Genomic DNA, 922746 nt, shown 5'->3' on the forward strand with positions numbered 1-922746 from the left:
GCTGAAATGGGCCCACGTCTATGAGGAAGGCTCCAGCTACCACAAATGGGCGCTCTGGGCGGCCGAACAGATCAAGGAAAAGACCGATGGCCGCGTGACCATTTCGGTCTATCCCGCGTCTTCGCTCGGCAAGGAAGCGGAGATCAACGAAGGCCTGACGATCGGGTCCGTCGACATGATCTATACCGGCCCGAATTTCGCCGAGCGCGACTACGGCCCGATTGCGATTTCCGACTATCCCTTCATGCTGAAGAACTACGATCACTGGAAGGCTTACCGGGACAGCGATCTCTTTTCAGACCTCTCCGACGGTTACAAGGAAGCCACCGGCCACACGGTGGCGGCGATCACCTGGTACGGCTACCGCCATGTGACCTCGAAATTCCCGATCACCAAGCCGGAAGACATGAAGGGACTGAAGATCCGCGTGCCGGATTCACCGCTGATGGTGCTTTTCCCGAACGCGGTCGGCGCCAACCCGACCCCGATAGCTTTCTCTGAAGTGTATCTCGCCTTGCAGCAGGGCGTGGTCGACGCCCAGGAAAACCCGCTGCCGACGATCAAGTTCAAGAAGTTCTACGAGGTCCAGTCGAACATCAACCTGACCGGTCATATCGGCAATTCGCTGATCATCGTGGTCTCCGAGAACGCCATGGGGCAGATCGGCGACGATGCGGCCATCGTAGATGCGGTTCTGAAGGACGCAGCCGCACAGAATGCGGACGAGATCTACCAGTCCGAGCAGGATCTTGCGCAATGGTTCGTTGACCAGGGCATCCAGATCAACGAGGTGGACAAGGCCGCCTTCCAGGCAGCCGTTGCTCCCATCCTGACGGATGAAAGCAAGGTGCCCTACACCCAGGAACATTACGAGCGGATGCAGGCGCTCGCTCAATGACACAAAGCAGTGACGTGGCATCCGAAGCTCAGGAAACGGATGCCACCTCCTCGCAGCAAGGGCGCGCCGATGGCGCGCCCGACCTGCTCCGGTTCGATGACAAAAAGACGGATCTGTCGGCGATATCCTGGATCGATGCGCCCGGCATCCTGGTCTTCTGGCTGCTTGCCGTCGTCGTCTTCCTGCAGTTCTTCACCCGATACGTGCTGAACGATTCCCTTGCCTGGACCGAAGAGGTGGCGCGCTACCTCCTGATTCTGGTGTGCTTCCTGGGATCTATCACCGCGACACGGCGCGGCACGCATATCCTGCTGGAATTCCTGATGCGCATGGTCCCGCCCGGGCTCGCCAAGACGCTGATGGTGCTGTCGCAGACGATCACGCTCGGCTTCTTCGCCTCGATGACCTGGATCGGCATCGAACTGACCCAGAAGACCCGCCAGAAAATGATCTCGCTGCCTGTCCCCAAAGCCTGGATCTACACGATCTGCGTGATCGCTCTCGGCCTGATGGCATTCTATTCCGCTCTCTGGCTCTGGCGGCGCTTGCACCAGAGCCCTCAAGACCTCGTCCGCTCCCTGGACGATCACCTGCCCACCGATTGAAGAGTTTCCGCCGATGGCCGTCTTGTTGATGATCCTGCTCCTGTTTGCCCTGATGATCATCGGGGTACCGGTCGCAGCAGCCCTGGCACTCGCCTCGCTTGCCTTCGTGCTCGTGGAGGGTCTGCCGCCGATGATCGTGCTGGCCAACATGGTCAACGGCATCAATTCCTTTCCGCTGATCGCGGTTCCCTTCTTTATCCTGGCCGGCAACCTGATGAATTCGGCCGGCATCACGACCCGCATCTTCGCCTTCGCCCGCGCGGCGGTCGGCTGGATGCATGGCGGACTGGGTCATGTGAATGTCGGCGCCAGCGTCATCTTTGCCGGCATGTCCGGTGCCGCGGTGGCCGATGCCGGCGGTCTCGGCAACATCGAGATCAAGGCAATGCGCGACAGCGGCTACGATACCGATTTTGCCGTCGGCATTACTGCCGCGTCCTCGACCATCGGACCGATCATCCCCCCGTCCCTGCCGCTGGTAATCTACGGCGTCATCGCGGACGCCTCCATCGGGCAGCTGTTCATGGCGGGAATCATTCCCGGACTGATGATGGCGCTCGCACTGATGGCGATGGTCGCCTGGTATTCGCGCCGCCGGAACTACCCGCGCGATCTCGACTTCCGGCTTTCCCGATTGGGCCACACCTTTCTCGATGCTCTTCTGCCGCTCATGACACCGATGATCATAATCGGCGGTATCATGTTCGGTGTCTTCACACCGACGGAAGCAGCCATCGCCGCCGTTGCCTGGTGCATCTTTCTGGGCGCTGCAGTCTACCGGACGCTCGACTGGCGGAAGATCCTGAAAGTGTCCTTCGATACGGTCGAGATGACGGCAGCCATCATGCTGATCGTGGCGGCCTCGACAATCTTTGCCTGGATCCTGACGGCGAACCAGACCGCGCAGCACTTTTCCGAGCTGATGGTCACGCTGACCGACAACAAGGTTGCGCTGCTGCTGATCATTACCCTGATCGTCCTGGTGATCGGGCTCTTCATGGAGACCATCGCCGCAATCACGATCCTGACGCCGGTGCTGCTGCCGGTCGCGGTCGGGCTCGGCATCGACCCGGTCCACTTCGGCATCATCATGATCCTCAATCTGATGATCGGTCTGCTGACGCCGCCGGTCGGCATGGTTCTCTACGTATTGTCGAAAGTGGCGCAGGTCCCCTTCGAGCGCTGTGTCACGGCAACGGCACCGTTCCTTATCCCGCTAATTGCCGTGCTGCTGCTCCTGACTTTCGTACCCGCCTTGTCCATGTGGCTGCCGACACTGGTCTATCGCTGAGGGACAAACAGACCCGAGGTCAAAAGCCGGTTCACACCCTTATCCCGGTCGCTATGCTTGGTTATTTCCGCTAGGGAAACCTTTGAAGGCGAAGTGTGGGGATTTCAGAGATGTTGGACAGACCGGCTTATCTACTTGCGGTGCTTGCAACCGCGTTCTTGCCGTTGACAGGCGCTCAGGCCCAGACACCTTCGCCGCCGTTTCAGCCAGGACCGGACGAAGGTCTTTTCCTGATTGTCACCGACATCCATTTCGATCCGTTCAGCGTGCCCTCGATCGTGCCGGCGCTGGACCAGAGCGAAATTTCCGGCTGGCCCCAGATCTTCAAGGACTCGGGCGGTGGTATCGCGAGCTATGGCAGCGACAGCACCTACACGCTGATGACATCCGCGCTCGAGACGGCGGCGGCACAGGGCATGACCTATGACTACGTGCTCTACACCGGAGATTACCTCAGCCACAATTTCAATTCCGACTATGACGGCAATGCCGGGCCCAACCCGAAAGGCGTTACCTCGTTTGCCATCAAGACCACGCAATATGTTTCCTGGCTGCTCGGCGAAACTTTCGAGCACATCCCGGTCTATGGTGTGCTTGGCAACGAGGATTCCGCCTGCGGAGACTACCAGCTCGCGCCGGACAGTGCGTTTCTGGAAGGTGTCGGGGAGGAATGGGCAAAGCTGAGCCAGCAGCCGCAGGGGTTTGGCGCGTTTCACCACCAGGGGTTCTACAAGGTCACGCATCCGACCGTTCCGGACCAGGATATCATCGCGCTCAGCAACGTCTATTGGGCCAAGCGCTATTCGGACGCCTGCAACAGCGATGGCGGCGATCCTGGACGGGATGTGATGGCCTGGCTGGACAGCCAACTTTCCGAGACGCAGCAGGCCGGACGCAAGGCCCAGATCCTCATGCATGTTCCCCCGGGTGCCGATGCCTACGACACCGCAAAGCATGCCGGATCAGGATCTTGCGACAGCAACATCCATCTCTTCTGGCACGAGCACTATCTGAAAGACTTCCTCGCCCTGATGCATAAATATGCCGGAACGGTCGACTATACCTTCTCCGGACACACCCATATGGACGGCTTCACGATCATCGACGATGCTTCTGGAGCTCCTCTGATCGCCAATCAGATCACGGCATCCGTCAGCCCCGTCTTCGGTAACAACCCGGCATTCACGGTCTTTCTCTATGACCGAACCAACGGGACGGTGAAGGACTCAGCCACCTATTACCTGACGAACCTCGAAGGTGCAGCGTCGGGCGACACGCCGGACTGGCAGCTCGAATATGACTACCGAAGCACCTATGCCGTTCAGGACCTGTCCGCCGCCAGCCGCGCGTCGCTGGCGCAAACGTTGCAAAACGACGAACCCCTGCGCCAGCGCTTCAGCGATCTTTACGCCGTACAGTCGCCAAACAAGCAGATTGACGCCGCCAACTGGCAGGCCTTCACCTGCGCGCTCGATGCCGCCAGCCGTGACGAGTACAAGACCTGCTATTGCGGAAGCAACTGACCCGCCCTGTCATTGCCCTCATGCTGCCAGACGGCGGCCGTCGGGACCGAAGAGATGGGTCTTGTCGAGGTCGAGCGCGATGCCGACCTTGTCTCCCGATTTCAGCGGAAAATGACCGTGCTCGCGCACGAGCACCTGGCCAATGCCCGGAACGCTTGCATGTATGTTGGTGTCAGACCCAAGATGCTCCACCAGCTCCGCCGTGCCGGACATGTGGGCCGCTTCCGGAGCCACGATGTTCAGGTGCTCCGGCCGGACACCAAGTTCACTCGCAGCGGACTGGCCGTTCGAAAACCCGATCTGGAGCCTGGTTCCGTCTTTCAGGCTGATCGCCCCTTCCTTCTGCTCGATGCCGAGAATGTTCATTGTGGGTGAGCCGATGAACTGGGCGACGAACTTGTTGGCCGGGCGGTCGTAAAGTTCCAGCGGCGTTCCGACCTGCTGGATGTCGCCGGCATTCAGAACCACGATCCGGTCTGCCAGCGTCAGGGCTTCGATCTGATCGTGGGTGACATAGATCATAGTCGCCTTCAGCCGCTGGTGCAGGCGGGCGATTTCCAGCCGCATCTCGACGCGCAGGGCGGCGTCCAGGTTGGACAGCGGTTCGTCGAAGAGAAAGGCGCTCGGGTCGCGCACGATGGCGCGTCCCATGGCGACACGCTGGCGCTGCCCGCCGGAAAGCTGTTTGGGCAGGCGCGCCGTCAGATTGCCGAGGCCAAGGGTCTTTGCCGCTTCCTGAACCTTGCCGGTACGCTCCTCGTTCGGGGCTTTGCGGATTTCCAGCGAGAAGCCCATGTTGCGGGCGACATCCATATGCGGATAGAGCGCATAGGACTGGAACACCATGGCCATGTCCCGGTCGCGCGGGGGCACCTCGTTCATGCGCTTTCCATCGACGGTGAAGTCACCGCCGGAAATCGGCTCCAGCCCGGCGATCATGCGCAGAAGCGTGGACTTGCCGCAACCGGACGGGCCGACGAGCACGATGAATTCGCCGTCCTCGATGGTGAGGTTGATATCGCGCATGACTTCGACGGAGCCATAGGCCTTGGCGATGTTCCTGAGTTCGATACGTGCCATCTTTTAAAGCCCCCTACCCCTTGACGGCGCCAGAGGTGAGCCCCTGGACCAGATAGCGCTGGATGAAGATGAAGAAGAGACACGAGGGCACGAGCGCGAGCACGCCGGCTGCCATCATCTGCCCCCAGTCGACCGAGAATTTCGAGACGAAGGTCAGGAGCCCGACGGGGAAGGTCATCGTGTCGTTGGAATTGATCAGCATGAGCGCAAAGAGCAATTCGCTCCAGGCGGCGGTGAAGACGAAGCCGAGCGTCGCGCCGAGGCCCGGCAGCGTCAGCGGCAGAATGATCTTCCTGAGAGCCTCGAACCGCGTGCAGCCGTCGATCATGCCTGCCTCCTCCAGATCCTTCGGAATACCGTCGAAGAAGGACTGCATAAGGAAGGTGGCGAAGGGAATGTTGAAGGCTGTATAGACGATGATCAGGCTTGTCAGAGAGTTCAGCAGGCCCACGGCGGCGACGATCTTGTAGATCGGCGCGATGATCATCAGAAGCGGGAACATCTGGGTGATCAGCATCAGCGCCACGATCAGCCGCTTGCCGCGGAATGCGAAGCGGGAGAAGGCATACCCTGCCGCGGCCGCGATCGCCGTCGTGATTGCCGCCGTGCCGATGGAGACGATGACGCTGTTCTTGAAATAGGACAGGAAGTCGGTCGCGATCAGGACGGTCTCGAAGTTCTCGAACGTGAAGCTGCTCGGAAAGAGCGACGTTCCTTCGCTGAAAATCAGCTTGTCAGGGGTCACCGCGATCTTGGCCAGCCAATAGAGCGGGAAAAGCGCGAAGGCGACATAAAGACCGAGGGCGAGATATTTGCCGGTGACGGCCAGGGGCGAGCTTTTGCGCAGGGCACTCATGATGTCACCTCAGATCTTGACCAGCTTCCGGCGCAGCACCAGCAGTATCACTGCATAGATCAGCAGCAGACCGAGGAGCGCGACGGCGATTGCGGAGGCATAGCCGAAATCGAGTTTGCGGAAGGCGGTGGTGAAAATGTAGGTCGACAGGATCTGCGTCGAGTTGGCGGGACCGCCGCCGGTCATGACGAAGATGAGGTCGGCGAAATTCGCGATCCAGATCGTGCGCAGCATGACGGTGATGGCGATCATCGGCGCCAGGAACGGCAGCGTGATCTTGGTGAAAGTCTGCCAGGGCGTAGCGCCGTCGATCTCCGCGGCTTCATAGAGCTCGTGCGGGATGGACTGAAGCGCGGCCAGCAGCGTGATGGCGAAGAACGGGATGCCGAACCAGACATTGGCCGTGATAGGACCCCACATGGCAAGGTCAGGATCGCCAAGGATGTTGAAGGGTTCCGACAGGATTCCGAGCGCCGCGAGCCAGTGCGGCAGCGGGCCGATGGTCGGATTGAAGAGCCAGGCCCAGGTAAGCGCGGAGAGAAACGTCGGCACGGCCCAGGGCAGGAAAACCAGCGCCTGGACGATACGCTTGCCGTGAAACTGCGTGTTCAGCAGCATTGCAAGGCCAAGACCCAGGAAGAACTGGAAGAAAATTGACCCGAGCGTCCACCAGAACGTGTTGGTCAGCGCCAGCCAGAATTTCCGGTCCGACCACAGCGCCTCGAAATTTGCAAAGCCGACCCAGCCCGACTGAAACGGACGCAGCAGGTTGACCGACTGGAAGGCGTAGGAAACGCCGATCACCAGAGGCACCAGCATCACCAGGGCAATCAGCACGATTGCCGGGGTGAGGTAGAGATAGGGCTCCACCATATAACGGAAATAGAAGGTGGGCCGTGCCCGGGATTTTCTCCCGGGCACTGCGGTGTCGATGGCAGTCATTGTGCGGCTTTCCAGCGGCCATATTCTCCGGTCAGGAATTCGGCCCATTTGTCGGCCACCTCCTGGGCGGAGATTTCACCCAGAAGCGCTTCCTGGCTGGATTCCAGCGCGATGGAGTCCGCGAAGTAGCCGAACTGCTCCAGATAGGTCGGCATCACGGTCGGGACATACTGGTCGCCGTTCAGGGTGTCGAACCAGCCCTTGAACTGTTCGGTCTTGAAGAACGGATCCTGTTCCGCGCCTTCGTGGATCGGGATAACGCCGACGCGCTTGGCCCATTCCTTGTTGGCTTCCGGGCTGGAGAGATGCGCGATCAGCTTCCAGGATAGATCCTCGTTGCTGGTGGTGTCGAACATCGCCCACCCGGCAAAACCGATCGTCGGGAAGGCCTTGCCGGCCGGACCGACGGGCATCGGCACAACGGCAAAATCCGCTGCATCCATGCGCTCGGCAACCGCGATCAGAGCATCCGGATCCTGGTCGAGGAAGGCGCAGGTGCCGGAATAGAAACCGGCGACGATCTCGTTGAAGCCCCAGCTGACGGAGTCCTTCGGCGCGTAACCGTTCTGATACATGTCGATCAGGAACTGGATCCCCTCGACGGAGCCCGGCTGGTTGAGCGTGCTCTTGCCGTCCTCATCGAAGAAGGTGTTGCTGCCGTTCATGGTGGCGGCCATCATGATCCAACCGTTGAGGCCGCCCGGACCACCGCGCAGGCAGTAGCCGTATTTGCCGTCAAGCGCGGAGACCGCCTTTGAGGCTTCCATGAATTCGGCCATGGTGCCCGGAGGGCTGGCAACGCCTGCTTCCTCTAGCAGCTTCTTGTTGTAGAACATGGCGCGCAGATAGAAGCCGTAGGGGATCATCCTTGCGGTCTTGCCGTCGGTCTGGCGACCCATGTCCAGGGTTTTCTGGGTCAGCGTGCCGCCATTGTCCCAGCCGGCGATCTTGTCGTTGAGATCGACCAGCCTGTCCTTGTAGATGCCCGCCCAACGGTCTGGCATCTCGACGACGTCCGGGATGTCGCCGCCAGCCACCATGGTCGCCAGCTTTTCAAAAGCCTGGCCCCAGGGAAGAGAGACGATCTCGACTTCGGTACCCGGGTTGGCTGCCTCAAATGCATCGACCTGGCTTTGCAAAACTTCGGTGCGCTCCGGGCTGGTGATGACTTCCACCAGCTTCAGGGTCTCGGCGTTGGCGGCAGAGCCTGCCAGAAACGCCAATGCGCTAATTGCTCCTATCAATCCCCTCATGGTTCAACTCCGCTTCTTTCAGGTTTCGTTGGGAATGCGCCGTCTTATTTTTGGGCGCTTGCGCTGAGGGCCGTTTCAAAATCGGCCCAAAGATCGTTGGGGTCTTCCAACCCGAGGCTGAGGCGTACGATCCGGTCGGAGACGCCAAAGCGTTGCATGGAATTCTGTTCGCCCGCCTGGGCAAGACCGATCCGCGTCGGCAGCAGCAGGCTTTCAAATCCGCCCCAGCTGACGCCAAGACGGAAGAGCTTGAGGCTGTCCGCCAGGTGCGGAATGTCGACACCCTCCTTCAACTCGACGGAGAGCAATCCGGAGCGGCCGGTGAGACCCGGCACGACGTTGGGGCCCGGTGAGTTCACCGCCTGCACCAGCGGGTGGTTCCCCAGCCGGTCGACAAAGAGATTGGCCGTTGCCTGATGCTGGCGCATGCGGGGGCCGAGCGTGCGCAGGCCGCGCGTCAGCAGGAAGGCTTCGAATGGCGCCAGCTTGCCGCCGAGTAGCGGCAACGTCAGGTCGCGGATCTTGTTGATCAGCGCTTCCCTGGCAACAACGACACCGGCGACCGTGTCCGAATGACCCGAGAGATATTTCGACGCCGAATGCAGGACGATGTCGATGCCGAGCGTCAGCGGCCTTTGAAACAGCGGCGTTGCCCAGGAATTGTCGATGACAGTCAACACTCCGTGCCGCTTGGCATGCGCGGCAACGGTGACGAGATCCATGGTCTGGAAGACGACCGAATTCGGGCTTTCCAGATAGGCAAGCTTCACGCCCTTCAGGAGGTCCGGATCTGACTGGAATTCCTCGATGGAATGATAACTCACGCCGACACCGAAGGGCCTGAGCATACGCTCGAACAGCCGGTAGGCGTCCGGATAGACATGCTCGACACAGGCAATGCGGTCACCGGGTTTGACGAAAGCCAGCACGGTGGAGGAGATCGCGGCCATCCCGGAGGCAAAACCGACGGCGGCCTCGCCTGCTTCGGCCTGCGCCATCAGCTTTTCGAAGGCGGCGACCGTCGGGTTCTGAATCCGCGTATAGAGCGGATCGGAAGTTCGGCCGGCCATCCGGTCCTCGAAGGCCTGATAGCTGTCGAAGGTGAAGAGCGAGGTTTGCACGATGGGCGGAGCGACTGCGCCGCCGAACTCGGTGGACGCCGCGGCAAGCAGCGTTTCGATCGAATATCCACCCGGCACAGCGTCAGCCATTATGTTCCTCTGAAATCTTCTGGGTTTCGGCGCAGACCATGTCGATGATGCTCTCGGTCAGCTCCACCGCCCTTGCCTCGTCGCCGGCAATGATCGCGTCGGCGAGCGGACGGTGCAGCGGGATGGTCGCCTGGCCGAGATGAGCCTTGCCGAACGGCGTCTCGTAAATGTCGTGAAAGGCTTTCTGGATCTGTTCGATAAACTGCCGGAACAGCGGATTGCCCGTGGCTTCGTGGATTGCGTTGTGAAAGCGGTGGTCCGCCGGCCGCCAGTCTTCGCCGGCCTCATAAACCGCCATCAGTTCCGCCGCCCGCGCATTGATGACTTTGCGCTGTTCCGGCGTTGCAAGGCGGGTCGCGATCCGCACCGCCTCGATCTCGAGAGGCTTCCTGACCTGCTGCATGCGCAGCAGGCTGTCGGCCTCGTGCTTGATGGTCAGGGCCACGCGCAGAGTGTTTGTCGATATTTCCGCGATGAGCCGCGTGCCGGCGCCCTTGTTCCGGCTGACGACGCCCATGCTTTCCCAGGTTTTCAGGGTTTCGCGGATGGTCGATCGGCCAAATCCGAGGCGCCGCACCAGATCAAGCTCCGGCGGCAGGCGATCGCCCACTTTCAGCCCCTCCTCCTCGATCAGCGCAATCAGCGCCCGGGGTACGTCGCGCGGGGCTACCGCGCGTTCCGTACCGGTTGCGGGAGAAGTCTGGGTTGCGTTTTCCGGCATGGACCGACGTCGACCTTTGTTGTTAGCCATTTCACGATACCACTTTGTCTGACATTGTAAACACTTTGTCAGACATAATTCTCCGACAAAGTTTCTGAGGTGATAAATAGCTGGGTTTGCTGAAGGAATCTGAAAGGACAACGGCGAACATATCTTGCTCCGAGGGCTCTCACCTCTCCATCGTCATCCCGGACGAAGCGCAGCGAAGATCCGGGACCGGGGAGCCGAGGACCTCTGGAAGACATGCAGTGCCTACAACAGAATCAAGTGGCGCCCCGGTCCCGGCTCGCGCTTCGCTTGGCCGGGATGACGTCGGAGAGGAATAGCCTGCCACCAAAACAAAAAAGCCCGGCACAGGGTGCCGGGCATCAGGAATGCGCTGAAAATAATACTGCCGGTCAGCCGACCTGCGCGGTTGCCTCGATCTCGATCAAGGCCTCGTCCTCGATGAGGCCGGCGACGACCACGACGGACATGGCCGGGAAATGACGGCCCATCACCCGACGGTAGGCTTCGCCGACTTCCCTTTGGCGGGCGAGGTATTCGCGCTTGTCGGTGATGAACCAGGTCAGACGGGCAATGTCGGTGACCGCCCCGCCGGCGGCCTCGACGATGGCGACGATATTTGCCAGCGTCTGTTCCATCTGGCCGATGAAGTCATGGGTTTCAAAGACCTGGTCCTTGTTCCAGCCGATCTGGCCGCCGATATGGAGCGTCTTGCCCTCCGTCAGCATGCCGTTTGCGTAGCCTTTTGCGGGCGCCCAGCCGTCCGGTTGAATGGTTTTGACCGTCATTGATCCTGACTTTCCTTGATTTCCTGAAATCGATTTTTGACCTTTTCAGGCCATACCGCCGGTCTGCCGCCGGCGTTGACATTGACGAGGGTGAGCTCGGTCTCGAAACGGCGGTCCCCGGCACAGTCTGCCGTGATCGCGATGCCACAGCTCGTGCGCCCCACCCGTGTTATTGCAAGAGTGAGCGCCAATTGATCGCCGAGGCGGCTTGGTGCTTTGAACTGCGTCCGGATTTCCGCCGTTGGTATGGCGCCGTCCTTGTGGATTTCCTTGAAGGGCCAGCCCACCAACCGGTCGAAGAAGGTCTCGACGCAATCGTTCATCATCTCGAAATAGCGGGGATAGAAGACGATCCCCGCCGGGTCGCAATGCTTGAACAGGATGGGCTGCTCGAGGACAAACATCGATCAGACCCCGATATAACTTGCGGTGACGTCGTCGGTCAGGGCATCGATGCTTCCCGTCCACACCGACTTGCCGCGTTCCAGGATCGTCGCCCGGTCGCAGACCTGGCGCAGTTCCTTGATCGACTTGTCGATGACGAGGATAGCAAGCCCCGTTTCCGCCTTGAGCTGGCGGACGACAGCCCAGATTTCCTTACGGATCACCGGGGCAAGGCCTTCCGTCGCTTCATCCAGGATCAAAAGCTTCGGATTGGTCATCAGCGCCCGGCCGATGGCAAGCATCTGCTGTTCGCCGCCGGAGAGCGAGCCCGCCCGCTGGCCGCGCCGTTCGCCGAGCCGCGGAAACAGACCGATCACGCGTTCGAAGGTCCAGTCACCCCGGCGTGCGGCTGCGATGAGGTTTTCCTGCACGGTCAATGTGCCGAAACACCGGCGGCCCTCCGGCACGAGGCCAAGGCCCAGCCTTGCCGCCCTGTGGCTCGGCAGGCGGGTCAGATCCTGGCCGTTGAATGTCAGCGTTCCCTTGGCCGCCAGCATTCGGCAGATGCACTTGACGGTGGTCGACTTGCCCATGCCGTTGCGGCCGAGCAGCGCCAACACCTCGCCTTCGCCGATCTCAAGATCGACGCCGAAGAGCGCCTGGCTGGCCCCATAAGAGGCCGTGACATCGGAGAGCTTCAGTAGGTCGCTCATGCCTCGTCCCCCAGATAGGCTTCCTTGACGGCCGCATTTGCGCGGATCTCGTCGACCGTGCCGGTGGCGATGACTTCACCGTAAACCAGCACGCTGATGCGGTCGGCAAGCGAGAAGACAGCGTCCATGTCGTGCTCGACCAGGAGGATCGGCGCTTCGTGGCGCAGCTGATCCAGAAAACCGGTCAACAGCTTGGAGCCTTCCGCGCCCATGCCGGCCATCGGTTCGTCCATGACGAGGGCCTTGGGTTTCAACGTCAGCGCAACCGCGACCTCGAGCTGGCGGCGCTGGCCGTGGCTGAGTTCTGCCGTGCGCATGCGGGCCTGATCTTTCAGGCCGACCCGTTCCAGGGCCTCTTCGGCGGTTGCCCGCAGATCTGCGTCCTTGAGCACGCTGGAGAAAAACCGCCAGGGCTTGCCGCTGGCACCAAGCGCACCGAGCAGCACGTTCTGGAGGACCGTATCTTCCATGGTGAGCGCCGAAATCTGGAAGGTTCGTCCCAGCCCTGCACGAGCGCGGGCCCGGGTCGGCTGGTGTGTGACGTCCTCGCCCAGAAGGCGCACTGTTCCGGAATCGGGCCGCAGCGTGCCGCAGATCTGGCCGATCAGGGTCGATTTGCCCGCTCCGTTCGGGCCGATGATCGCGTGGATCTCGCCCGGCTTCAGATCGACGGAGATGTCCTGGCTGGCGCGCAGGGCACCGAAGCTTTTGGTGATGCCGCTCGTCTCGAGAACCGCGTCAGTCATGAACCGCCTCCCGTCCACAGACCATGCCGATGAGCCCACCCCTGCCGAAGAGCACGATGACGAGGAGCAGCAGGCCGAGATAGATGTGCCAGAACTCGCTGAGGCCACCCAGCCAGTGTTCCAGCGCCACGAAGACGAGCGCGCCGACCACCGGGCCGAAGAGGCGACCGACCCCGCCCAGAATGACGAAGATCATGATCTCGCCACTGAGCTGCCAGCTGAACATGGTCGGGCTGACAAAGCGGTTGAGATCGGCAAAGAGGGCCCCGGCGAGACCGGTGATGGCACCGGAGAGCACGAAGGCGATCAGCTTCACCCGGACCGGATCGAGCCCGACGGTTTCCACCCGGACCGGAACCTGCCGTGCCGCATTCAAGGCCAGACCGAAGGGAGACGCCGCCAGGCGCCAGGCAAAGGCGAGCACCAGGCAGAGCAGCACAAGGCAAATGCCATAGAACTGAATCGGATCCAGCGTGTTGAGACCCGGGAAGCCGTTGCGGACATAGATCGACAGCCCGTCCTCACCGCCATACTGCGCCCAGGAAATGGCGAAGAAGAAGAACATCTGGCCGAAGGCAAGCGTGATCATGATGAAATAGACGCCCGCGGTCCGGAGCGACAGGATGCCAATGACCAGCGCCGCCAGGGACGAGACCACCACCGCGACCAGCCAGATGACCGGCATGGACTTGGTGCCCTCGATCAGGATCGGCCACTCGGCGAGCGCCGTATAGGTCTGGGCATGATGGGCGAGGATTCCCATGGCATAGCCGCCGAGGCCGAAGAAGACGGCATGGCCAAGACTGACCAGCCCGCCGAGGCCGAGCGCGATGTTGAGGCCGACAGCGGCAATGGCGAAGACCGCCGCGCGCGTCATCAGCGTGATTGTAAAGGGTTCGTCCGTCATCACTGCCCAGAGCGGGATTGCGACGAAGAGCGCCAGTGTCAACGCGTTGATATAGCGTTCCCGGATCATGCGCGTGCTCCGAACAGTCCGGCAGGACGCAGGATCAGCACCGCAGCCATCAGGATGTAGATCGCCATGGAGGCGAGCGAGGAGCCGATCGATGTGGCCGTCGACGGATCGAGAAAGAGTTTCAAGAGCTCGGGCAGGAAGATGCCGCCAAGAGTGTCGGTTAGCCCGACCAGGATCGCACCGACGAGCGCGCCCTTGATGGAGCCGATGCCGCCGATGACGATGACGACGAAGGCAAGGATCAGGACGGGCTCACCCATGCCGACCTGCACCGACTGGATCGCACCGACAAGAGCACCTGCCAGGCCGGCGAGCGCCGCGCCGAGCGCAAAGACGATGGTGTAGAGCCGGGCAATGTCGATGCCGAGGGCGGCGATCATCTCGCGGTCGTTTTCGCCGGCCCGGATCTGTACGCCGAGGCGTGTCCGGGAAATCAGCATCCAGAGACCGAATGCCACCAGCAATCCGACGACGATCAGCGTCAGCCGGTAGAGCGGATAGGCAATCCCACCGGGCAAGGTCACCGGACCGGAGAGGAATTCGGGCACGTTCAGAAACAACGGAAAGGAACCGAAAATCCAGCGCGTTCCTTCCGAAAAGATCAGGATCAGGGCGAAGGTCGCCAGCACCTGGTCGAGATGGTCCTTGGTGTAGAGCCTGCGAATGACGACCAGTTCCACCAGCGCCCCGGCAATCGCCGCACCGGCAAGTGCCGCGACCAGACCGAGCATGAAGGACCCGGTTGCGGCCGCCACGGCAGCCGCGCAGAATGCCCCGATCATGTAGAGCGAACCATGGGCAAGGTTGATCAACCCCATGACGCCGAAGATCAGGGTCAGGCCGGCCGCCATCAGAAACAGCATGATGCCGAATTGCAGGCCGTTCAGAACCTGCTCTATGAGCAATATCAGTGACATGAGATCCCCGCCCCTTGCACCGGCCCGTCGAAACGGGCCAGTGCGAAAGTGCTTACCTTACATGTTGCACTCGGACCAGTAGGCATCGGCGTGGCTGGTCAGCGCCTTGCCGATGATCTTGTTGGTGTAGACGTCACCTTCCTTGATCACTTCACGGACATAGATGTCCTGGATCGGGTGGTGGTTCGGGCCGAACTTGAAGTTGCCTCTGGTCGACTTGAAATCGGCTTCTTCGAGGGCAGCGCGGAACGCATCTGCGTCCTTCACGTCCGCCTTTGCCATGGCGGACAGCAGCAGGTTGGCGGTGTCGAAGCCCTGGGACGCATAGAGCGACGGCAGGCGGCCATACTCGGCCTGGAAGCTTTCGACAAAGGCCTTGTTGACCGGATTGTCGATGTCCTTGCTCCACTGGCTGGTGTTCTTCACGCCCATGGCGGCGTCACCGACAGCCTGCAGGATACCCTGGTCGAAGGAGAAAGCCGGGCCGATCACCGGAAGGCCGACGCCGGAATCCTTGTACTGCTTCAGGAAGGAAATCCCCATACCGCCCGGCAGGAAGAAATAGACGCTGTCGGCGCCGGAAGCGCGGATCTGGGCAATTTCAGCCGCATAGTCGGTCTGGCCGAGCTTGGTGTAGATCTCGCCGGCAAGACCGCCCTGGTACATGCGCTTGTAGCCAGTGAGCGCATCCTGGCCCGCCGGATAGTTCGGCGCCAGCAGGAAACTGTTCTTCAGGCCTTCGAAATTGGCATAAGCACCGGCAGCTTCGTGCAGGTTGTCATTCTGCCAGGCGACGTTGAAGTAGTTCGGATGGCAGCCCTTGCCGGCAAGCGCGGACGGACCCGCATTCGGCGACAGATAGAACTTGCCCTGGGCGGTCGCGGCCGGAACGACGGCCATCGCCAGGTTCGACCAGATGATGCCGGTGAGCACATCGACCTTGTCGGACTGGATCATCTTGTCGGCGAGCTGGACGGCAATGTCCGGCTTCTGCTGGTCGTCCTCGATGACCACTTCCAGATCTTCGTTGCCGGCCTGCTTGACGGCAAGCATGAAGCCGTCGCGCACGTCGATGCCGAGACCGGCGCCACCGCCGGAAAGCGTCGTGATCATGCCGACCTTCACCGGATCGGCATTTGCGCCGGAGATGGTCAGCGCCAGTGCCGCTGCTGCGGCCAGTGTTACGAATTTCATATGCTGCTCCTCTTGGTCTAAGACCTGCTGTTCCCATTCGGTTTAGGTGTCTTTGCCGCCGTGCTTCCTTTGCCCGTCACGGTCGGCCAGGGCTTGTTATCGTTGTCCCGCGTGCCCCACGCGTGGTTCGTTTCAGGCGTCCGGTCGCAACCGGAAGCGCTGGATCTTGCCGGTTTCGGTTTTCGGCAATGCGTCGGTAAAAATGATCGAGCGCGGATACTTGTAGGGTGCGATCGTCGCTTTCACGTGATCTTTCAAGGCTTTGGAGAGGTCTTCGGAAGCTTCGCTTCCGGCGGCCACGACAACATGGGCCTGCACGATCGAGCCGCGATCCTCGTCCGGTACGCCGATGACCGCACATTCCTGCACGGCCGGATGTGCCAGCAGCGCAGCTTCCACCTCCGGACCCGCGATGTTGTAGCCGGCGGAGATGATCATGTCGTCGTTGCGGGCGGCAAAATGCAGATGCCCGTCCTCGCTCATGGAAAAACTGTCACCGGTGATGTTCCAGCCGTCCACGACATATTGTCCCTGGCGGTCGTCGGCGAGATAGCGGCAGCCGGTCGGGCCACGCACGGCCAGGCGGCCGACTTCACCCGGGGCAACGTCCTTGCCGTCCGGACCGAGGATCCGGATTTCGTAGCCGGTGACCGGCTTGCCGGTGCAGGCAGGCTTGTGATCGTCGAAGCGGTTGGAAATGAAGATGTGCAGCATTTCCGTCGCGCCAATGCCGTCCAGCATCGGCTTGCCGGTCTTTTCCATCCAGGCGTCATAGACCGGTGCCGGCAGGGTTTCACCAGCGGAGACGGCTGCGCGCAGAGACGAAAGATCCTTGCCCGCATCCATCGCCTGCAGCATCACCCGGTAGGCGGTCGGCGCGGTGAAGCAGACGGTCGCCTTATATTTCTCGATGATCTCGATCATGTTTGGCGGCGTCGCGCTTTCCAGTAGCGTTGCCGCAGCTCCGAAGCGCAGCGGGAAGATCGCCAGCCCACCGAGACCGAAGGTGAAGGCAAGCGGCGGCGAGCCGACAAAGACGTCGTCCGGCGTCACGCCGAGAACTTCCCGGGCATAGCCGTCGGCGATGATCAGCAGATCGCGGTGGAAATGCATCGTCGCCTTGGGCGTGCCGGTGGATCCGGAGGTGAAGCCCAGAAGGGCAACATCGTCGCGGCCGGTCGGCACGGCGTCGTAAAGCACGGACTTTTCCAGCGCCAGACGGTCAAGTTCGGCATCATGATTGGACGTGCCGTCGAAGCCGATGACCTTCTTCAGGAAAGACGAGCCCTTGGCGCAGGCGACCATTTCGTCCATCAGGCGCGTGTCGCAGAGGGCGAACTCGATCTCCGCCTTGTCGACGATCTTTGAGAGCTCCCCTGCCCGCAGCATCGGCATGGTGTTGACCACCACAGCCCCGGCCTTGGTGGCGGCGAGCCAGCAGGCGACCATCGCCGGATTGTTGGCGGAGCGGATCAGCACCCGGTTGCCCGGCTTGACTCCAAGATCTTCCGTCAGCGCATGGGCCAGGCGGTTGGTCCAGTCGGCGAGTTCCTTGTAGGTGCGGCGGCGGCCGTTGCCGATAAGCGCAGTGTGATCGCCGAAACCCTGCTCCACCATCCGGTCAGTCAGTTCGACCCCTGCATTGAGGCGCTCCGGATACTGGAAGCCGTCCAGCAGGAAATCCGGCCAGGTGCCCTCGGGCGGCAGGTTGTCCCGGGTGAAGGTGTCGACATGTGCGGAAGGACCAAGCATGATCAGTCTCCCTGAAATGCGCCAAGCGTCTGGCGCGCAATGATGATTTTCTGGACGTCCGAGGCGCCTTCATAGATTCGCAGTGCCCGGATCTCGCGGTAGAGCTTCTCGACTTCCGTACCGGATCGAACGCCGTCGCCGCCGTGAAGCTGCACTGCCTTGTCGATGACCTTCTGCGCCTGATCGGTGGCGAAGAGTTTTGCCATCGCAGCTTCCCGCGTCACCCGCGGTGCGCCTGAGTCCTTGGTCCAGGCGGCACGATAGATCAGCAGGGCCGCGGCATCGACATCAAGCGCCATATCGGCGATGTGCCCCTGCACCAGTTGCAGGTCGAAGAGTGGCGATCCCTGGATCTCCCGCGTCGTGACCCGCTTCAAGGCTTCATCGAGCGCACGCCGGGCAAAACCGAGGGCGGCGGCGGCAACAGTGGACCGGAAAATATCCAGGACCGACATGGCGATCCTGAAACCTGCGCCCGGCGTACCGATCATTTTCTTTTTTGGAATCCGGCAGCCGGTGAAGCGCAGGGTGGCCAGAGGATGGGGCGCAATGGTTTCCAGTCGTTCGGTCACCTCGAAACCGGGCAGATCCGGCGTCACGATGAAGGCGGAAAGACCCTTTGCGCCCGGCGCCTCGCCGGTCCGCGCAAAGAGCGTATAGAGATCGGCGATGCCGCCGTTGGAGATCCAGGTCTTCTCGCCGTCGAGCACGTAGGCGTCGCCGTCGTCGGTGGCAGTCATGGTCGAATTGGCGACATCCGAGCCCGACTGCGGCTCGGTCAGGGCAAAAGCGGAAATCGCCTTGCCGGAGCGGGTCTGCGGCAGCCACTCGGCCTTCTGCTCGTCGGTGCCGAAGAGCGAAATCGCACCAGTGCCAAGCCCCTGCATGGCAAAGGCGAAGTCGGCAAGGCCGTCATGGCGGGCAAGCGTTTCGCGGATGAGGCACAGGCTGCGCACGTCGAGCCTGCCGTCGGGAGCCCCGCTGTGCTGCAGGAAACCGGCTTTCCCGAGTGCCGTCACCAGCTCCCGGCAGGCCGCATCCGTGTCGGCATGATCGACATGCGCCAGATGAGCAGTGGCCCAGCTTTCCAGCTCGGCGGACAGCGCGCGGTGCCTGTCTTCAAAGAACGGCCAGTGCAGGAACGACGTATCCGACATCAATCCCCCTCGAAGACCGGCTTTTCTTTTTTGACGAAGGCCTCATAGGCCCGGCGGAAATCGTTGCCCTGCATGCAGATCGCCTGGGCCTGAGCCTCGGCCTCGATGGCCTGCTCCAGGCTCATCGACCATTCCTGGGCGAGCATCGTCTTGGTCATGGAATTGGCGAAGGTCGGTCCGGCGACGATACGTCCGGCCATCTCCATTGCGGCCGCGTCCAGCTCGTCTGCTGCAACGACCGCATTGAAGAAGCCCCAGGCATGGCCTTCGTCGGCCTTCATCGAGCGGCCGAGATAAAGCAGCTCCGCCGCCCGTCCCTGGCCGATGATGCGCGGCAGGATCGCGCAGGCGCCCATGTCGCAACCGGCCAGGCCGACGCGGTTGAAGAGAAAGGCCACCTTGGCGTCGGGTGCCGCGATGCGCAGGTCCGAGGCCATTGCCATGATGGCGCCGGCACCGGCACAGATGCCGTCGACAGCGGAAATGATCGGCTTGCCGCAATTGAGCATGGCTTTCACCAGGTCGCCGGTCATGCGGGTAAAGGCGAGCAGTTCCTTCATGTTCATCTTCGTCAGCGGACCAATGATGTCGTGCACATCGCCGCCGGAGGAGAAGTTGCCGCCATTCGGCAGGATCACCACGGCATGGACGTCGTCGGCATAGACGAGGTCGCGAAACCAGTCGCGGAGCTCGGCATAGCTTTCGAAGGTCAGCGGGTTCTTGCGTTCCGGCCGGTTGAGTGAAATGCGCGCTATGCCGCCGGCAATCTCACAATTGAAATGCGTGACGTCACTGCGCATGGTCACTCTCCTCTGGGTGCTGGCGTTTCAGGACCAGATCCAGGCGGCTGGAGAGCGCGGAGATATCCTCCGGAGCCCAACCGTCCAGAAGATCGTTGATCCAGTTCTCGTGATGATGGGCGAGGTCTTCAAAGGCGGTTTTGCCCTTTGGCGTCAGCCGCGCAAGCTGGGCGCGCCGGTCACCCGGAACGGCAACACGCACCGCGAGGCCTTCCTCGGCCAGCTTGTCGACGATGCCGGTGACATTGCCGTTGGAGACCTTCAGATAGGTGGAAAGATCCGACATCTTCAGCCCGTCCGGAAACCGCGCCAGAGCCGACATGACGTCGAAGCGCGGCAGCGTCGTGCCGTGGCCATCGCGGAGGTTCCGGCGGATCTCCGCCTCGATGCCGTTGACGGATTTCAGGAGCTTCAGCCAGAGGCGCAGCCGCGCCTTGGAGAGAGGTTCGGTTTTTAAGGCCGCTTCCGGCATCACAGCTCTCCTCCCGAAAGTGTCAGGGCATGTCCGTTGACGGAAATCGCACCCTCTGAACACAGGTAAAGCGCGGTTTCCGCGACTTCCACCACCTGGATGAAACGCCCCTGCGGATTGTCCGCTTTCAGGCTGTCGGCAGCCGCTTCCGGGCTCATGCCGGTTTTTTCAACGATGGTGTCGATGGACCGCAGCAGTAGCGGCGTCTCGACGAAACCCGGGCAGATGGCGTTGACGGTGATGCCCGTCTTTGCGAGTTCCCGGGCGAGCGAGCGCGTCAGACCGACCACCGCATGCTTGGCGGCGCAATAGGCACTGACATAGGGATAGCCGCGCAGGCCGGCCGTGGAGGCAATCGCGATCATTCGGCCCCAGCCCTGCTCCTTCATATCCGGCAGCGCTGCCTGCCAGACATTGAAAACACCAAAGAGATTGACGGCGAGCATCGCCTGCAAATCTTCGGGTGTTGTGCGCGCAAAAGGCTTGCTGCTGGCGGCGCCTGCATTGGCGACGACCACATCGACAGGACCCAGCGCGGCTTTCGCCGCAGCCATGGCGGCCTGGACTGCTGCAGTGTCGGTGACGTCACAGACCTGATAGGGCAGCTTCTGCTCCGAAAGGCTCGCCTCAGTGCGGCCGAAGATCGTGACCTTCGCACCCTTTTCGGCAAAGAGCTGCGCGCAGGCGGCACCGACGCCGCTGCCGCCGCCTGTCACGACGATATGACGGCCCGCGACACTCATACCTTCAGCATCTCCGCTTCGCGGTCGGCAAGGCGCCACGTCTGGTCGCGGCCGGCAAGATATGGCAGCGGCCAGTCGGTGGCATTGCGGTCGCCGATCTTGGCGGCCTCGTGCAGGGTCCAGTAGGGATCGGCCAGATGCGGACGGCCGACGGCGACGAGATCGGCGCGGCCTGCCATCAGGATCGAATTGGCGTGATCGGCTTCATAGATGTTGCCGACAGCCATGGTCGGCAGACCGCCCTCGTTGCGGATGCGGTCGGAGAACGGCGTCTGGAACATGCGGCCATAGACCGGCCGCGCCTTGGGCGTCGTCTGCCCGGCGGACACATCCACCAGATCGACCCCGGCCGCGCGGAATTGCTTGGCGATCTCGACCGCATCGTCCGGTGTGATGCCTTCCTCGCCCACCCAGTCGCAGGCGGAAATGCGCACGGACATTGGCTTGTGATCCGGCCAGACGGCGCGCATGGCTTTGAACACTTCCAGCGGCCAGCGCAGGCGGTTCTCCAGCGAGCCGCCATATTCGTCCGTGCGGATGTTGGAAACCGGCGAGATGAAGGAAGAAAGCAGATAGCCGTGGGCGGCGTGCAGCTCGATCATGTCGAAGCCAGCGCGTTCGGCCATCTCCGTCGAGGCAACGAATTCGGCCTTGATCCCGTCCATCTCGGCGCGGGTGATCTCGCGCGGCGCGGCATTGCCGTCCGACCACGGGATGGCGGAGGCAGAGACCAGATCCCAGTTGCCGTCATGGAGCGGCTTGTCCATTCCTTCCCAGCCGATCCGCGTCGACCCCTTGCGGCCCGAGTGGCCGATCTGGGCGCAGATCTTGGCGCTGGACTCTGCGTGGACAAAATCGGTCAGGCGTTTCCAGGCGGTTTCGTGTTCAGGCGCGTAAAGGCCCGGGCAACCCGGGGTGATGCGGCCTTCGGCGCTGACACAAGTCATCTCGATGAAAACCAGCCCCGCCCCGCCCTTGGCACGCTCGCCGTAGTGGATCAGGTGCCAGTCGGTCGGCGATCCGTCGACGGCCTTGTACTGGGCCATCGGCGAGACGACGATGCGGTTCTTCAGCTCCATCTCGCGCAATTTGAACGGCGTGAACATCGGCGCGCGCACAGGCGCATTTGGCGAGACGCCGGATTGGGTCATGAACCAGCGTTCGGCGGATTCCAGCCATTTCGGATCGCGCAGGCGCAGGTTTTCGTGGCTGATACGCTGGGAGCGGGTCAGCATGGAATAGTTGAACTGGACCGGATCGAGATGGAGGTAACGCTCCACATGCTCGAACCATTCCAGCGAGTTGCGCGCGGCCGACTGCAGACGAAGAACTTCCAGGCGCCGGTCTTCCTCGTAGCGTTTGAAGGCGGCCGCCATGTCCGGCTCGGTGTGGAGATATTCGGCCAGCGCAATGGCGGACTCGAAGGCGAGCTTGGTGCCGGAGCCGATGGAAAAATGCGCGGTCGCTGCAGCGTCGCCGAGCAGCACCACATTTTCATGGCTCCACTTCTCGCAGAGCACCCGCGGGAAGCGGATCCAGGCGGAGCCGCGGATATGCTTGGCATTGGTCATCAGCGCGTGACCGCCGAGGTGATCCTTGAAGATCTCCTCGCAGGTGCGGATGCTGTCATCCTGGCTCATTTCGCCGAAGCCGAAGGCATCGAAGGTTTCCTGCGTGCACTCGACGATGAAGGTCGCCGTCTCATCGTCGAACTGGTAGGCATGCGCCCACACCCAGCCGTGCTCGGTTTCCTCGAAGATGAAGGTGAAGGCGTCGGCGAATTTCTGGTGGGTACCCAGCCAGACGAACTGGCAGAGACGCCTGTCGATGTCAGGCTTGAACGTGTCCTGGTAAAGCGTGCGGGTCTTGGAATTGAGACCGTCGCTGGCGACCACAAGATCATAGGTCTTGCGGTAGTCCTCGGCGCTTTCCACCTCGGTTTCGAATTTCAGATTGATGCCGAGTTCGCGGGCCCGGTCCTGCAGCAGCAGCAGCAGCTTCATGCGGCCGATGCCGCAGAAGCCGTGGCCGGTTGAGACCAGGCGCTCGCCCCGCATATGCAGCGCGATATCGTCCCAGTAGGCAAAGTTCTCGCCGATGGCCTTGGCGCTGACCGGATCGTTGGCAGCAAGGTTCTGCAGGGTCTCGTCGGAGAGCACCACGCCCCAGCCGAACGTGTCGTCGGCCCGGTTGCGCTCGATGACGTCGATCTCGTGGGAAGGATTGCGCAGTTTCATCGAAATGGCGAAATAGAGACCGGCAGGCCCTCCGCCCAGACAAGCAATCCGCATGGAAACCTCCCTTGCTGCAGTCCCTTCAGCGAACCACAGCAGGAGAGATATTTCAAGCTTAAAATTTCAGGCTTGAAATATATGTCAGCGATGCTGACCGTTCCTTAAACTTGGTCGTCGATCCAATTCTTCATGTGTCTGAACTAGCTGCCTCAAAAGAAATTACAGAACCCGGCCGCAAGCCCCCAAAATGCGGTAGACAACACGAGGCCCAGGCTCATCAAACTCCGTGTAAACCTGACGAGTGCCGATGTAGCGGATTTCAACCAGGTAGCTCTCGCAACCGAAAAGCCTGCCGAAGAAACCTGGAAAGAAATAGCCTTCGAAGTTACCGGCTTTGACGCGGTACTCTTCCGACTGCAGATAATCGTCGAAAGTATAGAGAATTTTGCAGCAGTCCCGGCTGGACTTCACGAACTCCTTGACCTTTTCCCAACTTCGATCTTGACCGGTTGGTGGAATCTTGCCCGGCTGGAAGAAAACGGAACTGTAAGCGTCAAACACTGCAATCTCGTACAATTCAGTCTCTGAAAAGTAGCGTTTCTCGGAAAAACAAAAGCCGCTGTAGCTGAGAAACGCGATCAGGCTCACTGCGGCTAGGGCAGTCAACAGGATCATTTTCCCAATGTGTTTCATCAGCGCCCCCTCCGGACTGCACAATTTTGATACGACGTTGTGGCGTTAGAACAGCCGGATTAAGCTCTGGCGTCGTAGATTGTTTGCAGTTCTTTCGGAGAAATTTTGCAGCCAAGGGCATCACGTCGATGCGCAGGCGTTTGCGTAAGACAGCTCAAACCGCCGCTGTCGACTCCCGCACCACCACCTCACCGGCAATCGACTCGTCGGAAGCGACATCGCCTGCGAATATCCGTTCCACTGCGGATCCGGCCAATTGTTCGATTGGCTGCCTCAGCGTCGTCAGTCGCGGGACGACGAGCGAGGCCAGGGTAATATCATCGAAGCCGGTGACGGAAAGATCGGCCGGGACGGCAATCTTCAGGTCGCGGGCGCAGCGCAGGACGCCGATGGCCTGCTGGTCACTGGCGGCGGCGATGGCCGTTGGACGGGTGTCCAGCGCCGCGTTTAGAAGCGTGCGACCAATTTCCTCGCCGGAATCGTAGTCGAACTGGCCTTCGTGGACAGTCAAAGCGATGGGATCGGCCGGTGTAGAAAGCGCCTCGATGCGCGAAACAAAACCATCGCGCCGTTGGCGGGCTACTTCCATCGATTGCGGGCCGCCGATATAGGCGATGCGGCGATGTCCCAGTCCGACGAGGTGATCGGCGATTTTCGCCGACCCGTCGCCGTGATCGGTCGCGACGAGCGGATAGGGACCGAAGCGGCGGTCGAGGGAGACGATCGGCACGTCGGTCTTGTGGCGCTGGGTGCTGTCGGAGGTTGCGACGACAATGACACCGCAGACCGCCCGGTCTAACAGCGCCGCAATCTGGGTCTTCTCGGCCTCTTCATCGTCATGGGAATTCGCCAGCATCACCGAATGGCCGCGCTTGCCGGCTTCCATTTCGATGTTCTTGGCAAGCTGGGCGAAGAACGGGTTGGTGATGTCCGGCACCACCAGCCCGATGACGTCGATGGAGTTGGTTCTAAGTGCCCGGGCGGCAAGGTTCGGTTTGTAGTGCAGCTCTGCCATGGCCGCCAGCACCCGCTCCTTCAGCGGCTGCTTGACGGTTTCGTTCTTGGAGAGGACGCGCGAGACGGTCCCGACAGAGACACCTGCCTTGCGTGCGACGTCCTTGATGGTTGGCATGCTGCGCGTTTCTCCCCGTGGGCACGCTCTTCTTGAACCACTCCCCGCTGCTGCAATCAAGCGCTTGATTTCATTCAGGCGAAACGGGCTGTCCGCAGGTCTTCCAGCTCTTCCAGGCGCGGCAGCGAGGCTGCAGCTCCCTTGCGCGTGGTCGCCAGCGCCGCAGCCCGCATGGCAAACTCGATCGCCGCCTCGATGGATGCGCCGCCCGCAATACGCGCGGCAAAGGCCCCGTTGAAGCAATCGCCGGCAGCAACCGTATCGATCGTGTCGACCTTCGGTGCCGGAAGTGTCCCTCGGCTGTCACGAATGGACCAGGCAACACCCTGCTCTCCCATGGTGACGATGGCTCCGGAAAGGCCGAGACCCCGAAGGGCATTCGCCGCCTCAAGAGCTTCGGAGAGCGTGGCGGGCTCCGCACCAAGCAGGCCCCCGGCCTCGCCCGCATTCGGCGTCAGGACGTCAAAGGCGGTGAGGGCTTCCCGCGGCCACATGGGATCGGGCGCGGGTGCCGGGTCCATGACGACCAGAGCTCCGGCTTTCCGGGCCAGCCTTGCCGCTTCCCACGAGGCGGCAAGTCCGATCTCGTTCTGCAGCAGGACGACAGCGCTCGCCGCAATCACATTTTCATGCCGGGCGACATCGGCGGGTGAAAGTGCGCCATTGGCCCCGGAAGACAGACGGATCACGTTCTGCCCGTCCGGACCGACATCGATGAAAGCAAGGCCCGTCGAGGTGTCAGGCAATTCGGCGAGCAGAACACCGACCCCTTCCGACCGCAAGTCCCCGGCCGCCTTGCTGCCGAAGCCGTCCGAGCCGACTGCGCCGATGAAGTTGGCCTTGGCGCCGAGACGGGCCGCAGCAACCGCCTGGTTGGCGCCCTTGCCGCCAAGTGTGGTGATGGTTTCACGGACGGTAATGGTCTCGCCGATCTTCGGCCAGCGGTCGAGATAACTGGTGAGATCGATATTGATGCTGCCGACAATGGTAACGGACGTCAAAACGCAACTCCGCTGATGAGAATGATATTGGCGTAGGGCGTGACCTCGCCGGTGCGGATGATCGCCTTCGCCTTTCGGGTGCGCAGTTTGAAGTCGTCATGCGGCAGGCGGGACGCGGCAATGGTAAGACCCGTCTCCGCCGACCAGACATCCAGCTCGCTCTGCATCTGCATGGACAGATCTTCTGCGGCCTCGTCGGCCCAGATGGCGCCTTCAATGACGAGTTCGGCGCGCAGCGCTACCAGAACTTCGCGGAAGCTCGGGATACCTGCCGAGACGGCAAGATCGATCACCTTTACCCCGTCCGGCACCGGCAGGCCAGCATCGGCGACGACGACCTCGTCCATGTGGCCGAGCGAGGCGACGAGCGCACTCAAGTGGCGGTTTAGAAGAGCGGTGCGTTTCATTTGGCTGCGTACTTTGCGCGGTAGTAGTCGAGAACGACGGCGACGATGATGACGACCCCGGTAATCATCTGGCGCATGAAGTCGCTGAGGCCAATAAGGATGAGACCGTTGGCGAGCACACCGATGATGAAGGCGCCGAGCAGCGTGCCGATGACCGAGCCCCTACCCCCGCTGAGGCTTGTGCCGCCGATGATGACGGCTGCAATGGCATTGAGCTCAAAACCGATGCCGGCGATCGGGCTGGAGATGTTGAGGCGCGCCATATAGACCACCGCGGCGATCCCGGCCGTCAGGCCGCAGATGGTGAAGGCGGCGATCTTGTAGCGGGAGACCGAGTGTCCGGCGAGACGGACGGCTTCCTCGTTGTTGCCGATGCCGTAGATCAGGCGGCCGAAGACCGTGAAGTTGAGCACGAACCAGGCAACGAAAACCAGCAGCAGCGCCACCAAAAACACCACCGGCACGCCGTAGATCATGGCCGAGCCGAATTCCTCGAAGGCGTAAGGAAAGGAATAGATGGTCTGCGCTTCGGAGACCAGCAGGGCTGCGCCGCGGGCAATGTTCAGCATGCCGAGCGTGATTATGAAGGACGGCAGCGACCAATAGGCGCTGATCGCTCCGTTCAGGACCCCGCAGAGCACACCGGTGAGTGTTGCCGCGACCACGGCAAGTGCAATCGCCTCCGCCGGTCCGAAGCCGGGCAGCGTGATTGCCTTGCCGGCGACGACGGCGGCAAAGGCCATCACCGAGCCGACCGACAGATCGATCCCGCCGATCAGGATGACGAAGGTCATGCCGACGGCGAGCACCAGGTTGATGGTGATCTGCGTCAGGATGTTGGTGATGTTGTTCGGCGTCAGGAAATGCTCGGTGAAGAGCGAAAAGAAGACAATGAGCGCCAGCAGCGCCAGGCCGATGCCTGCATTGTGGAGCACCGTTCGGACGGAGAATTTCGGCGCAGGTGCGACCGTCTCGTTCAGGGTTTCGGATGTCATTGGGTGTTTTCTCCGGCGCTCGGCGTTTGCCCGTAGGCCAGTTTCAGGATGTTTTCTTCGGAGAAATCCGGGCGTTTCAATTCGCCCTGGATCTCGTGTTCGGCCAGCACCAGGATGCGGTCCGCCAATGTCATCAGCTCCGGCATTTCCGAGGAGACAACCAGCAGCGCGACGCCATCGCGGGCGAGGTCCTTCAGGATGGCGTAGATCTCCGCCTTGGCCCCGACATCGACGCCGCGGGTCGGCTCATCCAGGAGCAGCACTTTCGGGTTCCGAGCCAGCCATTTGGCGAGAACGACCTTTTGCTGGTTGCCGCCGGACAGGCTGGAAGCGGCATCGGACGTGCGGCCGTATTTGAGCTTCAGCTTTGCACCGGCCTCCCGCGCAAGCCGGGTCTCGGCGACGAGCTGCAGGAGCCCGGAGCGCGAGACGGCGCCGATATTGGCGAGCGAAACGTTGGCGGCAATCGGCATGTCGAGGATCAGGCCTTCGTCCTTGCGGTCCTCTGTGACAAATCCGATGCCCGAGGCAATCGCATCGCGCGGGCCCTTGAAACGGACCTCCGCGCCATCGCGATAGACCTTGCCGGAGCGGACCGGATCGATGCCGAAGATGCCGCGCAGGATTTCGGTGCGCCCTGCCCCGACCAAGCCGGCAATGCCGACAATTTCGCCGTAGCGCAGGTCAAGCGTGACGCCGTTGTTGCCCGGATTTGCCGAGGTGATAAGGTTTTCCAAGCGGAGTGCGCTGCCGCCGAAGGCATGTTCGTCCAGCGGATCGTCCAGCTCGGCGGCGAGCTTGCGCCCAACCATGCGCTGGACGACGCCTTCGGGCGTGGTTTCGCTGATCAGATCGGTGGCGATGGTCTTGCCGTTCCGGAAGACGGTCACCCGGTCGCAGATGGCAAAGACTTCATCGAGATGGTGGGAGACGAAGACCACCGTGACACCGTCCGCCTTGATGCCGGCGACAATATCGAAGAGGCGTTTGGTTTCGCGTTCGGTCAACGTCGCCGTCGGCTCGTCGAGGATGAGAATCCGGCTTTTTGACTGCAGCGCCCGGGCGATTTCGACAAGCTGGCGATGGGCGATGCCGAGCGAGCGCACCGGTGCGGTGACATCGATATCGCCAAGGCCGATGGCATCGAGCGCCTTTCGAGCGCGGCGGTTCATTTCCTTGCGGTCAAGCAGACCGAACCGGTTTTTCGGCAGGTGCTCGATGGAAATATTTTCGGCGATCGTCAGGTGGTCCAGAAGATTGAATTCCTGATGCACCACCTGGACACCATGATCCTTGGCATCATGCGGGCTGGACGGCCGGTAGGCTTCGCCCGCCAGCTCGATTGCGCCGGCATCATAGGGAAAAACACCGGACAGGATCTTGATCAACGTGGATTTGCCGGCACCGTTTTCGCCGACAAGGGCGTGAACCTCGCCTTCTTCCAGCGAAAAGCTGACCCCATCGAGGGCTTTCACGCCGCCAAAATGTTTCTTGAGACCTTCGACCGCGAGAAAGGGGCGGTCAATTGCAGCGGCGGGCGCTGCGGCAAGCGATGCGGCTGCCATAGTGCGTCCAGTCGTATCTGATGGAAAACAGCTCCCGCCCTGAAGCTGACCGGGCGGGAGCGTCCTTGAGACTGCTTACTTCGCAGTCACCAATTCGATCGGGGTCTTGACCCAGCCCTGCAGCTGTTCGCCGCTGGAGACCACATCAAGTGCAAGATCGATGGAGTTGGCGGCCATGTCGGTGCCGAACTGATCGACAGTTGCCAGCATGCGGCCGTCCGCAATCATCGGGCCGACGGCCGGGATGTTGTCGAAGCCGACGACTTCGATATCGGTGCGGCCTGCACTTTCCAGAGCCTTGACGACGCCGATGGCCATGGAGTCGTTTGCAGCCATCACACCCTGGATGTCCGGATGGGCGGTCAGCATGGTTGCGAAGACCTGGTTGGCTTCTTCGGTTTCCCAATGCGCCGTGCGGCTGTCGAGCAGGTCGAGCTTGTATTCGGCAACGCTGTCTTCAAAGCCGAGACGGCGCTGGGTCGCGTTGTCGGCGCCCGGGTTGCCCTCGATGATGACGACCTTGCCGCCCTCGCCCAGCTTCTTGCCGAGCGCGTCACCGGCAAGCTTAGCGCCGCCGCGGTTGTCCGGGCCGACAAAGGCCAGTTCAACGCCCTGCTGCTTCTTAGCTTCCTCGTCCAGAGAGACGTCGAAGTTCACCACGACGATGCCGGCTTCCATCGCCTTCTTCAGCGGGCGCACCATGGCGCGGCTGTCGGCCGGGGCGACGACGATGGCGTCGACACCCTGGGTGATGAAGTTTTCGACCGCATTGATCTGAGATTCAAAGTCGGTTTCGTTCTGCATACCGACGGCGAGCAGCTCATAGTCGCCGCGCTTCTTCTGGTGCTCTTCCGCACCGACCATCATGTTCTGAAAGAACTCGTTGGCCAGCGACTTCATGATCAGGCCGACGACCGGCTTGTCATCGGCAAGAGCGGTTCCACCAAGCAAAGCGAGGCCGGTCGCTGCCGCGGCAGCGATTTTCAATAACTTCATGATTTTCCTCCCAAAAAGGCTGCACCTCTCACGCCGCTTCAGGGGCGCTATCAGGCTGCACAATTGAAAGCACGGGTGATTTGCGACGTCAATATGAAACGTTTCATTTTTTTGAATGCATTCATTTCATACGAAAAAATGACGAGCGATTTCAGGGGTTTCCGCCTGAAATTAATTTGGAGAAAATGTGTTTTGGAGGGTCGTGGAACGGGGCACGAAAGTTCGAGCCCCTCCCCCACCGTCATCCCGGATCTTCGTGCAGCATGTGCTGCACTCGTCCGGAATGACGGCAAGGGGAGTTATCACACGTTGTTGCGATTCAGATACACCGCCCGCCGTCGACCTCCATTGCAACGCCCGTGACCATGCTGGCCTCGTCGGAGCAGAGGAAACAGGCGGCGTTGCCCATGTCTTCCGGGGTCGAGAAGCGTCCGATGGGGATTGTGGAGAGGAACTTGGCGCGCATTTCCGGCGTGTCTTCGCCCATGAAGCTTTTCAGGAGCGGGGTCTCGCCGGCGACCGGGCAGATGGCGTTGACGCGAACCCCCGACGGAGCGAGTTCAACGGCCATGGTCTTTGTGGCAGTGATCATCCAGCCCTTGGAGGCGTTGTACCAGTTAAGGCGTGGACGCGGGCTCAGACCAGCAGTCGAGGCAACGTTGAGGATCGCGCCTTTGCCCGCTTCGGTCATGCCCGGCACCAGATGTTTCGCCGTCAGGTAGACCGACTTGCAATTGACCGCGAGCACCCGGTCGAACTCCTCTTCCGTGACATCCTGCATCGGCTTCGGCAGATGGGTGATGCCCGCATTGTTGACGAGAATGTCGACCTTGCCGAGCAGCGACGAGGCAACGTCGGCCATATGCGCGACACTGTCATTGCTGGAGACGTCGGCCTGAATGGCGATGCCGCCCACTTCGGCCGCGATCTCCTCGGCAAGGGCCATGTTCAGGTCCGCGATCATCACTTTCGCGCCCTCACCTGCGAACTTGCGCACGATCCCGGCACCGAAGCCGGAAGCGCCGCCGGTGACAATTGCCGTTTTTCCTTCAAGTCTCATTCGAAGCTCCCGATCTTGTTTCCTGCCTCTCCATCGTCATCCCGGACAAGCGAAGCGCGAGCCGGGACCGGAGAGCCATACTCAAATCTGTTTATTCCTGGAGGGAGAGCATCTGGGCTCCCCGGCCCCGGATCTCCGCTACGCTGCGTCCGGGGTGACGACGGTTGGGTCTATCAGACCAAATCGGCGTCACGCATTCCTCAGCCGTGATAGGCCGCAACGGTCTTCAGCGTCGTGAAGCCGTAAAGCGCCTCGAAGCCCTTTTCCCTGCCGTGGCCGGATTTGCTCATGCCGCCAAAGGGCAGTTCGACGCCACCGCCGGCACCGTAATTGTTGATGAAGACCTGACCGGTGCGGATCTTCTTCGCCACCCGCATCTGGCGCGCACCGTCGCGACTCCAGATGCTGGCGACAAGGCCGTAATCCGTGCCGTTGGCGATGGAAACCGCCTCGTCCTCGTCGTCGAAGGGTATGATCACCTGAACCGGGCCGAAGATTTCGTCGCGGGCCAGAACGTGGGCCGGAGAGACGCCGGCAAAGAGCGTCGGCCGGACGTAGTTGCCGCCATCAGGTGCATCCTGCAGGACGCCTTCCGCCGCCTTTTCAAGATCGGCGCCCCGGTCCAGAAAGCTCGAGACGATGCCTTTCTGTTTTGCCGAGATCAGCGGACCGACATCGAGATCGGCGAGGGCCGGGCCCACCTTCAGCGCGCCGTAGCGGGCCGCCATCCTCTCCGTCACCTGATCGATCAGGGACCGATGCACCAGAATGCGGGATGAGGCTGAACAGGTCTGGCCGGCATTCTGGATGCCCGCATTGACCAGGAACGGCAGGGCAGCATCGAGATCGGCATCGTCGAAAACGAGCTGGGGCGACTTGCCGCCGAGTTCGAGCGTCACCGGCACCACATTCTTAGCCGCCGCCGTCTGCACCTGGACACCGGTCGCGACCGAGCCGGTGAAGCTGATGTGATGGACGCGCGGATGGGTGGTGAGTGCCGCCCCTGCTTCCGCGCCAAGCCCCGGAACCACGTTCAGCGCACCATCCGGCAATCCCGCCTCGCGGGCAAGATCGGCGAAGGCAAGCGCGGTCAGGCAGGCGTCCTCCGCCGGTTTCAGGACACAGGCGTTGCCTGTCGCCAGTGCCGCGCCGACGGAACGGCCGATGATCTGCATCGGGTAGTTCCAGGGCACGATGTGTCCGGTGACCCCATGCGGTTCGCGCAAGGTATAAACCGTATAGCCGTCAAGATACGGAATGGTCTCGCCGTGGAGTTTGTCGGCGGCACCGCCGTAGAATTCCAGATAGCGGGCGAGCGCGACGGCATCGGCCCTTGCCTGCTTCAAAGGCTTGCCGACATCGATGGCTTCGATCCGTGCCAGGTGATCGACCTTTTCCAGCACCAGCTCCCGCAGGCGGAACAGAAACCGACCCCGCTCAGCGGCTGTCGTTTTGCCCCACTCGCCTTTCATCGCCGCTTCAGCAGCCTCAACGGCGGCATCGATATCGGCGGCAGTGCCTCTGGCAATCGCACCGATGCGGTCGCCGGTGGAAGGATCGGTGAGCGGCAGTTCCTCCCCGCCGACTGGCGCCACCCACTTGCCGCCGATCAGGCATTTGGCCGGATCGAACCAGAGATCCAGGGTCTGGGTCATGAGCACCTCCCGCTCTTTGATTGCGTCAAGCCACCTCGGCCGGCAGAACGGGCGCGGCAGCGACAAGCTGTTGTGTGTAAGGATGTTGCGGATCGTCGAAGACGGTGCCCGTCGGGCCTTCCTCGACGATCTTGCCGGATTTCATCACCAGCACCCGGTCGGTGATCGAACGCACGACGCTGAGATCGTGGCTGATGAAGAGATAGGTCAGGCCGAAGCGGTCGCTTAGATCTGCCAGCAGATCGAGCACCTGCGCCCGGACTGAGACATCCAGCGCGGACACGGCCTCGTCCAGGATGATCAGGTCTGGCTTGATGATCAGTGCCCGGGCGATGGCAATGCGTTGGCGCTGGCCGCCGGAGAACTCGTGAATGTATTTGTCCGCATCACCGGCACTCAAGCCGACGCTTTCCAGAGCCTCCGCAATGGCTGCGGCCTTCGCGGCACCGGTTGGTGGCCTTTCCAGCAGATGGAACGGTTCTGTGATCAGCCGGTCCACCTTCCAGCGTGGATTGAAGCTGCCATAGGGATCCTGGAAAACCACCTGCATGCGCCGCCGCACGGCTGCATTGGCGTGGTGATGGGTAAAGACCGGCAGGCCGTCAAACAGGATCTCGCCGCCCTGGACCTCTTCAAGTCCAAGGATCGCCCGCGTCAATGTGGACTTGCCGCAGCCGGATTCGCCAACAAGACCGAGGCTCTCGCCCTTGCGGATTTCGAAGCTGACATGATCGACCGCCCGGAAGTGCGTCGGCTTGCCCCACCAGCCATGGGTGTGTCCGGCATAGTCCCGAACGACGTTCCGTACCTCCAGAAGGGGAACTTCGAGAGATTCCGCATCTCTTTCCGGAACATGGCTGGAGGCTGCCAGCAGGGCCCTGGAATAGGGATGCTGAAAGTTGCGGAAGAGGTCCTTCGCCGGCCCGCTTTCCACCACTTCACCCCTCCGCATGATCACCAGATCGTCGGCAAGGTCGGCCACAACGGCGAGATCGTGGCTGATCAGCATGAGCCCCATGCCGTCCTCGGCAACGAGCCGCTTCAAGAGGTCGAGGATCTGGGCCTGAGTGGTGACGTCGAGGGCTGTTGTCGGCTCATCCGCGATCAGAAGTTTCGGCTTCAGGGCGATTGCCATGGCGATCACGACGCGTTGGCGCTGGCCGCCGGAAAGTTCATGCGGATAGCGGCTGAGCGGAAAGCGTTCTTCGGGCAGTTCCGCCCGCCGCAGAGCGTCTGCCGCGCGGGTTCTTGCCTCTGCCTTCGAGACCCGCTCGTGGATCAGGATCGTCTCGGCCACCTGATCACCGATGGTCTTCAGCGGATTGAGCGCGGTCATGGGCTCCTGGAACACCATGCCGACTTCCCTGCCTCGCAGGCCGCAAAGCTCGGCTTCCGAAAGAGACAGGATGTCCTTGCCGGAAAGCGTGATCCGGCCTGAGCACCTGGCTCCGCCCGGCAGAAGCTGCAACACGGAAAAGGCTGTGATCGACTTCCCCGATCCGCTTTCGCCGATGACGCCGAGAATGCGGCCGGGCGCAACTACCATCGACACATCGTCCAGGATCGTTGCACCGTGAATGGCGAGATGCAGGTTCTCGATCTTCAGGAGGCTCATCTGCGTGCTCTCCTGAGTTTCGGATCGAGAATATCCCTGAGGCCGTCGCCGAGCAGATTGAGACCGAGCACGGTGAAAAGGATCGCAAGGCCCGGAAACAGAGCCAGACGGGGCGCGAGCGAAATCATTGTCTGGCTGTCGGCCAGCATCCGCCCCCAGCTGGCGACCGGCGGCTGCGCGCCAAGCCCGACATAACTGAGACCAGCCTCCGCCAGGATGCCGAGCGAGAACTGGATGGTGCCTTGGACGATCAGCAGATTGGCGACATTGGGCAGGATATGTTCCAACGAGATCCGCGCCGGTCCCTTGCCTGCAACCCGCGCCGCCAGGATGTACTCCCGGCTCCACAGCGATAGCGCCGCCCCGCGCGTCAGCCGGGCAAAGACCGGGATGTTGAAGATGCCGATGGCGATGATGGCGTTCAGAGCCGACGCGCCGAAGACGGCGGTGATCATCACCGCGATCAGAAGGCTGGGGAAGGCGAAGACCAGATCGTTGGCCCGCATGATGACTTCGTCAAGCAGCCCGCCCTTCCTTGCGGCCGCGGCGAGCCCCAGCGGCACTCCGGCAATCATGCCGATGCCGACGGCGACAAGTGCCACGGCAATCGAGGTGCGCGCACCTTCCATGATCATGCTGAGGATATCGCGGCCGAACTGATCCGTGCCGAAGGGATGCGCCCAGGTTGGCGGTTTCATCCGGTTCGCGATGTCGAGCACGGTGATGTCGTAGGGCACCCAGACAAGGCTGACCAGTGCGGCCAGGGTAAAGACCAGCGTCAGGACGGCACCGGGCAGCAGGGTGCGGCTGTGCAGGAAAGCGCTCATCAGCGACGCCTCCTGAGCCGTGGGTCGACCCAGGCATAAGCCATGTCGACCGCGAAATTCACCATGATCACCGCGAAGACCAGCAACATCACGACACTCTCGACCACGATCAGATCGCGCGCGCTGATCGACTGGAACACCAGACGGCCGAGGCCCGGCAGGAAGAAGACATTTTCGATGATGATGGCACCCGCCAGCAGGAAGGAGAACTGCAGGCCGAGGATCGTCAGCACCGGGATCAACGCGTTGCGTACGGCATGGCGCCAGAGCGCCTGGCTTTTCGTAAGGCCCTTGGCGCGGGCAGTACGGATGAAGTCCTCGCCCAAGGTGTCCAGCAGACTGGAGCGCATCACCCGTGTGAGGATGCTGGCCTGAGGCAGAGCAAGCGCAATGGCCGGCAGGGTAAGCGCCTTCATCGCAGCGAAAAAGCCCGCATCCCAGCCGGGAAACCCACCGGCGGAGAACCAGCGCAGCTGGATGGCAAAGACCAGCACCATCAGCATGGCAAACCAGAAATTCGGGATGGCGATGCCGAGCTGGGTGACACCCATGACGGAGGCATCGGCCGCCGTGCCGCGGCGCGCGGCCGCCCAGATCCCGGCGGGAAAGGCAATCAGTGTGCTCAAGGTGAGCGCGTAGAGCGCCAGCGGCAGCGAGACCCAGAGGCGATCCGCGATCATGCCGGCAACGGGGGTTCGATAGGTATAGGACGTACCGAAGTCACCGGTGAGCAACCCGCCGGCCCAGGAAAGATACCGTTCCAGAATGCTGCCGCCCAAGCCAAGTTCCTGGCGCAGGGCGGCGAGCGTGTCTTCCTGCGCGTTGAGGCCGAGCATATAGGCCGCGGGATCGCCCGGGACGACTTCCAGCGCCAGGAAGATCACCACGGACGCGGCCACGAGGCTCAGCCCCAGGGACAGCAGGCGTTTCAGGAAGTATTGCAGCATGACCGCGCTATTTGCCTGCCGGCAGTCCGGCGAAGGCGTGAAGGACGTGACGGGGTAAGTGTCCGCACACCGGCGCGGACACTCTTTTGCAGCGTATGGGTCAGTCTTCCCAGTAGACCGCCGTCAGATCCGTTGCCTGGGTCGGCTGGTTCTCCCAGAGCCCCTTGATCTTGGCATTGGCGACAGTCGGGAATGCGAGCTGGAACAGGTAGGAATTCACGTAATCCTTGGAGATCATCTCCTGGGCCTGTTTCAGGAGGCCGGACCGCTTTTCCGGATCATTTTCGGCGGTCAGGTCCGCGAACAGCTTCTGGAACTCGGGCTTGTCATACTGGAAGTAGTAGTCCGGGCGGGCATAGATGCCGATATCCATCGGCTCCGTATGGCTGACGATGGTGAGGCCAAAGTCCTTGCCCTTGAACACCTGCTCCAGCCACTGGGCCCATTCCAGATTGGTGATCTCGGTCTCGATGCCGATGGCCCGGAGCTGTGCCGCAATGATCTCTCCGCCCCTGCGGGCATAGGAGGGCGGCGGCAGTTTCAGCGTGGTGGTGAAACCGTCCGCGAAACCTGCTTCTGCCAGCAGCTTCTTGGAAAGTTCCGGGTCGTACTGGCTGTTGGCCGTCAGATCGACATAGTCCGGATTATGCGGCGCGAAATGGGTGCCGATCGGCGTGCCGTAGCCGAACATGGCCCCATCGATGATCGCCTGCCGGTCGATGGCGTGGGCGATTGCCTCGCGCACCTTGATGTTGTCGAGCGGCGGCAGCTTGTTGTTGGCGGCAAGGATGGTCTCGCCTTCGGTCGATCCGACCAGCACCTGGAAGCGCGGATCAGCTTCAAATTGCGGCAGGTTTTCCGGTGCCGGGAAGCCGACAAAGGCGTTGACGTCTTCCGCCATCACGGCCGCGAACGCCGCAGTCGGGTCGGAGATGAACTTGAAGGTGACCTTGTCGAGCTTGGCCGGTTCGCCCCAGTAGTCGGCGTTCTTCTCAAGATCGATCTTGTCGCCCTGGACCCAGTCGGTGAACTTGAAGGCACCGGTGCCGACCGGCTTTGTCTTGATGTCCGCGATGCTTTCCTGGGCGACGATGACCGCATCGCCCCACGCCATGTTGAAGAGAAAACTGCCGTTCGGCTCGGCCAGCGTGACCTTGACTGTCAGCGGATCGACGACCTCGACGGTCTGGATGCCGGCAAAGAGCGGCTTTTGGGCGTTCTGGCTGTCGTCGGCGCGGGCGCGGTTGAGGCTGAATTTGACGTCTTCGGCGTTCATCTCCGTGCCGTCGTGGAACTTGACGCCTTCATGGAGCTTGAACGTATAGGTCTTGCCGTCCTCGGAGATTTCCCAGCTCTCGGCGAGACCCGGAATGACAGAGCCATCCGGCCCGAAACGGGTGAGGCCTTCGAAGACATTGGAATAAAGGACGGAATCGATGGCACCGGCTGCGGCGCTGGTCGGGTCCAGATGCGGCGGTTCCAGCTGCATGGCAACGACGATGTCGCTCTTGGCATGGGCCAGACCCATGCTGGCTGCCAGCGCCAGCGCGCTGACGAGGCCCATTCCAACATTACGCAAACGCATGACTTCCCCCTTTTTCTAAAGGCTGCCCGCCCTCGCCGGTCAGAAGGTCGATCAGGGACCGTCCCATCACCTTCGCCGAGTCGAGCATGTCCTCCACTCCGACATATTCATCCGGTTTATGTGCCAGATCCAGAATGCCCGGGCCATAGGCGATGCAATTTTTCAGTTTGCCGATCCGGTCGATATGCTTCTGGTCGTAGGTGCCCGGGCTCACCACGTATTGCGCCTCGCGCCCCATCGTCTCCTCGATGGCCCTTGCAACCGTACGCACCACGGGCGCATCCTTTTCCGTCATGGTGGGCAACACCCGGTGCAGTTCACGAATGTCATAGCGGAACTTGTCGCGCCGGCCCTCGACCGTCTTCAGAACCTCAAAAATTTCCGCCTGGACCTCGTCGATGTCCTCTTCCAGCAGGAAGCGGCGGTCGATCACCATGCGGCAGCTGTCCGGCACGCATGGGCTGGGAAGGCCGGTGAAATCCGCATCGCCTTCCGATTGGCCGCCATGAATGGAATTGATGTTGAGCGTTGACTGGCGTGCACCTTCCGGCACAACAGGCATTTCTGTCCGCTTCTGAGCGAGCGCCGGGAACAGGCTCTGCTCCATCTCCTCGATCACCGCCCCCATGTGGCGGACAGCACAGTCGCCGAGGAAGGGCATCGAACCATGAGCGATCTCGCCGAAGGTTTCCACCTCCGCCCACCAGACGCCGCGATGGCCGAGACAGATCCTGTCCTTGTTGAGGGGTTCTGGAATGATGACATGCTGGACGCGGGACGGGCTGAAATAACCCTTGCCGGCAAGATAGGCGACCCCGCCATAGCCGCCGGACTCCTCGTCCGCCGTGCCGCTGATCTCGATGGCACCGGAAAAATCCGGGCAAACGGCAAGAAAGGCTTCCGCCGCGACAATGCTTGCGGCAAGACCACCCTTCATGTCGCAAGCGCCTCGGCCATAGATCTTGCCGTCCTCCAGCTCGCCGCCGAAGGGGTCCTTCGTCCAGCCGTGGCCGACGTCGACGACGTCTATATGGCTGTTGAAATGCACACATTCCCCGGGCCGGTCACCATCGCGGCGCGCAACGACGTTCCAGCGTGGGTACCTGTCGCTGTCCCCCGGCGTGCCATGGGCGCGGATCAGTTCGACGTCGAAGCCTGAGGCTGCCAGCCGCTTCTGCAGATAGTCGCAGATCTCGCGGTAGTTTTCGCCCGGTGGGTTGAGCGTCGGAATGCGCAGAAGATCCTGGGTCAACGCAATGAGATCATCACGCCGTGCGTCGATTTCCCTGACCAGATCGTCTGCAAGCGGCATCCCGGCAAAGCCTCCATTGGAAAAAGCGACGATAACTATGCTACCGTCCAACTACGGTGCCAATACCGTAGGAACACGGTGACATGGAAGATCTCGACCAGCTTGCCTTCGACAACGCCCCGATGGGCCTCGCCCTGACCGAGCACCGGGTCATCCGCACCTGCAATCAGACCTTTGCCGAGATGTTCGGATTCCGCAAAGACGAGCTGATCGGCCAGAGTTTTCGGCAGCTCTACGGCACGGACCAGGAATTCCACCAGATCCGTGACATCGGTCTGGAGCCCTTGCGCCGGTCCCTGCCCTATACGGATGAACGGCTGATGCGCCGGTCAGACGGCACACCGATCTGGTGCCGCTTCCGCGCCCGCACCCTGACACCGGAAACCCCGCTCGCCCGGATCGTGCTGAGCTTCGCCCTGATCGACAATGCCACCGCCGGCCCACAGCTCACGCCACGTGAACGCGAGGTTCTGCTCCTGCTGTCGCAAGGCAAGACCAGCAAGGAAATGGGCCGTATCCTCGGCATTTCGCCGCGCACGGTAGAGGATGTGCGCGCCCGGCTTCTCAAGAAATTCCAGGTGAAGAGCGTTGCCGTGCTGCTGGCCCGGCTCTCGGGCCAGTAGACAACGAAACCGGCATGATCCTGCAGCCACAAGGTACGCCTTTCATGGGCTCGCAGGTTACCATCCGCAGTGCTTCTCTGATCTCCGCCAGCTTCACTTGTTCGGTGCGAGACCATTGGGATTGAAAGCGTTTCCGAAGGGCGAAGGATTGGCCTTGATGGGAGCTTCCGCCGGCGTTCCGGTAGCTGGAGCCTGTTCCTGCTGCGAAGCTTCCATTTTCCGGCGCTGCTCCTCCAGGAGTTGCTCCTGACGCGCGCGCTTATCGTCGAGAATCTGCTGTTTGCAGACACCTGCGTCATGCTGCGTGCCCTGATAAATGGCGAAACCAGCGATCCCCAGTAGGATCAAAAGGACCGGGAGCGGATGGACGAGTATCCGCAGCACCGGATTGCCATAGACACGTGACCTCGCCGTCGTTCCGGTCCGCAGCACTTCCTTGCGGCGCATATGGGCTTCGTGCACCACGGCACCGATCAGCGTGATGCCGATGATGATCACCGCGAGCGCCGACAGGGACGGGTCCGTCCCATGCCGGACCTTGGAAGCAAGAGCCGTCGTGAAGGTGTTGCCGGACAGGATCGTGAAGACGGTGGTGTTGTAGTTCTCGAAGGACGCGAGGAAGGTCAGGAAGGCCGCCGAACCGATGGCTGGCCACAAGAACGGCAGCAGGATCTTGCGGAAGGCCTGCCCCGGTGTCGCTCCGAGATCGAGAGCGGCTTCCGTCAGGATCGGATCGAAACGCTGCAGTCTGGCGAGGAACACCAGCATCGCATAGGCGGATATGAAGGTTACCTGCCCGGCAAGCGTCAGGAACATGCCGTTATAGAAGATGGTGCCGTAATCCGCGCCGACCGCCCGTCCGAACGCGCCCCAGAAAACGATGGTCGAAATGCCGAGCACGACACCGGGAATGAGGATCGGCGTGATCAGCACCGTATAAAGCGCAGCGCGCAGCTTCGGGCCAAGTTCCGACAAGGCCAGTGCTCCGGCGAGGCCGATCGGAACCGCGATGACAACAACGCTGACGGCGATGACCAGGCTGTTGGCCAATCCGCTCATCAGCCGGTCATTGGCGAAGAGCACGCCGAACCACTCGGTCGTGAAGCACTCCCACGGAGCGATCCTCGGAAAGGACGAGGAATTGAAGGCCGTGATCACCATGATGATCAACGGTCCGAAGAGGAACGAGAAAAAGAGCAGGGAAAAACCCGCCGCGAAGAAGCCGCCGCCTGCGCCCCGGTTCATCGGCCGATCTCCCCGATGGACACCTTGAAGACCCGCATCAGCATCATGACGAAGGAAATGCAGACAATCAGGAGGATCACGGCATAGGCCGAACCGCGCTGCCAGTTGGCGCTTTCGTTGAACCACTGGTAGATCAGCTGGGTGAACCAGAGGTTCGAGGGCCCGCCCAGGATCTGCGGGGCAGCCAATGCGCCTGCCGTCAGCATGAAGACCATGGTCGCTCCGGACGCGATACCGGGTTTGGCAACCGGCAACACCACCCGCCAGTGGACGCGCCACCAGCTTGCGCCCATATCCCGCGCAGCTTCGATCTGGTTCCGGTCAAGCGCCTCGACCGCGTTGAAGATCGGAAACACCATCAGGAGAATGTAGGCGTAGGTGAGCCCGGAATAGAGCGCGACATCGGCCCTGATGAAGTCGATGGGCTGGTCCCAAAGCCCCATTGATGTACCGATGCCATTGATGAGCCCCGTCGCCCCGAAGAGCACACGGAAGGCAAAGGCACGCAGGATCTCGTTGACCCAGAAGGGGACGATCAGGCCGATGACCATCATCCGCGCAGCAACACCCGTTGCCGAATGAGCAAGGATAAAGGCTATCGGATAACACAGCAGGATATCGATGCAGGTCACGAAGATCGCGGCAAATAGCGTCTTGACCAGGATGCCAATATCGAGCGCATTGACCGTTCCGTCGTTACCCTGAAAAAAATAGGCGTAATTATCAAGCGTATAGACATCCTGTGGTCCGCCGACATCGGCGGCCGGCAGATTGAAGCGGAATGAATAGTCGAGCATTGCGATCTGTGGCAGCGTGATCAGGCAGATCACCCAGAAAAGAACGACAACGGCAACGAATGATGCGGCTCCGAGCCCGTGTTTGCCGGAAATCTGGCGGAAGACGTTTTGAAGGGTCTTCATGCCTACGCCCCCGCCAAAGCGCCATGGGGAAGGACGATCGCCTGCTCGGGTGTGAAGCCGACCGATACAGCCCCGCCCGAAAGGCGATCTTCAGCGCCGCCAAGATTGACCCGGGTGAGCCGCAATTGCACACCGTTCGCCTCAAGGAATACCTGACGCGAGTTGCCCTCGAACTCTTCCTTGACCCAGTTTGCCGAGAGCGTGTTCTGAGTTCCGCCGTCCAGGCTCAATTGCTCCGGTCTGACGAAGAGAATGCAGGTATCGCCCGATTTGTACTGGCGGCCTCCGGCTGCCCGCCCCTGCAGACGGCCAAGAAGCGTATCGACAGAAACCAATGCCTCCGTCTGCTCCACAACCTTGCCTTCGATGGCGTTCGTCTCGCCGACGAAGGAAGCAACAAAGGAAGTCTTGGGCCGGTTATAGATTGCCTCGGGCGGATCGACCTGCTCGATCACGCCGGAATTCATGACGGCCACTCGATCTGACATAGTCAGCGCCTCACCCTGGTCATGGGTGATGTAGATGAAGGTCAGCCCCACCCGCTGCTGGATCGCGCGCAATTCGGTGCGCATGTGATGGCGCAGCTTGAGATCGAGTGCGGAGAGCGGTTCGTCGAGCAGCAGGATATCGGGCTCGACCGCCAGCGCTCGGGCGATGGCAACACGCTGTCTCTGACCACCCGACAGCTCATGCACCTTTTTGTCACCGACACCGGGAAGCGCGATCATGTCGAGAAGTTCATCAGCCCGTTTGCGGCGGTCCTTGCGGCCGATCCCCCTGACTTCCAGCGGGAAGGCAATGTTGTCGGCCACGCTCATCAGCGGAAACAGGGCCAGGTTCTGGAAAATGAGCGCGGTCGGCCGCTTGTTTGGCCCAATGCCCTTCATGTCCTGACCGCCGATCAGGACGCGGCCTTCGGTTGGATCGGTAAATCCGGAAATACAGCGCAACAGGGTTGTCTTGCCGCAGCCGGATGGTCCGAGGAAGGAAAAGAACTCGCCGCCCTTGATGACGAGATGGGCATTGTCGACCGCGGTATAGGCCCCAAAACGAATGGAAACGTGATCCAGAACAATATCTCTTGTGGCCATGGAACTCTCAGAAGGGTGGCGGAAGCGGAAAAGACGAAGTCACAGGTTGCCGGGCGCAATGCGCCTGGCAACCTGCATCGTTCAAGCGGGAAAGGCTTACGCGGACAGGAACTTGTTGGTGAATTCGGTGCGTTTTTCAGAATACCAGGGAGCTTCTGCCGGCCAGGCATTCAGGTTGCCCAATGCTTCACCCGGATAGGCGTCGGCAAAGTTCTTGGCATAGACTTCACCGCCGAATTCCGCAGCGCCGACGACCGGAGAGTTGTAGCCATGGGTCTTGATGGCTTCGCCGGCGAGCTTCGCGTCGTAGGCCGTCTCGATGAAGGCATAGATCTGGTCGATGTTCTTGGCACCCGTCGGCATGGCAAGGCCATCGACCCAGGCCATTGCGCCTTCCTTCGGCGCCCGGTACATGACCGGTTCCCCGGCGGTCTTCAGGGCGAGCGGAGGACCATCCCAGGTTTGACCTACGATCACGCCCTCGTTCAGAAGTCCGTTCTTCTGGGTATCGGCATCGTTCCAAACCAGCTTGATGTTGGGCTTCTTGGATATCGCGATGTCGACGACCTTGGTCCAGACTTCATCCATCTTCTCGGGGCTTCCGTAAGCCGCCCACATGGAACCCGGAGCCAGTTCACCGCGCCCTTCCAGACCGAGCCCGAGGCCGAGCAGCATGGAATGCCCGCGGCCCATGGTCTTGCCCGCGTTGGCTTCGTCCCAGACATCGTAGTAGCTCGGGAATTCACCTGCGGGCGTGAAGGCGTCCGTCCGCCAGGCAATGCCCTCGGTCCCCCAGATATGCGGGAGCCAGAAAACGCCCTTGCCGTCGAAGGTCCAGTGGGTCTCGCCGAGCGCCATCGACGGATTGACCTTGTCGAGCGCCACCTTCGACATGTCGAAGGGCTGCAGCAAGCCAAGTTCCGCCCACAGAAGATTGCGGTTCACGGTCGGAGAGACGATGTCGAAACCTTCGCCGTTCGTCGCCTTTAGCTTGTTGATGATCTCCTCGTTGGAGCCGATGCCGGTAAAGTTGATCTTGATGCCGGTCTTGTCCGTGAAGCCGTTGACGAAGCTTTCCGGCAGATAATCCGACCACATCATGATGTTGATTTCACCGGACGAAGCCAGCACGCTTGAGCTGACGATCGCCGGCATCGACAGGCCCGCGCCGGCTGCAGCAGCCGTTTTCAGGAAATCGCGCCGCGATGCGGGCATTCCCTTTTTGAAACTATTCATGACTTCCCCTTCACTGTTGGTCCAACCAAACTGTTTCTCGCTCTGGCGCGTTACAGGCCGCATTTATTGGGAAAGGGTCGCAGTGCCCGTCGATCCTGTACCGCGTTGCAAGAAAGACTATTGCGGTGCAATATCCGGCCTTAGAGCCAGGGAATGAAAACTATGGAGCCAGAGATACTTCCGGGCTATGCGGCACCCGGAATTGGCTTCAGACTTGCGTTTGACGGCTGAGCGAAACCAGGGACATTCTTTCGGCACTGATGCTTGCGACCTATTTCGAAACGCCCTTTGATCCGGGAAGGCGATTGCAGCACCAGATCCAGGAACGGCTGATCGAGGCCATTCTGGACGGCGTCTGGCCTCTGCACGAGCCGCTGCCGGCAACTCGTGTCTTTTCAAGCGAAATCAAGGTTTCCCGCAACACGGTTGCCATCGTCTATGAAAGGCTGGTTGAGGACGGTTATCTGAAGTCCGTCAACCGCCGCGGGTACTTCATCAACGAGCGGCATATCCGGGAACAGCTCAACATCCGGGTCGACGATCACGCCAAGGATATTCTGCCCACTGCCGAACACCCCTTCGATCCGCAGGCGTTTCTGTCCTGCCGCTATTCCGAACAGGCAAACATTTCCAAGCCTGCCGATTGGCAAGCCTATCCCTACCCCTTCATCTACGGCCAGCTCTCGCCCGACAAGACCTCCGTCGCGCGCTGGCGCGACTGCGTCCGTCTTGCAGGAACCGCCCAGCATGCCCCGACCTGGATCGGAGACCTGGTCGACCGGGACGACCCGATGCTGGTGGACCAGATCATTCGCCGGATGCTGCCGCAGCGGGGGTTTCGCGCAGACCCTGACGAAATCCTGGTGACCGTCGGTGCGCAGAATGCCCTCTTCATGGTGGCGCAACTCTTCTGCCGGCCCGGTGTTAGGGCGGACATGGAAGAACCCGGTTATGTCGACACGCGCAACATCTTCCAGTCCTTCGGTTCAGAGCTCAAGTTTCATCCGGTCGATTCAAACGGCATGCGGGTCGGCGACACCTTGAAGGGTGCCAGGCTTGTTTATGTGACGCCCGGCCACCAGTCTCCGACCAATGTCACCATGTCGATGGAACGCCGCCTGCGGTTACTCGCTCTTGCCGAAACGCATGATTTCATCGTTTTGGAAGACGACTACGAACACGAGCTGAATTTCATCGGTGCCCAGAAGCCGTCGCTTCGCAGCTTCGACCGGACCGGCCGGGTCATACATGTCGCCAGCCTTTCCAAGGCCTTGTTCCCGGGATTGCGGCTCGGATTCATTGCGGCCGACAGGCGCATCATCCGGGAGCTCAGGGCGCTGCGGCGCTTGATGTACCGGCACCCTTCCGCGCTCGATCAGCGTGCTATGGCTATCTTCCTGTCGGAGGGGCACTACGATTCCCACATCCGCCGCCAGCGCAAGATCCTCTCCCAGAAGTGGAAGAAGATCTTCCGGCTGATCGAGACGCACCTGCCGACCTGCCGGGCAACAGTTACGACGGGCGGCTCCGGTGTCTGGCTTCGACTGCCGGAGAGTGTCCTGGCTGCCGATCTGCAAGCCATGGCAGCACGCAAGGGTCTGCTGATCGAATCCGGAGACGATCGCTACTTCTCGGCAAACAGCCCCCGCAATCGCATCCGACTCGGCTTCGGCGCTATTGCTGAAGAGAAACTCGAACCCGGCATCCGCCTGCTGGGGCAGCTTCTTGACATCTGCGAACGGGAAACAGCGCACCACATGTAAGATCGCCCGTCGATTGCAGCAAAATCAGAGTTCGGCGCTTCCGAGGACCTTCTGGAGAATGTCGACCATTTTCGACAGGTCGTCCTCAGACGTTATGAAGGCCGGGGCGAAGATGAGGGCATCACCGGTCGCCTTGACGTGGAGGCCTTCGTCGAATAGCAGCCGCTGCACCAGCGACCCTTTTTCACCAGGTGTCCTGCCCGGTGTCAGCTGGATGCCGGAAATCATGCCATGACCGCGCAGATCGAACACATGAGGCAGGTTTCGCAGGCTGAAAACGCCATCGAGAAACACTGAAGACAGGCTTGCTGCCCGCTCGAAGAGACCGTCGGCCTTGTAGATCCCGAGCGTTGCCAGTGCGGCAGCACAGGCGACCGGATGGGCCGAATAGGTATAACCGTGCATCAGCTCCGGCCGGTCCGCGGAAATGGACCCGATGACCGCTTTCTGGATCTCCGTTTTTACCGCGACCGCGCTCATGGGGATCGCGCCATTCGTGAGCGCCTTGGCCATGGTCATGACATCAGGTGTCACGCCGAACTCCTGCGCCGCAAATGCCGACCCTGTCCGCCCAAAACCCGTGATGACCTCGTCAAAGACAAGCAGGATGCCGTATTTGTCGGCAATCTCACGCAGTTTCTGAAGATACCCGACGGGAGGCACGATCGTGCCGATGGATCCGGCGATCGGTTCGACAAAGACTGCCGCAATCGTCTCGCCGCCATAGGTCCTGCAGATCTCTTCCAGATCTTCGGCGAGCCAGGCTCCGTCTTGCGGCTGCCCGCGCGTGAAGCGCTGATCCTCGTTCCAGGTGTGGCGCATGTGGACCACGTCGCAGGTGACACCGGAGAATTCGCGGCGGTTGTTCACCATGCCCGCGAGCGAGGTACCGCCCAGGTTGACACCGTGATAGGCCCAGGAACGGGAGACGAACCGGGTGCGCTGCGGCTCGCCCTTGGCCTTGTGGTAGGCAAGGCAGATCTTGATTGCCGAATCAACCGCTTCTGAGCCTGACGAGCCGAAGAAGATCCGGTCGAGTCCATCAGGCAGGAGCTCGCTCAGGGCCTCCGCGAGTTCGAAAGAGATCGGTGCGGCTCGTTGGAAATGCGGCGTATAATCCAGGACCTGGAGCTGCTTGTAGACGGCTTCTGCGATCTCCTTGCGCCCGTGACCGGCAGCACAGGTGAAGAGGCCCGAAGACCCGTCCAGAATTTCCCGGCCTTCTGGTGTCCAGTAACGCACGCCTTCCGCCCGCGCAAACATTTGCGGTTCCTTGTGGAAGAGACGGTTGTTCGTGAAGGGCAGCCAATGGTGATCCATGTTGATCGGCATCTGGGTCATGGCACGGGGTCCTTGAGCTCGAAACGGTTTCATCACTCCTAGGACCAGTCGCAAGGCAGACTTAGAGCCAGCGCTCACATTCATAGGAGCCAGGAACGCAGAACCCCGATTTTGACGTTGTGCCGCCGGTTCAGCCGCCTATGGTCCAGGCAAACTCTTGACCCCCTTCTTCGAAAGGCAAGCGCATGAGCGGCACACTCCTCATCACCGGGACAACTTCGGGCTTCGGCCAGGCAATGGCGCGGCTGTTTGTAAGGAATGGCTGGAAAGTCATCGGGACCGGCCGGCGCGCGGACCGGCTGGCGGGCCTCAAAACCGAACTCGGAGACGGCTTTCATCCCCTTGTCTTCGACATCATGGACGAAGCGGCGACCAGAGCTGCCCTTGCAAGCCTGCCCGAAGGTTTCCGGCAGATCGATATCCTCGTCAACAATGCCGGGCTCGCCCTTGGAACGGCCTCCGCTCCTGGAACGAACCTGTCGGACTGGAAGACCATGATCGACACCAACATCACCGGTCTCGTAACCATTACCGACCAGCTTTTGCCCAGGTTGATCGAGCGAAGAGGCATGATCGTCAACATCTCGTCGATTGCCGCGAACTGGCCATACCCGGGCGGCAATGTCTATGCCGGCACCAAGGCCTTCCTGCGCCAGTTTTCACTTGGCTTGCGGTCGGATCTTCATGGCAAGGGAGTGCGGGTGACGTCCATCGAGCCGGGTCTGTGCGAAAGCGAGTTCACACTTGTGCGTACAGGCGGCAATCAGGAAAGCTACGATGCGCTTTACGGCGGCGCAAACGCGATCCAGCCGGAGGACATCGCCAACACGGTCTACTGGGTCGCGACCCAGCCACCGCATATCAACGTCAATTCGCTGGAGGTCATGCCTGTCAGCCAGTCATGGGGTGGCTGGCAGATCGCCCGCGATGCTTAGGGAAAAGTCGACGGCCGAACGCTTGGCTGCGTCCGGCCGGTGCTTTCATAAGATTTTACAGATCAGGCCCTGGTCACCTTCTGCGTCTGGCTGCCGAGCTTGTCGATGCCAAGCGTCATGACTTCCCCGCCTTTCAGATAAATCGGCGGCTTGTGGCCCATGCCCACACCCGGAGGCGTGCCGGTGGAGACGACGTCGCCCGGCTGCAGGCTCATGAAGCGGCTGAGATAGGAGACCAGGAAGGGCACGCGGTAGACCATGGTCTTGGTGGAGCCGTTCTGACGGCGCACGCCGTCGACGTCCAGCCACATGCCGAGATCGTCGAAGTCACCGACCTCGTCCGGGGTCACAAGCCAGGGGCCGAGCGGACCGAAGGTGTCGCAGCCCTTGCCCTTGTCCCAGGTGCCGGCGCGCTCGATCTGGAATTCGCGTTCCGAGACGTCGTTGATGACGCAGAAGCCAGCGACATGGCTCATTGCGTCGGCTTCCTCGATATAGGCACCGCCCTTGCCGATCACGAGGCCGAGTTCGACCTCCCAGTCAGTCTTGTGAGAGCCGCGGGGGATCTTCACATCGTCGTCCGGGCCGATGATGGCGGAGGTCCACTTGTTGAAGACGACCGGCTCCGGCGGCACGTCGAGGCCGGATTCAGCGGCATGGTCGGCATAGTTGAGGCCGATACAGATGAACTTGCCGACATTGCCGACACAGGGGCCAAGGCGCAGGTCCCCCTGCGGCGTGCCGTCGACGACGGGCAACGTGCTGATGTCGATGCCCTGGAGGCGCTGGATGCTTTCCGGCAACAGGACGTTGCCCGCAATGTCCGGCACGACGGAAGACAGGTCGCGTACCCGGTTGTCGGCATCGAGAATGCCGGGCTTTTCCTGTCCCGGGGCGCCATATCTCAGCAATTTCATGAAGGATCGTCCTTGAAGGTTGGAACCCGGCCGTTTGGGGCGGCCGGGCATTGGTGTCCGGATCGGTCTGCTTTCAAGCCGGAGGGGATGAAAGCAGAAAGCCGACCGGGAGGAAAGGCTGACCGGCTTGCGATCAGTCGTAAAGCACAGCGGCGATCTTCGGATCGTCGATGTTGGACTTGTCGTACCAGTAGAAGCCGGTATCGATATTGGCGGGGACTTCCTTGCCCTGGGACGCATCGAGTGCGGCCTTGACGGTCTCGTAGCCGATGCCGACCGGGTTCTGGGTGATCGCTCCGGCCATGACGCCGCTGAGGATCGCATCCTTCTGGGCCTTGCCACTGTCATATCCGATGATGACGATGTCGGACTTGCCCATTTCGGTGACGCCGTTGACGACGCCGAGTGCAGACCCTTCATTGGCGCCGAAGACACCCTTCAGATCCGGATTGGCGGTCAGAATCGCCTTGGTGAGCTCTGTCGACTTCAGGTGGTCGCCGCCACCGTACTGGACGGTCACGACCTCGATGTCCGGATACTTGTCCTTGATCTGATTGGCGAAACCGTCGACGCGGTCGATACCGGTGCGGCTGGTCTGGTCATGGGCGACGATCGCCACCTTGCCGGCGCCGCCGATCAGTTCTGCCATCTTGTCGGCGGCAAGCGCTGCCGCGGCGACGTTATCGGTGGACGCGGTGGTCACCGGGATGTCGCTGTCGACGCCACTGTCGAAGGCGATGACCGGAATGCCCTTTTCCTGGGCCTGCTTCAACAGCGGAATAGCGGCCTGGCTGTCGAGCGCGGCAAAGCCGATGGCCGTCGGGTTCTTGGCGAGGGCGGCGGCCAGCATGTCGATCTGGCGGTCGACCATGGTCTCGTTGTCCGGACCTTCGAAGGTGATGGTGACCCCGAGTTCGGAGGCTGCCTGATCGGCCCCGGCCTTCACGGCCTGCCAGAACTGGTGCTGGAAGCCCTTGGAAACCAGCGGAATGTAGGTTTCCTGGGCAAAGGCAAAGTTTCCGGACAGCATCAGCGCGGCGGCGCTGGCGGCTCCGATGAGGGTACGTCTGTTCAGCATATTCCTCTCCTGTGGTTGATCGGACAGCATGTCCGGAAAGCGGGGCGTTGCGGCCCTCTTGTTGGTTGACGAGTTTCAGGCTTTGCGCCTGCGCACCATGTCCGCATAGACGGCCAGGATGATGATCGCGCCCGTGACCACCGTCTGCCATTCCTGGGCGACGGAGAGCACGCGCAAACCGTTGGTAAGCACTGCCATGATGAGGGCCCCGATCAGCGTGCCGAGCACCGTGCCGCGGCCGCCGGAGAGCGAGGTGCCGCCGATGACGACGGCGGCGATGGCTTCGAGTTCGTAGCCGAGGCCCAGCGCCGGCTGGGCGGAGTTGAGTCGCGAGGCGATGAGAATGCCGGCAATACCGCAGATGGCACCGGCGAGCGCATAGACCGACATCTTCCAAAAATCGGTGTTGACGCCGGAAAGCCGCACGGCCTCCTCGTTGGAGCCGAGCGCGAAGGTATAACGGCCAAGAACCGTGCGGCCGAGAATATAGGAGGCGGCGCCCGCGACGAGGAACAGGATCAACACGCCATTGGGGATCGGCAGGGCTGGAAAGATGTCGCCGATCAACGAACCGCGCGAGATCAGATCGAAACCCGGCGTATCGTTGAAATAGATCGGCCGGGTGCCGGAGATCACCAGCGACAGGCCTTTCAGGATCAGCATCATGCCGAGGGTGGCGATGAAGGGCGGGATCTTCATCTTGGCAATGAAGGTGCCCGAGCACAGGCCGCAAAAAGCGCCCGTTGCAATGGCGGCGATGACGCCAAGCGGCAGCGGCATGCCGAGATTGGTGAGGACTACGCCGGCGATCACCGCGCAAAAGGTCATGAGTGTGCCGACCGAAAGGTCGATCCCGCCGGTGATAATCACCAGCGTCGCGGCCACCGCCAGCACTCCGTTGACCGACGTCGCCTGCAGGATCGCGATCATGTTGGACGTCTGCATGAAATTTGGCGAGGCAATCGAGAAGCCGACCAGGAGCAGGATCAGGCTGGCGAAGGCGAGCAGCTTCTGATGCGCTCCGCCTTCTATGAGCCGGGCGGCAAGTGACGGCGAGGATGTCGTGTTCACGGCGGTCATTGGGTGTATCCCTCTGGCTGCATGGAAGGCGCCCGGAGCGTCGCCAGATGCATGATGTCTTCCTGGGTGGTGTCCTCGCCGCCCGGCAGGATGCCGGTGAGGCGGCCTTCGCACATGACGGCGATGCGGTGGCTGAGCCGCATGATTTCCGGCAGTTCGGAAGAGATGACGATGACCGCCCTGCCCTCCTTCGCCAGCGCCTTCAGCAGCTTGTAGATTTCCGACTTGGCACCGACATCGATGCCTCTGGTGGGCTCGTCGAAGATCAGGATGTCGCAATCCCGGTAGAGCCACTTGGCGATGACGACCTTCTGCTGATTGCCGCCGGACAAGAGCCGGACTTCCTGCCGGTCGGACGGCGTGCGGATTTCCAGTTTGCCGATATAGTCCTGCGCCGTCTTGCGCATCGCGTCTTCCCTCAGCACGCCGAAGCTGCCGGAGAAACGATCAAGGCTGGCAAGCGCGATATTGGTGCGCACGTCCATACCGGTGGCAAGGCCGAAGTGCTTACGGTCCTCGGAGAGATAGCCAATCCCTGCCTTCACCGCGTCGGAGGGCTTGGAAATAGAGCAGGGCTTGCCATGCACGCGGATCTCGCCGCTGTCACGCGGATCGGCGCCGAAGATCGCGCGGGCCACTTCCGTGCGCCCGGCGCCCATCAGCCCGGCAAAACCCAGGATCTCGCCTTTCTTTACAGAAAAACTGACATCGCGGATCTCGCGGCCGCGATTGAGACCCTTCACTTCCAGAACGGTTTCGTCCGCGGACAGGTCGGGAACCGAGACGGCCTCGTTGGTGACCTCGCGCCCGACCATCATTGAGATGATCTTCGCAACGGGCGTCTCGGCCGCGCCAACCGTGCCGACATAAGCCCCATCGCGCATCACCGTCACCCGGTCGGCGATCTGCTTCAGTTCGTCCATCTTGTGGCTGATATAGATGATGCCGACACCATCAGCCTTGAGGCGACGGATGATGGTGAAGAGTTCGGCGATCTCCGCATCGTTGAGGGCCGCCGTCGGTTCGTCCATGATCAGGATCTTGGAGCGGTAGGACAGCGCCTTGGCGATCTCGACCATCTGCTGGCGGGCGATGGTCAGCTCGCCGACAATTGTCTTCGGATTGAGGTTCAGGTTCATCGAGCGGAAGATTTCGACGGCCGCCGCATTCAGCGCCACCTCGTCCAGCCGGCCGAAGCGCAGGCGCGGCTCGCGGCCGATGAAGATGTTCTGGGCCACCGTCAGGTCGTTCATCAGGCTGAGTTCCTGGTGAATGATGCCGATGCCGAGATCCTGCGCCGCGCGCGGTCCGTGCAGCTCCACGGCCTGGCCATTGACCAGCAGTTCTCCTGCATCCTTGGGATAGATACCGGACAGGATCTTCATCAGGGTCGACTTGCCGGCGCCGTTTTCTCCCATGAGTGCGTGGACCTCGCCGCTGTCGAGCTCGAAGCTGACGGCTTTCAGGGCATGCACACCGGGGAAGCGTTTTTCGATCCCCGCCATCCTCACCAGTTGTGTCATCGCAGTCCTCCCAAACCGCAATGAAGACCTCACCTCAGATGGTGACGCCTCCATCGACCAGAAGCGCCTGACCGGAGACGAACCGGCTTTCGTCAGACAGCAGATAGACGACCATCGGTGTCATGTCGTCGACGGTTGCGAGCCGGCCCATGGGCTGGCGGGCAATGAAGTTCTTTTCCGCTTCCACCGGATCCGGTGCGGAGGCGATGCGGCCACGCAGCGACGGCGTATCGACAGTGCCGGGGCAAAGCGCATTGCAGCGGATGCCTTCGGCAACAAAATCGGCGGCCACACCCTTGGTGAGGCCGATCACGGCCGCCTTGGTCGTCCCATAGAGCGTGCGCACCGGAAAACCTTTGATAGAGGACGCCATGGACGCCATGTTGAGGATCGAAGCCCCGCCAGTTGCCTTGGCCCGTTCCCGCATGCCGGGCAGAAAGGCCTGGGTCATGCGGTACATGGAGGTGACGTTGAGATCGAAGCTGAAGGCCCAGTCGTCTTCGGAGATATCGAGAACCGTGCCGTGATGGACGAAGCCGGCACAGTTGAAAAGCCCGTCCAGCGGCGGCAGGCCGGCAGCCAGCGCATCGACCGCGCTCCGGTCGCGCACGTCCAGTTTCCGGGTCTCAATCCCGGGGCATTCTCCGGGAAGGGTTGCCAGGGTTTCCTCGTTGATATCTACGGCAAAGACCTTCGCGCCTTCGCGGGCACATGCAATTGCGCTTGCACGGCCGATGCCCTGTCCGGCCGCAGAAACCAGTATTGTCTTATCCTTCAAGCGCACTGAATTCCTCCCGAAAGTCCGCCGATTTTCCGATGCCTTTTTCGATCCTGCCGCGCGCGACTACATCACCGCACCGATCTGCCACGGCACGAATTCCACGCCGCCGAAACCGAGCTCCTCGCTTCGCGACTTTTCGCCGGAAGCGATCGCGATGATCCGCTCGAAGATCTCCTCGCCCTTGGCTTCCAGGCTGATATTTTCCGAAATCACGTCGCCGCAATTGATGTCCATGTCCTCGGACATGCGGCCATACATCTCGCTGTTGGTGGCGAGCTTGATGCAGGGGGTCGGCATGTAACCGGAAACGGAGCCACGGCCGGTGGTGAAGACGATGATGTTGGCGCCAGACGCGATCTGGCCCGTCACGGAGCAGGGATCGAAGCCGGGGCTGTCCATGAAGACGAAGCCCTTCTTGTCGATGGGTTCGCCAAACTTGTAGACATCGACCAGCGGTGCCGACCCACCCTTGGCGGCTGCGCCGAGGGACTTTTCCAGAATGGTCGTCAGCCCGCCGCGCTTGTTGCCGGGAGACGGGTTGTTGTCCATCTCGCCGCCGTTGCGGGCGGTGTAGTCCTCCCACCAGCGCACCCGCTCGATCAGCTTCTTGCCGACATCGACGGAGACCGCCCTGCGGGTCAAAAGGTGTTCCGCACCGTAGATCTCCGAGGTTTCCGACAGGATGGTGGTGCCGCCGTGACGAACAAGAAGATCGGAGGCAATACCGAGCGCCGGATTGGCGGTGATGCCGGAATAGCCGTCCGAACCGCCGCACTGCATGCCGACCGTGATCTCGGAAACCGGAACCGGCGTGCGCTCGGCCTTGTTTGCAAGCTCGGCCAGCTCACGCAATTCCTTGAGTCCCGCCTCGATTGTCCGGCGGGTGCCGCCCGTCTGCTGGATCGTCATATAGCGCAGGTCGCCGCCCGGGCGGATCTTTCGGTCGCCGATGAGATCGGCAATCTGCATGACCTCGCAGCCGAGGCCGATCAAAAGGATCGCGGCAAAATTCGGATGCTGGGCGTAACCGGAAAGCGTCCGGAAGAGGGTTGCATAGCCCTCGTCCTTGCCGGACATGCCGCAGCCGGTGCCGTGGACGATCGGAACGATGCCGTCGACATTCGGGTAGTCCTTGAGCAGACCTGACTTTTCGGCAGCTTCGGCGATGAAGCGCGCGACCGACCCGGAGCAATTCACGGACGTCAGGATGCCGATATAGTTGCGCGTGCCTGCCTTGCCGGTCGACCGGCGATACCCGAGGAAGGTGCGCTCTTCCGCAATCGGCTCCAGCGGGATGGACGCTTCGGCATACTGGAAGTCCTGGCTGTGATCGCCCATGCCGAGATTGTGGACATGGACATGCTCGCCCGGACGGATGTCGCCTTTCGCCTCGCCGATGATCTGGCCGTAGCGAATGACGTTCTCACCCTTGGCAATGGGCTTGCGGGCGATCTTGTGGCCACGTGCGATCGCTTCCGGCAAAGGCCCATCCACAAATGCCGCCGAGCTACCAGCAGCAATGTCCTGAAGTGCGATGACGACATTGTCATCCGCATTCAAAAGGATCGAATTTGCATGAGGCTGCAACAAGTCTTTCTCTCCCCGTTCCAGCTTCTTCGGTCCGGCAATATCGCTCGAACGGGAGCGAAAATTTGCCGATAACCTTTAGAAAACGAACGTCTTTTCCTAATTTCCCGCTCTCCGCGGACTTGTCCCCGTTCGCGCCGTTCTTTCTTCACGATTAGCTTGACAGAATAACTGTGTCAACTAACATGTTAGCATTCTAACCGAGATAGCCATGTCACTTAGCAGCGAACAAGACATCCTGGAATTTCCCCTTCCGGACATCGGCAAACTGTCCGGATCGCTGGCGCAGCGTGTCTACGAGGCACTGCGCTCGGCGATCCTGGCGATGGATCTGCCTCCTGGAACCCTTCTGAAGAAGCAGGTGATTTGCGAACAGCTTGGCGTCTCACGCTCACCGGTGACCGAGGCGATCACCCGTCTGGCGGCGGAAGGCCTGGTGGAGGTGGTTCCCCAGTCCGGCTCCCGGGTGACGCGCTTCTCCATGTCCGAAATCCGTGAAGGCGCGTTCCTGCGCGAGGCGATCGAACTGGCGGCGGTCGCCAAGGTCGCGGTGGAGCGCACCGAAGAGCAACTGGCCGAGCTGACCCGGAACCTCAGGCTTCAGGCACTTTGCCTTGAGGACCATGACGAGGCCGGCTTTTACCGGGAAGACGAGCGCCTGCACGAACTGATCCTTGCGTTCACCGGTTACCCCAGGCTTAACCAGCTTTCTGCAACCGGCTGGGTCCAGGTCAACCGGGCACGGCACCTGCTCCTGCCCATGCGTGGCCGGGCGATTGCCTCCTACGAAGAGCACCGGGCGATCGTTGAAGCGATCCGCGAAAAGGACCCGGAGAAGGCGCGCCGGGCCATGCAGGTCCACCTGAGTGAACTTGTAACCCGTCTGGAACCGCTCATCGAAAGCCGGCCTGACCTCTTCGAATAGCAACGCCCCATCGGCCGGGAAGACCGCGAAGAACGCGGCATGCCGGCAATGAATAAGTGGAGGACGCCTATGAACGCCCTGCCGACGCGGCTCCTGAACAACAGGACCGCGCGCAAGATTGAATTGACGGAGATGGGTTTCGGCGGCGCGCCGCTCGGCAATCTCTATCGCAAGGTTTCGGAAGAGGACGCCCAGGCAGCCCTCCAGGCAGCCTTCGACAATGGCATCCGCTATTTCGACACGGCCCCTCAATACGGCCTCGGCCGGTCCGAAATGCGCTTTGCCGAAGCGATCGAACGCTTCGGCCGAGACACCATCGAGCTTTCAACCAAGATCGGCCGGTTGCTGCTGGACTGCGAGCCGCATGAAGTGACACCGGAAGCCTTTGTCGACGTGCCGCAGAAGCGTATCGTCTTCGACTACAGCTATGATGGCGTCATGCGCAGCTATGAAGCCAGCCGCGAGCGGCTTCAGGTCGCCAACGCCGATATCCTCTTCGTCCACGATGTCTGCGCCTTCTCGCAAGGCTCGCAGGAAGCCAGTGACCTCAGGGTGCGTGAACTCTTCGACCTTGGCGGCTACAAGGCCCTGACCGAGCTGAAGCAATCAGGTGAAATCTCTGCCATCGGTGCCGGTGTCAACGAATGGCAGGTCTGCCAGAAGTTGCTGGGTCTTGCCGATTTCGACTGTTTCCTGCTCGCGGGCCGCTACACGCTGTTGGAACAGGATGCGTTGGAAAGTTTTCTGCCGCTCTGCGAAAAGCGGGATGTCGGCATCATTCTCGGCGGGCCATACAATTCCGGCATTCTGGCAACCGGAGCCGTTCCGGGCGCCAAGTACAATTACGCCGACGCGCCGCCCGACATCCTGGAACGGGTGCGCCAGATCGAGCTTGTCTGCCGAAGCCACTCGGTCCCGCTGATCGCCGCGGCGCTGCAATTCGTACTCGGCCATCCCTGCGTGAAGACAGTCATTCCCGGCGCGGTCAGCGCTGCGGAAGTAGAGGCCAATATAGCGCTTCTGAAGACCGACATCCCTGCCGCGTTCTGGTCGGACCTGCGCTCGGAGCGCCTGATCCGGGATGATGCCCCTCTGCCGAGCGAGACCAGCCATGCTGCGTAACCTGCCGCCGATCCTGAGCCCCGCCCTGCTCTATGCGCTGCGCGCCATGGGCCATGGCGACGAGATCGTCATCGCCGACGCCAATTTTCCGGCGGAAAGCTCCGGGCCGGAGTGTATCCGCCTCGACGGCATTTCGGCGACCGACACGCTGAGCGCCATCTTGAAGGTCATGCCGCTCGACACCTTCGTCGAGGCGCCCGCGCGAACCATGCAGGTCGTCGGCGAGCCGGATGCTATCCCGGAGATCGTCGCCGAATTCCAGACGATCATCGATGGCACCGCCGACAGGCCGGCGAAGATCGCGACGTTGGAGCGGCACGCCTTCTATGAGGCTGCGAGCAGTGCCTATGCGGTCGTCCAGACCGGCGAAACACGGCTTTACGGCAACATCATCCTGACCAAGGGCATCATAGAGTCATGATCGACGCGCATCAGCATTTCTGGGCGCTTGATCGTGGCGACTACGGCTGGCTGACGCCGGACTTCGGCCCGATCTACCGGGATTTCAGCCCCGCTGATCTGACACCGATGCTGGAGCGGTTCGGGATTGAAGGAACCATCCTGGTGCAAGCCGCCCCGACGGTTGCCGAAACCCGCTACATGCTGGAGCTTGCCAGCGAGAACAGCTTCATCAAGGGCGTCGTCGGCTGGGTCGATTTCGAAGCTGCAAAAGCTCCGGACCTGATCGCAGAACTGGCCGAAAACCCGAAGCTCGCCGGCCTCCGTCCGATGATCCAGGATATTGCCGATCCGGACTGGATGCTTCTGCCGAGCCTTGCACCAGCCTACGAGGCCCTGATCGCGCACGACCTTGTCTTTGACGCCCTCACCTTGCCGCAGCATCTCAAGAACCTGCTGCAGCTGGCCCAACGCCATCCGGACTTGCGCATCGTCGTCGACCATGGCTCCAAACCACGAATTGCGGCGGGCGAGATCTCTGGCTGGGCCGAGGAGATGCGGGCAATTGCCGAAAACACCTCTGCTCTCTGCAAGCTCTCGGGCCTCGTGACCGAGGCCGGGCAGGATTGGTCCATCGAGAATCTACGCCCCTATGTCGACCACCTTCTGGACATCTTCGGCCCTGATCGCCTGATCTGGGGCAGCGACTGGCCGGTCTGTACGCTGGCCTGTTCCTATGAAGACTGGGTCGGGATGACCGACGCGCTGCTGAAGGATCTCGGCGAGGCTGAGCGGCAGGCGGTGATGGGCGGAAATGCAGAGCGGGCTTATTTGCAGAAGCGCACCGGAACTTCAACCTCATCCAGCGGAAGCTCAACTCACATCTGAGTCACCCCGGACAAGCGAAGCGCAGATCCGGGGACTACTCTCGGTGCGCCTTGCTGAAGCGCAGATTTCGTCTTGGCAGACCGACACCCCTCAGCGTCTCTGGAAATGAGTAGGCCCCGGGTATCCCTTCGGTCGCCCGGGGTGACGCCCGTGTTTGACACCGATTTACAGACTGTGAAGTGGTACGGCCCTCCTAAACCCGCCGCCCCGGCGTTAGTCCGTTCACCTTCTCGATGATCGACGCCGCGTCGATGCCGAAGTGGTGGTAGAGGTCTTGAATAGTGCCGGTCTGGCCGAAATGTTCGACGCCGAGCGGGATCGTCTGGTGGCCGGCGACGCCGCCGAGCCAGGCGAGCGTGGCCGGGTGGCCGTCGATGACCGTGATCAGCTTGCAGTGACCGGGCAGATCGCCCAAAAGCTGCTCGATATGGGAGCGGGCGGCCTTGTTGCCGCGCGAGCGTGCCCGTTGCGCCGCCGTCCAGCCGGCATTGAGCCGGTCGGCGGAGGTCACCGCCAGTACGCCGACATCGCGCCGGTTGCCGGCAAGTTCCCCCGCGGCCTTGATGGCTTCAGGTGCCACGACGCCCTGATAGGCGATCACGACTTCGCAGTTCGGACCAGGCTTCCGGAGCCAATAGGCGCCGTCGATGGCGCCCTGACGGAAGGCATCGTCGGCACGTTTTACCGGCTGCTCGATCGGATTGGTCGAGAGGCGCAGGTAAACCGAGCCGCCCGTCTCGTCACGCAGCCAGGTGCGCTCGTCCGGATCGCCCTCGCCGTCGCGCTGCAGATAGTCGAAGGCCCATTCCATGATGACGGCGAGTTCGTCGGCGAAGGCGGGCTCAAAAGCCGCCAGCCCGTCCTGGCTCATGCCGATCAGCGGCGTACCGATGGACTGGTGTGCGCCGCCTTCCGGTGACAGTGTCACGCCGGACGGCGTGCCGACGATCATGAAGCGGGCATCCTGGTAGCAGGCATAGTTGAGCGCATCGAGACCACGGCAGACGAACGGGTCATAGACCGTGCCGATGGGGATCAGCCGCTCGCCGAAGAGGGAATGGGACAGGCCCGCTGCACCAAGCAGCAGGAAGAGGTTCATTTCCGCGATGCCGAGTTCGATGTGCTGGCCTTCCGGCGTGAACTCCCACTTGGCGGTTGACGGGATGCGGTGCTCGATAAAGGCATCGGCCATCGCCGTGCGCGCGAAGAGCTTGCGGCGGTTGACCCAGGGCCCGAGATTGGTCGTGCCGGTAACGTCCGGCGAGGTCGTCACGATGCGTTCGGCCAGCTTGCTGTCGCCCTTGGAGAGATCATCCAGGACCTTGCCAAAGGCCATCTGGGTGGAAATGTCCCGGTCGGAGCTCAGTTCGATGGCCGGAACCGCGATCTTGTCGTCCGAATAGCGGCGGCGACCTTTCGCAAAGAACGGAACATCGTTCAGGAAACGCTTCAGTAAAGCAACGTCCTTAACGGTCGCAAAAGGCTCCCATTCCTCGCCTTCCGCGACGCCCATGTGCTTCTGCCACTCGGCCATCTGGGCCTTGTTCATGAGACCGCCGTGATTGTCCTTGTGCCCGGCAATCGGCGTTCCCCAGCCCTTGATCGTATAGGCAAGGAAACAGGTCGGCTTGTCGTGATCGATCGCGGCAAAGGCGTCGGCCATGGTCTCGGTGCAGTTGCCGCCGAGATTTTCCATCAGATCCGCCAGTTCGTCGTCGGAGCGGCGGTCGATCAAGGCGGTGACGTCGCCCTGGTCGCCGAGGTCGTCCATCAGTCGTTTGCGCCAGACGGCACCACCCATGAAGGTGAGTGCGGAATAGTCCTGGTTGGAGCAATCGTCGATCCACTGGCGCAGCCTGTCGCCACCTGGCTCCGCAAAGGCGGCGCGCTGCAGGACACCGTATTTGACCCGCACGACCTGCCAGCCAAAGGCATCGAAGATCTTCTCGACCCGGTCGAACAGGCCTTCGCGCACGATGCCGTCGAGGGACTGGCGGTTGTAGTCGATGATCCACCAGCAATTCCGGAGATCGTTCTTCCAGCCCTCCTGCAGCGCCTCGTAAACGTTGCCCTCGTCCAGTTCCGCATCACCGACCAGCGCGATCATGCGGCCGAGCGGCTTGTCGACGGACCAGCTCTTGGCGGCAATATAATCCTGCACGATCGACGCGAAGGAGGTGATCGCCACGCCGAGGCCGACCGAGCCGGTGGAGAAGTCGACGTCATCGATATCCTTGGTGCGCGAGGGGTAGGACTGGACCCCGCCGTAACCCCGGAAGTTTTCCATCTTCTCGCGGGTCTGGTTGCCCATGAGGTACTGGATTGCGTGGAAGATCGGCGAGGCATGCGGCTTGACCGCGACCCGGTCTTCCGGCTTCAGCACCGAGAAGTAAAGCGCCGTCATGATCGACACCATGGAGGCGGAACTCGCCTGGTGCCCGCCGATCTTGATGCCGTCCACTTTCGGACGGATGTGATTTGCGTGGTGGATCATCCAGTGCGACAGCCACAGCAGCCGCTGCTCGATGGTCTTCAGGTGTTCGGTGCTCATTGAGGCATTCCCGTCTAGTCCGGTCTTTCCGTCAATCTAGCGTCGGCCAAGAACCGGTTTCTTGCTATTTCATAGCCACTTCGGCTAGATTTTGGCTGATTTCACCACCCGGAGAGAAGTTTTTGGCGATTTCCGACACACTCGACACGTTCGATGTCCAAATCCTGCGCGAATTGCGGAAGAATGGGCGGATTTCGATTCAGGACCTTTCCGAACGCATCGGTCTGAGCGCCACGCCGGCGGCCCGGCGCCTGCGCCATCTTGAAGAACGCGGCATCATCACCGGCTATTGCGCGCTGATCGACGAAGTGAAGCTCGGCTATGAGGTCTCGGTGTTTGTTTCCGTTCAGCTCGACAAGCAGATCGACATCACGCTGGACCAGTTCGAAGCGGCTATCCAGGCCTTCCCGGAAGTCGTCGATTGCTGGCTGATGACCGGCAACAGAGACTATCTGTTGCGCGTTGCGACCACCGGCCTTGCCGCCTTCGAGACGTTCCTGACCGGAAAGCTGACCAAGGTGCCGGGCGTCGCCAATATCGAGAGTTCCATTCCGCTGAGACGGGTGAAGTCCGGCGTGGCAAGGACGCCTTGAGCAACATTTCCGCCTCATCTCGCTCATCATGATCCACTCGCACCTCATCCTGAGGAGGGCCGTCGGCCCGTCTCGAAGGATGGGCCGCTTGCTCCGGAGTGCGCCGCCCATCCTTCGAGACGCGAGCAAGCTCGCTCCTCAGGATGAGGTCATGCGGAGGAGAGCGTGGTTGAACCTCAGGCCGCCACAGCCACCGGTTCCTGCGGCATGGCCTGGGCCATGTCTTCCAGGATATCGCCGAGGTCTTCCAGGCCTACGGAGAGGCGCACGAGGCCGTCGCTGATGCCGTGGGCGGCGCGTTCTTCTGCCGTGTAGGTGGAGTGGGTCATGGAGGCCGGATGCTGGATCAGTGTTTCGGCATCGCCGAGAGAGACCGCGCGCTGGATCATCTTCAGGCCGTTCATCATGGAAATGCCTGCCTCAAGCCCGCCCTTCAGTTCGAAGGCGATCATGCCGCCGGGCTGGCTCATCTGGCGGGTTGCCAGTTCATGCTGCTCGTAGCTTTCCAGGCCCGGGAAATAGACCTTCGAGACCGCCGGATGGGCTTCCAGCCATTCGGCGACCTTCTGCGCGGAGGCGCAGTGGCGGTCCATGCGTAGGGCCAGCGTCTTCAGCCCGCGCAGGATCAGCATCGCGCTGAAGGGGGCCATGACGGCGCCGGTCATGTCCTTCATGCCGACGAGACGGATCTCCTGGATCTGCTCGGCGCGGCCGACCACGAGACCGGCAACCACATCGCCATGGCCACCAAGGTATTTGGTCGCCGAATGGAGGACGATATCGGCGCCGAGTTCGACCGGACGAGTCAGGTAAGGCGTCGCATAGGTGTTGTCGACGACCACCGTGGCACCCGCTTCGTGAGCGATCTCGGAGATATGCCTGATGTCGACGAGACGCATGTTCGGGTTGGCCGGGGTCTCGAAATAGACGACGCGGGTCTTGTCGAAAATCACGCCGCGCAGGTTTTCCGGGTCGGTCATGTCGACATGGGTGATCTTGATGCCGAACTTCGTCAGGCCGTGGCGCATGAAGGCGAAGGTGCAGCCATAAAGCGTTTCGTCGACGATGATCTCGTCGCCGGGGGCAACCAGCGTCCACAGCGTCGCGGTGATCGCACCCATGCCGGAAGAAAGCGCCAGTCCGGCTTCGGCACCTTCCAGATCCGCGATGCGGCGCTCCAGAAGATCGAGCGTCGGGTTGGAGATGCGGCTGTAGATATGCCCTGCCCGCTCGCCGGCGAACATTTCACCGCCCGCTTCCGCAGTCTCGAAAACAAAGGTGGAGGTCAGATGCAGCGGCGGCGTCAGTGAGCCCTCATTTTCAAGCGGATTGTAAGCGAGGTGGATCGCACGGCTGGCAAAACCCTTATAGGCACTCATGGCTGTCTCCCTGAAGTCGGTATGAGCAATATGCCTGAAGTCTAGGGGTGATAGATTTCAAAATCTGTCAGTACTAGGCTTCACATTAGCAGATTCTGCCAATTGGAAGCAGCATGGACAAGAAAGACCGCCAGATCATCCGCGCCCTGCAGCGTGACGGCCGCATGACCAATCAGGACCTTGCCGAAGCGGTGAACCTCTCGCCGTCGCCGTGCCTCAGGCGGTTGCGCAATCTCGAAGCGTCAGGGGCGATCAAGGGCTTTTCAGTGGATGTGGATGCTGCCGCCTATGGCCTGCCCATCACCGTCTTCGTGCGCATCCGGCTGGAGCGGCATAACGAGGAGGACGTGCGCCGGTTCGAAAGGCAGGTGCAGACCATCGAGGAGATCCTCGAATGCCATGTTCTGACCGGTGCGATGGACTACCAGCTTCGCGTTGTCGTCTCAAATCTCGAAGCCTATGAGAACTTCATCCGCACGCGGATCCACCCGATCGGCGGGATCGCTTCGATCGACACCAGCTTCGTTTATGGAACCGTGAAGAAGACAGCCGTTTTCCCGCCACTCGACTGAGATCGAACGGCGGGAGCGCATGTGGTCGCTAGTCTTCCCTGTACCGTACCGGCGGCGATTTTTCCGGCAGCAGGCCGGCGCGGAAGCGCTGAAGAACCACCTGCAGCAGCAGGCCGACTATCAGCATGCGGATGAAGGAGCTGCGGGTCGCCCATTCCGGTGGCAGGCGGTTGGTGAAAATTTCCGTCACCGACCACAGCGTCCAGATGACCAGCGCTCCGAGGATCGCGCCTTTGTTGTTGCCGGACCCGCCTGCCATCAGCATTACCCAGGTGAGGAACGTCACCAGCAGCGGGTCGGTCGCCGTCGGTGACAGGAAGCGGAAATAGTGCGCCGAGAGCGCCCCGGCGATGCCCATGACGGCGCAGCCGATGACGAAGGTCTGGATGCGGAACCGCTCCACATTCTTGCCGACAGCCGCCGCCGAAGCTTCGTTGTCGCGAATTGCCCGCAGGCTCCGTCCCCAGGGACTGTCATGCAGGCGTGTCGCGGCGACATAAACCAGCAATACCACCAGCCAGACAAAGCCAAGGAAGACCACGTCGCTCATGCGGCCAGTCGTGAAATCCGCGAGCGGACGCGGCACGCGGGACATTCCCAGGCTGCCATTGGTGAGCCAGCTTTCGTTGACGACGACCAGCCGCAGGATCTCCGCGATGCCGATAGAAGCCATGGCCAGATAATCGCTCTTCAACCTGACGCAGATCCTGGCAACGGCCCAGCCCGCGAGCCCGGCGAGGATCGCCGCCCCGACAAGACCGAGGGGCACGGGCAGTGAGAAACCCCCGAGGTGTTTCGAAGACGCTGCCGTCGTCAGGATCGCCGAAGTATAGGCACCGACGGCGTAGAACCCTGCAATGCCCGCATTGAAGAGCCCGCCCATGCCCCACTGGATGTTGAGGGCAAGACAAAGGATCGCGTAGATCCCGCCGAGGATCAGAAGGCTGACGCCATAGAAAAAGAGGCCGGTCAGTTCCATCAGAGCAGCCTCCCCTTGAAGAGGCCCTGCGGGCGGAAGATCAGGAGACCGATCATGATGAGGAAGGCGACCGCCGTCTTGTAGGAGGGCGAAATCAGGCTCTCGTCACCAATCCAGTGATAGGAGGAGAGTTCTTCGGCCAGACCTATGATGAAGCCGCCGGCCATTGCCCCCATGGGCTTGCCGATACCGCCGAGAATGGCGGCGGCGAACATCGGCATCAGCAAGTTCCAGCCGAGATTGGGATGGGCACTTGTGTTGAGCGCCGCGAAGGTGCCGGCAATCGCCGCCAGCGCCGCACCAATGATCCAGGTCCAGCGCACGACCTTTGCCGTGTCGAGGCCCGAGACTTCTGCCAGTTCCGGATCGTCGGCAACCGCACGCATCGAGCGACCGGTGCGGGTCACGGTCAGGAAATAGTGCAGGAGCACCGCGATGATTGCCGTTGCGACCACCGCCTGAAGATGCAGGACGGAGACACGGAACGTGTCGAATAGAACCAGCGGCGGCTTGACGCCCGTCGAGAAGACCTGGTTTTCCGAGCCCCAGACAAGCTGGACGATCGAGCGGAACACCAGGGCGATGCCGAAGGAGGAGATCACGGTGTAGATCGTCGGCAATTCCCGGAGTGGTCTGTAAAACCAGCGGTCAACCGCCAGTGCCGCGAAGATTGTCAGTGCCATGCCGAAAGGGATCAACAGCAGCGGATTGATCGGGGTTGCCAAGGCAACGGCAAGGACGCCGTAAGTACCAAGCGTCATCAGATCGCCGTGAGCAAAGTGAGCAAAGCGCAAGATGCCGAAGATCATCGAGATGCCGACGGCACCGAGCGCATAGATGCTGCCGATGGCAAGCGCGGGAAACAGGTAGAAGTTGACGAACTCGGTCATGCCGCGCCTCCCAGAAAGAGGCGGCGGACGTCTTCATCGCCCAGGAGGTCCTTGCCGGTGCCGCTGGCATAATTGCGCCCGTTCACCAGGATGTGGCCGTGATCTGCAATCTGAAGCGCCTGACGGGCATTCTGTTCCACCATCAAGATCGTGATCCCGGTTTTGCGGATGTCGAGAAGCAGGTCGAAGATCCGCTCCAGATAGGCAGGCGACAGGCCCGCCGTCGGTTCGTCCAGAAGCACCAGTTTCGGCTCGCTCATCAGCGCCCGGCCCATGGCCACCATCTGCCGCTGACCGCCGGAAAGTTCGCCCGCCGGCTGCCTCAGCTTGTCCTTGAGGTCCGGAAAGAGACCGAGCACCCGCTCCCGTGTTGCCGCTTTATCCTTTGGTGGAGCTGCATAGGTTCCGACATCAAGGTTTTCGTCTACCGACATGGATGCAAAGACGTTTTTCGATTGAGGCACGGCCGAGACACCGAGCGGCACGAGGGCCGAGGTCTTGCAGCCGGTGAGTTCCTTTTCGCCCAATCGGATCGACCCGGCGGAGACCTTTGTGAGCGCGAAGATGGTCTTCAGGAGAGTCGACTTGCCGGCACCGTTCGGTCCGAGGATAACGGCGATCTCGCCCGGTTCAACGTTGAGCGAAACGTCCTCGATGATCGGCGGGCCGCCATAACCGGCGCTGACGCCCGTGACAGATAGTCTCTCGGTCATCGTTGCGCCTCGTATTTGCCGCCGCCGAAATAGGCTTCGATGACCCGCTCGTCGTTGCGCACCTCTTCGACCGAGCCTACGGTCAGGAGCGAGCCTTGCGCCATCACCAGCACGTGGTCGCAGAGCTTGGAGACGTAATCGAGATCATGCTCGATCAGGCAGAAGGTCAGCCCGCGTTCCCGGTTCAGCATCAGGATCTTGTCGGCCAGCTTGGAGAGGAGCGTGCGGTTGATGCCGGCGCCGATCTCGTCGAGAAGGATGATTTTCGGATTGCGCATCAACGCGCGGCCGAGTTCGACCAGCTTCTTCTGGCCGCCGGAGAGGTTGCCAGCCTTCTCGTCGATCACATGTTCCAGTTCCAGAAGCCGGATCGTTTCCCGTGCATGATCATAGATCGCCCTCTCCTCCGACTGGTAGTGGCCACGGCGGAAGATCACGTTGAAGACGTTCTCGCCCTCCGGCGCGGAGGCCGAGGCCATCAGGTTCTCAAGAACCGACAGGTGTGCGAATTCATGCGGGATCTGGAATGTGCGCGCGAGGCCGGCCCCGGCCCGCTGGTGGGGTTTGAGCGCCGTGATGTCCTTGCCGTCCAGCAGCACCCGGCCGGAGCCCGGCCGGATCGCACCGGCAATCACATTGAAGGCGGTTGTCTTGCCCGCACCATTTGGCCCGATCAGGCCGGTGATGCGGCCCGCGCCGATCTTGAAGCTTGCATGGTCAATGGCCCGCAAACCGCCAAAATCGACGCAGATGTTTTCCAGCTCAATCACGCTGTGCCGCTTCGTCTTATTCGACGATTGCGACTTGCTTGTAGCTGTCGCCGTCAACGACAAACTTGCCGATAAAACCGCCGACATCGCCGTTTTCATCGAATTCGGCAGCGCCGCCCGCGCCGTCATAATCGATGTCCTTGCCTTCCTTGATGAGGGCGACAGCCTTGGCCCATTCGCCCGGTCCGACCTTCTCGCCCGGTGCCGTTGCGACTTCCTTCAGGGCTGCGGCTACTTTCGCACGGTCGGTGGACCCGGCTTTTTCGATGGCGAGCAGCGCCAGGAAGGTGGCGTCGTAGGTCTGGTCGACAAAGGCCTTGTCTGCACCTTCGCCATACTCGGCATTGAAGGCGTCATGCAGGGTCTTCTGGGCCGGATTTTCGGCCGGGGACGTCGGCGAGGAGAAGAACGAGTCCTTCAGGGCGTCGGCGCCGACATTCTGGATCAGCAAGTCGTCGCGCAGGCCGTCCGTGCCGATGAACTTGGTGAAGAGGCCGCCTTCGATTGCCTGACGGACGATCTTGCCGCCGGAATCCCCGGCATAGGCGATGACGACGAGAGCTCCGGCATCGTCCTTGGCGAGGGTTGCCAGTTCAGAGCGATAGGAATCCTTCTTTTCTTCATGCTTGGCTTCGGTCACGATCTCGCCACCGGCCGCCTTGTAGGCTTCCATGAAGGTCTCGCCGATGCCGACACCGTAGTCGTTGTTCACATAGGTGACCGCAACCTTGTTGATGCCTTCGTCCAGCACCATCTTGGCGAGGATTTCGCCCTGATAGTTGTCGGAGGGCACGATGCGGAACACCAGGCCGTCATCCTCCAGATCGGTCATAGCGGGCGACGTTGCCGTCGGCGAGATCTGGGCAACACCGGCCGGAATGATTGCGGCCTCGGCAGCTGCAATCGTCGTGCCGGACATCAGCGAGCCCATGACGATCGGCACGTTTTCCACGTTGACCAGCTTCTGGGCGGCGTCGACCGCGCCCTGGGCGGTGCCGGTGGTGTCGCCATAGACGGCAACCGCATTGCCGCCGAGCAGGCCGCCCTGGGCATTCACCTGCTTGACCGCCAGATCGACCGCGTTCTGCAGCGGCGGAATGAAATTGGCGATCGGTCCGGTGATATCCATCAGGATGCCGATCTTGGTATCGTCCGCAAGGGCTGCGGAGCCGGCGCCGAACAGTGCTGCGGCGGCCACTAATGTCGTCAACTTCCTCATGCTGTCATCCCCTCTTTGCTTGACGTCTCAAGGTCTTGGGCAGCCCGCTCTTTCCTCCTCGGCAGGCTTTCAGGTATCAGTCGCCCAGAACCTCCGTTTCGAACCGGCCCGGCAGGCTGACTTCCAGCAGCTCCAGGTCGAAGGTTGCGCCCGTGTATCGTGTTCCCATGTTGGGCGGGATCACGAAGGCGTCTCCGGCAGACAGGCGGTAAGGATCTTTGCCTTCGCCCTCGAGGGTCATTTCGCCTGCCAGCACAAAGTTGAACAGAATATCGCAGTCGTGACGGCACCAGGGAGAGGCTTCCCCGGCCGGACGTGCAACCATAACAGATGCCACGCCCCTGGTGTTGTCACAGATGGTGGTGTCGCGTGCCTCGAATCCCGGAACGCGGAACGGCTTGAAGGCGCCGTCCTTTGCCAGGCTATGCACGAATTTCTGGCCTTGCCATTCCCGCTCCGGCCGTTCATGCGGTGTCGGCAAGGTCATCTCGTGGTCGATTTCGGTGATGTGCTCGGCCGGAACGCCGATCTCGATCACCTCGATGCCGTCGGCCGCATGCATCACCCGGTGTCGGATTTCCGGCGGCTGGATGAAACAGTCGCCTGCGTGCAGGCGGCGCATGCCGCCCTGGTCCTCGTAAAGCACATCCACCCAGCCGTGAACGCAGAAGATCAGCTGGAAGCCGACCTTGTGGAAGTGAACCATGTCCGGCACCGGCCCGTCCGGCACACGGATATGCGAGGCGATCATCGCCCCGCCGAGGCGCGAGGGCACCAGATCCCTATAGGACATGCCCGCGCGTCCGATCACCCAGGGCGCCTGGTCGGCAAGACGGCGGACGACGAAAGCGTGTTTGGTCTCTGGCATGACCAGCGGCGGGTTGAGCTCGTCGATTTCGACCCGGGTACCGCTCGGCGAAACGAGGATGCGTTCGCCTCCCGCAAATTCGTCCGGATTGTCGGTGAGGATGCGAAGGGTGCCCGGGCCTTCCGGAGCATCTTTTTCCACCCGCACCCGCAGGCCATGGCCGGAAAAGACGGCGACCTCCGGGCTGTCGGCCGGATAGATCATGTCGAGGCGCATCTTCAGCGATTTGGTGAAGAACGGCAGGTCCTTGGCAAGGTCCCTGGTCGGCAATCTGACTTCCGCGCGGGTCTCCGTCATGTCCTGTCCATCGCTCCCAATTTTGATGCCTCAGCCTGTTTGCGCCGAGGTCCTGTTGTTCTGGTTTTCGTCCGCCTCGTGGGCCGCGAGATACGCCGCCTCCCCTTCAAAGACGAACCGCAGAATGCGGTCGCTGGCGGCAACCGCGTCGCGGCGGCGGAAGGCTTCGAAAAGCTGGGTGTTGCCGGCGACGATCAGCGGATGGTTGGCGGGTTCGGCAAAAGTCATCATCCGCACCGCCTGGACCTGGGTCATGTACCGCTGCAGCGCCTTGCGCAGCGAGGCATTCGGCACGGCGGCGATCCAGTTGTTGCGGAAGATCTCGCAGGCCCGGTGCAGGCGCTCCGTGTCGCCGGCCGCCATCGCCTCGCGGGCGTCCTTCAGCGTGCCATCCAGCGCTTCCAGCTCTTCCGCAGACAGGCTCAAGGCCGCCATGGCAGCAGCCCGCGGCTCCAGCAACCGGCGAAGGTCGAAAATTTCCAGTATCTCGCGATGATCGAGACGCGGCAGCATGAAACCGCGTGTCGTCGGCTCCAGATAGCCCTCGTGGGCAAGGCGCATCAGCGCGTCCCGGGCCGGCATGCGGGAGACACCGAATTCGGCGGCAACGGCGGTATCCACCAGACGAACATCCTGGCCCAGCTCGCCCCGACGGATACGTCCCATCAAGAGGTCATGGATCTGGCTGCTGGTGCTTTGTACAGCGCTCGGCGAGGCGGATGATCTAACTGCCGTCACGGACACCCCTCCCCCAATCGCCAGGCGCACAACCCACGCAAACCGTATACGAAACTTTTCAGATAAATTCGGAAACCGGGTTCATTTGACCCTGTTTCAGGCATCTGAAAAGTGCTTTAAGCTTGAACTATCTCAAAAACTGTATACGAATATTCCCGTATCGGTCAATAGCGTGTTTGCCGCTGCAGAGATGTTTTCGCGCAGGCGCAAATGACGGCAGCAGAAGTGTTTCGGGGGAGCAGATGACGACCAGGGAAGACGGCTATTTCCTCTACCATTCGATCGGCCAGTATCCCGGCAAGGAAGCCGATCTAAGTTCGGCGATGGCGGAGCTGGCGGCCGTCTGGAGCGCCCCGAACGACCAACAATGGCCCTATCTACTGGGCAAGCGCGTCGAATTCATCGACCACTGGCGCGCAATCATCAGCGCCCCGGAAGGCACGGCCACCACCTGCGAGAACGTCACCCAGGGCGTCCACATGGTGATGACGTCGCTGCCGGAACATTTCCTGCGTGGCCGCAAGGTTCTGGTCGCCGCCGACTGCTTCCCGTCCAATCATTTCCTTCTGACAAAGCTGCAGGACCGGCTCGGCTTCGAGCTTGTGACCGTGCGTGCCCGCCAGGGCGCGAATTTCGTTGCCGACGAGGACATGATCGCCGAATGGGACCGGAGCGTCGCGCTCTGCCTGATCACCTGGGTCAGCTCAACCACATCACGCAAGGCGGATCTTGAAAGTCTCGTTGCCCATGGCCGCCAGATGGGGTCGCTGATCGGTGTCGACATCACCCAGGCCGCAGGCCTCCTGCCTTATTCGGTGACGGAACCCAATGTCGATTTTGCCGTCTCGACCAGCCTCAAATGGATGTGCGGCACGCCGGGTGCCGGAATTCTCCATGTCCACCCGGACCTGATCAGGGCGTGCCAGCCGGAACTGCGCGGCTGGTTCAGCCAGGACAATCCATTCAACTGGGACATCGACGCGTTCCAGTATGCCCCCGACATCCGCCGCTTCGACAACGGCACGCCGTCGATCATGCCGGCAGCCGCCTCCGTTCCGGCGCTGAAATGGCATGCGGAGGCCGACCGGCAGGCGATCCTCGACGGCAACCGCGCTCTCAGCAGAATTCTGATCGAAGGCGCCGACAATCTCGGCCTGAAGCTCTTGTCACCGCGCGACGAGAATGCGCGAGGCGGCAGCCTGATGTTCGGGCTCAGCTCTACAGATCAGGCCGGTCAGGTGCTGAACCATTTGAGAGAATGCAACATCTCCGCCGACACAAGAGGCGCCACCTTGCGCCTTTCCCCCGGCATTCAAACGACGGAGGATGCGACCTGGGAGACGGTCTCGGAACTGGGCAAGGCTCTGGCGGGATAAGCAGGGACGGAAGGTGTAGTTCGGGGCAAGCGGCCCATCCTTCGAGACGGCCTTTGGCCTCCTCAGGATGAGGGCGAGGTTGTTGCGATGCCGAAGCTCGCTACTCCCCCGACCTCATCCTGAGGAGGCGCGTAGCGCTGTCTCGAAGGATCGGCCACACACTCAGGTGCTGCTGACCTCTCACACAAAACTCTCGACCGTCTTCAACGCCCCGTCGAGATCATTTCCCTTCTCGTCCTTGAGCGCGGCCTCTCTGAGACGGGCCACCCACTCCGGCCCATCCTCTCGCCCTTCCACCAGCCGGGCTCCGGCCAGCACCTTGTCGAATTTCGACAGGCCGCGCGCATGGGTGTCGGAATATCCCTTGATCAGGCGGCGGCATTTCAGCACCTCGACGGCCATGTCGTAGCGGTCCGGCAGGTAGCCTGCGACCATCTTCAGCCAGGCGTCCAGATGCTCCTGCTCCATCTTGTGGCGCAGGGTTTTCCGGCGCCAGCCACGTAGGCCGCCAAGCACATAGAGCATCGCAAACCCGCGAAGACTGTCGGTGCGGATGCGGCGGCCGCGGTTGAACCAGCGGTCGATGCGCTTCATCCAGGCGGGATCGGCTTCCATCCTGCGGCCGAGCTTTTCCGGCAGCAGTCCGACGATTTCTTCCGCACGCGGGTGCAAATAGTCGGTGAGCTGCAGCAGCTTGCCGTCCCTGACCTGCATTTCCTCTTCGATGCGGTCAAAGCGCTGCGGCCGTGTCTTCAGATCGGCGACGCGGATGACATCGTCATAGGCCATGGCATTGGCGATGTATTTCGCCGCTTCGCGCGAGAGTTCGAACTCCTTGCCGGCGCTGTCCCTGGCGGTCAGCGTTTCCAAGCGGCCGAGATACTCCGCGCCATAGTCCGTGTCCTGGAAGTCGACGACCTTCCTGAGACCAGCAGATGCCATCTCGCGGACAGGTTCCGGCAACGCAGCAATCCGGGCTTCCAACGATGCATAGGCTTGCCGGCTCTTGTCCGGCCCTGCAGGTCCGACGACCTCCTGCCGCGCCGGTGACGAAGCCGCTGCCTTCGGCTTTTCGCCATGCTGCGCCAGGTCAAACCCGGCGGCAAAGGCCTTGAGGCTCGCCTCGACGCCCTTGCCGCTGGCGCGGATCGCCTCCTCAAAGGCTTCTCTCGCGAAGGGAAGCGCGTCTGACCCGGCCAGTCCGCCGAAGAGCGAGGCGGAAATAACTGAGCCTGCCTTCAGCGCGGCCGTATCCATATCCGCCAGCACCAGCTTCTGCGCGGCGAGTTCCGCGGCGGCCTTCACTTCCTCCGAAGAGGCCATGCCGTCGCCGGGCACAGTCTTTTCGGACACCGCCAGCATGCGGTGGGTCGAGGCGATCAGCGTCGTGCGGTCCGGTGTCACGAAGCCGCGCATGATCGCCCTGCCGGCCTCCATCAGCTCCGCCGCAATTAGGATATCCACATCGCCAGCGGAAGGCGCCAGCGAGAAGACCGGCGACGTGACGTCACCCGGGGCCATCTCCATGTAGTAGATGGTCGCGCCCGTGCGCTGCGCGACACCGGCAACGCTGGTTGCCTGGCAATGATAGCCTTCTGAGCGGGCAAGCGCTTCGATCCAGTTGGTGAGAACGCCGCCACCCTGACCGCCGACGGCGAGGACGGCGAGCTTGATGATGCCGGCGAGCGCGGGATCGGCGGGCTGCGCTTCGAGGGGCAAAGCCAGGGACATCAGACACCCTCCCCGGTGAATGTCAGGCGAGATCCCGTCCGACGCGTCTGCAGCCAGGAAATGACCTTCGTCCGTATCCCTGCGAGCCAGGTCTCGAAGCCCAACGGATTGTGCACTACCTTGGCCTCGTAGAAGGACGGGCAGAGGATCGCGGCATCGGCGACCTCGCCGCAATTGCCGCAGCCGACGCAGGACTGGTCGATATGGGCAACCGGATCGTCCCGCAGCGGATCGTCGAGTTTCTTGAGCGACAGCGACGGGCAGCCGGAGAGGCGGATGCAGGCATGATCGCCGGTGCAGACATCCTGATCGACGCCGAAACGCGGAATCTCGACCCGCTCGCCGCCGGCAATCGCCTTGTTGCGCTGGGGTTTTTCCCGGCGCTGACGGTTGAGCATGCATTCGGACGAGGCGACGATCACTTTCGGGCCGTCATAGTCCGTCGTCAGCGCCTCGCGGATGGTTGCCCGCATTTTCGTTACATCGTAGGTGCGGTCGATCTGCCGGATCCACTTGACCCCCGCCCCTTCCAGCGCCCGGGTGATCGGGTTGTTGGTCGACTTCGACTTGTTCGCCGCCCGGCTCGACGGGATGTCCTGACCGCCGGTCGCCGCCGAATAATAGTTGTCGACGATGATTGCGACGCTGTCGGACTTGTTGAAGACCATGTTGCCGATGGAGGAGCTTAGGCCGTTGTGCCAGAAGCCGCCGTCGCCAAGGATCGAGATCGCCCGCCGCTCGCCGCCGCCGTCAAAGGCCGCGTTCGAGGCGGGGCCGAGACCATAGCCCATGGTCGAGCCGCCGATCTCGAAGGGCGGCAGGCAGGCAAAGAGGTGGCAGCCGATGTCGCCGGTGATCTGGTGCTGGCCGATCTCCTGCTCCACCATTTTCAGCGAGGCGAAGATCGGACGTTCCGGACAGCCGGTGCAAAAGCCAGGCGGGCGGATGGGCACGGTCCTGGAGAGATCCGGCAATTCCGGCTTCGGCGCATTGGGTGCCAGCACCTTGCCGGGTAAAAGCTCCGGCGCGTATTGGCGGATGAAGGTGTCGAGGCCGTCGAGCATGATCTGGCCGGTATATTCCCCGGCGCGTGGAAAGACGCCCTTGCCTTCCAGCTTCGTGGTGCAGCCTTCCTTGTAGAGCATCGCGCCAAGCTGCTGCTCGATGAACTCGGGTTGCCCCTCCTCCACCATCAGCACAGCCTCCTTGCCGTCGCAGAAGTCAAGCAGTTCGGACTTCACCAGCGGATAGGTGACGTTGAGCACGTGCAGCGGCACGGAGGTGTTGCCGCTAATGTCAGCCAGACCCAGCCGCTGCAGGGCACGGATGACGCTGTTGTAGATGCCGCCAAGGCAGACGATGCCGACCTTGCCGTTCTTCGGACCGAAATGTTCGTTTAGGCCTCGCTCAAGGATGAACTTTTCGGCCGCCGGCCAGCGATTGTCTATCTTGTCGTGCTCGTGGGCATAGGACATCGGCGGCAGGACCACCCGCTTGAAGTCCCGCATCGGGTTGGAAAGCGCAGCCCGAACGGAGAGCGGCGGCGGAACGTTGTCCCGTGTCTCGAAGCGGCCGGTGACATGGCAGGAGCGAATACGGACCATCAGCATCACAGGCGTGTTGCTAGCCTCTGACAAGGCAAAGCCATCACCGACGGACTTGACGATGGAGGGCAGGTTCGGGCGTGGATCGAGCAACCAGAACTGGGACTTCATGGCAAAGGCGTAGGAGCGCTCCTGCATGATGGAGGAGCCTTCGCCGTAATCCTCGCCGACAATGACGAGCGCACCGCCATTAACACCGGACGAGGCCAGGTTTGCGAGCGCATCGGAAGCCACGTTGACGCCGACCGAGCCCTTGAAAGTGACGGCGCCGCGAATGGGATAATGCACGGAGGCGGCAAGCATGGCGGCGGCGGCGGCTTCCGAGGCATTGGCCTCGAAACGGATGCCGAGTTCGCCCATCAGGTCCTCGGCGTCGGCCAGAACATCCATCAGGTGGGAGATCGGCGCACCCTGATAGCCGCCGACATAGCCGACCCCGTTTTCCAGGAGGGCCTTGGTGATGGCGAGGATGCCCTCGCCCGTAAAGGTATCTCCCGCACCTTTGCGAAGATGCTCTACCTCAGCCTTGAACGACCTTTCGGCCATCGGCTCCTCCCTCCACAGTCAACTCAACTCATATCGGGTGCTTGCGCACGTTTTTTAGTATCGTCTGCAGCGTCGCGACGAAGGCGCGCTGCTCGGCATCGGAAATGCCGCGGAACATTTGCTTGTAGGCATCGGCCAGATGCGGCCAGAGCTGCTCGTGGGTCTCGCGGCCCTTCTGGGTGATGTGGATGCGGACCGCGCGGCTGTCGTCCTTGTCGGCAACGCGCCGCACCAGACCATCCCGCTCCAGCGCATCCAGAGCCCGGCTCAACGTCGAAACTTCCGTAATCGCGTAGACCGCCAGCTCACCGATCAGCAATCCGTCCATCACCGAGAGCACCGCAAGGGAACGCATCTTCGGGGTCGTCAGGCCGAGCTTCGCCATTTCTTCCCGGAGCGCCGCGTTGTAGCGGCCCATGATGCGGTTCATCAGGTAGGGCGGAAAATTCTCCAGTCCGATTTCACCAAGCCGCGGCGCGCGGAGCTGCTCCTCGATGACGTCCGTCCGATCCTCGTCTTTCATGCACCCATCCATTTCGCCAGATTGTAGCCGGACCCGCCGCCGAGCCCCGGACCCGGATGGGTCGACGCGCCGATCATGTGCAGGTTCCGGATTTGGGTGGCGCTATTAACGGAATGGGCAAAGGGGCGCCAGATGAAAAACTGATCGATGCTGCAGGACCCGCCATAGGGATCACCGCCGACCAGGTTGATATTGAGGTCGTTGAGATCCGCCGGCGAATAGGCCCGCCGGGCCAGCTTGATCTCATCGAAGTTGCGGATATAGCGCCTGAGGATCGCTTCCAGCCGGTCGGCGAAGGCCTCGCGAATGGCTTCGGTCCAGTCAGAATCAGCCTCGATCTCACCGGCAGCATCGCCCTTGATCCGCCGCGGCGCATCGGGGATCTGCAGCCACAGGATTGCCTTTCCTTCCGGAACGCGGGACGGGTCGAGCCGGTGCGGCTGGCCGACGCAGATTGTCGGGGTTTCCGGCAGCAGGCCGCGTTCGGCCTCGTTGGCGGATTTGGAAACGCTGTCGATACCGTCGGCGAGATGGATCAGCGCGACGTCTTCAAGGCCTTCGGCAATCCAGTCCGGATCGCCGTCGAGCGCATAGTGAAGCTGGAAGTTGCCGCGACCGTAGCGATATCTGCTTGCTGCTTCCGGCGCTTCTTCCTGCTTCAACAAACGAGTGTAGAGCTGTGTCGGGGTAACTGAAGCGATCACCGACTGCGCCTTTATGGTCTCGCCATCGGCCAGCTCGACGCCAACGGCCTTGCCGTCCTTCACCAGGATACGGGCAACATCGGCACTGGTGCGGAACTTGCCACCCTTTGCCTCGATCAGCTTCTGGAAGGCTTCCGGCACCGATCCTGAACCGCCCTTGGCCACCGGCGCGCCCGCAGCTTCAAGGGCAAAGGCGATCACGCGGCCCATCTGGCCAGAATATGTGCTTTCGGGTGTCAGGCCGGTATGCAGAACCCAGGGCGCCCAGAGCGCCTGCAGCTCCTCGCTCTGATAACTTGTCTCCAACCAACCCCCTGCCGGCTGCAGTGCGGTACCGATCCAGGCCTTCAGGCCACCAAGACCACGCTTCCACGCCTGTTGCGCCATCAGGCGCGCCATTTTCATGGACCAGAGCGGGCTGCCAAGCAGGGCGAAAAGGAATTCGGCGTCGGCTTCGATCCCGCCGACATCGTCGGCATGCTGCTCGCCGTCACCGGCGGCCAGCTCGTTGAAAGCCGCCACATTGGCGGCCCTGTCCATGGTCAGCCGAACCGCTTCCCCGCCAGGCCGGAGCACGGCGGTCGGATGCGGCGTGTGGCAGAACTCAAGTCCGTGACGGCCAAGATCTTCTGCCAGCTCCGCGTAGGCGGGTGAGGTCAGGAAGAGGACAAAGGTCGCCGCCATCACATCGTGCCGGAACCCCGGCAAGGTGATCTCTTCGGTGCGCATGCAGCCGCCGAGACGGTCAGAGCGTTCCAGAAGCAGCACCGGCTCGCCCTTGCGCGACAGCAGAGCTGCCGCGACGAGGGCGTTGATGCCGGAGCCGATGATCACATGCGGGGCGGCCATCCTTGCAAGCCTCAGGCCTTCGGGACCAGGGCGAGCGCGCGGATCGGACTGCCGGTGCCACGCTCGATCTTCAGCGGCGCAGCAATCAGGATCGCCCCCTTGGCCGGCAGCTTGTCGAGATTGGCAAGCGAGGCAAGGCCGAAGCAATTGTCCCGGTGCAGCAGGTTATGCGCCGGATAAGGCGGCTGCATGCCACCTGCCTGGCCAGCATCGGTGCCGATGCACTGGCTGCCCCAGCCGACGATCTTTTTCGACAGGAGATACTCGATCGCATCCGGGGTCGGTCCCGGACTGTGCGGGCCGGTTTCGTCGGCATTCAGGAACAGGGCCTCGTCATGGGCGCGCTTGTCCCAGTCAGTGCGCATCACCACCCACTCGCCCGCACCAATTGCGCCGTGCTTAGCTTCCCAGGCTTTGATGAGATCGGCGGTCAGCAGGAAATCCGGATTCGCTTCGGTTTCCTTGGAGCAGTCGATGACATTGACCGGCGCCACGAGGCGCTGAACATTGAGCGTATCGGTAAAGCCGTCGCTATAGTCCTTGCCGGTGATCCAGTGATGCGGCGCATCGAAATGGGTGCCGGAATGCTCCCCCAGTACCATCCAGTTCCAGGCAAAGAACGGTCCGTCGGCATCGTACTCGCTGATCTTGTGGATCTCGACCTTCGGCGTGTTCTTGGCAAAATCGGGCGGCAGCTGAATGATCGGCGTGTCGGGACCCAGAACGCCCGTGCAATCCACCACTTCCACATCCCCGGACAGGAGCATGGCTCCCAGCCCGCCGAGCGCGTTCTCTGCAGACATAATCGTTCCCTCTGTACGTGGTCGGCCTGTCGGCTCTTTATCACAAATCTATGCTAGACAGATTTATTTGTATTTGCAATTATCTTCTTCGTTTCGCGGAGGGGAATATCGTGACGGACACACTGGATGGCGTGATCATTGGCAGCGGGCATAACAGCCTTGCCTGCGCCGTCCATCTGGCCGCGAAAGGCTGGAAGATCGGTGTCTTCGAGCGTGCCTCCACGCCCGGAGGAGCGGTGAAAACCGGCGAATATACCCTGCCCGGCTACCGCCACGACTGGGCGGCGATGAACCTTTCCCTTTTTGCCGGCTCGCCGTTTTTCAAGGAATACGGAGAGCAACTCGGCACGCACGGACTAGGCCTTGCGCCTGCATCCGATTGTTTCTCCTCTGTTTTTCCAGACAACACCTGGCTCGGTGTGAGCAATGATCTGGAGACAACAGCCAGGAGGATTGAGAGCATCTCGCCGGAAGACGCCGCAACCTGGCGCGCTCTGACAGCCGATTTTCCGGGCCGGGCCGAAGTTCTCTTCAGCTTGCTGGGCAGTCCGGCGAAAAAACGTGCATTTGCACATATCTTGTTCAAGGAGTGGCGCCGCAGTGGCACGGGTGGACTGCTCGACCTTGGCCGGTTCCTGCTTGCCTCTCCGCGTGACTGGCTGAACGAGACATTCGTCTCGCCAAAGGTCCGCGCTCTCCTCGCCGCCTGGGGCATGCATCTGGATTTCGGGCCGGATATTTCCGGCGGTGCACTCTTCCCGTATCTGGAAGGCATGGCCAACCAGGCCTTCGGCATGGTGCTGGGCCAGGGCGGGGCTGAGACCATCGTCAAGGCAATGGTCTCGCTGATCGAAGCCCAGGGCGGATCGGTGACCTGCAACGCGGAGGTTACCCGCATCATCGTCGAGAACGGCCAGGCCCGGGGCATCGAACTCACCGATGGCCGGAAGGTCATGGCAAAGAAGGCCGTGATCGCCAATGTTGCGCCGCAGGCCCTTCTGAAACTGACCGGCGAGACCGGAAACACCCGCTACGAGCAGGGTCTCAGGAAATCCGCCCACGCGCCCGGTACGATGATGATCCATCTGGCGATGGACGCCCTGCCCGACTGGAATGCCGGCGAGGAGCTGAAAAACTTCGCCTATGTGCATCTGGCACCGGATCTCGACCAGATGGCCAGAACCTATGCGCAGGCGCAGGCCGGATTTCTGCCGGATGAGCCGGTGATCGTCTGCGGCCAGCCGACTGTCATCGATCCAAGCCGGGCACCGGAGGGCAAGCATGTGCTCTGGCTGCAGGTGCGCATGGCACCGGGCACCATCAAGGGCGATGCCGCCGGAAAGATCACGGCCACGGACTGGGCGCAAGCCGCGGAGCCTTTTGCCGAGCGTGCCCTCGACATTCTGGAGCGCTACGCGCCCGGCACGCGGCCGAAGATCCTTGCCCGCCACATCGTTTCGCCCGCCGACCTGGAGGCGGACAATCCCAATCTGGTCGGAGGAGACCAGATCTGCGGCAGTCATCACCTGACGCAGCACTTCCTGTTCAGGCCTGTTCTCGGCTTTGCCGACGGTTCAACTCCGGTGGGAAACCTCTTCCACACCGGGGCCGCCGTCTGGCCGGGAGCAGGCACCGGTGCCGGGCCCGGATATCTGCTCGCGCGAAAACTCGCCGGATAGCGACACAAGAACCGCACCGGTGCCAGAGAAACGGGGAACAGCAACCATGAGAGTATCAAGACGCACATTGCTTAAGAGTGCGGCCGCCAGCGGCCTGCTGGCCGCTGCCGGAACGCCAGCCTTTGCCAGCGAGATCGACGAACTGGTGATCGCCTATAACGTCAACTTGCCGAGCTGGGACCCGACGGTCGGCCCGTCTGCGGTGAACCCGACCATTCAGGGTATCTACCAGTCCGTCTTCGACATGTTCATTCATCAGGACCCGGATCTGAGCTTCCAGCCCGGCATCATCACCGCCTGGGGCTGGAACGACGACAAGAGCAAGGTCTGGATGGATGTGCGCGAAGGCGTCACTTGGCACAATGGCGATCCGCTGACGCCGGAAGACATTGTCTGGTCGCTGGAACGCGCCGGTAATGCGGACACCGGCAACCCGATCCAGTTCATCTGGGGCAAGATCGGCAACTTCCAGATCGACGGCAACAAAGTCACCGCCGACGTCAAGGAATACGAACCGACTATCTTCAAGTGGATGAGTTTCCTCACCGGCTATGTCATGCCGAAGAAATACTATGAGGAAGTCGGCGCGGAAGGTTTCGAGGCCAACCCCATCGGCACCGGTCCCTATATGGTCGAGAAGTTCGAGCGCAACGCCTTCGTGCGGCTGAAAGCCAACGAGAATTACTGGGGCGGCGTGCCGGACTTCAAGACGGTCACCATCAAGTTCGTCACCGACGCCTCCAGCCGCACCTTCGAGGTCATGTCCGGCAACGCCCATGTGACGCTGGAAATGCCCTATGAGGAATTCGACCGGTTGAAGGAGCAGGATGGCATCGTCGGCACAGCCGCGCCGATCTCGGACATCGGCATGATCTTCATCAACGATACCGATCCGATGCTGGACGCCAACGTGCGCAAGGCGATGGCCCATGCCATCGACAAGAAGACCATCATCGAGCGTCTGCTCTCCGGCTATGGCGTTGCCATCGACACGTTGCAGACACCCGACTACACCGCCTTCGATGCAGCGATCACCGTTCCTTACGATCCGGACAAGGCGAAGGAACTGCTGGCAGCCTCGGGCTTTGGGCCGGACAATCCGGTCCAGTTCAAGATCCAGACCACCCGCGGCTTCAAGCCCAAGGACTACGAGATCATCCAGGCCATCGTGGGTCTCTGGCGCAAGATTGGCATCGAGGCGGAGATCGAGGTCTACGAGATCGCCAAGCATTACGAGCTGCGCGCAGCCGATACCCTCGCTCCTGCAGCATTCTACAACTGGGGCAACGCCATCGGCGATCCGACCACGTCCACCGGCTTTGCCATGTTCGGCCCCTCGCCCCATTCCGTCTGGGACGGCGAGGACCTGATGCAGATGATCCTGCCGCTCTGGGGCGAGGCCGACGAGGAAAAACGCATCGCGGGCTGGAAGGATGTCGACCGGTTCATTGCCGACAACGCCCTTGTCATTCCGCTGATCCAGTACGTGCAGCCGATCCTGCACAGCGACAAGGTCAAGGTCGTGCCGCACGCCTCCGGCGCGCTGCTGCCCGCCCTGATGACCCGGTCGTAAGCCAGGATCCCGCCTACGCCGCAGCGCTCGTTCAAGCTGTTCCATGCTCCCGGAGCGCTGCGGCGGTTTTTTACCTTACACTGGCTGGTTGCGATGCCCTTCGTGCGTGCGTTGATAACGCGCCTCATAACGACATTCATCACGCTCTTCGGGGCGGCCGTCATCGTTTTCATCGTCATCCGCGTTGTGCCCGGCAACCCGATTGCCATGATGCTGCCGCCGGGGGCGACGGATGCCGACATCGACCGGCTGAAGACACTCTACGGCCTCGACAAGTCGATCCTTGAGCAATTCCTGATCTGGCTCGGGAACGTCGCCCAGGGCGATTTCGGCACATCGATCACCCTGCGCCAGCCGGTCTATGATCTGGTGATCGGACGGCTGCCGGCGACGCTGGAACTCTCGATCTTGGCGCTGCTGATTGCAGTGACCCTGGGCGGCGCGGCGGCGCTCACCGCAACGCTCTATCGTGGTTCCAAGGTCGAGGGGAGCATCGACGTTGCCGGCGGGATCGCGCTGTCGCTACCTGACTTTCTCTGGGGCCTGGCGCTGATCCTTCTCTTCGGCGTGCTGTGGCCGCTTTTTCATATATCCGGCCGCATCTCGCCCTCGCTCGGCTTCGATTTCTCCTCGAACTTCTTCCTCTTCGAGGCCATCGCCCGTCTGCGCTTCGACGTTGTCGGCGACCTGATGGGCCACATGCTGATGCCGGCGCTGGCGCTGGCAATCCCGCTTGCCGCCATCATCCTTCAGCTCCTCAAGCAATCCTTGAAGGAATGCATGCACGACGACTACATCACCCTTGCCCGCACCAAGGGCTACTCGGAAAGCTCGATCATACTGCGCGATGCCCTGCCGAACGCGATCCTGCCAACGCTGACGCTGATCGGCGTCCAGTTCACCTTCCTCATCGGCGGTACTGTCATCATCGAGAGGCTGTTTTCCTATGAGGGCCTCGGCAACATGGCGATCGACGCGGTCATCAACCGCGACCTGCCGCTGATCCAGGGCATCGTGCTGGTCTTCGCCCTGCTTTTTACCCTCGTCAATCTGGTGGTGGACATGACCTATGCAGCGCTGAACCCGAGGCTGCGCCATGCGTGACGCGAGAGGCCAGATCCGCCGCCTTCCCGGCCTGCGCCTGTGGCTCAGCGGTGGCTGGCTCACCCTTCTGGTGCTCAGCGCCGTCTTCGCTCCCTTGATCAGCCCGCACGACCCGCTGGCGCAGGACCTCTTCGCCGGCCGCCTGCCGCCCTTCTTCGAACAGGGCGCAGATCCGGTCTATCTGCTCGGCACGGACAGTCTTGGCCGGGATGTGCTCAGCCGCATGCTTTATGGGGGACAGCTTGCCCTCATCGTCGCTCTGGTCGCCGGAACGCTGACCTGCCTCATCGGTGCAAGCCTGGGCCTCATCGCCGGCTATTACCGGGGTTGGGCCGATCTGGTGATTTCCCGCTTCATCGACATCTGGATGGCCTTCCCGCCGGTACTCTTTGCAATCCTTCTGATCGCCGTCATCGGCACGGGCCTCACCTCCGTCATCGTTGCCATTGTCGTCATCGACTGGACCCGCTTTGCCCGTGTTGTTCGCGCCGAGGCGATGAGCCAGGGCGCCATGGACTATGTCGCCTCTGCGCAGGTTGCTGGGCGCAGCCGACTCGGTACGGCGCTGACAGAAATCCTTCCCAACGTGCTGCCGACCATCGTCGCCCTCATGACGCTGGAAATGGGGATCGCCGTGATCGTCGAGGCGATCCTCTCCTTCGTGAACCTTTCCATCTCCACCGACCAGCCGACCTGGGGCGGCATGATCGCGGAGGGACGCACGTCGATCTACCAGGCCTGGTGGGTGCTTGTGTTTCCACTCTTTGCCCTTTTCCTGACGGTCCTGAGCTTTTCGCAGCTCGGCGAAGGCCTGAAGGACCATTTCGATCCGGTGCTGCGATGAGTTTTCTGTCTGTACAGGACCTGAGCGTCGGCCTTTCAAACGGCATGCCACTGCTCCGACGCGTGTCGCTCGACGTTGCGGCCGGAGAGGTTCGCGCACTCGTCGGTGAAAGCGGTGCGGGCAAGAGCATGATCGGCAAGGCCGTGCTCGGCATCCTGCCGCGTGCCGCGAGGCTTACCGGCGGCTCCATCCTTCTCGACGGTGAAAACCTGGAAAGCCTGTCACCGAAGGCCCGCCGCCAGCGCATCGGAGCAAAGGTCGCACTGATCCCGCAGGATCCGCTGACCGCGCTCAATCCGTCCCGGCGTGTCGGTCCGCAGGTCACCGACAGGCTGGTCGATATCCTAGGCTGGAAAAGGGATGACGCGGAAAAACGGGCGCTGGAACTGCTTGAGGAAGTTCACATCCAGGCCCCGGACCGAGTGATGAAGGCCTATCCGCACGAGCTTTCCGGCGGCATGCGCCAGCGCATCCTGATTGCTTCGGCCTTTGCCGCCGAACCCAGGCTGATCATCGCCGACGAGCCGACGACTGCACTCGATGTCACCGTACAAAAGCAGATCCTGAAACTGATCCGCGACATGCAGCAACGTCACGGCACGGCACTGCTGTTCGTGACCCACGATCTCGGCGTCGTCTCCAAGATCGCCCAGACGCTCACCGTGCTCTATGCAGGCAAGGTGGTCGAGGCGTCTGATGTCCGCGCCTTCTTCGACCGCCCGGCGCATGCCTTTTCACGCGCGCTCCTGGCGGCGACACCCAAATACACCGATCCGGACGGCTCGCTAACACCGGTTCCCGAAAGCGTCATTGCCGCCGTCGAGGGCGAGGTCGCTGCCTTCGACAGCGAAATGACGGGAGCCGGCCGGAGATGAGAGGGATGATCTATGAACTGAAGGACCTGGTAGTCTCCTTCCCGGACATGTCCCGCAAACCGCTTTTCGGCGCCGCGCCAAGGATCGACGTGCTCAAGGGCCTTACCTTCGATATCCCGCGCGGCGAAGTCCTCGGCATCGTCGGAGGCTCGGGTTCCGGCAAATCGACCCTCGGACGTGCGCTTATCCGCTTGATCGAGCCGGACAGCGGCGCAATCCGCTTCGAGGGTACGGATATCTCGCACCTCACCGTAGACAACCTTCGTCCGATGCGCCGCCGTTTCCAAATGATCTTCCAGGACCCGATGTCCTCGCTCAATCCGCGCCGCCGGGTTGGTGGCATCATTGCGGGGCCGCTGCGTCTTCAGGGCATGGACAACATTCGCGGCCGCGTCGACGAGGCTCTCGACATGGTCGGCCTGCCCCGCTCCTTTGCCGGTCGCTACCCGCATGAACTCTCGGGCGGACAGCGCCAGCGGGTCGGGATCGCAAGGGCGATTGCGCTGAAGCCCGACTTCATCCTCGCCGACGAGATCGTCTCCGGGCTAGACGTTTCCTCCCAGGCCCAGGTGCTGAATCTGCTGGAAAGCCTGGTGAAGGACCTAGGGCTGACGCTTGCCTTCATCAGTCACGACCTTTCCGTCATCCGGCGCCTGTGCAGCCGTATCCTGGTGCTCTACAAGGGCGAGATCGTCGAGAACGCGGAAACCGCCGAGCTTTTTGCCAATCCGAAGTCGGACTACACAAGAACGCTGCTGGACGCGATCCCGTTGCCGGATCCCGATCAGGCTTGGTTCTAGATCAGCGGACAAGACTCGGGCGCTTCATCCATCAGACGACTGGGCCGGAACCGGCGCTGGCGTTGAAACGACGTCGAAAAACCGCCGAATTTCGCCAAGCATATAATCGTGGAAGGGGTTCCAGTGGATCCGCAGAATGTCGGCAGCCGGGACGTTGAGAACGGATTTTTCTCCCCGCAATATGACGGCACCGAGCTGCAACTTCGAGATTGCAGACTGCCGGATATCGCCGTAGAGCGGATCGCTCTCTTGAAACGGCAATGCGATATGGGACAGCGAAAAGATTTCGGACGGCCAGGCCTGGTCAAGAGGCGTTTCCACCGGCTCGTTTGATCCGGCAGCAAAGGATTGACGCACGACCGCGGGATTTCCGGTGCCGGCATTCGTTACCAGTTGGACCGCATAGGGACGGGTCTTGTCCGCCTTGAGCGGAACCAGGATGGGGCTCGGGTCGAAGGAGAAAAGCGGCGTATCCGCGATCGCCCGGTTGATGTCGAAGAGCACCAGCTCCGAACCGTTTCCGGGAAGCCGGTTGAAGAGGTTCGACACAAGGTTCTGTGGCAGGACGGTGGCGTCGACGACTGAAGAGAAGCCCTGGATCGGAGGCACTTCGTTCAACCGTCCAGAGTCTGCCACTTCGCCGAGTGCAATCTGGATCTGTTGCGTCAACTGATAGGTGACGTATCCCGCATTCACCGCGAAGGAGGAATATTTGTAAGGGTCGTATTCCGGCAGGACGGAATTCCAGGCAAGCTTTTGCAATCCCAGCACATGGCCAAGCCGGATCACCCACTCGGCATAGGCCGCCGCCGGCGTAATGCCGATCGCGGGCGAGAGGATGCTGACGGCCGCAACCTTGGGAAGCCGGCTGTCCTCAACCTGCCTCAGCGCATAGAGCACGGCCAGGGCCGCACCGTTGGAGTAACCGACGACATAGACCGGCCGGTCCGGTGCCATGCCGTGCAGGTGCCTTACGCCGAGTTCGGTCGCGGCAAACATGTCCTCCCAGGAAATATCGAGAAGCCCGGACGGCGCCGTGCCGTGCCCGGGCAACCGCAGCCCCAGAACGGTAAGACCGTCGGCATGCAGCGCCTCGCCGATCGATTTCAGGCTGTAGGGCGAATCCGACATGCCATGGAGCAGCAGCACGGAGGCACGGGCATCCTGGGCTTCGAACAGGAAACTCCTGTTCCAGTTCCGCTGCCACCCCGCCGGATCGGACACGCTGCCGGGCTGAAACCGGTTGATCTCGTCCCGCGTTCCCCAATCCGTCTGACGGATGACCTTCTCGTCGAGTTCCCGGAAGAGCCTGTCTTCCAGATCGAGATAGTCCTGAAAGCTCGAGACCCCGGAATTCGCCTTGAACTCCTCTTCCAGCAATGCCGTGTGCCAGACGGAAAGATCGGACTGGTTTGTGAGATAGATAATTCCGATGACGACAATCGCCAGTAAGGCACCAAATGCCATGACAAAGGACAACTTGAACAGGCGCCAGATACGGCGGATGGCACGAAAGACCTTCATGTGTTTCTTTTCTTCTCCAGCCCGGCATTCAACGTGCACTGTAGCAACGTTCACCGCCCAGGGGTGGAGAAGATTTCCGGCAACCACTCGAGATTCACGACTGAGCCGTATTTGCGTGAATGGCCGGTGGGGCGCCAGCAACCGAAGTTGCATTGTCGCGGCGTGGAGCGGCACCGGCGCGCGTTCGGTATTGGCTGAACAAAAACGCTGTTTCGATGAAAACAGCACTGCAATCCTGGCGCTCCCCGAAATCGGTTGCGCACCGGCCGGCTAGCGAAAATTTGCGGAAGTCGGAGAAGGGAAATGTTCGGAGAAATCATCGACTTCCCGCTAAATATTTTCAAATTATCGAATCTGCAAAATTAAAAAAAATTCCGACAGTTCACATTCAATTATTCCAAAATAGCACCATGAATATCGAACTCATCCCAAAATACCTGATCGGATAATTGAATAAACAGATATCCATTCGTTTTCTATTTTTGACTTCACTCCGTCATGATGGCGAAACTGCTTGCACTCCATCGCTCCGATTTCGCCTCAAGATCGGCAATGAGGGGGGATTTCCTGCAAGAGCCAGGCAACGAGATCGTCGATCTGCTGCGATTTGCGATAGCGGGGACGGACAATATGGAAATCGGCCGGTCCGCCAATTCTCTTTTGTGAAACCAGAACGAGCCGGCCATCCTTTAGGTCCCCCTCGATGAAGGCGAAATCGGCAAGAGCTATCCCTTGCCCCGCGATCGCTGCCTCGATCGCGTGCGCGGTTTGATTGAAGCTGACATTCTTGATCAGGCGGGTGGTGTTGCCGCTGGCAGCCTCTTCGATGAACCTCGGCCAGAAATTGTGCGTGTCATGCAGCAAAGGGTAGTCCTGCAGGTCTTCCGCCGTGGACGGCATATCGTTTGCGCCAAAAAGGGTCGGCGAGGCTACCGCCACTATCTCCTGCCTCAAAAGAAGTTTTCCTTCGAGGCCCTGGCCAAACGGCGGATTTGTATATCGAACGGCAATGTCCACACCGTCGGTGCTGAACCGGGCAAGGCGCTCCGCCGCCACGATATGAACTTCCAGGTCGGGCAGAGCCTCGGTCAGGCGCGAGAGGCGCGGTATCAGCCATTTGGAGGCAAAGGTCGGTGTTGTGCTGATTGTGACCTGCAACGCGGATGGCCGGAGCTCCTCCGTCGCGCTGGAAATCAACTCGAAGGCGCGCCGGATATCGGCGCTGTAGCGTCGACCTGGTCCCGTCAGGACTAGTCCCTTGGGGAGCCGTTCGAAAAGCTTGATGTCGAAATCGGCTTCGATCGCACGAACATGTTGTGCGACGGCACCTTGCGTGACGCCGAGTTCTTCTGCCGCCATCCGGAAATTCAGATGGCGCGCGGCGGCTTCGAATGCCTTCAGTCCATTGAGCGACGGCAAGGGTCGGTTCGACCTGGACATCCAGTAGTTTTTCTCCTGTCAAAGCGCAAATAAACTCACGCGCGGGAGTTTATTCCAAATGATAATAATCAGGGATCAATTGCTGCGATAGAGGGCAAGATGACTGTAGAAAAAATCGCTCTGATCACGGCCGGAGGTTCCGGCATGGGCGCTGCGATCGCACGGCGCCTGGCGACCGAAGGTTATCAGGTGGCCATCCTGTCTTCTTCCGGAAAAGGAGAGGCTCTTGCACGCGATCTTGGCGGTGTGGGTGTCACGGGATCGAATACCTCCAACAGCGACCTGAAGAGACTTGTCGATGCGGCCATGGACAGATGGGGCAGGATCGACGCGCTCGTGAACAGTGCGGGGCACGGCCCGCGCGCGCCGATCATCGAGTTGACCGACGAAAACTGGCAGGGCGGATTTGAGGTCTACTTCATGAACGTCATCCGTGCCGTTCGCCATGTGGCGCCAATCATGAAACAGCAAAACCGGGGCGCGATCGTCAACATCTCCACCGCCTGGGCGAGCGAACCTTCGGACATGTTCCCGACGTCTGCGGTTTTTCGTGCGGGACTTGCTGCCTATACGAAGCTCTTTGCCGACGACTTCGCCGCGTCCAATGTGCGGATGAACAACATTTTGCCCGGCTGGATCAACAGCCTGCCGGAATTGGAGGCACGGCGGCAAAGCGTACCGATGGCGCGCTACGGCACCGTCGATGAAGTCGCCGCGACCGCGTCCTTCCTGCTCTCGGAAGGCGCCGGCTATATCACGGGCCAGAACATCAGGGTCGATGGCGGCCTGATGCGGTCCATTTGAGGGAGCCGGATATGCGAGCTGTCGTTTTTGAACGTTTTGGCGCCTCTGATGTCCTTGATTGGCGCGAGATCGAGGATCCGTCCCTCGGTGATGGCGAGGTCCTCGTGCGCGTCCATGCCGCCGGCCTGAACTATGCGGACGTCTATCGTCGCCAGGGCAACTATCACATGGATGCGACGCCACCCTGGATACTTGGCTACGAGGGTGCGGGAGAAGTCGTCGAGACGCACGGTGCGTGCGACGGGTTCAAGGTCGGTGACCGCGTCGCATTTGCCGACAGCCCGCGCGCGAACGCGGAGCTGGTCGCCGTTCCGGCCGGCAAACTCATACGCCTTGCCGAAGAAGTCTCTTATGAAACTGCCGCCGCCATCCTCCTGCAGGGGCTCACCGCGCAATATCTGACGCGAGACAGTTATCAGGTCCGGAAGGGCGATATCGCGCTCGTCCATGCGGCCGCCGGCGGGGTCGGGCTCCTGCTGACGCAGATGCTTGTCCATGCTGGAGCAATCGTTGTCGGCCTTGCCTCAAGCGACCGCAAGGCCGAGGCCGCGCGCAGGAACGGTGCGAAAGTCGTTCTTTCGAACGAAGATGACTGGGCCGCAAAAATCAGGGCGGAATTCGGCAGGGGCGCGGATGTCGTTTACGAATCGACCGGTGTAACGCTACTGAAAAGCATGGAAACCCTTCGCATCGGTGGCAGCCTTGTCTTCTACGGCTTTGCCGGAGGAGAGCCTCCATCGATCGCACCGCGGATGCTGATGGACAAATCCATCACGGTGACCGGTGGCGATTTGTGGAACGTCCTCACCGGCCCGCAGGAACGCAGGATGCGGGCAGCCGAATTGCTGGCGCTTTGCTCACAGGGCATCGTCAGGCCCGTCGTCGCAGAAACGGTCCCGATGTCGGAAGCGGGAAGAGCTCATCAGATGCTGGAAGGCCGGGGCACGATCGGCAAGATCCTCCTCGTCCCGGATTCCCAGACCGGCTCCCGGAACGCTTGAAAGGCAAGTTGTTCAAAGCGAACAGTGCTCGAGATTGCGGCCGAGACCTCAGGCCTGGAATTCCCCGTAATGCGTTTCGAAATGCGCACGCATGGCGGCAAGGCCGTCGTCGAAGACCTTGCCTCGGCCGAAGCCGATGCGGAAATGGCCGCTCGGAATGCCGGTCAGTTCCGAGGCGTAGATCGAACCGGGCAACAGCAAAACGCCGCTCTCTTCCAGCAGCTTGCGGCAGAAGGCTTCGCATCCCTCCGGACCGGTGAAGCGCGGAAAGGCGACGCAGCCGCCCATCGGCCGGGCCCAGTCGACCAGGCCGGGGAAGCCGGCAAAAAGCTGTTCCAGCGCAACAACGTTCTTTGCCAGTAGCGCCCGGTTGCGGCCAAAGATCTGGTCCCGGGCCTTGAGTGCGATGAGCGCAAGAACCTCGGAGGGGCGTGAATTGCAGATCGAGAGATAGTGTTTGTAGCGCTCGACCTTCTGCAGCAAATCCCTGTTCTGCGAGGCGATCCAGCCGATACGCAGCCCCGGCAGTCCATAGGCCTTGGACATCACGTTCAGCGAAATTCCGCGCTCATAGATATCCGCGATCTGGGGCGCCCGATCGTCGGGGTCCAGCTCGATGCCGCGATATACCTCGTCGCTGAGAAACCAGATCCCGTGCGCACGGCATAGGGCAACCAGCGCATCGAGTTCCTCGCGCGACAGCAGCATACCGGTCGGATTGTGCGGGAAGTTCAAGGACAGAAGCCTGGTGTTCGGCCGGATGGCTGCACGGATGTCGTCAATATCGATCCGCCAACCGCCCTTCACATTGGCGGGACGCAGCCGAACGCCGGTGACTTCGCAGATCGAAAGCGGAACAGTCTCCGCACTCTGATAGTTGGGGGTCACAACGATGGCATGGGACTGCGCATCCAACAGCACCCTGACAACCGCATAGAGCCCCTCACCTGCCCCCGCGAGACAAAGGATGTTCTCTGCCGCCAGGCTTTCATAGGTCGCCGCGATCTCGGCCCGCAACGCCGGAGCGCCCCAGGTCTCGGTATAGCCGAGCCAGAGATTGTCATAGGCTTCCCGATCCTGAGGACTGGCCATCGCCAGCAGATCGGCGGCAGGCATGCTTTCAACATCGGATGCAGTCATGTGATGACGCGCCGTGAATTCCCATTCGGAAAAGAAGACTTCCAGGCCGAAATCACGCATCGGACGGGGCAAAGTCATGGGGACGGTCCTTCCTGTCACGCCGGATTGGCGGAATGTCTGGCCTGTTTGATGAGGTCGTAAATACTGGCGCGGGAAACGCCCAGGGCTTCGGCCACATAATCCGACGAACCGCGTGCCGAGAAGATGTCGGCTTCCTGCAGCCGCGTCACGATGATGAGGCGTTCAGGGCGGCGCAACTGATTGAAGCTGATCTTCAATTCGCGCAGGGTCGCGGAAATGATGGCGTTTGCGGTTTCGCGCCAGTCGTGCCGCAAGATTGCGGGCGTTTCGGCGGAGACGATTGCGGTGAGGTTCGAAAGCAGGTCACGTGCGGCTTCCAGCTCGGTCAGGCGCAAGTTGAGGCAGAGCAGCGCGAACGGCGCCCCCTCATCGTCTCGCAACAGGGCCGACACGGTGCGCAGGCGCGCCCCGTCCGAATTCGCCTTCAGATAGGGGCCGATTGTGTCGTCCGACGTCAGTTCGGATTCAAAGTTGGCGGTTTCGGTGAGGCTGTCATCGCCGGTCTTGCGGGGCGAAAACCCGTTTTCAATATACGCAATCCGCCCTTTGCGAAGGTCATGCAAAACCACTTCGACCTGCCCGGGAAGCAGGGCGGCAATCGCTCGGCAGATTGGAAAAAGTGTTTTCAAGTGAGGCATGACGGGGATCGCAGGCGTGATGATTTTCTACAAAATGTCCAGAAATGGATATTTTGTCAATATAAGGCCAATGACGAAGCGCCTTGCGCCGCGTGCACGGAAGGCTTCGACTGAATAGCCAACGAGGTTTTTTTGGCGAGACGGTCGCTGTTTCCGAGAGAAAGCGCGAGACAGGAACATCGGCCGCTGGTTATTGCAGCATCCGAACACTCCCGGTGCGGCCCTTCAGAAGCAGTGCTGGAGCGCGGCGCGGAGAGCGAAAAGTTCAATCGGCGCCTGCGCTTCAGCCAGCCCCAAGGATCCCCTGCATGACTACCACCACCCAGACGTAGCAAACGGCGAGGGAAAAGACGGTGACGGGCACGACAAGCCTTGTGAACTGCCAGAAATCGAAGGGTTTTGCCCCCAGCTTCTCGGCTTGCTGGACAACGATGACATTGCTCGCCGCACTGATGATAAACAGGTTACCCGCCAGCGTGCTCATGCCGGCAAGCAGCATCAGGGTCGGCGTGCTGTGTCCGGAAAGCAGGTTCAGGTAAATTTCCACGACCGGAACGTTTGAAAACAGCTGACTGGCGCCGAAGGCGACCGTGGTCGTGACGAGCGGCTCATCCAGGCGCTGCTGCCAGGAACCGAGCAGGTTCTGCAGCGCACCGGAAGCGAGGACCGCGCCCGTGACAACAAACATGGCCACGAAAAAAAGCAGCGTGTGCCAGTCCACTTCCCGGATGATGGAAAACCTGCGGCTTGAAAACAGGTAGGTGGGCAAGCAGCAGATGAGGCTGATGACGCCCAGGGGCAGGTCAAAATCCGGGTAGTCCGCCTGGAGCACACTGTCGCCGACGACCAGGACGACCAGCATGCCGGTTGCCAGGTAGGCCGGCCAGGTCACGGCCGACTTCGGTTCCGGCAATGTCAGTGCGGCTTGATCCGCGGGCACTTCCTTTTTCAGGCAATAGAGATACCAGGCATAGGCGAACGCCATCGACAGGGCTGTCGGCACGGCGAGCCAGTAGAGGAATGAGCCGATCGGATTGCTGAAGTGGCCGTCTGCGACAATCAGGATGTTCTGGGGGTTGCCGACCGGAGACATCATGCTGCCGACGGTCACCGCAGCGCAGAGCGCGATCAGCGGAACTGCGGGCCGGATGCCGAGCCTGAAAGCGATCGTCAGCGCAATCGGCGTGCCGATTGCCGCCGCGGCATCGTTTGTGAGCACCACTGAAACGCCGGCGACCAGAATGATGAACAAGGCCAGAGTTCGCCGCACGGAGGTCTCATCGTTGCAGATGACCGAACTCAACTTATGCGCGACCCCGCAGTCGTACATCGCATGCGAAATGGAAAAGACGCCGAACAGATAGGCGATCACATTCCAGTCGATCGCCTTCCAGGCATTTGCCGGTGAAATGTCGCCGGTCGCAAGAAGCACGACCGCTCCTGCGCCCATGATGTGCCAGATCCGCACCCTCTCAGGCAGCCACTGGCGGATCGAAATGAAGAAAAATATAGCGATTGCAACTGCAAGGGAAAACGTCACGAGCGAAACTGCCTACATAACCCAATGGTGACGTTTTCTAGAATATTTTTTGGAGGATGAGAATTAAAATTTTATCATGTTAGATTTCTTTACAATTTTCGGAAAATTAGCCTATTGAAACCTGCACCTTCCCCAATGTCATATGAAGATTTTAGTAATAAGATATTTGGGTACATTGGCAGGATATTTTCATGAATGCGAAAGTTCTAACATGAAACTAAACAAACCTCTAATCGGCGCCAATTTCTTTGCCGGGGACGTTGCCGGAGGTATCGGTCCTTATCTCGCCATTTATCTTCTGGCCATTCAGCATTGGTCGCCGGGGCAGATCGGGATTGCTTTGGCGCTCGGTTCGATCACCACCATGATTGCGCAAGCGCCCGCTGGCGGCATTATCGATGCCGTCAAGTGGAAACGGTCCCTCTTGATCGGATGTGCCTTTGCAATTGCAGCGAGTACTCTGAGTATCATCTTTTTCCGAGCGGACTTCGTGATCTACGCCGCGCAGATCGCGATCGGCCTGGCTTCGGCGTTTCTGGGGCCGTCCATAGCGGCACTGACGCTGGGTCTCGTCGGGCGCGACATGTTCACCAGGCAGACCAGTGCAAATCAGGCGTGGAACCACGCCGGCAACATGTTCGCGGCATCCATTGCGGCGCTCGTGGCGCTCACGATTTCGGAACTTGGTGTCTTCTGGCTCGTCGCCATGATGGCCATGGGAATGATCGTGTGCGTGCTTTTGATCCGCGAGAGCGACATCGATCACGAGGTCGCACGCGGGGGTGAGGAAGCCGATGACAGCGGCGAAAAGGAACCGGCGAGTTTCCTGAAGCTGTTCGAGGAACGTCGCCTGATAATCTTCGCTCTGTCGATCGTTCTCTTTCACTTTGCCAACGCATCGATGCTGCCACTGGTCAGCCAGAAACTGTCCCTCCACAGCGATGCCAGGCACGGGATCGCGTTTACGTCCGCCTGTGTGATTTCCGCGCAGCTCATCATGATCGCCATGGCGCTCTTTTGCGGCTGGAAAGCCGACACATGGGGGCGCAAGCCGCTTTTGCTGATCGCCTTCGCCGTCCTGCCGATCCGGGGCGCCTTGTTCGCAGTGTCCGACGATGCCTATTTCACCGTCGCCGTGCAGGCTCTGGACGGGGTCGCGAACGGAATTTTCGCGATGGTGTTTCTGCTCGTCGTCGCCGACATCACCAAAGGGACCGGCCGTTTCAACTTTGCGCAGGGAACGCTTGCAACCATCGTCGGCATCGGGGCTTCCGCGAGCAACATCGTTGCGGAAACGGTCGTCGGCGCAACCAGCTACACGTTCACCTTTCTCATGCTCGCCGGCATTGCGGCCCTCGGGCTCGTCATTTTCGCGCTGTTCATGGAAGAAACCGCTCCCCACACGCTTCGCAAACGGGCGATCGCCCGAGGTGAAGCCGCAAACCCCTGATGCGCCGGGCGCATGATCCTTTTGACAGTTTTCGAGTGCAGGACATCGTTATGGCTCAGCTCCCCACTGTTTCACCCGACTTCATGGCCACCTACGATCACGCGACGCCGAGCGGCCACCGGCATCCGGCCTGCAGGCTGAACCGCTTGGCCAACGTCGGCATCGATTGCCGGGCGGAGGTGAGCAGGGACATCGATCTCGATCTTCTGACCGACAGGACCTACACCTACCTTTGTGAAACGAGCGACGATGGCTGGCTGATCGGCGGCGGCGACAGCACCAAGTTGAAACGGCCGGATACCGCCCACGCGGAAATCTGGCGCTTCGGCCCGGACAATGAAGCCGATGGCGGAATAGCCTTTCAGACGGTCGACCGGGTCCTCCGGCAAATCCGGTTCGCACCGGTCAGACTAAAGCCGAGCCGGGTGAACCTCACCCCCTCCAACGAGCTCGAGCTCTTGTGCGAATACGATCCCCTCTCCGTTATCGGCCAGATTTTCGGGATTTGCAGCAAGGCCCTGGCTTGCCCCTGTGGCGATTACGGCAATCCGTTCCACATCACGCTCGTGCGGGGCGTGAAGTTCCGGTCTGACGATGCGCAAGGCGCCTATTTCGAGAAAATGGCCGCCGTTGTCGACCGGTGGCGGGCGGAATACCCGGACGGCGTCTTGTTCAACGATGGCGGTCTGGATCTGTTTGCGAACAGGGAGGAGATCCTTTCTCATTATTCGCCGGACCTGGATTTCGGCGTGCAGGTGGAGATCGAGCAACTGCTGGCGATGCGCGCGCAATGACAGAAGAGAATCCGGCCGTTATTCAGACAACTCATGATTATATTAAAAAATTTCACAAAATATTTGTACGAACAAATTGAATACAGGAACAAATTCATTAAATGAATGATATTTAAATATATTTTGAAAGAAATATTTAAATATACTTACTTTCAGAGTTTTGCCTGAGATGAAGAATCTGAGATTCCGTGGAAAGGGAGACGAAATGAGAAGAGAAACAGATAGTCTGGGTGAGGTCGATGTCCCTGAAGACAAATACTGGGGCGCGCAAACGCAGCGCTCGCTCGAACACTTTTCCATCGGCAACGACCTGATACCCATCGAGCAGATCCACGCTTACGGCATTTTGAAAAAGGCCGCGGCTTTGGTGAACACCGACCTCGGTCTGCTGCCAGCCGACAAACGGGATCTGATCGTCAAAGCGGCCGATGAAGTGGCGCAAGGCAAGCTCGATGCGCATTTCCCGCTCCATGTGTGGATGACCGGCAGCGGTACGCAGTCGAACATGAACGTGAACGAGGTGATTTCAAACCGCGCGATCGAAATTGCCGGCGGTGTCCTGGGATCCAAGGTTCCGATCCACCCCAACGATCATGTGAACATGTCCCAGTCGTCGAATGACAGTTTCCCGACGGCCATGCACATGGCAGCGGCGATCCAGACCCATTCCCGGCTTCTGCCGGGCGTGCGCCAGCTGCATGACAGCCTGAAGGCGAAGGCCGAGGCCTGGGACGGCATCATCAAGATCGGCCGCACGCACATGCAGGACGCCACGCCGTTGACCCTCGGCCAGGAGTTTTCCGGATATGTCGAAATGCTTGCGGCGGACATTGCCCGGATCGAATTCGCGCTGGAGGATGTCTACAAGCTTGCCCTGGGCGGAACGGCGGTCGGCACCGGAATCAACACCCACCCGGAATTTGCGGTGCGTTCCGCCGCAAAGATCGCCGAGCTGACCGGCCTTCCGTTTGCGACCGCACCCAACAAGTTCGCCGTCCAGGGAGCTCACGACGGGCTTGTGGCGCTTTCCGGCTCCTTCCGCTCGCTGGCTGTTTCCCTCTTCAAGATCGCCAACGACATCCGGCTGCTCTCCTGCGGTCCGCGCTGCGGGCTTTATGAACTCAAGATCCCGTCGAACGAGCCTGGCTCTTCGATCATGCCGGGCAAGGTCAATCCGACCCAGTGCGAGGCGCTGGCGATGATCTCGGCACAGGTGATGGGTAACGACGTTTCCGTCGGCATCGGCGGCGCCAGCGGCTACCTGGAAATGAACGTCTACAAGCCGCTCATGATCAACGCGATCCTTCAATCCGTGCGCATCATGGGCGACGGCTGCCGCAACTTCGCGCGGTTCCTGGTCGACGGAACGGAGCCCAACGAAAAGCAGATCAAGGGATATGTGGATCGATCGCTGATGCTCGTCACCGCGCTGAGCCCGATCATCGGCTACGACAAGGCAAGCCATGCCGCCCACCATGCCTTCGACAACGACATGACGCTGAAGGAGGCCTGCCTCGACCTTGGTTATGTCGATGCCGCCGAGTTCGACAAGGTTGTCGATCCCTCGAAAATGACCCACCCGTCTCTTTAATTTCAATTCAAGACAGGACCAGAGAAAATGGCGATTTCCACCAACGGCCTGACCGGCCTTGACCTTCTGCACGATCCCGAACTCAACAAGAACACCGCTTTTTCCGTTGAAGAGCGCGAGAAATACAAGCTGCTTGGCCTGTTGCCGGGGGTGGTGGAAACTATCGACCAGCAGGTTCAGCGGGTGATGATGCAGCTTGAGCACAAGCACTCCGATATCGATCGTTTCGTCTACCTGACGAACCTTCTGGATACCAACGAGACGCTGTTCTACCGCGTTGTCATGTCCGATCCGACCCGGTTCCTGCCGATCGTTTACGACCCGACCATCGGCGAGGCCTGCCTGAAATTCGGTCACATCTATCGCCGCAATCGCGGCATGTATATTTCCATCGCCCACAAGGGCCACGTGGACAAGATGCTCGCCAACTGGCCGGACACGGATGTGCGGTTCATCTGCGTTACCAACGGCGGCCGCATCCTGGGTCTCGGTGATATCGGCGCCAACGGCATGGGCATTCCCATCGGCAAGCTTCAGCTCTATACGGCCGCAGCCGGCGTGCCGCCGCAGCACCTTCTGCCGATGTTCCTGGATGCCGGGACCAACAACGAGCAGCTGCTGGAAGATCCGCTTTATCTCGGGATCCGGCAAAAACGGCCGGCCACAGAGGTGCTTTACCCGTTTGTCGACGAACTGGTCGACGCCATCCAGAAGCGGTACCCCAAGTGCTGCATCCATTTCGAAGACTGGACCGGCAGCGACGCGGTGCATCTGCTGGCCCGCTACCGGGACAAGTACCGCTGTTACAATGACGACATCCAGGGCACGGCGGGCATCGCCCTTGCCGGTATGATCAACGCCCTCAAGATCAAGCGCGGCTCGCTCAAGGACGAAAGGATCTTTTTCGCCGGCGCAGGCTCTGCCGGTATCGGCCTGGCAGACCTCATGGTCAGCGAAATGGTCGAGGAAGGCTTGAGCGAGGAAGAGGCGCGCGGCCGCATCTACATGTACGATGTGAACGGACTGCTGGAATCATCGCGTACCGACCTCTTCGACTTCCAGAAGAAATATGCGCACAAGCACGAGCCCGTGCGTGATCTGGCAGCCGCGATCCGCTCGGTGAAACCCACCACGCTTATCGGTGTCAGCACGGTTGGCGGCCTGTTTACGAAATCGGTGGTGGAGGCAATGGCCGAGATCAACGACCGGCCGGTCATCTTCGCCCTGTCCAACCCGACCGATCACGCCGAGTGCACCGCGGAACAGGCCTATGCCTGGACCAAAGGCAAGGTCATTTTCGCCGCCGGCGTCCAGTTCCCGCCGGTTCAATATGCCGGCGACACCTTTCTGCCCGGACAGGCGAACAACCTCTACATCTTCCCGGCAGTCGCCATGGCCATCTATGCCACGCAGGCAAAGCGGGTCACGGATCAGATGTTCATCGAGGCAGCCAAGGCCGTTGCCGACCAGGTGCCGCAGAAGATGCTGGAAAAAGGCGCCCTCTTCCCGCCGCAGGCGGACATCCTGGAAACCTCGGTCGCAACCGCGGCAAGGGTGGCCGCGCTGGTGTTTCAATCCGGTCTTGCCGAGGTCGACAAGCCTTCGGACATGACGCAGTTCATCCGCGATCATCTCTATACCGCCGACTATCAGGATCTCGACTGATGCATCCTTGCCCGGTACTTCACGCACGATCGCTGAAGTGCCGGGCCATTTGATCGACCTGCCAAAAAAATTGGGATTGTCACCCGAAACACCCTGAGCTTTTCCCGGTCAGATTGGTTCATTCTGCCGGAACCGGTTTGGTTCAAGGTCAAGGGAGTTGACGAAGCGCGTTCTGGCCGGTCAGAAGCTCGGGATCAAGGAAGTGGAGGATGGTATTTGGCTGATCAGCTTCATGAGCTATGATCTGGGATACATCGACCTGGAGCAGAGAACACTACAGACAATCGACAACCCGTTCGGCACGAGGTTGTAACCCATGTCTCCGGTACAAACTGTTACCTATGTCTCCGGATCGGACATAGGGGAAGGTGGCGGAGAGGAAGGGATTCGAACCCTCGAGACGGTTGCCCGTCTACTCCCTTAGCAGGGGAGCGCCTTCGACCACTCGGCCACCTCTCCGGTACAGCCCGTGTACGAACAAACGTCCCGCAGTTCAAGGCGTTTTTTTCTTGGGCTGATCGTTTTCCCCATCGGGCGGGACCGCCGCCGCAAGGCTCCCTGACGGGAACGGGACAGCAAACTTCCGACGAGACAGTTCAGGCATCGGTTCAGGTGAGCGTTCAACATGATCGAGGAAAACGGCGGCGTTGATCGTATCCCGGCCTACTACAGGCTGATGAACCTGGAATATCCGGTCGGCCAGCCAGGGAAATCGCCGCTGCTCCACAAATAAGCCGCACTCCTTTGCTGCGATGGGCTCTTCAAAGGATCAGGCAGCGGAGCAGTGTCATTTCCGGCTTCCTCCCCCCAGATGCCCAGACTTTCAGCCCCCTGCCCGCCAATGCCCTGCACCGGCTCGTGGCGGATCGCTTTGCATGGGTCTGTGCCTTCTGGCTGCATCTGGCGCTCTTTGCCGTTCTCAACAGCGCCGCCTTCTGGAAAACGATCCCGCCCTCGCCTCCGGAACCGATTTCCGTCGATATTTTGGAAGACCCTGTGCTGCCCGCCCCCTCCGCAGCGCCTGAGGCGTTGCCCGACGACCTCCCGGGCACGGGCCAGGCGGGCCTGGCCGCACCGGATGAGACGCCAATGCCAGGCAGCACCGGTTCTGAAGGTGGCTGGGTGACGGCGACCACGCTGCTGGCAGGCTCGGTTCTCAGCAATCCGGGGTCGGCGCAGGCACGCGCGGCGCTGGCGACGCTAACGGGCGAGGACAAAAGCGAGCAGCTTTGCGCGCTGGAGGCCATGGAGCAGGTGCGCAAGGACAGGCCGGGGTTCCGGCCGACACGGCTGGCACCGCATGCATTCAGGAATTCCCGCCGCAGGGGCGAACTCGTCGACGTGTCCGCAGGCGCCCTGCGGAGCGATGGGGTCTGGTATGAGATTGCCTACAGATGCCGGCTGAATACGGGCGGCACGGAGATAACGGCTTTTGAATATGCGCTCGGCGCAAAAATCGACCGGTCCCTCTGGGAGGATTACGGCCTGGCACCGGTTCATTGAAGATGTGTCAGACGCTCCACCCGGAAAGGGTGAAGGCGGGACACGGCAGATAACGGCTGCCGCGTCAGCTTTTCAGGATTGGCTGAGGTGCCGTTTGGCCGGCAGCCCTAAGCGTGCTCAATGCATCGACAGCCATTCACGGGCCGAGCGCTGTGCTTCGGCGATTTCGGCGGAAGTCATTTCGCCGGAGATTTCCTTGCGGTAACGGACGGCATCGCGGTTGCCCTTGAGCGCTGCAATGTTGAACCACTTGTGGGCGGTGACGAGATCCGCGACGCCGTGGCGGCCGCAGGCGCTGTCGAGACCCATCTGGAACAGGATGTCAGCGGTGGCGGGCCGTTCGCCCAGAGCGGCCATATCGGCCGAATGCATTTCAAAACGAGCCATTGAGCTCCCCTTTCGTCTACTGTTTAAGACTTTCCGAAGCGGCCCGGTTCATTCGAACCCCAAAGCCGCTCCGGCTCCCTACTTGTGGCGAGACGTCCCGCGATTTCTTCCCGGAACAACCTCACTTAAGAAACGTAAGCTTATCCGAAGCTTTCCCCGTCGTTTCTTGAGCTCTACTTCAGCAGCAGCAGTTAAAAGGCCCGTTAAGAGACAGGTTTAACGCAATGCGAACAAAATTTTAAATAAGTCTGAAATTCACTTCGCAGTAAGCATAGGGTTGAGATTCCGCCTTTAAAATCAGTCGCATTCTCCGAAAATTTGACAAGGCTCCTCAACCTTCCGTTCACCATGAATCCGATTGCCCGGCTAACAGGCTGATTTTTCTGCACTCTTGGGGATGTGAATTCTGCATGGGAAGTACAGAGGGATCGCGGACCACAAAAACACTCTACTTACGTAGGGACACGGCTTTTCCATGGCGGCAGAACAGGATACATTCCGTTTCCGTAAACGGAAGGCATTCCGCTTTGGGAGGAACATATGCTGAAATCCACACTGGCCACCGCACTGCTTGCGGCGGGTCTGATCTCCGCCTCGGCCACGATGTCCCTGGCAGGCGATGCCAAAGGTGACTGGGTGCGTCCCAACGGGGCATCCAAGATCCGCATCAGCAACTGCGGCAGCGCGCTTTGCGGCAAGCTGATCTGGCTGCGCGAACCGCGCAACGACACCAAAAACCCCGACGCCTCCAAACGCGACCGGCCGCTGCTTGGCGTTCAGATCGTGCAGGCTATGAAGCCGACGGGCAAGGAAGATCAGTGGAAGGGCTCTGTCTATAATGCCGAAGATGGCAAGACCTATACCGGCTTCATCGAACTGACTTCCGGCAACAAGCTGAAGCTGGAAGGCTGCGTGCTCGGCGGGCTCATCTGCAAGGGCGAGACCTGGTCGCGCGCGCAATAATCGGCAGAAAACTTGCGCAGCTTGCCAAATCCCACGATTTGGCCATCGCCCCGTCGCAATTGCTGGTCACAAGTGTGGCGCATCCAAAACCAGCAATGCGGCGGGGTTCCTGTGCGGTACGGTTCTCTTATCGGTTTCAAACGCTTCCGGCTTCAGCCCCTGTTGCGGCGTGGCCTTTGTGCAGGCCTTTTGACGGCCCTTGCGCCGGCACCGCTCTCCGGCGCGGCTGCCTCACCGGATGTCACCGGCAACTGGCTGACGCCTGCGGGTGCCGTGATCGAAATTGCCGCCTGCGGCAAGGAGCCCTGCGGCAGGATCGTCCGTTTTCCGCCGCCCAAGGGCTATACGATGCAGTCGACGCCCGACCTCAACAACAAGGATGAAACGAAGCGGAACCGCAAGGTCCTTGGCCTCAAGGTCATCTGGCGCATGGCGCCGCAGCCTGACGGATGGACCGCCCGCGTCTACGACCCGCGCCGCGGCTTTTCGGCGGACGCGACCCTACGGAAAACCAGTGCGCAGAGCCTGGAAGTCAGGGGCTGCGTGCGCGTGGTGTTCAATGTCTGCGAAACGGAAACCTGGCAGAAGATGAACTGAACAGGTAGCTCGTCACGGCACCAGAAACACGCACTGCGCGAGATTTGACTATTTCTCTCGTTAAACGTCTAATAATTCGACGTAGCAACGGGGGGAAACAATATGGCAAAGACATTCACAGCTCTGGCGGAAGGCGACAGCTGGTTCAACCTGCCGGACTTCCCGATCGGTCTGCCGATCGTCGGCGGCACCGATACCGACCTTGTCCGGGAGTTGCAGAAACGCGGCCACAGGATCGATAGCATTGCCCATTTCGGCGATACGCTGACGGATATCGCCTCGGCCAGCGACTATGTTACAGCCCTGGAAAACACCCATTATGACGCCTTCCTGCTATGCGGCAGCGGCAACGATCTACTGGGCGGGGGAGATATGTGGAAATATCTGCAGATCTACCACTTCGACTGGAGCGCCGAGAAACACGTCAAGCGCAGCTTTGAAATCAAGCTGCTGCAAATGGAGATGATCTATCAGGAAATCATCGAGCTCGCGCTGGAACGGTCAAGGAACAAGAAGCTCCGAATTGTCAGCCATGGCTACGACTACGCCATCCCGCAAAAGCGAGGATACTGGCTGGGCGAGCCCATGAAGCGTCAGGGTATTGTCAAGGCGAAGTTGCAACAGGAGATCGTCAGGATCATGATCGACGAACTCTATTCCATGCTCAACCGGTTGAGCCGACAATACAAAAAGAGCTTTACCTATGTCGACTTCCGCAAAACGGTCGGCAAGCGCTGGCATGACGAACTCCACCCGCGCAAAGCCGCCTTTTCCGATCTTGCAGAGAAGCTGGAAACCCGCGTGAAAAAGGTCCTCTAGGCAGAAAGCTGCCGGACGATGCGCGGCTATGCTGAAAGATCCTATTCGCAGCGTTCAGAGAAACATCTTCTTGTAGCCGAGATGGCTCTGCTCGAAACCGAGACGCTGGTAGAAGTGGTGCGAGCCTTCGCGTTCCTTGTTGGACGTCAGCTGGACCATGCAGGCACCGGCTTTCCGGGCCAGAGCCTCGGCATGGTCCATCATCAGCCGTCCAACGCCTGTGCCGCGCTGGTCGGCACGCACATGCACGCTTTCCAGTTCCACCCGCGGCCGGCCACGAAAGGCGAGGCCTTTCAGGACATGGATCTGATAGGTTCCGACGACCTCCCCCTCCGCATCGATCGCAACGTAGATATCGCATTCCGGGGCAGTCACAAGCTCATCGAAGGCAGACCGGTAATCCTGCCAGTTCTCGAACTCCCTGTCCTTGCGCGCGCTGGTCGCGCCCGCATTGATGATCGCGACGATTTCTCGCAGATGTTCGGGACGGGCTTTTTCGATGGTGATCTGTGGGGTCATGACATGGGCTCAATGAAAGGGAAACGGCGTCTATCCAGCAAGTCACCGGCAGACCGGCTCGTTCGGATCGATCTCGGCAACTCCCCACCAGGTGCTGCGCCAGCCCGGCGCTTTCCATAGGTGCGGCCAGGCCCCTTTCAGATAGACAGCCGACAGCGGGTCCGTTCCCTGCCAATAAGCGGATTTGCGGAAGCGCTCAGTGGCCGGCTCCTGAGGCTCACCGTCCCCCTCTTCCCAGATGAAGAAGCATTTTTCACGTGGGTCGGACGCTGCCGGAATGCTGCCGGTGACAATACGGGCCTCTGGAAAGAGGACGCGCAAGTTGCCGCCCGTGTAGCCGTCATCGGCAATCAGGGTGGCGTTTGCGGCGCCGAGGCCTGTCAACGGCGCCTGAAGACCGGCATAGGGTTTCATGTGCCTGCACTTGCCGCCGCACCAGAACTTGTCAGGAGCAAGGAGACCGGGCACCCGTGCGGTGAAGGCCACTGCGGAGAAAGCTAGGATCACCACCAATAGCCAGCGCCATTGCCGCTGAAAGTCGAAGCGTTCCAGATCGGCAAAGAGCCAGACCGGCAGCAGCAACAGAAGCGGGTGCATGTGCCGCTCCTTGACATAGGTGGCTCCCGTCAAGGCGATCATCAGCGCCGTCAGGCCGATCATGACAAGGACGACGCGCCCGCAAAGCCGCGCGATGTCGTTCACTGCCGGCTCCTGCGCTGTCATCCGGCCGAGATAACGCGGCCAGAAGAGGAGCAGAAGCACCGGCACAAGGGGAACGGAAAAACCGAGCAGGCCGAAGGCCAGCTTGCCGAGTCCCTCTCCGGCCCGCATGACATGAGAACTCTGCGCGGTGACCCCCATCGTGTCGGAGACGGAAGCAAGCAGCTTCATGCCTTCGCTTATGATCCAGTAGGCGTAGGGACTATAGACCAGGGCTGCCGCAAGCGGCACCAGGACCAGACCGGCAAGACGCAGGCGGCCCCGCCAGACCGGGTCGCTTGCAGCGGCGATCACCAGCGCCAGCGCAAACAGCGGATAGGAGTGTTTGCCGAGCAGCCCCGCCCCGGCGGCAAGCCCAAAAAGCACATAAAAGCCAAGCTTCCCGCTCTCCAGTGCTTTTAGGAAGAAAAAGGCGCTCATCGCGCAGGCAGTTGTCAGCACCACCGTGTGGGTGACGCCTTCATGCAGGTTCCAGCCGAACTGGTAGAAGAGCGAATAGGAGAAGGCGCAAAGCGCGGCGAGGCGCGGGTCGGCGATTGCCTTGCGGGCGATCAGGAACAGGAACAGGGCCGCAATTGAAATCAGCCCGTACTTGACGAAAAGCGCCGCCCAGATCGTCGGGCCGAACACCTGCTGCGCCGACCACAGCAGCCATTCATAGAGCGGCGGCTGGCGCAGCATGTAACCGGGCTCGAGGCTCTGAACCAGAATGTTCTCGAACATGTCGTCGGTGCCGAGCACCGGAGAGATCAGCGCACGCAGCAGCAGATGGGCAAGGCCCCAGAGCGCGACGATGGCCCAGACGCCGAAAGGCGTGGCATAAAGGGGAGCTGTCCCTGTTTCGGCGGTCCTGGTTCGAAGCATCATGGCAGGGGAATACAAGATTTTCGAACGCCTGTAACCTCGCATTTTCCCTGCAAAAACAAACGCACGGCCTTGGCCGTGCGTTCTTTGTCAACCCCCTGGGCGCAGCCTCAAAGAGCAGGCAACGGTGGCAACGGCGTCTTCAGCCATTTTTTCGACAGGCCATCGAGTTTGCCGTTCAGTTTCTTTTGCAGAACAAAGACGTTGACCCATTGCAGCAGATCGATGTTGCCGGTCTTCACACCGATGAAGGACGGCGAGTTGGCGATAATGAACTTGTTTTCCAGGCCGAAGTCCGGGTTCTCATTGGCAATGCCGAGCGCAACCATGTTACCGGTCACGATGACGTCGGCCTGGCCGGAGACATAGGCGGCAATGGTGGCGGCATTGTCGCCGAATCGGATGATTTCCGCATCCGCCGGTGCATCTTCTGTAATCGCGAGATCTTCAAGCGTGCCACCGGTGACGGCGATTTTCTTGCCGGCCAGGTCGGCGATGCCGGATACCGCGACGTCCGGCTTGGCGAACGCGCCAGAGAAGAACGGTGCATAGGCGTGAGAGAACCAGATGGACTTGGCTCTTTCCGGATTGGCACCGAGCGTTGCGATGACAAGGTCCGCCTTGTCGGTTTCCAGGAAAGGTATGCGCTGCTTGGACGTGACCGGCACGAGTTCCAGCTCGACCCCGAGATCTTCCGCAATCATCTTGGCGACATCGATGTCATAGCCTTCATATTCACCTTCGCTGCCCAATGACCCGAAGGGAGGGAAGTTTTCCGGTGTTGCGATCTTGATCTTGCCGGCAGCCAGGATGTCCTTCAGTTCCGCCGATGCGGGACTTGCCGCACTCAGCGCGACGGCCAGGGCGAGGCTTGCCAGCCCCAGGAATTTCTTCAGCATTGTTCGACCCTCCATAGGTTCTTGAAACGGCTTCTGTATTCAGGCGGCGGTTGCTTTGCCGACCCTGGACGATGCGGATCCCAGGCGCTTTTCGAGGCGCCTGGACCACACGGACAGCGGAAAACAGAGAGAGAAGTAGATCATCGCCATGATCGGATAGATGACGAAGGGCTGCGTGCCGGGCACGGGTGCATTTGCCCAGCGTTTGCCGACGGTCATCAGGTCGTGAAAGCCGATGATGTAGGCAAGCGAAGTGCCCTTGATGATCTGGACCATGAAGCCAACCGTGGGTGCGATCGCCAGGCGAAACGCCTGCGGCAACACGATCAGCAGCATGATCTGCGCAAAGGTCATCCCGAGCGCCTTGCCACCCTCGTGCTGACCGGCAGGAATGGCCGTCAGCGCGCCGCGCCAGACCTCGGCGAGGTAGGCGCTGGTATAGAGCGTCAAGGCAATGCCGGCCGCCCGCCACGGATCGACCTGGATCGAAAACAGATGCGGTATCCCGAGCCCGAGCAGAAACAGCAGCATGAGGAGAGGTACGGACTGGAACAGCCACGTATAGGCGGTGAAGATCCGTTTCAGCAACCGGAGCGGCGACACTCGCGCCGCCGTGACGCACATCCCTATGAGGCCGCCACCGACAAAGGCGATGAGCGACAGGTAGATCGTGTATTGCGTTGCTTCCAGGAGCTGAAACAGCACGATGCCGAACGGCTTGCCGAGCAGGCTGACCAGGATCTCCCTCATCGCGCCACCTTCCACCTGAACAACCTGTCGTGCAGCAGGGCCAGCAGGCTTTTGAACGCAAGCGACATGAGGAGGTAGATCACTGTCAGCGTGAAGAAGACCTCGAAGGACCGGAAGTTGCGGCTGTCGATATAAAGACCCGCCCAAGTGAGATCGGTGACACCGATCTCGGAGATGATGCCGGTGGTCAGAAACAGGAAGATGAACTGGCTGTTCAGCGACGGATACATGGCCGCCACTGCCTGCGGCAGGCATATCTTCACGAAACTCAGCCAGCGGGGGAGACCGAGCGCATCGGCCGCCTCCGACTGCCCTGCCCCCAGCGCAACAAGCCCGGCGCGCAAGATTTCGGCAAAATAGGCGGAGAAATTGATCGACAGCGCCAACAGGGCATGGGCCCAGAAAGGCCACTGGTAGCCGAGCAGAAGCGGTAGGCCGAAGGCGACGAAGAACATCTGCACAATCAGCGGGGTATTGCGGATGAACTCGACATAACCCGTCGCCAACTGCGCGAGGACCGGAACCCGGTAGTGACGTACCGCAGCCAGAAGCACAGCTAGTGCGAACCCCAGAAGACCACCACCGACGGTCAGGACGGCGCTGACCAGCGCGCCCTTTGCCAGAAGCCAAAGATATTCCGGATTCCGATAGATTTCGAAAAATCTAAGATTGGTCATTGCTGCCAACCAAAGACACCAGCCCTAGCCACATGAAAAATCTGCCCCCACACTTCGTACATCGCGAGAACAGCAAGGTCCGTGCCAATGGGTAATATCGGAGACATTTGCGATATAGCGAGGGACGCTATTTCTGCATCAAGCGTTATACGCAGGCACTTGCACGGTTATTGAGCAAATACTTGACCTGAATTCTTGCGTAACGTCAGCCGTCAATTGCCGGCCGTACCCCGCTCGAAGGCCTTTTGAGGCCCGTTGCGGCGCAAAGGCTTCGCGGCCGAGACAGCCCGAAGGTTCCAGATCTTGGAAAACGGCTAGTTGAGAAATTCCCAAGTGTCCGCGCCGTCGAAATGGCGCAGGCCGATGGCTTCGATGGTGCCGGGCTCTGCAAGGCGCAGGTTGACAGCCATACGGCCCGGGGCCTTGTCCGAAATGCTTGCCCAATGGGTGGTACAGCCGCAGGTCTTGCAGGTGTGGAAGGCAAGGCCCTTGTCACCCCAGGAATAGCTGAACGTTGCTTCCGGAGCCGCCTGAATTTCGATGTCTCCGGTTTCGCCATGGCCCCAGACGGTGCCGAGACGCCGGCAGATGGAGCAATTGCATTCCACCGCATGTCTGGGCTGTGTCTTCATTTCGTAAGACACAGCACCGCAATGGCAGGATCCGGTGATCGGCAGATCGACGGACATCGCACGCTCCTCGCCGGCCCGAGCTTACTCCAGGCCGATCTTCTGCTTCAGCATGTCGCTGACGGCCTGCGGGTTGGCCTTGCCCTGGGACTGTTTCATCACCTGGCCGACAAACCAGCCGAGCAGACCCGGCTTGGCAATCGCCTGCTGGACTTTGTCCGGGTTGGCGGCGATGATCTCGTCGACAATGGTCTCGATCGCGCCGAGATCGGTCACCTGCTTCATGCCGCGCTCTTCGACGATCTTTGCCGGGTCGCCGCCTTCGGACCAGACGATCTCGAAGAGGTCCTTGGCGATCTTGCCGGAGATGACGCCTTCCTTGATGAGGTCGACGATGCCGCCGAGCTGGGCTGCGGAGACCGGGCTTGTGGCCAGGTCCTTGCCTTCCTTGTTGAGGCGGCCGAAGAGCTCGTTGATCACCCAGTTGGCGGCAAGCTTTGCATCGCGGCCTTTGGCAACTTGCTCGAAGAAGTCGGCCGATGCCTTCTCGGCAACCAGGATATCGGCGTCATAGGCGGTCAGGCCATAAGCGCTGACGAAACGGTTCTTCTTGTCGTCCGGCAGTTCGGGCAGGTGCTGGGCCAGCTCGTCTACAAAGACTTGCGTGAATTCCAGCGGCAGAAGGTCCGGATCCGGGAAATAACGGTAGTCATGCGCTTCTTCCTTGGAGCGCATGGATCGGGTCTCGCCCTTGACGGCGTCGAAGAGACGGGTTTCCTGGTCGATCTTGCCGCCGTCTTCCAGGATCGCGACCTGACGGCGGGCCTCATATTCGATGGCCTGGCCGACGAAACGGATCGAGTTGACGTTCTTGATCTCGCAGCGGGTGCCGAAGTCTCCGCCCGGACGGCGCACGGAGACGTTGACGTCGGCGCGCATGGACCCCTGGTCCATGTTGCCGTCGCAGGTGCCGAGATAGCGCAGGATAATGCGCAGCTTGGTGAGATATGCCTTGGCTTCGTCGGCCGAGCGCAGATCCGGCTTCGAGACAATTTCCATCAGCGCGACGCCGGACCGGTTCAGGTCGACGAAGGACATGGTCGGGTGCTGGTCGTGCAGCGACTTGCCGGCATCCTGTTCCAGGTGCAGGCGCTCGACGCCGATCTCGACCTGCTCGTCCGGCATGTCGAGCAGGATCTTGCCCTCGCCGACGATCGGCTGCTTGAACTGGGAGATCTGGTAGCCCTGCGGCAGGTCCGGATAGAAGTAGTTCTTGCGGTCGAAGACGGATTTCAGGTTGATCGCCGCCTTCAGGCCAAGACCCGTGCGGATTGCCTGACGCACGCACTCCTCGTTGATGACGGGCAGCATGCCGGGCATGGCGGCGTCGACGAGGCTGACATTGTCGTTGGGGTCCCTGCCGAATTCCGTCGAGGCACCGGAAAAGAGCTTGGCTTCGGACGTGACCTGGGCATGGACTTCCATGCCGATCACGATTTCCCAATCGCCCGTCGCGCCCTTGATGAATTTCTTCGGATCGGGTGTGCGTACGTCGACAATCGTCATCTTCGTCAAAAATCCTGTTCGTCTGATGCCGCGCCCAAATAGACAGCAGGAAGGATTGCTGCGGCGCGAATATATAGCCGTTTGATGACCTAGTCGGGAATTGACGCGGCTGCAAGGTTTTCCTTACGCCGAGGCGATGCTTTCACACAGGCGCAGGTGTCCGAAACGGTGCCTGGCGGGACAATGGCAATTTGTGAAGCGTCACGACGGATACCTGCCGTCATCCCGGTCGCTGCGCAGCGGAAGGGCGGGAGCAAGGACTCCAGCACCGCGGCCTGTGATCCGTCCCGAATGACGGAGTTTCCTGGGCCTCCGCTTTCGCGGAGATGGCACTGTTCTTTGCGTCCAGGCTCCGTACCCTGCTTCAAAGACGCTTACTCTCGTGACAACTCACCCGGATGCCGGATGCTGGGCCTGGCCCGTGCGCATGATGAAGCCGATGAGGACGGCAACCGCCTGGTAGAGTTCGATCGGGATTTCCTGGTCGATCTCGATCTGGGAAAGCGCTTCGGCCATCATCGGATTGTGCTCGATCGGCACGCCTGCTTCGCGCGCCAGGCGTTCTATCTGCTCGGCAATGGAACCGGAGCCCTTGGCGGTGACGACAGGGGCACCCTCGTTTTCATATTGCAGGGCAACTGCGATCTTCTTGTCCGGCTTTTTCTGGTCAGCCATCATGCCCTCACGATTGCCGGTCGATCATCGCACCATAGCGGGCGGCGGTTCTTTGCGGCAGGCCGCGGATCAGGCGCAGGTCCTGAAGGTCCAGTCCGGCATCGGCAAAGGCCGCTTCCATGGTCTCGCGCTGCGCGGTCAAGGCATCGAACGTTTCCTTGCGGTCCACCCACAAGCTGGCGTAAGTGCCGCCGCCACGCAGGCTGATGGCCGCTTCCAGCGGCCCGGTTGCCGTGAGGTCCAGGGCGAAACGCAGCCGCCAGGAGGGCTCGTCCTCCTCCCCCTCTTCCTTGCCGTTGCCGTCGCGTCCGATCTGCATCTGCAGGACGGCGGTTTCCTGCCCGAGGGCGAGCGGCAGTTCCAGCACCAGATCCATCGGCCGGGAGGCCATGCGCGGCGCGTCCTCACCGCCATGCCGCGTGTTTGCAAGCTGGGTCAGCCGGATGCGGGCCAGGGCTGAATCCGTTTCTTTCAGCAGCGCCGTCAGGTTCTGCGGTGCAGCGCCCGCCCAATAGCCGCTGGCAGCCTGCTGCGCCTGACCCTGTGGCGAACCATGCAGGGAAGGTGCCGGCGGCTGTCCTGCCGGCCGCGCGATCTCGGACCGGGCCCCAAGCTGCTGAAGGAGCGTCTTGAAGGAGAGTAGCGCGGATTTCAGATCCGGCAGCCCTGCCGGGTATGCCGACGGCAAGGCAAGCTGTGCCTCACGGAACTGGCCGGAAAGCTGTACGGCCGTCTGCAGGCTGCTGCCCGTCATGGATTGCGATGTGTTGAGCCGGAGACCCAGGATCTGCTGCATCGCCCTGACCACCGGATCGGGCAGCGACACTGCACCCGACGACTGCGCGTTCATCAGCGAACCGATCTGCGCAAAGAGGCTGCCGAGACCTGTTTGCTGCTCGGCAAGCGGCTGGCGCAACTGCTCGGCGATCTGGCGGACCGGACTGGCGATACTTTGCGAGCCCGCGGCAGACGCCACCGGTGTTCCGGCCGTCGGGATACCGGCCGCTGAGTTACCCGCCGTCGCGGCACCGGCTGCATAGGGTGCTGCCGCTCCCGGTCGGCCGAAATAGGCAGTTTGGGATGTTGCCGGATTTCCCGGCCGTAGACCCTGCTCAGGGAAATTGACGGCTGCACCGGGTTGCGGAGAAGGAACTCCGGCTGCTGCGGTTCCGGCCGCCGTCGCGAAAGACGCAGTTGGAACAGCAGCTTGCCCCGACGAAGGCGGTGTGGCTGCGCTTCCAGGGTTGCCGGCAACCTGCGCCGCGGAACCAATTTGCCCCGGCGCGCCCGCCGGCACGGGCGGAACCTGGCCGGATGGACCAGCGAGGGCCTGTGACCCGGAGCCTGAATTGACGGCGGGCGGCGCAGGCGGCTGGCCCTGCGGCGCGGGGTTTGTTCCGGAGGGCGGCTGCGAAACCGCTCCGCCTCGGGAGCTGATCTGCGCGGGACCCTGGGCGGGAAACTGGGCGGGAATTTGGCCAAAAACCTGGGCGGACACCCCCGCCGGAAGGTCAGCCTGAGCGGGCACGCCTGCCGCAGGGACCACACTGGATGAAATTGGCGCCTGCACACCCGCCCGCATCCTCTCGCCGGCAGTGGCTGGAGTCTGGCCGCTCTGGGCAAGCTGCTGGGTCGCCTGAGCAGCAGCAGGCGCTTGTGGCGAGAATCCCTGACTTGCCCCCGGAGCCTGTCCCGTCCCTGCAGTCCCTTGCCCTGTCCCAGCAATCCCCTGCCCCGTCCCGCCTTGTCCGGCGGCATACAGCGCCGCGTTGCCGGGCGTAGTCGCTGTGGCAACAGTCGGCACGTTCGCAGTGGCAGCTCCGGCGACTTGAGGGACGGTCTGGCCCGCAATCTGGCCTAAAGCCGGAGGTGTTACCGGGGCCGGGGCGGTGGAGCCAGCCAAGGCAGGCGTTGAAGAGGTCGGTCCGGAAGGCAATGTAGCGGCTTGCGCGAGGCTGGTCGTTTGCAAACCGGAAGGTACGGAGGGCGTGGCAGGCGCTGAAGCGGTTGGCTGGCTTGGCGCCGGCTGAGCGGCAGTTTGCGGCGGGGACGCCGAGGCGGCAACCGGTGGCTGGGGTGAAACTCCGCCAGAAGGTGTGCCGCCTGCCGGAAGCTGATTTCCGGCACCCGAAGCCGGAAACTGGACACCTGAAGATGGGGCCCCAGGGGACGGGACGCCAGGAGACTGGACGCCAGGAGACGGGACGCCGGGAGATTGGGAACCAGAAGATTGAGCGCCGGGACTTGTTGCCGGAACACCATCGGCACTCACAGACAGCACCTGAACGAGATGGGCCAAAACCGGTGCGGGCCTTGCGACCGGCGTCTGGACCGCCGCAGGCTGGGATGTGACCGGTGCAGAACCGGATGGCTGTGGCGTGACGCCCGCAGATGTTGGGGACTGAGGTTGGCCCTGTGCCGAGGTCTGTGCCGGGGTCTGGGCCGGGGTCTGGGCCGGGGTCTGGGCCGGGGTTTGGGCCGGGGTCAGGGTTTGGGGTTGCGATTGGACGTTTGCCGGCGCTGAAGATTGCGGTGCGGCCAGATCTGCCACCTTGCCGGTGGTGATCAGGATTGCCGGCTGCTGCTTGCTGCCCGACACCGTCACTGTGACCTCAGCCCCTTCGGGCAAGGGAGCGGCCACGCGCAATTCCAGCCTGGTATCGGCCGTTGCAAGACGCACGACCCCGCCGGGCAGGTTCGCCTCGACCCGGGCCTTGAGTTCCGTCCCCGGCTCAAGTCCCTTGGTGACGGCACCATTGCCGGTCGCCTGCGGCAGCGGTGACGCGCTTACCGTTTCAACCATCGCACCGTCTCCGGGTTCTCGCCCTCCGGATCAGGCAAAGTCTTCCGGAGGAATGCGGAATCATAGGCCCGCAGTATGGCCGCTTTCTTAAGGCTTGCCCAGAGATGACCAGAGATGCCCAGAGTTACGCGTCGTTGCGCAGGCGCTTGACCGGGGTTGACCCTGATCAAGGCGTCTCCGGCCGGACTGGCGCAAGGTCAATTTCTGAACCAGTGCCGCCGACAACGGCGAGCCTCGATGAAGAAGGACCGGGCGGCAACCGCTGCACCCGCCCCGCCGGAAGGAGACCCGATGTGAACTGGATGGACCGCCTGAACGAGCGCGCCGAGCTCATGGGCAGAATGCTGGAAACAATCGGCGCCATGAAGACCATACCGACCGGGGCCTACACCGACGCCGCGATGCAAAGAGCCGCCCATCGCTGCATCAACTGCCGCGAAACAGACGCCTGCCATGCCTTTCTGGACAGCCATCCGGACGGCGCGGACAAGGCCTTGCCGAATTGCCCGAATGCGCTGTTGTTCAACAGCTGGCTGGAAAGCTGACGCAGGAGCTGGAGTGGCTTAACTGCTGCGTCGGCGGCGGTTGAACCAATAGGCTACCGCGGAAGCGGCAAGTCCGCCCGTGAAACGGAACGGAAACACGGCCAGGGCCCCGGCATCGTGCGCAAAGGGCTGCGGTACGGAAAGCGCGCCGATCGCCCCGTCCAGGATGAGTGTGAGTGTTGCGGCAGCAAAGCCCGCGATCCAGAGCTTTTGCGGGCGGTCCGCCCGCCAGCCGAGATACAGGCCGATCAGGATCGCAAAGGGATTGAGCAGGCCCGACAGGCCGAACAGGTCCAGCCAGGTTTCTGAAAGCATCGTCATGGGTCCCTCTTAACCGCAGCTGCACGAAATAGCGAGCCGCTTTCAGATTGGGTGAGCCAAAATCTCCGCGGCAATTTGCACCTTTCCTGCCATGGCCCAGGGCCACTATCGGCGACATCGCGGAAATATTGAGAAAAACAAATCTTGCCGAAAAACATGAAAAAAAATTCATGTAAGTATGTGTGGTTTTATTTCACCGCACCCTATGCTAACCTGACAGGTGAAAGTATTTGTTCACACTGGCCGTTTGCGGCTCTCATTGCGTCAGACACGTTTTAAAACTCATGAATATACTGAGGCCTATTGAAGAAGACGATCCGACCGTCGAAACTTTGCTGAAGACGGATCGCAGACTTGCGATTCTTTGCGGTCATTGCGGACGCTTCCGCTATATGAATTCTTCCAGGTTTTCAGCGCATCAGAAAGTATCCGACTTGAGCGACACCCTCACCTGCGCCTCCTGCGGTTCGAAAGACGTGAAAGCCGTTCCTGTTTCCCGCAACCCGGACAGCGGATACTGGCCAGCAGAATGCAGCTGACACCCGTCGGCAAGTAAAACTCGCTTCAAGGCCAAACGTCAGTCTTCGAAATTCGGCCGGTCGCCCAGGAGATAACGCGGTCCACGGCCCTTGCTGGCTGCCGCATCGCCCGCATTATAGAGCTGGCAGGATTTCATCGACAGGCAGCCACAGCCGATGCACGCGTCGAGTTTGTCGCGCAGCGCTGTCATGCGGGCAATGCGCTCGTCAAGATGGCTGCGAAATTCGCGGCTGATGCGCGTCCAGTCCGACTTCGTCGGCGCCCGCCCCTCCGGCAGACGTTTCAACTGGCCGGCAATCTCGGAAATGGAAAACCCGAATTCCTGCGCCACCAGCACGAAGGAGAGCCGGCGGATATCCGCCCGCAGGAACCGCCGCTGCCCGCCCGCATTGCGCGCCGGATGAACCAGCCCCTTGTCCTCGTAGAAGCGGATGGCGGAGACCGACAGGCCGGTACGGTCCGCCAGTTCGCCTATGGAGAGAAGATCGGTACCTTTCATAAGCTTCTCCAATTTTTTGCCTTTCTGCACTTGACCTCAACTTTACTTGAGGAATTATCTCCAGTGTCCAAGAAAGGTCAAACCCTGAAAGGACACGACATGAGCAGCGCTTTTCTGGAACATGTGAACGTTACCGTCAGTGACCCCGAGGCGACGGCAAAACGGCTTGAAGACTGGTTCGGCTGGACGGTACGCTGGAAGGGAGCAAGCCTCGGCGGCGGCACGACCTATCATATCGGCAATGAGACCAGCTATGTAGCCGCTTACGCGCCGCCGAAACAGACGACCAAAGTGCCGGGTGATAGCTACAGCCACCATGGCGGGCTCAACCATATCGCCGTCGTCGTCGACGATCTCGACGCCACCGAGGATCGCATCAAGGCAGGCGGATACAAGACCCACAATCACGGCGACTACGAACCCGGCCGCCGCTTCTACTTCGACGACGATGACGGCATCGAATTCGAGGTCGTCAGCTACGCCAAATGAGTTTGAAAAACGATGGGGACGGACTTCACCGTCCCTGCCGTTTTGCCCTGTTCCGGTCAGTGCCCGCTCAGCACCAGGGTCTTGATCGGGAAGAGAAGCGCTTGCAGTCTCAAGAGAATTGCATGCACCAGTCCGACAGTATCGACAACATGCAGGAAAACAAATTGTCCGGTGCCGAGCGGCTGCCCAGAAGATAGCCTGTCGTGATTGGAGGTATAGGCGTTGACGGTGCATACAGCACCCGGCGGCAAATCTCTTAACCCGTCCTTGTAGAGCGGCTCCAGAACTGTTGTGATCGTCCCAGGCTTGACCGTACGGATGGTGTCGAGCAACTGGCCGCTTGCGTTAATCTGTCCCGACGCTATCTGCGACTGGATGTCGGTTACGACAAGCGGAATTATCTTGAAGGGCAACGCGCCGCAGAATGCCTCGCCGACCATTCCTTCCCTCAGAACCTGCGCCTCGATCTGGCCGAAACCGGCTACGATCCGCTCACGCTGGGCATCTTTGGGTATAAGCACCCCCGCAGGCCGCATCAGCGGGTTCACAATGTCGCCGCGCCGCAGGATGAACTGGCTGACCGTGCCGTCGACGCCGGCATATATTGTCATCTTGTCCAATTCGACCTGTGCTTCGCTGAGCCGTGCTTCCGCACTTTTCAACTTTGCCGGCAAGGAGACATTGATCTTCGTGGTGACAAGCTCCCGGTTGGCTTCGGCAGCACGCAAGCCACCCTGAAGGGAGGCAACGACGTTCTGCAGTTTTTCGATGTCTCTTTGGCTGACAACGTTTGCATTGCGGTCAAAAAGTTCCTGACGCGTGTCCAGTTCGTCCTGGGCCTGTTTCAGCGCTGCCGTTGCCTGGGCGACCTGGGCGGTCGCGACAGCGAGTTCGCCCTGTGCCATGGCGAGTTCGCCGTTGATTTCCTCGATCTGCTGTTGTGCAGTCAGCACGTCGGCTTCCTGTGTCGTACTGTCCAGCTTGAAGATCGGATCGCCTTTCTTGACCTCGAACTCAAGTTCGAGCGGTATGTAGGTCTCAACCACACGCCCGGAACTTTCAGGCAGGATTGGTATCGTGCGGAACGTGGAGACCGCTGAAGCTGCAGTCGGATGGTAGTAGAAGATCAGGGTGATCAGCGACACCGTCAGCATCAGGCAGAGTACAATGCCGTAGCGCAGCTCGTACCAGACAGAAAAAAGCGTGATCTCGTAGCCGATCCGCTTGCCCTGGGCATAGCGGCGGTAAAGATAGTCGGGCAGCACAGTAAGAAGTGAGCAGAAAAGGAGCTCAAACATGTTGCGGCTCCTCCTTGTTCAGTTCCTGCCCCGATTGCTCGGGCGGGCTCTTGGCCGTCTCTTTCTGTGCCTTTCCGGCATGCGGTGAAGCGGCCAGGGTCTCCGGTTGGCTCACAGCACTTTCTTCCCGGTTTTCCACGTTCCCGCCATTACTCTCCGGTGCCCCGGAAGAACTGTCTCCCTTTCCGGACAGACGGTTCAGGGAATGAGCGATGGATTCGATTGGTGTCCGGAAATCCGGAAACTGAATGAAGGCAAGGATGAGCGCCGCTACCCAGAAGATGTTGTTGTGGGTGAGAAGCGCAAGCAGGCCGAGCACGGCCACCAGCTCGAAATGCACCCGCCCGTGCTTGTGGGCGAGCCGTTCAGGAATGGAATGCAGATGCAGGTAAAAAACACCTGCCAGGACCGCACCGACGATCAGTACGCCGATCATGACGGTCATGAGCCAGTCGCTGCCGTCGGCCGACGGCAGAAACGGCGGCAGGTGATGCGGCGCAAGCTGATGCGCTTGGTCGGCCATTGGTCTTCCCCTTGACGCAAGCAGGGCGCCACCGGTTGCGTGGCGCCGTCGCGTCACCTTAAAAGGGTTTCCGTTTCTTGCGTATGAAAAAGAGTGGCTGTGGAAGACTTTGGCACCGAGGGGGCCGCCATCGACGAGGACCATGTCTTCCCGCCTGCCGGACGACCGGCGGAGACGCCGAAAGAAGGCGCCTTCGCCTTGCACTGTTTACCGGGGCGCCATGCGGATGGCACCGTCGAGGCGGACGGTTTCGCCGTTCAGCATGTCGTTTTCACAGATTGCTTTGACCAACTGGGCATATTCTGTGGCGCGTCCGAGGCGGGAGGGGAACGGCACCTGCAGGCCGAGGGATTCCTGCACCTCCTGCGAGAGGCCGAGCAGCATCGGTGTTTCGAAGATGCCAGGGGCAATCGTCATGACGCGGATGCCTGACTTGGAGAGATCGCGGGCGACCGGCAGCGTCATGCCGGCGACACCGGCCTTGGACGCGGCATAGGCGACCTGACCGATCTGACCGTCAAATGCGGCAACCGATGCCGTGGAGACAATGACACCGCGTCCGCCATCGGCGGTCACCGGGTCGAGCGTCGCCATGCCGGTGGAGGCAATCGAAAGGCAGCGGAAGGAGCCGATCAGATTGACGGCGACCACCTTCTCGAACATGTCCATCGGATGCGGCTCGCCGCGCGAGGTCGTCTTCGCCACCGGTGCGATGCCCGCGCAGTTGACCAGGATGCGTTCCTGACCGTGCGCGGCGCGTGCCTTCGCAAAGCCTGCCTCGACGCTCTCCTGACCGGTCACGTCCACATCGGCAAAGACACCGCCGATTTCGGCCGCGACAGCCTCGCCCTGGTCGGCGTTCCGATCGAACAGGGTCACCTTGACGCCTTCGCCCGCCAGCATGCGAGCCGTGGCAGCGCCCAATCCGGATGCGCCGCCGGTCACGATGGCGGCAAGGGTTGAATCCAGTTTCACATCAGCCTCCAGAGATAGTAATTCATTGAAAACAATGAATTTAATCTTTCACATTGACGGGAAGGTCAACTTGAGCGGCAAAGTGACCGAGAATGACGTCCCGGTCAAGTCTTTCCGCATAGGCTTTAGGGGCAGAAAACCGGTTGAACTTTCAGGATTAGCGGGCGAGCACGATCAGGTCGAGCGGCTGTTTGACCCCGGCGACGGTGACGCCGGTGCGATCTTCGATCAGAGGCAGATCGAAGCCCTGCGTTCTTGCCAGTTCGAACGTCGCCTTGTCCGTCAGAGCCTTGGAATTCTGTGCCTTGTTGGCATCTTCCAGCTTCGCCGCCCGATTGACCGCATCGCCGATCACGGTGAATTCCAGCCGCCGCTTCGAGCCGATCACGCCGACGGTGACCGGACCGGCAGCGACCGCCGTTCCAATGGCAAGATGTCCCGGCCAGCCCGCCTGTGTGAAGCGCTGCTGTTCATTTGCGGCACAAGCGACGAGACGCTGAGCCGCCCGAAGGGCATCTGCTGCGTAGGTACCGGACGGGTACACGGCACCGAAGGTTGCCAGGATGCCGTCGCCGAGAAACTTGTCGACACGCCCGCCTTCTTCCGTGATCACGTCGACGGCCATATTCTGGTATTCAGCCAGCACCGCCAGCACGATTGCGGGCGGCAGCCCGGCCGAGGTCGAGGTAAAGGAACGGATATCCGCGTAAAGGATTGCCGCGTCCCGCAATCTGCCCTCACCGGCCTGGAGCTGGGAATCGGCATCCGTGATCGAAGCAGCGACTTCCGGCGCGAAGAAACGGCGCAGATCCGTGGCGGCGGCATGGTCGCGGGTTGCCTCGAACAGCATCGCCCGGCCCCGGTAAAGCGCGACGGACAGGATGATCGTCACCGACAGGATGACCATCGTCTTGTCGAGTTCAGCACCGATCAAAACGGTGTTCCCGGTCAGATATTCCACATAATTGCGGGTAATGCGCATGCGGTCCATGTCGGAAAGCACAGCATAGAAAACCAGCCCAAGCCATCCGGCAACCGCGACCAGTCCGGTCGTCAGCACGAAGCGCGGGTCAAAGCGCAGCGCCCTCAGGCCGATGAAAATGAAGACATACATCAGTGTCGGCGTCTTCAGATAGAAAGTCGGGTGCTGACCATATTGTATGTGGAACGAGAAGATCAGGCCGACCAGCAGTGCCATGTCGACGCCGATCGAGATAAGCAAGTACCACTGCGGCAGCTCGTGGCGGTAGGCCAGGACCAGGCGCAAAACGGTGAAGAGGAAATAGGCAGCCAGCGCAATCGGCACAAAATTAAAACCGGACGAGCCCTCGGCTCGCGGAGCAATGGCATAGAGCATTGAAAAGAACAGGACGAGCGCCAGTTGCACCCAGCTGATCAGCCGCTCCGAGGACGCTTCCCTTGCCCGGATTTCGCTGCGGACCCTATCGGGCAGTCCGGTTACGGGGGGACCGCCACGCAGAATGTAACGGAAGGTGTCCAGAAGGGAGATCATTGCGGAACCGGCTCTCATTGTTTGACCGGAGTGTCCACTGGCAGCGGCGCTTGCGCAAGCAGCCGCTCGCGAAAGTGACCTTTCGTGAACCTGTCCTTGCCGAAGGCTTCGAAACTCTGGAAACCAGATCAGAGGCCGCACAACCGGACCCGGTTGAGCGTCCAAAAGCTGATCGATCTTGAAGTGGTAGAGCATCTTAAGTGCGCTCTCCCGAACGCACGATGCTCTAGCCGCCGGCCCGCAAACGCGAATGCTCAACCTTTCGAACAAGATCGCTTTGGCGCCGGCAGTCGGTTTTAGAGAGCGACGCCTTGATCTGGTTACGGACCGTGTGGATGCTGACACCCCGCGCCAGCGCGATTTCCGCCGGCGTGTCACCGCCGGCAAGCTTCAGCGCCGTGGCGGCTTCGGCGGGGCTGAGACCGAATTCCTGCTGCAACTGATGCTGCAGGGACTGACCGGAGGGTTCCGGCCTGATTGCCAGAAGAACCGCGGAAAGCGGCCGGGTCATGAAGACACCGAACGGAGCCTTGTCGAGATCTGAAAGACGCATTCCGATCGACCGGCAGACCCACCCCTTGCCGTGGGAATCCCGCAGCCGCCAATTGCGGAAGATGTCGTGCTCGCCCAGGGACTGGAAACGGGTAAAGGCGGCAAATTCCGATTGAACGCGTTGAGAGCGGAATTCGAAGCGCTCCTCAAATCCGCAGCCGACAAGAGTGCCCTGCTGCAACAGGCCCTGGCCTTCGTCACTGGCATAATGGATCCTGAGGTCGCCATCGATCACGAAAACCGATGTTCCGCTGCCGAGAAGATGCTGGTCGGCCGCCCATTTTTCAAACGACAGGCCCGAGATCGTCCGGTTGATCTCCAACGACTGGCGGATGACCGGTGCCAGCTGGGCGCAGAGCCGAAGCCAGTCGGCTTCATATCTGTCGCGATCCCTGGCTCGCATGTTGCCGCCGATCAGAAACATCCGGTCGGCATCAAAGGCCAGCATGGACCCGCCGCCCGCGGTAATGTCCTCCATCGGCAACAGCAGATCGGCGTAGAAGCTGGTCTTCTTCAGGGTTTGAGGCGGGCAGAGCTGGTGCGTGGTAATGACATCGCCAATAGGGCATTGAGCAAAATTGGCGGCGAAGGGGTTCTTGTCGGCATAGGTCCCCTGATAGAGATCCAGGATCGCGGGCTCGTAACCTGAGGCGAAGGCAAGTGGAGCAGTACCGGTCAGCTTGTCGTAGCCGATCAGCTGCGTGCAGACCTGTGTACCAAGTGCCTGTCCCAGATCGTCGAGAAACGGCTGCCACAGCTGCGGGTCCATGGCCGCGGAAACCGCGAGATTGGAAAGTTGGATGTATTTTTCTGCGGAGACGGCCACATCTCTCCCCCGGAAAGCCTTTATATTTCTGCCTGTTACCGACTGTCGCCCGGCGACTTCGCCGATTGAATTGCCGCTACGTAGTCCATTTGGACCATGCACTTAATGTATACACCCTGTAAACAACTAATGATCGTATCCGGTGATCGCATGCAATGGTATTTCAAGTTGCGTGGGATTGCAGTCCGGTTGCAGCTATGGAATTCCCGCATTCCAGCAACAGGCGATCGATCTATTTTTAAAGGATAGTCTTTTGTAGGCGGCCGTTTTGGCCGCCTTTTTTTTAATTGAAGTCGACGGTTCGCCCGGATCAGGGCTTTAGGATCATGCCCTCGCTGGCAACCAGCGTTCCCGGATAGGCGTTTTGGGCAGCAAGACCGATTTCATCGAGCTCGTCATCGGAGCGGCGCGGGTCATGATGGAACAGGACCGGCGTCTTGACGTTGCTGACCCGCGCCAGCTGCACCGCCTTCTGCCAGGTGGAATGGCCCCAGCCCTTGTAGGTCTGGTACTCGTCGTCGGTGAACATGGCGTCATAGATCATGACATCGCAATTGCGGACGAAGTCCGGCAGGGCTGCATCGATTTCCGGATCGCCATGTTCATGGTCGGTGATGATGCAGATCGACTTTCCGCCGTATTCGAACCTGTAGCCGCACGCCCCGCCCGGATGGTTGAGCTTGGTTGTGCGGATGACCAGTCCGTCGGTTCTGGGAATATTCTCGCCTGCGGTGAACGACTTGAATTCGACCGCCTTCAGCGTCTTCGCCGCGACCGGAAAAATTGGCGGCGACATGATCCGGCTGACAATGTCGACCAGGCTGGTTTCGTCCTGGAAGTGACCTGCCCACGCGGTCACGGAAAAGCTCGGATCGTAGGCAGGCTTGAAAAAGGGCAGACCGCAGATGTGGTCGAGATGCGTGTGGGTGAAGAGCAGGTCGAAGGATTTCGTTCCGCAGCGGCAGATCTCCATGCCCAGGTTCCGGGCTCCCGATCCGCAATCGACCAGCACCAGTGCATCCCCGGCCCGGATCTCGAAGCAGGAAGTTTCGCCGCCATACCGGAGCGTACTCGATCCCGGCGTCGGGGTTGATCCTCTCACGCCCCAGCAACGAAGCGAAAATTCCTCAGCCACGTGTTACTCCCCAGAAACTGGCCCTATCCGCCGGAAGCGCCCCGGCGCGCATCGGCCAGGTCGCGGGTGGTCCGCTCCAGCCGCAACGCCAAAGTCCGCATCACCTCCAACGAGATATCCGGAAATTCCTTCAGAAGTTTCAAGAAATCGTCCTTCGAAACGGTCAGAACATCCATGTTGTTCGCGGCAACAAGCGTTGCGGTTCTTGGTACGTCGCACAGAATGGCGATTTCGCCAACAATTGAATTTTCCGAAACCTGCGCGACTTTTTTTTCGCCTTCCGGCGTATTCACGAGCACATCCGCATCACCCGACAGGATGATGAAAGCGCAATCCCCCTCCTCCCCCTGGGAGCAGAGACGTTCGCCGGACGGGTATTCGGTCCGGTCGCTGATGAAGGCCAGAAGCCGCAGCTTGGTCTCGTCGATACCGCGGAAAAGCGGGACCTTTCGAAGCGCTTCGACTTCGGTTTCCAGTGTCATGTTCTTCTCCCCCGATTGTCGCTGTTCCGGCTCGCCCGCTCCGGGCCGTTCATCTGCGATCCGCAGATCCGCCACCTGCCTGTCTTCATCGCCATGACCTCATCCTTTGTCCGCAAGCCGTCCCTGGTCGAAGACGAAACGCCGGTCGAATTCCGCTGCGATATCGGCATTGGACGTACCATATAGGAACGTCTTCCCGGACAGGATCTCCCGCAGGCCGTCCCGCAGTGTCTTGTCTTCATCCGTCGTGCCGGTGGCGATATCATCCAATATGGTGATTTTTGCGTTTTTCAGAAGCCCGCGCACCAGCGCGATCTTGCGGCGCTGACCTGCCGACAACCGGGACCCGGAGACGCCGACATGGTAGCCGAAGCCTGCGTAGATGATCGGTTTGCGCAGGCCCGTTTCCTCGACAATCGTGCGGATCACGTCGTCGATCCGCCGGCGGGCATCGCGCCGGTCGACCCTTGCGCGGCCGAACAACAGGTTGTCCTCGATCGTCAGCGGTGGCAGGTAGACATCCGGATCGAAGGCGGCAAAGCTGTCGCTCGTGCGAACCACCTCTTCGAGGAATCGCTTGCGGGCGGCGATGATGTCTTCCTTCAGCTCATCGCTCATCACACCGAGGCGATGGCGGGCGGGAACAAGCTTGAAGGCAAGTCCGGTCAGGCGCGACCGGTCCGCGTCGCTGAGCCCAGGACGTTGTTGTTCTGATTTCGCAACGCGCACGATCCGCTCGAAATCGGGGATCTCGTCCAGAGTGATGAAGGAATAGGTGCCGAGCAGGCCGCTGTCACCGGAGACGTTGGAGAACAGTTCCAGCATGGTCTCGGCGATCTTCAGTCCGATCTGCTGCAGTTTTTTATCGAAACCGGTCTCCGACAGGAACGTCTTCACCTCGGCCAGATCAGGCACCTGGTCCATGGTGATTTCCGGATCGGACGGCATCGCGAAGAAAAGATTTTCTGCCAGACTTGCGCTGGAGTTGAAGCGGTCCGGATGCCAGAGCTCCACCAGTCCGCCAAGCGATGATTCACTTGCGATCCTGTCCGCCAGAGCCTTGCGGACATTGAGGATCTTTTCCGCAAACCCATCGTCCATGGCCGGATCGAACCGGGATTGCAGACCGAGGCGATAAATGTCCTTGTCCAGTTGCACCACGTGCAGCAGGTCCAGCGCCTTGGCATCGAGCGCAGGCTCGCCATCGACATCCGCGGCCTTGAAGTCGTCCCACAGGGCTGCAAGGTCATAGGTGGGGTTGCGGGTTTCCTTGGCTTCGGAAAGGCGCCGCTTGTAATTCTTCAGCACCTCGCCTTCGCGAACGGGAGGCACAAGCGGCCTGTGCCGCAGACCGTAGTAGAGGTTGTCGCGGATCGTCCCGGTCCATACATGAACAGCCCCGCCGACATAGGCGATTTCGCGGCCTAGAGTGGAATCGGTCAGCTTGTCCAGGTCGTGATCGCCGATGCAGACCTTGCCGCCTACGGCCGACACCAGCCCCGCGGCCAGTTGAAGCACTTCCGAGCGTCCCGATCCGTCAGGCCCGATGATGGCACAGGCGCTGCCCGCCGGCACGGTCAAGCTCACATCGGCCACTTCCTGGCCTGCCGCACCACCTGAGAAGGTAACGTTCTCAAGCTTGAGGTCTCCCGAAAGCTCGACCTGGTCGTCCGACGTCAGCCGCTCGGTGTCGTAAATGTCCGGCGGATCGAAATTCTCGACAACTGTCTGGTACTTGACGCTGACATCTGCGGTCATCTGATAGAAAGACAGAAGCTCCTTCCACGGGCCCGCCAGATCCTTGTAGGCGGCAATCACCGCCAGAAGCGCACCGATGCTCAGGTTGCCCTGGATCACCAGGTAGCCGCCGATCAGATAGAAGAAGAACGGCGTCAGCTGGTTCATGAAGTTGTTGAGGAACTTGATCAGGAATTTCCGGTTGAAGATGTCGTACCGGATCTTGAAGTTCTCGTAGAGCCGGTCGGAAATATCCGCCGAATGCCAGGCCGCCGCATCGTTGGCGTGGATTTCGGCAACCCCCGTGATGCTCTCGCCCACCTTGTCGGCGATAACACGGATGTTGCGCACTCTCTGGCGCGACAGCAGCACCACCTTGCGCTGCAGAACCGGAATGACATAGCCCTGGATCGGATAGGAGCTGACGGCGGCAAGGCCCAGGAGCGGGTCCTGCATGAAGATGAAACCGAGCTGCACGACCAGCATGCCGCCCTGGTAGGCGGGCAGCGCGAAGGCTTCACCGATATAGCCGCCCACATCCTCCACCTCGGATGTGATCATCGGGATGATCTCGCCGGAACTGACTTTCCGGAAGTGCGGCAATCGGAAGCGCAGCACCCGCTGGAACAACTCGAAGCGCAACCGCCGCAGCATGCGCTCACCGAGGCGACCCTTGAAGACGTTGAGGTAGAATTTCAGGCCGTTGGAGACAACGACAAGAAACAGGAAGGTGAAACAGAGTAGAAACAGATAGGGCGTCTGATCGAAATCGAAGCCCATGATATTTCTGGGAAAATTGTCACCCTGGACCGCGTCGTTGACGATCAGCTTCGGCAGTTCCAGAAGCACATAGACCACCGGGTAGGTGAGCACAGTGACCAGGAGAATGAAAATCTGCTGCCGGGCGCTGTATTTCCAGATAAAACCAAAAAGGCTCTTTTCCATCAGCTCATCCAGACAGACATGGATCAAACATGTTCAAGCAGATCATATTTGGTATATTAGCCCCATGAGTTCGATGTGCCAGCCAGGATTAGCATTTGCCACAACCACTTAAAAGGGCGCTTAAAAAGGTCCGCAGACCGTTCCTTGTCAAAAGTCCCGTGTCAAGACATATCCGCGCGTGACAAAGACCAATATCTTGAGACATAAGCCTCGCGGGGCAGCTTTACAAATTTAGGGGCAGTATGAGTTCCAAGACGCCGAAGATCCTCATTTACAGCCATGATTCCTTCGGGCTTGGCCATTTGCGGCGCTGCAGGGCGATCGCCCAGTCCCTGGTTGGCGACTTCGACACGCTTTCCGTCCTGATCCTGTCTGGCTCGCCGATCATCGGCAGTTTCGAATTCCGCTCGCGCGTCGACTTCGTCCGTATCCCGGGCGTCATCAAGCTGCGCAACGGCGAATACACGCCCCTGTCACTGCACATAAATATCGACCAGACCCTCGCCATCCGCTCGTCGATCATCGAACACACCGCAAAGGTTTTCGACCCGGACATCTTCATCGTCGACAAGGAACCCCTGGGTTTGCGCGGCGAAGTTCTGCGCACGCTCGAGGCGCTGAAGGACACGGATACCCGGCTGGTGCTCGGCTTGCGCGATGTCATGGACGACCCGCAGGTGCTGAAGGAGGAATGGGAGCGCAAGCACGTCTATCCCGCGCTCAAGGACCTTTATGACGAGATCTGGATCTACGGACCGGGGGATATCTGCGATCCGCTGGAGGGCATCGACCTGCCCCGCTCCGTCCACGACAAGCTGCGCTACACCGGGTTCCTGCGCCGTGACATGCCGAAATCCGCACGCGACAACCCGGCACCCGCCCCCTTCGACGACGAGCCCTATATCCTGGTGACACCAGGCGGCGGCGGTGACGGCGTCGAAATGGTCGACTGGGTGATGCGCGCTTATGAAGCCCGCCAGCGGCCGCTCTTCCCCGCACTCATCGTGCTTGGCCCCTTCATGCCGGCCGCGGCGGCGGCCCAGTTCAGCGAACGGGCGGAACATCTGCGCGACGTCGAGATCATCCGTTTCACGCCGCAGATCGAACCCTATTTGGCGAACGCTACCGCGATTGTCGGCATGGGCGGCTACAACACCTTCTGCGAGATCCTCTCCTTCGACAAACCGACACTGATGGTGCCGCGTGTGATCCCGCGCCGTGAGCAGGCGATCCGAGCAGAACGGGCCGAACAGAGCGGCCTCCTGAAGGTTCTGCCGATCGACCGCTATCCGGATCCGGACCTTATGGCGACCGCCCTTTCCGAGTTGCCGGACATGGCGCCGCCCTCCTCCGCAGGCGTCGACAACCTGCTCGGTGGTCTCGAGGTCATCACCGCCCGGGTGGGCGAGATTTTCGACGAGCAACAGAACGCCAACAGGAAACTGGTCAATTTCTGAGCCGTGCAGATCAGCGGATGTTCGATTTGAGACGATGGGACATCCAACCGCTGACTGCTGCCCAAATGCTCCAGCCGCCAGCCCCCCAAATCACAAGAGCTGCTGATGTCCCGTATCGCCGTTGTGGTCAAAGGCTATCCACGCCTCTCCGAAACCTTTATCGCCCAGGAAATGCTGGGGTTGGAACGGCGGGGGATCGAGATCCTGATCGTTGCCCTTCGTAAGCCCTACGACCCCTATGTCCACGAGTTGCACCGGCAGATCTCTGCAGACGTCATGTACCTGCCTGAATATGTGAAGGACGATCCGGCGCGGGTCGCGCGGGCAAAACGCTGGGCTGAGAAACAGCCGGCCTTTTTTGCGGCAAAAGCGCTTTTCGATGCCGATTTTGCACAGCAGCCGACCGCCGACCGCCGTCGCCGGTGGGCACAGGGCTGTGTCTTCGCACACGAGCTGCCGGACGACGTGAAGTGGATCTACACCCACTACCTGCACACGCCCTGCTCCGCGTCGCGCTACGCGGCGCATCTTTCCGGCCGGCCATGGTCGTTCTCGGCCCATGCCAAGGACATCTGGACCAGCCCGGAGTGGGATCTCAGGACCAAGATCAACGATGCCGCCTGGGGCGTCACCTGCACAGCCGTCAACGTCGAGCATCTGAGAGGCCTCGCCGACACGCCTGAAAAGGTCGAACTGCTCTATCACGGGCTCGACTTTTCCGGGTTTCCGGAACCCTCTGACACACCTTCGACCCGTGACGGCAGCAGCGAGCCGGTGCGACTCGTCTCGGTTGGCCGCGCCGTTGAGAAGAAGGGCTATGACGATCTGCTTGTTGCGCTCTCCAAGCTTCCGGCAACGCTCAACTGGCATTTCACTCATGTCGGCGGCGGTGAATTGTCGGATGCCCTCAAGGCGCAGGCGGATGCGCTCGGTCTGTCGTCCCGGATTACCTGGCGCGGGGCGCAACCGCGCGAGGCGGTGATCGAAGCCTGCCGGATTTCGGACCTCTTTGTCCTGCCGTCGAAGCTCGCCAAATCCGGCGACCGGGACGGACTGCCGAATGTGCTGATGGAAGCCCAGTCCATGGGGCTCTGCTGCCTTTCCACCCGGGTTTCGGCGATCCCGGAGCTGATCCGGGACGGCGAGACCGGCGTTCTGGTTGCGCCGGGCGCAGCGGAGGATCTGGCCAGGGAACTGGTGCGCCTTATTGCGGCCCCTGACATCCGTCACCGTCTCGGCCTTGCGGCGGCAAAACGGGTGCGGAGCGACTTTTCGACAGACCCGGGCCTTGACCGGCTCGCCGAAAAGTTTCGTAAGGTGCTGTGACGCAGCCGATCCCAGGGAAATTCATGAGAATCGCTTTCACCGCCCCGATGAAACCGCTGGATCATCCGGTGCCTTCCGGCGACCGGACGATGGGACGGTTGATCGTGAAGGCGCTTGAGAGCCTTGGCCATGAGGTGACTATCGCCAGCACCTTTCGCGCCTGGCGCAAGGAGGGCAGCGATGCCCTCCAGGCCGGTGTGCGCGGCGAGGCACATGCCGAAGCGGACCGGATCGCGGCGGAATGGGACCAGAGCGGTTACCGGCCGGACCTGTTCCTGACCTATCACCTCTACCACAAGGCTCCAGACTGGATCGGCCCGGCGCTTGCCGACCGGTTCGACCTGCCCTACGCCATTGTCGAGGCGAGCCGCGCGCCGAAACGGCGGACAGGCGACTGGGCATTCGGCTTTGCCGCTGCAGACGCCGCCCTTGCCCGCGCCGATGCGGTTGCCGCGATCCACAATGCGGATGCCGAGTGCCTGGCCGCCGTGGTGCCGCACCGGTGCCTTTCCGTGCTGCTGCCGTTCCTGGATGCCGAGCCGTTCCTGAAAGCATCGCAAGATGCCAAGCCTCTTGCCGCGCCGCCTTTGAAACTGCTTGCCGTCGGCATGATGCGCGAGGGTGACAAACAGCGTTCCTTCGAGGTCCTTGCCGAGGCGCTGTCCCAAGTCCGCGACATGCCCTGGCACCTGACCCTGATCGGTGACGGGCCGGCACGTGCTCATGTCCTCGGCCTCTTCCCGCCTGAACGGATCACCTGGCTCGGCGCGCTTTCAGGCGAGGACCTGCCACAGCACTACGCCCGCCACGACCTTTTCGTCTGGCCGGCCATCCGCGAAGCCTTCGGGCTGGTGCTGCTGGAAGCCCAGGCGGCAGGTGTCGGCGTTGTCGCCGGCGACACGTTCGGTGTGCCCGACATTGTCCGCGACGGCGAGACCGGACTGCTGTCTGCGGAAGGCGATGCCGCCGCCCTGGCAGCGAACCTCAAGCTGGTGCTGCAGGAGCCCGCGCTTGCCGACCGCATGGGCAATGCCGCACGCCAGCATATCCTCGCGATCCATACGCTGCAGGCAGGCGCTGCACGGCTCGAGGCCCTTGCGGAGAAGGCGATCCGCAATCACCGTCGCCGCCGGGAGACACGAGACACATGACGCTCAAGGCCCTCATTCATGTGCAGCATCTGCTCGGTACCGGTCATGTCGTCCGGGCTGCGGCCATCGGCAAGGCGCTTGCGGCCGAGGGCGTGGAGGTGACGCTGGCCAGCGGCAACCGCATTCCGCCAACGCTGGACACCGGGCCTCTGAAGATTGTTGAACTCCCGGCCTGCAAAAGCCCGGATGCCACCTTCAAGCGACTTGTTACTTTAGACAATGAAGATATTGACGATAATTGGAAATCGGCCCGCGTTCAGAAATCGATTCAAGTGCTTGAAGCTGCGGACTACGACCTCCTCCTGACCGAAACCTATCCCTTCGGCCGGCGGCAGCTCGATTTCGAGATGACGCCGCTGCTGGAGGCTGCCAAGGCGCGTCCCAGACCGCCGCTGATCGGAACCTCCATCCGCGACATCCTCGTGCGCAAGAAGCAACTCTGGAAGGAGCGCTGGATGGCGGATCAGGCGCTGACATTCTATGACCGCATCCTGATCCATTCCGACCCGGATTTCATCCGCCTCGCCGACAGCTTCCCCTTTGCCGAGGAAGTCGACCACCTGGTACGCTACACCGGTTATGTCGGCGGCGGCGAGCGCCCGCCGGCCGAGGGCAGCGACGGCGAGGACGAGGTCATCATCTCCTGCGGCGGCGGCGCAGTTGCCGAAAGCCTACTTTCCGCAGCGCTGGAAGCAAAGCCGCTCTCCCGCCGGGCGGAAGATACGCCCTGGCGCATCCTGATCGGTCATGACATTTCCGACGATGCCTTTGCAATCTACCAAAGCAGCGCCTCCGAAGGTGTTATCGTAGAGCGGGCCCGGCGGGATTTTCCCGAGCTTTTGAAGCGCGCGCGTCTTTCCGTCAGCCAGGCGGGTTACAACACCGTGCTCGATATCCTGATGGCCGGCGTTCCGGCCGTCTTCGTGCCCTTCGCGCAGATCAACGAGACCGAGCAGACCCAGCGCGCCGAAGCACTGGCCAAACACGGCCGCGCAATCGTCACGCCGGAGGAAAACCTGACACCTGAGCGTCTGGCAGGCGCCATCGATGACGCCCTTGCCCTCCGCCGCAACAGGCATTCCGTCCGCCTTGGCGGAGCGGAGGAGAGCGCCCGCATTCTCCTGCAAGACCTGAAGGACCGGCAGGCATGACGTCCGACCTGCAGTACTTCCGGCAGGAACTGACCCATCATCTCGACTGGTTCGCGGAGCGCGGCCGCAAGGTGCGCTTCTGGTGGCGGGATGACGATGCCATCGAGCCGACACCCATTCTTGACCGGATGCTGGAGCTCGCAAACCGGCACGATGTGGACCTTGCCCTTGCTGTCATCCCGAAGGACGCGACGGAAGCGCTGGCAGAGCGGCTGAAAGAGGAGCCGCATGCGCTCGTCCTGCAGCATGGCTGGCAGCACAGAAACTTTCAGCGCAAGGATCTCGGCGAGAAAGCCGCCGAACTCGGTTCCCGCCGTGACCCAGAGGAGCTGATGGCACAGCTCACCGAAGGCCGCGACTTTCTGAAAGCCCTTTTCAACGACCAGTTCATTCCTGCGATGGTCCCGCCCTGGAACCGCATCAATCCCGGCATCTCCCGCCGCCTGCCCGGCATCGGCCTGTCCGGCCTTTCCACCTTCACCTGGCACAATTTCCCGCGCGCCCATCAGGTGCAGTCCCATGTCGATATCCTGAAGTGGAAGAAACAGGTCCGTTTCATCGGCTGGCGCAGCGCGCATCTGCGTTTCGACCTGCAGCTGACCCGGCGGCGCAACACCGGATCCGAACCCCTCGGCCTGCTGACGCATCACCTTGTGCATGACGAGGCGAGTTTCGAGTTTCTGGAAGAGTTTCTGGCGATCGCCGCCCATCACGAGGGGGCGGAATGGCCGGACGTGAAATCGCTATTCGCGGAATAAACGGACTGACTTCGGCATGTTTCGAGGACCCGGCATGAAAGATACGCTCTACCTTCTCGCCCCCGGCTTTGAAGACCCGGCCTATCCGGGCAAGACGTTCTACTGCTGGCACTGCGCGCTGATGGAAGGCGTGCTGGCCTCGTTCCCGGAGCTTGCCGCGAAACTCGATGTCCACCGCATTGCCTGGGCACGTCCGCGGCAGGAGGTCGTCGAACTTCTCGGGAAAGAAAACCAGAGCCTGCCGGTGCTGGTCCTGGCCGAGGGTGGCTTCATCAATGACAAGGACGCCATCCTGGCAGCGCTGACGGCGCGCCATGGCTTTCCACATCCGCATCCCTGAAGAGACACTCCCTACTCCGCCGCCTCAACCATCTCCGGTTTGAGCATTGCGCCGTATTGCCGGCGCAGGAGGGAGAGTTTCGGGTCGATATAGGTCTTGCAGAACGGCCGTTCGGGTCCGCTCGCATAATAGTTCTGGAAGCGTTCGTCGGAGGACCGGAATTTCGCCAGCGTCAGGACACTGGTGATCAGTGGCTCATCAAAGCTGTGCTGCAGCTGGCGCAGGATACGGCCGACCTTCACGCCGGTTCCCGCGTCATAGACATAGATCGCGCTGCGGTACTTGCCGCGCATCTTGTGGCGGGAGGTGCTGGAATGGGTCCTGAGGTGGATCTCGATCAGCGCTTCCAGCGGCAATGCCTCGGGATCGAAGGTGACGAGAACGGCTTCAGACCATGCATCCTCGGGCGGATCTGAGCGGATGAAGCCCTGGTCCACGTTCGATATGCCCGCAATTGCCTGAAAGACGGCTTCCGTACACCAGTGGCACCCGCCGCCCAGCCCGATCTTCACCCCGGCCTCCAACATCCTTCAAAGAGCTCCCAGTGTGCCGCCGCCTTCAGCGAAAGAAAAACGGCTTGGCGGAGATTCCCCCAGGGGAGAATCCCTTGCAACACACAAGGGCGTCAGAGAGTGGGCAGTGGTTCACGCGGGAGAATGCCGGGTTGGGAGGGTAAATTGAGGTCTCTAGCGAACGCCACCGGTATCCACCTCTCCTTCGTCATCCCGGACGCAGCGCAGCGGAGATCCGGGACCGGAGAGCCACTGCCGTTAGCGGAAATGGTTCACCAACTAATTGTGCTGTGGCTCACCGGTCCCGGCTCGCGCTGCGCTTGGCCGGGAAGACGATGGAGGGAATTGAGACCCTCTCCTTTCTACGCCGCCGCTTTCCTCTCGTATCCCTTCGGATCGGCAGCGAAGTCGATGGCCGCTTTGAGTACCTGCAGATCGCCGATCTGGTTGGCGAGGATCAGGATCAGCCTTGCATTCATGCGGCACGCTTCCTCGTCGCTCATGTGGCGCTGGCTGGAGACGAGATGCTCGTAAAAGCCATCCGGATCCGGCAGGTTGCGGGTCAGTTCGAGTGGCATCGCTCAAGCGCCTCCCATCGCGGTTTTCAAGGCGGCTTCCACCTTGTTGTCGTTGAAATAGCGCCAGCGGGCAGCGACATGCTGGTCCGGACGGATCAGGTAGACGGTCCCCGGCGCGCCGTCATAGCGCTCCGCCAGTTTGCCGCCGGCGTCCTGGAGGTCCTTGCCAACCCGAAGCACCCGTGCCTTCACGTTGCCACTTGCGACATCGTCAGCTACCTCGTCGCCAAAGACCAGCAAGGTGAAACCGTCGCCGATCTGGTTGAGAAACCAGGTGTCCGCGCCGTTCACCGTAACCGGGGCATCCGAACAGCAGCTACCCGGGGTCATGGAACCGGCAAAGCTCGACTCGTCTTCGGTGTTGAGTGGGCTCTCCGCATAGGGCGTCGGCGCTGACAGGCGTCCGGAATTGACAAGCGGCTTGGCGAAGTCCGACACTTCCGACAGCTCCAATACGGCATCGCGGAACCGGCGCGAGGCTTCGCTCTTCGGCGTTATGAAGTCTGTCGAACGGGTAGAGTTCAGCAGATTGTCGTCGGCCGCGAAAGCCCGCTCCGCGTGGTAGCTGTCGATCAGGCTTTCAGGCGCATCGCCGTCCAGAACCAGCTTCAGCTTCCAGCCGAGATTGTCGATGTCCTGGACGCCGGTATTGGCGCCGCGGGCGCCGAAAGGCGAGACCTGATGCGCGGCATCGCCGGCAAAGAGCACCCGCCCATAGCGGAACCTGTCGATCCGCCGGCAGGCGAACTGGTAGACCGAAGCCCATTCCAGCTCGAATTCCCTCTCCTCGCCCAGCATCGCCTTGACGCGCGGGATAATGTTTTCCGGCTTCTTCTCCTCTTCCGGATCGGCTTCCCAGCCGAGCTGGAAGTCAAGCCGCCAGACATCATCGCATTGCTTGTGCAGGAGGGTCGACTGGCCGCGATGGAAGGGCGGGTCGAACCAGAACCAGCGCTCTGTCGGAAAGTCCGCCTTTATGATGATGTCGGCGATCAGGAACCGGTCCTGGAAGAACTGGCCGGAGAAGCCGGCACCGACCATCCTGCGGGTATCGGAATTGGCACCGTCACAGGCCACCACCCAATCCGCCTCCATCTTGAAGACCCCGTCCGGCGTTTCCACGGTCAGCGTGGCAAAGTCCGCTCCTTGCGTGAGGTTCAGGAGCTTATGCTTCCAGCGCAGGTCGATGAGGTTCGATTTTGCCGCCTCGTCCACTATGTATTCCTCCAGATAATACTGCTGGAGGTTGATGAAGGCCGGGATCTTGTGACCGTCTTCGGGCAGGAGATCGAAGGTATAGGTGAGATCGTCGCGGAAGAAGACCTTGCCGATCTTCCACTTGATGCCCTTGTCGATCATGCGGGTGGCACAGTCGAGCCGGTCCCAGATTTCCAGCGGCCGTTTGGCATAACAGACGGCGCGCGAACCGACGGAAACCGTGTTGTTGTCGTCCAGAACGACAGTTGGAATGCCCCTTTGGGCGAAATCAAGAGCGGCCGTCAGGCCGATCGGTCCAGCGCCAATCACCACCACCGGATGCCGCCTGACTGTTCCCGTCCGCTGCTCTTCCGACTGCGTGTAGCTGAATTCCGGATATTGATAGGTTTGAAACATCGGCTTGTTCTCCTGCAGCCGTCAGGGCCGTTTCGATGGAGCGGCAATTGCCGCAATTGATGCATTCGTCGCGCTCACACATCGGCCAGCTCTTTGGCATGTAGCCATTCGGCATGTTTCGGGGCTTTCTTGGTCTTCGACCATTCCTCCAGCATCTGCCACTTGACCTCGTCGAGGCGGGCCAGCAGCCGGTCTTCTTCCGGATCCGGGCAGGCGAGTTCCACGCGGTGGCCGTTGGGGTCGAAGAAATAGATGGAATGGAAGATCGAATGGTCGGTAACGCCCAGCACTTCGACGCCGTTCTTTTCAAGATGCTCCTTGAATTCGATCAGCTCGTCCCGGTCCTTCACCTTGAATGCGATATGCTGCACCCAGCGCGGCGTGTTCGGGTCGAAGCCCATTTCCGGCTTGGTCGGCAGCTCGAAGAAGGCGAGCACGTTGCCGTTACCCGCATCCAGGAAGACGTGCATGTAGGGATCGGGATCGTGGGTGGAGGGCACATGGTCCTCGGCAATCGCCAGAACAAAATCCATGTTCAGCATCTTGCCGTACCATTCGACGGTTTCCTTGGCGTCCTTGCACCGGTAGGCGACGTGATGCATCTGCTCGATCTTCATGGGACCGCTCCTCCAAATTAGTTACATATGTAACTATATGAAGATTTTCCGGAACCGCCTTGATCTAGATCAAATAGTTACATTTGTAACCAATATGCTCTGAGCCTATCGGCCTTTCACCGTCATTCCGGATAAGTGAGACAAAGTCGAACGCCGATCCGGAATGACAGGTGCCGCGTAATTCGGGACCACCATACGTGTTTGAATTGACAGTGCACGGCCTGCGATCTCATATGGGCTCCCAGCCAGCGAGGAGCCCTCCATGTCCGGCCACGATCACGATCATTCCCACGATCACGACCATTCCGAGCTCAGCGATATCGAGCTGCGCGTGCGCGCCCTGGAAACGCTCCTGACCGAGAAGGGCTATATCGATCCGCCCGCTCTCGATGCCCTGATCGAGACCTATGAAACGAAGATCGGACCCAAAAACGGTGCCCGCGTTGTTGCCAAAGCCTGGGCCGATCCGGACTACCGCGCGCGCCTGAAAGAGGATGCGACGGCAGCGATTGCCGAATTCGGTTTCACCGGCCGCCAAGGTGAGCACATGGTGGCGGTAGAGAACACGGAGACCACCCACAACATGGTCGTCTGCACGCTCTGCTCCTGCTACCCTTGGACGGTGCTGGGCCTGCCGCCGGTCTGGTACAAATCCGCCCCCTACCGCTCCCGCGCCGTGCGCGACCCGCGCGGTATCCTGGCGGAATTCGGTGTGGCATTGCCGGAAGAAACGGAGATCCGTGTCTGGGACTCAACGGCGGAGGTCCGCTATCTGGTGATCCCGCAGCGTCCCGAGGGCACGGACGGCTGGGACGAAGAACAACTCGCCGAACTCGTCACCCGCAACAGCATGATCGGCACCGGCCTTGCGCTCGATCCGGCAAACCTGGACGACGCTGCATGAACGGGGCACAGGATCTCGGCGGCCAGATGGGTTTCGGCCCGATCGAGCTGGAAGACAACGAGCCGAATTTCCATGCCAGGTGGGAAGAGCGCGCCTTTGCCGTGACGCTGGCCATGGGCGCGACCGGTTCGTGGACGCTGGATGCCTCGCGCTTTGCCCGGGAGACGCTGCCCCCGGCTGTCTATCTGTCGTCGTCCTATTACGAGATCTGGACCAGGGGCCTGGAGAAACTCGTGGTCGAGAATGGCCTCGTCTCACCGGAAGAACTCAAGACAGGTAACAAGCTCGAAACATCAAAGCCGGTCAAACGTGTCCTGTCTGCCAATGCCGTCCCCGGCGTTCTGGCCAAGGGGGCACCGGTCGACCGGGAGATGCATCAGCCCGCCCGCTTCCGGGTCGGCGACAGGGTGCGCACCAGGCGCATGCATCCGGAGCACCACACCCGCCTGCCCCGCTATGCCCGCGATGCTGCCGGCACGATCGAGGCGATCCATGGCGTCCACGTCTTTCCGGACAGCAATGCCCATGGCAGCGGTGAACAGCCGGCCTGGCTCTACGGTGTCCTCTTCAAGGGCACGGATATCTGGGGGCCGGACAGCGATCCGAAACTGACGCTGCGCATCGATCTCTGGGAGCCCTATCTTGACCTTGCCTGATGCTGTCCGCGAGACGCCCCGCCTGCCGCTGGACCAAGACGGCGGCCCGGTTTTCGGCGCCCCCTGGGAGGCGCGGGTCTTCGCCATGACGCTGCAGGCCCATGAGGCTGGTGTCTTCTCGTGGAGCGAATGGGCGGAGACGCTTGGAGCTGAATTGGCAAAGGACGGAGACGGCAGCGGCGTGTCGGAAGGCTATTACGACCACTGGCTGGCGGCTTTCGAAAAGCTGCTTACCCAAAAAGGTGTCGCTGGCTCCCGCGAACTCGCCGGGCTGAAAACGGCCTGGGATGCGGCTGCAAAGGCAACGCCCCATGGCCAGCCCATCGAACTCTTCCGTCAAAGAGCCTAGGATGAAACTGAAAATCCCGCCGGTCGCCGTTTTTCTGATTGCAGCCGCTTTACTTTGGGCCGCGGTCTGGCTGCTGCCGGGCCTTCGCCTGTTCCTGCCGGGAAGAACGGTTCTGGCAATCCTTCTTGCGCTCGCCGGCCTCCTTCCGGGTGTCAAAGCCGTCATGGAATTTGCAGGAAGGAAAACCACGGTCAACCCGATGGCTCCGGAAACGGCCTCGGCACTGGTGACAAACGGCATCTATCGCATCAGCCGCAATCCGATGTATCTCGGCCTTTTGCTGCTATTGCTTGCCCTTGCCGTTTATTGGGGCACGCCTGTCGCCCTTCTCATCGTCCCGGGGTTTGTCTGGTACATGACCGAATTCCAGATCAAACCGGAAGAGACAAGCCTCAGAAAGCTCTTCGGGGCAGAGTACGAAGCCTATCTCGGCAAGGTTCGCCGCTGGATCTGACGCCACAGGGTCAATTTCCGAGATAAAGCCCGCTCCGTGCCTTGAATGCATCGGCGGCAAAGCGCAGGAAAGTGCTGATGCGGGCGACGTTCTTCAGGTCCGGGTGGGTCAGCACCCAGATGTCGAGATAGCGGTTTGGCTCGAAGCCGGGCACACGCATCAGGTCCGGGTCCGGATCTCCTAGAAAGCATGGCAGCCGGCCGATCCCCATCCCCGCCTTGACCGCCGCCATCATGGCAATCATGTCGTCGGTGACGAGGCTGACATAGGCGGCCGGATAACGGGCGCGGATTTCCTTCGGCACGCCCCTCCCCCACCATTTGAAGCTGACACAGGCAAGCGGCACGTTCTCGTCGCTCACGGCCATCACCTCGCGCGTGCGGCGCGCCATTTCCTTCGACATGTAAAAACAACGGTTCTGACCCGTGGCCAGACGGCCAAAAAGATTTTCGTCCGGTGTGTCCGTTACGCGAACGGCGATATCGGCCTCACGCCTGTGCAAGCTCAGCTTCTCGTTGGCGGCGATCATCTCCAGTTCGATGCGCGGATGCTGCTCGGCGAATTGCTGCATGATTTCGGCCACCTGCACCTGGAAGAGAAGTTGCGCGGCCGTTACCCTGAGAGGCCCTTCCAGCCCGGCGTCCCGTGCCGTGATGCGGGTGTCGAGGGCGAGCATCTCCTCTTCCATCCGCCGGGCAGCCTGCACCGCCTCCTCGCCGGCCGCCGTCGGCACAAATCCATCCGGCAACCTGTCGAACAGGCGCGCGCCCAGTTCCTCCTCGAACGCGGAGAGACGCCGCGACACCGTGGAATGGGTCACGCCGAGACTTCTGGCCGCCTTTGTGAGATTGCCCGCACTGGCGACGGCGAGCACGTACTTCAGATCGTCCCAACTTTGCATGGTGTGCATTTTTGCACATTTTGATTTCTGATTTGAAGAATTTTTCGCAATCAGATGCTGCGCTAGGGTTTTCACTTCTCAACAGAGGAGACCTGAGATGACCGTTCAAGCCCTTGCCATGATCACCGTCACCGACCGCGAAGCCCTCGGCGCCTACCGCGAGAAGGCCGCCGGCGCCCTCGCCCGCCACGGCGGCAGCGTCGTCGCCGCCGACCCGGAGCCGCTGGTTCTGGAAGCAGCCGGTGATGCGCCCGACGTCATTGCCCTGCTGTCCTTCCCGAATGCGGAGGCCGCCAAGGCCTGGCGGGAAGATCCGTATCTGACAGACGTCCATGCCCTCCGCAACAAGGGGGGCAAGTCAACGATTGTGGTGTTGCCGACTTAAGTGCGCGGCCACTATTCCAAAACCTCATCCTGAGGAGGACCGTCAAGTCCGTCTCGAAGGATGGGCCGCGAACTTCAGAGCAAGCGGCCCATCCTTCGAGACAGCGCTTCGCGCTTCCTCAGGATGAGGTCTGTGTTTGATGCGATCTTGTCAGGCGACCGGCTTCACCAGCCGCATACGCCAAGTGACGCCTTTCTTGTCCGAAACCAGCCGGTAGTCGTCGAGGACTTCCCACCTGGCCGCATCGTCGGTCGCTTCCCAGAGGCGGTTGATCAGCTTGTTGGCACCCGATTCCGGCCGTTTCGGCGAATACATGGAGAGCGCGATGACGCCGTCATCCTTCAGGAACGGCACATAGCGGGCAACGAGAGCTGCCGGATCTTCAGCAAAGTGCAGGACTTCGTTGAAGACGATCGCGGAGAAGCTTTCGCCCGCCTGCGGCTCGAACATGTGCATGTCGCTTGCGCGCAGGCTGGCGATAGCGGGATCGACGTTTGCGATCTGGAGCGAGGCCGGGGAAAGATCGATGCCGACGTAGCGCTTGATGCCCATGGGCTGCAGGCGCTCGTAGAGCAGGCCTTCGCCGCAGCCGATGTCGAGCACGTCTTCCATGGTATTCGTCAGGTTCAACCACATGCCGATGATGCCATAACGCCCGCTTTCGGGAAGCGAGCGCAGGAAGGCCCAGCGGCCGGCTTCATATTCCTCGTCCCAGCCTTCGGCGGTGGTGGCGTTTTTCGACATGGGTATCTTCCTGACGGCAAAGGCGGGCCTGAGGGGCCCGCCGGATCAATTAATTGGTCTCAGGGCACTCACTTATAGGGATCTGCCGCGTCGCGCAAACCGTCGCCGAGGAAATTGAACGCCAGCACCACGATGATGATCGGGATGACCGGCGCCATCAGCCAGGGATAGACGGTGACGACCGAGATATTCTGCGCCTCGTTCAGAAGTACGCCCCAGGAAACGGCGGGACGGCGCAGGCCGAGATTGAGGTAGGAAAGCGCGGTTTCGCCCAGGATCATCGACGGGATCGACAGGGTCGCCGAGGCGATGATGTGGCTGGTGAAGCCCGGCAGCAGGTGACGGGTGATCACGCGTCCGGGTTTGGCCCCCATAAGCACGGCCGCCTTGGCATATTCCTCTTCGCGCAGGGACAAGAGCTTGGAGCGCACGGCGCGGGCAAGCCCCGGCCAGTCGAGGAGGCCGAGGATGACGGTCAGGCCGAAATAGATCCAGACCGGGCTCCAGGTGACCGGCAAGGCGGCGGATAGCGCCATCCACAAAGGCAGCTCCGGCAGGGAGCGGATGATCTCGATCGCGCGCTGGATCATGCTGTCGAGCCAGCCGCCGAAATAGCCGGCGATGCCGCCAAAGAACAGCCCGAGGACAATGGATATGACAACGCCGATCAGACCGACGGTGAGCGACAGGCGAGCGCCGTAGACAAGGCCGGAGAACTGGTCGCGGCCAAGGCGGTCCGTTCCGAGCAGGAACATGGTTCCGCCCTCCGCCGGGCAGACCAGATGGAAGGTCGCATCCCATTGGCCCCAGAACTTGTATTTCGCCCCGCTGCAGAAAAAGCGCAGTTTCTGAACCTGTGCCGGATCGTCCTTGAACACCCATTGCAGGGTCTCCATGTCGATTTCCGAGGTCATGCCGTAGACGAAGGGGCCGACGAAAGAGCCCTCATGGAACAGGTGGACCGGTTGCGGCGGCGCATAGAGATGCAGGCTGTCGCGGCTGTTGGCGCCATAGGGCGCGATCACCTCGGCGAAAGGAACGCAGAGATAGAACAGGATCAGCACCACGCCGGACCAGACGGCAATCTTGTGGCGCTTGAACTTCCACCACATGATCTGCCACTGGGAGGCCTGATAGAAGCGCTCCTGTTCCGGCGTCATTTCCTCGGTGACAGCCGGGTTGAACGGCGTCGGATCGACGTAATGCTCGACCTCGCGTACCGGAGTGTTCTTCACGTCCATCGTCATGTCGACGCCCTCCCGCCGAGCCGGATTCGCGGATCGAGCACCGCCAGCAGAAGATCGGAGATCAGCATGCCGATGAGGGTCAGGACGGCGACGAAGAGCAGGATGAAGCCGGAAAGGAACTGGTCCTGGGACTGAAGCGCGGAGACCAGCACCGGCCCGACCGTCGGCAGGCTCATCACCACGGAAACGATCACCGAGCCGGAAACCAGCGACGGGATCAGATTGCCGATATCGGCGATGAAGGGGTTGATGGCCATGCGCAGCGGATATTTGACCAGAAGCTGGTTCTCTTTAAGACCCTTGGCCCGGCCGGTGGTGACATATTGCTTGTGAAGCTCGTCAAGCAGGTTGGCGCGCAGGCGCCGGATCATCCCCGCTGTGCCGGAGGTTCCGATAACGATGGTCGGCACGATCAGGTGGGCCAGCACCGACATCGCCTTGTCGAAGCTCCAGGGCTGGTCGATATATTGCGGGTCCATCAGACCGCCGACGGAAAGGCCGAACCAGCGGTTGAAGCAGTAAAGCAGGATCAGCGCGAGCAGGAAGTTGGGTGTAGCCAGGCCGATATAGCCGAGGAACGTGAAGCCGTAATCGCCCCAGGAATACTGCCGCGTCGCGGAATAGATCCCGATCGGAAACGAGACCACATAGACGAAGAGAATGGTGGCGAAGTTGAGCACGACCGTCAGCGGCAGCGTCGGCCCGATCACCTGTTCCACAGGCTTGTCGAATTCGAAGGACCAGCCCCAATTGCCCTGGATCAATCCGTCAAAGCCGTGAGGTCCGGGCCAGAGCCCGACCCAGATCAGGTACCGCTCGAAAAACGGCCGGTCGAGGGAAAATTCCTTGCGCAGGAATTCGAGCTTGGCGACAGAGGAACTCTCGCCGGAAGACTTCAATGCAGCAATCTGGTTGGAGATATAGTCGCCGGTGGGAAGTTCGATGATGAGAAAAGTCAAAAAGCTGATCACCAACAAGGTTGGGACCATCGTCAGTATCCGGCGTATAATATAATAAAGCACCTATTCCCCCTCGGCCCTGTCCATCCTGCAAAGCAGTCGCCAGCCCTTTGCACTTACGAAGACTTCCATCTCTTTTTTATGACGTTTTCAGCACAAGAGTCAGCCCGTCCGAAAATGGCAGCATCGAAATGACCACACGGTCATCTTCGTGTAAATGCTCGTTCAATGCCCGGATATCATCGACAGCCGGATCCTGCACTTCCGGATCCACCACGTCGCCCAGGCGCAAGATATTGTCAAACACCATAATGCCGCCAGTACTCAACAGCTTGAGCGCCAGCTCGTAGTAAGTGGTGTAGTTCTTCTTGTCGGCATCGACGAAGATCAGATCGAATGTGCCTGCCTCGCCCTTGGTCAGAAGCGCTTCCATTATGTCCACGGCCCGCCCGACCTTGAAGTCGATCTTGTCGCGCACTCCTGCCTCTTGCCAGTGCGCCTCCGCAAGGCTCTGCCAATCTTCACTCTTGTCGATGGCAATCAGCTTGCCATCATCAGGAAGGGCGGAGGCCATCCAAAGACTGCTGTAGCCTGTAAAAACGCCAAGCTCCATCACCTTGGAGGCATTGAGGGTTTTGATCAGGAAATGGAGAAGCTGCCCCTGTTCCTGAGGTACGCGCATACCGGCCTCTGGCAGGTTCTGCGTCCTCCGCCGGAGTTTTTTAAGCGGAGCGGATTCCCGGGTCCCATGCTGGCAGACATACTCGATCAGGTCCGAAGTCATCTCCAATCGATCAGCCATTATCCCTCCATCCAGGTCCCGGGCATCCTTTTCATGTGTTCTATAGGTTAGTTCGTCTTGTAGAATTCATCCATACGGTGAATTCCGAAATGTGCTCCGGGGTCCCAACCGTAGATCCCTTCAAGCGGCACATTTTCAAGACCCTTGACCACGACAGGCTGACGCACGCCCGAAACCAGGCCTATTCGGATCGTTTCGTCAGCATGGATCTGGAGCATTTCTTCCCAGATACCGGTACGCTCCTCAGGTGTTCTGGAGACCAGCCAGGCCTTGTAGAGTTCCATCAAGCGTTCTGCCGGGGCCCAGTCCGGTTTCTCGCCGCCCTCACCCTGCGTTTCGTAATAATCGCCCCATTTGTGCCACGACAAAGCGTCGCCACGGACCGGTGCAAGGTCCTCGGGCGGCATTTCAGAAGTAGGAATGCCATTCTCAATGCCCCACCAGACCGACATCACCAGGTCGCCGGTGATGGCCCGCTCACGCAGGTTGTCGCGCTGGCTCGGCTTGGCAAAAAGCTTGATACCCAGCTCTTTCCACATTTCTCCGACAAGCTCCAGGGCATCGTCCTGGACCTGTTCCTCGCCGGCAGTCTCCACGATGATTTCAAGAGGACGGCCATCCGGCATCAGGCGGATACCTTCGCCGTTGCGCTGTGTCAGACCGATTTCGTCCAGAAGAGCATTTGCCTGGTCCGGATCGAACTCGGCCCATTCAGTGGTGTAAGCGGCTTTGTAAAGCGGGCTTTGTGCCAGAACCGTATCATTGCCGGGAGTGCCGAGGCCAAAGAACAGAACCCGGTTTACCAGGTTGCGATCGATGCCCAGCGACAGGGCATGACGGAAGCGCGTGTCCCGCATCAGCTCGCGCCAGACCGGGTCCTTGACGGTGAGGTTCGGCAGGATCGAGATTTCCGAGCCCTTGGTGTTGGACCACAGCGCGGTCACATAGTCGTTGTCTTTCTCACCCTTCTTCAAGACGGTGATGTCGGCAAAAGACAGGTTCCTTGCCTGAAGATTGCTTTCGCCCGCCTGGGCCTTGGCCGGGATCAACTTGCCGTCGGCAACCGTCATGACGACATGATCGATATACGGCAGTTGCTGGCCCGCGCTGTCGACCCGGTGATAATAGGGATTGCGTTCCAATACGAAACGCAGATCGCTGTCGTCCCGCTTGCGGATCCAAGGCTGCAAGCTTGGCAGATCGACGTTCTGGGCGTCGTACATGTCGTCCTTCTTGGCGTGAAGCGGCGCCCAGCTGCGTGCCTTTACAGTCTCCGCCTGCTTGGCGATGAAGTCCGGCTCGCCGTATTTTTCATGGAACTGCTTCAGATAGTGCGCCGGCCGGTAGATGAAGGGCGGTCTGGACTTGGCAAGTTCAGGCAGGAAGAGCGGATTCGGATCCTCCCAGGTGAACCGCACCGTCGTCTCATCCAGCACTTCAAATTTCGGTCCCTTGCCATTCGACAACAGGAACGGCGGCAACCCCGAAGGCGTCAGAGCCTCATTGCTGACCACATCCTCGAAATAATAGCGGATGTCTTCCGAAGTGAAGGGCTTCCCGTCCGACCACTTGTGGCCCTTGCGGGTGTGCAGGGTGAAGATGCGGCCGTCTTCCACTTCGACATTGGCCAGAAGGTCCGGCACGAGTTCGAGCTTTTCGTTGTAGCCGACGAGGCGCGCATAGCCCCAGACATTGATCAGTCGGACGTCCTTCGCCCGGCCGATGAGCGTGTCGATGGTTCCGCCATGCTTGCCGGTTGTGCGGCCCTTGGCTTCCATGTCGACGACAAGCGGTTCCTCCGGCACCCGCTCGGCGACCGGTGGAAGTGACGGATCGAGGCCCGGTGTCTCCTTCAGCTCGAGCGCGGCCGCAGGGCCCGCGATCAAGGCTGCTGTCAGAAACAGACCGGCCCTAAACGTGTTCAGAAGTTTCATGCTGCAGTCCCCTCAAGCGCCCCGGCATTCTTCAGGCCAGGTGCGCAGACAAAGTGATCCGGTTCCATCTCCACCAGCGACGGTTCAACGCCGTCGGGCAGGCGGAAGGGATCCGGCCAGAGTTGCGGCTCCGATGCCCGGTTGGCATCGAGGGCGGCAAAGTCTAAAGGCGCCGACAGGTCGGGTTCCGGAACCGCGGACAGGAGCGCCTTCGTATAGGGGTGGAGCGGATTGCTCGTGACGGTGCGCGTCTCGCCAAGCTCAACGAGCCGTCCGCGGCACATCACGGCAATCCGGTCGGCCACGTAGTCGACCACAGCCAGGTTATGGCTGACAAAGAGATAGGTCAGGTTCAGGTCCCGCTTCAGGTCCTGAAGCAGGTTCAGGATCTGCGCCTGTACGGAGACATCCAGCGCCGAAGTCGGCTCGTCGCACAGGATGAATTCCGGATTGAGCGTGAGCGCCCTTGCAATACCGATACGCTGGCGCTGGCCACCGGAAAAGGAATGCGGGTAGCGGCGCAGGTAACGCGGGTCGAGACCGACCAGTGTCATCAGGTTGCGCGCTCGCTCCGCCCGCTCCTGCGGGGTGCCGATGCCGTGGACTTCCAACGGCTCCATCAGAGTGTCGTTTATGGTCATGCGCGGATTGAGCGAGGAAAACGGATCCTGAAAGATCAACTGGACGCGGCGGCGGTAGTCCATCAGGTCCGCGCCCTTCAGCGAAGCAATGTCCTCCAGCCCCTTGCCGCGGTTATAGAGAACCTTGCCGCCTTCCAGGTTCATAGCCCGCAGGACTGCCTTGGCGGCTGTCGTCTTGCCCGAGCCCGATTCACCGACAAGGCCGAGGCATTCGCCGCGGCGGATCGTCAGGTTGATGTCGTCGAGCGCGGTCATGGTCTTGACCCTGCCGCCCAGGAACGACCCCTTGCGGAGCGTGAAGCGCTTGGTGACGCTGCGCATTTCCACCAGCGGCTCGCCCGGCTTCACGTCGCAGTGCGGCCGGTTGGCGGTCAGGTCTTCGGAGCGCACCTTGATCGGACGGATCGGCACCAGCCGCTCGTTCCGGTCCATGTGGAAGCTCGGCACCGCGTTGAGCAGCGCTTTCAGGTAGTCGTGCTTCGGGTTGGAGAAGAGCTGCTGGGCGGTGCCTTTCTCCATGATCCGGCCATGATAAATCACGGCGATTTCATCGGCCATGTTGGCGACTACACCGAAATCGTGGGTGATCATCAGCACCGACATGCGAAGCTCGGCCTGAACTTCCCGGATCAGCTTCAGGATTTCCGCCTGAATGGTGACGTCCAGTGCCGTCGTCGGCTCGTCAGCAATCAAAAGCGCCGGCCGGCAGATCATCGCCATTGCAATCATCGCGCGCTGGCGCAGGCCACCGGAAAGTTCGAACGGATAGGTATCGAGGGCGCGCTCGGGGTCGGGGAACTGCACCAGGCTCAGCATGGTGCGGGTCAATTCTCTCGCTTCCGCCGCGGAGACGTTGCGGTGAAGCAGCGCCGCCTCGCCGATCTGGTCGCCGATCGTGTGCAGCGGCGACAGCGATGTCATCGGTTCCTGGAAAATGATGGCGACGCGGTTGCCGCGCAAATGGCGCATCTGCGGCCCCTTGCGCTCCAGCGTTGCGATGTCGACCGGTGGCTCGGCACCTGTCGGATCTGCCAGGATCACCTTGCCTGACGTGATCTGCGCAGCCTGGGGCAGCAGTCCCATGATGGTCTGGGATATGACCGTCTTGCCCGACCCGGATTCGCCCACCAGCGCGACCGTCCGGTTTTCGGGAACGACGAAAGACACGTCATCCACGGCGCGGGTCAGGCCTTCCGCCGTATTAAAATCAACCGTCAGTCCCTCGATCGAGAGAACATTCACCGCAAGCTTCCTCCCAGGCAAGGATTGTCTGACCGAGGCTTACTAAGCCCTCATTGCATTTCAAAGACAACCAAATTCGCCTGCCGATAGCAATGCAGGAATCGGGGCAGCAGAACTGTGATCTGCATCACACCGGGCCAGAAACGATTCCAGACACGATGCCAGACGACACAAGACACAACACAGCGGACCGCCTTGCTCCGGAAAGTGTGCCGGGCGCGCTTTACTCGGCGGCGGACACCGGCCGTTCCACTGCCGAGGCACTTGTTCCCTGCTCTGGAAACGGGTCGAGACAGTAGACTTCCATCAGGCCGCTGCGGCCGCGCAGGTGATGTGCCCCAACCGGGCGCTGGTGCTGTTCGCCCGGCAGGCGGGCAATGGTGTCGGCGCTGGCAAGGATCGTCACCTCCGGGCTATCCGGAACTTCCTTGCCGAGCGTCTGCAGGCGCTCGGCCGCGTTTACAGTGTCGCCGACAACCGTATAGTTCCAGCGGTCGAGCGCGCCGACATTGCCGACAACGGCCGGGCCGCTGTGAATGCCGATGCGCAGCTCCATCTGCGGGCGGCCCAGTGCCTTTGCCTGCAGATTGTTCTCGTGCAGGGCAGCGGCAATGCGCCGGGCTGTCCGGACCGCCGCTTCGGCATGGTCCGGCCGCGCATCCGGCGCGCCCCAGAATGCCAGCATGCCGTCGCCAAGGAACTTGTCGACGGTCCCGCCCTCACCTTCCACCGCTTCCACCAGGATGGCGAAATGATCGTTGAGCAGGCCCGCTGTCTCTTCCGCACTCATGTGCTCGGACAGGGCGGTGAAGCCGACAATATCGGTGAACAGAATCGTCAGCTCGGCTTCCCGTGCATCCGCCGCCGCACCGCCGCCCAGCCGCATCAGCTTGATGAAGAGCGAACGGGGCACATAGGTGTTCATAGCCTTGAGGCCTTCCACCATGGAGTTGAAGGCGAGCGCTACCTGGTCGATCTCGGCGACCCGGCTGCGTGGCAGCGGTTCTACCTCGTTCAACGACAATGTCCCGACGCGCTTGGATTGAACGGCGAGATAGCGCAACGGGCGCGCAACGCGCCGCCCCATCCAGAAGGCGATCAGAACCGAGACAACCAGTGCACCGAATCCGACGAACATTGAGCCAGCCAACCGGCGGACTTCCCGCGAGACCGTCGCGCTCTGGTAATACTGGCCGACGGTCCAGGGCCTGTCGCTGAAGCCATCCAGCTTGGCTTTCATCATGATGTATTCTTCGTCATTGGCATCGACAAAGGAGACCTCGATGCCAAGTTCGGCGGCCTTTTTGAATTCCTCCAGCTTCTCCTCGTCCACCATGGCAGCAAGGACCGGGTCGCCCACCGTCTGCCAGGAGGACGGCAGCTTATCGCGGATGCTGCCGCCGGTCTGGAGCCAGTCCGCATCTGAATGCAGGATCACCTGGTCGCCGTCGGCGATGATGAAGACCGTGTTGTCCGCGCCCTCATCCTGGGCAGAGACGATCTGCCCAAGCTCCTCCATCGAAGTGGCGGCCGTCAGAAAGCCGGTCATCACGCCCTTGTGGACGATCGGAACGGACACATTGGCGAAGAGACCGACTTCATGGCTGACAAGAGGGCCCCATTTTGGAGGGCTGTCGGGGGAGAGCTGTGGCAGGTCCTGGGCGTTCATGCCAGGTGGCGGCGCGTCGGTCTCGATGCGCCACAATTTGCCGTTGGGCGCGCGGTAGATGCCGAGGCGGCGTCCGTCGGGAGCGGTGACGGCAAGTGTGGTGATGTCGCGGTTGGACTGCAGCGCGATCGTCAGATCCTGCAGTGTGCGTTCCGGATCCGGAAAGCCGATCGTGCCATCGTCGAAATAGGGTTTCAGCCCGACAATGGCATTCTCGACCGACGCGAAATGCGTGCGCAACTGCGTTTCCAGCGACTGGGTGCTCAGGATCGTCTTGTCATTGAGCAGCGAGAAGGTGTTGCGGAAATTGGCCGAGACCGACAGGCCGAGCACGAGACCGATGGCGATCGCAACGAACGCGCCAAAACCCACCCCGACGATGGTCGTCAGGGACAGTTGGATGCGCCGGCGGCTGCGTGTCTTCTTTTCCATCGGGTTCAGACCAAAGAGTGGTGACTATGACGCATCTTACCGCCCTTGGAGGCCCCTCGTTGCGTTTCAGAAGCTTACCTGCCTGACGGTTTGCGTCAAATTAAGGCAAGCTTCCGATTTTCCACCGCCGATGCAACCGAGGCTCATCTCAGGCGGGTGTTTCCACATAGAGCCGCAACGCCAGCTCCTGCAGCAGGATGATGGTCTTGGCATCCGAGATTTCACCTGACCGGATCATGCGAAGCGCTTCCTTCAGCGGCACATGCAACACCTCGATGTCCTCGCCCTCATCCTCAGCACCGCCGCCTTCGGCGACCTGATCCTTCAGATGGTAGGTGCCGGTGAAGAATGCCAGATATTCGGTGACAGACCCCGGGCTCATCGTCACATCGAAGAGGTGGGTGAGTTCGGAAACCTGAAATCCGGTCTCCTCGATCAGCTCCGCCCGCATGCGGTCTTCAGGATGCGCGCCTTCCAGCAGGCCGGCCGGCGCTTCGATCAACATCGGCTCCCTGCCGCTGAACCATACCGGCAGGCGGAACTGCCGGGTGAGAAGGACACAGTCGGTTTCAGGATCGTGCAGCAGGCAGGTGGCGCCGTGGCCGCGGTCATAGACCTCGCGCGCCTGTTCCTGCCAGGTTCCATCCTTGCGTCGGTAGGCAATGTGGTGGCGCGTCAGCTTGCCCCAGCCGCCGGAAAGAACCGTGCTGTCGAGAATTTTCAGATAATCCGGTTCATTTCGGTCGGGTTCGCTCATCGCAATTATCCAGGTTCAGCCTTTCAGGCCGGGCGCAAGCCCGAGTTCGGACAGGATTTCCTCCGTGTGCTCGCCCAGCGCAGGCGCTGCCCGGTCGAGCACGAGGTCGCCATTGAGAAAACGGATAGGCGAGCGCACCGAAGAGACCATACCGCCATCAACACCGTTCGCGGGCAGATCGACCTTCAGACCCCGGTGTTTGACCTGGGTATCGTTGAAGACGTCTTCCACCGAGTTGATCGGCCCGGCCGGGACACCCTCGCCCTCCAGCGCGGCAAGGAGATCGTCCCGGGCGCGGGTCGCTGTTTCGGCCGCTAGGATCGGCACAAGGTCCGAGCGCGCGGAAACCCGGGCTGCATTGGTTGCGTAGCGTGGCTCGTCCGCCAGATGCGGCAAGCCAAGCACAGCGCAAAGCCGACGGAACTGGCCGTCATTGCCGACCGCGATGATCAGATGGCCATCCCTTGCCGGAAACACCTGGTAGGGCACGATGTTGGGATGGGCGTTGCCAAGGCGCTTCGGCGCCTTGCCGGAGATGAAGTAGTTCAGCGCCTGATTGGCAAGAACTGCGACCTGGGCATCGAGCAGCGCCATGTCGACCCGGTCGCCCTCGCCGGTTTCGTCCCGGCGGCGCAAGGCAGCCAGAATTCCGATGACACCATAGAGCCCGGTAAAGATATCGGCGAAGGCAACGCCGATCTTCTGCGGCGCCCCGTCCGGCTCGCCTGTCAGATCCATGATGCCGCCCATGCCCTGGATCATGAAGTCGTAGCCTGCCCGGTGCGCGTAGGGCCCGTCCTGACCAAATCCGGTGACCGAGCAATAAATCAGCTTCGGATTGACTGCTTTGAGGCTGTCATAGTCGAGCCCGTATTTGGCGAGGCCGCCGACCTTGAAATTCTCGATCAGGACATCGGCGCCGGCGACCAGCTTGCGGACCAGCTCCTGGCCTTCTTCGCTCCGGAAATCTGCGGTGATCGATCGTTTGCCACGGTTGCAGGAATGAAAATAGGCTGCATCCCGGTCGTTGCCGTCCCCGTCCTTGACGAAGGGCGGCCCCCAGCCACGCGTATCGTCTCCCTCAGGGCTCTCTACCTTGATGACGTCCGCACCGAGATCGGCCAGCGTCTGCCCGGTCCAGGGTCCGGCCAGAATGCGGGCGAGTTCGACAACTTTGATGCCTTTGAGCGGCGCGGTCATGGGAAGAGGTCCTGGAGGGTTAAGCGGTTGGGAGAGCGGTTCAGGCTTCGGCAATCTTGCGATAAATATGGTAGCGGCCCGGATGAATGCCGGCCGGCTTTTCAAGGGTTTCGAAGTTGGGCAGGTCCAGCTCAAGCGCACACAGGACGAAACCGCCGATTGCCATGCGTTTGTCGAGGGACGGAGCCAACCAGGAAGCGATGGCCAGATCGTTTGTGGGATCCGCGGAGCCGATATCGATATGGGCAAAAGAGGCCTTGGCCTTGATGCGTGGTCCGCAGAAGATCAGCGTGTCGCGAATGTTGCCGAGAATCATGTGCTCGGCATCAGGCGCACAGCTTGGGTGGCATTCCATCGCGAAATCGAAGACGAAAATTTCCTTGTTCGGATAAATCTCGCGCAGGTGATCGTAAGTCCTGCCGTTGCCAAGCCCGAGCTCAAGGACCGGCCCCTCGACTTCGTTGACCTGGTCAACCAGGAATTCCAGCAGAATTTTCTGCGAAGTCATACGGCGGATAAAACTGTCCAGACGGCTCATGAAAAAGGTCCCTGCAACTAACGACGCCTCTCACATAGACAATGCCCCGCCCGGCGTCAAAACCCCTTCTACAAGTTACCTGAAGACCCCTGCGCAAAGAGTGTACCAAACGCGGACTTTCGCCATAGTTCTGGTGTGCCCTCACCCTTTCGCCGGGCGGCTTGATTGGCAATCGAAGTCTTTGTGGAGTTGAAGGGTGAAAAACGGCACACACACCTATCGCAAAACGGCACCTTCCGTCCAAGTATTCTGGACTTGCCGATGACGCTCAACAATGATGATGGCATTCAAACGGCTAGCGAGATTAGACTGAAATTGATGCGCTCATTTTCCCTAAGGTCCGCGCTTATCGCAATTGCTGTAGCGTTAGCTGTCCCTGTTGCCGTTTTCGTCGCCGTTCTGATCAACCAGCTCAACACAAGCGATCAGGCGGCACTTGAGCGGCAGACCCATCGCGAGGTCAACGCGATATCCGCGACCGTCGCATTGATCCTCAACGACATGATGTCGACATTGGATCTGGTCGCTTCGGCTCCCGATCTGGAAACCGGCGAATTGAGGGAAGTTCACTACAGGACCAGCCTTATTCTGGCCGGTGCCGGCAAGTTCGTGATTGTCGTCGACGAAGACGGCCGGCAATTGTTGAACACGCGTGTTCCCTTTGAAGAAGCCAGCGGTACAACCTCCGACATGGATTCGTTCAGAACGGCGTTGGAGACAGGCCTGACTGTCGTTTCGAATGTCTTCTTTGGGAGGACCAGCGAAAAGTTTGTCTTCAATGTCGTCAAGCCGCTTCCTGTGTCGCAGGCAACCAACGCTCGCGGAGTGATCATAACGAAGAACGCCAGCGAAATTGACGAGGCGCTTGGATCTCAAGATATCCCTGAAGGTTGGAATGTCGCCGTCGTGGACGCGCAAGGTGTCATCGTCGCCGCTTTCGGCAATCCCGATCTTGTCCCCGGCTCCCCGCTCGGCGTCGTTTCCAAAATACCGAAAAACGAAATAAGTGGCGTCTTTCGAGACGAAGATTCCGGCGATTTGTTCGGCTTTGCAAAGGTCTCCACCAGCGGCTGGGCAGCCCTCAAATGGGGCCCGATGCAATCCGTGCGGCCATCCCTCCTGCAAAACTGGCTTTTCCTTCTGACAAGCGGCGCTGTGCTTCTTGCCCTCCTCATCGCGGTTTCCCTGTTCGTGGCGGAAGCACTGAGTTCAGCGATCTCCAAACTCGCGAACATGGCGGCACATGTCGGCAATGGTGAAGTCGTTTCGCCCTCCAGATCGCCCATCCGCGAAATTGATGCAGTCGCAATTGCCCTGTCGAATGCTTCGTTCGAACGCAGCGAAGCCGAACAGCGCACCAGGGTTGTCATGGGTGAACTGGCACACAGGACAAAGAACCTGATGGCCGTGCTTTTGTCGATGATCCGGCAGACCGCACGGCATCAGACAGACACGGAGGCAATGGCCACAGTTCTGGGCAACAGGGTCATGGCCCTCGGTGCCTCGCTTGACCTGCTCACACGCGACGCCGTCGGGCGGGTATCATTGCGCGAGTTAGTGTCGCGGCAGCTGGAGACCTTTTCCGTCGGGCTCGGGAATGTCGCGATAGAGGGCGACCCGATCGACATTTCGGGAGATTTTGCCCAGCAACTGGGGATGGCGCTCCACGAGATGGCAACAAACGCAACGAAGTACGGAGCTCTTTCGCGGCGAGAGGGGCGTATAAGCATTTCCTGGAACACCGAGCGGCCGGATGATGCGGAAACGGCAGTCCTTAAGCTGAACTGGAAAGAAACCGGTGGTCCTCCCGTTTCCCCTCCCCAATCGACCGGATTTGGACAAGTGATCCTGAAAGACCACATTCAATCCGTGACGAAGGGGACAGTTCAGGTCGACTATCATCCAACCGGATTTGAATGGACGCTCTGCGCTCCGCTATCGAGTGTCGTTCCCGATCAACCCAAGCCTTGAGCTGCGCATTTGCATAGAGTCCTGGGCAATCCAGACCTTATCTTTCAATGGCAACAAGGCTCCGATTCCCGGCCAGGACAGAGAAGTACCGATCACCGCTTGCCTATCCCGCAGATTGAAACCGAAACTGGACTTTGCCCTCCTGCCCGATCATGCTAACGCCTCGCAGACGAGCCCCGCAGTCGGTTTAACAGATCCAGGATATTGTTTAGATGCGTTCCGAAACGGCGCCGGCCATCCGGCTGGAAGACTATCAACCGCCCGCCTACCGCATCGACAAGGTTCATCTCAACGTCGATCTTCATCCTGTGGCAACAACGGTCACGGCATCTCTCTCCGTCTCCAGACAGGACGGCACCGCCGCCGGTGCACCGCTGGTCCTGGACGGCGACGAACTGACGCTGAGCGCCATCAGCCTGGACGGTACTCCGTTGGCCGATAACGCCTATTCGGCCGAGGCGGACCGGCTCGAAATTCATTCTCCGCCTGCGGCTCCCTTCGAACTGACGCTCGTCACGACGATAAATCCGGATGCCAATACAAAGCTCATGGGGCTCTACCGCTCGTCCGGCACCTATTGCACCCAGTGCGAGGCGGAAGGCTTCCGCCGCATCACCTATTTCCTCGACCGGCCGGACGTCCTCAGCGTCTATACGACCCGGCTGGAAGCCTCCAAGGCCGATTGCCCGGTGCTGCTGGCCAATGGCAATCCGCAGGAAACGGGCGACATAGCAGGCACGGACCGGCACTATGCCGTCTGGCACGATCCGCATCCCAAACCCGCCTATCTCTTTGCCCTGGTTGCAGGTGACCTTGCCGAAGTTGCCGACCGTTTCACGACCGCTTCCGGCAAGGAGGTCGCGCTCAACATCTATGTCGAACACGGCAAGGAGGCCCTCTGCGGCTGGGCAATGGATTCCCTCAAGCGCTCCATGCGCTGGGACGAGGAAGCCTTCGGCCGGGAATACGACCTTGATGTCTTCAACATCGTCGCCGTGTCGGACTTCAACATGGGCGCAATGGAGAACAAGGGCCTCAACATCTTCAACGACAAATATGTCCTTGCCGATCCGGAGACCGCAACCGATCAGGACTACGCCAATATCGAGGCCGTGATCGCGCATGAATATTTCCACAACTGGACCGGCAACCGCATCACCTGCCGCGACTGGTTCCAGCTGTGCCTGAAGGAAGGCCTGACTGTCTTCCGCGACCAGGAATTTTCCTCCGACATGCGCTCGCGCCCGGTCAAACGCATTGCCGATGTGCGGCTCTTGAAGTCGCACCAGTTTCCGGAAGATGCCGGCCCGCTTGCTCATCCGGTTCGGCCGCGCACCTATCATGAAATCAACAACTTCTACACGGCGACCGTTTACGAGAAGGGCGCCGAAGTCGTGCGCATGCTGAAGACCTTGCTCGGAGAGACAGACTTCCGGGCGGGTCTCGATCTCTATTTCGACCGTCACGACGGCGAAGCCACCACCATCGAAGCCTTTCTTGCCTGTTTCGAGGAAGCCGCCTCCACGGACCTGGCGCAGTTCTCGCGCTGGTACGAACAGGCAGGCACCCCGGTCGTGACCGTGGAAACAGAGCACGATGCGGACCGCAAGACTTTCACCCTCTCGCTCACCCAGGAAATTCCGCCGATCGCTGGCCAGAAGACCAGCCGGCCGGCGGTGATCCCGCTTCGTTTCGGCCTTCTGGGACCGAATGGCGAGGACATGAATGCCGGTTCTCCCGAAGGGGCAACCGTCAACGGCGATGTGATCGTTTTCGACAAGGCGCATCAGAAGGTGACCTTCCACGATGTCGCCTCAGCACCGGTGCTGTCGCTGCTGCGCGGGTTTTCAGCCCCAGTCCGGCTGAACCTGCCTCTGGCGGCGGATGATCTGCAGTTCCTGGCAGCCCAGGACACCGATCCCTTCAACCGTTGGCAAGCCGTACAAACGCTTGCCATGCAGGATCTCGTCCGGCTGGCGGGGCTCCATCGCGCCGGCGAAACCGGCACGCCGGGCAGTGAAGTCATTGCCGTCTTCGGCGCAGTTCTGCGCGACACCAGCCTGGACGAAGCCCTGAGGGCACAGGCCCTCACCCTGCCAAGCGAAGCCGATATTGCGCAGGAGATCGGCAAGGACGTCGATCCGGATGCGGTTCACACCGCCCGCCAGGTCCTTCGCGAGGCGATCGCCCGGCATCTGGGGGATGACTTGCTTTCCTTCGGTGGCAGCCTGACACCGCAGGGCGCCTTCTCGCCCGACGCGGAAAGTGCCGGAAAAAGAGCACTCGCCAACCGGGTCCTGCATTATTACGCCGCCTCCGGCGCAGCGAACGCTGCGGACGTCGTCTGGGACCGTTTCATCAGTGCCGACAACATGACAGACCGGCTCGCAGCATTGACGCTGCTTGTCCACGATCACCTGTCCCGCGAAGAAGACGCGCTTGAAGTCTACCGGAAGAAGCACTCCGAAAGTTCGCTCGCCATGGACAAGTGGTTCATGACCCAGGCGACCGCCCCGGGGGAAGCAACCCTCGACAAGGTCAAGTCGCTGCGGTCTCACCCGCTTTACGATGCCGGCAACCCGAACCGCGTGCGCGCGCTTCTGCAGTCCTTTGCGACCGGCAATCCAACCCAGTTCGCCCGGCTCGACGGTGCAGGTTTCGAACTGGTAGCCGAATCGGTCCTAGACATCGACAAGCGCAATCCGCAGGTCGCCTCCCGGCTTCTGACGAGTTTCCGCTCCTGGCGCGCACTTGACCCACAGAGATCTGCCCTTGCTGAATCTGCTCTCCTGAGGATTTCGTCATGCGAAAATCTGTCGAGAGACAGTCGGGACATCGTCGACAGAACCTTGCAATAGTCTGCAATACTGCAAAAGGTTAACGCAACTGCAGCAAAAGCCGGCTTCCATTAACCATTTTGTTCTTTCCGGGGTCTGGACAAAATCGGCCATTTTGATTCAAATGAAAGTGATTCGGGGCGAGCTCCGATGCGGCGGATTTTGAGGCACACTTCCTATGGCGCGAGCAATGGCTGGCGACGCATCTACGCGGCGCGGCGAGAAGGAGTCTGAACGGGAGACGGACGCAATCGCGACCGGCCTGCCCCTGCGCTCCGTACTCGGCACCATGCGCGACAGCCTCGCCCGCTCCGACAGCCTGATGCGGCGCATCATTCCCGGTCTCGCCATTGTCTTCATCATCATCCTGGCGCTCTTCCGGGCCGGTGAACTTGCCAATGACTATACCGAGACACAACAAAGCGCACAGACGACGCTGAGCCTGATGGCGACCGTGGTGGCGGGCGGCCTGGCGAGCGGGGAAGGCACGCTTTCCGAAACCGGCTTCAACACGACCCTGAAACGGCTTCTGGCCGACAGCCTGCCGGCAGGCGCGACCAGCCAGGGACGAATTTATGTGGTTACCGACCAGACGGGCACCATCGTTGCCTCCGCGCCAGTTCAGCCGGCCCTCGAAAGCCGGCCTATCAGCGACATTCTCGGCCCCTCCCAACCTCTGATGGTCTTCGGTGCGCGCGCCGGCGTCATGTCGATTGCGACCAATCTTGGCGGCAGCGCCGGCGAGCAGGACGTCATGGCCACCGTGCACCTTCTTGACGGCCGCCTCGGCATGGTCGCAGCGCTGCAGCCGGAAAGTGCCATTTACGGCCAATGGCGCCACGACCTTTCCGCCAATGTGACGCTGTTCGTCGGCACGTCCCTGGTGCTGCTGGCAGTCATCTACGGCTTCTTTGCCCAGGCAACCCGCGCGGAGGCCGCCGACGACATGTATGCGGCGACCCGGGCCCGTATCGACACCGCCCTCACCCACGGCCGCTGCGGTCTCTTCGACTGGGACCTGTCCCGAGGCCGCATGTTCTGGTCTTCCTCGCTCTATGAGCTGCTCGGACGCGAGCCGAAGGACGACATCCTGAGCTTTGCCGATGTCGCCGACATCACCCATCCGGACGATATCGACCTTCTGGGCCTTGCCGAACACCTTCTGGAAAGCGGCGAAAGCCTGGTCGACGAGACATTCCGTATGCGCCATGCGGACGGCAGCTGGATCTGGCTTCGGGCACGCGGCGAGATCCAGTCCGAGCCCGGCCGCGCCGAGCCGCACCTGATCGGCATCTGCATCGACATTACCGAGCAGCACGAACTGGCCGAACACAGCCGCATGGCGGACCTGCGCCTGCGCGACGCCATCGAGACCATTTCCGAGGCCTTCGTTCTCTGGAATGCGAAGAACGAGCTGGTCATCTGCAATTCGAACTACCAGGCCCTGCACAGCCTGCCGAATACGGTGGTGAAGCCCGGTACGCCCTACAAGGACGTCATGGCAGCAGCCTCCAACGCGGAAGTCGCACCGCAGCCTGTGTCCGTGCGCCAGCGCGGCGGTGCGCCCGACGGCTCCTACGAGGCCCAGCTGGAAGACGGCCGCTGGCTGCAGATCTCCGAGCGCCGCACCAAGGACGGCGGCTTCGTGTCTGTCGGCACCGACATCACCGCGCTGAAGAAGCACGAAGAAAAGCTGATGGAGTCGGAAAAGCGGCTCAAAAACACCGTCTCTGACCTGCAGAAGTCCCGCCAGACACTGGAAATCCAGGCGCGCCAGCTGGTGGAAATGGCCGACAAGTATCAGGAAGAGAAGACCAACGCGGAAGCGGCCAACAAGGCCAAGTCCGAATTCCTTGCCAATATCTCCCACGAACTCAGGACGCCGCTGAACGCGATCATCGGCTTCTCCGACATCATGACCCAGGAGATGTTCGGACCCGTCGGCACCGACCGCTATTCAGACTATTGCAAGGACATCTACTCCTCCGGCACCTATCTCCTCAACGTGATCAACGACATTCTCGACATGTCCAAGATCGAGGCCGGCCGCATGACGATCGAAACCGAAGCCGTCAGCGCAGCCGCCGTTGCCGCGGATGCCAGCCGCATCGTGACCGGGGCCGCCACGGAGAAGAACATCACGGTTACCGCCGACGTCGGCGACACGCTGATGGTTGAGGCCGACAAGCGCGCCCTGAAGCAGATCCTTCTCAACCTCCTTGCCAACGCGGTGAAGTTCACCCCCGACAACGGCACCGTGACCCTGAGGGCCCGCCCGCGCGGCGACAAGCTGCACTTCGAGGTGAGCGATACAGGCATCGGTATTTCCGAGCGCGACATCGAGCGCCTCGCCCAGCCCTTCGTCCAGGTGGAGAACCAGTTCACCAAGACCCACCAGGGTTCCGGCCTCGGCCTTGCCATCGCCCGCTCCCTGGTCGAACTGCACGGCGGCAAGCTCACTCTCCGCTCCGAGGTCAAGAAGGGCACGACCGTCAGCTTCACGCTTCCGCTGGCGGAAGAAGAGGCCACCAGGGCGAGCGCCTGACCCGATGGCACGGGGCAAGACCCAGAGCCGGATTCGGGTTATCTCATGAGAAACCGCTACGCTTTTTACGACAGATACCGGCCGGTCTTCTACGTCCTCATCCTGGGCATGGGCCTCTATTTCCTCTACCTCGGCCTTCAGGCCAGAAACGAAGCCCAGCTTCTGGCGAGCGAAGGGGCAACGACCAAGGGCGTCGTTCTTGCCAAGCGAACCGAATACCGGCGTTACAATCCGGACGGACTCGGGTCGACGCTGCACCTGTTGAGCTACCGGTATCAGGTTGATGGCATTGACTATGTCGACGAGTCAGGTGTGAAGCCCGAGCGGTATGCGGAAACCGGTCCGGGTGATGCGGTGGCCGTTCACTATGCCCGCGGCGCGCCCCAGATCTCGGAACTCACCAGGGGAAGTGTCGCCGCATTTTCGCAAGGCCTGTTCTTCTTTGGCTTCGGCGTTCTTGGGCTTGTCGTGCTGATGGTCGTTGTGGACCGCATCCGCGACCGGCTGAAGAAGGCCCGTCTCGACGCAGGCACAGGCCGCAGACGAGACCCGCGCTGAAGGGGTGCCAGGCCAAAACGAAGCCTCGGACCTTATTGGACGCCTCGGCAGAAACGGGCCACTCTCCAGGTCAGGGCTGTACCGCCTCGACCTCCCCTACCAGCCGCGCGAAGGCCGCCCGCACATTCACCTGCAATTCGGCCAACTCGGCTTCAAGACGGTCGAAGGTCGGGCTTCCGGACGCCTGGACCAATAGATCCAGCACACCGCGCGGGGCCTCCGCCGGAACGAACTTGCCGGAGAGCGCCAGCCGAAGAACCTGTGTCAGGCGGTGGTAGAGCCGCAGCGCCTCCAGCAACAGCTCCGCATCGCCCGCCGTCAGAAACTCCGCGTCGCGCAATTGTTCAAGCGCCTGTTCCGTCGCCTGGGCCAGAATGGCGGGGTTCTCCTCGGCATGCGCAAGTTGCAGGAACTGGGCCAGAAACTCGATATCCACCAACCCTCCGGCGATCTGCTTCAGATCCCAGATATCCTTGGTGCCCTTGTCCTTTTCGATACGGGCACGCATGGAGCGGACGTCGTCGGCAAGTTTCGCCTTGTCCCGCGGCTGGATCAACGTGCCGCTTATGCTGTCGAAGATCTTCTGCCTGTAGTCCTGTGAGGTCGATGCGATGACGCGGGCCCTGGTGAGCGCCATATGTTCCCAGGTCCAGGCTTCCTTCTTCTGGTAGGAGATGAAGCCGTCGAGATTGGTGGCGAGCGGGCCGGCATTGCCGGAAGGCCGCAGCCGGAAATCCACCTCGTAAAGTGAACCCTCGGCCGTCGGTGCGCTGAGCGCGGTTACCAGCCGCTGGGTCAGGCGGGTGTAATACTGGGTGATCGCCAGCGGCCGCTTGCCGTCAGACTGCTTGACGTCTTCCGGTGCCTCGTAGAGCAGGATGAGGTCCAAGTCGGAGGCCGCCGTCATTTCGCGCCCGCCGAGCTTGCCCATGGCAATCACCGCGACATTGCCGCCCGGCACTTCGCCATGCGTTTCCGCTACATGCACGATCACCTGCTTGAGGATGCGATCGACGACCACTTCCGCCAGCCTCGCCAGCGCAAAGCCGACCCGGTCGGCCGACAATGTGTCGGAGATCAGCCTGAGGCCGATCAGGAATTGCTGTTCCTGGGTGAAGATCCGCGCCCTGTCGAGCGCTTCCTCATAGAACCGCGCTTGTGCCAGCGTCCTGTCGAGGCCGGTGCGGAATTCTTCCACACTCGGCATCGCACCAAAAAAGGCGGGATCAAGGACCGCGTCGAGCACATGCACGCGCTTGGAGACGGTCTCGGCCATACGCGGCGCAGCGCCCATGGTGGTGGCCAGAAGCGTCAGCAGTTGCGGATTGGATCGCAGCAGCGAGAACAGTTGCACGCCTGCTGGCAGTTTCGCCATGAAGCTGTCGAAGGCGCGCAGGGCTGCATCCGCATTGTCGGTGGCTGCCAGCGCGCCGATCAAGGCCGGATGCATTTCCGTCAGGCGTTCGCGCGCCTTGGTAGAGCGGGTACAGGGATAACGGCCGAAATGCCAGGCCTTGACGATTGCCGCCGCCTCGTTCGGCTGCTTGAAGCCGAGCTGGGCCAGCGTTTCCAGCGTGCCCGGGTCGTGGTCGTCACCGGTGAAGACCAGATTGCCGAGATCGGAGGACAGTGCCGGTTCGTCCTCGAAGAGTTCCGCATAGTGATGCTGGACCTTGCGCAAATGGCCGAGGAGTTCTGCTTCGAACCCAGTCAGGCCGTCGAAGCCCATGAGCGTGGCGACGCGCTTCAGGCCTTCCGTGTCCTTCGGCAGAAGCTGCGTCTGTTCGTCGTTCAGCATCTGGATGCGGTGCTCGACGTCGCGCAGGAAGCGGTAGGCGGCAGCCATTTCGTCACGGGTGCGTGGCCGGATCCAGTCCGCTTCAACAAGTGCGTCGAGCATATCGAGGGTACGCCGGCCGCGCAGAGTCGGGTTGCGGCCACCGGCGATAAGCTGCTGGGTCTGGACGAAGAATTCCACCTCGCGGATGCCGCCACGGCCGAGTTTGACGTTGTGGCCGGCAACGGCAATCGCGCCATGGCCCTTGTGCATGTGGATTTGCCGTTTGATCGACTGGACGTCGGCAATGGCGGCAAAGTCGAGATACTTGCGCCAGATAAAGGGCACGATCTCGTGCAGGAAAGCTTCGCCTGCGGGAATGTCGCCGGCGCAGGGCCGCGCCTTGATGAGGGCGGCGCGTTCCCAGTTCTGGCCAAGGGATTCGTAATAGACCAGCGCCGCCGGCACTGACATGGCCAGCGGCGTCGCCCCCGGGTCCGGGCGCAGGCGCAGGTCAGTGCGGAAGACATAACCGTCCGCCGTCCGGTCCTGCATGATCTTGACGAGCCGCCGCGTCAGGCGGACGAATTCCACCGGGGCTTCGGCATTGCCCGCCATCGGTGCCTTTGCCGGGTCGTAGAGAACGATCAGGTCGATGTCGGAGGAATAGTTCAGCTCGTTGGCGCCGTGCTTGCCCATGGCGAGCACGATCAGGCCGCTGTCCTCTTCCGGCCGGTCCGGGTCGTGCGGGGCAAACTTGTTGAGCCGGGCAAGATCGCCAAGACAGAAGCGGATCGCCGCCGTCAGTGCCGCATCGGCAAAGCCCGCCAGGGCGCCGGTCACCCGGTTGAGGCCGATGGCGCCGGAGATATCGGCAAGACCAAGCGTCAAGGCCAGATCGTGTTTCAGCCGGCGCAGGGCACGCATGATGCCGGCTTCGTCCTCTGCCCTTGCTTCCCTGGCGTCGTTCAGCAGACGCTTGAGCCTTGTTTCCGGAGCTTCGTTCATAAGGGCAAGAAGGCGTGGCGGGTCGGCCAGCATCAGGTCGCGCAGATAGGGCGAGTTGCCGATGATGCCGGTGAGAAAGCCTTCCACATCGGGCTTCTTCGCCAGCAGGTCCTTCAGCCCGGCACCGGCCTCGGCATGACCCAGCAGATCCTTCAGGAACAGGTTGGCGTGGTCCGGATCCGATGTTACCGGCACAACCGCAATCCGGTCGGCGAGACGGCCCGCGCCGCCGTCCTGGTCAGTCCTTGTGTCCTGCCCGTCCGGATGTGCCGCCTTGTTCATGCCCGCTCCTGCTGTCGTCCGGTTTCACCGGCTTGAGATCGATCCGGGCACAGAGCCCGGGATCCTCATTCTTGAAGCGCAAGTCTCCGCCATGCAAGCGGGCAACTGCCTTGACGAGGCTCAATCCGAGGCCTGTTCCAGGCTCTGAACGGCTTTCCTCAAGGCGGACGAAGCGTTCCTTGACCCTGTCCCGGTCTTTCTCGGGAATACCCGGTCCGTTGTCGGCAACACTCAAAACGATCCGATCGCCTTGGATTTCTGCAAAAAGGCGGATCAACAGTTCACCGGTTTTGGGGCGGCCGTATTTGAGAGCGTTTTCGATGAGGTTCACGAGAACCTGGCTGATCAGATCGCGATTGCAATCCGCGGACAGTCCGTCCGGCACGGCCATCTCCAGCCGGCCGCCCTCGTCCTCGACCAGCGGTTCGTAAAGCTCGGCTACTTCCGCGACAAGTTTCTTCAGATCCGTCGGTTCCATCACAGAGGCCGGGCTCATCGATTCCACGCGGGCGATACGCAAAAGCGCATTGAAGATCCGGAGCAACTGGTCGGATTCGTCCAGGGTCGCTTGCAGGCTTTCCCGGTAACAGGCCTCCCCCTTGGCTTCACGCAAGGCGGTCTCGATCCGGGTCTGCAACCGTGTCAGCGGTGTCTTGAGGTCATGAGCGATATTGTCGGTGACGTCCTTCATCGACTGCATCAGCACCTCGATGCGGTCGAGCATGGCATTGAGGTTGACGGCCAGGCGATCGAATTCGTCGTCATTGCCGGCAACCGGCAAACGTCCGGAAAGGTCGCCCTGCATGATGGTACGGCTGGTGGCGGAGATCTCGTCGATGCGCCGCATCACCCGGCGGCTGACAAAGACCCAGGTTATCGCCGCCATGACGACAACGACGGCGAGCCACAGCCGCAGGGCATTGGCAAGCAGGTTGGAAAACAGCAGCTGATCGCCGAGGTCGCGGCCGACCAGCAGCCGGAAACCGCCGCGCAGCTCGAACGTGCGCACCATCGCCTGGCGTTCGACATCCTCACGGTCCTGGCCAATCCGCGTGTAACGGACCCGGCGCAGGCCGCCATCGGCCTCTTCCAGCACCGTCGTCGGCAGCCGGGCAATATTGCCGACAAGGGCATTGCCGGCAAAATCGACCAGAAGATAGAGGCTGGCATCGGGATGGCGGGACCGTTGGTCGATGGTTTCGACCAGGTCGCGTATGCCGCCGCGCACATAGACATCGGCAAGCGTCTTCATTTCCGCGTCGACGGACTGGACTACCTGTTCCGACATCAGGTTGTCGGTGTTGTCGGCGATATAGAACAGCATGACGCCGGACATCACCGTGAAGACGGCGATGTAGAGCAGCGACAGCTTGAACGCTGTTGTTCTCGTATACCTAGTGAGCCGCGTCACGGATCGTGTATCCGGCCCCGCGGATGGTGTGCAGCAGCGGGGTCTCGAAGCCCTTGTCGATCTTGCCGCGTAGGCGCGAGATATGGACGTCGATCACATTGGTCTGCGGATCGAAGTGATATTCCCAGACGTTTTCCAGCAGCATGGTGCGGGTAACCACCTGGCCGGCATTCTGCATCAGGTATTCCAGCAGGCGGAACTCGCGCGGCTGCAGGGGAATGTCCATCTCGCCGCGGCGGCAGGAATGGGCCATCCGGTCCAGCGTCAGGTCGCCGACCTTGTAGGTGGTCTCGACCTGGCTCGCGGACTTGGGACGTCTTGCAAGCGCTTCGACACGCGCCTGGAGCTCTGTAAAGGCATAGGGTTTGGGCAGGTAATCGTCGCCGCCGGCCTTCAGGCCCTTGACGCGGTCGTCGACCTGACCAAGTGCGGAGAGGATCAGCACCGGTGTGTGGTTGCCGTCGCGGCGCAGTTCCTGGACGAGCGAGAGCCCGTCCATCTTCGGCAGCATCCGGTCAACGATGAGAATGTCGTATTCCCTGTCCTGTGCCATTTCCAGGCCGACATGGCCGTCTGCAGCCTGATCGGCGGTATGACCGAGCTCGCTCAGCCCCTTGACGAGGTAGCTGGCGGCTTCGGGATCGTCTTCAATGACAAGAATCCTCAACATCTCACCCTTTTACCTTGAGTTGCGCTGAATGAAAATGGCTGGCGGCGGCGATGGATGTGAGGCGCCGCCGCCAGTCAGTCAGGGTTTGAGGCAAACCCCGTGGCCAATCCATTTCTTCTGGTGCGGATTGGCTTTGGCGAAGACCGGCCCGTCGGGGTTGGGGGCAGAGGGCAGGCCGGTCTCAGCCGCACAGGTTCCGGTTCGGGGCAGACCCGGATCCTGATCAGGCAAGGTTCATGGGCAGGGCCACGAACCTGGTGGTGTTGTTGCTTTCAACACGGAAGAGCACTGCCTTGCGGCCGTCCTTTTCCGCCTTTTCCAGCGCTTTCAGCACGTCGGCAGGGCTCGACACCTTCATTCCGGCGACTTCCAGAATGACGTCCCCCTGGGTGAGCCGCTTTTCGGCAGCCGGGCCGTCCGGATCGATCTCGGCGATGACAACGCCGTCGCCTTCCATGCCGGCCTCAGCCTTGGTGGTCAGAACCAGTCCGAGATCGTCGAGGCTGGTCTTGGTCTCATTCGCCTCGGGCTGGACGGCCGCAACCTTCTCCTGCTCCTGCAGGCGGCCGAGCGTGACGGTGATGTCCTTCTTCTCGCCGTCGCGCCAGACGGTCACATCCACCTTGGTGTCCGGCTCGTAGGCAGCGATGATCTTGGACAGTTCGCGCGGTCCCTTAACATCGGTGCCCTCGACAGCCAGGATGGTGTCGCCCGAGCGCAGGCCAGCCTTCTGAGCCGGGCTGTTTTCCTGCGCTTCCGCGACGATCGCGCCGCGGGCCTCCTCCAGGCCAAGGCTCTCCGCGATGTCATCGGTCACGTCCTGGATCTGAACGCCGAGCCAGCCGCGTACGACCGTGCCGTCGTTTTTCAGCTCCATGATGACATCCTGCGCGGTCGAGGCAGGGATGGCGAATGCAATGCCGACGTTGCCGCCGGAAGGCGAGAAGATCGCCGCGTTCACGCCGATGACTTCGCCATGCATGTTGAAGGCCGGACCACCCGAGTTGCCGCGGTTGACCGGGGCGTCGATCTGGATGAAGTCGTCATAGGGACCGGCGCCGATGTCGCGGCCGCGGGCCGAAATGATCCCGGCGGTGACCGAACCGCCAAGGCCGAACGGGTTGCCGATGGCCACGGTCCACTCTCCGACTTCCGGTGCCTCATCGGCAAAGTCGACGTAAGTGAACTTTTCGTCGCTCTCGACTTTCAGCAGGGCGAGATCCGTACGCTTGTCGGCGCCGATCAGCGTGGCGTTGTATTCCTTGCCGTCCCGGTCGATCACCGTGAATTCGGTGCCGTTGTCGATCACATGATGATTGGTGACGAGGTAACCGTCGTCGGAGATGAAGAAACCGGATCCCTGGGAGATGCCGTACTGGCGCGGTGCGCGGCGCTGGTCTTGCTGCTGGTCGCCACCCTGACCGCCGAAATCACGGAAGAAACGCTGGAACGGATGACCGTCCGGCAGTCCCTTGAAGAAATCCTGGAAGTTTTCGCCGTCGCCGCCGTTGAAGTTCATCATCCGCGGCTCTGCTGCCTGCTTGACCTGGACGCTCACTACGGCAGGGCTGACGGCCTGGACAACGTCGGAGAAGTCCAGCGGCGCCGCCGTGTTGACGCGAACCGCGTCCGCGAAGGCCAGCTGGCTCGGAATGGTGGTCTGCGCGGTCAGAAGACCGGCGGCACCAAGCGCCACGACACCTGCCAGCAATTTGGCACGGCGGGAGCGCAGGGGAGAAACTGACCGACTGTTTTGCATCTTATCTTCCTCTGTCGAATCTCGATCTGATAATCCTTTCGACCGCGCTTCGAAGGCGTGTGTCTCAGGTTCGAGGATGAAGATAAGAAATCCAATCTTACAGGCGCCTGTCGGCGGCATTACAGTTTGTTAAGGTTGGGGAAAAGGTTTGACGCTGCAAGATCGATGACAAGATCTCAAACAAATTATCTCAACTGTTTCCGCAGACTATCGTCAGTTCAGCCAATGCTTCTCATAAAAAATTTGAGCGTCAGGCGGCCTGTTGCCGCGCGGGAAAAACCTCCGGCACCGCTCCGGCCTGCCACGGTTGCCATTTCCGCATAACGGATTGAAACCGCTGCGAGGTCTCAAACGCCGTCAGCCAGGTCTTCAGCGCCTCCCAGCCTTCCGCATCGAACCAGTCGCGGCCGGCATTGGCGAACTGGCGCACGAATGGAAGGATCGCAAAATCGGCAAGCGATGCCCGGTTTCCCAGCAGCCAGGAGCTGCCGGCAAGGCGCCCATCCAGCTGCCACAGAAACTCCGACGCGAATGCTCTTTCGTCTTCCTTCACCGCATCGGCATAGCGCGTGTCGTATTTGTAGCGGTCGAGATGACGCTTGAAGGGACCGTCGCAGGTGCCGATCAGACCGAGCGCCGTTTGAAGGTCATCTGTCTCAGGTGTCAGCCAGCTTTCAGGGTCGCAGCGGCCAAGGGCCCACATCATGATGTCCAGGCTTTCATCCAGCACCGTCTCGCCGTCCTTCAGGCACGGCACGGTCGCAGAAGGCGAAGTTTTCAGAAATTCAGGCGCTTTCTCGCGCAGGACTATTTCCCGCAGCTCCACGGTCACGCCGCTGGAGGCGATCGCCAGACGCGCCCGGATCGCATAGGGGCACCGGCGGAAGGAATACAGGATGGGCTGCGAGGTCATCTGTCTCCCATGACGGATCGCGAAAGCTGCGTCAACACCTGCCAATATCCGGCTTCGTAACAAAACCATGGCGGTTTTTCACAGGTTATAAAGGAAATTTGGAGAGACTCCGACTGTTAGGGTAGTGACATGAGCGACTCGCTTCTAAAGCTTGCCAAAGACAGTTCCTCCGCCAAAAAACACGAGCTTGCCGAGCACGTGACGGGACTTCTTGTCGCCCGCGCCGACGATCCCGGATCCGAGGAAACCCACCTTCTGAACAATATGCTGGAGGGCGTTTACGACTCGCTGGAGCACGAAGCCAAGCGCAAGATGTCGGAACGGCTGGCGGATGTGCAGTCCATGTCGTCCAAGCTTGCCGCGGCAATGGCCAATGACGACCTGCCCGTCGCACAGGCGATTCTGGAACGCTCCAAATCGCTGCGGGAAGAAGACCTGCATAGGATCGCCCGCACCAAGGACCAGGCCTATCTCCTGGCGCTGGCCAAACGCGATCATGTCAGCAAGGATCTCAGCGGTCTCCTGATCAAGCGCGGCAACAGGGACGTCAAGCACGCCATTGCTTCCAACCTTGGTGCCGAGATCACCATGCCGGTGTTCGAAAGCCTGGTGAAGGATATGCCGAAGCAGCTGGGCGACCGTATCCGCCACCTGCGCAAAACGAACGAGGAACTGCTTGAAGACCTGTTCCGGGACGATGGCGAGATCGCCGCCGGTTCCGAACTGGTCCGCAAACCCTCAAAGATCAGCCCCAAGGCGTGGTTGATGGGCATCCGGCTCGGCAAGACCAACTTGAACAAGGCAATCTACCAGCTTTCGCATGAGCACAATCTTTTCGATGCAGTGGCTCTGCTGGCGTTCTTCTCCGGTCTGGACCTGAAATATGTCCATAACCTGATGGTTCGCTTCGATTCCACCGGTATTGCCACAGTCTGCCGGGCATGCGGCATCGGTGCGGCGGAGTTCCAGGCGGTTTGCAAGGAACGCTGCAAGCACCTGAAGTTTCCGGAAAGCACCGGAAGCAAGTGGCTGACCAACTATCATATGCTCGACGACACCGACGCCCGGCGGTTGCTGGCGCTGATGAAGATCAAGCTGAAGGCTGCCAAACACGAGCAGGCCGCCTGAGGGCATGCCTGATTAGACATCTCATCCTTCCTGTCACCTCGCCTTTGCGAACCGGCTTTTTCAGATGTTTCCCGCACCCTTGGCATTGAAAAGGCCGGTGCGGGAAATCCGTTTCCCCACCTTTGGAAAATTGAGTTTCAAAAACCACGTCACGCCGATAGAAATCGCCTAATGCTTGTGCAATTGCTCATTCCTTAGGCTGATCATGTCCTCAAAAGACAGACATTTCCTGCGAAGCGCACTCGTCCCGGCCTTGCCCTGGCCTAGGGTGCCTGAAGTGATGGTGGCCATGGCCGGCGGTGCGTCGGGAATTGCGGCCTGCGCGCTTGTGGTGTGGCTGATGTCGGTGAGCGGTGCGCTGCATCTATTCCTGATCGCCCCGCTTGGAGCGACGGCGGTGCTCGTCTTCGCCGTTCCCAACAGCCCCCTGGCACAGCCGTGGTCCGCCATCTTCGGCAACACAGTCGCCGCAGTCTGCGGTGTTGCTGCGGTCAGCTTTCTTCCTCCAGCGTTGGCATCTGTTGCTCCTGTCGCAGCCGTTGCACTCGCGTTCGCCGCGATGATGATTTGCCGGGCACTGCACCCGCCCGGCGGAGCCGTCGCTTTGCTGATCGGACTGACACCGGAGCTGACCACCGATGCTGGTGCCGTTTTGGTTTGTCTAAACACCGTGGTTCTCACATGTGTCCTGGTGCTCACCGGCCTCCTGTTTCATCGGTTTTCAGGAAGAAAATACCCGTTCAGGACCAGCCTCATGGAAAACGGCGCTCCTCCGTTGCAACGTCTCGGACTGAACGAAGGCAAACTGGCGGAAGTCCTGTCCAAGCTGCATCAATCCGCCAATCTGGGCGCGGTGGATCTCGCCCGGCTCGTTACTGCAGTCGAAGCCGAACTGATACGACCTCCCTATGACGGCATCTCTTGCGCCGACGCCGTGTCCGGAGATGGTATTACCGTCGCGCCGGATGCCCCGATCGGCGACGTTGCGCATGCGTTCGGGAAGACCGAGCTGACGGTATTGCCGGTGCTTTCGCAAGCGGGTCATCTTCTTGGCATGATCCGGCAAAAGGACCTGCTTCTCCTTCTCGCAAATGCAGGCCTCCAGGAGCTGCAGACTGCCAGGGTTACCGCCCGGGAGATCATGGAAGTTCCAGCGGCCATCTATGAAGGGAGCCTGCCGCTCGGCAAGGCCTTGCCACTCATGATCGGAAGCCGCCTTGAAATTGTTCCCATATGTGAAAATCGTAAATTCCTAGGGTTTCTGACGCGGACAGGTCTGATGGAAGCTCTGACCTTCTCCACCGCTGCCCTGGAGGCGGCCTGAAAGATCGCGAAACAGGAGAACCTAAATGGGCGACGAAGACGATCTTCCCGGCGACCCGGTCTGCCACGCCGACAGGATCGTTGCTGGCTTTACGGTCGATCCACAGACTTTTCGCGATGTCAGCACCTTCCGCAAGGCGGAGCGTGCGCGCCTTTACGCCAAACGAAAGAGCCTGACGAGCGGGGAACGGGCTCGGAAAACGGATACCCTTTCCGCGGCGTTGAAGCGGGTTCTGGAAGGCAAAGCCTTTCGCAGGATTGCCGTCTACTGGCCGATCCGGGGCGAACCGGACCTGCGGCCCTTGATGAGCGCGCTTTGTGAAAGCGGCAAGGACGTTCTGTTGCCAGTGGTCGAGACAAGACAGGCACCGCTGATCTTCCGCCCCTGGCATCCCGGCTGCAGCATGGTCCGTGGCGACTGGAACATCCCCGTCCCCGCGGGCGGCACCGCGCGGGTCCCCGACATCGTCATCGCCCCCTTGGTCGGGGTCGACACGGCGCTTTACCGGCTCGGAAACGGTGGCGGCTATTACGACCGCACGCTTGCCTCTCTTGCCGAAAAGCCGCTGGTGATCGGCGTGGGGTTCGCCTTCTGCCGTCTTCCGACAATCTTCCCGATGCCCTGGGATATCCCAATGGATCTGGTGGTCACGGACCTGGACTAGGCTGTTCGCCTGTATTTATTCTTGCTGAGGTGGCAATCCGTCAAGAATAGTCCTCTGCATTTCCTGAAAGCCACCCAGAGTTCTGGGGAACAGTTTTTACAACTGTCAGAAATACGAATACACACGCAGATTTATCCTTTTTTTATCCTGCGTTTTAGACAGTTGTAAACTGTCTCTGCGGTAGTTCTATTGCTACAAAAACGGACGGGAAAAGATGCTCAACGACCTTCTCAGTCTTGCCCAGGACAGCACACCGGAAAAACGCCACCAACTGGTGGAACATGTCACGACGCTATTTGTGCGCGGGGCCGACAGCTACCAGACGGAAGAGATCACTCTCTTCAATACTGTTCTGGAAAGCATGCTGCCCACCATGGAGCAGGACCAGAAGCAGGCGATCTCCGAGCAGCTTGCGCCGATCGACAGCACGTCCAACAAGATTGCCTACGAACTGGCGCGTGAGGAGATCGACATCGCCCGGCCGATGCTGACTTCGTCCAACGCACTCAACACCGAGGACATCCTTCGCCTCGCCAAGACCATGGGACAGGGGCACTTGCTGGCGATCTCCAAGCGCAAGCACCTGGAAGCCAATGTCACCGATGTCCTCTTGGAGCGCGGCGAAAGCCCGGTCAAGCAGTCGGTCGCAGCCAACGCCGGCGCCGAGTTCTCCGAATGGGGCTCCCGCCTGCTGATCAAGCTTGCCGAACGGGACGAAACCATTCGCGACGCCATGGTGGAACGCGCGGACATTACCGAGTCCGATTACGACAAACTGATCAGCCAGATGCCGGAGAGCCAGCAAGCCCGGATCCGGCAGCTGCGCGAACAGAACGAAAGCCTGATCGAAGACCTCTTCCACAAGGCGAGCAAGGTGGTTGCCAGTTCCAAGCTGGAGCGCAAGGCGACCCGCATCAATGCAAAGGCGACGCTCAAGGAAATCCGGGCAGGCCAGCGTTCGCTCGGCAAGGCGATCACCCAGCTGGCGCTTTCCAACAACCTCTTCGACATCTGCTTCCTGCTCTCCGAAATGGCCGGGCTGGAGCAGAAATACGTAACCAACGTCATGGTTCGTTACGATTCCACCGGCATTGCCGTTCTCTGCCGGGCCATGGGCGTGGACAATGCCGAGTACGCAGCGCTTTGCAAGGCTCGCGCGATGCACAACAAGCAGCCGCAATCGACGGCGGAGAACTGGGCGAACGACTATCAGTCTCTGTCCGATAGAGATGCCCGCCGCCTGCTTTCCTTCATGAAGATCCGCCTGCAGACGCTGGAAGGCGAGGCGGCTTAGGCCGCCGCCTCCACTTCCAGAGAACGTCGCGAAAATGTGGGTTCCGTTTTTTCGCAAAAAGACGTGCGTCAAAAAGGAGATAAAGCGGGTCACGTGAATTCAAATAAACGCGACACGCTTTGACAAGTCATTCCTGCGAGCCGACGTCCCTCGTTACGACCGCAGCCCCTGCCTCCAATGTCCGGTGGACCGGACATTTGTCCGCGATTTCAAGCATCCGCACCCTGGTGTCTGCGTCGAGGTCGCCTTCCAGCGTAATCAGACGCTCGAAGCGGTCAATTTTGCCGTCGCGTTCCCGCTGCCCATCGGTACAGTCCTCGCAATCGGCGGCGTGGACCTTGCCATGCAGGACCTTCGCTCCGATCCGGTCGACGGCCAGCCCCTTGCGGTCGGCGTACATGCGCAAGGTCATCACGGTGCAGGCACCGAGAGCGGCAGAGAGATAGCCGTAGGGCGACGGGCCGCTGTCGAGGCCACCCACATCCTCGGGCTCGTCGCCCAGCATGCGGTGCGCACCGCTCTGGACCATGACCTGGTATTTGCCTTGCCCCGTTTCGACCACCTCGACACCGTCCTTGACTTCGTCCGCATCGGCAGCCGCATCCATTTCCAGATATCGCTCCGCCCAGGCCGCGATGACCCGTGCCGCATAGGCCGCATCTTCGCCTTTCGACAGAAGATGGTCGGCGCTGTCGAGGGAGACGAAGCTTTTGGGGTGTTTGGCGGCGACGAAGATGCTGGTGGCGTTGTCGATGCCAACGGTCTCGTCCAGCGGCGCATGCATGACGAGAAGAGCCTTGCCGAGCCGGGCAACCCTGTCACGGACCGACTGAGCTTCAAGGTCCTCCAGAAACTCCCTGCGGATGGTGAAGGTCCGGCCGGCGAGATCAACCTCTCCCGCTCCTTTCTGCCGGATGGTTTCTTCGGCCGCCTTGAAATTGTGGATCACGTGATGGGCATCGGACGGTGCGCCGATCGTCACGACTGCCCGTGCTTCCGGGATATCGGCCGCGACGGAAAGGATCGCGGCCCCGCCGAGTGAATGGCCGATGAGCAATTGCGGCGCCTCGAACTTCTGCCGCAGGAAATCCGCGGCCTTCTTCAGGTCCTCCACGTTCGAGGAAAAGTCGGTAGAGGAAAAATCGCCGCCGCTGCCGCCGAGCCCGGTGAAATCAAAGCGCAGGACTGCAATGCCCTCCTTTGCCAGCGCTCCGGCAATATGGCGCGCCGCGGGAATGTCCTTGGAGCAGGTGAAACAATGGGCGAAGAGCGCGAAGGCCCGGATACGGCCGGCAGGCAGGTCGAGCCTGGCTGCCAGCCGGGCACCGTAAGCGCCGTCGAATTCCAGTTTCTGCGGGCGTTTCGTCATCTCTCCCCTCCTGCGGTTGGTCGCGCTTGAGGTAAGCATGGAACAGCCCCACGCAAATCACGCCTTGGTGTGAACACTGTGTAACCGGGCCAATTCCAGCGCCCCCCTGCGTTAATCTTGACGCAGCAAAACCTCAGGATCTGAGGATCTTCTTGGTCGAGTTCACCGCATTCGCAATCCGGGTGTAATGGACCTTGCGCTTCTGCGAGTTGCCGGCTGAGCGCAGAAGCTTCGTGGTGGTTTCCTGGATTGCCTGCGCCGCCTGGCCATTGGCCTTGCGCAAGGCGCTGCTGACCACCGCCTTGTAGGACCTGCCGCCCTTTTTCAGTTGTCCGGCCTTGGTGTCCTGGTTTTGCCGGACAATCCCGTTCAGCGTCCGGGACAGTCTGCGCAATTCGTTGGCGGCAGCGGCATAGTCGGGCCGGTTGCCAGCGGCACCTGCCGCCCGTGAATAGACCTGCCGCAGGCAATCGATCCTGTAAGCAGGGTTCAGGCTGTTACATTCTGCGGTCCCGCGCTGAAGCTGCAGGACGATGGCCTGGGTGAGGTCGTCTGCAAACGCGATTTGCTGTTCGATCGCATTCGTGCGCGGCGTTTGCAAGGTCCGGAAGGTATCCTCCGGAACCGGCAGTTCCATGAAGGGGTTGTCGCCCGGCAGAATTTCAAGAGCAGTGTTTCGTGCGGCCTGGCCCGGGTTGACCAAGCTCAGCACCATGGCAAGTGCCACGAAAGGAACTGCCGCCAGTCTTTGTGGAGACAGTGTTCTCCGGTTGTCCAATTTCCCGTTCATCTAGTCCCCCTAACCGGTCCATTTGTAGGATCCTGCCCAAACGGAACTATTCAACGGTTGCGGCCAAGGTTCAAGCCTCGGTTCCGGGTCAGAGGGTCTCCCTCTGACTGAGAAGCGCTTCCAGCCGTCGTTTTTCCTCGTCGGTCAAGGCCGGTTCCACTCTGGCCGCCCGCGCCGTCCTGCGATTGCGCAAGGCCAGAAAAATGCCGATCAGCCCACATATCAGCGCCACCGGACCCGCAGCCCAAAGCACGATCGTGTGCCAGGCGAAGCGCGGTTTCAAAAGCACGAATTCGCCATAGCGCGATACGAGGTAGTCGATGACGGCCTTGTCGCTGTCGCCGGCAACCAGCCGCTCACGCACGAGGACGCGCAGGTCCTTTGCCAGCGGGGCGTCGCTGTCGTCAATGGACTGGTTCTGGCAGACCATGCAGCGCAACTCGGCCGACAGCGCCCTGGCCCGGGCTTCCAGAACCGGGTCGTCCAGGATTTCGTCCGGGGCAACCGCATAGGCAGGCAACAGTCCGAGACCGAGGCAGAAGGCCACCACAAGGGAAAGGTGTCTGAGCATTGGCCTCACTCCGCCGGCACTGCTGAGGAGTGGCGCTTGCGTGCCGGCTTCGGAGCACCGACGCGCAGGCGCCGGTCGGCAATGGAGAACGCCGCCCCGATCGACATGATGACACAGCCGATCCAGATCAGCGTGATCATCGGCTTGTGATAGACGCGCACGTCGACCGCCCCGTCATCTCGGCCTTCGCCAAGCGACAGATAGAGCTGGGAAAATCCGCTGGTATGGATGGCGGCTTCGGTCGTCGGCATCTGCCGGGCGGTGTAAATCCGCTTGGTGGGTTCCAGTTCGGTCACCAGTGCACCGCCGCTGCGCACCGTGAAATGGCCGACATCCTCGGTGAAATTCGGTCCGCGACGCGGTGCAGCGCCGTCGAAGGTCACCTGGTAACCGGCCAGATCCACCGTATCACCCGGCTTCATGGTCATCACCCGCTCGTCCTGGAAGGCCGAGGCCGTGACGATGCCGAGCACCGTGACGCCGATGCCGAAATGAGCCAGGACCGTGCCCCACGCAGAGCCAGGAAGACCCGCGAGACGGGCGACGGCGCGCTTGGGCCCGACCTCGAAGAACTTCACCCGTGTCACGATCTCGGAAATCGAGCCGGCCATGACCCAGACGGCAAGGCCGACGCCGAGCGGTGCCAGGACCTTGTCCATGCCCCAGGCCCAGAAGGCGGCCAGTGTCATCAGGAGAGCCAGCCCGAAGGCGGCGTAGAGGCGCTGGCTGGCGGCCAGCAGGTCGCCCCGCTTCCAGGACAGCACGGGACCAAAGGGAATGGCGAGCAGCAAGGGCACCATCAGCGGGCCGAAGGTGAGATTGAAGAAGGGCGCCCCGACGGAGATCTTTTCACCGGTGACCGCGTCCAGAACGAGCGGATAGAGCGTGCCGACGAAGACAGCAGCGCAGGCAGCTGTCAGGAAAAGGTTGTTCAGCACCAACCCGCCTTCCCGGCTGATCGGTGCAAAAAGACCTCCCTGTTTCAGCATTGGTGCCCGCCAGGCATAAAGGGTCAGCGAGCCGCCGATGAAGAAACACAAGAGAACGAGGATGAAGACGCCGCGTGCCGGATCGGTGGCAAAGGCATGGACGGAGGTCAGTACGCCGGACCGCACCAGGAAGGTGCCGAGCAGCGACAGGGAGAAGGTGAAGATGGCGAGGAGAACCGTCCAGACTTTCAGCGCTTCCCGCTTTTCCATGACGATCGCGGAATGTAGCAACGCCGTGCCGGCGAGCCAGGGCATGAAGCTGGCGTTCTCCACCGGATCCCAGAACCACCAGCCGCCCCAGCCGAGCTCGTAATAGGCCCAGTAGGACCCCATGGCGATGCCGAGCGTGAGAAAGGCCCAGGCCAGCAGTGTCCACGGCCGGACCCAGCGGGCCCAGGCTGCATCCGTACGCCCGAGAATGAGCGCGGCGACGGCAAAGGAGAAGGTGATGGAGAAACCGACATAGCCGACATAGAGCAACGGCGGATGAATGGCGAGACCGATGTCCTGCAGGATCGGATTGAGGTCCGCGCCCTCAAGCGGCGGATTGCCGACCCGGGCAAAGGGATTGGAAGTGGCCAGCAGGAAAAGAACAAAGCCGGCCGTAACCCATGCCTGGACGGAAAGCGTGACCGCCTTCAGATCCTTCGGCAAATTGCCGCCGAAAAGACCGACCAGCGCGCCGAAAAACACCAGGATCAGCACCCAGAGCAGCATCGAGCCCTCGTGATTGCCCCAGACGCCCGTGATCTTGTAGATCAGCGGCTTGGCCGAGTGCGAGTTTTCGAGGACGTTCAACACCGAGAAATCGGAATTGAGATAGGCGCCGGTCAACACCGCGAAAGAGATCAGCACCAGCACGAACAGCATGACGGACACCGGCGCGGCGATTGCCATCAACCGGTCGTCGCGGGACAACGCGCCCCAGAGAGGCACCACGGACTGGACCAGCGTCAGCGCAAGGGCGAGCACCAGCGCGTAATGTCCGAATTCGACGACCATGTGCGTTCCTCTTCCTCAGACCGTTTATGGTCGTTTCTGACCATATTGGCCGTTGCTGGCCACTTCAGGCCTTGCGGCCGGTATCAGTTGGCGTTGCCTTCCTCGCCCTGCCAGTGGCCTTGCGCCTTCAGCGCGTCGGCCACTTCCTTGGGCATGTAGTTCTCGTCGTGCTTGGCCAGCACGCTGTCCGCGACAAAGACGCCATCGGCCCCCAGTACCCCTTCGGTCACCACGCCCTGCCCCTCGCGAAACAGGTCCGGCAGAATGCCCTTGTAGGTAACAGGTACCGAGTTGGCGGTGTCTGTCACGCTGAACGCCACCTCGGCGTTGTCGGAACGTACGACCGAGCCTTCCTCGACCAGTCCGCCGAGCCGGATCCGTTGACCGGGCGCAATCGTATTCTGCGTTATATCGCTCGGGCTCTGGAAGAAAACGATCTGGTCGTTCAAGGCGAAGAGGATCAGCCCCAACGCGACTGCCAGTACGGCTCCTGCCGATCCAATGAGTGTCAAACGTCTCTGCTTGCGTGTCATTTCCGTCCAATCCGAAAGTCAGCGGACCTGCTTGAATATCGATTGCAGGCCGGCATGCGTCTCAGTCAAGACCCTGATAGACCGAGCTTGCTGGCCGCGTCCTTGATCAGAGACAAGTCGTCGGGACTGTCGGCAAAGGCTGCTTCGGCCGCTGAAAGCGTCTTTTCGGCATCCAGCTTCTGTCCCAGCACCATATAGGCGCGGATCAGCCGGTTCCATTCCTGCGCGGAGCCCCCTTCCGAGGCGAGCCGCTCTGCAAGGCCCGTAACCATGGTCTGGATCATTGTCTGCCGGTCTTCAGAACTCATATCCTGGGCGGCGGCGACATCCTCGCTGGAGGGACCCGGCACCGGTGCAGGTGCATTTCCCTGAAGGGCTGCCAGCTGCTGTTGCGCGGCCCCGACCCAGGCTGCCGTCGGATCGGCGCCTTTCAGGAGTTCCTGCCAAGCCGCGATCGCGTCTGATTTTCGGCCTTCCTGGCCAAGCGCGATGGCGAGGAAAAACCGCGGTTTCACTGCGGCCGGCTCAAGCGTGACGGCCTGTTCGAAAGCCTGACGCGCATCTGCCGTTACAAGTCCCTGATTGGCGATGACCAGCGCCTCGCCCATATCGGTCAGCCAGTCCTGCCGGGCGCCAAGAATACGGATGGCATTGGCATAGGCCTTGGCCGAAGCCTCGGGCTGGCCGAGCGACAGGTAGACCGGTGCGATGACGGCCCAGCCTTCGCCATCCTGCGGATTGTCCGCCAGGTGACGCTCCACGCGCGCAACAAGGACGTCCACGGACTGTTGCTCGGCCGGCGCGCTGAGACGGGCCTGCAGGGGCTGGTCGGGATTTTCCGGCGATCCGAGCACCAGGTAATAGAGCGCGAAGGCGGCGACAGGCAGCACGAACAGCGCCAGGACCTGAACGATCTTCAGGCGCACGCCTTTCGGAGCCTCCGCAGCCTTTTCCGCGCCGCGGTCATGGGCCGCCAGAAGCCGCCGCGCCACTTCCGTGCGTGCAGCTTCGGCCGCATCCGCATCGATCAGACCACGCTCGAGTTCTTTGTCGATTGCAGTCAGCTGCTCACGATAAACCGCCTCGTCCGCCTTTTCGGTGGCCGTATCGGTGCCGTGTTTGCCGCGTGACAGAGGCACAAGCACCGTCAGGGCGGCTGCGCCCGTCAAAATGGCGATCAGAATCCAGAATATCATGGCGGCACTATAGAGCGCTCAATGCGGACAAATGCAAGGCGGCTTCGATGTGACCGGCGGTCGCGGCTGGAGGCTTGAGGCAGCTGACACATTTGCCGAACGCCGAAGCCAGGGCTCCGGACTTCGGCTTACCGCCTGCCGAGGGCGTTGGCGACGAGCTTGCGCTCCGGATTGGAGCCATTGCCGGGTTCGTCCTTGCCGGCTTTCGCATAGGCCGACTGACGGCTGCGTCGGAGCTGTGCCGCATAGTCCGTGCCGTAGTAGATTTCGGACAGCATGATCGCAACATCCGCGGCGGCGGCCTGCGCCTCCAGCTGCGCTCCCTTTGCCTTGCCGAGATCCGTGATGAGCGTGCGGGTCAGGATTTCAAGCGTCTGTTCGACCGCCTGGCGGGTGCGTTTGCCGATTTCGTTGACGGCGAAGGTCTCTGAAGCGTTGCGGGCCATGGTGACAACCCGGAGCGTTCTGACCGCGTCGTCAATGGCGGCCTGATCGATCAGCGGTTGGCCATTCTTGTCGATTTTTGGCACCTGCAGGGCGCGCCGGACACTGCCATGGGCACTGTTGAGCTCACGCGTTACCACGCTTGAGATGGTGCGCTTGGTTTCGGCCAGCTGCCTGTGCCACTTGCCGGTAACCGTCAGATCCATGTCGCGTTCAACACCGCGCACCAGATTGTGATACTCGGACAGGGCCTGAGAGAAGGCAACCGGATCCGGGTTATGGTTTCGGTGCTCCATCGCAAGGATCTGCAACCGCTCCGCTTCGCTCATGACGACGTCGACGAAGGGTGCGAACTGGGACTGTGCGATTGCTTTCGGATCGCCGTCGCCTGCAAGGCGGCCGGCGAAAGCGCACAAAGCCGAGGGCGCATCGGAGCGTTCAAGCAGTGCGGCAGCAATCACCGGCACGTGGTCGGGGAAACGCGCCGAGCATTTGTCGACAAGACGCAAGACGTCCGTGTCCTGTTTCAGCCGGTGCTCGTTGATGCGATCGGGTATGTTCTGAAGGAACGGCACAAGCCAGCGCTCGGCCGCGAAAATCTTCTGAATGTCCTTGAGTTCGGCAATGCCTCTGGCCCCGCCGAGTTCCACTGCCATGCGGCGGTGTTCCTTTTCGGAAACCTCGGCCCGGCGCAAGGTATCGCCGATCGCGTCCACTGCGCGCGAACGCAGCGCCTGAACGAGGGCATCCACCCGCTCGCCGCTCACCGTTGCGTTTCCGGCCTGCTCCAGCACGATCCGGACGTCGGCCGCCATCACGTCCCGGCCGAGCCATTTCCAGACCTGGTCCAGAATACCGCGGTAAATCCGGCCCTCCTGCCGGTTTGGCAGCGTCTCGTTGATGAGAAAATCATCCAGCGGGGTAAAGAACATGCGCTGGATCTGTCCGCGCCTTTGCGCACCACCCGGCATATCTGGCGTAACGGGCTGGGGTTTCCGGATCAGGGCAACTGCAGCGGCAAGGACAAGCTGGATATGCGGGTCGGCATCCTTCTGGACCTTCGCCCGTTCCAAATTGCGGACCAAAGCCTCAACCGCCTTCGGGCTCAGACTGCTCAGGTAGGTCTTGATTTTGGTTTCAAGCTGGTCCGGGTATGTCATTCACAGCGTCAACATCGTGATCCGATTCAACGCGATAGTAACGGCACAAGACTTAAGCAAGTGTTGAGAAAAAAAGCCGGAATCTTTTAGCTCCGGCAAAGACGTCTTTTAAAGGAAAAAGCCTTTGCGGACCAGCACGGCATCAGGAAGGTCAGCCGATGACCTGCCAGTCGCCCCGTTCGGTTTCGCAAGCTGTGCCCCTCGCCTGAAGGATCCGGCCCTGCAGAACCATCTCGTGGGTGAACTCGCGGCAACTGGTTTCGTTGACAACATAGACCGGCCCCGGCCGGACCTGGCCGCTGCGGCCAGTGCGTTCATTCTGCCAGGCCACCGAAACGCCGATACCGCGTGCCTTGAGCGCCCGCACCTGGGCATCTTCCGCGGCGCGCCGGTCGGACGGCTCCAGAGCATCACCGAACTCGTTGTTCACCAGGACGGAGATTGCAGTGTTCGCCTCGGTTCCCGCCACATTCGCGTTGGGGTCGCCAAAGAACGTTCCCCAACCACCAGCTTCCCTCGATCCGGACGACATCGAGCATCCGGCAAGTACGGAGGCCAGCACCGTGGTGAGGACAACGAAGGAGGCACCGCGCTGACGCATGCTTTAAAGCTCCTTGATCCGTGGCCGCCAATCGCCTCCGATTGATGGTCCCAGACAGATCGGTTCGAATGGCCTGAACATCCCGATTCGCTTGCGTTCTCCGCAGGATGCCCCAGTGGCGTGGATACCGGCGAGAACCGGCTGTGATTCACTGTTATTGTCAATTTGTGGCCGAACTTGGCCACAACCTGGACATTGTGCCCGTGATTTGCGTCACACTTTATCACAGTCCACTCAACTTCGATCTACCGATCGTTACGAAAACCCCCTGTTCCCTTTGTTATTCCTTGCGTAGCGCGGGAAGCGCGAGCCTTGCCTTCAGGCCTCCCAGGGCGGCGCGGTCCAGCTCGAAGGACCCGCCGTAAAGCGCTGCCAGATCGGCAACAATCGACAGTCCAAGCCCCGTGCCGGGTACGGTCTCGTCCAGGCGCTTGCCGCGTTTGACCGCCTCTGCGCGCTGTTCCGGCGTGAGGCCCGGCCCGTCGTCCTCGACCGTGATGACGAACATGTCCCGATTGGTTGCCGGATCGTCCAGCATTGCAACCTGGACCTGCACCTTTGACTTTGCCCATTTGCAGGCATTGTCGACGAGATTGCCGCTCATTTCCTCAAGATCCTGGCTTTCACCGCGGAACCGGAGGGAGCCGTCCTGACGGAAAGACAGCTCGACCCCCTTGTCCTGGTAGATCTTGCCCATTGCGCGGATCAGCCGGGCGAGCACCGGCTCCGTTTCGCAGGAAACACCGATTACCCGGCGCTGCGCCGCCATGCGCGCCCGCTCCAGGTGATGCTGGATCTGGGTCGACATGATAGCCGCCTGTTCCGACACCTTGTCCGCCAAGGGACCGCCCGAAGCGCGTGCCTCGTTGGAGATCACCGAAAGCGGCGTCTTCAGACCATGCGCGAGGTTGCCGACATGGGTGCGCGCCCGCTCGACAATTTCCTTGTTGGAGATGATGAGTGCATTCAGCTCGACCGCCAACGGTGCGATTTCCCGCGGCAGGGCCTCGTCGATCCGCTCCGCTTCGCCCTGGCGGACAGCCGACAGAGAAGCGCGCAGACGCGCAAGCGGGCGCAGGCCGATCCGCACCTGCAGGAAGATGGCCAGCGTCAGGCCGAGGCCGACGATGATCAGGGTCAGGGTGACCAGGCGGGCAAATTCGTAGATTTCCGCCCAGAAGCCCGCAGTCGCCGCCCCGACGGCGATGACGTAGTCCGTTCCCTCGATGGAGATCCGCTGCTGCAGCACACGGATTTCATCGCCCGTAGGCCCGACGATGAAACCGGCATTGGCGTCGTCCTTGCCAATTGGCGGCGTGTTCAAAGGATCACCGACGAGTGATTCCGACGCATAGAGGATCGACGGGTTGTCGGCACGGCGCACGGTCCAGTACCAGCCCGACAAAGGCAGCGAAAAGCGTGGATCGCCCCGGTAATTGGGTGCGGTGACGGTTGCCGCTGCACCAACGCCTGTTGAGGTGTCCAGCATACCGGCGATCAGCGCCTTGATATGGACCTCGAGCTGTGCGTCGAAGTCCCGTTCCCGGGCACTCTCATAGCGGCTGACAAGCACGATACCTGCAAGGGCGAGCGCGACCGTCGACCAGACCGCCGCAACGAGAATAAGCCTTGCAGCCAGCGAGCGCTGCTGTTGCTGCGCTGCTGCCGGGCGCTCCAGCCCGGCGTCCGCGTCACGCGTCACGCGCTTCACCCAGCCGGTAGCCTAGGCCGCGGATGGTCTCGATCATGTCGGCACCGATCTTCTTGCGCAGGCGGCCGACAAAGACTTCGACCGTGTTGGAATCGCGATCGAAATCCTGGTCGTAAAGGTGCTCGGTCAGTTCGGTACGGGAGATCACCTTGCCCTGATGGTGGAGAAGATAGGACAGGAGGCGGTATTCGTGCGAGGTCAGCTTGACGGCGCTACCGTCGACAGTCACCCGGCCGGAACGCAGGTCGAGGCGCACGGACCCGCAGGTCAGCTCGTTGGAAGCGTGTCCCGCGGCCCGGCGGACCAGGGCACGGACCCGCGCCAGCACCTCTTCCATGTGGAAAGGCTTGGCAACATAGTCGTCGGCGCCGGCATCGATACCCGCCACCTTGTCCGACCAGCGATCGCGCGCGGTCAGTATCAGCACCGGCATGGTACGCCCGTCCCGGCGCCAGTTTTCCAGTACGGAAAGTCCGTCCAGCGTCGGCAGGCCGAGGTCCAGCACCACTGCGTCATAGGGTTCGGTGTCGCCCAGGAAGTGACCGTCCTCGCCGTCGGTGGCACTGTCCACCACATATCCCGCCTCTTCCAGGGCGGTCACGAGCTGGCGGTTGAGGTCACTATCGTCTTCGACAACAAGGATGCGCATGAGATCTGACTTTTTTGAAATACTTGCAGGTTGAGGCGGCCCGGGAGCCGGGCCGCGGGAAACGCTTTAGCAGCTATCGGCTGGCATTGACTGTGACCGTGGTCACCTTGCCGTTTTTCAGCACCGACAGCACATAGACATAGCCCCCCCCCTGCTCGCACAGCTGCGCCTTGACGATCTCGCCACCGGCACTGCCGGCCACCGAACCGAGCGGCGCCGCCCTGCCGCTGGCAACAACCTGTTGCGCCTCTCCCTGGGAAAGGCAAGCGGCATGCGCCGGCAAGGTTGCGGCGAAGGTCAGGATCAAAAGGGCAAATATCTGTTTCACGTGTCCGATTCCGGTCTGCTCACGAGGTCATTGGCAAGGTGTAATCAATTTCACCTGAACGCAAGCTGAACCGGCCGTTTGGAATTCTTCAGACACGTGATCGTCCTGGTCAACCGACAGCGAACTCTTCGGATTGCAAATCGTCATACCGGCCCTTGAAATGCTCGAACACCTGCAGGGTTCGGCGGGCAATGCCCGTCCAGCCATAGACCCGGCGCGCAAAGCGGGCCCCTTCCACGGAGAGCGTGTCGCGCATCCAGGAATATTGCAGCGGCATGTTCAGCATGGCGGCGAATTCCTCCGGCCGCTTGGGGTCGGCGACCAGGGCATGACGGCCGAACTCGATCTGGTCGAAGAGGCCGCCGTGGATTGTCACCACCGTCGGAGTGCCACAGGCCATGGCTTCCACGGCCGTCATGCCGAAGGGCTCGTAGCGCGACGGCAAGGCGAAGATGCCGGGCGCCCGGTAGAAATCGGCGAGATCCTCGTCGGCAACATAGCCACGCCAGGAGATGTGGTCGGACACACCCAACCCTGCCGCGATTTCCTTCCACTGCGCCAGGAGCGCCCTGTCGCTCTCCGAATTGGCCCCTGCGGCCAGCACCAGCCGCGCCTCGGGCTGAAGCTTCAGAAGGTGCGGCAGAGCCTCGATCGCGAGATCGTAGCCTTTGTTTTCCGCGGCACGGCCGACGACATAAATATCCGTTTCCCGGAAATCGTGTTTCTGCCGGGCGGCGGCTACCTTGTTAGGTGTTGCCGGCATGAAACGACCCTCGTCGATCCCCGGCGGGATCATGGTGATGTGCTCGCGCGGGAGCTGGTATTGCTCGACGATCAGGTCCGTCTGCTGCTCGGTCGTGGCGATGACGTGATCGCAATTGCGGTAGAGGACAAATTCCCGCTGGATCCGCTCTTCGAAGCGGTAGCCGGACATTTCCTCTTCGTCCGCACCGACCATGTCGTGCTGCTTCCACCAGCCGAGCGAGTGCGGCGTGTGGATATGAGGGATCTGAAGTTCTTCGGCGATCTTCTGACCGGCGACACCTGCGTCCCAATAGTGGGAGTTGACGACGTCATAGCTGAGCTTGCGGTGGCGGATCATGGCGAGGGCATTGGTGACGAAATCGCCGTACCAGTCGTGCATGTCCTCCTTGCGGATAAATTCCTTGCCGCCAAAGGGCACGCGCACGACGCGCAGATTGTCGTTGATTATGTCTTCAGCGGGCTGGTCCTCGAACTGGCGCGTCATGACGTCGACCCTGTAGCCCAGCCGGGCAAAGCGCTTGGCCAGCTCCAAGACGAAGACCACCTGTCCGCCGGTATCCGGCTTGCCGAGTTCCGGCGATCCGGCGACATAGCCATGCAGCGAGATCATCAGGAGCGAGCCGATATTGTGTTTGTTCATGTTTCTTTTCCTTTGTGCGTCGGTCTCCATCTTCCCAGGTGATTGTCGGCTCAGTGTTTGCGGTCTGCCGTGTGTCCGGCAGTTTTCAAATCAGACGGCGGTATGCGGCAGCAGGCCCAGCACCGTCAGGCCTTCCAGAACACCGGCGGCATGATGCGCCGCCGCGTGGTAGGACTTTTCCTTCGGCATTGCCTCGACGAGTTCCCGTCTTGCATTGCCAACGGCAATCGCATGTCCGGCCGCTTCGAAGAAGGCCAGGTCGTTGCCGGAATCGCCCGCGGCGACGGTGCGTTCCAGCGGGATGCCGAGATGCTCCGCCAGATGGCGCATGGCTGCATCCTTTCCCGCTCCGGGTGCGAGGATGTCTAGATCACTCGCGCCGGAATAGATGTGGCGAAACGGAATATCAGCCCGCCGTAACGCGTCCAGTACCCTTTCTGCGTCGTGCCTCAACGGAACGGCGAAGCTCGCCTTGCCCCGTGTCTGGAACTGCTTCTCATGGGCAGTGTAACCGAGGTTTCCGACGATTTCGTGGACCTTCCCGCACGGCCAATCCAGGAACTGGCGCTGCCAGCTCTCCAGAAAATAACCGCCGAGGCGGATTTCGGTTCCCAGACCGGTGATGATCGCGTCCGGTTCGAAGTCCGGTGGAAAGTCGACTTGCAGCGTCCGGTCGACGCTGGCGGCCGGCCGGCTGGAGTTGAGCGCCAGCCGGATGCCATGCCCCTGGTCCTGCAACTGACGCCAGAGATGATCGAGGTCGGACCGGTTGCCGGTCAGGGTGTCGTCGATATCGCTGACGAGCAGCCACCTATCTCCGATGTCAGCTGTCGCGCTCACCGGATTTCCGTCTCGCCCTGCGGTGCCCGGTGGGTCGCCGTATAGACAGGCTCGGCCTTGTCCTCGGTCACTGGCCTGGTCAGGGTATCGATATGAAGGTCCTTGAGGCAGACCGCCGCGCTTTCGGTGTAAAAGCCGATGCCGCCGTCGGTAAAGCTGTCGTCCACGAGCGACAGCACCACGTAGCCGTCGATGGAGAACTCGATATACATGCCGTGTACAACGACCTCGATCTGCCAGGGACCGTGGTCGCTACCGCGGAAATGGGCTTCCTGCAGCGGGGCGTAGCGGAAAGCGTGCTCGAATTCCGGCGTTGGATTGGCCCCCCAGGCCCGGATCTGGGCAATGCCGTTGACGAGATCCAGCGACAGGTAATAGCCATCCCCCTCATCGTTCATGCGCAGCACCAGCCCGGTCTTGCCGAGCCCCTCCAGCATCAGTTGCGCCCTGAGCCTGAAATCTTCGTGCTGACCTGGCAGCAAAAAGGCTTCGTATCCGCTTTTGCAGGACAGATGCAGCCCGTCGGGCCGGTCGACTGCATTCGCATGTGGATTGCCGTAAAGAACCTTGCACTGATAGGAGGCGGTCACGACCTGCCTCTGGGTGACAAGATCGCCAAAGCCGGAGTTGGATTTCAGCTTCAGCCTGCCGGCCTTGTCCGTCACCATTTCCTTCGGGGGCGGCAGCAGCTTCTTGACGACCTCCCGGCCATAGACCGACTCGGTCTTGGAAAAGAAGTTGAACAGAAGCAGCCTGTCCCCCGCCTGGCAGATCCGGCCGGCATAGTTGCCGGTTGGCAGGATGACATTGTCGAAGAAGTTCTGATACGGCCCATCCAGAGTTTCCGCGTACCAGTAGTGGATCTTGATGTCCTCCCGGATGGAGCCGAGAAGATAGTAACGCCCGTCAAGCCGGAAGAGATTGGGCACCTCCACGTCATCGTAAAGGCCAGGCCGGTAGAGCGGTGCTTCGAAGACAAAATTATCGCGCGAAACCTCCCGCGCCAGCCCGACGCATCCACGCCGGATGACCGGACCTTCCTTGACACGGACTGAGCTCAGCAGCAGGCGTTCGCCGGTTTCGGGGTCGTGATAAAAGAACGGATCGCGGAAACTGACCCACTTCCGTCCTTCGTCAATAGAGCTTTCATAATGGGTCGGGGGCACTTCCAGCGGATAATCGCCATTGCCGCACCGCTCCCAGTGATAGAGATCCTTCGACCGCGCCAGGCCGACGCGTTGCACGCGGCCGTATTCGGAACGGGCGAGGCCTGTATAGAACATTCGCCATTCGCCGGGCCGGTCCGGATCGGGCGTCACATGCATGGTCCACAGCATGTCGTCGTCCCAGGCGCCGGGTTCACCGACAAACAGCGCATTTTTCACACGGCGCCAGGTCATGCCGTCCGGACTTACCGCGTGGGCAATGAAGTCGTGATTGGGCAGCACCAGATGGAACAGGTGATAGAGGCCGTCGTGGAAGACCACATCGACATCACCAATATCCGACCGCAGGAAGCCATGGGATGCATACATGCCCTAACCCTGCCCCAGATGTTTCAATGGGTTCAAGTGCCTGCGTCAAAAAAATTTGCAGTGCAACATACCTCTCGCCCCCTGTCCCCGCCTGTCACCGCGACCCGTAGGCAGGCACCGGCAACCGGAGAAAATGCGCCTGCGCATTCGCTTTGAGACGGCCAGAAAACCTTTTAAGATGCTGCATGCATCACCCGTGTTCCGCGCCCCTTCCTCGCCTCTGCCGCGCCCTGGCCGCGACGCGGGTGGCAACATGCCGGCTCCCGGGCGCGTTATTGCTTCTGGGCGGACTTGTGCTCCCCTCTTCGGCCCATGCCTGCTCCCTCTCGCTCGTTCTCGCCATGGATGGATCGGCCAGTGTCGATGCTCGCGAACACGCGCTGCAGCTGAATGGCCTTGCCGATGCCATCAGCGATCCGGAAACCGTTGCGGCGATCGAGGCGGTTGGCGGTATCTGGGTGACGAGCTTCGAATGGAGCGGCCGTCATCAGCAGCTGCTTCAACTTGGCTGGAGCTATCTTTATGACGGGCCCAGTGCAACAGCGGCCGCGGAAACGCTGCGCCGCGCGCCGCGCGGATTTACAGAGTTTCCGACCGCCCTCGGCTATGCGATGGCGTTTGCGGCCCAACAGATGGAACTGGCTCCCGAGAGCTGTTCGCGCCAGGTGATCGATGTCGCCGGAGACGGCATCAACAATGACGGATTCGGGCCGGAAACCGCCTACCGCGTCCATGATTTCAACGAAATCACTGTCAATGGCCTGGTCATATCCGGTCCAAGCGACATTCCGGAAAAATACTATCGCAGCCACGTTATCAGAGGTCCCGGTGCCTTTGTCGAAGTGGCGGCAAGCTATGACGACTATGCCGAAGCCATGAAGCGCAAACTGCTGCGCGAGATCTTCGGCAACGGCTACGCGGTTCTCAACTGACCATTCCTGGCCGAGTTCGTGGATAGACTGATTGACAGTGCCCTAGCGGCACTTTTCAACCCGGACCTGTTCCCACCTTGCAATTCAAGATTGCACCCCCAAATCAACCGCGAACCAACTTTCACCCAAGTCACCAAAGCCTTAAATCGCCAACCGATTTCCGCCACTGCGCCAGGAGTCCTTGTGAAGATCGGCCTCATATTGTCGTCAATTTCCGGCTACATGGCAGCCCTGGGCGTCATCGACAGGCCCCAGACACCGAAAAGACGGGACTACGTCATCGAGCATCTGCGCATTCCCGGCGGTGATGCCAGCGTTATCCTGGACGCGGAGCTGACATTGCCGAAAGGGTCGCGAAAGGTTCCGGCGATTGTGCTGATTTCGGGATCCGGACGGCAAAACAAGAACGAGGAACTGGCAGGGCACAAGCCCTTTCTGGTGCTTTCCGACTACCTGACACGCCGGGGCTACGGTGTTTTGAGGTTTGACGACCGGGGCCACGGCCAAAGCACGGGCGACTTTTCTACGGCCACCGCCAGAGATTTTGCCGCCGATGCCGCTGCTGCTCTCAGCTATCTGAAGTCGCATCCGCGTGTCAGCTCCGAGCGAACCGGTTACCTTGGACACTCTGAAGGCGGCTATATCGCACCTCTCGCTCAAACACGCGAACCAGCCGCTTTTCAGATCTACCTCGCAGGCCCCGCTCTGCCGCTGCTGCCTGATGTCATGACGACGCAAGTGGCCGATATTGCTCGAGCCGAGGGTGCGGATGCTGACGCAGTCCAGAACGAAATCAATCTGGTCAAAGACCTTACGGCAATCCTTCGGACGGCCACGTCCAGGAGCGAATTGCGGATCCCGCTCACACAGCTGTTCACCGGGGTTGGCGCCGACAAGTCAGCAATCAAGGCTAACCTGGCGATGTGGGCTACCCGTTGGGCGATGGATTACGCCAGTTACGACCCACGCCCCCCGTTGCAATCTCTGGATATTCCGGTTCTCGCCTTGTTCGGCGAAAAGGATCTGCAGGTTTCGGCCAGTCAGAACGCTCCGGTAATGAAAGAACTTCTGTCCCATCCGCAGTCCAGGACACTTGTTCTGCCGCAGCTCAATCATCTGTTTCAGCCGACTTGCACGGGTCGCGTCAGCGAGTATTTGCGCATCAAGACGACGATCGACCCGGCGGCGCTCGACGCAATCGGTGGCTGGTTGGATGAGGTGGCAAGTCCGGAGACAGATCCGGGCGCAAGTTCGCTATAGGGTTCGTGTCTGCCTGAAACAATTATGACAGACACGATCCCGTCCACCGGACAATATCAGCCGCCACGGCGCTGATAGCCCCCCTCCTCCATGGACCTGTAGAAATCCTTGAGCGTCTTGCCGGGTTCGGGCACGAACCTGTCCCCCTGCTCGCGGATTTCGCTGATCCTGTCGAGGCGGAACATGCGGAAATCCTGGCGCAGCTCGCACCAGGCGACAAGCGTCCAGACCTTGCCCCAGAACCAGAGGCCCAGCGGCCGGATCACGCGGCTGGTCGGCTCGCCCTTGCCGTCGCTATAGGCAATTGCAAGGCGTTTGCGCCCATCGGCTGCAGCCTCCAGAAAATCGATATGTGCCCGCACCTGCGGCGTCATTTCCGGCGCAAAGGCGTGGATCTCGACCTCGTTCTGCCGCACCCGCATTTTTTCGGGCATCACCGCGTCGATCTTGATCATCGCCTCTTCCGCCGCCCGCGCCATGGCTGCACCACCCCAGGCGCGGATGAGACGCGCACCGGCGAGAAGAGCAACGATTTCGTCCCGGGTGAACATGAGAGGTGGCAGCTCATAACCGTCGCGCATGATGTAGCCGACACCGGCCGCGCCCTCGATGGGAACGCCCGAAGCCTGCAGATCGGCCACGTCGCGATAGATGGTACGTTCGGAAACTTCCAGCCATTCGGACAACTGTCGTGCCCGGACGAGCCGGCCGCCGCGCAGATATTGCACGATCTGAAAAAGGCGGTCGGCACGTCTCATGAGAAAGGCTCCTTCCCGGTCGGCCAGTCTGTCGGCACCGTGCCGGGAAGATAACATTCCTTGCGTTCCCTTTCAGGCAGCAAACTTTCGCCCTGCTCCCGATCAGGAAGCGAACATGCCAATGGAGTTGCCGTCCGGATCAATGCCGTAGGCGAACCGGCCCGCCGGAATGGCGACAGGGTCCGACACGATTTCCCCGCCGGAAGCGGCAAAGCGCTCCATGGTTGCTTCCAGGTTGTCCGGGCAGGCCAGGTGGATTGTCGGCCCGGTTCCTTTCTGCGCAGGTTTGCCAGGGTAAAGGTGGCCGGCAACGCCGCCCTGTTCCTTTGTGGGGAAGATTGCAATGTGATTTGGTCCCATGTCGGTGACACGTCTAAGCTCCGTTTTGAAAACCTTGTTATAAAAGCTGATCGCCTTATCCAGGTCCGAGACGGGAATCTCCATCCAGACGTTGAAGTGATCGGGTGCAAAGGTCATGGAAAGTCTCCTGTAGCGCTGTGATGAGGATCACCTTATCAAACGGCTGCTGACAGCCTTCTGTCAGGAGGGACCGCCAAACCACATGACGCAAGGTCAAGTAATCGCCGGAAAAACGGGGAAATACTATTTTACGCCACGTCTCCGTCTGTCAGTTTGCCGGCGCACACCTGGCCGAGCTAGATTGGTCACAACGGGCGTCCGGTGAATTGCCCGGTCCCCGCATCACTTGGAGAGACGCATGAGCGGATCAACGGAGGTGATCTTCAAGGGCTGCCGCATTTTCTGCTTGTGCTGCGCCTTGCTGATTGCCGCCACCGGCAGTGCCCTGGCTCATTTTTCAGAAGACGCCCAGATCCGCACCATTCTGGTTGCGCAGGAAGACGGTGCTCTCATCGCCTATGTCCGCGTACCGGCACCGCTTGTCTTCTCCGATCTCATTCTGCGCTCTCAGGTTGACCAGGTGCCTCTGGTGTCGCCGTTTCTGCGTCTCGAACAAACTGCGACCGGCGAGCATTTCCGGATGGATGCGGCCGCGATCGCACAGGATCGTGCGGCTTTCGAAACCCGTCTGCGGGACGCATTGGTCTTCTCGCAGGCTGGCCTCGACCTGACGGCAACGCTCAGCACCTTCACAATTCATGAACGGGCACCGGACCAACGTTTCGACAGCGTCGAGGACGCGCTGGAAGCCCTTGCCGTGCCGGCAACCGAAACAGATCCGCTCTTCGGCCAGGCCGTTATCGATTACGCCGTTCGGCTGGAAAGCGACGACCCCTCCGGAGTTCTGAGCCTGCGCTCCGGCTATCCGCCGCTGCTGCCGGGCCCGGGTCTGACCATCGACAACCATCTGATCGACGCGCGTTGGTCTCCTCCCGTTGCCTCGACAGCGCCGGGGCAGCTTGAGGAACCGGCGGTCATGGACGGATCGAAACTCAGCACCTTCGTGCATTTCATGCACCAGGGTGTCCTTCATATCCTGGAAGGTCTCGACCATGTACTGCTCGTCGTCGCGCTGGCGCTCGGGGTCGGCGCCACGCGTAAACTGATCTATCTGGTGACCGCATTTACCCTTGGCCATTCGGTCACGCTGATCGCGACCTTCCTTGGCGCGACACCCTCCTGGCCCTGGTTCATCCCGGTGGTGGAAACAGTGATCGCTGCATCGGTTCTTTACGCCGCAATTGCAGCCCTTGTACGCAAGTCCGGGTCCGTCCTGGTTTTCACCGGGATCGGTCTGCTGCACGGGCTCGGTTTCTCCTTCGTGCTCGGCGACATTCTGGGCCGCAACGCACCGGATCTTGTTCCCGCGCTGCTGGCCTTCAACATCGGCATCGAACTCGGTCAACTCATCATACTGGCCGCTACGCTTTCCCTTGTGCTGATCTTGACCCGCCTCGCCCATCCGGCCCTAAGGCCGGTGCGAATCGGAGCCTTGACGGGCATCACGATCCTGTCAGCCTGGTGGGTGCTGGAACGTGTGCCCGGCGTCATTTCCTCAATCTGATCGCAATATCGGGACCCCGGTTCCCAGAAGAGGTTTCCGCAAAAACAGGCGAGGATGGTTGTAAAAATGCCGGGTTAAACCCCGTTAAGTGTACCAATTGACCTGTTCTTAATCTCAACCGGGCATCATCAAGGTCAATAACACTGGCAAACAGATGGCACGTCCCGGCAAAACGCCCACTTCCCGTCCAATATTAACTGGCACTCTTGCGGGCCTTGCGACGGTTGCCGTCATGCTGACGATAGCCTGGACCGGTGTTGCGCTTGACGGCCAGAAAGATCTGCACAAACAGACAGCCGGGCTCTTTCAGATCTGGCAGGATAATATCGAGCGCGGCAACAGACTGTATGGCGAGCTGGAAAAGATCCCTGACGCCGATTGCAGCGACGCGCATTTGAAAACCCTGAGCACGCTGGTTTTCAACGACAACCACATTACCAATATCTGGTTTTTCCCGGACGGCGGTACAAAAACTGCCTGCTCGGCCTCCTTTGGACGCTTCGATCCGGCCCATGATTTCGGCCCACCCGAAAAGGCGCAACTGTTCAAGGACGGTCGCGAGACCTGGTACCGGGTGCCGTTCAACCTGGCGGAAAATGTCGGCCGGGTTACAGTGATCAAAAAGGGCCGCTACGGAGTGTCCTTCTACCAGACCGGTAACCTTGCCTCTGCGGAGGAAGACCTCTTCTACGTTTCAAGCGCAAAGGAACCCTTCAAGGAGCTGTTCCACGCGACCGGCAATTCCGATCTTCTGGGCCTTTACAAGCGCAGTTTCGGTCCGGTCTTCGGCAATGTCTTTGCACAGGCCTGCGGCGCGGGCGAGACCAGGCTCTGTTATCTGACCATGATCCCTGCAACGCGCATCTTCCGGCAGAACATTATCCTGCTCGGCATCTTCACCCTGTTCAGCCTGGTGACCGGTGTGCTGGTGTTTCTGCGGGTCAACCGGATCATGCGCGAGCGCAACAGCCCCGAGGGTCGCGTGCGGCGGGCGATCCTGAACGGCGGCAAGGGGTTCGAGCCCTATTTCCAGCCGATCGTCACCCTTGCCACGATGAAATGTGAAGGCTGCGAAGTCCTTGCCCGGTTCGAGGATGCCCATGGCAAGCTCTTTCCCGACCAGTTCGTCAGCATCATCCAGGACCAGAACCTGACCTGGGAATTCACCGAAATCATCATCTCCAAGGCGCTGAAGGATCTGAGACCGCTTCTCGCCGGCCGGCCGGGCTTCAAGGTGTCCGTCAACTTCTTCCAGGCAGATCTGGAGGACGAGCAGCTGCAGTCGGTCATCCGTTCACCGGTCTTTGCAACGGCGACCAAGGCCGGCCTGTCCCTGTGCTGCGAGATCCTGGAAACCGGCATCCGCTCGGGCACGAGCATCGCCAAGGCCCTTGAATACCTGCGCGGCATCGGTTGTCAGATTGCCATCGACGATTTCGGCACGGGCTATTCGAACCTTGCCCAGGTCAAGGCCCTGAAGCCGGATCTCGTCAAGATCGACAAGATGTTCATCGATGACCTCGGCACCTCTACCGACAGTGCGCGTGGAGCCTTCGTCCAGGCAATTCTCGGCATTGCCTCAGCGCATGGCATGAAGGTCTGTGCCGAGGGCGTTGAAACGATGGAGCAGCTCGCCTCGCTCCGGAACCGCGACGTCGATTACGCGCAAGGGTATTTCTTCGCCAAGCCGATGCCGATCCGCGACTTTTCGCTCTATCTCCTTGAGCAGACGCTCAGATCCAACATGCCGGAAACAGGCCGGCTGGCTAGACTGACGCCTGCCGGCCTCTGAGAGCGCCGTGCCTTCCACCTGGCCATTGCCGGACGGTTGCCTTCCCTATCTTCAAAAAACTCCAGCGCAAACCGGTTGCGATTGATCTGTCTCAAGGCTCTTGAGACCGGTTGGCGGCACTTTGGGGGTCTCAAAAGGAGGCAAGAATGAGCCACGTGCCACACGAACTACACGAAGAATTTCCCGAAGCCGCCGAGGCGCTGCATGCGCTGAAGACCAATGATGCGCATTTTGCGCGCCTTGCGGACGAGTATCACACGATCAATCGCCAGGTGCACCGGATCGAAACCGACGTGGAGCCGGCCTCCGACGAAGTGCTGGAAAATTTCAAGAAACAGCGCCTTCACCTGAAGGACCAGATTGCCGCCCTCCTTGCGGCAGCCGCGAACGCCGAGTCCTGAGCCCCTCCTTTTCAGGCCCGGTGTTAGAGCCCGCGCCGTCCCCGTCCGACGGCGCGGGCCGCCAATTTCTTAAAGACTTTCCCGTCCAAGCCCTCACGGCAGATCGCGCCCAGGCCCCGTAGACTTGTTCCAGTCGGCGAATGAACGAACCAGCGTTTGAAAAAAAGGAGGCGCCGAAGCTCTAGCCGAGCCCGGCGCCAGTCTTGGGGGGAGGAACGACCCTCATCGTTCAATTACGATGTGGGGTGTCAGGGACCATCATACAAGCCAAGCCTGCGTGAGCCTTGCGTGAATACGCTGCCGGCTGGAGCTGCTTGCTTGACCTCACACCAGGGCTATTGTCTTCTGCTGTACGGTCAGATGAGGGAGACACCCATGTTATTTGCCCGCCTTTGCCTGATTGTTCCCTGCCTCGTGTCGACGGCCGCCTCTGCCGCGGACCATTGTGTGGATGTCCAGTCCAAGCAGGGTTGGCAGCAGCTGTCGCTGCCGCCGGGCCAGATCACGAATATCGGCTATTCCGGTGGCTGGAGCGTTATTGCCGGCATGTACAGGCCGGTTGGCCCGCGCGGATATTCGGGCCAGGAAGCGCAAAAACTCGGTCCGCTCTACGGCTACAAGTTCGACCAATCCTATGCGTTCGGCGAAATGCTGGTCCGCGACCAGGCCGGACGCATCGTTCCCTTTGCGGAATTCGCCGCCCTCGCCGTCAATGCCGGCGATCCGGCTGGCGTCTATGCGTTCCGCATCAACGACAAGGACGTGGCCCTTTGGGACAATGCGGGCGCGATCCGCGTCTGCGTCTCCATGCGGTGACATCGGGCGCGGCAGATCGTTGATTGCGCTTATATCGCCTGCTAGCGTCGCCCTTTACTGGCCTTTCACGCAATCAACGGACATCCTCCATGACAGACAGAACGGTTCTCATCACCGGAGCGGCCCGGGGTATAGGCCTGGCGACGGCAAAGCTCATGCTCGGGCAGGGCTGGCGGGTGGCCATGCTCGACCGCGACCGCGAGGAACTCACCAGGGCGTGCGAGGGCCTTGAGGGAGCCAGGCCGTTTTTCTGCGACGTCTCCATTGCCGAGGAAGTTGAGGCTACGCTTCCGGCCATCCTGAAGGAATTCGTCCGGCTGGATGCACTGGTGAACAATGCCGGCGTTGCCGAATTCGGGCCGATCGAAAAGACAGATTTCGCCATGTGGCGGCGGGTGATGGAAACCAATCTCGACGGCGTTTTCCTGATGTCCCAGGCAAGTGTACCGGCGTTGAAGGAGACCAGGGGCGCCATCGTCAACATTGCTTCGATCTCGGGCCTCCGAGCCTCGACGCTCCGTGTCGCCTATGGCACCTCCAAGGCGGCCGTGATCCAGCTGACCAAACAGCAGGCGGCGGAACTCGGCGAATACGGCATCCGCTCCAATTGCGTCTGCCCGGGCCCGGTGCGCACAAAGCTTGCCATGGCGGTCCACACACAGGACATCATCGACGCCTATCACGACGCCATTCCGCTCAACCGCTATGGCACGGAAAACGAAATCGCCGAGGTGATCGCATTCCTGTGCTCGGATCAGGCCAGCTACGTTACCGGCCAGGTGATTGCTTCGGACGGCGGCTTCGAGAGCACGGGCGTCGGCTTGCCGGCCTTGAGGAAGTAGTTCGCTCCACAACACCTCCCAACCTCATCCTAAGGAGCGAGCCTGCTCGCGTCTCAGGATGAGGCCGTATGTGTGGCGTCTCTTTTTGAGGGCTGCAAATATGGCCTCGTTCAAATAGTTACTTCCGGAACGCCCCTTCCGGGCGGTACTTGTCCATGACCGCATCCAGCTTGTCGTTGGTAATTGACGGATTGGCCTTTTGCAGGCAAGGCAGCAGAAGCGCCTTGTTGGCGCGCTGCTGGGCACCGGTCGGATATTTGCCGGGCTCCGGATTGACCGGATTGAAACACTCGACGAAAACCGCCTGACTAATTCCAAGATCGGAGGCAATCTTGTCCGTCGGACGATTCGGATCGTTGTCCGCAAGAGCCGGACTTGCGAAAAGCAAGGCAAGGGTGACGACAAGGGTTCGCATCTGAAAGACCTCCCGGTTCGGCCGTCGCCGAGGGACTTCAGTCGGCGGCGTCATGGTCTGATTGAAAGACTAGGCTTATTGGCCGGTCTGGATGTGACAATCGTCACACTTGTTCCGAATAAGCCTTATCTGCCAATAGATGAATTCACTACCGATCGGTCATAAAATGCGCCGCGACCTGCCGCCGATGAGGCCGGGTACGGTGCTCGAAGAGATAGATCCCCTGCCAGGTGCCAAGCACCATCCGCCCGCCAGAGACAGGGATCGACAGGGAGACAGGCAGGACCGAAGCCTTAATATGGGCAGGCATGTCGTCCGGGCCTTCCAGCGTGTGGACGAGATAACTCATAGCCGGATGATCGGCGGGAGGAACGAGGCGCTCGAAAAACGCCTGCAGATCGCGCTGAACGTCCGGGTCGGCGTTTTCCTGGACGAGAAGCGAGCAGGATGTGTGACGGACAAAAAGCGTCAGCAGGCCATCGCCGGCCCCCTCCTCTGTCAGCCAATGTGCGGCGCTTCCGGTGAATTCGTAAAGTCCCTGGCCTCGGGTCTGAAGTTCCAGGAGTGTCTGCATGGCAAGGTCGCTCCGGCTGCGAAAGGCTTGGCCGATGGCATAGGTCATCCGGACTGCGGTTGCAATTGCATCCCGGGGTCGCCATCTGAGGGAAGCCCGCCGCCCTCTTTTTCAGATCCCTCCGAGCCCCCATGACTGTTCCCCGGAAAAAGATCCTGATCGCCTCCCTCGGCACGCGCGGCGACGTGCAGCCCTATGTGGCTCTCGCAAGCGAGCTGGCTTCGCTGGGGGCAGAAGTGGTTGTCACTACAGGCGAAGGCTTCGACGACCTGATTGCCGATGCCGGTGCGAGACCCCGCTCCGTCCCGATCGATTTCCGCACATTGCTGCAACAGGAAGACATTCAGGCGGCGCTCTTCACCTTCAGGGGCAAGATCGCCGCCGCCCGCAAGAACCTCGACCTGCAGAAAAAAGTGGCCCTGCAGCTTTGGCACACCGGGCTGGAAGAGCGGCCGGACCTGATCCTGTTCAACCTGAAGGCAACGGTGGTAACCCTTGCCGCCCGGCGCCTCGACGTACCGGCATTGCCGACAGCTCTGCAGCCGGTAACGGCATCTACAGGCGATTTTCCTTTACCTCTCTTTGGCCTGCCGGATCTCGGCCGAACGCTCAACCGGGTAAGCTTTGCCGCCGGAAGGGCCCTGATGAATGCGGGCGTCGGCTCTCTTCACAAGGCTGTCAGGCAGGAAGCCGTTGCCGAAAACTCCGTTCGCGGCAGCCTGATCGACGGCCATATGCCGGATGGGTCCACTCCCTTGAGCCTGCAAGCCTTTTCACGCGCCCTGGTGCCGACACCCGCCGACTGGCCGGAAGAGACCTGGGCCTGCGGTTACTGGCTGACCGAGCCGGACCAGGATTACCGGCCACCGGACGAACTTGCAGGCTTCCTGGAAAATGGTCCCGCCCCGATCTATCTCGGCTTCGGCTCCATGCCGAGCCGGAACCCGCTGAGGCTGACGCAGACTGTCATTGAAGCCCTGCGGGAAACCGGCCAACGCGCAATCCTCGCCACGGGCTGGGGCGGGCTTGGCCAGAGAGATCTACCCGAGGAACTTGCCGGCCGTATCCACCTTCTGGACAAGGCGCCGCACAGCTGGCTCTTTCCAAGATGCGCCGCCATCGTCCATCACGGCGGCGCCGGCACAACTCATGAAGCGCTTCGCTGGGGCAAACCCTCCCTTGTCTGCCCCGTTTTTGGCGACCAGCCCTTCTGGGGTGCACGGGTACACCGGATCGGCGCAGGCCCGGCTCCGATCAAGCAGGGGTCCCTCACACCGAAGAAACTCGCCAGGGCGCTGAAGTGCCTCGAAGACCCGGTTTACCGGGTCGGCGCGAAACGGGCAGCGGACATCATCGCCGGCGAGCCGGGTGCCAGAGGCACCGCTGAACGCCTGATCCGCCTTCTGGATAGCTGAGCCTCGCTGAACGCCTGTCGCGGAAGACCGGCTGTTGACCCTTTCCTTTTTGGCGTCGGCCTGACACAACTAGAAGGTCAGCCAGATGAGGAGTCACCAGCCCGTGTTTCCCACCCGCTATAATGTTTTCGCTTTTTGCATTGTGCTCAGTGTCATCTTCTTCGTGGAGATGTTCCTGGTAAGCATCTATTTCTTCTGGCCGTTCCTGGTCTTTGCCATCCTGTCCGCAATCGGTTACCTGGACTTGCGTCAGACCAAACACGCGGTCCTGCGCAACTATCCATTGTCGGGCCATTTCCGCTTCATGTTCGAAGCTATCCGGCCGGAACTCAGGCAGTATTTCTTCGAAAGCAACCAGGACGGACGCCCCTTCTCCCGTGAGCGGCGCTCGATGGTGTACGACCGGGCAAAAAACATTGAGGATGTGCTGCCGTTTGGCACGGAACAGGACGTCTATGACGGGTCCTATTCCTGGGTGAACCACTCCATCTGTCCGAAACCCCACAACCGTGAAGATCTTCGCGTGACGATCGGGGGCCCGCACTGCAAGCAGCCCTACTCCGCCTCGATCTACAACATTTCGGCCATGAGCTTCGGTTCGCTGTCCGGTAATGCCATCCTGGCACTGAACAAGGGCGCGAAGGCGGGCAACTTCTATCATGACACCGGCGAGGGCAGCGTCTCACGCTATCACCGCCAGGGCGGCGGTGATCTTGTCTGGGAGCTTGGCAGCGGCTATTTCGGCTGCCGCGCGGACGACGGTACGTTCGATGAGGAAAAATTCGCCAGGCAGGCGGTCGAACCACAGATCAAGATGATCGAAATCAAGATGAGCCAGGGGGCTAAACCCGGCCATGGCGGCGTTCTTCCCGGTCCGAAGGTGACGGAAGAAATCGCCGAAGCGCGCGGCGTTCCCATCGGTGTCGATTGCATCTCTCCGGCCTCGCACTCGGCTTTTTCCACGCCCGTCGAGCTGCTGGATTTCATCGTCAAGCTGCGCGAACTCTCAGGTGGCAAGCCGGTCGGCTTCAAGCTCTGTATCGGCCATCGCTGGGAATTCATGGCCATCGTCAAGGCGATGCTGAAGACCGGCATCAAACCGGATTTCATCGTTGTCGACGGTGCGGAAGGCGGCACGGGTGCTGCCCCGGTTGAATTTGCCAACCGTCTGGGCACGCCGCTGCGCCAGGGTCTGACCTTCGTCCACAATTGCCTCGTCGGCACGGGCCTGCGCGACGACATCAAGATCGGCGCCAGCGGCAAGCTGATCAGTGCCTTCGATATTGCAGGTGCCCTGGCGCTCGGTGCCGACTGGGTCAACTCGGCCCGCGGCTTCATGTTCGCCGTCGGCTGCATCCAGTCCCAGAGCTGTCATACCAACCGCTGCCCGACGGGTGTCGCAACCCAGGATCCGCTTCGCCAAAAAGCCCTGGTGGTGCCGGACAAGGCCCAGCGCGTGACCAACTTCCACAACAACACGGTCAAATCGCTCGCCGAATTCACCGCGGCCGCCGGCCTCAACCATCCGCGTGAATTCAAGCCGGAGCATTTCTACCTGCACGAGGGCCTGCGCGAAATCCTGCCCGCCAGCGCCGCGCTCACCTGGCTGAAGGAAGGTGCATTGCTCGATCAGGTCCACGATATTCCAGGCTATTCCACCTATTGGAAGATGGCCGAAGCAGACAGTTTCCAGGCCATCAGGTCCGTGGAAGTGGCAAAGTCGCAGCACCACCACAGCCATCATTGAAAAAGCCCGGCGGTAACGCCGGGCTTTTCCCTGTTTCTCGATTGCGGCACTCAGCTCACGCCGGAGATTGCTTTTCCGGTCCCTTGCCGGCTTGCGTCTTTGCCTTCGGCACGTCGACTGCTGCGGCTTCCTTTGCCGGCTCGGCAGGGGCAGCCCCGTCAGTTTCCGCTTTGGGCGATGCCGCAGGCGCTTCGGCAAGACCTGCCGTCAGGCCGGCCAGTCCGGAGCCATCCAGTCCGACTTCCTTCATCATTGCATCCAGAAGCGGGGCCTGTGAGCGGTAGCGCAGGGCCGAGGAGACCATCTGGTCGGCGAGATTGCCGCCGCCAGTGCCGCCTGAACCGTTGGCCGCGCTGCCGGAGCCTGCGCCGGTCATGCCATCGACCTGGATGATCTTGATGCCGTCGATCTGTTCCAGAGGACGCACGCTTTCGGCAATGATCTGCGGCAGCTGTTCCAGAAGCCGGATGCGGATCTGCATGGCAATCTGTTCCGGCGAAAGGAGGTTGGCCGCCTCGTTGATCGCCCGCTTGCCGGCCGCTTCCACTTCGTAGAGCACCTTCTGCGCTTCGGCGCGCAGCTTGTCGGCCGCGGCAGAGCCTTCCGCCTCGATGCGCAGCTTGGCAGCTTCCGCTTCCGCGGCGATGCGGACAGCTTCCGCCTGGTCTGCAGCGGCGCGTTTCTGGGCTTCCGCGCCGACGGTGATGGCGACCGCGTCCATTTCCGCCGCCTTGCGGGCCTCGATCAGTTCGATCTGCTTGTCACGCTCCGCGATTTCCGTTTCACGGGCGGTCGTCACCTGTTCGGAGGTCCGGGCGGCAATTGCCCTGGCTTCGTCGGCCAGCGCCTCGGCTTCCGATTTCTCGCGCGACTTGGCGGCAACGGCGATGTCGCGGTCCTGTTCGGCAAGTTCGATCAGCTTCTGCTTCTCGACATTGGCGGCTTCGACGCTGCGTTCCTTGTTGATCTCGCGCTCGCGCACCTGCTGGTCCATGGCAATCTGGCGTTCAGTGACGACCTGACTGGACTCGATGTCCTTTTCCTTGACCTTCTGACGGGCAAGGATCTTGGCTTCCTCGGCCTCGCGCTCACGCTCTGCCTGCTGCTTGGCGATGAGGGAGGTCTGTTCGGCGCGCCGGATCTCGATTTCGCGCTGCTGCTCGAGCTTGGCGAATTCCTCGTCGCGGCTGATCTGCAGGCTTTCCTGCTGCGCTTCCAGGTTCTTGCGGCGGATCTGGACCTCGGTTTCCTGCTCGATGTCGTTCCGCTTCTTGCGGCGCTCCTCGATTTCCTGGGTGAGTTTGGTCAGACCTTCCGCGTCAAAGGCGTTTTCCGGGTTGAAATATTCCCGATTGGTCTGGTCGAGGCCCGTCAGCGAGACGGATTCCAGCTCCAGGCCGTTCTTCAAAATGTCTTCGGAGACAGCCGCCTGCACCTTTTGAACGAAGTTCACGCGCTGCTCGTGCAGTTCTTCCATGGCCATTTCGGCGGCTACCGCACGCAGGGCGTCGACAAACTTGCCTTCCACCAGTTCGCGCAAGGCTTCCGGCCGCATGGTGCGCTGACCGAGGGTCTGCGCCGCGTTGGCGATGGATTCGACGGTCGGCTGAACGCGGACATAGAACTCCGCCAGCACATCGACACGCATGCGATCCCTGGTGATCAACGCCTGTTCGTTGGAGCGGCGGACTTCCAGCCGCAGCGTGTTCATGTTGACGGGGATGATTTCGTGCAGGACCGGCAGAACCAGTGTGCCGCCATTCATGACGACGCGCTGACCGCCGAAGCCGGTACGGACGAAGGACACTTCCTTCGAGGAACGGCGGTAAAGCCGCGAAATGATCAAACCGACGGCAAGAAGGGCCACAAAGCCTATGCCGACAAGGATAAGAATACCAACGAGCTGGTCCATAACCATCTCCTCCTTTGATTAATCAATAAAATTTCTCAAACGGGCGCCGGATCAGCTTCCGGCGCCGGTCAATGTCGTGCTGGTGTTGCGAATTGCGGTGAAGCGGGATCCAGATTGACGGACGATGATGACGTCGCTCCCCTGTTCCAGCTCCTCGCCCTCCACATCCGGTTCCACCAGCAGGTAGTGGTTCTGTCCGGTCGGATCGCGCAGGCGTGCCTGGGCGGGCAACCCTATTCTGGCCGTGCCCTGAACGATCTTTGCCGGCTTGCCGACGAAGCTCTCCCGCGAGACGGCATCGCTTTCGTCCTTGGGCATGATCTTCGACAGGCCACGCGCGGTGACCCTGGTGAAGGGCAATGCTCCGGCAAAAGCACCTGCCGAAGCCAGGACACCAGGCAGCAGCCAACCGCTGATCCCCTGAACGAGGCTTTGCAGGACATAGCCCGCAAGGCCGAACCCGGTCAGAAAGATCACGAGGATGACCAGTGCCGGCACGCGGCCAAAACACAGCCAGCCGAGGATCTTGCCGAGAACGCCCTGCCCTGCCGCCGAAGGATCCGCACTGCTGCCGACCACGTCGAGATCGCTGTGCAGAGCCCCCGACACACCTGCATGGAAATCCGGCCCATCCACGTCCGGCAGGTCGGCATCCGGCAGATCGAATTCCGGAAGCAGGCTGTCGACCATGCTCGACAGCCCGACCCCCAACAGGGTACCGACGCCCTCGGCCAGCGCGATTGCGATCATCAGGCCGAGGGCGACCGCAAAGGGCGTGTTCTGATCTGCTAGAATGAAGTCAAGCATGTCAGCTGTCTTTCGATGCGGCCTTCAGGGCGGCGAGCCGTTCGGAAACGCGGTTCTTGCGCGCCAGATCTTCCAGCTCGGCCAGTTTGGTGGCATCGGCCTTGTCGGTAGCGACGCCCCCCGGCAGGCCGGTGGTGCTTTTCAGAACCCGGTCAAAGGCTTCCTCGGCCTTGCGGGTCTTGCCCTCGGCACTGTCCTTGTGCGCAGCGGCTCCAGCTGCGGCACTATCGGTCGAGGAAGTCTGCTGGGCTCGGCGGTAGCTGGAGAGTTCGGCTTCCATCTCGCGTTTCCGCGCCTGCAGGGCCTTGATATAACCCTCCAGTTCCTTTTCCTCGCGGCCGGCATCGGCCACGGCGGATTCCAGCACGGGGATCTGGACTTCCAGATCGAGCTGGCGGGCGATTGCCGCTTCGGCGAGGTCATCCCTGCCCTCCTTGACCGCAAGGGCGATCTGTTCGCCGAGCTCCTCGTGGCGCGACGTCGTCTCACCCAGGCGCGTATTGGCCAGATGCTTGTTGGCCAGGACGCCGGCAAGTTCGTCGCGCACCTGGTCGGTGGCACGGTCGACCTCGCGGATCGCTTCACCCATCACGGTTTCGGGCGAGGCATTTTCAATGGAATCCACCAGCTGATTGACGCCGCCGGAAACAAGACGCTTCACCCGTGCAACAAGACCCTCTGCCATCTTTCCAACCTTTCTGTGCTGGTCATCAAATCATTAAACCCGTTCCGGTGCCGAGGGGACCGAAAACTGCGCAACTGGCGCAGAACTTCCGGTTTCAGTCCCTGCAAGCGCCCAAAGCGGGCACAGTCCTGCTCGGGCCTGATCAGAGGCCCCTCTTTCAGGCGCCCGACTGGCGCTTCTGATCAAGCAGCCGGGCGATTTCCAAAATCGGCTCCAGGCGCTGGTCCATCAGGTCCGGATCGTAGGTCCGGCTCTGGCTCGTAAGCCCGAGATTGAAAATCTCCTCCACGAGTGCGAAGAGCTGCGCAGACAGGTCTGCCTCGAACCGCATCAGCTCTTCCGTCGCCTTACCGGTAGTCTTGCCGGAGGATTTTTCCGGTTCCTTATCCGGCGCCGGGGCAGCTGCAACGAGTTCCGCCACCATTTCCGGCAGTCGCTCATAAAGCTTGATGACAAAGTCGGACCGCGTGCCGGTTTCCCTTTGCATTTGTCTCAAACGCCGCTCCGCCGGCCGCGTCATCGAACGCAGCATATCCTCGCAAGTCGCGACGTCCTGCGTGCCTTCCTCGCGCTCCCGGGCAAGGCGCAGGATCTCCCGCATCTTGTCGCTCGGCGTGCGCGCGCCTTGTACTTCGTAACCCGCCAGAAACTCGAAATCGTCATCGCTGAGCCTGACGCTGATCGGAATGCTTTTGGCCATGGTGATGCCTGCCTGTCATCATCTGTATCGATATGTTTACATATGTGGACATTCGTTTTCGTTTGTCAATATTCTACAATCAAAAATCGTACACCCAGCAGACAGCACCTGGGCGTCCCGGCTTCTTCCGGTTAGCAATTCCAAATTATTTCAACTGGTTATTCCGATTGCCAGCCGAGAGGCCGCCCCGGAAGAAACCGGACCGAAGCATGTTTCGAAAACGGGATTTCCGGCGTCAGAAGCAGGTCAGCGTCCAGAATGGCTTCAGTTGTGACCGTCAGCCGAGACTGCCGGCGAGATCCATGGCGAAGTCGCCGGCCTCGTGCGAACGGATAAGCGCATGGCGGACCAGATCGTCGAAATGGCCCGCAAAGAGTTGCACATGGCGGGTGTTGGAAAAGGCCAGATACCGCTGACCGAGATAGAGCGCAGCCCATTTCTGGCCGAAGACGGTGAAGGGTGCCGAAAACCGGTCGGTGGCGCCGAAGAGATGCAGCCGCAGCGAGGGATAAAAGTCGCTGAGCGTTCGGCCCATCACCTCCAGCTGTTCCCGGCGCAGCTCGACCGGCAGGCCGGACCACAGGCCTTCGCCCCTCGCGAAACCTTCGAGCGCTTCCTTGGAAAGCGCGATTTCCATGTCCGATTCCGCGCGGCCCAACAGTGCCCGCTGATCCCGCGTCCCGGTGATCGCCTGGTCGGCGGTCCGAAGCGTCTCGCCGGCATATTCATAGGCAAGCACGGCTTCGGTCTTCAAAACGTCAGGCAGGTTGGCGGGGACATGCCGGATCTTGGCGCCGACCGCATCCCGGAACCAGGCCAGCAGGTGCTCGTCCACCGGATGGCGTTCGGTTTCGGCCACCTGGACGGCCTGATCGAGAATTTCCGCCGCAGCGCCACGATGGGTGGAGAGACCGAGCAGCCAGTCGGAGGAGACACTAAGCGCTGTTGCAATCGCTGCCAGGGCCTGACCGTTCGGCAGGCGCGGAGCGTCTTCCGACAGAAGCTGAGAGACTGTGGACCGGTCGAGACCTGCTCCACGCGCCAGATCGCTGCGGTTCATGTCACGGCTGCGCAGGGCATCCTGCAGCCGTTCGCGAAATAGTTCGGCACGGTCTCTCTTGTCCATGCGGGAGTATTGTCAGCCGTGTTTGGGAAAATCAACAGAAAGCCACAAACTTTAACCTCTCTACCGCCTGTTTCGAGGTGGTGAACACGGCAGATCAGACTGAATGCCGACTGTCCCATATAGAGGACAGACGGCTCCAAAACTCATTTGAGGTGTCGATGTCTTTGCGGATGTGACAAGATCGATTGTCACAAAATACCCGTCACCACGTAACCCGGCCAAGTTGATTGCCGGGCGCTTTCGAACCCGGGAGAAACGGTTCGGGCGCGGGAGATAGTCATGACGCAATCGCCAGCATCAGGCCGGTCGACCGAAGGAATGGTCGATTACAACGAGAACTCGCTTGCCCAGCGACAGAATGCCAGTCGGAACTCCGAGGTCATTGCGGATCTTGCGCGCCGGGTCAGGGCTCTGCCTGTCCCCCTGAACATCACGGATTACGGCTGCGGACCGGGGCAAAGCGCGATCGAGACCGTCCGGCCGGCGCTGGATGTCTGGGCGGACTGCGATCCCTCGCGCGAAGTGTCCGTCTGCCACGCCGACCAGCCTGGAAACGACTGGAACGCGCTGATGAAGCTGGTCTTCGGCAAGGAAGGCTATATGGACCGTCCACATCCGCCGTTGGTACGCACATCGGTCGGATCCTTCTACGAGCGGCTGGTTCCGCGCAGCTCGGTCACGCTTGCCACCTGTTTCGCCGCTTGCCACTGGCTCAACGGTCAGGTTCAAATCAACGCCCCGGAGACGCTCTGGTTCGCCGACCTGACCGGCGCCGCCCGACAGCAAATGCAGGCGCAGGCGGAACAGGACTGGAAACAATTTCTGCGCCTTCGCGCCGAAGAACTGAGGTCGGGAGGTTATCTCCTTGTCGCCAGCCTGGGCGCAGTGCCGGAGGCCGGAGAAATCAACGATACGGCCGCATCCGGACGCGGGATCTACCGTGCTTTGCAGGTGGTGACCGCCGGCATGGCCGCAGACGGTCTTCTGGACCGCCAGGTTGCCGACAGTTTCGTTTTCGGATTGTGGTTCATGACCGAGGACGAAGCCCGCCGCCCCATTGAAATGGATGAGGGCTTGAACAACGCCTATGACATCGACACGATCGAGGTATCGCCCCTCCTGGCTGACGGCGACCTGTTTGCTTGCTATGCGCATGACCCGAAGGAGTATGCGCGCAGATATACCGGCTATACCCGCGCCTTTTCCTGCACCACGCTGCGCGCCCACCTCTTTGGCCCTTCGGCCGGGCCAGCGCACAGTGCGGAGGATCTTGAAACGGAATTTTTCCGCCGGTTCGAAGCCCTATATGAGGCGGAAACCACGCGCTACGCCTTTGAGCAGTGGTTCCTGACGGTGATCCTGCGCCGCCGGTGAGATCCTATTCCGCCGCGCTCAGCGCCAGAAACCCGCCGGACTGACGCTCCCAGAGAGCGGCGTAAAGTCCGCCCCGGGTGAGCAGTTGCTGGTGGGTTCCCTCTTCCACGATACCGCCCGCATCCATCACGACCAGACGGTCCATGGCGGCAATGGTCGAAAGACGATGGGCAACGGCAAGTGTCGTGCGGCCTTCCATCATCCGGGCGAGATTCTGCTGGATTGCCAATTCCGCCTCGCTGTCGAGCGCGGAGGTCGCCTCGTCGAGGATCAGGATCGGAGCATCCTTCAAAAGCACGCGGGCGATTGAGACGCGCTGACGCTGGCCACCGGAAAGCTTGACGCCGCGGTCACCTACATGGGCATTCAGTCCCGTCCGCCCCTTGCTGTCTTTCAGCTCTTCGACAAAACCCAGCGCTTCGGCGGCCCTGGCGCTTTCCCGGATCTCGTCGTCGCTCGCTTCCGGCCTGCCGTAGCGGATGTTGTCCCGGATCGACCGGTTGAGCAGCGAGATGTCCTGCGTGACGACCCCGATGCGGCTGCGCAGCGAAGCCTGCGTCACCTCACGCACATCCTGTCCATCGATGGTGATGCTGCCCGCCGTGACATCGCGCAGACGCATCAACAGCGACACGGCGGTCGACTTGCCCGCGCCTGACAGGCCGACAAGTCCGACACGTTCTCCCGGAGCAATCGTCAGGTTGAAATCCTCCAGCACCGGTTTCCTGTCCTTGCCATAGGCAAAGGAAACGTTGTCGAAGCGGATTTCGCCCGCACTCACTTTCAGGTCTTTTGCCTCCGGCCGGTCGGTTATTTCCGGCCGGCTGGTCATGATCGGCATGGCATCGCGAATGGTGCCGAGCGTCGAGGTGATCGACTGGCCAACGCCGATAAAGCTGGAAGAGGCATTCGCGAGCGAGCGTGTCACCGTAAGCCCCGCGACGAAGTCGCCGATGGTGACCCAGCCCTGAACCATGCCCCAGAAGCCGATTGCCACCACGGCGAGGACAAGGAGAACATTCAGAAAATGGACGCCGGCATCGGTCAGGATGTAGGAGCGGTTCTCGCTGTGCCGCGTGTCGATGGTTTCGCCGATCACCTTGCGGATTGCGCCGGCTTCCGAATCCTCGGCGGCGAAAAGCTTCACCATCGCGATGTTGGAATAAACATCCGTCATCGCGCCCGTCGCCTTTGAATTGGCGGCCGCCACCTTGGCGGAGCGCTGCAGATAGGTCGGGATCGCCGCCCAGGCGACCAGGGAATTCGCCCCGATCCAGATGAAAACCGGAATGGCGAGTGGCCAGGACATGGCAAGCAGGAGCAGGAAGGAGCCGCCGAACTGGATCGCCAGATAAGGTATCGTCTCGATCGCCAGCATCATTTGCCGGTGCACAGACATGGTGACCTGGGCGATGCGGGTCGCGACCTGACCTGCGAACGTATCCTCGAAGAAGGCCAGGTCCTGGGATTCAACAGCCTTGTGCGCCTGCCAGCGCATGGCGGCCGGCAGCAGGATCCGCACCGTCTGCAGGGCAAAGGACTGGCGCAGCAGAAAGACCATCGGATCGACAAGGACGAAGAGCACGAAAAATGCCGCCAGGATCCAGCCGTTGCCGGAAAGGAAGGCCTGAGCGCCGCCGTCCGTGACGCCGTCGACCACATAAGCGATGGCCCAGATGCCCAACAGGCCGAGAAGGGCCGAGATCATCGCGAGAACCGAGACGATCACCAGCTGCCAGCGGAACATCTTGGCGAAATGCCAGACCAGGCGCAGCGGACCCTCGTCCGGAAGTGGTGTTACCGGGAAATCGAGCGGCTTGATATGGGTCTCAAAGGGATGGAAATAGCGCTCGACGATCCGTGCCAGCATCGGCTTGGCGATTGACAAGAAGGCACTCCTAAAATGCTGGGCTGTTCGCCGGTTCAGGCTCTTTGTTCAATCCTGTAGACGCAGCGCCGGCCGCCGGACAATTGGTGCTCGGTGCGTTCAACCGAGACATCGGGACCGAGCACATCCTTGAAGAGGTTGAGTTCGGACCGGCAAAAGCCCTGGCAGGCTGTCGCTGCGGCACAGATAGAGCAATGATTTTCGATCAGAAGATAGCCGTTTCCGTCTTTCGTGACATCGGCCATATAGCCTTCCCGGTTACGCAGGTCGGCCAGGACTTCCAGCTTTGCAGGCAGGTCCGCGACCTTGCCGACAGCCTCGGAATAGCTTTTGCGGCTTTGCGCCTCGCGATGGGCGATCAGCTTCTCCAGACCTTCGGCACCAAAGATATCTCCGAGGCCGTTCAACAGACCGAGCACGAGGTTGGAATGGTTGTCGGGAAACTGCTGGTGACCGACCGGCGTCAGGTCCCAGACTCGCTTCGGCCGCCCGACCGAGCCTTTCAGGTCTTCAAAGGCAACAAGATCATCTTGTAGCAACCCATCCAGGTGCTGACGAACAGCGACAGACGTCACATTGAGATCCCGGGCGAGGTCCGCGGCTGTCTGCGGGCCGGAGGATTTCAGGGCGTTCAGGAGACGGGTTCGGGTGCGATCTGCCATGTCTTCCTATATAGCGTAATTTTCGGATAAAAAAATAGTCTGCTTTCCTTATTAACCCTTCGTCCTCTCAGGGCTGACGACAAAACGGGTGTGGACGCTACGTAAATTTGTTAGGCTTCCTTGCGTATGCAAGCGAGCGTTTATCTTTGCGCGGCCTAGAGTAATATCGCAACAACTCGCGGAAACACGGCAAGACAGAGAACCAACTGCTGTATCAATTGGCTCTCACACAGGTATTCCGTCAGAACAGGAAGCCGGTAATTCGACGTAATGTTTTAAGAATTTCGCAATTCCTTACGCAGTCGACGCTCGGGAAAATCGCATCAATAACAATTCTTTATATTCTTTCCGTTAGAGGAATTGTCAACGGAGGTCAGAATGGAAAAAATCCGGGCGTTCCTGAGATGGATGATGATCGATCCGCGTCATCCTGAAATCGCACAGGCGCAGTATAATGAGGTAAAGACCCAGATCCCCTCCCTCTATGCCCTGCTGATGGTCAATGCCATCGCGGTTGCCTATACCCATTTCGACGTCGCCCCGACCTTTCTGACCGTCGGTGTCCTTGCCCCCATTCTGGTTGTCACCTCCCTGCGCCTGGTAACCTGGCTGCGGGCGCGCAACACGGTGCTGGGGCCGGAAGAAGCCATCCGCAAGATGCGGCAAACCGTGGTGCTCGGCAGCCTGGTCGCCGCGGTCTATATCGCCTGGTCGCTCAGCCTCGACGGCTATGGCGGGCCTGCAGAACGCGGTCATGTCGCGCTTTTCATCGCCATCACCGTCATCGGCTGCATCTTCTGCCTGATGCATCTGCCTCAGGCCGCGCTGCTGGTGATGGTCATCGTCACCGTCCCCTATCTCGTCCACTATCTGGGCCAGAAGCAGGATGTCTATATCGCGATCGCGCTCAACATCTTCCTGGTCTGCCTGGTGATCCTGCAGGTGCTTTTGAACGGCTACCGGGGTTTCAGCAAACTGATCGAGTCCCAGTCGGATCTGGCCGCCAAGCAGAAGGAAACGGAGCGGCTCAACGCGGAAAACGCCAAGCTTGCGCAGACCGACGCGCTGACGGATCTTCCCAACCGGCGCTATTTCTTCAACCGGCTCGAAGGCCTTATCGAAAAGCTTGAGGGCATGGAGGGGACCTTTGCCGTCGGGGTTGTCGACCTGGACCGGTTCAAGCCGATCAACGACACCTATGGCCATCAGCTGGGCGACCAGTTGCTCATGGAAGTCGGCAACCGGCTGAAGGCCATCACCGAGGACAATGTCGAGATCTGCCGCCTGGGCGGCGACGAGTTCGGCTTTCTTTTCCAGGGAAATCTCGAAGACGCCGCCGCCACCGGCCAGGCGATCTGCGAGCGCATCAGCGAACCCTACCGCATCGGCGATCTGCAGGTTTCCGTCGGCGCTTCCTGCGGCATCGCCTTTTATCCGGAAGCCGGCACGTCGGCACATGTACTGTTCGACCGGTCGGACTATGCCCTCTACAATTCCAAAACCGCTTCTCGTGGCCGGACGACGGTCTATTCCTCCGAGCACGAAGCGCGGATCCGGTCGGAACGGGCCATCGAAACAGCCCTGCAGAGCGCCAATTTCACCGACGAGATCGAAGTCTATTTCCAGCCGGTGGTCTCAGTGCCCGAACGGTTCGTTGTCGGTTTTGAGGGGCTTGCCCGCTGGGACAGCCCTGTCCTCGGCCGCATTCCACCCGACCAGTTCATTCCGATCGCCGAACGGTCCGGCCAGATCCACCGGCTGACGTTGTCGCTGTTCGACAAGGCGGTTAGCCAGATCAAGGCACTCCCCGGGAACCTGTGGCTCTCGTTCAACCTGTCGGCGCACGACATTACCTCAGCCGAAACGGTCGCCGCTCTTCTGGAGATCATCCGGCGGCAGGAATTCGATCCGCGCCTGATCACCTTCGAAATTACCGAAACCGCCGTGATCGGCAGCTATGAGGCGGCGGAGAGCTGTCTTCAGACCCTCCGAAACGCCGGTGCCAAACTGGCTCTCGACGATTTCGGCACCGGCTATTCCAGCCTCGGCTATCTGCACCGGCTGCCGATCGATTGCGTCAAGATCGACCGCAGCTTTGTCGCCGGCATAACCGATCCGCTCGCCGTCGGCGTGGTGTCCTCGATCACCAACCTGTGCCGGTCGATGCAGATGCAATGCGTCGTGGAAGGCGTCGAGGAGAGACACCAGCTCGAGCTTCTGGAAGCCATGCGCTGCCGTCTTGTCCAGGGATATCATTTCGCCGCGCCCCGGCGTTTCGCTGACATCCTCGCGGAAGCGAACTCCGGCGGCCTGGTTTCCGGCCTGCCGCTGGCAGGTACGGTCGCCGCAAGGAACGTCGAATTTTCCCGGGCCTGACACAGATGCCTTCAGACAAAAGCAGCTTCAAAGCCATTCGACCATGACCGGCGGAACCAAACGGCAGAAAGATATGCGCAAGGCCTTGCGGGCGCTGGCGCCGCGTGTGCCCTTTGCCGACGCGGAAGCCATCCTTGCTCTCGCCCTCGCCGGGCACCTGCGCCACCTGCCGCCTTCCATCGCGCTCTGGCAGGCGACCACCAGTCACGTCCGCCACACGCTCACCGACTACGACACGCTTCTCGACGAAGGTTATGACCGCGACGCCGCCCGGCATTTCGTTGCCGGCGAGATGAACGAGGTCCTTGCGGACTGGGGCTGCAATCGGGAGGTATCGGACGAGCCGGACGAATGAGCCGGTATCTCCAACCTTCCGGCCAGATCGGCCGACGCACAAAGTGAATCGGTTGAGCGTCCAAAAGCTGATCGATCTTGAAGTACCCTAGGACCGCCTGGCGATCAGATCGATTTCAACCAGCGCATCGACAGCCAGACCCGAAACGCCGACACAGGTCCGGCCCGGCAGCTTGCCGGTCTCGAAGAAAGTCCGGTAGGTCTGGTTCATAGCCTGGTAGTCGCGCTTGAACTCGGTCAGGTACACCCTCACGAATGTTACGTTCTCAAGACCCAGTCCAAGCCCGCCGAGTACCAGCTTCAGGTTTTCCATGACCCGAACCGTCTGCGCCTCGATCCCCTCCGGCAGCGGAGCATCGGGATCGTCCGGACAGGTCGGCATCTGACCGGTGATGAAGACCCAGCCGTCGCATTCGACGGCATGGGAGAACGGGGCGACGGGCTGCGGCGCAGCGTCTATCATGTGATGGATCGGCAGCATGAGACCTCCTGAGGGACGGGTTTATCCGCCTCTCAAGGTAACCGCTCAACCGCGCTCGTAAATCCACTGTTCGGGAATATGGGCCGTCACGGCCTCGCCGGCGCGGATGGTCCCGGGCTTTTCGACATAGCCAACAAGGCCGCGCAGGCGCTTGGCCTTTTGCGGGAACAGCAGATCGAGCCCCTGCCGGCCGGGATAGTGGGTCGCAATGCCCTCGCCGGCAAACCGGCAAGGCGCGTTGTCTCCGTCGACCCGGATGACGGTCCCGCCTTCGAAGACCAGCCTCGTGCGCGGCGGCACCTGCGTCAGTCGCGGCAGTCCGGACAGGGCAATGTTGCCGCCGATCCATTCCGGCCTCACTTCGTCCAGCTCCATCCTTGCGGCGATCAGGGCGAGTTCTTCCAGCGACAGGATCGAAATCTGCCGTTCGTTGCACATTTCCGTACCGCGCGGATACCAGGGCTCCCGGCCGCCCGACAGGCGCGTGAAGCCGCCGTGGCGATCGCCCGCAATGCCTTCAAAGCCCAACTCCAGCGCCTCAACCGGTTCGGTGCGGAAGTCGTCTGACGTAACGGTTGCAAACACCCCTTCGACCTTGCCCGGTACCTTGAATTTCGGCGTGATCCTGAGATCCTCCGGCAAGAGGGCTAACTGATCCATTGTGGGCTCCCGTGATTGTTCCTTGCGGCATTCTAGGTACTGCCGGCAGATGGAACCATCAAAACTCTCTTATGGCACTGATCGCTTTTCGCGATTGGTTCTCGCAACGACCTGCCGCACGTTGGCCTCCCGGCCACGAAACAGCGGTAACAGGTTCTAATACGAAGCGGCCTATACTATGATCCGGATCCAACCTCATTGTTGAAAGATATGACCCACGGACCCGACATCGCCCGTCGCCTCGCCTTTTTGACCGTTGTTTTATGCGGTCTGGGGAGCAGTGTGGCCGCGGCCCAGGCGCAAGAGGTGCTGCTTCTGCAGGACAATTCCTATCCACCCTACATGTCCATCTCCGGCGATCAACCGAGGGGCATTTACGCGGTGATTGTCGAGGAGGCCGGACGCCGGGCGGGTAGCGATCGATTGCGGCTCGAGGCAGTGCCCTGGACACGGGCGACGGTGCTGGTGGAAAACGGCAGGGCTCAGGGTCTCGTCGGCAGCTATTACAAGCCCGAGGACAGGCCCTGGATCCGGCACTGGTCAGAGCCGATCTTCAACGAGGAAGTCAGCGTTTTCTGCCGGGAAGGCGTTGCCAGCAAGGACTGGACCTATCCGGACGACTTTGAGGGGCTTCTCTTCGGCAACATTGCCGGCTACAGGGCACCCGGCCAGCGTTTCTTCGAACTGGTGGCGGAGGGCAAGATCAAGCTGGAAGAGGCCCAGACCAACGAGCAGAACCTCAGCAGACTGGTCCTTGGCCGGATCGACTGCTACGTGGTCGAGCGGCTGGCAACGGAAATGCTGATGCGGCAGAACAAATACGAGACGGTCGAGATCGTCGCGACCGCGTCCATGGAACCGGCCTATATCGGTTATTCCGACAAGTTCACAGGTCCCGAGGCCGATGCCTTCATCGACGCCATGGACGCTGCGATCCGCGAGATGAAATCGGATGGGACCATCGACCGGATCGTCGCTTCCTATACCGGCAGCTGAGCGCTTCTACTCCGCGTCCTCAGCGGAAAATGTCTGCCAGTATTCATCGGGAATTGCCCGCTGGCGCTCCGTCATCAGCGGATTGTCGATGTCGAAGGTCAGGCGGCCCGCCGGGTTGGCCCGATCGATGACGGTCCGGATCATCGGATGCTGGTAGAAGTGTTTCATGAAACTGCCGTTCTCATAGGCGCGCCGGAGTCCGGTCTCCAGAATATCGCCCAGCACCCGGTCATCCTTGCGGACGTAGAACATATAGTCGAAGCGGTAGCGCACCATCAGATGCGGGTCGACGACCAGATTGGGGTGCATTTGCTTCTGGATGCCTATCTCCACATAGGCCTCGTGAATGCCCCGGTTGAAACTGTTGATCCGCTCCTTGGCGAGCATTCGCCAGAGGGTGTCGTAGCTCGACGGCTGCACGTTGAAGCCCGCCGCCTCGAATATGCGTGTGTCCGGCCAGCCTGTGCCCGAACCGATCACCGCAAATTCCCTCAACTCGTCGAGCGTGCGGATGGCGGCAAGCTTGTCTTCGAACCCTTCCGTGGTGATGAAGACCCGCTGCCCAAGAAGGCCCCGTGTCAGGGGGACGTCGATCTGGCGGAAGCGCTCCTCGCGCTCCCTGGAAAAACCGCTGAGAAAAAGATTGAAGCTGGATTTGCCGTTTTCCAGCTCCAGGAAGGCGCGCTCCTGCGGCATGTCGAGCACTTCGACGACAAGATCGGTCTCGCAGCCGCAATTGGCGAGTGCCAGCTTGAGAACGGAAATCTCGTAGGCAAAGACCTCTTCGCCCGCTTCCAGGAGGCCCAGATGCACCTTGATCCTGTCTTCGGCCCACACCTGTGCCGAAGCTAAAACGATCAGCGCAAACCATGTCACTGCGAGCAGACGGCGCAACCGCATCTTCCCCCAGACCAGATATCCACTGATGAGAATACCAAAAGCCGATTGGTATTACGAGGAGACCGCGAAGTCGCTGCTGGAGCAGTAGTTTGCGTCGACCGACCGAGCCCCGGCCCCGCTGTGAAGCGGCGGAGCCGGTCGTTAGGCTCGCCTGGGCTATTGCAGCTTCACCGAACAGACCATCTGGGTGTGCTGGGAGTTAATCCAGCAATTGGCCGGCAGCGGACCGGTCGGGATCGGATAGTAGTAATAGACCGGCTGCTTGGCGGCGTTGGCCATTGCCGCGCCCGTCGCGACCCCTGCGGCATAGGCTGCACCCGGATGATAGTAGGGCGGGTACGGCGGATAATACGGGTGATAGGGCGGATGGTACGGGTGGACCGGGTGATGCCAAGCATAGCAGCGCGGATCCTGGGGCGAATGATAACAATAAGGTCCATAGGGCTCGAAGCCGACACCCCCGGCGGCCTGCGCATGGGGAGCGCGCGGACTGCGGTCGATGAAGAGGGCGACACCCTTGGCGCTTTCCGGCAGCTCACCGCGCAGCACCTTGATGCCATAGACGACAGAAGAGCCTTCCGTCTTGGCGGAGGTCAGCTCGACCAGCACCGGTGCCTTGCCGGTTTCGCTCAGCAGGCTGACAACCGCATTGGGTGGATCGCCCTTGAAGCCGTCGTTGCTGTCCCAATAGGTGACGAAATCCGCGTTGGAGATCTGGCCGCCGAGCCGGTAGGGCCGGTCGCTGAAGAAGAGCACGCCGGTATTGGCATCCGTCAGTGTCAGGCTGGAGCCGTCGTAGGCCATCTCACCGGCTTGCTGCACATAGTCATAGGCCGGTGGCGGTGCCGGATCGCCCTCGGCAGACTGCGTGTCCTGGGCTCTGGCTGCACCTGCAGCCATCGCGGCAAACAGGCCGGCCGCCAGCAAGCGGCCATGTGATGAAGTCAAAAAACGCATCGTCAGTTTCCTCCTCCCCCGGGTGAATCCATGCCGGGCAATCCCTCACGAAACCCTCGCACGGTTGCCAGTGGTCAAATGTGACATGGAACACAGATCTTCGCCCGAATTGCGCCGGGAGGAAGGCATCTGGATTAATTCGCCGTAAGGTCAGGCTGAAACCGCGGCATGCCCTGTAACGGGTGCTGCTGCCTTTGGGAGGAGATCTTCCTGACGCAGTCCGTCAAGACAGCGGATCACCTTTCTGGCGTGATAGAGCATCGCCACCCAGTCCGTCATGAGTTCTGGGCTTGCGGTTTCCACGTCCGGAACGGCCGCCATCCAGTCCTCGATCAGGCCCGGTACGGTTTGTTTCTCCTGGCCGGAAAGCACTGCATCGATTTCGTCTTCCACCCGCTTGTCCATGCGCGCCACGAGGCCTTGGAGTTCCGAAGCGGCAGGGTGCACCGCCACTTGCCCCGTTACCAGCGAGCGGGCCTGACGGTAGAGGACGACATAGTCGGCCAGGACGATCGCCAGGATATCGAGCCGGTTGGTGGCGCTGGAAAAACTCGACCAGGGAGCCTGTTCGGCGCGGTAGGCGGTTGCCGTTGCCACAAGGGCAGCCGCAGCGGTGCGGAGGCGAACATAGCCCTGGTTTTCTGCCCCGTCCTCGCCGGACGTCCCGGGCTCATCGTCTTCCTTGAGATAGTCTGCGCAAGCCTTAAGGTAGGTGCCCGTCAGTGAACGGATGCTGTTGCCGGTTCGTTTCGGAAAGAGCCCCCAGGCCACGCCAAGCCCGACAGCCGCGCCAAGCATCGTGTCGTAGAGACGAGCCCAGAGTTCGACGAGGGGCAGGTTTTCAAGCGTCTGCAATCCGACCACCACCAGGAAGCTGATGAAACCGGCAGCGACGGTGTAGTTGCGGTCCATGAAGACGATCACCACCGGAATGGTCAATGTCACGAGCACCAGCCGCACGTCCGGAGCGCCTGCCAGAAGCGGATCGACGGCCATCGCCACAAGAACGCCGGCTGCGGTACCAAGCGTGCGCTGGATGGTTTTCTGCACGGTTGTGCCGAGACTGTTGCAGAGGATGATGATTACCGTGAGCGTCACCCAATAGGCATGGCTGAGCTGCAGCGCGGCACCAAGGCCGTAGCCGATCGCCGCCGCTACGCCTGCCTGCAGGGCGAGCCGCCAGGAAAGGCGCTGCCACCACTGCGTTCTGCCTGCCGCGGCTGCGACAGCACCTGCCTCGGGAACCGGATCGCCTCTTTCTGCAAGGATCCAGAGCCGACGGAACGCCTGCGCGATGCGCAGGATATGGACCTGGTCGTCAATGGAAAGTTTGCCGCCCGGAACGGACCACCCGGTATCCGGAGACTTGCCGTCTGGCACCGCAGTTTTCGGCGCTTCTCCGGCCTCGATGCGGTACGCCAGGGCCTGGGTGGCCGCATCGTAGGACGGATCGGCCTGCAACTGGGCCCAGGCCTCTTCAGAAAGATGCGCCGAGGCGTCGCGCACGACTTCCAGTGCCAGTTCGATCATCGTCGCGGCTTCCGGCGACAGGCCCCTGACCGTTGCCCTTTCGCCCAGCAGGTCAGCGGAGACCTTCAGTTCCATGCGTAGATCGGCAAGATCCGCCAGCGCCTTGGCCGCTTCCTGGTGGGTGTCCAGAGCCCTTTGCGCCGCAAGCAACAAATAGGCGGACATTGCCTTGCGGTTGGCACTGTCGACGCGGAGATATGTGGCCTCCGTAGAAGGCCGCCACAAACCGATGCGGATGACGAAAGCGGCGCCGGCGCCCATCACCGCCATGGCGGGCAGCCACAGTCCCGGCGACACCGGCTGGCTGCCCATGACCACGAACAGCCATAGAATTGCGATCATCCGCCCTGCCCGCTGCCAGAAGCCGGTCAGGCCATCGAGCGCGAAACCCAAGGCGATGAAGGCAACCCACAGGGCCTGGAGCACCGGCGACACGGATTTCCCGGCCAACGTTCCCACAATTGCACCAAAACCGAAGAGCAGGACCACAATGCCGGCAAGGCGCAGGATGGACGAGATTTCCTGGCGTTTCGTGGAAACGGGAGTGAAGATCAGGCAATGCCCACCGGCCGCTGCCGAAAGCACCGACAGCTTGAAGGCCGAGACGCCAGGAACCAGGGCAGCAATGCCATTGCTGAGGGCGACGCAGGCAAGCACCGTCAGCATGAGATGAATGCCGCGCACGAACCGCAAGCCACCGGGATCGGTGCGATGCAGTTTCGTCAGAACGTCGGAAGCGGCTTGGAGCATTGGTTTAAGTTGAAGTGCCTGTATCAGATGATTGAAATTCAAAGACTATGCGGAAAAATCGGCCCATTGATCGAATTGTCTTTTCAGGCATCACTTGCACCCACCTCATCCTGAGGAAGCGCGATAGCGCTGTCTCGAAGGATGGGCTGCAAACTCCGGAGCAAGCGGCCCATCCTTCGAGGCAGGCCTTGCGGCCTTCCTCAGGATGAGGGGTTTACGTTGATCCGGTCAAACAAAAAGGCGGTCCCGAAAGACCGCCTCCTGCAATTTCCGCCTCCATGGCGGAAGTTTTCAAGCTACCGACGACTAGATCGGCGGGCGCACAACCGGAAACGGTTGAGCGTCCAAAAGCTGATCGATCTTAAAGCGGTAGGGCGTCTTATGTGCGTTCTCCTGAACGCATGATGCTCTAAGCGCCTTCGACTTCCGCCTGGGACGGTCCGCAGAACAGACTGTCGCGTTCCAGGACGTTGTCGCGATTGTCTTCAACGAACTTCATGATGTTGCCAAACGTGCATTTCGGCCCGAAGCCGGACCAGGGCTCGAAGCCCGGCGTGTTGAGGACGCTCTCCGGGTCGAGTTTCAGGAGCCGGATCAGCACGCCGGCAACAAGGGTGCCGCCGACGCCTGTCAGACGGCCCTTGCCGCGTTCTTCCGCTTCCTGAAGGCAATAGAACCACAGGGGCGTCTTGGTGATGTGGCGGTCCTTGAGAATTTTCGGTGCGGCAAGTTCCGGAATGTCCCACAACCTTGCAAGCTGCTGACCGGAAGCGATCCTGAGGGAGGTGCGGTCCCTCAGGATGTTGCGCAGACCGAGCTTGCGTGCCTGACTTGCCGTGATCGTAAACCCGTCCCAATCCTCTTCGCCGCTCACCACATTCGGCGGCAGCTCGAAGAGGGTTGCAGCCATCTTCGTTCCGACGGGCAGCGCTTTCTGCGCCCTGGTTCCGGCAACGTCGAAGAACTGCGCCATTTCCATGTCCCACTCCGGCCCGCGAGGCGAGAACCCGACCATCTTGAAGAGATCGACCGGATCTTCTGCCTTGCGCAGGCGGTAGGCGGGCTGAACCGTGGCATGGCCGAAACGATAGCCGGCGACGGAAAATTCAGCCGGCATGACGGGCGCGTTCCGGCGGAACGGGTCGTGATGGAGGACTTTCCCGATCACCTCCGGATCGACAAATGCCGGCAGGAACTCGTTCAGGACAATCCACTGGTAGTGCAAGCGGATGAAGCGCCGGACCTGCTCGAAACCCATCAGCTTCGGCGGAATGACATTCGTCCACACTTCGTGCCGAACGCCCATCTGCGAACAATCCGAGATATGAGCTGCTTCATCTTCCCCTTTTAAATATAGGGACATCAGGATGTTGTGCAGCATGATGAATGCGCCCTGCACCTGGCTGACGACGATATTCTCGTCGTTGCGCGGATCGCCGATCAGCGCCCGGCCATGGGAATTTCGCGGCAAATCGTAGGGGCTGCCCTCGCGGCCCATCAGCATGAAACCGTCCGTTTCCTCGTGCGAGGAATATAGATGCGGGGAAGCATCCGGTCCGTCGCCATAGACACAGTCGAGGTCCAGGCTCGGAGTGCGCACGTTGCGGATGTTGCGCGGATCGATCTTCGTGCCGATCGTGCTTTGCGCATCAAGCGTGATGTCGTGATCGATGAACTGACCGAGGAACGTCATGCCGGCATCGGCCTTGCTGTCTGTGGTCTCTGCCACGCGCATTGAATCGACCAGGGCCTCGAAAGCGTCGACAATCTGCTTCTTCGACAGGTTCCCGGTGACCTCGTTCGCCCCTTCGGCCCGCAGGTAGCCGAAAATCTGCGGCAGGACCATGCCTTCATTGCGGGTGTTGAGGGCTTTGTCTTCAAGACACTCTTTTACAAGCCGGTCGTATTTCGACAGGCCGTGCGCCAATTTGCTCATTCCAATTATCCTTATAATACAAACACTACTGAAAATTCCCTTGCGTTAGATATCAATAAAAATTCTTCAAGGGAGAGGATATGATAATATAAATTCGTCAAGATAACAAATTTAATTGAAATACACCTTTATATTAAACCAAAGGTTGATAATACATATCTCAAACTCGGCAAAATTTGCTCAAAAATTTGGCATTTGTTCTTATAATTCTCAAATTTTACAGTATTCGATCACTTCACCGTTATCAAAAACAAAAGTCCGCCAGGCTCGTCGCATGTTTTTCCGGAAAAACAATCGAAGATTGTTTCATCGCTCGCCGGAAGATCGCCCTCCCACTGCGCTCACTCCCCTACATCCGGACTGCAGCGCAAAAACCGGCCGAGGCAAGACGAAACACGAGCCTGCGCTTGCACAACCTCAGGGCCAAACAGAAAAGGCGGCCCACCGGCCACTGCAGACCGCACCGGCAGCTTGAAGGCCGAGACGCCCGGGACCAGGGCAGCAATGCCGTTGCTGAGAGCGACGCAGGCAAGCACTGTCATCATGAGATGAATGCCGCGCACCAGCCGCAAGCCGCCGGGGTCGGTGCGGTGCAGACGGGTCAGGGCATCGGAAGCGACTTGAAGCATGGGTTTAGGGTGAAATTCCTGTATTAACTGATTGAAATACAAAGACTATGCAGAAAGTTCGCCCCTTGATCGAATTGTCTTTTCAGTCACCACTCGCACCCACCTCATCCTGAGGAAGCGCGATAGCGCTGTCTCGAAGGATGGGCTGCGAACTCCGGAGCAAGCGGCCCATCCTTCGAGACAGGCCTTGCGGCCTTCCTCAGGATGAGGGGTTTACGTTGATCCGGTCAAACAAAAAGGCGGTCCCGAAGGACCGCCTTTCGCGGTTTTGCACTATCGCTGACGGATCAGCGTGTCAGCGGCTTGTACTTGATGCGGCGCGGGTCGGCGGCGTGGGCGCCGAGGCGGCGGACCTTGTCCTTTTCGTAGTCTTCGAAGTTGCCGGCGAACCATTCCACATGGCTGTCGCCTTCGAAGGCGAGCATGTGCGTGGCCATGCGGTCGAGGAACATACGATCGTGGCTGATGATAACGGCGCAGCCGGCGTAGTTTTCCAGCGCGTCTTCCAGGGCTGCCAGCGTCTCGGTGTCGAGGTCGTTGGTCGGCTCATCGAGCAGCAGGACGTTGGCGCCCTGCTTCAGCACCTTGGCAAGGTGCACGCGGTTGCGCTGACCGCCGGAGAGATCGCCGACCTTGGCCTGCTGGGCCGCACCCTTGAAGTTGAAGGACGAGCAATAGGCGCGGGAGTTGATTTCCTTGCCGTCGAGATAGATCACCTCGGCGCCGCCGGAAATCTCTTCCCAGACCGTGTTGGTCGGGTTGAGAGCATCCCGCGACTGGTCGACATAGCCCAGATGCACGCTGTCACCGATGGTGATGGAGCCGCTGTCCGGCTTCTCCTGCCCGGTGATCATCTTGAACAGCGTGGATTTACCCGCACCGTTCGGACCGATGACGCCGACAATGCCGCCGCGCGGCAGTTTGAAGGTCAGGTTGTCGATCAGGAGCCGGTCCTCGAAACCCTTCGAAACACCTTCCAGATCGATGACGTTGGCGCCGAGACGCTCGCCGACCGGAATGAGGATCTGCTCGATGGAGGGCATGCGCTCTTCCTGAGCGGAAACCAGGTCCTGATAGGCGTTGATACGTGCCTTGGACTTGGTCTGGCGGCCCTTCGGGCTCATGCCCATCCACTCGCGCTCGCGGGCAATGGCCTTGGAGCGGGCCATGTTCTCGCGGCCTTCCTGCTCCATGCGCTTGGTCTTCTTTTCCAGATAGACCGAGTAGTTGCCCTCATAGGGAATGCCATGGCCGCGGTCGAGCTCGAGAATCCAGCCCGTGACGTTGTCGAGGAAGTAGCGGTCGTGGGTGATGATCAGGACCGAACCCTTGAACTCGCGCAAGTGACGTTCCAGCCAGTGGACGGTTTCCGCGTCCAGATGGTTGGTCGGTTCGTCAAGCAGTAGCAGGTCCGGCTCGGACAGCAGCAGCTTGCAGAGCGCGACGCGGCGGCGCTCACCGCCGGAGAGATTGTCGACGGCGGCATCGGACGGCGGGCAGCGCAGGGCTTCCATCGCCATTTCCACCTGGCTTTCCAGGTTCCACAGGTCCTGGGCGTCGATCTCGTCCTGGAGCGCGGCGGCTTCGTCGGCCGTCTCGTCCGAGTAGTCCATCATCAGCTCGTTGTAGCGGTCGATCTTCGCCTGCTTGTGGGCGACACCTTCCATGACGTTTTCCATCACGGTCTTGGTGTTGTCGAGCTGCGGTTCCTGCGCCAGGTAGCCGACCTTGGCGCCTTCGGCCGCCCAGGCCTCGCCGGTATATTCCTTGTCGATACCGGCCATGATCTTCAGAAGCGTCGACTTACCGGCACCGTTCGGGCCCAGGATACCGATCTTGGCGTCCGGGTAGAACGAGAGGTGGATGTTGTCGAGGACCTTCTTGTCGTTATAGGCCTTGGACAGGCCATGCATGTGATAGATGAACTGGCGCGCCATGGGGCTCCGCTTCTCCGCTTCAAAACACTGGTGGGATTCTGAGGAATTCTGCGGCGTCTTTTAGGGGAATTGGCGCCCGGGGGCAATGGGGGGATTTGCCCTCGCGCCGACCTTAACAATTCATGCGACCAGCTAGAGGCTCTCAGCCTCTCGCATGACTGCCATCTTGCATAATCGTTGACGTCTGGAACTTTGCACCCTGATGGGTCGGCAACCCGCCGAGCCAAGTGGGGAAATTCCTGTTTCCGCATTCACTGCTTCGATTGACTGTCAGCCCGCTCCGCGCCTCAAAGGAAAGTGCGGCCCTGAAGAACAGGAGTGAGAGTTGAAACACTCGAACCCTCCCTACCGTCATTCCGGACAAGTGCAGCACCGCTGCACGCCGATCCGGAATCCAGCGCGTCAGCGTGAGCGAAGCGAACCCAGTTCAAAAGAATAGGACGCACTTATTGCGCGCCATTCCTCTGGGTTCCAGATCGGCGCTCGGCTGCGCCTCACTTGTCCGGTATGACGGTGAGGGTGTGCTTTATCTTTCAATACGGTAAGGCCGTTTTCAGCAAAGGTTAGGGCACCGTACCAACTCCCGCCAAGAGGCCCTTTCCTCCCCTGCGCCGACCTCTTAAGCTCCGCTCTCCACGCCACTCCTTCCCAGCGGACCGACCATGACCTCCATCGATATCCTGATGCCCCGCCCGATGCTGCCGATCGTTCAGGAACAGCTGGACGCGGCCTTTAACGTCCACCGGATTTATGAGGCGGAGGATCCGGAGAAAATGCTGGCAGAGGTCGGCGGGAAAATACGGGGCGTTGCCATGGCTTTCGGGGCGGTCGATGCGGATCTCCTTGCTAAGATCCCGAATGCGGAAATCGTCTCCAGCTTCGGTGTCGGCTACGACAACATCAACGTTGCGGACTGTCTGGCGGCAAAGGTGATGGTGACGCATACGCCCGATGTGCTGACCGAAGAGGTTGCCGATACGGCGCTTGGGCTGATGCTGATGGCGGTGCGCGAATTCGGCCAGGCCGAACAATGGCTGCGCCAGGGCAACTGGGAAGGCAAAGGCCCCTACCCGTTGACCGGCGCGACCCTGCAGGGCCGCACGCTCGGGATTTACGGGCTGGGGCGCATCGGCAAGGCGATCGCGACGCGGGCCGAGGCCTTCGGCATGGAGATCCATTATTACGGCCGCAGCCGCCAGGCGGATGTCGCCTATCCCTATCACGCCACGCTGGTTGAACTGGCAGCGGCCTGCGACACGCTGATGATCGTCGCCCCCGGCGGCGCGGAGACCTTTCATTCGGTCAACGCCGAGGTGCTGCAGGCGATGGGGCCCGACGGCATCGTCATCAATATCGGCCGTGGTACGGTGATTGACGAGCAAGCCCTGATCAAAGCCCTGGAGAACGGCACCATCTATGGCGCCGGGCTGGATGTCTTCGAGAACGAACCGAAAGTACCGGAGCGGCTGCTGGCACTGCCGCGGGTGACCGTTCTGCCTCATGTCGGCTCTGCCTCGCAGGCCACCCGCAATGCCATGGGTCAGCTTGTGGTCGACAATCTGAAAAGCTGGTTTCAGACCGGAAAGGCGATCACGCCGGTGCCGGAGATGCGCTGAGCCCGGGTCCCAGCGCACAGTCCAGACGAAAATCTTCAAAAAAATTCGCACCCGCAGGGATCCATTCCGGTTCTGCGGCGTTACTGCCTTGACCCCGGGAGCCCAACCTGGGTCCGGGCGGGCCCGCCCCGCGTCCAATCGCCTGTCATGCCCCCTGACGACAGGAGACCAAGGTGCCGCTGCCGACGTAACCTCCGGCAGCGCACAGGAGGTTCCGGATACCAGCCCCTCCGGACCTCCACCCGGAAACGCCTCTGCCCCCCGCAGAGGCGTTTTCCGTTTAATCGATCACCGCCCCGATCAGCACCTGCAGCCTATGGCCAGCTCAATCGACACCGATTGTTAAGCATGCCGATGGATTTGGACCTGGAAACCTGCATCCAAACCGGTCCCTCGCGCGTATTCCTCACAGGCGCGGAAAAACACGACCACACCAACCGCGTTCTGGATGTCGCAGCGGATTGCAGGTGGATCGACTAAGACAATTGCTAAAGGCGCCTACTCCACACCTGCCTTCCGCCCGGCATTGCTCACACGTGCCGGCTTGAACGCCGTGACCGAGGAATATCCCGGACATGAGCTGCAAAAGCGAGCATCCGTGGTCACCAACAGGCCGCCGCCGATGTTTATTCCGGCAGCGGCCGGGGCTGATCCCATCCACTCAGCCCTCAAGGAGACGCTCCTGCCCTGACAGGCAGGGGCGTCTTCTAACAAGGAGCGGTTTTACTCCTTGTGGGCTTCCTCGTTGGTGGGGCACCGAAATGGCGTGAACGTGCTGCCCATGTTCGCGCTCACCGTCATCATGGTCAGGATGTCGGCAAAGGCGAGTTCGGCTGGCGTCGCCGGGCAGACGGCCTTGTCCGCGAAACAGCCGCCGTCGATGAAGGCCTCGTGTTCGGCGAGAAAGCGCGCGCCAAGCTTGGCTCGATCGATATTTTCAAAAGCAACCTCGACCAATTCGCGGTAATAGGCACACCTTCTGACGCGCCGCTCCTCCCATGTCTCCTCCGCCGTCGCGAACGAGGTGAAAGTGCTTTGCGCCAGAAGCAGAATAAACAGGCTGAAACTTGTTCTGATACCGGTCACAGTCGCCTCCAGGGATCGCGCTGCCAGGCAGGCTGCTGAAGATGGAAATCCGCATAGATGCGATCCGGGCAGCACCATCGAACTGCCCGGCTTGCAATGTCGATCAGTCCACGAGGCTCTCTGCCAGAGCCCTGCTGATCCCGGCGATGGCCGCATTGCGGTCGTCGAAGGAGGCTTGCGTCTCGGTGATATAGACTGCGATCACCGCCGGTGCCCGGCCTTCAGGCCAGATGACGCCGATATTGTTGCGGGACCCATGGCCACCTGCCCCGGTCTTGTCGGCGACGGGCCAGGTTTCCGGCACGCCTGCCCGCAGCGTGGCATTGCCGACTTCATTGCCGAGAAGCCAGCCCGTCAGTTGCTGCTTGGCCGCATCGTCTAGCGCGTTGCCAAGGACCAGCTTGTTGAGGGTTGCCGCGGCAGCAGCCGGGGTCGTGGTATCGCGGGCATCGCCCGGCCGGCCCTCGTTGAGTGCTGTCTCCTTGCGGTCAAGCCGGGTTACCGTGTCGCCGATGCCGCGCAGGTAGGCCGTCAAACCCTTGGGTCCGCCGATGGCATCCAGAACAAGGTTGGCTGCCGTGTTGTCGCTGAGGCCGATCGCTGCCTGGCAAAGCTCCGGATACGTCATGCCGCCTGCACCGACCTTCTTTTCCGTGACCGGGGAATAGGTCACGAGATCCGTCTTGCGGATTTCGACGCGGTGCGTCAGGTCGACCTCACCCTCTTCCGCCTTCTGAAGCAGCGCGGCGCAGAGGAACGCCTTGAAGGTGCTGTTCAGCGGAAACCGCTCGTTGCCCCGATGAGTCCAGGTCTTGCCGGTTTCCGTATCGAGAACGGCAACACCGATCCGGGCGGAAAGACGGGTTTCAGCCTCGGAAACCGTGCTTTCAAGGGGTGCAGGATCAAAGCCGGCAGCTTGCGCATAGCCGGTGGGAAGGGCTGCCGCCAGTGTCAGGGCAAGCGCAAGGGTGGCCGCGTGGCGGCGTGTCCAGAGGTTCATCTCATTCTCCAGATTGGGGACAATCACAAAGCCTGAACCGGACCGGCGGTTGCCCCCGCACCATCGGTCTTCGAGGCGGGCAAACCATGACGCCGCCCCAGATATAACGCAAATGACGATTACTGAGGTTAGCCATGAACAAAACTTGGCCTCGGAAATGACCAGATGGACGTCTCCAAACTTCCACTCAATGCGTTGAGAGCTTTTGAAGCTTCCGCCCGGCTTTCAAGTTTCACCCGGGCCGGGCTGGAGCTTCGCGTCTCCCAGACCGCCATCAGCCATCAGGTCAAGGCGCTGGAAGACGTGTTGCAGGTGTCCCTCTTCGAGCGCCTGCCGCGTGGTGTTGCCCTGACCGACGAAGGCCTGGCTCTGCTGCCGGTCCTGAGCGATGCCTTCCGCCGGATGAGTGATGCGCTCAGCCGGTTCGAGGACGGAAATTTCCGTGAAGTCCTGACCATTGGCGTCGTCGGCACCTTTGCGACCGGCTGGCTGCTGCCGCGCCTCTCCGGGTTCTCGGCGCGTCACCCGCAGATCGACCTGCGCCTCAAGACCAACAACAACCGCGCCGACATGCTGGCGGACGGTCTCGATTTCTTCCTGCGTTTCGGCGACGGCGCCTGGCATGCGACCAACGCGGAAAAGTTGCTGGACGCACCCCTGTCACCGGTCTGCGCACCGGGTGCCTCCTCCAGACTGAAAACACCTGCGGACCTACTTCAGGAACCGCTGCTACGTTCCTACCGGACGGACGAATGGACGATGTGGTTCCAGGCCGCCGGCCTGCCGCCACCGCGGGCCCGCGGTTGGATGTTCGACAGCTCGCTGGCCATGGTCGACGCGGTTGCCCAAGGCGCCGGTGTGGCGCTCGTGCCCGTTGCCATGTTTTCGCGCGCCTTGAATACCGGCGACATCGTGCGGCCCTTTGAGGCCAGTGTTCATACTGGCAGCTACTGGCTGACCTGGCTGAAGTCCCGCGAAGAAACGAGCCCGATGGTGAAGTTTCGAAAATGGATCGCGTCAGTTGTCCGTAAGGAGGCAAATTAGGGCTTGCGCCCTGTCACCATCTCGCGTTTGCCCGCGAAACCGTCGGTCTTCTCGATGTCGAAGCCGGCCGCCTGCAGGTTCCGGCGCACCCATCCGGCAGCTGTGTAGGTCGCGAGCGTTCCACCGCTCGCTGTCAGCTTCTCTGCCGATTGCAGCAGACCCGCATCCCAGAGCTCGGGATTGCGCGCAGGACTGAAGCCGTCGAGATACCAGGCATCGATGGGCGCAATCGATTGGCCCGATCCCGCCTGACCGGTCTTTTCCGGGTTCAATTCACCGATCATTTCACGCGCATCGCCGATGGCGAGCAGAAGCGTGGCACCGGCAATCTCCAGCCGGTTCCAGCCCGGCTGCGGCGCCCATGCATCGATCAGCGCCTGTGAAAACGTCCGAAGTTCCGGAAATGCATTGAGGGCACGCGAGAGCTGGTCCCGGGTCATCGGGAAGAGCTCGAAGGAAAGAAATGACAGTGGCGGCCGGTTCGTCTGCCCCGACCAGGCTGCGAGTGTTGTCAGGAAATTGAGGCCTGTGCCGAAGCCGAATTCGGCGATGGTGAACCGCTCACGACCTTCGAAACGGCCGGGCAGGCCGTTGCCCGCCAGAAAGACATGCCGCGTTTCGGCGAGGCCTCCAGCTTTGGAAAAATAGGTATCGTTGAAACCTTCGGCCCGGGGAATATCCCCATCCAGCCATTCCAGGTCGGGCGCCTTGGTGGACATATTCTCAGGCCTGTTCCCGTCGGTGTCGGTTGCCGGCAAAGCGTTTTCCGCCTTTGCCAATCTGATCGCGATCTCATATGAGAGCTGCCAAGATCAATCAATCCCAAAGGACAAACCGCTTATGCCGACTTCCGATGCCGGGACTTCCGACGTTGTCATCGCAGGCGCCGGTATCTTCGGCCTTGCGGTCGCCTACTCGGCGATCAAGGCGGGATTGAGTGTAACGGTTCTGGAAAAATCCTATGTCGGTGCCGGCTCCAGCGGCGGCGTGCTCGGCGCGCTGATGCCGCATATGCCGGCGCGCTGGAACCCAAAGAAGGAATTCCAGTTTCGGGCGCTGCTTTCGCTGGAAAGCCGCATCCGGCAGCTTGAAGCCGAGACCGGCCGTTCCTGCCATTACCACCGCTGCGGTCGCATCCTGCCGCTGACCACCACGGACAAGCTGGACCATCACCTGGAGCGCGCCGAGGAAAGCCGTTTGCGCTGGCGCCCGGAGGAAACCGGATTTTCCTATGTGGTGGAGCCGGCCGGCAGCCGGTCGGACTGGCTGGCGGCAGACGCCGCCCCCTTCGGGATTGTCTACGAGACCCTTGCCGCCCGTGTGTCCCCCCGTGCGTATCTCGCCGCGCTTGCCGCCTACGTGCGAGCGAACGGCCAGCTTGTCGAGGGAGCCGAAGTGATCGGGTATGAGGACAAGACCGGCAGGGTCCTCCTGGCGGGCAATGCTCCGGCGATACAAGGCCGCAACCTTGTCGTCTCGGGCGGCTTTGCGGCCTTCGACCTGATCGAAACACTGACCGGACAGCACATCGGCCGCGGCGAAAAAGGTCAGGCATTGCTTCTGGAAGGCAAAGGCCTTGAAGACAGACCTGCCATCTATTGCGACGGGCTTTATGTGGTGCCCCACGGCGACGGCACGGTGGCCGTCGGCAGCACGTCCGACCGGGACTTTCAGGACGATGCCCCCTCGCCTGCCCGCTCAAGCGAGCTGCTGCAGCGGGCCACGGCCTTTTGCCCGCAATTGAAAGGGCGCGCGGTCCTGTCCGACTGGGCGGGCATCCGCCCACGCTGCCACAAACGCGATCCGCTGGCAGGACGCCTGCCGGGCTACCACACTGCCTTTGCGGCAACCGGCGGCTTCAAGATTTCCTTCGGGATCGCCCATCTGATCGCCGACGCGCTGGTCGCCGAGCTGACCGGACTGCCGGCAAGCCATCCCCTGCCCGCAACCTTTCGGCCAGAACACCATTTCGAAACGGTCTGATCCGGCAGACTGGAGGCACGGATCCGCAATGGCGGCAAAACTGCCCCTGCTATCTGGATTTTCGAGAGAAATTGGTCCGGAGAAGCCGGCACAAAGACGCTGGCCGGTCATTCATCCATGAATGACCAGAATATCGGCGTCTCTTAAAGCGCGGCCACCACCGCGTAGAGACCATAGACGCTGAGCGAAATCGTCCCCCAAAAGAGGAGGTTTTTCGCCACCATAAATGGCATGTTCACTGTCCCACCCCGGTCCGCCGACAGGTCAGCTCGCTTGCTCCGCTCCACCCCAGAGGAACAAACTTCAGACGCTGATGCTGCGACTCTCGCCATTGCGGCAATCCTTGAACGACAAATCCGCGGTCATCCGGAATTAGAATTCCTTAACCGCACACACTACCGTTTAAGGAGCAAATGGTTAAAACCCCTTTAAGATTACAATGAATGCTTTGTTAATTTACAGCAGGATGAAATTACTGATATGCACAAATTTAGAGCCGTCCCGGCGGGTACTGCAATTTTTTCGCGTCTATCCTCCCCGAAAGCCTGAAGGATTCCCTCACCGATGAGCCTTGAAAGCGTCCGCGACCACCTTGCCAGCGCCGCCCCCGACCTGGAGGTTCTTGTCACCGAAGACAGCAGCGCGACGGTTGACCTTGCCGCCAGCGCCCATGGCGTTGCTCCCGGCCAGATCGCCAAGACGCTCTCCATCCAGTTGAAGGACAGGATCATCCTGCTTGTCGCCCGGGGCGACGCGCGGCTGGACAACAAGAAGGCCAAGGCAACCTTCGGCGGCAAGGTGAAGATGCTGGGTCTTGACGAGGTGGAAGAACTGACCGGACACCCGGTCGGCGGCGTCTGCCCGTTTGGCCTCGCCCAGCCGCTGCCGGTTTATTGCGATGTATCGCTGAAGGATTTCGACATCGTCATTCCCGCGGCCGGTGCGACCAATGCCGCCGTCAGGATTTCTCCGGACCGCATGGCCGAGATCACGGCAGCCGAGTGGGTCGATGTCTGTCAGCCGCCGCAAACCGGCGGCTGAGGCAACCAGGCGGTCGGATCCGGCTCAAACGCCGTAATAGGACCGGTACCACTCCACGAACCTGGCCACGCCGTCCTGAACAGTGGTCTTCGGCCGGTAACCGGTCAGGCTCTGCAACAGGTCGGCGTTCGCCCAGGTGGCCGGCACATCGCCGGCCTGGATCGGCATCAGGTTGCGCTCGGCGGTCTTTCCGGTCGCAGCTTCTATCGCCTCGATGAACTCGGTCAGCTGCACGCAGGTGGAGTTGCCGATATTGACCACCCGCCAGGGGGCGACGGGCGACAGGCTGTCGCCCTCGGGAACCGCTTCACCTTCTGCGGGGCGCACCGGCACGGCATCCATCAGGAGCCGGATACCCTCGACCAGATCCTCCACATAGGTGAAATCACGCCGCATGTCGCCGTAGTTATAGACGTCGATCGGCTTGCCTTCGAGGATCGCCTTGGTGAACTTGAAGAGTGCCATGTCCGGCCTGCCCCAGGGGCCATAGACCGTGAAGAAACGGAACATGGTCACGGGCAGGTGATAGAGATGGGCATAGGAATGCGCCATTGCCTCCGTCGCCTTCTTGGTCGCGGCATAGAACGACATCTGATGGTCGGCCTTGTCCGTTTCCGAATAGGGCATATGCGTGTTGGCGCCGTAGGCGGATGAGGTGGAAGCGAGCAGCATGTGTTCCGGTGGAAAAGCCCTCGCCGCTTCCAGCAGCTCGAATGTGCCTGCGATATTGCTTTCCAGATACGACCGCGGCGCCTCGATCGAGTAGCGCACGCCTGCCTGGGCGGCGAGATGGATGACGAAATCGGGCTTTTCGGAACGGAACAGCGACATCAGCAGGTCCGGCGCCTCGACCCGGTCGTTGACAGGACTGAAATGCTCGTTCTGCATCAGCATCTGCTGCCGGCGCTCCTTCAGGCGGACATCGTAATAATCCGTCATGGCATCGAGCCCCACGACGCGGAAGCCGTCCTTGAGCAGGCGCGTGCACAGGTAATAGCCGATAAATCCGGCTGAGCCGGTCACCAAAACGGTCTTCATGTCGATGCCCAAAGCCTTTCGTTCGAAAAATCTGAAATGAAACAGGCCGAATGCGCTCGTATTAAAAGGGTTCGCGGATGCGAGCAATCGTAAAGTCCGGCTTTGGCCGGCTGGACGATGCATGGTTCCGTTTCGAGGAATCACGTATCAAGAACGCGTTCCTCGGAAACGGCGTAAAGGACAGGTTTCACCATGACCGTGTTGATCACGGGCGGCGCCGGTTATATCGGCAGTCACACCGTTCTGAATTTTCTGGACGCGGGCGAAACCCCGGTCATTGTCGATAACCTGACGACCGGGTTCGATTGGCTGGTCCCTGAAGGGGTGCCGCTGCATGTCGCCGATATTGGTGACAAGAATTCCATCTCGGCCCTCATGCGGCAGTACGGCATTGAGACCGTGATTCATTTCGCCGGATCGATCATCGTGCCGGAATCCGTCGAGAACCCGCTGAAATACTATCGCAACAACACGGCCAACACCCAGGTGCTTCTGGAAGCCTGTGTCGAAAACGGTGTGAAGCATTTTCTGTTTTCCTCAACGGCTGCGGTTTATGGCGACCCGGAACTGATCCCGGTGCCCGAGGACGCGGCGCTGGCGCCATTGTCGCCCTACGGCACCTCGAAGCTCATGACGGAATTCATGCTCCGGGACGTGGCGGCTGCGCATGACCTGACCTATACGGCGCTGCGGTATTTCAACGTGGCCGGCGCCGATCCGCGCGGGCGGTCCGGACAGGCCACCGCGAATGCGACGCATCTCATAAAGGTTGCCTGCGAAACGGCACTCGGCAAACGCGACAGCATGTCCGTCTTCGGCCGCGACTACGACACGCCGGACGGGACCGCCATCCGGGACTATATTCACGTGAGCGACCTTGCCACCGCCCACCGGCTTGCGGTCGAACGCCTGCGGCGCGGAGGGGAAAGCGCCGTCATGAATTGCGGCTATGGCCGCGGCTTCTCGGTTCTGGACGTCATACGTGCCGTCAAAAAGGTTTCCGGCGTCGATTTCGATGTCGTGGATGCACCGCGGCGCGCCGGCGACTCGCCCAAGGTTGTGGCCGACAGCGGCCGCGCGCGGTCGGAACTCGATTGGCGGCCCGAGAACGACGATCTGGAGCAGATCGTCCGCAACGCGCTTTCCTGGGAAGACAGCCTAAGCCGCCGCAACCGGATCTGACCTAAAACCGGTTATCTCAAAACAAAACCCTCCACGATCGTCCGACCGCAGAGGGTTTTCTCAATTGGGTAGTCTGGCGCGGCCGCGACCGAAGGGGAGCGGCCGAGCCGAATGATCAGATGCCCTCGCCGTCGGACGCGAAGCTGTTGAGGAAGCCGCGCTCGCGCAGATAGGCGACGATTTCCTCGGCGACGTCTTCCGGGTCCCGCCCGACATTGCGCACGTGGATTTCCGGATTTTCCGGGGCCTCATAGGGGCTGTCGATACCGGTGAAGTTCTTGATCTCACCCCGGTCCGCCTTGGCGTAAAGTCCTTTCGGGTCACGCTTGCGGCATTCTTCGATGGGCGTATCGACAAACACCTCGATGAATTCACCTTCCCCCATCAGGTCGCGCGCCAGTTGACGCTCGGATCTGAATGGCGAGATGAACGACACCAGCGTGATCATGCCTGCATCGACAAAGAGCTTGGCGACCTCGCCCACCCGTCGGATGTTCTCCACCCGGTCGGCATCGGTGAATCCGAGATCCTTGTTGAGGCCGTGGCGGACGTTGTCGCCGTCGAGCGTATAGGTGTGACGGCCGTCGATATGGAGTTTCTTCTCCACGATGGAAGCAATGGTCGACTTGCCCGAGCCGGAGAGCCCGGTGAACCAGAGCACCGCCGGTTTCTGGCCGAGTTTTTCCGACCGGGCCTTCTTGTCGACGTCGAGCGCCTGCCAGTGAATGTTGCTCGCCCGGCGCAGCGCAAACCAGATCATGCCGGCGCCGACCGTCGCGTTCGACATGCGGTCGATGAGAATGAAGGACCCGGTGGTGTGGTTGGCCTCATAGGGGTCGAACGGAACCGAAGACGACAAGGCGAAATTGCAGAAGGCAATCTCGTTCAGCGTCAGCGTCTTGCCGGCAACGTGTTCGAAGGTGTTGACGTTGATCTTGTGTTTGATCTCTGACACCGTCGCAGTAACGGTGCGCGTACCGATCTTCAGAAGATACGGACGGCCCGGCAGCAGCGGCTCGTCGGACATCCAGATGACATGGGCCGCGAACTGGTCGGCAACGTCCGGACGGTGGGCGGTGGAGGACAACAGATCGCCGCGGGATATGTCGATCTCGTCTTCCAGCGTCAGCGTGACCGCCTCGCCCGCACGGGCCTCGCGCACTTCGCCGCCGGCGCCGACGATGGTCTTCACCTTCGAGATCTTGGCGGGACCTGCAACGACCAGTTCGTCACCAACAGCGACACGGCCGCTGGCAATGGTGCCCGAATAGCCTCGGAAATCGAGGTTCGGCCGGTTGACCCACTGAACCGGGAAGCGGAACGGTGCCTCCAGAACATGTTCGCCGACCTGGACGGTCTCCAGATGCTCCAGCAGTGTCGGACCGGCATACCAGGCCATCTTGTCGCTGCGGATGGTGACGTTGTCGCCGAAGCGGGCGGACATGGGGATCGCCTGCAGGGTCTCGAAGTCGAAACCGTTGGCAAAGGTCTCGAAGTCCTTGCGGATTTCCTCGAAGCGTTCCTGCGAGAAATTCACGAGGTCGATCTTGTTGATCGCCAGCACCACATGCCGGATGCCCAGGAGAGATGCGATGAAGGCATGGCGGCGCGTCTGCACCATCAGGCCATTGCGGGCATCGACGAGCAGCACGGCGAGATCGGCGGTGGAAGCGCCGGTCGCCATGTTTCGGGTGTACTGCTCGTGGCCAGGCGTGTCGGCGACGATGAACTTCCGCTTTTCGGTGGCGAAGAACCGGTAGGCGACGTCGATGGTGATGCCCTGCTCGCGCTCCGCCTCAAGGCCGTCGACCAGCAGCGCCAGGTCGATCTCTTCGCCGACCGTGCCGTGCTTCTTGGAATCGCGTTCGAGCGCAGCCAGCTGATCCTCGAAGATCAACTTGGTGTCGTAGAGCAGGCGGCCGATAAGCGTCGACTTGCCGTCATCGACGGAGCCGCAGGTGAGGAACCGCAGCTGGTCCTTGGTTTCCTGGGCAAGGATGTAGTCGGTGACCGCCGTTTCAGTCGCTTCCTGGATGTTGATGTCGGTCATCTTAGAAATATCCTTCGCGCTTCTTCTTTTCCATCGACGCGCTTTCGTCCTTGTCGATCAGGCGGCCCTGGCGTTCGGAGGTGCGGGCAATCAGCATTTCGCGGACGATCGCCGGCAGGGTGTCGGCATCCGATTCAATGGCGCCGGTCAGCGGGTAACAGCCGAGCGTACGGAATCGGACGGTCTTTTCCTCAATCACTTCACCCGGTTGCAGCTTCATGCGGTCGTCGTCGACCATGATCAGCATGCCGTCGCGGTTCACGACCGGGCGCTTGGCGGCAAAATAGAGCGGCACCATCGGGATATTCTCCGTCAGGATGTACTGCCAGATGTCGAGCTCGGTCCAGTTGGAGAGCGGAAACGCCCGGATGCTCTCGCCCTTGGCAACGCGAGCGTTGTAGAGGTTCCAGAGTTCCGGCCGCTGGTTCTTCGGATCCCAGCCGTGATTGGAATTGCGGAAGGAGAAGACACGCTCCTTGGCACGGGACTTTTCCTCGTCCCGGCGTGCGCCGCCGAAAGCCGCATCGAAGCCGTATTTGTTGAGGGCCTGCTTCAGCGCCTCGGTCTTCATGACGTGGGTGTGCACGGACGAGCCGTGGTCGAACGGATTGATGTTCTTCTCCAGCCCTTCCGGGTTGGTATAGACGAGCAAATCCAGACCCAGACGTTTCGCTGTTTCATCCCGGAAGGAAATCATGTCCCGGAACTTCCAGGTCGTATCGACGTGAAGAAGCGGGAACGGCGGCTTGGAGGGATAAAACGCCTTCATCGCAAGATGCAGCATGACGCCGCTGTCCTTGCCGATGGAATAAAGCATCACCGGATTGGAGAATTCCGCCGCGACTTCGCGGATGATGTGGATGCTTTCCGCTTCCAGACGTTTCAGGTTGCTGAGACGCTCGGGTGTGATCCCGTGAGATTGCATATTCATGTTCGCTTTTCCGTTAGGCCGGCGGTCCGGCCGTCTCGTTGGGTCAGCAGGCCGGAGCCCGCCTGATCAGGCGGCAGGCGCCAGGTCCGGCAAGAGGGATTTGCAGCTGACGGCCAGGAAGTGGGGATTGCGCAGGTCGTCCTTGCGGGCGTTTTCCGGCACACGGTAGGTGAAATCTTCACCGCTTGCGGCAAATACCACCGCGCCGCCTGCGGCTCGCACGACGGCATCGCCGGCGGCAATGTCCCATTGCATGGTCGGTGCCAGCCGCGGGTAAAGATCCGCCCGGCCTTCGGCCACCCAGCACAGTTTCAGGGACGAGCCGACCGAAAGCTGTTCGGCCACCTTCAGGCGGTCGATCAAAGCGGCCGTTTCGGCCGACATGTGGGAACGGCTGGCAAGCACGCTGAGGCCGGCTTCCGGCGGAGTTCGGACATTGATCGGTGCGACATCGGTTATCGAGCCACCCTCGATGCGGCCCTTGAACGCTGCCGGCCGATCGCCCTCTTGCGATTGCAACAGACCGCCCCAGAAGATTTCGCCGAGCGCGGGCGCCGAGACGACGCCATAGACCGGGCGCCCATCCTCGATAAGAGCGATATTGACCGTGAACTCGCCGTTCTTCTTCAGGAATTCCTTTGTGCCGTCGAGCGGATCCACCAGAAAGTAGCGGCTGCCGGTCGCGGGCAGTTCACCGGCTTCGACGGCCTCCTCGGCCACTACCGGTACGTCCGGAAAGCGGTCGGCAAGGCCTGCAAGAATGATCTTTTCGGCTGCAGCATCCGCCTTGGTGACAGGAGAGCCGTCGTCCTTGCTCTGAACCTCGAATGGCTCGGCATAGATTTTCAGAATTTCCTCACTCGCGCGTATCGCGAGCCGGTTCAGAAAGGATGCCTGGTCTTCCGTCATCAATGCCTCAATCTTGCAGGGCTTGAAACCCCGTCTGTCCGGTCGTTTGGATTGCCCGTAGATAAAGAAGGAGCCTATATCAATTCAAGGAATGGTGTTCCACGAATACCGGCGAAATGAAAACGCTCAGGTTTCTCTTGCCTCCGCATAAGAGCTTTTGTTGCGTTCAATGAAAAAACATTTGGCGAATTGATTAAGTCAACTTCGGATTCACCGATTGGCAAGGCCTTTGCGACTAAACTCGCACCAGATCGTGGGCTGTCCGCCTACGAGACAAGAAATGCGAGAGCCCCATGTCGGACGCAAAACCCCACCCGCATCACGTAGCGGATGAAAGCGCCAGCGACCAGATGCCGCGCGAGCGGCGGGCGCGTGTGTTCAAGAAAGGCAAGATGGTTTTTCAGCACGGGCTGAGATCCATCCCCTGCATCGTGCGCAACATTTCTGACGGCGGTGCCATGCTTGAATTCGAGCAGGCCTATATGCTGCCGCGGGAATTCGACCTGCATATCGATCTGGAAAACTACGAAGTCACCTGTGAGAGACGTTGGGAAGAAGGACTGCGCTGCGGTGTCCAGTTCATCAGCGAAAAACGCCCGGCCGCCGCGATGCGTGCCCAGGTGCTGAGAACGTCCGAGGAAGCCTTGAAAAACGAGGTGGACGAACGCACCGACAGCCCGGACAATTTCTTCCAGCGCCGTCACTTCAATGACGGCGAAGAAGACCGGCGCGCGTCGGGACGGCGTGTCAGGACCGTAGACAGTGCCGGCAGGCCGACTTTCGGCAAACGGCGCTGACCACCAAACCGTCGCGGTTCGCACAGAACAAAAGGCTCCCCAGGGCGACCGGGGAGCCTTTTGTTATTCGGTAATAGTCACCTGAAACGGTCAGGCCGCGAGTGTTTCCCGCTCCACGAGCCGACGGACGGACGGACGTTCGCTGCAGCGCTGCACCCAATTGCGGATCGCCGCATTGTCCGGCAGGAAGTCCGGGAACCACTGAAACGGGCTGGCACACAGAAGATCGGCAGCCGAATAGGTATCGCCAAGAAGGTAGGGCTGTTTTTCCAGCGTGTCAGCCAGCCGGACTATCATCGCGTCAAAGTCGCGAAGACTTGCCTCCAGGGCAGGATGGGTCAGGCCCGCCCAGTGCAATATCATCACCGGCTCCATGACTCCCTGATAATAAAACAGCCAGGAAAGATAGGCCCCGCGTCCCGGCTGCCCCTCGATCGGACCGAGCCCGGCTTCCGGATATTTGTCGGTGAGGTAGAGAATGATCGCGCCACGTTCGCGGATGGTCTCGTCGCCATCGACCAGAAATGGAACTTTCTTTTCCGGATGCGGATTTGCGGCATCTGGACCGCCCGAACCATCCTGACGAGGGATCGATACCTCGCGGATTTCGATATCGGCGCCAAGGTCTTCGACCAGGGCAACAATTGCGGACGAGCGGCTGCGAGGGGAATGATAGAGCGTTGGCATGAAAAGCACCTTTCTGTTGCGATGACAAAGGTATAGCCTCCCCCTGCTGACAATTTGCGGCAGGAGAAAATGGCCCGTACCGATAGACTGATGCGCCTGATGGACACGCTCCGGCGCCTGCCGCAGCCGGTGACCGCCGCAAGACTTTCTGAGGAGACCGGTGTTTCCCAGCGCCAGCTCTACCGGGATATCGCGACCCTGCGCGCAGGTGGTGCCTTGATCGACGGGGCGGCCGGGGTCGGCTACACGCTGACGGAAGATCCCGCGCTGCCGCCACAGAGCTTTTCCAGACTGGAAATCGAAGCCCTGATGCTGGCCATGAGCAGCCTCGACCAGATCGGCGACGACATCCTGATCGAGGCCGGCCGCAACGCCATGGCGCGGATCATCGCAACCCTGCCGGACAAGCAGTCCCGCCATGCCATGCACACGATCCTGCGCACCTGGCGGCAAGCCGACAGCCGCCCGCCGGTCACCGTGGACCTGAACCTTCTGCGCGAAGCCTGCTGGGAGGAATTCAGCCTGGCAATCACTTATCGCGACCTGCAGGACCGGGTGACCTCGAGGGAAATCTGGCCGATGGGCCTCTCCTACAGCGCCGACACGCTACTGCTGCTCGCCCGCTGCTGCCTGCGACAGGACTTCCGCCTTTTTCATGTCAGCCGGATCGAGACACTTGAGCGGGGCAGCGAAAGTTTCCGGCCAAAACGGGTCAGCTTGATCAGGGAGTATGTCCGGCAGAGGTGGCCGGAAGCGGCAACGCGCGGTGAGTAGTCGGGCCGGTTTTCCCGGCCCTCACCCGCGCCCGTCCAGAAACGCCTGCGCCGCTTCCCGGGTCTCGTAGATATGCGCCGGGCCCTTCAGCGTGTCGCCGAGCTTCAGGCGCAGGAAGGCGGAGCCGGAGTAGCGGGTGACGGTGCCATAGTAGTGCGCCTCGAGGTCGGCAACCATGTCGCCATAGGTGTTGGCGACATCGTCGTCGAGGTGGAAGCCGTCATAGTTGACGATCACATCCACCCGGTGCCCCAACGGTCCGCAGACACGCTGGACTTCGGCACGAACCTGCTCGACTTCGTCCGCCGTGCGGATGCGCATCTTCTCGAAGTTGATGAAGAGGCGCCGTCGTTCGCCGTCGAGGGCAATGCGATCCGGCAGGTCCAGATGCAGAAGTTCGCGGCGCAGTTCCATGGGCGCATCCCGGAAAAGGCGGGCATCCATTTCGCTCACCTCGCCGATGATCGGGCGAAAATCCATCTGCGCCAGGATGTCCTTCTCCAGATCGATGCCCGGGGCGATCTCCGTCAGGGTGAGACCGTCGGTCCCAAGCCGGAAGACGCAGCGCTCCGTCACGTAGAGCACCGGCTGGCCGAGACGGGCAGCCCTTTTGCCCGAGAAGGTAATCTGTTCGACATCGGCCAGGAACTTGCGCGACGTGCCCTCCTGACGGATCTCCATTCGCCCGCCTTCCAGATGAATATGCAGGCCCTTGGCGGTGAAGGTTCCGGCAAAAACCAGGGCCTTGGCGTTCTGACTGATATTGATGAAGCCGCCGGCGCCGGCAAGCCGCGGGCCGAAACGCGAAACGTTGACATGGCCCTGCGCATCGGCCTGGGCGAGGCCGAGGCAGGCCATGTCGAGCCCGCCGCCGTCATAGAAATCGAACTGGGAGTTCTGCGGGATGACCGCGTCGACATCGACCGCCGCACCGAAATCGAGACCTGACGCGGGCTGGCCGCCGACGATGCCTGGTTCGGCCGTCAGCGTCACGTGATCGAGCAAACCCTCCTCGGCCGCGACCGCGGCAACGCCTTCCGGCATGCCGATGCCGAGATTGATGACGCCGTTGACCGGCAACTCGAAGGCGCAACGCCGGGCGATGATCTTGCGGGGCCCGAGTACCATTGCCGGGATTTCGCCCTCCGGCGGGCGGATGCGGTTGGTGAAGGCGTGAGAAAAGGCTGTCTTGTAGGTCTGCATGTGGTTTTCGGCACTTGCCACCACGACGGCATCGACGAGAATGCCGGGGATCTGGACCTCCCGCGCGGGCAGACTGCGGCCGCGGGCAAGGCGTTCCACCTGGACGATGACCACGCCGCCGGCATTCTTCACCGCCATCGCCTGAGCGAGATTGTCGATCACCAGCGCCTCGCGCTCCATGGTGACATTACCGGCCTCGTCCGCCGTGGTGCCGCGCAGGAGCGCCACCGTCAGTTTCGGAACCGGATAATAAAGAACCTCCTCGCCGCCGATCTCCATCAGCTCAACCTGTCTTTCGGTCGAGATCGCGTTGACCGCCCCGCCGCCGTTGCGCGGATCGACGAAGGTTTCCAACCCGACCCTGGACAACATGCCAGGCTTTCCGGCAGCAGCATCACGATAGAGCTGGCTGATGCAGCCTTGCGGCAGGTTCCAGCCTTCGATCTTGCCCTCGACCGCCAGTGCGGCGACCTTGGGGATCAGCCCCCAGTGACCGCCAACAACGCGCTTCAGAAGCCCCTCATGGCCGAGCCGGTTGAGCCCCCTTTCCTTGCCGTCGCCCTGTCCGGCTGCAAAGACCAGCGACAAGCCCCGTGGAGATCCATTTGCCAGAAACCGCGCCTCGACCGCTGCCAACAGCTCATCCGGCACGCCGATGCCGACGAAGCCGGAGGTGGTGAGCGTATCGCCATCCTTGATGAGCGCGGCTGCATCCGCCGCCGACACAACCTTCCGCCGCATTCCATCCTCCCCGTTTTCACCAGTTTTGACCACACAGCAGGCCGGCGTCCAGTGGTCCGGCATCGGCAAAAGGATGATGCCCCCTCGGGCATGAGCGGCCAGGCCGCCGGGCGGGTGGTCGGCCCGAAAAACTACCTAGAATTGTATATATTCGCTCCATTAACCTATACTAGATTTCGCCGCATGGGCTTGAATTCGCTCCGGCCCAAGCCGGTATCCCACAGCGGCAATTTCACTCGTTTCCAGGGGGTACTTCGATGCATATCCGCTTCGCTTCCACAGTCGCAGCCGCGCTTCTTGCCTCAGGGGCAGGCGCATTGGCGCAGGATTGTCCCGTGCCCGGCCGCCAGCCGGCAACAAAGGCCCTGATCGCTCTCGTCGAAGGCGACCCGTCGGTGCAGGAACAGCTCACCAGGTCGATCGCCCTCGGTCAGGCCATCAATTCCGATCCGAAGACCAATCCGGTGGCAAACCTCGATGACTATTACGACTTCGTCGACGCGCTGGTCACCTACCCGCCGCAGAACATCAACACCGGCACCTTCGACGGCGCGATCCGAGTGAGCATGGACGGCAAGAACTACTGCAACTGGAACATTCTCGACCTCCTCTCCTACAGCTATTTTCTGGTGGACCGGCAACTGACGACCGATCCGCGCGGCCAGATCCAGTTCGAGAACGATGCGTTTTCCGAATGGATGCGCGAGATCGCAGTCGAATGGGGCAAATACCTGGAGACCCCGGCCTCTGCTGTGCATGTGCCCGACTTCACCAGCGATCCGAATTTCGGCAACTGGTACTGCCCCCCGGAAGGCGGTTACCAGACCTTCCAGGACTTTTTCGTGCGCGAATTGTGCCCTGCCCAATTCCCGACCGGTTCGCGCCCGGTGGAAGGATATGGCGACCCGGCGACCGTCGTCTCCATCGGTGACAGCAACTCGGCCGGATGGTGGCCGATCAGCACCAACGGCAAACTTGTGACCACCTACGACGGTGTTGCCCAGTCGGGCGAAGTGATCAAGGGACAGCTTTACAGCGACGTTTTCGAGTTCATCTCGGGCAAGGACGGGGAAAAGGTGATCGAGACATTCGGTTCGCTCGACCCGGAACTCTTCAAAGGCGGCACCTGGACGCACCAGTTCCTGAACGTCAACAATTACCACCGGCTGCATGTGCCCGTTGCCGGCAAGATCGTCTATTTCAAGCACTTGCAGGCGGGCGTCCGGATGAAATCCGGCTGGGCTGTCGCGCGCCAGCAAGGCGAAGTCAGTCACTACGATCCGCAGGACACTGCCGACTGGCAGTTTGGCCAGACCCGCATGGTGGTCGGCATCGAGACCGAGGACTACGGCACGGTGGTGATCTCGCCGATGGGGATGGCCCAGGTCTCCTCCATCGTCAAACGGGACTGGGTCACGGAGAACGCCATGGCCGACAAGGGCTGGGAATTCGCCAATTTCGCCTTTGGCGGCTCGGACTTCGTGGTGATCTTCGAGCCCAAGGCCGAATTTGTGCTGACTGTTGACAAGGCGCCTGAAGAAGCACCGGGCGCCGGCGTCAACTATATGCCGTCGGTCCAAGGCCAGAAATACGGCTGTTTCGGCGGTGTGACATCCTGCAGCGCGACGCCGGAAACGCCTCCGGCACCGCCCTCAGGGAACTGATACAGCGCGGCGGCGGCTCATCCGGGCCGCTGCCACCCGGCCAGGTCGGGCGGCGGCTTTCCCATCGAAGGCGTAGTGCAGCCGGACACAGCCGCGGTCCAGGGGTTTGGCACTCAACAGCCTCGGACTTGCCCTCAATCCGGTTGGCGGGAAAAGGGGAACCCCACCGCCGATCAGGTCCGGCATCAGGTAGACCTCGATCTCGTCCAGCGCGGCGCGTTCCAGAAACGCCATCTGCAGCCTGCCGCCTCCCAGCATCCAGACATCGCCATCACCAAGGCTGCGCAACTCCGCGATCAGCCCGTCGATGTCCCGGCGTGTTTCGAGTGCCCCCTTCGGCTTGTCGATCGGTCTCGAGGTTACGACGATCACCCGCTGCCTGCCGTATGGCCAGGGATCCGGGCTTGCTGCCACGAAGTCATAAGTGGCACGCCCCATGACAACGGTCCCGATACGATCCAGAAAACGGCTGTAGTCATGCTCGCCGAGATCTATGCTGTCATATTTGAACAGCCAATCCAGATCATCCCCCTCACCGGCGATGAACCCGTCCAGGCTCGCGGCGATATAGCCGAGAATTCTTGCCATCGAAAACCTCTTCGTTGATTTATAAACGAATATATGTTTATTAATGGATCATGGCAAGACCGAAGCGCATTTCCGATGAAACCGTTCTCGACAAGCTCCTGGAAACGCTTGCGGAAACCGGACCTGACAATCTGACCTTCCAGCGCGCGTCCGCAGCAGCCGGCCTCTCGGCTGCGACCCTGGTACAGCGATTTGGCAACCGCGAGGCAATGGTTGAGGCCGTCCTTCTTTTCGCCTGGGACAGGCTCGACGCCCTCTCCCGGACAGCGGATGCCGAGATGCCCCTTGATCCCGACGGAGCGATTTCCCTGCTGATGCAACTGACACCAACGGACGAGGGCGAGCACGGATTTGCGAACGGCCTGCTGCTATTGCGCGAGGACATGCGCAATCCCGTCCTGCGCGCTCGTGGCGCCGCCTGGGGCGCTTTTCTGGCCAACGCCCTTGGCCGCCGCCTTGCGGAAGACGGTGACCGGGCCCACCGCCTTGGACGGCAGATGGCCAGCGTCTGGCAAGGCGCCCTGATCTGGTGGGGTTTCACACGGGAAGAGCCGTTTGGAGCGTTTGTCCGGAAGCAGCTTGAAGAGTGGTACGAGGCCATAGGGCCCAGCTGACCGAAGACAGTCGCCAAAGAACGGCGAAACGCCGATGAAGCGCTTTCCAAAAACAAAAGGGTGCCGGTTTGACCCAGCACCCCCCTGTTTGAAGCAGGATACTCGTTCCGGCAGCGCCCTGGCGGACAGACAGCCAAATCGATCCTTACTCCGGAGACCTTGCCGCTCCCGTCCAGGAGCTTCAGGCCCGTCTGCACGAAACCTTGCGGTTTCGAACGGACGCCGGTTAAACGGATAACCCGCCGTTACCGGTTTGCCGGAGCGCTGTCTGCGTCGCGCGGCCGCAAAAAGCGCATCCCACGTGGTCCCCCAAGACCCGTCAGGCAAGACCTTTCCGAAGAAAGACAAGCAGAACAGCTTGAGCGCGGGCTACTGAAACGCCAGTTTGGTGAGCCGCTTACCAAGGCGGAACCGATCTGGCTCAGTAGTTATTAAGATAATGCTTAGTTAATGACCTTACGTCTACTTTGAATTATTCTTTTCAACACCAACGTCACCCGACCTGTTGAAAACATGTGCATAGCTAAGCAAGGAAAAATTTTTAACTTATCCGGATCAGCATCTTAATCCGGCAGAAACGACAAAGATTGGAAAACCGGATTTTCAAAGGCTGCTGGTGATAACTTCGTCACCTCTTCCCGGGCGGAAGTTTGCGCGCGAATGAAAAGCCCCGACATCTCGGGAAACGGCTTTGCACGGCTCCAGCCGACCTCACACGGAAACGGCCGGAAGCTGGCTGCGGTTCGGCAGCCTTCCGAGTTGGAGTTCGAGGAATGAGCCGCGCAGTTACAATGTCAGTGTAGTAATCAGAGCCCACACAGAAGCGTTTCACGTCGCATTGCGCACAAGGTCCACGGAAATCAAGACGCCCTATAGCACATATGGGGGATGGGCTCTTCATGCGGGCGCTGTATCACTCAGGGGCTTTCAGTCCTGGAGAAACATCATGAAGTTCTCAAATAGTGTAATCGCCGCCACGTTCTCTGTTATCGCGCTCAGTCTTCCGAGCGCAAGTATGGCGAAAGATTGCATAAGTATTCTCAAAAATTCATGTAGTGTTTATGGTGGCTGCGATCAGAGAAATATAGCCTACCGGAATTGTTATGGAAAAGGTAATTCCTACGAACACAAACCTTTTTATATAGGTAAAGACAAACGTTCTGGCAGCTCCAGCTCTTCCAGCACGAAAAATGCGGGCCGTTCAACCTCAAAGTAAAACTATAATTGACGGTCTTTTTGTCGGATCCTGGAAACATCACCCTTCGCATCGTCCCCATTACTGTATTTCAAGTCAGGGTACTCTCAGACGACGCTTAAGGAGGTCTTTCCAGGTCCGCATGAAAAATGGACCGGATTCCACCGCGACCATCACAGTGCTCTAGCCTGACACGAAGAGAGTTGCAGACGCAAAGACCAGCCGGAACTCGCAAAGGCGGTTTCGACTGTAGCGCAATGACCGGATCTGCAGACCCGAGTTGCAAGTGGAGACGCTTCGATACACACGGGCGAAGCTGGAACCGGCCATTCTTGAACAGTAGGTGCATCGCCATAGGGCGCTCGCCCGATTGTCCGAGGAACGCAAGTGTGAACTTTGCGCATCACCAAATCGGGCAGCACGCCCATTCCGGAAAACGGACTGAGCCGAAAAGTGAAGTCGTTTCAATATGATGCAGAAAACTTGGCTGGGGTGGAAGGATTCGAACCTTCGCATGGCGGTACCAAAAACCGCTGCCTTACCGCTTGGCTACACCCCAAGGCCGTGGGGACGCTGTATAGCGAGGCCGGTGGCGGAGCGCAAGCCTCTCAAGGATCAATCTTTTGCGCGTTCAGGCGGGTTTTCCCCAACTGGCTTTTTGCTCCTCCTCCATGCGGCTTCGAGGGATATGACGGCGGCAAGAGAATACTGCGATATGGGTTACAAGTCCCCGGACCGGGAACCGAATCGGCTGGATTTTCCGGGCAATCGCCACCTATCTGCCTGACGTTATTCACAAGTTCAAAAAAGTGACATTCTCCACGGCAAATCTCTTGCGGGAAGTGAGCAGCTTTGCTACATGAGCCTCCACGCAGCGCGGGCTCGCCCCGCTGCTCCCGATGAGCTGACCCAAAAGAAGCTCATATCAAGTGTCGGAGTGTAGCGCAGCCTGGTAGCGCACCTCGTTCGGGACGAGGGGGTCGGAGGTTCGAATCCTCTCACTCCGACCATTTTCTTCTTTCTCCTTGCCTCTTGTCTGCTCCCGGAAAACCTCATTTTCGAGTCGCCGAAACGTTCTCGCGCTCGGCCTGCCGGCGATGGCGTTTCAAGCCGCTCTGCAGATGAAGGCGTCACCGGACGTGAACCTCGCCACCTCCTTTTTCCTGTTGAGCACCAGCGGCTGCTCCTCAACTGCTGCATCGCACCCCGCCCCTTTGAATGCCCTTCGCAGATGGCGGGCCCTCAAGATCTCGGCATCGGCCCTTTGGACTCCACTCCTTGATTTCCACTGCCATAGCGGGAAGGCTAAAGGGAATTGCGATCAGGAAAGAGGTGCCGGCGATGAAAATCCTTCGGAACGTGAGATGGGCGACATGTCTCGCCGCCCCCTTCATAGTCGCCGCCGCGCTGGTTGCCTCGCCGGAAGACGGGCTCGCGCAAGAGGGGTTTGTGTTTGGGGCGGACAACCTCGGCGCGTCTATGGATGCACCGGGTTTCGGCGCGCCGGGAAAACGTGCCGAAAGCGACAGGCCCGAACTCGGCAGCGCAGGCCTCGGCGACTATTCCATGTTTCTAGGACGGCTCTCCCTTGTGGAACCGTCTAAAGACACCGGCGGGCTGTGGACCGTCTTCCGGGTGACCCGGGTGCTGTGCAACGCACTTTACCAGGGCAAGAACACGCTGCTTGAAGTGGCACCAAAGGGATATGCGATTGAACGCAGCGATGTGCATGCGCTCGGGTTTCCCGGGAAAAGCTGGAATGAGGACCGCTATGCGATCTCCGTAACCGGCGACAGCGAGAAAGACGCGGCCGCGGGTCACCCTGCATGGGAGGTCGCGTATGACGACGAGGGCAACCTGATATCATGCCGTGTCACGATCGGACCGAAACCGGATCAGGCAGAGGCCGCGTCTGACGACGACCACCGGACCCAGGCAATCCAGATGCTGTATATCGGCGTGCCACAGCTCTTTTCCGCCATTCTCACCGAACCGCGTTTTGCCGGCACCCATCCTCTTGCCCCTTCAGAAGTCATCAAGATGGCGACCCCATGCGGTGGTGACTGGTGCCCGATCGAGATCATCTATGACCTGCGTCCGGGAGAGTGGCACATCATCTCCACGATCCGTTTCAATCTTGCCCCGAAGGCGGAATAGCACCTGAGGCAACGGCTGCTGACTTACCCGTTTCTCGCCGTGCTGCCGCGCGCGATGACTTCGTAACCCAGATCAACAACCGGTGTTTCCGGCTCGTTGCCGGCGAGCGCGTTCATCAGCATGCGCATGGCATCGCGCCCCATGTCGAGACGGAAGGTGCGCACGCTGGAAACAGGCGGGTTGGCGGCGGCCATCATTTCAAGGTCGTTGAAACCGCAGATGCCCATATCCTCGGGCACACGTATTCCCCGTCGCTGGCATTCAAAAAGAGCGCCGAGTGCAAGGTCGTCGTTGTTGCACAGGATCGCGTCAGTCTCGGGCGCCCTGGAGAGAAGATCGGCGACGAGTTCGCAGCCGAGCGTCACCGTGGACGGTCTCGGCGTGGTGACAATGCGGCCCGGAGCGAACACGCCAGCCTTCTCGGCCGCCGCCCTGAACCCCGCCAGACGGCGCTGACTGCGCGGGTCGAGACGGGCCGCGATATAACCCGGCCGCTCATAACCCGCAGCCAGCAGGTGACGTGTCGCCGCCGCAGACGCCTCGCTATGGGAGAACCCGATCATCATGTCATACGGATCAGGCCCGCATTCCATGATTTGGACCATGCGGCACCCGGCGGTGGTCAACAGGCGCGCGGTTTCGTCGGACTGGTCAAGGCCGGAGAGAATGAGGCCGGCCGGCTTCTGGCTGAGAAAGGTCCGGACGAGGCTTTCCTCTTCCAGCGGCGAATAGCGCGAATTGCCGAGCTGGACCTGCCATTTCGACCCTTCCACCGCCTCGTAGATGCCGCGCATGACATCGGAAAAGACGTTGTTGGTAACGGAGGGCACGATGACGCCGATGACGTTTGTCTTGCCTGCGGCCAGCGCGCTCGCGGCCGGATCCGGCACGTAGCCGAGACGGTCCACGACAGCCCGGATTTTCACGAGAGTCTTTGCCGAGACTTTGTCCGGATCGCGCAGGGCACGGGAAACAGTCATAGCGCTAACACCTGCCTCGCGAGCAACATCGGCAATTGTCGTTTTCAAATTATCCAACCATTACAGATATTTATTTAGCTATTTCACTCAGCTGGAATGATAGCTCATAAAAAAATGTTTGACAAATGTTAGCGCTATCATTTTCAATAGGCCCAACAGAACACCAGACGGGGACGGAAATGCAGCCGCAGAGGCCACCGGAAAAGGGCGACAAGGTGCTCATCGTGATGGGCGTGTGCGGCGCCGGCAAAAGCCTTCTGGCCAAGCGCTTGTCTGAACGCCTTGGCGTCGCCATGGTCGAAGCTGACGACTTTCACAGCCCGGACAACAAGCGCAAGATGGCTGCCGGAGAGCCGTTGACCGACGCCGACCGCATGCCCTGGCTGGACGCGGTCACGCTTGCCGCCAAGCTCCAGGTCTACTGTGCTGGCGGGGCGGTCATCGCCTGCTCCAGCCTGAAGCGGACCTATCGCGACCGGTTGCGGGCGTCCCTGCCCGGTTGCCGGTTTCTGCATCTGGCAGGTCCGCGCGCATTGATCGCCGAGCGGCTCGGCAACCGCCAGGGCCACTTCGTCGGCGAAACGCTGCTGGACAGCCAGCTGGCGATCCTGGAACCGCTCGAAGCCGACGAAGCCGGCTTCACACTTCAGATTTCAAGGCCAGCCGACGACCTCGTCGATCTGGCCCTTGAAGAACTGCGGCAACACCAGCCGCCTGTCACCATCGCCTCGTAGCCGGCGATGGAAACCTACGGGAGGAAATCATGCTGAAACACCTGACCAGAGCCGCCCTTGCCGCCGTTGCGGTGGGCGCACTTGCCACGTCGGCGCTCGCCGCCGACTATTCGTTCCGCTTCCAGTCGTCCGATCCGGCCGGCAACCCGAATTTCGAGCTGCAGCAGGGCTGGGCCAAGGGCGTTGCGGAGAAGACCGGCGGCAAGATCGAGATCGAGCTGTTGCCGGTGGAATCGATCGTTGCCCATAACGAAACGCAGGACGCCATTTCCGCCGGAATTCTCGACGGTCATATCACCGACACGTCCTATTTTGCCGGCAAGGATCCCGCCTTCGGCCTCATCGCCAACCCGGTCGGCGCCTGGGCGTCGCCCGATCAGATGTTTGCCTTCATGGCAGAGGGCGGCGGCAAGGAGCTGATGAACGAACTGGTCGAACCTTACGGCCTGCACTTCATCGGCGCCACCACACCGGGTCTGGAAGCCTTCGTCTCCAAGGTCCAGCTCAACGGCGTCGACGACCTGAAGGGTCTGAAGCTGCGCGCGCCGGAAGGCCTTGTGCAGCAGGTTTTCGCGGCGGCCGGCGCCGCCCCGGTCAACCTGCCGGGTTCGGAAGTCTTCACCGCGCTCGACAAGGGCGTGATCGATGCGGCCGACTACACGGTGTTCTCTACCAATCATGCGCAGGGCATGCACAAGGTCGCGCCGAACCCGGTCTATCCGGGCTTCCACTCCATGCCGCTGGTGGAAATCTCCATGAACAAGGCAAAGTGGGACGAGCTTCCGCCGGAGCTGCAGACTGCACTTGAAGAAAGCGTTGCCGAATTCGCCAAAGCCCAGGTGGCCGCCCTTGCCGAGCGCGACATGGCAGCCGTCGAGGAAGCCAAGGCGAGCGGTGAAGTGACCATCACCGACTGGTCGCCGGAAGAGCGCGCCAAGTTCCGTACCATCGCCACCGGCGAGTGGGCCAAGGTCGCCGAGCGCTCCGAAAATGCCCAGAAAGTCTATGACGTTCTGACCAGTTACCTGAAAGAAAACGGCCTGATGCAATAAGCTGCCCGGCTGCCTGACCCTCCTCTTCATGAGGAGGGGCAGTGGCCGGTCTCGAAGGATGGGTAGCAAACTCGGAATTTGCGGCCCATCATTCGATGGCTCCGTTTTGCTCTGCGCCTCCGGCGAGGTGGTGCAGGATATGCAGGCAGGAAAGGGAAACGCGGCGCCTTCGGGCGCCCGTTTTGTAAAGAACGGGAGGAAACCGTGGCGGAATTGAACGATACACCAGAGCGGGAAAAGGATCCCGGCGCTGTCGCAGAGGCAGGCATGCTCGGGCGCTGGATTGACAAGGGTGGACTGCTGTTTGCCGTCGGCATCGTCATCTCGATGCTGGTCCTGATCAACGAGGTGGTGCTGCGCTATGTCTTCAACGCACCGACCATCTGGGCCCATGAAACCACCATTTTCCTCTGCGGCGCCGCTTTCCTTTATGGCGGGCTCTACTGCACCGCGCGAGACCGGCACATCAGGGTGGTGCTGATCTATGATGCGATCTCGCCCCGCGTCCGGCGCGGTCTAGACGTCGTCATCTCGCTTGTCTGCATGGCCGCCAGCGGTTTCTTTGCCTGGGCCTCCTGGCTGATGGTGGAAAAGGCTGCCTTCCGGCCGGACGGCAGCTTCCGCCTGGAGCGCTCGGGCAGCGCCTGGGACCCGGTCTTTCCCGGTCTTATCAAGGTTTTCCTGCTGATCGTCATGACCGTGATGGCGGTGCAGTTTCTGATCCTCGCTTTCAATTACGCCAGGGGGCGCAAGTGACAGACTTTTTCGGCTCCCTGCAGGGCCTCGGCATCGAGGCCGGCACGCTGCTCATGTTTGCGATGCTGCTGGTCCTCCTGGTCTCCGGCATTCCGCTCGCCTTCGTCACGCTCCTGGTGGCGCTGATCTTCGCCCTCGGCTGGTTCGGTCCGATGGTGGTGCCGCTGATCACCAGCCGGGTCTATTCCTTCGTCGGCTCCTTCGTCTTCGTCTCCGTACCGATGTTCGTGCTGATGGCGGCGATCCTCGACCGGTCAGGCATTGCCCGCGATCTCTTCGACGCCATGAAGCTGCTCGGCGGCCGCCTGCGCGGCGGTGTCGCCATCCAGACGATCGTGGTGGCCGTGATCCTGGCAGCCATGAGCGGCATCATCGGCGGTGAAGTGGTCCTGCTCGGCCTTGTTGCCCTGCCCCAGATGCTGCGGCTCGGCTATGACAGGCACCTGGCCATCGGCGTCGTCTGTGCCGGCGGTGCGCTCGGCACCATGGTGCCGCCGTCGATCGTTCTGATCATCTACGGCCTGACCGCGAACGTTTCGGTCGGCGATCTCTTTACCGCAGCCTTCCTGCCGGGACTGATGCTGGCGGGCTTCTACGTCGCCTATGTGCTGGTCCGCGCCTATCTCAACCCGGCCATTGCACCGGTGGCGGAGGGCGATCCGGTGCCGCTGGCGGAAAAGTTGCGGCTATTGAAAGGCCTGATCCTGCCGCTGACGGTTGTCGCCGGCGTGCTTGGTTCGATTTACGGCGGTATCGCCAGCGTGACGGAGGCATCCGCCGTCGGTGTTGCCGGTGTGCTGCTGTCCACCGTGGTGCGCGGTGAATTCTCGCTCGGACTCCTGAAAGGTGCAGCGCTGCAGACGCTTCAGACCGTCGGCATGATCGTCTGGATCGGCATCGGCGCCAGTGCCCTTGTCGGCGTCTTCAACCTGATGGGCGGCATCAAGTTCGTTTCGGCGCTGATCTCAGGCATATCCGACAACCCGACCGTGATCCTGCTCTTCATGATGCTGATCCTGTTCGTGCTCGGCATGTTCCTCGACTGGGTCGGCATCGCGCTGTTGACCATGCCGATCTTCGTGCCGATCATCAAGGACCTCGGCTACGACCCGGTCTGGTTCGGGGTGCTGTTCTGCATGAACATGCAGGTGTCGTTCCTGTCGCCACCCTTCGGGCCAGCGGCGTTTTACCTGAAGAGCGTCGCACCGCCCGACATATCGCTGGCGACCATCTTCCGCTCGCTGCTGCCCTTCATCGCGCTGCAGATCCTGGCGGTCGGCATCCTGCTGTTCTTCCCGGGTATCACCGGACGGTAGGACGAACATCAAAAAGCCGCCCGCGGAAACACGGGCGGTTCTTCTTCTCTTCGGAAACTTGCTTTCTCCGCCGTCTTTCCTGCCCGGCAGAGCAAGATCCGGGATGTCTGCTCAAAGCGTTTGCCGGGCTGACCTCACCATTCGGCAACGCTGCCGTCTTCGTGACGCCAGACAGGATTGCGCCAGCGGTGCCCTTCACGTGCTCGATCCTTCACGTAATCCTCGTTAATTTCAATTCCGAGGCCAGCCCCTTGCGGAATTGCGACATAGCCGTCGTCAAAGGAGAACACCTCGGGATTTTGGATGTAGTCCAGAAGGTCGTTCGTCTTGTTGTAGTGAATTCCCAGGCTTTGCTCCTGGATGATCGCGTTGTAGGAGACCGCGTCCAACTGCAAGCTGGCCGCAAGTGCGATTGGACCGAGAGGACAGTGAGGCGCAAGGCCTATGTCGTAGGCTTCCGCCATGGCCGCGATCTTGCGGCACTCGGTGATGCCGCCCGCATGTGACAAGTCGGGCTGGACAATGTCGACGCAGCCGCTTGCCAGCACGTCCTTGAAGTCCCAACGCGAATAGAGCCTTTCACCGAGCGCGATGGGCGTCGAGCAGTGCTTCGAAATTTCCTTCAAGGCTTCATGGTTTTCGGACAGGACCGGTTCTTCGAGAAACATCAACCGGTAGGGTTCGAGTTCCTTTGCCAGAACCTTTGCCATCGGCTTGTGGACCCGGCCGTGAAAATCCACCCCGATCCCTATGTCCGGCCCGACGGCTTCGCGCACTGCGGCCACGGCAGCCACTGCCTTATCTATCTTGGCATTGCTATCGAGAAACTGCAGTTCCTCGCAGCCATTCATCTTGAGGGCCTTGAAGCCGTTCTCGACCATTGCGCGCGCTTTTTCGGCCGTCACCGAAGGCCGGTCACCTCCGACCCAGGAATAGACCTTGACCTTGTCCCGCAATTGGCCGCCAAGCAGCGAATGCACAGGTTGACCGAGCGCCTTGCCCTTGATGTCCCAAAGAGCCTGATCAATCCCGGCAAGCGCACTCATGTGAATGGCACCGCCGCGATAAAACCCTCCGCGATAAAGGACGGACCAGTGGTCCTCGATCAGAAAGGGATCCTTGCCGATCAGATAGTCAGCCATTTCATGGACTAAGGCCTCGGTCGTAAGCGCCCGGCCTTCGACCACCGGCTCCCCCCAACCGCAAACTCCCTCGTCCGTTTCGATTTTCAGAAACAGCCAGCGCGGAGGCACGATGTAGGTGGTGAATTTGGTGATTTTCATGAACAGCACTTCCAAGGAGAACGGCACGTCTGGACCCGGATCGGCATCGGTTCCAGTGCCCTTGCGAGGTTCTTCAACCTGATGGTCGGCATCCCACTGCTGACCATGCCGATTTTCGTACTGGTCATCAAGGACCCCGGCGACGGCCCGGCCTCGTCCGGTGCGCCAAAGGTCCTGGCGGCCCGCATCCTGAACGCGGCTTCGAAGATTACCGGATGGTAGAACCGAATTGAGAAAACGCCATCGGGCCCTGCAGCCATTTTTGGCTTTTCACCGCGTCACCCCGGGGCGAGTGAAACGAGACCCGGGGGACACTTCAGAGAAACCTACTCGGCACTAGAACCCGACGCCAAAGCAACACCCTCACTCGCCCGCTATCTGCCGTTCGATGGACTGCGCTGCCTCCATCTCCCGGTGAAGACGCGCCTCTTCTTCGACGGCCGGCGTGATGAAGCGGCCGAGGAGAAGATAGGCGACCGGTGTCAGGAACAGGGTCGAGACGGTCGCAAGACCAAGACCGCCGACGATGACGAAACCAAGCGCGATGCGGGCTTCCGCCCCTGCCCCGCTCGCCATGATCAGCGGCACGCCGCCGACGATGGTGCAGATCATCGTCATCATCACGGGACGCAGACGGATATTGGAGGCGTTCTCGATCGCCTCGCGCAATCCCTGGCCGCGGTCGCGCAGCTGGTTGGCGAATTCCACGATCAGAATACCGTTCTTGGCCATGATGCCGACAAGCAGCACCAGCCCGATCTGGGAATAGACGTTGAGCGTCGTGCCTGTGAGAAGCATTGCAAAGACGGCGCAGGCAAGCCCCAGCGGCACCGTTGCCATGATGATGATGGCACTGATGAAGCTTTCGAACTGGGCCGCCAGCACCAGAAGGATAATGACGATTGCAAAGCCGAACGTGCGTGCCATGGAGGAGGACTGCTCGCCGAGCGTTGCCGTTTCGGCCAGCGGCACGATGCGGGCACCAGGCGGCAACAGCGGCCCGGCGATCCTCTGCGCCTCCTCATAGGCGCTGCCGAGCGGGAAGTCGTCGGCAAGGCCGGCGGTGATGGCAACGGAGCGCAGTTGCTGCTCGCGGGCAAGCGACGGCGGCACGGCTTTTTCCACCAGACTGGCGATGGTAGAGACCGGGACGAAACGGCCGTCGCCGGTCTTGATGAAGATGTTCTCCATGTCCGTCGGATCGTTGATCGGATTGGAGGTGGAGACGAACTTCACGTCATAGGCCTGATCGTTGATGAAGACCTGGCCGATCTTGCGCCCGTCGAGCATGGCCTGCATCGCGGTGCCGAGGCCGTTGATATCGATGCCGAGATCGGACGCACGTTCCCGGTCGATGGACACGGAGAGCTGCGGCTGTGTCGCCTCGGTCGACAGACGCACCTGGCGGAAGCGGGGATCCTGCTCCATTTCCGCGATGATCCTGTCCGCCGCCGCCCCGAGCGTTGCGTAGTCGTTGCTGCCGGCGACGGCGAATTGCAGGCCCGAGCCGGCGCCGCGAATGCCCAGGCTGTTGGGCTGGAAGGCAAAGGCGCGCACGCCGGGAACATCCGTTACCAGCTTGCTGACTTCCCCCAGGATTTCCTGCTGCGAGCGGCTGCGCTGATCCCAGGGGGCCAGGCGCATGACGATGAAGCCGCTGTTCTTGGAGCCGCCGGTACCGGCGATGGAGAAGGTGCTGACAACCTCGCCGCTCTCGCGGTAAGGCTCCAGCAGACCCTCGATCTGGCGCATTTGCTGGGAGAGATAATCGAGGCTGACGCCCTGGGGCGCGGAAATGCGCATGAAGGCAAGCGAGCGGTCTTCCGACGGTGTCAGTTCCGACTTGATGGTCGGAAACAGGATGCCGGCGGTTGCCGCAAAGAGCAGCGACACGGCCACGACGACGATCGGTGCATCGAGGCACGCATGCAGGCAGCGGCGGTAGAGCGCGCTCAGAAGCCGGCCGAGACCGCCTGCCGCACCGCCATGACCGCCCGACGCTTCGCCGGATTTTCCCTTGAGTATGCGTGAGGCCAGCATCGGGCAGAGGGACAGGGCCACGATGGAAGACAGGAACACGGCAATCGCAAGCACGAAGCCGAATTCCCGGAAGAGACCGCCGGTCTGGCCGGGCAGGAACGACAGCGGCACGAAGACCGCGATCAGGGTCGCGGTGGTCGCGAGAACTGCGAAGAAGACTTCTTCCGTACCGAGAACTGCTGCCGCCCTCGGTCCCATGCCTTCGTTGCGCCGACGGACGATGTTCTCCAGCACCACGATGGCGTCATCCACCACGAGACCTGTTGCAAGCACCAGGGCCAGCAGTGTCAGGATGTTGATGGAAAAGCCGGCAAGGTAGATCGCCGCAAGCGTGCCGATCAGTGCGACCGGCAACGAGACACCCGGAATGATCGTCGCGCGCCAGTCCCACAGGAAGATGAAGATGATCAGTAGGACAATGCTGACCGAGATGGCGAGCGCGATTTCGACTTCGTGGATGGCGCCGTTGATGAAGGTGGCATCGTCGCTGGTGACCTCGATGGTCATGCCCTCGGGAAGCGTTTCCTGGATCCGCTCGACCGCCTCGCGCACGCCCTTGGAGATTTCAAGGGTGTTCGACTGGGCGGAGCGGATGACGCCGAGACCGATACCCGACTTGCCGTTTGCCCGCAGCTGGGTCTGGCCAAGGTCGGGGCCGAGCGTCACCGTCACGAAGTCACGAAGCCGGGCCCTGCGATTGATAATGACGCTCTCGAATTCCTCAGGGGAATCGATGGCAGCCGTCGCGCGGACGATCAGGTCCTGGTTCTGGCTGGTGAGTGAGCCGGCCGGCGTGTCGAAGGCCATTGACGAAAGTGCATTGGCAACGTCGCCGAGCGTCAGGTTGAGGCTCGCCATCTTGGCCTGGTCGATATCGATGCGGAAGATCTTGTCGCGGTCGCCATAGACCTGAACGTCGGCAACCCCGGGAACGGCCGCCAGCGTATCGGCAATCTCGTCCTCGACCAGAACCGTCATGTCCTCGACGCTCATTCGGTCGGACGTCAGGCCGAGGCGCACGACCGGCTGGGCATTGGCATCGGCCTTGACGATGCGCGAGGCTTCCGCATCCTCCGGCAGGTCGTTGACGATGCGCCCCAGAGCATCGCGCATGTCGGAGGCGGCAACATCCAGATCGACATCGTCGTCGAATTCGACGGTCACCCGGCTGCGTCCGAAGGAGGAGGAAGAGGAAATCGCCTTGACGCCCGAGACGCGTGCCACCGCACCCTCGATCACGCCGGTCACTTCACGGTCGATGGTCTCGGCCGCGGCGGACGGGTAGTCGGTGCTGACGGTGATGACCGGCCGGTCGACGTCCGGCAATTCGCGCACTTCGACACCGAAGAATGCCGCGACGCCTGCCACGACGATCAGCATGTTGATCACAAAGGCCAGCACGGGGCGGCGGACGAAGAGGCCGGTGAAGCCAAGTTCCTTGAGACGATCCAACTGCATCGGAACCTTCCTGGCCTTAAGATCCGCTTTCGGCGGAAGCTGATTTCGGCGGTGCGTCGGCTGCCGGGGCCTGCTTGCGGCCGGCAACGGCAACATCCGCCCCCTGGCGCACCAGATGAAGACCTTCGGTCACGACCTCGTCTTCCATCGTCAGACCGGCATCCACCAGAACGCTGTCCGTGTTGCGCTGAATGATGTTGACCGGCACGCGCACGCCCTTGCCCTCGCGCACGGCCCAGACATAGGCGCCGTCCGACCCCCATTGCACCGCCAGAGGGTCAACAGCCGGGTAATTATCTCCCGGAAATTTCATCGACACCTGGAAGGACATGCCTGCACGCAGCTTGTCCGTCTCGTTCGGGAAACGGGCCCGGACCTGCAGCGTGCGGCTGTCGACATCGATACGGTTGTCGACGGCGCTGATGAGGCCGTCAAACGTTTCGCCTGGCCGCGCGACCGAGGTAGCCATGATCGGCGAGCCGACCTTGATGGCGGAGGCATAGCGTTCCGGCACCCAGAAATCGACCAGGATCTCGCTGCGGTCGTCGATGGTGGCAATGACGGTCTGCGAGGTGACGTAGTTGCCCGCGGTGATCGGCAGGATGCCGACGATGCCTCCGATGGGCGTTTCGACGGCACGGCGCGAAAGGGCAAGTTCGGCTTCCTGCCGCTCCAGGCGGGCATTTTGGAGCGCGAGCTCCGCGTCCGTCTCCTGCACCGCGGTCGCGGTGTTGGTCTTCCGCAGAACCTGTATGCGCTGCAGACGCGCCTCAGCGTCCTTGACCGCATTGGCGGCACGCTCGACGGCAATTTGCTCGGCATCGGAATCGAGTTTGGCGATGATGTCGCCCGGTTTCACTGTGGCGCCGGATTTGACGAGGATCTCGTTCATCCGGCCGCTCGTGAACGGCGTCACTGCGACCGATTGCAGTGCCGTGCTGGTGCCGATGGCCGAAAGCCGGTCGTTGATGGTGATCTCGACGACAGGTGTCGTGACGACAGCGCCCTGCGGGCCGCCGCCCCTGCGCTTCGGCTGATCGCCTCCACTTGGCGCCGCATCGGCCGCCGCGAAATCCAGCCCTTCGATGCCCCAGCCGGACAGCATGGCCCCGGCGCCCGGGAAATAGCGGACCCAAAGCCCGGCTGCGATGACGAGAACCACAAGGGTCAGCAAAAGCTGCTTCCAAATCGACACTGATTGCTCCACCACGCATTCGCGGCCGGACCCGCGAAAGATTGCCTTCTAGGTATGATGCTCTACGGCAAATCCCGTAGTCCAACAATCTAATTAGTGTAGCAAATTGTATGCAGTAGGGTCCTGCCGCCCGGCAGCTTCAAAAACGGCGGGCGACCGGCAACCGGCAAGCGCTTGCAAACCCTGCTCCGGTGTGCCGGCTTCACTATCCTGTTTCGGCTTCGGAAGCCTTTATCATGCGCATCGATGCCTGCCGGTTGATGATTTGGCGGCGCGTGAAGGCCAGACCGAATAACCCGGACAGGATCAGCACGATTGTCGGCGCCGGGGCGCTGTCGAGGAAAAAGCTGGCATAGGTGCCAGACACCATTGCCGCCATGCAGATCAGGACAGAAACCCAAAGCATGGTGCGGAAGGTGCGCACCAGCAGGAAGGCGATGGCTCCAGGCGCAATCAGCAGCGCGATGGCTAGGATCAGACCTGCGGCAGATAGCGTGGCAACGATGGTGAGCGACAATGCCGCCAGCAGCCCGTAATGCAACAGGCCGACAGGGAGGCCGGATGCCTTTGCCTGCGCAGCATCGAAACTGTGCAGCAGGAGGTCCTTCCACTTCAGCACCAGGCCGCCGCCGACGACGAGTGCGATAATGCCGGCGGTCAGAAGTTCGTGCGGCTCGACGCCGAGCATGTTGCCGAAGAGAATGTGATCCAGATGGGCGTTGGTCTCGATCGAGACATAAAGCACGATGCCGACACCGAACATGCCGGAAAAGACCACGCCCATGACCGTGTCCTGCTTCACCCGGCTGTTGCCGGACAGATACCCGGTGAGGACGGCGCAGACCATGCCGGCTGCGAAAGCACCGATGATCAGCGGGATGCCGAAGATATAGGCGAGCACGATACCAGGCAGCACGGCATGGCTGACGGCATCGCCCATCAGGGCCCAGCCTTTGGTGACCAGAAAGCAGGACAACAACGCAGTCGGGACCGAGACGATCATGCAGATCAGAAAGGCGTTCTGCATGAAGGGAAATTTGAACGGCAGGGCGAGCGTTTCAATATCCATCATGCGTCCCCCGAATTGCGTTCGCCTGCACCGGGCCGGACCGACAGTGCCGCTGCGGCCTTGCGTTTAGCCGCAAGCAGTCCGTGCTTCGGCGCAAGCAGGAAAACAGCCAGGAAGATCAGCGTCTGCAGCGTCACGATGATGCCGCCCGTCGCTCCGTCGAGGAAATAGCTGATATAGGCCCCCAAAAAGCTCGTCAGCGTGCCGATGGCGACGGAGGTGAGGATCAGGCGCGGAAAGCGGTCGCAGAGGAGATAGGCGGTCGCGCCGGGTGTGACCACCATGGCGATCACCAGGAATGCCCCCACCGTCTGCATCGCGGCGACAACCGAGGCCGACAGGAGCACGAAGAAGATTGCCTTCAGGAGCCCTGGACGCAGACCGATGGTGCGCGCGTGGCTTTCGTCGAAGAAGGTGACCATCAGGTCCTTCCATTTGACCAGCAACACCGCCAGCGAGACGAAACCGATGATGGCGAGTTGCAGCGTGTCTTCCGGCGTGATTGCCAGGATGTTGCCCATGGTGATGGTCTGAATGGAGACCGACATCGGATTGACGGAGACGATGAAGAGGCCAAGGCCGAAAAAGGACGTGAAGATCAGGCCGATGATGACATCGACCTTGAGGCCGGAACGCTCCGACAGGAACAGCATGGCTCCCGCGGCAAACCCGCCGGCGATGAACGCTCCGAGCGAGAACGGCAGGCCGAGGATGTAGGCACCGGCAACGCCGGGGACGACCGAGTGGGAGAGCGCATCGCCGATCAGCGACCAGCCCTTCAGCATCAGATAGGACGACAGGAAGGCACAGACCCCGCCAACCAGGGCGGAAACCCACATGGCATTGGTCATGTAGCTGTAGCTGAAGGGCTCCAGCAGGTAACCGAGACTGAGCGGCTCCATTACTTGCTGGCCTCGCTGGTCTGCACTTCGTCGCCATACTGGACGAATGGCCGCTCATCGTCGGTGAGGATAGTGACCGTGCGCTGATCGCCGTCCGTGTGCAGGGTCTGATCGGAAATGGTGAAGTGGCGCAGCACGCCGCCGAAGGCTTTTTCCAGGTTCTGGCGGGTGAAGGTGGTTTCCGTCGGACCGTAATCAAGAACCGTGCCCTTGACCAGCACGGTGCGGTCGCAGAATTCCGGAACAGAGCCGAGATTGTGAGTGGAGACCAGCATCACCCTGCCCTCGTCCCTGAGTTCTCTCAGCAGCGCAACGATCTGTTCCTCGGTCTTGACGTCGACGCCGGTGAACGGTTCGTCGAGCAGGATTACCTGACCGTCCTGGGCAAGCGCCCGGGCAAGAAACACGCGCTTGCGCTGACCGCCGGAGAGTTCACCGATCTGCCGATGGCGGAAGTCCTGCATGTTGACGCGCTTCAACGCCTGGTCGACCGCCGCATGATCGGCAGGCTTGGGCCGTCGCAGGAAACCCATATGACCATAGCGGCCCATCATCACCACATCCTCGACAAGGACGGGGAAGGACCAGTCGACTTCCTCCGACTGGGGCACGTAGGCGACGAGGTTTTTCCGCAGCGCTTCGCGAACCGGCAATCCGAGGATGCTGATCCGGCCCCTGGCCGCGGGCACAAAACCCATGATGGCCTTGAAGAGGGTCGACTTGCCCGCACCATTGACGCCGACGAGAGCCGTCACCGTGCCGCGAGGGATGGAAAAACTGGCGTTCCAGAGCGCAGTGTGTCCGTTCCGGTAGGTAACGGTAACGTCTTCGGCGGCGATACCGCCGCCATCCGCCTGGGCGGTCATGTCCATTTCCGGATCCTTGACAATCTGCAGCATGCTTTCTGTCCATTAAAGAGCACAACGGGAGAGTTCACAATTGCGACCCCGCGGCAGAGATGCCGCGGGGTCCAAAAGTTTTAGCCGCACTCAGTTGGTGGCCGCCTTCAGTCCTTCGGCAACCGTGCCTGACGTCACCTTCAGCAAATCCAGGTAGGTCGGCACTTCACCGCCAGCTTCGCTCAAGGAATCCACGTAAAGCACACCGCCATACTTTGCGCCGGTCTCCCGCGCGACCTGTTCGGCCGGGGCGGTGTTGACCGTGCTTTCGCAGAAGACGACGGGAATGCTGTTTTCCCTGACACCATCGATGACCGAGCGAACCTGCTGCGGCGTCCCGACCTGATCGGCATTCATCGGCCACAGATATAGTTCCTTCATGGCGAAGTCGCGCGCCAGATAGCTGAAGGCGCCTTCACAGGTCACCAGCCAGCGCCGGTCTTCCGGGATCTCGGCGATGGCCTGGCGCAGCGGCTCGATGGTCGCGCGCAGCCTGTCTTTGTATTCGCCAGCATTCCTGACATAGACAGCCGCGTTGTCCGGATCGTTCTCGGCAAAGGCCTCAACGATATTGTCGATATAGATCAAGGCATTATCCAGCCCCATCCAGGCGTGGGGATTTGGTTTGCCCTCGTAAGACCCGGAGGCGATCGGGATCGGATCGATGCCGTCCGTCAGGGTGGCGGACGGGATCTCGCCGAGGTTGGACAGGAACTGCTCGAACCAGAGTTCGAGGTTCATGCCGTTCCACAGGATCAGATCGGCATCGGAGGCCCGGACGATGTCCTGCGGCGTCGGCTCGTAGCCATGGATTTCTGCGCCGGGCTTCGTAATCGAAACCACCTCAGCGGCATCGCCGGCCACGTTCTGCGCCATGTCCGCAAGCACGGTGAAGGTCGTCACCACTTTCATCTTGTCGGCAGCGAAAGTGCCGGTCGCCATTGCGGCAACGAGCACCGCCGTGGAGGCTGAAAGAACCAGGTTTTTAAGCATCACCGTTTCCCTGAGTGAGTTGATCTGCTGCAATTGATATTGCAACTCATTCGCAAGTGTCAAGCTTGTTGCGAATGAGTTGCAATATCAATTGCAGATATCAGGTTGGGTACGCGTGGGGGTGTGCGCAGGATCACCAGGCGCGAAAACAACCAGTCGGCAAACAGGAAATCACCTGCCCTTCTTTGCGAGCGCCTCCCCCTCCGTGGTTATCCCGGACGCAGCTACGCGGAGATCCGGGATAACCACGAAAGGGGAGGCAAATTCCTCGCAACTAAAATGGAGAAAGGGCAGATTCCGCGGCGCTTCGATCCCGGCTCGCGCTGCGCTTGGCCGGGATGACGCCAGTGGGATTGGTGGTGTGAGAAAAACATAACCGCCGGCGAAGACGCCGGCGGTCGAATTCTGCGACTTGTGTCCCCGTCGCCCTGGCTACCTGCCGTCAGGCCGCAGCGACGCGGTTCAGGAAGGTCTCGATGCCGTCCTTCAGCGCACGACTGCGGTTGGAAAGATCATCCGACGCGGCGAGAACGTTGCCGGAGGCTTCCCGGGTTTCATCGACGGCCTGGGCGAGCCGCGCCATGTTGGTCTGAACCGCCTGGGTGCTCTGGGCAGCCCGCTGGACGTTGCCGGAGATTTCGTTGGTGGCAGCGCCCTGCTGGGTAACGGCGGCGGAGATGCCTTGCGTGTAGCCGTTGACCTCTTCCATCGTATCGGAGATCGCGCCGATCGCCGTGACCGCCTCACCGGTGGAATTCTGGATGGTCTGGATCTGCGCAGAGATTTCTTCCGTCGCCTTGGAGGTCTGGGTTGCCAGCTCCTTCACTTCCGCAGCCACGACCGCAAACCCCTTGCCGGCCTCACCCGCTCTTGCGGCCTCGATGGTCGCATTCAGGGCAAGAAGATTGGTCTGTTCGGCAATCGCCTGGATCAGACTGACAACCTCGCCGATCTTGGTCGCGGCTTCCGCCAGGCCCTGCACCTTGCCGTTGGTATCGTGCACGGCGCTGGTGGCAGAGGTGACGATGTCGGAAGACCGGCGCACCTGCTCGCCGATCTCGGCGATGGAGGCGGAGAGCTCTTCGGCAGCCCCGGCGACATTCTCAACGCTCATGCTGGCGTCTTCACTGACACGGGCAGTGTCGGCCGCCTGTTCGGCACTGTTTTCGGCGATGCCGCCGAGAGCGGAGGCGGTATGCGTCATGCCGGCCGCGGTTTCGTCCAATGCCCCGAGCAGATCCTGGATTTCGTCGCGGAAGTTCTGGATCAGCCGTTCGACCTCCTGCTGACGCGCGCCCTGCTCGGCCTGATGAGCACTCGCCTCGCCTTCCAAGCGCAGGCGCTCGCGGGCGTTCTGCTGGAACACTTCAACCGTACGGCTCATGTCGCCGATCTCGTCGCGCTGCGCCGTCGACGGGATCGTCACGTCGATGTCACCTTCCGCGAGGCGCCCCATGGCTTCGGTCAGGGCGCGGGTCGGACGGGTGATGACCAGCGAAAGAACGAAGGCGAGCAGCCCGCCGACCACAACGGCAGCGCCAAGCGCGACGGCGATCAGGACAAGGGCCGTGTCGGCGCGAGCCGATGCGCTGGCGGACTGGGCCTCGGTGAGCGCGGTGATCACGCTGCGAACCTGGGTGGAAATCGCCACCAGTTCGGCACGCTTGGCGTCAAAGGCGTCCTTTGCAGCGACCATGCCAGCAAATTCGGTCTCGTAGGTGCCGACTTCCGTTTCGATGGAAGCTACCAGATCGGTGATTTCCGGAAATGCCGCGCTGTCCGCCTTCAGCGTATTGGCGAGATACCGCAGGGTTTCAGTGCGGTTGCGCACTTCGTCCGCCCCGATCGATCCCAAACCTGAGAAGAACTCCATCGTGGCCGACCGGATTTCCAGTGACGATTTCTGATACTTGCCGACGTTGACATTCACCAGGTCGACAATACCGAGCTGGGATTCCGCCTTGCCGGCAATTGCCTTGGCTTCGTCGGTTGCGGCATAGACGACCTTGCGCAGCGCCGAGGCCTGTTCGTGCAGACCGGCAAGCCCTTCTGCAATCTGGACTGCGTCCGCGGCCGTTACCGGCCCGGGTTTCGTGCCCTCGCCTTCCGGCTTCGGCAGTTTGCCGGCCAACGCCGTTGCCATGTCGCCGAGCGCCTTGACCTTGGCAGCGTCGAGACCGTCGACCTTGAGTTTACCCGCCTTGCCGGCCGTCTTGGCCAAATCCTCGATACCTGCAAGCAACTGCGTGGCTGTTTCCGGAGCAAGGTCGCCGCCCTCGCCGGCAGCCGCAATCGCAGCCTCCAGCTCGATGGTCTGGTCTTCCATGTCAGACAGCATGCGGCCGACCTTGTCGGCGCGGTTGCGCGTTCCGGAAGCGGTCTTGGCGGCCCCGCCAGCATCACGCTGGATCTTGGCCATCTTGTCGTTGATCTGGGCGGCAATGGATTCCAGCCCGGTCGCGGACCGCAGCAGCTTGTCGACCTGGACCTGCCGGTTGCCGACCGCCTCGACGACACCGTCGAATTCGCCGCTGAGCTGCTTGACCAGCGTAATGGCCTCGGCGGTCGCCGCCTCGCCGCTGCCGGTACCGGAACTCTCGTCGAGTGTCACAAGTGCCGTTTCCAGCTGACCGATCTGCGCCCTGGCGGCCTCGGCAAGCTCCGGTGTCCGTTCGGCCAGATAGGCTTCCTGGGCCTGAGCCACCTGTTGCAGGTTCGCCATCGCCGCTGTCGCCCTGGCGCTGACATCCGACTGGGACCTGAGGCCGAGAATGGCGACCGTGCCGACGGCACCGACCGCCGCAGCTACCAGGATCATGGTTACGAAGCCGCCGCCGACCTTCGCCGAAAAGCGCGCATTCTTTAACGGTGTAAGTAACTTGGACATGTTTCCCCCGCACTTTCTCTGATTGAAAGCTTGGCGGCTAAACAATTGGTGAAGAATTCAGGGGACCGCTTTTCTTTGCCATCGCAAATTAAATCGGCAGCTTTTTAGTCTTTGGCGGCAACGAGATATAGCTGTGAATTCATGAAACTATTTTTGCCCAAAATAAATACAATGACCTGCATTGGTTTTCGGTACGCCGCATCCACAACCCAGGATTTTAAAAACCGCAATCCCTGGCAACCTCGCCAGTTTGCGCAGGAGAAAAGCTTCTCCTGCGCCGAACCGGTCTTTCTCAGTCCTGCTGCCGCGCCGCCTCAAGGAGCTTTTCCAGCACGGTCCGATCCCCGATCTGGTTGGCCATCAGCAAGATCAGCCGGGCATTGAAGGCATCGCTGTCGGCCTTGGAGAGGGTGTCGTGCGCAGCCAGCAGCGCGGCATAGAAACCGTCCGGTTGCTCAAGTTGCGGTGTGGTCACCAGCTCTGTCATCAGGCCTCTCCTTCTTTGCCAAGTGCCCGGGCGAGCGCGCTTTCGACGGCAGCCGCGTCGTAAGCCGGCCAGCGCGCGGCGACATGCTGATCGGGTCGGATCAGATAGACAGCCGCAGCCGCTTCTCCCAGATACCTTTCCTTCAGCTCCGGGCCGATGGCGTCAGCCGCGGCGTTGATGCCATTGACGGTCAAGCCGTGAAACTCGAGCGCTTCGGGCACGTCTGTGCCAAGCCCAAGCAGCGTGAACCCGCCGCCAAGCGCCTCGAGCAGCCAGGCATCCCCAAAGGGGGCATCGACTGCCGGACTGCCGGGCCGGGTCCGCACCGGCAAGCCCCAGGCGTCCGGGCCGTTCAGCGGCGAGCCGTCATAAATGCAGGGCACGGACAGACGGCCGGAATTCACCAGTGGCCGCGCAAAGGCGTAGTGTTCGGAAAGATCCAGCACAGCGTCACGGAAGACACGGCTGATCTCGGACTTCGGCGTGATGAAGTCGGTCGAGCGCGAGCTTTGCAGAATATTCTCGTCCGCCGCCATTTCCCGCTCGAAGGCATAACTGTCGAGAAGGCTTTCCGGCGCCTTGCCGTCCAGGACCAGCTTCAGTTTCCAGCCGAGATTGTCGGCATCCTGGAACCCGGAATTGGCCCCGCGCGCGCCGAAGGGCGAAACCTGATGGGCACTGTCACCGGCAAAGATCACCCGGCCGTGGCGGAACTTTTCCATGCGCCGGCACTGAAAGGTGTAGATCGACACCCATTCCAGGTCGAATTCGACATCATCGCCCAGCATTTCCTTGAGGCGCGGGATGACGTTTTCCGGTTTCTTTTCTTCGTCCTTGTCGATGTCCCAGCCAAGCTGCAGATCGATGCGCCAGACCCCGTCCGGCTGCTTGTGCAGCAGCGCCGACTGGTCCTTGTTGAATGGCGGGTCGAACCAGAACCAGCGTTCGGTCGGAAAGTCCGCCTTCATGATGACATCGGCGATCAGAAAATTGTCCTCGAAGACCCGGCCGACAAAGTCGAGATCGAGCATGCGCCGGGAAGGCGAACCGGCCCCGTCGCACGCGATCAGCCAGCCGGCTTCCAGATTGTACGCCCCTTCCACCGTTTCCACGGTGACGAGCGTGTGGTCGTCGCGGGCGTCGAGATTGGCGACCTTGTTGCGGCCACGGATTTCCACCGGCTTGCCTGCAGCTTGCAGCGCGCGGATGCGCTCGACCAGATAGAGCTCGCAGTAATATTGCTGCAGGTTGATGAAGGCTGGCCGCTTGTGGCCCTGTTCGGGCAACAGGTTGAAATCATAGACCTGCCGGTTGCCGAAGAAGACCTTGCCAACGTTCCACACGACGCCCTTGTCGGTCATCTCGTCGCCGCAGCCGAGCCTGTCGAAGATTTCCAGAGACCGTTTGGAAAAGCAGATCGCCCTTGAGCCGACACTGACCTTGTCGTTGTCGTCGAGCACGACCACCGGAACATCGGCCTGGGCAAGATCGATGGCAATCGCAAGACCGACCGGGCCGGCACCGATGACGACCACCGGATGGCGCACCGGTGCCGGGGCATCCTGATCGGGCGATCGCTTGTAGGGGTAAAGCGGTGCTTCAAAGAGTTTGGTCACAGGCTATCCTCCCGGCTCCTGCGTCAGAGGTATTTTTCAGCCGCCGGATGGCGATCGAAGTCGAGAAAGAATTCATCCAGCTGCGGCGGTGCGACGCTGGTTCCGGCCAGCATGGCATGCACCTGGCCGCGGTGGTGGATCTGGTGCTGGAAGAGGTGCAGCAGCGTGTGGGCAATTGTCTCGTGCTTCACGCCATCCTTGCCCCGGTCCTGCGGGATCGTCCGGTCCAGATCGTCTTCCGTGAGCGCGTCGCAAAAGCCGACCAAGGCACGATCCAGGCTCTCCTGGGCGACCCTCAACTCCTGGACACTGGCCAGATGCGGCCTGTCGAACACCGACAGGCCCTGACCCAGCTCGTTAAGTGCGTCCAGATAGTAGCGGTCGACCTCCCAATTGTGATTGAGCGTCTCCCGGATCGACGGAAAGAAGTTCGTTCTCTCCGCCTCGAACTCGGCCTGCGAAAGCGCACGGCAGGCCTCGTACAGCCGCTCATTCGCATAAGCGTTGTTGCGGGCCATCAGGCGAAGGTGATCAAGGGCGGAGGTCATTGATTACCCCTGCAAATCCGCCCACATCCTGGCATCGCGTTCCGCCGTCCAGATGCGCGGCGTGTCGATGCCGAGAGCCTCGTCGTAGGCGCGGGCGACGTTGAAGGGCAGGCAGTGTTCGTAGATCGCATAGTCCTTGAACTTCGGATCGCATTCGGCACGGCAGGCGTCCCAGGCTTCCTTCAGCGATCCGCCGCCCTGGGCGACCCGGGCCACCGGCCGATAGGTCGAGGAAACGAAATCGGCCGTGTTGGTCAGCGCCTTGCCTACCATGTCCTTGCCGACCAGCGCATCGCCGCGGCCGGGCGCGATGGCTTCCACATCGAAGGACCGGATCGCCTCAAGCGTTGTCGGCCAGTCGTTGAAATGGCCGTCGCCGCAATAGCAGGCCGAATGGTATTCGACGATATCGCCGGTGAACATGACGTTCTGGTCCGGCACGTGGATGACGATGTCGCCAGCCGTGTGGGCGCGGCCAAGGAAGCGCAGATCGACCCGCCGCTTGCCGAGATAGACGGTCATGCGGTCGTTGAAAGTGGTGGTCGGCCAGGTCAGGGGCGGGATGTCGTTGACGTTGTCATAGCCCATGAACAGACGCGGGAAGCGCATGAATTCCGATTCCCGGTCCTCTGCACCGCGTTCCACGACCATGGACCGGGCTTTCTGGCTCATGATCACGGTCGGCGCCCGATAGGCAGCAGCCCCCAGCACGCGCACGGCGTGATAATGGGTCAGCACAAGATGGCTGATCGGCTTGTCGGTGACGGACCGCACCTTCTCGATCACCTTGTTGGCGAGTGCGGGGGTCGCCTGCGCCTCGACGATCATGACACTGTCATCGCCGATGATGACGCCGGTGTTCGGGTCGCCTTCGGCGGTGAAGGCCCAGAGGTCCTTGCCGATCTCGGTGAATGAGATTTTCTTCTCGGTCATGTCGCCGGCGGAGGCGAATTGCTTGCTCATCTTGAAGCTCCGTGTTTGCCTGCGTCCCATGCGGGCATCGCCTTTTTGGCGACGGCGGCCGGATGGGTTTCCATTGTGGTGGCCATGGTGTCGTTCCACCGGTTGAGGTAGCCGAAGAGAGCGATCGAGGCGACGATCTCGACAATCTCGGCGTCGTTGAAATGCGGCCGCAAAGCCGCGAAATGGGTGTCCGTGACGTTGTTGGGAACGCCCGCCGCCTCTCTGGCCAGGATCAGCGCGGCCTTTTCGGCTTCGGAGAAGAGCGGCGAGGTCTCGCACTCCCAGACGGCGGCGATCTTCTCGTCCGAAACGTCGTAGACGTGGCTGAGGTTTGCCATATGGCCCTGGCAGTAGCGGCAGCCCGTTGCCATGGAGGTCATCAGCGCCACCATCATCTTCAGGTCTTCCGGCACCGTGCCTTCGTAGAGGACTGCCTGGTTCAGATCCATGAAGGCCTTGGCGATGTTCGGCCGCCGCGCCATCGTCAGGATCGAATTGGGCAGAAAGCCACGGATCGCGTCATAGCGCGCGAACTTTTCTTCAAACTGGGGCAGATCCGCCCGGTCGAGCGGCTCGACATGAGGCATAACGCCTTCCTCCTCAAACATGTTTTCCCGCCGCAAGCAGTGCCCTCTGCAGCTCTTCCAGCCTCAATTCGGCTGTACCCCCACCCCTGGCCCCTCCCCACAAGGGGGAGGGGGACGGGTCCGAATTCTTGTCCCGCTGTTGTGCCCAACACGGATTCGCCAGGCTGATTTTCCCCAACCAATTGGCAGGGCCTGATCGCCCTCCCCCCCTGTGGGGAGGGGTTAGGGGTGGGGGTCCACACCCCGAAGACCGCGGCTCAGCCTTTCAGCAAAAGTCAGGCGGCCCCGAATTTCTCCACCGTCTGCTCGATGGCGCCGAAGATGGAATGGCCTTCGGTGTCGAGCATCTCGATGCGGACCATGTCGCCGAATTTCAGGAAAGGCGTCTTGGCTTCGCCCGTGTTGATGGTCTCGATCATGCGGATCTCGGCAACGCAGGAATAGCCGACACCGCCTTCTGCCACCGGCTTGCCCGGACCGCCCTCAAGCTTGTTGGAGACCGTGCCGGAGCCGATGATCGTGCCGGCACAGAGCGGGCGGGTCTTGGCAGCATGTGCAATGAGCTGGCCGAAGTCGAATGTCATGTCGACGCCGGCATTTGCCCGGCCGAAGGGTTTGCCGTTGAGGTCGACATGCAACGGCAGATGCAGCTTGCCGCCCTTCCATGCGTCGCCAAGCGCATCCGGCGTCACGGCCACCGGCGAGAAGGCGGAGGACGGCTTGGACTGGAAGAAGCCGAAGCCCTTGCCGAGTTCGGCCGGGATCAGGCCGCGCAGGGAAACGTCGTTGACCAGCAGCACCAGTCGGACGTGGTCCCGCGCCTCATCGGCGCTGACACCCATCGGCACGTCGCCGGTGATGACGGCGATCTCGCCCTCCATGTCAATGCCCCAGGCTTCTTCCTTCATGGCGATCGGATCGCGCGGAGCAAGGAAGCTGTCGGAACCGCCCTGATACATCAGCGGATCGGACCAGAAGCTTTCCGGCATCTTGGCGCCGCGGGCCTTGCGCACCAGTTCGACGTGATTGACGTAGGCCGAGCCGTCGGCCCACTGATAGGCACGCGGCAGCGGCGACAGGGCGTCGTGCTCATGAAACCGGATGGTTGGGACGGCTTCGTGGGAGAGGCTTTCGGCAAGCAGGGCGAGTTTTGGCGCCACATGCTCCCAGTCGTCGAGAGCGGCCTGCAGGGTCGGGGCGATATGGCTTGCATCGGTGCAATAGGTCAGGCGGTCGTTGACCACCACCAGCTTGCCGTCGCGGCTGCCATCCTTGAGCGTTGCCAGTTTCATCGGGTTCTCAGCTCCTTGTGATCGCCAGGCCGTCGTGACTGACGATGGTTTCTCCCGGAAAGCCCTTTGTGGCTTCCAGCCATTCTTGCTTTTCGAACCCCGGCAGGTCTGCCGGGATCAGGTGATTGAGCACCAGCGTCTTCGCGCCGGCCGCCGCCGCAATCTTTGCCGCGTCCGGCGCCATCGTATGGCTCGCCAGCAGATGCTCGCGCAGGCGTTCGCCATTGCCGGTAATCTCGACGATGCGATCGACACCGCGGGCCAGCATCGCTTCGTGGACGAGCAGGTCGCAGTCCTTCGAAAATTCCGCGAGCGGCGGGAAATAGGCCGTGTCGGCGGAGAAGACGACCGACCAGCCGTCCACTTCGAAGCGCAGGGCAAAGCAGTCGACCACCGGCGGATGATCGACCCGGAGCGCCTTGACCGAGACCTTGTCGTCGCCAAGCGGCAGCTCGCCTTCCTGGATCAGATGGATCTCGACCAGACCGCGCAGGTCCGGACGGCCTTCGTCGTCAATCCTGAGGTCTATGTCGTAACGCATGGAATCCAGGAACCCGTCCCAGTATTCCATCAGGTCCGCCGGACCGAAGACCTTGACCGGCGTCGCCAGGCCCGTCGTCCAGGCCGTGTGAATGAGCGGTCCCAGTTCCAGAACATGGTCGGAATGCATGTGGGTGATGAAGATGAGGTCGAGCTCCTTCAGCACCATGCCCGCATCGATCAGCCCGCGCGTGACGCCGAGGCCGCAATCGACCACGCAGCGGCGGCCGCCGATGTCGAGAAGGGAACTCGTCGGCGACGGACCGCCCGGACGAATGGCCGGACCGCCCTTGGAGCCGAGAATGACCAGGCGGTCTTCACGATCCGCAACTGCTGATGTGCTCATTATTTGTCCCAGGTTCCTTCGGGCGTGCCATCGAATTTTTTGCCCAGGGAGTCCCAGCAGTCAATGTAATCGTCCTGGAGAGGGGCTTGCCTGGCGGCAAATTCCGTCAGGTGCTGCGGGAATCTTGTCTCGAACATGAAGGACATGGTGTTGTCGAGCTTCTCCGCCTTCAGGTCGGCATTGGACGCTCCCTCGAAGGCGTTGTTGTCCGGCCCATGCGGCAGCATCATGTTGTGCAGGCTCATGCCGCCCGGCACGAAGCCCTGCGGCTTGGCATCGTACTGGCCGTAGATGTTGCCCATCAGCTCGGACATGATGTTCTTGTGATACCAGGGCGGGCGGAAGGTGTTCTCGGCCACCATCCAGCGCTCGCGGAAGAGCACGAAGTCGATATTGGCCGTGCCCGGCACGCCGGAAGGTGCGGTCAGGACCGTAAAGATCGACGGGTCCGGATGATCGAACAGGATCGCACCGATCGGACAATAGTTGCGGAGATCATATTTGCAGGGCGCATAGTTACCGTGCCAGGCGACGACGTCGAGCGGCGAATGGCCGATCTTCGTTTCGTGGAACTGGCCGCACCATTTCACCGTCACCGTCGACGGGGCCTCGCGGTCCTCGTAGTGGGCAACAGGCGTCTTGAAGTCGCGGCGATTGGCCATGCAGTTGGCACCGATAGGTCCCCTGCCCGGCAGCTCGAACTTCTGGCCGTAATTCTCGCAGACAAAGCCCCGTGCCGGGCCTTCCACGAGTTCGACCCGGTATACGAGGCCGCGCGGCAGGATGGCGATTTCCTTCGGCTCCAGCTCGATGACGCCGAGTTCGGTGCAAAAGCGCAGGACACCTTCCTGCGGCACCACCAGAAGCTCGCTGTCGGCGGAGTAGAAATACTCGTCCTCCATCGACTTGGTCACCAGATAGATGTGGCTGGCCATACCGACCTGGGTATTGACGTCGCCGGCCGTCGTCATGGTGCGCATGCCGGTCATCCAGTTGAGGCCTTCGCCGGAATGCGGCACCGGGTCCCAGCGGTACTGGCCGAGCGACACGACATCGTCGCAGACATTCGGCGCGGATTTCCAGTAAGGCAGATCGATCTTCCTGAAGCGGCCGGTGTGCTTGACCGACGGACGGATGCGGTAGCACCAGGTGCGCTCGTTCTGGTGGCTGGGTGCCGTAAACGCAGTGCCTGAAAGCTGTTCGCCATAAAGGCCATAGGCGCATTTCTGCGGGCTGTTCATCCCCTGCGGCAAGGAGCCCGGCAGGGTCTCGGTTTCAAAATCGTTGCCGAAGCCCGGCATATATTCAAGGGTCGAATTGCGGCCCTTGCCTGAGAGATTTTGACTGCTGTCCGTTCTCTGATCCATGACATCCTCCCGGTTCGGAGTGAATTTAGTTGCATATGTAACCAATTTGATCCACCGGATCAAGCGGTGATCTGCTCTCTGATCATCTTTGCCGGAGTTCCGCAGTTTTCAGGCTCGGTCACTCTGGTAAATTCTTGCGGCTTGAACCTGCCCGCATTCTGATCTATACAAGAACAAAATAGGAACATTTGAGGTTACCGATGCGGCTGGCCAATCCCTCCCATGAGCAATCCTGTGCGGTTCTTGCCGCGTCGTCTCCTGTTCTGGACGCTGTCCCGACCACGGACGTCACGCCCGCAGACGTGCGCACCATGATGCTTTATCTGCGCACTGCGCGGGAACGGGCAATCGCCATCCGCGAACGCTCGCCCGGCGGCAGTTATCTGGAAAGCGTGCTGACCCGCACCATCGACGGCATCACGCTGGAACTGTCGCAGCTCGAGTATCTTCTGGCGCAGAAGCCAGGCGATGCTTCCCCGGACGGATCCAAGCGCAGAATGCGTCCGGCCATCTGAGAAGGTCGGACAATCGGGACATTCAGTCCAGATGCTTCAATGGACCAAAATACCCGAGAACCGTCTTCAGCTTGCCGGTTTCCTCGTCGATCCAGACAACATCCAGCCCCTCAGGCAGCGCCGTGCCGTCTGCCTTGACCAGCTGCCAGGCAAATCGCGCCGTGCCGTGATGGCTGTCGACCGCGCTGGTGCGCACGACCTTCGCCCCGACCCGGCCCGCCAAAACGCCGGAAATGTGGTCCACAAGATCCGCGCAGCCCGCAACGTCCGTCTGGGGATCAGTATAGCGCACATCTGGTGTCACAACCTTCTCAAGCTGCTCCCGGCGGTAGTCGGGATCCCGTTCCGACCAGGCGGCACAATAAAGGTCGATGGTCTCTTCCAGCGTCATCCGGCGCCTCCCTTTGCACTTGGAAAAGCATGCGCGAAAATGTGGTGCTTCGCCAGCGTGTCGATGAAACCGGGTACGTTTTCAGCGATCAAGAAAAGTGGACAAAGTTGTGTGGAATCTGAGTTTGTGGCCGATCCTTCGAGACGCCGCTAGCGCGGCTCCTCAGGATGAGGTCGAGGGTATCAGTGGTGCGCGTCGGACACGCACAACCTCATCCTGAGGAGGCCGTCAGGCCGTCTCGAAGGATGGGCCGCTAGCTCATAGCTTGACCATTGCGGGAGAAAAAAGGCTGAGAGTCGAAAAGGAACATCCCGACGAATGGCTCGCAAAATCTGCCCGGAAAAATCGCCTTAAGCCGCCGCCTCGTCACCGGGGGCAGTCTGCCAGCCAAGGTCGGTCAGAGTGACGATGCGGTTGCCGCGCAGGTCGGTGGCGCAGACGAGAAAACCGCGTTCTTCCATATGGCTCAGCAGCCAGCGGGCACGGCCGGGAGAGCGGGTGCCGTAGGCGGTCGCGATTTCGATATTGCCGGGGCACGGCGCCTTGGCAATCGCCGCCTTGGCCAGCAGCAGATAGACGCCGCGCATGTCCTCCGGCAGCTCGGAGGCGATCAGCTCGGCCTGTGCCCAGGCGCTGTCGTCCATCTCGCCTTTTTCGACCCCGGCCCGGGCGACCGAAAGTTTCTCGCGGAAGCTCTGCAGGTCCGGCGCGCCGCCCGGCAGCTTGGAAATCCGGCAGCGGACCTGAAAATCCTGGTAGAGCGACGCGATCGGCTGGAAGGCGGCCTCCTCGTCCTCAAGGATGCCGGCGATGATTTCCGCGATCTTCTCTTCGCGCTCGCCGAAATCCAGGAGGCTTTCGGGCTGCGGCACCTGCTGTTCGTTGGTGCGTTGCGCGCTGGACAGTTGATCCAGCACTTCGCCGGTGGAAACCACCGGTTCGACGAACCGCTTGCGCACGGGCTGGATCTCGTCCGCGCCCGGCGTGAAGATCAGGTCCTTGGCCTCTTCCTTGGGCTGTTCCGGCAGCGGCATCAGTTTGGGGCTTCCGCCCCGGCCCATGGTTTCCACCGGCCCGATCTTCACCGGCACCGGCCGGCGCGACATGGCCGGGCCGAGGGCGATGAAATGGCCGCGGTCGAGATTTCGGAAGCTCTCCGCCTGGCGCCGTTCCATGCCGAGCAGATCCGCCGCGCGGGCCATGTCGATGTCGAGGAAGGTCCGGCCCATCAGGAAGTTGGAGGCTTCGGCGGCCACGTTCTTGGCGAGCTTGGCCAAGCGCTGCGTGGCGATGATGCCGGCAAGGCCACGCTTGCGGCCGCGGCACATCAGGTTGGTCATGGCACCGAGCGAGCGGCGGCGGGCTTCCTCAGTCACCTCGCCGGCTGCGGCAGGCGCAAACAGCTGCGCCTCGTCCACCACCACGATCATCGGATACCAGAGATCCCGGTCCGCATCGAAGAGGCCATCCAGAAACGTCGCAGCCGCCTTCATCTGCCGGTCCGCGTCAAGGCCCTCAAGGTTCAGGACGACGGAGACCCGGTGCTGGCGCACGCGCGCCGCGATCATCTGCAGGTCCTTTTCCGTGCCGGCCGCATCGACCACCACATGGCCGAACTTGTCGGCCAGAGACACGAAGTCGCCTTCCGGATCGATGATGGCCTGTTGCACCCAGGCGGCAGACTGTTCAAGCAAGCGCCTGAGAAGATGCGACTTTCCAGACCCGGAATTGCCCTGTACGAGAAGCCGGGTCGCCAGCAGTTCTTCCAAGTCGAGACCGGCACGTGCGCCGCCCGTCATTTCCCCGATATCGATTTGTACCGTCATGCGACCACTTTTCTTGCAGCCTCGGCAGCGCTGCGGCTTCTCCGTTCATCCGATTTCATGCAGTGCGGTAGTCAGCACGATTCCGGGCGGCTTGCAAAGCCACCCGGGCGGTATAGCGGGGTTTTCCCAGAATTCCACCGCAATGTGCACTGCGGGTCCGGCTTGACCCGATCTGGCTCGTCTCGAACCGGCGGAAGGATCGCGTTGAGTCAGTCTCGCTATCCCTTTCGGCAAAACCGGGTTTCTTGTGCTAAGGTCAGTTTAAACGGGGCTTTTCGGGAAATTTACCGTGACGATCTGGCATTTGACCGGCTTGCTGTACAGAATTGTTTTTACAAGGGCAAAGTGGCTGGTCACGGCATTGCTGCTATCGCTGCCTTTCCTCCAGATATCACCTGCCACTGCGAACCCCGTCCGCATCGCTGTCGGTGAATGGCCACCTTACTTTTCCGAGGAGGCCACAGGCTTCGGGACTTATGCCCAGGTTGTGACCAAAGCCTTTGAGCTGGAAGGCCTCGACGTCGAATACGGCTTCTTTCCCTGGAAACGGGCGTTGCTGGAGACCCAGGAAGGCCGCTGGGATGCCTCTGCCGGTTGGGGCAGAACCTCGGAACGGGAACCCTTTTTCCATTTCTGCGATGCCGTGCTCATGGAATTCGAACAGTTTTTCTATGCAGTCGACCGTCCGGTTTCAGCGAAAGACATGAGCGACCTTGAAGGACTGAGCCTCGGTGTGATCGAAGGTGCTGCCCTCGGAGAGGACCTTGACCGGCTGGTCTCGAAAGGCACCGTCACCATCACCCGGCAGGCGACGCTGGAAGATCTCTTCATCATGCTCAATGTCGGCCGTATCGACCTTGTCATGAGCAATGGCGAAGTTGCTGCCGATTCGATCTCCAAGGCCTTTCAAGGCGGCGGTGCCGAGAGGTTCCGCCCCCTGACGGACGTCGCGGTTGAATGGGACTACAGGGTGATCGTCTCGAAAAAGATCGAAAAGGGCGAAGAGCTCTGTACCCGGTTCAATCATGGGCTGAAGGCGCTGCGCGACAGCGGAGAATACGACCGGCTGCTCTGGCCGGAGCAGATCAAGGAAGATAACGGCGAAAACAGCCCCTCCTGAAGCAAGTTCTCTTGCCCCTCGCCGAGCCCTTTCAAGCGAGGCCACTTCCTTGTCACAATGATTTCAACCTCCGCCTCTTCACATGCCGGCAATACGCCCCATGTCATTGAAAAGTCATCCTTACGGGAACCGGACCAGATGCAGATCCACGCAGACCTGACGCAACCAGCCATCGTCGACAGTGCCACGCTCGACTGGGTGCCTTCACCCATGGCCGGTGTCGAAAGGCGCATGCTGGAGCGCGATGGCGGCGAGGTTGCCCGGGCGACCAGCCTGGTCCGCTATGCACCCGGCTCAGCCTTTTCCGCTCACAAGCACGAGATGGGCGAGGAGTTTCTTGTTCTGGACGGTGTCTTTTCCGACGAAAGCGGCGACTTTCCCAAAGGCATGTATGTGCGCAACCCACCCGGTTCCAGCCATGTGCCATCCAGCGAGCCGGGGGCGGTGATCCTGGTGAAATTGCGCCAGATGCAGCCGACTGACGATGCCTTTGTCCGCATCAACACGCTGGACCCCGCCGGCTGGCAGAACGGTCGCGCGGGCGAACACATCCTGCCTCTCTTCATCAGCCCGGACGAGGAAGTCGTCATGCTCGATTGGGAACGCGGTGCGGCCTTTGACACACAGGCCTTCCCCGGCGGGGTGGAATATTTTGTCGTTGAGGGAAGTTTTTCAGACGAGAGCGGCCGCCATGACCAGGGCACCTGGCTGCGCCTGCCACCCGGAAGCCGTCAGAGGGTCAGCACCACACAGGGAACCCGCGTGTGGCGCAAGACCGGTCATCTGGCTGGCTGATGACCCGGCAGCAGGTTTGACGAAGCTTTGGCCAGCATCGACGTGACGATCCTCTTGTGAAACGGCAGGATGAGTGCCAGGTAGGCATGGCCTGCTATATTGTGGCGTTTGCAGCAGGTCGCGGCGAAGATCTTCGGTGTGTCTCCGGCGGAGCGGAAGACGGAAATCCGGAAATCCTGGTGCCAGTCGTCCTCACCAAGAATGATCTCGTTCTCGGCAACGGAATAGATCCTGAAGAAACCGATCCGGTCTCCCGGCCCCTTCGCAGCAGGATCGGGCGCGCCCTGGTTCTCCGAGAGCTTTTTGGTCGTCTTCATCCCGGCAAGTCCGACCAGCCGGTCGCGCAAGGACATCAAAGCCGACACCCAGCCTATTTCGGCCGTCAGAATGTGATTGGCCAGAACCCGCATGTCGGCAACGGCGAGATCGTCCCTCCCCTCAAGCGGCATGGAAAAGGTGTCGAGATAGTCATTCGGCGCGGCATAGGCGTGGAGGCGGCTTTCCGCCGGTAGCGTGTCGGCTGTGCTCATGCCCGGCTCCTGTCGAATGTTGCAAGCAGGAGAAGCATAACCCCGTTTCCTCGCGCGCCCCCTGAGCAGATTGCCGCAGTTGAGAACGCTCCGAGAAACCAAAACCTTCCCGCAGTCGTCCCGGACGCAGCGAAGCGTAGATCCGGGACCGGTGAGCCGAGGCCTATCATGGACATGACCGACAATGGCGATGTCCCTGCCTCCCCGGTCCCGGCTCGCGCTGTGCTTGGCCAGGATGACGATGGCGGGATTTTCAGAGCAACCAAATGGCCGGTTTTCCCGCCGTCCCTTTCAAACCAGAGACTTCAGCCCCAGGCGCCGGCAAAGGCGATTTCGTCGAGCGGCTTGCGGCTGCTCGGTGTTTCGCGTGTCTGCAGGCTTTCCGGCAGCTCGGCGACATCGCCGCGGCGGCCGATGGCGAAGGCGATATGTGGCTGGAAGCGTGATGGTACGCCGAGCTTTGAATGGATCTCGTCCTTCAGGATGCCGGCCATGCCGTGGCTGTGATAGCCAAGCGCGGTGGCCTGCAGCGCTGCATGGGTCCATGCGGATCCGGCATCGAACACATGGGCACCGTTCGCCCGGTTGGGCTTGCCGTCCTTGCCGTCCACCTCACTGTCGGAGAAGAGATAGACAAGCGCGGAGGCGTGCCGGGCCCAGTCGCGATTGAACGGGTTGAGCAGGTCGACCAGGGTCTGCCAGTTGGCATCGCCGCGACGGGCATAGACAAAGCGCCAGGGCTGGATGTTGAAGGCTGACGGCGCCCAGCGGGCGGCTTCCAGGATCGTCTTCAGGTCCGCCTCCGGCATTTCGGAACGGTCGAAGGAGCGCGGCGACCAGCGGTCGACAAACAGGTTTTCGATCGGGTGGGCGGGCGTACGGGCAGTCATCGGGTTTTCTCCAGTCTCTGGTCCGGGCTTGTAGCTGCCCGGACGAGGTGGAGATAGGGCGTTTTTATCTTTATATCAAGATACTTTGTATCGAGATATTATTCTGCTGGTACCAGGTCCCCTTTTCTTGCCGGTTTTGCCGCAATCGCCGGGGCGACCAAAATGGCAGAGAGAACCAAGGCAGCCGAGGCGGCTTCCCGCAGACCTATGGTCTCGCCAAAGACCAGCCAGCCGACAAGGAACATGGTGGGAAGCTCGAAGCTTCCGGCGGCTGCGGCGCGCACCGGCCCCACCTTCTGGCAGGCGATTGTGAAGAGGATCTGGGGGATAAGCGCAGTCGCCAGCCCCATCGTGACGATCAGTGCCCATTCGTTACCTGTGGAGGGCAGCACCGAGCCCTGTCCCTCATGGATTGCCAGGGGCAGGAGCCCGATGACGGAACCGGAGAGCCCGCAGGCCGTTCGTTCCGCGGAATTCAGAGCACCGGCAAGACCGCTGAGGACGACCACAAGAAAGCCGAAGGCGACCGGTGCCGGAACGGCCCACAGGAGTGCCTGGAAGACCTCGGGAGAGAGCGTCGACGGGTCGAGCAGAAGTGCGGCCGCCACCACAACCAGTCCGGCGGCGGCAAAGGAACGCCACGTCAGAGCCTGCCGCAGAAGCAAAAAGGCAAAGAGGGCTGCGAAGACCGGGTAGGACATATAGACTACGCCGGCTGCGGCCACCGGCGCAGTCTGCAAGGCTTCCAGATACCCGATCAGGCTGAGACCGAGCACGCATCCTGCTCCAGCCATCAGCAGCGCCCCGCCCCGCTTGTGCTTTTGCAAAGGCAGGAACGGCAAGAGGAAGACCACGGAAAATCCGTACCGGTAGAGCGCAATCGTCGCCGGCCCCGTCCCCAGTCCCTGGAGTTCCCGGACGAAGACGGGAACCAGGCCGAAACAGGCGGCCGAGGCGGCAATGACGAGCGTTGCTCTGGTGGGGTCAAGACGAAGGAAGGAAAGGGTCGCGGTCTTCATGCTTCGTCGATACAGCTGTCAGGCGAATAAATGAAATTCCTAGTTTTCATCTTCTTCATGAAATGGTTTCATGTAGACCATGATCCCGCGTCTTGCCCTGCATCACCTCACCCTGCTTTCGGCCCTGAACGAAACCGGCAGCATGACCGCGTCCGCCTCCCGCCTCGGCGTGACCCAATCCGCCGCTTCACATCGGCTGAAGGAGGCCGAAAGACGCCTCGGTCTCACACTGGCGCGACGGGCGGAGAACAGGATCGAACTAACGCCGGAAGGCGAACGGCTGCGGCACCTCGGGGACACCTTCCTCGCCGAGCTTTTCCGCCTGGAACAGGAACTGGAAGCCTCCGCCCGAGACGCCAAGCTGCTGGTCCGCCTTGGGCAGGCGACCTACAGCCGCTATCACTGGTTCCCCGCCTTTCTTGCCTATCTTGAGGCTTCCGACCCGCAACTCAGTGTAGACCTGTCGTCCCGGGCAACCGCCCATCCGCTCGCTTCGCTGCTTGACGGGTCCGTCGACGTGTCGCTTGTTTTCGGACGGGAACCGGCTCTTTCACAATTCCGCTCGGTGAAACTCGGAACGGACCCGATCGTCGCCGTCCTTGCCAGAAAACATCCGCTGGCAGCCGAACCAATCGTCAACAGCGAGAACATGGGCGACGAACGCTTCTTCGTCTATCCGCTGACGGCTGAACCCGGATTCGACTGGACCACACTGCTCGGCGCCCCAAACCAACCCTTCCGGCGGCTGACGCCGATGCCGACACCCGAAGCGGTGATCGATCTGGTGCGGGCAAACTTCGGCGTCGCCATCTTTTCCAAATGGGCGATCGAGCCGGAATTGGCCGACGGTACGCTCGTCTCCCGCCCGATTGCCGAAGGCGGCGTCGTCATGGACTGGTGGTGCGTGCGGCGCGCCTCGGATCCGGACGACAGTCCGGCAGCCCGCCTCACGGCCGCATTGGCGGCGTGGAGCCGGGAGACCGAGCGGGCGCTGTCGACCCTTGCTTTCGGCGGCGGAACGACCGGGGCCTGAAACGCCTTGTAAAAAATGGCTAGTGCTGCAGCCGGGAACTGACCTAAGCTTGCCTCAGGAACCGAAAGGGGCACGGATGGCACTTTCCGAAAAGGCGCGCAAACGCGGACTGGTTCTGGCCATGGGCACTCTCGGTGGCCTGGTGATGCTGGATGAAACTATCCTCGGTGTCTCCCTGCCGGCGATCCGCTCGGAAATGGGCCTCTCGCCGACCGTCACCCACTGGATCATCAACGCCTACATGCTGACCTTCACCTGTTTTGCCGCCATCGGCGGCAAGGCGATCGATCTCTTCGGCCTGCGTCCGGCGCTGATCGTCAGCGGCCTGGTCTTCACCGCTGCGAGCCTCCTGGCCGGGTTCGCGGACGGGGCTGCCATGCTGATCACCATGCGCGTGGTCCAGGGCCTGTGCGCGGCAATCCTCTTCCCGATGACCTTCGCCGCGGCAACCCTCACCTTCGACAAGGCGGAGCGCGGCCGCGCCATCGGAATTCTCGCCGGCATGGCGACCGTCTTTCTGGCGGCGGGTCCCCTGCTTGGCGGCGTGCTGACCGACTTCCTCTCCTGGCGCTGGGTGTTCTGGGTCAACATTCCCGTCGTCGCCGTGGGCGGCGTATTGGCCTACCTGCTTTGGCAGAAACCGGATCAGGAAATCCCGCGCCCGGTGATCGACCGGATCGGCCTCATTTTCCTGCTGATCGGCATGACGGGACTGATCTTCGGCCTGATGGAAGGTCCCGACTTCGGCTGGACGTCCGCCACAATCCTCATCAGCCTTGCAGCCGGCCTGGCGGGACTTGTCGCCTTCATCGCCTTTGAAGCCCGGCAGGAAAAGCCTCTGATCGACGTGCGCCTCTTCCGCAACAAGGCCTTTCATGCCAGCGCGCTGGTCATTCTGCTGACCCAGATGAGCAAGATCGTAGTGGCGATCTACATTCCCCATTTCCTGCAGCTGGACATGAAATTCTCGGCGCTCTACGCGGGGCTTGCGACCGTGATCGCGGTGATTCCCTTCCCGTTTCTTTCCGCCGCCGTCGGCAGGTTCGCCGACACGCACGGTTCACGCCGCCCTGTGCTGCTGGCGCTGGCCGTTGTCGCATTCGCAAGCGCTGCCATGGGCGGCCTGACCCAGTTCCAGAATTACTGGGTGCTGGCGCCGGTGCTGCTGATCTGGGGCATCGCCCTGCCCTTCGCCATGATCCCGACCGGCCGGATCACCGCCAACGCGGTGCCGCTCGAAAAGCAGGGAGAGGTCAGCGGCCTTGTCATCACCGCCCGGCTGGTCGGCGGCACGCTCGGCGTCACCATGGGCAGCGTGCTCCTGGCCATGGGCGCCGGTTTCGGCTCCATCTTCTGGGTGATGGGCGGCCTCATCGCACTCAGCTGTGCCTATGGCATGACGGCGTTTGCGAAAGATGCGCCTGAGCCCGCGAAGTCTTGAACGGTTATCTCATTGCATCGACAGGTGAGACGGGAGATCAGACGAAGTCACCCTTGTACTGCTCCCGAAGCACATTCTTCTGGATCTTGCCCATGGTGTTGCGGGGCAGGCTTTCCAGGACATGAACCTTCTTGGGCTGCTTGAACTTCGCCAGCCGGTCGCTCAGGGATGACTGGACACTCTCCTGCTCCAGATCCGCACCGGGCTTTGGCGCCAGGACCGCCACCACCGCCTCGCCGAAATCGGGATGAGGAACGCCGATAACCGCGCTTTCGGCAACGCCCGGCAGTTCATCGAGCAAGGCTTCCACTTCGGCCGGATAGACATTGAAGCCACCGGAGATGATCAGGTCCTTGGACCGGCCGACAATGGCAACATAGCCGTCCGCGTCGATCCGGCCCATGTCGCCGGTGATGAAATAGCCGTCCGCGCGGAATTCCTGCGCAGTTTTCTCCGGCATGCGCCAGTAGCCCATAAAGACATTCGGGCCCTTGATCTCGATGATCCCGACCTCGCCCTGTGGCACCTCGCGGCCGGTCTTCGGATCGACAACGCGCAAGCCGACGCTCGGCAACGGAAAGCCGACGGTCCCCGGGCGGCGCTCGCCGTCATAGGGGTTGGAAGTGTTCATGTTGGTCTCGGTCATGCCGTAGCGTTCCAGGATCGCGTGGCCGGTCCTGTCCGAGAATTCCCTGTGCACTTCCGCCGAAAGCGGTGCCGACCCGGAAATGAATAGCCGCATGTGCCGTGCCAGATCGCGGGTGAAGCGGTCGGACCCCAGAAGACGGGTATAGAAGGTCGGCACGCCCATCATGGCCGTTGCCTTCGGCAAGGCGGCAAGCACCTGTTCCAGATCGAATTTCGGCAGGAACAGCATGGAGCCGCCGGCCATCATCAGGCAGTTGGTGGCAACGAACAGCCCATGGGTATGAAAGATCGGCAGGGCATGCAAAAGCACGTCGTCCGTCGTGAAACGCCAGTATTTCACCATGGTCTGCGAGTTTGACGCCAGATTGCCATGGCTGAGCATCGCGCCCTTGGAACGGCCGGTGGTGCCGGAAGTGTAGAGGATCGCGGCAAGGTCCTCCTCGTCACGCTGCACGGCCTGAAAGTCGGCCGGCATTTCGTCCGCGAGCTGACGCAGACTGCCCTCGCCATTGGCGTCCAGCGTTTGCAGCCGGGCGCCCGCCTTCTGCGCGGTTCCGGCAAGCGCATCCGCATTGGCCGGATCGCAGACGAAGACCGCCGGTTCCGCATCGCCGACGAAATAGGCAATCTCGGCCGCTGTATAGCCGGTGTTGAGCGGCAGGAAAACACCGCCTGCCCGGATGGTGCCGAGATAGGCCATCAGAGCGTCCGGGGTCTTCTCCACCTGGACGGCCACCCGGTCGCCGGGCCGCACACCGAGCTTATGCAGCGCTCCTGCATATTGAGCCGAGCGGGCGAGCATCTGCGCATAGGTCACCTGCGACCCGTCCGCCAGTTCCAGAAAGGTCTTCTCCGATTCGGGAATGAAGGCGGTTAGGGCGTCAAAGAGGTGGTTGCTCATTGTGAAGATCCGGTTTCGCAGGCGACAGAAGCTCTGAAGTGCCCAAATTTAAAGCAAGTCTGCCATTTTTGGGCAAGTCTTCGAAAGGCGAATGCGACGACATTACCGTTTCATAAAGCTTTGGCCTCATGCTGGAGCCTGGCCGCAAATTTGCTTCGTCAAAATTTCCGCACGTTCAGCTGAGACGAGTGAGCGCCGAACCAGCAAGCTTTAGACACGGAAGACATCCATGACGACGTTCCGACCGCAGACCCTTGCCGAATTCATCGCAGACGGCGCCATTCACGCAATCGGCATCTGCCTTGGCCTGTCGGCAACAGTGATCCTGGCGGTCACGATGTGGAATTCCGGCGACCCGGCGCGCCAGGCGACCGTGATGATCTACGCCGCCTGCCTCATGGCGATGCTGATCTGCTCCGCGCTCTACAACATGCTCGCCCGCGACAACAAGACGGGCATCCTGCGCCGCCTCGACCATGCGGCGATCTTCCTCCTGATCGCCGGCACCTATACGCCGCTCGCCGCCATGATCATCGGCGGCTGGACGGGCGGCATCCTGCTGGCTGTCGTCTGGACCGGGGCGCTGGCAGGCGCGATCGTCAAGCTTCTGCACCTGACCGGCCTTGAGAAGCTGTCCGTGCCCATTTATCTGGCGCTCGGCTGGGTGGTGGTTTTCGCGGCCAATCCCCTGATCGAGAAGGCGTCCACCTTCGGCTTCTGGATGATCGTCGCGGGTGGATTTCTCTATACCACCGGAACGGTGTTCTACGCCTGGAAACGCCTGCCGTTCCAGAACGCCATCTGGCACGCCTTCGTCTTGGCCGCCGCCGTGTGCCACTTCAGCGCCGTCTTTCATGACGTGGCAATGGCAAGGGCGCTCTAGATTTCAAGCCACTCGTCCACCAGCGTCTTCTTGGCCGAGCGAAGCGCGAGCCGGGATGACTGACTGAAGGGTCATAAAAAAGGCAGCTTCCTGGGAAGCTGCCTCTCGTTCATTTGGCCCGAATGAGCTCCCTTAAGCTTCGCTGTTCGGGTCCTTTTCCAGGACGATCACCTTTGTCTGCAGCGGCACCCGGCCGAAGAGGTCGATCACGTCCTGCTGCCACATGCGGATGCAGCCGGAAGAGACGCTTTTGCCGACGGAGTCGGGCTGGTTGGTGCCGTGGATACGGAACAGCGTGTCGGTCGCGCCTTGCCACAGGTCCATGGCACGCGCACCAAGCGGGTTCTTCAGCCCGGGCGGATACCCCTTTTCCCAATACTGCTTCAGCGACGGCTTGCGGGCGATCATTTCCTGCGGAGGCCGCCACAACGGATGTTCGCGCTTGACGCGGATCTTCGCTTCGCCCGACCAGGCGAACCCGGCCTTGCCGACACCGATGCCGTAGCGCAGCGCCTTGCTGTTGCCGAGCGTCCAGTAGAGGAAATTGTTGTAAGGGTCGACGATGATCGTGCCCGGCCGTTCGCGTGTCTTGTACTCGACAACCTGCCGCCAGTATTTCCGGTCGAATTTCTGGTAGTTGATGGCCGGCCAGGTGAAATCACCGTCCGGCAGTGCCGCATAGGCCGTTGCGTAATCGAATTCCTCACCGGGCAGTTCTGCCTGATCGGGCAGGCCGACCAGCCCGACGGATTGACATCCGGCCAGCGCAGCTGCGCTCAAGACCAGGCCGCCGGCCAGAAAACCGCGGCGGTGCATCAGGATTGCCACTCTTACAACCTCACCTTCACCCGGACGCGGTGCCGCTTCCGGACCTTGGAATTTTCCGGGCTTCTTCTTGAGCCAGGTTTTCAACAGTTGCAAGTCACATTCGCTGATGAGCCTTACATTCCGGGGCAGAATCTCTAGATTAACGCGTGTTGTGTCTTCCCTGCCCCAGTCCCAAGGTTCTTCCGTGCAAAGCTCCCCTCAGAAATCCCCCTTCCCCGTGTTCGACGGTCACAACGACACGCTGCTCAAGCTTGAAATCGACGCGATGAAGGGCACCGAACGCAACTTCTTCGATCGGTCAGATACAGGACATGTCGACTTTGTCCGGGCTGAAGAAGCCGGGTTTGCCGGTGGGCTCTTCGCCATGTTCGTGCCAAGCAATCCGGACCAGGACTTCACCAAGCCCTTCAACCCGAACGACGCCGCCAATTACCAGCCTGTGCCGCAGAAACAGGCGCTCGATTTCACCAATCGCCTGATGGAGCGCGCACAGGAGATCGAAGCCCAGTCCGAGGGCAATGTCGTCATCTGCCGGACGCCGGCGGAAAACAGGGAAACGGTGGAAGCCGGCAAGATGGCGGTCAGCCTGCATATCGAGGGTGCGGAAGCCATCGACACCAATCTTTATGCACTGGAAGAGCTTTATGGCCGCGGCCTGCGTTCGCTCGGCCTGGTCTGGAGCCGGGAAAATGCCTTTGGTTACGGCGTGCCGATGGCGCACCCAGCCTCCCCGGACACCGGCCCGGGCCTGACCGGCCCCGGCAAGGATCTGGTGCGCGGCTGCAACCAGCTCGGCGTCCTCCTGGATGTCTCCCATCTCAACGAAAAAGGCTTCTGGGATCTCGCCCGGATCACCGAGCGGCCGATCGTCGCCAGTCACTCCAATGCCCACGCGATCTGTGCCAGCAGCCGCAATCTCACCGACAAGCAGCTGGACGCGATCAAGGAAAGCGGCGGGCTCGTCGGCATCAATTTCCATGTCGCCTTCCTGCGGCCTGACGGCGGCCATTCCCGCGATACGGCCCTGTCTGTCATTGCCGACCACGCCGCCTACCTGGCCGACCGGCTTGGCGAGGATTGCGTTGCGCTCGGATCCGATTTCGACGGTTGCGTCCTGCCCCGCGACATTGGCGACGTCACCGGCCTCGGACGGTTGATGGAGGAGCTGGATGGCAGGGGCTTCAACGAAGCTGTCCTGGAGAAACTCGCCTGGAAGAACTGGATCTCGGCTCTGGAGAAAGCCGCAGCCTGACGAGGGGCGAGGAAGTCCTGCGACACCCCGCTCGCAAATTTGTGACTGGGGCTCCCGACTTAGCGATTGCATTTGCGCGACGGCGGCTAAACAATGCATTTATTGTCATTTTTGGCAGCCGTCCAAGGATGCAGAACGGCATGGATCTGAACCGCACCAGAAGCCCGGTAGGACCGTTGGCGTGAAGAGGCGGGCAGAAGCTTAGACCGGCAGGATGGCTGTGTGTGGTAGGCACGCCCCATTGACCGATCCTTCGCAACCGCGAATGACCGGGTGGAGACAGACGAGATCGTGGCCGGTGTGAATCTCCGGCCACGATCTTGCTTTGCGTTGCCAATAGACCGCTAGATCAGCGGACGCACAACCTGAATCGGTTGAGCGTCCAAAAGCTGATCGATCTTGAAGTGGTAGTGCATCTTATGTGCATTCTCCCGAACGCACATAAGATGCACTAGCCTGGTCTGACGCGGAGACGGCCATACGCGCGGCCACTGGGGGGCAGCAACTTGAATGTGTTACTTGTCGCGGACAGACGTTCGCCGGTCAGAGGAAACTCGAAAGGCAAACGGGCCCGCAAGTCCGACGCGGTCTATCAGGATCTGAAGCGCAAGATCCTGACCGGAGAAATGACGTCCGAGAGCCCGATCACCGAACAATCCCTTGCCCAGGACTATGGCTGCGCTCAGAGCACCATCCGCGAAGCCTTGATGCTGCTGCAGGAATACGGCCTGGTGGAGCGGCGCGGCTACCAGGGTACATTCGTGACCAATCCGAGCCCGCTGGAAGCCCGGCTGATGCTGAAACTGCGGCTCAATATCGAGGCGACCGGCATCGTCGAGGCGGTGAACCGCATCACGCAGGATCAGCTTGACGAGGTCATCGAGTTGGACGACCGGTTCGAGGAATGCCGTAACCGGCGGGATGTCTTCGGCTGCGCCGAAGCCGACCGGGCCATGCACCTGAAGCTCTTCAAGATCGCCAACATGCCTGTGCTGGAGCCCGTGCTTGTCCGGACTTTCATGATCCTGCAGCGGGTCATGTTGTCGACCCCGCGGCCGGAAGTCTCCTGGACCCGGCCCAACGTCACGCCTCACCGCACCATTCTCGACGCCATCGCCACCCGCAACGCTGAGATTGCCCTGGAAGCGCTGCAATCGCATATCCTGTCGAGCGCAGTTCTGCTGGCACCGCAATTCTACGGCACGGATCTGGCTCTGCTTCAGGACCAGTTCGAAGCCGGCCCCGTCCAGACGGCGGGTCTGGCCGTGCGCTGAGTTGTCGTCAGATCCCCATTTCGTCATCCCGGACGGAGCGCAGCGAAGATCCGGGAACGGGGAGCCAGTGGCCTGTCAAAAGCTTTCCTGAAAGACCGCGACCGTGGCTCGCCGGTCCCGGCTCGCGCTTCGCTTGGCCAGGATGACGTCGGTGAAGTTGAACATTGCCGCCAGTCAGAAAGCGCCGCTCAGGCGCTTTCCATCATCTGTTGCTGCGTGAGCATTGCCGCGCCGATCAGCTCCTTGGTGTAGTCGCATTTCGGCGCTTCGAAGATCGCGTCGGCCGTTCCGGCCTCCACTACCTTGCCCCGTTGCATCACCATCACCGTGTCGGACAGGGCCCGGACGACGGCAAGATCGTGGCTGATGAAGAGATAGGTCAGGCCGTAGCTCTTCTGCAGGTCGCGCAGAAGTTCGACGACCTGTTTCTGGATGGTGCGGTCGAGGGCCGACGTCGGCTCGTCGAGAACCACCAGTTCCGGCTTCAGCACCATGGTACGGGCAATTGCGATGCGCTGACGCTGTCCGCCGGAGAACTCGTGCGGATAGCGGTTGCGCATGATCGGATCGAGCGAGACTTCCTCCAGTGCCTTGCAGGCGCGTTCGTCCCGCTGCTTGGCGTTGAGCGACGGCTCGTGCACCATCAGGCCTTCGGAGATGATCTGGCCGACGGTCATGCGCGGGCTGAGCGACCCGAAGGGATCCTGGAAGATCAGCTGCATGTCCTTGCGCAGGCCCCGCATTTCTGCCCGGTTTTTGCCGGAGATCTGCTGGCCATGGAACACCACCCGGCCACCGGCCGGAAGCAGGTTCAGGATGGCGCGGCCGAGGGTCGACTTGCCCGAGCCGCTTTCGCCGACGATGCCGAGCGTCTGGCCCTTGCGGAGCGAGAAGCTGATATTGTCGACGGCGCGCAGGATGTGCTTGGGCTTCAGGAAGCCGGAGTCCAGTTCGAATTCAACCTCGACCTTCTGCGCTTCCAGCAAGACCGGATTGCTGTCGGGAACCGGTGGCTTGTGGCCGGTCGGTTCGGCATCCAGCAGCATCTTGGTATAGGGATGCCCCGGGTGATTGAAGATCTGGCCGGTTTCGCCGCTCTCCACCACCTCGCCGGTCTTCATCACATAGACCCGGTCGGCGATGCGCCGGACGATGCCGAGATCGTGGGTGATGAAGATCACCGCCATGCCGAGCCGCTTCTGCAGGTCGGCGAGCAGGTCCAGGATCTGGGCCTGGGTGGTCACGTCGAGCGCGGTCGTCGGCTCATCGGCGATCAGGACGTCCGGATCGTTGGCAAGCGCCATGGCGATCATGACACGCTGGCGCTGGCCGCCGGACATTTCGTAGGGATAGGCGTTGATCTTGCGTTCGGGCTCGGGAATGTTCACCAGCTTCAAGAGATCCAGCGCCTTGGCCTTGGCCGCTTTCCACGACAACCCGCCATGCACCACCATCGGCTCCGCCAGCTGGCGGCCGATCGTATAGAGCGGGTCGAGGGAGGTCATGGGCTCCTGGAAGATCATTGTGATCTTGGCACCGCGGATCTTGTTGAGCTTGCCGACCGGCAGTCCGAGGATGTTGGAGCCCTCGTAGATCACCTCGCCTTCCGTCCGACCGTTCGAGGCCAGAAGCCCCATGGCGGCCATCATGGTCTGGCTCTTGCCGGAGCCGCTCTCGCCGACGATGGCGACGGTCTCGCCCGCTTCCACGTGGATGTCGACGCCGCGCACCGCATTGATGGTGCCGGTCGCGGTCTCGAAGTCCACTTTCAGATCCCTGATGGAGAGGACCGTCTTGTTGGTTTCCTGGGTCATTCTTGCTCTCCTACCGGTCTTTCGGATCCAGGGCATCGCGCAGGCCGTCGCCGATGAAGTTCAGCGCAAACAGCGTCGATGTCAGGAAGATGGACGGGAAGATGAGCATCCAGGCGGCGCCCTGCAGGTTGCGGGCCCCTTCAGAGATCAGCACGCCCCAGCTTGTCATCGGCTCCTGGATGCCGAGCCCCAGAAAGGACAGGAAACTTTCCAGCAGGATAACCTTGGGCACCAGCAGCGTCATGTAGACCACCACGGGACCGAGCGTGTTCGGAATGATGTGCCGGCGCACGATTCCGCCGTCGGCAACACCGAGTGCCTCGGCCGCCTGTACATATTCCTGCCGCTTGATGGTGAGCGTCTGGCCGCGCACGATACGGGCCATGTCGAGCCACTCGACCGCACCGACGGCGATGAACATCAGGATGAAGTTCCGGCCGAAGAACACCACGAGCATGATCACGAAGAAGATGAAGGGCAGCGAATAGAGGATGTCGACGACACGCATCATCATCTGGTCGACCCGTCCGCCGAGATAGCCGGAGGTGGCGCCGTAGATCACGCCGATGGAGATCGCGACGATGGTTGCCAGGAGGCCGATGGTCAGCGAAACACGCCCGGCGATAAAGGTCCGGGTCATCATGTCACGGCCGTTGGCGTCCGTACCGAAATAGAAATGCATGAAGTTGATGTCGGCCGTGATCCGGGCCGACATCTTGTCCTCGGACATGTCCGACAAGACGGCGTTGGCGAAGAGGTCGCTGCGGTCGAAATACTGCACGATGCGCGGGTCGATCTCACGCTTGGAGCTGACCAGCGCGACGACCTTGTCGCCATCGCGCTGATAGGACTCGACCGTCACCCGGCCGCGCTTGGCAGCGGACATGAAGCCGGGCTCCACCTGTTCGGGTCGCGGATAGGCTGAGAGGCTGGACGGCACCTTCACGTAGTCCCGGTAGACGGTGTCGTAGCTGTGAGAAGAAAGGATCGGGCCGAAGATCGAGATCAGCCCGATCACGGCCAGTACGATCATGGAGGCGACGGCCGCGCGGTTGGCCAGCAGCCGGTCGCGCGCGTCGTCCCAGAGCGAACGCCCCTTGGCGGGCACGTCAGCAGAAGAGGTTGCAGTCAGGGTCAAGGTTCAACTCCCCTCAGTCGTAGCGCACGCGCGGATCGAGCACCGCATAGAGCAGATCCACGACGAGGTTGAACAGGATAACGAAACAGGCCACCACGACGACCGTGCCCATGACCAGGGTGTAGTCGCGGTTGAGAGCGCCCTGGACGAAGTAGCGGCCGATGCCGGGAATGCCGAAAATGGTCTCGATGACGACCGAACCGGTCAGGAGCGCGGCCGCAGCCGGGCCGAGATAGGAGACCACCGGCAGAATGGCGCCGCGCAGGGCATGGACGACCACGATCATGTAGGACGTCAGGCCATAGGCCCTTGCCGTGCGTACATGGTTGGATCTCAGCGCCTCGATCATCGAGCCGCGCGTCAGGCGGGCGACTACGGCGATCTGCGGCAGGGCGAGTGTCACGACCGGCAGGACCCGGTTGACGAAGGCACCGCCGTTCCAGCCGCCGACCGGTAGCCAGCCGAGCCAGACGCCGAGGATGAGCGTCAGGATCGGCGCCACGACGAAATTCGGGATCGTCACGCCGAGGGTTGCCGCCGCCATCACCGAATAATCGGTGGTCTTGTTCTGACGGAGGGCCGCGATCACGCCAAGCGTACCGCCAACGACGAGAGCCAGGCACAGTGCGGAAAGGCCCAGCTGGATCGAGATCGGCAGGCTCTGGGCAAAGAGTTCGTTGATCGAGAAATCGCGGAAATAGAAACTCGGACCGAAGTCGAGACGGGCAACGCTCTGAAGGTAAAGCAGGTACTGGTTCCAGAGCGGCTCGTTGAGATGATAGATCTTGTTCAAATTCTCCATCACCTTGGCTTCCAGCGGGCGTTCCAGATCGAACGGTCCCCCGGGTGCAATGCGGATCAGGAAGAAAGAGAGAGTGACAATCAGAAACAATGTCGGGATTGCGCCGAGCAATCGACCGAGGACATAGCGGAGCATAGGCATGGCCCTGTTGTTGACCGGCGGTCTTTGCTGCGATTGCTAGATCGATGCCGCCTTGCAAGAACCGGCAGGGAATCCCTGCCGGTCTCGTTGTTGCCAGGTTATTCGGTGATGCTCATCCAGCGGGTCGGATGGACGTTGAGGAGGTTGTCCTCGTATCCGGCGATCTTGTCGGAGACAAGATTCATCGACCCGTAGTACATCATCGGAATGAACGGCAGATCCCGCATGAAGAGCGCTTCGGCCTGCTTCAGGATGTCGGCGCGCTTTTCAAGGTCGGTCGTGACGGCCGCCTCGTCCATGAGTGCATCGTACTCAGGATTGTTGTAGCGGGCGTAGTTGAAACCGTCATTGTCGCTTTCGACCATGAACAGGAAGTTCTGCGGATCGGAATAGTCGCCGATCCAGCCTGCACGGGCGACGTCGAAGTCCTGACGGTCACGCAGCATGGCGTAGTGGGTCTTCGTGTCGGTGTTGATCAGGTTGACGTTCACACCAAGCGGCTTCCACATGTCGGCGATGGCAACGGCCGTGTTCTTGTGGTTTTCGGAGGTGTTGTAGTTGATCGTCAGCTCGAACGGCTTGTCCGGACCATAGCCCGCGTTGGTGAGAAGCTCGAGAGCCTTCTCTTCGCGGTCGATCTGGGACAGGTCCTTGTAGTCGGCATAGGCCGGGTCGCCGTAGTTGTCGATGCCCGGCGGCACGAAGGAATAGCCGGCGACCATCGTGGAGCCCCAGATTTCCTCGGCGAGGAACTCACGGTCGATCGCCATTGACAGGGCCTGGCGGACGTCCGGGTTCTTCAGCACTTCGTCCTCATGGTTGAGGGCGTAGTAGTAGGTGCCGAGATAGGGCGCCACGCGGAACTGGTCACCCAGGTTTTCGCGCATGAAGGCGACCTGTTCGGTCGGCGCGTCGTCGTTGGAATGCAGTTCGCCGGCCTGGAACCGGCGCAGGGCCGCACCGCGGTCTTCCGTCGGATAGAAGAAGACGGTGTCGATCTTGACGTTGTCTGCATCATGATAGTTCGGGTTCTTGACCGCTTTCACATGAGCGTTCGGAATGAACTCGGCCAGCGTGTAGGCACCGTTGGTGACCATGTTTTCGGCCTTGACGAAGTCGGAGCCGAACTGATCGACGGAAGCCGGATGGACCGGAAGACCGGTCTGGTGGGCGAGCAGGTTGATGAAGTAGGGCGTCGGAGCTTCGAGGGTGATCTCAAGCGTGTGGTCGTCGATCGCCTTGGCGCCGATCTCTTCCGGCTTGGCTTCGCCCTTGTTGATCTTTTCCGCATTCTTGACCGGATAAAGCACGGTCGCATATTTCGCGCCGGTTTCCGGGTTCATGATGCGCTGAAGCGAATAGACGAAATCGCCCGCGACCACCGGGTCGCCGTTGGACCACTTGGCATCATCGCGCAACGTGAAGGTGTAGGTCAGGCCGTCTTCGGAGACGGTCCATTCCGTGGCAACGCCCGGAATGACCTTCCCGGCGGAGCTGTAGGCAACCAGGCCTTCGTAAAGGTCACGCAGGATGTGCGCTTCGTAGACAGTGGACGTCTTGTGCTGGTCAAGGGTTTCCGGGTCCGCGGTATTCCCGCGGTGGTAGACCATCTCAGCAGTTGCAGTAAGAGATGTGGCAGCCATCAAAGCAGCCGCAAGCGCTGTCACACGCATGGACTTGATCATATCGCTCTCCCCTCTGGGTTTATTGTTGAAGCATAGGAACGATGGGTCACAAGATTCCACGCTCTTTGCGTGCGATCAAGCATCCCCCAACGGCACATTTCGACCTTAGTCGCAAAAAGGCGATGTTTTTGCGCGATCTGCGACGGAATGAGAAAAAAATTCCTCCGTTTTACTGGACAGTCACATAATCCACCCGCAGGCCACGCAACAATGTTTCAATGCTAGCGGCAAAATCGATATATTCCGCTACGGGCCAGATACATGCCCGTATTGGGATTGAAAGACCTGAATTTCCGCGAGCAATAGGCCATATATTGTGGCGTGAAAGGTGCCAGCCCGGTCTTGGTATAAGGCACACGCTGCGGTTGTCCGTAGTTGCGGTACCGGGGCGGGTTCACATAGACGCGGGAACGGTAGGGGTAAGCCCGGCTGTCATAGGGATGATAGTAGTAAGGCGCGCCATAAGGCCGGTAAGGCGGGCCATAGAAGCCGAGGGGCCCTCCAAAAAAGACCCCGCCGCGATAGCCGCCAGTGCCGAAACCAAAGCCGATGCCACCGCCACCGAAGTAAATGCCGTCGGCATGAGCCGGGCTTGCAGTTCCGGCGCCTGCGAGCGCCGCGGATACAGCAACGGCCGCGGCCAGAAGGCAGCCGCGCAAGAACGAGCTGCCGCGATTGAGGCCTGCGGCCTTCCGGGTCTTGTCAGACATGATGCACTCTCCTGTCGGCGCCACGCTGCGCCGGACGGTCGCCCAGTCCACATTTATCGATAGTAGTCCAAAGTCCTCCGGAAATCTCGCTAGAAGCGATCAAAAATATCTGACCATCCTGCCGCCCCGCTTGCGCGGCTGACGCGCGGCCAGTAAACCGGGCGCCGGTCCGATTTTGCGATAAAGAACCCGAAGACACTTCATGGCCCCGCCTCTCCTGATCCTCCGCGATGTTCACCTGACCTTCGGCGGCACGCCGCTCCTCACCGGAGCCGAGCTTTCCGTCTCCGAAGGCGACCGGCTGTGCCTGGTCGGCCGTAACGGCTCGGGCAAGTCGACGCTGCTCAAGATCGCGGCCGGCATGATCGACATGGACAGGGGCGAACGCTTCTTTCAGCCGGGCCGCACCGTGCGCTACCTGCCGCAGGATCCGGACCTCTCGGCCTATTCCACCACGATCGACTATGTGAACGAGGGCCTGACGGAGGGCGACGATCCTTATCGCGGCGCCTATCTGCTGGAAGTGCTTGGCCTCACCGGCAAGGAAGACCCGAAATCGCTCTCCGGCGGCGAGGCCCGCCGGGCAGCTCTCGCGCGCACGCTCGCGCCTGAACCCGATATCCTGCTGCTCGACGAGCCGACCAACCACCTGGACCTTCCGGCAATCGAATGGCTGGAAGAGGAACTGAAGAGCCTGAAGTCGGCCCTGGTGCTGATCTCGCACGACCGCCGTTTCCTGGAGAACCTTTCCCGCGCCAGTGTCTGGATCGACCGCGGCACGTCCCGTCGTATGGAAAGAGGCTTTGCCCATTTCGAGGAATGGCGCGACGAGGTGTTCGAGCAGGAGGAGATCGACCAGCAAAAGCTGGCGCAGAAGATCAAGCGCGAAGAGCACTGGATGACCTATGGCGTCACTGCCAGGCGCAAGCGCAACATGCGCCGGGTGCGTGAACTCGCCGACTTGCGCAAGCAGAAGCGGGAACATCGCGGGCCGCAAGGCACCGCCAAGCTCGCCGCGACCGAGGCCGAGGTCTCCGGCAAGCTGGTGATCGAGGCCAAGGGCATTTCCAAGACTTATGGGACCCGCGCCATCGTCAAGGACTTCTCGACCCGCATCCAGCGCGGCGACCGGATCGGCTTCGTCGGCCCGAATGGCGCCGGCAAGACGACGCTTCTGAAGATGCTGACCGGCGAACTTGCCCCCGACACCGGCTCTACCCGGCTCGGCACCAACCTTGAAATGGTGACGCTCGACCAGAAACGCGAGAATCTCGATCTCACCGACAGCCTCTCCTCGGTGCTCACAGGCGGGCGCGGCGATACGGTCGTGATCGGCGACGAGACCAAGCATGTCATGTCCTATATGAAGGACTTCCTGTTCTCCCCCGAACAGGCCCGCACCCCGGTCGGCGCACTGTCCGGAGGCGAGCGTGCCCGCGCCATGCTCGCAAGGGCACTTGCCAACAAGTCCAACCTGATGGTGCTCGATGAGCCGACCAACGACCTTGACCTCGAAACCCTCGACCTGCTGCAGGAGCTCCTGGCCGACTATCCCGGCACGGCGCTGATCGTCTCGCACGACCGCGATTTCCTCGACCGGGTGGCGACCTCCGTCATCGTCTCGGAAGGAGACGGCCTCTGGCGCGAATATGCCGGCGGCTATTCGGACATGCTGGCACAGCGCGGCGAAGGCGTCACGGCCCGCAAGGTCGAAAAGGCCGCTCCGCAAAAGAAGGAAAAGTCTTCGGAACCAGCAACTTCCACCGCAAGGCCGAGCCAGAAGTCGAAACTCACCTTCACCCAGCAGCATCTCCTGAAGTCTCTTCCCGAGACAATCGAGAAAATTGAAGCGCAGCTTGAAAAGCTCCAGGGCGAAATGAACGACCCGCAGCTCTACGTGAAGAACCCTGACAAATTTGCCAAGATATCGCAGCAAATCACTGATCTGACAGCGGAAAAGGATGCCGCGGAAGAGCAGTGGCTGGAGTTGGAGATGCTGAACGAAGCGGGTTAGCCCCAGCTGCCGCCTCCACCACCTCCAGGACTGTCATGTTCATCGTCTTCCTCCCGGCGCGAGGAATCGAGCTCAATAATTACTGTTTTGGGCCCTTTTGAGGGCAAATCTCTTTTTCGACTTTCTTCGATCATTGATGCGAGCGCATGTCGAATATCGGATTGGCCTTCAGCCAGTAGTTCCGTAATTTCATTCTCAGCATCGAGTAGAAAGTCTCCCGCTTCCTGCACCAATGGCGATTTTGTAGAATAGTCTGAGGCTACAGCCCCCATAAGAAATCCAGCAACGAGTGTGGCGGCGGATACTGCCAGATTTCGTGCACCGTGAATTCCGCGACTGCCAGCTTTTTCAGAAGGAAAGCCACTTCTTTCACAGGCCTGCAACAAGCCCAAAATCCAGTCAGCGTCGTCTTTCGAAATAAGTAATCTTCGACCTGCCGCCTCGACTACAACAACTGCAGGAGCAAACAAATCCGGACGCGTCAGGAACCCTGCAACCGCCTCATCTGCTTCAAGTGCAGTAGGAAATGCTCGAATGAATATTGCCGATGTTTTCACAAGGTCAGCAAATTCCCTGGCAGGCAAGGGATCGAGAGGAGATTGATTTCCGATTTTTCTTTTAATTAAGTCATGTTGAAGATCTAGAAAAGAACCTAATTCCACCGCGGCATCGTAGAGATAAACTATCTTTGACGGCAACTCTTCAGTAGGACCACTAAGTGCAGACTGTAATCGCTCTAGACAAGAATGAAACCCATCCCATCCGTATTCGGTTTCAATGTTCGAATATTTGTTTGAAAATCTTTCGATTTTTAGATTAATTATTTCATGCAATTGTTGTGTTGTAACGTTTGATGCAGCGTCTTGATCTCTTTGATCTCCCGCTCTGTCTGCATAAATTTGTTCTTTGCCTGCAATCCAATTAGGGCCGACTTTAAACTGCTTTTGTTCCGTTATTTCTTTAAGATTCGATAGCTTTTGAATTGCATGATTAACAAACTTTGCTCCGTCCCCCCACACTTCTTCTGGAATGGAGATTCTAGAAATCTCACCAATTTTGTCGCTGTGTTTCCCTATTAATCTTTCATCATACCACTTTGTCCAGACAGTCCAATTTTCATCCAAATTTAGTAGACTGGACTTCATTACGTCGACAAACTTCATTGCTTCTTTTAAACTGCGTTCACTGCTCCACAGCACCTTCGACGACAAATCAGAAAGCGAATTACCAGAATTCAAATACTCGCAATCTCTATTTAGCTCATTATACAGTCTATCCGAAAATCCAGATGATATTTCTTCCGCCATATCAGCTAAATACATAAAGGAAGATACCGCACTCTCAACAGAATAACCTTTGTTTTCCTTGGAAAATATATCGCAAACGAGACAAGATGCACTCACCAAACTATCTGCTAAATAGTATTCCATATCAGAACTACTAACGGAACTCATTTCCACTGCAAATATTTGCGCCGCTTCAGAATGTGCTACAACATTTGATGAAATCTGATTATACTTAGAATTTTCCAGTAAAAAACTGCCTGCCACCCAAGAAAATTCACAAGCTCGAAATATTGGCAATAATATCTGATCAGGAAAAGCTACTGCCTCAGAAACCCTAGCCCCAAAAATGAGTGGCAATGACCTCAGTAGAGATCTGGAGGACAATAATAAAATGTCCTTTGCTTTTTGCTGTGCGATCGTGAATTCTATTTCTTCTTTTTTTATCAATTTTCCGCACACCTCTTAAGTACAATCTCTTCTACTACAATCAAAATTATCTACAAACCTCAAGAAAATAACGAAACACAAATTTCTAATATCCACCATCTTCGCTCAACGCTATACCAAATAGAACAAAGTCGCATTTCCCTCCGGAACCGTCTCCTTACCGCTGCGTTTTCCTTCCAAGCAGAAGGAGACGCAAGGATGCACAAGGCAACCATTCTCAAGATCGATCAGGTCACCCATGACGTGAAGCGGTTCCGGATCGTCGAGCCGGAGGGCTTCGACTTCAAGGTGGGCGATGCCACCGAGATCGCGCTCGACGAGGACGGCTGGCGCGAGGAAACGCGTCCCTTCACCATGACGTCTCTGCCGGAAGAGAATTCGCTGGAATTCACCATCAAGGGCTACCCGGACCATGACGGAGTGACCGAGCGCCTGCACAAGTTGAAGGAAGGCGACCGGGTGCTGCTCGCCGATCCGTTCAAGACCTTTCGCTATGAAGAGCCGGGCGTCTTCATCGCCGGGGGTGCGGGCATCACGCCATTTCTGGCGATCTTCCGGGACCTTGAGAAGAAGGGAAAGCTTGGCGGCAATCAGCTGATCTTCGCCAACAAGACCTCTGACGACATCATCTACCGCCAGGAACTTGAAGCCATGGACGGCCTCAAGGTGGACCACGTGCTGTCCGAAGAAGACAGCGCCGGCAGCCATCACGGGCTGATCGATGCGGATATGATCCAGGATCTCGTTCCGGATCTCGACCGGCGCTTCTATCTCTGCGGCCCGCCGCCGATGATGGAGGCCGTCGAGGACGTCTTGAAGGAACTGGGTGTTGAGCCGGACTCGGTGGAGTTCAGTGATTGAGGAGACACCTTCAAAACAAGATCCCGATTTCGACGACGCAGCCTCCGCTCCGACCGCATATTCAGCTGTCATCTGGGGCGGAGCGCAGCAGAGACCCGGGACACAGGGCTCCCGGGCGGCTGCGATCTGCCCATCAGATTCGATGAAGTTTCCCGGGTCCTCGCTTTCGCGGGGATGATACCGCGTCAGAGGACATTCTGGTCGCTGCAAGGGCTATGGCTTTGTACAGCCCCTTCACCTCAGATCCTTGTAGAACACCGTCGTCGCATCGAGGCTGCCGTGGCTGCCATAGGCGTAGTCGGGGATCACACCGACCTTGATGTAGCCGCAGGTCGGGTAGAGCTTTTCGGCGCGGTCGCCCGTCACCGTATCCAGCACCAGCAGCCAGCGGTTCTGCGACAGGGCGAGGCCGTCAATGGCGGTCATCAGCTTGCGCGCGAGGCCCTTGCGGCGGTGGCCTGGATGGACCATCAGCTTGGCGACGTCTGCCCGATGCAGGCCGTTGTCCTGCGGGGCAAGCACCAGCATGACGACGCCGGCGATCTCGCCCCCTTCCCTGACAGCCATCAGGAAGGCTTCGCCGCTTTCAACGGCAGGCAGCTTGCCCGCCCAGAAGGCTTCCGCCTTTTCCAGCGGCAACGGCAGGATGAAGCCGATCCCGGCACCATCGTCGACACAGGCCTTCAGCAGCCGGCCGAGCTGCGGCAGCGCGGTGCGCATCTCCTCGCCCGTCAGAAGCTGAACCGGAGCTTCCGGCCGGAAGGGAGCATCGTCAGAAGCAGAGACCGCGGAGAGATCAGTCGATATCATGGCAGGATCACCGTCAGGAAATAGCGGACCGGCCCTGTGCCGGTCGCGTGGTAGCTGTTGGGAGCGTTGAGGCGGAAGCGAAGGGCGTCGCCGGAGGAAAGATCGAAGCTATCCGGTCCGACTGTCAGCCGAAGAGAGCCTTCCAGAAGCACCAGTTGATGCTCCAGGTCCGGCATGGGCGGCGAGGCATAGGAAACGGTCGCACCGGCCGGGATGGTTCCCTCGATCATTGATCCGCGATAGCCGCTTGCGGCCGGTGTCAGCACCCGGCGGCGGTAACCGCTCTCCGGGTCTGTCCAGACGATCTGGGCCTCTTTCGGGATCAGGCGATCCACAGTGGCCGAGGCGGCGCCGAAAAGCTCGGCCATGGAGAGATTGAAGGCGGTGGCCAGCTTGCCGAGCACGCTAGCGGTCGGGCTGGTGTCGCCGCGCTCGATACGCGACAGGGTCGCCCGGCTGATGCCAGTGCGCTCGGCCAGCTCTTCCAGCCGCCAGTCCCTTGCCCGGCGGAGATCCGTCAGCCGCCGGGCAAGGTCTTGTTCAAGGTTCGACATCGCAAATTCCCATATTTGAGATTTTTCTCATAAATGGAAATTTACTGCCTGCCAAGCTCAAAGAATGTGCAGGTCACACCTTCGAGAAAACCGCGCTTGCATTAACCCCGCCGAAGCCGAAGCCGTTGGTGAGAATGTGGCTGACCTCGCGGGCGATCGCTTTGCCCGGCACCATCTCGAAGCGGCCCATGGCCTCGTCGGCGGCGTCCAGGTTTCTGGAGGGCGGCAGCAGACCGGTCGTCAATGCCTTGACGCAGGCAATCGCCTCGACCGCGCCGGCGGCCCCCAGCAGATGACCGAACATCGACTTGGAGGAGGACACAGCCAGATCCTTGCCCCTGTTTGCGAACAGCGTCGTCAGCGCCGCGATTTCCGCCGCATCGCCCACCGGTGTCGAGGTGGAATGGGCGTTGACATAGCCGATATCGGCCGGGGAAAGGTTCGCCGTCGACAGGGCCTGGCGCATGGCGCGCAGCCCGCCCTCCCCGTCCGGCGAAGAGGCAGTGACGTGAAAGGCGTCGGCGCTGGTGCCGTATCCGGAGATTTCCGCCAGCATGGCCGCGCCGCGTGCCTTGGCGTGCTCGTAGTCTTCCAGGATCAGAATTCCGGCGCCCTCACCCATGATGAAACCGTCGCGGTCCTGGTCAAACGGCCTGGAGGCATGAGCCGGGTCGTCGTTGCGCTTGGCGGACATCGCCTTGGCAGCGCAGAAGCCGGCATAGGAGACCTTGTCGATACAGGCTTCCGAGCCACCCGCAACCATGACATCCGCTTCGCCGGAGCGGATCAACCTTGCGGCGTCGCCGAGCGCCTGCAGGCTGGCGGCGCAGGCGGTCACCGGTGCGCCGATCGGGCCCTTGAGACCGTGGCGAATGGACACCTGACCGGCGGCCAGGTTGGCAAGGAAGGACGGCACCAGGAAGGGCGAAGCCCGGCGCGGGCCTTTTTCGTCCACCAGGCGCGTGCCGGCCGTCATGGCGGGAAACCCGCCGACACCGGTCGCAATGATAGTGCCGGTGCGTTCCCTGTCACGGTCCGTCTTCGGCTCCCACCCCGCATGGGCCAGGGCCTCCTGAACGGCGCCCATGGCAAAATGGATGAAGCGGTCGGACCGGCGCTGCTCGCGCGGATCCATGACCGCGTCGACATCGAAGCCGTGTTCGTCTTCCGATTTAGAGGGCACTTCCCCCGCGATCTGGCAGGCAAGTTCGCCTGCATCGAAATGGGTGATGCGGCGAATGCCGTTTTCCCCGTCCTTCACCCGTTTCCAGAAGGCATTCAAGCCCGTACCCATAGGGGAGACAATCCCCAGTCCCGTGACGACAACACGCCGCATGATGTACCTCACAATCGGTTTAGCCAGCGCCCCCGCCCCGGCAGGTAGGTGGTGCCCGGGCGGTCTGCCAGTCCGCCCGGCCAGTCCGCCCGGAAAGAGTTTCAACCCGACCTCATCAAAGATCGGAGAGCTTCTTCAAGGCATTGATCGTCTGAAGAAATTCGTCGCCGCCGAGATGGGTCTGAACATCCGCCTGAGCCTGCCGCCACAGGGGGATGGCCTTGTCGAGAAGCGCGGCGCCGGCAGGCGTCAATACGTATTGCTTGCCCCGTCCGGCAGCCGCCGGTTCGGAGACAACCAGGCCCTTGCGCTCCAGTAGCGCGATGTTGCGCACCAGCGTCGTGCGCTCCATCGACAGGCGCTCCGCAAGACCTGCCGTCGTCGTGTTGCCACCCTTGCGGACGGAAACCAGCACGGAAAACTGACCGGCTGTCATGCCGACCTTGCGTGCAAGACGGTCGTAATGCCGGCTGACCGCGCGCGCCGCCTTGCGAGCGTTGTCCAGAACGCATAGCGAGAAGTCGTCTTCTTCCATACCTCTTTGTGTGCATATACACACAAATTGTCAAGCCGTTACTGGGCGTGTCTGCAAATCCGGAAATGTCATTGGCATATTGCGTTTATGTGCAAAGGGGTTACCGTCGGCAGCGGCAACTTGAGCGTGAGGAGGTCACGATGACAGACGCGGTGCAGGCAATGGAATACATGAAGAAGAAGATTCAGGACAATTGGGGCTGGTTCCTGGCGCTCGGCATCGCGCTCGTCATCGGCGGGCTGATCCTGATCGCTGCTCCGCTCGCAACCTCGGTTGCCGTCACCATCCTGATTGCCGCCGTTCTCTTCGTGGGCGGCCTGGTGCAGATCTACAATTCCTTCAAGACCCACGGCACCGGCAGTTTCCTCTGGAACCTGATCACAGGCGTCATCGCTGTCATCGGCGGTATAGTCATCTACGTGAACCCGCTCGCCGGCACCTTTGCGCTGACGCTGGTCATCGCGGCGATCTTCATTGCCCAGGGCATCAGCCAGATCCTGCTCGCCTTCAAGCTGAAGCCGCACGAGGGTTGGGTCTGGGTTCTGATCGCAGGTATCGTGTCCCTCGCCGCCGGGGTCATGATCTGGCTTGAACTTCCGAGTTCCGCCGCCTGGGCCCTCGGCTTGCTGGCCGGGATTTCGGTCCTGATCAACGGCTGGAGCTACATTGCGATTGCTCTCGCGGCGAAGGCATCAAAAGGCTGACCGGTCGGCGAAACCAAAGAGTGCAAGGCCGGCAAATATCCATTTGCCGGCCGCCAGTTCTGATGTAGCCTTTTTGAAGGTTCAACACCGGGCATCGCTCGCACTCGGGCTTTCACGTGGATGATCTCCGTTCTCGGTCGTAACCAGGGCAATCCGCATAACAAGGCCTATTGGTGGTGGCCGCCCCCCGCCAATCGTTGATGTTTGCGCGCCAGGGCGCGCGCGTTCCCAACTTCTGACATCAACGGATTTTGCATCATGACAAACGTGACCTTGCGCGGTGAAGACCGCATGCTTCATGTCGCCTGGCCGGACGGGACCAGCACCGACTATCCCTTTCTCTGGCTGCGGGACAATTGCCCGAGCGGCTTCCACCCGCAGACCCAGGAACGGCAATTCGACCTGACCGGAATACCGATGGATATTTCGATTGCCAGTGCCGACCGGGACGGCGACGACATCGTGCTGACCTGGAAGGACGATGGCCATGTCAGCCGTTACCGGAGCGACTGGCTGCACGACCACCGGCCTGGCATCGGATTGAAAGACCCGGCCTGGATCGAGCCTGATCCCTGGCGTGGAGATCTGGACCCGGCCTCTCTGCCACGGGCGGCGGCAATGGACCTGATGCGGGACGACGACGCCCTGCTCTCCTTTCTGATTGCCACCAAGAAAGCCGGCCTCGCGCTGGTCGACGGCATGGATAACGACGTGGAAGCCGGTGTTGCTGTCGCCAGGCGGATCGGTTTTTTGCGGGAAACCAATTTCGGCACCACCTTCGAGGTGATGTCGAAGCCGAACCCGAACAACCTCGCCTACACGTCTCATGCGTTGCCACTGCACACGGACCTTGCCAACCAGGAGCTGCCCCCGGGTTTCCAGTTCCTGCATTGCCTTGCCAACGAGGCGGTCGGGGGCGGTTCCACCTTCTGTGACGGCTTTGCCATAGCCGCGGACCTGGCACGGGACGATCCGGACGCCTTCCGGCTGCTTTCGAAAACGCCGGTGCCGTTCCGCTTCCATGACGAAGATTACGACATCCGCCGTCATCACACGGTGATCGATCTCGATCTCTTCGGCAACGTTCAGGAATTGCATTTCAACGCCCATCTTGCCGGCATCTTCGACCTGCCGGCCAACGAGATGGAAGCCTATTACCGGGCCTACCGGGCGATCATGCAGATGACCCGGTCACGGGACTACGTCATCACGACAAGGCTCAAGGGCGGCGAGATGGTGATCTTCGACAACCGCCGCGTCCTGCATGGCAGGGCCGCCTTCGATCCCGGCACGGGCTTCCGTCACCTGCGCGGCTGCTACGTCGACCGGGGTGAGTTCGACAGCCGCATCCGCGTGCTGAGCCGGAAGCGGGGATAGGTCCCGGCTAGGGTCTGAAACGAGAAACGCCCGGTCAGACGATCGGGCGTTTCACTATCGGAGCCAACTCTCAATGCGTCATCCCGGACGCAGCGCAGCGAAGATCCGGGACCGGTGAGCCTCGATGTTTCGATTTTCGCTCCCTTGTACCAGCGGTTTGCGGCTCCCCGGTCCCGGCTCGCGCTCCGCTTGGCCGGGATGACGCCAGAGAGGTCTCGGCTGGGTGTTCCGTTTCCTGGAAAACACCAGCAGACATGAGCTTCGTCGACTACCTCGGCTCCTTGGCGAAGCCCTTGCCCAGGATCGGACCGGTCGGCAGGCCGGTCGGCGAACCGCCGGGCTGCTCGAAGGTGATCTCGTAGAGCTGATCGAGCTTCGGCACCGGCAGACCGGCAGCCTGCAGGAGCGTCTGTTTGGGCTCGTCGAAGACACCGATGGATACAGGCGGACCGTCCGGGTCGGGCTTGGTCCAGAGTTGCAGAACGGTGCCTGCGGGAACGTCGGTCTGGCCAAGCAGCGTCACTTCGGTGGCGTTGTTCTCCGCACCCGCGATCATCGCAACCGGCTGACCGTCGTCATTCACGAGAACGGCAATCACCTGCGGCTCTATCGTTGTGAGCAGGCTCCAGACAAGCGCGACGGCGAGAACCAGGCTTGCGGCCAGACTCGCTGCGGCAGTCCAGAACAGCGGGCCGCCTCGTTTGGCTTTTTCTCCGGTAAGGTCGACAATTTCAGCCGACGTTATGTTCCCTTGTTCCGGAGCTTCCAGGCTTTCGTCCAGGACATCCAGCCGCCGCTCGATCTGGCGCCAGAGCCGGTCAGGGACGGCGACTTCCGGTGTCGCCAGGTCCAGCGTGGCAAAGCGCTGACGGGCCAGTTCCACCAGCACGGCAAGCTCGGTATCTCGGGTCAGCCGGTCTTCCACTTCTCGCTGTTCCTCGGGATCGCAAAGGCCGATGACGTATTCATCCGCCAGTTCTGCCCTGTCGCGGCGCTCGGTCCTCATGCCATGCACTCCCGCAGAGACGTCAGGCCCCGGCGGACCCAGGCCTTGACAGTTCCGAGCGGAGCCGAGAGCCGGCCTGCGATCTCGCCATGGGTATAGCCCCAGACATAGGACATCAGCACGGCGCTGCGCTTTTCAGTTTCCAGCCGTTCCAGGCATCGCCGCAGCTCACTGTCATGGCCGAGCATCTCCCAGGCGTCGTTCAGTTCGCTGCCGTCGATGCTGCGCTCCAGCCGGTCGTCTTCGGTTGCGGCTTCCCTGGCGCCATCGCGCAGCATGTTCAAGGTGCGGTTGCGCAGAACGGCATAGATCCACGCCCGGCCGGAGCCCCTTGCCGGATCGAACAGCGCCGCCTTTCGCCAGATCTGAACAAGCGTGTCCTGCAAGGCATCTTCCGCCAGATCCTGCCGGCGAAGCATGCGCCGGGCGATGCCGAGCATCTTCGGGCCCTCCAGCTCCAGGATCTGGCGCAAAGCCTGCCTGTCCTTGCGCGCGCACGCTGACAACAGCGCGGCATGATCCACGTCGCTAGCGGGTTTCTGGGTATCCAACACGGGTGGGCTCACTTGATCGACTTCAGGCAGGGTTCCTGCATGCTACGCACGAAAAGCGTCGCCAGACCAGTTTCCCGTGCAGACGATCGTTCTTCAATAAGGACCGGAGCAGCCTGGGGTGGGTGGTCCAGGCCGCTCCGGCAGACGGCTTTGCGGTTCGTGGTGGGCAAGATCCGCAAAGCCCGGGGCATCCCTTTGACAGTCGGGCTGAGGATGCTCCGTCGGCGGGATCCCTGGATCAGCGGGCGTTCAACTGGCTTAGGTTGAGCGCCCAAAAGCTGATCGATCATGATCTAGAGGGATCAGTTCGCGGTCATGAAGGTGATGTCGCGCAGCGGCCAGGCCAGACCAGCCAGCTCCCAGCTTCCGGTCACTTCGCCCGTCTCCAGGGAAACCGTATGCAGCCAGGTGCCGGTCGCAAGCCAGGCCTTGTTGTTCCCCTCCGCGTCTGTCGCAATGTCGAAGGCATAGGCATCGGACACATCGACACCGAGCTTGCCGACGGCTGCCAGGGTGCCGTCGTTCGGCGAGGTCTGCCGGATCACCGCGTTGATGGTCGCGTCGATGTCGTACATCGCGGTGGTTTCCGGCTGGCCGTAGGAATTGCTGTAGGCGGCGGCGACGATATTCGGCGTTTCGCCCGCATGCATGTCCGCAGCCTCGAAGGCGAGGCTGCCGTCGACCGTCACCTTGCCGCTTTCAATATCGACGCGGTGATTGGTGAGGCCGGTCATGAAGCGCAGCTTGTTGGCCTTCGGGTTGAAATCCACGACGACAGGCTGACCGTCCTTCAACGGCAGCATCACGTCCATCTTGGAAATGACGGTGGCCTTGCCTGTCTCCGGGTCGATTTCGACAATTTCATGGGCGGCGCTGACGCCGATCAGCTGGCCCGTCGCCGGACGCAGATCGATGCCGAGCAGACGGTCGACGCCGGTAACATCCATGGATCCGGTAACTTTGCCGGAAGTGCTGTCGATGACGACGAGGGTCTTGTCGCCGGCAAGTCCGATGGCAGGCGTGGCGTGGGCGGCACCGGCAGCCAGAACAAGCGCGGATGCGGTCAGAAGAGTACGTGCAGGAAGCAGCATTTCAGATCTCCGTCTATTAAGGGCGGGAGGCATCGCAATGGCCCCACATCCCGGTTACACGGCAGATCGAATTCCGGATGCAGCGTCCGCAATTTTTTTTTGCGAACGCCGAAATCGACGTCAGTCCGGTCTCTCAGTTTTCGAAGATCAGCGCCTTCTCCGCCTCGGAGAGCGCTTTCCACCGGCCCTCTTCCAGCCCGTCCAATCCGAGACCACCGATGCGGCTTCGTGCAAGATCGGTGACGTGGTTGCCGGTGGCGGCGAACATGCGGCGGACCTGGTGGTAGCGGCCCTCGTGCAGGGTTAGCCGCGCATGGGTCTCGTCCAGAATGTCCAGCTCGGCGGGCTTCAAGGGCTTCTCCTCGCTTTCCAGCATCATTTCGCCGGAAGCGAACAACGCCGCCTCGTCGCCCCTCATCGGCCGATCCAGCGTGACCTCGTAGATCTTCGGGACTTCCGATTTCGGCGAGATCACCCGGTGCAGGAAAGTGCCGTCATCGGTGAAGAGCAGCGCGCCGGAGGTCTCCTTGTCGAGCCGGCCGATGGTGGACAGAACAGGCTTGCGCATCCGGAAGCGGTCCGGAAGCAGGTCATAGACCAGCCGGCCTTGATCCTTGATGGAGCAGGTGTAGCCGAGCGGCTTGTTCATCAGGATCACGACGCCATGGGCCGGGTCCAGCGGGTCGTCGTCGAAGAGAATGTCCTCGTGCGCGGTCTTCGCGTCTGCCTTCAGCCGGTTGCCGTCCCGGTCGGTCACCCAGCCGTGCCGGATCGCCGTCTGCATTTCCTTGCGGCTGCCATAGCCGAGATTGGCGAGAAGCTTGACGAGCCGCATGTCAGAAGACCTCCGAAAAGGCAGTTGTCGCCGCACCGGCCTGCGCAAGACCTTCAAAAGTCCGCCCCTTGCACCCTTCTCTCCCCTTGCGGGAGAGATGTCCGCGCAAGCGGACAGAGGGGGGTATCGGGCGTCGGCGAATTGTTCCGAAGCTTCCGATGTTGACAAGCCGGTTACCCCCCTCTGTCTCCTGACGGAGACATCTCCCCCGCAAGGGGGGAGAGGGGTGTTTGCCGAAAGGTTTCGAAACGATACCGAAGCTCAGATAGTGAAGTGCCGGTCCAACGAGGTGCGATGGATAGACTATTGAGAATGACCCGTTAGCCAGCCCCTTGTTCCCCTCTCCCCCCTTGCGGGGGAGATGTCCGCGCAAGCGGACAGAGGGGGGTACCGGGCGTCGGCGGATCGCCTCGGCGCTTCCGATGTTGACAGGCTGGTTACCCCCCTCTGTCTCCTGACGGAGACATCTCCCCCGCAAGGGGGGAGAGAGGTGCATGCGGCTACCCATTACACCTGTCACGCCCGGCTTGATGGAGGCAAGCACGACACAATCGCCGGAAACTCTGAATATCACTTCACCGCCCTCCTTTGCCCTTGACTGCGCGGATCACCTTGTACCCGCCCTCGTCGGCAAGCTGGGTAACAGAGGCGAATACCTCGGCGAGGGTGTGCTCATACGGCAGATGCCGGTTGGCAACCAGGAAGAACTCGCCGCCGGAACGCAGACCTTGTGCGGCCGCGCGGATGAAACCCTGGCCGACATCGGCGCGGTCAGCCTTGCCGGCCTGGTGGAAGGGCGGATTGGAGACGATGAAGTCATACGGCCCCTCGATGCCTTTCGTCACATCCGACCAGATGCCGTGCATGGTCCGCTTGCCCTTGAAGGCGGCAAGGTTCTGCTCGGCCAGATCCAGAGCCCGTTTTTCCGCCTCATAAAGATCCATTGAGGCAACCTTGGGAGCCTTATCGAAAACGGTCCGGGTCAGATAGCCGAAGCCCGCGCCGAGATCGGCGCCCCGGCCTTTCAGCGTCTCCGGCAGGTATCCGGCCAGCAGCTTCGACGCCGGGTCGATCCGGTCCCAGGCAAAGATCCCGGGCCGGCTAATGTAAGCGCCGTCCAGTACTTCACGGGGCGCATCAAGTGCCAGCCACTCGGAAAGCAGATCCGCATTCAGGCTTTCCGGGCGAACGGTCTCCCAGACCACGCGGCACTTGTTCTTGGTCAGCCTGTCGGCCGCACCGAGCAGTTCTTCCAGATCACTTTCCAGCGTCTTTGCGCCTTCCGTGTTGGGAGCGCAGGCGATCACCACACCGCCGCCCTGCGTCCTGGAGACGGCCCGGGCAAGCTGGGCCCGCGCCTCCTGGCGCTGGCGGCCCGGAAGGACCAGCACCGCATCGAAGCCGGTTTGATCCGTTTCCGCCTCGACCGTCAGCCCCGCCTTCTTCAACGCATCCCGGTCCGGGGCAAAGCTCTGTTCGCAGAGAAGCTCAAGGCCTTTCAATTCGGAAAGTGCTGAGCCCGAACGGGCACGCAGGAAGAGGACACGGGCGGTTTCTGCAAACTCAACGGCCCCTGTTTCAAGAGGAAGCACGAGTGTGTCGAGCGCGGGATCTGACATGGCGATCTTTCGGAAGGGATAAAGCTGACGCGCTCATACCCCCAGAACGATCACACGTCAAAAGATCGCGTCGGACCGGAAGGCGACACCGTCCACCAAAAGGTTGACCGGTAGAGACCGGCCATCTCCGGCAACCGACACTTCCAGCAGGATGCGAGAGCGGTCCATCCGCTCGATCTCCAGTCCCTCGCCCTCCGGCAGGAAGAAGGCGTCGATGCCATAGTCGATACGGACTTCATCGTTCAGGACGGAAAGAACCGTGCCTGCGATCGCCAGGTCTCCGGCGTCCTCACGGGTCTTGCTGACGGCAACCGGCTCGGCAGGACCGTCACCCGAGACGGCAAGTCCCACAAAGACCGTGTCACCGGCGACCACTGTGTCGCTGCCTGGAACGTCCATGGAAACACGGCCGATCGCCAGATTGATGATGACATAATCCCCGCGCAGGAGATCCCGCGGGTCGACCGGGATGACGGCCAGCCGGACAGTCTGGCCGCTGCTTTGGACCTGAAGCCGGTCGACCAGCGGAATGGAAATCAGCGCAAGCTGGATCAGCGCGAGCAAGCCCCAGCGCAGCCAGGGCGCACGAAAGGCCTGCCTTGTGGGGCGTGTGCCGACTGCGGCCGTCATGTCCGCACCTCCCCTGCTTCGGCGCCAGGTTCCGACGGCACGTCCGGCCCGCGCGCTCCCCGCTTCAACAGCCGCGCCAACCACAGGGCCATTGCCAGCAGCACCACGCCCGCCACCAGGAAGAACAGCGACTGGCCGAGCAGAGAACCGATGGTGACCTGCAGGAGCCAGAGCGCAACCGCCGTCAGGCCAAGATAGGCGCAGAGCATCCAGAACCGGTTGTTGTACCAGGTTCCAAGCGCACACAGGCCGATGAGGGCGGCAAGGCAGACGGCGGAGAGCACCAGGATATTGACGGTCACGACCGGCGTCAGAATGGCGACGAAGGCGATGCCCGTTGCCGCAAAAAGCGCGCCGGACTTGGCGGTCCGGTAGGAAAGGATCAGCCCGGTTGCCGTCAGCAGGACAGCAAACAGAAACGGCAGCAGAGCCGGCAGCGGCAGCAGTCCGCGGACCATCGGTTCATCGGCGATTTCAGGCACCAGCACCAGCGCCAGCACGATCAGGACGCTCAGGATCATCACACCGAAATCCTGCATCGATCGCGCCAGCAGCCAGGAGCCGTGCCCGCGCGGCGGCCGGTTGCCGGACCATTTCACGATGAGATCCGCGACGGCATCAAGTTGCAGCATGATGGCCGCAAGCCCCCCGGCACCCGCCAGGAACATGGCCGTCAGAAAATCGTCGCTGGAGGTGATTCCGTCGGCGGTTTCACCGAACCAGCGGCCATAGGTCACCCAAAGCAGAGCGATCGCCGCCCAGCGCGACAGGCGCGCCGGATGCACGATCGGGTGGGCAAAGACCGCCGCCAGCAGCACGAGACCGATCAAGGCCTCCACCGGACTGCCCGCCCCGATTTCGGAGCGCATCACCTGCCAGGTGATGGCTGCGGTCGCCGCAACGGCGAGTGAGGCTTTCGATCCCGTCAGCCAGGCTGCCGCGAGACCACCGAGGCAGACGAGAAAGGCTCCTCCGGCCCAGTCGCTCGGAAGATGAAAGATCTGACCGACAAGCGACATGCCGCCGACGAAGACCAGTGTTGCGAAGCCGGTCGCAAGATCGGCGAGGCCCCTGCGGCCCTTTGCGGCTGCAAGAGCTGCAAGGCCGTGGCTGGCAACGATCAGCAGCGCAATTCCGGCAAGCTTCAGGCTCTTGGGGATCGCGCCCCAATTGGCGGCGATGAAGGCAAAGAGGGCAAGGGCAACGCAGACCATGCCGATGCCGGCAAGCGCCATCGGCAACCTCGACCGGCCATCGTCCCGTTCCTGTTCCTTCAGGATAGCCGCCGCGCCGGTCGAACTGACCCAGCCCTTGGCAACCCAGTCTTCCAGATCGTCCCGCAGGCGCTTTTTGTAGACCCAGTCGAACATGCGGCTCCACCCATCCGTAGCCTCAGTCGAAGCAGTTGCAACGCGCTGCTCCTGGGCGTGAAAGGCCCTTGATGAAAGAAGAAGTAGGCCTTCCGGCGGCAAATAGGAAGACAGCGAAAAAAACTTCAGAAAAGGCTGTCGTCAAAACGGCAATGAAATCAGCTGCGCAGCCTAAAGGGGAGAAAATACACGCCCGAAGCGTTCCATGCGGACCTTGTCGCTGGCGCCGATCTTGATATTCTTAACCGGCAATTGCAGCATGGGTAGAACTTCCCAGTCCCATCACTCCGGTTGCAGCAGCATCCTTCGCCAGCAAAGCGAAACCGCGTTTCAGATCAGAGCCGAACTCCAATAAAAATTCCAGGGGGGCTCTGTGGGGGCGTCCGAGAGGCCCGGACGCCCCCTATTATTTATCCGGTGGGTTCTTCCGACTTCTTTGCACCCGTTTTCGGCTTGCGGGCGGCTGCCGTCCGGCTGCGTGTCACCGGCTTGCCGCCTGCGGCCTTGCGAGGCGAGGTCTTGTTCGGGGCTGCTGCTGCGGAGGCTGCCCTGACAGGCGTTTTCCTGGTTTCGGCCTTTTCGGCAACTTCGGCCGTCCTGGCGGCTTCCTCCAGCGCGGCTCTGGGCTTTGCCATTTCCGACGATACTTCGGCGTTCGGCACGGCCAACGGATCGTCCGAGATGTCCCCGGCAACAGGTGGCAGACCAAGCACGGCATGGAAGCGTTGCAAGGTTTCCAGCGTGTGCGGTGTCATTTCGTCGATCGCACCGGGGATGTAGCGCACCACACCGGCAGCCAGCTCGCGCTCTTCCCGGGTCTTCAGAAGCTTCGGCAGCGTCTCGATGGCCAGATCCGGGGCGAATTCGACGATCAGGGTCTGCTCCTGCAGGATGAAGCTGCGTTCGTCCGGTTTCAGCGACTTGAACGGTTCGTCCTGGGTGAGGACGCGGGCGGAGCGTTCCAGCCGGTCGGCGCGGACCGTGCCACGGCTGTCGGCGAGCAGGATCAGCATGCGGATAACCGCCTCGCAGAAACCGCCTTCCTCGATATGCATCAGCGCCGCCATGACCGGCGGCAGGCTGCGCAGCTCGTCCTTGCGCTTGAGCGTCCGGCCCGGCTGTTTGCTGCGACCGAACCAGCGCATGTAAGGTGTGCCCCAGACACCGTAGAACAGGCTCTCATAGGCGGTGTCGCGCAAGTCCCTGAAAAGATCCATGGACTGTTCGATCAGGGCGGCGTTCGCCTTTTCCATTTCGACGAACGGATTGCCGGCGGCGGTCGGCGTGCGGTCGTTGCGGGCGCGTTCTGCCAGGCCAGGCAGGAGACCGAGCGCCGGGTTGAGGCTGGAGAAAAGCTGCCGCTGCAGACGGAGCGGATGGCTCTTGCGGCGAAGGTCGGCGCTTTGTTCCGTTACGAAAGCCTGGACGAAGGGCCGGACGCAGACGTCGTAAAACTCGGACTGCTGCTCGGATGCGCGGGCAACGGCGGCGAAAGGTATCTCGTCGTCCCGCCCGTCGTCGATCTTCGCCAGATCCTCCATCTTGCGCTCGTGGAAGCTGACCGTGAACTCGCGCTCCATGAGCGGACCCTGGTAATCGTCAATGGTCATCTCATAGAGACCGGGAGGCAGTGCCTCGATGGTCTTCAGCGTCGACGTGACCTCGGTATGTTCTTTCCTGGCGATCTTGGACGACACGAAGATGCCGAGATGGCCGACCTGGTCATGGATCATGTAGATGATCCTCTGACCGCGAATGGCAATCTCGCGCTCGTCCGCATAGGTGTCGATGATCCAGTTCAGCGCTTGCTGCGGCGGCGTGATGTTGTCGCCGAAGCTGGCGAAGACGATGATCGGTGCCCGGATCTGCTTGATGTCGATGTTGCGGCCCGGTTCCAGCTGGGCCTCGTTCTTGGAAAGCCGGTTGCCGACGAAGAGTTCCTCGACGATCCATTTCATTTCCGCTTCGTTGAGCAGGAAATAGCCACCCCACCAGCGTTCGAAATCCAGGAAACGCTCCGGCTCCGTGTCGACCTTGGAATAGAGATCGTAGTACTTGCCGAAATAGTTGCGGGCGGGATTGAGCAATTCGAAATTCTGGACAATGTCCGCACCGTCGAAGATGCCGTGGCCGAGATCGGAATAGAACATGGCATTCCAGGTGCCACCAAGGACGCCGGCATTGTAACGCATCGGGTTTTCGCCGACGCGGCCGGACCAGGTCGAGACCGGAGCGCCGTTGAGAATGACCGGGCCCGTGAGGTCAGGATTGGTGGCCGCCAGCAGGAGGGTTGCCCAGCCGCCCTGGCAGTTGCCGGTAACGACCGGGTTGGGCGCGTCCGGGTGCAGCTCCTTCACCTTGCGCACGAAGGCGGCTTCGGCGTGAGTGACGTCGGCAAGCGTCTGGCCCTTTTCCGGCATGCGCTTGAAAGCAACGAAATAGACCGGATGCCCGTCCCGGAGCGCAACGCCGACCTGACTGTCCGGCTTGAAACCGCCGATGCCGGCTCCGTGTCCTGCCCTTGGATCGATGATGATATAGGGCCGCTTCCAGTCCTTGGGATCGCGGCAAGGCATGTCCTTCGTCGGCGTTATCTTGAGCAGCATGTAGCAGCAGGGCCGTGGAAGATCAGCGCCGTCGAGAACCACTTCATAATCGTAAATAAGCACCGGCGGGCAGCCGGCCTCTTCGTGTTCGATGAAGTTGTCGCCGCGTTTGCGCAGCGTATCCATGGCCAGCACCATGCGTTGTGCTGCATCCTGCCAGTAGCCCTGCCAGGCATCGAAGAGCCCACCCGCATTCTGCGCCTCGCCCATGGCTTCCATCGCCTTGCCGAAACCGGCGAGATTGGTCTGCCAACGGGTCTTGTGGCTCTCGGAGATGGCCGTCAGATGCTTGGTGAGCCCCCGGCTCATCAGCTCGGCCAGATTGGAGAGCTCGGTTCCCTGCGCCTGCAGCGCGGTGATCCGGTCGGACGGCCCCCAGGCGGTGGCGTCCTGCAAGGAGTTCAGGAACTCGTTCTGGCCTTTTTCGAATGCGTCGAAAATGTCCTTCATCAGGACCTCCTATCCAAGAATGCTGTAGCCACCGTCGATCGGATGCACGGAGCCGGTGACGTTGAAAGCTTCCCGGCTGGCAAGAAAGGCGGCATAGGCGCCGACATCGTCGATCGTGGCCAACTGATGTGTCGGTGCGCGCGACGCGGCATCGTTCAGAAGCGCATCGAATTCGGCGATGCCGGAGGCGGCACGGGTCTTGAGTGGTCCCGGCGACAGCGCATGGACTGAAATACCCTTCGGTCCCAGTTCTGCTGCCGCATAGCGCGTTGCGGCTTCCAGTGCGGCCTTGACCGGGCCCATGACGCCGTAATTCTCAACCACCTTCTGCGCCCCCATGAAGGAGACCGTCATGCAGGTGCCGCCTGCCTGCATCAGCGGTTCGGCGCGCTTGATCAGGCGCAGGAAGGAATGGACGGAAACATCCATGGCAAGACTGAACCCGTCCGCCGAGCAGTCGACGACGCGGCCATGCAGATCTTCCTTCTTTGAAAAGGCGATGGAGTGCAGCAGGGTGTCGAGGCGGCCCCAGCGTGCCGTGATCTGCGTGAACAGCGTGTCCAGCTGGATTTCGTTGCGCACATCGAGCGGTGCGATGATCTCTGCCCCCAGCTCCCGGGCCAGCGGGCGCACGAAGGGCTCGGACCGCTCGTTCAGATAGGTGATCGCAAGATCCGCCCCTTGCGCCTTGAAGGCACGCGCGCAGCCATAGGCAATCGACTGATCGTTTGCCACGCCGACAACAAGGACCTTTTGGCCCGTCAGATCAAACATCACGTCCAGAACTCCCGGAAACCGGGACCGGCGGCATCCAATCAAACCGTCCGGCCACACATCATCGCTGCTTCAAGCGCAACCTGAAACTGCTTCGCAGTGCAGCATAGAGGGTGTGACGGAAGAATGACCTTTTCAAGGGCATAAGGGTTCTTGCGGATGAATTTGGTTTTCGCAGCGCGAAACGGTGAAGCCACCAAAGCGAAGCGGTAGTCATCTCCCCCGTCATTCCGGACTAGCGCAGCAAAGCTGCGCGCCGATCCGGAACCCAGAAATATTTCGCGCTGCAAGCGCGACTAATTATTCAAAAAAAATTTTTCGCTTCGCTCACGTTGATCCGCTGGTTTCCGGATCTGCATGCAGCTGCGCTGCATTTGTCCGGAATGACAGTGAGTGTTGAAAGTCTCTAAAGAGAAACGGCGCGCCGGAGATCCGGCGCGCCGCTTGTTGTTTTCCTGAAGTGTGATCGAAATCAGACCAGATCGAACCTGTCGGCGTTCATGACCTTGGTCCAGGCCGCAACGAAGTCCTTGACGAATTTCGCCTTGTTGTCGTCCTGGGCATAGACTTCCGCATAGGCGCGCAGGATCGAGTTGGAGCCGAAGACCAGGTCGGCGCTGGTTGCCGTCCATTTCAGCGTGCCGAGCTTGCGGTCGCGGACTTCATAGGTGCCGTCGGAGACCGGATGCCAGCTGTTGGTCATGTCGGTCAGGTTGACGAAGAAGTCCGTCGTGAGAGCGCCTTCCTTATCGGTGAAGACACCGTGCTTGGAACCGCCGTGATTGGCACCGAGCACACGCAGGCCGCCGACGAGGATCGTCATTTCCCGGGCAGTGAGGCCGAGGAGCTGTGCGCGGTCGAGCATCATCTCTTCCGCGCTGACGGCGTACTTTTCCTTCTGCCAATTGCGGAAACCGTCTGCGAGCGGCTCCAGCACGCTGAAGGAGTCCGCGTCCGTCTGGGCGTCGGTTGCATCGCCGCGGCCGGGGGCAAACGGAACCGCAACGTCAAAGCCGGCGGCCTTGATCGCCTGTTCCAGACCGACATTGCCGGCAAGAACGATCACGTCTGCAACCGACGCTCCGGTTTCGGCCGCGATCGGCTCCAGCGTCGCCAGCACCTTTGCCAGGCGCTCCGGCTCGTTGCCGGCCCAGTCCTTCTGCGGAGCAAGGCGGATGCGGGCGCCGTTGGCACCGCCGCGCTTGTCCGAACCGCGGAACGTGCGGGCGCTGTCCCAGGCTGTTGCGATCATCTCGGCAGCGGAGAGACCGCTTGCGGCGATCTTCGCCTTGACGGCATCAACGTTGTAGGACGTGGAGCCTGCCGGGACCGGGTCCTGCCAGATCAGGTCTTCAGCCGGAACGTCCGGGCCGAGATAGTTGACCTTCGGGCCCATGTCACGGTGGGTCAGCTTGAACCAGGCGCGGGCAAAGCAATCGCGGAAATAGGCTTCGTCCGCCATGAACTTCCGGCAGATCTCGTTATAGACCGGGTCCATCTTCATGCCCATGTCCGCATCGGTCATCATCGGGTTGCGGCGGACAGACGGGTCGCTGGCATCAACCGGCTTCTTGTCGTCCGGCATGTTGACCGGTTCCCACTGCCAGGCACCGGCCGGGGACTTGCGCAGTTCCCAGTCGTAGTTGAAGAGATAGTCGAAGTAGCCCATGTCGAACTGGATCGGGAACTGCGTCCACGCGCCTTCGATGCCGGAGGTGAAGGCGTTGGAAGCCTTGCCGCCCTGCTCCGTGTTGGCCCAGCCGAAGCCCTGTGCCTCGACGCCGGCGGCTTCCGGCTCAACTCCGATGCCTTCGGCGGACCGGTTGCCGTGTGCCTTGCCGACGGTGTGGCCACCGCAGGTCAGCGCCGCGGTTTCCTCGTCGTTCATCGCCATGCGCTTGAAGGTCTCGCGCACATGAGCTGCGGTCCGAACCGGATCCGGCTGGCCGTTGACGCCTTCCGGGTTCACATAGATCAGGCCCATGTGGATCGCGGCGAGCGGGTTTTCCAGGGACGTCGCGTCTTCCGCATTTTCGAAGCGGCTTTCGACCGGCGCCAGCCATTCCTTTTCCGAGCCCCAGTAAACGTCGGTTTCCGGACCCCAGATGTCCTCGCGGCCGAAGCCGAAGCCGAAGGTTTTGAACCCCATGGACTCATAGGCCATGTTGCCTGCGAGGATGATCAGATCGGCCCAGGAGAGTGCGTTGCCGTACTTCTTCTTGACCGGCCACAGCAGGCGGCGGGCCTTGTCGAGGCTGGCATTGTCCGGCCAGGAATTCAGCGGGGCGAAACGGATGTTGCCCGAACCTGCACCACCGCGGCCGTCCTGCATGCGATAGGACCCTGCGGAGTGCCAGGCGAGGCGGATCATCAGACCACCGTAATGGCCCCAGTCGGCCGGCCACCAGTCCTGGCTGTCGGTCATCAGGGCGCGGACATCGGCCTTGACCGCTTCATGATCCAGACCCTTGACGGCTTCGCGGAAGTTGAAGTCCGAATCCATCGGATCGACGCGAGCACCCTTCTGGTGCAGGATGTCGAGGTTCAGGGCGTTCGGCCACCACTTTGTGACGGGCTTGTCCATGGCCGTGTTGCCGCCATGCATGACAGGGCAACCGCCTGACTTATCTACCTTAGCGTCCATTTTCCTCTCCATTCCTTTTCTGGTGCAGGGCACCGTCTCATACAACCCTGATCCGTTGTCACCAATTTGACAATCCGGTCTTTTCCCGACCTCGGGCGACCGGACCAGGCTCCGGCATCAGGATCTTGAACTCGTGACGAACAGACCGGAAGCGCTCGCCTTTCCTGGGGCGAATGCGGCAAACCGGTCTGATCTGAATTGAGACTAGCAAAGCCAAGCAATCAGAAGAAGTTGTATTTTCTGATATGTTCGATAAGATCAACTGATGATCAATATCACCCTCAAACAGCTGCGTTATTTCGAGGCTCTGGCCCGGCACGGCCATTTTGGACGGGCCGCGGAGGCTTGCGCGATTTCCCAGCCTGCCCTTTCCATGCAGATCAAGGAAATGGAGGATGTGCTCGGCGCACCGCTGTTCGAACGCAGTGCCCGGCAGGTGCGGCTCACCCATTTCGGCGAGGTCGCGGTGGAGCGGGCGCGGGACATCCTGCGGGCGGCGGACGAGCTTGGCGATCTCGCCCGGGCCTCGCGCGAGCGGCTGGTGGGGCGCCTCAGGATCGGCGTCATTCCAACCGTCGCGCCCTATCTTTTGCCGAAGGTGGTCAGAGACCTGACGACGGCCTATCCCGGGCTCGACATCCATGTGCGCGAGACGGTGACACCGAAGCTGATCCAGGAGCTCGGCGAAGGCCGGCTCGATACCGCCATTGTCGCCCTGCCCGTCTCCGAGCCGGCACTTGCCGAAACCGCCCTCTTCGACGAGCGCTTCGTTCTGGTCCGCGCCGCCGGGGAAGCGAACCTGCCGCTGCCAAACGCGGAAAATCTAAGGGAAATGCGCCTGCTGCTGCTGGAGGAAGGCCATTGCTTCCGCGATCAGGCGCTTTCCTTCTGCAACCTGCCCTCCGGCCCGCCGCGGGAAATGCTGGACGCCAGCTCGCTCTCGACCCTGGTGCAGATGGTCAGTGCCGGCATGGGGGTCACCTTGATCCCGGAAATGGCAGTGCCCGTGGAAACACGCTCGGCCACCGTTTCCATCTCGCGCTTCGAAGCACCGGAACCGCGACGTACCGTCGGCATGGTCTGGCGCAAGTCCAGCGCGCTGTCGAACCAGCTCGGGGAAATCGCCGACATCGTCCGCCGCTGTGCAACCGGTCTTTCGGAGACCGGCCGAGCATATATGCCGGGTGAGGTTTGACGAGAAAAATGGCGGCAAACCTTGTCGACCAGCACATGTAATAATTACTTATAAAATTTCCCGATCCTGAAGCTGAAATCCGGGTGGGGATTTTGTCTGCCTGCGATTTACAAGGCTGCGGATATTTGCCTAAATCGGCGCTGCTTGATTAGTTTGTTTCTTGAAAACACCGGGCTTCCTGGAAGCACCTGCCTGTCTCCAGCGGAGTATCCTACCCGGTGCCGATCCGGCCGGATTGTCTGAAGGGTTGTCCCTGCATGCCGCTCACTCATGATGCCATTACGGCCCTTGCTCCAGACCAGGCATCTCTGAAGGCGGCAAACGGACTGACCAAAAGCGCGAAATGGCCTCTGCGTGAAAAATCCGAAGCCGACAATCTGGTCTGGGGTGAATGCCAGGGATCGGGTGCCAACCCATACCGTACCGTCTTCGACGATGCCAACCACAGCTACAAATGCACCTGCCCGTCGCGCAAGTTTCCCTGCAAGCACGTGCTTGCACTGATGTGGATGCATACGGACGATCCGGCAGTCTTTCAGCCCGGCGCCGTTCCTGAATGGGTGACGGACTGGCTCGGGCGGCGGCGCACCAGCGGTACAGCCCCGACACCGGGAACCAGCCAATCACCAGAGGCAAAATCCCTCGCGGCAGCGCGGATCGAGGAAAAGAAGGTACCGGCAGATCCACAGGCGGAAGCCCGCAGAAAGGCTGCCACCGAAAAGAGGGCCAGGGACACCGAGGCGGCATTGCTGGCGGCGGCAGACGAGTTGGAACAATGGATCGCCGATCAGCTAAGGACGGGCCTCGCCGGCTTCCTGGAAGACATGACCTCGCGTTGCCGGGCGATCGCGGCGCGCCTGGTCGACGGCAAGGCCCAGGCGCTCGCCGGGCGTCTGGACGAGCTGCCCGCCAAAATCATCGCGCTGACCGGCGAGGAGCGCCTGGAAACGGTTCTGACCGAACTCGGCAAGATCGTCATACTGTTGAAAGCCTGGCGTGCCGCCCCGTCGGATCCCGAGTTGCGACGGGCGATCGCGACTTCGGAGACGAGGGACAGCCTGTTCGATAATCCGGACGCGTTGAGGGTCGCCTCCCATTGGGAGGTAATCGGCGAAGAGATTTCCACGCGGCGCGACGGTCTCGTCAGCCAGGCGACCTGGCTGATGAACCTCGGCGAGGGACCGGCCTTCGCAGTTCTACTCGACTTCTTTCCCGCCAGCCTCGGCAAGAGGTCAAGTTCCTTTACGGCAGGCGAACAATTCGAGGCCGAGCTGGTATTCTATCCGGCGCGTATACCGCTAAGGGCCGTTCTGGGAGAGAGAAAATCAGAAGCGGCAGAAGCGCTTCCATGGCTGCCCGCGCCGGAAGGAGACCCGCTGCGGCCCTATCTGGATCTGCAAGACGCCGCCCCCTGGACGACAGGTGGTCCGGTGCTGCTCCCGCAGGGCCGCTTCGCCGGGGCGGGCAAGGACGTCTGGTGGCAATCCACCGACGGGGTGCACGCCCTGCCCGTCCGCACCACGCTCGCACCGCATCTGGCGGGTATGGAACAACAGTGTGCGGCGGCCCTCTGGGATGGACGGCGTCTGTCGTTCTTCTGCGCCCAGACGGATTGGGGACGGGTGCAGCTTGATGACTGATCTCCAGCAGGCCCTCGACAGGATCAAGAGCCGGTGGATGGTCGGCGGCTCTGCTGTCGATCAGGCGTCACCGGAACTGAAGGCCGTTGCGGACCTCGCGGATATCCCGGACCTTGCCCTTCTGGCCGTCGCCGCCCAGGCCGGTCAGGTCGCCTTCCGGCCTGCTCCGGCAGCCGGCCTGACGCCCCTCCCCGTCCTTCCGCGCCTTGAACTGCCGATGCTGCCGGAGCGGCATCGCCCAGCCTTCCGCCGATTTTTTAAGCTGTCGAAGATTTCCACCGACGAGGCGGCCCTGCTGCTGCAGTTCCTGGCCTGCCGGGGCTACACGGTTCATCCGGCCGATTACATGCCGCCCCGCTTCGACGATCTCCCACCCTGCTACAGTCCCTGGGAAGGATGGGGCGAACCGGAGGTTCAGGCCGTCAAGGAGGATCTCGGTGAACACAGCTGGGACGATTATCTGCCGCGCGAGCGTTTATACGCATTGCAGGAATTGCGGGAAAGGGACGGAACGGCCGCCCGGGACCTGATTGCTGCAAAGGTGGTCAGCATGCCGGCGGAGCAGCGGTGCAAGGTGATTGCCGTTCTTGAAACCGGATTGCATCAGGACGACACCGCCTTTCTAGAGACGCTGCGGCAGAACGACCGCTCAGCCAAGGTACAGGCTCTTGCTGCAGCCTTGCTGGCGCGGCTCGGCGCAGTCCTCGATGAGGCCGAAACCGCGAAGGAACTGGCCGATTTTCTTGAAGTCGGCAAAAAGGGACTCATCAATCGCAAGACCATTGTCAATACACAGAAGCTGAAGACCGGCGCCCAGAAGACGCGGCGTACGGAGCTTTTCGGGATCGTCAGCATGCCGGGACTGGCGGAAGCTGTCGGCCTGACCGCGGAGGCTCTTGTCTCCGGCTGGCAATTGGGATCCCTCCGGGAAGACGCCGAATTTTGCAGCCTTGTCGCCCGCACGGGCGCACTGCCGCTTGTGTCGGCGCTGACGAACCGGGTTCTGTCGGAGACGTCCGTCTCCACCGAGATCCTGCTTCCGCTGCTGGATCGTCTGGAGGGCAAGGACAAATGGGAGAGGCTGCCGGCCCTGCTGGAAAAGGAACCCTTGGCGTTGCAGACGCTCATGCGCTGCGCGGACGGAAATCTCGGCCGTCTCGGCTTGCCTACGCTCGCATCTTCCAAATTCGTGCGATCGCTGCTCGAAAGCACAAAAGCTCAAGCGGCAGACACAGCCAAACCCCATCAGGCCGCGCAATTGCAGACGCAGCTGTTCCATCTCGGTCTTCTCGCTGACCAGGATGCGGCACAGAACCTGATCCAATCCTTTATCGAGGCGGAGATGAGCCGGTCCGACCCGGCTCTGCTCATGTTGCAGTTCAACGCCGCCCTGACATCTGGAGTTTCCTCATGAGCGACATCCTGCGGCAGCCTGCCGAGATCACCTATGCCGACGAACTCGCTGCCCTGAAGGCGGCCGACGACATGCCCAAGCCCCAGGGCTGGGCGCTCTCCCCCCAGGCGGTCATCACCTATCTCTTGGGCGGCAAGGCCGGCGGGACGGAGATCAGTGCCAAATATGTCGGCAACCGCCGCCTGATCGAGACCGCGGTCGCGACGCTTGCTACCGACCGGGCGCTGCTGCTGCTGGGCGTTCCGGGAACGGCGAAATCCTGGGTGTCGGAACATCTTGCCGCGGCCGTCTCCGGCACTTCCACACTCGTCATCCAGTGTACCGCAGGCACGGACGAGAACCAGGTCCGCTACAGCTGGAATTACGCCCAGCTCCTGGCAAGGGGACCGAGCCGTGAAGCCCTCGTGCCGACGCCTCTCTTCCGTGCAATGGAAGAGGGCAAGCTCTGCCGCCTGGAAGAACTGACGCGCATGGGCTCCGACGTCCAGGACACGCTCATTACCGTGCTGTCGGAAAAGATGCTGCCGATCCCGGAGCTCAACGAAGCGGTTTTTGCAACCCGGGGCTTCAACGTGATCGCGACGGCCAACGATAGGGACAAGGGCGTCAACGAGCTCTCCGCCGCGCTCAAGCGCCGCTTCAATGTGGTCGTGCTGCCGCTGCCGGACGACATGGACGAGGAGATCGCCATCGTCACCAAGCGCGTCGGTGAAATGGCTCTGTCGCTGGACCTGCCCGCACCGAAAAACGTAGCCGAGGAAGTCACCCGGCTCTTGTCGATTTTCCGGGAACTGCGCTCTGGCGAGACCCTCGACGGCAAGACGACCCTCAAGAAACCGTCCAGCAACCTGTCGACCGCGGAAGCCATAGCCGTCACTGTGGGCGGTCTCAGCCACGCGGCCTTCTTCGGCAGGGGTGCCCTGACCGCAACGAGCCTGGCACCCAATCTTCTCGGCGCGGTCGTCAAGGACCCGGTGCAGGACAAGGTTGTCCTGGAGGAATATATCGAGACCGTCCTGAAAAAGCGGCAGGATTATTCAGACTATTACCAGGCCCTGAGCGAACTGGTCTGAGTGGAACGGGACGGCGGCGACGTGACGGCTCAAGTTTCCTATTTCGGCATCCGGCACCACGGCCCGGGCTCCGCGAGGCGGCTTCTCGAAGCGCTGGAGGAGCTCCGGCCCGTGGAGGTGCTTGTGGAAGGACCAGCCGACCTTTCCACGCTTTTGCCCCTGCTTGCCAACCCGGCCATGAAACCGCCCGTTGCCCTCCTGGCCTATCCGGCGGACCAGCCGGAAAAGGCGGTCTTCTGGCCCTTCGCCGACTTCTCGCCGGAATACCAGGCGGTTCTCTGGGCAGTGCGCAACAACGTGCCCGTGCGTTTCATCGACCTGCCGACGGCCTGGCACTTCGGCGAGGCCGAGGCCCCGCAGGCGGATGAGGATGAGACCGGGACAGACCCGGCTGCGGAAGCTGCAGAGGACTTGGCGGAGCCAGCAGAAGAGAAGCGCCTTCGCCGGGATCCGGTTGGCGTGCTCGCGGAAGCGGCTGGCTACCTCGACGGCGAGAGCTGGTGGCAGGACGTCATCGAGGAAAATCCTGCTCCCGGCCCTGTTTTCGAGGCCGTCGCCGACGCGATGGCAGCCTTGCGCGAACGTGTCAACCGCCTTCCCTCACGCGAAGCATCACGGGAAGCACATATGCGACTGGAAATCGGCAAATCGCAAAAGCTGGCCGATGGCCCTCTTGCGGTTGTTTGCGGCGCCTGGCATGTCCCGGCACTGCAGGCCAGACACTCGGCGAAGGACGATCGCGCCCTCCTGAAGGTCGCGCCCAAGGCCAGGATTTCCGCAACCTGGGTACCCTGGACGTCGCCGCGTCTTGCCTTCTCCAGCGGCTATGGCGCCGGCGTTGCCGCCCCGGGCTGGTGCCAGCATCTGTGGCAAACACCAGGCGCCGACAAGACGACACGCTGGGTCGCAAAGATCGCCGGCGCCCTGCGCCGCCAGGGACACATCGTCTCCACGGCCTCTCTCATCGAGACCGAGCGTCTGGCAGTCTCTCTCGCAGCCGTGCGTGGCCGGCCGCAGCCGGGCTTCGAGGAGCTGCGCGATGCCGCAATCTCGTGCCTGTGTTTCGGAAATTCCCTTACCTGGGCAACGGTTTCCAACGAACTCCTCATAGGCTCTCAGACCGGGGAGATCCCCGATGACGTTCCGATGGCCCCTCTTCTGGAGGACCTGCAGCGGCAACAGAAAAAGGCCAGACTCAAGCCCGAGGCATTGGAAAGGGAATTGACCCTGGATCTCAGGTCCGACAGCGGCCTCTTCCGATCCACCCTGCTCCACCGGCTGAGCCTCCTGTCGGTTCCTTGGGGCCAGCCGCTCGATCCCGGCCGCAGCCGCGGCACTTTCCGCGAACGCTGGCTCCTGCGCTGGGAGCCGGAATATGCGGTGCAACTGGTGGAAAACCTGATTTTCGGCGCCACGATCGAGCAGGCGGCGACGGGGAAGATCAGCGCCGAACTGCGGGATTGCCATGCGCTCGGCCCGCTTGCCGACCTCGTCTACAACGCCATGACCGCCCAGCTTCCGGAAGCAGCTTCAGACGGCATCCGTCTCCTGGGCAAGCGTGCCGGGCAAACCTCGGATTGCGGCGAATTGCTGACCGCCCTGCCCGCGCTCGCCGACATTCTGCGTTATGGCGCGGCCCGTGATATCGACACGGTCCAGCTCGGCAACCTCTTCGAGCGGATTGCCACCCAGGCAGCCCTTGCCCTGCCCTATGCGGTGCGCGGCCTCGACAGGGAGGCTTCGCAGAAGATGCGTCAGCGCCTGCAGGCAGCGGACGGTGCTGTCACGCTTCTGGACGACCGGCCCGACCTGCATGGAATGTGGCAGACGGCGCTTCAAACGATCGTCGGAGAGCCGAACGCCAACCGGCTGATCTCGGGTCTTGCCGCCCGCCTTCTTTATGAAGCCGACCTGTTGCCTTCGGAGGCTGCCGTCGAATTGCTTGCACGTATGCTTACGCCCGGGACTGCTGTCGACGACGCCGCCGCTTTCTTCGCGGGTTTCCTGGAGGGCGCCGGCCAGCGCCTGCTTTACGATGCCGGGTTGCGCGGATGTGTCGATGACTGGCTGCTGGGCCTCGACGAGGAGGTCTTCACCGAGTTCCTTCCCCTTTTCCGGCGCGTGTTTTCCAACATGGACAAGACCGAACGGCGCCGGCTGATGGACACTCTTTTCGGCGAGGCGAGATCCGGCGGGATAGAGCTGATCCCGGCGCCGGACGCAGACAACCGCTGGCCCGGGCATCTGGCGATGCTGGCCCGGCTGATGACGGGAGAGCCTCATGGATAATCCAATGGACAAACCCGTGAAAGAACTTGAGAACGAACGCGGGCGCCGCTGGCGTCTGGCTCTTGGCGGAGACGATGACGGCCTTGCCGGGCGTGATCAGCGGCTCTCCGCAGCCCTCAGTGCTCTCTATAACGCGGAGGATGCAGCCTCTGGCGGCAAGGGCCGTCGCGGCGGGCTCGGCAACTCGGCGCCCCGGGTGGCGCGATGGCTGGGGGACATCCGCGAATTCTTCCCGGCCTCCATCGTCCAGATCGTGCAGAAGGACGCTTTTGAAAGGCTCGGTCTCAGGCAGATGCTGCTTGAGCCGGAGCTCCTGTCAATCATGGAGGCTGATGTCAACCTCGTTGCCGACCTCGTCTCCATGCGTGGTGTCATGCCGGACAAGACCAAGGATGCCGCGCGCAAGGTCATCGCCAAGGTGGTTTCGGAGTTGATGGAACGGCTGGAGCGGCGCACCGCCGAAGCCTTGCGCGGCGCCGTCGACAAGTCCCGGCGCACCTTCCGCCCTCGCTTTGCCGATATCGACTGGCCGCGCACGATCCGCGCGAACCTGCACAATTACCAGCCGGACCATGCCACGATCGTTCCGGAAAAGCTTGTCGGTTTCATGCGCCGCCAGCGCCGGATCGTCGATCTCGACGAAGTCGTTCTGTGCGTCGATCAGTCCGGCTCCATGGCCACATCGGTGGTTTATGCCTCGATCTTTGCCGCCGTCATGGCCTCGCTCCCGGTCGTGTCGACGAAACTTGTCTGTTTCGACACCGCGATCCTCGATCTTACCGACGACCTGGCCGATCCCGTGGATGTGCTTTTTGGCGTGCAACTCGGCGGCGGCACGGACATCAACCAGGCGGTCGCCTATTGCCAGGACCGGATCGAACGGCCGTCGAAATCCCACCTCGTTCTGATCACTGATCTCTTTGAGGGCGGCAATGCGGAGGAACTGGTTGCCAGGATTGCCCGGCTGACCGGCCAGGGCGTCAATGTAATCGTGCTGCTGGCCCTCACCGACACCGGCGCGCCCTATTATGATGCGCGGCTGGCAACTCGGGTCGCCGCGCTCGGCGTTCCCATCTTTGCGGCAACGCCGGACCAGTTTCCGGACCTGATGGCCTGCGCCCTGCGCCGGGAGGACATTCACCGCTGGGCAGCCTCCCAGGACATCAAGACAATACGGGCGGAAGAGGACACGCCACCAGCCTGACGGCCTTCCGAAAGAGCTGCCTATTTTCGGAACGTCAACACTCCCAGCAAGGCCATGGCCGCCGCCAGCGCCAGAAGCACGACGCGGGCGTCGTCACCGGCTGCAAACAGGGCGACCACCAGTCCGGCCAGCGGTTGCGACAGATTGTTGAGGCAGATGATGACGCCGGTGGTCTTGCCGAATTCCTCCGGCGGAATGATCTCCTTGCGCAGCGTCCGGACATAGATGTTGAACATCTTGTCGAAGCCAGCAATCAGCAGGAAACCGGCGGCATAGACGAGCGGATGGGCGCCCAGACCTGTCAGAACCGCGCCGAGGCAGATAAGTCCGTATGCGGTGAGACCGAGAGTCCTGAGGCCAAGCGCCACATGGGCGGTCAGCGTCAGCACGGCAAGCGTCGCAAGTGCCCCGCCGACCTGCAGCCACGCATAGACCTGTTCGCTCTGGTCGAAAAAGCCGGTCATCATCGCCGCGGCCGTCGCCAGCGTCGCGCCGATGATCAGGTTGACGCCCGATGCTTGCAGGATTGCCCGTGTCAGGCCCGGCAGGGACCAGACCAGATGCAGCGCGTGTTTGAGGTCTGCCACTGGATGACGGCTTTCACGCGGCGCTGCGTCCCGCTGCATGCGCGCCTGTCCGGGCCACAGCAGAAAGGCGGCGTCAGCAAGGAGGAAGAGCGCGGTTGCGACGCCCACCACCGCCTGCCAGGGCCAGAGCACCATCAGATAGGCGGCCACCAACGGCCCCAGGACCACGCCCATCTGCGAGGCGAGTTGGCCATAGCTCGCAACCTTTTCAAAGCGCTGGTCGGCAAAGGCGCGCACCAGAACCATTTCCAGCGCCAGCATGCCCTGAGTGGTCAGGACACCCACCACTGCCGATAGCCCGATCAGCCACCAGACGCCGCCGAAGGCGAGTTGGCCTGCAATTCCGGCAATACAGGCGACCGCCCGCAAGATGCGGCTGATGCGAAGCAACAGGATCGGCGGGAAACGGTCACACAGGATGCCGGCGGCGGGAAAGGTCAGGTAGCGCGGCAGGGTTTCGACGAAGAAGGCGAGCCCTGACCAGGCGACATTGCCGGTGATCTGGAAAATCACCAGCGGCACCAGAAAAAGAAGGATCTGGTCGGCCAGAACCGTCAGGAACATGGACGCGAAAAAGGCGCGGTCGCGAAGAAGCATCGGCAGCTTTCGAGAGGAAGCCTTGCGGGGAGAGGATCAGTCCTAGCACCGCCACCGAGTCTTCGCAAGTTGCCTGCCCGCGCCATTTCAATCGTTTTAATCTGTGTCCTCGCACCGCAAGGCCCGACCTCTCATCAGAGCTTGCGAGCGACCACGTAACGGCTGAAAGGCGCTGGACAGGTATCCGCCTCAATGATCTCGAAACCCGCCGACCGGATAGAACCCTCAAGTGTCGCGAAGGAATAGAACCTCACAAAGGGGGCCTTTCCGAAGAGCTGCATCACCTTGATCAGCGGTCCGAACAACCAGGCACGTTTCTTGAGGCACACGGTTTTGGAAATGAAGAGCCCGCCGGGCTTCAGGAGGCGGTTCACCCGTATAAGCGTATCCTCTGCCTCTTCCACCAGATGCAGGAAGTTGAAGGCGAGAACCGCGTCGTATCCTTTTTTGTCCCGGGGCTCGAGCTTTTCGCTGAAGGCATCTGCAACAGCGAAACGCAGGCCCTCCGGCACGCTGCCGTCATCCTTTCCCGCCTCCAGCTTTCCCTCGGCAATCTCGATCATGCCCCGGGCAAAATCGGTCGCAAGATAAGCGCGGACGTTGCCGGCGATCTGCAGCGCCGTCGAGCCTGTACCGCAGCCGAGCTCCAGGACGCTGTCTTCCGGTCCCAGATGCTCGATGGTGCGGACGAGCGTTTTCTCGTAGGCCGCCTGGTTCCTGATGGGCGATGCCGCATATTTGCGCGCGGTCCTGCTCCAGAAGCCGGCCGAAGACGGCTTCTCGTTGCTCCATGTTGTCGCCATGGTCGATTTTTCCATTTTCTGTCTGGCCGATTGATCGGGCCGTTCCGACCGCCTTGCCTGGTCCACACGTCTTTCAGGATGACATTCGGCATACACGCTCCCCTGCCCCGGACGAATACCGGAACCGGAGGCTTCCCTGCCTCCCGGGCGTCCCCTTATTTCTTCTTCTTGCGGCCGCCACGCAGGCCGATCTGATGAAGAATGTCGCGGCCGATGTCACGGCCGCCGGTGGGCGATGCCAGGAATTCCAGAAGCGAAACAACGATGTTTGCCAAGTGTATCATCACTGTGGACGGGCACATTGGCGGCCTCCTTTCCCGATAAAAGTACTTGGCTTAGAAATGAATGGAAATTGCGAAAATTCGGCTAGGTGATATACATTTTTGCATGAACTGGCAGAGCATCACCTTTGACTGGAACCAGGCCCGCGCCTTTCTCGTCACCGCCGAGGAAGGTTCGCTTTCGGCCGCCGCCCGGGCGCTTGGCCTTACCCAGCCCACCTTGAGCCGGCAGGTCGCCGCGCTTGAGGACCGGCTTGGCGTCACGTTGTTCGAGCGGATCTCCAAAAGGGTGGTCCTGACGGAGGCAGGCGTGGAACTTGCCGAGCATGTCCGCGCCATGGGGGAAGCTGCCAGCCGCGTCTCGCTGGCCGCATCCGGCAAGTCACAGCAGGTGGAAGGCCTGGTGACGGTCTCGGCCACGGACCTGATGGCCGCCCATGTCCTGCCCGACATCCTGAAGGACCTGCGAACCAGGGCGCCCGGTGTCGAGGTGAAGGTGTTGTGCACCAACAGTCTCAGCGACCTGCGCCGCCGCGAGGCGGATATTGCCATCCGCCACGTGGAGCCCGATCACCCGGACCTTTACGCCCGCAAGCTGCGCGAGGCCCCGGCGCGGATCTTTTGCGCAAGATCGCTGGTGGAAAGGTTCGGCAGGCCGCTCACCAGGGACGACGCGCCGGACCTGGACTTCATCGGCTTCGATAACAACGAGGAACTGGTCGGATACCTGCGCGCCTTCGGGCTAAAGGTCAGCCCGGCCAATATCCGCCTCGGCTCGCCCAGCGGCGTCGTTGCCTGGGAGTTCGTCCGTCAAGGCATGGGCCTCTCCATCATGGCCGACGAGATCGCCGCCCGCTTCCCGGACATCGTGCCGGCTTTCACGGATGTCGACCCGGTGAGTTTCCCGATCTGGCTTGTCACGCATCGGGAGCTGCACACCAGCCGCAGGATCCGGGTGGTGTTCGATCATCTGGCGGAGGGGTTGCTAGGGGTACCGGTCAGGTGTCCGACGGGACAATAGGCCGGATATCGCATTTCCTTTGAGAAGCAAGGCATACACTTTTCGCCACGGCATCTCTGCAAATGGCGACGTCACCCCGGGCGACCAAAGGGAGACCCGGGGCCTACCCGTTTCCAGAGCACAGGTTTAACGCGCAAGCACCGCGAAACATCTCATCCGGTTCAGCAAGCCAATTTGCGAGTGGGCTCCGGATCTGCGCTTCGCTTGTCCGGGGCGACACAAAGACCGAATCTGCGAACCGGATTTGTGTGAAAGCGGGAGCGACAGAACGGTTACGTCCCCTAACCCAGCATCCAGTTGAGAACCAGCCGCCAGTCGGTCATGCGGATCGGCGTGCCGTGTGTGCCGGTGTCGAAGAGGGTGAACCGGATCGGGTAGTTCGGTGCCTTCGACTTGATCTGCTTGAAGAAATTCGCCTGATCTTCCCAATTGTAGACCGTGTCGAGCGTGCCTTGGCCCATATAGATGGGCACGTTGCGCGACAGGGCGCTTGAGCCAAGGAAGTTCGGGTCCTTGGGCGAGCCGAGCAGGACAATGCCGGAGATCATGCTGGCGTAGTTGCCGTTCTTCAGGAGGTTCCAGCAGATGATGCCGCCCATGGAGCCGCAGGCGACCACCACCTTCGCACGGGGCGAAAGCTGCTTCTGGTACTGAATCAGCGCGGCAACATCCGCCGTGCCGCGATTGTCGAAATCCTTGATGTCGATGGTGAGATAGGCCCCGCCATTGCGCACCATCAGGTTCTGCACCCGGTTGAAATTGCCGCCGAAGGAAACGTCGTTCATTCCCTGAAAGCGGTTGCCGCCCTGACCGTGAATGTAGATGACGATGGCTTTCGCCCCGCCATTCCAGTTGCCGGTCCCCATATATTCGATCAAGCGGCCGTTGGCCTTCAGCTCCGCACTGCCGCGGCCGCGCTTGGGCTTGTAGGAAACGTAGTTGCCGAAGACCCGCTGCTCGTCCACCTCGTCCCGGTCACGCAGGTCGCGCTGCTTGGAATACTCGACGACGGTAAAGTCGCCATTATAAAGCGTCTCGGTCACCTTCTTGTAGCGGAAGAGCCCGTCCTTGTAGGGTTTCAGCGCCTCGGCACCGGCGGTGCCTGTCAGAACGCCCTGCCCGGCAAAGGCCACCAACGCGCCCAAAAGGAAGGTGCGGGTCGGGTGAAGCTTGAAAAACCGGTGCAGCATCGGGCGTCCCTTGTCGGCGCAAATCAGTGGTCGGATCTCGGGCCTAGCCTACGTGGCGTCCCGCATGCATGCAATCGGAGGCCATTCACTTTCGGGATCTGTCCCCGGCTCGGACCCTGCCTCTCGGGCCCCGCCTCCCTGCCCCGTCCCGCGCCAACGACCCGGCGCGGATCCGTTTGGCGGAAGAGGGCCCGTCCGTCCCTGGCCATCTGTTTTGCTTACCCTTGCAAATTGTACCAAGACGTTTTTCGCTTTCTTATCCACAAACCCTAACGGATGCTGAATAACCTTCTCCCAAATTGCGAATTTAAGACTTTGGTAACCATAAAAATCCAAGACTGCCAGTCAGATAGGTCCGCAAGAGATCTTTCCAAAGACAATGCTCGGCTAGGTCAGGAGAACCCAGATGCCAGTCATTTCCTTCGCAAACGCCAAGGGCGGCGCCGGAAAAACAACGGCGGCCTTGCTGCTGGCGACAGAAGTCGCGGCACGGGGCAAGCGCGTCACCATTTTTGATGCCGATCCGCAGAAATGGATTTCCAGATGGGCCGACCTGCCGCGGCGCAGCCCGGGCATCAATGTCATCAGCGAAATCATGCCGGCCTCGATCACCGAGCAGATCACGCTTGCCGCCGAGACGTCCGACTATGTCATCGTCGACCTAGAAGGCACTGAGAACCTGATCGTCGCAAACGCGCTGTCGGTGTCCGACCTGGTGGTGGTACCTATCCAGGGTTCGTCCATGGATGCACGCGGCGGCGCCAAGATCCTCACCCTGATCAAGAAGCTGGAAAAGATCGTCCGCCACGACATCAAGCACTGCGTCGTCCTGACCCGCACCAATGCGGCGGTGACCACCCGTGCCATGAAGGCGGTGCAGGATTTCCTGGCCGCGCAGAATATCGACGTTCTGATGACGCCGATCGTCGAGCGCGCCGCCTTCCGCGATCTCTTCGAATTCGGCGGCGGCCTCTCCGGCCTCGACCCCTCGCTGGTGTCCGGCGTCGCCAAGGCCCGCGAGAACGCCTCGCTTTATGCCGCGGAAGTCCTGGAACGGGCAATCACCGTGCCGAAGAAGCGCTGGTATAACGTCTTCAAGCGGGCGAGTTGAGAGCTTATCCCTGCGTTTTCTGCAAGCCGGGCTCTGCCCGGCTTTTGCATTTCAGATCACTCCTCCCCTTCGTCATCCCGGACGGAGCGCAGCGAAGATCCGGGACCGGGGTGCCCGTGCATTTTGTTGAAGTTCTTCAAAATGGCCCCTGTGCTTCCCGGTTATCCTTGCTTCCCCCTCATCCTGAGGAGGACCGTAAGGTCCGTCTCGAAGGATGGGCGGCATATTCAGAACAAGCGGCCCATCCTTCGAGACAGCGCTTACGCGCTTCCTCAGGATGAGGTTGCATTATTTTTAGCGTGCCGCTCGGCAGGCCACTCCTCCCCTCCATCCCGCGATAGCCCGGCCTCGCGAAGCGCGCTATGGTGGTGGCGACTCACGAAAACTGCCGCCATGCCGTTGATCCCATGGGAGGAATTCATGTCCGTGACCCGTCTGCGTGCTGTTCTTGCCGGTACCGCCTGCCTGCTTGTCGCTGCCTGTTACGGCGAGGACGGCAACGTCGCCCTCGGCACGCTTGAGAGGGACCGCGTGGCGCTGACGGCGACGGCCAACGAGGTGCTGGTCGAACTGCCAGTTCCGCAGGGCACTTTTGTCAAGAAGGGCACCGTGCTGGCGCAGCTCGATCCGGCAGAACAGCAGGCCGTCGTCGCCCAGGCCAAGGCGGAAGTACAGAAGGCCAAGGCCAATCTGGTGAAGCTTGAAAACGGCGCGCGCGAAGAGGAAATCGCCAAGGCGCGCGCTACGGTTGCCGGTGCCAAGGCTGAACTGGAGGACGCAGACGCTTCCTTCAAGCGCTACAATGACTTGACAGGCCGCGGCACCACCAGCCAGGCCCAGCTCGACAGCGCAAGGGCAACGCGCGACGCCGCAGACGCAACGCTCAAGAGCGCCGAAGAGGACCTGAAGGAACTTGTCGCCGGCACGCGGCAGGAGGATCTCGACATTGCCAAGGCGGAACTTGCCGCGGCAACGGCAAGCCTGGAAACCCAGGAGAAGATCCTCTCCGATCTGACCATTACGGCATCCCGCGACGGCAGGCTCGACAACCTGCCCTGGAACCTCGGCGAGCGGGTGACTGTCGGCAGCCCGGTCGTGGTGATGCTGGCAGGCGACGCGCCCTATGCCAGGGTCTACGTACCGGAACCGCACCGGGTGAAGGTCAAGCAGGGCGACAGGCTGGAAGTGCGGATCGACGGCCTCGACAAGCCGATCGAGGGCACGGTGCGCTGGATCAGTTCCGAGGCCTCCTTCACGCCCTACTACGCCCTAAACCAGACCGAACGGGCGCGGCTGATGTATGTGGCCGAAGTCCAGCTGCCGGAAAGTGCCAGGGATCTTCCAAACGGCGTTCCGGCCCAGGTCGTCCTGCCGTGAGCGAAGCCGACATCGTCATTCGCGCCGAAGGTCTCGTCAAAAGCTTCAAGGGCTTCCGGGCGGTCGACGGGCTGGATCTCACAATCGAGCGCGGCATGATCTACGGCTTTCTCGGCCCCAACGGCTGCGGCAAGACCACCGCCATGCGCATGCTGACCGGATTGCTGACACCGACCGAGGGTACGGTGGAGGTGCTCGGGCTTTCCGTCCCCAAGGATGCGGAGACGCTGAAATACAGGATCGGCTACATGACCCAGACCTTCTCGCTCTATGGCGACCTGACGGTCCGGGAAAACCTCAACTTCATGGCGACGATCTACGGTCTGTCCGGCAAGAAACGGCGCCGGCGCATCGGCGAGGTGATGGAACTCTACGAACTGACCAGCCTGGGCGACCGCTTCGCCGGCAAGATGTCCGGCGGCCAGCGCCAGCGCCTGGCGCTTGCAACTGCCGTCCTGCACGAGCCGCAGCTTCTGTTTCTCGACGAGCCGACATCGGCGGTCGATCCGGAATCCCGGCGAAACTTCTGGGAACAGTTATTCGATCTCGTCGACGGCGGCACGTCCATTGTCGTGACGACCCATTTCATGGACGAGGCGGAACGCTGCCACAAGATCGCGATCCTCGAGGCAGGCCAGAAACGCGCTGACGGCAGGCCGAAGGAGTTGATGGCCGCGATGGGCGCCAATGTGGTGGAGATCGAGGGACCGAACCTGCGCGACATCCGCCGCCATCTCCTCGGCATGGACGGCATAATGGCGGCAGCCCAGCTCGGCGCTCGGCTGCGCGTGCTGATCAAGGAGGAGATCCCCGATCCGGAGACATTCCTCCGCCAGAAGCCCGAGACCGACGGCGCGACCCTGATCGAGCAGGTACGGCCGAACCTTGAGGACGTCTTCGTGACGGCAACGGGAGAAGGACGCCAATGATCAGACCGCTCTCCCGCATCGCCGCCATCTTCGGCAAGGAGCTCAACCAACTTCGCCGCGACCGGATGACCTTCGGCATGGTCATCATGATCCCGCTTATCCAGCTGATCCTCTTCGGCTATGCCATTAACACCAATATCCGTGACATACCGGTCGCCGTGGTCGACCACAGCCAGACGGGCCTCAGCCGCATCCTGATCCAGATGGTGGAGGCGACCCGTGTGGTGAAAGTGACAGAGCGTCTGACAGATGCCAAGGAAGCGGAAGCGGCCATCAAGGCTGCGCGGGTCCGCGCGGTCTTCATCCTGCCCGACGATCTTGCCCAGCGTGTTGCCCGTTCTCCCGCTGCCGGCCTCGGCACTCCCCCCTCGACCGACGAGGAAACCAGCCGGCCGGTGGCCCAATGGGTCGTCGACGGTTCCGATACGATGATCGCCGGCGCCATCAAGAGCCTGCGCAACATGCCGCTCGCCGAACTCAACCGGCAGTCGCCCAACCGCTCCACGCCGACCTTCGAGGTCGCCCTCTTCTTCAACCCGGAGCAGCGCACGGCCATCAACATCGTGCCCGGCCTTGTCGGCATCATCCTCACCATGACCATGATCATGTTCACGTCGGCGGCGATCGTGCGCGAGCGCGAACGCGGCAACATGGAAATGCTGATCAACACACCGGTCCGGCCGATCGAGCTGATGATCGGCAAGATCATTCCCTATATCTTCATCGGCCTGCTGCAGACCGTGATCATCCTCGGTCTCGGCCATCTGCTTTTCAATGTGCCCTTCGGCGACAGGATACTGGATCTCTTCGTCGGCACGCTGCTTTTCATCGGTGCCAGCCTGTCGCTCGGGCTGGTGCTGTCGACCATCGCCCAGAGCCAGTTGCAGGCAACACAGATGACGGTCTTCGTCCTGCTGCCGTCGATCCTGCTCTCGGGCTTCATGTTTCCCTACGAAGGCATGCCGGTGATCGCGCAGTATATCGCCGAAGCTTTCCCGGCGACCCATTTCATGCGGATGATCCGTGGCTTCGTCCTGCGCGATGCCAGCCTTGCCGACCTTTACCGCGACGTCTTCTGGATGTGCGGCTTCTTCGTCATCGGCATGATCGTCGCCGCTTTCCGCTTCAAGAAGCGGCTGGATTAGACCAAACAAACCCTCATCCTGAGGAGGGTCGTCAGACCCGTCTCGAAGGATGGGCCGCTTGCTCCTGAGCTTGTGGCCCATCCTTCGAGACAGCGCTGACGCGCTTCCTCAGAATGAGGCGGAGTGTGTTTCAGGTTGCGGAGTACTGGTGGCCTGAATGCACCCTCACCTACTTCGGCTGCGGACCCGTGTCGAAGCGCGGGTTGGCGGTTTTCAGGACCGGGGTCTGGCTGGAGACGTTCTGGCGGCTCTCGCGCCAGACGACGAAGATGCCGGAGAGGATGATCACCGAGGAGCCGATGCCGACATAGATGTCCGGTGTCTCGGCAAAGAACAGCACGCCGAAGAAGCTCGCCCACAGGATCTGGCTGTATTGCAGCGGCGCGACGACGGCGGCGGGAGCGGCCTTGTAGGCGGTGATCGTCAGGAACTGGGCAATCACCGACAGGAAGCCGATCGCCGCCATCAGTGCAAGATGGGTCAGGTCCACCGGCAGATAGACGACCGGCAGGGTCAGCGACATTGCCGCCATCGACAGGATCATCGGGTAGAGGATCAGGACCGCCGGTCGCTCCTGTCCGCCGAGCTTGCGCACCAGAATGGTCGAGAGCGCATTGGCGAAAGCCGCCGTCAGAGCTGCGCCGTGGCCGAGGGTAAGCTCGGTCACACCCGGCCTTAAAACGATTAGAACGCCGATGAGACCGACGATCACGGCAGCCCACCTCTGTGCCCTCACCTTTTCGCCGAGCAGCGGCACGGACAGCGCCGTAATTAGCAGCGGCATGGTGAAGAGCAGCGCGTAGACCTCCGCAAGCGGCAGCACGACGAAAGCGTAGAAACCGCAGGACATGGCGATGATGGCAAGACCGCCGCGCAGCAGCACCAGCCAGGGGTGGCGCGGCCGGAAATTGTCGACAGCCTTGTCCGCCAGCATCATCAGCGCCATCGGCACGAAGGCAAAGAGCATGGAAAAGAAGATGATCTGGAAGACAGAATAGTGGCTGCCCAGCGACTTGATGATGGCGTCGTGCGAAGAAAACAGTGCGAAGGCAAGGAGCGCGGCGGCAAGTCCCTTGAGCGTTGCTGACATGGCAGGCCTTCTTCGGTTCACGATGAGGCTGCGTGCGGGCGAGCCCCGAATGGCAAGGAGTGGTGGCGTCGAAGCCGTGGCCGTTCGCACGCCGGGAGCACACCGGTTCCAGGCAGAACCCGCTCTGGATTCTTGTTAGCAGAAACTATTTGGTCCCCAAAGGGGTATAGATACGCTTTAAAGATCTATTTTTCGGCCATCGGCAGAAAAATGCCCGCTCGAAATTACTTCAGGCGAAGACCCGTGTCAGCGTGGCCAGGGCCATCGCTGTCGCAGCGCGCTTCGGACCGGCAAATTCCGACGTGGCCCCGCCGGGAACGATCAGGTCTATGCGGTTGAGGTCGGTTGCTTCCAGATGATCGAGATCAGCGGATTTCGCGGCCGCTTCGGCAGAGAGACGGATTTCGTCCAGCATGCGCACCAGACCCTGCCAGATCTCCAACGGCGGCGCTTCGCTCGTGCTGCACCAGCGAATAATTTCGTCTTCCGATACGTTCAGAGCAGCAGCAGCCTCGGCATGATCGAGGCCAAGATAGCGCACCATATCACTGAAATTACTCATTCTTTTCCCCAAGACGCAAAGCGCCCCTGACACCCGGATTTCTCATTTTGCACTGCAATATGGCAAAAATCCAGTCCTTGACTGCAATGTAGTTAACTCATGACCCGGCAAAATTCCCGATATCCGGTCGCGGCAGGCGATTCTTGCAGGCGGACTCCGTAATTCTGGCAGGAGTAGCAGACCCCGGTCGTCCAATGACCTAGGTTGAGAAGCCAATTATCTGAAATATCTGGTGAAAATTGATATCGGTGGAAAACGGCGGCCTGCCTGATTGTCCGGTTCGGTTAATGATAGGTTTACCCGACCAAATCAACCTGACGTGAATTGCCGCCGGACCTCGATGAAGTTCAAGGGAAAATCCTTTATTGCGATCGTTCTGAGCCCCGAACCGCCTTTTAATGCGTGGTTCAGGGAAATCGACCGGATCATCGAACGTTCGCCGGGATTTTTCATCGACCGGCCGATCATACTCGATGTGCGCGGCAGCAAGATTCCGATCGAAGACCTGGAAGAGGTTCTGGCAAAGCTCTCGGAACGGTCCATCCGGGTGATGGGCATCGACGGCGTCGCCGGTACCCGCCTCAAGGCGGGCATGCCACCGAGCTTCTCCGGCGGGCGGCTGACCTCGGATGTCGACGTGCCGACACCAGCCTCTGACGATAGCACGACGGGCAGCGACGGCGGCAAGGCCTCCTCCCGGAACGAAGGCCAGGCCGGCAAGGCCGCGCCGGAACCGAAGACGAAATCCAAGAAAGTCAATGGTGGCAATGGTTCGGAAAAAGCCGTGGCGACTGCCATGCCAAGCAGCATTGCCAGCGGCTCATCAATCGTCATCACCGAACCCGTGCGGTCCGGCCAGAGCATCCTGCATCCGGACGGGGACGTCACGGTGATCGGCTCGGTAAGCTCGGGCGCCGAAATCATCGCCGGCGGCTCGATCCATATCTACGGAGCCCTGCGCGGCCGTGCCCTGGCCGGTGTCGCCGGCAAGGACAGTGCCCGCATTTTCTGCTCCAAGCTCGATGCCGAGCTGGTCTCCATCAACGGCCTCTACAAGGTCGCGGACGACTTCGACGGCGCCTTGCGCAATTCACCGGCGCAGATCCGTTTCGAAAACGAGACGCTGGTCTTTGAAGAACTGAATTAACCGAAGTGCCGGTTGCCAGGAGCAGCCGGCCGAACAACAACAACAGGACGAACACCATGAGCAACGCCACCGTCGTTGTGGTCACGTCAGGCAAGGGCGGCGTGGGCAAAACCACCACCACCGCCGCAATCGCCTCGGCACTTGCCAAAGAAGGTTACCAGGTCTGCGCCATTGACTTCGATGTCGGGCTGCGCAACCTGGACCTGATCATGGGCGCCGAACGCCGCGTCGTGTTCGATCTGGTCAACGTGGTGCGCGGAGAAGCCTCGATCAAACAGGCACTCGTGCGCGACAAGAAGCTGAACAACCTCTACCTGCTGCCCGCCTCCCAGACCCGGGATAAGGACGCGCTGACCGAAGAGGGGGTTGCCAGCGTCATCAGCGAATTGCGCATGTATTTCGACTGGGTCATCTGCGACAGCCCGGCCGGCATCGAGCGCGGCGCGACACTGGCCATGCGCTATGCGGACGAGGCGATCATCGTTTCCAACCCGGAAGTCTCCTCCGTGCGCGATTGCGACCGCATCATCGGCCTGCTCGACGCCAAGACCAAGGTTGCCGAAGACGGCGGCCGCATGCCCAAGCACCTGATGATCACCCGCTACGACACCGAGCGCGCCAAGACCGGCGACATGCTGGCGACCGATGACGTGGTCGACATCCTGTCCGTGCCGCTGATAGGCGTGGTGCCGGAAAGCAAGGACGTTCTGAAAGCGTCCAACGTCGGCCTGCCGATCACGCTGTCGGACGAGAACTCGCCGGCCGCCAAGGCCTATATGGAGGCCACCCGCCGGCTTCTCGGCGAAAATATTCCGGTCACGATACCCGAAGAAAAGAAGGGCCTGTTCGGCAAGCTCTTCAGGGGGAGGGCCGCATGAACATCCTGAGCTTCTTTGGCAAAAGGGGCGAAAGCGCCTCGGTTGCCAAGAACCGGCTGCAGATCCTGCTGGCCCATGAAAGGGCAGATGACGGCTCCGACGCGCTGCTGATCTCCAGCCTCAGGGAAGACATTCTCGCCGTAGTCGCCAAGCGCGTCGCTATCGACCCGGACTCCGTCCGTCTCGAAATGGACCGCACCGGTGACGTCACGACCCTCGGCATCGACATCGAATTGCCGAGCGCAAAGGCGTCGTGATCCGCAAGACAATTCTGAAACGAGAAACCGGCCCCTGCGGCCGGTTTTCTTTTGCAAAGCCGCTGGAATCACCCCGGCTGCGCCGCGGACTGGATCGGTACATGGCGGAAGTCCAGCAGGTCCGCGGAATAGACGGCAACCTGTCCCCTGCCCCGGCGTTTGGCGGAATAGAGCGCCACGTCCGCCTGGCGCAGCAGTTCCGAGGGATTGTGGGAAAAGGCGATGCCGACGCTGGCGCCAAAGGAATAGGTGGCCCCTTCCAGGTTCACCGGCCGGCTCAGTTGCTCGACGATCACCCTGCCCACCGACAGGACCTTGTCGCGTTTCGCCCGGCCGAAGACAATGACGAACTCATCGCCGCCAAGCCGGATGACCGTGTCGTCGGCATTCGCCAGTCCGCTCAAGGCTTCCGCCACATGCAGGAGCACGAGGTCGCCGGTCTCATGGCCATAGGTGTCGTTGATCTCCTTGAACCGGTCGAGATCGACATAAAGCAGCGCGTGGCCGTCGGCCAGCGGCTGACGGCCCTGCAGTTCCGCCAGACGCTCGTCCAGAAGGCGCCGGTTGCCAAGGCCGGTGAGCGGATCGCTTCTGGCCTGGTTGGCAAGCAGTTCCCGCACCCGCTCGGCCTGATGCTTGGCGTCGGCGAGCGCCCGTACGGTCTCCGTGGCGCGGCGAAAGAACATGCGCGCAGCGAAAAACATGCCGAGATAGACGATCAGCACCCCAAGAACCAGAAGCGGCAGCAGCCGGAAGCCCGCCAGTTCCGGATCCCAGACGAAATACCCGATCCGGGTCTTGTCGAATGTTTCGATCTCATAGCCCGCCTGCCAGAAAGCCGGCGGGATCGCCGACAGCCTGAGGCCTGGGAGATGATATTTCTCCGCCATTTCAGCCAGGATTTGCTCATCAACCGGTCTGGCGAACACCAGCACGTGGTCGGTGCTCTTCTCGCTGTCCTCGTCATAGGACGTCATCAGGACCGCACTGGCGAGATAAAGCTTCGCAATGCCGCCGATGAGGCCCGTTGCCGGCACGGGGGCTTCGTCCGGTTCCGTCTTGCGGGCCCGGGCAACCAGCACATCCACCGAGGGCCCATAGCGATCCAGAATGTCGGCCTCGGCAACCTGCCCGTTCACGACATGCAGTTTCTGCAGATTGTCGCCGTCCAGCAGGTGCACACCTTCGATCTGCAGCTCTTGCTGCATGTAGTCGACGAAGGTCTCTTTCACCCAGGCCATGTCGAACCCGTCAACGAGGTTGAGGACCGATTCGTTCCAATAGCCGTATTCCAGCGTGATATCGGCCAGATGATCCGAACGGTCGCCAAGCATCGCCGTGAAGATTTGCTCGGAGGACTTGATGGAATTGCGATCGAGCGTTACCGACAGGAACGAGACAAACGCCATCAGGCTCACCGCGCCAATGATGACGGTCGCCCAGAATGGTTTTGACAATCGCCGGATTTCCACCGCTTGCGCTTCACCCTTGGCCCTTGGAAGCTGTGACGGTGAACCCTGTCCGGCAGGCTCATAACGCACTTGCACGTTTATTCTCTCAGCCGCGTTCCCGCTATTAGTGTCAGTATTACAGCAGCCAAAATTATCGTAGGTAAGCCTTTACACTCTATCAACACTACAAACATCAATCAAATTCGACACTTAGGCAACTTCCCATCAGTTGTCCCCGGGAGGGTTACCTCCTAATTACTTTTAGAAACAAACAAATTTCGATCACATCGGGTTTCCCCGGCATTATTATCAAGACGACAGCCGGAAACGGAGCGGAAACGCAGGGTTCTTTCAGGTGCTGTCAAAGCGTCAAATGCGGGCATTTGAATGCGGTGTCGCTCACGCAGAGCACAGAGGGACCAATTACCGAGACGGGCGCGTCACGCCTCGTAGACGATCTCACGCGTTTCGCGGAACTTCACGTCCGGGAATTTCTCGGTGATGTGGCCGACTTCCCAGGCGTTCTTGAACAGGAACACCGGCTTGTCGTCGCGGTCGTTGGCGATCGAGAAGCGATGGCCTTCCAGCATCTTCTGCAGGGTCAGGTTGTCGGTCTCGATCCAGCGGGCGGTCGTATAAGGCACGGCCTCGAAGCCGATCTCCGTGCCGTATTCGGCCTTGAGCCGGTCAACCACGACATCGAGCTGCAGGGCGCCGACGACACCGACGATCCAGTTGGAGCCGAGATCCGGCTTGAAGATCTGGACGAGGCCTTCTTCGGCCAGATCCTGCAGACCCTGGCGCATCTGCTTGACGCGCATGGTGTCGGACAGGCGCACGCGGCGCAGGATTTCCGGCGCGAAGGCCGGGAGGCCCGTGACGTGGATGTTCTCGCCCTCGGTCAGGGTGTCGCCGACGCGCAGCTGACCGTGGTTGGGCACACCGATGACGTCGCCCGGATAGGCAAGGTCGGCAATTTCGCGCTCCTCGGCGAAGAAGAAGATCGGCGCGGAGACGGCAATCTGCTTGTCGGCGCGCACGTGTTTCAGCTTCATGCCGCGCTTGAAGGTGCCCGAACACAGGCGCACGAAGGCGATGCGGTCGCGGTGCTTGGGATCCATGTTGGCCTGCACCTTGAAGACGAAGCCGGTGACCTTGTCTTCCTGCGGCATGATGGTGCGCCCGCCGGTCGCCGGCTGGGAATGGGGCGGCGGCGCGAAGTCGGCGATGAAGTCGAGCACTTCCTCGACGCCATAGTCGCGCAGGGCAGAGCCGAAGAAGACCGGCGTCAGATGGCCTTCCAGGAAGCTTTCCCGGTCGAATTCGGCATAGCCTTCCGAACCGAGCTCCACGTTTTCGGTCAGCTCATCCATGATCCGGTCGAAGACGGTGCCGGTCAGGATCTCGTCGTCGAGGCCGGAGACATCCTTGGTCTGCGTGAAAGCCCCGCCCCGCTCGCCGCTGGAGGTGTGGAACTTCTTCTTCTGCCAGTCATAGACGCCAAAGAAGTCGGAGCCCATGCCGACAGGCCACGTCTGCGGAGAAACGTCCAGCGCCAGGGCTTCCTGCACCTCGTCCAGGATCTCCAGGGCATGGCGGCCTTCGCGGTCGATCTTGTTGACGAAGGTGATGATCGGAATATCGCGCAGGCGGCAGACCTCGAAGAGCTTGCGCGTCTGGGTTTCGATGCCCTTGGCGGCATCGATCACCATGATGGCCGCGTCGACGGCGGTCAGCGTGCGGTAGGTGTCTTCGGAGAAGTCCTCATGGCCGGGCGTATCGAGCAGGTTATAGACGATGCCCTTGCGCTCGAAAGTCATGACGGAGGACGAGACGGAGATGCCGCGTTCCTGCTCGATCTTCATCCAGTCCGACCGGGCACGGCGGCGTTCGCCGCGGGCGCGCACCTGACCTGCGGCGCGGATGGCACCGCCCGACAAAAGCAGCTTTTCCGTCAGGGTCGTCTTGCCGGCGTCCGGGTGGGAAATGATCGCGAAGGTGCGCCGGGTCTTGTAGGGCGCCATGCCGTTGAGGCCAGTCATTCAAATCTCCTGATCCCAAATCCGGCGGGGCCGCGCGAACGCGCCGGAGAACCGGGGCGCAGCCTGTCACTTGAGAGCCGGACGGATTGATATTTCGTTGGCGCAAGGTCATAGAGAGAATTCCGCTAAATTTCCAGCACAGAATCGCTGGCTTCCCCCACAGCCCGAGGAGAGACCCGTGAGCCGCAGCAAATGCCTGATCGTCGGCCTCCTGATGATTGCCGCGACCGCCGCCATTCTCCTCGCCATGGGGAGGATCCCGATCTGCGATTGCGGTTATGTGCTTTTCTGGACGCCTGCCAGCGACGTTGCGGGCTCCTCACAGCATATCGCCGACTGGTACACGCCCTCGCATATCATCCACGGTTTCCTGTTCTACCTGTTCCTGTGGCTCGTCTTCCGGCGGTCGTCGGTCTGCGAGCGGGCGCTCGGGGCGATCTTCATCGAGGCGGCGTGGGAGATCCTCGAGAACAGCCCATGGATCATCGACCGCTACCGCGAGGCAACCATCGCCGTCGGCTACACCGGCGACAGCGTGCTCAACTCCGTGTTCGACATCCTGTGGATGCTGGCAGGCTTCTTCTTTGCCTGGCGCATGCCAGTCTGGGTCACGGTGCTGGTCGGGATCGTCTTCGAGCTTCTGGCGCTCTGGGTGATCCGGGACAACCTCACCCTGAACGTGCTGATGCTGGTCTATCCGGTAGAGGCGGTAAAAGTCTGGCAAGGCGGTTAAGCGCGACGGCTTGGCAGACCGACTCGCGCCAGCCGAGCCGTTGCACCAGCGCGTCGGCCTCCTCAAACGTGATTGCCATGGTTTCCTCAAGGGCCAAGGGGTGACCGGCGAGCCCACATTCATCCGTCATTCGAACAAGAGTGTCGCCGCCAGGTTAGGTCACTAAACCTGTCCAAATTACCTAGGCAACAGCCCCGAAACGGTCATGATCCCGGCATACTGGCGCCACAGACCGGCGTCACGGTCGGACTATCCGCAATTTCCCTTAAAAATTGCATACAAAAAAAACTCTCCCAAAAATTGAACTTGCCTCGCTCCAGCCGCGGTGCAATCATCGATATATGTTACCTGAGTACAATTACTAATGATTGTATCAGCAGGCGTATCGGTAACAGTGACGGTTTTCACGAGCTTTGCCGTCGAAAACGGCGGCGGAGGCAAAGCCGGGTGCCAGCCCGGCTGCATCAGACCCTGCAGACTCAACGTGCAAGGTTGTCATAATGGGAGACCCTGAGATGCCGAATCCAAACCAACCCGGCGACGAGTGGTGGATCAACGACCAGACGCCGGACAATCCGTTTGGCAAAAGCGAGGACTACGAAGCCTACCTCGACTACCTGGGCGCGCTGCCCCGCAGCCTGACGCCCGAAATCGCATCGCAGCCGCTGGTGATCAATGTCACGGAACTCAACGATCATCCGGATTTCAAGGCAGCCGCCATCGGCGCCCTGAACATGTGGGCCTCCGTCACGCCGTTTCAGTTCGAAATCGTCGATGACGCCGCCTACGATCCCGACCAGCACTGGATGAGGATCATCAGCCCGGAGCTGGGCGAGCAGAATGACGGCAGCGCCTTTTCGAGCAACCGCCTTATCAGCGTCGGTCAGAAATTCCACGACACGGAGCCGCACAAGACCGATCTCGGCGGTTATGTGTTCGACAGTTTCATTCACGAACTGGGCCACGAATTCGGCCTGAACCACCCCGGCCTCTACAACTATTCCGGCCCAGGCGGTGTCCAGATCAACTATCTGAACAACGCCACCTGGACCTATGACCGACAGCAATATTCCGTCATGTCCTATTTTGACGGCATCGATGTCGGTGAAACCTCCCGCTGGTCCGCGGTCACGCCGATGATGGCGGATATCGAGGCGGTCATCCGCCGCTTCTTCTCGACCGTCGACGAGGACGGGGTCCGGACCTACCAGACCATCGACCTGAACACGGGCGACAACGTCTACGGCTTCAACAGCACGGACTACGGCTACGAGCTGACCTCTTCGGGCGCGCAGCACGATATCGGCTTCGTGATCCACGACACCGGCGGCGAAGACACGATCGACTTTTCCGGCTCGACGCACGGCACGGTGCTCGATCTCAGGGCCGGACACTTCTCCAGCGTCAACGGCCACCGCAACAATGTCTCGATCTTCGCCGGTCACAACGAGGACCAGAGCGAATATTACATCGAGAACGGCATCGGCAGCCGCCATGACGATATCCTGATCGGCAACGACGGCAACAACGTGCTGGACGGCCGCGGCGGTGGCGACCGCATGGCAGGCGGGCTCGGCGACGACGTCTATTTCGTCGATTCCGCGGACGACATCGTGCGCGAGGAAGAAGACGGCGGCAACGACACCATCATCGTGCTGGACAGAAGCATCGATGTCAGCGGCTTCGCCAATATCGAGAATATCGTCTATGTCGATGGAACGCCAACCGAGCCCGTCGCAGACACTGGCGGCAGCACGCCGGATGCCGGTGGAACGCTCGGCGGCATCATCTTCGGCGACAACGGCGACAACACGATCAATGGCGGCGCAGGCGGCCAGACGATCTTCGGCCTCGACGGCGACGACCTGATCATCGGCGGCCGCGACACGCTCGCCAGCCGTGACATCAACAACACCATCCCGTTCGATGAACTGGAGGACCAGACCGAGACCGACGACGGCAACGATGCGCTATATGGCGGCCGTGGCAACGACACCATCATCGGCGGTGCCGGTGACGACCTGCTCGATGGCGGCGACGGCGACGACACGCTGATGGGCCAGGCCGGGGCGGATGTCTTCCGCGGCGGCGCGGGCGTCGACACGGTCGATTACAGCAACGAGAGCCCCTTCCAGTTGCTCGTCAACCTGGCGACCAACGTCGCCAGCGGCGGCACGGCCTCAGGTGACACCTTCTACAGCATCGAGAACCTGATCGGTTCCGACGACCGCATCGACCGCTTCATCGGCACCGACGACGACAACCATTTCTGGGGTCGCGGCGGCGGCGACGTCTTCAACGGCGGCGGCGGCAACGACATCCTGGATGGCGGCGCCGATGGCGACATCCTTTATGGCGATGACGGTGACGACACGCTGATTGGCGGGTCTGGACAGGACTATCTGAACGGTGGTGCCGGTATCGACACGGTCGTCTATACGGGCAGCTCCAGCGGCGTGACGGTGGATCTTGCCAATGGCACGGCCAGCGGCGGCGACGCGGACGGGCCGGTGCAGATCGTCGGCCGCGGCACCGCCATCCGCCATGACATCATCGTCGATGTCGAAAACGCGGTCGGTTCCATCCATGACGATCACCTGATCGGGACAGACGGGGTCAACGTCCTTTCCGGCGGCCTCGGCAACGACATCCTGACGGGCGGCCTCGGCCGCGACGTCCTGAATGGCGGTGCCGGCAGCGATACGGCGGACTATTCCGATTACACCAGGGGCGTCAATCTCAACCTGGCGCGCGGCAAGTCCGAGGGAGACACCTATAACTCCATCGAGAACCTCTCCGGTTCCGGCCACAACGACACGATCCGTGGCAACAATTCCGCCAACGTGCTGACCGGCCAGGGCGGCAACGACGTCATCCGCGGCGGTGGCGGCGACGACATTCTGCTGGGCGATTTCGCCTATGCAGGCGACGCGGCTCCGCGCCCTGGCATGGGCACCGGCTATGCCACATTGGGGGCCGATGCGACCAACAACTCGATCGCGACCGCGTTCGACATCTCCAACAACTTCTCGCTGACCGAAGATCCGGACATCTTCGATTCGACCACCACCCTGCACACGACCGTCAACGCCACCGGCAACGGTCTTGGCGGGTATTACCGTATCGACCTTGCCGCCGGGACCGTCCTGTCGATCGATATCGACGGCATCGCCGACCCGAATGTCCATGACAGCTGGGTCCGCCTGCTCGACAGCAACGGCAACATCGTTACCGAGAACGACGATGGCGGCGGTGATCCAGGCTCGACCAGCGGCCGCGATTCCAGCACGGTCTTTGTCGTGGAGGAAACCGGCACCTACTACATTCTGGAAGGCAGCTGGTCGCCGGACGCACCGGGCAACGGCTGGGAAGAAACGGTACCGGAAGGCTCCACCTACAAGCTGAACGTCTCGGTCGAATTCCCGCCCGCGCCGGCGGAACCCGGCGAAGCCGGCAACGACAAGCTCTTTGGCGGCCGCGGCAACGACCTTCTCGACGGCGGCCTTGGCAGGGACATCCTGACCGGCGGTCATGGCGAGGACCAGTTCCGCTTCTCCACCGAACTCGGCGGCAACAATATCGACCGGATCAAGGACTTCGATGTCGATGACGATCTGATCCTTCTGGACAGCCGCATCTTCACCGAACTCGGCGACGAAGGTGTTCTGGACCTCATGGCCTTCCACAAAAGCGCCGCAGGCGTCAGCCAGGATGCAAATGACCGCATCCTCTACGACACCAACAGCGGAGCTCTTTGCTACGACGCCGACGGCACCGGTGACATCGACGCCGTCCAGTTCGCACAGCTCAGCAGAGGTCTCGACCTCTCGGCAGATAATTTCATCATTATCTGATCCGGCCGGCCCCATCCGACCTCATCCGGAAGGGCGCCCTCGGGCGCTCTTCCAAAGCCTACCGCCTTCCTGGAAACGGGGCGCAACCCAAGGCTCGGGGAACACACATGAAACGCATCACCAATCGCCAGGCTGCGCTCTTTGCCGCCGGGCTGCTGGCCGCCGGAACCGCGGCTTCGGCAGCAACGGTCGCGGCGCAATCGGCAGATATCAGCGGTACCGTCACCTTCGCCGAAGGAAAGGCAGTTCCGGAAGGCCGTCTCAAGATCTTCCTGGAAGACCCGGGCGCTGCCGACAAGAAAGCCCTGGCGACCGAAACGCAGCTCAAAAGCGATGGCGGCGCGAAGACGCTTGCCTTTGTCCTGACCATCCCGGAAAGCGCGGCCGCATCGCCGACGCTGCAGGTCGTCGCCCGGCTGGAGCGCGCCGACGGGTGGCTGCTTGCGCAAGGCAATGCAAAAGTCAGGGGAGACCTCCCCGTCGAGATTTCGCTCTATACGGTCATGTATTGAGTTCTTCGACATGGGGCAGCCGCCATTGTGGCAGTAATCCGCCGCGGCCGGCCTTTCATCAGATCTGGAAAAGCCTGTGCTTTTTCAGAAGCTCGATCAGCACTTCGCGCGCGTCCTGCCGGTGGCAGTGGTGGCGCTGGCGGGCCGCTGCCGGATCGCCCTTGCAGATCGCATCGAAGACGGCCCGGTGGTCCTCGTTGGATTTGAGGGGTAGCGGGCGGATATAGAGCGTCATGGCCCGCGCCCGGCGCACCTGGTTGGACATCATCGAGACGATGGACTGCACGCGCGAATTGCCGCCAAGACGGACAAGCTCGGTATGGAAGGCATCGTCGGCAATCGCCCAGGATTCCCGGTCTTCGCGCTTGAGCGCTTCTTCCATCGCCTCGATCGACTGCTTGAGTGCTGCAAGATCCTTTTCCGTATATCCCTTTTCTGCCGCTTCTTCGGCCGCAAGGCTCTCCAGTTCGGTCAGGATCGCATAGATCTCTTCCATGTCCTTCAGCGACAGGGTGGCGATGCGAACGCCCTTGCGCGGGCGCACTTCCAGAAGCCCCTGCTGGGCAAGCATGAGCGTTGCCTCGCGCACCGGCGTTCGCGACATGCCGAGACGGTCGGCAAGTTCGCTTTCCAGGTGATCGGAACCGGCTGCCAGTTCACCATCGAAAATGAGCTGGCGGATCTGTTCCATCGCCTGGGTGGTGATGGTTTTCTGTTTCGGAGCCTCAAGCACAGTCAAACTCCCGGATTTTCGCCCCCAGACGATCCGACTCGTAGAGCGCCTCTTCGATCGCAATCACCTTCAGATAGTCCCGCGCCTCGTTTTCCAGCGTCTTGCCCTCAAGCAGGCCGTCGACCACATGACTTATCAGATTCTTGACGCAGTCACCGCCAAAGCCCTTCCAGGCTTGCGCGGCGAGCAGAACCGTTTCCGTCCGGTCCCCGAAGTGGCGCAGGCGCACCGAACCGTCACCGGACAGCGTCAGCGTCCCCTTCGTGCCTTCGACAAGGGCTTCGCCGAGCGTGGTGCGGCAATTCTCGGCCGCATGATCCAACAGCCGGTTGCCGTCGAAGAGCGCCCGGACGCCCTCCGGATAGTCGAAAATGAAATAACCGGCGTCCTCGCCCTTGATGACCGGATTCAGCCGCCGCAGATCCGCATAGACTGCTGCTGGTTCGCCGATGAGAAATCGGAACGTGTCGATCCAGTGAACACCCGTTTCGTGGATCAGCAGCCTGGGCATTTCCTGAAAGTATGGCTGCCGGTCGAGATAGGCCCCGGGCCCCTGCCCGTCTCCGGTCCGCAGCCGGAACGTGACCTGCAACAGGTCTCCGACAAGCCCTCGATCCAGTGCCTGCCGGATGGTGCGATACCACGGCTGGAAGCGGAAATTCTCGTGAATGACGATGGTGACACCCGCGGCATCGGCCATATCGGTTGCCAGTTTCGCTTCGTCCAGCGACGTGCAGAAGGGCTTCTGACAGATGATCGCCTTCACGCCCTTTTCGATCGCGAGCTTGATGGCGGCAAAGTGTGTCGGCGGCGGCGTGATGATGTCGAGCAGGTCCGGCTTTGACATTTTCAGCATGCAGTCCAGTTCACCGAAGGCCGTCAGACCGGTCGCCCTTGCCTTTTCCCTGTCCTGGTCGCAAGCGCCGACAAGGCGTACCTTCGGGATCCTGCGCCAGGCATCATAATGAAACTGGGCGAAATATCCGGCACCCAGACAGGCAACCCGCAAGGCACCTGATCTTTCCTTGGCGCTTTTCCCAGGGCCTTTCTTCCGGCCTTCGTTCATCTTTTTCCATCCTCCCCCGCATCCCGGAAAACGGCTGAAGGGCTTGGACCCTGCGCAATTCCGGCGCGGCAAATGCGTCGTTGGATTTTTGATAGTCGACATTAGCGCCGTTGACAAGGGATTGATTTACGTATACGCAATCGAATGTGTAAATGGATACGGCCTTGGAGCGGCCGTGGGAGGAGACCGAAATGCTTGACAAGAAATCCTTGAGCCGGCTGCTTTTGAGCGCGGCAATCCTGACGGTGGGAATGGGTGGCGCCCAGGCCGTTGAAACCCTGCGTTTCAGCCACACGGACAATCCCGGCGGGTCGCGCCAGGCAGCGGCTGAGCAGTTTGCGGAGAAGGTGAAGGAATATACGGAAGGCCGCTACGAAGTTCAGATCTTCCCGTCGGGCACGCTTGCCAACGACCCGAAGGCCATCGAACTCCTGCAGCTCGGCGGCATCGACTTCACCGTCTCGGCAACGGGCAGCTATGCCACCCACATGCCGACCCTCAACCTCACCGCCATGCCCTTCCTGGTCGATACGTACGAGCAGGGCTGGGAACTCTATGACAATTCCGAGTGGCTGCAGGGTGAGTTCGCAAAACTTCCGGAAAAGGGTTTCCGGGTGCTGTCGACCTGGGAAGCCGGTTTCCGCAGCTTCACCACCAACGAGCCGCTGAACTCGCCGGAAGACGCCAAGTCCATGAAAATGCGCGTCTTTCCGAACGATATGATCCGCTGGTCGATGGAAGCCATCGGCTTCCAGACCGTCGTCATGCCGATCACCGACGTCTACATTTCCATCCAGCAGGGCATCGTCAACGGCCAGGAGAACCCGGTCGACACCATCAAGTCGCTGCGTTTCTATGAAGTCGCGCCCTACATCACCCTAACCCGCCACGTCTACAGCCCGCTGCCGCTGACGGTCGCCGAAAAGACCTGGCAGTCCTTCTCCGACGAGGACAAGGAAGCCATTCTGAAAGCCGCGAAGGAATCTGCGGAGTTCAGCCGTAACCTCGTCAAGAGCTCCGTCGAAAGCCAGCTGACGGAAATGCAGGAAAGCGGCGCCAAGGTGAGCGTGCCGGAGATCGGCCCGTTCCGCGAAGCCGTCCAGTCGGTCTATGCCAAAGCCAAGGACGTCTATGGCGACGAAGATGTTGACAGGATCCTCGCTGATGCAGCGGCGATCCGCGAGAAACTCCCGGCCCAGAACTGATCAAGCAACAAGATCAACGGGCGTTCTATCGCAGGCGATAGCCCGTCCAGAGTTGATCGTTTCTTGAGGGTTGGAGCATCTGTCCGCGCTTGTGAGAACGCCGGATGCTCCAGGGCTTAACTGCCGGAACCGCAAGTCACGCGGCGGTTCCGGCCCTTTCTCAAAAAAGAGACGACCCTTGGATTACCGAGATCATTATCCGGCTGGGCTGCGCTGGCTCAGCCATCTGGTCGATTTGTGCCTGGCACTTGGCGGCTTTTCGATCGTCACCCTGGTCTTCTGCAATGCCTGGCTGCGCGGCTTTGCCGGTTTTGACCTTGCCTGGTCGCTGGAGATCACCAGTTTCCTGCTGCTCTGGAGCACCTTCTTCGGCTGCGCCGCAGCGATTGCCCGCGGCGCGCATATGCGTGTGACGGAAGTCGTCGAAAAGCTGGTGCCCCGGACTGGCCAGCGGGTGCTGTCGATCGCTATCGATGTCATCATCGCCGCCCTGCTGATCAGCCTGATCTATACCGGCTATAATATCTCCGCTCACACCTGGGCGCAGAAGACAACGGTGCTCTACTGGCCGGTCGGGCTGCTCTACGCCTCCATGCCCGCCGGCATGGCGCTGACGCTGATCTTTCACCTCTTCAACATGGTCTACGACATCCGGAATCCGGTCGTGCCCCATGCAACTCATTCCGATGGCGGTGAGGCCCTGTCATGATCCTGCTCTTTGTCGTTGCGGTCTTCCTGACCTCCGTCTTTCTCGGCATTCCGCTGGTCTGGGCAATCCTGATCACCGCCGTCCTGCCGATCATCGTCTTCGACCTCGGCTATCCGCTGCAGGCGCTCTACCTGAACTTCATCGGCGGCGTCGAACCGAACCACTTTCTGGCCATTCCGCTCTTCATCGTTGCGGGCGAAATGATGAGCCGCGGCGGGGTGGGCCTGCGCATCATCGGCTTTGCAAGAGCTGCCTTCGGCTTCATGGCCGGCGGTCTCGGCATGGTCGTCGTCGGCGCGTCGATGATCTTCGGCGGCATTTCCGGCTCGGCCATTGCGGATAGCGCCGCCATCGGCTCGGTCATGATCAAGAACATGTCCCGCGAGGGCTACAACACGGCGTTCGCGGCCGGGCTCGTTGCGGCGGCCGGGACCATCGGCATCATCATCCCACCGTCGATCCCTATGCTCATCTACGGTTTTGTCGGCAACGTCTCGGTCGCGGATCTTTTCCTCGGCGGCATGGTCCCTGGCATTATCTTCGGCGCTTTCTTCATGGCTGTCTGCTACTACGTCGGCAAGACCACAAAGTGCGACCCGGGTGGGCGGACGACCAACTTGAAGGAACTCACCACGTCCTTCATTGGCACGGCCCCTGCCCTCTTCATGCCGGTCGTGATCCTTGGCGGCATCTTCACCGGCTGGGTAACGCCGACCGAAGCCGCGGCCCTTGCCGTCGTCTATGGCCTGATCGTCACCACACTTGTCTATCGCGACTTCAAGCTGCGAGACCTGCCCCGGCTCCTCGTCGACAGCTTCGTCACCAGTGCGGTGGTGATGGTGGTGATCGGCGCGACGACGGTGCTTGGCTGGCTGATCACCCTGGAACAGATGCCGCAGATCCTGGTCGGCTTCGTGCAGGAATTCTCCTCCGGCCCCTGGATGTTCCTGCTCCTGGTGAACATCGTTCTCCTGATCCTCGGCCTCGTGCTCGATCCGGTCCCGGCAATCCTGCTGACAGCGCCGCTGTTCCTGCCGACTGCCCAGGCCTTCGGTGTCGACCCGGTGCATCTCGGCGTAATCATGACCTGCAACGTCGCGGTCGGTCTCTTCACGCCGCCGGTGGGCGCCACCCTCTATGTGGCATCGCGAATTTCCGGCGTGGGTGTGCTTTCCATTGCCCGCAAAATGGCACCGCTCTACCTGGCCGCCATCGTCGCCCTGCTCCTGGTCACTTACTTTCCCATCTTCACCATGGGTATGGTGCACCTGTTCCGCTGAGGAGAGACCAGATGTTTGCCGTGACAGTCGTGTTCAAAATCCGGGAGGAAAGCATGGAAGCCTTTCTTCCGCTGATGATCGAAAACGCGAAAGCCTCCCTGAAACACGAGCCCGGATGCAGGCAGTTCGATGTCTGCTCCGATCCGGCCCACCCCTTGGAGATCTTCCTCTATGAGATCTACGACGATGCGGCCGCTTTCCAGGCCCATCTTGCAACGCCCCACTTCAAGAGCTTCGACGCAAGGGTATCGGAGATGATCGAAGAAAAGACCATCAGGACCTACGCAACGGTGGTTTCATGAGCCCCTGGGAAGTCTTCGCGGTCAAATATGCGGACAGGAACAGCCGCACCAGGAAGGACAGCTTCCTCCTTGACGACAATCACGCCCAGCCGCATGCGATGGACTATTTCCTCTGGGTCTTGCGCCAGCGCGACGAGGTCATTCTGGTCGACACCGGCTACGACGAAGAAGAAGGCAGCCGGCGCGGACGGCCGGTGCGGATGAACCCGGTCGAGGCGCTGGCCCCGCTCGGCATCCTGCCGGAAAACGTCTCGACCATCGTGGTCACGCACCTTCACTACGACCATGCGGGCGGGTTGAAGCATTTCCCGAACGCGACCATTCACCTGCAAGCCGCCGAGATGGCCTATGCCACCGGTCCCTGCATGTGCCACGGCACGCTCAAGGCGCCGTTCACCGCCGATCATGTCTGCGAAGCGGTGCAGCGGCTTTATTCCGGCCGGGTCGTCTTTCACGAGGGCGACGGCGAAGTCCGTGAAGGCGTCACGGTTCACCGCATCGGCGGGCACAGCAAGGGCTTGCAGGCCGTGCGCGTATTGACCGATGCCGGCTGGCTGTGCCTCGCCTCGGACGCGGCGCACTACTACGAGAATTTCCTGGAGGCCAAGCCCTTCCCGATCGTCGTCGATCTTCAGGACATGCTGGACGGCTTCGGCACGATCCAGCGGCTGGCCAGTTCCGTAGACCTCGTCATTCCCGGCCACGACCCGCTGGTGCGCCAGTTCTTTCCGCAAGACGGTCCGGATCACGTCTTCCGGCTCGATCGCGGACCGCTCAAGGGGATCCGCTCATGAAACTCGGCGTCATCGCGGATGATTTCACCGGCGCTTCCGACATTGCACTGATGCTGTCGGAAGGCGGCATGCCGACAACGCAATATGTCGGTGTCCCGAAGACAGCCGCCGAAGCCAGGGTCGCCGCCGGCGTCATCGGGCTGAAATCGCGGACCGCGCCTGTCGGCCAGGCAATCGAAACATCGCTCAAGGCCTGCGACTGGCTGGTCGACCAGGGCTGCACGCAGATCGTCTTCAAGGTCTGTTCCACCTTCGATTCAACGGACGAGGGCAATATCGGTCCTGTGACGGAAGCGCTGGCCGAGCGGCTCGGCGAGACCTCCGTGCTCGTCTGCCCCGCCTTTCCGGAAAACGGGCGTACCGTCTATCAGGGCCACCTCTTTGTCGGCGACAGGCTGCTCAACGAAAGCGGCATGCAGCATCATCCGCTGACGCCGATGCGCGATCCCGATATCCGGCGGGCTCTTGCCCGGCAGACCTCCTGGGCGGTCGGCCATGTGCCGGTGTCCAGGGTCGCAGAAGGCCCGGCCGCCATCAATCTCGCCGCGCCGGCAGGCCGGCAGACCATGGTCATCGTCGATGCGGTCCGCAACGAGGATCTTGTTGCCATCGGCAGAGCTTCCGCAAAGCGCAGGCTTCTTACCGGCGGTTCCGGTATCGCCCTCGGGCTGCCGCAGAATTTTGGCCATGCGCCTGTCTCGGCAATCTGGAACGGCGTTCCCGGCAAGGCGGTGGTCCTGTCCGGCTCCTGTTCCACCGCCACACGGGGGCAGGTGGAGCGCTACAGCTCTGTGGCTTCGGCGCGCGAACTTTCCGCCGACGACATCATGGCGGGCAAGCTCTCGCTGCAGGATCTCGTCGAATGGACCCTGCGCCAGGAGACTGCGCCCCTTCTCTTTTCCTCCGCCGACCCGCAGGTCGTCGGTGCCGCCCAGGAGAAATATGGACGTGAGAAAAGCGCCGATGCCATCGAGAGCCTCTTTGCCAATCTGGCGGCGGCCCTTTCCAATGCCGGGGTCAACCGGATCGTGGTCGCCGGCGGGGAAACGTCTGGAGCCGTTGTTTCCGGTCTCGGTGCCTCAGCTCTCGACATCGGTCCGAAGATCGCCCCCGGAGTTCCGGCGCTCAAGGTGGCGGACCGGCCGATTGCCCTGGCGCTGAAATCCGGCAACTTCGGCGGACCCGACTTTTTCTCCGAGGCGCTTGCCGTTCTGGAGAGCGGCCAATGAGCGAGAACGCGCATGTCCGCGAGCAGATCTGCCTGATGGCGAAATCGATGTTCGATCGCGGCCTGACGCACGGCTCGACCGGCAATATCTCGGTCCGCCTCGCCGACGGCAGCCTGCTGGTGACGCCGACCGGATCCTCCATGGGCTTTCTCGATCCGGCCCGGATCAGCCATCTCTCCGCTGGCGGAGAACACCTTTCCGGGGACCTCCCGACAAAGGAAATGCCCCTTCACGCGGCCTTTTACGAGACCCGGCGCAAGACCGGCGCCGTCGTTCACCTGCATTCCTGCCATTCGGTGGCCCTGTCGCTGCTTCCGGAAATCGATCCGGACAATGCACTACCGCCTCTGACGGCCTACGGGATCATGCAGCTCGGCAAGGTGAAGCTCCTGCCCTTTTTCGTGCCCGGCGATCCGGCCATGGGCGACGCGGTGCGTGGCGTTGCAGGCAAACGCTCGGCGGTGCTGCTTGCCAATCATGGGCCGGTGGTCGCGGGCAAGGATCTGGAAGCGGCCGTCTATGCCACCGAAGAGCTGGAGGCGACGGCGAAACTCGCCCTTTTGTTACGCGGCTCGGCCGCAGCGGCGCTCAGCCCCGGCCAGATCGGCCGGCTTGTCGAGCGCTTTGACGTTGAGTGGATGTAAGGATTGGTTCCCATGAAGATTGCCCTGATAAAAGGTGACGGGATCGGCGTCGATGTGGCCGATGCGGCGCTTGCAATTGTCGAAGCTGCCCTGAAGCGGACCGGCAATAGCCTGCCGCAATATGACGAGATCCAGGCGGGCGCCGCCTATTTCAGGGAAACCGGCAGGGATATCGAAGAAGACGGCGAGGAACGGGCCGGCTCTGCGGATGCAATCTTTCTCGGCGCTATCGGTCTGCCGTCGATCCGGCACAAGGACGGCACCGAGATCTCGCCGCACCTGCGCCTGCGTGACCGCTTCGGGCTTTATGCCGGCGTCAGGCCGGTCAAGGCCTATCCCAACGCGCCGCAGCGTCTTGCCGATCCGCGCGCGGCCGGCATCGATCTGGTGATCCTGCGGGAATCCACCGAAGGTCTCTTCTATTCCGCCGCCGCCCACAAGCGCAGCCTGGTGGTCAATGACGACGAGGTGATGGACATCCTCCGGATCACGCGCAAGACCACGACCAAGCTGCATCGCTTCGCCTTCAACCTTGCCCGCAAACGGCAGGAGCGCGGCCATCCGGGCAAGCTGACCTGTGTCGACAAGGCCAATGTCTTTGCTTCACTCGCCTTCTTCCGCCAGATCTTCGACGAGGTGAAGGCCGAGTTTCCGGATGTGCCCGTCGGCTACAATTATGTCGATGCGCAGGCGCTCGACCTGGTGCGCAAGCCCTGGGAATTCGACGTCCTGGTGATGGAGAACATGTTCGGCGACATCCTGTCGGACCTTGCCGGGGGACTTGTCGGCGGCATGGGCATGGCCGCCTGTGGCGAGATCGGCGATGAGACCGGGCTCTTTCAGCCGGCCCATGGCAGCGCCCCCGATATCATGGGCGAGGACAAGGCCAACCCGCTGGCTGCCATCCTGAGCGGCGCACTTATGCTGGACTATCTTGCCGAGAAGCTCGACCGGCCATTGCTCGCCGATGCCGCGGACCTGATCAATTCGGCCGTCGACACCGGATTTGCAGACAACGCGCTGCGGCCGATGGAGTTCGGCGGCGACATGGGAACGAAAGCGGTGACAAGCGAACTGCTTGGACGCCTTGCCGCCCGGGACGTGACCCGGTCGGCGATTACCGCGTGACCGGATCAAGTCCCTGGGCGGTTCTCAGGACTTTAACGCGGGCACCAACAACTCTTTGGCAAATGTCTCGAAGGATCGCGGCGGCTGCCCGGTCATCTCCTCCACGTGGCCGGTGACGAAATCTCCCCAACCGGACCGATAGGCGGCACCGTAGTCGCGCAGAAGCGCTGCCAGCCACTCTCCCCAGCCACCGCCCATGGCGAAGCCATAGGCATCCTGAGGCGAGACCGGATCGTACCGGACCGGACTGCCGAGGATATTCGAGAGACGGTGCGCGACCTCATACAGGCTTATCGTCTCCGGTCCGGTCAGTTCACAGGCGCCGCCGTTCCATCGATCGCTTTCCACGCAATGCCGCAGGCACAGGGCCACGTCACGCGTATCGACAAGACCGTTGCGCCCCTCGCCGTTGGCAAAAGAAAAGGAGCCTTGAGATTTGATCATGCCGGCGACCATGAAGAGGTTCTGCATGAAGAAGTTCGGGCGCAGAAAGACGTGGGTCAGACCACTGTCGCGGATTTCGTCTTCGGTCCGGCCGTGCAGGCGGGTGTTTTCCGTCGGCCCTGCAGGATCGGCCTTGATCGCGGAGAGCCGGACCACCTTGCGCACACCCGCCTGGCGGGCAACCGCAAGACACCTGGAAGCCTGATCGGCGGCCTCGGGTGCGGAGGGGGTGATGAGGACGAGCACGTCAATACCTTCCGCGGCATCAAGCAAACGGCCCGCATCGGTAAAACCGCCCGCAATAGGCTCCACGCCCGGCAGTCGCGACAGTGGCGATCTGTCCACGGACCGGGCAAAGGCCCGTACCTTGTGTCCGGCTTCCGACAGCAGCCCGACAAGATCGGTCCCGATGGTGCCGGTTGCACCTGTCACCAGCACCGTCATTGCGAGGCCTCCGCCCAGACGGCCAGCTCGTTGCCGTTCGGATCGGCGAAATGAAACCGGCGGCCTCCGGGAAAGTCGTATGGCTCCTGCAGGATGGAACCGCCCGCGGCTTTCACCGCTTGCAAGGTGGCAGGAAGATCGCTCGCATAAAGCACGACAAGAACCCCCGGAGCCCTGACGGGCACACCGGTCTCGCCGTTGAAGCCTCCTTCCACGCCTGCCCCGCTGAAGCTGACATACTTGCCGCCCCAGTCCTGAAATTTCCAGCCGAAGACCGTTGCGTAGAAGTCCTTGGTGCGTCCTGCGTCAACGAGCGGGAACTCGATATAATTGATCGTCTTGTCCTGATTGGTCATGGCATCGCCTTCGTTGGTGTCGCTGACAGCACCCTAGGCAAGTTCCATTTTCAGGAATATATACTCTCTTCGGAACCAATCTTCCATAATTGGGATCTTATGAGACATCTCGATGCCATCGCCGTCTTTGTGGAAGTCGTCCGCCAGGGCAGCTTCACCGGTGCGGCGCGCAGTCTGCACATGCCGCTTTCCACCGTCAGCCGCAAGGTTGCCGAGCTTGAGGACGACCTGCAGGTCCGGCTGATCGACCGGTCCCACAAACCGCTGCGCATCACGGACGCGGGCAGCACCTACTTCGAACATTGCAACAAAGGCATCAGCGCGCTCAGCTACGCCAACCAGGTCATTCGCGGCAAACAGGAGAGCCTGGCAGGGACCCTGCGCGTGACAGTGCCTCCCAACCTGGCGGAGCTGCTTTTCACCAAGCCGGTCGACAGTTTCCTGCGCCGCCATCCGGATGCTCAGGTCCGGGTTCTGGTTAGCGAGCGCATGCTGGATTTTGTCGAGGACCGGATCGACCTGTCCTTCCGGGTCGCGCGCCCAACCGCCCCCAATCTCGTCATCCGCAAGCTGCTCACCCACCGCCACCGGCTTTGTGCCGCTCCCTCCTATCTTGCCGTTCATCCGGCACCGCGGACGCCGGACGACCTTCCCCGGCACGTCACGATCGGTTTCAATTTTCAGGGCCGGGACGAGGTCGTCTGGCCTTTGCGGAAGGGCAAGGTCATTCACGAGGTTCCCTTCGCGCCGACGCTGTCGGTCAACGACTATCTGGCCGTCAAGGCGTCGGTGCGGCTTGGAACCGGAATTGGCGACGTTCCCGGCCTGATGTGCCGTGAAGAACTCGGAACCGGCGATCTTGTGGAAGTGCTGCCGGACTGGAAGATGCCAGAGGTCTCCCTCTATGCGGTGCATGCCGGCCGGACCGGCCTTTCGAAACTTGCCCGTGCTTTTCTGGACGAGGTCACGGCCTCCCTGGCGCCGCTTCGCACCGGCAAGGACGCAGACGGCTTACTTTGACACCCTGGACACACCGGCACAGCTTTCGCGCACGATCAGGTCGCCGTGGAGAAGATGCGTTTGCCGGTCGAGAGTCCGGTTCGCCAAGCGGTCCAGAAGGATCGTCATCGCCTTCTCGCCGATATGCTGGCGCGGCTGACGGATTGTCGTAAGGCCTGGTGTGAAATTGTTGGCGAAGGGAATGTCGTCGAAGCCGAGCACCGAGAAATCCTCCGGCACCCGGTAGCCGCGCAGCTGCAGCGCCGAGATCACGCCGATCGCCGTGTTGTCGTTGAAGCAGAAGAAGGCGGTCGGCAGGTCGTCCTTGATGAACAGGCGTTCAACGGCTGCCCGTCCGCTTTCGCTCGAGCCATCCCCCTCGACCCGCCAGTCGCGAAGGGCTTCCGGCGACTCCTTCAGGCCTTGCTGGTAGCCGGAATGACGCAGGTCGCTGCGGATATCCGCCGGGCCGCCGGATATGAAGGTGATGCGCCTGTGCCCGAGCGAGATGAGGTATTCCGTTGCCATCTTGGAAGCGGCAACATCGTCGACGCCGACATAGCTGATTTCCGGGTTCGAGACCGGGCGCTCGGTAGCAACGATCGGCGGCAGGTTGACGAGCGGCGTCTGCGGCTGGCCGGCAACCGGAATATGCCCGGTCAGCAGCACCAGCCCGTCGGCCATACCGGTCGACAGGAAACGCAGGTAATTCTGCTCCAGACCCGTGGTGCCTTCCGTGTTACCGATGAGGACGCCATAGCCGCGGTCGTTGGCGGCCTTTTCCAGGCCCGTCAGGATGCCGGCGAAATTGGGATCGGCAATGGACGACGCCAGCACCAGAACCATCTGCGAACGCTGCATGCGCAGGTTCTGCGCCATCGCATTGGCGGTGTAGCCGGTGCGGGCAATGGCGGCGGTGACCTTCTTGCGGGTGCTCTCCGCCACCTTCTCCGGTGAACGCAGCGCCCGGCTGACGGTTGCGATGGAAACGCCCGCCAGTTTTGCAACGTCTTCAATGGTCGCCGGCCGCTCGCCCGGTTCGCTCATTTTTTGTTTCCAGACATGCTGCGGTGCGGCCTTTGAATAAGTCCATGAATCGCAACGCCATCTACGCTGTATAGACCGCATTGCACCCAATGAAAAGGTTTACAACGCCGAATGTAAAGGTTTACATCGCTGATGAAAACGTTTACACGACCTTCATGGCGCCATTGCGGAAGAGGGCATTGGTGCTTGGGAGGAACCGGAAATGAACGTCGAATCGCCCGCGTCAGCGGCGGTCATCGAGGCCGTGAACATCAGCAAATCCTTCGGGCCCGTGCCGGTGCTCTTCAGCGTCAGCATGGATGTGCGTCCGGGCGAGGTACATGCGCTGATCGGCGAGAACGGTGCCGGCAAGTCAACGCTGATGAAAATCCTCTCCGGCTTCCACGACCCGACCTCCGGCCAGATCCGCCTCGACGGAAAGCAGACCGACCTGCCCCCGAACGGTGGCGCGGAGAAGCTCGGTATCGTCCTAATCCATCAGGAGCTGAACCTTGCCGAACAGATGACGGTGGAGGAAAATGTCTTCCTCGGCCGGGAGCTGAAGTCCAACGGCTTTCTCGACAAGGCCGCGATGCGCGCCTCTGTCCAGAAATATCTCGACGAAATCGGCCTCGACATCTCTCCGAACGACCGCATTTCCGATCTCACCATCGCGCAGAAGCAGATGGTCGAGATCGTCAAGGCCGTCAGCCGCAACGCCCGTATCCTGATCATGGACGAGCCGACCGCTGTCCTGACCGAGGAGGAGACCGAGGTCTTCTTCCGTCAGGTGCAGAAGCTGAAGGAAAGCGGCGTCGGCATCGTCTTCGTGTCGCACAAGCTCAACGAGGTGAAAGCCATTGCCGACCGCGTCACCATCCTGCGCGACGGCCAGTGGATCGACACGCGCGGCTCGGATGACCTGACGCCGGACATGATGGCGCAGATGATGGTCGGCCGCGAACTCTCCGACCTTTATCCGCCGATGCACGAAGCGGATGTTGATGCGGAGCTCGTGCTTGAAGTGGAGAACCTCTCAGCCCCCGGGATCGACACCGTCAGCTTCAATCTGCGCAAGGGGGAGATCCTCGGCTTTTCCGGCCTGATCGGCTCCGGCCGGACAGCCGTCTTCGAGGCGGTTTGCGGCCTGGCGCCGATTGAAGGCGGTACCATCAGGCTGTTCGGACGCGACACCGGCCCCATGACCGTCGCGCAGGCGCGGGACCTTGGCCTCGCCTATCTCACCAAGGACAGAAAGGAAAAGGGTCTGCTTCTCGACAAGAAGATGCGTCCCAACCTCACTCTGTTCGCCCTGCCGAAGTTCATTCGCAACTTCGGCCTCGACAGCAAGGCGGAAGAAGACGCGCTCAACCGCGCCATCCGCCGCTTCGACGTCCGGGCGCGGGATCGCGAGATCATTGTCGGCAAACTTTCCGGCGGCAACCAGCAGAAGCTGCTGCTTGCCAAGATCATGGAATGCGACCCCAGGATCGTGATCATCGACGAGCCGACACGCGGCATCGATGTCGGTACCAAGCAGCAGATCTATCACTTCATCGCCGCGTTGGCCGCCGAAGGCGTCTCCGTCGTGGTGATCTCGTCCGAGATGCCGGAAATCATCGGCATCTGCCACCGGGTCGTGGTCATGCGCGAAGGCCATATCACCGGGGTACTCAGCGGCGACCACATCAACGAAAACGAAATCATGCGTTACGCCGCCGGGCTGAAACGGGAGGACCTCCATTGACCATGACCGCATCCAACGAGCAAGCGGCCAAAACGGCCAGACGGGTCTCCGTCGATTTCAAGACCATCGGCCCCGCCGTCGCCCTGCTGCTTCTGTGCATCATCGGCTACCTGCTGAACCCGTCTTTCGTCAGCGAAGGCAACCTGACCAATCTCCTCACCCGCTCCGCCTTCATCGGCATCATCGCCGTCGGGGCAACCTTCGTCATCACCGCCGGTGGCATCGACCTTTCAGTCGGCTCCATGGCAGCGGCAATTTCAGGTGTCATGATCATTGTCATGAACAGTGCCGTGGAGACCATGGGCACCGGTCTGCCGACCGTCCTGCTCGGCTGTGGCATGGCGCTTGTGCTTGGGATCGGCGCGGGCTTCATCAACGGAGCATTGACGACAAAGGGCAAGATCGAGGCCTTCATCGTCACGCTCGGCACCATGGGCATCTACCGGTCGCTGGTGACGTACTTTGCCGACGGCGGCACCCTGTCGCTCAACTACGATATCCGCGGCACCTACCGGCCCGTCTATTACGACAGTTTCCTGGGGTTGCCCTACCCTGTCTGGGTGTTCATCGCGGTCGCCATCTGCGGCTGGCTGCTGCTGAACCGGACGGCATTCGGCCGCTACTGCACCGCCATTGGCTCCAATGAAGCCGTCGCCCGCTATTCCGCAATCAATGTCGACCGGGTGAAGACGCTCACCTATGTCATCCAGGGTCTCTGCGTCGCCTTTGCCACCATCATCTACGTGCCGCGTCTCGGTTCGGCATCGGCCTCGACCGGTGTGCTGTGGGAGCTGGAAGCAATCGCAGCGGTGATTATCGGCGGCACGGTGCTGAAAGGCGGCTACGGCCGGATCGGCGGCACCATCCTCGGCGCTCTGATCCTGACGACGATCGGCAACATTTTGAACTTCACCGATGTGATCTCGAACTACCTGAATGGAACCATGCAGGGCCTGATCATCATCGTTGCGGTTTTCCTGCAGCGCAGCGACTGGAAGCTCGGAAAAAGCAAGTAAGGGCCGCGCTCAGCTCAAACTACCCGGGACCCGTCCCCAGATTTTGAACCGGCTCGCACCGGACGGGAGAGGTGCGTCCAGATGACTGCATTGGAGGAGGAAACAATGTTAGCTAAGAAAGCTCTTGGAATAGCGGCAATGACCGGTGCGCTGATGTTTGCAGGCTCGGCTCTTGCCCAGGATACGATCAAGATCGGCGTCAGCTACCCGACCCCGACCCATGCCTGGGCGGCCGGCATGAACTGGCATGCGGAACAGGCGGAAAAGCGGCTGGAAGCCCTTTATCCTGATGTCGACCTCATCCTGGTGAACTCGCCGGACCCGGAAGCCCAGGCCAGTGCCCTGGAGGACCTTGTCTCCGTGCACCAGATCGACGCCCTGGTGGTGCTGCCGTTTGAATCCGAGCCGCTCACCGACCCGGTGCTGAACGTCAAGAAATCCGGTGCCTGGATCACGGTCGTCGACCGCGGCCTCAGCCAGCCGGGTATCGAGGATCTTTATGTCGCCGGCAACAATCCGGAACTCGGCCGGGTCTCCGCCCAGTACATGAAGACGCGTCTGAAGGACGGCGACAACATCGTCATCCTGCGCGGCATCCCGACTGTGATCGACAATGAACGCTTCGATGCCTTCATGGCGGAAATCGAAGGTTCCGGCATCAACGTGCTCGACCACAAGCACGCCAACTGGAACCGCGACGACGGTTTTGAAGTGATGCAGGACTTCCTGTCCCGGTTCCCGGACATCGATGCCGTCTGGGCCCAGGACGACGATATCGCCATCGGCGTGGTCGCAGCCCTGAAACAGGCCGGCCGTGACGGCGACGGCATGTTCGTCGTCGGCGGCGCAGGCATGAAGGAAACCATCAAGGCCATCATGGACGGCGAAACGCTGATCCCGGTGGACGTGCTCTATCCGCCGGCGATGATTGCCACCGCGATGGACCAGACGGTTGCCGCCTTCAAGTCCAACGGTCCGGTCGCCGGCCGCTACATCCTCGGCGCGACGCTGATCACGCCGGAAAACGCTGCAAGCTATTACTTCCCGGATTCGCCCTTCTAAGGGGCCGGGAAGCCGGGCCGGGGTTTTACGCGATGGGACCCCGGCCCAATTCACTCATGTTCAAGTTCCTGGAAGGCAATCATGAAAACGATAAAAGGCCCCGCCCTGTTTCTGGCCCAGTTTGCCGGGGACGAAGCACCGTTCAATTCCTGGGCCTCGATCACGAAATGGGCCGCGGACTGCGGGTATCTCGGTGTTCAGGTGCCGAGTTGGGACGCAAGGCTGATCGATCTTGAAAAAGCCGCCAGTTCCAAGACCTATTGCGACGATTTCATCGGCACGGCGCGGGAGAACGGCGTCGAAATCACGGAGCTCTCGACCCACCTTCAGGGTCAGCTCGTTGCGGTGCATCCGGCCTATGACGATGCCTTCGACGGTTTCGCTGCACCTGAAGTGCGCGGAAACCCCAAGGCCCGGCAGGCCTGGGCGGTCGATCAGGTGAAGCTGGCGCTGGCCGCCAGCCGCAACCTCGGCATCAAGGCCCACGCGACCTTTTCGGGCGCGCTTGCCTGGCCCTATGTCTATCCGTGGCCACAGCGGCCCGCCGGCCTGATCGAGACCGCCTTCGACGAGCTTGCCCGGCGCTGGCGGCCGATCCTCGACTATGCAGACGAGATGGGCGTCGATGTCTGCTACGAGATCCATCCGGGCGAAGACCTGCACGACGGCATCACCTTCGAGATGTTCCTGGAGCGCGTCAAAAACCACGCCCGCTGCAAGATGCTCTACGACCCGTCCCACTACGTGCTGCAGTGCATCGACTATCTCGACAATATCGACATCTACCGGGACCGGATCGGCATGTTCCACGTCAAGGATGCCGAGTTCAATCCGACCGGACGCCAGGGCGTTTATAGCGGCTACCAGCCGTGGGTCGACAGGGCCGGACGTTTCCGTTCCCTCGGCGACGGACAGGTCGATTTCGGTGCCATCTTCTCCAAGATGGCGGCCAACGATTTCGACGGCTGGGCCGTGGTCGAATGGGAATGCTGCCTGAAACATCCGGAGGACGGTGCCCGCGAAGGCGCTGCTTTCGTGAAGGATCACATCATCCGCGTGACCGAAAAGGCCTTTGACGACTTCGCCGACGGCGGCAGTGACGAGGCCGCCAACAGGAAGATGCTGGGGATCGGGTGAAATCCTCAGACCACGGCAGTAGTCCTTATGCGAGTTCAACAACACAGTCCGCAACTTGCACCGCCTCATCCTGAGGAGGGCCGTCAGGCCCATCTCGAAGGACGGCTGCAACCTCCAGACAAGTGGCCCATCCTTCGAGACGGCGCTGACGCGCTTCCTCAGGATGAGGTTCGGAGTTCGAGGATCGAGGATTGAGGTTTTTAGATATGTAAACACTGTATGTAATCGATTACAGTGACCGCAAGATGGAACACAAAACGATTCAGGAGGAGCGACATGGCCATTGAAGGAAAAGACAGCGCCCAGAAGCGGCCGATCCGGCTCGGCATGGTCGGCGGCGGCAAGGACGCCTTTATCGGGGCCGTGCACCGTATTGCTGCCCGCATCGACGGAGAGTACGAGCTGGTCGCCGGCGCCCTCTCCTCGACCCCGGCGAAGGCGCAGGAGTCCGGCCGGGCACTCGGCCTCAAGGACGATCGGATCTACGATTCCTTCCTGGAGATGGCCAAACGCGAGGCCCGGCTGAAGGACGGTATCGAGGCGGTTGCGATCGTCACGCCCAACCACATGCATTATCCGGCGGCGAAGGAATTCCTGAAGCGCGGCATCCACGTCATCTGCGACAAGCCGCTGACGTCCACCCTGGCGGATGCCAAGAAATTCGTGAAGGCGGCGGAAAGCTCTGAGGCGCTGTTCTTCCTGACCCACAATTACACCGGCTATCCGATGGTCCGCCAGGCGCGCGAGATGGTCGCAAGCGGTGAGTTGGGCACGATCCGCATCGTGCAGGTGGAATATCCGCAGGACTGGCTGACGGTGGAACAGCACAACAAGCAGGCCGACTGGCGCACGGACCCGGCTCGTACGGGCCTCGGCGGCTCCACGGGCGACATCGGCACCCATGCCTATAATCTTGCCTGCTTTATCACCGGTCAGTCGGCGGAAAGCCTTGCCGCGGACCTGCAGTCCTTCGTTCCCGGCCGGCAGGTCGACGACAACGGCCACGTCATGCTGCGCTACGCCAGCGGTGCGCGCGGCATGCTGTGGTGTTCGCAGGTAGCCCCCGGCAACGAGAACAATCTCAGGATCCGGGTCTATGGCGACAAGGCAGGCCTGGAGTGGCACCAGGAAGATCCGAACTACCTCCACTTCACGCCCTTCGGCAAACCGAAGCAGATCCTGACACGGGGCGGTGCCGGCATGCTGGGAAGCATCGCGTCCGCCACCCGTATCCCGCCGGGCCATCCGGAAGGCTATCTGGAAGGCTTTGCCAATCTCTACAAGGACGCCGCAGACGTCATTCGGGCACGGAAGGACAGCAAGGATGTCACCTCGCTTGTCCCCGGCATCGCCGACGGCCTTGCCGGCGTCCGCTTCATCGACGCCTGCGTTCGCAGCTCCGCAAAGAACGCTGCCTGGGTGAAGCTGGAAGGATAAAGAGGAAGCGCGAGACCGAAGGATAATACTGACCGGAGACGAGCAATCCGCAGCTCCATGGAAGAGCTGCGGATCGCAGATCTTTCAGCGCCCGCGATTGAGGCCAAGCCTGTGGTCTTCGAGCCGCCTTTTGGCGATTGCTGAAAACGAATAATAGGCAAACAACCCGACAGCGATCATGGGAATGGACATACCGCCGGAGCCGACACCGATCACCGATGCGGCAATCTTGGCAAGCGGATCCAGGATGCTGGACGTGTCGTTTCCCGGAAGGGCGGCGATTACGGAATTCACGCCGTCGCCGACACTCTTGTAGCCGCCAGAGGCGTTCCCGAGGAGCCCGATCGCTCCCAGAACGGTGGAGGCGATGCCTGCCAGTCGGCCTCGACGGGCAAGTTTGATCGTTTGCGACCCGCGTTCTTCCAGATCCTTTTCATCGGCTTCGCGGCGTTTGCCCGTCGCGGCACGATGGGTAGACTGGTTCAGCCGGTTTGTCGTGGCGACATCAAAGATACCGGAGGTCTCCAGATTGTTGTTGGCCTGAAACTCGAGCAATGCCGCCTGGGTGATCGACCCGAAAATGCCGTCGACCTTCCCGACCGGATACCCCAGACGATGCAAGGTTTCCTGCAGCATGCGCACTTGCTCGCCGCGCGCTCCCTTTTGAATTTTCCCTATCAACATACCGACCACATCCACGAAATTTGTTCCGCCTGCAGAGGACCGTCGCAATGCCTCGGCCGCCTGTCTCAACTTAGTTTCATATTTTCCAGTCTTGTCGCCATTGTAGACCCGGGCAATCCGCGCAAAATCGCGATTGCGGATTGCAGTCACCAGGTTGTTGGCCTTCAGAAAATTGGCAAACGCCTTCAGTTGCTCCAAGTCGGAATCCACGAAAGCCGAGAACATCTCTTCCGCACTGCCATATCCGCAGATACCGGCATTGAACCCCATGATCTGATACTCGCCGCTCGAGATCGAGCGAAAGGCAGCATTTCGGTCAATCTGAATGGCTCTCGACAACAGGGAGTACCTTGCCTCCGAAGTTTTCTGGTCCTTGTACTGGCTCTTACGCGCCCCCTGATGCGCCAACCCGGCGGCAACGGCCTTGGCACGTTTTCCTTCCGGCAATTGGCTGTAGAAAATATGCCGCTCAAACAAAATCTTGAGACGGCCGTCGGAAAACCGTGCCTGGCCGCTAGATTCAACCTGGGCAATCGCTTTCAGTTCTAGCGGGTCAACATCGAGATGCGCAGCAAGCTGTGAGAAGGCATTTGGCGGCAACGGCTGAGCTCGTCCTGTCCCTAACATCGTCCCCTCCCCTAACGGCCGCGATTTGCGCCGGTCCGATGGTCCTTAAGGCGGCTATCTGCTGCATTGCGTGCATTGCGCCAAATGAAGTACCCTACACCTGCCACCACCGGCCAAAGGCCGAAACCGTTGGCACTCAACAGCCCCTGTCCGAGGTTGAGTACCGAATCCAGCATGTCGCCCGTATATTCGTTCGGAACTATGTTGGTCCCGCTCTGCGCGGCAGCGGCAACCTTGCCTGCAAGCTCCTCGATCTGTGCTGCAGTCACGTTTGCATTGCCCTGCCCTAGTTGGGTCAACGTGTCACGGATGAATTCCGCTGACGGCGTGGATTGCTCGATTGTACCGGTCCCGCTACGAACGGCATTCACCAGGCTCTGCACGAAATTGATGTGCTTGTCGGAGAACCCCAAGGCACCAAGCGCCATCGTTCCAATCCCAAGCCAGCTGTCCCAACGGGCAGCCTTCATCGTCTCGGACCCCCGGTTGATCAGATCCTGCTGAGTGTCGTTGATCCGGGTGATATCCAGCGGCCGATGCTCGGGCGACTTGAGAGCCGCGATCGTCTCGGCGTCATACCGGCCCGTCAAGGGGATACGGTTGTCGGCCTGAAACGCCAGCAGCGCGTCACGCGTCATACGTCCGAATTGTCCGTCAATCTTGCCCAGCCAATAGCCAAGGTTGGTCAGCGTCTCTTGCAGTGCAGATACAAGCGGCCCGGCATCGCCCATTCCGACGGTCGTCACCACATCGGAAAAATCATCGATAAAGGTGAAATCATCATCCGGATCGAAGCTGCGGTGAGACACCGGGTCGGCATGACGGTCGACGGTCGACCAGTCTATGCCGGCGCTCATTTCCTCGGGCGTCAGGGCAAGTTCAAAATGCATGGAGTCCTTGACTGTATTCCAGTCCCCGCCCCAGACGAAAACCGGCTTGCCCGTATTCGTCCTGATCGCTCTGATCGCGCCGATCATGGCCGGTGTCATGTCGGTGTCCGCACGCCCTAGCTTCACGTCTCCCGCACGTTCGTCCTGCGTGTCTTTTCCTGAAAACTTGACCTCGCGATTGCCGGAATGATCCCTCCAGGGGTTCGTCTTCCAATTGACATCTAGCGCTATGCCGAAAGCATGCAGGCTGCGTTTGTCGGTGCCCTTGATGTTCCGGCAATTGTAACTGTCGGTGTCCTCGATACGCACATGGTAGCCGTGAGCTTCCATGACCGAGTAGAGCGCTTGCCACGCCTCCACACCTTCCGGTGCGACCCAGATGATCTCAGGTCCGAATGAAATCTGACGCATCAACTCCCGATTGCATTCGTATTTTTTCCAAGCCTTCCTCAAATCCGAGTTCTTAGACATTGCCCCCACTTACTCATATATTTTTTAGGAAACTTTTCTCGCCTTTCCCTCTCGTCCGAAATATCACCGAGTTGCGAAAGTCAAAATTTATCTTAAATTTAAGTTTTTACAAGACAAGGAAAATTTTCTACATCTATATTTCTTTAAAAATTTAAATAAGAATGCAAAACTTTATACCACTATTTTAAGGCGTTTTCTTGTGCAGATAACGCGGAACGAAAACGTCTTTTTGAGGAAAAAATGTCTGAAAAACAAGCGGTTATCGTTATTCACGGCATGGGCGAACAACGCCCGATGGGTACCTTGCGGTCGTTTGTCGAGAGCGTTTGGGTCAAGGATAGGGAACAAGGATTCAGGGGTGCTGAAAACGAATATTGGATAAAACCTGACGGCCGCGTCGGATTAAAGGAATTGAGTCGCATTACAACACCCAGCAACCACAAGGGCGTTCGCACCGATTTTTACGAGTTCTATTGGGCGGACATCATGCAGGGTACAACTTGGCAGCATCTGTCATCCTGGCTGAAGGGCTTGCTGCTGCGCTCGCCTGCCTCCGTTCCGTGGAACGTCTATCCCGTCTGGGTCGTCTTATGGATACTCTCGATCGTCATCGTCCTCATGGGCCTGACGTCGATTGACAAGCTGGCACCGGAAATCGTTCAGCAATGCAAATCGGCGACTCTATTCTGCAAGTATCTGTTTTCAGATTCCCCGTTTTCCAAAGGACTGGACGGCAACAAAAAGTTAGTTCTCGGCGCCTTCCTGACTGTCGTCACATTCTTTCTCGTCCGCCCCAAGTCTTTCACGCATCTCCGAACTTGGTTCGCCTTACCCATTTTTGCCGTGGTGTTGTTTCTGTTCATTCAGGTCGCAGACCTCATTTTGAAAGCGGAAATGCTGGGAATGGTCCTTTCCTCCGCCGGCGTCGTTCTCCTTCATAGTTTCCTCGTGCCTTACTTCGGGGATGTTGCCCGGTATGTCGAAGCCAGTCCTGCCAATATTGAGCGCCGGCAGGCAGTCCGGGAGCGCGGACTCCAGCTTCTGCGGGATCTTCACCAGGACGATGACTATGAACGTATCATCATTGTCTCTCACAGCCTCGGAACCATCATCGCCTACGATCTGCTCAATCTTTTCTGGGCTGAAGCAGGCCCCAACAAGCACAATCCCTATTCACGAGAGGCAGAGAAGGCCTTTGCCGAACTCGACAAATGGCTGAACGACACTGGCGACAGCGAACTTGATCTGGAAAAATTCCGCCAAAATCAGCGCAAGATCAGCCTTGCACTGTCCGCAAAGGACAACCAGGCGGAACCGGGGCAAAAGGTAATCTGGCGGATATCCGACTTTGTCACGCTCGGATCTCCGCTCACCCACGCGGAATTTCTGCTGTCGCGCGATGAAGAAGGGTTCAAAAAGCTCTGCCAGGAAAGAGTTGTCAGCCAGTGTCCGCCGCTGCAGGAACCGGACACACGGAGAAACCGCAATACCTTCATGTTCACTCCGCCCGAGACCGACCGTTTTTTCCCAAATCACGCGGCCGTGTTTTCAGCGGTTAGATGGACGAATATCTACGACCAGCACAATTGGATCCTGTTCCTACTGGGGGACGTGATTTCCGGTAGCGTGACCGAGAATTTCGGTGATGGCATCCGGGAAGACAAGGTGCGCATCCAGCGCGGGTCGCTGAACCTGCCGCACTTCTTCACCCACACAAAATACTGGGACTGGCAGGACGACTGGGACAAGAGCACCAAGCTGCCCAAGCACATGGTCAGCCTGCGGGAAGCGGTAAACCTTCTGGATGACTGACACGAAGGAAGCGCTACGATGACCTCTTGAGAGGTGCGGAGCCTCCTGCCCGGACTTACGGGCCATCCCGTTCTCTGGATTGGGCTGAAGTTGCTTGCTCCCGCCGAACCGGCATGCGTGCCATTTGAAACAGTACCGCAAACAGGTCCGGCATAGGCTGATCTGCGATGTCTCCCCGACGATCGCTAAACGATATCCCGACCTGCCAGTCCGGATGATCACACACATCCTGCACCGACCTGGTCTCCAAAAGTCGCTACTTTTCAATTGGTTGAAAAATTTTGAGATGGAAAACAGGTCATCGCTTTACAAAAGTAATAAAGTATTACTTAATTCCATTCGTGAGGAGAACATACCATGTGGAGGAGACCCATGAGACTCAAGGCAATGCTTGTTGCCGGGGCGATGTCGCTTGTTCCTGCGACCGCCATGGCAGCCGATCTGACGATCGGTTTTTCACAGATCGGTTCTGAATCCGGCTGGCGTGCAGCCGAGACAACCGTCACCAAACAGCAGGCGGAAGCGCGCGGCATCGACCTGAAATTCGCCGATGCCCAGCAGAAACAGGAAAACCAGATCAAGGCGATCCGGTCCTTCATCGCCCAGGGCGTTGATGCCATCCTGCTGGCTCCGGTCGTGGCGACCGGCTGGGACGAAGTCCTGGAAGAAGCCAAGGATGCCGAGATCCCCGTCGTGCTGCTCGACCGCACGGTCGACGCGCCGGACGATCTCTACATGACCGCCGTCACGTCCGACCTGGTGCATGAAGGCAGCGTTGCCGGCCAGTGGCTGGTCGACGAAATGGCCGGCCAGAAATGCGATATCGTCGAATTGCAGGGCACGACTGGTTCCAGTCCGGCCATCGACCGCAAGAAGGGCTTCGAGCAGGCGATCTCAGGTCACGACAACCTCAGCATCGTCCGCAGCCAGACCGGCGACTTCACCCGCAGCCAGGGCAAGGTCGTCATGGAAAGCTTCCTGAAGGCAGTCGGCGGCGCCAATATCTGCGCGCTTTACGCCCATAACGACGACATGGCCGTCGGTGCCATCCAGGCGATCAAGGAAGCCGGCCTGAAGCCGGGTGAAGACATCAAGATCGTCTCCATCGACAGCGTGCCGGACATCCACCTGGCCATGGCCAATGGCGAAGCCAATGCCACCATCGAGCTGACCCCGAACATGGCCGGCCCGGCCCTGGACGCACTCGAAGCCTATCTGGCCGACGGCACCTTGCCGGCAAAATGGATCCAGACCGAGTCCAAACTCTACACGCTCAAAGATGATAACATGGCCATCTACGAGATGAAGAAAGACCTGGGATACTAAGACGATCCCGGCGCCGGACGGTCTTCCCGTCCGGCGCTGCAAGGGTTCAAATTGGACTGACTTCGGGGGAAGCCGATCGATGGCGGGCGTAACCGACCCTGTGCTTGAATGCCGGGGCATTTCCAAATTTTTTCCGGGAGCCATAGCGCTGGATGCGGTGGACCTGACCCTTTATCCGGGCGAGGTACATGCCCTGCTCGGTGAAAACGGAGCCGGCAAATCCACGCTGATCAAGTGCCTGACCGGTGCCTACCGGCGCGATGCCGGCACGATCCTGCTGGACGATCAAGAGATTTCTCCCGTCAGCACCCAGGACAGTCAGATGCTCGGCATCGGCACCGTTTATCAGGAGGTAAACCTGCTGCCGAACCTGACGGTTGCCGAAAATCTCTTTCTCGGCCGCCAGCCCATGTGGCGCGGCTTCATTTCCCAGCACAAGATGCTGACCATGGCGCGCGAACTGCTCGCTGAATTCGGCCTCAGGATCAATCCGGCGGAACCTTTGTCAGCCTATTCTGTCGCCGTGCAACAAGTGGTGGCGATTGCGCGGGCCGTCGAGCTCTCCGGCAAGGTGCTGATCCTGGATGAGCCCACCGCCAGTCTCGACCGGGACGAGGTTGAGCTGGTGTTCTCGGTGATCGAGAAGCTGAAGGCACGTGGCCTTGCCATCGTCTTCATCACCCACTTTCTGGATCAGGTGTTCGAGATATCCGACCGGGCGACGGTCCTGCGCAACGGCCGCGTCGTCGGCACGCGCCAGCTCAAGGATACCACCCAGACCGATATCGTCACGCTGATGCTCGGCCGCCAGCTGGAAGACCGTATCCAGGACCGGGCACCTGCGGTTTCCGGCGCTACGCTGATCGAACTGAAGAACTTCGGCAAACGGGGTGTGATCTCCCCGTTCGACCTGACGCTTCGCAAGGGCGAAGTGGTTGGCCTCGCCGGCCTGCTCGGCTCGGGCAGGACGGAAACCGCGGGCCTGATCTTCGGGGCCATCCAGGCGGACCAGGGCGAAGCTCTTCTGGAGGGCCGCAAGATCGGCCTGAAAGGCCCGCGTGAGGCCATCGGCCACCGATTTGCCCTCTGCCCGGAAGACCGCAAGAGCGACGGCATCGTCGGCGACCTTTCTGTCCGCGAGAACATCATTCTGGCGCTGCAGGCCCGGCAAGGCTGGTTCCGGCCATTGCCGAAAGCGAAGGTCAACGAACTCGCAGAAGCTTACGTCAAGGCGCTTGATATCCGCCTTGCCAGCCTCGACATGCCGATCCGCCTTTTGTCCGGAGGTAACCAGCAGAAGGCGCTGCTGGCACGGTGGCTTGCCACCAACCCGGCCTTCCTGATCCTGGACGAACCGACCCGCGGCATCGATGTCGGTGCGCATGCGGAGATCATCGCTCTCATCGAAAAACTGCGCGAGGACGGCATGGCCTTGCTGGTCGCGTCCTCCGAACTTGAGGAACTCGTGGCCTATTCCACCCGCGTGATCGTGCTGCGCGACCGCCGCCAGGTGTGCGAACTCACCGGGGACGAGATCACAACATCCAATATCGTCGCGGCAATTGCCGACGAACCCATGGCGGAGGCTGTCTGATGTCCGCCCACGTTCACTCCACCCTGCGCCGGGTGACGCCGCAGCTCATAATCCTGGGTGCGGTTTTATTCCTGAACTTCCTGGTCTTCCCAGATTTCTTCCGCATCGAATTCCAGCATGGCCGTCTCTTCGGCAACCTGATCGACGTCCTCAACCGCGGTGCTCCGACTGCCCTGCTCTGCATCGGCATGACGCTGGTCATCGCGACCAAGGGCATCGATCTTTCTGTCGGTGCGGTCATGGCAATCGCGGGCGCCGTCGCAGCCTCGCTCGTGGTCGACGGCCACAGCTGGCAGGTGGCCCTCATCGGCGCCCTTGCCGTCGGGGCGATCTGCGGCATCTGGAACGGTGTCCTTGTCGCCGTCCTTCGTATTCAGCCGATTGTCGCGACGCTGGTGCTGATGGTCGCCGGGCGCGGCATCGCCCAGCTTGTGACGGAAGGCACGATCCTGACCTTCGTCAATCCGGGTCTCATTCATCTGGGTGCCGGCACAGTTCTTGGTATCCCGACGCCGATCCTGATCTGGATCTTCCTCGGGCTTCTGGTCACGGCCGTTGTCCGCAAGACCGCGCTCGGCATGCTGATAGAGGCCATCGGCATCAATGAAAGTTCCTCGCGCCTCGCCGGGATCAACAGCCGGGTGCTGATCGTCTGCGTCTACCTGATCTCCGGCTTCTGCGCTGCGCTTGCCGGTGTCATCGTCGCCGCCGACATCAAGGGGGCGGATGCAAACAATGCCGGACTGTGGCTGGAGCTCGACGCCATTCTTGCCGTTGTCATCGGCGGCAATTCCCTGCTTGGCGGACGGTTTTCGATCGTCGCCTCGCTGATCGGTGCGCTGATCATCCAGTCGGTGAACTCGGTCATCCTGCTCTCCGGCATGCCGCCGGAATTCAACCTTGTCATCAAGGCGCTGATCATCATCGCGATCCTGGTGATCCAGTCGCCGACCGTCAAACACGCGCTCTATATCCTGCGTGCCTCCGCGGAGCCGCTGCCGCCCGAGCCCATCAAGGAAGCGAAAGAAAGCCCGCAATGATCCGCTCGACCCATCTGCCGCTTCTCATCACCATCGCCACCTTCGTGCTGGCCTATACGCTGTGCGCGTCGCAATACCCGGCGATGCTGTCGACCCGGGTGGTGGCAAACCTTCTGACGGACAATGCCTTTCTGGGGATTGCAGCCGTCGGCATGACCTTTGTCATCCTGTCCGGAGGTATCGATCTTTCGGTCGGGTCGGTGATCGCCTTTACCGGCGTCTTTCTGGCTGTGATCCTGAGGGACACCTCGATCCATCCATTGGCCGCCTTTGTCCTGGTACTGGCGATCACCATTTCCTTCGGTGCGGCGATGGGGGCGATGATCCACTATCTGGAAATGCCGCCCTTCATCGTCACGCTGGCCGGCATGTTCCTGGCCCGGGGCGCCGCCTATGTGCTGTCGACCGACAGTGTGCCGATCACGCATGAGTTCTACGACACGCTGCAGTCGCTCTATTTCAAGGCGCCCGGCGGCGGCCGGTTCCGTCTCACAGGCATGATCATGCTGCTGACCTTCCTTATCGGCATCATCGTCGCCCACCGGACGCGCTTCGGCCAGAATGTCTACGCCCTTGGCGGCGGCCAGCCGACCGCCAAGCTGATGGGTGTGCCCCTAGCACGGACCACCATCGGCATCTACGCGACGTCGGGCGGTCTCGCCGGTCTTGCCGGTATCATCTTCTCGCTTTACACCTCGGCCGGCTATTCGCTGGCAACAGTCGGAGTGGAACTGGATGCCATCGCTGCGGTCGTCATCGGCGGCACGCTGCTCACGGGTGGCACCGGGTTTGTCGCCGGGACATTCTTTGGCATTTTGATCATGGGGTTGATACAAACCTTTATCGTCTTCGACGGAACGCTTTCCAGCTGGTGGACAAAGATCGTGATCGGCGGTCTTCTGTTCGGCTTCATCTTGCTTCAGAAGGGACTCACTTGGGCAACGACACTGCGCAGAAAACCAGCGACAGAGTTCGCCGCGCAATCATGACCTTCGTCGCCACGGGCGGATTGGGCAGCCAGGTCGGCAATCACACCGACCAGGTGGTCGAGCAAATTGGCAAAGCCATCGTTGCCGGAGAGTATCCGCCGGAAACCATGATCCCGCTGGATCCGGACATTTCGGAAATGTTCGACGTGTCGCGCACGGTGGTGCGCGAGGCGAAGAAGACGCTGATCGCCAAGGGCCTGATCCAGTCCAAGGCCAAGGTCGGAACCCATGTGCGGCCGGCGTCCGAGTGGAACATGTTCGACCCGGATGTGCTGCGCTGGCACGCCGCGCTGAAGAACCAGCGGCCCTTCCTGGAAGACCTTTTCGAGATCCGGCTGATTTTCGAACCGGCGGCTGCCAGCAGTGCAGCCAAGCGGGCAACGGACACGGAATGCGCGGCCCTGTCGAAGCTCTGCGACAACCTTGCCACGGGAGAGGACCGGGCTGCAGTTGCCGTCGCCGACCTCGAATTCCACAAGATGATCCTGAAGCTGTCGGGCAACCGGTTCCTGCAGTCGCTCGGCGACCTGGTGCAGGCCGCGCTCTATTCCCTCTTCATTGCCGAGGCCAACGAGCGCAACGACCAGGAAACCTACGAATTCGTGGAACGCCACCGCGCCATCGTCACCGCCATCACCGCCGGAGACGCCAAGGCGGCCTCCGAAGCCATGGTCCATGTGATTCTGGCCGGCCGGAAGATCGAGCTGAATATCTGAAAGCGTCGGTCCGAGACCTCAGGCCTCCACGGCGGCGCGGCCGAGCAAGGCCGCAAGGAGGGTGATGTCGGCCAGCACAACGTCTGCAAGCATCCGCAATTCCTCTTCCGAACCGGTGCCGGTGAGAACGCCAACCGCAAGGCCCGCCTGACCGCGGCGAGCCATGATCATGTCCTGCGGATTGTCACCGACGACAGCAACCGATCCGGATGGCAGGCCGCAGGCCCGGCAGAAAGCGTCCAGCATGCCCGGTTCCGGCTTGTGTCCGTGACCGGTGTCGTAGCCGGTGACGAAGTCGAAATGATGGGCGAGCCCGGTCGTTTCCAGGAAAACCCGGATCGCCGTCTCGCTGTCGCTGCTGGCAACGCCAAGCTTGAGGCCGCTAGCCTTGAGGTGTTCCAGAAGCATGGCAGTTCCCTCGATGGCCGAAGCTGACTGCATCGAGGTTCCGAAGATGACATCGAGCTCCCTGACCAATTGGTCCCTCGGAAGGGGCGAACCGATCGCGGCCCAGAGATCGGCGATCTCTGAACTGTTGCCGGCAGCCAAAACGCTGCCGCTGCGGGTTCTGCCTGTTTCCGGATCGACGCCTGCGGCCACCAGCAACGACTGCGCAAGATCGCTGTCACCGTCGGCGGCCATCAGGGCGGCCGTACGGTTGTTGCGGCCCCAGGTTTCTTCGAAGTGCAGCAGAGTGCCGTCCTTGTCAAAAAGGACGCCGCGGATATCGGGACGTTTCATGGTTCCTACCTGATCAGAGAGACATGCCGGGCACCGGCCAGCCACAGGACACAGCGCGCGAGCAGCAAAGCGCCGAGCACGATCAGCATGATGCACACCGAAAACGCCGCCGCCTGGTTGTTTGCACCCCGGTCGGACAATTGCAGCACGGAAACCGCCGCCACCTGGGTCTGCGGCGTGATCAGGAAGATCACCGCCGACAGCGACACCATCGCCCGCATGAAGAAGAACACCCCGACGCCGAAGAGCGTCGGCCACAGGATCGGCAGGGTCACCCGGAACAATGTCCGGAGCTGGGTGCTGCCGAGCATGGTCGAGGCCTCGTCGAAGGTCGAGCTGATCTGCTTCAGGGAGGTCGTCGCAATCAGAAACCCTTGCGCGTGATTGTAATAGACATAGAGCAGCACGATCAGCGGGAAGGTGCCGTAGAGGATGTTGAGCGGGTTGGCCGTGCTGTTGAAGGCAAGCACATAGCCGAGACCCAGCACCATGCCGGGAATGGACGTCGGCAGGATCGCCAGGAACGAGATCGGTCCCCTGAGCGGCGTGCGGAACTTCTGGGCGACGATCGCGGCGGTGGTCACCAGGATGACGCCGAAGATCGCGGTCGCAAAGGCGACGCCGATGGAATTCCAGAGCGGTTGTGCCCCGTTCTGCACGTCGAAGGAATAATGCTTCAGGGAGAAGGCCAGATTGTAGGGCCAGAGCTTGACCAGGCTGGCAAGGAGCACGATCAGCGGCACGGCGAGGAAGACACAGGCGACCGCATAAGTGTAGGTGCCGAAGATCCAGTCCCGTCTGCGGTTGGTCCCAACCGTCAGCGGTTTGGACTGGTCGGTGATCAGCGCATGCTGGCGGCTGGCGATGCGCCGTTCCAGCAGCTTGGAGATGACAGCCGGGGCCAGCAGCAGAACGCCGATGACGGCGCCGAGACCGAATTTCCCCTGCCCGATCACCTTGTTGTAGATCTCTGTTGCCAGAACGTTGAACTCGCCGCCGATGACGATGGCATTGCCGAAGTCAGTGATCGTCAGCGAAAAGGTGACGAAAGCGGCGGCGGCGATGCCGTAGCGGGTCGATGGCAGCGTGATGGTCCGGAAAATCCGGAAGGGCTTTGCCCCCATGACCACCGCGCCTTCATAGAGGCGTGCGTCGGAGGCAGCGAGCGCTGCCGACAGGATCAGGAAGGCATAGGGGAACGTGTAAAGCACATCCGCCAGAACGATGCCCCAGAAGCCGTAAAGGTCGAAATCGAAGCCGAGGAAGCGGTTGAAGGCCCCGTTGCGGCCGAAGAGGAAGATCAGGCCCTGGGCCTGCACCAGCGACGGAGCAAAGAGCGGCGTCATCACCACCAGGCGCAAGAACCCTTTGCAGACCACATGGGTGCGCTGGATGGCATAGGCATAGATATAGGCAAGGGAGATCGAGAGCGTTGTCGTGACCATCGCAACGGCGAGACTGTTGCCGACAAGGTCCCAGACGCGGCCCGACTGCAGCGTCTCGGCGTAATTCTCCAGCCCCCATCCCGTCGATCCGACAAAGCTGCGCAATAAGATGCTGGCAACCGGAATGACGAGAAAGAGGATCATCATCACCAGGACCGCGAGCGACACGGCGATGGCGAAGGTATTGTCACCGAACCCGAAGCGCCGGACCGGCTGCGTGAGAACGACTGCCTGATCGGTCATTGGCTTAACCCGCGCAAGGCTTGGGCTGCGAAGTTGAGGCAGACGCGGTCCATGGGTTGCGGGATATTCTCCGGTCCGTGCAGCTCGACGTCGAGAAGCTGCTCCGGTGCGCAGTCCGGCCTGACCGTCAGCACCTGGATGTTACCGAGGAACCGGACCTTGGTGACCTCGCCATAAAAGGCATTGCCGAGACCGAGCGGTTCAGGAGACAGGCTGATCGCCTCCGGCCGGATGCCGAGAAGGTTCATGCCTGCTGTCTCCGGACCGGCGGAGAGGGTTTCCGATCCAAACCGGATAGCGCCGTCGCCACCTGCGCCAACCTGCAGCACATTGAAATTGCCGATGAAGTCGGCAACGAACCGGTTTTGCGGATGGGTGTAGATCTCCACCGGCGATCCGACCTGTTCGATCCGCCCCTTGTTCAGCACCACGATGCGGTCCGCCATTTCCAGCGCTTCGCTCTGGTCGTGGGTGACCATGATCGTGGTGATGGCAAGTTCCTTCTGAATGTTGCGGAACTCACCGCGAAGTTCTGCCCTGACATTGGCATCAAGTGCGGAAAGAGGCTCATCTAGAAGCAGCACCGTGGGGCGCGGTGCCAGAGCGCGGGCAATTGCGACACGCTGCTGCTGGCCGCCCGACATTTGCGACGGCAGCTTGTGCGCCTGGTCGGCGAGCTGAACCAGATCGAGCATTTCTATCGCCCGGCCGTGGCGCTCGGTCTTGGCCCAGCCCCGGCATTCCAGACCATAAAGCACGTTCTGAAGCGCGGTCAGGTTCGGGAACAGCGAATAGGACTGGAACACCATGCCGAAATTGCGATCCGCTGGCGGAGTGCGGGACATGTCCCGGCCGCCAAGACGGATCGAGCCTTCCTGTGCGGTCTCCAGTCCGGCGATGACGCGCAGCAAGGTCGTCTTGCCGCAACCCGAGGGACCCAGGAAACAGGTGAAGCTCGATTCCGGGATGGTCAGGGTCAGGTCGTTCAGCGCCTTCACGCTGCCGAAGGATTTGGAAAGTCCTTCAATCTGCAAAGCCATCAATCTACCTCATGCGGTCCGAAGGACCCGGTCGGAGGGCGGGCATCGCCCAAGCATTATAAGAGGAGGCCGGGCACGACCGGGGAGGAACCGGTCCCCTCGCCCACTCCGAAGAGGGCAAGGGAACCGGCGATGACAGGTCGTGCCCGGAGCGCTTTGCGCCGGTCAGTTCTCGTAGCGGCGCTGCCACTCGGAAATGATGCGGTCGCGATCCTTGCCGGCTGCCTGGAAGTCGGTTGGATAGAGGATGCTGTTGGTGTCCTCCGGCATGCCGGCGTTCTTGAACCGGTCCGGCAGGGTGCCGCCCGGCACGGTCACGATGGCCTTCCAGTCGTAATAGGCGTTGACGGCTTCCGGTGTCAGCGTCCAGTCAAGGAAGCGCTTGGCGTCGTCCTTGTTCTTCGACGAGGCGACGAGGGCGTTGGCTTCCAGTTCGTTGCCTGCGCCCTCAGCCGGAATGACCATGACCATCGGGAAGCCTTCCTCGATGTTCTTGATCGCCCGCATGTCGAACGATGCACCGACAGCATATTCACCGGCAGCCGCCGCGTTGCAGGGCTTGGAGCCGGACTTGATATACTGGGCGATGTTGCCGTTAAGCTGATCCAGGAATGACCAGCCCTCGTCTTCACCCTTCATCTGCAGGATCGAGCTCACCTGAATATAGCCGGTGCCGGACGAGGCCGGATTCGGCATCACCACTTCGCCCTTGAATTTCGGATCGACCAGATCCGCCCAGGACTTCGGAACCTCAAGGCCCAGCTTCTCTACCCGCTCGGTGTTGACGCAGAATGCGGCCATGTAGCCGGTGACCGCGAACCACTTGTTGTCGCCGTCACGGAAAGTGGCCGGGATCTTGTCGACGCCATTGGCAGCATAGGCCTCGAGCGTGTCGGCGATTTCCGGGTTGACGATGGTGGAAGCCGCAAAGCCCCAGATAACGTCATGTTGTGGGTTGCCTTTTTCTGCGATAATGCGGGCAGCGAGATCGCCCGTCGACAGGCGCAGCATGTTCACGGTGACGTCCGGCATCGCCTGCTTGGCGAGTTCCAGGAACGCTGCAGCTTCGTCTTCCTCATAGGCCGTATAAACGGTGATTTCGCCTGCAAATGCAGCCGTCGGTACCAGCGCGGCGAGGACGCCGGCGAGAATTGTCTTTTTCATGTTCACCTCCAGAATTGGCCCTGGCGAACATTTCTCCGCTGTCGCCCGGCTCTGGACAGTTTATGGAAATTTTCTTACAAAAAAAGTAGGAAAACTTACATTTTTTATTTTCCTTACATTTTGGCCGGAATTTCAGCCTGTCGGTTGAAATGAAGGACCAAACTGGCTAACAGGAAAATGGCGGATAATCGCGGGTGTGAGACGCAATGAAGAAGAAACAGCAGCGTCGGGATGCTCTGCTGAACATGGTTGCCGAGGAAGGCTATCTCAGCCTTTCGGAGATCGCGAAAACGCTGGATGTGTCCGAGCAGACGATCCGCCGCGACTTCCAGGCCCTGGAGGAACTGCCCAATATCCGGCGGACCCACGGCGGCATCACGCTCGTCCAGCCGATCGCCAAGGGCGATTACTCCAAGCGCCTGCGCACGGCCTCGCGGGAAAAGACCGCCGTTGCCCATCGGGCGGCGAATTTCGTCAAGGACGGTGCGTCGGTGTTTCTCGACCACGGCACCACGTCGGAGGCGGCGGCAGAGGCACTGCTTGCCCGCAAGAACCTCAGGGTCACCACCTACAGCATTCGCATCGCCGCGCATTTTCTCGACCGGGACGACATCACCGTCGCCATTCCCGGCGGCATCGTCCGCCAGGAAGACGGCGCGATCGTCGGGCCGCATAACGATGATTTCATGAAGCAGTTCCGCTTCGACTACGCCATCATCGCGGTTTCGGGCATGGATAGTGACGGGCGTCTGGCCGACAACGACCTTTTCGAGATCAAGCGGGTGCAGGCCGCCATGCAACAGGCCGACAAGTCGATCCTGATGCTCACCTCCGACAAGATCGGCGTGAAGGGGCTCTTCGAGCTTTGCCACCTCAGCGATGTCGACATACTGGCCGCCAGCGCCCCGGCCAAGGCCGCACTTGGCGGCCTGTTGGCCTCTTCAGGTGTAAGGCTGATCTGACCGGCTGGAAGGCCGAGTGTTCAGCTCAACGGACGTGTCAGCTCACAGGCAGCAATTCGTCCGGCAGGTTCTGATAGCAGACCGGGCGCAGGAAGCGGCGGATCGCCATCGTGCCGACCGAAGTGGCACCGAAGTTGGTGGAAGCCGGATAAGGGCCACCGTGAACCATGCTGTCCGCCACTTCGACACCCGTCGGGAAGCCGTTGGCAAGAACGCGGCCGGCCTTGCGTTCCAGCACCGGCATCAAACGTTGGGCAAGCACCATGTCACCGGCATCCATCTGAAGGGTGCAGGTGAGCTGTCCCTCCAGACCCTTGGCGATCTGCTGGAGCTGGCCTTCGTCCTTGACCCGGACAACAATGCCGAGCGGGCCGAAGACTTCCTCGCCCAATTCTTCATTGGCGAGCCAGTTGTCACCCGTTGTCTCGAAGAAATAGGGAGCGGCTTCGCGGGTTTCGCAGGAGGTGCCGATCAGTTCACGCACGCCGCTGTGGGCGGCAACGCGTTTTGACCCGGACCGGAATGCAGCCGCGATCCCGTCTGTCAGCATTGTCTGCTTGCCGATGGCACCGAGCGCTTCCGTCGCCGTGGCAACAAAGGCATCCGCATCCGGGCCTTCAAGCATGAGAACCACCCCCGGGTTGGTGCAGAACTGCCCTGCCCCCATGGTGAGCGATCCGGCCCAGCCCTTGGCGATCGCCTCGCCGCGCGCGGACAAGGCCGCGGGGAGCACGAACATCGGATTGACTGAGCCCAGTTCGCCGAAGAACGGGATCGGCACGGGACGCTGTGCGCACAGGTCGAACAGCGCGCGCCCGCCGCGCAGCGAACCGGTGAAGCCGACAGCGTTGATCAACGGATGCTGGACGAGCGCCTGGCCAACTTCGAAGCCGTTGCCCTGCAGGAACGAGAAGACACCCGGATGCAGGCCGCAGGACTTGATCGCGGCCGCGATTGCCTCGGCGACAATCTCACCCGTGCCCGGATGGGCCGGGTGGCCACGTACGACCACGGGGCAGCCCGCAGCCAGAGCGGAAGCGGTGTCACCGCCTGCGGTCGAGAAGGCAAGCGGGAAATTGGACGCACCGAAAACGGCGACCGGCCCGATCGGGCGCTGCACCAGCTTCAGATCCGGGCGGGGCAGCGGCTGGCGATCCGGCAAAGCCTCGTCGTGGCGCTTGTCGAGGTAGTCACCTTTGAGGATATGGGCAGCGAAGAGGCGCAGCTGGCCGGTTGTGCGGCCGCGCTCGCCTTGAAGGCGGGCTTCCGGCAAACCAGTCTCGGACATGCCAATCTCAGTGATGGCGTCCGCCCTGGCCTCGATCTCGTCAGCAATCGCATTCAGGAACTTGGCGCGGTCGGCACTGGAGGAATAGCCATAGGTCCAGAAGGCCTCTTCCGCGGCGCGGCAGGCGGCATCGACCTGGCTGGTGGTGCCGACGGCAAATGAATGCGCGGTGCCGTGGGCCGGCTCGGACGTGAACGTGGTTTCTCCGGCAACCCATTGCCCGGCAATGAACTGCTTTCCGTGCGGCATGAAAGTCATGGCAACCTTCCGGTTTCAAAAAGGGATCAGAATTCGAACGGATCGGTGATCAGGCGCTTGCCCAGAGAGAAGGCGTCGCAGACGTGGATCATCGGCGAGAGATCGACATCGCTCTTGCCCCGCTTCACCAGATCCGCCATGCGGACGTAGAGATTGGCATATTCGTGGTTCGACCCATCTATAACGGGTCTCCCCTCGATTTCCAGTTTTTCTCCACCAAGAGACAGCTTTGCGCTGCCCCGGTCCGTTTCCACCTCGATGTCCCAGGTTTGCGGTCCCTCCTGGCGCCAGTCGAACTCGGCGCTCATGTCCGCTCCCGCGGGATCGGCAAAGGTAAGATCGGCGGCAATCGGCGTCGCCCGGTTTTCCGGAAACTCAAGTGTCGCCCCGGTCAGGTGGACCGGGTAGGGTAGGATTTCGGTCAGGATCGACAGGGCGTTGATGCCGGGATCGAAGACGCCCATGCCGCCCGGTTCCCAGATCCACTCCTGGCCCGGATGCCAGCGGCGAACGTCTTCCTTCCAGGTGATCTTCAGACGTTTGATCGTTCTCTCGGCAAGGAACGCCTTGAGGGTGGGAACGCTGTCGGCATAGCGCGAATGCCAGGTCGCAAACAGGGTGACGTCATGTTCCCTGGCCAGCGCCTCAAGCGCATAGCATTCCGCCAGGCTCTGACCCGGCGGCTTTTCCAGCATCACATGCTTGCCCGCTCTCAGCGCCTTGGCCGCATAGTCGAAGCGCGGCTGTGGCGGAATGGCGAGCGAGATCGTGGTGATGTCGGACCGCTTTTCCAGAAGCTCATCCAGATCGGAAAAGTTATCGATGCCGTCGACACCCGCATGGCGGCTGACCGCGGCTTCCAGCTGCCAGTCGGGATTGGTGGCAATTGCCGGGATATGCTGGTCACGGGCGATCTTGCCGATGCCCACCAGCGCCAGTTTTTCAGCCATCAGTGCGAGTCCTTCGGCACGGCAGAGCCACGGCAACCTTTGAGAAAATCGAAATCGGCACCGGTATCGGCACCCTGGACGTGGTCATGGAAGAGGCGGGCATAGCCGTTTGCCGGAACATGGTGGTTCGGCAACCATGCGGCAAGTCGCGCGGCCAGTTCCTCTTCCGGAATATCCAGATGGATCCTTCGGCCTGGAACATCCAGTTCGATCATGTCGCCGTTCTTGACAACGGCCAACGGCCCGCCCGCAGCTGCCTCCGGCGATGTATGCAGGACAACGGTGCCATAGGCGGTGCCGGACATACGCGCGTCGGAGATCCGCACCATGTCGGTAATGCCCTTCTTCAGCACTTTCGGCGGCAGACCCATGTTGCCGACTTCGGACATGCCCGGATAGCCCTTCGGGCCGCAGTTCTTCAGCACCATGACGCAGGTCTCATCGATGTCGAGTGCGTCGTCGTTGATCTTGGCCTTGTAGTCGTCGATATCCTCGAAGACGACCGCCCTGCCCCGGTGTTGCAGCAGGTGGGGAGAAGCGGCTGAAGGCTTCAGGACCGCACCATTCGGCGCAAGATTGCCCTTCAGCACCGCAATGCCACCCTGTTGGGTCAACGCCTTTTCCGCCGGCAGGATGACGTCCTCGTTCCAGTTGCGGACGTCCTTGACCTGATCCCACATGGTGTCGCCGGAAACGGTGATGGCGTTCCTGTGCAGCATGCCCGCCTCGCCGAGCCGCTTGATCACCACCGGCAGGCCACCGGCATAGAAGAACTCTTCCATCAGATATTTGCCCGAGGGCATCAGGTTGACGATGGTCGGGATGTCCCGGCCGGCCTTGTCCCAGTCATCGAGCGTCAGGTCGATGCCGACGCGGCCGGCAATTGCCAGCAGGTGAATGACCGCGTTGGTCGAGCCGCCAATGGCACCATTGGTGCGGATGGCGTTCTCGAAGGCTTCTCTGGTCAGGATGTCTGAGGGTTTCAGGTCGTCCTTGGCCATCTGCACGATGCGTCGGCCGGACAAATGCGCCATCACACGGCGGCGGCTGTCGACAGCCGGGATCGCGGCATTTCCGGAAAGCGCCATGCCGAGCGCTTCCACCATGGAAGCCATGGAGGACGCCGTGCCCATGGTGTTGCACGAACCGGGAGACCGGCTCATGGCGCTTTCTGCTTCCAGAAATTCCTCCTGGGTCATCTCGCCCGCCTTGACGGCCTCGGAGAATTTCCAGAGATGCGTGCCGGAACCGACACGCTCGCCCTGGAACCAGCCGTTCAGCATCGGTCCACCCGTGACCATGATCGCCGGGATATCGACGGACGCCGCGCCCATCAACAGCGACGGTGTGGTCTTGTCGCAGCCGACCAGCAGAACCACCCCGTCGAGCGGCGTGCCCCGGATCGCTTCCTCGACATCCATGCTGGCGAGGTTGCGGAACATCATCGCGGTCGGCCGCAACGTGCTTTCACCGGTAGAGAACACCGGAAATTCCACCGGAAAGCCGCCGGCCTCGTAGATGCCGTGCTTTACCCGCTCGGCCAGGTCACGCAGATGCGCATTACAGGGGGTGAGCTGGGACCAGGTGTTGCAAATGCCGATGACCGGGCGGCCGTCGAAGAGGTCGTCCGGCAGTCCCTGGTTCTTCATCCAGCTGCGATGATAGATGTGGTCGCGGCTGGTGCCGCCGAACCATTCGGTCGAGCGCAATTTCCGTGGCCATTTAGCCGGTTTGAAAGACATGATCTAAAGCACTTTCACTTGAACGGCCGCCTCTTCCGAAGGCCGGAAGGCAAGGCGGTTTTTCAGCGGAACGCCGAAGCCGGGTGCCGAGATTTCGACCTCGTCGCCCTCGCGGCAGGAGATGCCGTCGGCAAAGGAGAGCGTCGCCGTACCGAACATGTGCACATGGACGTCGCCCGGCTGCCGGAAGACCTCGTATTTGAAATGGTGATGCTCGAGATTGGCGAGCGTATGAGACATGTTGGCTTCGCCCGACAGGAACGGCTTTTCCCAAAGCACCGAACCATCGCGGTAGATGCGGCTGGTCCCTTCCACCCGCTCGGGAAGCGGGCCGACCAGCAGCTCCGGTCCAAAGGAAGCCGGACGCAGCTTGGAATGGGCAAGATAGAGATAGTTCTGCCGCTCCATGACGTGGTCGGAGAACTCGTTGGCAAGTGCAAAACCGACGCGGAAGGGCGCGCCGTCTGCCGCAATCACGTAGACACCGGCAACTTCCGGCTCCTCGCCGCCATCGTCGCAGAAGCCGGGACTGGCAAGATCGCCGCCGGGGGCAACAGCGCAGGCACCATTGCCCTTGTAGAACCATTCCGGCTGAACGCCGACATGGCCTGCCACCGGGCGTCCGCCTTCGAGCCCCATGTGGAACATCTTCATGCTGTCGGTGACATTGGCTTCGTCGGCCTTGGCCTTTGCATGCATGGCATCGCGCGTTGCCGCGGACCCCAGGTGCGTCAGCCCTGTTCCCGTCAGATGCATATGGGCGGCGTCCGGGTGGGTAATCGGCAGAAGAAGCCGTCCTTCGGCCGCCAGCTTTTCCAGATCGACCGCCGCGCCGAGTTCATGTCCACGGATGCATTCAGTCAGGCTTTGCCCCTTGGCGATCGCCTCCTGCACAAGGTCATAGGTGGAGGCAACGCCCTTGAGGACCGAAGCTTCGCTGCCGCTGCGGACGACGACGGCCTGATTGCCGCCTTCGTCCAGGATCTGGGAAATCAGCATCATCCTACCCCTGCTTGTTCTTGTTGTAGACGTCGAAGATAACGGCAGCGAGCAGCACCAGGCCCTTGATCATCTGCTGGTAATCGATACCGATGCCCATGATCGACATGCCGTTGTTGAGGACACCCATCAGGAAAGCGCCGACCACGGCGCCGATGATGGTGCCGACACCGCCCGACATGGAGGCTCCACCGATGAAGACGGCTGCGATCACGTCGAGTTCCAGCGCGAAGCCCGCCTTGGGCGTTGCGGTGTTGAGGCGCGCCGCAAAGACGAGGCCGGCTGCCGCGGCCAGCACACCCATGTTGGTGAAGGCCAGGAAGGTCAGGCGTTCGGTCTTGATGCCCGACAGCTTGGCGGCCTTCTGGTTTCCGCCCAGCGCGTAGACGCGGCGGCCGACGGTGGTGGTTTCGGTGATGAAGGCATAGATGACCGTCAGGATGCCCATAGTGATGAGCACATTCGGCAAACCGCGGAAGAGCGACAGCTTGTACATGACGAAGATCAGGGCGGCGGCGACGATCACATTGCGGGCAATGAAGAAACTCTTGGGCTCGTCCTCGATGCCATAGGCCTTGTTCTGGGCGCGCTGGCGCAATCCGATCCAGACGACCAGTGCGGCGGCAGCAATGCCGGTCGCCAGAGCCAGAAAGTTGACCTTGCGCTCGCCGAGGATGCTTGCAAGCGTCTCGCCGATGCCGGCCGGGAAGAGATCCGGTACGAAGCCCGTGGCGATTATCTGGAATTCCTTCGGGAACGGACCGACGGACTGGCCCTCGAGCAGCCACAGCGACAGGCCCCGGAAGACGAGCATGCCCGCAAGCGTTACGATGAAGGAAGGGATCTTCCAATAGGCGACCCAATACCCTTGCGCAGCGCCGATCAGGCCGCCGACACCTAGGCAAACGACCATCGTGAGATAGGGCGATATGCCGTAGTTGACGATCATCACGGCTGCAAGCGCGCCGATGAACCCCATCACCGAGCCGACCGAAAGGTCGATATTGCCTGAAACAATGACGATCAGCATGCCGAGCGCCATGATGATGATGTAGGAGTTCTGCAAAAGCAGGTTGGTGACGTTGACCGCGCGCAAAAGCGTGCCGTCGGTGACGATTTCGAAGAACGCCATCACCGCAATCAGGGCGAAGAGCAGCCCGTATTGACGCAGATGCGAGGAAAGATACTCAGCAATGCCCTTGGTCTTTACGGCCGGTGCCGCAGTGGTGTCGCTTTCAGCCAGTTCCATGGTCGTCTCTTTCACTCGTTGACGATGAGCGACATGATGCGCTCCTGGCTCGCATCGCCGGCGGCAAGTTCGCCGACAAGAGCCCCTTCGTTCATGACGTAGATCCGGTCGCACATGCCGAGGAGTTCCGGCATCTCGGACGAGATCATGACCACGCCTTTGCCTTGGGCGGCGAGGTCGTTGATGATTGTGTAGATTTCGTATTTCGCGCCGACATCGATCCCGCGGGTCGGTTCGTCCAGGATCAGGACTTCCGGTGCGGTGAAAAGCCACTTGGCCAGAACCACCTTCTGCTGGTTGCCGCCGGAGAGGTTGACCGTCTTCTGGAAGACCGAAGGCGTGCGGATCGCCAGCGCCTGGCGGTACCTTTCGGCAACCTTCGTTTCCTCGTTCCGCTTCAGGAACGGTCCGGAGGAGACCCCCTCCAGATTGGCCAGTGTCGTGTTGAAGCGGATGGTCTCGTCAAGCACGAGGCCGAGCGCCTTGCGATCCTCGGTGACATAGGAAATGCCTGCGGAAATCGCCCGGTCGACCGTGCTGACGTCGATGGGTTGCCCCTTGAGCCTGACCGTGCCGGAAATGTTGCGGCCATAGGAGCGGCCGAAGATCGACATGGCAAGCTCGGTCCGCCCGGACCCCATCAGGCCTGCAATGCCGACCACCTCTCCTGCCCGCACATTGAAGGAGGCGTTCTTGATGACCCGCCGCTCGGCATGTTCGGGGTGCCAGACGGTCCAGTCGGCAACGTCCATCAGCACGTCGCCGGGTTTGCGGCTGTGCTCGGGAAATCGGTGGGTCATGTCCCGGCCGACCATGTCGCGCACGATATCGTCTTCGCTGAGGCCTGCCTTGGCGTCGAGCTTGGAGACCGTCATGCCGTCGCGTATAACGGTGACGCTGTCGGCCACATAGCGGACCTCGTTCAGCTTGTGCGAGATGATGATGCTGGTGACGCCCTGCGCCTTCAGTTCCAGCATCAGGTCGAGCAGCTTGCGGCTGTCGTTTTCCTGCAGGGCTGCGGTGGGCTCGTCGAGGATCAGCAGCTTGACGTCCTTGGAGAGCGCCTTGGCGATTTCGACCAGCTGCTGCTTGCCGACGCCGATATTGTCGACCTTGGTGGTCGGGGCTTCCGAAAGGCCGACTTTCCTGAGCAACTCTTCGGTACGCTTGTTGGTCTTGCGCCAGTCGATCACGCCGCGCTGGGCGCATTCATTGCCGAGAAAGATGTTCTCGGCGATGGAGAGCTGCGGCACAAGCGCCAGTTCCTGGTGAATGATGATGATGCCCTGCTTCTCGCTGTCCGAAATGCCGGAAAAGCGTGCCGGTGCACCGTTATAGATGATCTCGCCGTCATACTGTCCGTGCGGATAGACACCGGACAGGACCTTCATCAGCGTGGACTTGCCGGCACCGTTCTCGCCGACGACGGCGTGTATTTCGCCAGCTTTGACATCCAGGTTGACCCGGTCCAGCGCCTTCACGCCGGGAAAGGTCTTGCTGATGTTCTGCATGGAAAGGAGTGCCATCGACCCCGATCTCCGAATTCCTGGGAAAGGCCCGCCCATCGGACCGGACAACCTCCGGCTCCGACAGCCGCCCCGCGTCCCGTGGCTGCACGGGGCGCGGGAGGACCGGGCCGATGGGCGGTAAGTAGAGCTTGGGAGCTATCTTGTTATTTAACCTGGTCGGCGGTGTAGTAGCCGCTGCCGATCAGAATCTCTTCCCAGTTGCCGGCGTCGACCGAAACCGGCTCCAGCAGATAGGACGGAACAACCTTGACGCCGTTGTCGTAGGTCGAGGTGTCGTTGATTTCCGGTTCACCGCCACCCAGTAGGGCATCGACCATGCCGACGGTAACGCGGGCAAGTTCACGGGTGTCCTTGAAGACGGTGGAATACTGCTCGCCGGCAAGGATCGACTTGACGGACGGCACTTCCGCGTCCTGGCCGGTCACGATCGGCATCTTCTGATCGCCTGAGCCATAGCCGACGCCCTTCAGCGACGACAGGATACCGATCGAGAGGCCATCATACGGGCTGAGCGCGCCGTGCAGCTGCTTGTCGGTGTAGTGAGCGGAGAGAAGGTTGTCCATGCGAGCCTGGGCGACGGCGCCGTCCCAGCGCAGGGTTCCGACCGTATCCATGCCCATCTGGCCGGACTGGATGACGACGGTACCGCTGTCGATAAGCGGCTGCAGCACGGACATGGCGCCGTTATAGAAGAAGTAGGCGTTGTTGTCGTCCGGAGAGCCGCCGAAAAGCTCGACATTGTAGGGGCCATCACCGAAGCGTTCCTTCAGGCCGTTGACCAGCGAAGTCGCCTGCTGCACGCCGACCTTGAAGTTGTCGAAGGTGGCGTAATAGTCGACATCGCCGCTGTCGCGGATGAGGCGGTCATAAGCGATGACCTTGATGCCGGCAGCCGATGCGTTTTCGAGCGCGTTGGACAGCGTGGTGCCGTCGATGGCGGCAATCACCAGCACGTCGACGCCCTTGGTGATCATGTTCTCGATCTGGGCAAGCTGGTTCGGAATGTCGTCTTCGGCATATTGCAGATCGGCTTCATAGCCGGCCGCTGTGAACTGCTCGACCATGGAGTTGCCGTCGGAGATCCAGCGGGCCGAGGATTTGGTCGGCATGGCGATGCCGATGGAGCCCTTGTCCTGGGCCAGAGCCGCGCCAGACAGGGCAACGCCGGACATGAGGGTTGCTGCAGCCGCGACCGCGACCAGCGCCTTGGAAACAAATTTCATATCGTCCTCCCGGACCGGATCCCAGCCGGTCCCAATTCAGTCTCAGGCATGCAAGGGATGATGCCGGGGGCTAAAGAACGGAAAAACAACATGACCGTCAAATTATTATCCATTATCCTTTCATACCTATTTTGGTATGTATAGGAATGGATAGCCTTGAGCCTGGATTTGCTGCGGCGCGGGATGAAACTGTCCCATCTGAGATTGCTCTCCGAGCTTGCAGGCCACTCCCGCCTCACCGACGCCGCCAGCGCCCTCGGGATGACCCAGCCGGCCGCTTCCCGCCTGATGGCGGAGATCGAACGCATTGCCGAGGCCGAGATTTATCTGCGCAGCGGTCGCGGTATCGAGCTGACGGAAATCGGTCAGAAGCTGGCCGAGCGCTGCGTGCGCATCCTCCAGGAATTCACCGACGCCGGCCGCGATGTCGAAGAACACAAATCCGGCCAGCGCGGCCACGTCAGCATTGGCTCGGTGACGGGTCCGGCCATCGAGTATGTGCTGCCGGCAATCCGTCATATCCGGCTGAGCTATCCCGATATTTCCATTTCCGTGGAAGTCGGGCCGAGCCTGGATCTGGCACCTATGCTTGAGGACGGACGCCTCGACTTTTCCCTGAGCCGCGTGCCGGTCGACGAGGATCCGGATCTATTCGAAGAGCGCCCGCTCCTGCGCGAGCCCGCCACGATGGTTGCCCGCTCCGATCATCCTCTGACGCGCGTGGCACCCCCCATACCAGCGGACGCCCTGCTTGGCTTCGACTGGGTGTTGCCTCCCGTCGGCGCACCGATCCGCACGACTGCGGAACAGGCGCTCAGGGACAAGGGGCTCGGCCTGCCCTCACGGGTGCTGACGACCTCATCCTTCCTGTTCACATTGGCGACGGTGCAACGCACCAACGCGATTGCTGCCGTTGCCCAGTCCGTTGCCGACAGCTTCAGCCAGGGACCGGACGGCCGTCCGGGCACAATCGTCGCGCTCGACAGCGCGCTGCCGCTTTCTGTCGAAACATATTCCTTTCTGACACGAAAAGGACAGGTACTGACACCGGTTGCCAGGATCGTCGCGCGGGAGGTTTTGAGGGCGATAACCGGGGAAACGCTGCTGAACTAAAAAACAGACTGAAGCTGCGCCTGATCTCACCCGTCAACCGGTTTCGAGCGCACAGCCGGGCATGTGCATTGTGGGCCTGCCGGCATCATCGTGCGATCGCCACAGGCCTCGCCCGTCACGGCCGTTAGTTGCATTCCCTTTGGGAATGAGTTAAAAAAGTTTAAAAACAAGCGCATAAATAGCAACTTATTTTTTTGTGATGTTAGGTGGAGGGGATGATGCCGAAAATTTCTTTGGCACGGTATTACGAGATTCTCGCCGACCTCAATTCAAGCGACGAAGAAATTCGCCGTTACTCCAGGATTGTGAAAGGCCAAGGCGGATTCGATTTCAGGCTGGAACCCGACCCGGAAAAGGTCGAACTGGTCGACGGCCTGATGGAACTTGAAAATGCCATGAGCATCGGCAACGGCCTGGCTCGCTGGCGCCGCCGCCGGGTTTTCATGAACAGGCTGAATTCCGACGAAAAAACCCCGGTTCTGGTGTCTGAGGGCGACAGCTGGTTCCAGTTTCCGATGCTTATCGACGAAGTAATCGACCAGCTCGGACCGAAATACCGCATCTACTCCGTCGGGGCCGCCGGCGACACTGCCCAGAACATGGTGCATGGCCCGCTCAACAACGGCGGTTGCGAGTACATGACGGCCTTGCGGGAGGTCAGGGACCACGTGAAGGCTTTTCTGTTCTCTGCTGCCGGAAACGACATTATCGGCGAAGATCCGCAAACGGGCGTTGCGGCACTTTATGAACTCATCCGCCCTTTCAACGGCGACGCCGGTGACGTGCAGGGGCATATCAATCACGGCGTTCTGAAGGACAAACTCGATTTTCTGAGGTCGGCCTACAGAAAGATGATTACCGACGTCCGGGCCGATCCTTCCTTCACGCAATTGCCGATTGTCATTCACGGTTACGACTACGCGTTTCCCTACCCTCATGGAAACAACGACAAGCGCAATCCGAGATACGCCGCGAACAACGAGTGGCTGGGCGAGCCGCTGGATGACAGAAAAATCACCGACGGCAAGCTGCGCCGGAACATCATCAAATATCTGGTCGATGAGCTCTACGTCATGCTGAGCGGCCTGGCGGGTCAATCGAAAAAGACCCGGATCTGGGTCGTCGACTGCAGGGGCGCCCTGCCCAAGGTGACCGATTGGAATGACGAGATCCATGCAACCAGCAAGGGTTTTTCAAAGATTGCCGACCGGTTCCACGAAACGCTTCAGAAAGCCATGGCCTAGGCACTGCAACTGAGGAAACCCGTCTGCGAGCAGGACGTCTCGCAGTCGGTAATGACGGCCACATGAACACTCGGCACCGGGTCGGCATACCAATCGCGCACCCGGCACGGCGAACGCGGGATCCGATGCGGACCGGCCTTTGAGAGGGTGCACCTGGACGCGGTGCGACCGACGCAATTGCAGGGGGAGAAGTCATGGTTTTCAATATTTTAGCATTGCGGCCTCATGCTGCATTCTCTGCCTCTCTGTTGGCTGCAATTGTCCTGATGCCGTTGCAGGCGGCAGCTGAAACCAGCTGTTCATCGCGCTCCTCGCTTTCCGAAGCCCTGAAAGCCGACCCCGACCTCCAGTGGGACCAGTTGCGACAACTTTGCTCCGCCGATATCGACCGCAACAGGCAGGCCGATCCGGTTGGCCATGCCTGGTTCGTGAACGGAGGCAACGGTTTCGTCGGTGCGCCGCTCGTCCTGATGAAACTGCTGCCGGACCTTGCGCCCGAAATCTGGGGGCCGCCGGAAGAAGAATTCGGGCAGTTCGGTCTGTTTCCGGATCCCGGACTGCCGGGCAGGATATTGCCGCGCGGGCTCGGGGTCACCGGCAGCCAGGGCCGGCCGTTGGACGGCAACGGGAATCCAATTGCGGAAATCGACTATTCCATTCCCCAGCCCCTGTTCGTCACCCTGTCCTGCGGTGCCTGCCATACAGGTCAGGTGGATCTGGGCGACAGGACCCTTGACCTGGAAGGGGCGCCCAACACCCAGTTCGACGTGCGCAAATGGCGCGGCGCATTTTCGAGCCTTCTGAATTCCTATCTCAGCGCGGAACAGATCGGAACGCAGCAGGATCCGGGATCGACAACAAAAACGCTGCTCGACCTCACCGCGGCAAAACCTGAAGGTTATTTCGCCAAGGGTCTGCCGCAGATTTCTCCTCAAGACGTCAACCGTGTCGACGCCATCCAGCGCCAGATCTTTTCCGAAAACATCATCCGTTTCCTGCAAGGGCTGGCGCAAAGCTCAGGTGTCCGGTCTGCCGCGGTTGTCCTCCAAACCCGTCCTGGTTCCAGCTACGGCGGGGGCGACAAGTCTCCAGGGCTCGCCGGACACAGCGCCGGCCAGTCCGACGGCAGCGGTGATCTGCTCGCCGATCTGATCGCCATCGAAGCTGCGCAAAACGGCAAGCTTGAGGAGCTGCTGAGCAGCCCCCTGCCCGACGCTCTGCCGCGCTTTGCAACGGTCACCGACGCTCCGTCTGTCTGGAACCAGGCGGACAGGTCTACAGGCCAGTGGGACGGCAGCGTGCTGGAACGGTTCTGGAGAAATATCGCGGCTCAGTTGCCGATCATCGGTTCGCCGGACAAGGTCGATCTTTCGAATGCCGCGATTGTTGCGGAATACCTCCTTGGCCTGCCTTCAGCGCCCTACCCGTTCGATGTGGATCTCGCCAAGGCTGTCCGGGGTGAAGCGCTATTTGCGGAAAACTGTGGCACCTGCCACCGGCCGCGCAACAGCCAGCGCTATCCCCAGATCGGGACCGACATGAATCGTGCCCAGGTGCTCAATGCTGCCGGTGCGGAGAAGTTCCTGCAGGCCTTCAAGGCCGCTTGTCACAACACCGATTTCACCTACCGCGACCGAGACGGCCGCGAGATCCGGCCCTGTGTCGCCCCCGGCTACCAGATCCTGCGGGATACAACAGAAACGGCCAATCAGGGCTATCTGGCGCCGCCGCTCGACGGCATCTGGGCGCGGGCGCCCTATCTGCACAACGGGTCCGTGCCGACGCTGACCCAGCTGCTGAAACCCGGTCTCCGCCCGGCGGAATTTCTGCGCGGCGCCATTTCCTACGACACCGATGCGGTCGGCTGGGAATGGGAAGCCGATCGTCTCGAAGAGCTCAAGGCCCGGTATCCGACGGTCTCGACACACGATACCTCGCGGGACGGCTGGACGAACCGTGGCCACGATCGGGACCTCCTGATCGAGGGCAAGGCGCTTCGTCTCGACTGGTCATCGCCCGAGCACGCCGATGAGTTCGAGGCCCTGCTGGAATATCTGAAGACACTTTGACTGAGACCCGGAAAGCCGCTGCCTAGCGGTATTCCGGGCCACCGTTCAAATTGGAGCATACCCGTGATGAGCGATATCGATCTGGAAATACAAACCGTCACCGCAATTCAAATCGCCATGATGCGGGCAACACAGCCGCATAAGCGCGGCCAGCATTTCAAGATGCATGGCTGTGTCGATGCGACCTTCGAAGTCCTGGATGGAATCGCGGAAGAGTACCGCGTGGGACTGTTCCGCCAGCCGGGGCGCTATCAGGCCCATATCAGGTTTTCGAACGGCGCCCAGAAGGACGACAGGCTTCCGGACATCCACGGCATGGCGATCAAGCTTTACAACGTGGCTGGCGATCCGGCGATGCCCGGTACGCCGGAAGGAGAACAGGACTTCATTCTGGCGGACAATCCGGTGTTCTTCATCCGCACGGCTGCCGATTATGTGCTCTTCATGAAGGATTTCGCCCAGAGCGCCCCCAGAGGAAAGCCGCCGGAAGAGTTCATCGCCTTTCTGATGAAGGAACACCCGCAGGATCTGGCGGTTCTGCAAGGGTTTCGGCAGCAGATCCAGGAGAGCCCGCTGAAGAGCCGTTACTGGAGCCAGGTGCCCTACGGGTTCGGCGACGAGGAACGGAAAACCGCATGCCGGTACCGGGCGGTGCCTGCCGAGGAAGGCAAGGCCGAGGGTCCCGGACCAACGCATGACTACCTGCGGGAACGCATGGCCGAGCGTCTTGGCGAAGGTTCACAGCCAGTGACCTTTGATTTCCAGGTCCAGATCCATCCCGACGCCGATGACGCGCTTGTAGACAATCCCACCGTGGAGTGGGATCTGCCGTTCGTCACGGTTGCCCGGATCACGATCCCCGCACAGGCTTTCCACACGGCGGAAAGGGTCTCATTCGGCGAAAACCTGCGATACTCGCCCTGGCAATCCCTCGCCGATCACCGGCCCGTCGGTCAGGTCAACGAAATTCGCAAGGCGGTCTACGTGGCGAGCCAGGTGGAGCGCGCAAAGATGTCTGTCCTGAGCCGGGAGAACCTCCGTCTCAGCGAGGCGGAATTGCGCGAAGGGATCGACGACGATTTCAAGGCGGTTCTCGACACCCTCGCCAGGACATTTGGCTACCTGTCGCACACGAAACGCGGCCGCGGCACGCATACCTATGGTGCCGCCGGCCGCGGGCGCGCCCGGTTCATCGTGTCGCCGGACTTTCCGGAAAACGATTTCTTCGTCGCCGGCAAGACCCTTCCGGTTGTCCTGCGGCATTCCTCGCCGGGAGCCCGGGAAGATGACCGTGCCCGCGACGGTGTCGCCACGTCGCTGAAGTTCTTCGACGGCAACAACGGGCATGAAGGGCCCGGTGTTCTGGACATACTCATGAACGCGGGACGGCAACTCTTCGTGCGCACGATCCGGGATTTCAGCACCTTTGTTCACGCGGACGCGGAACAGCGGAAGGTTCTGGTCCAGCAGGGCCTCATGATGGAACCGGAGCTAATCGAGGCCTACCGGATCCGCGGTTCGTTTCTGAACAGCCGCTATCACACCTGGCAATGTTTCGAGTTTCATGACCGGTCCGGCGTCCGCTCCTATATCCGTTTCCGCCTGATCCCTGGCGACCGGGGCCCGGAGCGTGGCCTGCCCCGCAAGGAGTTTCAGGCCAACGGCGCACCGTCCATGGATCCGCTGCCCGACGACCCGCGCGCGCCCGATTTCTTGCGGCAGGAATGGATCTATCAGGTGCAGAATTCCGAGGTTCGCTATGTCCTGCAGGGGCAAATTCACCCAGAGCCCGAGGCCGTTCATCCCAACCACGAGGTCCTGAACCCTGCGCGGGCCTGGGACGAGGAGGCCTATCCCTGGCTGGATCTTTGCGAGATCGAGATCGATGAACCGATCCTGGACAACGATGCCGTCAGCCGGCTCGACATGAACCCGAACCGGAGCCCCGAGTGCATCCGCATTCCGCTGGCAACGTCACCGGACCAATACGCGTCGCTCGGACATGCCAGGGCTCTCATCTATCCGGGTGCCCGATCCGTGCGCGCAGCTTCCCAAACACCCCAGAACAACTGATTTCGCGGACCGTAACCGCCGAAACCCGACAGCCGAGGACAGCCTCATGACACGAAAACTTCGCGATCATCCGCCACGTGACCAAAGCGCCGACGGGTTCACCAACCGGCTGCAGGCTTATGTCCTCAGCCATTTTCCGTGGCTCTGGAACTTCGTCATGGCAATCGGTCCGCTGCGACGGATCGCCAACAACTACATCATCAACAGCGCGGTGATGCGTGCCCGAACGCGTCCCTCGCCCTACAGCTCCATGCCCGTGCGCGGCGATATCAACGAGCAGATGGCCGGCTATACGTCCTGGGAATCGATGATGGACCGGGACTGGTTCAAGCGCCATCTGCCTCAAAAGGATCTTGGCGACCTGCCGTCACTCGAGGCCCTGCGCGAACTCTACGAGGTCAAGCAAGGCGAGGAAACGCTTTCCGAAGACAGCAGCGTGCTCTTTCTCTCCTTCGCGCAATGGTTCACCGACGGTTTCCTGATGACCGCTCCCGACGACTTTATTGAGGTCGACGGCAAGAGGGTTTACCAGAACCGTAAGACGCATACGTCCCATCACATCGACTTCAACACCCTCTACGGCCTCAATCGCGCCCATAGCGACGCCATTCGTGCAAAGTCCGAGGAAAGCGGCAAGAAGGGGCGTCTGAAGACAGAAACAGGTCCGGATGGCGAAGACTATGCACCGTCCTATTTCGACGAGGAAGGGAACGTCAAACCGGAGTTTCTGATTCTTGCGCCGCCGCTGAGGCTCGATGAATTTCTGAAAACCGTCGAGCGCCGCGATGGTCCCGAGCGCGTTGCCGCCATCAAGCGTCATATCTTTGCCTTCGCGGGAGAGCGCGCCAACACTACTCCCTACACCGCCATGCTGACGACGTTGTTCCTGCGCGAGCATAACCGGCTCTGCGGCCTCCTTGAAAAGGCGCATCCGGCATGGGACGACGAAAGGGTCTTCCAGACGGCGCGCAACATCAACATTGCGCTCCTGATCAAGATCGTGGTGGAGGAATACATCAACCACATCTCGCCCTATTACTTCCAGCTCAGCGCCGATCCGTCCGTATGCTGGAAGGCGGAGTGGAACAAGCCCAACTGGATTCCGATTGAATTCAATCTGCTTTACCGCTGGCACAGCCTGACGCCGGACTATTTCGATGTAGCCGGCAAAAAGGTCTCCGGCGAGAAATTCATCTACGACAACAGCCACTTGAAAGATATCGGGCTAGGCAAGGCGATGGAAAGCGCCAGCCGGCAACGTGCCTGGAACATCGGGCTGATGAACACAGCGGACTTCCTTGTTTCGGTTGAGCTTGCCTCCGTTCAGCAGGGCCGGACAAACCGTCTGGCCAGCTACAACGACTATCGTGAAGCCTTCGGCTACGGCCGCGTTACGACGTTCGAACAGATCACGGGTGATCCGCGACGCATCGAGGCGCTGCGCCGGCTCTATGGTTCGGTGGACAAGATCGAATGGTTTGTGGGCATCTTCGCCGAAGACGTCGCTCCCCGTGCCGCCGTTCCGCCGTTGATCGGCAGGATGGTTGCCCTGGACGCCTTTTCCCAGGCGCTTACCAACCCGCTACTGTCGCAGCATACCTTCAATGCGCGCACTTTCTCAGAAGAAGGCATGCGGGTGATCGAAGAAACGTCGCGCCTCCAGCAGATCCTGGACCGGAACCTGATAAAGGATGCCGGAAAATTCAAGGTGACGATGACGCTCTAGAGCCCGCCGGCAGTTCAAACTAGCGAAGGGGCCGTCTCGGCCCTTTTTTCAGAGCACGTTGAAACAGGCAACCGGAGCGGCCGCAGACACGCGGGTGAGAGCTGGGAGACTGTCAAAGCTGGGAAGAAGAGTGGTGCCAGAGCCGGAATCGAAGAACGCACTCATCTAATTGATTTCACTATTTTATTTGCAATTCTGGTAACGGCCATTACCCGTAGAGTTACCCATTTCCAAATTATACCGGTGGTGCGGTTCCACTTTTCCACAGAATTTTGATTTCGTAGAGGCAAGATTCGGGCCGAAGATGGCTTCTTTGACTCCCTCATCACTCCCGTGGAGGTTCAATCAATGCTGTAAGCGCCGGCCGGTTACGACGAAAGTTCATTACGATCCTGGAGCAGTTCACGAAAATAATTGATAGTACATTCTAATCCATCCGAGAGTTTTACCTTGGGAACCCATTCCAATGCACTTTTTGCTAAAGCTATATCTGGACGTCTCTGACGTGGGTCGTCCTGCGGCAGGTCACTGAAGACAATTGTTGTCGGTACTCCAACCTTCCCGATTATTATTTGTGCAAGATCTAGTATCGTGAATTCTTCTGGGTTTCCAAGGTTAACGGGCCCAGTGAACTCTTCCTCTGTATCCATGAGCCGCAACAGTGCCTCTACTAAATCATCCACATAGCAAAATGAGCGGCTTTGCATTCCCTCACCATAAACGGTGATCTCGTTGCCATACAGAGCCTGCACAATGAAGTTCGACACAACGCGACCGTCTGCAGGATGCAATCGCGGCCCATAGGTGTTGAATATCCGTGCCACTTTAATTTTCAGGCCATGTTGCCGATGGTAGTCAAAAAATAAGGTCTCTGCACAACGCTTCCCTTCGTCGTAACAAGAACGTAATCCTATTGGGTTTACATTTCCCCAGTAGGATTCAGGTTGCGGATGTATAGCCGGGTCACCGTACACTTCACTAGTGGACGCCTGAAGAATTTTACAGTCTAGCCGCTTCGCAAGCCCCAGCATGTTGATCGCCCCAAGTACAGAAGTCTTGGTCGTCTGAACCGGATCGTGCTGGTAATTTATAGGCGACGCTGGACACGCAAGGTTGTAAATTTCATCGACCTCTTCATATAGTGGAAAAATCACATCGTGCCGTAAGAACTCGAAACGCGGATTAACACGCAAATGGAGGATGTTGCGCTTCGTCCCGGTAAACAAGTTGTCTACGCAGAGAACGTCATGACCCTGATGAAGTAATCTGTCGCAAAGATGCGAACCTATAAACCCAGCACCGCCCGTCACTAGAATTCTCTTGCGACTAAACCGCAGACTACTCATAGCAATCTCCAACTTTATTATTAATACAATCCACCAGATTTGACATTTCTTGGCAGCTGAAAATAGTAAATTTACCTCCTAGCTCTTCCAATTCTCAGCGCGACTTGGAAGAGTCATCTTTCTTTGTTTCCCTCCGGTGCAACTAACTACATTCGTATGTCGTAGAAATCCTATCACCATAAATTCAATCAGTTCGCTTGAGGATTAGCTAAAGAAATTCCAATGGCTGGATCCGACTGTTTCATTCCGCTTTTTGCGGCTGCAAAGCAGTTGACAATTCATCATTAAGTTGCATATGTTTTATCTTAGTACAGTCAAAATGCACTAGAGTGCAACACCTCTAAACTTTCTATTTAGTCCGGCGGCAGCAATCTTGACTTTCACGTTGAGTAAATGAATTCTGACAACGTTCGAAGAGTATCCATGTTTCCTCCTAAAACGTTTGTTTTCTGGCTACATTGCTGCGAATAAGCAAAGTTCACTGAGTCAAAGTGAAACCAACTTGGACGTAAATATGCGATGACACATGTACCGTCAATATATATTCAAGAACTTCCTAAAATTAAAAGTCGGACCTTACTTTCCGAAATACAAAAAACTGGCTGCTTTATTCTACGAGATTGCCTCGATACTGAGTTAGTCGATCAAGTACACGCAGCGCTCGTGGCGCTCTTTTCACTCCCTCCAGAGCGAAAAAAACAACATGCAATCGACAAAAAGAAAGACCCGCTGGCTCACGGTTTCAGCCCGTTCGGTGTAGCGAAAGCGCTTGATTCCGGGATACCCAACCTACTGGAAACTTGGGACATAAGCCCTACTAAAGAAAATTGGCCTGAGGAATTAAATCTTGAGTGGAATATTATCAGAACATACCAAAAATCCCTAAAGCAAATATCAATAAATTCTCTGCACCTTTTAGAACGCACGCTGGAGGCCAAAGAAGAAGAACTCCTCGGATTGGTAGACACAGATTCGATAGAAGGCATTCACTTAATTCACTACTTCCCAATTGAGAGCGGACACCAGAACGGTGCGCGCAGGCAGAGCATGCACTGTGATAATACTCTAATTACGCTTATACCATCGCCTCTTCCCATAAATACCGGCTTAAGTGTTTTCGATAGGACGAACAATGACTGGGAGACAGTCTTAATTGAAAGAGGCTCCTGCCTGGTGCAAGCGGGCCTTCTGCTTGAGTTCATTACTCGTGGAGAAATAAAGGCCAACCTTCATACAGTTGATAATCCAGAAATAGACTCTAAAGAAAACAAATCTAGGTATTCGGCACCTTTTTTCTGCAGTCCCAAGCCGAACTCAAGATTACAGTATCTTAACAAATATCAACAAAAAATTGATCCCATCAGTGTAGAAGAATTCGAAAAGAATTATTTCAGGAGCATTTTTTAGTTATGAAGTCTCTAACGCCCGAAACCATCGAGAAACTCCTATCAGAGACATTGCCTAGCTTCCAGGCGATATCCCCAAGCGACAACAACATGGGATTCGGATTCATTTATTACGGCATGGTGCGCGTCCTTCGACCTAAAAACATTTGTGTTATCGGATCAAAGGCAGGCTTTTCAGTTATTACCCTCGCGCTGGGCCTAAAAGACAATGCGGGGACACACATAAAAGAAGTTACATGTTGGGATACAAAACTTGTCGAGGAAAATGGCATCGGAAAGGTTTTTTTTGTCGACCCTTCCTTTTCTTCCGAAAGAAATGACCCTAACCATTGGTATGGGATCGGCTTTTGGGACGATGAAAAGGCTACAGTAAAACACTGGCAAAAATTCGGTGTCGAAGATTTCGTGGAGCATTTTAAGATCACGTCCGCTGCATTTTTAAGACACCCTCGCTGTCCGAAAAACATTGATTTGCTTTTTATTGATGGTGATCATAGCTTCGAAGGTATTATGCATGATTTCAATCAATATTATGACGTATTGTCCCAAGATGCCATCGTTTTAGCTCATGATGTGGATCCAGCACTCAAAGACAGTGACCCAGCCACTGGAGGCTACGAGGCACTACTCAAGCTCGATACTAAAAAATTCGAAGTTTTCAGACTTCCAGTATTTCCAGGTTTAGCTGTGGTTCGGAAAAGAAATGAAGATTCTATCAATTCTGAATGTGAGTAATCGTGAAAATACGGGAAGCGATTCTGGTGTCATCTTTCATCGCCTATTCTTCAACGAAATCCTCAATAGGGGGCATGAGATAGTCATTGCCTCCCCATTCGAAGTGCAAGTAAGAGGTGCGCAACACTTGTTTTTTGAACCAGGAAAAAACAAGTATGATGTGCGCTTTCGCTTCGATTGGGATCGTAACAAGGAAATCGTTGAGGCTCTCAATCCAGACGTAATCTTCTGCCATCAAATAGAGCAGTGTGCTGGTTGGCGTGCGTTATTAGTAACTCTTGGAATGTCTGGCAAGACTAAACTAACCACTTATTATCACTACTTGCCTGCTCTCGACATGGAAAAAGGGGCTGTTGTATGGGATCCATCTTTAAATCATTCAGAATTGGCAGAGTTAATACTGTTTCGAGTTTTTGGCGCATTAAAAAGCTCTGACGTGTTTTTCGTGACTAGTAACTATTCTCGTAATTTTCTATTTAGACTAGCCAAAAACTATAACTTGTCCATAAACAAGGAGAAGATTGTCATCATGCCACCGCCCGCCGATCCCTTTTTCATTGTAGATCCGCCAATGAAATTTGATCCCGGGAGAAAAACTATCCTATACAGTTCACGTTTGTATGAACAATATGGAACCGACTTCTTGCTTGATATTTTAGAACATTACAAAGGAACTGACGTAAAATTTTTAATTACGGATTTTTTTGCAAATAAAAGCGCTGAAAGGAAGAAACTGGATCCGAAAACTGAGACTTACCGAACTTTCCTTAAGCAGCACGAAAACGTCCTTATCCGGGAAGATGGCGATAACAGACCTACTTATCGCGACGAAATATTAGCGAATTCTTCTATCGTATTAGGCCCCTTTAGGAAGAATGCAAATTGGTCAATGGGCATGATCGATGCCTTCATGATGGGTATTCCAGGAATCGCACCAAACTTCGCGTCGTTCCCCGAATTTACACCGCGCTCACTTCTCTATTCAGATAAAAAATGCGCGGTTGAGCTCATTGACAGGCTTCTTGCTGATCCGGCATTTTGGGAAGCATCATCGAGAACCTGCAGCAATAGCTACGAGGATTTTTTACCCCACAAAATAGCTGACATTTTTCTTGAGGCGGTCTTATGAATAAAGAAATCGAAGAAAATTTAGTAGTTATCTTTACTGGTGACGAGACAAACTCCCGTAAAAAGGCTGATGGCACAACGCTTATTGATCAACTATTTTTAAGCATAAAATCAATCCGGAAGAATTGGAGCACGGGTGTAGAAATTGTGTTTATCCATACACAACCTCTCAGTGCAGCCACTCTTTGTCAACTCAGTGACTTGAAAGTAACCAACGTTAATGCGGCTCGCAAGGTGGATGCATCGTTTCCTATAGCAAACAAAATGCTCGTCGGCGAAGGCTATCGTGGAGACAAAGATATATTGTTTCTAGATTGTGATACGATCGTGCATCAACCGTTAGATTTTGATGTTTCGCAAGCAGCCATAGTTGCTTTTGACGCATTGCAAGACGTGTCCGAAGACACGTATAGAAAACTTTATACTGTCTTAGGAGTTGAATTTCCTATTGGAGATTTCTCGGATCGTCCCTCTTACGATTATTACGTCCATGAACGCAGAGACATGTTTCCATTAATAAATACAGGTGTATATTTTTTGAAGAACAACTTAAAGGACTCCTTTTATACTGCTTTGCAAGATAATTTTCACAAGACCTATGAAACTTTTCGTGGAGAGCTAGATTTCTACTTTGACCAAATTTGCTTTGCCTTAACCCTGCACCAACTTGGTGTTGAGTACACCTATTTTCCGAAGGGATACAATTTTATCTGCACTCCTCGGGCTCCATATCTAAAGGAGTGGCCACGAAATCAGATCTTTATTGAACATTATGCAGGAGATAACTCTTCTCCTCTGGTGTTTTCCGGGAACAATATCGATGTCGAAAAGAGTGGAATACTCATCATGTAGAGTGTAGAAAATATATATTATAGATATCTCGCCATTGATACCAAGTTAATGTATCAAGTTTTGAGGTTTGATTAAACGAAATATGTATTGACATTTGCGTTATCTCTTCTATTGAAAACTTTTTCTCAAGATTTGACTTGATGCTACTCTTCTTATCTACGAAGAACATACTTAAAAACCTTCGAAATTCTCGAGGATTTTCTGTTATAGACGAATTTGCTTCTCTTCTTTTGAATTGAATTAGTTGCACGTTTACGCTCGGTACTGGGGAAAAATCGCTTTTCTTAAAACGGTGTAATAGTTTTGTTTTGTAAAGGTTTGCAATGACAATCGAGCTCGGGCTCTGCTTTCTAAAGCCCGTCAATCTATCGGCTACTTCTTTCTGCAGAACTAGATATGCATCCGATGGAAAAGGTTTCGAAAGAAGATATTTATCGACGATCTTTGATGTAATAGAAAATGGCGGATTGGAAAACAATTTGTAATCTACAAAGGGGATATTTGCGCACAGTGCATCGCCCGACATAAGTTTGAAATTCTTCTGATGAAAGAATTTTTCATTCAGATATATGCAATTCTCTTTGTCTTTTTCGATAGCGTACACATACTTGGCTTTTGCTAGCAAATATTCTGTAATATCCCCCCGACCTGATCCAATCTCCACGACAGAATCCCGTTCGGTAATGGACGATTTATCTACTAGATATCTGATAAGAGCTCTGTTTTTTATATAATTCTGGCTCAAATACGCTCTTCTTTTAGTATTATATACCTCACTCATGAGTTTATTTTTATTATGGATATTTCACATAGCAACGAACAGAAATAAATTGCAATGATGGCATTTAACAATGCATATTGTATACGGTAGCAAATATTCAATACTATTTCAAATTGATGACTATTGCTTCACTATGCCCCACCCTTTATTTCGGTTCCACTAAACTCGCAGAAAATACTTTCGTTTTCTGATTATTTAACATCGTTCTGACTAAAAGTTTGTAGTTATTCAACCCCACCAAGTCGGCTCGCTCCGATTTTCCTGACCCGAATTGTTTGGCCAACATTGCCGCATCGGTCGCTCCCACGCGGAACGCCATTAAGGTTCCGATATTGCCCAGAATTGCTTCCAATACGCCGCTGTCGAGTTGACCGGTGTACTGATGGCTGAGAATAAGCCCCAGCTTGTATTTCCGCAGTTCCGAAAGCATGTCGGCAAAGGCTGAGGTGGTGAATGCGTGGAACTCGTCGATATAGAGGAAGAAGGGCTTGCGGCCTGCTTCCGGCTGGTTCTGCCGACTATAGGCTGCCAGGGCGATGGACGAGACGATCAACCCACCTAAAATATCCGTCACATCGTTGCCCAGACTGCCCTTGGATAGATTGACGATCAGCGTCTGTCCTTTGTCCATGATCTCCCGAAAACGCAGCGGTTGTTCCGGCGCACAGACAGCTTTTCTAACCATGGGATGTGCCAAGAAAGCACCCAGCTTGTTCGCAATTGGCGCCACACCATCCACGGCCGTTTTGTAGTTCATTTTCGGAAACTCACGATACCAGAAGAACCGTACCTGCTCGTCGGTAACGGAGCTGAGAACCTGCTTCTGAAAGTCCTTGTCCAAGAACATCGGAACGATGTCCCGCAAGGTTGATCCGGGGCGAGAAAGCAAAGCCAGGAGCGCGTATCGAAGCATATGCTCCATGCGGGCGCCCCAGGCATCCGCCCATTGCTTCTTGAGCGTATCGATGAGACCGGAAGCGACCAGGGGCCGGTACTGCTCGGCGACAAAAGTTAGCGGGTTATAACCGTATGGACAGGCTGGATCAGCCGCATCCCAGTAGATCACCTCGTCGCCCGCAGCATCCACCACTGACCGCGCCAGATCTCCGTGTGGATCAATGAGGCAGCACCCTTGTTGGTGGGTGATGTCCTGCTTGATAAGCTGCCCCAGCAGGGTTGATTTTCCGGTTCCAGTCTGGCCGACGACGTAGGTGTGATACAGACGATCAACCTGATGCATTCCGAATAGCCGGTGCGGCGGCCGACCACGGGTCTCACCCAGGGTCGTGATGTATTCCTTGACCGGCGTCATGCAGCGGCTTGGCTAGACTGATCGCCCCGTTGTCCAAACGCCGCCTTTTTGTATCCGGCCATGAATAGGGTATATAGGCGCGCTGTCGCCGGTGATCTCGCCAGTTCGGTCAGTTCCTTGATTGCCGCAGTACCGTCAGAAGTTCGAGAATGAGCACACGTGACTGCACATGGGGTACATTGACGAGCTGATGCGTCCGTTGTCGTATCGCCGTCAGTACCGTCAGAAGTTCGAGAATGAGCACACGTGACTGCACACGTAAGGTTGGCCACGGCGCGTTCAGTCCGTTCAAGCCAATCCGATGGCTCTGCAGACACGTATTTCGCCGTCACCCTCCGGTTCGACAGGGCGATTTCAACGATCTCTCGCTTTTGCGGCGGTTCAGCCGAAATGTAGTGATCTGCAAGGCTTTTCACGAGTTCGAGAAAACGGCGTATCACCTCAGGACTTTGATGAAATCGCACGACTTTCCTCATCACCCTGGTGATCGCGGTCTTCTCCAGAAGCAGCTTTTCTTTTCGTCTTTCGAACGAAGTCTTGTCGATAATCTGCTCAATGACGGCGTCTTCCAGTTTCTCGATGCGTTCTTCAATCTGAACAAGCCGCATGGCCAGGCTGTTTTGCTTGGTGGAGGTATCGCCGATAGTTTGTTGCCAGCGTTTAAAGGCTTGATCAACGATCACGTCAAAGTCCTCGGGGATCCGCACCAACTGCAGCACCTCGATCACCTTTTTTTCTAGCGGTTCCTCCCGCACGGAATTCTTCGCACAATCCGCAAAATGACACCGGTAGTAGACATTGCCTTTTTGCCGTTCCGGGATCATTGAGCGGCCACACTGGCCACAATCAAACAGTCCCCGGAAGAGATGATTGTGCCGGGTGACTTTCTTGCCGGACTTACCCGCTTTGATGGCCTGGACGCGCTCAAACAGTTCCACCGGGATCAGCGGTTCATGAGCACCTTGAAAGACCTCTCCAGAGCGCTTGATCCGAATTACGCCGGCATAGAACGGATTGGCCAGCACCGCTTCCAGACAGCCGCGAGAACGCGGTGCTCCGGAAGCCTGTGTAAAGCCGTGGTTGGCCAGTTCATGCCGGAGAGTGTCGTAGGAGTATTGACCACTGCCATAGAGTTCAAAGGCCCGCTTTATAAGCGGCCCCAATGTTGCATCGATGGTTTTGAGCTGACGCTTGCCGTTATTCAGGTATCCAAGTGGCGCGCTGAACGGATAAAAGCCCCGCTCCATTTGACCACGCTGTCCTTTAAAGACTTCCGCGCGTAGGTTCCTGACGTAATCCTCGGCCACCGCCATCTGGATGTTCGCAGTCAAGCGCCCTCCCCTCGATTGGAAATCGAGACTTTCGGTGGCAAAGTGAACATCAATGCCGTTGTCAGCCAACTCGCCAATTTTCGCCCAATCAAAGAAGTTGCGCGCACTCCGATCGATCTTGTGCATTACGACGCCAGCGGCCTTCTTCGACTTGAGAGCTTTCAGCATTTGGTTAAACACCGGACGGCCCGACTTCGCTGCCGTCTGCTGTTCCTCAAACCACTTGATAATGGTGATGTCGTTGGCTTCCGCAAACCGCTGGATAGCATCCTTCTGCGCGTCCAATGAAACGCCCTCGCCTTGCTTCAAAGACGACACGCGCACATAGCCAAAACATTGTTTCATATGTCATTTTGATTATCGCTTTTAATGTCCCCGGACTCTACCACATCGTCAAAATGTGGCGAATCCGGCCACGGCCAAGTGCCCTCCCTGACCATGCGCTCATAGGCGCGTTCGCAGAGCGCAAGGTAGCGCTCCAATTCAGGCGGTATCTCTTTGTCATGTGACATGACCAAAATTGTACCCGGCATGGCCGTCAGCGAAAGGTGCCCTTTGGTGCAGTTTTTTTGCACACCGGGGGTACATTGTTTTGATTTCACAAAAAGGTACCCTGTACGGGCAATGGGAAAGAATGGAGGGTACCGGGGCAAGTGGGTACCGAAGCGACTGACGAGCGGATGGAGCGATTGCCGATTTGGAGGGGTTTCACCCCTCCACATAGCAGGCACATCGCTCCGATCCGCTTGTAGAGTGTTCTTTGATAATAGCTAATCCCGGCTGACGGTTACCCATTGCGCCGTTGATCGGGAACCTATCACAACAACAATGCATAGTTCTTTTGCTCTTGACCTGAAGCGTGTCAGACGCCAATCGGGTCTCTCGCAGTCAGACTGCTGCCATTTACTAAACATAAACGCCCGGCGGATGTCGTCGCTCGAAACCGGTAAGGTGCTACCAACCGTGCCGGAAATCTGCGCGTTGTCGCTCATTTTCGGACGCACTTTTGAAAGCCTGTTCGGTGCGGTATTCGAAGACATTCGAACCGATCTGAAAGCTCGACTAGCCACATTGCCGACGCGCAATCGAAACTGGCTGGAACGGTTCAACCGCAAACACACCCTCAACAGTCTGGCCGAGCGATTAGAAGCCAAGCATTCCCATCGTGTCTAAGTTCAAGATCATGGGCATTGCCGTGTCCAGGGGCCGGATCGCCTACGTAGTGCTCTCAGGCGAGGAGAAAGTGTTGACCTGGGGAGTTTCTAAGTCGGCCTCCCATTCGTCTGAAACCATAATCGAAAGGGTCACAGGGTGGATCGAGGAAATCGATCCAGGTGCCGTCGTGACGGAAAAAGTCGGCAGCAACGCCCGCAAGCGCGGCCGTACCCATGAAGTCATGAAAGCTGTCTTTGAGGCCGTCGCAAGGAGCAGCGCGCTCAATATGACTACCACCAAGGTGCGCCACCACAAAGACAAATACCGAGAAGCCCGGGCACTCGCTGAGGAGTTCCCCGAACTCTTGGATCAGTTGCCGAAGAAACCAGCCTGCTGGGACAATGAACCAAGGCGCATGATCCTGTTTGAAGCTCTGTCGTTTGCGTTACGGCTGCGCGAAACTCGACAAGACCCGGATCAAAACCAAACCGCGCTCTAATTGCTTCCGGCGGATAAAACACTAACCCGGACAAACGCTCCGTTCCTGGCCGCTGCCCCGCACATCCCGTGCGAGGCAGCTAATAGGAACGGAGAAACCGATGTCCAAAGAAGTTCTTTCATCCCGTGTGTTGGAGATCCGCCGGCTCAATGACGATCTGCGCCGCACCCTACAAGGCGGCAAAGTGATGCTTACCCCCGGTATCACCGCCCTCGGCGAAGCACAGATCAACAAGATTATGTGCGCGGTGGCGGCATTTGACGATTTCAACACAGACAACGATCCGCACGGCGAACATGACTGCGCCCTGCTGGACTGGGAGGGTGAGCGGATCATGTTCAAGATCGACTATTACGATCTGAGCCTCCAGTATCTTTCCGACGATCCGGCCGACCCGAAGGTCACTACGAGGGTCATGACGATCTTGTTGGCGTCGGAATACTGACGGCCAAGGCACCCGAATTTCGGGTGCCTTTTCTATTCAGCCGATCAAGTCCGGAAAGTACGGTCAATTATTCAACCGAAAGGGATATTCTTCGGAGGTCTCAACATTGCCGCCAATTACGGCAGCAACTGCGTCAAAGCGCACAGGTTTCGGCAACCAATTTATGCCCTTGACCATGTTTTCAGCGAACAACACCCCTACAGTCTTTTTCATATTCGCAATACCTTTAGCACAATCGGCTCCACACGCTTCGGTCACGGCAGCCTCGATACTATTTCGGTTTAGATATTGAAAATAGCTGTCGGCGGTGGGCTGGAAGTAGCTGTGCATGTCGATCGTAAGCGCCCGACCAAGCCTGTTGGCATGTTCGATCTGCGCTCCTCGGGCAAATTTGCTCTCAACCGCATTGACCGTATGCGCTGCAGCAAAGGCCAGCAAATCCAGAAGTTCGGCACGGGATTGATCAAGACACCAATTCCATAGATCGGTAGGATTGCCGGGAATACGGCTGCCGAACTGCTCATGTAGAGCTTCCACTTCCGCCAAGGCCGTACACCCCTCTGGCTGCTTCATATTGCCTTCCAGTCGAGTATGCGTCAGGGAGAGTTCAAGAGCGCTGTGCTCGATGGCTTGGAAATCGGCATAAGCAACTTGCAACAACAGCACATGGACCACGGCGGCAAGGGCGATAGCGGGATTATTCGCCAGTTCCAAGCGCAGGGCGGCAGTCTTTTGCGCGGTCAGGTCCTCAATCAGGGCGACCGAATGTTTTAGGACGGGCGTTGGGGCGTTCCCGACCGTATCCCTGTCATCCTCTTCCTCGTCATTCTGCTGCTGGGGTTTGTCTTTGGTCTTCACCAGTCCTCGTTCAACGCACAGTTCCCCTAGATAGGTCAAGGACACCAGTGCGCCGCCAATCTGGAGCGTAGCGGACGGAAAGACCGCCCGGTCAAGTTGGTCGATCTTCTCCAGCAGCGCATCAAGGTCGACTTCCGCGTTTTCACCTGCGTCCCCCGTATCGATCTGTTCGGTCAAGGCATCGTACTGCGCATGAAGCCGATTTAGTTCGTCCTGCTGTGTCGCCGTCAGTTCGACCTTTTCCGGATACCGGCGGTCATATGCCCGCAATTCCGTCCAGTCGATGTCTGGAACGATCTCAACCCACTTCCACCCCTCCGCTTTCACGTTTTCGGCGGCTTCGGCCAGCTTCCCGGCCACCAATTTTTCGACCAAGGCCGCGTCCGTGGCATAGCCGCCGCCTTGTTCGTCAAAAAGATCGCGTCTGACCTCTCCTCCCGCCGCTTCATAGGCTTCAAAGCCGCCGAGAAAACGAATGCGTTTGTCCGTACCGCGAATACCCTCCCCCACGAGGGCATGTTTGATGGCATGGGAAGTGCGGTTATAGGACGGCAGAGTTTCCCAGACCCGTTTCTGTTCGTCATGATCGTCGTTAACGGTGAAGGCAGCCAACTGATCCAATGACATTTGCTCGCGGCGATAAAGATCGCGCAACTCCGGCGCAACCCGACCAAGAGCGAGCCGCTTTTTGACGATGCTTTCCGTCGTGCCAAACTTGGCGGCAATGTCCTTAACGGATTGTCCGTTGTTGGCCAAATCGCGGAAAGCTTCGAATTGATCGGCAGGGTTGAGCGTTTCCCTTAGGCAGTTTTCAGCGAGGCTCAACTCGACAGCCTGTTCCTTGGTGATTTCCTTCAAAGGCACCGAATAGTCGGCGGTCAGTTTTCCGGCTTCGGCCAGCAGCCGGGCAGCCCGGTAGCGCCGCCCACCGGCCGAAACGTAGTATCGACCGTTGCCGGGAGCCTTGCGGCCCAACAGATTCTGCAGGATGCCTTCGGCCTCAATGTTAGCGGCGAACTCTTTGATGCTCTGCTGGCTGTAAGTCTGGCGGACATTCAACGGATCAACGTCAAGCTTGTTGAGCGGCACGTAGATAATGTCGGTGGACATGGTGTTTTCCTTTCCTGTCTTCCGCGGGACGCCTCCAGAGGCGAACAACACCCACCATTAGGGCGAAGCCGCTTCACTTCGTTTCGAAGACGTCCCAGACGTTTTTCGAAGCGAAGGGAGGCGGGGACAGCCCGCCGAGCGGTCGGTTTCGTGACGGTCAGAGGGGTCGCGGCGGAAGAAAACCGGAAGGTTCGCCGGCCTGGCCGGCGAAAGCCGGTTTTGTTCTGTCGCGACAGCGGCCCGAAAGGCCGCGCTTGCCCCTTGACCGGCTCGGAGCCGATTGCTTGGGTGGAAAGGACAGGAAAAATGACAGCCTGACCTGGCGGGCTGACCAGTTGATGTTGAGCGTGCCCTGGCGCGCTCGCCGAACACTTTAAACGCGGCGGTTACCGCCGCCCTGAGCGTAGCTTGCACTGACGCAACCCAATTCTCTTGGCCGCTTCTGAAAGGGATGCCGTTTACGTCGGCGCCACCATCGGGTAGTCGGCATCAGTGTTCCACTTTTTTCGGTAGTGTTCAGTCGTCATACCGTACCGCATACGCAAGCGGCGTTCAGCGGCTTGAACTTGCGCCCGTCTTCCTGGCAGATGGCGTGTCCGGTGTGAGCGTTTACGAAAACACGATGAGCGGAGCCTTGAAGGCCTTGGGCTTTGTCAAACTGACGAGCCGCTCCGCGCCATCACAGGCAAAAGAAATATGCGCTGGAAGCTCTTAAAATAAGCGTATCATCGGAAATTCAGACTCTACCCCCCGTCTGAGGTCGGGTTGCAATGGAGGTTCTGGAGCAGGTGCAAACGACTTCTGGTCAGTTTTCTGAGTACAAGTTCGGTTTCTAGATTTTCACGAATAGTAGAACTTAGCTTCTGCTATTCATTTAGAATGAAAGGGGCTTCCACAAAACTCGGATAAGATTCACACCTTCTTCGATACTCTTCTATTTTGGCATAGTCACTACAAGATATTGGATTTAGTCTCTTTGAAGACATGTAGGTGGTTGCAGTGATGACTGCCAAATCTGCCCGGCTTAAACTGTTGCCAACCAACCAATCTGATGCAATCCTGTTTTCAATCCATCGAAGCGCCGAATGGATTTGTTGATCCAAACGGTTCAGCCAATCGGGATTTGGTTCATTCGTCGCCCGGCTGGATAACGCGATTCCCCGCTCGTAGACCTTTTCTGCTAGACCGATGCCCACTGCTTCAATTTGCAGCACGGCAAGTCGCGCCTCATTGTCTTTCGGTGTCAGACGTTGGTGGACAGGTGCCAATTCATCAAAATATTCAATGATGGCGCGGCTATCGAAAAGAAATGCACCATCCGGAAAACGAAGCGCAGGAACTTTCCCCAAAGGATTTACCGAAAGCATTTCGTCAAAATCGCCGAAAACAGACAAAATAGCTCGTTGGAACGGGATCTTGTAGTGTTTCAACGCGATTGCCGTTCGACGGACAAAAGGTGAATCAAACTGTCCATAAAGTATCATTACATACTCCGAGCGAAATAATGCCGTTCCATCGTCCTTCTCAGGACGATGGAACGGTCGTGATCAGTAGATCTATTGCGTATTGGCCAGCGTGGGGAGCATTGCATGGCGATGTATGGATGTGAGTGCACGGCCGGATGGATCGTCGATCGCGTCGGCTCCCAGCCAGGACCTAGCATTCTTTGTAGCGTTACCAGACGATTTGCCGTCGGGAGCGCAGTAAACCGCGCTGGGATGAGGAAACAGGTCCTCGAATATTTTCCGGTATAAGAAAGCTTCTTTCGAACGTGGCGTATTGTGCGGATACCTTTGGACGGCCATGGCCAACTCGACGTCTGTAACCTGGCTTTCAGCATACTTTTTCAGCCCGTCGATCCAATCGTATCCTACGCCATCAGAAGATTGTTCCTTCTGTCGCCAGAGGATGCTATTCGGCAAGAAGCCCTCGAAGGCGGATCGCAATAGGTGCTTTTCTATCCTGCCCTTTCCAGGCATCTTTTGTGCTGGGTCAATACGCATCGCAAATTCAAGAAATTGCTTGTCCAAGAACGGCACGCGAGGTTCGACACCCCAACTGAGCATTGTCTTGTTTGCACGCAAGCAATCGTAGAGATGCATTGCCTCAAGTTTCGTCACGCACTCTTCGTGCAAGGCAACGGCGTTTGGCGCATTGTGAAAATAGAGATACCCCGCGAAGGACTCATCCGCCCCATCGCCAGTTAGAACAACCTTTGTGCCATCACCGCGAATTTTACGGGCAAGGAGATACATCGGCACCGATGCTCTTACCGAAGTGACGTCGTAAGACTCCAAGTGGTATATGGTTTGCCGAAGAGCATCCAAACCTTCTTGAACAGTATAGACATGTTCGTGGTGATCAAGCTCAAGGTATTCGGCGACTTCACGTGCTGCGGCCAGATCGGGAGAGTTTTCCAGCCCAACCGAATAAGATTTCAGACGTTCAACGCCGTTCTTGCGGTAGATGCGCGTAGCTATACTCGCGATCAAAGACGAATCCAGACCGCCCGACAACAAAAAGCCAATTTCGACGTCAGACATCAAATGAGCCTGAACCGCCTCCTGCAGAGCATCGTTTAGTTCCTCATCCGTTGTTTGACTTCCTTGCCGAATACCGGTCTTGAAGTTCTCAATTTCAAAATAAGGCACTGGTTTCTGGTGGCTTTCGGTCAAGTAATGACCGGGAGGAAAAACATGAATTTCTTCGCAAGCATCCGTGAGCGCCTTCAGCTCCGATGCCACGTGCAGCCGTTTCCGGCTGTCGAAGCCATAGTACAAAGAAAGTATCCCGATACGGTCACGCGCAATGTAAAAACGCCGACCATTTTCAAAGGACAATACGAACGCGAACATACCGCGTAGTTGATCTATGCCTTCTTTGCCTTTGTCCAAAACCAAAGGAATGATGGCTTCACAGTCGGACTGAGTCTTGAAGCCGTAATCGGGATAAAGAGATCTTATTTCCTGATGATTGTAGATCTCCGCATTTGCGACGACTGCTGCATCCGATCCGGCGCTCACGATAGGCTGCCCCCCGCGAAAGACATCCACGACCGAGATACGATTATGCGCGAGGATCGTTCCGCCGATTGCAACGATGCCGTTCGCGTCCGGTCCACGATGATAAATCTTGTGTGATTGCGCGACCGCCAACTGCCTGGTTTCGGCACAGACCGGCGAATGTAGGTCGAGAATTGCGAAAATCGAACACATTTTGAACTCCAAAACTTTCTGAATGAGTGATGGACCAATTGGCCTATGGCGCAGGCTGCACAGAAGTCTGCGCCCTGAGAGTTCGACCGGTTGGCGTGAACCAGACAATCAAGGTCGACAGGAATAGACCTGTTGCAGCCAGTGCGGCGAGCAACCTCAGTGCCTCGACATCATAGTTGGCTGGACCAACCTCGAGTGGCGGCACGAACATGGGCCCAATCAGAAATGCGAGGGGAACAAAGAGCCAGCTTGAAAAGCGTTCCAGACCGGAAAGAAGGCCTTGCTGGCTTTTCGGCGCGTCACCAAGCCAGATGAACTGGGCTGCGACCAATGACATCGGCATTATCAGAAAGCCAACGCTCAGTGCAGAAATGAAGACGAAGATAGAAGTCGTCTGAGACTCTATTCCAATCAATATCGCGCCAGCCCCCTCAATCAAGAGGAAAACCTTGAAAGCAAACCCTTTGGTCCACCGGTTGCAGAACCTGGCAGTGAGAATACTTCCCACGACGGCCGAGGCATTGGCGATCGCAAACGCTATTCCCAGCCATGCCTCGCTCGAAAAGGAAATAACCACGGGCGTCAACGTTATGGCCGCCAATTCGACACAAGCTGTAGACACCGCCAGATAGGGCGCGAAGATCCGAAGAACCGGGTCTTTCACCGTTAACCTGATCATAGACGAAGCGGATATCTTTGCACTGCCAGCGGCTTCGTTTTTGTTCGATGCGAAACTGGTGCTTCGTTCCACGATCCTGATGATGCGGCGGAAATACAGGCTTAGAAGCAGATGGCCAACGACGAGAAGCGATATTATCGCAGCCAGTTCCTGCAGATCCAGGGGAAGGAATAAGACCAGCAAGAGCGGCGCGCCCACTCGGGCAATTTGTTCGGCCGACTGCACCAAGCTCAACATCTTCCCAATCTTGATCGAGGAGTCAGCAACCAGGCGTGGCATGCTGATAGAAATTACGGTCAGGCAGGACGCCGAAACGCAGGCAAGAAACGTCGTAACGAGTGACAGCAAGATGATGTTTTGCGGACCGGGCACCAGCGCGACGGCAACAACCCAGACGAGTAGCAAAGCGTCAGCGCCAATTACCAAGTTTGTTCGACCAAACCGATCACTTAGCAAACCCGCTACGGGACCAAAAAAGGCGATCATACTTGCCGCTATGAAGGCATTTCCGGCATACGCCCACAAAGAACCGGTTTCCCGCAGTAGAACGACGCTGAGTGCAAAGGAACAAAGGCTATAAAGCGACGTCCCGAGAAACTGGGACGCCATACTGTAGATTGTTGTCTGAAACTGAGATTTCCTAGTAAACTTCTCTTTTGACATGTCCTACACCGAATAAACAATGCCAACAAAATCTGACAAGACTTCTTGTTCGGTTCGAAACCCCTCCGAACTGACGAGCGAGGCAAAGTCGTCAATCGAGCAAGTGTATTCTTTGTGTTGTCTTGTCCTGTTCAAAACCAAAGTCTCGTCTTCATCGGGAAAAAAAGTACGGACCATCAGGAGTTGAAACTCGGCAGGCGTCATCTCCCTGCCGGTACAGTTCAATTGGTCAGCAACTACAAGCCTGCCGCCTTCCTTTAGCACTCGACCAAATTCCGATACCGCCCGTCTCTTGTCATCATCAGTTACGTGGTGAAGCGCGAGACTCGAAACGACACAATCGACCGAATTATCTGGTAGTGGTATTTTGGTATAGAGACCGTGGATAGGCTCAAAATTTTCAAGTCCGGCACGTCGGCATTCGACGGACGCGATGTCCAGCATGGCTTCACTAAAGTCCAGACCGAGCAATCTTTCTGCAACAGTGAAGGATTTTGAGTATTCTCGAAAAAGTTTAGCGGTCCCGACCCCAGCGTCGAGAATGATTTCACCAATATTCGGCTGAACAATCTCAAATAGACGTCGCGCAGTTCTTTTCCTTATCTCCAATTTCTCAAAGTCAATATCAAAATGCGGAGCCCGTGTTTCCCAATAGTCTCGGGAGGCCTCTATATCGGTAATCATGCAGTAATATCCTGGTTACGCTGCCAAGGAGGAGCAGATCTGGTCTTCAAACAGATGCCTATGTTCGCTTGCGGCGATTGATCGCATTTCGTCGATCAAATAAGCTGCGCTGGTGAACGAAAACTTCTTTGTGGCTTCAACGGGGTAGGTTTCAACCAAGATAGATGACGCTTCTTCAGACGAGTAACCAAGACATTCGAGCTCGCGTCCCATCGCTAAGAAGTCAGGTTCGCAATAAGCCAAGATCAATTGGGGAATGCTCTTGAGCAAATAGGCCTGATCCGCGATTGAAATTTGAGGCCACACGGCAAATAGAAACTGCCGATAGAAGGCATGATGCCGAGCTTCGTCAGTGGCGTGATCCCTTATCATCATTCTTACTTCTTCATCGAGATCTGCATTCTTGTGAACGTCTCGTAGAGTGGAAGTAATGAGCATCTCGGAGACGATTACGAAGAACAACTCAAGAAATGCGCGAGTCTTCCGGTTTGTTCCTTTTCGTAGGTCATCCATTCTTTTGAGGAACGAGGGCTTAAACTCGACAAGCAAGTCTGTTTTGTCGGCTGCACGCATCTGCACAAGCATATCGAATGAAAAGAGTGCATGATATGCTTCGTCCACATAGAGCTTATGTGCACCGATACGTGTCGTATCGTTGATGTCGAAATCGTATCGATGCATAGCAATATTCGACGTAACGGTATTAACGACCAGCATCTCCAGCTTGTGAGTAAAATTGAGAAATCGAAACAACGCCGATTTGCAGAGTACCTCCCACTTGTCCTTGCTCAAGCGCAGCACTGATGGGTGCTTCAAGACTGGCACATATTCTTCAGGAAAGCTGACGTTAGCGGAATTGACTGGCCGGTATGCTTGAGTTCTAACCGTTGCCTTCTGGTCCCAGTTCTTCATCGTGTCCGATTGATCTCTGGAGTTTCGACACAGGCCAAGAGCACGTTTCGGGCATGCTACCTTGATATCGCAACCATTGAAAAATCCAATTAATCCACACACTTGAACCAACCTTCGATGTTGCGAAAATTTGTATTTTCTTGCCTTCCAACTTCACCGCGCACAATGTCCAACTGTAAACTCGATGCAATCATTAAACGCATCAGATCACATATGAAATTTAGAATTGTAAAACCGCACATGATTACAGAACCAACTTCATATGAGTAGCGGAGAATAATCTTTGTATTCGAATAGTTGAGCGAGATTACATCTCTCGACTAACCAACAACTTCAATTGCGTGTTCGATGATATTGAGCGCTTCGATCAAGGTTGATTTTTCGATTGTAAGTGGTGGGAAGAATTTCAGAACTTCGTCATTTGCACCGCTGGTTTCTACCAACACTCCGCATTCAAATGCTTTGGAAGATACCCTCTTTGCACCGTCCCCATTCAGTACCAGACCGGCCATCAGCCCACGTCCCCGCTCAGAGTTAATCAAAGAAGGAAAACGTAGGGATATATCCTTGATCCATTTTTCAATAACCGCACTAATCGTCTGAATGTTCTTGAGAAATTCTTCGTCGCTCCAATAATCAATTGCCTTTTCAGCACTCAGGAAAGCAAGATTGAATCCCCGAAACGTACCGTTGTGTTCGCCGGGCTTGAGAAGGTCGAACTCAGGTTTAACCAGGACCAGCGAGAACGGTAATCCGTATCCACTAAGCGATTTGGAGAGGCAGATGATGTCGGGTTTCAGTCCTGCCCTTTCAAAGCTGAAAAAATCACCTGTCCGTCCGCACCCTGCCTGAATGTCGTCTACAATCAGAAGACTCTCGTTCTCCGCTGCCAGGGTTGCCAAGTCCTTGAGCCATCTGTTCGATGCGGCCCGCAAACCTCCTTCCCCCTGGATACATTCAACGATGAACGCCGCAGGCTGGTTGTATCCGCTGCTGGCATCGGCCAGTAGCATTCTCGCCATCTCGATCGTATCGACGTCCTTGCCGAAATATCCATCGTATGCATATCGGTCGATGTCGTTCAGTGGCGTCCCCGCAGCACTGCGCTTGTTAGCTGATCCCGTCGCCGCCAGGGCACCCAGACTCATGCCATGATATCCATTGGTGAATGATCCGACGACGGTCCTGCCTGTCGCCTTTCTGGCTACCTTCAAAGCCAACTCCACAGCGTTAGCGCCAGTTGGCCCGCAAAACATCAACCTGTACTCGAGCCCCCGCGGCTCAAGTATCTTCTTCGTAAACCCTTCAATGAACGCGCGCTTTCGAGTCGTGTGAAGGTCTAAACTCTGGATGATCCCATCCGATTTGATGTAGTCGAGGAGCGCAAGTTTAATGCCCTCAGGATTGTGTCCATAATTCAACGAACCCGCACCCGAGAATAGATCTATGTATTCCTTGCCTTGTTCGTCGACAATGACTGCGTTCTTAGCAGAGCTGAATACTGCGGGAAAACTCCTGCAGTAACTTCTTACATCAGACTCGTATCTTTCAAAAATATAGGTCATGATCTTGAGTTCCAAAGATTAGCTGGAGCAATTACTGAATGCATCCTCAAGATCCCGGATCAGATCGTCCGGATCTTCCAAACCGACGGACAATCTAATCGCTGTGTCCGATATTTGCATTTCCCGACGGCTTTCAGAACCCAGATCACTGAAAATCGTGGATGCAGGCGGAATCGCCAAGGTCCTGGTATCCCCGAGGCTGCTGCACGTAACGATCAGGGAAAGTCTGTCGAGCACGAGACTAGGTCGGATATTGTTCAAGTTGAAGGTCAGCAACGCACCAGCGTTGCTGAACAGGGTCTTGGCTCGATCGTTTTGTGGGTGGCCGGATAGTCCGGGATAGCTGACGCCGTCCACACAGGGATGATCCGCCAGGAACTGGGCGATTTTCACCGCCGTTGAACAAGACCGGTCCACTCGAAGTGGAAATGTTTCCATCCCCATGGAAATAAGGAATGCATCCGAACTCGACATCATCGAGCCCTTGTTGCTTCGCCCCCGTTTTTTAAGCTGTGCAACATAGGCTAGGCTGCCTCTTCCCCTGAATTCCGGCTCAATTTTGGCCCTACAATCGAGCCAATCGATTAGGCCCGTATCCGTGACAGATCCGCCGAGGCTTCTTCCATGGCCGGCAATAGCCTTGGTTAGTGAATTGATGACCAGCGACGCACCGACGGTCTTTGGGCTGAAACCGATCGGTGTTGTCACTGTGTTGTCTACGATGTAGACGATACCGCTTTCCCTGCACATGACGCCAATCGCTTCAAGATCAGGTATCTGCGTGCCGGGATTGGCAATCGTTTCAACGAGAACTGCGACCGTATTCGGTTGTATGTGAGATCTGACATTTTTGGCGTCTGTTGCGTCGACAAAATCCAGCTGAATTCCCCACCGTTCCTTCATTGTGGTCAGTAGCGAAATCGTGTTCGAAAACAGATGCTTCGAAGCCACAATGTGGTCTCCGCTGCTCAACAGCGTCGAAAACACTCCGTCATATGCGGCCATGCCAGTGGAAAACACGATGGTTCCAACGCCGTCCTCGAGAAGATTGACCCGGCTTTCGAGCGCCTCAACCGTGGGATTACCCTGACGCCCGTATCCTGGGGCATTGCGGCGCCCCTGATAGACATCTTCCAGGGCCTCGGTATCGTTGAATTCAAACGCTGTTGATTCACAACGCTGTTCGAACAGAGCTCCAGATGCAATATTGCGTGTGAGCCTGTCGTGATGGACAAGGTAAGAGGCTGGTTTCCAGTTTTTGGTCATTAAGTCTTCCATCACTTTTTATCGGCACAAATCAATGCCGAGCGTTGCACCTATCCGCTCAAGAAGATCGTCCGCCTTTCTATCAGCTTCAGCTGGCGACGACGCTTTCACCTGAAACTGTCCCAGCGAATGGAAATTGTGTTCCATCTTGGGCAACAGCTGATTAGCGCGAATAGGAATGTTGTGATACGCCATCTCGTCTGCGAAGGAAGAGATCCAGTTGTCCGGCAGATCTGAACGCACGCGGCAAGTTTCTCTGGATCCGATAACCCGCGATGCTGCGGCGCCTTTGATCTCTGGCGCAGGACCTGTTGGCAGGTCGAGATGGATGTCGATGAGCAACGAAAAGATATTGGCGTCGGCTGCCAGGTTGTAGAGGCTGGGCGATGTCCCCCCCATCAATCTGGGGTTAATCTCAATCAAAGTAGGCTCGCCGTCCTCGCCAATTATAATCTCAACGTGAAAGATCCCCCGATCGAAGCCGCAGATAGTTAGGATATTTTGAACATAGGTCTGTGCCTTTTCAGTGATGGGTTTATCGAGTGTGCCGGGCATTGTGGACCCCAGCTCCAGGATATCGTTGCCCTCTTCACGATTCCTTCGAGAAAGCACGTAGAATTTGTAGCCATCGACACCCAGCCCCATCTCGACCGAATACAGCGTGCCGGTAATATACTTTTCGGCAATAATCCGGCCGTCCACCGCCAGTTCCTGACGAAGCGAAGGAGAGATGGCCTCTGTCTTCTGACGGTACTCTTCAAAATAGGTCTTGATGTCCGCTTCATTCAGCGCCGTCTTTACCGCAAGACTGGCCATGCCGTTATTCGGTTTCAAAACGATCGGGTATCCAGTGTTACGGGCAAAATCCAACGCTTCTTCAGACGAGGAAACAACGGCGTGGGGTACAGTCGGAATACCGTTTTCGGCAAGTATTTTTCTGGTTGCAGATTTATCGCGCGCAATTTTTGTAGCACCCAATGCAGTCGCTTTGATGCCGAGCCGATCGCAAGCTTGGACAAGCGGAAGTACAGTCGGCTCAAATACAGCCACCGCGCCATCAATTGGGCGATCGTTGTGGACCGACGCAATTGTTTCAGTCAACACAGGGATGTTTGTGTAGTCATCGATTTCCACACAGGTCACATCCTTCAGCAACGCCTCGGCAGCGTCGCATTCGTAGTATTTCCTGAGATCAGGCGTCGTAATCATTGTCACCGAGTGCTTCTTCCCGAGAGCAGCCTCCAATGTGGCCAGGCATGTTTTGCTGATGCTACCGAACAACAAATGAGCCATCAGTTTATTTCCTTCGATTGTGCTGTCTTTAAAGTGGCGACGAACGCATATGGAACGACCAGAGCCGCAATCGCGAAGGCCGTTTCCAGAAGAGTTGTCTTGTCTGCAAAATATCCACCAGCGAAGACAACAAGCATCATGCCGAACGTCATTATTGCCAGCAAAGAAGAGTTCAGAGCCGGCAGCGATTCCAGCGGACACTGCGCGACTACTTCGGCCTGCGTGACCACAAACGCGATCTCGAAAACGAAAATGAAAATGCCGTACGAGACAATCAACTGGGTGGGATCAGCGGGGGCGAACATCAACAACGATGAAAGGCAGGTACAAAGAAGCAGCCAACCAGCCCATCTGTAAGAGGAGATATGTGGGAGAACTAAGCCACCCAGGACGGCTCCCACAACTATGGCGATGCTGCTGACAAGTTGCACCAACATAGTGCCGTCCTTGCCCATCAGGAGATATTCAAACGCAAAATCCGCACGAGCGATGTTGTGAAAGCCTTGATAGAAAACAACAATCGCAATCAGCAGCAGGCAAGCCCGCAACAACAGCGGATTCTCCTTGATCAATTGAACCGATATTTCGAATTGTTTCTGAACGGACTGTGCGGCCCGTTTCACCTCGGGAAATCGCCCGAACAGGCTCGCATAGATTGCGGCGGAAGCGACGAATGTCAGCGCGTCTATGATCGCTATTTCTGAAATCGACAAACGATCGATTAGGTAGATCCCAACGGCTGCACCAATTCCTGTCGCGAGATACTGAGAAGTGCCAAAATAAGCAACGGCGGATTTAATATGTGTCGCGGGCACATGCGACTTGAGGGGAACAATACGCAAGGACTTGTTTAGAGCCTCCATCAAACCCTTAACCGCGAGCAACCCCAGGACAGCCAGAAAGGAAAGTTCAAAAACAAAGCCAATTGCGACGGTAAGCAGAACGCTGAAAGCATCGGCCAATGCAAGGATGCGAATGACCGGTTGCCTCTCCGACAACCAGGCCACAAAGGGCGGACTAGCAATGGCAAACAGCCATTGACTGGCAAATACACTAGCCGCCCATAGAGCTGATCCCGTCTGTTCGTATATTACTGTCGACAGGCTCAATAACAGCAAGAAAGTGCCGGAGGTCGACAAAAACACAGCGACCCACGAACGAATGAATATGCTGTCCAGCAGAATGTTGTAGGGCGTTGCAGATTGTCCGTTTTCGCCTTGAGTCGAAGTACTCAAATGGAGTACTCCCTCAATCGTTCGTAGACTTCTTTTGCTTCGCTCAATATTGATTGTTCTTCTGTGGTCAGTTCCTGATCCGGCAGTGAAGACTGCTGCGCCTCGAAGCCACGGGTGGTGATCAGTTTCTTGTGCCAGCGCTCATGAGAGCTGAGCTCGTATGGCTCCCAAGTCCTGACATGCCCTTCCTGCCATGACAGCATTTCCTCCTGATAGGAAATACCAAGCGCATTGCACAAATGCATTAGTTGCGCCTTAGGCGCCACTTTCACACGATCACCGTCAACCACGATAGGTTTCATTTGCAATTCATTTGTGAGTCTATCGAACATATTTGCAAGTTCGCAATATCCGAAGTCGATTCTATCGAAATTTGGCTTTACCCTCTTGATTGACTGGATTGTTCGAGACGGGTCACGAATGATGAAGCCACTTGTGATTTTGCTGAGTTGTGCGTCCGTCAGATACGGATTGGCCATAAACGCCATATCTTTAACAAACAGGATTTCAGCGTTGCTGGCAGACTCTACCAGCTCACGAAATACTTCCGAAGACGTATAGTCTTCACGCTCCTTGCGCTCACCGTATTTGTTAGATTTCCGCTCATGACTAAAATAGAAACAGTCATTGTATGGCTCGTAGCTACACAATGTGTCGGTTCTCTGGTCGAACGCCTTGTAAATTGCCGTGGACACCGATCTTGGCGACGTCCACAGCGCAATTATTTTTCCCAAAATGACACCTGCTTATTGCTCGTTCGGGTATCGCATTAGCGAAAAGCGGTTATGCGGAGAGCGCTGCCTGTTCGTGCAGCGGGCCATACTTCCGGCTTTCCCATTTGTTGAATGCGAGGATCCAGATGTCTCGATATCCGCCTTCATCACTCAGGTGACGAATATTCGTACCATGATGGAACATCTTCGGATCTTCATGGACCAGGGCTTCGCCTGGCTGGAGGATGTATTTGAAGAATGGCTCACCGCCCCCAAGCGGCGAAAGCTGGGATTCCCCGCCCTCGATGTTGTGTCGTTGGACAACAATGATGGCCCCGAAATCATGGCCGTCGCGATGTGGTCCTTCCGCCACAACAATACCTTCGATTTCAGGCGTTGAGACGACCCGCACCTGGTTTACGTTCACGTGGTAATGCTGCGTCGAGTCCAGTGGAATTTGTCTCGCTACGTAATCGACCAATTCCGTGGGATCGACGCGCAGCTGTTCACGTTTCCGGAGGATCCCACCTCTCAGCTTGTTGATGCCGGCTGCTTGGATAAAATCCCGCTTGGGCAGAAGAGCCAGAGTCCATTGAGACGCTTCGTTGTACATAAAGTATTGAGAAACCCGGATGCGCCGAAACGGACCACTCCCATATTCATCGACAGGAAGTTGCTCAAACTCGTCAAGCATTTCCTGTGTCGGTTCCGGCACCGAGTTCAAAACCATGTATCGTTCTCCGGGAAGAGGCATTTCGTCATTTCTCCTGCAACAAGTTAAGTGGTTTAAGCGGTCTGCCTTTGGGCAAAATCGAGTTCGAACAACACCTTGCAGATCTCGTCAGCGAGCGCCTGCGACCGAAGGGAAAGTAGACTGAATGAGCCTGCATCGCCGAACCCGTGAGTGGCTTCGTTTAAGCCATTGAGAAAGATGCCGGATGCGCAATAGCTGCCAATGCCCGACTCCAGTTGATAGTTTCGACTAATCGCGAGCGAACCGTCCGAATTCTGTCTCAAATGATGCGCCACTTCGGACAAAAGGGGATGATAGATTTCCTGGTTTTCTGCCGCTCCGAAGTTTTTGTATCCGGTAGCCGCAATAACCGCATCGAATTCCAGTGTACTTTCCTCGAAAGTCAGCCGGTTCTTCCATTGAATCTCAATTGCATCTCCAGTCAGAAGTCTACATTGCTCAATGTCTGAATAAGCATGAATGTAAATAGACTTCTCTCCAGAAATTTTCTCTTCATAGAGACGCATATAAAGTTGATGAATTACATCGCTATCTGCTGCGCCGTAGTTGCTTCGCCAAAAATCTTTCAGTATCTTTCTGCGCGTCTCTGGATCTGAAGCATAAAATTCGTCCACGAACTCAGGGAAATAGATGTGTTCAGTAAATGGGCTCGTATCTTTCAGACGAAACCCGAACCCGCGTTGAACATTGTGGATTTCGGCCCTCGGAAATCTTTTTGAAAGGTCCAGTATCACTTCGATCGCACTTTGGCTTCCGCCAATCACCGCGATGCGTTTTTTCTCGAGATTAGCCTCCAGTCTTTGAACAAGTTCCAGATAATTATGGCTGTGAACAACGCAGGAGACCGGCAGGTTTTCAAGTTTGGACGGTATGTTCAGTGAACGCCCGGGAGCCAGTACAAGTGTCCGACACCTGAACACGGAGCCATCACTGACTACCACTTCATAGTGCGCTGACTTCGGATCACCTGTGGCGGAGACCTGCTTGATAGACGTCACATCCTTGCCATATCTCACGCAGTGGCTGAACTTCCCCGCGGCCCATCTGACATATGCTGCATAATCCGCCCTCGGAGGATATGGTGCGCCCAAATTCAAGAAGTCGAAAAGCCTGTCCTTTTCATGAAGGTAAGACAGATACCCATACCGACTCCTGGGATTGCGCGGCGTCGCCAAATCTCTTAACGGGTTGTGTTGTATATCAACGCCATCCAGAAGCATCCCCGACATCCAGTTGGGAGACGTGCGCTTATCCAGATAAAGTTGATTAAGCTCCACCTCACCTTCATCAAGGGCTATTGCCAGTGCGATATTTGCGGGCCCGAAACCGACGCCGATAAGGTCATAAACCTCTTCGTGAAAAGCACTGTAAGTCAAAAGATCACTTCCCTAAATAAGTGACACAAATAATAGTTGCAGCGCACAATTAAACTTAAAATATAAGCGCTAAATACTATTACCATCCGATTTTTTACGTTGGCATTTTTAATTACATGAGAAAAAATTTTATGCAACTAAAAATTTAATGAAAAATTTTTTTTCTAATTAATCGCCTGAAATTCACCTTGTTTTATATTGGTTGTTTGGTTTTTTTTTCTATTTTTTTTCAGTTAATTAGTTTAATTACTCTTACTTAGCGGCATGTCCAGCTAGTTTTTTCTTTTTTTCAACACTTGGTAGTACTTTTCTATTGAGCTATTTTAGCGATAATTTTGTAATCACAGGTCGAGCTACCAGCCATTGCAGAGGCCCTTAAGGACCAACAACACGTGCAACCGACAAATTTCCATTGTCTTTGCAGTGACAGAGGAACGAGCGACATCACTGACATTTGCCTGTACTTCGTTAACCTTCCTGGTCAGACGGTAGACATCGAGCAATGCGGAAGCGCCGGTGGCGAGGAGAAGTCGCTGTCTGACGGCCTCAACGCTGGTGAATATGATCGCTGCGATCGCCTCTTAGGCCATGCCCTTGTTACGCATATCGAGGACAGCGCAGGACTGATCGAAGCACTTGTGCGCCTGCGGCACACGAAGGTTGTCGGTGCGGTTTAGGAGGGCTGTCCCATGCACTCTGGTGGGTGGAACACCTGCACAAACTGGCGGAATTACGCCAGTGTGATAAATTATGGATATGACAAAATTGCTAGAAACAGCCATCAAAGCCATTAGCAACCTGCCGGAAGAACGGCAGGATGAATTGGCGCGTATGCTCATTGCTGCTTCAAACGACGAGACAATTGCAGTCTCGAAGTCTGATCTGGTGGCAATTGATCGTGGTTTGGCTGACGCAGAAGCGAGGCGCTTTGCCGAACCGGAAAACATTAGGGCACTTTTCGCCAAGCACCGAACCGTATGAGACTTCGCTTCACCGCGAAAGCCGAACGCGATCTGGTGGCCATTGAGGTTTATTTTGCTGAGAACGCCAGTCCGCAGGCCGCTGCCAATTTCTTCGCTCAGTTAGAGCAATTGTTCCAAGATATCTTGCTGGTTCCAGAGCGCGGTCGAAGGGTCCAGCAACGCCAGACTGTTCGGCTTGTAGTGCTGCGCCGCTACCACTTTTCATACAAAATCTTCTATCGTCAGACAGACGACATTATTGATATTCTCAGCATCTTTCATGCTTCACGCGATCCGAATGATGAACCCAATACCGCATAAAGTATCGGCATTTCATCGCCCACTTGTTTCCTTAGGAAGTTGCACTCTGATCACGGTGAACACTGCCCTCTAATTCTACTTGGGATTGCGTATTTATTCATTTACTCTCATCTTAGATTTTCCCCTAAACATGACAAGGCGAGTCTATGTCCAAAGAGAATGTGCCGGTCGCGGATCAAGTCCCCTGGGCCGACCGGATCACCCACTACGACGAACAACAGTTCACCAGATACATGCGCCTCCTCGATGCCGACGCCGATGGGGCTGATTGGCAGGAAGTGGCAAGGATCGTTCTGGAACGTGACCCCGTAGCCGAACCGGAACGCACCTATCACTGTTGGGAAGATCATCTCCGGCGCGCCAGATGGATGACGGAAGTCGGCTACCGCTACCTCCTCAGTGGCAACCGAGAGGTCTTGCAGTAGCTTTGGCGGCAGCAGTTGGGTAGTCTGCGCCCAAATTTCACGGTTCCCTGTCTTGGAGGTGTCATGATCACGAGTGCTTCATTCATTCTACCGGCAGAGGTGCAGGACGCCGTGGCGAGCGGTACTAACATCGTCCGTGCCTATCGGGAACACCTCGGCTACTCACTGGATGATTTCTCGGCCACCAGCGGACTGGCCGTTGACGAGATCAACAAGATCGAAGCCGGACATCGGTTCGATAAAGGCTACCGGTCACGGATCGCCCGTGCTCTGGGTCTACCGGAACAGGTGTTTGACGACGCACCGGACCTTTCGACGGCCGCCTAGCCCTATTTTCTCAGAATAACGACGCCAAAAAACAACCGCGGTCATCTGACAATGACCGCGGTCGCTGTGTTGGAGAACCTCGGATGACGGGCGAGGTTCCCCCGCACTCAGTCCCGCCAATTGGTGGGGTAACGAGGGACTGAGTAAGGCATCTCATAGTTACCAGATACGGTAGGCACAAGCTATGCTATAGTGATTATCTAGAGATGGTTAAGGGCAGACTTGGTCGCCTTTGACATAAAAACGGTCACGCCCACCCGAGGGGGAATGGTCGCGAGTGTTGTATTGAGGAGTTCATTTCGGGCGGACAAACTCTTCACCCGCAGTGCCGGTCTAAGTGGGTAAAGCGGAAAATGCCCAAGCGTACAAGCTGTGCCTAATAGTTATTCCCATTCTGCGCTTTACCCGCTCAGGGCGGGGACGGCCCGACAGGGTTGGAACCCGCCGGGCCGCTTGACTGACTGATGGTTTTGGAGGTCACAGTCAGGTCTCAGACTGACTGAAAGAGTTCTTTCAGTCAGAACCAAAGTCGTGGGATCAGAACGTCCGCTGCATCCGCACGCCGAAGAGTAGTTCGTCGATATTGTCCAAACCGCTAATGCCGGTGTCGTCGAAGTTGATGTTGGAGTAACCAACATCGGCACCGAGCTGGAAACCGGACACGGGTTCCCAGACCACGGAACCGTCAATGGCGTAACGGGTCAGAGTGGCGTCGTTCTGTTCGATCTGCGCCCAAGAGCCATCAAGGGCCAGACCGATGGTGGAAGTCGCTTGGATATAGGCGCCACTCGACAGCGAATAGCCGGAGTTGGTGTCACCGTTGCTGTCGTAATCGGAGACACTGTAGGTGGTACCGCCACTGGTTATGGAGATACCGGTGATGCCGTTACCGATGTAGGACAGAGCGCCGTCAGCGTAGAAACCTTGGAAGTAGATGTTCGAACCGGAGTTGATCATCGGTAGATTGAAGGTCACGCCACCACCGACCGCGAAGCCGAGACTGTCTTCATTGCCGTTGGCATTCGTGCTGTTGAAGGCGGCATCCGGATAAACCTGATGCAGAGCGCCAACCAGCTTGGCCGATCCCCAGCCTTGGGAGAGACTAAGCGCACCCACCACGTCCGGCGCACGGGTGCCGCCATAGGAACCGACTTCACGGCTGGAACGGTCTTCGAGCGCGATAGCGGCCGAGAAGCCGTTGCCGAAAGCGGCCGTATAGGCGATCTGATTGGTGCTCACGTCAGACCAATCACGGGTCACGACGCCCATAAAGACCTGACCGGTTTCGATGTTGAAGTTGGAACCAAGAAAACCGGCCGTCAGTCCGCCCCACTGGATATAAGCATTGTCGAGGTCAGTGCTGTTCTCGCCGTTGGTGTTGGTGGCGTACATGGAAACGTAGGCGCGGAGCGTGCCGAACTCGGTGGCGGTGCGAGCGTCTAGGTAGAGGTAGCCACGAGACAGCCACTGGTAGCCATCGGCATCACGCGTGGCCCAGCCGTTGGAGGTATTAGCCCACTGGCCATTATCCAGCACGTTGTTGACGCGGAACTGGGTACGGACACGCCCACCAACCCGCAGGCAGGTCTCGGTGCCGGGGATGTAGTAGAAGCGGGCGCCGTAGGCGTCACAGACGCGGACGTAGTCGACCGGCTCAGGAGCAACCGGCAGATCGGCGGCCTGGGCGGTGGTAGCTGTCGCCATGGCGGCAGTGCCGAGCAACAGGCATTTCAGATTGAGATGAGGCATCAACGTTTCTCCTTGGGTAGCGTGTCTGCCCGCTTAGAAGAGACGTTCAATACTGCCGTATATGAGGGAGTTATCCCCGTATTCACCATGCAACAGAATTATCTATTCTGTACAATGCTATAGATTTGGCGGCATTATCGGTTGTCAATATCGTCTGAATTCAGTAGAGAGAATGAGAACCGCTTCTAAGAGACGGTAAACACTGCTTATTTCGCCCTGATACAGAATAGATAATACTGTTGCACAAGGGCCACAGCGCACCCATCCATGAACCATGACTATGAGAGACCGCAGATGCGGCTCTACGACCGAGCTAACCGAAGGCTTTATATCAACGCGGAGGAAAGAGAACGGATTATAGAACAGGCTGAGAGGCAACCACTGCCCCGGAAAGCTCTCTGTCTGACCTTGCTGTATACGGGGTGCCGTATATCCGAGGCTCTGGCGCTCACCACCGCTTCAGTAGACAGCTATAGCCACCTGATCAGCATCCGCACGCTTAAGAAGCGGAACCGGCATCAGGTACGAGAGGTGCCGGTGCCGACCGTCCTCACCGACGTGCTGACTAAGCTGATCGGCAAGCAACCCGACAATCCAGCCCTCTTCCTGCACGAGGGCCAACCCCTGAAACGCATCACAGCGTATCGCTGGATCAAGCATGTCATGACCCTAGCCGACATAAAGGGTCTGCAGGCCTGTCCCAAGGGACTGAGGCACGGGTACGGGGTGCATGCACTGCGTTCCGGCGTCCCGCTCAACATGCTGCGTAAGTGGATGGGCCATTCGTCCATCGAGACCACCGCTATCTATGCGAACGCCGTCGGTAAAGAAGAGATGGAGATTGCGGGGAGGATGTGGGCCGCGCCTTAGCGGATACAGCAGCTACTTCCTCCCTTTCGCCTTAGCTTTCCCTTGGCGCAGCTGACCCAATCTCATCTGCTTGGCCAGCGCTGAACGAGCGGCGGCGTAGTTCGGTGCCACCATGGGGTAGTCCACGTCCAGTCCCCACTTTTCACGGTACTCTTCCGGCGTAAGGCCGTAGCGAGTGCGGATATGCCGCTTGAGGGATTTGAACCTCTTGCCGTCTTCCAGACAGATGATGAAATCCGGGGTAACGGACTTCTTGATCGGTACCGCTGGTACCTGAGGAGGAGCTTCCGGTTCCTGTGATGCTGTTACCGTCTTATGAAGCGCAGCGTGTACTTCACTGATCAGGTTTGGTAGATCAGCAGCGGCTACCGTGTTGTTGCCGACGTAGGCAGAAACAATATCGCTGGTGAGGTCGATCAGATTGGCGTCCACGGCGTTATCCGTCATTTCTTGTCTGTTCCTCGAATTGAATAGTGCTGTCTGATCGAGTCAGTTGCCTTGCGTAGTTGAAGGCATTGGTTTGGAGATTTCGATCCAGACAATGAATTTAGTGTCGGGATAGTCTGACAGACTATTCTTTGGATCAAGGTGTACCGGCGCTGAAGAGCTGTATTTATTTCCGGTTTCGTTAAAGGCTGTGCATAACGCTACTTGGGTGAACCGGTCTTCTGACCGGTTCACCCGCTCCTGTTACAGGAGCATCAGTTGGTACTGTCGCGACGATCAAGTCGTTCCTGGAGCCAATCCAGTACTTCCTGCTCTACCCACCCGACTCGGTTGGGGCCTAGCGTTACCCGCTTGGGGAATTGGCCGGCCGCTTCCAGACGGGCAATGTGTTGCGGAGAGTACAGGACCAGATCCTTTACCTGCCGTTTCGATAGTATCCTCATCACGATAACTCCCAATTTGGGAGCATCGCGATGCCCCGGTGTTGATAAAGCCCCAGGGTCTTGACAGGATAACAGTACTCACATTTCAGGAAAAACAATTTAGGCGGCAATCTGCGCCGAAGCAGCAGGCGGGAGCTATCCGCCCGCGCAAGATTTGCGCGGGAGGTAGCAACTTATGTATGCAACTCAATCCAAAGAAGCTGAAATCTAACGCCCCCCTTTAATCCAGGAACAGCACTATGATATGTTTCACATCTTAGGCGTGTAGGCATTGTTACGCTGGGGAGTAACGATGGATTTTGATATTTTGAAGTATATATCATGGGCACTGACTATCTCAATCCCATTTGCTGGCGCTTGGTTTTTTCAATACACAAAGAACGACGAGAAAAACGGAAGAAAGAAAATTACTAAATTTGGGTTTGTTGCATTTATACTTTCAATAATTGGCATTTTATTAAGTGGTTATTTAATGATCGAAGGCGACAAAAGATCGAAAACAGCGAAGGCAGAGGCAAAGGCTGAGACTGATCGAGAGAAGGAAAAAGCAGAAGAGTTTAGATCACAAATGAACGCTGAACGGGAGAAGGCTGAGACTTTCAGGTTGTCAATGGATCGATTGCAGACAGAGACGAATGAAAAAGTAAAAACAATTTTGATTAGCCTCGAAAGATTAAATGCCAATGAAATATCAAAAGACCAATTCGAACAAATTGCCGAAGATCAGTTTCCAGAGGCGTTTACAGGATGGAATACATTTGAAGAACTTAAGCGGGAAAACCCAGTAATTGTAGAAAGAATAATTTCTAGTAATAACTACAATGAAGTAGAAGCAATAATAATAGGAGAACTTTCCAAGGTTATAGAATCGAAGATAAAATTGAAAGACCCAGAATGCTCACAACTATATGAGCCAATGAGCGGACTACAAGCCTACCGTTCTTCCTTCAAATCCGGCACTGAATTGTTATTCAGCTCGTTAGTTTTACCTGAATCGGTAGATCTGAAAATTGCTGATCTTCGGGCATATAACAGGAGCGAATTTGACATCTCCAAAGGTAAACTATCGGTACAATTCTCAGACGGCACAGTAATAGTAGTTGAATGCCAAGCAGGGATTATGGACGGTTCCTGCGATTTGAATTTCAGTAAGAGTTCAGCAAACGCCCGCCTTCATAGTCAGTTGCGCAAAGGACTTCCAACAAAACTTATTCACTACATCGAAGGCGGCTCAACAAACGAGACATTGTTTACAGAAGACGCAGCAAAAAAATTGAGACTTATTGGTTTATGCACTGCCAGATAAGCTGGAATTTGTAGAAGTTTCGTTATCAAATCGTCATACTTATCGACGATCACAGGAAAAAGACATAGCGAATCTCACCTGCAAATTCGGCACTCCCCATACCTGCTTGAACCCACCCCCACCGATAAACGCGTCATACGCCGCCCGCTTCAGCGCCAAGCTGGATTTGGCGGCCGTTGACCGGCTCCTCGGACTTTGGTTCTCGCACTCCAAGGCCCAAAACCGATAGAGCTTCTTGCCATCAATCAGGTACTCGATGCCATAAAGGCCATCGGGAATAAGGTGGGTATGGAAGGGTCGTTTTAGCCACGGGGCCAACGTCCCAGGCTCTATAGTGACAGGAACGGCCAACGGATGTCCGTTGGATGCTGAGATATCCGGGGCACGGGCCAGAATTTCCTCGAACGAAACGAACCGCTGCTCGGGTTCCTGAATAGTCTCCAGTTCTACCTCCACCAGTGCATCCACGATCATCATGGCGTGATCGAATTGCGGTGCGCGGCCCGGTGCGGTGGCGGTCGCCAAAGCGGTGACTCGATGAGGCAAGTCGCCTTCGCTTTCTAGCCACCGCCTGCCCTTTGGCGACAACTCATAGATCATCGGCGTAGAACGGGCGTCAAAGGCCTTCCACTGCGCCTTGGGACGGTTGATCAACCCAGTCTCATGGTAGAGATCGCCCAGACGCTCCACGAACCGCTTTTCCGACTGCGGGCGCAGGAACGCCAGCAGCTGCGGCACTCGCAAATAACGGTAGCGGTATAACAGCTTCAGGATTTCCCCGTCCCGCTCGCTCAAGACAATCCGCTTGCCGGTTGGGTTACGGGAAAAGCGGGAACGACGGCCGAGACTATCAAGTGGCATGATGTCCTCCTTTTCGGAAGACATTCCGCCCCTAAATTCAGGAAATCAACGTGCGCTATGGCGAGCTATGGCGCTGGATGGTTCTTTGTGATCGGCAATGTTTCAGCCGAAAAAATGCAGAAAATCACTCCCACGGCATCGGTTCACCGGTATCGGGTGGATTTTCGTCTTCCGGCTCATCGTCGTCTTCATCCGAATCGTCCGATTCAAGCGGTTGCTCCCGGGCTTCGGTGTAGTGGACGGCGTATTTGTTCCGCATCGCGTCTCGCATCGCTTCACGCTCCTCCGCGCTCATCCGCGGTTGCCGTTCCATTTGACCGGGAGTGATAGTGATCGGCACCGCGTGGCGCGTAGTCCCCTTCACAAAGGCGGCGAAGGACAGTTTCTCCTGCGCTTCAATAAAGTCAGCGTCTGTGCGTAGCTCTCCGGCTAAAGCCCGCGCGTCCTTGGCCGATACCCCACCGGCGAACTTGATGGCCGTATTGGCCGAAATCGCTTCGTGGAGCTTGGTATCGAGCTGACCGAGGAATTGATGAGCGAGCAATATTCCGACCCGGTATTTACGGGCCTGACTGAGGATGATGCCTATCGTTCGGTCAAAATAATCGTTGGCTTCATCGATATAGACGAAGGTCGGCAAACGCTTTGAAACGGGCAATACCGCCCGCTCCTGCGCTGCCTGGGCTAGCATGGCGATAAAGAACCGCCCGAAGATCTCACTCCCGTTCTCTTTCAAGAGATCCTTGGCGGTGTTGATCAGAATGACCTTGCCCGCGTTCAGTTCGGAGAACAGATCCACCTTGCTCTTGGGGTGCGAGAACATCCGTTCAAAGGATTGGTTCTCCAGAATGCCATAGAGACGGCGCAGCACCTGTTTCCTTGTCTGGCTGAATTCACGGCTGCTGTACTCGGTCTCGAAGAAAGAACGCGCCGAGCCTTCCAGCTTAGCGATATAGGGGCGGAAGTTTTCCGCGCCATCGTCTTCGAGCAAACGGCGGAAGGTATGAATAGTGGCGTTCGGGATATGCAGGAGCAGCCGAGTGATATAGCGGAAAATGACTGTTTGTTTCTGGGTCATTCCGGCGTCAAGCAGAGATCCCAGGACAAAGTCGTAGAGTTCCAATACGCCGTTGATCAGTCGTTCCCGATCAAGCTGGGAATATTGGTTGATCCGTTCCAACTGGATATCGAAGAGATTGAGGGCGACCGGCCATTCCACGTCGGTTGGGTCGATCAAAACGAGCCGGTCAGCCAACGGCTGACCGGGCGCGAACACCTTCATATTCGATATGGTGTTGATGAGGTCACTCTGACTGTCGATGACGACGATGGACGCTCTTCCCTCGGCCACGGCGTCCAGATCGTGGAGGATGAGCTGTTGCAGCGTTTGGGTCTTCCCGTGACCGCTGCCCGCCGTAATGTGCTGATGCTCAAAGCGGGTGTCTTCGGGAATACTGATCGGCACCCTAATGTCGAATAACGGCAGGAACGGCGTTCCGGCCAGATAGGTCTGGAGTAGCTGTTCCTCGGGCATCGACGGCGCTTTGGAGGGCAAGCGCAAGGGGCGGTCTTTGCCATCCCCCGGCACGCCTCCGGAGGCAATGATCAGATTGTATTCCAGCCGACCGCAAAGGCGATCCAACAGCCCCAAGTCATGCGCTTCCGGCGCAAACGGCATTTGCACCATTCGATCTACGATCTCCGGAACGTTCTCCAAGAGACGTAGTAGTTGGCTTTCGAAGGTCAGGTCGCGAGCATCTTCAGCCTCCCGCTTAGACACCAGCATTGGGCATTGCCGCACCAGTGGTTCGATCATGGCGGCGATGACGCCTTCCAACTCTGCCATAGCGGCGTCGATGTTCTCGACCAGACGCATGGTTTTCCGCAACGCGTCTTCCGCCTCCCAGATCTCGGAACGCGGTGGCGGTATCCGGCCGCCGCCGGAGAACTGCGGCACGGCAAACAGGTCTTCGCTTTGAAGCAGATCGAAGACACAGGCTTCAAGCGGATCGAAGAGCGGCAGATCAGTGGGTGCGACGGCCGCAGGCACAAAGCGTTCGAGTACTTTGAAGGCGAGCGTGGTGGAAAGTCGTCGTAGGTCTCGTTGCGTGCTGAGTTCGGCTGTTCTCAGCTTCTCGCTGACATAGCGGATCTTTCCGTCCAGGCTCATGGCCTCAAAGGAACGCGCCTGATCAAACAACATCCGTTTGGCCGACATTTGCAGACGTCCAAAGACATTCCAGCCCCGATAGATCTTGTCCTCAGGCACGTCGCCGCGCCAATATGGCTCGCTTGGCCTCTTCTGCTGTGAGCGGCAGGATCTTTATCCGTTCTCTGCTATCCCAGCGTTTGGCGCTCTCCAGCACCTGCCGCAGATACTCCGAGATCGACTGCAGGAAGGCTTCTTTCTCGATCAGCTCAATGATGCTGTCACAGCGGAAGGTGCGTCCGCCATGGAGCAAGTCCGAGACCATGATCTGTTCGCGGAGGGCGTAGAAATAGACGCCGGTCATGATGAGCGTGACCAACACCGCCAAGCCCGCCGCCATGAAATACGACAGGATAAAGAGGCTGAGGAAGTACGAAACAATCCCGAGCAGCAAGGCAGGCCGGAAAGCCTTTTTCAGATCGTCAATGGCATTGCTACGGACCAAGACCGCTCCGGAGAAGCGGTACAGGTGAATGAGCCTGGTCTCTTCCGGATCAAGCTCCAGTTCCGCCAACAGGTTGAAGATAACCCCACGGCCGATGCGTAAAGGTACGAGAGAAAACGCAGCGTCTTTCTGGCTGCGGCCAAGCAACAAGTTCATCGGATGTCCCCCAAGCACCACCGCCCGACCGAACGTTCCCAATCCCTCTCGATCAAACGGCTCTGTCTGACTGCATTATTCTCAATGCAATCAAGATACGTTCAACTGAACGATACACCTTTATGTTGCATCAAGTTGCTGGCAAAGGAAAGCAGGTTTTCAGGTGTCACCCAGCCGCGCGCCCGCGCCTGGCCGTATCAAATGGCTCAAGTGCTCTCACCATTTGATTGTGCAGGTGCAGCTAATCGGAAAATGTAGCCGTATGAGAAGCTATGTCGCGCCATGCTGAGGGATAGCCAGCAGGCATTCTGGGGGATGCTGTATCCCCGTCGCTATCCCCTGACAGGAATGTCTTTGACATGACAATACACCAGTCGAGTTTGCAAGACAGTGTGTTTCAGAAGAATAGAACTTGTGTGCGAATCGGGTATACAATGATGTGTTAATTTTGACATAAATCTCCTGGAAAAGGCTGGCACATTCCGACTGAACCTTCTCTTTTCCCATCGCGCAACGGTGGTACCATGAATAGTTCTTCTGCATGCATGGTTATGTTTTCGGGAGGGCGAGACTCAACACTTGCAGCTCTTAGACTTGCTGACTTGGGAAGTCCGCTCACTTTGGTCACAATTACATCAAACCATTTAGTTGGAATTGGTCATGTGATTGAGCGTCTGGGAGAACTTCGCGGAATTTTGCCAGATGAAACTAAATGGGTTCGCGTTCAACAACCAACTGCTCTTCGCACAGACACATCTTTCTATGAAAAAACGTGTCTTTCCTGCCATCATGCTTATGTTGTTGCTTGCGGCGTGTTGGCACGAAAATTCAACGCTTCTAGCCTAGCGTTTGGCTATGCGACCTACCAGTCTGACTGGCCGGAACAAACACCTTTAGCAATTAATAGTTTACGTTCAATTCTTGACCTCCACGGCCTACACTTAGAATTGCCCGTTTATGATATCCTTTCGAAGGATGATGCAGTTCAAGAGCTAGTGGCACGGGGCGTAAGCGGGCGCTCCCTTGAACAAAAGTGCCTCCGTCAAGTCAACAATGTGCGGCTGCCGGACGATCGCTTGAAACAACAAATTGCGCTTTGGGAAAAGGCAATCGACCAATCCTTCCTGCGTATCGGCGAAATCGAGCTCGAAGTTCTCGAAGACCGCATCTTAGGCAGCATTCCAAAAGGTACGCTATTATGACACCGTGGACCTTGCTTACAGCTATGGCGGGACTAATCGCCTTTCACATAGGCCTTTTCACCCTGGTCGGGAGAGAAAGAAAGTCACCTTATGTTATTAATGCTGTATTCCCAGTCTTCTTACTGTGTCTTATCGTTGCGGCGCTTTGCATCACCGCAGCCACCCTGCCAAGCAATCAAAAAATATTGCTAGATGCAGGTGCAGTCTTTTTTATTTTTGCAATAGTAGTGTCTATTTATACAGTCACAAGAACAACGATTCGATTTGTATATTTTGTTGACAGCGTCAATCCAAGACATCTGAAGCCTGTGAGGTTTATACGTCGGTTATTTAAAAGAAAGGGACCTAGTTACGAGCACAACCCCGTCGATATTCCGCAAGAATTGAAAATGAAAATCGAGGCCGCAGCGACTAACATAGGGGGGACGTCGGCGGCTTTTCGAAAGCAACTCAATCCGGTGTCCATGGCAGTAGCTGTGCGACACCAGGGTCAGGCCAACGAGATACTCTATCAACTTGCAAGAGCTTTCATTGAGAGCGGATTTTCGGTTCAGTATTTGACAGCTTCAAGGCACCCGATCGAATTCATCTCGTTGCTTAAAAAAATTCTTGAAGACGCCGGACAAACTTGGGCAAAAATCAGCAGTAAGATTGTAGTCATTGACGCCTATTCTCCTCACTTTGCATTCACGGACTCCTGGCTCCCCGTCAAGACCGATCAATTGAAAAATTTAGGCGTCACTTATGTGCTTGCATCTATGACCTATGCAGGTATGCATTCCGCTTCAGCTCGGGCATTTAAAAAAATTAAGGCACAGGTCGGGAACGAGCGACATCGAGATCCAACACTGGTGATATATGAAGATGCTCGCGCATTGTCAGATCTGGAATCAACTGAACAGTACCGAATTTTTGTTCGCCACGTAATGCCGTCGGAGCGTATGTGGGGAGGGATGTTTACGGTGTTCTGCGAGGCCTGTCCTGCTGAGGGAGATTGGGACCTCCTACAAGCATATGCGAGTATCGCCATGGACCTACGGAAACTGGATACAAGGCGAATTGACGGAAATAAAGCAGTTGCGGAGATCGAGAAGTGACTTTGCAGAAGGGTTATTCGTACCTCGACCCACTATATGGATCGATCATGTTTTCCGAGGAGCTGGCTTTACTCATTGCCTCTCCAACAATCCAGCGTCTTCGCCATGTTCGGCTGTCTAATATTGATTCAATTGATTTGCCGTCTATCGCGAATATTTCGCGATTTGAACATGTACTTGGAGTGGCGCATCTTGCAGACGTGCTAGGCTTTCGATCGACTATATCAACTTATGATGCCTTAGTAATTTCAAGCTCCGCACTTCTTCATGATTGGGCAATTACGTCTTTTGGGCACTTAGTCGAGGAAGCACTTCAATATGTTGGCACGGGCTTCAATCATGAGCTGCGCCTTTCTCAGCTTCTATCAGATGAAGCTGACGAGTTATTTGGAGCAGACCTCCAGATTTTGCAAGGGCAGGAAACCGGCCTCAGGCGATGGGCAACACAGATTGCGGGTGGAAACGGCCAGAAGCTCCTCTCCGATATTATGGAACATATAAAGGGAGGCGGCGCCTATGGGCCGATCATAGCGGGCGATATAGATATCGACAATATCGACAATATATTCCGGATGCAGTTTCACATGGGATTATTGCAAGACAGGGATATAGCTAAACGTCTCGTCAATAATATTGTCGGCCTTTCTTCTGATCAACGTAGTCTGACCTTCCAAAAAAATTCGAAACCTGATATTGAAACATGGATTTCTTCTCGGTCCGACGTATATCATCACCTTATGCTTGGGCGCCGTGATTTCGTTGGAAAAGTAATGCTTCTTTATGCTACTATTTTGGCTTTTAATGAAGATATTATTACGCTAGACGATTGGAAGTTGACTGACAGCGAATTTATCAACCGCCTTATTTCTTGTGGGAACAAAGATGTTCTACAAACTGTAAAGCGGTGGCTGCTCGGCGACATCTGGGACGCGACGCCTTTGTTTTGGGTCAAGGGAAAGCGACCCGAGTATCCGGAACTTCTGAAGTACTCAAACCTTTTGTCTGATGAACTCAGCCGTGTTTGTTTCTCTTATGGCATCAAGGACAAAAGGACTCGAAAGCTCGATATAACCTTTGAGGATGGCACTCGAGAGGTATCAGGAGCGAACGCGGACAAGTGGTTGTTTGGCGTAGCATCTCCTTTGAAACGTTCTTTCAAGAAGTCCGAAATTGACATTTCGAAGCGCTTATTAGAACAGAAATTTAGCACACAGATAACTGGAACTGCTGAATTCAGCTATGAACCGACTAGCGGTTTGTTTTAATGGACTTAGCAAGGCTCAATAGAATTGACTGGGACTTCCCCGGCACCGGCACCCATAGCGGGACACCGCACGCTTTTCATTGGTTCCCGGGGAATTATATACCACAACTTCCTACCGCTTTTATTCAGGTGCTTTCCAAGCCGGGAGAGGTAGTGCTTGATCCGTTTTGTGGTAGCGGGACTACTGCACTTGCTGCGATGGCACTAAACCGCGATGCAGTCGTATCGGATCAATTGAAATCGAGCTTGCTGATAACTCGAGCAAAGGTGACACTTGCACGTTCGGGATTTGACCGAACCCTCCGCGATAAACTGCTGGCCAAATTAGCATTCGATCATGAATGCCGAACTACAATGATAGGTGAAGCAGGCGAAGGTTCTGATCCCGAACTAGAAGCTTGGTATAGTGCTGATACACTTTCTCAACTCCGCTTCCTATGGAAACTGGTTGAAACAATCTCTGGCGACCAACGCTGTATTCTCAATGGCGTATTTTCAGATGTCCTATTCCAGTGCACCTCTACCCGTGGGTCCCTTACCCGCAGCGGTAAGCGAAGGCGACATCATTGGGGTTGGATTGCAGACAATGTAAAGCCAACCGAGCTAGTGAATCACGATGCGATAGCATTATTCAGAAGCTCTATAGCGCAACTTAGCGAAATTCCCACCAAAGAAACAAAGTCAGTGGTTCAAGTTCAGCAGCAAGATGCAAGGTGCATGTCATTCGACGATGAGATTACTGATCTTGTCGTAACCTCCCCCCCTTACATCGGCATGATAGACTACACCCACGCAAGCCGAATGGAATATTTATGGATGGGGTGGGCAATTTTGGAAGAGCGAGAGTTAGAGATCGGAGCGAGATATCGCCGCAACCGTCGGAGCCGATTGAAGGAAGAATATATTGCCGATATGACGCGATGCGCCGCAGAAATTAGCCGGACTTTGCGGCGAAATCGACACTGCGCATTGGTCTTGGGAGAATCCCGCGCTTTCCCTGGCACAGCGTTAAGTGTCATTGACATATTTGCAGAATTTATGCCGCTAGTCTGGGGGCCTGTACCAAGGACGCCTACTCGGCGGCGTGTCTCCGATCGCAGCGCCACTGAGTCGGTCGAATATTTAGCAGTATTCCAAAAACCATGATCCTAGCGTTATTCGGAAGTTCAATGGTTGGGAAAACAACGGTAGCAACTGCGCTAGCCGACGCCCTCTGTTTGCCGATTAGGAATTGCGGAGATGTTGTTAGGTTCCGTGCGAAAGAGCTAGGCATCTCTATTTCAGAATTAGAAGACAGCATACACACGACGATCGATGCGGACACAGTGGAATGGGCAACATCACACTCAAGCGGCTGTGTAGTTGAAGGCCGATTCCTAGATTCTGTTTTGGCTGGAACGAATGGTGTCAGCTTTGTTCGGCTGATAGCGTCATACGAGGCTCGAGCTAAGCGCTGTAAAATCGCTCTTTCGCTTGATGATTTGAAAAAACGCGATGCTGAAGATCATGCGTTTCGAAATCGACTATTTACTCAGCCTTTTCAGCCGATATGTTACCACGCAGTAGACACTTCAGAATTGTCGGTATCGCAGTGCGTCGAAAAGATACAGAGCCTAATCTCATAATTTCTTCAACTCGGCTGAGTCGTATTCACCCGTATCCTGCTATGATCGCCGATGATCTCGCCACCCAGCTTGCAGCAAGATATGTCAACGCAGATTCTCGCGTCCTGGATCCTTTTTGTGGATCCGGCAGACTACTCGCTGCAAGCGAGCAAGCGGCTACTAGAATAGGAATAGATGCCAACCCACTGGCGTGGTTAATCACGGCCTCAAAACTTAAGAGCCCTGACCTTAAAACCCTTACTAAACTTTTGGAAGATATCTCTAATGGTCGAAAATTCAAAAATGTATATCCACTTGAATTTACTACCGGAAGGAAGGTGGATTGGTTTTCAGATGAGATAATACTCGATTTGTCAAAGATAATATGCTGGATAAACACCTATAGCCTCTCCGGTCCAACCTTGTTTTTAGTTGGTGCTGTGTTAAGTGCCACAGCTAGAGAATCTTCATACGCGAGAGATAGTGGATGGAAGCTTCACCGTATGTCTGAGCTTGCGCGCTCACAACACCAATGTGATCCGTGGACAATTTTTGAAAGACGCCTCCGCTATTGTGTTCGAGATCTATCCAAACGAGATGATATCGAGGGGACTGGAACGGTTGTATGCGGACGAGTTGGCGCTGAAGTCTCGAAAGTCCTTGAAACACTTGGCGGCCCATTCGATTTGGTTCTAACATCACCACCATACGGGGACTCACGCACTACAGTGCACTATGGAGCAGCATCAGAGCTTTGCCTTGGCGTTGTCCGGCACGTTAAAGGGCTTTCCCATTTGTTCGAACAAGGACGCACTATTGACGCTGCATGCATTGGAGAGTCCTTAAATGAGTCTAATTGGGACGCTTCTTTGATCAAGCGATACTGGTCCGGAAGCTTATCCAATCCAGCCTCTACGGGCGTTGAGAAGTTCCTTTGCAGCTATGATGCCGCCTGTAATGTCATTGGGAAGGCCGTAAAGCCTGGTGGAAGAGCCGTATTTATAGTTGGACGTAGATCCACAGGGGGCTTTCGTCTCAGACTCGACAACTTCACTATGGACCGCTTTACGGCTAATGGCTTCAAAATCGAGGACCGTTACGAGCGAACTTTGCAAAAAAAACGGTCACCGCTTTTTGTTAACCGGTATGCTCGTTCCCAGTCAGAAGAATTGCGCTCACGCGGTTTTGTTCGCACCTTTGATCGCGACATAGTTGTGGTTTTAAGAAAAAATGATTAAAAATCGAATAAACTTCAAAATAATATTTACATGAGAAAAAATTAAAGCTCGTAATTTAGATTTTTCGCAGAACAAGGATACACGCGATTATTTACTCCTGAGCCAAATCGGAAAAGTTCAACCCTTTGTAGTCGGGTGACCAATTCCGTACGAAACCCCTTCTGTATCGACCTTCACTCCGGGCTAGACGTATATTTGTCATATTCAATTGCAGGAATGTCGAGTTGTCCGCTCCCCACACCTCAGTTCGTCCAACAAGTCAGCCCATCCCTGCATCATTGAAATACGCTGCTCAAAATAACTAGCCCGGTTATACGCTCTCCGGATAGCGTTTTTGTCCTGATGAGCCAAAACCGCTTCTATCACATCCGGATCGTACCCTCTCTGATTGAGAATGGTACTGGCGGTTACCCGAAAGCCGTGGGCCGTCACTTCTTCCTTGGAATACCCCATGCGTCGCAACGCAGCGTTCAAGGCATTCTCGGACAATGGACGCTGCTTTGAACGGATCGAAGGAAAGACAAGACTGCCGTGATCTGAGAACGACCAGATCTCCTCTAAAACCACAAGCGCTTGACGGGAGAGCGGTACATCATGCGGAGCCCGCATCTTCATACGCTCCGCCGGAATATGCCAGACAGATTTCTTGAGATCGAATTCATCGCGTGTAGCCCCGCGCACCTCTCCAGGACGTACACAGGTTAGAACGAGAAATTGCAGCGCGGCCTTTAGCGTGGGCCAACCATCATAGTCATCGATGGCAGAGAGAAGCCGGCCAAACTTGCGTTCGTCGGTGATGGCGGCTCTGCCGGTGGCCTTAGGCGGCTGCAAGGCACCTTGAAGCGCCTGTGTGGGGTCAATCTCAGCGCGGAGCGTCACTATAGCTAATCGGAAGACACTGCCAATGACACCGCGTAAGCGTCTGGCTGTCTCCCTCCTCCCGCTCTTCTCGATCTTCTGGAGCAGGTGAAGGATCTCAGCCGAGGTGATTTCCTTGATTGGTCGTCTGGTTAACGGGCTCGCCAAGTCCTGCAGCAGCCAAGTGGTCTTGTTCATGGTCGCCTGTGCGGAACCCTTGTCTTCCATCCGCTTTAGGTACTCCTCAGCCAGGAGGCCAAAGGTGGTGCGCGCTTCTGTAATCGCGGCGATCTTTTCAACCTTCCGCTTCACAGAGGGGTTGATACCGGCCAGAAGCTGCTTCTTGGCTTCGTCTCGCTTCTCTCTGGCTTCAAGCAAGGATAATAGCGGGTATTTGCCGAACGAGAGGACGTTCTCCTTGGCTGCAAATCGGTAGCGGAGCTGCCAGAGTTTGGACCCGTTCTTCTGAACCAGCAGATAGAGACCATCCCCGTCTGAGAGGCGGTACGACTTCTCTTTAGCCTTGGCGCTCTTGCAAGCGAAGTCTGAAAGGGCCATTGGGTAACGCTCCGATTGGGTAATGGGTAATACCCAAATCGTTACCCAATTTCAGAGGTGCTGCAAGGGTCAGCTATGAGTCACCATGAGCGCCAAATCAGCACTAAAGCGTTGATTTTTAAAGGATTGAGAGATACTATGAGGAGCTATGAAAAAGGCAAATGGTGCCCAGAGCCGGAATCGAACCAGCGACACGCGGATTTTCAATCCGCTGCTCTACCAACTGAGCTATCTGGGCGCGCTTGCGAGTGGTCCGGGGCGAGCCCCTTTCGCTGAAAGCCCGGTCCTTATAGAGGCTCCCAGAAACCTTGTCCAGCACCCCGGCAAAGTTTTTTGACAATCAGCGCAGGCTATCCTGTTGAAAACAATATCCAAGGACAAGACACTGAAAAACAACGGGATTTACGACAACTGACAGCACCGGCCAAGCTGCCCCGTGCTATTGGATTTCACCGGCGACGATGCCGGTCGCCGACCAGGTGCCCTGGACGGCGCGAAAGTCGCCGATGGCGCCGTCATGATTGGTGTTCGGGCCGGCTACAATCGACGTGTTGATCTGGCCGGTGAGGCCGCCGACACCCGAAAGCGCACCGGAGAACATGTTGCCGCTGGCAACCGTCTGCTCCGTGATGGTCGCACTCATGCTGCGGTCGTCGAAATTGGAAATCGTCGCCGTGCCAGAGCGGGTGCCGAAATTCATCGACATGGCGAAATCGCCGGCAGCCAGATATTGGGAACTCCCGTTGATCACGTTGCCGACAGCATGCCCCTGATAGGTGGCGCTGCCGGAGGTCGGAAGGTTGCCCGAAGCCGTCACCTTGCCCGCGACCCATGTGCCGAGATGGAAGGTGTCGAAGCGCTCGCCCTGCGCCAGCGAGGCCGAGTCGACTTCAAGCTTCGTGCCCCAATAGCCCCATTCCAGGAAATCGCAGGTGCATTTGGAGGCGATGTTGAAAACACCGTCATCCGCCCCGTCCACCAGCGTGCTCGGAATGAGGTAGCTCTCCGGCGATGTGCCGGATTTAACATTGATCGCATCAAGGTCGTCTGTTGTGAGCTGTGTACCGGCCCCGTTGGCTCTCTCTATGGCCGCATAGGTATCGCTGTCGACATAGACAGAGTGACCGGAGCCGGAGGCATCGCCAAACCCAAGCAGATACCGCTCGATATCGCTGTCGCTGCCGGTCACGTCATCTACCCTCAAGCTGGCGCTGAGCGTGCCTGCCTGACCATCGAAGGCGATGGAAAAATCGCCGACCGACGCACTGTTGAAGATCACCGGCGCTCCGCTCACCATATTCAGGTTCACCGAGGATTCCAGAACACCCGACGCATAGCCGGTCAGGGTTTCGATCGGACGCGACAGGGAAGACAGGTTCACCTCGGTGTCCAGCTCGGCCACATGCAGCGTGCCGCTTTTCTGGTCGGTCGAGACGATCCCGGAAGGAACGGCCGCATAACCGTCGGTGAAGGTGCCGCCCGACGTCAGGCCGCCCGGGCTGAGCACCAGATAATCCGCGTTGTCGCCGAAGAACGTGCCGCCGTCCGGCCCTTCGAGGCTGGCGAGCGTACCGCCATAGAGCCCAGCGGCGTTGCCGGCAACGGTCCGGTGGCCGCCGCGGCGCACACCGTCGAGCATCAGCTCCCCATCCTCTTCCACGACAGTCCCCAGGCCAAGCGACACAAAAGACTTCTGCGTGCTGTTACCGGCAGACAAATAGAGCGAGGCGGCCAGGAAGCCGGCGCCCTCCAGGGTGCTTGAACTGGTCTCAACGATCTTGAGGCCGGTCGATTCCACATTCCCCAGAAAGGAGATGCCAAGATCCGAAGCGATCGACGGATTGAGGAAGAGCGCTGCGGATTCGGCCGGCTGCAGATCGCCGAAATTGTCGTCAGCGGCCAGTTGGAACGCGGTGAGCGCGTCGCCGTTCAGCGTGTAGGTGCGTACCTTGACCGGCTCTGCCCCGTCGAACGTGTCGAAATCGGTCGCGTCGCCGTAAAGGCCGACAAAATAGTCGGTGTCACCGTAATCGAAGGTCGGTGTCAGCCCGGGCTCGGTGGCGATGAAATGGATGAAAAAGCCGAAGCCTTCGCCGCTGATCCGCTGGCCGCGGGCATTCTGGACGATCGTGCCCTGAAGTGTGGGCACATCGGGGATGATGCTGGAACTATGGTTTTCCAGAATGCTGCCATTGGCGTTCACCGTCTGGGTGAAATACTCCTTGTCGGCGGTATCGGGATCGAAGACGTAGATCCTGGTGCCGTCGGCCGTGCCACTCCACAGCCGGTATCCGTTGTTGACCGTATCCGGGTCGCGGGTGAAGACGACGATCTCGTCAAAGCCTTGTGGCCCGCCCAGAACGCCCAGATTTCCGGGCGAAAGGTTCAGTGCGGCTTCACCGGCAAAAGCCGTACCGGCCCTCAGGATGCGGGCCGTATCCGTGACATCGTTTGACGTCTCCGTTTCAAGCTCGTTCACATTCTGAAGCTGCGTCAGCACCTGGGTCTGGATCAGCGCATCGGCACTGTCCCCCGGATGGCGCGGCTGTCCCGGCCCAACGCCCTGCCCCGGCCTCGGCCGGGGTGTTGCCGTTATGTTGGCCAGACGCGAATTGACCCCGGCAATGCCGGACCGGGCGATCCTGCGGTCGTTCGGCGGCTGCGAGATGCCGCCGTTCTGTCGCCCGCGGCTCATGGCGGTCTGTACGGCGCCGAGATCGGACTGGCGCGTGCGCCGGACATTGGCCCGCCCGCCGGAGCCGATCTCCATGGAATAGCCGCCCTGATGGATCCTGGCTGTCTGACCGTCCGGACCGGTGAATGTCAGGTCCTTGCCGAAGAGCAGCGAGAAGACGGGCGGGTTGCCGCCGAGATTGAGATTGGCGATGCCGCCGCGAATGCCGATCGTGCCGACCGGCGTCTTCACCGTGACGCCATCGCGCTTCTTGCTGAGCTTGCCACCGACAAAACGCGCCACGCCCTTGCCCAGCGTTGCCACCAGCTTGCCCGTGCCTGCTCCCGGATCATAGACGAACTCGTCGATGACCAGATCGGAATTGGCTCCCACCGTGAAGGTTGAGCCGTCGACAAGCAGCACCTGAACCAGGCCGGAGCCGGTCGTCTCGATGCGCTCGTTGAAGATGACATTGTCGCCGAGCACCTTGGTGCTGCGCGCGCCGCCCGGCGGGGTCCCGAAGGCATCGGAATTGACGGCCGCCGCGACACCGACTTCCGTTGCTCCCACCGGGGCACCGATCGGCACCACAGCGGCACCAGCCAGGATTGCCGCCAGGCAACAGCTTGTCAGAAACCGTATGGTCGCCGGTGTCATGGGCCCTTCCTAGAACGACTTGGTCAGCGACAGCGTCGCCGACCCGTTGGAATAGATGCCAAGGTCATAGGTCGAATATTGCCGCCGGAACTCACCGGTGAACCCGAGCGCAATGTCCTGGCGCAGCGGTACGCTCAAGCCCCCGCGCATCCAGCCTTCATTGTCGCGCTGCGCGGCGGACGCGTCCACAAGTGGATCCGGTCCCTGATATTCACGGTAGATATAACCGGCTTCAAGGTCCAGCGACCAGGGCAGCGTCAGTTTCCCGATCGGCGATGCGAACTGGATCGTTGCGCCGATGCCGCCGCCAACCTCCCAGCTCTGTGTCCAGGGCCTCTTGGCTTCCTCGAAATCGGCCAGCACCAGCGCCCTGGCGGTGATCTTCTGGCTCAGTTGCCTGGTCAGGGTCGCCGCCAGCCGCCAGTAGGAGCCGTTGCGGTCCGACACGGTCGAATATTCGGCGGTGTCGTTGTACCAGCGCCGACGCCATTCCAGCTTGGCGTCGATCAGCGTCGCGGGTGTCAGCTGCGACACGAAGCGCGTACCGACGCCGACTGCACCGTTGTAGTTGGCATGGTTGAGGCGGATGCCGGAGGCGATGGCAAAGACCGACACGCGGCTGTCGTCGATGTCGAACCGCTCCAGGTTGATCGACGGGCCAAGGTTGAGTTCGGCAAGCGCCGTATCCAGCCGGACAAGATCCGCATAGCGTGCACCGTAGAAGACGAAGTCGGCTTCCAGAAGATCGCCCTGCAGGCCGAGATCATACGAGCCCTGAAGCCGGGCGGCGAGAAAGCCATTCACATCCGCCGTGCCTGTGGAGGTGTCGTCGAGCAGGAAGGTGCCGCCGTTGAGATCCACCCGGCGGCTGCCGGGCGCTGCATTGGCATTGGTCTGGTAGCGTATGCCGGTCACGATTGCGGCACGGAAGCTCGCGGGGTCCTCTTGCTTGGCTAGCGCCGTCATATAGGCCGAAACCCGCGCCTCCACCTCCGGCGGAACATCGGGCGCCTTCAGGGCTTCCTGGAAATAGTAGCGCGCGGTTTCGGTCGACCCGAGGCGGAAATAGAGCACGCCGAGTTCGAGCTGGACCCTGGGCAGGCCGGGCGCGTAGATGAGCATCCGCTCCAGGGTCGAGATGGCAGCCTCATAGTCGCCCATGAGCGAGGACACCATGGCGTATTCGAAGGCGGTATCAAGATCGTCCGGCGCGGACAGCATGACCTCAAGCAGAGCCGCCTGCCGTGCGGCCAGCGCCTCGGGCGTCTGAGCCACGACCGTGCCATCCTGCGACCAAGCAGGTAACGTGCTTTGGAAAAATGCCGGCAAGACAACAAGCGCACCCAAAAGGCCCGCTGAACGGATCAGCCTTTTAAGATCGTCTACGCCAGTCAAACACCACATCTCCAGCCTGAAAAAGCGGAGTACACACACCACTGAAAATCATTCGTTCGTCGCCGAAGGCCTTTAGCGAAGAAGTACCAATATCTTAAGTATTAAAAACCCTTACGGCAATCCTGCGTGCAGGGAAGGGCGGCATCGGCAATCAGGACGAAAAAGCGCGCCGGATTGCGGCGCGCTTTTCCAGGTTTAAACGGACCTTCCGGCAGATTATTTCGCCGTGATGCGATCGTCGGTGTAGGCCTTGTAGCCGTTCTGTCCGATCAGGTATTCCGCCACCACATCGGCCAGGTCCGGGCCGAAATCGTAGGCGTTCATGCCGTTGGAGGCAAAGACGTCGTAGCCGTCGCCGCCACTGCGCATGAAGTTGTTGGAAACAACGCCATAGACCTTATCCGGATCGATCGCTGCAAAGCTGTCGCCTTCCATCACCATAACGTCGGAGATACGCTCACCAGCCGGCTTGGACTTGTCGAAGGTGTATTTCAGACCGGCGACCTGCGGGAAACGGCCACCGCCCTCCTCCACCTGGCTGACGCCGTTTTCAAGCGCGGCAATCACATCGGCGCCCTTCAGCTCGAAGGTCGACAGCGTGTTCTGGAACGGCAGCACCGTCAACACTTCGCCCTTGGTGATTTCACCCGCATCGATGGAGGCTCGCAGGCCGCCGCCGTTCTGGATGGCGATCTGGACGCCCTGCCCCTTCACGCGATCAAGCATGGCCTCGCTCACAAGGACTCCCATTTCGCAAACCTGCGCACGGCAGATATCGCGTTCCCCGCTGATCGCGGTTTCAGCCTGGGCAACCACTTCCTGGCGGATCTCGTCAAGCGGCTCGGCGAGTTCCTTGATGCGGGCAACCAGTTCCGGATTTTCGGCAATGGTGCCTTCGGTGATGATCGGCTCGCCCACGGCTTCGGTAATGACGCCGTTGTCGTCGAAGGTGACGTTCAATTCACCCAGGAACTTGCCATAGGCATAGGCCTGCACGATGGCGGTCGGCGTGCCGTCCGGACCGTCGATCATGGTCGGATAGGGGCCCGCGGCCTTGTCGGACGTGTTGGAAAGATAGGTGTTGGAGTGACCGCCGACGATGACGTCGATGCCAGGCGCCTTGGCCGCCACTTCCTGATCGACCAGATAGCCGGAATGGCTCAGGACGATGATCTTGTTGACGCCTTCGGCCGCCAGCTTTTCGGCTTCGCGGGTCACGGCTTCAACCGGATCGCCGAAAACGATGTTCGGGCCGGAACTCGAAAGCTCATGGGTGTCCTGCGGGGTCAGGCCGATCAGGCCGATCTTCTCCCCGCCGCGCTCGATGACGATGGACGGCTTCAGGACATCCGCCAGCTGCGGTTCGTTGGAGATATCGGCATTGGACATAAGCACCGGAAAGTCGACCGCATCCATGAAGCCGCGCAGGACTTCCGGGCCGTCGTCGAATTCATGGTTGCCGACGGTCATGGCGTCGTAGCCGAGCTTGTTCATGAACTCGGCCGCGGCCTTGCCCTTGTAGTAGGTGTAGAACAGCGTGCCCTGGAACTGATCGCCGCCATCGACGAGGATTGAGTTGTTGCTGGCTGCGCGGCGATCCTTGATCACCGTGTCGAGGCGCGCCGTACCGCCGAAGCACTTGCCTTCCGCGTTGTCTTCGGCGCCGCAGGTCGAATCGTATTTGTTGATCGGCTCGATACGGCTGTGGAAGTCGTTGGTGTGCAAGATCGTCAGCGAATAATCGGCATAGGCTGCCGTCGACAGCGCCGTTGTCACGGACAGCACTGCGGCGCTCAGAAGAGTTTTTTTCATCGGACCCTCGCCCTTGGATAGGTTGGTATTGCCGTGCTCGGGACACGTCGTCCCAAGCCGGCCCTCCGGCGTTGTTATTGACCCGGCCCCTTCCTCCGCAGAAGCTGTACCCCAATGCGGACACAACCGGTTCCGAAGGTGCCTGGATCGCCGGTATAGGAAGATCTTGGTGCAGTTTTATGACAGCCGCAAGAGCCGTGAGGCAGGATTCTGAAAAATTTTTTGCAGGATAAATTTTTTTGCAGAGCTGCCGAAAAATCGCGCAATCCCGCCACCTTGAGTACCAGGGACATATGCCGGACGGTAGCGGAATAGCAGAGAGAGGCCGATCGCCAGCCTTGCCGGGCACCGCCAAAAACTAAGCTGGCAAAGAACTTTCAAGGCCAGGAACACCCGTCGGCCCGCCAGCCGCAATCAGTCTTCGGGCAGATTGCTCTCGTCGATATCGTCGGTCTCCACCACGGGAATAGTGTAGCCCTCCGAGAACCAGCGGTTCAGATCGACCTTGGCGCAGCGGTCGGAGCAGAAGGGATAGTCGTCGGGCGTCGAGAGCTTGGAGCAGATCGGACAGGGGCGCATGCGCCGTTCGGGGTTCTGGCTTTTGGCCATCGATGTCTCCGATATTCTGCTTGGATGCCGCCGACCCGACCGGTCAGGCAGCGGAGATCGCCCAGCCGCCGTGAACCGGGTAGCCGGCAGAGCTTAGCAAATTTGCCGTCTCCACCAAAGGCAGGCCGACAACGGCCGGATAGGATCCGACCAGCTTGACGACAAAACTGCCGGCAAGGCCCTGGATGGCATAGCCGCCCGCCTTGCCCCGCCATTCGCCGGAGGCGATGTAGTCGTCCATATCCATGCGCGACAGGCGCTTGAAGCGGACACGGGTCTCAACCAGTTTGGAGCGGACCTTGCCATTGGCTTCGGCGACGGCAACACCGGTGAACACGCGGTGGCCACGGCCGGAAAGCAGCGACAGGCACATCAGTGCCTGGTCGGTCAATTCCGCCTTCGGCAGCGCGCGGCGTCCGACGGCGACCACCGTATCGGCAGCCAGCACGACGCTGTGCTGCAGCGCCTCGGAGGCGTCCGCTGCCTGGCGTACTGCTTCCGCCTTGGCCCGCGCCAGCCGCAGCGCAAGGCTGCGCGGCGTTTCGTGCTTTTTCGGGGCTTCGTCGATATCGGCCGGCAGGAGGTGATCCGGCTCCAGTCCGATCTGCTGCAGCAGCGCAAGGCGCCGCGGCGAGGCGGATGCCAGGATCAACTGTGGGGCATTGGTCATCTAGCGCAAGCCTTGCAGCCGGCGTCACCTGAAGGACCGCTTATTTGAAGCGGTAGGTGATCCGCCCCTTGGTGAGATCGTACGGGGTCATTTCGACAAGAACCTTGTCGCCCGCCAGAACGCGGATCCGGTTCTTGCGCATGCGCCCTGCCGTGTGGGCGATGATTTCGTGATCGTTTTCCAGTTTTACGCGGAACGTCGCGTTCGGCAACAGTTCTGTTACGACGCCCGGAAACTCCAGAGCTTCTTCTTTGGCCATTGGATATCCTGAATGAAGCGGGCCCTGCCCGCGGGTGCCGGGGAAACTAACGGATTAGGCACGGAAAGTGAACCTTTCTTTCCACCGCCATGCAAAGAAACAGCCAGATCTTCACCTTCTTTGCTCCAGAACCACGTTTACGGCTGATTTTCGGCCGGTTTCTGCGGTTTCAACTGCTGTTGCCGCCATTCGTCTTCCAGGATCGCGTAGTAGAATTCCTCGTCCCAGCCGCCCTTGAAGAGTGCATGCTGGCGGAAATGGCCTTCGCGGCGCATGCCGAGCCGTTCCATCACTTTCCAGGAAGCAGTGTTGCGGGCATCGCAGCAGGCAAAGATGCGATGAAGGTTCAAAGCATCGAAGCCGAGGCCAAGCAGTGCGCGGGCGGTTTCCGTGGCATACCCCCTGCCCCGCGACGCCGGATGCAGTGAAAAGCCGATCGTGCCCTGGCGGGCAGCGACATCCGTCACCCGCAGCGACGCATCGCCGATCAGCTCTTCCCCATCCCGCAACAGTACTGCAAAGGCAAGCGTCCCCTCCCCGTCCAGCCGGCGCATTTGCGTCCACCCGCCGAGCTTCTCCCGGATCTCGTCGAGGCTCCGCGGCTCCCAATATTGAAACCGCGCGGTTTCCGGCAGGGATTGATAGGCGTGCAGCGCTTCCGCGTCGCTCTCCTCCATCGGGCGCAACAGCAGCCGCTCCGTATCGATGGGAGCCGTTACCTCGTAATTCATCATCCTGCCTTTGATCAGCCGCTCGGCGGCGGAGCCCAGCCGAGACGTTTCTTGATGCGCATCATGAGCTGGTCGCGCACGGTGCGGTATTCGCCGAGGATCTGGTCCCGGCTGCCGGTGGCAAGTGTCGGGTCCATGGTGGGCCAATACTCGACGTCGACGGATTCTGTCCGTGTCATGTCCAGTGCCTTGTGGTGGGCTTCCGGCGCCAGGGTTACCACCAGGTCGAACCCGGATTCGTCGAGATCGTCGAAGGTCTTGGGGTGGTGACGGCTCATGTCGACGCCGATCTCGGCCATGACCGCATCGACGAAGGGATCGACCTTGCCGGCACGGACACCGGCGGAGCGGACATAGACCTGGCCGGGAAAAAGCTTGGCCGTCAGGGCCTCGGCCATGGGCGAGCGCACGGAGTTCATCCCGCAGGCGAAGAGAACCGCAGTCGGACGCAGGCCCGGCCCGGTCATACCCTTCAGCCCTTCCAGTGCAGTGCGTATACGAGGGTGAAGAGCCGCCGGGCGGTCTGCATGTCGACCTCGATCTTGCCCTCCAGCCGCTCCATCAGCACGGCCGAGCCCTCGTTGTGGACACCACGCCGTCCCATGTCGATTGCCTCGATCTGGCTCGGCGTCGCATGCCGGATCGCCTCGTAGTAGCTTTCGCAGATGAGGTCATAGTCCTTGACGATCTTGCGCAAGGGCGAAAGCGAGAGAACGTGGGTGACCACTTCCTCATCGCTGTCCGTACGGATGCGGAAGACCAGTTTCTTTTCCACCACCGATAGGTTCAGCACGTATTTGGCCACAGGGTGACCGACGGGCTGGAAGCTGTTTTCCTCGATCAGGTCGTAGATCGCGACCGCACGGTCGTGTTCCACTTCCGGCGTCGAGCGGGCAATGGAGGCTTCGTCCAACACCACGTCGACCAGCCGGCTGCCGGTGCTCTGCGGGTCCGTGTCCGGTTGCGGATCGCTCATCGAATCGAAGCCTCTATGGGTCTGTCGCTACATATTAAGCCTGATGGAAACAGAGCGCGCGTGCGCCGACAACCCCTCCGATTCACCAAGAGCGATCGCAGCAGGACCCAGCAGGCGCAGATTGTCCGCATTGCACTTTAGGATCGACGTGCGCTTGACGAATTCCAGAACGGAAAGCCCCGAAGAAAATCGTGCGGAGCGCGCCGTCGGCAAGACATGGTTGGAGCCGCCGACATAGTCGCCGATGGCCTCGGGCGTATAATGACCCAGGAAGACGGCCCCGGCATTGCGCACCTTTTTCAAGAGCGCTTCCGGATCGGCAACGGCCAGCTCCAGATGCTCCGGCGCAATGCGGTTGGCAAGCGGCATCGCGCCTTCCAGATCGCCGACAAGGATGATGGCACCGAAATCACGCCAGCTCGCCCGGGCAACGTCTTCGCGCGGCAGGGTCTTCAGCTGCGCTTCAACCGCCTCTTCCACCTGGTCCGCAAGCTCGGCACTGTCGGTGATCAGGATCGACTGGGCCGCCGTGTCATGTTCGGCCTGCGCCAGCAGATCGGCCGCCAGCCAGTCCGGGTTGTTGCCGCCGTCAGCCAGGATCAGCACTTCGGAAGGCCCTGCGATCATGTCGATGCCAACCGTGCCGAAAACGCGGCGCTTGGCGGCCGCGACAAAGGCATTGCCGGGGCCGACGATCTTGGCGACGGGCGCTATCGTTTCGGTACCAAAGGCAAGAGCGGCCACGGCCTGAGCACCGCCGATGCGGTAGATTTCCGAAACGCCCGCAACCTTGGCTGCTGCCAGCACCAACGGGTTCAGCACCCCGTCCGGGCTCGGCACCACCATGACGATGCGGTCCACACCGGCAACCTTCGCCGGCACGACATTCATCAGCACCGAGCTCGGATAGCTGGCAAGGCCGCCCGGAACATAGACGCCGACAGCCTCGACCGCCGTCCAGAGCGAGCCGAGTTCCACGCCGATCGGATCGGTATAGCGGTCGTCCTTCGGCATCTGGCGGGCGTGATGGGAAAGGATGCGGTCATGGGCGAGCTGCAGAGCGTCCAGGGTCTCCTGTGGCACTTCCGCGATGGCCGCCTCAATTTCCTCCGGCGTCACGGTCAGATCGGCGAGGCTTTCCGCCTCAAGCCGGTCGAACTTGCGGGTATAGTCCAGCACCGCCTTGTCGCCTTCGCGGCGCACCCGCTCCAGAATGTCGCGCACGATCTGGTCGACATCTTCGGAAACTTCCCGCTTGCCGGCGAGAAGCGCCCTGAAATCCTTTTCAAAACCCGCGTCGGAGCTGTTGAGGCGGAGAACCACGCGTTTCATCCTTCTGTGCGGTGCCCTTGCACCGGCGCTATTATCCGGGACGGTCGATCAGCTCAGATCGTGATTAGGCAGGTTGGGCGTCGCCCAGGCGGCGCCGAGATCTGAGAGCTGTGCTTCAATGCATTCGACATCCAGCGCCAGGCTGCCGCCGCCGGCAAAGGCGAGCTGGATCGTGCCGGACGGGTCTTCGCCCGGTTCGAAGGTCACGGCCAGCAGTTCCAGGACGGCACCCTTGGCGGTCTGATTGATGTTCTGCGCCCGCATCGCCTTCACCTGGGCAAAGGCCAGCGCAGAACGGCGGCGCTCATGCTGCTTGGACCGCCTGTCGGCTTCCTTGTCCCAGACGAAGCGGTTCATGACGAAAACCGCCTTCTTTTCCTTCGGCAAAAAGCGGATGTCGGCAACGACCAGGACCGCGTCCTGCAAATGAGCGGACAGGACCTGAAGGTCTTCAGAATCGAGGGCGGCAAGTTTCAGCTGATCCATTTGGTCTTGTTCTGATCCGGTGATGCGTTGTCAGGCAGATGCCATATAGGCCATTTCCACCCCTGTCCCAAGGGGATGACCTAATAGGGAAATGGCTGTTTGGCAACGGTCAATGCAGCATGCCCCCCCGAACCGGTTCAAGGCCCCTCGTCCACCCGCTGGCGCAGGTCCGCCTTGATCTCGTCGAGCGTGGCGATGCGGTTGAAAAGCCGGCGGCCGAGCCAGAGCCCGAAAACAAGCAGGGCAATTCCGCACAGAAGCCCATAAGGCGAGGGCAGGCCGACAACGGCAAACAGACCCACAAAGGCGAAGGCGAGCTGGACCAGGAAGCGGATTGTCTGGGCGTTCAAAAGGCGATTGGCCACGTTCTTTCTCTCCCGGCGCTTGATCGGTCCTGCAAATAAAGGAGCTGCTTGCATTCAGATCCGGCATTCCCGACAGTACGGGAAACCAAATTTTCGTTCAGAGTGCCTCATGTTGAAACGAGTGTCAGGTCTCCTGCTTCTGGCAGGCTGTATTTTCCTTTCGGCCCTCGCCCCTCAGACCATCATGGCCCAGGAAATTTCCGAACGGGTACTAGGTGAAACCATCTACGTTCCCGCCTATTCGCGGATCTTTTCCCATCCGAACCGCTCGGACCTGCTGGCGGCAACGCTTGCCGTCCACAATGTCGATCCGAAGATCAAGATCACCCTGACGCGGATTGATTATCACGGCGAGGACGGCACTCTGCTGCGCGCTCTCCTGGACGACCCCGTGACGCTGGCGCCGATGCAGTCGCGCACAGTGCTCGTCCCCATCAACGACACCAGCGGCGGTGTCGGGGCGAATTTCCTGGTGGAATGGTCGTCGGAAGATCCGGCCTTGAGCCCGCTAGCCGAGGCAATCATGACCAGCGGCGGCCCCGGCCCGTCCTTCACCTCGCGCGGGCGGGTGATCGAACGTCAGTTGGCGGAATAATTGCCAGAAAAACGCAAGCATTTTGGTGAACCGAGTCGTTTTGCTAACGGTCCGACCTGACATAAGAAGTTCCAATTTGCAGAATCATCCGTTTGTCACTTCTTGATTGGGCAACGTGATATTCAGATTTGACGAAATCGACAGTTTGTTCAATCCGCTTTGCCGCTTGGTATTCCAAGCAGTTGAGCTTGATCCTACTTAGGTTGCGAAAACGCTTTTTCTGACCGTCGGGAATGCGGGGGGCAATTTTCTGAAAATCTCCGTCGTGACTAACTAGGATACACTGCTGGTCTTCGGCCACAAAAGATACCAAAGGATCAGCTGAACCTTCTGGAATGAGATCCCGAATGAACTCTGCATCGAAACCGAGTTCGCGCAGTTTTTTCAATACAGAGACAGCAACATTTTCATCAAGAATGAAACGCATGCGAGCATAAGATCAACTCTACGCGCTTAAAGCCAGTTCTTTTTCATGTGCAAGAGCAGCGTCAATATCCGTCTCCGTCAGGGTCGGATATTCTTCTAAGATCTGAGCTTTGGTGAAGCCAGCCTCATGATATCGGCGAATGGTTGCAGTTGGTATGCGAGTTCCAGAAATTACCCAGGAATTGCGGGCGACGAATTTGTGTCGTTCCACTTTGCCGAAGGTTTCTTGGCTTCGCTTTTTTAAATCTTCAACTCTGGACTTTACCTCTTCGATCACATCAATGATCGGGAGCATCGCGAGCTGGCCAGTTTCTGCGCCTTTGACTTCATTTTGCTCAGGTCGAAGGTAATGAGGTTCACCTTTAACAACCCAAACACGTGCATCCGCCCAATGGTGAATGCCATCCTGTTCCATGACTTTTGCCAGTTGCTCCAGGCGAATAAAGCTGATTTTGAAGATTGATCTTAGCTTGGCAAGGGTGCGGAGACCAACTGCATCCTTAAAAGAGTAAATCCGACTGTACGCAAGCGAACGATTGTCGTGTGCATAACGTGGCACAAAGAAACCGCGCCGATCCCAAGCTCTCAGCTGCCCCTTAGAAAGCTCAGTGATTTTAGAGACTTGGTCTTCGGTAAGAGCCGCAACTACGATTTCCGCATCCTGTGTCATAGGCATATATTAGTGTCGAATTGTGGAAATGGTAGGTTAATTGCTCTTATGATGAGAATTTGCATAGCTAACAATTTTCCCATTTGATTGCATCGAACTTGAAATTCTTTGCCTCGCCCCCCGGACTGAAAACTGGCCAAACAGCATATGTCTCAGCAATGGGGGGTAACCGATCCCCCCTCGTATAGCGCTAAGTCATGTTACCCAACGAATGAAGAACTTCATCCAGAGCAAAATTCAATGCGATTTCACCTCGCGCGGGCGGGTGATCGAACGGACCTATCCGGACAAATAGGAAGGCTTGCCCCCCTCAGGCCGAGATGCGCTCGATCTTCGCACCGCAGCGGGTGAGCTTGTCTTCCAGGCGCTCGAAGCCGCGGTCGAGGTGGTAGACGCGGCTGACGGTCGTCTCTCCTTCGGCCGCAAGACCTGCGATCACCAGCGAAACCGAAGCGCGCAGGTCCGTTGCCATCACCGGCGCGCCGCGCAAGGTCGAGACGCCGTCGATCGTCGCCATGCGGCCGTCGATATGGATCTGCGCACCGAGGCGGGCAAGTTCCTGAACGTGCATGAAGCGGTTTTCGAAGATGGTCTCGGTGATGCGGCTGGAACCGCCGGCCTTGGTCATGAGCGCCATGAACTGGGCCTGCAGGTCGGTCGGGAAGCCCGGGAACGGCTCGGTGGTGATGTCCACCGGCTGGATGCCATTGCCGTTGCGATAGACCTTGATGCCGTCCGGCGTCTGGGTGATTTCCGCGCCCGTCTGGCGAAGGGTTTCCAGCGCGCTTTCCAGAAGATCCGACTGCGCGCCCTGCAGCAGCACGTCGCCGCCGGTCATGGCAACCGCCATGGCATAGGTGCCGGTCTCGATCCGGTCCGGCACGACGGAATGATGCGCGCCGTGCAGGCGCGGGACGCCCTGGATGCGGATGGTCGAGGTGCCCTCGCCCTCGATCTGCGCGCCCATGGCCTTGAGACACTTGGCAAGATCGACCACTTCCGGCTCTCGCGCGGCGTTGACGATCTCGGTCTCGCCGCTCGCCAGCGTTGCCGCCATCATGATGGTATGGGTGGCGCCGACCGATACTTTCGGGAATTCGACGCGGGCGCCCTTGAGGCCGCCGGGAGCCTTTACGACCACATAGCCGCCTTCAATCTCAATATCGGCGCCGAGGGCAGCCAGACCGTCGATGAAGAAATCGACCGGGCGCGTGCCGATGGCGCAGCCGCCCGGCAGCGACACGCGCGCCTCGTGGCAGCGGGCGACCAGCGGGCCGACGACCCAGAAGCTGGCGCGCATCTTGGAGACGAGCTCATAGGGCGCGGTGGTGTCGACGATCTCGCGGGCGGTCAGGTTCAGCGTCTGGCCGGCAAGGTCGTCCTGGCCGTTGCGCTTGCCGTTGACCGAATAATCGACTCCATGGTTGGAGAGGATCTGCATCAGCTGGGCAACGTCGCGCAGGCGCGGAACGTTGGAGAGCGTCAGGGTCTCGTCCGTCAGGAGCGCGGCAATCATCAGCGGCAGGGCCGCGTTCTTGGCACCGGAAATCGGAATGACACCGTTCAGCTGCGCGCCGCCAACGACCTTGATACTGTCCATGTTTTTCCCCGAACAGGGCCGCGCGGACCGCACGGCCATCCCCTTGACTTTTCCGGTAGGGCGGATGGTCCCTCCAACTGGGCGGACCGCCTGGCACTGACCGGCTCAAATTGCCGGAGCTTTCGTGCCCAGCCCGGGTTTCCAACGGGACAGAAGGCGGATTGCTCCGAAAAACTCACATCAACGGTGCGGTCTACACGCAACTTATGGCCCATGCAAGGCAGCCGCATGGCCGCAAGCGGGCAAATTTGGCTGTGTCCCGCTGCCGGATTTCAGCCGGCAACCGCCGGCTAGTCGGTGTCCCGTGTCCTGGCCGCGCTCTTGCGCCGGCGCAGGTTCGCCCGCAGCGCCTCGGCGAGGCGATCCTCGCGGGACTTTGCGCCGGCCTTACCGCCACCTTCGCCAGCAGCCTTGGTCGCCGCCTTGTTCCCGGGCTTTTCCCCGCTCCTGCCCGCCGTCCTTTCGCCGCGGTCCTCCCGCGAGCCGTCCGGGGCGCCAACCGGCTGGCCTGGCTTCGCTTTTTCGTTCATCGCGCAATGTCCTGACAGCTTATCGCCACATCTCTACCAAGCCGCCCGCCGCTTGCAAAGATCAACCGCAGCAAGACGGCATGGCCTGATCTCCCTGCATGACCGGAAATCCATGTCAGCAACAGGGAAAAGCCCTTTGTCCGGGTCGTGTGTCCCATCCCCGGTTCCCGGCAACCGGCGCCTGCCCGCAGGATGCCGCCGAAAGCACCGCTCCCCCGTGTGGCCTGAACTGATGTGGCGTGAACCGGTGAGGCGTCGACTGGCGAGGCTGCCCACTCTCCCCGGTTTCCTTAATATCCACAGGCTAAAACTCCTGCCCCTGCCTGGACTTTCCGCCTCGATCCGGGTGTTCGCGGCAGCGCCGCACCGGCACGGCAAATCCCCTTCCAAAAAAAAGCAAATCACCGCTTGCGTCCCCCCGGCTCTTATGGCAAAAGCCCCCTCATTCCGGTCGGCCTTGCTGATCGGGACCAGCACTTGCGTCCCAAATCCTCCGGCCAACCGGCCGCGACCCCGACGCAAAGCCCGTCCCACGACGCGCCAGATGCTGCCGTAGCTCAGGGGTAGAGCACTCCCTTGGTAAGGGAGAGGTCGAGAGTTCAAATCTCTCCGGCAGCACCATTAAATCGCTGATACGTTATACATCTCGCTATATAGCGCTCCATGTTCCGCGTCAGGGCATTTGCTCCACTTCTTTCACGCCGCCAACTCCCCTACCGCCTCACCCTCCGCCGCACCTGCTTCTGGATCCACGTCACGAACTCCGCCGCAGCAGCGCTGCGTTTTCCCGGTGGTGTCGCGACATAATAATGGTGACCCGAACCGTCCTCGACCGCGCCAAGCCTTAGGAGCGTGCCAGCGGCAAGTTCGGCCTCGATCAGGTAGGTCGGCAGGATGGCGGCGCCGATGCCGGCGGTGGCGGCGGCGATGATGAGGGAGAACTGGTCGAAATAGCTGCCTTGCTGGGCATGTGCGGCCACATCGGCCAATGTCTTCTGAAACACGCGCCAGAGATGCGGGCGGGAGGTCATGTGCAGGAGGGGCATCCTGAAGATGTCTTCAGGGCCGTCAATGCCGCTCGCCGCGATCAGGCCGGGGGCCGCCGTCACCACCAGATCTTCCGGGCAGAGCGGCGTCAGCTTGGCGCCGGGCCAGTCGTTGGTGCCGAAATGGATCGCAACGTCAATGCCCTGCTCGCCGAGATCGAACGGCTCGGAGCGGCTGGTGAGCATCAGGTCGAGGTTCGGGCGCCTCGCCTTGAAGTCCCCCAGGCGTGGCACCAGCCAGCGTTCGGCAAAGGTCGGCAACACGGCGATGGAGAGAACCTCCTGGCCCTCGCCGGCAGCTATCGCGTGGGAGACCGTCTTCCTGAGGCGCGCTAGGTCGGAATAGATCGCCTCGGCAAAGGATTTCCCCGCCCGCGTCAACCTGATGCCCCGCCCCTCGCGGCGGAACAGCGGTGCGCCGATCTGATCTTCCAGTTCCTTCACCTGGCGGCTGACACCGCTTTGCGTCAGACCGAGCTCTTCCGCGGCCGCGGTAAAGCTCTGGTGCTTGGCCGCTGCCTCGAAGCAGCGCAGCACGGAGATGCTCGGGATCGGGATATCGCGGCTCATTTCAGCGGTCCATATGCATGAGTTTTGATCATGGAAATATCTATTTTTCAGGTGTTTTTGTGCCGGTCAAGTCGCGCTATTTTCCGCCCAAACAAAAGGGGAGTTTCGGACATGCGGAAAATTGCGGTCCTTGGATTGGGTAAAGTCGGCACGCTGGCCAGCGAGCTTCTGCACGAGACGGGCTTTACTGTTACCGGTTTCGACGCCCATGCGGCGAAGGACCTGCCCTTCGAAACACGGCAGGCGGATGTCAGCGATGCGGCTGCCCTGAAGGCGGCGCTCTCCGACTTCGATGCTGTTCTCTCCTGCCTGCCCTATTTCCTCAACACGGGCGTTGCCACGGTCGCTCATGAGCTCGGCCTGCATTATTTCGACCTGACCGAAGACGTTCCGACCACCAAGGCGATCCTGAAGCTTGCCGAAACTTCCAAGGGCCTGATGGCACCGCAATGCGGCCTGGCGCCGGGCTTTGTCGGCATTGTCGGGGCGCACCTGATCGAGCAGCTCGACAGCTGCCGCTCCTGCAAGATGCGCGTCGGCGCGCTGCCGCAGAACCCGACCGGACTGATGGGCTATTCCTTCAACTGGTCACCGGAAGGCGTCGTCAACGAATATCTCAACGACTGCGAAGTCCTGGAAAACGGCGAGATCAAGTGGGTATCGCCGATGGAATGGATCGAGAAGATCGTCATCGGCGGCATCGAGCTGGAAGCCTTCACCACCTCCGGCGGCCTCGGCACCATGTGCGAGACCTACAAGGACCGGGTGCCGAACATGGACTACAAGACCATGCGCTATCCAGGCCATGTAGATCTGATGAACTTCTTCTTCCACGAACTCCTTATGCGCGACCGCCGCAAGGAAGCCGGCGAGATCCTGGTCAACGCCAAGCCGCCGGTCAGCGACGACATCGTCTATATCCACGTTTCCGCCGAAGGTTTGTTCGACGGCCGCATGCGGCGCAACGAATTCGTGCGCGGCCTGAAGCCGGTGGAGATCGCCGGCAAGGAACGCACAGCGATTGCCTGGACCACAGCCTCCTCGGTCGTCGCCGTCATCGAGATGGTTCGAGACGGCACGCTGCCGGGCCGCGGCTTCCTGAAGCAGGAAGACGTTTCGCTGGACGCGTTCCTGAAGACGCAGAACGGTGCGCGCTATAATGGTTGATGCACCTGCCTTCCGCCGCGCCGGACGCATGAACGGCATTGCCCTTTCCGAGATCGTGCAGATTTCGGAAAGGGCCGGCCGGCTGCGTGCGGAAGGGCGGGACATCGTTGCGCTGAGCACCGGCGAACCGGATTTTCCGACCCCGGACCATGTCATCGCCGCCGCCCATGATGCGGCGCTGAAGGGTCTGACCAAGTACACGCCGACCGCCGGCACGCCTGCCCTGCGTGATGCCATTGCCTCCAAGGCCGGTACGCACCGCGACAATGTCATGGTTTCGACCGGCGCCAAGCAGGTGCTGGCGAATGCCATGCTGGCAAGCCTCGATGAAGGCGACGAGGTGCTCATCCCGGCGCCCTACTGGACGTCCTATTCCGACATCGTCGCGATGGCGGGCGGCAAGTCCGTCATCGTCTCCTGCCCGATGGAAGACGGTTTCAAGCTGAGCCCGGCGAAGCTCGAAGCGGCGATCACGCCGAAAACCCGCTGGCTGATGCTGAATTCTCCCTCCAACCCGAGCGGGGCCATCTATTCGGCCGCCGAAATCCGGGCCCTTGCGGAGGTGCTGAAGCACCATCGGCAGGTATGGATCCTGTCGGACGAAATCTACGAACACCTCAGCTTTGTGCCCTTCGTCAGCTTCACGGATGCCGCACCGGAGCTGCACGAGCGGACGCTTATCGTCAACGGCGTCTCCAAGACCTATGCGATGACTGGTTGGCGGATCGGCTGGGGCATCGGCCCGGCCGAGCTGATCCGGGCGATGACCGAAGTCCAGGGGCAGATCACCTCCGGTGCCTGCTCGGTTGCACAAGCCGCAGCTCTGAGCGCCCTCACCGGAGACGAAACACTGCTCGACGAGCGAAAACAGGCGTTTCGGGCGCGGCGGGATCTCGTGGTCAGCCGCCTCAATGCCATTCCGGGGATCGACTGCCCGGTGCCGGACGGTGCCTTCTACGTCTTCCCGGATCTCTCGGGCCTCATTGCGGACGGCGGCTTTGAAAGCGATGCTGCGGTTTGCGACTGGCTGTTGAACGAGGCGCATGTCGCAATCGTGCCGGGCCGGGCCTTCGGCCTTCCCGGCCACGCGCGCCTCTCGTTCGCCTATGCGCAAACGGATCTCCAAAAAGGTCTTGCCCGAATCGCCGAGGCGGTCAGCGGGATTACATTTAAATTCAACGAGGCGGTCTGACGCCGCCCCCTGTTACGGAGACACACTATGGAACATGCACAGGTCTTGAGTGCACTCGGCTTCAACGCCAATGAGCTGAGCGGCGGCACGCTCGCCGTTCGCTCCCCCATCGACGGCGCGGAAGTGGCAAAGATTGCCGAAACGCCGGTTGCCGGCATGGCAAAGTTGATTGCCGCCTCGCAGGATGCCTTCAAGAAGTGGCGCAGCGTTCCGGCACCGCGCCGCGGCGAACTGGTGCGCCTCTTGGGTGAAGAGCTGCGCGCGGCCAAGGATGCGCTCGGCGCGCTCGTGACGCTGGAAGCCGGCAAGATCACTTCCGAAGGTCTCGGCGAAGTCCAGGAAATGATCGACATCTGCGACTTTGCCGTCGGCCAGTCGCGTCAGCTCTATGGCCTCACCATTGCCTCGGAACGCCCGGGCCACAAGATGTCGGAAACCTGGCACCCGATGGGCCCGTGCGGCGTCATAACCGCCTTCAACTTCCCCGTCGCCGTCTGGTCGTGGAACTCGGCCCTGGCGCTGATCTGCGGCAACCCGGTGATCTGGAAGCCGTCGGAAAAGACGCCGCTGACCGCCCTTGCCTGCCAGAAGATCTTTGCAAAGGCCGTTGCCCGCTTCGGCGAGGATGCACCGGAAGGCCTGATGCAGGTCGTTATCGGCAAGGCCGATATCGGCGAGGCGCTGGTTGCCTCCAGGGACGTGCCGATCCTCTCGGCCACCGGCTCCACCCGCATGGGCTCTATTGTGGGCCCGAAGGTCGCCGCCCGCTGGGGCCGGCCGATCCTGGAGCTCGGCGGCAACAACGCGATGATCGTCGCCCCGTCCGCGGACCTGGAAATGGCCGTCCGCGCCATCGTGTTCTCGGCCGTCGGCACCGCCGGCCAGCGCTGCACCTCGCTGCGCCGCCTGATCGTTCACAAATCGATCAAGCAGGACCTCGTCGCCAAGCTGGTGAAGGCCTATTCCAGCTTGCCGATCGGCGATCCGCGCAAGGACGGCACCCTGATCGGCCCGCTGGTCGACAAGGCCGCGCTCGACATGATGCAGGCCTCGCTCACCAGAGCCAAGGCCGACGGCGGCACAGTTCATGGCGGCGACCTGGTGACGGACGGCGTTCCGGCAGGCGCTTATGTGGCACCTGCCCTCGTCGAAATGCCGGGCCAGACGGAGACCGTGAAGACGGAAACCTTCGCCCCGATCCTCTATGTCATGGAGTATGACACGCTTGAGGAAGCAATCGAGCTGCAGAACGGCGTGCCGCAGGGCCTTTCCTCCTGCATCTTCACGCTGAACGTGCGCGAAGCGGAAACCTTCCTCTCTGCCACCGGCTCCGACTGCGGCATTGCCAACGTCAATATCGGCCCGTCCGGTGCTGAAATCGGCGGAGCCTTTGGCGGCGAAAAGGAAACCGGCGGCGGCCGCGAATCCGGCTCCGACGCCTGGAAGGGCTACATGCGCCGGCAGACATCGACGGTGAACTACTCCGCCGCCCTGCCCCTGGCCCAGGGCGTGAAGTTCGACATCTGATCCGATCGGACATGACATTGAAGCCTTCCGCGTTCAGACGAGCGCGGGAGGCTTTTTGTTTGTGGTGCCCTCTCCTCCGGCGCACCGAAACACACGCTCCGGACCCGAGCAGCCCTCTCCCACCGCTCTTTCACAAGCCCCGGCAAACGCCTTGAATTTGCAGACTGATTCTGCACTTTCCGCCTTCAAAAGCAATTCATATTCCAAGAATCTACAATCTGAATAACCCACAACATATTGCCAATAATATTCTTTTCAGCTTATATTGAATGAACATTCAAACAGTTTACGGGAGAAGAGACAGCCATGAAGTGGAATACGCGCAACGTTGCTCCCCCGGAGAACTGGGACCGGCGCGGCCTGCCGGCATGGAGCTATCACAGCGACGCCTACCTGGAGATGGAGAAGGAACATGTCTTCCGCACCCACTGGCTGATCGCCTGCCACATCTCCGACGTTCCCAACAATGGCGACTATTTCACCTTCGACGCCGTCGGCGAGCGCGCCATCATCGTGCGCGGCAACGATGGCGAGCTGCGCGGCTTCCACAACATCTGCCGCCACCGTGGCAGCCGGGTGGTCGCCGACGAAAAGGGCACCTGCAAGAACGCGCTCATCTGCCCGTTCCACGGCTGGGTCTACAATCTCGACGGCACGCTGCGCGGTGCCGCCCGGCCCAACTCCTTCCCGCCTCTCGACAAGAACGAATTCGGCCTCCTGCCGCTCGATCTCGAGGTCTGGATGGGCTTCGTCTATATCCGCTTCCGCAAGGGATCCCAGCCCTCGGTTGCGGAGATGATGGCGCCCTTCGCGGAAGAGGCAATGCTCTACCGGATGGACGAGCTGCAGCCGACCACCGGCGTCACCACCATGACCTCGGACGTGAACTGGAAATCGGTGCGCGATGTCGACAACGAGGGCTATCACGTGCCGATGGCCCACCCGGCCCTGCAGGATCTTTACGGCGCGGCCTATTATGACGAGCCCTGGCAGGGCGGCACCACACGCTCCTTCGCCACCTTCAACCCGCATGCGGGACGGCTCTGGAGCGTGCGCAATTACGTCAACCTGCAGACGGAAACGCCGCATCTGCCGGAACACCTGCAGAAGGCCTGGGGCTATTACGGCCTTTTCCCGTCAAACGTCATCATCTTCATGCCGGAGGCGATCCAGTTCTACAACGAAGTACCGCTTTCGACCGGCCAGACGCTCTTGCGCGGCGGCAGCTACAAATATCCCTGGGAGACCCGCCAGCAGCGGGCAACGCGCTACCTCATCGACCGCATCGACCGGGCAACGATCGAGGAAGACGTCCAGCTGACCATCTGGTCCAACGAGGCGATGAAATCCAAATCCTTCGCCGGCTTCTACCTGTCGGACCTGGAATACGGCGTCAAGACCTACCACGACCACCTGCGACAGGTCCTGCCGATCCTCACCCTCGAAGAGGAACCGGATGAGGCAAGGATGGCCGAGATCAACGCCGAAATGCTGGCGGAGAATGCCCAAAAGGCCGGCCGCCAGGCCGCCGAATAAGTTGCAATTGACGCAATCCGTGGCTGTTCCCTCCCCATAGGACCGGCCGCGGCAAGCCCGCAGCCCTCGTGGTTGCGGGCATTTTTTTTGTCCGGACAGGGGCCGGGCGGGAACTGGCGGGTTTCGTCGCGTTGAGAGCGATAGCTGGCAATACCTCCACCAATCACGGACAGAAGCTTGCATGGTGTGCCAGGCCTGGTTCAAGTCCGCGTGTGTTTTTCGGCCTCACTCGAGGCTCGGGTGATCCGCGTGTCTTGAACCAATTGACCTTCGGCAATCCCGGTGCGTTTCAAACAGCGTTTTGATTTTTTGGGCAGGGTCCCCGCCAAGGAAGGTGCGGGTCCTGTTGAAAGCGGGTTAAAACGTGTCCCCTGCCAGAACCGCAATTTTTTGTTTCAATCGGTAATTCCTACAGTCATATTACGCGCGGTGACGTCCGGTCATCGCGCATCCGGCAAGGGGAGTATTCATGAGCACGACGTCGACGACGGCCCAGACGCTGGACCCGCCTCCGGATTCCTGGGTCGCGCCCGGCGCCAGCGACGGCTTTGCCACGGCGGGGCTGATTACGCTGATGCTGCTTTTGTTGCTGGTGATCTACCTCTATGCCGTTTTCGATCGCTATGCGGAGCACAAGGGATCGAGGACGCCGATCCGCACCACGATCCCGACCATGCTGCTGATCGGTCTCGCCTATGACCTGGTGCCGCCCTTGCGGGACGTGAGCCTTTTGTTGCCGTTGGCCCTGATTTTTGCCGCCTTTGCCTATGACGTGGTTCTTTGGATGAAGCCGGAACCGGCCGTGGAGGAGCAGTTGCCGGAAGAGGAAACAGCAGCCGTTGAGAATGCGCCGCCTGTCAATCAGACGATCGCTGCCAAAGAGCAACCCATAGCAGAGCCGGCGGTTGCGAATTTGCAGGCACCGGCCGAGGAAAAAGGAGCCAGCGCATGATTGAGCTCCTCATCACCTGCTTTCCGCTGTTGCTGCGCATCGCCTATCTGCGCTGGCGGGGCCGCCCCGTGACGCTCTACAACGTCCACCGGGCGCTGTTCGTCTGGATTGTGCTGTTCGTCGCGCTGATCTTCACGGTCGAATATTATCATCCGGACACCCCGAATGCGCTGATCCCCTACCGTGTCGTGCCGATCGTGACCGAACGGGGCGGCACGGTTGCCGAGGTACCGGTCAAGGCCGGCGAGACGGTCAAGGTCGGCGATCTCCTCTTCACGGTCGACGACAGCAGCGAAAAGGCGGCGGTTGCGACCGCTGAGACCGCGGTCGGCGAGGTCAACAGCCAGATCGATGTTGTCAAGGCGCAGATCAAGGCAGCCGCGGCCGACCTCGCCCGGACGAAAGCTGTTCTCGACACCGCCAACCTGATCCTGTCGGAGCAGCAGGACCTCAAGGACAAGAACTCGCCCGCCTACACGCTGAACAGGTACGAGAACGCAAAGGCCGCGCAGGAGCAGGCAGCAGCCAATGTGAACGCCGCCGACTCCAAGATGGAGGCGCTGCAAGTGCAGCTCGATCAGGTTCTGCCTGCCGAGCTGAAGGCTGCTGAAGCAGCCCTCGATCAGGCCAAGGTCAATCTCGACAAGACCAGGGTCCATTCGGCGGTCAATGGCCGGATCGAGCAGCTTTCCTTGAATGTCGGTGCCCGCGCCGCACAGTTCTCGGTCAATCCGGCGATGGTCATCGTGCCGGACCGCGACGACAGCGATCCGATCGAAATCGTCGCCGGCTTCAGCCAAACCAACAGCGCGGTTCTGCATGTCGGCATGCCGGCGGAGGTTGCCTGCGAGAACAACATCAACAGCGGCATGGCGAACACGGTGCTGGCGGCGCGTATTGTCCGCATCCAGGACGTTATCGCAACCGGTCAGGTCGGACCGACCGGCGTCCTGATGCAGCCGTCGGACCGGCGCGGCCCCGGCGATCTGGTCGTGCATGTCCGGCTCGAATATCCGGAACAGAACGCTCTGCTGGTCGATGGTGCTAGGTGCCTGGTCCAGGCCTACACCACCCACATTTCCGGCTCTCTCCAGGGCACCTTCTTGGGTGGCATCATCCAGGCCTGGGCGCTGGAAAAGGCACTGATCATGCGGATGAAGGTCTGGGTCATGCTGTTCGCTGGAACGGGCCTGATCGGCGGGGACTGAGTTGGCAGCAAAAAAGGCCGTGACGCGATGATCGATGTCATCCGCAAGGATGACGCAAATTGAACTTGCCTGCGAGCAACGGGCAACGCGATATCGCATCGACCGGGCAACGGTCGAGGAAGACGTTTAGCTGACCATCTGGTCCAACGATGCGATGAAATCCAAATCCTTCGCCGGCTTCTACCTGTCGAGCAAGCAATGCGGACCAGCAAGCCGCCGAATAGGCATGCCGCAGACCCTGACGGCCGGTTCCACCCCATCGGACTGGTCAACGGAGGCCCGCAAGCCTCGTCGTTGCGGGCTTTTTTGTATCTGCAACAGGGCCAGGGGCGGACTGTCACGTTCCACCTGAAAAGTTATAGAAGCGGACGTTCACGAAGAGCAAGTTCGCGGTGGGTTTCGGCCCTTACCGGTCATTCACCTGCTGATAGCGTGATGCGACGCAGCCCGCCAAAGCCGTCATTTGCCGAAGCAGAAGTGAGCGACGGCAATGCGCCGCCATTTCGTCATGTCCAATCATTCGTCTTGGACCTGAAAGCGGACACTGCCACGGAGCTAGACATGCTACAGCCCATTCGGCGATCGTAATTGACGACTCCTGCGCGCGAGAGCAGAGTCAGTCGACTGGTCAGAACACTGGCCGTAATGCCGGGTAGACCCGCGCGGATCATCTGGAAACGTCTCGGTGCGAACATCGACTCGCATACGCCCTCATGTGCCCATCGGTCTCCGATCATACTGAGCGCATGGATCGCCCGACCCCCTTCATTTTAATTGACGCCGGTTTCTTTCACCGGTTCAATCATTTCAATTTTTTGCAGTTCTCATGCTGCCGAGTTGGTATTTGAGGCAGCGCCAACTGCGCCCTGCTCAGGCAGGAGTTTCCGCACTTCGATCAGATCTCGCTCCAACCTTGCCACCCGGTTCTCCAGTTCAAGAAGATAGTCGCCAATCGGATCATCCAGTCCGGCGATGGCCTCTTCCCAAAGACGTAGTTCTGCTAGCAACCGCCGTAACATTTCGCACCTCGTTTGCTGTTTGTCGCAGACGCCTGCTTACAGTCCCACGACCAAGTCTCCTGCCTGCGAGTGGGAGCAAGATAGTCGCTAAGCTTCAGCGCCCTTCGGTTAGCTCTACACATGTTCAATCAATTCCGGACGATGAGAAGTTGCGCCGACCTCTTCGCGAGTGGAGCTGGAGGTGGACTCAATCGCGGTCCGCACGTCCAGTTGCAGCGTGTGGCCCTTGCGGACACCTTCACCGGTCGGCTTAATCCGGAACCACGCAGTATAAAGTGCCGGCAGGAAGAGCAGGATCAGAACTGTGCCGACAGCCGTACCGCCGATCAGCGTGTAGGCCATCGATCCCCAGAAGACTGAGTGTGTCAGGGGAATGAAGGCCAGCACGGCAGCAAGTGCGGTCAGGATTACCGGCCTCGCGCGCTGCACTGTGGCTTCGATGACAGCGTGGTATTCGTCAAGTCCGGCCGTCTGGTTCTCCTTGATTTGCTCCGTCAGGATCAGCGTGTTGCGCATCAGGATTCCGGCCAGTCCAATCAGGCCCAGGATGGCATTGAATCCGAATGGCTGATTGAAAATGAGCAGGGCCGGCACGACGCCGACAAGACCGAGTGGCGCGGTCAGCATGACCATGGCCATCATCGAGAAGGAACGGACCTGCAGCATAATGACGATCAGCGTGACCGCGATCATCACCGGGAAAACTTTCCCTAGCGCGGCATTCGCCTTTTCGGCTTCCCCGATCGATCCACCCAGATCGATGCTGTAGCCCGCGGGAAGCGACGCGATCAACGGCTGCAGAGCCACCATGATCTCCTTGGAAACCTCGGGAGGCTGGGTCGCCTCGTTGATGTCCGAGCGGATGGTGATGACCGGCGTGCGATCACGACGTTTCAGGATAGGTTCTTCCATGCGGATTTCCGCATGGCCGATCTGGTCGAGCGGGATTGAACGGCCGTCCCGGCTCATCAGGGAAAAATCCGCCAGTCGTGCCGGATCCAGCCTCTCGTTGCCGGCACTGCGTGCCACGATGGGGACGTTGCGGATGTCCTCGCGGACTTGCGTTACGGGTATGCCCGTCAGGAGGAATTGGAGTTGCTGACCGACCTCCACCGGTGAGAGGCCGATGAGGTACAGCCGATCCTGATCCGGTACGAAACGAAGCACCGGCGTACGGTTGCCCCAGTCGCGATTGGCCTGGCGCACGTCAGGAACGCCCCTCATGATTTCGAGGGCCTGTTCGGAAATACCATAGAGTCTCTCGGGGTCAGGTCCCGTCACCCTGAATTCGACCGGAAAGGGCGTGTATGGCCCGAACACGAGCTGGGTGATGCGCACGTAGGCCTCAGACGCAAGACCTTGGGACACTGCTGTCCTAAGACGGTGTTTCAATTCCTCGCGCGCGTCCGCGCTTGGTGTCAGCACAACAATCTTTGCGAAGGCCGGATCGGGCAACTCCGGCGCCATTGCGAAGAAGAAGCGGGGTGCGCCCTGGCCGATATAGCTGGTGACGATCTCCGCCTCGGACTGGTTCTCCAGCCAGTGCTCAAGCTTTTCAACTGTTGCTGTTGTCGTCTCGATACTTGTCCCTTCCGGCAGACGTACCTCCACCAGAACTTCGGGCCGATCGGATGTCGGAAAGAACTGCTGTTTGACCCCGCCCATGCCGATGATCGAGATCGCAAAAACGACACCGACCGCCCCGCAGGTCAAGAATTTGTGGCGAACTGCAAAGCTGATGAGCCGCCGCAGACGCCGATAGTTGGGCGTGTCGTAAATCGCGAGATGGCCGCCTTCAACTGGTTTGATATCGGGCAGCATCTTGACGCCCAGATAGGGCGTGAACACCACAGCGACGACCCAGGAAACGATCAGGGCAAATCCCACGACCCAGAAGATGTTTCCGGCATATTCGCCAGCAGTCGAGCGAGCGAAGCCGACCGGCAGGAATCCTGCGATCGTCACCAATGTACCCGAGAGCATCGGTGCCGCGGTGTGGCTCCATGCATAGGCCGCCGCCTTGATGCGGTCCATGCCTTCTTCCATCTTCACAACCATCACTTCGATCGCGATAATGGCGTCGTCGACGAGAAGTCCCAGCGCCAGTATGAGCGCGCCGAGCGTGATACGGTCAAAGAACCGGCCGGTTTCCAGCATGATGAGGAACACGACGGCGAGCGTCAGGGGAACGGCGGCCGCCACGACAATGCCGACGCGCCAGCCCATGCTGATCAGGGCGATCAGAAGCACCACGCCGAGCGCCATCGCGAATTTCATCATGAACTCGTCAACAGCCGACGAGATGTTGACAGCCTGATCGCTTACTTTTTCGAGCGTAATCCCAAGAGGCAGCGTCTGTGCGATTGCCGCAGTCTTTTCCTCAAGAGCCTCGCCGAGAGCTAGACCGTTCCAACCTTCCTGCATCACTACCGAGAGCAGGATCGTCGGCTCTCCCTGATGCCGGATAAGATAAGTTGGAGGGTCCTCGTAACCGCGCCGCACCTCTGCGATGTCGGAGAGCTTCAGCGTTCGCCCCCGGGCAACGATCGGAGTATCGGCGATCGTCTGGATGCTGTCATAGGCTCCGTCGACACGAATGAAGACTTGTGGCCCACGGGTGTCGATGGAGCCTGCCGGCATGACGGTATTCTGCCGCTGCAAGGCGGTAATTATGTCCTGGGCCGACACGCCGAGTGTTGCCAGTTTGGTGTAGGAGAACTCAACGAATATCTGTTCCGGACGTTCGCCAACGATATTGATTTTCTTGACGCCGGATACGTGCAGTAGGTCCTGACGGATCGTCTCGGCCTGCCTGACCAGATCACGCATCGGCATGCCCTTGGCCTTGAGCGCGTAAAGGGCGAAGCTCACGTCCGAATATTCGTCGTTGACGAAGGGTCCGAAAACGCCGGACGGCAGATTGCGGGCTTCATCGCCGAGTTTCTTTCGTGCCTGGTAGAATTCCCCCTCGACCGCCGACGGAGGCGTACTGTCTTTCAGCGTGACCGTCATAAAGGCGTAACCCGGCCGCGTGGTCGTCTCCACACGATCGTACCAGGTCAGTTCCTGAAGCCGCTTCTCCAGCGGTTCGGCGACAAGATCCTGCATCTCGCGTGCCGTCGCACCCGGCCAAACTGTGGTGACCGTCAAGGTCTTGATCGTGAAGTTGGGGTCCTCCGCCCGGCCGAGATTGACAAAAGCGTAGGCGCCTGCCGCCACCAACAGAAGGATCGAGAACAGTGTGACGGCCCGTTCGCGAACGGCGATTGCGGAAAGGTTCAGGTTCATCGTTTGCCGCCGCTTTCCGGCGCGGTTCTGACCTGGGTACCATCCCGCAAGAGATGCACCCCGAGAGCAACCACCTGTTCACCTGTATCCAACCCGGAGACTACGGCAGATTCGTTCGTCAGGCGCACAAGTTTGACGGACCGGAAATCCACGGTCGAATTGGCGCCGTCGAGAATCCAGACACCGGTCTTCTGGCCGTTATCAAGAACCGCTCCGATCGGCACCTCCACTTCCGGCTGGCTTGGCTCGTTCACCAGCCGAATGGTGACCGTTGCACCGAAGGGGGCTGCTGCTGCGTCACCGTCAAGCACATACCGGGCTTCGTAGGTGCGCGTCTGGGTGTCAGCCGCATCGGATAACTGCCGCAGATGCGCCTGAAAACGGCGTCCGCTGCTTCCATAGAGGCTGGCGTCGGCCACCGAACCGATCTTCGGCCGGATCGTTTCCGGCAGCGCCACGACGGCCTCACGGGCGCCTGCCTCGGCAATGCGGAACACGGTCTGTCCGGCCGCGACAACCTGTCCCGGTTCGCCGAGCGTTTCGAGAACTGTGCCATCGGCGTTCGCAACCAAAACCGCATAGTTTACTTCGTTTTCGGCCACACGTGCTTCTGCTCGCGCCGCTGAGAGTTTTGCCTGAGCCACATCGATTGCGGCCTTTGCCTGCTCATAGCGTTGATGGGGAACCCAGCCGTTCTTGACCAGACGGGCGTATCGTTTTTCATCCGCCTCCAGTTGGACGACCGATGCGCGCGCCGCGGCAACCGCATTGCGTTTTGCCGTCAGGGCGAGGCGAAGATCAGTTTCGTCAATCCGCATCAACGGCTGACCGGCTTTGACCTGTTCTCCGGTATTGACCAGCCGTTCGACGATCTTTCCGGGAACGCGAAAACCGAGATTGCTCTCGACTTTAGCACCTATTGTCCCGGTGAAGCTACGTTCCGATCCGGCCACAGGTGCCGCCGTTGCCAGTCTTACGATCGGCGGCTCCTGTCTCGGGTCGACGATTGCAGAGGCTTCCTGCGCGGGAAAGCCGAGTGTGAAGAATGCAGCAGCCCCTGATATCGCGATCAGGACGCCTCCCAGCACAATAACAGGTTTCTTACTCATGCTCGTTGCCTCACATCATTTTAGATTGCACTCGAACTCTATATAGGCTATATAGCTTACGAATGCAATCTAAAAAAGGATGTTTGCGATGCGTGTGAGTCGGGAAAAGGCTGCGGAAAACCGCGAAACCGTGATCAATGTGGCAAGCCGCCTTTTCAGGGAGCACGGTTTTGACGGCATCGGCCTCAAAGACCTTATGAAGGGGGCGGGACTGACCCAAGGGGCGTTTTACAAACAGTTCGCGTCAAAAGAGGATCTGGCCGTGCTGGCCTCCAGGCGCGCATTTGAGAGTGCTTCACATCGTTGGTCCGACGCGATCGAAGCGCACCCTGAGAACCCGCTCGGTGCGGTGCTCTCCTTCTATCTGAGCATGGATCATCGTGAGGAAAAGATGGACGGCTGCCCGATCGTCGGGCTCGGATCCGATGCCGCCAGGCAGAGCAGCGATGTGAAGTCTTCGTTCGAAGACGGTGTCAAGGCGCATCTCAAAGTTCTCGGCCAGCTGGTCGGCGAGCCCGGCGTTGAGGAAACCGACAGCAAAGCCATGTCCGTTCTCTCAACGATGATAGGAGCGCAGGTTCTCGCGCGCGTCGTCAACGACAAACAACTGTCGAGGCAGATCCTGCATGCGGCCGCGCAAAGCGTGTTGGCGCAGGCGTCTGCCGATAACGACAAACCTGGTTCAATTCAATGAAAACGAATTCTCCAATAGACGTTCATAGCGCTCCTGCGCCTAGATCCGAACTGGCGGGGTGCAGCGGATTTGAGCTCGTTGCGATGTTGGCGGAGGGAAGGTTTCCCCGTCCGCCGATGGCGGAAACGCTGCCTTTTACGCTGCTACCTCCGGAAGAAGGCAAGGTTGAACTCCTGGCTACCCCAGAGCCGCGATTTGGCAATCTGACGAATTTCGTCCATGGCGGCTGGATCATGACGTTGCTTGATACCGCCATGGCACTGGCCGCCCAGACCACGCTTTCGCCCGGTGAGACCTGTCCGTCACACGAAACCTCCGCCAAGTTCGTACGCCCGGTTTTCGCCAATTCCGGAGAGATGCGCATTATTGGCCGCGTCGTCTCGCGCAGCCGGACCGTCATTACGCTGGAGGGCAGAGTTGAAGATGCCCAAGGCAAGCTTCATGCGCATGGCACCTCAACGTGTCTGATCGTTTGCGCACGGCCTCCACGTTGACATCACGATTACATGCGTTGCGGTTTCAGAATGCCAGCTGGCTAGCGAAATGTAGCTCCTTCCCGCCGGCTCCACGGCGCGCTTGCTACCACTGGCCCACTAACCGCCGCTTAGAGAACGGGCTCCTGCTGCCGCACCTTTTCCTCAGACGAGGAACGAGTTTGCAGCGGATTGTTGTGAGCGTCATCGGAAAAGTTCCACGGGCAGAACCCGACTTGCGATCAAGGTGTACGGCATTATGGGACTTGAGGATCATCCTAAGGTACGGCGGCTCTGCGAAGCTGGCGTCGAAGACGTGATCGCCCCCTGTCTGAAAGACAAGACGTCACGCCGGCGCGAAATCCTGTGGCTGCTTCAGGAGTGGCCGGAACTGATGCCGAAGACGTGGTGCGGCGCAAATGAAAGAACAAGGTCGTCAAATCCGTTGGCAACGGCACTGTGGTGACGTGGAGTTGGACGTAGAACTTGTCTGAACCAGAAAGTTTCCATGCTTCCAAGGCTCTCCACACCTCAACGCGGGAGCCCGGAAGGGTTCCGGGCCAATGGGGATGGAATATGCGTTCTCCAATGGCTTCGGAGTCGGCGGCGTGCACTTCCGGCGTTGGGCCGACAGCGGACTACAACGGTGACCGCGGTGCAGCGCGATTGAACACGATCGCTGATCTTTTGCGTCTTCCAGCTTCATCAAACCCAGGGGCTATCTGCTGAACGGCGCAATTCGAGACCAAGACATTACAAAGAAGGACATGAACCAAATGAAGAAATCCAATCTCGGTACCGCCCTGGTGACCGGTGCATCCTCTGGAATCGGATTCGCAACTGCCAAAGTCTTGCAGAATGCGGGCTATCGTGTGTTTGGAACCAGTCGCCGCGCCGGAGCTGCAGTGCCCGCCGGTGTGACCTTGCTGACCTGCGACGTGACCGATGACACCTCCGTCGCGAACGTCGTTGAAAAAGTGCTGTCCGCTACCGGAAGCATCGATTTGCTCGTCAACAATGCCGGCGTTGGCCTGTTCGGTGGTGCGGAGGAGTCGTCCGTGGCCCAGGCCAAGGCGCTTTTCGATGTTAACGTGTTCGGCGTTCTACGCATGACCAACGCGGTACTGCCGGACATGCGTAGCCAGCGAAAAGGCAGGATCATCAACCTGAGCTCGGCGCATGGGTTTATTCCAGCGCCCTTTTTTGCGCTCTATGCCGGGACCAAACATGCCATAGAAGGCTACTCCCAATCGCTTGATCATGAAGTTCGCACGCTCGGAATTCGCGTCGCTCTGGTCGAACCCGCCTATACCCGCACGTCTTTCGACGAAAATCTCATCCAGCCGGACCAAATGCGCGACAGCTACAACGCTGCACGCGCGAGCATGACGGCGGTCGTCGGCGAGGAGATAAAAAAAGGCGCTACGCCGGAGATCGTTGCCGCAACCATCTTGAAGGCAGCTACAGATCCAGATCCGAAGTTGCGCTACCCGGCAGGAAAGTTGGCAAGCCGTGTCAGCGTGCTACGCCGCTTTGTCCCTGCCGCTGCGTTCGACAAGAGCCTGCGAAAGATGCTCCGGCTCCCGGTCTAACCTGACCACCGCGGCACGCCAGAAGACCTACATGAGCCCCATCGCCATAACTTAAGAGTACGACGAGAGATCTACTCATGACAGAAGTGTCCCACACGAAGACACCGACGGCCCAGGCGTCCGCGCACCCTCCCGCGATGCGGGTTCGTTCCCCTGCCTCCTTTCGGTTATTCGCTTGGGCCGCCGCGAACGCCCGCTTCCCACCCTCAATTGACCTTCTCACGTCGTGCAACGAACGACAGTTTTGCAGATCGGGCAAAGATCCAGCGAATGACCGGGATGGGAACGCGAAGCAAACGCCCCTGCCCCGCAACCTTCCCCCTCACCCGTCCCACAGCCCTTCCCGCCGCAGGTCGTCCATGGTCCGGGTGATCCCTTCCCGCAGGATCCCGACCATCTCGTCGATCTGCGCCCGGGTGATCGTCAGTGGGGGCGACATGACGCACATGTTGATGAGGGGGCGGACAAGGAGGCCGAGGTCCTGGCAGTGGGCGTCGATGCGCTGGCCGACTTCGGTGTCGAGGCGCAGCGGGTTGTGGTTGTCGTGGTCGGCGACGCATTCCACACACGCCATCAGGCCGATGCCACGGACTTCGCCGACCAGCGGCAGCTCTTCCAGCGTCTTCAGTCTTTCCAGGAAATAGGGTGCGATGTCGCGGACATGGTCCAGGAGGCCATCCTCCAGAAGATCGAGGTTCTTCATGGCAACCGCACAGCCAATCGGATGGCTGGAATATGTCAGTCCGTGCGCATACATGGCGTCCGGGTGGTTGGACTTGCGCAGCTCCTCAAAGAGGCGCGAGGAGACCATCATGCCGCCGAGCGGGAAATAGCCGGAGGTGACGCCTTTCGCAAACGTGATGATGTCCGGCTGGGCACCGAAGACGTCCCTGGTGGCAAACACATGGCCGAGGCGGCCAAAGGCAGTGACGACCTCGTCGGAAATATAGAGGATGTCGTGCTTGCGGCAGAGTTCGGCAATGCGCGGCAGGTAGCCGTCCGGCGGGATGATGACACCGCCGGACGCCATCACCGGTTCGCCGACAAAGGCGCCGATCTTGTCGGCCCCGTGCTTTTCGACCGTCGTCTCGAATTCGGCGACCAGCCAGTCGGCAAAGCCCTCGCGGCTGACGCCCTGCGGCCGGCGGTAGGGATTGGGACAGGTGAGCTTGACCACCAGATCGTCCGCCCCGTCCATCCAGTCGCGGTCGCGCGGGCGGCCGTTGAGGGAGGCGGAGAGATAGGTCGAGCCGTGATAGGCGCCGCCGCGGCTGAGGATCAGCTTCTTTTCCGGCCGGCCGCGCACGTTGTTGTAGAACTGCATGAAGCGCAGCGCGCTTTCCACCGCCGACGAACCGCCGGTGGTGAAGAAGACATGGGAGAGATCGCCCGGCGCCAGCTTGCCGAGACGCTCGGCAAGTTCGGCGGACGGCGCGCTCATCGTGTACCAGGGCGAATTGTAGGAGAGCGCCATGGCCTGGTCGTAAAGCACGTCGGCGAGTTCCTGGCAGCGGTGGCCGACATTGACGCACCACATGCCGGCGGGCCCGTCGATCAGGCGGTTGCCGTGCTCGTCCTGCACGTAGACGCCTTCGCCGGAACGGATCAGGCCTCGCGATTCGTCGCCGATCTGTCCGGCAACGGGCCAGGGCTGGACAAGGTGGCGGGCGGCCAGTTCGCTCAGGCGGCGATGATCCTCGCCAAGAGCCGTTTTGCCGGTGCTGTCGAGGCCCCTTACTGCCGCCATGTCACTACCCTTTCATTTTTATTCGGACAAGTTTTCTGAGTTAAGATTATGTTATTTAGTTATTATTCGTATTTTTTTGAATGTTCGTTCAATCAATATCGCAAAGTTTTTGCTTGAATTCAATCCCTTCTTCGGCTCCCATCAGAAAGGCGCAACTGCCCGCCAGCGGCAGAGGGCCGATTTGGGGAACGAAAAATGCATGCCGGTAGAACTGAAATCTTGAGAGGCCATCAGATGGCCTTCGACTGGACGGGAGGCTTCCGATGACACTCCGTCTGGACGACAGTCCGATGCCGTTGACGGGCGCGCGGCGCGCATCCCGGCCGGCGAGGTGGAAGGCCCTTGATCCGGAAGAGATCAGGGGGATCAGGCTGCTCAGTCCGACCTTCCTCTACACCCTGGCCTTTCTGGTCGGCCCGATCCTGGTGGTGGTCGCCTACAGTTTCTGGACGCAGACGTATCTGACCTTCGACCACACCTTCACGCTGGAAAACTACCGTGTCGCACTTACAGAGCCGATCTACCGGGACCTCCTCCTCAGATCGCTCTTCATCTCCCTCACGGTCAGCTTCGTCACCGTGCTCTTCGCCTATCCGATCGCCTACTACATTTCCTTCCATGGCGGATCGCGCAAGGGCCTGCTTCTCTTCCTCATCACCATACCGTTCTGGACGGGCTATCTCCTCAGGGTCATGGCCTGGAAGGTGATCCTCGGCTACAAGGGCGTGCTCAATACCGCGCTCATCGGCATCGGCTTTGTCGACAAGCCCGTGGAAAGCCTGCTCTTTTCCAGCACGGCGGTGATCATCACCCTGATCCATGCCTGGGCGGTCTTCGCGATCCTGCCGATTTATGTCTCGCTGGAAAAACTCGACCGCTCGCTGCTGGAGGCCGCGACGGATCTCGGCGACGGGCCGGTGCGGCGCTTCCTGCGGGTCACGCTGCCGCTGTCGATGCCGGGTGTCATCGGTGCCCTGCTCATCGTCATGATCCCGACTGTCGGCGACTTCGTGACGCCGAAGCTCGTCGGCGGCACGGAAGGCCAGATGATCGCCAATGCCATCCAGATCCAGTTCGGCAAGGCGTCCAACTGGCCGCTCGGCTCGGCCCTGACGATAACCACCATGATGATCGTGACCTTGATGGCAGGCGCCAGTGTGCTGATCCTGCGCAGCGCTGTGAGGTGGATGCGATGAAACTGCTCAAAGCCGCCACCCGCAGCTGGCTCCCGATCTATGCGGGCCTCTACCTGGTGTTCCTGTATCTGCCCGTGCTGCTGCTGCCGATCTTTTCGGTCAACGCTTCGGCCGTGCCGGTCTTCCCGCTGAAGGGCCTCACCTTCGACTGGTACCGCAGCCTCGTCGGCAACGACGCGCTCATCAACTCGCTGTGGAACAGCCTCGTCGTCGGGGTCTCGGCGTCGCTGCTTGCCACCGTGCTCGGCATTTGTGCGGCACGGGCGGTCACACGCTACAGGTTCCGGGGACGCCGGCCCATGACCGCGGTCATCATGGCGCCGCTGTTCCTGCCGGAAATCATCATCGCCATTTCTCTCCTGATGGTGGCAATGCAGTTCGGGCTCGGCCTGTCGCTGATCCTGGTGATCTTCGGCCATGTGCTGATCTGCCTGCCCTATTCGGCGACCGTCCTCATCTCCGGCTTCGAAGGCTTCGATCCTGCTTACGAGGAAGCCTCCGCCGATCTCGGCGAGACCGCATTCGGCACGCTCCGCCGGGTGACCCTGCCGATCCTGATGCCGGCGATCATCTCCAGCCTGCTGGTGTCCTTCACCATCTCGCTGGACGAGTTCATCATCGCGTTCTTCCTCTCCGGCTCGGAGCCGACCCTGCCGATCTACATCTGGGGCCAGCTGCGCTTTCCGGCGAAACTGCCGGGCGTTCTCGCCCTCGGCACGCTCATGCTGATCGCATCCCTCTTGCTTCTGACACTTGCCGAGATGCTGCGCCGCCGCGCCGCCCGGCGCACGCAAATCGAAGGAGGTTTCCTTGCTTGATACCGTTTCCACGGCAGCCAAGCCGATGATCGAGATTTCCGGCCTGAAGAAGTCCTTCGGCGATTTCGAGGCGCTGAAATCCATTTCGCTGAATGTGCGCGAGGGCGAGTTCTTTTCGCTGCTCGGCCCGTCCGGCTGCGGCAAGACCACGCTCTTGAGGCTGCTTGCCGGCTTCGGCGAACAGACCGCCGGCACCATTGCCATCGACGGCCAGGACATGACCGGCCGGCCCGCCAACCGGCGGCCGACCAACATGGTCTTCCAGAGCTACGCCATCTTCCCGCACATGAATGTGGAGGAAAATGTCGGCTACGGCCTGAAACGGCTGAAGCTGGAGAAATCGGAAGAGCAGCGCCGCGTGCGCGAAGCGCTCGACCGGGTGGAACTCGGTGCACTCGGCAAACGCCGCGCCAACGAGCTTTCCGGCGGCCAGCGCCAGCGTGTCGCGCTGGCTCGCGCCCTCGTCATGCGCCCGAAAGTTCTGCTGCTCGATGAGCCGCTGTCCGCCCTCGACAAGAAACTGCGCGAGCAGATGCAGGTGGAACTCCGCCACCTGCAGAAGGCGGTCGGCATCACCTTCATCCTGGTCACCCACGACCAGTACGAGGCCCTTGCGCTCTCGGACCGGGTGGCGATCATGTTCAACGGCGAGGTCGCCCAGGTCGGCACGCCCAAGGACATCTACCAGAACCCGGTCAGCCGCAAGGTCGCCGATTTCCTGGGCGGCATGAATTTCGTCAGTGCGGAACTGGCTGAGGAAAACGGCGTGTCGCTGACGCTGGACGCTGCCGGCTTCGGCCGCGTGCGTGCGCCCAAGCCGAACGGCTTCCGCCCACTGGGCAAGACGCTGACGCTCGGTATCCGGCCGGAACGGCTTCGGGTCCTTTGGGACAACGATCAGGCCGAACACCAGATCGCCGGCAAGGTCGTCGACCGGCACTATTTCGGCGACACAACCCAGCTTGTGGTCGACGTGCCCGGCTTCCAGGCCCCCTTGGCTGTGACGGAAACCAACGATTTCGGCGCCGACGACATCCCCGTCGGCTCCCCCATCCGGCTGGCGTATGACCCGGACGCGCTGGTGGCGATGAACGAGTAACCAGCCCGGCGCGCGCGTTGCGGACAAATAGGAAGCCCCGAAGCTTGTGCTTTGGGGTTTTCCGTTTCCGAAACACTCTTCCCTCTCCATCGTCATCAACTCATTGCGTGCATTTCATCTCTGATTCTCGCATTTAGGATGACGATGATCTTTCTCATGAGAGCGGAAATGGCGACGATAGGCTTCTTTCCGTTTTCGATAAGTCTCTGATAGAAAGCACTTAATGGCCCTTTTGCTCTCGATCCTGCCAAGGCGGCCATAAAGACGCTTTTTCGGACTTCGGGTCGCCCCCCACGCATTTTGCGGTAGCCTTTAAGCGTCCCGCTGTCTCTGGGGTGCGGCGCCAGTCCCGCGAGAGACGCGGCTTGCTTGCGGGTCAGGCTGCCTAGTTCCGGCATCGTTGCCAGCAAGGCAATGGCTGTGCGTTCCCCCACGCCAGGCAAGGAACAGCAGATCTGCTTGCGGCGTGTCAGGGTTTGTGAGGAGGCGATCAGCTTCTCGATCTCCTCGTCGATCCGGTCGATTTGCCGCTGCACACAGGCAATGACGGTCTTGAAGGATCTCGCAAGCATTTTGTTCTCACCAGGGGCCTTCAGGCGGTTGGTCTCCGCAATCTTGAAGGCCATAAGGCTGTCCCGGCGAGCGACCAGTGCGGCCAGTTCACTCAAGGCCTTGTCTTTGAGCTGGAAAAGGGGGAGCCGTTTCCAGCGTTCTTCGCCATATTGCGCAAGAGCCATGGCATCGATGGCATCGGTTTTTGCCAGCCGGCCGAACGATTTGATGAATGCCTGGACCTTCAGGGTGTCAGCCCGGTGGCAGGCAACGCCCTGGGCCATCAGCTCACTGATCAAGGGTGCCTCATGTCCGCCGGTGGGCTCGCACACAACCAGTGTGCCCGGATCAAAAGAGGCGACCAGTTTGGCGATGGCTTCAGGCTCATTGCTGACGGTCTCCAGCGCCTGGCGGGTCTGATCAAAGACAACCAAAGTGTCTTTGGAAACATCAATGCCGACCACATTGGACGGAGCACTTTCAAGAACGGTCATGTCGGTGGTACCTTGTTCGTGCTTCGGATTGTTTGCGGGCGTGTTCACAGCGGCCCATCCAACTCTCCAAGCGGGAAAAGGAAGCGACAGGGAACCTTGATGACAACGGGTGAAAACCCTATCCCGGCTCGGTCGACTGTCACTGGTCTCCCGGAATGCAGTCCGGGAGACCAACCCCACAATAACACCACTACAAACAAACAATCCCGGCCAAGCGGAGCGCGAGCCGGGACCGGGGAGGCAATAACCCCACGATCTTCACGAAATTTTTCTTCGAGATTCCGAGGCTCCCCGGTCCCGGATCTTCGCTGCGCTGCGTCCGGGATGACGATGGAGAGGCGAGCGGCTTGATGAATAAGAAACCGGCAGATCAAACCGCAGCGTCACCCCGGACAAGCGCAAGCGCAGATCCGGGGCCTACTCGCAGATCAACTTGTCGAAGCCGGCGACCTTTGTCGAAGGACGACCCTTCAGCCTCTTCTCTGGAAGTGAGTAGGCCCCGGGTCTCGCTCCGCTCGCCCGGGGTGACACCGAGTGCCGTCCGAAGGCTTAAAGCGTGTCGCGTTCATTTGAATTCGCGTGACCCGCTTTATCGCCTTTTTGACGCACGTCTTATTGCGAAAAACCGAAATCCACTTTTTCGCGACGTGCTCTCATAAAATGAGCCGCTTCCCAAACAATCAAAAAAGCAGGCCGGGCATTGCTGCCCGGCCCTCATCCTCAATAGCCGGCTTTGATCTTTTCCCACTCGGCGATCATCTTCGCTTTCAGTTCGTTCGGCAGCGGCGACTGGAACAGGGTGTTGTCGACAAACTGGTCGACATCGCCATAACCGCTGGCCTCAAGATCGGCCTGCGGGATCGCCTTCATGCCGGCACCGTTGCCGTGGCCGTAGCCCCAGGATGTGACGATGTAGTTGGAAACCTCCGGCGCGTTCACCGCGCTGAGGAAGTCATAGATCTTTTCGTCGTCCGCCTGCGCGTCCTTCAGCTTGACGTAGCCGCAGACCCAGGTCGACAGACCCTCGTCCGTATCCTTCTTGGCCTTGATCGGCATGCCTTCGGAGGACAGGGTCGTCGATGTCTCGTTCCAGGCCCAGGCGATATCGACCTCGCCGCCACCGAAAGCCTGCGCAAGTTCGGTGCCGTCGGACCAGTAGAGCCGGACATTGGGATGAACCTGCCGCAGGAAGGCGGTTGCCTCCTCGAATTTCGCATCGTCCATCTGCGACCAGTCCTTCATGCCGATGGCGAGGCTGGCGAGCGCAAAGGCATCGTCGACATTTCCGGCCATGGCAACACGGCCCTTGAATTTCGGATCGGCAAAGGCTTTCAGCGACTGGATGTCCTTGGCATCGACGGTGTCTGCATTATAGGTCATCAGCGTGTTGCCCCAGTCGAAGGGCAGGAACCAGACGGTGCCGTCTGCCGTCGACACCAGGTCCTTCATCGACTTCAGGCCGGGCAGCATGTCGTCGAAACCGGCGATCTTGCTGGGGTCGAGCGGGGCCAGCAGGCCGGCGTCGCGCCATTTCACCACGGACTGCGAACAGGGATGGGAGAGGTCGGGCACGAAACCGGCCTGCATCTTGGCGAAAGCCTCGTCCTCGTCGGCGAAGAAGGTGAAGGTCGGCGAATCGCCGTGCTTTTCGGTATAGGCGGGGTGGAACTCGGGATCCTCGTAACCCGCCCAGTCAAAAACGGTCAGCGAGGAATCGGCTGCAAAGGCGCTCTGGCTCGCCCCGGCAAGAAGGGCCGTGCCGACGAGAAGGCCTGTGACAATCCTCCGGGTTGAAGTCGTATTGTGTTTCATTTTGTTTCCCCTGGTCAGGCCGGCCGGAACCGGCAATGCCCTGCCGGAGCCGGGCCGATGGTCCGCAAAGCCGGCCTGGAAGGTGCCGGCTTTCCTAAAAGTCCGCAGGCGGCCGGCCTTTTGCCGAACCGGTCCGTCCTGCCGATCTCCGTCGGCACGATCCGGTCGTCAGGGGAGCGGCAGCCAGGCTGCGGCTCAGAGAACGGCCGGAAAGTGCTTCGGGAAACTCACCTGCAGCAAGGCCTCCGCCGTTGCCCGCGCGCTGTCGCGGGTCGGTGCCTCGCCGCCCATCATCAGGCGGAGCCAGAGACCTTCCATCGTCGCGCCGATCGCCATGGCGATCGTCTCCGCGTTGATGGGATAGCCTCCGTCCGCAATCAATTGCCTGCACAGATCCGTAATGACCTGCTGATAGGCCTCGTCGCGTGATCCGCACAGCGACTGGTAGGTCGGCCGCGACTTGGCCTCGCCCCAGAAGGCGCACCAGGCCGCCAGCTTGCGCTTGGTGCAGATCTTGCGGTCGAAATCGGCCCTGACGAGCGCCAGGAGCTGGTCGGCGGGTTTGTTGCCCGCCTTGGAAATGGCCGCGCGCCAATGGCCGGCATATTCGTCCGCCATGTATTGCAGCGTTGCAACCAGCAGCTTGTCTTTGCTTTCAAAATGGAAATTGACGATGCCGCGCGACAGGCCCGCACCTTCCGAGACGTCCGCCATGGTTGTCTCGGCAAAACCCCGTTTCGCCAGGCTGTCGATGGTCGCCTCGATCAGCTGCAGACGGCGCGTCTCCTTCGAGGCCTTGCGTCCCCGCTTCGCCGGCGCCTGACCACCGTCCTTTTCCTGTTTCATATCCACCTACGTGTCCCCTCGCCGCGGGTCCCCTTCCGGACCCGGCTTCCATGCACGCAGATGGGTAGGCCTATGTTCCCCGCTGTCAAGCACCTTGACCATGGCCGACCATGTCCGGATGTTCTTTTTCACGTAGTCCGCGCCGACCGCTGCAGCCGCAACGTCAAACAGCGGTCCCTGCAGGCGCTCCAGTTCCGTGCGCCCGACTTCCCGGTACCAGCCGTTGCGGTCGGTCAGCGAGACATCCTCGAAGCCAGCCTCTTCCAGCGCCTTGCGATAGCGGTCGGGCGAGGCCATGCCAAAGCTCAGACCTTCGGCCTCAAGATAGTCGCGCATGTCTTGGGACGGCTCGCCGTCGTGAGATGTCAGCCAGTCGCTGGCCGCCAGGCAGCCGCCCGGTTTCAGGACGCGGAAGAGATCGGCAAAGAGCGCTTCCTTGTCCGGAATGTGGATCATCGCATCCTTGGAAAAGACGACGTCGAAGCTTTCATCGGCAAAGGGAAGCGGACCGGGTGAAACCTGCTCGATCCGGACTTTTCCGGAGAGACCGGCCTTTTCGGCGCCCGCCCGCGCCACTTCGACGACCGGAGCCTCGACATCGATCCCGACAACTTCGCCGGCCCCGTGATCCTTAGCCAGATAGACCGAGATGCCGCCGGCGCCGCAGCCGAGATCCAGAACACGCTTGCCGGAGAGCGACAGACCGGCGAGCACGCGGTCCACTTCCTCCGGCCCGCCCGGCGAAAGATAGCCCTCGCCCCAGACCGCTTCCAGGAAGCGGATGGCAGGGAGATCGTATTCGGGTTGCGCCTCTGTCATTTTTTCGTCCGTCATTTCCACGGCTTGCACAGGCTAAAAGCTAACACACAAATGAAAAATTCCAAGTGCATTTGTTGAATGTTCATTCAATATCTGGACAAGACCCCTTCCTCTGTGCATCCTTTTGGGGAAGAGGAGCCGCTGAGTGCGGCCGGCTGCCAATGGAGGAGCATGCAGCATGTCGACATACGACGCCATCGTCATCGGCGCGGGACACAACGGCCTGGTCAATGCCTGCTACCTGCAGCGGGCCGGGCTGAATGTGCTGGTGGTGGAAAAGAACGACTGGATCGGCGGCGCCGCTGTCAGCCGGGAACTGACGCCAAACTATCTCTATTCCAACTGCTCCTATGTCTGCAGCCTGTTCCGCCCGGAAATCATGCGCGATCTGGAGCTGCCGCGATTCGGCCTGCAAGTCGTGCCGTATGAAGGCGGCGCCGTCTTCACCCAGGACGGCGACTACCTTGCCGCCTATCACGACCATCACGCCCACCGGCGAGACTTTGCCCGCTTTTCCAAGAAGGACGCGGAAAACTACGACCGCTATGCCCGCGACGTCACCCGCCAGTGCCGCTTCATCCAGCCGCTCTTGATGCGCACCGCGCCGGACCCGGCAAGCTTCCGCCCGCGCGACCTCGGCGAGCTTCTTTATCTCGGCCGCAAGTTCGGTGAGCTGTCGGCGGAAGAGCTGGCGTTGACTGTCCGCTTCTGGACCATGTCGATCTCCGACTTCCTGGACGAATATTTCGAGACGGATGTCATCAAGGCCTTCCTTGCCATTTCCGGCATCATCGGCACCGCCCTCGGGCCCATGTCGCCCGGCACCGCCTATGTGCTGCTGCATCACTATATGGGTGAGGTCGATGGCTCGGTCGGCGCCTGGGGCTTTGCCCGCGGCGGCATGGGCGCAATCACCAAGGCCCTTGCAGACTCCTTGCGCGCATCCGGCGGCACGATCCGCACGGAAGCGGAAGTCGACCGGGTGCTGATCCAGGGTGGCAAAGCCGCCGGCGTGGTGCTGGCGAACGGTGAAGAGATCCACGCCAGGCGCGTCGTCTCCAACGCCGACGTCAAACGCACCTTCCTGAAATTTGTCGAGGAGAAGGAGCTTCCGGACAGCTTCGTCAAGAGCGTCAGGAACTTCAAGATGCGCGGTTCCTCCGGCAAGGTGAACATCGCGCTCGATTCCATGCCCGAGTTTCCGGCCCTGCCGAAGAACTCCCCCTGCCTGCAGGGCGATCTCCATTTCACCGACACGATCGAGCGGATGGAGCGGGCCTATGACGACTGGAAGGAAGGCCGCTGGTCGGCCGATCCGATGCTGGACGTCGTCATTCCGACCACCCTCGACCCGACCATGGCGCCTCCCGGCAAGCACTTCATGAGCTGCTTCTCGCAATATTGCCCGCCGAAGGTTGAGGGCCGCGAGTGGACCGATGCCGACCGGGACGCCTTCGCCGAAACGGTGATCGGCCAGATCGCCAGTTACTCCCCCGGCTTCCGCGACCGGATCGTGCATATGGAAGTGCGCACCCCGCGCGAGATCGAGAACGAGGTCGGCCTGACGGAAGGCAACATCTTCCAGGGCGAACTCACCTTCGACCAGCTTCTGTTCAACCGTCCGGTCCCCGGCTATGCCCAGTACCGCTCACCGGTCCAGGGTCTTTATCTGTGCGGATCCTCGACGCATCCCGGTGGCGGCGTCATGGGAGCGCCCGGACGCAACGCCGCCAGGGAAATCCTGCGCGACCTTTCCCGCCCCGTCAAAGATATGAGCCCGGCCCATGACGTCATCTGATGCTATCGTAATCGGCGGCGGCCACAACGGCCTCATAGCAGCCGCTCTCCTCGCCCGTTCCGGCCGCAAGGTCCAGGTTCTGGAAGCCTCCAAGACCCTTGGCGGCGCCGCGTGTACGGAAGAATTCGCCCCGGGGTTCCACGTCTCGGCGGTCGCACATCTGCTCAACCAGATGCATCCGGAAGTGGTCAAGGCTTTGAAACTTGAAAGCCACGGCCTCAGTTTCGGCCCTGCCGCAGCCCCGACCGTGACCCTGTCTGCAGGCGAGGCTCCGGTCATCCTGCACGGTGGCTATGGCGAACGGCTGGACGGAGTTTCGGCTGCGGAAGCCGCGGCCTGGAAAGAGCTGCGCGCGCTGCTTCTACGCCAGACCGGCATCCTGAAGCGGTTCCTCACCAGTCCGCCACCAAAGATCGGCAAGCTGAACCGCAAGGACATCCTGTCCTTTGGCGGCGCCGGTTTTGCCCTGATGCGTCTCGGACGGGACGAAATGCGCGAGTTCATGCGCATGATCCTGATGAACATCACCGACGTCGCCGACGAGCATCTGAGCGACGACCGTCTGAAGGGCCTGCTCGCCTTTGACGGCACGGTCGGCCACCATCTTGGCCCCCGTTCGCCGACATCCCTGCTCGGGCTTTACTACCGGCTTGCCGGCGAGGCTGCGGGTGTCGCGGGCGCTCAGGTGCTGCCGAAGGGTGGCATGGGCGCTGTCGCGGAGGCGCTGGTCAAGGCGGCAACGGCCGCAGGCGTCGCCTTCCGCACCGGAGCCCCGGTTGGGCGGATCGAGGTCGAGAATGGCCGGGCGTCCAGCGTAGTCCTGGAAGGCGGCGAGACACTGAAGGCGGATATCGTCGTCTCAGCACTCAACCCGAAGACCACCTTCACCGATCTCGTGGATATCAAGGAACTCGATATCGGCTTCGTGCGCAAACTCCGCCACATGCGCATGGCGGGCAATGTCGCGAAACTTCATCTGGCGCTCGACCGGCCTCCCGAGTTCGCGGGCTTGTCGGCCGACTTCCAGACCGGCCGCATGGTTATCGCGCCGAGTTCCGACTATGTCGAACGGGCCTTCAATCCGGCCAAATACGGCGGATTCTCCGAAAATCCGGCAATCGAACTGACCCTGCCGAGCCTCGGCGATCCGTCACTGGCACCCAGCGGGGCCTGTGTCCTCTCGGCCATCGTGCAATATGCGCCCTACCAGCTGCGTGAAGGCTGGGCGAGCGGCAAGGCGAAGTTCATGGAGCGCACGCTCGTGCAGCTTGAAGGCGCCATTCCCGGCATCCGCAAGCTGATCCGCCATGCGGACCTGCTGACGCCCGCCGATATCGAGACCCGCTACCGCATGCCCGGTGGCCATTGGCACCACGGCGAGTTGCAGGCCGACCAGATGTTCGTCTCGCGCCCCATTGCCGGCCATGCCGGATACGACACGCCCGTCGAAGGCCTTTACCTTTGCGGGGCAGGCACCCATCCGGGCGGTGGCATCTCCGGATTGCCCGGACTGAACGCGGCCCGCCACATTCTGACCAGGGAGGCATGACCATGGGATTGATGCGTCCAGCCCTTCTCACCGTTGCCGAACGCAAGGCAGCCCAGGGCCATATCCAGAAAATTAAGTTCGACACGCCCTTCCAGCCCCGCCTCGACGCTTTGATGCAGACCGCCGAATGGTACGACTGGGCCGGCTACCGCGCGCCGCACTCGCTGTGGAGCGAGGAGCTGGAATACTTCGCCATCCGTAGCCAGTCAGCTCTCTTCGACATCTCGCCGATGGTCAAATACCGGATCGAGGGTCCGGATGCTGAGGCCTTCTGCAACCGGCTGACCCTGCGCGACGTCACCAAGCTGAAGCCCGGCCGGGTGCATTACACCGCCTGGTGCGACGACAGCGGCCACGTCCTCGATGACGGCACCCTGTTCCGCTTGAGCGAGACCCGCTTCCGCCTCTGCTGCCAGGAGCGCCACCTGCCCTGGCTTCTGGACGGAGCTTTCGGCTTCAATGTCACGATCTCGGAAGAAACCGAGGAAGTGGCGGGCCTTGCCCTGCAGGGACCGACCACTTGTGCGCTTCTAAAAGCCGCCGGGTTCGCGGGCATCGAGACGATGAAGCCGTTCGACATCCGCGAGTTCGATCATCCGGGCGGCTCCATCACCGTCTCGCGCACCGGCTTTACCGGCGACCTCGGCTACGAGCTTTTTGTCGACACGGCCTGCGCCCTTTCCGTATGGGATCGTCTTTGGGATGCCGGTGGGCCGTACGGCCTGCGCGCCATCGGCTATGCCGCTCTCAATGCCGCCCGTATCGAGGCCGGACTGATCGTCTCCAATGCCGATTTCATCACCGCCGAAACGGCGCTCCGGGCGGACCGGGCGCGTCTGCCCGACGAAATCGGCCTCGACTGGATGGTCGACCTGAAGAAAGGGCCCTTCAACGGCCGCCGCGCCATCGAGGCCGCCCGCCGGGATGGCAAAGCCCGCTACATCCTTGTGGGGCTGGAAATCGAGGGCAACGTTGCAGCGGACCATGCCATCATCTATCACCGCAAGAAGCGTGAGGTCGGCCTCGTCACGGCGGCAGTCTGGTCACCTACCGCCAAGCGCAACATCGCCATTGCCAGTCTGGAACGGCCCTATGGCGATACGATTCTGGACGATCTCTGGGTCGAGATCTATGCCCTGCGCGAGTTGCAGTATACCAAGCTGATGAAACGGGCGAAGGTGGTGGCAAAGCCCTTCGTCAAGCTGGCCCGGCGCACCCAGACGCCGCCCGGAGACTTCTGATGGTCATCGACCAGGACAGCGATTGGAACATGGATCAGGAGGCCGCTGCCGGGGACGAAGAAGCCCTCAATCGCCGCCTGATCCTGACACCGGCAGGCGAGGACTGGTCCGGCCGCACCCGTTATGCCGCCGCCATGTATTTCTACCAGAACGGCCGCATGAGCGCGGAGGTGCTGGAGATCTACCGGATCCTGTCCCGGCAGGACGAGGTCGATCCGGTGGACGTGCTGATCCGGCACCGGATGGGCGAAGACTGGCAGGCTACGCTGAAAGAGTTTCAGGAAATGATTTGAGCCGTCCGCATTCGGACGGCTCAAACAGGAGTGGCAGGAAGCGGGGCATGCCTGGTGGCCGCCCCGGCCAGCGCATCAGGCCGCTTTCGAAAGCACGTCGCCGAGCTTTGAGACAATCTCGCCGATCTGGTCTTCCTCGATGATCAGCGGCGGCGACAGGGCGATGATGTCGCCGGTGACGCGGATCAGGAGCCCCTTGTTGAAACACTCGACAAAGACCTCATAGGCCCTGGCGCCGATGGCTTCCGGCCGGGAGGCGAGTTCGATGCCCGCGACAAGGCCGATCGTGCGGATGTCGATGACGTTCGGCTGTCCCTTCAGGCTGTGAATGGCCTCGTGCCACTTGGCTTCCAGCGCATGTGCACGCGTCAGCAGGCCTTCCTTCTCGTAGATATCAAGTGTTGCGAGACCTGCGGCGCAGGCGACCGGGTGGCCCGAATAGGTGTAGCCGTGGAAGAGCTCGATGGCCGCATCCGGGCCCGTCATCAACGCGTCGTGCACCTGCCGGCGCGCGAACACGGCCCCCATCGGGATGGCACCGTTGGTCAGGCCCTTTGCGGTCGTCACCAGATCCGGCAGGACGCCGAAATGGTCTGTCGCAAAGGGGGAGCCGAGGCGGCCGAAGCCGGTGATGACCTCATCGAAGATCAGAAGTATGCCGTGCTTCGTGCAAATATCCCGCAGCCGCTGCAGGTAGCCCTTCGGCGGGACCAGCACACCGGTGGAACCGGCCACCGGTTCGACGATGCAGGCGGCAATCGTTTCCGCGCCATGCAGGGCCACCAGCCGCTCCAGATCGTCGGCGAGATCGGCGCCGTGTTCGGGCTCGCCCTTGGTGAAGGCGTTCTTTGCAAGGTCATGGGTATGGCGCAGATGGTCGGTGCCCGGCAACTGCGGGAAGACGCGCCGGTTGTTGACGAGGCCGCCGACGGAAATGCCGCCGAAGCCGACGCCGTGATAACCGCGCTCGCGGCCGATCAGGCGGGTGCGCGTGCCCTGGCCGATGGCGCGCTGATAGGCGATCGCGATCTTGAGAGCAGTATCGACCGATTCAGACCCAGACCCGGTGAAGAACACCCTATCCAGCTTCTCGCCCTTTGCCTCCGGCGCATTGGCGGCAAGGCGCTCGGCAAAATCGAAGGCGACCGGATGTCCCATCTGGAACGAAGGCGCATAGTCCATTGTCGAGAGCTGCTGCTCGACTGCCCGGGTGATCTGTTCGCGGCCGTGACCGGCGTTGACGCACCAGAGCCCGGCCGTGCCGTCCAGCACCTGGCGGCCGTCATCGGTGGTGTAATGCATGTCCTCTGCAGCCGTGAACAGGCGCGGCGCGGATTTGAACTGGCGATTGGCCGTGAACGGCATCCAGTAACTGTCGAGAACGGGTGTGTTGGATTTGCTGTGAACGTTCATCGCGGGTCTCCCTAGCGTTTGACGAAGTGTCCTCACGATTTCGATCCGGGAACAAGTCCTTTTCTGATACAGTCTATTCCATTGAAATTAATGATCATCGGTGTCACTGTTTTCGGAATATTCAACATCCTCAACAGGCCGGGCATGACAATCGATATCGGCGGGCGCCTCAGGCATCTGCGCATGGCGCATAATCTTTCGCAGCGGGAGCTGGCAAAACGCAGTGGCGTCACCAATTCGACGATCTCGCTGATTGAATCGAATGCCACCAATCCGTCGGTCGGGGCGCTGAAGCGCATCCTCGACGGCATTCCCATCGGCCTTGCGGAGTTCTTTTCCTTCGAACCGGATAAGCCGAAGAAGGCCTTCTACCAGTCGGAGGAACTTGTCGAGATCGGCAAGGGTGGCATTTCCTTCCGCCAGGTCGGCGACAACCTCTTCGGCCGCAGCCTGCAGATCCTGAAGGAGTGCTATCAGCCGGGTGCGGACACCGGAAAGGTGCTGCTCGTGCACGAGGGCGAAGAAGGCGGGATTGTTCTCTCCGGCCGGCTGGAGGTCACCGTCGGTGACGACCGCAAGATCCTGGGCCCCGGAGACGCTTATTATTTCGAAAGCCACCGGCCGCACAGGTTCCGGTGTGTCGGTCCCAATCCTTGCGAGGTCATCAGCGCCTGCACGCCGCCGACCTTCTAAAGCGTGTCGCATTCATTTGAATTCACATGACCCGCTTTCTCTCTTTTTGACGCACGTCTTGTTGCGAAAACCAGTCCCCACTTTTTCGCGACGTGCTCGAGGAAACCCGCGTCAGACTTTTTCCGGCACCAGGGCCGTCAATTCGGTCCTCAGAACCTGCATTGTCCGGGTCCAGTCCGGGCCTGCAGGTTTAACGATGCGGCGGACCGACGGGTAATGCGTGCTGTCGCCCCCCTCGCCTGCCCAATACCAGTCGTGGTTCTGCTGGAGCAGCGCGAAGGCCTTTTTACCCATTGCACCGGCGATATGCAGCGGAATGCCGTCCGGGCCGATGACCATGTCGAGGCAGGCGACGAGATTGACCAGATCGCCCAGATCCTCGAGCGCAACGCCCGCGTCAAGCGCTTCCGGCCAGGCGCGCAGCTGGTGCCGGGCCTCGTCGAATTGCAGGCTGACGGGAACGACATCCAGACCCGAAAGAGCTTCGTGCAGGTGATCGATCAGCAGTCCCGGCGCGGCCGATTGCCAGAAGATGCCGACCAGAGGCGCTTTGCCCGTCGGCAGAGCCTCACGCCAGACAGCACTCCGGCCCGGATCGGCAGCAAGATAGGGCGCAAAGCCTGTCTTTGCGGGTGCATGAAGCGTGGTCAGGGCCGCAAGATCCGCCGGCAGCAACCCGTCCTTGCGGCCGTCGTCAACGCGGTGGAGTTCAGCGGCATGAGCAAGCCTGCCCCAGATCCTGTCGAGCGAAGATTGCCCTGACAGCGTGACCGGGCCGGATGCCGCCCAGGTGTTCACGAAGCGCATCAGCACCAGTTCGTCGAGCAATGGTGTCCGGACAGGCAGCGCAATCCGGAGCGGACCTTCGAGCGCCTCCGGGCCAAGCCCGCGCCGTTCCGCCCAGGAGGCCCAGCCTTCTTCGGACCGGCCGAGGGCATGGAACGCCTCTTCGCGCAGGCTCCGGACTGTCTCCAGCTCTGCCTGTTCCACAGGCAGCCTGGAACAAAGATCCAGGAGCTGTTGCCAGGCACCCGCCTTCTTCAGGATCTTCAGAAAGCCTATGATCCGGCCGCTGTCCTTCGGTGCCTTGCGCAACCATTTTGCGCAATCCGACAAGGCCGCAGCCACCTCTCCGCGAGTGATCGAGACCTCCGCGGCGCAGAGAACGACCGGCGGAAAGTCTCCGAAGCGGGCCTTGAACCGGTCCATAAGCTTGCCGGCCTCCCTCAAGGACCCCGAGGCCAGATAGATCCGGGCCAGCGCGACGGCGGCATCCGGGTCCTGTGGGGCCTCCAGATGGGCGCGTGCCGCCAGCTCGGCAGCTGCCTGGAAATCGCCTCCGAGCCCTTTCAGATGCGCCAGCGCCGTCAGCGCGCGGACATGATCCGGCTCGACCTCAAGCGCCTTGTCGAGAAGCGCCTTCGCCTCGGCCAGGTTCTGGCGCAAAAGCGCGAGCGAGGACAATGCAACAAGAACGGATGGATCCGCCGGAGAGAGTTTGACCGCCTGAACCAGCCATTTCTGCGCGGAGGGCAAATCGCCCAGCTGCTGGTGGATCTGCCCCAGCAACAACAGCGCAGGCAGGTGTTCCGGATGGGTCTCGGCGGCAGTTTGCAGGTGCTCGAGCGCATCGGCGAGTCGGTTCTCGAAGAGGGCAAGGCTGGCCATGTTTGTCAGGACGACCGGGTCGGCCGGATCCAGATCATAGGCGGCTTGCAGCAGGCGCTTTGCTTCGGGGATGCGGCCGGCCTTCATCTGCAGGGCACCTTTGGCGACCAGCGCGCTCCGGTTCTGCGGATGGCTTTCCAGCACCTGGTCCAGAAGGAAGCCGGCGTCCTCGAACCGGCCCTTCTGGATCAGTTTTTCCGCGGCATTGCATTTTTCAAGCGAAGTCAGGTTCATGGTCACACAGGCCGGAACGTCAGGTGATAATGTTCATGCCGCTCGCGATCTTGATGCCGACGCTGTTGAGCACGGCACTCACGTCCTTGACCTCGGCTTCCTTGGTCGTCACCTCGACGGCGGTATTGGCCACTTCAACCATTGTCTTCTCGATCTTGATGTTGGTGGCGGCGATATCGATGTTGGTGGCTCCAATGCCGATGCCCGTCGCCCCGATCTCGATGCTGGCCACCGAAATGCCCACCAGAAGGGCAATTTCGATCGTCACCGAGAAGGAAATCGCGATCGCGCCGGCAATCTGGAATTCGAAGGAGCCGCCGTAGAATTCTTCGGTATTCCAGCCGCCGAAGCGGCTGTGCGTCGTGCCGGTGGTAACGTCGATGGCGTCCTTGAGCTGGGTTTGCCAGAGACCGGAACTGTCGAGTTCCACATAGTAGCTGCTGCCGACCGTCAACTTCACGCCGCTGTCGCTTTCCGCTTTGACGTGGTTGTTCGACTTCAAGAGGATGTCCTTGGTCGAGCCCGGATCGACGTCGGTGTAACTGCCCGTCGAGATCACGTAGCTTTCGCCGGAATGTCGGCTAAGGCCGGTGGTCTTGACGTCGTTGGTGCCCGAGATGGTCGTGCTGCTGTTGCCGTCGATGGCTTCCGTCAGATTGCCTTCGACATAGATATCGAGGTTGGTCTTGTACTGGTGATAGGCGTCCTCGCCGACGAGGAAGAACAGGCCTCCCGTCGTCTGGATGAGCGCCCCCCTCGCGGCGGCGTCCATGTGGTCGGGCGAGCGCTCGCCCTCCTCGCTGGCATCGTACTGGCCGATCCGCAGAAAGCTGCTGTTGTCCTTCGTGAGCGTGGTTTCGTCCGAGGAGGAGGAGCTTGTATCCGGGATCAGGACCGTCGCGTTCAGCGCTTCGTCCGAATTGCTCTGGGAGACTTCATAGTCGGCATCGTCGACTGTTTCGGAAGAACTCATGACGGTTACCTCTTCAAGCTTTTGCCGCGTCCCTCAAGGACGCGATGGACGGTCAGGACAGGGCCATGAAGGTGAACTGGGCCGGGGTCAGGGTCATGCCCACGGAGTTTATCGAATTCTGCATGGTGGTGCTGGTCAGCCGCGTTGCCGGCGCCACACCCATGAAGACCATGGCCGAACTGGTGACATGCATAGCCTCGCCAATGATCGTGGCGGAGACGATGCCCATCGCCGTCCCCGTCTCGTCACCGCTGGTGATCTCGGTTGTCGTCAGGAGATTGTGGGCGAGGCCGCCCCCGACGAAAACCGTTGCGACATTGGGCACCGCCAGTGTCGATACGGCGATGTTTACGTAGGGTATAGGCACGGTCGCCGGGCCGACGATCGTGTTGCAGACATCCATGAGGCCGAGGCTCATGCATCCGTTCTGATTGTTCACAAACATGGTCCGCTCCCTTCCCTTCCCTAATCGCCGGTCGCGACGGTGCGCGGATTGTAGATCTCTCGGATCAGCCGCTTTTCGTCCGTCTGCCTAATCGCGCCGTGGGCACCGTCGGTCAGGGTCATGTGGACACTGGCATTGTGGAAGTCGGCCAGATGCAGCGCTGTGCGCGTCATATTTGCCCCATCCAGGTTGGCATTCGAGAAATTGGCAATCTTCAGGTCACCGCCGGCAAAGGACGCGCCGCGGCAATCGGCGAGCGCAAATTGCGCCTTCTCGGCTGTCGCTCCCGACAGATCCGCCATGCGCAGATCGCTGCCGCTGAAATTCGCCATGGAGAGCCGCGCACCGTTGAAGCGGGCCTTCTGCAGGTTGGCATTGCAAAAGAGCGCCATGTCGGCAATGGCCTCGGCAAAGGAGCACCCTGCCAACTGGCTGCCCATCAGAAGGCTGCCGCTGAGGTCCGCCCGATCGAAATGGCAGCCTGCCAGATCGGTCTCCATGAAAGTGCATTGCATGACCGGCGTTTCAGAAAAATCGAGGCCGGTCATGTTGCATTTGATGAACATGGCGGACTGGCAGATGACATCCTTGAACGCCGCCTTCGACAAGTCGATGCCGACAAAGACGGTCGCCTCCAGCAGCGCTTCGGAGAGAACAATCCCCGCCGTGCCGCACTCGACCATGGCGCTCTTGAGAAGAGCGGCAGACCCCAGATCCGCTGAACCAAGGGCGCTTTTCAGAAACTGACAGGAAATCAGGTTGCTGCCGGCAAATGTGGCCGAGGACAGCGACGTTTCCACAAAGGAGGACTTTTCGAGACGGCACTCCGAAAGGTTCGCCTTCGACAGGTTGCTCTTGACGAAGACCGCCCGGTCGATCTCCATGCCGCCGAAATCAGCGCCCTCAAGATTGCATTCGGTGAAGACACAGCGCGACAGGTCTGCGCCCCGAAAGCTGGCTCCGGCAAGATTTGTGCGCACGAAAGTACCGCCCGCAAGCGCCATTCCGGAGAGATCCGCACCGGAAAAGTCAGCCTCCAGAACCGGCTCCTCGTAGCGGATGCAATCGCTCAGCTCGTCGAGCGTGATCATACGCGGGCCTCCAGGTTGGTGAATTCCAGATTGGAGCCCGTGAAATCGGCAAAGGCGAGCGATGCTTCGGAGAGGTCCGTCCGGAAGAAGTTGGCGGCCCGGAAATTGGACTTGAAAAGATCCGCCCCGTGGAAGTTCGCCTTCAGAAGATTGGCGCCGAAGAGATCGGCCTTCTGCACCTTGGCGAAGGCAAACATGGAGCCGGTGAAGGATCCGAGCCGCATGTCGGCCCATTTCAGATCGGTGCCGGAAAGATTGCAGTCGGCGAAGATCGCCTTGAAGAAGCCGGCGTTGCGCATGCGGGCATTCTGGAAGCCGCATTTGACCACATGCGCTTCCATGAAATTGACGCCGTTCATGTCGGTCTCGCCGAACCAGCCGCATTCGTCAATCAGGGAGTGGCAGAGATCGCCGTCCCGGAACGTGACATTGGCGAGCGTCACTTTCTTCATCATGGCATCACAGAGGTCCGCCCGGTCGAGCGCACAGGATAGGAAGTTGCTCTTTTCCATCCGGGCATGCCTGGCGTGAAGATCGCTCATGTCGCAGGAGACGAAGGAACAGCTTTCGATCGCTGCGCGCGACAGCTTTGCAGCCGTGAAGGTGCAGTTGATGAAGGTGCAGTTCTTGAAGACTGCGCCGGCGAAATCGGACCCGGAGAAATCGGCTTCGATGACCCGGCAATCCTCGATCCTCGCCTGCCGGAACCCGGCACGACCTGCTTGAACGCCAGAGAGGTTCGCCCTCCGAAGGCGGGCGCCGGAGAAATCGGCTCCCGTCAGAACAGCCCCGGCGAAGACCGTGTCCTCACAGGACGCGCCGCGCAGAACCGCACTGCCAAGGGCACATCGTTCCAGGAAACTTCCGTTGAGATCCGCCCCATCCAGAGGGGCGGACTCCAGGGCGGCACCTGCAAGATCGCGGCCCGCGAGAGATCCTCCCGCCGCCAGGTGATCCCTGACGAATTGCCCGAACCGCGCAGCCGCTTCCGGCCCAAGCGGCTCGAGCGGCGCGACCGGCTGCGCGGCCATGCGACGGGATTCGATCAGCACCGTGTCGACGGTTGCCTGTGTCTCTTCCAGCTTCTGCCGGGCGACCTCTCCAGGCGCCCCTTCAGGCAGATCCACCGGCGTAACTGCCGTGATCGCATTCTTGAGACCCTCTGATTTCGAGCCTTCGCCGCCTGCCAGGCCCGGGAAAGTATCGGCCAGGAATTCCGCAAGCGGATCAGGGTCCGCTGTTGCCGCACCTGCTGCGACATCAACGACATCTCCTGCCGGTGCATCTGCTGCTGCAGGTGCAGACAGCGGTGCATCCGGCATGCGGCCGATCAGGTCCTGCGCGGGTGCAAGCAGGCCGGCGGCAGCACTCTCCTCGAAGCGGAGTTTCGCCGCCTCGAAGGCAACTTGCGGATCCTTTTCCGACAGGGCGGCGATATCCGGTGTCGGTGCCGCTTCAAACTGGGCGAGCAGCCTTTCCAGATCATCCTGGGGGACCAGATCTTCGAAGGCCGGCAGGAAGCCCTTGCCGGTGCCGACCGTGTGCCCGAGTTCCTCCATTTCACCGAGGCTGGCGGGCGCGTCCACCGGGGAGACGACACCGATCTGTTCGACAAGTCCGACAATCTCCGCGCAGGCCATATCGACCTTCAGCTCCGCTTCGCGGCGCAGGTCTTCCGCATCGGAAATAAGGCGGGCGAAATCGACGTCGCCGCGGGCGATATCCTCTTCGCTCGGCAGGACGAAGAGTTTCAGATCTGGTGTCTCCAGCGCAGGCACCAGCGAAGGCGGCAGTCCCTGTTCGGCAAACTGGCGCTCCAGGCGCCATTGACGGCCTTCGATCCAGCGTTCCTGGCGGTCGCGAGCCGCCTCCATCCGTACATCTTCGCGGCGCGCCACCTCTTCCGGATCTTCCACGGGCGACAATTGCCCGTCGGAGAGAAGGTATTTGTGCCCCTCCTCCGGATCGGACCGCAGGCGGTAGACCTCCGAATAATGATCTGCCGGTTTCGGCGCATCCTTCAGCCATTCATAGGCGACCATGACATCGGCAACATCCTGGCCGTCCCGGTCGTCGACCGCCATGACACCGCGGTTGACCACCACGCCTTTCAGCTCCGAACCGAGGATCCACACGGTGTCGGCATGCATGGAAAGCTCGGTCAGCCGGCCCGGTGCACTCGCCAGATTGACGAAGGCACGGGCGCGGACGCCCGGAAGTCTTGATCGCACATCCGGCTGCTCTGCCGACATGCCGACAACCCGGATCGGCTCGCTCCCCTTGAAGAAGCCGGGGAACTGCTGCTCGCGGTGGGCTGCCATGAAATAGCGCGGATCGAAATCCTCCGGCCAGTCGGGCATGCGGTGGGCAACCCAGGCCTTGTCATAGGTTCCGGCCAGCGCAATCCGGGCCGGATCGTCCAGCGGGATCGGGCCGACGACAGCCGCTCCGGGGCTGTCGTCGATCTCGCGGATTTCATGCCCCGCAAGTTCGATGTTGGGCAATGGCACCTGTGCCAGATGACCGAGGAGATTGTCGCCATCGAACCCCTGACCGGCCGGGTTTTCTGCAAAGCCTTCGCCGCCGAAAGCCCGGTCCGGCGTCAACGGCATTTCGGTGAAGGCACGGGGGTCGGTAAAGACCGGCCCGTCGGCCGAAGTTTTCCAGACGCGGTCGCCGAAGACGGAAAGGCGGCGGCTTTTGTCTCCGACCGAAACGGCGACATGCATGGCCCGGACGGGATCCCGCGACATGGCCCGCCCCGCAATGAGAAACTCTCCGAAGGGCTTCGGATAGGCCGCGTCGAAGATTGCCCCCTTCGGCAATTCCTTGGCGACGACCGGCCACATCGCGGTTTCCGCCAGAATATCCGTCGGGTCCAGGAGATCGAACAGGGTGAAGGTCGTCACGATGAAAAGCCCCTTGCCCTTGTGGGGCATGGTTTTGGTCAGGAGACCGAGCCGGAGGGGTTTCATGACGCGCATACGGAATTCCTCAATGGGGACCAGGAGGGCGGGCAGGCTCGTTCAAAGGCCTGTCAGCCCATGGAGATGCGCTTGCCGTCCATGCGGATGTCTTCCTTGGCGACGACGAGCGCCGTTTCGGACTGGCTGAGGGAGACAGTGTCTGCCTGGGTCTGGATGGACCCGGCTCGCAGCTGGTCGGTCTCCACGATCCGGTCGACACGTGTGCGGGCCCTGGTCGTGGTCATGTCATAGGTCTCCAGCCGGCGCTTCGCGTGGCTGACGATCTCCTGCATGGAGGTCAGAAGCTTGCGGCCGACAAGGGCAAGCCTGCCGGCAGTCAGGCTAAGCGTTTCAAAGGCAAGACCGGCCTCCTTGCCGCTTGCTTCGAACTTCTCTGCCACATCGATGCGCAAGGAACCGGCGGCGATAACCATGTCCCGGGCGGTGCCGTCTGCCTTCACCGGCTTGAGCGTCACGCTCTGGCTGCCTTCGTCCGGACGCATCAGAACGTCGGTGATGAAGATGCCTTCGCGCGTCGACATGAGGGCAACGACGTCGGAACATTCCGGGGCGACCAGGCAGGAGACGGCACGTTGCGCGGTCAGGGTCTTGCCGCTTGCAAGAACCTGATACTGACCGCCCACCATCGCGCGGATCTCGCCGGTGGAACGGAACGTCAATGGTTCCAGAAGCACGGACGCATGATCGCCGGCAGCTGCCGGATCGTCAGATGTGCTTTTGGTGAGACAGGCCTCGGCGTTTGTCTGAATTCCCACGTGAGCCTCCTGAAAACCGTCTTGCCTCCGCCCCAGACCCGAACGGCCCAGGAGGAAGGCTGCCAAAAAGGTCAGCGGGCCTTCAATCCACTCGACTGATGGCCGCCAGACTGACCGAATCCCATGTGTAAAAACATCTTAGCAGCGTTCGGTTGAAAGCAGGATGTTTTTGCAGAACGCGTTCGTGGGTCGGTTATATTGACGGAGGGTTATCAAGAGCTTTCGGGAAACAAGACATCTGGACCTAACCCCGGCCGACGCAGCGGCGCTTTGCGGGTGGCCCGTCCCGGCCCGGTTCACGTCCCGGATTTTACCGGGACGTTCAGGCGTGCCGCAGCAGCCCTGATATGGGCGGCCATGGCAGACCGTGCTCGCACCTGGTCGCTCGCCTCGATCGCCTCGAACACTTTCCGGTGTTCGCCCATTGTCAGAGGAACGAGATCGTCCTTCGGGTAGACATCCGAGGTCGCCCGTGCAGTCTCCTTCAGGCGCGCGGAGATATAGCAGATGATGCCGAAGAGATAGGAATTGCCGGCGGCCTTGCCGACTGCCCGGTGAAAGCTTGCATCGGCCTCAAGCCGCTTTTCGTCGAACCTGGTTCGCCCGTGCAATTCGCCGACGGCCGCGGCCATTTCTTCGAGATCGGCGTCGGTTCTGCGCAGGGCCGCCAGGCCAGCCGCCTCGATTTCCAGAATGCCGCGCAATTCGAATAGATCCGCGAAATTGCCGTCCTTGCCGAGAGAGCGGATGTCGACGCGGAAGGTCTCGCGCTCGGAGACCGGTTTGACCACGGCGCCGCGCCCCTGGCGCGACTCGATCACACCGTCCGAGCGAAGACGGGCGATGGCCTCGCGCACCACGTTTCGGCTGACCCCGAATGTTCCCGCGAGGGCGTGCTCGGTCGGCAGCGTGTCGCCCGGCATCAGTTCGCCATCGGAAATCTTGGCCATGATGTCGGCGGCGATCCTGTCGGGCAGAAGCGATGTCCGACGCACTTCCCTGAATTCTGTCATGGGCATGCTCCTCCCTGCCCCGCCTTCATTATACTTTTGATTAATGCATCCATAATTCATGCCCGGATGCTTGTCGAGCCAGCACTCAACTTCCGATTGAATCTAGATCAATTTTTCCCATTGAAATTAAAATGCGTAGATCACTTCGGCCGCGCGGACGGCGGCCGAAGCCCGGTTTTCCACGCCGAGCTTGACGAAAATCTGTTCCAGGTGCTTGTTCACCGTGCGCGGAGAAAGACCCAGGATCTCGCCGATATCCTTGTTGGCCTTGCCCTTGGCGATCCAGATCAGCACCTCGGCCTCCCGCTGTGTCAGGTCGAATTGCTGCTGCAGGGCCCGCACCTGCCCGGCTTCATCCTCAGCCGTCACCCGGAAGAGATTTTCATCAGGACCGACCCGCCCGAGGGGATGGAGATGAACGGCAAGGTCCTCCGAAAGGCCCAGAATGAAGCTCTTGCGCCGATCGCCTGCCGCCGATTGAGGCCCGTCCAGCCAGTCGCCGAGCGCCCTCCCCAACTGGAAGAGGCTCGCCTCCGCCGCACCGGTACGTGCGAGCAGGTTCTGGATCTGCGGGGTCGACCACAAAACGCTGCCTTCCTGCGAGACCGCCACCAGGTGACGGCCGGCGGCATCAAGGGCCACATGGGCGCTCTGCACCGAGCGGGCGTTCTTCAGATGCACCTTAATGCGGGCCTTCAGCTCGTCGACATCGATGGGCTTGGTCAGGAAATCGACGCCGCCGGATTCAAGCGCCTTGACGATGTGTTCGGTCTCGGAAAGCCCGGTCATGAAGATGACGGGGACATGCTGAAGCGCCTGATTTTCCTTGATCTTCCGGCAGGTCTCGAAACCATCGAGCCCGGGCATCACCGCGTCCATCAGGATGGTGTCCGGGGTCACCTTGCCGCAGATCGAAAGCGCCGCCTCGCCACTGGTTGCCACAAGCACCGTAATCCCGGTCTTCTTCAGTGCCTCGGTGACGAAGCCGAGGGTTTCCGGACTGTCGTCCACCACCAGGACGGTATCGCGCCGGTCATCCATCCTGGGCGTCCAGTCCGCTGAGCACGCTGCGGTAGGCTTCGAAGTCGAAGCGGGTGAGATGGGCTTGCAACGTTTCTATCAGCGGTTCGTTCTCCGGTTCCCGGGCAAGTTCGTCCAGCTTGGCCTCGATGCCTTCCACGTAGCCGATATCCGCCAGCGAGATCAGGTCCGCCACATGACTGGCACCCGGCGAGCGCAGGCGGGCCATTGGCTTCGGGTCCGAAGACGCCTCCACCGGCTTTTCCGTCCAGGCAAGGCCCATGTGTTTTTGCAACAGATCGAGCAGCTGGCCGATAACAAAGGGTTTTGCCAGTGTGGCAGTGTGGTGGGCGGGACCATCCGGGCGCAAGGCCTGATCGCCGATATTGGCCGAAAGCATTATGATCGGCGCATTCTCGCCGCGCCCGCGCAATTCCTCCGCCAGCAGCCAGCCGTTCATGCCCGGCATCAGGATATCCACCAGATAGAGATCCGGTTCCAGGGGCAGGACCGTCTCCAGGCAGGCTGCACCGGTCTGCGCCTCCAGCACCGTAAAGCCGAGCGGCTTCAGAATGTCGCTGACAAGGGCCCGGTGATCCTCATTGTCGTCGACGACTGCAATCGTCCGGCGCGCACCTTCATAGCCCCTCACCTGCCGTTCCAGGCGGACGGTGTCCACGGGCCTGTCGACGGCGGCCAACATCAGGCGGACCTCGAAGGAAGCTCCCCTGCCCGGCTCGCTGGCAAGCCCGATGGCCCCGCCCATGGTTTCCGTCAAGAGCTTGGTGATGGTCAGACCGAGGCCGAGCCCCGGCGTCCGTGCCCCGTTTGCCATGCGGCCGCGGCCGAAAGGCTCGAAGATCTTGCCCTGCTCATCAAGCTCTACACCCGGACCGCTGTCGGCAACGACAAAGCTCGCGACCTGGGACCGGTAGCCGACGGTGAGCGACACTTCGCCTTCCTCGGTGAACTTGATCGCATTGGAAAGAAGATTGACCAGGATCTGCCGCAAGCGCTTCTCGTCGGTGCGCACGAACACAGGCAGGTTGGGCGCACGTTCGTAGCGAAAGCCCAAGGCCTTGCCCGAAGCCTGCATCCGGAACATGTCGACGATCTGATCGAGAAATTCGTGGATGTTGATCTCGTTGGAATAGATCTGCAGCCGCCCGGCCTCGATGCGGGAAATATCCAGAAGGCCGTCGATCAGGCCGGAGAGATGCTCGGCGCTCCGCCTGATGGTGCCTATCGCGGGTTTCCGGCCCTTCGGGATGCCGTCGTCCCGCTCCAGCACCTGGGCGTAGCCCATCACCGCATTGAGCGGCGTTCTGAGTTCATGGCTGAGACCGACGACGTAGCGGCTCTTGGCAAGGTTCGCCGCCTCCGCGTTCTCCTTGGCTTTTTGCAGGGCTGCATCGGTAATGCTGTGGGCATCGATTTCCTTCTGCAGCAACGCGTTCTGGCGCGCAGATTCTTCCTCGGCGACCCGGCGGGTATCGTGGGCGAGCACCAGGAACCAGCAGGCGATGCCTGCAACGACGGCAAAGACAAAGAAGATCAACAGAACCGTCTGGCCGATAATGCCTGTCGGATCGCCCAGCCTGCTGGCGGCCTGACCGTGGATGATCCAGAGCATCAGGCCGATCCCCGTGATCGACAGGACCGACGTCAGGGCATATCGCCCGAGCCGCGAACCGAAGAATGCCATCGCGCTGTCCGGCAGAATGCGCCCGGCAACGGTTCCAACCTGATAGGCGACACGGGCCTTCGGCTTGCAGCTGTCGTGGCAGCGCGCGTCGAGCGAGCAGCAGAGCGAACAGATCGGCGCCTGATAGGCCGGGCAATAGGCCATGTCTTCAGGTTCGAACGGGTTCTCGCAGATCGAGCAGGCGATATGGTCCAATGTCTGCCAGCTGCGGCGCGGCTTGCGAGCCAGATAGAAACGGCTCCTGGTGGCGATCGCGATGAGCGGCGCGACGACAAAAGCGATCGCCATCGCAAGGAAGGTCGCAAGGGCGGCCGCGACTTCTCCGAAGGCACCAAAATGGGCTGCGAGCGCCAATCCGGCGGCGGCAAGCATCGCGCCTGTGCCGACCGGGTTGATGTCGTAGAGATGCGCCCGCTTGAACTCGATCCCCGGAGGCGACAGACCGAGCGGCTTGTTGATGAAGAGATCCGCCGAGATCGCTGACAGCCAGGCCATGGCAATGATGGAAAAGACGCCGAGGGTTTCCTCCAGCAGACGGTAGATGCCGAGTTCCATCAGCAGGAGCGCGATGCCGACATTGAACACCAGCCAGACCACGCGGCCGGGATGCGAATGGGTCAGTCGGGAAAAGAAGTTCGACCAGGCGAGCGATCCCGCATAGGCATTCATGACGTTGATCTTCAGCTGCGCCACGACAACGAAGGCGGCCATCAGCAGCAGGACAACGGTCTCGTTCGGGATCATGTAGCCGAAAGCGATCGCATACATGCGCGAGGGTTCATCCGCATGCTCGACCGGCACCCCGTGCGAGAGCACAAGAACCGCCAGGAACGAGCCTGCAATCATCTTCGGTGCACCCAGCACCACCCAGCCGGGACCGGCCAGAAACAGCGCCAGCCGGTGACGGCGGCGGGCGAAATCCTGTGCGGGCAGGAAGCGCAGGAAGTCAACCTGCTCACCGATCTGGGCCATCAGGGCCAGGATGACAGCGGAGGCCGCGCCAAAACTCACCAGATTGATGCTCTCCCAGCCGCCCGGTGTAGCCTTCGGAGCTTCCGTCAGTGGGTCGATGCCGGAAAAGCTCAGCCACTCCCCGACAGCATGCCAGTCCGTAAAGGCAATAAAGACGAAAGGCAGGATGTTGAGGATGATCCAGAAGGGCTGGGTGGCGAGCTGAAAGCGGCTGATCCAGGTGATGCCGTGCGTGACCAGCGGTATGACGGCAACGGCACTGATGACATAGCCCAGCCAGAGTGGCACGCCGAAAGCGAACTCCAGCGCGCTCGACATGATCGAGGCTTCGATGGCGAAGAGAATGAAAGTGAAGCTGGCATAGATCAGCGAAGTGACGGTTGAGCCGATATAGCCGAAACCGGCCCCCCTGGTCAGGAGATCGATGTCGACGCCGTAACGCATGGCGTATCGGCTGATCGGCAGGCCGACGATGAGCAGAACCACGCTACCGACGAGAATCGCGAGAAACGCATTTGCCGTGCCGTGGGACAGCGTAATCGCGCCGCCGATTGCTTCCAGCGCCAGGAACGAGATGGCACCGATGGCGGTTTGCGAGATCGCGCGGGAGGAGAAGCGTCGCGCGCTCTTGGCTGTGAAGCGCAGCGCGTAATCTTCCAGGGTCTGGTTGTTGACCCACTTGTTGTACTGGCGCCGGACCGGCAGGATACGCTGACGGGCCCTCACCTGCCCGCCCTCAGCGGAGCACAGATTGCCCAACTCCTAGGCACACGCCTATTTTTTCGGCAAACGCCGTCTCTCATTGCCCGATTTTCCGCCCCGTTTCTTTGTTCAGCCCATCTTCCCAGCAGGTTTCGTGCCGGGATGGCCCTTGGGGCGCAAAAACGGGCCTGCAAGCCGGTTACGTCAATTGACGTATGTTGCAGTGCGACAGTTCCAGCGCACGATCCTTTCCCGACAGCGGCACACCTTCCAGCCGCCAATCACCGGCGTGGGAACCGGTGACGTCAGTGAAAAGGGGAACATCCATGAAAAAGACATTCACCAAACTCGCGCTTGCAGGCCTGATGGCCTCCACGATTGCCGGGGGCGCTTTCGCCCAGGAAGAGACGATCAAGGTCGGTATCCTGCATTCGCTCTCCGGCACGATGGCAATTTCCGAGACCACGCTGAAAGACGCCATGCTGATGCTCATCGACGAGCAGAACAAGAAAGGCGGCCTTCTCGGCAAGAAACTTGAAGCGGTCGTCGTCGACCCGGCTTCCGACTGGCCGCTCTTTGCCGAAAAGGCGCGCGAGCTGATCGAAGTCAACGGCGTGGACGCCGTTTTCGGCTGCTGGACCTCCGTGTCGCGCAAATCAGTTCTGCCGGTCTTTGAAGAGCTGAACTCGCTGCTCTTCTATCCGGTCCAGTACGAAGGCGAAGAAAGCCAGCGCAACGTCTTCTATACCGGTGCTGCGCCAAACCAGCAGGCCATCCCGGCCGTCGACTACCTGATGAACGAGGAAGGCGTCGAGCGCTGGGTCCTGGCCGGCACCGACTATGTCTATCCGCGCACGACCAACAAGATCCTTGAAGCCTACCTCAAGGCCAAGGGCGTTGCCGAAGAAGACATCATGATCAACTACACGCCGTTCGGTCATTCCGACTGGCAGACGATCGTGTCCGACATCAAGGCCTTCGGTTCCGCCGGCAAGAAGACTGCCGTGGTCTCCACCATCAACGGCGATGCCAACGTGCCCTTCTACAAGGAACTCGGCAACGCCGGCATCAAGGCCGAAGACATTCCGGTCGTTGCCTTCTCCGTCGGTGAAGAAGAGCTGGCCGGTCTCGACACCGCACCGCTCGTCGGCCACCTCGCCGCCTGGAACTACTTCCAGTCCGCCGATACCGATGCCAATGCCGAGTTCATCGAAGCCTGGCATGCTTTCATCGGCGACGACAAGCGCGTGACCAACGATCCGATGGAAGCCCATTTCATCGGCTTCAACATGTGGGTCGAGGCCGTCAAGAAGGCCGGCACCACCGAGCCGGATGCGGTCATCGACGCCATTGTCGGCGTCTCCGTGCCGAACCTGACCGGCGGCTACTCCGCCATGATGCCGAACCACCACATTACCAAGCCGGTGCTGATCGGTGAAATCCAGGAAGACGGCCAGTTCGAGACCGTCTGGGAAACCTCCGGCCTCGTCGTCGGCGATGCCTGGTCCGACTACCTGGAAGGCTCGAAGGATCTGATCGCCGATTGGCGCGCGCCGCTTTCCTGCGGCAACTTCAACACCGCCACCGGCAAGTGCGGCGGCTCCGGGTCCTAAGGGAGGAGCGGAGTTGGGACGGGTCTTCCGAGACCCGTCCTCCTTCCCGGTCCTGCGGGACCGGGAGTTTGTCCGAGATGGAAGCCATTTCCACTCTCCACCTCATCCTGAGGAGGACCACTAGGTCCGTCTCGAAGGATGGGCGGCAAGCTCGGAAGCAAGTGGCCCATCCTTCGAGACGCCGTCACGCGGCTCCTCAGGATGAGGTCGAAAGTCGAAAGCCAAGAACGCTGGTGGACACATGTCCTTGAAGAGATCCCTTCTCCTGCTGCTTTGCCTGCTTAGTAGCCTTCTTGCCGGATCGGCCCTCGCCCAGAGCGACCCGGAAGCCCTGCGCCCGCTGATCAACGAACTCGCCAAGGGCAAGTACGACCAGACGGAAAAGCAGATCGGTGCACTTGCCGCAACCGGCGATCCGGTGGTCGCGCCAGCCCTGGAGGCTCTCAGCGACGGCGATCTTTATGTGCGCAAGGCGGATGGCGAGGTCTTCATCACCAAAAAGGCCGGCAAGGGCTTCGCCCTGATCGATCCGTTGACCATGGAAACGGTCGGCGAAGCCGGGAAGCGGGATGTCGAGAAGATCAAGGTCAACAACAAGCTGCGACGGGTGATCCGCTCCGCGCTTGGCTCACTCACCCTGATGGCACCCGATCCGAAGGTGCGAAGGGCGGCTGCGGAAGCGATCTTCAAGGCCAAGGATCCGGACAGCATCGAAGCCCTGGATGCGGCGATTGCCGCGGAGACCGATGACGGCGTGCGCACCGTGATGGAGGAGGCCCGTGCCGCTGCGGTGCTGAATTCCGGCATGGACGAGGCCGCGAAGCTCGACGCCGTCGCGACGCTCTCGAACATGGGCAACCGGAGTGCCCTTTCCCTGCTGATCGCAGTGCAATCCTCTTCCGACGGCCCGGTGCATGACGCGGCGACAAAGGCCGTTACCAAGATCGAGAAATCCATCGCCGCCTGGGATGCGGCGCAGAATGTCTGGTACGGCCTGTCGCTTGGCTCCGTGCTGCTGCTGGCCGCAATCGGCCTTGCCATCACCTTCGGCGTGATGGGCGTCATCAACATGGCCCATGGCGAGATGGTGATGATCGGGGCCTATGTGACCTTCGTGGTGCAGGAGTTCATCCGCACATCGGCACCGGGCCTTTTCGACTATTCGCTCTTCATCGCCCTGCCGCTGGCCTTCGCGACATCCGGTCTTGTCGGTATCGCCATCGAGCGCGGCGTCATCCGCTGGCTCTACGGACGTCCGCTGGAAACGCTGCTTGCCACCTGGGGCATCTCGCTGGTGCTGCAGCAGGCGGTGCGATCGATCTTCGGTCCGACCAACCGCGAGGTCGGCAACCCGGACTGGATGTCCGGCGCCTTCGAAATCGGCCAGATGACGATCACCTATAACCGCATGTGGATCATCGTCTTCGCCATGCTGGTCTTCGCCGGACTGATGCTGGTGCTGAAAAAGACACCCTTCGGGCTCTATACCCGTGCCGTCACCCAGAACCGGCGGATGGCCGCCTCCATGGGCATCCGTACTCCCTGGATCGACGCCCTCACCTTCGGCCTTGGCTCCGGCATTGCTGGGATTGCCGGTGTCGCGCTCTCCCAGATCGACAACGTCTCGCCGAACCTCGGTCAGGGCTACATCATCGACAGTTTCATGGTCGTGGTCTTTGGCGGTGTCGGCAATCTCTGGGGCACGCTGGTGGGCGCGATGACACTCGGTGTCGTCAACAAGTTCCTCGAGCCCTATGCCGGGGCGGTCCTCGGCAAGATCTTCGTGCTCGTCTTCATCATCCTCTTTATCCAGAAGCGTCCAAGGGGCCTGTTTGCCCTCAAGGGCCGGGCAGTCGAAGCATGATGACCTCCTTCCTCTTCCGCGCCATGGACGCCCGAGCCGGGATTTTCCTCGCCATCATGGCGGCTGCCATCATCCTTGTGCCTGCCGGAAACCTGCTGGTGCCCGAAGGTTCGCCCTTCCATGTGCCGACCTATGCGGTCACGCTGATGGGCAAGTACCTGACCTATGCCCTGCTCGCCCTGGCGGTGGATCTGGTCTGGGGCTATTGCGGCATTCTCTCGCTCGGCCATGCGGCGTTCTTCGCTCTCGGCGGCTATGCCATGGGCATGTATCTCATGCGACAGATCGGCAGCCGCGGCGTCTATGGCGATCCGATCCTGCCGGATTTCATGGTGTTCCTGAACTGGAAGGAACTGCCCTGGTACTGGCTCGGCTTCGACATGTTCTGGTTCGCGGCGCTGATGGTGGTGCTGGTGCCGGGACTGCTCGCCTTCATCTTCGGCTGGTTCGCCTTCCGCTCGCGCGTCACCGGCGTCTATCTCTCCATCATCACCCAGGCGCTGACCTATGCGCTGCTGCTTGCCTTCTTCCGCAACGACATGGGTTTTGGCGGCAACAACGGCCTGACCGATTTCAAGGACATTCTTGGCTTTGACATTCAGGCCGACACGACCCGCGCCGGCCTGTTTGCAGCCTCAGGCCTGGCGCTGGTCGTGTGTTTCCTCATCTGCCGGGCGCTGACTCGCTCCAAGCTTGGCAAGGTGCTGGTTGCGGTGCGTGACGCGGAAAGCCGCACACGCTTTCTCGGCTACCGGGTGGAGCACTACAAGCTCTTCGTCTGGACCCTGTCGGCGATGATGGCCGGCGTCGCCGGGGCGCTTTATGTACCGCAGGTCGGTATCATCAACCCGGGCGAGTTCGCCCCTGCCAACTCTATCGAGGTTGTGATCTGGGTGGCCGTCGGCGGCCGCGGGACGCTTGTCGGCGCCGTGCTCGGCGCGGTCCTGGTCAACTTCGCCAAGACCTGGTTCACCGCCGCCCTTCCCGATATCTGGCTCTTTGCGCTCGGCGGTCTCTTCGTGGTCGTCACCCTGTTCCTGCCGAAGGGTATCGTCGGCACGATTTCCCAGGGCTGGACGGCACTGCGCCAGCGCAAGATCTCGGCCGCCTACGAGGCTGGCTCCGACGAGCCGCCGAATGCGCCTCCGCAGTCTCCCGCCGCTACGGACAGAGTAGCACCGGCAAAAGCCGGCCGGACGTCATCCACCGCCTCGGCTCCCGTCGACGCCGAACCCCAGCCCGCGGAGTAGACCCATGGCGCGTTCCACCAGCCTTCTTTATCTCGACGGCGTGTCGGTCTCCTTCGACGGCTTCAAGGCGCTGAACGAGTTGTCGCTGACGATCGCACCCGGAGAGATGCGTGCCATCATCGGCCCGAACGGCGCCGGCAAGACCACGATGATGGACGTCATCACCGGCAAGACGCGACCGGATCGCGGCGAGGTCTATTTCAACGGCACCGTGGATCTTACCGGCGAGGACGAGGCCTCGATCGCAGAGCTCGGCATCGGCCGCAAATTCCAGAAACCGACGGTCTTCGAAAGCCACACGGTCTGGGACAATCTGGAACTGGCGCTGAAAGCGCCGCGCGGTCCTTTCGCAACACTGTTCCACGTCATTTCCGGCGGCGAAAAGAGACGGATCGAGTATCTTCTCGATCTGATCCGCCTCGGTTCCAAGCGAAGCGAGCTTGCCGCCAATCTCAGTCACGGACAGAAACAATGGCTGGAAATCGGCATGTTGCTGGCACAGGATCCGAAACTGCTTCTGGTGGACGAACCCGCTGCCGGCATGACGGATGCCGAAACGGCGGAAACCGCGGAATTACTGAAGGATATCGCCAATGATCACTCGGTCGTCGTGGTCGAACACGACATGGTGTTTGTGCGCTCCCTGGGCGTCAAGGTCACGGTTCTTCACGAAGGCTCGGTCCTGGCTGAAGGCTCCCTCGACCATGTCTCAGCCGACGAACGCGTCGTGGAAGTTTATCTCGGACGATGACTGGGACACCTGACTTCGCCTGGAAAACCACCCCAGAGAGCCTTGCTCGAAGAGACAGATGCCATGCTGCAAGTTGAAAACATCGACCTACACTATGGTGCCGCCCAGGCGCTGAAGAAAGTTTCGCTGACCGCCGAAGTCGGCAAGGTCACCTGCCTGATGGGCCGCAACGGCGTCGGCAAGACCTCGACGCTGCGCGCCGTTGCCGGTCAGCACGGCATCAGCGCGGGCAAGATCCTCTGGGACGGAGAAGACATCTCCTCGCTCGCTGCCCATGCCCGCGCCAAGAAGGGCATCGCCATCGTGCCGCAGGGGCGCGAGATCTTCCCGCTCCTGTCGGTCAAGGAGAACCTTGAAACCGGTTACGCACCGATCCCGCGCAAGGACCGGTTCATTCCGGACACGATCTTCGAACTTTTCCCGGTCCTGAAGGACATGCTGTCCCGCCGCGGCGGTGACCTTTCCGGCGGTCAGCAGCAGCAGCTTGCCATTGCCCGCGCCCTCGTCACCCGGCCGAAGCTTCTGGTCCTTGACGAGCCGACTGAAGGAATTCAGCCGTCGATCATCAAGGATATCGGCCGGGCGATTTCCTGGCTGCGCGATCAGGGCACCATGGCCATCGTTCTGGTGGAACAATATTTCGAATTCGCCCGGGACCTTGCCGACAACTACGCAGTCATGGACCGCGGCGAAGTGGTGCTTTCCGGCGCAGGTGCGGATCTTTCGGAGACGGAAGTGCGGCGTTATCTGACGGTGTAATGAAGCCGCCGAGCCCTTGATTCCACCTCCTCCTGAGGAGGACCGTCAGGTTCGTCTCGAAGGACGGGCCGCTTGTTCCAGAGCATGCCGCCTATCCTTCGAGACGCACGAAATCGCGCTCCTCTGGATGAGGGAAAGAGCGCGGCGAAACTTATCTAGCCAGCCCATTTGACGTCCGCTTTGCACTTGATAGGGTGCAGGCACTTCACCTGCCCTCTCTGTCACATCAGCCGGACCGTCATGTCAGAAACTCTCTCAAGCGCCGCCATTGCAGCGATCATCGGTGCCGTTGACGCGAAATTCGAAGACGAAGTCGCCTTTCTGCAGGAGATCGTCCGCGCCCCCTCCTTGCGCGGCGAGGAAGCCGGCGTTCAGAAAATCGTTGCCGGGGCGCTTGCCGGACGTGGCTATGAGGTCGAGACCTATCCGGTTGATGTCGCGGCCCTGAAACACCATCCGGCCTACTCACCAGCCACCATCGATTATACGGGCACCTTCAATGTCAGCGGCCGGAAACGGCCGTCATCACCCTCCGGCCGCTCGCTGATCCTCAACGCCCATGTCGATGTCGTCCCGACCGCCAATGCGGAAGCCTGGACCCATCCGCCCTTTGCCGCCATCCGCGAAGGTGACTGGCTGTTCGGCCGGGGCGCCGGTGACATGAAGGCGGGTCTTGCCGCCAATCTCTTCGCGGCCGACGCCATCGAGGCTGCGGGTTTCCGGCTTCAGGGGCCGCTGGAAATCCAGTCGGTCATCGACGAGGAGGTAACGGGCAACGGCACGGCTGCTGCCATCGCGCGGGGTGCGAACGCCGATGCAGTGCTCATTCCCGAACCGACGGACGAGGACGTTATCTGCGCCAATTCCGGGGTGATAAAGTTCAAGATCACCGTCCAGGGTGTCCCGGCCCATCCTCGTGAACCGGAGTCCGGCCTCAGTGCCATCGAAGCGGCATTCCTGGTGATCGCTGAGCTCAAGGCGCTTGAAGCGACCTGGAACGCGGAGAAGGCCAATCACTCAGGTTTCGAGGGATTGCGCAATCCGGCCAGCCTGAACATCGGCACGATCACGGGCGGCGAATGGCCGTCTTCCATCCCCTTTGAATGCATGTTCGAAGGCAGGATCGGCTTTTACCCCGGCGACGATCCGGCTGTGCGGATGACCGCATTCGAGGCAGTCCTCCAGGAACTTGGAACGCGCGATCCGCGCCTTGCAAAAGCCAATCCGCGCCTGGAGTGGGTCGGCACCTGTCAGGCGGGTTATCGCCTTGCGGCGGGAAGTGATGCCGAAACCGTCCTTGGGCAAGCTCATCAGGCCGCGACCGGACAGGACCTGAAGCGCTCCATCATGGCCTGTTATCTCGATGCGGCGCTCTACATCAATCACTCCGGTCTGACCGCCCTCACCTATGGCCCGGTCTCGAAGAACATCCACGGGATCAACGAATGCGTGAACCTGCCGTCGCTGAAACGGGTGACCCGTTCGATAGCCCTCTTCACCGCCGCCTGGTGCGGCATCGCGGCCAAATGACCGACAGGCTGGCGATTTGAGGTCATGCCAATTGATTGCTGCGGCGAAAGCCGGTACCAACGCGCACGAAATATCGTGCACGGCCCGGCGCAGCAAACAGGGCCGGATCGCCGTGAGCGGTCGGAGAATGATTTAGAGCTTTAGGACGTACCATGCGCGTTGCAATGATTGGAACCGGCTATGTCGGTCTGGTTTCCGGGACATGTTTTGCTGATTTCGGTCACGTGGTGACCTGCATCGATAAGGACGCGAGCAAGATCGACGCGCTCAACAACGGCCGCATTCCGATCTATGAGCCGGGCCTGCAGGATCTCGTTGCCAAGAACGTTGCCGAAGAACGGCTCTTCTTTTCGACCGACCCGACGGAAGCGATCCGTCAAGCGGACGCGGTTTTCATTGCGGTCGGCACACCGACCCGCCGCGGCGACGGCCACGCGGACCTTTCCTACGTCTATGCGGCCGCGGAAGAAATCGCCGGCCTGATCGAGGGCTTTACCGTCATCGTCACGAAGTCGACCGTTCCGGTCGGCACGGGCGACGAGGTCGAAGCGATCATTGCCAAGGCCAACCCGGACGCTAATTTTGCCGTCGTCTCCAATCCGGAGTTCCTGCGCGAAGGCGCAGCCATCAACGACTTCAAGCGACCGGACCGGGTTGTCGTCGGAACGGACAGCGATGAGGCGGTCGAGGTGATGAAGGAGCTCTACCGGCCGCTTTATCTCAACGAGACGCCGATCATCGTGACCCGCCGCCGCACGTCGGAGCTGATCAAGTACGCCGCCAACGCTTTCCTCGCGGTCAAGATCACTTTCATCAACGAGATTGCCGATCTGTGCGAGAAGGTCGGGGCGAATGTGCAGGAAGTCTCCCGCGGCATCGGCCTCGACAACCGCATCGGCAACAAGTTTCTGCATGCAGGCCCGGGTTATGGCGGTTCCTGTTTCCCGAAGGATACGCTGGCATTGTCGAAGATTGCCGCGGAAGCCAACTCGAGCCTGAAAATCGTCGACAGCGTGATTGAGGTGAACGCGGCCCGCAAGAAGCGGATGGCCGACAAGGTCATCGACTTCATGGGCGGCGACGTTGCCGGGAAGACCATCGCCCTGCTGGGTCTCGCCTTCAAACCCAACACGGACGACATGCGCGATGCGCCGAGCCTCGACATCGTGGCCAAGCTCCAGGAAGCGGGTGCAAAGATCCGCGCCTATGATCCGGCAAGCATGGAAGAAGCCACGAAGCTGATGTCGGACGTTCTCTTCTGCGACGGGCCCTACCACGCCATCGAAAATGCAGACGTGGTTGTAATCGTCACGGAGTGGGACCAGTTCCGCGCGCTCGATCTGGACCGGGTCAAATCGCTTGTGAAAGCGCCGAAGGTCGTCGACCTGCGCAACATCTACAAGCCCGACTACATGCAGGCCCACGGTTTCGACTACACCAGCGTCGGCCGCAGCTACTGACGCAGCACTTCGGCGATTGCCTGAATTTTATAGCGCCGGGTTCCGCGGAACCCGGCGATTTCGTTTCAATCTTACGAAAATTTCATATCACATTTGCACTTTGGATTATTGCTACCGCACCGTCAGCATGGTAACCAAATCCTTAACGGATAAGAATTTTCCGTTTTCTGTTAACCAAATATTAACGATGTCATAGCGCTTGCGGCCGCAGCCTTATAGGATGCTTTCGCACGCCAACTAGTTGCGCGTACCGGTTTGAGGCTGGCAATCTTGGCAGACGAAACAGTTTCATACGAAGCAGAAGATCACGTCCGCGATACAATGAATATCGCCGGCTTCGTGACCTGGGGACGCCGGGATAGCCGATCCGGCACAGCGATGCGGCCTCACGGGACCAACGGGTCTCTGGTGGCCGGGACAATCAACAGCGGCCTGAAAAAGCTGCTCGACCTGACAGGCGCAACTGCCGGCCTGATCCTGCTGTTTCCCCTCTTCGTTGCAATAGCGGTTGCAATCAAGCTGACCAGCCGGGGTCCGGTCTTTTTCCGGCAAGCCCGCTACGGCCTGAACGGGGCGCCTTTCGAAGTGCTCAAGTTCCGGACCATGCACAACGACTTGTGCGACAGGTCCGGCGTCAGCCAGACCGTTGAAAACGACCCGCGCGTGACCTTTGTCGGCGCATTCCTGCGCAAGAGCAATTTCGACGAGCTGCCGCAACTGATCAACGTATTGCGGGGCGACATGTCGCTGGTCGGGCCGCGCCCGCATGTGCCGGGAATGCTCGCGGCGGGCATGCCCTACGAGGTTTTCGATCCCCGCTACATGGACCGGCACCGGGTATTGCCCGGCATCACCGGCCTCGCACAGGTCAACGGTTTCCGCGGCGAAACGCGGGAGGCCTACGCAGCCCGCATGCGCCTGGAGCACGATCTTGCCTATGTCCGGCAGCACTCCGTCGTGCTGGACGTGAAGATCCTCTTTGTCACCGTCGTGAAGGAATTCTTCAGCGGCAACGGCTACTGAACCGGCGGCTTTTCCGCCGTCTCAGCCCGAGCTGCACAGCGTCGCCATGCGCTGCAGCGCAAGAAGATATCCTTCGACGCCGCAGCCGGCGATCACCGCATCCGCCCGCGCCGACACATAGGAATGGTGCCGGAAGCTCTCGCGCCTGTGGATATTGGAGATATGGACCTCGATCACGGGACAGGTGCAGGCGCTGAGGGCGTCCAGGATCGCGATCGACGTGTGCGTATAGGCAGCAGGGTTGATGATGATGCCGGCGGCAGCCTCGCGGGCCTCGTGGATCCAGTCGATCAGGTCATGTTCGGCATTGCTCTGGCGGAACACGATCTCCAGCCCCACCCGCTCGCCAAGCAGCTCGCACATCTGGCGCACGTCTTCCAATGTCTGCGACCCGTAGATCTCCGGCTCCCGCTTGCCGAGAAGATTGAGATTCGGTCCATTCAGGACATAGATGATTTTGGCCATGCTCTACCACTTTAAGGTCGATCGGCTTTTGTCGGTTCAACCGGTTCCGGTTGATCGGCCGCAGATCTTAATTACCCCGGCAGCATGCCCCGGCCTGCGGATTTTTGCCAAGAAATTCGCTGCCTTGCGGGAAAAGCTTGTGGACGGTTTTCGAATGCCCTAGAAGCGCATTCGCACGCACTTGCACTGACCGGGCTTACGCATTATTAACTATAAAACTCCAGTGTGAGACAACATTCGGCTCTACGGGAAATCATGATAAAGCTGCGCGAACGGCTAGACACATTCGAAGCTTTGATGGCGGCCATCGAAGGCTATCATCACCTGCCGATCGACGTACTTTCCCAATTTCTGCTGGATCACTACACTGTCGATCTGGACGTGCTCGCCCAGTTTGCCGAAGCCGCGGAAGCCAAGTCCGCGCAGGGCGCCCAGGGCGCCCAGTCTTTTCAGACCGCTCCTGCAGCGCAGGCAGCCCAGTCCGCAGCCTGATATTTTCCTGAAGATCCGCGGCGCTTAACCGATTGCGGTGACGTTTTCTTCGCCACCACCGTTCGAACCTGGCGGCTGTCCTGGCCCGCCTTGCCAGATTTTCTGGCGGTTGCGGATTTCGCGCGGGGCCGGCCCGAAATAGGTCGCGGTCTTGATGAAATCGCGCGGATGCAGGATCACGCTCGATACCCGCTGGTAAAGCGCCTTGGCGGAAATCGGCTTCGACAGCAGTTCGTGCACACCGAGACGGCGAGCTTCCACGATACGGCTGCGCTCCGTATGTGCCGTCACCATGATAATCGGAATATAGGCAAAGGGATTGTTCGGGCTGCGGATCATGCGCACCATGTCGGCGCCGTCCAGGATCGGCATCACCCAATCCAGAATGAGGATATCCGGGTTCGCCCGGTCCATGGCCTCAAGGCCGGACGCGCCATCTTCCGCCTCGACAATGCGCCGCGCGCCGAAGCCCTGCAGCATGGTGCGCAGGATCGTCCGCATATAGGCACTGTCTTCGACCAGCAAGAATGTCAGCGAGGCAAGATCAAGGCTCACCTAGTCCTCCATGTTTGGACCCAGTCTTGACAGGAAAGTCTGAACAATGAGTTAGCCGCGGTTACCCCGTCGGACGCATACACTCACCAGCACAACCAGTAGCACTGCAGCAGCACACCCACGCCTGCAACCTGAAATCTTCAAAATAGGCTAGGAATACAAGAAGAGATTTCACCCCTTGGTAATATTGCGGCGAATTAATCTTTTGGCTCGAGCCATGTTAACGGGACTTTCAAAACTCCGGCGCCATGGTTGCGGCACGAAATTGAACCTTATGAGAAGCCCTTGCCGACGATTGTAAGAACCATGTCCCGGGACCAAGACCCTTTCGGAGAAGACGACGCGCTCTCCTTTGAGCACCAGCCGTCCGACCCCGGCTCAAACGGAACTCTGCGGGACAATCTGCTGCTTCTGGCCGGAATCGGCCTGGTGCTGCTTGCCACCGGCATGGCACTTGCCAACGTCCTTTAGAGCACGTCGCGAAGAAGTGGGTTCCGGTTTTTCGCCAAAAGACGTGCGTCCAGAACGAGATAAAGCGGGTCACGTGAATTCAAATGAACGCGACACGCATTGGCATCCGGCGCTTCTGCGCCGGATGACGCCTCGCCTTATCCTGCCACAGGCCGTCTTGCGCTGAAGAGCGCGACACATCCGATCCGCTCGATCTCCACTTCGCCAAAGCGTTTTTCAAGTTCCAGCCGCAAGGAGGCTTCGGTGTCCTGCTCGTTAGAGAAGACACCCTTGGCGTTATAGATCTGCATGAGCTTGCGCGCGGCCGCCGATCGGGGGGCGTCGCCTTGCAGGATCGTCGCGCCGAAGACCGTGCCGTCTTCCGCCAGATGCGGTCGCAGATGGTCGAAGAGGCAAGCCTTGTCAGTCATCGTTCCGGGCAGGCAGTGGAGTACATAGTTCAGCGCGATGGAGCCGAACCGGCCGAGTGTCGCCGGCCAGGGCACCAGTGCATCGGCCTGCACCTTGGCGGGCCGGTAACGTTCGATCCGGCCGGCCGCCTTGTCCAGGCACAGCGGGTTCGGATCCATCAGCGTGATCTTCGGCTTGGCGACAGGAAACGTGGCCTTGTCGAGGAAATAGCCGGTGCCGACACCGATATCGAGGTGACCTTCCGCAAGGTGCCGGTCGTACAGCGACACCATGTGCCGGCTGGGGCAACGCCACAGAAAACGGTTGGAGAAACCAAGCACCAGCGCATCGTAGATGGCCAGGGACTTCGCCGAATAGATCGCGTAGCCCGGCTTGTGCGCCTCCGGAAACTGCTCCATGCCGCCTGCTCTCCCGTTGCTGTCACAGGCGAACGTGGCTAGGCTTCCCTCGTAAACTTGTCAAGGAAGACGCCCTACCTGTCCGGCAGATCGTCGTCATCCAGGATGCGCCATTTCGCGCCTTCCAGATCGTCATACTGACCGCTCTTGAGCGACCACAAAAAGGCACCGAGCCCCAGGGCTCCCAGCAGCAGTGCAATCGGTATCAGATAGATCAGAACGTCCATGGCCTATCCCCGCACCGGTTCGTCGATACTGGACCGCGCTGCCTTGCGGGCATCTGCACCGTTAGCGGTGTCGGGGCCGGGACTGGCCGATGCGTCGCCCCAGCGCAGTTTGAGCGCATTTGCCGTGACGGCCAGAGATGATGCCGACATGGCAACGGCCGCCATTAATGGCGTCACGAAGCCGGCAACGGCGATCGGGACCGCAATGACGTTGTAGAGCGCGGATATCCAGAGGTTCTGCTCGATAGCCGCACGCGCCCGTTTCGAGATATGCAGCGCATCGACAACCGGCTGCAGCTTCTCTCCCAGGAAAACCGCGTCGGCGGCCGCCTGGCTGAGATGGACGGCGGAAACCGGCGACAGCGACACATGCGCCCCGGCCAGGGCCGGCGCGTCGTTCAGCCCGTCGCCGACCATCAGCACCTTGCGGCCCTCGGCCTGCAGCGCTTCCAGCCGGGCAATCTTCTGCGCCGGCTTCATGCCGGCCTGCCAGTCGGCAATGCCGAGGGCGGCGGCGCAATCGCGAACCGCAGGTTCGGTGTCGCCGGAGAGGATTTCCAGCCGGTACCCGGTTGCCTTCAGCCGGTCGATGACGGCGCGTGCATCCGGCCGCAGACGCTGGCGGAAAGCAAGCAGGCGAGCCGGAGCATCGCCAAGACGGACGGCAAGAAGGGAGACGCCGGGATAGTCGGCAAGAACCTGTGCGATCTCGACTTCGGACGCCCCGCAGAAGTGCGGGCTGCCGAGCCGGAACACTTTGCCGTCGACGTCGGTCTCCAGACCCATGCCGGGGACTTCCGTCACCTCCGGCAGCGGCTGGATGGCACCTGTCGCCTTGACGAGCGCCGCCGACAGCGGATGGCGGCTAGCCAGCGCCAGGCGACCGGACAGGGCGAGCATGCTGTCTGCCGGATCGATCCTGCTGCACAGGTCCGGTTCGGCGAGCGTCAAGGTGCCGGTCTTGTCGAATAGGATCGTATCGGCATCCGAGAGGCGTTCGATGGTATCGCCGGAATTGAGGAGGACACCGCGCCGGAAAAGCTGACCGGAGGCCACCACCTGGACCGCCGGTACGGCAAGTCCGAGCGCGCAGGGGCAGGTGATGATGAGAACGGAAATGGAAATGACGAGCGAGGGCTGCCAATTGAGACCCGCCATCAGCCAGCCGAGAAACGTCAACCCGGCCGCGCCATGCACCAATGGTGCGTAGAGACGGGCGGCCCGGTCGGCGAGGCGCACGTATTTGGATTTGGCCTGGGACGCGGCCTCCAGCAGCCGGTTGACCTCATCGAGCAGCGTTGCCCCCGACGCGGCCTCGACGCGCACCTGCAGCGCCCCTGCCCCGTTCAGCGTCCCGGCATAGACCCGCTGACCGGGCTTGACCGGCACCAGGATGCTCTCGCCGGTCACAAGGCTCTGATCGATCTCGGAGCTGCCCGTCTTGACCACACCGTCGACCGGGACGCGCTCGCCGCCGGAGACAAGCACGAGGTCGCCTGCCGCGATCTTCGAAAGCGGCACCTCGCGCACGTTTCCGTCCGGATTGATGCGCGCGGCGACTTCCGCCTTCAGGGCAGCGATGTTCTCGGCGAAGGATCGCGTGCGGCCCTTCATGTTGTGATCGAGATACCGTCCGACCAGCAGGAAGAACAGCAGCATGACCGCGGATTCGAAATAGACGTGATGCTGGTGCTGCACGGTCTGGACAATGGACAGCGCCACCGCCAGGGTCACGCCGATGACAATCGGCACATCCATGTTAAGCCGGCCTGCGACGAGTGCGTTGAAGGCACTGCGGAAAAAGGGGCGGCCTGCATAGGCAACCGTCGGCAGCGCGATCAGGGCCGACAGCCAGTGAAAGAAGTCGCGCGTTTCCGGCGTGATGTCGGTGGCATTGCCCGACCAGACGGAGACCGACAGCAGCATGATGTTCATGCCCGAAAAGCCGGCAACGGCGAGACAGCGCAGCAGTTCCTTTCCCGTGCGGTCCTGGCGCGCCTTCTGACTGGCAGGGTCGAAAGGATGGGCCGTGTAACCCAGCCGGGCGAGTTCCGAGACGATTTCGTCAGCGCCGGTCTCGTCCTCCACCCAGTCGACGGCGAGGCGCTGGCTGGTCAGGTTCACCCGGGCGGTCCGGATGCCGGGAAGCTTTCTGAGGCCCCTTTCGATCTCGCCCATGCAGGCAGCACAGGTGATGCCGTCGACAGCGAGATCCATGTGGACCGCGCCATCCTTGCCTTCTGTAACAAATGCCTGCCAGTCGCGCTGATGCCTTGTCACGGTTGTAGACCTAGTCCTTCAGGAAGATCCGGTTCTCGGAGCGGAACTTGCGGGTCCCGTCCTGTTCGATTTCCAGGATGAGCGTCCAGTTGCCGTCGGCAACCGTTTCCACGTTGCCGACATAGCGCCCGCCGCCGTCGGCGGCGAAGGCCACTTCGACATCTGTGCCGTCATGCACCGGGTTACGCAGCAGGGCACGCAGCGTCACGCCAAAAAGCGGCGTTCCGCCGGCGTCAGTTGCGGTGACGATGAGCTTGCCGCCCTCGTCCGCGGTACGGACGAAATCCGTCGAGACCTGCCAGTTCAGCTCCGCCTGCACCTTGGCCGCGGCAATCTCGCTGTTATAAGCCTGTCCGGCCTCGTAGGAGCTTTCCACCACCACGCCCGGGAAAGACCCGAGCGCGAGATAGATGAACACCGCATTGGCCGCGAACACCACGGCGAAGAAGCCGAGAAGCCAGGCCAGAACCGTCCTGCCGGTGATCGCCTTGGGGTCTTTCATGTTGGATTGAACCATCGACATCCGTTGCTCCTCAAGGCTTTTCCGGTGCTTTGAACGTGTCTTTTGCCGTGACCACCTCACCCATCACGCTTTCGGTGATACGGAAGGTGACCGGCGTCGAATGCGGCATGTGCTCCCAGGGGGGAGAGGTGACCAGGATGCGCACCTCCCGCGTCGTGTCCGAACCGACGGAGATGATCGGCCGCCCGGCAAAGGTGTCTTCCACGCCGACAGCCTCGACCAGCGAGTTCGGGGGCATTCCTTCCACGTGCAGCATGAAGGACCGCTCGTGGCGGCGCTTGTTGGAGAGGCGCACCGTATAACCGTTGCGCACCGAACCGTCGGACTGCTCGACGAAAACCGGGTTGCGGTCATGCAGCACGCTGATATCGGCAAAGTCGCGGTTCACAAGCGTGAACAGCATGATGGCACAGACAACGGCAATGATGGCCACATAGATGACCGTGCGCACGCGCACGATCTCGTAGACCGGCTCCTTGCCCTCAAGCCGGCGCTCGATGTTCTCGTCCGTGTCGTAGGCAATCAGCCCTTTCGGCTTGCCGATCTTGGTCATGACATTGTCGCAGGCATCGATGCACAGGCCGCACTGGATGCAGTCGAGCTGCATGCCCTTGCGGATGTCGACACCGGTCGGGCAGACCTGGAAACACTGGTAGCAATCGACGCAGTCGCCCGCAGGCAGCCCCTGGTCAGCCAGCTTCCTGTTCTGCTTCAGGGAACCGCGCGGTTCACCCCGGTCCCAGCGATAGGTGACGTTGAGCGCCTTCTCGTCGGTCATCGCCGCCTGGATGCGCGGCCACGGGCACATGTAGATGCACACCTGTTCGCGCATGAAACCGGCCAGCAGATAGGTCGTCGTCGTCAGAATGGCGATCCAGGTATAGGCGATCATCGGCGCCTGGAAGGTCAGGAGCTGCCAGACCAGCGTCGGCGCATCGTTGAAGTAGAGCACCCAGGCCCCGCCGGTCCACCAGGCGATCATCAGCCAGAAGAAGTGCTTGGTGGCGCGTTTGCCGACCTTGCCGAAGGTCCAGGGTTCCTTGTCGAGCGCGATGCGCTCACGCCGGTCGCCCTCGATCTTGCGCTCCACCCAGAGGAAGAGGTCCGTCCAGACGGTCTGCGGGCAGAGATAGCCGCACCACACGCGCCCTGCGACCGCGTTCATGAGAAAGAGCGCGAGCGCCGCGATGATGAGGAGGCCCGTGAGATAATAGACCTCTTGCGGCCAGATCTCGATGAAGAAGAAATAGCCCCGCCGGCCTTCCATATCGACCAGGACCGCCTGTCCCGGCGCGTCCGGCCCGCGGTCATAGCGGATGAAGGGCAGGAAATAATAGATGCCAAGGGTGATGAAGAGCAGCGTCCACTTGATCCTGCGAAACAGGCCGTGGGTTGCCATCGGATAGATCTTCTTGGCCGACGCGAACCATTCCTCGGGTTGCGCGCCCTCGTTCGTCTCGGTGTCCGCAGACATACCGTCCGTCCTTTTAAACGCGATCCCGCCCCAATGGGATCTTCGACAAAGTCTTCGCCGCTAACCGATAGCAGCGTCATCATAAAATAAACCGGCGCAAAGCGTCATACTTTGCGCCGGATCAAATTGCTAAGGTTTTCCGGCACATTTGTCGCACCGGCGTCCCCCGATTACTGACCACCGCCGAAGGAGTGGACATAGACGGTCAGCGACTTGAGGGTCGCCGGGTCCAGGCGATCCACCCAGGCCGGCATCACGCCGTTGCGCGGGTTGCTGACCTGCGCCTTGATGGCGTCCAGCGATTTGCCGTAGAGGTAGTTGGCGGACAGCAGGCTCGGCGCACCGACTTCCTGGATGCCTTTCAGGTCTTCGCCGTGGCAAGAGGAGCAGTTGTCGTTATAGACGGACTGTCCGGCTTCCAGGTCGGCGCCCTCTTCCGTTTCCGCCCCGGCGCGGGAGGCAACGAAATTGGAGACCTGATCGATTTCCTCGCGGCTCAGGAGCTCGTCGCGGCCGAAGGCCGGCATTTCGCCGATACGGGCGTCGTCATGGCCCGAACGGATGCCGTATTCGAGGGTGGTGTGGATGTCATCCAGCGTACCGCCCCAGATCCAGGTGTCGTCCTGCAGGCTCGGATAGCCTTCCGCGCCAGTGCCGCCGCTGCCGTGGCAGGGAGCGCAGTTGTCGCCGAAGGCCGCCTGACCGGCCGCCTGCGCGAACGGCAGGAGTTCCGGACTGGTGGAGATTTCCTCCAGAGACGCCGCCACGATCTTGTCGGCGGTGCCCGACCTGTCGGCAATGCCCTTGTCGTAGGCGGCGATCGCCTCCTGACGCTGGTTGGCACCCAGCACACCCGTCGTGTAGCTGGAGATCAGCGGCCAGGACGGATAGAGCACCCAGTAGATCACGGCCCAGACAATGGTGGCATAGAAGAGATAGAGCCACCATTTCGGCAGGGGGTTGTTGAGTTCCTTCAGGCCGTCCCATTCGTGGCCGGTTGTTTCGACCCCGGAGATCTGGTCGACTTCCTTGTTGTGTATGTCTGCCATGGATCAGTCCTCCCGGAACGGGATTTGAGCGGCATCATCGAACTTCTTGCTGTTTTTCGGCCACAGCGCGTAGGCCAGAACGATGCCAAACAGGATCATGAAGTAGAGAAGGCCCCAGGTTTGCGCGAAGCCGGCGAATGCGGAATAGGTCTCGTTCATCGCTCTTACCTCGCGTTTGCCTTGTCGTCGTAGATCGAGAAGTCGACCATGGTGCCGAGAACCTGGAGATAGGCCACCAGGGCATCCATCTCCGTGACTTCCTTCGGATTTCCGTCGAAGTCGCGGATGGCGACACCTGGCCAGCGTTCCTCGAAGCTATCGGCGGCGTCCGTATCAGGCTTGGCCTGGCCGAGCAGGTCCGACGCGGCATTGGCGATCTGGTCCTCGGTATAGGGCACGCCGACGATGGCGTTCACGCTGAGATGCGCCTGTATGTCCCGCGTATTCAGGCGGTTTTCCGCCAGGAAGGGGTAGCCGGGCATGATGGAGGCCGGCACCACCGCGCGCGGGTCGATCAGGTGCTCCACATGCCAGTCGTCGGAATACTTGTTGCCGACGCGTGCCAGATCGGGGCCGGTACGCTTGGAGCCCCACTGGAACGGATGGTCGTACATGGATTCCGCTGCCAGCGAGAAGTGGCCGTAACGCTCCATTTCGTCGCGCATCGGGCGCACCATCTGCGAATGGCAGAGGTAGCATCCCTCGCGGACATAGATATCCCGTCCGGCCAGCTCCAGCGGCGTATAGGGCCGCATGCCTTCCGTCTTTTCGATCGTGCTCTTCAGGTAGAAGAGCGGTGCGATCTCGACCAGGCCACCGATGGCGACCATGACCAGAATGCCGATCAGAAGTATGAAGGAGTTCTTTTCGAAGACTTCGTGTTTTTTCCAAGCAGACATTTACCTGTCCCCCCTCATTCGGCCGCGGCCAGGGAGCCAGCCGGCGTGGCATCGGCTTCTTCAGCCTCGCCGTGACGGACGGTCATCCAGAGATTGTAGGCCATGATCACGGCGCCGAGCACAAAGAGCGCACCACCAAGAGCACGGATGATGTAGAAGGGATGCATTGCCTCCACGGTTTCCACGAAGGAGTATTCCAGGAAGCCGAGCGTGTTATAGGCACGCCACATCAGGCCCTGCATGATACCGGAGACCCACATCGCGGTGATGTAGAGCACGATACCGATGGTCGACAGCCAGAAGTGCACGTTGACCAGCTTCAGCGAATAGAGCTCACGCTTGTTCCACAGCCACGGAACCAGGCAGTAGATCGCCCCGAAAGAGATGTAGCCCACCCAGCCGAGCGCACCGGAATGCACGTGGCCGATGGTCCAGTCCGTGTAGTGCGACAGCGAGTTGACCGAGCGCAGGCTCATCAGCGGACCTTCGAAGGTGGACATGCCGTAGAAAGCGACGGAGACAACCATCATGCGCAGGACCGGGTCGGTTCTGAGCTTGTCCCAGGCGCCTGAAAGCGTCATCAGGCCGTTGATCATGCCGCCCCAGGAGGGCATCCACAGGATGATGGAGAATGTCGCACCCAGCGTCGAGGCCCACTGCGGCAGAGCCGTGTAGTGGAGGTGGTGGGGACCAGCCCAGATGTAGAGGAAGATCAGCGCCCAGAAGTGCACGATGGAGAGACGGTAGGAATAGACCGGCCGCTCGGCGCGCTTCGGGATGAAGTAATACATAATGGCGAGGAAGCCGGCGGTCAGGAAGAAGCCCACCGCGTTATGGCCGTACCACCACTGCACCATGGCGTCCTGAACGCCCGACCAGACGATGTAGGATTTGGTCGAGTAGATCGAGACAGGGATCGTCAGGTTGTTGACAATGTGCAGCATGGCGATCGTGACGATGAAGGCGAGGTAAAACCAGTTGGCCACATAGATATGCGGCTCCTTGCGCTTCCACAGCGTGCCGAGGAAGAGCAGCAGGTAGAAGACCCAGACGATGGTCAGCCAAAGGTCGGCATACCATTCCGGTTCCGCATATTCCTTACTCTGCGTGGCACCGAGCAGGTAGCCTGTGCCGGCGATCACGATGAAGGCGTTGTAGCCGAGGATCACGAACCAGGGCAGGATCTTGCCCGGCATGCGCACGCGGCAGGTGCGCTGCACCACATACATGGACGTTGCAAGCAGCACGTTGCCGCCGAAGGCAAAGATCACCGCCGAGGTGTGCAGCGGCCTCAAGCGGCCGAAATTGGTCCAGGGAAGATCGAAGTTCAGCACCGGATAGGCGAGCTGCAGTGCGATTACCAGACCGACTGTGAACCCGGCGATGCCCCAGAACATGGCCGCGATCGAGGCGAACTTGATCGGACCGAGATTGTAGTTGGGTTTGCCGTCGATTTCGGCAGGGATCGGCTCCCCGCCGTCATCGAAGTATTTCTTGAAGATAAGGAACACGCTGACGGCGGCGAACAAGGCGCCGATGCCTGCGTGGAATGCCATAACCTGATCGAATGTCTTGCCCGCGACGATGATGCAGGCAAATGCGAGAAGCACGAGGAAGATGGCAAAGCCCCCCTCCTCGAGCGAGATCATTCTGGCCTTGTGTTGTGCCATTTTTAGCGCCCCAGTCTTGAAATCGTTACAAGGTGCCACGATGGCACGACCATGCACACGAACCTTCAATCGTCGCGTTGATTCATATCAAGCTGCCGGATTTTGCACTGCGGCAAATCCCCTCCAAGGATCAGTATGCATTGGAAAAAATGTCGCGCACAAGGTGTAATCCGATCGCTACGCGATGCTGACACGGCGCTGCTGAAAGCAATCCGGAACGACACTCCAAGACCCTGTTCTTCGCCCTGGCCTGCGACACCATTGCTGTTGATGCTCTGCCGTCCTGACCGGATTTTCCTACAGGCTTCCCTCAAACCTGCTAAGTCAGATTGCCCACCAATTGCTTATTCGGCCCAGGGTCATCACGCCTTATCGTCCCGGGCAGCTCCATCCATACGGACGACCCGTTTGACCGCTCTTTCCAGCAAGAACACGTTACTTTCGCCCAATGCCACCGGCAGCCTCTGGATGGTCGCCGCCATGGGCGCCTTCGCGCTGGAGGACGCCTTCGTGAAAGCCACCGCCACACATCTGCCGGTATCTGAAATCCTGATCCTTTTCGGTCTCGGCGGCTCGGTGCTCTTCTTCATTCTTGCAAAGGCGAAGCGGGAAAGGATCTTCACCCGGGACGTCTTCGGGCGCATCATGCAGATCCGCTTCGCCTTCGAACTGGTCGGCCGCCTGTTCTATGTTCTGGCTCTTGCGCTCACGCCGCTCTCATCCACGACGGCCATTCTCCAGGCGACACCGATCTTCGTCGTCCTCGGAGCCTCGCTCTTCTTCGGTGAGAAGGTCGGCTGGCGCCGGTGGACCGCCATCCTGCTGGGTCTTCTAGGGGTCCTGATCGTGCTGCGGCCGGCGGGCGACAGCTTTTCGCTGCTGTCAATCCTGGCCGTCATCGGCATGCTGGGCTTTTCCGGCCGGGATCTCGCAAGCCGGGCCGCCCCGGCAACGCTCGGCACCACAATCCTCGGCTTCTACGGCTTCGTGACGATCGTTATTGCCGGCCTGCTCTACAGCCTCTGGGACCGGACGGCCTTCGTGCAGCCGGAACCACCCGCGCTTCTGGCCCTTGCCGCTGCCGTTTCCTGCGGCGTCTTTGCCTATAGTGCCTTGATGAAGGCCATGCGCACCGGCGAAATCGCCACCGTCACCCCGTTCCGCTATTCGCGCCTGCTTTTCGGCATCCTGCTCGGCACACTCTGGTTCGGCGAAAGCATCGACGCCTGGATGCTGACCGGCTGCGCGATCATCGTCGGCTCCGGGCTGTTCATTCTCTGGCGGGGAAACCGGGCGAAAAAAAACGTCCGCTGAACGCCCGGCCGTCTCAACCGGTGCTCCGAAGCACCTGCATGACCTGCGCGGCAGCCGCATTGCTTCGCCCGCCCGGCAGGCTCCAGAGACAGATTGCCTGCGACAGGGGCACCTCGACATCGAACGGTGCGATCAGGTCACCGGAGGCAAGGTGCGCGGCGACGAGCGACCTGTGCGCCATCAGAACGCCAGCCCCGTCAAGTGCTTCCTGAACCGCCAGCGCATAGAGCGAGAAGACCGGCCCGCGCGGCGCGAAAGTCTCGCCCGGCAGGGCGACTTCCGCCCATACCCTCCAGTCGTCCGCCCAGGTGGTGTCGGTCAGGCAGATCGCTTCCCGCAAATCCGCTGGTCTGGTCAGGCCAGCCGCCAATCGGGGCGCACAGACGGGCAATAACCTGTCGCCTTCGAACCAGACACCGTTTTCCTCCGGTTCGTCTCTGTAAAAAAGGCAGAGATCGAAGGGGACGCGCTTCAGGTTCGGCGGGGTTTCAAGGGCGGTGATCGAAACGTCTATCCCCGCCAGGCGGTCCCGCAGCATCGGCAATCTCGGCGCCAGCCAGAGCTGCGCCAGCGCCGGCAGGGCCGCTATATGGATCTTTCGCGGGGCTGCTTCCTGCCTCAGGTCCCGCACCGCCGTACCGAGCTGGTCGAAGGCGGCGATAAACCCGGGCAGCGCCCGTTGGCCGAGCGTTGTCAGACGGACACCCTTGGCGTGCCGTACAAACAGATCTGCCCCGATCTCCTCCTCCAGTCCCTTGATCTGCGCCGCCACCGCCCCCGGGGTCACCTGCAGTTCGGCCGCAGCAAGGGCAAAACCGCCCAAACGCGCCGACGCCTCGAAGGCCCGCAGCGCGTTGAGCGAGGGCAGTCTTGGAACGGGAGGCGCAACAGACATCTCGAAGCCTCAGTTTTTCTAGCCCTTGAAATTCTAAAATCTGATTTGCGCCACGGCAATACCTCATGGAAACTCTGTTGAAATCGACTTGGAGAGTGAACATGAGCGTCGCTGAAAAACGTCCCTGGCTTCCGGCCGCCGCAGTCTCCCGCATAGACGGGATCGCGCAGAGCATCGGCTCGCTGTCTTCGAAAGGCATTGCCGAGCGCATCGAGGCGCTGGCTGAAGAGAACCGGATGATCCACGAGAAGGACTGTTTCAACCTCAACCCGGCGACCAACATCATGAATCCGCGCGCGGAAGCGTTGCTTGCCTGCGGCATGGGGTCCCGGCCTTCGCTCGGCTATCCGGGCGACAAATACGAGATGGGCCTTGAAGCCATCGAGGAGATCGAGGTAATTGCGGCGGAGCTCGCCTGCGAGATCTTCCAAGCGGACTACGCGGAAATCCGCGTTGCCTCCGGTGCGCTGGCCAATCTCTATGCCTTCATGGCAACGACCCGGCCGGGCGATGCCATCATCGCTCCGCCCGCCTCCGTTGGCGGACATGTGACCCACCATGCACCGGGCTGTGCAGGTCTCTACGGCCTCGAAATCCACGAAGCCCCCGTCGATGCCGACGGCTACACCATTGATCTGGAAGGCCTGCGCAAACTGGCCCTTGAGGTCCGTCCCAAGCTGATCACCATCGGCATGAGCCTCAATCTCTTTCCCCATCCGGTGCGGGAGATCCGCGCTATCGCAGACGAGGTCGGCGCGCATGTTCTCTTCGATGCCGCCCATCAGTGCGGCATGATTGCCGGCGGCATCTTCGCCGATCCGCTTGCGGAAGGCGCTCACCTGATGACCATGAGCACCTATAAAAGCCTCGGCGGTCCGGCAGGCGGCCTCATCGTGACCAACGACAAGGCCTTGTCGGAGAAGCTGGATGCCATTGCCTTTCCCGGCCTGACTGCGAATTTCGATGCCGCCAAGTCGGCGGCTCTCGCCATCACCCTGCTCGATTGGCGCGATTACGGCGCGGCCTATGCGGCGGCAATGGCCGCGACCGCCAGGGCCCTGGCGGAGGCACTTGCCGGGGAAGGCATGCCCGTCTTCGCGACCACCCAGGGCGCGACCGCCTCGCATCAGTTCGCCCTGGAGGCTGCCCCGTTCGGCGGCGGCCAGACGGCCTCGAAAAAGCTGCGCAAGGCGGGCTTCCTTGCCTGCGGCATCGGCCTGCCGATTGCGCCGGTTGCGGGCGACATGAACGGCCTGCGCTTCGGCACGCCGGAGCTGGTGCGCTGGGGCATGACGGTGGAGGACATGCCGGAACTGGCACGGCTGATCGCGGACGCGCTCCGGTCGAACGATCCCGAGACCATGGCGGGGCGCGTCGCGGCCTGGCGGAGGAACTTCGACACATTGCATTTCATCCGGAGCTGAAACACCGATTGAGAAAAGGCTGCCGGACGGAGGATTTCAGGAGGTCTTGTCCGGCCGGTTCTGCCCCAGTACCAGCGCCGTCACGAAAGGCAGCAGCAGCACCATGCCGGTGAAGCGGGCAATCTGGTGGGCGGCGACGAAGGCCGGATCGAGATCCAGCATGAAGGCCAGCAGGGTCATGACCTCCAGCCCGCCCGGCGCATAGGCGAGCAACGCCTGGCCGAAGGGAATGCCGACAAGCTCGGCGACGATGAAGGCACCGATCAGCGACGTCAGGAACGCGGCGGCGAAGGCCGCCAGCGAAGCCCCGAGCACGCTGACGAACTGGCGAAATGTCATCGACGCGAAGCGGCAGCCGATATGGGCGCCCATCATGACGAAACAGGGCAGGACAATGTAGTTCGGCAGGACCAGCGTCAGCAGTCCCGAAGCGTTGAGGCCTGCGCTCATGAAGAAGGCGCCCGTCATCCATCCTCCCGGAACCCGCGTCTTCACGGCAAGCCAGGCAGCGGCGAGGCAGAGCGGCAGGCCGATGAGGAAATCATGGAGGCCGGAGACGTAGATCCGCGCTCCTCCCCCATCGACCGTACCGCTGGAGGAAACCACGGCAAAGGGCAGGATCGCTACCAGCACGAAGAGACGCAGGGACTGGCTGGAGGCAATGCGCGGCAGATCGGCGTTCCGGTCCGTGGCAAGCGCGATCACATAGGAGAGCGCGCCCGGGATCGCACCGAAATAGGCCGTCTCCCGTGACCATTTTGCGCCGTAATGCAGGACAACGTAGCCGGCAAGTGTGACGCAGACGACGACAAGCACCAGCATCGCCATGGAGACCGGCCATTCGCCGATGCGTTCCACCACGTCGGGATGAACGCCTGCCCCCATGGAAAGGCCGATCATGAAGAACAGCGCATCACGCAGTCGCGCCGGCATCAGTGTCGGCGCTCCGGCAAGCGTCGCGACGGCGACGAACACCATTGCGCCCGAGAGCCAGGCAGCGGGCAACTCCAGTAGATTGAAGGCAGCGCCGCCCAGCGCCGCGATCAAAAGGGTCAGGCTCAGACGCGCGGCGGCATGTTCGAAGGTGACTGGGGTCATAGTCAATGGCAACGGTCCTTTGACGTCCGACCCATCTTTAGCGCATTCCGCCGGCTGCGGAAAAGTGTGCGGGATGAGTCGATGGATTGAAGCCCTGCCGTCCGGTTGGATCCGGTCAGTCTGTTTCACCCGGAGGGCCAACGCTCACGCCCTATAGACCCAATGACGCCGCATTGCATGATTGATTGCAATGATCAACATGAACAAGTTTCATGCAGTCGTTCCCGGCAAGGTTCCTGGCCTTGGATCTGTGAAGGGTGTTCCCTCTATCAGCTCCTTCCGCGACGCCACTTCCACCGCCGGGCGCGCCTCCAGCAGCTTGAGCATTGCCTGCAGATGCGGTGTTGCTGCCGGCGTCCACTTGCCGGTGGCGGGATAGATCTGCGCCCAGCGCGCGCAGGCAGCCAGGTAGAGATCCGCGCAGCTGAGCTGCTGCCCCAAAAGGTACGGGCCGCCGGTGGCCGCGATTTCGGCATCGAGATGCGCAAGGCTCGCGCCGATGCGCTCAACGAGCGTTTCCAGAAAGACCGCATGGCGGCTCTCGTCCGGAAGGTAGCGTTTCACCTTGAAAGAAATGCGCAGGTCCGAATGGAGCGTGTTTGAGATGAAGAACAGCCATTTCAGGAACCGGCCGCGCCCGGGGGCGTGAGGGTCCGGAGCGAGTGCGCCATGCCGGTCGGCGAGAAAGAGCACGATGGCACCGGTTTCGAACATCGGCGCATCCTGGCCCGGCACCTCCAGCACGGGAATCAACCCTTGCGGATTGAGCTTGCGATACGCTGCCGACTTCTGCGCCGAGATCATCCTGTCGACCGGGACATAATCATAAGACTGACCCAACTCTTCCAGAACCATGCGCACGACATAGTTGGCGCTGTCGGGCGAACCGTGCAGGCGGTAGCGCGAAAGCACCGGACCGGTCCCGGCCGCCAATTCACCCGGGTCTGAAAAATCGTGCAATGCGGTTCTCCCTTCGACTTTCAGCGAATTCTCACCGGCGCAGTTGAGCAAAATCAAGGCGCGTTCCTGCGGCTGGCGCATAGATGGGCACATGATGAAAGATCCGCTCTCCTACGCCATGCGCAACGTACCGCGCTACACCAGCTATCCGACCGCGCCGCATTTTCATGAAGGCGTGACGGAGAAAACCTATGCCGGCTGGCTGAGTGCCCTCACCCCCGAGGACAGCCTGTCGCTTTACCTGCATGTGCCCTTCTGCCGCGAGCTTTGCCATTATTGCGGCTGCCACACAAAGGCGACCCGCCAGGAAGCGCCTCTGAAAGCCTACGCGGCGACACTTGGCGCCGAAATTAGTCTGGTGGCGGAGCGGATGCCGCAGGCCGGTCCTGTCCGGCATATCCACTGGGGTGGCGGTACGCCGAGCCTGTTGCCGCGCCAGAGCCTGATCGACCTTACCGGTCTCCTGCGGGTCCAGTTCAATCTGGCGGAAGACCTTGAGCACGCGATCGAGCTCGATCCGCGCCTGGTCACCAGTGCATTGGCGGAAACCCTGGCAATTGTCGGCATCAACCGGGCGAGCCTCGGCGTGCAGGATTTCGACCCGCAAGTCCAGAAAGCCATTGGCCGGGTGCAGCCCTATGAGGTTGTCGCCCAAGCCACGCGGCATCTGAGGGACGCCGGGATCGACGCGCTCAATTTCGACCTGATGTACGGTCTGCCGGGCCAGTCCCCGGAAACGATCCTGGACACGGTCGAAAAGACACTTTCGCTGGCCCCGGGCCGTATCGCGCTCTTTGGCTATGCCCATGTGCCGTGGATGCGCAAGCACCAGCGGCTGATCGACGAGAATACGCTTCCGACAGCAGCCGAACGGCTCGAACTGGCGGATCTTGCGCGCTCCGAACTGACGAAGGCCGGCTACGTCGCCATCGGCCTCGACCATTTCGCCCTGCCCTGCGACAGCATGGCCGCGGCGCTTGCCGACGGGTCTCTGAAGCGGAATTTCCAGGGCTATACCACCGACCAGGGCGAACAGCTGATAGGTTTCGGGGTCTCCTCCATAGGCCGGCTCTCCAGCGGCTATATCCAGAACCTGTCGGATGTCGGCAATTGGCGCCGGTGCATCGAGGCCGGCCGGTTGCCGGTTTCCAAGGGACTTGCGCTTAGCGCCGATGACCGGCTGCGTGGCAGGATCATCGAAGAACTGATGACTACCTATTCCTGCGACCTCGCGCCGGTCTGCCACTCCTACGGCCTCACCCCCAATCACCTGGGCGATGCCTTCGTTGCCCTTGAGGACCTCGCCAGCGACGGCCTGGTCCGGCTCGACAGGAGCACCAACGACAGTATCCGGGTCGACGTGACCGAAGCCGGGCGGCCCTATGTCCGGCTGGCAGCAGCCGCTTTCGACGCCTATCTCGCTGCCAGCCAGGCAAGCGGCAAGGCCCGCCACTCGGCAGCGGTCTGAAAATAAAAGTCCTTCCCGGCAACCTGCCGGGAAGGTCCGATCCGTCCTCTTGAAGGAAATGCCGTCTCAGGGTGTCGGCCGCATGTAGAGCCCGTTCAAAGTGCCGTCCGTGCCCTTTGAGAGCCCCCATTCCAGCCGGCCGTTTTCGAAATCGACAACATAGATGTCGAACCCCTCGGTGCCGACGCCGCGGAAGCTGGTTGCCGTAACCTTTCCGAGCCGCTCCAGCTCACCCTGGACCATCGGAAGCTGTTCGCTGACCAGCGAGCGCAACAGCGGGCTCATGCTGTCGAGATCGGGCGTTCCCGAGCGATGGTCTTCGATCAGCCGGTGGAGCGTTGCCTCGCTGTCCGCAAAGGGTGTCTTTGCATGCACGCGCTCTTCCAGGCGGGCCTTCGCCACTTCGAAGGCTCCGGCAGAGACGCGGTCGGCCTTCATGTCGTACCCGCCCTGATGCAGCGTCAAGCCGGTGACCTGGTCGCTGCCACGCCGTTCGAATGTCACTTGGGCCGGTGTCACCTTGAGGAAGTACCGGTCGGGCGCTTCCGCAAAGAGCTCGAAATCCGGTTGCCCGAGGATTTCTGCAGCAAGTCCGGCGGATTTCACCGTTACCCGCACCACGATGCCATCTTCAAAAAGATACTCGCCTGCGCACTCCTCAAGGTTCTGCCTGTCCGGGGTGATTTCCGTTCTTGGACGCGCCTGCTCGTAGCGCTTCCAGGCATATTCATCTGCTGCTTCACTCATCTGGGTCTCCTTTGCCAGGTCAAGGAGATCCTCCATGGACAATCCGTCCCCGCCGCCGCTCTTGGCCCGGAGCCGCGCGATCAGCCTGAGGCTGCGCTCGGCCTGGGCCTGCCTGCCGAGCTGGGCCGCTTCCTGCATCTCCAGCAACCGGTCGATGTCGGTCGTCTTGCCGGCCAGCAGTCCGGACATGTCGGAGAGGCTGAGACCAAGCTGCTTCAAGGCCATGATCTCGTTGAGGCGGGCAATGTCGGCGGCACCATAAAGACGCCAGTTCTTCTCCGTTCTGACCGGTGACAGCAGTCCGTTGGCCTCGTAGACCCTGAGTGCCCGGACGGAAATACCGATCCGGGCAGCACATTCGGCGGCGCTGAGCATCCTGTCTTTCGGGGCGGGTTTATCCATGTCGAACCTCCTGGTTTAGCCGTCGTAAGCTATGACCCAGGGTCCGGCTCAAGGCCTATTTTCTCAAAATAAGCGCCAAAGCGTGTCGCGTTCATTTGAATTCACGTGACCCGCGTTATCTCTTTTTGACGCACGTCTTTTGCGAAAAAAATCGGAAGCCACTTTTTCGCGGCGTGCTCTAAAAAGCAAAGGCCGCGAAATTCGCGGCCTCTCGGTTTCATTTGGTCCCGGCCAATGTATCCCGGTCAGCGTATCCCGGTCAGTGTATCCCGGTCATCTGGCAAAGGCTGCAGACCTTGTTCAGATGAATGCGGTCGGCCTTGTCGACGCGGATCACGCCGCGGCGTTTCAGGTCGGAGACCACCCGGCTGACCGTCTCGATGGTGAGACCCAGATAGTCGGCGATTTCCTGACGCGTCATGTGGAGATGCAGGTCGAAGCCGTCGCTCGCCTCGTCGCGCGGGCCGGCACAGCCGACACCGCCGCGGTCAGGAACGAGATGCATAAGGAAGCTGGCAACGCGCTCAACCGCGGACTTGCGGCCAAGCAGCACGGCATGCTCGTGCAGGACGCGCATCTGGCTGGTGAGGCATCTGGTGAGCGTGCGCTGCAGGGCGTCGGAGCGCTCGACATTCCTGAGATCGATTTCCTGCACTTCCGCGTCGGTCAGGGTTTCTGCGGTGCAGTCGTTTTCCTCGCTGCCGGCCAGACCGAAAATGTCGCCCGGGCGAAGCACTTCCACCACCTGGCGGCGGCCATCGGGCAGGAGCTTGTAGAGCATCACCGATCCCTTGACCAACTCATAGAGTCGCTTGGCGGGATCGCCTTCGTAATAGACGACCTCATGGGTGTCGTAATGCACGGTCTTGCCGCCAAAATCCGAAAAGGATGTCTTGCCGGTCTCGCAAAGCGGTGCGCCATTCAGCTTTGCACCTGCGCCCTGGCCGGGAGTACCCGCATCGAAATAAGCCATCAGTCCCTCCTTCGTGCACATTTGCACGGCTTCACCTGCTGCGACGGCGGATGTCCCCGGTCCACTTTGCCCGATGAATCGGACCGCCCGGAGAAACCTGCCGTATGCGAACGTCCCGTCCGACGTTCAGCAACCAGTGAAACGAACTCTAGAACGTTGTCCGGCCGGATGAAATTCGGTCGACTGCGTAAGATATTCTACATATGAGCCGAATAGCCGCAGGCGACGAAAGTCCAAGACGGCTGTTCCGAATGTCAGGCCAAAGCCGCCGTCAGCATGTCGATGGAAAGCGGCTTTCTGAGAACGGTCAGGCCCGGCAGCCCGCGCATATGCTGCAGCAGACTGACGTGCGGCTTGCCGGAAATCGCCAGAATGCTGGGAGGTACAGGCAGCTTCATGAGCTCGCGGACCACATCCGCACCGCTTCTGCCGGGCAGGCCAAGGTCTACGATCACCCAGTCCCCGGCCGCAGGAGCCGCCCGGGCAAGGAAGGATTCGCCGTCTCCATAGGTCACCGGCTGGTGATCGAGATCCTCGAGCACCATCGCCAGCGCATCGGCAACCGCTGCATCATCTTCGACGATATGAACGACCACTTGAAGCCTACCCATCAGGACCTGCAACAGGCAGGGCCTTCCGGGAAAACATACGCGACGTTTTGACCATCGGATGTACGCAAAACTACTGTTTAGCGCGACTACTTAGCACTCAACTTGAGCCGACATGGCTCACGGCCGGATCAACCGGCCGTTGGATGACCAAGAACGATGCGCACCAGGTCGGCAGCATTGCGGGCACCGAGCTTTTCCATGATACGCGCCCGGTGAACCTCGACGGTCCTCGGACTGATGCCGAGCGTCCGGCCGACTTCTTTGTTGGAAGCCCCGTCGGTGATTTCCTTCAGCACCTCAAGTTCGCGGCGCGTCAGTGCATCCGACCCCGGGAAAGAAGGGGTATCGCCGGCATCCTGCCGCTTCTTCGCAGCAGCGATGCTTTCCTTCACCCGTTCCAGCACTGTTTCGGCGGAAAACGGTTTTTCGACAAAGTCAAAGGCGCCGTTGCGGATGGCTTCCACGGCCATCGGAATATCGCCCTGACCGGAGATGATGAAAATCGGCGCGGGATAGTTTTCCGCGTTCAGCGCTTTCAGGATTTCGATGCCGGACCGTCCCGGCATGTGCACATCCAGCATGACGCAGGAAGGCACCGACTTGCTGGCCGACTTGATGAAGGCATCACCATCGGAGAAGGTTTCGACGACATAGCCCTCCATATTAAACAGCACGGACAGGGCGTCGCGCACGGCAGGGTCATCATCGACGATGTAAATGGCCTCCGCATCAGCTTTCATGGTGTCGTTCCTTCAACTTCTCAATTTTTTGCGTCATTCGGGCCGATATCCGCCGTGTCGTCATCGCTGGGGTCGACCGGCAGCGTCAAGAGGAAAGAGGCACCGTGCCCGCCTTCCACCTTTTCCAGGCGCAGGTCGCCGCCGTGATTTTGCGCAATCGAGCGCGAAATGGCCAACCCGAGGCCGACGCCCCGGTGTTTTGACCCCGTGAATGCACGAAACAGATTGTCGACAAGCTCCTCGGGCACCCCGGGTCCGTTGTCGCTGACCCGGAATTCCAGCCCCTCAGTACCTAGGCGGACGGACAGGACTACCTTGCGTATCTCCTGCCCGGAAACGGCTTCGCGCGCATTGCGCAGGAGATTGATCAGGATCTGCCGGATCTGCACCGGATCGGCCTGGAGCGGCGGCAGATCGGGTGCGATCTCCGACTGTAGGATCGACTTGCCCTCGCCGCTGCCGAGTTCGGCCATTTCCAGGCAATTGATGACCAGTTCCGCCACGTCGACAGATTGCCGCGCCGGCGTTTTCTTTTCGACCAGCTGGCGCATGCGCTGGATGATCTCGCCGGCCCGCTCGGCCTCTCGCACAGCCTTGTCGATCACGTCCAGGATGAACGGGTCGAGTGACTTCTCGGCCCGCGTCTTGCGCGACACCGATTGCAGATAGAGCAGCACCGCGGTCAAGGGCTGGTTCAGTTCGTGGGCGATGGCCGCCCCCATCTCGTCGAGGGCGCTGATGCGGGTCATGTGGACGAGCTGTGCCTGTGTCTTGGCAAGCCGGTCTTCCATCTGCTTGCGCGAACGCAAATCGCGCAGGATGCCGATGAACTGGCGCCCGACCGGCGTCCAGGCTTCGCCGACGGACAATTCGATCGGGAAGACCGTGCCGTCCTTGTGCCTGGCCTGCACCTCACGGCCGATGCCGATGATCTTCCTGTGCCCCGTATCAAGGTAGTTGTTCACATAGTGATCGTGCGACCTTGCATATTGTTCCGGCATGATGCGGCTGACATTGCGTCCGAGAAGATCCGACGCCTCGTAGCCGAACAGGCGCTCACAGGCCTTGTTGAAAGCCAGAACCTGAGCGCGGTCGTTGATCACGACGATACCGTCGGCCGCGGTGTCGAAAACGCTGGCAAGACGCGCTTCCGTTACGGCCGCCTTGTCATCGTCCTGCTCTACAACACCGTCGTGCGTCATGCCGGTACCTGAATGGAAATCACGTCCATTTCAGGTTTAAGGGGTTTCCCTTATGCCGACAACCCGTCAGTGGTCTAAATCTCTGGCAACCAAGCGCTAATTCGACGCACGGCCTCGGCCAGATGATCCTCGCGGCGGGCATAGCAGAGCCTCAGATAAGCGCTGCCTCCCGCACCAAACGCAGTTCCCGGAGCAAGGCCGACGCCGGTCTGCCGCACAAGGTCCAGCGCGAAGCGGCGGGTGTCGGAAACACCGTCGATGGAGAAGAACAGATAGAAGGCTCCCTGCGGCGGCGAGACCTTTACCCTGTTAAGTCCCTGCAGGCCTTGCAGGACACAGTCCCTGCCCCGGCGTGCCCGGGCGACCTGGTCCTTCAGGAAGTCACGGCCCTCGGTCAGCGCGGCGACCGCGCCCCATTGCGAAAAGGACGGCACGCCGGAGGTCGAATACTGAATCAGGTTCTCGAACATCTGGCCAAGTTCCGGCGGTGCCGAAATCCAGCCGACGCGCCAGCCGGTCATTGCCCAGTTCTTGGAGAAGGAATTGACGAAGATGATGCGATCGTCCTCTTCGGCCAGATCATAGAACGACGGTGCCCGGAGCCCCTCGCCATAGTGAAACAGCGCATAAATCTCGTCGGCGACGATCCAGAGATCATGCCTGCGTGCGAGATCAAGCACTTGCTTCAGGACTTCAAGCGACGCCACCCAGCCGGTCGGGTTGCAGGGCGAATTCAGGAACAGTGCGGTGGTCTTGTCCGTGATCGCCGCCTCGATGTCTTCCGGATGCAGTTTCCAGCCGTCGTCTTCGGCCCGCATCGGCACACTGACGGCGCGGGCGCCGTGGATCTCGATGGCCGCGGTGATGTTGGGCCACGCCGGTGTCGGCACGAGCATCTCGCTTCCGGGCGTCGCCACGGCCTGGATGGCCATCTGGATCGACTGCATGCCGGAGCCGGTGACGTAGAACCGTTCCGGTGAGAAGGGCCTGCCGTAGAGCTCCTCGTGATAGGCGGCGAGCGCTTCACGCAGAGGCGGAATACCGCGCTGGTAGGTATAGAAGGTCTCGCCCCGGTCGAGCGAGGCCTTGGCCGCCTCGCGGATGAAGTCCGGTGTCGGCAGGTCGCCCTCCCCCGCCCAGAGCGGGATCAGGTCGTCCCGGCCGCGGCCGGCATTGAAGACTTCGACAATTCCACTTTCCGGGGCATTGCGCGCCTCCGGGCTCAACCGGTCGATCAGGCTCGTCACGTAGCTGGGTCCTTCATAGGGTCTTTGCAGCACCTTAGCCGGTTCGCGAGCATTTGTTTTATGAAAGGATTTGAAGCGGACTTCACCAACACTGATCGGTTGGAGCCCGGGCATTTCCATGCGCCGGCGGCAAGTCTTCGTCGCAAGACGAATAGACAGAAGGGCTTAGCTGTGGTCCGATCCGGGAACTGCGACAAACTGGATTTCCATTCCAGACTTCGCATTGGCGTTCCGGACCCGCCCGCGGAGAGGCTGGACGGACCATCATACCGGACGGGAGGACGGTCAAGAGGGCCATGCTGCACGGATGGATCGTGATTCTGGTCGCGACGGCGTATATCTTCTGCCTGTTCGCGATTGCCAGTTACGGCGACCGTATGCCCCGCCGGTTTTCGTCCCGCACGGGCGGCCGCCCCTTCATCTATGCCCTGTCGCTCTCCGTCTATTGTACCTCCTGGACCTTTTTCGGGTCCGTCGGCAATGCGAGCCGTACAGGCATCGAGTTTCTGACCATCTATCTCGGGCCTCTTCTCGTCTTTGCACTCGGATATCCGCTGCTGCAGAGGATCATCCAGATATCCAAGACGGAAAGCATCACCTCGATTGCCGACTTTATCGGTTCCCGCTACGGCAAGAGCCAGTCGGTAGCCGCTCTTGCGACCATAATCGCGGTCATCGGGGTCATTCCCTATATCGCGCTGCAGCTGAAGGCGGTGTCGCTGTCGATCACCACGCTGGCCGGGCCGCTGATTTCACCGAGCGACATTTTCACACCCGTCTTTGACGACATCACGCTCCTGATCGCGCTCGGCATGGCCATCTTCAGCTGGGCGTTCGGCACCCGGCACATCGACGCGACTGAGCACCAGGAAGGCCTGATGCTGGCCATTGCCGCCGAAGCAGTCGTCAAGCTGGCTGCCTTCCTGGCGGTCGGGGTGTGGGTCACCTATTCGCTTTATGACGGGCCATTCGATCTGATCCGGGCCATTACCGAAGCCCCGGAGGTTTCGAAGGTTTTCGAAAAGCCGCTCAATATCGGCAACTGGCTGGTCATGTCGTGCCTGTCCGCCTTTGCCGTTCTGCTGCTGCCGCGCCAGTTCCACGTCACCGTGACGGAAAACAATTCCGACGAGGAACTGCGCCGGGCGACATGGATGTTCCCGGCTTATCTCGTGCTGATCAACCTCTTCGTGATCCCGATTGCCGCCGCCGGGCTGCTGCGTTTCGGCCAGGACGTCAATCCGGACACCTTCGTTCTGGCGCTTCCCATCGATGACGGGCAGCCCTGGCTCGCCCTCTTTGCCTTTATCGGCGGGCTGTCCGCGGCGACCGCGATGGTGATCGTCGCGACCGTCGCGCTGTCCATCATGATCTCCAACGACATCGTCGTGCCCTTGCTGCTGCGCCGGCACAGCGAGGACGACATCATCAATGTCAGCGGTCAGGACATGAGCGACAGGCTGCTCACGATCCGGCGCTTGTCCATCTTCGGCATTCTCCTGCTGGCCTATGCCTACTACAAGGCTGCCGGCAACACGGCAGCGCTCGTTTCCATCGGGCTCTTGTCCTTTGCCGCCATTGCCCAGTTCGCGCCCGCCTTCGTGGGGGCCCTGTTCTGGCGGCGGGCGACCTCGCTTGGCGCCATCGCGGGTCTCAGCGGCGGTTTTATCGTCTGGGCCTATACCCTGCTGCTGCCAACTTTCGCCAAATCCGGCCTGATCTCCGACGGTTTTCTGGAAACCGGCCCCTTCGGGATCGGGATGCTCAACCCGCAGGCCCTTCTCGGTTTCCAGCTCGATCCCTTCATCCACGGCACACTCTGGAGCATTGCCGTCAATATCCTGCTCTTTGTCGGCTGTTCTTTCATCAGAAAGCCGCTTCCGGCCGAAACCTTGCAGGCGAATGTCTTCGTCCCGGCCGAATTCGCGCCGACGCCGGGCCTGCGCTACTGGCGCACTTCCGTTACCGCCGGCGATCTTCAGGCAACTGTCGCGCGGTATCTTGGAGAGGAGCGCACAGCCCGCTCCTTCCGCCGCTTTGCCGGCGAACGGGGTATCGAACTCGACCCGAACACGCTCGCCGACGCCAACCTGCTGCGCTTTTCCGAACAGCTCCTGGCAAGCGCCATCGGTGCGGCCTCCTCGCGCCTGGTGCTGACCTTGATGCTGAAGCGCCACGACCCGTCCACCAAGGGCGCGGTCAAGCTTCTCGACGACGCCTCGATTGCCATCCAGTACAACCGCGATCTTCTGCAGACCGCTCTCGACCAGGTGCGCCAGGGCATCGGCGTGTTCGACCGGGACCTGCGTCTGATCTGCTGGAACCGCCAGTTCCGCGACCTCCTGGGCCTGCCGGCAGAATATGGCCAGGTCGGGACGACGCTGGACGCGATCCTGCGCTTCAACGCGGAACGCGGCGAACACGGGCCAGGACCGGTGGAGGCCACCGTCGCCGACCGGATCGAAAAGCTGGTGCTGATCCAGGAGACCTTCCAGGAAAAGCTGGAATCGAGCGGCACGGTTCTGGAAATCCGCATCAGCCCCATGCCCGACGGCGGTATCGTGACCACCTATACCGACATCACCGAACGGGTGCTGGCCGAAGAGGCTCTTGCCCGCGCCAACGAGACGCTGGAGCGGCGCGTGCGCGAGCGTACCGAAGAACTGACCCATGTGAACGAACGCCTGGTCGAGGCGACCCGGGCTGCCGAAGAGGCCAATATCGGCAAGACGCGTTTCCTGGCGGCCGCCGGTCACGACATCCTGCAACCGCTCAACGCCGCCCGGCTTTACGCCTCGGTACTGGTCGACAAGCTGCAGGGAGGCGATGACGGTTCACTGGTGCGCAACGTGGAATCCGCCCTTGAGTCGGTTGAGGACATTCTCGGCGCCGTGCTGGACATTTCCCGTCTCGACACCGGAGCCCTGAAGCCGGAACCGACCGTCTTCCGCCTCGATGACCTTCTTCGCGGACTGGCGCTGGATTTCAAACCAGTTGCCGAGGAGAGAGGCCTGGATCTCCGGATCGTTCCGACGTCCCTTTCGGTACGGACCGACCGGCGGCTGCTGCGCCGTCTCCTGCAGAACCTTGTCTCCAACGCGCTGAAATACACCCAGGAAGGCCGCGTTCTGGTGGGCTGCCGGCGGCGCGGCAACCGGGTGCTGGTGGAAATCCACGACACCGGCATGGGCATTCCAAAGGGCAAGCAGAAGGCGATCTTCCAGGAATTCCACCGGCTGGACGACGGCATGCGCGTTGCCAAGGGGCTCGGCCTTGGCCTTTCCATCGTCGAGCGCATCAGCCACGTGCTCAACCATCCGGTCCGGTTGCGCTCGGAGGCGCACAAGGGATCGTGTTTCTCGGTCGAACTGCCGCGCTCCGCCGACATGCCCGATCTCCTTCCCGTGCCCCAGGTCGCCGCGATTGCCGGGCAGCTGGACGGGCTCTGCGTGGTCGCCATCGACAACGAACCCGACATCCTCAGCGGCATGCGCCACCTGTTGACCAACTGGAACTGCAAGGTTGTCACTGCGAGCGACGATGCGGAGGCGGCCGCCGAACTCAACAGGGCCGGCCTGACGCCGGACGTGATCCTGGCCGACTATCACCTCGACAACGGCACCGGCATCGAAGCAATCCTGAAACTCAGATGGAAATTCGGAAGTCAGATCCCGGCAATCCTGATCACCGCGGACCGCAGCCGTGCCGTTCGCACGGAAGCCGGAGACCGGGACATCGCCTTCTTCAACAAACCGGTCAAACCGGCAGCCCTGAGAGCGCATCTGGCACGCTGCCAGGCGGGTCAGGCGGCTGAATAGGCCCCGGCGTTACGACGCCGACCGCAGGGAGGACGGGTTGCGCGGCGCCGTGCTCGGCGTCCGGTCCTGCCAGTCTTCCTTCTTGATGTGCGCGATTTTCATCGGATTGGAATGGGGCTTGCCGAAATAGTAGCCCTGCATCGTGTCGCAGCCGAGCGTGCGCAGGGCGTCGACCTGGAACTGGCGCTCGACGCCTTCCGCGGTCACCTCGAGCCCCAGATTGTGCGCCAGCGCGATGACGGCGGAAATGATCGCAAGCCCGTCACTGCGTTCGCCGATCTCGTCGACGAAGGACTTGTCGATCTTGATCTTGTCGAACTTGTATTGGCGCAGATAGGACAGCGACGAATAGCCGGTGCCAAAGTCATCGAGCGCGATCCTGATGCCGAGGTCCCGCAGCTTCTGGAGCTTCGCCGATGCCGAGCCGTGATCGCGCAGGAAAACGGATTCAGTGATTTCCAGCACCAACCGCTCCGGCGGGAAACCCGTCTCCTGCAGCACCGCCAGAACCTGGTCGACCAGGTAGGGATCCATGAACTGGACCGATGACAGATTGACGGCAACGCTTTCCAGTTCCGGGCACTGGGCAGCAGCGGCGCAGGCCTTCCTGAGAACCCAGCTGCCGAGCGGCAGGATCAGGCCGGCATGTTCGGCGATCGGGATGAAGACGTCCGGCGGAACTTCGCCGCGGGTTGGATGCAGCCAGCGAAGCAGCACCTCGCTGGAAACCACCTTGCCGGAGCGAGCATCGACGATCGGCTGAAAATCCACATTCAGCTTGCCGTATTCGAACGCCTCGCGCAGGTCGGATTCCAGCTCGCGGCGCTCGCGCACCTCGCGCTCCATGTCGTGCTCGAAGGCGAGCGCCCGGCCGCGACCGCTTTCCTTGGCCTTGTAAAGCGCGATATCCGCCTTGCGCATCAGGTCGTCGACCGTGTCCCGGCTGTCGCGCAGCCGCGTGAAGCCGACCGTTGCACCGATGGCGAAGTCGCGCCGGCCTATGCGGAACGGTTTGCGGGTGACGTTCACAAGTTCCTCGGCGAAGGCATTTGCGGCCTGATCGCTGACGAACTGGCCAAGTGCCGCGAATTCATCGCCGCCGAAGCGCGCCAGCATGGTCTTGCCTTCGCTCAAGGCCATGAAACGGCTGGCAACCTGCCGCAGCAGCTCGTCTCCCGCGGGATGCCCGCTGGTATCGTTGACGACCTTGAAATTGTCCAGGTCGATCAGGAAGAGGGTGAGCGTGTTCTGGCCGTACTGGCCCTGCTCCTCCAGAAGATCTTCCGCCTGCTTCAGGAACCAGCTGCGATTGCCGATCCCGGTCAGGCTGTCGTGTTCGGCCAGATGCGAGACAAGGGCGCTGGCGCGGCGGGCTTCGGTGATGTCGGACGCAACGCCCCGGTATCCCGAAAAGGAGCCATGGTCGTCGTAGACCGGCCGGGCGGCAAGCGACCACCAGCGTTCCTGGCCTTCGACTTCGACGCCGATAATGACATCCCGGAAGGCTTCCCGGTTTGCCATTGCCTTTTCCAGGACTGCCACGGCGGAACGGGCGTCCTCCTCGTCCAGGGAATAGGCGAGATCGACCATGCGCATGGCCTCCAGCTCGACGCGCTGACGTCCGCTGGCATGGAGGAAACGGTCGGAAATGTTGCGCAGGCTGCCGTTGCTCCCCGATTCCCAGATCCAGTCGCTGGCCTTTTCCTCAAATTCGTTGAGGAGCAGCGCGATCAGTTCTCCGCGCTCTTCCAGTTCGGCCTCCGCCAGAAAGTGGGAGGCGAAGAGCCAGCCTGCCGAGGCCACGCTGCCGACCACCACCATGGTGTAGCTGGTCAGGAGGAGGAACAGCGGCCAGAGATCCATCTGTTGGCTGAATAGCAGCGAAACCGAGGACGCCAGATAGAGGATGCCCACCCAGCGGAACGCCGCCTGGGGCACGGTTGCCAGCGTGAAGCCGCCGCCGCACAGCATGCCTGTCGTCACGCAGGACGCAATCCAGATCCCGTCAGGATCACCATAGGCAAAAGCGGTGATCGGAACGGCCGCCCAGAGAGAGCTGAACACAGTGGCGTGCAGAACGGCTTTGTTGAGGGAGCGGCGCGAGGCGAGTTGGATCGCCTGTCCCCGGGCCTTTAACCACCTCAGCAGCGTGTAGCCGAGAAAGACTGCGATCGCGGCAACCCACGCCGCAAGAGCGCCAAGGGGCACAAAATTCTGGAAGGAGAGCGTGATGACGACGGTGTTGACGACATTGGCGAGGATGATGAACGGCGTCAGCCGGGCGATGCTGGCGACCTGCGCAGCGCGCACCCGGCGCGCCAGCAACTCATCGACCACCGGATGACCGAAGGCGAGCATAAATGCCCTTTCGGGACCAGCATGCGGCTTTCCGGCCTCGTCGCCGCTGCCAGCCGTCTGTCCCGATTTCAGCTGCCGGCCTGGATTGAAGAAGGCCATGCAGATGGTATGAAGGACCAGTTTCCAACTGGAGCTGAGCCGCATTTTTTCTCCGCGTACGCTACCCGCACAAAATCAAAGCACACCCGGCAACAACCGGCGGAATGTTCCTGCCCGGTCGAAACCCGAGTGTCAGAGCATCGTCTGGACCTCTTGATGCTCTACGCGCGGCACAGCCCCGCTGGATCGACCGATACAGCCATTCCCTGAAATTCCGGTAAAAACGGGCATGCGGATTCCCGTCTCTTTTGCAATTTTTACAATAAAAAGGCACTTTTACCCAAAGTTTTGCAACCCCAGGCAGGAAGTTTCAAAGTCAGAGCAGGATTACTGGGCTTCGGCAGCTTCGGCAGCTTCGCCGCCCAATTGCCATTGGCCGGCCTCGATCTTGGAGGCGGCAATCACGGCCTGGGTGCGGCTTTCCACCCCGAGCTTCTGCAGGATCGCCGAGACATGCGCCTTCACGGTCGCCTCGGACACCGATAGCTCATAGGCGATCTGCTTGTTGAGCAGTCCTTCCGACAGCATCATCAGGACACGGACCTGTTGCGGCGTCAGCGTTGCCAGCCGCTGCACCAGGTCACCACTGCCGTCATCGGCTGCGAGATCGACATCGGGCGGCGTCCACATGTTGCCGGACATGACTTCCGAGATTGCCTGGCGAATGACATCGATGCCGTGGGACTTGGGAATGAAGCCCGAAGCGCCGAACTCGACCGCCCGGCGGATCGCCTGCGGGTCCTCGTTGGCCGAAACCACCACCACAGGCACACCGGCATATTGCGCACGCAGATACATCAGGCCGGAGAAGCCGCGCATGCCGGGCATGGACAGATCAAGCAGTATCAGGTCGATATCGCCGTCCTGTTCCAGGCGTGATGTCACGTCCTCAAGCGTTCCGGCTTCCTCGATCGCGGCATCGGGATACTGCGTTTCCAGGGTCTGGCGCAGCGCGCCACGAAACAGGGGGTGATCGTCCGCGATGATGAACCGATAGGATGTCGCCGACACGTCGTTTTTCCTCCCTCAACGGATCCAAGCGGGCGACCGATTGTCCCCTGCTCCAGCGCCGTTGCCTCCCGGTGCGTTTCCAGACCTTTTGGTGTCAGGCATTGAGCCCTTGTTGCGGCCTTGTGGAAGTATGTTTGCAACAGGGGTTGCACGCAAGTCAAACCATGCTTTTGACCAACACCGCCAGGAAGGCGCTGGCCTGCGTTCCACACGAGCCTGCTGGGCTACACACAACTCGCGCAAAAAGCGAACTATAATAATCAACACGCAACAACCTGTAGTTTACACACACCTTCCGTAGCGTAATCAAATCTTATCGCCATCTAAGCGTTTCGAGTGAACTAATTTTCCACAGACTACATTTCCTATTGATAATGAACCTAAAGACGGCAACAAATGGCTGGTTCCATCCGGCGTAAAATACAATTTCACTGGGCACACGACGCAGTATTATGACGATTCAGGCGACGCTTTTTTCATTCGTCAATCGCTGGGAATGCGATGAGAATGATCATTTGAATGTCCAGTTCTATTTCGGCCGGTTTGAAGAGGCCGACCGGCAATTCCGGCTGCTGTCGGGCCTGAATGAGACCCTGGTCGGCGCCCGCCGCGTTCGGCATGTCCGCTTTCACAAGGAGCTGAGGACCGGCGATCTGATCACCGTCGGGTCAAGCATTGCCTTTGACGGCCCGCATATGCTGACAGTCGTGCACGAGATGCGGAACAGCACCACGGGAGACCTCGCGGCGACCGCGCTCGATGGGTATGAGCCCAACCCCAATTCGGCCAAGACACTCCGTCAGCGTTTCAAGGAATTCCAGACACCGATGATCGCGGAAGCTGCTCCCCGCGGAATTCCGGCAGGTCCTGCCGCCGCGCATCGGGCAACGCCGGCAAGCCTCCAGGCCAAGGGTGCGCAAGTCGTCTTTCGCGGCACTGTGCTGCCGCGGGACATCGGGGTCGACGGCAAGGCCGACGACCGGTTTGCCCTTTCGTGTTGCACGGACGGCGTAGCCCATGTCTGGCAGCGCTCGCCCATGACCCATGCCTATCTGACCGAACACGGCCTTGGCCGCGTCGCGGTGGAAATGAAACTGACCTGGCTCACGCCACTGAAGACGGGCGACCTGATGCAGGTGATATCGGGCTTTGCGGGCGTCAGCCCGAAAACCTTCTCCATGCGCCACCACCTCTTCGAAAGCCGCACCGGCCGGCTGGCATCGATCCTCGACGTGGTCGCCCTGACCATGGACCTGAAGTCCCGGACCGCAGTCGAGCTGCCCGCGAATGCCTATCAGAGCATCAACAAGATGGTCATCGACTGACGAGAAAGTGTCCCGGGGCAGGTCCGGGCGTCAATTACCGTCGGTTTCGAAGTCCTTCTTCAGGTCGCGAACCATGCCGAAGAAGCGCCGCATGGCGCTTTCGGTGAAGGTCAGAACCTTTTCAAGTTCCTCGTCTTCCTCGGTCAGTTCGGGAGATTTCTCCTCCACCGGTCCCTCCGGCTTGTCCCGGTCCAGCGCGGATCCCGGCGGCAACTGGCGGCCGGGCTCGCCCGTCCCGCTTTCAAGTTCCTTCACACGGGCCGTCAGCCGGTCGACCTCGCCGGCAAGGTCGTTAATTTCCGCCAGATAAGCGTCTTCCGCGAGCGGGACCGGGTTGCAGCGCCAGTCCTCGTTCTGCTTGCGGCAGATCGAGACCGTGCCGTTCTGCCGGTCGACCCTGAGGATGTCCCCCTCGACGGCAACCATGGAATAGCGGTCCGGGCGCCCCTCGCTCGCAACTTCCGCATCCTCAGGCGCGATCTTGTCCTGCGCAGTCGCACCGGCAGTCAAAAGGGCGAGCGCGGAGGCTCCCGCAATAAGGGCTGCGAAAAGTGTGGTGCGGATCGTCATGTCGCCTCTCCAGGTGTCTGTCTCATTCCATGGGTGCCATAATTCCGTGGCCAAAGCACGACGAAAGGCCTGCTTTTCAAGAGCTGCTTTGTCTGGCGCCCTTCAGATACCTCTCGGATTGGCCGAAAACCCGACCTCGCTCAGAGCGCCGGCAACAACGCCTCGAGCGTTTCGAGCCGATCCGCTTCCGCAGCCGGTTTGTCCCAGCGCAACCTCGATATCCTGGGAAACCGCATGGCGACACCCGATTTGTGCCGGGTGGAACGGTTCAGTCCCTCAAAGGCGACCTCCAGCACCAGACCCTTCTCCATCCCGTGAACCACTTCGCGCACGGGACCGAAGCGGTTGACGGTGTTGTTGCGTACGAAGCGGTCGATCTCGCGCAATTCCTCGTCCGTGAACCCGAAATAGGCCTTGCCCACCGGCACCAGTTCCGGTCCAGCTTCAGTGTCCCGCCAGACGCCGAACGTATAGTCGGAATAAAAGGACGACCGCTTGCCGTGGCCGCGCTGCGCGTACATCAGCACGGCGTCGATCAGATGCGGCTCACGTTTCCATTTGAACCAGAGTCCCTTCGGCCGGCCGGTGACATAAGCTGCATCCCGGCGCTTCAGCATCAGGCCTTCGACCGCTTCTGCGTCGTCCGTCTCCAGATGATCGTGCGGATTGGCGCGTGCTGCTGCGATCGCCTCCCAGCCTTCGGCCTTCACCATCGGCGACAGATCGATCCGCGTTTCGCCAAGTTCTGAAATGAAACCCTCCAGGCGTTTCCGGCGTTCTGCGAACGGCATCTCCCTCAGGTCCTCGCCTTTCAAAGTGAGCAGGTCATAGGCGCGGATGGCGGCCGGGAACTCGCGCAGCAATTTCGGGCCCGCCGTCTTTCGGTTGAGGCGTTTCTGCAAGTCGGAGAACGGCCGGACCCTGCCTTCAGAGACAACGAGCAGCTCGCCGTCGATACAGGCCTCGAAACTCAGCAGCTCCAGAATATCCGGGAAGGCTTTGGAGATGTCCTCTCCGGTGCGGCTGAAGAGGCGCCGTACCTCGGCCCCTTCCGCGGTTCTGCCCGCCGCCGCCTGAACGCGGATCCCGTCCCATTTCCATTCGACCGCGAAGTCCGACGCGTCGAGCGCTTCAAGGTCCCTCGTCTCATCAAGTGGATGGGCCAGCATCACCGGCCGGAAAGGCGCCGGATCGGAAGTCTCCGGTGCGTCGGCCCTCCCCTCCGCCCAGGCGAACAGCGCCTGATACGGCGGCTCCAGTCCGTGCCAGACCTCTTCCACCCGGGCAACCTCCAGCTCGCCAAGCCGGGCCACTGCTGTCTTGGCGAGACGCGCCGAAACGCCGACTCGAAGTCCGCCGGTGACGAGTTTCAGAAGTGCCCAGCGGCCGGTCTCGTCGAGACTGTCAAGCCAGCCGGCCAAAAGCCGAGGCACCTCGGTCTTGCCCGCGCGTCGCAACCGGTCAACGACAAGCGACAGAGAGGGCGCATCGGATCCGGTCCCCCGGTCAGCCGCGTTCGGCCACATCAGGGCGATGGTTTCAGACAGGTCGCCGACAAAGTCATAGGAGAGCGCGAAGAGCTGCGGGTCGGTCCGCTCCCCAATCAGGGTTCTGAGGAGCGCTGGCTTGGCGTGTTTGAAACTCACCCCCCCCGTCAGGGCCGCAAGCGCGTAGCCCCGGTCCGGGTCGGGCGTCTCCCGGAAATAGCGCACAAGCAGCGCCTCCTTGGCGAGACGCCGCGGTTCCAGGGAAAGCCGGTCGAGCAGAAGGGCGAAGGCATGCATGACGGCAATATCAAACCGGGAAAGATGCGCTTCGCAAGTCACCCCGATGATTTCCGGCAGGGTCTTTCAAGGCAAATCACGTTTACTTGCCTGGTTCGCCTCCGATATGGCCGGCTTGAGTTCCGGGAAATGCAGGATGGACGCGGGAAGAAATAGCCTGTATAAGCCGCGCCCATCCATGGGCCGAATGACTGGATGGCCCGATCCGGTAGACTGCTGACTGGCATGCAGATGATCCGGAGCAGTTGAAAGATTCCAATGACCGAAATTCTGTCTCTCGCCCCGGCGCTGAAGGCCGCGCTGGCGAAACGGGGCTATGAAAGCCTCACTCCCGTTCAGGAAAGCATCTTGAACGATGCTCCTCCGGAAGCGGACCTCCTGGTTTCCGCCCAGACCGGTTCCGGCAAGACCGTCGCCTTCGGCATGGCTCTGGCAAACACCCTGCTTCAGGGGCGTGACCATCTGGGTCAGGCCGGCGCTCCGATCGCGCTTGCCATCGCGCCGACCCGCGAGCTTGCGCTGCAGGTGAAGGAAGAGCTGACCTGGCTTTATGAGGAAGCCGGTGCCGTGACCGCGTCCTGTGTCGGCGGCATGGACCCGCGCACCGAGCGGCGCACGCTGGACCGCGGCGTCCACATCGTTGTCGGCACGCCGGGCCGCCTGCGTGATCACATCGAGCGCGGCGCCCTGGATCTTTCCGAAATCCGCGCCGTCGTTCTGGACGAAGCCGACGAGATGCTCGACATGGGCTTCCGAGAGGATCTGGAATTCATTCTGGATGCGGCGCCTCGGGAAAAGCGCACCCTGATGTTCTCCGCCACGGTCCCCAAGCCGATCGCGGAACTGGCAAAGCGGTTTCAGAAGGACGCCGTCCGCCTGTCGACCATCAATGCCCGCGAACAGCATGTCGACATCGACTATGTCGCCCATCCGGTGGCCCCGAACGAGCGCGAGAACGCCATCATCAACGTGCTGCGCCAGCACGAAGCGGAAAAGGCCATCGTCTTCTGCTCGACGCGCGAAGCCGTCAGCCGCCTGACGACCCGTCTGGCCAACCGCGGCTTCTCCATCGTGTCGCTCTCCGGCGAACTCAGCCAGGAACAGCGTTCCAGCGCCTTGGCCGCCATGAAAGACGGCCGTGCACGGGTCTGCGTGGCAACGGACGTTGCCGCCCGCGGCATCGACCTGCCGAACCTCGACCTCGTCATCCATGCGGACCTGCCGACCGGCAAGGCCGCACTTCTGCACCGGTCCGGCCGGACAGGCCGCGCCGGACGCAAGGGCACCTGCGTGCTGATGGTTCCCTTCCCGCGCCGCCGCCAGGCCGAGCGTGTCCTGCATTTCGCCGGCATCACCGCCACCTGGAAGGGTGCGCCGACCGCCGACGACATCCGCGCCAAGGACAAGGAACGGCTGCTTGCCGATCCGGCCCTGAAGGTGGAGCTGGAAGACGAGGAACTGGCAATTGCCACCGAACTCCTGGCCCTCCACAGCCCGGAGCAACTCGCAGCCGCCTTCGTCAAGCTGCGCCAGTCGCGCCTGCCGGCTCCCGAAGATGTTTCCGATATCGATGAAGGTTCGCTCCGTGGCCGCGATGCAGGCTCGCGCGGTGGCCGCAGCGCCGAGATCACCGGCAAGTTCGAGGACGGCATCTGGTTCTCGCTGTCGATTGGCCACCGCCAGCGCGCCGAACCGCGCTGGATCCTGCCGATGATCTGCCGCGCCGGCCATGTGACCAAGAAGGAAGTCGGCGCGATCAAGATCTTCCAGAACCAGCTCTATTTCGAGATCGCTGGCAGCCACGGCCAGCGCTTTGCCGATGTGGTCAAGCGTGAGGGAACCGGTGAAGACAACGCCGTCATCACCCTTCTCGACGCCCGTGGCGGCAAGGTGCCTGCCCCGCCGCAGGAAGACAATTTCCGCCGTGACCGTGACCGGGTCAGCGCGCCCAAGCGCCGTCCGCGCCGGGACGATGCGCCGGACTATGAGACCATGGGCCGCGAAGACAGCCTGAAGCCGGATCGTCCGAAACGCGGTCCGAAGCGGGATTTCGACAGTCCGAGGCCCAAGTTCGATGCACCTCGCGGCAAGGGCCGCCGCCGCTTCGGCGACGACGAAGCCGCCCCGCATCATCCGGCCTATGAGCCGCTCGACATGAAGGCACTCGGCAAGTCCGAAGGCGGCGACGACCGCCCGCGGCCGAACAAGTCCCGTCACCGGGACGCCGAGGACGGTGAACGCCGGAAGCCACGCAGCCGCGCGGACGCTCCCTCCGGATCGGTCAAGAAAAAGGCGGCGAAGAAAAACAAGCCCTCCCGCGCCGAACGCAAGGCGACCAAGGCGCAGAAGTAATCAAGATGCCCGGATCGAATGGTCCGGGCATTTTCTTTTGCGATCTTGCCGGGGTGGAATTCCGGACGCCACACCTCTGCCTGAGCCGTTACCTTCGGCATCACCCCGGGCGACCGAAGGGAGACCCGGGGCCTACTCGCTTCCAGAGAACAGGAGTGGGTACAACGCCTTCAGAAAAAACGTCGCGCGCTTGGACAATTGGCCGTGCGAGTGGGCCCCGGATCTGCACTTCGCTTGTCCGGGGTGACACCGCGGAGGAACGCAGTCTCCCTATTCGTTGACGATGCTGGCGATCACCCAGTCGGGGCCGTCCTGGATCAGCTGGTAGTGACAGGTGAATTCGAAGACGGCTTCACCGTCTGCGCTCTCCTGGCTCCAGTCGAGGGTGACGAGGGCGACCGAGCCGCTGACATGGCTGGAGACGACGTGGAAATCGGAATGGCTGACGCCTTCCTTTTCGAGCGCCTGTAGCAGGGCCTCGATGTTTTCGATCAGTTCCTCGTCGTCGTGGAAGACGTGCCCCTTGTCGTGCTGCCAGATGATGGCCGGCACGGCGAAACAATCGCAGATCCGGTCGACATCATAATCGTTGAAACCAGCCTGGTAATCGTCGAACAGCTGTGCGATCGCCTCTTCGGCTTCCCCGTTCGACCCGGATCCGGCGCCATTGGTCCGGCCGTTGCCGGTCTCCGCATAATCTCCGTCATCCGCCATGACCGCCCCCTCCAAAGGACCGCATTTCCGCAGGAATGTCGCCGGCCAGCCTAGCCTTGCGCGGCCCGCACACCGTCGGCGTCCTCGCCGTCGTCATAGCCTATCATATTGAGAGGACGGGCCTTTCGTCCATTCAATTCGCACCAGTGGACAAGTGCTTCCTCGGCCCCGTGTGTGACCCAGATCTGCTCGGCTCCGGTCTCCAGGATCGTGCGGCAGAGATCGTCCCAGTCGGCGTGATCGGAGAGGATCAGCGGCAGTTCGGCACCGCGCTGGCGGGCGCGGGCCCGCACCCGCATCCAGCCGGAGGCCATGGCGGCGACCGGATCGCCGAAACGCCGGGCCCAGCGGTCCGAGAGCTGCCCCGGCGGGCAGAGCACGATCTCTCCGGCAAGCTCCTTGCCGCGCGTTCCGACCGGTTCGACCTCCCCAAAATCGATGCCCTGGGTGCGGTAATAGGCCGTCAGCTTTTCCAGCGCACCATGCAGGAAGATGGTCTTATCATACCCGGCCGCCCTGAGTTCCGCCATCACCCGCTGCGCCTTGCCGAGCGCATAGGCGCCGACCAGATGGGTCTGATCGGAAAAGAGCTCCAGCGACGACAGCAGCTTGGCGATTTCTTCCGAGGCCGGAGGATGGCGGAAGACCGGCAGGCCGAAGGTCGCCTCGCTGACGAAGGTGTCGCAGGCAACAAGTTCGAAGGGGGCGCAGGTGGGATCTGCCTGGCGCTTGTAGTCGCCGGAGACGACCGTTCGCTGCCCCCTGGCCGCAAGCAGCACCTGGGCGGAGCCGAGCACATGCCCGGCCGGATGCAAAGAAATGTCGACGCCCCCGACCTTGACCGTCTCGCCGTAACCGATCGCCTGTGCCGAGCCGCAAAAGTTCCCGCCATAGCGGATTGCCATGATGTCGAGCGTCTGCCGCGTCGCCAGCACCGCACCATGTCCGGCGCGGGCGTGGTCCGCGTGGCCGTGTGTGATCACCGCCTTTTCGACCGGCTTGACCGGATCGATATGGACACCGGCTTGCGGGCAATAGAGGCCTTCGGGAGTGAGGGTGAGGAGATCGGACATCCGCTCTACTTATGTCTTTATTCGCCGAATGCCACCGACGTCCGATCTTGCGGCTACACGTCGGTAAATCCGGTTATTGGCAATAACTGTATTGCACGCGGCAATCCTGGGCGCCGTTGTTGGAGCACCAGCCCATCGCAAAGTTGTTCGCAGCCTGCTCGCTGTCTCCCGCACCGATGCCGTTGGAGTTGGGAGAGGTCGCCAAAGCGTGGCATGCGGCCTGTGTCGCGTCCACGATCCGGCATTGCGGGCTGCCGCAATAGTTCATGGCAAGCTGTTCGGCGCCGGCCCGGGTCGGGGCCGCGCCGTGACCGAACTTTCCGTTCGGCGCCAGGGCGAAGGCCATCCAGCCACGGCCCTGGGCAACCTGGGGGTACTTTCCGGATACCTGTGCCTGCCCGCCGCAAGCCTGGTAAATGCCTTGGATCTGCTCGCCGTTGGAGCACATGATGCCGCCCCACTGATAGCCGCGCAGGCCATTGTCCGTCGCCACTTCGAACCAGTCAAAGCCGTTCATCGAGACACCGGTGTTGTTCAGGATCGTGAGCCAGGTGCCTTCGTCGAGGCTGCCCGATTGCCCGAAGTTCATGCCCGGTCCGGATCTCAGCTTGCCGCCCAGAGACTGCCCCTGAACGTTCAGCGGGGTCGCCGCTGCCCCGGCATTTGCCTGGTGTACCGGTGCTGCTACCGCCAGCTCGCAGGAATGGGACACGTCACCGAGCCAAAGCTTGAGGGCGTTGCCACCCTCGAAGGAAATTCCCGCGCCGTCGTTGAAGTATCCGCCCCGGCCATCCGGCATCAGGGAGGTCTTCCCGGAAATATCTTCAAAAACGGCGCGGCCTTCCTCAGGTATCGTTTCAACAAAAACAAAAAGATTATCGAGTTTACAGCGGTAGGACAGGCTTTCCGACGCATCGGCAGGCACCGCGGCGGACAGAAAAGCTGCGGTCAGAACTCCAACAAAAGCAATTGATTTCAAGGAAACCTCCCTCGGTAATGATCCCGGCAGAATTGACCATAGGGAACATGAACGCAACCTGAACATTTCAAGGCAGGCCCCTCGCCTTTTGCAGGCCTACGGCCTAAAACCAAGCGATGGACGTGCAACTGCTTCCGAACCGATTTCAGAGCTGGTTTGCCTCGCGCGGATGGGCGCCGCGGCCGCATCAGTTGCGGCTGATCGATCATCTTGCCCAAGGCCATTCAACGCTTCTGATCGCACCGACCGGCGCCGGCAAGACGCTGGCCGGGTTCCTGCCGAGCCTTGTGGAACTGGAAGCGCGGGGAAAGCACAAGCCGGGGTCTGCGGGGGGCGGCATTCACACGCTTTATATCTCGCCGCTGAAGGCCCTTGCCGTCGATATTGCCCGCAACCTGGAGACACCTGTCAGCGAGATGGGTCTCAATGTCAGGCTGGAAACCCGCACCGGCGATACGCCCTCCCACAAGCGCCAGAGACAGAAGCTCAATCCGCCGGACATCCTTTTGACGACACCGGAACAGATCGCGCTGCTTCTGTCCGATCCCGCCTCGGCGCGGCTTTTCTCCTCGCTGAAGACCGTCATTCTGGACGAATTACACGCCCTGGTGACGTCCAAGCGCGGCGACCTGCTGGCGCTTGGCCTTGCCCGGTTGCGGCGGCTGGCACCGGACCTGCGCACCATCGGCCTCTCGGCAACCGTCGCCGAGCCAGATGACCTGCGCGCTTACCTGGTCGAGCAGCCGGAGCCGGATCACCGCGCGCTGTCACATATGGTGCAAGTCGCCGGTGGGGCGCAGCCGGAGATTTCCATTCTCGATTCGGAAGAACGCGTTCCCTGGTCCGGCCATTCCTCGCGCTATGCCGTTGCCGATATCTACCGGCTGATCAAGGCGCATAACGTCTCGCTGCTCTTCGTGAACACCCGCAGCCAGGCGGAGATGGTGTTCCAGGAACTGTGGCGCATCAACGAGGACACGCTGCCGATCGCGCTGCATCACGGTTCGCTCGATGTCGGCCAGCGGCGCAAGGTGGAAGCGGCCATGGCCTCGGGCGTCCTGAAGGCCGTGGTGGCGACTTCCTCGCTCGACATGGGGATCGACTGGGGCGATATCGACCTCGTCATCAATATCGGTGCACCCAAGGGTGCCAGCCGTCTGGCCCAGCGGATCGGCCGCGCCAACCACCGCATGGACGAACCGTCCAAGGCCGTGCTCATTCCTTCCAACCGCTTCGAGGTTCTGGAGTGCCAGGCGGCGCTCGCGGCCTCCAGACGCGGCGAACAGGACACACCGCCCCTGCGCAAGGGCGCGCTTGACGTGCTGGCCCAGCATCTTCTGGGCCTTGCCTGTGCCGGTCCGCTGGATGCGCTCGCGACCTATGACGAGATCCGGTCGTCCGAAACCTACCGCCATCTCGATTGGGAGACCTTCGAGCGCGTGCTCGATTTTGTCGCCACCGGCGGCTACGCGCTGAAAAGCTACGATCAATACGCCAAGCTGCGCAAAGGCAAAGACGGGCTCTGGCGCATCTCGCATCCGAAGATCGCCCAGCAATACCGTCTCAATGTCGGCACGATCGTCGAGGCGCCGATGCTGAAGGTGCGGCTGGTGCGTTCCAAGGCGGCCGGACGGCGCACGCCGGTCGGGCGCGGCGGTCGGGTGCTGGGTGAGATGGAGGAATATTTCCTGGAGCAGATGGCGCCAGGAGACACGTTCCTCTTCGGCGGCGAGGTCGTCCGCTTCGAGGGCATCCGCGAGAACGAAGCCTATGTCTCGCGCACAACCTCCGACAACCCGATGATCCCGTCCTATATGGGCGGCAAGTTCCCGCTCTCCACTTATCTGGCCGAAGGTGTGCGCACCATGCTGGCAACGCCGGAGAGCTGGAAAGAACTGCCGGACCAGGTTCGCGACTGGCTGGAAATCCAGCGGGAGAAATCCGTTCTTCCGGCAAAGGACGGCCTCCTGGTGGAAACCTTCCCGCGCGCCAACAAGCATTACATGGTCTGCTATCCCTTCGAGGGCCGGCTGGCGCACCAGACCCTCGGCATGCTCCTGACAAAACGGCTGGAGCGGCTCGGTGCGCGGCCGCTCGGGTTTGTCGCCAACGACTATGCGCTTTCCGTCTGGGCGCTCGGTGACCTGTCGCTGTTGTTTTCCAGCGGAAAGATCCCGCTGGACGACCTCTTCGAACAGGACATTCTCGGCGACGACCTCGATGCATGGCTCGCCGAATCCAGCCTTCTGAAACGCACCTTCCGCAACTGCGCCGTCATTGCCGGGCTGATCGAGCGCCGGCATCCGGGCCAGGAGAAATCTGGCCGTCAGGTGACGATTTCCTCCGACCTCATCTACGACGTCCTGCGCGCGCACGAGCCTGACCACATTCTCCTGAAGGCAACCTGGAACGATGCGGCGGAAGGACTTCTGGATATCTCCCGTTTGGGTGAACTTCTTGCCAGAATCCGGGGACGAATCACGCATACTGGACTTCCACACGTTTCCCCGCTCGCCGTGCCAATTCTCCTGGAAATAGGAAAAGAACCGGTCTACGGGGAGGCCATGGACACGCTTTTGGCCGATGCGGCCGAAGAGCTGCTGATGGAGGCTATGGAATGAGTGCCCTGACATCCCACTTGCGCAAATATGCTGCTGCGCCGGTATGTCATGACATTCAGATCAACGGCCAGCTGGTGGGCCTGCACGACAGCGGTGTCCTGTGGTGGCCGGATGAATCCATTCTCATCGTTGCCGACCTGCATCTGGAAAAAGGCTCCAGCTATGCCCGGCGCGGCGTCTTCCTGCCGCCTTACGATACCGGTGCCACGCTGGAAAAGCTTGCCGGCGTGATCGACGCCTTCGACCCGGCCTGCGTCATTTGCCTCGGCGACAGCTTCCACGATGCCGACGGGTCCGACCGCCTGCCTGCCACCTACCGGGCAATGCTGACGACGCTGCAGCTCGGCCGCGAATGGATCTGGGTCACAGGCAATCACGACCCGGTGGCACCGGTGCGCCTCTGCGGTGTCACCGTCAAGGAAATCACCATCGGCCCGCTCACGTTCCGGCACGAGCCTGTCGAGAAGGTCAGATCGTCGTCCACCGCCGGCGAAGTCTGCGGCCATCTTCACCCCGCAGCGCGCGTCCGCCGTTTCGGCCGCTCGATCCGCCGGGCGTGCTTCGTCACAGACAACACCCGGCTGGTTCTTCCTGCCTTCGGTGCGCTGACCGGCGGCCTCAACGTGACGGACGAGGCCTACAGCCTCATCTTCCGCCGCCGCCACTTCTCCGTCTTCATGCTCGGCAACGACCGCCTCTTCCCCTTCACCGCAAGCCGCCTGGTCGGGGACTGAGGGCAGAGCTCCTCTTCATTTTAGTTTTTCAAGATGCGCCAGGATGTCTTCCAGCACGGAATCCGTGTTCGTAAGCACATCCGAATTCCAGTAGCGGATGACCCGGTAGCCAAAGGTATTGAGAAGCCTGGTCCGTTCTTCGTCAGCCACCTGATTTGAGGCGTGGTGTCCTCCATCCAGTTCGACAATCAGTTTTGCATCGACGCAAACAAAATCCGCGAAAAACCTTTCGATCGGAAACTGCCTGCGGAACTTCCAGCCGTCGAGCTGCCGGTTGCGAAGGCGATGCCACAGTCTCTGCTCGGCTTCCGTGGACCGCCGCCGCAGGCTTCGTGCCCCGGAAGTCTTGCGTCCGCTTGCCACGTCTGCCCCCTCACCCGGAGCTTCGCTCCGACCTCTCCCGACGGGAGAGGTGACTTTGTCCCAAGCACGCCCGGCATTTTTGGTTTCGGCCGCATCATCAGCCGGACCTATAGAACATCAAACGCAACGCTTGCGCGATCTTCAAGTCCCCTCTCCCATGGGGAGAGGGTTAGGGTGAGGGGGCAAAACTTGAAGGGAACGAACGACCTGACGATTGCAGGATCGGGTTATTGAACTTCCCGTCACCACGAGATGGACCGCCCCTACCCCCATCTCCCGCTAAAAGCTCAGCCCGATAGCCCGGTTGATCTGGCGGCCTGTGTTCACCGCCTGATAGATCGGAAAGGGTGAGCGTTCCGACAGGACTATTTCGCGTTTCAGCCAATCTCTGTCCTCGAGAAGGCCCAGGGACTGGGACAGGGCGCGGTCGGTGATCGGTCCGAGCCCTGACTTGATGTTCGAGAAACGTTGCGGCGTGCCGGTGACCGCGAGAATGGGAACTGCCCAACTGCGCTTGAGCACGGAAAAGGCGTCCTCGCCGGGGGCGAGATCCAGGATCCGGCCGGCCAGCGCGGCGGCTTCCACGCCTTTCGGCGTCAGCCGGAACTCCGGCCGCAGCGGGTGTCCATGGCCCGGGTTCCGCTCAAGCAATCCCAGTTGAAAGAGGTGCTCCAGGCTCGCTGCGAACGCGCTGCGGCTTGCGGTGGTCGCCGCAATCAGCGGCGCCTGCCGGCCTGGAACGCCGGAGTGAAGGAGCGCCAGAATTTTCAACGACCAGGCTTTTGATGTGAGGTTGACAATCAGCGGCATATCCATAATTTATAGTTACTATACTTTTGCTACAGAGGGAAGCATCATGCCGGTCGTTTCATTGGAAAACACAATCACCCTGGCTCTTTCGGTCCGGGACAGGCACGCCAGCGCGGACTGGTATGAAAAAAACCTCGGGTTCGAGCTTCTGGTGCATTTCGACGAGGCCGGCTGGAGCGAGATGCGGACCAAAACGGAAGGGGTCACCCTGGGCCTGGGCGAACAGGCGGAACCTGCCCCCGGCAACACGGTGCCTGTCTTTGGGGTCTCGGACATCGCGGTTGCGCGGTCGGCTCTTGAAGGCGTCGGGGTGAGGTTCGACGGCCCGACCGAAACGATCGAGGGCATGGTCAGCACCGCGACCTTCTACGATCCTGACGGAAATGCATTGATGCTGGCGCAGGATCTGTCGCAATAGGCCGAAATGTCGCCTGCTCCCCGCAGCCCGTCTGCGGGGGTTACTCCAAGCCGCTTTCCAGTTCCTGCCGGTCTGCAGGACCAAGGGACTTTACCGCCCTCTCTTCCCCCGCCATTACCCAGGCAATCACCAGCTCGTAGAACACCGCCAGCACCACCGGCCCGAGGAACAGGCCGATGAGGCCGTAGGCTATGGTGCCGCCGAGGACGCCGATCAGGATGACAAGCATCGGCACCTTCAAGCCGCGGGACATCAGGATCGGCTTCAAAACGTTGTCGATCAGCATCACCGGCACCATGAGCACGGTAAAGGCCAATGCCGGCATGAACTCCCAGGAACTCCAGGCCCAGATGATCGTCGGAATGATCACCAGGGCCGGTCCGATCTGAATGATGCACAGGAAGAGCGCAATGAAGGTCAAGACACCTGCGAGCGGCACCTGAAACAGGATGAGGAGTATTCCCGTCAGCAGACCCTGGATGACGGCAACGCCGATAACTCCCCGCGAGACGTTGCGGATGGTCGCGCCGGCCAGATCGACAAATTCCGCCCCGCGTGGCGCGATGATGCGGTCGGCGAAGCGCTTGGCGCCCTTTGCCAGCGTCGGCGCCGGAACGAAGAGGCAGCCGGAGAGGACGATGGAGACAATGAAAAACAGCACGGAACCGCTGAGGGCAGCCAGTGCCGTCAGGATGCGCCCGCCTGCAGGAGCCAACGTCGGACCTATCTTGGCGAAGACCTGCTCCATTCCCTGCCCGGCAATCTGCCACAGCTCCGCAAATTTGGGGCCGACAATTGGCAAGGCGGCAAGCTTTTCCGGTAGCGCCGGAAGCTTCAAGGAGCCGTCGGCGATGGCGTGGTACCAGCCCTGCAGGGTATCTGCGAGGCTCACTACGAGAACCGCCACCGGACCGATGACGATCGCAAGGCACAGCAGCGTGATCAAGATGGCGGCGGGAACTTTGCGTCCGCCGAATTTCTCCGCAAGCCAGTCGAAGGCAGGGTAAAGCGCGACAGTGAGCACCACCGCCCAGAGCAAAAACAGAAAGAAAGGTGCGATCAGCTGCAGCGAAAAATAGGCAAAGAGACCCAGGATGCCGAGACGGACCGCAATATCGATGACCCTCGCATCGACCGTCGGCTCAGGCCGTAACCCGCTTCCCTGCGTTTCGCTTGAAGACTTCTCACCCGATGACGTCTCGTCGGCCATGCCCTGCCCCAACGGTTTGAAAACCCAGCGTGGTTGACAATAGCCACGGTGACGGCGCGTGCCAGCGAAAAGTGCAACTGGCCGGGTGTCCGGCCTAGTGGTTCGATTCTGACATTTGCATCCCCCTGCTGCTAGCGCTGGAGCAAATGTCAGAATCATAAGAACCACTAGATAGATATATGATTCTAGTGGAGCCTTTGAATTTGACATTTGAGCATCAGCCTAGCCGCGAGCGGGACTCAAATGTCAAATTCGCTCCACTAGTCCCGGCGGAAGATCACACCTGCCAGCCAGCCGGTGAACATTGCGAGCCCAATAGCCAGGAGGCCATAGACGAGCGGGTAGCTCTGGGCGAGCATGAAGGTGACCTGCTCGAAGCCCGACTTGGCGACGGCCAGCGACTGTTCCGTCGCCGCGACCACCTTGCCATGATGGAAGAGAAAGCTTTTGACCTTGTAGACGCCAACCGGGATGTTGGCCGGCAGCGGGATGTTGGTGCGGAACATGGTGTCGGTCAGGAAGAGGATCGAGGTTTCCTGTTCCGAATAGAGCCCCGAATCTTCGCGCAGGCGAATGAAAGCGCGGCGGAAATCGTCCCGGTCCGAGAGCGCGACATTTGAGACGCCCGACACTGCCAGGTTGATGTGATGGAGGCCGATGCCGAGGTCGTCTAGCACCGTCCGGTTCGACAGGTCGCCGATATTGATGGTGCTGGCGACCGCATAGAAGGACGGCACGTTCTGGAAGCGCTCGGCCTCCCGGTTGACCCAGACCCCCAGGAACCGGCCCTTGCGCCGCGTGGTGATGTCCTGCGGCGGGCCTTCCACGACGATGGCAAGCTCGTAGCCGCTCGGATCGTTGGGCTGGCGCTCGATATCGCTGGCCTGGCCGAAGATGACGATCTCAGTGCCGGTGAAGTTGGACTGGATCGAAATCAGGTCCGACGACAGGGACGTTACCAGTTCCTGGTGCGGACGGGACTGGGCAAGGGCGCCCGTTGCCAGAAGCAGAAACGCGAGAACGGGAACAAGCCGTCTCATGCGCCCGCTCCCTTGCGGATGGCGATGGAATAAAGATCGTCCGGCGTCAGAAGCAATTCGACCGCAAATCGCATTCCCACCAGCAGCACCAGCAGAGCAAGGAGCAGGCGGAGCTGTTCGCCGCGCAGGTTCTGACCCATGCGTGCGCCGAACTGCGCACCGATGACGCCGCCGATCATCAGGGTCATCGCCAGGACGATGTCGACGGTCTTGGTGCCCACCGCGTGAAACACGGTGGCTGCCGCCATGGTGAAGAGGATCTGGAACAGCGAGGTGCCGATGACGATGTTGGTCGGGACGCGCAGCAGGTAGATCAGCGCAGGCACCATCATGAAGCCGCCACCGATGCCGAGCACCGTGCCGAGAAAACCGATGATGGCCCCGAGGCCGACAACCGGTATGACGCTGACATAGAGCTTCGAGCGGCGGAAGCGGACCTTGAGCGGAAGGCCGTGGATCCAGTTGTGCTGGCCGGGTTTGCGGGCTTTTGGTGGGACCCCGGATTTGCGCCGGCGGATGGCCCTGACCGATTCGAACAGCATCAAGCCGCCGATTGCGCCCAGAAATGTGACGTAGGAAAGCGAAATCACCAGGTCGAGCTGGCCGACCGATTGCAAAACCTGGAAGAGGATCACGCCGATGAGCGAGCCGAAAACACCACCCGCAAGCAGGATCGTTGCCAGCTTCAGGTCGATCGCCTTCCGGCGCCAGTAGGTCACCACCGCCGACGAGGAGGATGCAACCACCTGAGTGGTGACGGTTGCTACCGAAACGGCCGGCGGAATGCCGGAAAAGATCAGCAGCGGTGTCAGCAGGAAGCCGCCGCCGATGCCGAACAGTCCCGACAGGAAGCCCACAGCACCGCCCATGCCAAATATCACAAAGATATTGACCGGAATCTCGGCTATGGGCAGGTATAATTGCACAGGATCACGCCGGAACAGATCGCAGGTAAGACTGCGAAACGACTACATGAAAATGGTTAAAGACCCGTGCCTTCCGCCATGTCAACCGGCCAGCGGGCCGGTTGGGTCCGGTTCGGCGAATTTAGACCAGCGGCGGCCGCTTTCTGACAAATCCGTTGCCGAAATGCCCCGCTTTCATGGCCCAGAAACAGTTCTGGCCCGGCCGGCATTTGTGCCGGCGGGCCAGATCTGATTTGGAAACCTGAGCGGGATCTAGATCGCCTGGCTTTTCAGTTCGTCCAGCAGGCGACCGTCGACTTCACCGGTTTCCGGCAGGCCGAGGCTGCTCTGGAAGGCGCGGATGGCGCTGCGGGTGCGCGGCCCCATCTGTCCGTCCGGCGTGCCGGTGTCGAAGCCAAGGTAATTAAGCTTGTCCTGGGCTTCCTTGACCAGCGCCGTGTTGTCAGCCGTCTGGACCGAGGCCTTTTCCGCCGGCAGGGAAGAGCCTTCCACCCAGCTCGGCTCCATGGTGACCTTGTTGGCAGCCGCATCCGGTGTCTTCAGTGCGAATTGCTCAACCGCCAGACGGGCATTGGCCAGGGTTTCCTGGTCCATCATGTTGGCGACGTCGTCACGGCGCTTGGCAGCTTCCGGGTCGCCCTGATCCGCCGCTATCGCGAACCACTTGTAGCTGGCCACCAGATCCTTATCGACGCCGATGCCGCCGGCATAGAGGATGCCCAGGTTGAACAGGCTGTCCTTGACGCCGTAATTGGCCGCTTCTTCGAACCATTTGGCAGCTGCCGCGTAGTCGGGCTGTCCACCGCCGCCTTCAGCGTAGAGAACGGCGAGATTGTGCATCGCCTTGGCATTGCCGGCGTCGGCTGCCTTGATGTACCAGGCCTTGGCCTTGGGCAGGTCCTTTTCGACGCCGCGGCCCTTTTCGTAAAGGCTGGCAAGGCGATACTGCGCCGGGGCGAGGCCCTTATCGGCGGCCTTCTGGTACCAGACGGCTGCCTTGGCAAGATCGGCGGGCACGCCGGTGCCTTCGGTGTATTTCACACCGACCAGGAACTCGGCCGCCGCGTTGCCGCTGGCAGCTGCACTGCGCAGGGACATCGGGCCGACGCCTTCCGGCGGCAGGCTGGCAATGAGGTTCGACGGCACGGTCGCCTCACCCGTCGGCTGGAAGCCGGAGGGAGCCGTTTCCTGAGGTGCCGAGAAGCTGCCGGTGACACCGGCGGGCGGGGCAAAGGCCATCTCCGTTTCAGGTGCCAGTTGTCCGTCGGCAGCTGCCGCCTGCACATTGCCTTCCGGCATGACAGGATCCACGGCGGCGCCGGCTGCTGGAGCAGGAGCTGCGGCCGCCGGAGCAGGCATCGGTTCCATGGCCCCGGCCGAAGCTTCCTCCGCAGAAACCGGAGGCACGCCATTGCCTGAAGATCCATCGCTCACGACGCCACGGTTTTCCGCCATGGAAACCTCTGCTGATGCCGGAGCAGCGGGAACGGAAGACGCATCTGCCATCTCAGGCGTGGAGATCGCATCGACGGTTTCCTGGGTCTCCTGGCTGTTGGAGGCAATCTGGTTGCCCTCCTCCGGACCGCCCGAGGCAAGACGGAACACTTGCAGCGTTCCAATCAGCAGCACCACGGCGGCGGCGGCATAGAGGATCGCACGTCGGCGTCCGCCGGATGCCTGCGGCGTTTCGGGCGCGGGACGGTCTCCCGGCAGAACGGTCGCTTCCTGCGTTTCGAATGCCCGGTCGGACATGTCTTCCGGGTTCAGCTGCAAGTCGTCGACGGGCTCGACCCGTTCATCCTTTGCAGCGGCGGACTTGTCGCGCTTCAGGACATTGCGCAGCCAGCCGACACGGGCCTTGCCACGCTCTTCGTCGGCTGCCTCCGGGTCGGTTTCCACCTTCTGGCGTTTTTCAAGCTGTGCAGCTTCCGCGGAAGCTGCCTGTGCGGCCCGGCGGGCAGCGGCAATGAAATCGGCCTTGCGGTCGCGCACCCGGTCGTCCGCACGGGGAACTTCCGCGCCTGCTGCGGGACCCGTATCGGCGCCGCGGCCACTTTCCGGCTGTTTCGGCTGTGCGGCGCGGGAAAACAGCGGCGCCGGTTCGTCGACCTTGATCGGCGAGAAGCCGGTTGAGGGAGCAGCCGCGGCTGACGCCGGAGCGTTTTCAAGCCGCTCGGCCCGTTCCAGACTGTCAAGGCGCTCGGTCAGGGAGCCCAGGACGGATTTGACGCCGTCAAAGGTGTTGCGGGTCCGCTCTTCGCTGCCCTCGGCGGCATCGAGCAACCGTTTCAGATCGCCCTGAAGCGCGGTGATTGCGTCGTCATACTGATCGTTACGCGGCGACGGTGCACTGGCGATCGCTTCCTTCGCGGCTTCACGGGCAATCCCGGCGACATCGGCACGGGTCTTTTCCAGGCCGCTTTCTATCCGCTCCAGGAAGGGCGAGAACTGTTCGATGCTGATCGCGCGCGAGGACGTCGACTGGATCTGCTCCGCCAGCGCGGCAACCTTGGCGCCAAGCTGTTCAAAGCGGCCATCGTCGGTCGCCTCGGATCCCTTGGAAACGATCTGGGCGAGATCGGCGATCCGCTGTTCCAGCGCTTCGGTCGAGGCCGGAGCCGCGACACTGGCGCGCATGGAACCGATTTCCGCCCGCAGCTTGTCGAGGTCGGACGTCGTGACCGTATCGGTCGGCTGATCCAGGCGGTTGGTGAGGTCGTTCAGGCGCTCCTGCAGCTGCGCCAGGAACTTGGTGTCCTGGCCGGCACTGCCACCGGCGCGCATGGCCGCCGCATCCAGCACCGGCACCGGCCGGGCGGATTTCTTCTCGATCTGGTCGATCTTGCCCGAGATGGCTTCCAGGCGCTTCTCCAGCGAGGCAAAAGCACTGGTGTCGGTCGCGGGCAGCGGCCCGGCCTGCTCCATCCGCTCCAGACGGTCGACGATGTCGTTGAGACGGCGGTCGACATGGTTGAGATGTTCGCTGTCCACCGGTGTCGCCCGGTCGTCGGCCATCATGCCGACGATATCTTCCAGTCTGCCCTGCAGCCGGGAAATGGTCTCCGGCTCCGGCATGCGCTCTTCCATGGCGGAGAGGCGGCTGTCGAGGCCGCGCTGCTCGCGCGCCAGCACTTCAAGGTCGTCCAGGCGGCTGGAGACGAACTTCATGCGGTCGTCGATGCCCTCGACGAGACCCTTGATGTCGATCTGTTCGACGAAGCCGCGCACTTCGCGCAGTTCGGCCCTGAGCGGCTCGATATCCGCGTGGCCCTTTCGCTGCAGCAGTTCTTCCATGCGTTCGGCAATCGCGACGACGCGGTCTTCCAGCACCATCATGTGCTCGGAGCGCGGCAGGGCGGCGAAGGCGTCCTCGATCTCGTTGAGGCGTGCGGTCACGCCACGCAGAATGCGCGGATCGACCGAGGCACGCGACAGCTCGTCCAGGCGTTGCAGGATATGGGCATAGCCGTGTTCGAGTGTCTGCAGGGCCCCTTCCACATTTGTGCGGCCGACCATGGCCTTCAGCTCGGAGACTTCCTTGCGGATGTCCTTGGCAAGCTGGTCGTTCTTCTTGTCGGCACGCAGACGCTCGACCATGTCGGCGAGGCGCCGCAATTCCGCGTTCTGGCGGCCGACGGTGTCGCTGGTGCCCCGGGAAAGCCCGCCAAGGGCTTCGCGCAGGGACCCGAGTTCCTCGCGCACGTGGTTGAGCGCCTGTTCCTGCGGCGCCCTCAAGGCATCGATGCGGCGGCCAAGATCCTTGTAGATATGCATGGACGCATCGCGGTTCGCGTGGACGCCGCGATCGCGATTGTGGCGCGGGGCCTGGCGGTAGCCGTCGTCGTAATCGACTTCGTCATCGTAATAGGGATCTTCATCCGGCAGATTGTCGATGGCATAGCTGCCCGGACGCGGCCGGCGCCTCGACTGTGAACGCGGGGCCTCGTCGCGGTATGCCTCGTCACGGTATGCCTCGTCACGGTATTCTGGTGCATAGTCCGGACGGCCAAGACCCTGGACCTGTTCGTCCAGCCGGTCGAGCGCACCCATGACGTCGTCCAAACCAGTGTCCCGCTGCGGCGCACGGCGGCGCGGTGCCGGACGGCGGCTTTCCTGCTTGTCGGACAGGAGCCGGTCAAGTTCGTCCGCAACGGCGTCGAGATCCTCGTCCCGATCATCGGCGGGATGGCGGCCATAATTGCCGCCAAGAGCCGTTGCGGTACGGGTCAGCCGTTCAATGCGGCTGCGCGCTGGCTCGCGGCGTGGGGCATCGTGATACTCGTCGCCTTCATACGCATCACGGCCGCGGCGTCCTGCCTCGTGTTTCTTCCAAGCCGGCATGTCTTGACCCTGGACTTACGGTCTTTCGGACCGCTGATGGAGCAGGCTGCGCCCTAATTCCGCCGAAGACGGGACGGGTACAGCGTTTTGATTGACTTTGTCGATTTAGGGTAAACAGGCCGTTAATTGTTCTTGCCAAATGCGAAACGTTGTTGTTTTCGCATCAAAATTCGCTATCCACACCCCCACATTGAGGCGAATCGCCAAAGGCATCGTTAACGAAATTTAGCAAGGCGACCTTACGTGGCTGGACCTTAACGCAAACGTAAGCTAAATAGTGCGCAAGAAACCGGCTGAGCCGCTGTGCACACACCCAATCGCCTGCGAACGCCCTGGAGCTGAAATCTTCGGAGCGGGTTTCGAAAACTGCAAAAGATCAACGATGGCCGGCAAACGGCTGGAAGAAGAGTAAAATCTGCTATGAGCGAAGCGCTTTCGATCCTTAATGAAGACGATCTTGTGGACGTCGTGTCCGCGACCGACGACGGCACCAAGAAAACCCAATTCACCATCGGCGATCTCGCCAAGGAATTCGGCTGCACCCTGCGCACGCTGCGCTTCTATGAAGACAAGGGGCTCATCAACCCCAAGCGCGACGGCCTGAACCGCATCTACAATCGCCGCGACCGTGCTCGCCTGAAGCTGGTCCTGATGGGCAAGCGTGTCGGCTTTTCCCTCTCCGAAATCCGCGACATGCTGGACCTTTATGACCTGCGCGACGGCCAGGTGACCCAGCTGCGCGTGGCCCTGTCCCGCTTCAACGAGCAGATCGCTGTTCTGGAAGACCAGCGCAAGGACATCGAGCAGGCCATCGAGGAACTGTCCCGCACGGTCGAGATCGTTTCCGGCATGCTGAAGCACAAGGAAGCCGAAGAGGCATAAGCCACTTCCACTTCCAAGACGTTCCGAAACCGCCGGCTGCAAGTCCGGCGGTTTTTGTTTGTGCAGGAAACGCCGCCCCGTTTTTCAGGGCTCCCCGGTTTTCATGGCTTCCCCGTTTTTCAATGGTCCCGCTTCAGATGCTGTGCTGATTCTTTCGGCTCTCGCCGCTCTCAAAAGTTGTCTTTTCTGAAGTTTCACGGAATTGGCGCATACTGCCGTGCATTTCGCGGCCGCGAAAAGATCGTCAAAAATTCGCCCTCCCGACACGAATTCGTGTTCACAACCTCTCAAAATCATTCCCATACGCATGTTTTGGGCGTAATTTTTTGTCACACCTTCCGCTAGGATACCACTTTACGGAGTCGAATTCGCCGCGTATATAGAGCTCAAGGTGACGTTTACGGAAACGTAAGGTCGAGACACAACGGCAAATCTGGGAGGATTTCCATGCCGAGCTATACCGCTCCCGTCGATGACACGCTTTTCCTGCTGAAAGACGTTTTTGGCTACGAACGCTATTCCAACCTTCCGGGCTTTGCCGATGCGCCGCTCGACCTGGTGGAAGCGATCCTGCGCGAAGGCGGTAAGTTTGCGGAAGAAGTACTGCAGCCCCTGAACCAGGTGGGTGACAGCGAAGGCTGCAAGCGCAACGACGACGGCACGGTGACGACGCCGAAGGGGTTCCACGAGGCCTACAAGGCCTTCTGCGAAAACGGCTGGGGCACGCTCTCGGCCGATCCCGATTATGGCGGCCAGGGCCTGCCGCACACGCTGGCCACCGTCTTCAACGAATTCGCCTCTTCCGCAAACATGGCGTTTTCCATGTATCCCGGTCTGACCGCCGGCGCGGTTGCCGCGCTGACGATCCACGGCACGGACGACCAGAAGCAGAAATATCTGCCCAACATGATCGCCGGCACCTGGACCGGCACCATGAACCTGACCGAGCCCCATTGCGGCACGGATCTCGGCCTCATCCGCACCAAGGCGGTGCCGCAGGCGGACGGGTCCTACAAGATTTCCGGCACCAAGATCTTCATCTCCGCCGGCCAGCATGACATGGCGGAAAACATCATCCATCTGGTGCTCGCCCGCATCGAGGGCGCACCGGACGGCGTCAAGGGGATCTCGCTCTTCGTCGTGCCGCGCAACGCCGTCGGCGAGGACGGCTCCGTCGGCGAAAACAACGGCGTTTCCTGCGGCTCCATCGAGCACAAGATGGGCATCCACGGCAACGCCACCTGCGTCATGAATTATGACGGCGCCACCGGCTGGCTTGTCGGCGAGGAGAACAAGGGCCTGAAGGCCATGTTCACCATGATGAACGAGGCCCGCCTGGGCGTCGCCGTCCAGGGCCTGTCCCAGTCGGAAGTCGCCTACCAGAACGCCGTCACCTATGCCAAGGACCGCGTTCAGGGCCGCGCCCTGACGGGTGCGAAGAACCCGGACAAGGCCGCCGACCCGATCATCGTGCATCCGGACGTCCGCCGCACTCTGATGTCGATCCGCTCCTTCAACGAAGCTGCCCGCGCGCTCGTCATCTATACGGCGCTCCACGGCGACGTGTCGCACCGCTCGGACGACGAGAAATCCAAGCAGTTCTCCGACGACATGATGGGCCTGATGACCCCGGTGCTGAAGGGCGTCCTGACGGATACCGGCTTTGCCAACGCGGTCAATGCCCAGCAGATGTATGGCGGCCACGGCTATATTGGCGAATGGGGCATGGAGCAGTTCGTGCGCGATGCCCGTATCGCCATGATCTATGAAGGTGCCAACGGCATTCAGGCGCTGGATCTCGTCGGCCGCAAGCTGCCGGCCAACGGCGGCCGCGCCGTGATGAGCTTCTTCAACGAGGTCAATTCCTTCCTGAAGGAGAACAAGGAGAACGAGGCTCTAGCCCCCTTCACCGGCCCGCTCAAGAAGGGCATGGACGACCTTCAGGCCGCCACCATGTGGTTCATGAACAACGCCATGAAGAACCCGGACAATGCCGGGGCCGGTTCGGTCGACTACATGCACCTCTTCGGCCTCGTGGCGCTCGGCTACATGTGGACGAAGATGGCAAAGACCATCCAGGAAAAGCTGGCGGACGGCGCAGGCGACAAGGCCGCCTGGCTGGAAACCAAACTGACCTTCGGCCGTTTCTTCATGGAACGCACCCTGCCGGAAACGGCAGCCCATCTCGCCCGGATTTCCGCCGGGTCGGACACGATGATGTCGGTGGCCGCGGACGCCTTCTAAGGCGCTCGAGGCCCCTGGCAGCCCGATGGCGGAAAATTGAGCCCGCAAGTCGAAGCCGCTCGCTATAGTCGCGGTCGAAATTGATTTGCCAGGGGGATTTTCAAGTTATGGCTGAATACGTTCTTCATTGCATGGCCCAGTCGGGGCACTCCTACAAGGTGGCCCTGATGCTGGAACTGTGCGGCGCGGACTGGGAACCGGAATGGGTGGATTTCTTCAACGGGGCGACCCGGACGGAGGAGTTCCGCGACACCTTGAACGAGATGGGCGAAGTGCCGGTTCTCGTTCACGGCGACACCATTCTCACCCAGTCGGCCGTCATCATGGACGACCTGTTCGACAAGTTCGGCAAGTTCGGCTGGGACGACGACGATGAGCGCCGCGAGATCTTGCGCTGGACGATCTTCGACAACCAGAAGGTCTCCGGCATGCTGGGCCCGTTGCGTTTCCTGCGCACGCTGATGAAGTCCGGTGAGACGGACGTTACCAGGTGGCTGGACGGGCGGGCGAAATCCGCCCTGGCCATCCTGGACAAGCATTTCGCCAAGAACGCCTTCGCCATCGGCAAGAAGCCGACCAGCGCGGATTTCTCGCTGTGCAGCTACCTGTTCTACGAGGGTGAGCTCGGGATCGATCTCGGCGCCTACCCGAATGTCGTCAAATGGCTGGAGCGGATCAAGGCTCTGCCCGGCTGGAAACATCCTTACGACCTCATGCCCGGCCATCCGTTGCCGGACCCCAAGTGAGGACCAACAGACCCTAGAGGAGGATCTGATGCCCGAAGCCTATATCTACGACCATGTGCGCACCCCGCGCGGGCGCGGCAAGAAGGACGGAGCGCTGCATGAAGTGCCGGCCGTCCGCCTTGCGGCGACCGCGCTGGAGGCCATCCGCGACCGCAGCGGTCTCGACACGACCCGGGTGGACGACGTCGTCCTCGGCTGTGTCGACCCGGTCGGGGAAGCCGGCGGCGACATTGCCCGCGCGGCAGTGTTCGCGGCAGGGTATGACAAGTCGGTTCCGGGCATGCAGATCAACCGCTTTTGCGCCTCCGGCCTCGACGCGGTCAACATGGCATCCGCCCAGGTGATGTCCGGCCAGCACAAGCTGGTGATCGCCGGCGGTGTGGAAAGCATGAGCCGCGTCGGCCTTGGCGCTTCGGGCGGTGCCTGGCCGATCGAGCCGCAGGTGGCCATCCCCTCCTATTTCATGCCGCAGGGCGTCTCGGCCGACCTGATCGCCACCAAATACGGCTTTTCCCGCGACGATTGCGATGCCTATGCGGTGGAAAGCCAGAAGCGCGCCGCCAAGTCCTGGGACGAAGGCCGCTTCAACAAGTCGGTCGTTCCGGTCAAGGACGTCAACGGCATCACCATCCTCGACCGCGACGAACACATGCGGCCCGAGACCGACATGCAGTCGCTGGCCTCGCTCAACCCCTCCTTCGAGATGATGGGTGCCATGGGCGGCTTCGATGCGGTCGGCATCCAGGCCCATCCGGAGATCGAGAAGCTCACCCATGTGCACCATGCCGGCAACTCCTCCGGCATCGTCGATGGTGCGGCCGCCGTCCTGATCGGGTCCAGCACCGCCGGGCGCTCTTCCGGCCTGAAAGCCCGTGCGCGCATCAAGGCCTTTGCCAATATCGGCTCCGAGCCGGCCCTGATGCTGACCGGTCCGGTGGACGTGACCGAGAAGCTGCTGAAAAACGCCCGCATGGAAATGAAGGACCTCGATCTCATCGAGATCAACGAAGCCTTCGCCTCCGTCGTGCTGCGCTACCAGCAGGCCTTCGACCTCAATCCGGAGACAGTCAACGTCAATGGCGGCGCCATTGCCATGGGCCATCCGCTGGGAGCAACCGGCGCAATGATCCTCGGCACGGTTCTGGACGAACTGGAACGCCGCGATCTCAACACCGCCCTCATCACGCTGTGCATCGGCGCGGGCATGGGCACGGCGACCATCATCGAGCGGGTCTGAGCCATGATCAGCAACATCGACAGGGAGTTTGCTGAGATCAAGGACTACTGGTCGCCGCGCGTGGTGGCCGACGTCAACGATCAGAGCGTCAAACTGGCGAAGCTGAAAGGCGAATTCGTCTGGCACGATCACCAGGACGAGGACGAGCTGTTCTTCATCGTCAAGGGAAGCCTCACCATCCGATACCGCGACCGGGACGACGTCGTCCTGAATGCGGGGGACATGCATGTGGTGCCGAAAGGCATCGAGCATAACCCGCTCGCGGAAGAGGAATGCTGGGTGATGCTGTTCGAACCGGCTGAAACGAAACACACGGGCGACGTTGTCGTCGACGGCACGAAGACGGCAGCGCAGCAGCGCGCCCATCTGCAGTCGGCCGGCGCCTGATCCGAGGAGAATTTTCACATGAGCTACAAGAATTTCACCGTTGAAACCGATGAGGACGGTTTCGCCCTGATCACCTGGGACATGCCGGGCAAGTCGATGAACGTCATCGATCTGTCTGTCATGGACGAGCTGGACGCCATCGTCGACCAGGTCGCGGGCGATGCCGCCATCAAAGGCGCCGTCGTCACCTCCGGCAAGGGCGCTTTTTCCGGCGGCGCGGACCTGACCATGCTGGAAGGCCTGCTGCAGGATTTTCACGTCAAGCGCGGCAAGGATCCGGAAGCCGCTGCCAGGGCGCTTTTCGAAGGTTCCCGCAAGCTGTCGCTGATCTACCGCAAGCTGGAAACCTGCGGCAAGCCGTTCGTTGCCGCCGTTGCCGGCACCTGCATGGGCGGCGGCACCGAGCTGGCGCTGGCCTGCCACGGCCGCGTCGTTGACGAAGGCCTGAAGATGGGCCTGCCGGAGGTCAAGGTCGGCCTCTTCCCGGGTGCCGGCGGAACACAGCGCGTCATGCGCATGACCGACGGCCAGCAGGGCATGCAGTTCCTGCTGCAGGGCAAGACCCTGCGCGCGCCGAATGCCAAGCAGATGAAGCTGGTGGACGAGGTCGCGCCGACAAAGAAACTGGTCGCAACCGCCAAGCGCATGCTGAAGGCGGGTGTCGATCCGGTGAAGGACTGGGACAAGAAGGGCTACCGCCTGCCGAACGGCAATGTCTATTCCCCGGCCGGCTTCCAGTTCTGGCCTGCGGCCAACGCCATCTACCGCCGCGAGACCTATGACAACTATCCGGGCGCTCGCTACCTGCTGCGCTCGGTCGTCGAAGGCCTGCAGCTGCCGATGGATCTGGCCCTCCAGGTTGAGAGCCGCTACTTCGCCAAGGTGCTGCAGGCGCCGGAAGCTGCCAACATGATCCGCTCGCTGTTCGTCTCCATGCAGGAGCTGAACAAGCTGGCCCGCCGTCCTGTCGACCAGCGCCCGAACAAGATCAAGAAGATCGGCGTCCTTGGCGCAGGTTTCATGGGGGCAGGCATTGCCTTTGTCACCGCACAGGCCGGCATCGACGTCGTCCTGATCGACCGCGACCAGGCAGCCGCCGACAAGGGCAAGGCGCATTCCGACGAACTGTTGTCCAAGGCAATCAAGCGCGGCCGCGGCACGGAAGAGGAAAAGGCGAAGGTCCTCTCCCGCATCACCGCGACGGTCGACTATGAGGCGCTTGCCGATTGCGATCTGGTGATCGAAGCCGTCTTCGAGGACCGGGAGATCAAGAAGGTCGTGACGGAGCAGGCCGAGGCGGTGATGAAGTCCCGCGCGATCTACGCCTCCAACACCTCGACCCTGCCGATCACCTCGCTCGCCCAGGCGTCCAAGCGGCCGAAGAACTTCATCGGCATCCACTTCTTCTCGCCCGTCGACAAGATGATGCTGGTGGAGGTGATCCTCGGCAAACGCACCTCCGACCGGGCGCTTGCCATGGCGCTCGACTACATCAAGGCCATCAAGAAGACCCCGATCGTTGTCAACGACAGCCGCGGTTTCTACACCTCGCGCGTGGTCATGACCTATATCCGCGAAGGCCTGATGATGCTGGCGGACGGCGTGCCGGCGGCTATGATCGAGAATGCCGGCAAGATGGCCGGCATGCCGGTCGGCCCGCTGTCGCTCGGCGACGAAGTGGCGCTGGATCTTGCCTGGAAGATCGTCTCGGCCACCCGCAAGGATCTCGGCGTGAAATATGTCGAAGGTCCGCTGGACAACATCCTGGAAGAGATGGTGATCAAGAAGGAGCGCTTCGGCCGCAAGAACGGCAAGGGTTTCTATGACTACAAGGGCAAGGACAAGAGCCTTTGGCCCGGCATTCCGGAGGTCACCGGCCAGCCGAAATCCGCCGACAGCTTCAACATCGAGGAGCTGAAGCAGCGCCTCCTGGTGATGCAGGCGCTCGAAACCGCCCGCATCTTCGAGGAAAAGTGTCTGACGGACGTGCGCGAGGCCGATGTCGGCTCGATCCTGGGCTTCGGATTTGCGCCCTATACCGGCGGAACGCTCAGCTATATCGACATGATGGGCACGGCCGCCTTCGTGGAGCTTTGCAAGAAGTTCACCCGCAAGTGGGGCCCGCGCTTCAAGCCGAACAAGCTGCTGAAGGAAATGGCCAAGGAGAATGCCACCTTCTACGGCAAGTTCCCGCCCAAGCCCGAGGAAAAGGTGCGCGACGCCGCCTGACCTGTCCAAAATGCCGCCCCTGCTTACCCAGGGGCGGCACTGTTATTATTACCTAACAGATACGCTTTATTCGTTTGCAAATTACGCCAGAACTTGATCCCACCTGACTTGTCATGCACAGTCCAGGGTAGAAACTGTGCACCTCCGGCAGGAGACAAGAATGGCGCTTGACGGCGAATGGGCGCGCTCCGATGTCTTCCGTGTTTTGCGGGACATCTGTTCGAATGCGAATTTGGACTGGCCCTACCTGGCCCGGCGTTACAATTTCGATCTCGCCAGCCTCGACGATCCGCAAGGCATCGTGCCGATTACCGCCTGGCATGCGGTGTTCGAACATGTCGCGGACGTGCTGCATGACGATGCCGCCATGTTCGATCTCTTCAACTCCGTGGATATCGGCTGCTTCTCGATCTTCGATTACCTTTTTGCCTGTGCCCCTTCCTTGCGCGAAGCCTGCCAGGCCTGGGTTCGCTTCAGCCCGATCCGAACCAATGCCTACCGGCTGAAGTTCGAGGAAGACGAGACCGGCGGCTACGTCGAATGGCCGATCCTGGAAGGGCGCGGCGAATGGCGGCAGAACATGTTCGGACGTATCGGCTGGGCAACGCAGCAGATTGAACATGCGCTCGACATGGCCGCACCGCCGATCCTGATCGAACTGGCGACGGTGCCGCCCATCAAGACCTCCAATTTCCAGAAGAAGTATCAGGGCCGCATCAAGTTCGGCGCGGCGCACAACCGGATCTCCTTTCCCAAGGCCCTGCTTTCACGGCCCCTGCGCCGAAATGACGGTCACCTTTACGAGATCATCCTGAAATCGGCCTCCGCCGAACTCGACCGGTTCGGGCAAATGGAATCGCCGCTGTCGCGGATTGCGAACGAAGTCGCGGCCAATCTTGCCAACGGTGCCAGCACGCTTCCCGTGATCGCTGCGAAACTCGGCATGTCGCAGCGCGGCGTCCAGCGGCTTCTGGAGAAAGAAGGCACCAGTTTCCGCAAGCTCAGCGAGGAAATCCGCAGGTCCGCCGCCGAGAGATACCTGCGCGGTTCGGATATGCCGATGAAGGAGATCGCCTATCTCCTGGGGTTTTCCGAACTCAGCACCTTCTCACGGGCCGTAAAGACGTGGTTCGGTGTACCGCCGAAGAAGGTTCGCGAGGCCGCCAGCGGCAGGAAGGGCAGGATGGGAGCCACCGCGCCCCCTGCGGTATGGTCGTCGGACAGACCCGCAACCAATCCCGGGACTGCAAGCGCGACACTTCCGGAAGCGGCCGACGTGGACTGACGGCAGACTTCCTTCAGAGGACACGCTTTATGGAATGGTGGCACGGAGAAGGCTTCGGGCGTGCCGTCTCCGCGCCAAGGATTTTCCGTCGTCCGGCAGGGTTTCGGAGTGACCTCTGAAAACCCGGCCAAGTGCCGACTTCAGGAAGACCTGGTGTGAGGACAGGCCTTCGGTGCCGACGGGGCTGTGCTGCAACGTGACGTCTTGTTGGTCCGCGCCGAAGCGCAGGTCTTTCGTTGCAGGTGGAGGAAGGCAGGGCGATAACCTTGTGGGAGTGGCCAGCACCTTGTTGCACGTTCCTGAAATTATGATTACCTCCACGAGAAGGCGAAGTCTTTGGCCGGACACGTACAGGATTTATCCAATTACGCCATCTTGAGCTTTTCCGGTCAGGATTACGGTTAGATCGCACCGCACGCGATGGTTTCGGCAACTTCAACACATGCCACATTGTAATTGACGGGGTTTGTTCCTAACTTCTGCGGATGAGCGATATTCATCATCCGCAGGAGACACAGATGAGCGAAACCAGCCAGAACACCGGCCTGAGCCGTTTTCTGGGTGGCTCCCCCGCCCAGGTGCTTTTGCGGCTCGTGTTCCTGTCCTTCGTCGTCGGCATCATCCTGTCGGCACTCAACCTCGATCCGCTCGACCTGGTCGACTTTGCGGTCAACTTCGTCGAACGTCTGTGGAACATGGGCTTTGAGGCAATCGGCCGTCTCGGAGGATACCTTGTCATTGGCGCGATCGTCGTGGTGCCGATCTGGCTGATCAGCCGCATTCTCGCAATGGGCCGGACGCGCTGAAGACCGCCCCTGCCGCACGGTGCAGGGTCAGATGCCGGTCGGCCAGCTCGTCGATATCGTCCGAATACCCGCCGCCAAGAACACCGGCCAGGGGTATTCCGGCGGCGCGGACTGTCTCGATGACATAGGTGTCTCGCCGCCGCAGACCTGCCCGGGTCAGTGCCAGACGTCCGAGCCGGTCGCCCTGATAGGGATCGACCCCGGCATTGAAGAAGACAATATCCCAGGCGGCACGCGCCAAAAGATCGGGCAGGACCTCACCCAGCGTTGCAAGATAGGCTTCGTCGCCAGTTCCGTCGGCAAGGCCGATATCGAGATGCGACGGCACCTTGCGCACCGGATAGTTCTTTTCCGAGTGCATCGAAAAGGTAAAGATATCCGGGTCGCCCTGAAAGATGTCCGCGGTGCCGTCTCCCTGATGGACGTCGAGATCGATCACCAGTGCCTTGCGGATGGCTCCGTCTGCCTGCAGCACCTTTATCGCCACCGCGACGTCGTTGAAGACGCAGAAACCCGCGCCATGCGCCCGCCGCGCATGGTGGCTGCCGCCGGCCGTGTTGCAGGCAAGGCCGTGTTCCAGGGCAAGATATCCCGTCAGCACCGTTCCACCGGTGGCGCAGCGGGCGCGCAGCGCAATGTCCTCCCTCATCGGAAAGCCGATTTCCCGGGCGATCTTTACTGGCACCCGCGCATTGAAGACCTGGTCCACATAGGCCGGATCATGGGCGAGCGCGACCCATTCGAACGGCGCAGGCCGGGGCCGGAAGAACGGCGCCCCCTGCAGCAGTCCCTCCTTGCGGATGAGATCCGCAACCGCCCGGAACTTGTCCATCGGAAAGCGGTGGTTCGCGGGAAGATCGGCGCAATAAGCGGGATGGTGGACAATAGGCAGGGTCATCGAGGCTCAATATAGGCTGCCTTTTGCACGTGGACACCCTTTTGGCTTTCGTTTCGGCAAGGCTTCCCCCCCTCTCCCCGGTCCGTACACTGTGGGAGAGGTAAGTTGGATTTCCAGGCAAGCTCGTCGAGCGAATGCGGCTGTAGCGCTTTGATCCAGGCCGGCTTGCATGGCCACGCCCGATGAATACCCGGTATGTGCGGAAAGGAATTGACGCGGCACGGCAAGACGGACAAGAAGGTCTGCCCTGTTCGATAGAGCTGCCCATGTCCCACGCCACAGCCTCCGGCGAGCCGTCCGGTCTTGCCTTTGCCGTCACGCATCGGTCGGTTCTTGCGATCGCAGTGCCGATGACCCTCGGCTACCTGTCGACGCCCCTGCTCGGCATCGTCGACATGGCGGTGATCGGCCGCCTCGGCGACCCGGCCCTTCTCGGTGGCATCGCCCTTGGCGGCATCATCTTCGACCTCGTCTTCACCACCTTCAATTTTCTGCGCTCCGGCACGACCGGCCTGACGGCCCAGGCTCTCGGCGCGGGAAACGCGGAAGAAATCAAGGCGACTCTGTTGCGGGCCTTCGTCATTGCTGTCATCGGCGGTCTTGCGGTCATCGCCCTCAACGCGCCGGTCCGGGACGCGGGCCTGTGGTTCCTGGGCGGCAGCGCCGAAGTTCAGGCCGCGTCAAAACGTTATTTCGACGTCCGCATCCTCAGCGCGCCTTTCCTGTTGATGAACTATGCCATTCTCGGCTGGTTCATCGGCCTGGGCCGTGCCGGGACCGGACTGGCCCTGCAGCTGGTGCTCAACGGCCTCAACATCGCCCTCAGTGTCTGGTTCGTCGTCGGCCTCGACTGGAGCGTCGAGGGGGCTGCCTGGGCGACGGTACTGAGCGAGATGGCCGCGACTTTGCTCGGGCTGGTCCTGGTCTTCGCCGGCGCAAAGGGCAGCGCCTGGCCGAGCCTTGCGGTGATCTTCGACCGGCGTCTGCTGCTGCGCATGATGGTCCTCAACCGGGACATCATGATCCGCTCCTTCGCCCTGCTTTATGCCTATGCCTTCTTTGCGGCCCGCTCCGCCGATCAGGGCGACATCGTATTGGCGGCCAACGCGATCCTGGAAAAGTTCATCCTGGTTTCCGGTTATTTTCTCGACGGGCTGGCAACGGCCGCCGAGCAGCTGGCCGGGCGGGCCGTCGGCGCACGCCACCGGCCGGCCTTTGACCGGACGCTCAAACTGACAGCCCTGTGGAGCTTTGCCCTTGCCGGAATACTGGCGCTGGTCTTCGCCCTCTTCGGCACGTCGATGATCGCCTTCATGACCACGTCCGAAGAGGTGCGCACCGTCGGTGGAACCTATCTGATCTGGGCAGTTCTGGCGCCAATACTCGGAGTGCTGGCGTTTCAGATGGACGGGGTCTTTATCGGCGCGACCTGGTCGGAAACCATGCGCAACATGATGCTGGTCTCTCTTGCCGTTTTCGTGGCGGCCTATTACGCGCTGTTCCCGATACTGGGCAATCACGGCCTGTGGCTTGCCATGGAGCTGTTTCTCGGCATCCGTGGCTTGACCTTGCTGGCAGCCTGCCGGAAGCGTGCCGACAGGACATTTGCGGCGGCGTAACTCTCTGACTTCAGATCGTTTCCGACGCCCAGGCCTCGACATTGGTGTCGCGCGCATCGCGTAAGCTCGACAGGCCGTGCGCGTCGAGTTTTGCCGACAGGCCCTTGAGGATCTCGTCGACCAGCGGCATCCCCTTGAAGACCAGGGCGGAATAAAGCTGCAGCAGATCCGCACCCGCCGTGATCTTGGTCCAGGCGGTCTCCGCGCTGTCGATGCCGCCAACGCCGATGAGGGGAAGGTCAGGCCCTGCAAGCCTGCGTGCCCTCGCCAGCATGATGGTCGAGCGGCGGAACAGCGGGCTGCCGGAGAGACCTCCCGTTTCCGTTCCCGGCCCGTGACCGCTAAGGCCCTCTCGGCTGAGCGTCGTATTGGAAACGATCAGTCCGTCGACATTCTTGGCAATCACTTCCTCAACGATGTCCTGCAGGTCACCGTCGGCCACATCCGGCGCGATTTTCAAGAGCACCGGAACCCGCCGGCCAAGCTTGGCCGTGCATTCGTCCCGGGCGGAGATTACCCGCGTCAAGAGCTCTGCCAGCGCCGAGCGTGCCTGCAGGTCGCGCAGGCCGGGCGTGTTCGGCGAGGAGATATTGACGGTGAAATAGGAGGCCATGTCGGCAAAGGCTTCAATGCCGGTGACATAGTCCGCGCTGCGGTCGGTCGCATCCTTGTTGGCCCCGACATTGATGCCGACGATGCCGCCAAGGCGTTTGCGGGCCTCGAGCCGGCGGCGCAGGGCGTCGTGGCCCTCGTTGTTGAAGCCGTAGCGGTTGATGACGCCCTCATCCTGCGGCAGGCGGAAAACACGCGGGCGCGGATTGCCGGGCTGCGGCTTCGGTGTCACCGACCCGACTTCCGTATAGCCGAAGCCAAGCCTTAGAAGCGCATCTGGCACCTCGCCGTTCTTGTCGAACCCAGCCGCCATGCCGACGGGATTAGGGAAGGTCAGGTCCCAGAGCCGAACCGCCAGGCGCGGGTCCTTATCCGGTTTGCGGCCCGGCAGAAGACCGGTTTTCTGGCCGGTCATGAGTGCCAGAACCGTCGCGCGGTGCGCGTTCTCCGCATCAAGGCACTGCAAGCCCTTCAAGGCGATGCGTTCCAGCAAAGGCAACGTCATTGGTCCAGCTCCGGAAAGGCGTGCGCGCCATCAGCAGTCAGGGGGAGTTCCTTCACCCACAGCGCCGCGGCCGGATCCAGCTCCGCGTAAAGATGCGGGAAAAGATCACCACCGCGGGAAGGTTCCCACCTCATGGCATCGCCGAACCGGTCGGCATCGAAGGCGGCAAGCAGCAGGTCCGCCTGTCCGGCAAAATGCCTCGCGGCCGTTTCCCGCACCTGAGCGGAAGAAGAAAAATGGATGAACCCGTCCGCCAGATCGACTGGCGCGCCCTTGAAGACACCCAGTTCTTCCGCCTCCTGCCAGAGGGATCTCGGCACAATCTTGAAAATCAAACGCATCTTGTCGTCCTGCTCTCTTCCGGCCGCAGCCGGAGCGGACACTACTCAGCCGATTTCTCCCGAACAAGCCGCAGAGCCGCATTCCGGCCGGTTCTTTCACATTTTTGACCGGGAAAAACAATTCGGACCGCATGATTGCCCTGGTCGCAATGCCAATCGAACCGTTCGCCGGAATTCGTCCGTACAATCGGGGACAAACGCTATCATTCTGCTTTTCCGCTCTCGGCAAGCGGCCGGTCAGCCCGTATGATCTTGGAAATCCAGTAGACGCGCCAAAATCGCGGAAACCGTTTGATGAAGCTTCGGCCCTTCCTGATGCCCCTAGTTGTGCTGACCGCTGCCGGCGGTCTGCTGGGGTGGTTGTTGCTGGCCGAGCCGCCACAGCTGCCGGAGCAGGAGCCGGAGGACCAGGCCTCCACGAATTCAGAAACGACCATCGCCGCCGCTCCCGTCGCTCCGGTCACGGCCGCGAAGCAGGAAGCCCCCCCCGGTCCGGGCCCGGCCAGCCCGATGGGAACTGCGCCCCTGCCGGATGAGATCCGCGACGTGTCGCCGGACGGCGTCAGCGCACCGAAGGTCAGCGGCAACCTCAAACGCATCGAGCCATCCAAGCGCTATCTTGAGCTCAAGGACCCTCCGGTGGAACCGGTTCCCGACGGTCCTCTGGAACTGGTCCGGGTCCAGGTTCTGGATGGCGGCCATCTGAAATCGGACCGGCTGACGATCACGCTGGCCCATATCGTGCCGCTGAAACCGGAGGAGACGTGCGTTTCGCGCCTCGGTGGCAGCTGGCCTTGCGGCGCGAGGGCCAGAACCTTTCTGCGCGGGCTGATCAGGCAGCTCAAGGTCACCTGCGAAAAGATCGAAGAAACCGGGCCGCAACAGATCCTGGCGACATGCAGCCGCGGAAACTTTGACTTGAGCACCCGCCTTGTCCGCTATGGCTGGGCAGATCCGGCGCCGGATGCGCCCGATGACCTGCTGGCACTCGCTGAAAAAGCCAAGGAAAAGAAGCTCGGCAAATGGCAATCGGAATGGCTGAACGAACTTCCGGTCTCCAGTTGGGAAAACGAACCCACCACCCTACCGGGGCTTGAAGACCTTGAACCCGAGATCGTGGAATGGAGCCTTCGGACAGACCCGGAGCAGCCGGAGAGCACGCCCCTTTCTGAGGAAACGGCAACCTCGCCGCCTGACGCGCAATAAGCTCTTGTGCACCGCCACCGAACGGCAGTCACGCTGTCGCTCGTGATTATTAACGCGTTGCCTGAAGGGTCGCTCGACCAGAGGTGAACTCAAATAGGTCGGTTTACGGCCAGAAGCCACCGCGTTGCGGCGCTGACAGCACCCGGCGCACTGATTAGGCTCCAGGGATCGCAACTCGATCCCTGGAGTTTTCTTATGCCACTCTCGAAAACCGTCGGCATATTAGGCGGCAGCGGCCAGCTTGGCAGCGCCCTGGCGACAGCCTGGCTTGAAAGCGGCACGCTCGCGCCCGAAAGCCTCTGGATCTCGAACCGCTCCGGTTCCGCCGACGGTTTCGAAGCCTGGCCTCAGGTCAGGGTTACACAGTCCAATCAGGCCTTGACGGAAGCGTGTGACGTCATTTTCCTCTCCGTTCCCCCTGCCCTTCTGGAAAGCGCCCGCATCCAGGCACCGGACAAGCTCGTCGTTTCGGTCATGGCGGGTGTCTCCAGAGCAAGACTGACGGAGCTGACCGGCTCGGAACGGGCCGTCCGGGCAATGTCCAGCCCGGCGGCCCGGCAGAGGCTTGCCTATTCGCCCTGGTGTGCATCGCCGTCTCTGACAGGCGACGACCGCGAGACGGTCATGGCATTGCTCAGTGCCTCGGGTCTCGCGGACGAGGTTCCAACCGAGGACCAGATCGAAGTCTTCACCGCGATCACCGGCCCCGTCCCCGGTTTTGTCGCCCTCTTTGCCGATTGTGTCGTGCAATACGCTCGAGAAAAGGGCATTGCGCCGGAACTTGCCGTGAGGGCGGTGAAACAGCTGTTTCTGGCGAGCGGCCGAACCATGGCAGAAGACGAGATTGCGCCGGCGGCGCATGTTCAGGAAATGATCGACTACGCCGGAACGACCGCCGCCGGGCTGAGGACACTACGTGATTCAGATCTTGCAGGCCTGATCGCGGAAGGCCTGGACGCCAGCGTCAGCCGTGTGCGGACGATTGCCAGGACTACCTGACTGACGCTGATAATGCTTGCCCTAAATCGGGTAAATCTTGAACGCCTGCAACTTGGACGGCGCGTCAGCGCGCCGCCCCTGTCGTCCGACCTCAGTTGGTCAATTCGCCGGCCAGCGCCTTGCGGATCATTTCGCGGGTCTCGGCAATGCCGTAGAGCGCGACGAAGGAACCGAAGCGCGGGCCTTTTTCCTGGCCCAGCAGCACCTGGTAGAGCGCGGCGAACCAGACAAGAGAAACGCCCGGGCCACCGTGCGGACCGGTCTTGGTCGGGTCCTGATAGCGCTCGATGGCGCGGGCGACGTCCAGGATGGCGTCCTGGATCACCGCGCCGTCCGCATCGGAAGGAAGAGCCGCCAATGCGGCATCCAGCTTTTCCAGGGCATCGCGCTCGACCTCGTCCGGAGCCTTGAACGACTTCGTCGGCTGGACGAAATCGTCGAAGTAACGGATCGCGTAGCCGACCAGCGCGTCCAGCTCCTTGTGCGTCTCGGCGGTCACACCAGGCGCATAGCGCGTAATGAAGGCCCAGAGCACATCCTTGTTCGAGGCGTTGGATGCCGAGACGAGGTTAAGGAGCATCGAGAACGGCACCGGCATGTCTATCTTCGGCACGTTGCCCGAATGGATGTGCCAGACCGGGTTCTGCAATTTCTGCACCTCCGGCATCTGCTCGTATTTCTCAAGGAACGTGTAATATTCGTCCACCGCCTTCGGAATGACGTCGAAATAGAGCTTCTTGGCCGTCTTCGGCTTCTGGAAGTTATAAAGGGCCAGGCTCTCCGGTGCGGCATAGGTCAGCCATTCGTCAATGGTGAGACCATTGCCCTTGGACTTGGAGATCTTCTCGCCGTTTTCATCGAGGAACAGCTCGTAGACGAAATGCTCCGGCGCCTTGCCGCCGAGGATGTTGCAGATCTTGTCGTAGATCGGCGCATTGGTCATGTGGTCCTTGCCGAACATCTCGAAATCGACGTCGAGCGCTGCCCAGCGCATTCCGAAATCCGGCTTCCACTGCAGCTTCACCCTGCCGCCGGTGACCGGCAGCGTGATGTCCTCGCCGGTCTCGTCGGCGAAGGTGATCGTGCCGTCCTTCGCGTTGACGTCCTTCATCGGCACGTAGAGCACACGGCCGGACGACGGTGAGATCGGCAGGAAGGGCGAATAGGTCGCCTGGCGTTCCGCGCCGAGGGTCGGCAGCATCACGTCCATGATTTTGCGGTACTTCTCGGTTGCCCGCAGCAGCACGTCGTCGAACTTGCCGGCCTTGTAATACTCGGTCGCGCTGGCGAATTCGTAGTCGAAGCCGAACGTGTCCAGGAACCGGCGCAGCATGGCATTGTTGTGGGCGGCGAAACTGTCGAAATCACCGCCGAACGGGTTTGGCACCGCCGTCAGCGGCATCTGCAGATAGGGCTCCAGGGCAGCGCGATCCGGCAAGTTCTCCGGGATCTTGCGCATGCCGTCCATGTCGTCGGAGAAGCACAGAAGGCGCGTCGGGATCTTGTCCTCCGTCAGCAGGCGGAAGGCCGTGCGCACCATGGTGGTGCGCAGCACCTCGCCGAAGGTGCCGATATGTGGCAGGCCGGACGGGCCGTAGCCGGTCTCGAACAGAACCGGCTTTGCCGGGTCCCGCTTCTCGATCCGTTTGACCAGTTTTCGCGCTTCCTCGAACGGCCACGCTTTGGATTTCGTGGCCGCCTCGACAAACTCTTGCGAAAGGTCAAGCGGCGGCAGGGATTGATCGGTCATTTTTAAGTCGTTCTGTTCATGTGATTGGATTGAATGCAGCCAGCCGGTTTTCTGTGTTTTTCCGGCCGATGCTGCGGCGCGACACTAGATCAAGCCGCCGCCATGTGCAATCTCGGGAACCGTGCAAGTTGACCGCTTTGATGGCGTTTCGTCCGGCATTGTCCGCCAAATCGGCGAAAGCCGGAAAAAGCGCCGGCAAACCGGTCCGCCGATTGTCGCGTCACAGTCACTTGAAGCTTGTGCCTCAACCCGTTACATCGGGCTCAAGAGTCAAGTTGAATTCGACCGTCAGACCGCGCCACTGGAGAATGAATAGTGTCTATGAATGAGCCGATCAGCGTACAGGAAGCCCTTATCTACGTGATGGTAATCGTCTCGGCGTCGGACAACCAGATGACCGACAAGGAACTGGCCACCATCGGCGACATGATCAAGATGCTGCCGGTCTTCCATGGCTATGACAGCAACCGGATCATCCCGGCCGCCCAACGCTGCGGTGACATCCTGCAGGAGGAAAAGGGCCTGCAGCTGGTGCTGGAACTGGTCGGCGACGTGCTGCCGCACAAGCTTTACGACACCGCCTATGCGCTGGCCGTGGAAGTGGCCGCGGCCGACCTGCATGTGGAGCAGGAAGAGCTGCGCATTCTGCAGCTGCTGCGCGACCGCTTCAAACTCGACAAACTGACCGTCGCCGCCATCGAGCGCGGTGCCATCGCCCGTCATCGCACCGTCTGACGCCCAAGGGCACATCGGAGCAGCATCTTGAAACGGACAAAGGTCCTCAGCTGGGCCGGCGCGGTCGTGCTGACTGTCCTGGCCGGTCTATTCCTTGTCTTTCAGGGCCTGTTGGATTTCGATCTTTCGGAATACGACACCCGGCCGCTCTCCTTTGCCTTCGACGACTATTCCGTTGCCGGAACGCTGCATCTTCCGGGACTCGAAAACCCGCCGGTCGTCTTGCTCGTCCATGGCGACGGGCCCGCGGACCGGTATTCGGGCGGCGGCTACCTTCCTTTGATCAACACGCTGCTGGACGGCGGCATCGCGGTCTATTCCTGGGACAAGCCCGGGGTCGGCGACAGCGGCGGCGACTGGTTGAGCTTTTCCATGGAAGACCGGGCCCGCCTTGCGGCAACGGCCCTTGCCGCCGTCCGGGAACAAGTCGGGCTTGAGACTTCACCTGCCGGATTTCTCGGTTTCTCCCAGGCAGGCTGGGTTCTGCCGATCCTCGCAAGAGACCCCGCCAAGGCCGATTTCTTCGTAATAGTCGGTGGCGCGCTCAACTGGCTGCGCCAGGGCGAGTATTATACCCGGCGGCGGATGGATCTTGAGGGGGCAAGCGCGCAGGAAATCGAAGCCGCTCTCGTTTCACGGCAAAAGGCCAACCGCAAGCTTCTTGCCGATGGCACTACATACCAGGACTATCTGGACAGCGGCATGGATGAGGCGCCGATGTCCGAAGAGCGCTTTGCGTTCGTGCACCGGAACATGCTGGCCGATTCAACCGAGCATCTGTGGCGCATTTCGGCGCCGGTCCTCACGGTTCACGGCAGCGACGACCTGAATGTCGATCCCATGTTCAATGCCAACTTCTTCCGCCAGATCCTGGAAGACCGGAACGGTGCCAACCGGTTCGTGATCGTTCCGGGAGCCACGCACGCCCTGCTCCGGGCCGATACGTTCAACTATCAGCTTGAAGGCGACATGCCGGCCTTGGCAAAGACCACCTTTGCCGTTCTTGGCCGGCGTGCCTATGCGCCGGGCGCGCTGGAAACGATCACCGGCTGGATCAAGAAACGTTCCGCAACCGGATCAGGTGCACAAACTTTCCACGATCGCTCAAATTGAAGCAATTCCGTTTGCCATCCCGCAAGATCCCCGCCCTTAAGACCATCGATGGGGAGCGGTGCTGACATCCGCTGCCGGGATCGATCCGATCTTGTGGAATGGAACACCTCTCTGCCAGATGGTTCTGCGGGCGGTTTGGGGGCGGTTTGGGGGCGGAGAGGGCAAATGAGCAATCAGGCAATCGGCAACGGGATGAGCGTTCGCTATCCGCTGCGGCGGCAAAGACAGCGATTGCGCAACCATCGCCCTGCGCCCTACGCCGTGCGGTATGTACGGGTCGCCACCGGGCCGAAACCGGTCAACTGGGGCACGCGCATGCTGATCGGCTTTGCCGGATTCGTCTGCGGCCTCGCCGCCGATGCTCTGGTGGCCTTTGCCGAGGATCACTTCCATCTTGCCAAGGACACGGATCCGGATCTCTTTGCCATCGTGCTAGGCACGGGCTTTGCCGGGCATATCATCTACCTGGTTTTCGGCATCCTGGCCGTAGCGCTGCTGACCGCCTTCAACCGGCGCAAATGGATCCTGTGGCTGCTGATCGGTTTTGTCGGCGGTATCTACAGCATCTGACCGGGCAAGGACGATCAGTTCAGACTGTGGATCGCGTCCGGCAGATCGAGCGAAAAGGCGGGAATGACGACGTCGAAGACCGAACCGTCCGGGCGTTCCATCTTATAGGAACCCGCCATGATGCCGTTGTCCGTGGCAAGCGGGCAATGGGAGGAATATTCATAGGTCTCGCCCGGCTCGATGATCGGCTGCTCGCCGACGACACCTTCGCCGCGCACTTCTTCAAGACGCCCCAGGCCATCGGTGATCTGCCAGTAGCGGGTCATCAGCTGCACCGGCTCGCTGCCGCCGTTGTGGATCTCCACCATATAGGCCCAGATATATTCGCTCTCTTCCGGACGCGATTCATCGTCCAGATAGAACGGCTCGACCGAGACCTCGATCCCATTGGTTATGGCGCTGTAACTGCCGGACACGACGGTTCCTATTCCAGATCCAAGGACTTGCCGCCGCAGCGGCCGGACTTCCGATGCCGGCCGTCTTGCAATTCCGCGGGCAGCCCGGCAACGCCGACTGGCGCAGGGCTGCTCCGGCGATGACGGCCGGTTCACTCAGAGGGGGCTTATAGGGCGAATGACGCAAGCGTGAAAGGGACTTACTTGTTATTTCCGTGCTGATTTTGCATGAACGGCCCAGAAAAATTCGAAAACAAGTTTGTCCAGATGTTCGATGCCCGCCTGCGCCCGCTGATCGATCCGCCGCTCAACCGCCTGGGGCGGAGCCTGGTTGCCACCGGTGTGACGGCGAACAGCGTGACACTTGCCGGCTTTGCCGCCGGTCTCGGCGCCGCCCTTGCCATCGCGACCGGCCATTTCCTTATCGGTTTCCTTCTGATCGGCCTCAATCGTTTTGCCGATGGGCTGGATGGTGCGCTGGCCCGCGCAACCGCCAAGACCGATCTCGGCGGCTATCTCGACATCACACTCGACTTCTTCTTCTACAGCGCGATCCCTCTGGCTTTCGCACTGGAAAACCCGGCCGCAAATGCCCTGCCCGCTGCCGCCTTGCTCGCCAGTTTCTATGCCAATGGTTCGGCCTTTCTCGCCTTCGCCATCATGGCGGAAAGAAAGAACCTTTCAACGGATGCGCAGGGGTCCAAGTCGCTCTATTACATCGGCGGCCTGGCAGAGGGCGCGGAGACCATTGCGCTCTTCCTGCTGATGGCACTGGTGCCGGCGTGGTTCCCGGTGCTCGCCTGGGGATTTGCCGCGATCTGTTTCGTTTCGGCCGGGGCGCGGGTGCTGATTGGCGTGAAAGCGTTGAGGGCTTAGGTTGTAACCTCAAGATCCCAAGCCAAGCGGGCAGGCATTTCGAGCACTTTGCAACCCCGTCCCCTCTCCCGTGGGAGAGGTTACTGGAGCAAGCTGCTATGAAGGCACAGTGCAGACCGGTTGACCGGAACCGCCTCAGATCGCCGCCAACGCCTTTTCGACGTCTTCCAGCAGATCCTGCGGATCTTCGAGGCCAACGGACAGGCGCAGGATGCCCTCGGTAATGCCGAGTTCAGCCCGGGCCTCCTCGCCGATCGACTGGTGCGTCGTCGTCGCCGGATGACAGATCAGGCTCTTGGCGTCGCCAAGGTTGTTGGAGATCTTGATCAGCTCCAGCGCATTGGTGAAGCGGAACGCGGCTTCCTTGCCGCCGTCGATCTCCATTGCCAGCATGGTGGAGCCGCCGCGCATCTGGCGCTTGACGACATCCGCCTGAGGGTGATCGTCACGGCCCGGATAGATCAGGCGCTTGACCTTGGCGTTGCCGGCGAGGAAATCGGCGATCCTGGCCGCGCTTTCCGTCTGGCGGGCAACGCGCAGCGGCAGCGTCTCAAGGCCCTTCAGGAGCACCCAGGCACTGAACGGGCTCATATGCGGGCCGGTATGCTTGATGAAGGGCATCACCTCGTCGTTGATCCACTCTTCGTCCGACAGGATCACGCCGCCAAGGCACCGGCCCTGGCCGTCGATGTGCTTGGTCGCGGAATAGACGACGACATCGGCGCCGAGCTGCAGCGGCGACTGGAAGAGCGGCGTTGCGAAGACGTTGTCGACGACGAGCCGTGCACCGGCTTCCTTGGCAATCGCCGCCACGGCGGCAATGTCGATCACTTCCAGCGTCGGGTTGGTCGGGCTTTCCAGGAACAGCGCCTTGGTGTTCGGCCGCACGGCCGCCTTCCACTGCGCGATGTCGGTGCCGTCGACCAGCGTGCTTTCCACGCCGAAGCGCGGCAGCAGGGTCTCACAGACATAGCGGCACGAGCCGAACAGGGCTTTCGCCGCAATCACGTGATCGCCTGCCCGGACAGACGCCATCATCGCCAGTGTGACGGCAGCCATGCCGCTGGCGGTTGCCCGTGCGGCTTCCGCGCCTTCCAGCGCCTTGATGCGATCTTCGAACATGGAGACGGTCGGGTTGGCATAGCGGGAATAGACGTAGCCCGGGTCCTCGCCATTGAACCGGGCTTCCGCTGCTTCTGCACCGCTGTAAGTGAAGCCCTGAGTCAGGTAGATGGTCTCGGAGGTCTCACCAAAGGGCGACCGCATGGTGCCGCCGTGAACCAGGGTGGTTGCAGGGCGCCAGTTCTTGTTTCCGGTCTTGGTGGTGTCGCTCATGTCTTTCATTCCGCTCCAAACGCAAAAAACCCCAGCCTCAAGACCGGGGTTCTCACCTCCGGCCTTTTTAGCAACTTGTTTAACGTGGCTGCAAGCCGGCCGGCCCAAATCACCACGAAGTGCGCTTGTCCTACGGGAAAACGGAGGGAAGGTCAATTGCCTTGCGCAAGACAGCGCAAATGCCCTGTTCTTTCTCAATGCCTGTTGGCGCGCGCGGCCCGATCCTTTAAGAGCGATAGACGAGAAAGATGCGGGAAACCTTTATGAACGTGACAGCGGGCCAGATCTTGAACGGAAGCGCGACCCTGACGAAGAACGGCATCCTGCCGGCGCGGATTATCGAGGCGATGTTCACCGCCGGCGAAATCTCCGCGGACGCGCCGCCCGTGACCGGCCAGATCCAGCCCGCCAGCCTGGACCTGCGCCTCGGCGGGGAAGCCTACCGGGTCCGCGCCAGCTTCCTGCCCGGTCCCGATATCAAGGTCGCCGACCGTCTGGCGCAGCTGAAACTGCACACGGTCGACCTCACCGAAGGCGCGGTTCTGGAAACCGGCTGCGTCTATATCGTGCCGCTGCAGGAGAGCCTCACGCTGGCAAAGGACATTTCGGCCACCGCCAATCCGAAGAGTTCGACCGGCCGGCTTGACGTCTTCACCCGTGTCATCACCGACAACGGCCTTGCCTTCGACACGATTCCGGCCGGCTATACCGGCCCGCTCTATGCGGAAATCTCGCCGCTCACCTTCCCGATCCTGGTCCGCTCCGGCTCCCGTCTCAGCCAGATCCGCTTCCGCCGCGGCCAGTCGCTGATTTCCGACGCCGACCTTGAAGAGGTCCACAAGGCACACACCCTGATGAGCGGCGGTAATCAGCGCATTGGCGGCGGCGTGCAGCTTTCGATCGACCTGGAAGGCAATGGGCCGGAGAGCCTGATCGGTTACCGCGCCAAGCACCATTCCGGCCTCATCGACGTGGATGTCGTCGGCGCGCAGGACGTGCTCGATTTCTGGGAGCCGATCTACCGGCGCCAGCGTGCCGAACTGATCCTCGACCCGGATGCCTTCTACATCCTCGTCAGCCAGGAGGCGGTGCATGTGCCGCCGGATTATGCCGCCGAGATGGTGCCCTTCGATCCTCTGGTCGGCGAATTCCGCGTCCACTATGCCGGCTTCTTCGACCCGGGCTTCGGCCATGCGGGCGCCGGCGGCATCGGCTCGCGCGCCGTCCTGGAAGTGCGCTCGCACGACGTGCCCTTTATCGTCGAACACGGCCAGACCATCGGCCGGCTCGTTTATGAACACATGGCCGAGCGGCCGAAAACGCTCTATGGCGAGGGCATCGGTTCCAACTACCAGGGCCAGGCGCTGAAGCTTTCCAAGCATTTCAGGGCGCCTGCCTGACGCCGATGGCCTTCAAGACCGTTACGCGTGAATTCGAAGGATTTCTGGAAGACCGGAAGTCCCGCTTCCTGGCGCATCTGGTGCCGGTCGACCTGTTCGACACGCGCCTGGAAGAGCTGCGCAAGGAGCACAAGAAGGCCAATCACATCGTGACCGCGCACCGTCGTCTTCTGGAAGACGACCGGGTGGAGGAAAGCGGCAAGGACGACGGCGAACCCGCAGGCACTTCCGGCATGCCGACCTTGCGTGTTCTGCAAGGCGCCGAGCTGATCAACTGCGCCGTGCTGATCGTGCGCTATTTCGGCGGCACCAAACTCGGCGGCGGCGGCCTCGCGCGGGCCTATTCCGGCGCGGCCCAGGACGCCATCAACAATTCCGAGCTGGTGCCGTTCCAGAAGATCCTCACCCGCACCGTCAAGGCCGATTTCGCATCAAGTTCGGAACTGGAACGGCGGATCGAGAACCTGGGTCTGACCGTGATCGCGCGGAACTACACGGAAGACGGCGTGACGCTGACGGTCGAGGGACCGGACAAGGTTCTGGCTGTGCTGTAGAGTTTGTGGCCGATCCTTCGAGACGGGCCTTCGGCCCTCCTCAGGATGAGGTAGTGGTTTTGGCCATGTTTCACGGATCGCCACATATTCGACCTCATCCTGAGGAGCCGCGTCAGCGGCGTCTCGAAGGATCGGCTTCAGAACTTCACGCCCGCTCCCTGCCGACCTCCGCCCGAAGCTCCCTCACCTCTTCCCGCAACTCCTTCATTTCCGCCAGGATCATGATGGTGTCGTTGTGGATGGCTTCCCGGTTGGCGACAGCTTCCGTCTCGGTTTCCGCCTGCATGGCCGAAACAATGATACCGATGAAGAGGTTCAGCACCGTGAAGGCAGTACAGAGGATGAAAGGCACGAAGAAGAGCCAGGAATAGGGAAAGACTTCCATCACCGGGCGCACGATGCCCATGGACCAGCTTTCCAGCGTCATGATCTGGAAGAGCGTATAGAGCGACGCTCCGAGATTGCCGAACCAGTCCGGAAATGCGCCACCATAAAGCTTGGTTGCCATGACTGCGAAGACGTAGAAGACCAGTGCCATCAGCACCACGATTGATCCCATGCCCGGCAGAGCCGCAATCAGCCCGCCGATGACCCGGCGCAGCGACGGAACCACAGAGATCAGGCGCAGGGCTCTCAGGATCCTGAGCGAGCGCAGGACGGAGAGGTTGCCGGTCGTCGGCATCAGCGAGATCGCGACGATGGCAAAGTCGAACAGGCTCCAGGGATCGCGAAAGAACTTCGGGCCATGTGCGAAGAGGCGCAGGGCCAGTTCGATCACGAAGATGCCGAGAATGACCTTGTCAATCACCAGCAGCACACTCCCGAACCCGGCCATTACCGTGGGGCTGGTTTCGAGCCCGAGCGTAACGGCGTTGAGCACGATGATGCCGATAATGGCAAATTCCCAGTTGCGTGACGTGACCAGTGCCTTGACCTGCTGACGCATATTCCCGATCCGATTGCTTGCCGTTATACCGGCGCATCATGACGCGCCGGCGCGAAGATGGCGATTTCCATGCCGCAGTGCAAGATCGGGATAAGGGAAAAGCACAGCCGGCCCGCCGAGCCTGCTTGACAGGCCCTGCAACTCAGCGCAGAAAGCAAAGGCAGGCGACGCGGGTGTAGCTCAATGGTAGAGCAGAAGCTTCCCAAGCTTAAGACGGGGGTTCGATTCCCCTCACCCGCTCCAGATTCTGACGCCACCTTCTCCGCACCTCCAAGTTTTCTCTTCACATCAACGCCGCGTTTCGACGCTGTTGCTCGGCCTGCGGATGTTTTCCCGCGACAGGCCGACATCCGCCAGAAGGTAGTCCGGCAGATCGGCAAGATGGGCCATGTCGCGCCGGCGCCGTAGCCAGCGATGCAAGGGGCGGATGAGGCGAAGGATCGAGGACTGCTTGCCTGAACGCAGTCTGCTTATCGGCACGGAATGATCGGACATAAGGCTGCTCCCGTCGGTTTGGATGCAACCAGGCTAAGCTTTGCGCCTTGCATCGGGTGCGCGAAGTTCGCAAAACTGTGAGAAAATTTCGCAGGAATTCTGATTCTTCGTTATCTTTTCTCTATCAGCAATTCGAAAGGCGATGCGATATGGATCTCGACGACTTCGATCATCAAATCCTGAGGCTCATGAGCCTCGATAGCCGGCGCACCGGAAAGGAGCTGTCCGAGCTTGTCGGCCTGTCGCCGGCCGCATGTCTCAGGCGGGTGCAGCGGCTGCGGGAAATCGGCGCCATCGAACGGGAGATCGCCCTGCTGGCGCCGGAAGTGACCGGGGCAACAGTTACCCTTCTGGTGATGCTGGCATTGACGCGCGGGCAGCCGGATCGAACCGCACGCCTCAGGCAAAAGCTGTTGAAACTGAAGGAAGTGAAGAAGATCTATCATGTCACCGGGCCTGCCGACCTGGTGCTGACTGTTCAATGCGCCTCCATGGAGACCTATGCCACTTTCACCGAGGCGCATTTCTATGACGAGGAGATCAAGGGCTTCGACACGATCGTCGTCCTGCGATCCTACGACGCTGAAACCGGTCCGGCATGACACACCTGGCAACGGGACGGCTGACAAGGGGGACCGGGCCGGGATATCCTGCGGCAGCGAATCCGGCGGGTATGCCGCCGGGACCTTCCCTTGAACCGCATCAGGGCTTCGGCGTGCAGACAGGACTGCTACTATCCAGGTTATCCCGCACCATCGGCCGGATCGTCCTGCCCGGCTGCGTGCTGCTTTCACTCTTTGCGGTTGCCGCAACAGCCCAGGAGCCGGAGGTGCGCGTTCCCAATTTCTGGGATCCGAAGGCGGTGCACGACCGGCCGAACGATGTGCCGGACAAGATCCAGTTCCTCGCGACCGACGCTTATCCGCCTTTCGTTTTCCGGGATTCCAAGGGACGCCTGACCGGGTTCAATGTCGATCTCGCCCGCGCGCTCTGCCAGGAACTCGGCAGTTCGTGCGCGCTGCGCATCAAGGATTTCGACGTGCTTGTGCCCGCGCTCGACGAGGACGAGGGCGATGCGATCATCGCCGGCATTTCCCGCAGCCTGCCGGCCGCCCGCTGGCTCAATTTCACCGAGGACTATCTCAAGCTGCCCGCGCGCTTTGTCGTGAAGGCAGAGAATGCCGCCTCCTTCGACGAGCAGGCATTGGCAGGCAAAACCATCGCCGTCGAGGCCGGGTCGCGCTACGAGGCCTTTGGCAAGCGCTTCTGGCCGCGGGCAAATATCGTCGGCTACGGCACTGCGATGGAGGCCCGCGAGGCGGTCAAATCCGGTGCCGTCGACGCCCTTTTCGGCGACGGCCTGAACCTTTCCTTCTGGCTGCGCAGCGAGGACTCAGCCAGTTGTTGCGCCTTTGCCGGCGGCCCCTGGCTGGAGCCGGGTTATTTCGACGAAGGCATGGCGATCGCCACCCGCTCGGAAGATCCGGAACGCGCCGAGGCCCTCACCTACGCCCTGCGCCAGCTGCACCAGAAGGGCATCTACCGCGAACTTTATCTGCGCTATTTCCCGCTGAGTTTCTTCTGAGCGTGCGCTTCACGATTTTTCAGTTCGAGCACACAATCGTTTTTTAAAGCGCCGCGCTCGCCGGCCTGGTCCCCTTCCCCCTTGTGGGGAACGGTTGGGGATGGGGGTGAACAGCGAAGCTGTAAAACGCCACCGAGGCCGGTTTCGCTGGCCAGACAGAAATACCCCCACCCTTGTACCCTTCCGACAATGGTGAGGGCGATCGCATTTGGAAATAGTCATTCAGAAAATACTGGCGCCCCCCCGGACAAGCGAAGCGCAGATCCGGGGCCTACTCGCAGAGCCACTTGCCGAAGCACGCAAGGTTTCGTGAAGAAGTTGCCACCATTCAGCTCTCTGGAAACGAGTGGGCCCCGGGTCTCGCGATGCTCGCCCGGGGTGACACCAGTGTTTCTATATGACTGTTCCAAATGCGATTGCCCTGCCACTAGAGGGAGGAAGGGCGACGCAAGCTGGGCGGCTTCAGAAATAGAATAGGAGCTGTAAAACCGGTTCACTCCGCCGATGGGTTGGGGGTGCTGTCCTCCCGCTTCTGCTCCGTTGTCTGCAAAAACGGGATCCACAGGCTGAAGGGCAGAGAGTGCGCGCGCGGGGTGAGGGAGGGGCCGAGGCCGATTTCCATGGTCTCGTGGCCCTGCTCGGGATCCTGGGTATAGGTGCCGAACAGCCGGTCCCAGATGGAAAGGTAGAAGCCGTAATTGCTGTCCGTTTCCCGGCGAATGACCGAATGGTGGATGCGGTGCATATCCGGCGTGACGATGATGACGCGCAGCACCCGGTCGAGCCTCTCGGGAAGCCGGACATTGGCGTGGCCGAAGACAGCCGAACCGTTGAGCACGATTTCGAAGATCAGCACCGCCTCGACGGGGCCGCCGAGGGCAACGATCACAAGCCCCTTCCAGATGAACGAGGCGAGGATCTCGGCCGGATGGAAACGCAGGGCCGTCGTCGCATCGACCTCGCTGTCGGCATGGTGCACCCGGTGAATGCGCCAGAAGAGCGGCACCTTGTGCGAGGCGAGATGCTGGAACCAGACGGCGAGATCGAGGATCAGGAAAGCCAGAAGCCCCGCCAGAGCCGCTCCCCAGCCTTGCGACCAGCCCAGAAGGCCGAAAAGCCCCCAGCCTTTCTCCGCTGCCAGAAGGGCCAGGCCGACGCCGCCGATCGGGAAGACCAGCCGCACCAGCAGCGCATCGAGCAGGATGAAGCCCCAGTTGGTAGGCCAGCGTTTCAGCCGGCTGCTTTTGAGCCTTCTTCGCGGCAGGCCGGCTTCCAGTAGGGCCATGACCAGAAAGATGCCGGCAAAGCAGGCCATGCGGAGCTGGTTGATGTCGATCTGGTCCAACATGGGGGCTTCGTCACAATCCAATCTGTTGCCGCTTGCCAAGGGCGAGGCGGACCTATAGGGCAGTCACAGCTTATCCTTCTACACTCCTCCTGCCTCTGCGACAGATCATATCTCCATGACCGACCTAATCTGGACCCGCCCCGAAACAGCTCCCGCCGCGACACTGCTGCTTGCGCACGGCGCGGGGGCGGCGATGGATTCCGCCTTCATGAACAAGCTGGCGGCCGCCCTTGCCACTGAGGGTATCGCGGCCGCCCGCTTTGAATTTGCCTATGTGGCGGGGCGGCGCACAGGCGGCCCAAAAAAGCCTCCGCCCAAGGCCGACAAGCTGATCGGCGAATATCAGACGGCGCTGCAGGCGGTAATGAAGGAAAGCGACGGCCCGCTCCTGATCGGCGGCAAGTCGATGGGCGGCCGTGTCGCGGCGATGCTGGCGGGAGGCGGTTCCCTGCCCGGCCGCGTCAAGGGCGTTGCCTGTTTCGGCTATCCGTTCCACCCGACTGGCAAGGCGGACGCCGAGTGGCGCCTCGCGCCGCTTGAAGGTGCGAAGCGGCCGGTATTGATCCTGCAGGGCGACCGGGACCCGTTCGGTTCGCAGGCGGAACTCGACGGCATCACCCTGCCCGCGCAGGTCACCCTCACCTATCTGGAAGACGGCAACCACGACTTCGGTCCGCGCGGCAAATCGCCGGCTACGCTGGACGGGAATATTGCGGCAGCTGCGAAGGCGGTGCGGGAGTTTGTAAGCGGGTTGGCAAAATAGGCGCGAAACTACGTCTCGACCTCATCCTGAGGAGGACCGTCAGGTCCGTCTCGAAGGATGGGCGGCACGCTCCGGAGCAAGCGGCCCATCCTTCGAGACAGCGCCGGGGCGCTTCCTCAGGATGAGATTATTTTTAAAGATAGATTGAACAAATCCGGGCGTCTGTCCGCCCGGGATTCTCGTTGAATTACTTACCCGGCTTGCCGTCGAATTCGTAGCGGGCGCTGCAGAATTCGCAGGTGACGATGATCTTGCCATCGACGGTCATGTGGTCGACGTCCTCGTCGCTGAAGCCGGCCAGGACGTTTTCGATCTTGTCGCGCGAGCAGCTGCACTTGTCGGCAAGCGGCTGCGGCTCGTAGAGGCGCACGCCGCGCTCGTGAAAGAGGCGGAAGAGCAGCATCTCGACGCTGACTTCCGGGTCCGTCAGCTCCACATCCTTGACCGTGTCGACCAGCGCCTTGGCCTCGACCCAGGCATCGTCCTCCTCGATCTCATGCGGATTGGTGCCTTCCGGCGCGTCGCCCGGATCGATATCGGCCTGCTTCATGCGCTCCGGCGCTTCCGGCAGGAACTGGATCAGAACGCCGCCCGCGGTCCACGACCTGACGGCCCCTTCGCCTTCCCGGCGGGTGAAGAGTTCGCCGACGCCGAGGCGAACCTCGGTCGGGATCTGTTCGGAGCGCTCGAAGTAACGCCGCGCGACGTCCTCCAGCGATACGCCGTCCAGTTCCACCAGACCCTGGTAGCGCTGCATGTGGCGGCCCTGGTCGATGGTCATCGCCAGATGGCCATGGCCGAGCAAAGCTTCCTGTGAGGCCTTGCCGCCCGCCATCAGCTCCTCGACGTGCTCCCGGTCGAAGGTCGCGCAGGCGCGGATGGCATCCGGGGTGGCGAAGTCGACGACGAGCATGGAGACGGGACCGTCCGTCTGTGTCTGCAGGGTAAAGCGGCCGTCGAATTTCAGCGACGTGCCGAGCAGGCTGGTCAGGACGATGGCCTCGGCCAGAAGGCGCGAGACGGGTTCGGGATAATCGTGCCGATCCAGAATGGTTTCCAGCACGGGACCGAGCGCCACCGCGCGGCCGCGCACGTCCAGACCCTCGACGGCAAAGGGCCGGACAGCGTCCAGCCCCGCAGGCATGATGCCCAGTTCCTCAAGATTGAAGGCCACGTAATTCGCCTTATGCTGCGCCGAAGCACCAGGCCAGGATGCCCTTTTGGGCATGGAGCCGGTTCTCGGCTTCGTCGAAGACGACGGAGTTGGGACCGTCCATGACGTCCGAGGTGACTTCCTCACCGCGGTGGGCCGGCAGGCAGTGCATGAAGAGCGCATCGGAATTGGCTTCCGACATCAGCCGCTTGTTGACCTGATAGGCACTGAGGAGATTGTGACGGTTTTCCTCGTCGTCATCTCCCATGGACACCCAGCAGTCGGTTACGACACAGTCGGTTCCCTTGACGGCTTCATAGGGGTCGGTCGTCACGATGATGGACCCGCCCTTGGCGCGGGCCGCCTCGATCAGATCCTTTGGCGGCGCGAGTTCACCAGGCGTTGCGATGCGCAGCTCGAAATCGAGACGCGGCGCGGCATGCACCCAGGAGGCCAGCACGTTGTTGCTGTCCCCGGTCCAGGCAACGCTCTTGCCCTTGATGGAACCGCGATGCTCCTCGAAGGTCATCAGGTCGGCCATGATCTGGCACGGATGCGAGATCTTGGTAAGGCCGTTGATCACCGGCACGGTGGCGTTCTCGGCAAGCTCGCGCAGCTCGTTGTGATCGAGGATGCGGATCATGATGGCATCGACGAAGCGGGACAGCACCCGGGCCGTATCGGCAATGGTCTCGCCGCGGCCGAGCTGCATTTCCGCGCCCGTCAGCATTAGGGTCTCACCGCCAAGTTCGCGCATGCCGACATCGAAGGAGATGCGGGTGCGGGTCGAGGGCTGTTCGAAGATCATTGCCAGCACCTTGCCGGCGAGCGGGCCTTCGCCGCGACGGACACCGTCGCGGCTGGCCTTGATCTTGTGGCCGGTCTCGAGAATGGCGCGCAGTTCGTCGCCCTCGAAGTCGGTCAGGTCGAGAAAGTTGCGGTAGCTTCCGTTTGCTGTCATCCGGTCGCTCCTTCCAGTATTTTCGCTTCCACCGCCAGGGCGGCCTGTTCCAGGCGCTCCACTGCCAGCGCGATTTCCTCTTCGCTCATGGTCAGCGGCGGCATGATGCGCACCACATTGTCGCCGGCGGGAACCGCCAGCAGGCCGACCTCGCGGGCCGCCGCCACATAGTCCCCGACCGGCACGACGCATTTGAGGCCGAGCATCAGGCCGTTGCCGCGCACTTCGGCCAGCACGTCCGGATGGCTGTCGACGAGACCTGCCAGCTTCTGCTTGAAGCTGAGACCCTTCTGTTTGACACCGTCCAGGAAGCCGTCCGCCAGGACCACATCCAGGACCGCGTTGCCGACGGCCATCGCCAGCGGATTGCCGCCGAAAGTGGTGCCGTGGGTCCCGGGCGACAGGGCCGCCGCGGTTTCAGCAGTCGCAAGGCAGGCGCCCATCGGGAAGCCGCCGCCGATGCCCTTGGCAATCGCCATCAGGTCCGGCTCGACGCCAATCCACTGATGGGCGAAGAGCTTGCCGGTGCGGCCGACACCCGTCTGGATCTCGTCGAAGATCAGCAGAATGCCGTTGTCGTCGCAGATCTTGCGGACGGCACGCAGGAACTCGGCCGGGATCTCGCGGATACCGCCCTCGCCCTGAATGGGCTCGATGGCAATGGCCGCGGTCTGCGGGCCGATGACCGCCTTCAGGGCATCGAGATCGCCTGCCGGGATCTGGTCGAAGCCCGGAGCCTTCGGCCCGAAGCCCTCCAGGTATTTCGCCTGGCCGCCGGCCGCGATGGTCGCGATGGTGCGGCCGTGAAACGCGCCTTCAAACGTGACGATATGGAACCGTTCCGGGTTGCCCTGGTCATAGTGATAGCGGCGCGCGCACTTGATCGCTGCTTCCATGGCTTCAGCGCCGGAATTCACGAACAGCACCTTGTCGGCGAAGGTTGCCTCGCACAGGCGCTGCGCCAGCCGCTCGCCTTCCGGCATCTGGTGAAGGTTGGACGTGTGCCAGAGCTTGGCTGCCTGGTCCTGCAACGCCTTGACCAGATGCGGATGGGCATGGCCGAGGGAGTTGACCGCGATGCCGGAACCGCAATCGAGGAATCGTCGGCCGTCGGTGGTCACCAGCCAGACGCCTTCCCCGTGATCGAAAGACAGGTTCGATCTTGCGTAATTTCCGAATAGTGCCGTCGCGGACATAACCTCGTGTGTCTCCTTGAACTTGCCCTTACGGACCCTGCGTCACGCCGACACCGGACCGTCCTCTTCAAAAGATGCCAAAGGGCCAAAACGCAACGTGCCGCCCCGATGAGGCGGCACGCAGCGGTTTCTTATACACTGCCGGTACCCGGCACTGTCAATGGAAATGGCGCACAAGATATTTCCGGCCCAGCTCAAGGCGGATTTCGTAAAATTCTCAAGGACCTCGCCTTATTTGGGGAAAAGTCGGTTCATCCCCAACTGGTTTGAGCCGGGCGGTTGCCTGACAAATTAACGTTATTGTAACCTCTGGGACATGAGACACGAGATCTCGTGAGGCAAATCACTTAGAGGCACTAGATCTGCCAGCATTAGGCGTGCCGATGCATGCTTAACACGGGGTTAATGGCTGCGGAGCGGCCGAACTAAAGGGTGCGGCGATGAGTTGGACGAACGAACGGGTTGAGCTTCTGAAAAAGCTTTGGGGCGAAGGCTTGAGCGCCAGCCAGATTGCAGGCGAGCTGGGTGGAGTGACCCGCAACGCCGTGATCGGCAAGGTGCACCGGCTGGGTCTGTCCGGCCGCGCCAAATCCTCCACAACCAGCGCCAAGCCGCGCCGGGCTCGCCCGGCGACCGGTGCGCCGAGCGCTGCACCGAAGAAACCGTCCTCCCAGCCGCAGTCCATCGGCGCGACGGCCCTCAAGGCCGACTTCGCTCCGGCGCCTGCCGTCGAAGCCAAACCGCGTGTCGAGCCGATCGCGGAGCTGGTGCCGATCTCGCAACGGGCCACGATCCTGACCCTGACCGAGCGGACCTGCAAATGGCCGATCGGCGATCCGGCAACCGACGACTTCTATTTCTGCGGCCGCCAGTCCGATGCGGGCGTGCCCTATTGCGCTCATCACTGCAAAATCGCCTACCAGCCCGTCGCCGACCGCCGCCGCGACCGCAAGACGATGGCCCAGGCCGGCTGAGTGCCGTCTGACAGTCCAGCTCATGAAAAGCCCGCCAAATCGGCGGGCTTTTTTTTAGGATTGCGTAACCCTTTCCGCGTCATCCCGGCCAAGCGAAGCGCGAGCCGGGACCGGGGAGCCAAAAACCTTAGCCGTCAAGCCGATTTTCCAAATACCTCCTTGGGCACACCGGTCCCGGATCTTCGCTTCGCTGCGTCCGGGATGACCAACGAGAGGTAGGTACAAAAAAGCCCGCCTTTCCGGCGGGCTCAATCATTTTGAAGCTCAACGGGGGTTTAGACGGTCGCGGTGAACTGGTCGTTGAAGGCGTAGCCGGCACCGCGAACGGTGCGGATCGGGTCCTTGGCCTTGCCCTTGTTCAGCGCCTTGCGCAGGCGGCCGACATGAACGTCGACCGTGCGTTCGTCCACATAGACATCGTGCCCCCAGACACCGTCCAGAAGCTGCTCGCGCGAGAATACACGGCCTGGCGAAGTCATCAGGAATTCCAGCAGCCGGAACTCGGTCGGGCCCAGGTGGATTTCCTTGGTGCTGCGGCGGACGCGGTGCGTTTCCCGGTCGAGTTCGATATCGCCGGACCGCAGCATGGTCGACACCACTTCGGGGCTTGCCCGGCGCAGGATGGCACGCACGCGGGCCATCAGTTCGGGGACAGAGAAAGGCTTGACGACATAGTCGTCGGCACCTGTCGACAGGCCGCGGATGCGCTCGGCTTCTTCGCCGCGTGCGGTCAGCATGATGACCGGCAGGCGCTCGGTACCTTCCCGCGCCCTCAGGCGGCGGCACAGTTCGATGCCGGAGAGGCCCGGCAGCATCCAGTCAAGCAGCAGCAGGTCCGGCACGCTTTCGCGCAGGCGGATCTCCGCCTCGTCTCCCCGGGCACAAGCCTCGACCGAGTATCCTTCTGCTTCCAAATTGTATCTCAAAAGAAGGCTGAGCGGTTCTTCGTCTTCAACGATGAGCACCTTCGGCATACATCTCGCTCCAATTTCCGCAGCCGGCGCTCCGGCGCCGGCCGTATCGATTTCCGCTTCTGCAAGGCTGGCGGTTAGACGGCGCCGGTCTCGTCGACCTTGGCCCGGTCTTCCGGCAGACGCTCGCCGGTGACCATGTAATAGACGTTCTCCGCGATGTTGGTCGCATGATCGCCGATGCGCTCGATGTTCTTGGCGCAAAACAGCAGATGAACGCACTGGGTGATCACCCGCGGATCTTCCATCATGTAGGTGAGCAGTTCGCGGAAGATGGACGTGTAGATCGCATCAACTTCGGCGTCAGCTTCCTGCACGCGGCGGGCAGCCTCCGCATCCTTGCGCGCATAGGCGTCCAGAACCTGTTTCAGCTGCGACAGGGCAAGCTCGGTCATATGCTCCACACCGATGGCGAGCTTCTTCGACTGCAGGTCGCTGTCGATGGCAATGACGCGTTTGGCAACGTTCTTGGCAAGGTCACCGACCCGTTCCAGGTCGTTGGCAATGCGCGTCGCAGCGGTGATTTCACGCAGATCCTGGCCCATCGGCTGGCGGCGGGCGATCAGCTCGATCAGCTTGACTTCGACCTCATGATAGAGATCGTCCAGGCGCCGGTCGCTCTTGATCGTCGCCCTGGCAAGCTCGGTGTCCTGCGACACCAGAGCCGACACGGCATCTGCGAAAGCTTGCTCGGCCAGGCCGCCCATTTCGGCAACCTTGCCGGCCATTTCCCTCAGTTCCTCGTCATAGGACGAGACGATGTGTTCAGACATCCAGTGTCCCCTTCAGAATTCTTTAAAAATGCCTAGCCGAAGCGGCCGGTAATGTAGTCCTGCGTACGCTTGTCCTTCGGATTGGTAAAGATGTCCTCCGTCGGACCTTCCTCAACCAGAATGCCGAGGTGAAAGAAGGCGGTACGCTGCGACACGCGGGCTGCCTGCTGCATGGAGTGGGTGACGATCACGATTGTGAAATTCTCGCGCAACTCGTCGATCAGTTCCTCAACCTTGGCGGTGGCGATCGGATCGAGGGCCGAACAGGGCTCGTCCATGAGGATCACTTCCGGGCTGACAGCAATCGCACGGGCGATGCACAGGCGCTGTTGCTGGCCGCCGGACATGCCGGTGCCCGGCTCGTCGAGACGGTTCTTCACTTCTTCCCAGAGGCCGGCCTTCTGCAGGCTGGACGCAACGATCTCGTCGAGCTCGGTCTTGTTGCGGGCAAGGCCGTGTATGCGCGGGCCATAGGCGACGTTGTCGTAGATCGACTTCGGGAACGGGTTCGGCTTCTGGAACACCATGCCCACCTTGGCACGAAGTTGCACCGGATCGACCTTCGGATCGTAGATATCCTCGCCGTCGATCTTGATCGAGCCTTCGACACGGCAGATGTCGATTGTGTCGTTCATGCGGTTGATGGTGCGCAGGAAGGTCGACTTGCCACAGCCGGACGGACCGATGAAGGCGGTCACCGAGCGCGGCTTGATTTCGATGTCCACGTCCTTGATGGCGTGCGTGTCGCCGTAATAGACCTGAACCTTGGTGGCGGAAATCTTGCTGTCGGTCATCGTCTTCGCCTGTTCGAAATTCGGCATATTGTTCATCGGATCAGTCCTTACCAGCGGCGCTCAAACCTGCGGCGCAGGATGATTGCGATAATATTCATGGTCATGAGGAAGACCAGCAGCACGATGATCCCGCCCCAGGCGCGTTCGTAGAAAGCAGGGTCGGCGCGCTTGGCCCATTCGTAGATCTGTGCCGGCATTGCCGAGTTCGGAGAAAAGAAGCCTGCGGCAACCCCGTCCGGAAAGTTGGAGGCGATGAAGCCAACCATGCCGATGAGCAGCAGCGGCGCGGTTTCGCCGAGCGCCTGGGCAAGGCCGATGATCGTCCCGGTCAGGATGCCGGGCATGGCCAGCGGCAGCACGTGGTGGAAGATCGACTGCATCTTGGAAGCCCCGATGCCGAGAGCCGCGTCACGAATGCTCGGCGGGACCGCCTTCAGCGACGCGCGGGTCGAGATGATGATCGTCGGCAGGGTCATCAGCGTCAGCACCAGGCCGCCGACAAGCGGGGCCGATTGCGGCAGATGCATGAACTGGATGAAGACGGCGAGACCCAGAATACCGAACACGATGGACGGAACGGCCGCCAGGTTCGAAATGTTCACTTCGATCAGGTCGGTGAACCTGTTCTGCGGTGCGAACTCTTCCAGATAGATCGAGGCGGCGACACCGATCGGCAGCGACAGGAACAGCACCACCAGCATCATGAACAGCGACCCGATCATCGAGGCGCCGATACCGGCCTGTTCAGGACGGCTGTCGGAGGCGTCCGTGCCGGTAATGAAGGACCAGTTGAAGCGCTTTTCCAGGATGCCGGCACTGGCCATCTGATCGGCGAGATCCAGATGCGCCGCATCGAGGTTCTTGTCTTCGGCCAGGTCCTCGCGCTTGACGCGCCCCTTCAGATAGCCGTCCACACGGGAAGAGGCGATCAGATCGAAGGAAACCGTGCTGCCGACCTTGTCCGGATTGGCAAGTGCGTAATCGCGCACGGTCGCTGCGGCCCCGGAAGAGAACAGCTTCTGCAGATCCTTGGCGGACATGTCGGTTGCGATGTTGGCATTGGCCAGTTCCTTGGCGAAGGCGTCGTCGATGATCGCCCGGTATTTCGAGGTCTTCACCACGGACTTTTCAGCGTCGTCAATCTGGGACTGCACCAGCGGAATGTCCACCGTCAGGAAGGTCTGGCTGAAGGCCCCAAGGCCGTTGGACAGGATCGCCCACAGCAGCGCCACGAGGAAGAACAGGCCGATGCCGATGGCAACGATGCCATAGATCCGGAACCGGGCCTCGGCGGCGTTGCGCTTTTTCGTCAACGGGTCGAGTTCAAGGATGGACTTGATCTGGCGGGGAGCCGGAGCGGAGGAATTTTCCCCGGCAGGCATGAGAGTTGCGTCGGTCATCAGTCGTACTGCTCCCGATATTTGCGCACGATGTAGAGCGCGACGATGTTGAGGCCGAGGGTGACGACGAAGAGGGTCATGCCGAGTGCGAAGGCGACCAGGGCTTCCGGCGACGCAAAATCCGCGTCACCGGTGAGCTGGCTGACGATCTTGGCGGTCACCGTGGTCATGGCTTCCAGCGGGTTGAGGCTGAGCCGCGCGGCAGCACCGGCACCGAGCACCACAATCATGGTCTCGCCGATGGCGCGGGAAGCGGCCAGCAGGATGGCCCCGACGATGCCCGGGAGGGCGGCCGGCAGGATGACCTGCTTCACTGTTTCGGAATGGGTGGCGCCAAGGCCCAGGGAGCCGTCGCGCATGGCCTGCGGCACGGCGTTGATGATGTCGTCGGAAAGCGAGCTGACAAACGGGATCAGCATGATGCCCATGACGACGCCTGCGGTGAAGACCGAGGAAGCGCCCGACATCCAGTTCAGTCCGAGCGCACCGCCGGAACCGAAGAAATTGATCAGCAGCGGTCCGACCGTCAGCAGGGCGAAGAGGCCGTAGACGATGGTCGGGATGCCAGCCAGGATTTCTAGGAGTGGCTTGGCGATGGCACGCACGTGAGGCGTGGCGTATTCGGAAAGGAATATCGCGGCAAACAGGCCGATCGGCACAGCGACGACCAGTGCGATCAGGGAGATGTAAAGTGTCGCCCAGATCAGCGGAACAATGCCGAGTTCCGATCCGCCGCCGAAGCTCGGCGCCCAGACAAGGCCGAAGAAGAAGTCCGTCGCCGGATAGAGACGGAAGAATTCGACCGTGTTGAAGATAAGTGACAGGACAATGCCGACCGTCGTCAGGATCGCGATGGAAGCTGCCGCAATGAGGAGGTAGCGAACCACCGTTTCGACCACGTTGCGGGCCCGGAAATCCTTGTTGGTCCGCAGAACGCCGAAGAGGAAACCTGCGACGGCAACTGCCAGCACCGCAATGGTGCGCAAAAGCAGACCGGTTGCGGAAATGCTCCGGTAGGTCTGGGCGGCTCGCAGCGTTTCGGAGGTGACGTCAGAGCCGAGGGCAACGCCGATCTGGCCGAGGCGGCTGCGCACATCCGTCAGTTCGGTGCGGATCGAGGCTGCCGTTTCGGAGGACATGGCACCTTGCGAAACCGCTTCGTCGAGACCTTCCGCGACGCGCACGACATCGCTCATGACAAGGTCGAGCGAGCTTGCGGCGATGGTCTCTTCGGAAATCTTCGAGGACACCTGGCTGTTCAGGACGATGGGCTGCACGAAGAGCCACACCACCAGCAGCAGCAGGGACGGCACAAGAGTGGAAACGACGACGTTCCACCCATAATAGCCTGGCAGGGAATGGAGCTCGCGGGAATCGCCTCCGGCAGAGCTGAGTGCTTTTCCGCGACCGACTATGTAACCGGCGACAGCCAGCACCAGCAGCGCTAATAAAATATAAGAAAGTGACATAGGTCGCCCCAACCGGCAAAAGACAAGAAAGGGCGGCCGAGGCCGCCCTTTTTGAAAGATGTGCTTAGTTGCCCATCACTTCTTCAGCTTCGATCGAAGCCTGGGTCGCAGCCAGTTCCGGGTCGGAAACCAGGCCGTACTGAGCCAGCGGGCCGTCCGGGCCGGCGATTTCGTCAGAAACGAAGAACTGTGCGAATTCCTTCAGGCCCGGGATCACGCCGATATGTGCCTTCTTGATGTAGAAGAACAGCGGGCGGGAAACCGGGTATTCGCCGGAAGCGATGGTCTCGGTGGACGGTGCGATACCGGCCATGGTGCCGACCTTCAGCTTGTCGGTGTTGTTCTCGTAGAACGCCAGGCCGAAAACGCCAACGCCGTTCGGGTTGGAGTCGATGCGGGCCAGAGTCTCGGTGTAGTCGCCGTCGATGTCGACAGACTTGCCGTCGGTGCGGACCGCGATGCAAGCGTCTTCGGCGTCGTCTTCGGACATGCCGCCGTCGATCATGGCCTTCAGAGCGCCGGATTCTTCACAACCGACCGCCAGGACCTTCTCCTCGAAGACTTCACGGGTGCCGTGCTTGGTGCCCGGGATGAAGGCAGCGATTTCTACGTCCGGCAGGGAAGCGTCGACTTCGGACCACTTGGTGTACGGATTGTCGACGACCTGACCGTCCTTCAGGACCTTCGGCGACAGGGCGTTGAACCACTGAACCTGGGTGAAGGCGTCGAAAGCCGGGCCGGTCTTCTGGGAAGCGAAAACGATGCCGTCATAACCGATGCGGACTTCGATGATGTCCTTGACGCCGGCTTCTGCGCATGCAGCGATTTCTTTTTCACGGATCGCGCGGGAAGCGTTTGCGATGTCGATGGTGTTCTCGCCAACGCCGGTGCAGAACTTTTTCAGGCCAGCGGAAGAGCCGCCGGATTCAACGACCGGGGTCGGGAAGTCGGTGTTTTCGCCAAAAGCTTCAGCAACGATGGAAGCATAGGGAAGAACGGTGGAGGAACCGGCAATCTGCACCTGGTCGCGAGCCTGAGCGGCGCCAACGAATGCAGTGGAAGCAACGGCAAGGGCAGTTGCGCTAACGAGGGTCGTAAATTTCACTTGACCACTCCCTTTGAATGTCAAGGTTTCTAGATGATCACTGGCATGAACATGCGCGAGCGATGCCGGGAACCTAGGCCCCGCGGATGAGAGTTCTATGACAGTTCTCTTGCAGTTTTGTGACAATTTAAGTAGCTGAATTTAAACAAGAAAGCTCCCTGTTTAAAAGTTTTGTGTCGCAAGCAGTCACAAAAATCCGACCCGAGACGCACCCTGTGCGGCTCTTGGGGAGAGGTAAAAAATCCGCTCGCAATCAACCGCAGATTAGAACCTCAGGCACGGCGGCGACACGGCAAATCACCCGTCTGGCTCGCCCTCAGGAAAAAAGCCGGACCTAGGGAAAGCTGCCGATGCTTGTTTTTACCCCTTATCGTCGTGCAGGCCATCGGCAGCATCAGCGAAGCCTGCCGGAAGCGAGTGTGCCGTCAAAGCTGCAGCGCGGTCAGGGTCCGAGCTTCTTCAGCCTGCTGCCGGCGGACATCCGGTGCGAGCGGAATCAAACCCTTGCCGGTCAGATAGCCATCGTCGCCCCAGGCGGTCTCGCTGGTAAAGGCGGAAACATATTCCTCGATGCCCGGAATCAGGCCGATGTGTTCCTTCTTGATGTAAAAGAACAGCGGCCGGGACACGGGATACTCGCCCGACGCGATCTTCTCGAAGGTCGGCTCGACACCGTTGACGCCGACGCCCTGGATCCTGCCGCTGTTTTTCATCAGGAAGGAATAGCCGAAAATGCCGACCGTGACCGGATTGGCCTCCAGGGCACCAACGATCAGGTCGTCATTTTCTCCCGCTTCGACGAAGCTGCCGTCGCGCCTGATGCGGGTGCAAAAGTCCGTGGGCGTTCCTTCCACCGCCTCGCACCCAACTTCCATCACGAGCTCTTCAAAAGCGTCACGTGTGCCGGACGTCGGCGGAGGGCCCAGAACCTCGATCTTTTCCGCCGGCAGGCTCGGGTCGATGTCCGACCAGGCAACATTGGGATTGCCGGCAAGCGCCCCGTCCCGGGGCAACTTCTCGGCAAGTGCCTCGAAGATCTGATCCACGGTGAGCGAAAATTTCGGGCCCTTTCGGGAATTCGCCAGAACGATGCCGTCATAACCGATTTCAACTTCGACCGGCGTCACGCCATTGGCGCGGCAGGTTTCGTATTCGGACGGCTTCATCCGCCGCGACGCATTGGTGATGTCGGGCGTGTTTTCACCCGTTCCCTGGCAGAAGAGACCGAAGCCGGTACCGGAGCCGGTGGATTCGACGATCGGATATTTCATGCCGGTTTTGCCGACGGTTTCCGCAACAGCGGTTGCGAAGGGATAGACGGTCGACGACCCGACGATGAGAAGCCGGTCGCGAGCCTCGGCCGAACCGGCTAAAAGACAAAGGGTGCTGCAAAGGGTCGCCCAGGCGGTCAAAACTCTCGGCACGTCAAATCTCCTAATCTGCAATCGCAAGGGCGGCGACAGCGTCAAATTCCGCTGGCTTTTGCCCTGCCCCGAAACTGCTAGATCAGCGGACGCCCGACCGGAACCGGTTGAGCGTCCAAAAGCTGATCGATCTTAAGATGCTCTAGCAGCCTCCGGTCTCAGGATTACGACAGTCAATTCGGGGGAGGTCACGCCGACATTTTTTCCGGAAGGCCCCCGGCATTTTCGAGCGCCGGGAGTTTGACCTTGAAGATCGCGCCCTTGCCCGGCTCGCTCTCCACTTCCAGCCGGCCACGGTGCCGCGTCAGGATGTGCTTGACGATGGCCAGTCCCAGGCCCGTGCCCTTCATCGCCCGGCTGGAATCGACATCGACCCGGTAAAACCGCTCCGTAAGCCGCGGCAAATGTTCCGGCGGAATGCCCTCGCCGTAATCGCGTACAGACAACAGCCAGGAGGGCGCCCCCGGCGGCATCGGCTGCGCACTGAGGTCGACATCGACGACCTTGCCCTGATGGCCGTATTTGAGTGCGTTCTCGACCAGATTTTCCGTGACCTGGATGAGTTCGTCCCGGTCGCCGTTGATGCGGACCGGCGCGTCCGGCAGCTGCAACCTGATCTCGACGCCAAGATCCTTCGCCAGCGGCGACAAGGCGTCGGCGGTATGGCGGACGATTTCCGCCAGGTCGACCACGCTGGCCGGGCGGACATGAGCCTTCAGCTCGATGCGTGACAGGGACAGGATGTCGTCGATCAGCCGCCGCATGCGGCCTGCCTGGTCGAGCATGATCGAGAGGAAGCGGTCCTGCGCCTGCGGATCGTTGCGGGCGGGCCCCTGCAGGGTTTCGATGAACCCGGTCAGCGAGGCAAGAGGCGTGCGCAATTCGTGGCTGGCATTGGTGACGAAGTCGGTGCGCATCCGTTCCAGCCGGCGGTTCTCGGTCTGGTCCTGAATGACGACGAGAATGAAATCCGGCAGGGTTGGGATACGGTCCTGGACGCCGCTGCCGGGCATGTAGATCGGCGCGATATGGGCCTCATACCAGGTTTCCGTCGGCACCTTCTCGATCCAGCTGATGCGCTCGGTCTGGCCGGTCGCGCAGACCCGGTCGAAGGCCTCCAGCAATGAAGGCGTGCGGAGCGAGAAGGACAGAGGATCGCCCGGCTTTACCCCCGCATAAGTCGCCAGCGCCTGCTTGTTGACGTAGCGGGTGATACCTCGGCCATCCGCAACGAAACAGGGCGTCGGCAACGCATCAACCGTCACCTTCATGCCTGTGCCCGGCCACATGCGGCGGATTTCCCGCTGCACATTCAATTTGACGCGGCGGCTCGCCGAGCGGCGCGGTATGAAGCCGGCGACGGCACAAAGCGTTGCCATCGCCGCAACAGCTGCCCCAAGCGGCACCGCATGCAGCACGACCCCCGCCGCGATGACGGCAAACGCAGTTAAGAGAATCCACCTCGCTTCGCCTAGTCTGGTCAGTGGCGAGGCAGCCGGCTGGGTGTCAGCGGGCTCGTCAAGTGGCGAAGGCGGTTGGGTCATGGGCAGTAAAAAGAGTTCGCGCCAGCGGTTAGGGCCCCGGTTCGGTGACACTATTTCGACGTCTCAGGAATTGTGCAAGGCCGGAATAGGGAATTCGGAGCGTGATCGAACCTTCCCGTAGCATGGAAAACATGTCAGTCGAGCGACAGAATGCGATTTCATCCGCGCGGCGACGCTCCTTTGCCGGTCAGCGCAGACCGGGTGTGCGTGCGGCCTTCTGCAGGTTTTGCACGATACTTGGCCAGCCTTGAGGTTCGCGCATCCGCTCCAGATATTCTCCGCCCCTTTCGCCGTGGCGCAAGAACTCGCTGTGGACGATTTCCAGACGCGTGGATTCTCCCACCTGGCGGAAGCTGACCATGACGCGGCTCGCCGTCGCAGGATCTGCAATTTCCTGACCGTCCTGGCTGACCTGCCAGGCAAGGCGGATGTAGAGCGGTGTCTCGATGGAGAGGACCGTACCCCATACCCTGTGCTGTCCCTTTGCATCGATCTCATAGCAGCTACCGCCGGGATAAGGCTCGATGCTGCCCTCGACCGCCTGACCCTCCGCTTCCCGGAAAGGCGACGTCCACCAGAGATCCAGACGGTCGACAAAGAGCGAAAAGGCCCGGTCCCGCTGCAGAGCGAGCACGCCGTCGAAGCGGCATTCCGTGTCTTGCACCATGTTTTCAGCCCAGCTCTTTCAAAAAAACCTGAATCATAATCTTCCACAGTTGGGACCGGGTTGGCAAAGTTGCGCTCCCCTAGAGCATCTTCAAGAACGATCCGCTTTTGGGCGCTCAACCGATTCCGGTTGGACATCCGCTGATCCAGTGTCGTGAATTTGAAATACACCTTACTGGTACAGCAACCGCCGCAGCGTATTTCAATTTCGAAAACCACACTAGAAACATATATTTGCTATTCACCCTATTTGAATCTGAGACTCGTTCGGAGCACGCTGAAAAAGGAGACGAATTTCAGATTCGGGTGACTAGCCGATTCAAACGTCAGATACATGACGCGAAGCCTTGCCCGTGGGCAAGCCGGAAGAATGAAACAGACGGACCTTGCATGAAACACGACCGGGCGTTCGATCCACAGTATGGCGAAGCTGTTGAAATTGTCCCGGGCATCCGGCGCCTGACGGCGAACAATCCGGGCCCCTTCACCTTTCACGGCACCAACACCTACTTGCTTGGCACCGGCCGGCTGATCTGCGTCGACCCGGGACCTGCCTCCGGATCCCATATCGACGCCATCCTGCAAGCCGCACGCGGTGCGCCCATCGAGGCAATCCTGGTCAGCCATACCCATGCCGACCATTCGCCGGGCGCACGGCTTTTGAAAGCGCGCACCGGTGCGCCGATCGTTGGCTGCGGGCCGCACCGGCCGGCGCGCGCGCTCTTCAAGGATGAGGTCAATCCGCTCGACGCCAGCGGCGACAAGGAGCATCGTCCCGACACGCTGCTCTCGGACGGAGACTTCTTTTCCGCTGCAGGCCTTGAGCTGGAGACGATTGCCACCCCCGGCCACACCGCCAACCACCTCTGCTTCGCGGTTTGCGGCACGAACCTGCTTCTGTCGGCCGATCACGTGATGGCCTGGGCCACCTCCGTCGTCGCGCCGCCCGACGGCAGCATGAAGGACTACATGGCCTCACTCGACAAGCTGCTGGCGCGCCCTGAAGAAGAATACCTGCCCGGGCACGGCGGCATCGTCAGGCAGGCGGCAAGTTATGTCCACGACCTGAAAGAACACCGGCTGGCGCGAGAAGCCTCGATCCTGGGAGAACTGGCAAAGGGCCCCCGGACGATCCCCGGCATTGTCGCCGAGCTCTATGCAGAGGTCGATCCGGCGCTGCATCCGGCGGCCGGAATGTCAGTCTTTGCCCATCTTGAGGATCTGACGGAACGCGGTTTCGTCTCGGCGGAACCGGGCCTGTCGCTCACATCGAAATTTTCACTCGTGGAGGCGGACTAAAGCATCGTGCGTTCAGGAGAACGCACGATGCTCTACCACTTTAAGATCGATCAGCTTTTGGACGCTCAACGGATTCCGGTTGTGCGTCCGCTGATCTAGCCTTCCAGATCGGTCAGATCGTCGGCGACCGGCGCGTCCTCATCCTCGACATAGGGTTTGAAGCCCGGAAGCGGGATCGTTTCGCGCGGTTCTTGCGGGGTCTCGACCGTCAGCTCGTCCTCTTCCAGAGTCTCTTCGACGGAGAGGCGTGCAAGATCGCCATAGGTTTCAAGAAGCACGCGGTCGATTTCCGCAAGCACGATGCGGATACGGTCGGCGTCGTCGCTGAGGTCCGGCAGCGGTGCGCGCGACCTTGAGCGGACATCAAGCAGCGCACCGACGGGATCGGGACGGATGCGCAGGACGATGTCGTGTTTCAGTCCCAGAATGCGTGAAATCCCCTCCGCCTGGAGATGGGTCTGGGCGTCCAGCAGATCGGGCGGCAGTTCGTCCACCACCTTCCAATTCAGGGATTCCAGCGCCTTGGCACCGGCGGCATGCAGCTGGGCGGTGGATATCCGGTACCGGCGCGGCACGATGTCCGGGTCGAGAAGGCCAACACCCGCCGTGTTTGCCTTGTTTCCGGCCAAAACCGTCACCGCCGGCTGAACGTGCTCGCTCACCGCGGTGTTGAGCCAGGTCAGGAACGGCTCTTCGCCCGCAACAGTTTCCAGCTTCAACTCCGGCGGATCGAGACGGTTCGTGGACAGATCGCCGGAGCCCCCGTTCGTGACCAGCACCGAGACAATCAATCCGGGAGGCACCAGCGCCAGCACGGCCAGGAACGCCCCGGTCAGTGCCGCGGGGACCCCGGGCCCGCCATAGGTCCAGATACGGTGCAGCCCGAACAGACTCAAAACGAGAGAGAGAAACGCGATCAGTGCGGCAGCCGTCAGCGACAGCAGAAAGATATCGGAGCCGACCAGACCGAAGCGCATCGCCAGCGAAGCCACAACAGCCAGCGCCAGCGCTAGGGCGCCGGTCTTGCGGCTCGCAGGTGCCGAGGCTGTTCGATAGGCGGCGTAGCGCTTCATTCCGTCCCAACTTGCAATATACGAGGCTCTGTAACGGTAGTGCCCAAGTGATTGTTTCTTCGTTTACCGTCAAATTGTCAAAAATGAACTTCACTTCCGCAACCGCCCCAGCCTAAATTCATGTCAGGGCAGGCACAAAGTTGAATGAGCGAGGACCACTGAAAACGACGGTGACCATTAGGGGTGGGGCATGACCGGCATGCATTTCAACCGGCCGGCGGACGATCTTGGCCAACGGACTGCCGATGCAGATCGGGAGCGGGAATTGGGACCGCGAACGATCTTGCGGGCAAGCGCCGCCAATATCTGTCTTTGCCACTGTCTGGTGCTGTCGCTTTTTCTCTCGCCCGCCGCCCTCGGATTTGCCATCGCCTTTGCGGATACGGACGGACGCTGGCTGCGGGCGCACTACCATTATCTGCGCACCACCATTGCCCTGCTGGTGATCGGACTGGCCAGCGGCAGCCTGCTGATCCTTGCCGGGCTCTCCCTGTCGCCGGCACTTATGCTCGCCGGTCTGGGGATCTGTGCCGCCACGATATTGCTCGTTATCGCGCGAACGCTGAACGGGATCTTCCGCGCCTTTTTCGGTCTGCAGCTCCGGAACCACAGAAGTTATTTCATATAACTTTCCGGGAACTTTGCTTACGCAAACGGAAGCGTGCTTCGATTGGTAAAGAATTGGTTACCACTATACTTCAATTCCGCGCCTGTTTCGTTACATCCTGTTATTGTTTTTGACTGGCCGAAATCCGCCAATAAGCGCATGCTTATTCCGTCCAATGCAAAAAACTGTCAGCAGGACCGAGGGTTTGCCCTCCGTTTGCCGCAATTGGATACCAAATGCACAGCGCCCGCGAAACCACCAAACCAGAGTGGGCAATAGTATGATAAAACGGACGAAACCGATGCCTGAGCAAGCACCCCGCCCGGCCGCAACCCAGAATGCCGGCGCGAAACTCGTAAACCTCTACAAGCCGGTCGGAATTGCCGCGCTGAACGCAGCCGCGCTCTGCAAGAATTCCGGCACGTTGAACAAGAAGTCCAAGTAAACCGTCTTCGAACCGAAGACGTTTACTGAGCCGCCGACGGGCCGGTCGCATTTCCGGTCCTCTTCGGCGGGTCCCGCGTTCGGTGCACGGTTGCCGAGACCCGGTCTGTTGGGCAAACTGCCGCCGTTCGGGCACGTTGCGTGTCCCCGCGGAGAGTGCCCAGATGATCATAGCCTATTGCCCTTCGGTCAAAGGTCTGGAACGGATTGAGCTTTCGCCGGACGCCGCGCTGCCGGCGACCTCGATCTGGATAGATCTTGTCTCGCCGACTCAGGATGAGCAAAAAGCTGCGGAAAAACTCATGGGTGCGGAGATTCCGACCCGGGAAGAAATCGCCTCCATCGAAACCTCTGAGCGGCTCTACCTGGAACCGGGTGCGGTGGTGATGACGGCGCAGATGCCGATCGCCACGCGAACGATCGACCCGACCCTTTCTTCAGTAACCTTCGTTCTCAATTCCAAGCGGCTGGTGACGGTTCGCTACGGCGAACCGAAATCCATCGCCATCCTGTCACGGAAGGTGCAGGCGGATGCCAGTATCGCCCATCGCGGTCCCGCCGTGCTCTTTGCCATGCTCGACATCATCGTCGACCGCTGCGCCGACGAGATGGAAGCAGCCTCCGCGCGTTACGACGAACTTGCGGTGGAGGTTTTTGGGGACGGGCTCAATACGCGCAAGACCGCGAGTTACCAGATCGCCATCAAGCGGCTCGGACAGATCGGCCTGCTTGTCTCCAAGATGCATGACGTTTGCACCAGCCTCGCCCGGATGCTGCTTTACCTCGGCACGCATGCCAAACGGCTGAACCTTACCGAGGACCAGACCAACGATTGCAAGATCTTCAGTCGCGATATCCATTCCATCAAGGAACATGGCGATGCGCTGGACAACAAGCTGGCGTTCCTGCTCGATGCGACCGTTGGTCTTGTGACCCTGGAACAGAATCAGATTTCCAAGATCTTCACGGTTCTGGGCGTGATCTTCCTGCCGCCGACCCTGATTGCATCGATCTATGGCATGAATTTCCGGAACATGCCGGAACTGGACTGGCAGCAGGGTTTTCTGTTTTCCATCGGCCTGATGCTGGTCTCGGTCGTTGCAACCTTCCTGTTCTTCCGCTGGAAACGGCTGCTCTAAGGCAACTGCCTCATGGATAAAGCCGCAGCTTCGACCAGGCTTCCTCCGGCACTGTGCGGGTGAACTGGACCCGGTCATGCAGCCGGAAGGGCCTGTCGTGCCAGAATTCGATCGAGGTCGGCACCAGCCGGAACCCAGACCAGTGTTCGGGACGCGGGATCTCGCTGATGCCGAATTTTGCCGTGTATCTGGCGACTTCCTTTTCCAGCGCGAAACGGCTTTCCAACGGGCGCGACTGCTTCGACGCCCAGGCGCCGATGCGGCTGCCACGCGGCCTGGACTGGTAGTACTCGTCCGCCTCCGCCGTGCTGACCACCTCGACCGCACCGCGGATACGGACCTGGCGTCGCAGCGACTTCCAGTGGAAGCACATCGCAGCCTTTCCGGCGGTGAGAAGCTCCTGCCCCTTGGCGCTTTCGAAATTTGTGTAAAACACGAAGCCGCGCTCGTCGAAATCCTTCAGGAGCACCATCCGCACATTCGGAAGGCCGGTCTCGTCAACGGTGGCGAGCGCCAAGGCATTGGGGTCGTTGGGCTCTGATGCCCTCGCGTCCACAAGCCATTCTGCAAAAAGCTCAAATGGCTTCACTACCTCAGTAAAGTCACCTTTTGTTAACTCTTGGGGAGGATCTTTAAGGTCTGTCATCGTCACCCTGTCGAAGGAACCGGCAGCCTGCGTGACCGGCGGGAAGCCGCCCGGCCGGAGGTCTGTCTCAAGATGTATCGTATGCGTTCATATACTGCCGGACACATCAAGATCCACCCCTTCGTGGCAATCCTCCTGACCCTTGGCGCGGCCCTGGGCACAACCTTGGGCGGTTGCAGCCAGGTGACCATGGAGATGGGCAGCAACAACCTCGATTCGCCGACCGTCCTGACGGGATCGATCCCCTCGGCGACCGACGTCGCCTATGCGGATATCAACGAGGACGACCGCAGCATCATCGCGCAGAACCTCGACCTGTTCGGCCAGGATCTGGCAGCAGGAAAATCAGCGGACGGGGTGACACTTTCGTGGCTGAATTCCATCAGCGGCAACTCCGGTACGCTGGCTCAAATCGACGCGGCGGTTTTGAACGAAACCGGCTGTCTCAACTTCAAGACCACGGCCAACACCATCGCCGGCATCAAGCTTTATTCCGGCACTGCCTGCCGCGACATCACGCAACGCTTTGCCGTGACCGCCCTCACCGTCGTAGACGCTTGAACCTCAGCCAAAACCCGATAAAACCGGATAAACATCTTCGCAGCCGGGAGGTCTGGAATTTTTTCCTTTCCGTCCCGATATGGAAGGTAACTCCGGTCGGAACAGGCCCCGCAGGGCCGCGCGCTTCGGCGAACCGCATCAAGGCAGGCGCATCGAGGCAGGCGCGCGCAGGGTCGACGGCCGGAAATCTACAGGAACCTGGTGAGACGAATGCGTGATCCCTACAGTGTTCTCGGGGTGGCGAAATCCGCCAGCGAGGGCGACATCAAGAAGGCCTTCCGGAAACTGGCCAAAAAATATCATCCGGACCAGAACAAGGACGACCCGACGGCCGCCCGGCGCTTTGCCGAGGCAAATCAGGCCTACGAGATCGTCGGAGACAAGGAAAAACGCGGCAAGTTCGACCGCGGCGAAATCGATGCCGAAGGCAAACCGCGCTTCCATTCGCAGGGCTTCGAGGGTTTTTCGGGGTTTGAGGATTTCGGCGGAGCTGGCACCCGGGGCGGTGCGCGCGGCTTCCGGCCTGGCGGCGGCAACCCCGGTGGCGGCGGCGGTGGCTTCGACGACATCCTGAACGATATTTTCGGCAGTTTCGGCGGCGGCCGCAGCCGGGGTGGTGCAGGCACCGGCCCGGGTGCCGGCGCCGGTGCCGGCACCCGGGCTCAGCCAAAGACGCAAGGCGCCAATGCTGAGCTGGTGGCGCGCGTATCGCTTGAAGAAATCGTCAATTCCGGCAAGACCCAGGTGACGCTGCCGGGCGGAAAGACCGTCAACGTCACCCTGCCCAAGGGAGTGACAGAAGGCGAGAAGATCCGGCTGAAGGGGCAGGGTCATCCGAGCCCCAATGGCGGCCCGGCGGGCGATGCCATGGTGGACATCCGCTTCAAGCCGCACAAGCTTTTCGAGGTCAAGGGCTCGGACCTTCACCTTGACCTGCCGCTGACGCTTTATGAAGCCGTCCTCGGCGCCAAGGTGCGCACGCCGACCCTGTCGGGTGCCGTCAACCTGACGATCCCGGCCAACGCTTCCAGCGGCAAGACCATGCGCCTCAAGGGCAAGGGCCTGCCGACCAGGGAAGGTGGCCATGGCGACCTGCTGGTCAAACTCCAGATCGTCATGCCGCCCCATGGCGACGACGAACTGGACACCCTGATGAAGGCCTGGAAGGAAATTACACCTTACCGGGCACGCGGACCGGAATTCGACTAAGTCTCCCTGGAGATTGCGCTTCGTGCGGCCGGCATACCGCCGGCCTCACATAGCAAACCGGTTCTTGCGCGCGTCCCCAGGAATACCGTCTTCCCAATATCAGGACAGCAGCTTGCTCATTCATATAACTTGTTATATATCTAGTTATGCAATGGGAGCCTGTCATGGTTGAAGATGTCGTCCGCGCGCTCGGCTACGCCACGCTTGGCAGCCGGCTGAAGCGGATCGGGGAAAAGCTGCAGGCGCAGACACAGGAACTTGCCGCAGGTCTTGCCGGCACGGATCTGCCGACACCGCACAATCCGGTGCTGGCGACGCTCGACCGGGAAGGCGCACTGAGCATCGGCGATCTCGCCAGGGCCCTCGGCCAGAGCCAGCCTGGCGTCACAAGGATGATCAACAGGATGAAGGCGAACGGGCTTGTCGCGGCGAACGTGATGGAAGGCGACCGGCGCGTCAGCACCATTGCGCTTACCGAAAAGGGCGAAGACCTTGTTGCCCATCTGAAGGCGTCTCTCTGGCCTGCCGTCACCCTGGCCGTCGCGGACATTTGCGAACAGCTGGACGGTCCTTTGCTGCAGCAGCTGGACGCCCTGGAAACCGCGCTTGCGGAAATTCCGCTGACCGGCCGGCATCCCGGTCCGCCCCTGCCCGACTGGAACACTCTGGTGCCGGTTTCACGGGAGGAGACCCGATGATCAAGCGCATCTGGCACGGCTGGACGACGCCGGAATTGGCGGACAGCTATTTTCACGTTCTCACGACACAGGTCATTCCGGGGATCGAGGCGAAGGTCATTCCCGGCTATCTCGGCATCGAGGTGCTCCGGCGCGAGCAGGAATCCGAGGTCGAATTCGTGACGATCATGCGGTTCCGCTCGCTGGACGACATCATCGCCTTTCAGGGCCCGGACTTTGCCCGCTGCTATGTGCCCGACGCCGCCCGGAAGGTGTTGAAGCGCTGGGACGAGATCTCGCAACATTATGAGCAAGTCCATGAACGCACCTATGACTGAGGCGCAGGGAACGCATTGGCTGAACCGTGCTGTGTGGTCCGCGTTGACCACCCGGCAGGAACCCTTGTCAAAGGGCGACGCCCTTGCCCGCCGCTTCGATCCGGCGATCTCGCCCTTTGCGGCAACGCGGGACAATTCCCCGGAAGCCCTCGCCGCGCTTAGTCGTCTGATCGGTGCGGAGGGAGATCATGTTTATTTGCTGCAGGCAGAGGATGTCGCCTTGCCGGACGCGCTGGAGGCAAGCGTTACAGCTCTCGGCGTCCTGATGACCGAGATCGATCCGCAGCTGGATCCCTCACCCGCAGCAGGTATCCTGCCTCTGGACCAGGCTGATGTCCCCGAGATGGTTGCGCTGGCGGAACTGACAAAACCGGGTCCCTTCACCGCCAGGACGCCGGAACTCGGGACCTTCTTTGGCGTCAAGCGCGATGGCCGGCTTGCCGCCATGGCGGGCACGCGGCTGAACCTGCCGGGCTTTACCGAAATCAGCGGCATCTGCACACATCCCGATTTCCGTGGCCTGGGTCTCGCCTCCAGCCTCTCGCTGCATGTGGCGGCAACGATCCGGGCGCGGGGTGACACGCCGTTCCTGCACGCTTATGCGGACAATCACGGCGCGATCGCACTTTACCGCAAGCTCGGCTTCGAGATCTGGCGGGAGGTCAATGTCGCGGTGGTCAGGCGCCGTGGTTAGAGCTGCTGTCTAACAGCACCGGAATAGACCCTCATGCGCTGGCGCAGGTACTTTGCCGCCGAACGGCAATGGCTCGGACCGGCGGCCTCCGCCCAGCGTCCCGTGGTCCAGGCGTTGTTCGACCCTTTCATGGGACCGCCATAGAGATCTTCTTCGCTGAGGCTTTCCATGAGAGCGACAAGGTCGGCATGATTGCTTTCGAAAAGTGACCGCGCGGACCGCCAGGATAGCCCGGCCTGTTTCTGTCTGAGCTCCGCGTTGTAGCGAGCCGTCTCGTTCCATTTGTAGCCCTTGGCCGGAAGGTACACTTCCCGGCCAGCCTGACCATCCCGGTACCAGCCCAGAAACAGATCGATCCAATGCGCCCTGTGGCCGATTATGTCCTTGGGCGAGATGCCGTCGGCATCCTTTTCAAGTCGCAGCATGGCCGGCAGTTCGTCCAGGAGCGACTGAAGCTTGCCGTATTCCTTTGCCGTGATCGCAAGCAGTTCCTGCTTGTTTTTTGCCGCCATTCCGTTCTCCCGCGAAAGCTTCCGCCCGTACAGAATTTCCCGGCGGAGGCCATTGCCCCGACCGCGTCATGATTGCACTTTTGAAGGATCGCCCACCTTGACCCATGGCAATGCCGGTCAAAGAACCTTGCCGCACCAGATGGTGCCTGACGTTCCGCCATCCGGCTGGGTCTTCACGGGCAGAAATCCGCGCGCTGTCCAGAAGGCCAGTCCGTCCGAGTTGACGGCGCTGACGCCTGCATGGACCGCTGCAACTCCCTTGTCTCGGGCGTCATCAACCCAGGCCTCGAGCAACCCGGAGCCGAGTCCCCGGCCTCGCGCCCGTGGCAGAAGGTTCATGTGAATATGTGCAGGAAAACGGGCGACGACGTCCGCCGGTACGCTGGACGGGCGGTGGATCGAAGCGATCCTGCGCTCGTCCTGCGTCCAGTCCCCGGATGAGCCGGATGGCCTGGCATAGCGCCTGCGAAGCACGGGCCACCAGTCCACTTCAAGACGGCGTTCATAAGCCGCAGTGTTGGCCGCGCCAACAGCGTAGCCGACAAGGCCCATTCCGTCTTCCGCAACAAAACTGATCAGGCCCGGCAACGCGACATAGGGGCCGGCGTAGATATGCCCGATCAGTCTCGGATCGTCATAGAGCCCCGAGGCATCCCGGCCCGCGTCTCCCGTTTGCAGGCAAATCTCGTAGACCGCGTCCAGGTCGCGAAGGTCTGCTTTGCGAATTACGATGGTGTCGCTCATGGCCCGCCTTTTCTCATCCCCGGTTTCGCAAGAAACAAGCAGACGCGGCGCTTGTAATCAAGCGGCAGGCATTCAGGCAAAATTGCAACACACGCGTGCCGGAAAGCATGCTCTACCACCTGTCATATTGCATACACCGCAGGAGACGGATAAGGACCTCTGGCAATTTTTACAGGGGTTTAAAATGCGTTTTGTTCCGGGGCTACTGATTGCCCTTTTTGTTTCCACAACCGCAATGGCCGAAACCGTTCGCGCAACCGTTCCGCCCAACAAGGCGACCGTGGTTGGGTCCGGCGCAATTTACGGGCCGGACTGCTCGGCCGGGATGATACCTGAATTCAAGGTCAAGCAGGAACCGAAGCACGGTAAGGTCAGTTTCAAGCTCATCACCAGGAAACTTGGCGAAGGTGCCGGCCGCTGCGCGGGCAAGACGGTCAAAGGCATGCTTGTCATCTACCAGCCTGACAAGGGCTACAAGGGCGAGGACGTCTTCAAGGCCGGGTTCGTCATGAACATGTATACGTCAGGCGCCGCCGATATCCGCCACGTGGTCAACAAATACGTGATCCAGGTCAAGTAACCAAAGGCCGGGCGGCAACGGACACGTGCGCCGCCCGTTCTTACCTGTCCTTCCAGCCGTACCACCAATAGGCACCCTGCAGGTAAAGCTTGCGCAGGGCCGGCAAAGGAAACTTGTGAAACGGCCGGCGCAGCGGCGCGGGCAGGTCTTCGGGCTTCAGCTTGCCAAGGATAAGACCGGCAATCTTCTCGCCCGATATCGAGGCCATCGCTATGCCGCTGCCGTGCCAGCCCATGGCTGCGTAGACACCGTCGAGACCAGGCACCTGACCGACAAAGGGTGTCAGCGCCCTGGCCAGGCAAACGTGACCATACCAGCTGTATTCGGCTTCGATCCCGGCCCAGGCAGGAAACATGGTCTCGAAATCGGAACGGGCACTTTTCTGAATGGCTGCGAGCGACGCCGCGTTCTCGAAAACCCCGCCTCGCGTACCGAACAGGAAGCGCCGGTCCGGCAGCAGCCGGAAATAATGCAACAGCACCCTGGTGTCCGAGGCCATCGTGTCCGTGGTCCAGCCCTGGGCTGACAGTTCATCGTCGGTGAGAGGCCGCGTGACCTGGATCGACGACATGACCGGCAGCGTGCGGCCATGCAGCCATTTGGGCACATCCTCCCGGGCATAACCGTTACCGGCCAGAACCACTTTTCTGGCGCGGACAAAACCGTGCTCGGTTTCAAGATGCCAGCGATCACCATCCCGCGTCAGGCCGGTCACCGGCGATTTGCCGAAGACCTTGCCGCCTGTCCGGCGCACCTGGTCCGCGAGCGCCTGGACATAGGCCATCGGATTGAGCGCAAAGCCGTAAGGAATACGCAAGCCGCCGTGGAAATTGGGGCCGCCGTAACCTTCCGCCTCCAGATCGCCCTTTGCCATTACCCTCGCCTTGACGCCGAAGGTCTCCTTCAGGAAGGTAGCCTGGGCCTGGAAACCCGCAAAGTCTTTCGGCCTGTGCGCCAGGTAGATTTCGCCATCGGAATGGCGGCTGGCATCGACACCCCAGCTTTCAAGGCGCGAAGCGACAAGATTGACGCCGGCCACCTGATAGGCAACGAAACGGCGGGCTTCTTCCAGACCGAACTTGCGGATGAGCTGATGCTCGTCCAGCTTGGTGCCGCCCATACAGCAGAACCCGCCATTGCGGCCGGATGCGCCATAACCGACATGCTCGGCCTCCAGCACGCAGACCGACACACCGGCCTGCGCGAGACGCAGCGCGGCGCTGAGCCCCGCGAAGCCCGCGCCGATGACGGCGACGTCAAAGAGGGCATTGCCGATCAGCTGCCGGTCCAGTTTCGGCTGCGGGATACTGGCTTCCCAATAGCTGCCGACGGTCCGGCGCGTGTCTGGGCGGGTTTGCAGCATCTCAGATCCCGAGTTTGTCCCTGAGCGAGAACCAGGTCATCGCCAGCACGAGGAGCGGAAAGCGCAACCGGTCGCCGCCCGGGAAGGCCGGAACGTTCAGCCGCTCGAACACCTCAAAGCGTCCGGCGGTGCCCGCCACCGCCTCGGCCATGACCTGACCGCCCAGTGTTGCCATGGCAACGCCGTGCCCGGAATAGCCGCCGGCCGTCAGCATGTTGGGGGCCGGCCTTGAAAAATAGGGCATGCGTTTCGGCGTAATTGCAAGTGTGCCACCCCAGCCATAGTCGATGCCGACATCTTCAAGCTGCGGGAAGATCTCAAGCATAGGTTCGCGCACGAAGGTCTTGATGTCCTCCGGGAAGCGATAGCCGTAGTTCTCACCACCGCCGAAGAGCAGGCGCCGGTCGGCGGAAAGGCGGAAATAGTTGATCACGAACTTGCTGTCGGCGACGGCGACATTGTCGCGGATGATCTTCTTCGCTTCATCCTCCGAAAAGGGTTCGGTCGCGACGATGAAGTTGTTGATCGGCATGACATGGGCTGCCGTCTCGCGGTCAAGACGGCCGAGATAGCCGTTGCAGGCGAGGATGACATGATCCGCCCGCACTTCGCCGTGCTCCGTCTTCACGTCAAGCCGTCCCGTGCCCTTGCCGTCGAGTGCGGTGACCTTGGTTTCCTCGAAGATCCTGGCGCCAGCGGCCTCCGCCGCTGCACCAAGGCCGAGTGCGAAGTTGAGCGGGTGCAGATGCCCTGCCCCCATGTCCAGGGATCCGCCGTAATAACGCGGGCTGCCGACGAGATCGCCGATCTCGTCCGGCGCGACGAAACGGATGTCCTCGTAGCCGTAGACGAGCCGCAGATGCTCGACATAGTCCCGGCTTTCCTCGACAAAGCTATTGCGATGATCGGCATGCAGAACACCTGGCGTATAATCACAGGCGATCTGGTGTTTTGCGATCAGATGCTTGACCAGCGCCTTGGAATCTTCAGCAAGATCCCACAGCAATCTGGCGTGGGACTTGCCGTGCCGTTCCTCCAGTACGTGCTGGTCCATGCGCTGGCCCGAGCCGACCTGGCCGCCATTGCGCCCCGAAGCCCCCCAACCGATCCGGTTGGCCTCCAGCAGAATGACATCAATGCCGCGTTCGGCCAGATGCAGGGCAGCGGAGAGGCCCGTATAACCGCCGCCGATCACACAGACACTGCAGCTTTGTGCGCCTTCCTGCACCGGATAAGCGGTCTGACGCGTGGCGGTCGCGGCGTAGTAGGAGGGAGCGTGCTGACCAGGCGTGTCATTAGCTGTCAGGAGATCAAGCGCAGTCAGCATGTCGGAAGCCAGGCTCCTCTTATCAACATGAAAATCCGGGACCGGGATTGGTCGGGCAAAGACCTCGGCCACATTCCCTTGTTCAGCGGGCAGTTTCAAGGTGTAATCAGTGTTCGGAAGACAGGTTTTGCCTGATTTTGCAAGCTCTTGGGGCTCCCGCTACGTCAGGCGCCCTGTCAGAACCACCGCCCAGATGACCCAAAAGGAAGGCAAAACTGTGTTTGGTCCCGTTGAACATCCCTGGTTCGATGCGCTTTGGCGCCGGATCCTTTTGGTCGCCTTCTGTGCCGGCTGGACAGGCGTTGAATATGCTTCCGGCAATATCACCTGGGTCTATATCATGGGGGCAATCACCGCCTATGCGGCCTGGGCTTATCTCGTCGCCTACAAGGGCCCGGACGATCCCACCCGCAAGACCCGACCCCGGATGGAAGACGATGAGGGCTGACGCAGCCACATTGCCCAAGCTCTTTCATGCATTGCACTTCGGCTGCCGAGCGCTGCCGGCTCTCATTGTGTTCTTGCTGGCAGCGTTCGCGGCGGCCGGTCTCGCCGGGGATGCAAGGGCGCAGGATAACCCGTCCTTCACTGAGGCCAGTGGCATTCAGGAAGTGTTGAACAAGCGCTGTGTCGTCTGTCACGGCTGTTACGACGCGCCTTGCCAGTTGAAGCTGTCCTCTCCGGCCGGCTGGTTACGCGGTGCCAGCAAGGTGAAGGTCTACGAGTCCTCCCGGCTGGAGGACGCACCCATGACCCGGCTCGGGATCGATGCCACCACTGTTCCCGCCTGGCGCCAGAAGGGGTTTTTCTCCATCACGGACGAGGATCCTGGATCCGGTGCAAAGACCGGAGAGAAACCTTCGGTGCTGGAACAGCTCCTGCTGGCGGGCCGCGAAAACGGCTTCAAGCTCGGGGCGCCGCTTCCGGACAGCATAGACATCTCGCCGCTGCGCGCCTCGGCCTGCCCGGCTGAAAATGAGGTGAAGGGCTATCTGGCGGAGCATCCTCAAGGCGGCATGCCCTTTGCCATGGCCCCACTGCCGCAACAAGACTATGAGCGGCTGCTGGCCTGGGCAAAGGCCGGGACGCCGGTGCCGCCGGATCCGGATCCCTTGCCTGCGGATGTGATGACGCAGGTTGCCGCCATCGAGACCTACCTCAACCGGCAGGATCTCAAGGACCGTCTGGTCGCGCGCTATCTGTTCGAGCACCTGTTCCTGGCGCATCTTCACCTGGAAGGCGACGGCCCGGATCGGTTCTTCCGCCTGATCCGCTCGCGGACGGCAGCGGGCACGCCGCCGGAGGAGATCCCAACAAGGCGACCCTTCGACGATCCGGGCGGTGCGTTTCAGTACCGGCTCGTGCCGATCACCGGCACGATCCTGCACAAGGAACACATGGTCTACGAGATCGGGGCACAGCGGCTCGAACGCTATGAGGCCCTGTTCGGAGCGCCCGAGTGGGCGCCTGAGTGGACGCTAGAGAAATTGCCGCCCTATTCGAAGGCCGCCGGAGGCAATCCGCTTTCCACCTTCAGTGCCATCCCGGCCCGCAGCCGCTACCAGTTCCTGCTGGACGATGCGCTCTATTTCGTGCGCTCCTTCATCCGCGGACCGGTCTGCTACGGCCAGGTAGCCGTGAATGTGATCGAGGACCGGTTCTGGGTGTCCTTCCTTGCGCCGGACGCCGATCTTTCCGTCACCGACCCGACGTTCCTGCAAGATGCGATCCCTATCCTGGAACTGCCGGTTGCCCAGGACGACGGCAAGCTGTCGAATCGGCTGGAGAGTTTCCTGTCGCTCGGTCCGGTGAAGTACCAGGATTTCCGCCGGATGCGCTATGCGCACAAATTCCGTGCCGAAGGCGGCCCGGACTATGCCGACATCTGGGACGGCAACGGAACCGAGTTGGATGCCCGCCTTACCATCTATCGCAACTTCTCTTCCGCCTCCGTCGTCACCGGCTTTATCGGCGCGGTGCCGGAAACCGCCTGGGTGATCGACTACCCGCTGTTCGAGCGGATCTATTACAATCTGGTCGCAGGTTTCGATGTCTTCGGCAACGTGGAACACCAGCTGACGACCCGGCTCTACATGGACAGCCTGCGCCGGGAGGGCGAGCGTACCTTCCTCTCCTTCCTGCCGCCGGAGACCCGCATGCCGCTGCACGAAAGCTGGTATCAGGGACCTCTGGTAAGCCTGGTGGACCAATGGAAGGAAAGTGTCCTCGATACCAGTTCACCGACCGCAATTTCCTATCGTACCGGCCAGGCCAAGTCAGAATTCCTGACGGAACTCCTGCGGATTTCACCGGACCTCTGGCAGGAGATGGACCCGATCAACCGCTGCAGCGGCGACAACTGCGCTGCCCGGGAAACACCGGCCGGAAAGCTCCGTCCGCTCACCCTCAGACCCGCTCCCTTTGCCCGCTTCCTGCCGGACATCGCGGTGCTGCTGGTGGAAAAAGCAGAGGGCGACGAAGTCTTCACGATCGTCCACGACATGGCCCACGCCAATGTAGCTTTCATCTTCAACGAAGACTTTCGGCGAGAGCCCCAGAACGACACTCTGACGGTCGTTCGGGGACAGTTCAGCAGCTATCCGAATTTCATCTTCAGGGTGAAGGAGACGGATCTTGACGCTTTTGTCGAAGCCGTTCGTGGCATCAAGACGCAGGACGGTTATGTCGATTTCGTCGCCCGCTTCGGCGTGCGCAGGACAGACCAGGACTTCTGGTCCCTCTTTGATCGCATCCAGGCTAGCCTTGACGCTCAGGACGCTCTTCAGGCCGGCTTGCTCGACCTCAACCGCTACCGCGACCCGAAACCCCTCGACCCGATCGAGCGGCTGTTCGAGTTCACGTTTCCGGGGGATTGAACCTGTAGCTGAGCATATTTTTTGCGTTCCGACCTCATCCTGAGGAGGGCCACAAGGCCCGTCTCGAAGGATGGGCTGCATACTCCGAGTGTGCCGCCCATCCTTCGAGACAGCGCTTCGCGCTTCCTCAGGATGAGGAGGAATTGGTGGTAAGCACCTCGTAAAAAAGGAGCAGTGAGGCGGTAATGCCTCACCCACCTCACCCACCTCACCCACCTCACCCACCTCACCCACCTCCCTCACCCAGCTCCCGGATCATCCAGTCGCAGAAAATCTGGGCGTCGGTGCTGAGGGTCTGGCGCGGGCCGTCGGTGACGAGGTAGTAGCTGTGCCGGCTCTTGATGGCCTTCTCCGACGAGCGGATCAAGCGGCCGCTGTCGAGATAGGGTTGGGCCAGCGTTTCCAGCGCCAAAGCATGGCCATGCCCGAGCGCGGCAAGCTCCAGGGCAGACAGCGTCTGGTCCACTTGCAAGCCGTTGCGCTTCGGCACGGCATGACCGTGGCTGCGGAAGAAGCTCTCCCAGGTGTCGATCACGCCCATTATGTCAAGGCGCGGAGCCTCGGCGAGCGCCGCTAACTCGCGCATTTCCGGCGGCAGCGCGAGATCGGGGTGGCATACGGGGATGATCGGATCGTTGAGCAGGAAGGTCACGGCCCCGTCCGTCCAGCTGCCGTCACCGAAACGAATATCGATGTCAAAGAGTTCCGGGCTGAGCGTTTCTGCCCAGGACGCGGAAATCATCTGCAGATCGACGCCGGGATAAGCAGCCTGAAAGGCATGCAGGCGCGGGATCATCCAGAGGTGGCCGAAACTTGCCAGACAGCGGAAGCGGACCGGCTGGCGGTCGCGCTCGCCGAAGACGGAGACGGTCGCGATGGACAGGTCCGAAAAAGCCTTCTCCACGGTCGGCAGATAGGTCTGGCCGAGGCGGGTGAGCGCCAGCTCGCGATGAACACGATCGAACAGAGGATAGCCCAGCAGTTGCTCCAGCTGACGCACCTGATAGCTGACGGCCGCGGGCGTGATCAGCAGTTCCTCTGCCGCGCGGGTGAAATTGCCAAGCCGAGCTGCCGCTTCAAAAGCGCGAAGCCATGTTAGAGGCGGCAGATTATAGGCCATTTTTCCGTTCTGCTATGCGTCCAGCATTACAACACATATCCCAATCGTTCCTTTTGTATCAGTCGACTCCTTCAAATTTTTTCGATGCTATACCAAATGATTTTTCGTTTCACGAAAATCTCCACCTCACCGAAACTTGAGACCGACGGACATTTCAACGGCGTTTGCGCATGGACAAGGTCGACTACATCATCGTGGGTGCCGGCTCTGCCGGCTGCATTCTGGCGGAACGCCTGAGCGCCGACCCCGGGACTTCGGTCCTGCTTCTGGAGGCGGGCGGGTCGGACGGTTCCCCCTGGGTGTCGCTGCCGCTCGGCTACGGCAAGCTCAATTCGGACCCCAAGCGCACCTGGCGCTTCATGACCGATCCGGACGAGGGCCTTGGCGGGCGCAGCGTCTACTGGCCGCGCGGCCGGCTGCTTGGCGGCTCGGGCTCGATCAATGCCATGGTCTATTGCCGAGGCCTGCCGGGTGATTTCGAGGACTGGGAAGCTTCGGGCGCGGAAGGCTGGGGCTGGGCAGCCGTTAAATCCACCTTCGAGCGGCTGGAGAGCAAGGTCAGCGTCAACGGTGACAAGACGGGCGCCGGGCCGATCCATGTGCAGAACGTCTCCGACCAGATCCACAAGGTAAACCGGCATTTCTTTGCCGCCATCAAGGAGACGGGCCTGCCCTGGTCCGACGACTTCAACGGCGACACACCTGAAGGTGGCGGCATCTACCAGATCAATACGCGGAACGGCCGGCGCTGCTCTTCTGCCCGGGCCTATCTGCATCCGGCCCTGTCGCGGCGCAATCTGGTCTTGCGCTCCAATGCTCAGGTTCGCCGTATCCTGTTTGAGGGAAGCACCGCGAAGGGCGTCGAACTGACGACGGGCGAGACCCTGTTTGCCAGGCGTGAGGTGATCCTCTCCGCCGGAGCCATCGGCTCGCCGCAGCTGCTGCAGGTTTCCGGCGTCGGGCCGGGTGCGCTTCTGTCGGATCTCGGCATTCCGGTGATCCATGCCAATAACAATGTCGGTGGCAATCTGCAGGACCATCTGGCCGCGAGTTATACCTTCCGCGCCAGGGAGCCGACGCTGAACGCCATCCTGCGTCCCCTCATGGGCCAGACCATCGCAGCCTTGCAATACGCGCTGACGCGGAAGGGGCCGCTTGCCCTTTCCGTCAACCAGTGTGGCGGATTCCTGCGCTCCCGCAGGGAACTGAACCGGCCGGACCAGCAGCTTTATTTCAACCCGATCAGCTACCGGCTGGTGCCGCATGGGGACAAGACGCGGCTCAAGGTCGATCCTTTCAACGGCTTCATCATCTGTGCCCAGCCGGCACGCCCGACCAGCCGCGGACGGATCGACATCAAAAGCGCGGATGCCACAGTCGCACCGGCGATCCGGCCCAATTCGCTGTCGACGGAGGAAGACCGCCAGACCGTCATTGACGGTGGCCGGCTGTGCCAGCGGCTGATGGCGAGCAAGGCACTCAGCGCCCTTGTCGATAGCCCGGTCGCACCCCATCTCGGCGCGCTGGACGAAGACGGCCTTCTGGCCGATTTCCGGGCCCGGGCGAGCACCGTCTTCCATCCGGTTTCCACGTGCCGCATGGGCGAGGATCGGGATACTAGTGTCGTCAACAGCCGCCTGAAGGTGCATGGTGTCGAGGGCCTGCGTGTCGTCGACGCCTCCGCCTTTCCGAACATCACCTCGGGCAATACAAATGCCCCGACCATGATGCTGGCCCTCAAGGGGGCCGATCTGATAATCGAAGACCAGAAGCGAGCCCTCTCATGACCGTTCAGGACATCGCCAACTCCTATTTGACAACCGGCAAGCTGGAGGCCCTGCCCGACGGCCACTATATCGGCGGCAAAAGGCTGCCGTCGTCCAACCGCAAGATGGAGAGCTTCGATCCCGGCCGTGCCGAAGCCTTTGCCGAGTTTTCCCTCGGCAGCGAAAGCGACATGGACCGCGCCATCGACGCTGCGGAAAAGGCCGCCGCGCATTGGTGTCAGGTTTCGCCAGGCGAACGCTGCCGCATCCTGAATTCCGTCGCGCGCGTCTTCCGGGAAAACGCGGACCGGCTCGCCGTCATTGAAGTGGTCGACAGCGGCAAGACGCTGGCCGAGGCACAGGGCGACGTTCGGTCCTCCGCGCGCCTTTTCGAATATTATGCCGGTGCCGCCGACAAGCTCGACGGACGGTCCGTCAATCTCGGCCCCGCCTACACTGCCTTCACATTGCGCGAACCGGTCGGCGTCACCGGGCATATCATTCCCTGGAACTATCCGACCTCGACCTTTGCCCGTGGCGTCGCGCCTGCGTTGGCCGCCGGTTGTTCCGTCGTCGCCAAGCCGGCCGAAACCACGCCTTTCACGGCGCTGGTAATGGCCGAGCTTCTCTCCGAAGCCGGTGTGCCGGACGGGCTTGTGAATGTCGTCACGGGCCTTGGCAGCGATGTCGGCGCCAAGATGGCGCGCGATCCGCGTATCAAGCAACTCACGTTCACCGGCTCGGTCACCACCGGCGTCAACGTCGCCCGGATGGCAGCCCCCAACGTCACCCGGCTGACGCTGGAACTGGGTGGTAAATCCCCGTTGGTCGCCTTTGCCGATGCCGATCCGGAAAAGGTCGCCGACGGGTCCTACTGGGCGATCTTCTCCAATTCCGGCCAGATCTGCTCCGCCGGTTCACGCCTGATCCTGCACAAGACAATCCGCGACGAGGTGCTGGCGATCCTGGCTGAACGGGCAGCGAAAATCCGTACGGCGCACGGGTTGACCGCCCCGGACATGGGCGCGATCAATTCGGACCTGCATCTGTCGCGCATAAAGGCGCATGTCGACGCAGCGAAGGCACGCGGCGCCAACATCGTCACCGGCGGCGACGTTGCCCACGACGCCGATACCGGCAAGGGCTGGTTCTTCCAGCCGACCATCATCGCGGACCTTGCACCAAATGATCCGGCCGTCCTTCAGGAGATCTTCGGTCCGGTGCTTTCCGTCCAGACCTTCGAGACGGAGGAAGAAGCCATCGCGCTTGCCAACGGTACGGAATTCGGTCTCGTCGCCAGCGTCTACACAAGCGACGTCGGCCGCGCGATGCGGGTGGCCCATGCCATGGACTGCGGCCAGGTGTCGGTGAACGATTACTGGGCCGGCGGACTGGAGCTTCCCTTCGGCGGCAACAAGAAATCGGGTTACGGCCGCGAAAAAGGCTGGGAAGGCCTCGATGCCTATACCAAGGTGAAGTCGATCACGATCAGCAACGCGAGCTAGGCATCCCCATGAAACTCGACCAAATCGAGACCTTCGTCGTCGAAAACGCTCCGCCGCGCCACGGCGGGCGCTACTTCATCTTCGTGAAGCTGGTCACGGCCTGCGGCATTGTCGGCTATGGCGAGATCTACAACGCCACTTTCGACCCGCATCTGGTGGCCGAGATGGCCAAGGACGTGTTCCAGCGCCATTTCGAGGGGGCGGACCCGCACCATATCGAGAAGCTGTGGCACAAGACCTATGGTGCCGGGTACACCCAGCGCCCGGATGTCACGGTGATGGGCGTGCTCTCGGGCCTGGAAATGGCCTGCTGGGACATCATCGGCAAGGCGGCCGGCAAACCGGCCTATGAGCTTCTGGGCGGCAAGGTGCACGAGCGCCTGCGCTCCTACACCTATCTCTATCCGGCGGACGGCGACGTCTATCCGGACCCGGCCAAGCCCAATGTCTACAACGATCCCGGCATGGCAGCGGAAGCCGCCGTCAAGGCCGTCGACCAGGGCTTCACGGCCGTGAAGTTCGACCCGGCCGGTGCCTACACGATCTATGACGGCCATCAGCCGAGCCTTGAGGATCTGGAGCGTTCGGAAGCCTTCTGCCGGACGATCCGCGCCGCGGTCGGCCCGAAAGCGGATCTCCTCTTCGGCACCCACGGCCAGTTCACGGTGTCGGGCGCCAAGCGGCTTGCCCGCCGCATCGAGGCTTATGATCCGCTCTGGTTCGAAGAACCGATCCCGCCGGAGAAGCCGGAGGACATGGCCGAGGTCGCCCGCTACACCTCCATGCCCGTTGCGACCGGCGAGCGGCTTTGCACCAAGTACGAGTTCTCGCGCGTTCTGGAAACGGGTGCCGCCAGCATCCTGCAGATGAATCTCGGCCGGGTCGGCGGGTTGCTGGAAGCCAAGAAGATCGCCGCGATGGCGGAATGCCATTCCGCCCAGATCGCCCCGCATCTTTATTGCGGACCGCTGGTGGCGCTCGCCAATATCCAGATCGCCACCTGCAGCCCGAATTTCCTGGTGCTGGAATCGATCCGCACCTTCGACGGCTTCTACGCGGATCTCCTGAAGACGCCGATCCGTTGGGAAGACGGTTACGTGATCCCCTCAAGCGAGCCGGGCCTCGGCCACGATCTCAACGAAGACGTGGCACGGGCGCACCCCTATCGCGGCAACGAACTGCATCTTGGCTTCCAGGAAAGTCCGGCACTGCCATTGTAGGGAACTCACGCCACTTTGCTGACAAGCGCCATTGCCGGCGCAATTTCTGCCGGTGCAGCAGCAAGCGTTTCGGGCTGCACGTCCTCTGCCCGGATCGCCGTGGAAGCCAGGAGCGCCCGGCGGATGTCCCGGACCGGCATCGGTTTGCCGAAGAGGAAGCCCTGAACCTGGTTGCAGCCCTGCGCGGCCAGGAAGCCGAGATGGTCCTCGGTTTCCACGCCTTCTGCCAGGACCGGAATGTCGAGGCTTTCGCCGAGGATAATGGTTGCCTTGACGATGGCTTCCGACTGCCGGTTTCCGCCGAGATCCTTGATGAATTCCCGGTCGATCTTGATCTTGTCGAAGGGGAAGGCCTGAAGCGTTGCCAGCGACGAATAGCCCGTGCCGAAATCGTCCATGGCGATGCCGACGCCGAGCCGCTTGAGCTGATGAATGATCTGCAGCGCATGTGCCGTGTCGGCAACGATGCCGGTTTCCGTGATTTCCAGCTCCAGGCGGGCCGGATTGAGACCGCTTTCCCGCAGCGCATGGGCGACGACATCGGGAAAGTTGCTGTCGGAAAGCTGCACCGGGGCGACGTTGACCGCGATCTTAACCGGGTTCGGCCAGCTCGCCGCCTCGCGACAGGCGGTGCGGATGATCCAGGCGCCGATTTCGCGGATCGACCCGGTTTCCTCGGCGATCGGAATGAACTCGTACGGCGGGACCATGCCGCGGGTCGGATGGTTCCAGCGCAACAGCACTTCCGTCCCCGTCACTTCCCGTGTCGTGACGTCGTTCTGCAACTGGTAGAAGAGCTCGAATTCGCCGTTTCTGAGCGCATTGCGCAGGTCCATGGCGAGGGCACTGCGGTCGCGGGTCTGCAAGTCCTTGTCCGCATCGTAACAAAGAGCCGTGTTACCGCCTTCAGACTTGGCCCGGTGCATCGCCCGCTCGGCAGCCTCAAGCAATTGCGGGCCGGTGGACGCATGTTCCGGATAGGTGGCATAACCGACACTGCTGCTGGCGCGGATCTCTTCGCTCTGCCACATCATCGGCCGGGCCACGAGCTTCTGCACCCGCTTGCAAAGGTCGAGAATATAGCCCCGGTTATAGACCGGCTTGCCGATGATGACGAATTCGTCGCCGCTGATCCGGGCGACGTATTCCTCAGCTTCGAGATTTTCCGTCAGGCATTTGGCGACATGGCGCAACAACGCGTCGCCACCGGCATGACCGAGCACCTCGTTGACTTCCTTGAACCTGTTCAGGTTGCAAGTCATCACCACGACGCGGGCATTGTCCATGGAGACCCGCGAGACGAACCCGTCCAGGTGACGGTCAAGCGCCCGCCTGTTCGGCAAGCCCGTCAGCGGGTCGTGATGGGCCACATGATTGAGGCGAAGATCCGCGGTTTCCGCGTTCACCGAGTCGATCGAATAGGTGATCATCGCCGACAGCATCAGGACGCTCATGGTGAAGACGACCGCAATCCCCATCAGCTGGTTGGAGACAAGATCCTGAGCGCTGCCATCGAGGCGCAACGGCAGCAGATCCACCCCGGCCATGGCAACGAAATGGAGGCTCGCGACCGCCAGAATGAAGCTGACCGCCGCGCCGTATTTGCAGTAGCGGGTGACCGGGCGCGCAATGCGGCTTGTGGCAAGAAGACCGAAGACGCAGGCAAGGACGATGGACGCGACGACATAGGGTGTCGACAATGTCAGGATGCCGGAGACCTGCAGTGCCTCGATGCCCGTGAAGTGCATGGCGGCAATCGAGATCCCGAAAACCACACCGCCAACCTCGATCAGCATCGACCGCTGGGTGATACTGGCAATCCAAAGCCCTGCCGTCGTGCCGGCAATGGCCACCACTAGGGAAATGGCCGTCAGGGCAAGGTCGTAGCCGAGGATAAACGGGCTTTTGTAGGCGATCATGGAGACGAAGTGGGTGCTCCAGATCGTGCCACCCGCGATCAGGCCGGACAAAAGCAGCCACATGTATTTGAGATTGCCCTGTGTGCGCCGGACCCTTGCGTAAAGACGCATGGTCAGCACGGCACCCGCTGTCAGAATTATTACGGCCAGCGCAACAAACAGCGGATCATGCTCGAAAGCTATGCACGACAGGACTGCTAACATCATCGACTCCAGATGATGCAACTTAGCCCTTTTCGAAGCCAAAGTCGTAAAAACACCTACCTGGAAAGGGATATGACTAACGACTCGTAAATACCTCTAACCTTTTGAAAAACAACTCTCTTCAGACGTTCTTCCGATGCCTGTTCAGTGTTGAAGGTTTAGATCGATTTTTACCCGTTTACCATTCTCGCAATACTGCATCCCTTCTCTCAAAACACGCATTGCGAGAAAACTTCCCAAAAGGAAGCGGCCGCCCAGGTAGATCCCGGGCGACCGCCTGTCTCATTCACTGTTATCAGCGTCAGGCGACTGCCCTGGCCTTGAACTCGATCCGGCGGCGGTGGAGCACCGGCTCGGTGTAGCCATTGGGCTGCTTCGTGCCTTCGAAAACCAGTTCACAGGCCGCCTGGAAGGCGACGGAGCCTTCGAAGTCCGCAGCCATCGGCCGGTAAAGCGGATCGCCGGCATTCTGCCCGTCTACGACAGCCGCCATGCGCTTCATGGTTTCCAGCACCTGCTCCCGACTGACGACACCGTGATGCAGCCAGTTGGCGATATGCTGGGACGAGATGCGCAGCGTTGCCCGGTCTTCCATCAGGCCGACATCGTTGATGTCCGGCACCTTGGAACAGCCGACACCCTGTTCCACCCAGCGCACGACGTAGCCGAGAATGCCCTGCGCATTGTTGTCGAGTTCGGCCTGGATATCCTTGGGGTCCCAGTTGGGCCGTTCGGCGACGGGGATGGAAAGGATATCCTCGAGCTTTGCCGCATTGCGCGCCTTCAGCTCGGCCTGGCGGTCCTTCACGGCGACCTTGTGATAATGCAATGCATGCAGGGTCGCGGCGGTCGGTGACGGCACCCAGGCAGTGTTGGCACCGGCCAGCGGATGGCCGATCTTCTGATCCAGCATGGCATTCATCAGGTCAGGCATCGCCCACATGCCCTTGCCGATCTGGGCATGACCCGGCAGGCCGCAGGCAAGACCGATATCGACATTGTTGTTCTCGTAGGCGCCGATCCAGGTGGCGGCCTTCATGTCGCCCTTGCGGATCATCGGGCCCGCTTCCATCGACGTGTGCATTTCGTCTCCGGTGCGGTCGAGGAAGCCGGTGTTGATGAAGAACACCCGGTCCCTGGCCTGGCGGATGCACTCCTTCAGGTTCACCGTGGTGCGGCGTTCCTCGTCCATGATGCCCATCTTCAGCGTGTTGCGCTTGAGGCCGAGCGCGTCCTCGATCCGGTCGAAGATCTCGCAGGCAAAGGCAACTTCCTCGGGGCCGTGCATCTTCGGCTTGACGATATAGACCGATCCGGCGCGGCTGTTGAGTTCGCGGCCGTTCGGGCCGATGTCGTGCAGGGCGATCAGCGCGGTAATCATGCCGTCGAGCAGGCCTTCCGGCACCTCGATGCCGTCGCGGTCGTGCACTGCATCGATGGTCATGAGATGACCGACATTGCGCACCAGCAGCAGCGAGCGGCCGTGCAGAGCCAATGCGCTGCCGTCCGGCGCGGTGTATTTGCGGTCACCGTTCATGCGCCGGGTCAGCGTCTCGCCGCCCTTTTCAAAAGTTTCTTCCAGATCACCCTTCATCAGGCCGAGCCAGTTGGAATAGACGACCACCTTGTCTTCTGCATCGACGGCAGCGACGGAGTCCTCGCAGTCCATGATGGTGGACATGGCCGATTCAACAATCACGTCGGCGATATGCGCCTTATCGGTCTTGCCAATCGGATGCTTGCCGTCGATATCGATCTCCAGATGCAGGCCGTTCTTGACGAGGAGGACCTTGTAGGGGCCGTCGACATCTCCGGAATAGCCGGCGAACTGGGCCGGGTCGGCAAGCGTGGTGGTTCCGGCTTCCGTCGAGATTGCCAGCGCCTCGTTGTAGACGGCAAAACCGGTGACGTCCGCCCAACTGCCGGCAGCGAGCGGCGCAGCTTCGTCCAGAACCTTCCGGGCGTAGGCGATCACCTCAGCACCGCGGGCCGGATCGAACCCCTTGCCTGCCGGCTTGGAGCCCATGGCATCGGTGCCGTAAAGCGCATCATAGAGCGAGCCCCAGCGGGCGTTGGCTGCGTTGAGTGCGTAGCGTGCGTTCATCACCGGCACGACAAGCTGAGGACCGGCGACCTTGCCGATCTCCGGATCGATATCGGCGGTGCCGACGGCAAAATCCGGACCTTCCGGAACCAGGTAACCGATTTCCTGGAGAAAGGTTCTGTAGCCATCCATGTCCGGCGTGCCCGGATGGGCCTTGTGCCAGGCGTCGATCTTTTCCTGCAGCATGTCGCGCCTGTCCAGCAGCGCCCGGTTCTTGGGGGCCAGATCGTGGACCAGGTCCGAAAGGCTCTTCCAGAAATGGTCCCGGTCGACGCCCGTTTCCGGCAGGGCCTTCTCGTTGACGAAGTCATAAAGAACCCTGGCGACTTGCAATCCATGGGCGTCGACGCGGCCTGTCATTTGTCAGCTCCTCTGATCGATCTCGTAGTTCGGCACTTTGCCGGTGTTTTGGGGTCTAAGAGGCCGATCGTCAATTGCCACGTCCCACCCATGACTTTTTCCATTTTAGAAAAGATCCAGATCATTATCTCCAACAGTATAAGTCGGTATACAAAACAATGGCCTTGCGCCTGCGATCCAATCCGTTACCCATGGGGCCTCGACAGTTCCCACCCGATGGACTTCATGTACGCGCTGGTAAAACGTTTTGGCGACCTGACCTACGGCAACGCCTTCCTGATGCTTGCCCTGACGACGCTCTTCTGGGGCGGCAACACGGTGGCCGGGCGTCTCGCGGTCGGCGAGGTCTCTCCGATGGTGGTGGTGTTCCTGCGCTGGGTGATTGTCGCCGGTATCCTGATCCCGTTGCAATGGTCCGATATTCGCAGGGAATGGCCGATGATGCGGCCGTATTTCCCCCGCATGGTGCTGATGGCGGTTTTCGGCTTCGTCGGCTTCAACACGCTGTTCTATATCGCGGCAACGCAAACCACCGCTGTGAACCTCGGCATCATTCAGGGGTCCATGCCGATCCTCGTCCTGATCGGATCGGTGATCGCGTTCGGCACCAAGGTCCGGCTGCTGCAGGTGACCGGCATTTTGCTGACGCTTGCCGGTGTCACGCTGATCGCCGCCCAGGGCAAATGGGAAGTCCTGCGGGCACTGGCGATCAATCCGGGCGACGGCATCATGCTGATCGCCAGCGTGCTTTATTCAGGCTACACGCTGGCCCTCCGGAACCGGCCGCAGGTCTCTCCCTTGAGCTTCTTTGCGGTGCTCGCGGGCATTTCAACCCTCACCTCGATCCCGGGCCTTTTCTACGACATTGCCGCGGGCAGCGTGCAATGGCCGACCGAGCAAGGCTGGCTGGTCGTGCTCTATATCGCCCTCTTTCCATCCTGCCTGGCGCAGATCTTCTTCATGCGCGGAGTCGAGCTGATCGGCCCGGCCCGGGCAGGGGTCTTCATCAATCTCGTGCCGATCTTTGCCGCCGTGCTGGCAGTGACCATCCTGGGCGAACCGTTCAAGTGGCATCACGGCACGGCGCTGGTGCTTGTGCTCGGCGGCATCTGGCTGTCGGAACGAAAGGCTGCCGGCTAGAGCGTCTTGTATGCGTTCAGGAGAACGCACATTAGATGCTCTACAACTTTAAGATCGATCAGCTTTTGGACGCTCAACCGATTCCGGTTGTGCGTCCGCTGATCTGTCGGACCGGTGCCACGGTTGGGTTTGTGCGTTACTGCGAATGCCCTGCAAATAAGTTTCGGCGGCATTTGAAATTGCCGCAATCGCGGTGCACCATGGGACCATGGAAACACCATTGATAACAGGCGCTTTCGCGCTGCTGCTGATTACGATCTCCCTGCTGCAGCCGCTATCGCGGCGGCTCGGGCTCGCGCCGAGTGTTCTCCTGGCTACCGTCGGCACCATGATCGGCATCCTGGCGATCTATCTGCGCTACACGGCCGAAACCAACGCCTTCAATGCCATTGCGGACGTCTTCATCAATCCCCCGCTGGATTCGGAGATGATCCTCTATATCTTCCTGCCGATCCTTTTGTTCCAGACCGCACTGACGCTCGAGGTCCGGCGGATCGTCGAGGACATGGCCCCCATTCTTCTGATGGCCGTCGTCGCGGTGTTCGTCGCCACCGCCTTCATCGGCTTTGCGCTCTATCCGCTGGCGATGCTGTTTTCGCTCAAGGACATCTCGCTGATCGCCTGCCTGCTGCTGGGCTCGATCGTCGCCACGACAGACCCGGTTGCGGTCGTCGCTATCTTCCGGGACATCGGCGCACCGGCCAGATTGGGGCGCATCGTCGAGGGGGAAAGCCTTCTGAACGATGCTGCCGCCATCGTCATCTTCGTCATACTTGTTCACATGCTTGCGTTCCATCAGACGCTGTCGGTCGAGGAGGCGGCGCTTGCCTTCTGCCGGTCTTTCGTCGGCGGCATCATCGTCGGCACGCTGCTCGGGCGGATCGCCGTTTCGCTGCTGCCGATGATGCGAGACTTTCCGCTGGCGCAGGTGACCCTCAGCCTTGCCCTGCCCTATGGCACCTATGTGCTCTCCGACCAGTTCGCCGACGTTTCCGCCGTTGTCGCGGTGGTCTGTGCCGGCACGGTGTTCAATTTCTACGGCCCTGCCCGGATCCAGCCAGCGAGCTGGCAGTTCCTGCATGCGGTGTGGGAGCAGATCTCCTTCTGGGCCGCCTCGCTGATCTTCCTGCTGTCGGCGATCCTCATCCCGCGTTTCGTCGAGGGCTTCACGCCGATCGACATTCTTCTGCTCTTCGTCGTGATTGCCGCCGCACTCGCCGCCCGTGCCGTGGTGATTTTCGGCTTGCTGCCCATTCTCAGCGTGTTCCACATGGGCCAGTCGGTGAACAACAAGTTCAAGACCGTCATCCTGTGGGGCGGCATGCGCGGCGCCGTCACCCTGACGCTGGCACTCAGTGTGTCCGAGCACGCGGCACTGTCGGCGGAGGTTTCCGGCTTCGTCACCAAGCTCGCGACCGGCTTCGTGCTGTTCACTCTGCTGGTCTATGGCACCAGCCTGAAACCGCTGATCCGGCTGCTTGGCCTCGACCGGTTGAACGCACGCGACGAGGCACTCAGGACGCAGTTTCTGGCGCTTGCCCTCTCCGACGTGCGCCACGAGCTGGCATCGGCCGCAACGACCTATCACATCGATCAGCGGGTGACCGGCGAGGTTCTGAAGGACTACGAGGACAGGGCCGCATCGGCTGCAGCCGAAACCAACAAGCTGGAAGAGCTGAAGGACTGGGACCGCGTGCGCATGGGCCTGATCGCACTGGCCGACCGGGAACAGCAGCTCGTGCTGGAGCATTTCCGCGACAAGACGATCTCCGGCCGGTCCGTCTCCCGCTTCCTGACAATCACGGGGCGCACCGGCGACCTGACCCGCAGCGACGGCCGCTCCGGTTACAACAAGGCCGTGCGCCAGCCATTGAAATTCGGCCTCGGCTTCCGGGTTGCCCAGACCTTGCAGCGCCGGCTCAGGATAAACCGGCCCCTGGCGATCCGCCTTGCCGACCGGTTCGAGTTCCTGCTGGTCTACCGCATCCTTGCGGACGAACTGATCGAGTTCAACAACCGCCGCATCCGGCCGCTGCTTGGTGACCGCGTTGCCGACATTCTTCAGGATACGCTGGCAATCCGCCAGGAGGAGACCCTGGCCGCCATCGACGCGCTGCGCCTGCAATATCCCGATTATGCCGATGCGCTGGAAGGCCAGTTCCTGCGCAAGGCCGGCGTGCGGCTGGAGGAAACAGCCTATGACGAAGGCAAGGAGCAGATGCTGATCGGCACCGAACTGCATCGCGACCTGTTGCGTGACGTGGAGCGGACACGCCGCGAATCTCACACAAGGCCCAAGCTTGATCTCGGATTGAAGACGCGCGAACTCGTCAGTGCCCATCCGCTTTTTGCCGAGCTGTCGCGCAAGCGGCAAAAGACCATCCGCCGGATGATGCGGCCCCAGTTCGCAACGCCTGGCGAGACCCTGATCCGCAAGGGCGACCGGGGCGATGCCGCCTATTTCATCGCCTCAGGCGCGGTGGAAGTGCGCGCGCCGACCGGCAACGTACGGCTCGGACGTGGTGACGTTTTCGGCGAAATCGCGCTGATGACCGGCGGGCGCCGCAGCGCCGACGTGGTTGCCCTCGGCTATTGCCAGCTTCTCAGCCTCCGGGCGCAGGACTTCAAGGCCCTTATGGCAGAACATGAGGACCTTCGCGAACACGTTGCCGGGCTCGCGAAAAATCGTCAGCTGATGAATACGGACGACCCGTCGGAGGACGTCGAGGATCCTGTGGTGCCGTTCTTCGCCGAAAAGCTGAAGGGCGGCAGCAGCACAAAGGCAACTGAACCGGCGCAAGATCCTGCAGACGCGGCTGACACCGGTCCCGAAGACGCAGTGTCTGCGAAGGAGGACGTGGCGAGCGCAGCAGCTGACGCGGTCGGTGAAGAGCCTGCAGGCGCAGATCCGAGTGCAGCCGGTTCATCCGAAGAAACGCCGGTCACCCTGGCGGCGGCACCTGCAATGAAGTTGGAAGACATTCCGGCGACCGGTGCCCCGGTGGGCGATCCTCTTGCAGGTGACACTCCAGCAGCTGAAACCTCGCCGGAGCCAGCCGGGGTCTCCTCACCCGAGACCTCTACCGATGCAGATGCCGGAAAAACCGAACAGGAAAAGGAGACCGTGCCGGTCTGACACGGTCTCCTCGAACAGGGTTCCGGATATCGGCTCAGGCCTGTTTTTGGATTTCCACCGAATGCGGATAGGGAATGGAGATGCCGCCGGCGTCGAAGGCTTCCTTGACCGCCTTCAGCATGTGGAATTTCAGCTCCCAATAGTCACTGGCGTTACACCACAGGCGCACGCCCAGATCGACGGAGCTGTCGCCGAGATTGGTCAGACGCACCCAGGGTTCCGGATCCTTGTGCACCCGCGCATCCGCGTTGGCGACGTCGAGAATGATCTGCACCGCCTTGTCGATGTCATCGCCGTAATCGATGCCAAAGGTCAGATCCAGGCGCCGTGTCGAATGGGCGGAGAAATTGGTCACGACCGTGCCCCAGGCCTTGCCGTTGGGCAGGATGATCTGGACGTTGTCCGGGGTCACCAGTTCGGTGACGAAGATGTTGAGGTCCTTCACAGTCCCGGACGTACCGCCGATATCGACGAACTGGCCGATCTTGTAGGGCCGGAAGATGATCAGCATCACCCCGGCGGCAAGATCCGAGAGCGTGCCCTGCAGGGCAAGACCGATTGCCAGCGTACCGGCACCGAGCACGGCGACAAGGCTGGTCGCCTGGATACCGAAGAGCTGCAGGATGGCAATGACGGTGACAAGCAGGACCAGCCAGCGCACGATGGAGGCAGCAAACCCGCCGATTGTGTCGTCGATGCGCGGATGGCTGACGATGCGCTGTTTCACAATGGCGGACAGAAAGCCGGCCAGGAACCAGCCGATGACCAGAACGAGGACGGCCTTGACCGCGTTGATAAGCAGCGGCGTCCACACGCTCATCTGCTCCATTGCGCTTTCCATGAAGATCCCTCCTTGCAAAATCAATGGTTTGACTACGGAAAACTTGTAACAGCGGATCAACCGGCTGGCCAGCAAAGCCGCCGGATAATTCACGCCTGAACTGTTCGCGGGCGTTCAGGCGTCGAAGGCACGGCCTGCGATAAAGACCTTTTCAAGCTCCAGGCCTTCACTCAGGAGGAGGATGTCCGCCCGTTTGCCCGGTGCCAGACTGCCGACCTCGTCTTGAAGGCCGGTCAGGGTCGCCGGCGTCAGGCTGGCCATCTTGAAGAGGTCCGGCAAGGTCGCACCTGTTGCCTTTGCCATACCCCGGATCATGTGGTCCATGCCGTGCATGGAACTTGCGAGTGCCCCGTCCGCACCGCGCACCGTGTTGCCGTCGCTGAAGACAAGCGTGCCGGTTTCCCTGGGTCCGAAGCGGTATTCTCCGGGTGGGCAATCAAGCGCCCGGTTGGCATCCGTCACCAGGCAAAGCCGGTCCGGGCCGATCATCCGGTAGGCAAAGGTGAGCAGATCCTCCGCCAGGTGATGACCATCCGCGATCACTTCCGTGCTCATCTGCCTGGTTGCCAGCACGAACTGCTCCATGCCCGCACGCATCGGCGTGCCGAAGCGCTTGCGAAGCGAGGCGACGGAGCTCATCGCGCACCAGAAATGGTCCACATGCCGGACACCATTCTGGAAGGCGTCTTCCATTTCCTGCCACGAAGCATTGGAATGGCCGCAGGTGATGAAGCAGCCGGTCTGATGGGCGAAGCGGTAGAAATCGGCACTTCCCGGCAGTTCCGCCGCACAGGTGGCGATCCGCACGATCTCCCGCTTCAGGAAATGCTCGTATTCGTCGCGGTCCGGATCACGGCGTCCTTCCGGCGCATGCACACCGACCTTGTCCTTGGCAAAATAGGGGCCGTAGAAATGGATTCCGGCGATCCGCGCGCCTTCCCCCGGTTGCCAGTCCGCCCTCACCGCTTCGCAGGCGGAGATCATCGCCTCCAGTTCCTGCCTCGAACCGGTTGTCGTCGTCGGAAACAGCGTGGTGGTGCCATGGCGCGCATGTGCCCGGTTGACCGCCACGACGGCTTCCCTTGAGCCATCCATATAATCCGCATTGGCGCCGCCATGGACATGGATGTCGACGCAGCCCGGCGCGATGATGGCGGCTTCCTGCAGACGCACCCTGGGATCGGAGTTTCCCTCACCGACATGGACAATCCGGCCTTCCCGGCAATGAACAAAGCCATCTTCCAGGACCCGGTCAGGCAGCACGACGTTTCCCTTGAAGACGATGTCCGGTTCCATGATGGCGTTTTCCCGATTTCAGTGATCCCGATCGATCACGATGTTTGCATGTTTATTCCCAATTGCGCATAAACGTGCAAAATGGCAGGGAGATGTCAATGCCGGAGACAAGCCCGGACGAGCGCCGGACCTTCATACTGCGCCAGCTCAAACACAAGGGCCGCCTGACAACCGGCGAGCTGGCAAAGGCCTTCGGCATTTCGGAAGACAGTGCCCGGCGCGATTTCCGGGAACTGGCGGGAGAGGGACTGATCCAGCGCGTCCACGGCGCCGCCCTGCCGGTCTCCCCGGCCGAGCAGCCCTTTGCTGCCCGCTACAAGCAATCCGCCGGGGTGAAGAACCGGCTCGCGAAGGAAGCCGCCTCGATGGTTTCGGACGGTCAGGTGGTCCTTTTCGACGGCGGCACCACAAACCTGGCGATTGCCACACATATTCCGAAAACGCTTGCCTTTACCGCGATCACCAACAGCCCCCAGACCGCGCTTGTGCTGGCCGACCATCCGCACGCCGAGGTCATCCTGATCGGAGGAAGTTTCGACAAGCGCAGCCGCATGACGGTCGGCGCCAGGGTGCTGGATGCCCTCCGGGATATCAGCGCCGACCTCTGCTTCTTCGGCCTGCATGGCGTCGATGCAGAAGCCGGCCTGACGACAAGCCACTACGACGAGGCCGTCTTGAAACGGGCCATGTGCGAGGCCGCGTCGGAAACGGTTGCGGCGGCAACAGCCGCCAAGATCGGCAGCGCGGCCGCCTACCGGATCGGCCCGGCTGCGCTGCTGACGACGTTGATCGTGGAGAAGTCTGTCGAGCCGGCGCTTTGCCGGCCGCTGTCAGACTGCGGCATCAGCCTCCGGCTGGCCTGAGGTCTGTTGCCACTCTTCCAGGAACTGCACCATTTCCTCGTTGCCGCATCCGGCGATGTAACGTGGTTCGAGGATGCTGCCGGCCACAAGCAGCAGTCTGGCGCAGGCGATGTGGTCGGCTTCGGCACGTTTCGGCGCAAACTCCGAACCGTGGATCACCGTATCCAGTGCGTCGCCGCCATAGCGGTTCTTGTGGGTGAGGTCCGGGGCGATCGACAGGAAATAGGCCGTCTCCTCGACAAGACCGTTCCAGCCGGCCAATTGAAGCGGCGGCAACCCCATTTCGTCCGTCGCCCTGGGATCCAGCCCGGCTTTGATCAGCATTTTCATGTGGTTCAGCTTGCCCGGGAAGAAAGTCAGCCGCGTCAGAAGCCTCTTGTCTTCCTTGCCCAGAGTTGCGGTATCGAGCCGTCCGGGGCTGTCCTCCCCCCGCGCGCAGGCGGCCAGAACCTGCTCGTTTGCGTCGAGAGGGTAAGCGTAGCCTTCCGCCGCAAGCATATCGGCGACCGGCAGGTTGCCGTAGATCAGCGCCATGGCGTGAGCGGTGTGCCCGCACCAGACCCGCGCAGGGTCGGCACCATGGTGCAGCAACAGCTTTGCAATCTTCGTTGAACACATGCGCCGGGCGGCCTGATGCAGGGCCGGAATGGTGTTCATGGGTTGCCCGCTCGGATGATCGGGCACGGTGATGTTCGGATCGGCCCCGGCCTCCAGCAGAAGGCGCACCTTGTCCACGTCGTCGAAATCGAGCGCCCGTGGCAAGGCATTCGTGCCATCCGGCCTGGCGCCATGCTCAAGGAGCAGCGCCAAAGCACGCGTTTGCCCAAGTTCGGTCGCGTGGTAGAGGCTCTCGTTATCGTTGGGATCGGCTCCGTGTTCCAGCAGCCAGCGGCCGAGGTCGAAATTGTCCGCATGACAGAGCGCGCCATAGAGCGCGGAAAGCAGATGCTTGTCCCCCGGCTCATAGGGGTAGCCGTCATTCACATCCGCGCCGTTTTCGACCAGCAACTCGGCAATGGCGAGCATTGCCTCTCGCTTGTCTGGACTGCGGTGGATTTCCCTGGAAAACGCCAGGTGCAGGAGCGGCGATCTGACGCCGACAACTCGGGTGGCTGCATCGCGGTCTGCTGTAATGGCGGCCTGCACGGCGGCCAGGTCGTAGAGCGCCACCTGGAGACCGAGATTGTCGTCCTTCAGCCCGGGATCGTCGAGCAGCAGCTTGTCGACCACCCATTGCTGGCCGTGATAAAGCGCGACCTTCAAGCGCTCGGCCTTCTCGGCCCGCGTCATGGCAGCGCTTTCCAGTGCAAACTTCAGTTTCGGCCAGCTGTCATGGCCCGCCTCGCGGGCGATCACGTGCAGGAAGTCTGCGTGTTTCAGCGTCTTTGCGGGGTCGACCTGGGCAGAAACGCGGGCAAGCGCGTTCGTGTCCCCGGCAGCGTGCGCCTTTTTCAGGCGACGGGCGGCATTCTTGAAGTCGTCGAGGGAAGTTGCAGGTCCATCGGACATGGCTTTTCTCCTGGTTGAAAAGCCCGGGCGATCCGCTGGTGTCGGGCGCAGGTGAAAAACCGGCATATGTCGTCAATGTCAGGGTGCTTTCGCTTTCCGCGGATCCGGCTGCCGCCCTCATCGGCGAGGGCAACCTCGCATGCTTTGCGGCGGGAATGCAACCCTGATTTCAATCGGATTCGTTCTCCCGCTCGAACCGCTCCCTAGCAGCGGCGACAGCAGCTTCGTTCTCGATCGCCCAGTTGGTCAGCGCCTTCAGCGGACCCAGCAGCGTCCGGCCGAGCGGCGTCAGAGAATAATCGACGCGCGGCGGAATACTGGGCGTAACGAAGCGGCTGACGAGACCGTCCTTCTCCAGCTCCCGCAAGGCAGTCGTAAGCGACTTCTGGGTAACGCCTCCGATTCCCCGCTTGAGATCGGAAAAGCGACGGGGCCCAGCCTCTAGGTGAGCAACCACCAGGCTGCACCACTTGCTTCCGACGGTCTGCAACAGCCGCCGGACCGGAACGCAGCGCGGGTCCTCGTGATGGGGCAGCGGCGGGTCGATCTCGACTTCCCGCGGCTTTGCCAGTGGTTTCATGGAGGATACCTCGGTTTCAAAAAAGTGCCGTCTTGTGGCCAGCGCAGACTGACATAATTTAAGCGCAGTATCCATCGTATACTGAAGTATCCTTGAGATACCTCTATCAAACTCCTGTTTTTCAAGGACAAATCATGCCACTGAAGTTGAAGGTTATCACCGGGTCCACTCGGCCTGGCCGTGTCGGGCCGACAATCGCGAACTGGGCGGCGAGCGCTGCGGAAGCCCATGGCGGCTTCCAGGTTGAAAGCGTCGACCTTGCCGACATCAATCTGCCGCTTCTGGATGAAGCCGCCCACCCGGCGGCCCAGCAATACAGCCACGAGCACACCAAACGCTGGAGCAGCATCGTCGGCGATGCGGATGCCTTCCTGTTCCTGACGCCGGAATACGACTACTTCGCCCCGGCTTCGCTGGTGAATGCGATCCAGGTGCTCTATCGCGAATGGAACTACAAGCCGGCCGGTATCGTCAGCTATGGCGGCATATCGGGGGGTTTGCGTGCCTCGCAGACGCTGCGCGAGCTGCTTGCCAATGTGAACGTGATGCCGCTGCCCCAGGTGGTGCCGGTGCCGTTCTTCCCGGAATTCATCAGCGAAGACAAGGTCTTCACACCGAACGACAAGATCAGCGAAGGCATGACCGGTCTGCTCGGCGAGTTGACCAAATGGGCCACCGCCCTCAAGACCATCCGCTAGGGCACGTCGCGAAAAGGTGGATTCCGGTTTTTCGCAAAAAGACGTGCGTCAATAAAGAGATTAAGCGGGTCACGTGAATTCAAATGAACGCGACTCGCTTTAAGGCAAAGGGCTGCCGGATTTGTTCCGGCAGCCCTCTTCAATTGAACAGGCTCTCGATCGTCAGCCTTTCACGGGGCCAAGATCGCACGGGGCTTCGCTGTCGTCGGGCACGAAGAAATCCGGTGCCAGTGCCAGGCTCGGGTCGACCCGGTACTTGTCGAAGTCGGTCACGCCGCGGCTTGCCAGGAAGGTGTCGTCGATGACGAACTGGCCGGTGAATTCCTTCGACGGCGTGGTGAAGATCTCGTAGGCAGCATCGGCCAGGATCTCCGGCGTCCGGCTCTGCTGCATCATCTTGTCGCCGCCAATGATGTTCTTGATCGCCGCTGTCGCGATGGTCGTGCGCGGCCACAGTGCGTTGACCGCGATGCCCTTCGAGCGCAACTCGCCCGCAAGACCCAGCACCGTCAGGCTCATGCCGTATTTGGCGATGGAATAGGGCGTGAACGGCGAGAACCACTTTTCCTTCATGTCGAGCGGCGGCGACAGCATCAGGATATGCGGGTTGTCGGCCTTCTTCAGGTGTTCGATGGCGTGCTTGGAGCAGGCCAGCGTACCGCGCGTGTTGATCTGGTGCATCAAATCGAAACGCTTCATGTCGGTCTGGGAGAGCGGCGTCAGCTGGATGGCGCTGGCGTTGTTGACCAGGATATCCAATCCGCCGAAATGCGCGGCCGTCTTGTCGATCGCTTCCTTTACAGCTTCGTCGTCACGCACGTCCAGCAGGACCGGCAGTGCCTTGCCGCCAGCGGCCTCGATTTCCTTGGCGGCCGAATAGATCGTGCCTTCCAGCTTCGGATGCGGTTCCGCGGTCTTGGCGGCAACGGCGACATTGGCGCCCTCCCGAGCAGCACGCAGCGCAATTGCCTTGCCGATGCCGCGCGAGGCACCGGTGATGAACAGGGTTTTGCCCTTCAGGGACATGGTTTTCCTCCTGGGTTCGCCTTCGCGGCGGTCGTTTGCCTGGCGCGGATCTTAAGGCCGGTGGTTGGTTGGCACCAAAGATCTGCACCGAATTCCGTTTTGTCATCCCGATTAAGCGAAGCGCGAGCCGGGACCCAGGACTCCCGGGCCGTATCTGGTCAGGCGAAACTTATGAAGTTTCCTGGGTCCCCGCTCGCGGGGATGACTTTCGCGTTAAGTGGTTCAGGCCTTCTTCTTCATCATGAAGGCCTGGAAGGCGGCGATGGTTTCCGGGGCGCTGAGGCGGCTGGCGAAGATCTTGATTTCATTTTCCACCCGCTCCGAAAGCTGGTCCGTGTCGCCGCGCAGCAGCTTTCTGGAAAGTGCCATGGCTTCCGGCGGCTTGGATGCGATCTCCTTTGCACAGGCCAGTGCGGCGGCATCGACATCACCCTCAACGACCTCGTTGACGAGACCCGCAGCAGCGGCTTTCTCAGCCGAGAAGGCATTGCCGAGGCACAAAAGCTCGAAGGCACGCGCAGGGCCCATGATCTGGGGCCCGAGCAGGCTGGAACCGGCCTCCGGCACCAGGCCAAGATCGACAAAGGGCGAGCGGATGAGGGCGCGCGGGCTGGCAAAGACCATGTCGCAATGCATCAGCAGCGTCGTGCCGACGCCGATGGCGATGCCGTCGATCGATGCGACCAGCGGCTTCTCGTTGCGCACCAGTGCACGCAGGAACCGGACTACCGGGGTCTCGTCGATGCCGGTCTTGCCGGCATATTGCAGGAAGTCGCCGATATCGTTGCCGGCGGTGAAGACTTCCGGAAGGCCGCAGATGAGATGGCAGCGGATGCCCGCATCCGTATTGCCGGCCTCCAGCGCCTCGGCGAGGTCGCTGTACATCTGCCCGGTGAGAGCGTTCTTCTTCTCCAGCCGGTCCAGACGCAGGATCTGGACGCCGTCTTCGAGGGATTTGCGGATCATGTCTATCTCCAAAGACGGATCAGGAGGCCAGGGCTTCTGGATCGAAGGCCTGGATAGAGGCAGCGGACAGGAGAATGTCCGATTTGAGGCCTGCCGTTTCGCCAAGTGTCGTCTCGCAAAAGTTCCGGGCAAGCAGTGTGCGCTCGGCGAGCTTGCCTGCCGGTTCGCTTGATGACCGCAAGGCGCCCTTGGCCAGCAGCGCACCGCCGAGGGTGAGACCCGCAACGCGCAGATACGGCGTTGCCCCTGCCAGCGCATCGGCCACGCGGCCTTCGGACTGTGCGGTCAGCATGTAGCCGGTCGCCTCTTCAAGGTCCTTGATGCTTGCGCTGAGGCGCTCGGCCGCCGCGCCGAAGTCCGGCCGGTTGGAAGCGGTGACCTCGTCGGCAATGGCCTGCAGTTCCGCGATGAAACCCTTGATGTGCTCACCGCCCGACAGCGGCAGTTTGCGCATGACGAGGTCGATGGACTGGATGCCGTTGGTGCCCTCATAGATCGGGGCAATGCGGGCATCGCGCAGATGCTGGGCAGCGCCGGTCTCCTCGATGAAACCCATGCCGCCATGGATCTGGACGCCGAGCGAGGCCACTTCGACGCCGAAATCGGTCGACAGTGCCTTGGCGATCGGTGTCAGCAGGCTTGCACGCTCGCTCCAGAAGGTGCGGCCTGCTTCGTCTTCGGCGACCTTCGCCATGTCGATGGCATGGGCGCAGGCATAGCAGATGGCCCGGGCAACCTGCGTGCGGGACTTCATGCCGAGCAGCATGCGCTTGATATCGGGATGACGGGCGATCGGGCTCATGCCCTCGCTCGTGTCCCCCGGCGCCTTGCCCTGCTTGCGCTCGACCGCATAGGAAAGCGCATGCTGGTAGGCGCGCTCGGCGACGCCGAGGCCCTGGATGCCGACGGCAAGGCGGGCGTTGTTCATCATCGTGAACATGCAGGCAAGGCCGCGATTTTCCTCGCCGACCAGCCAGCCGATGGCGCCGCCCTCGTCGCCATAAACCATGGTGCAGGTCGGCGAACCGTGGATGCCCATCTTGTGTTCGACACCGGCCACCTTGACGTCGTTGCGCTCACCCAGAGAGCCGTCGTCATTGACCAGGAATTTCGGCACCAGAAACAGCGAGATACCGCGGGTTCCCGCCGGCGCATCCGGCAGGCGTGCCAGCACCATATGGATGATGTTGTCGGTCAGGTCGTGATCGCCATAGGTGATGAAGATCTTCTGACCGAAGATGCGGTAGGTGCCGTCGCCGTGACGCTCGGCTTTTGCCTTGAGGGCGTTGAGATCGGACCCGGCCTGCGGCTCGGTCAGGTTCATGGTGCCCATCCATTCGCCACTGACCAGCTTTTCCAGGTATTTCGCCTTGAGCTCTTCGGAAGCGTGTTTCTCCATTGCCTCGATGGCGCCGATGGTCAGCGTCGGGCCGATGGCAAAGGCCATGGAGCCGGAGTTCCACATTTCGAGCGCGGCGGCGGACAGCATCTGCGGCAGTCCCTGGCCGCCTGCCTCCGGGTCGGCCGTCAACCCGTTCCAGCCGCCTTCGATCCAGGCGTGGTAGGCCTCGCGCCAGCCCGGGGGCGTCGACACCTTGCCGTCCTTGAGCGGCGTGCCGTGCTTGTCGGCGACAGCATTCAGCGGGGCGATCTCCTCGGCGGCGAAACGGCCGGCCTCGGTCAGGATGGCATCGACAAGATCGTCGCCGAGTTCGGCATGGCGGTCGCTTTTCTGCAGGTCGCTCAAGCCGCAGACCTGTTTCAGGGTAAAGGCGATCTCATCGACAGGGGCGCGGTACATTCAGGTCCTCCCAAAACCGTCCGGCACTTCTGATACCGGTGAATGGCTGTTTTCGCTGTTCCAAGCTTGACGGCGGCGGAGCTTGTCCGCAAAAGGCGCTATCGGCAGCAGTTGACCGGACAATAGACCAGTTGACGTTAACGTCAACCCGTATCGCAGCGGCAGGTCATCGTCTTTTTGGTCAGCATGCCTTGACCGCGTTTCGAAGTGAACGGCTTTTTAGAGACTGGCAGCATGCAGCGTTGGACGCTCGACATCGATAGCCCTGACTGGCAGGACGCGCCTGAAACAGTCGCCGTGTGCTCCGCATTGGAAGCTGGCGAGCTTGTGGCTGTGCCGACCGAGACGGTCTATGGTCTCGCAGCCGACGCCACCAATGGAATGGCCTGTGCAAAGATCTTCGAGGCAAAAGGCCGGCCGCATTTCAATCCGCTGATCTCGCACCTGCCGTCGCTTGAGGCGGCACAAGCTCATGGTGTCTTTGACGCGCGTGCGTTGAAACTTGCGGAAGCTTTCTGGCCAGGCCCGCTGACACTGGTGATGCCGAAACAGAAATCCTCGCCGATCTCCGACCTGGCGACTGCCGGACTGGACAGCGTCGCCCTTCGGGTGCCTGACGGGCCGGTGATGCGGTTCCTCTCGGAAAGAACCGGACGGCCGCTTGCCGCTCCCAGCGCGAACAGATCCGGAAAGATCAGTCCGACGCGGGCAGAGGATGTCGTTGCCGATCTCGGCCAGTCGCTCAGTTTCGTCATTGACGCCGGGCCGTGCCAGGTCGGGATCGAATCCACGATTGTCGGCCTTGTCGACGGAACAGCCAGACTGCTTCGTCCCGGCGGACTTGCCCGGGAGGACGTTGAACGGATTTTAGGAGCTCCGCTGGAAGGGATCGACGCGGCAATCGGCCCCGACGCCCCCACCGCGCCGGGAATGCTAGTGTCACACTATGCACCCAACGCGTCAATGTTGCTGAATGCCAGCGAAGCAACTCCGGAGGACGGCCTGCTTTCTTTTGGTCCCGAACCGCTGCCGGGTGCCGAAACGGCTCTTGCCGAGGTCAATCTGAGCCCGACGGGGAACCTCACAGAGGCGGCCGCGAACCTGTTCCATGCCATGCGCCTTCTGGATTCAAGGGGCGTGCGCACCATCAGGGTCCAGTTTATCCCCAACTTTGGATTGGGCGAGGCCATCAACGACCGGTTGTACCGGGCTGCCGCCCCACGGGATTGACGCGACTGCGCGACTGGAAATTCCACCTGAAATCTGCTCGGTTTTCGTGCATTTGGTGTTTTCTTCATCAAAAAAATAAAAAGCCTTAAAAATCAGCATTTCAAGTGCCTATGCTGCCGCGGAAGTTGAACCCGGACCACCTGAAGTTAATACCGGAAGTGGCCAAGTTTCCGCTTTAACGGACAAACAAGGCCCACACGCGAAACCGGGATTTGGTTAAGCAAATCATACAATAGATTTGCCGATGTGTGGGTGTACTGCAAACTTATCAACACCATGACCCAAATGAATTACGGTAAAAAGCTCGCATTCCCTTACTGGAATCACGTAGATTAAAAATCAGATTTGAGATGCAGCGGACCTCCCCTCGGGCATTGCGGTGCTCGCACCTCACGAAGGGCCGGCAAGTTTGCCGGCCCCTTTTTTTGAGACGGAGTTCCGGGGACCGGCGATTTCACCGCTGCCTCTTTTGCGTGACAGTTCGGGATGGATCGCATCAGCCGCGTCTCCAGCGCACTGCCATTCCGCTCAGCATGAACCTTCCAGATCCGCCACGATGGATGCATTCAGACGTCCGAAGATAGGCCCCGGGCAACCGTTAAAGCGTGTCGCGTTCATTTGAATTCACGCGACCCGCTTTACCTCTTTCTTGACGCACGTCTTTTTGCGAAAAGCCCGGAAACCACTTTTTTGCGACGTGCTCTAAAAGCGCGCCCTTCCACTCATTCAATGACGGAGCTCTCCCTCTGAGGTCACATCCGGCGATCTTTCCGGACCACGGTTTTGCGAGCCGGCGCGAAATCGCCGGCAGCAATTGACAGTCCGCCGCACAACCGCTCAGATGCGCGATGAACCAATAACAATTGCCTTTCCGGAAACGCCCTTGTCTACGCTGATCCTCAACCATCCGTCCTATCTCGATCATCTGACACCTGTGGGCCATCCGGAGCGTCCGGACCGGATCCGGGCGATCGACAGGATCCTGGAACACGAGAAATTCCAGTCTGTTGAGCGCGACCTGGCACCGATGGGCACGGTGGAGGATATCGCCCGCGCCCACCCGATGAGCTATGTCGACCAGATCCACCGGCTGGCCCCCAGCGAAGGCACGGCGCGTGTCGATGCGGATACGACCATGTCGCCCGGCACCTGGGAGGCAGCCCTGCGCGGTGTCGGCGGAGCCTGCCGCGCTGTGGACGAAGTCTTGACGAAGAAGGTGAACAACGCCTTCTCCGCGTCGCGCCCACCTGGCCACCATGCGGAAAAAGACCGGGCAATGGGCTTCTGCTTCTTCAACAATGCCGCCATCGCCGCGCGCTATGCCCAGGAGAAATACGGTCTTGGCCGCGTGGCGATCGTCGATTTCGACGTGCACCACGGCAACGGCACCCAGGACATCTTCTGGGACGATGCAACGGTCATGTACTGTTCGACCCACCAGATGCCGCTTTATCCCGGATCGGGCGGAGCGTCGGAAACGGGAACGGCCAACACGATCGTCAACGTGCCACTTGCGCCAGGTGAGGACGGCGCGGGTTTCAAGGAAGCCTTCGAGGTTGTTCTCCTGCCACGGCTTGAAGACTTTGCGCCGGAACTGGTGATCATTTCTGCCGGCTTCGACGCCCATATGCGCGATCCCCTCGGCGGCCTCAATCTGGTCGAAGCCGATTTTGCCTGGGCGACACGGGTCCTGATGGATGTGGCCGACCGGCACGGCAACGGCCATCTGATCTCGGTGCTTGAAGGCGGTTACGACCTTGAGGGACTGGCCCGCTCGACAGCCGCCCACGTCATGACCCTGATGACGGGCTGACAGCAGCACCTCTATTGCGGCTGGATGTGAAGCCTCAACAGGTGGTCCCTGGTCATGTTGAAGCTCCACATCCAGCTGCCAAAAGCACGGGGAAGACAGGTCAGGGACCGAAATGAAACCTTGACCTTGGGCGCAAGGCCCGCAAGTTTGCCCCAGATCCACATGCACAGACAGACGGAAGCCTACAAATGACCGATGCTGCCAACGACATTTCCGGCCTTTCCTTCGAAGAGGCACTCAAGCAGCTGGAAACCATCGTGCGGGAACTGGAACAGGGCAACGTTCCCCTGGAGCGCAGCATCGACATGTATGAACGGGGCGATGCCCTTCGCAAGCACTGCGACGCGCTTCTGAAATCGGCCGAAGCGAAGGTGGAGAAGATCCAGCTGGGCCAGAACGGCGAAGCCGGCGGAACGGAAGCACTCGATCCGCAATAGACGGCAAGACGCGGAAGAACACTTCCACGCCGCGACATAGACCGCATCAATCAAAGTCTGCCGGCCTGAAGATCGTTTTCTTCAGCATCTTAAACGACGGCCCTGCACGGATAATATTCGGCGAAGCTCTTTTCCCAAAACATGAATCGGCCGTCATCTTCAACTGACGGAATTCACTCGACGTCATCCGAACACTTATCTGAAAGTTCCTTTCAGACCTTCCATTGCCATGCAAGTGACATATTGCTATAAATATTTGGATGGAGAAGAGGTTTGTATGTAATAGTTAGTAGATCCTACTTGGCATGCCCGCACTCAGTGAAATTGACCTAGCAAATCTACTTATGCGAGTTCTTGAGTGCTCCTCGCAATCCTTGGGTTGGCAGCAAGTTCTGGAATTCATCGATCAAAAGCTGACCTGCCGCTCCTTTCTCGCGGCGTTCGATGAGAATGGTGCGCCGCAACCGCAATTCGGCGGTCTCCAGGCCGCAAATGAAATCGGCTCCGTGTTGCACCGGATCGAGACCGAGGGCGGCCGAAGCGCCCTGCACTTCCTGCTTTCGGAAGCTTCCCTTTTCTACCCCTATTGCAAGACCTCACTTGCCGGCGGACGGACATTACGGGACCCGGCTGCCTGGCCGGCCGATTTCAGTGCCACGGATACCGCAAGCGAACCGGTTGCTCACACAGTTTTGCAATCGTCGCCGGGGCTGATCTCGCCTATCTGGCGGACGGAAGGTCATACGGTCCTTTTCGGCTGCCTGTTCATCACACACACGCCGGCGACAATTGACGTTGCGGTTGCCAGCGATACGTTCCGGAAGATTGTTCAGGCCCTGTCGCCCGGGCTGAAGATCCAGTTTCAACTCCAGGAAGAACGTACAAAGGCCGAGGCAAACCAGGTGTTCGTCTCGGCGATGGCTGGCCCGGCCGTTCTGATTGATGCCGGACGGCGCATCCTCATCCAGACCGCCTCCGGCGTCGAGGCGCTGACCGAGCTGGATGCCGGCTATGCGCGCCGCCACACGCTGGTCTTCAAGAACAAGCAGATCGAGACCTGCCTGTCAGACTTACTAGCGGCGTATCGCTCCAAGATGGACAGTCCGGATGCAGACCCCTCGCCCGCTCCGGATGAGAACGGGGCGGTAGCGAATGCCGATGTCAGGTCCGTATTCGTTGCGACGCCCGACGGCTTCCTGAAACGAATATCCATTGAGGCCGTCAATCCTCCGCAAGACGAGACGATGCCCGTGTCCCCCTGGTTCCTGTTGCGCGTGCGCGAAACCGCTGACGTTTCCGAAGCCGTCGAAGATTGCCTGCAGAGCCATTACGACCTTTCCCAGTCGGAGGCCCATCTCGCCCGTCAGCTGACTGTGTCCGGCTCCATGCACGCCACCATCGAAAGCCTCGGCATCACCCGGAATACGGCCAAGACGCACCTGCGCCGCATTTATGAAAAGACGGGCGCCCACACACAACTACAGCTTGCGCGGCTGGTGCACCGGCTGGCGAAGCTGTTCTGAGAAGCAGAGTGGTCTCTGCCGACTATGGGAAGCAATAGGCCTTATCGTTTCGGCACTACGGTCAGCAGCAGGTCCACAAAAAATGGGGCCGCGAACTGCGACCCCAAGTTGATCACTGTGCACGTGGCCCCATCGACCACGACCATTCCATTAGGCCAGATCTTCCCGAGATGCATCACCCAAACGGGTGATTGAGCGCATTTTCGTGAAAAGTTGCACGCAATCTGCAAAGTCAACTTTTAATTTAGGCATGCAAACGGTTCGGACAGCCCTTTCCCCGCGCGTAACGGGGGCCAATTTGGCGCATTCCGCTGACCGCATTTGCGCCCTATATCCGGTTGGTGTATGCCTGCCCGCCAGTTTCAAATCATGGAGCCATCTCCAGAGTGACTTCCAAGCCCGATACCCCTCTCCTCGACAAAGTGATCTCGCCGGCCGACCTGCGCCAGCTCGGGGAGGCCGATCTGCGGCAGCTCGCCGACGAATTGCGCGCCGAGACAATCGACGCCGTGTCGATCACCGGGGGGCATCTGGGGGCCGGACTCGGAGTCGTCGAACTCACCGTCGCGCTGCATTACGTCTTCAACACGCCGGACGACAAGCTCATCTGGGATGTCGGACACCAGTGCTACCCGCACAAGATACTTACCGAGCGCCGGGACCGCATCCGCACGCTGCGCCAGGGCAATGGCCTGTCCGGCTTCACCAAACGCGCCGAAAGCCCTTACGACCCGTTCGGGGCGGCTCATTCCTCGACGTCGATATCCGCCGGCCTCGGCATGGCCGCCGCGCGGGATCTGAAGGGCGGCAACAACAATGTCATCGCCGTGATCGGCGATGGTGCCATGTCCGCCGGCATGGCCTATGAGGCGATGAACAACGCAGGCCATCTGGGCTCGCGGCTCATCGTCATCCTCAACGACAACGACATGTCCATTGCCCCGCCGGTCGGGGCCATGTCCGCCTATCTTGCCAAGCTGGTGTCGGGCCCCACCTACCAGACCTTGCGCGACGCGGCCAAGAACCTCGTCAAGAACCTGCCCAAGCCCGTCTTCGAAAAAGCGGCCCGGGCGGAGGAATATGCCCGCGGCTTCTGGACCGGAGGCACGCTGTTCGAGGAGCTCGGCTTCTATTATGTCGGTCCCGTCGACGGCCATAACCTGGAGCACCTTCTGCCAGTCCTGAAGAATGTACGCGACAATCATCATGGACCGGTGCTGATCCATGCGGTCACACAAAAGGGCAAGGGCTATGCACCGGCGGAGGGCGCCAGGGACAAATATCACGGCGTTGCCAAGTTCGACGTCGTCACCGGCAAGCAGGCCAAGCCCAAGGCCAATGCACCGAGCTACACCAACGTTTTCGCGACGTCCCTGATCAAGGAAGCGGAGAACGACGACAAGGTCGTCGCCATTACCGCCGCCATGCCCGACGGCACCGGTCTCGATCTCTTCGGCGAAGCTTTTCCAGCGCGCACCTTCGACGTCGGCATTGCCGAACAGCACGCGGTCACTTTCGCCGCCGGTCTTGCCACCGAAGGTCTCAAACCATTTGCCGCCATCTATTCGACCTTCCTGCAGCGCGCCTACGACCAGGTGATCCACGATGTGGCGATCCAGGGCCTGCCGGTGCGTTTCCCGATCGACCGCGCCGGTCTGGTCGGTGCCGACGGCCCGACCCATGCGGGAGCCTTCGACACGGCGTTCCTCACCTGCCTGCCCGGCTTCGTGGTGATGGCCGCAGCCGACGAGGTCGAACTGCGGCACATGGTGGCAACGGCCGTTGCCTATGACGATGGCCCGATCTCGTTCCGTTACCCGCGCGGCGAAGGCGTCGGGCTGGATCTGCCCGAACGCGGCACCGTCCTTGAAATCGGCAAGGGCGTCATCCGCCGCGAAGGCACCAAGGTTGCGCTCCTCAATTTCGGCGGCCGCATGAGCGAATGCCTCAAGGCTGCCGACGAACTGGATGCCGCCGGCCTTTCCACCACGGTCGCCGATGCCCGTTTCGCCAAACCGCTGGACATGGAGATGATCCGCCGTCTTGCGCGCGAGCACGAGGTACTCGTCAGCGTGGAGGAAGGGTCCGCTGGCGGTTTCGGCAGCCACGTGTTGACGCGTCTGGCCGAGGAAGGGCTGCTGGACAACGGCCTGAAAGTTCGTGTCTTGAGCCTGCCGGACAGCTATCTCGACCATGACAAGCCCGACGTGATGTATGCGCGGGCCGGACTTACCTGCGACGGCATCCTGAAGACGGTCTTCACCGCGCTCGGTACCGCCACGGTCAGCGCGCCGCAGCGCGCCTGAGGCTTTTCAGGAAACGGCTCCTCTGCGCCGGTGCCGGGAAACATGGCTCCGGTTTCGGCTGGGGAGTGAATTTCAATCATGATTGACAGGAGCGGCCAGACCTGAAAAGGCTGGGTGCAAAGAGCGAGCGCGCCGGGTTGAAACCGGCGCCTTTGTTTTATTGCGGCCCTGGGCAGGCGAGGCTCCGACAGGAGTGTCTGCCAGTCCCTCGTCAGGAAGCAGCCATGGCTCAGACCCTCCTCTCCGTGTCCGCCCTCCTGTTATCCGTCGCCCTGTTGATCTTCGGGCACGGGTTGCAGACGACACTTCTGCCGCTCGCCGCAGACCGCTTCTATTTCTCCGATTTCGAGATCGGCCTGGTCTCATCGGCCTATTTCTTCGGCATGGTGCTCGGCTGCCTTGGAGCGCCGCTGGTCATCATGCGCGCGGGCCATATTCGCGCCTTTGCCGCGCTGGTCTCGGTGATGTCGGCCGCCGCAATCCTGCATCCGGTGCTCATCGATCCTTATGCCTGGATGGTGATCCGCCTGGTGTCCGGCTTCTGTCTCGCCGGCTTTTACATGATCGTGGAAAGCTGGCTCAATGAAAGCGCCTCCAACGAGAACCGCGGCACAGTCATGTCGATCTACATCGTCATCCTGTTCGCGGCGCTGATGATGGGCCAGGTCTCGATCGCCGCGATGAACATCGCCGATTTCATTCCCTTCGCGATCGCCTCGGTCATGGTCAGCCTGGCGGTCATGCCGGTTTCCCTGACAACATCCACCCAACCCGCCCCGATCACACTGGTGCGCTTCCAGCCCGCGAAGCTTTACAAGAACTCGCCGGCGGCCTTCGTCGGCGTGCTTTTTGTCGGCGCTTCGCAAGGCGCGCTCCTCACCCTGTCGCCGCTTTACGGCTCACAGGTGGGCCTGTCGACAAAACAGGCAGCCTTCTATGCAGCCGCCATTGTCGGTGGCGGCCTGATCGCGCAATGGCCGGTGGGCCGGCTCTCCGACATGATCGACCGGCGCCTGGTAATCGCCGGCCTCGGCATCGCGACGGCCGCCGTTGCGGCAGTCATCGTGTCGGTCGATATCGAAGATGTTTCCCTGATCATGCTGAGCGCCTTCGTCATGGGCATGGCCGTTCAACCGCTTTACGCCATCACGGTCGCACACGCCTTCGACCACGCAGCCTCGGAGGATTTCGTTGCCACCTCCTCCGGCATGCTGCTGTCCTTCGGCATCGGCTCCATCGCCGGACCGCTCATTGCGTCGCTGATCATGAGCCAAACCGGCCCTTCGGGGCTCTACATCATGATCATCGGCGCCAATGTCGCGATGGTTGCCTTCATTCTCGCCCGTGTCCTTACCCGCCAGGCCCCGAGCGCCGCCGAAAAGACCGACTTCGAATATGCCTCCACCGCTCAGGTCGGCACCGTCATTTCCGCCGAGCCGCTCGATGCGGCGAGCGAGGAATATGTCATCCCGCCGGAAGAGTTTCCGGCCTATGAGGACGACATCTACAATTTCGAGGCCACCCACGAACCTCATGATGCAGACCCGAAAGACGCGTCCGCAGGAACGGATGCGGCGGACAGAAGCGCAGCAGACCTAACGGGTGAACAGACAGGCAGGGAGCCGGGTCCGAAGGCAGGTTGACGGTCCCCTGCGCCCTTTCGTCCCTCGACAGACAACGCCAATCGGCCTATAGCGGCAGCATGAAACAGGGCCTCACCAGATTGCAGCTGCTGCGTCAGGAACGCCACCCGCTGGTGGCCCTGGCAATGCTTGCCTTCGTGGTGCGTCTTGGCCTCCTTGTCCTGGCCGGTGCGCTGACACCGGACGCGAGTTTCGCCGCAGGCCTCTCCGGCCTCTGCGAACCATCGAAGCAGGCACAGCCACTTTCCGCGTCCCACGACCCGCTTTCCTGTCATTGCGGCCCGGTCTGCGCCCATGGTTGCGCGACGGCACCCTGCATGGCTTCGCACGCGGCCCTGGCGATCCAGCATCGCGACCATGCCAACTCCTTTGCCGCACCGGCCACATTCCAGTCGGCGCTGCCTCGGCCCGCACAAACGCGCGCCATCCGGGCACCGCCCGTTTCCTTGAACTGACAGCAGTCAATCACTCTCAGACTTCAAGGACATTCAAAATGAACCACTGGAAATCCGTTGCCGCCGCCGCGGCCCTCACCCTCGTCTCCCTGTCCGCCTTTGCTCACGATTACAAGGCAGGCGACCTGACGCTTAATCACCCGTGGACCCGCGCCACGCCGCCAAATGCAAAAGCTGGTGGTGGATTTGTCGAGATCGTCAATTCAGGAGCGGAAGCCGACCGGCTGATCGGTGTGAGCTCGGACGCAGCCGCCAAGGTCGAAATCCACGAAATGGCGGTCAATGACGGCGTCATGACCATGCGTCCGGTAGAAGACGGCGTCGATCTCCCGGCCGGAGAAACCGTTGCCCTCAAGCCGGGCGGATACCACATCATGTTCATGGGCATCAGCGAGCCTTTCCAGGAAGGTACGCGGGTTCCAGTGGTGCTGACCTTCGAGAAGGCCGGCGACGTCGCCGTCGAACTTGCCGTCGAAAAAATGGGCGCGAAGTCGCCGGACGGCGGCGACGCGGGTCACGGCGATATGGATCACAGCAAAATGGATCATGGCAGCATGGACCACGGCAACACCGACCAGAGCAAGAACTGATCGATCAAACATTTGACGCCCTTCGCGTTCGCCGGAATGCGGAGGGCTTCCTCAGGAGAACCTCCATGTCTGGTATCAAACTCTTCCGCTATGTGGCCTGGGCTGCGGTTGCAGTCCTTGCCGTCGCTTCCGGCGTTCTCGTCTACAAGCAGACTTTGGGCAACGACACGTCCGGCGCCCTGATCGAACCGCTGGCCGCCATCGGCGGACCGTTCGAACTGGTCGACGGTTCAGGTCAGACCGTCACGGAAAAAACCTTTGCCGGCAAGCCGACCCTGTTCTTCTTCGGCTTCACCTTCTGTCCGGATGTCTGCCCGACGACGCTTTCGGAACTGCAGGGCTGGATGTCTCAGCTCGGACCCGATGCGAACAAGCTGAACTACGCCTTCGTGACCGTCGATCCGGAACGCGATACGCCGGAGATCATGCGCGACTACGTCTGGGCCTTCGACAAGCGGGTCGTGCCGCTGAGCGGCTCTCAGGAACAGGTCGACGCCATGCTGAAGGCTTACCGGGTCTATGCCAAGAAAGTGCCTCTTGACGATGGCGACTATACGATGGACCATTCCGCGGCGATCTATCTGATGAATGCCGACAACAAATTCGTCGGTACAATCGCCTATCAGGAAGACGAGGAAACAGCGCTCGGCAAGCTGCGCCGCCTGATCGGCAACGCGCCCGCCTCCTCCTGAACGCTGTCTGGAGAGAACCGGAAACCATGGGCAGACCGCTCTATATAGGCCTCGGTGCCGGCGCGACGGGTCTCGTCGCGCTGTCAGCGCTGCTGTGGGTCTATGCGGGCGAGCGCGTCTATGTCGACCGGCTCATCTCCGCCATCGCCGGCTGCTTCTGATTTCCCTTCGATGTCCAAACAGCGTCTCGACCAGCATCTCGTCGACACGGGTCATTTCCCGAGCCGCGCCCGTGCCCGCGACGCCATCCTGCGCGGCACCGTCTCGGTGAATGGGGCGGTCTCGACTAAACCGTCCCAGAAGACCGATGCCGGCGCCAGGATCATTGTCGAGGACCCCGCCGCCGGCTATGTCAGCCGCGCCGCACTGAAGCTGATCGAAGGCCTGGACCGCTTCGAAATCGACCCGTCCGGCCGCATCTGCCTAGACATCGGCGCGTCCACCGGCGGCTTTACGCAGGTTCTGCTGGAACGGGGCGCGGACCTTGTGCACGCCATCGATGTCGGCCACGACCAACTGCACGAAAGCCTTCAGGGCCATTCGAAGGTCCGGGCGCAGGACGGTCTCAATGCCCGCGACCTCACACCGGACCACCTTTCCGGCGACCGGCCGTCACTGCTTGTCTCAGACGTCAGCTTCATCTCGCTCAAACTTGCACTCCCTCCGGCCCTCAGCCTGGCGGCTCCGGGCGCGGAAGGCGTCTTCCTGGTGAAGCCGCAATTCGAGGCGGGCCGGGAGCGGATCGGCAAGGGGGGACTGGTCGATCCGGAAGTCGCGGAAGAAACGGCAGAAGACCTCAAGGCCTGGCTCGGTACGGTCCCTGGCTGGCAGGCGGGCGACTTGATCCCCTCCCCGGTCAAGGGCGGCGACGGCAATGCGGAATGGCTGCTCTACGGGAAGAAGACCGGCTGACAGGCTGAAGCGTTCTTCCCCCTCCCTCATCCTGAGGAAGCGCGTGAGCGCTGTCTCGAAGGATGGGCCGCTTGTTCGGAACGTGCTGCCCATCCTTCGAGACAGGCCTGCGGCCTTCCTCAGGATGAGGTAGGAGGAGTTTGTTCCCTTTGTTCAGGACTTGCTCATTCCCCCGCTTGGCGCTATCGCTCGCCCATGAGCGAGAGAGAGATCAGGATCACCACGCTCGGTCACCGCGGCGACGGCGTTGCCGAGACGGAGACCGGGCCGGTTTACGTGGCCGGCGCCCTGCCCGGCGAGATTGTCCGGGCCAAGGTCGACAACGGCCGGGCGCAAGACCCAGTAATCGAAACGGCGTCGCCCGAGCGGATCGAGCCGGTCTGCCGGCACTATGACGCCTGCGGCGGCTGCTCCGTGCAGCACCTGGCCGAAGAGCCTTACCTTGCCTGGAAACGCGGCCTCGTCGAAAAGGCGCTCAGGGACCGGGGCATCCAGACCGAGATTGCGCCAACCGTTGCGGCGACCGCCGGCGGCCGCCGCCGGGCCGTGCTGACCGCGACCCGTGCCGGACGCCACACGCTGCTCGGCTATCACGAGAAGGCCAGCCACCGGCTGGTCGACATCCGCGAGTGCCCGGTTCTGGACCAGGTGATCGTCAAGGCATTGCCGGGCCTGAAGGCGCTCGCTGCCGAGGTGATGCCGAAAAAGGGCGATCTGCGCCTGACCGTGCTGGCAACCACCGCCGGTCTCGACATCGCCATCGACAATGCCGACAAGAACTACGACCGCAAGATCCCGGCCCTTTCCCAGAAAGTGGTCGAGCAGGATCTGGCCCGGCTGTCGGTCAATGGCGAGGTTATCCTGGAAGTGCGCCCGCCCCTGCTCGACATGGGCGGCGTCGGTATCGTTGCAGCACCCGGTGGCTTCACCCAGGCGACACTCGCGGCCGAAGATGCACTGGCAAGCCTCGTCCTGAAGGGCGTCGGCAAGGCCAAGACCGTTGCGGATCTCTTTTCCGGCGTTGGCACCTTTGCGCTGCGTCTCGGACGGCAGGCCAATGTGCATGCGGTGGAAGGCGATGCGGCGGCGCTTGCCGCCTTCGACAAGGCCCTGCGCAAGCCCCAGGGACTGAAGAAGGTCACTTTTGAACGGCGGGACCTTTCCCGCCGGCCGCTGGTGCGCGAGGAACTGGAGCCGTTCGAGGCCGTGGTCTTCGATCCGCCGCGGGCAGGCGCACAGGCCCAGGCCGAGCAACTGGCTGCTTCGAAGGTGAAGACGATCGTCGCCGTCTCCTGCAATCCGGCAACGCTTGCCCGGGATCTCAGAATCCTGATCGACGGCGGATATGTGCTGCAAAGCGTCACACCGGTGGACCAGTTCCACTATTCGCCCCATATTGAGGCAGTGGCGGTGCTGACGAGACCCTGACGGAGTGAATGCCATGAGCGCAGCGGATGAGGACTTCGGACCTTCAACGGGTTCCCGCTCCCTGTCGCCGCTTCTGAGCCTTGCCCGGCGCACCCGCTATGCGCTTTACCAGGGCAGCCGGGTCGCGCTCTATACGCTTCATTCCGAGGCCATGCGCCGGATGAACCGGGAGCTGAAGAAGGACCTGCCGGAAACGCCCGAAATCGTTCCGGAGGGGCCTGTCCCGAGCCAGCGGCGCATGCTGTCCGATATCGTCAAACTGTTTGCTGAAGACCTGAAGGCGGTCGAGGACGGGCTCTACCCGATGCCGTCCGACGGCACCATGAGCCCGCGTGAACTGATCGCCACCAGCCGCGCCTTCTTCAAGGACGTGCCGGCAGTCGCCCGCCGCCGGGCAACCGGTGCCCATCAGGAGGTCAACGGCGAGCCGGACGGTTTTGCAACCGCCCTGCCACGCTACTACCGGCAGAACTTCCATTTCCAGACCGACGGCTGGCTGTCGGAAGAAAGCGCCCGGCTCTACGATTTCCAGGTGGACGTGCTCTTTTCCGGCGCGACGGCCGCGATGCGCCGACGTGCCCTGGTGCCGTTTGCCCGCATCCTCCGGCAGAAGGACCAGCGCAAGCTCGCCTATCTCGACATTGCCTGCGGTACCGGCGGACTGCTGCGGCCCGCACTTTCCGCCTTTCCGCGTCTGACGGGAACCGGGATTGACTTGTCGGAGCCTTATCTCAATGTCGCCCGCGAGCGCCTGCCCTCCCGGCGTGCCCGCTTCGTCACGGCGATGGCCGAGAACCTTCCCTTTGCTGATGCCTCGCTCGACGTCGTCTCCTGCGTCTTCCTCTTCCACGAGCTGCCGCCGAAGGTGCGGCGCCAGGTGATTGCGGAGGTCGCACGGGTGCTGAAGCCAGGTGGATCATTCCTCTTCGTCGACAGCCTTCAGACCGGCGACGTGCCGGATTATGACGGTCTGCTGTCGGTCTTCCCGCAGCTTTTTCACGAACCCTATTTTACCTCTTATCTTGCTGAGGATCTGACCGGGCTCTGTGCCGGAAGCGGTCTCGAGGAGCGCTGGATGACACCGGCCTTCGTCTCGCGCGTCGCCGAGTTTATCAAAAGCGACTGATGTTCAGTATTACTGAAAATTTCCCCAATTTCTCTTGAGGCTGAAATCGAACGGGTCTATATCGGCCTCATGAGATTGGATCTATGGCTCTTGCAGACAGGGGAAAGCCGCAGCGCCTTCGCGCGCCGCGCCAACCTGTCGCCTGCCTCCGTCACCGCGCTTTGCAACGACCCCAATGTCTGGGTCTCGCGCGACATGGCCCGCAAGATCGCCATCGCCACCAATGGCGCCGTCACACCCAACGATTTTCTCGGACTGTCTACAACCAAGGAGCATCCCGTGTCCCAGGCCCGTGTCGCAGAAGCAATCCGCGCATTCGAACGCGGTGAAATGGTGGTCGTGACCGACGATGACGACCGTGAGAACGAAGGCGACCTGATCGTTGCCGCGTCCAAGGTCACGCCTGAACAGATGGCCTTCATGGTCCGTCACACCTCCGGCATCATCTGCGCGCCAATGACGGTTGCCAATGCAAGGCGCCTCAGGCTCGACCCGATGGTCGCCGAAAACGACGCGCCGCTCGCCACCGCCTTCACCATCTCCGTCGATTACCGCCAGGGCCTGACCACCGGCATCTCGGCCGAGGAACGCTGCTCCACCGTGCGGGCGCTGGCCAATTCCAATGTCGGCGCCGAGGACTTCGTCCGACCCGGCCACATCTTCCCGCTGGTCGCCAAGGAAGGCGGCGTGATGATCCGCTCCGGCCACACGGAAGCTGCCGTCGATCTCTGCCGGCTTGCGGGTTTGGAACAGGTCGGTGTCATCAGCGAGCTCGTCAATGACGACGGCACCGTCAAGCGCGGCAGCCAGGTGGCGGAATTCGCCGCCGAGTTCGACCTGAAGATGGTATCGGTCTCCGACCTCATCGCCTGGCGCCAGCGTACCGAGCGCATGGTCGAACGGGTCAACGAACAGCCGGTCGACACGGTCCACGGCCCCGCCTATGCCATGACCTACTCCACCCCCTATGACCCGATGCACCATCTGGCCATCGTCTATGGCGACATTCTCGATGGCCGCAGCGTGCCGGTGCGGCTGCAGCTTGAATCCGTGCTTGACGATGTCTTCGGCGGCACCCAGCCGCTCGACCAGATCATGAAGCATTTTGCCGAACGCGGCCGGGGCGTGATCGTCTATCTGCGCGAGGGCTCGGTTGGCGTCGCACGGCAATCCAAGCGGGCAAGATCCGACTTTGAAGCTGCAGATACCGAGGAGCACAGCTCCGCGCAAGCCAGACAGGAACAATGGCGGGAGGTTGGACTGGGCGCCCAGATCCTGAAGGACCTCGGCGTCAGCTCCATCCGCCTTCTGGCCTCTCGCGAACGGCATTACGTCGGGCTGGAAGGTTTCGACATCAAGATTGACGAGACGGAGATCCTCGACGCCTGAGGATCCCGAAAGGGGTGATCCTCATGGCGGCAAAGAAAGCTGCAGGCAAGAAAGAGGCAGTCGAAAAGCCGGTACCGGTGCCCTTCACCGTCGGCTTCAACCGCGGCCAGAGCGCGGGCATCGTGTATGGCAGCCTCGTTCTCGGCGTGCTCTTTGCCGCCATCGGTGTTGCCGGCGGCCTGCCGCTGCTGGCCTTCGCGGCTATCGCCCCGATCGCCATCGCCTATTGGCACTTTCCGATGGTCGAAAATGGAAAACCTCAACTCGGCGCTAATGAGGACGGGCTCTACGTCGAACGGATCGGCTTCATCGACTGGGCGGCCATTCGCATGACCGACGTCAAGCACAACAAGGTGCGCAACCGCGACCAGGTCAGGCTGGACGTTCTCCTCACCCGCCCGCTCAATGATGCTGTCGCCAAGGCGCAGACCTTCCCGGTCTGGAAAAAGTTCATGATGCGCAACTGGAAGCGCATACCACGTGAGCACGGGCGCGAACTGATCGCCATCAACCTGCACACGCTCGCGGCCGACCCGGACGAAATCCTCAGCCGCATCCGTTCCTTCAAGTTTGTCTGAATATCGTTCAATCGCGAATTTCCATCGTCAGCCCGACCAGGCAACGCGCGAGCCGGGACCGGGGAGCCGCATGCAGCTGTTTCGAACCGGTCCGTGTATAGACGCCGGCTCTCCGGTCCCCGATCTACGTTTCGCTCCGTCCGGGATGACGAAGGAGAGGCTTGATGCCGCCTCCCTACATCAGGTTAGCCTTGAAGAACTCGATCGTCCGGTCTTCTGCCAGCTTGGCGGCCGCCTCGTCATAGCGGGGCGTGGTGTCATTGTGGAAGCCGTGGTTGACGCCCGGATACATGTGCGCCTCGAAGGTCTTGCCATTCGCCTTGAGCGCTTCTTCGTAGGCCGGCCAACCGGCATTGATGCGCTCGTCGAGCTCGGCATATTGCAGCAGCAGGGGCGCCTGGATCTTGGAGACATCTTCCGCGCTCGGCTGACGGCCATAGAAGGGCACGCCTGCGGTGAGTTCCGGATAGGCGACCGCGATGGCGTTGACCACACCGCCGCCGTAGCAGAAACCGACGGCGCCGACCTTGCCCGTGCTGTCGTCATGATTGAGAAGAAATTCGAAGCCGGCGAAGAAGTCGTTCATCAGCTTGGTGCCGTCGACCGTCTGCTGCAGTTCGCGGCCCTTGTCGTCGGTGCCCGGATAGCCGCCGACCGACGTCAGGCCGTCCGGCGCCATCGCCATGAACCCGGCCTTGCCGAGCCGCCGGGCGACATCCTCGATATAGGGATTGAGGCCGCGGTTCTCGTGGATCACCAGAACGGCGGGGAGCTTGCCGGTGGCACCCGCCGGTTTCACCAGATAGGCGTTGACCTCACCATGCCCCTCCGGAGAGGGATAGGTGATGCGTTCGGTGACGATCTCCGGGTCGTCCGCTGCCACCTGCTGGGCCAACGCATAGTTCGGCGACAGTTGCTGCAGCAGCATCGCTGCGGTTACGCCGCCGACCGTAAATTTTGCGGCGCCGTTCAGAAACTCGCGTTTCGTGATCTTGCCGTGGGCGTAAAAATCATAAAGATCAAGCAGTTCCTGCGGGAAGTCCTTTGCCGTCATGCGGCGTACCGGCGTCATCTCATTCATCTCGTCACTCCCTGAAAACGCACGCGAACCATGCTGCCGATACAATTAGGACCATGTCGGCCGGGGTCCATGCCTCTTGGGCATGGGAAATTGTAACAAGATGTATTACCGGCCCGAGGCCGCTCAGCCGATCTGGCCGCGATGGCGCAGGAAATGATCGGCGAGCACACAGGCCATCATGGCCTCCCCCACAGGGACGGCACGGATGCCGACGCAGGGATCATGACGGCCCTTGGTCATCACGTTGACCTCTTCGCCCTGGCGGGTGATCGACTTGCGCTCCGTCAGGATCGACGACGTCGGCTTGACCGCGAAGCGCACCACCAGCGGATCGCCGTTGGATATGCCGCCGAGAACCCCGCCCGCGTTGTTGCTGAGGAACATCGGCCGTCCGACATCGTCCATGCGGATCTCGTCGGCATTGTCCTCGCCGGTGAGGCTCGCCGCATCGAAGCCGTTGCCGACTTCAACGCCCTTGACCGCGTTGATCGACATCATCGCTGCGGCCAGATCGGTGTCCAGCTTGCCGTAGATCGGCGCGCCCCAGCCTGCGGGAACACCTTCGGCGACCACCTCGATGACCGCGCCGACGGAAGATCCCGCCTTGCGGATACCATCGAGAAAATCCGCCCAGAAGGCCGCGGCATCCGCGTCCGGCGAGAAGAAGGCGTTGTTGTCGACTTCGTTCCAGTTCCAGTTGCCGCGATCGATCTTGTGCGGGCCGACCTGAACCAGGGCGCCGCGGATGGTGACGCCCTGCAGGACCTTGCGCGCGACGGCCCCGGCGGCAACGCGCATGGCTGTTTCGCGTGCCGACGAGCGTCCGCCGCCACGATAGTCGCGGATGCCGTATTTGGCGTCATAGGTGAAATCCGCATGGCCGGGGCGGAACCGGTCCTTGATCTCCGAATAATCCTTCGAGCGCTGGTCGGTGTTCTCGACAAAGAGCGAAATCGGCGTTCCGGTGGTCTTCTGGATGCCGTCGTCATCCACCATCACGCCGGAGAGGATCTTCACCTCATCGGGCTCGCGCCGCTGGGTGGTGAAGCGGGATTGGCCCGGCTTGCGCTTGTCCATGAAACCCTGGATGTCGGCTTCGGTCAGCGGAATAAGTGGCGGGCAACCATCGACAACACAGCCGATGGCCGGTCCGTGGCTTTCGCCCCATGTGGTGACCCGGAACAAATGACCGAAACTGTTGTGCGACATGAAGGGCTTCCAAAACTTGCAAATGGTAGGTCAGGCGCCGAGCGATACGCCATCGCGCCTGCAAGCTCAAGCCCGGAGCAGGGCTCCCGGCAAAATTGGCAAGGCAGTGCGGTCCTGAGCCTTGTCAGAATTCAGAAGAAGAGAAATCTGAAAAGACAAGCTTCACTCAGGTGTTACCGCTGACCACCATTTTCCGGAATCACAACAATACCGGGATGTTTCTGCAGCTCTTCATCTCGGAATTTGCCAATCCTTAAGGCTCTGAGGTTATTAAGAGTCCTGGACGGAAATTCACCAAGAGGCTCGATGTTGCGGATCCGGGGCTGGCTGACTGGACTGATCGTGTTCCTGCTGGCACCGAGCCTGCTGTTCGCTTCGCTCTGGTTCTACAACAAGTTCGAGAAGGTCGGCGCAATCGATCGCAGCGTTGCCGGACTGTTTCTGATCGAATCTCTCGGCCCCCTGATGCAGGAAAAGGCCCTGACGGGGCGGATCGACAAGCCCACAGACAAGCTCAGGAAACAACTCGCCGCATTTGGCGGCAAGGACCGGTCGGCAGATCTTGTCGAAACCCTGGACGATTTCCTGAGGGAACCGAATGTTCCGCTGGCGCTGCGCCGGGCCCGCGCGCTCTCGGCGTCGATCTCGCAACTCGCGAAATTGAACGCTTCGTCCTCCTATGAGACCTCGAAACTGCCGCATCTGATCTACGATACGCTTCCGTCCGTCATCATTGAATCCGCCATCATGGTGAACAATGCCGCCAGTCTCACGACCCGTGCGGAAATCAATGTCTGGGACAAGATGCTCATTCCGGTTCAGGGCGGTCAGTTCAAGATTGCCGCCGACGGCGCGGCCCGGGAGACAGCCGAATATTTCAACGATCTGACGGGCCCCGGAGCGACCCGGCTGCGCAGCCAGGCGCAGCAGTTCCGGACCGCCAACATCGCCTATCAATCTCACGCCGCGAAGCTGCTGTCGTCCACGATCACCGCCTCCTCCGGGTCGGACATCATCGCCGGTCCCGTGATCACGTATCAGCCGGAACTCGTCAGCGCCTCCTTCCTGCTGTGGCAATCGGCCCTGGATTATCTCTTCGAAAACCTGCAGGAACAGCGAACCGCGACGTTGTTTGCCGTTGCCCTCGCCGGAATTGTCGGTGGACTGGTGATCATTGCCGCCTTCGCGATCGCGGTCGCGCTGACACGGGCGCTCGCGGACCGGACCCAGCAGGAGTTCGAGGAACTCGGCTTTCATGATCCTCTGACAGGCCTGCCAAACCGGCGCGCCCTTCTCAAAACAATCCGCTCGCTTCCCGAGACGGAACCGGGATTGCTGACCGGGATGATGCTGATCGATCTACGACAGTTCAAGAAGATCAACGACCGTTTCGGCGACCATACGGGTGACACCCTGCTGCGGGAAGTCGCCGAACAGCTTTCCCAGACTGCGGAGGCCGGGGATTTTCTGTGCCGGACCGGAGGTACGGAATTCGCCCTGTTGCGGCCGCGCCTAACAGGCATCACCCGGTTCGAACAACTGGCGCAGAAGATCTTGCAGGACATCTGCAAGGACCGGAGCATCAATGAGCACAGAACCTCGATCGACGCCAATGCCGGCCTGTTCATCAGTCAGCCGAAGGTCAGGCTGACCGATCAGATCCTTACCGACGCCGCCCTTGCACTACGCTCTGCGAAACAGAAGGGACCGCGCAAACTCGAGCGGTTCACGCCGGAAATGCGGACAGTTTTCGAGGCGAATGACGAGACTGCCAAGGAGCTGCAACGCGCCCTGAAAGAAGGCAGCATCACCGCCTGGTACCAGCCGCAGGTGAATATCCATACAGGCGAAGTGGTAGGGGCGGAGGCGCTAGTGCGCTGGATCGACGATCAGGGAGTCCGCTTGCCCGGCACCTTCCTGCCGGCGGCAATCGAGGCCGGCTACATGGAGCAGATCGAAGCGGTTGTTCGGGAAAAAGCGCTTGCCTTAGCAGCCGGCCTCAATGGCGCAGCCCGGCCGGCGATCCATCTCGGACTGAACGTGACGGCCAGCCTCCTGACCAGCGCAAAGGCGGTGGATGCGCTGCACCAGCAGGTACTGGAAGTCGGCCTCAAACCGTCGAATGTCAGCCTGGAAATCCTCGAAGCCGTCATGATCGACGAAGCGATATCAGCGCCAATCAAAGAAAACATCGCCCGCCTGTCGGATCTCGGATTCTTCATCGAGCTTGACGATTTCGGCACCGGCCATTCCAGCATCTCAAGCCTCCGCGACCTGAAGGTCGACCGGGTCAAGATCGACCGGAGCTTCATCTCGCGCGTCGATACCAATCCGGGCCTGCAGAAATTCACCAGCGCGCTCATCAATCTGGCCAAGAGCCTCGACATCAGTGTCCTTGCGGAGGGCGTAGAGACCGAAGGTGAGCGGGACTGGCTGAAACGCAACGGATGCGACGTGATCCAGGGGTTCCTGATTTCCAGGGCCGTGCCGGAAGACGAACTGGCAGCCCTGATCCTGAAACAGAACTATGTCCAGCCAAGAGCGCTTCAGGACCGGGCCGTCCGCAGTCTGGGCTGAAACAGTCCGCTCACAGAACTGCCGAACGATCCCGCATGACGGCTTCCCGGGACTTGAGTTCGGCTGCGGCCATGGAGAGACCTCCATCGGCCCCGTCGACAAAGTGGATGTGGCGGCTGTTGGCAATATCCTCGACGAAGCAGGTCATCAGGGCTGATGCGGAGACATGTACCCCATAAGCCACCTCCCCGGCTTCATAGGCCGCCACCAGATAGTCCTCGACGGCCGCAAGCTGCTGCGGCGTCAGATCGAGCACGAGCTGCATGCTGTCCCCGACCTTGCGGTGGTCGGTGTTGAGGCTCAGTTCCTTGAAATATTTCTTCGGATCGAACGGGCCTATTCGCCAGCCGCTGTAGTAGCTGATCACGAAGAACACGGATTCCGCGAGGCTTTGCAGCCAGCCGCGCAGCCGCTTGCCTGCAAAACCCAGGTCGACTTCGTAACGCAAGCCACTTGGCGGGAACCGGAACCTCAGGCGGCTCTTGTCCGCCAGGCGGGTCGCGGCCTCATCGGTCAGCGGGTTGAAACCAAGCTTCGCCGCCATGTCCCGCATCAGATCCTGCATGGGCTTCTGACCGGTTGGTTTGAGGATCAGGGAGACGATATGGCCGTTGCGCGCGGGCAGCGGCTCCCAGCGGCAGGACAGGCCATCCAGCGGCGGCAGTGCTGATCGTTCGCTGACGATCGCAAAAGAACGCACGGCTTCCGGGTCCTTCAATATCCTGTCGGCGAGCGCGAGCCCGTTGCCCAGGATCATCGCCAGGTGATTGCCGGGGCTGAGACGGTATTTGCGCAGTCGGACGTCGCCGCCAATATCACGCAGGTGCCGGACGGGAATGGCCGCGGCCCTCAGCTCCAGTTCCATAACCTGGCGCGCGAGATCGACCACGCCGGCCAGCGCATCGCGGGCCGCATCGACGTCGTGTTCGGGAACCACCAGCATGGCTCCATCACCGCCAAAGACGAAGGGAACGCGGTCGCGGCCAATCCTGTTGAGGACGGCGGCTATCACCGCCGCGCCCACCATGTTGACTTCCTTGTAGCGGCCGGAGGCAATTGCATCGCTCGAACGGACGATGTCGGCGGCAAGGACGTACCAGTCGTCCGGCACGGGACGATAGTCCTCGAGCGCCGTCACGGCGCTGAAGTCTGAAAAGCTCGGCAGCTCGCGATAGAAATCGTCTTCTGACAATGCCGCATCCCGGATCTGTCGACGGCTCTGCCGTCTGTGTCGCTGCGTCTACGTTACGCCAGCTTGGCCCGATCACCCAGCACAGCACAAGTTCCCGCGAGCAAATGTGAAGGAAGCCGGACCTTCTGAGCAGCCCTCCCCCGAAGGTTCCCATCCTGGCGGCCGGCAGCGATGTTCGTAGATGAAGCAGTCAGACGACTTCGAAACCACCGTCGCGCCACACGAAGACCTTGTCCTGCGGCACGTCCTGCTTCGGCACGATGGTCTTGTCGAGGCCTTCCAGAAGGCCGCGCATGACCCGGTAGACGCCGCCGTGGGAGACGACGACCGAAGGCCGGTCGACGGTTCTGAGCCAGACACCGATCCGTTCCGCCAGCATCTCGTAGCTCTCGCCGCCGGGCGGAACGAAGCCCCATTTGTCGGCACGGCGCTGCAGGATCAGATCCTGTTCCTCGTCCGCCAGCTCCTCCAGCGTGAAGCCTTCCCAGGAACCGAAGGTGATTTCCTTGAGCTGGTCTTCGAGGCGGTAAGTCTTCGGGTCCAGTCCCATCGCCTCGCGCAGGCGTTCCATGGTGGAACGGGTCCGGCCGAGCGGCGACGACACGAAGTCCAGCGTCTGCGCATCAATGCCTTCACGCGCCAGGAATGCCCGCAGCATCTCGCCATTCCGGCTTGCCTGGGTTTTACCGGTCGCATTCAGCGGGATGTCCCGCTGTCCCTGCATCCGCCCCTCATGGTTCCAGTCGGTCTCGCCATGGCGGACGAAGATCAGGAGTTCAGGATCGTGCAGTTTCGGCAGGTTATCGGATCTTGGCGCGGTCAATACGGTCGTCATGTCGGTTTCCGGACGGAAGCGTTTCCGGTTTCAGTAAAACCCAAGGGTCTTAAAAGAAAATGGCCGGTACATGACCGGCCATCGGATCGGGTCAGTCCTTGACGACCGAGATGTCCGGCGCATCGACCGCCTTCATGCCGACGATGTTGTAGCCGCAATCGACATGCTGGATCTCGCCGGTGATGCCGCGACCGAGATCGGAGAGCAGGAACAGGGCGCTGTCACCGACTTCCTCGATGGTGACCGTACGGCGCAGCGGTGAATTGTATTCGTTCCACTTCAGGATATAACGGAAGTCGCCGATGCCGGAGGCGGCCAGCGTCTTGATCGGGCCGGCGGAAATGGCGTTGACGCGGATGTTCTGGGGACCGAGATCCATCGCCAGATACTTGACGCTGGTCTCAAGCGCTGCCTTGGCAACACCCATGACGTTATAGTGCGGCATGACCTTCTCTGCGCCGTAATAGGTCAGCGTCAGGATGGAACCGCCGTCGCTCATCAGCTTTTCGGCGCGCTGGGTAACAGCCACCAGCGAATAGCAGGAGATGTCCAGCGTCCGGCCGAAATTGTCGGAGGACGTATCGACGAAACGGCCGGTCAATTCAGCCTTGTCGGAGAAGGCAACGGCATGGACGAGGAAGTCGATCTTGCCCCACCTGTCTTCCATTGCCTTGAAGACGGCGTCGATGGAAGCCGGGTCGGTGACGTCGCAATGACCGGCGACAAAGGCGCCCAGCTGATCGGCAAGCGGTTCGACGCGCTTCTTCAGCGCATCGCCCTGATAGGTGAGCGCCAGTTCGGCTCCCGCGTCGGCCAGTGCTTTGGCAATACCCCAGGCAATCGATTTATTGTTTGCCACGCCCATGATCAGGCCACGTTTGCCGTTCATCAGTCCGCGCGTTTCCGCCATCGTCATCTCCGGTAAGGATTCCAGTACCACCCCAGCGGGCTGGCTTCCTATGGCACAAGGGGTTTGTTCCTTCAAGAGACCGGACGCGCGAATCAAGCGTCGACGTCGGCGCGATCAGCCACTATGTTGGCGCGCGATTTTTACTGTCAAACTTCACGAGGACCCCGCTCATGGAGCGCTCTCCCCATGCCGCACGCTTCGCCGAGATGATCGGCGCGGCCAATGTTCTGACCGACCCTGGCGACCAGGCGCCCTATCTGACGGAATGGCGCGACCTCTACCAGGGTGTCACGCCCATGGTGCTGCGTCCTGGCAGCACCGCGGAAGTCAGCGCGGTGATGGCCTATGCTTATCAGAACGATCTCAAGATCGTTCCGCAGGGCGGCAACACGGGACTGGTCGGCGGCCAGATTCCGCAGGAATCCGGGGATGAAATCGTCCTGTCGCTGTCCCGCCTCAACAAGGTCCGCGCGGTCGATCCGGCGGGCTTCACACTGATTGCCGAGGCAGGCGTGGTGCTGGAAACGCTGCAGAACGAGGCGGAGAAGGTCGACCGGCTGTTCCCGCTTGCGCTCGGCGCGCAGGGCTCCTGCCAGATCGGCGGCAACATCTCCACCAACGCAGGCGGTACCGCCGTACTTGCCTATGGCAACACCCGCGACCTCGTCCTCGGGCTGGAGGTGGTGCTGCCGACCGGCGAGATCTGGAATGGCCTCAGAACCCTTCGCAAGGACAATACCGGTTATGATTTGAAACAATTATTTATCGGCGGAGAAGGCACACTCGGCATCATTACCGCTGCGGCACTCAAGCTTTTCCCCAGGCCGAAGAAACTGGAGGCCGCCTTTGTCGGCCTGCCCGATCCGCACGCGGCGCTGAAACTGTTCACGCTCGCCAAGGCCGAGGCCGGCCCGGTGCTGACGGGCTTCGAGATCATGCCGCGCGTCGGCGTCGAGTTCTGCCTGAAACATCTGGAAGGCGCCCGCGATCCGCTGGAAGGCGAGCATGCCTGGTATGTGCTGATGGAACTCTCCAGCGGCTCCGACGCCTTCCCGGTGCGCGATCTCCTTGAAAGCATCCTCGGCAGCGCCTTCGAGGAAGGCCTGGTCGAAGACGCCGCCTTCGCACAGAACCTCACGCAGGTGCAGGACTTCTGGCACATCCGGCACGGCATGTCGGAAGTTCAGAAACCCGAAGGCGGCTCCATCAAGCACGACGTTTCCGTGCCGGTTGCCTCCATCCCCGCCTTCCTCGACGAGGCAATGGCTGCGGTGGAAGGGTTCGTGCCGGGCTGCCGCCCCGTGCCCTTCGGCCATATCGGCGACGGCAACATTCACTTCAATGTCAGCCAGCCGGTCGGTGCAGACAAGGAAGAGTACCTGGCCAAGTGGGACGAGATGAATGCCATCGTCCACGGCATCGTCGCCAGCTACGGCGGCAGCATTTCCGCCGAGCACGGTATCGGCCGCCTCAAGCGGGATCTCCTGAGCGATGTGAAATCCGGCATCGAGATGGACCTGATGCGCCGGATCAAGTCGGCTTTCGATCCGAAGGGACTGCTTAATCCGGGACGCATCCTGGAAGACCTCTGACGGCGGATGCCGGTCTGCATGAACCGACGGCCGCCGGCTAACCACCGGCGGCCGTTTCGTTTGCATAAGCGTCTTTATCATGCCCGCAGCCCTGAGCGGGACACGCGGCGAGCAGCCATCGCCAGCAGAGCTTCGGTCATCGGGCAAGACCTGCCAGGTCTTCACCCGGTTTTACTGATCAGGTCTTGAATACGTCTGACCTCATCCGGGTACCATTCTGGTCTGCAGAGCCGCAATTTCCGCAGCCAGTACCCATGACCAAATCAAGTGTCAATTTCGACAGGTGGACGCAAAATTCGGCACCCTGGGGATAAGGTTAACGGGTGCTCCGAAATGAGACCTGGGAGTGAGGTTCAACCCACTCTGGCCAGCGCCTTGAATCGACAGCCGTTTACGGAAACGGCATCCGGTCGAATTTCTTGATCGCACGGTCAAATTTGCAATTTCCGCCTGGAAATTTTCCCCAGCTTCCACCTCAAGGGACTCTCTCTTTGCCGGCTTAAAATTCACTTTCCGGCGCAAGAAGACTTTTTCCTGGAGTTTTGCCCGCACGAGGCCTTGCCAAAACTGCCGAGATTATTTCCGTTCTGACGAAGAACACCTCGTTCAATTTCACTAATTTTGAACAGGTCTTTTGAAAACCCTCACAAAAGTTCCCGAAAAGTTAAATTTTTCCTAAAACTGTTTGCATGCCCACAGGCAGAGTTGAAACAGAAGTGGAGGAACAACTCGATCGGGACTTACGGCATGTCCTGACCCGGACGGAAGTCAAGATTCGCTATGTAAAATTTACATGCGCAGCATCCGTCATCTACAAAAATCACAATACGAAACGTCTATGACCTCATAAAAATAAGCTATTTGAAAACATGGTAAGTAAAAGGTTAATGATGTTTCATAGGCGTTAACAAGCCGACCGGTTGAAGGGTCCGAATGGCCCCCAAGACCTAACAAAACAAACGGGCAGCGAGGCGGAACGTCGTTGCTCATAGACAGTGCACGGGGGGGAGCGGTTCCAAACGATCCCTCCAATGGAGGCCACAATGCAGGTTCAGAGCTTGGCAAGTTCGGATCAATGGGATCGTGTGAAAAACGAACTGAGAAACGAACTCGGTGACGATGTATTTTCCAATTGGTTCGGCAGGGTAAACCACGAAGAAACCACGGGCGATTCTGTACGTCTGTCCGTGCCGACCCGTTTCCTGAAAAACTGGATTCAGAGCAACTACGAGAAGCAGCTCGTCGGTCTCTGGAAACGCGAACAGGACGATATCACCCGCATCGAACTGACCGTTCGCGGCGCATTGCGGCCCCGTCAGATCAGCACCGGTCACGCTCCCAAGGCGATCACCGCCCGCCGGATCAGCGGCCGTCCCGGCCCCTTCTCCAGCATGCCCCAGTTCGGCTCTGCCGCCGGCATGTCCGTCATCCCCTGCCTTGCCGACACCGGCGAGGAAGCGGCCGCGGACTTCCTGAACGGCGCCTCGCTCAACCCGAAGCTCACCTTCGATTCCTTCGCGGAAGGAGCTTCGAACAGCCTCGCCTGTGCTGCCGTGCGCCAGATGGCCGTCGGCCATGAAGGCACGCTGGACATGCTCTATATCCATTCGTCCACCGGCATCGGCAAGACCCATCTCTTGCAGGCTGCGGCGGCCGAAGCCCGCAAGACCGGACGGCAGGTTGCTTACCTTTCCGCCGAATTCTTCATGTACCATCTGGTACCTGCACTTCGCACACCGGCCTTCCCGGTGCTGCGTCAGGCCATGCGCTCCATCGACCTGCTGCTCGTCGACGACTTGCAGTTCCTGCATGGCAAACAGGCGGCCGACGAATTCAGCAAGACACTTGAATTGCTGATGGAAGCCCCGACACAGATCATCATGGCCGCGGACCGGGCCCCGGAAGACCTCGACACGCTGGGCGATGCCCTGCGTCACCGGATCCAGAAGGGCGAAGTCGTCGGCATCCAGGCGACCGACTATGCCCTGCGCCATGACATCCTGCGCAAGCGAATTGCCGCTGCGCGCAGGACCCACCCGGGCTTCTCCGTACCGGAGGACGTTGCGGACTACATCGCCCGCTACGTGATCGCATCGGCCCGCGACCTGGAAGGCGCGCTGAACCGCCTGTTCGCCCACAACCAGCTGACCAAACAGCCGGTTACGATGGATCTTGCGGAAAAAACCCTGCATGACCTCGTCCGCATCGGCGAACCGCGCTCCATCAAGGTGGAGGAAATCCAGCAGGTGGTGTGCAAGCACTTCAGCGTCACCAAGGCGGATCTTCTTTCCTCCTGCCGTGCCCGCACCCTGGTCCGCCCGCGTCAGATCGCGATGTATATCGCCAAGGTCATCACCGGACGGTCCCTGCCGGAAATCGGCCGCCGCTTCGGCAACCGCGACCACACCACGGTGCTGCATGCCGTGCGCAAGATCGAAGACATGGTCAAGAAGGACAAGGTTCTCGCCCAGGAAGTCGAACTCCTGAAGCGGCTGATCCACGCCTGATATCCCGGCCGAACCGACCATTGGCTTCCGGGGGAAACCCCTCCCCCGGCAGACTGCGGCATCGGGTTCGCCCGGCGCCGCGATTGCCTGGCCCCCTACCTGGCAATCACCTCCCGCGTCTGGCAAGACGCGGAAATCTCACGGCGGCAATATCCGCCGGTTGTTTCATCTTAACCTCCCTCTCCTTGAAGCCGCGCCTGCGGCTTTCTTTTTGCGCCGTTGACAGCGGCCTTGCGGCTTCCTATCTGTGACGCTGGTTTTGAGGGAGCCGGCCGCCCGCAGGCAAACGCCATGGTGAATTCCCTCCACGCAAGATCTCTTGCAGCTAGGATCGACCTTCACGAGACAGTGCAGGCTGATGGCAATGCGGGCCCCATGACAGGCGACAGCCTGAACCGCCTGCCTTTCTTGGAAAGGTAATGCCATGACGCTTCCCAGCGTTGCCCAGATGAAAGCCCAGGCCAAACGCCTGCGCACCGCCCTGGCTGCCAAGGGACAGGAACTGTCCCACAGTCAGGCGCTCGAGCTCCTGTCCGCCCAATACGGTTTCAAGGACTGGAACACCGCGTCCGCCACTGCCGCACGCCCCAACCAGATGGCCTTTGCCGTCGGTGACCGGGTGGCCGGAACCTACATGAAACAGCCCTTCCAGGGTGAAATCCTGTCACTGACCCGGGTCGGTCAGTCCGGACAATACCGGGTGATCGTCAAATTCGACACGCCGGTGGACGTGGTGACCTTCGACAGTTTCTCGGCCTTTCGCAGCCGGGTGACCGTCCTGATCCAGGCCGATGGAACCGCCGTGAAACGCACGTCGAACGGCGAGCCTTACCTCCGGATGCAGCGTTCGGACTAGGTCGCAGCGTTTCACTTGCTGGAATCCCGCGCGTGCCGTGGCATACTCGTTGAGTGAGCTTGCCACGGCACAAGCCCGCGTCACCGTCGACCTTCCCAGGAAGGTCCGGTTCGCGGGACGGGGGAACCAGACATGATCCAGCGCCGGACGATCGCCGCTTCTGTCTTACGAGGATTATCCCTCCTGGGCCTTGCCTTCTGCCTTCTTGCCGTGCTGACGGTCGGGAGCGCACGCGCCTCCGTCATGCCCGGTGGCAACAACGGCTGGCTCGTGGTCGCCAGCCGCTCCGATGCCAACACCGCCATTTCCCTTGCCGGCGGTTATGCCAACCGCTTTCCGCAGGCCACGGTCTTTCAATCCAACAACGGCTGGTTCGCGGTCACGCTCGGCTGGATGAACCAGTCTGCCGGCAACGCCTACAAGAACCGCCTGATCGCTTCAGGTGCCATTCCGGGCGACAGCTATTTTCACAATGGCGAGCGCTTTCAATACGCGGTCTGGTCGGCGACCGGGCTGACCGGCGGCCCCTCCCAGGCACTTTTCACGGCAACGGCCATCCGCGATGCCGGCGGCGGCGACCGTCCGTCCGGGCCCTCTTCCAACCAGGCCTATGTCACCGGGCTCAATCCGAGCGGCGACAATTTCCTTTCCCTGCGCACCGGCCCGGGCAGCCGCTACCAGGAAATTGCGCGCCTGCGCGAAAATACGCCTTTGACGATCCTTGGCCGCAATGGCTCCTGGCTGAACGTTGCCCTCACCGACGGCCGCAGCGGTTGGGCCTACAGCAAATACGTCGCCTCGGGACCGGTCTATCCGAGGCCGGTGTCTCCTCCCGCAGTCTCGCCTCCAACCGTCTCGCCACCGGCTGTCGCCAGCCGTGCGATCTCGCCGCCGCGCCCGGGTGTTGTCGGCGACCTCAGCGCCAGCGGCGACACGTTCCTGTCGCTCCGAACCGGTGCCGGCAGCGAAAACCCGGAAATCGCACGACTGCTGGAAGGAACCGAAGTCAGAATGCTGACCCAGCAGGGAGCCTGGATAGAGGTCGAGCTTAGCAACGGCATGCGCGGTTGGGCCCATGGCCGCTACCTGGCCGCTCCAGCGCCCAAGGCTGACCAACAGACTGCCGAGGTGCCGATTGTCGGCCCCTCTCCTGGCGAGGCAACGAACCCGCAGCCCGGAAATATCACACCGGAGACCAGCCCGAACCTGCCGGATCTTTCGACCCTGCCGCCCGGCAAGCGGGTGGCACTCGTCATGGGCAACTCGGCCTACGAATACGCTCCGCTTCTGCCCAACCCGAAAAACGACGCGGCCCGGCTGATGGAAACACTGCAGCGGCTCGGCTTCACCGTCATTCTCGGGCTCGATCAGGGCAAGACAGCCATGGAAGGGTCCATCCGATCCTTCGTGCGCGCCATGAGTGATGCCGATGTGGCGCTCTTTTTCTACGCTGGTCACGCCATGCAGATGGACGGCCGGAACTTCCTCATTCCCATCGACGCCAAACTGGAAGACGCGACCGCTGTCGATTTCGAGACCATCGAGCTCGGCACCATCCTCACCTACATGAATGCGCCAGGACGCCTTTCGATCGCACTGCTGGATGCCTGCCGCGACAATCCGCTTTCCCGCAAGTTCCGCTCGCTCGGAGCCAGCCGCAGTTCATCGGTCGGGCGCGGACTGGCCGCTCCTGAAGCGGGCGGTGGCAACATCATGATCGGATTTGCCACAGCTCCCGGCGATGTCGCGCTGGACGGCGATGGCGACAACAGCCCCTTCACCACGGCGCTCTTGAAACACATGGAAACGCCGGGGCTGGAAATCGAGATCATGATGAAACGGATCAAGGCCGACGTCTACGCCGCCACCCAGGGTTCGCAATCCCCGTGGCACAATTCGGCGCTCAGGAAGGAATTCTATTTCGTTCAGTAGCGAGTTAAAGTCACTCTTTGGTGCCCTGGTCCGACATATGTTGTGGAGAGGTGCAGAACGCATTCCAGGGCAAGTACTTCGCTCTCGGCAAACTTGTGCGTCACCCCGGGCGAGCAAAGCGAGACCCGGGGCCTACTCATTTCCAGAGTGTCGAATTTTCCGGCCAGGCTGCGAAACCCATCAGACACTTTGGCAAGTTGCCCCGCGAGTGGGCCCCGGCTCTCCGCTTCGCTTCGGCCGGGGTGACATGTCGGAAGATGTCACAGGCCGCAGGAATCACCGCAGCCGTGCAATCACCAGATGGCCTGGGACAGGCACGCCATCTTCCAGGCGGACTGTGATCGGGTCCATTGCGCGGATGTCGAAGCCCGCAGCATCGAGCGAAGAGCGGATATAGCCTTCGCCCTGCGCATAGCGGCTTTTCGGTCCGACCATGAAGGACCGGCCCAGAAGCACCTCTTCCGGCAAGGTCTCCGTGGAGAAGGCGAGATAGCCGCCAGCTTCAAGCCTGTCGGCGGCGCCGGCAAGGAACGGCTCCACCGCCCCGAGATAGGGAAAGACGTCGGTTGCGGCGATCATGTCCCAGGTGGGACGGGTTTCATCGTCGTCCTCGAAGTCCTCCAGGAAGGCGACTGCCTCGCCGACATAGAGATCGTCATAGACCTCCCGGTCATAGGCGAGCTCGACGATGCGCTCGGAGAGGTCGACCCCTGTTCGATGAGTGGTGCAGTCGGCGAGCGCCATGCCGGTAAGGCCTGTCCCGCAGCCAAGATCAAGCATGCGCTCGAACGGGCCGATTTCCAGTTTCGCCACCAGGTCGCGCACCAGAAGCGGCACGCAATAGCCGAGTTCGTCGACGAGAATATCGTCGAAGACATCCGCGTGCTGATCGAAGAGGGTCGCGATATAGGCATCCGGCATCTTCTGAGGCGCCGCTTCCGCACCGATGGCGGCCAGACGGATGCTGACGCCGCCGGGATCGTCCGGATCGAGCGCAAGCGCTTCTCTGAATGCGGCTTCGGCGCCCTTCAGGTCGCCGGACTTCTGCAGCGCCAGGCCACGATTGTAGGCTTCCGCCAGTTCCTCGTTTTCCGGGGCCTCGTCTTCAAGCGCCTCGTCTTCGCCGTCCAGGTTTTCGTCTTCATCGTCGAAGTCGTCGGCGGTGCTAAAATTGTCGTTGCTCATGGATCTGTCCTCGGCCAGCGGAACTGCCCTACAGCGAAGCCGGGACAAATGCACGGCATTTCTAGCCTGCCTTGTCAGCCCGGATGCTCAGAAGAGGTCCAGCTGGCTGTCGTCCGTCCCTTCCTTCGCCGCTGCCGATGCCTTTGCCGGCTTCTTCAGGGCAACTTCCATCTCCTCCGGCGCGATCTCGCGCTGGACCTCCGGATCGTCGTTGGCAACCTTGTTCACGCGCGGCGAGACTGGCGAGGCGATCAGGAAATCGTCCTCGACGGGCTGCAGCAGTTTCTCCGCCTCGCGCCGGTCGACATTGGCGACATCAAGCCAGGTGCCGAAATTTTCCGGCTTCAGGATGACAGGCATGCGGTGGTGGATCTGGGACATCATGCGGTTGGACTGGATCGTCAGGATCGCCCCGGTGTCCATATCGCCGCCATCCGGGTCAGACCAGGTGTCCCAAAGCCCGGCGAAGCCCATGATGTCGCCTTCTGCCGGGCGAATCCAAAAAGCCTGCTTGCCTTCCGGTGTCCGCCGCCACTCGTAGAACCCCGAGGCCGGGACCAGACAGCGATGGTGGCGCATGGGATTGCGGAAGGACGGTTTCTGTGAAGCGGTTTCCGCCCTGGCATTGATCAGCAGCGTGAAGTCGGCCGGATCCTTGACCCAGGACGGGATCAGTCCCCAGCGGACCAGATGAAACCGCCGTGTGCCATCCAGGGTCTGGCGGACGATCGCGAGCGGCTGGGTCGGCGCGATGTTGTAGCGCGGCGGAAAATTCGGCCGGTCGACGTAATCGAAAAAGCTCCGCACGGCGTCCGGCGGTGTTGTCAGGGCCAGGCGGCCGCACATCGCATTCACTCCCTGGCTTTTCGCATGCGGCCGGAAGCCGTTTCCGGACGCGACAGCCTTCCGACAAGTTAGGCAATTGGAAATAAAAAAGAAGTACCGTAAGGCCTAAGCGAATAACAGGGGGACATTATGGAATGTTTGCAGCCAGTGCTGGGCGCCGGGGATCTGGCAGCCGAAAGGCTGGTGCAGGCAAACATCAATCCCCAGACTGGCCTCGCCACGGACTATCTCAATCATTTCAACGAAGTGATGATGCTTCTCGAAATGCTTCCCGACATGCCGGACTGTGCCGAGGACGTGCTTGAGTGGGAGCCGCTCGACTACGAGGGGCATTTCGAGAATTCCACCTTCAAGGACAAGAACCTCGCCATCCAGGCCTACCATGCCGCGCCGAATTACCTGCGTGAGCACCTGGAAAAGCAGGTCTTCCGCATCAACACGCTCGTGGGCAACATCCAGGACCAGCTGCGTCAAACGCCTGATCCCGCACTCGTGGCAGCGGAAATCGCCGATAGAGCCACGATCGAAATCAAGCCCTTGATCGCCATTGCCGGAGCCGTCATCCACGGTCATGTGGAACCGGAGGCAACCCAGCACGAAGGCGATGGCGCCCAGGCGGAAATCGACGCCCTGTTCGCCTGAGGCAAGGCGGCCTATTCTCGCCTCCAGGAATCGTTTCCTACTTGCCGAGGCTCCATGTCCAGATTCTATCCCGATGCGCCGCGCGCCGGTGTCAGCGTCCTTTGCCACCGCAACGGCCGCGTGCTGCTCGTCCAGCGCGGCAAGGAGCCTTACAAGGGTTGCTGGAGCCTCCCCGGCGGCTTGATCGAACTCGGCGAGACCTTGCGGGACGCCGCCGCTCGCGAGCTTCTGGAAGAAACCGGCGTCACCGCCGACCTCGGGGAACCTGTCGAGACATTCGAGTCCATCCAGCGGGACGAAGCCGGACAGGTTGCCACCCATTTCATCCTGTCGGTTTTCTGCGGGACGTACCTTGCCGGCGAGCCTGTTGCGGCGGACGACGCCGCAGCTCTTGCATGGGTGCACCCGGAAGATCTCGATGCCCGGCCGACGACGCCGGGAACGCCTGCACGCATCCGCCGGCATCTCGGGCTCTGAGCGCGCCTGCCGCTATTCTTTGGATCAAGGAATATCGTGCCACCGCAGGGCTTGCGGGCAGGCGCGGTGTTCAGCATGATCCGGCCATGATCATGAACCGCCTGCCGCCCGTTTTCCGCCGGACCGTCTTTGCCCTCGCTCTCGGGCTCCTCGCTCCGGCAGCAACGGCATCGGCGCAGGACCTTTCTCCAGACGCCCCGCCTTACGAACAGCAACTCATGCGGCTTGCGGAGATCTTCGGCGCGTTGCATTTCCTTCGGCCGATGTGTCAGGAACAAGATGATCCGAGCTGGCGCGAGCGGATGGAAGACTTTCTCGACGCGGAAACGCTCGATGAAAACCGCCGGCGACGCTTCATCGAGCGCTTTAACCAGGGTTATCGTGGTTTCTCAGTTGCTTACCGCGAATGCACCGATGCCGCCCGTCTCGCAATGGGACAGTATCTCACTGAGGGCGAGACCATCATCGGCGACGTCACCAGCCGCTACGGTCGGTAAATTCTGCAAAAATCTTCAATTCGTTACGGGTTGGTTAACCATTTGAATCAAATTTGTGGGTGGCCGTTAAGTTTGCGTTCACGGTTGCTTATCAGCACGGATCACCGTGCTAGGATAAAAGCACAAGATTCGGGGCAGGAACACGTTGAGGTTGTCCCCTTAACGTTCGGGAAGGACCGGTTAGGAAGCGCATGATAAACGACGATTATGCCGATGCGGCTATGGAAGCCGAATTTGCCGAAGACGAAGACATCAGACGTGCGGCACTCGGTTTCATTTCCGACGCCTGGGCGGAAGCGATTGCAAATGGTGTCGACGCTGATGCCGTGGCCCATGCGGCCATGTTCACCGCCCTGGCGGACCTGGTGGCCGCCTATGGCGAGGATGCCGTTGCCAAGCTGGCCGAGGGCCTGCCGGACCGCATTCTCCAGGGCGACTATACCGTGAACCGCGTCCTGCAATAGGCCCGCGACCCGCGTTGCAATGAGGCCGGCCCGTCCGGCCTTTTTGATTCTGGGTGCAAGACCGGGAAGATCAGCCGTATTTCCTAGAGAATACGGCCATGACCCAGCACATCCAGCGTCAGATTGAGATAAATCAGTATCCCGAAGGCGACGAGCAGAAAGCCGGCGATATGGTTGGCCCTGTCCAGCCAGGCGTCGTCGATGCGCGACTTGAAATGGGAGACCGTGGCCGACACAAGCACCCACCAGGAGGTCGCTCCGGCGCTGACGCCGGCGACCATTGTCAGTGCTGCGAAGTGATCGTCAGGGTCCGGCCGGTAATCGCCGAGACCACCGAAAATGGCGATGAAGGCGAGCACGGCGCCCGGATTGGTGATCGCCATGAAGAAGGCGGTTGTCGCATCGCCCAGGAAGCTGTGATCCCTGCCGTTGCCATCCGCGTCGAGATGGGGATGCGTGAACCAGATCTTGATGCCGAAGACGATCAGGATGGCACCGCCAAGAACCTCGATCAGATCGAACTGTCCCTCGATGAAATTGGTGACGGCGGAAACGCCGAAGATGGCAGCCGCGGCAAAGATCGTGTCGGCGACCACCGCGCCGAGCCCGACATAAACACCGTGGCGGAAACCGCCGCGAACCGCATGCTGGATCGCCGTGACATTGACCGGACCAACAGGGGCTGTCGTGAGGATGCCGACAAAATATCCGATCAGCGCATATTCGAAAAATGACACGGCCGGTCCCGCTGCTCCTCTCACGGCTTGAATTTAAGGCGAACGGGCCTCTCGATAGCGGCCCCGGGGCATCCTGACAAGGCAAGACAATTTCCGTCCGCCTGTTTTCAGTGTCACACGAATTGTTTAAGGAATGGCGCGATGGGATTCTGTCCGCGTCCCGGTTAAAGACGTGACGGAGGCAGGACCGGAAGAGATGAGGTGGCAGCAATGAATGGGTCGACAGTGATGGGTGTTATGGTGGCCGGCCTGGTGGCGGGGAGCCTGTTCGCCGCGCCGGCCCTTGCCAAAACCGTGGAAGTCCAGACGATCCCGGTAACGCCGGCGGCAGACTCTTCCGCGCCTGCGATCCCCGCAGGGGATATCGACACGCCGGACGGGAGCGGGCCAACGGCGCCTCGCAACGCGGCCAGCCCCGCGGGCGACGACCTGCCACAGGTGCTCTACAACACCGACATGCTGCCCAAACAGGTCAAGCGCATGCATGACCAGCTCAAGGAAGCGGCCCTTTCCGGCAACATGGAACGGCTGCGCATGGTCCTTGAAAGCAACGAGATGCCACCGACCGTGTCCTTTGGTGCCACGGATGATCCCATCGACTTCTTGAAGGAAAGTTCAGGCGACGGTGAAGGCTTTGAAACCCTGGCCATTCTCGCCGACATCCTGGATGCCGGTTTCCTGCATGTCGATCAAGGCACGGCCCAGGAAATGTATGTCTGGCCCTATTTCGCCCGCTATCCGCTCGACAGCCTGACGCCGGAACAGAAGGTCGAACTGTTCCGCATCGTCACCGCCGGAGACTTCGCCGGCATGCAGGAATTCGGCGGCTGGACCTTCTACCGTGTCGGCATCGGCCCGGACGGTACGCTGCATTATTTCGTGGCAGGGGATTGAGAACCGGGTCCTTCTGGTGGAGCCCGCAGGTCATTTGCGCAGGTAATTGCCCCGGCGCCGCACGGCATCCCCTTGCGGGGTTTTCCAAAAATGGCGACACTCATTGCGTGCATTCGGGAGCGGTCTTGCCGAGACAGCTTACCGGACCACTTCTACCTGGCGTCCTGCCGACGATACTTGAAAGTGATTCCACCATGACAAGGCTCTGCACTTCGCTTCTAATTGTGTCCCTGCTCGCTCTCGGCGGTTGCCAATCGAGCGGTCAGTCCAATGGCGGGCTCGAGGACGGCAGCGCCGCACCGCCGGTCACCGATCTGAGCGCCATCAACCAGGGTCCTGACGGAGACCCAGACGAATGCGCAGGCGCTATGTCAGAAGGCACTTCGATGACCCCGGGCTGCTGACGGAGCCAACAAGTTCCAAGTTCCAAGTTCCAAGTTCCAAGTTCCAAGTTCCCAGACCAGCAACGCCAGACTTGAGGCCAGTTGCAATGGCGTTTGTTGCTATGCCGGTCGTTTCCTGTTTGCCCGCCACGTTTTGGATGGGACATCGGTCAGGCAGTAGTGCCTCGCCCGTGCACTATGATGGTCCGGACGCCTTCACCCGCCTTCCGGCGGTGCCCAGCCTGCGTCCCTGAGCCCGTTGAGCATCGCATCGACGATCCGCCCATCGGCCTGGTGCACGCGCAGAAAGGCGGACGGGTCACGGTTGAGACCCGGAGAAATTTCCGCCATCTTGTCCAGAGCCGCGCGAGCTGCCGCGCCATTTCCCAGTTCCGATTGGGCGATGGCGACGAGGCACCAACTGACCCCCGATCCATCAATGGCACCTGTCTTTGCAGCGGTCAGCATTTCCGCAAATCGCCTGTTCAGAAGATGATCGATTGCAATCAAGTGAAAATACCACCCGGGTGCGTTCGTTGTGCGGTCAATGGCACTTTGCAGAATCGGGATGCCTTCCTCGAAATTGCCGACCACCGCAAGCCGCCAACCTAGTTGAGCAAGCGAGTCTGGATCGTAAGGATTTATCTCGACTGCCTTTCTCGCGAAGCGTTCGCCTTCTGCAATGCTGCCCATGTAATGATTTATGGAAGACATCGCCTTCAGCGCCAGAACACTGTTGGCGTCGAGGGTCAGTGCGTGAGATGCCGCATCCAGCCCGCGGTCGAAAAACAGTTCCTTTTCGCCCTTTTTCGCGAAACCGAAACGGGCAGCATCGAGATAGATCCAACCAAGCATCGCCCAGGCTTCGGAATAACCCGGATCCGCGATAACCGCCCGCTCCAGACAGGCCCGCAAGACCGGATGGAGCTCTGCCGAAAACTTCCGGCGGTAGACGTAACCGCGCAGAACACATTCGAAACTGTCGGCACTTGGGTCAAAATCAGCAGCAAGGCTGCTGGTCAATTCTGTCTTGATCAATCCGTAAGGCTGGCCAACGATCGTGCCAATGTCTGCTGCGATGCTTCGTTCGATTTCCAGAAGCGTCGAGCGGTTACGGGCACGGTCGTAACTTCCCGACCAGAGCACACGGCCGCTCGGAGCGTGCACCAATCTTGCACCAACGCGAATGAGTTCACCTTCCGATACCACCGACCCCGAAATCAGAAATGCCGCACCATGCGCGCCTAAAAGTTCCGCAGGGTCGAGCGGTTCGAAGCTCGTGCGTGCAACGGCAGGCAAGAATATCCTGAAGTCCGGAAACCTGCTCAGGACGGTCATTATCTGATCTGCGATACCGGCCGCCAGCAACTCCTGATCGGCATCTTCCGATGCCACCGTGAAGGGAAGAACCATCACCGAGGGTCTGGAGGTGTCCGATTTCGACGGCACCTTCCAGAAATTCCCCGTGGCGTAACCCGCTCCAAGTGCCAGCAGCGCAACCAAAGAGGCGGCAATCGCCAGATACAGAGGCATTCGCCTCCCTGTTACCGCTGGCGGTTCCGGTTGATCGCCGGCGGGCGCCGGCTGGACTTCATCTGGAGCCTGTGCCAGTTGCTGGTGATCGCGATGCGCCTCTTCAAAGGACGCTTTGGACTGATTGTGAAACCTCGGTGCGTATTGTCCTTTCGGTATGGATATCCGCAAGAGATTGCCTGCGCCTTCGGAAATGTAATAGCTGTCCAGATCATGCCTGAGCCGGCGGGCTTCCAGGCGGACGATCGGATCGGATTGCGGATTGAAGGTTTCGTCCCGGTTAAAGACGGCAAGTCCGATCGCATATCCCTTCAGGGTCTCTGACCGGCCTGCCAGGGTCTCCTCGACCAGGTATCGCAGCATTTCGCGCCGCTTTGGTGTTGCACAAAACGTCTCGCTGTCCAGCACGCGCTGCAACTCGCCAAGAATCTCTTCCCGCTGGTGAAAGCTCCCGGAGTTCTCGGACCGGTCTTCGTTCCTGCTTTGCGAGCCCATCGAAACTTCCTGCAACAAAAACCGTGTGAAACTATTCAGGTTAACCCCGTTTGTCATCAGTAACATTCTCGATGGCCGTTTCCTGTGACGGCTGCACGGCAAAACCTCAGGTTCGTACCCGGGTACGAACCTGTTCACACCTTGTAGCCTGCCACTTTCCCTTGTGTAATCCCATTGAAATTTCCCAGGGGCAATCGTCAGCGGGGCAACGGGGTCATGCCGGCAACAGCTCTCATCATGCGCCGTTTCGGTGTGGACGAACTGGCAGTCCATCGTTTGTGCAGCCGCAGTCCTGAATTCAGATCGCTTTGCGATGACTTTGCAACTGCTACTTGCGCGCTTGAGCGCTGGCGGGCAGACCCGGTCAGAGCAAGGGACTACCGCACGTTGTTAGATGAGCTCGAAAGAGAGATTTCACGCTTCCTGGAGGGAAGCACCAACCAATTGGGGGCCATCCCGGCCGCCGCTCCAAATAGATAGTACAGGAGCATGAAGGTATGCCTAAACAACTTTTGACGGCGCTCGCCGCCGCAGCATTGGCGTGTACCGCGATGACGAACGTCGCATTCGCGCAAGATGCGAAGAAACCGAACATTCTGTTTATCGTGTCTGACGACACCGGCTATGGCGACACTGGCCCTTATCTCGGTGGCGATGCTCGTGGCATGCCGACGCCGAACATCGACAAGCTGGCCGATGACGGCATGATGTTCACCCATTTCTATGCCCAGCCGAGCTGCACGCCCGGCCGGGCCGCAATGCAGACGGGCCGCATTCCCAACCGCTCCGGCATGACCACCGTCGCCTTTCAGGGCCAGGGTGGCGGCTTGCCCGCAGCCGAATGGACGCTGGCGTCCGTTCTGAAGACCGGCGGTTATGACACCTATTTCACCGGCAAATGGCACCTGGGCGAAGACGACTACGCCCTGCCGAACGCCCAGGGCTACGACGTGATGAAACATGTCGGCCTCTATCACCTCAACGCCTACACTTACGCCGACCCGACCTGGTTCCCAGACATGCCGAAAGAGCTGCGGGAAATGTTCGAGAAGGTCACGAAGGGTTCGCTTTCCGGCAAGGCGGGGGAAAAGGCAACCGAGGACTTCAAGATCAACGGCCAGTATGTCGATACGCCCGACAAAGGCGTTGTCGGCATTCCGTTCTTTGATGGCTATGTTGAAAAAGCCGGCCTGGAATTTCTCGAAGAAGCCGCCAAGAAGCCAGATACCCCCTTCTTCATCAACGTCAACTTCATGAAGGTGCACCAACCGAATCTGCCGGCGCCGGATTTCGAGGGCAAGTCGATCTCCAAGACCAAGTACGCCGACTCTGTTGTCGAACTGGATGCGCGTATCGGCAACCTCGTCAACAAGCTCGACGAACTGGGTCTTTCTGACAACACTATCGTCTTCTGGACAACCGATAACGGTGCCTGGCAGGACGTCTATCCGGACGCGGGCTATACGCCGTTCCGCGGAACCAAAGGCACCGTCCGCGAAGGCGGCAACCGGGTCCCTGCAATCGTGCGCTGGCCAGGTCACGTCAAGCCTGACAGTAAAAGCGCTGCCGTCGTCGGCGGTCTCGACCTGATGGCTACCTTCGCCTCTGTCGCCGGCATCAAGCTTCCGGAAAATGACCGTGAAGGTCAGCCGATCATCTTCGACAGCTACGACATGACCCCGGTCTGGGAAGGCACTGGTCCGTCTGAACGGAAATCCTGGTTCTACTTTACCGAAAACGAGCTTTCGCCAGGTGCCGCCCGTGTCGGAAATTACAAGGCAGTGTTCAACCTGCGCGGCGACGACGGCGCTTCCACCGGTGGTCTTGCTGTCGACAGCAACCTCGGCTGGAAAGGTCCTGAAAGCTATGTTGCAACCGTTCCGCAGATCTTCAACCTGCTCGCCGACCCGCAGGAACGCTACGACATGTTCATGAACAACTTCACCGAACGTACCTGGTACCTGCCGGTGATCAACGACGAGGTGAAAAAGCTCGTTGAATCCTACATCAAGTATCCGCCGCGCAAGCTGCAGAGCGAAGTCTATACCGGACCCATCACACTGACCCAGTACCAGCGCTTCAAGTATGTCCAGGATGCCCTGAAGCAGGACGGCTTCAGCATCGGATTGCCAACCGGCAACTGATCTAGCCCGCTAAATCAGTCCGTCTCTCGTCACGGAGAGACGGACACCACTTTGCGACCCTCGCGGATTTCCTAAAGGACTGAACCATGCGTCCCTATTCCACTCTACGTGGACTTGTTGCGGCTCTCGCCGGAACGTTTTTGCTCGCATCCGGTGTAACCGCACAGACTGACCCCCTACCGTCCTGGAACGACGGCGATAACAAAAAGGCCATCGTCGAGTTTGTCGAAGCCGTCACCAAGGAAGGTGGCGCAGATTACGTGGCGCCTGGCGATCGTATTGCGACCTTCGACAATGACGGCACGCTCTGGGTCGAGCATCCGATGTATACCCAGCTCGCTTTCGCGCTCGACCAGGTCAAGGCGATGGCTCCGGACCATCCGGAATGGAAGACCACGCAGCCTTTCCAGGCGGTGCTGGAAAACGACATGGAAGCCCTCGGCAAGGCTGGTGAAAAAGGCTTGATGGAAATCGTCGCGGCGACCCATGCCGGCATGAGTACCGATGATTTCGAGAAAACCGTTTCCGACTGGCTCGCAACGTCCAAGCACCCCAAATTCGACAAGCCCTATACCGAACTCGTCTACCAGCCGATGCTCGAGCTTCTGGACTATTTGCGCGCCAACGATTTCAAGACGTTCATCGTCTCCGGTGGCGGCATCGAGTTCATGCGGCCCTGGACCGAAAAGGTTTACGGCATTCCGCCGGAACAGGTCGTCGGCTCCTCCATCGTTACCGAATATAAAGTCGTGGACGGAGTGCCGAAACTGATGCGTACCCCGAAAGTCGACTTCATTGACGACAAGGTTGGCAAACCCGTCGGCATCCTCACCCATATCGGCAAGCGCCCCATCGCCGCATTCGGCAATTCCGACGGTGACTACCAGATGCTGCAATACACCACCGCCGGCACAGGCAAGCGCCTTGGCATGTTCGTTCATCATGACGACGGTACCCGAGAATATGCCTATGACCGCAAGACCCATTTCGGAACCCTGGACAAGGGTCTTGATGACGCGTCGAACGAAGGCTGGCACATCATCAGCATGAAAGACGATTGGAAGCAGATTTTTCCGGCAGAATAGTTCAACTTGAGGCAACGCCCCATCGGCCCTGCAAACCCCGGAAAGTCCATGCTGCCGCAACGATGCCTGATCGCGATATGCTTAAGTCTCTGGGCAGGCATCGCCTTTGCCAACAGCACTATGTCAGCCGAAAGCCCCGCCTTTATCGGCACCTCGTCTTGTTCGGGGTGCCACGAAACCGAGACTTCGGCCTGGAAGATCTCCGACCACGCTCATGCCTGGATGGAGCCACGGCCAGAGACCGTCGACGGTGACTTCGGGGACGTGACCTTCACGCACAAAGGCCGGACCAGCCGGTTCTTCCAACAGGACGGTACCTATTTCATCGAGACGGACGATGTTCCAGGCGAAACACAAACTTTCAGGGTGACCGGTGTCGGCGGTATCCGGCCTTTGCAGCAATATCTCGTCGAGACGGAGCCCGGACGGGTCCAGTCTTACGACATTGTCTGGGACCAGGAAAAGAAGCGCTGGTACCACCTTTACGGTGAGACAGCACCGCCTCCCAGCGACGGGCTGCATTGGACGGGATCTTACAAGAACTGGAATGCGCGCTGTGCCGAATGCCATGCCACGGGCTTTGAAAAAAACTACGACCCGGCCGCTCGCCGCTATTCCAGCCGGCAAGCGGAAATCGGCGTCGGCTGCGAGGCCTGTCACGGCCCCGGCGAGGCACATGCAGCCTGGGCAGCGGATCCGGAGACTTACGCAAAAAGTCCGTTTCCCGGCACCGGTTCTACCGGTCGCCTGATCGATTTCTCCGAAGCCTTGCCCGAAACGGAAATCCAGCAATGCGCCGGCTGCCATTCACGGCGCGAAGCCTTCGAGGATGGCAATCCCCTTCCCGGCACGCCTTTTCATGACGCCTACCGGCTTTCCCCCCTGCGGCAGGGTCTCTACCATGCCGACGGCCAGATCCTGGACGAGGTCTATGTCTACGGGTCTTTCCTGCAGTCGAAGATGCACGCCAGCGGGGTCCGGTGCTCGAACTGCCACGACCCGCACAGCGGACAGCTGAAGGCGGAAGGCAACGCGGTCTGCACTCAGTGCCACAGCCCTGCTGGGAACGAGGCTTTTCCAGCGCTTCAGACAAAACTCTACGACGACCCGTCGCATCATTTCCATGAAGCCGGAACGCCTGGAGCCGCGTGCAAATCCTGTCACATGATCGAGCGTGTCTATATGGGCATCGACGGCCGGCGCGATCATTCCTTCCGGGTTCCGCGCCCGGATCTCTCAGAAAAGCTTGGCACGCCCAATGCCTGTAGCGATTGCCATGCCGACAGGCTGGCTTCCTGGGCGGCGTCGGAACTCGCAAAACGCTTCCCTCAGAGCAGACATCGCGGACCGCATTATGGTGAAGTCTTTTCTGCTGCACGGCAGGACCCGGGCGTTGCCGCCGAGGATCTGCTTGCAATTGCCAAGCGGGGCAGCTTTCCGGCGATCGTACGCGCAACTGCGCTCGATCTGCTGATGCCTGCAGCGACGCCAGAACTTGCGGCAGACACGGCCGGCCTGATCTCGGACCCCGCTCCTCTGGTGCGGGCTGCGGCTCTCTCCCTGCAGCAACAGGCACCTACGGCAGAACGCATCGGGCGGGCCGTGCCGGCTCTCGACGATCCGATGACATCCGTACGGATCGCCGCCGCGAGGTTGTTTCTGGGTGCGCCGGTGGCGCATCTGCCACAGGACATCGCACCGGCTGCGGCAAAGGCGATGGCCGAATGGCAGCATTCGCTTGCAAACAAGACCGATTTTCCGGAAATCCATCTCGTGATCGGCGGCACCGCGCTGGTCCTGCGCGATCCGCAGGCAGCCGTTTCGGCTTTCGAGGAGGCGGCACGGCTTGACCCGCAACTGATCAATGCCTGGGTGATGCAGGTGCGAATCCGGCTGGCTATCGGCGATATGGCGGGGGCGCAGCTTGCATTGCAGAAAGCGCTTCTGGCCAACCCGGGCAATCCGACACTCGAACAGTACCGGACCCAGATTCAATGACGAACCGGGCACAAGCCCTGCGTTGCGGACCCAAGTTAAGGAGAGACGGATGACGGACTACGCAAGGCTGGAGGCAGTGGTGGATGCAGCAGCCGGCGAGATCTGGGATCTGGCCAGGAGTGTCTGGGAATACGCGGAAGTCGGCTTTGAAGAGGTGAAGAGTTCGGCGCACGCTTCCGGCCTTCTGGAAAAATATGGATTCCGGATTGGCGATCGCGGCATCGGCGGCCTGGATACATCCTGGATCGCCACCTGGGGAAGCGGTTCTCCAACCATAGGCATACTGGTAGAATATGACGCCCTGCCGGGCCTCGGAAACGACATCAAGCCTACCAGGACACCTGCTCCGAGCGGCAACACGAACGGCCATGGCTGCGGTCACAACCTGATCTGCTCAACCGCCATCGGCGCCGCGATCTCGCTGAAAACACATATGGAAAACGAGAAGATCCCCGGTACGCTGAAGGTGATCGGTTGTCCGGCCGAGGAAAAGATGACGGGCAAGAACTACATGGCCCAGGCTGGTGCCTTCAAGGGTCTTGATGCCTGTCTGCACAGCCACCCAAGCCCGCTCAACACCGTGTGGAACTTTCATTCAACCGCCATGGTCGATCTGATTATCGAGTGGAAGGGCGTGACGGCCCACGCCGGTGCCGCCCCGTGGCTGGGTCGCAACGCCGTGCACGCGCTGGAGGTGTTCCTCGTGGCCGCCAACATGATGCGTGAGCAGATACTGCCGACCGCGCGCCTGCACTACCAGATCCTGGAGGGCGGTCTCGCCGTCAACGTCGTGCCAGACTACGCCAAGGTGCTTGTCCGATACCGGGGGCCAAACGCCGAAAACTGCACCAGATACAAGAACTGGCTGGCCGATATGGCCAAGGGCGCCGGACTTGCGACCCAGACGAAGGAAACGGTGACGCTGATCACCGGCACACTGGACGTCGTCGGCAACGATCCGCTTGCGAAAAACGGTTATGGTCACGTTCAGCGCTACTTTCCAATCGACTGGACGGATGAAGAACAGGCCTATGCCAGGGCCATCCAGAAGGAAATGGGTGTTCCCGAGACCGGCATGGCAACGACGATCGCGCCTATGCCGACAGCAAAGGTGGAAGTGGGCGCGTCCTCCGATGTCGGCGATGTCAGCTGGAACGTGCCGACTATGGGCGTGGTCTATGCGGCCTGGCCGCAGGGCCTGCCTCCGCACCAGTGGGGCTGCACCGCCTGCCACGGCATGAGCATCGGCCGGAAGGCGACAATTCAGGCGGCAAAGGCAGTGGCGGCAGCGGGGCTCGACCTGCTGACGCAGCCGGACCTGGTCAAGTCGGCCTGGGATGATTTCCGAAAACAAACCAGGGGCCAGCCCTATGTCAGCCTCAATGAACTGCCGAAACCTCCGGGTGGAGAAATGATCCCTTCCGAAAGGCATCACTATGAATGTTGCATCCACGCGGCGATGGAGCATTACGGCATCGACGTCCCGGCTTCCGATCCGGAGACGGATGCGACGATCACGTGAAAGGAAAGGGGGGATCGTGCGGCCCACTGAACCGTTTGGCGCCGGTATCAGGGTAACTTTCAATGCCGTTTTCGCCATCTACGGCACACAGATAGCTCATCGCTGAACGCCTCTTTCTCTGCCGAGGCAGTTCAGATTGGTGGATCGAACCACTATGTTGCCGCTAGATCACACGAAGATACAAACTTTGCAGGCAACAAACAAACGCAACCTTTCCAGCTGTGGTTTGCTAAACTCGCAGCCGGAATTTTCGAATTTTAACGCATGTCGGAGCCGTCCTTCGTCAGGCTGTCTGCGAGTTGACCAGGCCGTTGCCTACAGAGGCGGGACACAGGAAAAATTCTATGCTGAAAACAGGTCTGACTGGACTGGCGTTCGGACTGTTCTGCCTCCTGCAAGGGGCCCCCGCATTGGCGGCCGACCTGCCTCAGGAGCCGGCCGTAACGCCGGCGGAAATCGTTCAGGAGCGATGGTCGTTTGCAATAACCCCCTATTTCTGGATGGCAAGCCTTGGCGGCGAAACGATAGCGGGTGACGACATCAGCATGCCGTTCAATCAGGTCCTGGAAAATCTCAATTTTGCGCTCATGACGTCCGCCGCAGCGGAGAAAGGCCGCCTGGGCTTTTACACAGACCTGATCTACATGCACCTGGAAGGCTCCAAGTCGACAACGGCAAATATTGTCGGCCGGAGCTTCAAAGCCAATCTGGACGCGACTCTGAAAGGCTTCGTCACCACCAATTCAGTCGGCTACAAGGTCGTCGATACACCAGGCACGGGGATCGCCGGGTTTGCCGGGTTCCGTTATCTCTGGCTGCAAAGCGATCTCGACTTTTCGCTCGGCAACTTCAGTGCAAGCGCAACCGGCCAGGGACAGGTGATCGATGCGGTGGCCGGCGTTCGAGGCGAAACCAAACTCTCCGATCAATGGTCGCTCGGCTATTACGGCGATATCGGCACCGGTCAGTCGGACGTTACCTGGCAGCTTTACGGCGCGATCGGTTACGAAATCAGGAATATCGACCTCTTCGCCGGCTACCGCTACATCGGCTGGCGTTTCGATGATGTGGCCGGTCTCGACGACCTCGACATCCACGGTCCTGCCATCGGGGCAAGATTCAAGTTCTGATCAAGGAGCCTCTGCTTGCCCCCTTCCGGCGGACTGGTGCACGGATCGAGCTTCCTGCCGTCCTTTGTTGGTCCAGTTATGGCTTCGCACGCTCCAGAGCCTCCCGCATCCATTTGAATGCGGGAGGCTCTCCCATTTGATATCAGACCACCTCAGACGACCTGAAGCGGCTGCAGTATATCCGTTGCCTTATGGTTTTCGTCGACACCTTCGATCATGAACACCTCACCCCTTGCCCGCGCCAGCCGAAGCGGCAGGATTTCGCGGTAGGCCGGCGACAAGTACCAGGCTTCGGCCTTCTGCCTGTCAGGGAAGGCGATCACGATCAGGTCGCCGCTGAAAGTGCCTTCCAGCTGGTGCTTTTCACCACCATGGATGAGAAAGCGACCGCCGAAGGGAGCCAGCGTGGCGTCAATCCCTTCAAGATAGGCTACAATTTCCGGCCCCATGTCGACTTCACGCAGATGGCCGACGGCATAGCAGGTCATCGTGGTTTCTCCAGACTCGGTTCAGGCAGCAACAACACGGTTCTGTGCCGCCTGCCACTCCAGCAACGTAAGCACGGTGACGGCTGCGGCCTGCGCGAGAAGAAATGTCCAGCCGAGAGCGTTGGGGGCAATCAGTCCCAGGACCGGCAAAGCGACGCTTGCCAGCACCCAGAGCAGATTGCCGTAGATCACGATCGACGCCGCCCAGCCGGGAACCTGCCCCACGCGGGAGAAGATCCCCATGAAGAGCGCGACCGGAAACAGGAACAGGCCGGCCCAGAAAAGAAGTGAAGCATCGATCTGCGTCAGAGCGGAGATCGGGCCCGAGGCAACGGCAAGCAGCGCTCCCGTTGCAAGGCAGGTAGCGGCATCGATGACGAGAAGCGACTTCAGGTTCAGGAGTACGGGTTGGTTGGTCATGTCCGTTCCTTTCAAGACCGGGTTGCGCCGCGATCGGCGATGACCGGATCCTGTCGCCCGGATGTGCTGAAGTCGATTACGTTGGAGGTAATTGAACCGAGAAAAATACGCGCCTAATCTCAGCACATGATTACACAGCAATCTTCGGCCGGAGATCTGCTCCGCCAGTGGCGCCAGCACCGGCGCCTGAGCCAGCTGGCCCTTGCCTCCGATGCAGGGATTTCCCAGCGGCACCTGAGTTTCCTGGAATCCGGCCGTTCCCGTCCCAGCCGGGACATGGTGATGCATCTGTCGGAACAGCTGGATGTCCCTTTGCGGGAACGAAATGCGATCCTGGTCGCTGCAGGCTATGCGCCGCACTTTCCGCAATCCGACCTGCAGGACAAGGCACTCTCCGCTGTCAACGATGTCATCCGGCAGATCCTGGACGGCCACCTGCCCCATCCGGCCCTGGCTGTGAACAGGCACTGGGAGCTTCTTGCCGCCAATGCCGCCGTCTACGCGCTTCTGGAAGGCGTTGCGCCGCATCTTTTGGACGCGCCGGTGAATGTACTCCGCCTCAGCCTGCACCCGGAAGGTATCGCACCGCGCATATTGAACCTGAATGAATGGCGTGAGCACATCCTGATGCGGCTGGCGCACGAGATAGACCGGTCCGCAGACCCGAAACTCGCCGCCCTGCGCGACGAGCTTGCCGCGATGCCGGTAGAACCACAGACTGATCCAGCACCGGCAGGACCGGCTGCGGACAACCGCATCGCCATCCCGCTCCGCTTGCAGGGGCCGAACGGTCCGCTGAACTTCCTCAGCACCACGACCGTCTTCGGCACGGCGGTCGACGTAACTCTCTCGGAGGTCGCCATCGAGGCGTTCTTTCCGGCGGATGCTGCAACTGCCGAGGTGATGGCCGCGTTGGCGAAGTCCTAGGGTCAGAACGCAAAGCGACCAATCGCAGCTTCGCTGCCCCGTCCTATTTCCCGCAGATCGCAAACAGTCCGGCCCGGGACGTGACACCGAGCTTGGCATAGGCGCGCTTGCGGTAGGTGATGACGGTCGAGGGGGCGACGTCGAGTTCGGCCGCGATGGCCTCGGCCTTGTAGCCTGACAGGATCCCGAGACATACGGCCTGCTCACGCTCGCTGAGAGCTGCCAGAGGCGGTGGCAGGCCGGTGTCCGACATGTGCTCGAAATGCAGGAGCGCCAGCCGGCCCGCAAGACGGGCAAGGTCCGCGTCGCATTCAGGACCGGCAGGATCACCCTGATAGAGACTGACAAAAAGGCGGAGCGTTTCGCCGACGGCAAGCAGAGTTGTTTTCGCCTTGAGACCGGGCGCTTCGAAGAAGAGATGCCGGTAGTCCGGGGTCATTCGCGCTTCGATGTCGCTCAGCCGGCGTAGCGTGACGCTGTTCGTCGGCCCATCGAGCAGGTCCTGCAACAGCGGGTCCTGCCTGTACCAGCCATCCAGATAGGTCTCTGCAAGCTCTCCGGCCATCGACGTCTTGCTGAAGTGCCAGGAAAGCAGACAGCGCGCCCGGGCCTCCTCGATGGAAAACACCATGATCTGGTCAATGCCGAGCGCTTCCGCAAAAGCGACATAGGCTTGCGCAAAGGTCTCCGAGCCGAGCTCTGTCAGGCAGGCATCAATGTTGCGGACGATTGTCTCCATGAGATGCTGATAGCATGTCCTCCATCAAGGGGGACAGACGCGACATGCCAGGATGCTTATCCTTGCGGGCAGCCAGGGAGGAAGACCATGAGACCGGCAGGACGCGCAGACACGGACTCGCTCTATTTCACCTATCCGCATTTCGATGCACCGGCGGACCGTAGCCGGCTTACCGAAAGAGCCCCGATTGCCATTGCCGGTGGCGGTCCGGTCGGCATGACTGCCGCGCTGGCGCTCGCCCGCGAAGGTGTCCGCTGCGTCCTTCTCGATGCCAAGTCGACTTTCAACGACGGCAGCCGCGCCATCTGTATTGCCCGGCAAAGCTACCACATTCTTGACCGCCTCGGCGCCGTTGCGCCTTTCCTGGAAAAATCTCTCGGCTGGACCATGGGCCGGAGCTTCTATCGCGGCCGTCAGATCCTGGAATTCGAGATGCCGGACAGTCCGCGCGAAAAATTCCGGCCGATGTACAATCTCGAACAGCAATATATCGAGCAGTTCCTCTGGGAGGCGATCACAAAGGAACCGCTGATCGAAACCAGATGGCAGAGCCGGGTCTTGGCTGTTCAGGACATTGCAGATGGTGTCCGCCTCACCGTGGAAGATACCAACGGCGCCTATCAGCTCGACTGCGACTGGCTGCTGGCTGCGGACGGCGCGCGCAGCACCGTCAGGACCCTGCGGGGCCTCCGTCTCAAGGGCGAAAATTTCGAGGGCCGCTACGTGATCGCGGATGTCCAGATGGATCACGACTACCCGACAATCCGCAGGGCGCTGTTCGACCCCGATTGCCGGCGGGGCGGTACGATCCTTGTACATCGCCAGCCGGACAATATCTGGCGCATCGACTATCAGCTTCGCGACGGCGAGGACGAGGCGGAAGCGATCCGCGAGGAAACCGTGCGCGCCGCTGTCGCCGCCGTTCTGGCGGACCTGGGTTATACCGGCGCCTGGGATCTTGAATGGTGGAGCATCTATTCCGCCAACACGCTGGCCCTCGATGACTATCGCGACGGCCGCATCTTTTTCATCGGCGACAGCGCCCATATCGTGCCGATCTTCGGCGTTCGCGGGCTGAACAACGGCCTTGCGGACGCTCATAACATCGCCTGGAAACTCGCCTGGGTGATGCAGGGCAAAGCCGGGGCGGGACTGCTCGACAGCTACACGCCCGAAAGGCGCGGCGCGACGCTGGATGTCTTCCTCAACGCCTCGAAATCGGCGCGTTTCATGACACCGCCCACTTCCGGCTGGCAGTTGATGCGCGATGCGGCCCTGAACCTGGCTCTGAGCCATCCCTTTGCGGGCCAGCTCGCCAACCCGCGCCAGATGACGCCCTATACCTATGCCGACAGTCCGGGTGTTTCTCCGGACGATCCCGGCTTCGAAGGAGGCCCCTGCCCCGGTGCCCCTCTGCCGGAAGCCCGTGTCGGCGACGGTTTCCTGACCGATCTGCTGGGACCCGGATTCTCCCTGATCACGCTCGATGCAAAGTTGGCTGACAGTCTTGCCGGGCTTGATCTGACACCCGTCGTCTTGCAGCCCGTGTCCGAGGCAGCGGAAGTGCTCTCCGCCGCCCCATCCAGCGCCTATCTCGTCCGGCCGGATCTCCACATTGCGGCCCGCTGGCACAGCGCCACACCAGACGCTGTCAGACAGAGCCTGAACCTTGCCACTGCAGGAGGACTTCAATGACACCGGCCGATCTTGAAACCGTTTATGAGGCTCTCGCAGAACAGCTGGATGCGGCCGGAACCGGCAAACGCGACCTCTATCTCGCCAAGCTGACGCTGCTGCTTGCGCATGATCTCGCCGATGCGGAGCGGGTCCGGCGGCGGATTGTGGAAGCTGCCAGCAATCTCGATGCATGAGGCCCACCTCTCAATAAGCTGAGCCGTTCGGATCGCTGAGATTGTGCCGCTCGGTGCCCTTGAGTGGTGGGTGACCTGATCGTTCTCTCCGATATCTCGATCAAGGATGGCGAGGTCTATTCCGCCAGATTGCGCGAGGGTGCCAATCCGCTCGCGGTTTCTTTTGTGAGCTGGTTTCTGGGGCGTGTCGGCACGCAATCGGACACAGCGGGATCAGACGAAGCTTGAGTCTCCAAGCGCGCACAAACCCGCCATCGTCATCCCGGCCAAGCGCAGCGCGAGCCGGGACCGGGGAGGCACCGTGCGAACCGCCTGATGGTCCGACGAGAGACCCCGGCTCACCGGTCCCGGATCTTCGCTACGCTGCGTCCGGGATGACGAACCGAGGTTTAGCTGTCCAGCTGAACCCGCCGGACGGCGGGCTCGCTGTCAAAAACTTTTTCAGGCAAGCGCCGCGATGACGATGATCTCGACCTTGTATTCCGGCGTGGCCAGCTTGGATTCGCCGGTAGCGCGGGCCGGGGTCTGGCCCGGAGCGACCCAGGCGTCCCAGACGGCATTCATGTCGGCGAAATCCTTCATGTCGTCCAGCCAGATGGTGGCCTGGAGAATGCGGCTCTTGTCGGAGCCGGCCTGGGCCAGCAGACCGTCGATGCGGGCGAGAACCGTCTTGGTCTGCTCGGTGACCGTGTCGCCCGGGTTTCCGACCTGGCCGGCGAGATAGACAAGACCACCATGGATCACGGCCTGGCTCATGCGCGGACCGGCTTCCAGCCGTTTGATATCGGACATGGTTGAATTCCTTTTTAGACTTGAAAAGCGCCCGCCTGGAAAAGGCGGGCAGGATCGAGGGCGGTCACTACCTTTTCGGAAAGCTCGGACGGACGCTTCAAGCAGAGATCCGCGACAAGCCGGGAGAGAGCCGGGGCCGTTTGTACGCCGTAGCCTCCCTGGCCCGCAAGCCAGAAAAAGCCCTCCGCGTCGGGTGCAAAACCGACTGCTGGCGTGCGGTCGGCGACGAAGCTGCGCAGGCCCGCCCAGTTCCGCTCCACCCGCGTCACCGGCATGGTGACAGCCTGCTCGAACCGGTAAAGACCTTCCGCCAGCACCATGTCGTCAGCCCAGGCGTCGTGTGGCTCGACCGGGTCTTCGTCGGCGGGCGAGACCATCAGCTTGCCGGCATCCGGCTTGGCGTACCAGCGCTCCGAGGCACTGGCGACAAGCGGCCAGGTGGTGACGTCGACCCCGTCCGGCGGCGGTACGATGGCTGCCGATCGGCGCATCGGTTGCAGGCCGACTTTCCGTACACCGGCCATCTCAGCAATCTTGTCCGCCCAGGCCCCGGCCGCGTTGATCAGAACCGGCGCTTCAAACGCGCCCTTCGGCGTTTCGACCCGCCAGGTGCCACCATTGTGCAGGATGCGTTGCGCGGGAGCTTCTGTCACGAAGGCAGCACCGTGACGCTTCGAAAGCCGGTAAAAACCCTGCAGCAAGCGGTCAACGTCGATATCCTGCGCATCGCGTTCGATCGCGGCAGCGGCAATGCCTTCCCTTCGAAGCAATGGAAAGAGCGCAACGGCCTCGTCCGCCGTCAGGGTTTCCATTCCGTCCGCACCGTCGAGATACTTATCGAAATCTTCCAGTTCGTCTTCGGCCGCGATCAGCATCTCTCCTCGTGGCGACAGCAGGCTCTGGTCCGAGATTCCTTCCGGTTGCTTCAGAACCGTTTCGGAGGCGGCGTTCAACGCGCGCAAGGTGGCGTTGCCGTAGTTTCGGATGAAGATAGCGGCGGAGCGTCCGGTGGCATGGCGGCCAAGCGCGTCCTCCATCTCCAGGACAGTGACTTTCGCCTCCGGCGCCAAGCGGGCGGCGGCACCTGTTCCGGCAATACCGCCGCCGATGATCAGGAAATCGGAGGTCTCGCTCATGCGTTCTGAAATCCCTTAAGGAAACTGCTGAGGTTGAGGCCGAGTTCTTCCGAGAGATACCCGCCTTCCTGAACGAATAACGTTGGCAGGCCAAGTTTTGCAATGGCAGTGCCGATCCGGGCAAAACCCGGCGTGGTGATGGCAAGGCCTTTCAACGGGTCCTTCTCATAGGCGTCGAGACCGAGGGCGACCACCAGAACATCCGTACCGAAGGCGCGAATATGATCGAAGGCGGTGTCGAGTGCCTCCAGGTAATCGTCGTCACCCGTACCCCGCCCCAGCGGCAGGTTGAGATTTGTGCCCCTCCCCGCGCCCTCGCCGCGTTCATGGCCGTGTCCCCAGAAGAAGGGATAGAAGCGTACCGGATCGGCGTGGATCGAGACGGTCAGCACATCACCGCGTTCATAGAAGATACCTTGCGTGCCGTTGCCGTGATGAACGTCGACATCGAGGATTGCCGGGCGCTTGCCGGCTTTCAGCAAACGTTCGGCAGCAATGGCGGAGTTGTTCAAAAAGCAGAAGCCACCGGCGAGGTCGCCGAAGGCATGATGCCCCGGAGGCCGGGACAGCACGTAGGCCGCCTGCTCGCCAGCGGCCATCAGGTCCGCACCCTGCACGGCGCTCTGGGCGGACCAATAGGCCGCCTCCCAGGTGCCGGCAGCGATCGGGCAGCTTGTATCGGCCTGGTGAAAGCCTGCCTGCCCGACGGCGGAGCGTGGATAGCTTGCCGTGCGCCGGTCGGGATGGACATTCGGAATGACTTCGTCCGAAGCACCTTCGATGCGGCTCCAGCGCTGGTGGATGGTCTGCAGGAAGACGAGATATTCAGCCGAATGCAAAGCTGCGATGGGCCCGAGACCATGATCCTGTGGCGCTTCGAAACGGCAGCCCGCGGCCACCGCACCGGATTTCAGCACCTCGATGCGGCGAGGCTGTTCCGGATTGGCCAGGCGCGTGCCATTGGCCATGAAGTGCTTCGGGTCATGCGCCCACTGGCGGTCGTCAAAAATGGCTCTCATGGGCGTTTCCTCAATGTGTCGAGCGCGGGTCGCGTCAGGTCGAAGACCGTCTCGTTCTGCCGCGCTTCAAAGCCGAGCCGTTCATAGAAGCGGCGGGCAGCCGGATTGCCGCCATAGACAGCAAGCCGCAGGAAGACGGGTTTCCAGCTCGCTGGCGCAAGCTCCAGACTTGCCGCCAGCAACCGCTGCCCCAGCCCTTCTCCACGCGCGGCGCCGTCTACCCAGAGATCCGAGACGTATAGGCCGGTGCCGCCGCGGGTCGTTGAAAAGACCGGAGACGCCTGGAGCACGCCAAGTGTCAGGTCGTCTGCCTCCCGGATCGCCAGAAGGGCAATGAAGGCTGGTGTTTCCGAGAAGCCGTGGCGGATCACGTCGTCAAGGCTGGCGGCATGTGTGTCGCCCATATCTGCCGAGAGCTGCCGGAGCGCTGCATGCACCCGTTCGGCATCGTTGCGCTCCGCGCGTCTGATGGATATGCCGCTCATGGTCAGAAGGCCGTATTTCCAGCGCCCTTGAGGCCGAGCATTGCCCTTGCCTCGTCCGGCGTCGCAACCGTCCGGCCGAGTTCCTCCACGATCTTGCGGATCTTCTCGACCTGCTCCGCATTGGAACGGGCGAGTTTGCCCTTGGCGATATAGAGGTTGTCCTCCAGCCCGACCCGCACATGCCCGCCCATCGCGGCCGACATGGTCGCAAACGGGATCTGCTGGCGCCCCGCCGCCAGCACCGAAAACACATAGTCGTCACCGAAGAGCTTGTCGGCCATCCGCTTCATGTGCTGCAGGTTTTCAGGATCGGCGCCGATACCGCCAAGAACACCGAAGACGAACTGGATGAAGAAGGGTGGCTTGATCAGGCCCCGGTCGGCAAAGTGCCGCAGCATATAGAGATGGCCGACGTCGTAGCATTCGAACTCGAAGCGGGCGCCGCGCTCCTGGCCCATCTTCGTCAGCACGAACGCGATATCACGCGGCGTGTTCTTGAAGACGAGGTCGTCCGTGCCGCGCAGGAACGGCTGCTCCCACTCGTGAACCCAGCTGTCATAGCGGTCCGCCAGCGGATAGAGCGCGAAGTTCATGGTGCCCATGTTGAGCGAGCACATTTCCGGCTCGGCCTTCAGCGGTCCGGCAATCCTGTCCTCCAGGCTCATGATGGCGCTACCGCCGGTGGAGAGGTTCAGGACGGCGTCGCTGCCGGCCTTGATCTCCGGCAGGAAGGCCATGAAATCCGCTTCCCGAGCCGAGGGCTGACCCGTTTCCGGATTGCGGGCATGGAGATGCAGGATGGCAGCTCCCGCCTCCGCCGCGCCGATGGCCTGCCCGGCAATCTCGGCGGGTGTCACCGGCAGATGGGGCGACATGGTGGGCGTGTGGATGGAGCCCGTAATGGCACAGGTGATGATGATCTTGTCTGTCATTTTAAGCTGTTAGCTGGCTTTGGCGCGTTGTTCTGAAATGCGGTCCAGGAACTGTTTCAGGGAAAGGTCCAGGCCCTCGATGATTTCACCGACATGGTCTTCGGTCAGGATCATCGGCGGTGCGATCAGGAAGTGATCGCCGCTGTAACCGCCGCGCGTGCGCCGGGCATAGATGATGAGGCCGTTTTCGTAGGCGATGTCGACAAGCTGGTTGAAAGCGCCGAGTTCCTTCGGCAAAGGCCTGAGGCTGGTCCGGTCCTCGACAAGTTCGAAGGCAAGCAGCAGTCCCTCGCCGCGTACGTCGCCGATGATCGAATAGCGATCCATCAGCTTGGTCAGTTCGCTCTTGAGTAGCGCGCCCATCCGGGCGGCATTGTCGCAAAGATCCTCGCGTTCGATCTCCTCCAGGACGGCGAGACCGGCAGCACAGGCCAGCGGATTGCCGGCGTAGGTGAAGCCGTGCAGGAAGCCACCGCTGTCAAGGACGTTGGTGACGATGTCGTTATGCGCGACCATCGCCCCCAGCGGCGCATAGCCGGCGGCAAAGCCCTTGGAGATGACGAGGATGTCCGGCTCGACATTCCAGTGCTCGGCAGCAAAGAACTTGCCGGTGCGGCCACCACCGGACATGACCTCGTCGTGGATCAGCAGCACGCCGTAGCGGGTGCAGATCTCACGGATGCGCTGCATGTAGCCCTTCGGCGGCACGAGGGCGCCGGTGGACGCTCCGCCGACCGGCTCGACGATGAAGGCAAGGATGGTCTCCGGTCCTTCGGACAGGATTTTGGCTTCCAGCATGTCGGCATAATACCTGCCCGTTGCCTCGTCGTCCGGATCGAGACCGTCGAGATAGGCGCGCGGCGCCGGGATCTTCGGCATCGGCCGCATCATCGGATCGAAGGGCGCTGTCAGCGGCGCATAACCGGTCAGGGCCAGGGCTCCAAGCGTGCATCCGTGATAGCTCGGCTCGCGCGAAATCACCTTGTAGCGCTGCGCCTCGCCAATGGCGATGGCGTTCTGGCGGGCAAGCTTGATGGCGCTTTCCACCGCTTCTGAACCGCCGGAAACGAAGAAGACCTTCTCCAATCCGTCCGGAGCCAGCGAGGCGGTTTTCGCCGCCAGCAGTTCCGCGGGCTCCGTCTCGAAATGGAGGCGGTAGCCGAAGGTGGATTTTTCCATCTGCTTGCGCATGGCTTCCAGAACGCGCGGGTTGGAATGGCCGATATTGCAGACCATGGCCCCCGATGAGCCGTCGAGATAGCGCTTGCCGTCGACGTCCCACATATAAACGCCCCGCGCCTGGTCCAGCATCGGACGGCGCTGGCGGGACTGATAGAAAAGATGGGATTTGGCAGGCAGGTTCATTTAGGGGCTCCAGGCAGAGCGGCGCAATCGCGCGGGCGGAAGCGGACGGATACCTCCGAACCTTCCTGAAAGGGATGCTGATCGATCATGTTGATCACCTGAAGTTGAGTGTCGCCGACGCGCACGAAATAGCGTGCCGCCTGACCCTGATAGTCGACCGCCTCGACGATTCCATTGAGTGCGATCCGATCATCCGCCGGAGCGGATTTTTCCGCCAGCAGAAGTTTCTCTGCCCGGATGACGAGCTGTGCCGGGCCTGTTCCGGCGACGTTGGGGGCCCTCTCCTTCGGCACGGTGACCGTACCCAATTGGTCGAGCTGAAGGGAGATTGCCTGTCCGTTCGCTTCCCGGCAGGTCGCCTCCAGGATGTTGGAAATGCCGAGGAACCGGGAAACGAACTCGCTGGCCGGCGTGTTGTAGACCTCCTGCGGCGTGCCGATCTGTTCCACCCGGCCGTTGGACATCACCACGATCCGGTCCGACATGGCGAGCGCCTCGGACTGGTCGTGGGTGACGAAGACGGTGGTGATGCCGATGCGGTGCTGGATGCGTTTCAGCTCCACCCGCATGTCTTCGCGCAGGTTGGCATCAAGTGCCGACAACGGTTCGTCCAGGAGCAGCACGTCCGGCTCGATGACAATCGCCCGCGCCAGCGCGATACGCTGCTGCTGACCGCCGGAGAGCTGTTTCGGGTAGCGATCGGCGACATGGGGAAGCTGGACCAGGTCCAATACGTCCTTCACCTTCCGCTCGGCATCCGCCCTGGAAACACTGCGATACTTGAGGCCGAAGGCAACGTTCTCGGCAATCGTCTTGTGCGGGAAGAGGGCATAGTTCTGGAACACAAGGCCGAGATTGCGCTTGTGAATCGGCACGTCGTTGATGCGTTTGCCCTTGATGGTGATGTCGCCTTCGGAAGGGTCGATGAGGCCGGCGATCATTCTGAGGGTCGTTGTTTTTCCGCATCCGGACGGCCCGAGCAGCGTCACGAAACTGCCATCCGGAATGTCCATGCTCATCCGGTGAACGGCCGTGAAGCCTCCGAACTTCTTGACGATATTGGTGAGGGTTACCGCGCTCACGCCAGTTCTCCGGGTTCCTTGAAAAAGAGCACCTTCCGGCGGAAACCGCCGGAAGGTTCGGTGTCTGCTTCAGGCTTAGTAGCCCTTCTGGATACGTCCGAAGGTCTTCGACCAGTCCGCCTCGTGGCCATTCCAGTAGTCCGGATTGGCGAAGGTCAGTCCGTCCAGGGTGCCGGTCGGATCGAAGGCGGGAAGTGTCGGGATCTTCGTGCCGAGATCGACCTTCTGCGGATCGAGCGCCGGCGGATAGTTCTGTCCTTCCGCGACCGCAATCGAGGTCTCCGGTGCCAGCATGAAGTTGAGCAACTCCTCGCATTCGGCCATCGGCGATCCCTTGATGACGAAGATGCATTCCTGCCAGCCGAAGCCGTTGGGCGGATCGATATAGCCGATGTCGTGGCCCTGCTCCTGCAGCGCATAGATGCGGCCGGACCAGCCTTCGGTGACGTAGACCTCTTCTTCCGCCAAAAGGCTCATCAGCTCGGCGCCGGACTGCCAGTATTTCAGCAGAAGGTCGCGGTTGGTGCGTACAGCGTCCCAGACGGCGTCCATGTCGGTGGCGTTGTTCGGGTCCTGGCCGGTCTGGAGAGACGCGTACCAGACGCGGGTGCGCCAGTCGGACCAGCCGCCGATCTTGCCCTTGTAGGCTTCATCGATGAGGAGCTTCGCTCCCTTGGCCTTGGCCTCGTCGTCTGAAATGTATTTCCGGTTATAGGCAATTCCCGTGGTGCCGTAGTCATAGGGAACACAGGAGAGCTTGCCGTCGGTCACCCCACGGAAGACATCGGTCAGCTTGGGGATCACGTATTTCAGGTTCGGAATGTTGTCCTCGTTCAGGGTCGAGTTCAGCCCGAGATTGACGTAGCGCGCATAGTCGAAGACGCCGGACAGATGGGCGAGATTGTATTCCCCCTCCTGGCTTGCCTTCACGCGAGACAGGTATTCGTCGCCACCGCCGAAGGTGCCGTCGACCACCTTGACGCCGGTCTTTTCCGTATAAGGGTCGAAGGCGTATTTGCGGAAGGCCTCGGAAACGACGCCGCCCCAGCCGTCGAAACGGACTTCGTTTGCCGCCGCAAAGGCATGACGGGCAAAGGGCGTCTGGACGCCATAGGCGAGACCGGCTGCCCCGATCAGTCCGAGAAACTTGCGGCGGTCGAGATCGCCGTTGAGATAGCGTTCGCGCAGACGCTCGAAGCGTTTGGTATTGTCCATTTTCCTGTCCACTCTGGTTTGTTTATAAGTGTCTTTCAGGTTTGGTCGCGCGGTTCTAACCGCCGCGCTGAAGGGCCATCCGTCTTGCGACTGCCAGTCCGAGAAGCGGCAGTCCGACGGTGAGGAAGATCATCACGGTGCCGAGCGCGTTGATTTCCGGAGAGATGGAATTGCGCAGCATGGCGAAGATCTGGGTCGGCACGGTTTCAACCCCGCCCGGCTTCCAGAACAATGTACCGGTGATGTCGTCGAAGCTGATGGTGAAGGCAAAGAGCATGCCGGCGAAGACGGCGGGTGCCAGCAGCGGCAGCGTGATCTGGAAGAAGGCCTGCACCGGGCTAGCGCCAAGGCTGAGGGCGGCTTCCTCGTAATCGCGCCGGATACCGACCAGGCGCGCCTGAACCACGAGGATCACGAAGGGAAGCGTGAAGATGACGTGGCCCATCAGGAGCAGGAAGAAGCTCTTGTTGATGGAGAGGAAATTCAGGAACAGCAGCAAGGCAACCGCCAGGACCACTTCCGGTACAAGGATCGGCGCGATCAGCAGCGTAGAGATCAGGTTGCGGCCCGGAACGTCGTAGCGAACCAGTGCAAGGCTGGCGAGAACGCCGAGCGTCGTGGAAATCAAGGCAGTCAGGCCGCCGAGAATGATCGAAGTCCGGAAGGCCCGGAGGATCGCCTCGTTTCCGGCCAGTTCCTCGAACCAGCGAAAGGAAAAGCCGGTCATGGGGAAGCTGCCGAACTGGCTGGCGTTGAAGCTCAATAGCACCACGACAGCCACGGGCAGGAACATGAAGAGATAGACGAGGAGCGTATAGGCCCTGATCAGTTTCCACCCCATCAGCCGAGCCCCTTCATCAGTTGGCCCATGCCGAGATAGTGGTTGTAGGTGAGTACCAGCGCGCCCAGCACCGCGAGCAGCATGAGGGAAAGTGCCGAGCCGAGTGGCCAGTTGAGCTGGGTGATGATGGCCTCGAAGACGAGATTGGCGAACATCGCATCCGTCGGTCCGCCCAGGACCAGCGGCGTGATGTAGGTGCCGGCGCTGAGCACGAAACACAGCAGGCCGCCCGCCGCGAGGCCCGGCAATGACAGCGGCAGTGTCACTTCGCGGAAAGCCTGCCAGCGGGTGGAGCCGAGCGAACAGGCGGCGTCTTCCAGCGAGACGTCGATGCCCTCAAGCGCGACATAGACGTTCAGCACCATGAACGGCAGCAGGAAGTGCACGAGGCCGAGGATCACCGTCGGCTCGTTGTAGAGCATCTGGATGGGTTCGGAGACTATGCCGAGATTGACCAGCAGCCAGTTGACCGCTCCGGAGACGCCCAGAATGTTGATCCAGGACATGGTCCGGATGATGTAGCTGATCCAGAAGGGCAACATCAGCAAGAGCAGTAGCAGGGCCTTGTTGCCGCGTGAACGGGCGATGAAATACGCCGCCGGATACCCCATGACCGCACAGACTGCCGTGGTGATCGCCGCAATGCGGAGCGTGCCGAGAAGAATGTCCCGGTAGAAGGGATCGGTGAGGGCTTCCTGCCAGTTATCGAGGTAAAAGCCCGCCTGGTCGGCGCCCGTGGCGGTGCGCAGCCAGAAGGAATAGACGACGATGAAGAGCAGCGGCACGAACAACAGCAGGCCCACGGCCGTGAGGGCGGGGGAAAGAAGTATCCATGGTTGCCGCTGTTCCCTTGCTTCGACGCTCATGCGCTTAAAGCCCACCTGATCCCTTGTCAAAACTGCTTGACTTCAGCGTTGCAGGCAGGCCTTCATTGATCAAATAGATAATTAGAATTGCGACTATTGATTGGATCAATGCCTAGCGAACTTGACCCGATCCAGGCCGAGCGCCTCGCGCGCGAATTGGACTGGAACCTGCTTCGAACCTTCATCGTTCTGGCCGAGGCCGGCAGCGTGACGAAGGCGGCGGACAGGTTGCGCCTGAAACAGCCGACCGTCTCGAGCGCGCTCAAGCGGCTGGAGGACCGCCTCGGCCGCCGGCTGATCAACCGGAGCCCGGGCAATTTCGAGCTGACCGAGGCCGGAACGCTACTTTACAAGGAAGCCATCGAGATCCAGGGCGCGATCCTGCGACTCGGCACGCTGATGCGCGACGTCACCGACGAGGTGCGCGGACATGTCGAGATTGCCATGGCGAGCCACGTCGTCAGCCCGCTTTTCGACGATACGCTGCAAGCGTTCCACGCACGCCACCCGGCAGCAACGCTCACCATCAATGTGTCCGCCAGCAAGGAGGCACTGGAGGCCGTGACATCGCGGCGGGCTTCGCTCGCGGTCTGTCTGGTGCGGGATCGCAATCCTAGGCTGGAATATCTGCGTCTCTTCCGGGAGTTCTTTGGCCTCTTCTGCGGCCCGCCGCATCCCCTCTTCGGCAAGAGCAATCTCACCAAGGCGGATCTCGCGGGCCTGTCGACCGTCAGTTTCGTCACCGACCGGCTGGAAGACGCGCTGAGGCCGGTAACCCTGATGCGCGCGGAAGCGGATCTGGAAGACAGGATCGTCGGCACCTCAGCCAACCTGGAGGAGGTCCGGCGCATGATCATCGCCGGTCTCGGCGTTGGCCCCCTGCCCGTCCATGTCGTCAAGCGGGACGTCGCGGAAGGGCTGCTGTGGCAGCTGCCTCCCTATGAGGTCCTGCCGGAAATCGACGTTCATGTCGTCTGGAACCCGAAGGCCAAGCTCAACCGAGCGGAAACGGCCCTTCTGGAAATGCTTCTGGAAACGATCCACCAGACGCCGATCGAGGATCGGACATATCGCTGACCAAACTCGGTCACGGGTCTTACGATCGCCCGGAATCACCGCGAACGATATGGCTTGCCGGCACCAGTTCGGTCTCTTCGGAGACGATTGCTTTCCGGCAGCGACTTTGCAACACTTTGTACGCGCTACGTAAATGCAGACACTGGCACTGCATTGACTGAGAGGAGGGAACAATGCGTGTTGTGCAGCCTGCATTGAAAGCGCTGTTGTTCGGTCTTATTACCGGCTTTCTGCTGCAGTCTCCGTCCCTCGCGACGGACCAGGTCTTCGAGGGCGGCTGGACCCTGCAGCGGGATGCATCGTCCTTGCGCTTCCAGTCGGTGAAGAACCTGACAATCGTGGAATCGAGCGGATTTGCGCAGTTTGAAGGCAACATCGACGAAAGCGGAACCGCAAATATCCGCGTCTTCCTGGACTCGGTCGATACCAAGATCGACCTCAGAAACGTGCGCATGCGCTTCCTGTTTTTCGAGACCTTCGAATTTCCGGAAGCACTTATCTCCTCAAAAATCGAACCGGCGATTCTGGCGGATCTATCGCAGAAGAAGCGCAAGATCGTCCCGCTCGACTTTGATCTCACCTTGCATGGCGTTTCCAGGACCTATCAAACGGAGGTCGCAGTTACCTATCTGAGCGACGCTCTGGTCGCTGTTTCGACGACGGCGCCGATTTCCGTCCCGGCAGCGGACTTCGCACTCGGAGGCGGCATCAAGAAACTGGAAGAGGCGGCCGGGGTCGTCATCGTGCCGTCCGCCACCGTTTCGTTCGATTTCGTTTTCGCACGCAATTCCGAGAGACATCAGGACCAGGAGGCATCCGGACAGGAAGCGGCTGCACCAATACAAGCGGCAGCGGCAAGCACAGCTCTGGAGCCGGAAGGCAACCTGGACCAGGAAGCATGCGAGGGCCGCTTCGAGATCCTGTCGCGTACCGACAACATCTATTTTCCAAGTGGCAGTTCCCGCCTGGACGCCCGAAGCGAGCCGCTTCTCAACAGCCTGGTCGACATCATTTCCCGCTGCCCTGGCCTTGTGATCGAGGTCGGGGGACATACGGACAGTGACGGCAGCGAGCCTTCAAACCAGCAACTTTCCGAACGGCGGGCCGGCGCGGTCAAACAATACCTGGTCTCGCGGGACATCCTCGAGAGCCGGATCCGGAGCGTCGGCTATGGCGAAACCCGTCCAGTCGCCCCCAACTCCTCACCGGAAGGCAAGCACCGCAACCGACGGATCGAATTTGTCGTTGTCGAATAGGATCAACATGCACCGCTTAGTGCTCGGCATTCTCGTAATACTCGCCCTGACGACCGGCCCTTTCCCCGGCCGGGCGACGGCAGAACCGCGATTGGCACTTGTCGTAGGCAACGGCGCGTATGATGCGGTCATGCCTCTGGACAATCCCGTCAACGACGCCAGGCTTATGGCGGATGTCCTTCGCAAGGTTGGTTTCGAGGTCACGCTTGTCACCGACACGCAGCAGAATGATCTCGTGCAGGCAATCTCGCGCTTCGGCAGCAGCCTGCGCGCCGCCGGCGTGGATGCGACAGGTCTCTTCTATTATGCAGGGCACGGGGTTCAGTCTTTCGGCACAAACTACCTTCTGCCGGTCGACATCGAACTTCAGGATGCCGCGGATCTCAGCCTGGTGGGCGTTCCCGCCCAGGCCGTGCTGCGGCAGATGTTCTCGGCCCGGAACCGCACCAATATTGTCATCCTGGATGCCTGCCGCAACAATCCCTTCGACGCCGTCCCCGATCTCAGCGACAACGGTCTTGCCGAAATGAAAGCCCCCCGGGGAACCTTCCTTGCCTATTCCACCGCACCGGGAGAGATCGCCCTGGACGGCACAGGTGGCAACAGCCCGTTCACGGAAGCGCTGGCGCGAAATCTCGTGACACCTGGCGTGCCGATTGAAGCCCTTTTCAAGAGTGTACGGGTCGATGTCCTGAAACAGACAGGCAGCCAGCAGACACCGTGGGACACGTCGTCCCTGACCAGTGACTTCCAGTTCGTGCGCGCCGAAGCCCCTTCGCCAATCGAAGTGCAGGAGCGCCAGCTCTGGGAAAGCGTGAAACTCAGCAAGGATCCCTTGCAGGTGTTGCTGTTCCTGCGCGCCAATCCGGACAGCATCTATGCCGGCGAAGCGCGGGAGCTGATGTCGAAACTGATGGCAAAGGAAACACAACCGACCACGGAGGCAGACGCCTCCGGGGTGGAGACTGCGCCCGTCCCGCAACAACCCGCCCCTGTTTCACCGCAAACGAGCGAACGCGAAATGATCGAAACGGCGCGGCAGTCTGGCTCACTGGATGCCTATCAGGCCTATCTCGAGGCCTATCCCAACGGCTCCTTTGCCGAGCTTGCCCGAATTGAATCGCAAACCATCCTGAACAAGGAACAAAGCAAGGATCCGGTGGCAACACCGCCTGAACCCAGGCCGTCAGCGGCGGCAGAACAGGCTGCGACGTCAACAACCGGGACAGAGGCCGCCCATGGGACACTGGCATTCAATGCGCCGCTCGGCATAGGCGACCCCGAGATTGCGACCCGAAGCCTTGCCGAGCTGATAACCGGTTCACCAATGTTTCCACCGATCGAGGGCCTTCCGGAGGCTGTCTGGAAAGACAAGACCTGCTCCTCCTGCCACCAGTGGGAACAGGCCAATCTGTGTGACCAGGCAAAGACATATGTTGCCAATGAGGCGCGTGCGCTCTCCAAGCAGCATCCCTATGGCAGTTCCTTCAAGGATGCACTGCGCCTGTGGGCGGAACAGGGATGTCCTTGAGGGAACCTTGCGTTCCAGCTCAGCTGCTTCGCGCTATCACCGCATAGTCGGCATAGCCGAGATAGATCCGCTGGAATGCGAGCTTTCCGGCAATCCCACTGGCAACGGTTTCCAGCTCCTGTTCCAGGTCTGCCCGGGGCGTCACATGGAACGAGCCGAGCCAGGCAAACAGGGCGCGCTTGAACCAGCCCGGTAGCCGTTCCTGCTGGCCGAAGTCGACCACGTGGATACGCCCGTCCGCTTTCAGGCGGGCAGCGCCTGCTGCCAGGGCTTCGCGCCAGATCGGGATCATGGAGAGCGTATAGGAATAAAAGACCCGGTCGAAGCCATCGACACCCAGACCGTCTGTTGCCGACGGATTGGCGGCATCGCCCTGGAACAGGGTGATGCGCGAGGCGAGACCGGCTTTGTCGATGTTGCTTTGGGCGGTTTCCAACATGTGTTTGGAAATGTCGAGGCCACAAAAATGGACATCGGGATAGGCTTTTGCCGCGGCGATCAGGTTACGGCCCGTGCCGCAGCCGAGTTCCAGCACCACGCCGCCGCGCGGCGGCTGCAGGTCGCGGATCAGCCTGTCGCGGCCAAGCAGGTAGAATTTGCGGGTGAGATCATAAAAGTGGCGCTGGTGGCGATAGACGTTGTCCATCAGCCGCGCCGTCTCGGCGGCCTGGGTCATGAGGCGTTTTTCAATCCGTGCTCGAAATTGCCGGTCAGGCTGGCCTAACCGTTAAAGACGTAGAGGTGGAAGCCGCCATAGATGGACGAGCGGTCCTGCCGGCCGAGTTCCAGGCTTTCCTCTGCCTCATAGGTCCAGCGGTCGAGGATCCTGTCGGCAACGCGGCCCGGCAGCAGGGTCGGTTCGGCCGCCGTGCGGAAGATGACCCGGGCGCCCGGACGGGCGGTGCGGGTGATTTCCGTCCAGAGCGCATTGAGCTGGTGGTCGGTCATCCAGTCCTGCGCATCGAGCAGAACATAGGCGTCGAGCGTGTCGTCGCCGACCGACTGGAGATGCTCGGTGAAGTTCCGGTTCAGCACCCTGACCCGGCCGGCCCGCTGGCGGATCTCCTCGAAGTGCTCCCGCTTCAGGTACGGCGGCAGCGGGCCGGAGGGTCCGGTGGTTTCCGGTGAGGCCGGCGCATAGCCGCGGCCGAAGGCCTGCCAGGCGAAATAGTTGTCTTGCATGGAGAAATCGCAGGCGAGCTTTTCCAGCCGCTGGCGCAGCACGGCGGACATGTCCCCTTTCGCATTGGCCGAAACCAGCGCGTCATACTGTGCGGGCGGAATGCCGAGGCCATAGAGCGACATCTTCTTGGACGTCGCCCAACGCACCAGGCGCTTGTCGAAAAGCGGTGCCAGCGCGGTGTCGAAGAAACTGCGCTGCTCTTCCAGCGAGCGCGTCTTGATCATGTGCTTCGGATCGATGCCGTAAAGCCTAGCCACCAGATGGCCGACGCCGATGCAATAGCCGAGGAGCCCGTGATGGTAGAGATCGCGGGAAAAGAGCGTGATGCGCTTTCGGCCCCAGTTGGCAAGGTCCCGGCCTTCCCAATAGGCGACCGTTTCCGGATCGAGATTGTCCTTCAGGAACCGCTTGTAGGCGGCGACATTGGCCTTTTCGTCGGCTTCACCGAAGAAGCGGTAGAAGATCTCGTAGTTGGGAAAGTGCTTGGCGGCGGCCAGCTTCAGCCGGCCCAGCGCCACATGGGCACGATTGAGATCGACCGCGGTGATTTCCGCCGGGTTGGCCGTGAGATAGGACATGACATTGCAGCCGCCGGACGCGATGGCGATCATGCGGCTTTCGGGCGTCAGGCGCAGCGCCTTCATGTCGACATCCGGGTCTTCCCAGATCTGCGGATAGACTAGGCCCTTGAAGGCGAAGGTGAAGAGGCGTTCAAGAATGCCGTCGCCGGAAGTCGCTTCGGAGCGGTGGACCGCGTTCTTGAGACGTTTCTTCGAAGCCGTCAGCGTGCTCTGCGCCATGTCTTTCTCCCGAGTCACCTGCGCCGTAAAACTGCCTTCCGATACGTGACGGACGCGACAGTTTGGTGACGGTCGGGGAGAAATGGGCTCTTATCCGGATAATAAAGCCCGGAGCCAGCCACATAAGAAAACCCCCGCCGGAGCGGGGGTTCTGCATGTCACCGGATTGGGAGGAGGGTCCGGTTCAGCGTGTGATCACGACAAAGTCTGTGCCGAGGCCCGTGTTGCGGGTGAAGCTGCGGTCGGTGACCGTCAGCGAGGTGCCCGGGGTCAGCATCTTGGAGACTTCCAGCGAGACTTTTGCCGGCATCTCGATCCGGTCGAGCACGCCGCGGGAGACCCCGCCGCGCTCGCCTTCTGCGGAGACGGCGATCCATTCAACGCTGTTGTCGCCCGGTTTGAAGTCCATCGCGGTAAAGACATGCGTGCCGATTTCCTGGTCGATGTCCTTGATCGTCACCGGCGCGGCATAGATGTCACGGAACTTGCGGCGGATGCGCAGCATGGCGTTCTGCGGTTTTTCGTATCCCGCTTCAAACTGGATGCGCGCCTCCAGCGTGTCCGTCAACTGACCGGTGACCGGCAGTTCCGCACCTTCCTGGAAGAGGCTGATGGCAGCCCGTGTCTTGCGGCCCAGGATGCCGTCTTCATAACCGGCATCGAAACCCATCTGGTTGAGCAGTTGCTGCAGCAGCTGGACGCGGTTCGGCTCTTTCTGCGGCGTGATGATCATGCGCAGCGGCTGATCGAAATCCGGGTTTTCCGGCTGCACCACAGGAAGGTTGGCGTGGACGGGCGTATCCTGGATTGCTCCGCGAAGCGCCGGATCGGCTGCGATCGTCTCTTCGCTGAGGCTGGCGACAGTTGTCTCCGGCACGAAGGGCTGCGGCAGCACGGAATGGTTCATAGCCGACGGTTCCGAGACGCCGCGTGTCACAACGACATGCATGCCGCGTTCGGTCATGCCGTAGAGCGACTGGGCGAACGACTTCGGCAGGCGGATGCAACCGTGCGATGCCGGGTATCCCGGAAGCTGGCCGACATGCAGCGCGATACCGGACCATGTCAATCGCTGCATGAACGGCATCGGCGCGTTATCGTAAAGATTGGAGAAGTGCTTGCGCTTCTTTTCCAGGATCGAGAACACGCCGGTCGGCGTGCCGTGACCGCGCTTGCCCGAAGAAACCGGTGACACTTCGATGAGATCGAGACCGCGATAGACGCGGATCTTCTGCTCATCGAGCGACACGATCATGTGCAACGGCGGTTCGGCAGCAGGTGCTGTTTCCGTCTCCGGAGCAACATCGCGCGCAAACGCCGTGGAAACCGTAGCGGCCGACAAAAAGGCAGCACTTGTCAGGCAGATCAGCCTGCCCGCGCGCTTGCTCCGGCCATGAACCTTCATTGACATCATCCCTGAGCTCCCCAACGCATAACTCTTAAAGCTCGATTCAACTTTTAACGAACACCTGTGTAGATCGGGTTAGGAAACACGGTTACCCATTGGTTTCTTTCACCCTTTCCTCGGGAAAGTCCCACAGTAGCCAGCTTGCCGCTGTTATTCACATCACAATTTGTACAGATAAGTGCCGTTCCGTGAGCCTAACGTGAGTTCACGGAAGCCGGTTCTGCCGGAAACGACGGACTGGATTTCAGGTTCAGCGCGTCAAGCCGTCCTGAAAGACGACCGCTTCGCCACGAGACGGCATCGCCAGCTCGCCATCCCACATCACGCGCTGGCCGCGGACGACTGTCCCGACCGGCCAGCCCGTGACTTGCTTGCCGTCATAGGGCGTCCAGCCGCATTTGGAGGCGATCCATTCGTTGCGGATGGTTTCCTTGCGCTTCATGTCGACCACGGTGAAATCGGCATCGTAGCCGACGGCAATCCGGCCCTTGCGGGCGGTCTGGAAGAGACGGGCCGGGCCAGCACTGGTCATGTCGACGAAGCGTGCCAGGCTGAGACGGCCGGCATTGACGTGGTCGAGCATGACCGGCACCAGGGTCTGGACGCCGGTCATGCCGGATGGCGATGCCGGATAGGGCTTCTGCTTTTCTTCCAGTAGATGCGGCGCGTGATCGGAGCCGAAAATGTCGAGGATGCCCTGGCTGAGCCCCCACCAGAGGCGCTCGGAATGGCGCGGTGCGCGCACCGGCGGGTTCATCTGAACCAGCGTGCCGAGACGGTGGTAGGCCTCATCCGTCAAGGTCAGGTGATGCGGGGTCACCTCGATGGAGGCAACGTCCTTGTGGTCGATCAGGAAATCGACCTCTTCGGCCGTTGACAGGTGCAGGATATGGATCTTGGCGCCGGTTTCGCGCGCAATCCGCACAAGCCGCTCGGTGCATTGCAGCGCCGCGATTTCGTCGCGCCAGATGGGGTGCGAACTCGGATCCCCCTCGACGCGCTCGCCCTGGCGTTCGCGCAGCCGGAACTCGTCTTCCGAGTGGAAGGCGGCACGGCGGCGGGTGACGGAAAGGATGTCCTTCACACCCTGGTCGTCCTCCACCAGCAGGTCGCCGGTGGAAGAGCCCATGAAGACCTTGATACCGGCGGCGGCCGGCAGGCGCTCCAGTTCCGGGATGTCCTTGACGTTGTCACGCGTGCCGCCGACCCAGAAGGCGAAGTCGCAATGCATGCGGTGGTGGCCGCGCCGGACCTTGTCGGCAAGAGCTGCTTCCGATGTCGTCAGCGGATTGGTGTTCGGCATTTCGAAGACGGCGGTGACCCCGCCCATGACGGCGGCGCGGGAACCCGATTCCAGGTCTTCCTTGTGGTCCAGCCCGGGCTCGCGGAAATGCACCTGGGTGTCCATGACACCGGGAAGGACATGCAGCCCGGTGCAGTCGATCACTTCGCCCGCTTGCGCGGCGTTAAAAGAGCCGAGACCGGCAATGCGGCCGCCCCGGATGGCGACGTCACGCTGCCCCTCCCCGTCCTGATTGACCACGGTTCCACCTTTCAGGATCAGGTCATAGGTCGCGCTCATGGGGCTCCTCCGAGAAATTTTGATCGATTGCCGGACTGGTTCGGGGCGCTTATACGCGGCCCCGAGGCAAAGAACCAGATGGGTGAACCAGATTCAGGACCTTGTCCGCGCGTGGCAAAACGCTTATGTGGCGTTATAGAATTCTGGCAGAAAAACTCATCTTTTCCGGAGACCTCCGTGCCGTCGCAGACCTTCGTCCACCTGACCGATCGTGCCCTCATCCGTGTGGGTGGTGCAGACGCGCAGCATTTTTTGCAAAACCTTGTGACATCGGATATCGACGGGCTGGAGGAAAACGCTGCTACCGCGAGCGCGCTTCTGACGCCCCAGGGAAAGATCCTGTTCGATTTCCTGGTCTACCGGCTCAAGGACGGTTACCTCCTGGACGCACCGGCAGCTGTTGCGCCGGATCTTCTGAAACGCCTGACCTTCTACAGGCTCCGGGCAAAGGTCGATCTGGAACTGCTGTCTGAAGACACCGGCGTCTTTGCCGTCTGGAACGGACACGCCGAGCCGGCAGGCGCTCTCCTGCCGGATAGCGCTCTGGTGATTGTCACGGACCCGCGTCTTGAAGCGCTTGGCCAGCGGATTGCCGGACCGGTCACCCTACTGGCGGGAACACCTGGAGCGACGGCATCGGACCTTGGCGAATACGATGCCCACCGTGTTCGTCTCGGTGTGCCGGAGGGCCTGAAGGATTACGAATATTCCGACATCTTCCCGCATGATGCCGATCTCGACCAGCTTGGAGGCGTCTCGTTCAGGAAGGGCTGTTATGTCGGTCAGGAAGTCGTGTCGCGGGTTCAGCATCGCGGTACCGCGCGCAAGCGTTTCGTGCAGGTAACAAGCGCCGCTCCGCTGCCTGCGAAGGGCTCCGAGGTGACTGCCGGTGGAAAATCCGTCGGGGTGCTGGGAAGCACGGCGATGGTGGACGGCACGTCTCACGGCCTGGCCCTGCTGCGCCTTGACAAGGTCGCCCAAGCCAAGGACAACGGCATCCCTCTGCACTGCGGCGACGCGGAGATTCTGGTCACGCTGCCCGGCTGGGCGCGCTTTTCCTGGCCGGAGGCCGGCGCCGCGGACTGAAACCGCAAGATCTCGAGGACCGATGGCCTCTGCCCGTACCGACCAGCCGCCGCGCGCCTGGCAGCGCATGTTGTCCGGCAGACGCCTCAACCTGCTGGACCCTTCGCCGCTCGATGTCGAGATATCCGACATCGCCCACGGTCTTGCCCGCGTCGCCCGCTGGAACGGCCAGACAAACGGCAACCATGCCTTTTCGGTGGCTGAGCACTCGCTGATCGTCGAAGACATTGCGCTCAAACTGAAGCCCGACCTGCCGCCGCACTGGCGCCTGGCCGTATTGCTGCACGATGCCCCGGAATATGTCATCGGCGATATGATCTCTCCCTTCAAGGCCGTTATCGGCGAAGCCTACAAGGCGGTGGAAAGCCGGCTTCAGGGCGCGATCCATGTACGCTTCGGTCTGCCAGCCGAGATTCCGCAGACGGTGAAGAAACTCGCCAAACGGGCCGACATCATCTGCGCCTATTTCGAGGCTGTGGAACTGGCTGGCTTCGACGACGAGGAAGCCGCCAAGATCTTCGGCCGGCCGCGCGGTTTTCCGTTGGATGCCACGGGCAGGCTGCGCTACGGCCTGGAACCGCTGCCGGTGAAAATCGCCCAGGAACGCTTCATGCAGCGCTTCGACGAGATCGAAGCCCTGCGCGAAGCTGGGAACAACCCGAAAAGCCGGCAAGTGAACGGGTGACCTTGCCCGTGAAAGACCCTAGTTTATTGGCAGATAGCAGGCTCAGGACCAATTGATTTGATTGGAATTGGCCTGACCCAAAGAACCGGTACTGCCATGCTGCACGTCTGCTCCCTGTCGAAACTGCCTGAGACGGTCGCCATCACCGGCGCAAGGTCCCTCGTGACCCTGATCAACGCCGAAATGAGCGTGCCGACGCCGGAAGGCATCACGCCGGACAAACATCTGTTTCTGGCCTTCAACGACATTGTCGCCCCGGTCGATGGCCTAGTTCCGGCGAGCGAACAGCAGATCGCGGAATTTGTCGATTTCGTGCGGGTGTGGGACCGGCAGGCACCGCTGGTGATCCATTGCTGGGCCGGCATCAGCCGCTCGACCGCCGGAGCCTATGTCGCAGCCTGTGCTCTGAACCCGGAGGGCGACGAATATGCGCTCGCCAGCCTCCTGCGCGAGCGCTCGCCGTCGGCGACGCCGAACGCGCGTATCGTTGCCATGGGCGACAAGCTTCTCGGCCGCGACGGCCGCATGATAGATGCCATCCGCGGCATCGGCCGCGGCGCCAATGCCTTCGAAGGCAGCCCCTTTGCCATGCCGATCGATTGACCTGACCCGGAGACGCCATGCCCCACCGGCAAGCCAGCATTGAGATCGGACTGAATGCCGTCATCGTGTCGGTTGCCGCAGGCGTGCCCCAGATCGTTCATGTGAACGATGCCGGCGAAACGGGGCAGGATGGTGCTCTGGAAAGCCTGCCCTTCGGTCCTTTCGACCCGATCCATCACCGCACCTTCGAGATCGGCCTGCGCTCCTGGGTGGAGAACCAGACGGCGCTTCGTCTTGGTTATGTCGAGCAGCTCTACACGTTCGGCGATCGTGGCCGCCACCGTGTCTCCGGTGACGAGGGACCGCATGTGGTTTCTGTCGGCTATCTCGCCCTGACCCGGCAGACGGTGGATTCGGAAAACATGCTGTCGAAGCACATGTCCGCCTGGCGTTCCTGGTATGACTATTTCCCCTGGGAGGACTGGCGAAGCGGGCGGCCGGCCGTTCTCGACCGGGATATCCTGCCGGCTCTGGATCTGTGGGCCAAAGTCCCCCCCGCCGAGGGCGAACCGCCGCGGGCTCTCGGACGCCAGGAACGCGTTCGCCTAGCCTTCGGTACCGGTGCCACAAGCTGGGACGAGGAACGGGCACTGGAACGCTACGAGCTTCTCTACGAGGCCGGTCTGGTCGAGGAGGCAAGGACCGACGGCCGGCCGGCAGCCCTGCAGCGCGGCACCCTGCCCTTTCTCGGCACACCGATGCGCTTCGATCACCGACGCGTGCTGGCCACCGCGATTTCGCGCTTGCGCGGCAAACTGAAATACCGGCCGGTGATTTTCGAATTGATGCCGGAAACCTTCACCTTGACCGAATTGCAGACCTCGGTGGAAGCCATTTCGGGGCGGCACCTGCACAAGCAGAATTTCCGCCGTCTCGTGGAAAATGCCGACCTCGTCGAGCCGACCGGCGCAACCTCGACGGCAACGGGCGGGCGCCCCGCCGCGCTCTTCCGGTTCCGCCATCAGCTGCTCAGCGAACGGCCCGCTCCCGGACTGCGAGTCGGCGGCCGCTAAGTTTTTTTTCTCGTTCCGTGCAGTTTGCCTGCTGTGGGCAAATGTGGATTAAGTCCTTCGTAATATTTACCATAATTGCGTCTTTGACTTCGAAACTGGCCGCGAATTTCCGCGATTTCTATTCTTATTAACTCTCTCTCAAGGTTAAGCAGACATCTTCAATTCTGGCGTCGCTGTTAACACGGCGTTCTCCATTTTCGTCCGGCGTTTCGGGATGATCTGTATCGAGTTGGAGTCGGCTGCGTATGTCTGGCCAAGTTTCCCGCAACAGAAAGCGGTTCTCTTCGAAAGTGACTGAAGAATTCGGCCCGGTCCGTGCGCGCATGCGCCGGCTCAAACACATACTTGTTGCCTCTCCGCTGGTCTGGCTGTGCATCGGCGGATCGGTCGGCAACCAGGACATCCTCGCGCTCGTCAACGCGCGCAAGGAAGCAACTCCGCGTTGGATGATGGCGCTGGAGCCGGCGAATTTCACGACCAAGATCGCGCCAAAGATCTCGCTCGGCGACACGCCGGTTCCCGGTCACACCTCCGGTCCCATCCTGACATTGTCATCCGCCGACAAGAATTTTGAGACCCGGCCAATTCTCGGACTGGAAGACATAGCCCGCGAAGTCCGGCCGAAGGGTGTGCCGGACAAGATCGTTACCAATACCTCCGCCAAGAGCAACCGGCTGATCACCATGGCGCCAGACCGCCAGATGGTGGACCGGGCCGCCGGCAATCTCTACGCCATGTCCAGCCTGATCTCGACGGAGAAAAAACACGAGGACCTGCCCCGCGTCGCCTTCGTCAAGCCGGAGCCGCTGGATGCAAAGGAATCCAGAAGGCTGGCAAAGGCCGGCAAGGATGGTCTGCTGGAAGATGGTCCGCTTGACCTGCAGAAGGTGATGATGGCGCGCAATGCGGCGGCCGCCAGCTTCTCGCTCGTCTCCGCCTATGCGCCGGAAACGGTCAAGGAAACCAAGGAACCTTTCGACGCGCTCTTCGGCGCCGCCATGTATGAACAGGAACTGCCACCGCCGGAAGACCCGGAAAACCCGCATTGGTGGGCGCAAAAGCCCCTGCCGCTTTCTGTCGGCGAGAAGAAGGAACAGCGCTGCCTCGCCGAGGCAATCTATTTCGAAGCCCGCGGCGAGAGCGAGGACGGTCAGGTGGCCGTGGCGCAGGTGGTGCTGAACCGGGTCAAGAATCCGGCTTATCCGGACACCATTTGCGGCGTCGTCTACCAGAACCGCCACAAGCGCAACCGTTGCCAGTTCTCCTTCGCGTGCGACGGCATCAAGGACAAGATCGCCAGCCCCGCAGCCTGGTCGACCGCCCAGCGGCTGTCCAGGGAAGTGCTCAACGGCAGCCGTTATTCCAAGATGGTCGATGCGTCGACCCACTACCACGCGACCTACGTCAATCCGCGGTGGGCAAAAGCCATGGCCAAGCGCGGCCAGGTCGGCCTGCACATCTTCTACAAGACCTATGCGGGCGGCTGGAACTGATCCGGCCGTCTGATCTCTCGTCAGGAATTTGCGGCCCATCCTTCGAGACGGCCTGACGGCCTCCTCAGGATGAGGTCGCGCCTGTTACTTCCTCAAAGTTAGCGCCTCTTGCGGCAAAGAGTTTCTACCTCCCAGCCTCATCCTGAGGAGGGCCAAAGGCCCGTCTCGAAGGATCGGCCGCTTGTTCCTGCATAGGGCTCACGCCGGCGCGAAGACATCCTTGAACTGTTCGCGCAGAAGGTTCTTCTGCACCTTGCCCATGGTGTTGCGCGGCAGGCTGTCGACGACGACGAGCTTTCTCGGATGTTTGAAGCGGGCGAGCGAACTGCCGGCCACCGTCAGAATCGCCTCAAGATCCGGCGCTTCCCCGTTTTCAGGCACCACGAGCCCCAGAACCGTTTCGCCGAAATCCGAATGCGGCACGCCGATGACCGCACTTTCCTTGACGCCCGGCTGGGCATCGAGGATGAGTTCGATCTCCTTGGGGTAGATGTTGTAGCCGCCTGAGATGATCAGGTCCTTGTTGCGGCCGACGATGTGGACATAGCCATCCGCATCGATCTTGCCGAGATCCCCGGTGATGAAGAAGCCGTCCTCGCGCAGTTCGGCCGCCGTCTTTTCCGGCATCTGCCAGTAGCCCTTGAAGACATTCGGTCCGCGCACCTCGATCTGGCCGACGGTCTCCTCCGGCAAGGTTTCCCCCGTCTGCGGATCGGTGATCTTCAGCTCCACGCCTGGAAGAGGGAAACCGACGGTTCCAGCCCGGCGCTCGCCGTCATAGGGGTTGGAGGTGTTCATGTTGGTCTCGGTCATGCCGTAACGTTCCAGAATACGGTGACCGGTCCGCTCCTCGAACTGCCTGTGCGTTTCCGACAGAAGGGGTGCGCTGCCGGAGATGAAGAGCCGCATGCCTGATGTCAGATCCGAAGTGAAACGCTCGTCCTGAAGAAGGCGGGTGTAGAAGGTCGGCACGCCCATCATTGTCGTCGCGCGGGGCATCAGGGCAACCATGGCATCGAGATCGAATTTCGGCAGAAACAGCATGGAGCCGCCCGCCGTCAGCGAGACATTGGTGGCAACGAAAAGACCGTGGGTGTGGAAGATCGGCAGCGCGTGCAGCAGCACGTCCTTTTCGGTGAACTTCCAGAGATCGGCCAGAGCCGCCGAATTTGAAAGCAGGTTCTCCTGGGTCAGCATCGCGCCCTTGGAGCGCCCGGTCGTACCGGAGGTATAGAGAAATGCAGCCAGGTCGTCGGGAGACCTGTCGACGGTCGGGTAGTCGGCGGGCATCCGCGTCGCCTGCTCCGTCAGCGACCCGGAGCCATCGGCATCAAGCGTCTCGATGCGAGCCCCGAGACTTGAGGCGACCGGTTCCAGCAAGTGCTTTTTCGCACTGTCGCAGACGACTGTCCTTGCGCCGCTGTTCTCGATGAAATAGCTCAGCTCATCGACCGTATAAGCCGTGTTGAGCGGCAGGAAGACGATGCCGGCCTGAGCGCAGGCTGCATAAAGCGCCAGCGCTTCGGCTGATTTTTCAACCTGGGCCGCAAGCCTGTCACCCGGAACCATACCGTTTTGCGTCAGGACCTGTGCGATCCGGGCAGCCGTTTGCAGAAAGGCCGCATGGGTCAGGACAGACCCGTCCTTGAAGACCAGAAACGGCGTTTCCTTGCCCGCGTGTTTTCCGAACAGCCGGTCATAAAGGGGATTGGGCATCTGTCAGGCTCCTGGAGCTAAAACGTCTTCTGCAGCCGCGGACAGCGACTGGATTTCCGCAGAGGCGGCGATGGCGCGGGTGGAGGCGAAGCGCTCGTGGTTTTGCGTCACCTTCTTCAGGTCGTAGAGGTAGTTGACCATGGCCCCCGCCGACTGCTTGAGGCCCTTGGCGGAGAGATCGGCCCGGGCATGGACCTGATGCACCAAGGCGCCGTTGCCGAGGTGAAAGCGGGCAACCGGATCCAGCGGCAGCCCGTCCCGCCGCTTGGCGGTCATCAGGTAGCGGGCGGCACGGTGCCGCATGCCCTCATCGTCCGAAGGGTCGTAACCGATCCGCTCGCTCTCCAGCCAGCGGACGAGCCCCGGGATCGGCGACAGGGTGACGAAGGTCTTCAAGCCTGGCAGTTCCAGCGCAAGGTCGGCGGCAACCTGCTTGATCAGCGAATTGCCGAAGGAAATGCCGGCAAGACCCGCCTGGCAATTGGAGATGGAATAAAAGACGGCCGTGTCGGCAGCATCTGCGTTGATGACGTCCCGGCTTTCCGCGAGAAGATCCTGGACAGAGCCCGGAATGCCTCTTGTCAGCGCTACCTCGACGAAGATCAGCGGTTCGTCCGGCATTGCCGGGTGCAGGAAGGCGAAGCAACGCCGGTCGGCCGGCTCCAGCCGGCGGCGGAGGTCGCTCCAGCTGTCGATGGCATGGACCGCTTCATAGGCAATGATCTTTTCCAGAAGCTGCGCCGGGCTTTCCCAGTTGATCGGCCTGAGCACCAGAAAGCCGCGGTTGAACCAGCTGGCGAAGAGATGGCGGAAATCGAGATCGAGCGCCTGCAGCGCATCGCTGTCGCGGCTGAGCCGCAGCAGGTCCTCGCGCATGCGCACCAGCAGCCTGGTGGCGTCCGGCACCTGGTTGAGGCGCCGGATCAGTTCCTGCCGGGGCGGTTCGACCGCATCCATGAATTCCCGGTAGCTTTCTTTCGACTGGCCCTTTTCGTAAAGCTCCAATGCAGAGCGGACGGCTGAAGCCGAGACGGCGAGGCCTTCGGCGAGATGCCGGAAAAAGTCCCGTTTCTCCTCGTCGGTCAATTCGCCGTAGCGGCCCAGGATCTGCCGGGCGAGGTTCAGTCCGGAGACCTCCCCCGTCGCCCCTATCAGATCGTTGACCAGCGCCTCCAGCGGCCTGTCGTCGGTCCTGGACGCATCCCTTGTCCGGTATCTGCGCTCGAAGACCGTTGTCAGAAGGTCGGCCAGGAACATCACCGTTGTTCTCCCATCACGAGATCCGGCAGCCATGTGGCGATTTCCGGAAAGAGGCAGAGGATGACGATCCCGAGCACCATGCAGGCGACATAGGGCATCGATCCGGTCAGGATCGTCTTCAGGGAAATGTCCGGTGCGATACCGTTGATCACGTAGAGGTTGAGGCCGACCGGCGGCGAGATCAGGCCGATCTCCATGTTGATCGTCAGGACGACGGCGAACCAGATCGGATCGAAGCCGGCGGACGTGATGATCGGCAGCAGGATCGGCGCCGCCATCAGGATGACCGCGACCGGCGGCAGGAAGAAGCCTGCAATCAGCAGGAACACGTTGACGGCCGCCATCAGCACCCAGCGGTTCACATCCAGCGTGCCGATCCATTCGGCGATGGCCTGGGTGATGAACAGCGAAGAGAGCATGTAGGAGAAGACACCGGCGGCGGCGATGATGAAGAGGATCATCACGCTTTCGCGGGTGCTGTCGCGGAGCACGACCCAGAGCGACGCGGGGTTCCAGAGCTTGTAGATGATGACGGCGATCAGCAGGCAGAGCAGCGCGCCGACCGCAGCGGTTTCCGACGGTGTGGCGATGCCGCCATACATGGCGTAGAGCACGCCGAGAATGATCGCGAGGAACGGCAGGACCCGCGGCAGGATCTCGAACTTCTCCGCCCAGGAATAGGACCCTGCACTGAGAACCCGGGTGTCGCCGCTGCGCCAGGTCGAATAGAGCGACCAGACCATGAAGAGCCCCATCAGCATCAACCCCGGAATGACACCGGCCAGGAACAGGCGGCCGATCGAGGTCTCCGTGGAGATGCCGTAGACGATCATGGTGACCGAGGGCGGGATCAGGATGCCGAGCGTGCCGCCCGCGGCGATCGACCCGGCGGCGACGCCGTCCGGATACCCGCGCTTGCGCATTTCCGGAATGCCCATCTTGCCGATGGCGGCGCAGGTGGCCGGGGACGAACCGGACATGGCGGCAAAGAGCGCGCAGGCGCCGAGGTTGGAGACGACAAGGCCGCCGGGCACCCGGGTGAGCCAGCGCTCCAGCGCCTCGTAAAGATCGGCGCCAGCCCGCGTCGAGGCGATCGATGCGCCCATGATGATGAACATCGGGATGGAGAGCAGCGCGAAATTGTCGAGTTTGCCGAAGAGGATCTCCGGCATCAGTTCCAGCGACCGGGCACCGTCGAAGATCACCAGGAAACCGGCGGAAACGATCAGGAGGCCGATTGCGACGGAGACGCCTGAAAAGAGGACGACGATCGTGGCAAGCGCCACCAGCAGGCCAAGCAGCAGCGGATCCATTATTTGTCCTCCAGACCGAAGGGCTTGTCTACGCCGGTGACGACCGCGACAAGGTCGGCGACCAGCTGCAGCAGGAACAGGCCGAAGCCGACGGGGATTGCGAGATAGGGGATCCAGAGCTTGACGCCCCAGACCGTGTCGGAGGTCCAGCCGCGCGACCAGGCGATGTACCAGAACTCGGAACCGTAAAAGAGCAGCATCGCCACGATCAGGATCGAAAGGGACAGCGTCAGGCAGGCCATCAGGTACCGGGGCCGGGGCGCGAGCGACAGGGGAAACAGGTCGACATTCACGTGGCCCCGCAGACGCTGGACGTAGGGAAGGCCGACAAGTGTTGCCGCGATGACCAGATAGATGACGGCTTCGGTCTGCCAGACCGTGGACGCGTTGAGCACGAGGCGCACGAAGATCATCTGGCAGGTGATCAGGACCGCCGCGACGACCATGGTTGCCGAACACCAGCCGGCAAGGGTCGATATCATGGCAACGATGCGCAGAAAGGGATTGTTGCCGGCATGCGCGATCGCAGCCGTACTGTGGCCCGCCATGGGTCACTCCTTGAATGAAAGGATCAGGTTGTTTCCGGGGCGGCGTCGTTCAGGCCGCCCCGAAACAGCGAAGCGTCACTCGACGGCAAGCGCCAGGTCGAGAAGCTGCTGACCGTTCGGAGTTTCCTCCACAAAGGCCTTGTAGGAGGTTTCCTTGGCGAGCGTCCGCCAGGCCTCGAAGTCGGCCGCCGTCATCGCGGCAATCTCGACGCCGTTTTCCTTGAAGACGTCCGCCGAGGTCGCGTCTTCCTTCTTGGCTTCCTCCAGATAGAAGGCTTCGGCCTTTTCGGCTGCGGCAAGCAAGGCCTTCTGCTGGTCCTCGCTCAGGCTCTCGAACTTGGATTTGCTCATCAGGAGCGGCTGGTACATGAACCAGAGCGCATATTCGCCGGCGGGCGTATAGCAGGACACCTGCTCGTAGATGCGGAAGCTGACGAAGGACGAGGAGGAGGTGTTGACGGCATCGAGGACACCGGACTGCATGGCGTTGTAGACCTCGGAAGACGCCATCGAGGCGATGGAGGCCCCTGCCCCGGCAAGCATCTGCTCGAAGGACTTGCCGGCGGCGCGGGTCTGGAGGCCCTGCATGTCTTCCGGCTTGGTGATGCAGGTCTTGGTGGCCGCGAAACCGCCCGCAAGATAGCCATGCACCAGCACCATCACGTCGTCCCCGGCCATGATCTCCTCGATGGCTTCCATGAAGGGACTGTCGTTCATGCGGGCGGCATGGTCGTGGTTCTTAACGAGGCCCGGCATCAGGGTCAGGTTATAGGCGGGCTGCTGACCGCCGGCATAGCTGAGCGGCAGGACCGTCATGTCGAGCAGACCGCGCGAGAGCGGCTTGTACTGCTCGCGCGCCTTCAGCAGCGACTCCGACGGAAAGATCTTGATGTCGAGATCGACATTGGCCGCAGCAACTTCGTCGGCAACGATCTGCGCCACCTTGTGGCGGACGTCGCCGGTGGACCATTGATGCGACAGGCGCAGTTCGGTGGCACTGGCGGTGAACGCGCTTGCAAGAAGCGCCATGGCGGCGACGGACGCTGACAGTTTGAAATTCATTTTTTCCTCCCTGGAAAGTCCGGTTCCCGACCGGATATCCGATCATACCCTCAAGTTATGTTTTTCTGTCAAGCATTTTTGTATACAAGAATGACATTATTGCGCGCGAAATCTCCCTGTGCTAAACGCGAAACATGGAAAGAAAACGCTCCGACCGCATCGCCGATGCCCTTGAGGGACTGATTTTTGACGGCACATTCGCCGATGGCGAGCGGCTGGACGAGGTCCAGCTGGCGAGCCGGTTCGAGGTGTCGCGAACGCCCGTGCGCGAGGCCTTGCAGCGGCTTTCGCAATCCGGCCTTGTCGAGCAGATCCCGCGGCGCGGCGTTTTCGTGCGCCAGCCGGGCCCGGTCGAACTGATCGAGATGTTCGAGGTGATGGCTGAGCTCGAAGCGGTCAGCGCAAGGCTTGCGGCCGCCCGCATCACCGAAAACGCCCTTTCAAAACTGCATGCGGCCAACGAACGCTGCAAACACGCGGTCGAGGCGCAGGACACGGACGGCTACTATCGCGAGAACGAGCAGTTCCACGCCATCATCTATCGCCAGTCGGGCAACCGCTTCCTGGAGCAGGAATGCCTCAGGCTGCAACGGCGGCTGCAGCCTTTCCGGCGCGTGCAGCTGCGCGTGCGAGGGCGCATGAAACAGTCCATGTCCGAACATGAGGACATTGTCGCGGCCATCGAGGCCGGGGACGGCGAGAAGGCTGCCGCAGCCATTCGCCAGCATGTCTCGGTACAGGGCGAGAAGTTCCATCACCTGATGGCGAGCCTGAAGCCTGCAGCCGAGTAATACCCGGTTTCTATCGCGGACCGTCCCGAGTTCAACCTGGCCTAGTTGTCCCACGTACCGCTTGTCTGCTGACGGTCCGTTGCAGGGCTTGTGCCATGGGCGGCGCGGTAGCGCTTGGAAAAATGCGAGGCACTGCCGAAGCCGCAGGCGACCGCAATATCGATCATCCGCATGGAGGTACGGCAGACGAGTTGCCGTGCAATATCGATCCGCACCTTGCTGTAATAATCCAGCGGACTGCAGTTCAGGTATTTCTGGAAATCCCGCTGCAGCTGGCGCGGGCTGACATTCAGCCTCTCCGCGATTTCCTGCAGGGACAGCGGCTCGACGACGTTTTCCGTCATTAGTTCGATGCTGCTGCGCACCCGCTGCGGCACCGTTTCAAGGTCGACTCGCATGTGCTTGTGCTGGCGCTCGTTGCCGCTGCGCCAGTCGTGATGCAGTGCGATCTCCGCAACATCGGCGGCAACCGCCCCACCATGAACCTGGGCGACATAGCCGATCATCAGATCCAGAGCCGATGTCCCCCCGGCACAGGTCATGTATTTGCCATCCGTCTGGATGAGACTGTCGACCAGACCCGCATTCGGGAACCGTTCCTTGAAGAAATCGGCATATTCCCAATGGATCGTGCAGCGGCGGTTGTCGAGCAGGCCAAGCGCGGCAAGAACATAGGCACCGGTGCAGATGCCGGCGACCCGGCCGGAGCGTGTCGACAGTTTCCGGATGACAGCCTTCTGGGCCGGCGTCAGATCGATGCGCTCGACACCGTCACTGCTGCAGACCGCAAGCAGCTCCGGCCGGTCAACTCCGTCGATTGCGCAATCGGTGCGGATAATGCTGCCATTGCTGGCGACGGCGTCGCTGCCGTCCAGGCTGCAGCAGGTATAAATGAAGGCTTTTCTCTTCAGAACCTTGTTGGCGATCCGCAAGGGCTCGATCGCCGAGGCGAAAGAGATCAGAGAAAAGTTCTTCAGGAGCAGAAAGCAGATTTCGACCGGTCGCGCCGCGTCCGCCCCGACGACCAATGGCCCTTCGCGGGAGGGAACCGATCCGGACGGACCGGGCTTTGCGCGGGATGCTTCCTTCACTTGAAAAATGCCCTTCGACGCTTGTCTCGCCGGGCAGTGAAATCCCTGACGCAGGTCTTCCCGGCAGTCGGCATTTTAACGCGACGAGACCAGTCAGTGACCGGCTTCAGCGGCACGATGCATTCCCGGAACGACGGAAGCGCGATCCGAAACGGCGCTTTCCAACGGTTTACAATTCGCTGGAATCATCGATAGTACAACGCGTTTTTTCCCTTCCATGAACGGTGCGACCCACCCCGGGGCACCGGAAAGACCAAAGAGGACCATTTCATGAAGTACCGCCTCGGCCTTGCAGCCGCGCTCAGCTTCGCCGCCACCCCTGCCCTTGCCCACCTGGACCCGTCGGAGCACGGTTCCTTTGCTGCCGGCTTCACCCATCCGATTTTCGGCACGGATCACGTGCTGGCCATGATCGCCGTCGGCCTGTGGGCCGCGTTGCTGGGCGGCCGGGCAATCTGGGCACTGCCGACCGCCTTTGTCGGCTCGATGGTGATCGGGTTTGTGCTGGCGCTTTCCGGCGTGGCGTTGCCCGCCGTCGAGCCCATGATCCTGGCATCGGTCGTCGTGCTCGGCGCCGTCGTTGCGCTCGCCCTGCGCCTGCCGCTCTGGATGTCCGCTGCCCTGGTTGCCGTCTTCGGCGTCTGTCATGGCCATGCACACGGCGGTGAAATCGGCTCTGCCGGGGAACTCGGCTATGCGGGCGGCTTCGTACTGGCAACCGCCCTGCTTCATGCCGCCGGACTGCTCATCGGATACGGCGCAAACGTGGCGACCCGCAACGATCCCGCCTGGGCGACCCGTATTGTGCGGAGCCTCGGTGTCGTGACCGCGCTTGGCGGGATTTACCTCGCAGCGGGTTGAGGTTGGCGGTTCGATTTCACAAATCCGTCCTAACTTCTACCTCATCCTGAGGAAGCGCGCAGCGCTGTCTCGAAGGATGGGCGGCATACTCCGGAACAAGCGGCCCATCCTTCGAGACAGCGCTGCGCGCTTCCTCAGGATGAGGTCGAGGGAGTAGCGGGCTTTTAAACTTGACCCGAAAAACCTCACCCGATCTCGATGTCGAGACCGAGATCCAGAACCGGAGCCGAGTGGGTGATCCAGCCTGAGGAGATCAGGTCCACCCCGGCTTCGGCCACGGCCTTCACCGTATCGAGCTCGATCCCGCCCGAGGCTTCCAGCAGCACCCGGCCGCCGGCGATGGCGACGGCCTGTCTCAGGACGTCCGGCGGCATGTTGTCGAGCATGACGACGTCCGGTCCGGCCGCCAGGGCTTCTTCCAGCTGTTCCAGCGTATCGACTTCCACCTCGATCTTGACAAGGTGACCGGCAAAGGCCTTTGCGGCCTCGATGGCCTGGGTGACCCCACCGGCGACCGCGATGTGGTTGTCCTTGATCAGGATGGCGTCGTCGAGGCCGAAGCGGTGATTGGACCCGCCGCCGCATTTGACGGCGTATTTCTCGAACGCTCTCAGGCCCGGTGTCGTCTTGCGGGTGCAGACGATGTCGGCCTTGGTATGTGCGATGAGGTCGGCGAATTTCGCGGTCGCCGAGGCGATGCCGGAGAGATGGCCGAGGTAATTGAGCGCGACACGCTCTGCGGCAAGCAAAGCCCGCGCGGGCCCTTCGATCCGGGCAACAACATTCTTCGGCGCCAACCTGTCGCCGTCGCTCATCAGGGCTTCGAAGCGGAGATCCGGATCGGTCTGGCGGAAGGCGCTTTCGGCAAAGGCGAGGCCCGACAGAACGCCGGGCTTGCGCGCCGCGATCACGGCTGTTGCCCTGGCTTCGCGCGGCAGGGTTGCCTGGCTGGTGATGTCACCCGCCCGCCCCCAGTCCTCGAGAAGAGCCGCCTTGACTGCCTCCTCGACCATGAGGCGCGGCAGGTCAGGCAAATTCATTCGGGTCATGCACCCTCCGGTCAGGCGGTTTCCTGGGCCTCGGCGGTGACGGCCGCGACCTCCTTCAGGGTCGTATAGGAGCGGGTTGCCATCGCCGGGTTCTCTTGCGGGAAGTCCTTGCGGAAATGACCGCCCCGGCTTTCCTGGCGTTTCAGGGCCGCTGCCGCGATGATCCGGCCGGCGACCATCATGTTGAGGATCGACTGGCGGACGCAGATCTTTTCCACCCGGGCGATATCGGCAAGCGCGGCCCTGAGACCGGCTGCATCCCGAAGGACGCCGACATTGCGGGCAAGCGTCTTGCGCAGAACGGTGATCGCCTCGCGTTCGTCCACGTTGCGCCGGCTCGGCAAGCCTGGTTCTGAGTCCATCTCATTCCAATAGGCGCTGCGCGGTGTCGGCATCAGGCCCTGGATGTCCTCGGCGATGCGGGCAGCGAAGACGACGGCTTCCAGCAGCGAATTCGAGGCCAGCCGGTTGGCGCCATGAGCACCTGTGGAAGCAACTTCGCCGGCAGCCCAGAGGCCATCGAGGGAAGTGCGTCCGTTGGCATCGGTCAGGACGCCACCCATGTGGTAATGCTCGGCCGGCGCGACCGGCAGCAGGTCTTTTTCGGGATCGAGCCCGGCGGCGGAGGCGGCGGCAAAAACCGTCGGAAACTCGTCCCTGAATTTTGCGCCGATGGCCTCGCGGCAATCAAGGAACGCCCCTCGGCCTTCCGAGACTTCCCGGTGGATCGCCCGGGCAACGATGTCGCGCGGGGCAAGTTCCAGATCCGGGTGAATGCCCTGCATGAAACGGTTTCCATCCCGGTTGACCAGGGTCGCGCCTTCCCCGCGCAGCGCCTCGGTTGCGAGCGGTGCCGGGTCCTTGCCGAGATCGAGTGCGGTCGGGTGGAACTGCACGAATTCTGCATCGGCGATCACCGCCCCGGCGCGGGCCGCCATGGCGAGGCCGTGGCCGTTGGCCTCGTGCGGATTGGTGGTCAGCTCATAGAGGTGGCCGATGCCGCCGGAGGCGAGCACCACGGCCTTGGCCGGAAAGGCCAGCCGCTCGATGCCGCCACGCTTGCGCGCAAGAACGCCGGTGACATAACGGCCTTCGCCGAGGAAACTCTCGCCGATATAGCCTTCCAGAATACGGATCGACGGCGTCCTGCGGACGGCGGCAATCAGCGCGTCCATGATGGCCTTGCCGGCCATGTCGCCGCGCACGCGCACCACCCGGCTCTGGGAATGGGCTGCCTCGCGGGAGAATTTCAGCCGGCCTTCGAGGTCCTGATCGAACGGGACACCATAGGACAGCAGGTCATGCACCCGGGCGCTGCCCTCGCGCGTCATCTCCTCGACGATCTTTTCCTCGCAGATGCCGCAGCCGGCGATAAGCGTGTCGTCGCGATGCTTTTCCACCGAGTCCTGTTCGGAAATCGCCGCGGCGATGCCGCCCTGTGCCCAAGCGGAGGACGCCCCCTCGCCGATCGGCGCATTGGTGATGACGGTGACCGGCCGCGGGCTGAGTTTCAGCGCGCAGAAAAGGCCCGCCAGACCTCCCCCCAGAATGACGACGTCATCCACATCCTTGCCAATATAGGCAGGTGCAAAATCCTCAACCGACACGGCCATGGGAAACTTCCTGGAACTGACGGGCCTCAGGCCCAAAGAGACCTCCGGGCCGAGCAGGCCCGGAAGCAATCGCATAAGTGCGGTTTAGACCGAAGACGGTCAGATTTTCAAGTTGATCATGCGCTCGACCGCGGTGCGTGCCCTGTCGGCGACAGCCGGATCGACGACAACCTCGTCCTTCATCTCCAGCAGCGAGTCGAGGATCTTGTTGAGCGTGATCCGCTTCATGTGCGGGCAGAGGTTGCACGGACGGATGTAGTTGACGCCCGGGGTCTCGCTGGCAACGTTGTCCGCCATGGAGCACTCGGTGACCATCATCACCTTTTCCGGCCGCCTGGTCTTGACCCAGTCGATCATGTGGGCGGTCGAGCCGGCGAAGTCGGCTTCGGCGACCACATCCGGCGGGCATTCCGGATGTGCGATGATTTTTACATCGGGCTCGATCCTGCGGTAGTCGCGCAGTTCTTCGGCCGTGAAACGCTCATGCACTTCGCAAGCGCCGTCCCAGATCAGCACCTCGACGTCTGTCTTGTTGCCGACATTGGCGGCCAGATATTTGTCCGGGATCAGGAACACCTTGTCGACGCCGAAGCTTTCCACCACCTGCAGCGCGTTTGAGGAGGTGCAGCAGATGTCGCACTCTGCCTTCACGTCGGCAGACGTGTTCACATAGGTGATGATCGGAATGCCCGGATTGCGTTCGCGCAGGGCACGCACATCCGCACCGGTGATGGATTCAGCCAGCGAGCAGCCGGCCCGCATGTCCGGGATCAGCACCGTCTTTTCCGGGCTCAGGATCTTGGAGGTCTCGGCCATGAAATGCACACCGCACTGGACGATGACTTCCGCATCCGTCCGGGTCGCCTCGATCGCCAGCTGCAGGCTGTCGCCAACAATGTCCGCCACACCGTGATAGATGTCCGGCGTCATGTAGTTATGCGCCAGGATGACGGCATTGCGCTGCTTTTTCAGCTTGTTGATCGCATGGATGGTCGGCGCCAGCGCCGGCCATTCGATGGCCGGGATGATGTGCTTGACCTTCTCGTAAATCGGCGCGGTCGCTTCCGCGACCTCCGGCGTGTAGCGCAGATCCGGGCGCTCCAGCTTGCCGAAACGCTCCAGAGCCGTCAGTCCGCTCACAATCGGTTCACCAACCGGAGCTTTGGTCTGGGCAATGGTCATGGCGACCTCCCTGTCTGGGCGGCTGGACCTTTGCGGTCCCGGCCGCGAATTACATATACTCAACTTGAGCATATTAGAGACAAAAGAAAACGGGCGCGCAGGCCCACTTTTGCTCTTTCGGAGTTTATATAGACATCGACAAAGGGAAAATCCACCAAAATCGGCATCAAACCGGCTGGGAAATTGTTTCCTCAATCAATTCATGATCTTACCGCTCAACATTGACAGAAATATCTAGCCGGCAAAGCGCCCGTCAGCCGATTTCCACCTCAACCGTCCTGCCCTCGCCACCAAAACCGGGCATGTGTCGACAGGGAGGGCATGACGACGTTTCATTCCAATTGATGATCAATCCATCAAAATTAGGCATTATGCTGAAATTCGCATTCCGCCTATTCTTATCGTAGATTCACGATAGGTATTCTCGATGTCCTCTGCCTCTTCCACCGGCCGGTCCGGTCCGAATATCCCGCTGGTGATCGCCTGCGGCTGCCTGGTTGCCCTGATTTCCTTCGGGCCGCGTTCTGCCATGGGCCTGTTCTTCCAGCCCATGACCGACGCCCGCGACTGGAGTCGCGAACTCTTCGCACTCGCCCTTGCCATCCAGAACCTGATGTGGGGTCTCGGCCAGCCGATCGCCGGCATGGTTGCCGACCGCTTCGGCACCTGGAAGGCGATGACCCTTGGTGCCCTGCTTTATGGCGCCGGCCTGATCCTGATGATCGACGCCCAAAGCGCCGCTGCCCTGCACCTGTCCGCCGGTGTCCTCATCGGCCTCGGCATCGCCTTTTCCTCGTTTTCGCTTGTGCTGGCCGCCTTTGGCCGCACGGTGTCGCCCGCACAGCGCTCGCTCGCCTTCGGCATCGGCACCGCTTCCGGCTCGCTCGGCCAGTTCCTGTTCGCCCCGCTTGGCGCGACCCTGATCGAGAATATCGGCTGGCAGGACACGCTGATCATCTTCACCGGCCTGATTGCCCTGATCCCGCTGCTGGCCGTAGCGCTGCGCGGCAAGTCGGAGTTGCCGAAGTCAGGCAATCCGGCCAACGACCAGAACCTCAGGCAGGCCATGGCCGAGGCCTTCGGCACACGCGGCTTCATCCTCCTGACCCTCGGTTTCTTCGTCTGCGGCTTCCATGTCGCCTTCATCACTGTGCACCTGCCGCCCTTCATTGCCGATATCGGTCTCGATCCGCGCCTGGGCGGTTGGGCGATTGCCATCATCGGCCTGTGCAACGTGGTCGGCTCGCTGGTGTCGGGCTATATCGGCGGGCGCTATTCCAAGCCGATCTTCCTGGCGCTGATCTATCTTGGCCGGGCCATCGTCATCTTCATCTTCATCATGCTTCCGATCACCCCGGCCTCCGTGCTGATCTTCTCCGGCGTGATGGGCCTTCTGTGGCTTTCGACCGTGCCGCCGACTTCCGGTCTCGTCGCCGTCATGTTCGGCCCGCGCTACATGGCGACGCTCTTCGGCTTCGTCTTCCTGTCGCACCAGATCGGTGCCTTCCTCGGCGTCTGGCTCGGCGGCTATCTCTACGACCGCTACGGCTCCTACGACGCCATCTGGTGGTGCGGCATTGCCCTTGGCATCTTCGCCGCGGTCATCCACTGGCCGATCCAGGAAAAGCCGGTCGCCCGGCTGGCGGGTCAGGCGGCGGAGTAAAGCTTGGACAACGATGACTGGGGGTGTTTCGGCTTCACCGATTACCCCCACCCCTAACCCCTCCCCACAAGAGGGAGGGGAATTCCTCTGAGCCAGTACAAAGCTCCTTCAAACACCAGTCCGCATTAGCGACGCCCCTTCAGCACATCGAAGCCTGATCCCCCTCCCCCTTGTGGGGAGGGGCTGGGGATGGGGGTTCAAGCGCTGATCACAAAAAACAAAAAGACGGGCCCGAGGCCCGCCTTTTTCACTTCAATCTGATGCCTGCTTACCCGGCCACTTTCGAGAAATCCGCCACCACATGGGTCGCATCGCGGATTTCGGCGAGGAGCTGCAGGCGGTTCATGCGGAGCGCCGGATCTTCGGCGTTGACGAGGATGTCCTCGAAGAACCGGTCGACCGGAGTGCGCAGCTTCGAGAGAGCCTCCATCGCGCCTTCGAAGTTTTCCGCCTGCACGGCGTCGGCTGCTTCCGCGCGGGCGCTGTCGATGGCCGAGGCCAGGTCGATCTCGGCCTGCTCGCGGAAATGATCCGCGTGCGGCTTGCCGGTGACCGGCGCGCCGTCCTTCTTTTCTTCCGCCTTCAGGATGTTGACCGCACGCTTGTAGCCGGCCAGCAGGTTGGCACCGTCGTCGGAGGAGATCAGCTTGCCGAGTGCCTCGACGCGCTTGACCACCATCAGGAGGTCGTCCTGACCTTCCAGCGCGAAAACGGCATCGATAAGGTCATGGCGGGCGCCTTCGTCCTTCAGGTGCACCTTCAGGCGGTCGGCACAGAAAGAGAGCAGGTCGGCGACGAGGCCCGCCGGATCGGCAACTTCGGCCTGCTGCAGTTCTAGGGCGGACCGGAAAGCTTCACCCAGACGAAGGCGCAGATTGTTCTCAAGAACGATGCGGATCACGCCAAGGGCGGCGCGGCGGAGGGCATAGGGGTCCTTCGACCCAGTCGGCTTCTCGTCGATGGCCCAGAAGCCTGCCAGAAGGTCCAGCTTTTCAGCCAGTGCCACGGCAACGGCAACCGGATCCGACGGGACGCTGTCGCTCGGTCCCTGAGGCTTGTAGTGCTGTTCGATGGCAACAGCGACGGAGGCGTCCTCGCCCTGGGCTTCGGCATAGTAGCGACCCATCAGGCCTTGCAGCTCCGGAAACTCGAACACCATGTGCGACACAAGATCGGCCTTGGCGAGTTCCGCAGCGCGTTTCGCCCTGGTCTCGTCGGCGCCGACGGTGGAAGCGAGTTCCGCGGACAGGGCAATCAGGCGCTTCACGCGTTCGCCGACGCTGCCGAGCTTTGCGTGGAATTTGACCTCATCGAGCTTCGGCAGGTTGTCCGAAAGCTTCGACTTCAGGTCCGTATCCCAGAAGAAGCGTGCATCGGAGAGACGGGCACGGATGACCTTCTCGTTACCGGCGACGATCATCTTGCCGCCGTCGGCCGCAACGATGTTGGAGACCAGCACAAACTTGTTCGCAAGGCGACCGGTGGACGGATCCTTCAGGACGAAGCATTTCTGGTTCGCCTTGATGGTGAGCTGGATGCACTCGTCCGGGATCGTCAGGAAGGCTTCGTCGAAGCTGCCGGTCAGCACCACCGGCCATTCGACCAGCCCCGCGACCTCTTCCAGCAGCCCCGCATCCTCGACCAGCTCCAGGCCGAGCGCCAGGGCCCGGTCCTTGGCGTCGTTCAGGATGATGTCCTTGCGCCGGTCGGTGTCGAGCACGACCTTGTGCTTCTCCAGGGCGACCGCATAGTCGTCGAAGCGTCGTACGTCGAATGCCTCATCCGCCAGAAAGCGGTGGCCGCGCGTGGTCTTGCCGGCTTTGATGCCGTCGAACTCGAACGGCACCACATCGGGCTCCTCGGTCTCGGGACCGAAGCTGGCGACGATGGAATGGAGCGGGCGGACCCAGCGCGTCGTGGCCGAGCCCCAGCGCATGGTGTTCGGCCACGGGAAATTGCGGAGAATGCCCGGCATGAATTCGGCAATTATGTCAATGGCCGGACGGCCCGGCTTCTCGATCACCGCAACGTAGAAGTCGCCCTTCTTCGGATCGTTCTGGATCGTCGCCTGATCGATCGAGGCAAGGCCGGCGCCGCGCAGGAAGCCTTCCAGTGCCTTTTCCGGCGAGCCGACACGCGGGCCCTTACGCTCTTCACGCGTTGCCGCGGAACCGGCCGGGACGCCGGCCACATGCAGGGCAAGACGCCGCGGTGTTGCGAAGGCCTTTGCACCTTCATAGGGCAAACCGGCATCCACCAATGCGTTGGTCACAAGCGATTTCAGGTCTTCGGCCGCCTTGCGCTGCATGCGGGCCGGAATTTCTTCGCTGAACAGCTCAAGCAGAAGATCGGGCATGGAATTAATGACCTTTGGTCTGGTGAGGACACCGGAAACGGATAGCGCGTCCGTTACCAAGTCGACGGCGACTTGTCACCCCCTTTCAAATGCCCTGCAGCTACCCGGCAGGTGCTCCCTTCGCTCGACAGCGGGCGAATAGTTTCACGCTTCTTCAACAAATCCATGTGAAACTCGTCAGCCGGTAAAGTGATGTATGTATTGGGGCCGATCGCGTGGCAAACCGGGAAGTTGCAGACAGCCGTTTTCTGGCACGATCTATAGTTGCGCTCCTTGCCGTGGTTCTTGTCAGTTTTGCAGGCTTGAAGGTTCTTCCGGTTGTTTTTCCTTCCGTGGATACCGATCACGGACATGCGGCCTATGACTTGGTGGCAAGCATTCTCCTGGGTGTTGCCATATTCAGTCTCGCCTATGGCGCCTGGGCAACCCGGCGGCTGCGCAAGGAACTGAAGGTGCGTTCCTCAGCCCATACAGAAGCCCTGGCACTCGCGCAGCACGATCCCCTGACCGGCCTGCCTAACCGGCGCCGCCTTCTGGAGGCCTTTGCCGATCTCAGCCACGAAGTCAAACCGGACTGCTTTCGCGCCGTCATGATGCTCGACCTGGACGGCTTCAAGCCGATCAACGACGTCTATGGCCATGCCTTCGGCGACAACCTCTTGCGCAGTTTCGCCGACCGTCTCGCCGAGACCCTCGGCAAGGAGGGCATCGTTGCCCGCCTGGGTGGAGACGAATTTGCCATCGTATCTCCGGTCTTCAAGGACAAGTCGGAAGCTGCAGGATTTGCCCGAAGGTTGCTGACCCGGATCAGCGACCGTTTCGAATTCGGTGACCGGCAGATCTCAATCGGCTCCGGCATCGGCATCGCTCTCTATCCTCACGACGGCTATGCCATAACAGAGCTTCTGCGCCGGGCCGACATTGCCCTCTACCGGGCCAAATCGTCGGGCCGGTCGACCTACCGCTTCTTCGAAGTCGACATGGACGCCTCGATCCTGCACAGGACGTTGCTTGAACAGCGGCTGCGCCGGGCGATCGCCGAACACGAGGTCAAGGCCTTCTATCAGCCGATCCTGGACATGGACAGCGGCCGCATCGCCGGTTTCGAGGCATTGGCGCGCTGGACCGACAGCGACTTCGGCAAGGTACCGCCGCTGCAATTCATTCCGATCGCCGAGGACTGCGGCATCATCTCCGACTTGACCCAGCACCTGCTCGCCGACGCCTGCCAGGTCGCCCGAACCTGGCCGGACGATCTCTACCTCTCCTTCAACCTGTCACCGGTGCAACTCCAGGATCCGGCGCTGACGTCGCAAGTCCTGTCGATCCTGAGAACACACGGCTTTCCGCCGCAGCGCCTTGTGCTGGAAATCACCGAAACCTCGCTGGTCAAGAACCCGGAATCCGCCAAGCGCATCCTGAGCGAGCTGACCGAGGCCGGCATCTCCATCGCGCTCGACGATTTCGGCGCCGGCCATTCCAGCCTCAGTTACCTGCGCGATTTTCCGATCCGCAAGGTGAAGATCGACAAGTCCTTCACCGAACGCATGCTGAGCGACAAGCAATGCGCGGCCATCGTCGAGGCTATCCTGGTGCTCTCGCGCGGGCTCGACATCGATGCGGTTGCGGAAGGTGTCGAGGAAAGCGACGTTCACGACGCACTCAATTCCAACGGATGCCACTACGGCCAGGGCTTCCTTTATGCGGCCGCCGTTTCTGCTGATGACGCCGCAGAACTCCTGGAATCCCAGGTGGACGGCCGCCTGCCTTTCGCCGAAAAGACCGACGCCGCCTGAACCTGCCTGTCAGCCAGCTTTTACCAGCCGCCGCCACCCCCGCCGCCACCGCCGCCACCGGACGAGCCGCCCGAAGAGCCGGACGAGCCTGAACTGGAGGATTTCGGCACCGGCAGCGAGGACTGGAAGGAGCCGGCCATGGCGCTTGCCGTCCGGCCAAGGCCGTCCGAGATATGGTGCGGATCGAACCTGCGGCCCGAGTACCAGCCCGGCTGATAGGTGGCGGCGACCGCTGCGCCGGCCGCCGACGCCAGCCAGCCCTCAAAGGCTTTCGCCCAGGGTTTCTCCACACCGAGCGCCACAGCATAGGGCAGCAATTCCTCGAAGTGCTGCGCACTCATGTCCGGAACGTCCGCCATGTTGAGCCGCTCTTTCTCGGCCACGGTCAGATACATCTTCAGTCCCTCGATCGCGTCAAGCGCCTGACGGCCGAGTGCTGTCGGCGCTCCGATGAGGAAGTAGAAGAGGATGTTCAGCGCCACCAGCACAGCCGCAATAATGGGCAGGACCGGAAGCGTATCGACGCCGCCGTTGATCTGGTAGGCGCCGAAGGTCGCGCCGGCCAGGGTCAGGCCGAAGACGACGAAGATCAACGCCATGCGCAATTCCATGCGCACGAAGCGGAAGACGATCTTTCCGAGATTAGCTGACAGGATCGACGCGAAAATCGACAGGAAAATGAAGAGGATGATGAAGCCTTCCTGACCCGGCTGGATCTGGCCGAAGACCAGAAGGGCAATCACCGTCACGATGCTGAGGCCAATGCCCGGAATGAGGAAGCCGAGATTGTTGCGGAAGAAGACGTTGGCGCTTTCCGTCTCGATAGCGCCGCGGAATTTGCGTCCGAGTGAAGCGATGGAGCTGCCGTTGTCCTTGTTCAGCGGGAGGGGACTGCCCCGCCCGGAGAGCCAGTTCTCGACGGCGGCCTCCCCTTTCGGCAGCCTGATTCTTGCGCCCTTCGGCTCCATGACCAGGCTCACCTCGCCATCGCTCTCTTCCAGCCGCAGGCGCTTCTTCACTGCCAGGTTCAGGCAGGCAGCGGAAAGCGCCACCCAGCCGCCGTCCCCGAAGCCGCGATTGATGATGTATTTTGCCAGGGCCGGGGAAATATCGGCCGGGGGTTCAAATCTCGGGAAGATCACGCCCTGAACCGGATCGCGGCCAACCATCCACCAGGCACCGAGGTAATAGACCAGGACCAGAAGCATCCCGGCTCCGCCGATCAGTTCCGAACTGTAGTCGGAGAAGAAATAGCCGAGCTTCGCTGCCTCGCTCGGCGGCGCGATCGCACCCTTTGGCATGCTGACATCGATCGTCATTCCGGCGTGAGGCGGCAGGGCCCGCGTCGTCTGGAAGACTATTTCCGAGCCGCCGTTTTCCGCATTGGCCTTATAGTCCTTGCCGGTTTCGCCAAAATAGCCGGTATAGGCGATCCAGGCAGAGGCTTTCACGCCCGCTGGCAGGACCACCCGCGCAATGGCCTCGTCGATCGGAAAGGCCCATTCATTGCCGGTCGCGTTCCAGTAGACCTCGTCATGATCGTCGAAATAGCGGAGCTGGCGGTCGGTCCGGTATTTGAAGGTGTAGGTATAGGTGCCCTTCTCGAGGAAGACGTTTTCCTCCCCGACATAGATGCGGATCCCTTCCCCGCTCCGGTTGGTGTGGTAGGGAGCAGGCTCTCCGTCCTGCAGGACGGAGAGTAGATCGAACCCGACCTGGTACATCCGGCCATTCGCGTTTTCAGCCCTCAAGGGGAAGTCGCGGTAGATACCGCGTTTGATCTGATCTCCTTCCGCCCGCACCGTGATGGTTTCCGTAACGGTCAGCGCGCCGTCCTCAGCGACGTCCACGTTGGAGACGAACCGCAGGATGCGCTCGTCCGCACTGGCTGCCAGACAGGCGGTAAACAGCAGGAAGGTCGCAAGGACGCCTGCGGCAAATCTCATCAGCATAGCCCCCTCCCCGTCAGAACTGCACCTTCGGCACGGCCCGCTCGGCTTCGTCCTCGATCTCGAAATACTCGGCCTTTTCGAACTTGAACTGGGTCGCGATCAGGTTGGAGGGGAAGCTTTCGACCGCGACGTTCAGGTTCCGGACCGCGCCATTGTAGTAGCGCCGGGCCATCTGGATGGCGTTTTCAACCTCGTCAAGGGACTGGTGCAGGTCGGAGAAATTCTGATTGGCCTTGAGATCCGGATAGGCTTCGGCAACTGCAAATAGCCGGCCCAGTGCCTGGCTGAGTTCGCCCTCGGCTTTTGCCCGCCCGCTCACATCGTCCCGCGGCACCGAAGAAACCTGCGCCCGCATCCGGGTGACCGCTTCGAGGGCCTCCCGTTCGTGGGAGGCGTATCCCTTCACCGTTTCGACCAGATTGGGAATGAGATTGGCGCGGCGTTTCAGCTGGACGTCGATCCCGCTCCAGCCCTCCTCGGTCATCTGCCGTTTCTTGACGAGACCGTTATAGAGAACGATTGCAAAAACAGAGAGCGCAATGAGAGCGGCAAGAATCAACCAGGCCAAGACGAATACCTCCGTAAAATCCTTCGCGGAAGCTATCGCGAGCGAATGCCCTTGTCATCACAATCGGCTGTTCAGCCATGGTTCAGACGACATTCTGTAATCAAAAACACAAGTTGGCCGGAAACGTACCAGGCAACCTGCTGTCTTTCAGTGCGTTGCAAGCAGGTGAATTCCGGACATTCGCTTCACGACCTGCCTCCAACCTGGCCGGAGCAGGCAAGTGGGGCTCTGAAATATATGCGGCATTGTCCAAGTGGATGAGGATGGGTTTCGATGATTTTCGGTTTTTGTCTGAAGCGTATGGCACCGGTTCTGGGAACCCTCGCGCTTTTCCCTCTCGGCCTGTCCGCATCCGAAGCGGCGGAACCGGAACGCTATCTCTGCGCCGATGGCAATCTGGTCTACAATGTCGTCACGACCCGGCAGGCCGACCAGGTTTCCCTGATCGGCCCGATCCGCAGAAACGCTCCGGACCAGGCACCGAGCGTGTTCCTCAGTCAGGTTCCATCGCAAAACGGCGTGAGATACGAAAGCGGCAACGTCCGCTTCTTCGGAAAGAGTGCCAGGTATCTGCAGGTCGGCACGGGACTGCTTGAATGTCAGGTACAGGCAAATACGCGGCCGGAACCGTCGCCGGACAGGCCGCGGCCCGACCGTGACGGTTCTCGTGAGGTGAACATGCAGGGGCAGTCGCTTGGCGGCAGCCTGCGCGCCGGACCCGGCATCAACTTCACCCGGACGGGCAGTCTGCCGGCCGGGATGCCGCTGACGATTCTGCGCCGGACGCCGGAAATCATGAACGGTTACAGCTGGTTCGAAATCCGGGCGGCCAACGGCCTCAGCGGGTATCAGTGGGGCGGCATCATGTGCTCCGAAGACCGCGATATCCGGGGTGTCCTGAGCGTGTGTGAACAGCGCCGGCCGGGTCCTGACCGCGACAACCGTCCCCAGGGACCGCGCGCGGATGCAGTCGATGCTCCCGGCCAGTCCCTTGGCGGCGTGTTGCGTACCGGGCCGGGCACGGACTATGCCCGTACGGGAAGCCTCCAGGAAGGGACGCCGCTGACGATTGTCCGCCGGACCCGTCAATACATGAACGGGTATGACTGGTTCGAAGTCAGGACATCCGACGGCCAGTCCGGGTATCAGTGGGGCGGCATCATGTGTTCGGTAGGCACGCAGATCGAGGGTATTTTCCAGGCCTGCCCCGGCCGGCAGCCCGGTTACGACGACAGGCGGGGCGAACGCGGTCGCCCGGATCCCGACCGGCGCGGCAATTATGCCGCCCGGATCACCGTGACCAACCAGACAGGTGCGCCGGTCGATCTCGTCTCCGTGCCCGATTACGGCCCGGTGCAACGCACGGCACGCCTTGCCCCGTTTGAAACCGTGACCGTGGACACCACACTCGGCCGACGCTTCCAGTTCGTGCGAGGCAATGCGATCTACAGCGAATTCACGGTCGATCAGTCACAGGGGCAAAGTGTGGTCTTCAGGAACTGAGGCCCCGAGCCATAAACATGAAAGCGGATCTTCAGGCTGCCGTTATTCGGCAGCCTGATTGTGGTAGCCGACCCCGCCGGCTTCCGTTTCCAGGAAGGCGGTCCCACAGGCTTTGGCAAGTTCGCGGACCCGCAGGATGTAGCTCTGGCGTTCGGTCACGGAGATGACGCCGCGGGCATCGAGCAGGTTGAAGGCGTGGCTGGCCTTGATGCACTGGTCATAGGCCGGAAGGACCACCTGATGCACATTCGCGCCGGCTGCTTCCCGCGCCTTGGCGCCCGCATCCAGCAGCGCCCGGCACTCGGCCTCGGCGTCCTTGAAGTGGCGGAACAGCATTTCCGTGTCGGCATGCTCGAAATTGTGCCGGGAATATTCCTGCTCGGCCTGCAGGAAGACATCGCCATAGGTGATCCTGGCATCGCCCTCCTGGCCGTTGTAGTTCAGGTCGTAGACGTTATCGACGCCCTGGATATACATGGCCAGGCGCTCCAGGCCGTAGGTCAGCTCGCCGGAAACCGGTGAACATTCAAAGCCCGCGACCTGCTGGAAATACGTGAACTGCGACACTTCCATGCCGTCGCACCAGCATTCCCAGCCAAGCCCCCAGGCGCCCAGCGTCGGGCTTTCCCAGTCGTCCTCGACAAAGCGAATGTCGTGCAGCGTCGGGTCGAGGCCGATGGCATAGAGCGAATTCAGATACAGCTCCTGCAGATTGGCCGGCGACGGCTTCAGGATCACCTGGAACTGGTAATAATGCTGCAGGCGGTTCGGGTTTTCGCCGTAGCGCCCGTCCGTCGGCCGGCGTGAGGGCTGGACGTACGCAGCCCGCCAGGGACGCGGACCGAGCGAGCGCAGCGTGGTGGCCGGATGGAAGGTACCAGCGCCGACTTCCATGTCGTAGGGCTGCAGCACGACGCAGCCCTGATCGGCCCAATAGCGCTGCAGCGCCAGGATCAGGCCTTGAAAGGAGTTTTCCGGCCGCATATGCGCCGGCAGGGTCTCGGTCGACATGAAGATTATCCGCGAATTAGGCACTTGCCGGCAGCTGCGCTTCCGGTTCGGGCGACAGGTGCCACGATGTCGGGAGAAGGTCAAGGCGGCGCTTGTACCCTGTTTCAGATTGACGGCAATCCCGCTTGGGAGTATCGCTTGCACCGGCCCCGGAATGCCTGCCGCTCGCAGACGCAATCGTCCTGGTGAAATTCCGGCCTGACAGACCTTCTGTTCCCCGACGCATTTCGCGCTGGTGGCAATGCGAGCCCCTCCTTCTTTTCGAAATGCCCTTCAATGGAGAACGGAATGTCGCAAGACACTTCCCGGGTGAATGCGTTCACCCATGGGCCAATCGTTCCGACACTTTTGAAAACGGCCCTGCCGATCATCCTCGTCACGAGCATGAACGGCTTGCTGACGGTCGCCGATGCGGTCTTCCTCGGCCTTTATGTCGGCCCTGACGCGCTCAGCGCGGTCACGCTGATGTTTCCCGCCTATATGCTGCTGGCCGCCCTGGCAACGCTGGTCTCCAGCGGCATGTCGAGCCTGCTTGCCCGCCATCTCGGCGGCGGCAGATTTGAGGCGGCGCGCGCCGTCTTTGCCGGTGCGCACGGCCTGGCCCTGGCGGCCGGCGTCCTGCTGATCCTGCTTATGCTGGCCTTCGGCCGGACGGCGACACTTGCCGCTGCCGGCAGCAATGACGGTATCGCGGCAATGAGCGCCACCTACCTGGCCATCACAATCGGCTTTTCGCCGCTCATGTTCGTGCTGGCGGTCAATTCCGACGCTCTTCGAAACGAAGGCCATGTCATGCTGATGGCAGGCCTCAGCCTCTCCGTGTCGCTGGGCAACCTGGCACTGAACTATGTCCTGATCGTCCTGTTCGATCTTGGCGTTGCCGGTAGCGCGTTCGGGACCGTGTTGGCACAGGCGCTCGCGCTCGTCTTCATCCTCTGCTATCGCCTGAGTGGCAGAACGGCGCTGAGCCCGAAGGATATCCTTGGAAACCAGCTTGGATCGGACTGGCGCTCCATTCTGGTGCTCGGTGCGCCGCAGAGCCTGAGTTTTCTCGGGATCGCGCTCGGAGCCGCGGTAACCATCGCCGTCCTGCAGCACGTGGGCGCCGACGGTTATGAGACAACGGTGGCCGCCTTCGGCGTGACGACCCGGATCATGACCTTCGCCTATTTGCCGCTCCTCGGCCTGTCGATGGCGTTGCAGGCAATGATCGGCAACAATGCCGGCGCGCTCTTGTGGCACCGCTCGGATGCTACGCTGCGACTCGGACTTGGGATTGCCTTCGCCTACAGCCTCGCGGTGCAGGCGCTCCTGGCGTTCGGTGCCCGGTGGGTCGGCCATGCCTTCGTCGAGGACACCATGGTGATCGGCGAAATCGGTCGCATTCTGCCGGTGATGGTTGCGATGTATTTCGCGGCCGGACCGTTGTTTGTGATCGCGACCTATTTTCAGGCACTTGGAGACGCTCGCCGGGCGGCCTTGCTCAGCCTGATAAAGCCCTATGCCTTTCTTTTGCCGCTGCTGTTCCTGCTGCCAATCGGTTTCGGCGAACGCGGCATCTGGATGGCGGGACCTGTTGCGGAAGGGCTGCTGGTTTTGTTGACCGTGACGGTACTGGCTGGCGCTGCGCACGCGGGCACCGCACGCTGGGGCCTGTTCCGGGCAGCTGTCGCCGGTTAGTCATTTGTGGCGGGCGGGACTTCCTGCCCGTCCCTTTCAGCTCGGTTTCAGGCCTGTGGGCGGTACTTGCCGCTTTCAGGATCGAGCACGAGCTTGGCACCGCGTCCGTTCGGGTCGGCCTTTGCGGCTGCGCGCGAAATCTGGTTTTCAACCTGAGCCATCTTGCGCTTGATGCGCTGAACGATCCAGTAGCCTCCGACGGCCAATGCCGCCACACCTATCAGTTCGGTCATGTCGTCCCCTTGACTGGGCCCTTTGCCGGCCCGAATTCCGCATGGCCAATGCGCCTTTTTAAAGGCCGTAGCGCATCCACAGCGCCCGCTCCTCCACGGACGAGATCAGCTCCTCGCCCAGCCTTTCCACCAGCCGTCCGCTGCCCGTGCGCACGCCAAGCCCGCCCTTGCGGCCGAAAAGTCCCCGCGGCGCGGAAATCAGCTTCGGTTCGGCTTTTTCGCCATAACGGTCTTTCAGGACCCCGCGCAGATCGCCGATGGCATCCGCAAGACCCAGTTGAACGCCGCTGCGACCGGTCCAGAACTTGCCGGTGAAGAGATCCGGATCGCTTGCCAGGACATCGCCGCGGCGGGACTTCACCAGATCGATGAAGGTCTCGTGGATCTCCAGTTGCAGGCTCTTCAGATATTCTATGTCCTCCGGCACTTCCGGTTGGAACGGATCGAGGATCACCTTCTTCTCGCCCGCCGTATAGACGCGCCGGTCGATCCCGACCTTCTTGATCATCTCGGTAAAACCGAAGCCGGCCGCGACCACGCCGATGGAACCGACGATGGAGGACGGGTCGACGAAGATCTCGTCGCCCGCAAGCGCAATCATGTAGCCGCCGCTGGCCGCCACGTCCTCGACAAAGACCAGCACGTCCTTCTCGTTTTCCTTGGCGAGATCCCGGATACGCTTGAAGATCAGGCGCGACTGCACCGGCGAGCCGCCGGGGGAATTGACGATGAGCGCCACCGCCGGAGCCTTCTTCATCGCAAAGGCCCGCTCGAGCGGCAGAGCCACGCTGGCGAGCGACAGGCTTGTCCGCAAAGGACCGCCGCCGCCGATGGCGCCATGAAGGCGCACTACCGGAATGACGGGCTTGTCGGTGCGAAAAGGCTTCGGGAGAAAACGTCGGATGGAAGAAAACACGCGATATCAGCCTCAAGAGAATTCACAATCTCGATCCGATATATGTATCCCCATGCCGCATTGAAAGGCCAGCAGGCCGCCAAAAAGGCTTTACCGGACCCGCGACGGGAAAGCGCGTCAGCTGCCGAAGGCGCTGATTTTCTTGCGCGGTTTCGGCTTCGGCTTTTCCTCTTCCGCTTTCATGAACTTCAGGATGTCTTCCGGCTTGGGCTCCGGCGCCGGCTCGAAGGGCCAATCCAGCTTGACCCCGGCCTGATTGTTCTTGCGCCAGACGATCGCGCCCTTGATCGGCAGATCGAGCCCCGGAATGGAGATTTCGATTTCGTCCGGCAGCTTGTCGAGCTTGTCGCCTTCCAGACGGCAACCGGACTTGCTGGCATCGACGATCCGGCATTTCATTGAGGCGGCATTGGTTTTGCCGCAGACGATCGTCGTGATCCAGACCTGCCGGCGGATCTCGCGGCGCTTTTCACCCGGTTCCTGTTTCTTGATCTGAAAGGAAATCTGCGCTTCCTGGTCGCCATAGGCAACGACGGTTCCACGGATGAGTTTTTCAAAGCCTGCAAGGCGCAGTCCGACTTCCTCCTTCAGGAGGTCGACCTTGTCGGACGCGATCCAGCACCCCTTCTCGGTCAGGCCGTAGGCGGTCGCCTCGAAACAGGACATGTCGGCGAGATCGACGACCAGCGCCGAAATGTACTTGTCGGTCTCCATCGCCATGGCCAGATTGCTCACGTCATCCCCCCGAAATTGCAAACGCAAGGATGCAACCGCAACTCTGAAACCCGGGTTAACGTTTGGGAAGCCAGGACGTGTGGCCAAGAACAATTATGTTTCTCAGCGTTTCCGCTTGACGCCGAAGCCCGAGGAATCCGCCTTGAGCGTCGGCTTCACCCCGGCCTTTTCGGCAAGGTTTGGCGGACGGATGCGTTTTTCCTCCAATTCGGGCGCGCTGGCGAAACGCCAGATCAGCTTGACGCCGGCAAATTCGGTGGAACGCCAGACGATCCGGCCGGTCACCGGCAGGTCGAGGCCGGGGATCTGAAGCTCGATATCCGCGGGAAAACTTTGCAGCTTGTGACTTGCAAGGCGGCAGCCGGAAGGGCTAGCGTCCACGATCTCGCACCGTTGCCCGTCCTTGGAATTCTGGGCGCTGACCCAGGCCGGAATGGAGACCTTGCGGCGGCGCTCGCTGCGCTTTTCCACCGGGCCGCTCTCCTCGAATTCGAAACGAACGAAGACTTCGTTGTCGCCAACCTTTTCGATCCGCGCCTTGATCATGTGCTCATAACCGGCGAGGCGAAGGCCGAGCGTCTTGCCGATATTGCGATGCCTGGTGGTCTGAACACGGCAGCCGCGGTTGCTGAAGCCGGAGGCCGAAGTTTCTTCACAGGCCAGGGTGTCGAAGTCGAGGACAAGAATTTGCAGAACAGCATTTTCTGGAATGTTCAATTCCGGTCCAATCAACACGCTCTCCCGGATTTCGGTCATGCGGCGGCGGAACCACGGCAGCAGGACGCTTCAATTTGCGCCTACGTAATAATGCATACACAGCTGAACTACAAATAAATCCAATAACGCAAATTATATTCACCGAATTAACAATTATCGATACCCCAATATCCGCAGCCTACTATACCAACAGGGCACGAAATTTTCTTAAACCAAATCAAGTGAAACTTGTTTCTGCCAAACAGTGTCACAACCAGTTTTTCAATTTGCGGTTTTGTTCATGAGTTTCTGCTTGATGGCCAGAAAATCGCGCCACGAGAGCCGCTTTTCCAAGGGGCTGCGCAACAGATAAGCCGGGTGATATGTCGCGATGGCCGCGATTTCCTTGTCCCCGCCCGGATAACTCATCCAGCGGCCACGCATCTTGCGGATACCGTCCTGCACGCCGAGCAGGGTTTTCGCGGAAGCCGCTCCCAGAAACACCAGCACGTCCGGATTGACCAGCTCGATCTGACGGACAATGAAGGGCTTGCAGATCTCGGTTTCCTGCGGTGTCGGCGTGCGGTTGCCCGGCGGGCGCCAGGGAACGACATTGGCGATGTAGGCCGACGCGCGGTCGAGCCCGATCGCCTCCAGCATCCGGTCGAGCAACTGGCCGGACCGGCCGACAAACGGCAGGCCCTGCAGATCCTCGTCGCGGCCTGGAGCTTCGCCGACAAACATCAACCTTGCCTGCGGATTTCCATCGGCAAAGACCAGTGTCTTGGCGGTGAGTTTCAAGTTGCAGCCCTCGAACGCATCGAGGCAGGCGCGGAGCTCGTCGAGGCTAGCGGCGGAGGCCGCCAGATCCCGTGCGGCGTCGATGACGACCTTGTCCGGCAACACGGCCGCCTGACCTGGAATTTGACCGGGCAACTGGCCGGGCGGTGCAAAAGGAACCGCGGCCGGAACGGATTGGGGCAAATGTTGCGCAGGACTTGAAGTTGCGGCCTGTGCCGAGTGTGCGTTTGCCGGTCCGGTCTGACGTCCCGGTGCACTCGCCTGCCCCATCGGGCGCGCATTGGCGCGCTGCGCTGCCTGTGTCCTGGTCAATTCGAACCAGTCGACGGCATCCTCCCCCAGAAAGCAGTCGACCCCCGCACTGGCATAAAAATCCAGCAGGGCTTCGAATTGGCGCGGGTCGTCAGGGAATTGCAGCAAGAGGGCCTCCGGCGGGCGAGTTTACCCACCCGGCCGATTTCTACAAGCACGGTGGAGCTGCGCCTTCCCGCCTGCGGCGTTTTTCCAGAAACTTTGCACAGGCGCGTATTCGATTTGGAGGTCTTAACTTACGTTTACGTAAACGTAATCTTTCCCCTTGACGACCCGGACCTGCTTTGGTCTATCTGAGACCAGAAGCTGGACTTTGCCGTCCGAATTCGCAAACAGCGACGAAAAATGTCGTGTTCTGCGGTGCAAAATGAGGCAAGAAGGCGGTAAAGGCAGAGCTACCGGCACCTTTTGGGGCGCAATCAAGGTGCTCTAACAATTGGGATCGGCCAAGGATCGGGCGAAAACCGCTTGAGGTTCGCTGACGGGCTGATCCGGGCCCCTTTGGGCGGAGGGAGAAAAGATGAGCGAACAAGAAGCGCTTGGCGAACGCGAAAGCATGGACGTGGATGTGGTGATCGTCGGCGCAGGTCCGGCGGGGCTTGCCGCCGCCATCCGGCTGAAACAGATCGCCAACGAAAAGGGCGAAGAGCTGAGCGTCGTTGTGCTGGAGAAGGGCTCCGAAGTCGGCGCTCATATCCTCTCCGGCGCCGTCATCGACCCGATCGCCCTCGACAAGCTGCTGCCGGAATGGCGCGAGGAAGACACGCCGATCAAGACGGCAGTGACCGACGACCATTTCCTGGTGCTTGGCCCTGCAGGGTCCATGCGCCTGCCCAACATGTTCATGCCCAAGCTCATGAACAACCACGGCAACTACATCGTATCCCTCGGCAATGTCTGCCGCTGGCTCGCCGGCAAGGCGGAAGAGCTCGGTGTCGAGATCTATCCGGGTTTCGCGGCCGCCGAATTGCTGTTCGACGATGTCGGCAAACTGGTCGGCGTTGCCACTGGCGACATGGGCATCGGCCGCGACGGCACGCCCAATGCGATGTTCGCCCGCGGCATGGAGCTGCGCGGCAAATATACGCTGATCGGCGAAGGCGCCCGTGGTTCGCTCGCCAAGCAGCTGATTGAGAAATATGCCCTCGACAAGGACAGCGACGTGCCGAAATTCGGCATCGGGATCAAGGAACTGTGGCAGATCGATCCGGAAAAGCACCGTCTCGGCCTGGTGCAGCACTCCTTCGGCTGGCCGCTTGACGGCAAGACCGGTGGCGGCTCCTTCCTCTATCACCTGGAAGACAATCAGGTCGCCGTCGGCTTCGTGGTCCATCTCAATTACGAGAACCCGTATCTGTCGCCTTTCGACGAGTTCCAGCGCTTCAAGACCCATCCGTCGATCCGCGACACCTTCGAAGGCGGCAAGCGCATCTCCTACGGTGCCCGTGCGATCACCGAAGGCGGCTACCAGTCGGTGCCGAAACTCTCCTTCCCCGGCGGGCTGCTGATGGGCTGCTCGGCAGGCTTCGTCAACGTGCCGCGCATCAAGGGCTCCCACAATGCCATGCTCTCCGGCATGCTGGCAGCGGAAGAAGTCATGGCCGCGATCGGCCGCGGCGAGGCGCATAACGAGCTGACCAATTACGACACTACCTGGCGTGACAGCCCGATCGGCAAGGACCTGTGGCGGGTGCGCAATGCCAAGCCGCTCTGGTCGAAGTTCGGCACAGCGCTTGGCGTCGCCCTCGGCGGTCTCGACATGTGGACCAACGAGCTCTTCGGCTTCTCCTTCTTCGGCACGATGAAGCACGGCAAGCGGGATTCCCAGACGCTGAAGGCTGCAAAGGACTGCAAGAAGATCGACTATCCGAAGCCGGACGGCGTCGTCTCCTTCGACAAGCTCTCCTCCGTGTTCCTCTCCAACACCAACCATGAGGAGGATCAGCCGATCCATCTCAAGGTGAAGGACGAGGCGCTGCAGAAGCGATCCGAACACGATGTCTTCGACGGTCCTTCCAACCGCTATTGCCCGGCCGGGGTCTACGAGTGGATCGAGGAAGGCGAGGATGCGCCGCGGTTCCAGATCAACTCGCAGAACTGCGTCCACTGCAAGACCTGCGACATCAAGGACCCGAACGGCAACATCACCTGGACCGTCCCGGAAGGCTCCGGCGGGCCGAACTATCCGAACATGTAAGCCGCCAGGAAACTGATTGAAAAAGCCGCGGATCTGCCGCGGCTTTTTTGTTTGCGCATTTCTCTCCGAAGTCATCCCGGACGTAGCGAAAGCGGAGATCCGGTACCGGGGAACCGCTGCCCGATGAGAAAAAGCTCCAGGAGCCGCCTTTGTGCCTCCCCGGTCCCGGCTCGCGCTCCGCTTGGCCGGGATGACTAATTAAAGTGCTTGGCAGACGTCAGGCCGCTCCTCGCCGGAATTGGCCAACCCAAAAAACGAACAGCACCGGAAAGGAAACCTTTCCGGTGCTGCAGTCTTGTGGCCGATGGGTCGTATCAGACCGGCATGAGTGGGGGTCCGGCCTGTTGCGGTTGTCAGTCGCGCATGCGGAAACGGACGGACATGCCGCCTGCCCCCGCCGCGCAATTGCCCGCGCCACAAGGTCGTACCTGTTTTTAACAACAGGCTATGTTCTCGGGTTCGATGGTCCTGTCGGAGCCAGCGTGCACATTTATCCCAGAGTGTGATCTGGATTTTTATCGGTTCCGATTTATTAATTCTGTTAACCAAAACCAGCTGGTGCCGAGATAACTTCACGCAGCGGCAAGGTCAATCAAATAGTGGGACCGATAAAAACTACTTATGGCTCCAAAAGGGAGAATTATACCAATCGGTCAAATATCATGATGCCGCTACGGAAGAACCAAAATCCGATTGGCTCTGGCATCCAGGTAACAGCCTGAGCTTGTACACCTGTCAGAATTTACAGTATTGTTCCCACCAGAATTTCCTTGCATTTACAATTACTTGACAACCTCTTCACGCATTTCTGCCTCATAAATTTTTTTTATACCACAATAAATAAAGAATATATCGCAACCAATTCTTTGAAACTTAAGCACTTCTTGCATTCGTTACAATCCAGTTTCAATCCCGGATTGCTGACACCCTCCGCTCAACGGAGCCTAAATTCACCATAAATACCTAAGGATAAAGAAGTTTTTCTTTATCCACACGCCCGTCTCCGGGCCGGCGATTGTGATTGCAGACTCAGGTTGGTTAATCTACGTTTACTTTAACGGGGCTGATTTGCAGTGGTCTACCAGATCCTGGAGACAGATTGCATGTTCTTCGCGGAATTCCCGCGGTCTTCCCGAACAGTATTAAGAGATCGAACCGTGGCAGCGCGGTTGGATACCTTGTGGACAGGAGGAATGCCGATCCCTGTCCGGATCGCGGCGGATCCGGGCATAGACCAGCAGATCTTCCACCAAAATTATTCGGAGCGGCTTGCCGGGTCCGGAACCCATCGACCACAAGGTTCGGCACCGGGAAGGCCACTTCCCGGTGCAATTTTTTACCTGATCAAATCAGAGAAGGCCGGCAGGTCCAGCACACGCGACACGCTTTAAGCGCTGGACCGCAATTGCCTCAGGCCGCGTCGCGACGGTTGTTCGGGCGACGGCGGCGCTGCTGTTGACGCCGGTCCTGGGCCCGGTTGTCGTTGTCGCTTGCCGTGGAAGCCTTGCGGAACGGTTTCTTGCCCGCCGGCTTGCCCGAAGCCTTGTTGGTGTTGTTGCCGCGCTTGCCGTTGCCACCATTGCCGCCACCCCGCTTGGAGCGACCGGCCGCAGCCGACATCGGCGGCACTTCACCGCCGGCAACCTCGATCTCGATGCCGATCAGCTTCTCGATCTGACGGAACAGACCGATTTCTTCCGGTGCGCAGAGGGCAACCGCCTCGCCTTCGGCGCCTGCGCGGGCCGTGCGGCCAATGCGGTGCACATAGGCTTCGGCCACTTCCGGCAGTTCGAAGTTATAGACGTGGCTGACGCCCGGGATGTCGATACCGCGGGCGGCAACATCGGTGGCCACCAGCACGTTGATCGTGCCTTCGCGCAATTCCTTGATCGCCCGGTCACGCTGGTTCTGGCTCTTGTTGCCGTGGATCGAGCCGGCGGCAATGCCCGATTGGGCGAGCTTGCGCATCAGCCGTTCAGCGCCATGCTTGGTGCGGCAGAAGACCAGAGACAAACCGTCCGGATTGTCCTGCAACTGGTCGACGAGAAAGTCGCCCTTGGCCTTCTGGTCCATGAAATGAACGGACTGGGTGACCTTGTCCGCGGTCTTGCCGGCCGGGGACACTTCGACCCGCTCAGGATTGCGCAGGTAGGAATGGGCCAGCTCGTTGATCTGCTTCGGCATGGTGGCCGAAAAGAGCAGCGTCTGGCGCTTGTCGGCGACCAGACCTGCAATGCGGCGCAAGGCATGGATGAAGCCAAGATCCAGCATCTGGTCGGCTTCGTCGAGCACCAGGTAGGATGCGGTGCCGAGGTCGACGGCATTCCGGTCGACGAGGTCGAGCAGGCGGCCCGGGGTGGCGACCAGGATGTCGGTGCCCTTGGAAAGGCGCTTGATCTGGCCGTTGATGGAAACACCGCCAACGACGGAGGATACCCGAAGCGGCGTGTGTTTCAGGAAGGAAATCAGGTTCTTGGCGATCTGGTTCACCAGTTCGCGGGTCGGTGCTAGGATCAGCGCCCGGGCGCCTTTCGGGGCCGCCCTGTTGTTGTCCGCCAGCAACCGGTCGATGAGCGGCAGGCCGAAGGCGGCGGTCTTGCCGGTGCCGGTCTGTGCCAGGCCCATCAGGTCGCGACCCTTCAGGATCAGCGGGATCGCCTGCATCTGGATCGGTGTGGGAGCGTCATAGCCGTTTTCGGTAACGGCGGTTACAAGGCCGGTGGAAAGTCCCAGGCTTTGAAAGTCGGTCAATATAAAATCCTTGGTTCAAGCGCTTCGCAAAACGCTTGGTGCCCACAAGACGGCGTCTTGTGGTGTCGGTTGGTGCGCGGCAGCGGACGATCTTCAGGCGTCCTGCTCTTGCCGCCAGACCCTCGCGTGACATGGGAACTGGGTGAGCCCCTCATTAGGCTCGATCTGGATGCTGTCTGAAAGCGTCGGCCCGAAGCCACTCGGCTTCTTCAAATCGGGCGCGCACCCTGCTCACGCGGCAGCGACAGCACGGCGCTATATCGTCGTTGCAGTGCAAAATGTCAAGCATATAGATGTAGAGGCGCATTGTGCCTCAATTCCAAATGTCCTTTTCGTTCAATGCGGTGACGTACTGATAAATAGATGGAGGATAAGTTGGCAGCTAGAGTTCATATCGATACCTCATCCTGAGGAGCGTGCTTGCACGCGTCTCGAAGGATGGGCCGCATACTCCGGAACAAGCGGCCCATCCTTCGAGACAGCGCTTCGCGCTTCCTCAGGATGAGGTGTATTTGACTTGATGGCTTCCCCGGCTCAGGGCACCAGCCGCAGCAACCTGCCCTCGTCGCTGCCTGTCAGGACATAGATGTAGCCGTCCGGCCCCTGTCGCACGTCACGGATGCGCTCGCCGAGCTCCGTCAGCAGTCTCTCCTCGCCTACGATCCTTTCGCCCTCCAGCTCAAGCCGCGCCAGATGCTGGCCCACCAGCGCCCCCACAAGAAGACTGCCCTGCCAGTCCGGATAGCGATTGCTGGTGACGAAAGCCATGCCTGACGGAGCAATGGAGGGATCCCAGTAATGGATCGGCTGCTCCATGCCTTCTTTCTGGGTTCCCTCGCCGATCTTTGCTCCGGAATAGTGCCGGCCATAGGAAATCACCGGCCAGCCGTAGTTCTTGCCGGCTTCCGGAATGTTGATTTCATCGCCACCGCGGGCGCCGTGTTCAACCGTCCACAACTTGCCTGTTTCGGGGTGAATGGCGGCTGCCTGCGGATTGCGGTGACCGTAGGACCAGATCTCCGCCTTGCGGCTTGGATCGCCGATAAAGGGGTTGCCCGGCGCCGGCGCGCCGTCGCGTGTCAGGTGCAGAACGGTGCCCGCATGATCGGAAGGGTCCTGCGCCCGCTCGCCGTCACCGCGCTCACCGGCCGTCATGAACAAGGTGCCGTCAGGCGCAAAGGCAAGGCGCGAGCCGAAGTGACGGCCGCCATAGGCCTTGTTCGTGCCGGAAAACAGTGTCTCGCCACCTTCGAGCGCATAGCCCGTGTCAACGGCTTCCACTAGCTTTGCCCGGAAAAGCGACGTTCCGGCACCTTCCGGAGATCCTTGTGAATAGGTGAGGTAAACAAGTCGGTCTGTTTCAAAGTCGGGGCTGAGCACGACGTCCAGCAACCCGCCCTGGCCTTGCGCGAAGACTTCCGGCGTGCCGGGAACGACAATCGGCATTCCTTCCGGATCGATAAATTTCAGGTCACCGTCGCGCTCTGTGACGAGATAGCCGCCGCCGGGAAGAAAGGCGACGCTCCAGGGATAGACGAGATCCCGTGCGACGGTCTCGATCCTGAGCCCGGTCTGAGCCAGGGCCGTAAACGAAGACAAGAGAAGGGCAGCAAGAGCGGCTGCGGCAGGTCGAAGGCAAGTGAGTGTCGTCGAAATCATGCGGGCTCCCGGAATGGTCTTTGACCTTAGGTAGGTCTCGAACCGGTCCGGTAAACCCGTTTCGCATCACTTCTCGGCGATAGATGATTTCCCGGCGTCGAGCCGCGCTGCGATGGTCCGCCGTTCATAGTCGACATTCCAGTCGATCAGCGTACGCCACACGGATTCGGCCTGTTCGCCCTCAAGGCCCAGCATTTCCGCCCGCTCTTTCAGCGCGGCCACCATGGTTTCGATCCGCTCATGATCGAACGCCTCGTCCGGATGCTGCTTCAACTGCGCCATCCTGCGCACATAGCCCTGGCGGCGGGCAAAGATCTGCAGCAACTCCTCGTCGATCGCATCGACGGCGGTGCGGATGTCGTTCTTGTTTACACAGTCGGCGGGCTGTTTCACGAAAGTCATGGCGGGCCCTTTCAAAAATTTAAAAGCGGACCGGTTGTACCGGTCCGCCATGGTTGGAAGAAGGCGCGAATTGAAGCAGCCGGGTCAGCCGGCCGCGCGGGTCTGAGCCTCGACGCTGGCAAGAGCCGACATGTTGACCACCCCGCGCGAGGTGACAGACGGCGTCAGGATATGCGCCGGCTTGGCGGTGCCGAGCAGGATCGGGCCGACATGAAGCGCCTGGGTCGCGACCTTCAAAAGGTTATGGGCAATGTTGGCCGAATCGAGGTTCGGGAACAGAAGCAGGTTTGCCTCGCCCTTCAGCTTGCCGTCCGGCATCACCCGTTCGCGCAGTTCAACGCTGAGCGCACTGTCGCCGTGCATCTCGCCATCGACCTCAAGCTCCGGATGGTTCTTCCAGATAAGCTCTGTCGCCTCGCGCATCTTGCGGGAGGAAGCGGTCTCGCGCGAGCCGAAGTTCGACAGCGACAGCAGCGCGATCTTGGGCTCGATGCCGAAGCGCCGGATTTCCTCTGCGGCCAGAACCGCCATTTCCGAGAGCTCCTCGGCCGTCGGATCCTCGGTCACAAACGTGTCCGACAGGAACATGGCGCCGCGCGAATTTATGAGCAACGACATGGCGGAGAGATCGCGGGCGCCCTCGCAAATGCCGATCACCTGCTTGATGTCACGCAGATGCTTGCTGAAGCGGCCCTCCAGACCGCAGATCACCGCATCCGCATCCCCCTTGCGCACCGCAAGCGCCGAGATCACCGTGGTGTTGGTGCGCACAACTGTGCGGGCAGCATTCGGCGGCATGCCGTTGCGGCCGACACAGGCGAAATACTCTTCTGCATATTCGCGGTAACGCGGATCGTCCTGCGGGTTGACGAATTCGAAGTCCTTGCCCGGCCGGATCTTCAGGCCGAAGCGTTCGCAGCGGTGTTCCAGCACGTCCGGACGGCCGACCAGGATCGGTATGGCGATCTTGTCCTCGATCAGTACCTGCGCTGCGCGCAGCACCCGCTCGTCTTCGCCTTCCGCGTAGATGATCCTTTTCGGGTCCTTCGAGGCGTTCTGGATGATCGGCTTCATGATCAGGCCGGAGCGGAAGACGAAGCGGTTCAGCCGGTCGAGATAGGCGGTGAAGTCCTCGATCGGCCGCGTCGCAACACCTGTATCCATGGCGGCCCTGGCGACAGCCGGTGCGATACGCAGGATCAACCGCTGGTCGAAGGGCGACGGGATCAGGTAGTTCGGGCCGAAGGTCTCGGTCTTACCCCCATAGGCGCGGGCGGCGACGTCGGACGGCTCTTCCCGGGCGAGGCCGGCAATCGCCTCGACGGCGGCCCGCTTCATTTCCTCGTTGATTGTCGTGGCGCCGACATCCAGCGCACCGCGGAAGATGTAGGGGAAGCAGAGGACGTTGTTGACCTGGTTCGGATAGTCGGAGCGGCCGGTGCACATGACGACGTCGTCGCGCACCGCCTGCGCATCTTCGGGCATGATTTCCGGGTTCGGGTTGGCAAGTGCCAGGATCAGCGGCCCCTTGCCCATCTTCTGCACCATCTGCGGCTTCAGAACGCCGGCAGCGGACAGGCCAAGGAAAACGTCGGCACCGTCGATGACGTCGTTGAGCGTGCGCAGGTCGGTCTTCTGGGCAAAGACAGCCTTCCATTCGTCCATCAGGGCCTCGCGGCCCTCGTAGACGACGCCTTCGATGTCCGTCACCCAGATGTTCTCGCGCCGGGCGCCTAGCGACACCAGCATGTTGAGGCAGGCCAGCGCGGCGGCACCGGCGCCGGAAGCAACGATCTTGGCGTCCTCGATCTTCTTGCCGGCAAGATCAAGGCCGTTGCGCACCGCCGCGCCGACGATGATCGCCGTGCCGTGCTGATCGTCGTGGAAGACCGGGATATTCATCCGCTCGCGCAGCTTCGCCTCGATCATGAAGCATTCCGGCGCCTTGATGTCTTCCAGGTTGATGCCGCCGAAGGTCGGCTCCAGAACGGAGACCGCATCGACGAACTTCTCGACATCGGTCTGCGCGACCTCGATGTCGAAGACGTCGATACCGGCGAATTTCTTGAAGAGGACCGCCTTGCCCTCCATGACCGGCTTGGAAGCGAGTGGGCCGATATTGCCGAGACCCAGCACGGCCGTGCCGTTGGAAATGACCGCAACGAGATTGCCGCGCGAGGTGTAGCTGGCCGCCAGGGACGGGTCGTCGGCAATCGCGAGGCACGGCGCGGCAACGCCGGGAGAATAGGCGAGTGCAAGGTCGCGCTGGTTGCCGAGCGGCTTGATCGCCTGGATCTCCAGTTTCCCCGGCCGCGGATGCTCGTGGTAGAACAGGGCTGCTTCGGTCAGATCACTTCCGGACTTCGTGGTATCGCTCATAGCGCCCCTGCCTCTTCCCTAAGGTCATGTTGTTATTCTGTGAAAGCTGCGGGCGAAACCCGTCGGGACCATCCGCAATTTTCTGAAATCATTCTGTGGTTTAACCGGCGCGATGCCGGATGAGAACCCGTAACAGCAAAAACAGCACGATGCTGTTCAGGATATGCCACAGGAAATGCGTGCCGATGGCAAGCTGTGCGCATAGCGGTTCGTCCAGCGTGCGCAAGGTCAGCGACACGGCGAAGACTGCACCGGCAAGCAGCACCTCCCCTCCGAGCCTGGAATTGTTGCGAAGAAACAGCCCGCCGACGACGAAGATTGCCAGGAGCGCCGGTACATAACCGGCGGAAGACCCGACCAGCGGCGCCACGGCCCTTCCCGCAAAGGGCGTTATGGCAAAGAAAGCGATCACCCCCAGAAGCGCCTGCCACCAGCGCAGCTGCAGATACCGGTTCAGCGCCACGAACAGATAGCCGTAGATGAAGAGCGCGATCGGGATGACGTCGGCCAGGACCGCCCATCGGGTGGCGAAGGTATGAAACAGGAACGAGCCGATGCCGGTCAGGAACACGATGACGATGAGAAGCAGCGACGGCACGTCGTCCGGCGTCTTGCGGTGCCACATCAGAAAGGCAGCCAGCGCCGCAATCAGGAAGGCGGCGTTGGTGATCGCGTTGACCGGTTCGGACCAGAATTCCGGCCCGATCCGCTCGCAGTAATTGTCCAGCCTGTCGGTCAGCGCCATCGGCTCTCAATCCCGTACCTGCCCCTTTTCCAAAGGGTTACACCGTGGACGTGACAGTTTCGGTAATCAAGCGCCCGAGCCTTGAAATACCTTCTTCTATTTTCACAAAGTCGTTGCAGGAGAAACTGAGCCGCAAGGTATTGGCGCCGGTGCCGTCCGGGTGAAAGGCTCGGCCTGGCACGAAGGCGACGTGGACTGTCTCGATCGATTTTTCTAGAAGCTGGGCAGCATCCAGCCCTTCCGGCAGCGTCATCCAGATGAACATGCCGCCTTCCGGACGGGTCCAGGTGACGCTCTCAGGCATATGCTTTTCGAGTGCGGCCAGCATGGCATCGCGGCGGGACTTGTAGACCGCGTTCGTCCTGGCCGTATGGGTTTCAAAGACACCTTCGGCGACGCGCGCCATGGCTTCCTGGTTGAGGACCGGCGAGTTGAGGTCGCTCGCCTGCTTGATCAGCACCAGCCGCGAGATGACGTTGGCGGCGGCGCAGATCCAGCCGAGGCGCAGGCCCGGCGAGAGCGATTTTGAGAAGCTGCCGCAATAGAGCGTTCTCGTGTTGTCGATGCCGCCGGAGGCCTCGCAGTCGAGCGCCAGGATCGGCGGCAGAGCCTCGCCGTCGTAGCGCAGCGCCTCATAGGGCGAATCCTCGATCACCGCACAGTCGAGACCTTCTGCCAGCGCCAGCAAACGCTTGCGGTCGCCAAGATCCACGGTCAGGCCTGTCGGATTGGCAAAGTCCGGAGAAAGATAGGCGAACTTGATCCGCCCTCCCTTCTCGCGCGCTTCTGCCGCGAAGTCCTCAGCCGGGCGGTTTGCGCCCGGGTCGAGCCGGTCGTAGTTCGGCTCATAGGCATTGAACGCCTGCAGGGCACCCAGATAGGTCGGCCATTGCACCAGGGCCGTGTCGCCTTCGGTAAGGAACAGCTTGCCGATATAGTCCAGTCCCTGCTGCGAACCGGACGTGATGAGGATGTTCTGCGGCCCGCAGTCGATGCCGCGGGCGCGCATGTGGCCGACGATCCAGCTGCGCAGCCGGTTGCTGCCTTCACTCATGCCGTATTGCAGCGCCCGTCCCGCATCCGGTCCTGCGAGGATGTCCTGATAGGCCTGCTTGAACTCCTCAGCCGGAAACAGCGCCTGGTCGGGAATGCCGCCTGCGAAGTTGATCACGTCCGGCCGGTCCAGAAGTTTCAGAAGTTCGCGGATTTCCGAAGCGCGCATGCGGCTTGCGCGTCGGGCGAAAAGGCTGTCCCAGGTTGTCATGCTTGGCTCGTTGCAATTGGTTTGTCTTGGTTATTTAAGTCAATAATACTGACCTAAATGTTTTGCAAGTGTCCCAATCTTGTTATTTTTTGTAATTTTGTTTCGCGCACATCCTCCAACCGGCCGTTTTGACGCGCCCTCTGGCAGGCGTGCTCGCAATCGCCTATGTCTTGAAAACAAAGGAGATGCCCATGTCCCGCCTCGACGACACCCGCCCGTTCATACCACTCAACATTGCGGTTCTGACCGTCTCCGACACGCGCACGCTGGCGGAGGACCGCTCCGGCAACACGCTGGCGGAGCGCATCGAAAAGGCCGGACACAAGCTGGCGGACCGGAAGATCGTCACCGATGACGTTCCCGCCATCCAGGCGGTCATCAAAGGCTGGATTGGCGCTGAGGGTGTTGACGTCATCATCTCCACCGGCGGCACCGGTTTCACCGGGCGCGACGTGACGCCGGAAGCCGTGGAGCCACTTTTCGAAAAGCGCATGGACGGTTTTTCCGAGGTCTTCCACCGGATCTCCTACGACAAGATCGGCACGTCGACCATCCAGTCCCGGGCGACCGGCGGCGTAGCCGGGGCAACCTATATCTTCGTGCTGCCGGGCTCCCCCGGCGCCTGCAAGGACGCCTGGGACGGCATCCTCAAATGGCAGCTCGACTACCGCCACATGCCCTGCAATTTTGTGGAGATCATGCCCCGTCTCGACGAACACCTGAAGCGAGGCAAACTCAGGGAAGCGTGACCCCAGTCATTCACCAGCATTCCGTCTCAATTGCAACGGAACCAATCACGTTCCGACCTCATCCTGAGGATGCGCGCAAGCGCTGTCTCGAAGGATGGGCAGCACACTGCGGAGCAAGCCGCCCATCCTTCGAGACGGACCTGACGGTCCTCCTCAGGATGAGGGTGTTTGTGGGGGACGGCAGCTTGACTTTGCTTGACTTTAGCTTGCAACGACGCACCGAAGGCTCTTGAAACGCTACCCGTGCAGCTTCACCGCAACCTTCGCCGGAATGCGCAAGGTACCGACGCAGAAACGGGCGGAAGCCTGCCGCAGGCGAGAGATCAAACCTTCGCGTTCCTGTGCACCGGAGGTGACGGCTGCGGCCCGCAGGAACATCATGCGGCTGCGGCCTATCCGCTTGGCAATGTCCAGGTCCTCCAGTTCCGGCAAGGGCTTGTGGCCGCCGAGTTTCTGGTAGAACTGCCGTGAAATCAGGAGCCCCTGGTTGCCATAGGGCATGCCGAGAAGTTGCGTGCGCAGCGCCGCGAAAGCTTCACTCACCCGGGCACTGAGACCGAAGGCCTCGTGCCGCAGGCGGAAGCTTGCCGCCATGCGCGGGCCGTTGGGCGCCCGGGCGGCCCGCTCGATAAAGGCCTGGGCTTCATGATGCCAGCCACTTTCAAGCAGGGTTTCCGGCTGAAGGAACAAAAGCCATTCACCGCGCCGTGCGATGGAGGCGCCATGGGCAAGCCGCTCGCTGCGCGGGTTCCCCGGACGGCTTACCCAGGAACAACCGGCAGCGTCGGCCACCTTTTCTGTGTTGTCCGAGGAACCACCGTCGATGACGATCACTTCACGGATGACACCTTCGGCAGCCGCCGGCACCAAAGCGGACAGGGCATGAACCAGTTCGGCTTCGGAATTTATTGTCGGAATAATGACGCTGATCATGATCCAGAGTTTTACATGAAAATTTCAAAAAGTGCGAGGTGGACACGCAAATGCCGGGTGGTTTTTTGCTGTGTTTCTTAACACGGCCCAATAATCGGCAGTGCTCGCCCCCGGACGATCTCTTCCTCGCGGTCCTTCTGGGCGATCGGAAAGAATAACTTTTGCCGAAAACTCCGGAACCTTGCCCAACGCCACGACGACGGGCAAATGGGATTTTGGAGTCCGGATGAAAAACGGCTGAATATGCATGAATGCGGTCAAACGGATTCATGGTATCTTAAGAGCCAGCCTCAAAGCTGAGAGTTCGTTTCCGCCAGAAACCCGAACTGGTCGCGCGAATGCCTGCAGTAAAACATGTCCTTTCCGGCACCCGCCTTGCGAAATCGCGCCTGCGGTTTTTTCCTGGCCTGATCGGCCTTGCGTGTTCGCTGCTTATGTTTACGGGCAGTGCCCTGGCGCGTGACCTGATTGTGCTGGCGACCCCGGAAGAGCCTTACAAGTTCGAGGACAACGGAACCTTCAAGGGTATCGACATAGAGGTCCTGGACGAGGTCATGCGACGGCTCGGGCTGACCTACTCCGTGGAAATGATCGATTCCTCCGCCCGCATCTTGCAGGAAGCCCGCTCTGGAGGCGCCGACATCCTGCTCGTCTATTCAAAGAAGCCGGACCGGCTGGAGTTTCTCCACTATCCGCAGGAAAGCTATATCGACATCAGCTGGAACTTCTTCATCCGGGCAGAGGATGTGGGCAGGATCTCCTATGAGAGCTTCGACGATTTCAGGGGACTGCAGGTCGGTAAAACGCTGGATTTCGCCTATACGCCGGAGTTCCTGGAGTCCGGCCTCGATTTCCAGACTATCGGCGACAATACCCTCCAGATCGGCATGCTTCTGGCCGGACGGATCGACGTCGTGCCGATGAACACCATTGCAACGCTCTACGAGGAAAAGAAATCCGGCCGCCTGGACCAGCTTGCCTTCCTGCCCAAGCCGCTGATCACAAGGCCTTATTACAACGTCTTTACCAGGGCCTCCACCTACCCGGACATTGAAGGTCTCGTCGCCCGCTACGACGAGACCATCCGGGAGATGAAAGCCGACGGCACCCTGGATGCGATCCTCGTCAAATATCTCGGGCGAAGCCCGGGAAGTCCGGAGCGCGACGGCTCCTGATCCCGCGAGGCGGCCGACGACCCCCGAAGCCTTCATGCCGTAGAGCTGTCTTGCCAAGGGCACGCACCGGGCGTATGTTCCCTATATGTTCTCACATGAGTCGGAACCTGTCGCGTGCCTCTCACTGCCTCCAATCAGATACCCACAAGCGCTGAGCCGGTCTCCGTGAACGCAGACCCGCTTGCCGTCGCCGACCACCGCCGGCGCGGTCGCGGCGTAGCGACCAACAAGTCCGGCCGGTTCGAACCCCTGTCGCGGGAAGGTTTCGATGACGGCTGGGAGAGCCTGGAAGACCTGCCACCCCTGAAGACCCAGGTGCAGGAAGAACAGGCACGCACGATCATCACGCGCAACCAGTCGCCGGACATTTCCTTCGACCGCTCGATCAATCCCTATCGCGGCTGCGAGCATGGCTGCGTCTATTGTTTTGCAAGGCCAAGCCACGCCTTCATGGGGCTCTCTCCCGGTCTCGATTTCGAAACCCGCCTCTTTGCCAAGCCGAATACGGCGCGGCTGCTGGAGCGGGAGCTGTCCCGCCCGGGCTATGCGCCGCGCGTCATAGCAATCGGCACCAACACGGATCCCTATCAGCCGCTGGAACGCAGCTACAAGCTGATGCGCGAGATCCTGGAAGTACTGGAGACGGTTTCGCATCCGGTTGCCATTGTCACCAAGTCGGCACTGGTCACGCGCGACATCGACATTCTGGCCCGGCTGGCGGAGCGCAACCTGGTCAAGGTCGCGCTCTCCGTCACGACGCTCGACAAGAAGCTCTGCCGCTCGATGGAGCCGCGCGCCTCGGCCCCGCACAAGCGGCTAGAGGCAATCCGGGCCCTGTCGGAGGCCGGCATCCCGACCTCCGTGATGATGGCGCCGATCATTCCCGCCCTCAACGACAACGAAATCGAGAAGCTGCTGGAGGCTGCCGCGGAGCATGGTGCTACGGAAGCAGCCTACGTGCTCCTGCGCCTGCCGCTTGAAGTCTCCGAACTCTTCCGCGATTGGCTTTTGCGGGAGCGTGCCGACCGCTACCGCCATGTCATGAGCCTGGTCCGCTCCATGCGCGGCGGCAAGGATTATGACGCCAACTGGGGTGAACGGATGCGCGGACGCGGGCCATACGCCGACCAGATCGCCAAGCGCTTCGCATTGGCTGCCAAGCGCTTCGGCCTCAACCTGCGCCGCCGAAAGCTCTCGACGGACGCCTTTGTCCAGCCGCAAAAAGGCGGTGTGCAACTGGACCTCTTCTGACAATTGTCTTGAGAAATCGTCAGGCGGGCGGCAGGTTTCGGAAATGGCTTATACCCCGTCCCTCTTTGACCTTGCCTTTCCGGACAGCCCGGACCTGAAACTTGAGCGCAAGCATGCCAAAGCGTTCGGTGGCCGGATCTGCGGGGTCGACGAAGCGGGCCGCGGCCCCTGGGCCGGGCCGGTGGTCACGGCTGCCGTCATATTGGACTATAACCGGGTGCCCGATGGCCTGAACGATTCCAAGAAGCTGACGGAAGCAAGGCGCGAAGAGCTGTTTGAGCAGATCGTCTCCTCTGCCTTTGTTTCAGTTGCCAGCGCCGCACCCTCGTCAATCGACCGGCTCAACATTCGCAGCGCGACCTTGCGGGCGATGGTCCGGGCCGTCCGCCATCTGTCGGTTATTCCGGACTATGTCCTCGTTGATGGACGCGATGTACCGCCGGGCCTCACACAGCCCGGCCAGGCGCTTATCAAGGGCGACGGACGCTGTCTCTGCGTTGCCGCAGCCTCCATCGTCGCCAAGGTGACACGGGACCGGATGATGGTCGCGCTGGAGCGGGATTGTCCGGGCTACGGCTTTGCCCAGCACAAGGGCTACGGCGTGCCGCAGCACCAGGCGGCCTTGGAAAAGCTGGGCCCCTCGCCGCACCACCGGATGAGTTTCAGGCCGGTGCGGCTGGTGGCGGACAACCTGTAACCGAGCCTGACGGGTGTTGATGACTGCCGAGTCAGGTGAGGCTCACACGGGCGATTTTCAGACGCCCCGGAGAGCTGTCCAACAGATTCCGCTCGAGATAAGCCGTGACTACGCGGCCGCCCTTTTATACCAACCTCAACACATATGAACCGATCTGACCGCGTTTGGCCTGTTCCAGATCGCCGGACCGCGCTACGCCGCTTGAACGACCAGCCAGGCCGTCCTGCGCAACGCGCCTTGCCGGCAAACCGGAACAGCGCCATCAGATGGGTTCATATGTGTTGAGGTTGGCATTAACTTAAGGCGAAGACCAACTGACGCCCGCTCCGGTCCGGTCAGACAAACCGGAATTTTTGCTTGGCATCTTCCGGGCAGGGTGTCGCCAAATGCCAAGTTAACCCTTTCCCTTAAGACAACGGTAAGGCGCGCCTTCGAGCATGCCTTTGACCGCGAAACGGGAGGATTTTCAAATGATGTTGGATCAGCGTTATGAGAAGGCCGCGACCATGCTTTGGGTGGGTGGTGTCCTGCTTTCCGTTGTTCTGGTCATTGGTTGCAGTTTCTATTTCTGAAGAAATGATCACCACCCGGCTCGGTGGTCACTTGAGCTTCTTTCGGCTCGAGCTTGACCCTGCAGCTCAGCGCTGGAGCAGCTCTCTCATCCCGACGATTTCCTCGTGAAGATCGCCAAAAGGATAGAAATCAAATCTGAAGGAAATGCCCAGCGAAGTTGCTCGCCTTTGCAGATCGAATTCCAAAGTCCAGTCGAAGCTTGAATGGACGAATGCCACACACACGATCTCGGTTCGGAAGCCCGATTGCAATTCTTGCAGCTGGTTTTTCTTCGGTTCAAGCCGCCTGAGCAACTCTGCGACGTGATCCGACAGCGGATCCCGATCCAAAAGGCCGCTGTCCAGCCGCCAACTTGATCCCGGGCGCAGGTGCGTATTGCCCTTTACCTCAAACGTGTCACCAACGTTCCAAACGCTGCTCGGTTCAAGTTTCAGGATGCCTGTGACAATTGTGGCATCTTCACTGCCGATTGCGTGAAAATAGGCATATTCCCGATCGGTTTCGGGTGGCGCTACCATCGGCTTCTCCAGAAAATTTAAGCGGACCCATAACTGACAGCTTTGAGTTCAGTTCAACAAAAAAGCGGCCCCGAAAGGCCGCTTTCAATGTTTCAGCACTCTACCCAAAGATCAGTTCAGGCGTTCTTTGACCTGTGCGATGCTCTTGGCCAGGATGTCGTCGGCGACCTTGTCCTTCACCTTGGCGGTGAGGATTTCCTCGGCTGCGGCGACGGCAACGTCAGCTGCCTTGGCACGGACTTCGGCAATCGCCTGGCTTTCCGCCTGAGCGATCTTGTCTTCCGCGGCCTTGGTACGGCGAGCGATCATTTCTTCCAGAGCCCGGTTCGTTTCGAGCGTCAGGCGCTCTGCTTCCGAATTGGCTTCTGCAATGATGGCTTCCGCCTCGCCTTCAGCTTCGTGGCGCTTGCGCTGATATTCCGACAGAAGAGCCTGGGCTTCTTCGCGCATCTTGCGCGCTTCTTCCAGTTCCTTGCGGATTGCTTCCGCGCGGTCATCCAGCGATGCACCGATCTTGCCCGGCACCTTGACGTAGATGATCAAGACGAAGAACAGGATCAGACCGACCGTGGCCCAAAATGTAGCGTCCATGACGGTCTCCTCAGTTCATCGCCGATTTCAGCGCCTTGGTCAGGTCGGCTTTCGTCGGAGCCTTGCCCATCAGCTGCTCGACGAGCGCTGCGGCGGTGTCCCCGGCGATTTCCCCGATCTGAGAAAGGGCTTCGGTCTTGGTTGCGGTGATCTGGGCTTCCGCTGCCTTCAGCTTCCCGTTCAGCTCGGCTTCCGCCTTTTCGCGGCGAGCTTCCTGTTCGGCCTTCAGCTTGGCCCGCGTGTCGTGGGCAATGCCATGCGCCTTGTTACGGGCTTCGGCCAGAGCCTGCTCGTAGGCGGCGATCGCAGCGTCGGTCTCTTCCTTGAGGCGGTTGGCCTCGGACAGATCACCGGCAATGCGGTCCTTGCGGTCTTCCAGGATGCCTGCGAGACGCGGCATCGCCACGTTCTTCATGATCCAGTAGAACACGCCGAACGTAATCGCCAGCCACAGAAGCTGCGAGGCAAACGTGGTGCTGTCGAACGGCGGGAAACCCGCGCCATGCTCCGCGGCCGGCACTTCGATGACTTCGTGCGTGCCTTCTGTGCTCGATTGAGTTTGGCTTGCCATTTCCGGTCTCCTAAATCCGGCTGGGCGGCACTGGAACACCTAACGTTCCGGGAACGCTGGGTGTTCCTGCGCGCCGCCGCCGGAGTCGCATCAAAATTCGCTGCGAACGAGCGATTAAGCGAACAGGAGGATCAGAGCGACCAGCAGGGAGAAGATGCCCAGAGCTTCCGTCACGGCGAAGCCGAAAATCAGACGGCCGAACTGGCCATCAGCTGCAGACGGATTGCGCAGAGCGCCTGCGAGGTAGTTACCGAAAATGTTGCCGAGGCCGATGCCTGCGCCGCCCATGCCCAGGCATGCGATACCGGCACCGATGTATTTTGCTGCTTCTGCTTCCATGACACGTGCTCCTAATGGTGTTTGCAGATTGCTCACGCGCGGCGCTGAACGCCGTGTGATTGGATTACCCTCAGTGTGAAGGATGAATGGCGTCGTTCAGGTACATGCAGGTCAGGACCGTAAAGACATAGGCCTGCAGGAAGGCGACCAGGAACTCAAGAGCGGTCAGGGCGACCGTCATTCCGAGCGGCAGGATGGATCCGAAGATACCGACCGCGCCCATGGCGCTGAGGCTAACGACGAAGCCGGAGAACACTTTCAGCGTGATGTGGCCAGCCAGCATGTTCGCGAAGAGACGAACGGAGAGGCTGATCGGACGCGAAAGGAAGGAGATCACCTCGATCAGGGTCACCAGCGGGATCAGTGCGCCTGGCACACCGCTCGGGACGAAGAGCTTGAGGAACTTCATGCCGTTTTTCATGAAGCCGTAGATGATCACGGTAAGGATCACCAGCATCGCAAGCGCAAAGGTCACGATGATGTGGCTGGTGATGGTAAAGAAGTACGGGAACATGCCGAAGAGGTTCGCGACAAGCACGAACATGAACAGCGAGAACACAAGCGGGAAGAAACGCACCCCCTCCGTTCCCGCAGCGCTTCGCAGCGTCCCCGCAACGAATTCATACATCATTTCCGACACCGACTGCACGCGGGACGGGACAAGGCCTCGGCCGCTGGTCGAGAAGATCAGAAATGCAGACGTCGCCGCCACGGTCAAAACCATGAACAGCGAAGAATTGGTGAAAGAGAAATCCATGCCCCCGACTTCAATCGGAAAGATCTTCTGGATTTGGAACTGATGGATCGGATCGTTCGCCACCGGCCAGCCTTCTTCGCTCGTTCAATATCAATGCGCCTGATGGCGCGACAAAACCTGTTACGACCTGTCGTCGCGAGCGTCTTTTTCGCGCTGGATCTTGGCATCCTGCTGCTCGACGACACCCACCGAGCGCAGCACATTCAAGACACCGGCCGCGAACCCCAGGAGCAGGAAGACGATCAGCCCGAAAGGCGACGTCCCCAGCCACTCGTCGGCCACCCAACCAATCCCGGCCCCCACCAGTACGCCCGCAATAAACTCCGAAGAGAGCTTCATTGCCTGCGCATATCCGGATGAGCTGCTTTGCGACTTCCGGGCGGTCTTAGCTTCCACCGCCTTGATGTCGTCAAGCTTCCGGTTCAATTGAGACCGCCGTTCCGACAGACCCGCTTCCGGGGAGCCTTGCGTCCGATCGTTACCGTCGCCGTTTTGCGAAGACATGATCATAAGTCCTCTGCTCGCGCCGACATGTCAGATCCAACAACAGGAGAGCCCCGTAAGCCGCGCGCACCATAGTCGGCGCCCCCTGCCGTGTCAAGAAGCCATCAATAAAGATTAACTTATTGATTTTAAACGACTTTAGTTGACGAAACCGATTCCACCAGACCTAAGTTGCACATGGTTTTCGCGGCACTGCCGCACGAGACGCAATCTTAGCCGGTTTCGCGGAATCGTTCCGCCGTCTCCAGATCGACCGAAACCAGCTGGGAAACCCCGCGCTCGGCCATGGTGACGCCGAAGAGCCGGTTCATGCGGGCCATGGTGATCGGATTGTGGGTAATGACCACGAAGCGTGTTTCCGTGCTCTTGGCCATTTCGTCGAGTAGGTCGCAATAGCGCTCCACATTGGCATCGTCCAGGGGCGCGTCCACCTCATCGAGCACGCAGATCGGTGCCGGGTTCGTCAGGAACACAGCGAAAATCAGCGACATGGCGGTCAGTGCCTGCTCGCCGCCCGACAGAAGCGTCATGGTCTGAGGCTTCTTGCCCGGCGGGCGGGCGATGATCTCAAGACCCGCATCCAGCGGATCGTCGCTGTCGACCAGCTGCAATTCGGCCGTACCACCACCGAAAAGGTGGGTGAAGAGGCGCTGGAAATGGCCGTTGACCACCTCGAAGGAGGCAAGCAGACGCTCGCGCGCTTCCCGGTTGAGGTTGGAGATGCCGGTGCGCAGGCGGCGAATCGCCTCGATCAGGTCGTCCCGTTCTGAAGTCAGCGTCGTCTTCTGCTCGTCGATCTCGCGCAGTTCTTCCTCGGCGCGCAGGTTGACGCCGCCAAGCCGCTCGCGTTCGGATTTCAGCCGCTCCAGCTTGCGTTCCATCGCCTCGGGGTCAGGCAGCGGTGCGCCTTCCTTCAGGTCTGCGATTTCCGGCAGGGCCGTCACCGGGACTTCCAGATCCTCGTCGATGCGGCGTTCCAGGTTTGCCTTGCGCTCGCGCGCAGCCTCCAGGCGCTCCTCGGCGCGGATCTTCTGTTCGCGCGCACCGGCCATCGCTTCCATCGCTGCCTTGGCAGCCCGGTCGACATCGGCCAGATCGAGCTCGGCCTGCTGCAACCGGTCATCCCTGGCCTTCTTCTCTTCTTCCGCCTTGGCGATTGCGGAGAACAGTTCCCGGCGCTTGATCTCGATATCTTCCGGCGCCTCGATCAGTTCCGCGCGTTCTTCCTCGGCCTCTTCCCGGCGCTCCTGCAGAACGGCGATCTGCCGGGCCGCATTGGCGGCACGAGTTTTCCAGCTGTCATATTCGCGGGCGATGGCTTCCAGACGGCGGTCGCGCATCTGCTGCTCTCGCGCCAGGCCCTCGGCAACCGCCCTCGCCTCGGCAAAGGCACCGCGGGCGGTGGAGACCCGGCTTTGAAGCTCCTCGATCCGGTCCTGATAGCTCGAGCCATCGGGCGCTTCTTCCAGCCGCTCTTCGGCCTCGGCCACCTGTTCACGCGCGAGTTCCGCCTCTTCCCCGAGACGCTGCGCTCGGTCTTCGGCGGCTTCGCGCCGTGCGGCCAACTGGGAAATCGCCCGTTCGGCAGCCGCCAGCGCTTCGCGCGCCGCTGCTGCCTGCCGCTGGCCGTCACGAACCTTGCCTCTGGCGATCTGTTCCAGCTCAACCGCCTGACGCACACGCGCAGCCGCAGCGTCCAGCTCCTGTTCCCGATCTTCGACAACCCGGCGCGCCGTATCGATCTCCTCGGCGAGCTCCGCCAGCCGGTTCTTCTGGGCAAGCCTTTGCGCCGCCGGTGTCGGAGCATTGGCGGCGACCACAAAGCCGTCCCAGCGCCAGAGGTCGCCTTCCGTCGAAACGAGGCATTGTCCCGGCTTGAGGGATCTGCGCAGGCCAGGGCCGTCTGCCTGGGCGACAATTCCGATCAGCCGCAAACGCCGGGTGAGTTCTGCCGGAGCCTCGACTACATCGGCAAGGTTGCGCAGGCCCGATGGCAAGGCCGGATCGCCGTCATGGGAGAGCACGCCCTCCCAGCGAACGGCTGCCGCCACCTCCAGCGAGGCATCCAGATCCTCGCCAAGCGCCGCGCCAAGCGCGGTCTCGAAGCCCTGTTCGACTTTCACCAGTTCGACGACGGGCGTGTGATCCTGCTCCGCATGGACGTTCAGAACCTGCTCCAGCGTGCGGGCTTCCGTTTCAAGCCCCTGGAGCAACTGGCGGGCTTCGCTCAATGGCCCACGCGCCGCCTGTTCGCGCTCGCGCGCCTCCCGGGTGGCTGTCTCGGCATCTTCTACAGCGGCCTCGGCTTCAGCAAGCGCTTCTTCGGCCAGCTCCAGCGCTTCGCGGTTTTCCGCAACGCCGTCCTGCTCGTCCATCTGCGCCTTAACATCAGCCAGAGCCTGCTGGGCTTCCTGGGCCTGGGCCACAAGCCGGTCGGCACGCTGGCGGCTGTCGGCGACGGCCCGTTCCAGCTGGCGGCGCTCGGCCGTTGCCCGCGCCTCCGCAGCCGTTACCTCTGACAGCTCCGTTTCCAGTGTGCGCACGGCCTCTTCGGCTTCCACCACCTTTTCGCAGGCGCTGTCGGTGCGTTCCTGCACCATTTCGTTTTCTTCCAGAAGCTCGGCGCGCTCTTCCGAGAGGCGCTCCAGCACCTCGTCATTCTCGGAGACCATCGACTGCTCGCGGCGGATGTCCTCGGCAAGCTGCACCAGACGCCGCTCCAGGTCCTGCAGCTTTTCCTTGACCCGCCGCTCTTCCGCATCGAGCTCATTGCGGGCAATCACAAGCCGCTGCAAGGCAGCACCTGCCCTGGCGGCTTCGTCGCGCAGTTCGGGCAGCTTGTGGGCGGCGATCGCCTGGACGCGGGCGCTCTCGGCCTGAAGGCCGGTCACCTCGTTCACCTGCTTCTGTGCCTCGGCAAAATGAGCCTCGGCGGTGCCGAGCGCATCGCGGGCTTCCGTCCAGCGGATGAAGAGGATCGAGGCTTCCGCCGCGCGAATTTCGGACGAAAGATTGCGATAGCGCGAAGCCTGGCGTGACTGCCGGCGCAGGTTTTCCAGCTGGCTGTCGATCTGGACGAGCACATCCTCCAGCCGTTCCAGATTCTGCTCGGCGGCGCGCAGGCGGATCTCGGCCTCGTGGCGGCGCGAATGCAGGCCGGAAATGCCGGCTGCCTCTTCCAGGATCTGGCGGCGGGATGTCGGCTTGGCGGCAATCAGCTCGCCGATCTGGCCCTGGCGCACCATGGCCGGCGAGCGGGCGCCGGTGGAGGCGTCGGCGAAAAGAAGCTGGACGTCACGGGCGCGCACGTCCTTGGCGTTGATCTTGTAGTTGGAACCCTGCTCGCGCTCGATGCGGCGGCTGACTTCCAGGCTGTCGGCATCGTTGAAGGCGGCGGGCGCGGTGCGGTCCTGGTTTTCCAGGTAAAGCGTCACCTCGGCGGTGTTGCGTGCCGGGCGGTTGAGACTGCCGGAAAAGATGACGTCGTCCATGCCGGACGCGCGCATGTTCTTGTAGGAGTTTTCCCCCATCACCCAGCGCAGGGCCTCGACAAGGTTGGACTTGCCGCAGCCGTTGGGCCCGACCACACCGGTCAGGCCGTTGCCGATGATGAACTCCATCGGTTCAACGAAGGATTTGAAGCCGACGATGCGGAGTTTGGAAAACTTCATCGGCGCCCGTGCCTCCCGGACACGGGCGCCTGAAGATCGGGGATCAAGTCGAAGCAGGCCTTATGGGCCGGCGGGAATGCCACCGGCTTAAAGCTGTGCCTCAATGAGCTTGCCCATCTCTTCAATCGAAAGCGCCCCCGAGTGCTTTTCGCCATTGATGAAGAATGTCGGCGTCGAGTTTACACCGAACTCGCCCGCACCGCGGTTCTTCACCGCTTCAATGGCGTCAAGCAGGCCCTGGTTTGTCAAGCATTCCTCAAAGGTCTCTTGTGTAAATCCGATCTGCTTGGAAAAGTCGAGCATGGATTGGTACGGATTGTCCGTGAAGGCCCAGCTGCGCTGGTTTTCGAACATCGTGTCCACAATCTCGAAATACTTGTCCTGCGGCGCACAGCGCGCCAGCATAAAGCCGCCGGAAGCGACCGGATCCAGCGGAAACTCGCGGAAAATGAAGCGGACCTTGCCGGTGTCGATGTAGTCCGTCTTCAGCTGCGGATAGGTGTTCTTGTGGAAACTGGCGCAATGACCGCAGGTCATGGACGCATATTCGACGATCGTGACCGGAGCGTTCTCGTCGCCGAGGATCTTGTCGCCCAGCGGACCGGGCTTCAACAGCTCTTCCAGGTCGACGCTCTCGGCAAGGGCGATGCCGGTGCCGGCAAGGCTGAAGGCGGCCGTCGCCAGGGCCGTGGTTTTGAGAAACTGTCTGCGGGTCTGTTTCACGAAGATCGTCCTGTCAAAAATCTAAAGCTGCACCGGCCGGTGCGGGAGACCGGACATCCCAAGCGGATGGCCGACATTTCGAATTCTCAACATTGGTTCTGCCTATCTGCCTTCAGCTGAATGCAGGATGAACCGGCTTGCTGCCTTCTGTGCCCTCTCGGGCGGGCGGCGTCAACAAAGCTTATCAAATGTGGCAGCAGCGAGGACGTGCCGGAAGGCCGGTTCACAGTGTTGTTATTGAGAAGGGACAGGTTGCCGCACCTCTGCGGGCAGACTCAGGCGGCCGTGTCGGTCTTGCGCGCGATCACCTGGGCACCGAGCTTCTTCAAAGCTTCGCGCAGGCGGTCGTTTTCAACGCCTTCCAGCCGTTCGTCGAGCTGGCGCTGTTCCGAACTGGTCAGCGAGCGCAGCGGTTTTCTGCGTTCAGTCTGCTTCACCAGGACAGGTTTCTGCAGGATCTTGATGCGGCCGATGGCCCGCCAGCCGTAGAACGTGTTGATGCGCTCGATCACCTGGCCGCTGTCGTGGGAGAGCAGAAGCGCGGTCGCACCGTCCGTATGCACCACCAGCGTCGCCGGTTCCGGCGGGCTGTCGGGATCGGTGAGGTCCGGGCGCCTGGGCCAGACCAGCCGGTCGGGCTGGACCCTGGTGCCATAACGATCGCCGACAATGTCGGCCCAGGAGGCTATGATATCGACGGAGGCAAAGCCGCGTTTGCGGCAGGCAGGCGTCATCGCCTTGCCGACCAGATCGGCAAGCAGTTTCGCCTCCTTCGGCGCGTGCACAGAATTTGCCTTTGTCGCGCTAATAGCCTACCTCCTCATCCGGCAAACGGCTCAGCCTCGGTCCGGCCGCTTCCAGGATCTAAGGTGTTGTGTCCCAATAGAATACGACAAAATGACGACGAATACTTTCGCCAAGCTGGCCACCCTGCCCTTATCACCCAAGTTGTCCCCAGGCTATCCAAGCCTCCCAACTTCCGCTCAACTCCTTTCGGTCAGCTGATCTCATGGCTTCTGCTTCTCCCGCCCGGCTGCTTCTCGACTGGTACGACCGGCATGCCCGGCGCCTGCCCTGGCGGGTCGCGCCGGAAGACCGGAAACTGGGCGAAGTGCCCGATCCCTACCGCATCTGGCTGTCGGAGGTCATGCTGCAACAGACGACGGTTGCAGCCGTCAAAGACTTTTTCGAGAAATTCACCCGAACCTGGCCAACGGTCGGGGACCTGGCAGCTGCGGACGAAGAAGATGTCATGAAGGCCTGGGCGGGCCTTGGCTATTATTCGCGCGCCCGGAATTTGAAAAAATGTGCAGAAGCGGTCGCAAACGACCATGGCGGACGCTTTCCCGAGGACGAGAAATCCCTCTTGAGCCTGCCCGGCATCGGCCCCTATACCGCCGCTGCGATTGCCACGATTGCCTTCGACAGGCACGCGGCAGTGGTCGACGGCAATGTGGAGCGGGTGCTGACGCGGCTCTTCGAAATCGAGACGCCGCTGCCCGATGCCAAGCCCGAAATCAAGGCCAGGATGGCGGAACTTACACCGGAAGACCGTCCCGGCGACTTCGCCCAGGCGGTGATGGATCTCGGCGCGACCATCTGCACGCCGAAGCGGCCGGCTTGCGCTCTCTGCCCCTGGCTGAAAATCTGCGCGGTCCAGTCGTCCGGTCTGGCGGAAACCTTGCCGCGAAAAGCGCCGAAAAAGCAAAAACCGACGCGCTTTGGAGCTGCGTTCGTCGCGGTCGACCCGGCAACAGGCGCGGTGCTTTTACGCCGCCGCCCGCCGGAAGGCTTGCTGGGCGGCATGACCGAGGTGCCGGGCACGGTCTGGACGGAAGGGTTCGCAAGCGAGGAGGCGCTCTCCGGGGCGCCCTTTGCCGGCATCTGGCAGTGCCGGCCGGTGGAGGTGAAACACACCTTCACGCATTTCCATCTGCGGCTTGCGGTCTACCGTGCCGATCTTGACCGGACCAAAGTTCCATCAGTTGCCGGCAGCTGGTGGTCAGCCCCGGAAACGCTTGAGTCAGAGGCCCTTCCGACAGTCATGCGCAAGGTGCTTGCCGCAGCGTTAGACCTGCACCAAAAATAATTGTTCTCCACCTCAAAATAACTGTTGCAGTTTACCCGATTTGGATGTTGAAGAGCGCACCATTTTCGCGGATCGCAACCTCGATGTTCACCTACTCCCATGACGCGCTCTTCTCTCAAAAGGACTGCGATGAAATCATCCGGCTGAGCCGGTCCGAAACCCAGGACAAGGGCGGCCTTGTCGGTGGCAAGCAGCAAGGCGACATCCGCCGCGCCAGGATCAGCTGGCTCGACGACGAAGGTCCTGCCGGCTGGGTGCTGAGCCGTGTGATGAGCGCCGTAGCCAGGGCCAACCGGGAAGCCTTCGATTTCGATATCAACGAATTCCGCGAAAAGCTTCAGGTTACCGTCTATGACGAAAGCGAGGAAGGCCATTACGACTGGCATTCGGATGTCGGCGAAGGTCCGATCGCCCAGTTCCGCAAGGCGACCATCGTCACCCAGCTGTCGGCGTCGGAGACCTATGAAGGCGGCGCGCTGGAGATCAGCCTCGGCCACAAGGTGATGACCGCCTCGAGAGACCAGGGCACAGCGACGCTCTTTGCCAGCTTCATGCTGCACCGGGTGGTTCCGGTGACGAAGGGCACCCGCTATTCCCTGACCTGCTGGAGCCACGGGCCGCGCTTCCGTTAGTCCGGGCGCGCTTCACCGAAAGCCGCCTCGCCAACGCGGTTCCGTCAGCTTGCCGCAAGGCGCACACAAGGAATGCGGCTTCGGCCGCACGCTTCCTTCCGCGTTCCGGATCACCACCATTGCTGTTGAAAATCGAAAAACAGCTTTTCGTCATCCAGCATCGGAGTGCCGCCGTAGTCAGCGGCAGACACAGGCTGAAATTTAACTTGTTGAATAACATCGGAGATCTCTTCTCCGAACCCTTCAGTGCGCCTGTGTGAACGAAAAGGGAGCTATCATGAAACTTGTTCAAAACCTGGTTTTCGCCCTGCTGCTGATCGTACCCTTGAGCGCCGCCAAGGCGTCGGAAAAGGACATCGTCGACACAGCCGTCAGCGCCGGGTCCTTCAACACCCTCGTTGCGGCGGTTCAGGCAGCGGGTCTGGTCGAAACCCTCAAGGGCGAAGGACCCTTCACGGTCTTCGCGCCGACTGACGAAGCTTTCGCAAACCTGCCCGAAGGCACGGTTGAAAACCTCTTGAAGCCTGAGAACAAGGATCAGCTCGTTGCGATCCTCACCTATCACGTCGTGCCGGGCAAGGTCATGTCCGCCGACATCGCCGGCAAGAAAGCCGACGTTGCCTCTGTCGAGGGAAGCACGATTTCGGTCGATGCGACTGACGGCGTGAAAGTGGACGAGGCAACCGTCGTCACCGCTGACGTCGAGGCCTCCAATGGTGTCATCCATGTGATCGACAAGGTCATCATGCCCGGCTCTTAGTTGGTGTATGTTTTCACCGATACGGGCGATAGAGCCTGATCAGAACGCGGTCTGCCAGCAGGCCGCGTTTTTCATTTGACAGGCACATCCGGTTTTCATGATGTGCTCATTTGAGAGCACGTCGCTAGAGCGGGTTGAAAATATCGCGTTTGGATCAACTTACACTGGACATGTCGCCCGCGCCGCCCTAAAAATTGGAATTATTCTAAAGTAAGAATTGCAATCTGGTTCAGGAGGCCTTGCCATGAAGGGCAATGAAAAAGTCATCGAACGTCTGAATGAAGCTCTCTTTCTGGAGCTGGGCGCTATCAACCAGTACTGGCTTCACTACCGTCTCCTGAGCGACTGGGGCTTTGCCAAGCTCGCCAAGAAGGAGCGCGAGGAATCGATCGAGGAAATGCACCACGCCGACAAGCTGGTCGACCGGATCATCTTCCTCGAAGGCCACCCGAACATGCAGAAGGTCTCGCCGCTGCGCATTGGCCAGAATATCAAGGAAGTGCTGGAATCCGACCTTGCCGGCGAATATGACGCCCGCACCTCCTATTCCAAGTCCCGCGACATCTGCCGCGAGGAAGGCGATTACGTCTCCATGAAGCTGTTCGAGGAACTTCTGACGGACGAGGAAGGCCATATCGACTTCCTGGAAACCCAGCTCGACCTCCTGGAGAAGATCGGTATCGAGCGCTACGGCCTGCTCAACGCAGCTTCCGCCGACGAAGCGGAGTAATCAATTTCGGCAGCAACTTGTCGGCGTGGACTAAAAACAGCCCCCGATCGTCATCCCGGCCAAGCGAAGCGCAAGCCAGGACCGGGGTGGCAGAAGCCCTTAGGTTTCAGTCGGTTTTTTCTCCGCAGCTTTGGCGCTCCGGTCCCGGATCTTCGCTTAGCTGCGTCCGGGATGACTGACTGCGAGGCCCGCTTCAAAGCCGGCGCGAAATGCGCCGGCTTTTCTTTTTAGGTATAGGTGCAGGCCTTACTGGAATGCCGTTTCCGCGAAGCTGCGGAGCTTGCGGGAATGCAGGCGTTCGGCGGTCATGTCGCGCATCTTTTCCATGGCCCTGATGCCGATCTGCAGATGCTGGGCAACCTGGCGCTTGTAGAAATCGGTCGCCATGCCGGGCAGCTTCAGTTCGCCGTGGAGCGGCTTGTCGGAAATGCAGAGAAGCGTTCCGTAGGGCACACGGAAGCGGAAGCCGTTGGCGGCAATGGTCGCCGATTCCATGTCGAGCGCAACCGCGCGGGACTGGGAGAAGCGCTTGACCAGTTCCGGCTGATCCCAGAGTTCCCAGTTGCGGTTGTCGAGCGAGACAACGGTACCGGTGCGCATCACCCGTTTCAGGTCATAGCCGTCAATGCCGGTGATTTCCGCGACCGCGTCCTCAAGGGCAACCTGCACTTCGGCCAAGGGCGGGATCGGCACCCAGATCGGCAGATCCTGATTGAGCACGTTGTCCTCGCGCACATAGCCGTGCGCAAGCACGTAGTCGCCGAGGGTCTGGCTGTTCCTGAGACCAGCACAATGGCCGAGCATCAGCCACACATGCGGGCGCAGCACCGCGATATGATCGGTGATCGTCTTGGCATTGGACGGCCCGACGCCGATATTGACCATGGTGATGCCGCTGCCGTCGGCGCGCTTCAGGTGATAGGCCGGCATCTGCGGCAGCTTGGTCAGTTCGGCCACATCCGACTGGTCCTGCCCTGCCTCGATGACAATGTTGCCGGGTGAGACGAAGGCCTCGTATCCGCTTTCCGGCTGCAGTAGCAGCTCCTTCGACATGCGGCAGAATTCGTCGATATAGAACTGGTAGTTGGTGAAGAGAACATAGTTCTGGAAATGCTCAGCCCGGGTCGCCGTGTAGTGCTGCAGCCGGTGCAGGGAATAATCCACGCGGGGCGCAGTGAAGGAAGCAAGTGGCATGACGCCGTCGGCCGGGTCATAAGTGCCGTTGGCGATGCTGTCGTCCATCACGGTCAGGTCCGGCAGGTCGAACATGTCTGCCAGCGGGCGCTCCAGATTGGCCGCCGCGGCGCCGCCTTCCACATGGGTGCCGTCATAGAAGGCAAAATGCAGCGGGATCGGCATGTCGCTGTCGCCGACCTGGATCGGCACGTCGTGGTTCCGCAAAAGCAGCGAAAGCTGCGTTTCCAGATAATTGCGGAAGAGATCGGGCCGGGTGATCGTCGTGCCGTGGGTGCCCGGGCGGGAGACGAAGCCATAGGACAGTCGGCTGTCGAGGCGCACATGGCTGTCTGTGACGATGCGCACCTGCGGATAGAAGGCGCGAACGCGCCCGTCGATCTCCTTGCCCTCCAGAAGATCGTGAAAATGTTTGCGCAGAAAAGCGGTGTTGGCTTCGAAGATTTCGATCAGCCTGTCGACCGCTTTTTCAGCGTCGGTAAACACCTCAAGCGGGTGGGAGGGGGCGAGCCGGACGCGGCGGGCCGCCTGATGAAAAATGTTTTTGCCGGAATTGGACATAAACCGTCTCCTTATTGTTGTTATGGGCTCACAGTCCCGCTAACACCGCCGTTGGTCAATAGATCTAGCAGCAGTTTTTGAATTTTTTTTCGCCGAGAGAAAATTTCTGCACCCGGCCGGTTTTGCCCTTCAAAAAATGAAAGGCCATGCCCGCTGTCGCGGCGGTCTTTCAGCACCTTCAGCGGTCTTTCCCAACGCTTGCGGACCCGGTAAAGTCCTCCCGAATTTTGTCCAGGAGCTTCCCATGAAAAAGACCGTTCTGACCCTTGCTGCCGCAGCTGCCGCCCTTTACGGCGCAGCTTCCGCCGCCCTTGCCGCTGAATTGCCGGATCTCGGCGGCAAGGAAATCGTGATCGCCTCGGAAAACACCTATCCGCCGCTGCAATTCGTCGATCCGAAGTCGGGCGAGGCCATCGGCTGGGAATATGACGCCATCGCCGAAATCGCCAAGCGGCTGAACCTGAAGGTGACCTACCAGAACGCCGCCTGGGACGCGATGATCCCGGCCATTGCCGCCGGCGAGTTCGATCTGGCGATGAACGGCATCACCATCCGCGCCGATCGCGCCGAGCAGGTCGCCTTCTCCGATCCCTACATGCGTTCGGAAATGTTCATGCTGGTGCGCGCCGGTGAGGACCGCTTCACCGATGCCAAGGGATTTGCCGGAAACACGGACTTTCTGGCCGGTGCCCAGCCGGGCACGACGCCGTTCTATGTGACCGTCTACGAGGTGCTCGATGGGGACGAAGCCAATCCGCGCATCAAGCTGTTCGAGACCTTCGGCGCGGCCGTCCAGGCTCTCAAGGCCGGTGACGTCGACCTGGTGCTGACCGACAGCACCGGCGGCCAGGGTTATGTCGCCACCAACCCGGACACGTTCAAGCTGGTCGGCGATCCGATGGGGTCCGAAGACTTCGGCTTCATCTTCCCGAAAGGCTCCGACCTGATCGAGCCGTTCAACGCGGCCATTGCCAGCCTGCGCGAGGATGGCACTCTGGATGCGCTCAACAAGAAGTGGTTCTTCGACTACAAGATCGCCCAATAAGGTTTCTCCGCCCCGGCTCATCCCCAGGGCGGCTGGACTTTCCGGCCTCTGGCCGCTATCCGGGCATCTGGTCCGGAGAGCGGCCTTTTTCGTTCAAGCCCGCGGTTTTATACGGCAACCGCATATCAAGAGCTCCAGAGAGCAAGGCAGCCCATGTTCGCCAAGAAAAACCCGTCCGGCGCACCGCAGCCCGATTTTCCCTACTGGCTTGTGGCCGCCGGTACCGTGGCAATATTCCTGCTCTTTCAGATCGCGACCGACGATATCTACAGCCAGGTGATGGCGACGGTCTCGCGCGGGATCGGCCTGACGATCTTCGTCACGCTCCTGGCGTTCTTCCTGGCCTCGCTGATGGGGCTGCTGCTGGCACTGGCCTCCCTCTCCGGCTCGATCGTCCTGCGCCAGACGGCACGGTTCTATATCGAGATCGTGCGCGGGCTGCCGATCATCGTGCTCCTGCTCTATATCGCGTTCGTCGCAACGCCGCTCATGATCGACGGCATCAACCTGCTGCTGGAACCGCTCGGCATCGAAGGCCTGCGCACGCGCGACTTCCCCCTCTTCTGGCGTGCGGTGCTGGCGCTGACGATCGGTTATTCGGCATTCATCGCGGAAGTGTTCCGTGCCGGCATCCAGGCGGTCGACAAGGGCCAGATCGAGGCGGCAGAGGCGCTCGGCATGAACGGCTGGCTGCGCTTCCGCCTGATTGTTTTTCCGCAGGCGCTGAAGACCATCCTGCCACCGCTCGGCAACGACTTTGTCGCGCTTATCAAGGATTCCTCGCTCGTCTCCGTGCTCGGCGTTGCCGACATCACCCAGCTCGGCAAGGTCTATGCCGCCGGGTCGTTCCGCTATTTCGAGACATATAACGTGGTGGCGCTGATCTACCTGATGATGACGATCACCCTTTCGCTTGCCCTGCGCAAATTTGAACGGACAAAACAATTTCAGGAGCGCTAAGGTCTTTTCGGTATTTGCATCCACTCCTCCCTCATCCTGCAGAGGCGTAAGGCGCCGTCTCGAAGGATAAGCCGCTTGCTTTGGAGTGTGCCGCCCATCCTTCGAGACGGGCTTTCAGCCCTCCTCAGGATGAGGGGGAGAGTGAGAAAGGCGGCAGGCAAAACGTCGGAGAACCAAATGCGTTCCTTTGAAGAGATCGAAGCACTGGCGGCGGAGAAGAAGGGCGGAAACGAGCGGCTTGCCGCTCTTCTCGCAGAACACAACCCGCCAAAATCGCAAGCCGAACTTGAAGAGCTGGGCGACGATCGCTGGCTGTCGATGTTCACCCGCTGCGTCTTTCAGGCCGGGTTCAGCTGGAAGGTGATCGACCAGAAATGGCCGGGCTTCGAGGAGGCCTTCGAGGGTTTCGATGTCGCCCGGCTTGCGTTTCTGCCGGACGAGGCCTTTGAAGCGTTGCTGAAGGACACACGTATCGTGCGCAACGGTGCCAAGATCAAGTCGGTCCAGGACAATGCGATCTTCCTGAAAGATCTCGCGGCCGAACACGGCAGCGCTGCGAGGTTTTTCGCCCGTTACCCTGCCAGCGACCAGATCGGGCTGATGGAGATCCTGAAGAAGCGCGGCAGCCGGCTCGGTGGCAATACCGGGCAAATCACCCTGCGCTTCATGGGCAAGGAAAGTTTCATCCTCTCCGGCGACGTGGTTAACGCCCTCATCCGCGAAAATGTCATTGAGAAGGACGCCATGTCGAAAAAAAATCTGAACGCGATTCAGGCGGCCTTTAACGAATGGAACGCAACTTCCGGTCGTCCCATGAATGAAATCAGCAGAATTCTGGCCTTTTCGGTCGGGACAACCCATTAACCTCTCATTCAGCTTTTACGATTGTAAACAAAGCCTTGATTCAAAGGCAATTTTTGTTTTGCGTGCTTAACCGCTGATTTACCAAACCCGGTAACCATGACACTCGAAATTGCGTGAGGTATTGCGTCGCAATGAGTGTACTGCGTACCGGGGTGTCCTTCGGGGCACCCCGTCTATCGAACCAAACGGAAGCCGGTGCTTCCTGGCTGAACACGATCCTGAAGGGCGACTGCGTAGCCGCCCTTGAGAAGCTGCCGTCCCGTTCCGTGGACCTGGTCTTTGCGGATCCGCCCTACAATCTGCAGCTGGGCGGTGATCTGCACCGGCCGGACCAGTCGAAGGTGGATGCCTGTGACGATCACTGGGACCAGTTCGAGAGCTTCGAGGCCTATGACGCCTTTACCCGCGCCTGGCTCCTGGCCGTGCGCCGGGTGATGAAGGCGGATGGATCGCTCTACGTGATCGGCTCCTATCACAACATCTTCCGCGTCGGCGCGATCCTGCAGGATCTCGGCTTCTGGATCATGAACGACATCGTCTGGCTCAAGTCCAACCCGATGCCGAATTTCCGGGGCAAGCGCTTCACCAATGCGCACGAGACCATGATCTGGGCAACCAAGTCCAAAGACGCCAAGCCGACCTTCAACTACGACGCCCTGAAGGCCTTCAACGAGGATCTTCAGATGCGCTCCGACTGGCACCTGCCGCTGTGCACCGGGTCGGAACGGCTGAAGGACAAGAACGGCCAGAAGGTGCATCCGACGCAAAAGCCGGAATCCCTGCTCTACCGGGTGTTGACCGCCTCATCCAAACCCGGCGATGTCGTCCTCGACCCCTTCTTCGGCACCGGCACCACCGGCGCCGTCGCCAGGAAACTTGGCCGGCACTATGTCGGCGTGGAGCGCGAGCAGGACTATATCGATGCCGCCACCGCCCGCATCGAGGCCATCGTGCCGGGCGATGCAGCGGCACTGGAGATGCAGCAGGGCAAGCGCGCCCAGAAACGCATTCCCTTCGGCACGCTGCTTGAAAGCGGGCTGCTGCAGCCGGGTACGGAACTCAGCTGCCCCAAAGGTAAGCACCTGGCAGTGGTGCGCGCCGACGGCTCGCTGAAATCCGGTGACCACACCGGTTCGATCCACAAGGTTGGTGCCCTTGTGCAGGGTCAGGAAGCCTGCAACGGCTGGACTTTCTGGCACATCAGGGACGGGTCCAAAGCGTCCCCGATCGACGAGCTGCGCAAGGAAATCAGATCCCGCCTGCAGGCATAAGCAGGCACCGGACGCGACACCCGCGCCCACCAAGAAGCGACCTTCGCGTTCCCCGCGAGATTGACTTCAGCCCCGTCTCCCAGAAAAGGAGGCGGGGTTTTTCTTGTCCGGCAGTCCACCGCCGGTCAGCTGTTGCCGCCGGGAATTCAACCAGACCTCGAAATCGGCAGCGCTTGCCGGTGCCGCGAAATAGTGGCCCTGGAACAGGTGACAGCCGCGGGCTTCCAGATAGTCCAGTTCTGCCTTCGTCTCGATGCCCTCGGCCAGGATGTCCAGACCCAGTGTCTTCGCCATTGCCAGCATTGCCCCGGCAATCCGCTGCAGACCCTCGTTTGCCGCGACCCCGGTGATGAGCGTGCGGTCGATCTTCAGGAGATTGACGGGCGTGTCCATCAGGCTGGAGATCGCGCAGCGCCCCCTGCCGCAATCGTCGAGCGCCAGGGCAAAGCCCGCGGATGCCAGGTCCTTGCATCTGTCTGCCAGATCCCCGTCGTTTCGTTCGAAGAGAACGATTTCCGACAGTTCGAGCTGAATATTGTCCGGCGAGAGCCCGGCCTCGGCCAATTCCGCAGTGAGAACAGATCCGAATTCCCGGTCTCGAAGGCTTGAGACGCCGACATTGAGCGACAGCTTGCCAAGGTCATGTCCGGCCTTCGACCAGCCGGCAAACCGGGCGAAGGCCGACTGCCGCACCTGCCGATCGATTTCAGCGACGAGGTTGGCTCTCGTAGCCGATTTCATAAACTGCGCCGGCACCAGCACGGCACCGCCCGGTCTTTCCCAGCGCGCCAGCGCCTCCACAGCACGGATACGTCCGCTCGCCGCATCGATATGCGGCTGGAAAAAGGGAAAGAATCCGTTTGCCTTCAGGCCGGTTTCGATTTCGAACACCCTTTTGCCGGCCTCCTCGTGGCGGGCGACCATCTTGCGGGACAGCAGTTTTACCGAGGACTTCTTGGCCTTGGCATCATAAAGGGCGATGTCGGACTGGGCGATCAGCCGATCCGCGCCCTGCACGTCGCCCGGCGTGAAGCGGATCAGGCCGATGCTGGCACCGACCTGGCACAGATGACCGTTGTGGCGCAGCGGTTTCGATATGCCGGCCAGGAGGTCGTGGGCAAAGGCCTTCAATCCAGTTGGACCGGGCGGGTCCGCCAACACAAGAACGAACTCGTCGCCGCCAAGCCGCGCCGGCAGGTCGTTCGGGCCCGCGTGAGCTTCAAGAACTGCTGCCGTCTGCAGCAGGATGCCGTCGCCGGCCGCGTGACCGAACGTGTCGTTGATTGCCTTGAAGTCGTCGAGATCGATATGCAGCAGTGCAAGCGCAGCGCTCCGGTCCGGAACCTGCAGGATCTCTTCCAGGCGACGGTAGAGAGCGCCGCGGTTGGCGATGCCGGTCAGCGGGTCCTGCGAGGCCTTGCGCTCCGCCTCCACCTTCGCGGCCTTCAGCGCTTTTGCCATCTTCTCGGCATCTTCCAGAAGCGTTCTCTGGGCTTCGAAGGAATAGAAGAGATCGATGGAAAAATCGTTGGGCTTGAAGTCTGCCTCGGTCAGGCCGAAGCAGTTCACCACCTTGGCCAGGTGAATGCCGAAAGAAAGATCGACAAGGATCCGGCCATCGTTGTCACCGAGGGCTATTGCCACCGCCCGGAATTGGATGCGGTCCCCATCGGAACCGGCGGTGGTAACCACAAGCCTGTCGCCCAGCCGCTCGAGCAGGCCCTGGAAGGTTGCCAGCCGGCGCGGCCGCTCCACCTTGAAGACATCGAAGAAGTCCTGATGCAGCATCTTTCGCCCGAACATCCGTTCCAGGGTCGGCCCGATCGCTGCGATGCGGCCATCCGCGTCGAGTATCACATGCAACGGAAACAGCATGGCAACGGCCGTGTCCGGGAGTGTCAAGGCCGTGCCGGTCAATCGCGAACCTCGGGCAGCGCGCGGCGCAGGGCTTCAGTCGAGCAGTCTGATCTCGAAAGCATCGTGGTCCGTTTCCGCCGACTTGAACAGGATCTGTTCGACTTCGATTTTCTCTCCCGTTTCCCGTGCCAGTCCGTGAAGAAGCCCCTCAACCATGGGCGCAAGGCCATCGCGTTCAGAGAAATAGTGGAGGACGCAGGTCCGCTCGCCGGTCTGGTCGACTTCGAACGAGGGCGGCTTCAGGTGGGGCATGGAGAGCAGCACCCGGTCGTGCATATCGTCCAGGCCCTTGAGCTGTTCGACGAAAGACCGGCCCGACAGCCGCAGCAGGCTGCCGAAATTGGACCCGCCGGCATATTCGACCCAGTATTTGCCGAAGACATTGAGGACTTCCGGGGCCGTCAAGCCCGTATAGTCGCAGATAGCGCCGACGAGATCATAGGTGATCGCATCGTCGTAGCTGGACATTCTTTCGAATTCGCGTTCCTCAAGACCTGCCTTGTTGCAGATCGTCCGCCAGGCTTCCGCCCCGTGATTGCTGAGGATGAAGGTGCGAATTCCCTCGTTCACCATTCCGTACATGGCTCGCCCTCGATCGGCACAACTCTACGGAATATAACAGTTTTATGACGACGCCTTTAAACCCTTTTCGCCAGTTTTCCGTAAGTCATTCAGCTTTTGCAAACTTCCTCACGATTTATTCAGGTCTTGGCGGCCGAATGCTCTGAAGAACTTCGTTTCAGCAAATAAATCTATCTTGAAAAATGACAATACTTGCCGGCAGATCGGCAGGAACCGGACGCGCTCCGGTCCTGGATGCAAGACCTATCTTCTTTTTCGTTCGACCAGCGCCGCCAATCCGAGACCCGCAATCACCAGGCCGAAGAAGATGCCAAGCATTGGAAACTCCTTGCGCTGCACAGCCAGAAGCGGCCGGGACCTTCGCGGCACTTCCGGACTGTAAAGGATGGGGATCGGGCCCATGGCGGGCAGACCCTCCCAGACGCCTTTCGACAGTTTCATGCGGTCGGCTTCAAAGGCTTTGCCGTCCACCTCTTAGGTGTAGGAAATCAGGTAATCGTATCCGAGCTGGCGAATACCGATCTTGTCCTCCTGTCGTTTCACCGTGACCCAGGCCTCGGCTTCCAGTCCGTTTTTCTTGAGGGCGCGCACCTGCACCCAGTCGCCGACCGACCAGGCAGCGAGCAGCAGACCAAGAACGAACAATCCCGCTTCCCGCCATCGCAGCATTTCTGTCTCCGTTTTCTCTTCCGCACAGACCAACGTGGCAAGCGGCAGACAATGGGTCAATTGCCCGATCCTTAAGGCAAGCTTGAATTCCTGAGCCGGCCAAGCCATCCTGCCGCCGGTTGAACGTTCTTGGGAGGAGCGGACCGGAAGACCTCACCGGATACCGGGAGGCAAGCGGTCATGATTGCGGCCATGAAGGATCATGTCGAAACAGTCCTGCGCACCGTGCAGTCGGGATCGGCCCCAGCGCTGTCCCGGATCGCAGCCTCGTGGCGGCGGTCGATGGACAAGCATGGCCTCGATCCGGCCACCCGCAGCGCACCGGAACGGATGGGCGACGACCAGTTGCACAGGCGGCGCGAGGAGACCGGCGTATTTTTGAAAATCGCGGCGCCGAAGCTGGACCAGTTGTTCGGCCTCGTCGGCCAGTCCGGCTGTACGGTTCTCCTGACCGATGCGGAGGGCGTTGTCCTCGACCAGCGCTCGATGGCGGCGGATGCGGCGGTCTTCCAGGATTGGGGCCTCTGCCAGGGCACGAACTGGAGCGAAGCTTCGGTCGGCACTAACGGCATCGGCACCTGCCTTGCCGAGGAGCGCAACATGATCGTGCACGGACAGGAACATTTCCTCGCCCGCAATGTCGGCATGAGCTGCATGGATGCGCCGATCTACGGCCCGGACGGTCGTCTTGCCGGCGCCCTCGACGTTTCCTCCGCCCGGTCCGACCAGACGGAAACCTTCAACCGGCTGATTGCCGCCATGGTCGCCCAGACGGCAAGGCAGATCGAGGTGGAGACTTTCCGCGCGGCCTTCCCCGCCGCCCGCATTGTTGTCGCCGATCACGAGACCAGCGACACTGCGATGCTGCTGGCGGTCAATGCCGACGACATCGTGCTTGGCGCCACCCGGGCCGCCCGCAAGGTCTTCGGCCTTGGGGCGACGGGGCCGATCAAGCCCTTGCCGGCGTCGGATCTCCTCGGCCGGGAAGACGGAGCTCACGGGTTTGAAAAGGCCGAACGGGCCGCTGTCATGCGCGCCCTCGCCCGTGCCGGGGGCAATGTCTCGGAGGCCGCCCGGGCGCTCGGCGTTGGCCGCGCAACGCTCTACCGGCGCATGAAGCGGCTCGCCATCGACTGAACCTTTCCAGACCTGTCTCAGAACTGAGACACATCCGGACAGCCGTCTTCCCACCTCCGCTACCCTGGTTCGGAAGCCTTTGCCACTCTCCTCCCATCCCCGGTGGAGGACCGGGCAAATGGAGGAACTACCATGAACCAGATGCCGAGCTTTGCCGTCGACACCACGTCGCCGTTCAAGTCCCGCTATGACAATTTCATCGGCGGCAAATTCGTCGCTCCGGTAAACGGACGCTATTTTTCCAACATCACGCCGATCACCGGCGGCAATGTCTGCGAAGTCGCCCGCTCGGACGCAACCGATGTCGAGCTGGCACTGGATGCGGCCCATGCGGCCAAGGACGGCTGGGGCCGGACACCTGCAGCGGAACGCGCCAATGTCCTGCTCAAGATCGCCGATGTGATGGAGCAGAACCTCGACCTGCTGGCCAAGGCCGAGACCTGGGACAACGGCAAGCCGATCCGCGAGACGACCGCGGCGGACATTCCGCTGTCCGTCGATCATTTCCGGTACTTCGCGGGCGTCCTGCGCGGTCAGGAAGGCACCATGTCGGAGATCGACGCCGACACGATCGCCTATCATTTCCACGAACCGCTCGGTGTCGTCGGCCAGATCATCCCGTGGAACTTCTCCATCCTGATGGCTGCATGGAAGCTCGCTCCGGCGCTCGCCGCAGGCAATTGCGTCGTGCTGAAGCCGGCCGAGCAGACACCGGCCGCGATCATGGTGCTGGCCGAACTCATCGGCGATGTTCTGCCCGCCGGTGTTCTCAACATCGTCAACGGCTATGGCGCCGAAGTCGGTGCGCCGCTCGCCAAGTCCAACCGCATCGCCAAGATCGCCTTTACCGGTTCCACCCAGACCGGCCGCATGATCATGCAATATGCGACCGAGAACCTGATCCCGGTGACGCTGGAACTCGGCGGCAAGTCGCCGAACATCTTCTTCTCCGACGTCATGCGCGAGGATGATGCGTTCCTCGACAAGGCCATCGAGGGCTTTGTGCTCTTTGCCTTCAACCAGGGCGAGGTCTGCACCTGCCCGAGCCGTGCCCTGATCCAGGAAGACATCTACGAGGCCTTCATCGAACGGGCGATCGCCCGCGTCAAAGCCATCAAGCAAGGCGACCCGCGGTCGCTTGAAACGATGGTCGGTGCCCAGGCAAGCCGCGAGCAGCAGGACAAGATCCTCTCCTATCTCACCATCGGTGTCGAAGAAGGGGCCGAAGTGCTGTGCGGCGGCGGCGAGGCCAAGTTCGGCGGTGACCTCTCCGACGGCTTCTACATCCAACCGACCATCCTGAAGGGCCACAACAAGATGCGGGTCTTCCAGGAGGAGATTTTCGGCCCTGTCGTCTCCGTCACCACCTTCAAGGACGAAGCCGAAGCCCTCGCCATTGCCAACGACACCATGTACGGCCTCGGGGCCGGCGTGTGGTCGCGCGATGCCAACCGCTGCTACCGCTTCGGCCGCGCCATCGAGGCGGGCCGTGTCTGGGTCAACAACTACCACGCCTATCCTGCCCATGCGGCCTTCGGCGGCTACAAGCAGTCCGGCATCGGCCGCGAGACCCACAAGATGATGCTGGATCACTATCAGCAGACCAAGAACATGCTGGTCAGCTACAATCCGAACAAGCTCGGCTTCTTCTGACGCCTGGCCGGCTTTACTGACAGACAAACGTCCAGCGGGGCGGTCCTTCCAGGGCCGCCCCGCTTGTTTTTGCTAGTGGTTCGATTCTGACATTTGCATCCCCCTGCTGCTAGCGCTGGAGCAAATGTCAGAATCATAAGAACCACTAGATAAAAATATGATTCTAGTGGAGCTTTTGAATTTGACATTTGAGCATCAGCCTAGCCGCGAGCGGGACTCAAATGTCAAATTCGCTCCACTAGCTTCGTCAGAACCCGAGCCAGCGCCTCATGGCAAGTCGGCGCGTCAGGAAAAAGAGCGTCAAGGGGCCAAGCAGCCCGATTGCGATCCCGCAGCACACATGGGTTACCGTATCGGTTATGCCCGCTTGCAGGAGCATCTCGCGCAAGAAGGCGGAGAAGATCGTGTGGCTGACAAAGATCGCCATCGAGGCCACCCCCAGCACGGCGGCCAAGCGAACAAGCCGTTCATCGGCAAGGCGGGAAAAGACCGCCAGGACACAGCAGCTCAGCACCATGGCAAGACCCGTCTGGGCCAGAAGTCCGGCGGAAGCGATCTGTGGTTCAAGCCAGATGAGGACACAAAATGTGGCAACAGGAAACAGAACCGGGATTGGCGGCAGACGGTTCATCAACTGGCCCAACAGCATGCCGATGGCGAAATAGGGCAGCGCGATCAGCAGCCCTTCGGCCCACGGAAGCGCCTGCTGCAGGACGCTCTTCAGGAGCAGAAGCAGAACCGACACAGCCAGAATCGAAACGGCAAAGGCGCGGGTGGTCACCAGGTTCAGGAGCGGTTTCGCCGCCAGAAGCAGCAACTGAACCAGAAAGAGAGCCCACAGAAACCAGAAGTGCCATTGGCCCGGAAACGGCAGGACCATAAGATTGGACCACTCCACAGGACGACCGGCGAGAATATCGGCCGCGAACTTCAGTCCCACGAAGATATAGGTCCACAGCACCAGCGGATAAATCAGCCGGAAACACTTGCTCCAAAGAAATTCATGAGCCGATTGTTTTTGCAGCTGCGGTAGAAAGAACAGGCCGGAAATCATGAAGAACAGCGGCATGTGGAACGAATAGATGCGGTGATCGATGGTCGAGAACACGACCGGATCTATCAGTCCTTCAGCATCGATCCCGCGCAGGGAATGGCCAGCGACGACGAGCAGGATGCCAAACCCCTTGGCAGCGTCGACCCATGGCATCCTCTCGGAGATCTGAGGCATCTCGTCCCGCTCAAATGGTTAAAGAACCGTTAATTGCACTTGTTGCAATTAATCCGGAAATATCGGGAAATACAAGGTGATCCCGCAACGGGATCGAATCATGATGAACGCCGATGCCGCAGCTGCCGTCCGAAACCTTCCCCAAAGGCAGTTTCATGCAGGCAAGCTGCCGCAATCACCACCTTCCAGGCACAATCCGGCCGGGCTATCCTGCAGAAAACTTGCTCCGGAATCGCACTCGTCAGCTGGTGTTTGATGTTCCTGGCAATATCCGTGCGAGACGTCAGACGGCGTGGCAAGAACGAAAGAGCCGGCGGGTGCGGCTTTGCCTCGAAGCCCGACTATTCGGCGGCCACAGCTTCAATGCCCAAATTCAGGTCATGCCGCAGTTTGAGCTTGTGCCCCACCTCGACGATGGCCTCGAGCGCCGGGATCAGTTCCTGGCCGAGATCTGTCAGCTCGTATTCCACCGAAGGGGGAGACGTCGGGCGGACATGGCGCAGCAACACGCCGCGCCCCTCGAGCTCCGAGAGACGCTGGGAGAGGACTTTTCCGGAAACCGGTGGAATGTCGATCTTCAGTTCGTTGAAGCGGCGCGGACCGGCCCGCAGGCTCCAGATGACATTCGGTGCCCAGGCGCCGGAGATCACCTGCATGCACTGGGTCAGGCTGCAGACCTGCGGCGGCTTCGGGCTCAGATTCTTGCGGACTTTCAAAGACATGGGCTGTTCGATTTCTATCTTGTTCCTGGCCGGTTTCTGGAAGGTTTCTGGCCGGTTCCAAGGTCACGCCGGGATCATAAGGTTTCCGGCAGGTAACTCGAGAATGCAAGTTACCAAAAGAAACCTGCTTGTCAATGGAAACCAAAATGGACACCTTCCTGGCATCGACACGAACGAAGGAACATTCGATGAAACTCTTCTACAAGCCCGGCGCCTGTTCGATGGCGGCCCACCTGCTGCTCAATGAAGTGGGGGCTCACTACAGCCTGGAGAAAGTCGACACCGGGGCAGGCCTCACGGAAAGCGGAGCGCCCTATGCGCGCACCAATCCGCGCGGGTATGTGCCGGCACTGCAATTCGACAACGGCGATGTGCTGACGGAAAACGTCGCGATCCTGCACTGGCTCGGCGAACAATATCCGGCAATCGCCTCCGATGCTGCCGGACTGCCCGTCGATCGCTTCCGGACCCTGGAACTCCTGAGCTTCCTCTCCTCCGAACTGCACAAGGCCTTCAGCCCGTTCTTTTCCGGCAAGGAGTTTTCCGAGGCCGAGAAAGCGGAGCACATGAAGAAGCTCGAAGCCAGGATCGGCCAGTTCGATGCATTCCTGAAGGACGGCAATGATTATCTCTTCGGCAACGTCTTCTCCGTCGCCGATGCCTATGCCTTCGTCATCCTCAACTGGACCAATTTCATCGGCGTGTCGCTGGACGCCTGGCCGAAAACGCAAGCCTATGTCGCCCGGATAAGCGCCCGTCCGGCAACACTGCAGACCTTGCAGCAAGAAGGCCTGGCGGCATGAGTGCAGCAAGGGAAGCGCTGGAAGCGGTTATCTCCGATTATTTCGACGCGCTTTATCACTGCGACACGGATCTGCTCCAGAAGGTGTTCCATCCAAAGGCGATCTACGCCACGGCGGACGAGACACCCCTGCTCTACCGGACCATGGACGAATACGTCCCTGTCGTCGCAGCCCGCCAGTCACCGGCGTCCCGCGGCGAAACCCGCCGGGACGCCATCGATGAGATCCAGTTCGCCGGCGAGAACACGGCTTTCGCGCGGGTGCGCTGCTCCATCGGCGACAAGGACTTCACTGATTTCCTGACCTTTGTCCGCGACGTTGGCCGCTGGCAGATCATGGCGAAAGTCTTTGAAATCAGACCCCGCGCAACGGAAGGAACCTGATATGCCTTATGTCAACATCCAGGTAACCCGCGAAGGCGTCACGCCCGAACAGAAGGCAAAGCTGATTAAGGGTACGACCGATCTTCTGGTCGACGTCCTCGGCAAGAACCCCTCCACCACCTTCGTGGTGATCGAGGAGGTGGAGATGGAGAACTGGGGGATCGGAGGTTTGCCGGTGGAAGACTACCGGGCAAAGATACAGTCGGCACAGAGCTGAGCCAAACTGGAGAAGCCGGGCTTGCCCCGGCTTTTCTGCTTTTTGCATTGATTGCTGGCAAACGTTTCCGAACGATATTGTCGAAGGGCCAAAACCACCCCTTACTCCCCTCTCCCCCCTTGCGGGGGCGAGGGGAGCAAGCAGAAAGCACAGTTCAAGTATCATATGCTTGAAAACGGTTTTTCGCTCCTTTCCATTCTCTGCGAAAGCAGGTTGTGTTCCTCGCAAATCAATGCTCTGACTTGCGCATTCGAATCCGATCATTGTGCGTTCTTAATGCCCCGTAGCCTCTACCAATCCATTCTCGGCTCCGCTTTCGACAGCGTTCCGGACAAGATCCGGGAAATGCACACATTTGCCCGGGTCGCCAAGGGAACGGCCGATGTCAGCCGCGGCGACGGATGGGCCGTCAGATTGATTTGCCGTCTCGCCAAATTACCGGAAGCACGACCAAACGTTCCGGTCGAAACCACGTTCGAACCGATAAGTGGCGGCGAGCGCTGGACGCGGCGATTTGATGGGCAGCCTTTTCAGACAGACATGATGGCGGGTACAGGCGAGGCCTATCCCTGCATGCTGGAGTGGCTTGGCCCGTTCCTCTTCAAGATGCGGGTTACGGCGACAACGGAAGGCATCGACCTCACACCGGAGACAGTGTCTCTTGGCCCACTTCCCGTACCGTTGGCACTCGCGCCCAAGGCAGTCGGGCATGAGCGGGTGCGTGACGGGAAGTACCGGTTCTCGGTCGAGGTGACCTTCCCGCTGATCGGGAAGGTCTTCGGCTATGACGGCTGGCTGGAGCCGAGCACCTTGGTCGAGGACAGGCAGACCGCCTGACCGCATCCCACCAGTCCGATTACTCAAACCCGACCAGTGCCTTCCGCCGCCTGCCAACGGCGACCGACAGGCGGTCGTCGGCCTGAAGGTCGCCGGTGGCGATGCGGCGGCGGGGATCGTCGACGATGCTGTTGTTGAGCCGCACGCCGCCACCTTCCACCAGCCGTCTTGCCTCGCCGTTGGATGCGGCAAAACCGACTGCGACGACGAGTTCCAGAAGCCCCAACCCGTCGGCAAGCGTTTTCAGCGGCAGCCTGTGGGTCGGCTCCAGGATCTCGCCCTCGCCGGCAAAGAGCGCATCGCCCTGCTGCAGGGCGGAGCGGGCTTCTTCGGGACCGTGCACGATGGCGGTTACCTGGGTTGCCAGGATCTTCTTGGCTTCGTTCAGCTCGGAGCCTTCGAGTACCGACAGCCGTTCGATCTCGCTCATCGGCAGCTCGGTGAAGAGTCGCAGGCACTTGGCGACATCCGCGTCGGCGGTGTTGCGCCAGAACTGCCAGAAGCCGAAGGGCGACAGATGCTCCGGATGCAGCCAGACGGCCCCGGCCGCCGTCTTGCCCATCTTGGCGCCGCTTGCCGTCGTCAGCAGCGGCACGGTGAGGCCGTGCAACTTGCGGCCATCGCGGCGACCGAGCTCGACGCCGTTGACGATGTTGCCCCACTGGTCGGAGCCGCCGACCTGCAGCACGCAGTCGTGGCGCTTGGCGAGTTCCAGGAAATCGACGGCCTGCAGCATCATGTAGCAGAACTCCAGCACCGTCAGCGGCATCTGCGCATCGAGACGCGACTTGACGCTGTCGAAGGTCAGCATGCGGTTGACGGTGAACTGGGAGCCATAATCGCGGAGGAATTCCAGGAAGCGGAACTCGTTCAGCCACTCCGCATTGTCGACCAGCAAGGCCCCGTCCTCGCCGCGCATGTCGACCAGCCGCTCCACGGAGCGGCGGATGGTGGCGATGTTGGCGGCGATCTGCCGTTCTTCCAGCATCGGCCGGGCGTCGTTGCGGAAGCTCGGATCGCCGATCTGGCTGGTGCCGCCGCCGAGCACGATGATCGGCCGGTGGCCGAGCTTCTGCAGCCAGCGCATGGTCATCAGCGGCATCAGGTGGCCGACATGGAGGCTGGCGGCGGTGGCATCGAACCCGGCGTAGGCGGTGACGGTTCCTTTTGACAGGGTGTCGTCAAGCGCCTCGATGTCCGTGCATTGATGCACGAGTCCGCGTTCCAGAAGCACGGCAAGTGCTTCCGATTTGAGTTTGGTCGCCGGTTTTCCGGCTTCGATCATGTGTCTGGTCATTGTCGCTTCCTGGTTCCCCCGCCAGGAAGCTTGGGGTTAGAAACCAAAAAGCCGCCTGACGCGGCGGCTTTTGAGGTTTCTATGGGGTGAACAAGATCCTACGCAGCCGCCTTTATGTCGGTGACGTAATAAAAATACACAAAGGCTGCGCTCATCTTGGTCATGCCAGTTTAAATGCGGGAGTAGGCGGCGGGAGTCAAGTGGGTTGTTCCTGGGAATGCATGGTGTTGCTCCAAAGTGACCGAAAAGCCTCACAGTACAACGTGTGTCACCCCGGGCGACCGGAGGGAGACCCGGGGCCTACTCATTTCCAGAGCTGAAGTCACGCAGCCAGCAACCGTAAACAAATTCAAGCTTCAGCAAGCTGACTAGTGGTTCGATTCTGACATTTGCATCCCGCTGCTGCTTGCGCTGGAGCAAATGTCAGAATCATAAGAACCACTAGATAAATATATGGTTCTAGTGGAGCTTTTGAATTTGACATTTGAGCATCAGCCTAGCCGCGAGCGGGACTCAAATGTCAAATTCGCTCCACTAGCGAGTAGGCCCCGGCTCTCCGCTTCGCTTCGGCCGGGGTTGTTTGTTTGTAGTGGTGTTATTGTGGGGTTGGTCTCCCGGACTGCATTCCGGGAGACCAGTGACAGTCGACCGAGCCGGGATAGGGTTTTCACCCGTTGTCATCAAGGTTCCCTGTCGCTTCCTTTTCCCGCTTGGAGAGTTGGATGGGCCGCTGTGAACACGCCCGCAAACAATCCGAAGCACGAACAAGGTACCACCGACATGACCGTTCTTGAAAGTGCTCCGTCCAATGTGGTCGGCATTGATGTTTCCAAAGACACTTTGGTTGTCTTTGATCAGACCCGCCAGGCGCTGGAGACCGTCAGCAATGAGCCTGAAGCCATCGCCAAACTGGTCGCCTCTTTTGATCCGGGCACACTGGTTGTGTGCGAGCCCACCGGCGGACATGAGGCACCCTTGATCAGTGAGCTGATGGCCCAGGGCGTTGCCTGCCACCGGGCTGACACCCTGAAGGTCCAGGCATTCATCAAATCGTTCGGCCGGCTGGCAAAAACCGATGCCATCGATGCCATGGCTCTTGCGCAATATGGCGAAGAACGCTGGAAACGGCTCCCCCTTTTCCAGCTCAAAGACAAGGCCTTGAGTGAACTGGCCGCACTGGTCGCTCGCCGGGACAGCCTTATGGCCTTCAAGATTGCGGAGACCAACCGCCTGAAGGCCCCTGGTGAGAACAAAATGCTTGCGAGATCCTTCAAGACCGTCATTGCCTGTGTGCAGCGGCAAATCGACCGGATCGACGAGGAGATCGAGAAGCTGATCGCCTCCTCACAAACCCTGACACGCCGCAAGCAGATCTGCTGTTCCTTGCCTGGCGTGGGGGAACGCACAGCCATTGCCTTGCTGGCAACGATGCCGGAACTAGGCAGCCTGACCCGCAAGCAAGCCGCGTCTCTCGCGGGACTGGCGCCGCACCCCAGAGACAGCGGGACGCTTAAAGGCTACCGCAAAATGCGTGGGGGGCGACCCGAAGTCCGAAAAAGCGTCTTTATGGCCGCCTTGGCAGGATCGAGAGCAAAAGGGCCATTAAGTGCTTTCTATCAGAGACTTATCGAAAACGGAAAGAAGCCTATCGTCGCCATTTCCGCTCTCATGAGAAAGATCATCGTCATCCTAAATGCGAGAATCAGAGATGAAATGCACGCAATGAGTTGATGACACCCTGAACCAATCCGACGCCTGCAACGTTTGAGTGCTTCGTCCCACTACGACAACCCCAGTTTCCGCTCGCCGCGATCGAGGATCACCGGGACGATCAGGTCTTCCTCGTCGTCCAGATGGCGCATCAGGCCAGTGATCAGCGTGTCACTGACACCAGCGAAGCTGTCGGCTGCGCGGCGGATGGCGTCGCGGTCTTTTGTGCCCATCTGGCCGAAGAGCTTGTTGGCGCTCTTGACCACCGTATCGATGCGGTGGTGGATCAGCTCGTGATCGCCTTCCAGCAACTCGAAGCCTGCGACGAGGCGTTTTTCGGCCGCGATGAAGACCGGGAAATAGTGATGGTCCTCGATCTGGTGGTGATGGTGCAGCTCGGACAGGAACTGCTGCAGGCGGGGTGCGAAGAGGCTGCCGAAGCGGTCGGCCTTGATCCTGTCCTCCCGGAAATCGGTGAGAAGACTGTCGAGCATTCCGCCGAGCTGGCGGAAACCGTTGTGACGGGCGAGCCAGAACTCGCAGAGCGGGCCGAGGTTGCGATGCCCCTCCCAGTCGTCGCGCGGATGTTCCTTCAGAAGGAAGAGCCACTCTTCGGGAAGACCTGTGCGTGTGTCCAGATTTGTTGTGTCGGTCATGGGTCTCGCGGGCTTCAATGTTCGGATCGGTTAGACCATATAGTCGGGATCCGGCGCTCCGTCCGGAAACAGTGTGTTCACCTCTGGCGAACGGGTTAGGACCTCACGTGGTCAGGGCAGAAGCTTGCCGAGGACCCGCCAGAGCAGCCCAGCGTCTCCATCGCCGAGACGAGACGAGAACTCGGTTTCGACTGCGTCGCGGTAGCACGGCCACATGGATTTCAGAAGCGCCTCGCCTTCGGGAAGAAGGCAGATCACGACGCCGCGGCCGTCCTCGGGGCTTTTGCGTTTTTCTACATAGCCGGCCGCGGCAAGCCGGTCGATGAGGCGGGAGACATTGTACTGCGCAAGCAGCATGCGCTTTTCGATCTCCACCGGCCTCAGGGACTTCTCCTCCGTCCGGTTCAACTCCAGAAGCACATCATACCAGGAAAGCGGCGGAAAACCGTCCGCCTTCAACCGCGCCTCGACCCGCCCCAGAACCGCGCTGCTCGCCCGCTGCAGCCGCGCCCAGGCGTCCATCGAGGCAATTTCCTTTTCGTTTTTTCGATCCATGCCATGAGGGATAGAAAATTTATGCAAGTGCATCAATCTTGAATTTTTATGCATCTGCATTTATTTTAATGCAACTGCATGAAAATGGAGCCTGCAATGCCCCCTGCCCTTACCCTGATCAGCCATGCGCTCTGCCCCTATGTGCAGCGCGCCGCCATCGTGCTTGCCGAAAAGAACGTTCCCTTCGAGCGCGTCACCATCGACCTTGCCAACAAGCCGGACTGGTTCCGCGCAGTCTCGCCGCTCGGCAAGGTGCCGCTTCTGAAGGTCGGCGATGGCCATACCCTGTTCGAATCCGCGCCGATTATCGAATATCTGGATGAAACCCGACCAGAACGTATGCACCCGGACGACCCGGCGGACCGTGCCCGGCACCGGGCCTATATCGAGTTCGCCTCGCAGATCCTGAACGGGATCGGCACGCTCTATAACGCCAAGGATGACACGGGTTTCTTTGCCGCAAGCGAGGCCCTGAAGGCGAAGTTCCGCCATCTGGAAGATGAGATAGACCCGGCAGGACCGTATTTTGCCGGTGGATCCTTCTCGCTGGTCGATGCGGCCTTTGCCCCGGTCTTCCGGTATTTCGATGTTTTTGAGAGTTTCGTTGACCTGGGCATCTTCGAGGGATTGCCCCGGGTTCAGAACTGGCGCAGTCATCTCGCCAGCCGGCGGTCCGTCAAGGAGGCCGTGCAGGCGGACTATCCGGAGCTTTTGCTGGAGTTCTTGAAAAAGCGAAACAGCTGGATGTCGCAACTTCTTGATCTGCGCAGCCGCGAAGCGCAGCTTCAGGCTGCGCAGTGACGCTGCGAATTGCCAACGTGCACAACCTTACTGTCGTCATCCCGGACGGAGCATAGCGTAGATCCGGGACCGGAGAGCCCCGACCTATCGGCAGACCTTCATGAACAGATCGAGTTCGCGGCTCCCCGGTCCCGGCTCGCGCTTCGCTTGGCCGGGATGACGACAGAAAGTCTTATGAACGTTGAGATGCCTCGGCTATTCCCGCCGTGCCTGCACTTTGGTGTCCGCTATTGAACGCTCAACGGCTGCGTCAGCAACACCGTCTTGTTGTCGCCGTTGTAGTAGCGCAGTTCGTACTCGCCCGGCTCCTTGGGCGCATCGAGACGGACGGTTCTGGCATCGACATCGCCAGCCCAGACCCGCCGTTCATAGACCACCCGTCCGTCGCCGCCGCGCGCCTTCGGGTCCCAGACCTGAACCGCATCGTAGCGGGCACCAGGCCCCTGCCAGGTGACGACGAAACGGGTGCCGGTCTCGACCGCCCCGGGTCCGTCCAGGCTGATTTCCAGCGGCACGACGGAGATCGGCCGGGTGGCCAGCACCGCTTTGTTGTCGCCGTTCCAGTACCGCAGCTGATAGCTACCGGTCTTTACCGGGCTTGGCAGAGAAGCCTTGTTGTTGTCGAAATCGTCATTCTTCAGGCGCTTTTCATGCAGCACCCTGCCTTCGCCGCCGCGGGCTTCCGGATCGAAGATCTGGACGGCGTCGTAGCGTGCGCCCGGGCCGGTCCAGGTGATGGTGAGGTGACGGCCCTGGCCGATTTCGTCCGGCGCCTCCAGTCCGACGACCGCTTCCGTCACCTCGATGGGCACGTAAGCGAGCACCGTCTTGTTGTCGCCGTTGAAGTACCGCAGCTCGTAGGTGCCCGCCTTGACCGGTCCCGGCAGCGTGACGCGCTGGTTGTCGAAATCGTCGTTGCGAAGGCGCTTGTCGTGCAGCGTCTTGCCGCTGGCCGGATCGACAAGCCAAACCGCGTCATAGCGGGCACCCGGCCCGACCCAGTCCACCGTGATAGGCCTGCCGGCTTCGGCTGCCTCCGCTGCCTCCAGCGACACGGGCGCCTCGATCACGTCGAGCGGACGGGAGGCCAGCACGGTCTTGTCCTCGCCGGCAAAATACTGCAGTTCATAGGGCCCGGGTTTGGCCGGCGTCGGCATGGTGACCTTGCGATTGTCGAAGTCGTCATTTGCAAGGCGTCTGTCGTGCAGCTTCTTGCCAGTCGCCGGGTCAACCAGCCAGACCGCGTCGTAGCGCCCGCCGGGCCCCTGCCATTCCACCGTCACCGGCCGGGCCATCGCAATCTCATCCGGGGCAAAAAGCGCGACATCGGCCGGCGTCACCTCGATCGGCCGGGTCGCCAGCACCTTGCGCAGGCTGCCATCCCAATACCGAAGCTCATAGGTGCCGGGCTCCGTGACTGCCGTCATCTGGACGGAGTTGTTGTCGAGATCACCATGACGGATCGCCTTGGAGCGCAGGGCCTTGCCCTCGCCGTCGCGGGCATTCTGATCGAAGAACTGGATCTGGTCGTAACGCCCGCCAGGCCCCTGCCAGCTGACTTCAATGCGAGCGCCGATCTCGGCGCTGCCCGGCGCATCCAGAGACGCTTCCGGCAGCTTTTCCGGTTCGCTCGAATTGGCTGCAGCCTCCTGAACCGGCTCGGCAACGGCCTCCACGGTCTGGGTAAGGGCCTCCGAGAGTTCGTCCGTATTGGACGCCTGGATATAGAGCCCGCCGGTATTTTCCGCCAGGCAGGCGACCTGACGGCCCTCTTCCTCGCTAAGACCGAAGCCGATGACATGGGCGGTGAAGTTGACGCCGAGTTCCGCAAGCTCCCTGCCGAGGGCGCAGGGATCGGCGTTGCAGGTCTCTATACCGTCGGTGACGAGGACGACGGTTGCCTTGTCTTCGGTAAAGCGCAGGGTTTCGGCCGCCTGACGCACGGCAGCAGAAAGCGGCGTCTTGCCTTTTGGCCTGATGCCATCCGTCGCCGCCCTGATCGCGGCACCGGTGCCGGCGGCGGGCGGTACGACCAGTTCGATATCGGCGCAATTGCCCTTCTCGCGGTGGCCATAGGCAATCAGCCCGAGTTCAAGATCCTGCGGCAGCGACCCAAGCACCCCGGTCATGGCCTCACGGGCGATTTCTATCTTGGTACGCCCGTCGATCTGCCCCCACATGGAGCCGGAGCCGTCAAAAACGATGGCGGCCTTGTCGGCTGCCAGTGCGAAAGATGAAAAAGAAAGGATGGCGACAAAAGCCGGAATTAGGAGACGAAACATGGATCCTCCGAAGGACGCTGCCCAGCGACACGGGGTTAACCCTAACCGTGCCACATGACCGTTCCGTCGCAAAGATCACAAACCGGCGCTTTCGGACTGGCGCTTTCTGGCGGATGCAATCAGGCAATCACCGCACCGGCCGTTTCCAGATCCCGTTTCAGCCCGGTCCACTTCTCCGGAAACCCGGTGAGCGTTGCCGATTCCCGGATCTCGACCCGGTATCCCCGGGCAAGCGCGCCCTTTGCCGTCAACTGGACGCAGTGGCAGGTGTCGAGCCCGACAAGGACCAGATTGCCGATTTTCCTGTCCGCCAGCCACGCTTTGAATTCCGCACAGGAAAACGTGTCGCCGATGGATTTCTCGAAAACCGGCGCCTCGCCGACGGCAAGTGTCCGGTCGAGCTTCAGCCCCACCCGTCCCGGCGTGCCGATGCCGTCCGCGACAAGTTTCATGGCCGCAACAACGGGCCACTCGCGGAAGACATTGCGGATGAAGGCGATGTCATGCCCTGCTGTACGGGCTGTAGCTATTTCCTTTGAGATTGCCGTCAGAGCGGCATCCCGCAGACCTTCGTCAAACGCGTGTTTGCCCGTGTTACGGGTGAAGTCCTCCTGGACGTCGATCACCACCAGCGCGGTCCCCGGACGCGATGCCCTGTCGATGGTTGTGCCTCTTGTCGGCGTGCCGACCTTTTTGAGGCAATAGGCCATGTAGGCAACAACGCCCAATACGGCGCCCCCTAAGAAAATCCATAAGCCGGTCACGGCAAATCTCCTGTCAGAATTTATTCAATGGCTCTCGGACGGTCCGGGTCGTCCTCGAAGACGGCAAAATGATCGAGCATGGCGCAGAGCACCCGCTGGGTGGAGCGAAGGTCGTCGTCCGAGAACAGCTCGCAAACCTTCTCGATCTCTTCGGTCTCCTTCGCCCGGATCTCGCCGAACCGGTCATGACCGGCCTCGCTCAGGGCAAAGAGCGGCGAGCGCTTGTGGGCCGGGTTCGGCCGGCGTTCCACCAGCCCCTCTGCTTCGAGCGCGTTGATCAGAAGCTGGATCTGCTGACGGGCGAGAAACAGCACCCGTCCGATATCCGGCACGGACATGGCGCCTGCCTCCTCCAGCACCTCCATCACGGCACGCGTCCCGACGGTAATCCCCGTCCCTTCCAGCTTCGCCTCAACGGCACGCGCCAGGCGCCGGTGCACGGGGCGGATCAGGCGGATGATTTCGTAAAGCTCGACGGACTTCTTCATGGGCACCTCATATTGACAATTCTTATGTCATTTTGACATTTGTATTGTCAATAAAATTTCAGATGGGCGCCTCATTCACTTTTGACTGGCGTTGAGTACCCCCACCCCTAGCCCCTCCCCACAAGGGGGAGGAGAACTCGCATCGATCCGGTTTTACCTCTGTGCCCCAACCATTTTGTTGCTTGTGTGGTGATCCGGACAAGCGGCAGTGCGGATCGACATGCACTGCCTTATCCCCCTCCCCCTTGTGGGGAGGGGCTAGGGGTGGGGGTCTCGCTGCAAAAGAAAAAACCCCGGCCGAAGCCGGGGTTTTCCATTCTCAAAGCTTGTCCGAAAAGCTTACTCGGCGGCTGCCGGGGTCACTTGTGCCAGCTCCGGCTCGGTCCACTTGAGGACCGGCTTGCGGGCAGCGCCTGTTTCATCCAGGCGGCGGCGCGGTGCCAGATACGGCGCGCCGGAGAAACGCTCCGTTTCGCCGCGCTTAGCGCTCATGACCAGGTCCCGCATGGTGGCGATGAAGAGGTCGAGGGCGGCCCGGCTTTCGGACTCCGTTGGCTCGATCAGCATGGCGCCATGGACGACCAGCGGGAAATACATGGTCATCGGATGGTAGCCCTCGTCGATCATCGCCTTGGCGAAGTCGAGCGTCGTGACGCCCGTGTCCTTCAGGAAACTGTCGTCGAAGAGCACTTCATGCATGCAGGGACGCTCGCCGAAGGGCAGGCTCATCAGGTCCTGCAGGCCGACGCGGATGTAGTTGGCGTTCAGCACAGCGTCTTCCGAGGCCTGCCGCAGCCCATCCGAGCCGTGGCTCATCATGTAGGAGAGCGCGCGAACATACATGCCCATCTGGCCATGGAAGGCGGTCATGCGGCCGTACGGCTTCTCGCCGTCCTTTGTCGCGGCTTCCGTCTCCACCAGCTCCAGATCCTTGTCGGTCTTGCGGATGAAAGGAAGCGGTGCATAGGGCGCAAGCCGCGCTGAAAGCACTACCGGACCGGAGCCCGGGCCGCCGCCGCCATGCGGCGTCGAGAAGGTCTTGTGCAGGTTGATATGCATGGCATCGACGCCAAGATCCCCCGGACGGGCCTTGCCGACGATGGCGTTGAAGTTGGCGCCGTCGCAGTAGAAATAGGCGTCCGCCTTGTGGATCAGGTCGGCGATCTGCTTCACTTCCCGCTCAAACAGCCCGCAGGTGTTCGGGTTGGTCAGCATGATCCCGGCAATGTTGCCCTCATGCTCGGCAATGGTCTTCTTCAGGGCTTCCAGATCGACGGTGCCGTCGTCCTTGGCATCGATGTTGACCACCTTGTAGCCGAGCAGCGCGGCGGTTGCCGGGTTGGTGCCGTGGGCGCTTTCAGGCACCAGAACGATCTTGGGATCGCGGCCGTTGGCCGTATGCGCGGCCTTGATCGCCATCATGCCGCAGAGTTCGCCATGGGCACCGGCCTTCGGGCTCATCGCGACCGCAGTCATGTTGGTGGAGACCAGCAGCCAACGGGCCAGTTCGTCGATCAGTTCCAGCGCACCCGGAACCGAGGAAACCGGTTGCAGCGGATGGATGTCGCCGAAGCCCGGCAGACGGGCCATCTTCTCGTTGAGGCGCGGATTGTGCTTCATGGTGCACGAGCCGAGCGGATAGAGGCCGCTGTCGATGGCATAGTTGTTGCGCGACAGGCGCACATAGTGGCGCATGGCCTCCGGCTCTGCGAGACCTGGCAGGCCGATTTCTTGCCTGCGCCTGAAGCTTCCGAGTTCGAAGTCCGCACCCTCATCTTCGTCGAGATCGACACCGGTGGTTTCCAGCGAGCCGAATTCGAAGATCAGCGGCTCTTCCATGTCGAGCCCGCGGTTGCCGGTGAAGGTCTTGGGGCGGAAGCTCTCGCCCGCCTCGCCGGCTGCGGTGGGGCGTCCCTGCGTGTTCATACTCATGCCAGCACCTCCTTCAGCGCTTCGGCAAAGGCCGCGCGGTCTTCATCCGTGTTGACCTCGGTCGAAGCAACGACCAGGAGGTTTGCAAGATCCTTGTTGCCCGGTTCCAGGCGCGAGACCGGCAGGCCGGCCAGAATGCCGCGTTCGGCCAGTTGTTCCACGACATCGGCTGCCACCTTCGGCAGGGCGATGGTGAACTCGTTGAAATAGGCCGAGTTCAGCACTTCGACGCCATGAACGCAGGAAAGCAGCTTCTTCAGCTTCACCGCGTTGGCGTGGTTGATGCGGGCGAGCTTCGTCAGCCCGGCCTGCCCCAGCAGCGACATGTGGATGGTGAAGGCCAGGCAGCAGAGGCCGGAGTTGGTACAGATATTCGACGTCGCCTTGTCGCGGCGGATGTGCTGCTCACGCGTGGAAAGCGTCAGCACAAAACCGCGCTTGCCTTCGGCGTCAACCGTCTCGCCGCAAAGGCGCCCCGGCATCTGGCGGACATACTGCTGGCGGGTGGCAAAGAGGCCCACGTACGGCCCGCCGAAATTGAGGCCGTTGCCGATGGACTGGCCTTCGCCGACGACGATATCGGCACCTTGCGTTCCCGGCGGCTCGATCAGGCCGAGGGAGACCACTTCGGTGAAGACAGCAATGAGCAGCGCCTTGTGCTGGTGCGCCTTCTCCGCGATCGGCTTCAGGTCGATGAGCTGGCCGTAGAAGGACGGCGACTGCACGACGACACACGACGTCTCGTCGTCGATCTGGGAGAGAATGTCCTCCGTGCCCGTCGGGTCGGCCGGAAGGCTGACGACCTTGTCGCCGGCCATGGCGGAGAGGCCTTCGACGACAGCGCGGTACTGCGGATGCAGGCCACCGGAAAGCACCGCCTTGTTGCGGCGGGTGATGCGGTGGGCCATCAAAACGGCTTCGCCGGTACCGGTGGAGCCGTCATACATGGAGGCGTTGGCGACATCCATGGCGGTGAGGCGTGCAACCTGGGTCTGGAACTCGAACAGGTACTGCAGCGTGCCTTGCGTAATTTCCGGCTGATACGGCGTATAGGAGGTCAGGAATTCCGAACGCTGGATCAGGTGGTCGACCGTTGCCGGCACATGGTGCTTGTAGGCCCCCGCGCCGACAAAGAACGGCACGGAGCCGGCAGAGGTATTCTTCGCGGCCATGGTGGAGAGCTTGCGCTCCACCTGCATTTCGCTGGCGCGTTTTGGAAGGTCCAGAAGGCCCTTCAGGCGAATGTCTTCCGGAATGTCGGCGAAGAGTTCGTCGACAGATTTGACGCCGACCCGTGCGAGCATGTCGCTGCGGTCAGTGTCATTCAAAGGCAGGTAGCGCATCAGGCAGCTCCCAAGGGTTTGATCTTCTTACGGACCGGCATTTGCCAAACTCCCGGTTCGTCATCCCGGGCGAACGGAGTGAGACCCGGGACCGGAGCGCCAAAAGCTTCCGGAAACGGGCTCCCCGGTCCCGGCTCGGCGCTTTCGCGCCGTCCGGGATGACGGAGGAGAGATTTGGACGCCGTCCAGAGCGAGGAGCCGGCCGCAAGGTCCGTGCGGCCAAGCCCCGAAATTTCACAGTGCGACGAGGCGGAAGGGTTCAGGTTCCACCGCGATCTCGCAGTTCACCGAATTGGCGATGAAGCAGACATCATGCGCCTTTTCGTGCAGGTCGGTCAGCCAGGTGGGATCCGGTTCCTCGTCCGCGGCCAGCGTGACCAGAGGCTTCAGGACGACCTTTGTGATCGCCATCTTGCCCCGGCCGACACGGCTGAGGACGCCCTGGGCATTGTCGGTGTAGCTGGCCACGTTGAAATTCGCACGCCGCGCGAGGTCCAAGAAGGACATCATGTGGCAGGAGGAAATCGCGGCGACGAACGCTTCTTCCGGATCGACTGCGGCTTCGATGGAGTATGGCAGCGGCACCACCGTCGGCGACGAACTTGCCGGGATTTCCAATCCGCCGTCAAAACGCCAGATGTGCCCGCGGGAATAGGCGTTACCGGCATAGTCGCCGTCGCAGGCCCATTCGATCCGTGCCGTGTAGTAATGCCCCGCCATGAATTACAATGTCTCCACGTATGCCTTGTAGGCAGCCTCGTCCATCAGTTCGCTCAACTGATCCGCATTGCCGACCTTCATCTTCAGGAACCAGGCAGCGCCTTGCGGGTCCTCGTTGACCTTGGCCGGTTCGTCCGTCAGCGCGTCGTTGGCCTCGACGACTTCACCGTCGATCGGGGCGTAGACTTCGCTGGCGGCCTTGACCGATTCCACCACGGCGGCCTCATCGCCCTGTGCGAGCGAACGGCCTGCCTCGGGAAGTTCGACATAGACCACGTCGCCGAGCTGTTCCTGAGCATAGGCGGTGATGCCGATGGTGGCGACATCGCCGTCAACGGAAATCCACTCGTGGTCCTTGGAGTAATAGGTTGTCATGATTTTCGCATCCGTTCTCTGGAAAGGCTTAAGGCTTGGGTTTGCGGTAATAACGGTTGGGAACGAAAGGCATCTGCGCGACCGTAGCGGGAAGCCGCTTGCCCCGAACGATCAGTTCGAGGGCTGTTCCGATTTCTGAATGGCCCGAGGGAACGTAGCCCATGGCGATCGGCGCGCCGACAGTCGGCGCAAAGCCGCCCGACGTGACCGTGCCGATCACAGCCCCGTCCGGCAGGGCAATCTCGGCGCCTTCACGGGCCGGGGCCTTGCCGTCAAGGCGCAGGCCAACGCGGACGCGGCCGGGCCCGTCCTCCAGTTCACCCTGGATACGATCTGCCCCCGGGAAGCCACCTTCCTCGCGGCGCCGCTTCTGCATGCAGAAGGTGATCGCACCCTCGACCGGCGAGGTCATTTCGTCGATGTCATGACCGTAAAGGCAGAGACCTGCTTCGAGGCGCAGGCTGTCGCGGGCGCCGAGGCCAATGGGCTCCACCCGGTCGTCCGCAAGCAGCGCCCGGGCGATTGCTTCGGCAGCGCCCGCCGGAACGGACATCTCGACCCCGTCTTCACCGGTATAGCCGGCGCGGGCAACGTGGCAGGCAATGCCGTCGAATTCCATCGGTGCGGCAGCCATGAAGTCAAGCTCGGCGGCGCGCGGCGCATGGGCGGCGACGGCCGCGACCGCTTCCGGGCCCTGGACCGCGATCAATGCCCGGTCCTCGATTACTTCGAGACGGACATTTTCCGGCAGCCGCTCCCGGAAATGGGCGTAGTCGACATCCTTGCGGGATGCATTGACCACCAGCATCAGCTTGCCGTCGTCGGCGGTGGAAACGGGACGTGTGACCATCAGGTCGTCGATGATGCCGCCTTCGTCGTTGAGCAGCACCGTGTAGCGCTGGCGGCCATAGCCGAGTTCGACGAAATTGGAAGGCGTGAGCGCTTCGAGAGCCTTGGCGGTGGTCACGTGATCGGGACCGATCAAGATGGCCTGTCCCATATGGGAAACGTCGAAGAGGCCTGCCCTGGTGCGGGTCTGCTGGTGCTCGGCCATGATCCCGGCCTTGTACTGCACAGGCATCGAATAACCGGCGAAAGGCACCATGCGGGCGCCCAGTTCGACATGAAGGTCGTGAAGAGGCGTTTGTTTCAGATCTTCGTCTGCAACGGTTTCCGCCATGAACGGTCCTCGTAGTTGGGGTTGCGCAGTCCCAAACCGGCCCGTTCAGGCTCTGGTCTGTCTGCACCCCCTCTGTCCGAGTACCTGAGAGATTTCCCGCCTGTGCCGCGAGGCGCCAGATGGTTACTCCTTCGGTGAGCAGTCCGCAAATCCTCTTGCGGAGCACTGCTTTCCAGAGCGTTGCAGCTCATGCGGTCCTTCAGCCTGAGAGTTTCCGGGGCGGTTGCTCCTTCGGCGCCGGGATCTTTTCACCCGGCCTCTCCCGCATAAACTTAAGCGTGTTGCCACGCCAACCAGGGGACGACCCTGATTGCGGCGCGATTGTGCGAGGCGGACATAGTCTTGTCAATATGCGACATGCGACCCCGGCAATTTTGCCGGTGCACAATCCGGCCCACTTCCAAAGACGCCGGAAATCAGCGGCGGCCTTCGTCAAAACCGAAGACGATCTTTACGCTTTCGTTTGGCGCGACGGTGAATTTCTGTTCGATCAGGGTCCAGGTCTCGGAGGGAGAATCGGCGCCGAGCGTGACCGGCACGTTGAGGACTTCCGACTTCAGCGGCTTCGTCTCGCCCCCCGCCACGATGGCGACGCGCAGCGGCAACACGATTTCACCACCTTTCCACGCCGGACCGGAGGTGACATCGCCGGAGAAACCGAGCTTCATGCGACGGGTGCCGTCCGGCTCCTGGGTACAGGTATTCGCCCAGTCCTTGACGGTCGCCTGGTAGAGAAGGCCTTCGCGGTCGTCCTCCTTGCCGCGGACGAATTTGCGGATCAGGAAAGTGTTCGACTGCAGTTGCATCGGCGGGCAAGGCACGGGCGGGGCAAAGGTTTCCGGCGAGATCTCGATCGGCTCCTGACCGCCGGAAATCACCTTTCCGGCCACGCCGTCCGCGCCGCCGCATCCACTCAAGACCGCCGCGCAAAGACCGGCAGCCAGGACCGTCTTGAGGCTGTTGCCGGTTACCGCTTGAAACGCACTGATCATCGTCTACCCATCTGACTGCATCGCAACTTGGCGCAGCTTCTTAACAGCTTCGCCAATACTTGGCGAGGCTTGTCGCGTGAATTGCTTGATCGGGCGCAATCAGGCTGAAATGGTGCGCACATCAGCGCACGTCCCTTGACAGCGCGGACCTGCAAGCCCTTATTGCGCGCAGAAAGCTTTGCCGAAAGAGCCTTATGACCGTGAGCAGTCAGCAAAAACCACCACTAGTCATCCACCTGTGCGCGCCGCGCGGCTTCTGCGCCGGCGTCGACCGGGCGATCCAGATCGTGGAACTGGCGCTGCAGAAATACGGCAGCCCGGTCTATGTCCGTCACGAGATCGTGCACAACAAGTATGTGGTCGACGGCCTGAAGGCCAAAGGCGCCGTCTTCGTGGAAGAGCTGGAGGAAATCCCCGCAGGCCATACTGACCGTCCGGTGATCTTCTCCGCTCATGGTGTGCCGAAATCCGTGCCGGAAGACGCGCAGACGCGCAAAATGTTCTATCTCGATGCCACCTGCCCGCTGGTGTCGAAGGTGCACAAGGAAGCGGAAATCCACTTCCGCCGGGAGCGGGAAATCCTGCTGATCGGCCATGCCGGCCATCCGGAAGTGATCGGCACCATGGGCCAGCTGCCAGAAGGCACGGTCACCCTGATCGAGACGGAAGCGGACGCACGGGCGTTCACGCCCAAGTCTGACCGGCAGCTCGCCTTTATCACGCAGACGACCCTTTCGGTCGACGACACCGCCGGCATCGTCGCCGTGCTGCAGGAGCGGTTTCCGGAAATCGCAGCCCCACACAAGGAAGACATCTGCTACGCCACCACCAACCGCCAGGAAGCGGTGAAACATGTGGCACCAAAGGTGGAAGCAATGATCGTGGTAGGCGCGCCGAATTCGTCGAATTCCCAGCGTCTGCGCGAAGTTGCCGAGCGCGCCGGATGCCGGGTAGCGGTGCTGATCCAGCGTGCAAGCGACATCCAGTGGCAGGATTTCGAAGGCATTGCTTCGCTTGGGCTGACCGCAGGTGCATCGGCGCCGGAGACTCTGGTAGAGGAAATCATCGAGGCCTTTTCCGGCCGCTTCGACGTCACCGTCGAGACGGTGCGGACCGCCGAAGAGACGATTTCCTTCAACCTGCCGCGGGAGTTGCGCGAATTCATCGCACCTTCCCAGGCGGCCAGCGGATAAAGACATGGCTGTTTATACGGAAGTGACCGATGAAGAACTGGACGCCTTCATCGGCAGCTACGATGTGGGGCGCCTGCTCTCCTTCAAGGGCATTGCCGAAGGGGTCGAGAACAGCAATTTTCTGGTCCATACCGACAAGGCCTCGTTCATCCTGACGCTTTACGAAAAGCGGGTGAACCCGGACGACCTGCCGTATTTCCTGAACCTTCTGCAGCATCTTGCCGCCAAGGGCCTTTCCTGCCCCACGCCGGTCGCCTCGAGGGACGGCAGGTTGCTCGGCACGCTGGCCGGCCGGCCGGCGGCGCTGGTTACCTTTCTGGAAGGCATGTGGGTTAAGCGACCCCGCACCGACCATTGCGCCGAGCTCGGCCGCGCCATGGCCGAGCTGCACATCGACGGCAGCGATTATGACGGCTTCCGCAAGAACGCGCTCGATGTCAGCGGCTGGCGGCCGCTGTTCGAGCAATGTGGATCCCGCAGCGACAGCGTGCATCCTGGCCTCGGTGATGAGATCGCCCGTGAACTCGATCACCTCGAGAAGACCTGGCCGGCGGATCTGCCGGGCGGCGTCATCCATGCGGATCTCTTTCCCGACAATGTCTTCTTCCTGCGCAACGAGCTGTCAGGGTTGATCGACTTCTATTTCGCCTGCAACGATGCCTTTGCCTATGACATCGCCATCTGCCTCAATGCCTGGTGCTTCGAACAGGACCTCTCCTTCAACGTGACCAAGGCCAAGGCACTCCTGAAGGGCTATGCCGCAGTCAGGCCGCTGAACGCTGCCGAATTCGATGCCCTGCCGACGCTCTGCCGCGGAGCTGCGCTGCGCTTTCTGCTGACCAGACTCTACGACTGGCTGAGCGTGCCGGAAGGCGCGCTGGTAACGCCGAAGGACCCGATGGAATATCTGAAGAAACTCCGCTTCCACCAGGGGATCGACAGCGCGGAAGCCTACGGGCTGGTGCGATGACGGAGGCAAACCGCGTCACGATCTATACGGACGGCGCCTGCTCGGGAAATCCGGGGCCGGGCGGCTGGGGCGTCATCCTGCGTTTCGGAGCGCATGAAAAGGAACTCTCCGGCGGCGAGGCGCAGACCACCAACAACCGCATGGAGCTGACAGCCGCGATCGAGGCACTCAACGCCCTCAAACGCCCCTGTGCCGTCGACCTTTACACCGACAGCACCTATGTGCGCAGCGGCATCAAGGAATGGATGTATGGCTGGAAGCGCCGGGACTGGCGCACCGCCGACAACAAGCCCGTGAAAAACGCCGACCTGTGGCAGGCCCTTGATGCAGCGAGGGAACGCCACGACGTCACCTGGCACTGGGTGAAGGGGCATGCGGGCCATCCGGACAACGAACGCGCCGATGAACTGGCGCGCGGCGGCATGGCCCCTTATAAGGGCGGCAACAAACAAGCGAATCCTGCCTGATTGCAGAGGATTTTGAGTGAGACTGTTCTCCTGGTCCGGTCCGTCAACACGACGCAGCATGGTTCCCGACATGGCCGGCACCGTGCTGATCGTCGCCAATCCGACATCCGGCGGCTACAAGCCCGAGCTTCTGGACGATGTGCGCAAGCGCCTGGAAGATCTTGGCTGCCGCACCGAGATCCGGTTGACGACCCATGCCGGTGAAATCGGCAAGATCTGCTCCGATCCTGCCCTGCCGGTACAGACGCTGGTGGTGGCCGGCGGAGACGGCAGCGTCAACGAGGCGCTCACCGGATTTCAGGACCACCCCGCCCCGCCGCAACTGGCCGTGATCCCCTTCGGCACTGCAAATGTGCTGGCCCTTGAACTGGGCCTGCCGCGAAATCCCAAAGCCATTGCCGACATGATCCGCTCCGGCAAGACACGTCCGCTTCATTATGGTCTCGCCAACGGCCGGCCGTTTGTGCTGATGGCTTCGGCCGGTTTCGACGCGGAGGTCGTCCATGCTGTGCCGCTGGCGCTGAAACGGCGTCTCGGCAAGCTCGCCTATGTCATTACCGCACTGAAAGCAGGGTTCGGCCGCAAGGGCGCGTCGCTGACGGTGACGCTCGACGGGACAACGCAAGTGACTGGAAAGCTGGCGGTTGCCAGCAACGCCAGCCACTACGGCGGCCCTTTCGTTATCTGCCCGGGCGGTGCGACCGATCCGGGTCTTCACATGCTGGTTCTGGAACGGGACGACCCATGGTCGTCCTTCTGTTATGGCATCGCCCTGATGCTGGGCCGCATTCACAAGGCCAGAGGCGCCCTCGTCAAACCCTTCACCTCCGCAATGATCGAGGCGGTCGCACCCGTCGCCGCCCAGGTCGATGGCGACCCCTTCGGTGCAACACCGCTGGAGATCAGCCAGACAGACCGGACGGTGCCGGTGCTGGTGCCTTAGCCGCCTCGCCTCGCACCTCCCATTCCTCACGTCATTCCGGACAAGGGAAGCGAAACCAGCCGATAGCGCACAGCGTCACCCCGGGTGAGCTTTGCGAGACCCGGGGCCTGCTCGTTTCCAGTGAGGTTGTCGGGCTGTAGCAGCCACCAAAGAGAGGCTTCGGCATTCATCGCAGCAACCTGCGCAAGTGGGTCTGAGAGTGGGCCCCGGGTCTCCCTTCGGTCGCCCGGGGTGACACTTATCGAGTAGTCAGGTTCTGCCCTAAGCCGTCTCCGCCTCCGCCGGCATCTTGCGCAGGATCTTGGTGGCTTCGGCCGCCGAGACCGCTTCGCCGAAGAAGAAGCCTTGCGCGTATTCGCAGCCGAGTTGGTAGAGTTCGAGCGCGTCGTTCTCGCTCTCGGCGCCCTCAGCCACCACCGACATGCCGAGGTCGTGGCCCATGGCGACGATGGTCCTGAGCAGTACCGGCCGGGCCGACGAGCCGTTCGGCTTCACGAAGGACTGGTCGATCTTGATCGTATCGAACGGGAAGCGCTGCAGATAGGAGAGCGAGGAATGGCCCGTGCCGAAATCGTCCAGCGACAGGCCGGCGCCGAGACCGCGCAGGCGCTCCAGCACCTTGGCGGAGTATTCCGGGTTGGACATGACGAGGGATTCCGTCAGTTCCAGCTTCAGCGTGCCCGGTTCCAGCGACGTTCTTGAGAGAACCGCCTTCACATCGTTGATGAGGTCCTGCTTCAGAAGCTGGCGGGACGACAGGTTGACCGAGGCAAAGAGCGGCTGCTGCATCGGGAATTCGCGTTGCCAGAAAGCCAGCTGCTGCGCTCCCTTGTCCAGCATGTACATGCCTAGCTCGTTGATGAGACCGGACTGTTCGGCGACCGGAATGAATTCCGACGGCGAGATCTTGCCGCGGCGGGCATGGTTCCAGCGCGCAAGGACCTCGAAACCGGCAACGGCCTGATCTTCGAGCCGGATGATCGGCTGGAAGAAGACGCCGAGCGTTTCCTTCTTGATCGCTTCACGCAGATCGGCTTCCAGGTCGACGATGTTCTTGTCGAGCGGGCGCAGGATCGGCCGGAACACTTCCTGTCGGTCGCCGCCGAGCCGCTTGGCATGGTTGAGCGCGATCTCCGCATTGGTGACCATGTCCTCGACCGCCTGCTTGCCGCCTTCGAAGAAGGCGATGCCGACGGAACAGGTGAGGAAGATCTCGCGGTCGCCGAAGGTGATCGGGGCGCGCACGGCCTTGCGCAGGGCATCGGCCAGCGCAACGATGCGATCCGGTTCCTGTTCGGAGAGCAGCACCAGGCCATACTGGTCGCCGGAGAGGCGGCCAAGCGTGTCCTGCTGGCCGATCAGGCGGCCAAGACGGCGTGCAACGGTCAGAAGGATGCTGTCGCCTGCGGAGAGGCCGATGCTGTCATTGACCTGCTTGAACCGGTCGAGATTGAGCACAAGCAAGGTCGGCTTGGACGTTTCTTCGGCCTTGGAGCGGACGACACTGGTGCGCAGGCGGTCGACGAAGAGCTCGCGGTTCGGCAGGCCGGTCAGGTTGTCGTGGACGGCGTCGTGCAGCAGGCGCTCTTCCGCGGTTCGTTCCTCGGTGACATCGAGCAGCGTGCCGACGCAGCGGATCACCTCACCGTCCGAGCCGATGATCGGCCGGGCCCGCAGGCGGAACCAGCGGAAATGGCCATCCTCGGAGCGCAGGCGGAAGGTCTGGACGACCTTGCCGCGGCGCTGGTCGATGACGGCGTCGAGCGTCGCCCGGAAGCGGTCGCGGTCCTGCGGATGAAGCACATCCAGCCAGTCTCGCGCAGGCCCCTCCAGCGTGCCGCGCCGAAGGTTCAAAAGGTCCTCGACCTCGTTGCCGGTGTAGATGCGGTCGCGGTCGATGTCCCAGTCCCAGATGATGTCGCCGGCCCCGGTCAATGCCAGCGCCTTGCGCTCGATGTCGGAAATGAGACCCTGCGCGATCGCGCCACCCGCAAAGGCATGCTGCATCACCGTGAACCCGATCAGGAGCACGATCAGCACCAGGCCGCCGCCGAGCGCCGGCTGGACGATGTCGTTGGCAAGATAGCCGGTCACCGTCATTGCCGCGCCGATCAGCCACGCCATCAGCAGGCACCAGGTCGGGATCAGGAGAATGGCGCGGTCGTAGTGCTGAAAGGCCAGAACCGCGATGGTGACGAAGCCGAGCACACCGATGACGGCCAGTGCCAGGCGGGCAATACCGGCGGCAATGGACGGATCCCAGACGGCGACGCCGAGGAGACCCAGGATCAGGATCAGCGTCGTCAGCGCCAGATGAGAATAGTGGATGTTCCAGCGGTTGAGGTTGAGATAGGCGTAGAGGAAGATGATCAGGCTCGCCGCGAGCATGACCTCGGCACAGGCGCGCGCCAGCTGGCTGCCGCCTCCTTCCAGATTGAACACCATTCCCCAGAAGCCGAAATCGATGCACAGATAGGCCAGCACCGACCAGGCAAGCGCCGCGGTTGCCGGGAACATCACCGTGCCCTTGACCACGAAGAGGATGGTCAGAAACAGGGCCAGCAGACCGGAAATGCCGAGGATGATGCCCCTGTAAAGCGTGTAGGCGTTGACCGTTTCCTCATAGACGTCCGGTTCCCAGATCCGGATTTCCGGCAGGTTCGGTGTCGTCAGTTCGGCGACGAAAGTCACGATGGAGCCCGGGTCGAGCGTCACCAGGAAGACGTCAGCCTCCAGGCTTTTCTGGCGCTCCGGGGCAATGCCTTGGCTTGGCGTGATGGTCGCGATGCGCGAGGAGCCGAGATCCGGCCAGAAAAGATCGGACCCGACCAGCCTGTAGTTGGGCGCAACGATCAGCCGGTCGATCTGCTCGTCACTGGTATTGGCGAGCGCGAAGACCGCCCAGTTGGTGTTGGACCCGTCGCGCGAGGGCACTTCGATGCGGCGCACGATGCCGTCGGCGCCCGGAGCGGTCGACACCTGCAGCCGTGTGCCGGCCTCGCGGTGGAGCTCTATGGAATTGGTGATATCGAGCGCCTCGATATCGATCGGCACGGGGATCGGTTCCAGCGCATGCGCGGGAAGAACGCCAAGCAACGTGGCTATCAAAGACAGGGCAATGACAAGCTTTCGGAACACGTTGCCGATCAGATCCGGTATCAAATTCGACATGGGGCGAAGAAGTACCGGTTTGAAGCGCATGTCACAAGAATTCTTTCAAGATACCCTCGACGCTCGGAGCCACTTTTTCGGGCCGTGACGCATGGTCTTCCGCCAAACACGCAAACAGCAGATGATCCTGCCAGGAGCCGTTGATCAACAGATAGTTGCGTGCGTAGCCTTCCCGGTGGAATCCGGCGTTTTCGAGCAAACGGATGGACGGCATGTTGGTTGGCAAACAGGCCGCTTCAATTCGATGAAGGTTCAAAACGTCGAAGCAAAACGGCAAGATCATGGCGACCGCGGACGACATATGCCCTTTTCCCGCATGCCGTTCGCCCATCCAGTAGCCAAGTGTCGCAGTCTGGCTGACGCCCCTGCGGATATTGCTCAAGGTCAGCCCGCCGAGGATCTCGTTGTTGCGCGCCCGGAAGAGCAGAAAGGACAGGCTCCGGCCTTCCTTGCGGTCCTTGGAATAGCGGCGCAGGCGCCGCCGGAAGCCGGTCTTGGTCAGGTCGTCGGAAGGCCAAAGCGGTTCCCAGGGCTTGAGGAAAGCGCGGCTTTCCCCGCGCAGCGCCGCCCAGGGCTTGAAGTCGTACATGATCGGCGGACGCAGATAATAACCGCCCGCCTCGATCAGCAATTCGGCGTCAGATGATATCCCCGGACGTAGCAGCGCCATGCCCCGATCTCCGCCTTCAAGCCATGACTTACATCGATGCCGCCCGCAGGACAGGGCTCTGCTGGAGCCTGTCCGCGAGTTCTTGTGCGGTCATGATACCATCAACCGGACCGATTGCGGTCAGGGTCGGCACCGTGCCGACAAAGGTTTCGTGGGCGACGCGCCGGATATCGGCGGCAGTCACGGCCTCGATCTTCGATGAAATCTCGTCCGGATTCAGGACCCGGCCATGAACGAGGATCTGACGCGCAATCTGACCGGCGCGGGCCGCCGGGCTTTCCAGCGCCATCATCAGGCCGGCGCGGATCTGTGCCCGCGAGCGGGCGACTTCTTCCTCGGTGATCGTCTGGGTAGCCGCGATCAGTTCGTCGACGATCATCGGCATCAGGGAAGCGAGATCCTCCTGGCTGGTGGCCGCATGCACTCCGAAGAGACCCGTGTCGGAAAACGCCCAGTGGAAACTGTAGATGGCGTAGCAGAGGCCGTGTTTCTCGCGGATTTCCTGGAACAGGCGCGAGGACATGCCGCCGCCAAGAACGGAAGCAAGAATCTGGATGGTGTAATAGTCTTCCGACTTGTAGGGCCTGCCCTCGAAGCCGATCAGAACCTGCGCTTCCTGCAGATCCTTGGACCGCAGGATCTCGCCACCGCGGTATTGCGCTTCGGATTCCGGCGCAGCCGGCTCAGAGCTGAAGCCGCCGAACTTTTCCCGCGCTAGCGCAACCAGTGCATCGTGGTCGACGGCACCGGCTGCCGCCAGCACCATGTCCGGCGCCCGGTAGCGGTCGGAAAGATAGGCGTTGAGCGCATCGCGGTTGAAACCGCGCACCGTGTCGGGCGTACCAAGGATGGGCCTGCCGATCGCCTGGTTGGGCCAGGCGGTTTCCTGGAAGAGATCGAAGGCCTGGTCGTCCGGGGAATCGTTGGCAGCGCCGATTTCCTGCAGGATCACATGCTGCTCGCGCGCCAGTTCCTGTGCATCGAAGGTTGAGTTCTGCAGGATGTCCGCGAGGATATCGACCGCGAGCGGCATGTCCTCGGCGAGGATGCGGGCGTAATAATTGGTGTGTTCGATGCTGGTGGAGGCGTTGAGTTCTCCGCCGACAGCTTCGATCTCTTCCGCAATGCCGCGTGCGGTGCGGGTGGCGGTGCCCTTGAAGGCCATGTGTTCCAGAAGGTGGGTAATGCCGTTCTGGTGCACGTTTTCCGCCCGAGAACCTGTGCGCACCCAGACGCCAAGCGCGGCGGTCTTGAGGTAGGGCATCTGGTCGGTGACGACGGTCATGCCGTTGTCGAGAACTGTTGTCTGTACTTTCATATAGTCATACCCCGGCAGTGACGGCCCGGGCGTGATCTTCGACAAAGCGTTCCACCACTCCCTGATCAGCCGCCAGAACCTGCTGGCGCTCCTCCGCAGTCATCATGTCTTGCAGGTTTTCCGGCAGCTCTGGCCGGACACCGGATGCCTTTTCCACCGCGTCCGGGAACTTGGCCGGGTGGGCCGTCCCCAACACCACCATCGGTGCGGACGCATTCTCGTGAGCCTTTGCCACATGCACGCCGATCGCCGTGTGCGGGTCGAGCAAATAACCCGCCTCCTTGTAGACGCCGGCAATCGTCGCCGCGGTTTCCTCTTCGTCGCAGCGGCCCGCGCCGAAGACGGCGCGCATTTCACCAAGCGGTCCGTCCTCGATGGTGAAGCTGCCCGACTGGGACAGCTGGTTCATCATCCGGCGGACAGCTTCGCCGTCGCGGCCGCAAACCTCGGATAGCAGGCGCTCGAAGTTCGACGACACCTGGATGTCCATCGATGGCGAAATCGTCGGCAACACGCCACGCTTCTCGTAGCGGCCGGTCTCCAGCGTGCGTGCCAGGATGTCGTTGACGTTGGTTGCCACGACCAGCTTCTCGACCGGAAGGCCCATCTTCATCGCGGCGTAACCGGCGAAGATGTCGCCGAAATTGCCGGTCGGCACAGTGAAAGCGATCTTGCGGTGCGGCGCACCGAGGGCGGCACCGGCAACGAAGTAATAGACGATCTGCGCCAGGATGCGCGCCCAGTTGATGGAGTTGACGCCCGACAGCGCCACCCGGTCGCGGAAGGCGAAATTGTTGAACATGCCTTTGACGATGGCCTGGCAGTCGTCGAAGTTGCCGGTGAGCGCCAGCGCATGGACGTTCTTTTCCGTCGGCGTCGTCATCTGTCGGCGCTGCACGTTGGAGACGCGCCCGTCCGGGAAAAGGATGAAGATGTCGGTGCGCTCACGGCCGCGGAAGGCCTCGATGGCGGCACCGCCCGTGTCACCGGACGTCGCGCCGACGATGGTGGCGCGCAGGCCGCGCTCGGTCAGGACATAGTCCATCATCCGGCCGAGCAGCTGCATGGCGACATCCTTGAATGCCAGCGTCGGGCCGTGGAAGAGTTCCAGGATGAAGGTGTTCGGGCCGGTCTGGACCAGCGGCGTGACGGCCGGATGGCGGAAGCTGCCATAGGCATCGGCAATCATCGCCTTCAAGATATCGTCGGGAATGTCATCGCCGATAAAGGGTGAAATCACCTCGAAAGCGACGGCTTCGTAAGATTTTCCGGCAAAGGAGGCGATGGTCTCGGCGTCGAATTGCGGCCAGGTTTCGGGAAGATAGAGACCGCCGTCGCGTGCAAGGCCCTGAAGCAGGACATCGGAGAATTCCAGGACTGGTGCCTCACCACGCGTACTGATGTATTTCACCGCGCAACTTCCCTTTAGTTTTGCTTTGATGCGGGACGCGCCTCGTCCCCTGCCCGTTCCGCCAGACCTTCAGGTTACTTGAATTCCGGCGGATTTGAAACAAACCATGCCACCCTTGCGACTTACGCGCCATAACATTCCAGCGCAAGTCGCTTTTGGCTAAAATCATGACTGTGAGGGAATAAGAAGGCGGTTTGGCGCGCATTTTTTCCCCTGCGGCACCTGTTCCGATGACGGCAATCGCTGCAGCGCTTCATCGCAGCGGAAAGGGCGGCTGCAAGGTCGCCGCCGCATTTCGGGGCCCACACGATCAGTTCAGATGCGAGACCCGGGCGCGATTGGCGAAATCCATGCTGTAGCGCAGGCAATCTTCCGAGGACATGGGACCGGAGAAATAGAGCCCCTGCCCGATCTTGGCACCGGACTTGACGACGAGGTCCAGCTGTTCGGCATCCTCTATGCCCTCGACGACGACGGCCTTGTCCATGCCGTTGGCCATCTCGACGATCTTGCGGAAGAGGAAGTATTTGTCGCTCTCCCGGGTAATATCCTTCAAGAACGTGTGGTCGATCTTGATCTCGTCGAGCAACAGCTGCTGCAGGTAGCGCAAGGAGGAATGCCCCGTGCCGAAGCCGTCGAGCGACACGCGGATACCCGACGCCCGCAGCCGGCTGAGACTGTCGTTGGCGTTCGCGACGTTTTCCACGAGCACGCTTTCCGAGACCTCGATCGTCAGCAGGCTCGGCGAAAGGCCCGTGCCCTGCAGGATGCCCTCGATCTGCTCGGCAATTTGCGGTGACTTGAACCCAAGCGAGGATATGTTGGAGCTGACGCGCACCGGCGCGCCGGTGCTTTCAGCCGCCGCCAGCGCAAAGCGGGCACTCTTTTCCAGGATCTGGAGATCGAGTTCCAGGATTGCTCCGGTTTCCTCGGCGATCCGTACAAATTCGCTCGGGGAAACGGCCTTGCCGTCCAGACGCCATCTGGCAAAGGATTCGAATTCGAGCGGATGACCGGTCAACAGGCAGATCTTGGGCTGAAACACCGCCTCGATCTCTCTTTTTTTGACCGCCAGAGGCAGCGTCGACATGATCGCCATGCGCCGCTGCAGACTGAGCAGGATCTCTTCGTCGAACTGGCGATAGCGGTTCTTGCCGTCGTTCTTGGCCACATAGAGGGCCGCGTCGGCGAATTTCAGAAGATCGCAGGCGTCGGAACAGCTCTCCTCGCGGCAAGCATATAAGCCGACCGAGCAACTGGGCTGAAGGGAAAGATCCTCGTAGCGAACCTTGCCGCAGACCTCCTCGACGATTTTGGCTCCAAGAACGGGAAGCGACGGAAACCGTTCGGACTTGTGGACGGCTACGGCGAATTCGTCTCCACCTAGGCGAGCGGCGAGACCTCCGCCCTCCTCCGCCACCTGTTTCAGCCGCTTTCCGACCTCGATCAGGAGGGCATCGCCGGCGTCATGGCCCATGGTGTCATTGACGGTCTTGAAGTCATCGAGGTCGATCAGGGCCAGGAACAGGTCCTGATCGTCGCTGGTGCCGTATTGCTGTTCGATCGTGTCCATGAAAAGCGCCCTGCGGGCAAGACCGGTCAGAGAATCGTGCGACAGCAGGAAATTCGCATGCGCTTCGGCTTCCCGCTTCTGCCGTTCCAGCTGGACCTGGTTTTCCAGCTCGACAAGGGCCCTGGTGCGCCGGTTCTCCCTGCCTGCAAGCAAAAGCCAGCCGGCCAGGACGGCGAAGAAGGCGAGCCCTGCATAACCCAGGCTTCTGAGCGCAAAGGCCGTCAGATCCGACTCCACGACAAAGGCACCCATGACGTCGCCCAGCTTGTAGGGCTGGCCGCCAAGCAACTCGTTGTGGCAGGTAACGCAAGCTGGCGAATTGGCCACCGACGGGAAGATAGACCTGCCGATGACATGGCCGCCTTCGAAGCGCAGTTCTTCCTGAACGCCTGTGTCGCGCATTTCCGCGATCCCGGAAATCCAGGCTGCAACGCGCGGATCGGTTTCGCTCAGCCCGAGTTCAAGCCCCGGAACGCCCGGAACACGCACCTTCACCGGGGCGTGCATGTCGTCGTCATTCCATTCGGGAAGAAAGCTCTCCAGCCCCATTCTTCGGAAAGAAGCCGGAACGGGCATGTTTTCGGTACGGTGGTCTGCGTAACGGGTCACGAAGGCGTCGGCCAGATGGACGATCTGTTTCCTGTCATGTGCTTCCGTCCGGCTGAATTCCCACAACGAGATCGCAAACAGGGAGAACGCCAGCGCCAATGCACCCGCGACCACAAGCACAATCGATCCCGGTGACCTTTGTCGGAATACTTCCATTCACATCTGGCCTCTAGCGCACTTGACCAAACGTAATCCAAATCATTTTCAGTTGGAATTCTGTGAAATTGAAAACCTGTGAAAAATACTAATAAAGTCTTTTAGAGCCAAAATTCCTGGCAAAACCGCATGTCTCAAACGGTGATTTGAAGTTTGAAAAACAGTGTCCGCGGAAAGTTTCCCGGACCTTGCGTCAGGTCGGGAATCGACAGAAACGTTCCAAGGGAAGTTCCGGTATCGAGGGGCTTCAGGCGTGGCCCGCGTCGGAATAAAGCATGGCCGGGTCTATGCCGAGACTTGCAAGCGCCTTGTGCCACTTCCTCTCCGTATCCCCATCGAACAGAATATCGGGATCGGCCGGTGCAGTCAGCCAGCCATTGGCCTGGATCTCGTGCTCCAGTTGCCCCGGAGCCCAGCCAGCATAGCCAAGCGCCAGCATGGCCTTGGAGGGCCCTGCGCCCTGAGCCAGTGCGCGCAGGATCTCCAGCGTTGCCGTGAGACAGATGCCGTTGTCGATCGAAAGGGTCGACTGATTGAGCATGAAGTCGTCGCTGTGCAGGACGAAACCGCGTTCGACCTCGACCGGCCCGCCCTTGTAGACATTCATGTCACGAACCTGCGGCGGCAGGCGGATGGCGCTGTCGTCGTTGACGATGTCCAGCTGGATCAGGAGTTCTTCGAGGGAGAGGTGTCGTGCAACCTGGTTGACCACCAGCCCCATGGCCCCCTGGTCGGAGTGGGAACACAGGTAAATCACCGAATGTTCGAACCGGCTGTCTGTCATGCTCGGCATCGCAATCAGAAATTGCCCTTCAAGGGAATCTGTCGCTGCGGTTCCGGCCATGCGTACCTCTTTTCGTGTTGACGCCCTCTGCCTCTGCAAAAAGCATAGCCCCTTTGCGGAGCTTTGTTAATGCACGTTTGCGCTGCGATCATGGCATCCGGCTCACACCTGCGTCACAAGGATATGACCCGGACCGGCGATCCTGGCCGGTGACGCTTGCGCGAAACTCGTGTAGCACTGACACCATGAAACGCCTTCTGTCTGCCCTTGCCCTCACCTTCCTCCTGGCGCCCTTGCCGGCCCGCGCCGCCATGACCGCCTGGACCGAGGTTCAAGGCGGCTCTGTCCGTCTGATCGCCACAGGCCCTCTTCATGACGGCCGCTATCAGGCCGGATTGGAGTTCCTGCTGGAGTCCGGCTGGCACACCTATTGGCGTTACCCGGGCGAGGCCGGCATCCCGCCGCAAATCAACACGGAGGGGAGCGGCAATCTCAAGCGTTTGGATGTTTTCTATCCGGCGCCGGAACGCTACAGCGACGGCTATACAAGCTCGATCGTCTATCACGACGGCATCGTCCTGCCGATAGAGATCGAGCCGGAAGATCCCGCCGCACCCGTCCATCTGTCGCTGGAGGTGTTTTTCGGCATCTGCAACGAGATCTGCGTGCCCGGGGAGGCCTTGCTGACGCTGGACCTGACCCCATCCGGCAAGGTGGACAGCCTGGCCGGAACGCTGATTGCCCGGGATCTGGAGGCTGTGCCTCAAGGCACGCCTGAGCCGGACCTGTCGATCCTCTCGGTCGCGCCTGCCGCTTCCGGCGAAGCGCTGTCCATCGTCGCCAGGGTTCCCGGCGACGCGGAGATCGATCTGTTCGCCGCAGCTCCCGAAGGCTCCTTTATCGGACTGCCGCGGCTGGTGGAACCTGGCGCAGCCGGAACGGAGAATGGCGACGCCGCCTGGGAGCTGCCGACGAAGGGCCTCAAGACAACGGACAATGACACCTCGCTGCGGCTGGTCCTCAAAGCGGGCGGGCGGGCAATCGAGCATCTGGTCCCGATCGACCCGGCCTGGGTGCAATAGCCTGCAATTTTGAGCAGTAAATCAGCCGAACCGCTTTTGCGGGATTGTCCCTCGACGCACTCCTTGCTACGCCCTATCTGTGAGCGGGCTGCACACGGTACCCGCAGCCGGCAATTTCAAAGGACAAGCGCTATGACACTTCAGGTTGGGGATCGCCTTCCGGACGCCACCTTCAAAATCATGACTTCTGACGGCCCCGGCGAAATGTCGACCGGCGACTTGACGGCCGGAAAGACCGTGGTACTCTTCGGCGTTCCGGGCGCCTTCACGCCCACCTGCCACATGAACCACCTGCCTGGCTTCATCGAGCATGCCGAGACGCTGAAGAACAAGGGCGTCGACACCATCGCGGTCCTGTCGGTCAACGACGTCTTCGTGATGGATGCCTGGAAGACCGCTTCCAAAGCCGGCGACAGCATCACCTTCCTCTCCGACACCGCCGCCGAATTCGTCGAAGCCGCCGGCCTCGGCCTCGGCCCGGCACCGATCTTCGGCCACCTGCGTTCGCAGCGCTTCGCGCTGATCGCCAAGGACGGTCAAATCACCTTCCTCGCCATCGAGGACGCTCCAGGCGAAGCCGTCAAATCCGGCGCCGCTGCCATCCTGGAAGCCCTCGGCTGACCGGGTGATGTCGCACTGGAATGAGAAGGGCCCGCGAGGGCCCTTTTTTGTTGCCAACTTTCAGCAGTCATCCCGGACGCATCGCATCGAAGATCCGGGACCGGGGAGCCGAGGCTTATCGATAAGGACCTTGCCTGGACTGCGCGTACTTTGCCTCCCCGGTCCCGGCTCGCGCTTCGCTTGGCGGGGATGACGGCAGAGAGGTATGAAAGTTCATTGGGTTGAGTGGGTTCGATGTCACCGGACTGATTGAACAGCCTATTCACGTTGAAAGCCTCAAGCTTCCCGCTTTGACCGTGGCCACAGGATGCTTGCCGAATAGGTGAGATAGACGCCGATCAGGGTGGCGGCGAGACCGAACCAGGTCAGGGCATAGCCGAGGTGGTCGTTCTTGAAACGGACGACCGTTTCGCCCGCTTGCGGCAGGCCCGAGGGTGGCGTGAATTCGGCATCGAGGTCGACGCTGTAAGGGGCAAGATTGGCCGTGGTCATGCCCAGGGTCCCGGCCATCGCCTCCGTGTCCCGCGCAAACCAGGTGCGGTCGCCCTGATCCGGATCCGGCGTCGTCCAGTTCGGCTTTTCACTCAGCCGCACAAGGCCGGTCAACCGGCGGACACCGTCCGGAGTCGCAATTGCGATTTCCCGCTGTGCCGGGTCGAGACCCTGCGGGACGAAGCCGCGATTGACGAGAACAGTCCAGCCGCCTTCGGTTTCGAATGGGGCGTAGACCATCAGTCCGGGACCATCGAATGCGCCGGCCGCCTTGGTGAGAGCCGTGTAGTAGAAGACGGCACCCTCCAGGAAGCGGCCGGTGAGTTCGACATGCCGGTAGTCGTCTTCGCTGCCCATGTCCGCCCAGGCGTGAGGCCCCGGCGCGGCTACGGGCGCCTGCGTGATGTCGGTTTCCACCCGCTCGATGAGCTCTTCCTTCCAGGCGAGGCGGTCAAGTTGCCAGAAACCGAGATTGAGCAGCACGGCAAGTGCGGCAACTGCGGCAAGCGTTGGTAAGAGAAGAGCGCGCATGGGCCTCATGTCTGTGTCGGTTCCTCGCCCGGACCGGTCAAGCGCCGTCCGGCCCGTCGTCCAGCCGGCCTTCCGACGCCTTGTTACGGTACTGCAGCGCGATCATCAGACCCTTGAGCGGACGAAGCACCACACCTGCCAGCAGCACGGTCAGCGGCAGCCAGACCACCATGTGCAGCCAGATCGGCGGCTGGAAGGCAAGCTCGACCCAGAGCACGAGCCCGACAATGATAAAGCCGACGATCATGATGACGAAAACGGCCGGTCCATCGCCCGCGTCCGCGAAGGAATAGTCGAGGCCGCAGGCCATGCAGGATTTCTTGATGCTGAGAAACCCGTCAAAGAGGTTTCCCTGGCCGCAGCGCGGGCACTTGCCAGCAAGTCCCGCCGGGACCGGATTGACCGGGGGAAAATGCGCCTTGTCTTCCATGCCGTGCCTCATTCGCTGCAATTAAAGAAAAACGCCCGATCCGATGGCCGGACCGGGCGTTTTTCGTGTCGTGTTACGTGCCCTTAGTGAGCGGCCGGTGTGCCTGCGCCCCAGATATAGATGGAGACGAACAGGAACAGCCAGACGACGTCAACGAAGTGCCAGTACCAGGCCGCTGCCTCGAAGCCGAAGTGCTTTTCCGGCGTGAACTGGCCGACCAGAGCCCGGCCAAGGCAGACTGCGAGGAAGATGGTGCCGACGATCACGTGGAAGCCGTGGAACCCGGTCGCCATGAAGAAGGTCGCGCCATAGATGTTGCCGCTGAAGGAGAAGGCTGCGTGGCCGTATTCATAGGCCTGGCAAATGGTGAAGAGGACACCGAGGATGACCGTCAGGGTCAGGCCCCACTTCAGGCCGTCTCGGTCGTTGTGCAGCAGCGCGTGGTGCGCCCAGGTGACCGTGGTGCCGGAGCACAGCAGGATCAGCGTGTTCAGCAGCGGCAGGTGCCAGGGATCGAAGGTCTCGATGCCAGCCGGGGGCCAGTGGCCGCCGGTTGCTTCGACGCGGGCGAACTGGATGGCTTCGCCGGTGAAGAGGGAAGCGTCGAAATAGGCCCAGAACCAGGCAACGAAGAACATCACTTCAGAGGCGATGAACAGCAGCATGCCGTAGCGCAGGTGCAGCGACACCACGCGGGTGTGGTGTCCCGCATAGGATTCGCGCACAGTGTCGCGCCACCAGCCGAACATGACGTAGAGCACGATCAGCAGGCCGACGACGAAAAGGCCCCAACCGGCAAGGTCCGGCGATCCCAGGAAGCCGAAATCGAACGTGAAGTCCTTGTCCTGGGCATACTTCATGAAGCCGATGGCGCCGATCGCCATGATGAACGCACCCACGGATGCGATGAACGGCCACGGGCTCGGATCCACAAGGTGGTAGTCGTGGTGTTTGGTATGTGCCTCAGCCATCGGCAAGCTCCCCAAAGACAATCATTTCAGGCGTGGGCTCCACGCCCTCGCGCTAAAGTTTCGTTTCAGCTTCGGCCTTCACGGCCGATGCTGCAACAGGACGTTCCGGTTCTTCTACCGGGAAGAAGGTATAGGACAAAGTGATTTCCTTCACCGATTTCAGTTCAGGATCCTTGTCCATGTCAGGATCGACAAAGAAGACGACCGGCATCTCGACACTCTCGCCGCTTTCCAGCGCCTGCTCGGTAAAGCAGAAGCATTGCAGCTTGTTGAAATAGATACCCGCGGTCGGTGGCGACACGTTGAAGGTCGACGTTCCGACCGTTTTCGCATCGCCCGTATTCGTGGCCATGTAGTTCAGCTGGGCGGTCTCGCCCATGCGCAACGTCACGGTTCGCTGCGCCGGCTTGAAGCTCCAGGGCAACTGGTGACTGACATTACCGTCGAAACGGATGGTGATCTTCCTGTCGATGACCACATCGCTTGCAGCGTTCGCCACCTGCGTGGTGCCGCCGAAGCCGGTAACGCGGCAAAAGAGATTGTAGAGCGGCACGGCGGCAAAGGAGGCGCCGACCATGCAGACAAAGACACCGGAGCAAACAACCGCGACCTTACGGTTGCTGCGTATCCGGGCCTGATTGTCTTGCGGGGTGCTCACAGTCTCTCCCTCACATCGCCCGGTTCATGATGTCCGGCCCCATCTTGATGATGGTGACGACGTAAAACAGCAGCACCAGGCCGCCCAGCACCAGTGCGATCGCAATGGACCGCGACCGGCGCTTCTTCTTCTGCTCTTCGGTGAGCGTAATGCCCTTGTTGTCTTCGCTCATCGGTTCATGCTCCCGCAATCAGGCCTGCGACCAGGCTTTCGCCCAGGAGAAGCGCAAACAGCATGAACAGATAGAAGATCGAGAACTTGAAGAGACGCCAGCAGGCGGACTTGGCGGCATCACCCTCGCGGTTGCGCCACACATCGAAAGACAGGGCAACGAAGATGATGCTCAGTAATGTCGAGGCAACGCCGTAGACCGGTCCGGCGAAACCGATGAGATAGGGAGCAACGCCGACGGGTGCGAGCAGCACGGCATAGGCCAGAATGTGGTGACGGGTGACCGTTTCCCCGGCCACGACCGGCAGCATCGGAACTTTCGCGGCCGTGTAGTCGCCGTTTTTCACCAGCGCCAGAGCCCAGAAATGAGGCGGCGTCCACATGAAGATGATCAGGAACAGCACGAAGCTTTCCAGGCTGACGCTGCCGGTGACAGCAGCCCAGCCGATCATCGGCGGGAAGGCACCGGCGGCACCGCCAATGACGATGTTCTGCGGCGTAGAGCGCTTCAGCCACATCGTATAGACGATCACATAGAAGAAAATGGTGAAGGCAAGGAACGCGCCGGCAAACCAGTTGACCATAAGGCCGAGCAGCACCACCGAGCCGATGGACAGCGTCATGCCGAAGGCGAGCGCCTCGTCGCGGGTGATCTTGCCCGCCGGGATCGGACGCTTGCGGGTGCGCGTCATGACTTCGTCGATGTCGGCGTCATACCACATGTTGAGCGCGCCGGAAGCGCCGGCACCAATGGCGATGCACAGGATCGAAACCGCGCCAAGCACCGGATGGATGGTTCCGGGCGCCAGCATCAGGCCGACAAAAGCGGTGAAGATGACCAGAGACATCACGCGCGGTTTCAGGAGCGCCACATAGTCGCTCACCGATCCCATGCCGCCGTTCCAGACGGCGCTTTCCTGGTTCATCGTATCCTGGCGCTCAACGAGCGACATGGCGCGTCCTTCGAATTCTTGTTTCTGCCGCGACGGGTCCGGCATGTCGGCCGGGTCGGTGCCCGGCGGTTTCAATGATGCACCGCGCCGGAGACCGGCGCGGTGCTGTTCCTGACGGGAGGCGTTTCCTCCCGCCGCGCATTACTTGATGCGCGGCAGCGTCTCGAACTGGTGGAACGGCGGCGGAGAAGTCAGCGTCCACTCAAGGGTCGTTGCGCCTTCACCCCACGGGTTGTTTCCGGCGACGCGCTTCTTGGAGAAGGCCTCGTAGATGCCGAAGAGGAACACCAGAACCGCGAAGGCCGAGATGTAGGAGCCGATGGAAGACACGAAGTTCCAGCCGGCAAATGCATCCGGATAGTCGGCATAGCGGCGCGGCATGCCGTTCAGACCCAGGAAGTGCTGCGGGAAGAACACCAGATTCACGCCAATGAAGGTGATCCAGAAATGTGCCTTGCCGATCGTCTCGTTGTACATGTAGCCGAACATCTTCGGGAACCAGTAGTACCAGGCGGCGAAGATCGCGAACACGGCACCCAGAGACAGAACGTAGTGGAAGTGTGCCACCACGTAGTAGGTGTCGTGGTAGGAGCGGTCGAGGCCGGCGTTGGCGAGCTGCACGCCCGTCACACCGCCGACGGTGAACAGGAAGATGAAGCCGATCGCCCATACCATCGGGGTGCGGAACTCGATCGAGCCGCCCCACATGGTGGCGATCCACGAGAAGATCTTCACGCCCGTCGGAACCGCGATCACCATGGTGGCCGCCACGAAGTAGGCCTGGGTCTCGGAGGACATGCCGACGGTGTACATGTGGTGCGCCCACACGATGAAGCCGACGACGCCGATGGCGACCATGGCGTAGGCCATGCCGAGGTAACCGAAGATCGGCTTGCGCGAGAAGGTGGAGATGACGTGGCTGATGATGCCGAAGCCCGGCAGGATCAGGATGTACACTTCCGGGTGCCCGAAGAACCAGAACAGGTGCTGGAACAGGATCGGGTCACCACCGCCGGCCGGATCGAAGAAGGTGGTGCCGAAGTTGCGGTCCGTCAGCAGCATGGTGATGGCGCCTGCCAGAACCGGCAGCGACAGGAGCAGCAGGAACGCGGTGATCAGCACGGACCAGGCAAACAGCGGCATCTTGTGCAAGGTCATGCCGGGAGCGCGCATGTTGAAGATGGTCGTGATGAAGTTGATTGCGCCGAGGATCGAAGACGCCCCTGCGATGTGCAGGGAGAGGATCGCAAGGTCCATTGCCGGGCCGGGCTGACCGGTGTTGGTGGAAAGCGGCGGATAGATGGTCCAGCCGCCACCGACGCCGTAGCCGCCGGGAGGGCCTTCAACGAACAGGGACAGCAGCAGCAGCGCGAAAGCCGGCGGCAGCAGCCAGAAGGAGATGTTGTTCATGCGCGGGAAGGCCATGTCCGGCGCACCGATCATGATCGGCACGAAGAAGTTGGCATAGCCGCCGATCATCGCCGGCATGACCATGAAGAAGATCATGATCAGGCCGTGAGCGGTGGTGAAGACGTTGAACAGATGCGGATCACCGAAGATCTGCATCCCCGGCTCCTGCAACTCCATCCGCATGCCGACGCTGAGCGCGCCGCCGATGATGCCTGCGATGATCGCGAAGATCAGGTACAACAGGCCGATGTCTTTGTGGTTGGTCGAATAGACCCAGCGGCGCCATCCGGTCGGATGGCCATGTGCCGCATGTGCTTCGTACGCAGCCATTTCGGGCTCCCTCTTTAAACGGTGTCAGCGGCGCTGCGTGTCATCGCGCGCAATCGCCAAACAGGCGTGCCGCCGCGTTATTTCGCGGCGACGGACATTTCTTCGGTATCGGCAGTCGTAGCTGCGGTCTTGGCTGCTGCAAGCGATGCCGCAAGCTGTTCATTCGCCGCATCGACGTCGTCCTGTGCGGCGGCTGCCCAGGCAGCGAACTGTTCCTTGGACACGACGCGGATCGCGAGCGGCATGAACGCGTGGAACTTGCCGCACAGCTCGGAGCACTGGCCGTAGTAGATGCCCTCTTCGCGGGCATTGAACCAGGTTTCGTTGAGGCGGCCAGGGATAGCGTCGATCTTAACGCCGAAGGCCGGCATTGCGAAGGCGTGAATCACGTCGTTCGACGTCACCTGGACGAGAACGGTCGTGTCGACCGGAATGATCACATCGTAATCGACGGCAAGCAGGCGCGGTTCGTTCGGCTTCAGTGCCTGACGGGACTGGTTCTGCTTGTCTTCCGGAAGCTTGTCGGCCTCCTGCAGCATGTTTGCAGAAATGGAGATGTTTTCCATGCCTTCGTTCGGGTACTCGATGTCCCAATACCAGGAATTGCCGATGACCTTGAGGGTCATGTCATACTGGGGAATATCCAGCTGCTTGTAGAGCAGGCGGAAGGACGGAATTGCGATCACAACCAGAATGAGGATCGGAACTACGGTCCAGACCACTTCGATCAGCGTGTTGTGGGAAGTCCTTGAGGGAACCGGGTTCGCCTTGGCGCTGAACTTGACCATGCAGATTACCAGCAGTGCCAGCACGAACAAGGTGATGACGGTGATGATTACCAGCGTAAAGCCATTGAACCAGGTGATGTCGTCCATCACATCCGTGACAGAGGCCTGATAGCCGAACTGCCAGTCCTTGATGCCGGATTCCGCCGCCAGGGCCGCTGTGGACACTCCAGCAAAAGTCGCCGCCGCACCGGCTATAGTCATGAGACGCTTGAAGATTGCCTTCACGTCCGCGCTCCCTTCCCTCAGCCGCCTTGAGCGGCAAATGCAAATTTCCGGACTCTGATCCGGTCCAATCCGGTGCGGCAGTAGCGGGCTTGGCTCGGCTGCGCAAGCCCAATCTGCTGCGTCCTCAAGTTGGACAGGGTCTAGAGTTTGCCGGACTATAACCACAAACTCACATAAAGGGCGATGGTCCCTACAGGGCAGAGCGGCGATGTGCCGCATCATCCCACCGACACCTTCGAGCCGCACAAAAACCACAAGAAACGCCGGGCTGCAACGGAATTTCAAACTTTTCACAGCCCTCCGGCGGCCGTCGCCGATTGACACTCGTCAAGGACAGGCGAAATTTCGACAAGAATTGCGAATAATCCTGCACCTTCAGGACCGGCCGGACTGGAAACGAACGCCGTCATGCGGCAATGTCGGCCCGGGATTACACCTTGATTCGCAGTTCCGGCCGCCAGACGGCAGACCGGGTCTGACGGACCGGACAACGATTGACTGGAGGATTTCTTGTCAACCCAATTGCCGCAGCCCGAAGCTGCCCGACCGACCGGACACTCCAGACTGTCATTTGCCAGGTTCGCAGCGATCGCCGGGATCGTCCTCGGCTCCCTCGGCTCTGCCCTGCCGGCGGTCGCCCAGGGCGAAGTGCGCTCGACCCACGGCGACTGGCAGATGCGCTGCGACACGCCTCCGGGTGCCAGCGGCGAGCAATGCGCCCTTATCCAGAACGTGACCGCCGCCGACCGGGAGAATGTCGGCCTTTCCGTGATCATCCTGAAGACCGCCGACAAGCAGGCCCGCATCCTGCGCGTCCTGGCGCCGCTCGGAGTACTGCTGCCTTCGGGCCTCGGCCTCAGGGTCGACAACGCGGATATCGGCCGCGCCGGTTTTGTCCGTTGCTTGCCGAACGGCTGCATTGCCGAGGTCATCCTGGAAGAAGACCTCCTGACCAAGCTGCAGGGTGGTTCTCAGGCAACCTTCATCATCTTCCAGACGCCGGAAGAAGGCATCGGCATCCCGATTTCGCTGAACGGCTTCTCGGCCGGCTTCGACGCCCTGCCCTGAGCCTTGATCCCTCATTGAGAAAGGCGCCCTTTCGCGGCGCCTTTTTTGTTTGCCGGCCCTATTCCGCGGCGTCCTGGTGTCCCTTGGCCTGAGACTTGCGGGATTGTCCCTTGCCTTGCTTCGCCTTCTCCGCCTCGATCACTTCGCGAAGCTGCTCTGCCAGGCGCGCCTCGTCCCGATCGCGCACCCCCTCTTCGATCTGGTCGATCCTGTCGAGGGGCGTTCCCAAGGCTTCCAGGGCGGCTCGGCCGAAGACGACGCTCGATTCGAAGGTCTCGCGGATCTGGAAATCGACGCCGCGCCGGGTCAGATCCATCATGTGGGCCCTGTCCGTCGCCCGGCAGAAGATCAGCGCATCCGGAAAGCCCTCGCGCACCAGGTCGATGGCCTTGCCCATGACCTTGTCATTCTCGATGCACATGGCGACCAGCGCGGCCTTGCCGGCGCCGGCAGCTGCCAGAACGTCCGCCCGGGTCGCATCGCCATAATAGACCTTGTAGCTCTGCTTGCGGGCATAGGCGATACGGTCCGGCCGGTTGTCGATGGCAGTGATCTCCAGCCCCTCGGAGGTCAGAAACTGGGCAACGACCATGCCGAAGCGGCCGAAGCCTATGACAAGCACCGTTGGTGTCGCCTCCTCGAAGGTTTCGATCGACGGATTTTCGACACCTTTGGCCTTGGCCCTCTCGGCCAGCATTTCCAGTCCGAGACAGGCGAGTGGCGTCAGCAACATCGTCAGAATGACGATTGCGTTGAGCAGGTTGGCCGACTGGTAGTCCAGAAGCCTTTCGCTGACGGCTGCCGTGAAAAGCACGAAGGCGAATTCACCGCCCTGAGGCAGTGTGACGGCGATGCGCAGCGCATCGGAGTTGGGCGATCCCGTGCCGCGCGACAGCCCCCACAGAAACATGCCCTTGACCAGCATCACCACCGCAACCGCGCCAATCACCAGCATCCAGTGGGAAATCACCAGCGAAAAGTCGAGCGACATGCCGACAGCAACGAAAAACAGCCCCATCAGCAGGGAACGGAACGGTTCGATGTCGGCTTCCAGCGAATGGCGGAAGCTGGATTCGGCCAGCAGCACTCCGGCGAGGAAGGCTCCGAGGGCCATGGAGAGCCCGACCGCGTGCATGATACCAGCGCTGCCGAGCGCAACCAGCAGCGCGGCGGTGAGCATGACTTCCCGGGCGCGGCTTGCCGCCAGTAGCAGGAAGATGGGGGAAACAAGATAGCGGCCGGCCAGAATAACAATGGCGATCGCAGACAGGACGAGCATGATTTCGTTGGAAATCTGCTCCCAGTTCGATACGCCATCGCCCGGCGCCAGGATGGCCACCATCGCCAGCAGCGGCACGATGGCGATGTCCTGCAGCAGCAGGATGCCGAAGGCGCGCTGGCCATAAGGCGACGACAACTGGCCGCGTTCCTGCAGGATCTGCAGCGAAAAGGCGGTTGAGGACAGGGCGAGACCGAAGCCCGCGACGAGCGACGTCGAAAAGGGAAGGTCCACAAGGCGGGCGATGCCATAGAACGTGGCCCCGGTCAGCAGGACTTGCGCGGTGCCGAGACCGAATATGTCCCGCCGCATCCGCCAGAGCTTCATCGGGTCCAGCTCCAGTCCGATCACGAAAAGCAGCAGAACGACACCGAGTTCGGCAACATGCAGCACATCCTCGCCGGAGCCGAGCAGGCGCAACCCGTGCGGCCCGACCACCGCCCCGGCGGCGAGATAACCGACGACCGACCCGAGCCCCAGCCTCTTGGCGATCGGAACCGCGACAACGGTCGCAGCGAGAAAGACGATCGCTTCTGTAAAGAACGGAGGAGCACTTTCCGCGGCCATCGCATCTCCTTTGCCGTCAGGCCAGGTCCGATTGCAAAATCGGACCGATTCAAATCAAATGCAGGATACCAAAGAATAAGCGGTTGCCCTGCCTGAAATCCAGCGATGGCCGTAGAAATCTGCTTTATTTTCAATCAAAGTTTCGTTCCGGACGATTTCCGGGGCGCAGGCCCGGACGCAGGATCGCCAAACAGGGTGGATTTGTTGCCGGCGCAAGGCGCGACTACTGTCAGATTTGACGCATCGCCGCGGATTTGGAAGAGCGATGCCCCTTCAACGAGGTGAGGTCTTGTCTTTCTTCACACCAGACGTTGCCTCTTGAGAAAATCTTCCAGAGCATCTGCCGACGTGAACAGATGCCCGGTCAAACCGGCCTGCTCCGCCCCTTCCACATTGTCTGCGTTGTCGTCGACAAAGGCGCTTTTATGCGGTGCGTAGCCATAACGCGTACAGATGCGTTCAAAGACAAGCCTGTCCGGTTTACGCGCCCTGAACTCCGCCGAGACATGGGCCTTGTCGCCGAAGATCTCGATCACTTCCGGCGCGCAGACCGGCAAGGCGGCCTTCAGCATCATGCCGTTGTTGGTGAGCAGTGCCACATCCACCGTGTTCTTGAGCTGGCGCACGAGATCGAGCACCTCCGGACGCGGGCGCATCATCTGCCGGCGGATATCCGCCCAGGTGTCGAAGACGATCGGATACCCAAGAAGGCGGGCATATTGGGCCAGATAGGCTTCCGCCGTGTCCGGTGAGCCGGCTTCCGCTGCAGCTTCATGCGGCCCGCCCCAGACGGCCGCGTCGATCTCACCGGCGGGCCGCCCGGTCAGGTCCGCCAGCAGGTTCAGGCGGACCTGATGATCGTAGTCGTAGAGAACCTGGTCCATGTCGAAGATGACGAAGTCGATTTCGGCCATGACGGCTCCGGTTTCGCTGAGATCAGACCGCGGTACCGCCGATCGTCATCGCATTGATGCGCATGGAGGGCTGGCCGACGCCGACCGGAACCCCCTGCCCCTGCTTGCCGCAGGTCCCCATGCCGGGATCCAGTTGCATGTCGTTGCCGATCATCGTGACCCGGGTCAGTGCATCCGGACCGTTGCCGATCAGCATGGCTCCCTTCACAGGGGCACCGACCTTGCCGTTCTCGACCCGGTAGGCCTCGGTGCAGGAGAAGACAAACTTGCCGGAGGTGATATCGACCTGGCCGCCACCGAAGGAGACCGCGTAGATGCCGTCCTTGACCGACGACAATATTTCCGCCGGGTCCTTGTCGCCGGCCATCATCACCGTGTTGGTCATGCGCGGCATCGGGATGTGGGCGTAGGACTGGCGGCGGCCGTTTCCGGTCGGTTCCATGCCCATCAGCCGCGCATTCTGCCGGTCCTGCATGTAGCCCTTCAGGATGCCGTCCTCGATCAGAACCGTGCGGCTGGACGGCGTGCCCTCGTCGTCGACGGTCAGCGAACCGCGGCGGTCCGGAATGGTGCCGTCATCGACAATGGTGACACCCGGGGAGGCGACGCGCTCGCCCATCAGGCCGGCAAAGGCCGAGGTCTTCTTGCGGTTGAAGTCGCCTTCAAGTCCATGACCCACGGCCTCGTGCAGCAGGATGCCCGGCCAGCCAGGGCCAAGCACCACGTCGAAGGTTCCTGCCGGAGCCGGGACCGCCTCAAGGTTTACCAGCGCCTGGCGCAGGGCCTCGTCGACACCGCCCTGCCAGTTTTCCGGCGTGATGAAGCGCTGAAAGCCTTCGCGGCCGCCGCAGCCGAAAGACCCGCTTTCCTGGCGATCGTCGTTGCCCGCGACGACGGAAATCGAGAGCCGCACCATCGGCCGGACATCGCGCACGAGATGACCGTCGGCACGCAGGATCTCCACCACCTGCCACGACCCGGCAAGAGACGCAGAGACCTGGCGCACGCGCGGGTCCCTGGCGCGGGCATAGGCGTCGATTTCTTGCAGCAGGCGGACCTTTTCCTCAAAGCTCGGCCCGCCAAGCGGATTGGCGTCGGAGTAGAGCGACTGGTTGGTGCGGGCGGGTGCAGCCGCATAGGAGCCGGAATAGCCCTTGCGAACCGCGCCGACCGCCTCAGCGGCCCGCTTCAACGCGCCTTCCGAGATATCGCCCGCATGGGCATAACCGGCGGCTTCCCCGGCAACGGCTCTGAGGCCGAACCCTTGTGCGGTGTCGTAGTTGGCCCCCTTCAGGCGGCCGTTGTCGAAGACAAGACCTTCCGTCTGGCGGTATTCGACAAAAAGTTCGCCGTCGTCCGCACCGTCGAGCGCCTCTCTCGTGATCCGCTGTGCAGCCTCAAGGCCGAGGCCGGAAGATTCGATGAGATCGGTCGTGGAAAGGGTCATCTGAATGTCCTGATTTTGCCCGGTATCGCCGGCAGGGAAGGCATCGCCAGCCAGTCCCGGAGACTTGGTGTTCTCCACAACATAGGCGTTTTGACGGGTAATTCATCCAGAAACCATCGAAATCCACTTGCCAGAGTTTTTAACTTGAATATAAAACTCATGTTTAAAGACGGCCTTCGTAACGGCCGGACGAGCCAGGCTGCCAGGCAGACCGCCGCCACGTTTCCCCAATCCTGACCAATCGAACCGCTGCGCCTCCTCGCGTGGCAGCAAGGATGTTGATCGCATGTCACAGCCTCCGAAGCCTTCCGTCGGCACGACGATCGCCGGATTTCACGCTATGGCCACCAGCCGGGGTGACGGCCTGCATCCGCAACTCCTTGCCGCGCTCGGGAAAAGCGGATCAGTGTCCGGACCGCCAGCCCCTTCCGAGTGCACCGACGAAAACGTCGTCACGATCGATTTTGCGGCCAATCAGCGGTCCGTCAAACGCGACCGCGCAGGTGGGCAATGAAGTCCATCCTGGTCGCCATGCATCTTGTTGCCTGCCAGCCCGACCTGCTGCTTTGCGAGGACCTGTCGGTTGAGACTAAACGATGGGCGGATATCGAGACATGCCGCGAGGACAGGCCCGTTGAAATGGCACGTATCAGCGAGACACTGCCGGACTGGGCCGTCGTCATGTCGCGGTGCCGCTACCTGATCGGGCGCGACAGCCGCTCGACACCGTCATTTTGAGCGCTTGCAGCCGGAAGAGCCGCCATGCATCACCGCCATGTCCCGGCAGATGGTTCATGTTTGCCAGTCCCTCGCCAATCAGGGTGCAAAAAACAGCAGCCACGTTTGTGAAAATGTGGGAGACTTGCCCTTGCACGGTTTTTTGGCCTAGAAGGGCTGACCTTTTGAACAGGTGACAAAACGCGCCGGAAAAGACGAATGATGAACCGCTACGAAAATCCGCGTATCCCCAGCGAAGCCCGCGTCCGCTACCTGGACGGCGACTATCAGGTGGAAACGCCGGGAACCTTCGTGCGCTGCGCCGTCACCGGGACAGCCATACCGCTGGACGAGCTCAAATACTGGTCGGTCGAGCGCCAGGAAGCCTATGTCGACGCCAAGGCGTCCATGCACCGTTATCTGGAAACCCGCTGATCGATCTTAAAGTGGTAGAGCATCTATGTGCGTTCTCCTGAACGCACGATGCTCTACAACCCCGGCTCAGCTCTCGAATTTCAGCCGTCGCAGCTTCTCCTTGATGAGGTCCGACAGCCGGTCCTCGTCGTCGATATCCATGCGCACTTCCAGAACGGCCGTGCTGGCCGAAATCCAGTGGAACAGCTCGCCATTCGAGGTTTCGAGCCGTGCCATGTCCTTCGACGTGGTGACGAGGGTGAGCCCTGCCGCCTCCGCTTCCGTCAGCAGCGCCTTCACGTCCGACTCGCTATAGGCATGATGATCCGGAAAGGCCCGGGTCTGCTTCACCTCGTAGCCAAGTTCCTTCAGTGTCAGGAAAAATTTCTGCGGCCGGCCGATACCGGCGAAGGCAAAGAGCTTCCTGCCCAAAAGTTCGTCATTGGGCTGCGGGTGCAAATGGGCGTGCAGGATCGGCAGGCCCTTGCGTCCGGCCAGATGCGTCGCCTCTTCCGCCGCATCACCGTCGCCAACCAGAACAAGACAGTCCGCCTTTCGTATCTGCATTTGCGCCGGTGCCCTGAGCGGCCCTGCGGGCAGGCAGCGCCCGTTGCCGAACCCGACGGTGCAATCCACCAGCACAAGGCTCAGGTCCTTGTGCAGTGCCGGGTTCTGGAAGCCGTCGTCCATCAGGATTACATCGACAGGCTGACGCTCCAGAAGCCTGGCGCCCATCGGGCGATCCGAGGAGACCACCGTCGGTCCGTAACGCGCAAGTAATAGGGCCTCGTCGCCGACCTCGTCGGCATCGTGGGCGGCAGCGTCGACGACAAGCGGCCCCTTGGCGCTGCCACCATAGCCGCGCAGCAGGAACCCCGGCCGCAAACCGTCTTCCTGCAGCCGGTAGGCAAGCTCAATGGCAAAGGGGGTCTTGCCCGTGCCGCCGACAACGAAGTTGCCGACACAGACGACAGGAAGGCGGCTCTTGGCCTTGGCCCGTTTCAGCATACGCCGGCCCGATACCAGTCCATAGAGCCAGCCGAACGGCGCCAGCAGAGACCCGGCGAGGGAAAAATCCCGCGTCCACCAGAAGTCCGGCGCGCTCTTCATGAACCCTCCCGTTTCGACAGGTAAGGCTGCAGCAGGTCCAGCGTCTTGGCGAGCGCACCGCGACCGGCTTCCACGATGGCGCGGGCCCGTTCCGCCTGACGCGTCGCAGCGGCAGGATCATGCAATAACCCGCCAACCTTCTCCGCCAGCTCCGACGGTGTTTCCGCCCGCATTGCAGCGTCGCCGATCCAGAAGTCCTTGTAGACGGCACGGGCATTGGCAACCTTCGGCCCGGTGACCAGCGCCGAGCCGGCCAGGGCCGCTTCCAGAGGATTGTGCCCACCGGCATCGGTGAAGGACCCGCCCAGGAACGTGACCGGCGCCAGGGCATAGAAGAGCCCCATCTCGCCAAGCGTATCGCCGAGATAGACGTCGGTGGCAGGGTCGATGTTCTGCGCCAGACTGCGGCGGGCAACCTTCAGGCCGCGCTCGGCCAGCTGGGTGCAAATGGCATCTGCCCGGGCAGGATGGCGGGGCACAAGCAGCAGCAGCAGTGCCGGAAACAACTGCCGCAACTGCGTAAAGGTATCGAGCACGATTTCGTCCTCGCCCGGATGGGTGAGTGCCGCGAGCCAGACAGGACGGCCGTCCAGCTGCGCCAGCAATTCGCGCGTTGCGACAGGTTGGGCCACCGGATCCGAAGCGTCGAATTTGAGATTGCCGGGCGTTTCGACCCGCCGGCAACCGAGCTGCCGGAACCTGCCGGCATCGGCTGTGCTTTGCGCCAGGATCGCGTCCGGACAGCCGAACAGATAGCCGGCAAAACCGGGGGCCTTCGCCCAGCTCCGGTAGGATTTGTCGGACAGGCGGCCGTTTAAAAGCACGAAGCGCGTGTCTCGGCGGCGCAATTCATCGAAGAGGCAGGGCCAGATTTCAGATTCGACAACCATCGCAAGATCCGGCGCCCAATGGTCCAGAAAGCGGGCGATAGGTCCCGGTGCATCATAAGGCACGAATTGATGGAGCGCGCCGTTCGGCAAGCGGGTCGCGGCCAGCTCCGCGGACGTGACCGTCACGGTGGTCAGAAGCACCCTGCAGCCGGAGGTCGTCAGGGCCTCAATGAGCGGCAGCACGGACATGGTTTCGCCAACGCTGGCAGCGTGGATCCAGACCAGCCGGCCTTCCGGCCGCTCCAGTACGGCACGGCCGAAACGTTCGCCCTTGCGGGTGCGGATTTCCTTGCCAGCCCGGCTGCGCAGGGCAAACAGCAGATGAAACACGGGATTAAGGGCCCAGGCGAGCCCCCGATAGGCGCTGATCAGAAAGGGGCGCCGCTCAGCCATCCGCCCTTCCGACCAGTTCATAGGCCCGTTTCGTGGCCGCGTTCAGCCCCTCCTCCACCTTGAGGCGGTAGGTCTCGAGTGCGTCTTCTTCTGTTTCGGACGGCACCCAGATCAGGTCGCCGACGGCAATGCTGCCGCGGCCGAAGGGGAGATTGACACTGGCCTTGTCCCAGCTGTTGAGCTCGATGCTGCGGCTGGTCGCCACCGCGACTGGCAGGATCGGCCGGCCGGAATGCTTGGCAAGCTGGACGATGCCGACGCCGGACTGGCGCGAGGGGCCCTTGGGCACGTCGGCCGTCATGGCGATTGAAAAGCCGTCGCGCAGCGCCTTCAGTGCCTCGATGAACCCCTTCATGCCGCCACGCTTCTTGATCTGGCGGGCATTTCGGCCACCGGAAGCCCGGATGAGACCGAGACCGAACTTGCTTGCCGCAATGGCGTTGACTTCCCCGTCCACGGACCTGGAGATCATCACCTTGGCCGGCCAGTGCGACGGCTTGGCAAAGGGCACCATGAAATGCTGGCCGTGCCACATGGCAACGATCACCGGCAGGTCTGCCTCTGTTTGCGCGTGCACGCCCTCCGGTTCGATGACGAAGCGGTTGGTGCGATAGACGAGCTTGAGGTAAGCGGCCATCAGGGAGCCGATCGCGGCAAGGACCCAGGGCTGGCGGCCGAGGCGTTTGATCATTTTTGTTGTCGCCTGAGAGCGCCCGCTTAAGAAGCCGTTTCCGGATCGAGCAGACGGTGCATGTGAACGATGAAATAACGCATATGCGCGTTGTCGACAGTGGCCTGGGCCTTGGCCTTCCAGGCCGTGTAGGCTTCGGCGTAGTTCGGATAGATGCCGACGATATCGAGGGCCTCCAGATCGCGGAAGGTCAATCCTTCCGGCGTTTCCAGTTCGCCGCCGAACACCAGGTGCAGAAGCTGTTTCGGGGTGCCGGTCTCACTCATGAATTTCCTCGCTTTCCGTCACATTGGCAGAGGCGTTATCCGATCACGCGGCCGAGCACGGCCCGTACGGCTCCGATCAACGCGGCGGGTGCCGCAATCAGGGCCGGGTGTCCGGTCTTGGCGCGATTGTAGATCAGGTCGCGGCCGGAGATGTCCGTCAGTCTGCCGCCCGCTTCCTGCACCAAAAGATCGGCCGCCGCAAGGTCCCAATCGCTCGGACCACCCCGCGCGGTTCCCACATCCACACGTCCGGCTGCAACCGTGACGAGGCGGTAGGCAAGCGAGCGGAGGATGTCCGTGCCCTTGAAACCGGCTGCAAGGACGTCGGCATTGGCAACAATCGAATGAGGTCCCGTCAGGGTGGCACCGGCGATGTCAGTCTGTCCGGAAACGGAAATCCGGTCCCCATTGAGAAAGGCGCCGCCTCCCTTTCGGGCCAGAAACATTTCTCCGCGCACCGGCGCAAAGACCGCACCGGCAACCGGCCGCCCGGCTTCGACCACGGCGACCGCGACCGTCCATTCGTCGCCACCGGCCAGGAACGCCCGTGTGCCATCGATGGGATCGACAATGAAAACGCGCTCATGTTCCAGCCGGGAGCGGTCGTCTGCGGTTTCCTCCGACAGCCAGCCATAGCCCGGCCGAGCACCGCGCAGCCGGGCGGTCAGCAAGCGGTCGACAGCCAGATCGGCTTCGGAAACGGGTGAAACGCCCGGCTTGCCCTTGAACCAGCTTTCCGGGTCCTTGCCGAAATAGCTCAAGGCCAGTTCGCCGGCTTCCCGCGCAGCGCCCTCAAGGAGCTCAAGATCCGCTTCGGGCTCGGCATGCGCTGGAGCCCGCCGGTTTTTCAGGTCCGCTGCCTTGTCTTCGCCCTTGTCAGCTTCCGGCAAGAGCCATGCCCTCGATCAACATTGACGGCGTTGCCGTGGAATAGCGGTTGTCGAGATCGCTGCCTGGCACGAGCCTCTGGAACATGTCCTTCAGATTGCCGGCAATGGTGATTTCGCTGACGGCTTCGACGATCTCGCCGTTTTCGAACCAGAAGCCGGCCGCGCCACGCGAATAGTCCCCGGTGAGGCCATTGACGCCATGGCCGATGAGATCCGTCACCAGAAGCCCCTGGCCCGCATCCTTCATCAGCTCTTCGAGGGATTTTTCTCCCGGCATCAGCGTGAGGTTGGTGGAGCCCGGCGAGGTGCCGCTGCCGCTGCGATGGGCGCGGCCATTGGGCGTCAGGCCGAGTTCGCGCGCGCAGGCGCCGTCCAGGAACCAGTGCTGCAGCACGCCGTCCTCGATCATGTTCAGGACGTCCGCGCGGGTGCCTTCGCCGTCAAACGGCCTTGTGGCCGCACCGCGGCGCTTGAAGGGATCGTCGACCACCTTGATACCGGGTGCGAACACAGACTTGCCCATCTGGTCCTTGAGGAAGCTGGTCTTGCGGGCGATGGAAGCGCCGTTGATGGCACCGGCGAGGTGACCGAGAATGCTGCGCGCGGCACGCGATTCATAAATGACGTTGGTGGTGCGGGTGGAGAGCTTCTGCGGATTGAGCCGGCGCACTGCGCGCTCGCCCGCGCGCCGGCCGATCTCGGACGGCGCTTCCAGGTCTTCAAAAAAGGTGCGGCTGTCGAAATCATAATCCCGCTCCATGGCGGTGCCTTCGCCGGCAACCGCCGTCATCGACATGCCGTAGCGCGACGAGATATAGGAACCCTCGAAGCCATGGCTGGTGGCCAGAACCACGCCGGCAAGACGCCAGGAAGCCCCGGCCCCGCCGGATTTGCTGACGCCGTCGACGCCAAGTCCGGCCGCTTCCGCTTCGAGGGCGATCTCCGTGAGTGCCTCGGCGGTCATTTCCTTCGTGTCGAGAAGCTCCAGGACCGGAAAGTCCTTTACCAGGAGCGCCGGATCGGCCAGGCCCGCAAACGGGTCTTCCGGTGCGACCCTGGCCATGGCGACGGCACGCTCGGCCAGGCTCGACGGATCGTCCAGCCGATTGGCGGAGACCGCGGCGGTGCGCTTGCCGACAAAGACGCGCAAGGTGACGTCGTCGCCCTCGGCCCGCTCGGTTTCCTCCACCTTGCCCTCGCGCACATCGACGGACAGCGAAACGCCTGTCACTGCGATTGCGTCGCAGGCATCGGCCCCGGCCTTGCGGGCGGCCTCGACAAGGCGCGCGGCCCGGGATTGCAATTCGCTTTGATCGATCAGTTCCGACATCTGTCCGCTCTTTCGCCAGGGGGTCCGGCAGTTGTTTACGCTCCACGCGCCCAAGCCGCAACCGCCGGGCCATGTTGCCAACAATCCGCTTGCCCCGGAAGCGGATTTCAGGCCGCTGCCGGAGGTTTTCCCGGGGAGATGGGGCTTCTGCCAATTTCCGGCAAGAGGTTGCATTGCCGCAAGCCTGGATCGAATTTCCCCAAATATGGCGGGGAGATAACCCAAACCGTATGGGAGCTTCCACCGCCCTCCAGGGTTGTGGGAGCGCACTTGTCGCCACAGGCCTGAACGAGGGGTTACTGCTTCGATTACATTCCAGTAACCCTCTTTAAAATCAGACTTTTTTAACTCTGTCTCTTAAGCGGTTCACGACTTTTCTACTGTAGGTTTGAAGTCATCGAGAGACCAAAAATGGTCCGACCAAAAGGTCCGGTGGAGAGTCATTTGAGACGTCAAACAGAAATACAGGAACAGGCGGCAACCGGGACAGGCAGCAACGCTATGCCCCATCCCGGTTGCCTGCCGGCTCACTTCGAGCAGCGGCTCGAATCCCGGCCCGGAACACCGTCCCTGCCAGCCGAAATCTTTCTTGACCGCGACAGGGTGGTCATCAAGCGCCGCGTCGCCGGGGTTCCGGTCATGGTCGTGGTTCCGGCTCAGGGCTTCGATGGCGTCATGGTCCGGATCGTGCCGGGGGCCGAGCCGGGCGAGATCCTGGCAGCTCTGATCCTGAAACATCCGGACAGCGCCCTGTCGATCACTCTCGCGGAAACCGAGAAATCCGACGATCTTGCGGTCCTGTGGAGCCGTTGGGCCCAGGTCTTCAACCTGCCGATGCTGGTCTGCGACCTCGGCGGCAAGGTGAAGCCGATCGAGGCCTACAGTGCCATTCCGGCCGCCAAGCCCGCGCCGCGCCGCAAGCTGCGCCTCCTGACGGGCCGCCGCCCGCGCTTCCTGAACCGTCGCCTGCCCGGCCTGAAGACCGGCAACACAACGGTTCACGCGAACGAACGCGAAATCATCGCAAGAACCTGACGACCAGCCAGGATATTGAAAGAAGCCCCGCCGGTTGCGGGGCTTTTTCGTTTGGGCGGCGTGTCAGAGCCAGGCAATCAGCGCGTCTGCGACAAAGCCTGCGAAGAGGATCCAGCCATAGGTGCCGTTGGAGCGGAACAGCTTGAGGCACTGGTCGCCGTCGTCGATATCGAGCACCGCAATCTGCCAGCCGAGGTGAACGAGACCGGCAAGAATTCCGAGAAAGGCGGCGGGACCGGCATCGGCAAACATGGCCGCCAGGAAAAACAGCGCCGTGGCACAGGCATAGAGCAGGACCAGCACCGGCTTGGTGTACTCGTCGAAGAGACGCGCCGTCGACCTCACCCCGACCAGGGCGTCGTCTTCCTTGTCCTGATGGGCGTAGATGGTGTCGTAACCGATCGTCCAGCAGATGCCGCCGAAATAGAGAAAGAGCGGCGACCAGGACAGCGACCCGAAGACCGCCGCCCAGCCCATCAGCGCGCCCCAGGAAAAGGCGAAGCCCAGGAACAGCTGCGGCCAGTCGGTGACCCGCTTCATGAACGGATAGATCGCGACCGGGATGAGAGAGGCCATGCCGAGCAAGATGGTGAAGGTGTTGAACTGCAACAGCACCACCAGCCCAACCAGGGCCTGCAGCACCATGAAGACCTTCGCCTGCGACTTCGTCACCTGTCCCGCCGGGATCGGCCGCGACCTGGTGCGTTCCACCCTGGAATCGATGTCGACATCAACGACGTCGTTATAGGTGCAGCCTGCCCCGCGCATGGCGACGGCGCCGATGAAGAACAAGAGAAGGTGCCAGGGATTGGGCCAGCCTTGACCGGCGGCAACTGCTGCCAGTGCCGCAGACCAGAGACACGGCCATAGAAGCAGCCACCAGCCGATCGGCCGCTCCCAGCGTGCAAGGCGTGCATAGGGCCTGAAGGCAGCCGGCAAACGCGTGTCGACCCAGTGCCGCTTGACCGCATCGGCGACCGGTCCGGTATCCTTGGTGGAAAACAATGTCGTTCCGTCCTGTTGACTGTGCCCGGCGGTTCAACCGCCACAAGTGCCCCTTGAACTGCCCTTCTAGCGATACTTCATTGGAAATTCATCCCGCAAGACGGCAAGGTGCCGCTATCGTGGACAGGATTCGCTGATTGAGGGAGCTTGCCGTGACTATCAAAACCCGATCTGCAACCGCGATCCTCGTCGCGCTCACGCTTGGCCTGACCACTGTTCCCTCTGCGGCATTCGCACAGCAGCCACCACCTCCCCCGCCCGGTGGCGGTAAGGGACCACCGCCACCCCGTCCGGGCGACGGCAACCGTCCGCCCGGACCGGGTGGCGGGGCCGATCTCGTTGAACGGCGGATCGACGGTTCCGGTGCGCACAAGGTGCTTGGCGAGGTCTGGGTGGACAACTGGTTCAGGCTTTCCGTCAATGGCGAGCCGCTCATCGAGGACAGCGTTTCGATCAAGACGGAACGCTCTTTCAACGCAGAGCGGTTCGAGTTCAACGCCGACTATCCGATGACCCTTGCCTTCGAGTTCCGGGACTTCATGGAGAACGAGACGGGCCTGGAATATATCGGCACCCGGCGCCAGCAGCTTGGTGACGGCGGCGCCATTGCCCAGTTCAGGGATGTGGCCTCGGGCAAGCTTCTCGCGGTGACGGACGCAGACTGGCGCTGCCTGACGGTTCAGTCCGCTCCGGCCGATGCCTCCTGTGCCAGGGAGCGCAATCCCGATGTCTCGAAACCCGCCTGTGCGCAAACACGGGTCGATGTGCCCGCAGACTGGACCGCTCCCGGCTTCGACGACAGCGCCTGGCCGCGGGCAAGCGTGCACAGCGCCCGCGAGGTTGGCCCGAAGGACGGCTATGACCGCATCGACTGGGAGAACTCGGCGCATTTCATCTGGGGGCCGGATCTCAAGAAGGACAATATCCTCTACTGCCGGGTAACCGTCGGCGGCTGAGCGAGGATATCGGGATAGCCGGAAACAGCAGACTTTGGGGCGCTCCGCCAATTGCGGTGCGCGGCCCTGCATGTTAGACCGCGCTCAAAGCCGGAACCCTGCGTTTCCCGGCGTCCTGCGTCACCCCTCATCCGAGAGACTGCCCCTTCATGAAACTTCTCCTGATCGGTTCCGGCGGCCGCGAACACGCCCTTGCCTGGGCGCTGGCGAAATCCCCGAGGCTCACCAAGCTTTATGCGGCACCGGGCAATGCCGGCATTGCCGGGGTTGCTGAGCTGACCGATCTGGATGTGAACGATCATCAGGCCGTGATTGGCTTCTGCCGCGCCAAAGAGATCGACTTCGTTGTCGTCGGCCCGGAAGCCCCGCTCGTGGCCGGTCTCGTGAACGATCTGGATGCTGCCGGCATCAAGGCTTTCGGGCCGTCGAAGGCAGCTGCACAGCTGGAGGGCTCCAAGGCCTTCACCAAGGGCGTCTGCGACGAGGCGAACATTCCGACCGCCGGTTACGGCCGTTTCGACGACGCGGCCGGCGCACTGGCTTACCTGGCCGAGAAGGGCGCGCCGATCGTGGTGAAAGCCGACGGACTTGCCGCTGGCAAGGGCGTGGTCGTGGCCATGACGCAGAAGGAGGCCGAGGACGCAGTCAGGGCCTGTTTCGACGGCAGCTTCGGCGAGGCCGGTGCGGAAGTGGTGATCGAGGAATTCCTGGAAGGAGAAGAAGCTAGCTTTTTCGTGCTTTCCGACGGCACCAGCGCGCTACCGCTGGCAACCGCGCAGGACCACAAGCGCGCCTTTGACGGCGACGAAGGTCCGAATACCGGCGGCATGGGCGCCTATTCCCCGGCGCCGGTCCTGACGGACGCGCTGGTGGCCGAGGTCATGCGCACCATCATCGAGCCGACCATCGCAACGCTCGCCAGACGCGGCACGCCGTTCAAGGGCGTTCTTTACGCCGGGCTGATGCTGACGAAGGACGGTCCGAAGCTGATCGAATACAACACCCGTTTCGGCGATCCGGAATGCCAGGTGCTGATGATGCGCCTCAAGAGCGATCTTCTGGAGCTGCTTCTGGCAAGCGCTGAAGGGCGGCTGTCGCAGATGACGGCCGAATGGCGGGACGAGGTTGCCCTCACCGTCGTCATGGCGGCCAACGGTTATCCGGGCAGCTATGAAAAGGGCACGGAAATCCGTGGTCTCGACACAGCCCCGAGGGATGATCTTGCGGTCTTCCACGCCGGAACCAGACAGGACGGCACCCGGATCCTCGCCAATGGCGGCCGAGTGCTCAACGTCACGGCAGTCGGTGCCACAGTGGCCGAGGCCCGTGAGCGTGCCTATGAGGCAGTAAGCCGGATCGACTGGCCGGAAGGCTTCTGCCGCAGCGACATCGGCTGGCGGGAAATCGCCCGGGAAGGCAAGCGCTGACGGCCGCCGGCTTTCAGCACTTTTGAGGGCTTGGCAGCGAGTTGAAATCACAGGTAGTCTCTTCCGATCTGGGCTGGGGAGACAGACTTGACGAACAACCTGCCGGACCTGTTTCCAGGGTTTGACAGCATTACCGTTGAAGCCAACGGCGTGGGGTTGTTTTGCCGGACCGGCGGCTCGGGACCGCCGCTCCTGCTTTTACACGGCTATCCGCAGTCCCACATGTGCTGGCACAAGGTGGCACCCGGGCTTGCGGAACGCTTCACCGTCATCGTGCCCGACCTGCCGGGTTATGGCCGCTCCTCGATCCCGCCCCTGAGCGACGACCACCTGGCCTATTCCAAGCGGGTCTGGGCGGAAACCTTCGTCGAAATGATGCATGTCCTTGGTCACCCGTCTTTCTTCCTGGCCGGGCATGACCGCGGCGGACGGGTCGCCTACCGGCTTGCGCTCGACCATCCGGAAGCCGTTCAGCGCGTCGCGGTGCTCGATATCCTGCCGACTATCGATTATTGGGATCGCATGGACCGGTTGTTCGGCCTGAAGATCTATCACTGGATGTTCCTGGCGCAAAAAGCGCCTTTTCCGGAAAAGATGATCGCTGCGGCACCGAACCGCTTTCTCGATCACACCCTTGCCAGCTGGACTGCGGCCAAGACCCTCTCCTGCTTTTCCAGGGCGGCACTGGCCCACAACAGAGGCTGGTTCCGCGACCCCGACCGCATCTCGGCCACCTGCGAGGATTACCGTGCGGGCGCGACGGTCGACTACGAGCATGACCGGGCGGATGTGGAGGCCGGACGAAAGATCGGCATGCCCCTGCTGGCGCTCTGGGGCAGCAGGGGCATCGCAATGAGCGTGGACGATCCCCTGGAGGTCTGGCGGGGCTGGTGTCCGAATGCCAAGGGCAAGGCTCTTGCCTGCGGTCACTTTCTGCCTGAAGAGGCGGCGCCGGAAACACTGAATGCCTTGCTTGAGTTCTTTACCCGCTGAACGAAGTCAGGCCGATTACCTTAAGACATGTCGCGGGCTTGCGCACTTCAAAGCATTTCAACCCGGAAAACCCGTCAACACAACCAGCCGGCAAGATTCGCCGCTTAATAAGATTTAAGAAACACATTCAAGACAATTTAACGAATACCGCCTATTGAGAAATTTGGCAGTGATTGTTTGCATAATTTCACCGCGCCCGGTGGGAACAACAACAAGCGGACCTTCCTTGCCGGACAAAGCGCAGCCGTGGCTGCTCGGGGGAACGGGTATAACGCGTGGGCAAGCAGGAAATCTGGCAACGGAAAGACGTGCGTGAAGGCAGACCGCGCCTGCACAGCCTCAGCGATGGCCTGGACCGCGTGATTGCCAAATGGTGCGAGGACGAGGCGCGGTTCGAGAAGCCGCTCCGGGCCGTTTTTCTGACCTTTTTGATCCTGACCGCTGCTGTCCTGACCTTTCAGAATATCGTTGCCGAATACCGGAACCTGCGTGAGCCGCAGGAGCAGGTGATCCAGACTGCGGAGAGGCTGCTGATGCATCAGCGCGCCCTCGGCGAAAGCACGCTGGACGAGACGGTCGCTACCCTCAGCGACAACAAGGCCCTCGAATATGCGGTCCGGAACAAGGACCTGCACAAGATAGAGATGATTGCCGACCAGCTTTTCTCCGGCAAGGCCGCAGGTCTGAACATTGCGGATCTCACCGTTTATTCCGCAGACCGGCAACTCGTCTACCGCGCCCGTGGCGAAGGTCTGACCGGGTCGGGCGTCCCGACATTTGAAGAAGATCTGACGGCCAGCCTCACCCGCCGCTCGAACGAAATCGAGCTTGGACCCGACAATCGTTTCCAGGTCAGCATTTTCAGACCCTGGACGGCCGGCGGCTCGCTGATCGGCTACCTGAAGCTTTCGATCGACATCGAACAGTCGCTCGCCCTTGCCGGCTCCGCGGTCAATGGCCGGATCGTCAAGGTCTGCGAATTCACGGAAAAAGGTGGTCTGAACGGCAGCATCCTGCGCTACAAGGTTCTCGGCGATCCGGAAACGGCCGGTTTCAACTTCGAGGAAGCGGTCGCAGGTGGCAGCCTTAACCGCTTCACACTGCAGGACGGCAAGGTTTTCATGGCCCGCACGCTGCCGATCACCGTCCTGAACCCGCGCGACGATGTCCGGATGGTGCTGGTGAAGGACATCACCGCCAATGTCTGGGCCTTTGCGGAAGGAACGTTGCTTTCCCTGATGGCCGGTGCCGGCATGGCGCTGCTCGCCTGGACCGTTGTCTTCCGGCTGCTGTCGCGTCTGCAGGCCTCCGTCCAGACGACACGCAATCGCCTGGAAGCGGAGGTTCGCGAAAACACACAGAAGCTTGAGAGCAGCGCGCTTCAACTGGTCGAGGCACAGCGCATCGCCCATGTGGGGAGTTGGGTGCGCAACATCGACACCAACGAGATTCACGGGTCCGAGGAATTTTTCCGGATCATGCAGGTCTCGCCAGATCTGCCTCCCGCGGAAGTGCAGGCCCGTATCTTTGCCCGCATCCCGGCCGACGAGCACAAGCGCACGCTTTCGATCGTCACCGAAGCAGTCAAACGCTGCGGCGAGTTCGACGTCGAACATTCGATGGTTCACGAAAACGGCAGCGTCCAGCACCTGCATATGCGTGGCTATGTGCTGGCAGGTCCTGACGGGCGCGCCGCCAAGATTTTCGGCACCGTCCACGACATCACCGAGCGCAACCTTGCGGAACAGCGCAACCATCTGCTTGCCAATATTCTGGAATCCTCTCTCAACGAGATCTACATCCTCGATTCAAAGACCTTCCAGATCGAATACGCCAACCGCTGCGCCCTGACCAATCTCGGCTACAGCCTGGAAGAGTTGAAGTCACAGCGGATCTGGGACATCGACCCGGTTTATGATCGTGACACCGTCCGACGTCATGTGGCACCGATCCTGAAGGGCTACCGGGAGAGCCTGTCCGTGGAAAGCGTGCACCGGCGCAAGGACGGCAGTGAGTATCCGGTGGACCTCAGAGTACAGATGCTGAAGGACCGCGACCGGGATCTCTTCGTCGCGATCGCCAACGACGTTTCGGAAAGGGTGCAACGGGAGACGGAAACCCGAGAAGCCAAGGTCCGGGCGGAGAAGCTGGCCTATTTCGATCCCCTGACCAAGCTCTCCAACCGGGCCGGTTGTCAGCGCGACGCCAAGCTGCGCTTCGAAAAGGGCGAGAAGCCCGCCTTCCTGGTGCATGTGGACATGGACGGGTTCAAGCGGGTCAACGATACGCTTGGGCATCTTGCCGGCGACCACTGCCTGGAGGAGACGGGCAAGCGGCTTCGGGAAGTCTGCAGGGGCCTCGGCACCGCCTATCGCTGGGGTGGAGACGAATTCGTCATCCTGGCCGAAAGCAGCACCTCCGACCCGAACGAATTGTGCGAGCGCGCACGCCGGCTGATGCGCATGCCGATGGAATATCACGGCAACCGGTTCTGGCCGACGGTCAGCATGGGTCTGGCGCTCTGTCCGGATGACGGGGCGGATTTCGACACGCTACTGGTCAACGCGGATCTGGCGCTTTACCAGTCAAAGGAAAACGGCAAGGACCGCTACACCTTCTTCAAGCCGGATATGCGGACCGACAGCGAAACGGAAGCCCAGATCGAGCTGGAGCTGAAGGATGCCGTCAAGCACGACCAGTTCTTCCTGGTGTTCCAGCCCCAGGTGAACCTCAGAACCCAGGCAGTGACCGGTGTCGAGGCTCTGGTGCGCTGGCAACATCCCGAACGCGGCACGATTTCGCCGGCCGACTTCCTGCCGGTCGTCGAAAAAAGCGGACTGGCACCGATCCTCGGCGAGATCGTCATCGACAAGGCGCTCGCCGCCGCGCGGCAATGGCTGGACGAGGGGCTGAATTTCGGCCGGGTCTCGGTGAATATCTCGCCCGCGCATCTCGCCTCGGGCATGCTTCTCGATCACTTCAAGGCGGCCATGGCGCGCTATGAGGTCGGCCCGGAGCGGATCACCGCAGAAGTGCTGGAATCGGTCTTCCTGAACGATACCCGCTCCGGCCATCTGGCCGTGCTGCGCCAGCTCTATGAACTTGGTGTCCACATCGAACTGGACGATTTCGGCACCGGCTACGCGTCGCTGTCACACGTCGCGGACCTGCCGATCAACGGCCTCAAGATCGACCGCTCCTTCACCCGGCAGATGCTGCAGGACCCGAAGAAGGAAGTCATCGTCAACCAGCTCATCCATCTGGCACGCTCGCTCAATATCGGCATCGTCTGCGAGGGCGTGGAGACCGAGGCGCAATATGACCGGCTGCGGATGATGGGCGATTTTTCGATCCAGGGTTACCTGATCGCCCGGCCGATGCCCTACTGCGAAGCGACCGACTGGATGTCGGCCTCCGCTGACGATCTCTATTTCGTCATCTGAGCCACCGCAGCCAGGCGGGGGTCTTTCCGTTTCGGGGGAAAGCTTGGCAATCCCCGGGCAAGCCCCCATGTGGAAGATATAACGCCCTCAGAACCACGGACCCGGACCATGCCCTCCTCCCCTTCTCCCCGGATCGGACTTGCCCTAGGCGGTGGCGGCGCACGCGGCTTCGCGCATATTCCAGTCCTGGAAGCGCTCGACGATCTCGGCCTGAAACCGGTCCAGATCAACGGCACTTCCATCGGCGCGCTCATGGGAGCAGCCTATGCCAGCGGCCGCAGCGGCCAGGAGATCCGTGAGATTGCTCTGGAAATCTTTGCCGACCGCAACTCTGTTCTGTCCCGCCTGTGGCAGCTCCGGCCCCGGCGCTTTGCCGAGATGTTCCGTTCCGGCCCGGTGCAGTTCGATCCCTTGAGGGTGCTGGAGGTGTTTGTTTCCGAGTATCTGCCGGAGACCTTCGAGGATCTGGAAATTCCGCTGCGCATGCTGGCAACGGATTTCTACGGCTGCGAGGAGGTCGATTTCGACAGCGGCCCGCTGTTACCGGCGCTTGCAGCTTCCATCGCGATTCCCGCTCTTTTCCGGCCGGTCCGAGTCGGCGAGCGCTATCTGATCGACGGCGGTGTCGTTAATCCACTGCCGTTTGACGGTCTGCGCAAGACCTGCGACATCGTGATTGCCGTCGATGTCGTCGGCGCTCCCGTGCCGCGGGAAGACGAGGGTGATATCAGAATGCTGGACTCGCTCTTCGGTTCGTCGCAGATCCTGATGCAGACCATCACGAAGCAAAAACTGAAGCTGGATCAACCAGATATCCTGGTCAGCCCGCCACACGACACCATCCGCGTACTCGATTTCATGAAAGCGGACCGGATCCTGGACAAGGCGGAGTCATTGCGCGACGTAACCCGGCAGCAACTTGAGAAACTGACAAAACAAACAATGGAAGTTACTTGAGCGCAACATTCGCACATTTCACCAGATAAATCCTTTCTATTGGGCCGGAACGTGCGTTTAACAGATCATTAATCTAGTTCCGAAATACTTTTCTTAAAGGTTTAGGAGCAGATCAATGCGGCCCTCGGGATCAATGGATTTGGAAGCGTGTCCGGTATCGGACGATTTGCTGAAGCGTTTGCTCGACACGACCCTGAATGCGGTCGCCGATGTGGGCAGCCAGCTGCCGGAGCAACAGCGGGCGGCATTGGCTGTCTATTGCTATCGCCGCAGCCATTTCCGGCGTCTGGGGTTGTCGCTGGCGACACTGTGCAGCCGGCAGGCGCTGGTGATGGAAGCCGGGCATGCGGGCGAGCTGATCCACAGCCAGGCAAGCAGCGCAGCAGCACCAAACAATGCCGGCATCGAAACCAAGACCAAACACGGCAAGGCACCGATCAGCCTCTACGTGGTCTGAAAAGAGAATTTGAAAGTCCATTCCGGGGCTGGTCCTTCCTCCCACCCGCCCCCACCTCAGGCAACCGCCTTCGCAGCAATCTGCGCGAACCGGTTGCCTTTTCTTTTGGCAATCAGGTCATAAATCTCCCAAGTTTCGGGCAATAGGGCCCAATCCCCGTCCAGTACCTTGCCCTCAAGGGCTTGCCCGCTACAATCAGGCAGAGGACCTGTTCCGGGGACGGCTGCCATGGATCTGCGCTTGACCGCTATTCGACTGTTGCGAACGTGGAGCCGCAGACCTGCGCGCTTCCTCTCCCTTCTGCTCGGCCTGGTCATGGCCGCCGTCTTCGCTGGCCCTGCGCAGGCGGTCTGCCAGCTGGTGGCGGAAGCCCCATATCTCACTCCAGGTCCTGGAGAAGCCCGGGTCTGGCAGGCAGCCCTTCAGGCGGGCGAAGTTCAGATCCGCTATATCGGCCATTCCACGTTTGAAGTGGAAACGCCCAAAGGCGTGCGCATCGCCACCGATTACAATGACAGTTACCGCCCGTTCCTGACACCAACCGTCGCGACCATGAACGGGGCCCACAGCACCCACTATTCGCTCAATCCTGATCCCAATATCGAGCACCTGCTCTTCGGCTGGAATCCCCAGGGCGGGCCGATGGATCACGATCTGACGGTGGGAGACGTGCGTATCCGCAACATCCAGACCAATATCCGCGGCTGGGACGGGGAAACGCGGCGGCTCGGCAATTCGATCTTCATCTTCGAGGTCGCGGATCTCTGCATTGCCCATCTTGGGCACCTGCATCACCGGCTGACCCAGGAAGACCTGACGCGGCTCGGCCAGATCGACATAATCTTTGCGGCGATCGACAACACGTCCACCCTGCGCCTGAACAGCCTGATGGATGTCCTGGCAAGCATCGGCCCGGCAATGGTGATCCCGATGCATTTCCACTTCGCCGGTGCCCTGGAAGCATTCATGGGCCGCGCCCAGGAGGCAGGCTACGACATTGTGCGGGCGACGGATCCATTGCTCGTCGTCAGCCGCTCGACCCTGCCGGTGAAGAAGACGGCCTATATCATGATGCCTGGCGGTCGGTGAGAACGCACTTTGGGTTGGCCTCCTGACCTATGCCTCCACCTTCCAAGCCTCCCCTCAACCTCATCCTGAGGAGCCTGGCTAGCCAGGCGTCTCGAAGGATAGGCGGCAAATTCGTGAACTCGTGGCCCATCCTTATCTGTTCGGACTTTGGTAGAAGTTGACTTGGGAGAGCCGTTGAGTGCTCTCCCAAGCGGGCCGGAGACCGTACCATCCTCGGCACCTCGCAGTCCGTTCGAAGCAAGGCTCCCGGTCCGCTTTCCAACTTATCCCGAATGGTTGCTCGCACAAGAGTGCGTAGATAAGGCAGGGACAGATGGACGCGACAGTTTACTTTGTTGGCATTGATGTATCGAAAGCGACGCTGGATGTGCATGTGCTCCCGGGAGATACGCGAGAGCGCTTTGGCAACGACCCTGCCGGATGGGCAGAGCTTGTCGCGTTGTTGTCGCCCTTTGCCGTCGAACGCGTGGTGATGGAAGCGACCGGCGGCTACGAGCGCAAAGCAGCCCGGGAGCTTCAGAGGTGCGGGCTGCACGTTTGCGTGGTCAACCCGCGCCGTGTCCGGGACTTTGCCAAGGCTGCGGGCATTCTGGCCAAGACCGATCCGCAGGACGCGGCCGTTCTGGCCCGTTTCGCGCAGGTGTTCGATCCGCCGGCAGCTCCCCAGCCCGACGAGGCGGAAGCCAAACTGGCGCAATACGCCACCGTGAGAGAGACGCTGGTGGCCGAAAGGACCCGCCTTTCCAATCAGATCGGCCTCAATGACGATCCCGCTCTGCTGCAGTTGCTTCACAGGCTGCAAGAAGCAAACAAAGCCGCAATCGCTGATCTGGACCGCCTGATCCAGGCCTGCATTCGGCAAAAGGCTGACCTGCACCGGCGCTACGAGCAACTGCAAGGCGTTCCCGGCATCGGGCCGGGCGCGGCTGTCTCGCTCCTGGCTTTCATGCCCGAACTGGGCCAGGTCTCGCGCCGCGCCATTGCCGCCCTCGTCGGCGTTGCCCCCTTCATCCGGCAAAGCGGTACCATGCGCGGTCAAAGCAGGATTGCAGGCGGCCGTGCCAGCGTGCGGCGGGCTCTCTTCATGGCAAGCCTGTCCGCAGTCCGCTTCAACCCGATCATCAAAACCTTCTACCAGCGCCTCACCAAAGGCGGCGCCAGCAAGAAAAAGGCAATCATCGCCTGCGTCCGTAAACTCATCACCATCCTCAACGCTATGGTCCGAGACGGTAAGGACTGGAGCCAAAAAACAATCTCATAAACATGGTTGCTTCGAGACGCGCGCGAGCGCGCTCCTCAGGATGAGGTTGGGAAAGCAGGACAAGGCCGACGGAAGGCTGTCTTGCTGATCCTAAGACGCGTCTCCACCGCCATAGCGCAAAAAGACCACCTGGCTGTCGCCGGCCTGGCGCCGGTCGAGTTCTTCGAAGCCTTCCGGAATATCGATAGCCGCGGATGACCGCTCTTCCAGCACGCACAGGGAGCCGGGCTTCAGCCAGCCACCTTCAGCGGCGGAGGCGAGTGCCTTTTCACCGAGTTTCTTGTCATAGGGCGGATCCAGAAAGACCAGATCGAAGGGATCGATGGTTCCGGCGCTGCCCAGGCGCGTGGCATCGCGGCGGAAGATCTTGGAGGCGCCGTTGAGGCCGAGCGTTTCCATGTTGCGGCGGATCACGCCGCGCGCTTCCGTGCCTTCCTCGATGAAGGTGCAGTGACGCGCGCCGCGGCTGATCGCCTCGAACCCCAGCGCGCCGGTGCCGGCAAAGAGATCCAGCACCCGTGCGCCGTCGAGATCCACATCGAGGCCATGGGCCAGGATGTTGAAGATGGTCTCGCGCAGCCGGTCGCTGGTCGGGCGCGTGCCATTCGTCTTCGGCGCGGCAAGCGCCGCGCCCTTGAAGCGGCCGGCAACGATCCTCACGAGCGGTCTCCGCGACGCGGGCCGCGTCCTCCCTTGGGCGGACCACGGCGGTCGCCCCCATCACGCCCGGGACCGGAACGTCCGGACCCGTCACGGCCAAACCCACCGCGGCTTGGCCTGTCATCGCCGGACCGCTCGCGATTTGGCCGGTCACCGCGCGACTTGAAATCACGTGGCCCGTCACCACGCGGCCGGTCGCCGCGCGGCTTGAATTCGCGGGGCCGGTCATCTCTCGGCCCGTCTTGTCTAGGCCCGTCTTGTCTAGGCCTGTCTTCTCTCGGCCCGTCTCGTCTAGGCCTCTCGCCCCGTGGCCTGTCGCCGCCTGATCTTTCACCAAAGGACTTGCCACCGCCAGGGCGGTCACCAAATGACTTGCCGCCAGCCGGCCTGCCACGGGCGGGCTTGTCCCGGCCGGTGCGGTTTTCCTGCTGCTTGTCCTCGACAATACCTTCCTCGCCCCAGATCTTGCGCTGTGGCGGTGCGGGTCTGTCGTCGCCGAATTCCCGGCGCGGGCGCGGCTCTGAAGTCAGGCGGAAGCGCGAGCGCGGCGAGACCTTTTCCTGGCGCGGACCGGCATTCTTGCGCGGACGGTCGCCTGCGGTTTTCTTGCGTTCCTGGCGCTGTTCGTTCCGCTCGGTCTTCGCGGCCCGCCTGCGGTCGGTCTCCGACTGGCCTTCGCGCGTCGACATCCAGCGTCCCAGGCTCGTTTCACGCCCATCGTCGGATCTGCCACCAGGTTTGCCGCCGGCGCGCTTTGCCGGCGCGGACTTCCGCTGAGGCTCTTCCTTCGGCATATGGAAGATCGGCGCATCGAAATCGGCACCGGCTTCTTCGGCCAGCGTGTCGCCGAGCTGGTCACGCAGGACCCGGCCACGGATCTCGCGGACGTCGCCTTCGGGCAGGTCCATCAGCTGGAACGGGCCGTAAGACACCCGGATCAGCCGGTTCACGGCGAGGCCGATATGCTCCAGCACCCGCTTCACTTCGCGGTTCTTGCCCTCGCGCAGGCCGACCGTCATCCAGACGTTGCCGCCCTGCTCCTTGTCAAGCGTGACCTCGATCGAGCCGTAGAGAACGCCGTCGATGGCGACGCCGTCCTTCAGACCGTCGAGATCGGCCTGCGTCACCTTGCCGAAGGCGCGCACGCGGTAGCGGCGCAGCCAGCCGGTGGCGGGCAGTTCCAGGACACGGGCAAGGCCGCCGTCATTGGTGAGCAGCAGCAGGCCTTCAGTGTTGATGTCGAGGCGGCCGACCGTCAGCACGCGCGGCAAGTCTTCCGGCAGACGGTCGAACACGGTCGACCGGCCTTCCGGGTCCTTGTTGGTGGTCACCAGGCCGCGCGGCTTGTGATAGAGCCAGAGCCGCGTGCGCTCGCGCAAGGGCAGCGGCTCGCCGTCGACAAGAACCTTGTCGTCAGGCGTCACGGTCACGGCCGGCGTGGTCAGGACCTTGCCGTTGAGTTCAACGCGGCCGTTCTCGATCCAGGTTTCGGCGTCGCGGCGCGAGCAGAGCCCGACACGCGCCATCACCTTGGCAATGCGTTCACCGCGCTCAGGCGCATCGTCGGCCACACGTGCGGGCGCCGGCTTCGGGCCGGAGCGCTCGGGAGCTGCTTTCCTGGGGCCCTTTTTGGGAGCGCCGTTCGGTGCGGACCGGCGTTTTTCCGGTGCACGGCTGTCACGCCCCCGGCCTTTTGCCGGACCCGGGCGCTCAGAAGATTTTCTTGTCGTCATGCGCGCGTCATAGCAGAGCTTGAGCCGTTCGGGAATCGCTTGTTTTCACCAGTTGCTGCAACTGTCCCCTACCGTCAATGCATGGCTCGCCGCCCGGTGGGGCTGACGGCGCCCGCAAATCGCACTAAGAAGGCAGAAACCGGCCCCGAAACCATAGCCAGACAGACCCTATGAGCCCCTCGGAAACAAATCGCGAGTCCACATTCATGGATCTGGCCCTGGAAGAAGCCGGGAAAGCGGCTTCGCGCGGCGAGGTGCCGGTCGGCGCGGTTCTGGTTTGTGGCGGCAAGGTGCTCGCCCGGGACGGCAACCGCACCCTTGAGCTGAACGATCCGACCGCCCATGCCGAGGTTCAGGTGATCCGGGCGGCCTGCGCGCAACTGGCCTCGCAGCGCCTGCCCGAATGCGATCTCTATGTGACGCTGGAGCCCTGCCCCATGTGCGCCGGGGCGATCTCCTTTGCCCGCATCCGCCGGCTTTACTATGGCGCAGGCGACGAAAAAGGCGGCGCTGTCGATCACGGCACGCGCTTCTTCTGTCAGCCGACCTGCCACCATGCGCCGGAGGTCTATTCCGGTTTTGGCGAAACAAAAGCCGCGGAGCTTCTGAAGACATTCTTCAAAGAAAGGCGCTGAAACTCAGGCCTTCACCCGCAACATCTGAGGATCGTAAAGCGGCAACAGCGTGACCTCAGCGGCCACACGCTCGGTGGCAACTTCCAGCTCATAGGAACCGGAAAGCACGTGGTCAGCCGTGACCCCGTCCGGATGGCGCACGTAGCCGTAGCCGATGGATTTGCCGACCGTGTAGCCGTAGCCGCCCGAGGAAAGCCAGCCTGCCCGCTCACCGTTGCGGTAGATCGTCTCGCGGCCGAGCAGGACCACGCCCGGATCGACTGTGAAACAGGCCAGCATCTTTTTGATGCCGCTGGCCTGCTGTGCCTCCAATGCCTGCCTGCCCTTGAAGTTCTTGTCCGTGCGCAACTTGACGGCCCAGCCGAGCCCGGCTTCGAGCGGCGTGTGATCCGGACCAATATCGGCGCCCCATGCCCGGTAGCCCTTCTCGAGGCGAAGCGACTCGATGGCGCGGTAACCGGCGTTGACAAGCCCGTGCTTGACGCCCGACCACATCAGGGCGGCATAAACAGTCCGGGCGTGTTCCACCGGGATATGCAGCTCATAGCCCAGTTCGCCAACATAGGTCACCCGCAGCATCCGGACCGGTGCCCCGGCGAGGCCAAGTGTGCGCAGGCAACCGAAAGGGAAGACTTCGTTCGAGAGGTCTTCCCGTGTCATCTCCTGGAGAATGTCGCGCGATTTCGGTCCCATCAGCGACAGAACGGCATAAGACGAAGTGATGTCGAAGAGCTGGCAATCGCCGCCGTCTGGAAGATTGCGCCGGATCCAGTCGAAGTCGTGGGTCGCAAAGCCCGTCCCGGTGACGATGTAGAACTCGTCCTCTGACACCCGGCCGACGGTCAGGTCGCACTCGATACCGCCCCTGTCGTTCAGCATCTGGGTGTAGGTCAGCGATCCGGCCGGCTTGTCGATCCTGTTGGCACAGATCCAGTCGAGAGCCGCCAGGGCGTCCGGACCCTTCAGCGCGTATTTGGCGAAAGATGTCTGGTCGAAGACAACCGCCGCCTCCCGGGCCGCCTGGTGCTCGCGGCCAACGGCCTCGAACCAGTTCTGGCGGCCGAAGCTGTAGATATCCTCCGGCTTTTCACCCTTTGTCAGATCCGCGAACCAGTTCGGCCGCTCCCAGCCGAGCTTCTCTCCGAAACAGGCGCCCTGTTCTGCGAGCGCGCCATAAAGCGGCGACGTTCTGCAGGGCCGGCCGGAGCTGTGCTCCTCATGCGGCCAGGCGATGGTGTAGTGCTTGCCATAGGCTTCGAGCGTGCGGGTGCGCACCCAGTCGGTATCGAAATGCGGCCGGCCGAAGCGGCGAATGTCCGCGGCCCAGAGATCGAAAGGCGGTTCGCCCTTGTGAGCCCATTCCGCCAGCGCCATCCCCGCCCCGCCGCCGGAGGCGATACCGAAGGCGTTGAAGCCCGCGCCGACATAAAAATTCCGCAGCTCCGGCGCCTCGCCGATGATGAAATTGCCGTCGGGCGTGAAGCTTTCCGGACCGTTGGTCAACATCTTGACCCCGGCATTCGCAAGTGCCGGAACGCGGCCCAGCGCCAGTTCCATGATCTGTTCGAAGTGATCGAAGTTGCTGTCGAGCAACGTGTAGTGAAAGTCCTTCGGAATGCCGTCAACGGCCCAGGGGATAGGGTTCGGCTCGTAGCCGCCCATGACGAGACCGCCGACTTCTTCCTTGTAGTAGGTCAGGCGGTCCGGATCACGCAGGGTTGGCAGAGTTGAGGTCACGCCGTCGATGGCTTCCGTGATCATGTACTGGTGCTCGACGGAGACCAGTGGCACGGTGACGCCGTAACGCTTTGCAAAGTCCCGCGTCCACTGGCCGGCGCAGCAGATCACCTTTTCGCATTCGATGCGGCCCGCACTGGTCAGAACAGCCCTGATCCGGCCCTTGTCGATCTCCAGGTCCAGGACTTCCGTGTCCTCGAAGATCTTCACCCCTGCCATGCGCGCGCCCTTGGCAAGGGCCTGCGTGATGTCGGACGGGTTGGCCTGTCCGTCCGTCGGCAGAAAGGCCGCGCCGACCACGTCCGAGACATCCATCAGCGGCCACAGCTCCCTGGCTTCCGATGGCGTCAAGAGTTCCATCGGCAGGCCGAAACTGTGCGCCGTCGTCGCCTGGCGCTTGACCTCGATCCAGCGCTCCTCGTTGCAGGCAAGCCTCAGCCCGCCATTCATCTTCCAGCCTGTGCCAAGCTCTGTCTCCGCCTCGATCCGATTGTAAAGATCGACGGAATAACCGAGGAGCTGGGTGATGTTGGCGCTGGATCGCAACTGGCCCACAAGACCGGCTGCGTGAAAGGTCGTCCCGGAGGTTAGCTTCTTGCGCTCCAGGAGGACCGTATCCGTCCAGCCGAGCTTGCCGAGATGATAGGCGGTCGAACAGCCGATGATGCCGCCGCCGATGACAACCGCCTTGGCGGTTTTGGGGAGCTCCGTCATTCCGGTCCTCAGTTTGTTTGAAAATCCGACAGCGCCGCGCGGAACCGCGCAATGTTTTCGGCCGTATAGGCCGCATAGTCGAAGTCGATCGTGGACGTGATTTCCGAAACCATGCTCCACATGGTCTCGCGCAACAGCGACGCGCATTTCATGGCGCCGTATCGCCTGCGCAACCCGTCCGTGACCGGGGCGGCAAAATAGGTCTCCAGCATCCAGTCTTCCTGGGTTGCGCTCAGCTCGTTGTTCGAGGCAAGCCCGCCGAGATCGAAGAGCGGCGTGTTGAAGCCGGCATAGTCGTAGTCGATCAGCCAGAGCCGCTTGCCGTCGTCGAGAAAGTTGCTGGCCAGAAGATCGTTATGGCCGAAAACGATGTCGAACGGGCCGGCGGCTTCTTCCAGCTCCTTCCCCGCTTCGAGCAGCTCCGGCAGGAGCGTCGCATGGCTTGAGCCGCGCTCGATCAGTGTTGCGCCATAGTCGCGGATGACATGGAAGACCCAGAAGACCAGAACCGGTCCGCGCAGGTGGGACGGCAAGTTTTGGTGGCATGCCCTGACCAGCTCGAGAACACGCGGCAGCAAGTCCGAATGACGAATGTCTTCTTCCCGAAGCGTCCGGCCTTCGATGAAATCGAGCACCGTGAAGCGGCCTTCAGCAAAGACGACAGCGGGCGATAACCCGGCCGCATGGGCCGCCCTCGCGGCGGATCTCTCGTTGAACCGCATGATCTGGTGAAGCGGAATGTCGTCGCCGACACGCACCACGTATTTGCCTGTCTGGTCTTCGGCAACGTAGTTCACGTTGGTGATCCCGCCCACCAGCGGTTCAACCTTAACCTCCCCCTGCCAGATCGGCAGTGACCTGATTTCCGGCAACACGTCGGATAGGTTCATTGCATCGCCTTCCCGTCCCAGCCGGATCACGTTATGCGGTCCTTGCAGGTGCGTCCAGCATTGCCTAAAGGCTTCTCTCGTTGCTGATGAGCCACAAGGACCGGGAACCGGCCGAGCGAAGCACGAGCCGGGACCGGGGCGCCTCAAGCAGTCAAGAAATCTCTAAGATACATTTGAAACGCCCGGGCGCTCCGGTCCCGGATCTTCACTGCGCTACGTCCGGCAAGACGGTGGCAAAGGCCATGCCCTTATCGACAATCCAGCTTTTCAGAAGCTTGACGAGGCCTGGACCACGAGGACAGGAGATCAAGCCCCACCGAGCTTCTCCCATTCGGCGAGAACGGCTTCCCAGAGGCCGTTGGTCCACAGATCGGAGTGATCCACCCCTTCGACGATGATGAGCTTCTTGGGATCCTTCGCGAATTCGAACAGCCGCCTGCCGTGTTCGACCGGAATGATGCGGTCGGCGGTGCCGTGCAGGATCAGGACCGGGGCGGCGAAATTGGTGATCCGCTCGCGTGTCGGCATCTGGTCCTTCATCAAAAGGCTGACCGGCAGCCAGGGATAATCTTCAGACGCCATGTCGACCAGGGCGGTATAGGGCGCTTCAAGGACGAGCAGCCTTGTCTCGGGCCGTTCGGCGGCAACCGCTGTCGCCACGCCCGTGCCGAGGCTTTCACCATGGACGATCAGCGGCGACCCGGCAGCGGCAGCCCTGTCGAAATGCTCGAGGCCGTCCGCTAGCAGCGCCGCTTCGGACGGGCTACCCTGGCTGCCGGCAAAACCGCGATAGCTCGGGGCGTAGAGACCGAAGCCGCTGTCCAGGATCTGCTTGAAGCGTTTCCAGCGCGAAGAAACATTGGCCGAGTTGCCGTGAAAATAGAGAACGGTCGGCGCGCCCGCCTTTACCGGTGGGGCTCGCCAAACGGTTGCCTCTGAGCCGTCCGCCATCTTCACGGTCTCCACGATGACGGTTTCCAGCCCCTTTTCAGCAGGGGTCGCAAGCGCGCCGGTCGGCCGGAAGATGAAGCTGCGCTGGTTGAGATACATGTAGCCGGCAGCCACGCCATAAGCGACGGCAAGGGCAATTGCCACCTTCAGCAGCCCCTTGTAGACCCTGCGGCCCGAGGTGCTCTTCGTGTGTGTGTCGCGTTCGCCGGTTCCGGTTTCCGCCATCAATGGTCTCCTGTTCTTCGGCCTTATACGGCCGGACATCCCTGTCCGATCAAGGCGATGGCTACTTGCGGCCGAACAGCTTCTCGATGTCGGAAAGCTTCAGTTCCACCCAGGTCGGCCGTCCATGGTTGCACTGGCCGGAAAGCGGCGTCGCCTCCATGTCGCGCAGCAGCGCGTCCATCTCCTCCGGCCGCATGCGCCGGCCGGCGCGCACGGAACCGTGGCAGGCCATGGTGGCGGCAACATGATCGAGCTTTTCCTTCAGGCTGTCGGCCGTATCCCATTCGGCAAGTTCATCGGCAAGATTGCGAACCATGCCTTCAATATCCATATCGCCGAGGATCGCGGGCGTCTCGCGGACTGCGATCGCCCCTGGGCCAAAGGCCTCCAGCGCCAGGCCGACCTTTTCCAGGTCATCGGCACGCTCCGCCAGCCGGGCCGCGTCCTCTTCCGGCAGCTCGACGATTTCCGGGATCAGCAGCATCTGCCGCGGCACGTCCCGCTTTGCCAGCGCTTCCTTGAGGCGCTCGTAAACCAGGCGCTCATGGGCGGCGTGCTGATCGACGATGACGACGCCGTCCGCCGTCTGGGCGATGATATAGGTCTCATGCACTTGGGCTCTCGCCGCGCCAAGCGGCAGGCTGGTCTTTTCGATCTCCACCGGCACGTCATGGGCACGGGCATCGGCGGAAGGCACCGCGAAATCGGCAAAACCGTCCTGCCGGACAAATGCCTCCTGCGGCACTTCGGCGAAACCGGTTGCAGGTGCGCCCGCCGTTTCCAGCGGCCGGAACACATCCGGGTTCCACTGCGGCGCGGCAGCGCTGCGGACATAGCTGCTGCCGCCTCCGCCATTGCCACCATATGAGGTCGGGCTTGCAGGCGCCGATGGCCGGTAGCCCGGAGATGCGTAACCCGCCGACTGCGCACGGATGGCGTCGAGGGCGACGGAGGCGTTCGAGGTCGAGGAGCGGTGGCCTGATTGAACCAGGGCATGCTTGATCGAGCCGACCAGCAGGCCCCGCACCAGCTGGCTGTCGCGGAAGCGCACGTCGGCCTTGGCCGGATGGACATTGACGTCCACCTGAGCCGGATCGAGATCGATGAAGAGGACGACCACCGGGTGCCGGTCGCGGGCGAGCACATCGGCATAGGCACCGCGCAACCCCGACAGCAGCAGCTTGTCCTTCACCGGTCGGCCGTTGACGAAGAAGAACTGGTTCTGGGCGTTGCCGCGATGGTGGGTCGGCAGGCCGGCAAAGCCGGTGAGACGCACGCCCTCGCGCCCGGCGTCGATCTCCATGGCGTTGTCGACGAAGTCCTGACCGAGGATCTGCGCGATCCGGGCCAGATGCGGCTCGGCCCCGCGTGCCGCAGGCCAGCTCTGCGCCTGCCGGTCGGCGCCCGACAGCGAAAAGCCGATTTCGGGATATGCGAGCGCGATCCGCTTGACGATCTCGGTGATCGCTGACGCTTCCGCCCGGTCGGACTTCAGGAATTTCAGCCGCGCGGGCGTAGCGAAGAAGAGATCGCGGACCTCGACCTGCGTACCCCTGGTACGGGCGGCAGGCGCCAGCGGCTTTTCCCTGCCGCCTTCCACCGCAATGGCCCAGGCATGGTCTTCGTCCGCATGCCGGGTCTGGATGGCGAGCCGTGCAACGGAGCCTATCGAGGGCAGCGCTTCGCCGCGAAAGCCAAGCGTGCGGATGTCGAAGAGGTCGTCGTCGGAGATCTTGGACGTGCAATGGCGGCGGATCGCCAGTTGCAGATCCTCCTGGCGCATGCCCTCGCCGTCGTCGGAAACGCGCATCAGGGTCTTGCCACCGGCGGCCGTAACGATCTCGATGGATTTCGCACCGGCATCGACGGCGTTTTCGACCAGTTCCTTGATCACGCTCGCGGGCCGTTCGATCACCTCGCCGGCGGCGATCTGGTTGATCACCTGTTCGCCAAGCTGCCTGACCTTCATCCAACTCTCTCTTGCCGGTTTCGCACAGCGCTCTGTTCCTATATGGTCCGCGCCGAGTTTGCTTCGATTCTTTCGCCAAGCCTATCAGACCTACCGCAATCCGGGTGATCCGCAATGACCGTTTCCGCACCGCTTCTTGTCGACGGGCTGAATGCCCTCGCGCCGTCCTACAAGGGCATTCTGTGCGATGTCTGGGGCGTGTTGCACAACGGTGTATCGGCTTTTGAAGGCGCGCACAAAGCCTTAAGGACCTACCGCGAGGAAACCGGCGGCAAGGTCATCCTGATCACCAACGCACCGCGCCCGGCCAAGCAGGTCGGCGAGATGCTGGCCTCGCTCGGCGTGCCGGAGGGAACCTATGACGACATCGTCACCTCCGGCGACGTGACCCGCTCTGTGCTGGAGGCCGAGGGCAAGAACACCCTTCTCCATATCGGTCCCAACCGCGACCAGCCACTTTATCATGGCCTGGAAGCGACCTTCACCCTCAACGACGACGAAGCGGACGCGATCAGTTGCACGGGTCTTACCGACGACGAGGTGGAGACACCGGACGACTATCGCGAGCGGCTGCAGAAGCTGGCCGATCGCGGCCTGAAGATGATCTGCGCCAACCCGGATATCGTCGTTGAACGCGGCGACCGGCTGATCTGGTGCGCAGGCGCCCTTGCCCGTCTTTATGAGGATCTCGGCGGCGAGGTCGCCATCCTCGGCAAGCCGCATGCCCCGATCTACAAGGCGGCGCTCGAACGCTTCGAGAGGCTGACCGGCGAGAAGATGGCCAGGGAAGACGTGCTCGCCATCGGCGACGGCCTGCCGACCGACATTCGCGGTGCGGTCTCCCAGGACATCGACGTGCTGTTCATCACCGCCGGGATTCACGCTTCCGACTTCGGCCCGAGCGACGCCCCGGAAGAGCACCTCATCCGCCGCCGCCTCGCCGAAGAAGGCCTGCGCGCCCGCGCCGCCGTACCGCGTTTGTGGTGGTGACACCGGGACAAAGTTAACACCTCGGAACTGTCGCTCCGCGCTCTTTCTTCTTCCCTGCAGGTAAAACTCTGATCCGAAGCGTCTAAGCTTGCGCCCTTCTCCCCCCTTGCGGGGGAGATGTCAGCGAAAGCTGACAGAGGGGGGTGAAGCGTTTCCGGGAAATCGGAGAGGCCGTTTTAATACAATGGGCTGTCACCCCCCTCTGTCCGGTTCCCGGACATCTCCCCCGCAAGGGGGGAGAGGGGAGCAAGTGGGTTGTCCGCGTGCGACAAACAGCCCCCTCAGTCCTCCGTCTTAGCACCATGCCCGGAGAGATACGTCCGCACATACTCCCCGACATCCAGCCCGGCATGTCCCGGTCCGATGCCCATTTCCTTGACAAAGCCGGTGACTGCCAGCGGGGCAATCAGGGCGATGGCGAAGCGGAACGGGTCGCCGGGTTGAATCCGGCCTTTTGCCTGGTGGGTGGCAAGAATGCGCGCAACGCTCTGCATGTTCTGCATCAGCACGGGCGTTACCGCGCGCAGTTCCGGCTGGTGCGGCATCTGGGAAAAAAGCGTCAGGGCGAGGCCGCTATGCGTCTTGAAGGTGGCGAGATAGCTTTCAACGACGTTGCTCAGATCCATCTCGATATCGTCGCTTGCGGGCACCAGTGCAAAGGGTGCCTTGGCGAGCGTGTCGCTGATCGCCGCTTCCATCAGCGCAGCTTTCGAGCCAAAGCGCCGGAACAGCGTAACCTCGTTCACACCTGCCCGTTCGGCAATGTCCCTTGTCGTCGTGCCATTGAAACCGCGTTCGCAGAACAGCGCCACCACCGCGGCATAAATATCTGAAATGTCGACACTTCTGGGCAAAATCACTGCCGCGCGTGACACGCAGCCCTCTATGTTTCGGCATTTTGAGCACGCGCCAGCTAACGGCAAGGAGCACATGATTGCAAGCGACTACTTGCAAAAAATCACTGCCAGCCTTAAATGCAAGTCATAACTTGCAATAAGCAACCAGGCGGACGAAAGCGTTCGTGTCCTGCTATCATCAAGCGCTCACGGAATGCGCGTATCAGGACCTGACTTTCGTGCGCCGCCGCAACCCGCAACCGGAGACCCGCCGTGCCCTTCCCGCGCAAACTCCTGATCCTGCCGCCCGTGCTTGCCGGGGCCGCCGTGCTTTATCTCGCCGTCAGCGGAAAGGAAGCACCGAAACGGGCGGATCTCGGCGAGACCGCGACCGTCGTCCGGGTGGTAACCGCCACCCCGCGCCCCTTCGTGCCGCGGGTGACCGGATACGGCACCGTCGATCCGGCACGCACACTGGATGCCATTGCCCAGGTGTCGGGCCGCGTCACCTTCATCAATCCGAATTTCAAGCGCGGCGATTTCATTGCCGAGGGTGACATTCTGCTGACCCTGTCGACGGAAGACTATGAGCTGGAAATCGCGGAAGCCCAGACGGATATCGCCGGCGCCGACGTCGATCTGGAAGAGCTTGCCGTGACACTGGAAACCCAGAAGAAGTCGCTGGAGATCGCGAAGGCCGGGCTGGAGCTGGAGGAGCGCGAACTCAAACGGCTGAAAACCTTGCTGGAGCGCAAGGTCATCTCCGACCAACAGGTGGAGAACCAGGAAAGCGCCGTTCTGCAGCAGCAATCCACCGTACAGGATCTGGAAAACGACATCGCTCTCAACCCGGTGAAGCGCAAGGCGCTGGAGCAGGCGAAGGCGAAAAACCAGGTGCGGCTGGATACGGCCAAGCTGAACCTCGCCCGCACGACCATCCGCGCACCTTTTGATGCCCGTGTCTCGAAGGTCAACGCCGAGATCGACCAGTTCGTCGCCGCTGGCACATCCGTCGGCGGGCTGGACGGTGTCGATGCTGCCGATATCGACGTGCAGATCAGCCCGGCAAGCATGGCCGGTTTCGCCAACCTCGCCTTTCCGGGGTTGCTCGATACGGAGGAAGGTGTCCTGAAGGCCCGCCGCTCTCTCGACCGGCTTTCGGCAAAGGTTCGCGTCGGCTCCGCCGGCGATGCCGCCATTTGGGAGGCCCGGGTCAAAAGGATCAGCGACACGGTCGATCCCGATACGCGCTCCATCGGCCTGATTGTCACCGTCGACAAGCCCTATGACACGATCCGGCCGGGCCTGAAACCGCCGCTCGTCAAGGGCATGTTCGCGGAAGTGGAACTTTCCGCCCCGCCCGTCCCGGACCAGGTGCTGCTGCCGCGCAATGCGGTGCAGGGCGGACAACTCATGACCGTTTCCGCCGAAAGCCGGCTTGAACTCGCGCCTGCCGAGATCGCTTTTCAGGTCGACGATGTGGTCGTTCTCAAATCCGGCCTGGCGCCCGGAACGAAAGTCATTGTCAGCGACGTGTCGCCGGTGATCGAAGGCATGCTGTTGCAGCCTGTGGAAGACGAGGCGGTGTCTGTCGGCCTAACCCGGGCTGCGGGCCCGGCAGCGGCAGGCGGTGAGGCACAAAAATGATCCGTTTTTTCGCCCTGCACCCCACCGCCGCCAACCTGATAATGGCGGGTTTCATCATCCTCGGACTTCTGAATGTGCCGAACCTTCTGATGGAGACCTTCCCTCAGGTTCCGATAAAGCGGATCACGGTCAATGTCGCCTATCCGGGCGCGACCTCGGCCGATGTCGAACGCACTGTTTGCCGGCGCATCGAGGATGCGCTCGACGGGATCGAGAATATCGACGAACTGAAATGCGATTCCCGGGAGAACATGGCGCTGGCGACGGTCAAGATCGTCGAAGGCAAGGATATCGGCCAGCTGCTGCTGGATGTCGACCGGGAGATCAACGCGATCTCCGACTTCCCCGACGGGGTCGAGGACCCGGTCATCGAGGAAGCCGGACGGCTGAGCGCCGCCGTATCCGTCGTCATCACCGGCATCGGGGACAAGCCGCAGCTGAAGAACTATGCCGAGGCGGTCAAGGAGCGGATGCTGAAATTCGGCGGCATTCCGCAGGTGGAAATCTCCGGCTTTTCCGACCGCCAGTTCCGCATCGAGGTGCGCGATGCTGCCGCCCGCGAACTCGGACTGACGCTCGCCGAAATCGCCAACACGCTGAGCCGGCAGAATATCAGCGCACCGTCTGGCGAAATCACTACCGAAGGCGGATCGATCCTGCTGCGTTTTGCAGACGAACGGCTCGCGGCCGATGCCTACGCTTCGGTCGTTGTCGCTTCTTCGCCGCAGGGAGGGCAGATCAAACTCGGCGACATAGCCACCATCACCGACCTCTTCGAGGACGAAGAGGTTGAAACGCGCCTCAACGGCCAGCTCGCGGCGGTGCTCGACGTCTCGATGACCCGCAACGACGACCTCATCAAGGTGGTCGAACATGTGCAGGACTTTGTCGATCAGGAACAGGCCCGCGCGGCGCCCGGCGTCACCTTCACCCTCATCAATGACGGCTCCATCGTGCTGAAGGACCGGCTGTGGATGCTGGTCGACAATTCGCTGCAGGGGCTGGCACTGGTGGTCGCGGCCATGTGGATTTTCTTCGGCGGCCGCCAGGCCTTCTGGATCGGCATGGGCCTGCCGGTCTCGTTCCTGGGGGCTCTTGCGGCCATGTCCCTGCTCGGCCTCACCATCAACATGCTGTCCATGGTAGCGCTGCTGATCGTCGTCGGCATCATGATGGACGATGCCATCGTCATTTCGGAAAACATCGCCACAAAGCGCCAGCAGGGCCTCAAACCGCTCGACGCGGCCGTTGAAGGCACGCTGCAGGTGGCGCCCGGAGTCCTTTCCTCTTTCCTGACGACAGCAGCGATCTTCGGTTCGCTGGTCTTCATCAAGGGCGATATCGGCGATCTCCTGCGGGTTATCCCGATCGTGATGCTGCTGGTGCTGGCCGTCTCGCTGGTGGAAGCCTTCCTGATCCTGCCCAATCACCTGTCGCATGGCAGCGCCCGGGACAAGCCCAACCGGGTAACCGCCAAGGCGGAGGCAGGAGTTTCATGGATCCGTGAACACTTGGTCGGTCCTGCAGCCACCTGGTCCGTGCGCAACCGCTATTTCACCGTCGGTTTCTGCGTGATGATGTTCCTTGCCTCCGTCTCGCTGCTTGCCGGCGGCGTGGTCAAGTTCCAGGCCTTTCCGAATGTGGAAGGCGATCAGATCGAGGCACGCATCGAGCTGCCGGCCAGCGCCACGCTTGCCGGCACGCGCAAGGTCGTGGCCGAGACCGTGGCGGCGCTGGAACGCATGGATGCGGCCCTGTCGCCGCGCAATCCGGACGGGGCCTCGCTTCTCAAGAACGTGCTGGTCCGTTTCGACGAGAACAGTGACGCCGGTACCAGCGGCGCCCACCTGGCAACGCTTCATGTGGATCTGCTGGACGGTGCCGACCGCGCTGCGGGCAACCAGGAAATCCTGACGGTCTGGCGGCAGGAGATGCCCGGGACGCTGGACGTGCGGCGCATCGTCATCACCGAATCGGCCATCGGTCCGGCTGGCCGCGCCATTGAATTGCGTCTGGCCCATCCCGATCCGGCAGTGCTCGACAAGGCGTCCGAAGACCTGCAGGCGTGGCTCAACGGCTATCAGGGCGTTTACAACGTCTCTGACGATCTCAGCCTCGGCAAGCCGGAGCTTGCCCTGTCGCTGAAGGACGGCGCAGGCGCCGTCGGTCTCGACGCCAAGGAAATCGCCGACCAATTGAAGGGCGCCTATAACGGCATCACCGCCGACGAGGTGCAGGTCGGTGCGGAAAGCTTCGAGGTGGATGTGCGGCTTGCGGGTATCGACCGCAATAGCTTGGGCGATCTGGAACTCTTCACCATCGAGACGCCGTCGGGCCACCGGGTGCCGCTCGGGACGGTCGCCAATATCCGGTCCGAACGCAGCTATACCAGGATCAACCGCATCGACCGGCTACCGACGGTAACGGTGACCGGCGACGTGCTTCTGGGTGTGGCCAATGCCAACGAGGTGGTCAAGGACACGGAAACCCGGTTCCTGCCGCAGCTTCTGGAAGACTATCCCGGCCTTGAGGCCTCGACGGAGGGACAGAACGCGGAGGCCGCCAAAACCCAGGCGTCGATGGTATCGGCGCTCGGCACCGGCCTGATCTTCGTCTTTATCCTGCTGAGCTTCCAGTTCCGCAGCTACACCGAGCCGGTTGTCGTCATGACGCTGATCCCGATGGCGCTGATCGGCGCCGTCTGGGGCCATTTCCTGATGGGCATCGATTTCGCCATGCCCAGCATGCTCGGCTTCATTTCGCTCGCCGGGATCGTGGTCAATGATTCGATCCTGCTGGTCAAATTCATCAAGGACGAACACGACCCGCAAATGCACAGTGTCGCGGACATCGCCCCGCTTGGCGCCAAGGCCCGTTTCCGCGCGATCCTGTTGACCTCGGTCACGACGATCGCCGGCATGATGCCGCTGCTTTTCGAGACGAGCCCGCAGGCCCAGGTGCTGATCCCCCTGGTCACCTCGATCTCCTTCGGCCTCATCGGCACGACGCTGATGATCGTCTTCGTCGTTCCGGCGTTCTACACCATCCTCGACGATTTCGGCCTGACGTCGCTGGCGAGGGAACGTGAAGCGCATCGGGAGAAGGTGGCGGCGAAGACGATCTAAGACAAAGCATCTCTGTCGTCATCCCGGCCAAGTAAAGCGCGAGCCGGGATGACTTCGGATAGAATACGAAAATGCAAAAAGGCCCCCGAAACGGGAGCCTTTGAACCTTGATCTTTATGCGTGCTGATCAGTCGAACAGCTTGTCGATATCCGCCTGAGCGTCGCCGAGAAGGGCGTCGATGTCGTCCTGGGAGACGCCTTCGCCGGAGTGCTGCGGGCCGTGCAGGATGAGCTCGCGCTTGCGGCGTTCGGCTTCGGTTTCCTCGATCGCCGCATCCAGATCTGCGGGAATGCGCAGATGTTCGATGAAGGAGGAAACACGCTCGTCGATATAGCGCAGCGTCTCGACAACTTTCGAGATGCGCTGGCCGGTGATGTCCTGGAAGGTGCAGGCCTCGAAGATGCTGATCATCTTGTTGCTGACCAGCTCTTGATAGGCCTCAGGGTCGCTGGTGTCAGCGCCCATGATCTCTTCGGCTGCTTCCATGATGGTGTTGGTGGCGTCTTCCGTCGCCTCGACGATGGCGTCGAGTTCGCGGCCGGCATCCGGGATCTTGTTGCCGGTCATGTCCTTGGCGCGCAGCTGGGAGATTTCCTCCTTCATGCGCCGGATTTCCTTGGCAATCAAGGTCAGCTCTTCAGTCACGGCCGGCTGAACGGTCGACAGGAAGTCAGACATCGATCCCGACATGACTTCTGCAAGATGCATCACGTCCGTGAGGGAAACTTCACCTTGCCGGCTTTTGTTCTCTTGCAGGAAGTCGATTACCCGCGCGATGTTTTCCTGTTTCATGCTGGCCACCAGATCGAGCCTTTCCATCTTGATAGCATCCTCCGAAGTGCGGCCCCTTCTGGGCCGCTATTATTGTGCGGATGCGTCAAAACTGACCTGGCCTGCCTGCCCGGCAAGACCACGCCGATCTGTTCACCCGTCTGGCACCGGCGGAGCTGCGCCCCATCGCAGGCCCCCGCCAAGTGCAAGAGTTTAGTCGGAGAAGACCGCCTCGATCTTGCCTTTCAACGTCTGGGCGTTGAACGGCTTCACGATGTAATTGTTCACGCCGGCTTTTTTCGCGGCGATAACGTTTTCCGTCTTGGATTCAGCGGTCACCATGATGAAAGGCGTCTTGCTGAGGCTGCCGTCGGCACGAACCTGCTTGAGCAGCTCGTAACCGGTCATCGGCTCCATGTTCCAGTCGGAAATGACCAGGCCATAACGGCGCTGTTTCATCTTTTCCAGTGCTTCGGTGCCGTCCGCAGCATCGTCGATGTCTTCGAAACCAAGCTGCTTGAGCAGGTTCCGAATGATGCGAATCATCGTTTTGTAGTCATCGACCACGAGGACCGGCATCTGAAGATCAAGGGCCATTGTCTACTCCATACTGTCAATTTGCGCGGCCCCTGGCCGTGGGCCGGTGGAAACGCGTTATGACTTCGAAGGAGAGTGACACATTAATTCGTGTCCTCACCTCCCCACACTCAATGCAATCTACCGATGGCCCCTGAAAAGACCGTTAATAACAGGCGTTTTTTTTGTTCACCCAAAGCACAATTGCCAGAACACCTTGCAACGCCTAGCGTCCGCCAGGCCTGAAAAATGACAATGGGGGGTGAAACTCGTGATGCTGGAACTACAGAAACTCTGCTTTGAGGACCTTTCAGTGGGCATGAGCGAAGTGCTCGTCAAGCATGTCAGCTCCTCGGATGTGGTCGGTTTCGCGGAAGTATCCGGCGATCGCAATCCGATCCATCTGTCGGAGCATTTTGCCGCCAGAACCCCCTTCAAGACGAGAATCGCCCACGGTCTTTACACCGCCAGCCTGATTTCGGCTGTGCTCGGCACGCGCCTGCCCGGACCTGGCGCCATCTATCTGTCGCAGACCCTCAACTTCAAGGCTCCGGTCCGCATCGGCGACGACGTCAAGGTGATCGTCACGGTCGAAGAGCTGATGGAGCGCGGCAACCGGGCCCGTCTTTCCTGCATCTGCAGTGTCGACGACACGGTCGTCCTGGAAGGCGAAGCCCTTGTGAAGGTGCCCTCCCGCGACGAAGACCGTTCCGGCCTCTGAACAGCGCCGGCGACCGGTCTCTCCTCCGCTCCATCCCTATCTTGACCTTTTGGCGCGATGGCGGCAGGTTCCACGCCAGCTTCGGCGGCTCTTGCGTTTCAGGTCCGGCCGGCCGGGCTGCTTTCTTTCCGGACACCGGCTCTTCGGCCTGTCCCGGCCGTCTGTTCGCGCGAAGGTCTGCTGCATGAGCCCCACTGATCCCTCCAGGTTCCTGATTGCCGAAAGTCTTGATGCCTTTCCGGCGGAGCTGAAGGGCGGCATTGTCGCCATCGGGAATTTCGACGGACTGCACCGGGGACACCGGGCCGTTCTCGACGCTGCGCTCGGTCTCGGTCACGGCACCCATCATCCGGTCTTCGCCATGAGCTTCGAACCGCATCCGCGCACCGTATTCAATCCGGCAAACCCGGTCTTCCGGCTCACCCCGCTCCCCCAGAAACTGGACATGCTGCGGACCTACGGTCTCGACGGCGCGCTGATCCTGCCCTTTACACGGGACTTCGCTGGGATCGAGGCAAACGCCTTTGTCCAGGACATCCTCATCGACACGCTGGGTATCTCGCACGCGGTCACCGGCTACGACTTTCATTTCGGCAAGGCGCGGCTGGGCACACCTGACTACCTGCGCACCGCCGGGGCAGAGCACGGTTTCGGGGTCACCATCGTCCAGCGCGAGGAAGACGAGGGGGCAGAGGTGATTTCCTCCACCCGCATCCGCGATTGCCTCGCCCGCGGCGATATTGCCCAGGCGAACGGGCTGCTCGGTTACCGCTGGTATTTCGAGGCATTGGTTCAGCACGGCGACAAGCGCGGCCGCGATCTCGGCTATCCGACGGCCAATCTCAATCTGGGGGACGGCTGCCCGCTGAAACACGGCATCTATGCGGTCAAGGTCAAGACCGGCGACGGCTGGCACAATGGCGTTGCCAGCTACGGCCGCCGCCCGACATTCGACAATGGCGCTGCCCTTTTCGAAGTGCATCTCTTCGACTTTTCCGGCGATCTCTACGGCAAGGAGATGAAGGTGCACCTGATCTCCTACCTGCGCGGCGAGGAGAAATTCGACAGCGTCGAAGCCTTGATCAAACAGATGGACCAGGACAGCGCGGAAGCCCGGGCAGCCCTTGCCTCTCTGCAGCCCCTGTCGGAAATCGACCAGAAGCTGCTGGAATTCACCGAGTAAACAAACGCCTGCTCCATTAAGGTGGCAGTGTCGCTACCCCAATTTCATTTTCTCCGGGGCAATTCTTCTGGTCCCGGTGCCTGGTTTCTTGCGCGGATGCGGTTTTCGACCTTCGAAAGGCGCTCCTGAGGTTCCTCAACGATGAAGCGTCTTTCGCCCTCGCCGACTGCCGGGTCCGACGACCAGAACCCGCTCACAGCGATCCTTCTGATGTCCTCGGCCATGTTTCTGCTGCCGGTCATGGACATTACCGCCAAATACCTGTCCGCCACGCTGCCGCCGATCGAAATCACCTTCGGCCGCTTTTTCTTCCAGCTTCTGATCAGCCTCGGCATTGCAGTCGTCACGGGACGGATTTCACGGCTGAGGGGGCAGCAACCGGTCGTCAATTACCTGCGCGGCATTCTGCTTGGAACTGCGTCGCTGTGTTTCTTCACGTCCGTGAAATACATGTCCGTTGCCACGGCAATCTCGATCTTCTTCATCGAGCCGATGGTTCTGACCGTGCTGGCGGCGGTGCTGCTCAAGGAACAGGTCGGACCGCGCCGGATCGGTGCCATCCTGGTCGGGCTCGTGGGAACCGTCATCGTGCTGCGACCGACGCTGGCGGAGATCGGTCTGGTCAGCCTGCTACCGGTGGTGACCGCGATCCTGTTCTCGTTCTACCTCATCATCAACCGGCTCTATCCGGTGCGTGACGACCTGCTGACGATCCAGTTCAGTGCCGGCCTTTCCGGCACGCTGCTTCTGGGATTGGGACTGGTCATCGGCCGGCTTGCCGGTATCGAAGGCATGGAATTCCAGATGCCGGATTTGTCCCAGTCCGGCCTGCTGGCGCTGATCGGGCTGATTTCCTTTGCCGGGCATGGTCTCGTGGTCTCCGCCTTCCAGCGCGGCAGTGCCAGCATGCTGGCGCCGCTGCAATATCTGGAAATCGTCAGCGCGACGCTCTTCGGCTATCTGGTCTTTGCCGATTTTCCCGACGGCCCGACCTGGGCCGGCATGTCGCTGATCGTCGCCAGCGGGCTCTATATCACCCACCGCGAACGAAAGCTGAAACAGGCTGCCTCAGGCTGAGACAGTGGCGGGTGTTGCGTCTGCGGAAATCCGGCGCAGTCCCATCCAGATGAGCAGCAGGGGCAGAAGCGGAGCAATCGGCAACTGCAGCCAGACTGCGAACGGACTGGTGGAGGCCGACAGGCCGATCACCAGAAAGAGCGCGAATTTCTCGTAAGGCAGAAAGCCGTTCCTGAGCCCTTCGCGGATCAGGAAGGCGCAGGGCACGACCATCAGCGTCAGATCGTAGGACAGCGCGAAAGGTGTCACAAGCAAGGCGCCGCCAACAAGGACGGGCGCACGCACCGCCATGTCCTGCGACCTGCGCCAGGTCATCCAGACGCAGGCGGCAGCACCGATGCCGACACCTGCCTGCAGCACCATGGAGGGCAGATGGGCAAGCCCCAGGACCCTGCCCGCACCATAGACCGAGATCATCTTGCCCCACTCGACGCCGCCAAGCTCCATCATGGCTGCGGCAACCGGCGCCTGCTGCCAGAACACCTGCCAGACACCAATCCCGAGCACCGCGGCACTGAGGCCCGCGAAGACAAGCGTCGTGACGGAAGCGCTGAGGAAAGTCCGCCAGTTGAGGCTGGCGATTAGCGCCACCGGCGCCAGGATGCCGAGTTGCGGCTTGATGGTCAGGAGCCCGAGCGCAATGCCGGCCAGAACCATGCGGTTGCGCTCGATACCGACCAGGAAGAGACCGTAGAGCGCCGCCGTCAGGGTCGCGTTCTGACCGTGAAAGGCATTGTTGGCGCAGGCCGGAATGAGGATCAGGCAGGCCGCCAGCATCCATTTGTCGGTGATCAGCCGGCAGGCGAGCAACAAGAGCCCTGTGGTCAAGACAATGAAGGCTGCAAAGGCGATCTTGTAGGGCAGCAGCGCAAACGGCATCTGCAGCATCTGGAAGGTTGGCGGATAGAAGAAGCCGAAGACCGTGTCAGATCCGGTGAAGTTCTTCTGGATCGCCGCGAATTCCGCCGGGATAAAAGCAAGCTCCGGCGTGCCCTTGAGCGCCTCGCCGCCGGAGAGCCAGAAGCTCAGGTAATCCATCAGCAGCGTGCCATTGGGCGCGCCATAGGTATTCGGGACCATGAGCATCCAGATGAGGCCCAGCGTCAGGCCGATGGCCGAGCATAGGCAGGCAAAGCCGACCCGGTCCCAGGAGAGCCAGTCGCCGGAAACGACGCCCCGGTGCCACAGCCCTGCAGGCTGCTCCGGCCCGGCGGAGAGTTTTGCGTCAAGAGCCATACGTGCCGTTCATCCCGTCTTTAGAACCAAGTGTCCCGGTCCCTAGTGGTTCGATTCTGACATTTGCATCCCCCTGCTGCTAGCGCTGGAGCAAATGTCAGAATCATAAGAACCACTAGATAAATATATGATTCTAGTGGAGCTTTTGAATTTGACATTTGAGCATCAGCCTAGCCGCGAGCGGGACTCAAATGTCAAATTCGCTCCACTAGATGACCGAGAGACATTCATATTCGGTTACTCCTTCGCCGTTTTCAGAAGTTGCCGGCTCTTTCGGCAAGCAAACCACGACGGATTGTCCGGAACATCTTTATTCATCGGCGAAGTGCTGCTATGTCCCTTGCCATGCAACACGAGGCACTGATCGTCATCGCCCTGCCGGTGACCGCGATAGCGCGAATTAGGTGCCCGGCCTTCGGCTGACGCGGCAACGCGGCGCCAGGGACCGGGTTCTTCCAGTTTTCATGTTGCCGCCCGGAAACGGGCAGGTAATCACCCGACATTGACCTGCGGGCGACACGCCCGAACGACCGGATCGACTTGACGATGACCGAGACAGTTAAACGCGACTATTCCGAAACGCTGAATCTGCCGCAGACCGAATTTCCGATGCGCGCCGGCCTGCCCCAGAAAGAGCCGGAAATCCTGGCCCGCTGGCAGCAGCTGGACGTCTACAGAAAGCTGCGCGAGCAGGGCAAGGGCCGCGACAAGTTCGTGCTCCACGACGGTCCTCCCTACGCCAACGGCAACATCCATATCGGCCACGCGCTCAACAAGACGCTGAAGGACATCGTCACCCGCTCCATGCAGATGATGGGCTTTGAGAGCAACTACGTGCCCGGCTGGGACTGCCACGGCCTGCCGATCGAATGGAAGATCGAGGAACAGTACCGCGCCAAGGGCAAGAACAAGGACGAGGTGCCGATCAACGAATTCCGCAAGGAATGCCGCGACTTCGCCGAACACTGGATCGACGTCCAGCGCAAGGAGTTCAAGCGCCTCGGCATCGAGGGCGACTGGGACAACCCGTATCTGACCATGCGCTTCGAAAGCGAGGCGGTGATCGCAAACGAACTGATGAAGTTCGCCATGTCCGGCCAGCTTTATCGCGGCTCCAAGCCGGTGATGTGGTCGGTCGTCGAAAAGACTGCCCTTGCCGAAGCCGAGATCGAATACCAGGACTACCAGTCCGACATGATCTGGGTGAAGTTCCCGGTGGAAAGCGCCGGCGGCAGCGACGAAGCGGCCGTTGACGAATTGCTGGACGCTGCCGTCGTCATCTGGACGACCACGCCCTGGACCATCCCGGGCAACCGCGCCATCAGCTATTCCTCGCGCATCGCCTACAGCCTCTATGAGGTGACCCAGGACGGCCTGCCGGACGACAACTGGGTGCAGCAGGGCGACAAGCTGATCCTGGCCGATGCGCTGGCGGACGAAGTGTTCAAGAACGCCCGCATCACCGATTTCGTTCGTGTGCGCGCCGTCAGCAACGACGAGCTGGCGACGCTCACCTGTGCCCATCCGCTGGCAGAGCTTGGTCTTGGCGGCTACGAGTTCGACGTGCCGCTACTCGACGGCGATCATGTCACCGACGATGCAGGCACCGGTTTCGTGCACACGGCTCCCGGCCACGGTACGGATGACTTCGAGATCTGGATGGACAGACGCGCCGAACTGGAAGCGCGCGGCATCAACACCGCGATCCCGTTCACGGTCGCCGATGACGGCTTCTACACCAAGGACGCACCTGGTTTCGAAGGCTGCGAAGTCATCACCCACAAGGGCGAGAAGGGCAAGGCCAACAAGGCCGTCATCGAGAAGCTGAAGGAAAGCGGCAACCTGATCGGCCTCGGCCGGCTGAAGCATTCCTATCCGCATTCCTGGCGCTCCAAGAAGCCGGTGATCTTCCGCAACACGCCGCAGTGGTTCGTCTATATGGACAAGCAGCTGGACGGCGAAGGCGACACGCTGCGCACGCGCGCGCTGAATGCCATCGACGAGACCCGCTTCGTACCGGGCGGCGGCCAGAACCGGCTGCGCTCCATGATCGAGAACCGTCCGGACTGGGTGCTGTCGCGCCAGCGCGCCTGGGGTGTGCCGATCACAGTCTTTATCCATAAAGAAACGGCCGAAGTCCTGAAGGACGAAGCCGTCAACGCCCGCATCTATGATGCCTTCCTCGCCGAAGGCGCGGATGCCTGGTACGAGGCCGGCGCCAAGGAACGCTTCCTCGGAAACGACTACAAGGCAGGCGACTGGGACATGGTCACCGACATCCTGGACGTCTGGTTCGACAGTGGTTCCACCCACGCCTTCGTCCTGGAAAAGCGCGGCGATCTTGCGCCGAAGCGCAAGAAGGACGGTGGCAAGGACTACGTGCTTTACCTGGAAGGTTCGGACCAGCATCGCGGCTGGTTCCATTCCTCGCTCCTGGAAAGTTGCGGCACGCGCGGTCACGCGCCCTATGACGCGGTGCTGACCCACGGCTTCACCATGGCCGAGGACGGCCGCAAGATGTCGAAGTCCCTCGGCAACCAGGTGTTCCCGCAGGACGTCATCAAGCAGTACGGCGCCGATATCCTGCGCCTGTGGGTGGCTTCCACCGACTATTGGGAAGACCAGCGCCTCGGGCCGGAAATCATCAAGACCAGCGTCGACAGCTACCGCAAGCTGCGCAACACCCTGCGCTGGATGCTGGGCTCACTGGCCCATGCCACCGGCGAGGAGGTCGCGCTGGCCGACATGCCGGAACTGGAGCGGCTGATGCTGCACCGGCTGGCCGAACTCGACGCCATGGTCCGCGAAGCCTATTGGGAGTTCGACTACAAGAAGGTCACCCACCAGCTCTTCACCTTCATGACGGTGGAACTGTCGGCCTTCTATTTCGACATCCGCAAGGACGCGCTTTACTGCGACGCGGCGTCGTCCACCCGCCGCAAGGCTTCGCTCTACGTGATCGACAAGCTGTTCAACTGTCTCGTCACCTGGATGGCGCCGATGCTGCCCTTCACCATGGACGAGAGCTGGACCTCCCGCTACGGCGAAGGCGCCTGCGTCCATCTGGAGCAGTTCCCTTCAGTTCCGGCCGAGTGGCGCGACGATGCGCTGGCGGCCAAGTGGGCGAAGATCAAGACCGTGCGCCGGGTCATCACCGGTGCGCTGGAAATCGAGCGCCGCGAAAAGCGGATCGGCTCTTCGCTGGAAGCCCATCCGGTGGTGCATGTCACCGATCCGGAACTGATGGAGGCGCTGAAGGGCAAGGACATGGCCGATATCGCCATCACCAGCCAGCTGACGCTTTCCACCGAACCGGCACCGGCCGGAGCCTTCACGCTGGACGACACCAGGGGCGTTGCCGTGGTGCCGGCGCTGGCTGAAGGCACCAAATGCGCCCGGTCCTGGAAGATCCTGCCGGAAGTCGGCACCGACCCGGACTATCCGGACGTGACCCTGCGCGATGCCGCGGCCCTGCGCGAGTGGGATGCGGCCCACGTTGCGGCGTAAGGACAGCGGTGGAACGATGACCGGCACGCCCGATGCAGCCTCAGCGAAGCAGCCCCTTTTCTGGGGCCGCTTCAGCGCGTTCGTCTTCACGGTCGCCCTTATCGGGCTGGTGCTCGACCAGGCCACGAAGCTCTGGCTGGTCTACGGTTTCAAGCTTGCCGAAAATGGTCCCGTCGACCTGTTGCCCTTCCTTGAAATCGTGCTGGTGTGGAACCGGGGCATTTCCTACGGGCTCTTCCAGCAGGATGGCGATCTTGGCCGCTGGATCCTGGCCGGAGTGACGATCGCCGTCACCATTGGCCTCTGGATATTGTCGGCGCGCTGCCGGACGAAACTGGTGGCGCTTGCGCTCGCCCTCGTGATCGGGGGAGCCGTCGGCAACGGCATCGACCGGATCGTCTTTGGCGCCGTCGTCGACTTCGTGCACTTCCACGTCGGGTCCTTCTCCTGGTACGTCTTCAACCTGGCAGATGTGTGGATCGTTGCGGGTGTCGCCGGTCTCCTGTATGACAGTTTCCGAAATGGTCCTAATTCAGCCGTAAAATAGCGGTTTAACGCTGGACAGACTTTATAGTTGGCGCACAGCTGCCGGCTGATTTGAAAGAGATATCGAGAGGTCTGCGCGTGCGGACGGTAGTTGGGTTGGTAAAGAATCTTGCGGTGCTGGCGGTAATCGCCGGTCTGGCCGCGTGCGAGGCCGCAGACGGGACGACCCAGGCGCCGGACGTTGCCCTGGTCAATTCCGTGATGAAGGGCCTTGGCGCCGTTGATCCCAATGAAAAGCCGATCGACTACAAGCCCCGCGCTCCTCTTGCCATGCCCGCCGAGACGGCGAAACTTCCGGAACCGGAGACGAATGTCGCTGGCACCAATTCCCCCGACTGGCCGCAGCAGAAAGAAAACGAACAGCTGACCGAACTCCGTCAGATCTATGCAGGATCGGGCAAGTCCGGCAGCATGAACCAGGAGCCGCTGACGCCCGAACAGATGCGCGGTTTCAAGATTACCGGCGTGACCGGCCAGGGCCGCAATCTGGAAGCGGAGCGCCGCGACAACGAGATCACCGAAGGTGGCCTCCTGACACGCGAAGAACAACGCAAGGAATGGGAAAAGCTGCAGCAGCTGCGTGCGCAGCAGGCCGGCCTCGACCAGAGCGGCCTTGCTTCGCGCCGCTACCTGACCGAGCCGCCCACCGACTACAGCACACCTTCGCCCGATGCGCCGATGCCGGAAGTCGTGAAGAAGAAAAAGAAGCCTTCCAATCACGACGAATATACCGCCAAGCCGCTCGATCCGCGTTGCCTGGAAGGCGAACAGCAATACTGCAACTGAGGCCGTACTCGTCTTAGTCTGCAACAGATCAATTCAACCGGACGGCAGTCTTCAGGCTCGCCGTCCGTTTTGTTTGGCGGCTTCCATTCCACTCCGCGCTTACCCGGCCTGATAACGGCGCACGTGGACTGACACTGAGGCATCCATTGCCTCGGGTCCGGACGGCTGCCCCCAGTTTCCGGTGGATTTCCGCCGATGACAAAAATGTAACGGGACCTTGAGCGGCCGGCGCCTATATTGATGACACAATCCGCAGGCCTGTTGGCTGAAGAGACAAGACAGGAGTTGCACGTGCCCCCCTCACTTAGCCGGCGTCTTCGATTTCCCCGTTTCCACGTGACCCGGCCGCTTTGCCTGGCGCTTGTGCCGGTGCTTCTTTTCAGCGACGGCGCCTTGGCAACTCCGGCAACCGCGCCCGTTGCGAACCTGGCCAGGAGTGCAGCAGAAGGCTCTCTGGTGATTGCTCCGAACCTTGAGAGCTTCATTCTGGACAACGGGCTGCAAGTGGTTGTCATCCCCGACCGGCGGGCGCCGGTCGTCACCCACATGATCTGGTACAAGGTTGGATCCGCCGACGAGCCGGAGGGCCAGTCGGGCGTTGCGCATTTCCTGGAACACCTGATGTTCAAGGGCACGACCGAAAACCCGGACGGCGCTTTCTCCAAGATGGTCGCAGACAGGGGCGGCCAGGAAAACGCCTTCACCAGCACGGATTACACAGCCTATTTCCAGAAGGTCGCCAAGGAACATCTGCCGCTGATGATGACGCTGGAAGCCGACCGGATGCAGAACCTGATCCTCACCGATGCCGTCGTTGCTCCGGAACGCGACGTGGTTCTGGAGGAACGGCGGATGCGCGTCGACAGCGAGCCGGGCTCACGCCTGCGCGAGGCGCTGACGGCGGTCCTCTTCGTCAACCATCCCTATGGCTCGCCGGTAATCGGCTGGCAGAGCGAGATCGAGGCGCTCAACAAGGATGCGGCGATCGCCTTTTACGACCGTTTCTATACGCCCAACAACGCGATCGTCGTGATTGCCGGCGATGTCGATGTGGCAACCGTCCGCAAGCTTGCGGAAGAGACTTACGGCAAGGTGCCGCGGCGGGCAGAACCGCCTGCGCGCCTTCGTCCGGCAGAGCCGCCACTTGCCGGCGAACGGCGCGTTGCCGTTTCCGACCCGCGGGTCCGTCAGGAATCCATCTCGCAGACCTGGATCGTGCCGAGCCAGACGACGGGCAGCGGCCGCACTCCGGAAGCGCTCGATATCCTGTCCTATATCCTCGGCGAAGGCCCTTCCAGCCGGCTGCACAAGGCGCTGGTCCTCGACAAGGAAGCCGCGCTCAGTGCCGGGGCCTACTATTCGGGCAGTGCCCTGGATGACGGCCGCTTCGGCGTGTACGCGGCGCCGCGCCCCGGTCACAGCCTAGAGGAGGTCGAGCGCCTGATCGCCGATGAGCTGAAGAAACTGCTGGAGACAGGCGTCAGCGAGGAGGAAGTTGAAAGAGCCCGCAACAGCATGGTCGCCAGCGCCATCTATGCCCAGGACAACCAGTCCGGCCTTGCGCGCCTCTTCGGCGGCGCTCTTGCCAGCGGCCAGACGATCGAGGATGTGCAGACCTGGCCGGCACAGGTCGCCGCCGTCACGCCCGAGGACGTGCTTGATGCGGCCCGCGCCTACCTGACCGGCCTGCCCGTCACCGGTGAATTGCGCATGGAGCCCCCTTCGCTGCCCGATGCGGCCCGGACTGAAACGCCCGCAACCGGTGCATCCCAGATAGAGGACAAGTCCTGATGATGGCCGTCAAGTCAGCCCTGCGGGCAACCGTAGCCGTTCTCGTCTTCGCACTCGTTGCCCTGATTGGCCTGTCGCAACTGGCCAATGCCGTTGAAATCCAGAAGGTCACGAGCCCGAAGGGCGTCGAGGCCTGGCTGGTGGAAGATCATACGGTGCCGGTCGTCGCGATGGATTTCGCCTTTGAAGGCGGCTCTACACAGGATCCCGCCGGCAAGGAGGGTCTGACGCGGCTTTTGGCCGCGACCCTCGATGAAGGCGCCGGAGACATGACCTCCGAGGTCTTCCAGGCCCGGCAGGAGGAACTTGCCATCAGCATCAGCTTCAGTACCGGCAAGGACCGCTTCTACGGCAGTGCCCGGACGCTGACGCCGACGCTGCAGGAAACCGGGGACCTTCTGGCACTTGCTCTCAACGCGCCGCGCTTCGATGAAGCACCGGTCGAGCGCATGAAAGCCCAGCTCTCACAAAGCGCAAAGCGCAACGAGAGTGACCCGGATGCCATCGCCGGCCGTGCACTTGCCGAAGCCATGTTCGGCGATCACCCCTATGCGCGCCCGACACTCGGTTCCGTGGAATCGCTCGGCACCCTCACTCAGGCCGACCTTGCCAGCCAGCACAAGAAGCTGCTGGCGCGCGACGGCCTGACGATCGGCGTCGTCGGCGCGATATCGCCTGACCAGCTGGCGGCATTGCTCGACAAGGTTTTCGCCCCGCTGCCGGCCAAGGCCGACCTCGTCTCGGTGCCGGAGCTTGATCCGGCGTACGGCACACTTGTCAACCGGGAGCTCGCCGTTCCGCAGACGACGATCCTGCTCGGGCTTCCGGGCCTCAAGCGTGAGGATCCCGACTACCAGGCAGCCTATGTGATGAACCACATTCTGGGCGGCGGCACGTTCACGTCCTGGATGTACAGGGAAGTCCGCGAAAAGCGCGGCCTTTCCTACGGCGCCGACACGTCGCTGTCGCCCTATGAGCGGACCGGACTGCTGCTTGCTTCCGCCGCCACCAAGGCAGACAGGGCCGATGAAACCGTCACCGTCATGCTGGATCAATTGAAACGCATGGCCGACGAGGGGCCGAGCGAGGCGGAACTCCAGTCCGCCAAACAATATATCACCGGCTCCTATCCGCTGCGTTTCGACAGTTCCGGCAAGATCGCCCGGCAGCTTGTCGCGCTGCAGAACACGGATCTCGGCATCGATTATTTCGAACGCCGCAACAGCGAAGTCGAAGCCGTGACGCTGGAAGATGTCAAACGGGTCGCCAGGCGCCTTTTGGCGGACAAGGAACCGACCGTTATTACCGTGGGGCCGAAGCAGGGGTAGGCAGACAGAAGGCATCTGCCTCTCTATGCCGCTGCATGCTCCGTGTCATAACGGACACCCCAGCTTTACACATGTGTCCCCCGGGCGACCAAAGGGAGACCCGGGGCCTACTCATTTCCAGAGAAGCTTGTGAGACTTGCGACTTCGAACCGGCGTCTTTCGACTGCTTCGACACGTTGCGTTGCGAGCAGGCCGCGGATCTGCGCTTCGCTTGTGCGGGGTTACACCAAGTGCCTGACAAGCTCACGGCGGAGAAAATCCGCGCATTGGAAACAAAGCACGTGTTCGGGACGCGCGGCAGCGAAACGATTGGCTTGTTGAAGGAACTACTCTGGGCAGTCCTCTGGGTAGCTCGCGGGTTTTCGTGGCCGTACTCCCGCCAGTCACCAGCTTGACGCCAAAATACCTTTACTGAGCCGCTGCCGAACGTCTGGGCCCCGGTGCCGGAGCACCCTGGAGGACTTCCGCGCGCACCGGGCGCGGTGGGGAGAACAGGTTGCCCTGGGCCAGCTTGACGTCGTAGTCCAGCAATTCCAGCACCTGAGATTCCGTTTCCACGTGATCGGTAATCAGCTGCATGCCGTAACGATGGAGCAGGTCGCCGAAATCGGACGGGTGGATGTGGCCGTGCTTGGCTTCGCGGCGGCCGATGAGGTAATCGGCATGCAGCTTGCCGTACTTGAAGCCGCGGCCCGCCAGCGAGTTGAAATCCATCTTCATGTCGTCGATCTGGTCGACCGAGAAGCGGAAGCCGGCCTCGTGAAGTGCACTGAGGCCTTCCAGCTCCATGCCGCCCATTTCCGCGATGTCTGCTTGCGAGAATTCAAACACCAGCACATCTGCCAGATCCCGGTTCGACTTCACGAATTCCATGAAGCCCGGGAAGAAGGTTTCGTCGGTCAGCGACTGGGAGGAAATGTTGCAGAAAAGGATGGCGTTGCGATTGCGCGACGTCAGCCTGCGTACGACCTGGATCGAGCGAAACAGCAACAGGTTGTCGATCCGGGCAATCTGTCCGGACAACAGGGCTTCCGGCAGGAAGGACTTGGCATCGATCAGGTTGCCGCTCGTGTCCCTCAGCCGCGTAAAGGCCTCGTAGTACTTCACCTGGCGCTGCGGCAGGGTGACAATGGGCTGCAGGTGCAATTCCACCCGGTTGGCATTGAGCGCGGACGTGATCAGCTCGCGCATGGCCATGTTCGGCTTTGGCCGTTCCGGTGCCATGACAGGACGCTCCGCCGGATAGGCACCGGCATGTTCCTGCGCGTCGAAATCGAAGTCGCGTTCGGACACCGGTGCCCGGTGAGGATCGCGCACATGGGACGGTTCTTCGCCGCGGCGGGGTGTATGGACGCCGTAGCGGCGATCAAGCTCGGCCATGTCGCGGCGCTGCGGCGGAATCTCGGCAGAAAAGGATGCCGGCGGCTGGGGCGCCTGATGCACCGGAGCCTGGACGACAGGCGCCGGTTGAACCGGAGGCCAGTTCTGCGGTGCGGGATAGGCCGGTTGACGCTCGCCCGGATAGGGCTGCTGCGCCTGCGGCTGGTAGCGCGGCAGGCTGGGAACCGTCGGCGGCGGTGCAATCGCCTGCTGGTCCTCGACGCGGGTTTCCAGGTCGGACATCGCCTCGGCCATCTGCTTGACCAGGGTGCCCAGTACTTCCACTTCGGCAAAGAGAGGGTCGATTTCCGCGCGGGTCCGGCGCGGCATGGTATGTTCCATGCCCGTCAGCCGTCCCTCCAGATTGCCGACATCCTCGTCCAGATCCGCCATGCGCTCTTCCAGCCGGTCGACCGCTTCGCCGACGGCGCTGCGATCACGGGCCCGGCCGATCAAGAGGTGGATCAGGATCATGGTGCACATAAGGGCGAGCGACAGGGAAACGGCTTCGCCAAACGGGCGGCCGAACTGGAAGACCAGCACCGTCGCTGAGGACAGCGCGATCACGGCCATGCAAACTGCTACAAATATGGTCCCTGTCCGGCCCATGGCGTTCGAAAGTTCCGACTCGAATCAAAAGTTACCGGTTAATCATGCCTTAAGAAACAAGCGCCACCGAATCCGCAAGCCGCTTTACCACGTGGAATCCGTGACTTGTCCCCGACTATGGTAGGCCAGTCATCGATATCTGGCCATCTGCCGCTCCAGTTAGGCATCGTGTTGCGGCAAATGGAAGACGCACCAGCGCGTTCCCCCATACCCGGCTTTGCCCGTTTGACCTTTGACTTCGGTCGCTCTTCCGCTAAATTTACGTAAGGGCAACCGTGTCGTGGCTTCATTTATGAATACGTTTATTGATGGGGGCTGGTATGCAGGCAGCCGGACAAACGATACCGCGTTTTCCCCGCGACGACGCAGGGGACGCACGGCCGGATCATCGCGATACGCACCGTTCGCCTAAAAGGCGGCAAACCCAGGCGCAAGCCGGTGGTAACAAAGCGGGCGTTGAGACACCGAGCGCAGAAGACGTTCGGTCAGCCCTTGCCAAAGCCTTGAAGAGCCCTGAATTCCAGTCAGCACCCCAGCTGCGCGCCTTTCTCCGTTTCGTGGTGCAAGCCACGCTGAACAGCGAGCAGGAAAAGATCAAGGGCTATACAATCGCCGTCGAAGCCCTTGGACGGCCGGACGACTTCAACCCGGTCACCGACCCGATCGTGCGGGTGGAGGCCGCCCGTTTGCGCCGGCGGCTGGACAAATACTACGCCGGGTCCGGTGTCAGTGAACCTGTCCTTATCGCCATCCCGAAAGGCAGCTACGCCCCCGCCTTCCATCTGGCCGGGTCTGGTCTGCCAGAGGCCAGGGTAACCGACGAACTGTCCGCCTTTGATGGAGGAAGGACGATTGTCGAGGACGGTCTGGTGGAGGAGACGGCTTCCAACTCGCCACGAACGGCCTCGCCGGAGCGGGATTGCGGAACTCTCGCAAAAAGTGCTGCGGACATGCCTTCCCGCAAAAGAGCCCCATCAGTTGCCATCGAACATATGCCTGATGCCGGCCCCGCCGCCATCCAGGATGTCTCCGGCCTTTTGAAGCGTCTTTCCAGCCGGCGGATTTCGCTGGGGCTCACCCTTGCGGTCGGCGCTGTTTGCTTCTTCGCCGGTTATTTCGCGGCCTCCCACTAAACCGAACGCCCCGCCTCCTGCACCGGTACGGTGTGCATAAACCCAGGGTTTATGCCACTTGCCGGTGCAAATCGAGCTTCTCACTGCATTTTGCGGCGTGTGACAACGCTTTGTTTACCCTGTTCGGAGAATTATCAAATTGACGAATCTTTCGATATTCGAATGACCCGGTTCGAGCGATGGGAGTTGCCCAGCAATGGGGAGTAATGGGGGCAAAGAATTGCCTGTGATAGTTCGCGTATTGGACGCTTCGGCTTCAGAAGCCGCCCGCACATCGGCGGTTTGTGCCAAACTGTCCCACGCCTGCACGGACCCCATCCTTTATACGGAATCCTCTTCCTGCCTGCAGGACCTGGCGGACAAGACCACCGACATCCTGATCATCGATCTGGAAACGATTGGTGGGGACGATGCGCTTGAAGCCTATGCGGTGCGGTGTCCCAAGGCGGTCATCATGGCCGTTTCGGCGCGAGGGTCGGTCAGCCGGGCGGTCAGCGCCATGCGCGCAGGGGCCCACGATTTCCTGACCAAGCCGTTTTCACTCGACGCCCTTGCCTCGAAGATCGCGTTCCAGCTGGAACAGCGCCGGCCGGCCCAGATGGTACCGGAGACGGTTGAGACGGCGCACGTCCACGAAACCGCAGCCCCGGCGACCAGACCCGCGGCAGCGCGCTCCGAGACCACGGCGCCGAACCGGCTCGTTGGCATATCGCCGCAGATGCGGGACATTCACGACCAGATTGCCCGCATGGCGCCCTCCCAGGCTCCTGTCTTCATCACCGGCGAATCCGGCACCGGCAAGGAATTGTGCGCGAGTGCCGTGCATGAACTTTCCGACCGCAAGACCGCCCGCTTCGTGACGCTGAACTGCGCCGCCATACCGCGCGATCTCATCGAGAGCGAAATCTTCGGTTATGTCCGCGGCGCTTTCACCGGCGCTGCCGACAACCGGATCGGCGCCGCGGAACAAGCCGATGGCGGTACGCTGTTCCTGGATGAAATCGGCGAAATGGACCTGCTGCTGCAATCCAAGCTGCTGCGTTTTCTGCAGACCGGCACTTTCCAGCGGCTTGGCGACAATCACAGCCGCAAGGTGGATGCGCGCATTATCTGCGCCACCAACCGCAATCCGGTTGCCGAAATCTCGGCCGGGCGGTTCCGTGAAGATCTTTATTACCGGCTGCACGTGCTGCCGATCCACCTGCCGCCCCTGCGCGAGCGCCGCGACGACATCCTGCCGCTGGCGGAAGCGTTCCTGCTGCGCTACTCCACCGAGGAACGGCGGGGCTTCAAGGGCTTCGACGCCGATGCGGAAGCGCGTATCGTCTCCTATCCCTGGCCCGGCAACGTGCGCCAGTTGGAGAACACCATCCGCCAGATGGTGGTCATGAACGACGGTGCCGCCGTCACTTACGACATGCTGCCACTGGTCATCCGCGATCAGAGCAGCCGCCCGAACGCTGTGATCGACCTATCCCGGGAGCGTTCGCGCGCAGCGCCCCCCAGCCGTCCCTTCGGCACGATCGAGCCTTTGTGGGCGCAGGAACGGCGGATCATCGAGGACGCGCTCGATGCTTTCGACGGCAATATAGCCATGGCCGCAGCGGCATTGGAGATCAGCCCGTCGACCATCTACCGCAAGCGCCAGTCCTGGTCGTCCCGCAGCATGTAGTCCGGGGACGGAAACCTTCGGGGATCAAATTTCCAGACCCGTTTAACCGGGATCCGGTTCTCTGTTTTCGCGGATAAACTGTCTGAGCCAGGCTGATCCGGCGTTTACCGCGCTGCACGCATTGTCTTGTTTAATCACAAAAGTCGGTCTATATCGGCAAAATCGCTGAAAACGACAAGATTTAACGGCGGGCGGGGAAGAGATAATGGTGGCTGGAAGTCGTGTTTCGAAGCGGATGCTGTCCGCTGTCCTGATTGCAACCGGTCTGTGCGCGGGAAGTACCCTTGCACTGGCGCAACAGGGATCCACGCTTACCAGCCCGCCGGAAACCTTCACCAGCGCCCTTGCCGCCTATGACCAGGCCTGGGCCTCTTCGGGTCTCGCCTTCACGACCGCGACCTTCACCCAGGGCACCAGCACCGGCTACGGCCAATACACGCCGCGCGGCGATGCGGTCTTTGCCGATGGCGAGGCGCTGTCGGTTTACGCGGAACCGGTCGGATACGGTTTCAAGGAAAGCGCCGGCGGTTTCGGCTATGCATTGACCGCAAGCTACAAGCTGCTCAATGCCTCCGGCCAGGTCCTCGCCGAACAGGACAATTTCGCCACGTTCTCCGGCAACGGCCGTGCGAAACAGCGTGAACTGTCCGCCGCGCTGACCTTCCAGTTCAGCGGCCTGCCGTCCGGTAGCTACACCCTTGAGACCCGCTTCGCTGACGAAAACGGCGGCAGCCAGGCAGCCTTCACCTTGCCCTTCACGGTATCCGGCACCAACTAAGGCCTGGCTCCCTTTTGCGGTGCCGGCAAAAGGCAGCGCCTGTCCCTGCGGCGTTCTGATTAAATTCTCGTCACAAAGCATTGACAAGCCGCACCGACCTACATAAATCCATGGCGCTGTTAGCACTCGCCGTTAGGGAGTGCTAATTCGTGACGGGAGGTCCGCCCTCCCGTGCAGATCAACCCAATGATCATGTCTCGCGCGCTGCCAAATAGCGTGGGGCGCGCTCATGAGAGGAAACAGTGTTATGGCATTTCGTCCACTGCACGACCGTGTTGTCGTTCGCCGCGTAGACTCTGAAGCAAAGACCGCTGGCGGCATCATCATCCCGGACACCGCCAAGGAAAAGCCGCAGGAAGGCGAAATCATCGCTGTCGGCACCGGTGCCCGCAAGGACAGCGGCGAGCTGATCCCGCTCGACGTCAAGGCCGGCGACCGCGTTCTGTTCGGCAAGTGGTCCGGCACCGAAGTCAAGATCGACGGTGAAGACCTCCTGATCATGAAGGAATCCGACATCATGGGCGTGATCGCTTAAAGATAGCGAACCGCTCCTGATTTCATTCAAATTCCAGTACAAAGTGAGACGATCACATGGCTGCTAAAGAAGTAAAATTCTCCTCCGACGCCCGCGAGCGCATGCTGCGCGGCGTGGACATCCTCGCTAACGCCGTCAAGGTGACCCTCGGCCCGAAAGGCCGCAACGTCGTTCTCGACAAGGCCTTCGGCGCACCGCGCATCACCAAGGACGGTGTCTCCGTTGCCAAGGAAATCGAACTCGAAGACAAGTTCGAAAACATGGGCGCCCAGATGGTGCGCGAAGTGGCTTCCAAGACCAACGACATCGCTGGTGACGGCACCACCACCGCAACCGTTCTGGCCCAGGCCATCGTTCGGGAAGGCGCCAAGGCTGTTGCCGCCGGCATGAACCCGATGGACCTGAAGCGCGGCGTTGATCTGGCCTCTGCCGAAGCCGTCAAGGCCCTGACCGCTGCCTCCAAGACCATCACCACCTCCGCTGAAGTGGCACAGGTCGGCACCATCTCCGCCAACGGCGACGAGCAGGTCGGCAAGGACATTGCCGAAGCCATGCAGAAAGTCGGCAACGAAGGCGTGATCACGGTCGAGGAAGCCAAGTCCCTCGAGACCGAACTCGAAGTCGTCGAAGGCATGCAGTTCGACCGCGGCTACCTGTCCCCGTACTTCGTCACCAATGCCGACAAGATGATGGCTGACCTGGAAAAGCCGTACATCCTGCTGCACGAGAAGAAGCTCTCCAACCTGCAGGCCATGCTGCCGATCCTGGAAGCTGTCGTTCAGTCTTCCCGCCCGCTCCTCATCATTGCTGAAGACGTCGAAGGCGAAGCTCTCGCAACGCTCGTCGTCAACAAGCTGCGTGGCGGCCTCAAGATCGCTGCCGTCAAGGCTCCGGGCTTCGGCGACCGCCGCAAGGCAATGCTGGAAGACATCGCCATCCTGACCGGCGGCACCGTGATCTCCGAAGACCTCGGCATCAAGCTCGAGAACGTGACCCTCGACATGCTCGGCACTGCCGAGAAGGTGTCCATCACCAAGGAAAACACCACCATCGTCGATGGTGCCGGTTCCAAGGACGACATCAACGGCCGCGTTTCCCAGATCAAGGCCCAGATCGAAGAAACCACTTCCGATTACGACCGTGAGAAGCTCCAGGAGCGTCTTGCCAAGCTCGCAGGCGGCGTTGCTGTCATCCGCGTCGGCGGTGCGACCGAAATCGAAGTGAAGGAAAAGAAGGACCGCGTCGACGACGCTCTGAACGCAACCCGCGCTGCTGTCGAAGAAGGCATCGTTCCGGGTGGCGGCGTTGCCCTGCTGCGCGCCAAGAAGGCCGTCGAAGCCCTGGTTTCCGACAATGCCGACATCTCGGCCGGCATCAAGATCGTCCTGCGCGCTCTGGAAGCTCCGATCCGTCAGATCGCTGAAAACGCTGGTGTCGAAGGCTCCATCGTCGTCGGTAAGATCCAGGAAAACAACGACCCGACCTTCGGCTTCAACGCTCAGACCGAGCAGTTCGTCAACATGATCGAAGCCGGCATCATCGACCCGACCAAGGTTGTCCGTACTGCCTTGCAGGACGCAGCTTCGGTCGCCGGTCTCTTGATCACCACCGAAGCCATGGTTGCCGAGCTGCCGAAGCGCGAAGCTCCGGCAATGCCGGGCGGCGGCATGGGTGGCATGGGCGACATGGGCTTCTAAGAAGCCCATAGAGTCGACCATCACTTTAAATGCTGAACCCGCTACGGCGGGTTCAGTGGCGACATGGGCTTCTAAGAAGCACAAAGCTCACAAGCTTTACGGAAAGGGCGGCTCTCGGGCCGCCTTTTTTGTTGCCGCCCACTTTTTGCGATTTGTGCCGCTTTGCGGCACGGGGGCGACATGGGCTTCTAAGAAGCCCAAAGCTCACAAGCTTTACGGAAAGGGCGGCCTCAAGGCCGCCCTTTTGTTTGGCGCTTTTCCCGTTTTGTCTGAAAGAAGCCGGGCTTTCCAATAGCTCTTGGACGGCCAAAGGTTGCATTCGATAAGCCCAAGCATCCCGGCTCTACCCGGGAAGATGTGGCGACAGGCTCCAGGCTTCGGCCAGCGTATGTCCGGTCGCCCTGGGGAAGAGGGTAAAGCCGTTGCGGGAGATGTCGGCTTTCAGAGGCATGAGTTCCTCGACAAGCGGCAAAGCATTGTTCCGGACAAGGCCGACATAGTCCCAGCCGAGACCAAGCCACGGGCATCGCCCGCCAACGGGAGCGGCGGCTTCCGGCGTATCCCGTGTGACATAACGGGGAAATTTTCGCGCCGCATCCGGCCGTCCAGGCACTTCCGGTATCCGCACTTCAAGACTGCCGCCCGCGTTTCTCGCAACAGGCATATCCCCTAACATTGCGATGTCGAAGGGGACGGGTTGCTTCGCATCGGCGTAGTAGAACGCCATGCGCCGGATGGAATCGATATCCGCGACGGCCTGATAAAGATAGGCGCACAAGACTCCCAGGATCGGGTCCTCGTGTTTTCCGTGACGCAGGGTGGCCGCGATATCCTGAATGTTGTCCGGTCCGAGTTTGCCTGCCGCGTAACGCGCAACCAGTTGCGCCGAATGTCTGAACGACGGGTCGGGACCGGATGGCCGTCCGGGTCTGAACGAACCGAACACTTGAAAGATCTCACCGCCATCGTCGCGGGCGGCAACCGCTGTGCATTTCGGATAAGGCACAACGGGAGCAAAGCTGCCGTCGGCAAATTCGATCATAATCGGGAAGCCTTCGGCATCGGCCTCCAGGCGAAAACTCTTCCGGATCGGAGTGCTGTCCACCACCGGCATCTCGCCCCGCGCCCAGATGCGCTCGATCTTGCCGAGGACATGCAGGTTCGCCGGAGGAATTCCGCTTTTTTCAAGTGATTTCAGACGCCGTTGCAGCCTCGCCGCGATGTTCAGCCTTGCCCCGCCGACAACATTCGCTTCCAGCTTTTCCAGGCGCTGGCGGATCTCCGTGTCCCTTTGCGACTGCGTAAGCTTCTTTGCTCCGTCGCTTCCTTTCGGTTCGTGCAGAACGACCAGATCCTCAAGGATCCTGCGATTGCTTTTTGGCAAAGGCACGCGCTGCGTCAGACCGGGGAGTTCAACACTGAAGGGAAACACGCTCTTGCCGAACGACGCCGGTTTTTTCTGCAGGTTCTCGAAAGCCGCTTCCGCAACTGTCTTGACGTCCTCGAGGACGTCGGCCGACATGACGGTCACCTCGGTTTCCGAGGGCCAGGGCTGCAGCGACGGGTCTCCTTCCGGCGGGCTGGCGGCATCGTAGACGACCGCCTCGTCCGGATCGACGAAGCAATCGGGCGTCAGCGCCAGGCGGTAGGACTCAGCCCGCTCCGCCGTTCGCGAGCGCACATAACTTGCAAACCTTGCGACGGTTATCCGCCCATTGGTGATTGCATCGGGTTCCAGGCCCCAGAGCACGTCCGCGATGACGCCGGAAAAGATGCATTTACCCCTGGCGGCGGATCTCGGGTTCTTGACCATGAAGCCCAGTTGACCATCCTGGCAGCAGGCCAGCCTGTCGACCTTTGGAAATTTCGCCTTCGTCCCGTCCACGGTGATGCCGCGATGGGCTTCGTAACGCATCAGATCGAGATCCTTCGGTGCTTCGCGGCAGGCATCGGCGAGCACAGTGAGACGCTGCATGCCCTTGCGCAGCAGCTCTTCGTAAAAGGAAGCCGCATGTATCCTGTAACGGGCTTTGCTCGCATCGGAGAACAGCCACGACATGGACCCGACATGCGCGTCGGTAAGACCGTGACCGACAAAGCTCAGGATCATGTGATCGACTTCTTCCGCGCCTTGCGGAAAAAGTTCGTCCACAACGGTCGAGACGCGGGCCTCCGTGACGTCCCCCTGTTCATCGGTCACGACACGCACGTTTTCCGCGCCAAAGCCGGATTGCAGTGCCCAGTTGCCGATCGCTTCGGCCGCGGGAATGGCCCCGTCGAGATACCCGAACCGCAATGCCTGATCCCGAGGCGGTTGAACGGTCGCAACACCGATGGAAAGACACACACGCCTAGCCATATTGAACCCCAGTCCGGAATATCGCCCAGCAATTGGCCCATTTGCGCGGGCTGAAAGCTGGGGGCACTTGCCAGCGCGGCGGGGTGCCAGGTGTCAGGCGCTCCGTCAGGAGCACTGCGGTGACAAACACCATTGCAACGAAATGCCAGTCCCCCGCGCTCAAGGGCACCAGCATCCAGGCCCAGCAACTGGCAATGCAATAGGCAGCATGCACGCCCCCGAAACGCAGGCAATCCCGGTCTGCCGCGAAGCCGCGCAAGCCGATACGCCCGAACCGGTGCGACCGGTTCAGAGCCAGGCGATGCAGCGGGCAGGCACTCCAAAGCAGAGCCAGCGAAACGGCAAACAGGACAGCCAGTGCCCCGTCAAAGGCGGCGTTGACGGCAAGAGCCGCACAAATCAGGACCGAAGCCGAGGCAGTCCAGACAGCGCCGTAGCCAAGACAGAAAATCGCCGTTGCCCGCCAGCGTCTTGCCGGAGCGCTGGACCGCCGGACATGCGTAATCGGCGCCGTCAGCAGCAGCGACATCATTGCCGCCAGCATCACGAGCCACTCGGCGACGAGCAGAAGCGGCGATGTGGTGGCCAGGTAATATTGAAGAACGCCGGAAGGATCGCGCAGAAACGGGCCGAGAGCCCCCTGCCCCGAACACAAGGCCGGCAGGGTTGCCGACCCGGCAAACCAGGCGGATATAATAAATCCGATAAAACTGACGACCGTCACCCCGCGCCAGGCGGAAACCGGTCTGATGGAACCTCGGGCCATGCCGGTGCTGCCTATTGAACGGTTCCCGAACGCCGGTAAACGACGAGACGCTCGATCGTCACCGGCCGATCCTCGCTCACGTCATTCACCGGCAAGATGGTGACAGGCAGGGTGTCGCTGGCGAACAGCCCCTCCTCTTTCAGCCGGTTGGCAACGTCCGTGATATCAACGGAGAAGGTCAAACCGTTGCCTGCATGCGTGTCATCGGGATCGCTCGCGACATTCAAGCCGAAAAGCGTGAGCTCCGCGGCACGCCGGTCCGGATGGTCCGCAGCGCCTTCAGCCCCCGTCACACCGACATAAACCGCGATGCTCGGCGAAGGCGCATCTCCGCGTACACCTTCCAGGGCAAGGTAGAGCCGGCTGGTTTTCTGCCCCGCTTCAGAGACGCCCATGGTTCTGACCGCTTCCAGGGAAGCTGTGCGCTGGAGCGAAATCAGGTCCGACTGAGGCGCCTGTCCCACGCGGATCCTTGCCTTGTTGTCACCAATCGGTTCAACCGTCTGCTGGTTCGCAGGTCCCATGCTTACACGTGCCACGCCCACACCTCCGGGTGTTACGCCTGTGCCTTTCGTGAGATCGTCATAGTGTGGATGAAGTGTCCCGCCTTGCAAGGTATCGCGGCCGGTGAAGGTGATGCCCGGGTCGGTTCCTCCCACATTCGGGACGACGAAGCGGCGGTCGGTGGGCCCGTCTAGCCACCTTGGATCGTGCACCATCGTTTTTCCGGGCGTTTGCATCCACGCCTCCCACAGGCGGTCGATGTTGCAATGGTGCAGCCAGAAAATCGGGTCGAGCGCGGCGTAGTTCGGATTTCCCATGAGCCCGCCGATATCGCCGTGCACGACATTGTGCGGGTTCAGTTCAAGGTCTCCCGTACGGCCGAAGAAATGCGAGAAGTTCGCCGTTATCCCGCCGCCGTAGCCGATCGAGCCGTCACCGCCAACAAGGAAGTCGTTTTCCTCCATTGCTTCGAGGCTGAACCGCCCGGCTTGAGGTGCCGGGAGTTCCGTGACTTCAGAAAACACGCGATACTTCAGCAACGGATTGTCGGACCCGTCAGGCAGTTTTTCGAGCAGGAAGGCGTCCGGTACCTTGCGTGCATCCGGATTGCCGTCATCGAGGTAGTTCCAATAGGGCAATGCCCAGTCCGACCCCGCAAGTTCCTTGACCTTTGCCGCGACGATAGCCTCGAACGATGCCAGGTACCCGCGATGCCATGGAAGAAAGAACCAGCTCTGATGCTGGCACTGGCGTCCATAGGTCCGGGACGGACCGACCAGCTCGGCGGGAATGTCGTTGCGGTCCGCGACGATCCTGACCTGTTCCCACCCCGCGGGATCGCAGCCGTGTATTGCACCAAGGAACCGCCAACTGTTGCGATCGTCTACCGGCATCTTGTCCAGTTCCCGCATTGCCAGCGCATAGTTCAGAAGCGTTTCGTTCCAACCCGGTTCCAAACTTGCCACATCTTGCCGAACCATCTGCCCCTCCTCGCTCTCTCCCGGAAATCGGTGACATGAAGAACTCAGCCAATGGAGGCAGGGCCTCAGTCACCCGGCAAGGTTCGACCAAAAATCGACCCCACCTGCAGATACCAGTATAAGTTTAGAGAAAAACACAGGATCCGCGCAAGCCTTGGATCTTTCAGCCCTGGCGTGTCGCCGGTCAGATGCGAAGAGTACCTCTAGGAGAGATCGGAATGGTCTACGGTAAACCTGCGGCGGAACAGACTGACGATAACTTTATCTGACCGGGCCACCCGTTGCGCAGTGAGGTTCAGACTTCGCCGCTGAAATGCTTGCGGGCGCGGTAAAGCAGATATGCCAGAAACAGACCGGCACCTCCGAAGCTGCCGATTTTCTCCACCAGTTCGACGGGGAGTGCCGGAGGCGCCTCGATGTCGACCGGGCCCGTGAAAGCGCTCTCCCAGTCATAGGCGGCGATGTCGGAAAGGCTCTGCTCTTTCGTCACCATGAAATAGACGAGACCCGCGATCATGCTGAAAATGGGAACCAGCGGATATTTCGCGCTGACGGCACGCTTGTCGCGTTCTTCCTTGTTGTTCAGGTTTGCCTGCATTCCCTTGAATTGCAGATACATGACATACCCGACGATGAGCATGACGGGGAAGAGGCCGAACGGTGGCAAACCCCTGTCGGCAAACAAGATCAGTGATGACCCGAAGCTCAGAAGAACAATGGCAACGGCAGCACAGGCCGGCCAGGGACGGGTGGCCACGAACCTCGTCAAAACCGCATCTTCGTAGTCGTCCAGCTCCTGGTGAAACGATTTCGGCTGGCTGACCGGATCCGCCGGCGAACGCCTGACCGGAGACATCTGCTGACGATCGACAGCCTGTCCCCGTCTGCCGAAGGTGTGCTGCTGCCGCATACCGGTCGCCTCTACAATCAAACTGGGCGAAGGATATTTTCCTCAACTTAAAATTCACTTACGCCGCAACCTGCCTCCTTGCCCGGAAAAGAAGTCCCCCACGGAACCCAACCGCCCGCAATCGGTTTTCCTTGTGACAGCCACAAGGAGTTGAAAATGGCACACGGCACGAATCAGACCATGACGGAGCCCTATGTGAACCCTGACCGGATCAACCGGGAGATCGCCCAGGAGGCCCATACCGACCAAGAGATGGAATCCATTGTTCCGCCCACATCAAAAAACGGGACCGTATGGAGGATCGCGGTCGTGGTTCTGCTGCTGGTGGCGCTCCTGACAGGCGTCGTGTTGATGACGTGACTGGCTCTTGGCTGGCTCGCGACTGGCAAAAAAAGTCTAATTTCGCGAGGGAATATCGATTGCTCTCTGGCTTGCCGGACGCGAGAGGCATGTCTCAACCCACCGCACCACGTTTATGAAGCCGAGATAGCCCGTCACCTCGCCCGCCTCATAGAAGCCGTTGATGTTGCGGGCCCAGGGCCAGCAAGCCATATCCGCGATCGAATAGTCTTCTCCCATGAGATAAACGCGGCCATCCAGACGCTGGTCGAGAACTTTCAGCAGCCGCTTGACCTCGTCCCGGTAGCGCTCGAACGGGCGGCGGTCCTCATACTCGCGTCCGGCGAACTTGTGAAAGAAACCGAGCTGGCCGGTCATCGGGCCGAAGCCGCCCATCTGCCACATCAGCCACTGCAATGTCTCGTATTTCTCCGAGGGATCGGACGGCAGGAAACGGCCTGACTTCTCTGCGAGATAAATCAGGATCGCACCGGATTCCCAAAGCGGCAGCGGCTTGCCGTCGGGCCCGTTCGGGTCGAGGATGGCCGGGATCTTGTTGTTCGGATTGAGCGACAGGAATTCCGGGCTCATCTGATCGTTGGTGCCGAAATCCACCAGATGCGGTTCATAAGGCAGCCCGGTTTCCTCCAGCATCGCGGAAACCTTAATGCCGTTCGGCGTTGGCAGGGAATATAGCTGGATCCGGTCGGGATGGGTCGCAGGCCACTTGCGGGTGATGTCGAAGGCAGCGAGATCGGTCATGCGGCGCTCTCAGGTTCTGGGCGGAAATGATCGGAACGGGGCCAGAAAATCGGTTCGTGTTCGCGGAAAGATACCCATTGCCTTCAGCAATGAAGGCTGTTGGTCTTTCGCCAACGCCGGAATATATCTGCCTCAAGCGCCGACAGGCAAACCGCTTTTGACCTCCCTCTTGCTGCCGCTGAGGAAATGCCCATGACAGATGACAAGGAAATCCGGCTGGACAAGCTGGAAATCGACCTTGCCCATGCCATCAACACCATAGACGATCTCAACGCCGTCGTGATCGACCAGGGACGGCAGATCGATCGGCTCACCCGTCTCATTGCCACCATGACGGATCAGGTGGAGGAATTGATGGAGAACGTTCATCCCGGCCACCAGGTGGAAAAGCCGCCGCACTACTGAGACGCATCAGGGTGCCAGCACCAAAGGACCGCCCCATGCAGAACATGCGTTTTACCCTCACCGCCCGCCCCGAAGGCCGCCTCGGGCCGGAGCATTTCGCGAAGGTCGAGGAAGAGATGCTGCCGCTGGAAAACGGCAAGGCAAGGGTGCGGGTGGTCTATGTGTCGCTCGACCCGGCCATGCGGGGCTGGGTGTCGCCCAGCACCAAGAGCTACATTCCCCCGGTGGAAATCGGCGACACGATGCGTTCGATAGGCGTCGGCGTCGTCGAGGAGAGCCGGTCGGACGGCTACAGGACCGGTGACTGGGTCAGCGGCATGACAGGCTGGACGCAATATCTGGACGTTCGGCCGGGCCAGCTCAGCGTCGTACCGAAGCTGGCGAAGATCGAGGACTACATGGGCGTTTTCGGTCTGCCCGGTGCCACCGCCTATCACGGCCTGGTCACGGAAGGCCACGCCAGGGCCGGCGAGACCTTGTGCGTGACGGGTGCCGCCGGGTCGGTCGGCTCGCTGGTCGGGCAAATCGGCAAGGCGCTTGGGCTGCGGGTGATCGGCATCGCCGGCACAAAAGAAAAATGCGACTGGCTGGTGAACGAACTTGGTTTTGACGCCGCGCTCAACTATCGAACCGACGACCTCGACAAGGGCCTGCAGGACTTTGCACCGGACGGGATCGACCTGCATTTCGAGAATGTCGGCGGCGAGCCCTTCCTTGCGGCCTTCCGCAACATGGCTCCCTACGGCAGGATAATCTTCTGCGGCTTCATTTCCGTCTACAACGGCGAGACGAACAACGGCGCCATGGACATGACCGCCATCGTCCGGCGGCGGCTGACGCTGAAGGGCTTCGCCATGCCGGATCACTACGATCTCTTTCCGGCAATTTTCCAGGAACTCGGCAAGCTGATGGCGGCCGGTAAGCTGACCTACCGGCTCGACATCGAGGACGGGCTGGAAAACGCACCGGTGGTGCTGAACAAGCTCTTCGACGGCACCAACACCGGCAAGCTGGTGGTCAGGGTCTCCGATCTTTGAAAGAACCCCGCCCTGGACACCCCGCAAACCTGCGGGTTTGATCCAGGCCATGGCAGGTCGCCGTTAACGGGTTATGCTCCGGCCAACCCGACAAAGGTGTGCCATGCGAATTCTGAAGGTTCTGGTTTTCCTTGTTCTGGCGGGCGCCGCGATTGCCGGCGCTTACTGGTGGACACAACGGCCGCCGGAAGTCGGTATCGTCTCACCCAGGCCAGGACGGGCGGCGGAGGTCGTCTATGCGACCGCCGTGGTGGAACCCGTCCGTTGGGCCAAGGTCACCAGCATCATCCGCGAGCGCATCATCTCCCTCTGCGGCTGCGAAGGCGAACAGGTGAAGAAGGGCGACCGGCTGGCGGAACTCGACAGTGGCGATGCCCGAGCCACCCTGGCGGAGCTCGAAGCCCGGCAGGAGCTTGCCCTGTCCGACAGGGAGCGGGCGCAGCAATTGCTGGAACGCCGGGTCATCAGCCAGCAGGTCTACGACAAGGCCCAGAACGAACTGATCCGGGTGAACGCCATGGCGGCGGCCCAGACCGAACGCCTGCGTGACTATGCGATCCTCGCCCCCATGGACGGCATGGTGCTGCGCGCGGACGGCGCGGTCGGTGAAGTGGCAGAACCCGGTGAAATCCTGTTCTGGATCGGTCAGCCGGTGCCGCTGCAGCTCGTCGCGGAGGTGAATGAGGAAGACATTCCCAAGGTAGAAAAGGGACACAGGGCGCTGATCCGCGCGGACGCCTTTCCCGATGACGATCTCATGGTGGAGGTCTCCAGCATCACGCCCATGGGGGATCCGGTGCTTAAGAACTACCGCGTCTATCTCGACCTGCCGGAGGACACGCCCCTGCGCATCGGCATGACGGCCGAGATCAATATCGTCACGCAGGAAAAGGAAGGTGCGCTGCTTTTGCCGCCCGCCGCCTTCGACGGAACGAAGATCCTGACGCTGGACGAGGAGAACCGGATCCTGCCCGTCACGGTTCAAACCGGCATCCGCGGCACCCGCGCCATAGAGGTCCTTGACGATGCGACGGCAGACACGCGCGTCGTTTTTCCCTACAGCACCGAGCTGCTCGAGGGACAGAAGGTCAAACCCGCCGCGGGAGCTCGCGGATAATGCTTCTTTTCCGGATCGCCTCCACCCATATCCGCAACCGCCTGCGCCAGACCATCGTCTCGACGCTCGGCGTAGCGCTCGGCGTCGGCTTTTCGGTGGCCATGGCAAGCCTGATGGAAGGCTCGCAGCGGGACTTCACCTCGACGCTGATCGACGCCATCCCTCATGTGGAGATCCGCGACGAGCAGCGCGCCCCGGCGGTGCAGCCGGCAAGCGCTGTTTATGACGCCGTCGCCTTTCACGGACTGAGGCCGAAGGAAGATCTGCGCGGCATCCGCAATCCGACGGAAGCCCTTGCCTCGCTGCGCGACTGGGTGAACGGCGCCATGGCCCAGCGGCTCGGCGGCCAGGCCGTGCTGCGCTATGCGGGCCAAGATATCGGCATGACCTTGACCGGCATCGTGCCGAAGCGCGAGCTTGCCGTCTCGAAGATCCGGGAAGACATGCGCGCCGGTGCATTCGAGGACCTGGAAACGACGGCAAACGGGCTGGTGATCGGCGACAAGGCCGCGGAGAAGCTCAGCGCCGAGTTTGGCGACACGGTCACGCTTACGTCGGCCAACGGTGTCGCCAAGCGCTTCAAGATCGTCGGCCTCTTTCACAGCGGCATCACCTCGTCGGACGAGGGCCTGGCCTACGCCCCCTTGAAGGCGGTGCAGATCCTGTTCGAGAAGCCCGACATCATCAACTCGATCTCCATCCGCCTCGACGATATCGGCGAGGCCAATGCGGTCGCCGCCCGGGCCGAACGCCAGCTCGGCTACAAGGCGGTTTCCTGGGAAGAGGCAAACGAAGGCCTGATGGAGGCGTTTTTCGTTCGCAACATCATCATGTACACGGTGGTGGGTGCCATTCTGGTGGTTGCCGGCTTCGGCATCTTCAACATCGTTTCCACCATCGTGCACGAGAAGGCACACGACATTGCCATTCTCAAATCGCTCGGCTTTCCGGAAGGCGACATCCAGCAGATCTTCGTGCTCGAGGGGTTGGTGATCGGCATCCTTGGGGCCGTCGCCGGATCGGCGCTCGGCTTTGCGCTATCGAGCTACCTGGCCTCGATCAAGTTCGAGTTCACGCAGGACGTGGAAATCACCCACCTGCCGATCCATTTCTCAGGCATGCATTATGTGATCGCCTGCCTGCTGGCGCTCTTTTCCGCCGGCATTGCCGGCTACATCCCCGCCCGCAAGGCGGCAAGGCTCAACCCGGTCGACATCATCCGGGGGGCGACATGACCCCTGCAGCGTCCCCCTTGCCGGATACCGGCCGTGTTCTGCTGGAAGCGCGCAACCTTACCCGCATCCTGCCCGCAATGGTGCCGGTAACGCTGGTCGAGGATGTCAGTTTCCAGGTTGGGGAAGCGGAGTTCGTCGCGATCACCGGTCCGTCAGGTTCCGGCAAATCCTCACTTCTCTACCTGCTTGGCCTTCTCGACCGGCCGACCTCCGGCGAGGTCCGGATCGGCGGCACGCCCACTCACGCCCTTTCTTCGGCAGAGATGGCGCATCTTAGGCTGGAAAAGCTCGGCTTCGTCTTCCAGTTCCACTTCCTGCTGCCGGAGTTCACGGCGCTGGAAAACGTGATGATCCCGATGCAGCGGCTCGGCAAGCGCAGTCCGAGGGACCAACTGGACCATGCCCGCGGCCTGCTTGCCGACCTTGGCCTTGAAGACTTCCAGGACCGGCGCCCGGAGCAGCTTTCCGGTGGCCAGCGCCAGCGTGTCGCGGTCGCAAGGGCGCTCGCCAATTCCCCGGAACTGATCCTGGCGGACGAGCCCACCGGCAGTCTTGACAGCGCATCGACGGAGCAGGTCTTCGAGAGCCTGAGAAAGATCGTCGAGACGGAACGCACCACCGTTGTTGCCGTTACCCACGACCTCGATCTCGCAGCCCGCATGGAGCGGCGCATCCATCTGGTGGACGGACGGATCAATTACGACCGGCACATGTGACCGGCCCGCGTCAGGCGGCCTTTGCCTCATCGGCCGGCTGCACCGCCGCCAGCAGCAATAGAACCGCAATCGGCACGGCAAGCGCCCAGAATTCCAGGGTGTTCATCAGGAAACTCGCCAGCAGGCCGCCAATGGCAAAGGCGGCAATGACGAGGCTCTGGTGCACGATCCGGGAACGGCTGTCGGTACGGGTTTCAGGATGCTGGAAATAGTCCGCAACGCCGAGCACGAGCTTCAGCGAATTGCCGGTCATCATGGTGGTCGGCACATGGCGGTTGAGGATGGTCAGCATGATGACGTTCTGCAGCGCCATGGCGATGGTCGAGAAGGCGACAGCCGTCAGGGTGACGGCCGACAGCGGACCGCCGGCGGCAGGATCGCCAAGTCCGGCCACGATCATGAACCCCGTGACCAGCACGGCCTCCAGGGCAAAGAGGTGCGAAACGGCCACCTTGCGCGCCTGAACCAGCCTTGTGACCGCCATATACCAGAAGAGGGTCGAGGCGAAGAACATCGCCAGCACGAAGACCTTCAACGCGGCGTTGTCGCTCTGATGGAAGACCTCGGTACACAGCACGACCAGCGTGCCGGTGATGAAGGCGGTGAAGGTGTGGAAGAGGCCGAGGATGCAGACGACGTCGATGAAACACGCGCAGAAGGCCAGCAGGATCGGCACGAGCGGCCGGCTGTGATGCAGTACGGACCTGTCCAACAACGGCATTCTCCTGCTGAAGCATTTCAAGAAGATGTGACACGCGCCGACGGACTTGCCAAGGCCGATCGGACATGGCATATACGCGCCATCATCAAGAGAAGGGCTGGCGCCCTCGCCAACCTGCCGTTCCGGGCAAGGTGGTTTCCGCAACAGGGATGCGGCCGGACAGAACCTCAATCGAGGCTGGTCGGCAACGAAGCGGTTCGATTGCATGCGCCAGTCCTCCTCGGGCAACCGATGGAGGATTTTTTGTCTCAGGACCCATTTGCCGGACGTGCGGCAGATCTGATCGAGTACCATGGAGCCACCAGCTCGGAGCTGGCAGGAACCGATATCTGGTTCAAGGCAGCGGAAGACTGCGTGCTGGCGCGGATCAAATCCCTGCGCATCCTCGGCGGTCTGCCGCGGCACAAGGCTGCATTGAGCGCCGAAGCCCGGATCGAACGCCTGAAAACCCTGCTTCAACTCTGGGCCAACGGCTGCACCTGTGCGGTCGACGAGGATCTCTTCGCCGACATTCTCAACCGCCAGGAGCCAGCACGGTACTGAAGGTCCGCACGGGTTCGCCGGAACTCGGCCCCTGCTACCCATCACCCTCATCCTGAGGAGCGAGTTCACTCGCGTCTCGAAGGACGGGCGGCATACTCCCGAACAAGCGGCCCATCCTTCGAGACAGCGCTTACGCGCTTCCTCAGGATGAGGATGCTGGGTGCGGGAATTTGTAGGGAATTTCGCTCAGGGCCGCTTCGGTACCGGGCGGGGCTTGCCGCTGTCGTCGACGGCGACCATGGTGAAGACCGCCTCCGTCACCTTTTCCCGCTGGCCGTAGCGGTGGCGCAGTGCCCAGGCTTCCAGCTTGATTTCCATGGACGAATTGCCGACGCGCACGACTTCCGTATAGATGCAAAGCACGTCGCCGACATGAACCGGGCGGATGAATTTCATCTTGTCGACCGCGATGGTCACCACCCTGCCCTCGGCCCGCTGACCGGCGGCGATGCCGCCTGCAAGGTCCATCTGCGACAGCACCCAGCCGCCGAAGATGTCGCCATTGGCATTGGTGTCGGCCGGCATGGCCATGGTGCGCAGTGTCAGCTCGCCAGTCGGCCGTTCTTCGTTCACGCCTGAGCCCCTCCATTGATTCTGAAAAGAGACTACCCCGAGGCGCGCGGAGCACAAGTCCCCTTATCAGATGAGGAAAACCAGAATGGACATGATCCAGAGAGGCATGGGGGCGGCGATCCATATCAGCAGGATCGGCAGACCGCGATGAAACAGCGTGGACTTGGACATTTTTGTCTCCGGAATTGAAGGGATGGTCAGCTGATTGCGCGGATTTCCAGGACGGTCATGACCGCGAGCGCGACCATGCCTGTGACGAAGGCGAGCTTGGCGCTGCCGATCAGCGTCCGCCCGGCGATGTCGAGCTTGGGCAGCGGCATGCCGCGGCTGTCCAGATACATGGACACCAGCATCAGCGAAAAGACGGTGAACCAGACGGCGACCAGCGCCTCTGCGGCAAGAACGACGGCTACCAGCATGATCCGCTCCATTCAGACTGTTCGGTGAAGAGTTCGGCCGGCGGGTTGGACCCGGGCGTGCCGAAGGTGGCGAGCCAGAGGCTCTGGGCGATGCGTTCGGCGATGGCGATGATCTCGTCTGCCAGATCGGGCACGAACAATTCGCGCACCACGGGGCGGAAAACACCGAGCCATTCGCCATAATCGGCGCTGACCAGCTCCTTCTGCTTCAGATGTGCCGGTACCGGCTTGCCCTTGTAGGCGCAGTTCTTCATCAGGACCGACTGCCAGAAGGCTTCCATCTTCGGCAGATGGTCTTCCCAGCGGCCTTCGAGACGGCGCCCGAAGATCTCGCCGAGCCGGGGATGCTGGCGGATGCAGCCATAGAAGGTGTGCACCATCACGTGGATCGCCTGCTCGTCGACCTTCTCGTACCGCTGCAGCCGGTCGCCCGTGTCCGGCGCCTCCCGCCGCTGCAGTCTGTATCTGCTGGAATTCGGTTTTACGGCACCGGTTTCGGGGGCTTCCATCGCCGCCTCCATAACATTCATTTAAGATGCATCTTTTAAATGACACAGACGCCCGCTAAAATCAACATCTAAGATGAATGTTTTCGGGATCGAGTTATGCGCCTCAGCCAGGCCAGCGATTTTGCCTTGAGAATTCTGATGGCCACCGGCCAGTCGGATGCAGCCCAGACGGTCGACCGGCTGTCGAGCCAGCTGGGCCTTGCCAAGTCTCACGTGATGAAGATCGTCGCCCATCTGGCGCGCGGCGGCTATCTGGAGACAACCCGCGGCCGTGGCGGCGGCATAAGGCTGGCCCTAGCCCCGGAAGAAATTCGCTTAGGCGATGTGGTGCGGCTGATCGAACCCGATCTCGGCGTTGTCGCCTGCCTGAAACCGGAACCCACCACCTGCGCCTTCCTGCCCCGCTGCGCCCTCAAAGGCGCCATGGCCCGCGCCTCGGAAGCCTTTCTTGACAGCCTCAACGGGGAAACGCTGGCTTCCATTCTGGCGGGAACGCAGATGGCCGTGGCGGTGGACTAAGTCCGGGCGGGTAAAAAACAGCCATTCCGTTGTGCAACAAAAACGTTTCCCGCTGAGATCACCCCCTCCGCCGTCATCCCGGACGCAGCGCAGCGGAGATCCGGGACCGGAGAGCCCTTGGGCTGTCGCGAAAAAAGCCACGAAAAGGTAGTGATTTGCCTCCCCGGTCCCGGCTCGCGCTGCGCTTGGCCGGGATGACGATGGAGGGCAAATCGCCAGCAGACGGGGACTTTCGTCCCCTGCCCCCTACAGCGTCGAAGCCTGTTTCAGGAAATCGATCTGTTCGAGGCAGTAATAGCCGGAGATGCGGCTGATGGTGCCGGAGCGTTTCCAGTCGTTGAGGACGCGGCTGACGTTTTCGCGTGCAGCGCCTGCCATGTTGGCAATGTCCGCCTGGCTGAGCTTGTAGTGGATGAGGAGACGGCCGTCGTCGAGCGGCTTGCCGAAGGTTTCCGACAGCTGCAGCAATGTCTGCGCCACCCGGCCGGGCAGCGGCAGGAAGGAACGGGCCGCCAGCACATCGTTGGCATGACGCAGGCGCTTGCCCACAATCGACAGCATGTGCCGGTAGACTGCCGGGTTCTCGTCCGAAAAGCGCTGGAATGCCGCCTTGTCGATGAAGGCAAGCTGGGCTTCCTTCAGCGCACTGACGGTTGCGGAGCGCGGCCGCCCGTCGAGGAGCGCCAGCTCTCCGACAAGATCACCCGGGCCGAGCACGGCCAGGAGCTGCTCGTCGCCCTCGACGGAGAGCAGCGAGACCTTGAGAGAGCCTTCCAGCACCGCATAACAGCCGTTGCCGGGGTCACCGTTCTCGAACAGGATCGTTCCGGCGGGAATTTTCATCGGCCTGGCAAGACGGGACAGCCCCACCGCCAGATCCGGGTCGAGCCCTGCCAGTGAAAAGCTGTTCTTCAGAAAATCCTTGATCTCGGCCACGCCGTCCCCCTGCCTAAAAACCTGCTGCCCGCAAAATCACGCGTCAAACGAAAACTTGTGATGCCCGTCACGTGCATTCCAACAAAATAGACCTATATCAAAGGACATGGAAGCGGGGTTGCCCCTCCCCCCTTCCAGACCTCCACGAAAAACGGCCCTGTTCCCCGCAGGGCCGTTTTTTCGTTGTGGCGCAGCCTCTTAATCTGCGTCAATTCAAAAACACGTCCTTCTTCTCCAGCGTATGGAAGAATCTGCCGCTGGCAAGAACTTCGTACTGGCATTCGCGGATGGCGATTTTCTTGCGCGGTTCGTCCCGCCGCAGACGGTCGTCAGACCGGCCCGGAATGGCGGCGACAAAACTGAGATCGCTCATGCCGTCGAAATGATTGTGCAAGAGCTGCTGCAACTCCTCCGGATCGTCCGTCTCCGGCAGCGGATCGGCCTTCGGCAGCATCTTGAGGCCGTGCGACCTCGCGAGCCGGGACAGCCGGATCGTCTTGAGGCCGGAGCGGACCGGCGAGATCACCAGCGGTGGCACGTCATAATCCGCGTGTTTGATCGCCTTGAAAACGATCCGCGCGATGGCGGTGCGGGCAAGCAGTCCCTCGCGCACGGCAACGAAATCCGGCGGGCGCTTCATCAGCACGCTGTAGCGGGCAAGCTGGGCCTGGGCTTCCTCCAGCAAGAGTTCGTCCGGCAAGAGGCGGAACAGCGCACGGCGCTGCAGTTTTTCGCGGGTGAAAAGCCGGTCGCCATAGATTTCCTGCATGCGGGCACTGACGGGCGACACCCGGTCGCCGCTGAAGGCAAGCGTCACGCCGAACATGGCACGCTTGCCGACCCTCTCAACCGTTTCCTGAAGCGGGCGGAACTCGCGTGGCCACAGATCCGTCGCCACCAGCGCCCCAAGGGCGCTCAATCGGCCCTGCTCGACCAGCTCGCGCAAGGCGCGGTCGACCCCGAAGGCGAGGCCGTAGTCAAGAGCTCCAAGGGTTATGCGCTTCATCAATGTCCGGACAAACTGAATTTTCAGTCATATCCCTGCGTCATTCGGGAGGGCATTGCAAGCCGGTTGTTTGGCCGAGGTGCCGCCTCCCGCCACCTCATCTTTACTCGATCGGCTCCAGAACCGGGCCGGTGCGACCGTCGACCTTGTAGACCACAAGCACCTCGAGGGGCACCCCGTCCACCTGGCGTGTCAGCTCGGCCAGCTTCTCGACCGTTGTAAAGCTGTTGCGCAACGCGTCCGCCCGGTCGCGGCGCTTTTCGGTCACATAGAGCCCCGGCTCATCGAACAGGACCATCTCCGGTTCCGGCTGCATGAGATAGCGGATGCGCTCGGTAAGCTGGGTCACCGGCAGCCTGTCTTTCAGCAGGAAATCGAGCTGGCCGTTGAGGCCGTAGCTGGTGGTCACCACGAAAGCCGCGTCCTGAGCCTCGGCCAGCGCGGCCACTTCGGCGCCGATCTCAGGCCAGCCGCGCAGCTGGAAGGTCGGGTCCTTGCGGGCGAGTTCACCGGTAAGGGGCGAGACCGCATGGAACTGTACCAGGACGGCGACTGCGAGGCCCGACAGGATCCCCGCCACCGCGCACAAGCGCAAGACCGTCCGGCCCGGACGCAATCCGGCGACGAAGACGGCCGCCATCATGGCAAAAGCCGGAAAAAGAGGTGCCGGCCAGTTCGCCTGAACACGCGCATGCAGGGAGTGATAGACGAGATAGATGAGGAACGGCAGCACCGTCAGCAGGAGAAGCGAGGCGGCGCTGTCGCGCAGGCGCAGACGCCTGGCCAGCTTAACGGCGCCGGGTGCCGCGAGGAGAGCGATCAGCGGGTTCATCAACCCGATAAAAGCCCCCAGGAATTCGAAGATGTACTTTGCGGTAAAGCCGCCGCCACCGGCCCGGCCGAACTGCTTGTAGAAGCTCACCCAGTCGTGGGCATGGTTCCACCAGAGCACCGGCGAGAACAGGGCAACGGCGATCAGTCCGCCGGCCCAAAGCTGCCAGCAGCCCCACCAACGACGCGCTTCGGGCACCCACACCAGCCACAGCACAATACCGGCGCCGAGAAACAGCACGGAATATTTGGCCAGCAGGCCGCAGCCGGCCATCAGCCCGACGACGAGCCACCAATTGGCGTTTTTCGACGTGGAAAGTTCCGCCAGCGCCCACAGGCTGAGGCCCCAGAAGAGAACGGAGGGAGCGTCGGGCGTTGCCAGTATGCCGCCGATCCCGACAAGAAGGCTGGCATTCAGAAGGAGCACCGACCAGCCTGCCTCGGCCCGGCCGAAGAGGAGACAGGCCGTCCGCCAGAGCGCCAGCGAGCCGATGACGCCCGAGGCGATGACCAGAGCCCGGACGGCAAAGACTGTGTCGCCGAAGACCGCCTGCCCGGCCGTGATCCACCATCCGATCATCGGCGGGTGGTCGTAGTAGCTCAAGGCCGGGTAGAGACCCCAGAGCCTGTAATAGGCCTCGTCCTCGACAAGATGGGCATTGGCGGCGGAGAAAATCTTCAGCGCCGTCAACAGGCCGATCAAGAGGATCAGGCCCGCTGGCCGCAGGAAGAACGGCAGGGTCTCGGTGCGCGCGTTCATGGCCGCCTTACGATTTGCGCCAGGTCAGGGCGGAGCTGGCAGCATAGTTCCAGACCGCGCCCATGATCGCCCCCGCCGTGCCGGCGAACCACCAGTAGGACGGGTCGGCATAGATGAGGTTGGCGACGCCGACATTGGCCAGCACTCCGACCGAGCAGACCGCATAGAAGGTCAGGAGACCGATCAGCACCCTGGCACCCCGCAGGCGCCGGTCCCGATAGGTGAGCTGGTTGTTGAGGAAGAAGTTCGTGGTCATGGCGACGAAGGAAGCCGCCGTCTGGGCGAAGTTGAAGTCCAGCCCGCCCAGCAGGAACATGCGCAGCGCCGCCAGGTGCACGACCAGACCGCTGGCACCGACAAGGCCGAACATCAGGAAGCGGACGGAGACGATATCGCCGAAATACTTGGCGAGCAGCAGCCCGAAATAGTCGAGGGTGACGAGCGTATCCAGCTTGCTCTCGCCGTGCTGGCGCTCGCGGAAGGTGAAAGGCAGTTCACGGATCGTCAACGTGCCGTCGGCACTGGAGACGAGGTCGAGCAGGATCTTGAAGCCCTGGGGCGACAGTTTCGGCGCCAACTCCTCGGCCTTCTCCCGGCGGACCATGAAGAAGCCGCTCATCGGGTCGCTCAAGGTGACGTTCAGAAGCTTCTGCGCCAGACCGTTGGCCACATTGGAGCCCCAGGCACGGATGGCGGACAGCCCTTCGCCGACCGTGCCGCCCTCGACCTTGCGGCTTGCGACCACCAGATCCGCACCGCTGGCCTTCAGCTCCGTCAGCATCTTCGGCAACAATGTCTCGTCGTGCTGCAGGTCCGCATCCATGACGGCGACGAAAGGCGCGGAAGAGGCCAGAATGCCTTCGATGCAGGCGCCGGAAAGACCGCGGCGGCCGATGCGGCGGATCACCCGGATGCGGGGATCCGACTGCGCGATCCTGCGCGCGACCTCGGTCGTGCCGTCGGGGGAATTGTCGTCGACGACAATTGCCTCCCAGGCGACGCCGTCGAGCGCGGTCTCGAGCAGTGTGACCAGGATCGGAATATTGGCGGCTTCGTTGAAGCTCGGCAGAATGACGCTCAGCTCGGCGGCTCCGGCTTCCGCTCCCATCTGAGGCCCTGCCCCGCTTTCGCCGGCATTTTGAACTGCCATGCGCGCCGCACTGTCCATCGTCTATCCTATCCGCCGCATTCCGCCGGCCCTTGCAGCCGGAGCGGTCCCATCGCCGCAAGTCGCGCGGACCATAGCCCGCCAGAGATTAAATACAAGAAAAGACAGCACAGATAGACCGCAGGGCGGACCGGATACCCGGAGCCGCGCGGATCAGCTACTTTAGCGTTGTCTCAAGTGGCCCTTTTACGCCGAACTGTGCTGCAAACAAGGCAGGGCCGAGAGATTTGCGGCAATGTCTTGCCAGTCCGCTGAAAAGTCAGGCCTTCCGGGTCCTCCCCCACCTTGCCCTTGCGGTCCGTTTCGTCTAGGACAACCGCAACATCACCAAGCTGGACGCTCCGGGAAAATCAGGGCGCAATCCGGCCGGGAACTCGCCAGGATCAAGACCTTCATGGCCCAAAAACCGAACAAGCTGAAGGCGCGCCTGCCGCGCGGCTTCGTCGACCGCTCTGCCGAAGACATCCGCGCCACCGACGAGATGATCGCGAAGATCCGCGCCGTCTACGAGCGCTATGGCTTCGATCCGGTCGAAACGCCAGCCTTTGAATATACGGACTGCCTCGGCAAGTTCCTGCCCGATACGGACCGTCCGAACGCAGGTGTCTTCTCCGTCCAGGACGAGGACGAGCAGTGGATGAGCCTGCGCTACGACCTGACCGCGCCGCTCGCCCGGCACGTCTCGGAGAACATCAACGAGATCCAGCTTCCTTACCGCACCTATCGCGCCGGCTGGGTTTTCCGCAACGAGAAGCCGGGCCCGGGCCGCTTCCGCCAGTTCATGCAGTTCGATGCCGACACGGTCGGCGCGCCGGGCGTCCAGGCGGATGCCGAAATGTGCATGATGATGTCCGACACGATGGAAGCCCTCGGCATTCCGCGCGGTCAGTATGTGATCCGGGTGAACAACCGCAAGGTTCTGGATGGCGTTCTGGAGAGCATCGGACTTGGCGGCGAAGAGAATGAAGAACGCCGCCTGACGGTTCTGCGCGCCATCGACAAGCTCGACAAGTTCGGCACCGACGGCGTGCGTCTGCTGCTCGGCGACGGCCGCAAGGACGAGAGCGGTGATTTCACCAAGGGTGCAGGCCTCGACGCCCACGGCATCGACAGCATCATCGCCTTCGTCACAGGCACCGGAACGCTCGACAACGATGGCATCACCGAGCTGAACACGATGGCCGATATCTTCTCGGCCTGCGGCTATGGCGAGGACCGGATCAAGATCGACCCTTCCGTCGTGCGCGGCCTGGAATATTACACGGGCGCGGTGTTCGAAGCAGAACTCCTCTTCGACGTCACCAACGAAAAGGGCGAGGTCGTCCAGTTCGGTTCCGTCGGCGGCGGCGGCCGCTATGACGGCCTCGTCAAGCGTTTCACCGGCCGCGACGTGCCGGCGACCGGCTTTTCCATCGGCGTTTCGCGTCTGATGACGGCGCTGAAGAACCTCGGCAAGCTTGGAACCGCCGAGGTGGTGGCTCCGGTTCTCGTCACCGTCATGGACGGCGACGTCGAAGCGCTTGGGCGCTACCAGAAGATGGCGCAGGACCTGCGCGAAGCGGGCATTCGCGCCGAGATGTACCAGGGCAACTGGAAGAAGTTCGGCAACCAGCTGAAATATGCAGACCGGCGCAACTGCCCGGTCGCGATCATCCAGGGGTCGGAC

Annotated in this window: 818 protein-coding genes, 6 tRNA genes, 2 pseudogenes and 3 riboswitches (2 of these 829 cut by a window edge); of the genes and pseudogenes, 347 read left to right on the forward strand and 479 right to left on the reverse strand. The window is 60.8% G+C overall.

Annotated features, from left to right (window positions below; translation table 11 throughout):
• The 4 genes from ACX3M4_RS07555 to ACX3M4_RS07570 all read left to right on the forward strand — a co-directional run.
• Window positions 1–898: the 3' portion of a sialic acid TRAP transporter substrate-binding protein SiaP gene (locus ACX3M4_RS07555; RefSeq protein ID WP_459357969.1), read on the forward strand. Its footprint begins 80 nt before the window's first position; only the last 898 of its 978 coding nucleotides appear in the window; its start codon lies beyond the left edge, outside the window; the stop codon is at window positions 896–898.
• On the forward strand, window positions 895–1503 hold the full coding sequence (locus tag ACX3M4_RS07560; RefSeq protein ID WP_459357970.1) for a TRAP transporter small permease: 609 nt from the start codon (window positions 895–897) through the stop codon (window positions 1501–1503). Before ACX3M4_RS07555 ends, ACX3M4_RS07560 begins: the two co-directional genes overlap by 4 nt.
• A gap of 13 nt (window positions 1504–1516) precedes the next feature.
• On the forward strand, window positions 1517–2794 hold the full coding sequence (locus tag ACX3M4_RS07565) for a TRAP transporter large permease (protein ID WP_459357971.1): 1278 nt from the start codon (window positions 1517–1519) through the stop codon (window positions 2792–2794).
• Between the two features lie 110 nt (window positions 2795–2904).
• The gene (locus tag ACX3M4_RS07570; protein WP_459357972.1) at window positions 2905–4317 is read left to right on the forward strand and encodes a metallophosphoesterase; all 1413 of its coding nucleotides are present in this window, start codon (window positions 2905–2907) and stop codon (window positions 4315–4317) included.
• 18 nt (window positions 4318–4335) lie between these two features.
• On the opposite strand, the gene ACX3M4_RS07575 is transcribed toward ACX3M4_RS07570, so the two are convergent.
• From ACX3M4_RS07575 to ACX3M4_RS07735, 33 genes are all read right to left on the reverse strand, one after another.
• Window positions 4336–5397, reverse strand: a complete 1062-nt coding sequence (locus ACX3M4_RS07575; RefSeq protein ID WP_459357973.1) for an ABC transporter ATP-binding protein — start codon at window positions 5395–5397, stop codon at window positions 4336–4338.
• Between the two features lie 13 nt (window positions 5398–5410).
• Window positions 5411–6253, reverse strand: a complete 843-nt coding sequence (locus tag ACX3M4_RS07580) for a carbohydrate ABC transporter permease (RefSeq protein ID WP_459357974.1) — start codon at window positions 6251–6253, stop codon at window positions 5411–5413.
• Between the two features lie 9 nt (window positions 6254–6262).
• The gene (locus ACX3M4_RS07585) at window positions 6263–7195 is read right to left on the reverse strand and encodes a carbohydrate ABC transporter permease (protein ID WP_459357975.1); all 933 of its coding nucleotides are present in this window, start codon (window positions 7193–7195) and stop codon (window positions 6263–6265) included.
• A complete protein-coding gene (locus ACX3M4_RS07590; RefSeq protein ID WP_459357976.1) occupies window positions 7192–8448 on the reverse strand; it encodes an ABC transporter substrate-binding protein in 1257 nt (418 codons plus the stop codon). Before ACX3M4_RS07590 ends, ACX3M4_RS07585 begins: the two co-directional genes overlap by 4 nt.
• 44 nt (window positions 8449–8492) lie before the next feature.
• Window positions 8493–9659: an aminotransferase class I/II-fold pyridoxal phosphate-dependent enzyme gene (locus ACX3M4_RS07595; protein WP_459357977.1), complete on the reverse strand. Its 1167-nt coding sequence runs from the start codon at window positions 9657–9659 to the stop codon at window positions 8493–8495.
• Window positions 9652–10380, reverse strand: a complete 729-nt coding sequence (locus ACX3M4_RS07600) for a FadR/GntR family transcriptional regulator (protein ID WP_459357978.1) — start codon at window positions 10378–10380, stop codon at window positions 9652–9654. The genes ACX3M4_RS07595 and ACX3M4_RS07600 overlap by 8 nt, the downstream gene beginning before the upstream one ends.
• A gap of 398 nt (window positions 10381–10778) precedes the next feature.
• Window positions 10779–11174: a RidA family protein gene (locus ACX3M4_RS07605; RefSeq protein WP_459357979.1), complete on the reverse strand. Its 396-nt coding sequence runs from the start codon at window positions 11172–11174 to the stop codon at window positions 10779–10781.
• Entirely contained in the window at window positions 11171–11578 is a 408-nt protein-coding gene (locus tag ACX3M4_RS07610) for an acyl-CoA thioesterase (RefSeq protein WP_459357980.1), read from the reverse strand. The genes ACX3M4_RS07605 and ACX3M4_RS07610 overlap by 4 nt, the downstream gene beginning before the upstream one ends.
• A gap of 3 nt (window positions 11579–11581) precedes the next feature.
• Entirely contained in the window at window positions 11582–12271 is a 690-nt protein-coding gene (locus ACX3M4_RS07615) for an ABC transporter ATP-binding protein (RefSeq protein ID WP_459357981.1), read from the reverse strand.
• Window positions 12268–13017 carry an ABC transporter ATP-binding protein gene (locus ACX3M4_RS07620; RefSeq protein WP_459357982.1) on the reverse strand — a complete coding sequence of 250 codons (750 nt, stop codon included), beginning with the start codon at window positions 13015–13017 and terminating at the stop codon, window positions 12268–12270. The genes ACX3M4_RS07615 and ACX3M4_RS07620 overlap by 4 nt, the downstream gene beginning before the upstream one ends.
• Complete coding sequence (locus tag ACX3M4_RS07625) at window positions 13010–13993, reverse strand: branched-chain amino acid ABC transporter permease (protein WP_459357983.1); 984 nt, start codon at window positions 13991–13993, stop codon at window positions 13010–13012. Before ACX3M4_RS07625 ends, ACX3M4_RS07620 begins: the two co-directional genes overlap by 8 nt.
• Window positions 13990–14910, reverse strand: a complete 921-nt coding sequence (locus tag ACX3M4_RS07630) for a branched-chain amino acid ABC transporter permease (protein ID WP_459357984.1) — start codon at window positions 14908–14910, stop codon at window positions 13990–13992. The genes ACX3M4_RS07625 and ACX3M4_RS07630 overlap by 4 nt, the downstream gene beginning before the upstream one ends.
• A 57-nt stretch (window positions 14911–14967) precedes the next feature.
• A complete protein-coding gene (locus ACX3M4_RS07635; protein ID WP_459357985.1) occupies window positions 14968–16104 on the reverse strand; it encodes an ABC transporter substrate-binding protein in 1137 nt (378 codons plus the stop codon).
• Between the two features lie 132 nt (window positions 16105–16236).
• Window positions 16237–17856, reverse strand: coding sequence for an AMP-binding protein (locus ACX3M4_RS07640; RefSeq protein ID WP_459357986.1), 1620 nt, complete (start codon window positions 17854–17856; stop codon window positions 16237–16239).
• Between the two features lie 2 nt (window positions 17857–17858).
• Window positions 17859–19013 carry an acyl-CoA dehydrogenase family protein gene (locus ACX3M4_RS07645; RefSeq protein WP_459357987.1) on the reverse strand — a complete coding sequence of 385 codons (1155 nt, stop codon included), beginning with the start codon at window positions 19011–19013 and terminating at the stop codon, window positions 17859–17861.
• Entirely contained in the window at window positions 19013–19813 is an 801-nt protein-coding gene (locus tag ACX3M4_RS07650; protein ID WP_459357988.1) for an enoyl-CoA hydratase family protein, read from the reverse strand. Before ACX3M4_RS07650 ends, ACX3M4_RS07645 begins: the two co-directional genes overlap by 1 nt.
• Window positions 19803–20285 carry a MarR family winged helix-turn-helix transcriptional regulator gene (locus tag ACX3M4_RS07655; protein ID WP_459357989.1) on the reverse strand — a complete coding sequence of 161 codons (483 nt, stop codon included), beginning with the start codon at window positions 20283–20285 and terminating at the stop codon, window positions 19803–19805. Before ACX3M4_RS07655 ends, ACX3M4_RS07650 begins: the two co-directional genes overlap by 11 nt.
• The gene (locus ACX3M4_RS07660; RefSeq protein ID WP_459357990.1) at window positions 20285–21028 is read right to left on the reverse strand and encodes an SDR family NAD(P)-dependent oxidoreductase; all 744 of its coding nucleotides are present in this window, start codon (window positions 21026–21028) and stop codon (window positions 20285–20287) included. Before ACX3M4_RS07660 ends, ACX3M4_RS07655 begins: the two co-directional genes overlap by 1 nt.
• On the reverse strand, window positions 21025–23319 hold the full coding sequence (locus tag ACX3M4_RS07665) for a bifunctional salicylyl-CoA 5-hydroxylase/oxidoreductase (RefSeq protein ID WP_459357991.1): 2295 nt from the start codon (window positions 23317–23319) through the stop codon (window positions 21025–21027). Before ACX3M4_RS07665 ends, ACX3M4_RS07660 begins: the two co-directional genes overlap by 4 nt.
• Before the next feature lie 162 nt (window positions 23320–23481).
• Window positions 23482–23955 (reverse strand): hypothetical protein, encoded by a 474-nt coding sequence (locus tag ACX3M4_RS07670; protein ID WP_459357992.1) that lies wholly within the window; start codon window positions 23953–23955, stop codon window positions 23482–23484.
• A 154-nt stretch (window positions 23956–24109) separates the two neighbouring features.
• Window positions 24110–25087, reverse strand: coding sequence for a LacI family DNA-binding transcriptional regulator (locus tag ACX3M4_RS07675; protein WP_459357993.1), 978 nt, complete (start codon window positions 25085–25087; stop codon window positions 24110–24112).
• A 74-nt stretch (window positions 25088–25161) separates the two neighbouring features.
• Window positions 25162–26088 (reverse strand): ribokinase, encoded by a 927-nt coding sequence (gene rbsK / locus ACX3M4_RS07680; RefSeq protein WP_459357994.1) that lies wholly within the window; start codon window positions 26086–26088, stop codon window positions 25162–25164.
• A complete protein-coding gene (rbsD, locus tag ACX3M4_RS07685; protein ID WP_459357995.1) occupies window positions 26085–26495 on the reverse strand; it encodes a D-ribose pyranase in 411 nt (136 codons plus the stop codon). The genes rbsK and rbsD overlap by 4 nt, the downstream gene beginning before the upstream one ends.
• Window positions 26492–27490: an ABC transporter permease gene (locus ACX3M4_RS07690; RefSeq protein ID WP_459357996.1), complete on the reverse strand. Its 999-nt coding sequence runs from the start codon at window positions 27488–27490 to the stop codon at window positions 26492–26494. The genes rbsD and ACX3M4_RS07690 overlap by 4 nt, the downstream gene beginning before the upstream one ends.
• Window positions 27487–29055 (reverse strand): sugar ABC transporter ATP-binding protein, encoded by a 1569-nt coding sequence (locus ACX3M4_RS07695; RefSeq protein WP_459357997.1) that lies wholly within the window; start codon window positions 29053–29055, stop codon window positions 27487–27489. The genes ACX3M4_RS07690 and ACX3M4_RS07695 overlap by 4 nt, the downstream gene beginning before the upstream one ends.
• A 75-nt stretch (window positions 29056–29130) precedes the next feature.
• A complete protein-coding gene (locus ACX3M4_RS07700) occupies window positions 29131–30051 on the reverse strand; it encodes a substrate-binding domain-containing protein (protein WP_459357998.1) in 921 nt (306 codons plus the stop codon).
• Window positions 30052–30370: 319 nt separating this feature from the next.
• Complete coding sequence (locus tag ACX3M4_RS07705) at window positions 30371–31111, reverse strand: SDR family oxidoreductase (protein WP_459357999.1); 741 nt, start codon at window positions 31109–31111, stop codon at window positions 30371–30373.
• Window positions 31112–31311: 200 nt separating this feature from the next.
• Window positions 31312–32766 carry an aldehyde dehydrogenase family protein gene (locus ACX3M4_RS07710; protein WP_459358000.1) on the reverse strand — a complete coding sequence of 485 codons (1455 nt, stop codon included), beginning with the start codon at window positions 32764–32766 and terminating at the stop codon, window positions 31312–31314.
• Window positions 32767–32791: 25 nt separating this feature from the next.
• Complete coding sequence (locus tag ACX3M4_RS07715) at window positions 32792–34381, reverse strand: ABC transporter ATP-binding protein (protein WP_459358001.1); 1590 nt, start codon at window positions 34379–34381, stop codon at window positions 32792–32794.
• On the reverse strand, window positions 34378–35208 hold the full coding sequence (locus ACX3M4_RS07720; protein ID WP_459358002.1) for an ABC transporter permease: 831 nt from the start codon (window positions 35206–35208) through the stop codon (window positions 34378–34380). Before ACX3M4_RS07720 ends, ACX3M4_RS07715 begins: the two co-directional genes overlap by 4 nt.
• The gene (locus ACX3M4_RS07725; protein ID WP_459358003.1) at window positions 35208–36155 is read right to left on the reverse strand and encodes an ABC transporter permease; all 948 of its coding nucleotides are present in this window, start codon (window positions 36153–36155) and stop codon (window positions 35208–35210) included. Before ACX3M4_RS07725 ends, ACX3M4_RS07720 begins: the two co-directional genes overlap by 1 nt.
• Window positions 36156–36255: 100 nt before the next feature.
• The gene (locus tag ACX3M4_RS07730; RefSeq protein WP_459358004.1) at window positions 36256–37740 is read right to left on the reverse strand and encodes an ABC transporter substrate-binding protein; all 1485 of its coding nucleotides are present in this window, start codon (window positions 37738–37740) and stop codon (window positions 36256–36258) included.
• Window positions 37727–39052 (reverse strand): acetylornithine deacetylase/succinyl-diaminopimelate desuccinylase family protein, encoded by a 1326-nt coding sequence (locus tag ACX3M4_RS07735; protein WP_459358005.1) that lies wholly within the window; start codon window positions 39050–39052, stop codon window positions 37727–37729. The genes ACX3M4_RS07730 and ACX3M4_RS07735 overlap by 14 nt, the downstream gene beginning before the upstream one ends.
• Before the next feature lie 83 nt (window positions 39053–39135).
• On the opposite strand from ACX3M4_RS07735, the gene ACX3M4_RS07740 reads away from it, so the two are divergent.
• Window positions 39136–39675, forward strand: a complete 540-nt coding sequence (locus tag ACX3M4_RS07740) for a helix-turn-helix transcriptional regulator (protein WP_459358006.1) — start codon at window positions 39136–39138, stop codon at window positions 39673–39675.
• Between the two features lie 93 nt (window positions 39676–39768).
• Here ACX3M4_RS07740 and ACX3M4_RS07745 read toward each other — a convergent pair whose 3' ends face one another.
• The 4 genes from ACX3M4_RS07745 to ACX3M4_RS07760 all read right to left on the reverse strand — a co-directional run bounded on the left by ACX3M4_RS07745 (window position 39769) and on the right by ACX3M4_RS07760 (window position 44167).
• A complete protein-coding gene (locus tag ACX3M4_RS07745) occupies window positions 39769–40920 on the reverse strand; it encodes an ABC transporter permease (RefSeq protein ID WP_459358007.1) in 1152 nt (383 codons plus the stop codon).
• Window positions 40917–41840 carry an ABC transporter permease gene (locus tag ACX3M4_RS07750; RefSeq protein WP_459358008.1) on the reverse strand — a complete coding sequence of 308 codons (924 nt, stop codon included), beginning with the start codon at window positions 41838–41840 and terminating at the stop codon, window positions 40917–40919. Before ACX3M4_RS07750 ends, ACX3M4_RS07745 begins: the two co-directional genes overlap by 4 nt.
• A gap of 2 nt (window positions 41841–41842) precedes the next feature.
• The gene (locus tag ACX3M4_RS07755) at window positions 41843–42931 is read right to left on the reverse strand and encodes an ABC transporter ATP-binding protein (RefSeq protein ID WP_459358009.1); all 1089 of its coding nucleotides are present in this window, start codon (window positions 42929–42931) and stop codon (window positions 41843–41845) included.
• 96 nt (window positions 42932–43027) lie between these two features.
• Complete coding sequence (locus ACX3M4_RS07760) at window positions 43028–44167, reverse strand: substrate-binding domain-containing protein (RefSeq protein ID WP_459358010.1); 1140 nt, start codon at window positions 44165–44167, stop codon at window positions 43028–43030.
• 260 nt (window positions 44168–44427) lie between these two features.
• On the opposite strand from ACX3M4_RS07760, the gene ACX3M4_RS07765 reads away from it, so the two are divergent.
• A complete protein-coding gene (locus tag ACX3M4_RS07765) occupies window positions 44428–45930 on the forward strand; it encodes an aminotransferase-like domain-containing protein (RefSeq protein WP_459358011.1) in 1503 nt (500 codons plus the stop codon).
• A gap of 24 nt (window positions 45931–45954) precedes the next feature.
• Here ACX3M4_RS07765 and aptA (ACX3M4_RS07770) read toward each other — a convergent pair whose 3' ends face one another.
• Window positions 45955–47271, reverse strand: coding sequence for an omega-aminotransferase AptA (gene aptA, locus ACX3M4_RS07770; protein WP_459358012.1), 1317 nt, complete (start codon window positions 47269–47271; stop codon window positions 45955–45957).
• A 185-nt stretch (window positions 47272–47456) separates the two neighbouring features.
• Here aptA (ACX3M4_RS07770) and ACX3M4_RS07775 point away from each other — a divergent pair, with 185 nt between their 5' ends.
• Window positions 47457–48206: an SDR family NAD(P)-dependent oxidoreductase gene (locus tag ACX3M4_RS07775; RefSeq protein ID WP_459358013.1), complete on the forward strand. Its 750-nt coding sequence runs from the start codon at window positions 47457–47459 to the stop codon at window positions 48204–48206.
• Between the two features lie 62 nt (window positions 48207–48268).
• On the opposite strand, the gene ACX3M4_RS07780 is transcribed toward ACX3M4_RS07775, so the two are convergent.
• From ACX3M4_RS07780 to ACX3M4_RS07805, 6 genes are all read right to left on the reverse strand, one after another.
• Complete coding sequence (locus tag ACX3M4_RS07780; RefSeq protein WP_459358014.1) at window positions 48269–49123, reverse strand: fumarylacetoacetate hydrolase family protein; 855 nt, start codon at window positions 49121–49123, stop codon at window positions 48269–48271.
• Window positions 49124–49256: 133 nt separating this feature from the next.
• Window positions 49257–50201: a substrate-binding domain-containing protein gene (locus ACX3M4_RS07785; RefSeq protein WP_459358015.1), complete on the reverse strand. Its 945-nt coding sequence runs from the start codon at window positions 50199–50201 to the stop codon at window positions 49257–49259.
• A gap of 75 nt (window positions 50202–50276) precedes the next feature.
• Complete coding sequence (locus ACX3M4_RS07790) at window positions 50277–51281, reverse strand: ABC transporter permease (RefSeq protein ID WP_459358016.1); 1005 nt, start codon at window positions 51279–51281, stop codon at window positions 50277–50279.
• Complete coding sequence (locus ACX3M4_RS07795) at window positions 51278–52804, reverse strand: sugar ABC transporter ATP-binding protein (protein WP_459358017.1); 1527 nt, start codon at window positions 52802–52804, stop codon at window positions 51278–51280. The genes ACX3M4_RS07790 and ACX3M4_RS07795 overlap by 4 nt, the downstream gene beginning before the upstream one ends.
• Window positions 52805–52838: 34 nt before the next feature.
• A complete protein-coding gene (locus ACX3M4_RS07800; protein ID WP_459358018.1) occupies window positions 52839–53588 on the reverse strand; it encodes an SDR family oxidoreductase in 750 nt (249 codons plus the stop codon).
• 60 nt (window positions 53589–53648) lie between these two features.
• Window positions 53649–55175: a UxaA family hydrolase gene (locus tag ACX3M4_RS07805; RefSeq protein WP_459358019.1), complete on the reverse strand. Its 1527-nt coding sequence runs from the start codon at window positions 55173–55175 to the stop codon at window positions 53649–53651.
• A 208-nt stretch (window positions 55176–55383) separates the two neighbouring features.
• On the opposite strand from ACX3M4_RS07805, the gene ACX3M4_RS07810 reads away from it, so the two are divergent.
• The 4 genes from ACX3M4_RS07810 (at window position 55384) to ACX3M4_RS07825 (ending at window position 58506) form a co-directional block, all read left to right on the forward strand.
• Window positions 55384–56097, forward strand: a complete 714-nt coding sequence (locus ACX3M4_RS07810) for a GntR family transcriptional regulator (protein WP_459358020.1) — start codon at window positions 55384–55386, stop codon at window positions 56095–56097.
• A 69-nt stretch (window positions 56098–56166) separates the two neighbouring features.
• Window positions 56167–57219, forward strand: a complete 1053-nt coding sequence (locus tag ACX3M4_RS07815; RefSeq protein ID WP_459358021.1) for an aldo/keto reductase — start codon at window positions 56167–56169, stop codon at window positions 57217–57219.
• Window positions 57209–57640, forward strand: coding sequence for an RbsD/FucU family protein (locus ACX3M4_RS07820; protein WP_459358022.1), 432 nt, complete (start codon window positions 57209–57211; stop codon window positions 57638–57640). The genes ACX3M4_RS07815 and ACX3M4_RS07820 overlap by 11 nt, the downstream gene beginning before the upstream one ends.
• Window positions 57637–58506 carry an amidohydrolase family protein gene (locus ACX3M4_RS07825; RefSeq protein ID WP_459358023.1) on the forward strand — a complete coding sequence of 290 codons (870 nt, stop codon included), beginning with the start codon at window positions 57637–57639 and terminating at the stop codon, window positions 58504–58506. Before ACX3M4_RS07820 ends, ACX3M4_RS07825 begins: the two co-directional genes overlap by 4 nt.
• Window positions 58507–58699: 193 nt before the next feature.
• Here the strand turns inward: ACX3M4_RS07825 and ACX3M4_RS07830 are convergent, their stop codons facing one another.
• Window positions 58700–61057: a transketolase-like TK C-terminal-containing protein gene (locus tag ACX3M4_RS07830; protein WP_459358024.1), complete on the reverse strand. Its 2358-nt coding sequence runs from the start codon at window positions 61055–61057 to the stop codon at window positions 58700–58702.
• A 122-nt stretch (window positions 61058–61179) separates the two neighbouring features.
• Between ACX3M4_RS07830 and ACX3M4_RS07835 the strand changes: the two genes are divergently transcribed.
• A complete protein-coding gene (locus ACX3M4_RS07835; RefSeq protein ID WP_459358025.1) occupies window positions 61180–61650 on the forward strand; it encodes an Lrp/AsnC family transcriptional regulator in 471 nt (156 codons plus the stop codon).
• A 176-nt stretch (window positions 61651–61826) separates the two neighbouring features.
• On the opposite strand, the gene ACX3M4_RS07840 is transcribed toward ACX3M4_RS07835, so the two are convergent.
• On the reverse strand, window positions 61827–63029 hold the full coding sequence (locus ACX3M4_RS07840) for a methionine gamma-lyase (RefSeq protein WP_459358026.1): 1203 nt from the start codon (window positions 63027–63029) through the stop codon (window positions 61827–61829).
• A gap of 113 nt (window positions 63030–63142) precedes the next feature.
• Here ACX3M4_RS07840 and ACX3M4_RS07845 point away from each other — a divergent pair, with 113 nt between their 5' ends.
• Entirely contained in the window at window positions 63143–63601 is a 459-nt protein-coding gene (locus ACX3M4_RS07845) for an Lrp/AsnC family transcriptional regulator (protein WP_459358027.1), read from the forward strand.
• Between the two features lie 28 nt (window positions 63602–63629).
• Here the strand turns inward: ACX3M4_RS07845 and ACX3M4_RS07850 are convergent, their stop codons facing one another.
• The 7 genes from ACX3M4_RS07850 to ACX3M4_RS07880 form a co-directional block, all read right to left on the reverse strand.
• The gene (locus ACX3M4_RS07850) at window positions 63630–64580 is read right to left on the reverse strand and encodes a branched-chain amino acid ABC transporter permease (RefSeq protein WP_459358028.1); all 951 of its coding nucleotides are present in this window, start codon (window positions 64578–64580) and stop codon (window positions 63630–63632) included.
• Window positions 64580–65470, reverse strand: a complete 891-nt coding sequence (locus tag ACX3M4_RS07855; RefSeq protein WP_459358029.1) for a branched-chain amino acid ABC transporter permease — start codon at window positions 65468–65470, stop codon at window positions 64580–64582. The genes ACX3M4_RS07850 and ACX3M4_RS07855 overlap by 1 nt, the downstream gene beginning before the upstream one ends.
• Window positions 65467–66183: an ABC transporter ATP-binding protein gene (locus ACX3M4_RS07860; RefSeq protein ID WP_459358030.1), complete on the reverse strand. Its 717-nt coding sequence runs from the start codon at window positions 66181–66183 to the stop codon at window positions 65467–65469. The genes ACX3M4_RS07855 and ACX3M4_RS07860 overlap by 4 nt, the downstream gene beginning before the upstream one ends.
• The gene (locus tag ACX3M4_RS07865; RefSeq protein ID WP_459358031.1) at window positions 66180–66953 is read right to left on the reverse strand and encodes an ABC transporter ATP-binding protein; all 774 of its coding nucleotides are present in this window, start codon (window positions 66951–66953) and stop codon (window positions 66180–66182) included. Before ACX3M4_RS07865 ends, ACX3M4_RS07860 begins: the two co-directional genes overlap by 4 nt.
• A gap of 16 nt (window positions 66954–66969) precedes the next feature.
• Entirely contained in the window at window positions 66970–68172 is a 1203-nt protein-coding gene (locus tag ACX3M4_RS07870) for an ABC transporter substrate-binding protein (RefSeq protein WP_459358032.1), read from the reverse strand.
• A gap of 76 nt (window positions 68173–68248) precedes the next feature.
• Window positions 68249–69337 (reverse strand): cupin domain-containing protein, encoded by a 1089-nt coding sequence (locus ACX3M4_RS07875; protein WP_459358033.1) that lies wholly within the window; start codon window positions 69335–69337, stop codon window positions 68249–68251.
• A 30-nt stretch (window positions 69338–69367) separates the two neighbouring features.
• Entirely contained in the window at window positions 69368–70105 is a 738-nt protein-coding gene (locus ACX3M4_RS07880; RefSeq protein ID WP_459358034.1) for a GntR family transcriptional regulator, read from the reverse strand.
• Window positions 70106–70317: 212 nt separating this feature from the next.
• Between ACX3M4_RS07880 and ACX3M4_RS07885 the strand changes: the two genes are divergently transcribed.
• The gene (locus tag ACX3M4_RS07885) at window positions 70318–71451 is read left to right on the forward strand and encodes an aminotransferase class V-fold PLP-dependent enzyme (RefSeq protein ID WP_459358035.1); all 1134 of its coding nucleotides are present in this window, start codon (window positions 70318–70320) and stop codon (window positions 71449–71451) included.
• Window positions 71452–71631: 180 nt separating this feature from the next.
• Here the strand turns inward: ACX3M4_RS07885 and ACX3M4_RS07890 are convergent, their stop codons facing one another.
• Genes ACX3M4_RS07890 through ACX3M4_RS07910 form a run of 5 tightly spaced genes read right to left on the reverse strand, consistent with a single transcriptional unit; the run spans window position 71632 to window position 78211 of the window.
• On the reverse strand, window positions 71632–73182 hold the full coding sequence (locus ACX3M4_RS07890) for an indolepyruvate oxidoreductase subunit beta family protein (protein ID WP_459358036.1): 1551 nt from the start codon (window positions 73180–73182) through the stop codon (window positions 71632–71634).
• A complete protein-coding gene (locus tag ACX3M4_RS07895; RefSeq protein ID WP_459358037.1) occupies window positions 73182–75332 on the reverse strand; it encodes a thiamine pyrophosphate-dependent enzyme in 2151 nt (716 codons plus the stop codon). Before ACX3M4_RS07895 ends, ACX3M4_RS07890 begins: the two co-directional genes overlap by 1 nt.
• A gap of 28 nt (window positions 75333–75360) precedes the next feature.
• The gene (locus ACX3M4_RS07900) at window positions 75361–75855 is read right to left on the reverse strand and encodes a MarR family winged helix-turn-helix transcriptional regulator (protein ID WP_459358038.1); all 495 of its coding nucleotides are present in this window, start codon (window positions 75853–75855) and stop codon (window positions 75361–75363) included.
• A complete protein-coding gene (locus ACX3M4_RS07905; RefSeq protein ID WP_459358039.1) occupies window positions 75852–77408 on the reverse strand; it encodes a phytoene desaturase family protein in 1557 nt (518 codons plus the stop codon). Before ACX3M4_RS07905 ends, ACX3M4_RS07900 begins: the two co-directional genes overlap by 4 nt.
• An 11-nt stretch (window positions 77409–77419) precedes the next feature.
• The gene (locus ACX3M4_RS07910; RefSeq protein ID WP_459358040.1) at window positions 77420–78211 is read right to left on the reverse strand and encodes a cyclase family protein; all 792 of its coding nucleotides are present in this window, start codon (window positions 78209–78211) and stop codon (window positions 77420–77422) included.
• Window positions 78212–78261: 50 nt separating this feature from the next.
• Here ACX3M4_RS07910 and ACX3M4_RS07915 point away from each other — a divergent pair, with 50 nt between their 5' ends.
• From ACX3M4_RS07915 to ACX3M4_RS07940, 6 genes are all read left to right on the forward strand, one after another.
• Window positions 78262–79890 carry a phytoene desaturase family protein gene (locus ACX3M4_RS07915; RefSeq protein ID WP_459358041.1) on the forward strand — a complete coding sequence of 543 codons (1629 nt, stop codon included), beginning with the start codon at window positions 78262–78264 and terminating at the stop codon, window positions 79888–79890.
• Window positions 79891–79936: 46 nt separating this feature from the next.
• Window positions 79937–81463: an ABC transporter substrate-binding protein gene (locus ACX3M4_RS07920; RefSeq protein WP_459358042.1), complete on the forward strand. Its 1527-nt coding sequence runs from the start codon at window positions 79937–79939 to the stop codon at window positions 81461–81463.
• A gap of 93 nt (window positions 81464–81556) precedes the next feature.
• Window positions 81557–82567 (forward strand): ABC transporter permease, encoded by a 1011-nt coding sequence (locus ACX3M4_RS07925; protein WP_459358043.1) that lies wholly within the window; start codon window positions 81557–81559, stop codon window positions 82565–82567.
• Window positions 82560–83411, forward strand: a complete 852-nt coding sequence (locus ACX3M4_RS07930) for an ABC transporter permease (RefSeq protein ID WP_459358044.1) — start codon at window positions 82560–82562, stop codon at window positions 83409–83411. Before ACX3M4_RS07925 ends, ACX3M4_RS07930 begins: the two co-directional genes overlap by 8 nt.
• Window positions 83408–84286, forward strand: coding sequence for an ABC transporter ATP-binding protein (locus ACX3M4_RS07935; protein WP_459358045.1), 879 nt, complete (start codon window positions 83408–83410; stop codon window positions 84284–84286). The genes ACX3M4_RS07930 and ACX3M4_RS07935 overlap by 4 nt, the downstream gene beginning before the upstream one ends.
• Window positions 84283–85086 (forward strand): ATP-binding cassette domain-containing protein, encoded by an 804-nt coding sequence (locus ACX3M4_RS07940; protein ID WP_459358046.1) that lies wholly within the window; start codon window positions 84283–84285, stop codon window positions 85084–85086. The genes ACX3M4_RS07935 and ACX3M4_RS07940 overlap by 4 nt, the downstream gene beginning before the upstream one ends.
• 24 nt (window positions 85087–85110) lie before the next feature.
• On the opposite strand, the gene ACX3M4_RS07945 is transcribed toward ACX3M4_RS07940, so the two are convergent.
• Window positions 85111–86610 carry an alpha/beta hydrolase gene (locus ACX3M4_RS07945; RefSeq protein WP_459358047.1) on the reverse strand — a complete coding sequence of 500 codons (1500 nt, stop codon included), beginning with the start codon at window positions 86608–86610 and terminating at the stop codon, window positions 85111–85113.
• Between the two features lie 540 nt (window positions 86611–87150).
• Window positions 87151–88050, reverse strand: coding sequence for a LysR substrate-binding domain-containing protein (locus ACX3M4_RS07950; RefSeq protein WP_459358048.1), 900 nt, complete (start codon window positions 88048–88050; stop codon window positions 87151–87153).
• A gap of 99 nt (window positions 88051–88149) precedes the next feature.
• Between ACX3M4_RS07950 and ACX3M4_RS07955 the strand changes: the two genes are divergently transcribed.
• On the forward strand, window positions 88150–88854 hold the full coding sequence (locus ACX3M4_RS07955) for an SDR family oxidoreductase (RefSeq protein WP_459358049.1): 705 nt from the start codon (window positions 88150–88152) through the stop codon (window positions 88852–88854).
• 11 nt (window positions 88855–88865) lie between these two features.
• Complete coding sequence (locus ACX3M4_RS07960; protein WP_459358050.1) at window positions 88866–89855, forward strand: quinone oxidoreductase family protein; 990 nt, start codon at window positions 88866–88868, stop codon at window positions 89853–89855.
• Between the two features lie 48 nt (window positions 89856–89903).
• Here ACX3M4_RS07960 and ACX3M4_RS07965 read toward each other — a convergent pair whose 3' ends face one another.
• The 3 genes from ACX3M4_RS07965 to ACX3M4_RS07975 form a co-directional block, all read right to left on the reverse strand.
• A complete protein-coding gene (locus ACX3M4_RS07965) occupies window positions 89904–91073 on the reverse strand; it encodes an aminotransferase class I/II-fold pyridoxal phosphate-dependent enzyme (protein ID WP_459358051.1) in 1170 nt (389 codons plus the stop codon).
• A gap of 17 nt (window positions 91074–91090) precedes the next feature.
• Complete coding sequence (locus ACX3M4_RS07970) at window positions 91091–91714, reverse strand: helix-turn-helix transcriptional regulator (protein ID WP_459358052.1); 624 nt, start codon at window positions 91712–91714, stop codon at window positions 91091–91093.
• Window positions 91715–91997: 283 nt separating this feature from the next.
• Window positions 91998–93254: an ArsB/NhaD family transporter gene (locus ACX3M4_RS07975; protein WP_459358053.1), complete on the reverse strand. Its 1257-nt coding sequence runs from the start codon at window positions 93252–93254 to the stop codon at window positions 91998–92000.
• Between the two features lie 211 nt (window positions 93255–93465).
• Between ACX3M4_RS07975 and ACX3M4_RS07980 the strand changes: the two genes are divergently transcribed.
• The 5 genes and pseudogenes from ACX3M4_RS07980 to ACX3M4_RS08000 form a co-directional block, all read left to right on the forward strand.
• The gene (locus tag ACX3M4_RS07980) at window positions 93466–94704 is read left to right on the forward strand and encodes an MFS transporter (protein WP_459358054.1); all 1239 of its coding nucleotides are present in this window, start codon (window positions 93466–93468) and stop codon (window positions 94702–94704) included.
• 50 nt (window positions 94705–94754) lie between these two features.
• Entirely contained in the window at window positions 94755–95498 is a 744-nt protein-coding gene (locus ACX3M4_RS07985; protein ID WP_459358055.1) for a hypothetical protein, read from the forward strand.
• Between the two features lie 169 nt (window positions 95499–95667).
• On the forward strand, window positions 95668–97089 hold the full coding sequence (gene fumC / locus ACX3M4_RS07990) for a class II fumarate hydratase (RefSeq protein WP_459358056.1): 1422 nt from the start codon (window positions 95668–95670) through the stop codon (window positions 97087–97089).
• 27 nt (window positions 97090–97116) lie between these two features.
• Window positions 97117–98754, forward strand: a complete 1638-nt coding sequence (locus ACX3M4_RS07995) for an NAD-dependent malic enzyme (RefSeq protein ID WP_459358057.1) — start codon at window positions 97117–97119, stop codon at window positions 98752–98754.
• Window positions 98755–98923: 169 nt separating this feature from the next.
• Window positions 98924–99067 (forward strand): annotated as a pseudogene (locus ACX3M4_RS08000) (IS481 family transposase); the annotation flags it as partial.
• Between the two features lie 56 nt (window positions 99068–99123).
• Here the strand turns inward: ACX3M4_RS08000 and ACX3M4_RS08005 are convergent.
• Window positions 99124–99213: transfer RNA gene (locus tag ACX3M4_RS08005), tRNA-Ser, on the reverse strand.
• A 399-nt stretch (window positions 99214–99612) separates the two neighbouring features.
• Between ACX3M4_RS08005 and ACX3M4_RS08010 the strand changes: the two genes are divergently transcribed.
• Complete coding sequence (locus ACX3M4_RS08010) at window positions 99613–100257, forward strand: DUF930 domain-containing protein (RefSeq protein WP_459358058.1); 645 nt, start codon at window positions 99613–99615, stop codon at window positions 100255–100257.
• Window positions 100258–100374: 117 nt separating this feature from the next.
• Here the strand turns inward: ACX3M4_RS08010 and ACX3M4_RS08015 are convergent, their stop codons facing one another.
• A complete protein-coding gene (locus ACX3M4_RS08015) occupies window positions 100375–100614 on the reverse strand; it encodes a hypothetical protein (protein WP_459359390.1) in 240 nt (79 codons plus the stop codon).
• Window positions 100615–101184: 570 nt separating this feature from the next.
• Here ACX3M4_RS08015 and ACX3M4_RS08020 point away from each other — a divergent pair.
• From ACX3M4_RS08020 to ACX3M4_RS08030, 3 genes are all read left to right on the forward strand, one after another.
• On the forward strand, window positions 101185–101607 hold the full coding sequence (locus tag ACX3M4_RS08020) for a DUF2147 domain-containing protein (protein ID WP_459358059.1): 423 nt from the start codon (window positions 101185–101187) through the stop codon (window positions 101605–101607).
• Between the two features lie 189 nt (window positions 101608–101796).
• Window positions 101797–102204 carry a DUF2147 domain-containing protein gene (locus tag ACX3M4_RS08025; RefSeq protein ID WP_459358060.1) on the forward strand — a complete coding sequence of 136 codons (408 nt, stop codon included), beginning with the start codon at window positions 101797–101799 and terminating at the stop codon, window positions 102202–102204.
• A 102-nt stretch (window positions 102205–102306) separates the two neighbouring features.
• Window positions 102307–103023, forward strand: a complete 717-nt coding sequence (locus ACX3M4_RS08030) for a hypothetical protein (protein WP_459358061.1) — start codon at window positions 102307–102309, stop codon at window positions 103021–103023.
• A gap of 54 nt (window positions 103024–103077) precedes the next feature.
• Here ACX3M4_RS08030 and ACX3M4_RS08035 read toward each other — a convergent pair whose 3' ends face one another.
• The 9 genes from ACX3M4_RS08035 to fliK form a co-directional block, all read right to left on the reverse strand.
• A complete protein-coding gene (locus ACX3M4_RS08035; protein WP_459358062.1) occupies window positions 103078–103542 on the reverse strand; it encodes a GNAT family N-acetyltransferase in 465 nt (154 codons plus the stop codon).
• A 42-nt stretch (window positions 103543–103584) separates the two neighbouring features.
• On the reverse strand, window positions 103585–105129 hold the full coding sequence (locus tag ACX3M4_RS08040) for a glycosyltransferase family 39 protein (RefSeq protein ID WP_459358063.1): 1545 nt from the start codon (window positions 105127–105129) through the stop codon (window positions 103585–103587).
• Window positions 105130–105236: 107 nt separating this feature from the next.
• A complete protein-coding gene (locus ACX3M4_RS08045) occupies window positions 105237–106025 on the reverse strand; it encodes a transporter substrate-binding domain-containing protein (RefSeq protein WP_459358064.1) in 789 nt (262 codons plus the stop codon).
• Between the two features lie 39 nt (window positions 106026–106064).
• Complete coding sequence (locus tag ACX3M4_RS08050) at window positions 106065–106775, reverse strand: amino acid ABC transporter permease (RefSeq protein ID WP_459358065.1); 711 nt, start codon at window positions 106773–106775, stop codon at window positions 106065–106067.
• A complete protein-coding gene (locus tag ACX3M4_RS08055) occupies window positions 106772–107452 on the reverse strand; it encodes an amino acid ABC transporter permease (protein ID WP_459358066.1) in 681 nt (226 codons plus the stop codon). Before ACX3M4_RS08055 ends, ACX3M4_RS08050 begins: the two co-directional genes overlap by 4 nt.
• Before the next feature lie 314 nt (window positions 107453–107766).
• Window positions 107767–108141 (reverse strand): GFA family protein, encoded by a 375-nt coding sequence (locus tag ACX3M4_RS08060; protein WP_459358067.1) that lies wholly within the window; start codon window positions 108139–108141, stop codon window positions 107767–107769.
• A gap of 24 nt (window positions 108142–108165) precedes the next feature.
• Complete coding sequence (gene gatB, locus ACX3M4_RS08065; protein WP_459358068.1) at window positions 108166–109647, reverse strand: Asp-tRNA(Asn)/Glu-tRNA(Gln) amidotransferase subunit GatB; 1482 nt, start codon at window positions 109645–109647, stop codon at window positions 108166–108168.
• 390 nt (window positions 109648–110037) lie between these two features.
• Window positions 110038–110322, reverse strand: coding sequence for an EscU/YscU/HrcU family type III secretion system export apparatus switch protein (locus tag ACX3M4_RS08070; RefSeq protein ID WP_459358069.1), 285 nt, complete (start codon window positions 110320–110322; stop codon window positions 110038–110040).
• Between the two features lie 7 nt (window positions 110323–110329).
• The gene (fliK, locus tag ACX3M4_RS08075) at window positions 110330–111298 is read right to left on the reverse strand and encodes a flagellar hook-length control protein FliK (RefSeq protein WP_459358070.1); all 969 of its coding nucleotides are present in this window, start codon (window positions 111296–111298) and stop codon (window positions 110330–110332) included.
• A 2129-nt stretch (window positions 111299–113427) separates the two neighbouring features.
• Between fliK and ACX3M4_RS08080 the strand changes: the two genes are divergently transcribed.
• On the forward strand, window positions 113428–113670 hold the full coding sequence (locus tag ACX3M4_RS08080) for a DUF6455 family protein (protein WP_459359391.1): 243 nt from the start codon (window positions 113428–113430) through the stop codon (window positions 113668–113670).
• Between the two features lie 18 nt (window positions 113671–113688).
• Here the strand turns inward: ACX3M4_RS08080 and ACX3M4_RS08085 are convergent, their stop codons facing one another.
• Window positions 113689–113991, reverse strand: coding sequence for a phosphatidylglycerophosphatase (locus tag ACX3M4_RS08085; protein WP_459358071.1), 303 nt, complete (start codon window positions 113989–113991; stop codon window positions 113689–113691).
• A 577-nt stretch (window positions 113992–114568) separates the two neighbouring features.
• A complete protein-coding gene (gene soxR, locus ACX3M4_RS08090; protein WP_459358072.1) occupies window positions 114569–115030 on the reverse strand; it encodes a redox-sensitive transcriptional activator SoxR in 462 nt (153 codons plus the stop codon).
• Between the two features lie 99 nt (window positions 115031–115129).
• Between soxR and ACX3M4_RS08095 the strand changes: the two genes are divergently transcribed.
• On the forward strand, window positions 115130–115519 hold the full coding sequence (locus tag ACX3M4_RS08095; RefSeq protein ID WP_459358073.1) for a VOC family protein: 390 nt from the start codon (window positions 115130–115132) through the stop codon (window positions 115517–115519).
• Between the two features lie 56 nt (window positions 115520–115575).
• On the opposite strand, the gene ACX3M4_RS08100 is transcribed toward ACX3M4_RS08095, so the two are convergent.
• The 8 genes from ACX3M4_RS08100 to ACX3M4_RS08135 all read right to left on the reverse strand — a co-directional run bounded on the left by ACX3M4_RS08100 (window position 115576) and on the right by ACX3M4_RS08135 (window position 125505).
• The gene (locus ACX3M4_RS08100; RefSeq protein ID WP_459358074.1) at window positions 115576–116817 is read right to left on the reverse strand and encodes an HlyD family secretion protein; all 1242 of its coding nucleotides are present in this window, start codon (window positions 116815–116817) and stop codon (window positions 115576–115578) included.
• Entirely contained in the window at window positions 116810–117340 is a 531-nt protein-coding gene (locus tag ACX3M4_RS08105) for a hypothetical protein (RefSeq protein ID WP_459358075.1), read from the reverse strand. Before ACX3M4_RS08105 ends, ACX3M4_RS08100 begins: the two co-directional genes overlap by 8 nt.
• Window positions 117341–117547: 207 nt before the next feature.
• Entirely contained in the window at window positions 117548–118315 is a 768-nt protein-coding gene (locus ACX3M4_RS08110) for an SDR family NAD(P)-dependent oxidoreductase (protein WP_459358076.1), read from the reverse strand.
• A 157-nt stretch (window positions 118316–118472) separates the two neighbouring features.
• On the reverse strand, window positions 118473–119828 hold the full coding sequence (locus ACX3M4_RS08115; RefSeq protein WP_459358077.1) for an adenylate/guanylate cyclase domain-containing protein: 1356 nt from the start codon (window positions 119826–119828) through the stop codon (window positions 118473–118475).
• A 226-nt stretch (window positions 119829–120054) separates the two neighbouring features.
• Window positions 120055–121206, reverse strand: coding sequence for a helix-turn-helix transcriptional regulator (locus ACX3M4_RS08120; RefSeq protein WP_459358078.1), 1152 nt, complete (start codon window positions 121204–121206; stop codon window positions 120055–120057).
• A gap of 310 nt (window positions 121207–121516) precedes the next feature.
• Window positions 121517–122341, reverse strand: coding sequence for an MBL fold metallo-hydrolase (locus ACX3M4_RS08125; RefSeq protein WP_459358079.1), 825 nt, complete (start codon window positions 122339–122341; stop codon window positions 121517–121519).
• A gap of 23 nt (window positions 122342–122364) precedes the next feature.
• Window positions 122365–122823 carry a cyclic nucleotide-binding domain-containing protein gene (locus ACX3M4_RS08130; RefSeq protein WP_459358080.1) on the reverse strand — a complete coding sequence of 153 codons (459 nt, stop codon included), beginning with the start codon at window positions 122821–122823 and terminating at the stop codon, window positions 122365–122367.
• Between the two features lie 99 nt (window positions 122824–122922).
• The gene (locus ACX3M4_RS08135; protein WP_459358081.1) at window positions 122923–125505 is read right to left on the reverse strand and encodes an ABC transporter transmembrane domain-containing protein; all 2583 of its coding nucleotides are present in this window, start codon (window positions 125503–125505) and stop codon (window positions 122923–122925) included.
• A gap of 242 nt (window positions 125506–125747) precedes the next feature.
• On the opposite strand from ACX3M4_RS08135, the gene ACX3M4_RS08140 reads away from it, so the two are divergent.
• From ACX3M4_RS08140 to ACX3M4_RS08165, 6 genes are all read left to right on the forward strand, one after another.
• Entirely contained in the window at window positions 125748–126962 is a 1215-nt protein-coding gene (locus tag ACX3M4_RS08140) for a glycosyltransferase family protein (protein ID WP_459358082.1), read from the forward strand.
• Between the two features lie 105 nt (window positions 126963–127067).
• Window positions 127068–128288, forward strand: a complete 1221-nt coding sequence (locus ACX3M4_RS08145; RefSeq protein WP_459358083.1) for a glycosyltransferase family 4 protein — start codon at window positions 127068–127070, stop codon at window positions 128286–128288.
• Window positions 128289–128311: 23 nt separating this feature from the next.
• Complete coding sequence (locus ACX3M4_RS08150) at window positions 128312–129439, forward strand: glycosyltransferase family 4 protein (RefSeq protein WP_459358084.1); 1128 nt, start codon at window positions 128312–128314, stop codon at window positions 129437–129439.
• A complete protein-coding gene (locus ACX3M4_RS08155; protein WP_459358085.1) occupies window positions 129436–130590 on the forward strand; it encodes a glycosyltransferase family protein in 1155 nt (384 codons plus the stop codon). The genes ACX3M4_RS08150 and ACX3M4_RS08155 overlap by 4 nt, the downstream gene beginning before the upstream one ends.
• Window positions 130587–131348, forward strand: a complete 762-nt coding sequence (locus ACX3M4_RS08160) for a polysaccharide deacetylase family protein (RefSeq protein ID WP_459358086.1) — start codon at window positions 130587–130589, stop codon at window positions 131346–131348. The genes ACX3M4_RS08155 and ACX3M4_RS08160 overlap by 4 nt, the downstream gene beginning before the upstream one ends.
• Before the next feature lie 34 nt (window positions 131349–131382).
• The gene (locus ACX3M4_RS08165; protein ID WP_459358087.1) at window positions 131383–131688 is read left to right on the forward strand and encodes a DUF3088 domain-containing protein; all 306 of its coding nucleotides are present in this window, start codon (window positions 131383–131385) and stop codon (window positions 131686–131688) included.
• 11 nt (window positions 131689–131699) lie between these two features.
• On the opposite strand, the gene ACX3M4_RS08170 is transcribed toward ACX3M4_RS08165, so the two are convergent.
• The 4 genes from ACX3M4_RS08170 to ACX3M4_RS08185 form a co-directional block, all read right to left on the reverse strand.
• On the reverse strand, window positions 131700–132200 hold the full coding sequence (locus tag ACX3M4_RS08170; protein WP_459358088.1) for a peptide-methionine (S)-S-oxide reductase: 501 nt from the start codon (window positions 132198–132200) through the stop codon (window positions 131700–131702).
• A 362-nt stretch (window positions 132201–132562) separates the two neighbouring features.
• The gene (locus ACX3M4_RS08175) at window positions 132563–132778 is read right to left on the reverse strand and encodes a DUF2783 domain-containing protein (protein WP_459358089.1); all 216 of its coding nucleotides are present in this window, start codon (window positions 132776–132778) and stop codon (window positions 132563–132565) included.
• 3 nt (window positions 132779–132781) lie between these two features.
• Complete coding sequence (locus ACX3M4_RS08180) at window positions 132782–134392, reverse strand: FAD-dependent oxidoreductase (RefSeq protein WP_459358090.1); 1611 nt, start codon at window positions 134390–134392, stop codon at window positions 132782–132784.
• A gap of 74 nt (window positions 134393–134466) precedes the next feature.
• Complete coding sequence (locus ACX3M4_RS08185) at window positions 134467–135009, reverse strand: VOC family protein (RefSeq protein WP_459358091.1); 543 nt, start codon at window positions 135007–135009, stop codon at window positions 134467–134469.
• Between the two features lie 262 nt (window positions 135010–135271).
• On the opposite strand from ACX3M4_RS08185, the gene nthA reads away from it, so the two are divergent.
• From nthA to ACX3M4_RS08205, 4 genes are read left to right on the forward strand one after another with little or no spacing between them, the layout of a single operon-like run.
• A complete protein-coding gene (nthA, locus tag ACX3M4_RS08190) occupies window positions 135272–135913 on the forward strand; it encodes a nitrile hydratase subunit alpha (RefSeq protein WP_459358092.1) in 642 nt (213 codons plus the stop codon).
• Window positions 135910–136569, forward strand: a complete 660-nt coding sequence (nthB, locus tag ACX3M4_RS08195) for a nitrile hydratase subunit beta (RefSeq protein WP_459358093.1) — start codon at window positions 135910–135912, stop codon at window positions 136567–136569. The genes nthA and nthB overlap by 4 nt, the downstream gene beginning before the upstream one ends.
• Window positions 136556–136918 (forward strand): nitrile hydratase accessory protein, encoded by a 363-nt coding sequence (locus ACX3M4_RS08200; protein WP_459358094.1) that lies wholly within the window; start codon window positions 136556–136558, stop codon window positions 136916–136918. The genes nthB and ACX3M4_RS08200 overlap by 14 nt, the downstream gene beginning before the upstream one ends.
• A gap of 1 nt (window position 136919) precedes the next feature.
• A complete protein-coding gene (locus tag ACX3M4_RS08205; protein ID WP_459358095.1) occupies window positions 136920–137372 on the forward strand; it encodes a methyltransferase family protein in 453 nt (150 codons plus the stop codon).
• A gap of 10 nt (window positions 137373–137382) precedes the next feature.
• Here ACX3M4_RS08205 and ACX3M4_RS08210 read toward each other — a convergent pair whose 3' ends face one another.
• Complete coding sequence (locus tag ACX3M4_RS08210; protein ID WP_459358096.1) at window positions 137383–138282, reverse strand: LysR family transcriptional regulator; 900 nt, start codon at window positions 138280–138282, stop codon at window positions 137383–137385.
• An 88-nt stretch (window positions 138283–138370) separates the two neighbouring features.
• On the opposite strand from ACX3M4_RS08210, the gene ACX3M4_RS08215 reads away from it, so the two are divergent.
• Entirely contained in the window at window positions 138371–138658 is a 288-nt protein-coding gene (locus ACX3M4_RS08215) for a DUF1330 domain-containing protein (RefSeq protein ID WP_459358097.1), read from the forward strand.
• Between the two features lie 150 nt (window positions 138659–138808).
• Here ACX3M4_RS08215 and ACX3M4_RS08220 read toward each other — a convergent pair whose 3' ends face one another.
• The 10 genes from ACX3M4_RS08220 to ACX3M4_RS08265 form a co-directional block, all read right to left on the reverse strand.
• The gene (locus ACX3M4_RS08220) at window positions 138809–139402 is read right to left on the reverse strand and encodes a class I SAM-dependent methyltransferase (protein ID WP_459358098.1); all 594 of its coding nucleotides are present in this window, start codon (window positions 139400–139402) and stop codon (window positions 138809–138811) included.
• A gap of 68 nt (window positions 139403–139470) precedes the next feature.
• On the reverse strand, window positions 139471–140649 hold the full coding sequence (locus ACX3M4_RS08225; RefSeq protein ID WP_459358099.1) for an ABC transporter permease: 1179 nt from the start codon (window positions 140647–140649) through the stop codon (window positions 139471–139473).
• Entirely contained in the window at window positions 140646–141671 is a 1026-nt protein-coding gene (locus ACX3M4_RS08230; RefSeq protein WP_459358100.1) for an ABC transporter permease, read from the reverse strand. The genes ACX3M4_RS08225 and ACX3M4_RS08230 overlap by 4 nt, the downstream gene beginning before the upstream one ends.
• A gap of 76 nt (window positions 141672–141747) precedes the next feature.
• Complete coding sequence (locus ACX3M4_RS08235) at window positions 141748–142410, reverse strand: O-methyltransferase (protein WP_459358101.1); 663 nt, start codon at window positions 142408–142410, stop codon at window positions 141748–141750.
• A gap of 47 nt (window positions 142411–142457) precedes the next feature.
• A complete protein-coding gene (locus ACX3M4_RS08240) occupies window positions 142458–144344 on the reverse strand; it encodes an ABC transporter substrate-binding protein (protein ID WP_459358102.1) in 1887 nt (628 codons plus the stop codon).
• Complete coding sequence (locus ACX3M4_RS08245; RefSeq protein WP_459358103.1) at window positions 144341–146227, reverse strand: ABC transporter ATP-binding protein; 1887 nt, start codon at window positions 146225–146227, stop codon at window positions 144341–144343. Before ACX3M4_RS08245 ends, ACX3M4_RS08240 begins: the two co-directional genes overlap by 4 nt.
• Before the next feature lie 223 nt (window positions 146228–146450).
• On the reverse strand, window positions 146451–148328 hold the full coding sequence (locus ACX3M4_RS08250) for an adenylate/guanylate cyclase domain-containing protein (RefSeq protein WP_459358104.1): 1878 nt from the start codon (window positions 148326–148328) through the stop codon (window positions 146451–146453).
• A 148-nt stretch (window positions 148329–148476) separates the two neighbouring features.
• Window positions 148477–149085: an NUDIX domain-containing protein gene (locus tag ACX3M4_RS08255; protein ID WP_459358105.1), complete on the reverse strand. Its 609-nt coding sequence runs from the start codon at window positions 149083–149085 to the stop codon at window positions 148477–148479.
• Between the two features lie 15 nt (window positions 149086–149100).
• On the reverse strand, window positions 149101–150285 hold the full coding sequence (locus ACX3M4_RS08260; protein ID WP_459358106.1) for a CaiB/BaiF CoA transferase family protein: 1185 nt from the start codon (window positions 150283–150285) through the stop codon (window positions 149101–149103).
• 40 nt (window positions 150286–150325) lie between these two features.
• Entirely contained in the window at window positions 150326–150823 is a 498-nt protein-coding gene (locus ACX3M4_RS08265; RefSeq protein ID WP_459358107.1) for a class I SAM-dependent methyltransferase, read from the reverse strand.
• 318 nt (window positions 150824–151141) lie between these two features.
• Between ACX3M4_RS08265 and ACX3M4_RS08270 the strand changes: the two genes are divergently transcribed.
• The 4 genes from ACX3M4_RS08270 to ACX3M4_RS08285 all read left to right on the forward strand — a co-directional run bounded on the left by ACX3M4_RS08270 (window position 151142) and on the right by ACX3M4_RS08285 (window position 158734).
• On the forward strand, window positions 151142–152794 hold the full coding sequence (locus tag ACX3M4_RS08270; protein ID WP_459358108.1) for an HWE histidine kinase domain-containing protein: 1653 nt from the start codon (window positions 151142–151144) through the stop codon (window positions 152792–152794).
• 212 nt (window positions 152795–153006) lie between these two features.
• Window positions 153007–155652: an aminopeptidase N gene (gene pepN / locus ACX3M4_RS08275; RefSeq protein ID WP_459358109.1), complete on the forward strand. Its 2646-nt coding sequence runs from the start codon at window positions 153007–153009 to the stop codon at window positions 155650–155652.
• A gap of 169 nt (window positions 155653–155821) precedes the next feature.
• Window positions 155822–158176 (forward strand): PAS domain-containing sensor histidine kinase, encoded by a 2355-nt coding sequence (locus ACX3M4_RS08280; RefSeq protein WP_459358110.1) that lies wholly within the window; start codon window positions 155822–155824, stop codon window positions 158174–158176.
• A gap of 45 nt (window positions 158177–158221) precedes the next feature.
• Window positions 158222–158734, forward strand: coding sequence for a DUF3592 domain-containing protein (locus ACX3M4_RS08285; RefSeq protein WP_459358111.1), 513 nt, complete (start codon window positions 158222–158224; stop codon window positions 158732–158734).
• 70 nt (window positions 158735–158804) lie between these two features.
• Here the strand turns inward: ACX3M4_RS08285 and ACX3M4_RS08290 are convergent, their stop codons facing one another.
• The 5 genes from ACX3M4_RS08290 to ACX3M4_RS08310 all read right to left on the reverse strand — a co-directional run bounded on the left by ACX3M4_RS08290 (window position 158805) and on the right by ACX3M4_RS08310 (window position 166554).
• Window positions 158805–161801 (reverse strand): bifunctional [glutamine synthetase] adenylyltransferase/[glutamine synthetase]-adenylyl-L-tyrosine phosphorylase, encoded by a 2997-nt coding sequence (locus ACX3M4_RS08290; RefSeq protein WP_459358112.1) that lies wholly within the window; start codon window positions 161799–161801, stop codon window positions 158805–158807.
• Window positions 161758–163212: a sensor histidine kinase gene (locus ACX3M4_RS08295; RefSeq protein ID WP_459358113.1), complete on the reverse strand. Its 1455-nt coding sequence runs from the start codon at window positions 163210–163212 to the stop codon at window positions 161758–161760. Before ACX3M4_RS08295 ends, ACX3M4_RS08290 begins: the two co-directional genes overlap by 44 nt.
• The gene (locus ACX3M4_RS08300) at window positions 163196–163882 is read right to left on the reverse strand and encodes a response regulator transcription factor (protein ID WP_459358114.1); all 687 of its coding nucleotides are present in this window, start codon (window positions 163880–163882) and stop codon (window positions 163196–163198) included. The genes ACX3M4_RS08295 and ACX3M4_RS08300 overlap by 17 nt, the downstream gene beginning before the upstream one ends.
• Window positions 163883–164105: 223 nt before the next feature.
• Window positions 164106–165641 (reverse strand): Do family serine endopeptidase, encoded by a 1536-nt coding sequence (locus ACX3M4_RS08305; protein WP_459358115.1) that lies wholly within the window; start codon window positions 165639–165641, stop codon window positions 164106–164108.
• A gap of 250 nt (window positions 165642–165891) precedes the next feature.
• Window positions 165892–166554: a glutathione S-transferase gene (locus ACX3M4_RS08310; RefSeq protein ID WP_459358116.1), complete on the reverse strand. Its 663-nt coding sequence runs from the start codon at window positions 166552–166554 to the stop codon at window positions 165892–165894.
• Window positions 166555–166683: 129 nt separating this feature from the next.
• On the opposite strand from ACX3M4_RS08310, the gene ACX3M4_RS08315 reads away from it, so the two are divergent.
• The 4 genes from ACX3M4_RS08315 to ACX3M4_RS08330 all read left to right on the forward strand — a co-directional run bounded on the left by ACX3M4_RS08315 (window position 166684) and on the right by ACX3M4_RS08330 (window position 170964).
• Window positions 166684–167682, forward strand: coding sequence for a DUF2336 domain-containing protein (locus ACX3M4_RS08315; protein ID WP_459358117.1), 999 nt, complete (start codon window positions 166684–166686; stop codon window positions 167680–167682).
• Between the two features lie 205 nt (window positions 167683–167887).
• A complete protein-coding gene (locus tag ACX3M4_RS08320; RefSeq protein WP_459358118.1) occupies window positions 167888–169006 on the forward strand; it encodes an HPP family protein in 1119 nt (372 codons plus the stop codon).
• Between the two features lie 25 nt (window positions 169007–169031).
• Window positions 169032–169670, forward strand: coding sequence for a 5-formyltetrahydrofolate cyclo-ligase (locus tag ACX3M4_RS08325; protein ID WP_459358119.1), 639 nt, complete (start codon window positions 169032–169034; stop codon window positions 169668–169670).
• A 214-nt stretch (window positions 169671–169884) separates the two neighbouring features.
• On the forward strand, window positions 169885–170964 hold the full coding sequence (locus ACX3M4_RS08330) for a DUF2336 domain-containing protein (protein WP_459358120.1): 1080 nt from the start codon (window positions 169885–169887) through the stop codon (window positions 170962–170964).
• Window positions 170965–171091: 127 nt separating this feature from the next.
• Here ACX3M4_RS08330 and ACX3M4_RS08335 read toward each other — a convergent pair whose 3' ends face one another.
• The 14 genes from ACX3M4_RS08335 to ACX3M4_RS08400 all read right to left on the reverse strand — a co-directional run bounded on the left by ACX3M4_RS08335 (window position 171092) and on the right by ACX3M4_RS08400 (window position 186087).
• Window positions 171092–172333, reverse strand: coding sequence for a bifunctional alpha/beta hydrolase/OsmC family protein (locus tag ACX3M4_RS08335; RefSeq protein WP_459358121.1), 1242 nt, complete (start codon window positions 172331–172333; stop codon window positions 171092–171094).
• A 133-nt stretch (window positions 172334–172466) separates the two neighbouring features.
• Window positions 172467–173123, reverse strand: a complete 657-nt coding sequence (locus ACX3M4_RS08340) for a hypothetical protein (RefSeq protein ID WP_459358122.1) — start codon at window positions 173121–173123, stop codon at window positions 172467–172469.
• 88 nt (window positions 173124–173211) lie between these two features.
• A complete protein-coding gene (locus tag ACX3M4_RS08345; protein WP_459358123.1) occupies window positions 173212–173694 on the reverse strand; it encodes a cytochrome c-type biogenesis protein in 483 nt (160 codons plus the stop codon).
• A 5-nt stretch (window positions 173695–173699) separates the two neighbouring features.
• Entirely contained in the window at window positions 173700–175685 is a 1986-nt protein-coding gene (locus ACX3M4_RS08350; RefSeq protein ID WP_459358124.1) for a heme lyase CcmF/NrfE family subunit, read from the reverse strand.
• 83 nt (window positions 175686–175768) lie between these two features.
• Window positions 175769–176218: a cytochrome c maturation protein CcmE gene (gene ccmE / locus ACX3M4_RS08355; protein WP_459358125.1), complete on the reverse strand. Its 450-nt coding sequence runs from the start codon at window positions 176216–176218 to the stop codon at window positions 175769–175771.
• Window positions 176219–176283: 65 nt separating this feature from the next.
• On the reverse strand, window positions 176284–177414 hold the full coding sequence (gene ccmI, locus ACX3M4_RS08360) for a c-type cytochrome biogenesis protein CcmI (RefSeq protein WP_459358126.1): 1131 nt from the start codon (window positions 177412–177414) through the stop codon (window positions 176284–176286).
• A 128-nt stretch (window positions 177415–177542) separates the two neighbouring features.
• Window positions 177543–179018, reverse strand: a complete 1476-nt coding sequence (locus ACX3M4_RS08365) for a hypothetical protein (RefSeq protein ID WP_459358127.1) — start codon at window positions 179016–179018, stop codon at window positions 177543–177545.
• A 151-nt stretch (window positions 179019–179169) separates the two neighbouring features.
• Complete coding sequence (locus ACX3M4_RS08370; RefSeq protein ID WP_459358128.1) at window positions 179170–179619, reverse strand: RT0821/Lpp0805 family surface protein; 450 nt, start codon at window positions 179617–179619, stop codon at window positions 179170–179172.
• Between the two features lie 280 nt (window positions 179620–179899).
• The gene (locus tag ACX3M4_RS08375) at window positions 179900–181321 is read right to left on the reverse strand and encodes an ATP-binding protein (RefSeq protein ID WP_459358129.1); all 1422 of its coding nucleotides are present in this window, start codon (window positions 181319–181321) and stop codon (window positions 179900–179902) included.
• Entirely contained in the window at window positions 181311–181979 is a 669-nt protein-coding gene (locus ACX3M4_RS08380; RefSeq protein ID WP_459358130.1) for a response regulator, read from the reverse strand. The genes ACX3M4_RS08375 and ACX3M4_RS08380 overlap by 11 nt, the downstream gene beginning before the upstream one ends.
• A gap of 73 nt (window positions 181980–182052) precedes the next feature.
• Entirely contained in the window at window positions 182053–182307 is a 255-nt protein-coding gene (locus ACX3M4_RS08385; protein ID WP_459358131.1) for a PepSY domain-containing protein, read from the reverse strand.
• 109 nt (window positions 182308–182416) lie between these two features.
• Complete coding sequence (locus ACX3M4_RS08390) at window positions 182417–183712, reverse strand: glycosyltransferase (RefSeq protein ID WP_459358132.1); 1296 nt, start codon at window positions 183710–183712, stop codon at window positions 182417–182419.
• Window positions 183713–183802: 90 nt separating this feature from the next.
• A complete protein-coding gene (locus ACX3M4_RS08395) occupies window positions 183803–184552 on the reverse strand; it encodes an HAD-IIB family hydrolase (RefSeq protein WP_459358133.1) in 750 nt (249 codons plus the stop codon).
• Window positions 184549–186087, reverse strand: a complete 1539-nt coding sequence (locus ACX3M4_RS08400) for a glycosyl hydrolase (protein WP_459358134.1) — start codon at window positions 186085–186087, stop codon at window positions 184549–184551. The genes ACX3M4_RS08395 and ACX3M4_RS08400 overlap by 4 nt, the downstream gene beginning before the upstream one ends.
• A 293-nt stretch (window positions 186088–186380) precedes the next feature.
• Between ACX3M4_RS08400 and ACX3M4_RS08405 the strand changes: the two genes are divergently transcribed.
• Both ACX3M4_RS08405 and ACX3M4_RS08410 read left to right on the forward strand, forming a co-directional pair.
• The gene (locus tag ACX3M4_RS08405) at window positions 186381–187019 is read left to right on the forward strand and encodes a DUF1194 domain-containing protein (RefSeq protein ID WP_459358135.1); all 639 of its coding nucleotides are present in this window, start codon (window positions 186381–186383) and stop codon (window positions 187017–187019) included.
• Window positions 187020–187202: 183 nt separating this feature from the next.
• On the forward strand, window positions 187203–188279 hold the full coding sequence (locus ACX3M4_RS08410) for an alpha/beta hydrolase family protein (protein WP_459358136.1): 1077 nt from the start codon (window positions 187203–187205) through the stop codon (window positions 188277–188279).
• A gap of 56 nt (window positions 188280–188335) precedes the next feature.
• Here ACX3M4_RS08410 and ACX3M4_RS08415 read toward each other — a convergent pair whose 3' ends face one another.
• Together ACX3M4_RS08415 and ACX3M4_RS08420 are read right to left on the reverse strand one after the other, a co-directional pair.
• Window positions 188336–189037, reverse strand: a complete 702-nt coding sequence (locus ACX3M4_RS08415; protein ID WP_459358137.1) for a helix-turn-helix transcriptional regulator — start codon at window positions 189035–189037, stop codon at window positions 188336–188338.
• 102 nt (window positions 189038–189139) lie between these two features.
• Window positions 189140–189514, reverse strand: coding sequence for a VOC family protein (locus tag ACX3M4_RS08420; protein WP_459358138.1), 375 nt, complete (start codon window positions 189512–189514; stop codon window positions 189140–189142).
• A gap of 241 nt (window positions 189515–189755) precedes the next feature.
• On the opposite strand from ACX3M4_RS08420, the gene ACX3M4_RS08425 reads away from it, so the two are divergent.
• The 5 genes from ACX3M4_RS08425 (at window position 189756) to ACX3M4_RS08445 (ending at window position 194872) form a co-directional block, all read left to right on the forward strand.
• A complete protein-coding gene (locus ACX3M4_RS08425) occupies window positions 189756–191021 on the forward strand; it encodes a HupE/UreJ family protein (RefSeq protein ID WP_459358139.1) in 1266 nt (421 codons plus the stop codon).
• Between the two features lie 232 nt (window positions 191022–191253).
• Window positions 191254–192813 carry an EAL domain-containing protein gene (locus ACX3M4_RS08430; RefSeq protein WP_459358140.1) on the forward strand — a complete coding sequence of 520 codons (1560 nt, stop codon included), beginning with the start codon at window positions 191254–191256 and terminating at the stop codon, window positions 192811–192813.
• 146 nt (window positions 192814–192959) lie between these two features.
• Window positions 192960–193214, forward strand: coding sequence for a YdcH family protein (locus ACX3M4_RS08435; RefSeq protein WP_459358141.1), 255 nt, complete (start codon window positions 192960–192962; stop codon window positions 193212–193214).
• A 375-nt stretch (window positions 193215–193589) separates the two neighbouring features.
• A complete protein-coding gene (locus ACX3M4_RS08440) occupies window positions 193590–194030 on the forward strand; it encodes a hypothetical protein (RefSeq protein WP_459358142.1) in 441 nt (146 codons plus the stop codon).
• 89 nt (window positions 194031–194119) lie between these two features.
• Complete coding sequence (locus tag ACX3M4_RS08445) at window positions 194120–194872, forward strand: SDR family NAD(P)-dependent oxidoreductase (protein WP_459358143.1); 753 nt, start codon at window positions 194120–194122, stop codon at window positions 194870–194872.
• 118 nt (window positions 194873–194990) lie between these two features.
• Here ACX3M4_RS08445 and ACX3M4_RS08450 read toward each other — a convergent pair whose 3' ends face one another.
• Both ACX3M4_RS08450 and ACX3M4_RS08455 read right to left on the reverse strand, forming a co-directional pair.
• The gene (locus tag ACX3M4_RS08450; RefSeq protein ID WP_459358144.1) at window positions 194991–195287 is read right to left on the reverse strand and encodes a hypothetical protein; all 297 of its coding nucleotides are present in this window, start codon (window positions 195285–195287) and stop codon (window positions 194991–194993) included.
• Window positions 195288–195435: 148 nt separating this feature from the next.
• Window positions 195436–195861 carry a secondary thiamine-phosphate synthase enzyme YjbQ gene (locus ACX3M4_RS08455; protein ID WP_459359392.1) on the reverse strand — a complete coding sequence of 142 codons (426 nt, stop codon included), beginning with the start codon at window positions 195859–195861 and terminating at the stop codon, window positions 195436–195438.
• Window positions 195862–195992: 131 nt separating this feature from the next.
• Here ACX3M4_RS08455 and ACX3M4_RS08460 point away from each other — a divergent pair, with 131 nt between their 5' ends.
• Together ACX3M4_RS08460 and ACX3M4_RS08465 are read left to right on the forward strand one after the other, a co-directional pair.
• Window positions 195993–197276, forward strand: a complete 1284-nt coding sequence (locus ACX3M4_RS08460) for a glycosyltransferase (protein WP_459358145.1) — start codon at window positions 195993–195995, stop codon at window positions 197274–197276.
• A gap of 85 nt (window positions 197277–197361) precedes the next feature.
• Window positions 197362–199023 carry an FMN-binding glutamate synthase family protein gene (locus tag ACX3M4_RS08465; protein ID WP_459358146.1) on the forward strand — a complete coding sequence of 554 codons (1662 nt, stop codon included), beginning with the start codon at window positions 197362–197364 and terminating at the stop codon, window positions 199021–199023.
• A 55-nt stretch (window positions 199024–199078) separates the two neighbouring features.
• Here the strand turns inward: ACX3M4_RS08465 and ACX3M4_RS08470 are convergent, their stop codons facing one another.
• From ACX3M4_RS08470 to ACX3M4_RS08490, 5 genes are all read right to left on the reverse strand, one after another.
• The gene (locus ACX3M4_RS08470) at window positions 199079–200935 is read right to left on the reverse strand and encodes a flotillin family protein (RefSeq protein WP_459358147.1); all 1857 of its coding nucleotides are present in this window, start codon (window positions 200933–200935) and stop codon (window positions 199079–199081) included.
• A gap of 51 nt (window positions 200936–200986) precedes the next feature.
• Window positions 200987–201742, reverse strand: coding sequence for a YqiJ family protein (locus tag ACX3M4_RS08475; protein ID WP_459358148.1), 756 nt, complete (start codon window positions 201740–201742; stop codon window positions 200987–200989).
• 1 nt (window position 201743) lies between these two features.
• Entirely contained in the window at window positions 201744–202427 is a 684-nt protein-coding gene (locus ACX3M4_RS08480) for a PspA/IM30 family protein (RefSeq protein ID WP_459358149.1), read from the reverse strand.
• Window positions 202428–202584: 157 nt separating this feature from the next.
• Window positions 202585–203127, reverse strand: coding sequence for a hypothetical protein (locus ACX3M4_RS08485; protein WP_459358150.1), 543 nt, complete (start codon window positions 203125–203127; stop codon window positions 202585–202587).
• Window positions 203128–203404: 277 nt separating this feature from the next.
• The gene (locus ACX3M4_RS08490; protein ID WP_459358151.1) at window positions 203405–204253 is read right to left on the reverse strand and encodes a helix-turn-helix domain-containing protein; all 849 of its coding nucleotides are present in this window, start codon (window positions 204251–204253) and stop codon (window positions 203405–203407) included.
• Between the two features lie 279 nt (window positions 204254–204532).
• On the opposite strand from ACX3M4_RS08490, the gene ACX3M4_RS08495 reads away from it, so the two are divergent.
• Complete coding sequence (locus ACX3M4_RS08495) at window positions 204533–205627, forward strand: class I SAM-dependent methyltransferase (RefSeq protein ID WP_459358152.1); 1095 nt, start codon at window positions 204533–204535, stop codon at window positions 205625–205627.
• 4 nt (window positions 205628–205631) lie between these two features.
• Here ACX3M4_RS08495 and ACX3M4_RS08500 read toward each other — a convergent pair whose 3' ends face one another.
• Both ACX3M4_RS08500 and ACX3M4_RS08505 read right to left on the reverse strand, forming a co-directional pair.
• A complete protein-coding gene (locus ACX3M4_RS08500) occupies window positions 205632–207497 on the reverse strand; it encodes an ABC transporter ATP-binding protein (RefSeq protein ID WP_459359393.1) in 1866 nt (621 codons plus the stop codon).
• A 53-nt stretch (window positions 207498–207550) separates the two neighbouring features.
• Entirely contained in the window at window positions 207551–208177 is a 627-nt protein-coding gene (locus ACX3M4_RS08505) for a helix-turn-helix transcriptional regulator (protein ID WP_459358153.1), read from the reverse strand.
• Window positions 208178–208555: 378 nt separating this feature from the next.
• Between ACX3M4_RS08505 and ACX3M4_RS08510 the strand changes: the two genes are divergently transcribed.
• Together ACX3M4_RS08510 and ACX3M4_RS08515 are read left to right on the forward strand one after the other, a co-directional pair.
• Window positions 208556–210553, forward strand: a complete 1998-nt coding sequence (locus tag ACX3M4_RS08510) for a putative bifunctional diguanylate cyclase/phosphodiesterase (RefSeq protein ID WP_459358154.1) — start codon at window positions 208556–208558, stop codon at window positions 210551–210553.
• Window positions 210554–210596: 43 nt separating this feature from the next.
• Complete coding sequence (locus ACX3M4_RS08515; protein WP_459358155.1) at window positions 210597–210908, forward strand: DUF2293 domain-containing protein; 312 nt, start codon at window positions 210597–210599, stop codon at window positions 210906–210908.
• An 87-nt stretch (window positions 210909–210995) separates the two neighbouring features.
• Here ACX3M4_RS08515 and ACX3M4_RS08520 read toward each other — a convergent pair whose 3' ends face one another.
• Together ACX3M4_RS08520 and ACX3M4_RS08525 are read right to left on the reverse strand one after the other, a co-directional pair.
• A complete protein-coding gene (locus ACX3M4_RS08520) occupies window positions 210996–211388 on the reverse strand; it encodes a RidA family protein (RefSeq protein ID WP_459358156.1) in 393 nt (130 codons plus the stop codon).
• A 45-nt stretch (window positions 211389–211433) separates the two neighbouring features.
• Window positions 211434–212048 (reverse strand): MOSC domain-containing protein, encoded by a 615-nt coding sequence (locus tag ACX3M4_RS08525; protein ID WP_459358157.1) that lies wholly within the window; start codon window positions 212046–212048, stop codon window positions 211434–211436.
• 282 nt (window positions 212049–212330) lie between these two features.
• Here ACX3M4_RS08525 and ACX3M4_RS08530 point away from each other — a divergent pair, with 282 nt between their 5' ends.
• Entirely contained in the window at window positions 212331–213044 is a 714-nt protein-coding gene (locus tag ACX3M4_RS08530; protein WP_459358158.1) for a substrate-binding periplasmic protein, read from the forward strand.
• A gap of 6 nt (window positions 213045–213050) precedes the next feature.
• On the opposite strand, the gene ACX3M4_RS08535 is transcribed toward ACX3M4_RS08530, so the two are convergent.
• From ACX3M4_RS08535 to ettA, 6 genes are all read right to left on the reverse strand, one after another.
• Window positions 213051–213938 (reverse strand): hypothetical protein, encoded by an 888-nt coding sequence (locus tag ACX3M4_RS08535; protein WP_459358159.1) that lies wholly within the window; start codon window positions 213936–213938, stop codon window positions 213051–213053.
• 162 nt (window positions 213939–214100) lie between these two features.
• The gene (locus ACX3M4_RS08540) at window positions 214101–214901 is read right to left on the reverse strand and encodes a hypothetical protein (RefSeq protein ID WP_459358160.1); all 801 of its coding nucleotides are present in this window, start codon (window positions 214899–214901) and stop codon (window positions 214101–214103) included.
• A gap of 150 nt (window positions 214902–215051) precedes the next feature.
• Complete coding sequence (locus ACX3M4_RS08545) at window positions 215052–217181, reverse strand: FUSC family protein (protein ID WP_459358161.1); 2130 nt, start codon at window positions 217179–217181, stop codon at window positions 215052–215054.
• A 409-nt stretch (window positions 217182–217590) separates the two neighbouring features.
• Window positions 217591–219117 carry a peroxidase family protein gene (locus ACX3M4_RS08550; protein ID WP_459358162.1) on the reverse strand — a complete coding sequence of 509 codons (1527 nt, stop codon included), beginning with the start codon at window positions 219115–219117 and terminating at the stop codon, window positions 217591–217593.
• Window positions 219118–219458: 341 nt separating this feature from the next.
• Entirely contained in the window at window positions 219459–219746 is a 288-nt protein-coding gene (locus ACX3M4_RS08555; RefSeq protein WP_459358163.1) for a hypothetical protein, read from the reverse strand.
• Window positions 219747–220033: 287 nt separating this feature from the next.
• Entirely contained in the window at window positions 220034–221683 is a 1650-nt protein-coding gene (ettA, locus tag ACX3M4_RS08560) for an energy-dependent translational throttle protein EttA (protein WP_459358164.1), read from the reverse strand.
• A gap of 662 nt (window positions 221684–222345) precedes the next feature.
• On the opposite strand from ettA, the gene ACX3M4_RS08565 reads away from it, so the two are divergent.
• Window positions 222346–223299 (forward strand): 2-hydroxyacid dehydrogenase, encoded by a 954-nt coding sequence (locus ACX3M4_RS08565; RefSeq protein ID WP_459358165.1) that lies wholly within the window; start codon window positions 222346–222348, stop codon window positions 223297–223299.
• A 723-nt stretch (window positions 223300–224022) separates the two neighbouring features.
• Here the strand turns inward: ACX3M4_RS08565 and ACX3M4_RS08570 are convergent.
• Window positions 224023–224385, reverse strand: coding sequence for a hypothetical protein (locus ACX3M4_RS08570; RefSeq protein WP_459358166.1), 363 nt, complete (start codon window positions 224383–224385; stop codon window positions 224023–224025).
• A gap of 103 nt (window positions 224386–224488) precedes the next feature.
• On the reverse strand, window positions 224489–225385 hold the full coding sequence (bla, locus tag ACX3M4_RS08575; protein WP_459358167.1) for a class A beta-lactamase: 897 nt from the start codon (window positions 225383–225385) through the stop codon (window positions 224489–224491).
• A gap of 165 nt (window positions 225386–225550) precedes the next feature.
• Here bla and ACX3M4_RS08580 point away from each other — a divergent pair, with 165 nt between their 5' ends.
• A complete protein-coding gene (locus ACX3M4_RS08580) occupies window positions 225551–226429 on the forward strand; it encodes a LysR family transcriptional regulator (RefSeq protein ID WP_459358168.1) in 879 nt (292 codons plus the stop codon).
• Here ACX3M4_RS08580 and mnmD read toward each other — a convergent pair.
• Window positions 226426–227148, reverse strand: coding sequence for a tRNA (5-methylaminomethyl-2-thiouridine)(34)-methyltransferase MnmD (gene mnmD, locus ACX3M4_RS08585; protein ID WP_459358169.1), 723 nt, complete (start codon window positions 227146–227148; stop codon window positions 226426–226428). The genes ACX3M4_RS08580 and mnmD overlap by 4 nt on opposite strands.
• A 121-nt stretch (window positions 227149–227269) precedes the next feature.
• Here mnmD and ACX3M4_RS08590 point away from each other — a divergent pair, with 121 nt between their 5' ends.
• Both ACX3M4_RS08590 and ACX3M4_RS08595 read left to right on the forward strand, forming a co-directional pair.
• On the forward strand, window positions 227270–228412 hold the full coding sequence (locus tag ACX3M4_RS08590; RefSeq protein ID WP_459358170.1) for an NAD(P)/FAD-dependent oxidoreductase: 1143 nt from the start codon (window positions 227270–227272) through the stop codon (window positions 228410–228412).
• A gap of 564 nt (window positions 228413–228976) precedes the next feature.
• The gene (locus ACX3M4_RS08595; RefSeq protein WP_459358171.1) at window positions 228977–229453 is read left to right on the forward strand and encodes a YbaK/EbsC family protein; all 477 of its coding nucleotides are present in this window, start codon (window positions 228977–228979) and stop codon (window positions 229451–229453) included.
• A 24-nt stretch (window positions 229454–229477) separates the two neighbouring features.
• Here ACX3M4_RS08595 and ACX3M4_RS08600 read toward each other — a convergent pair whose 3' ends face one another.
• Window positions 229478–230491: an NAD-dependent epimerase/dehydratase family protein gene (locus ACX3M4_RS08600; RefSeq protein WP_459358172.1), complete on the reverse strand. Its 1014-nt coding sequence runs from the start codon at window positions 230489–230491 to the stop codon at window positions 229478–229480.
• Window positions 230492–230683: 192 nt separating this feature from the next.
• Between ACX3M4_RS08600 and galE the strand changes: the two genes are divergently transcribed.
• A complete protein-coding gene (galE, locus tag ACX3M4_RS08605) occupies window positions 230684–231673 on the forward strand; it encodes a UDP-glucose 4-epimerase GalE (protein WP_459358173.1) in 990 nt (329 codons plus the stop codon).
• Window positions 231674–231788: 115 nt separating this feature from the next.
• On the opposite strand, the gene cysN is transcribed toward galE, so the two are convergent.
• The 3 genes from cysN to cysQ form a co-directional block, all read right to left on the reverse strand.
• Entirely contained in the window at window positions 231789–233723 is a 1935-nt protein-coding gene (gene cysN / locus ACX3M4_RS08610) for a sulfate adenylyltransferase subunit CysN (protein ID WP_459358174.1), read from the reverse strand.
• A gap of 1 nt (window position 233724) precedes the next feature.
• On the reverse strand, window positions 233725–234654 hold the full coding sequence (cysD, locus tag ACX3M4_RS08615; RefSeq protein ID WP_459358175.1) for a sulfate adenylyltransferase subunit CysD: 930 nt from the start codon (window positions 234652–234654) through the stop codon (window positions 233725–233727).
• A gap of 66 nt (window positions 234655–234720) precedes the next feature.
• Window positions 234721–235563: a 3'(2'),5'-bisphosphate nucleotidase CysQ gene (gene cysQ / locus ACX3M4_RS08620; RefSeq protein WP_459358176.1), complete on the reverse strand. Its 843-nt coding sequence runs from the start codon at window positions 235561–235563 to the stop codon at window positions 234721–234723.
• A 293-nt stretch (window positions 235564–235856) separates the two neighbouring features.
• Between cysQ and ACX3M4_RS08625 the strand changes: the two genes are divergently transcribed.
• Entirely contained in the window at window positions 235857–236360 is a 504-nt protein-coding gene (locus ACX3M4_RS08625; RefSeq protein WP_459358177.1) for a PilZ domain-containing protein, read from the forward strand.
• 90 nt (window positions 236361–236450) lie between these two features.
• On the opposite strand, the gene ACX3M4_RS08630 is transcribed toward ACX3M4_RS08625, so the two are convergent.
• The gene (locus ACX3M4_RS08630; RefSeq protein ID WP_459358178.1) at window positions 236451–237047 is read right to left on the reverse strand and encodes a glutathione S-transferase family protein; all 597 of its coding nucleotides are present in this window, start codon (window positions 237045–237047) and stop codon (window positions 236451–236453) included.
• Between the two features lie 69 nt (window positions 237048–237116).
• Between ACX3M4_RS08630 and ACX3M4_RS08635 the strand changes: the two genes are divergently transcribed.
• Complete coding sequence (locus ACX3M4_RS08635; protein WP_459358179.1) at window positions 237117–237821, forward strand: helix-turn-helix transcriptional regulator; 705 nt, start codon at window positions 237117–237119, stop codon at window positions 237819–237821.
• 21 nt (window positions 237822–237842) lie between these two features.
• Here ACX3M4_RS08635 and ACX3M4_RS08640 read toward each other — a convergent pair whose 3' ends face one another.
• Entirely contained in the window at window positions 237843–239765 is a 1923-nt protein-coding gene (locus ACX3M4_RS08640; RefSeq protein ID WP_459358180.1) for an acyl CoA:acetate/3-ketoacid CoA transferase, read from the reverse strand.
• 257 nt (window positions 239766–240022) lie between these two features.
• Here ACX3M4_RS08640 and ACX3M4_RS08645 point away from each other — a divergent pair, with 257 nt between their 5' ends.
• Window positions 240023–241429, forward strand: a complete 1407-nt coding sequence (locus ACX3M4_RS08645) for a phosphatidylserine decarboxylase (protein ID WP_459358181.1) — start codon at window positions 240023–240025, stop codon at window positions 241427–241429.
• Here ACX3M4_RS08645 and ACX3M4_RS08650 read toward each other — a convergent pair.
• Entirely contained in the window at window positions 241418–242017 is a 600-nt protein-coding gene (locus ACX3M4_RS08650) for a dihydrofolate reductase family protein (RefSeq protein WP_459358182.1), read from the reverse strand. The genes ACX3M4_RS08645 and ACX3M4_RS08650 overlap by 12 nt on opposite strands.
• A 50-nt stretch (window positions 242018–242067) precedes the next feature.
• On the opposite strand from ACX3M4_RS08650, the gene ACX3M4_RS08655 reads away from it, so the two are divergent.
• Entirely contained in the window at window positions 242068–242631 is a 564-nt protein-coding gene (locus ACX3M4_RS08655) for a TetR family transcriptional regulator (protein ID WP_459358183.1), read from the forward strand.
• Window positions 242632–244310: 1679 nt separating this feature from the next.
• On the opposite strand, the gene ACX3M4_RS08660 is transcribed toward ACX3M4_RS08655, so the two are convergent.
• Window positions 244311–244385: transfer RNA gene (locus tag ACX3M4_RS08660), tRNA-Gln, on the reverse strand.
• A gap of 374 nt (window positions 244386–244759) precedes the next feature.
• On the opposite strand from ACX3M4_RS08660, the gene ACX3M4_RS08665 reads away from it, so the two are divergent.
• Both ACX3M4_RS08665 and ACX3M4_RS08670 read left to right on the forward strand, forming a co-directional pair.
• Window positions 244760–244836 (forward strand) — tRNA-Pro (locus tag ACX3M4_RS08665).
• Between the two features lie 331 nt (window positions 244837–245167).
• Window positions 245168–245983 carry a hypothetical protein gene (locus ACX3M4_RS08670; protein ID WP_459358184.1) on the forward strand — a complete coding sequence of 272 codons (816 nt, stop codon included), beginning with the start codon at window positions 245168–245170 and terminating at the stop codon, window positions 245981–245983.
• Window positions 245984–246006: 23 nt separating this feature from the next.
• On the opposite strand, the gene gntR is transcribed toward ACX3M4_RS08670, so the two are convergent.
• Window positions 246007–247020: an HTH-type transcriptional regulator GntR gene (gene gntR, locus ACX3M4_RS08675; RefSeq protein WP_459358185.1), complete on the reverse strand. Its 1014-nt coding sequence runs from the start codon at window positions 247018–247020 to the stop codon at window positions 246007–246009.
• Window positions 247021–247142: 122 nt separating this feature from the next.
• Between gntR and ACX3M4_RS08680 the strand changes: the two genes are divergently transcribed.
• The 4 genes from ACX3M4_RS08680 (at window position 247143) to ACX3M4_RS08695 (ending at window position 250821) form a co-directional block, all read left to right on the forward strand.
• A complete protein-coding gene (locus ACX3M4_RS08680; RefSeq protein ID WP_459358186.1) occupies window positions 247143–247697 on the forward strand; it encodes a gluconokinase in 555 nt (184 codons plus the stop codon).
• Between the two features lie 29 nt (window positions 247698–247726).
• Window positions 247727–248749, forward strand: coding sequence for a TRAP transporter substrate-binding protein (locus ACX3M4_RS08685; protein ID WP_459358187.1), 1023 nt, complete (start codon window positions 247727–247729; stop codon window positions 248747–248749).
• Window positions 248750–248953: 204 nt separating this feature from the next.
• Window positions 248954–249505: a TRAP transporter small permease subunit gene (locus ACX3M4_RS08690; RefSeq protein WP_459358188.1), complete on the forward strand. Its 552-nt coding sequence runs from the start codon at window positions 248954–248956 to the stop codon at window positions 249503–249505.
• A gap of 53 nt (window positions 249506–249558) precedes the next feature.
• Window positions 249559–250821 (forward strand): TRAP transporter large permease, encoded by a 1263-nt coding sequence (locus ACX3M4_RS08695; protein WP_459359394.1) that lies wholly within the window; start codon window positions 249559–249561, stop codon window positions 250819–250821.
• 134 nt (window positions 250822–250955) lie between these two features.
• On the opposite strand, the gene dgoD is transcribed toward ACX3M4_RS08695, so the two are convergent.
• Window positions 250956–252104, reverse strand: a complete 1149-nt coding sequence (gene dgoD, locus ACX3M4_RS08700; protein ID WP_459358189.1) for a galactonate dehydratase — start codon at window positions 252102–252104, stop codon at window positions 250956–250958.
• 81 nt (window positions 252105–252185) lie between these two features.
• On the opposite strand from dgoD, the gene ACX3M4_RS08705 reads away from it, so the two are divergent.
• Window positions 252186–252326 carry a hypothetical protein gene (locus ACX3M4_RS08705; RefSeq protein ID WP_459358190.1) on the forward strand — a complete coding sequence of 47 codons (141 nt, stop codon included), beginning with the start codon at window positions 252186–252188 and terminating at the stop codon, window positions 252324–252326.
• A gap of 141 nt (window positions 252327–252467) precedes the next feature.
• Here ACX3M4_RS08705 and ACX3M4_RS08710 read toward each other — a convergent pair whose 3' ends face one another.
• The 15 genes from ACX3M4_RS08710 to hmgA form a co-directional block, all read right to left on the reverse strand.
• Window positions 252468–255602 carry an efflux RND transporter permease subunit gene (locus ACX3M4_RS08710; protein WP_459358191.1) on the reverse strand — a complete coding sequence of 1045 codons (3135 nt, stop codon included), beginning with the start codon at window positions 255600–255602 and terminating at the stop codon, window positions 252468–252470.
• 16 nt (window positions 255603–255618) lie between these two features.
• Window positions 255619–256797 carry an efflux RND transporter periplasmic adaptor subunit gene (locus ACX3M4_RS08715; protein WP_459358192.1) on the reverse strand — a complete coding sequence of 393 codons (1179 nt, stop codon included), beginning with the start codon at window positions 256795–256797 and terminating at the stop codon, window positions 255619–255621.
• 205 nt (window positions 256798–257002) lie between these two features.
• Window positions 257003–257866: a metal ABC transporter permease gene (locus ACX3M4_RS08720; RefSeq protein WP_459359395.1), complete on the reverse strand. Its 864-nt coding sequence runs from the start codon at window positions 257864–257866 to the stop codon at window positions 257003–257005.
• The gene (locus tag ACX3M4_RS08725; RefSeq protein WP_459358193.1) at window positions 257866–258768 is read right to left on the reverse strand and encodes a metal ABC transporter permease; all 903 of its coding nucleotides are present in this window, start codon (window positions 258766–258768) and stop codon (window positions 257866–257868) included. Before ACX3M4_RS08725 ends, ACX3M4_RS08720 begins: the two co-directional genes overlap by 1 nt.
• Window positions 258768–259634, reverse strand: a complete 867-nt coding sequence (locus ACX3M4_RS08730) for a manganese/iron ABC transporter ATP-binding protein (RefSeq protein ID WP_459359396.1) — start codon at window positions 259632–259634, stop codon at window positions 258768–258770. The genes ACX3M4_RS08725 and ACX3M4_RS08730 overlap by 1 nt, the downstream gene beginning before the upstream one ends.
• Before the next feature lie 123 nt (window positions 259635–259757).
• Complete coding sequence (locus ACX3M4_RS08735; RefSeq protein WP_459359397.1) at window positions 259758–260609, reverse strand: metal ABC transporter substrate-binding protein; 852 nt, start codon at window positions 260607–260609, stop codon at window positions 259758–259760.
• A gap of 493 nt (window positions 260610–261102) precedes the next feature.
• Window positions 261103–263547 carry a methyl-accepting chemotaxis protein gene (locus ACX3M4_RS08740; RefSeq protein WP_459358194.1) on the reverse strand — a complete coding sequence of 815 codons (2445 nt, stop codon included), beginning with the start codon at window positions 263545–263547 and terminating at the stop codon, window positions 261103–261105.
• Between the two features lie 292 nt (window positions 263548–263839).
• Window positions 263840–264034: a DUF2783 domain-containing protein gene (locus ACX3M4_RS08745; protein WP_459358195.1), complete on the reverse strand. Its 195-nt coding sequence runs from the start codon at window positions 264032–264034 to the stop codon at window positions 263840–263842.
• Window positions 264034–265650 (reverse strand): FAD-dependent oxidoreductase, encoded by a 1617-nt coding sequence (locus tag ACX3M4_RS08750; RefSeq protein ID WP_459358196.1) that lies wholly within the window; start codon window positions 265648–265650, stop codon window positions 264034–264036. The genes ACX3M4_RS08745 and ACX3M4_RS08750 overlap by 1 nt, the downstream gene beginning before the upstream one ends.
• Before the next feature lie 23 nt (window positions 265651–265673).
• Complete coding sequence (locus tag ACX3M4_RS08755) at window positions 265674–266198, reverse strand: DinB family protein (protein WP_459358197.1); 525 nt, start codon at window positions 266196–266198, stop codon at window positions 265674–265676.
• A 3-nt stretch (window positions 266199–266201) separates the two neighbouring features.
• Window positions 266202–267161: an MBL fold metallo-hydrolase gene (locus ACX3M4_RS08760; RefSeq protein WP_459358198.1), complete on the reverse strand. Its 960-nt coding sequence runs from the start codon at window positions 267159–267161 to the stop codon at window positions 266202–266204.
• Window positions 267158–267748, reverse strand: a complete 591-nt coding sequence (locus tag ACX3M4_RS08765) for a carboxymuconolactone decarboxylase family protein (protein ID WP_459358199.1) — start codon at window positions 267746–267748, stop codon at window positions 267158–267160. Before ACX3M4_RS08765 ends, ACX3M4_RS08760 begins: the two co-directional genes overlap by 4 nt.
• Before the next feature lie 275 nt (window positions 267749–268023).
• Window positions 268024–269040, reverse strand: coding sequence for a fumarylacetoacetate hydrolase family protein (locus tag ACX3M4_RS08770; RefSeq protein WP_459358200.1), 1017 nt, complete (start codon window positions 269038–269040; stop codon window positions 268024–268026).
• 7 nt (window positions 269041–269047) lie between these two features.
• Window positions 269048–269926 carry an MBL fold metallo-hydrolase gene (locus ACX3M4_RS08775; protein ID WP_459358201.1) on the reverse strand — a complete coding sequence of 293 codons (879 nt, stop codon included), beginning with the start codon at window positions 269924–269926 and terminating at the stop codon, window positions 269048–269050.
• On the reverse strand, window positions 269926–271293 hold the full coding sequence (gene hmgA, locus ACX3M4_RS08780) for a homogentisate 1,2-dioxygenase (RefSeq protein ID WP_459358202.1): 1368 nt from the start codon (window positions 271291–271293) through the stop codon (window positions 269926–269928). Before hmgA ends, ACX3M4_RS08775 begins: the two co-directional genes overlap by 1 nt.
• A 200-nt stretch (window positions 271294–271493) precedes the next feature.
• Between hmgA and ACX3M4_RS08785 the strand changes: the two genes are divergently transcribed.
• A complete protein-coding gene (locus tag ACX3M4_RS08785; protein WP_459358203.1) occupies window positions 271494–271808 on the forward strand; it encodes a hypothetical protein in 315 nt (104 codons plus the stop codon).
• A 22-nt stretch (window positions 271809–271830) separates the two neighbouring features.
• On the opposite strand, the gene ACX3M4_RS08790 is transcribed toward ACX3M4_RS08785, so the two are convergent.
• Together ACX3M4_RS08790 and ACX3M4_RS08795 are read right to left on the reverse strand one after the other, a co-directional pair.
• Window positions 271831–272199 (reverse strand): hypothetical protein, encoded by a 369-nt coding sequence (locus tag ACX3M4_RS08790; protein WP_459358204.1) that lies wholly within the window; start codon window positions 272197–272199, stop codon window positions 271831–271833.
• A 350-nt stretch (window positions 272200–272549) separates the two neighbouring features.
• The gene (locus tag ACX3M4_RS08795) at window positions 272550–274025 is read right to left on the reverse strand and encodes a helicase HerA domain-containing protein (protein ID WP_459358205.1); all 1476 of its coding nucleotides are present in this window, start codon (window positions 274023–274025) and stop codon (window positions 272550–272552) included.
• A gap of 289 nt (window positions 274026–274314) precedes the next feature.
• Here ACX3M4_RS08795 and ACX3M4_RS08800 point away from each other — a divergent pair, with 289 nt between their 5' ends.
• Window positions 274315–275145, forward strand: coding sequence for a substrate-binding periplasmic protein (locus ACX3M4_RS08800; RefSeq protein WP_459358206.1), 831 nt, complete (start codon window positions 274315–274317; stop codon window positions 275143–275145).
• 138 nt (window positions 275146–275283) lie between these two features.
• Entirely contained in the window at window positions 275284–275940 is a 657-nt protein-coding gene (locus ACX3M4_RS08805; protein ID WP_459358207.1) for a cupin domain-containing protein, read from the forward strand.
• Here ACX3M4_RS08805 and ACX3M4_RS08810 read toward each other — a convergent pair.
• The 3 genes from ACX3M4_RS08810 to ACX3M4_RS08820 form a co-directional block, all read right to left on the reverse strand.
• On the reverse strand, window positions 275925–276470 hold the full coding sequence (locus ACX3M4_RS08810) for a DUF2867 domain-containing protein (RefSeq protein WP_459358208.1): 546 nt from the start codon (window positions 276468–276470) through the stop codon (window positions 275925–275927). The genes ACX3M4_RS08805 and ACX3M4_RS08810 overlap by 16 nt on opposite strands.
• 305 nt (window positions 276471–276775) lie before the next feature.
• The gene (locus ACX3M4_RS08815) at window positions 276776–277360 is read right to left on the reverse strand and encodes a nitroreductase family protein (RefSeq protein ID WP_459358209.1); all 585 of its coding nucleotides are present in this window, start codon (window positions 277358–277360) and stop codon (window positions 276776–276778) included.
• 98 nt (window positions 277361–277458) lie between these two features.
• A complete protein-coding gene (locus ACX3M4_RS08820; RefSeq protein ID WP_459358210.1) occupies window positions 277459–278379 on the reverse strand; it encodes a DMT family transporter in 921 nt (306 codons plus the stop codon).
• A gap of 79 nt (window positions 278380–278458) precedes the next feature.
• Between ACX3M4_RS08820 and ACX3M4_RS08825 the strand changes: the two genes are divergently transcribed.
• On the forward strand, window positions 278459–279412 hold the full coding sequence (locus ACX3M4_RS08825) for a LysR family transcriptional regulator (RefSeq protein ID WP_459358211.1): 954 nt from the start codon (window positions 278459–278461) through the stop codon (window positions 279410–279412).
• A gap of 76 nt (window positions 279413–279488) precedes the next feature.
• Complete coding sequence (locus ACX3M4_RS08830) at window positions 279489–280853, forward strand: DHA2 family efflux MFS transporter permease subunit (RefSeq protein ID WP_459358212.1); 1365 nt, start codon at window positions 279489–279491, stop codon at window positions 280851–280853.
• Window positions 280854–280890: 37 nt separating this feature from the next.
• Here ACX3M4_RS08830 and ACX3M4_RS08835 read toward each other — a convergent pair whose 3' ends face one another.
• Window positions 280891–282402: a malonate--CoA ligase gene (locus tag ACX3M4_RS08835; protein ID WP_459358213.1), complete on the reverse strand. Its 1512-nt coding sequence runs from the start codon at window positions 282400–282402 to the stop codon at window positions 280891–280893.
• A gap of 229 nt (window positions 282403–282631) precedes the next feature.
• On the opposite strand from ACX3M4_RS08835, the gene trhA reads away from it, so the two are divergent.
• On the forward strand, window positions 282632–283285 hold the full coding sequence (gene trhA / locus ACX3M4_RS08840) for a PAQR family membrane homeostasis protein TrhA (RefSeq protein ID WP_459358214.1): 654 nt from the start codon (window positions 282632–282634) through the stop codon (window positions 283283–283285).
• A gap of 132 nt (window positions 283286–283417) precedes the next feature.
• Here trhA and ACX3M4_RS08845 read toward each other — a convergent pair whose 3' ends face one another.
• A complete protein-coding gene (locus ACX3M4_RS08845; protein ID WP_459359398.1) occupies window positions 283418–284101 on the reverse strand; it encodes a L,D-transpeptidase in 684 nt (227 codons plus the stop codon).
• 196 nt (window positions 284102–284297) lie between these two features.
• On the opposite strand from ACX3M4_RS08845, the gene ACX3M4_RS08850 reads away from it, so the two are divergent.
• Window positions 284298–285365 carry a dipeptidase gene (locus ACX3M4_RS08850; protein WP_459358215.1) on the forward strand — a complete coding sequence of 356 codons (1068 nt, stop codon included), beginning with the start codon at window positions 284298–284300 and terminating at the stop codon, window positions 285363–285365.
• Window positions 285366–285877: 512 nt separating this feature from the next.
• Window positions 285878–286639, forward strand: a complete 762-nt coding sequence (locus tag ACX3M4_RS08855) for a GntR family transcriptional regulator (protein WP_459359399.1) — start codon at window positions 285878–285880, stop codon at window positions 286637–286639.
• A gap of 188 nt (window positions 286640–286827) precedes the next feature.
• Here ACX3M4_RS08855 and ACX3M4_RS08860 read toward each other — a convergent pair whose 3' ends face one another.
• The 5 genes from ACX3M4_RS08860 to ACX3M4_RS08880 form a co-directional block, all read right to left on the reverse strand.
• Window positions 286828–288453, reverse strand: a complete 1626-nt coding sequence (locus tag ACX3M4_RS08860; protein WP_459358216.1) for an ABC transporter ATP-binding protein — start codon at window positions 288451–288453, stop codon at window positions 286828–286830.
• A gap of 10 nt (window positions 288454–288463) precedes the next feature.
• The gene (locus ACX3M4_RS08865; RefSeq protein ID WP_459358217.1) at window positions 288464–289591 is read right to left on the reverse strand and encodes an ABC transporter permease subunit; all 1128 of its coding nucleotides are present in this window, start codon (window positions 289589–289591) and stop codon (window positions 288464–288466) included.
• Between the two features lie 13 nt (window positions 289592–289604).
• Window positions 289605–290528 carry an oligopeptide ABC transporter permease OppB gene (gene oppB / locus ACX3M4_RS08870; RefSeq protein WP_459358218.1) on the reverse strand — a complete coding sequence of 308 codons (924 nt, stop codon included), beginning with the start codon at window positions 290526–290528 and terminating at the stop codon, window positions 289605–289607.
• Between the two features lie 104 nt (window positions 290529–290632).
• Window positions 290633–292219 (reverse strand): peptide ABC transporter substrate-binding protein, encoded by a 1587-nt coding sequence (locus ACX3M4_RS08875; protein ID WP_459358219.1) that lies wholly within the window; start codon window positions 292217–292219, stop codon window positions 290633–290635.
• Window positions 292220–292440: 221 nt separating this feature from the next.
• The gene (locus ACX3M4_RS08880) at window positions 292441–292929 is read right to left on the reverse strand and encodes a BA14K family protein (protein WP_459358220.1); all 489 of its coding nucleotides are present in this window, start codon (window positions 292927–292929) and stop codon (window positions 292441–292443) included.
• Window positions 292930–293131: 202 nt separating this feature from the next.
• Here ACX3M4_RS08880 and ACX3M4_RS08885 point away from each other — a divergent pair, with 202 nt between their 5' ends.
• Window positions 293132–294943 (forward strand): ABC-F family ATP-binding cassette domain-containing protein, encoded by a 1812-nt coding sequence (locus ACX3M4_RS08885; RefSeq protein WP_459358221.1) that lies wholly within the window; start codon window positions 293132–293134, stop codon window positions 294941–294943.
• Here the strand turns inward: ACX3M4_RS08885 and ACX3M4_RS08890 are convergent.
• Complete coding sequence (locus ACX3M4_RS08890; protein WP_459358222.1) at window positions 294940–296676, reverse strand: hypothetical protein; 1737 nt, start codon at window positions 296674–296676, stop codon at window positions 294940–294942. The genes ACX3M4_RS08885 and ACX3M4_RS08890 overlap by 4 nt on opposite strands.
• Before the next feature lie 198 nt (window positions 296677–296874).
• On the opposite strand from ACX3M4_RS08890, the gene ACX3M4_RS08895 reads away from it, so the two are divergent.
• On the forward strand, window positions 296875–297537 hold the full coding sequence (locus tag ACX3M4_RS08895; protein WP_459358223.1) for an FAD-binding oxidoreductase: 663 nt from the start codon (window positions 296875–296877) through the stop codon (window positions 297535–297537).
• Between the two features lie 234 nt (window positions 297538–297771).
• Here the strand turns inward: ACX3M4_RS08895 and ACX3M4_RS08900 are convergent, their stop codons facing one another.
• The 4 genes from ACX3M4_RS08900 to ACX3M4_RS08915 form a co-directional block, all read right to left on the reverse strand.
• Window positions 297772–298347 (reverse strand): GNAT family N-acetyltransferase, encoded by a 576-nt coding sequence (locus ACX3M4_RS08900; protein ID WP_459358224.1) that lies wholly within the window; start codon window positions 298345–298347, stop codon window positions 297772–297774.
• The gene (locus ACX3M4_RS08905) at window positions 298344–298901 is read right to left on the reverse strand and encodes a helix-turn-helix domain-containing protein (protein ID WP_459358225.1); all 558 of its coding nucleotides are present in this window, start codon (window positions 298899–298901) and stop codon (window positions 298344–298346) included. The genes ACX3M4_RS08900 and ACX3M4_RS08905 overlap by 4 nt, the downstream gene beginning before the upstream one ends.
• A 73-nt stretch (window positions 298902–298974) precedes the next feature.
• Window positions 298975–300237, reverse strand: a complete 1263-nt coding sequence (fabF, locus tag ACX3M4_RS08910) for a beta-ketoacyl-ACP synthase II (RefSeq protein WP_459358226.1) — start codon at window positions 300235–300237, stop codon at window positions 298975–298977.
• Between the two features lie 115 nt (window positions 300238–300352).
• On the reverse strand, window positions 300353–300772 hold the full coding sequence (locus ACX3M4_RS08915; protein ID WP_459358227.1) for a MarR family winged helix-turn-helix transcriptional regulator: 420 nt from the start codon (window positions 300770–300772) through the stop codon (window positions 300353–300355).
• 140 nt (window positions 300773–300912) lie between these two features.
• Between ACX3M4_RS08915 and ACX3M4_RS08920 the strand changes: the two genes are divergently transcribed.
• Window positions 300913–301476, forward strand: a complete 564-nt coding sequence (locus ACX3M4_RS08920) for an HdeD family acid-resistance protein (RefSeq protein ID WP_459358228.1) — start codon at window positions 300913–300915, stop codon at window positions 301474–301476.
• Window positions 301477–301734: 258 nt separating this feature from the next.
• Window positions 301735–302853: a TauD/TfdA family dioxygenase gene (locus ACX3M4_RS08925; protein ID WP_459358229.1), complete on the forward strand. Its 1119-nt coding sequence runs from the start codon at window positions 301735–301737 to the stop codon at window positions 302851–302853.
• 268 nt (window positions 302854–303121) lie between these two features.
• Here ACX3M4_RS08925 and ACX3M4_RS08930 read toward each other — a convergent pair whose 3' ends face one another.
• The 10 genes from ACX3M4_RS08930 to katG all read right to left on the reverse strand — a co-directional run bounded on the left by ACX3M4_RS08930 (window position 303122) and on the right by katG (window position 316432).
• Window positions 303122–303859 (reverse strand): anti-sigma factor, encoded by a 738-nt coding sequence (locus tag ACX3M4_RS08930; protein WP_459358230.1) that lies wholly within the window; start codon window positions 303857–303859, stop codon window positions 303122–303124.
• A complete protein-coding gene (locus ACX3M4_RS08935) occupies window positions 303856–304413 on the reverse strand; it encodes a sigma-70 family RNA polymerase sigma factor (RefSeq protein ID WP_459358231.1) in 558 nt (185 codons plus the stop codon). The genes ACX3M4_RS08930 and ACX3M4_RS08935 overlap by 4 nt, the downstream gene beginning before the upstream one ends.
• Window positions 304414–304715: 302 nt before the next feature.
• Complete coding sequence (locus ACX3M4_RS08940) at window positions 304716–305504, reverse strand: DUF4394 domain-containing protein (protein WP_459358232.1); 789 nt, start codon at window positions 305502–305504, stop codon at window positions 304716–304718.
• 133 nt (window positions 305505–305637) lie between these two features.
• A complete protein-coding gene (locus tag ACX3M4_RS08945; protein ID WP_459358233.1) occupies window positions 305638–306339 on the reverse strand; it encodes a pseudouridine synthase in 702 nt (233 codons plus the stop codon).
• 575 nt (window positions 306340–306914) lie between these two features.
• Window positions 306915–307958, reverse strand: coding sequence for a class I SAM-dependent methyltransferase (locus ACX3M4_RS08950; RefSeq protein ID WP_459358234.1), 1044 nt, complete (start codon window positions 307956–307958; stop codon window positions 306915–306917).
• Between the two features lie 57 nt (window positions 307959–308015).
• A complete protein-coding gene (locus ACX3M4_RS08955) occupies window positions 308016–308588 on the reverse strand; it encodes a GDYXXLXY domain-containing protein (RefSeq protein ID WP_459358235.1) in 573 nt (190 codons plus the stop codon).
• Window positions 308585–309958 carry a DUF2157 domain-containing protein gene (locus tag ACX3M4_RS08960; protein WP_459358236.1) on the reverse strand — a complete coding sequence of 458 codons (1374 nt, stop codon included), beginning with the start codon at window positions 309956–309958 and terminating at the stop codon, window positions 308585–308587. Before ACX3M4_RS08960 ends, ACX3M4_RS08955 begins: the two co-directional genes overlap by 4 nt.
• Before the next feature lie 410 nt (window positions 309959–310368).
• A complete protein-coding gene (locus tag ACX3M4_RS08965; protein ID WP_459358237.1) occupies window positions 310369–313014 on the reverse strand; it encodes a DUF3141 domain-containing protein in 2646 nt (881 codons plus the stop codon).
• A 9-nt stretch (window positions 313015–313023) separates the two neighbouring features.
• Window positions 313024–313788, reverse strand: coding sequence for an enoyl-ACP reductase FabI (gene fabI, locus ACX3M4_RS08970; RefSeq protein ID WP_459358238.1), 765 nt, complete (start codon window positions 313786–313788; stop codon window positions 313024–313026).
• Window positions 313789–314260: 472 nt separating this feature from the next.
• A complete protein-coding gene (gene katG / locus ACX3M4_RS08975) occupies window positions 314261–316432 on the reverse strand; it encodes a catalase/peroxidase HPI (protein WP_459358239.1) in 2172 nt (723 codons plus the stop codon).
• Between the two features lie 265 nt (window positions 316433–316697).
• On the opposite strand from katG, the gene ACX3M4_RS08980 reads away from it, so the two are divergent.
• The 6 genes from ACX3M4_RS08980 (at window position 316698) to ACX3M4_RS09005 (ending at window position 325247) form a co-directional block, all read left to right on the forward strand.
• Window positions 316698–317627, forward strand: a complete 930-nt coding sequence (locus ACX3M4_RS08980; RefSeq protein ID WP_459358240.1) for a LysR substrate-binding domain-containing protein — start codon at window positions 316698–316700, stop codon at window positions 317625–317627.
• 257 nt (window positions 317628–317884) lie between these two features.
• Entirely contained in the window at window positions 317885–319267 is a 1383-nt protein-coding gene (locus tag ACX3M4_RS08985) for an SWIM zinc finger family protein (protein ID WP_459358241.1), read from the forward strand.
• Entirely contained in the window at window positions 319260–320681 is a 1422-nt protein-coding gene (locus tag ACX3M4_RS08990) for a DUF5691 domain-containing protein (protein WP_459358242.1), read from the forward strand. Before ACX3M4_RS08985 ends, ACX3M4_RS08990 begins: the two co-directional genes overlap by 8 nt.
• Window positions 320678–321754 (forward strand): ATP-binding protein, encoded by a 1077-nt coding sequence (locus tag ACX3M4_RS08995; protein ID WP_459358243.1) that lies wholly within the window; start codon window positions 320678–320680, stop codon window positions 321752–321754. The genes ACX3M4_RS08990 and ACX3M4_RS08995 overlap by 4 nt, the downstream gene beginning before the upstream one ends.
• A gap of 21 nt (window positions 321755–321775) precedes the next feature.
• A complete protein-coding gene (locus tag ACX3M4_RS09000; RefSeq protein WP_459358244.1) occupies window positions 321776–324043 on the forward strand; it encodes a DUF5682 family protein in 2268 nt (755 codons plus the stop codon).
• Window positions 324036–325247, forward strand: coding sequence for a VWA domain-containing protein (locus ACX3M4_RS09005; protein ID WP_459358245.1), 1212 nt, complete (start codon window positions 324036–324038; stop codon window positions 325245–325247). Before ACX3M4_RS09000 ends, ACX3M4_RS09005 begins: the two co-directional genes overlap by 8 nt.
• Before the next feature lie 20 nt (window positions 325248–325267).
• Here the strand turns inward: ACX3M4_RS09005 and ACX3M4_RS09010 are convergent, their stop codons facing one another.
• The 3 genes from ACX3M4_RS09010 to ACX3M4_RS09020 all read right to left on the reverse strand — a co-directional run bounded on the left by ACX3M4_RS09010 (window position 325268) and on the right by ACX3M4_RS09020 (window position 327536).
• Window positions 325268–326431, reverse strand: coding sequence for an MFS transporter (locus ACX3M4_RS09010; protein WP_459358246.1), 1164 nt, complete (start codon window positions 326429–326431; stop codon window positions 325268–325270).
• Between the two features lie 134 nt (window positions 326432–326565).
• Window positions 326566–327234, reverse strand: coding sequence for a class I SAM-dependent methyltransferase (locus ACX3M4_RS09015; RefSeq protein WP_459358247.1), 669 nt, complete (start codon window positions 327232–327234; stop codon window positions 326566–326568).
• 155 nt (window positions 327235–327389) lie between these two features.
• Window positions 327390–327536 carry a hypothetical protein gene (locus ACX3M4_RS09020; RefSeq protein WP_459358248.1) on the reverse strand — a complete coding sequence of 49 codons (147 nt, stop codon included), beginning with the start codon at window positions 327534–327536 and terminating at the stop codon, window positions 327390–327392.
• An 85-nt stretch (window positions 327537–327621) separates the two neighbouring features.
• On the opposite strand from ACX3M4_RS09020, the gene ACX3M4_RS09025 reads away from it, so the two are divergent.
• Entirely contained in the window at window positions 327622–328536 is a 915-nt protein-coding gene (locus ACX3M4_RS09025) for a LysR family transcriptional regulator (protein ID WP_459358249.1), read from the forward strand.
• Window positions 328537–328817: 281 nt separating this feature from the next.
• Here the strand turns inward: ACX3M4_RS09025 and ACX3M4_RS09030 are convergent, their stop codons facing one another.
• On the reverse strand, window positions 328818–329726 hold the full coding sequence (locus ACX3M4_RS09030) for an alpha/beta hydrolase (RefSeq protein WP_459358250.1): 909 nt from the start codon (window positions 329724–329726) through the stop codon (window positions 328818–328820).
• Between the two features lie 406 nt (window positions 329727–330132).
• Between ACX3M4_RS09030 and ACX3M4_RS09035 the strand changes: the two genes are divergently transcribed.
• From ACX3M4_RS09035 to ACX3M4_RS09050, 4 genes are all read left to right on the forward strand, one after another.
• Window positions 330133–330837 (forward strand): AAA family ATPase, encoded by a 705-nt coding sequence (locus ACX3M4_RS09035; protein WP_459358251.1) that lies wholly within the window; start codon window positions 330133–330135, stop codon window positions 330835–330837.
• A gap of 420 nt (window positions 330838–331257) precedes the next feature.
• A complete protein-coding gene (locus ACX3M4_RS09040; RefSeq protein ID WP_459358252.1) occupies window positions 331258–332214 on the forward strand; it encodes an HlyD family secretion protein in 957 nt (318 codons plus the stop codon).
• Entirely contained in the window at window positions 332211–333143 is a 933-nt protein-coding gene (locus tag ACX3M4_RS09045) for an ABC transporter ATP-binding protein (RefSeq protein WP_459358253.1), read from the forward strand. Before ACX3M4_RS09040 ends, ACX3M4_RS09045 begins: the two co-directional genes overlap by 4 nt.
• The gene (locus ACX3M4_RS09050; RefSeq protein WP_459358254.1) at window positions 333140–334288 is read left to right on the forward strand and encodes an ABC transporter permease; all 1149 of its coding nucleotides are present in this window, start codon (window positions 333140–333142) and stop codon (window positions 334286–334288) included. The genes ACX3M4_RS09045 and ACX3M4_RS09050 overlap by 4 nt, the downstream gene beginning before the upstream one ends.
• Before the next feature lie 169 nt (window positions 334289–334457).
• Here ACX3M4_RS09050 and ACX3M4_RS09055 read toward each other — a convergent pair whose 3' ends face one another.
• Window positions 334458–335378, reverse strand: coding sequence for a DMT family transporter (locus tag ACX3M4_RS09055; RefSeq protein ID WP_459358255.1), 921 nt, complete (start codon window positions 335376–335378; stop codon window positions 334458–334460).
• A gap of 229 nt (window positions 335379–335607) precedes the next feature.
• Window positions 335608–335940: a hypothetical protein gene (locus ACX3M4_RS09060; RefSeq protein WP_459358256.1), complete on the reverse strand. Its 333-nt coding sequence runs from the start codon at window positions 335938–335940 to the stop codon at window positions 335608–335610.
• A gap of 340 nt (window positions 335941–336280) precedes the next feature.
• Here ACX3M4_RS09060 and minC point away from each other — a divergent pair, with 340 nt between their 5' ends.
• From minC to minE, 3 genes are read left to right on the forward strand one after another with little or no spacing between them, the layout of a single operon-like run.
• On the forward strand, window positions 336281–337087 hold the full coding sequence (gene minC, locus ACX3M4_RS09065; RefSeq protein ID WP_459358257.1) for a septum site-determining protein MinC: 807 nt from the start codon (window positions 336281–336283) through the stop codon (window positions 337085–337087).
• 56 nt (window positions 337088–337143) lie between these two features.
• Window positions 337144–337965, forward strand: a complete 822-nt coding sequence (gene minD / locus ACX3M4_RS09070; RefSeq protein WP_459358258.1) for a septum site-determining protein MinD — start codon at window positions 337144–337146, stop codon at window positions 337963–337965.
• Window positions 337962–338222 (forward strand): cell division topological specificity factor MinE, encoded by a 261-nt coding sequence (gene minE, locus ACX3M4_RS09075; RefSeq protein WP_459358259.1) that lies wholly within the window; start codon window positions 337962–337964, stop codon window positions 338220–338222. Before minD ends, minE begins: the two co-directional genes overlap by 4 nt.
• A gap of 68 nt (window positions 338223–338290) precedes the next feature.
• Here the strand turns inward: minE and ACX3M4_RS09080 are convergent, their stop codons facing one another.
• Window positions 338291–339679, reverse strand: coding sequence for a diguanylate cyclase domain-containing protein (locus tag ACX3M4_RS09080; protein WP_459358260.1), 1389 nt, complete (start codon window positions 339677–339679; stop codon window positions 338291–338293).
• Window positions 339680–340113: 434 nt separating this feature from the next.
• Window positions 340114–341715 carry a peptide chain release factor 3 gene (locus tag ACX3M4_RS09085; RefSeq protein WP_459358261.1) on the reverse strand — a complete coding sequence of 534 codons (1602 nt, stop codon included), beginning with the start codon at window positions 341713–341715 and terminating at the stop codon, window positions 340114–340116.
• Between the two features lie 178 nt (window positions 341716–341893).
• On the opposite strand from ACX3M4_RS09085, the gene ACX3M4_RS09090 reads away from it, so the two are divergent.
• The 3 genes from ACX3M4_RS09090 (at window position 341894) to ACX3M4_RS09100 (ending at window position 346814) form a co-directional block, all read left to right on the forward strand.
• Window positions 341894–342448: a DUF2585 domain-containing protein gene (locus ACX3M4_RS09090; protein WP_459358262.1), complete on the forward strand. Its 555-nt coding sequence runs from the start codon at window positions 341894–341896 to the stop codon at window positions 342446–342448.
• Between the two features lie 515 nt (window positions 342449–342963).
• Complete coding sequence (locus ACX3M4_RS09095; protein ID WP_459358263.1) at window positions 342964–346302, forward strand: M10 family metallopeptidase C-terminal domain-containing protein; 3339 nt, start codon at window positions 342964–342966, stop codon at window positions 346300–346302.
• A 107-nt stretch (window positions 346303–346409) separates the two neighbouring features.
• On the forward strand, window positions 346410–346814 hold the full coding sequence (locus tag ACX3M4_RS09100; protein WP_459358264.1) for a hypothetical protein: 405 nt from the start codon (window positions 346410–346412) through the stop codon (window positions 346812–346814).
• Window positions 346815–346872: 58 nt separating this feature from the next.
• Here ACX3M4_RS09100 and ACX3M4_RS09105 read toward each other — a convergent pair whose 3' ends face one another.
• The gene (locus ACX3M4_RS09105) at window positions 346873–347547 is read right to left on the reverse strand and encodes a GntR family transcriptional regulator (RefSeq protein WP_459358265.1); all 675 of its coding nucleotides are present in this window, start codon (window positions 347545–347547) and stop codon (window positions 346873–346875) included.
• A complete protein-coding gene (locus ACX3M4_RS09110) occupies window positions 347540–348613 on the reverse strand; it encodes a Gfo/Idh/MocA family protein (protein WP_459358266.1) in 1074 nt (357 codons plus the stop codon). Before ACX3M4_RS09110 ends, ACX3M4_RS09105 begins: the two co-directional genes overlap by 8 nt.
• A 191-nt stretch (window positions 348614–348804) precedes the next feature.
• On the opposite strand from ACX3M4_RS09110, the gene ACX3M4_RS09115 reads away from it, so the two are divergent.
• The 8 genes from ACX3M4_RS09115 (at window position 348805) to ACX3M4_RS09150 (ending at window position 355904) form a co-directional block, all read left to right on the forward strand.
• Window positions 348805–349818, forward strand: coding sequence for a TRAP transporter substrate-binding protein (locus tag ACX3M4_RS09115; protein ID WP_459358267.1), 1014 nt, complete (start codon window positions 348805–348807; stop codon window positions 349816–349818).
• A 178-nt stretch (window positions 349819–349996) separates the two neighbouring features.
• On the forward strand, window positions 349997–350527 hold the full coding sequence (locus tag ACX3M4_RS09120; RefSeq protein WP_459358268.1) for a TRAP transporter small permease: 531 nt from the start codon (window positions 349997–349999) through the stop codon (window positions 350525–350527).
• The gene (locus tag ACX3M4_RS09125) at window positions 350524–351807 is read left to right on the forward strand and encodes a TRAP transporter large permease (RefSeq protein WP_459358269.1); all 1284 of its coding nucleotides are present in this window, start codon (window positions 350524–350526) and stop codon (window positions 351805–351807) included. Before ACX3M4_RS09120 ends, ACX3M4_RS09125 begins: the two co-directional genes overlap by 4 nt.
• Window positions 351808–351818: 11 nt before the next feature.
• Entirely contained in the window at window positions 351819–352109 is a 291-nt protein-coding gene (locus ACX3M4_RS09130) for a putative quinol monooxygenase (RefSeq protein WP_459358270.1), read from the forward strand.
• Entirely contained in the window at window positions 352106–352903 is a 798-nt protein-coding gene (locus tag ACX3M4_RS09135) for an N-acyl homoserine lactonase family protein (RefSeq protein ID WP_459358271.1), read from the forward strand. Before ACX3M4_RS09130 ends, ACX3M4_RS09135 begins: the two co-directional genes overlap by 4 nt.
• Entirely contained in the window at window positions 352900–354132 is a 1233-nt protein-coding gene (gene otnK / locus ACX3M4_RS09140) for a 3-oxo-tetronate kinase (protein WP_459358272.1), read from the forward strand. The genes ACX3M4_RS09135 and otnK overlap by 4 nt, the downstream gene beginning before the upstream one ends.
• Complete coding sequence (otnC, locus tag ACX3M4_RS09145) at window positions 354129–354776, forward strand: 3-oxo-tetronate 4-phosphate decarboxylase (RefSeq protein WP_459358273.1); 648 nt, start codon at window positions 354129–354131, stop codon at window positions 354774–354776. Before otnK ends, otnC begins: the two co-directional genes overlap by 4 nt.
• 12 nt (window positions 354777–354788) lie before the next feature.
• Window positions 354789–355904 carry an isocitrate/isopropylmalate dehydrogenase family protein gene (locus tag ACX3M4_RS09150; RefSeq protein ID WP_459358274.1) on the forward strand — a complete coding sequence of 372 codons (1116 nt, stop codon included), beginning with the start codon at window positions 354789–354791 and terminating at the stop codon, window positions 355902–355904.
• 24 nt (window positions 355905–355928) lie between these two features.
• On the opposite strand, the gene ACX3M4_RS09155 is transcribed toward ACX3M4_RS09150, so the two are convergent.
• Window positions 355929–356792 (reverse strand): SDR family oxidoreductase, encoded by an 864-nt coding sequence (locus ACX3M4_RS09155; RefSeq protein ID WP_459358275.1) that lies wholly within the window; start codon window positions 356790–356792, stop codon window positions 355929–355931.
• Window positions 356789–357148: a VOC family protein gene (locus ACX3M4_RS09160; protein WP_459358276.1), complete on the reverse strand. Its 360-nt coding sequence runs from the start codon at window positions 357146–357148 to the stop codon at window positions 356789–356791. Before ACX3M4_RS09160 ends, ACX3M4_RS09155 begins: the two co-directional genes overlap by 4 nt.
• A 99-nt stretch (window positions 357149–357247) precedes the next feature.
• On the opposite strand from ACX3M4_RS09160, the gene ACX3M4_RS09165 reads away from it, so the two are divergent.
• Window positions 357248–358168 (forward strand): LysR family transcriptional regulator, encoded by a 921-nt coding sequence (locus tag ACX3M4_RS09165; RefSeq protein ID WP_459358277.1) that lies wholly within the window; start codon window positions 357248–357250, stop codon window positions 358166–358168.
• Here the strand turns inward: ACX3M4_RS09165 and ACX3M4_RS09170 are convergent.
• Window positions 358160–359194, reverse strand: coding sequence for a LacI family DNA-binding transcriptional regulator (locus ACX3M4_RS09170; RefSeq protein ID WP_459358278.1), 1035 nt, complete (start codon window positions 359192–359194; stop codon window positions 358160–358162). The two genes, ACX3M4_RS09165 and ACX3M4_RS09170, sit on opposite strands and share 9 nt — an antisense overlap.
• 202 nt (window positions 359195–359396) lie before the next feature.
• Here ACX3M4_RS09170 and ACX3M4_RS09175 point away from each other — a divergent pair, with 202 nt between their 5' ends.
• The 5 genes from ACX3M4_RS09175 (at window position 359397) to ACX3M4_RS09195 (ending at window position 365572) form a co-directional block, all read left to right on the forward strand.
• Window positions 359397–360920 (forward strand): sugar ABC transporter ATP-binding protein, encoded by a 1524-nt coding sequence (locus tag ACX3M4_RS09175; protein ID WP_459358279.1) that lies wholly within the window; start codon window positions 359397–359399, stop codon window positions 360918–360920.
• Between the two features lie 2 nt (window positions 360921–360922).
• The gene (locus tag ACX3M4_RS09180) at window positions 360923–361936 is read left to right on the forward strand and encodes an ABC transporter permease (RefSeq protein ID WP_459358280.1); all 1014 of its coding nucleotides are present in this window, start codon (window positions 360923–360925) and stop codon (window positions 361934–361936) included.
• Window positions 361937–362041: 105 nt separating this feature from the next.
• The gene (locus ACX3M4_RS09185; RefSeq protein ID WP_459358281.1) at window positions 362042–362998 is read left to right on the forward strand and encodes a substrate-binding domain-containing protein; all 957 of its coding nucleotides are present in this window, start codon (window positions 362042–362044) and stop codon (window positions 362996–362998) included.
• 81 nt (window positions 362999–363079) lie between these two features.
• Entirely contained in the window at window positions 363080–364135 is a 1056-nt protein-coding gene (locus ACX3M4_RS09190; RefSeq protein WP_459358282.1) for a sugar phosphate isomerase/epimerase family protein, read from the forward strand.
• A gap of 276 nt (window positions 364136–364411) precedes the next feature.
• Entirely contained in the window at window positions 364412–365572 is a 1161-nt protein-coding gene (locus ACX3M4_RS09195; protein WP_459358283.1) for a Gfo/Idh/MocA family protein, read from the forward strand.
• An 84-nt stretch (window positions 365573–365656) separates the two neighbouring features.
• Here the strand turns inward: ACX3M4_RS09195 and ACX3M4_RS09200 are convergent, their stop codons facing one another.
• Together ACX3M4_RS09200 and ACX3M4_RS09205 are read right to left on the reverse strand one after the other, a co-directional pair.
• Window positions 365657–366883, reverse strand: a complete 1227-nt coding sequence (locus tag ACX3M4_RS09200) for an N-acetylmuramidase domain-containing protein (RefSeq protein WP_459358284.1) — start codon at window positions 366881–366883, stop codon at window positions 365657–365659.
• An 11-nt stretch (window positions 366884–366894) separates the two neighbouring features.
• A complete protein-coding gene (locus ACX3M4_RS09205; RefSeq protein WP_459358285.1) occupies window positions 366895–368244 on the reverse strand; it encodes a peptidoglycan-binding protein in 1350 nt (449 codons plus the stop codon).
• A 240-nt stretch (window positions 368245–368484) separates the two neighbouring features.
• Here ACX3M4_RS09205 and ACX3M4_RS09210 point away from each other — a divergent pair, with 240 nt between their 5' ends.
• From ACX3M4_RS09210 to ACX3M4_RS09235, 6 genes are all read left to right on the forward strand, one after another.
• Complete coding sequence (locus ACX3M4_RS09210; protein WP_459358286.1) at window positions 368485–370056, forward strand: hypothetical protein; 1572 nt, start codon at window positions 368485–368487, stop codon at window positions 370054–370056.
• A 372-nt stretch (window positions 370057–370428) separates the two neighbouring features.
• Complete coding sequence (gene ytfQ / locus ACX3M4_RS09215; protein ID WP_459358287.1) at window positions 370429–371382, forward strand: galactofuranose ABC transporter, galactofuranose-binding protein YtfQ; 954 nt, start codon at window positions 370429–370431, stop codon at window positions 371380–371382.
• 79 nt (window positions 371383–371461) lie between these two features.
• Window positions 371462–372976, forward strand: coding sequence for a sugar ABC transporter ATP-binding protein (locus tag ACX3M4_RS09220; RefSeq protein ID WP_459358288.1), 1515 nt, complete (start codon window positions 371462–371464; stop codon window positions 372974–372976).
• Window positions 372976–374016, forward strand: coding sequence for an ABC transporter permease (locus tag ACX3M4_RS09225; protein ID WP_459358289.1), 1041 nt, complete (start codon window positions 372976–372978; stop codon window positions 374014–374016). The genes ACX3M4_RS09220 and ACX3M4_RS09225 overlap by 1 nt, the downstream gene beginning before the upstream one ends.
• Window positions 374016–375005, forward strand: a complete 990-nt coding sequence (yjfF, locus tag ACX3M4_RS09230; protein ID WP_459359400.1) for a galactofuranose ABC transporter, permease protein YjfF — start codon at window positions 374016–374018, stop codon at window positions 375003–375005. The genes ACX3M4_RS09225 and yjfF overlap by 1 nt, the downstream gene beginning before the upstream one ends.
• Complete coding sequence (locus ACX3M4_RS09235; protein ID WP_459358290.1) at window positions 375002–375721, forward strand: FadR/GntR family transcriptional regulator; 720 nt, start codon at window positions 375002–375004, stop codon at window positions 375719–375721. The genes yjfF and ACX3M4_RS09235 overlap by 4 nt, the downstream gene beginning before the upstream one ends.
• 18 nt (window positions 375722–375739) lie before the next feature.
• Here ACX3M4_RS09235 and ACX3M4_RS09240 read toward each other — a convergent pair whose 3' ends face one another.
• The 4 genes from ACX3M4_RS09240 to ACX3M4_RS09255 form a co-directional block, all read right to left on the reverse strand.
• On the reverse strand, window positions 375740–376462 hold the full coding sequence (locus ACX3M4_RS09240; protein WP_459358291.1) for an HAD family hydrolase: 723 nt from the start codon (window positions 376460–376462) through the stop codon (window positions 375740–375742).
• A gap of 5 nt (window positions 376463–376467) precedes the next feature.
• Complete coding sequence (locus ACX3M4_RS09245; protein ID WP_459358292.1) at window positions 376468–378150, reverse strand: ABC transporter permease subunit; 1683 nt, start codon at window positions 378148–378150, stop codon at window positions 376468–376470.
• A complete protein-coding gene (locus ACX3M4_RS09250; RefSeq protein ID WP_459358293.1) occupies window positions 378147–379190 on the reverse strand; it encodes an ABC transporter ATP-binding protein in 1044 nt (347 codons plus the stop codon). Before ACX3M4_RS09250 ends, ACX3M4_RS09245 begins: the two co-directional genes overlap by 4 nt.
• 165 nt (window positions 379191–379355) lie before the next feature.
• On the reverse strand, window positions 379356–380354 hold the full coding sequence (locus tag ACX3M4_RS09255) for an ABC transporter substrate-binding protein (protein ID WP_459358294.1): 999 nt from the start codon (window positions 380352–380354) through the stop codon (window positions 379356–379358).
• Window positions 380355–380560: 206 nt separating this feature from the next.
• Here ACX3M4_RS09255 and ACX3M4_RS09260 point away from each other — a divergent pair, with 206 nt between their 5' ends.
• On the forward strand, window positions 380561–381316 hold the full coding sequence (locus ACX3M4_RS09260) for a DeoR/GlpR family DNA-binding transcription regulator (RefSeq protein ID WP_459358295.1): 756 nt from the start codon (window positions 380561–380563) through the stop codon (window positions 381314–381316).
• Window positions 381317–381353: 37 nt separating this feature from the next.
• Here the strand turns inward: ACX3M4_RS09260 and ACX3M4_RS09265 are convergent, their stop codons facing one another.
• The 7 genes from ACX3M4_RS09265 to chvE form a co-directional block, all read right to left on the reverse strand.
• Complete coding sequence (locus ACX3M4_RS09265; protein ID WP_459358296.1) at window positions 381354–382862, reverse strand: aldehyde dehydrogenase (NADP(+)); 1509 nt, start codon at window positions 382860–382862, stop codon at window positions 381354–381356.
• Window positions 382863–382888: 26 nt separating this feature from the next.
• The gene (locus ACX3M4_RS09270) at window positions 382889–383812 is read right to left on the reverse strand and encodes a Gfo/Idh/MocA family protein (RefSeq protein WP_459358297.1); all 924 of its coding nucleotides are present in this window, start codon (window positions 383810–383812) and stop codon (window positions 382889–382891) included.
• A complete protein-coding gene (gene araD / locus ACX3M4_RS09275; RefSeq protein ID WP_459358298.1) occupies window positions 383812–385554 on the reverse strand; it encodes an L-arabinonate dehydratase in 1743 nt (580 codons plus the stop codon). Before araD ends, ACX3M4_RS09270 begins: the two co-directional genes overlap by 1 nt.
• 3 nt (window positions 385555–385557) lie before the next feature.
• Window positions 385558–386553, reverse strand: coding sequence for an AraD1 family protein (araD1, locus tag ACX3M4_RS09280; protein ID WP_459359401.1), 996 nt, complete (start codon window positions 386551–386553; stop codon window positions 385558–385560).
• A 4-nt stretch (window positions 386554–386557) separates the two neighbouring features.
• The gene (mmsB, locus tag ACX3M4_RS09285) at window positions 386558–387802 is read right to left on the reverse strand and encodes a multiple monosaccharide ABC transporter permease (RefSeq protein WP_459358299.1); all 1245 of its coding nucleotides are present in this window, start codon (window positions 387800–387802) and stop codon (window positions 386558–386560) included.
• 11 nt (window positions 387803–387813) lie between these two features.
• Window positions 387814–389328 carry a multiple monosaccharide ABC transporter ATP-binding protein gene (gene mmsA / locus ACX3M4_RS09290; protein WP_459358300.1) on the reverse strand — a complete coding sequence of 505 codons (1515 nt, stop codon included), beginning with the start codon at window positions 389326–389328 and terminating at the stop codon, window positions 387814–387816.
• Between the two features lie 146 nt (window positions 389329–389474).
• Window positions 389475–390554, reverse strand: a complete 1080-nt coding sequence (gene chvE / locus ACX3M4_RS09295) for a multiple monosaccharide ABC transporter substrate-binding protein (protein WP_459358301.1) — start codon at window positions 390552–390554, stop codon at window positions 389475–389477.
• A 156-nt stretch (window positions 390555–390710) separates the two neighbouring features.
• Here chvE and ACX3M4_RS09300 point away from each other — a divergent pair, with 156 nt between their 5' ends.
• The 5 genes from ACX3M4_RS09300 (at window position 390711) to ACX3M4_RS09320 (ending at window position 398779) form a co-directional block, all read left to right on the forward strand.
• Entirely contained in the window at window positions 390711–391667 is a 957-nt protein-coding gene (locus ACX3M4_RS09300) for a LysR substrate-binding domain-containing protein (RefSeq protein ID WP_459358302.1), read from the forward strand.
• A gap of 218 nt (window positions 391668–391885) precedes the next feature.
• On the forward strand, window positions 391886–392911 hold the full coding sequence (locus tag ACX3M4_RS09305) for a hypothetical protein (RefSeq protein ID WP_459358303.1): 1026 nt from the start codon (window positions 391886–391888) through the stop codon (window positions 392909–392911).
• A 194-nt stretch (window positions 392912–393105) separates the two neighbouring features.
• Window positions 393106–394980: a c-type cytochrome gene (locus ACX3M4_RS09310; protein ID WP_459358304.1), complete on the forward strand. Its 1875-nt coding sequence runs from the start codon at window positions 393106–393108 to the stop codon at window positions 394978–394980.
• A 66-nt stretch (window positions 394981–395046) separates the two neighbouring features.
• The gene (locus ACX3M4_RS09315) at window positions 395047–397053 is read left to right on the forward strand and encodes a catalase family protein (RefSeq protein WP_459358305.1); all 2007 of its coding nucleotides are present in this window, start codon (window positions 395047–395049) and stop codon (window positions 397051–397053) included.
• Between the two features lie 46 nt (window positions 397054–397099).
• Window positions 397100–398779, forward strand: coding sequence for a peroxidase family protein (locus ACX3M4_RS09320; RefSeq protein ID WP_459358306.1), 1680 nt, complete (start codon window positions 397100–397102; stop codon window positions 398777–398779).
• Window positions 398780–399147: 368 nt separating this feature from the next.
• Here the strand turns inward: ACX3M4_RS09320 and ACX3M4_RS09325 are convergent, their stop codons facing one another.
• Entirely contained in the window at window positions 399148–400125 is a 978-nt protein-coding gene (locus ACX3M4_RS09325) for a UDP-glucuronic acid decarboxylase family protein (RefSeq protein WP_459358307.1), read from the reverse strand.
• 519 nt (window positions 400126–400644) lie between these two features.
• On the opposite strand from ACX3M4_RS09325, the gene ACX3M4_RS09330 reads away from it, so the two are divergent.
• From ACX3M4_RS09330 to ACX3M4_RS09345, 4 genes are read left to right on the forward strand one after another with little or no spacing between them, the layout of a single operon-like run.
• Complete coding sequence (locus tag ACX3M4_RS09330; RefSeq protein WP_459358308.1) at window positions 400645–401532, forward strand: 2OG-Fe(II) oxygenase family protein; 888 nt, start codon at window positions 400645–400647, stop codon at window positions 401530–401532.
• Window positions 401533–401534: 2 nt separating this feature from the next.
• A complete protein-coding gene (locus tag ACX3M4_RS09335; protein WP_459358309.1) occupies window positions 401535–402266 on the forward strand; it encodes a class I SAM-dependent methyltransferase in 732 nt (243 codons plus the stop codon).
• Window positions 402235–403395 (forward strand): glycosyltransferase, encoded by a 1161-nt coding sequence (locus tag ACX3M4_RS09340; protein WP_459358310.1) that lies wholly within the window; start codon window positions 402235–402237, stop codon window positions 403393–403395. The genes ACX3M4_RS09335 and ACX3M4_RS09340 overlap by 32 nt, the downstream gene beginning before the upstream one ends.
• Complete coding sequence (locus tag ACX3M4_RS09345; protein WP_459358311.1) at window positions 403392–404246, forward strand: hypothetical protein; 855 nt, start codon at window positions 403392–403394, stop codon at window positions 404244–404246. The genes ACX3M4_RS09340 and ACX3M4_RS09345 overlap by 4 nt, the downstream gene beginning before the upstream one ends.
• Here the strand turns inward: ACX3M4_RS09345 and ACX3M4_RS09350 are convergent.
• From ACX3M4_RS09350 to ACX3M4_RS09360, 3 genes are all read right to left on the reverse strand, one after another.
• Window positions 404239–405027 (reverse strand): ribosomal RNA small subunit methyltransferase A, encoded by a 789-nt coding sequence (locus tag ACX3M4_RS09350; protein WP_459358312.1) that lies wholly within the window; start codon window positions 405025–405027, stop codon window positions 404239–404241. The genes ACX3M4_RS09345 and ACX3M4_RS09350 overlap by 8 nt on opposite strands.
• 145 nt (window positions 405028–405172) lie before the next feature.
• Window positions 405173–406339, reverse strand: coding sequence for a type IV secretory system conjugative DNA transfer family protein (locus tag ACX3M4_RS09355; protein ID WP_459358313.1), 1167 nt, complete (start codon window positions 406337–406339; stop codon window positions 405173–405175).
• Window positions 406336–408015, reverse strand: coding sequence for a recombinase family protein (locus ACX3M4_RS09360; RefSeq protein WP_459358314.1), 1680 nt, complete (start codon window positions 408013–408015; stop codon window positions 406336–406338). Before ACX3M4_RS09360 ends, ACX3M4_RS09355 begins: the two co-directional genes overlap by 4 nt.
• 582 nt (window positions 408016–408597) lie before the next feature.
• Here ACX3M4_RS09360 and ACX3M4_RS09365 point away from each other — a divergent pair.
• The 3 genes from ACX3M4_RS09365 (at window position 408598) to ACX3M4_RS09375 (ending at window position 409769) form a co-directional block, all read left to right on the forward strand.
• Window positions 408598–408843, forward strand: a complete 246-nt coding sequence (locus ACX3M4_RS09365) for a hypothetical protein (protein ID WP_459358315.1) — start codon at window positions 408598–408600, stop codon at window positions 408841–408843.
• Complete coding sequence (locus ACX3M4_RS09370; RefSeq protein WP_459358316.1) at window positions 408836–409324, forward strand: hypothetical protein; 489 nt, start codon at window positions 408836–408838, stop codon at window positions 409322–409324. Before ACX3M4_RS09365 ends, ACX3M4_RS09370 begins: the two co-directional genes overlap by 8 nt.
• A gap of 100 nt (window positions 409325–409424) precedes the next feature.
• Window positions 409425–409769, forward strand: coding sequence for a DUF3768 domain-containing protein (locus tag ACX3M4_RS09375; protein ID WP_459358317.1), 345 nt, complete (start codon window positions 409425–409427; stop codon window positions 409767–409769).
• Window positions 409770–409832: 63 nt separating this feature from the next.
• Here the strand turns inward: ACX3M4_RS09375 and ACX3M4_RS09380 are convergent, their stop codons facing one another.
• The 14 genes from ACX3M4_RS09380 to ACX3M4_RS09445 all read right to left on the reverse strand — a co-directional run bounded on the left by ACX3M4_RS09380 (window position 409833) and on the right by ACX3M4_RS09445 (window position 426092).
• Window positions 409833–411737, reverse strand: coding sequence for a ParB/RepB/Spo0J family partition protein (locus ACX3M4_RS09380; RefSeq protein WP_459358318.1), 1905 nt, complete (start codon window positions 411735–411737; stop codon window positions 409833–409835).
• Window positions 411738–412195: 458 nt separating this feature from the next.
• Window positions 412196–412282, reverse strand: coding sequence for a MucR family transcriptional regulator (locus ACX3M4_RS09385; RefSeq protein WP_459359402.1), 87 nt, complete (start codon window positions 412280–412282; stop codon window positions 412196–412198).
• Between the two features lie 321 nt (window positions 412283–412603).
• The gene (locus tag ACX3M4_RS09390; protein ID WP_459358319.1) at window positions 412604–413221 is read right to left on the reverse strand and encodes a glutathione S-transferase family protein; all 618 of its coding nucleotides are present in this window, start codon (window positions 413219–413221) and stop codon (window positions 412604–412606) included.
• A 72-nt stretch (window positions 413222–413293) separates the two neighbouring features.
• Window positions 413294–414952, reverse strand: coding sequence for an asparagine synthase B (gene asnB, locus ACX3M4_RS09395; RefSeq protein ID WP_459358320.1), 1659 nt, complete (start codon window positions 414950–414952; stop codon window positions 413294–413296).
• Between the two features lie 43 nt (window positions 414953–414995).
• The gene (locus ACX3M4_RS09400) at window positions 414996–416294 is read right to left on the reverse strand and encodes an MFS transporter (protein WP_459358321.1); all 1299 of its coding nucleotides are present in this window, start codon (window positions 416292–416294) and stop codon (window positions 414996–414998) included.
• Between the two features lie 3 nt (window positions 416295–416297).
• Entirely contained in the window at window positions 416298–416978 is a 681-nt protein-coding gene (locus ACX3M4_RS09405; RefSeq protein WP_459358322.1) for a class I SAM-dependent methyltransferase, read from the reverse strand.
• Window positions 416979–416993: 15 nt separating this feature from the next.
• Window positions 416994–417890 carry a diiron oxygenase gene (locus ACX3M4_RS09410; RefSeq protein WP_459358323.1) on the reverse strand — a complete coding sequence of 299 codons (897 nt, stop codon included), beginning with the start codon at window positions 417888–417890 and terminating at the stop codon, window positions 416994–416996.
• A 320-nt stretch (window positions 417891–418210) separates the two neighbouring features.
• Window positions 418211–419455, reverse strand: a complete 1245-nt coding sequence (gene ectB / locus ACX3M4_RS09415) for a diaminobutyrate--2-oxoglutarate transaminase (protein WP_459358324.1) — start codon at window positions 419453–419455, stop codon at window positions 418211–418213.
• 18 nt (window positions 419456–419473) lie between these two features.
• Window positions 419474–420721, reverse strand: a complete 1248-nt coding sequence (locus ACX3M4_RS09420; RefSeq protein WP_459358325.1) for a PLP-dependent transferase — start codon at window positions 420719–420721, stop codon at window positions 419474–419476.
• An 18-nt stretch (window positions 420722–420739) separates the two neighbouring features.
• Window positions 420740–422014, reverse strand: coding sequence for an ATP-grasp domain-containing protein (locus ACX3M4_RS09425; RefSeq protein WP_459358326.1), 1275 nt, complete (start codon window positions 422012–422014; stop codon window positions 420740–420742).
• A complete protein-coding gene (locus ACX3M4_RS09430) occupies window positions 422014–423249 on the reverse strand; it encodes an MFS transporter (RefSeq protein ID WP_459358327.1) in 1236 nt (411 codons plus the stop codon). Before ACX3M4_RS09430 ends, ACX3M4_RS09425 begins: the two co-directional genes overlap by 1 nt.
• Window positions 423246–423983, reverse strand: a complete 738-nt coding sequence (locus tag ACX3M4_RS09435; RefSeq protein ID WP_459358328.1) for a sulfotransferase-like domain-containing protein — start codon at window positions 423981–423983, stop codon at window positions 423246–423248. The genes ACX3M4_RS09430 and ACX3M4_RS09435 overlap by 4 nt, the downstream gene beginning before the upstream one ends.
• A gap of 49 nt (window positions 423984–424032) precedes the next feature.
• Window positions 424033–424692, reverse strand: coding sequence for a 2OG-Fe dioxygenase family protein (locus tag ACX3M4_RS09440; RefSeq protein ID WP_459358329.1), 660 nt, complete (start codon window positions 424690–424692; stop codon window positions 424033–424035).
• A 56-nt stretch (window positions 424693–424748) separates the two neighbouring features.
• Entirely contained in the window at window positions 424749–426092 is a 1344-nt protein-coding gene (locus ACX3M4_RS09445) for a SidA/IucD/PvdA family monooxygenase (RefSeq protein WP_459358330.1), read from the reverse strand.
• 750 nt (window positions 426093–426842) lie between these two features.
• On the opposite strand from ACX3M4_RS09445, the gene ACX3M4_RS09450 reads away from it, so the two are divergent.
• From ACX3M4_RS09450 to ACX3M4_RS09465, 4 genes are all read left to right on the forward strand, one after another.
• Window positions 426843–427073, forward strand: coding sequence for a hypothetical protein (locus ACX3M4_RS09450; protein WP_459358331.1), 231 nt, complete (start codon window positions 426843–426845; stop codon window positions 427071–427073).
• Complete coding sequence (locus tag ACX3M4_RS09455) at window positions 427070–427375, forward strand: type II toxin-antitoxin system RelE/ParE family toxin (protein ID WP_459358332.1); 306 nt, start codon at window positions 427070–427072, stop codon at window positions 427373–427375. The genes ACX3M4_RS09450 and ACX3M4_RS09455 overlap by 4 nt, the downstream gene beginning before the upstream one ends.
• 146 nt (window positions 427376–427521) lie before the next feature.
• Window positions 427522–427800: a DNA -binding domain-containing protein gene (locus tag ACX3M4_RS09460; RefSeq protein WP_459358333.1), complete on the forward strand. Its 279-nt coding sequence runs from the start codon at window positions 427522–427524 to the stop codon at window positions 427798–427800.
• Between the two features lie 63 nt (window positions 427801–427863).
• Entirely contained in the window at window positions 427864–428127 is a 264-nt protein-coding gene (locus ACX3M4_RS09465; RefSeq protein WP_459358334.1) for a helix-turn-helix domain-containing protein, read from the forward strand.
• Window positions 428128–428664: 537 nt separating this feature from the next.
• Here the strand turns inward: ACX3M4_RS09465 and ACX3M4_RS09470 are convergent.
• A complete protein-coding gene (locus ACX3M4_RS09470) occupies window positions 428665–429876 on the reverse strand; it encodes a porin (protein WP_459358335.1) in 1212 nt (403 codons plus the stop codon).
• Between the two features lie 294 nt (window positions 429877–430170).
• On the opposite strand from ACX3M4_RS09470, the gene ACX3M4_RS09475 reads away from it, so the two are divergent.
• Window positions 430171–430746 carry a tyrosine-type recombinase/integrase gene (locus ACX3M4_RS09475; protein WP_459358336.1) on the forward strand — a complete coding sequence of 192 codons (576 nt, stop codon included), beginning with the start codon at window positions 430171–430173 and terminating at the stop codon, window positions 430744–430746.
• Window positions 430747–430758: 12 nt separating this feature from the next.
• Here ACX3M4_RS09475 and ACX3M4_RS09480 read toward each other — a convergent pair whose 3' ends face one another.
• Both ACX3M4_RS09480 and ACX3M4_RS09485 read right to left on the reverse strand, forming a co-directional pair.
• Complete coding sequence (locus ACX3M4_RS09480) at window positions 430759–431193, reverse strand: Ros/MucR family transcriptional regulator (protein ID WP_459358337.1); 435 nt, start codon at window positions 431191–431193, stop codon at window positions 430759–430761.
• Between the two features lie 254 nt (window positions 431194–431447).
• Window positions 431448–431636, reverse strand: coding sequence for a helix-turn-helix transcriptional regulator (locus ACX3M4_RS09485; RefSeq protein ID WP_459358338.1), 189 nt, complete (start codon window positions 431634–431636; stop codon window positions 431448–431450).
• A 292-nt stretch (window positions 431637–431928) separates the two neighbouring features.
• On the opposite strand from ACX3M4_RS09485, the gene ACX3M4_RS09490 reads away from it, so the two are divergent.
• On the forward strand, window positions 431929–432942 hold the full coding sequence (locus tag ACX3M4_RS09490) for a hypothetical protein (protein WP_459358339.1): 1014 nt from the start codon (window positions 431929–431931) through the stop codon (window positions 432940–432942).
• 39 nt (window positions 432943–432981) lie between these two features.
• Here the strand turns inward: ACX3M4_RS09490 and ACX3M4_RS09495 are convergent, their stop codons facing one another.
• The 3 genes from ACX3M4_RS09495 to ACX3M4_RS09505 all read right to left on the reverse strand — a co-directional run bounded on the left by ACX3M4_RS09495 (window position 432982) and on the right by ACX3M4_RS09505 (window position 436613).
• Window positions 432982–433803, reverse strand: a complete 822-nt coding sequence (locus ACX3M4_RS09495) for a replication-relaxation family protein (RefSeq protein ID WP_459358340.1) — start codon at window positions 433801–433803, stop codon at window positions 432982–432984.
• 124 nt (window positions 433804–433927) lie between these two features.
• Window positions 433928–436072, reverse strand: coding sequence for a type IV secretory system conjugative DNA transfer family protein (locus ACX3M4_RS09500; protein ID WP_459358341.1), 2145 nt, complete (start codon window positions 436070–436072; stop codon window positions 433928–433930).
• Window positions 436065–436613, reverse strand: coding sequence for a hypothetical protein (locus ACX3M4_RS09505; RefSeq protein WP_459358342.1), 549 nt, complete (start codon window positions 436611–436613; stop codon window positions 436065–436067). The genes ACX3M4_RS09500 and ACX3M4_RS09505 overlap by 8 nt, the downstream gene beginning before the upstream one ends.
• A 524-nt stretch (window positions 436614–437137) precedes the next feature.
• Between ACX3M4_RS09505 and ACX3M4_RS09510 the strand changes: the two genes are divergently transcribed.
• The 5 genes from ACX3M4_RS09510 to ACX3M4_RS09530 all read left to right on the forward strand — a co-directional run bounded on the left by ACX3M4_RS09510 (window position 437138) and on the right by ACX3M4_RS09530 (window position 443018).
• On the forward strand, window positions 437138–437815 hold the full coding sequence (locus ACX3M4_RS09510) for a hypothetical protein (protein ID WP_459358343.1): 678 nt from the start codon (window positions 437138–437140) through the stop codon (window positions 437813–437815).
• Complete coding sequence (locus tag ACX3M4_RS09515) at window positions 437812–438912, forward strand: hypothetical protein (RefSeq protein ID WP_459358344.1); 1101 nt, start codon at window positions 437812–437814, stop codon at window positions 438910–438912. Before ACX3M4_RS09510 ends, ACX3M4_RS09515 begins: the two co-directional genes overlap by 4 nt.
• 47 nt (window positions 438913–438959) lie before the next feature.
• Entirely contained in the window at window positions 438960–440177 is a 1218-nt protein-coding gene (locus ACX3M4_RS09520; protein WP_459358345.1) for an HD domain-containing protein, read from the forward strand.
• A complete protein-coding gene (locus ACX3M4_RS09525) occupies window positions 440177–441322 on the forward strand; it encodes a DNA methyltransferase (RefSeq protein ID WP_459358346.1) in 1146 nt (381 codons plus the stop codon). The genes ACX3M4_RS09520 and ACX3M4_RS09525 overlap by 1 nt, the downstream gene beginning before the upstream one ends.
• 520 nt (window positions 441323–441842) lie before the next feature.
• Window positions 441843–443018, forward strand: a complete 1176-nt coding sequence (locus ACX3M4_RS09530) for a hypothetical protein (RefSeq protein ID WP_459358347.1) — start codon at window positions 441843–441845, stop codon at window positions 443016–443018.
• A 204-nt stretch (window positions 443019–443222) separates the two neighbouring features.
• On the opposite strand, the gene ACX3M4_RS09535 is transcribed toward ACX3M4_RS09530, so the two are convergent.
• The 14 genes from ACX3M4_RS09535 to ACX3M4_RS09600 all read right to left on the reverse strand — a co-directional run bounded on the left by ACX3M4_RS09535 (window position 443223) and on the right by ACX3M4_RS09600 (window position 456400).
• The gene (locus tag ACX3M4_RS09535; protein ID WP_459358348.1) at window positions 443223–444434 is read right to left on the reverse strand and encodes a tyrosine-type recombinase/integrase; all 1212 of its coding nucleotides are present in this window, start codon (window positions 444432–444434) and stop codon (window positions 443223–443225) included.
• A gap of 162 nt (window positions 444435–444596) precedes the next feature.
• A tRNA-Phe gene (locus ACX3M4_RS09540) sits at window positions 444597–444672 on the reverse strand.
• Window positions 444673–444873: 201 nt separating this feature from the next.
• Complete coding sequence (locus ACX3M4_RS09545; RefSeq protein ID WP_459358349.1) at window positions 444874–447765, reverse strand: FecR family protein; 2892 nt, start codon at window positions 447763–447765, stop codon at window positions 444874–444876.
• 9 nt (window positions 447766–447774) lie between these two features.
• Window positions 447775–449040, reverse strand: a complete 1266-nt coding sequence (locus tag ACX3M4_RS09550; RefSeq protein ID WP_459358350.1) for a hypothetical protein — start codon at window positions 449038–449040, stop codon at window positions 447775–447777.
• A gap of 336 nt (window positions 449041–449376) precedes the next feature.
• Complete coding sequence (locus tag ACX3M4_RS09555) at window positions 449377–450972, reverse strand: bifunctional metallophosphatase/5'-nucleotidase (protein WP_459358351.1); 1596 nt, start codon at window positions 450970–450972, stop codon at window positions 449377–449379.
• 414 nt (window positions 450973–451386) lie between these two features.
• Complete coding sequence (yacG, locus tag ACX3M4_RS09560) at window positions 451387–451581, reverse strand: DNA gyrase inhibitor YacG (protein ID WP_459358352.1); 195 nt, start codon at window positions 451579–451581, stop codon at window positions 451387–451389.
• A gap of 43 nt (window positions 451582–451624) precedes the next feature.
• A complete protein-coding gene (locus ACX3M4_RS09565) occupies window positions 451625–452251 on the reverse strand; it encodes a Maf family nucleotide pyrophosphatase (protein ID WP_459358353.1) in 627 nt (208 codons plus the stop codon).
• Window positions 452252–452291: 40 nt separating this feature from the next.
• Window positions 452292–452510 (reverse strand): translation initiation factor IF-1, encoded by a 219-nt coding sequence (gene infA, locus ACX3M4_RS09570; RefSeq protein WP_006939340.1) that lies wholly within the window; start codon window positions 452508–452510, stop codon window positions 452292–452294.
• A gap of 137 nt (window positions 452511–452647) precedes the next feature.
• Window positions 452648–453241 carry a GNAT family N-acetyltransferase gene (locus ACX3M4_RS09575; protein ID WP_459358354.1) on the reverse strand — a complete coding sequence of 198 codons (594 nt, stop codon included), beginning with the start codon at window positions 453239–453241 and terminating at the stop codon, window positions 452648–452650.
• Window positions 453242–453255: 14 nt separating this feature from the next.
• Window positions 453256–453708 (reverse strand): arsenate-mycothiol transferase ArsC, encoded by a 453-nt coding sequence (locus ACX3M4_RS09580; RefSeq protein WP_459358355.1) that lies wholly within the window; start codon window positions 453706–453708, stop codon window positions 453256–453258.
• A 5-nt stretch (window positions 453709–453713) separates the two neighbouring features.
• Window positions 453714–454217 (reverse strand): UPF0262 family protein, encoded by a 504-nt coding sequence (locus tag ACX3M4_RS09585; protein ID WP_459358356.1) that lies wholly within the window; start codon window positions 454215–454217, stop codon window positions 453714–453716.
• Window positions 454218–454244: 27 nt separating this feature from the next.
• Window positions 454245–455549, reverse strand: coding sequence for a histidinol dehydrogenase (gene hisD, locus ACX3M4_RS09590; protein WP_459358357.1), 1305 nt, complete (start codon window positions 455547–455549; stop codon window positions 454245–454247).
• A 48-nt stretch (window positions 455550–455597) separates the two neighbouring features.
• Window positions 455598–456035, reverse strand: a complete 438-nt coding sequence (locus ACX3M4_RS09595; protein ID WP_459358358.1) for a DUF2948 family protein — start codon at window positions 456033–456035, stop codon at window positions 455598–455600.
• A gap of 137 nt (window positions 456036–456172) precedes the next feature.
• Window positions 456173–456400: a hypothetical protein gene (locus ACX3M4_RS09600; RefSeq protein ID WP_459358359.1), complete on the reverse strand. Its 228-nt coding sequence runs from the start codon at window positions 456398–456400 to the stop codon at window positions 456173–456175.
• Window positions 456401–456509: 109 nt separating this feature from the next.
• On the opposite strand from ACX3M4_RS09600, the gene ACX3M4_RS09605 reads away from it, so the two are divergent.
• The gene (locus ACX3M4_RS09605; protein WP_459358360.1) at window positions 456510–456995 is read left to right on the forward strand and encodes a DUF3124 domain-containing protein; all 486 of its coding nucleotides are present in this window, start codon (window positions 456510–456512) and stop codon (window positions 456993–456995) included.
• Between the two features lie 43 nt (window positions 456996–457038).
• Here the strand turns inward: ACX3M4_RS09605 and ACX3M4_RS09610 are convergent, their stop codons facing one another.
• The 4 genes from ACX3M4_RS09610 to ACX3M4_RS09625 form a co-directional block, all read right to left on the reverse strand.
• Entirely contained in the window at window positions 457039–457422 is a 384-nt protein-coding gene (locus ACX3M4_RS09610; RefSeq protein ID WP_459358361.1) for a DUF5615 family PIN-like protein, read from the reverse strand.
• 18 nt (window positions 457423–457440) lie between these two features.
• Window positions 457441–458091: a DUF433 domain-containing protein gene (locus ACX3M4_RS09615; RefSeq protein WP_459358362.1), complete on the reverse strand. Its 651-nt coding sequence runs from the start codon at window positions 458089–458091 to the stop codon at window positions 457441–457443.
• Window positions 458092–458401: 310 nt separating this feature from the next.
• Window positions 458402–459691, reverse strand: coding sequence for a UDP-N-acetylglucosamine 1-carboxyvinyltransferase (gene murA / locus ACX3M4_RS09620; protein ID WP_459358363.1), 1290 nt, complete (start codon window positions 459689–459691; stop codon window positions 458402–458404).
• Window positions 459692–459981: 290 nt separating this feature from the next.
• Complete coding sequence (locus tag ACX3M4_RS09625) at window positions 459982–460221, reverse strand: hypothetical protein (protein WP_459358364.1); 240 nt, start codon at window positions 460219–460221, stop codon at window positions 459982–459984.
• Window positions 460222–460767: 546 nt separating this feature from the next.
• Between ACX3M4_RS09625 and ACX3M4_RS09630 the strand changes: the two genes are divergently transcribed.
• Window positions 460768–460842: transfer RNA gene (locus tag ACX3M4_RS09630), tRNA-Thr, on the forward strand.
• A 92-nt stretch (window positions 460843–460934) separates the two neighbouring features.
• On the opposite strand, the gene ACX3M4_RS09635 is transcribed toward ACX3M4_RS09630, so the two are convergent.
• Entirely contained in the window at window positions 460935–461837 is a 903-nt protein-coding gene (locus tag ACX3M4_RS09635) for a LysR substrate-binding domain-containing protein (RefSeq protein ID WP_459358365.1), read from the reverse strand.
• Between the two features lie 111 nt (window positions 461838–461948).
• Here ACX3M4_RS09635 and ACX3M4_RS09640 point away from each other — a divergent pair, with 111 nt between their 5' ends.
• The 6 genes from ACX3M4_RS09640 (at window position 461949) to ACX3M4_RS09665 (ending at window position 469419) form a co-directional block, all read left to right on the forward strand.
• Complete coding sequence (locus ACX3M4_RS09640) at window positions 461949–463004, forward strand: saccharopine dehydrogenase family protein (protein WP_459358366.1); 1056 nt, start codon at window positions 461949–461951, stop codon at window positions 463002–463004.
• A complete protein-coding gene (locus ACX3M4_RS09645; RefSeq protein ID WP_459358367.1) occupies window positions 462997–464196 on the forward strand; it encodes a pyridoxal phosphate-dependent aminotransferase in 1200 nt (399 codons plus the stop codon). The genes ACX3M4_RS09640 and ACX3M4_RS09645 overlap by 8 nt, the downstream gene beginning before the upstream one ends.
• Window positions 464197–464223: 27 nt before the next feature.
• A complete protein-coding gene (gene amaB, locus ACX3M4_RS09650; protein ID WP_459358368.1) occupies window positions 464224–465723 on the forward strand; it encodes an L-piperidine-6-carboxylate dehydrogenase in 1500 nt (499 codons plus the stop codon).
• A gap of 306 nt (window positions 465724–466029) precedes the next feature.
• Window positions 466030–467259: an aromatic ring-hydroxylating oxygenase subunit alpha gene (locus tag ACX3M4_RS09655; RefSeq protein WP_459358369.1), complete on the forward strand. Its 1230-nt coding sequence runs from the start codon at window positions 466030–466032 to the stop codon at window positions 467257–467259.
• Window positions 467260–467728: 469 nt separating this feature from the next.
• Window positions 467729–468211 (forward strand): hypothetical protein, encoded by a 483-nt coding sequence (locus ACX3M4_RS09660; RefSeq protein WP_459358370.1) that lies wholly within the window; start codon window positions 467729–467731, stop codon window positions 468209–468211.
• Complete coding sequence (locus ACX3M4_RS09665) at window positions 468208–469419, forward strand: HlyD family secretion protein (RefSeq protein WP_459358371.1); 1212 nt, start codon at window positions 468208–468210, stop codon at window positions 469417–469419. Before ACX3M4_RS09660 ends, ACX3M4_RS09665 begins: the two co-directional genes overlap by 4 nt.
• Before the next feature lie 506 nt (window positions 469420–469925).
• On the opposite strand, the gene ACX3M4_RS09670 is transcribed toward ACX3M4_RS09665, so the two are convergent.
• The 4 genes and pseudogenes from ACX3M4_RS09670 to ACX3M4_RS09685 form a co-directional block, all read right to left on the reverse strand.
• Complete coding sequence (locus ACX3M4_RS09670; protein WP_459358372.1) at window positions 469926–470156, reverse strand: winged helix-turn-helix transcriptional regulator; 231 nt, start codon at window positions 470154–470156, stop codon at window positions 469926–469928.
• Window positions 470157–470243: 87 nt separating this feature from the next.
• Complete coding sequence (locus tag ACX3M4_RS09675) at window positions 470244–470438, reverse strand: hypothetical protein (protein WP_459358373.1); 195 nt, start codon at window positions 470436–470438, stop codon at window positions 470244–470246.
• A gap of 189 nt (window positions 470439–470627) precedes the next feature.
• Window positions 470628–473726, reverse strand: a pseudogene (locus ACX3M4_RS09680) (efflux RND transporter permease subunit); the annotation flags it as partial.
• A complete protein-coding gene (locus ACX3M4_RS09685) occupies window positions 473723–474835 on the reverse strand; it encodes an efflux RND transporter periplasmic adaptor subunit (protein ID WP_459358374.1) in 1113 nt (370 codons plus the stop codon). The gene ACX3M4_RS09685 and the pseudogene ACX3M4_RS09680, both read right to left, overlap by 4 nt.
• Before the next feature lie 88 nt (window positions 474836–474923).
• Here ACX3M4_RS09685 and ACX3M4_RS09690 point away from each other — a divergent pair, with 88 nt between their 5' ends.
• The 3 genes from ACX3M4_RS09690 (at window position 474924) to ACX3M4_RS09700 (ending at window position 477594) form a co-directional block, all read left to right on the forward strand.
• Window positions 474924–475529 (forward strand): TetR/AcrR family transcriptional regulator, encoded by a 606-nt coding sequence (locus tag ACX3M4_RS09690; RefSeq protein ID WP_459358375.1) that lies wholly within the window; start codon window positions 474924–474926, stop codon window positions 475527–475529.
• 116 nt (window positions 475530–475645) lie between these two features.
• Entirely contained in the window at window positions 475646–476023 is a 378-nt protein-coding gene (locus ACX3M4_RS09695; RefSeq protein ID WP_459358376.1) for a PaaI family thioesterase, read from the forward strand.
• A gap of 755 nt (window positions 476024–476778) precedes the next feature.
• Window positions 476779–477594 (forward strand): oxidoreductase, encoded by an 816-nt coding sequence (locus ACX3M4_RS09700; RefSeq protein WP_459358377.1) that lies wholly within the window; start codon window positions 476779–476781, stop codon window positions 477592–477594.
• A 322-nt stretch (window positions 477595–477916) separates the two neighbouring features.
• Here the strand turns inward: ACX3M4_RS09700 and ACX3M4_RS09705 are convergent, their stop codons facing one another.
• On the reverse strand, window positions 477917–479341 hold the full coding sequence (locus tag ACX3M4_RS09705; protein WP_459358378.1) for an aminotransferase: 1425 nt from the start codon (window positions 479339–479341) through the stop codon (window positions 477917–477919).
• 263 nt (window positions 479342–479604) lie between these two features.
• On the opposite strand from ACX3M4_RS09705, the gene ACX3M4_RS09710 reads away from it, so the two are divergent.
• The 3 genes from ACX3M4_RS09710 to ACX3M4_RS09720 are packed head-to-tail and all read left to right on the forward strand — an operon-like array spanning window position 479605 to window position 482454.
• Entirely contained in the window at window positions 479605–480537 is a 933-nt protein-coding gene (locus ACX3M4_RS09710) for an ABC transporter permease (RefSeq protein WP_459358379.1), read from the forward strand.
• Window positions 480534–481355 carry an ABC transporter permease gene (locus tag ACX3M4_RS09715; RefSeq protein ID WP_459358380.1) on the forward strand — a complete coding sequence of 274 codons (822 nt, stop codon included), beginning with the start codon at window positions 480534–480536 and terminating at the stop codon, window positions 481353–481355. The genes ACX3M4_RS09710 and ACX3M4_RS09715 overlap by 4 nt, the downstream gene beginning before the upstream one ends.
• 25 nt (window positions 481356–481380) lie before the next feature.
• Window positions 481381–482454, forward strand: coding sequence for an ABC transporter ATP-binding protein (locus ACX3M4_RS09720; RefSeq protein WP_459359403.1), 1074 nt, complete (start codon window positions 481381–481383; stop codon window positions 482452–482454).
• A 95-nt stretch (window positions 482455–482549) separates the two neighbouring features.
• On the opposite strand, the gene ACX3M4_RS09725 is transcribed toward ACX3M4_RS09720, so the two are convergent.
• The 4 genes from ACX3M4_RS09725 to ACX3M4_RS09740 all read right to left on the reverse strand — a co-directional run bounded on the left by ACX3M4_RS09725 (window position 482550) and on the right by ACX3M4_RS09740 (window position 486977).
• The gene (locus tag ACX3M4_RS09725) at window positions 482550–483500 is read right to left on the reverse strand and encodes an IS110 family RNA-guided transposase (protein ID WP_459354410.1); all 951 of its coding nucleotides are present in this window, start codon (window positions 483498–483500) and stop codon (window positions 482550–482552) included.
• Window positions 483501–484220: 720 nt separating this feature from the next.
• Window positions 484221–485312, reverse strand: coding sequence for an ABC transporter substrate-binding protein (locus tag ACX3M4_RS09730; protein WP_459358381.1), 1092 nt, complete (start codon window positions 485310–485312; stop codon window positions 484221–484223).
• A gap of 195 nt (window positions 485313–485507) precedes the next feature.
• The gene (locus ACX3M4_RS09735; RefSeq protein ID WP_459359404.1) at window positions 485508–486158 is read right to left on the reverse strand and encodes a TetR family transcriptional regulator C-terminal domain-containing protein; all 651 of its coding nucleotides are present in this window, start codon (window positions 486156–486158) and stop codon (window positions 485508–485510) included.
• A 6-nt stretch (window positions 486159–486164) separates the two neighbouring features.
• Window positions 486165–486977 (reverse strand): methyltransferase domain-containing protein, encoded by an 813-nt coding sequence (locus ACX3M4_RS09740; protein WP_459358382.1) that lies wholly within the window; start codon window positions 486975–486977, stop codon window positions 486165–486167.
• A 178-nt stretch (window positions 486978–487155) separates the two neighbouring features.
• Here ACX3M4_RS09740 and ACX3M4_RS09745 point away from each other — a divergent pair, with 178 nt between their 5' ends.
• From ACX3M4_RS09745 to ACX3M4_RS09760, 4 genes are read left to right on the forward strand one after another with little or no spacing between them, the layout of a single operon-like run.
• A complete protein-coding gene (locus ACX3M4_RS09745) occupies window positions 487156–488775 on the forward strand; it encodes a phytoene desaturase family protein (RefSeq protein WP_459358383.1) in 1620 nt (539 codons plus the stop codon).
• Complete coding sequence (locus ACX3M4_RS09750; protein ID WP_459358384.1) at window positions 488762–490324, forward strand: phytoene desaturase family protein; 1563 nt, start codon at window positions 488762–488764, stop codon at window positions 490322–490324. The genes ACX3M4_RS09745 and ACX3M4_RS09750 overlap by 14 nt, the downstream gene beginning before the upstream one ends.
• Before the next feature lie 2 nt (window positions 490325–490326).
• The gene (locus ACX3M4_RS09755; RefSeq protein WP_459358385.1) at window positions 490327–491565 is read left to right on the forward strand and encodes an aminomethyltransferase family protein; all 1239 of its coding nucleotides are present in this window, start codon (window positions 490327–490329) and stop codon (window positions 491563–491565) included.
• The gene (locus ACX3M4_RS09760; RefSeq protein WP_459358386.1) at window positions 491565–491858 is read left to right on the forward strand and encodes a hypothetical protein; all 294 of its coding nucleotides are present in this window, start codon (window positions 491565–491567) and stop codon (window positions 491856–491858) included. Before ACX3M4_RS09755 ends, ACX3M4_RS09760 begins: the two co-directional genes overlap by 1 nt.
• Before the next feature lie 75 nt (window positions 491859–491933).
• Here ACX3M4_RS09760 and aptA (ACX3M4_RS09765) read toward each other — a convergent pair whose 3' ends face one another.
• Window positions 491934–493271 (reverse strand): omega-aminotransferase AptA, encoded by a 1338-nt coding sequence (aptA, locus tag ACX3M4_RS09765; RefSeq protein WP_459358387.1) that lies wholly within the window; start codon window positions 493269–493271, stop codon window positions 491934–491936.
• 144 nt (window positions 493272–493415) lie between these two features.
• On the opposite strand from aptA (ACX3M4_RS09765), the gene ACX3M4_RS09770 reads away from it, so the two are divergent.
• Window positions 493416–493964 carry a cupin domain-containing protein gene (locus ACX3M4_RS09770; RefSeq protein WP_459358388.1) on the forward strand — a complete coding sequence of 183 codons (549 nt, stop codon included), beginning with the start codon at window positions 493416–493418 and terminating at the stop codon, window positions 493962–493964.
• Between the two features lie 111 nt (window positions 493965–494075).
• On the opposite strand, the gene ACX3M4_RS09775 is transcribed toward ACX3M4_RS09770, so the two are convergent.
• The 9 genes from ACX3M4_RS09775 to ACX3M4_RS09815 all read right to left on the reverse strand — a co-directional run bounded on the left by ACX3M4_RS09775 (window position 494076) and on the right by ACX3M4_RS09815 (window position 507553).
• On the reverse strand, window positions 494076–495866 hold the full coding sequence (locus tag ACX3M4_RS09775) for a tetratricopeptide repeat protein (protein WP_459358389.1): 1791 nt from the start codon (window positions 495864–495866) through the stop codon (window positions 494076–494078).
• A 19-nt stretch (window positions 495867–495885) separates the two neighbouring features.
• The gene (locus ACX3M4_RS09780) at window positions 495886–496839 is read right to left on the reverse strand and encodes a hypothetical protein (RefSeq protein WP_459358390.1); all 954 of its coding nucleotides are present in this window, start codon (window positions 496837–496839) and stop codon (window positions 495886–495888) included.
• 52 nt (window positions 496840–496891) lie between these two features.
• On the reverse strand, window positions 496892–497284 hold the full coding sequence (locus tag ACX3M4_RS09785) for a DUF4150 domain-containing protein (protein ID WP_459358391.1): 393 nt from the start codon (window positions 497282–497284) through the stop codon (window positions 496892–496894).
• Window positions 497285–497304: 20 nt separating this feature from the next.
• A complete protein-coding gene (locus ACX3M4_RS09790; protein WP_459358392.1) occupies window positions 497305–498375 on the reverse strand; it encodes a pentapeptide repeat-containing protein in 1071 nt (356 codons plus the stop codon).
• A complete protein-coding gene (locus ACX3M4_RS09795) occupies window positions 498372–501359 on the reverse strand; it encodes a DUF2169 domain-containing protein (protein ID WP_459358393.1) in 2988 nt (995 codons plus the stop codon). The genes ACX3M4_RS09790 and ACX3M4_RS09795 overlap by 4 nt, the downstream gene beginning before the upstream one ends.
• 53 nt (window positions 501360–501412) lie before the next feature.
• Entirely contained in the window at window positions 501413–502117 is a 705-nt protein-coding gene (locus tag ACX3M4_RS09800; protein WP_459358394.1) for a DUF3540 domain-containing protein, read from the reverse strand.
• A gap of 296 nt (window positions 502118–502413) precedes the next feature.
• Window positions 502414–503130 (reverse strand): FadR/GntR family transcriptional regulator, encoded by a 717-nt coding sequence (locus ACX3M4_RS09805; RefSeq protein WP_459358395.1) that lies wholly within the window; start codon window positions 503128–503130, stop codon window positions 502414–502416.
• A gap of 126 nt (window positions 503131–503256) precedes the next feature.
• Window positions 503257–504171 carry a response regulator gene (locus ACX3M4_RS09810; protein WP_459358396.1) on the reverse strand — a complete coding sequence of 305 codons (915 nt, stop codon included), beginning with the start codon at window positions 504169–504171 and terminating at the stop codon, window positions 503257–503259.
• Window positions 504164–507553, reverse strand: coding sequence for a hybrid sensor histidine kinase/response regulator (locus tag ACX3M4_RS09815; RefSeq protein ID WP_459358397.1), 3390 nt, complete (start codon window positions 507551–507553; stop codon window positions 504164–504166). The genes ACX3M4_RS09810 and ACX3M4_RS09815 overlap by 8 nt, the downstream gene beginning before the upstream one ends.
• Before the next feature lie 302 nt (window positions 507554–507855).
• On the opposite strand from ACX3M4_RS09815, the gene urtA reads away from it, so the two are divergent.
• From urtA to ACX3M4_RS09855, 8 genes are all read left to right on the forward strand, one after another.
• The gene (gene urtA, locus ACX3M4_RS09820; RefSeq protein WP_459358398.1) at window positions 507856–509142 is read left to right on the forward strand and encodes an urea ABC transporter substrate-binding protein; all 1287 of its coding nucleotides are present in this window, start codon (window positions 507856–507858) and stop codon (window positions 509140–509142) included.
• A gap of 241 nt (window positions 509143–509383) precedes the next feature.
• Entirely contained in the window at window positions 509384–511006 is a 1623-nt protein-coding gene (urtB, locus tag ACX3M4_RS09825; protein ID WP_459358399.1) for an urea ABC transporter permease subunit UrtB, read from the forward strand.
• A complete protein-coding gene (gene urtC, locus ACX3M4_RS09830) occupies window positions 511003–512256 on the forward strand; it encodes an urea ABC transporter permease subunit UrtC (protein ID WP_459358400.1) in 1254 nt (417 codons plus the stop codon). The genes urtB and urtC overlap by 4 nt, the downstream gene beginning before the upstream one ends.
• Before the next feature lie 4 nt (window positions 512257–512260).
• Entirely contained in the window at window positions 512261–513007 is a 747-nt protein-coding gene (gene urtD / locus ACX3M4_RS09835; RefSeq protein ID WP_459358401.1) for an urea ABC transporter ATP-binding protein UrtD, read from the forward strand.
• Window positions 513008–513070: 63 nt separating this feature from the next.
• Complete coding sequence (urtE, locus tag ACX3M4_RS09840; protein WP_459358402.1) at window positions 513071–513766, forward strand: urea ABC transporter ATP-binding subunit UrtE; 696 nt, start codon at window positions 513071–513073, stop codon at window positions 513764–513766.
• 240 nt (window positions 513767–514006) lie between these two features.
• On the forward strand, window positions 514007–515296 hold the full coding sequence (locus ACX3M4_RS09845) for an ArgE/DapE family deacylase (RefSeq protein ID WP_459358403.1): 1290 nt from the start codon (window positions 514007–514009) through the stop codon (window positions 515294–515296).
• A 152-nt stretch (window positions 515297–515448) separates the two neighbouring features.
• Window positions 515449–516756: a UDP-glucose dehydrogenase family protein gene (locus ACX3M4_RS09850; RefSeq protein ID WP_459358404.1), complete on the forward strand. Its 1308-nt coding sequence runs from the start codon at window positions 515449–515451 to the stop codon at window positions 516754–516756.
• Between the two features lie 270 nt (window positions 516757–517026).
• Window positions 517027–517779 carry a sugar transferase gene (locus ACX3M4_RS09855; RefSeq protein ID WP_459358405.1) on the forward strand — a complete coding sequence of 251 codons (753 nt, stop codon included), beginning with the start codon at window positions 517027–517029 and terminating at the stop codon, window positions 517777–517779.
• Window positions 517780–517800: 21 nt separating this feature from the next.
• Here the strand turns inward: ACX3M4_RS09855 and aroQ are convergent, their stop codons facing one another.
• Window positions 517801–518244, reverse strand: coding sequence for a type II 3-dehydroquinate dehydratase (gene aroQ, locus ACX3M4_RS09860; RefSeq protein WP_459358406.1), 444 nt, complete (start codon window positions 518242–518244; stop codon window positions 517801–517803).
• 255 nt (window positions 518245–518499) lie between these two features.
• Here aroQ and ACX3M4_RS09865 point away from each other — a divergent pair, with 255 nt between their 5' ends.
• Entirely contained in the window at window positions 518500–518736 is a 237-nt protein-coding gene (locus ACX3M4_RS09865) for a hypothetical protein (protein WP_459358407.1), read from the forward strand.
• A 24-nt stretch (window positions 518737–518760) separates the two neighbouring features.
• On the opposite strand, the gene ACX3M4_RS09870 is transcribed toward ACX3M4_RS09865, so the two are convergent.
• On the reverse strand, window positions 518761–519291 hold the full coding sequence (locus ACX3M4_RS09870; RefSeq protein WP_459358408.1) for a response regulator: 531 nt from the start codon (window positions 519289–519291) through the stop codon (window positions 518761–518763).
• Window positions 519292–519576: 285 nt separating this feature from the next.
• Here ACX3M4_RS09870 and ACX3M4_RS09875 point away from each other — a divergent pair, with 285 nt between their 5' ends.
• Window positions 519577–519762 (forward strand): hypothetical protein, encoded by a 186-nt coding sequence (locus ACX3M4_RS09875; protein WP_459358409.1) that lies wholly within the window; start codon window positions 519577–519579, stop codon window positions 519760–519762.
• Between the two features lie 137 nt (window positions 519763–519899).
• Here ACX3M4_RS09875 and ACX3M4_RS09880 read toward each other — a convergent pair whose 3' ends face one another.
• From ACX3M4_RS09880 to ccoN, 9 genes are all read right to left on the reverse strand, one after another.
• Window positions 519900–520571 carry a class I SAM-dependent methyltransferase gene (locus ACX3M4_RS09880; protein ID WP_459358410.1) on the reverse strand — a complete coding sequence of 224 codons (672 nt, stop codon included), beginning with the start codon at window positions 520569–520571 and terminating at the stop codon, window positions 519900–519902.
• 74 nt (window positions 520572–520645) lie between these two features.
• On the reverse strand, window positions 520646–520798 hold the full coding sequence (gene ccoS / locus ACX3M4_RS09885) for a cbb3-type cytochrome oxidase assembly protein CcoS (RefSeq protein WP_459358411.1): 153 nt from the start codon (window positions 520796–520798) through the stop codon (window positions 520646–520648).
• 3 nt (window positions 520799–520801) lie between these two features.
• Window positions 520802–523078 (reverse strand): heavy metal translocating P-type ATPase, encoded by a 2277-nt coding sequence (locus ACX3M4_RS09890; RefSeq protein WP_459358412.1) that lies wholly within the window; start codon window positions 523076–523078, stop codon window positions 520802–520804.
• Between the two features lie 10 nt (window positions 523079–523088).
• Window positions 523089–523601 carry a FixH family protein gene (locus ACX3M4_RS09895; protein ID WP_459358413.1) on the reverse strand — a complete coding sequence of 171 codons (513 nt, stop codon included), beginning with the start codon at window positions 523599–523601 and terminating at the stop codon, window positions 523089–523091.
• Between the two features lie 10 nt (window positions 523602–523611).
• A complete protein-coding gene (gene ccoG, locus ACX3M4_RS09900) occupies window positions 523612–525075 on the reverse strand; it encodes a cytochrome c oxidase accessory protein CcoG (protein ID WP_459358414.1) in 1464 nt (487 codons plus the stop codon).
• Between the two features lie 170 nt (window positions 525076–525245).
• A complete protein-coding gene (gene ccoP, locus ACX3M4_RS09905) occupies window positions 525246–526124 on the reverse strand; it encodes a cytochrome-c oxidase, cbb3-type subunit III (protein ID WP_459358415.1) in 879 nt (292 codons plus the stop codon).
• A gap of 3 nt (window positions 526125–526127) precedes the next feature.
• Window positions 526128–526283 (reverse strand): cbb3-type cytochrome c oxidase subunit 3, encoded by a 156-nt coding sequence (locus ACX3M4_RS09910; RefSeq protein WP_459358416.1) that lies wholly within the window; start codon window positions 526281–526283, stop codon window positions 526128–526130.
• 5 nt (window positions 526284–526288) lie between these two features.
• On the reverse strand, window positions 526289–527023 hold the full coding sequence (gene ccoO / locus ACX3M4_RS09915; protein ID WP_459358417.1) for a cytochrome-c oxidase, cbb3-type subunit II: 735 nt from the start codon (window positions 527021–527023) through the stop codon (window positions 526289–526291).
• A gap of 14 nt (window positions 527024–527037) precedes the next feature.
• Window positions 527038–528693 (reverse strand): cytochrome-c oxidase, cbb3-type subunit I, encoded by a 1656-nt coding sequence (gene ccoN / locus ACX3M4_RS09920; protein WP_459358418.1) that lies wholly within the window; start codon window positions 528691–528693, stop codon window positions 527038–527040.
• Between the two features lie 408 nt (window positions 528694–529101).
• On the opposite strand from ccoN, the gene ACX3M4_RS09925 reads away from it, so the two are divergent.
• Entirely contained in the window at window positions 529102–530007 is a 906-nt protein-coding gene (locus ACX3M4_RS09925) for a DMT family transporter (RefSeq protein WP_459358419.1), read from the forward strand.
• A 13-nt stretch (window positions 530008–530020) separates the two neighbouring features.
• Here ACX3M4_RS09925 and ACX3M4_RS09930 read toward each other — a convergent pair whose 3' ends face one another.
• The gene (locus tag ACX3M4_RS09930; RefSeq protein WP_459358420.1) at window positions 530021–530902 is read right to left on the reverse strand and encodes a LysR family transcriptional regulator; all 882 of its coding nucleotides are present in this window, start codon (window positions 530900–530902) and stop codon (window positions 530021–530023) included.
• 101 nt (window positions 530903–531003) lie between these two features.
• Between ACX3M4_RS09930 and ACX3M4_RS09935 the strand changes: the two genes are divergently transcribed.
• A complete protein-coding gene (locus tag ACX3M4_RS09935) occupies window positions 531004–532326 on the forward strand; it encodes an aminotransferase class I/II-fold pyridoxal phosphate-dependent enzyme (protein ID WP_459358421.1) in 1323 nt (440 codons plus the stop codon).
• Between the two features lie 36 nt (window positions 532327–532362).
• Here the strand turns inward: ACX3M4_RS09935 and ACX3M4_RS09940 are convergent, their stop codons facing one another.
• The gene (locus ACX3M4_RS09940) at window positions 532363–533424 is read right to left on the reverse strand and encodes an AbrB family transcriptional regulator (RefSeq protein WP_459359405.1); all 1062 of its coding nucleotides are present in this window, start codon (window positions 533422–533424) and stop codon (window positions 532363–532365) included.
• Between the two features lie 210 nt (window positions 533425–533634).
• Window positions 533635–534441 carry a glutathione S-transferase family protein gene (locus ACX3M4_RS09945; protein ID WP_459358422.1) on the reverse strand — a complete coding sequence of 269 codons (807 nt, stop codon included), beginning with the start codon at window positions 534439–534441 and terminating at the stop codon, window positions 533635–533637.
• A 34-nt stretch (window positions 534442–534475) separates the two neighbouring features.
• Between ACX3M4_RS09945 and hemN the strand changes: the two genes are divergently transcribed.
• Window positions 534476–535852: an oxygen-independent coproporphyrinogen III oxidase gene (gene hemN / locus ACX3M4_RS09950; RefSeq protein WP_459358423.1), complete on the forward strand. Its 1377-nt coding sequence runs from the start codon at window positions 534476–534478 to the stop codon at window positions 535850–535852.
• Window positions 535853–535918: 66 nt separating this feature from the next.
• On the opposite strand, the gene ACX3M4_RS09955 is transcribed toward hemN, so the two are convergent.
• The 6 genes from ACX3M4_RS09955 to ACX3M4_RS09980 all read right to left on the reverse strand — a co-directional run bounded on the left by ACX3M4_RS09955 (window position 535919) and on the right by ACX3M4_RS09980 (window position 541774).
• Window positions 535919–537001: a MerR family transcriptional regulator gene (locus ACX3M4_RS09955; RefSeq protein ID WP_459358424.1), complete on the reverse strand. Its 1083-nt coding sequence runs from the start codon at window positions 536999–537001 to the stop codon at window positions 535919–535921.
• A 259-nt stretch (window positions 537002–537260) separates the two neighbouring features.
• A complete protein-coding gene (locus ACX3M4_RS09960; RefSeq protein ID WP_459358425.1) occupies window positions 537261–537974 on the reverse strand; it encodes a Crp/Fnr family transcriptional regulator in 714 nt (237 codons plus the stop codon).
• 254 nt (window positions 537975–538228) lie between these two features.
• Window positions 538229–538585, reverse strand: coding sequence for a response regulator (locus ACX3M4_RS09965; protein ID WP_459358426.1), 357 nt, complete (start codon window positions 538583–538585; stop codon window positions 538229–538231).
• Between the two features lie 128 nt (window positions 538586–538713).
• Entirely contained in the window at window positions 538714–539325 is a 612-nt protein-coding gene (locus ACX3M4_RS09970; RefSeq protein ID WP_459358427.1) for a response regulator transcription factor, read from the reverse strand.
• A 20-nt stretch (window positions 539326–539345) separates the two neighbouring features.
• On the reverse strand, window positions 539346–540527 hold the full coding sequence (locus tag ACX3M4_RS09975; protein ID WP_459358428.1) for a two-component system sensor histidine kinase NtrB: 1182 nt from the start codon (window positions 540525–540527) through the stop codon (window positions 539346–539348).
• A gap of 74 nt (window positions 540528–540601) precedes the next feature.
• Entirely contained in the window at window positions 540602–541774 is a 1173-nt protein-coding gene (locus tag ACX3M4_RS09980) for a pyridoxal phosphate-dependent aminotransferase (protein WP_459358429.1), read from the reverse strand.
• Window positions 541775–542070: 296 nt separating this feature from the next.
• On the opposite strand from ACX3M4_RS09980, the gene ACX3M4_RS09985 reads away from it, so the two are divergent.
• Window positions 542071–545592, forward strand: coding sequence for a PAS domain-containing hybrid sensor histidine kinase/response regulator (locus tag ACX3M4_RS09985; RefSeq protein ID WP_459358430.1), 3522 nt, complete (start codon window positions 542071–542073; stop codon window positions 545590–545592).
• 9 nt (window positions 545593–545601) lie between these two features.
• Here ACX3M4_RS09985 and ACX3M4_RS09990 read toward each other — a convergent pair whose 3' ends face one another.
• Complete coding sequence (locus tag ACX3M4_RS09990) at window positions 545602–548094, reverse strand: putative bifunctional diguanylate cyclase/phosphodiesterase (RefSeq protein ID WP_459358431.1); 2493 nt, start codon at window positions 548092–548094, stop codon at window positions 545602–545604.
• A 282-nt stretch (window positions 548095–548376) separates the two neighbouring features.
• Window positions 548377–549060, reverse strand: a complete 684-nt coding sequence (locus ACX3M4_RS09995) for a response regulator transcription factor (protein ID WP_459358432.1) — start codon at window positions 549058–549060, stop codon at window positions 548377–548379.
• Window positions 549061–549512: 452 nt separating this feature from the next.
• Between ACX3M4_RS09995 and ACX3M4_RS10000 the strand changes: the two genes are divergently transcribed.
• Window positions 549513–550385 carry a thioesterase family protein gene (locus ACX3M4_RS10000; protein ID WP_459358433.1) on the forward strand — a complete coding sequence of 291 codons (873 nt, stop codon included), beginning with the start codon at window positions 549513–549515 and terminating at the stop codon, window positions 550383–550385.
• A gap of 30 nt (window positions 550386–550415) precedes the next feature.
• Here the strand turns inward: ACX3M4_RS10000 and ACX3M4_RS10005 are convergent, their stop codons facing one another.
• Together ACX3M4_RS10005 and ACX3M4_RS10010 are read right to left on the reverse strand one after the other, a co-directional pair.
• On the reverse strand, window positions 550416–550955 hold the full coding sequence (locus ACX3M4_RS10005) for a hypothetical protein (protein WP_459358434.1): 540 nt from the start codon (window positions 550953–550955) through the stop codon (window positions 550416–550418).
• A gap of 140 nt (window positions 550956–551095) precedes the next feature.
• The gene (locus ACX3M4_RS10010; protein WP_459359406.1) at window positions 551096–552739 is read right to left on the reverse strand and encodes a cisplatin damage response ATP-dependent DNA ligase; all 1644 of its coding nucleotides are present in this window, start codon (window positions 552737–552739) and stop codon (window positions 551096–551098) included.
• 258 nt (window positions 552740–552997) lie between these two features.
• On the opposite strand from ACX3M4_RS10010, the gene ACX3M4_RS10015 reads away from it, so the two are divergent.
• A complete protein-coding gene (locus ACX3M4_RS10015) occupies window positions 552998–555091 on the forward strand; it encodes a DEAD/DEAH box helicase (RefSeq protein ID WP_459358435.1) in 2094 nt (697 codons plus the stop codon).
• Between the two features lie 270 nt (window positions 555092–555361).
• On the opposite strand, the gene ACX3M4_RS10020 is transcribed toward ACX3M4_RS10015, so the two are convergent.
• The 3 genes from ACX3M4_RS10020 to ACX3M4_RS10030 form a co-directional block, all read right to left on the reverse strand.
• On the reverse strand, window positions 555362–555805 hold the full coding sequence (locus ACX3M4_RS10020) for a DUF4440 domain-containing protein (protein WP_459358436.1): 444 nt from the start codon (window positions 555803–555805) through the stop codon (window positions 555362–555364).
• A gap of 50 nt (window positions 555806–555855) precedes the next feature.
• Complete coding sequence (locus ACX3M4_RS10025) at window positions 555856–556878, reverse strand: ligase-associated DNA damage response exonuclease (protein WP_459358437.1); 1023 nt, start codon at window positions 556876–556878, stop codon at window positions 555856–555858.
• Window positions 556879–556951: 73 nt separating this feature from the next.
• Window positions 556952–557857 carry a DUF4189 domain-containing protein gene (locus ACX3M4_RS10030; protein WP_459358438.1) on the reverse strand — a complete coding sequence of 302 codons (906 nt, stop codon included), beginning with the start codon at window positions 557855–557857 and terminating at the stop codon, window positions 556952–556954.
• A 116-nt stretch (window positions 557858–557973) separates the two neighbouring features.
• Here ACX3M4_RS10030 and ACX3M4_RS10035 point away from each other — a divergent pair, with 116 nt between their 5' ends.
• Both ACX3M4_RS10035 and pdeM read left to right on the forward strand, forming a co-directional pair.
• Entirely contained in the window at window positions 557974–560478 is a 2505-nt protein-coding gene (locus ACX3M4_RS10035; protein ID WP_459358439.1) for a ligase-associated DNA damage response DEXH box helicase, read from the forward strand.
• Complete coding sequence (gene pdeM, locus ACX3M4_RS10040) at window positions 560475–561212, forward strand: ligase-associated DNA damage response endonuclease PdeM (protein ID WP_459358440.1); 738 nt, start codon at window positions 560475–560477, stop codon at window positions 561210–561212. The genes ACX3M4_RS10035 and pdeM overlap by 4 nt, the downstream gene beginning before the upstream one ends.
• A gap of 15 nt (window positions 561213–561227) precedes the next feature.
• Here the strand turns inward: pdeM and ACX3M4_RS10045 are convergent, their stop codons facing one another.
• Together ACX3M4_RS10045 and ACX3M4_RS10050 are read right to left on the reverse strand one after the other, a co-directional pair.
• Window positions 561228–561575 (reverse strand): endonuclease domain-containing protein, encoded by a 348-nt coding sequence (locus ACX3M4_RS10045; RefSeq protein WP_459358441.1) that lies wholly within the window; start codon window positions 561573–561575, stop codon window positions 561228–561230.
• A gap of 279 nt (window positions 561576–561854) precedes the next feature.
• Window positions 561855–562385, reverse strand: coding sequence for a winged helix-turn-helix transcriptional regulator (locus tag ACX3M4_RS10050; protein ID WP_459358442.1), 531 nt, complete (start codon window positions 562383–562385; stop codon window positions 561855–561857).
• Window positions 562386–562431: 46 nt separating this feature from the next.
• Here ACX3M4_RS10050 and ACX3M4_RS10055 point away from each other — a divergent pair, with 46 nt between their 5' ends.
• Window positions 562432–562803 carry a VOC family protein gene (locus ACX3M4_RS10055; RefSeq protein ID WP_459358443.1) on the forward strand — a complete coding sequence of 124 codons (372 nt, stop codon included), beginning with the start codon at window positions 562432–562434 and terminating at the stop codon, window positions 562801–562803.
• A gap of 40 nt (window positions 562804–562843) precedes the next feature.
• Here ACX3M4_RS10055 and ACX3M4_RS10060 read toward each other — a convergent pair whose 3' ends face one another.
• From ACX3M4_RS10060 to ACX3M4_RS10075, 4 genes are all read right to left on the reverse strand, one after another.
• Complete coding sequence (locus ACX3M4_RS10060; RefSeq protein ID WP_459358444.1) at window positions 562844–564013, reverse strand: AI-2E family transporter; 1170 nt, start codon at window positions 564011–564013, stop codon at window positions 562844–562846.
• Window positions 564014–564273: 260 nt separating this feature from the next.
• Window positions 564274–565053, reverse strand: coding sequence for a TIGR02186 family protein (locus ACX3M4_RS10065; RefSeq protein WP_459358445.1), 780 nt, complete (start codon window positions 565051–565053; stop codon window positions 564274–564276).
• Window positions 565050–565979, reverse strand: a complete 930-nt coding sequence (locus ACX3M4_RS10070; RefSeq protein ID WP_459358446.1) for a sulfite exporter TauE/SafE family protein — start codon at window positions 565977–565979, stop codon at window positions 565050–565052. The genes ACX3M4_RS10065 and ACX3M4_RS10070 overlap by 4 nt, the downstream gene beginning before the upstream one ends.
• A gap of 252 nt (window positions 565980–566231) precedes the next feature.
• On the reverse strand, window positions 566232–570320 hold the full coding sequence (locus tag ACX3M4_RS10075) for a peptidoglycan-binding protein (RefSeq protein ID WP_459358447.1): 4089 nt from the start codon (window positions 570318–570320) through the stop codon (window positions 566232–566234).
• A gap of 420 nt (window positions 570321–570740) precedes the next feature.
• On the opposite strand from ACX3M4_RS10075, the gene ACX3M4_RS10080 reads away from it, so the two are divergent.
• The 8 genes from ACX3M4_RS10080 to ACX3M4_RS10115 all read left to right on the forward strand — a co-directional run bounded on the left by ACX3M4_RS10080 (window position 570741) and on the right by ACX3M4_RS10115 (window position 580136).
• Window positions 570741–571202 (forward strand): MerR family transcriptional regulator, encoded by a 462-nt coding sequence (locus tag ACX3M4_RS10080; protein WP_459358448.1) that lies wholly within the window; start codon window positions 570741–570743, stop codon window positions 571200–571202.
• Window positions 571203–571649: 447 nt separating this feature from the next.
• Window positions 571650–573446: an acyl-CoA dehydrogenase C-terminal domain-containing protein gene (locus tag ACX3M4_RS10085; RefSeq protein WP_459358449.1), complete on the forward strand. Its 1797-nt coding sequence runs from the start codon at window positions 571650–571652 to the stop codon at window positions 573444–573446.
• Between the two features lie 107 nt (window positions 573447–573553).
• Entirely contained in the window at window positions 573554–574192 is a 639-nt protein-coding gene (locus tag ACX3M4_RS10090; RefSeq protein WP_459358450.1) for a glutathione S-transferase family protein, read from the forward strand.
• A gap of 28 nt (window positions 574193–574220) precedes the next feature.
• Window positions 574221–575429, forward strand: a complete 1209-nt coding sequence (locus tag ACX3M4_RS10095) for an acetyl-CoA C-acetyltransferase (protein WP_459358451.1) — start codon at window positions 574221–574223, stop codon at window positions 575427–575429.
• A gap of 3 nt (window positions 575430–575432) precedes the next feature.
• Window positions 575433–575816, forward strand: coding sequence for a cupin domain-containing protein (locus tag ACX3M4_RS10100; protein WP_459358452.1), 384 nt, complete (start codon window positions 575433–575435; stop codon window positions 575814–575816).
• Between the two features lie 18 nt (window positions 575817–575834).
• Entirely contained in the window at window positions 575835–578045 is a 2211-nt protein-coding gene (locus ACX3M4_RS10105) for a 3-hydroxyacyl-CoA dehydrogenase NAD-binding domain-containing protein (RefSeq protein ID WP_459358453.1), read from the forward strand.
• Between the two features lie 160 nt (window positions 578046–578205).
• Window positions 578206–579330, forward strand: coding sequence for an AraC family transcriptional regulator (locus tag ACX3M4_RS10110; RefSeq protein WP_459358454.1), 1125 nt, complete (start codon window positions 578206–578208; stop codon window positions 579328–579330).
• Between the two features lie 518 nt (window positions 579331–579848).
• The gene (locus ACX3M4_RS10115; protein ID WP_459358455.1) at window positions 579849–580136 is read left to right on the forward strand and encodes a DUF6460 domain-containing protein; all 288 of its coding nucleotides are present in this window, start codon (window positions 579849–579851) and stop codon (window positions 580134–580136) included.
• Here the strand turns inward: ACX3M4_RS10115 and ACX3M4_RS10120 are convergent.
• Window positions 580102–581034, reverse strand: coding sequence for a histone deacetylase family protein (locus ACX3M4_RS10120; protein ID WP_459358456.1), 933 nt, complete (start codon window positions 581032–581034; stop codon window positions 580102–580104). The genes ACX3M4_RS10115 and ACX3M4_RS10120 overlap by 35 nt on opposite strands.
• A gap of 266 nt (window positions 581035–581300) precedes the next feature.
• Here ACX3M4_RS10120 and ACX3M4_RS10125 point away from each other — a divergent pair, with 266 nt between their 5' ends.
• Window positions 581301–582653, forward strand: a complete 1353-nt coding sequence (locus tag ACX3M4_RS10125) for an MATE family efflux transporter (protein ID WP_459358457.1) — start codon at window positions 581301–581303, stop codon at window positions 582651–582653.
• A gap of 10 nt (window positions 582654–582663) precedes the next feature.
• Here ACX3M4_RS10125 and ACX3M4_RS10130 read toward each other — a convergent pair whose 3' ends face one another.
• Together ACX3M4_RS10130 and ACX3M4_RS10135 are read right to left on the reverse strand one after the other, a co-directional pair.
• Window positions 582664–583770, reverse strand: a complete 1107-nt coding sequence (locus ACX3M4_RS10130; protein WP_459358458.1) for a quinone-dependent dihydroorotate dehydrogenase — start codon at window positions 583768–583770, stop codon at window positions 582664–582666.
• Window positions 583767–584111: a DUF952 domain-containing protein gene (locus ACX3M4_RS10135; protein ID WP_459358459.1), complete on the reverse strand. Its 345-nt coding sequence runs from the start codon at window positions 584109–584111 to the stop codon at window positions 583767–583769. Before ACX3M4_RS10135 ends, ACX3M4_RS10130 begins: the two co-directional genes overlap by 4 nt.
• Before the next feature lie 294 nt (window positions 584112–584405).
• Between ACX3M4_RS10135 and ACX3M4_RS10140 the strand changes: the two genes are divergently transcribed.
• Window positions 584406–585317, forward strand: coding sequence for a thermonuclease family protein (locus ACX3M4_RS10140; RefSeq protein ID WP_459358460.1), 912 nt, complete (start codon window positions 584406–584408; stop codon window positions 585315–585317).
• 195 nt (window positions 585318–585512) lie between these two features.
• Window positions 585513–586316: a pyrroline-5-carboxylate reductase family protein gene (locus tag ACX3M4_RS10145; protein WP_459358461.1), complete on the forward strand. Its 804-nt coding sequence runs from the start codon at window positions 585513–585515 to the stop codon at window positions 586314–586316.
• 91 nt (window positions 586317–586407) lie between these two features.
• On the opposite strand, the gene ACX3M4_RS10150 is transcribed toward ACX3M4_RS10145, so the two are convergent.
• Window positions 586408–588066, reverse strand: coding sequence for a lysine--tRNA ligase (locus ACX3M4_RS10150; protein ID WP_459358462.1), 1659 nt, complete (start codon window positions 588064–588066; stop codon window positions 586408–586410).
• A 321-nt stretch (window positions 588067–588387) separates the two neighbouring features.
• Between ACX3M4_RS10150 and ACX3M4_RS10155 the strand changes: the two genes are divergently transcribed.
• The 3 genes from ACX3M4_RS10155 (at window position 588388) to ACX3M4_RS10165 (ending at window position 590484) form a co-directional block, all read left to right on the forward strand.
• The gene (locus tag ACX3M4_RS10155; protein ID WP_459359407.1) at window positions 588388–588801 is read left to right on the forward strand and encodes a tellurite resistance TerB family protein; all 414 of its coding nucleotides are present in this window, start codon (window positions 588388–588390) and stop codon (window positions 588799–588801) included.
• A gap of 27 nt (window positions 588802–588828) precedes the next feature.
• The gene (locus ACX3M4_RS10160; protein WP_459358463.1) at window positions 588829–589914 is read left to right on the forward strand and encodes an alpha/beta hydrolase family protein; all 1086 of its coding nucleotides are present in this window, start codon (window positions 588829–588831) and stop codon (window positions 589912–589914) included.
• Window positions 589915–590079: 165 nt separating this feature from the next.
• Window positions 590080–590484, forward strand: a complete 405-nt coding sequence (locus ACX3M4_RS10165; RefSeq protein ID WP_459358464.1) for a hypothetical protein — start codon at window positions 590080–590082, stop codon at window positions 590482–590484.
• A gap of 14 nt (window positions 590485–590498) precedes the next feature.
• Here the strand turns inward: ACX3M4_RS10165 and apaG are convergent, their stop codons facing one another.
• Window positions 590499–590900 (reverse strand): Co2+/Mg2+ efflux protein ApaG, encoded by a 402-nt coding sequence (apaG, locus tag ACX3M4_RS10170; protein WP_459358465.1) that lies wholly within the window; start codon window positions 590898–590900, stop codon window positions 590499–590501.
• Between the two features lie 246 nt (window positions 590901–591146).
• Between apaG and ACX3M4_RS10175 the strand changes: the two genes are divergently transcribed.
• Complete coding sequence (locus ACX3M4_RS10175; protein WP_459359408.1) at window positions 591147–591755, forward strand: CDP-alcohol phosphatidyltransferase family protein; 609 nt, start codon at window positions 591147–591149, stop codon at window positions 591753–591755.
• Window positions 591756–591890: 135 nt separating this feature from the next.
• Here the strand turns inward: ACX3M4_RS10175 and ACX3M4_RS10180 are convergent, their stop codons facing one another.
• Window positions 591891–593099 carry an O-succinylhomoserine sulfhydrylase gene (locus tag ACX3M4_RS10180; protein ID WP_459358466.1) on the reverse strand — a complete coding sequence of 403 codons (1209 nt, stop codon included), beginning with the start codon at window positions 593097–593099 and terminating at the stop codon, window positions 591891–591893.
• Window positions 593100–593136: 37 nt separating this feature from the next.
• Window positions 593137–593216: riboswitch (SAM riboswitch) on the reverse strand.
• 137 nt (window positions 593217–593353) lie between these two features.
• On the opposite strand from ACX3M4_RS10180, the gene ACX3M4_RS10185 reads away from it, so the two are divergent.
• Together ACX3M4_RS10185 and ACX3M4_RS10190 are read left to right on the forward strand one after the other, a co-directional pair.
• Window positions 593354–594490, forward strand: a complete 1137-nt coding sequence (locus ACX3M4_RS10185; RefSeq protein ID WP_459358467.1) for a 2'-deoxycytidine 5'-triphosphate deaminase — start codon at window positions 593354–593356, stop codon at window positions 594488–594490.
• 5 nt (window positions 594491–594495) lie between these two features.
• Window positions 594496–595044, forward strand: coding sequence for an IMPACT family protein (locus ACX3M4_RS10190; RefSeq protein WP_459358468.1), 549 nt, complete (start codon window positions 594496–594498; stop codon window positions 595042–595044).
• A 145-nt stretch (window positions 595045–595189) separates the two neighbouring features.
• Here the strand turns inward: ACX3M4_RS10190 and ACX3M4_RS10195 are convergent, their stop codons facing one another.
• Window positions 595190–595990 carry an ion transporter gene (locus ACX3M4_RS10195; RefSeq protein ID WP_459358469.1) on the reverse strand — a complete coding sequence of 267 codons (801 nt, stop codon included), beginning with the start codon at window positions 595988–595990 and terminating at the stop codon, window positions 595190–595192.
• A gap of 169 nt (window positions 595991–596159) precedes the next feature.
• Here ACX3M4_RS10195 and ACX3M4_RS10200 point away from each other — a divergent pair.
• Window positions 596160–596233: transfer RNA gene (locus ACX3M4_RS10200), tRNA-Gly, on the forward strand.
• A gap of 45 nt (window positions 596234–596278) precedes the next feature.
• Here ACX3M4_RS10200 and ACX3M4_RS10205 read toward each other — a convergent pair.
• Window positions 596279–596485: a DUF1127 domain-containing protein gene (locus ACX3M4_RS10205; RefSeq protein ID WP_459358470.1), complete on the reverse strand. Its 207-nt coding sequence runs from the start codon at window positions 596483–596485 to the stop codon at window positions 596279–596281.
• A 149-nt stretch (window positions 596486–596634) separates the two neighbouring features.
• Here ACX3M4_RS10205 and ACX3M4_RS10210 point away from each other — a divergent pair, with 149 nt between their 5' ends.
• Complete coding sequence (locus ACX3M4_RS10210; protein ID WP_459358471.1) at window positions 596635–597087, forward strand: Lrp/AsnC family transcriptional regulator; 453 nt, start codon at window positions 596635–596637, stop codon at window positions 597085–597087.
• A 71-nt stretch (window positions 597088–597158) separates the two neighbouring features.
• The gene (locus tag ACX3M4_RS10215; RefSeq protein WP_459358472.1) at window positions 597159–598070 is read left to right on the forward strand and encodes a transporter substrate-binding domain-containing protein; all 912 of its coding nucleotides are present in this window, start codon (window positions 597159–597161) and stop codon (window positions 598068–598070) included.
• 493 nt (window positions 598071–598563) lie between these two features.
• Here the strand turns inward: ACX3M4_RS10215 and ACX3M4_RS10220 are convergent, their stop codons facing one another.
• Window positions 598564–599418: a sterol desaturase family protein gene (locus ACX3M4_RS10220; RefSeq protein WP_459358473.1), complete on the reverse strand. Its 855-nt coding sequence runs from the start codon at window positions 599416–599418 to the stop codon at window positions 598564–598566.
• A gap of 115 nt (window positions 599419–599533) precedes the next feature.
• Between ACX3M4_RS10220 and ACX3M4_RS10225 the strand changes: the two genes are divergently transcribed.
• Entirely contained in the window at window positions 599534–600181 is a 648-nt protein-coding gene (locus ACX3M4_RS10225) for an alpha/beta family hydrolase (RefSeq protein WP_459358474.1), read from the forward strand.
• A gap of 187 nt (window positions 600182–600368) precedes the next feature.
• Here the strand turns inward: ACX3M4_RS10225 and ACX3M4_RS10230 are convergent, their stop codons facing one another.
• Genes ACX3M4_RS10230 through ACX3M4_RS10240 form a run of 3 tightly spaced genes read right to left on the reverse strand, consistent with a single transcriptional unit; the run spans window position 600369 to window position 603491 of the window.
• Window positions 600369–601355 carry an Hsp33 family molecular chaperone gene (locus tag ACX3M4_RS10230; protein ID WP_459358475.1) on the reverse strand — a complete coding sequence of 329 codons (987 nt, stop codon included), beginning with the start codon at window positions 601353–601355 and terminating at the stop codon, window positions 600369–600371.
• Between the two features lie 10 nt (window positions 601356–601365).
• Complete coding sequence (gene argF, locus ACX3M4_RS10235) at window positions 601366–602295, reverse strand: ornithine carbamoyltransferase (RefSeq protein ID WP_459358476.1); 930 nt, start codon at window positions 602293–602295, stop codon at window positions 601366–601368.
• Entirely contained in the window at window positions 602292–603491 is a 1200-nt protein-coding gene (locus tag ACX3M4_RS10240) for an acetylornithine transaminase (RefSeq protein ID WP_459358477.1), read from the reverse strand. The genes argF and ACX3M4_RS10240 overlap by 4 nt, the downstream gene beginning before the upstream one ends.
• Before the next feature lie 440 nt (window positions 603492–603931).
• On the opposite strand from ACX3M4_RS10240, the gene ACX3M4_RS10245 reads away from it, so the two are divergent.
• A complete protein-coding gene (locus ACX3M4_RS10245; protein ID WP_459358478.1) occupies window positions 603932–604465 on the forward strand; it encodes a GcrA family cell cycle regulator in 534 nt (177 codons plus the stop codon).
• A gap of 275 nt (window positions 604466–604740) precedes the next feature.
• On the opposite strand, the gene phoB is transcribed toward ACX3M4_RS10245, so the two are convergent.
• From phoB to ACX3M4_RS10290, 9 genes are all read right to left on the reverse strand, one after another.
• Complete coding sequence (gene phoB / locus ACX3M4_RS10250; RefSeq protein WP_459358479.1) at window positions 604741–605439, reverse strand: phosphate regulon transcriptional regulator PhoB; 699 nt, start codon at window positions 605437–605439, stop codon at window positions 604741–604743.
• A 74-nt stretch (window positions 605440–605513) separates the two neighbouring features.
• A complete protein-coding gene (phoU, locus tag ACX3M4_RS10255; protein ID WP_459358480.1) occupies window positions 605514–606209 on the reverse strand; it encodes a phosphate signaling complex protein PhoU in 696 nt (231 codons plus the stop codon).
• A gap of 32 nt (window positions 606210–606241) precedes the next feature.
• Complete coding sequence (gene pstB, locus ACX3M4_RS10260; RefSeq protein ID WP_459359409.1) at window positions 606242–607030, reverse strand: phosphate ABC transporter ATP-binding protein PstB; 789 nt, start codon at window positions 607028–607030, stop codon at window positions 606242–606244.
• 20 nt (window positions 607031–607050) lie between these two features.
• Window positions 607051–608403, reverse strand: coding sequence for a phosphate ABC transporter permease PstA (gene pstA / locus ACX3M4_RS10265; RefSeq protein ID WP_459358481.1), 1353 nt, complete (start codon window positions 608401–608403; stop codon window positions 607051–607053).
• Window positions 608403–609872 (reverse strand): phosphate ABC transporter permease subunit PstC, encoded by a 1470-nt coding sequence (pstC, locus tag ACX3M4_RS10270; RefSeq protein ID WP_459358482.1) that lies wholly within the window; start codon window positions 609870–609872, stop codon window positions 608403–608405. The genes pstA and pstC overlap by 1 nt, the downstream gene beginning before the upstream one ends.
• Before the next feature lie 64 nt (window positions 609873–609936).
• Window positions 609937–610977: a substrate-binding domain-containing protein gene (locus ACX3M4_RS10275; protein ID WP_459358483.1), complete on the reverse strand. Its 1041-nt coding sequence runs from the start codon at window positions 610975–610977 to the stop codon at window positions 609937–609939.
• 425 nt (window positions 610978–611402) lie between these two features.
• Window positions 611403–612401 (reverse strand): substrate-binding domain-containing protein, encoded by a 999-nt coding sequence (locus ACX3M4_RS10280; protein WP_459358484.1) that lies wholly within the window; start codon window positions 612399–612401, stop codon window positions 611403–611405.
• Window positions 612402–612589: 188 nt separating this feature from the next.
• Complete coding sequence (locus ACX3M4_RS10285; RefSeq protein ID WP_459358485.1) at window positions 612590–613945, reverse strand: ATP-binding protein; 1356 nt, start codon at window positions 613943–613945, stop codon at window positions 612590–612592.
• A 187-nt stretch (window positions 613946–614132) separates the two neighbouring features.
• Window positions 614133–614612: an SRPBCC family protein gene (locus tag ACX3M4_RS10290; protein ID WP_459358486.1), complete on the reverse strand. Its 480-nt coding sequence runs from the start codon at window positions 614610–614612 to the stop codon at window positions 614133–614135.
• A 389-nt stretch (window positions 614613–615001) separates the two neighbouring features.
• On the opposite strand from ACX3M4_RS10290, the gene ACX3M4_RS10295 reads away from it, so the two are divergent.
• Window positions 615002–615910 carry an MBL fold metallo-hydrolase gene (locus ACX3M4_RS10295; RefSeq protein ID WP_459358487.1) on the forward strand — a complete coding sequence of 303 codons (909 nt, stop codon included), beginning with the start codon at window positions 615002–615004 and terminating at the stop codon, window positions 615908–615910.
• A gap of 95 nt (window positions 615911–616005) precedes the next feature.
• Here ACX3M4_RS10295 and ACX3M4_RS10300 read toward each other — a convergent pair whose 3' ends face one another.
• A complete protein-coding gene (locus tag ACX3M4_RS10300) occupies window positions 616006–616983 on the reverse strand; it encodes a DUF1499 domain-containing protein (RefSeq protein WP_459358488.1) in 978 nt (325 codons plus the stop codon).
• 190 nt (window positions 616984–617173) lie between these two features.
• On the opposite strand from ACX3M4_RS10300, the gene ACX3M4_RS10305 reads away from it, so the two are divergent.
• The 3 genes from ACX3M4_RS10305 to ACX3M4_RS10315 all read left to right on the forward strand — a co-directional run bounded on the left by ACX3M4_RS10305 (window position 617174) and on the right by ACX3M4_RS10315 (window position 619173).
• Complete coding sequence (locus ACX3M4_RS10305; RefSeq protein ID WP_459358489.1) at window positions 617174–617611, forward strand: hypothetical protein; 438 nt, start codon at window positions 617174–617176, stop codon at window positions 617609–617611.
• Between the two features lie 280 nt (window positions 617612–617891).
• Window positions 617892–618035 (forward strand): hypothetical protein, encoded by a 144-nt coding sequence (locus tag ACX3M4_RS10310; RefSeq protein ID WP_459358490.1) that lies wholly within the window; start codon window positions 617892–617894, stop codon window positions 618033–618035.
• A gap of 163 nt (window positions 618036–618198) precedes the next feature.
• Entirely contained in the window at window positions 618199–619173 is a 975-nt protein-coding gene (locus ACX3M4_RS10315; protein ID WP_459358491.1) for a magnesium transporter CorA family protein, read from the forward strand.
• Between the two features lie 10 nt (window positions 619174–619183).
• Here ACX3M4_RS10315 and pdxH read toward each other — a convergent pair whose 3' ends face one another.
• Window positions 619184–619819, reverse strand: coding sequence for a pyridoxamine 5'-phosphate oxidase (gene pdxH, locus ACX3M4_RS10320; protein ID WP_459358492.1), 636 nt, complete (start codon window positions 619817–619819; stop codon window positions 619184–619186).
• An 81-nt stretch (window positions 619820–619900) separates the two neighbouring features.
• On the opposite strand from pdxH, the gene ACX3M4_RS10325 reads away from it, so the two are divergent.
• The 5 genes from ACX3M4_RS10325 (at window position 619901) to ACX3M4_RS10345 (ending at window position 623298) form a co-directional block, all read left to right on the forward strand.
• Window positions 619901–620380, forward strand: a complete 480-nt coding sequence (locus ACX3M4_RS10325; protein WP_459358493.1) for an RT0821/Lpp0805 family surface protein — start codon at window positions 619901–619903, stop codon at window positions 620378–620380.
• Between the two features lie 210 nt (window positions 620381–620590).
• Window positions 620591–621589, forward strand: coding sequence for a DnaJ C-terminal domain-containing protein (locus ACX3M4_RS10330; RefSeq protein ID WP_459358494.1), 999 nt, complete (start codon window positions 620591–620593; stop codon window positions 621587–621589).
• 164 nt (window positions 621590–621753) lie between these two features.
• The gene (locus ACX3M4_RS10335; protein ID WP_459358495.1) at window positions 621754–622287 is read left to right on the forward strand and encodes a MarR family winged helix-turn-helix transcriptional regulator; all 534 of its coding nucleotides are present in this window, start codon (window positions 621754–621756) and stop codon (window positions 622285–622287) included.
• Complete coding sequence (locus ACX3M4_RS10340; RefSeq protein WP_459358496.1) at window positions 622284–622604, forward strand: antibiotic biosynthesis monooxygenase; 321 nt, start codon at window positions 622284–622286, stop codon at window positions 622602–622604. The genes ACX3M4_RS10335 and ACX3M4_RS10340 overlap by 4 nt, the downstream gene beginning before the upstream one ends.
• Window positions 622585–623298 (forward strand): GNAT family N-acetyltransferase, encoded by a 714-nt coding sequence (locus ACX3M4_RS10345; protein WP_459358497.1) that lies wholly within the window; start codon window positions 622585–622587, stop codon window positions 623296–623298. The genes ACX3M4_RS10340 and ACX3M4_RS10345 overlap by 20 nt, the downstream gene beginning before the upstream one ends.
• On the opposite strand, the gene ACX3M4_RS10350 is transcribed toward ACX3M4_RS10345, so the two are convergent.
• On the reverse strand, window positions 623295–623810 hold the full coding sequence (locus tag ACX3M4_RS10350; protein ID WP_459358498.1) for a ClbS/DfsB family four-helix bundle protein: 516 nt from the start codon (window positions 623808–623810) through the stop codon (window positions 623295–623297). The two genes, ACX3M4_RS10345 and ACX3M4_RS10350, sit on opposite strands and share 4 nt — an antisense overlap.
• A gap of 117 nt (window positions 623811–623927) precedes the next feature.
• A complete protein-coding gene (locus tag ACX3M4_RS10355; RefSeq protein ID WP_459358499.1) occupies window positions 623928–624554 on the reverse strand; it encodes a GNAT family N-acetyltransferase in 627 nt (208 codons plus the stop codon).
• A 184-nt stretch (window positions 624555–624738) separates the two neighbouring features.
• Here ACX3M4_RS10355 and ACX3M4_RS10360 point away from each other — a divergent pair, with 184 nt between their 5' ends.
• Complete coding sequence (locus ACX3M4_RS10360; RefSeq protein WP_459358500.1) at window positions 624739–625134, forward strand: hypothetical protein; 396 nt, start codon at window positions 624739–624741, stop codon at window positions 625132–625134.
• A gap of 40 nt (window positions 625135–625174) precedes the next feature.
• Here ACX3M4_RS10360 and ACX3M4_RS10365 read toward each other — a convergent pair whose 3' ends face one another.
• Window positions 625175–626497 (reverse strand): NAD(P)/FAD-dependent oxidoreductase, encoded by a 1323-nt coding sequence (locus ACX3M4_RS10365; protein WP_459358501.1) that lies wholly within the window; start codon window positions 626495–626497, stop codon window positions 625175–625177.
• 1 nt (window position 626498) lies between these two features.
• Entirely contained in the window at window positions 626499–627824 is a 1326-nt protein-coding gene (locus ACX3M4_RS10370; protein ID WP_459358502.1) for an NAD(P)/FAD-dependent oxidoreductase, read from the reverse strand.
• Between the two features lie 217 nt (window positions 627825–628041).
• Here ACX3M4_RS10370 and ACX3M4_RS10375 point away from each other — a divergent pair, with 217 nt between their 5' ends.
• Both ACX3M4_RS10375 and ACX3M4_RS10380 read left to right on the forward strand, forming a co-directional pair.
• The gene (locus tag ACX3M4_RS10375) at window positions 628042–628272 is read left to right on the forward strand and encodes a hypothetical protein (RefSeq protein WP_459358503.1); all 231 of its coding nucleotides are present in this window, start codon (window positions 628042–628044) and stop codon (window positions 628270–628272) included.
• Window positions 628262–630700 (forward strand): fatty acid cis/trans isomerase, encoded by a 2439-nt coding sequence (locus ACX3M4_RS10380; protein ID WP_459358504.1) that lies wholly within the window; start codon window positions 628262–628264, stop codon window positions 630698–630700. The genes ACX3M4_RS10375 and ACX3M4_RS10380 overlap by 11 nt, the downstream gene beginning before the upstream one ends.
• A gap of 226 nt (window positions 630701–630926) precedes the next feature.
• Here the strand turns inward: ACX3M4_RS10380 and ACX3M4_RS10385 are convergent, their stop codons facing one another.
• On the reverse strand, window positions 630927–631820 hold the full coding sequence (locus ACX3M4_RS10385; RefSeq protein WP_459358505.1) for a LysR substrate-binding domain-containing protein: 894 nt from the start codon (window positions 631818–631820) through the stop codon (window positions 630927–630929).
• A gap of 170 nt (window positions 631821–631990) precedes the next feature.
• On the opposite strand from ACX3M4_RS10385, the gene ACX3M4_RS10390 reads away from it, so the two are divergent.
• From ACX3M4_RS10390 to ACX3M4_RS10400, 3 genes are read left to right on the forward strand one after another with little or no spacing between them, the layout of a single operon-like run.
• Window positions 631991–633607, forward strand: coding sequence for a GMC family oxidoreductase (locus ACX3M4_RS10390; protein ID WP_459358506.1), 1617 nt, complete (start codon window positions 631991–631993; stop codon window positions 633605–633607).
• On the forward strand, window positions 633604–635091 hold the full coding sequence (locus ACX3M4_RS10395; protein WP_459358507.1) for an aldehyde dehydrogenase family protein: 1488 nt from the start codon (window positions 633604–633606) through the stop codon (window positions 635089–635091). Before ACX3M4_RS10390 ends, ACX3M4_RS10395 begins: the two co-directional genes overlap by 4 nt.
• A gap of 8 nt (window positions 635092–635099) precedes the next feature.
• Window positions 635100–636311, forward strand: coding sequence for a mandelate racemase/muconate lactonizing enzyme family protein (locus ACX3M4_RS10400; protein ID WP_459358508.1), 1212 nt, complete (start codon window positions 635100–635102; stop codon window positions 636309–636311).
• A 5-nt stretch (window positions 636312–636316) separates the two neighbouring features.
• Here ACX3M4_RS10400 and ACX3M4_RS10405 read toward each other — a convergent pair whose 3' ends face one another.
• Window positions 636317–638434 (reverse strand): putative bifunctional diguanylate cyclase/phosphodiesterase, encoded by a 2118-nt coding sequence (locus tag ACX3M4_RS10405; protein ID WP_459358509.1) that lies wholly within the window; start codon window positions 638432–638434, stop codon window positions 636317–636319.
• Window positions 638435–638735: 301 nt separating this feature from the next.
• Window positions 638736–640898, reverse strand: a complete 2163-nt coding sequence (locus tag ACX3M4_RS10410; protein WP_459358510.1) for a malate synthase G — start codon at window positions 640896–640898, stop codon at window positions 638736–638738.
• Window positions 640899–641123: 225 nt separating this feature from the next.
• On the opposite strand from ACX3M4_RS10410, the gene ACX3M4_RS10415 reads away from it, so the two are divergent.
• Both ACX3M4_RS10415 and ACX3M4_RS10420 read left to right on the forward strand, forming a co-directional pair.
• The gene (locus ACX3M4_RS10415; protein WP_459358511.1) at window positions 641124–642038 is read left to right on the forward strand and encodes a DMT family transporter; all 915 of its coding nucleotides are present in this window, start codon (window positions 641124–641126) and stop codon (window positions 642036–642038) included.
• A gap of 208 nt (window positions 642039–642246) precedes the next feature.
• On the forward strand, window positions 642247–645174 hold the full coding sequence (locus ACX3M4_RS10420; protein ID WP_459358512.1) for a cation:proton antiporter domain-containing protein: 2928 nt from the start codon (window positions 642247–642249) through the stop codon (window positions 645172–645174).
• A 34-nt stretch (window positions 645175–645208) separates the two neighbouring features.
• On the opposite strand, the gene ACX3M4_RS10425 is transcribed toward ACX3M4_RS10420, so the two are convergent.
• Both ACX3M4_RS10425 and ACX3M4_RS10430 read right to left on the reverse strand, forming a co-directional pair.
• Window positions 645209–646015 carry a mechanosensitive ion channel family protein gene (locus ACX3M4_RS10425; RefSeq protein ID WP_459358513.1) on the reverse strand — a complete coding sequence of 269 codons (807 nt, stop codon included), beginning with the start codon at window positions 646013–646015 and terminating at the stop codon, window positions 645209–645211.
• 114 nt (window positions 646016–646129) lie between these two features.
• Window positions 646130–647311 (reverse strand): amidohydrolase family protein, encoded by a 1182-nt coding sequence (locus ACX3M4_RS10430; protein WP_459358514.1) that lies wholly within the window; start codon window positions 647309–647311, stop codon window positions 646130–646132.
• Between the two features lie 98 nt (window positions 647312–647409).
• On the opposite strand from ACX3M4_RS10430, the gene ACX3M4_RS10435 reads away from it, so the two are divergent.
• The gene (locus ACX3M4_RS10435) at window positions 647410–648174 is read left to right on the forward strand and encodes a DeoR/GlpR family DNA-binding transcription regulator (protein ID WP_459358515.1); all 765 of its coding nucleotides are present in this window, start codon (window positions 647410–647412) and stop codon (window positions 648172–648174) included.
• Here the strand turns inward: ACX3M4_RS10435 and ACX3M4_RS10440 are convergent.
• Together ACX3M4_RS10440 and ACX3M4_RS10445 are read right to left on the reverse strand one after the other, a co-directional pair.
• Window positions 648142–649683 (reverse strand): ankyrin repeat domain-containing protein, encoded by a 1542-nt coding sequence (locus tag ACX3M4_RS10440; protein ID WP_459358516.1) that lies wholly within the window; start codon window positions 649681–649683, stop codon window positions 648142–648144. The genes ACX3M4_RS10435 and ACX3M4_RS10440 overlap by 33 nt on opposite strands.
• A 169-nt stretch (window positions 649684–649852) precedes the next feature.
• Window positions 649853–650263: a winged helix-turn-helix transcriptional regulator gene (locus ACX3M4_RS10445; protein WP_459358517.1), complete on the reverse strand. Its 411-nt coding sequence runs from the start codon at window positions 650261–650263 to the stop codon at window positions 649853–649855.
• Between the two features lie 134 nt (window positions 650264–650397).
• Here ACX3M4_RS10445 and ACX3M4_RS10450 point away from each other — a divergent pair, with 134 nt between their 5' ends.
• Window positions 650398–650961 carry an NADPH-dependent FMN reductase gene (locus ACX3M4_RS10450; RefSeq protein ID WP_459358518.1) on the forward strand — a complete coding sequence of 188 codons (564 nt, stop codon included), beginning with the start codon at window positions 650398–650400 and terminating at the stop codon, window positions 650959–650961.
• A 162-nt stretch (window positions 650962–651123) separates the two neighbouring features.
• Here the strand turns inward: ACX3M4_RS10450 and ACX3M4_RS10455 are convergent, their stop codons facing one another.
• The 3 genes from ACX3M4_RS10455 to ACX3M4_RS10465 all read right to left on the reverse strand — a co-directional run bounded on the left by ACX3M4_RS10455 (window position 651124) and on the right by ACX3M4_RS10465 (window position 654754).
• Window positions 651124–651987, reverse strand: coding sequence for an SDR family oxidoreductase (locus ACX3M4_RS10455; RefSeq protein ID WP_459358519.1), 864 nt, complete (start codon window positions 651985–651987; stop codon window positions 651124–651126).
• Between the two features lie 222 nt (window positions 651988–652209).
• Window positions 652210–652953, reverse strand: coding sequence for a crotonase/enoyl-CoA hydratase family protein (locus tag ACX3M4_RS10460; protein WP_459358520.1), 744 nt, complete (start codon window positions 652951–652953; stop codon window positions 652210–652212).
• 19 nt (window positions 652954–652972) lie between these two features.
• Complete coding sequence (locus tag ACX3M4_RS10465; RefSeq protein WP_459358521.1) at window positions 652973–654754, reverse strand: acyl-CoA dehydrogenase; 1782 nt, start codon at window positions 654752–654754, stop codon at window positions 652973–652975.
• Between the two features lie 234 nt (window positions 654755–654988).
• On the opposite strand from ACX3M4_RS10465, the gene ACX3M4_RS10470 reads away from it, so the two are divergent.
• From ACX3M4_RS10470 to ACX3M4_RS10540, 15 genes are all read left to right on the forward strand, one after another.
• On the forward strand, window positions 654989–655984 hold the full coding sequence (locus ACX3M4_RS10470) for an L-threonylcarbamoyladenylate synthase (RefSeq protein WP_459358522.1): 996 nt from the start codon (window positions 654989–654991) through the stop codon (window positions 655982–655984).
• 883 nt (window positions 655985–656867) lie between these two features.
• Window positions 656868–657797, forward strand: a complete 930-nt coding sequence (locus ACX3M4_RS10475; RefSeq protein ID WP_459358523.1) for a histone deacetylase family protein — start codon at window positions 656868–656870, stop codon at window positions 657795–657797.
• A gap of 188 nt (window positions 657798–657985) precedes the next feature.
• Window positions 657986–658234 (forward strand): exodeoxyribonuclease VII small subunit, encoded by a 249-nt coding sequence (locus tag ACX3M4_RS10480; protein ID WP_459358524.1) that lies wholly within the window; start codon window positions 657986–657988, stop codon window positions 658232–658234.
• A gap of 374 nt (window positions 658235–658608) precedes the next feature.
• Window positions 658609–659757 (forward strand): helix-turn-helix transcriptional regulator, encoded by a 1149-nt coding sequence (locus tag ACX3M4_RS10485; protein WP_459358525.1) that lies wholly within the window; start codon window positions 658609–658611, stop codon window positions 659755–659757.
• A gap of 386 nt (window positions 659758–660143) precedes the next feature.
• Window positions 660144–662063 carry a 1-deoxy-D-xylulose-5-phosphate synthase gene (dxs, locus tag ACX3M4_RS10490; protein WP_459358526.1) on the forward strand — a complete coding sequence of 640 codons (1920 nt, stop codon included), beginning with the start codon at window positions 660144–660146 and terminating at the stop codon, window positions 662061–662063.
• A gap of 224 nt (window positions 662064–662287) precedes the next feature.
• Complete coding sequence (locus ACX3M4_RS10495) at window positions 662288–663706, forward strand: MFS transporter (RefSeq protein WP_459358527.1); 1419 nt, start codon at window positions 662288–662290, stop codon at window positions 663704–663706.
• A 59-nt stretch (window positions 663707–663765) separates the two neighbouring features.
• Window positions 663766–664161 (forward strand): hypothetical protein, encoded by a 396-nt coding sequence (locus ACX3M4_RS10500; RefSeq protein WP_459358528.1) that lies wholly within the window; start codon window positions 663766–663768, stop codon window positions 664159–664161.
• A 38-nt stretch (window positions 664162–664199) separates the two neighbouring features.
• A complete protein-coding gene (locus ACX3M4_RS10505) occupies window positions 664200–664751 on the forward strand; it encodes a copper chaperone PCu(A)C (RefSeq protein WP_459358529.1) in 552 nt (183 codons plus the stop codon).
• 65 nt (window positions 664752–664816) lie between these two features.
• Entirely contained in the window at window positions 664817–665443 is a 627-nt protein-coding gene (locus tag ACX3M4_RS10510) for an SCO family protein (RefSeq protein WP_459358530.1), read from the forward strand.
• Window positions 665444–665469: 26 nt separating this feature from the next.
• Window positions 665470–665604 (forward strand): hypothetical protein, encoded by a 135-nt coding sequence (locus tag ACX3M4_RS10515; RefSeq protein WP_459358531.1) that lies wholly within the window; start codon window positions 665470–665472, stop codon window positions 665602–665604.
• A 10-nt stretch (window positions 665605–665614) separates the two neighbouring features.
• A complete protein-coding gene (locus ACX3M4_RS10520; RefSeq protein ID WP_459358532.1) occupies window positions 665615–666355 on the forward strand; it encodes a TlyA family RNA methyltransferase in 741 nt (246 codons plus the stop codon).
• 195 nt (window positions 666356–666550) lie between these two features.
• A complete protein-coding gene (locus ACX3M4_RS10525; protein WP_459358533.1) occupies window positions 666551–667783 on the forward strand; it encodes a class I SAM-dependent RNA methyltransferase in 1233 nt (410 codons plus the stop codon).
• A gap of 13 nt (window positions 667784–667796) precedes the next feature.
• Window positions 667797–668909, forward strand: a complete 1113-nt coding sequence (locus ACX3M4_RS10530; protein ID WP_459358534.1) for a class I SAM-dependent methyltransferase — start codon at window positions 667797–667799, stop codon at window positions 668907–668909.
• 69 nt (window positions 668910–668978) lie between these two features.
• On the forward strand, window positions 668979–670298 hold the full coding sequence (ribB, locus tag ACX3M4_RS10535) for a 3,4-dihydroxy-2-butanone-4-phosphate synthase (protein WP_459358535.1): 1320 nt from the start codon (window positions 668979–668981) through the stop codon (window positions 670296–670298).
• A gap of 23 nt (window positions 670299–670321) precedes the next feature.
• Window positions 670322–670876, forward strand: coding sequence for a hypothetical protein (locus ACX3M4_RS10540; protein WP_459358536.1), 555 nt, complete (start codon window positions 670322–670324; stop codon window positions 670874–670876).
• 175 nt (window positions 670877–671051) lie between these two features.
• Here ACX3M4_RS10540 and yghX read toward each other — a convergent pair whose 3' ends face one another.
• On the reverse strand, window positions 671052–671957 hold the full coding sequence (gene yghX, locus ACX3M4_RS10545; protein ID WP_459358537.1) for a YghX family hydrolase: 906 nt from the start codon (window positions 671955–671957) through the stop codon (window positions 671052–671054).
• Between the two features lie 123 nt (window positions 671958–672080).
• A complete protein-coding gene (gene aroC / locus ACX3M4_RS10550) occupies window positions 672081–673166 on the reverse strand; it encodes a chorismate synthase (protein WP_459358538.1) in 1086 nt (361 codons plus the stop codon).
• 306 nt (window positions 673167–673472) lie between these two features.
• Here aroC and ACX3M4_RS10555 point away from each other — a divergent pair, with 306 nt between their 5' ends.
• A complete protein-coding gene (locus tag ACX3M4_RS10555; RefSeq protein WP_459358539.1) occupies window positions 673473–675743 on the forward strand; it encodes a putative bifunctional diguanylate cyclase/phosphodiesterase in 2271 nt (756 codons plus the stop codon).
• Window positions 675744–675753: 10 nt separating this feature from the next.
• Here the strand turns inward: ACX3M4_RS10555 and ACX3M4_RS10560 are convergent, their stop codons facing one another.
• The 3 genes from ACX3M4_RS10560 to fabI (ACX3M4_RS10570) form a co-directional block, all read right to left on the reverse strand.
• Entirely contained in the window at window positions 675754–676935 is a 1182-nt protein-coding gene (locus ACX3M4_RS10560; RefSeq protein ID WP_459358540.1) for a DUF3095 domain-containing protein, read from the reverse strand.
• Between the two features lie 190 nt (window positions 676936–677125).
• Window positions 677126–677770, reverse strand: coding sequence for a histidine phosphatase family protein (locus ACX3M4_RS10565; RefSeq protein ID WP_459358541.1), 645 nt, complete (start codon window positions 677768–677770; stop codon window positions 677126–677128).
• Between the two features lie 91 nt (window positions 677771–677861).
• A complete protein-coding gene (fabI, locus tag ACX3M4_RS10570) occupies window positions 677862–678680 on the reverse strand; it encodes an enoyl-ACP reductase FabI (protein WP_459358542.1) in 819 nt (272 codons plus the stop codon).
• Between the two features lie 170 nt (window positions 678681–678850).
• On the opposite strand from fabI (ACX3M4_RS10570), the gene ACX3M4_RS10575 reads away from it, so the two are divergent.
• The 4 genes from ACX3M4_RS10575 to ACX3M4_RS10590 all read left to right on the forward strand — a co-directional run bounded on the left by ACX3M4_RS10575 (window position 678851) and on the right by ACX3M4_RS10590 (window position 685567).
• The gene (locus ACX3M4_RS10575; protein WP_459358543.1) at window positions 678851–680272 is read left to right on the forward strand and encodes an FAD-binding oxidoreductase; all 1422 of its coding nucleotides are present in this window, start codon (window positions 678851–678853) and stop codon (window positions 680270–680272) included.
• A gap of 1043 nt (window positions 680273–681315) precedes the next feature.
• Window positions 681316–682779, forward strand: coding sequence for a chromosomal replication initiator protein DnaA (gene dnaA, locus ACX3M4_RS10580; RefSeq protein WP_459358544.1), 1464 nt, complete (start codon window positions 681316–681318; stop codon window positions 682777–682779).
• A gap of 424 nt (window positions 682780–683203) precedes the next feature.
• Window positions 683204–683635 (forward strand): glyoxalase superfamily protein, encoded by a 432-nt coding sequence (locus tag ACX3M4_RS10585; protein ID WP_459358545.1) that lies wholly within the window; start codon window positions 683204–683206, stop codon window positions 683633–683635.
• Between the two features lie 132 nt (window positions 683636–683767).
• Window positions 683768–685567 (forward strand): caspase family protein, encoded by a 1800-nt coding sequence (locus ACX3M4_RS10590; RefSeq protein WP_459358546.1) that lies wholly within the window; start codon window positions 683768–683770, stop codon window positions 685565–685567.
• A 276-nt stretch (window positions 685568–685843) separates the two neighbouring features.
• On the opposite strand, the gene ACX3M4_RS10595 is transcribed toward ACX3M4_RS10590, so the two are convergent.
• Window positions 685844–686752 carry a methyltransferase gene (locus ACX3M4_RS10595; RefSeq protein ID WP_459358547.1) on the reverse strand — a complete coding sequence of 303 codons (909 nt, stop codon included), beginning with the start codon at window positions 686750–686752 and terminating at the stop codon, window positions 685844–685846.
• Between the two features lie 87 nt (window positions 686753–686839).
• The gene (locus ACX3M4_RS10600; RefSeq protein ID WP_459358548.1) at window positions 686840–687598 is read right to left on the reverse strand and encodes an SOS response-associated peptidase; all 759 of its coding nucleotides are present in this window, start codon (window positions 687596–687598) and stop codon (window positions 686840–686842) included.
• Between the two features lie 129 nt (window positions 687599–687727).
• Between ACX3M4_RS10600 and ACX3M4_RS10605 the strand changes: the two genes are divergently transcribed.
• The 4 genes from ACX3M4_RS10605 (at window position 687728) to ACX3M4_RS10620 (ending at window position 689678) form a co-directional block, all read left to right on the forward strand.
• A complete protein-coding gene (locus tag ACX3M4_RS10605) occupies window positions 687728–688240 on the forward strand; it encodes a hypothetical protein (RefSeq protein WP_459358549.1) in 513 nt (170 codons plus the stop codon).
• A gap of 54 nt (window positions 688241–688294) precedes the next feature.
• On the forward strand, window positions 688295–688717 hold the full coding sequence (locus ACX3M4_RS10610) for an NUDIX hydrolase (protein ID WP_459358550.1): 423 nt from the start codon (window positions 688295–688297) through the stop codon (window positions 688715–688717).
• Between the two features lie 92 nt (window positions 688718–688809).
• Window positions 688810–689214, forward strand: a complete 405-nt coding sequence (locus ACX3M4_RS10615) for a TIGR02301 family protein (RefSeq protein ID WP_459358551.1) — start codon at window positions 688810–688812, stop codon at window positions 689212–689214.
• Window positions 689215–689405: 191 nt separating this feature from the next.
• Window positions 689406–689678, forward strand: coding sequence for a hypothetical protein (locus ACX3M4_RS10620; protein ID WP_006933467.1), 273 nt, complete (start codon window positions 689406–689408; stop codon window positions 689676–689678).
• Window positions 689679–689761: 83 nt separating this feature from the next.
• On the opposite strand, the gene ACX3M4_RS10625 is transcribed toward ACX3M4_RS10620, so the two are convergent.
• The gene (locus ACX3M4_RS10625; protein ID WP_459358552.1) at window positions 689762–690415 is read right to left on the reverse strand and encodes a LysE family translocator; all 654 of its coding nucleotides are present in this window, start codon (window positions 690413–690415) and stop codon (window positions 689762–689764) included.
• 210 nt (window positions 690416–690625) lie between these two features.
• On the opposite strand from ACX3M4_RS10625, the gene ACX3M4_RS10630 reads away from it, so the two are divergent.
• Window positions 690626–691309 (forward strand): hypothetical protein, encoded by a 684-nt coding sequence (locus ACX3M4_RS10630; RefSeq protein WP_459358553.1) that lies wholly within the window; start codon window positions 690626–690628, stop codon window positions 691307–691309.
• A gap of 599 nt (window positions 691310–691908) precedes the next feature.
• On the opposite strand, the gene ACX3M4_RS10635 is transcribed toward ACX3M4_RS10630, so the two are convergent.
• A complete protein-coding gene (locus ACX3M4_RS10635) occupies window positions 691909–693720 on the reverse strand; it encodes a hypothetical protein (protein ID WP_459358554.1) in 1812 nt (603 codons plus the stop codon).
• A gap of 497 nt (window positions 693721–694217) precedes the next feature.
• Between ACX3M4_RS10635 and ACX3M4_RS10640 the strand changes: the two genes are divergently transcribed.
• The 5 genes from ACX3M4_RS10640 (at window position 694218) to ACX3M4_RS10660 (ending at window position 701599) form a co-directional block, all read left to right on the forward strand.
• Window positions 694218–695864, forward strand: a complete 1647-nt coding sequence (locus ACX3M4_RS10640) for an arylsulfatase (protein ID WP_459358555.1) — start codon at window positions 694218–694220, stop codon at window positions 695862–695864.
• An 86-nt stretch (window positions 695865–695950) separates the two neighbouring features.
• Window positions 695951–696949 carry an HAD family hydrolase gene (locus ACX3M4_RS10645; protein ID WP_459358556.1) on the forward strand — a complete coding sequence of 333 codons (999 nt, stop codon included), beginning with the start codon at window positions 695951–695953 and terminating at the stop codon, window positions 696947–696949.
• A 48-nt stretch (window positions 696950–696997) separates the two neighbouring features.
• A complete protein-coding gene (locus tag ACX3M4_RS10650; protein WP_459358557.1) occupies window positions 696998–698947 on the forward strand; it encodes a multiheme c-type cytochrome in 1950 nt (649 codons plus the stop codon).
• Between the two features lie 49 nt (window positions 698948–698996).
• On the forward strand, window positions 698997–700469 hold the full coding sequence (locus ACX3M4_RS10655) for an amidohydrolase (RefSeq protein ID WP_459358558.1): 1473 nt from the start codon (window positions 698997–698999) through the stop codon (window positions 700467–700469).
• Window positions 700470–700813: 344 nt separating this feature from the next.
• Window positions 700814–701599: a hypothetical protein gene (locus ACX3M4_RS10660; RefSeq protein ID WP_459358559.1), complete on the forward strand. Its 786-nt coding sequence runs from the start codon at window positions 700814–700816 to the stop codon at window positions 701597–701599.
• Window positions 701600–701751: 152 nt separating this feature from the next.
• Here ACX3M4_RS10660 and ACX3M4_RS10665 read toward each other — a convergent pair whose 3' ends face one another.
• Together ACX3M4_RS10665 and ACX3M4_RS10670 are read right to left on the reverse strand one after the other, a co-directional pair.
• On the reverse strand, window positions 701752–702087 hold the full coding sequence (locus tag ACX3M4_RS10665) for a DUF1330 domain-containing protein (RefSeq protein WP_459358560.1): 336 nt from the start codon (window positions 702085–702087) through the stop codon (window positions 701752–701754).
• Between the two features lie 21 nt (window positions 702088–702108).
• On the reverse strand, window positions 702109–702507 hold the full coding sequence (locus ACX3M4_RS10670) for a hypothetical protein (protein ID WP_459358561.1): 399 nt from the start codon (window positions 702505–702507) through the stop codon (window positions 702109–702111).
• A 126-nt stretch (window positions 702508–702633) separates the two neighbouring features.
• On the opposite strand from ACX3M4_RS10670, the gene ACX3M4_RS10675 reads away from it, so the two are divergent.
• Complete coding sequence (locus ACX3M4_RS10675) at window positions 702634–703434, forward strand: helix-turn-helix domain-containing protein (protein WP_459358562.1); 801 nt, start codon at window positions 702634–702636, stop codon at window positions 703432–703434.
• A gap of 43 nt (window positions 703435–703477) precedes the next feature.
• Here ACX3M4_RS10675 and ACX3M4_RS10680 read toward each other — a convergent pair whose 3' ends face one another.
• Window positions 703478–704173 carry a helix-turn-helix transcriptional regulator gene (locus ACX3M4_RS10680; RefSeq protein WP_459358563.1) on the reverse strand — a complete coding sequence of 232 codons (696 nt, stop codon included), beginning with the start codon at window positions 704171–704173 and terminating at the stop codon, window positions 703478–703480.
• 87 nt (window positions 704174–704260) lie between these two features.
• Between ACX3M4_RS10680 and ACX3M4_RS10685 the strand changes: the two genes are divergently transcribed.
• The 3 genes from ACX3M4_RS10685 (at window position 704261) to ACX3M4_RS10695 (ending at window position 706272) form a co-directional block, all read left to right on the forward strand.
• The gene (locus ACX3M4_RS10685) at window positions 704261–705868 is read left to right on the forward strand and encodes an FAD-dependent monooxygenase (protein ID WP_459358564.1); all 1608 of its coding nucleotides are present in this window, start codon (window positions 704261–704263) and stop codon (window positions 705866–705868) included.
• A complete protein-coding gene (locus ACX3M4_RS10690) occupies window positions 705865–706044 on the forward strand; it encodes a hypothetical protein (protein ID WP_459358565.1) in 180 nt (59 codons plus the stop codon). Before ACX3M4_RS10685 ends, ACX3M4_RS10690 begins: the two co-directional genes overlap by 4 nt.
• A 66-nt stretch (window positions 706045–706110) precedes the next feature.
• Complete coding sequence (locus ACX3M4_RS10695; RefSeq protein ID WP_459358566.1) at window positions 706111–706272, forward strand: hypothetical protein; 162 nt, start codon at window positions 706111–706113, stop codon at window positions 706270–706272.
• 213 nt (window positions 706273–706485) lie between these two features.
• On the opposite strand, the gene ACX3M4_RS10700 is transcribed toward ACX3M4_RS10695, so the two are convergent.
• The 10 genes from ACX3M4_RS10700 to ACX3M4_RS10745 form a co-directional block, all read right to left on the reverse strand.
• Window positions 706486–706836, reverse strand: coding sequence for a RidA family protein (locus ACX3M4_RS10700; protein ID WP_459358567.1), 351 nt, complete (start codon window positions 706834–706836; stop codon window positions 706486–706488).
• 14 nt (window positions 706837–706850) lie between these two features.
• Window positions 706851–707972 carry an NAD(P)/FAD-dependent oxidoreductase gene (locus ACX3M4_RS10705; protein ID WP_459358568.1) on the reverse strand — a complete coding sequence of 374 codons (1122 nt, stop codon included), beginning with the start codon at window positions 707970–707972 and terminating at the stop codon, window positions 706851–706853.
• A complete protein-coding gene (locus ACX3M4_RS10710; RefSeq protein ID WP_459358569.1) occupies window positions 707969–708991 on the reverse strand; it encodes a histone deacetylase family protein in 1023 nt (340 codons plus the stop codon). The genes ACX3M4_RS10705 and ACX3M4_RS10710 overlap by 4 nt, the downstream gene beginning before the upstream one ends.
• Window positions 708988–709476, reverse strand: a complete 489-nt coding sequence (locus tag ACX3M4_RS10715; RefSeq protein ID WP_459358570.1) for a GNAT family N-acetyltransferase — start codon at window positions 709474–709476, stop codon at window positions 708988–708990. The genes ACX3M4_RS10710 and ACX3M4_RS10715 overlap by 4 nt, the downstream gene beginning before the upstream one ends.
• A gap of 2 nt (window positions 709477–709478) precedes the next feature.
• Entirely contained in the window at window positions 709479–710408 is a 930-nt protein-coding gene (locus ACX3M4_RS10720) for a beta-keto acid cleavage family enzyme (RefSeq protein ID WP_459358571.1), read from the reverse strand.
• A gap of 9 nt (window positions 710409–710417) precedes the next feature.
• Window positions 710418–711773 carry an aminotransferase family protein gene (locus tag ACX3M4_RS10725; RefSeq protein ID WP_459358572.1) on the reverse strand — a complete coding sequence of 452 codons (1356 nt, stop codon included), beginning with the start codon at window positions 711771–711773 and terminating at the stop codon, window positions 710418–710420.
• A complete protein-coding gene (locus ACX3M4_RS10730; protein WP_459358573.1) occupies window positions 711770–712855 on the reverse strand; it encodes an ABC transporter ATP-binding protein in 1086 nt (361 codons plus the stop codon). Before ACX3M4_RS10730 ends, ACX3M4_RS10725 begins: the two co-directional genes overlap by 4 nt.
• Window positions 712856–712930: 75 nt before the next feature.
• On the reverse strand, window positions 712931–714070 hold the full coding sequence (locus ACX3M4_RS10735) for an extracellular solute-binding protein (protein WP_459358574.1): 1140 nt from the start codon (window positions 714068–714070) through the stop codon (window positions 712931–712933).
• Window positions 714071–714125: 55 nt separating this feature from the next.
• On the reverse strand, window positions 714126–714911 hold the full coding sequence (locus ACX3M4_RS10740) for an ABC transporter permease (RefSeq protein WP_459358575.1): 786 nt from the start codon (window positions 714909–714911) through the stop codon (window positions 714126–714128).
• Window positions 714911–715777 carry an ABC transporter permease gene (locus ACX3M4_RS10745; protein ID WP_459358576.1) on the reverse strand — a complete coding sequence of 289 codons (867 nt, stop codon included), beginning with the start codon at window positions 715775–715777 and terminating at the stop codon, window positions 714911–714913. The genes ACX3M4_RS10740 and ACX3M4_RS10745 overlap by 1 nt, the downstream gene beginning before the upstream one ends.
• Before the next feature lie 108 nt (window positions 715778–715885).
• On the opposite strand from ACX3M4_RS10745, the gene ACX3M4_RS10750 reads away from it, so the two are divergent.
• The 3 genes from ACX3M4_RS10750 to ACX3M4_RS10760 all read left to right on the forward strand — a co-directional run bounded on the left by ACX3M4_RS10750 (window position 715886) and on the right by ACX3M4_RS10760 (window position 719641).
• Window positions 715886–716854: a LysR family transcriptional regulator gene (locus ACX3M4_RS10750; protein WP_459358577.1), complete on the forward strand. Its 969-nt coding sequence runs from the start codon at window positions 715886–715888 to the stop codon at window positions 716852–716854.
• Window positions 716855–717027: 173 nt separating this feature from the next.
• Entirely contained in the window at window positions 717028–718110 is a 1083-nt protein-coding gene (locus tag ACX3M4_RS10755) for an OmpA family protein (protein WP_459358578.1), read from the forward strand.
• Between the two features lie 7 nt (window positions 718111–718117).
• Window positions 718118–719641 carry a caspase family protein gene (locus ACX3M4_RS10760; protein WP_459358579.1) on the forward strand — a complete coding sequence of 508 codons (1524 nt, stop codon included), beginning with the start codon at window positions 718118–718120 and terminating at the stop codon, window positions 719639–719641.
• Between the two features lie 19 nt (window positions 719642–719660).
• Here ACX3M4_RS10760 and ACX3M4_RS10765 read toward each other — a convergent pair whose 3' ends face one another.
• The 4 genes from ACX3M4_RS10765 to ACX3M4_RS10780 all read right to left on the reverse strand — a co-directional run bounded on the left by ACX3M4_RS10765 (window position 719661) and on the right by ACX3M4_RS10780 (window position 724614).
• Window positions 719661–720317, reverse strand: a complete 657-nt coding sequence (locus tag ACX3M4_RS10765; protein WP_459358580.1) for a class I SAM-dependent methyltransferase — start codon at window positions 720315–720317, stop codon at window positions 719661–719663.
• Window positions 720318–720361: 44 nt separating this feature from the next.
• Window positions 720362–721624: a BtaA family protein gene (locus tag ACX3M4_RS10770; RefSeq protein WP_459358581.1), complete on the reverse strand. Its 1263-nt coding sequence runs from the start codon at window positions 721622–721624 to the stop codon at window positions 720362–720364.
• 184 nt (window positions 721625–721808) lie between these two features.
• On the reverse strand, window positions 721809–723038 hold the full coding sequence (locus ACX3M4_RS10775; RefSeq protein ID WP_459358582.1) for a L,D-transpeptidase family protein: 1230 nt from the start codon (window positions 723036–723038) through the stop codon (window positions 721809–721811).
• A 244-nt stretch (window positions 723039–723282) separates the two neighbouring features.
• Entirely contained in the window at window positions 723283–724614 is a 1332-nt protein-coding gene (locus ACX3M4_RS10780; protein ID WP_459358583.1) for a dihydroorotase, read from the reverse strand.
• 177 nt (window positions 724615–724791) lie between these two features.
• On the opposite strand from ACX3M4_RS10780, the gene ygfZ reads away from it, so the two are divergent.
• From ygfZ to ACX3M4_RS10805, 5 genes are all read left to right on the forward strand, one after another.
• Window positions 724792–725700: a CAF17-like 4Fe-4S cluster assembly/insertion protein YgfZ gene (ygfZ, locus tag ACX3M4_RS10785; RefSeq protein ID WP_459358584.1), complete on the forward strand. Its 909-nt coding sequence runs from the start codon at window positions 724792–724794 to the stop codon at window positions 725698–725700.
• A 22-nt stretch (window positions 725701–725722) separates the two neighbouring features.
• On the forward strand, window positions 725723–726385 hold the full coding sequence (locus ACX3M4_RS10790) for a YfbR-like 5'-deoxynucleotidase (RefSeq protein WP_459358585.1): 663 nt from the start codon (window positions 725723–725725) through the stop codon (window positions 726383–726385).
• 96 nt (window positions 726386–726481) lie between these two features.
• Window positions 726482–726988, forward strand: a complete 507-nt coding sequence (locus ACX3M4_RS10795; RefSeq protein ID WP_459359410.1) for a tyrosine phosphatase family protein — start codon at window positions 726482–726484, stop codon at window positions 726986–726988.
• Window positions 726989–727005: 17 nt separating this feature from the next.
• A complete protein-coding gene (locus ACX3M4_RS10800) occupies window positions 727006–728001 on the forward strand; it encodes an NUDIX hydrolase (protein ID WP_459358586.1) in 996 nt (331 codons plus the stop codon).
• A gap of 245 nt (window positions 728002–728246) precedes the next feature.
• Window positions 728247–729494, forward strand: a complete 1248-nt coding sequence (locus ACX3M4_RS10805) for a cell wall hydrolase (RefSeq protein ID WP_459358587.1) — start codon at window positions 728247–728249, stop codon at window positions 729492–729494.
• 198 nt (window positions 729495–729692) lie between these two features.
• On the opposite strand, the gene ACX3M4_RS10810 is transcribed toward ACX3M4_RS10805, so the two are convergent.
• From ACX3M4_RS10810 to dctP, 5 genes are all read right to left on the reverse strand, one after another.
• Complete coding sequence (locus ACX3M4_RS10810) at window positions 729693–731210, reverse strand: malonate--CoA ligase (protein WP_459358588.1); 1518 nt, start codon at window positions 731208–731210, stop codon at window positions 729693–729695.
• A 3-nt stretch (window positions 731211–731213) separates the two neighbouring features.
• On the reverse strand, window positions 731214–732503 hold the full coding sequence (locus ACX3M4_RS10815; RefSeq protein WP_459358589.1) for a malonyl-CoA decarboxylase: 1290 nt from the start codon (window positions 732501–732503) through the stop codon (window positions 731214–731216).
• Window positions 732467–733783, reverse strand: a complete 1317-nt coding sequence (locus ACX3M4_RS10820; RefSeq protein ID WP_459358590.1) for a TRAP transporter large permease — start codon at window positions 733781–733783, stop codon at window positions 732467–732469. The genes ACX3M4_RS10815 and ACX3M4_RS10820 overlap by 37 nt, the downstream gene beginning before the upstream one ends.
• A complete protein-coding gene (locus ACX3M4_RS10825; protein WP_459355472.1) occupies window positions 733783–734331 on the reverse strand; it encodes a TRAP transporter small permease subunit in 549 nt (182 codons plus the stop codon). Before ACX3M4_RS10825 ends, ACX3M4_RS10820 begins: the two co-directional genes overlap by 1 nt.
• 75 nt (window positions 734332–734406) lie before the next feature.
• Entirely contained in the window at window positions 734407–735393 is a 987-nt protein-coding gene (gene dctP, locus ACX3M4_RS10830) for a TRAP transporter substrate-binding protein DctP (RefSeq protein WP_459358591.1), read from the reverse strand.
• Between the two features lie 134 nt (window positions 735394–735527).
• On the opposite strand from dctP, the gene ACX3M4_RS10835 reads away from it, so the two are divergent.
• The gene (locus tag ACX3M4_RS10835; RefSeq protein WP_459358592.1) at window positions 735528–736184 is read left to right on the forward strand and encodes a GntR family transcriptional regulator; all 657 of its coding nucleotides are present in this window, start codon (window positions 735528–735530) and stop codon (window positions 736182–736184) included.
• Between the two features lie 41 nt (window positions 736185–736225).
• Here ACX3M4_RS10835 and ACX3M4_RS10840 read toward each other — a convergent pair whose 3' ends face one another.
• Entirely contained in the window at window positions 736226–737275 is a 1050-nt protein-coding gene (locus ACX3M4_RS10840) for a GlxA family transcriptional regulator (RefSeq protein ID WP_459358593.1), read from the reverse strand.
• 270 nt (window positions 737276–737545) lie between these two features.
• On the opposite strand from ACX3M4_RS10840, the gene ACX3M4_RS10845 reads away from it, so the two are divergent.
• Window positions 737546–738136, forward strand: coding sequence for a HupE/UreJ family protein (locus ACX3M4_RS10845; RefSeq protein WP_459358594.1), 591 nt, complete (start codon window positions 737546–737548; stop codon window positions 738134–738136).
• 185 nt (window positions 738137–738321) lie between these two features.
• Here the strand turns inward: ACX3M4_RS10845 and nadC are convergent, their stop codons facing one another.
• From nadC to nadA, 3 genes are all read right to left on the reverse strand, one after another.
• Window positions 738322–739185, reverse strand: a complete 864-nt coding sequence (gene nadC, locus ACX3M4_RS10850; RefSeq protein ID WP_459358595.1) for a carboxylating nicotinate-nucleotide diphosphorylase — start codon at window positions 739183–739185, stop codon at window positions 738322–738324.
• A gap of 11 nt (window positions 739186–739196) precedes the next feature.
• Window positions 739197–740798, reverse strand: coding sequence for an L-aspartate oxidase (locus ACX3M4_RS10855; RefSeq protein WP_459358596.1), 1602 nt, complete (start codon window positions 740796–740798; stop codon window positions 739197–739199).
• Between the two features lie 99 nt (window positions 740799–740897).
• Complete coding sequence (gene nadA, locus ACX3M4_RS10860) at window positions 740898–741980, reverse strand: quinolinate synthase NadA (RefSeq protein WP_459358597.1); 1083 nt, start codon at window positions 741978–741980, stop codon at window positions 740898–740900.
• Between the two features lie 427 nt (window positions 741981–742407).
• Between nadA and ACX3M4_RS10865 the strand changes: the two genes are divergently transcribed.
• Window positions 742408–743643: an MFS transporter gene (locus tag ACX3M4_RS10865; protein ID WP_459358598.1), complete on the forward strand. Its 1236-nt coding sequence runs from the start codon at window positions 742408–742410 to the stop codon at window positions 743641–743643.
• Window positions 743644–743911: 268 nt separating this feature from the next.
• On the opposite strand, the gene glyS is transcribed toward ACX3M4_RS10865, so the two are convergent.
• Complete coding sequence (gene glyS / locus ACX3M4_RS10870; protein WP_459358599.1) at window positions 743912–745999, reverse strand: glycine--tRNA ligase subunit beta; 2088 nt, start codon at window positions 745997–745999, stop codon at window positions 743912–743914.
• A gap of 332 nt (window positions 746000–746331) precedes the next feature.
• Between glyS and ACX3M4_RS10875 the strand changes: the two genes are divergently transcribed.
• Complete coding sequence (locus ACX3M4_RS10875) at window positions 746332–747795, forward strand: putative bifunctional diguanylate cyclase/phosphodiesterase (protein WP_459358600.1); 1464 nt, start codon at window positions 746332–746334, stop codon at window positions 747793–747795.
• A gap of 20 nt (window positions 747796–747815) precedes the next feature.
• On the opposite strand, the gene ACX3M4_RS10880 is transcribed toward ACX3M4_RS10875, so the two are convergent.
• Together ACX3M4_RS10880 and ACX3M4_RS10885 are read right to left on the reverse strand one after the other, a co-directional pair.
• On the reverse strand, window positions 747816–749747 hold the full coding sequence (locus ACX3M4_RS10880) for a DUF2207 domain-containing protein (RefSeq protein ID WP_459358601.1): 1932 nt from the start codon (window positions 749745–749747) through the stop codon (window positions 747816–747818).
• A 13-nt stretch (window positions 749748–749760) separates the two neighbouring features.
• Window positions 749761–750315 carry a LemA family protein gene (locus ACX3M4_RS10885; protein ID WP_459358602.1) on the reverse strand — a complete coding sequence of 185 codons (555 nt, stop codon included), beginning with the start codon at window positions 750313–750315 and terminating at the stop codon, window positions 749761–749763.
• 273 nt (window positions 750316–750588) lie between these two features.
• Here ACX3M4_RS10885 and ACX3M4_RS10890 point away from each other — a divergent pair, with 273 nt between their 5' ends.
• The gene (locus ACX3M4_RS10890; protein ID WP_459358603.1) at window positions 750589–751818 is read left to right on the forward strand and encodes an SH3 domain-containing protein; all 1230 of its coding nucleotides are present in this window, start codon (window positions 750589–750591) and stop codon (window positions 751816–751818) included.
• A gap of 42 nt (window positions 751819–751860) precedes the next feature.
• Here the strand turns inward: ACX3M4_RS10890 and ACX3M4_RS10895 are convergent, their stop codons facing one another.
• The gene (locus ACX3M4_RS10895) at window positions 751861–752829 is read right to left on the reverse strand and encodes a glycine--tRNA ligase subunit alpha (protein ID WP_459358604.1); all 969 of its coding nucleotides are present in this window, start codon (window positions 752827–752829) and stop codon (window positions 751861–751863) included.
• Between the two features lie 288 nt (window positions 752830–753117).
• Here ACX3M4_RS10895 and ACX3M4_RS10900 point away from each other — a divergent pair, with 288 nt between their 5' ends.
• Window positions 753118–754509 (forward strand): MATE family efflux transporter, encoded by a 1392-nt coding sequence (locus ACX3M4_RS10900; RefSeq protein ID WP_459358605.1) that lies wholly within the window; start codon window positions 753118–753120, stop codon window positions 754507–754509.
• Window positions 754510–754556: 47 nt separating this feature from the next.
• Here the strand turns inward: ACX3M4_RS10900 and ACX3M4_RS10905 are convergent, their stop codons facing one another.
• The 5 genes from ACX3M4_RS10905 to ACX3M4_RS10925 form a co-directional block, all read right to left on the reverse strand.
• Window positions 754557–754742 (reverse strand): hypothetical protein, encoded by a 186-nt coding sequence (locus ACX3M4_RS10905; RefSeq protein WP_459358606.1) that lies wholly within the window; start codon window positions 754740–754742, stop codon window positions 754557–754559.
• Window positions 754743–754800: 58 nt separating this feature from the next.
• Window positions 754801–755658: a S49 family peptidase gene (locus ACX3M4_RS10910; RefSeq protein WP_459358607.1), complete on the reverse strand. Its 858-nt coding sequence runs from the start codon at window positions 755656–755658 to the stop codon at window positions 754801–754803.
• Between the two features lie 117 nt (window positions 755659–755775).
• Complete coding sequence (locus tag ACX3M4_RS10915) at window positions 755776–756393, reverse strand: PilZ domain-containing protein (RefSeq protein ID WP_459358608.1); 618 nt, start codon at window positions 756391–756393, stop codon at window positions 755776–755778.
• Between the two features lie 102 nt (window positions 756394–756495).
• The gene (locus tag ACX3M4_RS10920) at window positions 756496–757125 is read right to left on the reverse strand and encodes a PilZ domain-containing protein (RefSeq protein WP_459358609.1); all 630 of its coding nucleotides are present in this window, start codon (window positions 757123–757125) and stop codon (window positions 756496–756498) included.
• A 246-nt stretch (window positions 757126–757371) separates the two neighbouring features.
• Entirely contained in the window at window positions 757372–758310 is a 939-nt protein-coding gene (locus tag ACX3M4_RS10925; protein WP_459358610.1) for a uracil-DNA glycosylase family protein, read from the reverse strand.
• Window positions 758311–758722: 412 nt separating this feature from the next.
• Between ACX3M4_RS10925 and ACX3M4_RS10930 the strand changes: the two genes are divergently transcribed.
• Window positions 758723–760399 (forward strand): electron transfer flavoprotein-ubiquinone oxidoreductase, encoded by a 1677-nt coding sequence (locus ACX3M4_RS10930; RefSeq protein ID WP_459358611.1) that lies wholly within the window; start codon window positions 758723–758725, stop codon window positions 760397–760399.
• A gap of 1410 nt (window positions 760400–761809) precedes the next feature.
• On the opposite strand, the gene ACX3M4_RS10935 is transcribed toward ACX3M4_RS10930, so the two are convergent.
• The 6 genes from ACX3M4_RS10935 to ACX3M4_RS10960 form a co-directional block, all read right to left on the reverse strand.
• Entirely contained in the window at window positions 761810–763150 is a 1341-nt protein-coding gene (locus ACX3M4_RS10935) for a DEAD/DEAH box helicase (RefSeq protein WP_459358612.1), read from the reverse strand.
• Window positions 763151–763684: 534 nt separating this feature from the next.
• Window positions 763685–764809, reverse strand: a complete 1125-nt coding sequence (locus ACX3M4_RS10940) for a PQQ-dependent sugar dehydrogenase (RefSeq protein ID WP_459358613.1) — start codon at window positions 764807–764809, stop codon at window positions 763685–763687.
• 66 nt (window positions 764810–764875) lie between these two features.
• Entirely contained in the window at window positions 764876–765211 is a 336-nt protein-coding gene (locus ACX3M4_RS10945) for a chorismate mutase (protein ID WP_459358614.1), read from the reverse strand.
• 84 nt (window positions 765212–765295) lie between these two features.
• Window positions 765296–767590 (reverse strand): NADP-dependent malic enzyme, encoded by a 2295-nt coding sequence (locus ACX3M4_RS10950; RefSeq protein WP_459358615.1) that lies wholly within the window; start codon window positions 767588–767590, stop codon window positions 765296–765298.
• Between the two features lie 100 nt (window positions 767591–767690).
• Window positions 767691–768335: a ceramidase domain-containing protein gene (locus ACX3M4_RS10955; RefSeq protein WP_459358616.1), complete on the reverse strand. Its 645-nt coding sequence runs from the start codon at window positions 768333–768335 to the stop codon at window positions 767691–767693.
• A gap of 37 nt (window positions 768336–768372) precedes the next feature.
• Window positions 768373–769599, reverse strand: a complete 1227-nt coding sequence (locus ACX3M4_RS10960; RefSeq protein ID WP_459358617.1) for an aminotransferase-like domain-containing protein — start codon at window positions 769597–769599, stop codon at window positions 768373–768375.
• A gap of 191 nt (window positions 769600–769790) precedes the next feature.
• On the opposite strand from ACX3M4_RS10960, the gene moaB reads away from it, so the two are divergent.
• Window positions 769791–770348, forward strand: a complete 558-nt coding sequence (gene moaB / locus ACX3M4_RS10965) for a molybdenum cofactor biosynthesis protein B (RefSeq protein ID WP_459358618.1) — start codon at window positions 769791–769793, stop codon at window positions 770346–770348.
• A 237-nt stretch (window positions 770349–770585) separates the two neighbouring features.
• On the opposite strand, the gene ACX3M4_RS10970 is transcribed toward moaB, so the two are convergent.
• A complete protein-coding gene (locus tag ACX3M4_RS10970; RefSeq protein ID WP_459358619.1) occupies window positions 770586–771281 on the reverse strand; it encodes a glycosyltransferase in 696 nt (231 codons plus the stop codon).
• A gap of 338 nt (window positions 771282–771619) precedes the next feature.
• Between ACX3M4_RS10970 and ACX3M4_RS10975 the strand changes: the two genes are divergently transcribed.
• The 3 genes from ACX3M4_RS10975 (at window position 771620) to ACX3M4_RS10985 (ending at window position 774404) form a co-directional block, all read left to right on the forward strand.
• Entirely contained in the window at window positions 771620–772456 is an 837-nt protein-coding gene (locus ACX3M4_RS10975; RefSeq protein ID WP_459358620.1) for a substrate-binding periplasmic protein, read from the forward strand.
• Between the two features lie 165 nt (window positions 772457–772621).
• A complete protein-coding gene (locus ACX3M4_RS10980; protein WP_459358621.1) occupies window positions 772622–773707 on the forward strand; it encodes a PA0069 family radical SAM protein in 1086 nt (361 codons plus the stop codon).
• Between the two features lie 43 nt (window positions 773708–773750).
• Complete coding sequence (locus ACX3M4_RS10985; protein ID WP_459358622.1) at window positions 773751–774404, forward strand: ribonuclease HII; 654 nt, start codon at window positions 773751–773753, stop codon at window positions 774402–774404.
• Window positions 774405–775042: 638 nt separating this feature from the next.
• Here the strand turns inward: ACX3M4_RS10985 and ACX3M4_RS10990 are convergent.
• From ACX3M4_RS10990 to ACX3M4_RS11030, 9 genes are all read right to left on the reverse strand, one after another.
• Window positions 775043–775495, reverse strand: coding sequence for a DUF4279 domain-containing protein (locus ACX3M4_RS10990; protein ID WP_459358623.1), 453 nt, complete (start codon window positions 775493–775495; stop codon window positions 775043–775045).
• A 111-nt stretch (window positions 775496–775606) separates the two neighbouring features.
• Window positions 775607–776086 (reverse strand): F0F1 ATP synthase subunit B family protein, encoded by a 480-nt coding sequence (locus ACX3M4_RS10995; protein ID WP_459358624.1) that lies wholly within the window; start codon window positions 776084–776086, stop codon window positions 775607–775609.
• A 10-nt stretch (window positions 776087–776096) separates the two neighbouring features.
• Entirely contained in the window at window positions 776097–776657 is a 561-nt protein-coding gene (locus ACX3M4_RS11000) for a F0F1 ATP synthase subunit B (RefSeq protein WP_459358625.1), read from the reverse strand.
• 114 nt (window positions 776658–776771) lie between these two features.
• Window positions 776772–776996, reverse strand: coding sequence for a F0F1 ATP synthase subunit C (locus ACX3M4_RS11005; protein ID WP_006935776.1), 225 nt, complete (start codon window positions 776994–776996; stop codon window positions 776772–776774).
• A 70-nt stretch (window positions 776997–777066) separates the two neighbouring features.
• The gene (locus ACX3M4_RS11010) at window positions 777067–777816 is read right to left on the reverse strand and encodes a F0F1 ATP synthase subunit A (RefSeq protein WP_459358626.1); all 750 of its coding nucleotides are present in this window, start codon (window positions 777814–777816) and stop codon (window positions 777067–777069) included.
• A gap of 57 nt (window positions 777817–777873) precedes the next feature.
• Window positions 777874–778257 carry an AtpZ/AtpI family protein gene (locus tag ACX3M4_RS11015; protein ID WP_459358627.1) on the reverse strand — a complete coding sequence of 128 codons (384 nt, stop codon included), beginning with the start codon at window positions 778255–778257 and terminating at the stop codon, window positions 777874–777876.
• Window positions 778258–778469: 212 nt separating this feature from the next.
• Window positions 778470–781928, reverse strand: coding sequence for a chromosome segregation protein SMC (gene smc, locus ACX3M4_RS11020; RefSeq protein ID WP_459358628.1), 3459 nt, complete (start codon window positions 781926–781928; stop codon window positions 778470–778472).
• Between the two features lie 87 nt (window positions 781929–782015).
• Window positions 782016–782651 (reverse strand): thioredoxin domain-containing protein, encoded by a 636-nt coding sequence (locus ACX3M4_RS11025; protein WP_459358629.1) that lies wholly within the window; start codon window positions 782649–782651, stop codon window positions 782016–782018.
• A gap of 275 nt (window positions 782652–782926) precedes the next feature.
• The gene (locus tag ACX3M4_RS11030; RefSeq protein WP_459358630.1) at window positions 782927–783436 is read right to left on the reverse strand and encodes a DUF721 domain-containing protein; all 510 of its coding nucleotides are present in this window, start codon (window positions 783434–783436) and stop codon (window positions 782927–782929) included.
• 224 nt (window positions 783437–783660) lie between these two features.
• Here ACX3M4_RS11030 and mutY point away from each other — a divergent pair, with 224 nt between their 5' ends.
• The 4 genes from mutY (at window position 783661) to bfr (ending at window position 786862) form a co-directional block, all read left to right on the forward strand.
• Window positions 783661–784740 (forward strand): A/G-specific adenine glycosylase, encoded by a 1080-nt coding sequence (gene mutY, locus ACX3M4_RS11035; RefSeq protein WP_459358631.1) that lies wholly within the window; start codon window positions 783661–783663, stop codon window positions 784738–784740.
• Between the two features lie 83 nt (window positions 784741–784823).
• Window positions 784824–785372 (forward strand): 2OG-Fe(II) oxygenase, encoded by a 549-nt coding sequence (locus ACX3M4_RS11040; RefSeq protein WP_459358632.1) that lies wholly within the window; start codon window positions 784824–784826, stop codon window positions 785370–785372.
• Between the two features lie 277 nt (window positions 785373–785649).
• Complete coding sequence (locus tag ACX3M4_RS11045) at window positions 785650–786132, forward strand: fasciclin domain-containing protein (protein ID WP_459358633.1); 483 nt, start codon at window positions 785650–785652, stop codon at window positions 786130–786132.
• A 244-nt stretch (window positions 786133–786376) separates the two neighbouring features.
• On the forward strand, window positions 786377–786862 hold the full coding sequence (bfr, locus tag ACX3M4_RS11050) for a bacterioferritin (RefSeq protein ID WP_459358634.1): 486 nt from the start codon (window positions 786377–786379) through the stop codon (window positions 786860–786862).
• Window positions 786863–787108: 246 nt separating this feature from the next.
• Here bfr and ACX3M4_RS11055 read toward each other — a convergent pair whose 3' ends face one another.
• Window positions 787109–788617, reverse strand: a complete 1509-nt coding sequence (locus ACX3M4_RS11055; RefSeq protein WP_459358635.1) for an AMP nucleosidase — start codon at window positions 788615–788617, stop codon at window positions 787109–787111.
• Window positions 788618–788861: 244 nt separating this feature from the next.
• Here ACX3M4_RS11055 and ACX3M4_RS11060 point away from each other — a divergent pair, with 244 nt between their 5' ends.
• The 4 genes from ACX3M4_RS11060 to ACX3M4_RS11075 all read left to right on the forward strand — a co-directional run bounded on the left by ACX3M4_RS11060 (window position 788862) and on the right by ACX3M4_RS11075 (window position 792757).
• Window positions 788862–789662, forward strand: a complete 801-nt coding sequence (locus ACX3M4_RS11060) for a transporter substrate-binding domain-containing protein (RefSeq protein ID WP_459358636.1) — start codon at window positions 788862–788864, stop codon at window positions 789660–789662.
• A gap of 153 nt (window positions 789663–789815) precedes the next feature.
• On the forward strand, window positions 789816–790622 hold the full coding sequence (locus ACX3M4_RS11065) for an amino acid ABC transporter permease (protein ID WP_459358637.1): 807 nt from the start codon (window positions 789816–789818) through the stop codon (window positions 790620–790622).
• Window positions 790623–790799: 177 nt separating this feature from the next.
• Window positions 790800–791486: a DNA-3-methyladenine glycosylase I gene (locus tag ACX3M4_RS11070; RefSeq protein ID WP_459358638.1), complete on the forward strand. Its 687-nt coding sequence runs from the start codon at window positions 790800–790802 to the stop codon at window positions 791484–791486.
• Window positions 791487–791617: 131 nt separating this feature from the next.
• Window positions 791618–792757, forward strand: a complete 1140-nt coding sequence (locus tag ACX3M4_RS11075; protein ID WP_459358639.1) for a DNA methyltransferase — start codon at window positions 791618–791620, stop codon at window positions 792755–792757.
• A gap of 66 nt (window positions 792758–792823) precedes the next feature.
• On the opposite strand, the gene ACX3M4_RS11080 is transcribed toward ACX3M4_RS11075, so the two are convergent.
• From ACX3M4_RS11080 to ACX3M4_RS11095, 4 genes are all read right to left on the reverse strand, one after another.
• The gene (locus ACX3M4_RS11080; protein ID WP_459358640.1) at window positions 792824–794674 is read right to left on the reverse strand and encodes a putative bifunctional diguanylate cyclase/phosphodiesterase; all 1851 of its coding nucleotides are present in this window, start codon (window positions 794672–794674) and stop codon (window positions 792824–792826) included.
• Between the two features lie 33 nt (window positions 794675–794707).
• A complete protein-coding gene (locus ACX3M4_RS11085) occupies window positions 794708–795256 on the reverse strand; it encodes a heme NO-binding domain-containing protein (RefSeq protein WP_459358641.1) in 549 nt (182 codons plus the stop codon).
• A 243-nt stretch (window positions 795257–795499) separates the two neighbouring features.
• Window positions 795500–795697 (reverse strand): hypothetical protein, encoded by a 198-nt coding sequence (locus tag ACX3M4_RS11090; protein ID WP_459358642.1) that lies wholly within the window; start codon window positions 795695–795697, stop codon window positions 795500–795502.
• A 33-nt stretch (window positions 795698–795730) separates the two neighbouring features.
• Window positions 795731–795925 (reverse strand): hypothetical protein, encoded by a 195-nt coding sequence (locus tag ACX3M4_RS11095; RefSeq protein WP_459358643.1) that lies wholly within the window; start codon window positions 795923–795925, stop codon window positions 795731–795733.
• 180 nt (window positions 795926–796105) lie between these two features.
• Between ACX3M4_RS11095 and ACX3M4_RS11100 the strand changes: the two genes are divergently transcribed.
• Window positions 796106–797062 (forward strand): GAF domain-containing protein, encoded by a 957-nt coding sequence (locus ACX3M4_RS11100; RefSeq protein ID WP_459358644.1) that lies wholly within the window; start codon window positions 796106–796108, stop codon window positions 797060–797062.
• A 132-nt stretch (window positions 797063–797194) separates the two neighbouring features.
• A complete protein-coding gene (gene adh / locus ACX3M4_RS11105; protein ID WP_459358645.1) occupies window positions 797195–798715 on the forward strand; it encodes an aldehyde dehydrogenase in 1521 nt (506 codons plus the stop codon).
• 247 nt (window positions 798716–798962) lie between these two features.
• On the opposite strand, the gene ACX3M4_RS11110 is transcribed toward adh, so the two are convergent.
• The 3 genes from ACX3M4_RS11110 to ACX3M4_RS11120 form a co-directional block, all read right to left on the reverse strand.
• On the reverse strand, window positions 798963–799943 hold the full coding sequence (locus tag ACX3M4_RS11110) for an acyltransferase family protein (protein ID WP_459358646.1): 981 nt from the start codon (window positions 799941–799943) through the stop codon (window positions 798963–798965).
• A 10-nt stretch (window positions 799944–799953) separates the two neighbouring features.
• On the reverse strand, window positions 799954–800118 hold the full coding sequence (locus tag ACX3M4_RS11115; RefSeq protein ID WP_459358647.1) for a hypothetical protein: 165 nt from the start codon (window positions 800116–800118) through the stop codon (window positions 799954–799956).
• Window positions 800119–800284: 166 nt separating this feature from the next.
• A complete protein-coding gene (locus tag ACX3M4_RS11120; protein WP_459358648.1) occupies window positions 800285–800665 on the reverse strand; it encodes a winged helix-turn-helix transcriptional regulator in 381 nt (126 codons plus the stop codon).
• A 146-nt stretch (window positions 800666–800811) separates the two neighbouring features.
• Here ACX3M4_RS11120 and ACX3M4_RS11125 point away from each other — a divergent pair, with 146 nt between their 5' ends.
• The 4 genes from ACX3M4_RS11125 to ACX3M4_RS11140 all read left to right on the forward strand — a co-directional run bounded on the left by ACX3M4_RS11125 (window position 800812) and on the right by ACX3M4_RS11140 (window position 802905).
• The gene (locus ACX3M4_RS11125; protein ID WP_459358649.1) at window positions 800812–801468 is read left to right on the forward strand and encodes a glutathione binding-like protein; all 657 of its coding nucleotides are present in this window, start codon (window positions 800812–800814) and stop codon (window positions 801466–801468) included.
• Window positions 801465–801851, forward strand: coding sequence for a nuclear transport factor 2 family protein (locus ACX3M4_RS11130; protein ID WP_459358650.1), 387 nt, complete (start codon window positions 801465–801467; stop codon window positions 801849–801851). Before ACX3M4_RS11125 ends, ACX3M4_RS11130 begins: the two co-directional genes overlap by 4 nt.
• Before the next feature lies 1 nt (window position 801852).
• The gene (locus tag ACX3M4_RS11135; protein WP_459358651.1) at window positions 801853–802068 is read left to right on the forward strand and encodes a tautomerase family protein; all 216 of its coding nucleotides are present in this window, start codon (window positions 801853–801855) and stop codon (window positions 802066–802068) included.
• A gap of 276 nt (window positions 802069–802344) precedes the next feature.
• A complete protein-coding gene (locus ACX3M4_RS11140) occupies window positions 802345–802905 on the forward strand; it encodes a DUF4166 domain-containing protein (RefSeq protein ID WP_459358652.1) in 561 nt (186 codons plus the stop codon).
• Window positions 802906–802924: 19 nt separating this feature from the next.
• Here the strand turns inward: ACX3M4_RS11140 and tyrS are convergent, their stop codons facing one another.
• Window positions 802925–804202 carry a tyrosine--tRNA ligase gene (gene tyrS, locus ACX3M4_RS11145; RefSeq protein WP_459358653.1) on the reverse strand — a complete coding sequence of 426 codons (1278 nt, stop codon included), beginning with the start codon at window positions 804200–804202 and terminating at the stop codon, window positions 802925–802927.
• 780 nt (window positions 804203–804982) lie between these two features.
• Between tyrS and ACX3M4_RS11150 the strand changes: the two genes are divergently transcribed.
• On the forward strand, window positions 804983–805933 hold the full coding sequence (locus ACX3M4_RS11150; RefSeq protein ID WP_459354410.1) for an IS110 family RNA-guided transposase: 951 nt from the start codon (window positions 804983–804985) through the stop codon (window positions 805931–805933).
• Window positions 805934–805983: 50 nt separating this feature from the next.
• Here ACX3M4_RS11150 and ACX3M4_RS11155 read toward each other — a convergent pair whose 3' ends face one another.
• Window positions 805984–806568: a hemerythrin domain-containing protein gene (locus ACX3M4_RS11155; protein WP_459358654.1), complete on the reverse strand. Its 585-nt coding sequence runs from the start codon at window positions 806566–806568 to the stop codon at window positions 805984–805986.
• Window positions 806569–806679: 111 nt separating this feature from the next.
• Window positions 806680–807090: a MarR family winged helix-turn-helix transcriptional regulator gene (locus tag ACX3M4_RS11160; RefSeq protein WP_459358655.1), complete on the reverse strand. Its 411-nt coding sequence runs from the start codon at window positions 807088–807090 to the stop codon at window positions 806680–806682.
• A 129-nt stretch (window positions 807091–807219) separates the two neighbouring features.
• Here ACX3M4_RS11160 and ACX3M4_RS11165 point away from each other — a divergent pair, with 129 nt between their 5' ends.
• Window positions 807220–807924, forward strand: a complete 705-nt coding sequence (locus ACX3M4_RS11165; RefSeq protein ID WP_459358656.1) for a glutathione S-transferase family protein — start codon at window positions 807220–807222, stop codon at window positions 807922–807924.
• Window positions 807925–808151: 227 nt separating this feature from the next.
• Here ACX3M4_RS11165 and ACX3M4_RS11170 read toward each other — a convergent pair whose 3' ends face one another.
• The 9 genes from ACX3M4_RS11170 to ACX3M4_RS11210 form a co-directional block, all read right to left on the reverse strand.
• Window positions 808152–810206 carry a vWA domain-containing protein gene (locus tag ACX3M4_RS11170; RefSeq protein ID WP_459358657.1) on the reverse strand — a complete coding sequence of 685 codons (2055 nt, stop codon included), beginning with the start codon at window positions 810204–810206 and terminating at the stop codon, window positions 808152–808154.
• Between the two features lie 119 nt (window positions 810207–810325).
• Complete coding sequence (locus ACX3M4_RS11175) at window positions 810326–810970, reverse strand: cysteine hydrolase family protein (protein ID WP_459358658.1); 645 nt, start codon at window positions 810968–810970, stop codon at window positions 810326–810328.
• A 20-nt stretch (window positions 810971–810990) separates the two neighbouring features.
• Complete coding sequence (locus ACX3M4_RS11180) at window positions 810991–811458, reverse strand: MarR family winged helix-turn-helix transcriptional regulator (protein WP_459358659.1); 468 nt, start codon at window positions 811456–811458, stop codon at window positions 810991–810993.
• Between the two features lie 339 nt (window positions 811459–811797).
• Window positions 811798–813390, reverse strand: coding sequence for an aminomethyl-transferring glycine dehydrogenase subunit GcvPB (gcvPB, locus tag ACX3M4_RS11185; protein ID WP_459358660.1), 1593 nt, complete (start codon window positions 813388–813390; stop codon window positions 811798–811800).
• Complete coding sequence (gene gcvPA, locus ACX3M4_RS11190) at window positions 813387–814733, reverse strand: aminomethyl-transferring glycine dehydrogenase subunit GcvPA (protein ID WP_459358661.1); 1347 nt, start codon at window positions 814731–814733, stop codon at window positions 813387–813389. The genes gcvPB and gcvPA overlap by 4 nt, the downstream gene beginning before the upstream one ends.
• A 234-nt stretch (window positions 814734–814967) precedes the next feature.
• The gene (locus ACX3M4_RS11195) at window positions 814968–815453 is read right to left on the reverse strand and encodes an OsmC family protein (RefSeq protein ID WP_459358662.1); all 486 of its coding nucleotides are present in this window, start codon (window positions 815451–815453) and stop codon (window positions 814968–814970) included.
• 3 nt (window positions 815454–815456) lie between these two features.
• Entirely contained in the window at window positions 815457–815828 is a 372-nt protein-coding gene (gene gcvH / locus ACX3M4_RS11200; RefSeq protein WP_459358663.1) for a glycine cleavage system protein GcvH, read from the reverse strand.
• Between the two features lie 28 nt (window positions 815829–815856).
• Window positions 815857–817008: a glycine cleavage system aminomethyltransferase GcvT gene (gene gcvT / locus ACX3M4_RS11205; protein ID WP_459358664.1), complete on the reverse strand. Its 1152-nt coding sequence runs from the start codon at window positions 817006–817008 to the stop codon at window positions 815857–815859.
• A gap of 182 nt (window positions 817009–817190) precedes the next feature.
• A riboswitch (glycine riboswitch) is annotated at window positions 817191–817283 on the reverse strand.
• Window positions 817284–817424: 141 nt separating this feature from the next.
• Window positions 817425–818000, reverse strand: coding sequence for a hypothetical protein (locus tag ACX3M4_RS11210; protein ID WP_459358665.1), 576 nt, complete (start codon window positions 817998–818000; stop codon window positions 817425–817427).
• Between the two features lie 194 nt (window positions 818001–818194).
• On the opposite strand from ACX3M4_RS11210, the gene ispH reads away from it, so the two are divergent.
• From ispH to ACX3M4_RS11230, 4 genes are read left to right on the forward strand one after another with little or no spacing between them, the layout of a single operon-like run.
• Window positions 818195–819193, forward strand: coding sequence for a 4-hydroxy-3-methylbut-2-enyl diphosphate reductase (ispH, locus tag ACX3M4_RS11215; RefSeq protein WP_459358666.1), 999 nt, complete (start codon window positions 818195–818197; stop codon window positions 819191–819193).
• Window positions 819194–819197: 4 nt separating this feature from the next.
• Window positions 819198–820163, forward strand: a complete 966-nt coding sequence (gene thrB, locus ACX3M4_RS11220; protein ID WP_459358667.1) for a homoserine kinase — start codon at window positions 819198–819200, stop codon at window positions 820161–820163.
• Entirely contained in the window at window positions 820160–820630 is a 471-nt protein-coding gene (rnhA, locus tag ACX3M4_RS11225; RefSeq protein WP_459358668.1) for a ribonuclease HI, read from the forward strand. The genes thrB and rnhA overlap by 4 nt, the downstream gene beginning before the upstream one ends.
• Window positions 820631–820646: 16 nt before the next feature.
• Window positions 820647–821573 (forward strand): diacylglycerol/lipid kinase family protein, encoded by a 927-nt coding sequence (locus ACX3M4_RS11230; protein ID WP_459358669.1) that lies wholly within the window; start codon window positions 820647–820649, stop codon window positions 821571–821573.
• Between the two features lie 261 nt (window positions 821574–821834).
• Here ACX3M4_RS11230 and ACX3M4_RS11235 read toward each other — a convergent pair whose 3' ends face one another.
• From ACX3M4_RS11235 to ACX3M4_RS11260, 6 genes are all read right to left on the reverse strand, one after another.
• Window positions 821835–824744, reverse strand: coding sequence for an EAL domain-containing protein (locus ACX3M4_RS11235; protein ID WP_459358670.1), 2910 nt, complete (start codon window positions 824742–824744; stop codon window positions 821835–821837).
• A gap of 31 nt (window positions 824745–824775) precedes the next feature.
• Window positions 824776–825414, reverse strand: a complete 639-nt coding sequence (locus tag ACX3M4_RS11240) for a GNAT family N-acetyltransferase (protein WP_459358671.1) — start codon at window positions 825412–825414, stop codon at window positions 824776–824778.
• 28 nt (window positions 825415–825442) lie between these two features.
• Window positions 825443–826732, reverse strand: coding sequence for a M16 family metallopeptidase (locus ACX3M4_RS11245; protein WP_459358672.1), 1290 nt, complete (start codon window positions 826730–826732; stop codon window positions 825443–825445).
• A gap of 4 nt (window positions 826733–826736) precedes the next feature.
• Entirely contained in the window at window positions 826737–828143 is a 1407-nt protein-coding gene (gene thrC / locus ACX3M4_RS11250) for a threonine synthase (RefSeq protein ID WP_459358673.1), read from the reverse strand.
• A 310-nt stretch (window positions 828144–828453) separates the two neighbouring features.
• Entirely contained in the window at window positions 828454–830445 is a 1992-nt protein-coding gene (locus tag ACX3M4_RS11255) for a putative bifunctional diguanylate cyclase/phosphodiesterase (protein WP_459358674.1), read from the reverse strand.
• A 283-nt stretch (window positions 830446–830728) separates the two neighbouring features.
• Entirely contained in the window at window positions 830729–831325 is a 597-nt protein-coding gene (locus ACX3M4_RS11260) for a YqgE/AlgH family protein (protein WP_459358675.1), read from the reverse strand.
• A gap of 185 nt (window positions 831326–831510) precedes the next feature.
• Here ACX3M4_RS11260 and ACX3M4_RS11265 point away from each other — a divergent pair, with 185 nt between their 5' ends.
• A complete protein-coding gene (locus ACX3M4_RS11265; protein ID WP_459358676.1) occupies window positions 831511–832347 on the forward strand; it encodes a protein-disulfide reductase DsbD domain-containing protein in 837 nt (278 codons plus the stop codon).
• 132 nt (window positions 832348–832479) lie between these two features.
• On the forward strand, window positions 832480–832968 hold the full coding sequence (locus ACX3M4_RS11270; protein ID WP_459358677.1) for a redoxin family protein: 489 nt from the start codon (window positions 832480–832482) through the stop codon (window positions 832966–832968).
• A 276-nt stretch (window positions 832969–833244) separates the two neighbouring features.
• On the opposite strand, the gene ACX3M4_RS11275 is transcribed toward ACX3M4_RS11270, so the two are convergent.
• The 8 genes from ACX3M4_RS11275 to coxB all read right to left on the reverse strand — a co-directional run bounded on the left by ACX3M4_RS11275 (window position 833245) and on the right by coxB (window position 839927).
• Entirely contained in the window at window positions 833245–833991 is a 747-nt protein-coding gene (locus ACX3M4_RS11275; RefSeq protein WP_459358678.1) for an SURF1 family protein, read from the reverse strand.
• Between the two features lie 37 nt (window positions 833992–834028).
• Window positions 834029–834421: a DUF983 domain-containing protein gene (locus tag ACX3M4_RS11280; RefSeq protein ID WP_459358679.1), complete on the reverse strand. Its 393-nt coding sequence runs from the start codon at window positions 834419–834421 to the stop codon at window positions 834029–834031.
• Window positions 834422–834504: 83 nt separating this feature from the next.
• Window positions 834505–835392 carry a cytochrome c oxidase subunit 3 gene (locus ACX3M4_RS11285; RefSeq protein WP_459358680.1) on the reverse strand — a complete coding sequence of 296 codons (888 nt, stop codon included), beginning with the start codon at window positions 835390–835392 and terminating at the stop codon, window positions 834505–834507.
• 52 nt (window positions 835393–835444) lie between these two features.
• Window positions 835445–836050, reverse strand: coding sequence for a cytochrome c oxidase assembly protein (locus tag ACX3M4_RS11290; RefSeq protein ID WP_459358681.1), 606 nt, complete (start codon window positions 836048–836050; stop codon window positions 835445–835447).
• A gap of 10 nt (window positions 836051–836060) precedes the next feature.
• Complete coding sequence (locus tag ACX3M4_RS11295) at window positions 836061–836222, reverse strand: hypothetical protein (RefSeq protein WP_459358682.1); 162 nt, start codon at window positions 836220–836222, stop codon at window positions 836061–836063.
• 4 nt (window positions 836223–836226) lie between these two features.
• Window positions 836227–837174, reverse strand: coding sequence for a heme o synthase (locus ACX3M4_RS11300; protein ID WP_459359411.1), 948 nt, complete (start codon window positions 837172–837174; stop codon window positions 836227–836229).
• A gap of 141 nt (window positions 837175–837315) precedes the next feature.
• A complete protein-coding gene (ctaD, locus tag ACX3M4_RS11305; protein ID WP_459358683.1) occupies window positions 837316–838914 on the reverse strand; it encodes a cytochrome c oxidase subunit I in 1599 nt (532 codons plus the stop codon).
• A gap of 77 nt (window positions 838915–838991) precedes the next feature.
• On the reverse strand, window positions 838992–839927 hold the full coding sequence (gene coxB / locus ACX3M4_RS11310; RefSeq protein ID WP_459358684.1) for a cytochrome c oxidase subunit II: 936 nt from the start codon (window positions 839925–839927) through the stop codon (window positions 838992–838994).
• 588 nt (window positions 839928–840515) lie between these two features.
• On the opposite strand from coxB, the gene ACX3M4_RS11315 reads away from it, so the two are divergent.
• Window positions 840516–840995: an invasion associated locus B family protein gene (locus tag ACX3M4_RS11315; RefSeq protein WP_459359412.1), complete on the forward strand. Its 480-nt coding sequence runs from the start codon at window positions 840516–840518 to the stop codon at window positions 840993–840995.
• A gap of 58 nt (window positions 840996–841053) precedes the next feature.
• Here ACX3M4_RS11315 and ACX3M4_RS11320 read toward each other — a convergent pair whose 3' ends face one another.
• The 4 genes from ACX3M4_RS11320 to ACX3M4_RS11335 form a co-directional block, all read right to left on the reverse strand.
• A complete protein-coding gene (locus ACX3M4_RS11320) occupies window positions 841054–842841 on the reverse strand; it encodes a monovalent cation:proton antiporter-2 (CPA2) family protein (protein ID WP_459358685.1) in 1788 nt (595 codons plus the stop codon).
• Between the two features lie 299 nt (window positions 842842–843140).
• Complete coding sequence (locus ACX3M4_RS11325; protein ID WP_459358686.1) at window positions 843141–843755, reverse strand: HAD family hydrolase; 615 nt, start codon at window positions 843753–843755, stop codon at window positions 843141–843143.
• A gap of 22 nt (window positions 843756–843777) precedes the next feature.
• Complete coding sequence (gene tldD / locus ACX3M4_RS11330) at window positions 843778–845202, reverse strand: metalloprotease TldD (protein ID WP_459358687.1); 1425 nt, start codon at window positions 845200–845202, stop codon at window positions 843778–843780.
• 102 nt (window positions 845203–845304) lie between these two features.
• Window positions 845305–845490, reverse strand: a complete 186-nt coding sequence (locus ACX3M4_RS11335; protein ID WP_459358688.1) for a hypothetical protein — start codon at window positions 845488–845490, stop codon at window positions 845305–845307.
• On the opposite strand from ACX3M4_RS11335, the gene ACX3M4_RS11340 reads away from it, so the two are divergent.
• The 3 genes from ACX3M4_RS11340 (at window position 845489) to ACX3M4_RS11350 (ending at window position 846354) form a co-directional block, all read left to right on the forward strand.
• Window positions 845489–845716, forward strand: coding sequence for a hypothetical protein (locus ACX3M4_RS11340; protein ID WP_459358689.1), 228 nt, complete (start codon window positions 845489–845491; stop codon window positions 845714–845716). The genes ACX3M4_RS11335 and ACX3M4_RS11340 overlap by 2 nt on opposite strands.
• A complete protein-coding gene (locus tag ACX3M4_RS11345) occupies window positions 845713–845940 on the forward strand; it encodes a hypothetical protein (RefSeq protein ID WP_459358690.1) in 228 nt (75 codons plus the stop codon). The genes ACX3M4_RS11340 and ACX3M4_RS11345 overlap by 4 nt, the downstream gene beginning before the upstream one ends.
• Window positions 845941–846138: 198 nt before the next feature.
• Window positions 846139–846354 (forward strand): DUF2093 domain-containing protein, encoded by a 216-nt coding sequence (locus ACX3M4_RS11350; protein WP_459358691.1) that lies wholly within the window; start codon window positions 846139–846141, stop codon window positions 846352–846354.
• A gap of 66 nt (window positions 846355–846420) precedes the next feature.
• Here the strand turns inward: ACX3M4_RS11350 and lpxK are convergent, their stop codons facing one another.
• The 6 genes from lpxK to ACX3M4_RS11380 are packed head-to-tail and all read right to left on the reverse strand — an operon-like array spanning window position 846421 to window position 851903.
• Window positions 846421–847443 (reverse strand): tetraacyldisaccharide 4'-kinase, encoded by a 1023-nt coding sequence (gene lpxK / locus ACX3M4_RS11355; protein WP_459358692.1) that lies wholly within the window; start codon window positions 847441–847443, stop codon window positions 846421–846423.
• Complete coding sequence (locus ACX3M4_RS11360) at window positions 847440–848726, reverse strand: 3-deoxy-D-manno-octulosonic acid transferase (RefSeq protein WP_459358693.1); 1287 nt, start codon at window positions 848724–848726, stop codon at window positions 847440–847442. Before ACX3M4_RS11360 ends, lpxK begins: the two co-directional genes overlap by 4 nt.
• Window positions 848719–849417: a lysophospholipid acyltransferase family protein gene (locus ACX3M4_RS11365; protein WP_459358694.1), complete on the reverse strand. Its 699-nt coding sequence runs from the start codon at window positions 849415–849417 to the stop codon at window positions 848719–848721. The genes ACX3M4_RS11360 and ACX3M4_RS11365 overlap by 8 nt, the downstream gene beginning before the upstream one ends.
• Before the next feature lie 26 nt (window positions 849418–849443).
• A complete protein-coding gene (locus ACX3M4_RS11370; protein WP_459358695.1) occupies window positions 849444–849683 on the reverse strand; it encodes a DUF4170 domain-containing protein in 240 nt (79 codons plus the stop codon).
• 35 nt (window positions 849684–849718) lie between these two features.
• Window positions 849719–850573, reverse strand: coding sequence for a 3'(2'),5'-bisphosphate nucleotidase CysQ (locus tag ACX3M4_RS11375; protein WP_459358696.1), 855 nt, complete (start codon window positions 850571–850573; stop codon window positions 849719–849721).
• Window positions 850560–851903 (reverse strand): TldD/PmbA family protein, encoded by a 1344-nt coding sequence (locus tag ACX3M4_RS11380; RefSeq protein ID WP_459358697.1) that lies wholly within the window; start codon window positions 851901–851903, stop codon window positions 850560–850562. The genes ACX3M4_RS11375 and ACX3M4_RS11380 overlap by 14 nt, the downstream gene beginning before the upstream one ends.
• 444 nt (window positions 851904–852347) lie before the next feature.
• On the opposite strand from ACX3M4_RS11380, the gene ACX3M4_RS11385 reads away from it, so the two are divergent.
• Entirely contained in the window at window positions 852348–852938 is a 591-nt protein-coding gene (locus tag ACX3M4_RS11385) for a DUF6101 family protein (protein ID WP_459358698.1), read from the forward strand.
• Window positions 852939–853001: 63 nt separating this feature from the next.
• Here ACX3M4_RS11385 and ubiA read toward each other — a convergent pair whose 3' ends face one another.
• Complete coding sequence (gene ubiA / locus ACX3M4_RS11390; RefSeq protein WP_459358699.1) at window positions 853002–853943, reverse strand: 4-hydroxybenzoate octaprenyltransferase; 942 nt, start codon at window positions 853941–853943, stop codon at window positions 853002–853004.
• Between the two features lie 152 nt (window positions 853944–854095).
• Here ubiA and ACX3M4_RS11395 point away from each other — a divergent pair, with 152 nt between their 5' ends.
• From ACX3M4_RS11395 to ACX3M4_RS11430, 8 genes are all read left to right on the forward strand, one after another.
• A complete protein-coding gene (locus tag ACX3M4_RS11395; RefSeq protein ID WP_459358700.1) occupies window positions 854096–854899 on the forward strand; it encodes a PEBP family protein in 804 nt (267 codons plus the stop codon).
• A gap of 149 nt (window positions 854900–855048) precedes the next feature.
• Window positions 855049–856326: a phosphoribosylamine--glycine ligase gene (gene purD, locus ACX3M4_RS11400; protein WP_459358701.1), complete on the forward strand. Its 1278-nt coding sequence runs from the start codon at window positions 855049–855051 to the stop codon at window positions 856324–856326.
• Between the two features lie 87 nt (window positions 856327–856413).
• On the forward strand, window positions 856414–857319 hold the full coding sequence (locus tag ACX3M4_RS11405; protein ID WP_459358702.1) for an alpha/beta fold hydrolase: 906 nt from the start codon (window positions 856414–856416) through the stop codon (window positions 857317–857319).
• Between the two features lie 275 nt (window positions 857320–857594).
• Complete coding sequence (locus ACX3M4_RS11410; RefSeq protein ID WP_459358703.1) at window positions 857595–860762, forward strand: putative bifunctional diguanylate cyclase/phosphodiesterase; 3168 nt, start codon at window positions 857595–857597, stop codon at window positions 860760–860762.
• 108 nt (window positions 860763–860870) lie between these two features.
• Window positions 860871–861719, forward strand: coding sequence for a patatin-like phospholipase family protein (locus ACX3M4_RS11415; RefSeq protein WP_459358704.1), 849 nt, complete (start codon window positions 860871–860873; stop codon window positions 861717–861719).
• Between the two features lie 133 nt (window positions 861720–861852).
• On the forward strand, window positions 861853–862176 hold the full coding sequence (locus tag ACX3M4_RS11420; protein ID WP_459358705.1) for a hypothetical protein: 324 nt from the start codon (window positions 861853–861855) through the stop codon (window positions 862174–862176).
• 228 nt (window positions 862177–862404) lie between these two features.
• A complete protein-coding gene (locus tag ACX3M4_RS11425; protein ID WP_459358706.1) occupies window positions 862405–863265 on the forward strand; it encodes an MBL fold metallo-hydrolase in 861 nt (286 codons plus the stop codon).
• 313 nt (window positions 863266–863578) lie between these two features.
• Window positions 863579–864526, forward strand: coding sequence for an IS110 family RNA-guided transposase (locus tag ACX3M4_RS11430; protein WP_459357664.1), 948 nt, complete (start codon window positions 863579–863581; stop codon window positions 864524–864526).
• 90 nt (window positions 864527–864616) lie between these two features.
• On the opposite strand, the gene rsmD is transcribed toward ACX3M4_RS11430, so the two are convergent.
• Both rsmD and ACX3M4_RS11440 read right to left on the reverse strand, forming a co-directional pair.
• Window positions 864617–865186 (reverse strand): 16S rRNA (guanine(966)-N(2))-methyltransferase RsmD, encoded by a 570-nt coding sequence (gene rsmD, locus ACX3M4_RS11435; RefSeq protein ID WP_459358707.1) that lies wholly within the window; start codon window positions 865184–865186, stop codon window positions 864617–864619.
• On the reverse strand, window positions 865183–866919 hold the full coding sequence (locus ACX3M4_RS11440) for a pseudouridine synthase (protein WP_459358708.1): 1737 nt from the start codon (window positions 866917–866919) through the stop codon (window positions 865183–865185). The genes rsmD and ACX3M4_RS11440 overlap by 4 nt, the downstream gene beginning before the upstream one ends.
• A gap of 170 nt (window positions 866920–867089) precedes the next feature.
• On the opposite strand from ACX3M4_RS11440, the gene ACX3M4_RS11445 reads away from it, so the two are divergent.
• Window positions 867090–867554: a nucleoside deaminase gene (locus ACX3M4_RS11445; RefSeq protein ID WP_459358709.1), complete on the forward strand. Its 465-nt coding sequence runs from the start codon at window positions 867090–867092 to the stop codon at window positions 867552–867554.
• Window positions 867555–867557: 3 nt separating this feature from the next.
• On the opposite strand, the gene ACX3M4_RS11450 is transcribed toward ACX3M4_RS11445, so the two are convergent.
• From ACX3M4_RS11450 to mutL, 4 genes are all read right to left on the reverse strand, one after another.
• Entirely contained in the window at window positions 867558–870005 is a 2448-nt protein-coding gene (locus ACX3M4_RS11450; protein WP_459358710.1) for a GcvT family protein, read from the reverse strand.
• Between the two features lie 8 nt (window positions 870006–870013).
• Complete coding sequence (locus tag ACX3M4_RS11455; protein WP_459359413.1) at window positions 870014–870880, reverse strand: phosphotransferase; 867 nt, start codon at window positions 870878–870880, stop codon at window positions 870014–870016.
• Between the two features lie 321 nt (window positions 870881–871201).
• Window positions 871202–872071 (reverse strand): alpha/beta hydrolase, encoded by an 870-nt coding sequence (locus ACX3M4_RS11460; protein WP_459358711.1) that lies wholly within the window; start codon window positions 872069–872071, stop codon window positions 871202–871204.
• A 61-nt stretch (window positions 872072–872132) separates the two neighbouring features.
• The gene (mutL, locus tag ACX3M4_RS11465; RefSeq protein WP_459358712.1) at window positions 872133–874040 is read right to left on the reverse strand and encodes a DNA mismatch repair endonuclease MutL; all 1908 of its coding nucleotides are present in this window, start codon (window positions 874038–874040) and stop codon (window positions 872133–872135) included.
• Between the two features lie 114 nt (window positions 874041–874154).
• Between mutL and ACX3M4_RS11470 the strand changes: the two genes are divergently transcribed.
• A complete protein-coding gene (locus ACX3M4_RS11470; protein ID WP_459358713.1) occupies window positions 874155–875030 on the forward strand; it encodes a TIGR01459 family HAD-type hydrolase in 876 nt (291 codons plus the stop codon).
• 281 nt (window positions 875031–875311) lie between these two features.
• Here the strand turns inward: ACX3M4_RS11470 and ACX3M4_RS11475 are convergent, their stop codons facing one another.
• Complete coding sequence (locus ACX3M4_RS11475; RefSeq protein WP_459358714.1) at window positions 875312–875905, reverse strand: TetR/AcrR family transcriptional regulator; 594 nt, start codon at window positions 875903–875905, stop codon at window positions 875312–875314.
• 234 nt (window positions 875906–876139) lie between these two features.
• Between ACX3M4_RS11475 and ACX3M4_RS11480 the strand changes: the two genes are divergently transcribed.
• Both ACX3M4_RS11480 and ACX3M4_RS11485 read left to right on the forward strand, forming a co-directional pair.
• Window positions 876140–877513: an efflux RND transporter periplasmic adaptor subunit gene (locus ACX3M4_RS11480; RefSeq protein WP_459358715.1), complete on the forward strand. Its 1374-nt coding sequence runs from the start codon at window positions 876140–876142 to the stop codon at window positions 877511–877513.
• Window positions 877510–880638: an efflux RND transporter permease subunit gene (locus tag ACX3M4_RS11485; RefSeq protein WP_459358716.1), complete on the forward strand. Its 3129-nt coding sequence runs from the start codon at window positions 877510–877512 to the stop codon at window positions 880636–880638. Before ACX3M4_RS11480 ends, ACX3M4_RS11485 begins: the two co-directional genes overlap by 4 nt.
• 127 nt (window positions 880639–880765) lie before the next feature.
• Here the strand turns inward: ACX3M4_RS11485 and ACX3M4_RS11490 are convergent, their stop codons facing one another.
• Window positions 880766–881458 carry a protein phosphatase CheZ gene (locus ACX3M4_RS11490; protein WP_459358717.1) on the reverse strand — a complete coding sequence of 231 codons (693 nt, stop codon included), beginning with the start codon at window positions 881456–881458 and terminating at the stop codon, window positions 880766–880768.
• 165 nt (window positions 881459–881623) lie between these two features.
• A complete protein-coding gene (locus ACX3M4_RS11495; protein ID WP_006935666.1) occupies window positions 881624–882007 on the reverse strand; it encodes a response regulator in 384 nt (127 codons plus the stop codon).
• Window positions 882008–882260: 253 nt separating this feature from the next.
• Here ACX3M4_RS11495 and ACX3M4_RS11500 point away from each other — a divergent pair, with 253 nt between their 5' ends.
• The 3 genes from ACX3M4_RS11500 (at window position 882261) to ACX3M4_RS11510 (ending at window position 884967) form a co-directional block, all read left to right on the forward strand.
• The gene (locus ACX3M4_RS11500; protein WP_459358718.1) at window positions 882261–882707 is read left to right on the forward strand and encodes a MaoC family dehydratase; all 447 of its coding nucleotides are present in this window, start codon (window positions 882261–882263) and stop codon (window positions 882705–882707) included.
• Between the two features lie 184 nt (window positions 882708–882891).
• Complete coding sequence (locus ACX3M4_RS11505; RefSeq protein WP_459358719.1) at window positions 882892–883890, forward strand: bifunctional riboflavin kinase/FAD synthetase; 999 nt, start codon at window positions 882892–882894, stop codon at window positions 883888–883890.
• A 141-nt stretch (window positions 883891–884031) separates the two neighbouring features.
• Complete coding sequence (locus tag ACX3M4_RS11510; RefSeq protein WP_459358720.1) at window positions 884032–884967, forward strand: DMT family transporter; 936 nt, start codon at window positions 884032–884034, stop codon at window positions 884965–884967.
• On the opposite strand, the gene ACX3M4_RS11515 is transcribed toward ACX3M4_RS11510, so the two are convergent.
• Entirely contained in the window at window positions 884959–886203 is a 1245-nt protein-coding gene (locus ACX3M4_RS11515; RefSeq protein ID WP_459358721.1) for a glycosyltransferase family 87 protein, read from the reverse strand. The two genes, ACX3M4_RS11510 and ACX3M4_RS11515, sit on opposite strands and share 9 nt — an antisense overlap.
• 546 nt (window positions 886204–886749) lie before the next feature.
• Between ACX3M4_RS11515 and ileS the strand changes: the two genes are divergently transcribed.
• The 5 genes from ileS (at window position 886750) to ACX3M4_RS11540 (ending at window position 894161) form a co-directional block, all read left to right on the forward strand.
• Window positions 886750–889710: an isoleucine--tRNA ligase gene (gene ileS / locus ACX3M4_RS11520; protein ID WP_459358722.1), complete on the forward strand. Its 2961-nt coding sequence runs from the start codon at window positions 886750–886752 to the stop codon at window positions 889708–889710.
• A gap of 16 nt (window positions 889711–889726) precedes the next feature.
• A complete protein-coding gene (gene lspA / locus ACX3M4_RS11525) occupies window positions 889727–890257 on the forward strand; it encodes a signal peptidase II (protein WP_459358723.1) in 531 nt (176 codons plus the stop codon).
• A 95-nt stretch (window positions 890258–890352) separates the two neighbouring features.
• Window positions 890353–891042 (forward strand): hypothetical protein, encoded by a 690-nt coding sequence (locus ACX3M4_RS11530; protein WP_459358724.1) that lies wholly within the window; start codon window positions 890353–890355, stop codon window positions 891040–891042.
• A gap of 336 nt (window positions 891043–891378) precedes the next feature.
• Window positions 891379–892833, forward strand: a complete 1455-nt coding sequence (locus ACX3M4_RS11535; RefSeq protein ID WP_459359414.1) for a M16 family metallopeptidase — start codon at window positions 891379–891381, stop codon at window positions 892831–892833.
• Window positions 892833–894161 (forward strand): M16 family metallopeptidase, encoded by a 1329-nt coding sequence (locus tag ACX3M4_RS11540; protein ID WP_459358725.1) that lies wholly within the window; start codon window positions 892833–892835, stop codon window positions 894159–894161. Before ACX3M4_RS11535 ends, ACX3M4_RS11540 begins: the two co-directional genes overlap by 1 nt.
• A gap of 408 nt (window positions 894162–894569) precedes the next feature.
• Here ACX3M4_RS11540 and ACX3M4_RS11545 read toward each other — a convergent pair whose 3' ends face one another.
• Complete coding sequence (locus ACX3M4_RS11545) at window positions 894570–896114, reverse strand: EAL domain-containing protein (protein WP_459358726.1); 1545 nt, start codon at window positions 896112–896114, stop codon at window positions 894570–894572.
• A gap of 539 nt (window positions 896115–896653) precedes the next feature.
• Between ACX3M4_RS11545 and ACX3M4_RS11550 the strand changes: the two genes are divergently transcribed.
• From ACX3M4_RS11550 to groL, 5 genes are all read left to right on the forward strand, one after another.
• Complete coding sequence (locus ACX3M4_RS11550) at window positions 896654–897283, forward strand: hypothetical protein (protein ID WP_459358727.1); 630 nt, start codon at window positions 896654–896656, stop codon at window positions 897281–897283.
• Window positions 897284–897479: 196 nt separating this feature from the next.
• On the forward strand, window positions 897480–898955 hold the full coding sequence (locus ACX3M4_RS11555) for a sigma-54-dependent transcriptional regulator (protein WP_459358728.1): 1476 nt from the start codon (window positions 897480–897482) through the stop codon (window positions 898953–898955).
• A 205-nt stretch (window positions 898956–899160) separates the two neighbouring features.
• The gene (locus tag ACX3M4_RS11560; RefSeq protein ID WP_459358729.1) at window positions 899161–899733 is read left to right on the forward strand and encodes a hypothetical protein; all 573 of its coding nucleotides are present in this window, start codon (window positions 899161–899163) and stop codon (window positions 899731–899733) included.
• A gap of 247 nt (window positions 899734–899980) precedes the next feature.
• Window positions 899981–900268, forward strand: a complete 288-nt coding sequence (gene groES / locus ACX3M4_RS11565; RefSeq protein WP_068407444.1) for a co-chaperone GroES — start codon at window positions 899981–899983, stop codon at window positions 900266–900268.
• Window positions 900269–900324: 56 nt separating this feature from the next.
• On the forward strand, window positions 900325–901965 hold the full coding sequence (gene groL / locus ACX3M4_RS11570; protein ID WP_459358730.1) for a chaperonin GroEL: 1641 nt from the start codon (window positions 900325–900327) through the stop codon (window positions 901963–901965).
• A gap of 343 nt (window positions 901966–902308) precedes the next feature.
• On the opposite strand, the gene ACX3M4_RS11575 is transcribed toward groL, so the two are convergent.
• The 4 genes from ACX3M4_RS11575 to ACX3M4_RS11590 form a co-directional block, all read right to left on the reverse strand.
• A complete protein-coding gene (locus ACX3M4_RS11575; RefSeq protein WP_459358731.1) occupies window positions 902309–904324 on the reverse strand; it encodes a hypothetical protein in 2016 nt (671 codons plus the stop codon).
• The gene (locus ACX3M4_RS11580; RefSeq protein WP_459358732.1) at window positions 904317–905090 is read right to left on the reverse strand and encodes a copper chaperone; all 774 of its coding nucleotides are present in this window, start codon (window positions 905088–905090) and stop codon (window positions 904317–904319) included. The genes ACX3M4_RS11575 and ACX3M4_RS11580 overlap by 8 nt, the downstream gene beginning before the upstream one ends.
• An 11-nt stretch (window positions 905091–905101) precedes the next feature.
• On the reverse strand, window positions 905102–906574 hold the full coding sequence (locus ACX3M4_RS11585; RefSeq protein WP_459358733.1) for a tyrosinase family protein: 1473 nt from the start codon (window positions 906572–906574) through the stop codon (window positions 905102–905104).
• 295 nt (window positions 906575–906869) lie between these two features.
• Entirely contained in the window at window positions 906870–907484 is a 615-nt protein-coding gene (locus ACX3M4_RS11590; protein ID WP_459358734.1) for a hypothetical protein, read from the reverse strand.
• Between the two features lie 156 nt (window positions 907485–907640).
• Between ACX3M4_RS11590 and ACX3M4_RS11595 the strand changes: the two genes are divergently transcribed.
• Window positions 907641–907844: a hypothetical protein gene (locus ACX3M4_RS11595; protein ID WP_459358735.1), complete on the forward strand. Its 204-nt coding sequence runs from the start codon at window positions 907641–907643 to the stop codon at window positions 907842–907844.
• Window positions 907845–907880: 36 nt separating this feature from the next.
• On the opposite strand, the gene ACX3M4_RS11600 is transcribed toward ACX3M4_RS11595, so the two are convergent.
• The gene (locus ACX3M4_RS11600; protein ID WP_459358736.1) at window positions 907881–908585 is read right to left on the reverse strand and encodes a glutathione S-transferase N-terminal domain-containing protein; all 705 of its coding nucleotides are present in this window, start codon (window positions 908583–908585) and stop codon (window positions 907881–907883) included.
• A 192-nt stretch (window positions 908586–908777) separates the two neighbouring features.
• Here ACX3M4_RS11600 and ACX3M4_RS11605 point away from each other — a divergent pair, with 192 nt between their 5' ends.
• From ACX3M4_RS11605 to ACX3M4_RS11625, 5 genes are all read left to right on the forward strand, one after another.
• A complete protein-coding gene (locus ACX3M4_RS11605; RefSeq protein WP_459358737.1) occupies window positions 908778–908990 on the forward strand; it encodes a SlyX family protein in 213 nt (70 codons plus the stop codon).
• Between the two features lie 35 nt (window positions 908991–909025).
• Window positions 909026–910027 carry an NADP-dependent oxidoreductase gene (locus ACX3M4_RS11610; protein ID WP_459358738.1) on the forward strand — a complete coding sequence of 334 codons (1002 nt, stop codon included), beginning with the start codon at window positions 909026–909028 and terminating at the stop codon, window positions 910025–910027.
• Between the two features lie 103 nt (window positions 910028–910130).
• Window positions 910131–911144, forward strand: a complete 1014-nt coding sequence (locus ACX3M4_RS11615) for an efflux RND transporter periplasmic adaptor subunit (protein ID WP_459358739.1) — start codon at window positions 910131–910133, stop codon at window positions 911142–911144.
• On the forward strand, window positions 911141–912379 hold the full coding sequence (locus ACX3M4_RS11620; protein WP_459359415.1) for an ABC transporter permease: 1239 nt from the start codon (window positions 911141–911143) through the stop codon (window positions 912377–912379). Before ACX3M4_RS11615 ends, ACX3M4_RS11620 begins: the two co-directional genes overlap by 4 nt.
• Window positions 912376–913095, forward strand: a complete 720-nt coding sequence (locus ACX3M4_RS11625) for an ABC transporter ATP-binding protein (RefSeq protein ID WP_459358740.1) — start codon at window positions 912376–912378, stop codon at window positions 913093–913095. Before ACX3M4_RS11620 ends, ACX3M4_RS11625 begins: the two co-directional genes overlap by 4 nt.
• A gap of 10 nt (window positions 913096–913105) precedes the next feature.
• Here the strand turns inward: ACX3M4_RS11625 and ACX3M4_RS11630 are convergent, their stop codons facing one another.
• A complete protein-coding gene (locus ACX3M4_RS11630; protein WP_459358741.1) occupies window positions 913106–913807 on the reverse strand; it encodes a YoaK family protein in 702 nt (233 codons plus the stop codon).
• A gap of 86 nt (window positions 913808–913893) precedes the next feature.
• Window positions 913894–914018, forward strand: a riboswitch (SAM-I-IV-variant riboswitch).
• A 41-nt stretch (window positions 914019–914059) separates the two neighbouring features.
• On the opposite strand from ACX3M4_RS11630, the gene ACX3M4_RS11635 reads away from it, so the two are divergent.
• The gene (locus ACX3M4_RS11635; RefSeq protein ID WP_459358742.1) at window positions 914060–914359 is read left to right on the forward strand and encodes a hypothetical protein; all 300 of its coding nucleotides are present in this window, start codon (window positions 914060–914062) and stop codon (window positions 914357–914359) included.
• A gap of 186 nt (window positions 914360–914545) precedes the next feature.
• On the opposite strand, the gene yciA is transcribed toward ACX3M4_RS11635, so the two are convergent.
• The 3 genes from yciA to ACX3M4_RS11650 all read right to left on the reverse strand — a co-directional run bounded on the left by yciA (window position 914546) and on the right by ACX3M4_RS11650 (window position 915860).
• Window positions 914546–914932, reverse strand: a complete 387-nt coding sequence (yciA, locus tag ACX3M4_RS11640) for an acyl-CoA thioester hydrolase YciA (protein ID WP_459358743.1) — start codon at window positions 914930–914932, stop codon at window positions 914546–914548.
• Window positions 914933–915129: 197 nt separating this feature from the next.
• Window positions 915130–915351: a hypothetical protein gene (locus tag ACX3M4_RS11645; RefSeq protein WP_459358744.1), complete on the reverse strand. Its 222-nt coding sequence runs from the start codon at window positions 915349–915351 to the stop codon at window positions 915130–915132.
• Window positions 915342–915860, reverse strand: a complete 519-nt coding sequence (locus ACX3M4_RS11650) for a group III truncated hemoglobin (protein WP_459358745.1) — start codon at window positions 915858–915860, stop codon at window positions 915342–915344. The genes ACX3M4_RS11645 and ACX3M4_RS11650 overlap by 10 nt, the downstream gene beginning before the upstream one ends.
• 96 nt (window positions 915861–915956) lie before the next feature.
• Between ACX3M4_RS11650 and ACX3M4_RS11655 the strand changes: the two genes are divergently transcribed.
• A complete protein-coding gene (locus tag ACX3M4_RS11655; protein WP_459358746.1) occupies window positions 915957–916379 on the forward strand; it encodes an RrF2 family transcriptional regulator in 423 nt (140 codons plus the stop codon).
• Window positions 916380–916625: 246 nt separating this feature from the next.
• Here the strand turns inward: ACX3M4_RS11655 and ACX3M4_RS11660 are convergent, their stop codons facing one another.
• The 4 genes from ACX3M4_RS11660 to ACX3M4_RS11675 all read right to left on the reverse strand — a co-directional run bounded on the left by ACX3M4_RS11660 (window position 916626) and on the right by ACX3M4_RS11675 (window position 921062).
• Window positions 916626–917315, reverse strand: a complete 690-nt coding sequence (locus ACX3M4_RS11660) for a Crp/Fnr family transcriptional regulator (protein ID WP_459358747.1) — start codon at window positions 917313–917315, stop codon at window positions 916626–916628.
• A gap of 208 nt (window positions 917316–917523) precedes the next feature.
• The gene (locus ACX3M4_RS11665; protein WP_459358748.1) at window positions 917524–918321 is read right to left on the reverse strand and encodes a ChbG/HpnK family deacetylase; all 798 of its coding nucleotides are present in this window, start codon (window positions 918319–918321) and stop codon (window positions 917524–917526) included.
• Between the two features lie 103 nt (window positions 918322–918424).
• Entirely contained in the window at window positions 918425–919912 is a 1488-nt protein-coding gene (locus tag ACX3M4_RS11670) for an ArnT family glycosyltransferase (protein WP_459358749.1), read from the reverse strand.
• A gap of 7 nt (window positions 919913–919919) precedes the next feature.
• Window positions 919920–921062 carry a glycosyltransferase family 2 protein gene (locus ACX3M4_RS11675; protein ID WP_459359416.1) on the reverse strand — a complete coding sequence of 381 codons (1143 nt, stop codon included), beginning with the start codon at window positions 921060–921062 and terminating at the stop codon, window positions 919920–919922.
• Between the two features lie 412 nt (window positions 921063–921474).
• Between ACX3M4_RS11675 and hisS the strand changes: the two genes are divergently transcribed.
• A protein-coding gene (gene hisS, locus ACX3M4_RS11680) for a histidine--tRNA ligase (protein ID WP_459358750.1) crosses the window boundary here: on the forward strand, window positions 921475–922746 show its 5' portion. It continues 195 nt past the right edge of the window; 1272 of the gene's 1467 nt are visible here — the first part of the coding sequence; the start codon lies at window positions 921475–921477; its stop codon lies beyond the right edge, outside the window.

The organism is Roseibium sp. M-1 (assembly GCF_054515675.1).

Excerpts from the sequence above, each read along its gene's own strand:
- ACX3M4_RS07560 (WP_459357970.1), top strand. The coding sequence starts at position 895 with ATGACACAAAGCAGTGACGTGGCATCCGAAGCTCAGGAAACGGATGCC.
- ACX3M4_RS07565 (WP_459357971.1), top strand. The coding sequence starts at position 1,517 with ATGGCCGTCTTGTTGATGATCCTGCTCCTGTTTGCCCTGATGATCATC.
- ACX3M4_RS07570 (WP_459357972.1), top strand. The coding sequence starts at position 2,905 with ATGTTGGACAGACCGGCTTATCTACTTGCGGTGCTTGCAACCGCGTTC.
- ACX3M4_RS07575 (WP_459357973.1), bottom strand. The coding sequence starts at position 5,397 with ATGGCACGTATCGAACTCAGGAACATCGCCAAGGCCTATGGCTCCGTC.
- ACX3M4_RS07580 (WP_459357974.1), bottom strand. The coding sequence starts at position 6,253 with ATGAGTGCCCTGCGCAAAAGCTCGCCCCTGGCCGTCACCGGCAAATAT.
- ACX3M4_RS07585 (WP_459357975.1), bottom strand. The coding sequence starts at position 7,195 with ATGACTGCCATCGACACCGCAGTGCCCGGGAGAAAATCCCGGGCACGG.
- ACX3M4_RS07590 (WP_459357976.1), bottom strand. The coding sequence starts at position 8,448 with ATGAGGGGATTGATAGGAGCAATTAGCGCATTGGCGTTTCTGGCAGGC.
- ACX3M4_RS07595 (WP_459357977.1), bottom strand. The coding sequence starts at position 9,659 with ATGGCTGACGCTGTGCCGGGTGGATATTCGATCGAAACGCTGCTTGCC.
- ACX3M4_RS07600 (WP_459357978.1), bottom strand. The coding sequence starts at position 10,380 with ATGCCGGAAAACGCAACCCAGACTTCTCCCGCAACCGGTACGGAACGC.
- ACX3M4_RS07605 (WP_459357979.1), bottom strand. The coding sequence starts at position 11,174 with ATGACGGTCAAAACCATTCAACCGGACGGCTGGGCGCCCGCAAAAGGC.
- ACX3M4_RS07610 (WP_459357980.1), bottom strand. The coding sequence starts at position 11,578 with ATGTTTGTCCTCGAGCAGCCCATCCTGTTCAAGCATTGCGACCCGGCG.
- ACX3M4_RS07615 (WP_459357981.1), bottom strand. The coding sequence starts at position 12,271 with ATGAGCGACCTACTGAAGCTCTCCGATGTCACGGCCTCTTATGGGGCC.
- ACX3M4_RS07620 (WP_459357982.1), bottom strand. The coding sequence starts at position 13,017 with ATGACTGACGCGGTTCTCGAGACGAGCGGCATCACCAAAAGCTTCGGT.
- ACX3M4_RS07625 (WP_459357983.1), bottom strand. The coding sequence starts at position 13,993 with ATGATCCGGGAACGCTATATCAACGCGTTGACACTGGCGCTCTTCGTC.
- ACX3M4_RS07630 (WP_459357984.1), bottom strand. The coding sequence starts at position 14,910 with ATGTCACTGATATTGCTCATAGAGCAGGTTCTGAACGGCCTGCAATTC.
- ACX3M4_RS07635 (WP_459357985.1), bottom strand. The coding sequence starts at position 16,104 with ATGAAATTCGTAACACTGGCCGCAGCAGCGGCACTGGCGCTGACCATC.
- ACX3M4_RS07640 (WP_459357986.1), bottom strand. The coding sequence starts at position 17,856 with ATGCTTGGTCCTTCCGCACATGTCGACACCTTCACCCGGGACAACCTG.
- ACX3M4_RS07645 (WP_459357987.1), bottom strand. The coding sequence starts at position 19,013 with ATGTCGGATACGTCGTTCCTGCACTGGCCGTTCTTTGAAGACAGGCAC.
- ACX3M4_RS07650 (WP_459357988.1), bottom strand. The coding sequence starts at position 19,813 with ATGCGCAGTGACGTCACGCATTTCAATTGTGAGATTGCCGGCGGCATA.
- ACX3M4_RS07655 (WP_459357989.1), bottom strand. The coding sequence starts at position 20,285 with ATGCCGGAAGCGGCCTTAAAAACCGAACCTCTCTCCAAGGCGCGGCTG.
- ACX3M4_RS07660 (WP_459357990.1), bottom strand. The coding sequence starts at position 21,028 with ATGAGTGTCGCGGGCCGTCATATCGTCGTGACAGGCGGCGGCAGCGGC.
- ACX3M4_RS07665 (WP_459357991.1), bottom strand. The coding sequence starts at position 23,319 with ATGCGGATTGCTTGTCTGGGCGGAGGGCCTGCCGGTCTCTATTTCGCC.
- ACX3M4_RS07670 (WP_459357992.1), bottom strand. The coding sequence starts at position 23,955 with ATGAAACACATTGGGAAAATGATCCTGTTGACTGCCCTAGCCGCAGTG.
- ACX3M4_RS07675 (WP_459357993.1), bottom strand. The coding sequence starts at position 25,087 with ATGCCAACCATCAAGGACGTCGCACGCAAGGCAGGTGTCTCTGTCGGG.
- rbsD (WP_459357995.1), bottom strand. The coding sequence starts at position 26,495 with ATGAAACGCACCGCTCTTCTAAACCGCCACTTGAGTGCGCTCGTCGCC.
- ACX3M4_RS07690 (WP_459357996.1), bottom strand. The coding sequence starts at position 27,490 with ATGACATCCGAAACCCTGAACGAGACGGTCGCACCTGCGCCGAAATTC.
- ACX3M4_RS07695 (WP_459357997.1), bottom strand. The coding sequence starts at position 29,055 with ATGGCAGCCGCATCGCTTGCCGCAGCGCCCGCCGCTGCAATTGACCGC.
- ACX3M4_RS07700 (WP_459357998.1), bottom strand. The coding sequence starts at position 30,051 with ATGAAGTTATTGAAAATCGCTGCCGCGGCAGCGACCGGCCTCGCTTTG.
- ACX3M4_RS07705 (WP_459357999.1), bottom strand. The coding sequence starts at position 31,111 with ATGAGACTTGAAGGAAAAACGGCAATTGTCACCGGCGGCGCTTCCGGC.
- ACX3M4_RS07710 (WP_459358000.1), bottom strand. The coding sequence starts at position 32,766 with ATGACCCAGACCCTGGATCTCTGGTTCGATCCGGCCAAATGCCTGATC.
- ACX3M4_RS07715 (WP_459358001.1), bottom strand. The coding sequence starts at position 34,381 with ATGAGCCTCCTGAAGATCGAGAACCTGCATCTCGCCATTCACGGTGCA.
- ACX3M4_RS07720 (WP_459358002.1), bottom strand. The coding sequence starts at position 35,208 with ATGAGCGCTTTCCTGCACAGCCGCACCCTGCTGCCCGGTGCCGTCCTG.
- ACX3M4_RS07725 (WP_459358003.1), bottom strand. The coding sequence starts at position 36,155 with ATGCTGCAATACTTCCTGAAACGCCTGCTGTCCCTGGGGCTGAGCCTC.
- ACX3M4_RS07730 (WP_459358004.1), bottom strand. The coding sequence starts at position 37,740 with ATGCGTTTGCGTAATGTTGGAATGGGCCTCGTCAGCGCGCTGGCGCTG.
- ACX3M4_RS07735 (WP_459358005.1), bottom strand. The coding sequence starts at position 39,052 with ATGCCGCTTGCAGACGATCTGGTCAGGGAAATCGACGCACGGCGTGAT.
- ACX3M4_RS07740 (WP_459358006.1), top strand. The coding sequence starts at position 39,136 with ATGGAAGATCTCGACCAGCTTGCCTTCGACAACGCCCCGATGGGCCTC.
- ACX3M4_RS07745 (WP_459358007.1), bottom strand. The coding sequence starts at position 40,920 with ATGAACCGGGGCGCAGGCGGCGGCTTCTTCGCGGCGGGTTTTTCCCTG.
- ACX3M4_RS07750 (WP_459358008.1), bottom strand. The coding sequence starts at position 41,840 with ATGAAGACCCTTCAAAACGTCTTCCGCCAGATTTCCGGCAAACACGGG.
- ACX3M4_RS07755 (WP_459358009.1), bottom strand. The coding sequence starts at position 42,931 with ATGGCCACAAGAGATATTGTTCTGGATCACGTTTCCATTCGTTTTGGG.
- ACX3M4_RS07760 (WP_459358010.1), bottom strand. The coding sequence starts at position 44,167 with ATGAATAGTTTCAAAAAGGGAATGCCCGCATCGCGGCGCGATTTCCTG.
- ACX3M4_RS07765 (WP_459358011.1), top strand. The coding sequence starts at position 44,428 with ATGCTTGCGACCTATTTCGAAACGCCCTTTGATCCGGGAAGGCGATTG.
- aptA (WP_459358012.1), bottom strand. The coding sequence starts at position 47,271 with ATGACCCAGATGCCGATCAACATGGATCACCATTGGCTGCCCTTCACG.
- ACX3M4_RS07775 (WP_459358013.1), top strand. The coding sequence starts at position 47,457 with ATGAGCGGCACACTCCTCATCACCGGGACAACTTCGGGCTTCGGCCAG.
- ACX3M4_RS07780 (WP_459358014.1), bottom strand. The coding sequence starts at position 49,123 with ATGAAATTGCTGAGATATGGCGCCCCGGGACAGGAAAAGCCCGGCATT.
- ACX3M4_RS07785 (WP_459358015.1), bottom strand. The coding sequence starts at position 50,201 with ATGCTGAACAGACGTACCCTCATCGGAGCCGCCAGCGCCGCCGCGCTG.
- ACX3M4_RS07790 (WP_459358016.1), bottom strand. The coding sequence starts at position 51,281 with ATGACCGCCGTGAACACGACATCCTCGCCGTCACTTGCCGCCCGGCTC.
- ACX3M4_RS07795 (WP_459358017.1), bottom strand. The coding sequence starts at position 52,804 with ATGACACAACTGGTGAGGATGGCGGGGATCGAAAAACGCTTCCCCGGT.
- ACX3M4_RS07810 (WP_459358020.1), top strand. The coding sequence starts at position 55,384 with ATGTCACTTAGCAGCGAACAAGACATCCTGGAATTTCCCCTTCCGGAC.
- ACX3M4_RS07815 (WP_459358021.1), top strand. The coding sequence starts at position 56,167 with ATGAACGCCCTGCCGACGCGGCTCCTGAACAACAGGACCGCGCGCAAG.
- ACX3M4_RS07820 (WP_459358022.1), top strand. The coding sequence starts at position 57,209 with ATGCTGCGTAACCTGCCGCCGATCCTGAGCCCCGCCCTGCTCTATGCG.
- ACX3M4_RS07825 (WP_459358023.1), top strand. The coding sequence starts at position 57,637 with ATGATCGACGCGCATCAGCATTTCTGGGCGCTTGATCGTGGCGACTAC.
- ACX3M4_RS07830 (WP_459358024.1), bottom strand. The coding sequence starts at position 61,057 with ATGAGCACCGAACACCTGAAGACCATCGAGCAGCGGCTGCTGTGGCTG.
- ACX3M4_RS07840 (WP_459358026.1), bottom strand. The coding sequence starts at position 63,029 with ATGAGTGCCTATAAGGGTTTTGCCAGCCGTGCGATCCACCTCGCTTAC.
- ACX3M4_RS07845 (WP_459358027.1), top strand. The coding sequence starts at position 63,143 with ATGGACAAGAAAGACCGCCAGATCATCCGCGCCCTGCAGCGTGACGGC.
- ACX3M4_RS07850 (WP_459358028.1), bottom strand. The coding sequence starts at position 64,580 with ATGGAACTGACCGGCCTCTTTTTCTATGGCGTCAGCCTTCTGATCCTC.
- ACX3M4_RS07855 (WP_459358029.1), bottom strand. The coding sequence starts at position 65,470 with ATGACCGAGTTCGTCAACTTCTACCTGTTTCCCGCGCTTGCCATCGGC.
- ACX3M4_RS07860 (WP_459358030.1), bottom strand. The coding sequence starts at position 66,183 with ATGACCGAGAGACTATCTGTCACGGGCGTCAGCGCCGGTTATGGCGGC.
- ACX3M4_RS07870 (WP_459358032.1), bottom strand. The coding sequence starts at position 68,172 with ATGAGGAAGTTGACGACATTAGTGGCCGCCGCAGCACTGTTCGGCGCC.
- ACX3M4_RS07875 (WP_459358033.1), bottom strand. The coding sequence starts at position 69,337 with ATGACGGAGACCCGCGCGGAAGTCAGATTGCCGACCAGGGACCTTGCC.
- ACX3M4_RS07885 (WP_459358035.1), top strand. The coding sequence starts at position 70,318 with ATGACGACCAGGGAAGACGGCTATTTCCTCTACCATTCGATCGGCCAG.
- ACX3M4_RS07890 (WP_459358036.1), bottom strand. The coding sequence starts at position 73,182 with ATGTCCCTGGCTTTGCCCCTCGAAGCGCAGCCCGCCGATCCCGCGCTC.
- ACX3M4_RS07895 (WP_459358037.1), bottom strand. The coding sequence starts at position 75,332 with ATGGCCGAAAGGTCGTTCAAGGCTGAGGTAGAGCATCTTCGCAAAGGT.
- ACX3M4_RS07900 (WP_459358038.1), bottom strand. The coding sequence starts at position 75,855 with ATGAAAGACGAGGATCGGACGGACGTCATCGAGGAGCAGCTCCGCGCG.
- ACX3M4_RS07905 (WP_459358039.1), bottom strand. The coding sequence starts at position 77,408 with ATGGCCGCCCCGCATGTGATCATCGGCTCCGGCATCAACGCCCTCGTC.
- ACX3M4_RS07910 (WP_459358040.1), bottom strand. The coding sequence starts at position 78,211 with ATGTCTGCAGAGAACGCGCTCGGCGGGCTGGGAGCCATGCTCCTGTCC.
- ACX3M4_RS07915 (WP_459358041.1), top strand. The coding sequence starts at position 78,262 with ATGCTAGACAGATTTATTTGTATTTGCAATTATCTTCTTCGTTTCGCG.
- ACX3M4_RS07920 (WP_459358042.1), top strand. The coding sequence starts at position 79,937 with ATGAGAGTATCAAGACGCACATTGCTTAAGAGTGCGGCCGCCAGCGGC.
- ACX3M4_RS07925 (WP_459358043.1), top strand. The coding sequence starts at position 81,557 with ATGCCCTTCGTGCGTGCGTTGATAACGCGCCTCATAACGACATTCATC.
- ACX3M4_RS07930 (WP_459358044.1), top strand. The coding sequence starts at position 82,560 with ATGCGTGACGCGAGAGGCCAGATCCGCCGCCTTCCCGGCCTGCGCCTG.
- ACX3M4_RS07935 (WP_459358045.1), top strand. The coding sequence starts at position 83,408 with ATGAGTTTTCTGTCTGTACAGGACCTGAGCGTCGGCCTTTCAAACGGC.
- ACX3M4_RS07940 (WP_459358046.1), top strand. The coding sequence starts at position 84,283 with ATGAGAGGGATGATCTATGAACTGAAGGACCTGGTAGTCTCCTTCCCG.
- ACX3M4_RS07945 (WP_459358047.1), bottom strand. The coding sequence starts at position 86,610 with ATGAAGGTCTTTCGTGCCATCCGCCGTATCTGGCGCCTGTTCAAGTTG.
- ACX3M4_RS07950 (WP_459358048.1), bottom strand. The coding sequence starts at position 88,050 with ATGTCCAGGTCGAACCGACCCTTGCCGTCGCTCAATGGACTGAAGGCA.
- ACX3M4_RS07955 (WP_459358049.1), top strand. The coding sequence starts at position 88,150 with ATGACTGTAGAAAAAATCGCTCTGATCACGGCCGGAGGTTCCGGCATG.
- ACX3M4_RS07960 (WP_459358050.1), top strand. The coding sequence starts at position 88,866 with ATGCGAGCTGTCGTTTTTGAACGTTTTGGCGCCTCTGATGTCCTTGAT.
- ACX3M4_RS07965 (WP_459358051.1), bottom strand. The coding sequence starts at position 91,073 with ATGACTTTGCCCCGTCCGATGCGTGATTTCGGCCTGGAAGTCTTCTTT.
- ACX3M4_RS07970 (WP_459358052.1), bottom strand. The coding sequence starts at position 91,714 with ATGCCTCACTTGAAAACACTTTTTCCAATCTGCCGAGCGATTGCCGCC.
- ACX3M4_RS07980 (WP_459358054.1), top strand. The coding sequence starts at position 93,466 with ATGAAACTAAACAAACCTCTAATCGGCGCCAATTTCTTTGCCGGGGAC.
- ACX3M4_RS07985 (WP_459358055.1), top strand. The coding sequence starts at position 94,755 with ATGGCTCAGCTCCCCACTGTTTCACCCGACTTCATGGCCACCTACGAT.
- fumC (WP_459358056.1), top strand. The coding sequence starts at position 95,668 with ATGAAGAATCTGAGATTCCGTGGAAAGGGAGACGAAATGAGAAGAGAA.
- ACX3M4_RS07995 (WP_459358057.1), top strand. The coding sequence starts at position 97,117 with ATGGCGATTTCCACCAACGGCCTGACCGGCCTTGACCTTCTGCACGAT.
- ACX3M4_RS08015 (WP_459359390.1), bottom strand. The coding sequence starts at position 100,614 with ATGGCCGCTCTGGGCGAACGGCCCGCCACCGCTGACATCCTGTTCCAG.
- ACX3M4_RS08020 (WP_459358059.1), top strand. The coding sequence starts at position 101,185 with ATGCTGAAATCCACACTGGCCACCGCACTGCTTGCGGCGGGTCTGATC.
- ACX3M4_RS08030 (WP_459358061.1), top strand. The coding sequence starts at position 102,307 with ATGGCAAAGACATTCACAGCTCTGGCGGAAGGCGACAGCTGGTTCAAC.
- ACX3M4_RS08035 (WP_459358062.1), bottom strand. The coding sequence starts at position 103,542 with ATGACCCCACAGATCACCATCGAAAAAGCCCGTCCCGAACATCTGCGA.
- ACX3M4_RS08040 (WP_459358063.1), bottom strand. The coding sequence starts at position 105,129 with ATGATGCTTCGAACCAGGACCGCCGAAACAGGGACAGCTCCCCTTTAT.
- ACX3M4_RS08045 (WP_459358064.1), bottom strand. The coding sequence starts at position 106,025 with ATGCTGAAGAAATTCCTGGGGCTGGCAAGCCTCGCCCTGGCCGTCGCG.
- ACX3M4_RS08050 (WP_459358065.1), bottom strand. The coding sequence starts at position 106,775 with ATGAGGGAGATCCTGGTCAGCCTGCTCGGCAAGCCGTTCGGCATCGTG.
- ACX3M4_RS08055 (WP_459358066.1), bottom strand. The coding sequence starts at position 107,452 with ATGACCAATCTTAGATTTTTCGAAATCTATCGGAATCCGGAATATCTT.
- ACX3M4_RS08060 (WP_459358067.1), bottom strand. The coding sequence starts at position 108,141 with ATGTCCGTCGATCTGCCGATCACCGGATCCTGCCATTGCGGTGCTGTG.
- gatB (WP_459358068.1), bottom strand. The coding sequence starts at position 109,647 with ATGACGATTGTCGACGTACGCACACCCGATCCGAAGAAATTCATCAAG.
- ACX3M4_RS08070 (WP_459358069.1), bottom strand. The coding sequence starts at position 110,322 with ATGGCTGACCAGAAAAAGCCGGACAAGAAGATCGCAGTTGCCCTGCAA.
- ACX3M4_RS08080 (WP_459359391.1), top strand. The coding sequence starts at position 113,428 with ATGGACCGCCTGAACGAGCGCGCCGAGCTCATGGGCAGAATGCTGGAA.
- ACX3M4_RS08085 (WP_459358071.1), bottom strand. The coding sequence starts at position 113,991 with ATGACGATGCTTTCAGAAACCTGGCTGGACCTGTTCGGCCTGTCGGGC.
- soxR (WP_459358072.1), bottom strand. The coding sequence starts at position 115,030 with ATGAAAGGTACCGATCTTCTCTCCATAGGCGAACTGGCGGACCGTACC.
- ACX3M4_RS08095 (WP_459358073.1), top strand. The coding sequence starts at position 115,130 with ATGAGCAGCGCTTTTCTGGAACATGTGAACGTTACCGTCAGTGACCCC.
- ACX3M4_RS08100 (WP_459358074.1), bottom strand. The coding sequence starts at position 116,817 with ATGTTTGAGCTCCTTTTCTGCTCACTTCTTACTGTGCTGCCCGACTAT.
- ACX3M4_RS08105 (WP_459358075.1), bottom strand. The coding sequence starts at position 117,340 with ATGGCCGACCAAGCGCATCAGCTTGCGCCGCATCACCTGCCGCCGTTT.
- ACX3M4_RS08115 (WP_459358077.1), bottom strand. The coding sequence starts at position 119,828 with ATGATCTCCCTTCTGGACACCTTCCGTTACATTCTGCGTGGCGGTCCC.
- ACX3M4_RS08130 (WP_459358080.1), bottom strand. The coding sequence starts at position 122,823 with ATGACACTGGAAACCGAAGTCGAAGCGCTTCGAAAGGTCCCGCTTTTC.
- ACX3M4_RS08135 (WP_459358081.1), bottom strand. The coding sequence starts at position 125,505 with ATGGAAAAGAGCCTTTTTGGTTTTATCTGGAAATACAGCGCCCGGCAG.
- ACX3M4_RS08140 (WP_459358082.1), top strand. The coding sequence starts at position 125,748 with ATGAGTTCCAAGACGCCGAAGATCCTCATTTACAGCCATGATTCCTTC.
- ACX3M4_RS08145 (WP_459358083.1), top strand. The coding sequence starts at position 127,068 with ATGTCCCGTATCGCCGTTGTGGTCAAAGGCTATCCACGCCTCTCCGAA.
- ACX3M4_RS08150 (WP_459358084.1), top strand. The coding sequence starts at position 128,312 with ATGAGAATCGCTTTCACCGCCCCGATGAAACCGCTGGATCATCCGGTG.
- ACX3M4_RS08155 (WP_459358085.1), top strand. The coding sequence starts at position 129,436 with ATGACGCTCAAGGCCCTCATTCATGTGCAGCATCTGCTCGGTACCGGT.
- ACX3M4_RS08160 (WP_459358086.1), top strand. The coding sequence starts at position 130,587 with ATGACGTCCGACCTGCAGTACTTCCGGCAGGAACTGACCCATCATCTC.
- ACX3M4_RS08165 (WP_459358087.1), top strand. The coding sequence starts at position 131,383 with ATGAAAGATACGCTCTACCTTCTCGCCCCCGGCTTTGAAGACCCGGCC.
- ACX3M4_RS08175 (WP_459358089.1), bottom strand. The coding sequence starts at position 132,778 with ATGCCACTCGAACTGACCCGCAACCTGCCGGATCCGGATGGCTTTTAC.
- ACX3M4_RS08180 (WP_459358090.1), bottom strand. The coding sequence starts at position 134,392 with ATGTTTCAAACCTATCAATATCCGGAATTCAGCTACACGCAGTCGGAA.
- ACX3M4_RS08185 (WP_459358091.1), bottom strand. The coding sequence starts at position 135,009 with ATGAAGATCGAGCAGATGCATCACGTCGCCTACCGGTGCAAGGACGCC.
- nthA (WP_459358092.1), top strand. The coding sequence starts at position 135,272 with ATGTCCGGCCACGATCACGATCATTCCCACGATCACGACCATTCCGAG.
- nthB (WP_459358093.1), top strand. The coding sequence starts at position 135,910 with ATGAACGGGGCACAGGATCTCGGCGGCCAGATGGGTTTCGGCCCGATC.
- ACX3M4_RS08205 (WP_459358095.1), top strand. The coding sequence starts at position 136,920 with ATGAAACTGAAAATCCCGCCGGTCGCCGTTTTTCTGATTGCAGCCGCT.
- ACX3M4_RS08210 (WP_459358096.1), bottom strand. The coding sequence starts at position 138,282 with ATGCACACCATGCAAAGTTGGGACGATCTGAAGTACGTGCTCGCCGTC.
- ACX3M4_RS08215 (WP_459358097.1), top strand. The coding sequence starts at position 138,371 with ATGACCGTTCAAGCCCTTGCCATGATCACCGTCACCGACCGCGAAGCC.
- ACX3M4_RS08220 (WP_459358098.1), bottom strand. The coding sequence starts at position 139,402 with ATGTCGAAAAACGCCACCACCGCCGAAGGCTGGGACGAGGAATATGAA.
- ACX3M4_RS08225 (WP_459358099.1), bottom strand. The coding sequence starts at position 140,649 with ATGACGATGGACGTGAAGAACACTCCGGTACGCGAGGTCGAGCATTAC.
- ACX3M4_RS08235 (WP_459358101.1), bottom strand. The coding sequence starts at position 142,410 with ATGGCTGATCGATTGGAGATGACTTCGGACCTGATCGAGTATGTCTGC.
- ACX3M4_RS08240 (WP_459358102.1), bottom strand. The coding sequence starts at position 144,344 with ATGAAACTTCTGAACACGTTTAGGGCCGGTCTGTTTCTGACAGCAGCC.
- ACX3M4_RS08250 (WP_459358104.1), bottom strand. The coding sequence starts at position 148,328 with ATGGAAAAGAAGACACGCAGCCGCCGGCGCATCCAACTGTCCCTGACG.
- ACX3M4_RS08255 (WP_459358105.1), bottom strand. The coding sequence starts at position 149,085 with ATGAGCGAACCCGACCGAAATGAACCGGATTATCTGAAAATTCTCGAC.
- ACX3M4_RS08260 (WP_459358106.1), bottom strand. The coding sequence starts at position 150,285 with ATGACCGCGCCGCTCAAAGGCATCAAAGTTGTCGAACTCGCCCGCATT.
- ACX3M4_RS08265 (WP_459358107.1), bottom strand. The coding sequence starts at position 150,823 with ATGAGCCGTCTGGACAGTTTTATCCGCCGTATGACTTCGCAGAAAATT.
- ACX3M4_RS08270 (WP_459358108.1), top strand. The coding sequence starts at position 151,142 with ATGCGCTCATTTTCCCTAAGGTCCGCGCTTATCGCAATTGCTGTAGCG.
- pepN (WP_459358109.1), top strand. The coding sequence starts at position 153,007 with ATGCGTTCCGAAACGGCGCCGGCCATCCGGCTGGAAGACTATCAACCG.
- ACX3M4_RS08280 (WP_459358110.1), top strand. The coding sequence starts at position 155,822 with ATGGCTGGCGACGCATCTACGCGGCGCGGCGAGAAGGAGTCTGAACGG.
- ACX3M4_RS08285 (WP_459358111.1), top strand. The coding sequence starts at position 158,222 with ATGAGAAACCGCTACGCTTTTTACGACAGATACCGGCCGGTCTTCTAC.
- ACX3M4_RS08290 (WP_459358112.1), bottom strand. The coding sequence starts at position 161,801 with ATGAACAAGGCGGCACATCCGGACGGGCAGGACACAAGGACTGACCAG.
- ACX3M4_RS08300 (WP_459358114.1), bottom strand. The coding sequence starts at position 163,882 with ATGTTGAGGATTCTTGTCATTGAAGACGATCCCGAAGCCGCCAGCTAC.
- ACX3M4_RS08305 (WP_459358115.1), bottom strand. The coding sequence starts at position 165,641 with ATGCAAAACAGTCGGTCAGTTTCTCCCCTGCGCTCCCGCCGTGCCAAA.
- ACX3M4_RS08310 (WP_459358116.1), bottom strand. The coding sequence starts at position 166,554 with ATGACCTCGCAGCCCATCCTGTATTCCTTCCGCCGGTGCCCCTATGCG.
- ACX3M4_RS08315 (WP_459358117.1), top strand. The coding sequence starts at position 166,684 with ATGAGCGACTCGCTTCTAAAGCTTGCCAAAGACAGTTCCTCCGCCAAA.
- ACX3M4_RS08320 (WP_459358118.1), top strand. The coding sequence starts at position 167,888 with ATGTCCTCAAAAGACAGACATTTCCTGCGAAGCGCACTCGTCCCGGCC.
- ACX3M4_RS08325 (WP_459358119.1), top strand. The coding sequence starts at position 169,032 with ATGGGCGACGAAGACGATCTTCCCGGCGACCCGGTCTGCCACGCCGAC.
- ACX3M4_RS08330 (WP_459358120.1), top strand. The coding sequence starts at position 169,885 with ATGCTCAACGACCTTCTCAGTCTTGCCCAGGACAGCACACCGGAAAAA.
- ACX3M4_RS08335 (WP_459358121.1), bottom strand. The coding sequence starts at position 172,333 with ATGACGAAACGCCCGCAGAAACTGGAATTCGACGGCGCTTACGGTGCC.
- ACX3M4_RS08340 (WP_459358122.1), bottom strand. The coding sequence starts at position 173,123 with ATGAACGGGAAATTGGACAACCGGAGAACACTGTCTCCACAAAGACTG.
- ACX3M4_RS08345 (WP_459358123.1), bottom strand. The coding sequence starts at position 173,694 with ATGCTCAGACACCTTTCCCTTGTGGTGGCCTTCTGCCTCGGTCTCGGA.
- ACX3M4_RS08350 (WP_459358124.1), bottom strand. The coding sequence starts at position 175,685 with ATGGTCGTCGAATTCGGACATTACGCGCTGGTGCTCGCCCTTGCGCTG.
- ccmE (WP_459358125.1), bottom strand. The coding sequence starts at position 176,218 with ATGACACGCAAGCAGAGACGTTTGACACTCATTGGATCGGCAGGAGCC.
- ccmI (WP_459358126.1), bottom strand. The coding sequence starts at position 177,414 with ATGATATTCTGGATTCTGATCGCCATTTTGACGGGCGCAGCCGCCCTG.
- ACX3M4_RS08365 (WP_459358127.1), bottom strand. The coding sequence starts at position 179,018 with ATGACATACCCGGACCAGCTTGAAACCAAAATCAAGACCTACCTGAGC.
- ACX3M4_RS08370 (WP_459358128.1), bottom strand. The coding sequence starts at position 179,619 with ATGCGTCAGCGCGGTGCCTCCTTCGTTGTCCTCACCACGGTGCTGGCC.
- ACX3M4_RS08380 (WP_459358130.1), bottom strand. The coding sequence starts at position 181,979 with ATGCGCATCCTTGTTGTCGAAGACGATAGTGACCTCAACCGCCAGCTC.
- ACX3M4_RS08390 (WP_459358132.1), bottom strand. The coding sequence starts at position 183,712 with ATGAACAAACACAATATCGGCTCGCTCCTGATGATCTCGCTGCATGGC.
- ACX3M4_RS08400 (WP_459358134.1), bottom strand. The coding sequence starts at position 186,087 with ATGTATGCATCCCATGGCTTCCTGCGGTCGGATATTGGTGATGTCGAT.
- ACX3M4_RS08415 (WP_459358137.1), bottom strand. The coding sequence starts at position 189,037 with ATGAGACGTGCCGACCGCCTTTTTCAGATCGTGCAATATCTGCGCGGC.
- ACX3M4_RS08420 (WP_459358138.1), bottom strand. The coding sequence starts at position 189,514 with ATGACCTTTGCACCCGATCACTTCAACGTCTGGATGGAGATTCCCGTC.
- ACX3M4_RS08425 (WP_459358139.1), top strand. The coding sequence starts at position 189,756 with ATGAGCGGATCAACGGAGGTGATCTTCAAGGGCTGCCGCATTTTCTGC.
- ACX3M4_RS08430 (WP_459358140.1), top strand. The coding sequence starts at position 191,254 with ATGCTGACGATAGCCTGGACCGGTGTTGCGCTTGACGGCCAGAAAGAT.
- ACX3M4_RS08435 (WP_459358141.1), top strand. The coding sequence starts at position 192,960 with ATGAGCCACGTGCCACACGAACTACACGAAGAATTTCCCGAAGCCGCC.
- ACX3M4_RS08440 (WP_459358142.1), top strand. The coding sequence starts at position 193,590 with ATGTTATTTGCCCGCCTTTGCCTGATTGTTCCCTGCCTCGTGTCGACG.
- ACX3M4_RS08445 (WP_459358143.1), top strand. The coding sequence starts at position 194,120 with ATGACAGACAGAACGGTTCTCATCACCGGAGCGGCCCGGGGTATAGGC.
- ACX3M4_RS08450 (WP_459358144.1), bottom strand. The coding sequence starts at position 195,287 with ATGCGAACCCTTGTCGTCACCCTTGCCTTGCTTTTCGCAAGTCCGGCT.
- ACX3M4_RS08455 (WP_459359392.1), bottom strand. The coding sequence starts at position 195,861 with ATGCAGACACTCCTGGAACTTCAGACCCGAGGCCAGGGACTTTACGAA.
- ACX3M4_RS08460 (WP_459358145.1), top strand. The coding sequence starts at position 195,993 with ATGACTGTTCCCCGGAAAAAGATCCTGATCGCCTCCCTCGGCACGCGC.
- ACX3M4_RS08465 (WP_459358146.1), top strand. The coding sequence starts at position 197,362 with ATGAGGAGTCACCAGCCCGTGTTTCCCACCCGCTATAATGTTTTCGCT.
- ACX3M4_RS08470 (WP_459358147.1), bottom strand. The coding sequence starts at position 200,935 with ATGGACCAGCTCGTTGGTATTCTTATCCTTGTCGGCATAGGCTTTGTG.
- ACX3M4_RS08475 (WP_459358148.1), bottom strand. The coding sequence starts at position 201,742 with ATGCTTGACTTCATTCTAGCAGATCAGAACACGCCCTTTGCGGTCGCC.
- ACX3M4_RS08480 (WP_459358149.1), bottom strand. The coding sequence starts at position 202,427 with ATGGCAGAGGGTCTTGTTGCACGGGTGAAGCGTCTTGTTTCCGGCGGC.
- ACX3M4_RS08485 (WP_459358150.1), bottom strand. The coding sequence starts at position 203,127 with ATGGCCAAAAGCATTCCGATCAGCGTCAGGCTCAGCGATGACGATTTC.
- ACX3M4_RS08490 (WP_459358151.1), bottom strand. The coding sequence starts at position 204,253 with ATGGACAAGAGAGACCGTGCCGAACTATTTCGCGAACGGCTGCAGGAT.
- ACX3M4_RS08495 (WP_459358152.1), top strand. The coding sequence starts at position 204,533 with ATGACGCAATCGCCAGCATCAGGCCGGTCGACCGAAGGAATGGTCGAT.
- ACX3M4_RS08500 (WP_459359393.1), bottom strand. The coding sequence starts at position 207,497 with ATGCTGGCACGGATCGTCGAGCGCTATTTCCATCCCTTTGAGACCCAT.
- ACX3M4_RS08505 (WP_459358153.1), bottom strand. The coding sequence starts at position 208,177 with ATGGCAGATCGCACCCGAACCCGTCTCCTGAACGCCCTGAAATCCTCC.
- ACX3M4_RS08510 (WP_459358154.1), top strand. The coding sequence starts at position 208,556 with ATGGAAAAAATCCGGGCGTTCCTGAGATGGATGATGATCGATCCGCGT.
- ACX3M4_RS08515 (WP_459358155.1), top strand. The coding sequence starts at position 210,597 with ATGACCGGCGGAACCAAACGGCAGAAAGATATGCGCAAGGCCTTGCGG.
- ACX3M4_RS08520 (WP_459358156.1), bottom strand. The coding sequence starts at position 211,388 with ATGCTGCCGATCCATCACATGATAGACGCTGCGCCGCAGCCCGTCGCC.
- ACX3M4_RS08525 (WP_459358157.1), bottom strand. The coding sequence starts at position 212,048 with ATGGATCAGTTAGCCCTCTTGCCGGAGGATCTCAGGATCACGCCGAAA.
- ACX3M4_RS08540 (WP_459358160.1), bottom strand. The coding sequence starts at position 214,901 with ATGCGTTTTTTGACTTCATCACATGGCCGCTTGCTGGCGGCCGGCCTG.
- ACX3M4_RS08545 (WP_459358161.1), bottom strand. The coding sequence starts at position 217,181 with ATGCTCCAAGCCGCTTCCGACGTTCTGACGAAACTGCATCGCACCGAT.
- ACX3M4_RS08550 (WP_459358162.1), bottom strand. The coding sequence starts at position 219,117 with ATGAGCAAATTGGCGCACGGCCTGTCGAAATACGACCGGCTTGTAAAA.
- ACX3M4_RS08555 (WP_459358163.1), bottom strand. The coding sequence starts at position 219,746 with ATGCTTCAAGTCGCTTCCGATGCCCTGACCCGTCTGCACCGCACCGAC.
- ettA (WP_459358164.1), bottom strand. The coding sequence starts at position 221,683 with ATGGCGCGCCAGTTCATCTATCACATGCATGGCCTGTCCAAGGCCTAT.
- ACX3M4_RS08565 (WP_459358165.1), top strand. The coding sequence starts at position 222,346 with ATGACCTCCATCGATATCCTGATGCCCCGCCCGATGCTGCCGATCGTT.
- bla (WP_459358167.1), bottom strand. The coding sequence starts at position 225,385 with ATGAACCTCTGGACACGCCGCCACGCGGCCACCCTTGCGCTTGCCCTG.
- ACX3M4_RS08580 (WP_459358168.1), top strand. The coding sequence starts at position 225,551 with ATGGACGTCTCCAAACTTCCACTCAATGCGTTGAGAGCTTTTGAAGCT.
- mnmD (WP_459358169.1), bottom strand. The coding sequence starts at position 227,148 with ATGTCCACCAAGGCGCCCGACCTGGAATGGCTGGATGGGGATATTCCC.
- ACX3M4_RS08590 (WP_459358170.1), top strand. The coding sequence starts at position 227,270 with ATGCCGACTTCCGATGCCGGGACTTCCGACGTTGTCATCGCAGGCGCC.
- ACX3M4_RS08595 (WP_459358171.1), top strand. The coding sequence starts at position 228,977 with ATGAGCCTTGAAAGCGTCCGCGACCACCTTGCCAGCGCCGCCCCCGAC.
- ACX3M4_RS08600 (WP_459358172.1), bottom strand. The coding sequence starts at position 230,491 with ATGAAGACCGTTTTGGTGACCGGCTCAGCCGGATTTATCGGCTATTAC.
- galE (WP_459358173.1), top strand. The coding sequence starts at position 230,684 with ATGACCGTGTTGATCACGGGCGGCGCCGGTTATATCGGCAGTCACACC.
- cysN (WP_459358174.1), bottom strand. The coding sequence starts at position 233,723 with ATGACCGACATCAACATCCAGGAAGCGACTGAAACGGCGGTCACCGAC.
- cysD (WP_459358175.1), bottom strand. The coding sequence starts at position 234,654 with ATGAATATGCAATCTCACGGGATCACACCCGAGCGTCTCAGCAACCTG.
- cysQ (WP_459358176.1), bottom strand. The coding sequence starts at position 235,563 with ATGACGGAAGACCAGGCATCCTTTCTGAACCGGCTCGCGATACGCGCG.
- ACX3M4_RS08625 (WP_459358177.1), top strand. The coding sequence starts at position 235,857 with ATGTCGGACGCAAAACCCCACCCGCATCACGTAGCGGATGAAAGCGCC.
- ACX3M4_RS08630 (WP_459358178.1), bottom strand. The coding sequence starts at position 237,047 with ATGCCAACGCTCTATCATTCCCCTCGCAGCCGCTCGTCCGCAATTGTT.
- ACX3M4_RS08635 (WP_459358179.1), top strand. The coding sequence starts at position 237,117 with ATGGCCCGTACCGATAGACTGATGCGCCTGATGGACACGCTCCGGCGC.
- ACX3M4_RS08640 (WP_459358180.1), bottom strand. The coding sequence starts at position 239,765 with ATGCGGCGGAAGGTTGTGTCGGCGGCGGATGCAGCCGCGCTCATCAAG.
- ACX3M4_RS08645 (WP_459358181.1), top strand. The coding sequence starts at position 240,023 with ATGCATATCCGCTTCGCTTCCACAGTCGCAGCCGCGCTTCTTGCCTCA.
- ACX3M4_RS08650 (WP_459358182.1), bottom strand. The coding sequence starts at position 242,017 with ATGGCAAGAATTCTCGGCTATATCGCCGCGAGCCTGGACGGGTTCATC.
- ACX3M4_RS08655 (WP_459358183.1), top strand. The coding sequence starts at position 242,068 with ATGGCAAGACCGAAGCGCATTTCCGATGAAACCGTTCTCGACAAGCTC.
- ACX3M4_RS08670 (WP_459358184.1), top strand. The coding sequence starts at position 245,168 with ATGAAAATCCTTCGGAACGTGAGATGGGCGACATGTCTCGCCGCCCCC.
- ACX3M4_RS08680 (WP_459358186.1), top strand. The coding sequence starts at position 247,143 with ATGCAGCCGCAGAGGCCACCGGAAAAGGGCGACAAGGTGCTCATCGTG.
- ACX3M4_RS08685 (WP_459358187.1), top strand. The coding sequence starts at position 247,727 with ATGCTGAAACACCTGACCAGAGCCGCCCTTGCCGCCGTTGCGGTGGGC.
- ACX3M4_RS08695 (WP_459359394.1), top strand. The coding sequence starts at position 249,559 with ATGTTTGCGATGCTGCTGGTCCTCCTGGTCTCCGGCATTCCGCTCGCC.
- dgoD (WP_459358189.1), bottom strand. The coding sequence starts at position 252,104 with ATGAAAATCACCAAATTCACCACCTACATCGTGCCTCCGCGCTGGCTG.
- ACX3M4_RS08705 (WP_459358190.1), top strand. The coding sequence starts at position 252,186 with ATGGTCGGCATCCCACTGCTGACCATGCCGATTTTCGTACTGGTCATC.
- ACX3M4_RS08710 (WP_459358191.1), bottom strand. The coding sequence starts at position 255,602 with ATGCAGTTGGATCGTCTCAAGGAACTTGGCTTCACCGGCCTCTTCGTC.
- ACX3M4_RS08720 (WP_459359395.1), bottom strand. The coding sequence starts at position 257,866 with ATGGATATTGAAACGCTCGCCCTGCCGTTCAAATTTCCCTTCATGCAG.
- ACX3M4_RS08725 (WP_459358193.1), bottom strand. The coding sequence starts at position 258,768 with ATGGAGCCGCTCAGTCTCGGTTACCTGCTGGAGCCCTTCAGCTACAGC.
- ACX3M4_RS08730 (WP_459359396.1), bottom strand. The coding sequence starts at position 259,634 with ATGACCGCCCAGGCGGATGGCGGCGGTATCGCCGCCGAAGACGTTACC.
- ACX3M4_RS08735 (WP_459359397.1), bottom strand. The coding sequence starts at position 260,609 with ATGGCGACCGGCACTTTCGCTGCCGACAAGATGAAAGTGGTGACGACC.
- ACX3M4_RS08740 (WP_459358194.1), bottom strand. The coding sequence starts at position 263,547 with ATGTCCAAGTTACTTACACCGTTAAAGAATGCGCGCTTTTCGGCGAAG.
- ACX3M4_RS08745 (WP_459358195.1), bottom strand. The coding sequence starts at position 264,034 with ATGACAGAGCTGGTGACCACACCGCAACTTGAGCAACCGGACGGTTTC.
- ACX3M4_RS08755 (WP_459358197.1), bottom strand. The coding sequence starts at position 266,198 with ATGACCTCCGCCCTTGATCACCTTCGCCTGATGGCCCGCAACAACGCT.
- ACX3M4_RS08760 (WP_459358198.1), bottom strand. The coding sequence starts at position 267,161 with ATGAGCAAGCAATTCGCCTCCGCCGGCGACATGACCGAGAAGAAAATC.
- ACX3M4_RS08765 (WP_459358199.1), bottom strand. The coding sequence starts at position 267,748 with ATGCCTCATGTCGAGCCGCTCGACCGGGCGGATCTGCCCCAGTTTGAA.
- ACX3M4_RS08770 (WP_459358200.1), bottom strand. The coding sequence starts at position 269,040 with ATGAAACTGGCAACGCTCAAGGATGGCAGCCGCGACGGCAAGCTGGTG.
- ACX3M4_RS08775 (WP_459358201.1), bottom strand. The coding sequence starts at position 269,926 with ATGAGCACATCAGCAGTTGCGGATCGTGAAGACCGCCTGGTCATTCTC.
- hmgA (WP_459358202.1), bottom strand. The coding sequence starts at position 271,293 with ATGGATCAGAGAACGGACAGCAGTCAAAATCTCTCAGGCAAGGGCCGC.
- ACX3M4_RS08785 (WP_459358203.1), top strand. The coding sequence starts at position 271,494 with ATGCGGCTGGCCAATCCCTCCCATGAGCAATCCTGTGCGGTTCTTGCC.
- ACX3M4_RS08790 (WP_459358204.1), bottom strand. The coding sequence starts at position 272,199 with ATGACGCTGGAAGAGACCATCGACCTTTATTGTGCCGCCTGGTCGGAA.
- ACX3M4_RS08795 (WP_459358205.1), bottom strand. The coding sequence starts at position 274,025 with ATGACGGTACAAATCGATATCGGGGAAATGACGGGCGGCGCACGTGCC.
- ACX3M4_RS08805 (WP_459358207.1), top strand. The coding sequence starts at position 275,284 with ATGCAGATCCACGCAGACCTGACGCAACCAGCCATCGTCGACAGTGCC.
- ACX3M4_RS08810 (WP_459358208.1), bottom strand. The coding sequence starts at position 276,470 with ATGAGCACAGCCGACACGCTACCGGCGGAAAGCCGCCTCCACGCCTAT.
- ACX3M4_RS08815 (WP_459358209.1), bottom strand. The coding sequence starts at position 277,360 with ATGACTGCCCGTACGCCCGCCCACCCGATCGAAAACCTGTTTGTCGAC.
- ACX3M4_RS08820 (WP_459358210.1), bottom strand. The coding sequence starts at position 278,379 with ATGAAGACCGCGACCCTTTCCTTCCTTCGTCTTGACCCCACCAGAGCA.
- ACX3M4_RS08825 (WP_459358211.1), top strand. The coding sequence starts at position 278,459 with ATGATCCCGCGTCTTGCCCTGCATCACCTCACCCTGCTTTCGGCCCTG.
- ACX3M4_RS08830 (WP_459358212.1), top strand. The coding sequence starts at position 279,489 with ATGGCACTTTCCGAAAAGGCGCGCAAACGCGGACTGGTTCTGGCCATG.
- ACX3M4_RS08835 (WP_459358213.1), bottom strand. The coding sequence starts at position 282,402 with ATGAGCAACCACCTCTTTGACGCCCTAACCGCCTTCATTCCCGAATCG.
- trhA (WP_459358214.1), top strand. The coding sequence starts at position 282,632 with ATGACGACGTTCCGACCGCAGACCCTTGCCGAATTCATCGCAGACGGC.
- ACX3M4_RS08845 (WP_459359398.1), bottom strand. The coding sequence starts at position 284,101 with ATGCACCGCCGCGGTTTTCTGGCCGGCGGCCTGGTCTTGAGCGCAGCT.
- ACX3M4_RS08860 (WP_459358216.1), bottom strand. The coding sequence starts at position 288,453 with ATGACCCAGGAAACCAACAAGACGGTCCTCTCCATCAGGGATCTGAAA.
- oppB (WP_459358218.1), bottom strand. The coding sequence starts at position 290,528 with ATGCTCCGCTATGTCCTCGGTCGATTGCTCGGCGCAATCCCGACATTG.
- ACX3M4_RS08875 (WP_459358219.1), bottom strand. The coding sequence starts at position 292,219 with ATGATCAAGTCCATGCGTGTGACAGCGCTTGCGGCTGCTTTGATGGCT.
- ACX3M4_RS08880 (WP_459358220.1), bottom strand. The coding sequence starts at position 292,929 with ATGTCTGACAAGACCCGGAAGGCCGCAGGCCTCAATCGCGGCAGCTCG.
- ACX3M4_RS08885 (WP_459358221.1), top strand. The coding sequence starts at position 293,132 with ATGGCCCCGCCTCTCCTGATCCTCCGCGATGTTCACCTGACCTTCGGC.
- ACX3M4_RS08895 (WP_459358223.1), top strand. The coding sequence starts at position 296,875 with ATGCACAAGGCAACCATTCTCAAGATCGATCAGGTCACCCATGACGTG.
- ACX3M4_RS08900 (WP_459358224.1), bottom strand. The coding sequence starts at position 298,347 with ATGATATCGACTGATCTCTCCGCGGTCTCTGCTTCTGACGATGCTCCC.
- ACX3M4_RS08905 (WP_459358225.1), bottom strand. The coding sequence starts at position 298,901 with ATGTCGAACCTTGAACAAGACCTTGCCCGGCGGCTGACGGATCTCCGC.
- fabF (WP_459358226.1), bottom strand. The coding sequence starts at position 300,237 with ATGCGGCGTGTTGTCGTCACGGGACTGGGGATTGTCTCCCCTATGGGT.
- ACX3M4_RS08915 (WP_459358227.1), bottom strand. The coding sequence starts at position 300,772 with ATGGAAGAAGACGACTTCTCGCTATGCGTTCTGGACAACGCTCGCAAG.
- ACX3M4_RS08920 (WP_459358228.1), top strand. The coding sequence starts at position 300,913 with ATGACAGACGCGGTGCAGGCAATGGAATACATGAAGAAGAAGATTCAG.
- ACX3M4_RS08925 (WP_459358229.1), top strand. The coding sequence starts at position 301,735 with ATGACAAACGTGACCTTGCGCGGTGAAGACCGCATGCTTCATGTCGCC.
- ACX3M4_RS08930 (WP_459358230.1), bottom strand. The coding sequence starts at position 303,859 with ATGAGGACCGAGCGCCGCGACAGGGCAGAACTGGCGGATGAATACGTC.
- ACX3M4_RS08940 (WP_459358232.1), bottom strand. The coding sequence starts at position 305,504 with ATGCTGCTTCCTGCACGTACTCTTCTGACCGCATCCGCGCTTGTTCTG.
- ACX3M4_RS08945 (WP_459358233.1), bottom strand. The coding sequence starts at position 306,339 with ATGCGGCTCGTCAAGCTTCTCGCCAATCTCGGCTATGGCAGCCGCAAG.
- ACX3M4_RS08950 (WP_459358234.1), bottom strand. The coding sequence starts at position 307,958 with ATGTCAGATCCCGCGCTCGACACACTCGTGCTTCCTCTTGAAACAGGG.
- ACX3M4_RS08955 (WP_459358235.1), bottom strand. The coding sequence starts at position 308,588 with ATGACGGCCGCAGTCGGCACACGCCCCACAAGGCAGGCCTTTCGTGCG.
- ACX3M4_RS08960 (WP_459358236.1), bottom strand. The coding sequence starts at position 309,958 with ATGTTCGACTGGGTCTACAAAAAGCGCCTGCGGGACGATCTGGAAGAC.
- ACX3M4_RS08965 (WP_459358237.1), bottom strand. The coding sequence starts at position 313,014 with ATGAAGGACATTTTCGACGCATTCGAAAAAGGCCAGAACGAGTTCCTG.
- fabI (WP_459358238.1), bottom strand. The coding sequence starts at position 313,788 with ATGTTTGATCTGACGGGCCAAAAGGTCCTTGTTGTCGGCGTGGCAAAC.
- katG (WP_459358239.1), bottom strand. The coding sequence starts at position 316,432 with ATGGACGCTAAGGTAGATAAGTCAGGCGGTTGCCCTGTCATGCATGGC.
- ACX3M4_RS08980 (WP_459358240.1), top strand. The coding sequence starts at position 316,698 with ATGATCAATATCACCCTCAAACAGCTGCGTTATTTCGAGGCTCTGGCC.
- ACX3M4_RS08985 (WP_459358241.1), top strand. The coding sequence starts at position 317,885 with ATGCCGCTCACTCATGATGCCATTACGGCCCTTGCTCCAGACCAGGCA.
- ACX3M4_RS08990 (WP_459358242.1), top strand. The coding sequence starts at position 319,260 with ATGACTGATCTCCAGCAGGCCCTCGACAGGATCAAGAGCCGGTGGATG.
- ACX3M4_RS08995 (WP_459358243.1), top strand. The coding sequence starts at position 320,678 with ATGAGCGACATCCTGCGGCAGCCTGCCGAGATCACCTATGCCGACGAA.
- ACX3M4_RS09005 (WP_459358245.1), top strand. The coding sequence starts at position 324,036 with ATGGATAATCCAATGGACAAACCCGTGAAAGAACTTGAGAACGAACGC.
- ACX3M4_RS09010 (WP_459358246.1), bottom strand. The coding sequence starts at position 326,431 with ATGCTTCTTCGCGACCGCGCCTTTTTCGCGTCCATGTTCCTGACGGTT.
- ACX3M4_RS09015 (WP_459358247.1), bottom strand. The coding sequence starts at position 327,234 with ATGGCGACAACATGGAGCAACGAGAAGCCGTCTTCGGCCGGCTTCTGG.
- ACX3M4_RS09020 (WP_459358248.1), bottom strand. The coding sequence starts at position 327,536 with ATGTGCCCGTCCACAGTGATGATACACTTGGCAAACATCGTTGTTTCG.
- ACX3M4_RS09025 (WP_459358249.1), top strand. The coding sequence starts at position 327,622 with ATGAACTGGCAGAGCATCACCTTTGACTGGAACCAGGCCCGCGCCTTT.
- ACX3M4_RS09030 (WP_459358250.1), bottom strand. The coding sequence starts at position 329,726 with ATGCTGCACCGGTTTTTCAAGCTTCACCCGACCCGCACCTTCCTTTTG.
- ACX3M4_RS09035 (WP_459358251.1), top strand. The coding sequence starts at position 330,133 with ATGCCAGTCATTTCCTTCGCAAACGCCAAGGGCGGCGCCGGAAAAACA.
- ACX3M4_RS09040 (WP_459358252.1), top strand. The coding sequence starts at position 331,258 with ATGTCCGTGACCCGTCTGCGTGCTGTTCTTGCCGGTACCGCCTGCCTG.
- ACX3M4_RS09050 (WP_459358254.1), top strand. The coding sequence starts at position 333,140 with ATGATCAGACCGCTCTCCCGCATCGCCGCCATCTTCGGCAAGGAGCTC.
- ACX3M4_RS09055 (WP_459358255.1), bottom strand. The coding sequence starts at position 335,378 with ATGTCAGCAACGCTCAAGGGACTTGCCGCCGCGCTCCTTGCCTTCGCA.
- ACX3M4_RS09060 (WP_459358256.1), bottom strand. The coding sequence starts at position 335,940 with ATGAGTAATTTCAGTGATATGGTGCGCTATCTTGGCCTCGATCATGCC.
- minC (WP_459358257.1), top strand. The coding sequence starts at position 336,281 with ATGAAGTTCAAGGGAAAATCCTTTATTGCGATCGTTCTGAGCCCCGAA.
- minD (WP_459358258.1), top strand. The coding sequence starts at position 337,144 with ATGAGCAACGCCACCGTCGTTGTGGTCACGTCAGGCAAGGGCGGCGTG.
- minE (WP_459358259.1), top strand. The coding sequence starts at position 337,962 with ATGAACATCCTGAGCTTCTTTGGCAAAAGGGGCGAAAGCGCCTCGGTT.
- ACX3M4_RS09085 (WP_459358261.1), bottom strand. The coding sequence starts at position 341,715 with ATGACTGGCCTCAACGGCATGGCGCCCTACAAGACCCGGCGCACCTTC.
- ACX3M4_RS09095 (WP_459358263.1), top strand. The coding sequence starts at position 342,964 with ATGCCGAATCCAAACCAACCCGGCGACGAGTGGTGGATCAACGACCAG.
- ACX3M4_RS09100 (WP_459358264.1), top strand. The coding sequence starts at position 346,410 with ATGAAACGCATCACCAATCGCCAGGCTGCGCTCTTTGCCGCCGGGCTG.
- ACX3M4_RS09110 (WP_459358266.1), bottom strand. The coding sequence starts at position 348,613 with ATGAACGAAGGCCGGAAGAAAGGCCCTGGGAAAAGCGCCAAGGAAAGA.
- ACX3M4_RS09115 (WP_459358267.1), top strand. The coding sequence starts at position 348,805 with ATGCTTGACAAGAAATCCTTGAGCCGGCTGCTTTTGAGCGCGGCAATC.
- ACX3M4_RS09125 (WP_459358269.1), top strand. The coding sequence starts at position 350,524 with ATGATCCTGCTCTTTGTCGTTGCGGTCTTCCTGACCTCCGTCTTTCTC.
- ACX3M4_RS09130 (WP_459358270.1), top strand. The coding sequence starts at position 351,819 with ATGTTTGCCGTGACAGTCGTGTTCAAAATCCGGGAGGAAAGCATGGAA.
- ACX3M4_RS09135 (WP_459358271.1), top strand. The coding sequence starts at position 352,106 with ATGAGCCCCTGGGAAGTCTTCGCGGTCAAATATGCGGACAGGAACAGC.
- otnK (WP_459358272.1), top strand. The coding sequence starts at position 352,900 with ATGAAACTCGGCGTCATCGCGGATGATTTCACCGGCGCTTCCGACATT.
- otnC (WP_459358273.1), top strand. The coding sequence starts at position 354,129 with ATGAGCGAGAACGCGCATGTCCGCGAGCAGATCTGCCTGATGGCGAAA.
- ACX3M4_RS09150 (WP_459358274.1), top strand. The coding sequence starts at position 354,789 with ATGAAGATTGCCCTGATAAAAGGTGACGGGATCGGCGTCGATGTGGCC.
- ACX3M4_RS09155 (WP_459358275.1), bottom strand. The coding sequence starts at position 356,792 with ATGACGGTGCTGGTGACAGGTGCAACCGGCACCATCGGGACCGATCTT.
- ACX3M4_RS09160 (WP_459358276.1), bottom strand. The coding sequence starts at position 357,148 with ATGACCAATCAGGACAAGACGATCAATTATATCGAGTTCCCGCTCGTT.
- ACX3M4_RS09165 (WP_459358277.1), top strand. The coding sequence starts at position 357,248 with ATGAGACATCTCGATGCCATCGCCGTCTTTGTGGAAGTCGTCCGCCAG.
- ACX3M4_RS09170 (WP_459358278.1), bottom strand. The coding sequence starts at position 359,194 with ATGAGCGAACCGGGCGAGCGGCCGGCGACCATTGAAGACGTTGCAAAA.
- ACX3M4_RS09175 (WP_459358279.1), top strand. The coding sequence starts at position 359,397 with ATGAACGTCGAATCGCCCGCGTCAGCGGCGGTCATCGAGGCCGTGAAC.
- ACX3M4_RS09180 (WP_459358280.1), top strand. The coding sequence starts at position 360,923 with ATGACCGCATCCAACGAGCAAGCGGCCAAAACGGCCAGACGGGTCTCC.
- ACX3M4_RS09185 (WP_459358281.1), top strand. The coding sequence starts at position 362,042 with ATGTTAGCTAAGAAAGCTCTTGGAATAGCGGCAATGACCGGTGCGCTG.
- ACX3M4_RS09190 (WP_459358282.1), top strand. The coding sequence starts at position 363,080 with ATGAAAACGATAAAAGGCCCCGCCCTGTTTCTGGCCCAGTTTGCCGGG.
- ACX3M4_RS09195 (WP_459358283.1), top strand. The coding sequence starts at position 364,412 with ATGGCCATTGAAGGAAAAGACAGCGCCCAGAAGCGGCCGATCCGGCTC.
- ACX3M4_RS09200 (WP_459358284.1), bottom strand. The coding sequence starts at position 366,883 with ATGTTAGGGACAGGACGAGCTCAGCCGTTGCCGCCAAATGCCTTCTCA.
- ACX3M4_RS09205 (WP_459358285.1), bottom strand. The coding sequence starts at position 368,244 with ATGTCTAAGAACTCGGATTTGAGGAAGGCTTGGAAAAAATACGAATGC.
- ACX3M4_RS09210 (WP_459358286.1), top strand. The coding sequence starts at position 368,485 with ATGTCTGAAAAACAAGCGGTTATCGTTATTCACGGCATGGGCGAACAA.
- ytfQ (WP_459358287.1), top strand. The coding sequence starts at position 370,429 with ATGAGACTCAAGGCAATGCTTGTTGCCGGGGCGATGTCGCTTGTTCCT.
- ACX3M4_RS09220 (WP_459358288.1), top strand. The coding sequence starts at position 371,462 with ATGGCGGGCGTAACCGACCCTGTGCTTGAATGCCGGGGCATTTCCAAA.
- ACX3M4_RS09225 (WP_459358289.1), top strand. The coding sequence starts at position 372,976 with ATGTCCGCCCACGTTCACTCCACCCTGCGCCGGGTGACGCCGCAGCTC.
- ACX3M4_RS09235 (WP_459358290.1), top strand. The coding sequence starts at position 375,002 with ATGACCTTCGTCGCCACGGGCGGATTGGGCAGCCAGGTCGGCAATCAC.
- ACX3M4_RS09240 (WP_459358291.1), bottom strand. The coding sequence starts at position 376,462 with ATGAAACGTCCCGATATCCGCGGCGTCCTTTTTGACAAGGACGGCACT.
- ACX3M4_RS09245 (WP_459358292.1), bottom strand. The coding sequence starts at position 378,150 with ATGACCGATCAGGCAGTCGTTCTCACGCAGCCGGTCCGGCGCTTCGGG.
- ACX3M4_RS09250 (WP_459358293.1), bottom strand. The coding sequence starts at position 379,190 with ATGGCTTTGCAGATTGAAGGACTTTCCAAATCCTTCGGCAGCGTGAAG.
- ACX3M4_RS09255 (WP_459358294.1), bottom strand. The coding sequence starts at position 380,354 with ATGAAAAAGACAATTCTCGCCGGCGTCCTCGCCGCGCTGGTACCGACG.
- ACX3M4_RS09260 (WP_459358295.1), top strand. The coding sequence starts at position 380,561 with ATGAAGAAGAAACAGCAGCGTCGGGATGCTCTGCTGAACATGGTTGCC.
- ACX3M4_RS09265 (WP_459358296.1), bottom strand. The coding sequence starts at position 382,862 with ATGACTTTCATGCCGCACGGAAAGCAGTTCATTGCCGGGCAATGGGTT.
- ACX3M4_RS09270 (WP_459358297.1), bottom strand. The coding sequence starts at position 383,812 with ATGGCTGAAAAACTGGCGCTGGTGGGCATCGGCAAGATCGCCCGTGAC.
- araD (WP_459358298.1), bottom strand. The coding sequence starts at position 385,554 with ATGTCTTTCAAACCGGCTAAATGGCCACGGAAATTGCGCTCGACCGAA.
- araD1 (WP_459359401.1), bottom strand. The coding sequence starts at position 386,553 with ATGCTGATTTCCCAGATCCTGGACGAAGGCGGCAATCAGGCCGTCGTC.
- mmsB (WP_459358299.1), bottom strand. The coding sequence starts at position 387,802 with ATGGAACTGGCTGAAAGCGACACCACTGCGGCACCGGCCGTAAAGACC.
- mmsA (WP_459358300.1), bottom strand. The coding sequence starts at position 389,328 with ATGGCACTCCTTTCCATGCAGAACATCAGCAAGACCTTTCCCGGCGTG.
- chvE (WP_459358301.1), bottom strand. The coding sequence starts at position 390,554 with ATGAAATTTGTTTCCAAGGCGCTGGTCGCGGTCGCGGCTGCAGCAACC.
- ACX3M4_RS09305 (WP_459358303.1), top strand. The coding sequence starts at position 391,886 with ATGCCGAAAATTTCTTTGGCACGGTATTACGAGATTCTCGCCGACCTC.
- ACX3M4_RS09310 (WP_459358304.1), top strand. The coding sequence starts at position 393,106 with ATGGTTTTCAATATTTTAGCATTGCGGCCTCATGCTGCATTCTCTGCC.
- ACX3M4_RS09315 (WP_459358305.1), top strand. The coding sequence starts at position 395,047 with ATGAGCGATATCGATCTGGAAATACAAACCGTCACCGCAATTCAAATC.
- ACX3M4_RS09320 (WP_459358306.1), top strand. The coding sequence starts at position 397,100 with ATGACACGAAAACTTCGCGATCATCCGCCACGTGACCAAAGCGCCGAC.
- ACX3M4_RS09325 (WP_459358307.1), bottom strand. The coding sequence starts at position 400,125 with ATGAGTAGTCTGCGGTTTAGTCGCAAGAGAATTCTAGTGACGGGCGGT.
- ACX3M4_RS09330 (WP_459358308.1), top strand. The coding sequence starts at position 400,645 with ATGACACATGTACCGTCAATATATATTCAAGAACTTCCTAAAATTAAA.
- ACX3M4_RS09335 (WP_459358309.1), top strand. The coding sequence starts at position 401,535 with ATGAAGTCTCTAACGCCCGAAACCATCGAGAAACTCCTATCAGAGACA.
- ACX3M4_RS09340 (WP_459358310.1), top strand. The coding sequence starts at position 402,235 with ATGAAGATTCTATCAATTCTGAATGTGAGTAATCGTGAAAATACGGGA.
- ACX3M4_RS09345 (WP_459358311.1), top strand. The coding sequence starts at position 403,392 with ATGAATAAAGAAATCGAAGAAAATTTAGTAGTTATCTTTACTGGTGAC.
- ACX3M4_RS09350 (WP_459358312.1), bottom strand. The coding sequence starts at position 405,027 with ATGAGTGAGGTATATAATACTAAAAGAAGAGCGTATTTGAGCCAGAAT.
- ACX3M4_RS09355 (WP_459358313.1), bottom strand. The coding sequence starts at position 406,339 with ATGACGCCGGTCAAGGAATACATCACGACCCTGGGTGAGACCCGTGGT.
- ACX3M4_RS09360 (WP_459358314.1), bottom strand. The coding sequence starts at position 408,015 with ATGAAACAATGTTTTGGCTATGTGCGCGTGTCGTCTTTGAAGCAAGGC.
- ACX3M4_RS09365 (WP_459358315.1), top strand. The coding sequence starts at position 408,598 with ATGTCGTCGCTCGAAACCGGTAAGGTGCTACCAACCGTGCCGGAAATC.
- ACX3M4_RS09375 (WP_459358317.1), top strand. The coding sequence starts at position 409,425 with ATGTCCAAAGAAGTTCTTTCATCCCGTGTGTTGGAGATCCGCCGGCTC.
- ACX3M4_RS09380 (WP_459358318.1), bottom strand. The coding sequence starts at position 411,737 with ATGTCCACCGACATTATCTACGTGCCGCTCAACAAGCTTGACGTTGAT.
- ACX3M4_RS09390 (WP_459358319.1), bottom strand. The coding sequence starts at position 413,221 with ATGATACTTTATGGACAGTTTGATTCACCTTTTGTCCGTCGAACGGCA.
- asnB (WP_459358320.1), bottom strand. The coding sequence starts at position 414,952 with ATGTGTTCGATTTTCGCAATTCTCGACCTACATTCGCCGGTCTGTGCC.
- ACX3M4_RS09400 (WP_459358321.1), bottom strand. The coding sequence starts at position 416,294 with ATGTCAAAAGAGAAGTTTACTAGGAAATCTCAGTTTCAGACAACAATC.
- ACX3M4_RS09405 (WP_459358322.1), bottom strand. The coding sequence starts at position 416,978 with ATGATTACCGATATAGAGGCCTCCCGAGACTATTGGGAAACACGGGCT.
- ACX3M4_RS09410 (WP_459358323.1), bottom strand. The coding sequence starts at position 417,890 with ATGAAGAACTGGGACCAGAAGGCAACGGTTAGAACTCAAGCATACCGG.
- ectB (WP_459358324.1), bottom strand. The coding sequence starts at position 419,455 with ATGACCTATATTTTTGAAAGATACGAGTCTGATGTAAGAAGTTACTGC.
- ACX3M4_RS09420 (WP_459358325.1), bottom strand. The coding sequence starts at position 420,721 with ATGACCAAAAACTGGAAACCAGCCTCTTACCTTGTCCATCACGACAGG.
- ACX3M4_RS09425 (WP_459358326.1), bottom strand. The coding sequence starts at position 422,014 with ATGGCTCATTTGTTGTTCGGTAGCATCAGCAAAACATGCCTGGCCACA.
- ACX3M4_RS09440 (WP_459358329.1), bottom strand. The coding sequence starts at position 424,692 with ATGGTTTTGAACTCGGTGCCGGAACCGACACAGGAAATGCTTGACGAG.
- ACX3M4_RS09450 (WP_459358331.1), top strand. The coding sequence starts at position 426,843 with ATGGATATGACAAAATTGCTAGAAACAGCCATCAAAGCCATTAGCAAC.
- ACX3M4_RS09455 (WP_459358332.1), top strand. The coding sequence starts at position 427,070 with ATGAGACTTCGCTTCACCGCGAAAGCCGAACGCGATCTGGTGGCCATT.
- ACX3M4_RS09460 (WP_459358333.1), top strand. The coding sequence starts at position 427,522 with ATGTCCAAAGAGAATGTGCCGGTCGCGGATCAAGTCCCCTGGGCCGAC.
- ACX3M4_RS09465 (WP_459358334.1), top strand. The coding sequence starts at position 427,864 with ATGATCACGAGTGCTTCATTCATTCTACCGGCAGAGGTGCAGGACGCC.
- ACX3M4_RS09470 (WP_459358335.1), bottom strand. The coding sequence starts at position 429,876 with ATGCCTCATCTCAATCTGAAATGCCTGTTGCTCGGCACTGCCGCCATG.
- ACX3M4_RS09475 (WP_459358336.1), top strand. The coding sequence starts at position 430,171 with ATGCGGCTCTACGACCGAGCTAACCGAAGGCTTTATATCAACGCGGAG.
- ACX3M4_RS09480 (WP_459358337.1), bottom strand. The coding sequence starts at position 431,193 with ATGACGGATAACGCCGTGGACGCCAATCTGATCGACCTCACCAGCGAT.
- ACX3M4_RS09485 (WP_459358338.1), bottom strand. The coding sequence starts at position 431,636 with ATGAGGATACTATCGAAACGGCAGGTAAAGGATCTGGTCCTGTACTCT.
- ACX3M4_RS09490 (WP_459358339.1), top strand. The coding sequence starts at position 431,929 with ATGGATTTTGATATTTTGAAGTATATATCATGGGCACTGACTATCTCA.
- ACX3M4_RS09495 (WP_459358340.1), bottom strand. The coding sequence starts at position 433,803 with ATGCCACTTGATAGTCTCGGCCGTCGTTCCCGCTTTTCCCGTAACCCA.
- ACX3M4_RS09505 (WP_459358342.1), bottom strand. The coding sequence starts at position 436,613 with ATGAACTTGTTGCTTGGCCGCAGCCAGAAAGACGCTGCGTTTTCTCTC.
- ACX3M4_RS09510 (WP_459358343.1), top strand. The coding sequence starts at position 437,138 with ATGAATAGTTCTTCTGCATGCATGGTTATGTTTTCGGGAGGGCGAGAC.
- ACX3M4_RS09515 (WP_459358344.1), top strand. The coding sequence starts at position 437,812 with ATGACACCGTGGACCTTGCTTACAGCTATGGCGGGACTAATCGCCTTT.
- ACX3M4_RS09520 (WP_459358345.1), top strand. The coding sequence starts at position 438,960 with ATGTTTTCCGAGGAGCTGGCTTTACTCATTGCCTCTCCAACAATCCAG.
- ACX3M4_RS09525 (WP_459358346.1), top strand. The coding sequence starts at position 440,177 with ATGGACTTAGCAAGGCTCAATAGAATTGACTGGGACTTCCCCGGCACC.
- ACX3M4_RS09530 (WP_459358347.1), top strand. The coding sequence starts at position 441,843 with ATGATCGCCGATGATCTCGCCACCCAGCTTGCAGCAAGATATGTCAAC.
- ACX3M4_RS09535 (WP_459358348.1), bottom strand. The coding sequence starts at position 444,434 with ATGGCCCTTTCAGACTTCGCTTGCAAGAGCGCCAAGGCTAAAGAGAAG.
- ACX3M4_RS09545 (WP_459358349.1), bottom strand. The coding sequence starts at position 447,765 with ATGACACCGGCGACCATACGGTTTCTGACAAGCTGTTGCCTGGCGGCA.
- ACX3M4_RS09555 (WP_459358351.1), bottom strand. The coding sequence starts at position 450,972 with ATGAAAAAAACTCTTCTGAGCGCCGCAGTGCTGTCCGTGACAACGGCG.
- yacG (WP_459358352.1), bottom strand. The coding sequence starts at position 451,581 with ATGGCCAAAAGCCAGAACCCCGAACGGCGCATGCGCCCCTGTCCGATC.
- ACX3M4_RS09565 (WP_459358353.1), bottom strand. The coding sequence starts at position 452,251 with ATGACCAATGCCCCACAGTTGATCCTGGCATCCGCCTCGCCGCGGCGC.
- infA (WP_006939340.1), bottom strand. The coding sequence starts at position 452,510 with ATGGCCAAAGAAGAAGCTCTGGAGTTTCCGGGCGTCGTAACAGAACTG.
- ACX3M4_RS09575 (WP_459358354.1), bottom strand. The coding sequence starts at position 453,241 with ATGAATTACGAGGTAACGGCTCCCATCGATACGGAGCGGCTGCTGTTG.
- ACX3M4_RS09580 (WP_459358355.1), bottom strand. The coding sequence starts at position 453,708 with ATGACCGGGCCGGGCCTGCGTCCGACTGCGGTTCTCTTCGCCTGCGGG.
- ACX3M4_RS09585 (WP_459358356.1), bottom strand. The coding sequence starts at position 454,217 with ATGAGCGATCCGCAACCGGACACGGACCCGCAGAGCACCGGCAGCCGG.
- hisD (WP_459358357.1), bottom strand. The coding sequence starts at position 455,549 with ATGAAACGCGTGGTTCTCCGCCTCAACAGCTCCGACGCGGGTTTTGAA.
- ACX3M4_RS09595 (WP_459358358.1), bottom strand. The coding sequence starts at position 456,035 with ATGGATCAGCTGAAACTTGCCGCCCTCGATTCTGAAGACCTTCAGGTC.
- ACX3M4_RS09605 (WP_459358360.1), top strand. The coding sequence starts at position 456,510 with ATGTTGAAACGAGTGTCAGGTCTCCTGCTTCTGGCAGGCTGTATTTTC.
- ACX3M4_RS09610 (WP_459358361.1), bottom strand. The coding sequence starts at position 457,422 with ATGCGTTTCATTCTTGATGAAAATGTTGCTGTCTCTGTATTGAAAAAA.
- ACX3M4_RS09615 (WP_459358362.1), bottom strand. The coding sequence starts at position 458,091 with ATGACACAGGATGCGGAAATCGTAGTTGCGGCTCTTACCGAAGACCAA.
- murA (WP_459358363.1), bottom strand. The coding sequence starts at position 459,691 with ATGGACAGTATCAAGGTCGTTGGCGGCGCGCAGCTGAACGGTGTCATT.
- ACX3M4_RS09625 (WP_459358364.1), bottom strand. The coding sequence starts at position 460,221 with ATGAACGAAAAAGCGAAGCCAGGCCAGCCGGTTGGCGCCCCGGACGGC.
- ACX3M4_RS09635 (WP_459358365.1), bottom strand. The coding sequence starts at position 461,837 with ATGAGCCGCGATATCCCGATCCCGAGCATCTCCGTGCTGCGCTGCTTC.
- ACX3M4_RS09640 (WP_459358366.1), top strand. The coding sequence starts at position 461,949 with ATGCGGAAAATTGCGGTCCTTGGATTGGGTAAAGTCGGCACGCTGGCC.
- ACX3M4_RS09645 (WP_459358367.1), top strand. The coding sequence starts at position 462,997 with ATGGTTGATGCACCTGCCTTCCGCCGCGCCGGACGCATGAACGGCATT.
- amaB (WP_459358368.1), top strand. The coding sequence starts at position 464,224 with ATGGAACATGCACAGGTCTTGAGTGCACTCGGCTTCAACGCCAATGAG.
- ACX3M4_RS09655 (WP_459358369.1), top strand. The coding sequence starts at position 466,030 with ATGAAGTGGAATACGCGCAACGTTGCTCCCCCGGAGAACTGGGACCGG.
- ACX3M4_RS09660 (WP_459358370.1), top strand. The coding sequence starts at position 467,729 with ATGAGCACGACGTCGACGACGGCCCAGACGCTGGACCCGCCTCCGGAT.
- ACX3M4_RS09665 (WP_459358371.1), top strand. The coding sequence starts at position 468,208 with ATGATTGAGCTCCTCATCACCTGCTTTCCGCTGTTGCTGCGCATCGCC.
- ACX3M4_RS09670 (WP_459358372.1), bottom strand. The coding sequence starts at position 470,156 with ATGATCGGAGACCGATGGGCACATGAGGGCGTATGCGAGTCGATGTTC.
- ACX3M4_RS09675 (WP_459358373.1), bottom strand. The coding sequence starts at position 470,438 with ATGTTACGGCGGTTGCTAGCAGAACTACGTCTTTGGGAAGAGGCCATC.
- ACX3M4_RS09685 (WP_459358374.1), bottom strand. The coding sequence starts at position 474,835 with ATGAGTAAGAAACCTGTTATTGTGCTGGGAGGCGTCCTGATCGCGATA.
- ACX3M4_RS09690 (WP_459358375.1), top strand. The coding sequence starts at position 474,924 with ATGCGTGTGAGTCGGGAAAAGGCTGCGGAAAACCGCGAAACCGTGATC.
- ACX3M4_RS09695 (WP_459358376.1), top strand. The coding sequence starts at position 475,646 with ATGGCGGAAACGCTGCCTTTTACGCTGCTACCTCCGGAAGAAGGCAAG.
- ACX3M4_RS09700 (WP_459358377.1), top strand. The coding sequence starts at position 476,779 with ATGAAGAAATCCAATCTCGGTACCGCCCTGGTGACCGGTGCATCCTCT.
- ACX3M4_RS09705 (WP_459358378.1), bottom strand. The coding sequence starts at position 479,341 with ATGGCGGCAGTAAGGGGCCTCGACAGCACCGGCAAAACGGCTCTTGGC.
- ACX3M4_RS09710 (WP_459358379.1), top strand. The coding sequence starts at position 479,605 with ATGACACTCCGTCTGGACGACAGTCCGATGCCGTTGACGGGCGCGCGG.
- ACX3M4_RS09715 (WP_459358380.1), top strand. The coding sequence starts at position 480,534 with ATGAAACTGCTCAAAGCCGCCACCCGCAGCTGGCTCCCGATCTATGCG.
- ACX3M4_RS09720 (WP_459359403.1), top strand. The coding sequence starts at position 481,381 with ATGATCGAGATTTCCGGCCTGAAGAAGTCCTTCGGCGATTTCGAGGCG.
- ACX3M4_RS09725 (WP_459354410.1), bottom strand. The coding sequence starts at position 483,500 with ATGACCGTTCTTGAAAGTGCTCCGTCCAATGTGGTCGGCATTGATGTT.
- ACX3M4_RS09730 (WP_459358381.1), bottom strand. The coding sequence starts at position 485,312 with ATGAAACACAATACGACTTCAACCCGGAGGATTGTCACAGGCCTTCTC.
- ACX3M4_RS09735 (WP_459359404.1), bottom strand. The coding sequence starts at position 486,158 with ATGAAACAGGAAAAGGACGGTGGTCAGGCGCCGGCGAAGCGGGGACGC.
- ACX3M4_RS09740 (WP_459358382.1), bottom strand. The coding sequence starts at position 486,977 with ATGACAGAGGCGCAACCCGAATACGATCTCCCTGCCATCCGCTTCCTG.
- ACX3M4_RS09745 (WP_459358383.1), top strand. The coding sequence starts at position 487,156 with ATGTCGACATACGACGCCATCGTCATCGGCGCGGGACACAACGGCCTG.
- ACX3M4_RS09750 (WP_459358384.1), top strand. The coding sequence starts at position 488,762 with ATGACGTCATCTGATGCTATCGTAATCGGCGGCGGCCACAACGGCCTC.
- ACX3M4_RS09755 (WP_459358385.1), top strand. The coding sequence starts at position 490,327 with ATGGGATTGATGCGTCCAGCCCTTCTCACCGTTGCCGAACGCAAGGCA.
- ACX3M4_RS09760 (WP_459358386.1), top strand. The coding sequence starts at position 491,565 with ATGGTCATCGACCAGGACAGCGATTGGAACATGGATCAGGAGGCCGCT.
- aptA (WP_459358387.1), bottom strand. The coding sequence starts at position 493,271 with ATGAACGTTCACAGCAAATCCAACACACCCGTTCTCGACAGTTACTGG.
- ACX3M4_RS09770 (WP_459358388.1), top strand. The coding sequence starts at position 493,416 with ATGACAATCGATATCGGCGGGCGCCTCAGGCATCTGCGCATGGCGCAT.
- ACX3M4_RS09775 (WP_459358389.1), bottom strand. The coding sequence starts at position 495,866 with ATGAACCTGACTTCGCTTGAAAAATGCAATGCCGCGGAAAAACTGATC.
- ACX3M4_RS09780 (WP_459358390.1), bottom strand. The coding sequence starts at position 496,839 with ATGAGTTCTTCCGAAACAGTCGACGATGCCGACTATGAAGTCTCCCAG.
- ACX3M4_RS09785 (WP_459358391.1), bottom strand. The coding sequence starts at position 497,284 with ATGTTTGTGAACAATCAGAACGGATGCATGAGCCTCGGCCTCATGGAT.
- ACX3M4_RS09790 (WP_459358392.1), bottom strand. The coding sequence starts at position 498,375 with ATGATCACGCTCGACGAGCTGAGCGATTGCATCCGCTACGAGGAGCCG.
- ACX3M4_RS09795 (WP_459358393.1), bottom strand. The coding sequence starts at position 501,359 with ATGCGCGTCATGAAACCCCTCCGGCTCGGTCTCCTGACCAAAACCATG.
- ACX3M4_RS09805 (WP_459358395.1), bottom strand. The coding sequence starts at position 503,130 with ATGACAGAATTCAGGGAAGTGCGTCGGACATCGCTTCTGCCCGACAGG.
- ACX3M4_RS09810 (WP_459358396.1), bottom strand. The coding sequence starts at position 504,171 with ATGGATGACCGGCGCGATACCGTCCTGGTGGTGGACGACAGTCCGGAA.
- urtA (WP_459358398.1), top strand. The coding sequence starts at position 507,856 with ATGAAAAAGACATTCACCAAACTCGCGCTTGCAGGCCTGATGGCCTCC.
- urtB (WP_459358399.1), top strand. The coding sequence starts at position 509,384 with ATGTCCTTGAAGAGATCCCTTCTCCTGCTGCTTTGCCTGCTTAGTAGC.
- urtC (WP_459358400.1), top strand. The coding sequence starts at position 511,003 with ATGATGACCTCCTTCCTCTTCCGCGCCATGGACGCCCGAGCCGGGATT.
- urtD (WP_459358401.1), top strand. The coding sequence starts at position 512,261 with ATGGCGCGTTCCACCAGCCTTCTTTATCTCGACGGCGTGTCGGTCTCC.
- urtE (WP_459358402.1), top strand. The coding sequence starts at position 513,071 with ATGCTGCAAGTTGAAAACATCGACCTACACTATGGTGCCGCCCAGGCG.
- ACX3M4_RS09845 (WP_459358403.1), top strand. The coding sequence starts at position 514,007 with ATGTCAGAAACTCTCTCAAGCGCCGCCATTGCAGCGATCATCGGTGCC.
- ACX3M4_RS09850 (WP_459358404.1), top strand. The coding sequence starts at position 515,449 with ATGCGCGTTGCAATGATTGGAACCGGCTATGTCGGTCTGGTTTCCGGG.
- aroQ (WP_459358406.1), bottom strand. The coding sequence starts at position 518,244 with ATGGCCAAAATCATCTATGTCCTGAATGGACCGAATCTCAATCTTCTC.
- ACX3M4_RS09865 (WP_459358407.1), top strand. The coding sequence starts at position 518,500 with ATGATAAAGCTGCGCGAACGGCTAGACACATTCGAAGCTTTGATGGCG.
- ACX3M4_RS09880 (WP_459358410.1), bottom strand. The coding sequence starts at position 520,571 with ATGGAGCAGTTTCCGGAGGCGCACAAGCCGGGCTACGCGATCTATTCG.
- ccoS (WP_459358411.1), bottom strand. The coding sequence starts at position 520,798 with ATGGACGTTCTGATCTATCTGATACCGATTGCACTGCTGCTGGGAGCC.
- ACX3M4_RS09895 (WP_459358413.1), bottom strand. The coding sequence starts at position 523,601 with ATGTCGATGGTTCAATCCAACATGAAAGACCCCAAGGCGATCACCGGC.
- ccoG (WP_459358414.1), bottom strand. The coding sequence starts at position 525,075 with ATGTCTGCGGACACCGAGACGAACGAGGGCGCGCAACCCGAGGAATGG.
- ccoP (WP_459358415.1), bottom strand. The coding sequence starts at position 526,124 with ATGGCAGACATACACAACAAGGAAGTCGACCAGATCTCCGGGGTCGAA.
- ACX3M4_RS09910 (WP_459358416.1), bottom strand. The coding sequence starts at position 526,283 with ATGAACGAGACCTATTCCGCATTCGCCGGCTTCGCGCAAACCTGGGGC.
- ccoO (WP_459358417.1), bottom strand. The coding sequence starts at position 527,023 with ATGTCTGCTTGGAAAAAACACGAAGTCTTCGAAAAGAACTCCTTCATA.
- ccoN (WP_459358418.1), bottom strand. The coding sequence starts at position 528,693 with ATGGCACAACACAAGGCCAGAATGATCTCGCTCGAGGAGGGGGGCTTT.
- ACX3M4_RS09930 (WP_459358420.1), bottom strand. The coding sequence starts at position 530,902 with ATGTCTGTTGCGCCTCCCGTTCCAAGACTGCCCTCGCTCAACGCGCTG.
- ACX3M4_RS09935 (WP_459358421.1), top strand. The coding sequence starts at position 531,004 with ATGAGCGTCGCTGAAAAACGTCCCTGGCTTCCGGCCGCCGCAGTCTCC.
- ACX3M4_RS09940 (WP_459359405.1), bottom strand. The coding sequence starts at position 533,424 with ATGACCCCAGTCACCTTCGAACATGCCGCCGCGCGTCTGAGCCTGACC.
- hemN (WP_459358423.1), top strand. The coding sequence starts at position 534,476 with ATGATGAAAGATCCGCTCTCCTACGCCATGCGCAACGTACCGCGCTAC.
- ACX3M4_RS09955 (WP_459358424.1), bottom strand. The coding sequence starts at position 537,001 with ATGGATAAACCCGCCCCGAAAGACAGGATGCTCAGCGCCGCCGAATGT.
- ACX3M4_RS09960 (WP_459358425.1), bottom strand. The coding sequence starts at position 537,974 with ATGGCTTATTTCGATGCGGGTACTCCCGGCCAGGGCGCAGGTGCAAAG.
- ACX3M4_RS09965 (WP_459358426.1), bottom strand. The coding sequence starts at position 538,585 with ATGGGTAGGCTTCAAGTGGTCGTTCATATCGTCGAAGATGATGCAGCG.
- ACX3M4_RS09970 (WP_459358427.1), bottom strand. The coding sequence starts at position 539,325 with ATGAAAGCTGATGCGGAGGCCATTTACATCGTCGATGATGACCCTGCC.
- ACX3M4_RS09975 (WP_459358428.1), bottom strand. The coding sequence starts at position 540,527 with ATGACGCACGACGGTGTTGTAGAGCAGGACGATGACAAGGCGGCCGTA.
- ACX3M4_RS09985 (WP_459358430.1), top strand. The coding sequence starts at position 542,071 with ATGCTGCACGGATGGATCGTGATTCTGGTCGCGACGGCGTATATCTTC.
- ACX3M4_RS09990 (WP_459358431.1), bottom strand. The coding sequence starts at position 548,094 with ATGCGGCTCAGCTCCAGTTGGAAACTGGTCCTTCATACCATCTGCATG.
- ACX3M4_RS10000 (WP_459358433.1), top strand. The coding sequence starts at position 549,513 with ATGACGATTCAGGCGACGCTTTTTTCATTCGTCAATCGCTGGGAATGC.
- ACX3M4_RS10005 (WP_459358434.1), bottom strand. The coding sequence starts at position 550,955 with ATGACGATCCGCACCACACTTTTCGCAGCCCTTATTGCGGGAGCCTCC.
- ACX3M4_RS10010 (WP_459359406.1), bottom strand. The coding sequence starts at position 552,739 with ATGCATGCCTTCGCCCTTCTGCTCGACCGGCTTTCCCTGGAACCGCGG.
- ACX3M4_RS10015 (WP_459358435.1), top strand. The coding sequence starts at position 552,998 with ATGACCGAAATTCTGTCTCTCGCCCCGGCGCTGAAGGCCGCGCTGGCG.
- ACX3M4_RS10020 (WP_459358436.1), bottom strand. The coding sequence starts at position 555,805 with ATGGCGGATGACGGAGATTATGCGGAGACCGGCAACGGCCGGACCAAT.
- ACX3M4_RS10025 (WP_459358437.1), bottom strand. The coding sequence starts at position 556,878 with ATGTCCGATCTCCTCACCCTCACTCCCGAAGGCCTCTATTGCCCGCAA.
- ACX3M4_RS10035 (WP_459358439.1), top strand. The coding sequence starts at position 557,974 with ATGGACGTGCAACTGCTTCCGAACCGATTTCAGAGCTGGTTTGCCTCG.
- pdeM (WP_459358440.1), top strand. The coding sequence starts at position 560,475 with ATGAGTGCCCTGACATCCCACTTGCGCAAATATGCTGCTGCGCCGGTA.
- ACX3M4_RS10050 (WP_459358442.1), bottom strand. The coding sequence starts at position 562,385 with ATGCCGCTGATTGTCAACCTCACATCAAAAGCCTGGTCGTTGAAAATT.
- ACX3M4_RS10055 (WP_459358443.1), top strand. The coding sequence starts at position 562,432 with ATGCCGGTCGTTTCATTGGAAAACACAATCACCCTGGCTCTTTCGGTC.
- ACX3M4_RS10060 (WP_459358444.1), bottom strand. The coding sequence starts at position 564,013 with ATGGCCGACGAGACGTCATCGGGTGAGAAGTCTTCAAGCGAAACGCAG.
- ACX3M4_RS10065 (WP_459358445.1), bottom strand. The coding sequence starts at position 565,053 with ATGAGACGGCTTGTTCCCGTTCTCGCGTTTCTGCTTCTGGCAACGGGC.
- ACX3M4_RS10075 (WP_459358447.1), bottom strand. The coding sequence starts at position 570,320 with ATGCCGGCTTGGAAGAAACACGAGGCAGGACGCCGCGGCCGTGATGCG.
- ACX3M4_RS10080 (WP_459358448.1), top strand. The coding sequence starts at position 570,741 with ATGAGCGAAGCGCTTTCGATCCTTAATGAAGACGATCTTGTGGACGTC.
- ACX3M4_RS10085 (WP_459358449.1), top strand. The coding sequence starts at position 571,650 with ATGCCGAGCTATACCGCTCCCGTCGATGACACGCTTTTCCTGCTGAAA.
- ACX3M4_RS10090 (WP_459358450.1), top strand. The coding sequence starts at position 573,554 with ATGGCTGAATACGTTCTTCATTGCATGGCCCAGTCGGGGCACTCCTAC.
- ACX3M4_RS10095 (WP_459358451.1), top strand. The coding sequence starts at position 574,221 with ATGCCCGAAGCCTATATCTACGACCATGTGCGCACCCCGCGCGGGCGC.
- ACX3M4_RS10100 (WP_459358452.1), top strand. The coding sequence starts at position 575,433 with ATGATCAGCAACATCGACAGGGAGTTTGCTGAGATCAAGGACTACTGG.
- ACX3M4_RS10105 (WP_459358453.1), top strand. The coding sequence starts at position 575,835 with ATGAGCTACAAGAATTTCACCGTTGAAACCGATGAGGACGGTTTCGCC.
- ACX3M4_RS10110 (WP_459358454.1), top strand. The coding sequence starts at position 578,206 with ATGGCGCTTGACGGCGAATGGGCGCGCTCCGATGTCTTCCGTGTTTTG.
- ACX3M4_RS10115 (WP_459358455.1), top strand. The coding sequence starts at position 579,849 with ATGAGCGAAACCAGCCAGAACACCGGCCTGAGCCGTTTTCTGGGTGGC.
- ACX3M4_RS10120 (WP_459358456.1), bottom strand. The coding sequence starts at position 581,034 with ATGACCCTGCCTATTGTCCACCATCCCGCTTATTGCGCCGATCTTCCC.
- ACX3M4_RS10125 (WP_459358457.1), top strand. The coding sequence starts at position 581,301 with ATGTCCCACGCCACAGCCTCCGGCGAGCCGTCCGGTCTTGCCTTTGCC.
- ACX3M4_RS10130 (WP_459358458.1), bottom strand. The coding sequence starts at position 583,770 with ATGACGTTGCCTTTGCTGGAACGCATCGCCTTGAAGGGCTTGCAGTGC.
- ACX3M4_RS10135 (WP_459358459.1), bottom strand. The coding sequence starts at position 584,111 with ATGCGTTTGATTTTCAAGATTGTGCCGAGATCCCTCTGGCAGGAGGCG.
- ACX3M4_RS10140 (WP_459358460.1), top strand. The coding sequence starts at position 584,406 with ATGAAGCTTCGGCCCTTCCTGATGCCCCTAGTTGTGCTGACCGCTGCC.
- ACX3M4_RS10145 (WP_459358461.1), top strand. The coding sequence starts at position 585,513 with ATGCCACTCTCGAAAACCGTCGGCATATTAGGCGGCAGCGGCCAGCTT.
- ACX3M4_RS10150 (WP_459358462.1), bottom strand. The coding sequence starts at position 588,066 with ATGACCGATCAATCCCTGCCGCCGCTTGACCTTTCGCAAGAGTTTGTC.
- ACX3M4_RS10155 (WP_459359407.1), top strand. The coding sequence starts at position 588,388 with ATGAATGAGCCGATCAGCGTACAGGAAGCCCTTATCTACGTGATGGTA.
- ACX3M4_RS10165 (WP_459358464.1), top strand. The coding sequence starts at position 590,080 with ATGAGCAATCAGGCAATCGGCAACGGGATGAGCGTTCGCTATCCGCTG.
- ACX3M4_RS10175 (WP_459359408.1), top strand. The coding sequence starts at position 591,147 with ATGTTCGATGCCCGCCTGCGCCCGCTGATCGATCCGCCGCTCAACCGC.
- ACX3M4_RS10180 (WP_459358466.1), bottom strand. The coding sequence starts at position 593,099 with ATGAAAGACATGAGCGACACCACCAAGACCGGAAACAAGAACTGGCGC.
- ACX3M4_RS10185 (WP_459358467.1), top strand. The coding sequence starts at position 593,354 with ATGAACGTGACAGCGGGCCAGATCTTGAACGGAAGCGCGACCCTGACG.
- ACX3M4_RS10190 (WP_459358468.1), top strand. The coding sequence starts at position 594,496 with ATGGCCTTCAAGACCGTTACGCGTGAATTCGAAGGATTTCTGGAAGAC.
- ACX3M4_RS10195 (WP_459358469.1), bottom strand. The coding sequence starts at position 595,990 with ATGCGTCAGCAGGTCAAGGCACTGGTCACGTCACGCAACTGGGAATTT.
- ACX3M4_RS10205 (WP_459358470.1), bottom strand. The coding sequence starts at position 596,485 with ATGTCCGATCATTCCGTGCCGATAAGCAGACTGCGTTCAGGCAAGCAG.
- ACX3M4_RS10210 (WP_459358471.1), top strand. The coding sequence starts at position 596,635 with ATGGATCTCGACGACTTCGATCATCAAATCCTGAGGCTCATGAGCCTC.
- ACX3M4_RS10215 (WP_459358472.1), top strand. The coding sequence starts at position 597,159 with ATGCCGCCGGGACCTTCCCTTGAACCGCATCAGGGCTTCGGCGTGCAG.
- ACX3M4_RS10220 (WP_459358473.1), bottom strand. The coding sequence starts at position 599,418 with ATGTTGGACCAGATCGACATCAACCAGCTCCGCATGGCCTGCTTTGCC.
- ACX3M4_RS10225 (WP_459358474.1), top strand. The coding sequence starts at position 599,534 with ATGACCGACCTAATCTGGACCCGCCCCGAAACAGCTCCCGCCGCGACA.
- argF (WP_459358476.1), bottom strand. The coding sequence starts at position 602,295 with ATGACAGCAAACGGAAGCTACCGCAACTTTCTCGACCTGACCGACTTC.
- ACX3M4_RS10240 (WP_459358477.1), bottom strand. The coding sequence starts at position 603,491 with ATGTCCGCGACGGCACTATTCGGAAATTACGCAAGATCGAACCTGTCT.
- ACX3M4_RS10245 (WP_459358478.1), top strand. The coding sequence starts at position 603,932 with ATGAGTTGGACGAACGAACGGGTTGAGCTTCTGAAAAAGCTTTGGGGC.
- phoB (WP_459358479.1), bottom strand. The coding sequence starts at position 605,439 with ATGCCGAAGGTGCTCATCGTTGAAGACGAAGAACCGCTCAGCCTTCTT.
- phoU (WP_459358480.1), bottom strand. The coding sequence starts at position 606,209 with ATGTCTGAACACATCGTCTCGTCCTATGACGAGGAACTGAGGGAAATG.
- pstB (WP_459359409.1), bottom strand. The coding sequence starts at position 607,030 with ATGCCGAATTTCGAACAGGCGAAGACGATGACCGACAGCAAGATTTCC.
- pstA (WP_459358481.1), bottom strand. The coding sequence starts at position 608,403 with ATGACCGACGCAACTCTCATGCCTGCCGGGGAAAATTCCTCCGCTCCG.
- pstC (WP_459358482.1), bottom strand. The coding sequence starts at position 609,872 with ATGTCACTTTCTTATATTTTATTAGCGCTGCTGGTGCTGGCTGTCGCC.
- ACX3M4_RS10285 (WP_459358485.1), bottom strand. The coding sequence starts at position 613,945 with ATGACCCAACCGCCTTCGCCACTTGACGAGCCCGCTGACACCCAGCCG.
- ACX3M4_RS10290 (WP_459358486.1), bottom strand. The coding sequence starts at position 614,612 with ATGGTGCAAGACACGGAATGCCGCTTCGACGGCGTGCTCGCTCTGCAG.
- ACX3M4_RS10295 (WP_459358487.1), top strand. The coding sequence starts at position 615,002 with ATGAAACACGACCGGGCGTTCGATCCACAGTATGGCGAAGCTGTTGAA.
- ACX3M4_RS10300 (WP_459358488.1), bottom strand. The coding sequence starts at position 616,983 with ATGAAGCGCTACGCCGCCTATCGAACAGCCTCGGCACCTGCGAGCCGC.
- ACX3M4_RS10305 (WP_459358489.1), top strand. The coding sequence starts at position 617,174 with ATGACCGGCATGCATTTCAACCGGCCGGCGGACGATCTTGGCCAACGG.
- ACX3M4_RS10310 (WP_459358490.1), top strand. The coding sequence starts at position 617,892 with ATGCCTGAGCAAGCACCCCGCCCGGCCGCAACCCAGAATGCCGGCGCG.
- ACX3M4_RS10315 (WP_459358491.1), top strand. The coding sequence starts at position 618,199 with ATGATCATAGCCTATTGCCCTTCGGTCAAAGGTCTGGAACGGATTGAG.
- pdxH (WP_459358492.1), bottom strand. The coding sequence starts at position 619,819 with ATGACAGACCTTAAAGATCCTCCCCAAGAGTTAACAAAAGGTGACTTT.
- ACX3M4_RS10325 (WP_459358493.1), top strand. The coding sequence starts at position 619,901 with ATGCGTTCATATACTGCCGGACACATCAAGATCCACCCCTTCGTGGCA.
- ACX3M4_RS10330 (WP_459358494.1), top strand. The coding sequence starts at position 620,591 with ATGCGTGATCCCTACAGTGTTCTCGGGGTGGCGAAATCCGCCAGCGAG.
- ACX3M4_RS10335 (WP_459358495.1), top strand. The coding sequence starts at position 621,754 with ATGGTTGAAGATGTCGTCCGCGCGCTCGGCTACGCCACGCTTGGCAGC.
- ACX3M4_RS10340 (WP_459358496.1), top strand. The coding sequence starts at position 622,284 with ATGATCAAGCGCATCTGGCACGGCTGGACGACGCCGGAATTGGCGGAC.
- ACX3M4_RS10345 (WP_459358497.1), top strand. The coding sequence starts at position 622,585 with ATGAACGCACCTATGACTGAGGCGCAGGGAACGCATTGGCTGAACCGT.
- ACX3M4_RS10350 (WP_459358498.1), bottom strand. The coding sequence starts at position 623,810 with ATGGCGGCAAAAAACAAGCAGGAACTGCTTGCGATCACGGCAAAGGAA.
- ACX3M4_RS10355 (WP_459358499.1), bottom strand. The coding sequence starts at position 624,554 with ATGAGCGACACCATCGTAATTCGCAAAGCAGACCTTCGCGACCTGGAC.
- ACX3M4_RS10360 (WP_459358500.1), top strand. The coding sequence starts at position 624,739 with ATGCGTTTTGTTCCGGGGCTACTGATTGCCCTTTTTGTTTCCACAACC.
- ACX3M4_RS10365 (WP_459358501.1), bottom strand. The coding sequence starts at position 626,497 with ATGCTGCAAACCCGCCCAGACACGCGCCGGACCGTCGGCAGCTATTGG.
- ACX3M4_RS10370 (WP_459358502.1), bottom strand. The coding sequence starts at position 627,824 with ATGCTGACTGCGCTTGATCTCCTGACAGCTAATGACACGCCTGGTCAG.
- ACX3M4_RS10380 (WP_459358504.1), top strand. The coding sequence starts at position 628,262 with ATGAGGGCTGACGCAGCCACATTGCCCAAGCTCTTTCATGCATTGCAC.
- ACX3M4_RS10385 (WP_459358505.1), bottom strand. The coding sequence starts at position 631,820 with ATGGCCTATAATCTGCCGCCTCTAACATGGCTTCGCGCTTTTGAAGCG.
- ACX3M4_RS10390 (WP_459358506.1), top strand. The coding sequence starts at position 631,991 with ATGGACAAGGTCGACTACATCATCGTGGGTGCCGGCTCTGCCGGCTGC.
- ACX3M4_RS10395 (WP_459358507.1), top strand. The coding sequence starts at position 633,604 with ATGACCGTTCAGGACATCGCCAACTCCTATTTGACAACCGGCAAGCTG.
- ACX3M4_RS10400 (WP_459358508.1), top strand. The coding sequence starts at position 635,100 with ATGAAACTCGACCAAATCGAGACCTTCGTCGTCGAAAACGCTCCGCCG.
- ACX3M4_RS10405 (WP_459358509.1), bottom strand. The coding sequence starts at position 638,434 with ATGTTAGCAGTCCTGTCGTGCATAGCTTTCGAGCATGATCCGCTGTTT.
- ACX3M4_RS10410 (WP_459358510.1), bottom strand. The coding sequence starts at position 640,898 with ATGACAGGCCGCGTCGACGCCCATGGATTGCAAGTCGCCAGGGTTCTT.
- ACX3M4_RS10415 (WP_459358511.1), top strand. The coding sequence starts at position 641,124 with ATGTACGCGCTGGTAAAACGTTTTGGCGACCTGACCTACGGCAACGCC.
- ACX3M4_RS10420 (WP_459358512.1), top strand. The coding sequence starts at position 642,247 with ATGGAAACACCATTGATAACAGGCGCTTTCGCGCTGCTGCTGATTACG.
- ACX3M4_RS10425 (WP_459358513.1), bottom strand. The coding sequence starts at position 646,015 with ATGGAAAGCGCAATGGAGCAGATGAGCGTGTGGACGCCGCTGCTTATC.
- ACX3M4_RS10430 (WP_459358514.1), bottom strand. The coding sequence starts at position 647,311 with ATGGAACCGGACATCGTCTTCAAGGGAAACGTCGTGCTGCCTGACCGG.
- ACX3M4_RS10435 (WP_459358515.1), top strand. The coding sequence starts at position 647,410 with ATGCCGGAGACAAGCCCGGACGAGCGCCGGACCTTCATACTGCGCCAG.
- ACX3M4_RS10440 (WP_459358516.1), bottom strand. The coding sequence starts at position 649,683 with ATGTCCGATGGACCTGCAACTTCCCTCGACGACTTCAAGAATGCCGCC.
- ACX3M4_RS10445 (WP_459358517.1), bottom strand. The coding sequence starts at position 650,263 with ATGAAACCACTGGCAAAGCCGCGGGAAGTCGAGATCGACCCGCCGCTG.
- ACX3M4_RS10450 (WP_459358518.1), top strand. The coding sequence starts at position 650,398 with ATGCCACTGAAGTTGAAGGTTATCACCGGGTCCACTCGGCCTGGCCGT.
- ACX3M4_RS10455 (WP_459358519.1), bottom strand. The coding sequence starts at position 651,987 with ATGTCCCTGAAGGGCAAAACCCTGTTCATCACCGGTGCCTCGCGCGGC.
- ACX3M4_RS10460 (WP_459358520.1), bottom strand. The coding sequence starts at position 652,953 with ATGATCCGCAAATCCCTCGAAGACGGCGTCCAGATCCTGCGTCTGGAC.
- ACX3M4_RS10465 (WP_459358521.1), bottom strand. The coding sequence starts at position 654,754 with ATGTACCGCGCCCCTGTCGATGAGATCGCCTTTACCCTGAAACAGGTC.
- ACX3M4_RS10470 (WP_459358522.1), top strand. The coding sequence starts at position 654,989 with ATGCAGCGTTGGACGCTCGACATCGATAGCCCTGACTGGCAGGACGCG.
- ACX3M4_RS10480 (WP_459358524.1), top strand. The coding sequence starts at position 657,986 with ATGACCGATGCTGCCAACGACATTTCCGGCCTTTCCTTCGAAGAGGCA.
- ACX3M4_RS10495 (WP_459358527.1), top strand. The coding sequence starts at position 662,288 with ATGGCTCAGACCCTCCTCTCCGTGTCCGCCCTCCTGTTATCCGTCGCC.
- ACX3M4_RS10500 (WP_459358528.1), top strand. The coding sequence starts at position 663,766 with ATGAAACAGGGCCTCACCAGATTGCAGCTGCTGCGTCAGGAACGCCAC.
- ACX3M4_RS10505 (WP_459358529.1), top strand. The coding sequence starts at position 664,200 with ATGAACCACTGGAAATCCGTTGCCGCCGCCGCGGCCCTCACCCTCGTC.
- ACX3M4_RS10510 (WP_459358530.1), top strand. The coding sequence starts at position 664,817 with ATGTCTGGTATCAAACTCTTCCGCTATGTGGCCTGGGCTGCGGTTGCA.
- ACX3M4_RS10515 (WP_459358531.1), top strand. The coding sequence starts at position 665,470 with ATGGGCAGACCGCTCTATATAGGCCTCGGTGCCGGCGCGACGGGTCTC.
- ACX3M4_RS10520 (WP_459358532.1), top strand. The coding sequence starts at position 665,615 with ATGTCCAAACAGCGTCTCGACCAGCATCTCGTCGACACGGGTCATTTC.
- ACX3M4_RS10525 (WP_459358533.1), top strand. The coding sequence starts at position 666,551 with ATGAGCGAGAGAGAGATCAGGATCACCACGCTCGGTCACCGCGGCGAC.
- ACX3M4_RS10530 (WP_459358534.1), top strand. The coding sequence starts at position 667,797 with ATGAGCGCAGCGGATGAGGACTTCGGACCTTCAACGGGTTCCCGCTCC.
- ribB (WP_459358535.1), top strand. The coding sequence starts at position 668,979 with ATGAGATTGGATCTATGGCTCTTGCAGACAGGGGAAAGCCGCAGCGCC.
- ACX3M4_RS10540 (WP_459358536.1), top strand. The coding sequence starts at position 670,322 with ATGGCGGCAAAGAAAGCTGCAGGCAAGAAAGAGGCAGTCGAAAAGCCG.
- yghX (WP_459358537.1), bottom strand. The coding sequence starts at position 671,957 with ATGAATGAGATGACGCCGGTACGCCGCATGACGGCAAAGGACTTCCCG.
- aroC (WP_459358538.1), bottom strand. The coding sequence starts at position 673,166 with ATGTCGCACAACAGTTTCGGTCATTTGTTCCGGGTCACCACATGGGGC.
- ACX3M4_RS10555 (WP_459358539.1), top strand. The coding sequence starts at position 673,473 with ATGTTGCGGATCCGGGGCTGGCTGACTGGACTGATCGTGTTCCTGCTG.
- ACX3M4_RS10565 (WP_459358541.1), bottom strand. The coding sequence starts at position 677,770 with ATGACGACCGTATTGACCGCGCCAAGATCCGATAACCTGCCGAAACTG.
- fabI (WP_459358542.1), bottom strand. The coding sequence starts at position 678,680 with ATGGCGGAAACGCGCGGACTGATGAACGGCAAACGTGGCCTGATCATG.
- ACX3M4_RS10575 (WP_459358543.1), top strand. The coding sequence starts at position 678,851 with ATGGAGCGCTCTCCCCATGCCGCACGCTTCGCCGAGATGATCGGCGCG.
- dnaA (WP_459358544.1), top strand. The coding sequence starts at position 681,316 with ATGCAGGTTCAGAGCTTGGCAAGTTCGGATCAATGGGATCGTGTGAAA.
- ACX3M4_RS10585 (WP_459358545.1), top strand. The coding sequence starts at position 683,204 with ATGACGCTTCCCAGCGTTGCCCAGATGAAAGCCCAGGCCAAACGCCTG.
- ACX3M4_RS10590 (WP_459358546.1), top strand. The coding sequence starts at position 683,768 with ATGATCCAGCGCCGGACGATCGCCGCTTCTGTCTTACGAGGATTATCC.
- ACX3M4_RS10595 (WP_459358547.1), bottom strand. The coding sequence starts at position 686,752 with ATGAGCAACGACAATTTTAGCACCGCCGACGACTTCGACGATGAAGAC.
- ACX3M4_RS10600 (WP_459358548.1), bottom strand. The coding sequence starts at position 687,598 with ATGTGCGGCCGCCTGGCCCTGACAACACCGCCGGACGCCGTGCGGAGC.
- ACX3M4_RS10605 (WP_459358549.1), top strand. The coding sequence starts at position 687,728 with ATGGAATGTTTGCAGCCAGTGCTGGGCGCCGGGGATCTGGCAGCCGAA.
- ACX3M4_RS10610 (WP_459358550.1), top strand. The coding sequence starts at position 688,295 with ATGTCCAGATTCTATCCCGATGCGCCGCGCGCCGGTGTCAGCGTCCTT.
- ACX3M4_RS10615 (WP_459358551.1), top strand. The coding sequence starts at position 688,810 with ATGAACCGCCTGCCGCCCGTTTTCCGCCGGACCGTCTTTGCCCTCGCT.
- ACX3M4_RS10620 (WP_006933467.1), top strand. The coding sequence starts at position 689,406 with ATGATAAACGACGATTATGCCGATGCGGCTATGGAAGCCGAATTTGCC.
- ACX3M4_RS10630 (WP_459358553.1), top strand. The coding sequence starts at position 690,626 with ATGAATGGGTCGACAGTGATGGGTGTTATGGTGGCCGGCCTGGTGGCG.
- ACX3M4_RS10635 (WP_459358554.1), bottom strand. The coding sequence starts at position 693,720 with ATGGGCTCGCAAAGCAGGAACGAAGACCGGTCCGAGAACTCCGGGAGC.
- ACX3M4_RS10640 (WP_459358555.1), top strand. The coding sequence starts at position 694,218 with ATGCCTAAACAACTTTTGACGGCGCTCGCCGCCGCAGCATTGGCGTGT.
- ACX3M4_RS10645 (WP_459358556.1), top strand. The coding sequence starts at position 695,951 with ATGCGTCCCTATTCCACTCTACGTGGACTTGTTGCGGCTCTCGCCGGA.
- ACX3M4_RS10650 (WP_459358557.1), top strand. The coding sequence starts at position 696,998 with ATGCTGCCGCAACGATGCCTGATCGCGATATGCTTAAGTCTCTGGGCA.
- ACX3M4_RS10655 (WP_459358558.1), top strand. The coding sequence starts at position 698,997 with ATGACGGACTACGCAAGGCTGGAGGCAGTGGTGGATGCAGCAGCCGGC.
- ACX3M4_RS10660 (WP_459358559.1), top strand. The coding sequence starts at position 700,814 with ATGCTGAAAACAGGTCTGACTGGACTGGCGTTCGGACTGTTCTGCCTC.
- ACX3M4_RS10665 (WP_459358560.1), bottom strand. The coding sequence starts at position 702,087 with ATGACCTGCTATGCCGTCGGCCATCTGCGTGAAGTCGACATGGGGCCG.
- ACX3M4_RS10670 (WP_459358561.1), bottom strand. The coding sequence starts at position 702,507 with ATGACCAACCAACCCGTACTCCTGAACCTGAAGTCGCTTCTCGTCATC.
- ACX3M4_RS10675 (WP_459358562.1), top strand. The coding sequence starts at position 702,634 with ATGATTACACAGCAATCTTCGGCCGGAGATCTGCTCCGCCAGTGGCGC.
- ACX3M4_RS10680 (WP_459358563.1), bottom strand. The coding sequence starts at position 704,173 with ATGGAGACAATCGTCCGCAACATTGATGCCTGCCTGACAGAGCTCGGC.
- ACX3M4_RS10685 (WP_459358564.1), top strand. The coding sequence starts at position 704,261 with ATGAGACCGGCAGGACGCGCAGACACGGACTCGCTCTATTTCACCTAT.
- ACX3M4_RS10690 (WP_459358565.1), top strand. The coding sequence starts at position 705,865 with ATGACACCGGCCGATCTTGAAACCGTTTATGAGGCTCTCGCAGAACAG.
- ACX3M4_RS10700 (WP_459358567.1), bottom strand. The coding sequence starts at position 706,836 with ATGTCCGATATCAAACGGCTGGAAGCCGGTCCGCGCATGAGCCAGGCC.
- ACX3M4_RS10705 (WP_459358568.1), bottom strand. The coding sequence starts at position 707,972 with ATGAGCGAGACCTCCGATTTCCTGATCATCGGCGGCGGTATTGCCGGA.
- ACX3M4_RS10710 (WP_459358569.1), bottom strand. The coding sequence starts at position 708,991 with ATGAGAGCCATTTTTGACGACCGCCAGTGGGCGCATGACCCGAAGCAC.
- ACX3M4_RS10715 (WP_459358570.1), bottom strand. The coding sequence starts at position 709,476 with ATGAGCGGCATATCCATCAGACGCGCGGAGCGCAACGATGCCGAACGG.
- ACX3M4_RS10720 (WP_459358571.1), bottom strand. The coding sequence starts at position 710,408 with ATGACAGACAAGATCATCATCACCTGTGCCATTACGGGCTCCATCCAC.
- ACX3M4_RS10725 (WP_459358572.1), bottom strand. The coding sequence starts at position 711,773 with ATGAACCTGCCTGCCAAATCCCATCTTTTCTATCAGTCCCGCCAGCGC.
- ACX3M4_RS10735 (WP_459358574.1), bottom strand. The coding sequence starts at position 714,070 with ATGGACAATACCAAACGCTTCGAGCGTCTGCGCGAACGCTATCTCAAC.
- ACX3M4_RS10740 (WP_459358575.1), bottom strand. The coding sequence starts at position 714,911 with ATGGGGTGGAAACTGATCAGGGCCTATACGCTCCTCGTCTATCTCTTC.
- ACX3M4_RS10745 (WP_459358576.1), bottom strand. The coding sequence starts at position 715,777 with ATGAGCGTCGAAGCAAGGGAACAGCGGCAACCATGGATACTTCTTTCC.
- ACX3M4_RS10750 (WP_459358577.1), top strand. The coding sequence starts at position 715,886 with ATGCCTAGCGAACTTGACCCGATCCAGGCCGAGCGCCTCGCGCGCGAA.
- ACX3M4_RS10755 (WP_459358578.1), top strand. The coding sequence starts at position 717,028 with ATGCGTGTTGTGCAGCCTGCATTGAAAGCGCTGTTGTTCGGTCTTATT.
- ACX3M4_RS10760 (WP_459358579.1), top strand. The coding sequence starts at position 718,118 with ATGCACCGCTTAGTGCTCGGCATTCTCGTAATACTCGCCCTGACGACC.
- ACX3M4_RS10765 (WP_459358580.1), bottom strand. The coding sequence starts at position 720,317 with ATGACCCAGGCCGCCGAGACGGCGCGGCTGATGGACAACGTCTATCGC.
- ACX3M4_RS10770 (WP_459358581.1), bottom strand. The coding sequence starts at position 721,624 with ATGGCGCAGAGCACGCTGACGGCTTCGAAGAAACGTCTCAAGAACGCG.
- ACX3M4_RS10775 (WP_459358582.1), bottom strand. The coding sequence starts at position 723,038 with ATGATGTCAATGAAGGTTCATGGCCGGAGCAAGCGCGCGGGCAGGCTG.
- ACX3M4_RS10780 (WP_459358583.1), bottom strand. The coding sequence starts at position 724,614 with ATGAGCGCGACCTATGACCTGATCCTGAAAGGTGGAACCGTGGTCAAT.
- ACX3M4_RS10790 (WP_459358585.1), top strand. The coding sequence starts at position 725,723 with ATGGCCTCTGCCCGTACCGACCAGCCGCCGCGCGCCTGGCAGCGCATG.
- ACX3M4_RS10795 (WP_459359410.1), top strand. The coding sequence starts at position 726,482 with ATGCTGCACGTCTGCTCCCTGTCGAAACTGCCTGAGACGGTCGCCATC.
- ACX3M4_RS10800 (WP_459358586.1), top strand. The coding sequence starts at position 727,006 with ATGCCCCACCGGCAAGCCAGCATTGAGATCGGACTGAATGCCGTCATC.
- ACX3M4_RS10805 (WP_459358587.1), top strand. The coding sequence starts at position 728,247 with ATGTCTGGCCAAGTTTCCCGCAACAGAAAGCGGTTCTCTTCGAAAGTG.
- ACX3M4_RS10810 (WP_459358588.1), bottom strand. The coding sequence starts at position 731,210 with ATGCCCAATCCCCTTTATGACCGGCTGTTCGGAAAACACGCGGGCAAG.
- ACX3M4_RS10815 (WP_459358589.1), bottom strand. The coding sequence starts at position 732,503 with ATGGCTGCCGGATCTCGTGATGGGAGAACAACGGTGATGTTCCTGGCC.
- ACX3M4_RS10820 (WP_459358590.1), bottom strand. The coding sequence starts at position 733,783 with ATGGATCCGCTGCTGCTTGGCCTGCTGGTGGCGCTTGCCACGATCGTC.
- ACX3M4_RS10825 (WP_459355472.1), bottom strand. The coding sequence starts at position 734,331 with ATGGCGGGCCACAGTACGGCTGCGATCGCGCATGCCGGCAACAATCCC.
- dctP (WP_459358591.1), bottom strand. The coding sequence starts at position 735,393 with ATGAATTTCAAACTGTCAGCGTCCGTCGCCGCCATGGCGCTTCTTGCA.
- ACX3M4_RS10835 (WP_459358592.1), top strand. The coding sequence starts at position 735,528 with ATGGAAAGAAAACGCTCCGACCGCATCGCCGATGCCCTTGAGGGACTG.
- ACX3M4_RS10845 (WP_459358594.1), top strand. The coding sequence starts at position 737,546 with ATGAAGTACCGCCTCGGCCTTGCAGCCGCGCTCAGCTTCGCCGCCACC.
- nadC (WP_459358595.1), bottom strand. The coding sequence starts at position 739,185 with ATGACCCGAATGAATTTGCCTGACCTGCCGCGCCTCATGGTCGAGGAG.
- ACX3M4_RS10855 (WP_459358596.1), bottom strand. The coding sequence starts at position 740,798 with ATGGCCGTGTCGGTTGAGGATTTTGCACCTGCCTATATTGGCAAGGAT.
- nadA (WP_459358597.1), bottom strand. The coding sequence starts at position 741,980 with ATGACCATTGCCCAGACCAAAGCTCCGGTTGGTGAACCGATTGTGAGC.
- ACX3M4_RS10865 (WP_459358598.1), top strand. The coding sequence starts at position 742,408 with ATGTCCTCTGCCTCTTCCACCGGCCGGTCCGGTCCGAATATCCCGCTG.
- glyS (WP_459358599.1), bottom strand. The coding sequence starts at position 745,999 with ATGCCCGATCTTCTGCTTGAGCTGTTCAGCGAAGAAATTCCGGCCCGC.
- ACX3M4_RS10880 (WP_459358601.1), bottom strand. The coding sequence starts at position 749,747 with ATGCTGATGAGATTTGCCGCAGGCGTCCTTGCGACCTTCCTGCTGTTT.
- ACX3M4_RS10890 (WP_459358603.1), top strand. The coding sequence starts at position 750,589 with ATGATTTTCGGTTTTTGTCTGAAGCGTATGGCACCGGTTCTGGGAACC.
- ACX3M4_RS10895 (WP_459358604.1), bottom strand. The coding sequence starts at position 752,829 with ATGTCGACCGAGACCCTGCCGGCGCATATGCGGCCGGAAAACTCCTTT.
- ACX3M4_RS10900 (WP_459358605.1), top strand. The coding sequence starts at position 753,118 with ATGTCGCAAGACACTTCCCGGGTGAATGCGTTCACCCATGGGCCAATC.
- ACX3M4_RS10905 (WP_459358606.1), bottom strand. The coding sequence starts at position 754,742 with ATGACCGAACTGATAGGTGTGGCGGCATTGGCCGTCGGAGGCTACTGG.
- ACX3M4_RS10930 (WP_459358611.1), top strand. The coding sequence starts at position 758,723 with ATGAGCGAACAAGAAGCGCTTGGCGAACGCGAAAGCATGGACGTGGAT.
- ACX3M4_RS10940 (WP_459358613.1), bottom strand. The coding sequence starts at position 764,809 with ATGATTTCGACGACACTCACTTGCCTTCGACCTGCCGCAGCCGCTCTT.
- ACX3M4_RS10945 (WP_459358614.1), bottom strand. The coding sequence starts at position 765,211 with ATGACTTTCGTGAAACAGCCCGCCGACTGTGTAAACAAGAACGACATC.
- ACX3M4_RS10950 (WP_459358615.1), bottom strand. The coding sequence starts at position 767,590 with ATGAGCGATACCACGAAGTCCGGAAGTGATCTGACCGAAGCAGCCCTG.
- ACX3M4_RS10955 (WP_459358616.1), bottom strand. The coding sequence starts at position 768,335 with ATGGCGCTGACCGACAGGCTGGACAATTACTGCGAGCGGATCGGGCCG.
- ACX3M4_RS10960 (WP_459358617.1), bottom strand. The coding sequence starts at position 769,599 with ATGACAACCTGGGACAGCCTTTTCGCCCGACGCGCAAGCCGCATGCGC.
- moaB (WP_459358618.1), top strand. The coding sequence starts at position 769,791 with ATGTCCCGCCTCGACGACACCCGCCCGTTCATACCACTCAACATTGCG.
- ACX3M4_RS10970 (WP_459358619.1), bottom strand. The coding sequence starts at position 771,281 with ATGATCAGCGTCATTATTCCGACAATAAATTCCGAAGCCGAACTGGTT.
- ACX3M4_RS10975 (WP_459358620.1), top strand. The coding sequence starts at position 771,620 with ATGCCTGCAGTAAAACATGTCCTTTCCGGCACCCGCCTTGCGAAATCG.
- ACX3M4_RS10985 (WP_459358622.1), top strand. The coding sequence starts at position 773,751 with ATGGCTTATACCCCGTCCCTCTTTGACCTTGCCTTTCCGGACAGCCCG.
- ACX3M4_RS10990 (WP_459358623.1), bottom strand. The coding sequence starts at position 775,495 with ATGGTAGCGCCACCCGAAACCGATCGGGAATATGCCTATTTTCACGCA.
- ACX3M4_RS10995 (WP_459358624.1), bottom strand. The coding sequence starts at position 776,086 with ATGGACGCTACATTTTGGGCCACGGTCGGTCTGATCCTGTTCTTCGTC.
- ACX3M4_RS11000 (WP_459358625.1), bottom strand. The coding sequence starts at position 776,657 with ATGGCAAGCCAAACTCAATCGAGCACAGAAGGCACGCACGAAGTCATC.
- ACX3M4_RS11005 (WP_006935776.1), bottom strand. The coding sequence starts at position 776,996 with ATGGAAGCAGAAGCAGCAAAATACATCGGTGCCGGTATCGCATGCCTG.
- ACX3M4_RS11015 (WP_459358627.1), bottom strand. The coding sequence starts at position 778,257 with ATGTCTTCGCAAAACGGCGACGGTAACGATCGGACGCAAGGCTCCCCG.
- smc (WP_459358628.1), bottom strand. The coding sequence starts at position 781,928 with ATGAAGTTTTCCAAACTCCGCATCGTCGGCTTCAAATCCTTCGTTGAA.
- mutY (WP_459358631.1), top strand. The coding sequence starts at position 783,661 with ATGGCTTCTGCTTCTCCCGCCCGGCTGCTTCTCGACTGGTACGACCGG.
- ACX3M4_RS11040 (WP_459358632.1), top strand. The coding sequence starts at position 784,824 with ATGTTCACCTACTCCCATGACGCGCTCTTCTCTCAAAAGGACTGCGAT.
- ACX3M4_RS11045 (WP_459358633.1), top strand. The coding sequence starts at position 785,650 with ATGAAACTTGTTCAAAACCTGGTTTTCGCCCTGCTGCTGATCGTACCC.
- bfr (WP_459358634.1), top strand. The coding sequence starts at position 786,377 with ATGAAGGGCAATGAAAAAGTCATCGAACGTCTGAATGAAGCTCTCTTT.
- ACX3M4_RS11055 (WP_459358635.1), bottom strand. The coding sequence starts at position 788,617 with ATGTCCAATTCCGGCAAAAACATTTTTCATCAGGCGGCCCGCCGCGTC.
- ACX3M4_RS11060 (WP_459358636.1), top strand. The coding sequence starts at position 788,862 with ATGAAAAAGACCGTTCTGACCCTTGCTGCCGCAGCTGCCGCCCTTTAC.
- ACX3M4_RS11065 (WP_459358637.1), top strand. The coding sequence starts at position 789,816 with ATGTTCGCCAAGAAAAACCCGTCCGGCGCACCGCAGCCCGATTTTCCC.
- ACX3M4_RS11070 (WP_459358638.1), top strand. The coding sequence starts at position 790,800 with ATGCGTTCCTTTGAAGAGATCGAAGCACTGGCGGCGGAGAAGAAGGGC.
- ACX3M4_RS11075 (WP_459358639.1), top strand. The coding sequence starts at position 791,618 with ATGAGTGTACTGCGTACCGGGGTGTCCTTCGGGGCACCCCGTCTATCG.
- ACX3M4_RS11085 (WP_459358641.1), bottom strand. The coding sequence starts at position 795,256 with ATGTACGGAATGGTGAACGAGGGAATTCGCACCTTCATCCTCAGCAAT.
- ACX3M4_RS11090 (WP_459358642.1), bottom strand. The coding sequence starts at position 795,697 with ATGAAACTGTCGAAAGGCGTCTGGGAGGGTCTGCCCGCCATGGGCCCG.
- ACX3M4_RS11095 (WP_459358643.1), bottom strand. The coding sequence starts at position 795,925 with ATGCTGCGATGGCGGGAAGCGGGATTGTTCGTTCTTGGTCTGCTGCTC.
- ACX3M4_RS11100 (WP_459358644.1), top strand. The coding sequence starts at position 796,106 with ATGATTGCGGCCATGAAGGATCATGTCGAAACAGTCCTGCGCACCGTG.
- adh (WP_459358645.1), top strand. The coding sequence starts at position 797,195 with ATGAACCAGATGCCGAGCTTTGCCGTCGACACCACGTCGCCGTTCAAG.
- ACX3M4_RS11110 (WP_459358646.1), bottom strand. The coding sequence starts at position 799,943 with ATGCCTCAGATCTCCGAGAGGATGCCATGGGTCGACGCTGCCAAGGGG.
- ACX3M4_RS11120 (WP_459358648.1), bottom strand. The coding sequence starts at position 800,665 with ATGTCTTTGAAAGTCCGCAAGAATCTGAGCCCGAAGCCGCCGCAGGTC.
- ACX3M4_RS11125 (WP_459358649.1), top strand. The coding sequence starts at position 800,812 with ATGGACACCTTCCTGGCATCGACACGAACGAAGGAACATTCGATGAAA.
- ACX3M4_RS11130 (WP_459358650.1), top strand. The coding sequence starts at position 801,465 with ATGAGTGCAGCAAGGGAAGCGCTGGAAGCGGTTATCTCCGATTATTTC.
- ACX3M4_RS11135 (WP_459358651.1), top strand. The coding sequence starts at position 801,853 with ATGCCTTATGTCAACATCCAGGTAACCCGCGAAGGCGTCACGCCCGAA.
- ACX3M4_RS11140 (WP_459358652.1), top strand. The coding sequence starts at position 802,345 with ATGCCCCGTAGCCTCTACCAATCCATTCTCGGCTCCGCTTTCGACAGC.
- tyrS (WP_459358653.1), bottom strand. The coding sequence starts at position 804,202 with ATGACCAGACACATGATCGAAGCCGGAAAACCGGCGACCAAACTCAAA.
- ACX3M4_RS11150 (WP_459354410.1), top strand. The coding sequence starts at position 804,983 with ATGACCGTTCTTGAAAGTGCTCCGTCCAATGTGGTCGGCATTGATGTT.
- ACX3M4_RS11155 (WP_459358654.1), bottom strand. The coding sequence starts at position 806,568 with ATGACCGACACAACAAATCTGGACACACGCACAGGTCTTCCCGAAGAG.
- ACX3M4_RS11160 (WP_459358655.1), bottom strand. The coding sequence starts at position 807,090 with ATGGACGCCTGGGCGCGGCTGCAGCGGGCGAGCAGCGCGGTTCTGGGG.
- ACX3M4_RS11165 (WP_459358656.1), top strand. The coding sequence starts at position 807,220 with ATGCCCCCTGCCCTTACCCTGATCAGCCATGCGCTCTGCCCCTATGTG.
- ACX3M4_RS11170 (WP_459358657.1), bottom strand. The coding sequence starts at position 810,206 with ATGTTTCGTCTCCTAATTCCGGCTTTTGTCGCCATCCTTTCTTTTTCA.
- ACX3M4_RS11180 (WP_459358659.1), bottom strand. The coding sequence starts at position 811,458 with ATGAAGAAGTCCGTCGAGCTTTACGAAATCATCCGCCTGATCCGCCCC.
- gcvPB (WP_459358660.1), bottom strand. The coding sequence starts at position 813,390 with ATGAGTATGAACACGCAGGGACGCCCCACCGCAGCCGGCGAGGCGGGC.
- gcvPA (WP_459358661.1), bottom strand. The coding sequence starts at position 814,733 with ATGCGCTACCTGCCTTTGAATGACACTGACCGCAGCGACATGCTCGCA.
- ACX3M4_RS11195 (WP_459358662.1), bottom strand. The coding sequence starts at position 815,453 with ATGGCGGGGCATTACTACACGGCACGGATCGAATGGGCCTGCGACGGC.
- gcvH (WP_459358663.1), bottom strand. The coding sequence starts at position 815,828 with ATGACAACCTATTACTCCAAGGACCACGAGTGGATTTCCGTTGACGGC.
- gcvT (WP_459358664.1), bottom strand. The coding sequence starts at position 817,008 with ATGGCGGAAACCGTTGCAGACGAAGATCTGAAACAAACGCCTCTTCAC.
- ACX3M4_RS11210 (WP_459358665.1), bottom strand. The coding sequence starts at position 818,000 with ATGATCAGTGCGTTTCAAGCGGTAACCGGCAACAGCCTCAAGACGGTC.
- ispH (WP_459358666.1), top strand. The coding sequence starts at position 818,195 with ATGACCGTGAGCAGTCAGCAAAAACCACCACTAGTCATCCACCTGTGC.
- thrB (WP_459358667.1), top strand. The coding sequence starts at position 819,198 with ATGGCTGTTTATACGGAAGTGACCGATGAAGAACTGGACGCCTTCATC.
- rnhA (WP_459358668.1), top strand. The coding sequence starts at position 820,160 with ATGACGGAGGCAAACCGCGTCACGATCTATACGGACGGCGCCTGCTCG.
- ACX3M4_RS11235 (WP_459358670.1), bottom strand. The coding sequence starts at position 824,744 with ATGTCGAATTTGATACCGGATCTGATCGGCAACGTGTTCCGAAAGCTT.
- ACX3M4_RS11240 (WP_459358671.1), bottom strand. The coding sequence starts at position 825,414 with ATGGCGCTGCTACGTCCGGGGATATCATCTGACGCCGAATTGCTGATC.
- ACX3M4_RS11245 (WP_459358672.1), bottom strand. The coding sequence starts at position 826,732 with ATGAAAGTACAGACAACAGTTCTCGACAACGGCATGACCGTCGTCACC.
- ACX3M4_RS11260 (WP_459358675.1), bottom strand. The coding sequence starts at position 831,325 with ATGGCCGGAACCGCAGCGACAGATTCCCTTGAAGGGCAATTTCTGATT.
- ACX3M4_RS11265 (WP_459358676.1), top strand. The coding sequence starts at position 831,511 with ATGAAACGCCTTCTGTCTGCCCTTGCCCTCACCTTCCTCCTGGCGCCC.
- ACX3M4_RS11270 (WP_459358677.1), top strand. The coding sequence starts at position 832,480 with ATGACACTTCAGGTTGGGGATCGCCTTCCGGACGCCACCTTCAAAATC.
- ACX3M4_RS11275 (WP_459358678.1), bottom strand. The coding sequence starts at position 833,991 with ATGCGCGCTCTTCTCTTACCAACGCTTGCCGCAGTTGCCGCACTTGCC.
- ACX3M4_RS11280 (WP_459358679.1), bottom strand. The coding sequence starts at position 834,421 with ATGGAAGACAAGGCGCATTTTCCCCCGGTCAATCCGGTCCCGGCGGGA.
- ACX3M4_RS11285 (WP_459358680.1), bottom strand. The coding sequence starts at position 835,392 with ATGGCTGAGGCACATACCAAACACCACGACTACCACCTTGTGGATCCG.
- ACX3M4_RS11295 (WP_459358682.1), bottom strand. The coding sequence starts at position 836,222 with ATGAGCGAAGACAACAAGGGCATTACGCTCACCGAAGAGCAGAAGAAG.
- ACX3M4_RS11300 (WP_459359411.1), bottom strand. The coding sequence starts at position 837,174 with ATGTCGCTCGTTGAGCGCCAGGATACGATGAACCAGGAAAGCGCCGTC.
- ctaD (WP_459358683.1), bottom strand. The coding sequence starts at position 838,914 with ATGGCTGCGTACGAAGCACATGCGGCACATGGCCATCCGACCGGATGG.
- ACX3M4_RS11320 (WP_459358685.1), bottom strand. The coding sequence starts at position 842,841 with ATGGCCGCGGAAAGTGCTCCTCCGTTCTTTACAGAAGCGATCGTCTTT.
- ACX3M4_RS11325 (WP_459358686.1), bottom strand. The coding sequence starts at position 843,755 with ATGGCCGAAATCGACTTCGTCATCTTCGACATGGACCAGGTTCTCTAC.
- tldD (WP_459358687.1), bottom strand. The coding sequence starts at position 845,202 with ATGACCCTTTCCACGACCGATCTCATCGAATCTTCCGGCCTCGGCCTT.
- ACX3M4_RS11340 (WP_459358689.1), top strand. The coding sequence starts at position 845,489 with ATGTCACAGCCTCCGAAGCCTTCCGTCGGCACGACGATCGCCGGATTT.
- ACX3M4_RS11335 (WP_459358688.1), bottom strand. The coding sequence starts at position 845,490 with ATGCGATCAACATCCTTGCTGCCACGCGAGGAGGCGCAGCGGTTCGAT.
- ACX3M4_RS11345 (WP_459358690.1), top strand. The coding sequence starts at position 845,713 with ATGAAGTCCATCCTGGTCGCCATGCATCTTGTTGCCTGCCAGCCCGAC.
- ACX3M4_RS11350 (WP_459358691.1), top strand. The coding sequence starts at position 846,139 with ATGATGAACCGCTACGAAAATCCGCGTATCCCCAGCGAAGCCCGCGTC.
- lpxK (WP_459358692.1), bottom strand. The coding sequence starts at position 847,443 with ATGAAGAGCGCGCCGGACTTCTGGTGGACGCGGGATTTTTCCCTCGCC.
- ACX3M4_RS11360 (WP_459358693.1), bottom strand. The coding sequence starts at position 848,726 with ATGGCTGAGCGGCGCCCCTTTCTGATCAGCGCCTATCGGGGGCTCGCC.
- ACX3M4_RS11365 (WP_459358694.1), bottom strand. The coding sequence starts at position 849,417 with ATGATCAAACGCCTCGGCCGCCAGCCCTGGGTCCTTGCCGCGATCGGC.
- ACX3M4_RS11370 (WP_459358695.1), bottom strand. The coding sequence starts at position 849,683 with ATGAGTGAGACCGGCACCCCGAAACAGCTTCTGCACCTGGTGTTCGGC.
- ACX3M4_RS11380 (WP_459358697.1), bottom strand. The coding sequence starts at position 851,903 with ATGTCGGAACTGATCGATCAAAGCGAATTGCAATCCCGGGCCGCGCGC.
- purD (WP_459358701.1), top strand. The coding sequence starts at position 855,049 with ATGAAACTTCTCCTGATCGGTTCCGGCGGCCGCGAACACGCCCTTGCC.
- ACX3M4_RS11415 (WP_459358704.1), top strand. The coding sequence starts at position 860,871 with ATGCCCTCCTCCCCTTCTCCCCGGATCGGACTTGCCCTAGGCGGTGGC.
- ACX3M4_RS11420 (WP_459358705.1), top strand. The coding sequence starts at position 861,853 with ATGGATTTGGAAGCGTGTCCGGTATCGGACGATTTGCTGAAGCGTTTG.
- ACX3M4_RS11425 (WP_459358706.1), top strand. The coding sequence starts at position 862,405 with ATGGATCTGCGCTTGACCGCTATTCGACTGTTGCGAACGTGGAGCCGC.
- ACX3M4_RS11430 (WP_459357664.1), top strand. The coding sequence starts at position 863,579 with ATGGACGCGACAGTTTACTTTGTTGGCATTGATGTATCGAAAGCGACG.
- ACX3M4_RS11440 (WP_459358708.1), bottom strand. The coding sequence starts at position 866,919 with ATGACGACAAGAAAATCTTCTGAGCGCCCGGGTCCGGCAAAAGGCCGG.
- ACX3M4_RS11445 (WP_459358709.1), top strand. The coding sequence starts at position 867,090 with ATGAGCCCCTCGGAAACAAATCGCGAGTCCACATTCATGGATCTGGCC.
- ACX3M4_RS11450 (WP_459358710.1), bottom strand. The coding sequence starts at position 870,005 with ATGACGGAGCTCCCCAAAACCGCCAAGGCGGTTGTCATCGGCGGCGGC.
- ACX3M4_RS11460 (WP_459358711.1), bottom strand. The coding sequence starts at position 872,071 with ATGGCGGAAACCGGAACCGGCGAACGCGACACACACACGAAGAGCACC.
- mutL (WP_459358712.1), bottom strand. The coding sequence starts at position 874,040 with ATGAAGGTCAGGCAGCTTGGCGAACAGGTGATCAACCAGATCGCCGCC.
- ACX3M4_RS11470 (WP_459358713.1), top strand. The coding sequence starts at position 874,155 with ATGACCGTTTCCGCACCGCTTCTTGTCGACGGGCTGAATGCCCTCGCG.
- ACX3M4_RS11485 (WP_459358716.1), top strand. The coding sequence starts at position 877,510 with ATGATCCGTTTTTTCGCCCTGCACCCCACCGCCGCCAACCTGATAATG.
- ACX3M4_RS11490 (WP_459358717.1), bottom strand. The coding sequence starts at position 881,458 with ATGGAAAGGCTCGATCTGGTGGCCAGCATGAAACAGGAAAACATCGCG.
- ACX3M4_RS11495 (WP_006935666.1), bottom strand. The coding sequence starts at position 882,007 with ATGGCCCTTGATCTTCAGATGCCGGTCCTCGTGGTCGATGACTACAAA.
- ACX3M4_RS11500 (WP_459358718.1), top strand. The coding sequence starts at position 882,261 with ATGCTGGAACTACAGAAACTCTGCTTTGAGGACCTTTCAGTGGGCATG.
- ACX3M4_RS11505 (WP_459358719.1), top strand. The coding sequence starts at position 882,892 with ATGAGCCCCACTGATCCCTCCAGGTTCCTGATTGCCGAAAGTCTTGAT.
- ACX3M4_RS11510 (WP_459358720.1), top strand. The coding sequence starts at position 884,032 with ATGAAGCGTCTTTCGCCCTCGCCGACTGCCGGGTCCGACGACCAGAAC.
- ACX3M4_RS11515 (WP_459358721.1), bottom strand. The coding sequence starts at position 886,203 with ATGGCTCTTGACGCAAAACTCTCCGCCGGGCCGGAGCAGCCTGCAGGG.
- ileS (WP_459358722.1), top strand. The coding sequence starts at position 886,750 with ATGACCGAGACAGTTAAACGCGACTATTCCGAAACGCTGAATCTGCCG.
- lspA (WP_459358723.1), top strand. The coding sequence starts at position 889,727 with ATGACCGGCACGCCCGATGCAGCCTCAGCGAAGCAGCCCCTTTTCTGG.
- ACX3M4_RS11540 (WP_459358725.1), top strand. The coding sequence starts at position 892,833 with ATGATGGCCGTCAAGTCAGCCCTGCGGGCAACCGTAGCCGTTCTCGTC.
- ACX3M4_RS11545 (WP_459358726.1), bottom strand. The coding sequence starts at position 896,114 with ATGGCCGTGATCGCGCTGTCCTCAGCGACGGTGCTGGTCTTCCAGTTC.
- ACX3M4_RS11555 (WP_459358728.1), top strand. The coding sequence starts at position 897,480 with ATGGGGAGTAATGGGGGCAAAGAATTGCCTGTGATAGTTCGCGTATTG.
- ACX3M4_RS11560 (WP_459358729.1), top strand. The coding sequence starts at position 899,161 with ATGGTGGCTGGAAGTCGTGTTTCGAAGCGGATGCTGTCCGCTGTCCTG.
- groES (WP_068407444.1), top strand. The coding sequence starts at position 899,981 with ATGGCATTTCGTCCACTGCACGACCGTGTTGTCGTTCGCCGCGTAGAC.
- groL (WP_459358730.1), top strand. The coding sequence starts at position 900,325 with ATGGCTGCTAAAGAAGTAAAATTCTCCTCCGACGCCCGCGAGCGCATG.
- ACX3M4_RS11575 (WP_459358731.1), bottom strand. The coding sequence starts at position 904,324 with ATGGCTAGGCGTGTGTGTCTTTCCATCGGTGTTGCGACCGTTCAACCG.
- ACX3M4_RS11580 (WP_459358732.1), bottom strand. The coding sequence starts at position 905,090 with ATGGCCCGAGGTTCCATCAGACCGGTTTCCGCCTGGCGCGGGGTGACG.
- ACX3M4_RS11585 (WP_459358733.1), bottom strand. The coding sequence starts at position 906,574 with ATGGTTCGGCAAGATGTGGCAAGTTTGGAACCGGGTTGGAACGAAACG.
- ACX3M4_RS11590 (WP_459358734.1), bottom strand. The coding sequence starts at position 907,484 with ATGCGGCAGCAGCACACCTTCGGCAGACGGGGACAGGCTGTCGATCGT.
- ACX3M4_RS11595 (WP_459358735.1), top strand. The coding sequence starts at position 907,641 with ATGGCACACGGCACGAATCAGACCATGACGGAGCCCTATGTGAACCCT.
- ACX3M4_RS11600 (WP_459358736.1), bottom strand. The coding sequence starts at position 908,585 with ATGACCGATCTCGCTGCCTTCGACATCACCCGCAAGTGGCCTGCGACC.
- ACX3M4_RS11605 (WP_459358737.1), top strand. The coding sequence starts at position 908,778 with ATGACAGATGACAAGGAAATCCGGCTGGACAAGCTGGAAATCGACCTT.
- ACX3M4_RS11610 (WP_459358738.1), top strand. The coding sequence starts at position 909,026 with ATGCAGAACATGCGTTTTACCCTCACCGCCCGCCCCGAAGGCCGCCTC.
- ACX3M4_RS11615 (WP_459358739.1), top strand. The coding sequence starts at position 910,131 with ATGCGAATTCTGAAGGTTCTGGTTTTCCTTGTTCTGGCGGGCGCCGCG.
- ACX3M4_RS11625 (WP_459358740.1), top strand. The coding sequence starts at position 912,376 with ATGACCCCTGCAGCGTCCCCCTTGCCGGATACCGGCCGTGTTCTGCTG.
- ACX3M4_RS11645 (WP_459358744.1), bottom strand. The coding sequence starts at position 915,351 with ATGCTGGTAGCCGTCGTTCTTGCCGCAGAGGCGCTGGTCGCCGTCTGG.
- ACX3M4_RS11650 (WP_459358745.1), bottom strand. The coding sequence starts at position 915,860 with ATGGAAGCCCCCGAAACCGGTGCCGTAAAACCGAATTCCAGCAGATAC.
- ACX3M4_RS11655 (WP_459358746.1), top strand. The coding sequence starts at position 915,957 with ATGCGCCTCAGCCAGGCCAGCGATTTTGCCTTGAGAATTCTGATGGCC.
- ACX3M4_RS11665 (WP_459358748.1), bottom strand. The coding sequence starts at position 918,321 with ATGAAGCGCATAACCCTTGGAGCTCTTGACTACGGCCTCGCCTTCGGG.
- ACX3M4_RS11670 (WP_459358749.1), bottom strand. The coding sequence starts at position 919,912 with ATGAACGCGCGCACCGAGACCCTGCCGTTCTTCCTGCGGCCAGCGGGC.
- ACX3M4_RS11675 (WP_459359416.1), bottom strand. The coding sequence starts at position 921,062 with ATGGCAGTTCAAAATGCCGGCGAAAGCGGGGCAGGGCCTCAGATGGGA.